Origin of the sequence: Candidatus Erwinia haradaeae (assembly GCF_900698935.1) — a bacterium.
Taxonomy (GTDB): domain Bacteria; phylum Pseudomonadota; class Gammaproteobacteria; order Enterobacterales; family Enterobacteriaceae; genus Erwinia_E; species Erwinia_E haradaeae_D.
Map to the genome: position 1 here is coordinate 173,015 of NZ_LR217715.1, position 884,513 is coordinate 1,057,527.

Genomic DNA, 884,513 nt, shown 5'->3' on the forward strand with positions numbered 1-884,513 from the left:
AAACTACTTTCAACGAGGTAATCAGGTTGCTCTCAGCTATCACTGATCAATTAAACTATTTTTTCACAGTTGATACAAGAGTAATTGATAAGGGTATAGTGATAGCTATAGCATTTTTACAAGTACTGTCGAAGGAGGTATGAATATAGCAAACAGTCTTTGTGTAGTCTTACTACTACTATTCATTTAGTATTGCATGAACTTGATTATTTTTAGACTGAAGAATAAGTAATAAATTATGATTAGTAATCACTGGTTGAGTTTGAAAACCAGCAGAATCTACTTGTTTTTGTAAAACTAATCGACCATTATCGGGATTAATCCAATGTATATATCCTTGTTGATCGCCTACTACTAAATGATTACAATATAACACAGGTGGTGTCAGATGTCGATTAAGCAGATGACTCTGTTGCCAAATATAGGTACCATTTTTAATATTTATCTCCATTAATCTATCTTCTTTATCAACAACAAATATGCGATTCATATAAAGCACCATAGCATGCACCGACCCAATATTACGATTCCATAAAATGTGACCGGATTGTAAATCTAGTGCTGTAAAGTTACCATTATATGCTACAGCATACACCACACCATTTATAATTAACGGAGTTATGTCAACATCAGATAACCGATTAATGCCTCTAATACCTATTTTTTTAGTAATTTTTTGTTGCCATATTATTTTTCCTTGATTGCTTGTCAGCGCACTGACGTTACCGTTATCTCCCCCTACAATAACAGTACCGTGTGAAACAACGGGAGAAGATTGCCCGCGTAGACTAAATGCTGGTACATCAAGATGAATAGACCATTGTACAGCACCATTAAATTTATTAAGACCCTGTAACATTCCATTACTGGTATGTACTAATACTAGATTATCACTAATTACCGGGCAAGATAAAACCTCGCCAAGCACATGAGTTTTCCAGACAATTGAACCATCTCTAATGTTCAGAGCAAAAACTGTTGCATGCTCAGTCCCGACATAAAGGTAATTATTATGAATAGTGAGTCCACCAGAAAGCAATGCTGGGTTTTTGTTAGAGAATAAGCTTATGTATTCAGCAAGATTAACTTTCCATCTTTCTTTGCCATCAATAACATTCAGTGCTGTAACGATACCACTTTGATCCGCAGCATATATGGTGTTATTAGAGGCTACTGGTTGTAATGTTGAATAAGTATAAGGTTTACCATCCCCAATTGTTTTGCTCCAAACCTTTACGGGCGCAGATTTATTGTGTGTAGTAGAAAGAATTGACTTGGTGTCAAAATGATCGATATCACTAGACCAAGAGCACCCACTTAATAGCGTGAGTAATGTTAGGTTTGTGAGAAGTATTTTATGAAATACCATTACAGTCCTCATTGTAATATTTGTAGAAAGGTGCTTAAGGTAGACCTGAGTCCTCTCTTATGCTTAACTCTACTATAGAAATATAGTTTGCTAAATAGCATCTATCAATAATAGTATATTCAACACGCTTCTATTTCGAGCATTCTTTAAAAAGTATTACAGAAATATTACCACAAGATAAGCATGTATCCTATTGGTGCTCGCTGGATATAGTTTTTATATATACAAGATTAATCATTCGTACTTGCAGCGTGGTTATGAGTATGCCATAGTGAGTATTTTGCATATTTCATGTATCTGGGTAGAATGGGTTGATCTTTAAAAGCATATCTGATACAAATATAATTTATCTACAAATAATCATTAATTTTCTAAAAAATTCATGGTTGCTTGCTCCCAATTTACGATATTCCAGAAAGCTTTGATATAGTCCAGGCGCTGGTTTTTATATCGTAGGTAGTAAGCGTGCTCCCATATATCTAGGCACAAGATAGGTTTACCATATGTACCAGAGATGGCTTCTCCCATAAGCGGACTGTCTTGATTCGCGGTAGATGCTACTACTAATTGATCTTTTTGCTGTACTAACCAAGCCCATCCAGAACCAAAACAAGAAGATGCCACTACCTCAAAGGAATTTTTAAAATCTTCAACACTGCCAAAATCTTTTTCAATTGCTTGTTTTAATTTACCCTGTAAACAGGTCTTTGGTTTTAAGATTTTCCAGAAAAAGCTATGATTAGCGTGTCCTCCTGCGTTATTGCGTAGTAGGGTTCTTTTATTATTTGGTAGTCTATCAAGTTGAGAAATTAGAGTTTCTACTGTAATATCGGCAAAATCAGTGCTGTCTAAAGCTATATTCGCTTTATTTATATAGGTTTGATGATGCTTTTGATGATGTAGTATCATTGTTTGTTGGTCAAAATATGGTTCTAACTTATCATATCCATAAGGGAGGGATGGTAGTGTATAGCGCATAGTTTAACTCCAAAATAGTAAGGAAAGTATGAAGTGATATAAAACATAAACACTTAATGTTAATGATCACCATCAGATGGATTTTAGCATAAAATATCTCATCAATAATAAGGGATATTCATATTATAACAATTTGTTAGCAATTAGGACATCGATCTTAGTAGAAATTTTCATTTCTTAAGTATCTATTAAAGTCATTAATATCTCTCACATATAGATCTCTCACATATCAGAGTGCATATTTAATCTTTATCAAAGCACTATCTAAAATTTTTCCATGATCTCTGAGAGAGATTATGAAATGATACTATAGATCTTTTTCACATTATGAAGCCATAGTATTGGAGATATGCACATGATCATTAGGGGAATCCATAAATCATCTTTTATGTATTTTTTTGTTTAAATGCGTAAGGGTATTTTAATGCAAACATACAAAGTCAGGGTTATTAAACTCTTATAAAGTTATGGCTCGGATCGCATTGCTGAGGTAAGTTTAATGTTGTACATGTATACAATATGCGTCTCCATATCTAGTTAAGCGGTATAACAGGATTATTTTGCATAATATTTATTGCCTAATTTATATAATATAGCCTATCATTATCAGTTCGCGTACTTTTATGTGATATTACCATGTAATATAATAAAGTTCTTTGCATTAGCAAGTTTTATTTGATTGAGATCAATTCTCAATTCTGCTGATTATCTAAATTAGTTCTTTGCTACGACCTATTTTAAGTGTTATTTCTCTGATTGGTTCATGGTGATATAAAAAAGGGAAAATGTTATTTTAGATTGATGAGAAATATAGCTTCTATATAATAAATACTGTTGTGATATCTCTAATAGTTTGTGAATAATATCACTATATTAATTGCCAAGATGATGACAGGCATCCTTTACGTGTAATTATGATCTTAACCTATTCATATAAGGTGTATTTTTATTATAAAATTGTGTTTGAGGAAACAGATACACCTTCTAAAAAAAGCTGTGACTGATGTATTATGTATATCTTATTATGAAGAATGAAGAGGATTCAAGAGTACATAAACTTATATACCCATGGTACGTGATTCAATCGCAGCATATTGTATCTTCTCTACAGTGTGCGTTAGGTATTTTCAGTTTTTGGTGAATGATGACAATCCATCACGCATGATGCGCATGGAAACTAGATGTTTGCGCTTGCAGATAAAGACGGGATATATCAGAATTAATGCCAATTACTATAGTATTTTTTAGAATTATACTGAATCTCTCGTTAGAGAGAACTTGAACGTACGCAATATGCATAGCGTATTTCTCGTCAATGTCCATCATGTACTATGGTGATAAATTATTATTATAGCATCTCGTGCATTTCTATCAAACACGAGAAGTACTCATTACTGATCATTAAATAAGGATATATAAATATATGCTCTAATCTAATATTATTAGATTATATACTCGAATCGAATATTATTGGATTGCACATACAATAGCGCAGTTGTTTTTTATAAAATTAATACCATTGTATAGTACATAATTTTATTTTATAAGAAGATCTGCATATATTATCATAGAGGTCATGAGGTTGGTAGAGGTGTTTTAATATAGAGAAGGAAATACAATGAGCCTTAAATATGTGTCAGCTGGATGTCATATCCCAGATGATATTTATGTAATTATAGAGATTCCATCGTCTTCTCATCCAATTAAATATGAAGTGGATAAAGAAACTGGTGTGCTATTCGTAGATAGATTCATAGCTACTACTATGTTTTATCCTTGTAATTATGGTTACATAAATCAGACTTTGTCTGAAGACGGCGATCCATTAGATGTGTTAGTTCCCACGCCGTATCCACTACAACCTGGTAGTGTTATTCGCTGTCGTCCTATTGGTTTAATGAAGATGATTGATGAATCAGGACTAGATTCTAAGATAATCTCTGTTCCAGTAAAAAAAGTCACGCTAGAATACGAAGATATTAGAGATATACAAGATCTGCCAATATTATTACGCAGTCAAATGCAACATTTTTTTGAGCAATACAAGGCTTTGGAAAGAGGAAAATGGGTTAAGATAGGTAGTTTGGAAGGTGTTGTTTCTGCTAGAGAGGAAATTATCGCATGCAGTAGGCGATTTACAGATCGTCAGGTGCTTGATAGTAATTAAAAATTATTATTTTCTGCATGGTGTCATATGATGTCTCAATTTTGGTATTAAGTAAAAAGATGTAGCGAAGTGTGACGTAGCACATCAAGTACAGATATCTGTGGTGTCAGTTAAAAAATGCGTAACTGATGTGCGTGGTGCATAATATTACTCTTCATTTCTTAGTATGATGAGAAGCGGCGTATCCACCATGTCTATGTGCAAATATGTTTATCAACATTTTCTTTTATTCTTCAATCAATCATATTAAGAAAATTTTTTATTGAGCTGAAATTACAGAGTGGCTCAATAACATTGTTATCATAATCATAACGACTCTACTGTATTGTATATAATTTTAGCCTGTGGTTCTATAATTTAATATTGCGATATTTTTTGAGAATGATATTAGATACAGATGTTGCAGTGTAACTAATACATACAATTTTATCAACGCAGACATCTATCTATACACAAGACGGTAGTATGAATGTTTAAATTTAGTATGTGAGGGATTGTGTTAAATGCATGGAGTCTGTCAAACGCTATAGAATAAGCGCCTGAGGTGATGATACTGATCTATTTTAGATATCGGTTTTTCACTGATATCTAAAATATCTACTATGGTAGCGTTATGCCTTTGGTGATAGAAACGCGATAGATTGGTGTGGTTCATGTATTTATTACAGCATTAGAGGTTTTGTTTTAGAGTATTATTCATGGACACAAAAGTTTGTAAGCTTGAGCAAAGATCTTAAATATCAAAGTCATTTTATGACGTCTTGTTGATGTCCAATATAAATAACCTGAAGTAAAATAACACTGCCAGATCGTACAATTATTAGGAGCCAAAGGTGTCGACAGAAACTATTTTTAGTAAAATTATTCGTCATGAAATGACAGCTGATATTGTATACCAAGACATACTAGTGACCGCATTTCGCGATATTTCTCCCTGTGCTCCCACACATATCTTAATTGTACCGAATATTTTAATTCCTACCCTTAATAATGTTTATCCTAGTCATGAAGCGCTGTTAGGTCGAATGATTACCACAGCAGTAAAAATTGCCAAAGATGAGGGAATTGCAGAAGATGGATATCGCTTAGTTTTCAATTGCAACAAAAATGGTGGACAGGAGATCTCTCATATTCACTTGCATTTACTTGGCGGGATGCCTTTGGGGCCTATCTAACATTTGTTTTTGTGATACCATCATAATGGGTGCATATGACCTCTTTTCACCACACCAGAGGGGTTAGTATTTATAATTGTTGGACCAGCAACGATCTATGAAGTAGAAAAATATTACTTTAAGAGTATCTCATAAGTATGGGCACATTCACACATAGGTAAAATAAAACATTTATTTGGCGAGATGGTTTTACTATTATTTCTATTTCATGGAGTCAATTTTTTTATAATATATTGAAAATATTCTGATCTTCTCTGTTTTTGTGTAATGGTTTTAAAAAAAAGAACTGTATTAAGTGTTATTTATTAATCATCAGCGTGCGATGGTTTATTAAAACCAAGATAGTAACATCTATAATTTACGGAGCATTCATGCGATCACAATGATTGAGTTTTAAACTTGTGCCTAATGTAGTAAGATTATTTTCCCGTTCATATATTTTGAATTATACATTAATGTTTAGTATGAAAGAAAATACTATAGGCGGATCCTTAGTTTAGAATGATTACACTATGGGTAAAGAGAAAGAGAATCGAGCATTCACTGATATTCTAATCTAATTTACATGATACTAGATAAAAAATTCTATACTGTGATAGTGATAGTTATCACGACATTAAAAGATGGTATTACATGTCATTTCAAGCACGTTTGCGTTTATCTAGTGTGTGTTAGAAAAATCATGTAGTATGGTTACTCTGATTGTAATGCTTGTATAGCGGTCAGAGCAATAGTATATACAATGTCATTGACTAGCGCACCGCGTGATAGGTCGTTCACTGGTTTGCGCATGCCCTGTAACATAGGTCCAATAGAATTTATATTTGCTGCGCGTTGTACTGCTTTATAGGTAGTATTGCCTGTATTGAGATCCGGAAATATAAAAACTGTAGCCTGTCCGGCAACGGGTGAGCACGGTGCTTTAGATTTTGCTACATCCATCATAATAGCTGCGTCATATTGTAAAGGCCCGTCTATTAATAAGTCTGGGCGCTTGTTTTTAACAATATATGTTGCTTCTCTGATTTTTTCAACATCTTTACCAGACCCTGAATGACCGGTGGAATAAGAAATCATTGCTATACGCGGTTCGATTCCAAACGCTAGTGCTGAATGTGCAGATTGTATAGCAATTTCTGCTAATTCTTGTGCATTTGGATTTGGATTGATGGCGCAATCACCATATACCAAGACTTGTTGAGGTAACAGCATAAAAAAAACTGAAGAGACTAGAGAGGTATGCGATGCTGTTTTAATAAGCTGTAGTGCTGGTCGAATAGTGTTTGCAGTAGTACTTCTGACGCCAGAAACTAGACCATCTACTTCACCTTTTTCAAGCATCATAGTGCCTAGTACTATATTCTCTTCTAGCTGTGTTTTTGCCATACAGGTGTTCATACCTTGTTTTTGTCTTAGCTCTACTAAACGGCGTACATAGTGTCCACGTATATCAACTGGATCAAGTATTTGAATATGCGCTCCAAGCGTGACATTGAGTTCTAATGCAATATTTTTTATATTTGTTTCGTTGCCTAACAGTATACAAGTAGCCATACCACGTTCAGCAGCTATGGAGGCCGCTTGAATAATCCGGGGCTCATCGCCTTCCGGCAGAATAATACGTTTGCATACTTGACGAGATAACTTAGTTAGTTGATGTTTGAACGCTGCCGGGGAGAAACTCTGTCTTTTTTTGGTAGATTGAGATAAGGATGTAATCCATGTAGTAGAAATATTATGAGCTATATGAGCATGTGCGTTATGATTATTCTGCATGTTGTCTATAGCGTTTTCTAGGATAAAGGTCTGAAGATTCTGTGCTGTTTGTAGGGTATCTGTTATGACTTGAAATATTGGTACACCCGTTTGAAAAGCTTTGGTGCATAAGTTCCAAATAGTGAGTGGAATAGAAGAACGGCCTATTAATAGGATGCCAGAAATTTCTATGTCTCCTATGGTCGCTAAGCAGGCTGCTAGTAATAAATCTAGACGTTCTGAAGATATGACGAGCAAGGATCCCACTTGTAAGTGTTCTAACATTGTTGTGATATCGTGAGCACAAAACATTACTGATGTGATACGTCGGGATTCGCCATAATGAATGGCGGTGGCATCCAAGTAACGAAAGACATCTATAGAAAAGGGGGCTGTTAGTTCTACCTGCCATGGCACATAGCCTAAAATTGGAAATTTGCTTGCGGTGATGAATTCTTGTACATCTATACTAGATAGCGATTGATTTTTAGAATGTTGGAAAATATTGAATATCTTTGGGTAAAGATGAGGTGTTGTTCTGAAGAGATCATTCCTGCGATTAACGATAACCCCGGCAATATTTGTGTACTCAGGTAGGCTAGCATATATGAGTTCTATCTGTTCTTGGATTTGAGACAAGGACTCATCACCTACTGTTGTTACAACTACTATCTCAGCATTCAGTGTGTTGGCTATTTCATAGTTTAGGCGTACAGCCCATGGGTTGGCATCACTAGTTTTCAGACCTTCTACTAATACAATTGCATCTTCATTAGTTTTATTACTATAATTCGAAATAATCTCTTCCATCAGTATATCCATATGACCAGATTTTAGTAGGTCTTTTACACGGTGTGCTGGAATAGTAGAATCTTCAGCTACTCTATGCGGTGGATCTTTTCTTGTATCATTTGTAGGAACTTTCTGTATGGTCTGATGAGGGATTAAAGCAATAGGTGTAAAAATACATAAGTGAATTCCTGTGTTTTTTGCCGAGAGCGTAATCCCGTATAAAACACTCATAAGATTCATATAAGTATCAGTAGGAATAAAAATAATCGCACGTCGCACAGTTAATGTCTCCGTTAAATCTTGAATTATTTTTGTAGAACTGTATCATAGGAGCCCTTAATATTCTCATTCTATACTTTAGAATAGAGCAAGGGCTAACTAAATATTAGTGTACTAATATTTCATAGTTTTGAGTGGTGGTATAAAGATCATCGTATATTTTATATTTGAATATCTGCAATCGATTAATTTCATAGATTTAATAAGTCATTTTATTATAATCTTAGTGATTAGTTAGTATCAAGTAAAAGAGAGTCATTCGGTTAGGAGGATGGCATCTCGAGCAATTAGTAATTCTTCTTTTGTTGGTAAAACAAGAATAGGGAGAGTATTATCTTGATTGATAAACCCAGAACGACCAAATCGAGCAGATAGATTACTTTGATGGTCTATTTTAACACCAAGAAGACTCAGCTTATTAAGTGTTAGTTCACGTACCATATAAGAATTTTCTCCAATTCCACCAGTAAAAATAATTGCATCTAGCTGGCCTTCCATGAGCGCAGTGTAGGATGCAATATATTTCGCTAGTCTATGACAATAGACATCCATGGCGCGTTTAGCGTCGGCATTACATGTGTAGTTCTCTTCTAGATATCGGCAATCGCTGCTAACATCAGTAAGACCCAGTAGACCAGACTTATGAGTAAGCATATGATGGATGTCATCCATACGCATGCCTAGTTTGTTGTGTAAGAAAAATATAATAGAGGGGTCAATATCTCCACTACGAGTTCCCATCACCAGACCTTCAAGCGGCGTCAGTCCCATAGAGGTGTCTACGCATTGACCTTTTAGAATAGCCGCTATTGAGCTGCCGTTACCAAGGTGGCAAGTAATAATATGCAGGTTTGACACTGGTTTTTGTAAAACCTTCGCTGTTTCTTGAGTGATATACTTATGACTAGTTCCATGAGCACCGTAACGCCGAATGCCGTATTTTTTATAAAGTTGATAAGGCAATGCATAGAGATAAGATGCCTCCGGCATAGTTTGGTGGAATGCTGTATCGAATACAGCTACATTTTTCTTAGATAAGTGGGGAAAATTTTTAAGTGCTTCATTGATGCCAACTATGTGTGCCGGGTTATGTAGAGGGGCAAATGATGATGCGTTTTGAATATCTTGAATTAATGCATCATTAATAATTGAGGACTTTATAATCTTTGGCCCCCCGTGAACAATACGGTGCCCTATAGCGGAAATTTTTTCTAATATCTCCGATTGTGTCTTGAGAATCGTTTTGACAATAAAATTTAACGCCTCTTTGTGCGCTGTGCCATGCCCTAGATATGATTCGTTAGTAATTCCATTCAGTCTCCAATGAATACGAGCATTATTAAGGTAGAAGCATTCCGCTAACCCAGAAAGGGGTTCTTCTCCACTTTTTGGGTCAAGAACAGAAAATTTTAAGGAAGAACTCCCGCAATTCAAAACTAATACTAAATTGTTAGACATAGAGGAGCCTATATTTTATCAGTTGATATGATTGATTCTGTATCATGGCAGTGATGAACTGTTTATAATAATTTTGCGATCAAATTAGGATGAGTATATACCAATATTAAACTAATGCATGGGTTTCTATTCATTGTTTAAGAAATATGTAATATGCATTACACTTTGTTTTGGTACACATGCTAATTTTTATTATATAAATGTTAATCTTTATTCCAATCTAAATGTTTTAGGTAAGTTATCCGATGGTAATGCAAGCAGTTGAGTTTTTGATCATCACTATCTCATAAGCAACATTCTGTGTATATCGGCATTGGCGATCATATGGTAGTATAAAGTCATAGGTTTTTGATGTGGACAAAATAAGTATGTAAGGCATATACTAATCTTCTAAATATTATATTTTTCCCAGTGTGTGGAGTAATAGTATGAATATTTCATGTGATATTTGATAATTGAGGATAGACAAAAGCAAAGATTAAGTAGGGAGTTCGTTTATTTTTTATATCGTATTTTTTGATGAAGTCTTATTGTCTGATCAAACTATATATATTTATGATATTTATTTAATAAAATTCGTCTTAGTGTGCGATGCTGATAATCAGGTTGATTTAACTAGAAATGCTTTATATGTATACATGGATGAATCATGTAGTTGTACTGAATTTTTAAAATTGAAAATTACCATACACAGCATTTAAAGATCAGAGTTTATGTGCATTCACAATATGTAAATTTTAAGACAGGGAAGATTTTTATTGTTTTAGATAATTGAAAAGAGTAGTGCAGTTGAGATTAATGATTTACTTAAAGATATCAGGGGCAGCCTTTGCTAAAGATCTAGCAGTCTAATTGTACTGAGATACGCTGTTAGGAAAGCTGGTCAAGTACGAGAGGATATACATATTAGATGTAAGTTAGATGTATGTAATTAGAGACACAGAGTACTCGAAGGGTTATGAAAAGATACTGTTATAATATTGTTGGATTTATACTAGCATACTTTATAGAGCATCGAGCATATCACTGGTAAGCACGATTCGTTTAATAAAAACAATTACAATATCCTTTTTGGCAGCTAATATTATTGATCTAATCACTGCATCTAATATCTAATAGACCTTTTGCGTAAAGGAAATTTGGGTATAATGATTGAGGCATTACATTTTTCACAACGAGTTCTCAGTTGGTACAAAACAGACGGTCGTCATAACTTGCCATGGCAGACAGAGAAGACGCCATATACAGTCTGGTTGTCTGAGGTGATGTTACAACAGACCGCGGTAATCACTGTTATACCATATTTTATGCGCTTTAGAGCAAACTTTCCTGATATTGAGAATGTAGCACAAGCATCATTAGATGAGGTGTTATACTTTTGGTCTGGTCTTGGATACTATGCCCGAGCGCGTAATTTACATAAGGCAGCAAAAATTATATTTGAAGAGCATGCTGGTATATTTCCGCAAACTTTTATCGAAATATTTCATTTGCCTGGCATCGGGCGTTCTACAGCCGGAGCGATTCTCTCACTAGCATTCGGGAAACCTTTTCCTATTTTAGATGCTAATGCAAAACGTGTTTTTTCTCGTTTTTATGGTGTATTTGGGTTATCTGACAGGAGAGCAGTGGAAAAACGCTTATGGTGTATTAGCGAAGCAGTGACTCCCGTTAATAATACCGCAGAGTTTAATCAAGCTATAATGGATTTAGGGTCTTCTATTTGTACGTCTGCAAGTCCTAGTTGTCATATGTGCCCATTATATATAAGTTGTTACGCTAGGAAATATGGAACTGTTAAATTTTTACCAGAAAAAAAAGTTAAACATAAAATGCCATGCCGCACTAGTTGGTTTCTAATAATACAACGAGGACCGGAAGTATGGTTGGAAAAAAGACCGCCATCCGGGTTATGGGGTGGTCTATTTTCTTTTCCTCAATATCATACTGAGGCCGAATTACGTTTCGGATTAGATGAGTATGGTTTTAATGTTAATCATATGTATTTTATGGAGATTGTCCGACATACTTTTAGTCATTTTCATTTAAACATGATCCCTGTTCGCATATCTTTACCAAGATCGTGTGTAAAAACACATTATGGCATAGGTTGTTGGTATAACTTACTTCAACCTCCTATGGTAGGGGTGTCTGCACCCGTAGATCGTTTATTAAAACAAACATGCTCATCAAAAGATTAGATGTATAATATAGAGCATATGGAAAATGGAGGGGGGATGCGATGAGTCGCACGGTTTTTTGTACCTTTTTAAGACGCCCTGCCTTAGGTCAGGATTATCAATTATACCCTGGTGAAATAGGTAAACGACTTTTTAATGAGATCTCACAAGCAGCATGGGAAAAATGGATGGAAAGACAGACTATGTTTATTAATGAAAGAAAACTAAATATGCTAGATATGCAACACCGAAAATCAATAGAAGAAGAGATGATTAAATTTTTATTTCAAGATCGTAAATTTGAGCCCCCAGGGTATAGCCCGCAACAAAAAGCATAGGTTTGGCGAAAAGAATCTAGTGCATCGTAGATATCTCCAAATATGAATAACAATCTAATTTTTTTATTTCTTGTGGGGCCATTACTAGCGTCTTGCTCTCATAAGATAAATGATACATTTTGTGAGGAGTTGGTTAAAGACACGAACGCTTTTGATATTTTAATGGAGCAGTTTGCTTACAATATCGATAATTTATGGGGAGATAAAGAAGTACTTATTGCAGGTCCACAAGACTACATCCAGTATAGTGATCAGTATCATACTCGCAGTCATATCAACTTTTCAGCTGGTCGCGTGACTGTATCTACGATAGATAATAACAATCCTGTAACTAGCTTAAGGAAGGCTATTGTTAATATTCTTGTTATCGGCGATGATCCTTCTGATCTGCACAGTAATTCTGATAGAAAGAAGATAGCACTTTACCCAGAACCATTGTTATATGGACAGGTTGTAAACAATACCGGGCAACTTATTATTCACCGTGCAGATGCTGTGCGTTATGCGGATTACTTACTACAGCACCGGCGAAACTATCGACACTCAGGTTCGCATGTCATTTGGTCAGTGACTATTCCTATGGTGTCTAATCATCTTGATCAACGTGCACGTAAATATTTATCTATTGTTAAAAAAGCTTCAGAGCGATATGGTATTTCTCAGTCTTTAATTCTAGCTATTATGGAAATTGAATCTAGCTTTAATCCGTATGCTGTTAGTCACTCTAACGCTTTAGGGTTAATGCAGATCGTACAGAATACAGCTGGATTAGATGTATTTCGTATGCAGGGTAAGCATGGTCAACCAAGTCGTAGATATTTATTGGACCCAGAAAAGAATATAGATGTTGGAGTAGCATACCTTTCATTATTACAAAGAAACTATTTTGCTGATATTAGAAACCCTGTTTCACGGATCTATGCAGTGATTACTGCTTATCATGCTGGGGCAGGCAGTGTATTTAGGGTGTTTTCGAGTAAAAAAGATCGTGCTGTGTCTGTGATCAACCGTCTCTCTTCTGAAGAAGTATATAAGATGCTAATGGATACACATCCAAGACCAGAATCACGTCGATATTTATACAAAGTTCGCCATGCACAAAAAGCTTTTAATCGTTATTAAACGACATGGTTGTTTAAATCTGACACATTAATGATCACTATTTCTTATAGAATGCAGTAATAGGAATTGACTATTTTATAGTCTTCCACAAGAAATATTGTGATGAGAAGGTTGATAAGATTTTTTCCGCTTAAGCGGAATATAACTTTAGAAGTTATTTCTTGGAAATGTACACACTATCTATAGTGTAATGATCTTATATTCTGCGTGTCATCCCTAAGATGTCATCTTCAATTTTAGAAGGGAGAACAAGAAATGTTATATTTAGTAAGAATTAAATTCTATTTAAAGATCTCAGTGGAGAGAAGGTATCAAAAAAAGAATCTATATGCAGAACGTGTGAGTAATGATTTAAAATCAGCGCATCTGGCATGACATGCATCTTGCATGAAAGATATACACTACTAATATGGCAATCGCAGTATATATATTTTAGAAAAACCTTCACTCTAAAGGGAAGGGAATTTTTATTATATATAATATGATTATTTTCGGCGATATTATACATAATTTATAGACTCCCTCAGGTATATATGAATTATATAAATACTCTATTCGAATTCGCTATTAATATATCTAGATTCTGTATGGTACAAGACCGTAGATCATATTAATCCTCTTGTTTAATATCGGTGCGAGACGTTGTTTGTAATAGGACTGCAGTCCTACGCTCGCCGATAGGCTGTAAGCTTTAACCAAAATCAAACTATAAGCATGAAGCAGAATTCATATCAGTCATAGAACAAAGAGTCTGCTGTATCTAGAAAACGATGACAAATCCTTTTAAATCTAAAAATCTAATGGTTGGTGATCAAATATATCTGATCGCATAAACATTCCTATACTATAGTGTTGACCATCAAATATAATAAGAACTATATTTTGTTTTTTTGAAGTAATTCATAAGAAAAAGAGTGTTTGAGGTTTTGAGGTGATGACGGATGTGCATATTTTATTTTTTGAATTGTCAGTAATATAGTGAATTTATGCTAATTTTAATGTCATGATACTTGGTATGTTCTTTTCTATATCAGAATAATTTTATGCCATGTATGTGGTGTTTTAAATTGTAATCTTTTAGATATGAGAAACCATTTAAGATTTTCTAATATACCAAGCGATAGTAGCGTATATCATGCAATAGCGGGATTCATAACCATTATGATGTAATAGGTGGTTTTTTTCACTAGATATTATCGCATAATATATCATTATTGTGATATGTATACCCATAGTATGAGTAGAGTTCTATAGTGTCTTTATATAATGTAATCACATACTTATTTTTTAATATTTGAGTGCATTGTGAGAATACAAGACAGTGGTAAAATCCATATTAAGATAGCTAGTAAACGTAGTGATATAGCGTCGCATATGCAGTGAGATAGGGTATCTTTGTTCTCGATACTTAATGCGAAATTTTTCTATGTATGTACACTTTTTTCGAAAATGAGATTTCTAATTAATGCATGATTTCAATAAGCCAAACATACTCCTCAGTAACCGTTTTCGTGGTTTTTATCCGGTTGTGATTGATATTGAGACCGCAGGTTTTGACGCTAAAACGAATGCGTTATTGGAGATTGCGGCGATCACGCTCAAAATGGATAGTCACGGTTGGCTTGGAAAAGATGCTATTTTACATTTTCATGTGAAGCCTTTTCCTGGGTTAACGTTACATCCCGAGGCGTTAGCATTTAATGGAATTGATCCAGGAAATCCTCTACGTGGTGCAGTTTGTGAATCAGAAGCTTTACATGCTATTTTTACACTAGTTCGTCAAGGATTAAATAAAAGTGGATGCAATCGAGCTATTCTTGTAGCGCACAACGCAACATTTGATTTAAGTTTTATGAATGCTGCGATTGCTCGTTCAAATCTTAAACGTAACCCCTTTCATCCTTTTGTAACGTTTGATACTGCAGCTTTAAGCGGGCTCGTACTTGGCCAAACTGTACTTGCAAAAGCATGTACAACCGCTGGTATATCATTTGATAATAGTCAGGCTCATTCAGCATTGTATGATACTATGCAAACTGCAGAGTTATTTTGTGAACTCGTGAATCGCTGGAAACGGCTCGGTGGTTGGCCATTAACTCAAGCCGTACATGTATAGATTTGATACAGAATTTTGATTTTATCCTGACGTATATTGCATATCATCTAGTCACGCATAATAGTAATCTAGCAGCAACATTTATATAAAAAAGACGGATAGGGTTGAGTATAGAGTAATTGAGTATAGAGTAATGATGAGGTTGTTTCATTATTTGTAGAAAGAATCTATAGAATAACTTAAGGTATAATGCAAAAAAGATATGTTTCATAAATTAGAAGTCTTTAGCACTATTTAACTCCTAGCTATTTCTGTATAAAAATAAAATTGTATATATACTTCATTAAGCATTAAAAAGGAAGTATAAATGCTGATTTATAGTTAATAACATATCGAATGCTAATGAATTTGTAATGATTTCTACAAAACATAATATAGCAGAAGATGGTCGGCATCTTAATTATTTTTAATTATGTAAGCTGAGTTTTTTGTTACGTTTATCCTCTAAGGTTGCTACGATTCCTGAGAAAAATATCGCAAAATATATATAATTTTTTATAATTATAATATCGAAGCTTTCTAGTATTAATGCCATGCCAATTAAAATCAGAGCGCTGAGTGCTAATATTTTTATTGATGGATTGTGGTTGATATAGCTACTAATTATATTGGAAAAAAGCATCATTACTAATACTGCAATGATTACCGCTGTCATCATAATTATTAGATGGGCCGAAAGACCAACTGCAGTGATAATTGAATCTAGACTAAAAACCATATCTAGTAAAATAATCTGTATGATAGCTCCCCAAAAAGGGTACGCATGAGTGTTCTTTGAGCATGAAATACCTTGTATGTTTGTATACAGCTCAATGCTAGAGCTCAAGAGCAAAAACACTCCACCAAGTAGCAGTATGATGTCTCGTATCGAAAAATGATGACCTTCTACTACGAATAGCGGACCAGTGCAATGCATGATTTTTGTAATAGACACTAGTAAGATTAATCGCATTATCATGGCTGCAGTCATGCCTATTAAATGTGCAGAATGTTGCTGTTGTTTTGGTAGCTTTTCCACTACTAGCATCAGAAAGATAATATTATCAATGCCAAGAATGACTTCAAGAATGGTTAGTGTGCCAAGAGATAACCACATATCAGGGTTGGTAATCCATTCATACATTCTTTATGTTTCCTTAAAAGGGTAGCTCTTCCATTGTCACCATTTTCTGTATACAGTGTGTTATACTTCGTATAAAAGCTCTAGGCTTTGGAAGCATACTGAGCGTGATTTTAGAAAATGGATGGTGTAGTATACATATGACTTATTACAACATAATCATCTAGTACAATATTTTCTTCGATTTATAATGTACGGTATATCCTTGTGCGCTATGATTTCGTTGCAGTTATAAGTATCTATGATAAGAATTTTGTACGACAAACTATTATTGTAAGAAATTTTAGCACTAGACTTCAATAGTGTTGACTAGATTTAAAATAGATAAAGAATATATCTTATAGTTTTAACATCACCCTCAATCAGTGTTATAGTAGGGTCTAAAGATGATCGGGAGTGTGAAAGCTATTTGAGAGAGATTTATGTATTTCTGTCGTTATAGCAGTATAGACATACTTACTACAAGTCTCATGAGTATAATGGGAGCGATATTTAGGGTGTCTTGTGACATATGATGTCTTTTTTACTGTAGCTCTTAAGGTTAATAAAAAGCTTTTTACATTTTTAAACATATTTGGTGTATTAGTAGAGAGTTGAAGTAATAATACTATATTATATATTATAGTGATAACAATAATTATGATCGATAATATCGAGAAACAGCTTTATAAAAAAGATTGCTCTATCCGTCGCGTTTTGAGTTTTATGCCTCGTCAGGGTCGTTGTACTCCCAGTCAAAAGAAAGCATTGGAAAGATTATGGCCTATAATGGGTGTTGAATACCAAAGAAAACCTATTGACTTTACTTTTTTATTTGGTTGTTCAGCGCCAGTTGTATTAGAGATTGGTTTTGGAATGGGTTCTTCTTTAGTAACTATGGCGGCTATGAATTCACATAGGAATTTTTTTGGTATTGAAGTTTATAAACCAGGTGTCGGAGCGTGTTTGGTAAAAGCACAGGAAGCTCAAGTAAGTAATCTCCGTATAGCATATCACGATGCAGTAGAAGTCTTAGATCTGATGGTGCCTTTAGACTCGCTTGATACGGTACAAATTTTTTTTCCGGACCCATGGCCGAAGAAACGCCATAATAAGCGTCGCATGATACAAAAGCCTTTCGTACAACTCATTTTACAAAAGCTTAAGTTAGGCGGTGTGTTACATATGGCAACGGATTGGAAAGATTACGCTCATGACATGCTTAGAGTAATGAATGCTATAGACGGTTATCAGAATCAGTCCATAGATAACACCTGGGTATCACGTCCAAAATTGAGACCATATACAAAATTTGAAAAAAGAGGAGAACTCTGTGGTCACGGAATATGGGATTTAATGTTTCAGCGTGTGAAGTAATCGCTGGATAGCATAATATTTTAGGATTTGTTTACATAAAAAATTCATGTTATTATATATAATTATAATGTAGTATCAAAAAAATTTATTTGCAATTTATTGAATGCAAGTCAAGTGGGATGTGAATTGGTTTTGTAATTTATCGGGGAAGATGTATTTCTTTTCTTTTTTGGTTTTTATAGTGCATTTCACGGAGCTCAGGGAGTATGATTTTTCTTTAGCCTCTTAATTTCCTTTATCAGCATACTCCATTTGTATATACAGTAAGATTGTATCTGATGATACACAGGAACAATATTATTAAAAATGAACATGAAGATAGTGCTGAAGCTCTATAAGTATAGATACTATAGCTCGCGTGAGTGTGTAAATAAAGATTGTAGTGTAAGGATGTCTCATGCCTGTAATAACCATTTTTAATGGAAGACAGAGATCATTTGATCAGCCTGTTAGCATTATGGATATCGTAATGGCCATGGCCCCAGAACTCGCAAAAAAATGTGTTGCGGGAAGGGTAAACCATAAGCTGCTTGATATATCTGATACAATTTCATCAGATGCTACCGTAGGTATTATCACTGTACAAGACCCAGATGGTATTAATATTGTTCGTCATTCTTGTGCTCACTTGTTAGGTCATGCTATTAAACAGATTTGGCCAGATACTAAAATGGCTATTGGTCCAGTTGTTGAATGTGGTTTCTATTATGATGTTGATATTCCTCATACACTTACGGAGGAGGATATTACGCTTCTTGAACAAAGAATGCATAATCTAGTGCAAAGTGGTTATGAGGTAATAAAAAAGAATGTCAGTTGGAAAGAGGCACATGATATTTTTACCGCAAGAGACGAAACATACAAAATTGCCATTCTAGAGGAGAACATTCTACCAACGCAGAGCCTAAGTGTATACATTCATCAGGAATATATTGATATGTGTCGTGGACCGCATGTGCCAAATATACGTTTTTGTAATAATTTTAAATTGCAAAAAATTTCTGGTGCATATTGGAGGGGCAACAGTCAGAATAAGATGTTACAGCGTATTTACGGTACTGCATGGGCAGAAAAGAAACAGTTAGTGAGTTATTTGGTAGCATTGCAAGCAGCAGCCAAGCGCGACCACCGTAAAATTGCTAAACAGCTTGATTTATATCATATGCAAGAAGAAGCGCCAGGCATGGTTTTTTGGCATCATGATGGGTGGAGTATTTTTCGTGAATTAGAAGCATTTGTGCGTAGTCGATTACAGGAGTATGATTATCAAGAAGTAAAAGGTCCATTGATCATGGATCGAGAATTATGGAGGAAAACGGGTCACTGGGATAACTATAAAGATGCAATGTTTACAACCTTTTCTGAGAACCGCGAGTATTGTATAAAACCAATGAATTGTCCTGGGCATGTGCAAATTTTCAATCAGAGCCAAAAATCTTATCGAGATCTTCCATTACGAATGGCTGAGTTTGGTAGTTGTCATCGTAATGAGTTATCCGGTGCGCTACATGGATTGATGCGCGTGCGTGGGTTCACCCAAGACGATGCCCATATTTTTTGTACAACAGAGCAGGTACACGACGAGGTAAATAGTTGTATTAAGATGTTATACGAGATGTATAACACATTTGGTTTTAAAAAAACTACGGTCAAGTTATCTACGAGACCAGAAAAATTCATCGGTAGCGTAAATCTCTGGGATCGTTCAGAATCTGATTTAGTGTCTGTACTAAAAGCAAACAAAATTCTATTTGAATATCAGCCGGGCGATGGTGCATTTTATGGTCCAAAAATTGAATTTACATTGTATGACTCCCTGGACAGGGCATGGCAATGTGGTACTATTCAATTAGATTTTGCATTACCAACTCGTTTAAATGCCTCGTATATAGCGGAGAACAATGAACGTAAAGTTCCTGTGATGATTCATCGTGCGATATTAGGTTCTATAGAACGGTTCATTGGAATTTTAACGGAAGAGTATGCGGGATTTTTTCCAACTTGGCTTGCACCACTACAAGTGGTGGTGCTTAATATTACACAGAGTCAAGAAAAATACGTTCAAGAATTTGCGCACACTTTAAAAAATATAGGTATTCGAGTCAAAGCAGACGTGCGAAATGAAAAAATCGGATTTAAAATCCGTGAATATACCTTACGTCGTGTGCCTTATCTTTTGATTTGTGGTGATAAAGAGATGACGACAGGAACAATATCTGTTCGTACACGGCGCGGTAAGAACTTAGGTTGTGTAAATGCTCAAGATTGGATGATGCAATTACAGGATGAAATCTGCAGGCGTCAGAACCTGCATTAATTGGAGGAGCATAGTATTAAAGGTGGAAAACGAGTTCAACTAGTACGCGCGAATCGTATTAATGGAGATATTCGTGCTACTGAAGTTCGTCTGACAGACATAGAAGGTGAACAGATTGGTATTGTCAGCCTAGATGAAGCTTTAGAAAAAGCGAAAGGGGCCGGCGTCGACCTTGTTGAGATTAGCCCAAATGCTGAACCGCCAGTCTGTCGTATTATGAACTATGGCAAGTTTCTTTATGAAAAGAATAAATCTTATAAGGAACAAAAGAAAAAACAAAAAGTCATGCAAGTTAAAGAAATTAAATTCCGTCCCGGTACTGATGATGGCGATTATCAGGTTAAGTTACGTAATTTGATGCGCTTTTTAGAAGATGGAAATAAAACTAAAATTACACTATGTTTCCGTGGTCGTGAAATGGCGCATCAGCAACTTGGGATGGAGGTTATCAATCGTGTACGCAAGGATTTATGCGAAGATAGAAATCTCGCTATTTTAGAATCTTTTCCTACAAAGATTGAAGGTCGTCAGATGGTAATGATTCTTGCGCCTAAAAAGAAATAGTAGGCAAGAAAGAGATAAACTTGCACATATCTCTAATAATATTAGAGAATAAATGTTTTTCATCAAATGCCGCCGTGGTTCATCATGCAAAGTGGAAATCGCACATGCCTAAGATTAAGACTATACGTAGCGCCGCAAAGCGCTTCAAAAAAACCGCCTCTGGTGGTTTTAAACATAAACAAACTAATTTACGTCATATTTTAACTAAAAAATCCACTAAGCGTAAACGTCATTTACGACCGAAAAATATGGTTTCTAAAAGTGATATAGGCTTAGTACATGCTTGTTTGCCTTACTCATAAGAAGCTTCAATGTCATACTTTACTCTATAATTATATTTGGAAATCATGATTTTAAAAAAGAGTATCATATTTTCTATATACAGGGGGAGATAAATGGCTCGTGTAAAACGTGGTGTAATTGCTCGTGCGCGTCATAAGAAAATTTTAAATCAAGCTAAAGGTTATTATGGATCTCGTTCGCGTGTGTATCGAGTTGCATGCCAAGCAGTTATAAAGGCTGGGCAATATGCTTATCGTGATCGTCGTCAGCGCAAACGTAATTTCCGTCGGATTTGGATTGTACGTATTAATGCTGCAGCTCGTAGATATGGAATGTCATATAGTATTTTTATGAATGGTCTGAAACAGGCTGCTATTAGCATAGATCGCAAAGTATTATCAGATATTGCTGTGTATGATAACGTAGCATTTAATGAATTAGTAACTAGGGCAAAATCAGCATTAGCTTAATCCACAAAAATATTAGTAGGATGATTTATCTGGTCTTCAATAGTACTGTGTCAGGAAATTATATTTCCTTATAGGAAATATGGTTATCTCCATTAATGTATAGTACAACCACTCATTGATTCTTATTTATATGGCACCTAAGTTTACCATTTTAAAATTATTAAGTAAGATAAGTAATGCATCAGCAAAGCGTCTTTTAATTCATGTCATGAAAATATGTATTACACAAAATTTTAAGAGTATTTTACACTAGTATGTATAATCTTTCTATGATAGTCAGAGGTATGGCATAGCAATGCACAATAGATTTCGTTCTACATAGGATTATTACTACACCGTTCTTCAGATGTCAATCCATGTGTATCGATCATGTTATATTTAACAAGGAAACAGCGGATTGTTAATATTATGTAGACTATTCTCTCATTATTAGGAAGATATAATTGTTTTTGTATGCACCACTTATTAGTGGCAATATTATGCATTCTTTAGATATTGCATGCTTTGATACTTGATTGTATGCAATATGTCATGAGTCATCCTTTATGTTTATATATGGCATCTAATATCTCGATAATAGACAGCGAATAAATATTGGTAATATTAATACATACAACCCCTTGAGGCATAAATATGAAGATATTTCCTGAAATACGTTTTCGATTGTTTGAGATTGAGTACACTATTATATAGTGACATGACTACAATAGAGTGATCTGATATGAGTGAAGGTGTGCAAGATACAATAGCTCAATCTAAAATAGATATGCAGAAGAATGCTAGAATAATATTATGCATAAGATGCACGTACGCTGTAATCTATGACCCATTGAGCATTCATAATAGATCTGCGTGCCACTACAAGTAGATAGGAGGGTGTGATTATGGAGATCCAAAGATCTTAAAGGGTGTTTAAGGGAGCTATTGTATTATAGCAATCTCTCTGTTTTATTTGATCAATTTGGATTGGCGCATAGTGTTATATAAATTGGATCCTATAATCTCTTATATTTGTCATAGGTCTACTAGGAAAGTTAGTAAGTATAACATTTTATATTGGAGCCTAGCTATCTGTCTGTTGGACTTGTATGGTCCAGACCATGGGTACAATATATAATATCTCAGGTACTAATATCCGGAGAATTAAGTCTATCTCTTATATTTTTCTGCTCAATAGGCGTTATAATACAATATTATGTAATTTCTTATGTGATTTCTATGTACTCTATTTTCTCGCTGCTAGAGTAATTGAGAAGCTTACGTATAGTGTTCGGGGTTAATCTTCGTTAAGTACAGGGGTCATATGAGAAAAAAGATATGATTGCATCAGCAGGAGAAGGTAATTATATATTTAAAATGATAGCGTATTTAAAATAATAGGCATCTGAAAATCGTAGCATATTACAGAGAGTTGACAAGGGCTGAATTAAAGAGGAAAACATGGTGTATCTTGCAGACTTGGTAGCCAGCGCACAACTTGCTATTAACAATGCTCAGGATTTTTCCGCATTAGATCAGGTACGTGTTGCATACCTAGGTAAAAAGGGGTATCTAACGTTCCAGATGACTGCTTTGCATGAGTTATCTATAGAAGAAAGGGCTATAGTAGGAGTCGAAATAAATAACGCTAAAAAACAAATTCAAAATGCACTAAAAATTCGAAAAAACCACCTAGAATACTTGGTGCTGAATGCACGGCTTGTAACAGAAAATATTGATATTTCACTACCGGGTCGACGCAGAGAAAATGGTGGGATACATCCCATCATACGAACTATAGAACGTATTGAAGCATTGTTTTGTAGGATTGGTTTTGTAGTCGTAACTGGTCCAGAAGTTGAAGATAACTATCATAATTTTGATGCACTGAATATGCCTCGATATCATCCAGCACGTAATAATCACGATACATTTTGGTTTGATAACGAGCGCTTATTACGTACTCAAACCTCTGTAGCACAAATTCGAACGATGAAAAAGCAGAAGCCACCTATTCGTATTATTGCACCTGGTCGCGTTTATCGTAATGACTATGATCATACTCATACGCCTATGTTTCATCAAATGGAAGGTCTTTTGGTAGATAAGAACATTAGTTTTGCTCACTTAAAAGGTACCATATTAGATTTTCTGAAAAGTTTCTTTGAAGATGATATAGATATACGTTTTCGGCCGTCTTATTTTCCGTTTACAGAACCTTCTGCTGAAGTTGATATTATGAGTGATAGCGGTAAGTGGTTAGAAGTGTTAGGTTGCGGACTGGTGCATCCTAATGTTATGTATACCGCTGGTATTGATCCTAATATTTATTCTGGATTTGCATTTGGTATAGGAATAGAGCGGCTGACTATGCTACGTCACGGTGTGAGTGATTTACGTTTGTTCTTTGAAAATGATTTGCGTTTTCTTAAACAGTTTAACTAAGGGCCAGTCAAAAAATGAAATTCAGTGAACACTGGCTGCGGGAATGGGTTAACCCTAATATGGAGAGCTTAGCTTTATGCAATACTATCGCTATGGCGGGTCTTGAAGTAAACCATATTGAACTAGTTTCTCCTCCTTTTCATGGAGTCATAACAGGTGAAGTTGTACAATGTGTAAAACATCCACTTACTGATAGATTGTATCTAACTACTGTCAATATAGGCATGGATCGTTCTCTTAGCATTATATGCGGTGCGTCCAATTGTCGACAAGGCATGAAAGTCGCTGTGGCGACAGTAGGAACTACCCTACCAAACCATGATGTTATTGCGGTCACTCTAATTCAAGGGGAGCGATCAGAAGGCATTTTGTGTTCATTCTCTGAGCTCGGGATCAAGATTGACCAAAAAGGCATTATAGAACTTCCGAGTGATACCACTATTGGTATAGATTTATATCAGCATTTAAAATTAAACGATAATATAATTGAAATTAGTGTAAGTCCAAATCGGGCAGATTGCCTGAGTATCATGGGTATAGCGCGTGATATCTCTGCAGTTACTGGAATCCCGCTATATGCAAAAGCGATATCACCTTTTAGAGTTAACATATCAGATCAAGTCTGTATTCATATTGACGTACCTCAAGAGTGTCCGCGTTATCTTGGACGTGCAGTCAGAGGAGTAAATATGCATATTCCTACTCCCTTATGGATGCAAGAAAGGCTAAGACGTTCTGGAATTTTTGCTGTTAATTCAGTCCTGGATATTGTGCACTATGTCCTATTAGAGTTAGGTCAACCTATGGATGTATTTGATCTTAAATATATTGCAGGAGACGTTACTATCCGTCACTCTCAAGAGGGTGAGGTGCTCTCTTTAATAGATAAGCAAGTGATCTTAGAGAAGAATACGCTAGTAATAGCCGATAAGAAAAAAATACTTGCACTAGCAGGTATTTGTAGCGCTCATGAGTCTAGTATTACTGCACAAACACAGAATATATTTCTGGGTGCTGCGTTTTTTCACCCATTGGATATTGCTGGATGTTCTCACCGTTATGGCTTACATACAGATGTGTCTCATCGCTTTGCCAGAGGAGTGGATCCAGAGCTATTATATCAAGCTATGGAGCGTACCACAGGTCTCTTATTGTTGATTTGTGGTGGATCGCCTGGTGCATTGATCGATTGTACTGACAAATATCGATTACCGTCACCAAACATTATTTTTCTTTCTCGTAGCTATTTACATCGTTGCATGGGGTGTCTGATACCAGATGATATCGTAATCGATATTCTACAACGGTTGGGATGTAATGTCAGTACTAGGTTATCTAAAAAACAATGGGAAGTAGTGACGCCTAGTTGGCGATTTGATCTTTCTATTGAAGTGGATTTAGTAGAAGAAATTATGCGTATTTATGGGTATCATAATATTCCTAATGTACTAGTACCAACGAGTTTATTTATAACTCAGAGTTCTGAAAAAAAATTTTCTCTTAAGCGTGCTAAGGAATTACTCATTGATAAAGGTTATCAGGAAGTCATTACTTATAGTTTTGTGAATCCAACCATCCAAACTTTGCTGCACCCAGGAACAGAAAGCCTAAAGCTTATTCGGCCAATCTCGTTAGAAATGTCAGTGATGCGTTTATCATTATGGAGTGGTTTATTAGGAGCGGTTATCTATAATCAAAATCGTCAACAATCACGTATTCGGTTTTTTGAAAGTGGTCTGTGTTTTATACCAGACAAAAAAGCACCGCTTGGTGTACGTCAAGAGTTAATGTTAGCAGGAGTCATAAGTGGTGATAGATACAATGTACACTGGGATCAAGTACAACGTGAGGTAGATTTCTATGATTTAAAAGGAGATATAGAGTCGCTTTTTGATCTGATGAATCAACTTGTAAACGTAGATTTTATTAGGATAGCCAATCCTGCACTACATCCTGGTCAGTGTGCGGGACTGTATATTAATAAAGATTATGTGGGATGTCTTGGAGTTATCCATCCAGCTATCGAATGTAAGTTAGGTTATAAAAGTCGTGTGATCTTGTTTGAATTATTATGGGAGAAAGTATCAGCTTTCACTTTATCTTGTGTTACTCCTATTGCTCGTTTTCCAGTGAATCATAGAGATATTTCTGTGGTTGTTGATGAGAGTATACCGGCAGGGGAGATTATTAAAGCATGCAAAGATATTGGGGAAAAACATAATATAATAGATGTGAATGTCGTTGATGTATATCGCGGGGGAAAAATTATTGAAGGTTTTAAGAGCTTAACTATTAGTGTCACCGTGCAAGGTACAAGTCAAACGCTAGAAGAGAAGGAAATTACTACTATTATTGATAGATGTATATTAGTTTTAAAAAATCGATTTAACGCTTCATTAAGGAGGTGATATGGTGGTCGTTATTAAAGCGATCATATCGCTTTGTATATTTAAAACAATTGGTTTAAAAAAGATATACTAACACATTAATACTTTTTTGTAGCGATGCGACACAATACTATTGAAAATAGTAAACTGGTTAGTTAAGGTATGAGTCTTCTAGATTTTTGCCGTTCGTTATAAAAGCACTTTGATAGCAACCCTCACATAGGTAAAAACTAAAAAACACTTCTCATTTGCTTAAAATATTTTAAACAGTTGAAAAATTTAGAAATCTTATTCAGGATGCTTGCATACATGATTGGAACATAACTCACATTGTATATCAATACATATAATTTTATTATTTACCAAAATATCACTTTTGTGAAGTTTTATGCACTCTTGATGATTTTGAGTATTTGGCTCTTATAGAGTCTTATATCAGTGAGGTATATTCTGTTTACCAGAAGAGTGGTAGCTGAAATCATCCTTATTCTTATGCTGAGCTTGAGTGAGCTAAAGTTATTATGCACTTAACTTTTATGCACTAATAATTAAATACGACAGATCAAAAGCTCAGGCGTAATAACCTTACATGCCAGACAATTGACACCATAGATGATGTCTGAGAAAGTAAGCAGAGAGCTCTAAAGAACCACCACTCTCTTTACTCCAGATTCTTGGAGACTTGTTTTTCGAATATAACATATCTGACGTATTAATAGTCGTGTTGTTGAATATACAACAGCGCTTTATTGATGCGTGTCAGACTGCGTTGTTGACCCACGGTGTAAATGGTTGCATCTAACGCAGGAGATTGTAGTGACCCAGTGATAGCAACGCGCAAAGGCATGGCTAGACTGCGAATACCACCTAATTGATCATTAGCGCTACTATGTATCGCCACCCGAACTTCCGGTAATGTCCAGTTGATTATCGATGCTAAATTAGTATAGACCACTCGTAATAATCGACGCGTAACATCTAAGTTTTCAAAAAAATATTTTTTCGCTGCCTCTAAGTCATAATCATTAAACTCTTCGTAGAAGAAGCGAGCTGTATCTGCTATTTCTTTTAATGTATGACAACGTTTGCCAAACAATGTGACTAAATCTTCTAGGCACGGACCATTTATAATATTAATATTGGCTTGCTCCATATGCCATTGAAGATTCTTAGCAATATATGTAGGTGGTAAAGAATTAATATATTTTTGATTGAGCCATTGTAGTTTTTTAAGGTTCATAGTGCTTGGAGATTTACTGATGGCTTCAAGTGTGAATAGGGTTTGCATTTCATTCATACTAAAGATTTCTTGATCACCATGAGACCACCCGAGCCGAAGCAAATAGTTCAGAAGCGCTTCAGGTAAATAACCTTCTTTTTTATACTGTGTGACTCTAATAGACCCGTGTCGCTTAGATAATTTTTTACCGTCAGAACCAAAAATCATAGATACATGTGCATAAGTAGGAATATGAGCTCTGAGTGCCTGAAGCAGATTGATTTGACGCGGGGTATTATTAATGTGATCGGCTCCACGTATTACATGAGTGATGTGCATGTCTAAATCATCAATCACCACACAAAAGTTATAAGTTGGAAGGCCATCAGAACGACAAATGATAAAATCATCTAATTCTTTATTGCTAAACTTAATCACACCATGTATTTGATCTTCAAAAATTACGAAACCTTCATCTGGATTACGAAAACGCACTACATATGCTGTATTTTTTATGTTATCTTCATTACGCTCTCGACAATGACCATCATAGTGTGGTTTTTGCCCAGTAGCCATCTGTTTTTTGCGTACAACGTCCAATCTTTTTTTTGAGCAATAGCATTTATAGGCACTATTGTCTCTCAGCATTTGATGAATGACCGCGTTATATCGTTCTAAACGTTTAGTTTGATAATATGGTCCTTCATCCCAATCAAGGTGCAGCCAACGCATATCATCCATAATTTCATCACTAATGTTTTTATGGGAGCGTTGTAAATCGGTATCTTCAATGCGTAGTACAAACTGACCGCCGTGACGACGGGCAAACAACCACGAATACAACGCAGTACGAGCACCACCAACATGCAAATTTCCAGTAGGGCTGGGTGAGAATCGAGTTTTAACTTTCATCTAAAAAACCTTGTGTTGTGAGGAATTCTATAGGTTTATAAACATGTTATATGAGCGTGATTTTTGTATATATGATGTAGTCTTTCACATTCTCTAACTTGAATTAAAGATATAACTGTTATGATGATAGTATTCATTATACGCCATACTTCAAATAATATATGTAATAGTCGATTTGATGTTTCTAGACATACGCCATATCCATTAATATATATCATTGATTAAGATAATGCTTATCATTCATCTAGTTTGCTAATGTGATATACTATACTACTTTACATATAGGATTAATACAGAAAGGGAAAGTTCCTACATGAATGACCTTATCCGTGCAATTACATCGGTTGATATTGCAGAAGAATTAAAGAAATCGTATCTAGATTATGCTATGTCGGTGATCATTGGGAGGGCGTTGCCAGATGTCCGTGATGGTTTAAAGCCTGTACACCGTCGTGTTCTTTATGCTATGAATATACTTGGTAATGATTGGAACAAAGCCTATAAAAAATCTGCGCGTGTTGTGGGTGATGTGATTGGTAAATATCACCCGCATGGTGATTCTGCTGTATATGATACAATTGTCCGTATGGCGCAGTCGTTTTCTTTGCGTTACACTCTAGTAGATGGGCAGGGTAATTTTGGTTCTGTTGATGGGGACTCTGCTGCAGCAATGCGTTATACTGAAGTGCGTATGTCTAAAATGGCTCATGAACTTCTAGCAGATCTTGAAAAAGAAACAGTAGATTTTGTACAAAACTATGACAGTACAGAAAGTATTCCTGTGGTCATGCCTGCGCGTATACCGAATCTATTGATTAATGGTGCTTCAGGCATTGCTGTTGGTATGGCGACAAATATCCCGCCGCATAATTTAACTGAAGTTATTAATGGTTGTTTAGCGTATATTGCAAACGAAGATATTACTGCTGCAGAATTAATGGAGTATATTCCAGGTCCAGATTTTCCAACATCTGCGATTATTCATGGACAGAACGGGATTCATGAAGCTTATCATACCGGTCGTGGAAAAATTTATATTCGAGCTCGCTCTAGAGTAGAGGTAAATCTTAAGAGTAAACGGGAAAGTATTATTGTATATGAGATTCCCTATCAAGTCAATAAATCACATTTGATTGAAAAGATTGCTGAATTACTTAAAGATAAACGTTTAGAGGGTATTAGCGCATTACGAGATGAGTCTGACAAAGATGGTATGCGCATTGTCATAGAAGTTAAACGTGATGCAGTAAGTGAGGTGGTTTTAAATAATCTTTATTCTTTAACACCGATGCAAACTTCTTTTTGTATTAATATGGTTGCTTTGCATGATGGTAAACCACAGGTGATGTCACTTAAGGATATCTTAGCAGCCTTTGTATGCCATCGTCGTGAAGTGATTACACGTCGCACTACTTTTGAATTACGTCACGCCCGTCATCGCGTTCATATTCTTGAGGCGCTGGCTTTAGCGTTAGCAAATATTGATACTATGATTCATTTAATCAGATCTGCGTCTACACCAGCAGAAGCGAAAGAAAAGCTTATGAGTAACACATGGACAATCGGTAATGGGTCTATAATGCTAGATTCTTCCGGTGTTTCTCTAGCCAGTACTCAATTACGAGAAGCGCAACATTATCTGGCATCTGGTAAGCATTCTCTGACTGCTCATCAAGCCCAAGCGATTCTAGATTTACGTTTACAGAAAATAACTGGACTTGAGCATGTAAAATTACTTGAAGAATATGTAGGTCTTGTAGACCAAATTGAGAAGCTAGTATTTATTTTAAATAGCTCAACGCGATTGATTGAGGTGATGCGAGAAGAGCTTGAATTAATTCGAGATCAATTTGGCGATAAACGTCGTACTGAAATTACCACTAATAGCGCTAATATCAATATTGATGACCTTGTGCATCAAGAAGATGTAGTAGTTACTTTATCGTATCAGGGATATATTAAATATCAGCCACTTGTGGCCTATGAAGCTCAACGTAGGGGTGGAAAAGGAAAATCTGCGGCAGGTATTAAGGAAGAAGATTTCATAGATCGTCTTTTAGTGGCTAATACACATGATACTATCTTGTGCTTTTCTAGTCGCGGTCGTTTATACTGGATAAGAGTTTATCAATTACCGGAAGCAAGTCGTATTGCTCGAGGTCGTCCGATTGTGAATCTTCTTCGACTAGAATGTCATGAGCGCATAACTGCTCTATTACCAGTTCGCGTGTATGCTCGCGGTTGGAATATCTTTATGGCCACCGCTAGTGGAACAGTAAAAAAATTAGCACTCACTGAGTTTAGCAGACCTCGTAGTGCTGGAATTATTGCTGTAAATCTGCGTGCAGACGATGAGCTAATTGGTGTATCTCTAACTAATGGAAGCGATGATGTAATGTTGTTTTCTGCCTGTGGAAAAGTAGTACGTTTTTCTGAGATAGAAGTGCGTACTATGGGTCGTACTGCTTCTGGAGTACGAGGTATAAAGTTATCTAAAGGGGATAGAGTGGTATCTTTAATTATCCCACGTGATAATTGTGCTATTATGACCGTAACCCAACATGGGTATGGAAAGCGTACAAAAAACATTAAATATCCCTTGAAATCACGTGCTACACAGGGGGTGATTTCTATTAAGGTTACAAAAAGAAATGGATTAGTCATTGGCGCCGTGCAGGTAATGGAAGGCGACCAAATTATTATGATTACTGATGCAGGTACTTTAGTGCGTACCCGAGTATCTGAGGTTAGCATGATTGGTCGTAATACACATGGCGTAATTTTGATTCGTACGGCTGCCAATGAAAATGTAGTAGCGTTACAGAGGGTAATTGAGCCCATTAGAGGAGAAGAACTCGGTGTTCTGAAAGTTCTTGCGACGCATAGCACAGATAGTATTGCGTTAACTAGCCGTCCAGAAAATGTTTTATTAGCAGATAAGGATGACTAATCTGTGGAGAGTATGAGTATTTCATTGATCTGAAAAACTATTATTTAGCTATGTATTTATCTGTTGTACCCCTACTATTATAAAGTAGTATGAAAGTTTATCATGCTGTGCTATACGATATGAGCTCTATGCAATATTTCTGATTGAATGGGGATTTGTATCGTGAGTATTATATGTAAGATATTGAAAAGAATTTTATGTGTTGTAGTTGTTGAATCAAGAGTATATAGGTGATTCCTATACCAACAGTATGTTTTCTAGTTGATAAAAAGAACCCTTGCATTATTTTAAGTATCTAGTATGTATGAAAAGGTACACTGAGAGCATGAACTGCATTGAGAGAGAACAGAGGATAAGTAAAGTGAATTTAAATTAAGAGAGATAAAAAAATAAAATACGTATACGATTATGATTGATATAAGTTATATATATGTTTAGAGTATATGGTTATCGGTAGGATTTTTATCTATATTCCATTCTCTTTCAAAAACAATATTTTGTTGTTTTAAAAGTATATCTATGTTCATAATACATCATATTTCATATGTTAAAGATATTAAATTGATTGATATGGAATATACACGAAACATCTTTTGTGCATTACCAGATGTGAAAATGATTTCAAAGAATTTTCTTTTCCTTATTTATAGGTAAGATTATTCCCATTCGATGGTTGCTGGTGGTTTATTGGAGATGTCATATACCACTCTAGATATACCTTTAATTTCATTCATAATACGAGTAGACACACAAGTGAGAAATTCATACGATAGATTTGCCCACTTTGCTGTCATAAAGTCAGTAGTTTCTACCGCTCTAATCGCTATCACCCAGTCATAGTTCCGTCTATCACCCATGACGCTAACAGCGTGAATGGGAAGAAAAACAGTAAATGCTTGGTTTACTTTATGATATAAGTTAGCTCTGTGCAATTCTTCAATTAAGATAGCATCAGCGCATCGTAATAGTTCACAATATTCTTGTTTAATTTCCCCCAAAATTCGTATGCCTAGTCCTGGGCCAGGAAACGGGTGTTTGTATATCGCAGTATGCGGTAAACCTAATTGTATTCCGATTTTCCGTACTTCGTCTTTAAAGAGCTGCTTAAGTGGCTCTACCACACGTAATTTCATGTATTTTGGCAGACCACCAACATTATGATGTGATTTGATTACGTGTGCTGGTGCAATAGATGACATTCCAGATTCAATTATATCAGGATAAATTGTCCCCTGTGCTAACCATGTGATGTTATGTAACTTAGAAGCTTCCTCTTCAAATATGTCAATAAAGACACGACCAATGATTTTACGTTTTTCTTCGGGTTCGTGTATTTTAACTAAAGCGCTTAAGAAGCGCTGTTTTGCTTTTACGTAAATTATATTAAAGCCTAAACAATGAGAGAACATATTGAGCGCTGCATTAGCCTCATTGAGGCGTAGGAGTCCATTATCAATAAATACGCATTTTAAGCGATCACCAATAGCGCGGTGAAGTAATATTGCGGTAACTAAAGAATCTATACCACCAGATAGCCCAAGAATAACTGTATCATTTCCTATTTTTTGGTGTAAATACTGAATAGTATTATCAATGATATTTACTGCAGTCCATAGCGTCTCACATCGGCAAATGTCTCGCGCAAATCGTTCCAGTAAGAGAAAACCATGAGGTGTGTGTGTAACTTCTGGATGAAATTGCACACCGTAGAAGCGTTTTTTTTCATTCACCATAATAGCAATAGGACACTTTTCAGTGCTGCCTATGGTAATAAAATCAGGCGGAATGTCAGTAACATTATCACAGTGGCTCATCCATACCTCTAGAGTTTGTTGCTGATCCGTTGGGATATTATTGTTTTTCGGACAAAAAAGTGAGCTTTGCTCTAAAATCATGACTTTAGCGTAGCCAAATTCACGTTGACTGCTACTGTTTACTTTACCGCCTAGTTGTATGGCCATAATTTGCATACCGTAGCATATGCCAAGAATTGGTACGCCGGCGTCAAAGATATAGTTAGATGCACGTGGGCTAGTGGTGCTAGTACTATTTTCTGGACCTCCAGAAAGGATAATGCCATTGGGGTGAAAATCTTTAATTTGTTGTTCTGTTGCATGCCATGATGCTAACTCACAATATATCCCGATTTCCCGTATACGTCGCGCAAGTAGCTGAGTATATTGTGAGCCAAAATCAAGTATAAGAATACGTTTCTGATAAATATTTTTTTGTATCATGGGTGTTTTTCCAGAGCGATATGCAATAGAATGTTATGGTATAATCTGTAATGGTGTTCCAATAATGATAAATACATTCATATACCACTATATAGTATAACTAGATTAATATAAGAAGAAAGCACTTATTATGCACTCACATGGTAGTTTGGAGGTTCTTTTGTAATAGTAATATTGTGCACGTGGCTTTCTGTAATACCCGCTCCGCTAATTCTCACAAACATGGCTATTGTGCGTAATTCTTCAATAGTTGCACAACCAGTAAGCCCCATACAGGATCGTAAACCTCCCATTTGCTGATATATAATCTCTTTGAGACGCCCCTTATATGCTACGCGTCCTTCAATACCTTCTGGTACTAGTTTATGTGTGGTATTATCAGTTTGGAAATAACGATCAGCCGAACCTTTAGTCATAGCACCTAAGGAACCCATGCCGCGATAGGACTTAAATGAACGTCCTTGATATAGTTCAATTTCACCTGGTGATTCTTTGCTTCCAGCAAGCATGGAGCCTACCATAACTGCTGTTGCGCCAGCAGCAATAGCTTTGGCAATATCTCCAGAAAATCGAATGCCACCGTCAGCAATAATGGGAATGCCAGAACCTTCTAGAGCAGAAGCGGCATCTGACACTGCAGTAATTTGAGGGACACCCACGCCTGTGACAATGCGGGTAGTACAAATCGATCCCGGACCAATACCAACTTTAACTGCATTGACACCTGCTTCAGCTAATGCAAGTGCGCCGGCACCGGTTGCTACATTACCACCTACAATTTGTAGATTTGGATATTTTTCACGGGTAGCACGAATTCGTTGCAGAACCCCTTCAGAATGACCATGTGAAGAATCAATAAGTAGAACATCAACACCAGCAGCAACGAGCATATCAATGCGCTGTGCGTTCCCTGCGCTGACACCTACAGCGGCTCCAACACGTAGGCGTCCATGTTCATCTTTACAAGCATACGGCTTACGTTCTGCTTTTTGAAAATCTTTAACGGTTATCATACCTAGTAAGTGAAAATTTTTATCTACCACCAAGGCTTTTTCAACCCGTTTTTCGTGCATTTTTTGTAGGACCACCGCACGAGCTTCCCCTTCTTTTACAGTGACTAAGCGTTCTTTTGGTGTCATGACGGCAGATACTGGAAGATTGAGATCAGTTACAAACCGCACGTCTCTTCCAGTAATAATGCCATCTAGCTGATGGTATTTGTTGACCACAGGATAGCCCGCAAAACCATTGCGCTCAGTCAAGGTTTTGACTGCGCTTAAAGAAGTAGTCGATAACACCGTTTGCGGATCAGTAACTACTCCGCTTTCATACTTTTTTACCTTACGCACCTCTTCAGCTTGCTCTTCAATAGACATACTTTTGTGAATAAATCCCAGTCCTCCTTCTTGTGCAATAGCGATCGCTAGATTAGATTCAGTGACAGTGTCCATTGCCGCTGAGACAATAGGAATATTTAAACGTATTTTTTTGGTGAGAAAAGTGGTTAAGTTAGCTGTATCTGGGAGAACGGAAGAATAAGCTGGAACAAGTAGAACATCGTCAAATGTCAGGGTTTCTTTAGCGATTCTGAGCATAGCAATATCTCAATCTAAAAGTGAATAAAAACATATAAATATTGCTATAGTATTCTACATGTCATACTAGATTTTCTCTAGTTTTTTATGTAAAACTCTTGAGTTTTTATGCTAGTTTGTTCCTGTATTGATGATTAACCACATATTTTAATGGTAAGCATCAATCTTTATGGTGAAAAATTTTTCTTAATATTTTTGTATTAACTCAATATGGAATATATGTCTATGTCTTACATTTAAAGCCTTATTCGACTATGACTCAACGCACCATCTTGATATTATAGATGTATCTAATTTTATGTACTCATGTTACTTGTTGTTTGCTCTTTATGTCTTTTTTGGATTGTCTAACTTTGCTAATTGTGCATGCTGTGAATATATATGTTATAGTACATTACTATAATTAGTGATAGACGCATCAACACTCTTGTAGGACTAGTATGTGATATAGTGTTATATAAATAATATGTGTGCTAACAGTAATAGTATTGAGCAACTTTCCATTTATTGATTAGTATCATCACAGTCTGTCTATAGATTGATGTCTGTTCAAAATAATGTGTTTGCAGCGCAACCTAATGCAGTCAGGAGCAATAGATATTATAAGTCTGAGTTAATACAACTGAATCCGTCTATAGTGTTTTGTGTTTACAGAAGAATGATAAAAGTTAAGTGGCTATATGAGCTTACTTTTAGGATGAACGCTGCAGCTTCGCGCATACATATCATACAGATCACATTATCGGATACAAAAGGTTATGGCATCATAATTTTATCAAAAAGACATGTATATCTTTAATATTATTATTGTATTCTCTACATCGGTTATTGTAATAAATATACGTCACTGAGATACGAATTTATATAGCATATATACATTAATCACTCTGTTTTATTACATTGGATAATGTATAGTTCTAACAATGTGAGTGTATAGTGTGCTATTGTCTGTTTACTCTTATCCAATAAGACTGGCTGTTAATAGTAAATAACAATCAAAACAACGCAAAAATAATATTAACATACTGTATGTTGTGAGCGATAGGACGTGAGCCATCAATTAATATTAATGCATATACAGTGCTTTAGGATAATTTTAGTCAAATAATATAAAGACATTTTCATATGATAAAATTTATTATCGCATGTGTCAATAGTGCGCAAGACTATTTTTAGTAGATGATTAAACGTTATGAGTTATCAGGTATTAGCCCGTAAGTGGCGCCCACAATCTTTTACTGATGTAGTGGGACAAAAACATGTATTAATTGCATTAGAAAACGCATTGTCTATGGGGCGCATACACCATGCGTATTTATTTTCTGGAAGCAGCGGTATTGGAAAAACTACCATTGCGCGTCTTTTGGCTAAGGCTTTAAACTGTGAAATGAGAATAACTGCGAATCCTTGCGGTAAATGCGATCAATGTCATGCTATTGCCGTAGGTTGTTGTATGGATTTTATCGAAATTGACGCTGCTTCTCGAACAAAGGTAGAGGATATTCGGGAGCTATTAGATAATATTCAATATACTCCATCTAGTGGTCGCTTTAAAATATATTTAATTGATGAAGTGCATATGCTATCCCGGCATAGTTTTAACGTATTGTTGAAAACCTTAGAAGAACCACCACAGCATGTAAAATTTATTTTAGCCACTACCGATCCTAACAAACTTCCCATCACTATTTTATCACGTTGTTTACAATTTCATTTAAAAGTCCTAAGTCAAGATCAGATTAATAGTACCTTGAACCATATTTTACGGGTTGAATCTATTAGCGCAGACACTCGCGCAACACAGCTATTAGCGTGCGCAGCCAATGGTAATATGCGCGATGCACTAAGCTTAACTGATCAAGCGATTGTTATTGGTAAAGGATGTATTACTATTGATAGCGTAAAGTATATGATGGGATCATTAGATGAAGAACAACCCATGGCTCTAATAGAAGCTTTAGTTAATGCTAATGGAGCGCGAGTCATGGAATTAGTGCATGAATTTGTAATCCGTGGTAGCAATTTAGAGATATTGTTAATTGAATTGCTGCAATTGTTGCATCGCATAGCTATCATGCAACTCTTGCCTTCTACAATTAGTGCTGGTCATACAGCACTTTCTAATCGATTGCAGCAATTAGCTGACATATTGTCACCTTCTGATATCCAACTTTACTATCAAATTATCTTAGTTGGCAGAAAGGAGTTACCCTTTGCCCCAAATAGACGTATGGGGGTAGAAATGACCCTATTGCGCGCATTGGCTTTTCAACCCAAAGAGATCATAACGACACCAATAATAGATACTGTCTTCCAGGAGATGCCATCTGCTGAATAAGTGTGCCTAAGAATAGTTAAGGTTGTTGAATTATAGAGACGCGTATGTTGTAGTAACCCATCCTAATAATCGTGAATACATACTTAAAATATTTCTTGAATATATAGTATTCAGATAATGGGGGTAATCATAATGTAGTTATAAAGTTATATAATTATAAATTATGACTTTTTAGTTTTTAAATAAATGAGTGAATGATAACCAATAGTGTAGGTATTAATAGCAATGTGTCTTGAGCATTAAAGAAAATAAATAGTGATTCAAATCAGCAGTATGTTTAATACACTGTAAGAGTAGTACATAGAGTCACAGAGTATGTGTCATGTAGCCATCGCATATACATTCTAGATATACTTCAATGTGAAAAAAATCTGTTGTTTCTGCAAAAAATTAAGAAATAATAGCAAATAGGTGTTTTATAAAATAAGATTTATCATATTGCTATATTTTCTGCACTAGTATTAGGTTAGAAAAACAATTTTCGCGTTTGCCAATCAAATATTGAAAAATGATATTTACCATTTTGATCTATAAGAAGTAATATCAACATATTTAAGGTTTATCAGACATAAAGTAAAGTAGTGCATCACTTGATTAACCACTCCACTATCATTCAGAGTATTGACGGATAACACCTCGTATTAAATAACATAGATAATATGGTAATATAAAATGCATGCGGAGAGGTCAGAATAAGCACATTAATATATTATGATAGGTGCGTATGCACAGACGTGATGTTATTGTTTGAGTATAAAATGGTTGAAGATAGTATTCTACTGCTGGATAAAAGAGAAGATTATGATTTATTTTTTTATTAAAATTACGCTATTATTCTATATAGCTCACCTATTTTTATCATAAAATCACAGATAAGGTAGAAAAAGTTCTTGTTTTATTTTATAAGATTCTTGCTCTGGTACTATTTTCTCTGATAGCTGAGAGTTTGAGCTTTGCATTTTTTAAAAAAATAAGAAAAGCTAAAAGCTGCAAAAATATTTAGCATATATATATTGTCAGGTAAGTAGGTAACCACCCTATGTGCGATAATAGATAATTTTACTGCTATCATCGTGCAAATCACACTTAAATCTGGAGCTTTTATGTTTTAAAGTTATGGATATGATAATTTACTAAAACATATATAGGACTAGAGATGTTAAGATTAGATAAACTTCTATTTTTACCAACTGTGGCTCAGTGTGTTAAATGATTGAATATATTTCACGTATAGTATTAAATGACCATCGGATAATCGGTTGTATATGAAATGCAATAGACTACATATAGTATATGCAGAGCATAGATCGTTGTATATTATTTTTTAAATGATATAGATAATGCTTACGTCTGATATGATATGGCGACTGGGTAGTCATCATTTATTTTTTTACATGTTTTTCCCTTGTAAACCCAATGCAGATTTGCATTTCAATATAGAAATAAAAAATCTTTCTTAGACTGACTTTTAGTACAAGCAGTCAATTCTGCAGACAGAAAATAGTTTTATACCGAAGTAATGATTACCATTACACTTGCATTAATAATAAAATAGATGAAGAAATTACTGCTAGTTTTCTGTTTTTTAGGAATTTTTCCTAGTATATGTATGAGGAAAGCTATATTTCCCTACTGAATAATTATGTAGTTTTTGATAAAAGACTTTTTATACGAGTATAGGTCAGCTGGTCCAGTATTTGATGTACTGTGTCTTTCTATGAATTTTGGTCTAGTAGATTACATGTATAAAAATACATTACGACTAGCAAAAAGTAAAAGAGAATTTAACTATTACATAGTAATGCCACCAGTGACATTACTATGTAATAGTTCACCGGTGGTGATCTCTTAATGTGAGTTTTACGAAATCATGTATATTAGCCTCAACTAGAAGATATGCTTGGATTCTCTATATGAGATTGTAGTAGCATGCGGTTCAGTCGCTGGATAAATTGATGAGGATTCTCTAGAGTGCCTGTGGCAGCAAAAAGAGCTTCAGATAGGAATAATTCAATCCAATCTGCAAATTCTGCATCATCCTTTGTATCAGCCGCGCGTTTCACCAATACATGATCTGGGTTGATTTCAAATAAATAGTTAATTTCTGGTACTTCCTGACCTGTTGCAGAAAATAGTTTAGCCATCTGGGTGCTCATATCATTCACATCAGTTGTAACGATAGCTGGTGTATCACATAAACGATGCGTGAGGTTTACGTCCTTGACACGTGTACCCAGCAATGCTTTAACTCGATGTACAAATGGCTCAAGAGCCTGTTCGGTTTGTTTTTGTATTTCTGCGGTTGTGTCTGCTAGTTGATTGAGTGTAGTATCTGCGGTGCTTACTGATTGGAATTTTTTACCCTCAAATTCAGTAATATGACTCATCATCCACTCGTCAATACGGTCAGAAAGGAGTAATACTTCAATAGATTTTTTATGAAACATCTCTAGGTATGGGCTATTTTTTGCTGCCAGGTAGCTGTCAGCTGTGATGTAGTAAATTTTCTCCTGATTTTCTTTCATTCTCTGTGTATAATCTACTAATGATACTGTTTGTAGTGCATCTTGACACACAGTAGAAGAAAAACGTAGTAAGTTAATAATAGTGTTTATGTTACCTCTATCTTCTGCAGGCCCTTCTTTAAGAACTCGTCCAAACTGCTTCCAGAAAGTTTTATATTTTTCTGGATCATTTTTTGCCACTGTTTCAAGCATTTGTAATGAACGTTTAATTAGCGCTACACGTAAAGTTTGAGTAATATGATTTGTTTGTAGTATTTCGCGTGAAATGTTTAACGGCAAATTATTTGAGTCGATAACTCCTTTAATAAATCGCAAGTAATTTGGCAAAAACTGTTCGGCATCGTCCATGATAAAAACACGCTGTACGTATAGTTTTAGACCATGTTTATGTTCACGATTCCACATATCCCATGGTGCTTGAGTAGGTACGTAGAGCAGACTAGTATACTCTTGTTTGCCTTCTACTCGGTTGTGACTCCAGGTTAATGGATCAGACTGATCGTGGGAAAGGTGTTTATAGAATTCTTTATATTCATCCTCTGTAATATCGGATTTATTGCGCGTCCACAGCGCTTGAGCTTTATTAATTTGTTCCCATGAGGTGGTGTCATCTTTTTCATTATAGGTTTGAATTTCTACTGGTAGAGAAAGATGCTCGGAGTATTTGCTAACAATACTGCGAATATGCCACGGATCCAAAAATACATCTTCGTCATCACGTAGATGAAGGATGATCTCGGTACCTCTCTGATCCTTTTCAATGTCAGTAATAGTATATTCGCCTTCCCCAGAAGATTGCCATGATACACCCGAATTATCAGGTGATGTAACAGAACGCGTACGTACTTCAACTTTATCGGATACAATAAATGCTGAGTAGAAACCAACGCCAAATTGACCTATGAGTTGACTATTTTTAGCTTGATCTGACCCAAGTGACGATATGAACGACTTAGTCCCTGATCTTGCGATAGTCCCTAAATTGTCAATCACCTCATCGCGCGTCATGCCGATGCCGTTATCACTAATCATGAGAGTGCGACATTCTTTATCAATTGATATCCGTACGCACAGATTTCCATGATCCATGTTTGAAGTGGATAATGCCTGAAAACGTAATTTTTCAGCAGCATCGGACGCATTAGAAATTAGTTCGCGTAAAAAGATTTCTTTATTTGAATAAAGGGAGTGTATCATTAATTTCAGAAGTTCTTTGACTTCTGACTGAAAGTGAAGTGTTTCCTGTCCTTTCATGGTTATCTCTGCCTCGTATTGTGTGGTGCTGCATGTTGTTTGTTTGGCAATTAGGTTTTTGATCTAACATAAAAAAATTTTCATGACTGAATAGCATTTTCATTGTGGTGAAAAATTAGATTTAAAAATCAAGGACGACAGTCATATCAATTATAAATAATCATACCATATTGTGACTGTGTGTTTTATATATCTAGCAAGGTGAATTCTTTATTCTTTTGTAGAACTTTCGTATTCACAGGTTTATACGCGTAGATTAGATACTAGAATTTGGATGCATTCACACTTCCACTGCTGCGAATCATCTTTTGTCTATGTATACCACTGGGCTATCAGTGGTGATTGAAAGATGCAAGATAGTCATATGGTATATTTTCCTTGTCAATGATTCGATACAATTGCAGAAGCGCTGAGTCTTGAGTTTAAAATATGATCTCTTTGAGGAGGTATGTATAATGTAGAAGCACATAGTATTAAACACAACTAAGAAATACAATGATGTGATCATGTTGATATTTCAGTATAATTTTTATATGAGGATGGAATCGCAGTTCTGCCCTGGCTAGTATAATTTTATTTAAGCAGGTAGCAAGGATCTTCTAATGCTGCAAAATAATGCTTACGACATACTGATACATATTTTTCATTACCACCGATTTCTATTTGTTTTCCAGATAAAATAGGCTTTCCAATCGCATTAATACGTAGCACCATACCAGCTTTTTTGCCACAATAGCAGATTGTTTTTAATTCAATCAGCTTATCTGACCAAGCTAATAAGTATAGACTGCCAGAAAATAACTCACCACGAAAATCTGTACGCAAACCATAGCAGAGTACTGGAATATCTAATTTATCCACGACTGTAGATAATTCTTTCACTTGTTTTCGTGTTAAAAATTGACTTTCATCAATGAAGACACAATGTACCGGATTACAATCATGTTCAGCGTAAATCTCCTTGAAGAGTAATGTGTTTAAGTGATATAATTTAGCGGTCGAAGAGAGCCCGATACGCGAACTAATCTTAGCTATTCCACAACGATTATCTATTTTAGCAGTATAGACTAAGGTTCTCATGCCTTTTTCATGATAATTATAAGATGATTGTAATAATGCTGTTGATTTTCCAGCGTTCATTGCTGAGTAATAGAAATACAGCTGAGCCATCCACTGTTACTCCTTAAGGTAAACATGAGGCGCGTCAAACATAAAATTGCTAATATTGTATGTGGGAAGAGAATATATATAGAGGAAAAGTTTGTATTTTGTATAGTGATGATGATTTGGTTGTAATAACATCGCTTCTACATCTCGTGTATTAAAGAAGATCCTAGTGTTCACATATGTGATATTTTGCATAAAATAATCAGAATTATCATTTTTTTACTAGATGGATTTATGGTTGTAGCGTGCTATTCAGTCAACATCTAATCATTAATAGCTGATATAAGCGTGTAGCAATAAAAATATTTGTAATAGTATGTAAAAATACTACACTGTTCTTTGTGTTTTATTTTCTATCGTTATCACATTTTTATCTTGGCTTAGTTTGAATAATATACTGCAATGGTACTTGGATAATAAAGAACAACACAATAGCTCTTAGCAAGATGTTTGCAGATAACTACGATCATTATTTATTCAAAACACGTACATGTTCCTACATACTTGCCTATCATAGATAGTGGCTGTGATAGCATCACGTCTCAATACAATCCTGTAATATCTTACATATCAAGAGGATTTAATAGGAGTATGCAAGATTTTTGCAAATTTCTCTAAAATTAATACATATTATTGACATACTGTACTGCAGAAACGATAAAAGATTGTATTGATATATATGATGCGTGCTTATTAGATGTATAAAGATAGCTTGTATCTGTATCCACTATTATGTATATGTATACATAATAGACGCATCATATGTGATATGTTGAATGCTATTGATTTTTATATATGTTATGTGGTAAAGATTCATTAATGATATTTAATGTACATATGGCTATATTTGATAGATTATCTAAAGTCTGATTTATATCAGAGATGCTCATAAGATAGTTATAGCACTCAGGCCTGGACTTAAACATTGTTTATTTAGCAATCAACACGATCAAAACTACAGTAGATTTTAGTCTAGATGGTGTTATATATGTATAAGTTTAGTGTATGTTTTGTATATTATTGGCAATAAAATACTGATGATGTAGACGAAATCTCTTCTATAATACATTAATAATACATTAATATTAAGATGATTTAATATGTACGATAATGCGATTAATAATATAGTATAACGTTTAGCACCATCTAAAAGAGAGAAGTGATCTGTTATAATCAAAAATTTTCATTGTAGTGAATTTTTTTGAGCATACAGAGGGAAATATATTGTTTTGTTTGTTATAATATTATACGGGATATCATAGATATAATCGATAGCATGGATGGATAGAGTATGAATTTTATGTAAATTTATATTTCATATGCAATAATGTTTCATTTACTAGAAGCGAGGGAATTCTTAATAGTACGTACATAAACAGTACGTACATAAACAATGGTACATATATCAATGACAAGAGTGTTTACGTTAGTATTGACTTATATTATAAGATATACCAGGGTGCGTTAGAAACATTAACAAATATATCTGTGATCACAATGATATTTTTGATAAAAAGATATTACTAATATGCAGTGAATAGATACAGGTGGAGTGGTAAAACAGAGCTCTGTATTTTTTTAATCTATCTTCTAGCGACTAATAAAAAAGTTTAACTTTTATCATAGATCATTAATTAAGTGTATATTTATTTAATATCAATTGATATTGATGAGCCTTATGTTTGGCCGATCCATCGGTAAGACTTGTACTTATTTTTTGCAAAGAAAATTGCGATAATTATATTACATACCCTTCCTCATAATGAGTGGCAGGATAGATATAAATAATTTATGTATTATAGATACTTCTTAATACTACTTTATAAAAAGCATTTTGCCCCGTCTTGATACAGACCATAAGAATTTCTAAAAAAATTTTTTATACTGCAGTCATTATAGATCTGTGGTATTTATAGGCTTATTGTTATTTGTAATGCTTTGTTTATTTTGATTAGATGCTTAATCATCATAAATTAACTATTGCAGTTCTTGACTACCATCATTATTCTTGTAAAGATGTAAAGAATTAGCCCGATTAATATAAATAATTTAGAGAATTCAATTATGAGTACGGTCCTTAAAATTCTGAATAATATTCGTACGTTGCGTGCGCAGGCCAGAGAATGTACCTTAGAAACCCTAGAAGATATGCTAATTAAACTGGAAACTGTGGTGCGTGAACGTCGTGCAGAAGACAGTCAGGCACAGGTAGAAATAGCAGAACGTTCCCGTAAATTGCAGCAGTACAGAGATATGCTCATGACGGATGGAATCAATCCTAATGAATTGTTGTTAACTGCAGTAAAAAATAAATTTAGCGTGCATGCTAAACGTGCATCTCGTCCTGCAAAATACTGCTATATTAACGAAAATGGAGAAAATAAAACATGGACTGGCCAAGGACGGACGCCAGGGATTATTAGGACCGCCTTAGAGTCTAAAGAGAAGACGTTAGAAGATTTTCTGCTATAAGCGCTCTTTATGAGGTACGTATTTATATCATACCTGATGTTTTTCTAAAACATGAACATATTACTCATTACTTTACGACTCATTTTTATAGATTCAGTATTTTTAATGTTATAAACTTTATTTTTTCATTATATCTATAATGCAATTAATAGCAAAATTAAATGTTGAATGACAGTATATATTATATATAGATGATTATATATAGATGTGATATATTATGGTTGAGACCTCATTACTGCATTAATGCCTATCATATTAGTTGTGAAGTAACAGATTAACAGAGAGAAATAATGGTTGAGAATAGTTTAAGAAATGTAATATATTATAGATATAATGATAGTATTCAATCATAAATCAAAATTATAATCGCTAATATGCAGTTAATCTTAATATTTGCTAACATTATTTTTGTATAAAATGAGAGTAGTATTAAAATTGAAATTTTTTCTTAATTTTTTCTTATAGACAACAGAGGAATATTGCTTTCCACTTGATAATATAATCTTGATCTTTAAATTTTTTACGTAACTATTATGGGTACAATATAGATTGTGTGCATAAATCTTTTTTTAAAAACTTCTTTCTAATTTTATAGAGTTGTCTAGTGTTATAAATTCTCATTACTATATTAGTAGTAATATGTTTTTTGGCTCTATTAGAGTTAGAGATAGATGATTGTTATAGACACTATTTAGCACGGTGTTACTACCTTACAATACTACTATTTGGTCTCACTTACAGTTCACAGGAGCTAATATATCGCTCCTGTTCATTATAAAGAATTTTTTAACGTTTCCCTTCTACTATTTCGCACACATAATTTTATTTCATCATGCAGTTTACCTCAAACATTGCACTATAATACATATATAAAAATAAAATTGATGTACATATGTAAATATACGTATGTACTATGTTTTTTAAGATTTTAATATTTATTAAATTTTATAATGTTACATTATTTTATAATGTTACATTAAATGAGTTTTAGAAATTTTTATCTATCTCAGTTAACTGTATGTAACTTTTCTATAGACAAGTATATTTTGTTTCAGTATATATTTAGCAGTCTTACAGTAAGAGCTATAGATATCTATCATACTAAATTATATATCCACCTGAAATAGACACAAAAATATAAGATTCGTGCAAAATTTATATGTTAGAACAGCATTTATATTTAGACATATGGTAGTTAAATTTCTATACAAAAATTATCAAATGATTTTTAAAAATGCCTACTATTTTGCTAATAGAGGTAGCATAGATGAATTAATATTTGTTGAAATGGATGTAAGAAGTCTATAAAGAGTGCAGTGAGGCATACAAAAGTTTAACAGACACTTACTTTGGTCATATGAAAGTTACCTGTCTGTTGTCTGCTCAGAAATGGAATAATGGAGATAGCTACCATGTGTAGATAAAAAAATAAAAAGCATACTGTCCCATACAGTCACAGACATTATCTCAGATATCAGTTATATTATTAATTTTATTTAATAGCAGGGATCTATTAATTTCTCGTGGTTTACAGGTAGATAACGTTGTGAGATTGGTCAATATAATTATGCGCTAGCGTGCAAAGCATGGTTTACCGTATTTTATAATAAAGTACTGAGTACTTCGTACCCCTTCTGGAGCGATAACTATGAGATTAACAGCTTTGTTGCTACAAAGCAGGTTATCAGTTACTGACTGCCAATACGACTCTGTTCGTATCTGTATCAATCATGCAATAATAATGAGTAAGTTATGATGAAAAGAATGCTAATAAACGCCACTCAGCAAGAAGAGTGGCGTGTGGCACTTGTCGATGGACAGTGTTTATATGATCTGGATATTGAAACTCCTGGGTATGAGCAGAAGAAAGCTAATATTTATAAGGGGAGAATCACTCGTATTGAACCTAGCCTAGAGGCGGCTTTTGTTGATTATGGAGCAGAAAAACATGGTTTTCTGTCTTTAAAAGAAATTTCTTGTGAATATTTTTTAGAAAATGAAAAAGTTCACGGTCGTCCTAATATTAAAGATGTCCTCCGTGAGGGACAGGAGGTTATTGTTCAAATTGACAAAGAAGAACGTGGCAATAAAGGGGCTGCTTTGACCACTTTTATTAGTTTAGCTGGCACTTATTTAGTATTGATGCCAAATAATCCTCGTGCTGGTGGGATATCTCGTAGGATTGAAGGTGATGATCGCGTAGAATTGAAAGTTGCTCTTTCTTTGCTCGAGTTACCAGACGGAATGGGTTTAATTGTACGTACTGCTGGAGTGGGTAAATCAATCGAAGCGTTGCAGTGGGATTTGGGGTTTCGTATTCAACATTGGGAAGAAATCAAGAGGATCGCTAATAGTCGACCAGCACCCTTTCTGATACATCAAGAAAGCAATGTGATTGTACGTGCTTTTCGTGATTATTTACGCCAAGATATCGGTGAAATTTTAATAGACAATCCTCATGTGTTAGAATTAGCCCGTAAGCATATTACGGCACTTGGTCGCCCTGATTTTACTAGTAAGATTAAACTATATACAGGGGAAATTCCATTATTTAGCCATTATCAGATTGAATCACAGATTGAATCAGCATTCCAGCGAGAGGTACGGCTTCCGTCTGGTGGATCCATTGTGATCGATACTACTGAAGCGCTCACTGCAATTGATATTAACTCTTCTCGTGCTACGCGAGGGGGGGATATTGAAGAAACTGCACTGAATACTAATCTTGAAGCAGCAAATGAAATTGCTCGTCAGTTACGGTTACGTGATTTAGGTGGTTTGATTGTTATCGATTTTATTGATATGAGCCCACTTCGGCATCAAAGAGCAGTCGAACATCGTCTGCGTGATGAGGTTCGTCAGGATCGTGCTCGTATTCAGATCAGTCATATTTCACGTTTTGGTTTATTAGAGATGTCACGTCAGCGCTTGAGTTCATCATTGGGTGAGTCTAGTCATCATGTTTGTCCTCGTTGTAGTGGTACTGGCACTATCCGTGATAATGAATCATTATCACTTTCTATTTTACGTTTAATCGAAGAAGAAGTTTTAAAAGAAAATACTAAAGAAGTGCATGCTATTGTGCCAGTACAGGTAGCTTCATATTTACTAAATGAAAAACGTGAGGCCGTTAGTGCAATCGAAAAGCGTCCTGGTGGCGTACGTGCTGTTATTGTTCCAAATGATAGTATGCAGACTCCACACTATGCAGTATTACGTGTACGTAGTGGAGAAGAAACACAAACTCTTAGTTATGATCTTTCAAAATTGCATGAAGCAGAGATGGGGCTACTTTTTGATAATCAGCAGCTTGAGCGCAAACGCCCGGAGAAACCGGCTTTGAATGCTGCTATAACTCCAGAATGTTTAAAGAATAAGCAAAAATCTTTAAATGAAAAAAAGAAATCAACAGTGTCGTTAATAGCGTCTAGTAGCACTGAGGTTGGACAACCTAGTGTGTTTGTTCGTTTCGTTAGAAGGTGCAAGAGACTGTTTTCTGCATCAGCAAGCCCTACTATGTGTGAGTCACAAAATTCTATTCTAAATACGACGATAGTAAAGGAACCACTGCCTTGTGCAGGACCTCGGAATGATCCGCATCAGCCTCATAACGACGGTAACCATGTTAGTGAAAAAACTCAACATGATGTGCCGCCAGGCGAGCGTCGTGATTACAGTATAGAGCATTATGCAAGTGATACACAAGATGGTCGTATCCACAATCCAACTCAGTGTCAGACTCAGAATATTGCTAATTGTAACCAGGGTGTAGGTTTAGCGGAGACGGTACCAAACGAAACTATATACGCACGTGCAGATCGTCAGGGCCCTTATGCTGATTGCCATCAGACAGAAAAATCATGTTTGATGCAGGGCGAGCAACACATTCAGCCAAACATAGCGGTGATTCATAAGGTTGAAAAACAAACTAAATCTCTAGAGGCGACACAAAATCGCCTTTCTGCTCTTTCGCTTAAAAACCACACAACAGAAACTCTCTGTCCTGAGTCTAAATACAAAATGGATAATGTTATTCAATCCAATACTATTAATATTCAGGAATTATCTCCTGTTTTTGGCCAACCTGTTGAAGGAAGTACTAAAAAGTCATGGGAGATGTGTCAGACTCATAATCATGGAGGACATGCCGGTACACGTCGCTCCCGTCGTTCCCCGCGTCATTTGCGTGTGAGTAACCATCGGCGCCGTCGTTGCCATCATGAGAGCTATCCACAATATTCCCCTATGCCTCTAGTACATTCTTCTGCCTCACTTGAGCTCGCATTCGGTAAGGTGTGGATTACTTATCCGGTGGAAAAGAGCACTAATAACACGCTAACTTCTCATAGAGAAAATACTAATGCGACCGTCTTAGGACATAGTGCTTCTAACAAGGAGCTCATAGATGCATTTGATCCTGTCAAAAATATTACTCCTAACATATCTCAGCAACGTCAAGAAACTCCATGTTTAGAAAATGAGGGAACTATAGTTCCTCATCATATCATGGCACAGTCTATGACACGTCTACATCATGTTAAAAAGAAAGATGCCCATGCATTTATCAATCCAGTCAGTATAACTTCGGTGAGAAAACAAAAAATAGCCCCTATGTTAGCTTTGCCGCAAAAAACCATGGGAGTTATTCGAGAAGACAAACGTCTACTTGAGCTTGGTCGTTATAGGGATCATGCGTCTTCTCCAATTACCCAAGTCGCACCTTGCACCGATCCAAAGAGTGAATAAAATCACCATTTTTGCATGCTGTATTGATTGTCGCTAAAAGTTAGATAATTGGATAAAAATATTAAAATTTGTTTAGAGATCGTGATTTGGATTATTTCATGTTTTTAATTGTTAAAATGCTTATGCAGTCTTTCTATAGTGTTTAGAGAGCGATATTTCTACTTATTGTAGCATTTATTTCTTAATGTGATAGGTGTCATCCATGGACAGTTTGGTAGGGAGGCTGTGGTTGAGTTTATAGTCTTTTATTATTTGCGTTCGCGCTAGGCATAATCAGTTCTTATGTAAAACGTAGGAAGGCATAGTTTGTAGTTTTCTATTAGGGTATATAGGTATCAATAAGTTTTTTAACAATATATCAAAATTTGATATCACGTAATATTTACGTAGAGAAGCACGTGTAGACACTAGGTGTGGATATGGATAATCTAAATAGAGATGTTTTTGCGTTCCTCTAGGCTATCATTGCGTAAATATTTTCAAGATTTAAAAGAATGCTTATAGCTTTGTGTATCTGTAACGAAGATAATCTTTTTGGGTCTGTAAGATAACATGTACTTAATGTATGTTGATATGCGCCCTGCCTCGTATCATGCATGATCATTATATCTTGCATGTTGAACAGTTATGATGAGTGCGTCATGGGTAGAGAGATGATATAGAAGACTTATAGGATAAATATTAAGATTTAAGTAAATTGCAGTCAATCTTGTAAAATTTTACACTAACAGATCATGATTTGAGCATAATGTTTATTATTGGTAATAAAAGATTTATTAATACCATAGTACAAAAGAATATTAGCACTAGCGGTGTATTAAATGCTTGGAGCATAGAAACAAGGAGACACACAGTGTTGTTATAGTAGATGTCAATATGCGCATATAGGATAGCGCGACGTTTCTAAAGTGGTTCTGCAGAGCGCATATTGTGTTTAAATGGTGTTATTTTTTATCATATAATTACAACAGTATTTTGTACTCGATGAAGTGTTTTACATAATTATATAGGTATGTTGTTGTCACATGTTTCAATATTCACTAATGCACAAAAAATCTATATATGATACGAACAGTATAGCGCATAATAGCTTATGCGATACTATCGTAATCATGAGCACCCATGTCGTTACGAAAATTATAAATTGATGCTAGCATTAATGGAGATTTGTCATGGTTTGGTATAAGCTCTTAGAGACAGATAGATAGCAGGAATCTTAAAAATGTTAAAGAGATATTTTCTTGTTTAGTATACGCAGAGTTAAGATTGTAAATACTGTTTAGAATATGTAACACATGATATTTAATGGTAAATAAATATTGATATTTACTCATACTAGAGGTCGTCATCAGTTAATATGGTGAGTGTGTATGTTTGATATCTTGCCAATTAGTATTTTTATAGTACCAACCTGCAATGTTCCACGTAATGTACATTGTATTTATAGTGATGCGAATCAATATCTATAAAGTAAAAATCAAGTAAAGTTTGAATGGAATACATAAAGTATAATCATACAGTATAGAAAGTAGAGTAATAACGATACTTTTTCATTATAAAAATACAATTTATTCTTGTTTTGATATAAAAAGAAAATGTTTATCATATTTTATGTTTTTTTTAAAAATCTTACCTAAATATGAAATAGAGAAGTGGTGAATCGTGATACAGACAAAAATGGATATTTATTATCAGTATTTAACTGAGAAGTAACACTTAATACATCTCACACCTACTGATACTACGATATCAAATTGCTATAATACTAGCGTGTTATGAATTGAATGAGGTATTAATACGTACTATAGAAACGATATATCTGTATTCTAGAAAGATGTTTATATTGAAGATGAGATCATATATTTTCTATATACAGATAATACACAGGGTGTTGTATTTTATAAAATCTCTATCGATGACTAGTTACTACACAAAGATGTAATTTTGTATTCTTACACGTGAATTTGTATTAGATGCTTTACACACAGCTGAAAATATCCATGCATAATTCAAAGCAAATATCAGACTGACTGCATAGATATTATAGATCTTTTAGTGCGTTGTATATTGGAAGTAATATCGAGTTTTTTGAGTATTTAAAATTTTTAAAGCACTATGATGCTAAATTTAATCATATCAAATATACATAGTAAAATTATTCAGACATTTAAATTAAATTAAAATTACACGTTGGTAGCGTATATATGACTATTAAAATAGGTATTAATGGTTTTGGGCGCATTGGTCGCGTCATTGTACGTGCTGCTCAAACTCGTTCTGACATACAAATTGTAGCCATTAACGATTTACTTAATGCAGAATATATGGCTTATATGTTGCAGTACGATTCGACCCATGGCAGGTTTAACGGCGCTGTTAGCGTAAATGACAGTGGTGATTTGGTGGTTGATGGCAGTGTTATTCGTGTTAGCGCGGAGAAAAACCCAGAATATCTTCGATGGGATTCTGTAAATGTGGATGTTGTTATTGAGGCCACTGGTATTTTTTTAACAGATGAATCTGCGCGTAAGCATATTATTGCTGGTGCCAAGAAAGTTATACTCACGGGGCCACCTAAAGATGCGACTCCTATGTTTGTTATGGGAGTTAATCATCAGTCCTATCAAGATCAGGACATTATTTCTAATGCGTCTTGTACAACAAATTGCCTAGCCCCTCTCGCGAAAGTAATTCATGATACCTTTGGTATTGAAGAAGCGCTAATGACAACCATTCATGCGACTACCTCTACTCAGAAGACTGTCGATGGTATTTCCTGTAAGGATTGGCGAAGTGGCCGGGGTGCAGCGCAGAATATTATTCCCGCTTCAACGGGAGCCGCTAAAGCAGTAGGTCGAGTGATTCCAGAACTTCACGGTAAGTTAACAGGCATGTCGTTTCGTGTTGCAACCCCAAACGTCTCTGTTGTTGACCTTACAGCACGTTTAGTGAAATCTGTATCTTACAAAGAGATTTGTAACGCAGTGAAAGTAGCTTCTGAAAGTCACATGAAAGGTATTATAGGTTTTACTTCAGATGAAGTGGTATCTAGTGATTTTAATGGTGAAACACTGACTTCTGTTTTTGATGCTAATGCTGGTATTGCACTAAATGATAATTTTGTCAAACTAATTTCTTGGTACGATAATGAGACAGGGTATTCGCACAAGGTCTTGGATTTAGTAATGCATATTATGTAAAAGGCATGCACATTAGCCATGTTGAGATACATAAGGACCATGCAGGTAATGCCATTGCTTCTTGTATTGTGTGAAAAAACCGAGAGAGAACAGCTTTAAGGATCATGCTCATCCCACTAAAGGACGATTAGATAAAAACATTAGTCACCTTCTAATGAGCATGATACTTGCTCTTGAGTGAGGTAAAGCGTCAGGTGCTGTATTATGCATATTCATTACAGATTTGAGTACGGATAGAGCACGTACATGATGTGGATGATTTTTTTGAAACAGCACCATTCAATAGTTACTAGACAATATTACAAGCTTTACAAGTTGCGATTATATGTTCTTTTAGCAAAGATAGGTCTAACAATATATACATGTAGTGTAAATGATGTTTCTAGGTCAATATCAGACTTTGTAAGTCTCAGTGATTTAGATAATTTGATATCCAATTATTGAGATAACAATGAAAGCTTAGTGTTGTTGGTTATGTGAATAATTTCTAAAATTTTATTTTTTAATATATATTAGACCATTACTTTATGGATCTCATGTATTTTAAATGATAGTCAAAAGACTATGTTTTTTATCGTTCATATTGAAGTATGCTAGTTCTTTGTGGTATTGGAAATGCACCTAGGAAAGTGTTACAAAACAATACTTGTTCTAAACGTGTACGCAGATTTTTGATAATACCGATAGTTCGATATTATTAATAATATGATTTTATAATTTTTGTTGGTATTTTAGTTTTATTGTGTTTTATGTGTAGTTGTTAAATCAGCTTTTCACGAGAGAAAGCGATGCGAATTATATAAATGGTTGTCCGAACTGAGCAGCTAACATTTTACAACCATATTTTTGGTATGATATATCTATGATAGACAAAAAACCTATAAAAACACCTTATGCGAACTATGAACGGTATGATCATCAGATAGAAGGATTAAAGTTACCGCCGCGTTCTATAGAAGCAGAACAATCAGTATTAGGTGGTTTAATGCTGGACAATGAACGATGGGAAAATATTGTAGAACGCGTAGTGAGTAAAGACTTTTTTAGCCGACCTCATCAAATGATTTTTTCAGAAATGCAACACCTTTTTATGCAAGGAAAACCAATTGATTTAATTACACTTTCCGAATCTATGGAAACAAAGGGAAAGTTAAATCTAGTAGGGGGTTTTGCCTATTTAGCGGAATTATCAAAAAACACACCAAGTGCCGCTAATATCTGTGCTTATGCAGATATTGTGCGTGAACGTGCAATCACACGAGAGCTAATCGCTGTAGCACAAGAGATTGCTGATGCTGGATATCATCCGCAGGGTCGTAGTAGCGAAGATCTTCTTGATCTTGCAGAGTCACGTATATTTCAGATTGCAGAACATCGAGTACATCCAGGATCAGGACCAAAAAGTATTGATCATATTTTAGAGTCCACGATATCACGAATTGAGTCTTTATATCAGAGTCCTCATAGCGGAATTACTGGTGTGGATACGGGGTATCAGGATCTTAACAAAAAAACCGCTGGTTTTCAGCAATCAGATCTGATCATTGTTGCGGCTCGCCCATCCATGGGAAAAACTACTTTTGCAATGAATCTGTGTGAAAACGTAGCTATGCTGCAGGATAAAGCAGTTTTAATTTTCAGTCTTGAAATGCCAGGTGAGCAAATTATGATGCGTATGCTTTCATCATTATCACGTGTTGACCAAACCCGCATTCGCACAGGGCAACTGGATGATGAAGATTGGGCGCGAATTTCTAGCACAATGGGTATTCTTCTTAAAAAGAAAAATATGTTTATTGATGATTCATCTGGTCTGACTCCCACTGAGGTGCGTTCACGTGCACGTCGTATATTTCGTGAACAAGGCGGTTTAAACTTAATTATGATTGACTACTTACAGTTAATGCGCGTCCCTGCTCTTTCGGACAATCGCACTTTAGAGATTGCAGAGATTTCCCGTTCACTAAAGTCATTAGCAAAAGAGCTTAAAGTACCAGTCATAGCGCTTTCACAGCTTAACCGTTCATTAGAACAACGCGCTGACAAAAGACCGATTAATTCTGATTTACGTGAGTCTGGTGCAATTGAGCAAGATGCAGACTTAATTATGTTTATATATCGTGATGAAGTGTACCATGAAAATAGTACTTTGAAAGGCGTAGCAGAGATCATCCTTGGCAAGCAGCGTAACGGCCCTATTGGCACCTTTAGACTTACTTTTAATGGTCAATGGTCACGTTTTGATAATTATTCTTGGTCTTCTTCATACGAGAATTCATAATATTTATATAGTTTTTGTATGATATGAAGTGCTTTGTATTTGTTGTTTATGATATTTCGCATGTAAGAAATAGGTTGAAGGTAAAGAATGGCGGCATCTCTGATGCTAGAGAGACATTACTAGCATCCATAGGAAGTGTGATTATTTAATAGTATTAGTTAGAGCAGAGTGAATCAGAGAGTGGTGGTTTGCCGAAAAAACAATATGTTTGTTTGTCCATATAATATACAAGATATATAAAATATGCCGGGTGTATGTGATCTATTACAGATAGGTTATGATGTTGTATTGTGGATGATTTTTGATTAATTTTACTTCAATATAGATAAGGATGCCGTGGAAGAATATCTCTTGCCTGAAGACTGTAACGATTTTTAAATGCATAGAGTTTTTCTTAATTCTAGAATGATGCATATGGTGTGACAGTATCTTTTTGTAAAAAGACTGTTTTATTTCATTATGTCATAAGTTTATCATGCATCTATGTGCGATCACTGATTCTTTTTTCTCAGTGTATCACATATCTTTTATATTCAATATAAATTTAATCAACACGACATTAATAATTGTATTTGGAAGGTTTTTCACTACACAAGCATTTATTATTACAATATTTTAGATTTAGGTGAAATATATCAGTGGTAGATAATATACGATGCTGTATTCACCTATATTGTTTTGTTTTCTATTTGTGCTGCATCATAAGCATTAATCTAGATGATATATACGTATTTTAATAATGTAGGTGATAGACACGTTACTTATACTATGACGTACTTGATATAATTATCTAAATGTGTGTATACGGGTGTAGTAATGTTATATATTTTCTGTCTCTGCATATTTTTTATGATACATACTATGGAGTATGTATCATTTAGTTTTTTGTAAAAGAATCTTAGCTTATATTATATATTTAACTGATTTTTGAGATATGAAAAGATTTTTAAAATTATTGTTATTGTTTGTATGGAATCGCATAAATATGTGAGGATGTGGTGTCAAGAGAAATAGAGCGAATTACATTATAGGATGATATATTTTTAGAGTTGTCAATATACGTGGTGCATGATTGGATTCTTCAGAGTGTTTTGAAATATATATTGTTAAAATATGTTTGTATGATGTTATATATAAGTATTATAACCTCATAGTTTTTATTAGTATCTTGTTGTAAATATAATTTCTTTATATGCTTGTAGAGAAAATGGATGATATATCGCATGATATATCCTATGCGTGGGTGAAAGATAAGATGTATCTTCTGCTATTTAAATATATTCAATGGTAAAAGCATACTGTATATCAAAAGAAATGAATGTTGAAAAGGAGACGTGAGGCATTATGTGACTGATTAATATTTAGTCCAATATATAAAAAGTAGTTGATAAAGAATGTGCTATAATACAAGCCTGCAGAAAATATACCATGTTTTTATCCATAGCTCTAGATAAGGGTTTTAAGGTCAGAGATCTGTTTGACTGATTCTATTAATTACATATATTATTGATTGTTTTTTCAATGTTATATATAGGCTGTTTGATTTTTAATTTTTTTATTTTGTTCTAAGGATATGTGTTCTGATCGTATCTAATTTTTATCAGAAATCGATTTCACGCATATTACCGTTGTGGTAAATATAGTAATGGGTTTACAGATTTTCCTTTATAACGAATTTCAAAATGTAATCTTACAGAATTAGTACCACTTTTTCCCATGGTAGCAATTTTCTGCCCTAAGCATACGATTTGTTGATTATGAACATAAACATATGCATTATGTGCATAAGCACTTAGATAATTATTATTATGTTTTATGATAATTAAATTCCCATAACCGCGTAGTGCATGACCTGTGTATACCACACGTCCATATGCAGCTGCTACCACAAGATTACCGTCAGTTCCTGCAATATCAATGCCTTTATTTCCTCCTTCACCGCTAGAGAAAAAATTAATAATTTTACCATCACTAGGCCAATGCCAGTTGTCTGCCAAAGAAGTATGATTAGACATAGTTTGCGCTATGGGTTGATTTTTGAATTTTGTTTTTTTTGTTTTTGGGGTAGCTAAATGTATTATTGTGTCATGATGTGTAAACGCAATCTTTGCGACGTTTGGTGTATTTTCTTTAGTTTTTTTATTTTTTATATTGAAAGTATTGATATATTTGAGTGTTGGCTTCATAGAGGAGGAAAGAGTGGTAAGGTTTTTGCTGTTTCTTATCTTGGCGACTGTGATAGTATGCTTGACTGCAAAATCTAAATGGTTTTTATGTGATAATTTTAACTTCTGACCCACAGAAAGATTGGATGATCTGTGGATATGATTACGTTGCATTAAATCATAAATATTGTTTCCGGTAAGCCATGCGATATAAAATAAAGTATCGCCAGGATGCACTATGTAAGTTTGCTGAGTATAACTATTTTGGAGTGCAGGATCGTATCGATGTGTACAAGTTAATTGGTTATTATTCTGAATTAAGTTTTTTCTATAATTTTTTCTGACAGATTTTAACGCTCGATGTACGGTATGGGTAGATGAATGATGCAGCACACGGTTTCTATGAGCATTATTTGCACCTTTCGTTGTATTATAGTGATTTTTTGCTATTTTTGGGACATCATTTTTTGCCGTGCTTATAGGTGCTGGTGTATTGTAATTATTAGAACAACCTGCCAACGCTAATACTGCTAATACGTAAGTTGTAATATGATGTCGCTTCAACACCAATAACCCTCTTCAATAATTGCTGATCTATATTTTATTATATATGCGTACTAGATATGACTCAAGAGGTAACAATGTTTAAGAATATACCATCGCCTCTAGTTTTTTTGAGGATGGCGTATTTTAATCTATCGTATTATTTTCATATAGTGAGCACTACATGCGTCTTTCATGGTATAAGGTCAGCAGTGATAGAGGAAGATAAATTGCTAGTAAAAAGTGGATATAATTTTTTTGCGGTACTTATAACAGATACCATATGACTTATTGTGTTATGCTTATTTTGTGATCTTCACTACTAGTGGTATGATGCTGCTATCGTTTTTCAAGTATCAATATTATTGAGTATATCATACATCATACGTTATGATTTCAGATTCTTAGATGCTATTTGTCAGTCAAGATGAATCTATATTTTCTATAAGCTAGCTAGATACTCACTATCAGGAGTCGCACCACTATGGTATTGTTTTTCAGTTGCAAATAAGTAAAGTTCTATTAATATTTTATATTTAGAACTTATATTTTTATTTCCTTAAGGTGCTATCTGATATTCTCAATACTAGCATGAATTAAAATTTTAGGTGTGTGGAAATGCTGTCTGCTATCTTATAGATTAAGTGATTCTTAATATAGCACATACATCATGCATTAAGAGTCATTAGTTAACTATCTGTGTTGTTCTAGTCGCGGTACAATATAGAGTAAACTAAGAAGTAAGTTAGGTGCTGGATTGAAAATCACTGATATTATAGATGAAGTGATGATGCATATACAAACGACTTGAGTATCACATGAGCATAGGGGTTAGTTATCAAGTGGTTTTGAAAATCTAATTGTATTTCGTGAGAAAATTGTTTTATTTGTATAACCTGAGCGATAGGCCTACCTGTGTAGAAATTACATGAACTTTACATATTGAATCAATTGTCGATAAACAAGTAATGGAATTTGAAGTATAGGAAATATTCACATTAGTGTTAAAAATTCTAAAAATCATTCTATTTCTAGTTAATATTCATCATGATATATAACAATGCAGGTGGATCAGCTTTTTCATTTTGGTGGTCTAGAAACTTATATACAAAAGTAGTATTCGTTTTAGCTCAAAGATAAGTAATCTAACTCAAAAAGTTAGATCTTGGTATTCTGATCGAGAGGACTGATTAATCACAGCTGCATTTGTCAGAATGTTTTTAAGATAGTATTTGTAGATTAGTACCATGGACTTAATTATTCACTATGATGTTTTTTGATTAGGACATGGTTGCAAGATATAACTCTGAAAAAAATATTTCAGATACGTGTGCAATCAGCACATACTGCTCTGATTAGTCCAGACGAATCAGAGCATGGACTAATAATTTAAAATTATTATTGCAGGGTTGTGTGCGGTGGTTATTTTTTATAAAAAGTTGATATTTTAATAAATTTATTCATCTTGCATGTTACTACGAGTCTCTTTAAAACGCCTATATAGACGAGAAATCACTTGACCAGCAATTATCTCACGATACAAAAACCAATTTTTTGGAGCCGGTATTTTCGGATGTGTCACAGAGCTTTCTACATAGATAAGCGATTGATGATGTAACCAAGAATTATTTTCTAATAAAATTAAGGTATACGCGATAATATCTTGATTAAATGGTGGGTCAACAAAGACCACATTATATAACTCGCCTTTTTGCGATAGAAATTTTAATGTATTTGTTTGAATAACATATCCATTTTTCGCTTTCAAAGTCACGAGGTTTTTTTTTAATCGTGCAACAATAGATGTTTGTATTTCTAGAAACGTCGCACTTATGGCATATCTTGAAAGCGCTTCGAATCCTAGAGCACCAGTACCCGAAAAGCAATCTAAACACTTCGAGTCCTTAATAGGACCTGCTAACCAATTAAAAAGGGTTTCTCGTACTCTATTAGGCGTAGGTCGAAGATCTGGGTGATTAATAACCGGTATCTTACGTCCACGCCATTGACCACCGATAATACGTATTTGTCCATGCATTTTATTAGCATTCTGTTTGTACATTTTTAGCTACGTTGTGGGATATAAGATCTTGTGAATGAGTAAAATCATCATATAGTAGCAATTTATATATTAAGTCACTAAAATTTTATTGCATACCAACCAGATATTTATGTTTTTAAGTTAGTTTTAAATCAATCCTCCTGGATTAGTAATTCACAGCAACTGTATTTGCTAAAGAAATATAGCACATAGAATATGGCAAAAATTAACGAGTTACATAACGGGTTCGAGAGGACTCAAGTATTTTGTTTAGAAAACAAATATAATATCATTTGATATAGTCAAACTATAGAAATAGAAGATAAGTAAAGAATTTTTGAAAAGAGGATATATGACAGTAGAAAGAAAAAGAGAAATTTCGTAAAAAGCAACCTGCGTTAGTGTCTAACAGAGATAAATTTTCCTCAAGGCGATGGTAGCCATACTATGTATTATTTGCGAATTTACTGAATGCCATCTAATGTTGTGTATCCCATAACAAAATATTTGGAACCGCCGTTATAGATATATATAGTATACACTATATCATATCAGTTGGTGGAATAGGAGTACGATATGCAAGAGTTATAGAACAGGGAAGTAAATTTTTATGCTTAAACTTAAGATAGATCACATTATTGATGATAAATTTATGCGTATGGATATAGTATACACAGCTATTTAAAGTAAGATAGATGGATAAGTGTCATAGTGGTTTTACAGATATAACGTAGTGTGAGCTCTAGCATACGATAGTGATCGTAAATGATCATGTAGTTTCTACAGGAAACAGACACTATCTATGATTTCAGTAAATTGGTATTTTTTTAGAGATCGCACGGTTTTTTCTATCATAAGGATTTTATATGTAGAAAAATGGTTGATTAAAATATAAAAATAGCAAGAAAATCAATGTAGATTTAAAAAAGAACAGTATTATTACATGTCATTAGTTAACAACTATATCACTCTGTAGATTTTTCAAAATAATTTTTATAAAAAATAGTTTTCTCTTTCTTGTCCGATTAGAGAAATCATTATATCGCATTATAAGAAAATTTTAAATTGTGGGGAGATTTGAATCATATTGCAGGTGTTATTAAACTATATTAAATAATAAGTGCTTAATATTATACAGAATTGTATTTTGGTGTCTATTTCAAATTATAAATAGAGTAGGATAATATAATCTCGTTGTATGCGTATTATCAGGAAGTTATGATTGATATCAGTGATGGCATTATTGTAAAATTCTAAATTGATCTTATATTCTGTGGGGGAATAATTTGGTGCTTTTACAAAAGCACCATCATGAAATCATGTGTATTTGTATTTTTAGTGTTTAATTATATTTCTCATCTACTTTTCATGTACGATTGTGTAGTTCTGAAGCATTATGCGCTTTTAGGTCATAGTTAAAATGAAAATAATGTCTATTCTCATATGGAGTGTCTAGAATATTTTTCTAAATTATTGATATATTTTTATATGAACATATGTGATGTTAAGTACCATATAGTGAAGAGGTGATAACTAGATATGGCTGATATTTTTATCAGTGATATGTAAAATAGGGTATAAAAGTGTGTTCTCTTTAATATGTGAAAGGATTGTGACGCATCATCCCAAACATGCTTTGTAATATCAAAGTAGTCAGATATTTCGTTTTATAGATGTTATATTTATCTTATGATCTTTAGAAGTATTATTACAACAATGTGTGTTTAGATAGATTGGAATACTCAAGAGATTACAATATCTTTGCGTCAATAGTACTGAAAGTTTTTATCAATATTAGTGATGTAAATTATCTAACACAGTTACCTGTATGTATTTTGTTCGGCTGATTTTATCGGCATATATAATTCTTATTATGCGTTGTATGGATAAGCATAGCGCTTTTTTCAAAAAATATCAATATTTTTTATATCATAAAAATTTACAGTGATGTGGGGTAAGTATATAAACTAGCATACAGTATCATGGCTGTGTTTCTCTATGGATCTCTGATCTCAAATATTTTATTTTAATAAATTCCATATAACTGTTTTACAAAATGTACTCGATCATGAAAAGATCAATCACTACAAATGAGATTTCCGCTTAAGACAAATAGTGTTTATATCAATATAATTTGGTATATATGATATTTCACATTATGAGGTTTGTAGGTCAGAAACCGTTGTGATATAGATTCCTGTAATGTACTCAAAGTATTAGAAGCATGTTAATGCTAGATGGTGGAATGTGTATTGACAAGTACTTCATTGGCATGGAAATGGATTTATCTTGCTATGTATAGTGAAAATTCCTTTCTATTATCGGAGTTTACAAGAGGTCAGTCACGATAATAAGTTAATGATGAATGGGTTTTGATATAGACTCTGATATAAATTGTAAGCAGATCATAGTGTATTTTACGAATCAATCATTTTTTTTAAAGTCAGTCACTGTTTTGACCATTATATCTTCTAGATAATTCATTAATAATATTAATTATTAATTTTTTTATGTAAAATTCAGTATTTTCTGCGAAACAACCTTTAAGTTTTTTATGTGTGTATGATCTGATTTACACAAAATATTAATATTGCCATTGATTTTATATATATAACTTAAATCTGTTAGCTACACTCTAATGATATACTCATATACATTGGATTTGTAGATAGGATTTTTAGAGTATGATGATAAATAGCAATAAGGTGTTATAGAATCGTAGTTCAATGACGAAAATCTCACATGATCTGTTTCATATTTTAAAGTAGTACATCACAGATACATACTTACATAGTAGAATAAGGTAAGACATATATCTTTCTTCTAGTTTGATGATTATTTTGTTTGTGTAAATTTTGATTGTATGTCTAGCATGGTAGTGTCTTATTTTTGTGCATAGTGATTTTTATAAAATAGATCAGTTAAACAAAAATAGAACACCTGTGGAGATAGATATAGTATATGCATGAAGAGATTTTATTCTTTTGAAAAACTAAAATATTTATGATTAATTTTAACTTTTACAGAAATTCAAGAAAAATAATACTAGCGATAGAATCTTTTTTCCTGGCATAACAAAGTTGTTTTTGGTCACCGATGTTTTTTTTATGTATAGATTACAGCGTAATACATTAGACATCATGCTCTACTTCATCGTCAATGACTAGAAGTCTTCTGTAGTCAAGAATTTCTGCATATGCAAATTAGCATGCATGCTCTTTTCTATACTGATTTTAAAAATAATAAATTCCCTACTGCTTTCCTATATATTTAATGCCATAAATCTAATTATTGTACTTATTAAAACCTGATATAGGTCACATAAAAATAGCAAAAATTTTTAATTATGGATGCTGGCTGATATGAAAAGATAGAGCGCTGTTATTATAGTCATCATTGTTAATCAAACACTTCTACGAAATTCTTAATTTGCAAAAGAACATTAATGCGGATAAATAGATGGCAGGAGAGTTATGCGTATTCTATCAATGTAAAGAAATCATTTTGTGTCAGTTTATCTTGTTATTCTATCCGCACAACATGAGCAATGTGCACATTATTCAGCGCATACTGATATAATAAATTATTTCTTTTTTTTGTTATTGGATACAATATGCAAATAAGTAGAAACATGGTTAATTTGATACGGAAAGTTATTATATGTAGTGTTTTACAGCGATTTTTTGAAAGGATCTGTTATTAAATGATCTTGCTTTTTTATAAATAAATATATGCTATACTGAAGAAAGACATTGATAAAATATTATTCATATAGGAGGATAAACATAATTTTTTATTATGCTGATTTGAAATTTGCTTTTTATATTTTATAAGAAGAAGTATTTAAATATTCATTTAAAATCATACATTACTTCAAAAGAGAAAAATCAGCGATTTTAAGGAATAGAGTGTTTAATTTAGATAAGAGATTTAGGCGGTTAACACGAACTTCTTTATCTGTAGTATTTATGAGCACTTTATTAAAAAAATGTTTAATATCTGCACTTAGAGATATCAGTGCAATTAATGCATCTTCATATTTTCCTTGTGATACAAATAAATTTAGATCAACGCTGACAGCATTGATGCGTTTTGCAAGCTGTTTTTCTTCTTTTTCTCGCAGCAAGGTATCACGCACTCTGTGAGTTAATAGCTCTGTTGTATGTGCAAGAATATTTACGATACGTTTATGTGCTAACGATAGGTTGACTGCGCTCTCCATAGTATGGAAGTTCGCAACTACATTAATGCGTGCATGAATATCTATGGGTTTAGTAGGCTGACAGACCAGTACTGCTTGAATGGTCTTGCTACTATAATCTCGTTCCTTGTACCATGCATATAATCGGCCTATCATAAATATGATAATTTCATTTATAGCGTTAGTATTCGATATTGTTGGACCATACAGTTTTACTGCTTCTGCTGATAGAGTTTTTAGGTCTAATGGAATGTTTTTTTCAATCATAATTCGTAATACACCTAGCGCTAAACGACGTAGTGCAAAAGGATCTTTTTCCCCTGTAGGGTGTTGACCAATACCTAATATGCCTACGAGTGTGTCCATTTTCTCTGCAATGGCAAGGGTGCAAGAGACGGGGCTAGAAGGCAATCTATCGCCAGAAAATCGTGGGTAATATTGTTCCATAATAGCTACCGCTACTTCTTCTGGTTCTCCGTACAGACGTGCATAGTGCATACCCATAACACCTTTAATATCGGAAAATTCAAATACCATCTGACTAAGAAGATCGCATTTAGAGAGTAGTCCTGCACGTGTTGCATGGCTTACATCACTGTTAATTTGTATTGCAATCCATTCAGCTAAGCGCTGGACACGGTTAGTTTTATCACGTAGACTACCTAATTTTTGCTGAAAAACTACATCTTGTAAAAGAGGAAGGTTATCCTCTAGGGGGTGCTGACAATCATTTTTAAAAAAAAATGCAGCATCCGCTAAACGGGCTCGCATTACTTTTTCATTACCAGATATAATTAATTGGGGGTTTTGTGACACAATATTGCTTACAAATATAAAATATGGCAATAATTTTCCTGTATAGCTATATACTGGAAAATATTTTTGGTGATCGACCATAGTATGAATTAATACGTCAGTTGGTATTTTCAGGAATTTGTCTTCAAACCGTGCTATGAGCACCACGGGCCATTCTACGAGCGATGTGACTTCTTCTAGAAGTTTTTCATCTAGATCTACCACACCGTTAATTTTTGCAGCAGCAGATTTCGCACCCTCTTGTATTATATTTTTGCGCGTTAAATAGTTCACCTCTACCTTGCCTTTATCTGAGAGAATGCCTAGATAATTATCAGAATGATTAATAACGAGATTTTGTTCACCGATAAAACGATGACCGCGAATCGTATTGCAGGAATTAACCCCAAAGATATTAGCTGGTATTAATACATCACCTAACATTAAGATGATAGTATGTATCGGACGAACAAATTGAAAATCCGATGCACCCCACCGCATTTGTTTTAGTACTGGTATTTTTTTGAGGCATAAATAAATTATTTCCGGTAGTAGTTTTTCGGTTTTTTTTCCAGCTATACGGGTATTGTATACGAGCCATTCTCCTTTACTATTAATCAGGCGTTCGGCCTGATCCATGGTAATACCGCACCGATGTGCCCAGCTTAAAGCAACTGGTGTGGGGATGCCATGACTATCAAACGATATCGTGAGTGCTGGGCCACGATATTTTACGGTGCGATCAGGTTGCACAATAGGCAGATCATATACTAGAAGGGCCAAGCGTCGAGGTGTAGCAAACCAGCGCACAACGCTATAAGAAAGTAATCGAGAACGTAATTCAGACGCTACATTATGTGCAAAAGATTCAGCCAATAAACGAAGGGTTTTTGAAGGTAATTCTTCCGTTCCAATTTCTACTAGAAAAGTTTTTTTGTCCATTTATATTTATGTGTGATCCTTTCTACATTGTGGAAATCCTAGTATTTTGCGGGAGCTAAAGTAAGCTTCAGCTACAGCTTTAGCGAGAGTTCGAAGGCGTAAAATATAGCGCTGTCGTTCGGTACTAGAGATTGCTTTACGTGCATCTAGCATATTAAAACTATGTATTGCTTTTAAAATACGTTCGTAAGCTGGTAGAGGTAGCGGTGGTTTTAATGTAAGAAGATTTTTTGCTTCTTTTTCATATTGTTGAAAGCAAGTAAAAAGAAAATCGATGTCAGTGTGTTCAAAATTATATATTGATTGTTCTATTTCATTTTGATAGAAGATATCACCATATGTGAGTTTTCCATATAGCCCGTCGTTCCATATTAAACTATAGATACTGTCAACGTTTTGAAGGTGCATAGCTAGACGTTCTAATCCGTAAGTGATTTCACCGCTAACTGGTTTACACTCTAAACCACACATTTGTTGAAAGTAAGTGATCTGTGTGATTTCCATACCATTTAACCATACTTCCCAGCCTAATCCCCATGCACCTATAGTGGGATTTTCCCAGTTATCTTCTACAAACCGGATATCATGCATGCTTAAATCAATACCTAATTCTTTGAGAGATTCTAGGTAGAGGTTTTGAAAATTATGTGGTGATGGTTTAATTACTACTTGGAACTGATAGTAATGTTGCGAGCGATTAGGGTTATTGCCATATCGTCCGTCAGTGGGGCGGCGTGTTGGTTGTATATAAGCCACTGCTAGTGGTTCTGGTCCTACTGCATGCAGGCAAGTTATAGGATGTGCTGTACCTGCACCAATTTCCATATCTAGCGGCTGCATAATGCTACACCCTTGTTGAGCCCAGTAATTTTGTAACTTTAAAATGAGCCCCTGAAATGTTTGAGTATTAAATGGTGTCATATATATTAATATTGTAGGTAAGTATATCCTCGGATACTCAAGTAAGCTCATGAGTGCTATTTCATTTTGTTTCTAGAGCAGTCTGTATAAAAGTAGTAGGATTGATAATAAAATTACCTTGTATATGTTATGATTTTCGTGCATATTTTAATGTTATTTTAATCTTCTGTATTTGCATATGTTGCTAGATATCTTGAGCGATGACACGATAGGTGGTTCTTGTATTGTGCATATTATAGAAGTGACTATAGTAGTATTACAGACTACTTTTATCAAATCATTATATACCGTGATATATAAAAAGATATCTAAATATTATTAGATTAGCATCTATTTAATATGATATACATTTTCATGTAATCCAATTTAAAAAATATTCGCTGCATTTCTATAGATTATTATAGTCGCTTATATTAAGATGAGCATTCATACACCCATGATTGAGATTGCGCATAATTATGTATGTCTATCGTAAGTATCATTGTCACTAAACAAGACGCAAGTTCGGCAATTGGTTTTTTTTCACTAATCTTGGTTCATCTTTTTTTTCAAGAAAGGCTTCTTCTTTTTTATTCTGATCTGAATCATCTTTTTTGATGACAGATAAAATCATTGTATTTTTAACAGGAGTTTGGTAAGTATGTAACAATGGAGATGAATTTATATTGTTATTTTCTATTTTGTTTTCGAATATAATGCCCTCGCTATTTTCGCGTGCAAAAATAGCTATCACTGATGAAGGTGGTGCCGTAATGTTTTTCAAAAGACCCTTAAAACGAGCAGAGAACGAAATTTTTTCATTCTTAAAATCTATATTCTCTACTGCATTTGGTGCGATATTGAGAATAATTTGACCATTACGTGCATATTCTATGGGTACTACTACAGCAGGTATATCAATATTGATCACCAAATGTGGTGTGAGATGATTATCAATCATCCATTCATATAAAGCGCGTATTATGTATGGGCGACGGTCGGTTAATTGAATCTCTATCACTGGCATTATCTCCGATTTTTTTAGTTTGATAGTATGCACTTAGAGTGTGTAAAAAGCAAAAAAATCATAGTGTAATATACAGGTGGTATTATACTAACATTTAGTTAGCATGAGTTTGATTTTGAATCTAAAATAGTCATCTCTACTCCAAACGACGCTAAGTAGCGTACAATTCAAAAAAAACAGTAGTGTAGTAGACTATATTTTATATTTATACATCGAGTAGTATGCATGAAATAAATTATGAAAAAACGACTAAAGGAGAGTGCTTGAAAACACTACTGTCATATTACTTTCGATGCCTAGAGTTGCTGATATTGTATAACAAGATATTACGAGATACTAATTTTTAATTTCATATTCATCTTTAACTCGCCGGTGTTTTTACTCTATATTGCTCAGTATGCTCATATGTTTTTTACCATGGTAATATTCACCTTAGTGGATCAGTCTAGCATGCGATTCATCGCGTATTCATACATGATCACAACGTGGTATTTATGACGACTGAAATGAAAAGCGTGCTAACCCGCTACATAGAGGTGTATTGTCTTCTACTTTGATGATATGCACTATTCTGTCACTGGCAGCGAATGCAATCTATGCTGGATTTTTTGTGATAGTAGTTCGAGCCGAAAAGAGTATTTTGTATAATGGTTTTGTGAATTATCAATAAATAGTTATGTTAACTTTACTGTAGTGTAGTCATAAGCATACGCATCTTGGTGCTATTCTTTTTGTATAGGCCACAATTTTGCAGAGCATTACTATAACTATTGTATAGTCTGAAGAGAAGATGGACCATAGACTCAACATTGTGTATTGAAGTAACATATACTCTTTATGGTTATACCCTAAGTTGTATTAAAATGAGGCTCTGGAAATTTTTTAATGTAATCAAGACAATGCACCTATATTTTCAATTGATGTCTTTGTGAAGAAAAACCCAGCGCTGAGTACCGGGTTTAATATTTTAAGTGTAGAGCATGTATTATCGTTTAGAGAATTGTGGACGACGGCGTGCTTTCCGAAAACCAACTTTTTTTCTCTCTACTTGCCGAGCATCTCGTGTAACAAAACCAGCTTTCCTTAATTCGCTTCTTGTGGATTCATCTCGTTCTATGAGTGCGCGCGTAATACCATGACGGATTGCACCCGCTTGTCCTGAGATTCCACCACCTTTTACTGTGATATACCAATCAAATTTATTTACCATGTCTAGTAGTTCTAGTGGCTGACAGACTACCATACAGGCAGTTTTGCGACTGAAATATTCTTTTAAAGAACGTTGGTTGATAGTGATATTTCCGCTACCTATTTTTAAAAAGACACGTGCAGAAGCGCTTTTTCGGCGACCCGTGCCATAGTTTGTCTTCTCAACCATTTCCTAGTATCCTAATTATATTTCAAGAATTTGCGGTTGTTGTGCCGTGTGTTTGTGCTGATTACCCGCATACACCTTAAGTTTACGGTACATCTGACGACCTAGCGGACCCTTTGGTAACATACCTTTGACAGCAATTTCAATCACTCTTTCAGGAGATTTATTAATCATCTCTTCGAAGGTTGACTTTTTGATGCCACCCACATACCCAGTGTAATGATAATAAAATTTATCGCTACGCTTAGAGCCGGTGACAGTAATTTTCTCAGCATTAACAACAATAATGTAATCGCCAGTATCTACATGGGAAGTATATATTGTTTTATGCTTTCCACGCAATCGACGAGCTATTTCTGTTGCAAAACGACCTAAGATTTTATGTGTAGCATCTACAATATACCAATTACGTTGGACTGATTCTGTCTTAGCTATAAAAGTTTTCATCTAAAAACATACCCATATTAAATTTTACATTGATGAAGTTTAAAGCGTTCAAGCTAGCATTTAGAATTCATGCATCAGTCTGTTTCGACTAGTGATTTTTGCCTACTATGTGAACAGTAGCTTCAATTAGGGTGGCTACTATTATTTTAAGCCTAAATAGCTCGACTATAAAGCCAAATCCATTCTACAAAGTGGCTGCAAGAGATTATAAAGAAATCATCGATAAAAATCGAATGTTTTCTATCAGGTTATGGCTAGGAGCTTAGGCAGTCTCTGTTGTATATTATATTTTTCGAGGCTTTTTAGATAGGTGGTTGAGGTAAATATTATTGGTCATGTACATTTTTTGAGATTTAACGTATAGGCGTTAGATAATATCAAATATTGCAATTTTACAAGATATATTACTTTTGTATTTCTTATTTCTGGAATAGTCGTACAATACGAGGCATTGTTTTAACATCGTACATTACATAATTTTATCGTGGAATCAATGTATTATAAGTGATGTCTTTCAATCTAATCTATGCGTGTGAAAAACTATGACATATATGCAGAATGTAATATATCAAATATACAGGAAAAGATACCGTAGTATGAGATGATTTGCTGCCATTTATGTAAAAGCTTATACTGATGTTTCTAATACAAGTATATATTATCATAATCATGCACTAACAATTAACGAATGTGTATATGTAAGTATCGTGTAGTGCAAGAAATATTTCAGGTTGTGTTATTAATGCAGCATTGAGAAATATGATTAACCTTGGTGATCCATTGAAGCGTCTAGATGTAGACCTGACGTGCTACATGTATTAGATATTGATAATATATTTATTATTTTTTGTATTTTTAAATCGGACTGTCAGTGGTATAGCGTATATTCATACTGTGATGTATTGTTACAAACCTATCTTTGTTCTGTATTGTACCTAGGTTAGTGATAGAGCATATCAATGAGGGTATTACCACTTAATTCATGTCGTCTGACACTACTTGATGTAGTAGACTGACATAATAGTCAGGATACAAGATAGATCATATCTTACAACAAGATTTAGATGAGGAGGATTTATATGAGGTACCAGAGATAAACAGTAATTTATAGTAGTGAATAACACATTCACATATGTTAATAATTTTATATGTGGTTTATGTAGGTAGTACATCATGTTTAAAATATAGACACTATTCTTTTTATTTCTCCTTGAACGAGATAAATCGAGGATCTTTGGTGTATTTTCAAGTCGAGCCTCATATAATATATGACAGAGATTTTTTCTGAATTAATGAAAATAGCATCTATTAAATTCTGGAGAGCTATATCGTATTGGTTGTGTAACAGCATCTTCTATTATTGCAGACATGATGTGTTATGGTAGAGAGTGGCAAAATAAAATAGATTTTTTTGGATCTCTAAAAATATTAGAGTGATATGATAGGTATCATAATATGATGATGTGCACTATGTGCTCAATAATCACCATTAAGATTATACAACAGTTTATCAAAGTAAGGGGGTGCTATATAGACCGCTCTGAATGATATAAATCACTATTGGCTTGACTATCATGTTATGAAAGTTATGCAAGATGAGAAGAATAATCATGGTATATGCGGGTGTATGTGATCTAGTTGTTCTTATCACGGTATCGGCAGTCATATCTCTATGATCATTAGATCAGATAAGGTAAAGACAAGGAGTGAGATATGCTAATGTGGATATGTGGTTCATGAAATATATGACTGGAAAGGTAATAGGTGCTGGCGGTCATTAACTTTCCCATACAAGTAGCAAAAAAGAAAAAATGCATGTTATGGTTGACAACCGAGTGATTCAGTATTAAGAGAGTATCAGAAAGAGTTGTGTGGTTTTTGCCACACAGTATAAATTGTTGTTGGAAAAAGTAGAACGTGACTATCCACATCTCTGTCGACATATAGGTCTAGGAACACATATGTTGTGTAAGCGTGGCGTAGTAAGATATTAATATTTTCTGATGGTAGTGTAGATATGAAATAGATCAGGATCAGATTACGATACACTTTTAACTAACAGGATTACCCAATCTGTACTTCGAGTATTTTACGCAGAAGAGAGCCATATAAATAAAATCAATCAATCTATGGCTGGCTAGTTCGATTGTGTACCTCATGCAATGTATTGTAATTCACTTACAGGTATCTGTTTTTTTGTGATTGTTGTATTTTTAAATTCTCTTAGATCTATGTAGTGTGTTCGTGCATTGATCTAGAGGGCTAGTTAAATCCTGTAGAGAATATTTTTTAGAGTTCTGCATGTGATTTTAAATAGTTTTTAAGGCGGGGCACGGAGAGTTGAAACATCAATGTTTTTTGACAGTAACAGAAGTGTTTGTGTGATTTCTATATATTAGAGATAGAATTGAATTCTTGAGAAGTTGATTATGAATTTTACCTTGCCAGATTACTTGAAAGTGCTTATATAAATATATACAAGAAATTCACGTAGGAATCTATGCTTTATCATGTTAATCTGTAGCATTTGAATGCTATCTAACATGTAGATACAATAGATAATTTATCTTGATTTGATAGGCAATATACTGAAAAAGGTTATTTTTTCGTTGAACGGTAAGCTTGCACATTTTTAAAACCTTTTTCATTCAAAAGGATTGTCTGCAGCCGACTCATTATACCATGCTCACAATATAGTAGATAATATTTTTTTTGATCTAAAGTACTGAATTGGCTGGATAGTTTATAAAATGGTAAAGATTTTACTAGCATATTATCTAGACTGAGAGGGTGTTGTTTCTGTTCGTCTGGCGCACGAATGTCCAGGACAACATATTGTGGACCATACGCTTTAACGTTCGTGATGTTCTTTATTTCTTTGATCTTTTTGTCGTTATACAACACGGTTTGATGGATGTATGGCATTTTTTTCTCCTGATAATATCTGAAGCGAAATATGGATATATGAATGTTATAGTGTACTTTTCTACACCCTTGATATCGAGAGAATATTTTTAGTGCATGAGTGGTTTAGGTTAAAATAGCATCGTATATTTCTAATCGTGACATCCATTTTATTAGTAGTTTGCCTGATGATAGATAAGAATGTTCGTCTTCTGTGGTGTGTGTTATTAATCGTTTGTAAATGGTTACTTTAGAGTACTGTATTTTATATGGATAGTGATAACATGATGAAGACAATCTGTAAAGATTAAGAGAGTTTCTTGCTATATCGGAGCTTATGGGCATGCGAAAACGTCACTTATAGAAAACCATCGTGCTCTTTCGTCTAATGATTATAGTGGTATAAAAAATATATATACTCAATGCATATACCCATTATATGTTATGTGTACGATAGAGCGGCATATTCATGGTATCTATCGTATACATAAAAAATAAAATCTCACTGTTGTGTTAGCACCGTACAGTTTAACAAGTTGCTAACAGACTTTCTTAATGTCAAATGAAATTAAGAAGGAACTATACACACCTTACGTAGGGACCACTATTCGACATGCATATGATATACTATAATGCCTTTGGTTGGCAAAGATCCATTTAGCAGCATTAGGCATTTTCACTATTTATCATAGGTTAAGAGTACTAGTAGGCTATATTAACGGTATTATAACTGACAATTAATAAAATCATTTATATTCACTTCAGAGTCGATTTGACCCACTAGATACGAACTAACTTCGACTTCTTGTGGGGCCGATTGTACATTATCTGATTCGAGCCATGAGTTAATCCATGGAATAGGATTAGAGTGTGTTTTAAATGGCATTTCGAGCCCTACAGCATGCATTCGAATGTTAGTAATATATTCAATGTATTGCCATAGAATTGCTTTATTGAGACCAATCATTGAGCCGCCTTGGAATAGGTATTCTGCCCATTCTTTTTCTTGTTTGGCTGCAAGTACAAAGAGATTGTAACACTCTTGTTGACATTCTATCGCAATTTCTGCGACTTCTGGATCATCAGAACCATTACGCAATAGGTTAAGTATATACTGAGTGCCAGTAAGGTGTAGAGCTTCATCTCTAGCAATTAGCTTGATAATCTTGGCATTACCCTCCATTAGCTCTCTTTCTGCAAAGGCGAAAGAGCAAGCAAAACTCACATAGAAGCGTATAGCTTCTAGGGCATTAACGCTCATTAAACAAAGATATAGTTGTTTCTTTAATGCCCGCAAGTTCACAGTGATGGTGGTATTAGTGTTCACTTTATGAGTGCCTTCACCAAAGAGATTCCATGCATTGGTCATCATAATTAATTGATCGTAATAGCTAGAAATATCTTTAGCGCGTGACAAAATCTGTGAATTTGTTACAATGTCATCAAATATTACTGATGGATCATTAACAATATTTCTAATAATATGGGTATACGAACGTGAATGAATTGTTTCAGAAAATCCCCATGTTTCAACCCATGTTTCTAATTCTGGAATAGAGATCAGAGGTAATAATGCAATATTTGGACTGCGTCCTTGAATAGAGTCTAGCAATGTTTGATATTTAAGATTGCTAATAAAAATATGTTTTTCATGCTCGGGTAATGCCTGATAATCAATACGATCACGTGATACATCAATCTCTTCTGGACGCCAGAAAAAAGATAACTGTTTTTCAATAAGCTTTTCGAAGATCTGATATTTTTGCTGATCAAATCGTGCGATATTCACTGGTTGACCAAAGAACATTGGTTCTAATAGTTGGTTGTTTTTATTTTGCGAGAAGGTTTGATAAGCCATTTTTTTTCCAAACTTTGACAAGAGTAAGTGTTATCATACTTAGGAGGTGAGCTGTCATTGATAGTTGCAGAATCACATTTTACAAGCACCGCTTTCACAGTCATCATCTTGCATATGAACAGCAAGTAATTCCTCCTGTGATGCTTCTGAGCCATCACGGGTATGTTGGTAATAAAGGGTTTTAATCCCAAATTTATAAGCAGTCAGCAAGTCTTTTAGCAGTTGTTTCATGGGAACTTTACCATTGATAAATCGCCTAGGGTCGTAATGTGTGTTCGATGAAATAGCTTGATCAATAAATTTTTGCATTACACCCACAAGCTGTAGATATCCGTCATTGTTTGGAATATCCCATAGTAATTCATAATGATCTTTTAGACGTTCATATTCCGGTACTACTTGACGCAGAATACCATCTTTAGATGCTTTAATACTGATGTGCCCTCTGGGTGGTTCAATTCCATTCGAGGCGTTAGAGATTTGGGAAGATGTCTCCGTTGGCATTACTGCAGATAGTGTGGAATTACGTAATCCATAAGTTTTTACGGATTGTCGTAAAACCTCCCAGTCAAGTAACAGAGGGGTGTTACAAATGGTATCTAAATCTTTTTTGTAAGTATCAATGGGCATAATGCCTTGAGAATACGTAGTTTCTGAAAACCATGGGCAAGCACCCTTTTCCATCGCAAGCTCATTAGATGCTTTTAAAAGCCAGTACTGAATAGCCTCAAATACTTGATGGGTTAAAACGTTAGCACTGCTATCAGAATAACGCACTCTGTGTTTTGCTAAGTAGTATGCATAGTTAATGACACCAATACCTAGTGTTCGTCGTCCCATGGCACCGCGTTTAGCAGCTGGAATTGGGTAATTTTGATAGTCTAATAGCGCGTCAAGAGCCCGCACAGCTAGTATTGCTAAGTCTTGCAAGTCATCGAGCTTTTCAATAACGCCAAGATTAAATGCTGAAAGAGTGCAGAGGGCTATTTCGCCATACTCATCGTTAATATCCTGCATTGGTTTAGTCGGAAGTGTAATTTCTAAACATAAATTAGACTGACGCACTGGCGCAATAGTTGGGTTGAATGGGCTATGAGTATTACAGTGGTCAACATTTTGAATATATATTCTACCAGTTGATGCGCGTTCTTGCATCATCAACGAAAAAAGATGAACGGCTTTTATGCGTTTTTTCTGAATTTTGATGTCTTTTTCATACTGAGAATAGAGACGCTCAAACTCATCTTGATTCGCAAAAAATGCATCATATAGACCTGGCACGTCTGAGGTGCTAAAAAGAGTAATGTATTCGTCCTGTAGTAAGCGTTGATACATTAATTTATTTAGTTGCACACCATAGTCTATATGACGCACGCGATTATCTTCTACACCACGATTATTTTTTAGCACTAACAAACTCTCTATCTCTCTATGCCATATAGGAAAGAATAATGTAGCTGCTCCGCCGCGCACTCCTCCTTGCGAGCATGATTTGACGGCAGTTTGGAAGTGTTTATAAAAAGGAATACAGCCTGTGTGGAAGGCTTCACCTCCTCGTATTGGACTACCTAAAGCACGAATGCGACCAGCATTAATGCCAATACCAGCACGTTGAGAGACATATTTGATGATAGCGCTAGCAGTGGCATTAATAGAATTCAGACTATCGTCGCATTCAATGAGAACACAAGAGCTGAATTGACGAGTGGGAGTTCGCACACCGGACATGATCGGTGTTGGCAATGAAATTTTAAAGGTTGAAATGGCATCATAAAAACGTTTTACATAATCGAGACGGGTTTCCCCTGTGTAATTGGAAAAGAGGCAAGCAGATACTAAGATATATAAAAATTGAGCACTTTCATAAATTTCACCACTCACACGGTTCTGTACTAGGTATTTTCCCTCTAGTTGTTTGACTGCAGCATAGGAGAAATTCATGTCACGCCAATGATCAATAAAACTATCCATTTGTTCAAATTCTTCTGTGCTGTAATCTCTTAAAAGATGTGGGTCATATTTCCCCATTATCACCATACGCTTGACTTGGTCAATGAGTTTTGGTGGTTCAAATTTCCCATAGGCTTTTTTGCGTAAATGAAAAATGGCTAACCGTGCAGCCATATATTGGTAATCAGGTGCTTCTTCTGAGATAAGATCTGCAGCTGATTTAATGATCGTTTCATGAATATCCAAGGTTCGGATTCCTGAGTAGAACTGAATACGGGAGCAGAGTTCTACCTGCGAAACTGAGACATTATGTAAATCTTCGGCCGCCCAGTGGAGTACGCGGTGTATTTTATCTAGATCGATAAGTTCGGTTCGACCATCGCGTTTCGTTACAAATATACTCTGATTCATGTCGCGTTTTACCTGTTCTTAACAAACAATCCCTATGTTTATGTACAGATAGATCTTGGTGGGTACTGCTATGGTCCGTACTACATACATAGAAGTAAAAGTGAATCATAATGTATTATAGTGCACATGCTAGTAGTTCAAACGTATTACACTAGGTTTTATTGTAGCACGAACAGAGCAATACGCAGCTTGCTCTTCTTCAACTCTTTATTTCTTAAGATTTCATAGAGTGATTGTAGGATAATGCATATTAATTTTTAATATTTGTGTGATTTCTTATGTAGTTATAAAATGCATGGGATATAAGTCCAGCAGCACTGACTTTGATTGACCTCTGGTATAGAGAATTTCCACGTAATCTAGAAGATTATTCGCATCCCACGTGAGCTCCATCTACATCCCAGCATCATTCGTACCTTGCAGCCTATCACTTATTAATTATAATGAGTTAGATTGAGATTAGCACCTAGAAGGTGCTATGCACTACATGATGGCATGGTAGTAGTGCTTGATTTTATTTCTTATCTATTGATGATCACATTGCATCTTGAGATGGAAGTATACCTAATTATACACTGTGTCATGATATTATTTCTTATCAATTCACGTCATGCCTGTACTATAAAAGACTTTTTAGAGACAATATAGCGGCTGAGGTATAAGATGGTTTTATCTACACTCAGTAGCGCCTTGTTAGTTTTCTATACGTATACTATATACAATGTTTTTATGAGGATTTTTATGTATTTGATATTAGTAATAGAATATTAGGTGCCAGTCATGGCTCTGTGAGTGTTATGTGTTCGAGAGGGGTAGTTGTTTACATCACACCCTAGACTAGAGTCAATAGTAATATAATTAAGTACATCTGTGATGATGCATATGCTAACTATTAAAAAGGTTTTGATGTTTATCACTTATGAGTAGATGGTATCTTTTTACTCTCTTTTTTGCAATATATATGGAAGAAATAAGTCCAGTTTAAAATTATGTGTAGTGATATCTTAATCAGTGCTAGTGTATAGATTTATTCAAGCAAAGCATGAATTATGTTTAATTTGTATTGTAGTGATATCATAATCTAGAGTGCACATAATATTTGACATACTGTGTTAAAGGAAACAGAGAACCCGCGCGATATCTTTATAATCGACACTATCTGATATTATGCATATAAAATCTAAATAATATGTTATGAAATTTTCTTGGATATTCATGAGCGTTTTAAATGCTAAAGAAAAAGTATATTTATAGTTTTTAACTATATTTAGTGGACAATTGCCTGCTTTTTTCAAGGGAATGATTCCAGTTAGTGCAGTTGTAGGTAATAGTCTGTAAAGTTGTTTTAATTAAGTATAGATTTCTTTTGTGTCCAGCCTCAGGGCTTACTAAGAGTTCGCTCTGAGGATAAGTAACGATAAATGAGTTATTTACCACTCTGTATGAAATATGCCGTCTTTATCTATACGCTTATATGTATGAGCCCCAAAGTAATCTCGCTGTGCTTGAATGAGATTTGCAGGAAGTTGCGTGGCACGATAACTATCATAATAAGCAATAGCAGTAGAGAAAGCAGGGACTGGAATTCCGTTTGCAACTCCATAAGCGACTACATCGCGCAATGCTATGTGGTATTGATTAGCAATATTGGTAAAATAGGATGATAAGATTAAGTTATCAATATCAGGATTTTCTAAATAAGCATCAGAGATTTTTTGTAGAAGTTGTGCGCGAATAATACATCCAGCTCGGAATATTTTTGCAATTTCACTATATTTTAAAGACCAATTATTTTTGATTGATGCCGATTTAAGCTGTGAAAAACCTTGTGCATAAGATATAATCTTTCCAAGATAGAGAGCTTTCCGAATGTTTTCAATGAATGTGCCTATATCACCACCAAAAGTGTGTGGATTAGGCCCGGAAAGAATTGTCGCCGCTTTGATACGTTGATTTTTTAGCAAAGATAAATAGCGAGAAAACACGGATATCGTAATCAATGATAGTGGTTCGTTAAGATCTAGTGCGCTTTGACTGGTCCATTTCCCGGTATCTTTATGGACAGCCTCATCCAAGATGACATCTAGGAGATAATTATTATGCTCATCTTTTTTATTAAGAATATGTTGCGTAATATCTATTAAGTAACTGTTTAGTTCACCTTGATTCCAGTCATGAAATATTTGCGCTAACTGTTGATTATTTAAATGTAATATGTTCTTAAGCAAGGTATACGATTCAGCAATTAGTTGCATGTCACTGTACTCAATACCATTGTGCACCATCTTAACGTAATGACCTGAACCACCTGGTCCGATATGAGATATACAGGCCTCCCCTTGAAAGATAGCTGCAATATGAGTTAGAACAGGTGCGACTATCTTATACGCTTCTTCTTGGCAACCAAGCATTAAAGAGGGTCCGTGTAATGCTCCGTTTGCGCCTCCAGAGATACCAGCACCAACGAAATATAGGCCCTTTTTAGATAGTTCGCAGTTACGGCGTGCGGTGTCTTGATAGAAGGCGTTGCCACCGTCTATGATAATATCGCCATGATCAAGATAGGGAATCATAGTAGTAATGGTGTTGTCAGTAGCTTCACCAGCTTTGATCATTAAGATGACACACCTTGGCTTTTGCAAAGCATCAATAAATGCCTTTATAGTGTAATATGGCACTATATTAGTTTCTCTATTCTCTGTAAGGAATTCATCAGTTTTTCTATAAGATCGATTAAAAATCGCAACTGAATAGCCTTTGTTTTTAAGATTAAGAGCTAGATTGCGTCCCATTACTGCCATACCTAAAACACCGATATGTTGTTTTGACATTACAAATTCCTACGAGTAAAAGTTTTAAAGGATAGTCTGTCGACAGACATGTGTCATAAAAATTACATTTTATTATAACTTAAAATAACAAGATAGATGAATAAAATCCAATCACTACCTTTAAATAAAAGAGGCTGATAACTGTTTTTGTGTGCATAGACATTGATATAATGCAGTATGGATGCTATTTCTTGTATATTGTATAATACAGTTATTTACTGTTATTTTTCTATATTTAACATGGATGCTGCATAGAAGTGTTTATTTTGATACATGAAGATTGATGCCATACAGATACGTTGATACGCTATACGTATAATGACGATGAGTGTATAGTGTGATAAGAAAATGATTAGAGATACGATCGGAGATGGTATGTATTACACACCAGATAATATAAAATTACACATGCTAGACAGTGATAGTAAATCACACGAATTATTTATAAGCTGAGAAAAGTTCTAAATGAATTCTTTATTATTGAAAAGCTATTGCATTGAGGCTATCTGTGTATCTTTGTATAAACAAAGCACTAGGGAGAGCATGGGATATGATGGAGGACATATAGTGTCAGAAATACATGTTTTATTAGGAGTGAATTGTGTATCTTTTGAAGATCCTTGTGTGAAGTTTTAAGATTGGAAGTATTATATTTTAAAAAATATAGAGACATTAGTTGCATTGTCTACTGAATGTTTATAGATCAAAGATTATTTATAAATAGACCATAAAGGATATGTGTGCTTGAGTTTTATTAGTCGTTATTGCCTCATAAAAGAGTTATTCAGTTGATTGGTGGTTATTTTAGTAATGGTGATATGTGATTCTTATGAAGATATATTCTTTTGTTTTTTAATACCGTGTATAAAATATTCGTCAGTAGATTTCTATAAAAATTTTTTATAAATTATTTATAGATAATACTCTATTATAACCATAATGCGGTATATTCTATAACCTTGAGCACCAGTGAATTGACATGGAAGTGTATAGGCCAAATATTTAAAACATTATATCAAAATAGATCGATAAAAAATACAGTGTACACACGCCTTGAAAGTAATTTTTAATTATCGCGGAACTATCAAAACATTATAATATAATTAGAGATCGTCTTATGTCTGTGGTCAAGGGAGAATAATCGATAGTCTATTGGTTATTCTGGGATAGAATGTATGGTTTTTCTATTTTCATTTGCTGATCAACATCACTGTTACACGTAGTTTTTAGATATGAGCTTTCAGTGTCTGATATGTCGGAAAAGGCAGAAAATTTTTCATATAGCTTCTAATACTAGCATGTTTCTATGGTTAGGAATTAGAGAGGAGATTAATACTAATATTTCGGAATAACAAGAGACTGTTAAGTACAGGATACACATTAATGGTTTATTTTAGCTATGTGCTTGTTATGTTCCCCATAAGAGATTAGGCATAGGCTGTAAATGATCATATGAGCTTGTTTTTTTGAGCGGCATAAACTCATAAATTTTTAAATTTTATTAATGTTCCGCTTGGAAGATAGAAAATTATTGTTGTAGATAAAGCCACTCTTTTTAGGAATATGTATCACTTTTTTAGCGAGATTACCTGCAAGAGTTAAAATTACATGCTGATATATTTTCTGCGCATGTCACTATATTTGGATGATTGTTGATTGTTGGATTAACAGTTCTAGGATTCATTGCTCTTGTTTGATGGTCTGTCATGGCTGGAAGTATAATGAAGAGCCCAAAGAGCTGTGTATTTATTAAAAGTATATTGGGCAATTACTACTGCGAGTAAAAACCCTTGCTTGCCGTCTAAAAAGCTCGCACGAACTAATAATGTTCTGATAAACGCCCATATTGTACGATAAAAAATATTTAAAAAACCATAATTTTTACCTTGTTGGTATCGTTGCTTAGCCCAGGCTGTAGCATATGCACATTGTTTCAATTGAAAACTGCAAAAATCTCTATCAGTAAGATGTAGCAAATCACCATGTAATGGTTTAACTGTGGTTTGAAAACATTCCAAAGACTCATGGACTAAGTTATCATTATATTGAAAAGATCGTGGATACAGACGAATCACACGATCTGGATACCAACCGCTATGGCGCATAAATCGACCAAGAAAGAGAGTGCATCGTGATACGCTGTATACTATCTTTTCTGGCGGTTGTTGTAGCACAAAATCAATTGATTTGCGTAATTCAGGAGTGACGCGTTCATCGCTATCGATCATAAAGATCATGGTATAACTAGCATAGCTTTGTGCAATTTGTCTCTGTTTTCCGTAGCCACTCCATACACTAGATTGATAAAGCGTTGCGCCATATTTTGCGGCTATTGTGATAGTAGCATCACTACTATTGGCATCTAATATTATAATTTCATCTGCCCAGGCTACCGATTCCAGACAATCAGAGAGTAATTTTTCTGAATTTTTAGTTATCATGACTACTGAAAGTTTTTGTCGTGCACTCATTGTGATTTTTTCTCTTTGTAAGATAAGGATTTAGCACATTGAGCAGATGCTTTAGTGCCCCTTTGTGTTGGTTTAATACATTCCAGGCTTGTTGACCGCAATGTAGCCGATAATTTGAGTTAGTAAGGAGTGTGTTAATTTCTTGATGTAGCGATTTAGCATCGGTTATAGACATTAGGCCATGCGCTTGTTTTAAATGATGGCAAATTTCTGTAAAATTAAAAGTATGTGGACCCATTAAAATGGGAATAGCGTGAGCGGCAGGCTCTAATGGGTTGTGACCCCCATGTTCTACTAAACTACCACCCACAAATGCTAGATCCGATATGGCGTACAGCAATCTTAACTCACCAACAGAATCTTCAATTACTACCTGTATATTTAAAGAAGGTGTTTTTTTACTGCTTCGTACAAGGTACTCTAAGTTGTGTTTTTGAGTTAATTTACATATCGTCTTATAACGTTCAGGGTGGCGTGGTACTATAATTAATAGCAGGTCTGGAAAGCTTTTTAAAAGTTGGCAGTGTGCATCAAGGACAATTTTTTCTTCGCCTTTATGAGTGCTGGCAGCAATCCATATAGGTCGAGTGTGCCGAACCCATTCGCGGCGTAACCGAGTAGCATGTTCTAGCAGTTCTGGTATAACGTTAATCTCAAATTTTAAACTTCCTGTAACTACAATTTGAGAATGCTTAACGCCTAACCTAAGAAAACGCTGACTATCTGCTTGATTTTGTACTGCAATTAAGGTAATGCGCTGTAATAACATCGCCATAAACCTACCAAAGATACGATAACCTTTAGCTGAGCGTTCTGAAAGACGGGCATTAGCTATTATTAGTGGAATATTGCGAGCATGTAATAGGGTGATCATATTTGGCCAAAGCTCTGTTTCCATAATTATTACCAATTTAGGATAGGTGGTATTTAAAAAACGCTTCATTGCTTTAGGCAAATCATATGGTAGATAAACATGCGAAACGGTAGTGCCGAATATATGCTGAGCAAATTTTGAACCAGTCGGCGTCATAGTGGTGACCACAATCGGGAGATGTGGATAGCGCTGCTGTAATTCTCGGATGAGTGGAATCGCTGCCACAGTTTCACCAAGTGATACTGCATGGAGTAAAATACCATATGGATTAACTTTGCCGATACAGAATCCATATCGTTCTGCCAATCTTTGGCGATAAGAAGAAGATTTACGTCCGCGAATCCAGAGGTATAGCCAAATCGCAGGTTGCAGTAGATAAAGTAGAGCTGTATAAAGGATTAGCATTTTCTTTATATCATTATTTAGTTATTTAGTTGGTTTGGAATTAATTTATTGATGGATAAACAAAAATCAATGGTATAATCATCACAGATTTATTTTATTTACTTAGAACGTACTGGCTTGGTCTCTCATTATGGTTCAGATCTCTATTGTTATTTTATTTGCATTAAGCTGATATTATTAATAGAAAGTATAGTATTTGCATATAAAAATTGAGATGTATGCATTATGCATTAATAGTAATTAATCGCTATTCTATAACCTATAGATTGTGATCGAGTGATCATATTTATCATTAAACCTTTTTATTTACGGCGTTTCCTTTAGTATGTAAATATCGTTAAGAATATTTAAGATCATTGTAAAGATGCAGAGCAATAATTATCAACATATACATATCATTCTGTATATAATACCACATACATACCATACACATTTTGTTAATTCTATATCTATAATTTATATTTAGAATTAAAATAATTAATATTATTATCCAATTAATTAATGGAAGATTTAAATATATTTGTATAACATGGATATTTCGTATTTTATATAGAAAAGTAGAAAAGATAACAACATTGTTGATAGTTTTTATAGTAGTAGTGCTTTCTAATCTGATCAGTGATTTTTACTTTATTCTACAGGTATAACACAAGTCATTAGTAATGAGATTGTATAATGATAATTATATATAATATACAATATTATAAGAATATGATTTTTCATATGTAAACAGGAGTAGATGAACGTAAAAATTATATGTTAGAAACACTGAATAACAATTCACGATACATATGTATGTAGGTATTTTAGATACTCTAATTACATAGATTACATAAATAATGTAATTTTGTATTGCTCATAGTATTTTAAATACTATTAGTATCGAGGTGTGTAGTATAGTTATACGGTGGAGTGATGTGTTATGATTATAAATATTTTTTTGTGTGATAAAGATGTGATGCTTTGTATTTAATGTTTTTATAACATTTAGTTTATATAAAATACCATATATGAGATTCAATAATTGAAGTTCAATCATACATCGTTTCATTATATAATTGTATTACTCTTCTAAGAGAAATATATATATTTATAATTATGATTAATAGCAATTCTTACAATTGTAATCACGATATAAAGAATATATAAATAATTTTATTCTTCATTATTTATTAAAACATATTCAGTTTGTACTAAAATAAAATTTATTCAGTGATATTAAAAGAGGAAAATATAGAAAAAGGTTCACATTGTATCTGACTGCATACTGGTATTTTACAAGTTACATCAATAATCATTGAAAATGAGTATGGAATGGAATTAATAAATTCAGATAGGTAAATCTATAGATTTTTCCATATTTCTCTTTGAAATGTAAATATATTTATTACAATGTATAATTGTATAATTGCAATATGTTTTTTATAGTTCTAATAATTTATGATAAACGTATTTTTATTGCGGATCTAGGCTGTGTGGATATGCATCATACATATTGTGTTAGTAACGGCAAATATGATCCTAAATTTTATATATGATTTTTTATACATTGAAATTTCATCTGTAATTTTATGAACGATAGTATAATGATTATATTAATGAATCAGGAGTAATAAATAAAATTTATATATTATAAAAAATATTTCTTTACTGGTTTTATATTAAAAAAAATATATATTTTGTACACATATGTTATACATAATAATAAATTATAACTACAATGTTTTTTTATTTTTTGATTTTTAGGTTTTAATTATAATAACATTATTAATTTTGTGAACGTTGTAAATCAATCATAAATACGATTGCACCTAGCATAGGTAATATAATTAAGATTAAAATGATGATTTTAAATCATATTAAATATATTATATCGATATATTAGACTTAACTATAGATAATTTACTATATAGCATATAGCATATAGCATATAGCATATAGCATATAGCATATAGCTTGTTTCTAAAATTTAATTTTTAAGTACAAGCATATAATCTGGAAAAAAATGTTTTTTGTATGAGTCGTATAATGCCTCTATGCCGTGTTTGGTATACAGTAATTTTGAATTAAAGGTGGCGTGATACCCTCTTTAAGTATTGTTTACAAGAAAAAGAAGATAGTATTTATGTTTTATTTTTTAGTCACGTAGTGTATAGTGTATTGTTAAAGAAAACAAAATAAAGAAAGGAACGTGCTGATCTTAAGCGTTTCTTTAAATTTTATATGTTATTGTTTTTTCTATTTATGATGACATTTAAAAGTATGATTTGGTGTGAGGTTGTTGGTCCATATTAGGATTTGGTGCATAGAGGATGTAGAGGATGTAATGTAGAGGATGCTTGTCGCCTGTTGTAACAAGCATTGAATTATTTATAGTATACATAATGTTGAATTTTGTCGGCACGAGAGGATTTGAACCTCCGACCCCCGCCACCCCATGACGGTGCGCTACCAATCTGCGCTACGTGCCGTTATAGAATATTATTTGCTGCAATATATAATATATGTATGATCATTAGTTTATAAATTCTTGATAAAATAAAAAGAACTATAAGACGTTAGTGATAATACATGAAAATAGTATAGATTGCAATATATTATTAATAATATTAACTTATTCGATAATATAATCTATATTTAGTATCAACATCTATCAGCATAATATTTAGATAGTGAATTTATAAATTCATAAATTTTAAATTTAAATGTATTTATCATCATATAGATAACGTAATGTGTTTTTCTATAGTGATGTCTAATTTGACATTGCACGCAATACTGAAATAGCAGAAAAACATTGTGGAAATAATCTTCAGTTTAATTTATTAAGTATGAGAATATTACATAGAATAGATATTATCACTATCTCTTAAATAACTTCCTAAAATCTTGGATTTGATAAAATCCTAATATTCATAGTCTGAATATAGACTTGAAGTAATATCTGAAGTCTATAGAACTTTACTTGTCTTTTAATTTTGTAGGTATTTTAATTTTTATAAAAAGTGTTGAACAGTATGACCAATTATGTATGCTGTTTTTATTTTTTATTTAATAGCAATATTTTATAATATGGGTGTTTCACAATATAAACATATAAACATAATATTTGAATTCTATAATGTTTATAAAGATTATTTTTATAAAGATTGTTTTAATTAATAAAAATTATTTACATAATATATAATGATTAAAATATGATTTAAAATCAATTATGTAGAGTACATACTCTATATTTTAATTATCAATCTTAATGGAAAATTATTTTTATTTTATGAGATGTGAATATTTATAATAAATATTTTATATCCATACTTTAATAAGTAAATGCTTTTTTTATTTTCTAGATTAATATTTAGTATGCACTAATGTTTCTTAAAATCGCACTATAGATTTCTGAACGTCTAAGATGTGTAATACTAATTAAATTCTTTTAGAGATTTTTAGAGATTTTGTTCAGTTTCATGTGTCTATTTTTATTCTTCGTTTTTTGCAAATAATATTTTTTGTAGATTGTATTATATGATATATATTTTTAATTCTGCAAACTTCTAAAGAATGGTATTTAGTCTCTCACAACACTCACAACACTGATTTAATAGTATGTATAATAATATAGCATGTATAAATTGAATGTGTATTTTGGATATACGTATATATGTTTTAAGGTCTTCATGTACTAAATTTTAGACGTTAATTAAAAAAAACGCATAAAAAAAGTTGAAATAGCAGAACATGCCCGCATTTTATATCAATACTCTAGATTGAAGACATGGATTAATGAACAATAATAATGAGTAGGAGATATTTATATGGGTAAGATTATTGGTATTGACCTCGGTACTACGAATTCATGTGTGGCGATTATGGATGGTGGCAAGGCGCGGGTATTAGAAAATTCAGAAGGTGACCGCACCACTCCTTCTATTATTGCTTATACAAAGGATGGTGAAACCTTAGTAGGTCAACCTGCTAAACGTCAGGCGATTACTAATCCACAAAATACTTTGTTTGCTATAAAACGTTTAATTGGTCGTCGTTTTAAAGATAAAGAAGTACAGTGTGATATTAAAATCATGCCATTTAAAATTGTGAATGCGGATAATGGTGATGCATGGCTTGATGTGAAGGGAAAGCGTGTAGCACCACCACAAATTTCAGCTGAAGTGCTGAAAAAAATGAAAAAAACTGCCGAAGATTACTTAGGTGAGTCAGTCAGTGAAGCGGTGATAACAGTACCAGCGTACTTTAATGATGCGCAGCGTCAGGCTACAAAAGATGCTGGACGTATTGCAGGTTTAGATGTCAAACGTATTATTAACGAACCTACTGCAGCTGCTTTGGCGTATGGACTAGATAAAAGTCATGGCAATCGTACGATTGCAGTCTATGATTTAGGTGGTGGGACTTTTGATATCTCTATTATTGAAATCGATGAAGTGGAAGGCGAAAAAACATTTGAAGTCCTTTCTACAAATGGAGACACCCATTTAGGTGGTGAAGACTTTGATAGTCGTATGATTAACTATCTTGTCTCTGAGTTTAAGAAAGATCAGGGTATTGATTTGCATAATGATCCCTTAGCAATGCAGCGTTTGAAGGAGTCTGCAGAAAAAGCGAAAATTGAACTGTCATCTTCTCAACAGACAGATGTGAATTTGCCTTACATTACAGCCGATGCAGCTGGTCCGAAGCACCTCAATATAAAAGTCACGCGTGCTAAATTAGAATCTTTAGTAGAAGATCTCATCACTCGTTCTATTGAACCACTCAAAGTGGCTTTAAGAGACGCAGATCTATCCATATCTGATATTAACGATGTCATTCTTGTTGGTGGACAGACACGTATGCCTATGGTTCAGGCTAAAGTCGCGGAATTTTTTGGTAAAGAACCTCGTAAAGACGTGAATCCAGATGAAGCAGTCGCGATTGGTGCAGCTGTGCAAGGTGGCGTGTTAGCCGGTGAGGTCAAAGATGTGTTATTATTAGACGTGACCCCTTTATCTCTTGGTATTGAAACACTAGGAGGTGTTATGACTGCATTAATTACTAAAAATACCACCATCCCTACTAAGCATAGCCAGATATTTTCTACAGCTGAAGATAATCAGTCGGCAGTGACCATTCACGTGGTACAAGGAGAGCGTAAGCGTGCGATTGATAATAAATCTCTTGGGCAGTTTAACCTAGACGGAATTCAGAACGCACCACGTGGTATGCCTCAAATTGAGGTCACGTTTGACATTGATGCTGATGGTATTCTTCATGTATCTGCTAAAGATAAAAATAGTGGTAAGGAGCAAAAGATTACCATTAAAGCTTCTTCAGGACTGAATGATAGAGAAATTGAAAAAATGGTGCGTGATGCAGAAAATAATGCTGAGTCAGATCGCAAATTTGAAGAATTAGTTCAAGCCAGAAATCAAGGCGATCAACTGGTACATAGTACGCGTAAGCAGCTAGATGAAACGAGAGAGACATTAGCAGAGAGCGATAAAGCTAATATTGAATCTGCATTAATGAATCTTAACAAAGCCTTAAAGGGAGAAGATAAAGCCGAAATTGAATCGCAAATGCAGATATTGATGGCAGCTTCTGCGAAACTGATAGAATATTCTAAAAAACAGGCAGAGTCTAGAGGTTCTGTTGATGCAACTAACAATGTAAAAAAAGATAATGATGTTGTTGATGCTGAATTTGAAGAAGTAAAAGATAGCAGAAAATAATTACGTGTGACAGGGCGTGGTACGCCGTCAAGGTCACCGATGATAACTAGCGCGGGTGTGGATATATCTATGTCCGTGCATGTGTATTAATGGCAGGACTATAAGCAATGGTGAAAAGAGACTATTACGAGATTTTAGGCGTGCCTAAATCAGCAGATGAACGTGAAATTAAAAAAGCATACAAACGTTTGGCGATGAAATTCCATCCAGATCGTAACCTAGGGGATAAAGGCGCAGAAGGCAGATTTAAAGAGATCAAAGAAGCCTACGAAATATTAACTAATGCGCAAAAACGCGCAAGTTATGATCAATATGGTCATGCTGCTTTTGAACAAGGTGGTGTAGGAGGCGGAGGTCAAGCTGGATTTAGTAGTGGTAGTGCTGATTTTAGCGATATTTTTGGAGATGTGTTTGGTGACATTTTTGGAGGAGGTCGACGTCAACAGCGTGCTACGCGCGGTGCTGACTTACGTTACACTATGGAATTATCATTAGAAGAAGCTGTCCGTGGTGTATCTAAAGAGATCCGTATTCCTACATTTGAAAAGTGTGGTGTATGTAATGGTAATGGAACTAAAACAGGAAATAAACCACAAAGTTGTTCCACATGTCATGGGTCTGGGCAGGTGCAAATACGGCAGGGTTTCTTTACAGTACAGCAGGCCTGTCCACATTGTCACGGACGTGGATCAAAGATCCAAGATCCATGCAGGTTGTGTAATGCAAAAGGTCGTATTGCTAAGTCCAAAATATTATCAGTTAAAATACCCTCTGGAGTAGATACGGGTGATCGTATTCGTCTTAACAGCGAAGGAGAAGCGGGTGAACATGGTGCTCCAGCGGGTGATTTATATGTTGAGGTCCAGATGCGTAAGCATCATATTTTTGAGCGTGAAGAGAATAATTTATATTGTGAGGTGCCAATCAATTTTATTATGGCAGCATTGGGTGGAGAGATTGAAGTGCCTACTCTCGATGGGCGGGTCACCTTAAAAATACCACCTGAAACACAAACTGGAAAATTATTTCGTATGCGAGGTAAAGGTGTTTCTTCAGTGCGCAGTAGTGCATTAGGAGATTTGTTATGTAGAGTAGTTGTGGAAACACCTGTAAATTTAAATGAGCATCAAAAGATGATATTACGCGACTTAAATGATAGTTTTAGTGGTGTCTCTGGAGAAAAAAATAGTCCACGATCGAAAACATTTTTTGATGGTGTTAGACAGTTTTTTGATGATTTGACACATTAATAGTTGCAAGCTCATAAGTACAGATTAATAGATTAAAATGAGTAGTGATTACTATTATCAATAGTTGTCTTTTTGACATGCAATAGAATTTTTTTTCGCTTACTCTAACGTTAGATACAGAGGTAAGGTGCGTATTATAGTTTGTGAGTAAGATATAAAGATGTCTTTGAGCTGAATTATGATGCATAGATAGGAGCAATTATATTTTAGATGCCACCAAATATTTAGAAGGTTACCATATCATTTGCATGAGTATAAATATCTTTTTAAAATCAATCTTTTATAGAGAAAAGCAGGTCTGTAAATAAGACAAATGTATCGTCATGTTGTTTTTTAAGCGTAGTACACATAGATTTTATTAGTGATATAAAATTCTTCGATGGTAAAAATATATCTATCCGAGAGGATGTAGAGTCTGTTTTGTTATATTTTCAATAGAGAAGTATGATGCATAGTATATTAAATATACAGATAATTTTTTTGTGTAAAACCTTTAGTCTCTTGGAGAAAATATTTTTTAGATGTTGTGGATCTTAATAAAAAAGCTTTGAATAGCTGTAATTACTGTCATAAGCTTTAAATTTTAAATAGCAGAAAGTTCTTGTCTTATTAGGAAGAAGATTAAGATGTATCTGTTTGTAATATGAAGATATCTGTTTATTAGGGCGTATGCTTTATAATTGTTTTTCATGTTTAAGAGCAATTATAAGCTATATAGCATGCATATTAATAGATGAACACTAGATGATCCAGATCAAAGTTATCCTAGGGTGCCTGAGTTATGAAAAAAGAACATATAGAAGGTGCATATAATGTAGATCATGATGAAATTGATAAATTTTCTGCGTTGTCTTCATGTTGGTGGAATTTAGAAGGCCAGTTAAAACCCCTGCACAGTATTAATGCTATTCGTTTAGGTTGGATTGGTAGGTGTACAAATGGTTTATTTAATAAAAATATACTAGATGTAGGTTGTGGTGGTGGTATTCTGTCCGAAAGCATGGCGGAAGAGGGTGCGCACGTTACTGGTTTAGACATGAGCGCAGAGTTATTGCATGTAGCACGTACGCATGCTCAGAAAAATAATATGCGCATAAATTACATCCAGCAAACAGTAGAAGATCATGTAGCGCAGTGTGCTGGTCAATATGAAGTGATCACTTGCATGGAACTATTAGAGCATGTTATAGATCCTCATTCTATTATTTGTGCCTGCTCTGCTCTTATAAAACCAGGTGGTGATGTGTTTTTTTCCACTATCAATCGTACTGGTAAATCTTGGTTAGTAGCTATTATCGGTGCAGAATATGTGTTGAATATCTTACCTCGTGGAACGCATTCTTTTGAAAAATTTATAAGACCAAGTGAACTGTTACATTGGGTCGATCAAACTTCCTTATATGCACATCATATTATTGGCCTAGAATATATGCCGCTACGTCGAAGCTTTCAGCTAACATTTGATGTTGACGTGAACTATATGGTGCATACGCGGTTGCATATTAAATAACGGGTACAGCATGATGTTCGGATATCAGTAATACCCAGATATTGATAACTTGATTAGATTGTACCATAAAGTCATTGATTTTTTTATGTAAGCAGAATGATAAGTCCATATGATATTTCTAGTATACGAGTATGCTATATTAGGGAATTAAAAATATAGAATATCATGATAGTGATTCTTGTGATTTGAGGTGGAACACAGAAGTTAAAAAATGTGTATTGACATTGATAAATATAAGCGATAAAATATAATTTGTAGATTAATTGATCCTCTGTAGTTCAGTTGGTAGAACGGCGGACTGTTAATCCGTATGTCACTGGTTCGAGCCCAGTCAGGGGAGCCATCTATAAAGAAGAAAAGATGGTAATTAAGTATTTTGCTTTTTTGTTGTTAATCAATGCTGTAGAAGTTATAAGTACATTGCTTGCAGTATACACTGCATATTAGATTAATGGATATTAGGCTGACTTATGCTTGGTGTATCGTACTACTACAATCTTATATAATAACGTACATATTTTATTGATTAATGGTAAAATAAAGTCTGTTTATGAAAATAATTGATCTATTTACTAGATAATTGAGTATTATATGGAATATATATTCCACGTACACATATTGTCCAAGGTGTGATAGCGGGCTATCAGTACGCAAATTACGTAGCAGATTTCAGCATTGTATGAATTGTTCATGCCTGACTGCAGAAATTTTTCAATCTGTACAACATAATAGTAGGTTTTGGAAGTAATGTACAAAACACGTGGTTAGTACATGATAGCTATCATCTATCATCTAAAATTATATATTTAGAGCAATAACTAACATCATTTTTAACAAATAAAATTATAATGTAAAGCGTATACCAATAGATAATATAGCTTTGGAGTATACACAGATCTTTACAAATTATACAGTACGTTGTACAGAAATACTAGCTAATTCTTCGAGTGCGTGACGCCATGGCGATTCTGGTAATTTCTGTAATGCATGAATCGCTTTGCGAGCTTCTTTTTGGGCAATTCGGCGGGTATACTCTAAAGAGTGGCACTGATGCATAATTTTTAGGATTTTTGCTAAAAACCGGCGTCCGTCACCTTGAGTAATGACTGAACGAATAAAATCAGCTTGCTTTAGAGTAGAGTGATGCATGGCATGTAATAAAGGGAGTGTTGTTTTGCCTTCATTTAAATCATCTCCTATTTTTTTCCCAAACTGTGTTGTTTTGGCGCTATAGTCTAATAGGTCATCAATTATCTGAAATGCAGTACCAATATGTCGACCATAGTCCTGCAATGATTTCTCTTGAATCACGGTAGATCCTACAAGTATTGCAGAAGATTGAGCTGCTGCTTCGAAAAGACGTGCAGTTTTGTTATAGATAATTTGCATATATTTTTCTTCTGTCATGTTAGGATTTTTGCAATTCAGTAATTGAAGAACTTCCCCTTCAGAAATTACATTGACTGCTTTTGATAATAGATCTAGAACTCTGAGTGAGCCAAGACTGGTCATCATTTGAAATGCACGCGTATAGATAAAATCCCCAACTAATACACTCGCGGCATTACCAAAATGCGCGTTAGCAGTTGATTGGCCTCTTCGCGTTTCTGATTGATCGACTACATCGTCATGCAGTAGCGTTGCAGTATGGATAAACTCAATTAATGCTGCCATAGTAATATGTTTTTTGCCGGAATAATTATCCACGGCCCGTGCGGCTAATATAGTAATTATAGGACGAATGCGCTTTCCTCCACTATTAATCATGTAATAACTGAGGTTGTTAATAAGAGGCACATTCGAGTTCAGTTGGTCGCGTATTGTGGCATTGACCGCTGTCATATCATACGAAATAAGTTTTTTGATGTTTTTTAAATTCATAGTTGTATTCATTTATGATCTAGGTTTAAAGCTATACTCAGTGTCTGTAGTTGCACTGATCTCGTAACATGTATAACAGATTTTAAAATAGATTGTACTGAAAATATGTTAGTAAGATTTTTGTTCTGGTTATATATTTTTTTCTATGAAATGCATCAAACAAGTACTTGTTTTTGGAAACAAAGTCTCGTAAAATGAAATTTTTACATCAAGATTATTGAATAGCATAGCACCGAAACTAGGTAGGTGTGCAAGCGGAGCATGATATGTACGCGGTTTTTAAAAGTGGTGGCAAGCAATATCGAGTAAGAGAAGGGCAAGTTATACGTCTAGAAAAGATAGATAATCTCATTGGCGAAATGGTATCTTTTCAAACGGTTTTAATGATAGTTACTAATGAGAGGATTCATGTAGGCTCACCTTTGGTAAAAGGTGGTGTGATTAAAGCAGAAATAGTAACGCATGGCCGTGGGGATAAAATCAAAATTATTAAGTTCCGTGCTCGTAAACATTATCGCAAAAATCAAGGTCACCGTCAGTATTTTACTGATCTCAAGATCATCTCTATAATTTCCACAGAGGATAATTTACAACATGGCACATAAAAAAGCAGGTGGTTCAACACGGAATGGTCGAGATTCTCATTCAAAACGACTGGGAGTAAAACGTTTTGGAGGTGAAAATGTATTGGCGGGTAGTATTATCGTACGACAGCGTGGAACTAAATTTCATGCAGGTAATAATGTAGGTTGTGGCCGCGATCATACTTTGTTTGCAACCATTGATGGTCAGGTAAAATTTGAAATCAAGGGATTAGCCAGGCGTCAATATATTAGTGTCATTTCTCATTAAAGGTTAAAGATTTGAAAGTTTAAGATAAATAACGCACACTACAAGGTTGTTTTTTATACATATACAAAAATTATTTTGAGTACCTCGAAATATAGTCAATCACTTGCAAAGAATGGAAAGTTCATGCAGCACTCATAGTGATGCATATCAGTCATCCAAGTAGCTCAGTTATATTGTTTAGCAAACAGACATAAGCATAAAATATTGAGAGATATAGATTGTAGGTATCCATCCTATATGACGGATGGCTGATTATGCCATATCTAATATTATTAAAAATGGTTAGACTGTATAATGGTGATTATCTGTTTTATTTAGATATTTCTATCTTGTTTTAATTCAGCATCAATAAAAGTTACCCTTTTATACTACGATATGTCAATATCATTTTGTGTAATAATTATACGCATACGTATTAAGCAGAATACGTGTCAGTTTTTATATGAATGCAATCTGTGTGATAAGTTATTATAATTTCCAGTCAGCTTGCAATTATTTATTGCACAAAGACGACCTTATAAGCTATGGTTCATATGATTGTATGTTGGGTTTTCAAGACATCGAATCACACATGTAACCTCAAAATAGGTGCAATATTATTGTTGTAACCTGATAAAATGTATAATTTCGCAAATCATCCCAGTGGTAATGAATCGTTGACGCTTACAAATAAGAGTGTATCGTGTATTGACCACATAAGCCTCTATGAGATAAGAGAAAGTTTTTTTCTAGTTCTTTTATTCGTGAATACTTTTAATTCCTCACGCATGCAATGGTATTGCAAGTGATTAATCAGCCACTTCAATCTTTAATGTCACGACGTCATTGTTTACAGTTATAGATAAACTAAAAATTCAGGAAACTTGTGCGCTGCCGCTAGCACATCATTTATGGTCAGTTATCTTTTAATATTGCTGTTAGTGGATATAGTAAATTAGAGATTTGTGCGTAATTGAGTATATACAATGGAGGAGTTGCATGCAGTTTGTTGATGAAGCCAAAATCTTGATAGTGGCCGGTCATGGTGGAAATGGTTGTGTTAGTTTTCGTCGCGAGAAATATATTCCGCGTGGAGGTCCGAATGGCGGTGATGGCGGTGATGGCGGTGATGTTTATATGCAGGCAGATGAAAATATCAACACCTTAGTTATGTTTCATTTTAAAAAGGCCTTTTATGCTGAAAGTGGTCACAATGGTCAGAGTAGTGATTGTACCGGTAAAAAAGGGAAAGATCTTCTGATTAGAGTACCTGTTGGAACACGGGTTATTGATCAAAATACAGATGAAATATTAGGAGACATGACTCATCATAACCAAAAAATATTGTTTGCTAAGGGTGGTTGGCATGGCATGGGGAATACGCGATTCAAATCATCAATTAATCGCACTCCTCGTCAAAAGACTATGGGTACACCAGGCGAGAAACGAGATTTACATTTACATCTAATGTTGCTAGCAGATGTAGGTGTGCTAGGATTGCCTAATGCAGGAAAATCAACGTTTATTAGCTCCGTTTCTTCTGCTAAGCTCAAGGTGGCAAATTATCCATTTACAACGCTAGTGCCTAGTTTGGGCGTGGTGCGCATAGACCGTGATAATAGTTTTGTGATTGCAGACATACCGGGCCTAATTCAGGGGGCATCTAAAGGTGCAGGACTAGGTCTACGTTTTCTAAAACATCTTGAGCGTTGTCGAATATTATTGCATATTATTGATATAGCTCCATCTGAAGATAGAGATCTCGTAAAGAACGTATATACTATACTTCATGAGTTAGAAAGCTATAACATGAAACTGCTTCAGAAACCGCGATGGTTGGTGTTTAATAAAATTGATCTTTTAGATGAAGAGGAAGCAGGATTACGGGCTGCAGATATTGTTAAAACGCTCGGTTGGACAGAGAGATATCATCTGATCTCCGCGACGAATCATTTTGGTATACATGAGTTATGTACGGATTTGATGTCATTTATGCGCGCTAATCAAACGAAGGTAGATGGTGTTTTGAACAGTCTGGCTACTACACTTTGTGTATAGAGAAATCATTTTGGTAATTAGTGATGAAGCGGTGTATCTGAACAGGAAAATAAATTATAAAGTGTGATAATTCATACTTGTTAATACATCGAGACAGGCATATGAGCGTGGATCACAGCAATTAATACAACCCTGTTAAGTATAAATAGTATATTACGGTATACATATTTTGTTGTATGTGTTGTGATGGAAAAACAAGTTTTTCGTTCTTATGAAATAATTTTTTGTCTATTCAGTAGACTACTATTTAGTTTGATTGCCACATTAATATTTTATAGAGTTTGTATAATGTATCTGAAGTCTTGATGTTTATTTCTCTCGTTTTTATATAGCAGTAGAAATCTAATCAGAATCAACTCGGATGCGATAAAAATTTTGTATGTAGGCGTAAAGGGTTTTAGCCTGTAGATGTATTGCCACTATGTTCACTGTGTAATGATAATTACCTTTCTTGTATACTATCAAACGCTTTTTAACGCGTGCATATATGCTATTTTGCATTTTTTGTACGCATGCTACTTATTTTTTCTTGCGTTTTTTCCCGGAGTTTTCCATGTCATTTCTTTTAGACCCCTCTATATGGGCGGGTTTTCTCACGCTAATTGTTCTTGAAATTGTGCTTGGTATCGATAATTTAGTATTTATTGCTATACTAGCTGATAAACTTTTACCGAAACAGCGTGACACAGCTCGTTTAACTGGGCTGTCGTTAGCTATGATTATGCGATTGGGTCTTCTGTCCTTAATATCGTGGATGGTTACGATGAATCATTCACTTTTTACTGTAGGGCATTTTAGTTTTTCTGGACGCGATTTAATGTTGCTTACCGGAGGGATTTTTTTATTATGTAAGGCTACCACAGAGTTACATGAACGTCTAGAAAATAGAGATATGCATGGTGTTAGGCAGAAAGGTTATGCAAGTTTTTGGTCAGTTGTCGTTCAGGTAGTTGTGCTAGACGCGGTTTTTTCCCTCGATGCAGTCATTACCGCAGTAGGTATGGTTAATCATTTATCGGTAATGATGCTGGCAGTAGTAATAGCTATGGGCGTTATGCTGATTGCTTCTAAACCATTAACCAATTTTATTAATGTTCATCCGACGGTAGTAGTGCTATGTTTAAGTTTTTTGCTTATGATTGGATTTAGTTTGGTAGCAGAAGGCTTCAACTTTCACATACCTAAAGGATATTTATATGCAGCTATTAGTTTTTCTATTGTGATTGAGTTATTTAATCAGATGGCACGGCGTAATTTAATGCGTCATCAAGAACGACGTCCGATGCGAGAACGCACTGCTGAGGCTATTCAACGTCTTATGGGTAATAATCGGCATGATGTAAGTCGTGGTTTTGTGCATGATGTAGCAGAAACATTGTCACCTAAAGAAGAATTTAAAGACGAAGAACGTTATATGATGAATGGTGTATTAACTTTTGCTGCTCGTTCAGTCCGTAGCATTATGACGCCACGTCAAGATATTTCTTGGGTCGATCTCACTCGCTCTCGAGATGAAGTGCGTATGCAGCTTTTAGATACTCCACATAGCTTATTTCCAGTCTGTAATGGTGCGCTAGATGCTATGATAGGTGTAGTGCGGGCTAAGGAACTCTTAGTGGCATTAGATCATAGTATTGATGTGGCTGTGTTTGCAGGCGGAACACCACCGATTTTTATACCAGATACCCTGACTTCACTGAATCTTCTTGGAATTTTACGACGTGCTAAGGGTAGTTTTGTTGTGGTAACTAGCGAGTGTGGTATAGTACAGGGGCTAATTACACCGTTAGATGTACTAGAAGCCATTGCTGGTGAGTTTCCGGATGAAGATGAAACACCAAATATTATACTTGATAGTAGTGCTGGTTAGTTTAGGCTGTTTTCATTTTACATTTTTTATAGTAGTATCACTTAAAACATTAGGACATCCTACATGACAAGATCCTCACGTTTACATGATATAAATTAAGTATGGTGCATATAAATAGTTTTTTAAAAAATAGTCATAAAATCCTTATCCCTATTTTTATACTCAATGTTAGCAGATGTGTATTATTGAATGAGCTAAATATATGCGATAAGCACCTAAAATAGAGGCTCTAAGTTTTAGGCAGTAATCTAGATTATAAAATCTATTGACATGTTTTTTTAGAGTTGGTTGTTATTTATTTTTTTTAGATATATTAATGATAATCGTACAGAATATTAAAAATTTTGATATGTCTGTCATAAAACTATTACTGATTTTTTTGTAAGGTACCATATAATATACCAATAGTATATATCAGTCAAGATTATTAAAAATCATAAAACAAAGTCACATAGAGCCGTTCTGTATGCACCATACAATACTTCTTCATTAAAGTTGTATTATTGTTGGTATAGCTTATCTAAGGTGTGAGTTGAGTCATTATTATGTAGTGTAATGAGAGAGTTTGGCATGAATATTTTCATTATATTTCTTAAGAGACAATACAACACTTTGATGTATTTTCTGATCATGAAAGCTATCGCCTTTATGATATCAGTGCATGATAGTATAAGATGCATGTATTCAAACTCCAATCCAGCAGTGTATTTGGAAGGACTTCAGCGTATCTAATCATACAGTTTATAGCATGTACAAGACTATATAATATTTTACTTAGACACAAGATGAGTAAAATAAAAAACTAAGATGACAAGAAAGGATAAGGGTATTCAAAAATAAGTGCTGAATATAAGGATTTATTTTCTATAATAAATAAAAGAGATCAAAAGGTATTCGTAAATTATGTGTATCTCCCTCATATGGTAGTGGTACCCTTCAAAAATCACAAATAATCAGACACCTGTCATTTTATGTGAATGTTAATAGCATAGCCATTTTTTTAAATTCATAGAAAGTTATGTCATTTTTAATTGTTAATAGGATAGAAACTCCGAGATAAGAGTTAGAATACATGAATCTTTTAAAATCATTAGCTGCAGTTAGTTTAGTTACTTTATGTTCACGGATGTTCGGGTTTGTGCGAGATACTCTCATAGCCTCTATTTTTGGGGCAGGAACGGTCACTGATGCTTTTTTTGTTGCGTTTAAGCTACCAAATTTACTACGTCGTATTTTTGCTGAAGGTGCTTTTTCCCAAGCATTTGTACCGCTTCTGTCTGAATATCAAAGCACTCAAAGCATTGACTCGACAAAATTATTTCTAGCAAAGGTTTCTGGTTTGCTTACACTGGCATTAGTCGTGATTACTGGGATAGGAATATTGATGGCGCCATGGGTTATCCTCATTACTGCACCTGGTTTTTCTCATACAAATGATCAATTTGTTTTAACCATAGCACTTTTGCGTATTATGTTTCCTTATATCCTCTTCATATCTTTAGCTTCCTTTGCTGGAGCTATTTTAAATACATGGAACTATTTTATGGTTCCGGCATTTACACCAACGCTACTTAATATCACTATTATTTTCTTTGCTTTATTTGCGGCTCCATACTTTCATCCGCCAGTGATGGTGCTTGCATGGGCGGTAATGTTTGGTGGACTTTTGCAATTTATATATCAATTACCATTTTTAAAAAAACTAGGTTTGCTGGTCCTGCCATGTTTTCGTTTATGTGATAAGAGCGTATGGAGATTAGTATCCAAGATGACATCTGCAATTATTAGTGTTTCTCTAAGTCAGATATCATTGATAATGAATACGATTTTGGCTTCTTTTTTAGAGATTGGTTCTGTATCATGGATGTATTATGCTGATCGGTTAATGGAATTTCCTGCTGGGGTGTTGGGTGTTACGCTTGGTACTATTCTTCTTCCTTCATTATCCAAAATTTGTACAAGTGGTCATCAAATAGAATATTCACTATTGCTTGATTGGGGTTTGCGTTTATGTTTTTTGCTAGCAATACCCAGTGCTATAGCGCTTGGTATCCTTGCCAAGCCTCTAACTATTGTTTTGTTTCAGTATGGAAAATTTACAGCCTTTGATGTAGAAATGACACAACGTTCTCTTTTAGCATATTCTATGGGCCTAGTGGGATTGATTTTAGTAAAAGTATTAGCGCCAGGATTTTATGCCCGTCAGGATATGAAAACACCATTGAAGATTGCTATGTGTACATTATTAGCTACACAGATGATGAATTTAGCATTTATCGGTTCTTTAAAACATGTTGGATTATCATTATCTATTGGGTTAGCTGCTTGTCTAAATACTAGTCTTCTATATTGGCAAATACGTAAAAAACATTTTTTTCAACCTCAGCCAGGATGGTTGAATTTTTTTATACGTTTATTTTTTTCTGTGCTAGTTATGAGTATTTCGCTCATAGGGGTTTTATATATAAGTCCAGATTGGGCTATTGGGAATATGCCTGAACGGGTATTACGTCTAGTAGTAGTATTTTTTACTGGTATTAGTGTTTATATTCTAATGTTATTTATAGTAGGTTTTCGTTTGCGTGATTTTTCTCGTTTTGTTCGGGAGTATTAAGTCAGTTAATGGCTTAGAATTGAAAATACAGTTGTATATGTCAGGTTAATATAGGCCCTGTGCTATATGTTATATATTTTAAGTTAGTTGAGCTTAATAATAAATATTATTAATCTCAGCACGGTATATATGGATGTATAGGAGCGCATTGTGTGCGTATGTGTCATAGAGATATTATATTTTTTTATGAGCGTATGCTCTGATATCGTATATCAATCAGTGATTGTACAGTTTTGTACAAAAAATAGACAGTGAAAAATATTAGAATATTTCTATATTCATTTTAGGATGAATACATATAGGTAGATAGCATGTATGCTAATAAGAAACGGTTAAACTTATATATGATTAATTATTGGGCTTTGTCTCTCTGAATGTGTAAAGTGATATATTATTAGCGATGGGTGAAGTGTCTCGGTAATTTTTTTAGAAATGCAATTTATTACGAGTATCCTTATTGATATATTTTATAATAATATTATTATATCTTGATATGTATGGATAAAATCTTGATGATTTTAAATTTTCATTCACAGGATCCACAAGCATAATGCATTCGCATTCGAATTTGTCATTGATATACATTGATGACTATCCGTCTAAAAACTCTAATTTACGTGGCATAAATTTACAGTAATGATGAAAAACATATTTATCGCTATATGTTTGTTAGTTTGCATGTTGCACTTTAGTGGTATTGTTCATGCAGATACAATCAGCGTTTTACAGCAGCGTCTTAATAAAGTGACAAGCTTTTATGCTGATTTTCACCAAAAAGTTAAAGATCGTCAGAATTCCATACTGCAAGAAGGCGATGGCCACCTCTGGGTTGAGCGACCAAATCATTTTTATTGGTATTTGTCTGAACCTAATGAAAATATCGTAATCTCAGATGGAAAGACGATATGGCACTATACCCCATGTATGGAACAAGTTAGTATCTATTCTATGCAACAAGTAATCCATCGTACTCCATTTATTCTGATATCGTGTAATGATCTCAGATATTGGAGGCAATATCATATTCTCAAACAAGGCGATAATTTTTGTTTTACTCCAAAATCATTGTTTAATAATTTGCAAACATTTAGTATTAATGTATCTCAGAGCGGTATTATTAACACATTAAGCATAGTGGAGCAGGATGGTATATGTATCAAATATGTTTTGAATAAACAAAAGATTCACGCTGTATCTTCTGATAAATTTAGATTTATCATACCTGATGGAGTTACAGTAGATGACCAGAGATGATACAATACGTGTACGACTATAAGATATACGATCATTAATAATAAGAAGGATCATATAATATGATATATGCATATCATAATGATGGTTCATACAATACGATTGGCTAATGAGTCTTCTAGTTATGGCTTGGATGATTTGAGCATGAACGGTGAATTTGTCATGCGCTACTGATTGTTATTCATTGTGAATGCGATTAAATGCTGAGGATGCATTTCTCTTTTTAAGAAAAGAAGCGGTGGTGCTTGGAACATCTTAGTGCGTGTATCAAATACATGTATATTTTATATACTCATGATGAGAATATTATATTATGTAAGGAGGTTTTAGTATTCATTATTTGAATCTATAGAAAATAGAAGTGCGTGCGATGAGCAGGATTATCTCGTCTATCTTTTTATATATTCTGCTGCATGATTATTAACATTCAATATGAAAGAAGAAACTAAAGAGAACATCTGTGATTAGTCTATACCTTGTGTATAGAGAAGTAGAGCGACTGGAAATATTCAAGGCTTTTGGAAAAAATTATCTTATTTATACATTGTAATATTACTGTGTTTTTATTTAAAAATATAGATGTATAACGTTTGAAAACCTTAAAAAGAAACTTAGAGCTCTATGCTAAGTATGTTTTGAATTTTGTTTTATGGTGGTGATTCTTTGCTTAGAACATCGATAGACCATGTATAACTTAATTCAAAGATGATTCCTACCTTTATCTTGTAAAGTATAAAGAATGTATGATTATGTTGGTTGCAAAATATTGGTTTTGATAATTTTATCATCTATTGATTGTACTTAGCCAAATGTGTGTTGTCAAAAATGATGTTTATATGGTGTATACATCATATACAATCTTGTACTATAATCATATGATACATATCAGGTACAGCCACTAGTATTGTGATACCTAACGAATTTTCATTAATGTAATATTATAATTTATGCGTGCTACTCAATATTTGCTTGCTACTCTAAAGGAGAAACCTTCTGGTGCGGAATCTATTAGCCATCAACTCATGTTGCGGGCTGGAATGATTCGACAATTAGCATCAGGTCTATATACTTGGTTGCCAACTGGTTTGCGTGTTTTAAAAAAAGTTGAAAATATTGTACGTGAAGAGATGCAAAATGCTGGAGGGGTGGAAATATCCATGCCAATAGTACAACCCGCTCAATTATGGCAGACAAGTGGACGCTGGGAGCAATATGGAGCAGAACTACTACGATTAGTGGATCGTAATAATCGTGCATTTGTAATGGGTCCTACGCACGAGGAAGTTATTACTGATTTAATTCGTAAAGAAATTCACTCTTATAAACAGTTACCTATCAATCTATTCCAGATTCAAACCAAATTTCGTGATGAAGTTCGTCCACGCTATGGTGTCATGCGTTCCAGAGAATTTCTAATGAAAGATGGTTATTCATTTCATGTTAATCAGGATTCTCTAGAGCATACTTACTCTATTATGTATAATGCTTATAGTAATATCTTGCGGCGGATGAATTTAAATTTTTGTGTTGTAGAAGCAAATACAGGTAGTATTGGTGGATCTGTTTCACATGAATTTCAGGTGTTAGCAGATAGTGGCGATGATAAGATTGCATTTTCTACTAGATCTACATATACAGCTAATATAGAAATCGTACGGGTTTTACCACCAATTACTGTGCGCTCTCTGCCTACTCAGAAAAAAATGCAATTCTCTATACCAAATATTATTACAAATATCACTTCTCTTATAACACACGGTCAGTTTTTAATTACAAATATAGTGCAAACATTAGTAGTGAAAGCAAGCAAAAAGAGTGATCATAAGTTAGTGGCTCTGTTAATCCGAGGAGATCATGAAATAAATACAATAAAAGCAGAAAATATTGATATAGTTTCTGCTCCACTGAGGTTGGCTAGTAATACAGAGATTCGTCAATATTTTGAAACCGGAGTAGGGTCTATAGGACCAGTGGGTTTAAGTATACCGATTATAGCTGATCATTCTGTTGCTGTAATGAGTGATTTTATTGTTGGTGCGAATGTCGATGCTCAATATTTGAGTGGTGTGAATTGGGAGCGTGATTTACCTCTTCCTCGTGTTGAAGATATTCGGAATGTTGTGGCAGGGGATCGCAGTCCAGATGGTCACGGTACATTATTAATACAACGTGGCATTGAGGTAGGTCATATTTTTCAGTTAGGTACAAAATATTCTAAAGTTTTAAAAGCTTCAGCACAAGATAATAATGGATCTAGCCATATTTTAAGAATGGGATGTTATGGTATGGGCATTAGTCGTATTGTAGCTGCTGCAATTGAGCAAAATCATGATCAACGTGGAATAATCTGGTCACCAGCTTTAGCACCATTTCAGGTTGCAATTGTACCTATGGCTATGCAACAAACATCTTGTATTCAACGTATAGCTGAAGATTTGTATCATCAGTTGTTTCTTCAAGGTGTTGATGTTCTGTTAGATGATCGGATAGAAAGACCTGGAGTAATGTTTTCAGACATGAACCTTATTGGCATTCCACATATTTTAGTAATTAATGAGAATAGCATGGATCATGCGGTGGTTGAATATCAATCTCGAGCATCAGATAAAAAGCATGTGCTTAAGATAAGTGAAGTTGTATCATATCTAACTACAGTATTAAAGTGTAATGCAAAGTGAACATGCCGTGAATAGCCTTATGCTACTCCGTTCTTCTTGGTTTTTATATTATATCGCCTATCTGGGGTAGGTAATGTAAAGATTAGATATTTCTTTTCCGTACTTCAATATAGTATTATATAAAATTTACATAGGAAGAGCGATGGGTGGATGTCTAAAAATGCTTTATAATTATACCATGTTTTGCTAGCAGACTGGGAGGTAGCCTGAAGCTTGATTTGTTTCTTGTGATGGCGTTATAAGTACATTACAGACATTATCAATTATTGTTTTTATTTTCTGATATGCTATGACGAAAGAATATATATGCAATGCTAATGGCACTCAAGAGCATGAGCCCTAATGGTAACAAGATTAGAAAGAGCATGAACTGCGCTTCGTAATAGTAAAATATTTGTGTATTACCAAGCAAAAACCCGACTAGCAACAGTACTAACACCCAGAGAAACGCACTAGCCCAATTAAAAAATTGGAATCGTATACCATTTAAGCTAGATAGACCTGCGATGGTTGGTAATAGCGTGCGTACAAATGCAATAAAGCGACTAATGAGTAATGCAGATAGTCCATATCTATGAAAAAGATAGTTAGCTTTTTGGTGGTAATGCATAGGTAGGTATGATAACCATTTTTGTATAATCATAGTATTTCCTAGCCATCTGCCTTGCATATAACTTACCCAACAGCCTAATCCGGCAGCAATAGTTAAGAGAAATAATATTAGGATACCATTGATTGTTCCCTTCGCTATCAGGACACCAACTAATATTAATAAACTATCTCCTGGTAAAAAAGATGTTGGTAGCCAACCGTTTTCTAGAAACAAAATTACAAATAATATGAGATATAAGGCCCAGACAAGAGAGGGATCTGTAAGTGCGGCGTAATCATGTTGCCACAGTGCGCGTGAAAGAGATTTTAAAATATCCATTATGGTGTTATCTCAGCGAGAATCTGCACAATATTATCATATATTATGCAGAGCGTTCGTATTGGAGTCATATATTATTGTGGTAATTTTTATAGTATGTGATATTAGGATATAGTTTGTTCTAAATAATTCTATGAGGTTTTAGCCATGTATTTATAAATAATAAAATATATCTAGATAGATATCTTACAAATCTATTTTAACGGTCATAGTATATGATCCATGTCTTATCTGTAATAATCTATAAAAGATAGAGTAAGCATATTTCTGTCTATTTTTTAATTAAAAAATTAGTGGATGTCACTGGTATTTTTACTAAATAATATTTTGTAAACGCTGTTTTTGGATTGTGCTATGAGAAAGTATGTGTATATCTGCTTTAGAAGTAATAGTGTTGTTGTATAGACAGAGCAGGTTTTTATAATATCTTCCAACAATTGCAATAGTTTTACTATATCCATATAACATCATAGATTTCTCATTATTAGTTGATAGGTGACATGAAGGTTGATAAGCATTTTCCTATAATTTAATGGGATATATAACTGAAAAGTCGAGTCATAAGGAGAAAAAGGATACTTTCCTGTAGAAAAACTATGGGAAGTATGCAATAACTACAAAAAATAGACTGTGGTATCTGCCTCTATTATAATATGATTATTCATTCGAACTCACGGTTGCGACTAATACGGAATATAACTAATGAGTTAAGGCATCATCTTATTTCAGAAAATAGTAGATTATATAGATAATATTCAAATAACCTTAATGTACTAAGTAGTAGGTTTTGGAGATGAGTAATTATTTAAGGTTTCCTCTGTAGAGGCTTGCTTGTTATTTACAGTTCTATAAGTAAGCGAGGGCGCTATGTCATCAGTAATTACAGATTGATTAACGGTAACTTTTTGCACATTATTTATTGATGGAAGGTCGTACATTGTGTTCAGTAAAATACGTTCTATAATAGATCGCAAACCTCGTGCGCCAGTTTTTCTTTTTATGGCTTGTTGTGCAATAGCTTGCAGGGCCTCTGTTTGAAATTCTAATTCCACCCCTTCCAGACTAAATAGTGCTTGATATTGTTTGGTGAGGGCATTTTTTGGTATATGTAATATTTTAATTAACTCGTCTTCTTTTAGATCTTTTAGTGTTGCCAGCACTGGTAGTCGTCCAATAAATTCTGGAATGAGACCAAATTTAATCAGATCCTCGGGTTCTACTTGTTCTAGAATCTGACCTGCGGCAGATTTTTTTGATTCATTAGTCAACAATGCACTAAAACCAATACCTATACCGTTTTCTATGCGTTTGGATATGACTTTTTCTAGGCCTGTAAAGGCTCCACCACAAATAAAAAGAATTTTTGAGGTATCAATATTTAAGAATTCTTGCTGTGGATGTTTGCGACCACCTTTGGGTGGTACTGATGCTATTGTGCCTTCAATAAGCTTCAGTAAAGCCTGTTGTACACCTTCGCCAGAGACATCTCTTGTAATAGACGGGTTATCTGATTTTCGTGATATTTTATCGATTTCGTCAATATATATAATGCCACGTTGAGCTTTCTCTACGTCATAATCACATTTTTGCAACAGTTGTTGAATGATATTTTCAACATCTTCGCCGACATAGCCTGCTTCTGTTAGAGTTGTAGCATCCGCTATGGTGCAAGGAACGTCTAAAAATTTAGCCATCGTTTCGGCTAGCAGTGTTTTACCGCTTCCTGTTGGGCCAATTAGGAGAATATTACTCTTACCAATTTCAATGTTGTCACTTTTATCACTGTTGCGTAAACGTTTATAGTGGTTATAAACTGCTACCGATAGAACTTTTTTAGCTTGGCCTTGACCAATTATATAGTCATCAAGGTTATTACGAATTTGATGAGGAGTTGGTAAAGTACTGTTGTTTTTATCTGTGATGATGTCTCTATCTTCCTGAAGAATAATATCATTACATAAGCTAACGCATTCATCACAGATACATACTGACGCGCCAGCAATCAGCTTACGAACTTTGTACTGGCTTTTACCGCAAAAAGAACAGTACAGTATTTGTTCTGAACTGTCTTCGCGCTTATCTGTCATGTATTAACCTCTCATTTTTATTCTTGTTTTATTCCACTGAAGCGAACTAAGATCCGGTTAATATCTGGATCTTAAATTATATAGGTTTTATTGGCACTCATGTGGATTGCTAGTATCACGAATTAATTAGATTAATTACGTTTAGATAATATAGAGTCTACGAGACCATAGGCGATCGACTCTTGAGCTGATAGAAATCTATCGCGATTTGTATCATGCTCGATAGTGTGAATCGTTTGTCCAGTATGCTTAGCCATCAATTGATTTATTATCTCTTTTGTTCTAAGAATTTCCCGTGCATGAATATCAATATCAGAGGCTTGTCCCTGAAATCCTCCTAATGGCTGGTGAATCATAATTCGTGCATGTGGTAAACAATAACGTTTGTTTTTTGTGCCAGCCGTGAGCAATAGAGCCCCCATCGAACATGCTTGTCCTAAACAAATGGTGTTGATCTCTGGTTTAATAAATTGCATGGTATCGTAAATGGACATTCCAGCAGTAATTACACCGCCGGGAGAATTAATATACAGATGGATATCTTTTTCTGGATTTTCTGCTTCTAAAAATAGCATCTGCGCTACAATTAGATTAGCCATGTGTTCTTCTACTTGTCCAATTAGAAAAACAATACGTTCCTTCAGGAGTCGTGAGTATATATCATAAGACCTTTCCCCACGCGTGGTATGTTCAATTACCATTGGTACTAATGCCATAGAATGATATTTAGTACGTTGTTGGTCATAATATAGCATTTTTCCCCTCATGTATAGCTTGTGTGCTATTGTAATCAGCCTTGTGGAGAGTAGTATATCTACTATAGCTATCATTGATAGACTGCTGTATTATAGTCTAATTTAATTATTGATGTATCTAAAACTATCATACGGCTTATCCTATAACTATAAAAATAGTATAGCATAATACTATAGCACAGAGGGCTATAGTTATAGAAATATTTTAGGATACACTTATTTCTATGAAATTTTATAGTTGGATGCGATTCACTATAGCAGACTTTTCTATACCGATAGTCAATATAATATGTGATGGTGAAGTTGTAGGCCATGCCTTCTATAAAAATTTTAGAGAGTTTTCAATAATCATTGATTATTTACTGCTTTAGAGTTTCTATCCGAAAGTTGTAAAACTGAGATGTGTTGTTTTGGTTGTTTTACTTCTCTTCTAAGATCATATAACAATAGATCATCATCACATGATGATAATTATTAATTAATGCTGATGAAAAAAGCAGGCGCATGCGTGATGCTAATGCTCATAAAAGATTGCTTGAAATTTTCACTCCAGATATGAATGATACATTTGTATCTAAAATTGAGATCTGAAAAATATTAGGATTCATGTTATGGTGTATAGCAAATGACCATTGCGTTCTACAATCTTATTGTTGGTTCGTTAAAAGAAACTATTATAACAAACAAGTATGAATACCGTATGTGTACTATTTGGAATGGAGAAATCAGTGAGTATTATAATGTTTTTGTACATAGATCGTGCTCATAAAGCGAGTTTACAATAACGATTAGATGCTTCAAAAAATACATTATATTTGCATAATCTTTAATAGTTCATGTTGTGTTTGTAAGATAGTAGAGATCATGTCATATGCAATTACATTATATATTAGTTAATCATTTGAGTTTAAGATAGAGATGATATTTTATGGTTACGTGAAGTTTAAAATTAAGATATATCTTAAGAATTAACAGATAAACCAGGGTACATAGATGGTTGAATTAGTATCGTAAGTATGCAGTTTATATGTCTGTTGTACATAATAGACAGCTAGGGGGTGTATGATGGATAATAATGGTTCGTAAACATACTCAAATGCGTGTGTTTTGATTAAGTAATTATCTATACATGTGGTATGGATGAATCTATTAAGTAATTTTTAGTGAAATACTATGTTTAATTTTTAAATAAGATTAGATGTGTATACAATTAGACAAAGATCTTTGATGTAGGTACATAAAATCAGGAATTTTGCCAAATGTCATCCTGGATGATTATCAGTAGAGTTACAATTCCTGCTTGATTACGTTTTGCAGCATATAAGAAGTAGTTGTGATTCATATGTATCAATATGTTCATACGGATTGTTTATATAATTTTAATATATTTCATGTTTATCATGCAATCTTAAAGATTCATGAAGATATGTGAAGGTTTTTAGGAAATAGATATGGCGCTCCCTTGTTACATTAGTTGAAATTTTTCTCATTACTGTAGAAGTAGGGTTGTAGAGAGGGTTGATATTATTTTGCAGACTGTATTAAAAATAAGAAATCTGAAGGCTTATTGCCAGTTGGCACGTATTAATCAACCTGGTGGTTTTTTTTTGCTATTATGGCCTACTTTATGGGCATTATGGTTGTCAGACATGCATGCGCCACCGCTTAAAACACTTTTCGTATTCATATTAGGGGTTTTTTGTATGCGTTCAGCGGGTTGTGTCGTTAATGATATAATCGATAGCGGTATTGATAGGGGTGTTTTGCGGACAAAAAGCCGCCCATTGCCTAGTGGGAAAGTATCTGTTCAGGAGGCACAAATATTATTTATTGGGCTACTATTTCTGGCTTTGTGTTTAGTATTAACTTTGAACATGATCACGATATGTTTGTCGCTATGTGGACTAGTGTTAACTTGCACATATCCTTTTATGAAAAGATACACTTATGTACCACAGGTGGTGTTAGGGGCGTCTTTTAGTTGGGGAATCCCAATGGCTTGGTCCGCTGTAAGTGAAAATATGCCAATAAATTGTTGGTTGCTTTTTTTAGCTAATCTGTTGTGGGTGGTATCTTATGATACAGAATATTCAATGGCTGATCGTGCTGATGATTTAAAAATTGGCGTAAAATCTACAGCAATTTTATTTAATAGTTACGATAAAATAATAATTAGTATATTACAACTAGCAGTATGGATAGTATTGATGTTAGTAGGTTTTATGATGGGCTTGCATCTAATATTTTATGCGTTTATGTTACTAGCATTTATTTTATTTCTTTATCAGCAAGTATTAATAGCTGGTCGTCAGGCAGAGTTATGTTTGAAGGCGTTTCTACATAATAACTTAGTTGGTTTTGTTGTGTTTATTGGTATAGCACTTGGCGTGTAATTATCTTACATATCAATGATTGGTATATTATAGCACTATTTCATTAGTGATATAATACCATTGGATTTTATTAATAAAATGTTTTTATATGTTTTTGTGCTGTCTCTCGATCCTCTTTCTATGGTTTATCATGTAGCAATACATCGTATTGTAAGGCGAATATAGTCTTGTAGAAGTTGATAATTGAATACTTTAAGCAATAATATTATTCATGTGTTGTTAGAGTCAGTCATGCAGATGTATCTTCGTGAAGAGTTAGAGCATTTATCTACAAGATAGAATAGAAAAACATAGACAGCACGGAGTGATAGTTTTTCTTAAGCATTCATTGACATAGATCATAGGTGACTTTTATCGTATGTGGCATGATATGTTTGGTGAGATTGATAGGTATTGTATAATACAATAGTATACAGTGATTTTTTAAGGACGCACTTCTAGTTTTTTCAACTGTAATCATAGTTTTAGACTATACATATAAAGCATATTGATACGGCGTTATTTATTTTGAGACTGTGTAGCAAGATTTAAATACTGTTGACAAATGATTTTAGAGCTATAGATCATTAACCTTTTTTTATCGATAGGAGCGGGTGGAGATAAATATACTTCTTTCATTTTTTCTGCTAGCGCATGACTAGTTAGAGCTGTTAGCATGTTGCCCATTCCTGCTTTTTCTAAAATTTCTGCAGGTCCACCTGGACAGCGTGTACTTACCACTGGTGTTTGGCAAAGCAATGCTTCGACAAGTACATTGCCAAACCCTTCACTATCTGAGCTTAGGATTAGCATTTTTGCATTTTTAATTAGAGGGTAGGGGTTTTTATGGAAACCAGCAAAGATTATCCGTTCTAAAAGATGTAATTTTGCTGCCAGTTTTTTGATCATATTGATTTGTTGGATCTGCCCAGAACCAACAAGCACCAAGGGGGCGGGAATATTTGATTCTGCATAGGCCAATAATAGGCGATCGTGACGTTTATGTGGATGAAAACGCCCTACATGTATGAGATATGGTGAGTTTGGTACATTATGCTTTTCGATTGCTTTATTCAGAATATTGTCAATTTGAAATGGGTTATGAATGACCGTTAATCGACGGGGCGTAATAGACAAATTACATACTAAGTCTTCTGCAACAGAGGTAGACACAGATACAATATTTTTATTAGAATAAAGTTTGGTTATTTGTTTTTTTTTCAGCCAGCGATCTAGTCCATGCCGGTGCCATAAATAGGAGGTAGACAACATGCTATGGACACAAAACCATATGTTTTTAGAAGAAATCTGAGAATGAACGACAATACGATCAGTATTATATAAATGCGAACAAATAAGATCATATGTTCCTTCTTTCGTTTCATGGAGTGAAATAAAATGATTTAGCGCATAAGCAGTTCGAGAGTGTGTCGTAAAATCTTTCCAAGATGACGGGTAAGTCAGTGGTTTGAGTACTTCATACTGCACTTCTTGAGGTAGTGTATAATGACAAACATCACGCAATGATAACAGAGTTACGCGATGTCCCATATGATGTATGTCCTGACATAATGTCAATACGACTTTTTCAGCTCCTCCACCAGGGAGTCCATCAATAATCATTAAGATACGCATGAGTTAATCCAGAATTTTTTTATAAAGAGATATCAGTTTTTCAGATAAGAGTTGAGCAGATAGCGGTATAATTTGCGCGCGTGAGAAAGCACTTCTTTGGCTGTTATAGGTCGATGCAGTCAATGCTACTATGGCGTCTGTTAAAGATTTGATATCTAGAGCATCGCAAATATAGCCATTTAGACCAGGCGTAATAAATTCGTTTCCACCACAATGAGTAGAAGTGATGATGGGTAAGCCGCAAGCTAATGCTTCCAAGATGACATTAGGGCACGGGTCGTACAAGGTAGGTAGCAGCAATCCATCTGAAGCTTGATACCATTCGCATATGTTTAGTTGTATACCAGCAAAAATAATGCGGTTACCACAGCCAAGTTTTTGAGCTATAGTTATATATTTTTTTTCTGCTTTATCTCTACCAATGACTAGTAGATAAGAATGAGTATTGGCTATGGCGTGAAGAGCCGCGGACAGTCCTTTGCGCTCAAAACCGGATCCTACATAAATCAGAAGATGTTCCTCTAATGGTAAAGCAAGCATTTTTCGTATTTTTACGCGCTGATAATGATCAACTGGGAAAAATTTTTGAATATTAATAGAGTTATAGATAACGTGAATCTTATGTTCAGGTACTCCAAATGTCTCGATAATTTCTTGTTTGACCATCCGTGCATTGCATATGACCGCTTTTAGTGCCGACGACCGATATAACGCACGTTCAGCTTCTATTACATTACGATGATAACGGCTAGCAAATAACAATTTTTGTCGCCATTTTGGTAAAACGCGACAACGTTGTTCTAACCATTTTGTGTGGACACCATCTCCTGCACGATATATGTCACATCCAGAAATACGTTCATGACTTTGGACAAGATGAAAACCTTCACGACACCAGAGAGTTCGTGCAGCCTGTGCAAATCTTTTTTCACGACTGACACGCCCCCATTGGCTTGGATTACATTGATATACGTTCCAGTTTGCTTTTTGCGGATATTCCCATTGACGGGTAATGATATTGAGATTGATCATCTTTAGAACTGATAGTGCTTCTAGCGCAGAGGTAACAAATTTCTCTGCACCACCATCAGGACGGTATCTCTGTCGTACTATCGCCAATCGCAGAATTTTCATGATCAAACGGCCTAATTATAATATCATAACATATATCTCAGGATAGCATCAAAATAATGTTTTTTATAATATTTTTTGTAAATATAATAATTATTGATTCATCCTAATAAAATGACATCCGTAATCTTTGCTTATATTTGTAACGATCAAGAATAACATGGAATAATATAATGTATTTTATATTAAAAAAGGTGAGGGGTTGTTAGACAATTAATATCTGTCTGATAAACCTATCAACGTGTGTAATAAACATCCTAGATGTTACAAGATACGATATTATATACAGCATGGTGAATATTCTACTTATAAATATTTAATGTATGCATACATTATAATCTCAATAGTGAATGCTTAATGTTTAACTAGTTATGAGGACTAAAGAACATAACTGTACTGCAGGTATGATCAGGGGCTATAGAATAGCAGTGTAGTACACTGCAAAAGCGTTAAAAAAATAAGATTTACACAGTAAGATTTTGTTGTAAAAGTTTGTTCTTTTTCGATTTGTGAGGTAAGTAGTTCGCCTCCAGTGTATTGTATCTTTATGTATTTTAAAGAAGGCGATTGGTCTTATACAATCTTAGAATATGAATGAATTCTTTTCTTACATATATTTTTTAACTTTATGCTTTTAAATATTTGTAATACAGACGATTTGATTGAGTATAATACTTATGATAGGTAATGAATTTTGATAATAAAATATCAATTTATAGTATAGCTTGAAAAGCTATAATTAAAACTGGTGAGTATGATGTATATTCTTTTATACTATTTATGCTTATACCTTCTGTTTATTGAGAATTTTGACTTTATTTTTACCAGTACTTAACTACAGCTATCAGAAATGTAATATATGAGCGATCAAATTCGTGGTGTAGAACAGCATATGATGTAATGATATTGTCATATCTTATTACATTATGAATTTCATGATATTTAGGTTTATTGCAGCATGAGATTCACATATTAAAAAGCAGTGTACCAGTCACAGAGGAGAAGTGGCGTTTTTAAGATCACTACAGAAAATATTTATATAAAATATTATATATTCGATGCAATTTTCTATATTATGGTAATATACTTACATTTAAATATCTAATGTATGGGATGTTATTTGATGTGTTTGTTTATGAGAATTATATGGTGCTAGGTTAGTAGCATGTGCAGATAGATATTGTAGATAATTTGAGTATTTGTTATGGCATAGGGTGTATGGTACAGTTATGTAAGTGTTTTTATTTTGTGTGTGCACGAGATCTCGTTGTATATTGTGGCTCTTGTATTCGTCACTTAACAATCTTAGTAGTGCAACTTGTCATCGGTGATATTGTTGTAAAATATGGAAAACATGCGTATTTATAATTTTGCATGGTAGCAAAGAGGAATGCATTGCCTATAAATGGTGTTTTTTATATTCCAGTTGATATTACGCATGAGTAAAATTAATCGAAGGACAGTTTATGCTATACGAAGAGATGCTTAAAACGCTTCAAGTCACCTCAGCGCCGTAATACTTAGAACCATTATACAACCTATAGTCAAAATGCATGATATTTATATTAACTTTATGTATTGAGTTAATAGAATTTTAATGATTCACCATAAAGTTGATATAAAATATGAAAATGTAAGATTTTTTTCAAAATTAAACGTTGTATATAGTCTAAGATCTATCATGATGAATTGATACCATTACATGGTCATTATAAACACTAATGCATGCATTCCATCTTATATTCTGGGATACATTAAGACAGAGCATTGTTTTATAGCAAGCTCTGGAGAGCATGAGGATGCAATGTCAAAGGAAAAGAGCAGAGTTTACGCTGATGATATCAACATGTTAGCTATACGTCATAGATATTTTCTAAACATAGAATGTTATCGAGTTATAATTTGGAGTATTTCTAGGTAATTAGAGCGGCTGTTTTTTTAATACCAGGTATAGTGTTTTTTACAGCTTGTCGAAATGACTATAACACTAATCATATAATAATATGGTAACTATAGTGATTCCGATCTACAGAGAGTGTGGTATCTTGACACGTGAGTGCACGTGTTACATACGTGCATGCAAACTGTAAGTACAGGTTCTTATATGAGTGTACCATTAATCCATACTATTAGATCATTAGTGAGTTATAAAGTTCTACAAAGATATGATGGTACGCATACATTTAACTCCCCTTGTTGTGTTAGTATTAGGAAAAAGCGCCTATGGGAACTTGTTCACGGGCTGGGCAACTTGCTCGGCAGAGTGATTTAGTTAATGTAGCGCAATTAACTGCTCAGTATTATGTCCTGCGGCCTAAGACAGGCCGTGTTGATCATGCGGTTAAGTTTGGTACTTCTGGGCATCGTGGAAGTGCGATGCGTCATAGTTTTAATGAAACGCATATTTTAGCGATCGCACAGGCTATTGCTGAAGAACGCATTAAAAATGGCGTTACAGGTCCGTCGTATGTAGGAAAAGACACACATGCCTTATCGGAACCAGCCATGCTTTCAGTACTAGAGGTTTTGTCTGCGAATGGTGTAGATATGATCCTGCAAAGAGATAATGGGTATACGCCAACACCTGCTATCTCTCATGCGATCATTGAACATAATAAACTTGGTGGCTTACAAGCTGATGGTATTATTATTACAGCATCGCATAATCCACCGGAAGATGGTGGAATTAAGTATAATTTACCACATGGTGGGCCAGCACATACTAGTTACACGAGAACTTTAGAAGCACGCGCTAATGCGCTAATTCAGGATGGTTTAAAGGCAGTCAAACGCATGACATTAGAGGAAGCGTGGAGCAGTGGCTATATTAGAGAAGAGGATATTATCCAACCTTATATTGAAGATTTATTATATATAGTAGATATGCCAGCAATACAGAAGGCTAATTTAAAAATTGGCGTAGATCCGTTAGGCGGTGCTGGTATTGCATGTTGGCAGCGTATCGCAGATTTATATCATCTAGATCTGACGGTTGTGAATGATGTGATTGATCAAACTTTTCGTTTTATGCACCTTGATCATGATGGAGTGATCCGAATGGATTGTTCATCACACTCAGCAATGGCGGGTTTATTAGCGCGGCGTGATAAATTTGATCTATCATTTGCTAATGATCCCGATGATGATCGTCATGGTATTATTACTCCTTCTGGCCTCATGCATCCTAATCATTATTTAGCAGTAGCTATTCATTATCTATTTCAGAATAGACCACAGTGGAAAAAACAGGTCGCAGTTGGGAAAACACTGGTTTCAAGTGTGATGATAGATCGTATAGTGCAAGATATTGGTCGTCAGTTGGTAGAAGTGCCGGTTGGCTTTAAATGGTTTGTAGATGGTTTATTTAATGGTAGTTTAGGTTTTGGCGGAGAAGAAAGTGCTGGTGCTTCGTTTTTGCGATTTGATGGTACACCCTGGTCTACTGATAAGGATGGTATTATTATGTGCTTATTAGCCGCAGAAATTACAGCGGTGACTGGTAAAAACCCGCAACAGTACTATAATTGGCTTGCGCAACGCTTTGGTGAATCTAGCTATGTTCGTTTACAGAATCCTGCTACATCTATACAAAAATTAGCATTAACACATTTATCAGCTGATAGCTTGAGTACAAATATGTTAGCAGGAGATGTGATTAGCGCTTATCTAACAGAAGCGCCGGGAAACGGCGCATCTATTGGTGGTTTAAAAGTAGTTACTAATAATGGGTGGTTTGCTTTGCGTCCATCTGGTACAGAAGATTCTTATAAACTTTATTGTGAGAGTCTTTTAGGAGTTGGACATCGCAATCAAATAGAACAAGAAGCTTTACAGATTGTACATTCTATTTTTAACAGTATTTCATCTACAGAGTAATGATCATAGGTTCTGATAGAAGATTAATGATGTATATGATATTTACTAGTTATGTATGTGACTAACAGTCTGATTTCATAATAGAGAATAATGAAATAATTTTTAGATTGGTTAGATTGTAATGATGGAGTGTGATTGATTTTCCGGTGTTTTTGTATATTACGAAAATTCTATAATGATTGATTTTATATCATGACGTTTAGGTGATAAAACGAACATTAAATTTATAGTGAAATAGTTGTATGATTCAATTCGATCAGCGTATTGACATGAAAGTTTTGATTTCCTCAATCTATATTCTATATTGCGACAATGACGATTTATAATAATATCCTTAATAATATAGATCAGGATGTTGTATCTTTATGTTTTTACATACGTATAGATCATTTTTGATGCCTAGTGTGTTAATCTGGTTTATAAAGAGATTATTATGAGCGAAAAACTGCAAAAGTTTTTAGCACGTGCTGGATTGGGATCACGACGTCAAATAGAAAGAATGATTCAAGCTGGGCGTATTAGCATTGATGGTAAATTACCCCGACTTGGAGAGAGAATTCAGTGGCATCCTACATTGCAGATTTTCATGGATGGTCAGAGTATATCAATGGCTGATTTATCTTTTCAACCATGTCGTGTAATAGCGTATCATAAGATAGCAGGAGAGATATGTAGCCATGATGAGTATACAGGACGAACAAGGGTAGTTGATCGTTTGCCAAAATTAGATAGAGCACGCTGGGTATCGGTGGGCCGTTTAGACATCAATACTGAAGGTTTGCTGCTATTCACCACTGATGGTCAATTAGCTCATTGCTTAATGCATCCACGTTATAACGTCGAGAGAGAGTATGTAGTACGTGTTTTTGGAGTGATTAATAAGAGATGTATTAATAGTTTACGTGATGGCGTGATATTAAAGGACGGGCTGGCTGCGTGTAAAACCTTAAATTTTGTCCGGGGAACAGGAATGAATCGGTGGTATCATATGACTTTGCTAGAAGGTAGAAATCGTGAGGTGCGCCGTTTATGGGAAGCTGTAGGTGTGCAAGTGAACCGTCTGATACGTATACGTTTTGGAGATATAGTTTTATCAAAAAATTTGTCGCGTGGATGTTGGCAAGAGCTTGATGTAACGTCTGTGAATTTTTTGCGTAACCAAGTAGGGTTAGTTCAAACACGAAAGAGCCTGGGTAACGTTGTTTAGAAAAAATACATATTATATAGGTCAGAATATTATACAATAATAACACACGTTCGAGCAGTAAGCAGACAGAAGACATAAGGTAATGGCTTTTTATGCGACCTATGTACAGATTGTCTGAGAGTAGTGTCAGACATGTTACAATCTATAGATTGTATGGAGCATTTTGTATTTGATGCAACCACGACCGGAATGTATTACCTAACAGCCTGTGATGCATGCTATGTTTTAGGAATGCTTGCATATAACCAAGTTTATCTCCGCAATCATAGCTGTCACCTTTCAGAACATAAGCTTCTACTTTTTCTTTTTGCATCAGCAAAGCAATAGAATCAGTTAATTGAATTTCTTCATTTCTCCCTGGAGTTGTCTGACTGAGTAAAGGCCAGATTTGTGCAGAGAGCACATAGCGACCTACTATGGCAAGATTAGAGAGAGTTGTGTTTTTTGTAGGTTTTTCTATAATATCGACTATAGTTGCATGATCACCGGGCCTTAAGGAAGTTTCTAAACAATCAACCACACCGTAATTAGAGGTATCATTTACGGGTTTTACCATAATCTGGCTATGATTTGTTTCGTCAAATCTTTGGATCATCTCAGCTAGATTATCTTTTGAAAGATTTGATGTGTATTGATCAAGGATGACATCCGGTAAAATGACCGTTACTGGGTTATTTCCAACTATTTGCCACGCACAACTTAACGCATCTCCTAGTCCTTTGGCTGGCTCTTGATGAACTTGCATAATAGTAACATAGGGTGGACAAATAGATTGGATCTCTTTTAGTATTGTGTGCTTGGTTTGTTTTTCTAAAATAGTTTCTAATTCACTGCTAGCATCAAAGTGTTTTTTAATAGATTTTTTAGAGGCATTTGTTACTAAAATAATATCATGGATACCAGCTGCAATACATTCATGAAAAACATATTGAATCAATGGTTTATCTACAAGTGGTAACATTTCTTTTGGGATCGCTTTGGTTGCAGGTAGCATACGAGTCCCGAAACCAGCAACTGGAATCACTGCTTTTTTTACTTTGGGATGATAGGAAGGCATTACCGAATTCTCCTTATCTACTGTAAGTGAACGTGTCTAAAATACGTAACTCATATTACATATATGTTTTTAGCAGGATAACCTTGATGGTTGACTCATCCAGTACATCATACGATAGTATGACTATTAAGAAAACAGCTCCTTTAATAAATTGTATAGACGTAGTTGGGGTTGTGGTGTATGTATGGCAGATTGACCACACGTTATTTTGAGAACATCAGTAGCATAAAACGTGTTAGGTAGTGTACGTTCATTTATACTATATAAATCGGTTGTTATAATACAAATATAAATTGGATTAGATAGTTATCTCGTATTTTAATTTCTTTATTAAGTGACTTGAAATATTCATAATTCACATCTGACTGAGTTATAGAGAACATGAGAGCTAGCTCTACAGATAGCATATTTAATATTATTTTTAGGAGGTTGCTATGAATACTGTTGAGATCATTCAACGCCAAATTACAGAAAATCCTATTTTACTTTATATGAAGGGTTCCCCTAAATTACCGAGTTGTGGTTTTTCAGCTCAGGCAGTTCAGGCGTTAACAGCGTGCGGGGAGCGATTTGCTTATATCGATATCCTGCAAAATCCAGAAATTCGCGCTGAACTCCCAAAATATGCTAATTGGCCAACTTTTCCTCAGTTATGGATTGATGGTGAGTTATATGGTGGCTGTGATATTATTCTCGAGATGTTCCAAAAAGGCGAACTTCAAAAGATCATTACAGAAACTATACAGAAACGTAAGATGCTTTCTCACTAAACATTACAGAGCCAAGATCACTTAACCATCAAGCTAGAAAATTTAGTACTGTTAAGAGTAATCGCAAGAATAGTTAGTATGCTAAGACTGTAGCTACGTAATTACTTTCATCAAATAGGTGTTTTAATGTTAAAAAGAAAAGCGTTCTATCCTATCATCTGTATATACATAACTAGAATAGACCTCTATTCATGAAAATTTGGCATATCACGAGCAGTGTTTCTCCTTTACTAATATGTGATTGAAATAGCATGCAGAGTATGTTCGAACCTTGAAGGTTTCAAAATGGTTCGCATGTATAAAGAGTACTAAGGACAATATATTTTAGTTTAATGCGATATATGAATCTATTGGTTTTGTATTATTGAATCGCAATCTATGTTAGAGGTAAATAAGATAGATGCCAGTACGTACACGTTATATACATACATAATATGTGACTTCACTAATTTTATTAGTACAGACTAACTAATGGGATTTACCAGAGTTGGAGAGGTAAAGTATTTGAGAGTCAACCCTAGTCGACGTATCATCTTTTTTGATCTTGATGGCACCTTGCATCAACAGGATATCTTTAGTTCATTTATATACTGGTTATTATGGCATCATCTGTTAAATTTGTTTTTACTTCTGCCGTTATTGCCTGTAGTTGGCGCTGGGCTGCTTATTCAGGGTCGTACAACGCGTTGGCCAATAAGTTTAGTGTTATGGTCGATCACTTTTGGTCATCGAGAATCTATATTATTAAAAAGAGAAGAGAAATTTGTTCGTTGGTTTTGTCGTCGCTTAACGCCTTTTCAAAAAGTGCGCCAACGACTTCTTGACTATCTGAGATATGAAAATACTGATGTATGGTTAATTACTGGTTCACCGCAATCTTTAGTAGCAAGGGTGTATAGTAACGCGGTGTTTTTTCCGCGAGTTATGCTGATTGCTAGTCAGATGGCGCGGGCTTATGGAGGTCGTGTATTGGTTATGAGGTGCGTAGGAAATGAAAAAGTTTCTCAATTAATACAACGGATCGGAAAGCCGTTACAAATAGAAAGCGGATACAGTGATAGTAATCAGGACAATCCTTTGTTATTTTTTTGTCAGAATCGTTTTCGTGTGACTCGATTAGGAGAAATCAAAGATATGGACTGAGAAGTTATTCCACGTCTGTAATCACTGATTTTAATATGCTTTAGATCACTATTTGCAAGTTTTATCTTAAAGACATCTATGCGTTTAGTCTTAGTGATATTCATTTTTAATGAAGACCTTATTGTTTTTAAGTGTTACCAAGATTGTTTTTTTGAAGTATTTGCTAGAGGTAAGTCATAAATTAGACTTAATAAATTCATGATATTCATAATTAAATAATATTTATTTTTTATAAATAAAATTTTTATTTTTTTTATCTATATAAAATCAAATAAATTTTAAAAGACGTAGTGTATGATGATCATAAGATAGTAGTTATTATTGATAATACTTTTCAGTTATCAAAATAAATTAATACAGTCATTATACAATGATAAGTATCATATAAATATATGAAATATGTTTGAAATTTATCTTTATGTATTGAGGTATGTTAATTTCAAATTATATGCAATGTACATATGTGCATTTTTATATTTTATTTTTAAATTTAGTGGTTTTTATATTCGTCATATATGCATCATAGTATTTTAAATATAAATGTATAAAATACAACACATCATAATTAAGCGATATGAACGGACTAAATATAAAGGGAAACACATTCTATCATGAGTTTGCATGTCAGAGCTATACATAATATTTATACATGCGACACGTATTTTATAATGGTATTAAGAAGAGCAATATAAGCAGTATTATATATTGGTTTTTTGGTTTTTTGAAGATCTCTCATATAGAAGATTTCTCTATAGAATTTTTCTGTTATATAAATATATACATATATCACAGAATATGTCATAATAATAATGTTTATTATGCATTACACAATATTTTATTACCAGATGAATAATCTACATTATTGTTTTTGTCTATGAAAGTATTTAATTTTAATACTAATAAATATATTATAATATAGAGTTAGATCATAAATATCCAATAATTTTTTATAATATTATTTTTTATTTTTCTTGCTGCTAATTTTGCGTGAAAATTTATTAGATGCTATCTCTAATACACTTGTCAATTTCACATTATAATATGATACACATAATATTTTATGATTGCAATATAAAAAAATAATATGTCTGATATATCAGATATAATCTAAGTTTTATTGTGTGTATCAGTGATACGAGAAATTCTGAAGTATGAGATCTGTGAAAGTCTTTCTTATATTTAGAGATTGTTTTAGCATAACTAGCAGAAAAATGTATATTTTTAGTGATTGCTAATTAGTTATTCGCTTAATATAAATATTACAAATATAAGATGTTTAATGTTTTGATATTGTACTTATTTCTTTATAGAAGATGTATAAATTTTCAGAGTATTTTTTATAGTGGCTTATTTTACTGTTCGATATAGATACCATACGTTTAAAACAGATAAAGATATTGATAAATCTGATGTTTGAAAAGACAGTATTGATTTTCATTAATGTAGATTAGACTGATAGCAAAACCATGTAGTATTATAAAATGGTATAGTTATATTTTACAATCTTGATTGAATGTGTATCTTTCTATGAAGCATAAATCGTATTCATGGTGTTACTTGGCGTGAAATTTTTATGTATTTATCCATATTGCTGTTATCTATTTTCTTGTATGAAAATAAAGGTGTGAGTTTTTGTCACATGAATCTCTTTAGATCAGTTAAAAATAATTTCAATATTAAATTTTTTATAGTGGTAGCGCAGAGAATTGTCTCTTCTATCGAGATATGATTGAGCGTTTAATGTATGCAGTGATAGAATTTTTCAGTGATTTAAATATTCCAGAGTATTATTTTATAGTTTTCTCATACTATAGAGATATCATATTTGTGGTATTAAAATTCTTTGAATGCACAATTAGCTTTCTCACAGTGTGCATCTACGCATGATACATACATCATAAAAAACATATGTAAGATGATGCTAGGGGTAGAAATAATATAGGAAATTACATGGATATAGATAGCGATGTTTTTTATTAGATAGCTACATTGTCTAGTCACAAGAAAGTTTTTTATGCTTAAGGTTTATTTTTTTTATTGTGATATATTATTACTGTTTACTGTTATTTTTATTTCACTTTAAAGCTCATTTTCAAGAGATTAGCAAATAGTATGTGTATACTACGAAGCGTAACGGGAAATTTTATTGTATTGTAAAAATATTATAATGGTAGCATGGATGATCTCAATATGCATGATGATAGTTGTATTTTTTATGCTGTAATCATAGGAAAATAAAAATACTTCAGTGTAGGAATGCTAGATTAAGAATCTATTATAAAAATAAGAGTTGTCTGTAATACAAAATAGTCATTTTTAATCATGATAAGATAAATTAAACAGAGATCTCAATATTACTCGGTCTAAGAGATATTTAGTTTTATTAAACTCACAGGAGTAAGTGAGTGTAAACAAACCACATTGTATGATGCTAATTGTAGTCATAATATATAAAAACAATATTTAACATTAGTTTAATATGATCAAATCTAATATAATTTGATGAGATTTGATGAAACTAATTAAAGTCTTTTAGATAAATAAATGACATCTTAGAGACTTTTAAAATACTTTCTGTACACATATCCCTTACAAAGAATCAGCCGCAGGAAAGGATAAAGACACTATAGTTTATTAATTTATAGATATTCTTATACGTTGCAATATGTAGTCTCATTACTTCATATAGATGTTATATGTGTTATATATATGAAGATAATATTAGAATATCAATGCCTCATATACTATTTATTGATCATTTTCTCTGCACACAAAGAAGGAACGGTCCCACCCTGTGTATTACCTCATTATATTAGCGTAGAGATTCATACGGTATCAGAAATGTGACAGGCATGTGTGATTTACTAAGATTTTTTCGTTTTCTATTAAAATATAGATTATAGATTTATTCATGTGAATAAGGGATGGGTAGTACATCCAGACACATTTAATGTAAGTATGTACTGGCAGTTTAGCTATGTTCTGTAAACATAGCTGTGGTTAGGTAATCTGAGGATCATTATCCTACTATTTCTCTTTTAGCTGCAGAAAATGATATGCATTTAAAGTCTGTGTTTACAGATATGGTAATTCACATTTAACATTAATATGAACAAGCGGCTTTTTTATATCTGTTACAAGCTCATTCATGTAATGTGATTTCACCATTGAAGATTTTGTGTATCGAGTTAGTCTAACCATGATGATTATAGTGTTTTTATAAACACATCTCGTATTCTTTCAGAGAGGCTGAATGGAATCTATGTTCATTAATGGTCGTCTAAGTGATTTTTTTTGCAATAGGCTAATTAAAACTTTTGTTCATAATCAAGCTTGCCAAAATAATTTAGATATAGATAGCACTTACCCTATAATATACCTTCTGTGCGAGCATTCCAAAATTGATCTTTTTGCATTACGAGAGCAATGTCTGCAATTAGACTTACCTGACCCACTCAAGCCTATAGAGATTGCTGGACGTATTTTCCCGCACTATCTATATTTGCAGGATCTGACGATGCAGCACTCTTCGTATATGACGCATTTAGCATCATTCGCATGTTTGAATGATATTTTATTATTACATGAGTATCAAGTTGCACTTGATGTACAAGTAGTTCTTGTATCAATAATATTTGGACGTATGCCAAGTCGAGAACCACAGAATATTTCTTATATTAAGAAATATGCAGAATTATATGGGATGTATAAATTTTTTTCAGTGTGTATTTTTGGTCGTGATAGTGTGATACGTTTTTCTCAAAAAGTTTCCATACGTCAGATAATGACTAAATATGGGCATGACAAGGAAATTATACATAAATTAATCCGTGTCGCTCGCATACATTTTATTCGTGAACGTTTGGCCACCGTAGGGCCACGCCTGTTAGAACGTCATTATTTATTACAAAAATTGTTACAGTCTAAAGTCATTACTCAGGCAATAGAGGAAGAAGCCAAGAAAAAAAATATTTCTCACAAAAAGGCTCAAAAAAATACAATTATTTTAATAAAAGAGATTAGTGCGAATGTGTCCTATTTAGCAATATATTGCACAGATTACCTGATGAGGTTGATATGGGAAAAACTTTACCAGGGTATTAATATTCGGGGTAGTCAGCGCGTATTACAATTAGCTCAAAGAGGACATACGATTGTGTATGTACCTTGCCATAAAAGCCATATGGATTATTTATTATTATCTTATATTCTTTATCATCAGGGGCTTTTTCTACCTCATATTGCTGCTGGTATTAATTTGAACTTTTGGCCAGTAGGTACGATTTTCCGTTACTTAGGAGCATTTTTTATTCGACGGGAATTTAAGTGTAATAAATTATATTCAACGGTTTTTCGTGAGTATCTAGGAGAGCTATTTGATCGTGGGTATTCAGTAGAATATTTTGTAGAGGGTGGGCGTTCGCGTAGTGGATATCTTCGATCTCCAAAAACAGGTATGCTGTTAGTAACTTTACAGTCTATGTTGCGCGCAACTAACCGTCCAATCTCTTTAGTACCAATCTATATCGGTTACGAACATGTACTTGAAGTAAGATCTTATAAAAATGAGTTACGTGGGATGACTAAAAAAAAAGAAGGTTTTAGATCTATAGTACATGGATTGCGGTATTTACGTAATTTTGGCCAAAGCTATGTAAACTTTGGAGAGCCATTATCGTTAGTGAACTACCTGAACCGACACATACCAGAATGGCGTAAAGGTGTTAATCCAAGATCATCGCAACATCCAGCGTGGTTGACCCCAGTTGTGCATAACATTGCGCAAGAGATCATGATACGAATTAATAATGCAGCAGCAGTAAATGCAATTAACTTGTCTGTGACTGCTTTATTGGCTGCACAAGAATGTTCTTTAACTCGTCAACAGCTGATGGAACAACTAGCGTGTTACCTACAATTATTAAAAAATGTCCCTTATTCGCTTGAGACTACCATACCAAACATGACTGAGCATGAATTAATAGAACATGCATTGTGTATGAAAAAAATTAAAACACAAAAGGATAGTACGGGTCAAGTAATCATTCTGCCGGAAGAACCTGTGGGATGGTTATCTTATTATCGTAATAATATTTACCATATGCTTGTTGTGCCATCATTAATTGCGACTATTTTAATTCAGTACAAAAAAATCAGCCGCATTGAATTGTATCGTCAAGTGGGTATAATTTACCCTATTTTAAAAAGTGAATTATTCTTACGTTGGCATGTTAATGAATTACCTCACTTGCTTGATCTTTTAGTCTCCGAATTCGCACGTCAAGAATTTCTTAGACAAGAAAAAAATATTATTAGTTTAAAAGAGGATAATTGTTATAAATTAAAACTATTGGCCTCAGGGATACGTGAAACCTTACAGCTGTATACTATTATTTTGTCTATTTGGATGCAGCAGCCACAAGTGACCCGTAAACTACTTGTAAAAAAAAGTAGTGTTGTAGCGCGGCGTCTTTCTGTACTGTGTCATATTCGTACTTTAGAGTTTTGTGACAAGGCTATTTTGACCCCTATAATTTTTGCAATCTATGATGCTGGATATATAAAAGATTCTCTATGTCTCAATGATGCAGAGGAGAGCAATATTCAACATGTCTATGTGATTCTTTCTAATCTTATATCACAGGATATAAAAATAGCAATTGAAAGTACAGTCAAGAACCACACATGTATATAGCATTATTCTGTTTTAGGTATGTACGCATAGGGATTTTCAGTAAAAGCACATCAGTTGAGACAAAATAACCAATGTATTTAAAGCACAGTAGATTGTGTAATACAATTACATCTACTGTATAAAAAATGCAGATATGGTAAATTATCGTAGCTTCAATTATATACAATGTAGTGGAGTATCGTTTGATAACATCTTTATTATGAGGGCGCTATGAAATTTTTAATTACTGGTGTAGCAGGCTTTATTGGTTTTCATGTCGCTCAGTATTTTCTTCAGGCTGGTGATGAAGTTATTGGACTCGATAATTTAAATAATTATTATCAAGACGCAGATTTAAAAACAGCTCGTCTAAAAATCATCAGTGATCATGATAATTTTATATTTATCAAAGAAGATGTGGCAAATCGTGAAGCAATTATAGAACTATTTCGAACGCATATGGTACAGCGTGTCATACATTTAGCGGCCCAGGCGGGTGTTCGTCATTCCTTAGAGAATCCCTCTCTTTATGCTTATACTAACCTTGTAGGTCACTTAAATATTTTAGAGGGTTGTCGTCAATATGAAGTTGAGCATCTTTTATATGCTTCTTCTAGTGCAGTATATGGTTTAAATTATCAGATGCCATTTTCCATAAATGATGATACCACGCATCCAATTTCTTTGTATGCAGCTACTAAAAAATCTAATGAGTTAATGTCCCATGTCTATTCCCATTTATATGGAATCCCAACTACTGGTTTACGTTTTTTTACTGTATATGGCCCCTGGGGGCGCCCAGATATGGCATTGTTTAGGTTTATCGAATCTATTCTCGCGGATGAGGCGATAAATATATATAATTATGGACAGATGGAGCGTGATTTTACTTATATTGATGATGTAGTAGAGTCTATTATGACATTACATAATATAATCCCGAAGATAGACCGGGAGTGGAAACCTGAAGGAGGTCAGCTTTCTAGAAGCTCAGCACCTTACCAGGTTCATAATATCGGGACTGGCCAACCTGTTACATTAATGACTTATATTACTGCATTAGAAAACGCATTAGGAAAAGTTGCACATAAAAATCTATTACCCAGACAACCTGGCGATATGATTGCAACTAGTGCAGATGTAAGCACTTTAACGCAGGCTATTGGTTTTCAACCATCAACGTCAGTAGAAGAAGGTGTTCGTCGTTTTGTAAAGTGGTATAAGGAATTTTATTTAAATACTATAAAGACCTCATAAGGGGGGTAACTTTATATTTTATTTAGAAATGCATATGTGTGGCTAATACAATCTGTGGAATAGATTAAAACATAGGACTATGCTTTATTATATACTAATAGGGGTGTAGTTCATAAGACATCAAAGTACTTACTGTGTGTACTTGAAACGATCAAAATTATTAATAGATTTTTAGTTTTGTATAAATTTGAATCAATTATGTATTATTCAGTAGTATTAATAGCAAAAATGTTACAAGTGGTGTAAATCCATGCGAACCAAAAGCACTATCCTAGTGCTTTTGGTACAAAGTACAGAATAATCACGGTACCAGTACCACAAGATCATAGATCACTTTACAATAATACATATGACTTAAATCGTATTTTTAATTCTAGGTAGGTTGTTGTTGTATTAGTAGGAAAAGTGATGAAGGCGGACGTCAATTGCTTTGTACAGATTTTAACGAAATTCCATACATTATATTATATATCATATGCGATTAGATCAATGCGAGTATTTTGCATAGTGTTGAGCATTTTTATACTTCATTGTTGATATCATGATATAGACTACAACACTCATCATCATTCTTTATTGCCTTGTATATGTATTTTGTAGGTGTGCATTTATCTTTTAATTTTATGGTGAATATTATCACACAATGATTGTTTGAAGGTGTAGTAGGATGAATGATCAATCTTATATGACCCGTGCGTTAGCATTAGCATATCGCGGACTATTTACTACCACGCCTAATCCTAATGTGGGATGTGTATTAGTACGTAATGGTCACATTGTAGGTGAAGGTTATCATTTACGTGCCGGAGAACCGCACGCAGAAATACATGCATTAAGAATGGCCGGAGATAGATCACGTGGTGCTACTGTTTACCTTACACTAGAACCATGCAGCTATTATGGGCGTACTCCGCCATGCTGTGATGCACTGATTGCGGCTGGAGTTAGACGTGTCTTTATAGCTATGCAAGACCCTAATCCACAAGTATCGGGGCACGGTATATATCGTTTAAAGCAAGCCGGGATTTCAGTGAGTTGTGGGTTAATGATGTCTGCAGCAGAACAATTGAATCGTGGATTTTTAAAACGTATGCGTAGTGGTCTACCATGGGTGCAATTAAAATTAGGTTGCTCATTAGATGGGCGCACGGCTATGTGTAATGGGGAGAGCAAATGGATTACCTCTTTAGAGTCTAGACAAGATGTACAAAGACTGCGAGCACAAAATTCAGCTATTCTGAGTACTAGTGCTACTGTACTTGCAGATAACCCAAAATTGACTGTACGTTATGAAGAATTGTCTCGTTCTATTCGGGAATTGTACCCGCAAAAGATTTTACGACAACCCATAAGGATCATTATAGACACTCATCATCGTGTTACAGCCGCACATTTATTAATCCATCAACCTGGAGAAACGTGGTTCATTCGAGATACGCGTGATACCAATAACTGGCCAAGTACTGTCAAGCAATTGCTATTACCTTATGATAATGGGCATCCTCATTTACGATCCATGTTAGAGTGTCTTGCGGAACAAGAAATTAATAGCATATTAGTAGAAGCAGGTGCAGAATTCTCTGGTGCATTATTGCAAGCTAACTTGGTTGACGAATTGATTATGTACATCGCACCTAAACTTATAGGTGATTCTGGTCTTGGTATGTGTCAGTTCAAGGGGTTAGAAAAATTAGGTGATGTTCCCATTTTCACTTTTACCGACCTAATTTCATTAGGTCCAGATATAAGAGTCACTTTAAAACCATAGAGCATGATATATATCTAAAACATGAAATAAATTAGTAGTGCATATGATGTTTTATTTAGTAATTGTATTTACACAACCCTAGAAGAAAACTATGAATGTAATTGAAGCTACCATTGTAGCCCCAGATGCGCGTATTGCCTTAGTCATTGCACGTTTTAATAATTTTATTAACCAGTGCTTATTACGTGGTGCAATCGATACATTAAAACGTATAGGTCAGATACAAGATGCAAACCTTACAGTAGTATGGGTACCAGGTGCTTATGAGCTTCCTTTAATCGTTAAAGTTTTAGCTACAAGAAACAAATATGATGCGATTATAGCGCTTGGAACGGTAATTCAAGGTCACACCCCTCATTTTGAATTTGTGGCAGGTGCTGCTAGCACTGGTTTAGCTAACATTTCCATGCATAGCGATATTCCAGTATCTTTTGGTGTTTTAACTACACAGAACGTTGAACAAGCCATTGAGAGAGCTGGTAATAAACAGGGGAATAAAGGGGTGGAAGCTGCCTTAACGGCTTTAGAGATGATCAATATTTTAAAAACTATTACAGCCTAAGGAAAAGGAGGCTTTCGGTGAATCCTGCTGCTCGTCGTCGTGCTCGAGAATGTGCCGTACAAGCTTTATATGCCTGGCAAATTTCTAAAAATAATATTATAGATATCGAGCATCAATTCTTAGCTGAGCAAGACATTGATAATATGGACATTAGTTATTTTCGAGAGATAATTAGTGGCATTGTTACTGATGGCATCTACTTAGATAAACTTATGCAACCATATATTGCTCGTCATATGAACGATCTAGGGCAAGTTGAAAAGGCTATTCTACGTATTGCGTTATTCGAATTAAATACACGCTCAGATATTCCATACAAGGTTGCGATTAATGAGGGGATTGAGTTAGCCAAAGTTTTTGGTTCTGAAGATAGTCATAAATTTATTAATGGTGTGTTAGATAAAGCGGCTTTAGAGATCCGACCCAATCGTAAATAATCTGTATAGATCGTTGGTATCGCTATTATTTTTTTATTGTGGAATGCAATTATGGCATATGGCGAATTTGAACTGATTGCGCGTTATTTTGATCGTAATATATGCTCTAGACGCGATGTAGAAGCAGGTATCGGTGACGATTGTGCATTAGTGCATATGTCGGAACAACTAACTCTAGCGATTAGTACGGACACGTTAGTCGAAGGTATACATTTTTTACACAATATACATCCATCGGATCTTGCTTATAAAGCTTTAGCAGTTAATCTAAGTGACTTAGCAGCAACTGGAGCCGATCCTACATGGTTAACACTTGCGCTGACATTGCCAAAAGTTAATAATAATTGGTTAGAATCTTTTAGTGAAAGTTTATTTGATCTTTTAGAACACTATCAAATGCAACTTATTGGCGGAGATATTACACGTGGTCCTTTAAGTATAACATTAGGAATTCATGGTACTGTACCAAAAGGTAGAGCTTTAAAAAGAAGTGGTGCCTGTGTTGGTGATTGGATTTATGTGACAGGAACTCTAGGTGATAGCATTGCTGGTTTTAAATTATTACAACATCAAGTTAATATTTGTAATAAGGCTGATCGAGATAATCTTATTCAGCGTCATTTACGTCCTATACCTCGTCTTTTGCAAGGACAGATCTTACGTAATTTAGCTAGCTCTGCTATTGATTTATCAGATGGATTAATTTCTGACCTTGGGCATATCTTAAAATCTAGTGCCTGTGGTGCAAGACTGAATCTTGATGCGTTACCATTTTCATCAGTGCTCAAGAAAAATTTCCCAGCACCGAAGATTTTAAAGTGGGCGCTCAGTAGCGGCGAAGATTATGAGTTATGCTTTACTATTCCAGAAAGTAATCGTGGTGCTCTAGACATAGCATTCAAAGGTCATGGAGTATTACATACCTGTATTGGCCAGATCTCACCGCAAGCGCATGGCTTGAGATTTTTTAAAAATAAAAGGCCCGTTAAGATTGCTCTTAAAGGTTTTGATCATTTTAGTACAAACTAGGATTACACATAACCTCTATGATCATTAATGACAAGAAACATTTGGTTGTCAGAAGAGTGGAGATTGCATTGTGTTTTTAGTAATTTTTTATTTTCGTGTTCTGTGCGTGAACCACATCACTATAATAGTGAGGAACAATTGATTATTCTACATAACTGTCTAACAAAATATAATTTTTTCTTATACATTTGCTATTAGCTGCTACAGAGCAGTATACTAAAATTCTAAAGTGTCATTCAAGTACTGTAACTCTTCTTATTACTATTTTAGAGCACTTTTTTATTAAAGTGCATTTAATGAAATTTTTTTGTAACGAAATTTAAAAAGAATAAAAAAGAGTTATATGTTCGTATAGATATGTTCTATAAAACATACATATTTTATGTAATATCTCATAATACTCTATCACAGAGTCTGATTTAAATTGAATAGAAAGAATATTGTATTAGTACCACATATAAGCAGTGATGGTGCATGAAAGAATTGATTTCTCTGTATTTAGATATGAGTGATTGAGTTGATATATACCACGATATAATGATAAAAATATTACCATATATATGACTGTAAAATTTATCCTATATAATCTATGTTATGCATATATGGTCGTAGAACCTCTGGTACCCTAATACGACCATCATGCTCTTGATAATTTTCTATTATGGCTACTAAGGTGCGCCCTATAGCTAATCCAGAACCATTTATAGTATGTACTAAGCGAGTCCCATTTTTTTGATCATTAGAACGCCAACGTGCTTTCATACGACGGGATTGAAAATCTCCCATATTTGAACAAGAAGATATTTCGCGATATGTGTTTTGAGCGGGTAACCATGCTTCTATATCATATGTTTTTTGTGCACTAAAACTAAGATCTCCGGTACATAGTAGTACGTATCGATATGGTAGTTGGAGAAGTTGGAGTACTCGCTCCGCGTGTCCGACTAATTCTTCCAGTGCATTCATTGAATCTTCCGCGCGAGTAATTTGCACCATTTCTACTTTATCAAATTGATGCATCCGAATGAGACCTCGTGTATCACGACCATAACTACCAGCTTCCGAACGAAAGCAAGGTGTCTTTGCTACCATTTTTAACGGTAGGTCTTTTTCTGCTAGAATCGTGTCTCGTATCATATTAGTAAGAGATACTTCAGCTGTAGGAATTAGTGCATAATTTTTATTAGAATTTATAGAATCTAATGGATTGAGGTAGCACAGATCTTTTCTGAATTTTGGTAGATGTCCAGTGCCATATAGGCTGGTTTCGTTAACTAAATATGGTACGTAAGTTTCTTGATATCCATGTTTTTCAGTATGTAAATTCAACATAAATTGACCTAGTGCACGATACATAAGTGCTATATGTCCCTTCATAACAACAAAACGTGAACCCGTTATTTTTGCAGCAGCATCAAAATCTAAACCTTCTATTTTTTGACCTAGCGCTACATGATCTTTTACTTGAAACTCAAATTTTTTTGGTTGACCCCATCGATAAATCTCTTGATTGTAGCTGGCGTTTTCTCCTGTGGGAATCGTATCATCAGGGATGTTTGGGATTGACATTAGGATTTTATGTATGTTAGCAAAAACTAAGGATAGCTCTCTTTTAGCCACATCTAGTTGTCTAGATAATACATTCACTTCTTGACGTAAGGATTCTGTATCTTTTCCTTTGTTTTTGATTTGTCCAATAAATCTAGATTTTATTTTACGTTTTGCTTGAAGGTTCTCTGTTTCAATTTGGAGTGTTTTACGTTGCTCTTCGTAGGCATACAGAGTACTTATATCTAAATTATACCCCCTTCGTGCTAGTTTTTTAGAAATTATGTCTGGAGTACTATGTAGTAGATTGAGATCTATCATTCTGACCTTATGCAATAGTGATGAATAAAAAAGTATTTTGTAATGTTGCAATTATAGAATGGAGGTTCGTGTGTATCATTGTATTTTATATAGATCAAGCTATTACATCAGTGTGTTTTTTTTTGTCAAGTTTATAATCACAAGTAAATTTGGCTTTCTGTAAAAATATATGTTATTCCCACATGGGTATTCGAAATGAAGCTCGGTGCATTTGTTGCAGAAATTCGATTTAAAATCGTCATATTATGACCTGAAATGAAATTTCACTAGATATCTGCTGTAGTTTTTAAAGTAGTATTGTGTTTAAATCTTTGTATGTTTCTCATATAGTATCTTTTACTTGATAGCTTGACGTAATATAGTAGTTAAGATGATTTAACAAATCCTGTTTTTAGCTTGGCTAAATATTAACTTGTCAGGTGATAGAGATGGTTCTATCAAATTCATAATATGAAATAGTGTACATTACATGAATACATACAACGCTGTTTTTATAGATGGATTGCTGAGAAAGAAGTGCAATTCTATCATAATTTTTATAATCTTTTGCTACATTTTTTTTAAGATGTAATAAATACATTATGCAAGATGATTTTTTATGAAAGATGCGTGAACAAGAAAGGAATGATCAATGATCAATACAGAATTTTTATCGTGCATGCGTATGTGATGCTTATACTTTGTATCTGATGACTTCAGTGACATCGAAACTTAAATGCTATTGGTTTGCATTAATACATAATATTTAATCTATATATGTTTATTTTTCAGCTTTGTATAGTGGAAATATTTTCATAGACATATGTTGTAGAGAATAGATGCACCCTAAGTATCTGATCAGATGTTTGATATAGCAGCATCCTTAGGAAATATATTTTGCAGTAACTAATCTATTAATAAACGAAGCATGCGTCGCAGTGGTTCCGCTGCACCCCATAGCAATTGATCGCCGACAGTAAAAGCAGAAATGTATTTCGGTCCGATATTCAATTTACGCAATCGACCCACTGGTGTGCATAGTGTACCGGACACTACTGATGGTGTGAGTTCACTCAAGGTATGATCTATATCATTTGGAACTATTTTAACCCATGAGTTATGTGCTGCGATTTTTTGTTCGACTTCCAGTAACGGTATATTTTTTTTTAATTTGATAGTAAATGCTTGGCTATGACAGCGTAAGGCTCCAATACGCACACATATCCCGTCTATGGGAATGACATGAGTAGTCTGTAATATTTTGTTCGTTTCCGCCTGCCCTTTCCATTCTTCAATTGTTTGCCCATTTTGGTACTGATGATCAATCCATGGAATGACATTTCCTGCGAGAGGTACGGTAAAACTATCTATTTGTATACCTTGGCGATTTCTTGTAGTAATTTTTCGCTCAATATCTAGAATTGTAGCAGATGGATTATTTAGATCTTTAGCAACACAAGCATACATTTCACCCATTTGGGTAAGTAATTTGCGGACATGATGCGCACCACCTCCAGAAGCTGCTTGATATGTAGAAACAGAGATCCATTCAACTAAATGATTAGCGAAAAGACCACCTAACGCCATCAGCATCAAGCTGACAGTGCAGTTGCTGCCCACAAAAGTTTTTATTCCCGTACCGATTGCATCATAAATAACGTGATGATTTATAGGGTCAAGAATTATGATAGCCTCTTCTGTCATACGAAGAATAGAAGACGCATCAATCCAATAACCAGACCATCCTGCTTTTCGAAGTTGATGGTATATTTTTTGTGTATAGCGTCCACCTTGACAGGTAAGAAGAATATCAAGCGCTTTTAGGGCATCAATATCATTGGCATTTTGTAAGACTCCAACTGATTTTCCATTTAATACAGGCGCAGCTTGGCCATATTGTGAGGTAGAAAAAAATACTGGATTGACTACCTCAAAATCACCCTCTTCTTGCATTCGCTGAATTAGAACGGAACCAACCATTCCCCTCCATCCCACTAACCCTACTGTTTTCATATTGATGTAGTACTTATTGCATGATCATTATTTGCCATATGTAGTTTTGTACTATGAGAGATTAAGAATATTATATGTATATAGATTAATATGTTTTTGGTATACCTGATTTTTGGTATACATATCAAAGATTTTTTACCATCAGGTAGTATGATACTAGACTTCTAAACAACAATACAGCATATTTTATATGCTCAAAGTACCAGGTATGCATTGTGACTATGCGATTAATAATCGCATTTATGATATATTGAGCAATCTAATGTTGGTGAGTGTTCTACATTTTTTGTTGGTTATCTTCATAACCTTTTGCGTATTTAATACCGAAAAAACCCTTGATTTGCTGCACGATATTTTCTATTTGTAATCGATATGGTGGTATTAAGGATTAATAATATAGATTGAGCGTGAAAATAGTCAATGGGCATATTTATCATCTATAAAGTATATGTGTAAATTTATTTTTTTTCACGGAAACGGAATGGGTGCAACTAGAGAGTTTTTGTGTATTATTGACTATACTGATTATTTTTATTATTTTTCTATCATCATATGATATAATGTTATATGTCTGCTTTATATGTCTGCTTTTATGTCTGCTGTAGTGCTTGATAAGCATCACAGATCTTTCTAATACAGAATTACATCTTTTTATGCTCTGTTATAGCGCGGCATTCTTTATTTTTATGCTTATTGCCTCATAATATGCTCAGGCATCATTGTAGACTTAGTATTGTAAGTGTGAATTGAATAAACAGATTGATATTTTTGTTAAAGAGTTTTTTTTATGTATTGTGGTAACTCTTTTAAACTATTGAGTACATAATCAGCGTTTAGCACGTGTTCTTTGTGGATCACTTGACCGCTACGAACTAATATTTTTTTTCCAACCCCAGCTGTTTGTGCTGCTTTTATATCTTCTATTTTATCGCCTACCATATAAGAAGCTGACATCTTGATATGTAAATCCTTTTTAGCAGTTAGTAACATTCCCGGTTGTGGTTTACGACAATGACATTTTTTGCGCCATTTTTTTATCGTGGCGGTAGGATGATGAGGGCAAAAATATACACCATCTAGGCGAATATTATGTTCTGCTAAACATTTATTCATCCATTGAGTTAAGATCATAAATTGATTTATAGTAAATATACCGCGTGCAATTCCTGATTGATTGGTCACGACGATAATGGCAAAACCCATCAATATTAATTCATGCATTGCATCAATGACACCATCAATAAATTTAAATCGATCTATTGTACAGACGTAGCCAAAATCAAGATTTATAGTGCCATCTCTGTCTAAAAAGATGGCCGGTGTTTTATAAACCAGCATGTACGCTTCCATTTTTGGTGAGATTTTCTCAGTGAATACTGTAAGTATATATTTCTATAATATTATATTGTATTGTATGATGTGTAACATAGAATATGTGTATATCATATAAATGAGTATTTATTGTTTATATTGATAGCATCTATAAATTTGTAGTATGTATATATACTATATAGTATATATACATACTACTCTTTAGAGTAAGAGCGGATGTATAAGAGTATTGTACGCTTATATTTGTTCATATGAAAAGATTTTTTCTGGTTCAAGATTGTTTATTAGTTTTACTATGAATTTTAATTATATTAGTAAGGAGAATTGATATTTAAAATAATTAATGAGTTTTGATTAAAAATAAATCATGTGTTATTTTAAACATTACTAATATCATGAAGATGATGTATTTGTTTGAACAATATACAAACTAGTCCATTCTTGTAGAATTAGAATATCATACTGTGCATGCATGCACAGTACTATATATAGATAATTACATCTTTAAAGAAAAAAATTTTATATTAAGTATTGTGTAAATATTGTAAGAGAAAAAATATATTTTATATAGATATATATTTTTTTATAGGTTAAGATCGATAAATTGAATTGAAGAACAAAATATATATGTGTATTTTGTTCTTAAAATTTCTACTCAACAGTGGATATCGATAGTGTCTATAAGACTAAAATGTTCTGTAATGTTTTATGAAAAATCATACTTTTAATATAATGCGATAAGTATTATTTACTTTTTTTAAAAAATAAATAGAATGTAATTCTATTACATAGGAATGATCTAAAAATACCATTTTAGAAAACTAATTTTTGTAAGGTATAGTATTCATTAACCCAGGCATTGCTTGTAATTAAAAGGATCATCATTAACATGATGCTCTTAACACATGAATGGATCATAGTAGTATACACTGCAATGCAAGTTGATAGAGCAAAGAAGTTAGAAAATATTTATTGGAAATAATGTAAGATATAAGATGTTTAGAAACACTCACCTCTTACCATAACTATACTAAATAAAAACATGGATCAATAAATATGTATTTATAATCACATTTATATGCGGATCAAGTCATAAATACAGTTAGAAAAAGTAATTAGGATTGGATTATAATTTTACATCGATGATAACATCATAGAGTAGAGTGAACAATACATTTTGATTATGTTATTGACTAGGTAAAATCTACAATACATATAATATTTAAGAGCGCCATCTTTTTTATGTGCAAGCATCTTGATAAGTGATATATGAATAATACTATCAAAAGATAGTATGGCGTATCAATAGAGTTTTCACAGCAGTGCTGATAATGATAAGAATATTATACTGAAACTATACACTAAAATTTTAAATGCATATCACAAATTATTAGAACGCGCGTTTAGATTGCATTTTAATGTTTTAATGTAAGATGACGTAAATCTATTATATGTTTTAAGATGTACACTTTGTAGTGTGTATGATTTTTTAGGTGTGTTTAATTCTTTTAGGTGTACTTATGAACCTATTGGGTTACTGGGTTATTTGTCACTATAACTAGAGCTGTGATGTAGTTAGGTATCTTGAGATGCAATCTGTGTATCATATTTTATTTTTCATGAGTTGTGTGTAAGACGTAAGTGATGTAAGAAGATGCATCTTCTAAAAGTTATGGTATGCAGTATGTTTTTATATAATTTGTATGCGTACAGTATCTTTTAGAGTTTTATAAGTCAAAAAGTATTCTATACTTACTACTCTACCTCTTGTGTTGTAGTGTTGTAGGTTGTAGAGAGCATGTAGAGAGTGCATCTAAATTTTAATAAAAGAATATTCTGTGATTTAACTGGCTGGCGGTGTCATCGCTTTGACTGTGATAATCTTGAACATAAAGATATATCCGACTCAGCAGTCTCCTGTAAGCATCGGATATTTAAAATAGTAAGAAGCGAACTATATCGACTATTGATTTTACTACAGTTTTAGAAGGGCTTATGTCATATTCTAGTTTTTTCACATTACTAATCGCATTAGAAATAGATTGAGCATAAGTTTCTGTTTTTTTCATCCTAAGATACATCACTTACATTTAAGTAACGCAATTGAGTATAAAAATTTTAAGCACACAATATGTATTGTGTTGTCGTATACAAGGTTAGATTAAGAGATCCTGATATAAGAATGCAAGTAACATGGGCATAAACATGTTGAATGGTCTACTGCAGCCTGGTTGGGCTTCTCTCATGTCACACATCTTGATGATATTCAATATTATGCGATATTGATCGTTCAGTTATTTGCAAGACATAACCATTTTGTTTTGTATATTAGTTTTGAATCAAAATAGGTATAATAAAGTATTATATATAATAATTAAAATAGAGGGTATTTGCGTTTTATATGGGTTTTATAGTGGTACTTTTAATGTATTTTCCATACGGACAATATCGCTGATCTTATAAAAGTCTGTAGAAGAGTAGATTGCATAGCACCTTATAACTTATGTCGGTTGGGATGGTCATTTTAAAAAAAGTACTGTGAGTAACTGGCCATGTATTGTGGTGATGCCCAAGATAAGAATTTAGTATTTTAGTGAAAAAGCATCGTTGCATTATCACACATAGTGGTATAATGCTTTTCTTCTAAGTGTTAGTATCGTTGAATGGTGAATTTAAAATCTATCTGTGCATGGTACAAGATTAGTTTCAAGTAGAAAGCTAATATGAATTTTGAATATTGATTTAGACTTAGAGAATATTGTATATATTTGAGATATCTTGCTCAGAAGAAGTTATGCTACATTCTGGATGATGCCTGTGTGCTCAGATATATATGAGATATAATTCGAGTCCATGATGTAATATCTATAATATGTCTATATTACTTTATTACTTTATGTTATTAATATGTTAATATTCTAGGAATAGTCTCGTCTTGGCGTAACGTCATAATTTCACACCCATTCTGAGTTACGACTACAGTGTGTTCGTATTGCGCGGATAAGCTAGAGTCTTTAGTTCTGACCGTCCACCCATCTGACATACAATAAACTTTAGAGTCACCAGCATTAATCATGGGTTCAATTGTAAATGCCATCCCTGGTTGTAAAATTACCCCGCCATCTTCTGCGTCATAATGTAGAATGTGAGGTTCCTCATGGAACTTTCTCCCGATACCATGTCCACAATATTCGCGTACTACTGAGTAATTTTGTTTTTCAACAAAACGTTGAATTACGCAGCCAAGAGCGCGTAGACGCATTCCTGGTTGTACCATTCGTATAGCAAGATAGAGGCTTTCTTGAGTAATGCGACATAGATGTTGAGCGTGGGTGGTAGCTCTTCCTACAATAAACATTGCAGAAGTATCACCATGATATTGGTCTTTTAAAACAGTTACATCAATATTAACAATATCGCCTTCTTTAAGAATCTCATCCTCACTTGGGATTCCGTGGCACACTACATCATTTATGGAGATGCATACAGATTTTGGAAATCCATGGTAATTCAGACACGCAGAGAATGCATTTTGCTTTGTAGTAATATACTCATGGCATAGGCGATCTAATGTAGCTGTATTGATATTAGGAACAATGTGCACTTTAATCATATCAAGCACCTCTGCTGCTAAGCGACCAGCGATTCTCATTTTATCAACTTCTTTAGGGGTTTTGATTACAATTGCCATATATTTATCCGTGAATTTCAATATACAAGCTGCTAGTGGTAGTCGAACTATCAGAACAAGTATTATGTGTAGATAACAGGGTTTAGAAGAAGAGAAAAATTCTTTTAGAATAAAGGTATCGCATATCTTTACACTGTAATCGTTTTCTTATGAAAATGGTATGTAACTTTCTTATTTTAAAATGGAGTATTGAATGATGTTAATATTCGGATCTAGCGCGTTTACCTTTGATAGAGGATGTAAAAGTCTAACTTAGTACCATGATAATGATTGTATATAATATATGAAGTATATTGGCGAAATCTATCTTTGTGCATTGTCCTCGTATCAGAACGATGTAGGATTATTACAAGGCATTCAATGTAATCAGATTCGGTATAATGCATTGCAGTATGTGCATATTCATATACATCCTGTGATTTCTAATGGATCATGACAATGATCAGCTATTTTCCGATACACCACTTCATGGTAAACATGACTTTTTCACTGACCATCTTAAGTAATATGTGATCATACACTCACACGAGTGTGTTTTGGAGTCATACTCATATTGTAGTATACAACAGTGTATAATAAATCTAGTTAGATGACTTCGTTGCATTTATAATCGTAAATAACGAATAGACATATTAGGGTGTTAAGTATATGTAGATATATTATTCTCCTTTCATATCTCAAGCATATTGTTCATACTGCATCACCCTGTATTGCTCAAGAGGTATATTATGAAGGTGGCTGAGATTAGTGACTATAACATAAAACAGCGTAAAGATGGAGTATCATCTAACAGGTACATGGTGGATTGACTAACTTCTTAGAGCATCTTTTATTGGTGTGTCACTTAGATTCGATGTTAATAATTATAGTTAAGTGTATATCATTTTAGTATTTTATGACTTGATGTCGGTTGTACCATTGCTGGTTTAATATATCCAATACTTTGAACACATGAATGACTCTCAGTAGTACAAATTTTTTGTATTTTTTAAGGTATTCAGATGGAGTTTCGAGAAGAAAGATAGGTGATTATGTTAGTGCGGTAGAGCCGTACAGCGCATGTCTTAATAAAGAATTATATTGTATATCGAAAATAAGTATGTTTGTTTGAGAGCAGAGAAGCGCTTTTTTGTAGCACATATATCGCTATATTCACTGGTAAGGGTGATTTAAGAGGTATAATGCTTCTAGCTATCTCTCAATGCAGTACATTACGCAAAGGCAGGAGGCTTATCTATGAAAACAATAATGTCATTAGAAACAATAATGTCTATTATTATATAATTGTTTGTTAGTTAGAAGAGTCATTCCTGGATAATAACATCTCCTTAAACAGCATATGTGTGGACTTGTATGGAGTGCGAATGGGTATATAAATCGTAAAATAGGATTTATACAGGACTTTATTGAATAAAAGAATGCAACACTATTTTAGTGGCATGTATTTCTAGGTTACACTAGAGTTTCAAGTGTTTATGTTGAATTTTGTAGTCTTCATGATGTTTTTCGCATAGCGCATATGAATGCTGCATCCTAAAATATTATATCATAGGGGTAATAATGGTCACGATTTCAATGCATGATATGCTACAGGCCGGCGTACACTTTGGTCATCAAACGCGTTATTGGAACCCAAAAATGAAACCCTTCATTTTTGGTTCTCGTAACAAGGTACATATCATTAATCTTGAGAAAACTGTGCCGATGTTTCATGAGGCTTTAGCTGAAATTAAAAAAATTTCTTCTCGTAAAGGCAAAATTTTATTTGTTGGCACTAAGCGTTCTGCCAATATTGCTGTTAAAAAGTATGCTATAAGTTGTGATCAGTTTTTTGTTAATCACCGTTGGTTGGGGGGTATGCTGACTAATTGGAAAACTGTTCGTCAATCTATTAAGCGTTTAAAGGACCTGGAAGTACAGGCTCAGGATGGTACTTTTGATAAACTCACTAAAAAAGAAGCACTTATTCGTGCTGGCAAGTTATCTAAGTTAGAAAACAGCTTAGGGGGCATTAAAGACATGGGTGGTTTACCAGATGCGCTGTTTGTTGTTGATGCTCACCATGAAAATATTGCTATTAAAGAAGCTAATAATTTAGGTATTCCAGTGTTTGCAATTGTAGATACAAACTCTAATCCAGATGGGGTGGATTTTATTATCCCAGGTAATGATGATGCTATTCGCGCAGTCAATTTATACCTGACAACAGTGGAAACAACCATTCGTGCAGGGCTATCTCACGCTTTAGTGCATACATCTGATAAGTAAGTCTAGTGTAGTAGTGAATTGAGATATGATGATATAATCAAAGATTATAACGTATAAGTAAGTTCATGATGCAGTGTATTAGAAACATATAATTGTGGAGCGGTATAAAATTTTTTATCATGTATTAGCATTATAGTAGCAATACTTATGTTCTATTTCTGCAAGTGTACTTTTAAAATTATGTAATGATGACTCATCTAGTAAACATGCTTATGTATTTTTTTAAGGTTGATAAAATACGTATGTATTTCCAATATATGCGTATCTATTTCTGACATCTTGGTGTTCATTAAGGAGAAAGGAAGAGCATGATTAATATTAGTGTTGCGTTAGTAAAAGATTTACGCGAACGCACTGGATCAGGTATTATGGATTGTAAGATGGCATTATCTGAAGCTAATGGCGACATTGATTTAGCAATCAAAAATATGCGAAAATCTGGTATGATCAAAGCAGCAAAAAAAGCGAGTCACATCGCTAAAGAAGGAGTTATTAGAGGAAAAGTACGAGATACCTACGGCCTCATAATAGAGGTAAATTGCGAAACAGATTTTGTGGCAAAGAATGCTAATTTTAAATTGTTTACTGATAAAATACTAAATTTTGCTTTTGTAAGTCAATGTAGTGACACTAAGGTATTAGAATCACGGTTTCACGAAGAACGCATGGAGCTTATAACGCATTTTGGGGAAAACATTAATATTCGGCGTGTATCCTCTATTGAGTCTACGTATGTAGCGCAATATCTTCATGGTGAACGTATTGGCGTATTAGTCTCTACAGAAAGCTCTGATATAGAATTTATTAAGCAGATCGCTATGCATATTGCAGCTAGTAAACCTGAATGTATTTATCCAGAAAATATCTCGTCTGCAATGATTGAAAGAGAGCACCAATTACAATTAGAAATATCTATGCAGTCTGGAAAATCAAAAGAGATTGTGGATAAAATGGTGCAGGGTCGTATGCAGAAATTCATGAGAGAGAATTCGTTGGTAGGTCAGGCATTTATTTTAGATCCAGAAAAAACTGTAGGGCAATGTTTAAAAGAGAGAAACGTTTCTATTACAAAGTTTATACGATTTGAAGTAGGTGAGGGCCTTGTCAATACATAACGAGTCCTTGCTAGAGCTCAAGCGCAGTATATTCTAGAGCCACTTTAAATAGGGATGGACATAATCTTCCTATGCAGGTATTAATAGTGCTAACGTGAAGCGCGGAAAATAATTTTAATATTATAACCATAATAACCAATATGTTAATTAGTATTTTGTGAATACTATAAGATGATGATAGTATCGAACTTAGTATCTATACTAACAGACATCATCTAGGAAATCACTATGGCGACCAATATAAAACCTGTGTATCAACGTATACTGCTAAAATTAAGCGGTGAAGTGCTACAAGGTTCTGAAAGTTTTGGTATTGATGCTGATGTATTGGACCGCATGGCAAAAGAAATCAAAGAATTGGTAGATCTAGGGATTCAAATAGGTATAGTCATCGGAGGAGGGAATTTATTCCGCGGAGCAAATTTAGAGAAGGTTGGCATGAATCGTATTGTCGGAGACCATATGGGAATGTTAGCGACAGTAATGAATGGGTTAGCTATGCGTGATGCATTACATCGTGCGTATATAAACTCTAGATTGATGTCTGCTATCCCATTAAATGGTGTGTGCGATACGTATAGTTGGAGTGAAGCCATTAGTCTATTGCACCATCATTATGTAGTAATTTTTTCTGCCGGTATTGCAAACCCATTCTTTACTACCGACTCAGCTGCTTGTTTACGTGGTATTGAGATTAAAGCTGATATAATGTTGAAAGCAACCAAAGTAGATGGCATTTATTCTGCGGACCCAATTTATTATCCGGAGGCAGTGTTTCACAAACAATTAACTTACTCTGAAGTGCTTCGTCATGCATTGCAAGTCATGGATTCAGCAGCTTTTACTTTAGCACGAGATCATGCATTACCTATTTGTGTATTTAATATGAACAAACCGGGTGCGTTACGCCGTATACTCATGGGTGAAAGAGAAGGGACATTAATTGTGGAATAATATTAGTGTTAGTATATGACCGGTATCAGACAGACACTCATTCATGGACTTAAATATAGAACGAAAGGTTATTGGCATGATTAATGCTATTCAACGTGAGACAGAAATACGCATGCAAAAATGCGTAGAAGTTTTTATAAAAGGCATAAGAAAAATTCGTACTGGTCGTGCCTCACCCTTTATACTTGATAGCGTAAGCATTGAGTATTATGGTGTGACTACACCCTTGTTACAACTGGCTAATGTTACAGTAGAAAATGCGTTGACTTTAAAGATTAATGTTTTTGATCGATCTATTCTTTCTGTTGTTGAGAAGGCAATTATGACTTCAGGTTTAGGTTTAAACCCGAGTTCAGTAGGAAGTGATATTCGTGTGCATCTCCCCGCTCTTACCACAGATCGTCGACATCAATTAATGAAAGTGGTACGCAGTGAATCTGAACAAGGGCGTGTCTCTATTCGCAACATAAGACGTGATGCTAACGATAAAATTAAGGCTTTAGTAAGAAACAAAAAGATTAGTGAAGAAGATGAACATCGATCTCAAGAGAGAGTACAAAAAATGACTGATTCTTTTATTAAAAAAATAGATCATGTGTTATCAGAAAAAGAAATAGAAATATTAGATTTTTAAACTTTTTTAGCAGAAGTTCTGTATTTGTATGACGTGTCGATTACCTATACTGAAGAGATTCATATTGTCTCTATTCGATTACTATTCTGTCTTCTTGGCTGAGAAAACGTATGAAGCAATTAACCATTCTCGGCTCCACGGGCTCTATTGGTAACAGCACTTTATCTGTTATTCGAGAAAATCCGCAACTATTTTCCGTTAAAGCATTAGTGGCAGGGCGCAACATTACACTGATGACAGAGCAATGTGTAGAGTTTCGTCCAGATTTTGCAGTGATGTTAGACGAACGAGCTGCACATGAACTACGATGTCAGCTAAAGCACCTTTATGTTACGACTGAAGTACTGAGTGGTAATCAAGCGGCTTGTGATATGGCTGCGCTTTCTGATGTTGATCAAGTAGTGGCCGCCATTGTAGGTGTAGCAGGTTTATTACCTACTCTCTCTGCTGTGCAGGCAGGTAAACAGGTTCTTCTAGCAAATAAAGAGTCACTTGTAACGTGTGGTCGTCTTTTTTTCGACGCAGTTAATTCCTCTCAAGCTCAGATATTACCAATAGATAGTGAACATAATGCGATTTTTCAAAGCTTACCTCTATCCTTACAGACAAAACCTGGATGTGTGTCTTTGGAATGCCACGGGGTTGATGGTATTGTGCTAACAGGATCTGGTGGCCCGTTCCGTGAGATTCCGTTATCAAGGTTGCGTTATATGACACCGGATCAAGCATGTGCACATCCGAATTGGTTGATGGGGCGTAAGATATCCGTCGATTCTGCTACGATGATGAATAAAGGATTAGAATATATTGCAGCAAGATGGCTATTTAATGCCACTCACAAACAACTAGAAGTAATCATTCATCCGCAATCTGTGATTCATTCAATGGTGCGTTATCTAGATGGAAGTGTTATTGCACAGCTTGCCTCTCTAGATATGCGAGTACCGATTGCTTATGCAATGGGTTGGCCTCAGCGCATTAGCTCAGGAGCCCCAAAGATTGATTTTAAACGTATAGAATCTCTAACTTTTTTAGAACCTGATTACGCACGCTATCCATGTTTGCAGTTGGCGATAGAAGCCAGTCAAGCGGGGCAAGCAGCCACAACAATATTAAATGCTTCTAATGAAGTTGCAGTTGCGGCATTTTTGGCTTCAAGTATTGATTTTACTGATATTTTTTCGCTCAATATAGCGGTTTTAGATCGTCTAGTGTACCGTGAGCCGACAAGTATTGAAGAGGTGCTTGCTATTGATTGCGAGGCTCGATCTATAGCATGTGTGTTTTTGCAACGATTTATGACAAAATGTTCAATACATCATGTAATGTAGTGATATATATACAATATATAATAGTACTGGCTTTAGTGAAGGTTGTGTAGAGGCTATAAATATACTATCTTCTGCAGAAAGTAAAAAATTTAGAAGCAACACCAGTCTGTATTAAGGGAAGCATAACACGTTATGTCATCCGAGAATCAATTCACAAATCACCCTCCAAGGGGTGTCAAACCACATCATGTAGCGATTATTATGGATGGCAATGGTCGCTGGGCTCATAACAAAGGAAAATTGCGAATCTTTGGTCATCAAGCAGGAGTAGAATCGGTGCGTCGCGCGGTGAGCTTTGCAGTAAGTTACAATTTAGATGCATTGACTTTATATGCTTTTAGTAGTGAAAACTGGCAGCGTCCACATCAAGAAGTAATAGCGTTGTTAGAGTTATTTATGGTTGCCCTTGAGACAGAAATTAAAAATTTACACAAGAACAATGTTCGTCTAAATATCATTGGCGACATCAGTCGCTTTGGTGCTCGCTTACAAGCTTGTATTCGTGATGCTGAAGAAAAAACTCAACATAATAAAGGACTAATCCTTAATATTGCTGCAAATTATGGCGGGCGTTGGGACATTATCCGTGGCGTACGAATATTAGCCGCGCAAGTGCAGGATGGGAAATTACATCCAGATCAAATTGAAGAAAAAACATTAAGCGCGCATTTGTGTTTAAATCAAATTGTTCCTGTTGATCTCCTGATTAGGACGGGGGGGGAGTGTCGTATTAGCAATTTTTTACTATGGCAAGTAGCTTATGCAGAGTTGTGGTTTACGGAGATCCTATGGCCTGATTTTGATGAGTTTGTTTTTGAGGGTGCGATCAATGCATTTTTAAAACGAGAACGCCGATTTGGTAGTATGACTATTTAAGTGATAGCGACTTTAGTAATCTAGGAGATATTTTGTTTAAGTTACGCCTAATCACTGCGTTAATATTAATACCAGTGATCATTATAGCGCTCTTCTCTCTTTCTATGATAGAATTTTCTATTGCTATTTTAGCGATCAGTGTGTTAGCTGCATGGGAATGGAGTTCGTTAGCCAGATTATCTTCTTACCTTCGTAGGATTATATTCACAATATCATGTGGAATGGTTTTATTAGGATGTATGCTAGATTTATTATATAACATGCAGGATGGTAGGCATTCTTTACATTTTTCTAAATTTCTATGGATCGCACTCTGTTGGTGGATTATAGTAATACCGTTAGTATATTATTATCCGAAGTCAGCTATTGTATGGCGTAACTCATGTATATTACGTGTTTTATTTGGTTTTTTCACTATCTTTTCATTTTTTTATGGTATGCTTTCTATCCGGCAGTATAATTACGTAATAGACCATAATACTGGTGTATGGCAGCTTTTTTATTTTTTAATGCTAGTGTGGGGGGCAGATTCTGGTGCTTATGTGTTTGGTAAATTATTTGGAAATTATAAACTTGCACCACAGCTTTCATCAGGAAAAACTTGGGAGGGTTTGATAGGTGGTTTGTTTGTATCATGTTCGATGGTTTATTTGTTTAGTGCGCTATCCTTAACAAGTATACCATGTATGCCTCTATTATTTTATTCTCTTATTGTGGTCTTAGCATCTGTTCTTGGCGATTTAAGTGAAAGCATGTTTAAACGTGAAGCCGCTGTGAAGGATAGCGGTAAGATACTTCCTGGACACGGAGGTATATTAGATCGCATCGATAGTTTGGCTGCTGCCGCTCCAGTTTTTGCTAGCTTACAATGGTTGATTTGCGGAGTTTTCTAGGAAAATATCATGCTCAGCTTTCTCTGGAGTTTATTATTTTTTATTGTGGCGTTGGTCATTTTAATTTCTATACATGAATTTGGGCATTTTTTGGCAGCACGTTTATGTGGGGTGAAAGTAGAAAAATTTTCAATTGGTTTTGGTAAGGTATTGTGGAGTCGTATAGATAAGAAGGGTACTGAATATGTGCTCGCGTTAATTCCTATTGGCGGGTATGTTAAAATGCTGGATGATCGTGTAAATGCTGTGTCTGACGCGAGATCTTATCAAGCTTTTAATAATAAAAACAGTTGGCAGCGTGCTATAATTATTATTGCCGGGTCGTTTGCTAATTTTATGTTTGCTCTATTTGCTTACTGGATTGTTTTTATGACCGGTATGCCAGGGATTCGTCCGGTTGTTGGGAGTATTATAGAAGAGTCTCCCGCAGCAGAGGCGAGAATATCTCCCGGTATGGAACTAAGATCTATTAATGGTGTAAAGACACCTGATTGGGATTCTGTATACACAGTTCTGTCAGGAAAAACCTGCGATCCAATAATGCATATAACAGTTGCCCCCTTTAATGGTACTGAGACAAGTGAAAAAATTATTCACATCAAGCAGAAGCACTGCAAGGCACATCAGCTTAATCCGATATTATCTTTAGGGATCCAACCACTGTTACCATCGGGTCCATTAGTGTTAGATGCAATACAGAAGAATTCTGCAGGTAGTCAAGCAGGTTTGCAGGTTGGTGATATAATTATTACAGCTCGCGGTCAAGTTCTAAAAGATTGGTATAGTTTTGATACGGTGGTGCGTAATAATCTAGGAATAAACATTCCGTTAGAAATAGAACGGAAAGGTAAAAAGATGACATGCATACTGACACCAGGGGTTGATCCAAACTATAACACTCAAGGGTTTGCTGGTATAGTACCACGTGTTATATCATTACCTAGTGAATATAAAATTTTGCGTCAATATGGCATAACCGATGCTTTTAGTAAGGCGAGCATACAAACATGGAAGATAATAGATCTTACGACCAGTATGTTACAAACTATGATTATTGGTAATATAACACTCCATGATATTTCTGGACCTATTGCTATTGCAAGGGGTGCTGGCAAGTCAGCAGAATATGGGTTTGTCTACTACATGATGTTTCTTGCGCTGATTAGTGTGAATCTTGGCATGATGAATCTCTTGCCATTGCCAGTCTTAGATGGCGGGCATCTTATGTTTTTGTTAATAGAAAAAATGACAGGAAGACCTGTATCTGAAATAATGTATCAGCTTAGCTATGGTGTCAGTTTAATTATTTTAATGTTGTTAACAGGACTAGCATTTTTTAATGATCTTTCGCATTTCTGATAATGGCAGGATTTGCGAATAAAGCCTAGCTACATGTATCATAAGGATAGCGATGAAAAATTTTCTCATAGCATCTCTGCTTTTTAGCAGCGCTACTGTATATGGTGCAGATAGCTTCGTAGTAAATAATATTTATTTTGATGGATTGCAACGAGTATCTGTTGCATCTGCATTGCGCAGTATTCCGGTGCGAACCTCAGGAATAGTGTCTAATGAGGATACTAAAAAGATCATCTCTGCGTTATTTGCAACCGGAAATTTTGATGATGTGCATCTTATTCGTGATGGTAGTACATTACTTGTGCGACTAAAAGAGCGCCCAATCATTTCTAGTATTACTTTTACCGGAAATAAAATAATGCAAGAAGAAGTGTTGAAACAGCATTTGTCTTCTTATGGTGTGGCTGTCGGTAGTATACTCGATCGTGCTACCATTAGACTTATTGAGCAAGGATTAGGAGATTTTTATGAAAATATCGGTCATTATCACACAAGTGTAAAAGTTGTTTTTACCCCATTGCCAGGCAACCTCGTTGATTTAAAGTTTATTTTTAAAGAGGGTATGTCTACATATATCCAACAGATTAACATTGTAGGAAATCAAGCATTTAGTTTGCACCATCTGACGTCCCTGCTACAATTACGTGATCATAATGCAGATTTTTGGTGGAAAATATTGCGTCATGATCAGTATCATACACAAAAATTCAATGCAGATTTAGAAGTTTTAAAGAATTTCTACCTAGACCGTGGTTACGCACGTTTTAATCTTGATTCGACTCAAGTCAGCTTAACACCAGACAAAAAGGGGATATACATTACTATTAATATCACCGAGGGATCTCAGTACAAAGTGTCGGATATTTCAATTCATAGTAATGTACAGATACAATCAAAAGAGATGGATCAGAACATAGTGCTACAGCGTAATGCTTTATATAATCGAGCACAACACCTGCGCATTGAGGATGTAATTAAAAAAACATTAGGACAACAAGGATATATCTATCCACAGATTCAGCATAAGTTAATTTTTGATGATACTGCTAAAAAAGTGCAATTAAGATTGAATATTAATTCAGGTCACCGATATTACGTACATCAAATACGTTTTGAAGGAAATCACATCTCTAAAGATGTTGTGCTTCGTCGTGAGATACGACAAGTTGAAGGAACATGGGTGACAGGGGATTTAGTTGAACAAGGTAAAGAGCGTTTATCTCGTCTTGGGTATTTTAATACAGTGAATGCACATGTACAAAGAGTTCCTGGTTCTATAGATCAAGTAGATTTGATCTATACAGTGCAAGAGCGTAATACTGGAACAATGAATTTAGGTCTTGGGTATGGTACAGAAAATGGTGTCAATTTTCAGGTTGGTCTAACTCAGGAAAATTGGTTAGGAACTGGAAATTCCCTTGGAATTAACAGCATAAAAAATGATTTAATGACTTATGCGGAACTTTCACTGACAGATCCTTATTTTACAATATTTGGTGTTAGTCTTGGTGGCAGGTTAATTTATAATGATTTTAAGGCTAATAACTCCGATCTTGCAGATTATGCTAATAAGAATTATGGATTAGACAGTGCTGTGGGGTTTCCATTAAATGAAGCGAACACGCTAAATATTGGTGTAGGATATGTACATCATCGTCTTTCTAATATGAAGCCACAAGTATCTATGTGGAGATACCTGCACTCTTATGGAGCTCACCCGTCCTTCTCTCCTAATGAAGAATTTTCCACAGATGACGTCACCTTGAACTATGGATGGACATATAATACATTAGATCATGGATTTTTCCCTACTATGGGTAATTCCGCTAATATTAGCGGAAAAATCACCGTCCCTGGTGTAAAAAATAATTTTTATAGAGTGATGATTAATGCAAAACAATATGTACCCCTGAATTCAAAATGTACATGGATTTTACTAGGTCGCGGTCGTTTTGGTTACGGAGATGGTTTGGGCAGCAAAGAATTACCGTTCTATGAAAATTTCTATGCTGGTGGTTTAAGTACAGTGCGTGGGTGGCGATCAAATACTCTTGGTCCAAAAGCTGTCTATTACAAAAATGGATCGCTGAAGTGTTCTAGTCGTCATCCTTATAGCATTTGTCAATCTACTGATGCCATAGGCGGGAATGCTATCGCCATCATGAGTGCGGAGTTGATTACACCAACACCATTTTTAAGTGATACATACGCACATTTAATGCGTACTTCCTTTTTTATCGATACAGGTATGCTATGGGATACACATTGGAAGCATACTCAAGACATGAGGTCAGCGCATATTCCAGATTATAGTCAACATAAGAAAATTCGTATATCCGCAGGAGTAGCATTACAATGGATGTCACCAATTGGACCTCTAATATTTTCTTACGCACAACCTTTTCACCCTAGTGAGGGTGATAAGTCAGAACCGTTCCAGTTTTATATAGGGAAGACTTGGTAATAGGTTATTAAGTATAAGGTTAAATGATAAGATAGGTTCTAGATGAACAGAACCAAACCATGTATAACATGAGATACATGCATAGACGAGTATCCGTGTAATTACGTTGCTAGTTACAAAGCGTAAAGGAGCTGGATAGTGAAGAAGGTATTATATGCTATAACTCTAGGCTGTGCATTAATTGTTTCTGTACCTGCTCAAGCCTCTAATAAAATTGCAGTCGTAAATGTTGTTGATATCTTCCAACAATTACCAGAGTTTGTCACAGTTACACAAAAGTTAGAAAATGAATTTCGAGCTCGTACCAGCACTTTACAAAACATGGAGCGCGATCTACAAATGCAAATCCAAAACTTGCAGCGTGATAGGTTAACCATGAAGGAAAGCGAACAACTTCGTGTTGAAAAAGATGTTTTAAAACAGCGTGAAGAGTTTAATACTAAAGCTCGCGTCTTTGAGCAAGATAATCGTCGGCGTCAAATAGAAGAGCGTAATAAAATTTTGCATAAAATTCAAAATGCTGTCCAAAAAGTAGCCAACCTCCAAGGCTACGATTTAGTTATTGATCAAAGTGCAGTTGCTTATTGTACGCCATCCAAAGACATCACTGCTGACGTTTTGAAACAGGTTAAATAAATTATGCCTTCAATTCGACTAGCTGATTTAGCCCAGCAGTTGGATGCGGAATTATATGGCGACGGAGATGTTTGTATCTCCGGTATTGCATCGATACAATCCGCAAAAAAAGGTCAAATAACCTTTCTTTCAAATAGAAGACACCGTAAGAATCTTGCGGTTTGTCAAGCTTCAGCTGTGGTTTTAACCGCATCTGATCTGGGGTCTTATCATGGCCCTGCATTGGTGGTGAGCAACCCTTATCTCATATATGCTCGTATAGCACAACTACTAGATACTACGCCACAGCCAGCTACAGCTATTTCGCCTAGCGCAGTAATCAACAATACAGTTGGTATTGGTAAAAATGTAGCTATTGGTGCTAATGCAGTTATTGAATCGGATGTTGTATTAGGCGATCAGGTAGTAATTGGCGCAGGTTGTTTTATTGGAAAGCACGCTCACATTGGTGCAGGTAGTCGTCTATGGGCGAATGTGTCTATTTATCATGAAGTAGAAATTGGTCGTAATTGTCTGATTCAATCTGGGACAGTTATTGGTAGCGATGGATTTGGTTATGCTAATGCTTCCAATCATTGGGTTAAGATCCCTCATTTAGGCACGGTCATCATTGGCAATCATGTGGAAATTGGTGCCTGTACGACTATTGATCGTGGTTCGCTGGATAATACTCAAATTGGTAATGATGTTGTTATAGATAACCAATGCCAAATTGCACATAATGTAGTAATTGGGAACAATACTGCAATAGCAGGTGGTGTAATTATGGCTGGAAGTTTAAAAATTGGTCGTGATTGTATGATTGGTGGTGCAAGTGTAATAAATGGCCATATAGAGATTTGTGATAAAGTCATTGTCACGGGGATGAGCATGGTCATACAGTCTATTACTGAACCTGGTATATATTCATCTGGCATCCCCCTCCAACCTAATAAAGTCTGGCGTAAAACTGCTGCTTTAGTAATGAATATTGACAATATGAGAACACGCTTAAGAAATATTGAAGTTGAAGTTGCCACTCTGAAAAAATAAATAATAAAACTTCAAATTTATCTTGGATTGATTTGATACAACATGTACCAATTAGAACAGACCAGAATAGAGATTGTTATGGGTCGTATTACGCAGGCCGTTAGCTTTTAGGACAGGAAGAGTATTTTGACTACTAACACTCATACTCTAAAAATTGAAGAGATTATTGAACTTTTACCACATCGTTATCCATTTCTTTTAGTCGATAGAGTGATTGCATTTGAAGAAAATAAATATTTAAGAGCGGTAAAAAACGTGTCAGCGAATGAACCATTTTTTCAAGGTCATTTTCCTGAAAAGCTCATTTTCCCAGGGGTGTTGATTTTAGAAGCCATGGCTCAAGCTACTGGCATTCTTGCGTTTAAAAGTGTTGGTAAATTAGAACCAGGTGAACTTTATTATTTTGCAGGTATTGATGAAGCGCGTTTTAAGCGGCCAGTAGTACCGGGTGATCAAATGATCATGGAAGTACATTTTGAAAAAACCCGTCGTGGATTAACACGCTTTAAAGGTGGTGCTACCGTTGATGGTAAAATTGTCTGTGAAGCAACAATGCTGTGTGCCCGCAGCCGGGAGGTTTAACTTGTGATTGATACTACCGCCGTTATTCACCCTAGTTCAATTGTTGAAGAAGGCGCTGTAATTGGCGCTGGCGTTCGGATTAGTCCCTTTTGTGTCATTGGCGCTAACGTTAGCATTGGGGCAGGCACGGTTCTTAAATCACATGTTATAGTTAATGGTCATACTTCAATTGGAAAGAATAATATTCTTTGGCCATTTTCTTCCGTTGGGGATGTGAATCAAGATCGGAAGTATGCTAGTGAACCTACACGCGTAGAGATTGGTGATCGCAACCATATCCGTGAAAGTGTCACGATTCATCGTGGGACTATACAAGCTGCTGGAATTACCAGAATTGGTGATGATAATTTACTAATGGTAAATGCGCATATTGCTCACGATTGTGTGGTGGGCAGTCATTGTGTTTTGTCTAATAACGTAACATTAGCTGGACATGTGTGTGTAGATGATTTTGCGATTATTGGAGGGATGACAGCTGTACATCAATTCTGCATTATTGGTTCTTATGTTATGGTAGGCGGATGTTCTGGAGTTACTCAGGATGTACCGCCTTATATTATAGCACAAGGTAATCATGCCAAACCTTTTGGAATTAATCTAGTCGGATTACAACGACATGGATTTAGCAAGGAAGCCTTGAATGCGATTCGATCTTCTTATAAGATGCTATATCGTAGTGGAAAAACACTTGATCAGATTAAACCGGAGATAGCTAGCATTGCTAATGATCATCCAGAGGTTCAACCATTTTATGATTTTTTTGCCCGTTCAACCAGGGGTCTGATTCGTTAATCTATGTCTCGTTCTTCTTCTTTAACTATTGCGCTCGTTGCAGGAGAGCGCTCCGGTGATATACTTGGAGCTGGTCTGATTCGCGCGTTGAAAAAAATATACCCTAATACGCATTTTGTTGGAATTGCTGGACCGCTGATGAAGCGAGAAGGATGCATAGCATGGTATGATATGGAAGAGCTATCTGTGATGGGAATAGTGGAGGTACTAAAGTGTTTAAGACGACTCTTATATGTGCGTCGCTCTCTTGCACGTCGTTTAATACTTTTAAACCCAGATGTATTTATTGGTATTGATGCTCCTGATTTTAATCTAATGTTAGAACAGTGTCTAAAGCGCTATGGCATTCATACCATTCATTATGTTAGTCCATCATTGTGGGCATGGCGGAAGCGCCGTATCTTTAAAATTGCCCGTTGCACTGATCTGATGTTAGTGCTCTTTCCATTTGAAAAAGATTTTTATGATCGTTGTAATGTCTCTTGTCGGTTCATCGGGCATACTTTAGCCGATGCGATATCATTAATACCGGATAAGTTGTCTGCACGTCAAAAATTAGGGATTAAACCGCAAGCTTTATGTTTAGCTGTCTTACCGGGTAGTCGTAGTATGGAAGTGCAGATGTTAAGTGAAGATTTTTTAAAAACCGTACTGATTTTACGGGAAAAATATCCACATTTAGAGATTATTGTACCGTTTGTAAGTGTGCAAATTCGAGCGCAATTTGAATCCATTAAAGCTCTAGTGTCTCCAGACTTACCTATGCGTTATTTAGACGGGCACTCGTGTCAAGCAATGCAAGCTAGTGATGCTGCTTTACTGGTATCGGGAACAGCTACATTAGAGTGTATGTTGGCAAAATGTCCTATGGTAGTGGCTTATCGTATGACAGCTATTACCTTTTGGATCGCGCAGAGATTAGTCAAAACCGATTATATATCTTTACCTAACATATTAGCAGGCTATTCTGTAGTGCCAGAGTTCTTACAAGAAAAATGTCATCCCTCAAAATTAGCAATGGCATTGGAGCCATTTTTAAATAAAGAACAATCTGCTTCTGCTTTATTAGATATTTTTCTAGATTTACATCAGACCATTCGTTGTAATGCTAATGAACAAGCGGCAGAGGCAGTGCTAGAGCTATGTACATAATATATTTAATGCATAATGATTATCGCATGTTTAATTGCATACCATTATTACAATATGCCACGCGTGTAAGATAGCGTTTAGTTTTATAATTTTTGTAATGTGACATAGTGTCATGCTGTTTTTAAATTATCTATATGCTTTTACAGTATCTGATGTAATTATTCTTATAACACTTCAATGATTGGTCTATTCTGTTCATGTAGAAACAATAAAATAGATAGCACTTATTATTTTTAATTTTTTTTATATTAAAATAAAGATTTTTTTATTTAATTTACAAGCAGGATGACATCTTTATACAATATTTTGTTAAGAACAATTTAATCGTGAATATCTAGTTGTATAGAATGGTCTGGTTTCAGACTCTTATGGTATGAATTTCATCTAAGAAAGTGATGGTGAGATAATAATCATTTTATGTCTGCTATTATACTCCTGTGTTACAGAAATATTTTACATATCTCAAGCTCATATGGTGTTCTTGGTAGCTGACTAGATCATTATATCATGTAAATCATGTGCACTAGAATGGCAGAATGCTAGATTCTGTGCGCATGATTGTCATTGTCTTTAATATGCGACAACCTTATTTTATATTTATACTCTCATAATTGTTTCAGTATCAAAGTCACCTCTGCCATAATATTATATTTACATAGGACTTAAGATGCCGGCACCTCGTTTTATTCATTTACGTGTTCATAGTGACTATTCTATGATAGATGGGTTATCAAAGATAGAATCACTGGTATATCATGCAGCTGATATGGGGATGCCAGCTCTTGGTCTTACAGATTATCACAATCTTTTTGGTTTAATTAAGTTTTATAATGCTGCACATGAAAAAGGTCTTAAACCAATCATTGGCGTTGATTTAAGGATGCACTGTAGAGAGATAGGTAAAGAACTGGTTCACATCACTGCCCTAGCGATGAATAATCAGGGCTACCAAAATTTGATTGTATTGATTTCTAAGTCTTATCTAAGGGGTTATGGTGGGTCTGGTCCAACCATAGAACGTCACTGGTTAGTGGAGCATCAAGAAGGATTGCTTTTGCTTTCTGGCGGGTATCAAGGCGATATAGGTAAAGCGTTATTACGTGGCAACCAAAACACAGTACAAGCATTTATAAAATTTTATAACAAGTATTTCCCGCAGCGTTACTACATTGAATTAACTCGTACGGGGCGACGAGACGAAGAGATATACTTGCATCAAGCAGTAGCATTAGCTATAGCACAGGAGCTACCTGTTGTAGCTACCAATGAAGTCTGTTTTATCGCTGAGTCAGATTTTGAGACTCACGAGATTCGTGTAGCAATTCATACCGGACATACCCTTGATGACACCCGCCGTCCTCGATTTTATACTGCGCAACAGTATTTTCGCACTGAGGAGGAAATGTGTGATCTATTTTCTGATATTCCAGAGGCATTAGAAAATAGCATAGAAATCGCTTGTCGTTGCAATACCACTATCCAGCTTGGTTCATATTTTTTGCCAAAGTTTCCGACTGGTGCAGTTTCTACAGAAGACTTTCTTATTGATAAGTCCAAACAAGGCTTAGAAGCACGTCTAGTATCTTTATTTCCAAACCCTACAGTTCGCGCTTTGCGGCGTATTGATTATGATAAAAGACTTGAGGTTGAATTACATGTGATTAATCAGATGGGTTTTCCGGGTTATTTTTTAATTGTAATGGAATTTATTCAATGGTCTAAAGAACATTCTGTGTTAGTTGGGCCAGGACGTGGTTCTGGCGCCGGCTCTTTAGTAGCATATGCATTAAATATTACCGATATTGACCCACTAGCGTTTAATTTAATCTTTGAACGTTTTTTGAATCCAGAACGTATATCTATGCCAGATTTTGATATCGATTTCTGTATGAATAAACGAGATCTAGTAATTGAGCATGTGGCAGAAATGTATGGTCGTCAAGCTGTTTCACAGATTATTACTTTTGGGACCATGACAGCTAAAGCAGTCATTCGTGATGTAGGACGTGTTTTAGGCCATCCCTATAGTTTTGTTGATCGTATATCTAAAACCGTTCCACCAGACCCTGGCATGACATTAGAAAAAGCATTGCAGTGTTCTTCTCGTTTCACAGAATTATATAATACCGATGAAGAGGTTAAAACTCTTGTTGAGATGGCAAGAAAATTAGAGGGTGTGACGCGTAATGCTAGTAAGCATGCTGGAGGTGTAGTTATTGCACCAACAAAGATTACTGATTTTTCACCGTTGTATTGTGACGAAAATGGTAATCATCCAGTTACACAGTTTGATAAACATGATGTGGAATACACCGGTTTAGTCAAGTTTGATTTGCTTGGTTTACGCACTTTGACTACTATTGATTTGGCGTTAGATATGGTTAACACACGTCGGAAAAAAAAATTACAGACATTGATTACTCTGGCTTCCATATCTCTAAAAGATAAAAAAAGTTTTGGTATGTTACGGCGTGCGGAAACAACTGCAGTCTTTCAGCTGGAATCACGTGGTATGAAAGATTTGATGAAAAGACTAAAACCTGATTGTTTCGAAGATATAATTGCGCTAGTTGCTTTGTTTCGTCCTGGACCACTACAATCTGGAATGGTAGATAATTTTATTAATCGTAAGCATGGACGAGAAAAAATATCTTATCCGGATATACAATGGCAGCATAAATTACTGAAACCAGTACTTGAATCAACTTATGGCATTATTTTATACCAAGAGCAAGTTATGCAGATTGCTCAAGTATTATCTGGATATAGCCTAGGTGCTGCAGACATGTTGCGTCGTGCTATGGGAAAAAAAAATCCAATCGAAATGGCTAAGCAACGAAGAATATTTGAAGCTGGAGCAAGAGAGAATGGCATAGATGGTACGTTAGCAGTAAAAATTTTTGATTTAGTAGAGAAATTTGCTGGATATGGTTTCAACAAATCACACTCTGTTGCTTATGCGCTTCTCTCTTATCAGACCCTATGGTTAAAGTCACACTATCCAGCTGAATTTATGGCAGCGGTAATGAATACGGATATGGATAATACAGAGAAAGTCGTTATTTTAATCAATGAGTGTTGGAGAATGGGTCTAAAGGTTTTACCACCGCATATTAATATTAGTTTATATAATTTTCATGTTAATGATCAAGGTGAAATTGTTTATGGTCTTGGTGCGATTAAAGGAATTGGTGCTGGTCCAATTGCAGATATTATACAAGCACGTAATAAAGGTGGTTGTTTTGATGAGATGTTTCAATTTTGCGTTCGTATCAATACCAAAAAAGTAACTTATCGAGTCTTAAAGAAATTAATTATGTCTGGTGCTTTAGATTGTTTCGGGCAACATCGTTCTGCTTTGACAATGCTTTTACCGGATGCTTTAAAAGCGGCTAACCAACACATTCAGGTATCAGAGATAGGCCAGCAAGATATATTTGGGGTGCTATTAGGTCATAATGATAGAGTACAACAGAAATGCTTAGATGTACAGCCGTGGCCAGAAAACATCCGATTAGATGGTGAACGAGAAACTTTAGGGCTTTACTTAACCGGTCACCCCATTGATCCATATCTTAAAGAGCTGCAGCATTATGTTAGTAAGCAGAATTTGAAGGATATCCATCCTACCAAGAAAGGGGAACATACCACTATTGCAGGGTTGGTTGTATCTTCTAGAGTCATAGAAACTAAAAGCGGTCATCGTATAGGTCTATGTACACTCGATGATCGCTCAGGGCGCGTGGAAGTCAAGGTGTTCACCGATATTTTGGATAAATGCAAACATTTTTTAGAAAAAGACCGTATCCTTGTTGTGCGTGGAGAGATCAGCTTAGATCATTTTAGTGGAGGTATGAAAATTATAGCTCGTGATTTGATGGATCTTGATGCAGCTCGCAAAAGATATGTACATAGTCTAACGCTGTACCTTACGGATGAACAAATAGATAAACAGATCATAGAGCAGATATATAGCTTACTTGCACCATATCGAAAAGAAGAAGGCGTGCCTGTTAATGTATATTACAAGGCTGAGAAGACTAAGCTAAAATTAGGTGTAGATGTAACTTGGACAATTACATGCAACGATGCTTTATTAAATGATTTAAGATTATTGATAGGATCAGAAAAAGTAATATTAGAATTTGATTAAAATAGGATTATTATGAGTTTGTATTATCTGGATTTTGAGCAGCCTTTAATAGAGATAGAAGAAAAAATTAACTCCCTAAAAGCAGTAAGTCGTCAAGATGTGCATGCACACATGAATTTAGATGAAGAAATTCAGCGTTTATGTGATAAACGTGTGGATATGACACGCAAGATTTTTTCTAATTTAGGTGCGTGGCAGATTACGCAGTTAGCTCGACATCCTTTGCGTCCCCATACTCTAGACTATATTCATACTATCTTCACTGATTTTGATGAGCTAGCAGGTGATCGTGTATATTCAAATGATAAAGCGATTGTAGGCGGTCTTGCACGTCTCGCCGGACGTCCTGTAATGATTATTGGACATCAGAAAGGGCGTGAAACAAAAGAAAAAATTCGTCGTAATTTTGGTATGCCAGCGCCAGAGGGGTATCGTAAGGCATTACGTCTGATGGAATTAGCCCAACGTTTTAATATACCGATTATTACATTTATTGATACACCAGGTGCGTATCCCGGTGTTGGTGCTGAGGAACGTGGACAAGCAGAAGCTATTGCTCATAATCTGCGTGAGATGTCTAGATTAAGAGTGCCGGTCATCTGTACAGTGATTGGTGAAGGTGGATCTGGAGGCGCATTAGCTATTGGTGTTGGTGATAAAGTGAATATGTTACAATATAGCATATATGCAGTTATCTCCCCTGAAGGCTGTGCCTCTATTCTATGGAGGAGTACAGAGAAAGCATCTATAGCGGCTGAAGCAATGGCTATTATTGCACCTCGTTTAAAAGAGCTAAACTTAATTGATTCTGTGATTCCAGAACCTCCTGGCGGAGCGCATCGTGATCCACTAGTCACTAGCGAGACATTAAAGAATCAACTTTTAACTGATTTAGCTGATTTAGAGTTACTGAGCAAGGCAGAATTGCTAGATCGTCGTTTTCAGCGTTTAATGAGTTATGGTGCCACTGCTATTTATTCACCGTAAACGAATCATTCTTATATACTACTATCTATTTATTTTTTGAACGCATATCTGTTTATATATTCATGCTGTTATAGCATGATCCAGTGTAAAATAAGATCATTGATTGCGAAAATTGGCGTCTGTGGAATATCATGCATCTCTTTTGGCGTTATGAATATAGAGAGTCATGTGATAGTGTCGTAAACAATATAACACTTGTAGAGTAGTGTACAGTGTATTAATACAGCTGATAGCAGACTGAATATTGTTTTGTTATCTATTTAAAAATTATCTTGACAGAAATTATACTATTGTCATGCCCATCGTAGTATGACTCATGGCTATATAAAATATCCCACAACCTATCTATTTTTAAGAGAGTATACATGAGCATAAACTTCGTAAGTGAGCAATTACTTGCTGCAAATAACTTGAGTCAGGCAGATCTCACTTCTATTTTAGGTTGTCTATCCGAACGAAAGTTAACTTACGGTGATCTGTATTTCCAATATATTTACAATGAATCATGGGTGCTGGAGAATAAGATTATTAAAAATGTTTCATATGCCATCGAGAATGGTGTGGGAGTGCGAGCTGTTAGTGGTGAAAAAACTGGTTTTGCCTATGCTAATGAAATTACCTTACAGGCTTTGCGTCAGAGTGCACTAGCTGCGCGTAATATTATATCGGAATCCGATAACAAAAAGTGTAGCGTTTTTAAAAAAGAGAAATATCGTCCTCGTTATAGCACACAGGACCCATTAACTAGCTTTGCACAGGAAGACAAAATTACTTTACTGCACCAGATTGACACTGCAGCGCGCAAAGTAGATAAGCGCGTACAAGAGGTAATAGTCAGTTTAACAGGTACATATGAGCAAATATTAGTCGCAGCAACTGATGGTACGCTAGCAGCTGATATTCGTCCTCTTGTTTTATTGTCTATGAGCGTACAAATAGAGGATCATGGCAGATTTGAAAAGGGTATATATGGTGGTGGTGGTCGTTGTGGTTATGAGTTTTTTTTAGATCAAGTCGATGGTGAAGTACGAGCGATATCATGGGCTCGCAATGCAGTGCGTATGGCGTTAGTAAATTTGTATGCTGTATCAGCTCCAGCAGGTTCCTTTCCTATTGTTTTAGGAGCAGGATGCCCGGGTATTCTCTTGCATGAAGCAGTTGGTCATGGATTAGAGGGTGATTTTAATCGTCGTGGCACCTCTTTGTTTAGCGGAAAGATAGGTCAGAAAGTGGCATCTGAGCTATGTACAGTAGTAGATAACGGTACTCTTGATGGAGCACGTGGGTCGCTATCAATGGATGATGAGGGTGTACCAAGCCAGTGCAATATATTAATTGAAAAAGGTATTTTAAAAGGGTATATGCATGATAAAATGAATGCACGTCTGATGGGTGTTGTGTCGACTGGTAATGCTCGCCGTGAATCATATGCGTATTTACCCATACCAAGAATGACTAATACACATATATTATCCGGACAGTCAACTCCTACAGAAATGATTGACAGTATTGATTATGGGTTATATGTACCCACATTAAGTAGTGGTCAAGTGGATATTACATCTGGTGCGTTTTCATTTTCTACTTCAGAAGCTTATTTAATTAAAAATGGTAAGGTGACTCAACCTGTAAAGGGTGCTACTTTGATTGGGTCTGGTATTGAGACAATGCAGAATATTTCAATGGTTGGGAATGACCTTGCACTAGATACAGGTATGTCTGTGTGCGGCAAGGAGGGGCAAAGCATCGCAGTTAGTGTTGGTCAGCCTACTGTTAAAGTAGATAAACTAATAGTGGGAGGCACTGCTTAAATTCTTTCATCATACCTTATTACAATGATTCATGCTAATCATAGAGCGATAGCTTGATAGAGATGTCTTGTAAAGGTTGACACAATAAACCGGCAACAAAAAATCATCTTGGATAACATGCAATAGAAAAAATAAGTCTTTTGCGCTGTAAATTAGTAGATGCATGGAGATCAGATATATATATTTGTTAGTACAATATGTTCGCTGAAAAGAAAATATAAGATATATATTGAAAACGAAAGCACAAATCTATTCATCACATCAATGATGTGGAAGATCAATTTTTATTAATTTTATCCCAATACACTTTATAGTGGTACCTCATGCATGAGAGTGTAGTCAAAATGATCTGTTATATTTTTTATTTATGTTTTAAACGGTCTAAGTGATTACGATGCATTGATCATTATTAAAGGATAGTCCAGGTAATAACTGTGGCCAAGCGCATGCTGTTGTGGATGATAACAACAGGTCTATACAGCAATAAAATAGAAAAACTTTATGTTGCAAGATGCTGTCTCACGGGGTTAAATTTTAATTTTTTCCTTGCTAGTACTTGTGAATAAAGTGTTATCTAATCATATTTTTTTCGAACGGATTCTCCACGACCAATAGCATAATAAATAAACCCGTATTCTTTAAGTTTATCTGGATCATAAATATTACGACCATCAAAAATCACAGGGTTTTTAAGTGTTTGTTTTATAAAAGCAAAATCAGGAGAGTGGAAATGTTGCCATTCTGTGCATATAATGAGACCGTCTGCATTTTGCAGTGCCAGTTCTTTGTTTTCCATGATTTTAAGGTCATCACGTAGACCGTAAATGCGTTGTATTTCATGAAATGCTGCAGGATCGAATGCTTGTATTACAGCACCTTCTTTCCACAATTCTTCCATTAATACTCTGCTTGAAGCTTCACGCATATCGTTTGTGTTTGGTTTAAATGATAGCCCCCATAAGGCAAAAATTTTACCTTGTAAGTTATCTTTAAAGTGATGTTTTACAATAGTTGATAATTTGTATTTTTGGATAGAGTTTACGTTGACTACTGCCTTCAGGATCCCTGGATGGTACCCTATATCCTGAGAGGTACGGATTAAGGCTTTCATATCTTTGGGCAAACAGGACCCTCCATAACCACAGCCTGGATAAATAAATGAGTGACCAATACGTGAATCAGCACCAATACCTTGACGCACTCTGTCAATATCCGCACCAAGGCGTTCTGCTAAATTAGAGATTTCATTCATAAAGCTAATCTTAGTGGCTAACATGCAGTTTGCAGTATATTTTGTGAGTTCAGCGCTACGGATATCCATGAAGAGCATGCGATTATGATGGTGGTTAAATGGTTGGTATAATTCACAGAGAAGATTGATAATATTCGCATTATCAGTACCAATAATAATACGATCCGGATTCATACAATCATTCACAGCCGTGCCTTCTGTAAGAAATTCTGGGTTAGATACTACCTCACATAGAAAATTTACACCACGATCTTGTAGTGTAGCTGTGATTAACTGACGTATATATTCAGTTGTGCCAACAGGAACAGTAGATTTATTGAGCACTATTTTTCTATCTTGCATATGTTCAGCAATAGTGCGTGACACAGCAATCACATTTTTTAGATCTACAGAACCATCTTCCTCTACTGGTGTGCCAACAGTAATAAATTGTATTAATCCGTGCTGTACACCTTCTTCTGGATGAGAAGAAAACTGTAAACGTCCTGATTGATAGTTCTGCGTAATCAATGGTTGTAAATCAGTTTCGAAAATAGGCATAGAGCCTTTTTTTAATTTTTGGATTTTGGTGTCGTCAATATCAATACAGAGGACATTATGCCCTACTGCAGCTAATACCGCAGACTGCACCAAACCCACATAACCAATACCAAATACTGTAACTTTCATGAGTTTTTCCGGTAAACAATACTTAAGATCACGCTGAGTTTAAATAAAATCACATATAATGTGTGTGTATTTGTAAGTCCGTATTTTTGATTGCACTTGTCCTCACTTATAGTATGACTAAGTTGAGGTGTGGTATATGCACTGTATAAGAATAGAATCTATCATTCTGTAGTATAATTGTATATTTGCTTGCACGTTTTATTTATTATACTTTGTATTCATATCTAGAATTTTCGGTGACGTTAATTTATTAGAGGGTCATTCACTACAAGAGCGGAATGTAATTAAAATGCATCATCATCTAGTTTTTGCTCTATAAGATGATATGATCGAATATGCTAATTTTTTATTAAATAGAATCTGCTTTGACTTAGTGTCATGGTCCTCTGTCGTTCGTCATATGGCATTCAGAGTCAGGCGAAATATTATAATTTCATTATAGTTTATTTTTATGCTATGAGATACCAAAGCATATTACTCTTTTTTATTTATTTTGCTATGTAAATTTATGTATTCATGATTGTCGATGTAAGAACAGGTTACATACCATGATGGTATGTAACGGACACCGCTTGTATGTAGTATAACGATCAGCTAAGATCATTCGTCTTAATGTTTTTGCTTTACTCAGATGGTTGGTTAAAGTTGCATACCATGTTTATAGTTAGTATTAGACAAGCATTCAACATGCGTGATAGGAATATACATGTGTATGAATTTATTTTTTATTCCCTTGTTGTCTCAAGTCTTAACAAGATACTACTGAGCTACTCTGGAGTGATAGAATACTATACTATATGTATATGATACATCATCATATATATGATATATTACAGAATGTTTAATTCTATGGTAAATAAGAGAAACGGTGCAGTTTAAAGGATTACATGAGGATGTAGTATATGTCATGTGAGATTAAAAATAGATGAATAATATACATATATTCTAGATAGATATATTCAGATGCATTTTTTCACCTATTATTTTGAGTGACTAATTTACTGGCAAATTCTTGGATAATGATAGGCTGGTATTTTAGATGCTTGTAATTTTTTGAAAATGAGTATATACAGTGTCTGCCTCTTAGAAAAATGTTATTTTTACAGATCATTAGGTATGTATTACCGAAGCGTTTATTAGAAGTATTGAGAATTCAGACCCAGATTAGTTAGATCTACACTCCTGATATTCATCAAGGAGTATGAAAGTATCGTACTGTATTTTTAAATCAGATATAGAAGATAACTATATTTCGTTTGTGGAACCATTTATAAAAAGATACAAGAGGTTAAATACGTAAAATAGATCTGTCATGAATGTTTCATATTACAGAATAATCAGTGTTACTAACTTGCTATATACGCTTGATATCAGAAGACTATAAGATCGTCATCGTCGATGACTTATATGCTTTTTCATGATTGTATTTGATAAAGCTCACTGTTATTAACTTTCACAGTACGTAATTGCATGACACAACAACAGTTAGTGTAGCATATGAGATTCTGATTATAGCAATAGATCATATGCTGAGTGTATGTTTGCAGAGAAATTCTCGTGTTAAGTTTTAAATTTATGTTTTTAGTTATTACGCTAATATACTAGATATAGTATATCTACATCACAAGCCCGATCATTTGGTATACAGATATACAGTATATCTAAATGAGAGTGGATTTTTTTAATCGTACTATACGAGATATATTAATCATAGATACTATGATATTTATAATTTAGATAAAATTAACATGCATGAGATTATGATGAAGGAGATGTTTAAACATATACCAGTGTTAGTAGATGAGGCTGTGAATGGGCTGAATATTCAGCCTAATGGTATTTATATAGATGGCACCTTTGGAAGAGGTGGGCACTCACGTGCAGTGCTTACCAAACTTGGCATTCGCGGACATTTATATGCGATGGATTGTGATCCACAAGCCATTATTGCTGCATCTAAAATTATTGATTCTCGTTTTACTATTATTCATGGTTTATTTTCCTCTATGGCTAACTGCGTTGAAGCACGTGGTTTAACCAGAAAAATTGATGGCGTTCTTTTAGATTTTGGTGTTTCTTCGCCTCAAATTGACGATGCACAACGTGGTTTTTCCTTTATGCGCGACGGACCATTAGATATGCGCATGGATCCAACGTACGGCAAATCAGCTGCTATGTGGTTAGGAAATACAAAGGAAAAAGAAATCTCTCTTGTTCTCAAAACTTTCGGTGAAGAGCGTTTTGCAAATCGTATCGCGCGCGCTATTATACAACGTAATCAGAAGCGTCTTATTTTACGTACTACAGATCTTGCTAATGTTATTAACACAGCAATACCGTGTAAAGATAAATTTAAGCATCCAGCGACACGTAGTTTTCAAGCCATTCGTATCGTGATTAATAATGAGATAAATGAGATAAAACAAGTACTTCATGGTGCATTAACAATTTTAAAAGACGGTGGTCGGTTATCTATTATTACTTTTCACTCATTGGAGGATCGCTTAGTAAAATCTTTTATAAGAGAGCATAGCGGTATGATACAAATACCGAATGGTTTACCGATACCAGAAGTACAACTCCAGCGCTTAGGAAAGCATCATCTGAAGGCCATATGTAAAATCACACCTAGTAGATCTGAAATCACTCATAATCCACGTGCACGTAGCGCTGTCTTACGTATTGCTGAACGTATTAGATAATGAAACATAGACGATATGATTTACCACAGATTATTTTTGTAGATTTAATACACTATAGTAAGGTGCCTTTATTACTATTAATGACTATACTTATATCTGCTTTTTTAGTAGTAATTATTGCATACCAAACACGATTATATACAGCTCATCGTGAAAAGTTGTTTTTAGAACGTCAAGCGTTGAACACTGAGTGGCGTAATTTAATTCTTGAAGAAAACTCATTGATGTATCATTATCTCATGATAACTAATATGAAGGAGAAATAGGTGCGGTACTGATGATTCTATAAGCAACAATACAGAACATAGTGATATACCAATAATTTCCTATCATTGATAAATGCATTGTTTATGATATATAGAGGTACTATTTTGGTGTAAAGATGTAATGTATTAGAATAAATGCTGATGCATATGCTAGATGGTATATGCTTTCTTACCTTTCAACACAAAAAATACATGCTCAAAGTATGCATATTATAGTGTAGTTAGTAAGCCGTTCTCACTACGCATTTTATTAATACGCACCATGACATGTAGTAGAGAATGCATCCATCTAGATGAGTCATGTTTTGTATTTATTTTCATGTAGATAGCAATATTATAGGTTATCTAATAGAGTATTAGTAAGAATACATCGATTATGTATTACAGATATATAGGTACTGATTTTTAAGTGTAATAAACATTTGCAATTTGATATATCACTAAGTGATAGAACAATTTTTTTAATAATTAAAATTTTTCGCTTTAAGGTGGATATGGATGGCTATTACAAGGTATTAGATAAACAAGTATTGCAAAGGGCAGCGCAAGCTTGATGATTCACATAAATCATACACCCACTACTTGCAGTGATTAAGTCCATTATGGAGTACATTTAGTGTTAGTATATTAGATTTTTGTCACAATCTTGCTCTGTTAGTAGAATAATTTTTGATTTCATATTTGTGGGTATTTTATCATAGGTAAAACAGGCGTATGTAGTGCCTTATTATTACGTATAAAATTGTTTTTTACCGGAGTAAACGATCTCTTTTACGAAGATATTGCTTAATTAATTATGCTAGAAATTTCTTGTTATGATTTACCATCTAAGGCAGGTGATCAACGCCATATAGGACAGCTAACCGGTGCCGCCTATGCTATTGAATGCGCCGAAATAATAGAACGTCATCATGGTTTAGTTATGCTGATCACACAAGATATACAGCATGCACAGCGTTTATATGAGGAAATTAAACAGTTTACTGATCAAAGAGTAATACAACTTCCAAGTTGGGAGACGCTACCATTTGATCGGTTTTCTCCAGACAAAGCAATCATCTCCGCCCGTCTATCTATTTTATGCCAATTACCTATTTTAAGAAGCGGTATTCTTATCTTGCCGGTTAGTACATTGATGCAGCGTGTTTGTCCTTCTGACTTTCTACAAAATTCCAAACATAGAATAAAAATAGGGCAAAAAATTTCTCAGGATCAAGCATGCACTCAACTCAAGAACTCTGGCTATCGTGGTGTTCATCATATTACGGAACATGGCGATTTTTCTCATCGCGGAGCGTTTCTATATGTGTATCCGATGGGTAGTGACCAACCTTACCGTATTTCTTTTTCTAATAATGCTATTAATAGTTTGCATTCATTTAGTCTGCATAGTCAAGATGTAGAGACAGAAGTTACGGAAATAAATTTACTACCAGCCAATGAATTTCCAACTGATCCGGACACGCTGACATTGTTTTTAAAGCAATGGAATCAAAATTTTGGGATACAATGTGAATCTTCGTATCTATATCAGCAAGTGCGTAGTGGAATCCTACCGATTGGAATTGAATATTGGCAACCATTATTTTTTAAACGACCACTTTCTGGAATATTTAGATATTTACCATCAAATACATTGATAGTGACGATTGATGATTTACAAAAAAGCGCTATACGTTTCTGGAATGATATTAATGTTCGTTATGATAAAAACCATGCTGATGTTCTTCGTCCTTTATTGTCCCCCACCCTTTTATGGTTGAGCAGTGATGAATTATTGCATGAGCTACATAACTGGCCATCGATCAAATTAAGCACTGCACGATTGGTTGAGAATAGCGTTAATACTAATCTAGAGTATGCACCAATACCGGATTTTATGATGTATTCGAATGCTAAAAAACCTCTTGATGGATTGTGTCAGTTTTTAGATGTTTTCAAAGGTCAGGTGGTCTTTTCAGTGAAAAGTGAAGGACGTAGAGAGGTATTACAAGAACGATTAGCACATCTTCCACTACAATTAAATATTATTCATTCACTAGCACAAGCGCGAGATAATACAAACTATTTACTAATTAGTGCTAGTGAAGTAGGTTTTATTGATATGCGTAGAAATCGTGCTTTGATATGTGAAAGTAATCTTCTTGGTGAAAATTTTGTTGGTTATGATCGAGGTCCTGTATATAAGGTTAATCCTCATATATTCATTAATCACTTTTCAGAATTGCACCCTGGTCAACTAGTAGTTCATATTGAACATGGCATTGGGCGCTACATGGGTCTCGTGACACTAGAAACCAATGGAATTTTGGTAGAATATTTAATGTTAGTGTATGCTGGGGACACGAAATTATATGTTCCGATATCATCGTTACATTTAATTAGTCGGTATATGGGGGTTTCTAATTCAGAGGTTCCATTACATAAGTTAGGAAGGGATGCATGGTCTCGTTCTAAACACAAAGCTATGCAAAAAATACGTGATGTAGCGGTTGAGTTATTAGATATCTACGCACAGCGTACGGCAAAGCCTGGTTTTGCTTTTAAGCATGATCCAATCCAATATCAATTGTTTTGTGAGCATTTTCCGTTTATAACTACTATTGATCAAGAACAAGCTATTAATGCAGTATTGAGTGATATGTGTCAGGCTATCTCTATGGATCGGGTAGTGTGTGGTGATGTTGGTTTTGGTAAAACAGAAGTCGCTATGCGTGCTGCATTTTTAGCAGTGATGAACCATAAACAAGTAGCAGTATTAGTGCCAACTACGCTACTTGCTCAGCAACATTATGATAATTTCCGTGATCGTTTTGCTAATTGGCCTATTTGTATCAAGATGCTATCACGTTTCTGTACGGAGAAGGAGCAATCTCAGGTATTAGAATATGCACTACGAGGAAAGGTAGATATACTAATTGGAACTCATAAACTTTTACAAAACAAGATGAAATGGTATGATCTAGGTTTGCTTATTGTTGATGAAGAACACCGTTTTGGCGTGCGTCACAAAGAGCGCATCAAAGCGATGCGAACGGATGTTGATATTTTGACCCTTACTGCTACGCCAATCCCGCGTACTTTAAATATGGCGATGCATGGTATTCGTGATTTGTCCATTATTGCGACCCCTCCAGCTCGTCGTTTACCAGTAAAAACGTTTGTGTATCAATATGATGAACGGATAGTTTGTGAGGCGATTTTGCGTGAGGTTTTACGAGGTGGGCAAGTCTATTATTTGTATAACGATGTTGATAATATTGCAAAAGTTACTAAACGACTCTCTGAATTAATACCTGAAGCGCGTATTGCACTCGGTCACGGTCAGATGCATGAACGAGAGCTAGAACAAGTTATGCATGATTTTTATCATCAGCGTTTTAATGTATTGGTATGTACCACTATTATTGAAACCGGTATAGACATACCTAGTGCGAACACAATCATCATTGAGCGTGCGGATCGATTCGGTCTTGCACAACTACATCAACTGCGTGGTAGGGTAGGACGCTCCCATCATCAAGCTTATGCTTGGTTATTAACGCCGCACCCAAAAGCGATGACTATTAATGCACATAAGCGTTTAGAAGCTATTACGGCAATCGAGGATCTGGGGGCCGGGCTCGCACTTGCCACACATGATCTTGAGATTCGCGGGGCTGGTGAATTACTAGGGGAAGGACAAAGCGGTCAAATAGAAAATATTGGTTTTTCACTCTATACGGAGCTTTTAGATCATACAGTTGATGCTTTAAAAGTAGGGCATGAACCATCATTAGTAGATCTAACGTCTCACCAGACCGATATTGAACTAAGGATCCCTTCTCTTCTTCCAAGTGATTTTATTCCTGATGTCAACACTAGATTATCATTTTATAAACGTATTGCTAGTGCGCAAAATGGTAGTGTATTAGAAAATATTAAGAGAGAGTTAATAGATCATTTTGGATTATTGCCGGACGCCGCTCGTACATTTCTAGACATTTCTAAATTGCGCATCATAGCGAAAAAAATTGGAATAAAAAAGATAGAAGTTAGCGCACGAGGAGGATTTATAGAGTTATACGAAAAGAATACAGTAGATTTTGAATTATTCTTGGATTTATTCAAAAAAGAACCCAAATCATGGATTCTAGACGGACCAACACGTATTAGGTTTATTTCTAACTTATCATCAGACACAATACGGATGAAATGGGTCACTGAGTTTATTTATAAGATAGCACATCACAACGCTCTGATATAACTAAATATTGTGATAAATCACTATTATATATAATGATATATTATGTGTAGCATCACAATATTTGGTAAATATACAGTTTTCATCAAACAAACTATTATAATCAATATATCAATGATGATTGAATATTTTTATAGCTATAAAAAGATACAAGGTTTCCATTTTATGGTCTTAATTAAATTTTTTTAAAAAGCTAAATAATAATTTGACACGATGCGAGCAAAAGAGAGTGTTTTGATGCGGTTCACTGTTGCTAGACTGGAAAATATAAATGTACTTCCAATCACATTAACAGTATGTTTTAATATAGATATGTTACAGCACATAAATAATGACAAGCATTCTGTAGCATTCTGTAGCATTCTGTCTGTAGGTGCTGCTAGCATTGATAATATTTTTTCTAAAGTAGAGATATCATAAATGCTAATATAGATAGTCTATCTTATTTTTATAAGTATGTAATATTGATGATTAGCCCGACAACACCCGCGCATTATATAACAAGAGTTCATGTAGTAATGTGCACATGCAAGCATGGCTTGAGACTTCAGTAAATACAAATCACATGATACACATCAGTACTTGGTGTGCTACGCTCAATGCATAGACAGAGTATAGAAAAGTACAGCAAACTGAAATAATAGTATCAATACTAATACATAATTGATTATTATCAGTTCTATACATACATCAGTGTATTTTACATATGATTAATCTTATTGGTTTAGTTGATGTATATAGTCTCCTTGTATGTAGATACACCAAGCATCGAAGATAATAGTGGTATCGATATATGTTATGTGTACAATATCATCAGAAGTATTAGAGAAATTGTATATATATTGCATGAATGTGTCATGATGTATGGTTGAGATGGCTTGACTTTCTTATTTAATATAATGTGAGATCGTTATCTCATATGATTAATATATACTTTTTATGTAAAATATTTGCAATCTAGGATGGTTGGAGAGAGGTTAGATCTTTATTTTTTATTTTTATAAAATTTTAGTTTGTTACTTTTAGGGGGTTACTTTTATATTTTATAACGGATATATTTTCTAAAATCACTAAAAAGAAGGTGAGGTGTCCGAGCGGCTGAAGGAGCATGCCTGGAAAGCGTGTATATGGAAACGTATCGAGGGTTCGAATCCCTCTCTCACCGCCAATTATTATATTGAGTCTTATAACATGCATTGATATATTTGCGCTTATGGTTAAATCGTATCTCGATACAAGAATGTAAAATATTTAATGCACGCAGTGTATGCGTATAAGACAGAGAGATAAAAATTTTGATATGCAGCGCTCATCATAGAGTGGCATTGATATATGTATATAGGTCAGGATGTCATTACATATATAAAAATATAATCTTTAGATGATTACATGATTGTGTTAGGGAACTGTGTATATTGTCATAGTTATACACCATCGCTCTACTATTTGTAACTTAGTCGCTACTGCACCTGAGTTACTGTATATACATTGTTAACTTTTTCTTCAGGTATAAATATATTATTTCTCGATAAATATGATTATAGTTTATCTTCGTTAAAAAAATATATGGCTTCTAACGGGTTGCTGAACATCCATACAATATCATGAATTTTACATGTGACTAAGGATATGATTCATAAAAAAGAGATTTTCGTTATCCTGATTGCTTGTATCTATCTTTGATAGCGATACCTATCTATTTTATACGAATTGATTTCATCCATGCGTATAGAACAATAATGAGTGTTACTAAATATCTATACAAAGGATATCGATTTATATTCTTATTGATGATAATCACCGAAAAATGATAGAACACCAGGCAATGCCTGTCTTGGTAGATTTCTGATTTTGTCTGGTTTTTTACGATGTATTTTTTATATAGCCTCCTTATATTGCATAGGGTATATATATGTGGTGCTTAGCATATCATGCTTTACCTTACACCTCTTTACTTCTATGTATCGGATACCTCGTAATATTCATTATAAAATGTTTTTATGAATGACTAGCAAGGCCCTATCTCAAAAGAACTCATGATGATCATGTTACATCGAGTTCATTGTATCTATAGAAAATCAATTGCATCTTAGAGTGTAAAAATATTTGTATATTTTAGTGTATTTACTAGTACATAGTGTGTGATAAAATTACTTTTAAGGGTCAACATCTTTTAATCATCTAGGAACACTATTTATCATCTGTCTAAAATGGATATATTTTCATGGAACCGTTGATAGTCACCGTTCAGTACACTACTGAATAGCATTCAATTTACTGGCAATATTTCTAAAATTGCGTGAAAATTTTCTAATGAGCCACTTATTTTATTTATTTTCATCAGCAAGTAGTATAGAGAAATTTTTCTATGCTTGATGTATTTGTATTTGTGGTTTCTTTCAGGGATAAAATATTTTTTTCGATGCATGAGGTTCCTCTATAAGATTTTATATGCAATAAAATACAATATAATTAGTCATAAAAGTGTTTTTTAAGAATGATGTTGATTTTTTTTCAAAGAATGATAGGAAGTGATGCACATCATATTATAATATAAAACATTTTGAGAGTATCATATAAAATTTTGACTATAGCTAAATCCGAATAAGAATAATCTGATTTTTGATAGTCTAATGAAGTTAAAAATGATCGAGGAATGTATAATCTGAGATTATCTTGCTCTGCAAGCAGTGCTGGAATTTTATAATTAGCTATTTTTAAAATAGTCAGATATTACTTTGATTAAGAATATTTTTATCTTCTAGAAAAGAAGATGTATTGTATGTATGTGTACATTTATATTGCAGATATATTCATATACCGATTCCAACATATTAGTTATGTTTTATATTTAATCCTAACATATATGTCTCATCTTCTTAGAACTTTGAATCATGATAAATAAATATGTTGTTATGTTTTTTAAAAGTTAAAATATCATTAATCATGAACTTAGAAATAGATTCAGATTATATAGAACGAGGAATATTTATATTATAAATACTGTATGTTAAAATTTAACGTTTAAAGATAATTCGAGCGTGCTTAGAGTGATTCAATTGAATTTTATATACATGTATACTATTGCTTTATGGAGCATAGATCATCTTTAATTTAATTGGTTATGAAATGTACATGGAATTTTTATATTAAATTTTTGATATTGTACTTTCTTACGATGTAACGTTGATTCAATTCACTAATAGGAATATAACTGGTTTTTAAAGAGAATAGGATTTGTTGAATTATATTAATATAGCAGATTTATTATTGTAGGAAGGGCATTATTATGTTTTTTTCTGTTAGGAAAATATAATAAGTGTTCCTGGCTAGTTTATTGAACTGTTGGTGGTATGTGCGTATTATTGCAATCTAATGAGACTGTGAAGAGTTAATATTTAGTAGAATAAGCAAATTCAGGTGACATAGAATGTGAAGTAAACTGTATGGCTATGCTAGCCAACCAGGATACAAGGCGTGTTAAAAAAAGATTTTTATAAATAAACATCAGGGTGACATATGCTAATGGTGTATTTGGATTTTTTCCAATTCTATTGCACTATTCATAGGCAGATTGTACGTAAGGGTTTTGATTTAATATTTTACATGCATTGAATAAGGAAATATTGATTATTAAATTATTTTCAATCATGCTGGCAATGTCGGATTATTCATCATGATTTTAAACACATAGCGCTCTTAAAAAATCATTTTGAATGATTATGTACACACAATATACTACTTGAGTACATTATATCTATAATTAGATAGCGCGCAACAAGCGACAAGGTTAGGACGAGTTTGTATGAAACAATTAAAAAATATAGTGGAAGAAGCATTTGAAAATCGTGAGCATATCACACCAAGAAATGTTGATAAAAAAATTTATGAAGCAGTTAATTATCTTATCTCTTTATTGGATATAGGAGAGTTGCGTGTTGCGGAAAAAATACAAAATAAATGGATAACGCACGAATGGCTAAAGAAAGCAATCTTGCTTTTTTTCTGTATTCATGAAAATCAGATCATAGGTAATCTGGATAATCCTTTTTATGATAAAATTCCAAGAAAATTCACTGCTTATAATGCTGCGCGTTTTAAAAAGGAAGGGATGCGTGTTGTTCCACCAGCAGCAGTGCGTTATGGAGCATATATTGCTCGTAATACTGTATTAATGCCTTCTTATATCAATATTGGTGCATATATAGACGAGGGTACATTAGTAGATACTTGGTCTACTATTGGTTCTTGCGCGCAAATTGGTAAAAATGTACATTTATCCGGCGGTGTTGGTATTGGCGGAGTTTTAGAACCATTACAAAACCACCCAACTATTATTGAAGACAATTGTTTTATTGGAGCACGCTCAGAAATTGTTGAAGAGGTAATTGTAGAAGAAGGGTCAGTGATATCAATGGGAGTGTACATAGGGAAAAGTACAAAAATTTATGATCGCGAAACTGGCATAATATATTATGGACGTATTCCAGCAGGATCTGTTGTAGTTTCAGGTACTTTACCATCCAAAAATAGTAAATGTCACTTATATTGCGCAGTTATTGTAAAACATGTAGATATACAAACACTTTCTAAAACCAGCATCAATCAATTATTGCGTGACACTCATGACGTTTAATGAGACCGATATGATGGATGTATGTTAGTTTAATATATGTTTTTATATAAATATTTATGGAACGTGTATATAGTGTAATATGAGTATATTCTAGTATAATTATAGACACAGATCCTCTGTGTAGCGTGGCGAAGTGTGAAGTGATAAATATTTATTTATATAGTATTAGAGATTTTTATTGGATGTAATAGTATTAAGATCCACTAATATATATTGCTGTTAGAGGGTATAAACAACAGAACAACAATCTACATAAAAAAATATACACAATAGGATTATTCTTCTAGTGTGGTACACCTAAAATAACTTGATAGTATTATCTTGTTGTGCGTACGGTATGCGTACCAAGCAATCATCGATTATAGACCTTCAAGTTTAGACAAGTAGAGTAGACAAAAATTACAAATATAGCCCTTACCAGGGTAAGGGTGTTAGTAGAATTTTAATATATATAAGGTGTTAATATATATACTTACTTATTTTTATAGCTTGCTAATATGCGCTTATATTTTTTAGAACATGACTCCTATAGTCATGTCTTGAGTTATATTTGATTGGTTGTGTATAGCAGTATTGTAGATAATATAGCCTTGGCTTTATTTAAGGGATAGACCATATATGTGAGTTAATCACCATTGATCCGTTGAATATTTGCCCCTAAACGACTTAATTTGTCTTCAATAAATTCATATCCACGATCTATATGATAAATACGATCCACTAAGGTAACTCCATCAGCAATACAGCCTGCTAGAACAAGACTGACTGAAACACGTAGATCGGTTGCCATCACTGGAGCGGCTGATAGCCTTTCTACACCATGACAAATTAAAGTATGTCTTTGAATGATAGCTTGAGCCCCCATACGCATGAGTTCTGGAATATGCATAAAACGGTTTTCAAAAATGGTTTCAGTAATCACCCCGGATCCTTGAGCAATCAAATTTAGTAAGCTAAATTGAGCCTGCATATCAGTAGGAAATCCTGGATAAGGAGCTGTACATATATTAACTGCTTTTGGTCGTTTTCCGTGCATATCTAAGCTGATCCAATTACTTCCTTCTTTAATATCCGCTCCCGCTTCTCGTAGTTTTTCTAATACTGCGTTGAGAGTATTAGGTTGGGTTTCTCTGCATAAAATTTTACCGCCAGAGACAGCTCCTGCAATTAGAAAAGTCCCAGTTTCAATGCGATCAGGTAATATACGGTGTAACCCTCCTCCCAACCTCTTTACGCCTACAATTGTCATACAATTACTTCCTGCACCAAGAATTTTAGCTCCTAGCATATTTAAAAAATTAGCGGTATCAACAATTTCTGGTTCTCGTGCAGCGTTTTCAATAATAGTGGTACCTATAGCCAGTGTAGCAGAGCTCATAATGGTTACAGTGGCGCCAACGCTAACTTTATTCATTATAATACGCTTACCTGTCAGACGACCATTAACAGATGCTTTCACATAACCATTTTCTAATTTAATTTTAGCGCCGAGTTGCTCAAGACCAGTAATATGCAAATCCACTGGACGAGCTCCAATTGCACATCCTCCTGGCAAAGACACCTGTCCTTGGCCAAAACGAGCGACTAATGGCCCTAAAGCCCAGATGGATGCGCGCATAGTTTTTACTAGATCATATGGCGCGCAATAAACATTCACTTGACTTGCATCGAGATGCACAGAATCATTGTGTTCTGCTTTTACACCAAGTTGTCTAAGTAGTTTCATGGTAGTATCTATGTCTTTTAATTTCGGAACGTTCTGTATTTCCACTGGATCCTCAGCTAGCAGTGAAGCAAAAAGAATTGGTAACGCAGAGTTTTTCGCTCCAGAAATAGTGACTGCACCACTTAACTTTGTAGGACCTTGTATACGGAATTTATCCATTTCTACCACTCGAGTTTTTGAGATATTTCTTTACTGTAAAGTGTTACAATCTCTCTAAGATGTCTAGGTTAGTATTTAAAACATTAGTATTACATAGATTTCTCAGGATGTAACTCATGATTACGATTCCATTCTTCAGGAGTGTAGGTTTTAATTGAGACAGCATGTATGTAATTATTAGTAATATAAGACATTAAAGATGAATAAATAATCTGTTGCTGCTTCACGCGACTAAGTCCACCAAAAATCTTACCAATAGCAATAATCTGCAAGTGATTACTATCACCGCTAACATAGACTGTTTGTAGTTGTAATTGCTCTAGTAAAAAAGACTGAATTGTATTGTTATGGATCATTTTCTGCATCTCACTGTATGATTTATGAATATAGTTTTAATTATGATCTTTGATGCATATGGTCACTAACACTGTCTATAGGATAAAAGCATCATGTATAGGGATTTCTGTTCCCATATATACAATCAAGATAATGGGTAGCATCAAAGAGTAAGAGCATCATATAATTTTTTTAGCTGATACTTATGCATATATGAATATTGAAGATAAAGTAGGAATGGATGTGATCAAACTAGATCTTATATGACTCTGTATTGAAGCCTTACATGTTGTAATAGTTTAATGAGTACACACATGTAATATACATGTTATGATTCGTTAATATATTTTGTTATGTTGAGTTCACGCACGATATCAAATTATTTTTTCAAAACATATCAAAAATATAGAGATTTACACTTATAGTGTTATGTGCACTAAGATGCAACAGATATTTTGTAAGGTTTTTTAAATCTTTACTTACTAAGTATATTATTGGAGGAGCATGTATCTGATGGAGTCATTGTCTACCTGCTTGCGATCTTTGTATGAGAATTGAGCAACACACTCTAGTACCATGAGACTGCATAAACTTATCCTATCCAAATGCATTATAGTCAGAATATCTGTTCAATCACGGCTTACTGCCTGCTATCATATTGTATGAGAAAATCTCTAATTCTTTAGTAAGATAAAAAAGAAGTTTATTGATGGTGTAGGGTACAGAAAAAGAGAGCGTTATGCTATATGATAATAGTATTATGGATGGATAAAGTAAAAACATATGCAGAAGCATAATTTTAAATAGGTTATTCTGTAATAACAGGTGTCAATATGAGGAGCGTGATGCAACTACACGTAGTGAATGAGATTAAAAAATTACTCACACGCCCCAAGTTATAACAAACAGTAGGCTGTATAAGCAATTGATTTTTTATACAGATGCTGTATATTTTACCATTCAGAATTAAATTCTTTTAAGACGGACGCGTAATTATATTTTGAAGATGATACAGTGTAATTAGCGCATAGAGTTGCGGTGTAATCCCAGAAAAGCAGAGTGCTTTTCCGTTTTGTATAGACATGTACTGTAAGTGAATCAGAAAGGCAAGCCCGCCTGTATCGACGCGTGTTAATTTGCAAACATTAATATTTTCTATGCATTGCATGACTTTTTCACGCATAGACCATAAAGGTCGCAATGTCTTGTATGTTAATTCACCTCTAAGATAGAGGTTTTTGTGGTTAACTTCCCATTCTAACTGTGTGCTCATTATAACTATTTATTAAATGTGATGGATGGATTGGTATAAGATTGTAGTGTTTGAATTAAACCATCAATACCTTTTTTTCGTAGGATATCGCTCCATTCGTTTTGCTTAGTACTGATAATACTAACACCTTCTGTGAGAATATCATAGGCCTGCCAACGTCCATTAACGCTATTCTTCCGCCATTGGAAGTCTAATCTAATTGGTGAACCACCATAAGAATTGAGTATAGTTATACGAATAGTGACCACTTTTTCTCCGGATATTGGTTTCTCTGGTGTAATTTTATAGGCTTGTCCTTGATACACAGATAACATTTGTGTAGTCACATGAGATAAGTAAATACTAAAGGCGTGATAATATTTATCACGTTGAGTTTTTGTTGTATTATTGTAATAATGCCCCAAAACTAATGCAGCAGCATATTTGACATGTATATAAGGCATTAACTCTTCTTGTATAATGGTATGCAAATAGGCAGGATTATTTTTAATATTTTTTTTTTCATTTTTAATACGATCAAAAGTATGCATAGCAGCTCTAGTCATAATCGTATATGGATTACATGGTTCAGTGTCTGCGTTTGTGACTTGAGGAGAAATGCTTATCAGTATCAATATAAGAAAACGTTTAAACATTATTGCCTCTGCTATCGGGTATACTATTGCCATATTTCTATCACTTTATTAATTAGCGAGTTTATATAGAGTATAGAGGGCGTGGATTATGAATATTTCTCACTTTTATATAAGAATTGACCAATCAGATCCTCAAGGGATATCACAGACTTTGTATCTTGAATGATGCTACCATCCTTAAGTATATTAGTTCCTATATCGGGTTCTGTAAATCCTATATTTAGCGCTAAGTATTGTTCACCTAATAGACCTGATGTTCTGATTGAAAGTGAACTAGTATCTGGGATATTATTATATTTTTTTTCAATATCCATGCGTACTGTGAGTAAATAATTTTTTGGATCGAGTGTAATGTGTGTTACACGACCGATTACTACTCCACCGACTTTTACAGGTGAACCGGTTTGAAGTTCTCCTATGTTATCAAAGGTAGCATAGAGCTTCCAGGTGAGTGCACTAAATGGAGAAGTCGGACGACTGATATGTAGACAAAGGAAAAGTATTGAACTGATAGATAGTATCAAGAAAGCGCCTACTAAAATTTCACTTTTTTTTGTTTGCATTATACGTCAGTGCTCCGACATAAGTGTTGTTAAAAAGAGGTCTAAACCTAATACAGCTAGTGATGCATGCACCACGGTGCGCGTTGTGGCTCGACATATACCTTCAGCAGTTGGGGTGGCATCATAACCGTTAAATAAGGCTATCCATATGATCATTGTAGCAAACACTGCACTTTTAGTTACGCAGTGAGTCATATCCTGTTGTAAATGAACGCCATTGTGGATTGCAGTCCAAAAAAAACCAGAATCAATACCTTTCCAGGTTATACCTATAAATGCACCACCAATAACACCTGCTGAGATAAAAATAAATGTTAGTAGAGGCATGCTAATACAACCAGCCCAGAACCTGGGAGAAATAATACGTTGTAATGGGTCTACTGCCATCATTTCCATACTTGCCAGTTGTTCAGTTGCTTTCATTAAACCAATTTCGGCCGTCACAGCAGATCCAGCACGTCCAGTAAATAGCAAAGCTGTAATGACTGGACCTAGATCACGTAATAGCCACAGCGCTACGATTATACCAAGATCATTCTCAGCACCATAAGTCTTTAATACTAAATATCCTTGCATACTTATAACCATACCCATAAATAGCCCAGAGATCACAATAATTAATAATGATAAAACTCCAATGTGGTATAGCTGATCTAGTAATATTTTCCCATGTGAACGATCACGAGGAAAACTAACTAGTGCGTAGAATAATATCCATCCGGCGCGACCTAAAGAAGCACAAAAATTAAATCCTTGTCGACCGAGTAATGCTAAGACTTGTAAGTACATCAGTGTTTTCCTTATCTGAGGCCAAGTAAATCCTGTAGATAATCTTGAGTAGGAAAAAAAGTAGGTCTAGATCCATTAGAAATTCCATTGATAAATTTACGTACACAAATGTTTCCATGTGTATGGAGATCATGAGTTGTTCCCTGAGCGAGTATTTGTCGTTCATTTATAAGGTAGGTGTAATCAGCGATACTCAACACTTCAGGGATATCATGAGATACTATAATAAAAGTCATATCTAATGCATATTTTAATTTATGAATTAATTTTATTATTAATTGAACAGTTACGGGGTCTTGTCCTACAAAAGGCTCGTCAAACATCATTAAGTCTGGTTCTAATGCGAGTGCACGTGCCAGTGCAGTGCGTCGTATCATCCCTCCTGAGAGCTCAGAGGGTTTGAGATGAGTGGCCCCTCGTAGTCCAACTGCTTCTAGCTTCATTATTACCGTACTGTGTAGTAATGTTTTTGGTAAATCAGCATGTTCTCGTAGCGACCATGCTACATTATCGAATACATTTAAATCTGTAAACAGAGCTCCTGTTTGAAAAAGCATACCCATTTTTTTGCGTACTTCATACAAAGATGCACGCGAAAGAGTTGGAATATTTACGTTATTAAACCATACTTCTCCACTGATGGGGCGCAACTGTCCTCCTATCAAGCGTAATAGTGTGGTTTTTCCAACTCCAGATGGACCTATAATAGCTGTTATTTTCCCTCTAGGTATAGAAAGCGAGAGATTATCGAAAATGATCATATTTTTATGAGAAAAACTCACATGAAGCATTTCTACTATATTTTTTTTCATATAACTTTTCGTTGCCTCTTTGTTATATTTATATTTATAGTTGTGATCTAGTTAGATGATGACCTCCGCTACGATTGCATATTGATATTATCTCATCGCGCGCATTACCTAGTTATCAGATTTTTTGTTGTATGGATTTTACGACAAACACTTTAATGGATGATAGATGATTTACACCATAAAGTTTTATTTATTTTGGAGGTAATAAATGTTTATGAATTTTTTTATTGTAGATATAACGCAATATTCAGTCACGCGGTCGTATTACACTACATCAGAGATACTCTGAGGGAGCCATAACCTTTAACAATGAAATAGAGCTTTAGACATCTTTCACTCTTCTTTTGAGAATATGTGATAAAAAAGATATTTTTATAATGATGTATCACTAAAAAAATGTATGCATTCAGTCTTTAGCTAGTGCGGTAGTTGGTGCATTTTGTATAAGATGTGTTGTACTCTTAGCGGTGATAAGAGCTGGTGTATCCTCTGCTTGTCTTTTTTTTGAAGTGAGAGGCATGTCTGTTATGTATACGATGAATGATTTTAAAAATTGGAGTATGCCTAATGAGAGAAACACAGTGGGTTAAAAATTCAAAAAAATTGTATATTGCACATGATATTGTATTCATTTAGTGTATATTCAAAATTGTTTTGCATGACGTGTTTCACGCATAGTTAAAACCATATATGGATTTTATATGTTAGATAGTTTCTTAATCATATTATTATTGATTTTAGTGAGTTCTTTTTTTTCTATTTCTGAAATTTCTCTTGCAGCTGCTCGTACAATTAAACTCAAGCTTTTAGTTGATGAGGGAAATATTAATGCTAAACATGTGCTTAAAATACAAGAAAATCCCGGTATGTTTTTTACTGTTGTACAAATTGGTGTTAATGCAGTAGCAATTCTTGGGGGGATTGTTGGCGACGCGGCTTTTTCTCCAGCTTTTTTTAAATTATTCATACATGTTGTGGATATTGATATGGCAGAACGTTTAAGTTTTATATGTTCTTTCACATTAATTACTAGTTTGTTTATTTTATTTGGAGATTTGTTTCCTAAGCGTTTGGGAATGATCGCCCCAGAGCGCATGGCTTTAAAGATTATTAGTGTAATGCGTGTTTGCTTATTTATTTGTCGTCCGCTGGTATGGTTATTTAACGGTGGAGCAAATATTATTTTTCGTATTTTTAAAATCCCAATGATACGTCATGATGATATTACATCTGATGATATTTACGCAGTAGTAGAAGCAGGGGCTTTAGCAGGCGTTTTACGCAAACAGGAACATGAATTAATTGAGAACGTATTTGAATTAGAATCACGCACGGTACCATCTGCTATGACTCCGCGTGAAAATGTAGTATGGTTCACTTTACATGAAGATGAAAACAGTCTAAAAGAAAAAATTGCTCGTTATCCGCATTCCAAATTTCTAGTTTGTAGTAATGACATCGATCATATTATTGGCTATGTCGATTCAAAAGAACTTCTAATGTGTGTGTTAAGCCATCAGGTTTTATCTTTAAATAATCGTATCCAGATCTGTTCTGCACTTATTTTACCAGATACTCTGACACTATCTGAAGCACTAGAGAGCTTTAAGACAGTTGGAGAAGATTTCGCGGTGATTATAAATGAATATGCGTTGGTTGTTGGTATCATTACTCTAAATGATGTGATGACGACTTTAATGGGTGATTTAGTAGGGCAGGGACTAGAAGATCAAATTGTTGCACGCGATGAAAATTCATGGCTCATTGAAGGAGGTACACCCATTGATGATGTTATGCGTGCTTTACATATGACTGAATTCCCACAATCGGACAATTATGAAACTATTGGTGGTTTTATGATGTTTATGCTACGTAAAATCCCGAAACGTACTGATTTTGTGAAGTTACAAGGATATAAATTTGAAGTAGTAGATATAGATAGCTATCGTATTGACCAGTTGCTTGTTACGCGTATTGATTCTGAGCAACTAACATTATCCATATCAGAGTCATAGTACGGGCATGTAGACTATAGAGAGCTATTTGTATAACTGGTTATTGATAGAGCATAAAATAGAGTGTAGATATATCATAATGCTTAGAATAAATCATGAGATGATGCGAGTTATGTTAATAAGATTTTTATTAACCATTATTCCTAAATGCAGGTGTTGAAAATGTTATTGTAAAAGAGTATTATTAGATTGATTTTTTCAAGTTAGTTATATCGGTTAATCAAAGATTATGGTATATTATCAAGTAATAGTCTCTATTAGAGACATGCGTTAAATATATCTTAATCATAGTTGTACTTTTTCCGCTATTTATTCAAATTTTTTGCTTATAAGCTATTACAGGGAATACTTATAGGTTAATACTATTGTTATATCTAAAAGTCGATTAGAATATTCATACAATCTAAATATTTTTATGCATGCTTTATGATATGCGCTATGTCTGATTTTATCGCGCTAATAGCGAACACACATGATCTCAAGGTTGCAGAATTTCTATGTACTTTCTTTCTTTTTCTTTCACAAAAGCTTTGAATCTATAGATATGCGCTACTATAGATGCTAATACAGTTTGGCGTATATAAGGAATATTGAGGTATTTCTCTGTGATTAGTGATGTCTAAGAAATATCCCACATATGGCGATAAACTGGTATGTATGTAAGCATGTTTTTTAGGTGTTCAGAACATATAAGCATGATAAATGGTGCCATATAAGTAATATAGCGTACTGTGGAGAAAAATATGATCAAGCTAGGCTTAGTAATGGATCCTCTTACTTCGGTGAATTATAAAAAAGATTCTAGCTTAGCGATGTTATGTGAAGCACAAAACCGTGGTTATGAAATTTATTACATGGAAATGTCTGATCTATATCTATACCAAGGAGAAGCTCGTGCACGTACACGATTACTTAATGTCCAGAGACAGTATTATCCATGTTTTTCTTTTAGCGATGAACGAGATATATCACTCTCTGATCTAAATGTAATATTGATGCGTAAAGACCCCCCCTTAGATAGTGAGTTCATTTATGCTACTTATATGCTGGAGCGAGCGGAAGCATTAGGCACACTGATTATTAATAAACCACAGAGCTTACGTGACTGTAATGAAAAGTTATTTACTGTATGGTTTTCTGATATTACCCCAGACACACTAGTTACTCGTAATATTAATCAGATCTTGTCTTTTTGGCAAAAACATCATGATATTATACTAAAACCCCTCCATGGTATGGGAGGGGAATCGATTTTTCGTATTCAGAAAGAAGACCCCAATGTATCAGTCATTATTGAAACGATAACTAAATACGGTACTACATATTGTATGGCACAAAATTACTTACCGTCCATAGTAGATGGCGATAAGCGTGTATTGATTGTAGATGGCGAGCCAGTACCATATTGTTTAGCTCGTCTGCCAAAGCTTGGTGAAACACGCGGAAATCTTGCAGCTGGAGGTCGTGGTGAGGCTCGGTTGCTATCTGCAGGTGATTTAAAAATAGTAAATCGTGTAGCGCCAATTTTAAAACAAAAAGGATTGATTTTTGTTGGTTTAGATATTATAGGAGATAAATTAACTGAAATTAATATAACAAGTCCTACTTGTATTTGTGAGATTGAGACTGCTTTTCCGGTATCGATTACTGGTATGTTGATGGACGTAATCGAAAAACGCTTGCCTGCATGCTTATTATAGTGGTTATTACAGACTGTAATATAATAGAGACTATTACGAAAGAATCCATTATATAGTAAGCATTCACTAGACTATAGAATATCACGCATGAATTTACAGCATCATTTTTTAATTGCTATGCCAACATTACAGACTCCTCTATTTAAAAGGTCTGTAATCTATATTTTTGAACATAATTCTGATGGGGCTATGGGATTAATTATTAATAAGCCAGTAGATAATCTAATGGTCCCAGGTATGTTGCAAAAACTAAAAATTTCTAGCTCCTCTCTCATCTCGGATTTTAAATTGAATCAACCGGTATTTGTGGGTGGGCCTTTAGCAGAAGATCGTGGTTTTATTTTACATTCAGCACAAAAGACTTTTGCTTCTAGTATTCGTATTTCAGATACTACAATTATGACCACATCTCGTGATGTTTTAGAAACTTTAGGTACAGACGAACAACCAGATCAGGTATTAGTTGCGTTAGGATGTTGTGCTTGGGGGCAGGGTCCATTAGAACAAGAATTGATGGAGAATGCTTGGTTAACAACTTCTGCAAATAGCAATATATTATTCAATACCCCAATTTCGGCGCGGTGGCGTGAAGCAGCCAAAAGCCTTGGGGTTGACATGTACAATATCGTGAGTGACGCAGGGCATGCATGAAAAGAAGAAACACATTCTTATCTTTTGATTTTGGAATGAAAAGTATTGGTGTTGCTAGCGGGCAGCGTGTCACTAGTACCGCTTATCCTTTGAAAGCATTAAAAGCACAGGCTGGTATGCCTTATTTAGATAAAATTGATGCACTGATCCAGGAGTGGCAACCTACAAATATTGTAGTCGGACTTCCGCTTAACATGAATGGAAGCGAGCAGCCATTAACCACACGCGCGCGTACATTTGCAAGTTTTATGCACATGCGCTATAAAATATTGGTCAATTTACATGATGAACGTTTAAGTACGGTGGAAGCAAGAGCCGTCATCTTTCAACGCAGAGGTTTTCAAGCTCTCCGTAAAGATCATGTGGATTCACTTTCAGCAGCAATCATATTAGAAAGCTGGTTACAGAGCACTAATTTTCAGCATATGTAGACACTATAAATTAAAACTGTGTTTTGCTCACCACAGCTGAGTCATTACAAAAAAATCATCGTAGGAGAAAATTTTTACTGCGTGGAGTGAGTTAGTAGCACGTGCATTTATCTTCTCTGCTTTAGTAATTTTCCATTATGAATAAGAGGTGTTGTAATGTCGTGTTATTAAGGTATTTTATTCTCTTGAGGTGTACTCAAGGTGTGTGCTCAATGATTGATAAGTATCTTATATATTTCTATATACATGAGCGTCCAAGATACAACATCACGACTAATGAATACTGATATTAAATCTTTTATTTTCTGTATTGATGACACAGGTACCTATAACTACTGCTGTATGCACAGTGGTAGTTATAGGGTTTGTATGGATTTGGATTACTTATCTATATAGAAGTTGTGAATTATCTGAATCAATGTCTCTGTGAGCCTACAATGGTATGAAGGCGTTATAGATCAGTGGTTCTACGTATCATTAATTCTTGGTTCTATAGAGTGTATGGTACACTACTCGCTAATCTATGCGATAAGAAAAATGAGTAATAGCAATTAGTGCAGTCTGAAAATAAAAAATAATATATATGCAAATTATTATATAGTTAGCGATTATAGGTGTTTCTATGTTTTGTATTCCGTAAAGCTGTGATACGCTTATCCAATGATGGATGCGACATAAAAAGCTCACTGACCCATCTAGATTTTCCATTAATACACAGCGCCATTAGTTGACTAGCTTCTTCTGGCGCGTAGCTAGTCTTAAGACGTTCTAATGCGGCAATCATTTTTTCGGATCCAACTAAACCAGCTGCGCCTGCATCAGCATGAAATTCACGATGACGTGAAAACCACATAGTAATCATGCTGGCAATAACACCGAAAACTAGCTCGAGCAGCATAGAAACCATAAAATAAACCACCGGATGACCGGTAGTGTTTTCTTCTTCTTCACGATCACTTGAAATCATACCTGATACTATTTGGGCTAATATTCGAGATATAAAGATAACAAATGTGTTCACAATACCTTGGATTAATGTCATGGTAACCATATCACCATTGGCAATATGACTAATTTCGTGCGCGAGTACGGCTTCAGCTTCATCACGACTCATATTTTGTAATAGTCCGGTTGATACTGCAACTAATGAAGAATCACGGCGCGCACCAGTAGCAAAAGCATTCATATCTAAAGCATGATAAATAGCTATTTGCGGTGTAGCAATGCCAACTTTTTTTGATTGTGAAGTTATAGTATCTATCAGCCAATTCTCAGTATCATTATTAGCCTTTGTGATCACATCCCCGCTGACAGAACGCAAGGCCATCCACTTAGACATTAAGAGTGAAATAAATGCTCCGCCAAAGCCAAATAGACCTGCCATGATCATGAGACCAATTATACTATTTGACTGCACTCCTGTTAAGCTAAGAATAACTCCGAACACCACCATAACACCGAGGTTGGTGAGCAAAAATAGAGCGATACGTATCATAAAATTTAAGCCTCTTAGATATATGTAATATGTATTAGTATACAACAATGCCATTGAGTATTGTTAATACAAACACTCTGACATTATTTTAAGTTTTAATGAAAATGGTAAACACTCTAATGGTAAACAATACTATAGTATAATGTAGTTATAAAATATAAGCTCTGTCAATGTGGAATGTAGAGTACCATACATTGTTAATAATATCGAGAATATCGACAGCATAGTATGGTGCTAATATTATAAAAGTTTTTTTATTTAAACTGTGTTTTTATATTTCATTGTAATATTATTACATAGTTGTAATAATATTACATAATAGATTATTAAATAATTGTAATATTATTACATCAATAGGAAGATTGCATCTTTGTTTTTTCTTAAAATATATGTACATCAAGAAGGTCTTTCTCTTTTTATAGATATTTTCTGGAAAAAAGTACATCTAACTAGAAACATAGTTTAATTTATCCTTTATCTAATGCGATGATATTTTATCATGCGTAAAATAGCGGCGCCTGTTAAGAGATATTTAAAGGTTCTTTTATGTATAATAGACACAGAAATATCCAAGATGCGTATATAGTATTGTATAATATAAAATGAGTAAATATTTTTTATCATCTTAGATGATAAATAATATCTAACTATATTAGATCAATATTCTATTATAAAAGATGTTTATAGAAGAATTGAAACATATTGATTTTTATAATAGTTGTAAATAATTTAAAAATAGAATTTTTTAGTATGTTGGATTATTTTAGATATGCTGTATGGAGTTGTTCTCTCTAATAGAGATAGAGAGATATGTCATCTCTATATTTTGAAATAACAATCACAGAATCATAACTTCATTTTAAAGTGGACTGCACAGTATTTTTTATATGTATGAGTAGCTATTGTTATAGTGAGTGCAATAATTGGAAACATGATTGTCATTATTCTTTTAAAAACTTACGGTTTTTGAGTTATTTTATCATAACATTGAAATAAAATTTCAAAGAACTTATAAAACTATGATATATATTTCATTTTAAGATTCTCTAATGAGAGCACAGTAGCAAATATCACATAATATTATTTTTAGGTTATAATAGTATTATATATATTTTATAATCAGTGCTTTAATGTATCATTATTTAACATAATATATTTTTAGATTAAGGTATATATTTAAGTCAGAGAGTAAAAATTAGAATGTATTTCTTAATTAAATATATGATGGAGAAATTACTCTATATTATAGAGATATTTTGAGACAAGACAATAATAATTTTGCAAGATGGTGAAACATTGCACTGTGATACATCTTGACAAACATAAATTGATATTTTGATACTAGTGTTATTATCAATATAGATGTCTGATTTTTTAATTTATCATCATATCTAATGGATATAATTAATTTATGTAACCAGTAACTGATACTTTGTAAAAGATATGTGTCAAGTCAGTTTAAATATACAAGACATGTTCTGTGCAAGAAACATATACCGATTAATAATTGCACAGTATGCAAAAGGTAAGTGACTCTTAATCACTATCATGTGAGTTCAACATATAGTGTTATTATGTAATTATAAGGTGATAATTATTTAAGGGTGTTTAGCATTCAGCAAGCAAGAAGGTTTCTATAGGTTATGAGGTTAATTATAGAAAAATAAAATGCATTACCATTGGTATGGTAATTATGCTTTATGCATGCTATCGAAAATGCTTTTTATACAAGAGATCTGTTGTGTGCATATGATCTTAAATCACCCATATTATGGTTTTGAGATACACTATAATCATTAGCGATGTATCCATCCAGGAGATAGCAAATATAGTCTTTACCCATCTCAGTCTCAGTCAAGTCAGACGTATAGAACCAATGGAATGGTTGTGATGTTAGTGTTTTAAAAATGAGAGATGAGAGAACGATTGATCTATTGTTTTTCCATTATAGCTTCTTTAGTAGTGATCTCCTTTGAGTACAATGCTCATCGTGTATTTTAAAATAAGTTTAAGGGTGTACCGCTAGTATACAAGATTGGATACATAAATATTTACTACACTTGCGAATAGCATGTTACAACATCTCATAGTGAGAGTTATGTATAAATATCTTAAAATGAATGTTTGGGTTAGTATACTTGTATAAAAACTTAGAATATAATAAATTGACAGATTTTTTATCTAGATCCTGTATCTTGTTGCACTCAAAATAGAAATATCATTTGAAATAAGAATATTTTTTATACCATACTATATATGTCCTTGAGAGATTGTATAGTATTATGAATTTTGTATCAGTATATTTTAAAATTCTATCGATAGTATCATGCAAGTTATTTAATGAGATTTAGAGTAGATATTTTAATTTTTAATTTATTTTTAAAAAATTGAAATCTATAAATAAAGATCATACTGTTCTATTTTTAATTAAAATCTATTAGTATTCACCATTCATACCTATATTATAATTTTAGACCAAATTTTAATTTCTGTATTAGAGATTTATTACCAATTAACATTATTGGCTATTTAAATTTTTATAGCTTTTTATATAAGACACATATTATAGGTTTATATATTACGATATATTATATTTAATGTAGAAGTAATAAATATATGAGATTTGTGAATAACGTTTAATTCTTTAACATATATTAAGATATAATAAGTTAAATATTATCATCAAATGTTAGTATTCATTTAAAATTGTATCATCTGCATTGTCAGATAGTTTAATACCCCTACTATGAAGTATATAATCCAGGTATTTTAATAAGCATACAGGCTGCATAAGGATTATATTGATAAGTACGTTATCAGTATATTAGCCTGTGCATTAAATACCTTAAAACACCGTATCAATGAATATTTATTGATTAATATCTTGCATGATACATTTTTAATGATTAAAAATATAGGTATGTAGTTCTGTCTAATCTTTTTTAATTAAAAAGATAATAAGTAGTCAGTAAAATATAAATAAACTTCATGTTAATGAATGAATACCAATTCACCAACAAAAGATAGTACATTATAAAATAATATGGATATATATTATATCATATACAACTAAGCATAATGTTAGTGAGTGGTTTATGACATGTGCAATATTTTTATTATTTTTATTATTTTTATTAATACATCAGTTAAAAGACCGTTATTTTTTATCTTTGCTATTCTGTTTACGAACTGAATAAACAAATGTATAATGTGTATATTTAAGAATCTTACGATGATTACAATCATTATTATTTTCGTAATTAAAATGTAACCGTATTTTTATTGAAAAAAATAAAAAATTGAATGTTTTGGTGCAGAATTCTGCTAAAAAGAATAGTGCGATATCTATCATAATAATATGAATTTAGTAAATACTTGGTATGTTACCTCTCAGGAATTTTTTAAAATCATCATATCATATTAAGATTCTCAATCTGTAATTAATAATTAATTAACAGAGTTAATGCAGTACTATAAATACTGAGCATGTAATGCTGATAGCAAGTTACTTTCAAGACACACAAAGAGATATTTCTCCGATGTATATTTTATTAGAAATGTATAGAATGTAGCTTCATGAAGCTGCGATCTAAAAACAAACTACAAATTATTTAGTGTCTTTATGCATGAAAGTATTCATAATATTTCTCAAATATAGGTATATGTACTAATAATTTATAGGATTCCTCGGTAGATGTCTGGAAATACATTGCTTATGAAATGAATATTGATTTTTCACATATGAATTCATTTATTACCTATCTTAGTATGAGAATATGATTCATACGGAAGAGTATCAAATTTATTGACATTCTTACACTGAAACTAATAAACGCCATATGTAAAATGAGGATGATGTATGAATAAAGCTCAATTATTAGAGATAATTTCAGAAAAAGCAGATTTATCTCAGCGTCAGGCGAAAGTGATTTTAGAGACGATATTGATAGAAATCACTCAGGCTTTAAAAAATGGAGATAGCGTACAATTAGTAGGTTTTGGGACTTTTAAGATTCATAAACGCGCAGAGCGTATGGGGCGTAATCCAAAGACTGGCAAAAAGATTCATATTGCATCAGTAAGAGTACCAGTCTTTGTATCAGGTAAATCTCTAAAAACAGCTGTCAAGCAAGCAGACATTCAAGAATATTGACTGCTCGTATTGGATGAGTGTTATTACTTATTATGAATTTTGTTCGATCAGATACCATAAGTATGAGTGATTTAGTAAAAAATGATGAACAAAAATGATTTTTATAGGTATATCTTTAGCTTTACTCATTAAAATTATACAGGCATTCAGTTCCAGTTTTTATATTATTTAATTCTGATATGGTTAAAGCTCATACTATACGCTGATGAATAAGCTTATAGATATCATTGAGCAGCATTTATTATCGTTGTTAAGTTGAGGTACACGAACAGAGATGAGCAATAAGATGATATCTTTATTTACTTGATAATGTATTGCTGTTTTAGCATACACTAGTACATTATAGCCTGGTATTATATAGGTTTAATTTGAAATTAAATCTATGTATCTCTTCATGAAGAGGACTACAAGTTTTATTTCTAGACAAAGATCTATTAATAGTTAGAAGCAATATTTAGAGTTATCCATCACGTTAGCATATTATGGTGTGCTATGCGACCTTACTTCAGGTTATCATTATTTAAAATAATTTAGGCTCTTGCTCCTTTCTTTAGATAAAGAAATATTTGTGGTGACAGAAAACGCCGCATGAAATCATATTAAAGGCAAACATATTATACGATTTATGATAAAAGTACCTCACCTGTGGTGAGATAAAAGTACTTAAAATCAGTGATTGATAATTTTTTATCATCCATAAATCAGACAACGATTGAGCTGTAAAACCGATTATTACTCATAAAAAATTCAGTCATGCAGTTGTAGATGTATGCTAAGTGACATATTAGTGATGATTGATAGTTTTATGTTGTATGTTAAATCCTTTTATTGTTGATCAAAATTTACAGTTAGGTGGTGGCGTTTACTTCTTGGATCAGCCATTTTCATCTTTTAGTAGTAAAAAATGTTTTTATGTGAGAGACTGCTATCTCATAAATATAATTAATCATATCTATATCTGATACAGTATATAGTATGCGTATGAGATGTACAATATATAATTGTTCTATTCATAGCATGCATATGGAGTTTTTCAATGCTTTTTTGGAAAAAGCATCTCATAATGATGTACAGAAACTTTTTAAAATAGAACAAGACAGTGAATAGAGCTAAACGTATTCTTTCGTATACAGTCTTCCATATAAATCTGTATGTAGGACAAGTTTTATAGACCTCATTATCCCTTACGTTTACATTAATAATTCATCCATTCGGGATAATTCCATATGACAATGAGAGTAGATAATAATTTTTTTGTTATTAATTTATAGTTAATCACATGATGATAGTGTGTTCCTAAATATATAGTTATCTATAATAGATGCATGATATGATAATCTCTGCAGAGTATGATTCTGAGCACTAGGACCAAAACAGATTAAATATCTGATGGTATGATTTATATCAATATTTGATGTGTGAGGATTTTTTCTAGATTCATTTCGATACAAATTTGTTTAGTCCAGAGATCAACGCGATTCTGAGTTAGCTCTGGTTGTCTATCTTCATCGATCGTCAAACCAATGAAGTGAGCTTCATCTATTACCGCTTTAGATGCTTCAAATTTATAACCTGTAGTCGGCCAATGACCTATAATTGATGCAGATCTTGATTGAATAATATCTCTTACAATCCCCATGGCATCACAAAAATAATCAGAGTAATCTCCTTGATCACCACATCCAAATAATGCTACTAACTTCCCTGCAAAGTTGATTTCTTCTAATATTGGAAAGAAGTCATCCCAATCGCATTGAGCTTCGCCATAGTACCAAGTTGGAATACCTAATAGTAAAACATTGAATCTTTCTAGGTCTTCTTTACTGCTATTCGCAATGTCAAAAACTTCTGCGATATGCTGTCCAATTTTTATTTGGATCATTTTCGCAACTCTTTCTGTATTACCTGTGTCGCTACCAAAAAAAATACCAATCGGTGCCATTTATCTAATAACCTTTCAGATATATTATAAAGAACTAGTACAGTACTAAGTACTAGTTGGTGATGCACATCATAACAGATTTTTATCATAAAAACACATCTAAGTAAGCATCTGGTAATTAATGAATGCACTTATGATGGAGCAGAAAATCGTAAACTGTTTTTGGATTTTTTGGTATATTAGCTGACTTTATAGTTTTCTAAAACATAGAAATAAATTAATAATTATACAATAAGCTATTTTTATGTAGTTTGTATTTCCTAATATTTATTATTAACATAAGTGTATTTATTTTAAATTCATCTTAAAAATAATTTTTATATTGCGATATCTGGTATAGGTCAGTGGAGAACATTCAGTGGATGAGTGGATTCTAGAAGTAGTGGTTTTTTATTGTTAACTATTTCTATAGATAGATGTAGTTGAATACTTGATATGAATTATGCATCCATGCGGGTTTTTTTAAATTTGATATTAGATCTATATTTGATTATTCTATGCGTATTTCATGCATTTCAAATAACATCACACAATTGTACGTATAGATATTATCTATGATTAGTATCCTATAAATTTTGTACTAGTATCTCATCAATAGAGATGTTAAGAGTTTAATAGAGAGTGATTTTCTAGCAACACAGCGCGCCTCTGTCACGTATAACTAAGATATAGAGTTTATGTTATAAGGTGTGTATCCATCTAAACTACAGAAGAAATATGATTTATGCTCCTCTAAAAGAGAAAGCTATGTGTTTTGCGGGTCTATACTCACGCATACACATTAAAACATGATCCCTATAGTCATTAATGCATATGAAACAGTTGAGTGGATTGACTTCAATACTTGCAGTGGGGGTAATAGAAGCTTTTTTAATATTACATGGAGTAATATATTAATATATGTATATTACGATTTCTTATAATTAGAAAAACTATTAAAAATATACAATTTGTAATGTATGAAAATATTGTTGTAAGAATCAATTATTTCGGTGAATTGAGATGGATTCATCAGAGTACTTAACGTACTTTACGCATGATCCTTAAAAGTCTGAATACGATACAAGATAATAGAAATGATAGATCCTATGTACAGTTTGCTTCTTACAACGTATAAAGCGTGTAACACATGAAATGGAATGCAAAACATATATTTGCATAGCAATTTTAAGCATAAATCGCGTTTCTATCTTCTATTATGTAAACGATATGGTATTTTCTATCGACTACGAAAGATAATTCTTCCCTTAGTTAAGTCATAGGGAGTAATTTCTACTGTTACTTTATCGCCTGTTAAAATACGGATGTAATTTTTTCTCATTTTACCAGATATATGTGCGATAATTTTATGACCATTTTCTAATTCAATACGGAATGTTGTATTGGGTAATGTATCTAATACAGTTCCCTGCATTTCAATATTATCTTCTTTAGCCATTAAGTCCTCTGGATCAATCCCCTTGTTTTACATCATTGAATAATGCCTAATTTTAGGCATGATGTAAATAATTTTCCATATATTCTCTTAAGTTTTTTATCTTCAAGATTGTTTACGCTCTACTTTTATATATCATTAACTGTAACTCCTGTTTTTTGTGCATTATTATGACTACCTTGCGGTAGTATATAATCATACAGGAGATAGATCATCTTTAATAGTTATGACGTTTATACAGTGCACATCAAACTGGTGTATGGTTAAGCAACCTTCTTGTTGTCGAGGTTTGATTTGATATTTTTATATCAATAACAATGAATCATAAAAGATTGTATCTCTGTTTTACTTTGAAAGTGTTTCAATGCAAAATAGATCATTGCTTCTACCTCAGAGCTGAAGCGTTCTCCAAATATTGATCCTATCAGGAGTGAAGATATTTTTTCAGGATTTGATATATATTTGCCAAATATTGCGATTTATTTAAACACTTCAGAAAGATATGAGCTATTCTTGACTTTAGTTATAGGGTTGAGTGGTATGGACGTCTGGGTGTTAAGAGATCAATGGCTTTCTGAGTTTTTGTATAACTGAGATGTATCAGCTCTCGTGATATCATTTTTCTATGCAGAAGGAGTGTGTAATTCGTAAAGGTTTTAATTCTATTCTTCATAGGAGGCGTGTGCCTATTGAGTAATGCAATATGTTAGTGAGTCTTTATGTATCTATACTTTCATTTATGCTTCACTTTTCTCCATCAAATAACGTAAGTACATATTCAATAGTTCTTGAATATTCCATCTGACGTATTTGTAAGATCGATTACCCTCATAACCAATAAGATAAATGAGTGGCTTAAGGATTACAAGTACTTTTCTAAAGTATAATTTTATGAATACAGATGTATATCACGAGAATTTTAATCGTCATATTTTGCATATTATAACATGTGTCGCAAAACCACTGTTTTTTTTGGAGTAGAGTACGCATTAGGTTATTAATATATGCATTTTTTCTTCATCATGCATCAAAAAAGCCAGCGTGTGTGGTGGTATTTTTTATTTATATAGGATGTAGGATGACATAAATCAGTGTCAGAAAGTATGAGTTTAATATCTTAAAATGCATGTCAACTTAATACGAACAGCGAATTCACTCAAATAATGATATAATTTTATAGTATTAAAAGAAACGAGTTAATAATGAAATGACTTGTGAATACCTCACAAAGATTTATCATCATTTTTATACGTAAGGATCATATCATAGTGATATATCTTATATATTGTATCATTGAATGTATGTCCACTGTTTTGCTTCAGTACATTATAGAAGTATTATGGGGTTAGCTATAAGAGAGTACGATCGAGTCTGTATTTTCGCTATATGTGATGTATTATGGTAGATATCTAATGATAACTACTAATGTAGCGCACCTATCATGCTATACACAGAGTAAAGAGAAGTTATGCTAGCGTACTCATTGATTTTTATCATGCAGTAAAAAATAAATGCAATTATAATAAGCGTGATCTATATTTCAAATGTGGTCCACAGACCATCTTGTACGACCATATGACCCAGAGCGATATGATTTTGTTGGTTGTTGATATCACTATATATTAACCTATGTGTGATAAAAATTAATATTGTCTATGCCACTACGATTTTCATTATGAATATGATGGAGCACTGATATAGCATTTATTTCTATTACACACTAATACTATACACTAATTTAGTGAGTGATCTTAGGATTAAAAATCTAGTTTTCATTTATACTACTGACTATTCTTAATTCCTCTTAATTATATTTATTTTAGATGATAGGACATGCAAGAGTTTGTGTATTTATTTTAAGCTCTATGCGTAGATTGTGGAAGAATAGATGGATGGTATCATAATAAAGATACATATATATCTACTATCGCACTATGCTTTACAAGCATATTAGCTACATTTTATTCAATCAAACGAGGAAATATGCGTGATTTTTATATATTTATGTTTTCTGTAAAGTGATTCTATATTCTGTCTACTTGCATGTATTAGGATACCTATATTGATTAGTTTATAGCCTATAATCTTTAATCACTGATAAATACTGGTGATATAACGAATGTATTGGTATTGATTGCTTGTCATCTTTATGTAATACGCTGCTCATAGTTCACTACATATGAGTCGAAAGACAGCTTTTTATAAGCGCTGTCTATCTGAACCCTTCTATTATAATTATCATAGATTATATTCTATCAATGATCTTTAACATTGAAGTGCAAACTTATGATAAAATTAATGAATTAAGATTTCACTGGGGTAATCGACTATAGGTTTTAAGGTAAAAATAAACATTATATAAGTAATATTTCTACATAATTGTGATATGTGTGATTAAGTCTTATGTTCTGTGTTTATTTAGATCCACATTATGATTGATGAGACATAGTATTCTTGATTTTTGGACATTATATTTCTGTGTTCGTGCATCATTTGATAAATGATATTCTTTAACAATGCTAGGTTTCTATTCGTTAGAGTCACAGTGTATTCTGATTAGTAATAGTATATTGATTCATCTTTATACAGAAGATTAACTTGGATGAAATGTGTAGAAAATACATAAAGCAGTCATTAGTTGTAGCAGTATTATAGACATGTTTTAATACTAGTTCAGAATAAATATTTTCAGACGACTTTCTAATTATCAATCAAATCATGATTGTGATTTATTAGAATTACTATATATAGTATGCATATCTTGTGCTGTTGGAGGATCAAATAACTACTTTTTTTGGTTTTGGTTTTTAACTATTTAGGTGGTTATGCATTTCTTTATTAAATTAATGATTTGACATTTCCAATTGTATATGTATCTCAATACAGCACTACGATACTGTTATATCATATTTAGTTTCTGATTCTAAGGTTTGATAAGGTTACGCACCAGTTTGTTATTCCAAAAACCAGATCGGTAATGACAATATGTTATCACCTACCTTGAATTCACATAGAAATGCCGTCGTAGAAATCTTACGAGCATTTGGAGTGTATTTTGCTAGGATGGGTATAATAAAACTCTTGCTTTAGTGCTCCACAATACTTGGTGTTTTTTTTGATACTGCATTTAGTATGCTAGCTTACATATTTAAAATCATTTAATTAAATAAGAACTATTATTTTAAAAAGTTAGGATTGTAATACAAACTATTTTCATTCTGATCTGCATACGGATGGCACGCATATAGATATGAATTAATGCTATATTAAAAATTTTTCGGTGTTGCACCAAGAAGGTTTCTGTACAATCTTTGATCAAAGATTGTAAATCGCTTTTGGATAGTTGGTATTGAAATATTGACGATCAAAGCTCAAAGTGATAGAGAAAATCCACAGCTTGATTCATACCCGAAATAGCTTCTAAATATAATTTTGGAAAGAGTTGATAACGTAGAGTAAGTTTGTCTACAGAATCAAATATACCAATACTATACTTTATCTGCAGGTGTGGTAGAACCTCTGCGCTCATCTGTACTTGTTTTTTTTTCTCCGGTTCCAATAGAATCTAGTATAAGATGATTGATATTCAATGTTCGTCCAATTTTACTTACTAGTGTACCACTGTGAGATAGGCCCCATCCTATCAATGTAGAAGGAAGCGTGTAGTTGTCATCACCAGCAGAGTCTATTTTTTGACCATGTAATAGATACGATCAAGTTTCTTCTTGCGTTTGTTCTGGATCGGAAAAAATCTCACATGTGGGATTGTTAGAAAGCCCAGTGATTCTTACCCCCCGACAGTAACATCATCTGCAGTTTCCTCTGGATGGCGGATAGCTTCAATGTTAAGGTATGGTTGAATCGTGCATCCAGAAAATTTTAATTCTCCTTTTCGTATGAAAAGATCTTGGGCGTAGGCGTGTAAATGTCCAGATAAGATATGCATCTTTCCATACATACTAATGCTGTAGTGATTTTTTTGTATCTCAATATCTCCATGTAATTTTCCTCTCAAACCAACAGCATGTATACTGACATTGCTGCCAACATGTACTAAAATTTTACTTTTTGTGGGTATTGTTAGAAATCTTGATTTTAGTGGTTGTAGATTCTTATCTAAAAGTACTTCGTCAGAAGAAATTTGCGTAGAGCTACGTGGTATTTTTTGTGCTAAAAAATGAGCCCATGGAACATTAATATAACCCATAAGAGTGTATAATTTTGGTGTAGCCGTAAATAGTAGATTTGGTACAATATCCATGTGTATATGAGGTGGTATGATGACGCTTATTCTATCGCTTATCATAGAGATACGTGTGTACCAATGATCTATTTGGTCCCACGCAGCTTCTCCATTTAAAGTTATCTTCCCCTGTGCAGCATGGATTACTGCTTTTAAAGTTGAGCGCATACCCTTAAAATTAATAGTGAATTGAGAGCGAGTGAATTTAATAGGGATAAGGTTATTTTCCAAACAAGTATTATTAAGATGAATTTTGCCAAAAATTTTTGGTTGTTTTAAATTCTCACCGAAGCGTAAATTGGTATTGAGCATTCCAGAGATTTTTTCACCTGGAATAAGCGCAGGATTTAATGTACTGATAGAAAGAGAATGAATATGCAGGGCACCGAATAACATACGTTGTTTATGAAGATTAGAAATTTGAAATTTGGCATCTAATGTGCCATGGTTAGCAAGATCAATTAGGCTTTTAATCTGTATGCAATCTTTAGTTAATACTATATTAAGTTGTACTTTCTTTAAAGGAATAGGTATATTTTCCCCTTCTACCTTATAATAAATTGTTACATTCTCACCTATCAAAGATACCGTGCCATTGAACCAAGATTCATACAAGCTCCATTTAAGATGTGTATCGCCTTTGCCAATGATTCCTGATACCTGAGTTGTATGTGGTATCAATAGCTTAAAAATCATCAGATTTAAATCATGAAATATGATTTTAGCATCACCATATAGTGCTGTGTATTTGATCTGTGGTATGTATATCCACATGTTTGGATTGCTCCAGCAGTGCATACCAATCACCAATATGTTTTTGCTATATAGATAATTAACAGTAGCCTTCTTAGTTAATTGCCACATAACCTAATGGTGTAGATAGACATGTACGCTCAAGGTTTCCGGTCCATGTCTTTTTTAGAAAATTGAGAGAACCTGGGATATCGATTGTCCCAGAAATTGGCGTGCCTTGTATATGAATACATAAATTATGTTTCATAGGAGTTCCACTAGCTTTTAATTAAAGCAAATTCATGCTTTCTGCGTTCTTTTTGAATTTTTCAACACGTAGGTTCATGTGACTCTGTATTGTATTGCTAGCAAAGATTGATCCATAAAGATGCATATAATTAACCAATATGGTTCTATATTTTAAATTATACGCAGCAACATTGGTAAATAATATTGGTTCTATGTGGTTACCTCACACATAGAATACTCCTTGTAGACTACCGTGTAGTATTGGATGGATATGATTTAAATTTTTAGCATTCACGTTAACATCTAAATGTATCTGGTTTGTTAGGAAACCCTTGAGTATGATTTTATTATGACCAATTCCGATATTTACATTTTGTGTATGCCATTGATTAGGGTTGTCCCTATACATAGAGCCAGATATATTAAAGCGGCGATGTGACACTTGTCCTGTTAATGTAAGTTGTATCTTTAGATTGTGTATCTGTAATGCATTGGCGGTGCTATTATTCTTTTCAGCTGACTATAATATAAACTTCCATGAGTAATAACTTTTCCGCTTATATTTGATGTCAACTTAGGGAAATACTGCGTGGTATCAATATTAGAGAGAGTGAATGTTCCGTGCCAATTAATTACTTTATGCCAGTTAATTTCTCCTTGTAATTTAGCGCTTCCTTGCGAGGTAGTGAGATGTGATTGCTAGATAGTAAGTTTGTTTAAGCCACCTTTACCGTTGATAGTGAGCATTGCGGGTGGCATGTGTTTTCCGTCTAATTCTGCTTGAAGCGATAGGGTGTAGTTTTTCATATTACCATTTAAAATAAAGCACACATTCTTGGCTTTACATTTGACTGATCTTTTTTGTGGCAAAAATAATTGAGGGCTATAGAAGTGTATACTCATAGGTAGGCCCACATTAGAAAGATTTCTTTACAGAGTGATTAGTGCTTCTGTTGAACCAGATAACTTTAGTTTTAATTTCAGAGTGTGACATAATTCACCACTTATATTAATTTTAATTTGCTCATATTGAAGTGAAGTAATTTTGACAACATTATGTATGATGCATTTAAGAGGATAGGTTCCAGTAAGAATTATTTGACCTGTGATGTTGACGATACCTTGAGGACAATCAATCAACAGATGCTTCAGTTGCAATTTTTTATTCTGTATACAACCTGTTATTCAAATACGATTCATAAAAAACTGGGTATTTCCAACATAAGACATATTCTCGCAGAGCAATTGCATTAGATTGACGGTAATGGATAGATCTAATGCGGGTAACCTTGGAAGAATAGATTGCATACATAATGTGTGAAGTTTTTTGCTAATAGCGTATGCATTTATAGCTAGTGTTTCTATATTATAGTTCGGTGTAGTTGTCTGTTTTTTGGGAGTTTTCAGAGTAGATTTGGGTAATGTAATGATTAGTCCCTGCATGTATGAGGGTGTGACTGTTATTTCATTCTTTTGAAAATTTAGACCTCCGATAAAAGAAGAAATAGAAATGATAATGTGCTCTGTTTTAAAATTGACATTATGAAGAGTTATATGACTTAGTATAACTGGGTAAGTAGCTGTGAAGATGTTGTTCTTGCTTGTATTGATGAGATTCTTGTTTGTTCTAGAAAGTTGATTTTTATTTATAAATATATTCACATCTTATGGCATTAACTCATTCAGACAGACTTTGCCTTCTATCAAATTACTAACACGGAGTGCAATATGTACTTTTTTGACCTCAACTGTTGTATCAGATACGGTATAGAATAGATTCATCAAAGTTAGATGATTTAAAGTACCATCTATTTTTTGTATATCGAGACTCGGGATGTATTGTTTTGCAGTATATAACACTAGCTGTGCGCCAACTGTAGTTCCTACTATAACAAATATGCTACAAGATAGTATAAGGGTGAAGGTTAGTATACTAATTAGGGCTTTTTTATAACCTTTCATAATTCAGGTCCTAGATTAATATATAATTGCATGTTATACGCATTATGCGTAAACATAGGGCGTGCAACATAAAATTTTATTGGACTAATCGGAGAATGCCAGCGTACACCATAACCAGCACCACTGTGAATATCATTTTTATGAGCATCGAGCATCAAGACGCCTGAATCAACAAAGATAGTGATCCACCAGTTCTTATAGATATGGTATTGATATTCTATTGAGCTTGTTGCTAACTTTGAAGCACCCATTAGTTTTCCGGTGCTATCATGTGGTGCAAGTTCTTTATATGTATAACCGCGAATGCTGTGATCACCGCCCGAAAAAAAACGAAGATCTGGTGGTGCTGTCTCAAATCGTTTAGTCATTATCCACCCTAAATTGACGCATGCAATAAAGCGATGGTCTTCTTGAAGCGTACGGATCCATATATTATGAACTTTCAGTATTAGAAAATTCATGTAAGATCCCCAGAAGGAATTAGACAAATCAACAGAATAATACTGTGAATCCCCCCAAGTCGGCATCATGAATGTATCGGATGCACGGGTGCGATCTAAAGTTAAGCTTGGATAGATTAGGATGGCAGTATTTCTTGTACTACCTTGTGTAAAATGGTCAAATATCCAGTGTAGGTGGGTGGCCAACTGCCATCCACTAGAATAGTCCCAGTATTGTGAGATTGTTAGAGCGGAAGCATTAGACTTAGTGTCATTGAGGTTAATATGTTTTAGGGTACCCTGCAATAGATAATATTGCTTGAGTGGGTTTTTGAATATTGGTATTTTATAAGTCCATTTTATATTTTTTCAGGCATGGATATATCTGCAATAATACGAAAACTATGCCCTTTCTGATTGAAACCGCTTTTTTCCCATGGTGTTTTAACATGTGGCCCAATGTTCGTTGCAGATCCCAGACCTATTTCAATGACATTTTTTGTACGGGGTGTGACTACTCCATGCAGTACTACGATTGTGCGTGTATCTATTTTGTTTATTTCTGGTATGACAGCTACTGAATTAAACCATCTAGTGGCGGATAAGCGCCAAGCGAGCTCTTCTATATTGTGTGCGGTATAGATATCACCTCTAGTTAAATAGAACTAAATTTTTTAAAAAGTCTTCACGGATTTGCGAACCAGTAAAAATGGTATTACCGAAATGATAACGTGGCCCACTATCATAGTCGATATACCAGAATGCTTTGTGCCGAGCAATAGAGATCTTTAATTGACTTTTATTATAATGGGCATCAAAGTACCCTTTTTGTAAGGCTAGGTTATTTAAAGCATTTTTAAAATTTTCGTAGTCTTCATGATGCAGTATCTTGCCAATTAAGAGCTTGCTCGTCTTAACTAGGGCGAGATAATCATGATCGTGGTTGGACATACCTCTCAGTATGACGATCTCTTCAGAAAGGGTAATTGGTAGACCAGGTATAACTTGGACGGTTAGTAAAGGGTATTCGTTAAGAGTTGAAGGTGGTAAAAGATTAAAAGAAATCTGGGGTTCATAATATCCTAAGGCTCTTAGCGTTTCTTTTATGGTTTGATGAAGGTGAGATCGTACACTAGAATCTATCAGCATCTGATTGTGGATGGCAGTAGATAAGCGTTCCTGAATCTTAGATTTTAACTCTGCAGATAATCCGATGAGTTGTAGTTGGGTCTGTGCTGCTTGGATGTTTGTGGGAAAGGAGAATACAAAGATAGCAGATAGAAAGTATATATATTTTTAGCAAGTAGGTTCCTCGTTACTGTACGTTTCTATCTTATATTTAATCTAACTTAAAGATTATTTAGCATGGATAGCATTTATTGACTTGTTTCTATGTGAAGTCAGCTTAATGGAAGCAGGCTCAGTAAAACCAATGTAAAACAATCCAGCGTGCAGTTGTGAGTGAGTTGTAATATTATACTGCAATACAGAAACTGTTAAAGAATCTATGCTTAAAAAAAATGAACTTGAGAAGTTATATAATATATATTGATTATTAATGTGGTAAATTTATTATATCACTCTTTTGGTAATATGTTTTTTATTGGATTGAATAAAATAGAAGTGCATAGATTTACAGTATAAATATTTTAATGGTGATCTGTCTAATTTTTTCTTCGTGTATGCTACACTATAATAGAATTATTAGAGTATTTACTAATGTCTTAGTATAGTATTTATAAGTAAATAGTTTTAAAGTACTGATATACTGAGGTATACTTCTTTGAAGTATCAAATATGCTTTTAACATAATGTTAATTTATTCAGTTTCTATAATGCGGTAACGATGAAAAGAATAATATTCAGCAAGATATTTCATAGTGACTGGTCGTCTTGGAAGATAAGACTTCAATATTCACAATGAAAACTCATGTATACTGTTTTAAAAAGTACACTATATATTATCAATATGTATTTGATTGAAAATAGCTAGAACAAGGTATATGTAAAATATTATAGATACTTTCTAACTAATGAAAGGATGGTTTTATGATATCTTTAGATAACAGAGGAAAGATGATATCGCCAATGTGTAAAATTATACTCATTCTAAATTAAGGAAAATATATTAGGATTTTATTAACAAATAGAATCATTTAAAGAGAATTCGTGATGTTTACTTAAGATATATATTATTGTGATATACTTTGAGCAAAGACTTCAGGAAAAGAATAGAGTATTTTTAGTATCTTTAATATATTTGAATGTAGATAATAACCCTGTTAAAAACATATATATCACTACTTAATTTTTCGAGTTTTATTATATTTAATTTTAAATACTTAGAGAGCAATGAGAAAATATATCTATTTTGCATAGCAAACATAGAATAGAAGTATATCTTAAATATCTATACTGAATAGTATAGAGATTAGGTTATGTCTGAAGTAACAGGTATATATAATAATGTGCTTATGAAGCCTATCATTTATAATGTTGATATGAGCTAATAGTGTATTATTAGAAATAACCGATTCAACACTATATATGTGGTATATATTTTATTTAATTAAAAATAGAGATATGCGTGATAGTGATATATGATTAGCGATGTTTCAAGCATTCAGTTTAGAATCTAATGCGAAAGCAGTATAATAGTAGTTCAGGGTGCTTTAATCAATATTTATTCAGATTACTTTATATGAAAATATGTTAAAAATTAATAACATGTAAAACAAATATCAGTTTATTAGTAATTATTACCTGTAAAATTGATGCCTCATGTTTATTTGTATTAATTGGAATTGACGGACTAAAGAAATACATAATCTGATTATCTTTGAGCGACTAAGAAACACAAATTATGTTTGTTGATGTTTAGATGCTTGGGGTCATTTGATTTATAAAATTGATGTATACATCTTAATTACTGATGGTTTTTTCTACAGCTACTTCCTTACATCTACGTTATACAAGATTGAATAAGGTTATAATAAGGTCTTGAAGGAAATTACTTTCATGCTTAATAATTGTGAATTATGTTAACAGAAGCAAAATAAGTATCGAATGAAATTAAAAGATAATTTGTTACGTGACTACAGCGCTGAACAAAAATTATTTGTACAGCGTGAGTTGATTGCTTTTCTAGGCGTTTTGTGTCTTTCTTCTATCTTACTTCTTAATCTCTATGTTCTGCAAGTAATCCAATATACTGACTACAGTACTCGTGCTAATGCCAACCGTATTAAACTAGTTCCAGAAATCCCTAGAAGAGGTCTAATATGCGATCGGAATGGTGTTTTAATTGCATGTAATAGAACAGTCTATCAGCTTAAGTTAGTACCAGAAAAAGTTGAGGACCTAGCTGTGACTTTAAAACAACTTCAGCCATTGGTTAACCTTACTTCTCAAGAATTAGATGCTTTTCAAAAAGAACGGAAACGTACGCATATTTTTACATCTATTGTATTGAAAACTAGTCTCACTGAATTACAAATTGCTAGATTTGCAGTAAATCAGTATCGATTTCATGGTGTAGAGATAGCAAGTTATCAAGAGCGATTCTATCCGTATGGATCGACTCTAACACATGTACTTGGGTATGTATCAAAAATCAATCATAATGATGTTAATCGTCTAAAAAACAATGGTGCATGGTCTAATTATATAGCAACTCGTGATATTGGAAAATTAGGTATTGAAAGTTATTATGAAAACATCTTACATGGGAAGATGGGATACGCAGCAGTGGAAGTGAATCACCATGGTAGGGTAATTCGCCAGCTGCATGAAACAGTATCTCAGCCAGGTAGGAATATTGATTTAACTATTGACCTTAAACTGCAACAGTATATTACCAGTCTCTTAGAAGGCAGCCGTGCCGCTGCAGTTGTCACTGATCCGCGTACGGGAGAAATACTCGCAATGGTTTCTATGCCTAATTATGATCCAAATCTTTTTGTAAGTGGTATTTCACGTCATCAATACAATATTTTGCTTCATGACAGCAATCGTCCACTAATTAATCGCACCACCCAAGGGATTTACCCCCCAGCCTCAACAGTTAAACCATATATTACGATTGCTGCTTTAATGACTGGAGTTATTACATATGACACGACTCTATTTGATCCTGGTTGGTGGCAGCTCCCGAAGTCTAAAAAATTTTTTCATGATTGGAAACGCTCAGGGCATGGCATGCTCAATATCACTAAAGCACTAGAAGAATCTTCAGACACGTTTTTTTATAAGATTGCGTATGATATAGGTATTAATCAGTTAAGTGAATGGATGAAAAAATTTGGTTATGGATGTCTTACTGGTATTGATATTTTAGGAGAAACATCTGGTGTGATGCCAACTCGCGAATGGAAAATGCAGCGTTTTCACGAAAAATGGTATTTAGGAGATACTATTTCAGTTGGCATTGGACAAGGTTACTGGAGCGCAACTCCTATGCAAATGAATAAAGCACTAATGCTATTAATTAACAATGGTACAACTTATATTCCACATTTGCTTCAGGATGTTATTAAAGGTGGGCATAAAATATCATGGAGCGACCTTTACAATTCTCCTACTGTTCAGATAAGTGAGGTTAATGGAGAATATTGGAAAATTGCTCAAGAAGGCATGTATGGTGTGGCAAATCACGCCAATGGTACTGCAAACAAGAGTTTTTCAAATGCCCCATACAAGATTGGCGCTAAATCAGGCACGGCACAGGTATTTAGCCTGAAAGACACGCAAACCTATAATGCCAATACGCTTCATGAGAATCTGCGTGATCATAAAGTTATGCTTGCTTATGCGCCGTATCATAAACCACGTATTGCAGTTGCTGTGATTCTTGAGAATGGAGGGACCGGTATATCCATCGGAAAAATTACACGTCAAATTCTTGATTATTATATGGCTAGTATACAAAATAAAGCTTAGTCTGCTGTAGGTATCATTATATTGCCCAGTTTGTGGAGATAATTAATTGATTATGGTTACTCACCAACAGGAAAAAACAATCTGGAATCGCGCTCATATCGATCCGTTTTTTTGTTTAATTATTACGATTCTGTTAGTCTTTAGTGGATTAATTATATGGAGTGCTAGTGGCCAGGATTGTAATATGATGGGACGTAAGATTGCTCAAATTAGCATGGGCGTCGGGGTGATGATGCTGATGGCGCAGATTCCGCCACGTATTTATGAAAGATGGTCACCTTACGTATATTTTTGTTCTCTTGTGTTGCTGATTATAGTTGATATTTTTGGACATGTTAGCAAAGGCGCTCAGCGTTGGATAGATTGTGGGGTGATGCGTTTTCAGCCATCCGAGGTGGCAAAAATCGCTGTACCATTAATAGTCGCTAGATGTGTCAATCGTGATATGTGTCCTCCTAGTATATTTAATACTATTATAATACTAATATTAATATTTATTCCAACGCTATTAGTTGCTGTACAACCTGATCTAGGAACTGCCATCCTGATTGCCTGTTCTGGTTGTTTTGTACTGTTTTTATCAGGCATGAGCTGGACTTTCATTGTCATTGCAATACTGATTGTGTCTTCCTGTATCCCCATCCTGTGGTATTTTTTTATGCATGACTATCAGCGCAATCGTATTAAAATTTTACTTTCTCCTGAAAGCGATCCACTAGGAGCTGGTTATCATATTATTCAGTCAAAAATTGCGATTGGATCTGGTGGTTTCCCAGGAAAGGGATGGCTTTTAGGTACTCAGTCGCAGTTAGAATTTTTACCGGAACGACATACAGACTTTATTTTTTCTGTTCTAGCAGAAGAGTTTGGTTTCATTGGAGTGATTTTTTTACTTTTGCTTTACGTGCTTCTTGTTGTACGTGGATTAATGATAGCAGCGCAAGCTCAGACTACTTTTGGTCGAGTGATAGCAGGTGGTATGACATTAGTTTTTTTTATTTATGTTTTTGTGAATATTGGCATGGTTAGCGGTCTCTTACCGGTAGTAGGGGTACCACTACCAATGATTAGTTACGGAGGTTCTTCTCTTGTTGTTCTGATGGCGGGGTTTGGAATTATTATGTCTATTCATACACATAGAAAAATGTTATCTAAGAATCTGTAAGAAGCGTGCATAAAAAACGCGTAATCATATACTTAGTATGCTAATTTTGTTGTACATATCTTTCCCCGGGATTATGATGAATTTTTAATTGAGCTGTTGATCTATTGTAATAAACCAATAATAAATCCACTGAGAAAAGAATTAAAAATATTAGATTGATATTGGTAAAAAATTATTTTTTTCTCCTTATTAATTCTGTTGTATAAGTTAGGGAAATATGCTGAGTTTATATAATATTATCTCATAGATTACGACTACACCACACTAATACTACACTAGTTTTTTGTTATTTTTTAGTTTTAATAATATTATTCACGGGTTAGATGGCTTTACTCGAAATGATTGCTATTTTATTTTTTCTCATAGGTCAATCCGAAAGTATCGTGATTTTTATCCTCAAATTACAGTATAGCATTTCTTGATTTAATGTAAGTTATTATTTCAGAGTATTTATATTTTTAATATTTTATCTTTGTATTTTCATATTTAATTTTATAAATGTGTTAAATAACATCTTTTCTTATAATATAGGTAGTTTTCACATATGTGTAGGTGATTAATAGAGTATCACTAAATAATATATATATCAATTATATTATAAGAACGGATTGTGTATGTAAAATTAAACAAGTTATATTATTTATGAGTTGAATTATGTAGCTGCAAGATATTCAATCTTATTAGATTATCAATAGTTGTATTATGATACTTTCATCTGTATTTTTGCATGTAATTAACATTACGTAAAATTGTTCAATACATATATGGTTGATATATTATTTATTTGGCTATTCTAATGATAGAGGAATTATAGATTTGCATCTTACAAAGATAAAGAATTTTATAATTATCCGAAAGGTACAAGATACAATAATATTTCACTAAATGATATCATTATACAGAGATATGATATGGGTAATATAATCCTAGATGGAGCGTAATAGCTAACAATATATCCTATAAAGATATTCAGAGGCTGCTGCAAGAATTTTTCGTGATATTATACTTAGAAACTTTTAGTAATTTTGAAATAGGAATAACACATTCTTAACCATTTTTTTGGGGTTTTGATATCTATAAACGATAGGGAGATCTGTATCTTATACAGTATTTTTATATGAGGTTAAACAATGAGTTTAAAATGTGGAATTGTAGGCATGCCCAATGTTGGGAAGTCTACATTGTTTAATGCTTTGACAAAATCGAGTGTAGAAGCTGAAAATTTTCCTTTTTGTACAATTCAGCCTCATAGTCGAGTGGTGGCGATAACAGATATACGTTTAGAACAATTAGAAAAGATTGTACATCCACAATGTGTTATACCTGCTAGTATAGAGTTTGTAGATATCGCTGGTTTAGTGAAGGGGGCATCTAAAGGTGAGGGATTAGGGAATCAGTTTTTAACGCATATCCGCTCAACTGAAGCAATTATCCATGTAGTACGTTGTTTTCAGAATGATAATATCATACATATTAATCATAGAGTTGATCCGGCTGATGACATTGCAATCATTCAAACCGAGTTGGTTTTAGCTGATTTAGAGGTTTGTGAGCGTGCCTTACTACGCATAGAGAAAAAAAGTCCCATCAATGATAAAGATGTGGATGTGCAGAAGTCTGTGTTAAAAAAATGCATATCACATCTAGAACAATTCGGTGGATTGCGCACCTTGTCGCTTAGTGCTCCAGATCAAGGCTTTATTTGTAGTTTGAATTTACTTACTCTCAAGCCAAGTATATACATTGCGAATGTACATGAAGATGGTTTTACAAATAATATATACCTGAATAAAGTATATAAAATTGCTGCAATAGAGGGTGTAGATGTAGTAACGATCTGTGCGTCTCTTGAGTATGAGCTTTCTGAGTTGGAAGAGAATGTACGCAAGGAGTTTATGATTTCTTTGGGCATCACAATAACCGGTCTTCAGCGTATTATTCAGGCGAGTTATAAGCTTTTAAAGCTACATACTTACTTTACCGTAGGCAAGAAAGAAGTTCGAGCATGGACTATCCCGATTGGTGCTACAGCCTCGCAGGCGGCTGGTAAAATTCATAGTGATTTTCAAAAAGGTTTTATTCGTGCGCAAACTATTTCCTTTAAAGATTTTATTACGTGTAAAGGAAGTAAGGAGGCGAAGGAGGCGGGAAAAATGCGATCAGAAGGAAAAGAGTATATAGTGGAAGACGGAGATATAATACATTTTCTGTTTAATGTATAAAGAATATTTATAAAGGTAACTAAAAGTATTGTACCAAGACTTCAGCAAATAGACTTGGTCTTTATCTTTGTCTTGCGTGTCAATATACATCATCTTTGTCTAAAAATTAAGACTGTGAATTTTAACTAGCATGATTGTTATTTTTAAGTGTGATTGATATTTTTATTTTATTTATGATTTATTAATCTGTATATAGATTAGCAGTCATTTAGAATTGAATTCTACAAGTCAAATGATATAGATGTTACATTAACATAAGTCAGATATTAATAATGAGCATTATTCTTATAATAGTGTGGAATTATAAAGATTCTTCCAATGCATATAATGATCATACTTTTATGATTCCGTAACAACTAATTACAGGGATAAGTTTTTAGATGATTAAATTATTAATATTAATATCACGATCGCATTAATACAAGTATCAGTATTTTTAGAAAATTGTATACTTTAAAAAAATACCTATATATGCGCACTGAGCAATTATAAGATACAAGATCTTCGAGATTTTCTTTGTGTTTTCACATTTAGAGTTTATTTTTATCTATTAAATTGACACTAGAGTATATGTTATAGTATGTGATTATTTATCTGTATACATGAATATGTAGAGAGATTTTATATAATGGTATTCAGGATATATAATAATTAATATGTAAGAGAAATATTTTTTGAGTTATGTACTCACTGTCAATGCTTGCAAGGCGAATATTATTTGGTTTGTGGAGTATATTTATACTGTTGTTTGGATGATTAGATTAGATAGATGAAGTAATAGTTAGAATATTAATGTATACATCAATCTCACTATGAAGGCACTAATACTCATAAAGATTGTACAGATAGTTCTATTTAATATTTTTATTTTCATAAATTCAACAGTTATGATATGTTTATCACACTATTATTTTAGTCATATCTAGTTCAATGCGTAGAGCTATACTGTAATATATACATGTTTCTGACTACCAAAACAAAGCAGTGTTTTTAAATATTTTAGCTTACTGGTTTTTAGTATTGCTAGATTTTTAGCTGTAAAGTTAGATCTAGCAAGATGAAGTGACTCAGATATTCCGTTTTTAATATTTTTTAAATTTTGTATTATCGCTCATGACAATGTTTATTGTTTATATTTTTTCTATAGTTGTATACAAAATACACTAGTGGTCTTTTGCGATCACAAAAAATCTTGTTGAGATTATTAAACTATTCCTCTTCAGTTGAGGAATAATATTAGTAATGATAATGATAACATCATAAGCTTTGTCATTCCTCTCAGACATCCGAGTACCGCAAGCACCATTGAAGTGAAGAGTACCATAGCATATCCGTAGTATTACCGAGATATTAATTTTTCCGATAACGACTGATATGATTTGTTATCATAGATCACTAACTGAAAACTATTCATCGACTGACATGTCGCGACACAACTTGGTTAAATGCATGCATAACATGAATGGTGTACCTAAATACAGCAGAGGTCAATTATGTAGCTCTCTTGGAAGATCGATTATTAGCTTGTGGGTTAAATATGGTGTTTAAACACAGCATCATAGGCATTCTAGCAGACATATCAGATGCATCAAGATTATAAGATGTAGTCTTGGTTTATTTTATTGTATTGTGCTATGTGTTGAGCATGTATCAAATAAATTTTTTAGGGAATAAGTATAATATAAGATGTGATGATTATTATATTGGATTCTCCAAAATCACTATGTGAAAGGCATTACTCTGATTTAGACATTTTTTCCATCACCATAGAGCTTTTTTCTGGATGCGGTGCCAGTACATGCATCAATGCGAAAATCTGAAACATGTATGCATGAGCAATATGACTAGATTCTATAATCTACCCATACCTATTGTGTATGATGCACGTTGCAGTAATGTGTATTAAGAATCGACTATTGCTATAGTGTTGTGAGGATTAATGTGTTCGTAATAATCATGGGGTGTTATATAGATATATAGATAAAATTAAAATATATAACGGTAACAATATATTTTGTCTTGCATACTGGTGCATAGTGTTTGTGCATAAGCAAAAAGGTTCTGTTTATAGGGTGCAACGTATGAATCTGATAAATATCAGTATGAGGTTGATATATATAATATATGGCATGTTAGATAAAACCTTTCGTTTATAATGTCGATTTGTATATAGAATGTTTAATGCTTTCTCATAATAGCAACGGAGAATTTCATTATTGAAAACAGTTGCTAGTTACGTTGTACCTAAGGCTAAAATGATTGCATTCATAAAGCAATATGAGTCTGAGGCAGCAATATATATTATGAATAATAGTAATAAATATTATATCTTTATGTCAGGCTAGTACCATTCATAAAAGTAGGTTGTATGAATAATATTAATCCAACAAAAACTATTGCTTGGAAAGCGCTTCATGATCATTTTCAAAAAATGAAAGATGTGAAAATTCGTGATCTATTTTATAACGATCATCAACGTTTCTCTGCTTTTTCTCTTATGTTTAACAACCAGATTTTGTTAGATTTTTCAAAAAATATTATCACACGCGAAACACTTAAAAACCTGCAGGAATTAGCAAGAGAAACTGATTTACGAAGTGCAATTTCTTCCATGTTTTCCAGTGAAAAGATTAACCGTACTGAAAATCGTGCAGTACTGCATGTAGCTTTGCGCAATCGTACAAATTCTCCAATGTTGATTGATGGCAAAGATGTAATGCCTGCAGTTAATAAAGTATTAAAACAAATGCAAGTGTTTTCTGATCTTGTGATTAGTGGTCAATGGAAGGGTTTTAGTGGGCAAGCGATTACTGATGTAGTGAATATTGGTATTGGGGGTTCAGATCTTGGTCCATATATGGTGACTGAGGCTCTGAGACCGTACAAAAATCATCTAAGGATACATTTTATATCCAATGTTGATAGTACGCAGATTACTGAAATATTAAAGAAATTAACTCCGCATACTACTCTATTCCTGATTGCCTCTAAAACTTTTACAACTCAAGAAACTATGACTAATGCGCATAGCGCGCGTATGTGGTTTTTAACTTTTGGACAAGAGACAGACATACAAAAACATTTTATCGCTTTATCGAGTAATAGAAAGGCAGTAAGTGAATTTGGTATTAATGCTCATCATATGTTTGAGTTATGGGATTGGGTAGGGGGTCGCTATTCGGTATGGTCATCTATTGGCTTATCAATTGTATTGTCTATTGGTTTTAAGAACTTTGAAAAATTTTTAAGTGGGGCTCATGCTATGGATCGTCATTTTTCTGAGACTCCACCAGAACAGAGTTTACCTGTATTGCTAGCTTTAATTAGCATCTGGTATAATAACTTTTTCTGCTCAGAAACAGAAGCAATTTTACCGCACGATCAGTATATGCATCGTTTTGTCTCCTATATTCAGCAAGTGAATATGGAGTCTAATGGTAAATGTATTGATCGTAGTGGTAAGGTTGTATCTTATCAGACTAGTCCAATTATTTGGGGCGAGATAGGTGCTAATGGTCAACATTCATTTTATCAGTTCCTTCATCAAGGCACTAAATTAATACCGTGTGATTTTATTGCCTCTGCGATGTCTCATAATAAATTAGGGGATCATCACGAAAAATTAATGTCTAATTTTTTTGCGCAAACCGAAGTTTTAGCCTTTGGTAAATCACGTGAGGAAATCGAAAATGAATTTATTACTACTAGAAAAGATGCTATATTGTCTAAAAATGTGATTCCTTATCAAATACTAGAAGGCAACCGTCCGACTAATTCGATCTTATTACGTGATCTGACTCCATATACTCTTGGATCGTTAATGGCACTATATGAACATAAGGTTTTCACTCAAGGGGCCATCCTCAATATTTTTAGCTTTGATCAATGGGGGGTTGATATAGGGAAACAACTAGCTAATCGTATTTTTCTAAATCTATCTGATGCAAAAGATGTTAGTAGTCATGACAGTTCTACTAATGGGTTGATTCATTACTATAAATTATGGCGTAAATAACAATCAGTTTCTAGAAACAATATAGCAGTACAAATGTGTATTATTCTGAATTTTCTACTAATATAAGTTTTATGTTTCATTGTATTCAGAGTTAGTATTTTTGCATGCTGTAGTAAGCGTTTCAAAAGTTAAGATATTTTTGCATAAGAGTGTGTTGCGCTGGTAAAACCGATGTTTCAGAACATTGCGCCATCAATGCCGCTACAGTTTTTATATTATATTGTGGTATTCTGTATTTATAGATTTTGAGGTGACAGTGTTATTTTTAATTTAGATACCCGCAGTTTTTAGTTTTTACAGAATAATATTCTGATAAGCTCATACTTTTTGTGCGTATACTTAAATAGTCAAATAGTGTCTCTAGATCACGGTATAATGCATCGATATCGTTTTTATTTTTAAAGGTTGGACTACCTCCAGGCATTAATTCAGAAGAATGAATCATAAATTCAAGGTAATCCTTTTTGCTAGATAGTGTCTTTTTTACGATATTTATCATCTGTGTGACATTTCCACCTTTAGGACGAAGCCAATTTACAGAAGGGTTATTTTTTTTCTTTCGTGAAATATTGTATATTTTTTGCATTGTATTGACCCAAGAGCAATGTTTATAATCAGTGCTCATTGGTACTTCCAGTAGTGTGGATTGGCCTGCTTTAGATATATCATCTTGGTCAATAAAGTAAGCGTGATCAAGAAAGTTTTGATAATCAGTGCCACCAAACCCGCGAGGGTCTCCCGGGGATAATTTCCAGTTCACACGTGGTGTCACTGAACAGTCGACCTGATAACCTTGCTCAATCAATAACTGCGCATAAAAAGTGTTAAAAGCCCATCGACCGGCGCGATGAGAGCGCATTTTAATTTGGAGAACATCTTCTAATACGGAGGTAATATAAATGACCTTTTGTCTCATAATATTTGGCGGATATTCAATTAGGTATGGTTTGTAGCGCAGATCGTCCCCAGTCAGGTTATATAAAGGAGGATTATTGTAGGCATGCAAGTGCATACCTATTTCACCAGTGTTATCATGAATAATGCTTTGAGCAAACTCAATATACTGTGGATCAATAGACATCTCATAGTTGGTGAGCCAAGTTGTTTTAAATTTATAGTTTTCGCATAGTTCTTGAAAGCGTGGTAAAAAATTAGTATTTTTTGTTGTAATTTTATCATTGTTTTGCCAAAGGTTATCTCCTTCGGTATCGATAGTAATTATCAATATAGGTTGATTCATTTTGGTAGTCATGGATAGTGATAGACTTGAGCATTAATGTATACTACATAAGGATCATCAGAGGTCTTTAATGGGCATGATTAAATACTTGATTTATAGATACAAAGATCCCCCTAATATACGGGTATAGTAACATATAGTGAATAGCTAAGTCTATGGAAGGATTTTGATTTTGCAGGTTGTCGAGAGTATTTACGTGTTTGTGTTGTGGATGAGAGTATTGGAGATCGTTTATAGAGGCCACAGACTCATGCAGCATACATCGTAGTGTGTAGTAACGTATAACTTCAACGGAAAAAGTCATGAGTGTAAATGTGTTACTCGATGGTTATTATAATCGTGTGAATGCAGTGCTCCAAACATATATTTCAAAATTACCTTTTAAAAACACACCCTTTGTGAAAGCGATTGAATATAGTACATTGTTAGGAGGTAAACGGATACGTCCTTTGCTAGTATATGCGACAGGTAGCATGTTACATACCGAAGACGCGGCACTTGATGTCCCAGCAATAGCTATAGAGTGTATCCATGCATATTCTTTGATTCATGATGATTTACCTGCAATGGATAATGAAAATTTACGTCGTGGTCAGCCTACATGCCACCGTAAATTCGGAGAGAGTATGGCTATTCTGGCTGGAGATGCCTTACAAGCTCTTGCTTATTCTATATTAGTAGATGCTCCCATGCCTGGTGTGATAATAGAAAACCGTCTGGCGATGCTATCTGAATTAGCCAATGCTAGCGGGGTTACAGGCATGTGTGGTGGTCAGGCGTTAGATTTAATCGCAGAAGGTAAGAAAGTGACATTAGAGGACTTAGAAAAGATACATCGATATAAAACAGGATCATTGATCCGCTCAGCAGTGCGTTTAGGTGCACTCACAGCTGGTGATTGCGGAAGATCTGTTCTGCCAGCACTAGACTGTTTTTCGAATGCCATCGGTCTAGCTTTTCAGGTGCAAGATGATATTCTTGATGTGGTGGATGACATAGGAACGCTTGGTAAAAAAACTGGTTCTGGCAAATTCTTAGGTAAGAATACTTACCCAACATTACTTGGGGCGTCTAATACTCAAGAAAAAATACAAGATCTATATCAAACATCTCTCAATGCTTTATCGATTCTTTCTGAACAAAAATATAATACCACTATGCTACAAGCTCTAGCAAGTGTCATTATCACACGCAATAAATAAATTTAAACACATGAGACGTTAATGAGCTTTAAATCCAAACAGTATCCGACGCTCGCTTTGGCAAGTACAGTACAAGAATTACGTTGGCGACCGCAAGAAAGTCTTCCATTGCTGTGTGAAGAGCTACGACAGTACCTTCTTGCGAGTGTGAGTTGTTCTAGTGGTCATTTTGCTTCTGGACTGGGTGTGGTAGAGCTTACAGTTGCACTACATTATGTATACAACACACCATTTGATCATCTTGTATGGGATGTTGGACATCAGGCGTACCCACATAAAATTCTTACTGGACGCCGCGATCAGATTGGCACGATTCGACAAAAAAGTGGACTACATCCTTTCCCATGGCGTGAAGAAAGTGAGTTTGATGCACTCAGTGTTGGTCATTCATCTACTTCAATTAGTGCTGGATTAGGTATGGCAGTCGCAGCTGCAAAAGAAGCTAAAGGTCGTCGCACTGTTTGTGTTATCGGTGATGGCGCAATAACTGCTGGTATGGCATTTGAAGCCATGAATCATGCTGGAGATATGCAGACAGATCTATTAGTTGTACTAAATGATAATGAAATGTCAATTTCTAAAAATGTTGGTGCGTTGAATAATCGTCTGTCACAGATTTTATCTCACCAAGCATATGCACGTTTTCGTGCCACCAGAAAAAAAGTATTGGACGGGTTTATATCCATTAAAGAAATCTTTAAACGCACCGACGAACAGTTAAAAAGTAGCATGGTTCCTGGTGCATTATTTGAGGAGTTTGGTTTTAATTATATTGGCCCAGTAGATGGGCATAACGTACGGGAATTAATACCAATATTACATAATATGCGAATATTAAAAGGTCCACAGATTTTGCATGTGATCACAAAAAAGGGTAAGGGCTATGCGCCAGCCGAAGCAGATCCTATTAGTTGGCACTCAGTACCTAAATTTGATTTAGTTAGCGGTCTTTTACCAAAGAAAACTGGGGAATTGCCTAGTTATTCCGAGATTTTTGGTCAGTGGTTAAGTGAAATTGCTGCGGTTGATGATAAACTAATGGCCGTAACGCCAGCTATGCGTGAAGGTTCTGGGATGCTAAATTTTTCGCGTACATATCCGCAACAATATTTTGATGTGGCCATTGCTGAACAGCACGCAGTAACTTTTGCTGCGGGGTTAGCCATTGGTGGATATCGCCCTGTAGTGGCTATCTACTCTACTTTTTTACAGAGAGCATATGATCAATTAATCCATGACGTGGCGATTCAAAAATTATCGGTTTTGTTTGCCATTGACAGGGGAGGGGTTGTAGGTGCTGATGGTCAAACCCATCAAGGAGCATTTGACCTAGCTTTTCTTCGTTGCATTCCGAATATAATTATTATGACACCTAGCGATGAAAACGAATGCCGTCAGATGTTATATACTGGCTACCATTATTTAGATGGCCCTAGTGTGGTTCGTTATCCACGAGGTCATGGAACTGGTGTCGGTTTACAACCGCTATCTTCCTTACCAGTCGGAAAGGGTGTTATTAAGCGTCAAGGCACCAAGTTAGCAATTTTAAATTTTGGTACACTGCTCTCACAGGCTACGATAGTCGCAGAAAAAATGAATAGCACACTTATTGATATGCGTTTTGTGAAGCCATTAGACGAGACCTTAGTTCTGGGAATAGCAGCACAGCATCATTCAATAGTGACAGTCGAGGAAGGGGTTATTAAAGGTGGTGCTGGTAGCGGTATTAATGAGCTTTTGATGTCTAAACGCAAAGCTATTCCAGTGTTAAATATTGGATTACCAGATGAATTTATTCCTCAGGGGACGCAAGAAGAAATTCGTGTTGATTATAAATTAGATTGGGAGGGGATATACAAACAAATAGAAGATTGGTTGATACTATAATATAGTTATTGAATGACATTCAGATATGCATCACGATTAATTACAAGCTTAACAGTAATGATGTAAGGACTTTTTAATTAATATTTAATTCCATATTTGTCAGCAATGAGAACTGAGTTATTTTATCATATAATTTATGTATTGTATTAGTGATAAAATTTATATGAGTTAATTATATATTAAACATGCAGTAAATATTTACAGGTACTTACTAGATCTGCGCAGCGCTGATTTAATAATACTAATGATTTATGTGACAGTGGGCAGAATGAATCACAAATAATCATGATATAATAGTGAAAAGAAGTATATATGTTAAGTGAATGCCATAGAAATGATATTGCTTGAAATTAATATGTTGGTAACATAGAAAGATTGAGGTTTATTTTGTGTGGATATCTTCACTGTATGGATATTAACTCCCGTAACATAGACTATATTTGGCATTAGATATTTAAATTATAATTGAAATAAAATCCTGCTAAAAAGAACATTTAATTAGTATACTAGAGGAATATAATCCATGCTTGATTTATTGATGATTAAAGTTTTTAACTTATCTAAATTCATGATATAATTATAAATATTTATATAATAATTTTGTGTGAGTTTAATAAGAAATAGGTAGTCATTGATGTTTGTAGGACACTGTGAAAGAGAATTCTCTCATAGAGATGAGAGATATTGAGAGTGACATGAGAGCTGTGTGGTCATAAAAGATATTATACTTAATATGCATGGTACGCACACACTGCTATCATCTAAAATAAAAATCTGTAATATAAAAATCACTGTTGTATAATAATACTGCATAGTATGTTTGTCTACTTAGTGCTTCTTGTGGGTATTACAATACTTTCTATCTTTAAAAATATACTCCATATCAATTGTATGGAGTATGCTATTGTCATTAACATAATACTTTTTTATTTGTGCAAAAAATAATAAAAGTTTTTATAGGAAAAACTAACTTCACGATGATTGCTATATCTATAGTTTACTGTATCTAGAGTATTTTGTTAAAAAATTTGATCATAAATTTATATAGTATATCGTACTGCAAGTTAGTCCATACTAGTATATAGTAACTATTAGGAATACATATAGAGTTCATTGTTTATCTATTAGGTGTAATATTATGATTGATATAAAAACCATCGAAAGTTTAGCTCGCCAAGTTCACAATGCTATGCCTATCAGTTTTCGAGATTTAGGTTATGACATAGAAAATAAAATACGTCAAATTCTACAATCACAACTGATGCAACTGGATTTAGTCAATCGGACAGAGTTTGATATTCAAGCCCAAGCTCTTTTACGTGCACAAGAAAAAATATCCATATTAGAACAGCGATTGGCTGTATTAGAGCAACAACCGTGAGCATCATAACTAATGAGACGATATGTATCTAATTATATCTAACTTATAGATGCTATACAGTGCCATAAGGATCGTATTGTCTAGAATCCTTCCCTAACATAGTCGAAGCATGATAGAAAAATTAATGCTATTAATAATCTAACATTGAGTTCTGAAATACAGGTGTAGCATATAATAATTTATTATTCTTTCTAGACTGAATATGGAAAACTACAAGCCTGTTGCGCAGTATAGTCAATATATATTTTTAATATCCACACTGCTGTATAGTAGAATATATATGCAAAAATAATTTTGGTTAGTGTTGATCAATATGTAGGGCAGTCTAGTGATATGAGAAATACATTCTATAGACGATACATACGTATTACACTTAAAATCAGTTCATAATATTTTATATAATTTATATAAATGACGAGATGAAAGGTATACACAAAATAGTGCTTTATCTAATATTTTTTATTTTTTTTAGAAAGAACACACACAGCCTGTGTGTGTTTGCCATCAGGGATACATGATATATATATTGATATATAGCATGACTTATTGTGTCATGTCAATGACATTACATAAGTATTTTACTGGCAGCATGCTAGTAATCCCTGATTACATGGGTTTTACTCGTCAATTCACCAACATACTTCGCGAGCTTTGTGATAGTGTTGTATATTATTATGGTTAATTTATAAATTATTGAATATGTTGTACTAGCGGTAAGTTAAAAGTGTTTTGCATACACTATATCATATACTATGATGTATGAAGAACATGCTTACTCTGTAGATATTTTATAATAAAATTAACTGTATATAATTAATACTTTTCTCAAATTAAAAAAATAACATCATAATAATATTATGTCGCATAATAATAGAAGATATGCCTAATTCATCTATAATATGTAGTGGTATATACTATTTTACTAATATATTTTATTACAGTTAGTTATTTAATACTCAATTCATTAGAAGATTCAGACTCACGTCAGAAGCAGAGGTAGAATGTTTTTCTTGATCCATAGATATCTTTATCACCATGCTTATGATTATTTACCAAATATTGATTAGTAAAATATAATTTTTTTCATATATTCTCTTACTGCATGAGAGTGAGAGTGTTTATAAATTAACATATAAAGAAAGTATTTATGCAATTTTTAACTGGAAGAGACATATGATCTGGATAGACTACCTAATTATTGCGATTATTAGTTTTTCGATTCTTGTTAGTTTAACAAGGGGATTAATTAAGGAAGTTCTATCTTTGATAACTTGGGGGACAGGATGTTTTATTTCTAATTATTATTACGGATATTTAGCGTCTTTTTTAGCTGCACAGGGATTAGATAATACATTCGTGTGCAATGGAACATCCATAATATTGTTGTTTATTAGTATCTTGCTTATAGGGGTAGCCATAACTTCTATGATGGAAACTTTAGTTGTAAAAACTGGTTTAAAAGGCACTGATCAGGTTCTAGGGATGTGTTTTGGGGGGTTACGTGGTATATGTGTTGTTGCAGCTATGTTGTTTTTTTGTGATACATTTACTGATGTTACTACACTTCCAGATTTACATAAATCTCAGCTTGCTCCTCGGTTTAGTTACCTTATTACTTGGATTCAAGATTATCTCAAAAGCACATCAAATTTTCTATCACTATAGTCATGTCATTATTCAGCGTATGAGGAAATATAAATATGTGCGGTATTGTTGGGATTGCTTGTTTTACTCCAGTCAATCAGTCTATTTATGATGCATTAACCGTACTACAACATAGAGGGCAAGATGCTGCTGGTATGGTCACTGTGGATGCAGTAAATTGTTTTCATATGCGCAAGGCCAATGGACTGGTCAGTAATGTATTTAAGACTTGTCATATGCAGCGTATGCAGGGGAATATTGGAATTGGGCATGTTCGTTACCCTACAGCTGGTAGCGGTAGGGCTTCTGAAGCACAACCCTTTTATGTAAACTCTCCTTATGGCATTACTCTAGCTCATAATGGAAATCTTACAAATGCCAATAGTTTACGTAAATCGTTATTCGAAGATAGTCATCGTCATGTTAATACTACTTCGGATTCGGAAATACTGCTGAATATTTTTGCACAAGAGGTTCAGTGTTTTAAGCATCATCCACTCACTTCTACAGATATTTTTGCAGCTGTCGCTGAGTTGCATCATAAAGTAAGAGGTGCGTATGCTTGTGTGGCAATAATTATTGGTCATGGACTAGTTGCCTTTCGTGATCCACACGGTATTCGTTTACTAGTGATTGGTCAACGACAGGTAGCAGATGGTCGTTTTGAATACATGGTAGCTTCTGAAAGTGTTGCATTAGATACTTTAGGATTTCGGTTGTTACGTGATGTAGAACCAGGTGAAGCAATACATATAACGGGTGACGGTCAACTATTTAGTCAACAATGTGCGGATCACCCTAAACATAATCCATGTATATTTGAATATGTGTATTTTGCGCGTCCTGACTCACTCCTTGATAAAATTTCTGTATATAGTGCTCGTGTTCGTATGGGCGCTAGATTGGGTCTGAAGATTATCCGTGAATGGAAAGATCGTAACATTGACGTGGTGATTCCGATTCCTGAGACCTCGTGTGATATCGCTCTAGAAATAGCGCGTGTTATCAACAAGCCTTATCGGCAAGGATTTGTAAAAAATCGCTATGTAGGCCGCACTTTTATTATGCCAGGGCAAAAATTACGACGTAGTGCAGTAAAACACAAGTTAAATGCTAACCGTGAAGAATTTCGTGGTAAAAATGTACTACTAGTGGACGATTCCATTGTGCGTGGTACTACTTCTGAACAGATTATTGAAATGGCTCGAGAGGCAGGAGCTCAAAATGTTTACCTAGCTTCCGCAGCGCCAGAAATTCGTTTTCCAAACGTATATGGGATTAATATGCCAAGTAAAAATGAATTAATCGCGCATGGAAGAGAGGTAGAAGATATTCGGAAATTAATTGGTGCTGATGCTTTGATTTTTCAGGATCTTTCTGATCTCATTGAGGCTGTAAGAGAAGATAATTTAGAGATTACACAATTTGAGTGTTCGGTCTTTGATGGTATTTATGTGACGCAAGACGTGGATCAGCGATCGATTGAAAACCTACAATTATTACGTAATGATGACGTGCAAGTATTACAACGCGTAAATGAAATATAAAGTTTAGAGATATATAATGAGAGTTAAAGTCTGTTAAGTGATGCCATATTGAATGGTATTCAATTCTGAATTTTAGGAGCACTATTTTAGTTATACTTGTGTTTTTTTCGCGTCTATATACGAAATTAAAAAATTAATTCATGTTTGGTATTTTTTTAAAGCGTGTTGTCAATAAATATGATAAAAATATTATTTAACATTGCTGCTATCTATGTCTAGATAATATCTAGGTTAGATTGTATAGAGTCTAACTCTGTGTAGTCATAATAGTTGGTAGTCACCATTTTGTTTGTTCATGATTTCTATATACTCATATTAGTTTAAAAATTATTTTGATATACGATCCTAAATGTATTCTTAATCTATTATTCTGGGGGATAACTATCATAATGATGATCTACATTCAATCACGTGATGTATTATAAATATATATTGTGTGCAATGAACTATTTATTACAGTATATTGATGTAAATAAATTTCATTTTGATAAATAAAAAGCACCACAGACAAATATAGAGAATGACTATATTATATTATCGTATAGATAGCCGTACAGTGAATGAGTTTATTATCTTAAGTTCATTGATATTCTTTTCACGACTGTAAAAAATTACACATTGATATGCTTTTCAAGCATAGAAAATATATGTTTCTAAAACATGACCATCTTATTATATGTAATAATTTTTATAAATATCAGAATTTTAATACTGAATGCATGTACACCAACCTTAGTGATGCTTAGGTTTCGTTAGTTAAAATTTTATATATATCAAATATAATTTTTTCGAAAAACAGAAAATAACTTATTCTTTCTTCACTCTATCGAGTTTGTCTAGGACATATAATTTGAAACGACTTATTGTGGGAATTTCTGGCGCAAGTGGTATCATTTACGGTATCCGAACTTTACAAGTTTTGCAACAAGTCAATGATATTGAAACGCATATAATTATTAGCCAGGCCGCGTGCAAAACATTACCTTTAGAGAGTCAGTACTCAGTACGTGAAGTGCAGGGGATGGCTGACGTAGTGCACGATGCACAGGATATTGCGGCTAGTATTGCTTCGGGTTCTTTTAAAACTATTGGTATGATAATATTACCGTGTTCCATTAAGACTTTATCTGGTGTTGTGCATGGGTGCCATGATGGATTAATGACGCGTGCTGCGGATGTCGTTTTAAAAGAGCGTCGTCGTTTAGTGCTATGTGTCCGCGAAACACCTCTCCATTTAGGTCATCTTCGCATGATGACTACGGCAGCAGAGGTAGGAGCTATTATTATGCCTCCGGTATCAGCCTTCTATCACCATCCATGTAGTATGATTCATATGATTGATCAGATGGTGAATCGTGTATTAGATCAATTTGACATTGAGCTCCAAAATGATCTTTTTAAGCGTTGGGGGGGTGCCTAGTACTTATTAAGTATATCAATATAAAATATTACTTAGATGGTAGCATCCTTCTCATGGTATATATGAATATATTTTATCACACAGGGTATTGTGAATCTATATATCACTACTATAATGCTCTTTCTGTGGTGTTAGTATCACTTGTATAATGAAATAGAATTCGTTCTATCAATGATTGATACGAAAGATTCATGAAGGAATATTCGTAAGTTAAACTCTATTAAATGATTAATATTTTATATATTCATATCATCCATAGTCTTAGTGCAGTGAAATACTGTAGAAGATATCACACTATATGTTAGTATAAATTTGTAAAATTAAAATGAATCGCATCAGACGATTATGATTAATAGCAGAATACTACTTTTATAGAAAGTTATTTTTTATAAGTCAATCTATTAATAATCATGTTTTTATTATTTATTTTTATAAAAATATTATTATGATAATTTCATCATTCTGGTATTTTACAATCATATATAATAGTTTTCTTAAAAGAAGTGTTGTTATTAAAAATACCTGATATTATGTCAGTATATGTATATATATTTCATTTATAAAATATATTTTTAAATCATTTTGTAAGGATAGAGATGGATATAATGTAATATTATTAAGCAAAAGGAGTATAGATAAAACACTATATTTGTTTATATTTTGGTTTATTATTTTATTGAGACTTAGAAGGTTTCAATAAAATACATAGAACAAAACTAATCGTAGTATCATGACCATCTTGTAAATAATGAACTTTAAGCTACCTAATTTAGTAATTTCAGATTAGAAATCAGAAAAATAATATTCAGTAACGAGAGACTGATATTACTATAGAAATTTAATAATTATTTATTTTATATCAGACTACAAGCTTAATATTATTTTTTATATTTTTTCAACCGCATGATTTAACCAACAAAAGAGCAGAAGGGGTTGCAAATGAAAAATATTTTTTTAGCGATGGTTAGTTTTATGCTAGCATGCAACGTCTCTGCGGCTCCATTTGTTAATGGTAAGCAGTTTATTACACTAAATAAACCGGTCACTGCCACCCCTCAGGTTCTAGAATTTTTTTCCTTTTTTTGTCCTCATTGCTATGAGTTCGAAAAAGCATGGTGTAGTCATCAGACTGTCAGAAAAGATTTTTTTTTGCATAGTAAAATAGTCAAGTATCATATTATAAATTTTGGTGGAGAGATGGGTAAAATACTAACCCATGCATGGGCTATGGCGATAATAATGGGTGTAGAAGAGAAAGTGATTTTTCCTATCTTTGAAGGTCTATTAAGTAAGCACACCATTACAGATTCACTTTCATTAAAAAAAGCGTTTGTAAACGCTACCGGAATAAAGTCAGAAGAGTACGATACTGGATGGAATACTCCAATAGTTCTTGCTTTACTAGAGAAACAGAAAAAAATTTCAAAAGAAGTCAATCTTCCGGGTGTGCCGACTATGCTTATAAATGGAAAATATATAGTGAACAGTGATAGATTAGACACTAGTTCTATTCATGCTTATATCCATCAATATGCCAATATCGTAAGATACTTGTTAGGTCAGAAGTAAAAATATTTTTTATCAAAATAAGTCTGGTTGTACATGTTTGTAGGGAATATCTTACGAAGTATTTTTATTTTATACAATGATTTTCCTCAGAATGAGATTCTGCACTTTAATTACATATAAGATGAAGTATGGTTTTGCACCATATTAGAGTAATAAAATTATTGCTATGTTTGTGTATTAATCTTTTAGGCTATCCCACTACCTTCTGTTATGAACTATTCATATATAATGTTAATTATACTATGGCGTATAGTTTGGTATATGAATTGATCACTTTTATATGCAATAGAACGTGAAAGTTGGTTATTTGTATATTTGATGCAAGATGATTTATAATACTCATTGGAGTAACGATCCGATACCTACTAGATGATATAAAGATAAAGGTGATTTAATCAGGCTATGTGTTTGTTGTATAGAACTTCTGTGCACGAGCTAGCAATGTCATGAGAACAAACTATATCGTCTCATGCTTCTGCAGACACAATTTTGATTTTGTTAAGTCAAACAAAGCGTGTGTAACTCTTTGAATAGTACTGGTGTCAAGGGTTTTTAATATATGTGCTAAACTTTGACCGGTTGGCAGGTGGAGTAACGGGGTGATATCGAGAAGCGGGACGAGCATGAATGCACGATTTTGCATATCATAGTGTGGTACTATTAATTTCGGTGTATTTATGGTTTGTTTTCCGAACAGTATAATATCTAAGTCTAGTGTACGTGGACCCCAACGATGTGACTGACGAGAGCGTTTTTGCTCTCTTTCCATACGTTGTGTATGATTTATAAGTTCTTCTGGAAGAAGCAGAGTATCAAGAGCTACTACTGTGTTCAGAAAATCCGCTTGATATACTGAACCGTACGGTAAGGTACGATAGAGATGTGCTATTTCAAAGACCTGAGATTTCGGTAGAGATGCCAGTTTCTCAAGAGCCCTACAAATTTGATATAATGGGTTTGAAAGATTGCTTCCAAGTGAGAGGTATACACGATTCATTCTTGATAATTTCTTTTTTGGTTTTGATTCACATGATGTATAGGTGTAGCGACTTGCGTATTCAAATATTGTGGTGTGCATGAAGTAACTGTCTTACAATCCAGAATTTGAAGCATGGTCTGCTGTTGCAATAGGGAAGACAGTTGGAATTCGAACCACCAAGTGCTAAGATTTTTAAGATCATTATTATTTTCTATTTTAGCTCGCATCGATAGAAGTTTATAAGCGGCTTTAAATGTAGGATGTTCTATCATGAGAAATATTCGTTTGCTATTTCGGCGCGTAAAACGTAACTGTAGATGCCAGATATCACGTATTAAATTAGTGACACGTTTAGGTAGAGACAGGGAGCGACTAGATTTTTCCAAAATATCATTCATAGATAAGACAAATGCATCATAATATGCTACATTATTCTCTGTCGCAATAGTATGCGTGAAATTTAACTGCGGGTACCAAAACATTGCAGCAAACAAGAATGCTGGATTCACACGCATCTGATTTTGAATTCGCGTATCGGTGTTGATTAATACTAGATCAATCATTTTTTCCATATCACTATTACCGTTAGAAGTAAAGTATTGTGTAATAATAGGGAACAGTGGTTGAAAAAGCTGATATTTACATAGTTGAAGGTATGTATTGTGACCATGTCCAGTTTGAAGTAATTTTAATATCTCCTCAAACAAGCGTGCTGGAGGAATATCATATAATAAAGACGCTAATCGTGGTATTGGGTCTTTAGTTTCAGGGGCAATACCCATGCCTAGTTTGACGGAAAAACGAATAACGCGTAGCATACGAACTGGATCTTCCCGATAACGAGTTTCTGCGTTACCAATCATGCGAATAATGCCTGTTTGAAGATCACTTAGTCCACCAATATAGTCACGCACCGTACAATCTATTATACTATAATAAAGACTATTAATGGTAATGTCACGACGCTGAGCATCATCTTCAACAGAACCAAAAATATTATCACGCAATAACATTCCACTTTGTGCACATTGCGCGCGATTGCGGTATTTAGTATTTTGTTGCCTGTTTTCATGGTGACCGCGAAAAGTAGCTACTTCAATAATCTCTTCTCCGAACATCACATGGGCAAGACGGAATCTTCTACCTACTAGGCGACAGTTTCGAAATAATTTACGCATTTCTTCTGGTGTAGCATTAGTAGTGATGTCAAAATCTTTGGGTTTTTTTCCTAGTAATAAGTCACGCACGCCTCCACCTACTAGATAGGCTTCGTATCCAAATTTGTGCAGGCGGTACAATACTTTTAGGGCATTCTCACTAATATCCTGATGTGAGATATTGTGTTTTTTACGTGAGATGATCACCACTGGGCACATGACGGATCTATTGGGTGCTATAACTTTTTCGCAACTAAGGATTTTTCGACAAAAGTTAGAAACTCTTATAAAAATAGGACACCTCTATACTAACAAATATTAAATCTAAAAGAAGCTAATCATAGCTTAGAATAAAGAAATTTAGAATTCCTAAAAACATGTTCTGTACATAGAAAAATATTTTTATTAAATGCGATTACGGTATTACCATAAAGGTACCGGTATTGTTATATATCATATATTATAGATTGGTATGTGTCGGAGGATGCCGACAAGATTCACTAACTTGGACAAAATTGTTTATCTATTCTAAAATTATATTGATACGACATTATAATATCGAGTAGTCAGCTTAGTACACAGTGGCTACTCCTAGTCGCTCTTGACTGCTTCAAACCTGTGTAGTGATAGACATCGCATATAATACGAGTAACATGTGTGTATGTTATCACATGTGTGAAAGACTAACTGTGTACTGTATAGAGGAATGTCATAATATTTATTATAACGTACGTATAGTATAGTTTGTTTTCTAGGATATGGGGTATTTATTTTATCAATCTTTCGAGCTAAAAACTATGCACTGCATGTTATTTCTGATTGAACTAATTATTTAATTCTTCTATGAGAAGGCAGAACATGACATGTTGTTGGTTTAAACCAGTGATCACACAATAGTGCGGATGATGATATTTTGGAATACAATGATCACACGACTGTGATGTATATATGTTTCTTAGGGGTGTGCTGACATCATCATAATTATTATATAGGAGGTTTGATTCGATGGACTATTTGCACTGAAAGCTCTCTCTCTTTGTTCTGATGATAGACTTATGGATTTATGTTAAGTTGGAATATAATCAGACATTATAGAAGAATCAATATATACATTAATTCATGGTTTGTTTAGACGCAGGACTTTTTTAGTTGTTTTTTTTTCTAAAAGTTTTATTAGCTGTATTCAGGCGCAAATATTTAGTTAGTTAAATTCTATTGAAGATATTATGGGTTGAGATGATGATACATCACTTTTTGATTAAACACAGAGACACATGTATTCTGATCTGCGGATTTAATATACAGAATAAGGGCTACAGAAAATATGCTGAAGTGATGTGTTAGTTAAATAAGTAGAGATGTAAGTTGTATAAATTTATGCGTGATATTCATTCATTTTAGAGAGTGAAATACGTATGTAGAATAACTTTACATATTAATTTTGATAACCAATAAGTTAGTTTATTATTACTTAGTTTAATGTAGTTTTTATTTTTTCGGGATGATTTTTATAGAAATAAAAATTTTATATATAGTATATTCTATATGTGTTTCATTTGTTAGATGACAGAATGATAGTCTTTATGTGTATGAGAATACCACTGCTATAGAGCATATCGGTTGTATTTAACAGATGTATTTTGTTTAGAAAAAAATGAATTTAAACATTCATGTAAATGAAATAAAAATATATAAATAGATCAAAGGATTATTTTGAATTTAGGGTATTATGATGATAAATGTAATATGATACGCATGAAAATATTATGAATACTATATATAATATTTACTAATTAAATATATTTAATCTGTGTTATGTTATATACGTGTAATTTTTGTAGATATACTGTTTTTACTTCTGTAGATCATCTACTATTCTAGTCATCATTTCAAGATGTATGGCAGACCACTGTAAATAGTGTGTCATATACTATAATATTACATAGTATGAATACTGTATACAGGATTATTTTTATCGTACATGTAGTGCGCATATCTTTAGTATCACTTATTTTGTATATTTTCTTTAGTATCACTTATTTATATTTTATATTCTATATTTAATATTCTTTATCTTCTTTTCCGAAGAGATAGTGATTGTTTTTTTAAAATAATGTATTTTAAGACCAGAATAAATGGAGAATAAAACTACATATTATTTATTACATATGATAATTCTGTAGTTAATTTAGTTATGCTAACACGTTTGTGAGAGATCTGTGATTTAAGAAGATATCTGTTATTAAGATGTTATTAAGCTATATACCCCCCCTTCAGTTCATATAATATATATTATTATCTTGTCTTGATTTATAGAAATTTAATTCTTTTAAAATTGCATCGGATATAAATGATATGTTATGTATAAGAAAACACACAAAATAAACTTACTATCATGAATGATAGTAAAATATGGCAGTGAACATTATGCGTGCATGACTGATTGGATTATATATTTTGAGAATGTTTTTGTTGATGCATCTTAATCTGTCTTTTATGTTTCTAACAGAGCGTAAATTATTGCGCGGGACGTAATTAATAGGATTTATAATTAGACACATTCTCTAGTATTGAGAATTAAGCGACAGTCCTGAATGATGTGTTATTTTTTTATTTTTACATCTATTTAATCTCTCAAAAAAAATTAACAGTCTTTTTTCAATTTGTGGAAAAATACTTCAATATGAATGAGATTTTTAGTCGTTGTTTTGCGTGTGAATTTATAATTTCATAAAAACAATACTCTTGGATAAGATATGGTATATTAATGTAAAAAATTAATATTGTGATTGGTTTGTCATTTTAAAATATCTTATGATAGAAAAATGCTAGTATCTGTAATGCTAGTATCTGTAATATTATCTTTTAAATATCACGTGTGAAGATTGATAGTATCAACAAAATATGCACGTGTTTTAGATGTACTTGTTTTTTAATATAGTGACCATATTTTTATTGGTAAATATAGACTGGTTTAAATCTGTTGATATCTATATATTTATATGTATTTACATACAACACTGGATGGAAATAATCACCTATCCGATGTTCGTGTTTTTATTTATGAGGTTTCTGGATATAGCTCTCATGAGCTGTGTATACATTATGGTAGTAGAATAATCAGTAATTAATTAGAGGTTAGATGATTACATGGCATTTATAATTTTTTGTGCATACTTCTGATGGTCGTATGTATAGAAAGAATAATATTGTTTCTTAATACATTATCTAGTATAGCTCAAATGGTAATGTTAAATAATATATGCAAATAATATTTTATTGTTTCAGTATTGTTTTCAATAGAGCTTATGTATGTATTTTATCTGCCTTCGTTTTAGTGATCAGAGCCTGTAGGTGATATGAAATAGTTCTCGAATAGGAAGATATCGTATCAGAAGTGCACTAGCAAAGCCTGTCGAATTATTAGGTATGTACCTAACAGCTGCGTTCTGTTTACCCATATACTGCTCTAACATAATCCGGTTTTATGGTTAGATTGATGAAGGAGAATGCATAGTAGAGTACTACGTACTATGAAAGATCGTCCCTCATTATATGAGGGTGCTTACTGGTCATCCTCAGTCTACATTTTTACTACAAATGCTCATAATTTTCAATTATTAGCGGAGTTATGACATGAAGCAGAATATTCCATACAAGAATGATTGAAGATTTCGTACATATTGTGAACTATCAACGGACGCTATCCATATGATGTTTCTGTTTTTCCAGGAGTCATATGTTTGTTGATGGATGTAAATGCGTCATATTTATTCTCTCTAGACTTCTTTTTCATGCATATATTAGAATGAGAGATATTGAGTGTTATATGCTTTGTTAGCATATCTGTAGAATCAAAAAAGCAAGCATTGCATGTGGTGCTGCTGTTTTGAACATGACATGAATAATAAGTTAGGATATCTATGTTAAATTGTTCTATAAGCGCAGTAATTCTTGCTGCTGGCAAGGGAACCCGAATGTACTCTAGCTTTCCGAAAGTCTTACATTTACTTGCAGGAAAGCCTATGATTCAGTACGTAATAGATACCGCTAAAGAGATAAACACAAGGAATATCCATCTTGTTTATGGCCATGGAGGTCATCTTCTAAAAAACACTTTGAAAGATGAGCAGCTCCACTGGATCTTCCAATCAGAGCAGTTAGGAACAGGTCACGCGATGCAGCAATCCGCGCCTTATTTTGATGATCATGAAGATATCTTGCTTCTGTATGGTGATGTACCGTTGATCTCTAGTGATACACTATATCGTCTTCGTCATGCGAAGACAAATGGAGGAATTGCTTTACTAACTAGGCATTTAGAGGTTCCGTTTGGTTATGGGCGAGTTATCCGGAAGCATGGAGAAATAGTGGGTATTGTAGAACATACAAATGCTACCCAGGAACAATTGGCGATCCATGAGATCCACACAGGTATCTTATTGGCTAGTGGCGGGGATTTAAAGCGTTGGTTACAGATCATAACTAGCCAGGAGATACAAAAAGAATACTATGTCACAGATATCATTGCACTCGCCTATAAACAAAAGCGTTCGATCGTGGCTATTCATCCTTTAAGTGATATTGAAGCTAGGGGAGTGAATAATCCTTTTGAGCTTGCGCAACTTGAGCGTTGTTATCAGATAGAACAGGCTAAAAGATTACTATTAGCCGGAGTCACATTACAGGATTTCACTCGTTTTGATATGCGCGGTCAGCTTGAACATGGCTGTGATCTGATCATTGATGCTAATGTGATTATCGAGGGGCATGTGGTCATTGGGCATAGGGTTAAAATTGGTAAAGGATGCATTATTAAAGATAGTGTTATTGCTGATGATAGTCTTATTTTTCCTTATAGCATCATTGAAAATTCTTATTTAGGTCCTAGGTGCAGAGTGGGGCCATTCGCTCATTTACGCCCAAGTAGTACATTAGAAGAAAATTCAAAAATTGGAAATTTTGTTGAGATCAAAAATTCGCGTATCGGAGCAGGTTCTAAAGCGGGGCACCTTAGCTATATTGGTGACTCAGAGATTGGAAGTAATGTGAATATTGGGGCAGGAACGGTTACATGTAATTATGATGGTGTTAAAAAACACCAGACGATAATTGGTAACGATGTGTTTATTGGTTCTGGTACCCATCTAATTGCCCCCGTACGTGTGTCATCAGGGGTTACTATTGCGGCTGGTACTACGATTATGAGAGACATTCCCTCAGTAGGATTGGTTTATAATAAAAAAAAACAAATTATCAATAATAATTGGTGTAGACAAAAAAAGAAAGATAAAAAATAAAAAATTTAACAATGCAATACATACTGTATATTACTGTCAGTAAATATATTAGTATGTACAACCTGCATACATTCAGTAGACACTGGGATATTTTAAACATTTAGTAAGGTGACGTACTCGAAATTGATTGCCTATCATATTAGGAATTAAATTATTATGTGTGGAATTATTGGTGCTGTTGCTCAAAGAGATATTGCAGACGTACTGCTTGCAGGGCTGCGTTGTCTCGAATATCGCGGGTATGATTCTGCCGGTCTGCTTGTCGTAAATACTCAAGGGCAAACCAGTCTTCTGCGTCGTGTTGGGAAAGTAAGCAATCTTGTTGATGCAGCAGCGCAAATGGTGCTCTCGGGTGAGACTGGTATCGCACATACACGTTGGGCCACTCATGGTCAACCAGAAGAAATGAATGCACATCCGCAGGTATCTACTAATATTTCTGTAGTACATAATGGGATTATTGAAAATCATGAATTATTGCGCAAATACCTTCAGGGTAAAGGTTATGTTTTTTTGTCAGAGACTGATACAGAAGTAATAGCGCATCTTGTGCATTGGGAGCAAAAAAATGGTGGTTCCTTACTTGAAGCAGTACAGCGCGCCGTTCCCCATTTGCGTGGTACTTATGGAATGGTGATACTAGATAGCTATTCGCCTGGTAGGTTAATTGCGGCTCGCTCTGGTAGCCCTTTAGTCATTGGCCGTAGCATAGGTGAAAATTTTATTGTTTCAGATCCTATGGCATTATTTCCCATAACGCGTTTTTTTACTTATTTAGAAGAAGGGGATATTGCGCAAATTAGCTGTAATGATATTATAATAGTGGATCAATATAGTAATTGTGTGCAGCGTCGTGAAATAGAATCGCATTTGGAATATGAATCCTGTAACAAGGGTACTTATACTCATTATATGCAGAAAGAGATTTATGAACAACCTAAAGCGATTAAGAATATTCTTACTAGTCGTTGTACAAATGGTGTTGTTTTTTTTAATGAGTTAGATTGTCATGCTCACGCTCTTTTTGAAAAAGTACAGCATGTTAAGATTGTAGCATGTGGTACCTCTTATCACTCAGGTATGGTTTCGCGTTACTGGTGGGAATCTTTAGCAAAAATATCCTGTGATATTGAAATCGCTTCCGAGTTTCGATATCGACAATCTGTAGTGCGGGAAAATAGCTTATTTATCACCTTATCTCAATCGGGAGAAACAGCTGATACACTGGCAGCATTACGTTTATCAAAAAAACTTGGTTATTTAGGATCACTATCTATTTGCAACGTCGCGTCCTCTTCTTTGGTTCGGGAATCAGATTTTGCATTGATGACTAATGCGGGAATAGAAGTTGGTGTTGCTTCCACTAAATCTTTTACTTCCCAGTTGGTTGTTTTGTTGCTTTTAGTAGCAAAGTTCTGTGGTCTGCAAGATAAAAACTCATCAGTGGAAAAATATATTGTCGAATCTTTACAGAAATTACCAGATTATATTGATCAGGTGTTGTTACAAGACAAGCTGCTTTCTGAATTATCTGAAGAATTTGCTGATAAGAACCATGTAATATTTATTGGACGTGGTGATCACTATCCTATTGCTATGGAAGGTGCGCTCAAGTTAAAAGAGATCTCTTATATTCATGCTGAAGCATATGCGGCAGGGGAATTAAAGCATGGTCCGTTGGCATTGATTGACACGCACATGCCGGTAATTATTTTAGCGCCATGTAATACACTTTTGCCAAAGTTAAAATCTAACATTGAAGAGGTACGAGCACGCGGCGGTTTGCTCTATATTTTTACTGAGGCTCAATCTGGTTTTTTGAATAGCGAAAGAATGCGTATTATTGTCTTGCCTCATCTTGAAGAGGTGATTGCTCCAATTGTTTACATCCTTCCACTACAGTTATTGAGTTATTATGTAGCCATAAGGAAAGGAACAGATCTAGATAAGCCTCGAAACTTAGCTAAATCAGTAACAGTAGAATAGTGTTGGAAAAATTATTAGGATTCATAGAGCAAATCATACTTTTAACAAGCATCAGATGATACTATGCATCAATATGCAGGGTAAGTCTTGTCAAAGTATAACTGATGCACATTGACTATATCAATATAGTGATTTAATCTTCATATTCATATTTGAGTACACCGATCATATTTTCAGGTTTTACTAAAGTATCAAATTGCATGGAAGTTAGATAGCCAAGTTTTATTGCAGAGTCTTTGAGTGTCAATCTTTCTGTATGTGCTTTTTTAGCGATCTCTGCTGCTTTATCATATCCAATATGTGGATTAAGAGCTGTTACAAGCATCAATGATTCATTCAGTAATTTAGTAATGCGATGTTGATTTGGCTCAATACCTACTGCGCAGTGAATGTTAAAGCTATGCATGCTGTCAGATAATAGGCGTACGGATTGTAAAAAATTATAGATGATCATCGGTCGATACACATTTAATTCAAAGTTACCAGACGCTCCTCCTATATTGATAGCCACATCATTACCTATCACTTGACAGCAAATCATTGTCATTGCTTCACATTGAGTGGGGTTTACTTTCCCTGGCATGATAGAGCTACCTGGTTCATTTGCAGGGATCGTGAGTTCTCCAATACCGCAACGTGGTCCAGAGGTAAGCCATCGGATATCATTAGCAATTTTCATCAAAGAAGCAGCCAAACCTTTGAGTGCGCCATGCGTGTGGACTATAGCGTCACAAGTGGCCAATGCTTCAAATTTATTTTGTGCGGCCATAAATTTTTCTCCGGTGAGGAAGACAATCTCTTTTACTACTTTCTCCGCATACTGAGGGTGAGTATTTAGTCCATTACCTACAGCCGTACCTCCTATTGCTAATTCTAACAAATGACTCATAGTATTTTGAATATGCTTCCGATTATGCTTTAGCATAGCGACCCAACCTGACATCTCTTGTCCGAGTGTTAGTGGTGTAGCATCTTGCAGATGGGTACGTCCGATCTTGATAATTTCTCGAAACGCTATAGATTTGTCTGTTAGGGTTTTTTGTAGCATATCCAGCGCCGGAATGAGACGCTTATATATTGCTAAGACTGCTGCAATATGCATCGCGGTTGGAAAAACATCATTTGAACTTTGGCTATAGTTCACATCATCATGTGGGTGTATCAGACGAAATATACCACGTTCTCCACCGATCAATTCACTAGCGCGGTTAGCTAGTACTTCGTTCATATTCATATTAGTCTGAGTTCCAGAACCAGTTTGCCATACTGAGAGCGGAAATTCATTGTTATGCTTGTTAGCAAGAACTTCATCAGCGGCACGTATAATAGCTTCTGCATGAGTAGATGTTAACGCTCCTAGCTCTTGATTTACTTTTGCTGCTGCACGTTTAGTTAGTGCTAATGCGTGCAAGAGATCTATTGGCATTTTTTCGGTAGATATGCGAAAATACTTTAATGAGCGTTGTGTTTGTGCACCCCAAAGTTGATCTACTGGTACTTCAATCGATCCCATGGAATCTTGTTCAATACGAGTTACTTTCATACACGTTTCCTCTGAATGTTTAAGATGATTATGGCATCCTTGACACCCATATTATACCAATGTATTGAGTGTTTTAGTTTAAGTCCATATATTATTAACCACATCTGTGATATGTAGTGTTTGATGATCCTCGCATGATACGACAGGTACAACTTGTTCGTGATATTACTTCGTGAGCTACACTCATATTTCATTTTTATGCTATAGTTGTTACTATATGTAGTAATGGTTCTTCCTTTTCACATCTTGCATCTAGGATTATCAAGGAAAGATCGATCGATATTTTTCTTTATTATGACCATAACATTAATAATGTACAGTATAGAATTTTTGCTATTATTCATACATGTTTGAATGCATTTTTATATAAATCTAGTGTTCGTTATAATTTATAAATTATAGTTGTTATTTGTAGATTACATATTACTTGAGATAAGCATGTTAAAACAATTTAATTTTATAGCATGAAAACTATGCACTTTATTGTGATGAGCTTCATACAAGATTGTCAAGTTTCTATTGTCGTAAGTGAAAAAATTAAAATTTTGTTTGTTCATTAAAATGTATTGTGATAGCCGTTATAAGAGATTCAATCACATGATGCACATGCTAATAATTTTATTATAGTAATGATGGATTATATTCGATACTAAAGTTCAAATAAAGATAGATTATCTCTAATAGACTGTGGTTCATTGGTGTGATGTTTTAAATTTTTAAATATAAAACTACAAATAAAATCGAATATGGGTTCCTGATCAGGAAATGTATTATAGCAGATCTGAGCTTTTTAAAAATTAGAAGAGGGTCTCTTGGCTTTGAATTGAAAAGTGCGAGTAGAGCGTCGACGATAGATGTAAGTTAGAGTTTATTGGGTGCGTTGCTGTTTATGTTTAATAAACATAGACTTTACATATATAGTATAGATACAACTTTTGTAATTTTAAGAGGAGTTTATAATGGTTTTGGTAACACGTTTAGCCCCTGACTTTACTGCCTCAGCTGTTTTAGGTAATGGTACAATTATTAAGCGATTTAATTTTAAAGAATACACTATCGATAAAATGAGTGTTCTTTTCTTTTGGCCCATGGATTTTACTTTTGTATGTCCTTCTGAGCTCATTTCTTTTAATAAGCGATATGCAGAGTTTAAGAAACGTGGTGTAGAAGTCATTGGTGTATCGGTAGATTCAGAATTTGTACATAACGCATGGCGTCAAACACCTATCGATCAAGGTGGAATTGGTAGTGTGCAATATGTCATGGTTGCAGATATTAAACGTGAAATACAGAAATCTTGGGGTATTGAACATCCGGAAGCCGGTGTAGCACTGCGTGCGTCTTTTTTAATAGATACACTAGGTGTCGTCAGACATCAAGTTGTCAATGATTTGCCATTAGGTCGTAATGTTGATGAACTTTTACGAATGGTTGATGCGTTGCAATTTCATGAAAATAATGGCGAAGTCTGTCCAGCACAGTGGCGAAAAGGTATGGATGGTATAGAGGCATCACCTGAAGGTATTTCTAAGTATTTGTCTCAAAATAAAGATCGGTTGTAATATTTATATTATAAAGTATGTGCGTGTTTCTAACACACGTTTAGTAAGTGGAATCATAATGATTTTTAAAAGAACGTTACTATTGATAGAAATTTGAAGACATTAAATCTGGAAATTCATAAGTTATGTTTTCTGTATATTAGTGACTTTTCACGTTCTATCTAGCACTACGCGAGATGATCAGAATAAGCAGAAGACTATCCTAGTAAATATAGGTTAGTCTTCTAAATAGCCTGCTGTGGCTTATTAGCACGTAGTTAGTCATAACGTTTTATTAAACCGAGTGATTGTATATGAATATTTTACATTAAAATGAAGGTGTAGTTTTTTCTTGCTGTTACATTTTGAGTTGACTATGAGGTTGATACGTGGCATATATAATCTGAGAGCGGAGCATCGTGGTTATGCGTTAACTATAGGTAATTTTGATGGTGTACATCGCGGGCACCAAGCACTACTAACCAAACTTCGCAGAGCAGGAAATAAACGTAAGATTCCTGTCATGGTAATGCTTTTTGAGCCGCATCCACTCGAGGTTTTGAATCTAACAAATGCGCCTGCTCGCTTAACTAGATTACATGAAAAGTTGTGTTATTTACAAAAAGCGGGAGTAGATACTGTATTATGTGTTCGTTTTACTCAGAGCTTTTCCTCATGCAGTGCGCGAGATTTTATTAATGGAGTCCTGGTAAATAAACTAAGAATAAAATTATTAGCTGTTGGGGATGATTTTGAATTTGGTGCAGGTCGAGACGGAAACTTTCGTCTATTACAAAAAGCCAGTATTGATTATGGTTTTGATATCTTGAATACACAGACATTATTAGAGCATAACCAGCGTATCAGTAGCACTTCTATACGCGCAGCGCTTTCCAAGGATAATCTGTCCTTAGCTGCTATATTGCTAGGGCGTCCATTTAGTATGTCTGGTCGAGTTATTTATGGTGATTCACTGGGCCGCTCGATTGGTTTTCCTACCGCAAATATACCATTATTTCGTGTCTTAACACCAATAGAAGGGGTATACATTGTGTGTGTGAAAGGAGAAGAACGACAAGTATTCTTTGGCGTGGCAAATATTGGTACACAACCTACTTTAAATTTACAGCGGGCACGTAAACAATTAGAAGTACATCTATTAGATATGAGCCTTAATCTTTACGGTCAGTATATTGAAGTGATCTTTTTGCATAAAATACGTAATGAAAAACGTTTCTCTTCGCTCTTTGCTTTAAAAGAGCAGATTAAACGTGATGTAATGGATGCTCGGTATTTTTTTGATCACAACAAACCTAATGATAGTTTAAATACTACATAAGAAAACAGAGGCCTATTCTCTATAACTTACAAAAGTTATTTCCTACTAGCGTAGTAATAGTAATCTCTTGTTTAAGTATCTACATAATACACATATACAATCTGTTTTTAGGGTGGTTGGGGTTATTTTCACAACTTAATGTTAGATACATGTTAGATACTTGATGTTAAATAAAAGGTTAATTGATAATAACGTTCTTCAATACTGGCTACAGGTATTTAAAGGTAGAAGAATAGCAGATTCAGAAACTGTAAGATCTAGGGTATAACTTCCTTCTTGATACCATATCGATTACACCTTATGATGTGCATGCAGTGATTGATAGTTACTTGAATATTTTTCACTGCAGGGAGTTTTATTCAGTGATGCCAGTTTGGTAAAGTGATACCATAAAGAGTATTGTTTTAAGAAATGATTCATCATACAGTCATTTTAAAAAAAATCATTGGTAAAATTTATAAGGATAGATTGCTATTATATAAATTGAGGTAATAGGCGCTGTTTATGTTCTAATCGATGCATGTTAATACGTCCATATATGGTCTTATCATCGATCTCAGCATTTCAGAGTTATAGGTGTATGGCACATAAATAGATACTGCACATTTTTTATATGCGATTTTTGTTCCAAGGATATAGAATGCGTTTTTGTATAATAGTGACCGGACCTTCTTATGGCACTCAGCAGGCTAGTAACGCTTGGTTATTTGCAAATGCTTTAGTAGCAACACAGCATGTTTTAGAAAGTGTTTTCTTTTATCGTGAGGGCGTGCTTAATGCTAATAAATTCAATACACCTGCTAACGATGAAGTAAATTTAACTCGTCTCTGGCAGAGCTTACACCACAATTATGGAGTTAAACTCAATCTGTGTGTGTCTGCAGCCTTACGGCGTGGAATATATGACCACAAAGAATCATGCAATATGCATTTCACTTCCTCTAATTTGGCTATAGGTTTTCAGCTTACCGGGCTAAGCGAATTAGCTACCGCAACATTAACCTCTGATCGAATCGTGCAATTTTGATGCATTCTATAGCTTTTGTGTTTACGAAGAGTCCACATGGATCTAGCGCTGGACGTGAGGGTTTGGATGCGGTTCTAGCAACACTTACGTTAAGCAATCATGTGGATGTAGGTCTGTTTTTTGTCAGTGATGGTGTTTTACAATTACTGAAATATCAGAACAGTGATGAGATTTTAGCACGTAATTATAGTCCTACCTTTGGTATATTGTCTTTATATGATGTTAAATGTTTGTATGTCTGCTCAGAAGCGTTGTTGGAGCGGGGTATACTCTGCGATCATACGTGTATAGATCAGAAATATATATTGAAAGCTCAAATATTATCTGCAGAAGAATTACGGGTAATTTTACATCAGTATGATCGGGTGATGACTTTTTGAGGTGATTTATGTTGCATATGATAGCTAGTTCACCATTTCAGTGCGACTATCGAGCCATCTTACGTCTTATATCCGCAGGTGATGTTGTGTTGTTATTGGGTGATGGAGTTATTATTGGCATAGAGAGTGGAGCAATGTTTTCAGTATTTTTTGATAGTATTATTCAGTTATATGTCTTGAAGGCGGATTTAATTGCTAGAGGTCTTCTAATGTATATTTCACCACACGTACAAGTTATAACCTATAATGAATTGATAAATCTTATGGTGCAAAACCCTCAACAAATATCATGGTGAATGATCTATTGATTTGCTTATTGATTGACTCTGTTAGGGTATAACTTTACAATAACATTACAATAGCAATAAAAGCGTGTGATGATAAAGATTAGAGAAAACAACTTTCTTTAAGAAGTCAATAGGATTGGCAAGTAAAAAGAATGAGAACCTAGGAGTGTAGTAATGGCAACAGTTAACCAACTGGTTCGAAAACCACGCGTACGTAAAATTGTAAAAAGCAATGTGCCCGCGTTGGAGGGGTGTCCTCAAAAACGTGGAGTATGTACTCGAGTATATACTACCACCCCTAAAAAACCAAATTCAGCTCTACGTAAGGTATGTCGTGTTCGTTTAACTAACGGATTTGAAGTTACCTCTTATATTGGAGGAGAGGGGCATAACCTTCAAGAACACTCTGTGATCTTAATTCGCGGCGGCCGAGTAAAGGACTTACCGGGTGTGCGGTATCATACCATACGGGGAGCTCTGGATTGTTCCGGTGTAAAAGATTGCAAGCAAGCACGATCTAAGTATGGTGTGAAAAAACCAAAGACTTAATAAGTCTCTGTTAGGATTAAGTAAGGCCAAACCTTTCACTCAAGGTGAAAAAATATCTTATACCAGTGAGAGATTCCCATATAGTTTTGGGCGTCCTGAATTTATAACGGAGTACTTTATGCCACGTCGTCGAATTATAGGTCAACGTAAAATTTTACCAGATCCCAAATTTGGATCGGAGCTACTAGCTAAGTTTGTTAATATTCTAATGGTTGATGGAAAGAAATCTATCGCTGAAGCTATCGTTTATCATGCGTTAGAAGCACTAACTAAGCGTTTTGGTAAAAATGGCTTAGAGGTTTTTGAAAGATCTTTAGATAACGTGCGTCCCATTGTAGAAGTTAAATCTCGACGTGTAGGGGGTTCTACATATCAGGTACCCGTGGAAGTCCGTCCAATACGTCGTAATGCATTAGCAATGCGTTGGATTGTCGAAGCTGCTCGTAAACGCAGTGATAAATCTATGTCATTACGTTTAGCTAATGAATTAGCTGATGCTGCAGAAAATAAAGGTGCTGCAGTGAAGAAACGTGAAGATGTTCACCGTATGGCTGAGGCGAACAAAGCATTCGCTCATTATCGTTGGTAACAGCAATATACCTGTTATGAATCCAGTAGTACAGGCTCATTGTCTGATCTACTGTAATCGATGCACTTAGAATATCTGAGATTTAGAGGAATAACATGGCTCGTACCACACCTATAACGCGCTACCGTAACATCGGTATCAGCGCGCATATCGACGCAGGTAAAACCACTACTACTGAACGTATACTGTTTTACACTGGCGTAAATCATAAAATCGGTGAAGTTCATGATGGTGCGGCTACTATGGACTGGATGGAGCAGGAGCAGGAGCGTGGGATTACTATAACTTCTGCAGCCACTACTGCTTTTTGGTCTGGTATGGCTAAGCAGTTCGAGCCTCATCGTATTAATATTATTGATACCCCTGGACATGTTGACTTTACTATTGAGGTCGAACGTTCAATGCGTGTTCTAGATGGTGCGGTAATGATTTATTGCGCTGTGGGCGGCGTTCAACCACAATCTGAAACTGTATGGCGTCAGGCTAATAAATATATAGTTCCACGTATTGCGTTTATTAATAAAATGGACCGCATGGGAGCTAATTTCTTGAAAGTGGTACATCAAATTAAATTACGGCTTGCAGCTAACCCAGTACCCATTCAGTTGCCAATTGGTTCAGAAGAAAAGTTTACTGGAGTTATTGATTTAATAAAAATGAAAGCCATTAATTGGAATGATTCTGATCAAGGTGTCACCTTTAGATATGAGCATATTCCTCATGATATGAGGAATACTGCTGACGAATGGCACCAAAAACTACTTGAGTCTGCAGTTGAGTCTTCTGAAGAATTGATGGATAAATATTTAAATGGTCAAATACTTACTGAAGAAGAAATTAAAAATGCCCTTCGTCAGCGAGTTTTAAGCAATGAAATCATTCTGGTTACATGTGGTTCTGCTTTTAAAAATAAAGGTGTTCAAGCTATGCTGGATGCAGTGATTGAATACTTACCAGCTCCCACTAATGTACCTGCAATTCAAGGTGTTCTAAATGATAGCGCAGGTACATCAGCGATACGTTATTCGGATGATAGTGAACCGTTTTCTGCGTTGGCATTTAAAATTGCTACCGATCCATTTGTAGGCAATTTAACCTTTTTTCGTGTGTATTCTGGAGTAGTTAAGTCTGGTGACACGGTAATAAATTCCGTTAAGTCACAACGTGAGCGCTTAGGTCGTATTGTACAAATGCATGCTAACAAGCGTGAAGAAATCAAAGAAGTGTATGCGGGGGATATTGCTGCAGCGATTGGTTTAAAAGATGTGACAACAGGAGATACTTTATGTGACATAAATCATGTCATTCTTCTGGAGCGTATGGAATTTCCGGAGCCAGTCATTTCTGTAGCTGTCGAACCAAAAACTAAAGTTGATCAGGAAAGAATGGGTATTGCTCTAGGGAGATTAGCCAAAGAAGATCCTTCATTTCGTGTATGGACTGATGAAGAGTCTTCTCAAACTATTATTGCTGGAATGGGAGAGCTTCATTTAGAAATTTTAGTGGATCGAATGAAGCGTGAATTTAATGTCGAAGCAAACGTGGGCAAACCACAGGTTGCTTATCGTGAAACTATTCGTAAAAATGTAACTGATATTGAAAGTAAACATATCAAGCAGTCAGGTGGGCGTGGACAATTTGCTCATATTGTTATTGATATGGGTCCTTTAGAAGAAGGGGGTTTAGGATATGAGTTTATCAATGATATTGTTGGAGGCGCAATTCCTAAAGAGTTTATTCCTGCCGTGGATAAAGGTATTCAAGAACAACTAAAGTCTGGACCTTTAGCTGGGTATCCTGTTGTGAATATCAAGGTTCGCTTGCATTATGGTTCATATCATGACGTCGACTCTTCTGAGTTAGCATTTAAACTAGCGGCTTCTTTAGCCTTTAAATCTGCATTTAGTCAAGCTAAACCTGTCTTGCTAGAACCGATTATGCAAGTGGCTATTGAAACACCAGAAGAGTATATGGGCGATGTAATTGGAGACATTAATCGTCGTCGTGGCCTCATTGAAGGCATGGAGGATACTGTTACCGGTAAGATTATTCGTGCACAAGTACCTTTATCCGTAATGTTTGGTTATGCAACTGATCTACGCTCACAAACGCAAGGCCGCGCTTCGTACTCTATGGAGTTTTTGAAGTACTCTGAGGCCCCGAGTCATGTGGCTCAAGCTGTTATTGAAGCTCGTAGTAAATAAGTTTCCGGGTGTCTATTATTTACCAATACTCACCTACTACAGTGTGAGTAAAGAAAGCAAGGAATATCATCGTGGCTAAAGAAAAATTTGAACGTTCTAAACCCCATATTAATGTTGGTACTATTGGTCATGTTGATCACGGTAAAACTACTTTAACGGCAGCGATTACTACTGTCCTTGCTAAAACATATGGTGGTACTGCGCGTGCATTTGATCAGATAGATAATGCACCAGAAGAAAAAGCACGTGGTATCACTATTAACACCTCGCACGTAGAGTATGATACTCAAACACGACATTATGCGCATGTAGACTGCCCAGGGCACGCTGACTATATTAAAAATATGATTACTGGAGCTGCTCAAATGGATGGGGCGATTTTGGTAGTTGCAGCAACTGATGGTCCAATGCCTCAGACTCGTGAACATATTTTATTGGGACGTCAAGTTGGTGTTCCATATATTATTGTGTTTTTAAATAAATGTGACATGGTTGACGATGAAGAGTTGCTAGAGTTAGTCGAGATGGAAGTAAGAGATTTGTTATCTCAATATGATTTCCCAGGCGATCTTACACCAATTGTTTATGGTTCTGCGCTAAAAGCTTTAGAAGGTGATCCATTGTGGGAAGCGAAAATTATCGAATTAGCGAATCACTTAGACAACTATATTCCACAACCAGAACGTGCAATTGATCAGGCTTTTTTACTACCTATTGAAGATGTCTTCTCCATATCTGGTCGGGGCACTGTAGTAACTGGTAGAGTAGAACGTGGTGTTATTAAAGTTGGCGAAGAAGTGGAGATTGTTGGGATCAAAGATACCGTAAAATCAATTTGCACTGGAGTGGAAATGTTTCGCAAGCTTTTAGATGAAGGACGTGCTGGTGAAAATTGTGGAATTTTATTACGTGGTATTAAGCGGGAAGATATCCAAAGAGGACAAGTCTTGGCTAAACCTAGCACCATTAAACCACATACTAAATTTGAATCAGAAGTATATGTGTTATCTAAAGAAGAAGGTGGGCGCCACACGCCATTCTTCAAAGGTTATCGACCTCAATTTTATTTTCGTACAACTGATGTAACAGGCGCTATTGAATTACCAGAAGGTATCGAAATGGTCATGCCGGGTGATAACATTAAAATGGTAGTAACTCTCATCCACCCTATTGCTATGGATGAAGGTTTGCGTTTTGCAATTCGTGAAGGCGGTCGTACTGTGGGGGCAGGTGTTGTTTCTAAAGTGATCGGGTAACTTGAATATGATTGTGGATGCCATATCTTTAAAAAAAGACTCAAAGAGCGCGTTAGCGCTCTTTGAGTCTTTTGTTTTCTATAATCCATACATATCGAATTTAGATAAGAAAGATTACAGTTGCTTTACCTTAGGATATAATATAAAATGCAAAATTATATAGAGATGGCTGAAAATATAGCGAAAGAAAATGTATAATAGATAATTGCTTTGATGCATGAACCTATGAAGCATTTTATAAAGTATAAATTTTTTCCCATAGTTGTAGAAGATATGATTTTATGCGCATGCCAATCATTTAAGATTGGATATAGTAATTTTGTTTATAAATAATTGGAGTTCTGGTATTATGCAGAACCAAAGAATCCGTATCCGTCTAAAAGCCTTTGATCATCGTTTGATAGATAGATCTACGCTAGAAATTGTAGAGACCGCTAAGCGAACTGGAGCACAGGTACATGGTCCTATTCCGTTACCAACTCGTAAAGAACGTTTTACTGTCCTAATTTCTCCTCACGTTAATAAAGACGCGCGGGATCAGTATGAGATTCGTACGCATAAGCGTTTAGTCGATATTGTCGAACCAACTGAAAAAACAGTTGATGCATTGATGCGCCTAGATCTAGCTGCTGGTGTAGATGTGCAGATCAGTCTGGGTTAATCTGCTTATTCATTAGGTGCGGAGTTAAAATGATTGGTTTAGTCGGTAAAAAATTGGGTATGACTCGAATCTTCACAGAAGAGGGTGTATCTATTCCAGTAACTGTAATTAAGCTGGAAGAAAACCGCGTTATTCAAGTGAAAAGACGTGAAACAGATGGCTATACTGCGATACAGGTCACTACTGGTGTAAAAAAATTGCAGCGTATGACTAAGCCCCAAGCTGGTCATTTTATGAAATCTGGTACTTCATCTGGACGAGGTTTATGGGAATTTAGACTGCCAGAGGTTGCATCGTTTAAGGCAGGGCAGAGCATTAACATTGATATATTATCACACTTAAAAAAAGTGGATATCTCTGGGATATCTAAAGGCAAGGGTTTTTCTGGTACAGTAAAACGTTGGAATTTTCGAACTCAAGATGCAACACACGGAAATTCCTTATCTCATCGCGTGCCAGGCTCTATAGGTCAAAATCAGACTCCTGGAAAGGTTTTTAAAGGTAAAAAAATGGCGGGTCAGATGGGTAATCAACGCGTGACTATTCAGAACTTGAGAATAATACGAATCGATACCGATCACAACCTTCTCCTGGTGAAAGGAGCGGTACCTGGTGCTACTGGTAGCGACCTGATAATTAAACGAGCTGTGAAGGGGTAAAAGGGTAAAGGAATGGAATTAGCATTAAAAGACGAACAAGGGGCGCTAACTGTTTCTAACACTACCTTTAATTGTGATTTTAATGAAGCGTTGGTACATCAGGTTGTGGTGGCTTATGCAGCAGGTTCTCGCAAAGGTACTCGTGCACAAAAGACGCGAGCTGAAGTTACTGGATCAGGTAAAAAACCATGGCGACAGAAAGGTACTGGGCGTGCGCGAGCAGGTTCAGTGAAGAGCCCCATTTGGCGTTCTGGTGGCATTGCTTTTGCTGCTAAACCACAAGATCATGCCCAAAAAGTTAACAAAAAGATGTATAGAGGTGCTATCAAAAGCATATTTTCTGAGTTGATACGTCAAAATAGATTGATCGTGTGTAAAAATTTTTCTTTAGAGGCCCCTAAAACAAGATTGCTTATTAAAAAACTTCAAGATATGCATGTAGAAAAAGCTTTAATTATCACCTCTGCTATAGAAGAAAACTTACTCCTTGCAGCACGTAATTTATATCAAGTGCATGTATGTCATGCAGAGAGGATTGATCCCGTTAGATTAGTTCGATTTCATAGGGTAATTATTACTTCTAATGCAGTGAAGAAATTGGAGGAAATGCTTGCATGAATTTGGAAGAACGTTTACTGCGAATACTTCGTGCACCACATGTTTCTGAAAAAGCATCAAGCTTGATGGATAAAGATAATACTATTGTCTTCAAAGTCACAAAGGATGCTAGTAAAGTTGAAATTAAGTCTGCTATAAAGAGTATCTTTAAAGTAGAAGTAGACTCAGTGAATACATTGTTAGTTAAAGGTAAAATTAAACGTCATAAAAAACGTTTAGGTCGTCGTAAAGACTGGAAAAAAGCATATATTTCTCTTAAAGAAGGGCAGAATATAACAGATGTAGTTGGTAGCAGTGAATAACGCAGGGGGGGTATCAGAATCATGACAATTATGCAATGTAACCCGACATCTCCGGGTCGTCGTCATGTAGTAAAAGTACTCAATCCAGATTTATACAAAGGAAAACCACTTGCCACGTTAGTGGAAAAAAAGCATAAAACTGGCGGTCGCAACAATATGGGTCGCATTACTACTCGACATATTGGAGGGGGACATAAGAAAACTTACCGTTTGATTGATTGCAAGAGAAATAAAGATGGCATCTCAGCACATATTGAACGTCTAGAATACGATCCGAATCGTTCTGCCAATATCGCATTAGTTGTTTATAAAGATGGTGTACGTCGTTATATTTTAGCGCCTAAAGGTCTCAAATCTGGTGATCAAATCCAATCTGGTATTGATGTTGCCATTAAAACCGGTAATACACTACCTATGCGTTATATTCCAGTGGGGTCTACTGTACATAATGTAGAGATTAAACCTGGTAAAGGCGGACAACTTGCACGGTCTGCAGGCGCGTATGTACAAATTGTTGCGCGTGAAGGGGTGTATGTCACACTACGTTTACGCTCTGGTGAAATTCGTAAGGTTGAATCAGATTGTCGTGCCACTCTAGGTGCGGTTGGGAATGAAACGCATATGTTACGTGTTTTAGGTAAAGCCGGTGCTGCACGTTGGCGAGGTGTACGGCCAACTGTGCGTGGTACTGCAATGAATCCAGTGGATCATCCGCATGGCGGAGGAGAAGGCCGTAACTTCGGAAAGCATCCAGTATCTCCTTGGGGGCTGCAAACAAAGGGTAAGAAGACCCGTCGAAACAAACGTACTGATAAATTTATCATACGTCGCCGTAGTAAATAATTTTAGAGGGTAAGTCATGCCGCGTTCTCTCAAGAAAGGTCCTTTTATTGACCTACACTTGCTAAATAAGGTAGAAAAAGCTTTAGAAAGCGGAGAAAGGAAGCCTGTACGCACCTGGTCACGTCGCTCAACAATTTTTCCAAATATGATTGGCTTGACTATTGCTATTCATAATGGTCGTCAGCATGTTCCTGTGTTTGTATCTGAAGATATGGTTGGTCATAAATTAGGTGAATTTGCTCCTACTCGTACCTATCGTGGACACACTGCTGATAAAAAAGTTAAAAAACGATGAGCTGGGAGCTAGAGATGGAAACTTTTGCAAGACAAAGACACGCTCATTCTTCTGCACAAAAGATTCGCTTAGTGGCTAATCTCATACGGGGCAAGAAAGTGTCAATAGCCCTAGATGTTTTAAGATACACTCATAAGAAAGCAGCAGTATTGGTTCAAAAGGTTCTGGAATCTGCCATTGCTAATGCTGAACACAATGATGGCGTAGATATTGATAAATTAAGAATTACAAAAATCTTTATTGATGAAGGTCCGAGCATGAAACGCATCATGCCACGCGCAAAAGGTCGTGCAGATCGCATTCTCAAGCGCACTAGCCATATTACTCTGGCCGTATCCGATCGCTCAGACTTTGGAGAGTAGAAATGGGTCAAAAAGTACATCCGAATGGTATTCGATTGGGTATAGTAAAGCCTTGGAACTCTACTTGGTTCGCTAATACCAAAGAATTTGCTGATAATCTAGACAGTGATTTTAAAGTACGCCAGTTTCTTATGAAAGAATTAGCCAAAGCTTCAGTGTCTCGCATCGTAATAGAGAGACCTGCTAAGAGCATACGGGTGACAATTCATACCGCTCGCCCTGGTATTGTGATAGGAAAAAAAGGCGAAGATGTAGAAAAACTTCGTCAGTTCGTGGCAAAGATTTCTGGCGTTCCTGCACAAATTAATATTTCTGAAGTTCGTAAGCCAGAACTAGACGCAAAATTAGTTTCTGATAATATCACCTCACAGTTAGAACGTCGTGTAATGTTTCGTAGAGCGATGAAACGAGCAGTACAGAACGCAATGCGTTTAGGTGCTAAGGGTATAAAGGTAGAAGTGAGTGGTCGTCTAGGAGGTGCAGAAATTGCACGTACTGAATGGTATCGTGAGGGACGCGTTCCCTTGCACACTTTACGAGCAGATATTGACTACAATACCTCTGAGGCTCATACTACTTATGGTGTCATCGGCGTCAAAGTATGGATCTTTAAAGGCGAGATTCTCGGTGGCATGCAGATAAACGAGCCACTAGAGCAACCTGCTCAGCCTAAAAAAAAGCAGCGTAAAAGCCGTAAGTAAGGAGAATCGCCGATGTTGCAACCAAGGCGTACAAAATTCCGTAAAATGCATAAAGGCCGCAATCGCGGATTAGCGCAAGGTATGGATATTAGCTTCGGTGTTTTTGGTTTAAAAGCTATAGATCGTGGTCGTTTAACTGCACGTCAAATAGAAGCGGCACGACGTGCTATCACCCGGGCTATGAAACGACAAGGGAAAATATGGATACGAATTTTTCCAGATAAACCAATTACAGAAAAACCATTAGAAGTTCGTATGGGTAAAGGTAAAGGTAACGTGGAGTATTGGGTCGCTTTAATTCAGCCAGGGAAAGTTTTATATGAAATTGACGGTGTACCAGAAGATGTGGCTCGTGAAGCATTTAAGCTAGCAGCGGCAAAATTATCTATTAAAACTACCTTTGTAACTAAAATGGTAATGTAATGAACGCAACAGAGCTGTGTGAAAAAAGTGTTAAAGATCTGAAGGTCCAGCTTCTTAACCTATTACGTGAACAGTTCAATTTACGTATGCAAGCAAAATCTAGTCAGTTTAAAAAAACTCATATTTTTAAGCAGGTTCGTCGTGATATTGCGCGCGTCAAGACTGTACTCACTCAAAAGGCAAAAATATCATGACCGATAATATCCGGACTCTTCAAGGTCGAGTAACTAGTAATAAAATGGAGAAATCTATTGTTGTTTCGATTGAGCGTTTTGTGAAACATCCTATTTATGGCAAATTCATTAAGCGTACAACAAGATTACATGTACATGATGAGCACAATGCATGCGAGATTGGTGATATAGTCAGTATCCGAGAATGCCGCCCACTCTCCAAGACAAAGTCTTGGACTTTGGTTAAAGTTGTAGAAAAAGCAATGCTCTCTTAGTAGTTTGTACATGCAAAATGAATATAAACGGTTCCTGGTCGGAACCGTTTATATTCTGTCTGTTCACATAGCAGAAGACGTGTTATAATATTTGAGTCTCTCCAATAAAATAGAGAGTTATGAAAAGAAGAAGCGGAGTATTAACATGATCCAAGAACAGACTATGTTGAACGTCGCTGATAATTCAGGCGCACGTCGCGTAATGTGTATCAAGGTTTTGGGTGGTTCGCGTAGGCGATACGCAGGTATAGGCGATATCATCAAAATTACCATCAAAGAGGCCATCCCGCGTGGCAAGGTAAAGAAAGGTGATGTTCTTAAAGCAGTAGTCGTGCGCACTAAACAAGGTGTACGTCGCCCAGACGGTTCTGCTATTCGCTTTGATAGGAATGCATGTGTCATCTTAAACAATAATAATGAACAACCAATCGGAACACGAATTTTTGGACCGGTTACTCGTGAATTACGTAGCGAAAAATTCATGAAGATCATCTCTTTAGCACCAGAGGTGCTCTAAGGAGTTAATGCAAATGGCAGCAAAGATAAGGTACAACGATGAAGTGGTTGTTCTAGCCGGTAAAGACAAAGGTAAAAACGGGAAAGTGAAAAAAGTTTTTACTTCTAAGAAAATTATTGTAGAAGGCATCAACTTAGTTACCAAACATAAAAAACCAGTGCCATCCATGAATAATTTAGGTGGGATTATAAAAAAAGAAGCAGCAATACATGTGTCAAATGTTGCTATTCTGAATTCAGAAACTGGTAAATCTGACAGAGTAGGGTTTAGATTTGAAGAAGGGAAAAAAGTCCGTTTTTTTAAATCCAACCAAAAAACGATTCAGTAGTCTGGAGTAGTACAATGTCGAGATTGCATAATTTTTACAAAGACGAAGTAGTCAGAAAGTTAATGACTGATTTTGGGTACCGTTCTATGATGAGGGTTCCTCGGATTGAGAAGATTACTCTTAACATGGGTGTTGGCGGAGCGAGTAATGATAAAAAACTACTAGACAGTGCAGTAGCTGATTTAACAGCTATTTCTGGTCAAAAACCGTTGATCACTAAGGCACGTAAATCCATTGCAAGCTTTAAAATTCGTCAAGGCTATCCAATCGGATGTAAGGTGACTCTTCGTGGTCAACGTATGTGGGAGTTTTTTGAGCGTCTAATTTCTATCGCTGTGCCGCGTATTCGTGACTTCAGAGGTCTGTCTCCTAAGTCGTTTGATGGGCATGGAAATTATAGTATAGGAGTTCGTGAACAGATTATTTTCCCAGAAATTAATTACGACCGCGTTGATCGTATTCGCGGGATGGATATTAGTATTACCACCACTGCCAGATCGGATGATGAAGGCTTAGCTTTATTGAATGCATTTCATTTCCCATTTCGAAAGTAAGAGGGGGTCTGCCTGATGGCTAAAAAAGCACTAAAAGAACGTGAACTGGTTCGTGTTAAGATGGCTAAAAAATATCGTGTACAACGCGAAGCGCTAAAGCTGATAATTTCTAGTATACATTCATCTTCTGAAGATCGGTGGAATGCGGTTCTAAAGTTACAGACTATACCCCGTGACGCCAGTCCATCTCGTCAGCGTAATCGCTGTCGTCAAACTGGCCGTCCACATGGTTATGTTGGAAAGTTTGGATTGAGTCGTATTAAGTTGCGTGAAGCTGCCATGCGGGGTGAGGTACCTGGTCTCAAAAAAGCAAGTTGGTAATAATACATTACATACTAGGAGTATAGATAGATGAGCATGCAAGATCCGGTTGCAGATATGCTAACTCGTATCCGCAATGGCCAATCTGCAAATAAAATTTCAGTCAGGATGCCTTCCTCTAAATTAAAGCTAGCAATTGCACATGTTTTAAAAGAGGAAGGTTATATTACGGAATATACAACCACGAAGGATATTAAGTTAGAATTAGAATTAACTTTAAAGTATTTCAATGGTAAATCTGTTGTTGAGAGTATTCAACGTGTTAGTCGTCCAGGCTTAAGGATCTATAAGAGAAAACATGCATTACCTAAAGTTATGGCTGGACTAGGTATTTCTGTAGTGTCTACTTCTCAGGGTATCATGACTGATCGTGCGGCTCGTCAAGCAGGTTTAGGTGGCGAAATTATCTGCTACATAGCTTAAAATCGGAGGGGCAATGTCTCGTGTGGCCAAAACACCCGTTAGTATTCCTATGCATGTACAGGTAAACATAAACAGTCAAGTGATTTCTGTTATAGGAAAGGATGAGAAGTTAAGTCGTGCTTTGCATAAAGCCGTGGAAGTCAAACAAATAGATAATACTCTGACGTTTTTTCCCAAAAAAGGTTTTGTAGATGGCTGGGCTCAAGCAGGTACTGCTCGCGCTTTAGTGCACGCTATGATGATAGGTGTAACCAAAGGTTTTACTAAAAAAATACAGCTTGTAGGGGTTGGTTATCGTGCTGCGGTAACAGAGAACAGATTAAGCTTATCTTTAGGTCTATCTCACCCCATCCATCATACGTTGCCAAAAGGAATCACTGCCACATGTATAAGTCAAACTGATATTATATTACAAAGCGCTGATAAACAACTACTGGGTCAAGTGGCCGCCGATCTACGCGCCTATCGTTGTCCTGAGCCTTATAAGGGCAAGGGAGTACGTTATGCTGACGAGGTTGTGCGTCGAAAAGAGGCTAAGAAGAAATAAGGTAATACTATGGATAAAAAATCTTCTCGTCTCAGACGAGCAACTCGCTTACGTTGTCAACTAAAAGATCTTGGTTCTATGCGTTTGGTTATACATCGTACTTTGCGTCATATATATGCACAAATCATTGCTTATAATGGTTCTCAAACTCTAGTGACAGCTTCAACAGTAGAAAAATCAATTTATACGCAACTAAAATATACGGGTAATAAAGATGCCGCGATTATTGTTGGTAAAATAGTCGCAGAGCGTGCAATAGAAAAGGGTATTACACATGTTTCTTTTGATCGCTCTGGCTTTCAATATCATGGTCGGGTTCAAGCATTGGCAGATGCAGCTCGCGAAGCTGGCCTACAGTTCTAATGTATAAGGTGTAAGATGGCAAATATCGAAAAACAAGCGGGCGAACTACAAGAAAAGCTCATTGCAGTAAATCGTGTATCTAAAACTGTCAAAGGTGGTCGCATTTTTTCTTTTACAGCGCTAACTGTTGTAGGGGACGGTCATGGACGGATGGGTTTTGGTTATGGTAAAGCACGAGAGGTTCCAGCAGCAATCCAAAAAGCAATGGAAAAAGCTCGGAGAAATATGAGCTATTTTGCATTAAATAAAGGTACGTTACAGCATCCTGTTACAGGCTCTCATACAGGGTCTCGCGTATTCATGAAACCAGCTTCAGAAGGAACTGGAATTATTGCTGGAGGTGCAATGCGAGCTGTTTTAGAAGTCACTGGTATCCATAATGTCTTAGCTAAAGCTTATGGATCGACAAATCCCATTAATGTTGTGCGTGCTACTTTAGTGGGTCTTATGAACATGAAATCACCAGCAATGATTGCCGCTAAGCGTGGTAAATCTGTTGAAAATATTCTTGAGGATATTAGAAATGGCTAATATAATTAAGATTACTCAAACACGGAGTGCAATTGGTCGTTTACCTAAACATAAGGCTACACTGATGGGCTTAGGTCTTCGTCGCATGAATCACACTGTATATCGTGAAGACACTTCCTCGATTAGAGGCATGATTAACAGGATCTCGTATATGATTAAAGTAGAGGGGGAGTAAGAAGTGTATTTAAATACTCTCTCACCAGCTAATGGATCAAAACATGTAGCAAAACGTTTAGGGCGTGGTTTAGGTTCCGGTCTCGGGAAAACTGCTGGACGCGGTCATAAGGGCCAAAAATCACGGTCTGGTAGTAGCGCACATCGTGGATTTGAAGGAGGACAGATGCCTCTATATCGTCGTCTACCAAAGTTTGGTTTTATTTCTCAGAAAGCAATGGTGACGTCACAAGTCCGTTTGTCTGATTTAAATAAACTTGAAGGTGAAGTTGTGGATTTAAAAGCGCTGAAAATAGCGCATTTAATTAGCATGAAGGCTGAATTTGCAAAAATAATTTTGTGTGGTGAAATCACTCGCTCAATGACGATTCGAGGCGTACGTGTTACCAAAGGTGCTCGTTCTGCAATATTAGCTGCTAGTGGTATAATTGAGGCGTAAATTTTAGATGGCTAAACAATCAGGAATCGATTTCCAGAGCGCAAAAAGTGGTTCAAGCGAGCTTAAAACCAGATTGCTATTTGTTAGTTTGGCTCTTATTATTTTTCGTATTGGTTCTTTTATTCCTATACCAGGTATTGATGTCACTATTGTGTCTAATGTACTTGCGCATCAGCACGGAACGATTATTGAAATGTTTAATATGTTCTCTGGCGGCGCCTTAAGTCGTGCCTCTATCTTTGCTTTGGGGATTATGCCTTATATCTCATCATCTATCATAGTGCAGATAATATCTATGGTGCACCCTAGATTATCTGAATTAAAAAAGGAAGGGGAGGTAGGTCGTCAAAAAATTAGTCAGTATACCCGATATGGTACGTTAGTATTAAGTGTTTTTCAGTCTATTGGTATAGCAGTAGGTTTACCAAATATACCAGGAATGCAAGGCCTAGTTTTAGAACCAGGATATGGATTTTATATAACGGCTGTCATTAGTTTAGTGACTGGTACCATGTTTCTTATGTGGTTAGGTGAACAAATTACGGAAAGAGGTATTGGCAATGGTATATCAATCATTATTTTTGCAGGTATCGTTGCAGGGTTACCGTCTGCTATAATAAATACTATTGAACAAGCCAGACAAGAAGATCTTCATTTTCTCTTATTGTTTTGTGTAGCATCTCTAGTTTTTGCAGTAACTTTATTGGTTGTCTTTATTGAACGTGGACATAGACGCATTATCGTACATTACGCGAAACGCCAACAAGGTAGACGAATATATGCAGCACATCACACACATTTACCCCTGAAAGTTAATATGTCTGGAGTCATTCCTGCAATCTTTGCTTCGAGCTTGATTTTACTACCAGCAACGATTACCTCATGGTTTGGAGGCGAAAAGAATTTAGGCTGGTTAACAACCATTTCTCTCTCACTACAACCCGGTCAGCCATGTTATGTGATATTATATACCATAGCAATTATGTTTTTTTCTTTTTTTTATACTTCCTTGATTTTTAATCCACGTGAAACAGCAGATAATCTTAAAAAATGTGGTGCATTTATTTTAGGTATTCGTCCAGGAGAACACACAGCGAAATATATTAATAAAGTTATGACTCGACTGACATTCATTGGTGCTTTATATATTACCTTTATTTGTCTGATCCCAGAGTTTTTACGTAACGCAATGAACGTTCCATTTTATTTTGGTGGTACATCCTTGCTTATTGTAGTGGTTGTGATCATCGATTTTATATCACAGGTACAAATTTTATTAATGTCAAGCCAATATGAGTCTGTTTTACATAAAGCAAATTTAAAAAATTATAGTCGTTAATGGAGAGAAAAGTGAAAGTGTGTGCTTCTGTAAGAAGATTATGTCGTAGTTGTAAGATTGTTCGTAGAAAAGGTGTGGTACGAGTAATTTGTAGTACGGATCCAAAACATAAGCAGAGACAAGGTTAATGTAGCCTCATGATTCTGATTGGATTATATCGACTTTCATAGTCTGTGTATTGACTATGTACACTAATATGCAGTACCCTAAAAAGGCGTTTAAATATAAAGTGTATCACTACAGTACTATTTATCAAAATATAGGAGTGTATAGTGGCCCGTATAGCAGGGATTAACATTCCTGATCATAAACACACCGTCATCGCATTAACTGCGATATTCGGTATTGGCAAAAGTCGTGCGCAGTCGATCTGTGGGTTAACGGGTATAGCCGAAGAGGTTAAGATCAGTGATCTACCAGAAGAGCGTATGGATATGCTTCGCGATGCAGTTACAAAATTTGTTGTGGAAGGCGATCTACGTCGTGAAGTTACTCTCAGTATCAAACGTTTAATGGATCTTGGTTGTTATCGTGGATTACGACATCGTCGTGGTCTTCCGGTTCGCGGTCAACGTACTAAGACGAATGCTAGGACACGTAAAGGTCCACGCAAGCCGATCAAGAAATAATTTGGATGGTTAAATAATGGTAAAGGCACCAATTCGTTCACGTAAGCGCGTAAAAAGACAATTTTCTGATGGTGTAGCTCACATTCATGCATCTTTTAATAACACTATCGTGACAATTACTGATCGTCAGGGCAATGCATTAGGTTGGGCGACTGCTGGAGGATCAGGTTTCCGTGGGTCTCGTAAATCTACTCCATTTGCTGCACAAGTTGCTGCAGAGCATTGTGCCGAATCTGTAAAAGATTATGGTATTAAAAACTTGGAAGTAATGGTAAAAGGTCCTGGTCCAGGTCGCGAGTCAACTATTCGTGCGTTAAATGCTGCTGGTTTCCGTATTACGAATATTACAGATGTGACTCCAATCCCACATAATGGTTGTCGTCCACCTAAAAAACGTCGTGTATAATATCTCGTTGTTGAGGAATCTTAGGGAAAAATATGGCAAGATATTTGGGACCAACACTAAAAATAAGTCGTCGTGAAGGCACAGATCTATTTCTTAAGTCTGGCGTTCGTGCAATCGATACTAAATGTAATCTAGAGAAATTGCCTGGTCAGCACGGAGCGCGTAAGATGCGTCTATCTGATTATGGTGTTCAATTACGAGAAAAACAGAAAGTGCGTCGTATGTATGGAATATTAGAGAATCAATTTCATAATTATTACACCAAAGCAGCGCGCTTAAGAGGTAATACAGGGGATAATTTGCTATCATTACTAGAAGGGCGCCTGGATAATGTAGTATATCGTATGGGTTTCGGTGCTACACGTGCAGAAGCACGTCAGTTAGTGAGCCATAAATCTATTATGGTAAATCGTCGAGTAGTTAATATTGCTTCTTACCAGGTAACGTTAAATGATGTTATCAGTATTAGAGAAAGAGCAAAAAAACAATCTCGTGTACAAGCTGCTTTAGAGTTAGCCAATCAGCGTGAACATCCAACGTGGTTAACTGTGGATGTTGATAAAATGGAAGGAATATTTAAATATGTTCCTGGACGCACTGACCTTACTGCAGATATTAATGAACACCTGATCGTCGAGCTTTACTCTAAATAAGTAGTATTCAGGAGAGGACATCATGCAGGGTTCTGTTACCAAATTCTTAAAACCGCGCTTAGTGGATATTGATCAAATAAGTTCGAGATGTGCAAAAGTGACTCTTGAACCTTTAGAGCGTGGTTTCGGCCATACTCTCGGCAACGCATTACGCCGCATTTTATTATCATCTATGCCAGGTTGTGCGGTCACTGAGGTTGAGATTGATGGTGTGTTACATGAGTATAGCACTACAGAGGGAGTCAAAGAGGATATTCTAGAAATTTTACTGAATATAAAAGGGTTAGCAATTGTGCTTTATGGAAAAGACGAAGTCACTCTTTCTTTGTATAAATCTGGTGTTGGACCTGTTATAGCAGGGGATATTACTCATAATTCTGATGTTGAAATTGTTCAAAAAACACATGTACTCTGTAATCTAACAAACGAAAACGCTAGTATTAGTATGCGTATGAAAGTGCAACGTGGTCGCGGTTATGTGCCAGCTTCTTCAAGAATGAATTCTGTATTAGATGAGCGCGCAGTGGGTAGATTGTTAATTGACGCTTGCTACAGCCCTATAGAACGCATCTCCTATAACGTAGAGTCAGCGCGTGTAGAACAAAGGACGGATTTAGACAAGTTGGTAATAGAGATTGAAACCAATGGAACGATTGATCCTGAAGAGGCTATACGCAGGGCAGCGACGATTTTGTCAGAACAATTAGAAGCGTTCATTGACTTAAGGGATGTGCGCCAGCCGGAAATTAAAGAAGAAAAACCAGAATTTGATCCAATTTTATTGCGTCCAGTTGATGATCTAGAATTAACCGTTCGCTCTGCTAACTGTCTTAAGGCAGAAGCGATTCACTATATTGGTGATCTAGTGCAGCGCACTGAGGTAGAACTTCTTAAGACACCAAATCTGGGTAAAAAATCTCTTACTGAGATTAAAGATGTACTAGCTGCTCGCAGCTTATCCCTTGGAATGCGCTTAGAAAATTGGCCGCCAGCCTTAATTATCAATAACCTGATAGCAGGTTAAGCTTTTACTGAGAAGGAGAGGTGTATGCGACATCGTAAGATCGGTCGCCAACTAAATCGCAATAGCAGCCATCGTCAGGCGCTGTTCCGTAATATCGCTATCTCTTTAGTGCGCTATGAGCTAATTAAGACAACCTTGCCAAAAGCGAAAGAGTTACGTCGTATTATTGAGCCATTAATTACACTTTCGAAGATCGATAGTGTAGCTAATCGTCGTCTAGTATTTTCTCGTATTCGCAACCACGAAGCTGTAGCAAAATTATTTACTAAACTTGGCCCAAAATTTATAGATCGCCAAGGTGGTTATACGCAAATATTGAAATGCGGTTTTCGATTGGGTGATAACGCTCCAATGGTCTATATGAAGTTAATTGATCGTACAGAAATTAAAGAATAACAAGCTATCTGTATCTCTCATACCATGTATTTTCTTTTTACATACAGCATAGATTTATCTATGCGCTTGAGTGGATTTTGATACATGGGATTTTATGATGTTGGGTTCATTAAAATATAATATATAATAAGAGATTATTACCGATAAGATTAACTTTTTCTATGAATAATTGAGTATATTTTAATGATGGATAATAGATTAGAGAGTCCTGATATCATAGAACGTGACTCACATGGTTACTTAATGTTCTTTGAGAATTGGAACGAGGATGTCGCTAAAGTACTCGCTAAAGAAGAAGATATTAAACTAAGTCTTGAACATTGGGAGGTTGTGTATATTGTACGTAACTTCTATCTAGAATTTAATTTTTCACCCACAATCCGCATGTTAGTAAAGGTCATAGAACAAAAGCACGGAAAAAAATGTGGAAATAGTCGCTACCTCTTTCGTCTTTTTCCCAAAGGTCCAGCTAAACAAGCCACTAAAATTGCTGGGCTGCCAAAGCCCGTGCAATGTCTTTAGATATTTACGTGTTACTATATTATTTACTCATGATTCATCCAGTGGTTTGACTGGAGAGAATACACTGAAAAACCGCTATAATCACATCATAATCATCATTATTAATTTTCTACGGTCACTGACCGTAAAAAGTATTTATTTTCTCACTATAAATCATAATAGGGCATATATTTAGCATTATGAGCATTAAAATGATTAGACTATATTAGTTTGTATTTTAATTACCGATTATCATATAGCTTTAATATATAGTGTATATGATTATCTAAGCGTTTTTCTTATCATCGCATATAAGATATAACAGTTATATATATAATATCTTCCGCTATTTATATATTTAGACGTCTTGAAAAGTTCTGACTGAGACTCTGGAGTTTATGCAAATATTTAAATCATAAAAGAGTTTTTACATGACATGTATTTCACTCAGTGTCTTAAAATATTTATAGTGCATTGCGCTACATTATGTTTGGTTTGATAGTGCATATCGGTCATCATACCTATATTTTATATAGGCGCTATCAATTTTAAAAGGGCTAAATATTTAAGCTATTCTGATGTACAATGTTTTTTTGAAAAGATTCATTAATATTTTTTTAGATACTTACAAAGTATTAGATAGCTAATATGAGCGTTTTTATATCTTTTTTATCTACATTCTCTCGATCCACCTATAATGAAATGCGTAATAAATGGACTGTGAGTGCTTTTATGAGAGTGTAACTGCTTGCACAGAGCGTAGGTTAACTATAATACAACATAAGAAATTAAACGATCAAACTATCTATTATAGTTAGCATATAGCTAGCATCGCATAGCTCTTGGATAAGAATCGAATGATAATTTACATAAATTCTAATATTATATAGTATCAGTCAAGCTAGCGTTTGGGATGAGTGTCTATGGTGCAGTGTGGGCTATATTTTATGGGCGACACTTTTGGGCTTTAGTATATCGCTGCAAGAATATTATTCTTTCATATAGTAACTAGATGATGGTTGTAGTATCTAAATTTCGTTGATTTAATTTTATCCGATAAACAATATTTTATTGGTTGTTTAACAATACCAACCTGATTTTGAGTATGGAGTTATTACAAATGAAATTTACCCTGCCAGACTTTACACATGCAAAGGTATTGATTGTAGGGGATATCATGTTGGATCGTTATTGGTACGGCACCACTAATCGCATATCTCCCGAAGCCCCAGTTCCAATTGTAACCATGAATACCATAGAGGAATGCCCAGGTGGCGCGGCTAATGTAGCTATGAATATAGCTACATTAGGCGCGCAATCTTATCTAGTTGGTCTAATTGGGACAGATGATGCTGCAGAGATCTTAGTGAATACTCTCAAGGGTTCTAGGGTGCAATGTAATTTAGTGGTTGCTTCAAATCATCCTACTATTATTAAACTGCGTATACTTGCGCGCAACCAGCAGTTGATCCGTCTAGATTTTGAGAAAACATTTTCCGCGGTTGATTCTGAAAGAATATACCACAGGATCCAGAAATTGTTACCAGAAGTAGATGTTTTGGTATTATCTGATTATGCTAAAGGAACTTTAGTTCATGTTGAAACTATCATATCTTTGGCACGAAAAGCAAACATTTCAATATTAGTAGATCCAAAAGGAACAAATTTCTCTCATTATTATGGCGCTACTCTTTTGACGCCTACTTTGCATGAATTTGAAGCGGTAGTTGGAAAATGTTATAGTGAAGATGATATTATTGCAAGAGGTTTCGAATTAATAGACAATCATGGATTGTCTGCATTATTAATTACACGATCCGAAAATGGCATGACGTTATTACAACCAGGAAAATCACCTTTTTACATGCCTACACAAGCACAAGAAGTCTTTGATGTAACTGGTGCAGGTGATACAGTTATAGGCGTTATCGCAAGCGCTTTGGCAGCCGGAAAGACACTGGAAGAAAGCTGTTTGATTGCTAATGTAGCTGCAGGTATAGTGGTTGGAAAAATTGGCACCTCAACCGTTTCTTCAGTGGAATTAGAGAGAATCGCCACAAATTTCTCAGAAATAGAATGCGGGGAAGTAAATGAAATTAAACTTCTTGCTTTAGTAAAAAAAGCTAGAAAATGTGGCGAGAAGATTGTGATGACCAATGGTGTCTTTGATATTTTGCATGCTGGTCATGTTTCGTATCTTGCTAATGCACGCAAATTAGGCGATCGATTGATCGTAGCGGTAAATAGTGATGCGTCGACTCGTAGGCTGAAAGGAACAATGCGGCCAATTAATTCTCTAATCAATCGCATAAAAGTTTTAAGTGCGCTTAAAACAGTAGATTGGGTTATTGGATTTGAAGAAAATACCCCACAGCGTATTATTCAGAAAGTGCTTCCTGATGTTTTAGTTAAAGGTGGTGATTATCAATATAATTCTGAAAGTATTTCAGGTAGCAAAGAGGTTTTAGAGCATGGTGGGGATGTCCGAGTATTAAATTTTGAAGAAGGTATGAGTACTACTAAAATTATTCAAGAGATTATTGCAGACTTCTGTTAATATTTATGATTGAGTCTATCCAAAAATAGAGATTCCTGTCATACTTTTTTTAAAAAATATGTTTCTGAGATTTATAAAATATCGGTGATAGATTGATTTGAACGTTTTTTATAAACGTGCGTGAATATTATATTATAATTGTAATATTGCTAGGCTTATACTCTAAAGAGTATAGAATATTGTATGTAATGATTAATAGGTGATGCTAAAGCAGCGCTACTTGTCATCGGTATAAACGATACTGTGGGTTTAAATTAATATTTCAGTAAGCTTATATAATGATATGTTGGAGCAATGTAGTAGATAGGATCTTTGTGTTCACATGATAACACTCCATACATACTTTTATAGATCATTAGGGATTTTAGTTTGTCATACAAATATTGTATTAATACTTATAGAGTACTTATAGCATTATGTGTACAATGGAAAATTGTATTTGAGATTACCCATGTCGTGTCTGTAAATACCAATTCACCATAGATTGCGTCATTATTTTATAATATATCATTGAAACTTATATCATAAACACTAATTTGGATAAATATTTTCGAGTCCATTATAGTATATCTAATACTCAATATATAAACAGCGCACTAGAGTAAAAAACATCAATGGTGTTTACGAAAATGATAACATTACTTATATAGTAATCAAATATTTATGATGCAGAAAAGAGATAAGCTATTAAATTCATCGTGTATCTCTAGAATGCGCCATTAAAAAGTGTATACAATCAATACATCGTTTGTTAAGAGGGATGTCTATATATATAGAGTCTGAGTATGCTAGAGTTTTTAGTGTAGTAGACTGTATATTCAAAGTCATATTTTATCTTGTCATCAAATGACAGCTATGGATCCATCAGTAATGAACCGTTTCATACGCAATGAAGATAGAAATCTATACATGATGTAGGTACTATTTTTATGGTGCATTCTTGGGCTTAATGTATATAAGTAGCAATCTACTATTGATATGAACCGATATGTATATTATTGTGATCTTTATCTAGCTTCTTATCATATTTTGAACTTTTAATATATTATTAAGCTGCTCTTAGCACAGTCTGTGTGACTTCTTTTATTAAAAAGGACTACATCATGGTTAATCCGCTACTTGCTTCTTTTACTCTTCCCCCTTTTCATGCTATTCGTTCTGAACATATTGTACCAGCTATCACACAAATTTTAAATGAGTGTAAGGCAACAGTAAATCAAGTGGTGTCGCAAAGCGGGTTGTACAACTGGCATAACTTAGTCCAACCTTTGATAGAAGCTGATGATAAGTTGAGTCGTGTGTTTTCACCGGTGAGTCATTTAAATTTAGTGACGAACAATCCTCTTTTGCGTGCTGAATATGAGAAAATACTGCCTATGATGTCTGAATATAGCACTTGGATTGGGCAGCATAAAGGGTTATATCAGGCATATTGTCAGCTCAAAGAGGAATGTAAGAGCTATGCATCGCTCACGATTGAACAAAAAAAAGTAGTAGAAAATACTTTGCGTGACTTTAAACTTTCTGGTGTTGGACTACCACAAGATAAACAATATCGTTATAAAGAGATTGCTATACGTTTATCTATACTGTCTTCAGTCTATAGCAATAATGTACTCGATTCTACTATGAGCTGGAGTCAGTTAATTACAGATCCAAACCAGATTTCTGGAATCCCAGAAAGAATAATAGTAGACATGAAAGAAAAGGCAGTCAGTAAAGGTAAGGATGGATGGCTGTTAACTTTAGATTTACCAAATTATTTAGCAGTGATGACCTATTGCAGTAATCAATCAATACGCAAAGATGTATATTACGCATATAATACACGTGCTTCTGATCAAGGTCCAAATGCTGGTCAGTGGGATAATACGGAGATAATGTCTGAAACATTAGCATTGCGTCATGAATTATCTCACATCCTCGGTTTCGAGTCTTATGCTGCTCAATCTCTTTCAACGAAAATGGCAAAGAATATATCTCAAGTGATGCACTTTCTTGATAATTTAGAACAGCGTATACAGTTACAGGCAGAAAAAGAAATCACGCAATTACATGTGTTTGCAAAAGAAAAATATAATATAGATATTTTAGAGCAGTGGGATACAGCATTTTTCAGTGAAAAACAAAGAAAGAGTTTATATCATATTTCTGATGAACAGATACGTCCTTATTTTCCAGAGCATCGAGTACTTAATGGACTGTTCACAATAGTCAACCGCGTCTACGGTATTCGAGCTGAAGAGCGTTATGATGTGGACGTTTATCATGAGGATGTGCGTTTTTTTGATCTATTTGATGAAACAAACACGCTTCGTGGAAGCTTTTTCCTTGATTTATATATACGTGATAATAAGTGTAGTGGAGCATGGATGGATGACTGTGTAAGTCAGATGCGTATGTCAGATGGTAGGTTACAAAAACCAGTAGCTTATATCACCTGTAATTTTCATCGTCCGTCTAGTGGTAAAAAAGGATTATTCACTCATAACGAAGTGCTGACTCTGTTTCATGAATTTGGTCATGGAATACACCATACATTAACAGAAATTGAAACACGTGGTGTATCTGGCATTCATGGTGTTCCATGGGATGCTGTAGAATTACCAAGTCAGCTTATGGAAAGTTGGTGCTGGGAACCAGAGGCGTTAGTATTACTTTCGGGACATTATGAAACAAATGAACCATTACCCACAGACATGATAAGCAAAATGTTATCAGCAAAAAACTATCAAAGTGCATTATACATACAGAGACAACTTATTCTGGCTATATTTGATATGCGTTTACACTCGGAGGTTCATTGCCATGGCGATTCACAAGTTTTAGCAATATTTCGGGAGGTTAAAAATAGGATTGATAGGATCTCAGAATCGAAATGGAGTCGTTTTCCACATACTTTTAATCATATTTTTTCTGGTGGTTATGCGGCGGGGTATTATAGTTATTTATGGGCTGAGGTTCTAGCTGCTGATGCTTGGTCTCGTTTTAAGACAGAGGGTATTTTGAATCGAAAAACTGGACAGTCATTTCTGGAAAATATTCTTACACGCGGCGGTGCGGAGAATCCAATGACCCTCTTATTTCGATTTTTGGGTAGAGAACCAAAGATAGATGCAATGCTTGCTCAGCATGGGATTCCATCAATCAGCAATCAAAAGTAATATATTCATGCGAATTTGTTTATTAGATGAATCAAGTGACAGTGGTAGGTATCATTCATTTGTTTTAAAAAAGCGATGGAAATTCCAGCACGACCCAAATGCATTGATGGCACTGGTTATCAAGCCATCGCACCTTGAGTTACGAAAGCGCGATGAACCTTTACTTGGTAGTGTAAAAGTGAATTTCTCATCAAAGAAAGCATCTTATAGACGTAAATTTGGCGGTGGAAGGCATGAAGCAGTCGCCAAGGCAGTAGGTGTAACCAGTAATTATTTTCCAGATGTATTGGATGCTACTGCAGGGTTAGCAAATGATGCTTTTGTGTTAGCATCATGTGGTTGTCGTGTACGTATGTTAGAGCGTCATCCTGTTGTCGCAGCATTGCTTGAAGATGGACTACGACGTGGCTATTCTGATCATGACATTGGTTTCTGGCTACGCATACGGCTAACTTTATTAGATGTACCCAGTTTATTCATTTTAAGTAATATTTTTCCAAAACCAGATGTTATCTATCTTGACCCAATGTATCCGAATAAAAAAAAAGCGCGTTAGTAAAAAAAGAAATGCGAATGTTGCAGTTTTTAGTGGGAATAGATCAAGATGCAGCTCAATTATTACAGTTTGCGCGTACACTTGCGAAAAAACGTGTAGTCGTAAAGCGCCCACGATATGCTCAGGTATTAGCTGGGATAGACACCAAGGATGTTATAAAAACTAAAAATCATCGTTTTGATATTTATACTCCGCTCAGTGTATGATATGTATCAATGATATTGAATTGTGCATCTAATAGTAAATTAATGATGTTTTCTCTGATAGAGAAAATTATATCTATCTTGCAACTTGCATGCTTTATCAGATGGATATGATATCTGTTAAATAGCACATGTTCTCATTCAGCGTATTTGACATACAGATGTTAGAGGTAAATATTAGCAGTAATATTTTTTTATATAAAAAGGCGTATCTATTCATTAGGTTATGATAGAGAACGCTCAATGCTAGGTCTATCTAGCAGTGCTTGATAAAAAAGAATCATCTAGATGTATTTTAGAGAGAAGGCTGATATATAGTCTATCACATGCAGAGATGGCCCCATCTCTTACATAGGTTTCTATAATATAACAAAGCAGATTATAGCAATAGATCATGGCGATATATTATCTATCTCTATTATGACTAATAGTCAATACTAGATATTGATACGTTAAGATGCACTAGATTTATCAATGAGGTAGATTGTACCTCTTAACCTAACTCAGATATCTGTTACTTCATGCGACTGATTGATAAGGAAGGTCAGTAAGTATGTATATTCCACTACATTCCATGTTAGTAGAGCCAAAATAGATTTTACATGCATATATGCGTGTAGTGTATTAATAAAGTTCATATCCTATTTATTAGTTTTAGTGTATAGAATACATAAAATTAGTATTCATAATTATGCATGGTAATTATTTGATAGCACCAATAATACTTTTCAGAATGCTGATCTGCTCATAATGAACTACCATGGTTAAACCAAATACTGCTTTTCTGAAGAATCAGATAAGATATTGTTATTGTTTGTAAAAATAGTCAAGACTCATTGCGTAAAATACATCTTGACTTAGTGGTTCAAAAAGAAGATATATTATCGTTGATACCGTTGTACTCATATCAGGATAGACTATGACTTTAAATGTAAACAATCTTATATGGATTGACCTTGAAATGACTGGTTTAAATCCGGATAGAGATCGTATTCTAGAAATTGCAATACTACTAACTGACTCTGATCTAAATATTCTTTCTGAAGGGCTTTTATTTACAATATGTCAGCCTACGCTCCAATTAGAAACGATGGATGAATGGAACATACAGACCCATACTCATAGTGGTTTAATTAATCGGGTAAAAGTCAGTCAAACTAGTGAGCGTGACGCTGAAGTTGCTATTCTAGACTTTTTAAAATTATGGGTACCTGCTCGCAGTTCGCCTATGTGTGGTAATAGTATTGCGCAGGATCGACGCTTCTTATTTAAATACATGCCAGACTTAGAGTCTTACTTCCATTATCGTTATATAGATGTTAGTACTATCAAAGAACTAGTGCGTCGTTGGAAGCCAGAAATTTTGCTTGGTTTGCATAAAAAAGGTATACACAAAGCTTTAGAGGATGTTCATGACTCTATTTCTGAACTGCTATATTACCGTAAGCATTTCATTCAATGTAGCCACCCTTCAAAAATGTGATTGATATTACCCGACATCTTTGATAACGCTTAACAAAATATTGTATATTACAAATACAAATATGATTTTGAATTTTGCAGTATACATTCAATATGTACGATATGCTGAATACTAGGATCGATCTATGTAGAAAACAGTGGTGGCATTTTATATATTATAATGAGACGTCATCTGATATATAATATTTCATCTAGATACCATTATCTACTAAATAATTTTAAATCTTGTGTATGTAGCATTTTATATAACTTTACACAAGATTGTATCGTATTATGGGGTATCCGATATAAAAGGATCTTCTTTTATCGACCTTGCGTATCATAAACTGACAGTGTTTTATGATACGATATGTAATTAGTAAAAACAAGTCATGATATCTTTATTGCTCTATAACACGCTCAAATAATTTACTGATACCATAAGAGACTTTGTGGTTTAAACGATCGAGAAGACTTTTATTATAAACATAGCGTATTTCGATGATCTGATGTGTAGAGATCTTATTAATGATCCAATCATCACTAGTGCTAATCATGTCTATGAGACCCTTTTCTAATGCTTGAGTACCGTACCAATATTCACCATTGGATACTTCATCTATGCATAATTTTGGTCGCATTTGATGAACAAACTGTTTAAAAAGTAAATGTGTTTGATTCAAGTTATCACGAAATTTTTCACGACCCTCTTCTGTGTTTTCGCCAAAAAGTGTTAATGTACGTTTATATTCTCCTGCAGTGTAAAGCTCTAGATCAATTTTATTATGTTTCAAAAGACGATTAAAGTTTGGAATCTGTCCTACGACCCCGATAGAACCAATAAGTGCGAATGGAGCAGCAATGATGCAATCAGCTACACAGGCCATCATGTAACCTCCGCTAGTAGCAATTTTATCTACAGTAATTGTGAGAGGGATACTGTGGTTGCGAAAACGTTGCAGCTGCGAGGCAGCTAATCCGTAACCATGCACTACACCACCAGGGCTTTCAAGACGCAAGAGAACTTCATCACCTATTTCTGCTGTAGATAGAATAGCAGACACTTCTTTCCGAAGGGAAGAGACTTCTCTAGCATCCATGCTACCTTTAAAGTTAATGACATATAACGTTGGCTTCTCTTTATCCATAGAATTAACTAACTTATTTTGCTTTTTAGCATATTTTGCTTCTTGTTGTTCTTTCTTTTTGTGTTCCTTTTTCCATAATTTTTGTTGAAAATGATTCATTTTCTCTAAGCGTATTTTGTTTTGTATTTCATAATAATACTTATCTAATCGCATTAATGTTAATCTTCCAGTTCTAGAATGATGACGTTTTTTTATATTAGGAATCATTAGCATTAATATCGTTAGAGCTACCATAACAGTAATCGTTTTAGCAAGAAAGAGTCCATAAAAAGAGAGTAGATCCACTGAATCCGCCTTAAATTATATTTATAAATAAACTTAGTTTATCGCTATCTTGGCGCCAAGTCACTTCCTTTCTTGCGCATAATGAAGAATGGTAGTGAGTGCATCATAAGAAAAGTACTTTAAATTGTTTATCTTTATATATTTCATATATTTGTGCTCATAAACTTATAGTAAGATATTAGAAATGTTTTATTGTGTGTGATGTAGATGCATCTATCTGAATATTGTTAAGAGAATAAATATCTACCATGCATACGATAGAGCTATTCATATTTACGTGTCATAATCATTTTTAGTAGTGTATGTGTCGATCAGTAACTATTACTAAAAATGAATATATCTTAAAATTGACCTCGTAACACTTTTACGTCTTAAAATGTTTTGAGGTATATTTAGACCGTATCTTTACGTGTGGGTTATTGTAGAATGTTATAGTTATAAAGTAAGAGTGATCACTGCATTAGTATCACTACTCTGAATCATAGTCACAATTAATATTGTGGATCACTGAACATGTTAAAACTACTCTAGAATTCTTGATGATGCCTATCTTCGAGGACTGTTTTCTTCAAATGAGAATTTATACATATAATAAGACATAGCAGTCATTTTAAAGATGTTAGTTTAAGTACTAGTAAGTACCTAGTAGCGTGATTCTATATGTATTTTACAGTTAAGTTAAAAGACATTTGTTTTTTATTTTTCGTATAACATATAGTTGTCTTATGTTTGGGAGAATTATCATTATGTTCAATCACATATATTCCTGTAACTTACAATAACTATGTGCAAACAGTTTTGGATGATTAAAATATGGGAAAAGCTGTATTGCATATTGTACTTTGTACCTTGGAAATTATCTATATACGATAATGACATGTCAAGATAGGAGAGGCTTCATCATACTAAGTGCTTTCAACCAGTCATTGAATACTGTTATAAGGTTTTTCTTATCAGACAAAAAGATGTAAATAACCTACTACTGCATGGGGTTATCGATAGATCACCAGTAAGTAAAAATTCATGCTCATTCATTTGGAATAAGCGTAGCGAAATTAATTTTCATCAATCTGCTTTCTGTAATATGCGTTTTAGCTAGACAGTGAGGGCGCAATGTAATAACAATTAGTATGGTTTTTCTCTCTCCATGTTTTATGACATAACCATTAAAAAAATTTACTTTTTCGATAGTTTTGGAAGAGTTTTTAGTTAAAATATGCTTTAAAATTTATGTTAATAACTAATAAACCTGGTAAATTAAGTGGAAATATATCTAGTTGGTGGTGCTGTTCGTGATACATTGTTGAAGTTACCATTAAAAGACAAGGATTGGGTGGTGGTTGGTGGTTCTCCTCAAAGAATGCTTGATCTTGGTTATAAGCAAGTTGGTCGTCATTTCCCTGTATTTTTACATCCTAAAACTCATGAAGAGTATGCGTTGGCTCGTACTGAAATAAAAACAGGACATGGATATGTCGGATTTTTGTGTTATTATCAACCGGATGTGACTCTTATGCAAGATTTAGCACGTCGTGATGTGACTGTCAATGCGATTGCACAAGATCAGTATGGTGAATATTACGATCCACACGGCGGGCGTCTTGACATACAGAAGCGTATATTACGTCATGTTTCTTCTTCGTTCAGTGAAGATCCATTGCGCGTTTTACGTATAGCTCGTTTTGCTGCATACTTGTCTCATCTGAATTTTCGTATTGCGGATGAAACATTAAAGTTGATGAAGGAAATAGTGAATAGTGGTGAGCTGCAGTTTTTAACTTCTCCACGTGTATGGAAAGAAATCGAAAAAGCCCTTCAGACACATCATCCACAAGTATTTTTTAAGGTGTTAGAAGATTGTGGGGCTTTGAAGATGTTATTTCCAGAAATATATAGTATAGTCAGTTTTTGTAATGTGAATCTTGATAATGCTTTAACAATCTTTTCGAGAGTGGCTCAGTACAGCACTGACCTTGTCGTGCGTTTTGCATCCTTGTTCTATGGTTTGAAAAATATCCTTGCATTATGCATAAACCCGTCTTTTCACGATAAATATGGTTTATTAGGCATCCCAACAATTTCAGCCTTATGTCAACGTTTAAATGTACCAAGTGCATCACGTTCTCTTGTTTTGTTGGTGATTGAACATTATAGTATTATACATAATGTTCAATGCTCTTCTCCGAATCAATTAATACATTTTTTTAACAGAATAGATGCTTGGAGAAAACCCCTTCGTATTCAGCAGATTTCTCTCATTCTTGATGCTGAGTCTGAGACATGTGCTACATATAAAAATTGCTCTGGTCTTAAAAGTAAATATCTATATGACGCATGGAAAATGGTCAGTAGTGTGTCTGTTCAAGAGGTTATACATTCCGGTTTTATAGGAAGAAATATAGGTGAGGAATTATTATTCCGTCAGAGTATAGCATTAAAGGAATGGCAATCTCATCAGAATCAGAAGGAGATAGCTTAATGATTTGTTAGATCCATTAAAGCTATAGTTTACTTGATCGTAGGTTTAGCGATATTGATTTAGTGATATCTAATAGAAAAGGATTGTGATATTTAACAGTATGTGCAAAGACACAAATTGTATGGATTTTTATGAATCCTAAGATTAGATATTTTTTAAAATCTGTGTTCATTTTGCAAAAAATAATACGCAACACGCATAGTAATATTGTTCAATTTTTTTCCTATGCAACGCACACCATATTATTAACCACAGTTTATCACTAAGTAAAATTGTAGCAATAATCTTTCAATCTTAGCGCGTTTTTACAAGAGAAATAATTCTGACAGACATTGATCAGAGAACTATTGGGATTTTGTAAGATCCCAAAGAATGGTGTATGAATAACATGCCTTAAGAGATACTGAGAATGGATACACCTAATGGTTATTGAGGTGATATAACATAATATTCTCTAATTACTTACATTTTTGTTTTAGATGGTAGATTATGGTATATTATATTTGTGTATATGATAATATAGGCTAATCATGTTATAGGTGTGCGTAATTTAAAATGACGAGCATTGTTATATATTAGGGATTATAGTGATGTATGGAATGAGTATTACATTTATTATGTAGCACCATATCAGATGAATACCACTAAACTAGATGTGCAAAAAAACATGTGACTGAATTATATGTAATTAATGGAAAATCTCTCCATGGTAGAGCAGCACACATCATCATACATAAATAAGAAATATACAGTATGACGTAAGAGAAATGGAATATTTATACTACAATGTATTCTAGCTTAGTGTTATTTATTATTAAGTTTATGATGTAGTGAATTTAAATTAAGACGGCTGTCATCGAAAGTTCAAAACATCAAAAGTTTGAAAGTATAGTACAACATAGGACAAATATGATTTTTGAATAAAAATAATATTTACATAGCTTGTCAGCTAGTACGTAATTCACCATTAATATCCAAACCCAAAACGTGTGTTGCCGGGTATCAATAACTTTTAGGTAATATCTATTAAGATAGCCGAATGATAAACCAGCAAAGATGCATGCACGATAAAGATAAAGAAGACACTATGATTTGATTTTAATCTTTTTAATTCTTGTATCGATCCACGCTATATACCATAAAAAGTATTGTCAATTTATTATGAAGTTGATGATAACTTTTTTAACCAGATTTATGTTTTGTAAGTGACAAATTCACATTCGCTAGATATCAAATCTATCGCATAATTATAAATTATAATCATTAAATTTATTACTTTCATTTACCATAAGAGGTTTTGCAATACAGTTTAATACTATTGAATTGATAACTGCATCTCTAGCAGTAATATAAAGTGGACACTCAGTTGATTTAGAAAGTATTGATCTTCCAGAATACCCTGCGTAGGTATACAAAAAAATTTGCGGCGCTTTTCATAAAAAAAGATAAATAATTACTTTTCTTTATTTGAAAATATATATACCATACAGTATGCACAAAGTATTAATAAATATTAATTTTTATTAAAAATTATCTTTACTGAGTTTTGATGGCACGATACACCTTAAAATATCGATTACTCAGTAGTATGTCATACTCAGTAAAGACCTGTTTAAGCATTTTTTGGTAAGGTAAACTAGAATTAGCAACAATGCGCAATTCCCCTCCTAGTCGTAAATGGTAAGGAGCTGTTTGAATTAATGTGCGTGCCATATCTAGATTTATTTTGAGCCCTTCATGGAAAGGAGGATTTGAAATAATCACATCAAAATGTCCAATAACATTAGAATAAAGATTGCTAGGTAAGACGTGTCCTGTTAGGGCATTGCACAATAAGGTAGCTTGACTAGAAGAAATAGCTGCTGCATTCACATCAGTTAATGTTAGCTGGACTTCTGGTGCAGAACTAGCTAAAACTGCAGACAGCACACCTGTACCGCAACCAATTTCTAGAACTCTGCCTTTTATATGATAGTCACTCAAAGTCGAAAGTAAAAATTCTGTTCCACTATCTAGACCATTATAACCAAAAACTCCTGGTAGACTTTTGATCTTTAGTGCTCCAACTAAATATTCATTCCAGAATATATTGGGATTAAAACATGGTTGGCTCTCTATATACCCATGGTATAAACCACAATGACGAGCACTATCAATTTTACTAAGCGTTACCCAATTTTTAATCAACTGAACAGCGCTTCGGACACCACTACAATATTCTCCAACAATAAAAATTTCACTACCAGGTTGAAGTAATGATAATATGTTTTGTAACTGGAATTGTGCGTTTGCTTTGTTCTTTGGCCAATAATAAACGAGGGTATTACACTTATGTAGCATTTTTGGTGTCATTACAACACCAAAATAGGCATGAGTTCCTAATATTTTACTTAATATCATCCAGTGATGATATTGCTGAGTATATATACACCGTGTTTTTGTTTTTATTTGTGCAGATAAAGTATCTTGGAGATCGCCAGAAAATAAGACATGTCTATGAGAAAATTTATAATGGTTTCGTAAAAGCATGTTACTTGCTGGGGTGAAAATTGACATCTTATAGAATCCTAAATAATCATCGTGACCACTATATAAAAGTTAGAAAATTGGCGAGTGGTAGATTGTTGTAAACAATTCAATTTTGACTAAGTGAATTAATCCATATTCCATATTGCCTAATAATAACATAACTAAATATTGCATCTGCTGGTATTAGATATACTTGTAGTTATTGGAAATTTTTTCAAGAAGTATTAATGAATCTTTTGTACTTATGATGAACTATTAATGTTTTTTAAAGCTGTCAAGCTAGAAACTAAATTCAATCGGCGCATAGCATGTTTAATAAACGTAATCAATTATTACAAAAAATTGGTATAACCCAATACGTATTACGTAAACCATATACCTTTAAAGATAATATAATAGTAAAATCTCTCTCTGATGTTCGATTGCTCATTGTATCAGATGAAATAATAATGCTCACTGATCCACTAATAGATGACATCTTACGCACATTACATGTCAATTATCTACAAGTTCAGACTCTGACTGTAACACATCTCAAAACCCTACCTAATGATTCTATTGGTTGCTGTGGTTGGTTTTTAGGAACCCAAGTTCCAAAGATATTTACAGGCATACGCATTGTTTCACCAACCTTAGATGATTTATACCATAATTTTAAGGCAAAAAGAGAGTTATGGAAACAAATTTATCAATATAAGTTAGATATTATGACTATCATGAGGTAGTTTTTATGTCCTTCTGCGATGATGGAAAATCATTATTGACTTACTTACTAAACAAGCAGACGAATAGGGGTGTTTTAAGATAAAAAATATTTTTTATGTTTTCCGGGATATGATTTGTGACTGTATTTGTATTCTATTATAATAGCGCTACAGTCAGCGTCGCTCACGCATTTTTATGCAATAAATTTTTGTACATATTCTATCAACAAGAAACATTAGTCTATAGGATTTAATTTTTTTAAATATTTCAATAGATGTCGTGAGCTGTATATAAAGAAAAAGTTATTGTTAGTTTATTCGTTCTTTATACCTGATATTCAAAATCGATGAAGAATTTTGTTTAAAGTACCTATGTAAAGTAGCAGTATGATTTATAGTAAGGGGATTCACATAGTTGTGAGGTATTGCAGGCATGTAGTCATTGTACTGTTGCTATTTATCATCGCCATATATGTCCAAGTAAGTGACGAATATATGAAAAGAGATAATTAGTTATCTCTGATTTTAAGAGATTATCGCGGGTTCATCAAATTAGTGTAATCAATTTTATTACTACATTAAGTCACCTTACAGTTATTCATGATACTTATAGTTATCAAGAAATTATATGTCATAGTAGGATGGATAACAGTCAAAAAAAATAAATTTTGTGCTATAATTAGGTATTAGATATGTAAAATTTCCTGATCTCATATTTATGTACTATTGTTACGGAAGTATAATATATATACGGCATATACAGCACAGTTGATGAATTTTAATCAATTTTATATAGGGCAGAAAGATAATATATCTATGATAGATCATGAATATTATTTTTATAAAACGTATCTCATAAATATCAATATTTTCAGAATTATAAATATATTATTAATATACAGAACGTGCTTCATATCAAAAATCTATAATAAAGCTTTTCACTTTAGGTTTTAATGAGTATAAAATCTAGATGATAGTTAACATTGGCAGAGTGCTATATAATAAGATCTACATTAGTAGAGAATCAGTTATGTGCTGTAATGCATCTTAATGTGATTTTGTATTTCATATTTCAGATTAGAAAATCGAAGGGTCTGTAGTGATACTACTAAGACCATCATAGATCCAGTAGATTTAAGTTACCAAATTTGCATACTTAGTGTGAATATTAGAAGAATAGTCTTCATTAAATGGAAAATAACTTTAGGGGGTGTCGTTGAGTAAAGGAAATCATGGGTAAGGCTTTAGTAATAGTTGAGTCCCCGGCAAAAGCCAAAACAATTAATAAATACCTTGGCAAAGATTATGTAGTAAAATCTAGTCTTGGACACATCCGTGACTTACCAACTAGCAGTGTGCTATTTCGCGAGAAGATTCAATGCATCACTTTTGGAACTAATCAAAAAATAAAAAAACATGAAAAAATTTCATTATTTCATCGTATGGGAGTTAACCCTTTTGATAATTGGGAAGCTACTTATCGTATTTTACCCGGTAAAGAAAAAGTGGTATCTGAACTCCAAGTATTAGCTGAGCAAGCAGATCATGTATATCTTGCAACTGACTTAGATCGAGAAGGAGAGGCTATTGCGTGGCATCTTATGGAGGTAATCGGAGGTGACACTTCACGGTATAGTCGCGTGGTGTTTAATGAAATCACTCAATCTGCTATTTATCAAGCTTTCCAGAACCCTGGTTCACTAAATATCTATCGGGTACATGCTCAGCAAGCACGTCGTTTCATGGACCGTATAGTCGGTTATATGATTTCACCAATTTTGTGGAAAAAAATTGCACGAGGATTATCTGCCGGGCGTGTGCAATCAGTAGCGGTGCGTTTAGTAGTTGAGCGCGAACGGGCAATAAAATCTTTTATTCCTGCGGAATATTGGGATTTGCATGCTGCTCTTTATACTATAGCTGGTGTGAGTTTGCAGATGCAGGTCACGCATCACTTACAAAAATCATTGTGTGCTGTCAATAAGAAAAAAATAGATACCGCTATCAGCCTACTATCAAAAGCACGCTTTATTGTAGCACATTGCATAGATGAGATTACCAACGTTCAGCCTAGAGAACCATTTAGTACCTCTACACTACAACAGGCTGCTAGTATACACCTTGGTTTTAGTGTTCACCAAACCATGACGATGGCTCAAAAATTATATGAAGCGGGTCATATCACTTATATACGCACTGATTCTAAAAATTTAAGTCAAGATTCGATAATAATGGTGCGTCGTTATATTAAATCTGAATTTGGTGAGAAGTATTTACCATCTAAAGAGTATCTCTATACTACTTTAAATAATCAACTGGAAGCACATGAAGCCATTCGTCCATCAGATGTAAATATGCTTTCTACTCAATTAAAGAATGTGAAAGATGACGCGAAAAAGTTATACCATCTGATTTGGCGTCAGTTCGTAGCGTGTCAGATGGGACCAGCACAATATCATTCTCGCACCTTGATTGTAAATGCAGAAGATTTTAAACTTAAAACAAAAGGACGTACATTATTATTTGATGGTTGGACAAAGGTTATGAAACCGCGTTATGAAGATTACACTGACTGTCAATTACCACAATTAGTAGTAGGCAGTGAGTTAATTTTAGAAAAAATGCTACCAAGTCAGCACTTTACAAAACCTCCCTCACGTTTTAATGAACCTTTGTTGGTGCGTGAGCTTGAGAAACGAGGAATTGGTCGTCCATCCACTTATGCTTCCATTATTTCTACTATTCAGGATCGTGGATATGTTAAAATGCAGGATCGTCGTTTTTATGCTGAAAAAATAGGTGAAATTGTTACTGACCGTTTAACAGAAAATTTTTCTGATTTAATGAACTATGATTTCACTGCAAAAATGGAAGATAGTCTTGATCAAATAGCAAATAATATACTTGAATGGAAGATTATTTTAGATGATTTTTTTATTAAATTTAGTGAAAAAGTAAAAATCGCAGGAAAAGACGATGCTGATGGTGGTATGCGGACTAACCAGATGGTAAGTACATCTATTGAATGTTCCAATTGTAAGCAAAAGATGGGTATTCGTACCGCTAGAACCGGAGTGTTTTTAGGGTGTATTTCGTATGTTTTACACCCAAAAATGCGCTGTAAAGGGACTGTAAATTTGATTCCAGAGAGCATGGTATCGAATATTTTTGAAGGAGATGATGTAGCGAGTAGTAGGGATGCAACTGCTCTAAAGGGAAAACGTTATTGTAAATTATGTGGTCTGTCTATGGATCCTTACTTCATGGATCATCAACGTAAATTGCATGTTTGTTCTAGGAATCCTGAATGTTCTGGATACGAAATTGAATATGGTGAGTTTAAATTAAAAGGATCCAAAGGTCCAACCATACAATGTGAGAAGTGCGGCTCGGATATGCCAATTAAAATAGGGCGTTTTGGTAAATATATCGCTTGCATCAATAATGACTGCAAAAATACACGAAAGATTATGCGTAATGGTAACATTGCACCAGAAAAAATAGAACCAGTACCTTTACCAGAATTAATATGCCAAAAGTCAGATGCCTATTTTGTTTTGCGTGATGGTTCTGCTGGAGTGTTTCTTGCAGCACATACATTTCCAAAATCGCGGGAAACAAGAGCTCCACAGGTAGAAGAGCTACAACGTTATCGTGATCGGTTACCAAAAAAATTGCATTATTTAACTGATGCACCTGTAATGGATGCAGAAGGGAATAAGTCGACAGTTTATTTTAATCGAAAAACTAAAAAGCAATATGTTGCCACTAAAAAAGATGGTAAAAATACTGGTTGGTGTGCATATTTTATGAATGGTAAATGGGACGAATCACAAAAATAATGACATTTATACCAGATGGCACGTACGCTTAAAAATTACACATGTTGTGATGATGTACCATATGGTAATTGATTGCTCTCAGCTCTAAGAGACTATGATGCAGTATCAACTTATGCTATCAGTTATAAAAGATACATGCAGTGTATTTATATCTAGGTATCATATAAAACGGTTTTATGCAATCTGTAAATGCATGTACATTGTCCTATAAATAATAGTCCACGCGAGTGTTTGATGTAGACAAGAAGCTGTTATATATTTTGTTGTACCAAGATGTCTTCTTAATATTATTGTGATTATTCTTATCCATGCTGTATGCATAATCTATGATTACTACTAGAGCATTATGAGAATGGCTCTGAGATTACAAGGCGTATTTAAACCGTTTTAATAAATAAAATGCACAGATATTAGATTTTTATCTTATATAGATAATATAAAATTTTTTTGCATAATTTCATATATGTAGAATGATGTATCGCATCAAGGAGATATCAGAATCATAATTTACTAAACATGGCAATGTAATCCTTTGTGCATTATGTGAAAAATCTATCCAGTTGTACAGGTCCGTTGGTACTAAAATATTAGTATTCATAGTGCAATCTAGTGATTGAATAGACATCAATAATTATATATTTGCCATTTTTTATATATGCAAATATGTTATAGTTAATGAATTTCATATACCTAAACAAGGGATATCTATGATATTAAGCGGTATAATAGGCAGCATAACTCGGCATATGGTGGTTCCATGACTACGAGTGAGTAAATTGTAAGAATGGTTTTTTAACCTTCATCTAATAGTGACGAATTTAGAGATAGTAGCGATCATGATATTTTATAGTACATATCATGAAAATTATAGAATAGCTGTATGATTGGTTGAAGATCACTCATTCATCTACAGAAACCTTAATTATATACTCTAATATACAGTCCGGGTCGCGTTCCTGACTTATGGTTTTATATGATACTATAAAAACAAAAACTGAACACCTCTATCGTGTATCTAAACCTTTTCCTGATTGTTGAATAGTGTTTAAAGGGTTTTAATGGAATGTTTGTGAGGGCCTCTTTGTGTTGTCTAAAATAAGATGGAAAACAAAATGAAATTGCAGCAGCTGCGCTATATAGTTGAAGTTGTGAATCATAATCTTAATGTGTCTTCAACCGCAGAGGGTCTTTATACTTCCCAACCTGGTATTAGTAAGCAAGTACGTATGCTAGAAGATGAGCTTGGAATTCAAATTTTTACCCGCAGCGGGAAACACTTAACTCAAATCACCCCAGCAGGACAGGATGTGATTCGTATTGCTCGTGATGTTATGTCCAAAATTGACGCAATTAAGTCAGTGGCTGGTGAATACACCTGCCCTGATAAAGGTTCTTTATATGTTGCCACAACGCATACTCAGGCACGTTATGCATTGCCGACGACTATTAAAAAATTCCTTAATCGGTATCCTGGTGTTTCTTTACATATGCATCAAGGCTCTCCAGCGCAGATAGCGGAAGCAGTCTCTAAAGGTCATGCCGATTTTGCTATAGCTACTGAGGCTTTGCATTTATATGATGATTTAATTATGTTACCTTGTTATCATTGGAAACGTATAATTATTGTTACATCTCACCATCCTCTGTCTAAACATTATTCAATATCTATTGAAGAGTTATCTCAATACCCATTAGTTACTTACACATTTGGGTTTACAGGACGTTCAGAATTAGATACAGCGTTCAATCGATCTGGTCTCATCCCCCGTATTGTATTTACTGCTACAGATGCAGATGTGATTAAAACTTATGTAAGACTTGGATTGGGTGTGGGAGTGATTGCCAGTATGGCGGTGGATCCGATCTCTGATCCTGATTTAGTTAGAATTGCCATTGAAGATGTTTTTACTGCGAGTACAACAAACATTGGATTTCGACGTAGTACTTTTTTGCGTAGCTATATGTACGACTTTATTCAGAAGTTTGCTCCTCACCTGGTTCGTAATGTGGTTGATGCAGCTGTTGCATCACGGTCTAGTGAAGATATCGACGCCATGTTTAAGGATCTAGTGCTACCAGAAAGATAGCCGGTTCTTATTTTAATACATCTGAGCAGACAATGTATTTTTTTAGAGATGATTTGTATACACAATCTGATTTATAATAGTGTTATATACCATATATATAAAATCGTCGTAATGTGATGCCATTTCAGACTATTAATAGAATTTAAATTTATAGGTTCTTTGTTGAGAGAGATACTGAAAAATATTTTTGCATGAGCATTTTGAAATACTAGTTGCTGCCATTTTTCATGATTTCTGCTAGTGTTTTAAAACTATTCTTATATGTAAATATATTACACCTTGGCTATTATATCAGGTTAGTAGATGGCAAACAGAAAACAGAGTCACGTGGAATTCATTCCTCTCTTTCAAAAATCTTTTTTATTGCCACGATACTGGGGTGTGTGGTTAGGGATTACCACACTGGCTGCGATTACCTTAATTCCAGCGCGCTTACGTGATCCACTGTTAGGTGTGATAGGACGAATCGCTGGGAAATGCGCCCCAAGTGCTCGACGTCGAGCACTGATTAATCTACTATATTGCTTACCAGAAAAATCTGAATCCGAACGTGAGAAAATTGTAGATGCGATGTTTGCAACTATGTTGCAGGCAATAGCTATGATGGCGGAATTGGCACTGAGGCCAAATATAGTGAAAACTCGTATTCATTGGCATAGACGCGATATTCTCGACTCACTTCGTGATAGTGGGCACAATGTGATATTGTTAGCACCCCATAGCTGGGCAGTTGATTTACCTGCAATGCTGCTGGCTGGCGAAGGACAAAGAATGGCTGCAATGTTTCATAATCAAAGTAATCTAGTTATTGACTATGCGTGGAATTTAGCCAGATATAGATGCGGGGCTAGAATGCATGCCCGTAATGATGGTATTCGTCCTTTTATTAGTTCTGTTCGTCAGGGATATTGGGGGTATTACCTTCCTGATCAAGATCATGGAGAGCAGCATAGTGAGTTTGCAGATTTTTTTGCTACTTATAAAGCTACTTTGCCAATTGTTGGAAGGATGATGAAGGTATGTCGTGCAAAAATTGTCCCGTTATTCCCAGTGTATAATAGTAAAACTCATTCTTTAGAGATTTACCTTCGCGCACCATTGATAGAAGATGATCTGGTGACTGATAGTGCCGGGCAAGCAAGACGCTTAAACGCAGAAGTGGAAGTATTGGTTCGTCCGAATCCAGAACAATATACGTGGGTATTAAAGCTATTAAAAACCCGTCGACCAGGCGATCAAGAACCTTATTCTAGACAAGAACTGTATCCCAAAAGATAGATACAAGCACAATTGCGTGAGAGTTATTTTTTATTATTATGCACTAAAAGTAAATTATGTATAATAATCATGATTACGTGTTAGGAAGGCAAGAAAGATATTGTTTCGCTTAGTGGAAAAAATAAGAATGGCGTGTAAGACAGTATGTATGTTTGTTCTTTACTTGATTAGATTCTGTCATATTATCTTTAATCTTTAATAAAGATGAAGGATTGCATACATCATATATATGAAGCGTAGTCAAGCTTAATAATTAGCACTTAATTTGTACTAATGTGATTTAAAAATAATCGGTATGTTACTCCTCAATTTGAATGTCAAAATAAATAATTTATAGTTTACACAGTTACATAACATGCATGGAGTATTAAGCTATTTATTTTAATACGCGATAAATTATATAAAAAATATAACCGATTATATGTAGATCGGTTCTAAACTGTACAATACATGCATTTTAAAAATTTAAATAATTTTTATAAACACACTAAGATATTTATATTTTAATAATAAAAGATATTTACTGTCTTGCATATCATTAACTGTGTATTACAAGATAATATATCTCGTATAAATATTATACTATCTATTACGTTGTTTTTAGTAATCGAAAAAGACAAATTAGAAAGCAATATTTTCTTATGAAGAGTAATTTATTAATATTTACCATAATCACTCTATCAATTATTTTTTTTGCATGAAACAGTATTTAAAGAATATTTTTTCTACCTATAGAGTGTTTTTACGAAATGCTATTACTAAGTGATAACACACAAAATATATGAATGAATTTTATGAAAACATTGTCTGTTATGAATATGCATTTACTTAAAAGAAGCATGACAGTACATTATTAATCTTTTTATTTTTACCTAAAAGGTAATATAGAATGACAAGAAAGATAGTGTATATGAAATACAGTGATTAAAATATAATATAATGAGAAGGGAAAAATTGAAAAATAATGAGAATACAACTAGATTTTTATGTAATGATTATATATTTCATGAAGTATCTGCATATGTATTTTTTTAAAATATAATTATGCATTATATTAATCACTAATCTAGATCAAATATGATTAGTGTAATTATCTTCACTCAATTAATTGATCATATTTGATTATTGTCAACGCATGTATTCCTTGTTAAAAAATATTTTTGTTCTATATAGATTATTTTGGTAAACCATAAATGTTTTTCATTTGGCACATCTGATTTTGAGTGTTTACAACACATGATCTATTCATTTATTTTTTTCTAGTAGTATTTTATATTTTTCATCATCTGTGTCACGATAAAACAATATAAATGTTTAGATAAAGATGAGATGGATACTATGTTTATAGAAATATAAATAATCGTCTGCGTCAGAGAATATGTATTTCTGCGCATATCATCAAAGAGACATGAATATTGAAAAGTACGAAAGGTATATACTATTTGTGAGTGAAATACCATCAAGAGCATAAAGTTTCTGCCTAAATACGTAGTAGTCTCTAATTTTAACAGACTTATTGGTATGATGATTCCTTGAAAAAATTTAAGATAGTGCATGACTGTAATATAATTACATAATATATGATTATATGCTATAAAATAGCGTTACAAAAAGAACACTAATACCGTAGTACTACAATAGTCAATACTTGACACTAGAGATCATAAAATTTTAGTTCAGTGATTAAATAACACATATTATTTTTTGATTTTGTTTATTGACAATATTTATCTATCTTACGCACCTATGACGATCATGTTATAGGGTTAATAGTAAAGGCATATCTCATCACACAAATCACTTTCTATTCACACGCTATGTACGCTATGACATTTGACGCAACCAGTCTTTTCACATGTCAACCATGCAAAGATAATTAGTGGTATAGTCACGCGACTCGTATCATGAGATGTAGTATATTTCTTTTTTAACAGAAAGTGTAATAAAATTACTTGCTGATTTCACCTCAGAATAACTAGTTAATACAGATGCGTTAGTGCATCCATTGGTAATTTAGGAAAAAATCATGACAATTTCTTGTCCGATCCTTGCATTAACGCAACAATTGGTTTGTCGTCCATCTATTAGCCCTCACGATGCCGGATGTCAAGATATTTTAATGTCTCGTCTACAAAAAATAGGTTTTACCATTGAAATACTAGAAATCAGTAATACTTTAAATTTTTGGGCATGGCGTGGGCATGGAAAAACATTAGTCTTTGCAGGTCATACTGATGTAGTACCAGCCGGTGATCCTAAATTATGGATGTACCCACCATTTCAATTAACTGTTCAGAATGGGGTTCTATTTGGTCGAGGGGTGGCTGATATGAAAGGTGCTCTTGCATCTATGATTGTAGCTGCTGAGCGCTTTGTGAATATGCATGAACACCATATAGGACGCTTAGCATTTTTAATTACATCAGATGAAGAGACAAGTGGTGCTCATGGCACAGTAAAGATGCTAGAAAAACTAATGATACGTAATGAACGCTTAGAATATTGCCTTATTGGAGAACCAACTAGCACAAAGGTAATAGGTGATATAGTGAAAAATGGTCGGCGTGGGTCCATGACTGCTAATTTGCATGTTCATGGAATACAGGGTCATATTGCTTATCCGTATCTTGCTGATAACCCTATACACCGAGTAATACCAGCTCTTCATGAACTTATATTGATAGAATGGGATACAGGCAATATATTTTTTCCGCCAACCACGATGCAGATTTATAATATACAGCCGAGTTCTGTCACGAGTAACATTATTCCAGGTGACTGCTGTATAGAATTTAACTTTCGTTTTAATAATCAAATTACAGAGCTAATGATTCAAGAACGTGTTCAGGAGGTTCTTAATCGACATCAGTTGCAATATGATATTTTATGGAATATTTCCCGTCAGCCATTTTTTACACCACGAGGTTATTTTTTAGACGAAGTATTAAATGCTGTAGAGCATTGTACGCATCATAGCCCTCAGCTATCCACTGCGGGGGGGGCGTCGGATGGCTGTTTTTTTCATAAAATTGGAGCACAAGTAGTTGAGCTTGGGCTAGTAAATTCTACCATTCACCAAATCAATGAATGCGCCAAAGCCTCTGATTTGCAATTGCTCAGCCAAGTATATCAGCGTATTATGGAAAATATTGTTATGTCAAGTAGGTGATAGTCCAATGACATTTATTAAACATTACTGCTGGTTACTTGGAGTGGTGCTATTGATTGGAGTTTTTTTTACTGTCTATATAGACCTAAAGAGAATTAATCCAACAAGACAGAGACACACTCAGTCTAATGTGCCTTTGTCTCACCCAAGGAAGAAGTATGTCAACCATGAAAATATTAAAAGATAGAATCTTTGTACCATCTAATCTATAGATCGCATGTATTCTAATTGAGATTAATAAAACATAGTGTTTTTACGAGCCATCGTATTGATTGCCACTGCTTGTATTTATACAGATTCTATCTACAATCAGGTTATAAACTGTTTTATTATGTAATACGCCTCTAAAAGACTATAACGTAGTATACAGGTTTGATGGCAACATGTACTAACTATTTTATTGGTGCGTGGTTTCTAAGTGGATATGTTATATATAGAGCTCGTCTATCAATACGTATCTAAAAATATATGTATTAGTTTTGTACTAGTGGTATGACGTTATGAAAAGTTAACAAGAGCATGGTTTATATTATTGAACGAGGAAGAATGACAGAGCATTCGAGCTGGTCTGAATGTATAGAATTGTATGGATGTCTGTATTTTACACTCTAATACTGCTAGTAAGTTATACATTTAATAGTACATTTAGGCCGAGATTCTAGAATTGATGATACATACTACACGTAAGTAAAGCTTTTACCGCTATCAAGGCTAGAGATTTTGTTTAGATCTATTCTAGATACAGAATGTATCTGATATTTCTACCTCATCAATACTTAACGGACAATTCTTATGACAACATATTATGGTTAGCATTTCTAGTTCTAACCACAATGGTTGGTTATCATGCTGCTTCATGATCAATTCTATGTTCATTAAAAGTCTAAAGATTCGAAACCATTGTGCATGCTGAAGACGTTTAAGGGCTATTTTAAATATAATGCGACGCTTGTCTAATACTCTATATTGATTAAACAGAGTATCCACTGGGGTATGGACTGTTTGTAGTGTTATAGTTATCAGTAACAAAAGATTACGCTGAAGTATGTGTAGTAGTAAAGTGATAGAAATACTATTTTCAGCAGAAATTTGTTGTAAAATGTGCATCGCACGTTTGCTATCGCCCAACAATAAAGAGTCTATCCACTCAAAGATATTAAAATGTGCTGAATCATGAACTAGTTTTTCAACATGATTTCTCGTTAGTGGACGATTAGAAAAAAATATACGAATCTGTTCTAATATTTGTGATAATGCTAACAAATTTCCTTCGTAGTAGTAGCATAATAATTGATTTACCGTATCATCTATATCTATATTTAATAGGCGGGCTCTAGAAGTAATCCATAAGGATAATTTGTTAGCGTTAAGTTGATGACACGGAATATCCACTCCATGAATGCAGAGAGCTTTATACCAATTGCTTTTTTCGTGTATTTTAGTGAGTGATTTCATCTTTAATATTAGAAGAACATCTCTATGCAGAAAGGTAGCTAAAGTTGCGAGTTGTGCGTGCATTATAGCAGTAGGACCTGGTTCTGGTAAAATAAGCAGCAAGATTTGACGAGTGCCTAATAAACTGAAAGACTGACAAATAGAAAAAATATAGTGCCAGTTAGTTTGATGATCCAGAGTAATAATAAAATGTTCGGTAAAACCCTGTTGTTGTGCAACAGTAAAAATAGTATTTTGTGCCTCTTCTAATAAAAAAGGTTCATTACCATGAAGTATATAACAGGCTCGTAACCCACTTTGTAGCTTGAGGCTCAGTTGTTCAGGATAGACTCTTAGCATTATTTTTATACAGTATATTGATATGAGGAGAGTACATCTTGTTGACAACATCGTGACTCTTTAATCATGCATTGTTCTTATTGTCTTATATTAGTCTGTTTTTTTCGACAATATCCAACGTTGTCAGCTGACGTATTAGATTTTCTATAGCCTGCTTCCGCATGTCATGAATAATAATGTTTTGTTCAGTATCGTTTGCTAAAGCAGCATTTGGATGATAAAAAAAAGAGCGAGATACTCTAGATGTAATAGGATAAATACCTTTATTTGGTATTATCACTTCTGCATAGATATTCATCATAATCAGATACTCAGAGGCTTTGCCATTGGGAAAGGTTGCGATCGTATCGCGATTAAGAGTCTCCGCTTGTAAGTGGAGAGATGCAATATTTTTATTGTTTGTTGAGGTATCAATGATATTCACATTATGAAACCTTAATTCTTCGTATACTGCAGTTGCTAGAGGGCCATAGGGATCTGTAGTGTCTATAATGAGCGTTTGTAGAATCTGTGGTATATTACAGATAGGATATGTATGATATCCGCATCCACTGAGATTTAATATGAGAAAATAAAACAATAGAGATAGTAATAATTTTCGCACAAAGTTTTCCTGATTATGAGCTAACGACTAGATTCAGTAATTTTCCTTGGATATAGATCACCTTTTTAATTTTAACATCACGAAGATATTTCTGAATAGTAGGAACTTTTTGTGCCAGAGATTGAATATGGTCTGGATGGCTATCTGCCATTACCATAATTTTGCCACGTAGCTTCCCGTTAATTTGAATAACCACCAGAATTTGTTCTTCTATCATTGCTAACTGATCGACTTCGGGCCATGGGGCATAATCGATTTCCCCTGCGCCTCCTAAGGCTTTCCACAAAACAAAACTCATGTGTGGAGTGAATGGATGAAGCATGCGTACAATAGTCATCAAGGCTTCTTGCATAAAAGATCGCGCTGTTTTTGTGTTTTGCGGTGCATGGACAAGCTTATTTGTAAGAGCCATTATAGCTGCAATCGCTGTGTGAAATGTCTGCCGACGTCCAATATCATGTGAGACTTTAAAAATAGTTTTATGTAAATCACGACGTAAGATCTGCAGTTCATGGTGAAATTTATCACTATTACTGATCGATAACATACGGGTATGAACATGCTTCCAGACTAGTTTCCATACTTTTTTCAAGAATCTGTATGCTCCTTCGACACCTGCATCTTGCCATTCTAACGTCATATCTAATGGAGCTGAAAACATCATAAATAGTCTGACAGTATCTGCACCATAACGGTCTATCATAGTTTGTATATCAACGCCGTTTTTTTTTGATTTTGACATTTTAGTCATGCCAGCATAGCGTACTGTGTTTCCGGATAGATCTATGGCGCGTATAATGCGTCCTTGACTATCACGTTGGATCGTGAGAGTGGACGGCTCTATCCAACGACATTCACCTTTACTACCAGTTAAATAAAAAGCATCAGATAATACCATCCCTTGACATAAAAGGCGTTTGACTGGTTCATCAGAATGAACTAATCCGGCATCACGTAATAGCTTATGAAAAAAACGGAAATACAAAAGATGCATAGTAGCATGTTCAATACCTCCTATATATTGATCGACTGGAAGCCAGTAGTTAGCAGCAGCTGGATCTAACATTCCAACGTGATAATCTGGACAAGTATAACGTGCATAATACCATGAAGACTCCATAAAGGTATCTAATGTATCAGTTTCGCGTAGTGCGGGCCGGCCATTTACAATGGTCTTAGCCCACTCTACATCAGTGTTAATAATGCTTGATGTTCCATCTATTAAATGATTTTCTGGCAATAGAACAGGTAATTGATCTTCTGGAACAGTTATTGTGCTGCCATTTTCCAGGGTAATCATTGGGATAGGTACTCCCCAATACCTCTGACGAGACACGCCCCAATCTCTTAAACGATAAGACACCTTACGTTTCCCTAAATGATTTTCAGCGAGTTTGTCTGCAATAGCAATAAAAGCTTGATCATACGATAAACCGCTGAATACACCAGAATTACAAGTTATCCCTTTCTCAGTCATAGCACATTTGTTTATATCAGGGACACTGCCATCAGCCTCAAGAATCACAGGTTTGAGAGGTATCTGATATTTTTTAGCAAATTCCCAATCATGCTGGTTGTGAGCTGGCACACCGATAATAGCAGTAGTACCATATTCCATTATTACATAATTAGCTACCCAGAGTGGTAGTGGTTCTCTTGTGATCGGATGTTCTATGACGAGATCGGTTAAGATACCTTTTTTCTCTGTTTTTGTAAGTTCAGCTTCTAAAACTTTTGTTGTATAACATTGTTGAATGAATTCCTTTAATACAGGATTTTTCATAGCTTCTTGATGTGAGATGGGATGATTAGGTGCTACTGCGACATAGGTAGTACCCATGATAGCATCCGGACGGGTAGTATATACACTAATTCTTTTTGTACTGTTTAGAATTTTACAATATAGCTCTATTCCTTCTGACCTACCGATCCAATTTCTTTGCATGGTTTTTACGTTTTCAGGCCAATCTACTAACGTCTCAAGATCGTGAAGTAATTCATCAGCATAATGTGTAATTTTAATAAACCACTGTGGTATTTCTTTATTTTCGACCACGGAGTGACAGCGCCAGCAGCAACCATCAACCACTTGTTCGTTAGCTAATATAGTCATGTCATGTGGACACCAATTGACTGGTGAAGTTTTTTTATAAACTAAACCTTGCTTGTATAGCTGGGTAAAAAACCACTGTTCCCAGAGATAATATTCTGGCTGACAGGTAGTTATTTCACGACTCCAGTCGTAGCTAAAACCAAGTAACTTTAGCTGATTTTTCATATGTTGAATATTGGAATAGGTCCAAGATGAGGGGGCAGTATTGTGTTCTAATGCTGCAGCTTCTGCTGGTAATCCAAAAGCATCCCATCCCATTGGCTGTAAGACATTCTTACCTAGCATGCGTTGATAACGTGATAAAACATCACCAATAGTATAATTTCTCACATGCCCCATATGTAGATGTCCGGAAGGATAAGGTATCATGGAGAGACAATAATATTTTTCTTTAGCTATGTCCTCAGTGACCTTAAATGTTTCATGCTTTTCCCAGTGTTTTTGTACACGAGATTCGATCTCTTTATGATCATATTGCTCTTTCATGGAGCTCATGGTCCTTTGTAAACTAATGTATATATTAATTAAGTATACTATAATAAAGCTTACTGATCAGAGGTACAAGTCTTTAAATATAGAGGTGTTTGTCATAGAATTTATAAAGACATCATATATAATGAATAAATATATTATATATGAGGCTAAACACATCGTGTTAAGTATTGTCATGATCGTTTTGGTATCTTTAAAAAGTAAAGATGCATTGGAAATGTAATAATAAATTTTATTATCGTTATATCGACTATAACCACTATATAGCAGATCTACTGCTATGAGATTACGGCGAGATCTTGCCGAGTTAATTAAAAATATTGAATCAAGGGTAGGATTCCAATTTCCTTGATCAGGAAGCTTATCGATCATTACTCATTAGTTTTATATCTTGATAAAGCCTGCATTATTAAAGGATTTTCTATTGCTTAAATCTTTTATCACTTACTTATAATATATAGCCTATGTATTATAGAACGACATAAAGTGACTGATAGATACTAAAATTGTGCCCTTTACTATTGATAGATAATTAAGATATAACTCGAAGGTCTTTTTAGTGAGGGTGATTAGATTACAAATACACTCAATGGATAGTAAGGTTTGTTTGATCTACATCATCATATGGCCGTAATAATTTATTCAGCATGTTGCACGGAACTGTATTGTTCCACATTATCCGTAGATAAAAATAGAATCAAATATTTTATACGTCTAATATTTGCATGTTAGTTAACGAGAGCTATAGTCTAACGTTATAGACATAACTAGTGTATGAATACTTACGATACATCATACTCTGTTTTGATTTTTAGCGCATCGACCTATCTATGATACTGTATACTTCTTTAATTACTTCATTTTGCGATATGGATCGCTATCATGGTTTTACACTATGCAATCTATCAAAGATACAATTACTAATTTAAAAACTCTGATCCGCCATTATCAATATCAATATTATGTCATGGATTCCCCGGACATTCCAGATATAGAATATGATGCGTTGATCACGAGCCTATATCGATTAGAAATGCTGCATCCTCATTTCGTAACCTCAGATTCACCCACTCAGTGCGTAGGTGGATCTATATTGCATAGCATGTTTAAGAAGATTGACCACAAAACACCGATGCTATCTTTAGATAGCATTACTAATAAAACAAGATGTGTGGAATTTTATACACGCCTAAAAGACAGATTACAAATTGATGGTGATATCGCGTGTTGTTGTGATCTAAAAGTAGATGGTCTTGCAGTAAATTTACTGTATGCTCATGGTAATTTAGTTCAAGCTACTACGCGCGGTAATGGCATTACTGGGGAAGATGTAAGTGATAATGTCAAGACTATTCAAGTTATTCCGCAGCGCTTAGAAAGCAATGATCAGCTCCCAAAGTATTTAGAAATACGGGGAGAAGTATTTATGTCACACGCCGGGTTTGAAAAACTGAACGCACAAGCTTATCGTGATGGACGTAAGTTATTTGCAAATCCTCGGAATGCTGCAGCGGGCTCATTGCGTCATCGAGACCCATGTGTTACTGCCATGCGTCCTCTTAGTTTTGTTTGTTACGGTTTTGGTCTGTGCAAACAAGGTACGTTTCCACGTAGTCACATAGAAGGTTTACGATACTTAAAAACCTTAGGTGTGCCAGTTAGTGATTATCTATGCTTTTGCTGTAATGCTAAGGAAGTTTTAGATTTTTATAACTACATTCAAGTTAATCGTTCATTACTTGGTTTTGATATTGACGGAATAGTCATCAAAGTAGACAATTTAGCTTGGCAAGAAAGATTAGGTTCTACTGCACGTGCTCCGCGATGGGCCGTAGCATTTAAGTTTCCAGCACAAGAAAAAATAACCAGAGTACTTAATGTCGCATTTCAGGTTAGTCGTACTGGAGCTATTACACCAGTTGCAAAACTAGAGCCTGTTGTCATTGCCGGAGTCATTGTGAGTAGTGCGACATTACATAATGAATCTGAAATTAATAGATTAAGACTGAAGGTTGGTAATTACGTTATTGTTCGCAGAGCAGGAGATGTTATTCCAAAAATTATAAGCGTCATGAAGATAAGTCCTTATACTGATTTTAGTGCACAGGATATTATTTTTCCCACTAATTGCCCAGCATGTGGCTCAAAAATACAACGCATGCCTAAAGAAAGAGTAGTACGTTGTACAGGTGGTTTTATTTGTATAGCACAACGTATAGGGGCATTAAAACACTTTGTATCACGTAAAGCATTAAACATTCATGGACTGGGTAACAAACTGCTTCATCAGCTAGTGGAAAAAGGATATGTACAAAATCCCGCTGATCTCTTTAGCCTCACGTTGCAGCAACTAACCAGTTTAGATTCTATGCGTGTTAAATCAGCACAAAATATTTTAGATGCACTCACTCAGTCAAAGCGTACTACTTTTGCCAGGTTTTTATATTCCTTAGGTATTCGCGAGATTGGATCCGTGACCGCAGAAAATCTTGCGGAATATTTCTGTACCCTAGATTCTTTGATGAAAGCAAACCTCACCACTTTAAACAAAGTAGATGGCGTGGGGAAAGTGGGGGCGCGCAATATAAAAAATTTTTTTAATGAAAAACATAATTGTCAGATCATTAAAATTTTAGTAGAGCAAATCGGTATTGATTGGTCATGAGCAATAATTCTCACAAACAACAAAATAGGCGCTATACAATAGTCTGATAACATCAATACATGCTAGTCTTTTTTTTCAACTATTATGTACTATCATAAAAGCATACCATAAGCATATGAAATTCCAACACTAGGCGTCTTTGCTGAATCATTCTTTAATTATAATGTAGTAATTGCTACAGGATCTAGTGATATATTGTACGAAGACAGATAACTACCAACAGAGAAAAATAGGATTTGCATGGTTGTAGTGATATATATGCAGGGGGAATAACATCTGTATTAGGTAGCATGTAATATAAAAAATAAAATGCAATGTTATCGATGATTGCGATTGATTCCACTTAAATTTCTAGTTTACATTTTATATGCCTATGTTTTCTACAGCCTTCTACAATTTATTTACTAAAGAGATTTTATGAGTAAAATCTTATAATTCTGATATATACTATCGGACTGAAGGTAGTAGTCAGACTCACTCGATGAGTATGCGATAACATTCTTTCATATTTTACAGATAGAATTTACTGCTGATAAGCTAGACATAAAGCATAGAGCAGTAGATAATATATTTTAGAATTTTAAATTAATCATACATATCATAAGTAGTGTTGAGTTTTTATATCTTATCCAGAGTGTTGTTATAGAACTGAAAACGAGCCTTAAGAACGATAGGAGTGTATATGCAGGATAAGATGACTCATTAGATTACTTAGAAAATAATCGTCTATTAGAAATCTATGCAAGAACAAATATGCAGTCTTGCATCAGTTCATGAAATCGATATTTCAATGATTAGGTAAATAATTGACGAAATTAGTCAGTGGTTGTTAAGGTGAAATTTACTAATTTAGAACAATGCTAAATAATTATCATGGAGGGCCTGCAAGTTGCATATAGATCTAGAATCAAGAATCAATCAATGGATTCCTGAAATACTTTTAGAACTAATATTGGTGCTTTTTAAAATTATTTCTGCATTATTTTTTCTATAGTAGGGGGGTTATAATTATGATGATATGTATCATCGATACTCAGTTATGCTATGGCATAGCAGAACCATACCTATATAAGTTGGTAAGGTAATACAGAAAAAAATGTGTTAAAGATAGAGATTGTATTCTTGTTCAGAGGGGTTGATTTCCTTCACTGAACCACGTGTATGGATACACCTGGTGTTTAATATAAGTCTGTCGTAATTTGAGAGCAAATTCAGATCTGATTTTAAGAAAAAATTCGCTTTACTGTATTATCGGAAGCTCTATATTGTGTTGTGTATGCGGAATGTTTTTATAGTATCATGCTATGATTAGTGTATGCTCATAGGTGAGCAATGTGTAATTCGTATGTATGTTTAGCGCTATATGCTTTGAAGAATTTTGCATGGTCTTCATAGGACAGCATAATACATCTGCACATAGAAGCATGCAACTTACTGAGAAGGCCATCGAACTTATAAAGCGTAGTATGCGCTCTTTAAGAAGAGTTCTAGTGGATTATGTTAATATGAAACGCATATCTGCAGTTCCTTTATTTTTAAGTTGACATGTTTATAAATTTCGCGCAGAAATATTAAGCTATTTTTAATGTTAGTAAAATTTTTACCATGTGGTGTTAGTTAAAAATACTATCTGTTATATTAATCTAGTGTTATATATCTTGCTAATAGGAATACCATTCAACGTAGTAGTAAAAATAATTAATAAGAATCATAGGTGTGATTTTCTAACAAGATTGAAACCTGAATCCCCGGGGTTATGTTTATGGAGTTTGACGAGTCATATATTTCTACATACTATCTGGTTTGATTCATAACTACGTATGAATGTTAGGCGGGAAGATATGACATACATAAGTATATACAAAAATTTTTATGTATGATCCATGAAACAATATGTATATGCATTATACTAGCGTTTATGAAAATATGCATGTGACTTATAAAAACGTGCTAGATACACACAGTACTAAATTTTAACAAGCAATGGTGACAGAAAGTTCAATCTTATTGAAGGATTTAAATTTAAAATTTTTATACTATATATTAAAATATATCGAGATATTTTTTAAAATGACATACACGTAGAATACATAAAGGCAATAAATACGAGAATAAATGGTGCATCATATATCAGTGCTTTCTAGTGAAGGGGATGCTAGGATTAAAAAAAATCACTATCGGCACTAGACGGAATTTTATTCCAGTATATTTAGAGTAGATACTCCCAATAATCTGTAATGCTCGCATAAAAAAATAATAAGTACTGTGACGAAATTAGACGTATGGTATCAACGCAAAAACTGTATATGTCAATATGAGAAACTTATGCCTCGTGTGATAGATTATAGTAGCGAGAAAATTAGAAAGACTGATTAGTCTCTTATCAATGATAATACGATTATACATATACAGAACATGTTTTATTTATTTATCCTACGTGTAAAGAGTACGTATGCATACGTAATATGTAACTAAAAAAGATGCACTATAATATAGTAGTAATATGCCGATTTATATTGTTGCTTGAACACCAAGCTTGGTTATAATCATAGCTCAGTTTTCAATGAAGTTACATTAACATCAAGAAAGCATATAACTTTTAAAAATCATGATTATGGATAACAATACAAGAAGAATTTGTGAATGCGCTGTAATAATATCTACACCACACTGTTATAGGAAAAATCATTTTGATGTGTGTCACAATCAGGTTGGCAATAGAGCAGCATATCAGCTTATCTTAATTAAGTCATAGGATTGATAATGCATCATAGAAATGCGATCATAACACCATTCTTGTAAGGCGATATGAAATTCTTGTAAGGTGATATGAAATGATTTTATCAGTGCGTAGTTTTACGTGATACCAAATAACAGTCCGATTAATGATTAATACATGAGATGTGTGATTAATGTATTAAATCAATTTAGTTCATATGAATCTGTAGTTTGACAGATTTACGAGTTACTCATACCGTGAATATTGCAAGATTATGCGACCTTATTAAGTAAGAAGTAAGGCTTAAATTAAACTAAGAGAGAATTGTATGAATTCTGAGTATGCCGAATGCATTGAAATCCCTGTATTACCGTTGCGGGACGTAGTGGTTTATCCGCACATGGTGATTCCGTTATTTGTAGGTCGTGAGAAATCTATTCGCTGCCTAGAAACGGCTATTGAGCATGACAACAAGATAATTCTTGTTGCTCAACGAGAAGCCTCAACGGATGAACCTCGTATTCAGGACCTCTTCTCAGTTGGAACTGTTTCCTCTGTGTTACAAATGTTGAAGTTACCAGATGGTACTGTGAAAGTCTTAGTTGAAGGATTACAACGCGCACATATCATAAATTTATCGGATCATGGTAATTATTTTACAGCTAAGGCTAAATATCTAATTTCTTCTAGAATGGAAGAAAAAGAACAAGAAGTGCTAATTCGTGCCACAATTAGCCAATTTGAAGGGTATGTTAAACTTAATAAAAAAATCCCCCCTGAAGTGTTAACTTCTATACATGGTATCAATGATGCTGCACGTCTTTCTGACACAGTAGTCGCGCACATTCCATTAAAATTAGCAGATAAACAGTTAGTCCTTGAGATGTTAGACGTTAGTAAACGTTTAGAATATTTAATGGCTATGATGGAATCAGGAATAGAATTGCTACAGGTAGAAAAACGTATTCGTACTCGCGTTAAAAAACAAATAGAAAAAAGCCAACGTGAGTACTATTTAAACGAACAGATGAAAGCGATTCAGAAAGAACTTGGTGAAATGGATGATGTGCCAGATGAATATGAAATATTGAAACGCAAGATTGAGATGGCTGGAATGTCGAAAGAAGCACGCATGAAAACTGAATCTGAACTACAAAAGTTAAGAATGATGTCATCTATGTCAGCAGAAGCTACTGTCGTGCGAGGATATATTGAATGGATGGTTAAGGTACCTTGGCATGCTCGTAGTAAAATTAAAAAAGATTTAAACAAAGCACAAGAAATACTAGATACTGATCATTTTGGATTAAAGATTGTCAAGGAAAGAATACTAGAACATCTAGCTGTTCAAAGCAGGGTTAGTAAAATTAAAGGACCGATTCTTTGTTTGATCGGGCCACCTGGTGTTGGTAAAACCTCATTGGGGCAATCTGTAGCTAAAGCTACCGGAAGAAAGTATATACGTATGGCATTAGGTGGAGTACGTGATGAAGCAGAAATTCGTGGTCATCGTCGTACTTATATTGGTTCTATGCCAGGAAAGCTAATACAGAAACTGGCCAAAGTTGGAGTAAAAAATCCATTATTTTTATTAGATGAAATTGACAAAATGTCATATGACATGCGAGGGGATCCAGCAGCGGCTCTGCTAGAAGTGTTAGATCCAGAACAGAATGTTTCTTTTAGCGACCATTATCTAGAGGTTGATTATGATCTTTCTGATGTCATGTTTTTAGCGACATCCAATTCTACAAACATTCCAGCAGCGCTACTAGATCGTATGGAAATCATTCGATTGTCTGGTTATACAGAAGACGAAAAATTGAGTATTGCTAAAAGACATTTGTTATCAAAACAAATTGAGCGTAATGCATTAAAAGAACATGAATTCATTGTGAACGAAAGCGCACTAATTAGCATTATTCGTTATTATACGCATGAAGCGGGAGTGCGTAGTCTTGAACGCGAATTATCAAAATTATGCCGAAAAGCTGTGAAGCGCTTGCTTATAGATAAAACCGTTAAACAAATCATTATTACCTCGGATAACTTAACAGAGTATCTGGGTGTGCAGAGATATAAATACGGACGTGCCGATAGTCAAAATCGCATAGGTCAAGTAACTGGCCTTGCATGGACAAATTTTGGCGGTGATTTATTAAACATTGAAACTGCTTGTGTACCAGGTAAGGGAAAATTAACCTATACTGGATCGCTAGGTGAAGTGATGCAGGAATCTATTCAGGCTGCATTAACTGTTGTGCGTGCTCGCGCAGAGCAATTAGGTATTAAGCGTGACTTCTATGAAACAAGAGATATTCATGTACATGTCCCTGAAGGCGCAACCCCTAAGGATGGTCCAAGCGCAGGTATTGCTATGTGCACTGCATTAGTTTCTTGTTTAACTGGTAATCCAGTGCGATCTGATGTGGCCATGACCGGTGAAATCACGTTGCGTGGTCAAGTATTACCAATCGGAGGCCTGAAAGATAAACTATTAGCAGCAAGAAGAGGAGGTATTAAAACTGTTTTAATACCTGATGAAAACCAACGTGACCTAGAAGAAATTCCAGACAATGTGATAGCTGATTTGGATATTGATCCTGTAAAATGTATCGAAGACGTGCTCAATCTATCTCTTCAATTTAAAATACCCCCGTCTACATCAATATAGGTAGAGATGCAAATATATTTTGAAACAATATTCACCGGATGGGGTGAATATTGAATGTTCATTTAACAACTAACTGATTGCATACATATAAACGAACAGAGAGATCTTTGAGCTAGCGGTACAACTCATGATGTTGAAAAATATCTCGATATATATACTACAATAAGTATATGTTTGTGTAATCATGATTCTTAAATACATACTTAAGATTGTATTAGACATATAATACAAATATCTTAAGAGGTTTCTTAATCATCCAAAAAGCTACGTAAAACTTCGGATCTGCTGGGATGTCGTAATTTACGTAGTGCCTTTGCTTCAATTTGACGAATACGCTCTCGTGTAACTTCAAATTGTTTTCCAACTTCCTCTAAGGTATGATCTGTATTCATATCAATACCAAAACGCATGCGTAAAACTTTTGCTTCACGTGCGGTCAAACCCTCTAGTACAGAGTGTGTGGCTGAACGAAGGCTTTCAGAAGTTGCAGAATCTAAGGGTAACTCTAAAGTAGTATCTTCAATAAAGTCCCCCAAGTGTGAATCTTCATCATCTCCAACGGGTGTCTCCATAGAGATCGGTTCTTTAGCAATTTTCATTACTTTACGTATTTTATCTTCTGGGATCAGCATCCTTTCAGCTAATTCTTCTGGTGTTGGTTCACGGCCTATTTCTTGTAGTATTTGACGTGAAATCCGATTCAACTTATTAATTGTTTCGATCATATGCACTGGAATACGAATTGTACGTGCTTGATCAGCAATTGAGCGAGTAATAGCTTGACGAATCCACCATGTGGCATAAGTTGAAAATTTATAACCACGTCGGTATTCAAATTTATCGACCGCTTTCATTAATCCAATATTTCCTTCTTGAATTAGGTCTAAAAATTGTAGACCGCGATTGGTATATTTTTTAGCAATTGAAATAACTAATCTGAGATTTGCTTCAACCATCTCTTTTTTCGCTCGGCGTGCTTTGGATTCACCGATAGACATCCGGCGGTTGATATCTTTAACCTGCTCAATAGTTAGGCCTGTTTCCTCTTCTATTTTTTGAAGTTTCCGCAGGCTGTATTCTACATCATTTTGAACATCTTTAAGTTTGTCTGACCATCTTTTATTCATTTTTATCGCAGTTTGAAACCAATTGATATTGGTTTCATTACCGCTAAATAAACTTATAAAGCTTTTTTTTGGCATTTTACACCATTCTACGCATAGCTTCATAATAAGACGTTCTTGTATTCTGACCCGATCCATCATGATTCGCATATTGTCTACAAGTAACTCAAATTGCTTTGGAACTAATCGGAATTGCTTAAATACATCAGATAGATTTTGGATTTCTATAAGAGCGTTAGCGTGACTACGGCTTCTAGATTTAATAATAGTCCGAGTGATTTCATATTGTTTTCTTAAAGCATTGAATTTTTCACGCGCTAATTCAGGATCAATACTATTTTCATCCTCTTCATTATTTTCATCAGATTCTTCATCCTCATCTGTTTCATGTTCATCTGATGGTATGTCCGCAATAATATGAGCAGCGGTAGGTGTTATTTCCTCCTCCGCATCGGGATCTACAAAACCAGTGATTAAATCAGACAGACGGGCTTCATCTGATTGCACTCGATCATATTGTTCTAAGAGATACGTAATGGCTTCAGGATATTCAGCAACAGAACACTGTACTTGATTAATGCCATCTTCAATACGCTTAGCAATATCTATTTCGCCTTCACGGGTTAACAGTTCTACTGTGCCCATTTCACGCATATACATGCGAACTGGATCCGTTGTACGCCCGATTTCTGATTCAACACTAGATAACACTTGAGCGGCTGCTTCTACAGCATCTTCGTCAGTATCACCACCATTCTCATTAAGAATCAAATCATCAGCATCAGGTGCTTCTTCTACAACTTGAATACCCATATTATTAATCATTTGGATGATGTCTTCGATCTGATCAGAGTCTATGATATCATCTGGTAGATGATCATTTATCTCAGAATAGGTTAGATATCCTTGCTCCTTACCACGTGTAACTAGCAACTTCAGTTGTGACTGTGGGTTTTGATCCATAAGACAGTATCCACACTTCTTAAAATTAGATGGATCTTGGACATATATAGCCAAGAATAAAAGTATGAGGGTCTTGTGATGACCATCGTATCCCGTTATAAAAACTATTAGTATCTTCGAATAAACATACAAAATCAGAGCACTAAGTTTTTATCTCATAATCACTGTATGTATTATTTTAGTATTAATTGTGCGTTAATGACTGTTATCAACATAAATCATTTATTTTATTGAATACGTATATTCTCTGAAAATTTTTTATGTATAATGCTTAATAGATTTACTTAATGTCCATGCTGTATACCGTTCTTGACGATTCAGCCCGCTGATACGATCACGAGCAATCAGATTGTCTATTTTTCTCTCTTGATTACAGATACAAAGATTAGAAAACGCATCAAGAAACATGGTTTGTATATTGTCATCTACAATCATGTGGTTCCACATTGCCAGTCTTTCAAGGTGTATGCTAAATTTTGTACCACGGTATAATTCTAGTAACTGCCCAGTTGTTAAAACAGGGTTCTGCAGGGAAATATTAACTAGATTACTAAATAACGAGAAACCAGGTTCTTCGAACATTTCGAGGTTCTCTAGTGGCGGCAGAATATGAGCAAGAGAAGGATTTTGAACCAAAAGCCCAACTAGCATACGCATGGTAGTATTTTTTATTTGTGGTTGACTAAATTTTTCTTGACTATAGGTTCTTTGTAACACCAGTTTATTTAATTGCCCTGAATCGAGTATACCAAGTTTATTACCTAACTCCTGACACACATAAAGACGCAACATTTCGCCCGGTATGCGGCGAATCAAAGGTAACGCTAAAGCACTTAGTTTGGCTCGACCCTCAGCACAACTTAAGTCCACCTGTGACGTCAGTGTTTGAAAGAGAAACATTGATAGAGGTATAGCATTTTTGATACGCATGTGAAATGCGTCCTGACCTTCTTGACGTACTACACTATCAGGATCTTCTCTGTCAGGAAGAAACATGAAGTTGATTTGATAACCATCATTCATGTAAGGTAAAGAAGTTTCTAATGTGCGCCATGCAGCAATACGGCCTGCGTCATCACCATCATAGCAAAAAATGACTTGTTTGGTTAAGCGAAATAATAATTGAATATGTTTAGCTGTCGTAGCAGTACCTAATGACGCTACGGAATAATCTACCCCAAACTGAGTTAATGCTAAAACATCCATGTAACCTTCTACCAACAATAATTTGGAAGGTTGAGGGTTTATTTGAAGCGCTTCATATAAACCGTATAGTTGGTTTCCTTTATGAAAAATTTTTGTTTCTGGGGAATTAATATATTTTGGGACCCCACTGGCAAGAATACGCCCGCCAAATCCTGTCACATGGCCTTGTTGATCATGAATAGGAAACATAATCCGCGCGCGAAATCGATCATAACTATGCCCTTGATGATTCGTGATGATCATACCAGAATCGATCAATAACTTACGATAAGTTGGGCGAAGTCCAAAATTTTTTAATAGATTATTCCATCCAGGCGGAGAAAATCCAATGGCAAAACGCTCAATTATCTCCTTACTAACTCCGCGCTGTAAAAGGTAATCATTAGCTATTGAGCATTCTTTTTGTATTAGGCGTTTCTGATAAAAAACACGTAAGTCATGCATCAATTGATACAAACGCTTACGCTGAGGATATTTAAAGAATATGGTGTTCTGATTATCTTGATATGGTACTTTCAGACAATATAAATTGGCCAATTCTTCAATACTTTCAATAAATGTCAAATGATCATAATTCATGAGAAAATCAATAGCGTTTCCATGAGCACCACAACCAAAACAATGATAGAATTGTTTCTCGTTATTGACAGTGAAAGAGGGGGTTTTTTCTTTATGAAAAGGACACCATGTATGATAGTTTTTACCTTTCTTTTTTAATTCAAGACGCATCTGAATGAGGTTTACGATATCCGCACGTCCGATTAATTCCTTAATAAATGTTAGTGGAATACGTTGTTTCATAAAAACCTCTGGCTATCTGAAATAGGTCGGAGTATTTAGCTCATAATAGCTTTGTTACTATATATATTCATGCTGAATAAAATAAGCCGTGCCTTCCTTTCGGAAGTACGGCCGGATAAATAAGTGCATATGCTAGCTATCAAGAAAAAGAATCTTTACACATACCTAATATAAGCGAGTACGGCGTGCATTTTCTCGTACTAATTTTTTTGCGTGTCGTTTTACAGCAGATGCTTTCGCACGCTTACGTTCGGTAGTTGGTTTTTCATAAAATTCACGACGACGGACTTCGGCTAACACACCTGCTTTCTCACATGAACGCTTAAAACGACGTAGTGCTACATCAAATGGTTCATTTTCACGTACTTTAATTACTGGCATGTAATCCTCTCGGTAAGATGTTCATTTTTATGTAAACCTCTCAGCAAATTTAAAAATTTTTTAAATGTATTCTAAAATAGAGTAGATGATATAGTACTATATCACAAGATAAAAATAGATCTGGTTACTTTTTGCTACGATAGCCAATAGATCTCCATTATTTATATATTTGAGTTACCATGACATATATTACCCTAATAACTGCTGTGTTTTATATTCATATTCGTGATATGGAGTACTTAATCTTTTTACATGCTTGCATGTGTGTTTCTATCATTGTGTGTCTTATGTTTTTTATAAGCAACAAGATTGATCTTCTTTATAGAATGTTGTCAATGTGAGGTTTTATAGATGCGTGTTCTTGGGATTGAAACGTCCTGTGACGACACTGGTGTGGCAATTTATGATTCTACTGTAGGTTTGCTTGCTAATCAACTATATAGTCAAATTACACTCCATGCTAACTATGGAGGTGTAGTCCCTGAATTAGCATCACGTAGCCATATGCAACAAACAGTGCCGCTAATTGAAGCAGCACTACAAGAATCTAAATTAAAGCTACAGGATATTAATGCAATAGCTTATACAGCAGGTCCTGGTTTAGTAGGATCTTTATTAGTAGGATCCTGCATTGGGCGCTCTCTTGCTGTTTCGCTAAGTATTCCTTCTATTGCTGTCAATCATATCGAAGGTCATCTTCTTTCACCTATGCTAGAGGATGATCCACCTAGTTTTCCGTTTGTGGCCTTAATAGTATCAGGTGGGCATACTCAGTTAATCAGTGCTACTGGTATTGGTGCATATACCGTAATGGGTGAGTCGCTTGATGACGCAGTGGGTGAGGCATTTGATAAAACTGCTAAATTATTAGGGCTGAATTACCCTGGTGGTCCATCGTTGTCTAGGCTAGCTGAAAAAGGACTGAAAAAACGCTTTATATTTCCACGTCCTATGACTAATCGCCCAGGGTTGGATTTTAGTTTTTCTGGGCTTAAAACTTTTGCAGCGAAAACAATTTATAATAATCAAAATACTCCACAAACCCGTGCAGATATTGCTTGTGCTTTTGAGGATGCAGTAGTAGATACATTGGTTATTAAATGTAGACGTGCTTTAGATTATAGTGGTTTTAAATCTCTTGTGCTTGTAGGAGGGGTCAGTGCTAACTGTTTATTGCGTAATAGACTCAGAGAGCTCATGACGCAAAGAAGTGGAAAGGTATTTTATGCTCGCCCTGCATTATGCACTGATAATGGCGCCATGATTGCCTATACAGGAATGATACGTCTTCAAAAGCACTGGAATGATCCACTGAATATTACTGTTCGTTCACGATGGCCATTATCCGAATTAAGTGCACTATAAAGAAAATAAATCGATCTTTTCATCGATAGAAATAGCATACATAACGATATTGATATTACATCTCTTTTAAACATCCACAATATCAATGATGCATCATCATTTGATTATCTAAAACAGATCAGAAGTGGTAGAATGAATAGAGATTGTGTTTACAAGAGGTATCCATACCATACTGGTAGAGTCATTAGTATCAGGAGAGCAATAATAAAATAGTACGTATAAGTATTGGCATTAAACCATGATTCCATAATGATATATTTAATCTGATTTTTTTATATTATATCTATCCTACAGGCGTGGTAGAACATTGGCTATATAGATTTTAAGACGACTAGAAACATTTATAGGAAGAAGATTATTTTCAGACGATAGAGTGTATATTAATTCTAATAGTTTTTTACTTACAGCATATGTATTGTAGTGTCATGTGTTAATTATCTGTTATTAGCATCGGAGTTCGTAGAGTACGTTATTCTGCATGTTCTGATGAAGCTACTTTAATTTTTTCCTTATACAAAGAACTATTACCTACATCAGAAAAGCTATTAGTGTACGCTTATAGCAACAGCGTGAGTAATTCTACTGTATATCAAGAATATTTTAAAATGAGGATTATGTCTATAACATTCAATAGACAATATGCATTATATTTTACATTATATTTTGTACCTAAAAAGAGAAATAAGATGGATATTTTATTTATTAATCAATTAACGGTAATTACAACTATTGGTATTTATGAATGGGAGAAAAATTTTCCGCAGAAATTACTATTGGATATTAAAATAGCACGAGATCAGCATTCTGCTTCTTCTAGCGATGATATTAAAAATTGCTTAAACTATAGCGATATAGTCAAGGAAATAATATCACTCGTTAGTAGAGGGCAATTTAGTTTAATTGAACGTGTAGCAGAGGAGGTTGCAGCTTGTCTACTGAATAAATTTCCTTCCTTATGGGTCCAAGTAACAGTTAGTAAGCCAAATGGAACACCGCACGCACAACAAGTTGGTGTAATCATTGAACGAGGAAATCTTTTACCACCCACCCAGTGCATCACGTGTAATGCTGTGATAGAGGGTAATCAGATTAGTTCTTCTGTATCTAGCATGTGAAATTTTGAGCTATGAAGGCGTAGCGATAGGAGAAATAAATACAGAATAATACTTCAGTGGGAATTCTGACTGTTGTACTCGATTGTATTCTAAATGTAAGTATACGTATGCTATAAGTAGCATAGTCAGATCAAAGTATGTGTAAAGTATTTTTCGTCTACATATGTTATAATACAGTTATTATTTATAATGGATTAAATTTTGATTGATTTTCTGAGTATACAGCTTATTACATACGTTCTACAGTTTTAATTCCTAAGGTATCTAATCCATATTTCAGAGTTTTTGCAGTTAATAGTACTAATTTAAGATAGGTTGTTTTTTTATTTTGGTTTTTTTCTTCCAGAATAGGACAGGTTTCATAGAATTGAGAAAACACAGATGCTAGGTTATATAAATAAGCGCACATGATATGAGGCAATCCGTCATCAGCAACCTTATTTATTGTTTCTTCAAACCGCAACAAAATAATAGCTAATTGTATTGAGATATTATTCACCAGCGAAGTGGTGCCAACGATCTCTTCATTAGGATTTATTCTAGACTTACGAAATATTGATAGCACACGAGTATAAGCATATTGCATATATGGTGCCGTATTACCTTTAAAGGATAACATGTGATCCCAATCAAAGATATAATCAGTAGTACGATGTTTAGAAAGATCGGCATATTTCACCGCACCAATACCAATGATCTCTGCTAGACTGTGAAGTTCTCCCTGTGAGATGTGTGGTTTTTTCTCTAATATCAACTGAGTAGCACGATTGACGGCTTCATCTAATAAATCAGATAACTTTATAGTATCCCCGGTACGTGTTTTGAAGGGTTTGCCATCTTTACCTAAAACCATGCCCAGCATATGATGTTCTAATTGTAAGCTATCTGGTATATATCCGGCTTGACGTGCAATAGCCCATGCTTGTTGTAGATGCTTATTTTGACGGGAATCTATATAATAGATTACACGATCAGCTTGAAAAGTTTCATGTCGATATTTAGCACAAGCTATATCAGTAGTAGTGTATAAATACCCACCATCATTTTTCTGAATTATCACTCCGGTACGTTCTCCTGATTTATTGCGGTGTTCATCAAGAAATACGACGATGGCGCCTTGACTTGACACAGCAAGATTTTTCTGTTGTAAGTCAGATACAATATTTTTCAGCATATGGTGATATAAACTTTCTCCCATCACATCTGTAGGTTGCAGGGTGACATTCATACGATCATAAAGCAGTTGATTTTGTGTCATAGTTATATGAACTAGCTGACCCCAAAGTTGTCTGTAATATTTATCTCCACTTTGCAGTTGAACAACATAATTACGCGCACGTTGAGCAAATTCAACATCATTATCATAGGCTTGCTTAGCTTCACGATACAAGATTTCTAGGTTGGTAAGACCAATTGCTTGATAATTTGTAATGTTCTTTTTTTCCAAAAATGCAATAAGCATACCAAAATGAGTACCCCAGTCACCAATATGATTAGCACGAATGACATTATGACCCAGAAATTCTAAAGTCCGCACGATGGCATCGCCAATAATAGTAGAACGTAAGTGCCCAACATGCATTTCTTTAGCTACATTTGGTGAGGAGTAATCTATAACTATAGTTTTTGGTTGCATAGTGGTAATTCCAAGTTTTTCTGCTACTAAAATATGATCAATTTGTGCAGCTAACCACTGAGAGTCAAGAAAAATATTGAGAAACCCAGGGCTTATAATTTCTACTTTTTTTGCAATATTATGTAAATTTAGATGCTTAAGTACTTGTTCAGCAAGCTTTGTGGGCTCTATATTTAGATTTTTAGCTAATGCTATGATATCATTTACCTGATAATCACCGAATTGTGATTTATCTGACGAACGAACTTGCGCTTTATAATTTTCTGGCGCACCTGCTGCCACCATAGCCTGAGAGAATTTCTGTACAAGGAAATGTTGTATATTCACGTGTGCACCTTGAAATGTTAATGCAGAGATTTCTATCGGATACTTTTCCCCTAGAAAAATCATCAGAATATTCTGGTGTGTAGTTTATTTGTTTCAAAATATTTATGTATATAAAAATGTTAGCTTATTGTATCGAAAAACATGAATGTAATGGGTATCCTTGGTGATACTATTGTAGATGAGATCAGGAATCACAAAGCAATACGAGCGTCAGTTACCATAGCAATAAGAGAGTTGTTGCAAAACGAACATAATATAATTTTTGATATTATGTTGACAGAACATATTAGTGGTTAATTCCAGAAATTTTATAACAATATTCCTTCAATATAGCCAATACTTGTGCGTATTAGCGAGCATATTATTACTGCTCTTTGTGTGTCCGTAAACTACTACCGATGAAAATGTCTAAGTGATAATGCGTCATATTTAACGGTATGTAGTAATTTTATAGTTTTAGACGTTGAGTATAGAACAATTATGAATAGTAGACTCATTATAGTTTTCCACTCAATCCATACTAGTTTTGTGATATAATCCAAATAATGAAATTATCAGCAATATATGTTGTGAGATGTAATTCCTACTGCTCAACTACATAGTATTAAGGTCGCCGAGTATCTAGTGCTTATATACTTGAATCAAGATAGCGCTCAGCGTCCCGTGCTGCCATACAACCAGTCCCCGCGGCAGTAATCGCTTGTCGATAGACATAATCTGCAACATCACCAGCCGCAAACACACCGGGAACACTACTTTGCGTAGCATTTCCCTGTGCGCCTGACTGTACTTTAATATACCCGTTATTGAGTATCAGCTGATTAGTAAATATTTCAGTATTCGGAGTATGGCCAATAGCGATAAATACTCCTGAAACAATTAAATTTTTTATTGAAGTGTTTTTTGTGGATCGTAATTGTAGAGCATTGACTCCATTTTTATCACCTAAAACTAAATCCAGTGTATAGTTCGCATGAAAAATAATTTTTTTATTTTTAATTTTTTGATATAAATGGTCTACAAGGATTTTCTCAGCACGAAAGGATTCTCTGCGATGAACAAGATGTACTTCAGAAGCAATATTGGCAAGATATAAGGCTTCTTCTATTGCCGTATTTCCACCACCAATCACTGCTACTTTTTGGTTACGATATAAAAATCCGTCACAAACTGCACATGCAGATACACCGCGTCCTTTAAATTCGTCTTCTGACGGCAGCCCAAGATAACGAGCTGAAGAACCAGTAGCAATGATTAAAGCATCAGCGGTGTACTGATTTTTATCGCCATTTAGGCAAAATGGTTTATTTTTTAAATCTACGCTTAGGATAGCATCGTAAATTATCTCAGTGTCAAACTTCAGTGCATGTTCATACATCTTTTGCATTAAGACTGGCCCTGTCAACTTACCAGGTTCGCCTGGCCAGTTTTCAATATCAGTTGTAGTAGTTAATTGCCCGCCTTTTTCTAATCCTGTCACTAATATTGGTCGTAAATTAGCTCGTGCTGCATAGATTGCTGCAGTATACCCAGCAGGACCAGAACCCAAAATTAATAATGAACTATGTTTTACTTGGTTCATAAAGAAATCCTCGTTATTTTATTATACTATGATGCTGTCATGATCGTTATCATGAATTAATAAAGATAGAGAGCTGGCATTATATAACATTTTTATAAAAAACTTTTAGTATGTGGAGATGTATTCAAAGAGTTCTAAGTTTAAAATGAGAGCGATCATGAGCATCATCCATTCTTACCAATAGTCATGAATGTATGCTACTATAAATCTATGATGTTTTATGAGCTGTGGGATTCAGTATATCCGTGATACTTCCCTCAAAGATTTCTGCCGCTAAACCCACAGATTCATGTAGAGTAGGGTGCGCATGGATAGTTAACGCAATATCTGCTGCATCACATCCCATTTCAATAGCTAAAGTAAGCTCACCTAATAATTCACCACCCATTGTACCAACAACTGCGCCACCAATCACACGATGTGTCATTTGATCAAAGATGAGTTTAGTCATGCCATTAGCACAGTTAGAGGCTAGTGCACGACCTGAAGCTGACCACGGGAAGATGGACGTTTTATACGGAATCCCCTGTTTTTTAGCTGCTTTTTCAGTTATACCCACCCATGCTACTTCTGGTTCAGTATAAGCAATAGACGGAATTACTTGTGGTTCAAAATAATAGTTTTTACCAGAAATGACTTCAGCTGCGATATGACCCTCATGAATACCTTTATGCGCAAGCATTGGTTGGCCGACAACATCACCAATAGCAAAAATATGTGGAATATTGGTACGCATTTGTTTATCTACATGGATAAAACCACGTTCATCTACTTGAACACCAGCTTTATCTGCGCTACAATTTTTTCCATTAGGAGTACGCCCGATTGCGACTAATACTGCGTCATAACGCTCTATGCTTATAGAAGCGTTTTGATCTGCCATAGTAACATGTACGCCATCTGACTTTGTCGTAATAGCTATCACTTGAGTCTCTAGCATGATATGCAAACGCTTAGAAATAGACTTAGTGAAACACTGTACTACATCTAGATCAGCAGGAGGGATGAGTTGATTAGACATTTCCACTATGTCAACTTGTGAACCAAGAGTATGATATAAGGAACCCATCTCAAGGCCTATGATACCGCCACCGATTATTAGCAAACGTTCTGGGATTGTCTTTAATGCAAGCGCAGTAGTAGAATCCCAAATACGTGGATCCTCATATGGTGCCAGTGGTATTTTCATGGCAGATGAACCTGTTGCAATAATTGCATGGTCAAACGTGATAGTGGTCGCTGAACCATTATTTGATATAACTTCTAGTGTATGAGAATCAGTGAATGAACCTATACCTTGTATTACTTGCACCTTACGACTTTGTGCCATTCCGGATAAGCCACTAGTTAACCTTGATATAATTTGTGTTTTCCAATTTCGTATTTTGTCTATGTCGATCTGAAGATCATTGAATACAACACCGTGCTTATCCAGTGCTTTGGTTTCTTCTATAACTTGAGATATATGTAATAAGGCTTTAGAAGGAATGCAACCAACATTTAGACACACACCACCTAATTCTTTATAACGTTCGACGATAATTGTTTGTAAGCCTAAATCTGCGGCACGAAATGCTGCAGAATAACCTGCAGGACCAGCACCAAGTAGAACAATTTGAGTTTTCACCTGAGTACTCATAATAATCTCTTTAAGATAATTGATAATTTAATGACAATGTACTGTAATTACAACGTACTCTTTTTATCTATTACGTTAATGCAGAGCTAGGAAGAAACCGCGCTATGTAAAATGATATAATTAATCTATGTCACGTAAGAAATATCTCTACATCACTAGCTGACGAATATCAGATAATATCTTATTAATTATTGTTATAAATCGCGCACCATCGGCACCATCAATGACGCGGTGGTCAAAAGAAAGCGAAAGTGGCATAAGGATACGTGGTGTAAAGGTTTTTCCATTCCACACGGGTTCTATAACCGATTTAGAGATCCCTAAAATAGCGACTTCGGGAGCATTTATAATCGGTGAAAAATAAGTTGTACCTAAGTTTCCAATACTAGAGATAGTAAAACAGCCGCCCTGCATATCGCTTGAAGTGAGTCTGCCATCACGAGCTTTTTGAGAATTTTTGATGATCTCACGAGATAGCTCTATGATGCCTTTTTTATCTACATTTTTATATACCGGCACAACCAATCCATCTGATGTATCTACTGCTATACCAATATGAATGTATTTTTTTACAATGAGGTATTGTTCATCTTCAGAGATAGAGCTATTAAATCGCGGCATTTTTGCTAACGCTATCGCAACAGCTTTCATGATAAACACCAATGGAGTAAGTTTTATATCTAGGTGGTGTTTAACTGCCTCATGGTTTTGTGCTTTTCGGAATGCTTCTAGATCAGTGATATCCGTCTTGTCAAAATGAGTAACATGTGGAATGATTGACCAATTCCTTTTTAAATTAGCGCCAGATCTTTTCTGAAGGCGGCTTATTTCTATCTGTTTTACCTCACCAAACTGGCTATAGTTTACTTTTGGCCATGCAGGGATATCTAATGGTTGACTATTATTTGTAATCGCTCTTTCAGTGTACTGGATAGCACGCTGTATATATTGTTGTACGTCTTCTTGGAGAACGCGTGATTTAATACCAGTTCCTGGCACTATACTAAGATTGACTCCAAATAACCGTGCTAAACGGCGAACTAGGGGAGTTGCGTGAACGTATGAAGATTTTGGCATCAGTAAATCGTCTGTCTGGTATCGACCAGATATGATATCTGACTTGGAAGGTAGTATGTTATGTTGAATATTGATAACCATCAGTAACATGCCAGTTCTAATTTTGTCCCCATTTTGCACGGTAATCTCTTGTACTACTCCAGAAAAAGGTGTGTCAATTGCTATTGAGTTCTGTTGGTTTCCAATCCAGAAAATAGTGTCTGATACGTGAATTTTGTTGCCAACCTCAGCTAAAATACTGATAATTGTGATATTATCACCATTCATCTTTGGCGCATAAATTTTTTTAGAATCATGAGATTGAGGTAATATGCTTTCTTTTCCCTTTTCGTTTTCTAAAACAGTTGGAGCGCGAGCATTATTCGCAGCTTCAAATAGCATAATATTCTGTCCGGATTGAATTTTATCTCCTAGTTTAATAGTAATCTCTTTGACCACTCCAGCATGTGGAGATGGCACTTCCATAGAAGTTTTATCACCTTCGACAACCACTAAAGACTGCTCTTTTATAACATTATCACCAACGTTGACTAAAATTTCAGTAACTTCAACTGCATCAGTTCCAATATTAGGAACCTGGATGATGAAATCCATATTTCATGACCTCTTAGTTATGTTAGACATGGGTTCCTTTTACTAGAATCAATATTAAAGCTATGAATAGCATGATCTACTTCTTTCAGCTCAATTATATTATCCTGAGATAGTGCAGATAGTGCAGCAATGACTATATAAGAAGAGTTAACCTCAAAGTGATCGCGCAGATTAGCACGACTATCGGAAAGTCCAAAACCATCAGTGCCTAATACACGATAATTGTTACTGGGAACAAAGCTACGTATTTGTTCAGCAAACAGCTTCATATAATCCGTGGAAGCTACAGTAGGGGCGTCGTTCATAATTTGCGTAATGTATGGAATACGTGGGTTAGCAGTCGGATGCAACATATTCCATCGTGCACATTTTTGACCATCACGCGCTAGTTCTGTAAACGATGTCACGCTATATACATCAACAGCTATATCATAATTTTCAGATAAAATATCTGCCGCTTGACACACATGACGTAAAATAGCACCTGAACCTAAAAGTTGCACTTTTCCTCTACTACCATTATGGATGCTTAATTTATATATGCCTTTGCAAATACCATATTCTACCCCTATTGGCATACTTGGCATATGATAATTTTCATTTACGGTGGTTATATAATAAAAAATATTTTCCGGTTTATCGCCATACATGCGCATTAAACCATTGTGTATGATTACTGCGAGTTCATAGGCATACGCTGGATCCCAAGAAATGCAGTTCGGAATTGTTAAAGAATAAATATGGCTATGCCCATCGGCATGTTGAAGTCCTTCGCCATTCAGTGTAGTTCGGCCTGATGTACCACCAATGAGAAAACCTCGTGCTTGTTGATCGCCGGCTGCCCACAATAGATCGCCAATCCTCTGGAAACCAAACATGGAGTAGTATATATAAAAAGGGATCATTGATATATGATTTGTACTATAAGAGGTAGCTGCTGCTAACCATGAAGCCCCTGCACCAATTTCGTTAATACCTTCTTGCAAAATCTGTCCTTGTGTATCTTCTTTATAGTAAGCAATGTGTTCACGATCTGACGGATGATATTGTTGGCCATTTGGATTGTAAATTCCAATCTTTCTGAATAAACCCTCCATACCAAAAGTACGTGCTTCATCAGCAATAATAGGTACTAGTCGATCTTTAAGAGCCGGACACTTTAGCATTATGTTCAAAGCACGCACAAATGCGATAGTAGTGGAAATTTCTTTATTTTGCTGAATTAATAAATTATGGAAATGATCTAAAGATGGTATCTCAAGTTTTTCATTACAATTGATAGCACGTATAGGTAGGTATCCCCCTAATTTCTTGCGTTGTGCATGAAGATACTGATGTTCTTTGGAATCTTTTTCAAAAGTTACATAAGGTAATTGTTCTATAGTATCATCATGAACTTGTATGTGGAAACGATCACGGATATAGCGTATATCTTCTAGATTCATTTTTTTTACTTGATGTGCAATATTCTTGGCTTCAGCATTTTCACCCATGCCATAACCTTTTACAGTATGAATAAGGATAACGATTGGTTTGTTTTTAACAGATTGTGCTTTTTTTAATGCGGCATAAATTTTTTTCGGATCATGACCGCCTCGATTCAGTTTCCAAATCTCATCATTAGTCATGTCTTTGACAAGCTCAGCAGTTTCTGGGTATTTTCCAAAGAAATTCTTGCGTATATAGGCACCGTTTTTAGATTTAAACGTTTGATAATCACCGTCAACTGTTTCATTCATAAGATGGATTAATTTACCGCTAATGTCTTTTTGAAAGAGAGGATCCCAGCGACTACCCCAGATAACTTTAATAACTTCCCAACCAGCTCCATTGAAAACACCTTCAAGTTCATTAATAATTTTCCCGTTACCTGTTACTGGTCCATCTAAACGCTGTAAGTTACAGTTTATAATAAACACTAAATTATCTAGTTTGTCTCGTGTGGCGACAGTGATCGCTCCTTTAGATTCTGGTTCATCCATCTCCCCGTCCCCAAGAAAAGCATATACCGTTTGTTTAGATGTATCTTGCAGATTACGATGAGAAAGATATTTTAAAAATTTAGCTTGGTAAATAGCCTCTATGGGGCCTAAACCCATAGAAACAGTGGGAAATTGCCAAAAATTTGGCATTAACTTCGGATGAGGATACGATGGCAACCCATCTCCGTGTACTTCCTGTCGAAAATTATTTAACATGGCTTCAGTAATTCGGCCTTCAAGAAAAGCACGAGCATATATTCCTGGAGAAATATGCCCCTGAAAATATACTAAATCCCCTCCATGTTGTGTAGTGGAGGCACGAAAAAAATGATTAAAACATACTTCATATATAGTAGCTGCAGATTGGAAAGATGCTATATGTCCACCTAATTCTAGATTTTTCTTTGAAGCACGTAGTACAATGATCATTGCATTCCAACGAATGGCATTGCAAATACAGCGCTCTAGGGTAATATCGCCGGGATATGATGGTTCATCTGCCACTGAAATAGAATTAATATAGTTCTGATCTGAGATAGAAGCATTTTTACAAGTATCGTTTCTACGCGCAATCTGCGATATTTTATTAATTAGATATTGAGCCCGTTCCACGCCTTCTTCACGAACAACTGATTCCATCGCTTCTAGCCACTCGCGGGTTTCAATTGGATCTAAGTCATAGTGTAAATCTGTTGACATAGGTATATTCCTTGTCTGTATTGCATACAGTAAAATACTTGAGAACTAGTTTCTTTATTTTTTGATGAATAAAAAAGTGAGAAATACGGCACGCGTTACACTGAGAAAGAATTTTTAGTCCACGCAATAGAATATTCCACATTAAGCTATTTTCTGTATATCTGTTGATGTATTAAGAATAGATAGATATAGAGTATACTCTATATTAGACTGTAAATCATTGATGCCTTTATCATAGTCACGCAGTGAAGGTATTTTTTAAGCAGTTTACTCAATTAGATATGATTTTTATTTCATAGACTCTAATAAACATGAGGTGATAACAAACGTCCATTACACTGTATTTCATGCTTAATATTGTAAGTATTGCTTATTGTTACTCTGAATTTTATTATTTTTCTGCTGACTGCAGAGGTGTGGATTTTTATTTGATGTATAGCAGGTGCTTAATATAACACGATTCTAACTATATAAGTAATAAGAGTTGTTTGTGTAACCACTAACTAGCAAATCAATAGTCGGTGGTAAGCATATTTATCAACTACATAGTAAACAGCACTATACGTGTGTGTAATACAATGATTGAAAACTTGACACTATTCAATATTTATAAAATAGAGTTCTATGCATGATAGACGTTATTTTAGATATGATGGAATAGATAAGAATTGTATTTCATCTCTAGCTGTAGGGTAAACAAGTGTTATGTGGCTGCTTGCAGATCTATAGTATAGCATTATAGTTATAAAAACACTGATCATTGTCAATGATGATTTATAGGTCATGTTGATAAGATTATGATCTTAACATACGTCTGAGTTATATTATACCTATACTGACTGTAGTATGCAGGAGCTTTTACGTATTTTAGATGGCGATAGCATAGATTTCATAGTATATCTTTTAGCCAAGAGTTTTTCGTACATATCTGAGATATCTATTGTATTTTTGTCATATAATCTATATATATCATTAATCTATATATAATCCTCTTTCATTAAAAGATTATGCTTAAATAAAATGTAAGTATTTCATCGATGGTAGTTCATCTTATATTTTTATTATCATTATGTTATCTCTATCTGTTAAAATCTCTCATTTAGACAAAAAAATAACATAGTCGGGTTAGATTATCTAACATATAAGCTCATGGGAAATATAGATCAATGACGATCACCATAATAATGGTTCGTTTGATCAGAAAGATTTAAATACGGAGTGTTGATACGATTGTAGTGTCGATCGATGAGATCCTAGTCAAATGAAGAAGGGATCATGTATAACAGTACCTTACTCATTCAGCGTAAAAAAGACATTGTTATTCAGCATTTAGAAATGTAAGAAAGACAGCTATCTTGTATAAGAGCATCCTACTCTAGTACATAATAATTTAATCTAACGTATAAAATTCATCAAATGGTTATGATAAGAATGATTAAAGAATATACATCTCATCAGTGATTTAAGATAAAAATCTTGCCAATCAATTCATGATGTTTAACTATATAAATAGCGTATCACTCATTAGTAATTCTATTGGAAAGTTATGAAATATACAGATTTAAGAGATTTTCTAGAACTACTTGAAAAGAGCGGAAAGTTAAAGCGCATTACGCAAGAAATTGATCCAAATCTTGAAATGACTGAAATTGCTGATCGTACATTACGTCTGCATGGCCCTGCTTTATTATTTGAAAATCCAAAAGGTTATAATATGCCAGTATTATGTAATCTATTTGGTACACTCGATCGCGTAGCGATGGGGATGGGGCAGAGCAATATACATGCTTTACGTAATGTAGGGCAATTTTTAGCTTGTCTCAAAGAGCCTGAACCTCCACAAGGAGTACGTGATTTTTTTAAAAAAATTCCACAATGGAAACAAGTCTTAAATATGCCAACTAAACGGGTTCGACAGGCATGTTGTCAAGACAATATTTGGCAAGATCAAGAAGTAGACTTGGGACGCATACCAATCATGAAATGCTGGCCAGGTGATGTTGCGCCATTAGTCACCTGGGGTTTAACGGTCACACGCGGCCCAAATAAAAACAGACAGAATCTAGGAATTTATCGCCAGCAGGTGATTGCAAAAAACAAATTAATCATGCGGTGGCTTCCAAATCGTAGCGGTGCATTAGATTTTCAGGCTTGGCGTGATCAGATGAATAAGAAACGTTTCCCTATTTCTGTGGTGATAGGGGCTGATCCAGCAACTATACTAGGGGCAGTGACACCTATACCCGATGCTTTATCAGAATACGCTTTTGCTGGATTATTACGTGGCGCTAGAACGGAAGTCGTACAATGTATCTCTAATGATTTAGAAGTACCCGCTAGATCTGAAATTGTGTTAGAAGGATATATTGAACCAGATGAAGTAGCGCTAGAAGGTCCATATGGTGATCATACTGGATACTATAATGAATCCGACATGTTTCCAGTATTCACGGTGACTCATATAACACAACGTAATGACGCTATGTATCATTCTACTTATACAGGACGACCTCCTGATGAACCTTCAGTGCTTGGTATGGCATTGAATGAAGTGTTTATACCTCTACTACAAAAACAATTTCCAGAAGTGATTGATTTTTATGCCCCCCCAGAGGGTTGCTCCTATCGTCTAGCGATAGTGACGATTAAGAAAAAATATGCTGGGCATGCAAAAGTTATCATGATGGGTATTTGGTCTTGCTTACGACAATTTACTTATACAAAATTTATCATTGTATGTGATGATGATGTCAATGCACGAGATTGGAATGATGTAATCTGGGCAATTACCACACGTATGGATCCAGCACGTGATATAACTCTTATACAAAATACATCAATTGATTATCTTGATTTTGCTTCACCAGTATCTGGACTTGGATCTAAAATGGGAATAGATGCCACTAATAAGTGGGCTGGTGAAACTCAGCGTACATGGGGATCTCCTATCCAGAAAGATCCTATAGTTACAGCTCATATTGATTTAATCTGGGATGAATTAAAGATCTGGAAATCAGAATAGTTTCCAACGTGACCACAATTCAATGGTTATGATAACAATTATTTAAAAGAGGCGTATGTGCCAACTATAATCTGTAAACTTTCCTCATTAGAGGAGATTACTGATAACATATATCGTGTTCGTTTAACCCCGGAATCCGATTTTAGTTTTCGCGCGGGCCAATATTTAATCCTTAAAATCACAGACAGCGATCATCGTGCATTTTCTATTGCTTCTACGCCTATAGAAAAAGATATTATTGAGTTGCATATCGGAGCATCTGAATACAATCTATATGCCATATCAGCGATTCAGCATTTTCAGAGCACCAATTATGTTAGTGTTGATATACCACATGGTCATGCTTGGTTAAGAGGAGAAAAAGTTTATCCACTGATATTAATTGCAGGCGGAACAGGGTTTTCTTATATTCGGTCCATTCTCTTGACAGCGCTTGCAGAACAGGCAGATAGATCTATTTCGTTATATTGGGGCGGGCGTGAGAAAAAACATTTATATGAACTAGATATGCTAGATGAGCTCGCATGGCGTTATCCTAACTTAAATGTGCATCCTGTACTTGAATATCCTATAAATGGATTTAATGGTCGATATGGCACTGTGTTAAATGCGGTCATGCAGGATTACCACTGTTTGTCCAGGCATTATATTTATCTGGCGGGTCCAGTGAGTATGGTTAGAAAGGCACGGGTATTTTTTTGTACTGAGCGCAATGCGCAGTCTTCGCTGATGTTTGCAGATGCGTTCAATATTATTTAATACACACGATATTAACAGTTAAAAACTTGATTGTCTTCTCGGCCTTGCTTATGCAGTCAATCGCATGACATCATTCTGATAATGATTGATAAAATGATTGGTCGTATGAATTACTCTATGTGTCCTCTATATTGAGAATGCATGTAGCACACGAATAGAAAAAGTCCATTCACAGATATGTGCTTTATGGAAAGATGTTAGATTGATGGCGTCTAACTTAAACTTAGAGCATGAGATTGATCTATATATAATAGGTGTTTACCATGACGATATAGATGATGTTATTGTAATGTACATAGTACATGCATTGCAAATACATGCAATTAGGTAACAGCACAATAATACAAAACAATTGTTTATTTAATTTTATTTGTAAGTGAGAAATCATGTGTGTTGCAGATTTTACTCCATTGGAAGTGCGCTAGATGATACTAATAAAACACAGAACGAAGTGAAAAATTTTACATGAGATTGCTATGCTGTACATGCTTTTCTTTTGACAAAAAATATTTTCGTTTCTTTTATTTATACATATCAATGTTTGTATTAGCTCTGTTTATAAAATTTATAAAAATAGTGTATGATGCAATATATCTAATACTCTATCTGTAAAGTTGTCACAGTAAATGTGACATAGTGCACGGATCATAAGATAGTTTTTTATGACAGATAGTGTATGGGCGTATCATTTCCTTCAGAAAATGCATCTATATTTGATATAAAATAATAGAAATATTACCGTATGATATTTCTATTATACCCGTAAGTCCTGTGAAGACATTTTTGAAACATACGCTCAATATATAGAGAGTCAGATTCTTGTACCAATACAACACTATATTACTGGGTTTGTTCTAAAAGAAAGAGATGACGAGAAGGCTTTTTCTATAATATAAATATGATCACCAATATTATTATGTGCCTGCGTAGGCTATATTTCATGTCATGAACTAGATAATATTAATTTTATATTTTTAATTATATATCAAGCCTCTTACAGAGATGTGATCTCATCACAATAATGATTGTGTTTTAATTAAGTACATATGCAAACTCTACATCTCATATTGTTTTTTACAGTGTGTCGCATGTAAGGTATTCATCTAATCACATGTAAGCAGAGTACACACTAAAACTGGAATCACCAACCAACCACTACCATCTCTGGTGCCATCAATATCTGAATCACAATATAAACTATAAAGGATCAGAACAGATCATTACTGAGTAGATAAAATAATGCAGGAAAATAATTCTTGCCTCTTGTGTACATGATTTAATATCGAAAATCTGATATTAATAAGATGTTTATTATGCCTTTGAGGACTTGAGTCAACCCGGTAGAGGGTGTTTGCAAAGTCAAAGTTTTAATATGGAAGAGCATTATATAGAAATAAATATTAGCTGCTGATTAAAGACGAAAAACAGAAGAGTTGTTTATTGAGAAAACTGTAACCATTCCGTCTCAAAGAAATTCTAAAATCATTTCTTTGTGTGATAAGTAAAACAGTATACAGATATTACAATATGCGTAACTATTATATCCCAATAAATCTGTAGTTAGAATGATAATATTAAGAATATTTGCGAAAACTTGATTGCCAGGTTCATGAAAGATCACAACCAAAGATCTTATAGAGATATCATTCTAGTTCCGGATAACAAAAAAAGAAGAATTTTAAATCAACTATTACAAAAAATAAGATAAAATATATGAATTAATTTGTAATTTTATAGAAATGTGCATTGATAGTTAATAAGATTTGTCTGCTGTGATTTCAATCAGTTCTCTACGATCTAAGAAACACATAATGGTTATCGTCACAATAAACAATCAATTATTACCATTAGATAAAAATTTATCATATTGCCATAAATTTCTTATAGTAGCCTTGGGGTCAATATCAGCACTAAGTAATCAAAAAATTACAATGCGGTTATTGCAAAGACTAATTCTACTGTACAGTAGATAACCAAAATTCTCTCTCGTCAAACACTTTTACGTGAGTTAGTTACTAGTATGGGTAGATGCAAGATATATAGCAACATATACCAAGATTAGTATACCTAGCTGCTAAAAAAGAAGATATTGACCTATCGCAATAAGATTAGTCATTGTAAGTAGCATATATGTAACAATAAATAGTGCAACTTAGATATAAACCGGAAAAATTACCGCGATATTTATCAGAAAAATAACTAAAAATACGAGATTTTGCGGTTTCGACTACTATCTGACTAGTTGTTTGCATAGTAAAAAATAAGAAATCTAGCGATTCAATCACTGAAGATGATATTAGCGCCAGAAGATTGTATAATCTGTGCACTACATAATAAATCTAGTTCCGATTATTCAGTATCAGGAAATTATCTGACTATAACGACTTATCACCTAGATTTTAGTATTTTGTTTTTGTGCATCGATATCGCTTTCTGATATCAGTAACTAGTTAGACTCTTTTCCATCTACATTAGATATGTTTTACGTGAAAATATGCACGAATCTTTAATAGGCTTAAATCTGAGCGCGTACATATTATAGGAGCATACTATATTGTGATATAGCTTTTATATACACATCGTGTAGTGATATGATGTAGAATCGTATTCTATGTATATGTAATACAATTATGGATACGCTAGAATACAAGATACCTATACAATAGTATACAAGATAGCTAATACTTTCGGCTTTACGTAGTAATAGATATGTGGATCACAATAACATTATTGATTTGTTTCGGATCTCGGTTTTTTATAAAGAACATATTCGTGCCTTCTGATTTCAGTGTTTTTGAACTTTTATTTGATATAATTATGTATAGACACGGTATTAGTGAGAAATTTTTATTTTGTTGTGTAGATATGTACGTTATGCATTGAAATATTATTAAATGACTTTCTAATTAATTACTATATGTAAAAAATATGTAAAACAAAAGAGAAGTAGCACTATATTAAAAACTTCTTAATATCTATAACAGGGTAGTAGGTATTCTGAATGAAATTAATCATATTATGATTTTTTCCTATTGTTCTAGTATTTATTATTAATGATTTTTGAAATCATTTTCAATACACACTATTGTTTTTTTAAAGTGAAAATTATCTTGATATATATGGTAAAAATTTATTTTTAATCTATTAAATATCTTGAGTTTCAATAAGACAATACAATAAAAAATATATTTTACCTTTGTGATGTAAGTTGTGTGTCTCAGCATGCTAATGCGATTATTTATAATGGCGTATCTCTATTATTTTCTGGTTTCTACATTTAACTACTAACTACCTGCATTCACTAGTTTTTTTATATTTAGTAAAATGTATATCTACATATATGTTATGTATGTTTCAAACATGCACTGCGCTATTATGATAGCAATTATTTTTAAAAAACATTCATTGTAACATTAACTAGATTTAAAATTAGAGTAATTGTCTAAAATTGAAATTATGAAACGATATGATCGAGATCAATAGTGACTAAATAGTAAAATCTTACGCATTTAAAAGCATTAAAATGATATGATGTTGTATTAATATAATAATTATTATCTAGCTTGGTATTAGACAAGCTTTTTCTCTTTTTTTCAGTATTTGATTTTTCAGTCATACTATTAATAGTGGGGATATAATTTCCACACGTGTTGTAAGATTCGGTGAATCACTTATTTATTTATATAGTATGCATGTGATTCCATTTTAATGCAAAGATACTTTCATGTACTTAAGGCCTATACAATTATCCATATTGTTTTTTGTTTCTTTATTTATTTATAAATCGTTTTAGGACTGCTGATTATTGTATTGCGACATCAAATCATGATTTTCATATAAATTACACTAAACTATGATTTAAAATATATTTTTTAAGTTTCGAGGACATCTATTGTTATGAATATTTGTCTTAAGTACGACATATCTCTAACTATAAAAGTTAAGAATTTAAAATAATTAAAATAAAAGAGTCGAGAGTATTTTAATTTTAATCAATAAATTATATCATTATCTATATGTATACCAAAAGAATATGTGAATATGACATAATAAAAACTGAATGACTACATTGTTAAGTATTATACATATATAACCATGTATTTACGCGCAAGAGTATTCATTCAATCTTTTTGATGTAATTAATTTCTATAAGAAGATCTTAATTGTATATAATGTAGAAATTTTTAAATATATATATCTATATTCTATATAGATAGCAGTCTTTTTTTATCGTTGTTTTGTTGAGGATAATAATATTATATATATCTATCTACTAAATGAGTTAAATATAATATATTTTTTGCGATTTTGTTATCATTCAGTATGTGTTTACTATGTTTATAACCAAAATATTTAATTTAATTAATGATGTATTATTTATTTATTTTTTGCAGTTTATATAAAGTATTTATGATATATAAAGTAAGATTTATATTTATGTTATATAAAATTACCATAATAACTATTGTGATATTATACACATAATTTCTCTCTAAGATGTACAAATATACAACATAGATTTTAATATATTTGCATTAAGAGTGTGTTCTGTGCACTTCAATTTTTTCCATTTATCTGATTTTTTCGTAGTATATCCATGATTGACCTACCTCCCATTGAAGTCATGATTACTCAATATTCTTTAGTAACTAATTAAAAAATAATTGGAAGATTAGCACCACTTGTTGTCCATTAGGATTAATCCTAATATTTTTTAAAAAAAGATTGAACTACTAACGTTGTCTTGCTGCATAACGATCAATCAAAAAATCATGTACTATCAATTAAACTTCATGCTGATCACTTAGCATATATACTAATGCAAGCAAGTATGAAAAATAATTAGTTTCTGAATGGATTAGTTATGGATAACACTCTAAGGAAATGCACTTAAACCTTGATAATTTGATATTACTAAAATCACCTTTAAAATATAATTAGGTGTCGACTGATATGGCATGTAACAATGCTGTATTATCTGCTCCAGATGAAATATGAACATTTTGCCACCCTAGATTGCGAGCTAAAATATATAAACGCTCACTGACAACAATCAGACGACATTGTAATAACCATTCTTCTCGATCTGTAATAGGGAACAACCCATAAAGTTGTTGCAGCATTTCGCCACTAGTGACCACAAGAGTATCCACACCCTCTGTACGCCAACGTCGTCCCTCTTTTTCACCATGATAGTTTTTTTTACAACGTTGATAACATTCAATCAACTCTACCGTGGCACCATAACGCAGTAAAGTATTCTCAAGCAAACTGCGTCCACCATTACCACATAAAATTACAGCATGCTTACCTTTTATAGATTGTAACGGTAACAAACGAATTAATATCTCACTAGTTTCTTGTTTAGTGGGCCAAGAAACTATACATCCACTGGTATTCTGAAAGGCTAATGCCGTACTACGCCCGATAGCATAATAGTGCAATATTGTTGGCCATGAGGCATTGATGCGTGCTAAAATAATCTTAGCATACCGGACAGAATTCTGAGAAAGAATAAAGACTAAATCTCCAGATTGTAGATTTTGTAGACGCGTAGGGAGGGTATTTAACTGCGCTCCCGCTCTAAATTCTATCAGTGGAAAAGCCCAAGCTATTCTACCTCGATGACGCAGAGCTCTCACTAGTTCATCTGAAAACGGAGACGGACGTGTGACTAGAATATTCATTAAAATATGGTGGTGGAAGAGATCGAGTTAAGAATGATACGAGCACCATTACCTAAAAGATATTCAGCTAGAAAGATACCAATTTGTTCGGCATCTTTTCGAGAACCCCGACAATCGCCACGTACTATCTGACTACCATCTAATGAACCGACAAGCCCACGTAACCAGAGATTATCGCCTTCTAAAATTGCATAACTGCCTATAGGTACGTAACAACCACCTGCTAATCTAGCATTCATAGCTCTCTCTGCCTGGATCTGATCATTCGTGTCATTGTGTTGTAAGATAGAAAGTAAGTCTATGGTTCTCCAATCGTCAAGTCGGCACTCGATACCGATTGCTCCCTGCCCCGCAGAAGGTAGTGACTCTTCTATTGGTATGATTTGATTGATACGATGGTCTAAATTTAATCTTTTTAATCCAGCTGCAGCTAAAATAATTGCATCATACTCACCTGAATCTAGTTTACTAAGACGGGTTCCAATATTGCCTCGTAGCACCTTTACGAATATATCTGGCCGATGGGAATAGAGTTGACACTGACGTCGTAGACTAGATGTTCCAATAATAGCATTGTATGGCAACATATCGACTAATTTATGTTTATTGGACACGAATGCATCATGAGGATCTTCACGTTTACAGATGGTGACTAATCCTAATCCTTTCGGAAAACTCATTGGAACATCCTTGACGGAATGAACGGCTATATCAGCACCGCCGGTGAGTATAACATGTTCTAGTTCTTTAACGAATACCCCTTTTCCACCAAGCTTAGTTAGTGAGGTGTCTAGGGTCGTATCGCCATGTGTTATTATTGGTATTAACTTGACATGTAGGTTAGGGTGGTGCGCTAGTAACCGCTGCTGAACAAAGTTCGCTTGCCACAAAGCTAGTGGACTTTTTCTAGTAGCAATCTTTAAGGTTTTATCTGACATATTTATACCAATTTAGACAAAGACCAACAACATCGATATTAGTGTGTTAGGATTCTTAGCCTATTAGAACAGTGGTATATATTCAAGAAACCTTAACATATACATCAAAGCAACATAAAATCTGGAAAAACTATCATTGATAGTGCACACACTAGCCTAGTGATAGTACGTAGAAAAACTATCTTATATGATATTAATCTACGCTTATAAGGTTCATGTCTTTATCGTTTCCTTTATAATAATATGATACTTTCTATGATCACGGATCAATGCAGCAAATGATACTAAATTTTGTGAGCGTTATTCCATTTCATGTTATAGCAGCACGAAATACGATTAACTTAAATCTTATACATTCTGTTCTTACATTTCATACTATAAAAAGACAGATTCAATATAATGAATTTTGTATTATAGGTCATGGTCTATCTTAAGAAAGTTATCCTTATTCAAACCATCACGTCAATTCTCTTAATCAATAAAATAATAATTGTTGATTGAAAAATAAGAGTCAAAACAGATAATCAATCGTATTACTACAACAATTATGCTAATTGAACAAATTGATTATTTACATAACATACTTAAAAATATTAAGTGTTTATATGATGAAAAATAATTATTTTAAAAATTTATTTAACAAATGATTGCTTTACATTTGAATGATAGTTATCTATGATAAATATCCAATAATCTTTCTATAATTTTATAGATCATAATTTTTACTGATTATATTTATAGATGTAGTCCTATAGAAAATGGCAAACCAATACTTCTAACATTATAATATCAATATATTGAATTTTATATTAAGCTAACTATTTTATAATTTATCAAAATTTAAACTAAGTATTTTATTTTGTGTTTTTTAGAATTATATTCTAATATAGATATACTTGACAATAGTATCTTCTATATTATAATTGTTGGTTAAATTTTATAGATGATACAAGTTACTGTATTTTATTATCTGAAAATAAATTATTATATATCATGTTTAAATCTTTATTAAAATGAAAATATATTGGTTAGCTAAAATTATATTTGAAATCTCTATATATTTATGATATAAAATATATTTGTAGTTTAATATAGCACAAAACGTTAAAAGCACAAAAAATTTTAAAAAACAATTTATATGATAATTCAAGACAATGTAATAGTATTACTACAATGATAGTACTCTTATCACTTATAATACAAGATTTCTCTATGATCACATTATTTGTTTTAAATAACAGATACATGGGTTGGAATTTCTTAATTAATACTTATAGGAGGTTGTTTTGTATATCAAATTTATTCGCGCTATACTCGCTAATTAAAAAAACATTAAGTTTTGAATTTTTGATTTAACAAACAAATATAATGCGATTATTATCCCATGATAATACGTGATACGCATGTAAATATTATTAATGATCATTGATGTCTTTGTAATATGCATTCTATGCAGAAAAAATATTCCTGCTATAGAGAACAATAGTGTTGTCTTTAATATAAGTAAAAATACATGCATGACTACAATAGGACTCTTACTTTTTTTAGAAGATTAGGAATATTGTATAATACGTATGCATTGATTAAACATTATAGACCCCATCATATTTCTCATTATTCTTAATAGATACGTGTCTTAAGTGAAAACATTATAATTTTATGAGCAGTATTCCTCAGCGTCTTACTTGATGTTTTAATAATATAATGGAGGTATTATAGAATCATGAGTGATTTATGTTTTAAAAAAACTATTTGAGGATACAGTTGTGTTTGTAGTCTAAGTAAAATTTCTGTTTGTCGCGTACAGCAAAGCTATTTTGATGTATAAAAAGCGATTAACTATACAACATAATATGTTGTAAGAAAATGATTAAATAGTATTTATCTATCTTCTACATGACGTCATATTCAATAGATCATTTTGTTGAGGATAGATCGATTATGTCAATGTAATTGATTTACTACAAAGCTATGAGTATCATTCATCATACACAGAGTTGTCACGCATGTGACTTATATAACAAAAACATAAAAGATGTAATAACAGTTTGATTTTACCAATATTGTCACCATGTACAATCTATAATTTTAATGTATGTAAAATCCTTCATGGTTATAGTCATGGTTATAGTTAAGAAACACTCTCTTTCATTTCTTAGAAAGATTTAAACTTCCTATACATGATAGGAAGAAATTATTTGACTAAATATAACCTATAGATATAACGGAAGACAATGAGTAAAAATGATGATGATAAAAATTATTTTTGGAATAGTCTGTGTCATTTTGGTTATTAGTGGCGTGGGATGTGGTTTTAAAGGTCCTTTACATGCTTCTGAAAACCAAAAGACACATCATCTCTAACATGAGATAGATCTTGCTCACATTAATAATTGAAATTTGTCGTGCTTATCGCTGAGTTATATCATACTGAAAAAACCATAAGGTATATATTCATATGCTTTAGTTATCATTATCGCATTTTCTGGAGAAAAAATGCAGTTTTCAAAAATGCACGGTCTTGGCAATGATTTTATGATCATAAATGGTGTCACTCAATATGTTTCCCTTTCTTTATCTTTAATTCGTTATTTAGCAGATCGGCATCGTGGTGTTGGTTTTGATCAGTTGTTAATTGTAGAACCACCTTATAACCCTAATCTTGACTTTCATTATCGCATCTTTAATTCCAATGGCGGTGAAGTGACACAATGTGGCAACGGAGCTCGTTGTCTAGCCCGTTTTGTTCACCTTAATCGCCTGACTAATAAAAATAATATTCATGTGAGTACAAAAGAAGGTTATATGATCTTGCATATTCTATCAAAGGATATGATATGTGTAAATATGGGAGAACCAAATTTCCTCCCAGAAAAGATTCCGTTTAAAACGGAAACTCAAGAGATCATGTATATGATGAGTATTTCTGGGCAAAATATTCTTTGCGGAGTTGTCTCAATAGGGAATCCACATTGTGTATTACAGGTGGATGATATAAGAACAGCTGCGGTTAAAAAAATTGGCTCTGCTATTGCAGAGCATGAGCAATTTCCTGAAGGAGTTAACGTTGGTTTTATGGAGGTTCTCCATCCTCAATATATTCGCTTACGTGTTTTTGAACGGGGTGTGGGTGAAACCTTAGCATGTGGTAGTGGTGCCTGTGCAGCAGTTGCTATTGGGATAACGCGAGACATTCTAGAAAACAAAGTAAGAGTTGATTTATCTGGCGGTTCATTGGATGTTACTTGGAAGGGGAAAGGGTATCCTATATATATGACAGGATCTGCTACTCATATTTATAGTGGATCCATCTATTTCTAAAGCATCTCGATAGCGATTTTTTTAGAATTATTATCATCCTAGCCTTATTCACATACTTTTTCTATGAAGGAAGTGTATAACCTATTTTATCAGCCGATTAGACTTTTCAGTCTATGAACTGACTGTAATAGATTAGGGTTTTTGTTTGTATTCATAATTTATGTAAGATCTATATTACATCCTAATAGATGATTGATCACCTTTGCCATACTATGCAGTATTTTCCAGATAAATATAAGTAACACGTTATCTTGCTAGATATAATCCAGAATTATATGATAAATAATCATTTTATTATTTGTAGTATCAACACACTATAATTATAGTTTATAGAAGTCTATAGTATTTAGTATACACATTATGTTCTGTATATTGACTAGTTGAGAATTAAAATAACATTCTATATGTATTTTATTTATGGGATATGATATAATTAGTCTCTAACTATCGACAAAAAATTCAATGACGAATATTAATTCGGTAATTTTTATGTCGATTAATTAGGTCCTTATATTGTATATCTTTCCTCTCAAAATATTTTACGTATATATGTTGTGTAGTATAGAGACACAAAAGATTAATGGCACGGTATGTATTAAAAATAATCCTAAAAACTATATTTAGTATACCATGGTTTATTTTTCATATCAAGGCAATTGATATTGATATGTTTAATTAACTTTTGGCAAAGAGTTATATAGACATTTTGAGGATTTAGACATCGGCTTATCAATGGTTTTTAATGCATTATTTTTAATAAAATTTTTATCTGATAAATACTTATGGTAAGTTTTTTAAATATTGTCAAAGACACCAATATACTTTTATTGGTATCAAGTCATATCGCATACATATAATTTATTTTTTATGTTGTCATAACACCTATAATTAATTATATCATCAAGAATCTTTTTCTGTGCAATAAGTGTACTACAGAGTATTTTGTTTCTTTATTTTATTTTTTAGTATAATTTATATCAATGTCTGCAAAGTTTTTATGATATACCATTAATTGGTTATTTTAATAAAAAACTACATCAACAAATAGTGTCTTTGATGTAGTTTTTGTATATTCTCCACACACTGTGATCTCTATTTTATAAGTATATTACTTAGATAACAATCTATGTTATGTATCATGTTAAATTTTTTTTCATAAACAAATAAAAAATAAAGTTACAAAATATAATTTTTGATCTATGCAGCAGACAAAAATATATTTTAAAGATACGTGCTAAAATTTATAATTTATTCAAAAAATTTTATATAAAGTGAATAATCTATGTATATAGACAATGATAAGTCTTGACAATAAGGTCATTATAAAATCTTTACTGCATACAAAATCTTAGTGATTGTACAACTATTTCTTTTATTGTATTAAAATTAAATATCGAGAGTTTCTTAAGACTAATTTCCTGTTTACTCTAACATACAAAGCATAATGAAGTGCAATATAATATCATTTGTACTATCAGATATAATTTCTAACCATTTAATTCACAACCAACAAGAGATTATATTTAAGAATAAAATATCAAAAAATATTTCTGTTTTTTGTATTGTAACAAGAAACATCATGAATATGATTTCAGATATGGTAAAACACATGTACAATCTGTATTGTACAATACATGCAATTCCACATACACATCTATGTGTGTTAGTAGCAATTATACTATATTTAAACGCACTGCTAGTTATTTGTTCTGAACTTTTACATGCAATATTTATTACATAACTATGAAAATAGAGTGAGTATTAAAATTGATCTCACTTTCTAATAATAATATTATGTGTTGTTAGAACTATTTTTCATTTAAACATCTAAATCTATATATTTTTTAAAAAATTTTTTAGCTACATTGAGTCATTCAAATATTATTGACAATATGCATAATTGTAAAATTATGAATCATCGTGATTTTTAACTGTGTCTGAATCATATTCAGTGAGTATAGGCTGTATATTGTAAATAGATTACATGTATGTAGCAACTATTTCCGTCAATGTTAATAACATCTATGATTATAAATCATACTAACGAAATTACATGCATCAACACAAAAACCAAGTGATACTTCTTTTATATTGTATCTTATACTGTGTGTGATCACGATCAATCGTATATTTAACTATGTCTGAAATGATCTTAGTTCTCGTAAGAATTATGAAGTCTTCTATTACCCATAGCACAAAATCTCAACTGACACGATACACAACAGGCGCAAGAAATATTTTATAATACATTGATAGCATTGAGTTCCTCAAACGTCTTTTCTAAACGAGTTATCATTGCAGACTGAGATGCACGTAACCATTTGCGTGGATCGTAAAATTTCTTATTAGGATGATGATCACCATCAGGATTACCCAGCTGGGATTGTAAGTAGTCTGCATATTTTTGATAGTACTTTAAAACACCAGACCAAGCAGCCCATTGAGTATCAGTATCGATATTCATTTTAACAACTCCAAATTCGATTGATGTCCTAATGTCAGACAGAGAAGAACCAGAGCCGCCATGAAATACAAAATGTAGTGGATTATGTGATAAGTTATATTTATTCTCCACCAATCTCTGAGAATCACGCAATATCATAGGTTTTAATTTTACATTTCCAGGTTTGTATACACCATGTGTATTGCCAAAAGCTGCTGCAATTGTAAAATTTTTACTGATTTTATGAAGTGCAGCATAGGCATATTCAACATCTTCTGGACGAGTATACAGGATAGAATCATCTTTCTTCCCATGTTCAACTCCATCTTCTTCACCACCAGTACATCCTAGTTCAATTTCTAAAGTCATATTTATTTTTGACATGCGTGTTAAATACTCACTAGAAATTTTAATATTATTTTCTAGGCTTTCTGTAGATAAATCAATCATATGAGACGAAAACAAAGGTTTACCGGTATTATCAAAATGCTTCTCTCCCACTTCTAACAATCCATTGATCCATGGAAGAATATTTTTTGCACAATGATCCGTGTGCAAGATGACAGGTACACCATAGTACTGAGCCATCAGGTGTATATGGTTTGCACCAGAAACAGCACCCCGTATAGCTGAGGAATGACTATTATGGGACAATAGACCGTTCCCCGCAATAAAGCGCGCACCATGATAAGAAAATTGGATAATAACTGGCGCCCGTACTTTAGCCGCAGTCTCTAATACTGCATTAATTGAAGATGTGCCTATACAATTAATAGCAGGTAATGCAAACTTATTTTGCATTGCGATGTTAAAAATTTTTTGCACATCATTACCAGTGATGACACCTGGTTGTATACAATCTAATATTTTAGACATGTGTGCTTCTCCGAGTATTTTACTTGTATGTTACATTCTGTCTATGTTTTAGGTATGCAATACACACTATCTCCTAAGATGAGTATCTCGTACGCTCTTGTAACATGGATAACGCAGGCAACTCTTTGCCGGATACAAATTGAAGAAATGCTCCGCCACCAGTTGAAGTGTAGGAGATTTTATCTTGAATTCCAAATAAATCAATTACGGCGAGCGTATCACCTCCACCTGCAACAGAAAACGCATTGCTATCTGCAATAGTATTAGCGATCACCTTAGTACCTTGGCGGAAATTAGGCCACTCAAAGACCCCGACAGGGCCGTTCCATAAGATGGTTTTGGCGTTTTTTAATAATTGAGTGGTGAGTATAGATGTTTGATCGCCAACATCTAAAATGGCTTCGTCATCCTGAATCTCAGAGATATTTTTTACAGTATCTACAGCGCTTTCTGAAAGTTCTGTACTAACACGTACATCTGTAGGTATTGATATAGAGAACTGATCACATAATTTTTTAGCTAAATGAACACAATCTGGTTCATGAAGAGATTTTCCTACTTTATGATTGATGGCAATAAAAGTATTTGCAATACCCCCCCCTACAATAACAGTGTCTGCAATAGTTGCTAACGAGTAAAGGAGATTAAACTTCGTAGATATTTTAGATCCACCGACTATTGCTACCATCGGACGAGAGGGGTTTTTTAAAGCTTTTTCTAAGGCTACTATTTCATTCAATAGTAGCTGACCGGCACAAGCTATCGTTGCATGCTGACCAACTCCATATGTTGAGGATTGAACTCTATGTGCTGTTCCAAAAGCATCCATGACAAATATATCACATAATGCAGCGTATTGTCGGGACAGGTGTTCGTCGTTTTGTTTTTCGCCTTTATTAAAACGAACATTTTCTAACACCGTGAGTTGTCTAGGCATGGACTCGATGCCATTAAGATAGTCTGTGTGTAGAGTTACATGGTTCTTACCTAATTTTTCTTTTAACCAATTCACTACTGGCAACAACGAGAAATCCTTATTGTATTGGCCTTCAATCGGACGACCAAGATGAGCAGCCACTATAACTCTGGCGTCTGTTTCTAATGCTGCCTTAATCGTTGGAAGAGCCGCACAGATCCGTGAAGAAGATGTCACTGCACCTAACTTAATTGGTACGTTTAAATCAGATCGAATTAACACACGTTTGTCTGAAAGCTTTAGTTCTGTCATGGGAATAATAGACATTATACACCTCTTTTATTCTGACTTCACATCATCGATGTATACTATTGTCAAAGCAGTAAATTTAGAGTTTCTTATGAATTGTACATAATCGATAATGATTCGTGAAACTTAGAAAAACAAAGAACCACGTGTATTTATGTAAAAATATAAATTATATTGAATTCTTTTATTCTTATTGTTCTGCTTTATTAATGTAGTATTACGCTGTGATTTAAATATTTTATATTATTAAAATACATTCATTAAAATTTATTATCATTTACATATTTCCTAGAGTCGTTTTTTTGCAAAATTGCTATATTAATTCATTTTTAAAATTTCTATAGATGTACTATGTTTTTTTAATTTTAAATATCTTAATATTATCTTTGTATTTTTCTAAAATATGGATTGATCTATTAAAATTAATAAAATTAAAAATTTTTAAATATTTATTACCTATATATCATAAAGTTAATTATATAACATAAATTTTCTTATCGATTTACATGAATAAAATATTCACCATGATTAATACTTATTTTATTCATTATTTTTGATAGATAATTTTAAAAATTGTTAATTTTAAATAATTAAGCTAAAAATAGAATTTTGAAACAAAATAAAAAAATTTATGCTATGAGAAAACATCAAACGGTATGTTATAGAATTTAGAATTATATGATCTAGATCATATAGCTATATCAGCAGAAACGCACTGGCATAAAACTCAAAATATATAACGGAAAAATTAATGGTAGATATATTTCTGACTATAAAGTTACTGTGTTGTATACAGAATATTGAAAATTCCGCATATTTATTATACTAGTTTTGATGAAAAAATCACCTAAATACGATTCGTAAAAATAAAAAGTACAGTATCAATACCTGGCATATCTGATATATATCAGTATATAATATCAATATTATTGTCTCTGACAATCATATTTTTTATCAATTACTTGAAATAATCAGTATAGATTCATGTGATCTAACATAGAATAATTTTTAAGACAAATACATTTTGTTATTAAAATATTTCATGACTTCTTTTGAGTGTTTGAACTTTTATATCTATGGAAGAAAGGTAAAGATTCTGTTATGTGCATAACATTATCTCATAGTATTCCACATAGTATCTTTAGTATCAAGTATAGGAATTTTTAAGAATATTGTCTGTAGTTAAGTATTTTAGCGAAAAGTGATGACATTACATATACAGATTCTGCATATAAAGCATATTAGTGTAATGTGAATACCATCAAAGTAATTCTTTTGTTTTTTTTATTATATACTCTAATGTAAAATTAAATTTTTTAAATACTTGTTCCGCTGGTCCTGATACGCCAAATTGCGTCATGGCAATAACAATACCTTTGAGACCGGTATACTTTAACCAGTAATCCGCAATACTTGCTTCAATAGCTATTCGATTACTTATAGTGCTAGGTAGAACAGATTCGCGGTAATTAATGTCCTGCTTATCAAAAGCATCAGTTGATGGCATAGAAACTACACGTACTTTATATCCTTCTTCTATCAGAAGTTGATATGCAGCTACTGCTAATTGTACTTCGGATCCAGTAGCAATGAAAATAACCTGTGGTATTCCTATACAATCGTAAAGAATATACGCGCCACGAGCAATATTCTCTAACTGTAACTTTGTACGAATTTGTTGCGGTAGGAGTTGACGTGAAAGAATTAACGCCGTTGGGCCGTTATAATTTTCTATAGCATATTTCCATGCTATTGCACATTCTACCTGATCACACGGACGCCATGTGCTCATGTTAGGTGTAAGACGTAAACTTGCCAACTGTTCTACGGGTTGATGCGTAGGACCATCTTCTCCTACTCCAATAGAATCATGAGTATATATTATGATGTGACGAATTTTCATTAAAGCAGCCATACGAACAGCATTACGGGCATATTCAGAAAACATTAAAAATGTAGCAGTATATGGCATAAAACCACCATGTAGAGCAATACCATTAGCAATAGCTGTCATTCCAAATTCGCGAACACCAAAATGAATATAGTTACCTGCAATATCTTTATGAATAGCTTTTGATCCAGACCAGGTCGTTAAATTACTAGGGGTTAGATCCGCAGAACCACCAAGGTATTCTGGTAATATATCTCCAAAAAATTCGATACAATGCTGAGATGCCTGACGCCCAGAAATATGTAATGGGTTATCCTGTAAGTATTCAATGAATTTTTGTGATATTAAGTCCCAATTATGTGGTAATTGTTTTGTGACTCGTCTGTGAAATTCTTTTGCTAGCTCTGGGAAAGTCTTTTCGTAAGCTATAAATATTTTATTCCATGCACTTTCTTTCTGCTGACCTTTTTTTCTTGCATCCCAGTACGCATAAATTTCTTCTGGTACCTCAAAGGCTTTGTGATTCCAATTTAATCTCAGCCTGGTTAGTGCAATTTCATGGTCACCAAGAGGTAAACCATGGGCATAGTGAGTGTCGCTTTTGTTGGGTGATCCAAAACCAATAACAGTATGACAAATAAGCAAGGAAGGTTTGTGTTCTATTGTTTGAGCCTCTTGAATTGCTAAGTGAATGCTATTAGCGTTATGACCATCTACATTAGGCACTACGTGCCAGCCATAAGACTCAAAGCGCTGTGCTGTATTATCAGTGAACCAGCCTGTAACTTTTCCATCAATCGAAATACCATTTTTGTCGTAAAAAGCGATTAACTTACCTAGTTTAAGCGTACCTGCTAAAGAGCAAACTTCATGAGAGATTCCTTCCATCATGCAACCATCGCCCATAAATACATAAGTATAATGATCGACTAATTTGTACCCAGGGCGATTAAATTGCGCCATTAACGTGCGTTCTGCAATAGCCATCCCGACCGCATTCGCTATACCTTGACCCAGCGGTCCAGTAGTGGTTTCTACTCCAATAGTATGACCATATTCGGGGTGTCCTGGAGTTTTAGAATTAACCTGGCGAAATTTTGCAAGTTCAGTGATTGGAAGATTATATCCAGTAAGATGTAACAAACTATAAAGCAACATTGAAGCATGACCGTTAGATAATACAAAACGATCACGATTAACCCAAAGTGGGTTAGAAGGGTTATGGTTCAAAAAATCACGCCACAACACCTCTGCAATCTCAGCCATACCCATAGGTGTACCAGGGTGACCTGATTGAGCTTGTTGTACTGCATCCATGCTCAATGCGCGAATCGCATTGGCAATATCTCTACGAGAATACGTTTCGGGCTTGAAATTACCTTGCATATTTTTTTTGCTAAAAGTATGTTTGTGCATTATTAATCCAATTAATGTTTATCGAATAATTAATGGTAATGTACATAAGAATACGCATTGTGTATACCTGAAAAAGGTAATATTAACTCTAGGTTAGGATTCCATTGAGTGGTTAATACGAGTTAACCAATAGACCAGAGGATCTCTTAGACTTAAATAAAAATGATACTTTTATACCCATTAACAGTATATATTTGAGTGTATTTTCTAGTATTGAAGTATTTTACTGTATATAAAATATAAAAATACAGAAATAATATTATATAGATGGTAATTATTTTATATTCGAAAATAGTAAAAGTTACTAAATATTATAAATTATACTCAAATATTATAATTTAATAGATTATCCAGAGTCTATAAACATTCAATGCGATATGCAGTATCCTAAATAATATTTAGCATAAGAATAGTAACACGAGCATAGTAAGATACTAATGCTTATTTTATTAATTGATAATTTGTATTTTTTGTCACTATCAGACTATTAGAACCTTATAAATAATTTAGGTTATGGATAGAGTTCTTGTGGATCGCCAAGGATATAAGATATTGAAGCGTGCTCGAGAAAAGATGTATTTTTTCTAAAAAATGTTTTTTTGATACAGACTCTGAGTGTTTACGATGACAACTTTAGTACGTTTTCGTTATAAAAAATACATAAATGTAACGGAAACATCTAACAAAAGACATAAGAAAATTAGAAGTATTATTTTCTTACAAGTATATTATATCAGAATTAGATGATATTTTGCTATTTATGAATACTTTTTAATATATGCAGTATGTATTGTGTATGTTTCTCTATTTACTTACGATTTAAGTTTTATTTAGTTTAAATGATATTGAATATAAGCTAATTTGCTTTATACTACAAATTAGTATATAATGTAATATTTTTAGATTATCGTTCTATTATTATATTCATCTCTTGTAATTTATAGTATTGGAAGACATCATTCTTAGGTCATTTATATTTTTAAGCTAATCATATTATGTATAATACACAGTGTTTTTATTTAAAAATTCACATCACAAGAAAAATTAAAGAAAGAATTTGATGATTGTCTGTATTGTTTTTCTTGCGGTATTATAGGGAATACTATATGTATGTGTCTAGTATTGTAAGTTATTAATAGGTCACCAGACCATATGGTATTTTCTTGTAAAAATATATGCCCGTATCACTGATAGCTCATTCTTTTATAGTGATTACTCAGTATTTTATGCATATTTATGATAAATATCATGCATAATCCACCAAGAAAGATCATCTAAATAGAGAGAATTAATGAAGAATGCTTTATCTCTTTCTGTATGTATTTAGACAGCTTTATAGTGTTTTTTGAAGGAAAGTACATATAGTAATTTACGCTCAGAAGGTATTGTTATGTCTTGTCGGCAATATTCATTAAAAACTTGGAATACTTTTGGTATTGATGCCTATGCTAATAGTATTACTATAGTAGATAGTCTCGATACTATTCTTGCTTTTCGCTGGAGACAAAGTATGAGACGTAATGAGCCCATTCTCCTTTTAGGAGAAGGAAGTAATGTGCTATTTTTACAAGATTTTCATGGACATGTATTTATTAACCGCATCAAAGGCATCCGTATCACTGAAACAGTGGATGCATGGTTATTACATGTAGGAGCTGGCGAGAGCTGGCATAAATTAGTAAGACAAACCTTAAATCATGGGCTAGCAGGTCTAGAAAATTTAGCGCTGATTCCAGGTCGAGTAGGATCAGCCCCTATTCAGAATATTGGCGCATATGGTTTAGAGTTCGAAAAAGTATGTGAATATGTAGATGTTATCTGTTTGACTGATCTTTCACAAGAACGTATAGATGTTCGTGCATGTTGTTTTGGATATCGTAGTAGCGTCTTTAGGAATACCTATAAACACGGTTATATTATTATTGCTGTAGGAATACGACTCAAAAAACATTGGCAACCTGTATTAAATTATGGTCAGTTACGCAAGCTAAATCCTCAAACCGTAACGCCAAAAGAAGTATATCACACCGTGTGTGCTATGCGTCGTAGTAAAATACCAGATCCAAAATACATAGGCAATGCAGGTAGCTTTTTTAAAAACCCATTAGTCATAGCGTCCTGCGCGGCTAATTTTGTAACACAGCATCCTACTATAGCTCATTACTTCAATAATAATGGTGACCTGATGCTTTCTGCTGGAGGGTTAATTGAGCATTGCGAACTCAAAGGATATAGCGTTGGTGGTGCAGCTGTGTATGATAAGCAGGCGTTAGTACTTATCAACACTGGAGATGCCAGTGGACAGGATGTTATAAACCTCGCCCGTGTTATTCGTAAGCGTGTGGCTGAAGTATTTAATGTTTGGTTAGAACCCGAAGTCCGTTTAATTTCCTCGCAGGGTGAGATCGATCCTATAGAGGTTATTGTATGATAGATTATACAATACCAATGAAATTGGTGCAACTTTTATCAAATGGAAATGTATGTTCACAGTTACATTTAACTCAGAAAATGAGAATATGCTGGTTAGAGATTGAACAGCACATGCGGACGTTAAAAGATTGGAAAATTAGTATTATTAAAAAAAAAATAATGATTATCAACTACAGTCTTCTATACAACTTTTAAATGAAGATAAAATTAATGCAGAATTACCTGGCGGGCGTGTGATAGTTCTTCCGGTTGTTGATTCGACTAATCAGTATCTTTTAGATAGGACCACTTTTCTCAAATCAGGTGATGTTTGTACAGCAGAATATCAACAAGCAGGACGCGGAAAATATGGCAGTCAGTGGTTTTCACCATTTGGTTCTAATTTATACTTATCAATGTACTGGCTTTTAGATAAAGGTTTACAAACAGCAACCATGCATTTAAGTGTTTTTATTAGCATAATTATTGCAAACATTCTTCGGGAGCAAGGTATATCAGATATTAAGGTTAAATGGCCTAACGATATTTATTTACAAGATCGTAAATTAGCAGGGATTTTAGTGGAAATCAAGGGAAGCAACAAACATAGATCGGAAATAATCATTGGTGCAGGTATTAATCTTGCCATGGTAGGATTGTCAAAAAATCTTTTACTTCAAAAAAACTGGATAGATCTTCAGGAAATAGGGGTGAATTTAGATAGACATGGTCTATTAGTAATAATTATTGATGCAATGCGAAAAGCGTTAATTCAATTTGAACAAAGCCAATCCACTACATTATTGAAATGCATGAAAAAGTTGGAAAAGAATTGAATTGATTTTATCAATCAGTCGATGTTTGAAGAGCAATAAAAGATACAAGGATTTTTAAAAGTGGACAGTGCTAGGAGCGATGAATATAAAAGCACTACTTTGATTGAACTTTTTACGCGAATCAGCAGTTATTGATAATAAAATAGGTTCTATCTAATACTAGATATATATATTCATTGGATATTTTTATGAATTTCATTGCTTTTTTATATCTTGTTATCTTTATTAGAGAGATGAGAATACTTCGTATAAGATATAAAGGTTCTACTAGATTAGTCTATTTATTCTAAAAATTACAATATACCTCTTGGCTAACTCATGATTATAATGTATCTGTAGTAGGAATACTACGCTATACTATCCTACATAACATGCAATAAAGGGAAATAAAATAAGTTAAAATAGAATCTAGAATCCAGATATCATGCTTGAAGATATTATTAATTCTTCTGCACTGTTATAAAAAATGGAGATACTACCTATTATCACAACTCAGTCTTCTATTAAGTAATGCGTTTATATCTGAGAATACCTTAAAACGTTCTGAAGATACAAGAAATACACAACCTTATCTTACTTCAAACTATAGAAAATAGGAGTAACATTATTTAATACAGTAAATTTGTTTTTTATAAATCAATATAGAAAATACAGACCTATGTTTTAGTGAAACCATCTGGATTATATAAAACAATATACATACATAAATCTCATGTATGTTTTTCTTAAAAAACCACAAATGATGATTTATATATCATGTAGTATAAGATACTCTATATAAAAATACTTTATAATATATACGAATATGCGAACACTCCATTTTATAGTGATTTACATTCGATAAATTTACTCACACGTAATTCATATTCCTTATGTCACCTTAGATGAAGACACAAAGACATTATTACAGTATCAATCTTTATCTTATGGAGAATTTATGACATATCTTTCGCATAAAAGAACGTATCCATGGCCAAAGAATACCATTTATAATACTGCTCCAGATATGCGCTGGATAAAATATTACGTGAATTAAAAAATATTCTGACAAAAAAATAATGACATCCATGATCCATGACAAACCTATCACTAATAAGGCCTGTTGCCATAACAGACAACTATTAAACTGATAATATTTTTTAGCTATTAAGTACGCTATCATGCTAAAAGCTAGCGCATGTATGCCAAGAGTTGATCTATAGAGCAGATCAGCGATCAAACCAATAATAAAACCAGTGCCAATATTAATCCGAGATGGAAATGTTAAAATCCAGTAAATCATTACTAACAATAACCACGATGGACGGAATAATAAAAATTGTTCAGGACATGGAATAATTTGCAGCATTATGGTACATAAGAAAGATAGCCACATTATCCAGTATCGGTGACTGTAGTAGTCATGCAAAAGTTTCTCCTAATTATACCCATTAGAACATATATAAATTGGTGTTTCTGGTTAGTCAGTAGTTAAGAAAGTTTCAGAGGGTACATAATACCATGGCTCCTTTGATTTGAGTGATTATAATTATTTTCTAACATTGCATACCTTATAATTATAAAGGATATACAGGTAATAACCTGTTTTTTTATTTTTTTAAATCCATACGATCGTTCTGTTCTCTTTCCAGCAAAATAAGATATCGTAAATATTGTAGATTTGCTATTGGATGTGCGCGGACGACTACATTAGAATTATTGATATCTTCTTTAACAGAGGAGACGATTGCAACAGGATAACCTTCTGGAAATTTACCTCCTAATCCAGAAGTCACTAAAATATCACCATCTTGGATATCAGCATGATCTGGAATATATTCGAGTTGTAGCTCTGCAGTACAACCATGGCCAGAAGCAATGGCTCGGATGCCATTACGTAATATCTGTACAGGTAATGCATGTGATAAATCACACAATAATAGCACCCGACTAGTTTTTTTACCAACTGCTATGACTTGACCAATCACACCTTTCTCGCTAATAACAGGTTGTCCTTCATATACCTTGTTCGTACTGCCTTTATCCACTATTACTTGATCACTATATGGATCAGACGATGTGGAAATCACCTGCGCCAACATTTTATGATCATCCTGACGAAGAGGAGAACCAAGTAATTCTCTGAGGTAAGAGTTTTCTTTTTTGATGTGATTAAGCATCAGCAGGTCACTGCGTTTTAATATCAGCTGATCGTGTAATTCTTTTATTTCTAGGATTAGTTTTTGACGAGAAGCAAACATTACAGATATTTGATCAAAAAGCGCACGAGGGCTATTTGCAAGAATATACAATGGACTAATAGCAGTATCCATATAGGTGTGAATGGTTGAAAAAGACTGATAACTATAATCAGTAATTATTATCACGATGGATAAAATGATAGCTAACAATAACCGTAATCGTAGAGACGACTGTTTGTTAAATATTGACTGCATAAATTCAGCATTCCTTTGGGAATTACTAGCTTCAATATACTATAAATAACTACATATATTCACTCCCAGCGAATATGACGATGGTATCAGGCTATCAGAGATCATGTATGACACACAAGTGAATACTAAAAGAATTTAAATAAAATGCTATATCCACTCGAATATTAAAAGATCTATTAATACAAGAAGATAGTATGGATCTTTATAATCATAACATCGCTGAGATATACTATCTATTATAATAACATTATTGCGATATTTTTTACTAAATATAGATGGTGGCAACGATATACTTCATTATATCCAACACTCACAAGAACCAACAACCTAGTGAAAAAAAGGTGTTGGTTCTGACTAAATACACTAATCTTCACTAAATAAATCACCGCCGTGCATATCGATCATTTCTAAGGCTTTACCACCGCCGCGTGCTACACAAGTCAGTGGATCTTCTGCGATAATTACAGGAATACCAGTTTCCTCCATTAATAAATGATCTAAATTACGTAAAAGTGCACCTCCTCCAGTTAAGACTATACCTCGTTCAGAGATATCAGATGCTAGTTCTGGTGGACATTGCTCTAATGCAACCATTACTGCACTTACAATACCAGTTAATGGCTCTTGGATAGCTTCTAAAATTTCTGGAGAATTTAAGGTAAACCCACGGGGAACTCCTTCCGCAAGATTACGTCCTCGTACCTCTATTTCACGCACTTCATCTCCTGGGTAGGCAGACCCAATACAATGCTTAATGCGTTCAGCGGTAGCTTCGCCAATTAAAGATCCATAATTACGTCTTACGTAATTAATAATGGCTTCATCAAAGCGATCACCACCAATGCGTACAGAAGACGAATAGACCACGCCATTAAGTGAAATGACAGCTACTTCAGTAGTACCTCCTCCAATATCAATTACCATAGAACCAGTGGCTTCAGAAACTGGCAATCCAGCCCCGATAGCAGAAGACATTGGTTCTTCAATAAGAAATACTTCACGCGCACCTGCACCTTGTGCAGATTCACGAATAGCGCGGCGTTCTACTTGAGTTGCTCCCACTGGGACACAAACAAGCACACGAGGACTAGGGCGCATAAAGCTATTACTATGCACTTGCTTAATAAAATGCTGCAGCATCTTTTCGGTGACGAAAAAATCAGCAATAACGCCATCTTTCATTGGGCGAATAGCGGCAATATTACTAGGAGTACGCCCTAACATCTGTTTGGCGTTATGACCAACCGCTGCTACGCTTTTAGGAAAACCGGCACGATTTTGACGAATAGCAACAACTGAAGGTTCATTAAGCACGATGCCTTGTCCTTTTACGTATATCAGGGTATTGGCAGTACCCAAGTCGATGGACAAATCATTAGAAAACATGCCGCGGAATTTTTTAAACATACGATAAGGATCGTCCTTCAAACTAGAGGTGATAACTACCTATAATATCATATTAAGAGATGTTTTTGAATAAATCAGCACCTGTGTTACACGTCTCACTACGTAAAACAATACAATATATCATTAGGTATTGATTTATTCAAAAATCGCTAGTATAGGCTGAAATAATTTAGATAATACAAAATATTACCTCTAGAAGTTTTACATAACGATCAAAAAATATGGCGACATTAGCCCTCTTCTGATAATTATGGCACGGATTTTAAAAAACCGTAAAAACACAAGAAGTTATAATAGTTTTACCATTTCAAATAGAGATATAATAGTTGCTTAAAACATATGTTTTAAAGATCGTCAGTATAATTTTGTACAAAATTACCTCCTCTTTCACAACTAGAAATCTATCTATACGATGATATCGTGCCAATTATCAACTTTTCTTGACCATAAAGACACAGCCAGATCAATGAATCAACAACATAGGTAAAAGCATTGTGAGTCAACCTTCGCGTGTGTTTTATATCAGTTATTAAACTAGTATTTAAGGTGTAGAAATCTTACGGTTGCTCAGATTAAGAAGCTTATTTTGAGCTATACTCACATTATGAGTACATTGTGTAGGACATAGTGATGCAACTCATGAATCATTAAATTATGAATACTATAAAATTGACGACATTAACTTATTATATTATAATAAATAGCATAGACTTGAGAGGAATTTATGTATTTTTATACATTACAGTATTGCTGGAGGAGCCATACTCTAAGTATCATTCAAGGCCAGCATATTGTATTACTTTTTTAGTACATTTACAATTAGTTCTGACACGATCTATGCTACAATAGCAATATTTGTGATAGATCTTGCGCCTTCTTAAATACATGTCATAGATCATGATCATCTATTCAGATAGGCACAGTAAAATTTTTATAAGCATATGGAATATTTATGAAAGATGTTGTATACATATAAGAAAATAATACAATGCGTTTAGCTTCCAGCATGAGATTCTACTAAAGATCTCATGATAAAAATACAGAACACGACAGCAGTACTCTGAATAGCACAAGCCTGATATCAAGAATAAAAAAAGAATTTTTTTGATGATAGTAGCGTAGTACTACCGTACTAATTAGTATAATACGTCCGTAGCTCAGTTGGTTAGAGCACCACCTTGACATGGTGGGGGTCAGTGGTTCAAGTCCGCTCGGACGTACCAAAGTTTATTGATACACATTGTGTGTATCCTTAAAATCTTAATAAGTGGAGTATAATAAGATTTATATGCCAAAAGACCTTCTTTTATAGAAAAAATAACGCATGGTACTGATATACGTGAGCTATATTGTATGGATAATAATAAATATTAAAAAATACATAGATCATGATTTATTAAAAATATTTAGTCATCATGTAGAATACACAATTTAATATATTCCATTCATATTCTGTTTAGCGAAATGTCGTAATATTGTTCCTAACAAGTAGTAAAATTTAATGAGGTTATTTTTAATACATCAAACATATTTGCAGTATTAAATTCTTTTTTAAAATATTGTCCCTTACCATATTATTGTTATTTATTTTTCTTATTGAAAATTTACGTATTAAATGCAATTTATTGCACTTTTGCATTTTATATATACATAAATGTTTGTCATATGTCTGCGCAATAGACTGCCTTGGAATCCAGGCAATATTACTCTATTCAGAGATTAGAGCTTATATTAATGTTATCATATAATATGAAAAAATTTACGGGCATTTAATGTTGTTGTTTTTGCTAACTCTGTCATATCCTCTCCACGCAATACAGCTATCGTGTTTATAATGTGTGGTAAAAAGCATGGCTCATTGCGTCTTGAAGTTGGCATAGGATCCAGACTTTTTGGTAACAACCAAGGGGCATCTGTTTCTATTAATAAACGCTTCGCTGGTATTAATGATATTAATTTTCGTAACTCTCTCCCCCTTTGTTCATCACATACCCAACCTGTAATACCAATAGAGATATCATATTCTAAATATGATTCTAGCTCTGCTTGAGTGCCGGTAAAACAATGTAGCAATACCGCTTGCAGTTGAGGCAACCATGGTTTAAGAATAGACATAAAACATTTATGTGCATTGCGACAGTGAAGGAAAATTGGTAAGCAAAACTCTACTGCTAATTCAATCTGAGATTGAAAGGCATAGATCTGTTCTTTTTCCGTAGAAAAAGAACGATGAAAATCAAGACCGCATTCACCAATAGCTACAACAGAAGGTTCTTCTCTTAGTTTATGTAGCTCAACAAGCACTGCTTGTGACCATGTATGAGCGTAATGAGGATGTACACCAATGGTACAGAAGAAGTAATCTACATCTTCTTTGGCCAGCACGATAGCTTGACGACTATCTAACAAAGTACTACCAATGATCACCATACCAGTCACACCAACAGCACGTGCTCGCTGAACTACTTTTGAACGATCTTGTAAAAATTTTTTACTAGTTAAATTGACGCCAATATCAAACATAAATTCACTATTTCTTACCATCAGTATTTCAATGGAAAAGGTAGAGTGTTTATCTGCACACACGATTTGAAAAATCGTAAATGTTATACAAGAACTAAGAACCAAATATTTTGAAGAAAAAATATTTTATAACGCATACAGTTTGTTTTATTTTTTACTTTACTGTCAAGATAACAGCTTTAGTTTAAACCTGTCTATAGTCACTAGTTTTCAGATATATATAACGTATCATTCAAACTAAAATATAACGTATAATTACAGTATAGAGTTTTTCTTAATGTTAATTAAGTTATTCTATCTCATATCAAGATAAGATCAATATCAAATATACAAGATAGAATCCTTCATATTCTTAAATCATAGTATAGATTCTTAATCGTTACATAACACATCTAATTCAGATAAACAAGTTAACATATTTTCGACTACTGACGAGGACCTCTGTGCAGCTGTTTGTATAAAATTATCAAAATTAAATCGCGCACTACTGTTGGATGAATCTGATACAGAACGTACAACGATAAATGGCGTAGAAAATTGATGACAAACATGACCAATAGCCGCAGACTCCATATCTAAAGAAATGACTGTAGGAAAGTTATCTACAATATTCTTGAGTTGTGTAGTGCTATTAATAAATGTATCACCGCTAATCACCAAACCACTCATTGAACAAAAATTCAGTTTTTTAGCGCATAACTCTGCTATTTTAATTAAATGATTATTTGCTTTAAACCCAACAGGGTGTCCCGGTATTTGACCTAATTGATAGCCGTATTCTGTTATATTAGCATCATAATAACGAACCTCATCTGAAATAACAATATCTCCTATTTTTAATGTAGAAACCACTCCACCAGCTGAACCAGTGTTAATAATTAAATCTGGTTTATAGATATATAATAATAGCGCGCTTGAGAAGGCTGCTGATACTTTACCTATTCCTGATTGCAAAAGAAAAATTTCTACGCCATTTAATACCCCAACATCAAACTGATGTCCTGCTAGACATACGCTTTTTTTATCGAGAATCTTATCACGGATAATTTGCACTTCCGCTTCCATAGCACCAATCACGCCAACTTTCATATCAAAATTGTATTCCTGTTATGTTATAATATAAAAAGGTTTGTAGTTTAGTTTATCTAACATCATCCCATGTTTCATACGTTTCATTATGAAATATCTTAAAGACAGATCTGTATTATCTATAATGAATGTTGCATTGTCAAAAATTTTTGTACTATTTTTCATAACAATCTTAGTGAGTTTTATTTGGTCGGCGAGAGAGGATTTGAACCTCCGACCCACTGGTCCCAAACCAGTTGCGCTACCAAGCTGCGCTACTCGCCGATTTTCTATTTATTTTTATAGTTTATAGTGTCATTTTCAACAAAAAAGTTGGTGCGAAGAGAGGGATTTGAACCCTCACGTCTTTCTAGACACTAACACCTGAAGCTAGCGCGTCTACCAATTTCGCCACCTTCGCGTCATAAACTATAATTTGGGGTGGCTAATGGGGCTCGAACCCACGACAGCTGGAATCACAATCCAGAGCTCTACCAAACTGAGCTATAGCCACCATTTTAGTAAATAGTCAAACTACTATTCAATATAAGCCCACGCATACTCAGTAGAATCCAAACAGTGCGCCCGACAGGAATCGAACCTGTAATCTTTGCCTCCGGAGGGCAACGCTCTATCCAATTAAGCCACGGGTGCAACATATAAAACTGTATACTATCCTACGGATAGGATCTGAATCTGTCTAGTGCTTTTTAATAAAAAGGGATTATAATATATATGCTAGTGATGCATGATCTCTATCATGCTCGTCCTGTATTTGTAGTTGTATCCAATCTCTACAGTTATTCAACGTATAAAATTACGGATAGTGGATCTATCTAGTCATCAATTATAAATTTTTTTCTGTTTCTCTTTCGGGAAAAGTAATGTTGAGTTCAAGAATGGAAATATCTTTATATTTTTGGTCAAGAGTCACATTTAACATTTGTGGATTAATTTGAAAATACTTACCGATCACTTGTAATAAATCAATTTTTAATTGAGGTAAATAATGTGGTTCGGCGTCTCCTTTTCTGCGTTCTGCTACGATAATATGTAGACGCTCTTTGGCTATATTAGCTGTCCTTTTTTTTCGGGATATAAAGCAATCAAGCAAGGCCATAGTTTACCCTCTAAACAAGCGCTTCACAAAACTCTTTTTCCCTTCCTTAATGAAGCGGAACGGACGTGATTTTCCAATCAGACGATCGACAGTGTCAATATAGGCTTGACCAGCATCTGATTTAGTATCTAAAATTACTGGTTTGCCTTGATTCGAAGCACGTAGTACTGATGGGTCTTCTGGAATAACCCCAGTAAGCGGAATCCGAAGGATATCTAAAACATCTTCGATGCTAAGCATGTCTCCGCGATTCACCCGACTGGGATTATAGCGAGTAAGAAGTAAATGTTCCTTAATAGGTTCCTCTTCATTCTCTGCTCTTTGAGATTTAGAAGACAGAATACCAAGCATTCGATCCGCATCACGTACCGAAGATACCTCGGGGTTAGTAGTAATAATAGCTTCATCAGCAAAATATAACGCCATTAAAGCACCTGTTTCAATACCTGCTGGTGAGTCACAAATAATAAACTCAAACTCCATTTTCTGTAGATCATCTAAAACTTTTGCTACACCCGAACGAGTTAGTACGTCTTTATCACGAGTTTGTGATGCAGGGAGAATAAAAAGATCTTGAGTGCGTTTATCTTTAATCAGAGCTTGATTTAAAGAGACGTCATTGCGTATCACATTCACAAAATCATATACCACACGGCGCTCACAGCCCATGATCACATCAAGGTTACGCAAACCAATATCAAAATCAATCACCACAGTTTTTTTGCCTTGTTGCGCTAGACCGGTTGCAATAGCAGCGCTGGATGTGGTTTTACCTACGCCTCCCTTACCAGATGTAACAACAATCACACGTGACATATATTATCTTTCCTTACGACCTCATAAGCAATGATCACAAATCAGATCTCAGTTTAATTTTTGAATAGTTAATATATCATCTTGAAGATAGATACGAGCCGGCTTATTGGAAAAATGAGCTGGAATCTGATCCATCATCCAATAATGACCAGAAATAGACACTAATTCAGCTAATAAACTAGTACAAAAAATCTGAGAACTATAATCTCCATTAGCTCCAGCTAGAGCACGCCCACGCATCATGCCGTATATATGTATATTGCCATCAGCTACTAATTCAGCACCTTCACTGACGCTGTTAATGACCACTAAATCAGTATTTTTAGCATATATTTGTTGACCAGAACGTACAGGAGAAAAAATAATTCGCGTTTTCGACTGTGAAACTTGCGAAGACATTATTATGGGCATCATGTTACTTGTAGTAGAGGCTTTAAATTGCCCCGCACTTAGCACGGGTAACCCAGATCGTATTATCATATCTTTTAACCGTGCATCTTTGCAGCCACTAATGCCAACAATAAATACACCGGTAGATACAATAGCCTCTTGCATGCGATACCAATCAACTTCACTGGTTAACACTGCTACATTGACTATAACGGCTGCATGATTAAAGAAATCAGGAGTATGGCTAAATTTATCCTCAAGCGCTTTGCGTATAACTAGGGGATTGGTATCATGTAAATGCAGTACGGGAAGTGTAAAACTACTACCTTTTAAAACAATTGGTAATTGCGACATTAGCAGTCCTACTATAATCTTGTAATAATGTAACATTAGGGTAATGAACCAAGGTTGATGGTGTTATATGACAACCCATGAAAATAACCTTTACGTTTTATAATATCAGATGTTTCCTGATTTGTGATCATACTTTGGTGATCATACTTTTATCACAATTTTCTTCTTATCGCTTTATAAAACAAAACTGAATTGCAAATACATACTTGAACTATACCATCCAGTTTGTCGTATATAGTTAAAAAATTTCTATATTTTAGGTACAGTCTAAAAACATGTGACTATTGTTAGATTGAGCACAATGATTAGCGTCAATAGCATGACATTTTTAGCTTAAACAACATTAAGAACGTTGATGATGTAGAGTACTACTCTACCATAGTTAAAAAGCACACATTATCTAGACTAGCTTATTATATACCATATTAAAATTTTTACAGTTATGTTAGAATAATATATTGTTATATTAAGTGGAGTGATTGTTCTATTATATATTATAGCACCATAAAGTATTTTGGCACTTATGAGTGCTGTGTTTTTTCCAATAACACAGTGTACTTGAAACTTACAAATATTAATAATTTTTTATTGTGATCCTAAAGCCTCTTTTGTAATACAAATAGCACTGAAATATTCAGTATATAACATGCAATCGTGTCATGTATTGAAGTACTAATATACATTAATAATGATATATGATGTACTGGATCTTGCGATAAAACACACTGTAAATAATATATTTAATGTTAATTGATTGTCTCTATGAAAAAAATATGCCTCAGTGTTATGGATACCGATACTCTTATGTCATTGCTTATGTTTGTATCAATTGATAGCTATGGTAAGATCATATAATTACAAACTAAAAGAAGCACCACATCCACAAGTAATTTTTGCATTCGGATTTTTCACAAAAAAACGTGATCCCTCAAGATTTTCAGTATAATCCACTGAGCCTCCGAGTAAATATTGCAAACTCATATGGTCTACAATCAAAAATACACCTAATTTTTCAATAGTTATATCACCGATATTCCTTTGATGATCTAAAGTAAATCCATATTGAAAACCACTACAACCACCACCGGTAATGTATACACGTAACTTAAGATTAGGATTATTTTCATGAACCAGTAATTTTTTAACTTTATTAGCTGCAGAATCAGTAAATTGTAACGGAATGTCTATATTATCCATGATAATGTACTCCAATATTCGGTTTTATTAGTGCGTTCAAATGGTGAAATATGATGATAGAGGTGGTTTGAAAATCATTTAATTGACCAATAGAAGTATCGTGTACATTGTATCTTCCTCATAAGAAGTTCACGGTATTATTTTATTACCATAAAAAACCATTACTAATTAAAATAAGCGTTATAATCTATAGTCTAATAAGTTAATAGAACTGCACAATAATACACATGGATTTATATTTTATATATTTTTGAAGACATCCAATATTCTATTGATAACAGAAATACGTAATGTGCATCACATGTCATGCAATTTTTACCGTGATTTGGTTATAGATACAACTGTATTAACTATAAACTATGCAGTCATAGATGGCACCAGTATATATCGATTGATATTATAAGGAATCTCAGATAATTATCTCCGCTCTATGTCTATTGTGAAAAATAAATGACTCAAGAAAACTGCCAGTTGATATCATATGTTACTCTTTTTGCGCTTCAATCAAAACACAAAATCCTTTCTGCCATCTGAGATCTAAGTGATACTTGAGTTACTAATTATACAAAATGCTAATAATTAATATTATTAACCTATATATTGACTGAAAAGCAGCACCAATGTGTGTTGAGTGTAAAAAAATACATGACCTAACAGGATCAACATCATGGTAAAACTATGCTACAAATAAAACCATTTCATATATATCAAGCAGCAGAAAGAGTCATTCCATCTGAAAAATATTTGTACTTATGTGGAAACAGCATGATCTACAAATTTATCTAGATAGAATATATATGTTGGTATCTATTACATAAAACACAGTCTAATCATATGGCACGTCTATGCAATATCAAAATTCTGAATATAGAAGTATTATCAGTGCACGCACACGCACACGCACACGCACACGCACACGCACACGCACACGCACAGATAGTGTGATTGATTTTACGACTATTATTGATTCCATATCAACATGATCTAGCGCTGAATATCAACTAATAGTCGTATGTAGAATGCTGATTCGATGACCATTTGAGCAGCTCAAGCAATATATTTATAAAAAATAATTATCGTGCTGTTATAACTATCACATTGAGAGGAGTCTCAAGAAATGTATTATTTGTAAGTCATACTTAACTTTAATGTCACTTATCTTTATTGAAAGTTTATATGGTATATAAAACGTCATATGATAGTAATTTTGATATTGTGATTTACGTTATATATATCACATCAAAACAAAGTCTGATCTCTAATTAGAGATTAATTTATTACTTGATGTGTATCTCTTGGATAGTCAGCATACTCCTATATACATCTTATGAGATGATATACTCATTTCGTTGACATGTACAAAAAATAGTAACTTAATCAAGATGATCATAATGGTTTAGATTTACAGTAAGATGCAAGTAAAGGACATTTCTAAAAAAACTGAATAACCAAGGTTGTCATAAAGCTGTGTACCTACATTGTAATGACATTAAACTTAGCCTTTATAAGGGATGGGCTGTTTTAACATATATACCTAGCACTCCATCGTATAACGTATACTCATACTATAGAAGTCTAGTCGATAGAACCTCCTCGCAGATTCAATAGATATATCATTAGTTCTGTTCTCTATACTGTGCTGAGTACCTTGTGTGATTAGTTTTAATATTGATATATATAATATAATGATATTAATAACCTTACGTATTATTTTTTAGACGAAAAAGAAAGAAGATAGATTAGTATCTAAATATTTTTATTGATAGAGATACATGTTATTGTTAGTAACATGTAAAACATTATCACATACAGCACAGGTATATAAGTTGACTTTGGTATTATTCGTAGTGCAAGTATTATTTTTGCCACACATAAAAATCTATCTCCACGATTTAATATGAATTATTAATAACAGCATTTCAGTACTATAGGTTAGATAGGGGAGTTACGTATCACATTGTTATTTTTAAATATATCTAATCACTTTTTAGCTTTCTCTGCGCCCAACTAATAGCCCTCATATATTCTGATGGAAGCAGTGGACCCAATGTGCTTAATGCTTGACTAATAGCTGATGTGCTGATGTCCACTAAATTGAGATGACCAACTTTACGACCAAATCTTACTTTTTTATTATACCAGTGTAAGTGCACACGTGGCTCTATAAGCCATGCCATGCAAGCATCAATTCCAATGAGATTAAGCATTACAGCTGGCATATTTATAACTGGAGTGGGTAATGGAAGGTTCAGAATAGCTCGTAAATGTAACTCAAATTGACTAATAGAAGCAGCATCTTGTGTCCAGTGTCCGCTATTATGAACACGCGGTGCTATTTCGTTAACTACTAAACCTTCTGGTCCAACAAAACATTCCATGGTCATAACACCAACATAATTTAATTCACGCATAATCATTGATAACATATATTCAGCTTGTTTCTGTTGTGTATGGCGATCTAATAACATAACACTCACGCGTAATACACCATCCTGATGAAAATTATAAGTTAACGGATAAAATACCATACTGCCATCATAACCCCTTGCACCAACAAGAGACATCTCACTAGAGAAGTGGACAATTTTCTCTACAATAGACTTTCCATAACAACCGTGTGGTAGAATATTTTCTTTATCTGCGCATATCTGCCACTGACCTCTCCCATCGTATCCGCCGATGCGCTTTTTAACAATTACAAGCTTACCAAAAGAAGAAAAGATTTGTTTCCATTGCTTCGTACACATCAATTGTTGCCAGGGCGCAGTGCTTATTCCTAATTTATTTATGAGTTGTTTTTGTGTTAGACGATCTGCTAAAATCGGAAAAATATCGCGATTTACAAACGCGCTATGCTTAGAAAGCACCCGAGTAGATTCCGTTACCGGCCATTCTTCGCTTTCAGCAGTAATTACACATTCTGCAACCAGCAATGTCTTTGGATCAGCATCTAGCCCAATGGGATAAACTGTGAATCCAAGTTTCTCACCGGCCTGGCGTAGCATGCGACCTAATTGACCATTTCCTAAGACATAGACTAGTTTCATGTTTATTCCCTTGGGTCTGGATGATTTAATACTTCAGCTGTCTGATTCTTACGCCAATTAGCTAATATTTTAGCTAAGGAGTCATTGTGTAGCGCAAGTACTTGGACAGCTAAAATAGCTGCGTTAGTTGCCCCAGTTGAGCCAATTGCTAATGTACCCACTGGTATACCACATGGCATTTGTAAGATAGAATATAAACTATCTACCCCTCCTAGGACAGAACTCTGTATAGGTACGCCAAATACTGGAATTAATGTATTAGCAGCTAACATGCCTGGAAGGTGTGCTGCCCCTCCCGCACCGGCAATAATAACCTGGTATCCATTATTTTCAGCCTCTTCCGCAAATTTAAACAATTTCTGAGGTGTACGATGAGCTGATATCACTTCACAGTGAAACAAAACACCTAAATGATTGAGAACTTCTGCAGCATGTTGCATAGTAGACCAATCACTTTTAGAACCCATAATAATTGCAATAGATGTCATGTGTCTTTTAGTTGACATACTAAGTCACTCCTGTAATTGTTACCGTAATTACTCTTATAATTGAAGGAAATTGATTGCGTCGATACGAAAGGTTACTCAAATTTCTGCGTTAAGCTAGTGTAAGACACATAGCTGCATTACAAAATAGTGATATAGAATGACACAGTGTGTTTCTTTATAAAGAAAAAGTAATAAACTGTATATCTTTATGGTTTACGCTAATCATTGACCCTTTTTGAGACCAATCCCCCAAAACCCATCGTTGAGCTGGTTGTCCGTTAATGCTAAATTGATGTATAGTTGGACGATGAGTATGCCCGTGGATAAGCATGAATGACTGGTTTTTACACATAAGATCACTGACTGTGTGAGGATTCACGTCCATAATACCTATGTCTTTACTAGTATTCGCCTGTTGACTATGGGATCTTAGTTTAAGTGCAATACGCTTGCGTGTATATAGTGGCAAACTTAGAAATAACTTTTTTAGCCAATACGTTTGTATATACTTACGATATGTTTGATATATGATATCGCGAGTACATAGTCGATCACCATGCATAATTAATACACGCTGCCCATACAGCTCCAAAATACTTGCATCAGGCATGAGATACATCCCTGCACGACGCGCGAAGCTTTTTCCTAATAAAAAATCACGATTACCATGCAGAAAATGACAGCGAACAGACAACCTGCGCAGCATACAGGCTACGTGATCATGTAATGGACTTATATCATCATCGCCAATCCATGAATCAAATAAATCACCAAGAATATACAGTGCATCAGCATATTGCGCCTCATGACGTAAAAAATATAAAAAAGCAGCAGTAATTTGTGGTGATTTATCACAGAGGTGAAGGTCGGAAATAAATAGCGTTTTAGACATAGATTCTTGCTCATTTAGAGTTTATAGAGAACCATCTATATGAAAATATCCGAGACAACTTTATTATTTATGCAAAAATATTTTGATGAATTCCATTATAGTGTGGCATGCACATTAATTATGTTAACCTACAGTTAGAATATTTACTCAATTACCTTCGTGAGTACAGACTATAAATTTTTAGTAATAAATATTATTTATTAAGTGTTTGGATAGTCGTGAGGAATAGCATTCGGTGGTTAACATATGGATAATAGATGTAAATGCGATATATTTTTGTCAAGAATTCTGCTGTCATACGGAAAACACACATTAAAGTTGCTATATCACACGCAACCGAACATCCTTTATGTATAAACTTTAACTTCATGTTTGTCTGCTTAAAATGAGTTTTAAGATACACATAGTGTGTATATGAAAATAATTGATTGGATTCTAATTTTATTAGCAATACAAATGTTTATACCTATCTTTTTAGCATCAGCAGAAAACGTAATCTACTTGTTGTGACTCTGTAGCGATATAATCGTTCTTATATACAATGATATTTTTCTTTTATTTTTCTTATTTCTAATCACGCATTATGAAAAGGTCAGTGCATCGATGTTATTTATTTTTATTTCTCTAAAATATCATTAGTTAGACTTTGTTAGGCACTTTGAATATTATACTCTCTCTTTTTACTGCATTAGCATGGACTCTTTTATGTTGAAAATTTTTAATACCCTCAGTCGTACTAAAGAGGTATTTCAACCTATTCGTACTGGTATGGTTAATATGTATGTTTGTGGAATGACGGCCTATGATCTTTGTCATATTGGTCATGGTAGAACATTTACAGCGTTTGATGTAATCGCGCGTTACCTACGATATAGTGGTTATAAACTAAATTATATACGTAATATTACAGATATTGATGATAAAATCATTCAACGTGCTGATCATGATGGGAAGAGTATCACGTCTTTGACCACATATGTAATTGATACAATACATCAAGATTTTGCGCGATTGAATATTTTATCGCCTAATCAGGAACCACGCGCTACATTGCATATCATAGAAATGATTACTTTAATTAAAAGACTGATGAATCGAGAATATGCCTATATTTCTCGTAATGGGGATGTGCTGTTTTCTGTTGAAAAAGACCCAATGTATGGTCTGCTATCAAAACAAAATTTAATGCAGTTACAGATTGGTGCACGGATAGCCGGAATTGTGAAGAATAAACGTAATCCTATGGACTTTGCATTATGGAAGTTATGTAAATCAGGGGAACCTTCCTGGCCTTCTCCATGGGGCTGCGGTCGACCAGGATGGCATATTGAATGTTCTGCAATGAATTACGCGCATTTAGGTAAATATTGTGATATCCATGGTGGTGGATCCGATCTAATTTTTCCTCATCACGAAAATGAAAGAGCGCAGTCTACCTGCGCCTATGATGCTCCATATGTCAACTACTGGATGCATTCTGGAATAGTAAATATTGACCAAGAAAAAATGTCTAAATCGTTAAACAACTTTATCACTATACGTAAAGTTTTAGAAAAGCACGATTCAGAATCTGTGCGCTATTTTTTACTTTCTAGTCACTATCGCAGTCAGCTTCACTATAATGAAGATAACCTCAAACAAGCACGTACGGCACTAGAGCGTCTGTATTTTGCGCTCTACCAAACAGGTGTCTGTGCGCTAACCTGCGAGAGTAAAGAGTTTGAAATCCGTTTTTGTGCGGCTATGGATGATGATTTTAATACTCCCACAGCCTGTGCAATACTATTTGAGTTAGCACATGAAATTAATCGCAACAAAGAGCGCTATCCGAAAATAGCAAATAGTTTAGCTATGCGTTTACGTTTATTGGGCCGCGTCTTGGGGTTGCTCGAACAAGATCCAGAGACATTTTTTAAAAGCAACAACCTCAATATTAGATATAATTCCATATCTCATATTGAAGCACTTATCCACATACGTGATCATGCGCGCCAAACAAAGGATTGGGAAAAAGCTGATTTGACACGTCAGCGTTTGAATGATATGGGTGTTCTTCTCGAAGACACCAGAGACGGCACTCGTTGGAGATATAAATAATTATTGGTCAAGATATAAAAATTTTAATCATGACTACTATCGTGGTAAGGCACTCACTAACTATTTGCATACTATTTCAAATATCTAAAAGATCACTATGCTGCATACTATAATATTAAGTAGATTTTACGTATGCACTCACTCAATATGAGCTATCCTAATCTCTGAAATTACTTTATGGTTATTCAGTGATCAGCCGTTTGATCTAATATGTTACTTTACAATTATAGATACTCTATAACACCATAAATCAGTTTAATGTCTATTGACAGAATAAGAAGTAGTAATATCGTTAACATCATTGAACATGTTTTATATTTTACTCTGCTGATCCATTAATATATCAATAGTATTTAGAGTACATCTCTATGTTTTAGAAGAGTATCTATACGTCGTGCTAACATGTTCAATACCGCAATTATTTTTAATGCCTTCATACTAGAGCTCTATGATTTAGTTTTAGTTATCACAGGCAAGTTGCATGATACTATCAGTATGCATAAGTTATAAAGATGCTATTTTACTCAAATTTATAAATAGCTTTGTTTTGTATGGTAGTTATTTAATTTATATGCATAGTAATGCCTAATTCTAGTAATGACTTTTGATGAACTATATTTGGAGCCTCTGTCATAAGGCAAGCCGCAGAGGTAGTTTTAGGAAATGCAATAACATCTCGTATGTTATCTGAATCAGTTAATAACATAACTAGGCGATCAAGCCCACAAGCTAATCCAACGTGAGGTGGAGTACCAAATTTTAATGCATCTAGAAAAAAACCAAATTTTTGGCTTTGATCTTCCCTCGAAATACCTAATGTATCAAATACTGCAATTTGCATGTTCAAGTTGCTAATACGTGCAGAACCACCACACACCTCATAACCATTAATCACAAGATCATATGCATCGGCAATAACTGAATCTGGTTTTTCTTTTAACTGATCGATCGATCCTACCTTAGGGGCAGTAAAAGGATGATGCATAGCGGTGAACCCACGTTTGCAATGATGTTCAAACATCGGAAAATCGACAATCCATAGTGGTTTATATTCACATGTGTTCGTAATTTGTAAATGATGACCTACTCGTATGCGTAATACCCCTAATGCGTCAGTGACTATCTCGTTATAGTCTGCGGCAATAAAAATAATATCTCCATTAGAGGCCTTCACACGATTGAATAACACTTCCATCACCTCTGTCATCATCGATTTCGATAGAGGACCAGTCACACCTTCAAGACCTTTATCCCGCTGATTTAATTTAATCCAAGAAACAGCTTTAACACCATCGTTTTTTACTGATTGTATATAACCATCGATTTGTTTGCGAGTCAGACTCGCCCCCCCTGGAACGCATAAGGATATTACACGACTATTTTTGTCATTAGCTGATTCCGAAAACATCTTAATATTTATAGATTGCATTAAGTCAGCAATATCCACTAACTCCATAGGGTTACGCAAATCAGGTTTATCAGAACCATAACGCAGCCTTGATTCAGCATAAGTCATCACTGGAAAAGAGCCGAGTTCCACTGATTTAATCTTTAACCACAAAGCACGAACTAAACGCTCCATCATATCTCTAAGATCAGGTGCAGTAATAAATGAAGCTTCTATATCGATTTGCGTGAATTCAGGCTGACGATCTGCACGAAGATCTTCATCGCGAAAACATTTGGCAATCTGATAATAACGATCAACTCCAGAAATCATTAATATTTGCTTAAAAATTTGCGGTGATTGTGGTAGAGAATAAAATTTACCTATATGGCAACGACTGGGTACTATATAGTTACGAGCCCCCTCAGGGGTTATATTAGTTAACATTGGTGTTTCAATGTCAAGAAACCCCAGCTCATCTAGAAATCTTCGTGCTAAACTAGTAATTATAGAACGAACTTTTAGACGATAAGCCATTTCTGGACGACGTAGGTCAAGATATCGATATTTTAAACGTACCTCTTCACTGTTCTGATTACTAAAATCCAGTGGCAATGACTCAGAACGATTGATAATAGAGAGATATGTAGCCTGTATTTCAATATCACCTGTTAATAGAGTTTTATTTTGGTTTTTCTCAGTACGTTTGCAGACTATGCCCATGACTTGGATGCAGAACTCGTTACGTAATTCGCAAGCTAGAGAAAAGACTTTCTTGTTTTCTACACTAAAAAAAATCTGTACAATGCCTTCACGATCACGCATATCTATGAAAATAAGGTTTCCTAAGTTGCGATAACGATGTACCCAGCCACAGAGTGTAACTTTTTGACTAACATGAGCATAGTTCAGATGCCCGCAATATTTAGTACGCATAGGTATTCCTTTCTAATTATACCTCATCTTTATGTATACATAATCCAGAAGGGCATATGACGTAATCCATAGCTCTTACCTATCTCTCATCAATAAGATATGTGCTTTGTTTCTAATCATATAATATATATACTCTAGTGAAATACCGGACATAATATCTCTGGAAAATCACTCAGGAATACTGATTGATAGTGTTATAGTAGAATATATTGATATACATCATCATATACTACCTCGCATAGTGAATCTACACGCTAACTAGAAACGATGTTGTGTAGAATTGAAAATATGCATACTATGTAGTACAAGATTCGTATAACTACTCGTAGTATGTAGTTTTTTTTAAAACATATCTCATCTATAAAAATCTAAAAACAATTACTTAGTGCCTTAAATGAATATTTTTTTGATGTGTACATCATCGTAACTGAAATGATCCTAAGACGCTTCTCCATCATCAGCAGCACAGAACATATATAATCGCAAGGCATTAATTTTATTTTGAAATGATTGAATAAAATACACCAAAAGATATTTAATGCATGCGAGTGTCCATTTTGAGGTAGACAGTTAATGTATACCATTTATAATTACGAGCCCTATGCTGAAAATTCTTTTATTTACAGAAGCCACACGAATGCATTGAATAAAATTCATAAATGTCAATGACTATGTCAGTAATTGGATCTTAATTATTGTTTTTTGATCCTAATATGATTAAACTAGTGCTACGATTATAGTATTTGTGACATAGAGTGGTTCTCTATCCTCTATATTGTGTACATAAAATATACTTAATATCTATTTTATTGAAATGCTATCAGAGACACACTAAGAGAATGAACGGTTCTTAAACACATCTAGCAATCTTATAGAAAAATTTTGAGATATTCAGTGTTAAACATCTAGTATGCATATAATGCTGTATCGCCATGATACAAGCGTGCATTTTTTAAACCCACAAACAAAGCTTGACCACGTGTTGGTGAAATATGTCCATGTTGCATAATTACACTAAGAGGATTAACTTGCCATCCGTTCGGTTGCAGTATGACTTGCCAGTAATGGCCACGTGGACTCACCTCCAATATAATAGCAGGCAAAGGTATCTCCACGGTGCTCTGGAGGCTTAACTCTATCTCCCATGGACGTAGAAAGAGCTCAATGTTTCCTTCATATGAGGTGGCATTAGTTAATGCCCAATGATAGCCTCCCACTATTATTGTGGAGTTAGTAATTGTCCCATGAACACAATTAACTTCTCCAAGAAATTCTAGAACAAACCTAGTTTTTGGAAATCGCCATACTGTATCTGGTGTTCCAACTTGTTCAATACTACCATGATTCATAACCACTATACGTTCTGCAACCTCCATCGCTTCTTCCTGGTCATGAGTCACAAATACACTCGTAAATTGCAATTCTTCATGTAACTGTCGCAGCCAGCGACGTAGTTCCTTGCGTACTTGAGCATCCAACGCTCCAAATGGTTCGTCCAGTAATAAAATTTGCGGTTCTACTGCTAGAGCACGAGCTAGAGCTACGCGCTGCTTTTGTCCTCCTGAAAGCTGAGCCGGAAAACGTGTGGTTAAATGTCCTAATTGTACCATATCCAATAAACGTCTGACTTTTTTCTTAATTTCAATCACGGTAGGACGTTTGCGCTTTGGTAAAACTTGTAAACCAAAGGCGATATTATTAAATACTGTCATATGCCGAAACAGTGCATAATGTTGGAAAACAAAACCTACTTGACGATCTCGAGCATGTAGCTGGCTAACGTCGTTGCCATGAAAACTCAGACGGCCACTATTCTGATGTTCTAATCCAGCAATTATTCGAAGTAGTGTGGTTTTGCCTGAACCAGAAGGTCCTAATAACGCTACAAGTTCTCCAGAGGTAATATCTAGAGATATGTGGTTCAATACCCTTGTCTGACCGAAAAACTTATTAATATTGACAATTTCAATACTCATAATGTCCCTTTTCCCACGCGTGTCTTTGAACTTGTCTTTTAAGTCGCCATTGCAGCGCGCTTTTGATCAACAGCATAAATATTGCCATGATAGTTAAAAGAGCGGCTGCTGTAAAAGCACCAACATCATTACAGTCCTGATGTAACATTTCCACCTGTAATGGTAAAGTGTAAGTTTCACCACGTATGGATCCTGATACCACTGATACTGCACCGAATTCACCAATAGCACGTGCATTAGTTAAAACCACACCATACAGCAGAGCCCAACGAATGTTTGGTAAGGTGACGCGAAAAAACATCTTCCATCCGCGTGCTCCTAATAGCACTGCTGCTTCATCCTCATTCTTACCCTGACTCAACATCATGGGTACTAATTCACGTACAACAAATGGACAGGTAATAAAAATCGTGACGAGTACCATGCCCTTCCATGAAAACATTAACTGAATATTATGTGCATTCAGCCATCCTCCTAATTGACCGTTAATACCCCAAAATAGCAAATACATTAATCCTGCAACAACAGGTGAAATGGCGAAGGGAATATCAAACAACGTTAGCAATAATTGTCGACCAGGAAATGTAAATCGCGCCACCAACCAAGCTAATAATGTTCCAAATATCACATTGATCGGTACTACAATGAAAGAAATTAATAAGGTTAGACCAATAGCATGCAGCATATTCGCGTCCTGCAGATTACTGAAGAGTATTCTCGGTCCTTCAGAAAAAGCAGTAAGAAAAATTACCATGAGTGGTATCACTAATAAAAATAGAGAAATTATTACCCCTATACCTATTAGCACCCGCTGATTCCACTGGTGAATGCACGAATGCTCTATGCTGAGAACTTCGCTCATTTCCGGCATTAGTGTCCTCCAATTCTTCGACCAAAGCGGCCTTGTAAGATGTTTATCGTGAATAATAGCACTAATGAGGCAATTAAAATGACTGAAGCAATTGCGGTAGCCGCTGGATAATCATATTCCTGTAGACGAACAAAAATCATTAAAGATGTCACCTCAGTTTTCCAGGCAATATTTCCAGCTATAAAAATAACTGCACCAAATTCACCTAAACTACGTGTAAAAGATAGTACTGTGCCAGCGAGCAATGCAGGTCCTACTTCCGGTAATATAATACGCAAGAAGCTTTGCATGGGTGAGGCGCCAAGTGTTTCAGCTGCCTCTTCATACTCTGGCCCCAATTCTTCTAGTACTGGTTGCACAGTGCGTATAACAAAAGGGGCGCTAGTGAATGCCATTGCAAGCGCAATACCAAGCCAAGTATACGAGACTTGGATACCTAAAGACGCCAACCAATGCCCGTACCAGCCATTAACAGAAAATAATTCAGTCAACGTAAGACCAGCAACAGCGGTAGGAAGAGCAAAAGGAAGGTCAATGAGACCATCTAAAAGTATACGCCCAGGAAAACGATAACGCGTTAAAATCCAAGCCATTAACATTCCGAAAAATGCATTAAACAGAGATGCAACTCCAGCAGATATCAATGTTACTTTATATGCGGCCACTACTTGTGGATTGGTAATCACCTCCCAATATTGTTCTAAAGTCATTTGCGATAACTGCATCAGCAAAGCACTAATTGGTAATAATATAATTAGACAGGTAAAAAATAAGCTGCTACCAAGACTTATGCTAAAACCTGGTAATACTTTTTTTCTTTGTGTGACTAACATGATTACTCATGCCTCTCTGATAAAAGCTGATCTAGTTCGCCGCCGCTAGAAAAATGCATTTTTATTATGCGATCCCAACTACCAAACATTTTCTCTATCGCAAAAAATTTAGTATATGGAAAACGATCTTTGTTAATTGTCATTAAGCGCTGATTATTAACGCGATAGTAAAAATGTGTCATAATTTTTTGGGCGGAGGGTGTGTATAAATAATGTAGATAAGCTTTTGCGGCTTTTTCGGTATGGTTCTGAGTGAGATTTTTATCAATCCAGGTAACAGGAAATTTTGCTAAAATATTAGTAGCTGGTACGATAACTTCATAACCTTGCTGCGCATATCGATCGCGAATAGTATTAACTTCCGACTCAAAACTAATTAATACATCCCCTATTCTATGACTAACAAATGTTGTTGTAGCACCGCGTCCACCTGTATCAAATACTTCCACATTGTGTAGTAACTGTGTCATAAATTTTCTAGTCTGTAATGTATTATTACCATTCGTGAGATTAGCCGCGCCCCATGCAGCTAACCAAGCATAACGTCCATTTCCAGATGTTTTCGGATTAGCAAAAATCAATCTCACATCTTTGCGTGCTAGATCCTGCCAGTCTTGGATATTTTTTGGGTTACCTTTTCGCACCAAAAATGCCATTGTAGAATAAAATGGTGAGCTGCTGTTTGGCAGACGTTCTTGCCAGTTGAAGGGGATGAGCTTACCCCTATCGTGCAAAATTTGCACATCAGTAACTTGATTGTAAGTAACCACGTCTGCTTTCAATCCTTGTAAGATAGACAGCGCTTGTTTTGACGAACCTGCATGAGACTGTTTAATGGTTAAAATATCATTAGGATACATTTGAGCCCACTGTTTTTCAAAAACAATATTTAGGGCTAAAAATAGTTCTCGTGAAACATCATAAGAGCTATTTAGTAATACAGTCGCCTGTACACCACCACTCAGAACTAACGTGAAAAAACAGGCTATGCATTTTTTTATTACTGGTAATATCATTACACCTCCTAGAGAGCACACACCTAAGTAAAGCTATTGGCTAAGTGTATTGATACATTGCAGTAAAACCGTAGCGGTTTTATATATCGTTTCGTGCTTCTCAATGAGAAAACACTATAAGTATTTTATTTTCTTAACCGCTTGAAGGATCGCCTGTATACTTACAACATCTATTTGAAAAGCATTGCATACAAAATTTTTGGAAAACCACTCAACTTATGGACTCTGTACTTTTGGTGAAAAATTTGCTAATACTGATTTTCATACGCATGGATCAAACTATAGGTTCTGCATGATATTTACGGAATATATAATCTATTTAATAAATAATGTCCATACAAACACTGATGCAAATCTTACGTAACCATCCAAATAACCAATGATGGTATAGGGATTGAGACCGTATTAAAGATACTTTTCTGAATAGAAATTATTAAGAACTACTTGAGTAAAAATAAAAATGATATCGCTTTAGCATCAATGACATGTACTATGAATAATTTTACCATTCCCAAAAGATCTTTCAGACGTGCTACGTCTGAAAACTATGATTTATCCTCGTGATTACTTGGTTACCAAAGATTCCAAAAACTATAGTATGTGATTAAGAATTTGCCTGTCTTACACTAATCACCACTCTTTTTTTAGGAATGTTATTGTCGATGCAATTCTGCTGTATATACAGATAATTACACTGCATTTAAAAAAAAGACTAACTCTTTTGCATAAATACATATAAGATATAATCTGTGCATCATTTAAGGTTATACAAGTTGATCAACTGCCTCTAAAACTACTGTGTTCAGTTGCATGAAATTAAATAAAATTAGATACAATAATGTATAGCTAATATCCTCTACATAAGAGAGTGACCAATCTATCAGTGCTACTCTTAGGTATATGCTATTTATTTGCTGGATGAATAAAAGATATAATCTGAGTGCTTTTAGTCTTAGTTTAATGTATGTAGATGAATATTATTGTGTGCTACCATCCCTTCAAACAACCTATTTATGAGTTCTTCTTATTGGAACATTCAAACCATCTAATTAATTATAGTAGTATTGTAAGAATATACTGACCAGAATCGAATAAACATGGATAAAAATCTATATTTTATGTAGCTTATCCGTAAATTTTGGCGGAAAGAGTGACAAAATTGATTTAGCAATGTATTTTGTACGATAGTTGAATAATCATAGATCATGGCAAAAATATGATCAATAAATGATATATGATGTGGCCAATATTTCAAATAACTCTACTATAGTACGTATCAGAACATTAAGACAGTGATATATTGTGAAGCACAGAGTTAATCTCTGCACAAATCACTAATGTTCTTTCCAGAAAACCTATAAAAACTAAGTACAATCTAGCTAACACTCGACTAAGTAGTATAAATAAATAGAGGTGAAAATAATATGGGTAATATTGTCATGCATCCATGATGCATGCAACCATATCATATAAATATTACTTGATATCCACTACGTGGATAGAAAACATTCATTTACATCTGTGATACATGTGAACCTACTAAGTCTATATTCAACATCAAACGTATATGTAACCCTCTTGCATAATGAGAGTCGAACGCTAATCCTTAACAGATACCTCCTAACTTGATCCAACGATCAAGCGTAGTACAATGCCACTACCTTCTGATTAAGCTAAGTATGGAATAAAATTAATGGATATTCGTAAAATTAAAAAACTAATTGCATTAGTAGAAGAATCAGGCATCTCTGAATTAGAGATCACTGAAAGTGAAGCGTCAGTACGTATCATCCGCACGATACAGGGTACCAGTTATACTACTCTTCAGCACAATCACGCAACATCAATTGTACAACAACCATGTGTAGGAAAAGACACACCCTCTATTTCTACATCCATACCAGAAACGTTCATTGCACCTCAACCTCAAGAACAAGAATTAGAAGGCTATATTGTACGATCACCCATGGTTGGTACTGTCTATCGCACTCCAAGTGCTGACGCAAAAGCTTTTGTGGAAGTGGGTCAGACAGTCCACCCTGGTGATACTTTATGTATTGTAGAAGCAATGAAAATGATGAATCACATTGAAGCAGAAAAGTCTGGTGTTATAAAAGCAATTTTGGTGGAAAGTGGTCAACCTGTTGAATTTGATGAACCATTGCTCGTCATTGAATAACGAGGCTAACAATGCTGGATAAAATTATCATTGCTAACCGTGGTGAAATTGCGCTACGTATTTTACGTGCTTGTAAAGAGCTTGGAATTAAAACAGTTGCAGTCCACTCTACAGTAGACCGTGACCTAAAGCATGTGTTGCTTGCAGATGAAACAGTCTGTATCGGTCCACCGCCATCCATCAAAAGCTATTTGAATATCCCAGCTTTAATTTCTGCAGCAGAGATTACTGGTGCCGTCGCTATCCACCCTGGCTATGGATTTCTTTCAGAAAATGCAGACTTTGCTGAGCAAATGGAACGTTCTGGATTTATCTTTATTGGCCCCAAAGCGGATACTATTCGTTTAATGGGCGACAAAGTTTCAGCAATTACTGTAATGAAGAAAGCTGGTATCCCCACAGTTCCTGGTTCTGATGGACCTCTTACTGAAGATATGGCAAAGAATAGAGCTTTCGCGAAGCGCATTGGCTACCCTGTGATGATTAAAGCTTCTGGTGGAGGCGGCGGTCGTGGAATGCATGTAGTACATAAAGACAAAGACCTGGAATCATTAATTAATATGACAAAAACAGAAGCAAAAGCAGCTTTTAACAACGATATGGTGTATATGGAAAAGTACCTGGAAAATCCACGTCATATTGAAATACAGGTTTTAGCTGATGGACATGGTAATGCCATCTACCTTGCTGAACGTGATTGCTCTATGCAACGTAGACATCAGAAAGTAGTAGAAGAAGCACCAGCACCCGGTATTACTTCTACAATGAGACAATATATTGGTGATTGTTGCTCAAAAGCTTGTATTGATATCGGTTATCGTGGTGCAGGAACCTTTGAATTTTTGTATGAAAACGGTAAGTTTTACTTCATTGAAATGAATACACGCATCCAAGTTGAACACCCTGTAACTGAAATGATTACTGGGATTGATTTGATTAAGGAACAACTACGCATTGCGGCCGGACATCCTTTATCCATTAAAGAAGAGGAAGTGATTATTCGTGGCCACTCAGTAGAGTGTCGTATTAATGCTGAAGATGCTCAAACTTTTATGCCTAGTCCTGGAAAAATTACTCGCTTCCATGCACCTGGAGGTTTTGGAGTACGTTGGGAATCACATGTCTATGCTGGTTATAGCGTACCGCTATACTATGACTCAATGATTGGCAAACTCATTACATTTGGAGAAAATCGTGATGTAGCAATTGCGCGCATGAAAAATGCATTAACTGAATTAATTATTGATGGAATCAAGACTAATGTCAAACTCCAAATGAATATCATGTCGGACGAAAACTTTCAGATGGGTGGAACCAATATTCATTATCTAGAAAAAAAACTAGGTTTAACCGAGACATAAGAGCAAAAATTATATGTGAGAAAAGTAAATATACAATATTTTATTGTATCTTCTATAAATTTAATGTCATACTTCAGTAATATTTAGAGCTGTATTTTATTTTAGATTGACTCTACCTGTAGTATAAATTCCTTATGTGATCAGTATGACTAATACTCGTACTGATCAGTACATATGTTCTCGTTGACCTCGTATTTTATTTCCTATGATAACCTTATACATTAGATACAGCGTATCCTGTATAATATCCGTCGCGTAATTGTTTTGCAGTAGCACATATCTTAATTGCTATGAATACATGCATGTTATATTATACAAACATTCATTATGTCTATAATAGTGTTATTCTCATTTTCTATCTATGAAGAGAGGCATTAAACATCTGGTCGACATCATGTAGTGGAATTGTTGATTTTACATTAAATGTAAACTACATAGCTGTGTAATAAGAGTTGTTACTAGTTACTAAAAAAACTAGCACCTTATTTTTAGTTTTAAAATGGAGAGGTCATTAATATTTACAAATATTCTTCACTCGCAAAAATAAAAATAGAGAGAATCGAACATAAATCTACCATGATAAGTTTCAAACAGGAGATAAATTAATATAATCAGAAAATATAATCGTTATAAATAAACAAAAAATAATTACTTCTTATGAAATAAGAAGAACGAGAGGTGTATGCTGTACATATGTGCGTTCATTGTATCTTCATATCACTAGATCAGTGTAATCTAAAACAATAATGCGTATGTATGATGAAAGATATGCATGCACAATAGGTAAGGTTCAAATGGGGACGGATTCAAAAAGATCCAAGCAATCACAAAAGTCATGCCGCTAACATCCAATCTCACAGTATGTAGATAGTAGTTGCCTAACAATAAAATCATAAACTCTGATATATTTTGTAATGCATTTACATTTGATAACCGCAATCAAAAAACCTTTATTTTATATTTACAAAATATTATAAGACTTATAAGAATTTTTCACCGTCATATGGATATATTATCAGCAATAGTTATGAACAACTATACGTTCTAGATATCCCCTACAACAGTAATCATTAGAACCGTGTCCGTATTTTTATGAAAATACACTAGGACTTGTGTGTAAATTTAGCACCTGATAGTATAAATAAATAAATCGTACTATAATGTGTTTCATGCCGTCACTTGGCTCATATCTTTCGTCTGAAAATAATATTGTCTCTCACATATAGATCCAATCAGACATATGATGGAGATTGATATAAATCATTTGTTCTAATAATCAGAAAAGCATAATCATTTACCTATCTTCTAATTTAGCATTAAAATAAACGCAGTAATGCTACTATTATCACGGATATAAAAAATATAAAAATAGTTATTGAATTGATTTAACATTTTCATTTTTCATTCCAAAACTATATCAATGTTTTTTCTCATCATCCTGCAATATTTTTATATCTGTTACATACCACATCTATACGAGTATAGTAGACTACCAGTAGTGCAGTTTGCGCATACTTTCCTATGACATGCCTTGATTATATGGATACATATACCTATATCGATATTGATCTATAAAATAGTATGTAATTTATGCCATAGATTACAAGAAAAGATAGATTGAACAGAACAAAATGCCAGGATATGAATCTATGGTATTTCTGTCAAAAGGAATGTAAGCACGCATTATATAATCGTATTATTATATAATCTCGTACTTATGATGTATAGATCCTCCTCGTATTATGATGAGGGTCTATTATATTCTATATGTTATATCAACTAGGCAGTCTATACATACAGACTCTTTATCCATCGCTAAAACATATACAAATATCTGTAATACCAGTCAAGATTAAAATAAAGATGTGATCGCAAATACTTGAATTATATGATAATTATCATGGCTGGGGTGCAGGGATTCGAACCCCGGAATGCTGGTATCAGAAACCAGAGCCTTACCACTTGGCGACACCCCAAATACATTGGTGGCTACTACGGGAATCGAACCTGTGACCCCAGCATTATGAGTGCTGTGCTCTAACCAGCTGAGCTAAGTAGCCTATATTTTAGATGTGACAATAATCAGAAAAGATGAGATTGTCCAATGACTGGGGTACCTGGATTCGAACCAGGGAATGCCGGTATCAAAAACCGGTGCCTTGCCGCTTGGCTATACCCCATACATGCTTGCCTATAAGTATCAGTGGTGCGGAAGGCGAGACTTGAACTCGCAGACCTTTCGGCGCCAGAACCTAAATCTGGTGCGTTTACCAATTTCGCCACTTCCGCGCTAAAATTTTACTACTAAAATACTTATTTAAAAAATGACTCTTCAGTATTGATACTAAAAATCACACATCGTATTATGTTAATTTTTGCCCTCTACGTCAACTAGTTTTTTATAACAAATAAAAATAGCAGTGATACGGTAAACTTAATAAAAATATAAATTTAAGAGATTAATCGATCGAATAATACTGTTCTTTATACGATCAAGTATTGACAAGTAACCATCTATAGATCAATTATCTATATACCATATAGCGCGTAGTATTCACTGCGGTGACAGTGTATTTCGGAAAAATATTGGTTGTAAATTCCAACTCTAATTTTAATGAAGTACATCATGAACATGATTCACTAAACTATATAATAGTATTATGAGGAATATACTACATTCAGCCTCTGGTAGTTACCTCAATTTCAAATTATACCAGTAATATTGTTCCATTTTTAATTTATGAACTAGAGAGTTAACAAATCTTGCAATTCTATTAACGATGAAACTTGCCAATAAGGACGAATTGCTTTTTGGTGCCTTGTGCCACTATGATTTAACCAGCGTGTTAACATACCCGCATTGATACCGCCTATAATATCTGATTCAAAATTATCTCTCACCATCATAACATTACGACGTGTGGGGTAAGACATTTTTTGCAAGGCATAATCGAAAATTTTTTTGTTGGGCTTTGCAGAACCAACTGGTTTTTGGAAATTACAAGGATAGCTACATACTTGGCGAAAAAACGATTGATGCGTGTTTCTTGCAGAATAGCAAAACCATTAGTAATAATACCTATTTTACTTTACTATATATTCGATTTAAAATATCAATGGCTCCTGGGCGTGGCGTGCGAATGTCTCCCATTATTTGAAGAAAGTTTGTGTTTAACTGATTTGTAGTAATCTTTAACTTATGCTAAAAATGCATGAAGCGTCTGTCTTGTAATTCTAATAAGTCATAGAACTATTTTTGATATTCTGCTCATAGTGTCTGATTGATTGCCTGATAGGGATCATAGTCGTCGTAACTGAAAGAGCTATGATATAGCTTAAAATAGTTGTTGTAGACCAGAAAAAGCATCAAAAATAGAATAATGTATCATCTGCGTCAAATAATATCCAATCTAATTTTAAGATCATATGTTTAGTCGACATGACATAGTGAGAGCCATAATAATAGCATCTTCTTTTCCATTAATCGTTTGATAATATTCTGGACGAACATACACTTCATTAAAATTGAAATGTCTATAAAACATTATTGCCGGATAATTTGACGCACGTACCTCTAGTCATAACATGCCCACACCGTGTGTTTTGAGCTCTTTGATTAAATAATTAAGCAGAACTTTCCCTAATCCATGTCTTTGAAATTTAGGATCAACTGCAAGGTTGAGAAGTGTAGCTTCATCTAATACCCATTGGCTAATCACAAAAGCAGCCATTACTCCATTAACCATAAGACAAAAATTTAAATAACGCGGACCTTGATTGCTAAAAAATATGTTTTTCATCCAAGGATAAGAATGACTACGTCTTTCAATATCAAATGCGGCATTACAATTATGCGGGCCAAGCACAGCAATCTGATTCATATCATCTACTTCATTAATTAATTATTCGCAACCTTCTATTCAACCTTTATCACATTCTTAACAGTTGTTCTATTGTACAATATAGTAGATAAAACCTTATGTGAATAAAATTCTAGCTTACGTTTTTAGAATCAAGTCATTATAATAAGATTATAATCTTAATTAACCTTAATTTAAACATTGAAACATCAATATTTCTATATATTATACAATGCAGTAACTTCAATCTACCTCTGAGATATTCACTCAATACGATATGCATCAAAAAAGTATGTTATCATCATATTTTTCATAAAACACCATCTATTTTTTTACAATCTATGTCAAATCTATATTTTGCCATAACAAATACAGAAAATGTATACTAATTGATTCATACTTGTATCCATTATTAATGTTTGCAGTTATCAAGGTAAAGATAAAGAATGCATGATTATATACAGAAATAATAGATTATATGCATCTGCATAGTAATTTCTTCCTTTTCCTAGATTAGTTATGCTTTTCCATTATACTAAAGGTATCACAAACTTGATGGTACCATTAGTATAACTATCGCAGGTTTTATTTGTCAGTATGTTTTTTAAAAAATCTTACGATTGCTATTATTGATGATATATACAATTCTAATAGCGATAGAAAAAGGACATATACCGCGTATTTACTCTATCACCTTCTTTTTTTAAATCGTATATGCTAATGTTATACAGTTCATTTATGGATGATAAGATATAAATATATTCCTGATAAGAAAAAACTTCACTGAGTATACAACCACTCAATCGTGTAGTGACTCATGTAGATACATATTAAGGGTACGCTCTAGATTCATGTACTATACTACATGGTACATAAACTCTTTTAATATTTTAATACTAGATCTGATCATACTTTATCAGTATATCATTTTCATGATATGCAATCATCAATTGATCACCGTAATGTTTATAGGTTTCTAACCTATACCACTCACATCAAGCATCTTGAATCACTTTAAAGATAATACCAAAGATAATACCAAACAATATTGTAGTAAAAGTTAATATAATATAATTAACATTAGATGAAGAAGCGACAAATCTCATGTCTTTATTTTTAGATATTTGTATTCTTAATATTATCAGGACTACTACAGTTCTTGTGAAGTTTATCGTTACCTTTAGTGCTTACTAACATCATACCAATATTTTCATAAAGGCATGTGCAGCAATCTACTTATATCACGTTTTTGACGGTATAACCAAGAGGACCAATTATTCTTAATTGTATGGAAACCTATGTCATTATTAACCCTTTGATCTGCTTTTCTGCATGATAAGAAGAACGAACAAAGGGACCGCACGCGGCATGACTAAACCCTAGCGCTCTAGCTACTTTTTTTATTTTATCAAATTCTTCTGGGCTAACATATCTATGCACCGGTAAATGATGGTGACTAGGTTGTAAATATTGCCCAATAGTGAGCATGCTCACACCACTTTGGCGTAGATCATACATAACATCTGTTACTTCAGATTCTGTTTCACCTAATCCCACCATCAAACCAGATTTTGTAGGGATTTCTGGGTGCAATTCCTTGAAATACTTTAACAATCTTAATGAGTGTTTATAATTTGCACCAGGACGCACTACATTATAGATACGTGGAACGTTTTCTATATTATGATTGAATACAGTCGGTGGTGTTGAGCTAAGTATCTCAAGAGCACGCGGCATACATCCACGAAAATCAGGTACTAAAATTTCAATTTTTATTGATGGGTTTTTTTTACGAATAGCATTAATGCAGTCAGAAAAATGTTGCGCGCCTCCATCACGCAGGTCATCGCGATCTACCGAAGTGATAACTACGTATCTAATAGACATCTCGTAAAGAGCACGTGCTATATTCTCTGGTTCATTAATATCTGGACTCATGGGGCGTCCGTGCTTAATATCACAAAACGGACAATGACGAGTGCAAATGGCACCTAAAATCATAAAAGTAGCTATGCCACGGGTAAAACATTCATAAATATTTGGACAAGAGGCTTCTTCACACACAGAATAGAGACTATGTTTACGCATTGTATCTTTTAGACTTTGAATATTAGTCCAATTGGTAGGTAATTTAATTTTCATCCATTTAGGCTTTTGCAAAAAATATAAATTTTTTTTCATTCTCATATCGTCTTGAGTGCCATCTGTGATATTTATATCATCTACTTTGAGGGCACTCTGGCTTATGATTGAATTATCCATCTTACCACTAATCCTATGTAATCAAGTGATACCGTATGATTTGAAAAGAGTTTTTCACAAAAAACTCTAGTGGTTTTGCTAAGTCAATAAACTGTATTATTAGGTGAAATAAATGATTTTGTACTTGCAAAGAAAATAACATCCCCAATAAAAAAAATACTGCGTACTCAAGCTGACAGCCTCTATTTAAGCTAGAAAAAATACACCGTTTTGTGTAAGGTGGCGATAGTTAATAATATTATTATGTGTCATCTATACAACTAATACACACCTATTTCTCTGGCATTCCATAGTAAATTTAAGCAATGAAGCATTCATAAAATATTATGCATTAAAAACCAATGAAAGGCTCTATAAGATATCTACAATAGCTTAGTGGATATAATCACTAGATAAAGCAATAAATTCTCTCTAATAATAATGAATGATATCTAGTGATAGAGATTTATAAGATAATTTTAAAGAATTAGTGTGTATGATACTGCATCGATGATCATATTGAGTATGATCCGATTAATATTAGCTAAAAACAAAATACAGATATTTTTTGAAACCTTCAGTACACCTCATAACTCTTTGACCATTAATTGTTTTAGAATATATGCATATATTATCTGCTAAATCCTAAGTCTTAATGAATGTTAATTAACTCTTGTCTTAATAACTTGCGTCGCGTATGTGTACGATATATTTTTCCATTTCTTCAACTATTCACCCAGATAACTAGTATTGTTACCCCAAAAAATATCTTTAATCGCTAAGTAAGATGTAAAATGACGTATTAATACTGGCTGAACTTCTGACAACGTCAAGTCTGGTTTTTGTTGTGCTAACTGAGTCATCTCAAGTTGATGGTCGCCGCAAGGATGAATATATAGAAATGGGGTTAAATCCATATTAATATTCAGAGCTAAACCATGATATGAACACCCCTTTCTTATACGTAATCCAAGTGAACATATTTTTTTTCCGTCTATGTACACACCCGGTGCACCAGATATAAGATGCGCACTTACAGAAAAATGAATTAGCGTGGTAAGGACTGTTTGTTCAATAGCACTGACAAGCTGATGAACGCTAAGTCTACGTCTTTGTAAATTCAGCATTATATACAGTACTTGCTGTCCTGGGCCATGGTAGGTTATTCCACCTCCGCGATCACTCTGCATAACAGGAATATTTTGTAGCATGAATACAGGTTCTTTGGTACTAGTTTGTCCTTTTGTAAACACTGGCAGATGCTCTACTAACCAAATTTCATCTAGCGTCATCTGATTGCGTTGATTGGTAAACTGCTGCATAGCAAATACAACAGACGTCCAATCCTGTAGACCAAGCTGTCGAATTACAAGGGTGTCTAGAGACACTACATCTACCCTCATCCTATAGAATTTTCAAATGCATCTCAATCATTCTTTTTTATGAGATACGCGTATCACATCTTCAATCAGTTTTCTACGATAGAAATTACAATACTATACGTACCGCTTTAATCTTGCTTAATGCATTATACAACGTTTCCACTTGTTGTATGTTGTGTGCAGTAATAGTAATAGAAATTGAATAATAGTTTTTTTTGCTACTTATTTTAATGCTGGGAAAATACTGACCAGGTGCATGATCTTGTACAATTTTCACTATATTACCCGGTAGATCTGCGTGCGCAAAACCTATGACTTTATAAGTAAATAACGTGGGAAATGCAAGCAGATCTCTAAGATTGGTTTTCATACATCCTCCGATGTGCAAAATCAAGACTCAAAATTTCAATACGAAATCTCATAGATTCAAAATAGACACAGTATATTAGTAGTCATGATCCTTATCGTTGCTAATAGTTTTTACAAAGATCCGTAGTCCTCCAGGATATACTTGATATTTTTAAGATGTGTAGAAGAGAATTTTTCTTCTATAAAAACGTGATCTACTATGGCGTAAGTATTGCGGTAAACTACATGAAAGTATAAAATAAAAAAATTATTCACGCGTATTTGTGATTAATTTTTAATTGAATTTACTACCAGATTTCTTTTTTTAAAATATACGACATTATTGTATATCAGCGCTGCAAGCTCTACTGAAACTGTATTTTCTACTGCTCAATAAAGTAGAAGTGATTGATGATTAATATGTATATAGATGTATTACTAGATGAAAATCATGGTGAGGTATATTCAAGTTCTAATCTAGCTCATTTTGAGATCTAGATTATCTTTTAATAATTGTGTAAGAGCAGTAATATTTAAATCCTACATCTATATCTAGTTAAATTTATATATATTCTCGCACATCACGTGCTAAGTGAAAACACACAACAAAAGACACAAATTTTTTAAAAACTATATCTTGTACAGATCTAAAATCTATATGATTCATCATATCTCAAAATTCACTTATGAAAAATTCTGTAATACTTAGATTATTTTTATTGCTTTTCGTCAATATATTATAATCATTCATGCTTTTCCTATTCGTTGGCTACTTATAATCACTACATGTTTTATACACTATAAAGCTTAGTTATTCATATTTGCTATTTTTCTCAAATAACTGATAATTGAATATTGTATATTCGATATATAACATATAGATAAATATCTACAGAACAAACAATGAGAAAATTTTATTTTCTTATATCATGTAAGGATATTACTTATAATCTATAATAACCAGCGTATAACTGGCTAAGTCACACGCAATCACTACAGCGTATCTATGCTAATCGATGCTAGATTAATAATGGGCTACACCCAGTCATTTTCGTTTACCTGGCATCAGTCATACTTTAGACATAAGTAATATACTGGAATACAATATCTATAAAGAATTAAAGTCCGATGCGTTTTTATCTGTTCCACATCAATACTAAATACTTCACGAACTCTATGCACATAGATTAGAAAATTAAGATCATAATACTAACAACCATCCTTGGCTAATACTAATGTATTTGACAGTATTAACACTATGAGTAATAATGATTATATCATGTAGCTATAAAGAATTGTTTTCTAGTTCTGTTTTCTATATAATATTTGTTTGGAATAACATCCCAGTAAAAATAAATTTTTAGTACAAAGTAATTAATCGCATTCTTGTGATATTTGTACTTTGTATCAAATTAATGATAGATATATGGCATAATTGCTTATGACCAACATTTGTTTTAGAACCGCAAAATATATTTAAAATCTAACGAGAGATGATAGCTCATTATTATTAAATTTTTTTGCAACACATTCATGGTAAAAAAATATATTTTATAGTCTAGCTCTACACTAGATAAATTTTTTGATAAAATTTATTACAGCACTTATTATTTTAGTTTTACAATATAAAAAATAACATTTAACTCATAATTTATAATGTACACTTTCCCACAGGTTTGTGCTCACCATATATAATACTGGCAATAGTAGAATCATGAAGTATTCAAAGTCCTAGATAGAGCTCTTATACCAGCAAGATACATGCTTCTATGACAACATCCACAAACATAGCGTGCATCGTATCATACGCCAACTGTATAAAGAGGTGGCTATGTATTACTGTTTAACCAAGTTTGACGTAAACCAACAATACGATTAAACACTAACTTATTTGCAGTAGAATGCACGCTATCAGCACAAAAATAACCCTCTCTCTCAAATTGGTAGGCTAAAGATATTGGCGCATATTGCATACTGTTTTCCACAAAACCTTGTCGAATCATCATAGAATTTGGATTAAGTGTGTTGAATATATCTTCTGAAGCTGCTGGATTTACAGATGTAAATAATGGTTCATATAGACGAAATTCTGCAGATAAAGCATATTGAAAGGATACCCAATGAATCACCCCTGTGATTTTGCGACCATCAATTGGATCGCCGTTAAAGGTATTAACATCGCAAGAGCAGAATATACAAGTGATCTGACCTAGATCATCCTTTTCTATACTCTCTGCCTTAATGGTACAAGCATGGCGTAAACGTACCTCTTTGCCAATCATCAAACGTTTATAATTCTTGCGTGGTTCTTCACAAAAATCAGAACGATCAATATAGATCTCCTTGGTAAACGGAACCACACGCGTTCCCATCTCATTCTTATTGGGATGGCACGGCATACTTAGCATCCTTTCATATCCATCTGGGAGATTTATAATGAAAACTCTAACCGCGTCCAATACAGCCATAGCTCGCGGTGCGTTTTCATTTAGATCTTCTCGAATACAACTTTCTAATGCTGCTATCTCAATGAGGTTTTCCTGTTTAGTAATACCAATACGACGGCAGAATTCACGTATAGAGGCAGCAGTGTAGCCCCTGCGACGCATACCAGCCAGAGTCAGCATTCTTGGATCGTCCCATCCTTCTACAATCTGCTCAGTCACTAAACGATTTAAATGGCGCTTAGATGTAATCGCATATTCAAGGTTTAGGCGCGAAAATTCATACTGTTGTGGATGAGTAGCAATGGTAATGTTATTCAAAATCCAATCATATAGACGACGATTATCCTGGAATTCCATAGTGCATAATGAATGCGTAATTCCTTCAAGGGCATCAGAAATACAATGAGCAAAATCATACATCGGATATATGCACCATTTATTGCCAGTTTGATGATGATCGATAAATTTTATCCGATAAAGAACTGGGTCTCGTAAGATCATAAAACTAGAAGCCATATTGATTTTAGCACGTAAACAAGCAGCACCTTCAGAGAAGTCGCCATTACGCATCTGAGAAAATAACTTAAGATTATCTACCACGCTGCGATTACGATAAGGGCTATTCTGTCCTGCTACAGTCAAGCTACCACGATATTCACGAATTAGATTCGGTGATAATTCATCTACATATGCCAAGCCTTTTTTAATAAGCTCAATAGCATATGCATATTGTTGCTCAAAAAAATCTGAGGCGTATCGAATAGAACCATGCCACTGAAATCCAAGCCATGTAACATCATGTTTAATGGATTCGATAAACTCCATATTTTCATTCACAGGATTTGTATCATCAAAACGCAAATGGCATTGGCCTTTATAATCTGCCGCAATAGTAAAGTTTAAACAGATAGATTTTGCATGACCAATATGTAGATAACCATTCGGTTCAGGCGGAAAACGAGTACGCACTATAGCATGCATACCCCGTGCCAGATCTTTATCAATAATCTGACGAATAAAGTTGGTTTTGTACGATACAACCTGATTCATGTTAAATTTCCTCAACCAATACATGATATAAAAATCTATTATGACTTGTATATATTTGACGTATAGATAGCCAAATTAGGCGCCACTGCATTATTTTTTGCATGTTGCGCTCTCGCGCCAAAGATTCAATTTACTTAGTTATTTTTAATCTAGTCATCATACATAGCAGATGGTAGAAAATTTTTTATACCTTTAAAAATTTAGACCTCATGTGAAAAAAGTTGATCCAGAGCATTAATGAAACTCAAATCTAAAAGGATTTGATAAATCCCATAACTATGATTTGTATTATCTATACCACGCAAAAAGAGATACAATATTCCACCAACATGACGCTCATAATTATAATGTACTAGGCGATGACGCAAATAACGATGCAATGCCAACATATAAAATTGATACTGTAAGTCATAACGATGCTCTTGTATTGCACGCATCATCGCCGCCTGAGTATAGCAACCGCTCTCTTGGCCCAACCAATTAGATTTGTAATCTACAATATAATATTTCCCATTCCAGAAAAATACTAGATCAATAAAACCTTGCAGCATGCCTCGTACCTGATGAAATCTAAGTGGAGCACAAGTGGCAGATAATGGATCCTGTCTGATAATTCTATTAAGTTTTTCCGCCGTCATCAAAGGAGAGATCGGTAAATAGAATTGCATTTCCACCCGTTTATCTTGCCTAGGTATTTGGAATAAACTAACACCTGTATTGTTCAGAGGAGTATTCAAAATATTGTTAACCCAATGCAATATCATAGGTCCCCAATCTTTTTTAAACCCTTGTAGCATCAGTTGTTTATCCACCCAGCTTTCATTTAATAATAGATTAACATCTAGGGTTTCCAAAAGCTTATGGAGGAATAGCCCTGACCTAACGCCTCGCGGAAAAGTATGTGGAGTTAGCGACACAGACGATATTTGTTGGTTTTTTTCTACTGGGTCTGGTAAACGAAGATTTAAAGATCTTAAAGGTGATGCATCCTTTAATGTTAGAGGACAAAGACTAGATTTCTGGTGCAAATCTGAATAACTTGTGACTCGCCAATAATCTTCTAAGGTCTGTAATACAGGACTATCTCTTAAGGTTGTTGTTGCGATTGGTTGCGTATTTAAATCTGTCCATGGACAACCTTCTCCCTCTGATGATATAATCACTTTAGTTGCATCTGTATTAAAAACTGTCAGCGCTGATAGAAGGCTATCCACATCCATAATCCTTCCTTTTTGGATTAGATAACCTAACGCGCTTTGGTGAATATCTGTCTGTATGGTGTTTTTTCGTATACTCAGAGATAAGGGTGCTATACCAACACTACAGTGAAATACTGAACGAGTGAGTGCGACATATAATAAACGTACATCTTCGGCTAATCTCTCCTTGTCAGCTAGCATCATACTATTAGGCGTTGCATCTAAATCTAGCAATGTAGTGAATGTTTTATCGTCATGGTAAATAGCATGACGGGCCTGAACAAAAGACACAGCAAAAGGTATCCATACTAAAGGGTATTGTAATCCTTTGGATTTATGAATCGTAATAATCTTGATTAGGTTATAATTATGTTCTGCCCGTAGACGCTGATTCGATATTGTAGTGTCTTCTTTTTGAATTTTCTTGCTCAACCAGCGTACTAATGCGTTGTGATTATCGAAATTACCAGCATGTACCTGTAAAATTTCACCTATATGTAGCAGATCCGTTAAATAACGCTCGCCATGCGTAAATGATAGTAGAGTAGCCTCTAGCTTCCTGTTTTTAATTAACTTGCGAAGCATTGGTAAAACTCCGTGTGTTTTCCAGTAGTGTTGGTAATTCATGAACTCCTCTATCAGGGCATTCTGCATTGCTGCATTGTTCTTAACAGTCTCTAATACCGAAACCTTCATACCAAATATATTAGTTATTAAGCAACTGAGAAACACAGACTCTTTCTCAGGTGTTAACAGAGCTTTTAAGAGCAACAGCATCTCTCGTGCTGCTAATGTAGTAAACACACTCTCCCTATTGGAGATATACGCCGATGGAATATTTAAGATCTCTAGCGCTTTTCGTATTAATTCTGCTTCATGCTTATTACGCACCAATACAGTAATGTCAGAAATTTTTACTGGATGTTGAATTGTGTTTTTACCTAAAATAGCCGCATTATTTTTACCCAAAGATAACCAATGACTAATTTCTACTGCACACTGTTTGGCCATAAATGCTTGATAGTCATTAAGGTTTACACGATGACCAGATTGAAAAAAAAATGTTAAAGCAGGTTGCTTTATATCGTTTAAGCTAAAATACATATCATGATTTGTTTTTGCTGATTTAACAGGTATAAATGGTATTTCTGTAAACAAAAATGGATTACTATGATGTATAAATAAATGATTAATCGCATTCACCATACTTGCAGATGAACGTTGATTAATATCTAATGTATAGTGTTTTTTAATTTCAGCGCGAGCTTTTATATAGGTGAAAATATTAGCTCCACGAAAAGAGTAAATTGCTTGTTTGGGATCACCGACTAGTAGAAGCGCAGTATTCGGTTTTCGGTAATATAAAGTCCGAAAAATGCAATATTGCTGAAGATCTGTATCTTGAAATTCATCTATGAATACTACTGGATGACTTTGTCGAATAGACGCCGCAAATATTTCACCAGCTGGTTTTTTTAATGCAGTATTCATCAGTTTGAGTAAATCATAGAACCCCATCTGAGATTGTGCATTTTTTTCTTTCTGGACATAAGCTCTAATGCTCTGTAGTCCATGAGAAATTATCAGATGGCGTAAGGATAGCTGGTTTGAAAGAAAAAACTCGATCTGCTCAAAAAGAGGATGATACGGAGGCTCTCCTTGGGTTGTTTTATCTATTAATATATTCTGGCTAAAGCGCACCAGATCTTTTGCTATAACATAATCTAATGTTTCAGAGAGCGCCCATTGTGTAATATTATATAACCAAGCTGGCAGATTTTTACTATTATAGGTGCGGCGACTAATCCCGGATTTCTCAATTAATTCACACACATTATTTGTATCAAGCCACATTTTTTTTAACATATTGATGCGTGTGATAATTTTTTCATGCCGCTGCTCAATAGTGTCATTATTATGTATCTTGTCTTTTATAAAGAGTTCTTCTTGGCATAAAAATGGCGATAATGTTTGAAATAACTGATCTGGGCCCAACCAGATCTTTCTAATGATACGAGCGATAGGTAGAGGTAATAAGTAGAGATTTCGTCTCCAAAAATCCACTGTGCCTCGATATTGTAAGATGGTTTCATCTTCTATAAATGCGTGCTGGAATAACACACCAGCTTCAAAAGCTTTACTCTTTAGCATCCGCTGACAAAAACTATGTATAGTACAAATTACAGCATCATTCATGTTACGCTCGGCAATTAATAAATACGAGATAGCCTGGGGTATATCACTAATCTCAGACATCAATACCGCGAGTACTGGATTGTGCGTTTCACCACGAACGCAAGCAATGCGTAGTTCTTGTATATTCAAACGAATACGTGCACGTAATTCTGCTGTGGCAGCTTCAGTAAAAGTCACTACTAAAATTTCTTTAATCGATAATCGTCGTATAAAATCGGATTTTCCTCCTAAACCCAGTAAAAGACGCAGATAGAGTAATCCGATAGTAAAAGTTTTTCCAGTGCCTGCCGATGCCTCAATTAACACATCTCCCCACAGCGGTAATGTCAATGGCATAAAACTAGAAACGACATCTTGCATTAGTATTCACCATACTGGCATGATAAAATATTGAATATATAATCTCTTTTTTCGCACACAAAAACTGAATATAAAATTAATATGGAATAAAATTTTTTAAGATGAGTGTTAGAAACGCCTATCGGTAACAACCATATGTTTTTTAAAAAAATTAAACTATTTTCTTTTTAATACACACAATGAATTGAGATACTTTTTACTTAAAATATACAAAACACTTTAGAATTTATTACAAAAATGCTAAACTGTGACTGGAAACCTCTTTTTTCTAGAAATATGTCAGTAGCATACATTCTGTGTATTGATATCCAGTGTTTTGTAAAAGTAGAATGATAGCGATCACTTCGTGATCCACATCACATACCTGCAGAATAAAAGATTTTGCAACATAGTCGTAATAACTGCCTGATGTATTGTGATACCATCGTCAAAAATTTTTAGAGTGATTGCTTCGTGATCTTTGCACATCTTTTAAGATATATAATTTTTCAATAAACTAACTATATTTATCATTACTATTGATAGCATCAATCATGAGAACACCAAAATACAATATGCACCATATATAATATTGAAAGATAGCACTATCATTCAGTGGATATACGTATTATTCACAACTCATACATATTATCAATGCCATTACAGTTTTAAAATCATCACTGTGTTATAATTTTTAAAAGAATGATATATAGTCAACAGAAATCTATTTATTAGACTATGAATAATTAAAAATGAATAATCATGTTCTGTATATAGATATTGGATTATGCAAGACAACAACAGAGCATAATAAAAATTTTCAATATATATTTTTAAACTGAGTATGGTGTTGAAGTTTATTATCTAACTTTTCGTATTCACAGCACTGGTGGAGTTATTATATAATTTTTATGTAAAAAGTCACAATATACAAAATGTGTATAATATACAACGGTGCTTTAAACAAAAAGAGAAATAAAAAACCGCTGTAGTATTATAAAAGGTATTTTATTTATTTTCTCGTAATACAGTATAAAAAATATACACATATTATTTTATAGATATGCCATACAAATATATGGATATTAGATTGAATACATGCTACTTTGTACTAAATCACTTCTTTTTCTTTATCGATGACTATTAAATACCTTACATGAATAATATTTATAGCATTGAGGAATCACTGCGTGAGCTTAATGTATCGTTACAGTACATAAATATTACTGAGTTATTTATGAAGTACAGAATAATAACCAATAATAAACATTGAATATTCTTCTATTAAAAATATTGTACAATCTGTCTAATGCGTCCAGAAAGTATTGTTTTTTATTAGAATGAATCATAATGGTAATCGAGGAGAGATTAATAATAACGGTCATAAGATTAATATATTTGTCACATTGAAAAATGGAGACCTGTAATATTAAAATCGCCTATCCCCACCCTCAGAGAATACAGTAAAAAAATTAGACGCGGTTTATATAAAAAACAATATTTTATATATATAAAAATATTTTTTCTAAATGGAAGAGCTAGATGAATATAATTCGTGGAAAAATAGAAGAAAAGTTACGTGCAGCCTTTTCACCGACATATATTGATATACAGGATGAGAGCGCTCATCATAATCATTCATCGATGAATATCGAAAGTCACTTTAAAGTGTTTGTTGTTAGTGAAAAATTTAATAATCACAATTTACTTACCAGGCATCGTGCAATCTATAATGTATTAAAACAAGAACTATCAGGTGATGTACATGCGTTATCTATTACAAGCTACACCCCCCAGGAATGGGCCGTAGAAAAGATGAGAACTTCCTCTAAATAAATATAATAAATATGCGCTGCAGCGATACAACACTAAGTGTGAGATAGATGTTTGTGTAAACATGTATACAGCATACACTATGCCAAATATTATTTTTCAGAGCGATCAATCGATCTTCACTGTTCTAAATGTGTCCAAAAAAACAATAATCCGTTTGAAGAAAAGTGTGGCTCTGAAGATAAAATGTCTTGGATCAAGATAGCAGGTTACTCTTACTTCCAATAGCATCACGTGGTTATAAGATGTGTGTATAAAATAATAAAAACGTCCAAAATTACTCATACATCTACCCCTTACTACACATACACTCTCATATCATTTGTAAGATACACTATGCTCCAATTAGTTTTTGAGTTATACTCAAATACATTGTAATATTAGGATCTAATATTTCTTAATGATGTCATTTTGTTATGTCCTATTATATCACCTTCTGATCATAGAACTACAGTTTACTCAATCGTCCATAAATATACGAAGATCTTGTGCATTATGAAAATACCACTCTGCACTAACCGGCAGAACTAATAGAGCTAAGAATACAAATAAAAAGACCAGATTTCACTCAGGAAACCTAAGAGAGATTACATCATGCATTGCGCATATCACATGTAAAAACAATTAATCTACTTAATTCCACATTCTTTCATTTTCCTTTTAAAAATATTACATGACCTTGAGTAACTATCCATTAAAGTGGCAAATATTACAACCAAAAATAGCACGCTCTCAGTATATCTCACTCGACAATACAATCACATATATTGATTGTTTTGCTACTGTACAAGAACGTCTTTATTATGGATTAAATTTATTGCTAACGACGCGTGCGAAAGCACCCATAATGATCATTAAAAGTCCTGAAAGTGCTGTGTATTTTACGCTTTTTCAACACGTCTTGTCCGGTCTTAAAACAAGAACGCAAGAAAAGAAAGATATGCTTTATGGTGGACGTTATGAAATCAATGAACAAATAGTCAACTGGTATCCTGCACAAACTATACAAGATAATTTTGCTAGTAATGGCGGCGTGTATCAGGCTGAATGGATTGAACATCATCATCTGTTTGGCTGCGTTCGTGTTTATCAGTCTAAAATATTGTTATCCCCAGGTTTAGTCCACCGTGCTAATGGTGGAGTTTTAATACTTTCGATACGCACTTTATTGGAGCAACCATTAATGTGGTTTCGGTTGAAAAAAATCCTCATTTACCAAACATATGAGTGGTATGCAAATAATGAGCATCAACCACTACCATTAGATATTCCTTCTATGCCCATGTATTTACGTTTACTACTATTAGGTGAGCGTGAGACGTTAGAAGAATTTCAGACTCTTGATGCTGAAGCAGCGTCTACTTCTTTGTATAGCGAATTTGAAGATACGATAGAGATATTAAATGATCTGACTTTGATGCATTGGCGAAGATGGGTGCAAAATGTTGTAGCAAGCTTACCATGCCCGACTCTAGATGCTACCTTCTGGCCAGTTCTCATTCATGAAGGTGCACGGTGGACTGGTGATCAAGGACTACTGCCCTTAGATCTAGACTGGATTAGGATGCAGATTCAAGAAACTATGTCACATGCTAAAGGGGGCATAATCACAGGGGAACACCTAGAACAAGCTATTAACTCTCGCATGTGGCGAGAAGGGTTTCTATCCGAGAAAATACTGAATAATATTATTCACGAACAAGTGTATATTGATACAAAAGGTGAAGTCATTGGACAAATTAATGCGCTATCCATAATAGAATATCCTGGACATCCTCGTGCTTTTGGAGAACCTTTACGTATTAGTTGTGTGGTACATGTTGGTGACGGTGAATTAAATGATGTGGAGCGTAAAGCAGCACTTGGTGGCAACATTCATTCTAAAGGACTCATGATAATACAATCTTGGCTAATGTCGGTTTTACAGTTAGATCAACAAATGCCATTTTCTGCATCACTAGTCTTTGAACAATCATATGCAGAAGTAGATGGTGATAGCGCTTCATTAGCCGCACTGTGCGCACTAATTAGTGCACTGTCTTTGCAGCCTATTAATCAAAAAATTGCAGTCACAGGTTCACTTGATCAATTTGGTAATGTACAAGCTGTAGGTGGTATTAATGAAAAAATCGAAGGATTTTTCCACATCTGCAATCAACGAACTCTCACTGGTAATCAAGGTGTCATCATACCCTCTACGAATATTCGTCATCTATCATTACAACAAGATGTTATTCATGCCGTACGAAATAAAAAATTCTACTTATGGGCAGTATCTAGTGTCGAGGAGGCTATTGTTCTATTAACTGGCATAGCATTGCAAGATCAAGACAACCCTTCCCTACTTGGATTAATACGAACTCGTATTACAAAATGCACCATGCAAGATTCTCAGCGCCGAAGGGGACCCCTGCATTGGCTTAGCTGTCTGAGATAAATTGTATTACATTCTGGACAACATATAGCTTCACCCACAGCTCTTCTACTAAATAGTTCGACCTTACGTTAATGACGAAAAGTGATGTAATTGATAAAAAATAATGTAACGTATGATATCAGTTGATAGTTGGATCTATAGATCTGACATAAATACAACCATGTATTAACAAATAATCACTCGTTTCATATAGCAGAACGCTGTTATATAACTATTATCTATACAACTAGTGATTGAGCTTATATTATAATCTAAGTGTAAAATATACTACAATAGTACTATTATTTACTTTTAGTCTTTACAGATATTTATATCAAAATATATGATCACTACTATCACAGTCAAAATAAATTGTATTATAGATAGTCGATTACAAAAACATTAGTTGATATGGCAGATTGTTTTGTTATATATCAATAATACTTCTTAACGTAATACAGAACATAGAAAGATCATAAATATATAAAAATTTATATCCTATAACAAAACGTGTACTAGCTATCTTCCTAATTAGGAAAACCACTAAAATTATGCCAAATATCATGTAATTTTCATTTGGTGTATAGCACGCGTTAAATTAGAACTAATAAGAGAATCCATTATTGCTCTCGACACTGTCTTACATCAGACTAGTGAGATGATACAATAACATGGTAGAGATCATGCAGAGTGTGCGTTCGACTAAACAAACTATAAAATTGAATATTCCATATGATCAATACTATAACCACTATGTTGTAATACAAAATTAATATCATTGATCATTATGCTCTCAGCGCCCTCTTTCTACACTATCAAACTGAATAGATATGAGAAATTAAGACATCAAGGATCACTAATAAGACATGTTGAGTTATGCGCGATGTAAGTTTACAAGAGTGAGATGCTACATTTTAAATACCATTAATTTTTGTGTGTTCGTACCTTACGCATAACTCATATGCATAACATATAAAATAAAAATATCGTGCAATCGGCACAAAGGATTTACTGTAATCGATATTTCACATTTATATACAATAATGGATCTCGGAGATCTATGTTATATCATTCAATTTTTATATTGGTGCGTGCTGCCCGTACTTCATCTATATAAGGTCCATGTAATATGTTAAATAAATGCAGCTTTTATACAAAAAAAGATCTCATCGCCTCAAGTCGTGGTGAACTTTTTGGGTCAGAAGGCCCCCCTTTACCATCTGGGGATATGCTCATGATAGATCGAATAATAGAAATAACAGAAGTAGACGGAAAATACCACAAAGGTTTTATATCTGCTGAATTAGATATACATCCTAATCTGTGGTTTTTTTCCTGTCATTTTATTGGTGACCCAGTCATGCCTGGTTGTTTAGGGCTAGATGCTATGTGGCAACTGGTTGGTTTTTACCTTGGCTGGGTGGGAGGCGTAGGGAAAGGTCGAGCATTAGGTGTAGGTGAGGTAAAATTTACCGGACAAATCCTACCTACATCTAAAAAGATTGATTACCTTATTCATATTAAACGTATCATAAAACGCAGGTTGACTATGGGTGTAGCAGATGGTGAAGTTTTAGTGGATGGTAGAATCATTTATACTGCTAGTGACTTGAAAGTAGGTCTCTTCAAATCGTCTTCCTCATTCTAACCTAAGCGCTTGCTAGATGTAGCTTACATATCCTTTATAGTGTTTTCTGTGTAACTTATTAAACTAAAATATCAATGAATATTTATTTTAATTGCGTGGAAATTCATCTATAAATAATATTTACATAAAAACTGTATAGTTCTTCAATCATCATATAAAACGATGAGGGTAATATGCAGTATATTTATTTTTTAATGTTGATCATCAGATACTTATTGTATATGAATGTTAGATCCTGATCAATCTAAGGAGCACGTATCTTAACTTCTACCAATATTAAAAAATCTTCTTCATATCACTATAATGCCAACATGTAGTACCATTGAGCAACAAATAAACGTTACTTCAAATAATCATTAGCATTAAAATCTACGATTTTAAGAATTTAGACCTAATAGTAATGAGATTTCCTTGATGTAAAAGAACAAAAATTAATTAATCTATAACTATTGCTATATACTGTACTCTCCTTATAGGCATCGATGGCCATAAAAGTGTGATGAATGATATACGTGCTGTCCCTACAACTGACGATACATGTATAGTATGTATCTGGCCATATCTAATATATTGAGTGCACTGACATACAAAAAAAATCGTGGTATCACTTTATATTTTTACGATAATGATATTGAATAACCACATCACAAAAACTCGACCCTATATTACATACAAAACACACTTATTTATATCTTATCGATACAAAATAAACAACTTATGACAGTATTTATCATCGAAAAAATGAATCATTTTCAGTATTGGATTATTTAAAAAATAGCGGCCATGCTATTACTGTAGTGTTAATTACTATGATATTTTAGTATAATAATTATTAATAGCATCATTCTGTTTCATCACTAAGCATATAAGTTAAATAAAAAAATACATGTATCTAAAAATCACATAAGTAGGTGTATTAATGCTGATAATCTGTATATTGAGCTACGATACAAGTCAATTATTGCTGATAAAACACTATTTAAAATTCATAATCATGTGATATTATAGATATATAAGATCAAGACGACTATTCACTCTTAAAAATTGGTTACAACATGCCGAGTTTTTGAAAAATCAAAAACCTCCCTTTATCTTAAGTGTCATTCTTATGTTTACACTTACACTTAAAATCACAGATCATATAATGGTACGTATAAGGTCAAATATTCTCGGATCAAGATACTTTTAGCATGCTTAGCAGAGCGCTGAAAACCATTATAACGCATTATGATGAGTAAATTTTTGTCATCAGTATTATACAACCCGCTCTATAATGCGATTATTTTTAGCTCAAAATACTGACAGACGCACTATATGGAGTATTACCATAATAATTTTTGGTAGTTACATCGTCAATCTGCCATACACCTTGGAGCCTGTTGTCATAATTTCAATTATGAAAATAGTCTCGTATGCTACTTCTCATCATAGACAATTGCATACAAACCATATCTATTCTAGTACATGAAATATGCATGCATAGAAATTTTTACCTTAATAGTCAAAACGTATCTTCATACTAACATACAAAATAATCATAACTGGAAAACTGCAAAATTCATTAAACACTCAGTTATCACAAGGGTCTAACATAGGTTAGCGATCCCTCATGATGTTAATACCACCAGTCATGAATGTTAAGTGTTTCTATATAGCTCATGATACACTTAGGATCAATGAAAAAGATTATCTACCATATTATATTAGCAATACTGCAATCTAAAGTGGATAGGATCCTATAAATCACCATGCTCCTTTGCTTTTAATTATAATTGAATTACACTGAATGATCTGCATCTTATCCCTGTGTATCATAACCACTATAAATTGAATGCAAAATGCAGGTATAGTTATATGCAATTAGTAAGTGTTAAGATTCTTAGACCATTCATACGAACTCCCTGAGTTAATGATAAGGTGATTTGACATGTCTAGCCATTACTCAGAGTTATGCATTCCTGTACTATACTAGTATATCTAAAAATAATATTCCTTATACAAACCAAACAAAATAAGATGGACAATAATGCTTGCTATAAATAGTATACTATTAACATCATGTCGTAGTGTTTACTATTTGATAAGCTATACAATAATAAAAAATCCTCTACCTCGAGAGCGCTTACATGTTTATAGGTTATATTTATCGCGATGTTAGATTTCTGGAGAATTAATTTCTCCGACAGTCATAGTAGATATATAGATTGTGAAGACTATGAAATATATGTGTCTGTTTATATTCCACATCTTATGAAGAATAAATTCACCTCTGATTAAGAAAACATATAGACTCTTTATCACTGTTTCGTATAGGTCTCTAAGAGAGAAACACTCATACGTTGTAGCTCAACAGTATTCCCCGATATAGCTTATCTTACTAAATAAGGTGGTCTATAGATGATATCTATATCCTGTGCACGCACGAGGTTTGTATATATTAAGATAAGAATAATGAAATATAAACCACCACTAATTGAAGAGACGCCTGGATCAAAATAAACACAATGCTAAGATAGTTTATAAATATTGATTAAAAATATATTACAGATGAATAAAGATTTTTAATAAGACACGGCCGAAATGATCGCAATACTTGTATGTTCTTTCTACGGTGAACCATATCATAAAAAATCCCGCCTAGTCTCATTTTACTGCAGTATGATCGGTATCTGATTGAATAGCGTTTATTAATTCCAGTATATCTCCTGGTAGGCATGAACGCCATTCCATGATCATACCAGAAATAGGATGACGTAGACGCAGCATGGTTGCATGTAGTGCCTGACGATTAAAAGTCCGCAAAACAGCTATAACATACTCTGGCATTCCCTTTGGAAGGCGAAGACGACCAGCATACAAGGAGTCTCCCACTACTGGATGGGAGATGTGCGACATATGCACGCGAATCTGATGGGTGCGACCAGTTTCAAGTTGTAATCGGAGCCAAGTATGACCACGGAACCTCTGAATAATACGATAGTGAGTGATTGCCGGTTTACCCATAGGGTGAACGGTCATCTTGGTACGTTGAGTGGCATGACGACCGATTGGCGCATTAACTTTTCCTCCAGAAGTCATACACCCAACAACTATCGCTTCATATTCACGTGTGATCATTCGACTCTTCAATGCTGCAACAAGATAATTATACGAAGAAACAGTTTTGGCTATTACCATTAATCCCGTTGTATCCTTATCCAAACGATGTACGATACCTGCTCGAGGAACCAAAATAAGCGTGGGTAAATAATATAACAGTGCATTTAACATCGTGTCATTAATATGGCCTGCGCCGGGATGTACCACTAATCTGCTTGGCTTGTTTATTAAAAGCAGATGCTCATCTTCATAGATAATATTTAACGGTATATCGCTTGCTTCCAAACATTTTTTTTCTTCGATAGTCGTATTAATATTGATTATTGCACCACTAAATACTTTATACTTAGCTTTATCAATAATAACGCCATTTACAGTAATGCATCGCTTTTCAATCCACCTCTGGAAACAAGAACGTGAATATTGTGGAAATAATTTAGTTAAAGCTTGATCTAATCGCTTTCCCAATTCTAATTTTGGTATTATTGCATAAAGTTTTACTTGCTCTGCCATAAATAATAGTGTCTTCAATGAATATATTAGACTATCATATAAGAATGATTTCATATAATATTTAATGATGCAATAGTATAAACAAAATTTAAAACACAAGAAAGCTTAGTAAGTCACCTCATCCATGACTCTACGAGGATTAGAAAATCTTCATGAAAAATATAAAACACCTACTAGCTGCAGTGACCTTTAGTGTATGGTTATGTGGATGCTCTCAATCAATGAGAGCATCCCCTGATCAACTCCCTATAAAGATTTTTTCTACTGCTGAGCAAAAAATAAAGGACGGTAAGTGGAAAGAAGCTATTGTGCAGTTAGAAGCAATTCATGCTCGTTATCCTTTTGGACCATATTCCCAACAAGTGCAGCTTAATTTGATGTATGCATATTATAAAACTAATAATCTCTCTTTAGCATTAGAAACTATTGATCACTTTATACAACAATATCCAGATCACAAAAACCTTGACTATACTATTTATATTCGCGGTCTAATATTTATGGCACAGGATCGTAATCCCATACACACTTTCTTTAATATTGACCGATCAGATCGTGATCCATTCTATAGGCTCTCTGCGTTTAATAATTTTTCGCAATTAATACGACAGTACCCACATAGTAAATATGCCCAATATGCACGTAAGCATCTGATTTATCTAAAGGAATGTCAAGCACGGTATGATTTATCCGTAGCTGAATTTTATGCTCAACGTCATGCTTATATAGCAGTAGTTAAACGCGTAGAACAAATGCTTACAGATTATCCAGATACTAAAGCAACCCGTAAAGCTTTGCTATTAATGGAGAATGCTTATCATCAGTTACATTTAGATACAGAAGCTAAAAAAGTACAACAAATAATTTCTGCTAATGCAGAATAAATTCTGTATACTAAGTACGATGCATAGCTTAAGGACTGTAGAGTTGTTTCATAAGATGTTGAGATAGAAAAATATCTGATCTAGAGTTTGACAAATCAGGTATACTTCACTATTAAAGCAATATTACAAGGTTAACAGTAATCATGCTGAACATGATCGTCTCTCAACATTCTGATTTTTACGAAAAATTGTATTATATTTATTGCATTTACTGAAATAAAAAAGTGCAGTGATATTAAACTATATGAAATAATATCAACAGATACATGTGTTTTTTCTGAAACAACCTCTGTGTTTGTCCTACGATCTTTTCTAAATGAGGAATACATACAAAAAAGGTTTCGTTCCATCCAGTTTCTTACAGAGAAATGCAATCATATAGGACCCATCTATGGTATGTATCTCTCAATGCACTACTCATGTGTCATAAATGATTACACATACTTATTAGTATGATATAAATGTCTTTATACTGTGAAATACTAATCAATATTCATTCGTTATTCATTTATTTACTAACTCCAGTCTATAGTTTTAAAGAAACTAGCTGTGGATTATATATTATCAATTTTTATAATGTTTTACAGATACAAATCAGTGCATTCTATAAGGCATTTTCAAATAACCGCACAACATCAAGGTAGTGCCTCACTATAGATACAGACTACATGTTCATCAGCACTACCACTACCTAAAATATCATATTGATGTCTTTTGGTAACCTCCAATCATTATAATAGTAGAATGCGGGCTGCAAATAAAAAAGTTCTATCTAGCTTAGATAGAAAAAGATTGCACTAAGTCTTCTTGTATTGTTAGGTTTAAATATTCAAAGTAATTGACAAGTGAAAGTCATATGTATCGCACAAATACTTTCATGTAGCCTGAGACTACATAGACTTTACATATGACATGTTCAATAATTCTTTTTAAAAAACGGTCATCATAGATAAGGAAAGAGCTATGTCAAAACCTATAAATCAAAGTATAAGTAGCATAGCAGGAAAATTTCTGGGTCAAAAAACAAAATACTATGACACTTATCAGCCATCGCTATTACATGCTGTGCCACGTAGCTTAAACCGTGAATTACTAGGCAGTGATTTTCAACCAACCACACTAATGGGACAAGATATTTGGACATTATATGAAGTTTCTTGGCTCAATCAAAACGGATTACCACAAGTATCTATTGGAAAAGTAGTATTGAGTATGCATACCATCAATTTAATTGAATCAAAAAGCTTAAAACTATATCTCAATAGCTTTAATCAAACTCAGTTTACAAACCTAGCAGTAGTTCAAAATATCATAGAGCGAGATTTAAGTGATTGCGCAATTGGATTAGTTAAAGTTACATTGTTTCGACTGAAGGATGTAACAGACATAGTTATTGATAATCTATCTGGATTTTGTATCGATGAACAGAATATCACTATTCATAACTACAAAGTGTATCCTGATTTCCTATATAATATTACACATAAAGATCTCGTTAAAGAACAATTAATTAGCCATCTTTTTAAATCTAATTGTTTGATCACCAAACAACCCGATTGGGCAACAGTACAAATTAGTTACTACGGACCCCGCATCGATCATGTGGCATTGCTTCATTATTTAGTATCATATCGACAACACAATGAATTTCACGAATCATGTACAGAACGCATTTTTTATGATATCTTAAGATACTGCAAACCATATCAACTTAGCGTATATCTTCGTTATACCCGCAGGGGGGGGATAGATATAAACCCTTGGAGAAGTAATACAGAATTTTCACCTACTCATCATCGTCTAGTTCGTCAGTAAAAATCTATTACACAGATCTCCTCATTTAGATCACAGTACATTTGTAACACATGAATACGGTTTATAAATTACTCATAAATAAAACCAATTCTGAGTATTAAACAAACAGAAATAAAATATTTTCAAGAATGAACAAACCATTAGATAGATCTATAGCACACTGTTATGTATTAGTCTCGAGTCATTCAACACACTGACAGCGCCAAGAGGCTGCTAATGGCCAAATAAGAAATAAGCATATGCTCAAAAAATATCCAAGCTCTACATATCATGTATTTCATAGCCATCATTATAAAGATTATGATTAAATCTTATATACCTCCCTGCTCCCAAAAAATATAGATGCGTTTAGGCAAAAAAATACTACACCGAAATATTTGTTAACTAAAAATATCTTTAATATAACCTATAGTGGTTCAGAAGGTATTCTGATTGTCTAGATATAGAGATCCCACTCCATGCTCTGCTATCTCCACTGATCATGCATACGTCTGTTATCCATTTTTAAAATTCACTCATGATACGTTCTATGCTTTATGCGACTAGCCCTGACTTACAGCAAATTATAATTTTTATTATATATCGCCTGAATTACTATGCTGGTATATATAATAATATGCATTACTATTATAACACACTGTGTGTTATTTCACGCTCAGTATAAATACTACTGACTACTTCTATGTTTCTAAATTACATAACCGATATTTTACTAGCTGATACAATAAGATAAGTGTTTTAATCACACTAGTATATACTATTCAAAAACCAGTAACTCTTCAGTATTCCGTAGCGATACAGCAACTAATATAGAATAACGCTAGTAGGTAGCAATACACTATTCTAAAAATCGAGACATCTTATTGGTGGATCAAGTATCCTGTTGCTTAACATATTACCACAAGTTGTATCTTATCAAGTAATGCGAATGTCGTAGGTAAACAGCAGGATAATCTTATCACATCAAAAGACATACAATAGATCTCTGGACAATGGATGACCCATATCAGCTAGCGATATATTCGGAAAGACCATCGAGTATGATACAATATCACAAATTAATAATAGCCCTGCACGATACAACAATCTTTAGGATAAAATCCTATGAATATTTTAAATTCTTGTTTGAAAAATCACTTCATTTTGTTTTTTAGTATACTCTAGCATGTTATGAAAATTTAAGTAACGATAAGTATCCATAGACGTAGTGCTGACTATATTCATAAAAGCATGGTATTCAGATTTTGTAGGTAATTTTCCCAGAATAGATGCAATAACTGTTAATTCAGCAGAAGCTAGAAAGACTTGAGCATTATTACCAAGACGATTCGGGAAGTTACGCGTAGATGTTGAAACTACTGTAGAATTACTAGACACACGAGCTTGGTTACCCATGCACAGTGAACAACCAGGCATTTCAATACGTGCACCACTTTTCTTAAAAATACCATAATAACCTTCTTTTTTAAGTTGTACTACATCCATTTTTGTAGGTGGAGCAATCCATAAATTAGTAGGAAGCGACGTTATTTGGCTATACTGTAATAACTTACCTGCTACACGAAAATGTCCAATATTTGTCATACATGATCCAATAAATGCCTCATTAACAATCGTTCCGGCTATATGAGATAACAAACGAACATTATCTGGATCGTTCGGTATACACAGAATAGGTTCTGTTATTTCTGTCAGATCAATAGTCAGGATCTCAACATATGTCGCATCTTGATCCCTTTCTAGGAGCGTGGGGTGATCTAACCATTTTTCCATGTTAGTAATGCGGCGTTCAATAGCATACCGATTCCCATAACCTTCACGAATCATCCACTTTAAGAGTGTGACATTAGAACTTAAATACTCAATAATAGGATTGAGGCTTAACTGAATCACACATCCAGCTGCTGAACGTTCTGCAGAAGCATCCGATAACTCAAACGCTTGTTCTACTTTTAAATTCGGTAGACCTTCAATCTCAAGAATTCTCCCTGAGAAAATATTTCTCTTACCTTTCTTTTCAAGCGTCAATAGACCTGCTTTAATTGCATAAAACGGAATTGAATGAACTACATCTCGTAAGGTAATACCTGGCTGTATTTCTCCGATGAAGCGTACTAACACCGACTCTGGCATATCTAGCGGCATAACCCCGGTAGCGGCAGAGAATGCCACTAAACCAGATCCCGCTGGAAAAGAAATACCAATAGGAAAGCGAGTATGCGAATCCCCACCAGTGCCGACTGTATCTGGCAACAACATACGATTCAACCAACTATGTATAATCCCATCCCCAGGACGTAAAGCTATGCCGCCACGATCCATAATAAACCCCGGTAAGGTTTGATGAGTTATTGTATCGATGAGCTGAGGGTAAGCGGAAGTATGACAAAAAGATTGCATTACAAGGTCTGCCGAAAAGTGCAAACATGCTAGATCTTTCAGTTCATCTCGAGTCATTGGTCCCGTAGTGTCCTGAGACCCTACAGAAGTGATTTTAGGTTCACAATACATACCAGGGTGGATCCCTTGGACTCCACAAGCACGTCCTACGATCTTCTGCGCTAATGAAAAACTATTTTTTCTTTTTGATATCACTTTCCCTTTTGCAAAAATAGTGTTATCTGGTAAAGATAAAGATATACGAGCTTTTTCAGTTAAAGCACGACCAATAATCAATGGAATTCGACCACCAGCGCGTACTTCATCAAATAACACGGCTGTTTTAAGTGAAAAATTAGCCAGGATGTTATGCGTAAAATGATCACGAATCCTGCCTTGATATGGATAGATATCCACTACATCACCCATGTTAAGAGCAGCTACGTCAACTTCAATGGGTAAAGCACCAGAGTCTTCCATAGTATTAAAGAAAATAGGAGCTATACTGTTGCCAAGACATAAACCCCCAGCTCTCTTATTAGGACAATAAGGAATATCATTTCCAAAAAACCATAACACTGAATTGGCAGCTGACTTGCGTGACGAGCCAGTACCTACTACATCACCGACATAAGCTAGCGGGAAACCTTTCTCTTTTAAAGATTGAATTTGTTTAATAGGACCCCTATAACCTGGCTGGTCTGGGTGAATCCCTTCACGAGGATTTTTGAGCATCGTTAATGCATGTAACGGAATATCTGGACGAGACCATGCATCCGGTGCTGGTGAAAGATCATCCGTATTGCTTTCACCAGTGACCTTAAATACTGTGATAGTAATTTTTTGCGCTAATTCCGGGCGTTTGAGAAACCACTCGGCGTGAGCCCAAGAATGTATAATCTGTTTAGCATATACATTTCCATGTTTTGCTCTATCTTCTACTTCATAAAACAAGTCAAACATTAGTATTGTATTAGCAAGCGCTGTTACAGAAAAAATAGCTAACTGTTCATTATCCAGTATACGAAGAAGCGCATGAATATTATATCCACCTTGCATTGTACCCAATAGTTCTACTGCTTTTTGAGGTGAAATCAGTGGAGACATTTTTTTACCAGTGGCAATAGATTCTAAAAATGACGCTTTTATACATGCTGCTTCATCAACACCAGGTGGCACTCTATGCATGAGTAAATCCAACAATAATGCTTCCTCACCGACCGGCGCAACTTGTAACAATTGTACTAATTTAGTGACTTGATACGCTTCTAAAGCTTTCGGAACAATCCCTTGAGATGCGCGTTCCGCAACATGCTGACGATAGTCTTCTAACATAATACCCCCTTATACTCATCTATTTTATTCTTTATATTCAATTCAGTAAATGTATCATCCTTGTATAATAGATATCTAAAGATCTCATGACAACAATTCCTGAGGTATATAACAATCAGAGATGTAATTCATACGATTTCACGTGAATAAGAATCTTTAAAACCACTAGAAGATTAAGTAAAAAATACTACGACATGCACCAATAGCATTCCAATTAATTTATGATCATCGTAATCTACAATGTAGAACATCACATTAAGAAACCAATGAATCTCTGTTATAAATCATATAGCAGAAAAACAATACTAAAATATGGTTTTCACCATCTATATTTATTATTGCAGTCTCAGCTATAGCATATTAAAAAAGTATTTGTATATTGGATTTATAATGAAACAAAAAATTAATAAAATGCGAGGAGTAGCCCAATAACTCATATGATGCTGCATTGATGACAATCTCACATGTGATAAATGTACCTATTATTTTCTTAAACAATCTTCTATAGGTACACTGTTCCAACACTAAAAATTTTCCTAGAGTTTTCATCAATGTTATATCATCATTTCTTTCTCAATCAGAAGTATGAGGACATGAATAATTTTAATATGGATTTCCTGAATACGGTCAGCATAGCCAAAATGTGGAACGCAAATGGCCACATCCGCCATACTGCTGATATCACTATTCTCATTTCCCATCAATAGCACTATTTTCATTCCAAGTGAAGAAGCAGCTTGCACTGCTTTTATTATATTTTTTGAAGCCCCAGAGGTGGATATTCCCAATAAAATATCTCCCGCTTTACCGATAGATTCAATATAACGAGAGAAGACATAATCATAGCCAAAATCATTACTGACACAAGAAAAATGGCTAATATCTGATATAGCAATCGCCGGATATCCAGGACGATTTTCACGGTAACGACCGGTCAATTCTTCTGCAAAATGCATAGCATCACAATGGGAACCACCATTGCCACAAGATAGTACTTTACCGCCTTTCTTAAAGGCGTTAGATAGCAATACAGCAGCAAACTCAATTGCTGCGATATTTTCTTTTTTATTAAGGAAAAGAGTAAGTGTTTCTAATGCTTGTCTCAGTTCAGCGCGAATGATGTTTTGATACATCCAGACACCCCTTTAATTCACAATCCTAAATACCTATGTCACGCACTCTATATAGATAGGTTAGTGATATATTAATAACTTTAAGAAATTTAGATGATCTAGGTTCATCTAGAACGTAAAGTAGTTATACTATTTATATTTTATAGCATGCTGATCATTAGGAGATTGATCCAATACCATGTAACAATAAATACAAAACGCATACATTATATTCTCTAAAAGACCAACAATATTATGGTATAAGAGTATTCTCGCTCTGTTATAAATCTCTGAATGCATAAAATAATATATTTAATCACCTATAGCGCACAGCGAGGCTGAATTAAAAAACATATGGAACTTAGTATTTTGTTATACCACAATTATATTGACTTTAGCACTAAAACGTTAGGCTTGATTATTGATAAGCGAGCACGCTCCTAGCTTCCTAGTCTCTTAAAAGTCAAGCACATTAGAAAAATCTAGATACATACGATGGCTTACCCTGTAAGATTAAGAAACAAAATACATATCAGTGGAGTAAAATCAAAGTTGATATCATGACAACTATATGATCCATTAAGATGGTTAGCTCCTGGATAAGCAAAATAGATTAAATGGTATCTAAGATAAAATAACATGACAAGGTATACATGAGCTGGATTGAACGAATATTCCATAAACGAAAACTGACTCCCTTACGCAAAACACATATTCCTGAAGGGGTGTGGACAAAATGTAATAGCTGTGGGCAAGTTCTTTATCGTGCTGAGCTAGAACGTAATTTGAGAGTCTGCCCAAAATGCGATCATCATATGCGCATGCACGGCCGAGATCGGCTGCATAGCTTATTAGATTCAGGCTCGCTGATTGAACTCGCTATTGAACTAGAACCTAGAGATATACTGAAGTTTCGTGATTCTAAAAAATATAAAGATCGCCTGATATCTGCTCAAAGAGAAACGCATGAAAAAGATGCACTTATAGTTATGAAGGGAACGATACATGGCATACCAGTAGTGGCAGCAGCATTTGAGTTTTTCTTTATGGGTGGATCAATGGGTGCTGTAGTCGGGGCGCGTTTTATACGTGCCGTTGAACAAGCCATGAAAGATTGCTGTCCTATGATATGTTTCTCAGCATCTGGTGGAGCACGTATGCAGGAAGCACTGATATCTTTAATGCAGATGGCAAAAACCAGCGCTGCTTTAGCAAAATTACAAGAAAAAGGCCTACCGTATATTTCAGTTCTGACAGACCCCACAATGGGAGGCGTATCTGCAAGTCTTGCGATGCTTGGAGATCTGAATATTGCTGAACCAAAAGCATTGATTGGTTTTGCAGGACCACGTGTAATTGAACAAACGGTGCGTGAGAAGCTACCAATCGGGTTTCAACGTAGTGAATTTCTCATGGAAAAAGGAGCGATTGATATGATCATACGTCGTCCTATGATACGATTTAAACTAGCTTGTATACTGTCTAAGATGATGAACCTTCCATCACCACCAGGAGATATTGATAACGCCATACCTACTGATAAATGCTCACATACAGTGTAATCCTAATCTCTACTTTGTGCTAACCATCAGATTATTAATATATAAAAAATGAAGAACTCACCACAGGCTACATCACCCCTAAATACATGGTCACATTACCTTGAGTATTTGCATGCTCAGCCAATTGATCTTGAACTCACACGTGTTACAAATGTTGCAACTAGCCTCAACCTTCTCCGTCCTGCTCCAATTATATTTACCGTGGCCGGTACTAATGGAAAGGGTACAACTTGTCGAGCTATAGAAATGATATTGTTAGCAGCAGGATACAGAGTCGGAGTTTATACATCTCCGCACCTAATGTATTATTCTGAACGCGTGCGTATTTGTGGAAAAGAGCTAGAAGACCTAGAACATACTAAAGCATTTTCAGTGATTAATATTGCGCGTTCTACTACTTCATTAACTTATTTTGAATTTGGGACACTGGCAGCCCTATGGTTATTCAAACAGGCCAAACTAGATATAGTAATACTAGAAGTTGGGCTAGGCGGACGCTTAGATGCTACAAATATTATTGATTCCGATGTTGCCATCATTACTACTATCGGGCGTGATCATACGGATTTTTTGGGAGTAGATTATAACAGTATTGGTCGCGAGAAAGCTGGTATATTTCGTAAAGGAAAGCCAGCAGTAGTGGGTGAACCAAATATGCCAGCTACCATTAGAGAAGTAGCTAAACAAAAAAAAGCACGACTGTATCAATATAACCGTGATTGGTTTTATTCTGTTGTTGGTAACTATTGGGTTTTTAAAGACCAAAAAGGTAGTATAGGATATTTTCCTCTACCACAAATACCCATAGATAATGCTGCTACGGCCCTTGCCGCTATACGCATGTCCTCCATTCAGGTTAATCCGATCATCATACAACGTATACTTCATTTAGTTACTTTACCTGGTCGTTTTCAAACAATCGCTCACGCACCTCAGGTCATTCTTGATGTAGCACATAATCCTCATGCTGCACAATATCTAGCCAGAAAACTAATAGAAATAAAGAAAACATCACACATACATGCAATAGTTGGTATGCTTCGTGATAAAGATGTTTCTGAAACATTATCTTATCTGATACCCCATGTTGATTATTGGTATTGTGCTACACTCACACACCCACGAGGCAGTAGTGCTCTATACCTTATGTCTTTTTTAAAAAAAGCAACATGCTTCTCTTCAGTCGCTCAAGCATGGCGGTGTGCAATTGCCAAAGCAAAAAAAACAGATATTATTCTAGTTTTTGGTTCCTTCCACACTGTATCTGAAGTAATTAGATCACAAACAGACAAACATAAAAAAATAAAATAATGAAATCTCAAATAAAAACCTGAACATTAGTATGTTCGTAGCTAGATTATAGTGTAACGATCCACTAGACACATTAAGAGCCACTCACAACCTATAATTAAAGCGGGAATATCGCACAGTAAAAAACCCGTGATGCAAAATAGAGCGGTATCGTAGAAAACTCTGGTCTTAGTCTTCATCTTAACGATCACAGCTTCTATATATCTCTCTATCTAACAAGGTTTTTATGAACAAGCGATAGTTTTCGTTACAGAACGGATTAAAAATATTTTTTGATCAGGATCCTGCTGCTATTTTAATAACACAATACCAACTATTCCATATACACTATAAATCAAGAAGATGGGTTTTTTCACATTATTTTCTTCATAGAAGAAATTACTACCAACTTCATGCAATGAATATCGGTGGATAAGCACATCCCATAACTGAGATTAATGATACACCAACCAGAATTGTTGTACACATCTTGAAAATAAAATGGTATGATTTACATCATAGATAATAGAATGCATAATTGTTCTTAATATTTTTATTGTCGCTAACATGATATACATATATTTATATGTAAGTATTAAGCAAACAACTCATAATTTTTCATCCATGGAGTGATGACAACCATCATGCATCATTGTTTGTAATATTCTTGGACAATTTTAAAAATACTGTCTTGATAGACAGTTTATGATGATAGATGGCAAATAGGTCACATATGTAAAACTACCATATATCCAAATCACGTGGGACAAAAATATAAAACTCCAATGTTCATGTACTAATAACCAATGCAGTACCTTTAGCCATATATTCCCTATAATAAAAAGATTCTCACAATATTAGATGCAGGATATGAACATGCATATTATTATACTTGGAGCTCCTGGTTCAGGAAAGGGGACTCAGGCGCAGTTTATTATGGGTACATATGGCATTCCAATAATCTCTACAGGCGATATGCTGCGTACTGCAGTCAAATGTAACTGGAAATGCGGAAAAAAAATAAAAAAGATAATGGATGCCGGCAAACTAGTGAGTGATGAGATAGTTATCGATTTAGTGAAAGAACGAATTGATCAACCGGATTGTCGTATGGGTTTTTTATTTGATGGTTTTCCACGCACACTGCTTCAAGCGCATGCTATAAAATCTGATGGAATTAAAATTCACTATGTTTTAGAATTATTTCTCTCGGACAAATTAGTGATAGAAAGAATATCTGGACGTCGTGTTCACGAAAGATCTGGTCGTATTTATCATGTGAATTTTAATCCACCGAAAGTTACCAATCGAGACGATATCACTGGCGATATATTAACGATTCGCGCAGATGATCAAGAAGTAATTGTTCAAAAAAGATTAGCTGAATATCATAAAATGACGCTACCTCTTGTTCACTATTATAGTCAAGAAGAAAAAATAGGTAACGTGGAGTATTATAAACTTGATGCTAGCAAATCAGTAAAACACATTCATAACACACTCACTAGCATTCTTGATAAGCATGATAAAAAATTATGATATTTATTTTACTATCTAAGAATTCTAATAATGCATTACAGAACTCATGGATTATCGAGATCTTAGAACATAAAAATAACCGCCAATGACCAATTCTAGTAGATATAGCTCCTTATATACAACGTACCCATAAAATATCACAAAAGATCATGCTTAGTATATACTTATGATATTTGAAAAAACAGAGTGTTGGTTTTCACTCGATCAGAACTGATCGTACTTTATATTGCTTATTTCACCTAACACACGTGGTGTTTAATATTGCAAAAAACTTTTCAATCCAAAAATTTTAGTGAGCAAAAATGAAAATATGCAAATGATTGAAGTTATCTGTATGTAAGTAGTATGTTGTCATACAGCGTACATCTTGCATTAATCTGCATTATTAGCTCTACTGCTTGACGCAGGCATATTACACTATATCCGGCATCCACTTCAATTGTATCATGAAGATATTCTATGATCACTACATTAATAAATAAAAAAGTTTGGCAATAACGCTTACGAAAACTGGTAATTCAGTGATTAGAAACAAGGATGTACGCTACTTTATAAGTCTATCGTTTTAGTGTAGCTTACAGAAAATATTTTTTTACTCTTTTACTAAAAACAAGTATCTCAGAATATGTCTATTTTTTTATAACCGATATACCGATGTGTAGATTGCATCTACCATTCATACAGAATACAAGTCAATTGCAGAAGCAACGATTTTCTTCCTGCTTACGATAGACATCTGATCTCTTAAGACAATGTGTGTTATATCTTCAATCAGGATCCTATGCAGTTACAGAACCTGTTTATTTTTATATTATGCAATGTATGTACTATATACCCTACCTAGAATAAAATGATCTGATAGCTCGATGTACACCTTGTAGAGAACTGAAATGCTTTATACAGCCAAACATGCTGCCATTGTGTGCTCATCATATTTTATGAATTTGCTCTTTACGTTCATCAATCTGATAATTCATTGCACAATTAGCATATTATGTATGCGCTAAACTTTTATTAGACTTCCTGGATTAATACAGACGCTTATTGTCCAGTACTATTCCAAAGTCTCAGATGATAGCCGCTATAAACATTAATAGAGATATATGGCATGCTATTGGTTATAGAAATCTAAAAAATGTTTCCCACACGTAAGCGTATTCATTTGATGATTATGAAATAACCTACTCATACAATGCGCACTATAAAATCCAGAACATAATTCACAACAGCATAACAGTAACTTCTAAAACTGGTTAATAAATAAATTAACCTTAATCTGAGAAATATGAAGTATTTATAATATTTTAATATTAATAAAATTAATCATAAATTAATACACATACACCCAATTATAATATATTTCAATACTGAGATCCCAATACAATTAATAAAAGTTCTTTATTTGAGAGATGGATATATCATTGATTATAGTCTATGTTTTATACAAATTACATACAATGCACTAACTAGTGTGGTACTTAAGCGCAGTAGCAATATATGGTACTCAGAAATAATCGACTGCCAATGAGCCTCCAGCCTTCATTCTTTTGATAGACCACATAGCTAATTTGATGATTCATGTAATTATATAATTGGCATACCATCACTGCTTGTTAATAGACTATTATTAAAAATAATATCTGCATATGCACACAACATGCGTTAAGATTTACTAACTGATATCTAAAATAAATCATCGTATTTTTAATAATCAGAATTATTTAGTTCAGAACGCAAAAGTGTTTAATAGTTTTATTTTCAATAAGTATTTTTATCATATGGTATCATCAATGATAAGAATCATATTCTACGCTATATATTAGAACTGATTATATTATATTCCATAATACACATGGATATATACAAATGTATTTTTTATGATTTCGTCACTAGTATGTTACTAAAAATAAAACTATTTTTTATAAATCGCATGTTATAATATTAGTATTATACATACTAAAAGTAATTTTTATGTATACAATACCAGATATTAGAAGATTGTATCTTGATAATAAGATAGACATACTTACGTGAATACTATTAACATTCTACCCCTTACATATTCTAGAGCATCCTAAAAGCACTGCGACTTATACAGTATATGAGAAATAATATCATTTATGAATATAGTGTAAAAGCTGATTAATATATGCTATGTATCATACAGTTCGATATGATATCGAATCATACTGTAACCAAAATAAATAATAATTCTCTGTCGTCTTTAATGAGATAACAAAAAAAACAATTGGCAACTACTCGAGTCCCAGATATAGTATTATTTATCACAGTATAATGGTGAGATGATACATTATAGATCAGGATGATGATCGTCTATAGACTATAGCTTATTCTACATATAAGTATATGGTTCATATATTAGAAAGATCGCCTGAAACTGAAACGAACACATAAAATGAATTTTATGTTCCTATGTTCTTCACTAATATGTATACTACTACAATGTCCACTGGTAAACTCATACTACTAGTTTATGACGAAACTATTTGTTCATAACTCAAATAATTTATTTCTATCCTAAGAATCCTTATATTAAATTATGCATTCAACATGTGATTGCACACTAGACTGATCGTATATTAAAACTGAACAAAAAAGAATCCGGACCGTGCAATGTATTTTTTCCATACCACATCATTAGTGCTTCGTGAATCGTTTTTAATACCGCATACCGAAAAGTTTCTTAAAAATGCGAGGCAATTTACTAGTACAATATGTGAATTTATCATATTTTTATGATAAATATTCTTAATATAGTTCTGCGTTTAGAAGAATGCTATACTTTATCTATATAGTGTTCATATGAAGTTAAATTCTATTTAACTACAGTAAAAATATTGATACAAACACCTCTTTTAATATTATATTTATCTTGTCGTTACACACAACTCATAGAAATTAAGATGCTGTTCGTGAAAACAATAAAGTCATAATATCATTAAATGATGCCTCTATTCATTGCTTAACATGCTTGCATCCACTTATGATTAAAGTGCTTATAAAGCAAGTACTCACTAGACTACAGGATGTCGCTACATAGCTTTTTAATTTAAATTTATGAGTAATCTTAATCTTTTCTAGATTATTATGCGTAGATATATTATCATCTACTGCATGAAGACGTATATGAAACATACACATTTTATGTTTGTTTAAAATAAAATACTAAAATATAAAAAATAGAAATTTGATTTATTTTTTTCCCATAGATAATATATATCCTTAACAATACATTTATTTTTGGTTTATGTATCATAATACAAATTATTTAGTATATGAGTAGTGTTATAATCCGATGATTATAATTGCTGTATATTATACAATATAAAAACATTAAAAACTCACAAACACCTTGAGCTAATCAGCTTCATAAATATCAAATAAAATTTGATCAATAGATAACTTAGTGATGCTGATAGAAAATTTTTAAAATATATCGGTGTCTAAAACATTATTCCTGGAGAACACAGATTCTCTATCTATTAGAATATCAGAAAAACATCATAAAAAATCGACATAGTCCATAACGATATGCACCTGTTGGCTTTCAGGTATATATGCTTATCTATCATGTAATTTTTACAGACTACAGATGGTAATGATTCTGGATTAACCTAATAGTATTACTGAGGAGTCTATGTAGCATTTTATCTTCAATCATAGTTGCAGGTGTATCATGAATCATCATGACAAAAAATTATACCCATTTGTTAGAGACCTACACACAACCAGCTCCAAAATATTTATAGTTTATGGCATTACACTGAGAACTATTTCTGTATGGTAGAAAACCAACCACCAGGATTTTGTAATCAATACTCTATTGATTACGCTAATCGTCTAAAAAAAAATATAAGAAAACTAGAAAAGTGGGCACAAAGACAGCTTATTGAATGTTATCGTATTTATGATCGTGATTTACCAAATTACAACGTAGCAGTAGATCGTTATAAAGATTGGATTGTTATTCAAGACTATGCAAAACTAAAAACTCTGCATAACCCTGACACATCTCAAAAACTCTCAAATATCATCTTAACTACCCTCGACATCCTCCAACAACCATCGAATAAATTAGTAATAAAAACTCGTACAAAAAAACATGGTAGAATTCAGCAATATTATAAAATTAACCAGCATGGTGATTTTTTTATAATTACTGAATTTCATACAAAATTATGGGTCAATCTCACCGATTATATCGATACTGGTGTTTTTCTTGATCATCGTCTTGTGCGCAAAATATTAGGTCAAATGAGCCAAGGTAAGGATTTTTTAAATCTGTTTTCTTACACTGCTAGTGCTAGTGTTTATGCTGGTTTAGGAGGGGCTCACAGTACTACCAGTGTGGATATGTCACGAACGTATCTTGAATGGGCTGACCGAAATCTGTGGCTCAATGATTTATCTGGACATCGGCATCGATTACTGCAAGCTGATTGCTTAATGTGGTTGCGTGATACCAGGGAAACATTTGATCTTATCTTTGTAAACCCTCCGACTTTTTCTAATTCCAAAAGAATGAAACAGAATTTTGATATACAAAGAGATCATTTAGAATTACTGTCTAACCTGAAAGGTGTTTTGCGTACAAATGGTAAATTAATCTTTTCTAACAATAAATCTGGGTTTAAGATAAACATGTCTGGATTGCACGCCTTAGGGCTTTTCGCTACTGAAATTACCTCCCAAACACAACCAAAAGATTTTCCCTACACTCACTCTATGCATAAATGCTGGATTATTACGCATTCTACATCGATATAGCAATGCAAAATAATCAAAAATAATCAGATAATTAATATAAAAATCAGTACACGAATCACAATGTCTTCATAGTACAGACAGCTAATATTTATCACTAAAGTATATCAATAGATAAAATTTATGAAGCATGAGGATATCTTTAATATATGATTCAAGACTGTAAGTATCAATCTTGCATTTCATCATAAATATCACTATTACGAGTAAAAAAGAATCTTTTATCAGGAATATCACAATCTTTTCATGCAGTGTATTCAACAGCATCAGACGCAGAATGTTTCTATAATATATATGGATTATATACTCAGTATACACTATAGTTTCAGCACATAAAGCTGTTTATTGATCATATATAGTTGATGGCGCTCAGTGTCTAAATAAAGATCATATTCACATTTATTATACTAGAAAACATCAAAATCTTTTAAATGTGAATGTTTTACAAATACCTGATTAGGTTGCACATGAGTCTAGTTATACATTAGTCAATGACAATATCTAATATTTATAAAAACAACGAAAGCCATGATGAATAGCTCTAGCATGATCATCAAATCGAAATCTGATGTGTCTAATAAAAAATACAATACTCATTTATATCCAATCATCTCTGTTTTTTCTAGATGACTCACATATTTATTTTTAATAAATAAACTGCACTCGTTGTTGTTTTCTTAACATGGAAAATCTATTTTTGATAAATAATATTACTGTATGAGTTAAATATTAGAAGTTGCTTTTCTTATATCACGAATCTCTTCAATATAACTTTGCACCCTTAACACATAAGTCATTACTTTACTCAACATATGTCTATGTCTGAAAAGAATTATACACAAACACGATTACGTGATATTTCAGAAGAGGACAGACATTAATAATGCTAACTGATATATTTTTATTACTAATATGGAAAATAAAATGCACAGCATGCTGAATTAATATCTATAAATATAGAGCGATCGTTGAAACACTTTTGAATCAAAAATTTTATATCTTCTCCTCATTTTACTAAGGAGATATAATAGATGATACAAGACAAAACAAAAGATACAAGCTACATGTATTTTTTATTGACACATCTACATTATATGATGTGTTATTCATTTATTTTTTATTGCATGTACAAAAGGCATTTTGGATTAAATTTGATATATTCATACACATATATAATATTATTTTCAATAAGATTCTAATACTTTTATACCTCAAAAACATTATCAGCCTCAAAAAAAATTATCAGTACGGCAATTTAATTGACCTTCAAACTTAAGAGATCTTATGATACACGGTAGAATTACAAACAGACAAACGTAAAAAACCTATTAGCCAAATAACAGCAAATAGAAGTGTGATGACCCATATACCAAAATTTCCAAAACGCGCATAAGGGGTTAACCCAGTAGTGGGTACGACCGTTGCAGTGAGAACTCTTGATTCGAATTGTGGAATAATATGAGTAATTTCCCCTCTTGCATTAATAATGGTTGTTACACCATTATTTGTACTGTACAACAAAGGTCTTCCTAATTCTAATGCACGCATTCGTGCCATTTGCAAATGCTGCCACGGACCATTCGAATCCCCAAACCATGCGTCATTAGATATAGCAAGTAAAAAATCAGTCTCTGGGCGAAAGTTATCACGCATTTTTCGTGTAAAAATGACCTCATAGCATAATGCTGGAGTCATATTATAACCTGCAACACGCAATTGAGGTTGAATGTATGCCCCTTGAGTAAACATGGACATCGGAATCTTAAAGAAAGCTGTGAGAGACTGTAGCAAGGCTTTAAACGGTACATACTCCCCAAAAGGTACTAGATGATTCTTCTGATACCGATTGTTACTCAAATACCTATAAGGATTGCTACCATTACCTATGACGAGAATTGTATTATACGTATAATAATTATTATTTTCAAAACGAGAATCTATTATACCAGTCACTAAAGTTGTCCCTGCGATACGCAGTTTTTGATCCTGATCTTGTAAAAATAACTGTTGGTTTTTTTCTGTGTCTGGAATAGCAGATTCTGGCCATATAATAATTGATTTTTTCCCAATCAATGGATTACTCAGTCTAGTGTAAGTATTGAGGATATTTACTAAATCATTTGGATCCCACTTGAGTAATGGGAGTGTATTTCCCTGCACCAAAGCGACATCTACCGCACGTTCTGGTAATGATACAAACCAATTCATAGAATGTAACGGCCACTGTAACAGTACTAACAAAATGACAAACACTATAGCAAGAATTTGCCGTTTTTCTATTGAATAGACTACTGATCCAGATATGGTTACTAACAAAAATGTGATTGCTTCTTCCCCCATTAAAGGAGCGATACCTTTTAACGGACCGTTAATTTGAGTATAACCAAACTGTAACCAAGGAAACCCGGTCATAACAAAACTACGAAAAAATTCAATAATGTGCCAAATTACCGGAGATGCTACTATTAAGCGTAGGAATAAACTCTTAGTACATAGAGTATTGAGCAAGCTAATAAAAATAAGAGGATATAAAGCCAAGTAACCCGTCAGCATCACCATTGCAAACAGATTAATTATAGCAGGTAATTCAGAAAACGCGTCAATACTAATGCAAAGCCAGTACATTCCAGTACCAAAAAAACCAAAACCCCACATAAACCCAATAATGCTAGCCTGACGAGTAGCACAATTTAACGTTAAACATTGCAATCCACTAAATGAGATAAGCAAGGCTAGCCAATAATCGTAAGGAGAGAAACTGAGAGCACCTATTGCACCTACAATCCATGCTAGACATAAACGAAACCACTGATCACAATTTTTGTTAAAAAATATCATTTTACTAACATAACTTATATTATTTCATATAGTTTTTCACATACCTAATCACAAAGAGTGAGTAAGCATGTGGTCATTGAATACAATTTCATCACATTATGTGATAGTAATGCATTTGTAATATATTGCATATTCGAGATATGAGGATCATACTGCAAAGTACTAGTTAATAGTCGGTGATCTAAAATCATTCATCAAATACGTCATGGGATCATTAAATGATAAGAATTTCTAACTCAAATTAAAAATAACTATTATAAATGGTTAACATGATAACTCTTTTTTGAATGCATACACTGATAGCTATCATGAATACAAAACCTTTCTTAAGAAATACGATCTGTTAAGATTACAATCAATATGATTCATTAATGACATACATATATAACATGCATTTATAATGCAATCACACCTCTACACCCAAATAATGCGCTTATATATTACATAAAACCTAAAACATAGTAAAAAACACTTCCAATTTAATTTTGCTCACAGACGAATGGTAGTAAACATTCTCAATTCGTTTAATCAGTTGTATTGAAAAACAGTGCCTATGCAATACACACGACCAACGACCTTATGGTCCATGATCTGAATCACTGATTAAAACAATCTTTCTATGAGAGCTTCAAAAGCCAAATAGCTAGTATAGCTAAGATCTCTTGCAAAATAATTTTACATACCAAGCATTTTGCAGTGGTTTTAAAATACTTGAAAGCTGAATAAATTTTATTAAATCATAGATACAAGATATCTAATCATACGATTAGTGTATCTATGATAATCCTTCCAAGAAGCTAGACAAGAGTAAAAACCCGGATCGTATTTATAGAAACTAATAAATGAGATATCCGTTGTTTTATAAGAAAAAGAATACTCCGAATCATAGATCTTTTATACCGTCATTTAAAATATTTAGTAGATTCTCTATCCCTTGCAAGTTAAAATATAGATAATCAGACATGAGAGAGCCCTTCACACTTCGCAGCGATTAGCAACATATAATATAGTTTTTGATTTTTACATCCAGACTGATTTATTGCATAAATTCCTGGCATATCAAGTAGGGATCCGTATAACCTAGCGCAAGCATAATTTTTTTCTCTATGGATTCCATTTCTTCTGCTGAACTCTTCGAATAATGATCATAGCCCAAGAGGTGTAAGATTCCATGAATAACCATATGTGCCCAATGTGATTCAAGAGACTTCTGCTGCTCAATAGCTTCACACTCAACAATTTGACGACAAATAATTACATCACCTAATAGTAAGAGCTTTAGATGAGGGGGAGATCTGAAAGGAAAAGAGAGAATATTTGTCGGTCTATCTTTCTTACAAAAAGTCACATTTAATCTTTGCATTTCGTCTTCATCTACCAGACGAATAGTAATTTCTTTTTTTTGATGATGTGCTGGAATAGCTGCTTTTATCCAGCGCAAAAAATCAGCTTTTATTGGTAACCCCTGTTTGTTTTGGCAAGCAACTTGAAGATCTAAAATCATTTTATTCCTTATTTTCTATCTCTTTTAGAAAGAAATGCTCATTACTCATGTGAAAATATTTAATACTTAACGGATACAATCCAACATCAGTCTTTAATTATTATATTTTATATTTAATAATATATCTTATATTTCATATATATTCATAGAGCAAACTAAAAAGAGACTGTATTAGCTTCCGCTTATAATTTATAATCCTTAGTGGTTACTCAATGAATTTAAAATATCTTTATATTATGATTATGCTACTTTTATTATTCAATTAATACGGATCACGCGCGAGCTTCAACACCTGATAAAGAAAAAAGAAAAAGTGATCTATTGTCATTCTATCTATTTTTAAACGTGAGGCCTTTTACAAAAAATACGTCCTCGAGAAAATATTATCTAGTAATAAGATTAGAGTACTATATATCACGATGATTTAGTTGTAGTAGGTTCTACTTTTTCTACTAAATATGATAGGTATTCATCAACTTCTATATCTCTCATGGATATAAAAAACAAATAAATATTGGAATACCGTAATATACATATTGTAATTTTTTTTAAAAAAATATGTATTTTAATACGAACCACGCTCTTAATCTTAAAATATTCGATAATAGAGTTTTAAAACCGTGCTGTAATATCATAAATTGATATATGAAAAACTAACTGAGCACTAATCAATACATCCTAATCATTTTGCCTGCTACTATTAATATCCGCACTGTTCATGTGCATAATTAAATTAATTGTAACATCGGAAAACGCAAAAAAAATATAACAAGCGTTATATCATACATTCGAAAAATTTTAAAAAAGAACTATGTGTTTATAATGCCTCTACAAACCTTGCTTGTATTCAGCATGATTTATATGACATAGATCTTTGTAGTGTTTTGCTAAGGATAGACAATGCAAAACCACTCAAAATATGATGAAAATCATTCTAGTTTTTACAAATCTTTCAACTATAATTTCAAAGTTGCCAGTATAGTAATCTACTGTATTAATTAAAACCCGCTAATGCTATCACAAATTGACATCGCAATATTGTATATATTTTATGAATTGTATGTAACATGGAGGCATGGTACAATACCATATTTGATGTATTTGATGTATTTGATGTATTTGATGTATTTGATGTATTTGATGTATTTGATGTATTTGATGTATTTGATGTATTTGATGTATTTGATGTATTTGATGTATTTGATGTATTTGATGTATTTGATGTATTTGATGTATTTGATGTATTTGATGTATTTGATGCAATATCAGGAATCCTACTTATATCAAATTAAATACGTCTTAATGGGCTCTAGTTACTTCAAAATCAGATTAGAATTTGCGTGCAGATTGCGCCTTGTGCTTGCAATACACATGACTTTCGTTTGCGGTTTACTCACTCAACTTATCAATTTCATATGGTTAATAATTTTCCTTCTACAACCTTATTATATTACCATGTACCACTTTAAAAAAATTTATGATGCTCTTCTATTTTCTTCAGATGTGAAGGTCCGCATTGAAAAAAGGTTTATGCTTCCATAGCCATGTGCGGCGTAAAAAATTTCCATTGATTTCGAGTGATAATCGTGATGCATTATTTAAAAGAAAGAAAAATTATATATAAAGTTGCAAGCACAACATATCAAAAACCACGATTAAGAATAAAGCGATATACTATATTAGTTCCATCATGATTACGCATCAAAATGATGATTTTTATCGCAAATCAGTGTACACACGGTCAGTAAAAAATTTAATGCCTCTGCGTCAAATTACGATATACACAGCACTACCCTTTGTGCTTTTTTAATACTTCTCGGACTATAATAATATTATAACGCGGATATCAGCAGTACTTTAGAAAACTCAATCCTCACCCGATCTAATCAGAAGACACTATCAACGGTTTAAGCCAACAATGATGGAAAACATCAAATCTCATTAAAAATCTGGTATAGATTCAATCAAAAAACTTAAAAATATACTGTATCATACGAATTATGGATATTTAAAATTATGAGTCCTATTGCTATATCTTCTTCCTGTGATACTTTATAACCTTATCTCGTATAAAATATAATCAAAAAATTGAAATTAACCAACAGGGAGAGGCATGTTGCAGCTAACACTCAATTCCATCACGCTAGGAGCTCAGGCTCTCGATAAAGAAGATGCTATTCGTCAAGTTGCTGCGACTTTACATAAAGCTGGAAACATTAGTGATGGTTACGTAGATGGTATGTTAGTACGCGAGAAGCAAATTTCTACTTATATAGGTAATGGTATAGCGATACCACATGGCACAGTAGAGACTCGAGATCTTGTATTAGAAACTGGCATACAGGTATTTCAGTTTCCGAATGGGGTATGCTGGGGCGAAAAGAACACAGCGTATATAGTTATTGGCATTGCAGCTAAATCTGATGAGCATTTGAATTTACTGACTCAGATCACTCATGCTTTAAGTGACGTAAATTTAAGTAAAAAAATTAAAGCCATACAAACAGCAGAAGATGTACGCAATCTCTTCGTAGGAGAAACGTCTGCCTTGTCATTCAAATTTGATGCTTCGCTTATTGCTACAGAAGTTAGAGCTCACAATATAATCACACTGCAAGCATTAAATGCGGGTATGTTAAAACAAGCTAACGCGATAGATGATTCTTTTGTTACACGTGTGATTATAAATCCACCAATCAATCTAGGACAAGGCATTTGGCTTAACGAAAGTAGTTGTGGAAACCTAGTGAGTGCGATTGCAATTAGTCGTGTAATGGTACCATTTCGGATTCAAAACCAAACTGTTTCTCTGTTAATAAGCATCTCTATAACTGATGATCAACCACTAGCGGTTTTAAATCATTTAAGTCATTTGCTTGTTGAGAATAAAGCTCATACGCTTTTAAATGGCAATGCTACCACTATCTTAAATATACTAACTAATGATAGATTAGAATCTATAGAACCAACGGTAATAGAAGAGTTTACTATACATAATGAACATGGGTTGCATGCACGCCCAGGCACTGTGTTAATTAATGTAATTAAACGATTCAATTGCGAAGTTAACGTGATGAATCTTGATGGTAGTGACAAAATAGCTAATGGGCGTAGTTTAATGAAAATGGTTGCACTAGGCGTAAAGAAAGGCCATCGTTTGCGCTTTACGGCAAGAGGTCAAGAAGCTCAAAAGATGCTGGCAGCCGTAAGAGAAGCGATCTTGAGTGGATTAGGTGAGGATACACATGAATAAACGCGTAGCTACTATAACTTTTAATCCAGCCTATGACTTAGTGGGATATACTTCTGATTTGCAATATGGACACATAAATGTAGTTAATACATTGGGTTTGCATGCAGGTGGAAAAGGAATTAATGTTGCTAAAATATTAACCAGCTTAGGTGTAGATGTGACAGTCTTTGGATTCCTTGGAAAAGAAAATCAAGAAGCATTTAAAAGTCTTTTCATTAACACAGGTATCATTGACCGCTTCCGTATGGTGGAAGGACACACACGTATTAATGTGAAATTAACTACGCAACAGGGTAAACTAACAGAGCTGAATTTTTCAGGATTTAAAATAACAAAAAACGAATGGGAGGATTTTGCTACTGAATCTTTTACCTTTTTTAGCCAATTTGATATGATCTGTGTTAGTGGCAGTCTCCCGGAAGGACTTTTGATCTCTTCTTTTTCTGAGTGGATGCAACAATTATGCAGATCTTGTCCATTTATTGTATTTGATAGTAGTCGTGATGCTTTGGTTGCAGGGATACACACAAAACCATCGCTGATTAAGCCTAATCGACATGAATTGGAAATCTGGGCCAACCGCCATCTACCAACCATCAAAGATGTAATCGCTACCGCCTATACCTTACACCACCAAGGTATCGAGCATGTAGTGGTATCTTTGGGTGATGAAGGAGCAATATGGATTAACTCTAATGGAGCGTGGATCGCAAAACCACCATCCTGTAATGTTATTAGCACCGTAGGAGCTGGTGATGCTATGGTTGGGGGGTTGATGTACGGCTTACTCATGAAAAAATCTAGTGAATATACTCTACGTTTAGCTACCGCCCTTGCTGTGCTGACTGTCAACCAAAGTAACGTTGGTATAACTAACCTCGCAGCATTGTATACCATGATGGAGCGTGTTGATCTATGTCCGTATGCCATGCACAAAGCTGGAGTTAAATCATGAAAAATATGCTAATTGTTGACTCTTCAGTGGGTTTAGCTACGCATCATATAGCTCAGAATATTATTACAGCAGTCGCAAAAAAAATAAATATTTTAATCACTACAAACATAGAAAAAGCTGATTTAATTCTCGTTCTCGGTACACAATATCCACGAGATGAACGATTAAATGGTAAATACGTGTATATGGTAGATACTACACGCTTTATGTTAAATACAGCTGATAGCTTATTAGAAGCACAGGTTCAGGCTCAACCATATAGTATTCCCGAAAATCCATTAACCAACCTACCAAAACATCGCAATGAAATTAAAAAAGTACTAGCAGTCACTGCCTGTCCCACGGGTGTTGCACATACTTTTATGGCCGCTAAAGCCATTGAAACTGAAGCTAAAAAAAGAGGTTGGTGGATTAAGGTAGAAACACGAGGTTCTATAGGAACAAAAAATATTATTACCGACAATGAAATCTCTCATGCAGACTTGGTCATTACAGCCACTGATATTGAAGTGGATTTATCTAAGTTTGTCGGTAAGCGCATGTATCAAACTTCTACCGTCTTAGCGCTAAAAAATACAGAACAGGAACTGGATAACGCCTGTCTACATGCAAAAATCTATAATCTTCCAATTCCACAGATCTACACAGAACCGCAAGGTAACAGTAATGCGCGCTATAATATTTATCGTCATTTAATGACTGGCGTTTCCTATATGTTGCCAATGGTCGTAACAGGCGGTCTGATCACTGCTTTGTCATTTGCTATTAGCAGCTCATTTGATGAATCGTATTTTCTGGTCAACGCGCTCATGCAAATCGGTAGTGGTTCTGCCCTGACTCTCATGATACCGGTTTTAGCAGGATTTATTGCATTTTCAATTGCCGATCGCCCGGGTTTGGCACCTGGTTTAATTGGTGGAATGTTAGCAGTTCATATTAATGCCGGTTTTCTCGGTGGTATGATGGCTGGTTTTATATCTGGATATATCGTTCAATATCTTAACTCTCATCTCAAAATGCCAAACAGCATGGAATCATTAAAACCACTCTTAATACTTCCAGTTATGGCTAGTCTTCTGACAGGCCTTATAATGGTATATGTAGTAGGTACACCGATTGCAGGAATTATGTTGTGGCTAACCAATGCATTAAGTAACCTTGGAACTACCCATGCCATCCTGTTAGGATCTGTTTTAGGTGGAATGATGTGTATTGATATTGGAGGCCCGCTGAATAAAATAGCATATGCATTTGGTATAGGGCTCCTTAGTTCACAAACTTATACACCTATGGCAGCTATTATGGCAGCAGGCATGATACCCCCGCTCTCCATGGGATTAGCAACATTGATCGCCCCTAATAAGTTTAGTGGCAGTGAAAGATCATTGGGTAAAACAGCTATAGTGTTAGGCATGTGCTTTATCTCTGAAGGTGCTATTCCATTTGCAGCACGAGATCCCATGCGTGTGCTACCATGTTGCGCTATCGGCGGCGCAGTTACTGGTGGGGTCTCGATGGCTATTGGCGCTAAACTAATAGCACCACATGGGGGCCTATTTGTGTTATTAATTCCCGGCGTCATTACGCCAATAGCGGGCTACCTTGTATCGATAATTATTGGAACACTAATAGGAGGAATTTCTTACGCCGCCTTTAAAAATTCAAAAATCGATCTTTCTTAAACTTTTATATAATATAAAGTACTTAACTTATATCATAAATAACAATTAGCGACCCCATTTTAAGGATGATACTATTTTCAAAAAAAATAGTATTTTCCATTTTATTGTTACTGTCTAGTTTTTAACCAAGCAATTTCATCTTTCCATAGATCGGGATTAACTGTTTCAAGAATCATAGGAATACCATTAAAACGTGGATCTTTCATCAACCAATGAAACGCAGTTAAACCTATATTTCCTAATCCTAAACTATGATGACGGTCAACCCGGCTGTTAAACTTACCTTTCGAGTCATTAAGATGCACACCACGTAAATACTGAAAACCAATAATTTTTTCAAATTCAGAAAATGTCTCAATACAATTGCTTTCACTACGTAGATCATAACCACTTGCGAAAGCATGACAAGTATCGATGCATACGCCAATACGGGATTTGTCTTCTACATCCCTTATAATAGTGGATAAATGCTCAAATAGAAATCCTAGATTACTACCTTGACCCGCAGTGTTTTCAATCACAACAGTCACTTCTGATGTTTGATTCAGGACGATATTAATAGATTCAGAAATACGCTCTAGACATTTGTCTTCTGTAATTTGTTGCAAATGACTACCTGGATGACAGTTAAGAAGACGTAAATTTAATTTCTGACACCGCAAAACTTCATCTAATAGTGCGGTGCGTGACTTGTTTAATTCATATGACCTGGGGTGCCCTAGATTAATCAAATAACTACTATGAGGCATAATTTGTGCTGATGTATAATTGTTCTTGATACATGCAAGATGGAATCTAGTAATTTTTTCAACAGTCAAGGAAGGGGAGCACCATTGTCGTTGATTTTTAGTAAAGAGTGCAAAAGCTGTAGCTTTTAACTGTGCAGCACGCTCTACTGCATACTCTAAACCCCCTGCAATGCTAACATGAGCTCCAATATATTTCATAATGCTCATCCTACAAATGAATAAAATAGCAAACTATAAGAAACCGTAAATAGTATACTGCCAAATCACATGAGAAAAAATTCCCATGCGACAACAGTCATTGGTTATATTAATAATATGTTTTTGGTTAGATTTCAAATATTTAAAAAACTATTATAAACTTGACTGTAGTAGCATCACTCAAGAGATTTATTTTCAAAAAGTTGTTGTGCCTTACATGAATGCGTGTGCAATGACATTATCAAGCTATGTTTCGCCATGATATGTGATGCGTTGATTTCTCTATTGTTGTATATCCTAGATAATATGTGCACCTTCCCTGTATATTGTCATGCAGCTATAGATTGCACCTAACATCATCTTTACATAAAACAACAACCATTATATTGATGCAAAACACAGACAATATCAGTTAAAATATTTATATAAATTTTGACAATGTTATCAAGTAATCTAATACTCGATCCACATAGAAGATGCTATTAGTATAATTCTATTTATAAAGATCCATATTTTGCATGTTTATAACTGACCAATGCCAATCTTTTCAAAATTATAGAGTGCTCATAAAAACTTAATATAACATTAATAGTGATTCCTAATATCTATACGATACAATAAATGTGGCGATGAAGCCCATCTTTAAGATGTCAAGTTCTATAATAGAATTATATAGGCCTAAGAAACACTATGAGATTAGGTAAAATAATATGGTAGTCATACTACATTTTCTTAATTGATAGTATCTGAGATATACTAAAGATTCATACTCGATGTGCTCTCTACATTACTCTTTATGTAATTGGAACAACACTTTTTGTACACGACGCAAATATGAACGAAGTTCTTTACCCGTTAATTTTTCCATCGCAGGTAGTCTAGCTGTCATAGGGTTGACAGCTTGGTTATTTATCCATGTCTCAAAATGAATGTGTGGTCCTGTTGAGCGTCCAGTATTGCCAGAAAGCGCAATCGATTCACCACGTTTAACTTTCTGTCCTTTTCTAACAAACAACGTCTTAAGATGCATGTAACGCGTCATATATTGACGACCATGACGTATAGCTATATAGTTCCCAGCTGTCTCACTATATGTTGACACAATTACCTCACCATTTCCGATAGACAACACTGGAGTGCCAATAGGCACTGCAAAGTCTACGCCTTTATGTGGTGCAATGCGGCCAGTTACTGGATTGGTGCGTCGTGGGTTAAATGGAGATGACACGCGATATTTTCTGACGGTTGGAAAACGCATAAAACCACTTGCTAACCCAGATCCGTTGCAATCATAGAATTTACCATCAGAAGCCCGAATGGCATAATAATCCTTGCTACTATTGCGAAACCTCACCCCTAAAAGCTCACTATGCTGCTTTACGCTATTTAACGTTGCATGCATTGTTAATATATCAAAACAATCCCCATCATGTAGTTTTCGAAAATCAATTTGCCACTGCAAAGATGTAATTACTGCTCTGATTTCATGACTATTTAAGCCAGATAATTTTGCACTATTAATAAAACTACCGTTGACAACGACTTTCATGATCTTTTGGTACGATTCACCAGTTCTAAATAATATAGACACCTTAAAACCTTCTTTAGTGCGATCATAGTAGCGTTTTTCACTCTGTGAGCGTTCCCATATTAAATGCTCTATTTTATTATCCTCATTGAGTACCCAGGCCAATTTTTGGCCAATGTGTAAATTTCGCATCTCTGTGTCAACCGTTATTAATTTCCTAATATCTTCTTGCTCAACATCATATTGGTGAAGTATGGTGCTAAATGCATCTCCTTTAGAAACCACATGCTCATGCACGCTAATTTCATTAGAGATGTCAGTATCTATTTCATCTTTTAGTACATCTTCTTCAAGCGATAGAGTGCCTTCATCAATAGGTTCACTATCTTTAGGTAGAAAAGCATTAAGATGATGCGCTTGAACATGGACAGGGCTCACCTTGAGATCCGCATGATGAGTTAGCTCGAGATGCGACTGCGCAAGAGAAATACTTAGAGGCACCGACATGAGCGTACTCAATAAAATACGGTGAAAAGAACATAAATAATAAAATACTAAACTAAACATCTTGAATTGTTTCTGCACGCACCACTTCCTTGATTAATCTCCCTTGAAACAGCTAGTATACTGATCAGATAGCTGTACAAGAAATTGCACGTAACTATCTTTACTTAGAGTAATACTGGCACCAAGAGGATCTAATATACCAGAACGCACATCAGTCCCTCTAGAAATAGCTTGCATTACCGTAGGCCTAAGCTGTGGCTCAGCAAAGATACAGATTCCTTTTTGTTCAATAAGTTTCATCCTAATATGATGCAAACGCTTTGCGCCTGGTTGAATCTCTGGGTTGATAGTAAAATAACCAGTAGGGCTAAGACCGTAATGCTTTTCAAAATAGGTGTAAGCATCATGAAAAACCAAATATCCTTTATCTTTAAATGGAGCAAGTTGTTTATGAATTTTATCATTAGCCACGAATAGTGTGGATTGAAAATAGCGTAAATTCGCATCTAATTTATCCTGACTAATAGGCATCTGTTGTAATAGTTTTGCATGAATAGCAATCGCTATTTTTTTTGCAATGTCCGGGGACATCCATAAATGCATGTTATATTCGCCATGATAATGGCGACCTTGTCTGTCTGTAGAAACGGAATTTTCAATCTTTTTTTCACCGATATGTCTATATAAACTGCCTAGTTCTGCATGTTCAACACCTCTTAATAGCAATGCTTGTACACCAGGGATCTGGTCTATTTGGATATTATTATGTAATATGGATACATTCGAAATTGCCTTGCTCATAAATGCTTCCATGTCAGGCCCAACCCAGACTACTAATTCTGCGTTCTTAAGATTTTTAATATCTGAAGGACGTAATGCATAACTATGCACAGATGCGCCATCTGGTAAAAGAACAGAGACCGATGTCACACCATCAGCAATAGTTGCAGCAATGAAACCGATAGGTTTGACAGAAGCAACAATCGTAGCTTGAGCTGAAAGGGACGCTAATCCTATAATTAACATGCCCGCTAAGATGAATATTTTGTGCAAACTGATATGTAACATTATGCTAACTTCCATTTCGATAGACTATATTAATCATCTTCTTGCATGTAAAAATTCTATCATGATCATGAATATATCCACTTTAATCAGTATAAAGCAAGTTTCAGTAAAACTTGGTCAACGTTTTGTACTTAATAATATCTCACTCAATCTACAATCTGGGAAAATATTGACATTACTTGGACCAAATGGAGCGGGTAAATCCACACTAGTACGCGTGGTGTTAGGACTAATCATACCAACTTCGGGAACTGTAAAACGCCTATCAAAATTTTGTATTGGGTACGTTCCACAAAAAATGTTTTTAGATGCCGCCATTCCTTTAAGGGTAGATCGCTTTATGCACTTACGGCCAACTGTCAAACATCGAGACATTCTACCTGCATTACAGCGCGTACATGCAGAACATTTGATGACACTGCCGCTCCAAAAATTATCAGGAGGTGAAATGCAGAGGGTGTTACTAGCTCGCGCCTTACTCAACAAACCTAAATTATTAGTACTTGATGAACCCACTCAGGGTGTCGATATTGATTGTCAGGTCAAATTATATGATTTAATTGACCAACTTCGACATGAACTCCATTGTAGTGTTTTAATTGTCTCACATGATCTGCATTTTGTTATGGCTAAAACTGATGAAGTCCTATGTCTAAATCAGCATATCTGCTGCTCTGGCACATCACAAGCAGTATCGCAACATCCAGAATTTATCTCCATGTTTGGCCATCTGGGGGCTAGAAAGCTAGCTATTTATCATCACAAAACTCACATGCATCGGTGTGATTCATAAAGATCTATTATTATATACAGGGGGTTAATTGGAAATGATTGAGCTACTGTTTCCTAGTTGGATCACCGGAGTCTTGCTTACTGCTATTACCGGACCCTTAGGGTCATTTATTATCTGGCGACGTATGTCTTATTTTGGCGATACATTAGCACATGCTTCACTACTCGGTGTGACATGTGGGTTATTATTAGATATTAATCCTTTTTATGCAGTAATGCTTATGACAGTATTCTTAGCTTTTATATTAGTATGGTTGGAACATTACTCCCATTTAGCACTTGACACCTTATTAGGCATTTTAGCTCATAGCTCTCTTTCATTAGGATTAGTATTAGTCAGTCTAATATCTAATATTCGTGTAGACTTAATGACATACCTTTTTGGTGATCTACTGTCTATGACATATAATGATTTATGGCTGATCATGACTGGAGTTATACTTGTTTTATCTGTTCTCATTTGGCATTGGCGTGCGCTCCTTTCACTAACTGTACACGCCGAATTAGCACATGTTGACGGTATTAGTATTCAGAGAACAAGAGTTATTTTAATGCTTATTACTGCATTAACTATTGGCATATCTATGAAGTTCGTCGGTGCTTTAATTATAACCTCTCTGTTAATTATCCCGGCAGCCACTGCACGTCGATTTGCGCACTCTCCTGAGCAAATGGCTATATTAGCGGTTATTATAGGTGCGCTTGCAGTAACAATAGGATTAATTTTTTCCGCATTGTATGATACGCCAGCAGGACCATCTGTGGTGTTAGGAGCAGCAATCATGTTTATGTTTAGCGTCATTAAAAAGCAAGAGATATAAGACCAAAGCATGATCTCAATCTCTTAAATTTAGATAATCATACCTTCAATACCAGTCGCTTCCCAAAAGTATTGATATCTATCGGGCGAAAATATTCTCTAAGGTTTTTCTTAATACTTCACTCGTTGAAAGCAAACAGACATCCTAATGTATTGAAATCTTTTCAAGATCAATAGTGTATTCCAGTCTATTTACGATTTATGTGGATGTTGATATGTTCCACATCAATTAGGTTTAATCTAAACGAATTAATAAAATTAATAATATACCAGTAATACTGGAAACTACTTTTTTTAACTCACTTAAAGAGACTATTGTATAACAATCATCTTATGATTTCTTCGCTTAGATAATGTGAGACTATATATTATTGGATATGAATGAATCTATGTTCTATATATTTTGATGTCCCTTAATATACTAGTAACACGCAAAAATACTGAGCCATTTTTGCTTAATGTTATGAGGTGTTATGAGGTTTACTTTAAGCCACAATCCTTTTAATACTTACGACTGTTATGCCATGTATACTAGATGTATAGTTTTTCTTGATCCCTTATATAAGGCATGCGGTACTCTTTAATCAACAAGACTAGCGTATTAGCTATTCATGTACTTAAGTACACTACAACGATAGTAATTGCTTCTATTTTATGCATTAAATAGAAAATATAGAAGCATATACCAGTTTTTCAAAAAACATTGTGAAATTTCGAAATTCTCAAAGGTAATTCTATGGCTATATCACTGAAATCAAGTATTGCACTTAACGTGTAATGCAGTCGTTGTATACTGCAGAACAGTTAGAGCTATGATGACTCCCAAGAGGTGTAGTAGCGTATTTATGCATACCTACAGAACATGTATGTATTAACGCAAGTGAATCCCATACTGATGTATGTGTCATCAACGGTACACAAGCACACTATACGAATATTTTAATATTATTCTTTTAAACTATCTATGAGGCATATATCTCTCTGAATCTATCAATGAGTTTACCGATAGCGCATCAAATTTCTCTTATATTATAACAAAATATTTTCTGTATTAAAACCTCTTCTTGCTTTTTATCACTAGTATGTGGTATCTTTACCGATACGTAAAATGCTATTATTGGATAAGAAGTTTAAAATTATATCTCGATAATACTGATCTCTAATCTGCACAACTAGCCTACTCACCTTAATATAGACTATATATGCCCGCCTATAACCTTATTGTATTTTATAATTTATATGCATATGAACATGAATCTATCGGCGCTTACCTATTAAGTCTGCATCGATCAAAAAAATATATTTTGGATAAATGCCGATTAGGAATAAGTACGAAAGTAGATATCAAAATATGATGAGACTTAGCTCTAATCTGTCTCTATTTTTTAATATAATCACTAAATCTATTAAATAAGGACGTTGACATCATAAACCACCAATAAGAATTGGTGTGACTATCATTCAATTTCTACTACTTAATACGACATAACATATTCCTAATAGATTCACTAAAGAAAAATGTAAAATACTGATGCACAAGAAATAGAACTTACTCTTCCTGAAGTATACGTTATTAGAGATTCACTCTTTATTGTCTTACAGAGAATAAGTCAACACTATTCTCGTTACACATTTACCATATTATAGCTAAATCGACAGTGAAATAAATATTTTTAATATGTATTCAATTATGAAAGCATGTTATGAACATAACATATTTTCGATTGAAGTGCTGGTAATCATAATAGATAGGCATATTATATCTCATTTCTTCAGATATGTGAGACGTAGCTCAATGAGGTCAAAAACTCAACAACCAAAAACATTATCTATTCTCATACTTGCTATATCCAATATTCTTATGCGAAATCAAAAAAATTCTTACAGTCTTGTATGCAATTTTTAAATGATGAATCATCAAGCGCTATGCAGCTATCAGAGGGTGATTGAATCAAATAGCTCAAAGGTCATTCAAGGTATAGCAATAAAATAATAGCTATCTTTCCGATAAGTATGTTTTTCTTAACTTGCTCGTCACAGACACCTAATTTACTATCATAATTGACACATTATATCGCTATCGACAATACTCAATCCCTGACATTCTCATTTATCACATAACAAATGCTTATTCTTTTGAAGCAATAATAAGCGCAATCCTTAAGGCTTTGATATACATCAAATGTCGGTAATTTAGAAAAAGATCAAAATACTTTTAAGTATCATGTACTTTGCACTCTAATCAGTCACATAAATATAATGCTTTATAAACAGATGCTGATATATATCTTTGATAGGAAACTAAAAACTACTTCTAGGGTATTAAACCTTCATATATCAAAAGATACCTCGAACTTATATTAGTCTTTACTCACCGAAGAGTATTATTTTTGTAAAATAACCATGAAAAAATAGATGCACTATCATTAATAACATGTTTATACAATCATGGTGTCTAATATAGGCATAGCGCACAGGATGAAAACCATAAAATATACATATAATAAAAAATTAAAAAACAGGGAAATAAAAAGTAGCTTTTCTCGCTGGCGTTTTATTTTTTTATTTAGTTGCATACTCCTATGTATGACGGGGTTGCTATTGCGAGTAGCTTGGTTACAAGTCATGAATCCTGCTTACCTAGTACATGAAGGAGACTTACGATCACTACGTGTACAAGTGATCCCGACATTACGCGGTATGATTAGTGATCGACAAGGGCGCCTGCTAGCAGTGAGCGTACCAGTGCATGCTATTTTAGCCGACTCAAAAGCACTGCATAAAAATGGCAACGTCATCTTCAATAATCATTGGAAAGCACTAGCAGATGTGTTGTCTATACCGATCGCTCAAATCACCGATCGTATCAACGCTAATCCTACAAGCCGATTTGTCTATCTAGCACGTCAAGTTAATCCAGAAATTAGTGGTTATATCCAAAAACTAAAGATACCAGGTATATTTTTACGTGAAGAATCACGTCGGTACTACCCTGCTGGACAAGTAACCTCACATTTAATTGGTGTAACTAATATTGACGGGGAAGGTATTGAAGGTATTGAAAAGAGCTTTAATCAATGGCTCACAGGACAGCCTGGTTCAAGGATAATACGAAAAGACCGTTTAGGAGAGGTTATTGAAGACATTACTTCCATAGACAGTCAAGAAGCACACAATCTAGTTTTAAGTATTGATGAAGAAATTCAAACTCAAGTATATCATGAGTTAAATAAAGCAGTATCTTTGCACAAGGCTCAATCCGGTACAGCAGTACTACTAGATGTGCGTACTGGAGAAGTGTTAGCGATGGCAAATAGCCCAGCCTATAACCCAAATAACTTGCATCAATCTACGCAAGACAGTATGCGTAACCGTGCGATCACAGATATGTTTGAACCAGGATCAACAGTAAAACCTATGGTCATTATGGCTGCACTAAAACACAGTATAGTTAGTGAACAGAGTATATTAAATACCGAACCATTCCGTATTCATGGGCACATAATTCGAGATGTAGCGTCCTATCATGAACTTACCCTCACCGGAGTACTTCAAAAATCATCCAACGTTGGCGTTACTCGTTTAGCATTGGCTCTGCCTTCTCATGCATTAGTTGAAACCTACTCAAAATTTGGCTTAGGTAAAAAAACAAATTTAGGATTAATTGGAGAAAGTAAGGGTTTATGCCCTCGAAAAAAACATTGGTCTGATATAGAAAAAGCTGCGTTTTCTTTTGGGTATGGACTCATGGTAACGCCATTACAATTAGCGAGAGTCTATGCAACATTTGGTAGTTATGGTATTTATCGCCCGTTATCAATCACTAAAGTAGTCTCGCCGGTAGAAGGAAGACGTATTTTCCCTGAACCAATAGTACGCACGGTATTACATATGATGGAAAGCGTTTCTCTTCCAGGTGGAAGCGGTGTAAAAGCAGCTATCAAAGGTTATCGTATTGCCATTAAAACAGGTACAGTAAAAAAAGTAGGACCTAACGGTAAGTTTATTAACCGATACATTGCTTATGCTGCTGGGGTAGCCCCTGCCAGTAAACCTCGTTTCGCGTTAGTGGTCGTAGTTAATGACCCTCAATCGGGTCAATATTACGGTGGTGCAGTTTCAGCACCTGTATTTAGTACTATTATGAGTAGTGTACTACACACAATGCACATAAAGCCAGATATGTAACGGAATTTTAATACCAAAGTAGGCAAAATATGAACCACTTAATACAATATCGTAATCTGAGTTATTTATTAGCTCCATGGGTATCTCGCGCACCTCAGTGTCCATTGCGGGAAATGCAAATAGATAGCCGTAGTATAGTTTTAGGCGATTTATTTGTAGCGATTAATGGACATCTTACTGATGGACGTTATTTTATCTCAGATGCCATCGCTCACGGTGCAGCAGCAGTTATTACTGAAACTAAAGAGAAAGAAAATCACGGAAAAATTGATAATATAAACGGTGTTCCTGTAATTCACCTGATCAATCTGCCTCAATTTCTATCAGAAATTGCTGGACGTTTTTATCAGAGTCCTGGCAAAAAACTGCAGATTATTGGTGTAACTGGAACCAACGGTAAAACTACTACTACTCATCTATTAGCGCAGTGGGTGCACCTTCTAGGTAACTTAAGTGGTGTAATAGGTACACTTGGTAATGGCCTATATGGACAATTATTGCTAACTAAAAACACCACTGATTCTGCAGTGGATGTACAACGAACGCTAGCCTCTCTTCTCAATCAGGGTGTAAATCTTGTAGGAATAGAGGTGTCTTCACACGCTCTGACGCAATATCGTGTAGCAGATATACCTTTTGCAGCAGCGGTTTTTACTAATCTTAGCCATGATCACCTAGATTATCATGGTAATATGATCCATTATGAACATAGTAAGTGGACATTATTTTCTCAACATCAAGTCAGGCATATGATCATAAATAATGATGATGCAATAGGGAGTAAATGGCTAAAACTTCTACCTAATGCGGTGTTGGTTACTACCACTAATGGTGGTATACCACCCTCTCAGAAATGGTTACAGGCAACAAAAATTATCTATCATGATAGTGGTACTAGTGTATCTTTTAACTCTAGTTGGGGATATGGGCAGTTTGATACCCAATTAATAGGATCGTTTAATATTAATAATCTCTTTCTTAGTCTAGCTACCCTGCTATCTTTAGAGTATCCACTAGATGTACTACTCTATACTGCTCAAAAATTAACACCAATCTCTGGCCGTATGCAGATTTTTACTGGCTTGAATACACCGAAAATAGTAGTGGACTACGCACACACACCTGATGCATTAGAAAAAGTATTAATAATACTACGCTATCACTGTAAAGGTAAATTATGGTGTGTATTTGGATGCGGTGGTGATCGCGACAAAAGTAAACGTCCCTTAATGGGAAAAATTTCTGAACAGCTTGCTGACATTTCAATCATTACTAGCGATAATCCACGTAACGAAGACCCGAGAATGATTATTAATGATATTTTGAGTGGTCTATTGACTCCAGGATCCGCTTACGTAGTCATAGATCGTGCACAAGCGATCAACTACGCAATAAAAAAAGCAGAATTAGATGATATTGTACTTATTGCTGGCAAAGGAAGTGAAACTTATCAAATTTTTGGTACACAAAATTTTAGCTATTCTGACTCAAATTTAGTATTACATCTTTTAAGGAAGCTAGGGTGATTCCAATTACATTAAAACAATTAGCAGAGATTACTCAAGGAACCTTATATGGTACTGATATTACAGTTCTCAATGTGAGTACGGATACACGTAAAATGCATGCAGGAAGTTTATTTATCGCTTTAAAAGGCAAGAACTACGATGCGCACGATTTTATCTCCTCTGCCATATCTGCAGGATGTTCTAGTTTTTTAGTCAATCAAAAACTATGTTTACCAATTTCACATATAGTAGTTAATGATACACGCATTGCACTAGGTGTTCTAGCCAGATGGGTACGGCAACAATCTGGTGCCAAGGTAGTTGGAATTACCGGATCTTCTGGAAAAACATCGGTAAAAGAGATGACGGCATCTATTCTGCGTCAGTGTGGTCAAGTGTTATCTACTTCGGGTACTCTGAATAATGATATTGGAGTACCTATTACACTTTTACGCCTTACACACGAACATCAGTACGCGGTTATTGAATTAGGAGCTAACCATCCAGGAGAGTTATTCTATACTGCTGCATTGACGCAACCAGAAAGCGTATTAATTAATAATCTATCCGCTTCACATTTAGAAGGATTTGGCTCTCTTGTAAGACTAGCTAAAGCCAAAGGAGAAATTTTACAAGCTTTACCACAAAATGGCACCGCTATTATTAATCATGATAGCAATGATTTAGTAAAATGGAAGTATATACTGCAAGGTCAAAATATTTGGTGCTTCTCATCAAACCATATTAAATGTTGCGACTTTTATGCATCATGCATCACTCGTACGCAACTAAATACACACTTTAATCTGCATACACCTCAAGGTTGTATATCAGTAATGATTCCATTTCATGGACAACATTACATTGCTAATGCACTAGCTGCTAGTGCATTAGCAATGTCTATTAGCGCGCCACTAAATTCTATCTCAAAGGGATTACAACACTTACAAGCAATACCTGGGCGTCTCTTCCCCATACCATTTACTAAAAATAAGTTACTCATAGATGATACTTATAATGCAAACGTTGGATCTATGATTGCCGCAGTGAATGTACTAGCAGATAGACCAGGATATCGTGTCATGATTGTTGGTAACATGGCAGAAATGGGTCACCATTCTAATATATACCACAAACAAATAGGTTATAAAATTCGCCATTCTGGGATTAACAAAGTCTTAAGTATCGGCTCATTAGGGCATGAAATTGCACGTACTAGTAATATAGGTGAATACTTTGAAGATCCAGAGACATTAAGTGCAAGAGCGCATGAATTACTGATGAAACATCAATATATTACCTTGCTAGTTAAAGGTTCGCGTAGTTCGAATATGGACAAAATAGTGCAAATTCTACAGGAGCACAGTACATGTTAATTTATCTAGCTAAAAATATCATACTATTACATCCATGGTGTGCCGTTGTTTTCAATCTAATATCTCGCGCGATCTTCAGTCTATTCACTTCTTTTTTTATATGTTTATGGATCGCACCTTCTGTGATTAGCTGTCTTCAGAAGATATCTTGTGATCAAGTCATACGTAGTAATGGCCCACAAGCTCATTTTCAAAAGAGAGGCACACCAACTATGGGGGGCATTATCATCCTCATAGCCATCCTTGCTTCAGTACTACTGTGGGTAAAGATATGTAATGCATACGTCTATTGTGTCCTATTTGCTCTAGTAAGTTACGGTGCTATTGGTTTCATAGATGATTACCGTAAAATAGTACACAAAAACACAATAGGATTGCCTCCATTTTGGAAGTACACTTTTCAATCAGTCATTGCTATCGCAATGTCTACCATAATGTACATCATAGGCAAAGATACATTCTCCACTGCATTAGTTATACCATTTGTTAAACATGTGATACCACAAATGGGTATTTTATATATACTACTCACTTATATTGTAATTGTTGGTACCAGTAATGCTGCAAATATAACTGATGGTCTAGATGGTTTAGCTATTATGTTAATAGTATTAATAACCTCAGGCTTGGCATTGGTCGCGTTAGCAACTGGAAATATACGGTACGCTACATATCTTCATATACCTTATCTCAGTTGTGCCAGTGAGTTATTTGTTGTCGGTACTTCCATTTGCGGAGCCGGGTTAGGTTTTTTATGGTTTAACACCTATCCAGCACAAATTTTTATGGGGGATGTTGGTTCGCTAGCGCTTGGTGCTGCACTTGGTGTGATAGCCATTCTATTATGTCAAGAATTGCTGCTAATGCTTATGGGAGGGGTCTTTGTTATAGAAACCATTTCTGTCATCCTTCAGGTTGGATCATTTAAATTGCGGGGTCGGCGTCTTTTTCGTATGGCTCCACTACACCACCATTATGAATTACAAGGTTTTCCTGAGCCTCGCATTGTTGTGCGATTATGGATCATTTCACTGATGTTAGTGCTGTTTGGTCTTACAAGTCTACAGGTACGATAAGCATGGCGAATTATCAAGGAAAACAAGTTATTATTATTGGTTTGGGTCTTACAGGCCTCTCATGTATTGATTTTTTTATTAGACAGGGGGTGATACCGCGCGTGATAGACACACGACTAAAACCACCGGGTTTACATAAACTATCTAAAAGTATTCAGTATCACTTGGGAGGAATGAATGATGAATGGTTACTAAATTCTGATTTAATTATCCGCAGTCCTGGTATCCCCCTCACCCATCCATCTCTTATCGCTGCTGCTAAAGCTGGGATTGAAATTATTGGTGATATCGAACTATTTTGTCGCGAAACACAGACGCCTATTGTGGCTATAACTGGATCTAATGGCAAAAGCACTGTTACTACTTTAGTTAGTGAAATGGCTAAATCTGTAGGTTGGAGAATTGCAAACGGTGGTAATATTGGTTTTCCGGCACTAATGCTACTAAAAAAACCAGCACAATTGTACATACTAGAACTCTCTAGTTTTCAGCTTGAAACCACGCATAGTTTGAAGGCAACCACTGCTGTGATTCTCAATATTACTGAAGATCACATGGAGCGCTATCCGCAAGGCATACAGCAATATTGTGCTGCAAAACAACGTATTTATAACAACGCTCAAAATTGTATCTTTAATTCTGACGACAAGATGACCACACCGATATACAATAACCATACATCTTATCGAAGATTTGGTATTCAGGATGGTGATTATCAGTTACAGTACTATAAAAAAAATATTTGGCTACAAGCACAAGGCGAGATGGTTCTAAACACCAATGAAATGCAGATCACTGGTCAGCATAACTTTATTAATGCTCTGGCAGCTCTTGCAATAGCAGATTCAATCAATATACCACGCGCAATGAGTCAGCTAGTATTGACAACCTTCCGTGGATTAGAGCATCGCTTTCAGTTAGTACACAAAAATAATGGTGTACGATGGATTAATGACTCTAAGTCTACCAATGTTAGCAGTACTATAGCAGCACTAAAAAGCGCAGAATGCGCGGGAACCTTATGGTTATTACTAGGCGGTGATGGTAAATCAGCTGATTTTTCAGCTCTAAAGGGATTTCTTGAGAAACCGTATATTCGTCTTTATTGTTTTGGGCGTGACAGTGCTAGGCTAGCGGCCTTGCGTCCAGAAATAACAATTCAAACTGAGACCATGACTGAAGCAATACTAAACATTTCTACTCAGATAAAACCTGGTGACTTAGTTCTACTGGCACCAGCCTGTGCTAGTTTAGACCAGTTTACTGGCTTTGAACAACGCGGAATTATATTTTCCAATCTGGCACGTGAGGTTGGATGATGCAAATGCCAAAGATATCTCAAATATATCGCATAACTAATTTATGGAAAGATTGGTTCATAAACTTAAAAAAAAATGATAACCCACCCACTATATTGCTATATGATCGTACATTGTTATGGTTAGCCTTTGGCTTAGCCAGTATAGGTCTAATCATGATAACCTCCGCCTCTATACCAATCAGTCAACGCTTATTAGAAGATCCACTGTTTTTTGCTAAACGCGATATACTGTATCTATTATTATCATTAGGGGTAGCTCGTCTGACATTATGCCTGCAAATGGATTTTTGGAAACGCACTAGCACTATTATGTTGCTTGTAACCATCATATTATTACTTTTAGTTCTAATTATCGGTAACTCGATTAATGGCGCAAGACGCTGGATTTCACTAGGGCCAATTGGCATTCAGCCTGCAGAACTATCTAAACTATCATTGCTCTGTTATCTATCTAACTATCTAGTAAGAAAGATGCATGAAGTACGCAATTATTTTTGGGGTTTTATTAAACCTGTTGGTGTCATGTTAGTATTAGCTATATTATTACTTGCGCAACCGGATTTAGGAACAGCAGTGGTGCTTTTTGTTACTACGCTCGCCCTATTATTTTTAGGCGGCGCGAAATTATGGCAGTTTCTGGCGTTTATGAGTATAGGTATTTCTGCTGCGAGTCTACTCATTCTAACTGAACCGTATCGTATCAGACGTCTTATTTCTGTTTGGAACCCGTGGGCTGATCCGTTTGGAAGCGGATATCAATTAACTCAATCCTTAATGGCATTGGGTCGAGGTGAATTATTTGGACAAGGACTTGGTAACTCAATACAAAAGCTAGAATATTTACCGGAAGCACATACCGATTTTATCTTTTCTATTATTGGTGAAGAGCTGGGGTACGTTGGTGTAGCGATAGGATTGATTATGGTGTTCTGCATCTCCTTTCGTGCAATGTTAATTGGACGACGCGCGCTAGAAATTAATCAACATTTTTCAGGATTTCTAGCATGTGCAATTGGTATTTGGTTTAGTTTTCAAACACTAGTAAATGTTGGAGCTGCAACAGGAATTCTACCAACTAAAGGGTTAACACTACCGCTAATTAGCTATGGGGGCTCTAGTCTCCTTATTATGTCAACAGCTATTGTAATCTTATTACGAATAGATCATGAAATACGTCTAGCACAAGCACAGGCTTTTATAAAAGGGTAATCAAATGAACAAAAAAAAACTAATGATTATGGCTGGCGGAACTGGTGGACACATTTTCCCAGGGCTATCCATAGCAGACTATCTGATAAAATTAAATTGGGAAGTGCTTTGGTTAGGCACTGCTGAACGAATGGAATCTTATTTAGTACCAAAACACGGTATTAAAATTCAATTTATCCAGATCAACGGACTACGCGGTCAGAATGTACTGACCTCATTAGCACTACCAATACGCATTTTTTACGCCTGGCGTCAGGCGAGAAAAATTATAAAAGCATGGTCTCCGGATGTAGTATTAGGGATGGGTGGTTATGTATCAGGGCCGGGTGGTTTAGCCGCATGGAGCTGTGGCATTCCTTTAATCCTGCATGAGCAAAATGGTATTGCTGGATTAACTAATAAGTGGTTGGCTAAATTGTCAGTAAAGTTGTACAAGCATTTCCAGGCGCGTTTCCTGCCGCAGATGTGGTCGGTAACCCAATACGCATGGATCTGCTAACATTACCCGAACCATCTGTGCGTTTTGATGGGCGTGAGGGGCCAATCCGCGTATTGGTTCTAGGCGGTAGTCAAGGTGCAAGTATACTTAACCAGACGATGCCAAAAGTAGCGGAAAAGATTGGTCACAAGATCGTGTTATGGCATCAGGTTGGAAAAGGCGCGCTAAATTCAGTTCATGCTGAATATCACAAAATACATTATAAATATCATAAAATATCAGAATTTATTGACGATATAGCCAATGCTTATTCTTGGGCTGATATAGTAATATGTAGATCCGGTGCTATGACTGTCAGTGAACTTGCTATTGTGGGTCTTCCAGCTATTTTTATACCATTCCCGCATAAAGATCGTCAGCAATATTGGAACGCGCTACAACTAGTTACAGTCGGGGGCGCAATTATTTATGAGCAACAACACTTCACGGTAGATACAATGGTACAGACGCTATCAATCTTGGATCGAAAAATACTATTAAAAATGGCTAATCAAACTCGTTCAACAGCTATACCGGATGCAACTGAACGTGTCTCTGCGATAATCAGGAATACAGTCCGCTAACACTGCTGCTATGTATCTGACACCATAGAAATATATTCTATAATAAACACAAAATGAACAAACTGACTAGTAGGCTAAAATAATGCATACTCAAACACAAGAGACACGAGACATTACGATTCCTGCAATGCGAAGGATACGACATATTCATTTTGTAGGTATTGGTGGTTCAGGTATGAGCGGTATCGCTTTAATCTTGGTCAAAGAAGGGTACAAAGTTAGTGGTTCAGAATTAGTTCCAAATATAGTCACGAAACACCTCAGAACACTGGGTGCAACAATCTATTTTTATCACTGCCCTAAAAATATCACTGGGGCGAGCGTAGTAGTACTATCTAGTGCGATCTCACGCGACAATCCAGAAATCACTGAGGCACGCAAATTACACATTCCGATCATTCATCGTGCACAGATGTTGGCAGAATTAATGCGTTTTCGCTATAGTATTGCTATTGCAGGTACGCATGGGAAAACGACTACAACGGCTATGCTTGTGGAAATGTATGAAAAAGGGGGACTAGACCCTACGTTTATCAATGGTGGAATTGTAAAATCATTCGGTACGCATGCTAAACTTGGTAGAAGCCGTTACCTTATTGTGGAAGCCGATGAAAGTGATGCTTCTTTTCTGCATTTAAAACCAATGATAACTATTGTCACTAATATTGAAACTGATCACATGGATACGTACAATGGTGATTTGGACACTCTTAAACAAACTTTTATCAATTTTTTACATAAGCTTCCTTTTTACGGGTTAGCAGTTCTATGTATTGATGACCCGGTTATTCGTGGCTTAATACCAAGAATTAAACGTCAGATTACAACTTATGGTTTTAGCAAAGATGCTGATGTTCAACTCCAGCACTACAAATATCATAGAACACAAGGATGCTTTACCCTCATTCGTCAACATAAACCAATAATAAGGGTAAAAGTCAATACTCCAGGCCTCCATAATGCTCTAAATGCAGCAGCAGCAGTGGTCGTAGCCACTGAAGAAAATATTAATGATTTAGCTATCCTAAATTCATTGCAAAATTTTAAAGGGGCAGAAAGGCGTTTTGATCTCCTGGGTGAGTACTCTTTACATAAAATTACTGGCCAGGTAGGTACAGTTATTTTACTCGAAGACTATGGGCATCATCCCACAGAAGTTGATGTTACCATACAAGCCATACGCTCTAGTTGGCCAGATCGAAATCTTATCATGATTTTTCAACCCCATCGTTATACTCGTACACGTGATCTATATGCTGAGTTTACGAATATATTATCCAAAGTAGACCTCTTAATCATGCTAGAAATTTATTCTGCTGGTGAATTGCCTATAAACGGTATAAATAGCGCTTCATTATGCAATACTATTCGCAATTGTAAAAAACTAGATCCCATTTTTATCTCTCGCCACGAAATGATACTAGAAAGTCTATTGCCAAAACTCACTGGAAATGATCTGATCGTATTTCAAGGTGCTGGAAATATAGATGCCATTGCTCGTATGTTATCTCTCCTTCTGCATGAAAGTAAGTTATCATAATCAATAAAGAAGAATATTATGGTTGAAAAAATAGCAGTCTTGCTAGGTGGAAGCTCTAGAGAGCGTAATATTTCTCTGTTATCTGGTCAAGAAGTCCTAAATACTTTACGAGATTTAAGGATTGATTCTCAGCCTATAGATATACGAGATTTTCCGATACTGAAATTAAAAAAAGAGGGTTTTATAAAAGCTTTTATTGCACTACATGGACGTGGTGGTGAAGATGGTACAATTCAAGGTGTATTAGAATATCTCAAGATTCCTTATACTGGTAGTGGAATATTAGCGTCTGCTATTAGTATGAATAAATTACGTAGTAAATATCTATGGAAAGGATACGGTCTTCCAACTGCCCCATTTATATCATTAAACTGGAGACAAATGAAGAATTACTTAGATCATGAGTTAGTCATTAACCTTGATGCACTTGGGCTGCCTGTATTTGTTAAACCAAATTGTGAGGGGTCAAGTCTAGGAATTTCACGCGTCAATAAATTATCAGATTTAAAAACAGCACTAATAAAAGCTTTTCATTATGATAAGGAAGTATTAATAGAAGCCTTTCTAGGCGGCGAAGAATATACTGTTGGAATTCTTGGAAATCAAACTTTACCGTCAATATGTATTCAATACTCTGAGGAATTCTATAATTATGATGCTAAATATATTTCTCACGGAACGCGTTATCTTCTTCCGTCAGGATTAAGCACTGAGAAAGACAAGGAGTTACAATCATTAAGCCTAACCGCATGGAATATACTTGGATGTAGAGGTTGCGGACGTGTTGACGTGCTCACAGATAGTGATGGGAAATTTTACCTATTGGAGATTAATACTTCTCCCGGAATGACTAAGACTAGCTTAATACCAAGAGCCGCTAAACAGGCAGGCATCAGTTTTTCACAATTGGTCACAGAGATTCTCAATATGTCTAGTTAAGCTAGTAGTATAATTTTTTTGCGCTAAATCTATCTCGCGTCTCTTGTACATACCTCTAAAACATTAGTATTTTAAAATATGCGCTCATATGAATGTACTATACCAACATCGGTGGTCGTAGTCAGATCTAGAAGAGTTTAATATTAGTCATGCTACTGTAGACATACCTTCTCTATGTCTCAGATCAGACATTGTGCATAGTATAGACTATATACACATGATTTTAAATTTAAGTGAACCTAATTGCACACATATATTTATATTTATAAAATCTATCAAATATAACAATAATTGTAGTGATTATCTTAGATAGAAAAGTTTATAATAGGACATATCTATTCATGTAGATACCCAAGAAATATGATAAAGATCAATTTACCACACTAAACGTTGCGTATATTATACACTTATATGATTTTTGAGATGATTAGTTTGTAATAGAAAACTATCTACAACGATGTGCAATAAATACTTTTTATAGCTAATACGTAATATATTCAAAAGATACAATATATTACTCATCAGTATTTATTTTTTAAAAAAATCACAATTAAATAGTCACATACCGTATTGGTTTTATTACCAAACAAATATTATAAATCATAACTAACTTAGCAGAATCATATCCATCACTAAAATATACACAACTTCTAGTATTAGATCAGTATATTCATATAGCATAAAATGATGCTGTAAGTATACTAAACCTGAACAACTATCTTTATGTATATCAGTGTCTCACATCGAAGATACAGATAGAAAATCCATATATTATTGATTTAGGCCGATATTAAAACTCCATTCGATGTGTATCACCACACAGTTCTTATTATTAGGCAATGGCCTATAATTTATCACAGCTTCAAATATAGGTTAAAACATAATGATCAAGGTCATGGATCGCAAACTGTTAGTGGGTCTCGAAATAGGAACAACAAAAGTTGCTCTTTTGGTAGGCGAAGTCCTGCCTGACAGCACTCTGAGCATTATTGGGTTTGGCACCTGTCCATCTCGTGGTATGGATAAAGGTGGCGTAAATAACCTTGAATTAGTAGTAAAATGCGTCCAAAAAGCAATTGATCAAGCAGAATTAATGGCAGACTGTCAAATTGAATCAGTTTATCTAGCTCTCTCTGGACAACACGTAAGTTGCCAAAATGAAATCGGTATGGTTCCAATTTCTGAAGAAGAGGTTATGCAAGAAGATGTAGATACTGTTGTGCATACGGCCCAATCTGTCCGCGTACGCGATGAACACCGTATTCTACACGTTATCCCACAAGAATATGCTATTGATTATCAGGAAGGCATTAAAAATCCAGTTGGATTATCAGGTGTACGTATGCAGGCAAAAGTACATCTTATTACATGCCATAATGATATGGCGAAAAATATCGTTAAAGTGGTAGAGCGCTGTGGCTTAAAAGTAGATCAATTAATTTTTTCGGGTTTAGCATCAAGCTTAGCAGTTTTAACAGAAGATGAACGTGAACTAGGAGTGTGCATGGTAGATATTGGTGGTGGAACAATGGATATGGCTATATATACTAACGGTGCATTACGTTATAGTAAAGTAATTCCTTATGCCGGACAGATTGTCACTAGTGATATCGCTTATGCTTTTGGGACACCTCCCACTGATGCAGAAGACATCAAGGTGCATCAGGGATGCACCTTAGACTCTACTACTTGTCAAGATGAAACCATTAAAGTTCCAAGCGTAGGCGGGCGTCCTCCTCGCAGCCTCCAACATCACAAACTCACGGAAATTATTGAACCACGTTATACAGAATTACTACATCTAGTTAATAATGAAATTCTGCAGTTCCAGGAAACACTATCAAAAAACAGCATGCAATATTATCTTGCAGCAGGTGTGGTTTTAACTGGCGGTGCTTCACAGATCAACGGGCTCGCAGATTGCGCCCAACGTGTCTTTCATACGCAAGTGCGTATAGGGTATCCAATGCATACATCTGGGTTAATAGAAACCATACAAGAACCGTGTTACTCAACAGTAGTTGGCTTATTGCATTATGGACAAAATTATCGACTTAATTACAAAAAAAACAAAGAACCAAGAGCTTTAGTCAGCAATTTTTTTAAAAAAATAAACCAATGGCTAAAAAAAGAGTTTTAATTTGTCTAGCAATGGGGTCATAGTCTATATATTTGGTGATCTCTAAGCGGACGGCATATAATGGAGTAATATTATGTTTGAACCCTTAGAATTAACAAATAATGCCGTAATTAAAGTTATTGGAATTGGCGGCGGAGGGGGGAATGCTGTGGAACACATGACACAGGAGAATATTGAAGGTGTGGAGTTTTTTGCGATTAACACAGATGCGCAAGCATTGCGTAAAACAACTATTAGCCAGATAATTCAGATTGGGAATGCTATCACTAAAGGTCTTGGAGCAGGGGCTAATCCAGAAATAGGGCGCAACGCAGCTGAAGAAGATCGTGAAGCACTGAGTAAAATCTTAGTAGGTGCCGACATGGTATTTATCGCAGCGGGCATGGGTGGTGGAACTGGTACTGGTGCAGCCCCTATCGTCGCAGAAATAGCCAAAGAGCATGGCGTTCTAACTGTGGCTGTTGTGACAAAACCATTTAGTTTTGAAGGAAAAAAACGAATGTTATTTGCTGAACAAGGTATTTCTGAGCTTTCTAAATACGTTGATTCGTTGATTGTGATCCCTAATGATAAATTACTCAAGGTTCTAGGACGCGGTGTTTCGCTATTAGACGCATTTAGTGCCGCTAATGATGTCTTAAAAGGATCTGTGCAAGGCATTGCTGAGCTTATTACTCGGCCAGGGTTAATGAATGTTGATTTTGCCGATGTTCGGACTGTGATGTCTGAAATGGGTTATGCAATGATGGGAGCTGGTGTAGCATGTGGAGAAGATCGCGCGGAAGAAGCCTCCGAAATGGCTGTTTCCAGTCCATTACTAGAAGATATTGATCTCTCTGGGGCTCGTGGTGTATTAGTCAATATTACTGCAGGGTTTGATCTACGTTTGGATGAATTTGAAACTATAGGTAACACAATTCGTGCATTTTCTGCGGACACCGCTACAGTAGTCATTGGTACATCCCTAGATCCTGAGATGCATGATACACTACGCGTGACAGTAGTAGCCACTGGCATTGGTGTTAATAACAGTAATGACATCACTTTAGTCAAAAATAGAAAATCGATGCAAACTATTATGGATCATCGTTATCAGAGACACGGTCTTGCGCCTCTATCGCTAGAAAAAGAACAAACTATACAAACAACTAGCGAAAAAGAAAAAAGAGTGAATAAAGAACCAGACTATCTAGATATTCCAGCATTTCTGCGTAAACAAGCAGACTAGTAATTATTAATTCTCAGGTGTTAGGTTTCATTACATGAGGTGTCCATAATATGTTTGTATACATAGTGTACAGTAAATGGTCATGTGCCTAATTTGTCGAGATCATGAAATGATTAAACAACGGACCTTGAAACACATTGTACAGACAACTGGAGTCGGTTTGCATACCGGCAAAAAAGTGACGCTTACCTTACGTTGTGCGTTAGCTAATACTGGGGTAATCTACCGTCGTACTGACTTAAATCCCCCCGTTGATTTTCTAGCTGATGCAAAATCAGTACGCAATACTATGCTGTGCACATGCTTAGTAAACGAAAATAATGTAAGAATCTCAACGGTAGAGCATCTGAATGCAGCCCTGGCTGGATTAGGGATAGATAATATTGTAATCGAAGTTAATGCACCTGAAATTCCTATTATGGATGGTAGCGCAGCACCGTTTATTTATCTGTTATTGGACGCCGGCATTGTAGAACTAAGCAGTGCCAAAAAATTTGTACGAATTAAACAACCCGTCCGAGTTGAGGAGGGTGAAAAATGGGCAGAGTTTGTACCACATCATGGTTTTTCATTAGATTTTACTATTGATTTTAAACATCCAGCGATTAATTCAAGCACTCAGCGCTATTATATAGATTTCTCTACAGAAACATTTACATGCCAAATTAGTCGAGCACGTACTTTTGGTTTTATACACGACATCAAAACATTGCAATATCATGGACTCTGTCTAGGTGGTAGCTTTGATTGTGCAATAGTAGTGGATAACTATCGTGTATTAAACAAAGAGGGACTACGTTTTGAAGACGAATTTGTACGCCATAAAGTACTTGATGCTATTGGCGACCTATATATGTGCGGACATATTATCATTGGTGCTTTTACTGCATACAAATCTGGACATTCACTCAATAACAAACTTTTACAAGCAGTATTATCTCAGAAAGAGGCGTGGGAATGGGCCACATTTGAAAATGAAGAGGCGCTTCCTGTTACATTTATAGAACCTAATCTTCTTTTTGCATAGACGTCAGTGGACGCTTATCATAGATACGCTTACCTCGATCACGAGTACATAAAGCTAGTCTTTCCAAGGCATATTTTAGTTTATCAGGACTCTGTTTCGCTACAATCCGTAAAGTATTTGCGCTTTCCTGACTTAGTGGTCTCACTTTAGTGTTGCTAATATCTGTACGGAAATTCTTGTGGTCTGGATAAGACTTTACACTTTTAGTAGCTAAAATAGGATTTATTCGAATACATATTGATATTAAGGATGGTAATATTTTTTCTCGAACTGCGGTGAGTAAATTAGATTTCTCGTAGCGCAGAAACATCAAACAATGAGCATTCGCTGTTTCAATCACCAAAGTACCTTGACGGAAGTTAGCTGCAGTACAAAAAGGGCGTAATTTTTCAGGAAGTGCTTTATGTAGTATACAGTTCACCTGGATAAGAATTTTAGTGCGCTGATAAACATACTGCAACGCACTTGTTTTCTGAGTCTGATTAAAAAAATTCTTAATTGAATAGGGGCGACTATAGCGCATACATAATCTCCGACGAAACATAGTCATGACTATATTAAAGTATTAAAAAAGATAAAAACATATGATATTGATCTAAAAATAGCCGAAATAACTAGATGTTAACCTTTAAACTACTGAAAACTTTATTATGTTATACTAAAAACATTGCATACAACATGCGTCTAAGAAATACGAAATAAAATGAAAGCCTCCATAGCCCTAGATAGTCTGTTAGAATACAAAAGAAGTATCCGATATCTTTTATGACGTAGAGTAGATCAGATGCAGAAATTTCTTTCATTGCAATGGAAAAACATTTCCTCTGTGTTCATCTATATCTTTGATTACCACAGTAATAAATAATACATCTTACTAGTATATCAGATAATAGCACTTTATGTACTAGGGGAGATACGCTCACGAGCTTACAAAATTCAAAAAACGAGTATTAGGTAATATACACTATAGCTTATGGTGCTACATTATAAGCATCTATATCTAGGCATATCATCACACGATGATTAACTAACCATTTTTGGTGTGTGTGCTAACTAACTCTGCACTATACATTCTTAAACTAAAAACATACTTATTCAAACTAGGCATTTGTTAAATATGTAATGTCTTTAAAGGATACTGTGAGAAATCATTAATTATGTTTATCAAACTCTTAACGAAATTTTTCGGTAGCAGCAATGATCGTGCATTACAACGTATGTATAAAATAGTCGATCGTATTAATACTATAGAACCATATTTTATTCAGTTGACTGACAATGAATTAAGAGCCAAAACAACTGAATTTCGCACAAGAATTAAAAAAGGCGAACAATTAGATGATCTAATGCCAGAAGCCTTTGCTACTGTACGAGAAGCTAGTAAGCGCGTCTGTAATCTGCGACATTTTGATGTACAACTGCTTGGTGGTGTAGTGCTACATGATCGATGCATTGCTGAGATGCAGACAGGAGAAGGCAAAACACTCACAGCCACTCTTCCTGCATATCTTAATGCCCTATCAGGGGATGGCGTTCACGTAGTAACAGTCAATGACTATCTAGCCAAACGAGATGCAGAAAATAATCGGCCTACATTTGAATTTCTTGGCCTGACAGTTGGCATAAACTTACCTGGTATGCCTACCTCATCAAAGTCTGCAGCTTATGCAGCTGATATCACTTATGGCACTAATCATGAGTATGGATTTGACTATCTGCGCGATAATATGGTCTTTAGTGCAGAGGAACGAGTACAACGTGCGCTGCATTACGCTCTTGTGGATGAAGTCGATTCTATTCTAATCGATGAAGCACGCACCCCGCTTATTATTTCTGGTCCCACCGAAAACAACTCTGAATTGTATATTAAAATTAATGAAATCATTCCACAGCTCATCCGTCAGGAAAAAGAAGACTCTGAATCATTCACAGGAAATGGTCATTTTTCAGTAGATGAAAAAACTCGACAAGTGCATCTTACTGAAAGAGGCCTAATAATGGTAGAAACACTCATGGCAAATGAAGGGATTCTTGCAGGCGGAGAATCTCTGTATTCACAAAATAACATCATTATTATGCATCATGTAATCGCTGCACTACGCGCGCATACTCTCTTTATGTGTGATGTTGATTATATTGTAAAAAACAATGAAATTCTTATTGTTGATGAACATACTGGACGCACTATGCCTGGGCGTCGTTGGTCTGATGGGTTACATCAAGCTATAGAAGCAAAAGAAGGTGTGGTTATACAAAATGAAAATCAAACACTAGCTTCAATTACTTTCCAAAACTACTTCCGTCTTTATAATAAACTAGCTGGGATGACTGGGACCGCAGATACTGAAGCTTTTGAATTTCGATCTATTTATCATTTGAATACCATTGTAATACCAACCAATCGCCCCATGATTCGCATAGATCTACCAGATCTGGTTTATATGACTGAACAAGAGAAAATTACGGCAATTATTCATGATATTCGTGATCGTCAAAACAAAGGACAACCAATTCTAGTTGGAAGTATTTCAATTGAAAAATCTGAAGTTATCTCACATGCATTAACTGATGCTGGTATTTCACATACAGTACTGAATGCAAAATTTCATGCCCGTGAAGCGGCTATTATTGCACAGGCAGGTCAACCAGGTGCAGTGACTATTGCAACAAATATGGCCGGCCGTGGTACAGATATCGTTCTTGGCGGTAAGTTACAAACTCCACTGCATACACATTCAGAAATTAATCACACAACAGTCGAAGAAACAAAAATTTTATGGCAAAAATACCATGATTTAGTATTAAAATCAGGCGGCCTACATATTATTGGAACAGAACGTCATGAGTCACGTAGAATTGACAACCAACTACGAGGTCGTTCTGGACGTCAAGGTGATCCAGGTTCTTCTTGTTTCTACTTATCCATGGAAGATTCGCTCATGCGCATTTTTACATCAGATCGTGTGATTAATATGATGCGCAAGTTAGGCATGAAAAAAGGGGAAGCTATTCAGCATGCCTGGGTCACTAAAGCGATTGCTAACGCACAACGTAAGGTCGAAAGTCGTAATTTTGATATTCGTAAACAATTATTAGAATACGATGATGTCTCTAATGATCAAAGATGTGCAATTTACTCTCAACGTAATATATTACTAGATACGCCTAATATCTCGGATATTATTTGCCATATGCAAGAAGATGTTTATACGATTATCCTCGATAAATATATTCCAATACAGGCTATGAGCGATATGTGGAATATTATTGACCTACAAAAAGAACTTACACAAAATTTCAAGTTGAACATCCCTATTGTAACATGGTTAGAAAAAGAGCGAGATATGGATGCGCAGAGACTCCGTGTACGTATCATAGATACAGCTAAACATCAATACCAGCGTAAAAGAAAAGTATATGATACTAACATCATATGTAGTATAGAAAAAAGTGTAATGTTACACACTCTCGACGCATTATGGAAAGAACATCTTGCTGCTATAGACCATCTACGACAAGGCATCCATTTACGTGGTTACGCCCAAAAGGATCCTAAACAAGAATATAAAAAAGAATCTTTCATCATGTTTTCTTCCATGCTTGAAGCACTAAAATATGAAGTAGTTAAGACCTTGCAGAACATCGAAAAACCAGATACACCACCACAGTCGGGTGATCCACAAACAAACATTGACAAAACACAGCTAGATGTGATCGCACAAGACAAACCGTTATATCAAAAAAGCAACGCTACTATAGAAGCCGTACAATCTTTGTATGTTAGAAGGAGTACATACCACGTAGGAAGAAACAATAGCTGCCCGTGTGGCTCAGGAAAAAAATATAAACAATGCTGTGGTGATCTAGAAGAAAGTCGATAGTCTTGTAAAAAATATCTTGCATGTTAATTCTATACCGCTATAGCCTACGTGTCATATTTGAATTTATGTACAAACACATTGCATGATATTTTCCTTTCACTTTTATATTATAATCGTCAAATGGCGACGTATTCTACGAATAGCAAAGTGATTGCTCTTCTCTACCATAGAACTTCATCTATATGAAGTCATTTTGAAGCACCGCAGTGCCTGCGCACAAGAAATAAAAAATACGATATCATATAAAATACATATACATTCTAGTCTGTTTTCATATGCTTAACACACCAAGAGTTTCTAGCTATGAAATGCTATATGTACATGTACATAGTACGTCCTAATACTATCATTGCGGACATTAGAACACGTAAGCCCTAGTATATACATATAGCTATTATAGAAAACAATAACCCAAAGATCATAACACATAAACTTTGTTATAAAACACATCGTGTATGCTAACAAATAAAACTACAAAACAGCTTGTGTTATCGCTGTAATCGGATCTCTATAAGATGCTCATGTAGCAAGACAAATGTAAATAAAAGAAAATATCTACAACCATCAAACTAAAAAAGAAATCTACTCTCTACTATGAAAATCATATTTACCCTACGCATATATTAATAATCATACCATGTATAGATGATTTATATTTCATCTTCAACCTTTGTGTATCAATAAAAACAATAGTGATATAATTCTAAAAACTATTAATGCAAAATAATATGTACCTTCGTGCTAAAGATATTCAAAGTTCATCACACCTATGATCATTCATAGAAGTTAGATATATATACTCTAATATAGAATCAATATTCAACTCACTAAAAATCATCACTCTGTGAATGCTTATTAATATTAATTACATCTCAGCTAAATCTGTGCAATATGCATTACCTAATACCATTCTCACATCCATTGTAAAAAATTAAATTTTTAATAGGTTAAAATACAGGTATACCAAACACTCAGGCTATTTTTACTGTAGCTTTCATATAAAAGTATTATTATTTACTGATTGAAGTTAAGTAATAATAAATTATTGAAAAAATAAATCACTAATATTTAATGTCTAGTAAAATACTATTTTGTTATCGCTTATATGAGGTGAGTATACCAACTCTATGTTCCATAAAAATCTTAAAATTATAAATATACTAGATGATAAATACACTTTTGCTCACTATTTGTACTTCCTTTATCAGTAGAACTTATGTATACAATTTATAGAATGAATAATCATCACAAAAATAAATAGAAGAATTATCATTAATAATTTGTAATGAGAAAATAAATTCAAACGTCATCATTTACAATGATACAATAAAACACACTCTCTTTTTTGCAGTATTTAGTATAAAATATACTGATTCACTGAACTATGCTCAATTATATCAAAAATAATTGACTATATAGAAAATCAGTAACTGTATAGTATAATCAGATAATAAAATAATTAGAGGTAGTAAAATATTATTACTAATATCATACTGATATATAACTCTATAAGTCATTTTATACGTATTCTGCCTCCATTAATAAAAATTATGACGTGTGCTATATCTCATAATCAACTCTTCGAATATGGTATTAGATACCTATAATTTATTATATATGATAAAAATTATTATTTTGTCAAGAACATGGCGATCATTGTATTGTACTTTCTCAATGATTATCCAATACTGATATATATTAAATATAGTCAGCCTTAATATCAAATATTAAAAATCAATGCTTGCTGTATCTTTTAAGAGGCTCTGATCATAAATCTACTTATCTGCATTACTCAATATGAGTATTGTTTTTATCTGGAGACATATATAAATCTATCGATGTTTTACTACGTTCTCCAGGAATTTCTCTTACTAATTTTGGTACTAAATAACCTGAAACCATTGTTATAAAATCTCGAAATATTAAACGTGCATGATCATCGCTTACATAAAAATGCGCTGCTCCGTGAACTTTATCTAAAATATGCAGATAATAAGGCAAAATACCAGCATCAAATAATGCATTACTTAATTCTGCGAGTGTCACCGCATTATCATTAATGTGGCGCAAAAGAACACTTTGATTTAAGACGGTTACATCTGCGCACTTTAACATACATATTCGATCACGTAGATCCTCATTAATCTCTTTCATGTGGTTTATATGTGTAACTATTAATACTTGTAATCGTGAAGCTTTAAAGCGTTGACATAGTGCCTGAGTAATACGCTGTGGGATCACAACAAGCAAACGACTATGTATCCGCAAACGCTTTAGATGTGATATTTTCTCAAATTGCGAAAACAGCCAGTCTAACTCATGATCTGTAGCTATTAATGGGTCACCGCCAGATAAAATAATCTCGTCTAGATGACCCTGCTTCTTAATATACTCTATGGCTTTCTGCCATGTCTGTTTATTGCCTTTATGCTCTTGATACGGGAAATGACGGCGAAAACAGTAACGACAGTGAATAGCACAATGACCTTTTACTAAAAATAAAGCACGGTTATGATATTTATGTAATACTCCAAAAAATGTACTACTTTTCTCGTTAAGTGGATCTAGCTTGTAACCAACTACATTCACCAATTCTTGTGATAAAGTAAGCACTTGTAAAAGAAGAGGATCTTTGGGATCTCCTTTACACATACGCAAGGCAAAAGAACGCGGTACACGTAAAGGAAAACCATCTTTTACATCATGTTGTATAATCAGTTCAGGATGGTCTCTGAGCTCTAAGAATTCTAATAATTCAGCTCGGTTAGTAATGACACTCGTCAATTTACACAACCATTCTTCTCGTAGAGGACTCTGCAAAATTAAAGTATTTGTCATGTTTAAGTCTATGTATTAGTAATAAGATCAATCCCAATCATAAATTATAGAAGGTTCTATATGGCAACTTATTCTAGTAGTGATTTTCGCCCTGGTCTAAAAATTATATTCGAAAATGAACCATATGCTATCGAATCGAGTGAATTTGTTAAGCCAGGAAAAGGCCAAGCTTTTGTTAGAATTAAAATGCGTCGTTTATTAACTGGAAGTCGTGTAGAAAAAACATTTAAATCCACAGAGTTAGCTGAAAGCGCTAATGTTCATGATACAAACTTAAATTATCTATATAATGATGGTAATTTTTTTTATTTTATGCATCCAAAAAGCTTTGAACAATATTGTATTGAAAAATCCACGGTCGGTGAAACCGCTAAGTGGCTATTTAGCAACGCTGAATGCATTGTCACATTGTGGAACAATAAACCCATACAGGTTCTCTCGCAAACTTTTGTGGAATTAGAAATTATAGATACTGATCCAGGTCTTAGAGGAGATACTACTGGTAGCAGTGGCAAACCAGCAATACTTTCTACTGGTGCTATCGTGAAAGTTCCATTATTCCTCCAAATTGGCGAATGGATAAAAATAGATACTCGTTCTGGTGAATATGTATCCCGCATAAAATAAAGTGAGTCACTAACGTTCTATCTAATTGATCTCACATAAATTAAATATGCTGAATGGGATGTATATGATGATAGATCTAATAATTATTAATGTGATGATAATGCATTTTTTTATCAACATTCCATCCATAAAATAAATACAAATAAGCGTTTTAACACTATATGGATCATTCCTAAAATAGGCGCTTGCATTATTTACTGTCCATAAAATATAAGTATCTTACAAGACTCAAACATAGCATTATAAGTTTTTTAAAAAAAGTAATACATAAAACTGAAGAGTATTAATGATTAACAAGAATCTTAGATTTCAATAACCTAAAATCTCGTTTGTAATCTAAAATTGTTCTTAGAAAATAAATCTACTATCACTTCGTGACTGATGTTAGGATCTATGATCCAAAAACTTCACACAATCTTATTAAATCAGTAATGTATACAGAGTGATAAGATTTCAGATATTGAATGAACGCTTACTTCGTGTATTCTCACTAACACAAGTTTTTTATAAAATCAGTACTTATAATTTCTGACCCTAGAAATAATCTATCATAAAAAGACAGTAGAATCGCTACAGTCAGGATAAATAAAATCACAAATCCATAATAGTTTTCAAACAAGTGGCATCATATCTTTCGTCATAAACCTATTAATAGAAATCAAGGTTGGTTTGAATAAAACTAATAATTAATACACGCCATAAATAAATTGCAGTTGTATTAAAATTATTTAAGAATCTGTGTACGAACAGACGTAATATGTATGATAAGTGTGTGAATAATACATTAATAAAAATATTATATCTTATTATTTTTAGATGTCATCATAGAAAACTAAACCATCTTATTTTTAGTCTAACACCTCTGATGATCATTGCTAAACACATAATGATCTCTGATATGTACCTAAAAAATAGAGATATGAGTGTTCATTAACATATATATACAGCAATATTTAAATATAAAATTAAAGAATATACATATTGCTTATATATGTAATATCATAAATCATACCATGTATATCACTGCCGAGAAGAAATATATTCTCCTAAATAAAGGGGGTGTGGAAAAATTAATGAACCAGATCTACGCTTTTATACTTAGGGGGCTCTGGAAAAATAACTCAGCGCTGGTGCAACTTCTAGGTCTCTGTCCGTTATTAGCCGTTACTTCTAATGCGACAAATGCCCTTGGTTTAGGTTTAGCCACCACCATAGTGCTTACTTCTACAAACAGTGCTATATCCCTATCACGATATTGGATTCCTTCTGCAATTCGCATTCCAATTTATGTCGTCATTATTTCAGCAGTTGTGAGTTGTATGGAAATGTTAATTAATGCATATGCATATAGTTTATATCAATCCTTGGGTATCTTTATTCCACTAATTGTGACTAATTGTATTGTAGTAGGTCGCGCAGAAGCTATAGCATCAAAATATAGTGTCTATTTATCAGCACTAGATGGAATAGCCATTGGTTTAGGTGCCACCAGCGTTATGGTGTTATTAGGCTCGATACGTGAAATGCTTAGTAATGGCACAATATTTGATGGTGCAGATCAATTGCTTGGAGCGTGGGCTAAAGTAATTAAAATACAAGTGATCCATTGGGATTGTCCCTTTCTATTGGCAATGTTACCTCCGGGTGCATTTATTGGTCTCGGGCTAATACTTGCCTTAAAGCATCTTGTTGATCAAAAAATAAAAGATAGAAATAGTAATAATGTAGACTCAGTTTGATCATTTTAAATGATATTATAGGTGTAGCATGAATCAATACATACGTAAAAAAATTTTAATGCGATTACAAAAGCATGATCCACAACCCATATCAGAACTGAATGGCACCTCACCTTTTGAGATACTCATTGCTACTGTATTGTCCGCGCAATCTACAGATGTTAGTGTAAATAAAGTGACGTCTAGATTATATCCATGGGCTAATACTGCTCCTACACTACTTGAATTTGGTATAGAGAGACTAAAAAACAAAATAAAAACACTAGGATTGTATAATATAAAATCAAAAAATATCATTAATATCTGTCACATATTGCTAGAGAAACATGGAGGTGATGTCCCCAATAATATGGAAGCACTAAAGTCTTTACCAGGTGTTGGGCGTAAAACGGCTAGTGTGGTATTAAATAAAGCTTTTCATCAACCTACTATTGCTGTTGATAGGCATGTTTTTCGCGTATGTAATCGTTCTCGTTTCGCAATAGGGGCAAGCGTCAGAGAGGTAGAAAAAAAACTATTACAATGCGTACCAAAAATATTTCAGATGAACTGTCATCAATGGTTTGTTTCACATGGTCGTTACACATGCTTATCGCGCAAACCAAAATGCGGTGTATGCCTCATAGAAGATCTATGTGAATTTACCAGCAAGTACTAGTAGTGAATGTTCAATACATCAAAATTTGTTAATTATTTGAATGAATTGTACATGGAATATAATTCCATACATTTTTTTAAACAGATCAGTGAAGCGGACTCATCTATTGTAGGGATTATAAGTAGCCTTGTGCTAATGAAGTGGTACAAAAAGATATAAAAACAAAACAGATAGTTACACGTTATAGCCATATATCTTATTCTAAGTCATGGTTGAATGTAAAAGGATAGAAAAATAAACTAAATATGTGTAATGCACTAATCTTGATGTTATATGTGTAAGCTACAGCTTATAGACCGATCCACTACAAAATTACAGAGAGAAATTAACTACAACATGATGAAATTCTAATGCAATCAAGTAACAAGAATGCTCAGTGGAGAGTCAAAATAATATACACTTAACACAAAATAAGTACTAATTAATATAATTATATTATTTTTACTGTACCCGTTAGAAAAAATTTTTATCTCGCATACAGAGATCACGAAAGATCTTAATAAAAAGATAAATCAAATTACATCATATATTGATAGTATTAGGATCACCCAATCATCATCAGATGATTGTAATCATAATTATGCTACTTGCTTTTGTTTTGCCGCTAAGCGAATTATCTCTATAAAAGACTCAATATTTAAACATGCACTACCAACTAGCAAACCATCAATATCAGGTTGCGCCAATAATGCTTCTGCGTTCTTGCTCGTAACAGATCCGCCATACTGTATGGTGACCAAGGAGGCCTTGTTTGCATTTTTTTGCGTGATATAAGTACGAATAAATGAATGCACTTCTTGTACTTGCTCTGGATGTGCCGACTTTCCTGTTCCAATAGCCCATATCGGTTCGTAAGCTACCACTACATCATTAAAAACTTCGGAGCCTTGTACATGCATAATCACATCAATTTGACGAGCACACGCCTCTTTAGTTTTACCTTCTTGATATTCAGCTTCTGTTTCTCCAATGCATAGAACCGGGATAAGACCCTCTTTTTTCAACATATAAAATTTTCTTGCGATAACCTGATCAGTTTCAGAATGCAATATCCGACGCTCAGAATGACCAATAATGACATATTTAACACCGATATCTTTTAGCATCGCAGAAGAAATTTCACCAGTAAATGCACCGGATGCATGAATATCAACATTCTGAGCACCTAATTCAATGAAACTATCGCAAATAGCTTGCTTGACATTTCCAAGGTATATGACAGGTGGAGCAATAACTACTTTACAGTTCTGAATACCCCTGAGGGCGTACTGTAAGTCAAAAAGCATCGTACTTACAAGGTGAAGACTTCCGTTGAGTTTCCAATTACCAATGACTAATGCATGAGCCACACCAGCTATCCTCCATAATAAAATGATTTATATATAAACATTCTATGATTCATAAAATACATATTTTCTTACTTATAAAAACATGGAGAAAATGTCTGAAAATGTTTTTTAGTGACGTCTAGTGACATATAAATAATCTCTGAAAATCTTGTAACGATAACATACGCATACAAAATTTAAATGTATAATAAATCTATTTCTGTCTTATAGCATCTATTATGTTCAATACATCTCCAGAACACCTTTAAAATTAAGCTTTTGTTATCAATACACATGATTAGCATCATCACACTTCAAAATAAAAATATCTTATAGAATAGTTACTTATGACAAGTATTGTGGCTTTCATGATATAAAAATATACTTCTCTTGTATTGTGCGTTACTATGTACATAGAATAATGATCATTGATATGTAATTTATCGGTTAAACATTTTACTGTGTACATGCTATGCAACGTACATACAATATACTAGGAATAATGATATATCTTACGACTTCACTAGTCTTCTAAACATAATTATGTTGTATCTTTAGCAAGAACGATTTTTACTTTTGCGGTATAATTCCATAACCATGACAACATGATAAACGTACCCTATAATCTATATTCACGGATCTCAATCCATATATTAATATAGTAGCAAAAAACTAGTGTGATCTTTAACCAAGTATCCAGTTAGCCATTTTTAGGAATAACTTTGTATCAGCACAGACTCTCTTTTACAGAATGATTTAGTATATCCAATATGCTCTTGCACCAGCTATTTCATCCTTAACCTCATAGGTGTACCAAACCTTTCTCATCTGAGATTATATCATTTGATTAGCACTTTCAACTATATCAACATAGCTTATTTAAACACGATTCATTACACATGCTAATCGCAACATGATACAATATGATTCATCTCATATGATGGATTATATAATCAACATCCATGTTCTATTGTATAGACTTTATAATTTTAATTTATTGAACACTAGTGATATATACACAAAAAATCCATAATATTATGAATGATATCTTCAAGATTTATTTATGTAATTCATTATTAGTCACTATAATAAATATTCAAAATAAATAATGTTATTTATGTGCGTGAACTACTCTTAATTAACAATGTATTCCGTGAATACAGTATAATGATTACACACTATTGACTCTATATTATTAGAATACTACATCCTAGTATTGTATTCTCTACTTTTATTTATCTTACAAGATATTCATATTATGTGTCAAATACATGCAGTCAAACATCGTATTCAGAATCTTATTCAACGTCACGCCATACTTAAAAAAACTTTAAATTATAATATGAAGAAGGAACGCCTTCAAGAAATACATGCAGAATTAGAGAAATCTGATATCTGGAATCAGCCTAATCGAGCTCAGGCGTTAGGGAAAGAACGCTCTTCATTATTAGAAATAATTTCTATCTTGCAACAAATACAAAAAATGTTAGAAGAGATGTCTAGTTTATTAGAACTAATAATAGAAACTGATGAAAAAGAACTTTATAATGAAATGTTTACTGAACTGGATGCTCTAGACAAGAAAATACAGTTACTGGAATTTCAATGTATGTTTACAGGAGAGCACGTTAATGCCGACTGCTACATGGATATTCAAGCTGGTTCTGGCGGTATTGAAGCTCAAGACTGGGCAGGTATGCTGCTACGTATGTATATACGATCGGCTGAAACAAAAGGTTTTAAAATTGAAGTCATCGAAGACTCTCATGGTGATGTTTCCGGTACTAAATCCGCTACGATTAAAATTATCGGAAACTATGCATATGGTTGGTTTAGAACCGAAAGCGGCATACATCGACTAGTGCGAAAAAGTCCATTTGATTCAGGCGGACGACGTCATACATCATTCAGTTCTGTATTTATTTATCCAGAAATTGATGAAACTATCGAGCTTTTCCTCAACCCTACAGATTTACGTATCGACGTATATCGTTCTTCTGGTGCAGGCGGACAGCATGTTAATAAAACTGAATCAGCAGTCCGAATTACTCACTTACCAACTAATATTGTTGTACGGTGTCAAAGTGACAGATCTCAACATAAAAATAAAGATCAAGCATTCAAACAACTACGAGCTAAATTATATGAATATACCATGCAAAAGAAAAAAGTAGATCAGAAAATAATAGAAGAAAGTAAATCTGAAATTACCTGGGGAAACCAAATACGTTCTTACGTACTTGATGACTCACGCATAAAAGACTTACGCACTAACACAGAAACACGTAATACCCAGGAGGTTTTGGATGGTTATTTAGATCATTTTATTGAAGCAAGCTTAAAAGCAGGGTTGTAATTAGGAGAATATATGTCACAAAAAACATGGAAAGATATTAAAAACACCCCCCATCGTAATCCTGAATTACAAAAACGACGTGAAAAATTAGCAACTATACGCAAAACAGGGGTGGCTTTCCCAAATGATTTTCGCAGAAAGCATATTTCTGCACAACTACATAGTCAGTTTGATCACATAGAACAAAAAGAACTAGAACTACTTAATATTACAGTCAGCGTTGCAGGACGCATTATGACACGACGTATCATGGGAAAAACTGCATTTATTACATTGCAGGATATTGGTGGTCGTATACAGCTATATATCTCTCGGAATAATAATGCATTAGACAAATCTTATTTTAAACATTTTAAAACATTTGATTTGGGAGATATCATTGGCGCTAGTGGCATTTTATTTAAAACTCAAACTGGTGAGTTGTCAATCTATTGCAACCAAATACGTCTTTTAACTAAATCTCTACGTCCTTTACCAGATAAATTTCATGGGCTAGTTGATCAAGAAACTCGTTATAGGCAACGTTATTTAGATCTTATTGCCAATCCAGAAGTACGAAACACTTTTCAAATTCGCTCAAAACTAATAGCAGGCATAAGAAAATTTATGGTAGATCGTGATTTTTTGGAAGTAGAAACTCCCATGATGCAAGCCATCCCAGGGGGTGCATCTGCTCGTCCATTTATTACGTATCACAATACTTTAAATATTAATATGTATCTACGAATTTCTCCAGAACTCTATCTCAAACGCCTGATCGTCGGAGGTTTTGATCGTGTATTTGAAATCAACCGTAATTTCCGTAATGAAGGTCTTTCTCCGAGACATAACCCAGAATTCACTATGATGGAACTCTATATGTCGTATAGTGACTATACGGATCTCATGACTCTAACTGAAACTCTATTTCGCACATTAGCGCAAGATATCTGTGGCAGCATGATGATTCAATATGGGAAGCATCAGTTACAATTTGGAAAATCATTTGAATGTATGACTATGAAAGAGTCCATTGTAAAATACAATATTGGTATGAATTTATTAGAACTAGAGAATATAGAGACCTCATTAAACATTGCTCATTCTTTAAATATCACAGTTGAAAAAACATGGGGTGTGGGGCGTGTTATAACGGCAATTTTTGAAAAAACAGTAGAAGAAAACTTGATTCAACCAACTTTTATTACAGAATATCCAGCTGAAGTATCACCACTTGCACGTAGTAATGATATTCATCCTGAAATTACTGACCGCTTTGAATTATTTATTGGCGGACGTGAGATTGGAAATGGGTTTTCAGAGTTAAACGACCCAGAAGATCAAAAAAAGCGATTTCTGCAGCAAAGTCATGCTAAAGAGGCGCTAGGTGACAAAGAAGCCATGTTCTACGATGAGGATTATATCACTGCACTAGAATATGGGTTACCTCCATGTGCTGGAGTAGGAATTGGTATTGACAGAATGGTCATGATTTTTACTAACATGCATGCTATTCGTGACGTAATGCTCTTCCCGCTACTGCGCCCAGAATACAAGCAGAAAGAAAGTGATAAGTAAATGTTGATTCCACATAATATACGTGTTCTATCTTCATGTTTCACTAACCGATAGACTATGACTGCACACACTTTAAAATGCTAAGTACAAGGATTCGTATCCTGCGATATCCATATCGAGTCATTGATATATATTTTCTCTAAACTATGCATGGAAAAATCTGTTTATAACTATATATATATGAATTTCGCATAGGCTTGAGATTAAAAAGCACAAATCATGATTCCAATTATAACAAATGTTATACATATCAAAATATCTTAAAACCTCATGACCATCATGCAATAAAATTAGTGTATTTTAAATACTCGTATCCAGATCAGGAAAACTTTTTACTAAATCATCAATAGCCTGTATCTGCACTAAAAAAGGCTCTAATTTGTCAAGCGGTAATGCTGAAGGGCCATCACATTTTGCTTGAGATGGACATGGGTGAGCTTCAATAAATAGACCTGCAATACCAACTGCAATACCAGCACGAGCTAGTTCACTAATCTGCGATCGCCTTCCGCTAGAGACCATACTCATTGGATCACGACATTGCAAAGAATGCGTGACATCAAAGATGATAGGATGATTATTTGATACTTTTTTCATGATATTAAAACCTAACATATCCACAACAAGATTATCATAACCAAAACTTACACCACGATCGCATAAAATAATCTTTTCATTTCCTCCTTGCGCAAAATTATTAATAATATTTCCTATTTGCCATGGACTGATGAACTGTGGTTTTTTAACATTAATGACGGAGCCAGTTTTTGCCATTGCATCAATTAAATCCGTTTGACGTGCAAGAAAGGCGGGTAATTGAATAACATCTACGATATTCGCTACTGTCTGAACCTGGCTGATTTCGTGTACGTCTGTCATAATTTTAACTTCAAAATTTTTTTTAATATCCTGAAATATTGACATACCTTCTTCTAATCCTAAACCACGATAAGAGTTCATCGAAGAACGGTTTGCTTTATCAAAAGACGCCTTAAATACGTAAGGCATCTTGAGTTTTTCTGTTACCATGACATAATGCTCGCAAACTTTCATGGCTAGATCACGCGATTCTAGAACATTCATACCTCCAAACAATACACTAGGTAAGTTATTAGATACTTTAATATGACCAATATTGACTATTTTATGTTTCATTTATGCACCGATGTGTAAGCATATTGAGATCTCTTAAGAGTTTATGATTATGTCATATCTTCGAAGAATCACAAAAAAGATTTATTTATGATTCACATATCACTTCACCATAAATGCACATCATGAAAGAAAATTTTAATTTTCATATATACTCTCAATAGCGTTTTATACGCTAAAGCTGTTTAAAAAAATAAAATACAAAGCTTGCATGATTACTGGAAATATCTAAAGAAACCTTATATGTGGATGGTTGCAGTTCCTAAAAAACACCCAAGAGGATTGATGTGAGCAACATTAGGTTTTTCAAGAAATATGAATTTTCTATAAAAGTATGATTCAGGATTTTACTTTTATGCATCACGTATTTCTATTATACACATGTTATCATTGACCTAACAGATGTTCTTATACGCCAACTAACTATCATGCACATTTAAGTATATCTAATAAAAGTTTTGTATTATTGCCTATCTTCTTCAATACTAACTATTCTAGAACAGTGTAAATTGTAGAATAAAATATGTGACGCAAAACAATAAGATGTGGATAGTCATCAACTATATACATTCATTGTTCCATACGATGAGATAAAACTAGATGATATAATCATCTATATACTAATTACAATTTATAGATAAGTACACTGATCATGCGTTATGCAATACGTGAGAACCGAAAATAACTGGTTCTTATCCTCTAACATTCATCAGCATTTCGAGATCATATATCAGACATATGATGAATTGCTTTCATAAAACAATTGCTTTTCTCGCTAATCTGAGTGTAGACCAAGAAAGAGTGTTATTCTCTCTTATAGATTAGGTAAAGCTAATATGAATACATAAATGGAGTCTAAGATGTCTAGGAAAAACCTAATAAATACATTAAGAGAAAGAGGGTTAGTAACCCAGATTTCTAATGAAAATACTTTGGAGCAAATTTTAGCACAACAAAAAATAGTACTTTATTGTGGATTTGATCCAACTTCTAATAGCTTACATGTAGGGCATTTAATACCATTACTATGTCTAAAACATTTTCAAAATGCCGGTCACAAACCCATTATCTTAGTAGGAGGTGCTACTGGTCTCATAGGTGATCCTAGTTTTAAAATAGGCGAACGTAAACTAAATACTAAAAATACAGTAGATTCCTGGGTAGCATCTCTCTCTTTGCAAATCGTTAAGTTTTTAGACTTTCAGTGCAGTGAAAATAGTGCGATTATCATCAATAATTATAGCTGGTTTTACAATATGAATATAGTTCACTTTTTACGCCACATTGGTAAAAACTTTTCTGTTAACCAAATGATTAATAAAGAGATAGTAAAGAAACGTCTTCAGACAACCAATCAAGGCCTCTCTTTTACTGAATTTGCATATAATCTATTACAGGCTTATGACTTTGCATATTTAAATGCAAATCATCACGCCATCTTACAGATTGGTGGATCAGATCAATGGGGGAATATTACCTCTGGTATCGACTTATCCCGTCGTTTAAATAAGACACAGGTTTTCGGTATGACTTTACCATTACTTACAAAATATGATGGTACTAAGTTCGGTAAAACTGAAGGGGGAACGGTGTGGTTAGATCCTCAAAAAACTAGTCCATATCAATTTTACCAATTCTGGATGACTACTGTTGACTCAGATGTATATCGTTTTTTAAAAATATTTACTTTCATGAGTATTGATGATATTGAGGCTCTCCAGAAAAAAGATAACAGCAGCAATCAAGCTCCATCTGCACAAGGCATACTGGCTGCACTTATGACAAAATTAGTTCATGGAGAACAGGGTTTAACTTCCGCGCGTCGTATTACTCACAGTTTATTCTATGGAAAGATTACAGACTTAACAGAACAGGACATTAAGCAGTTAATACAAGACGGCATCCACACCATAACATTGAAAGTAGGTCAAGACTTACAACAAGCACTAGTGGATACTTTATTAGCCACTTCACGCAGCCAAGCGCGCCAGTTAATTACTGCTAAATCCATTAGTATAAACGGTCACCTACAAACTGGCAGTAAGTATATTTTTGATAAAATAGACCATCTATTTGGACAGTACACAGTACTATGTCGAGGAAAGAAAAATTATAGAATAATTAGTTGGATCACGGACAACGCATAAATAAAAACATCAGGTTCAGACAGCAATAGTTTTGTTCCCGCAGCAAGGTTTCATCTTTTTCTCTTAAATGAATGAATCTTGAAATTATCCACTAAATATTACATATACACATTCTACCCTATCAAAACTCTTTATAAATAGAAACTAAATCACCCTTTTCCAAACATTAAAAATATGACATGATCTATATATATTGATCAAATTATATCAAGACCAACCATCACCGCAATAGTCCATGTCCTTCCTCCCTGATTTGTCTCAAATAATAATCTATACGGACCATAACAAAATTTGACTGTACACAAATAAAAGACACACATGTGTGATATACTTGAACATCCATGCTGCAGGAATATAGTTGTCTTATTACAAAACGCAGTTAACCCCTGATGCGTACTTCTGTGCTATAAAATATTGCTTGTATGATGATCTATATTTTCAAGTATTCACTACATAGCATGAACCTAGTCATCCAGTGCGCTTATAGATTGTTTAGATATTTATCAAATAAATGATATATAGCTTTAATACATCTACGCTAAGCGTGCGTCACATACTATGATATAGCGTAGATAGAGACATATCTTGAATAACTCTTCTTATGCTATATGTGCATAATTCATAAAGCAAGGTACTCAATACCGAGGTCATATAGCGACATATAAAGATATAGTATTATTAATAACTACATGCACTGCGCTAAGAAAGTCTTTGATATTAATAGTAGACAAAATTATGTTACTGCATGAGTTGTCGTCAATCGAATATAAATTTGAGTGTACGCAATACACCATACATATGCATGAGCTCATCAATCCTACCTCACAACTTAAAATATACTATTCTTGAATATCGCGCATAAGATGAAACACGTACAGCAAGTGATCCACTATAATTTGTACAGTCATGTGCTAAGCTCAATAGATATAATACTTTTTGACATATATCGCTGATAACTCTGGTGGTGTTTTAAGAGCATGTTAATAATGGACTACTCTATTGAGACAGATATTACCTATAGTATAAATACTGGTATAGCACTATTAGGGTGTATCAATCTCAGTCATCATGCTCTGTATGACTTTGTTATTTTCATTATGTTGAACAGTTGGATACGAATGTCTAGCTAAAAAATCATAATGTTGAAAATAAGTTGTGCGCATAAAAACGTAAGGGTCTTTAACTTCTTTGATCATCAAATCATAATCTAACAGTTGAGCACGACGCTCAACTCCCTCTAGTAACCACTTGCTTGCAGACATCCACCAAGTAAACCAGCTAAACGGAAAATACATATAATCTACTAAACAACCAAGATCCTCACGGGGGGTAAATCCTCCATAACCAGGCATCACGATATAGATTCCATACCCTACATTGTAATAACCAAGGGTGCTACCAAATGCGCGGTTCTCTTGTTTCTCTAATTTAGGATTAGCCATGCTTGCGACATCAATAAAACCACCCATACCTAACAGGGTGTTAAGAAAAAACCGATTAAAGTGTAACCCTGCCTGATATGGATTACCTTCAATCAAATAATTAACCATGGAACTTGGTTCGCTAATATTACTAGTAAAATTAATAAGACCATAACGAACAGGAAGAGGTATAAACTCTCGCCATAATAATGCTAATGGACGTATAATATATGGATCTAGAATATTATAGTTCCAGTGAAATATTATACGATTAAATTTCTCTAAAGGATCTAAACACTCTCCTGTCGTTTCGTGTATCACTGGATGACTAATACAGCTCGTCATGAGTAATCCTAGCAATGTTAAACGTGTAAGCTGATAATTCATAGAGGAGATTTCCACACAAAAACATAAGCGTTACTTGCATTATACACATAAGATATGTACGCACAGACCACTGGTCTATATTCAACACCAAGTGTTTTGTACTATACATGCTAATGATGGCTTCCAAACTAAAAACTATATGTTCGCGATTGAAACTATACAGAGGGAATATTACACTATATAGTAGTATACAGTCTGACAGAAGGGATATAAAATAGATGTGTTCTGTTATATTATATATTATATACGTATTTCTACATCTACTTAATAGTACGTGTAAACCCCTAAAACTGGTCAACCTATATATTCTAAAGCATCTAAAACTCACCATTCTAAAAAATAAAAAAACGTGCATAGCACAGTTCATATTGTGAATTTCACACAATAATATGCGTTTTTCTGTTTGTTTAAAAACTACCAGATTCACCACGCAGACATAACTGAAATCATGTTGGTATAAATCTTGTTCCTACAACTAGCTGTCTGCATTGAACTACTAAAAGTTGAAGAAATTAATATCTTAAAAAATTTTTAGAAAAAATTTGTATGCTAACATTTTGATTATAAAGTTTCTCTCAAACTATAGCCAGATTTATTATTGTTATACTGAGATGAGGTATTAAAAATATTAATCTATAAATACCATGTATAGTTAGATTTCGTATCTTTTAAATAAATTACCACAGAGAATTACGAAGAAAGCATTCCTATCTATAAATACAATAGACACCGTGCTGTATTGCATATACTAGTCTATGAGCCTTGCAGTCCATCTTAAAGCAACAATACAATACACGCCTATCACATAATGTTCTAGCAGTAATCAAATTACTATAAATACTCGGACTCTCTAAAAACCATGAGTGAAAATCCAAAAAAATTCCAATTACGCTCTATAATATCTAATTCAGGCACAAATTCACCTAATGAAGATACGCACACGGACTGAATACGCTACAGTTGCTATAAATGCATTCTCTGAGGCTAATGATATTTCTACGAGAATTAACCATACTGTTTATTTGAGTCTTATGAGACTATCTAATATAATACGAACAATATTAATAACTATATTGTAAGTATCGTATCACGCTAGCATAAATTATAAATACTTAGTATTTCACAAGCATAGTATTATGATACTATATCGATGATACCTATAAAATATACATTCGACTACTGTTAAATAACTTGTAAAACACCTAGCAGTAAGCGCTTTAATCAGCACATTTTCGCTGTTCGAGCAATCTCTATAAAACATACTAACATTAAATATTGTTAATGCTCGAACATTGCTGAAATGGATTCATCATTACTAATACGACGAATCGCTTCAGCTAACATTCCTGATAAGGTGAGCGTACGTACAGTAGGTAATTCTTTAATTACCGGTGGTAAAGGGATCGTATCACATACAACCACCTCGTCGAGCATTGAATTTCTTAAATTATTTACTACATTTCCTGAAAAAATTGGATGAGTAATATATGCAAATACACGTTTTGCACCTCGATACTTTAATGCTTCTGCTGCTTTGCATAAAGTTCCTCCAGTATCAATCATATCATCCACTAGCACACAGTCTCGCCCTGCTACATCACCGATAATATTCATCACTTGGGATACATTAGCACGTGGACGACGTTTGTCAATAATAGCCATATCAGTGTCATTAAGTAATTTAGCAATTGCGCGGGCACGTACTACTCCCCCAATGTCTGGAGAAACAACAATAGGGTTTTCAAAGCCTATCTTCAACATATCTTCTAAAAGAATGGGACTACCGAAAACGTTATCTACTGGAACATCAAAAAAACCCTGGATCTGTTCAGCATGCAAGTCCACAGTTAACACTCGATCTACACCGACACTAGATAGAAAATCAGCAATCACTTTTGCTGTAATGGGAACGCGAGCAGAGCGCACTCGACGATCTTGGCGGGCATATCCAAAATATGGAATAACTGCAGTAATACGACCAGCGGAGGCACGACGGAGAGCATCTATCATAACTACTAATTCCATGAGATTATCATTAGTAGGTGCACAAGTAGACTGGATTATAAAAATATCACCACCACGTACATTCTCATTAATTTGTACACTTACTTCACCATCGCTAAAACGACCTACAGTAGCATTACAAAGAGTGCTATTAAGACGTTCAGCCACACGTTGCGCTAGCTCCGGAATCGCGTTACCAGCAAAAAGCTTCATGTCAGGCACAAGAAGAACCTCGTAGTTTACATCCAGCTAATGCAATACTAAGTAGCATACTGGTAAAATAATGTATATCGTCACATTAAAAATTGAGCGATAATATCCTTAATACTATATTAAAAGCCCTTCGCTTTATGAATTTACTTTTTACTATATCTGCTAAAGATGTAGATTGTCATGAGTAGCTACTACGGGAAAAATAAGCTCATACCTTTGATGCACACTAATGCATCAAAGAAATAAAACCACGGTATCATAAGAATCATAATCACAATATTATGAGACGTCTTTTACTGTGATCTATACTCTCTTAAAATATGATATAACGGAGAAATATTTAATCCTCTGGCCACAAACCCTTGAAATTCCGTAGGAAGTTTCTCTAAAATAGACCGAGCAGCAGATTCGGTATAAAATTCTGCAAAAACACAAGAGCCCGTGCCAGTTAAGCGCGGTAAAGTATATGGATTTAGCACAGAAATCAGCCACTCCACCTCATGAAAAATATTTCTCACAACACACTCACAATCATTCATAAATCTATTCAACAATAAGTCTTTCATATAACGATACGGAGTATTTCTCGTTAATAAGGGATCTTTAAAAACTTGATCGGTGCTAATACTAATACCAGGATACACCACTAGATACCATTTTTCGTTCAGTGCAATTGGGGTCAGAAGCTCCCCTACCCCCTCGGCCAAGGCAGATGAACCATAAATAAAAAAAGGTATATCAGAACCAAGTTGTAACCCTAACGCTGCTAACTGTGCTGTAGTAAACCGAGCACCCCATAAATAATTCAGTGCCACCAGCGCCGTAGCCGCATTTGATGACCCACCACCCAATCCTCCACCAATCGGGAGTCGTTTTTCTAACTGAAAAATCGCGCCAGCTTTATCCGGTAAGGTGCCGCGCAATTTTGCCTGATCACGCAAGATTTTTGCTGCACGCATGATAAGATTTTGATCTTCTGTTACATCTGGTAATGGGGTTAATAATTGCAAATCGCCGCTGCGGTTGTGCTCAATCGTTAAAGTATCCCCATACTCAAGAAGTTGGAATAACGTTTGAAGGTCATGGTATCCATCTGGTCTCCGACCCGTAATATAGAGAAATAAATTTAATTTTGCTGGGGCAGGCCATTTAGTAATCACAAAATATTCCTGTTAATCTATCTTTAACTGAATGTATTTTTTATCTTGATGTACTTCTATTCTAGTAGGCATTAACGGTAGTCCAAATTCTTTTTTATATGCTAGATAAACTATGTACAAACGTTTACTAACGTCATTAAAGTATACTCGCCTCAGAAGATGCTGTTCGTATAATTTAAAATCAGTAGAATTACCAGGTAGCCCCATAATCCATTGACGAAAATTTTCTAGTGAAATATGCATCCCAGTTAATTTATATATCACCTGTTCTGCATGTTTCTCGCTAATCACATATTTAGCTTTCTGAGTCATAATTTGTACTATGGCGCCCTCCTGAATTAACTGTAATTCTGTCGCACCTAGTGGATTAATAAAAATTAATTTATAATGATAAGGTGATGTTTGTTGCCAATAAAAACGAATAAATATTTTATGATGACCAGAAAATCCAGATAATGTACCATGAGTTTGATAGTGAGTAATTTGTTGCACTAATTTTTCGTGAATAGGCCATAGTGAAGTGATTTTCTGTCGATCTATTGGGTTCTGTGCTGGATATTGACTACAAGCGGTTAATAAACTACTAGAAAAAAAAACAAACTGCACTATAAAACGATATACTGCTAACATCATGAAAAATTTCCTTAGAATAACTAATGAAGAGAACATTATCGCCAGTAACCATAGTTAGTAATTTGACAACCTGTGCCTTTCATCACAGTAATAACGGAAAATAGAGCGATTACTTTTTTTACCAGTATTAAAAATAAAATCATAAATTTGATTGGATTACAACGATATGAATATATTGGCCTTATCTTATAAGGTGTAATTTGTCTGATAGAAGTTCTTGAACTAATAAAATTATTACATTCTATTATCAAAGAAAACAAACTGTCTAAGTGCGCATAGCACTATTCAATGTTTGATCTAGAGAGTGGAGAAAAAGAATTTGATCCTAGACCGATATTGCATAAAATATATCTATGATATCGGTAATCTTGATTATCGAAAAAAACAGCTACTTATCTAGCCATCTCTCACTGATATACAATAGCATACTATGCTACATATCGCTATACACTACTGTGATACCGGTTCTCTCAGTGCGACTACTCTAATATTTTATAATCATGAAGTATGGATTATGTGCTTACAAAGACTGATTAACAAACGAACTATAAATCAAATTATCACTAACTAAGCACTCAACATCCGCTTATGTTAAAATCTAGAAACTTTCTAGCTATAACACTACCTATAGTTAAATCAAAGCATACCTACCTGGGATATATATAGTCATACTATAGGACAAAAATAGATAAAAAATCTACATTAATTAGACATACTTGATCAAGAATAAAACAGGAATATATCAGATACATCCATAAAACTATCCTCATATTCAGTCGCGCCATTTGTTATCACCACGTTCATAAATATCCTAATATTCTCCAATGGTTAGAGAAAGAGAAGGAAGATTAAATACACATGACGTGACTTAACTAATCAAATTTCTTATTGTTATCAACATTAACGATCAGATGAGATAGATTAGAATAGAATCACGATAGTAATAATTACAATGAGACAAGTAGATCATCGCAACTAACAATTTTCAACGTTATCGTCTATTAACAGTCATTGCTATTATGAATAGATTTCCTATAACAGATATTGCGAAGCATCACTATTATTTATCTTAATCACGATATGATCTATTAATGACTATATACAATAGTGATTCCAGATCTGTATAGTCTGCAAAATGACTGACTACCAGAGTCACAATATATTTATGTGCTAATTGAACTACCTGCATACAAAACAATGATATTGTATATCTATACTAGAAATAGATCATGTTTTATAATTAATGTTCAATTATCACACTTAACTCATCGTGCTCCAACTACCTTCATAAGGTATAAAGATACAAATGAAAAGTTCGATCATTGCTAAATTAGAATTATTACAGGAAAGACATATAGAAATTGAAAATATGTTAGGCGATCCTACTATTATTGCCGATCAAGAACGTTTTTGTACACTATCACGTGAATACTCTCAGCTACATCATATTAGCAAATACTTCTATCAATGGCGCAAAAATCAAGAAGAAATCAAAACCTCTGAAAATATGCTAAATGATTCTGAAATGCACGAAATAGCTCAGGAAGAACTAGTTCTTTTACATAAAAAAAATAAAGATTTAGAAAAGAAGATACATATGTTGTTATTACCAACAGATCCTCATGACGCAAGAAATTGTTATTTAGAAATTCGCGCTGGAACTGGTGGTGATGAAGCAGCAATATTCGCAGGTGATTTATTCCGGATGTATAGTCGTTATGCTGAAGCACAATGCTGGAAAATTTCTGTGATCAGTGTTCATGAAGGAGAAATCAGCGGTTATAAAGAAATCGTTGCTAAAGTTATTGGTGTAGGAGCTTATGGACGTCTCAAATTTGAATCAGGAGGTCATCGCGTACAACGCGTACCAGAAACAGAGTCTCAAGGTCGTGTGCATACGTCATCTTGTACAGTAGCCGTTATGCCTGAACTCCCACAGCTTGTGCTTTCCACCATCAATCCAGAGCATTTAAAGATTGATACTTTTCGTTCTTCCGGGGCTGGTGGTCAACACGTAAATACCACTGACTCAGCAATCCGCATCACACATCTTCCCAGCGGCATAGTGGTAGAATGTCAAGATGAACGTTCTCAACATAAAAACAAAGCAAAAGCACTTTCAGTTCTTGCTTCACGCATACATGCAGCGGAAAAAACTCGTTGTCAGCAGGAAGAAGCATCAACAAGGCGAAATCTGCTCGGTAGTGGTGATCGTTCTGATCGCAATCGTACTTATAATTTTCCACAAGGACGAATAACAGATCATCGGATTAATCTTACAATATATCGTTTAAATGAAGTAATGGAAGGGAAAATAGATGCCCTGATTGCACCTATCATACAAGAACACAAGGCAGATCAGTTAGCAGCCCTGTCTGAAAATAATGAATGAAGATCAGCGATTGGATGCATACTGCAAAAAAACAGCTAGTTAATAGTGACAAACCCAAAAGAGACTTAGAGATCCTATTGGGGATGGTAACTGGTAAATCTAGAGCTTGGTTAATGGCCTATGATGATAGTACTCTAACCACTTGCGCTTTAATGACACTCACAAACTTAGTAGAACGGCGTGCTATCGGGGAACCAATGGCGTATTTAATTGGAGAACGTGAATTTTGGTCTCTTCCATTGAAAGTTACACCAGATACAATGATTCCTCGCCCAGATACTGAAATCGTAGTAGAACAAACATTAATACGCATGACTAATGCAAGTTGTTCTATACTCGACTTAGGTACCGGAAGCGGTGCGATAGCACTAGCAATAGCAAGCGAACGTAAAAATTGTCATGTTTTAGGGATAGACTGTATTCGTTCTGTAATAGATTTAGCTAAATACAATGCTTTAAAATTAGGTATCAATAATGCGTCTTTTAGATTGGGAAGATGGTTCTCTACTATCCAGGATCAGAAATTTGCTATAATTGTTAGTAATCCTCCTTATATTGATATTTCTGACTTACATCTCTTAGAAGGAGATCTGCGATTTGAACCTAAAAGTGCGTTGATTTCTGGTAATCATGGTTTAGCTGATATTGCACTGATTATTGCAGAAGCTGGCAAACATTTAATACATGGCGGCTGGTTACTATTAGAGCATGGATGGCAGCAAGGCAATATCATTCGACATATGATGCGTAAATATGGATTTGTAAACATAAAAACAGCTCAAGATTACGGTGGTCATGAGCGTGTAACCCTTGGTAGATATCGGTAAATTATAGATATACAATCTTTTCATCTTATGGTGCACCTTCGATGTCTGTATTGATCTCCTGATAGAGCATATGTTGTGTTTGCATACCAAGTTTTAAGGCTAAAGATGATGAAACATAAATAGATGAAATCGTACCAACAATGATACCAATGATCATTGTAAGCGAAAAACCATGCAACATTGCACCGCCAAATATAAATAAAATTAATACCATCATTAAAGTAATGATTGAAGTGATTATCGTTCGACTAAACGTTTGTGTGATCGAAAGGTTAGTAATTACAAAAGCAGAATCAACAGAAATTTTACGACAGTTTTCACGAATACGATCTGAAACAACGATCTTGTCGTTTAAAGAATATCCTATCACTGATAGTAAAGACGCTATAATAGTTAAATCGATCTCTATACTACCTAAAGCCAAAAAACCAAGAGTGATCCCTACATCATGTATTAATGCTAGAACTGTACCTAAAGCCAACCGCCACGTAAAACGAACAGAAACATATAAAAAAATAGCCAGCAAAGCAGATAGTATAGACATACCACCTGTAATTACCAGCTCACTACCCACCCTAGGTCCTACAAACTCAATACGTTTAAGAATAGCATTCTCTTGGAGAGAATGATTAATAATGTTTACAATTGTATTTCTTAATTTTATATCTTGATTACCTTCCTTGACAGGAGAATAAACTATTATATCATGACTGTTATCAAAATTTTGTACTTGTATATCCATAAGACCAGCTTGCTGCAAGTTCACGCGAATCACATCTAGATGCACTGGTTGCTTAGAATGCAGCTCTATAACAGTTCCTCCAGTAAAATCAATCCCCCAATGAAAACCACGTGTATGAATAATAATAATAGAAATTATTAATAACACTCCAGACACACATAAAACTAACTTATCCCATTTCATAAAATTAATGACTGTACATCTATCATGTATGTACGTCATGCTTTTATCTTTCACTAATATGCTATCCTCAGATAGATAATCTATCTATTCGCTTTCTGCCATATATAAGATTAATAATAGCACGAGTTCCCATCATGGATGTCAGCATAGAAGTAGCTATACCAATTGCAGTTGTAATCGCAAATCCTTGAATAGAACCAGAACCCACTGTGTACAAAATGATTACTTTAATCAGTGTAGTGATATTTGCATCTAAAATACTGGAAAATGCCCCTTGGTATCCCATAGAAATAGCATGTTGTGCAAAACGCCCATTATGTAGCTCTTCCTTAATACGCTCATTAATTAATATATTCGCATCCACCGCTACTACCAGTGTTAAAACAATACCAGCAATTCCAGGCATCGTCAAAGTAACACCAGGTAAGATTGACATAATGCTAACAATGAGCACTAAATTCGCTAATAATGCACAAGTGGCGACTAATCCAAAGAGTTTGTATCGCACCACCATAAACACAATGCATGCAATGAGACCATATGCACAAGCATCTAAACCCTTTTTGATATTTTGTACTGCCATAGTTGGACCAATAATGCGCTCCTCGGTAATCCGAATAGGAGAGGTGAGGGCACCAGACCGCAAAAGTAATGCTAATTGGCGTGCTTCTTTTGAATTATGTATGCCGCTAACACGAAAGTGATTACTAAATGGCGACTGAATATAGGCAACATTGATAATCTCTTCGTGCTTTTCTAGCAGAGACTTACCATGCGCGTCTTTTTTGCCACTATCTCTATATTCAATCAATAGCGTAGCCATTACTCTTCCAATATTATCTTTTGTAAAGGCAGCCATCGTATCACCGCCCATGCTATCTAAAGCAATATTCACTTGTGGCTGATTGTATTCATCTATGCTTACCGAGGAATTATTAATGTGGTTACCGCTCAGAATAGCCTTCTTATACAGCATCACTGCATGTCCTTCTGGTGTCTCTTTAGCTTCATAGTCATCTGAGATGCTATCATAGGTACTGCTTGGAAAGCGCACTAAACGAAACTCCAGCATTGCTGTAGCACTTAGAATCTCCTTCGCTCGTGCGGTATCTTGAATACCTGGTAACTCTACTATGATAAAATTATCACCCTGTCTTTTCACTAAAGTATCTGCTAAACCTAGCTGAGTAACGCGATTGCGTAAAATGTGAATATTTTGTTGTACCGCATCTGCACGTATTTTCCGAATTTTATCGGTGCTAATATCCACCATTAAAAGATTATTTGCACTCTTTCGAATAAACATGTCAGGGCTATAAGCAGCTAACGCTTGATACGCTATATTACATCTATTTTCATCACGAAAATGTATATTTATCCTATGCTGAGAACTTTTATTTATGTGAATATCTCGAGTGTTTTGTTGATTGAAATATGTGTGTAATTTTTCAAAATTCTGTTCCTGCATCTTGTCCATTAACATATCTGTATCTACTTCAATTAAGAAATGAACCCCCCCGCGTAAATCTAAACCAAGTTTCATTGGCTGTGCAGATAAACAAGCTAACCAACGTGGTGTTGCTGGAACTAAGTTAAGTGCGACAATATAATTTTTTCCAACTACTTGCTTGATAACTTCACGCGCCTTTAATTGTAGCTCAGTATTCGTAAAACGTGCTAAGACTTCTCCAGATTGCCAAATAATCGATTTACTCTGAACCTTGTCTTTTCTTAAGGCATTTTGGATCTGTTCTAACAACGCATCATTTACTATCCTACCGCGCATGCCAGTAACTTGAATAGCCGGATCCTCTCCATATAAATTTGGTATAGCATACAAAAAACCAAGAAATAATATACAAAGTAGCATGATATACTTCCATAAAGGATAATGATTTAACACAATCGCGCCCTGAAGAAGAGAAAGATGCAGTATTATGATTTTGATTTTTTCAACACAGTTATTGCAGAACACAATTAACTGAACACGATATTGTCATCCATACATAGTGTGTATTATCTAACCGATTTCAGTTAGATAACTATTATTTTTTATAAAAAACCCTCTTAGGGTATTATCCTACTGAATTCTGGATCTCTTTTCACCTGTATCACAGAAGATTATGCGGTAATCCGTACAATGCAATAGAGATCATTAAAAACCTACATCGTTGACGTGCGATATATCTTTTATGAGATAACAATATACTTTTCATAAACAAAACAGAGTTTGCATTGCATAATTTACCTCTTGTGTATTAAAAGTATTAGCATAAGAATGCTGAAAGTAATTAAGAATCAAAGACGTACTAACCACTGTGTGCGAGAACAGGTATGTTTGCATTATCTAAATATTACATACAGTATCTCTATCTGGTAGACATGATCACATTTCATTAGAGATTAACTGCTCTCTTGAGCATACATATGCTTATACTACTTACGCGAAAGTATAATACTTTCATTTTGTGAAAAAATGTTAGTAGTGCAATTTATAATCAGATGATTATTTATTAAAGAATTCTCATACTATACTGGTTTTGTACATACTTATGCATTACTGAATTTATTTCTGAAAAATACCACACACCATACATCATTTGACACTCTAAAATATTTAGGATGCTCTAAGATATAGCACAGCCTCTATAGTATTTATGTGAATAGAAATACTAAGGTAAATAAAGTGTACTAATACATCGCATAATCAATATACCAATCCATTGTCTTTAATATATCCGGTTCGAGAATAAAAATCGCTTACAAAGTCCCCTAAAGTTCCTGATGCAATTGCTTGGCGTAAATTCAACATTAGATGTTGATAGTAATATAGATTATGAATTGTATTTAAACGCGCCCCTAACATTTCGTTGCAACGATCAAGATGATGTAGGTAAGAGCGACTATAATGTCGGCAAGTATAACAACCACATTGAGGATCTAATGCCAGTGTATCATCTTTATATTTTGAGTTACGAATTTTTACTATGCCGTGAGAAACAAAAAGATATCCATTACGAGCATTTCGTGTGGGCATCACGCAATCAAACATGTCAATACCACGAACAACACTCTCTACTAAATCTTGTGGTTTACCAACACCCATAAGATATCTTGGTTTCTCTGGAGGCAGTTGATAGCACATAGACCCAACGATACGATACATTTCTTTTTTGGATTCTCCAACAGCTAATCCCCCTATAGCATATCCATCAAATCCAATATCTAATAAACCGTTAAGCGATATCTTCCTTAAGTCTTCATAAATACCGCCTTGAACAATACCAAATAAAGAATTTGTATTGCCTAATATATTAAAAGCATGCCTACTACGCTTTGCCCAACGTAATGACCTTTCCATTGATTCTTTGCTGTATCCCCAAGAAGCGGGATACGGTGTGCATTCATCAAAAATCATAGAAATATCTGCACCAAGAACATACTGTATTTCTATTGATTTCTCTGGGTTAATAAAAACTGGCGCACCATTAATAGGATTCTTAAAATATACCCCTTTCTCAGTAATAGAACACGTACGTCCTAAACTAAACACCTGAAAGCCACCAGAATCAGTTAAAATAGGCCCCTTCCATTGCATGAAATTATGTAAATCACCATGCATTTTAATAACATGCGGACCTGGACGTAGCCATAAATGAAATGTATTACCAAGAATTATTTGAGCACCTATTTTGTGAAGCTCTTCTGAACTTATACCTTTTACTGTACCATAAGTTCCAACCGGCATAAATGCTGGAGTTTCCACTATACCATGCTTAAAAATTAGACGACCGCGACGAGCACATCCATCCATAGTATCTAATTTAAACTTCACAATTCCTCCCCTGAGGATAAAATCCTGCGGAAACTTAATGTACACTGCAAGAATATTACAACTATGCTGTCCACTTTATAGCTTCTGGTGTGTATATATTCTTATAAAAAATACTGCATATGTACAGATCATATCTCCATCTAAGGTGCGTACCTTTACTATGCGCTTGGATAAATTGACAACGTAATAATAGATCATCTCTAATAGAGCTGTGATTCTATACACATACCAATCTTATGTCATATGATCTTTGAAATAAGTACATACTTATTTGATCTGCTGATCAAAAGTACAATATACATCAATCACTACTAATGACTAAATGATTATTCTTTAATAAATATTCAAGACTGAAAGTGGACAGTGTTGTGGCATTACCCTCACATATAATTACTCAAAGGGATATCGGATATGTATTACAGTTTCTCAGTTATACAAATAGAATCTTTCTTATGTTGTTATGCCATCCTTGACTTCAATATTGCAAATGATGGTTTTTAGGAATGAACTACTGTCCAAACACTAAAGATACACCTACAACAGTGTTCTCTTTTTTATTTATTTGTCTCATGATCATCATGTGTCTATGGATCTTGAAACCATTTATTATCGGGTTTATATGGGCAGGAATGGTTGTCATCGCCACTTGGCCATTATTGCTTAAAATTCAGAATATATTATGGAAACAGAGATCTTTAGCAGTGTTAGTTATGGTCCTGTTATTAATTCTAGTGTGTATTATTCCCATTATTCTTCTGATTAAAAGTTTAATCGAAAACAGCAGTTTACTAATTACTTGGTTGAGCTCAAATCATCTACACGCACCTGAACTATTATGGTTAAAAACCATTCCCATAATAGGCTGTAAATTTTATTTATATTATGATCATCTGATCCATAGTAGTGGCGTAACGCTTCTTTCCCAGGTACAGCCGTACATCATCCGAACAACCCGATTTGTTTTTACTCAAGCTGAGCATTTAGGTTTTTTTATGATCCATCTAGGAGTCATGTTAGCTTTTAGCATATTACTCTACTGGCATGGGGAGAAAATGGGAAATACTATCCGTCAATTTGCTTTTAGGCTAGCATCTCACGATGGTGATGCAATAGTACGACTGGCTATGCACACTATACGTGCTGTAGCTCTCGGGGTAGTAGTAACTGCATGCATGCAGGGATTATTGGGAGGTATTGGATTAGGTATCGTAGGCATACCATTTTCCACCATTTTGACGGTATTAATTATTTTATCATGCCTAGTTCAGATAGGACCTCTGGTTATATTAATTCCAGCGATTATATGGCTATACTGGACAGGAGATAACAATTCTGGTACGCTGTTACTCATATGGAGTGGTATAGTATGCACCTTAGAGACTCTATTGCGTTCTATTCTTATTAGCAAAGGAGCGGACTTGCCAATGATTTTAATCTTAGCAGGAGTGATTGGAGGACTGCTGTCTTTTGGTATGATTGGTTTGTTTATTGGACCAGTGGTTTTAGCAGTATCTTATCAATTTATACTTGCCTGGATTCACGATATATCTCTACCCTCTCATAAACTGTGAGATCTGATGATGAAAATATCGAGCACTAAAACGACATGACGATCAAGTTAATAAGTAAAAACAAATTACCTATCTATATTATAGATATACTGAACTGTCATCCTTTGTTTACTCTTCTTTAACAGGTATATTGAAACTAACTGCACACAATCATCATGGCACTTATGCAAGTTAATATCACATAATCTCACAAGAAACATAGTTCTTGACATCCGTTCAAATACAATTCTAAGGTTCATTAGAAATGAATTCTAATGAATAACTGTTAATATATGTCGATCTTTAAGATGTTCAGGAATTGCTATCAAAATAAATGTGTTAAATCATATCTAACTCTCTGAGTTAGCAGAACAACCATCTCTTATACACACATAGTAAAAGAAGCATCTCCGCTATATTTTCTATATAAAAATATGATATTTACGGGGCTCCACACAACACAGGCGTTAATCAGAAGCAAAATATAAAGCTTCTATTTGTGATATGAAAACATAGTATACCCCTATTATAGAAAATGATTTTCAAAAAGATTGCTTATAAAATTAAGAAAAAATCGGCATTATTCTAAAGTATTACTCATGTATTAAAGCAGTGTATACGACACTTGGCTATACTCTCTCAAAAAGACATTCCATGTTATGCCAGAGAGAAAAACCAAATATAATTTTCCACTTAAAATACAGCATGTACTAATGAAAAAATACAGCTTGCTTTTTAGCACCTCTGTTAATAGAAAAAGAAGAATGATTCACAATCTCTAGCGCCCGCTCAAATTTCAAACATGTAACATTGTACATAACAGCCTTGACATAAAAATTTACTGGATGTCTTACTGCCAAATAGCTAAAAAAACATTAAGATTATTAAATATTCTAGCGACAGACTCGATCAGAATGGACATAGTTTTACTATTATATGACCTGCTTTTTCTCCATTGTCTGTAACTCTTTTAAAAATACCACTCTAATGTACTTTAAGATCCAACAAGTAAAAATAGATAACACCCAACTGAGCACAACCGAAGCAAACAAATCCCTAGACCAATGCATACCAAATGCAAGACGACTACTCATCACTGTTGCAGCCCAAATCATTACTGCTATAACAGTAAAATAGCAACGACGCGGCCATAACAACCCTGTTCCAACCAGCGCCCAAGTCGCAGAAAAAATAGTATGGCCAGAAGGAAAAGAAAATTGAGTGGCCTCATGCCAGTGTCGTATCAACCAGGGTGGAAATGTTTGATTACTCAAAACATATTCATGCCATATCTCTTTCGTGTCTAAAGATTTTTTATTACTGAATATCGTTACCTTCTCTAGATTATGTGATTGCAACCATAGATAGTAAGGACGAACTGAATGAAAGTGATCTTTTAATAAAATTTTAATACTTTGCCCCGTAACTAAAGAAACAGTCATCAATACCGATAATAATAAAAGTGATTTAGAACCGCAACGGAGACACCAACCAAATAAACTAACAAGAATCAAAGTGGTCCATAAAACCCACGGATAAGTAATAGTTTCAGCTACTAAAAAAAGTAGTTTGCTACCACAGTCCACATGAAAAGGTTTCCATTGCCATTCAGTGATGGTAACAATCAATGGTATGAGTAATAATATAAATGCACTTAATGTGGTATGTTTTAGAGTTTTCATCATTTTTTGACTTACGCTATCAACAAAATTGTATGTCTTACCAGATATGATTAAAAACGATACAACATACCACTATTATCGATTGTCAGTATGACATAGCATGCATGTGTATTCATGATATCCAGTTGACATTTTTAAAATAAAATCACCTACAAAATTCGAACACTACTTAAACTCGAAGATATAGGTAATAAAGCACAATAATTTTAAGAAGTAATATATATCGCTCATATACAACCTCTTTGGTTCTCATTGCTATTACACATGCTAAATTATTGCAAATGCTTTCTAGCCTGATAAAGTAAAATATGATAAAATAATGATGAATAATACAGTTCTCTAGACACTCTCGCTAAAAATATTAGCCCTAAGAACTAGCTGACACTGAACACCTTAGTGGTATCATAAACATATGACTATAGCCGTATTATCGGTATATTGATACCATTTAATATCCTAGCAGTGTATAAGATTCAATTTCTCTACATACCACCCCGTATCAATATAGTTTAGCTTTCTGGCTTAGATCAATGTTACTATAGACATGCGCAAAATCTTAAAGGCATATATACAATGGGTTGTCATAACGCTCTTGCTTGTGTTTCTAAATATGCAACTAAGTTAAAAAATATTGATCTTTTATTAAAAGTGATGCTCTAGAACCCTCTCTAATGACACAGAGCTACTATAGAGAACTAATTTAGACATGCCACAAGTACACACGTACGATGAGCGCAGCTTTCTCAAAATACAATAATCTCACCACTCCGATCATAATAATACAAACCAAACCTCTCAAAAAAAACATAAAACCAATCTACTTCATGTTCTACTTACAAGAGTACCATATGTTTTTTCAAACTAAGAACTGACTAAAATATATATCATAATATTACATGATAAAAATGTAATCACTGCACTCTAGCAGAGTATACTCAAAAAATGTTATTATATTAAAATAAGTCTATCCTGCAAAAAAACACTAAAATGTAATAATGCACACATTTGATCATACCAGTAAATGCTAAGAGCAGTGATACAATAGTTGTGCTTAATCTACTCTAATATGGAGTTCTATCTTATTGTTATCACATAATATTGTATTGTATGACACTAGTCACCTATCGAGAATATATGCATCATCAGTTCTGGTTTATACAATACATTCGCATAATATTAAGATTGTATGAGGATTAATATGCAACTAAAACGAGTGGGAGAAGCTAATCTACCTACGCCCTTCGGAGATTTCCTTATAGTTGGTTTTGAGGAATTATCGACGCACAGAGACCATATTGCCTTAGTGTTTGGTGATATCTGTGGCCCAGACGCTATTTTGGCGCGTGTTCATTCTGAATGTCTGACAGGAGATTCTTTATTTAGCTTGCGGTGTGATTGTGGTTTTCAGCTCGAGGAAGCCATTATACAAATTGCTGAAGAAAAATGCGGTGTTCTACTATATCATCGTCAGGAAGGCCGAAACATCGGACTATTAAATAAAATACGTGCTTATGCACTACAAGATTTAGGGTATGATACGGTAGAAGCTAATCATAAGTTGGGTTTCTCAGCTGATGAACGTGATTTCACTATATGCTCAGATATGTTTAAATTGCTTGGCATTCATACCATACGGTTATTAACTAACAATCCTGATAAAGTTAAAAAACTTACTGAAGCTGGAATGAACATCATTGAGCGTGTCCCTCTCATTGTAGGACGCAATCCAAGAAATAAAAACTATTTAGACACTAAGGCAGCTAAATTGGGACACCTCCTGTCTACATAAAGAAATTTGTCTCCTTGAGATAAGGAGACATAAAGCTATCATACACCAGCAGCCATATCAATTTCCTAGAACGGTCTCTTCTATTCAACATACTATAACTCTTGAAGTATACACTTACCAGATACGTCAGTATGTCTCAAGCACATGAGATGCATATTCATCCATGATGGCTACGATATCTCATCAATGCGCAGGACAATGAATATCAACACCTTAACACTGACTGGTATGCGTAGTTCTATAAATCTTATACGATACCAATATGATTAGTATTTATCTACATTTATCAAATATAGTAATATCATTTTCTTACTAATATTTTCAATATATTAGATAGAATCTATTCTAGACAGATGGTTTCTAACCATACGCTATGCTATAACCTGTAGGTTATAATTACAAGACTCAGTGTATAGATAAAACCTCGATTTATACTTACGATACGCTCTTTTTGCCACTCACACTGCATATAATTAAGTAATATGCAATATTTATTGAAAATAAATACATGAAAGTCAATATAGAGGTAATTATAGAGTGAAAAATACAAAAAAAAAGAGAGTATTATATAACAATAGTATGTTCATGATATACGTTATATACAGTGCATGTACCTGTATATGTATAATACTCGTATATGGATATTGGTTAGACTCTAAAATTCAATCTCGTATTAATGGAAAGGTTTGGAAATTACCAGCTACGGTATATAGTCGTATTATAACCCTAGCACCATGTATGCCATACACTAAGACCGATATAATTTCTCTACTCAGAAACATCCGATATCGTCAAGTCACACATCTAATGTACTCTGGTGAATTTACTGTCCATGCTCACAGTATTGAGATGATCCGTCGTCCATTTGATTTCCCAGATAAGAAAGAAGGGATCATACACGCTCGCTTAATCTTTACTAAAAATCACTTAATGGAGATTAAAAATCTTGAAAATAACCATAATGTTGGTGTTTTGCGTCTTGACCCTTGTTTGATCACCCTTCTTCATTCTCCACATGGAGAACAACGTCTATTTATGAAACGATACAGCTTTCCACAACCTCTAGTTAATATACTTATAAATACTGAAGATCGTCATTTTTATCATCACTCTGGTATTAATTTCTATTCCATTTTCCGTGCATTCTTGGTCAACATTTCTGCTGGGCATACAATACAAGGTGGTAGTACCTTAACTCAACAGCTCGTGAAAAATCTCTTTCTAACTAACCAACGCTCGCTATGGCGCAAAGCTAATGAAGCTTATATGGCAATTATTCTCGATGCACGATATCAGAAAGACCGTATTCTTGAATTATATCTTAATGAAGTGTATCTCGGTCAAGTGGGGAATAATCAGATCCACGGCTTTCCATTGGCAAGCCTTTATTATTTTGGGCGCCCAGTAGATGAACTAAGCTTTGACCAACAGGCTTTACTAGTGGGAATGGTGAAAGGTGCATCAATTTACCATCCGTGGCGTAATCCAGAGGCTGTGCTCAGACGTCGTAACTTACTTTTACGTCTTTTAAAACAGCAAAATATAATTAATGAAGAACGTTATTTAATATTGAGCGCTAGACCTCTAGGAGTGTCCCTGAAAGGTGGGTTGATTCCTCCACAACCAGCATTCATCCAGCTGGTATGTACTGAACTACACAATAATCTCAGTCATCAAAAGCAAGATCTTTCTGGAATGAAAATATTTACTACACTTGATCCATCATCACAAGATGCAGCTGAAAAGTCTATCAAAGAAGGCATGTCTACCCTGCGACATAAACAGAATATTGAAGATCTAGAAGGTGCTATGATAGTTGCTGATCGTTTAACTGGTGAAATTCATGCTATGGTAGGTGACAGTAATCCGAAATGTATAAGATATCATGGTATACTGCAGACACCTCATGCAATTGGATCTTTAGCACAAACAGCTATTTATTTAACTGCATTTAATACACCAAACACTTATCATTTTAATAATTGGATAGTAGATAGTCCGCTAGAACCGCCACAGTCAAATCATAAAATATGGAGACCACAAAATAATGCTCAAGTTGTAAATGACGAAGTCATGCTCATAGATGCCTTTATTAACTCTATGCACACCCCTACCGTTAATCTTGGGCTGAAATTAGGTCTGATGCCGATAATAGATACATGGGAAAAACTCGGTGCTCCGAAAAAACAATTACAGCCTATATCTTCCATACTGCTAGGTGCTTTAAACCTGACCCCCTTAGAAGTAACTCAAATATTTCAAATTATTTCCAATAGTGGTAATCGCGTACAACTCACTTCTTTGTGTACAGTGATTTCTGATAATGGCACCATACTTTATCAAAGCTTACCCCACATAACACGTGTTATAACACCCCAGTCAGCATATCTAACACTATATGGTATGCAAAAAGTTGTAGCACAAGGCTCTGAAAGAGAGTTAGGCGCCTTATATCCTGAAGCAAACTTAGCAGGTAAAGCTGGAGCTACCAATCATTTAGCAGATAATTGGTTTGCTGGCGTTGACGGACGAGAAGTAACGATTACCTGGGTTGGACATGATAATAATAAGTCAGACAAATCTTATAGTGTTTATAGCGCTATGCAGATTTATAAACGATATTTAGAAAAACATACACCATGGTCATTAATATTAACTCTACCAGAAGATATCGCACTTATGCCAATAGATACTTCTGGTCGTTTCATTTGTGGTAATGATATGATCACATCATACATACCCATTTGGACTACCAATCGATCGCTGCTCTGCCAAAACAAAACTAAAAATAAACAACACAATCAGCATAGCATAACTAATAGACTTAGCGGTATCTTGGGTTATTTCATCCATAAAATTACTTAAGAAACGAAAATGGTCATAATCAAGTATTGAACTAATCATAATAAAAAACTAGTACAAACCTATAACGCAAGTATTTTCCCATGGAACCCCGTTAGTATTCTGATCATCTGGCCATGATTAACACCAAACATATAGCATCTTGTATACTATCGCATGAATGGTTGTTCATTGTAGGTTTCTTCAAACAAAATTGTTATATATCATTGTAAAATTTCAACCAACATATCCCTGTATGAGAATCTTGGAGAGCGTACTCACCAAAAACAGGGTGAAACATCTTCATCGCTAAACAATTTTAGAATAAAAAACAAAACACTCTTGAGTGTTAATATCTTACGAAAGAATTTTATATCACTAATCGATGTGGTGATACAATATAAGTGAACCACCATCAGTGGCATTAAATCAGTGGTGCACGCATGAGACGCACGCACGCTCATCGCAGAACATGTTACAATGCATTACACCGTAACATGATGTCTCATATATTAAATATTAATCTATTATACCAACAGATTCTTATTTTCTGCATTTTACTTATTTCTAATGATGTACTATAGCACATATAATCAGCATATAGACCCGTGAAGGTAATAATTTCCTTAAAAATACACCGTATAAATCCTCCTTATTTGTCTTAATACGCAGGACAATTCACGATAAAAATCCAAATTCTCTATAATGCCAATGTAGCAAATACCTGTATTTTTAAGCAATGTAGATACCCTTGTCATCACTGTAAAACAAATATTCATATGCGCACTGTTATAGGCATCATTATATATGCGCTTTTTAAAGAAATTTTTTTGGGTTTTGTAGATAAATTACAAAATCAGCACAAGGTGATCAATAGCAAATATAGGACATCAACATACCATGACACCATGTTTGTAGTGTAATACACATGAGTGATATCACACAGACCATCGTATAGTAAATATACTAGAGATTCCATTATCAAAATGATATGATATACTATATAACTGACCTGCTTTGCCATACCTAAAATGTCATTATGGTATATATACTTCATAATGTGATTAAAATGATGCATCACAGTAGTGTATTCACTACAATCACATATATCGTCACTAGACGACACCTCAAGACATAGAGGATATTGCCTGCTTCGATTGTATATTTTCCAACTAGGAAAAGAAATAGCATAGCAGAAGGTAAAAGGGTGAAATGCATTAGGCAGTTATATCCGTACCTAATCATTATTGCATACCCTACAATGCTAATGCGCTCTCGCAAAAAATAGCGGCATCAATGTTATTGATAACATAAGAATAGTTATACATCAAACACCAACTTCTTATGCATTGATCATTCTAGCAATTAATACATGGATGTTTCAACTAGTAAACGACCGCTGTGCTCTAATAATATTATATGTCTAATACTAGATCGCGCGACGCCTAGTTTAAAAACTCTTTCACGCCTCTCTTTAAAAACAAAAATCTATCTTATGCTTATTTTTGACTCACTATAATAGATATAAAGTACAAGCCATATTCTACCATACCTTTTCCTCCTTGATTTCTTTACTCATTGAGATCCCTTACTTGCTGTGTACCTCGCTTATTATAAAGATTTGAAATCTATACAATAATGTATACTGCCATAATCTTTATTACTACTGTGTAAATTTATATTTATTTACTTACCATACCATGAAAACATATCCTAGAATTATATTCTAAAACCATTTCAATATGCATACCGCAAATGTGTTATGCATCACATGCATAACGTTAATATTGATGATAGCTCCAAAAAAATCGTATGAGTAAATATATGAGATCATATTAAACATAGTTGACTTATTAATCTGCATCTGGCCACCACACATAATTTTTTATAAAAAATTAGAGACACTGAAATACATAGCAGACTAGATATAAACCTAAACAACACCTAATTAGCAGGTAGTATCTTTAAAAAATATTTTTCAAGAGATTTTAATATTCACCTAACTAAACTAATTCCATGTCAATACAGTGTATCTGTCATAATTTATAATTATAGGTCATCCCTAACAAGAGACTCTGGAATACCTAGTATATTCAATAAATTACTAATTACATCCAAAACGTTAAAAAATAAAATCAACTAATATGTATGGTCTATATAACTTAAAAAACGCTATGTAGCTGATTTTTCTTTTCTGCGAAAGATTATTCAGCCTCTACAACTAATCATAAAATTTAGTGCTACCATATGTTATATTTACACCGCTTGAACATCCGACTATCCATAATGCTATTTATAGCATCTTAATATTAAGACGGTCATACTCATAACTTTTAAAGATCGCGCATACTAGATTGTTTTCATTCCGCACTTAAAGTGCTTTAATTCAAATTAAAAAAATACTTATTAAGTATACTTTATGATCTAATTCATATTACACACTCGTGATTTTCTACATACATAATAAATTAATTTCTACAAAAATATTTATAAATTTTAAAAACTTGCAACAATACATTATCAATGCTTATTATCAAATAATAAGGTTTATTATATCATGATCACTGTATCAGTATTAATATATAATTAACCTTGTGTGTTCTAAATAGATATCATAGTTTTCAACTATAAAAATATTTAATTTTCAATACTTAATATATATAAAATTATAGTGTTTACTGCATTATTTACTTAATTATACTACAGGATAACAATTCTTTATATTTTATGTAAATTTTATGTTGAATTTTTCATTTTATTAAAAAACTAATATATTACTATAATATAATAAATAATAATACGAGTATTTTTAAATCAAAAATAAAATTTATATTATTATGTCATTAACATATACGAGAATACACTTTAAGTAAGAGCTTATATCATAAGAAATACTTTTAATGATAATGAATATTTCTTCAGTAATACTTTTTATATATTTTATTATGTGTGAGTAGTGCACACTAATCTACCTAACCTTGTTTTAAATAAAAACATTAATTAATAAAATTGATTACAATGTATATTATCATTATTAATGTAATTTTTGTTTTAATAAAATTTCAATATATATTAACATTCCTCTTACCTTCTCGATATAATAGAGGATAATATCCTTATATAACATCCATGTATAATTTAATAGTTTTGCATGATTCCTATTCCTAATACAAAAATTACACATAAACACTATCTACTGTTAATCACAATACGATGTCTTGTTTTATTTTTAAAAAATGTGATAATATGCAATTATACTGTCTTATGTTTTTTACGATCAACTTCTTAACATAGTTATAAACATAAAATATATTCTCATTCATTGCATTAAGTATTTATATATCAGAAATACCATATGCACTCAAAAATAAGATAAATTAGATAATGATTATCTCTATTAAGTTTTTAACATGATAGAGTACATGTATTATGTGCAATTATCTTCAAACTGCAGGTGTTTATCTATCTAAAAATCTCACCTAATCTTTAGGTAGAGTCAATGTATTCCCTCTGAACATCCACTCAATAGTATATGTTATATAGAAGTTTGTGATACATCATTTGATTCAATAGACCACCAGATACTGGTATCATAACATCTATACTCGTTTTATTACTGATTCTGTATTTTGATTCTTATACACACTACATATGCCATAAGCGCGCCCTATATCCTTATTAAGATATGACGTGTATCTTGATCTTTGTAACCAAACCACATTGGACGGTTATCATGATATACTGTAGATGATACATCTAATTCTACAAGATGATCTGGTCTGATTTGTCTGTTTTCTGATAACTCCTCTAGTGTTTCAAGAGTTTTAATATATTTATATATTTCGACCTGAGAACGCATTTTACGACGCTTACCATGTTGCACATAAAAGTTATTTAACTCTCGATCAATAACACGCGCTTTAAACGTATCATTAATCAAAATCTGTATTATATTTAATATTTGTTGTTGCAAGACAGGATCTAAAATAGCCACACCGACTTCAATGCGATCGTCAATATTACGTGTCATCCAGTCCGCAGAAGACAGAAAACACGTTTTTTTTCATGCCATGATAAAAAATATATACACGGTCATGCTCTAAATAACGATCAACAATACTAATTGTACGAATATTATCACTAACTCCTTGTAGATTCGGTATCAGTGTACACATACCTCGCACAATAAGCTTTACTTGTACTCCAAAACTTGAGGCAGTATATAAACGATCTATTAATCCTTGATCCACTAGATTATTTAGCTTGAGAATGATGTGAACAGGTATGCTTTTTTGGCATGAAAAATCTCATTATCAATCAGCTTATACAACATATGTCGCGAATTCTGTGGCGACACTATCAAATATTTAAAACTTACCGCACGATATGGATTAGCAATAAAATTAAATACTTCTCGCACTTCATTAGTAATACGTGCATCCGCAGTAAGAAGGGAATAATCAGTATACAATTGTGCAGTCTTTTCATTAAAATTTCCTGTACCGATATGTGCATATCGTTTTATTTCTCCATTTTCACACATTGAGATTAAAAATAATTTAGCATGAATTTTTAAGCCGGGCGCTGAAAAGATAACATGAACTCCAGCTTCCGTTAAACGTTTTGCCCAATAGATGTGAGCCTCTTCATCAAAACGAGCCTGCAACTCTACTACTACTGTAACCTTTTTACCGTCATAAGCTGCATAAATCATTGTATTAATAATACATGAGTCTTTAGCAACACGATAAATATTAATTTTTATTTCCACAACAGAAGGGTCAAAAGAAGCTTGGTGCAATAATTCAAGGACGTGCTCAAATGTGTGATAAGGATGATATAGAAGAATATCGCAAGTGCGAATAGAATCAAATCCGTTTCTATAACGATCAAATCGTAAATGACGTAATTGTACTAAAGGCTTATGCGATAAATTAACTTTTTCAAAGTTCGGAAAACTAATAAAATCTTTAAAATTATGATAACGACCTCCTGGTAAAATAGAGTCATATTTAGAAATACTTAATTGATTACGCAACATCTTAACCATAGAATCTGGCATATCATGCTGATAGACAAATCGTATTGGTTTAGCAGTTAAACGTTGTTTTAAACTAGATGACATTAGTTCTAATAGACTGGATTCCATCTCAACAGATAAGTCGTACTCTGCATCACGAGTCATTTTCATCGAATAAGCGCTAAGAAGATCATAATCAAAAAAAACCACAGAAAATATCCTCTAAATAATAACGCAGAATATCCTCTAATACAATGATAGGCTGCCTGCGATGAGGGGGTTCTGGCGGTAAATTTATAAATCGTGGCACTTGATCAGAGAGAATCTCAAGTAACGCATAATTAATCTCTGTACCACGAATAATTTCAACGGACAGATAAGTATCGTCATCTTTTAGAAATTTAATTAAATTAGTATCATGAGTAATTAAGATAGGAGTAATATACTGCCGTAAAGTATATTTAAAATACTTTCTCAACCAAGTTTTCTGATTGAGAGACAGTTGACGTTCATTAATTAGAAATATCTGATTACATGCCATTTCTAATAATAAATCATTATAAATGAATATGAAACTCTTGGTCTGCTGTAAATACCTTTTCCTTTATTTTTATTAGTAAATGATATAAACTATCTGGGATATATTGTTCTTCGCTAATTAAAATACGGCGCTTAAGATCAGAAAACAGAACTTTATAAAATTCTTCTAAATTATTGGAATAAATCCCCAGAAAACGCATACGCTCAAATAATGGATAAGTTTTATCAGAAGCTTCTTGTAACACTCTTTCATTAAAAGACAACCAACTTAATTCTTTTTCTATATACAATTTATCATTATTTATAATCACTCCGTACTTTACTTTAAGATATAAATTATTTTTATCCTAAAATATTATTTCTATAATATATAAGCATTCTATTACTCCTATAACTTATACATAATTATGATCATTCAAATGTATGCACAACAATAATTTTTATTATTATCTAAAGCACTCTAATTTTAAAATGTATTCTATTGAAGACACATATCTATCATAAAAAATATATTGGGTGTTTATAAAAAATAAACCTATGATATGATGTAAGAATAATAATATCTGACTGATATGGATGGTATGACCAACTGAGTAAGAGACTGACCGTCTGAGGATTAGATTAATATATTTGATGATTGTTTCGTAGAGGTGAGATATTCTAAAAAAAGCACACATTGATGAAGATTATTTATAGACTATCACTAAAATTAGCCCTGGCACCATAGATTGTAAATTCTATTCATAGAATATGATATAAAGTTACTACCTTACATAGTCAGAGAATGAATAATACAATTTCTGATGGTATGCATTCTATAATGTAAAACTATTCAAAAAAAATACTATATAGTGCGGTTGAAAACAGATTGGCTTCTATCAAAAACCAGCGTTCTTAAAAGATCAAAAATCTTATATAATTGTTAAATTACATAATTATAGATACTTACCCTCATACATATCAATTTAATTGAACCAACAAAAAAATACATAAAGAAAATTAACATGCATGTATAGATATAAAAAAGATTTATAAGGATAATTACACCCTGTATGGTGAGTATGTATACTACCACATATGAAGAACACACTGCTATCATCACTCAAGTGTATGATGCGATGCATAGATCCCGTATGACTATGATCACTGATAAAACGTCACATCCAAAATGGTAAAAATTTATGTTATGATTCTACACCACCTTTCTTACGCGCTAACACCTAATTATCATTAATAAAAACATGGTGAATGACATAATATCTACACTCCTTCATAGAAGGATATTCTCTGGAATATACAATATACATTAGATCATTAGAATTTTTATACACCAAAACATCTATAGTTTTCATCAGTTCATATAAAATACACGGAATATGTCCTTTCATAGTTGTATAACTGTATATTATCCTCATCTATCGACGCGCGAAAATATTTCATATAAATATTTGCGCAGTCCTTAAAAAAAAGGTGATGCAGTATTAAGTAGCTTAGCTATAGATCAAACAACGCCTTCCCCCCTTATAATATAGATATAGTTATAGAATGGATTATGAATACTAGAATCTTTGTATCATAATTAATTTATTCACGATAGATACGTATACAACATTCAAAATGTTACTTATTACGTCATGACCTAACATGCTTTTCTTTTCCCGTACCAATCACTATAAAAAAGTTTGGTCTCGAGATAACACATAGCTTGACAAATAAAAATTAATATTCACAAAACACCAAACTGCTATAAGTTGTACTACAGTCTTTAATATATAGCACCTTGAAGCTATAGAAAATTGTAATGAATCTAACATCTTATTTGCAGTTACTGAATGATAGATTAGAGCATAAATTTCTTTAAAATAATAAATATACACCATTCAAAACATCGTATTAATATGCCTTTTCTTTCGTTAGAAACTACATATATCTCAGTGTTGGCATAGCCGCTTCAAAATGCACATACTAAAATAACTCTCTGATGAAAATCAAAACTTATAGATATACAGATATTATGACTGATACTCCATCAATATAAAAAATGCATGCAAATTACCTCTAATATTTAAATGTACTATAATAAAATTCAATCCAGGACACATTAAGAAAGATAATATTAAGTATAATGATAGATGCGCTATAATATTATGATAGTAAAAAAGAGCTCAAACTCAGCCAAAATCGTTAGTCTAAAATTTAAACATTGTAAATTGTATTTTTATAAAAAATATAGTCATTACAGTCCCCAAGGAAGACGCAAAAAAACATATTCGTTACTAGATCGATGGTTTATCATGATCCAATAAAAGACAATTTTATGGATGAACTCTAGGTGTGGTGAGATACTTGTCTGCATTATCTCTAAGTACTGCACCATACACTAAAAACATCAAACTTTTAGACCATTTATAAGACACAATGCAATATAAATAAAAGCTATAAAAATATTTTACTCTTTATTCTATCGACCAACATGATTCATCTAGGATAACTATCGTCTCGGTATCAGAGATAATCTGTTTGTAATCTTATTACTACATTCTAAAGAAGAGCCTTGCCTATCATAAATAAATTTCTCTTGCCATATTATAACTATAACACACCGATCACTTTGCTTTATGAGTACATTTTCTTTTACAACTCATCTATTTTGACGTCGTATACTATATAATATGTTATTCTTCAAAAAACTGATTAATTTTTGCTTTGAGAATATCGATCGCAATGCGATTTTTACCTCCACGGGGTACAATAATATCAGCATATTGTTTACAGGGTTCAATAAATTGTAGAAACATAGGTCGCACTGTTTTCTGATACTGCGCCATAACTGAATCCATCGAGCGTCCTCTTTCATTAACATCACGTTGCATACGTCGCATAAGACAAATATCAAGAGATGTATCTACAAAAATAGAAAAATTCATCTCCTGACGTAATTTAGCGTTTGTCAGCAATAAGATTCCTTCTAGGATAATAACCTTTTTCGGTTTTAGATGAAGTGTTTGCTCAGTCCGTGTATGTTCGGCATAACTATAAACAGGTAAATCAATAGCAAGCCCTGCTTTTAGCATCTGTAAATGTTGTAACAATAGCCCATGATCCATAGCACTTGGATGATCATAATTAGTGTGCACCCTCTCAGCCATCGTGAGATGGCCTTGGTCTCTATAATAAGCATCTTCAGGAATCACTCCAATATTTTCATCCCCAAAACGGTCACGAACTTCATGATAAAGAGTGCTAGCAATCAGACTTTTCCCTGAGGCGGACGCACCTGATATTCCTACGATAACGCATTGGTGATGTGATAACTTGTCAGCCATAGTTAAACGACCTAAACTGAAGACAGCGTAAAAAGGCACTCTGTATCCCTATAGATTGCCAAATGTAGGAAACATCTATAAATCCAGATAAAATGTAGCAAAACTATATATATCGCATTGCTTGTGGTCAATATCGATAGCTTAAGTGTGGATACTATAATAGTCTGCTACAATATAATGAGTTTTATATAGTTTTTGCATATTTTAACCCATCTATGACATTGAATCACAATATGTACAGCTCATAATATATAGAACAAGGAACACGTTTAATCCATACATCTCCATTTTAAATTAAATTATAATAATGCCATTTTTACTGCACTGAAGCGCAGTGGTGGTTCAACAATAGCTTGTTGTGCAGCGACTAGCTGTAACTCATATTCTCCCATTTGATGAGTTTTAAGCATTACTGCATATACAGCAGCTGTGACATGTTCTACTGCTGCTTGTAGGGGCAAGCCATGAAGAAGATTTACTAATAACAAACCACTTGTTAAATCCCCCACACCTACTGGTTGACGGATACCAAAATCTATCAGTGGTCGATCAATATGCCAGGCTTCATCACCTGTAACTAACAACATTTCTAATCTATCTTTCCGATAACCAGCATTCGCTAAGTGCTTAACTAACACTATTTTTGGTCCTTTAACAATTAATGCATGCGCAGCAGCAATGGCTTGTTCAACATTTTCCAGCACACCACTACCGCTCAGAATCTCCAGTTCTAAAAGATTAGGCGCGACAATATCACTGACTTGCAATGATGCATGAGCGTGAAACTCAGAAATACCAGTCGCAACAATACAACCCTTGGTTGGGTGCCCCATCACAGGGTCACAAAAATACCATGCATTAGGATTAGCCTCTTTAACCAGACGTACAATTTCCAGTATTGCCTCTCCTTGCTCCGCTGATCCAAGATATCCACTTAATACTGCATCGCAGGTTTGTAATTGATTGATATCGCTAATACCGCGAACAATCTCCACTAAATGAGCACCTGGCATCACTGATCCAGTCCAATGACCATATTGCGTATGATTAGAAAATTGAACAGTATTTAACGGCCAAACATTAGCGCCTAATCGTCGCATAGGAAATTCTGCAGCTCCGTTACCCGCATGACCAAAGACAGTGTGGGACTGAATGGAAAGAATATTTTTCATGACATTTCAAACCTAATACAAATATACATATACTTTTTATTAATGTAATCCAGTGGAAATGAGCGTTTCTTTTGACACTCTGGTCCATAAATAAGGTTCAAGAATACGAATCGCAAACAAATCAGTTTTTGATCCAGGATGTTGATATTATTCCCTAATCATCGTGACCGCCCAACCTTAATCTAATAGATCAACCACGAAGAATAATACTGCTATCTCTTGTTAACGACCTAGATGTATTAAAATCATTCCTATGATATTGATGTTATGCTCTTAAACATGAAATCTTTTTTACCATGTACTACTGGTATTAGGTGTCCTATGATCATTACCTTGCTGATGCACAATCATTACTATATGACAGAGATACTCATTATATTACAAAATGATAGTGATGAATATCCTATATGTTTTATCTCTTGATAATCTGCTTGATGCTTTTTAGTATAAATAAAGAACCATAAATTAATGACAACATAAAAATAAATAGGACACAGTATCCTCATGGTATAATAAGGCTTATCAAGCAGAATCAACAATTAGTATTGTTACAATCTGTACCTACATATCCTACGTCAGTAATAAAGCATATCAGTGTCTATTAATATGAAAATTGTAGTCTTGAGATATATTGATACCCCTAAAAAACACCACACACATCGTCTACAAAATAGTGAGATACTCTCTAATATATATAATGTGATGTAGTGTATAATAGAGAGAATATATGTTGAATATATTATTTCTGTGCAAGATGAAGGGAGACTGAATGTGTACTTTATAACTCATATAATGCTGCAATTCCACATGCAAAGTCTAATGCTTGTCTGCAAGAAACTGGTCGATCAATTTTAATACGTCATCCGCTGTAGATTGAGTTAACGCTTGTTCTGCTAATTTTTTAGCCTGTTGTAAAGCATAACCACGAATCATTTTTTTAATACGTGGAATCGAGCTCGCACTCATACTAAACTCATCCAATCCCATCCCTAATAATAACAATGTAGCACGCGGGTCTCCTGCTAACTCACCGCACATACCTGTCCACTTACCTTCAGCATGAGAAGCATCAATAACATTCTTAATCAAAGCTAGCACAGGAGGAGATAAAGGGTTATAAAGATGGGAGATTAATTCATTACCACGATCTACCGCTAAAGTATACTGCGTTAAATCATTGGTACCAATGCTAAAAAAATCGACTTCTTTTGCTAAGTGACGTGCAATCACCGCAGAAGCAGGAGTTTCTACCATAATGCCAATCTCAATATTGTTATTGAATGCTTTGTTTTCTCTAGCAAGTTCTTCCTTTAAAGTTTCAAGCTTTGTTTTTAAAAATCGTACTTCTTCAACAGAAATCACCATAGGAAACATAATACGTAATGCACCGAACGCTGACGCCCGGAGAATAGCACGAAATTGTGCATGTAGAATTTCAGAACGATCCATTAAAATTCGAATAGCACGCCAACCAAGAAATGGGTTGTTCTCTTTTGGTAAATTCATATATGGTACGTTTTTATCTCCACCAATATCCATAGTACGAACAATGACACTACGAGAACCAATTGCCTCCACCACTTCTTTATAAACCTGAAACTGCTCTTCTTCGCTAGGTAATGATTTTCGGTCCATAAATAAACATTCCGTACGGTACAAACCAACCCCATCTGCCCCATAATATTCTATTCCTGCAATATCACGCACTGTGCCAATATTTGCACAAAGTTTGACTTCATAGCCATCAGGAGTGACCGCCGGAAAACCGGTTAGTTGTAATAACTCTTTTTGCTCTATATGATATTGATTAGCTAGTAATTTAAACTCTGTAATTGTTTCTAGATTAGGATTAATGTATACTTGATTGTTAACACCGTCTACAATCAAGAAATCGCCATTTTTAACCTGACAAGTCACATTCCCAGTACCCACAATCGCTGGTAACTCTAATGAACGAGCCATAATAGCGGTATGTGAGGTAGCGCCACCAATATCAGTAACAAACCCTAGTACTTTTTTCAAATTCATTTGAGCTATTTCAGAGGGAGCAAGGTCTCTAGCAATAATAATCACTTCTTCATTAATAGCACTCAAATCAGTAATATTTAAACCCAATATGTTTTTTAGAAGACGTTGACCAATATCACGCACATCAGATGCACGCTCTCTTAAATACTCATCATCTATTTCTTCTAGTGATTTGACCTGAGCATTAATAACAGTGTGTACAGCTAAATCAGCAGTCACCAACTCCTCTCTAATAAAAGAAATAATTTCATGCTCCATTTCTTCATCCTCTAAAAGCATCACATGCCCCTCAAAGATAGCTGACTTTTCTTCTCCATAAACTTCAAGAGCTTTGAGTCGAATTATTTCCAGTTGTTGGGAAGATTTTTTGCGAGCATCAAGAAAACGATGAATTTCTTGATTAATTTGATCTACAAGAATCATTTTTCTACTAATGACTATTTCTTCTTCTTGTAAAAGAAAAGCTCTACCTAATGTTATCATTGGTAATATCACAATACCTGAAAGCATACATCTACCTTTATCTTGCTATGTTTTATCAGTGATTTTTTAAGAAAAGTAATGCCTGCATAGCACATTATTGTGGCTAGACCGTTGAAGGCAAAAATTCATTCCAAGAGAGCGTCTCACTAATTCGGATATGTCATTACTTTACAAAAAAAATGATTTAATGGAGGTATAGTAGATCACAATACCTCTTTTATGTTCCTTCAAGGTAGAGTGAATAAATGAACCCACCATGCAGCAGTTGACTAAAATTTACTTTAAATTATCTATCAACCACATCCCTCCTTGCTTACCTAAGAACACATAAAAGAAATATCATTTTATAAAACATGACAGCGTCATTAATACATAATAAAAACTATTGATACTTGAATAATATTAACACTTCAAACTATTAACTCTTGAAGATCTTGTATAGAAATATGAAGATTTTTGGAAATAATAATAAAATGCAAACATATCAATAATGATAAAGATTATCAAATATTTTGAGCACTAGTCATGCATAAAATGTTCTATAACATATATTCAATTTACATCGCTATCATCATACTTTCTGGATATCAGATTGATCATATATTGTATTAACTAATATGACTTATTTATCATCCACATCTATTTTTCTGATAAACTAAACTCCGATTTTTAATTTCCTTGATTATCAATTTCTACATAAATAATAAACACAATCTCATATATTAGATACTAAAGAAAAAATTTACCATATATGATAAATTGATAGCTGTTCTATTTTGTATGTTAGTGTATTGTAAGATTTATTAACATCATCATTGTTCGATAAATGATTTCTACGAGTAATCACTTTAACTATCATTCTAGGTTATACTACCAATATGCTACTAGCATGTCCTAAGTTAAGTTGACACAACATATGGTATGATACTTCCTATTATTTCACATCTTACGCTAGTAGCAGTGTGTCACACTAAGCACGTCTGTAATGATAATTACAATAATGATTTCTATCAGACCAATTCTTTTTCAGTGATCCATCCAGTCACTTACAATACTGATACTAAAGCAGCACAGACATTAGTGTTGAGCTGTCAACAGACAACTCTATAACATACTCAATACATGTGAGTATTAATCATTACTATACTATAATAAAATAATAAACTATAGCGCACGCTGTACTACTTTGAGAGCTCTAGTGGATCTGTGTTAATGTTCGTTCTTATTTGTAATCGCATCATCACTATTTCTGCAGATCACTCATTTCAGGTCATTCTAAATACTTTTTTAATTTTTATAAATTTGACAAAACCTACAAACTAGAATATTTTATTTTATTTTTGTACTAAAATGTTAATCACTACAAAATCCTCATGGAAGCTAGAGAAGCAATTCGGATAAAATAATAAAATTAAAATGGAGCTAAAACTAGAGTCATGCAGTTAAATTGAATCGTAATATATTTACAGTGTCTCACTAATCATTGCTAGAAAGTTTAGGTAATTTTGCATCGCCATGACCACTATAAAAGTTTATTGTAAAGGCAGGCACAGATCTTTACACATCCTCAAAAATCATTATTATTGAATGATTACCCTGATATATGAAATCTTTCTGATGGATTTACAATAGTTTATTAGTAACAGGTTTGTTTATGAAATTGCATACAATATTATTTCAAAAAAAAAAGAATAGATTAGAAACATGCAAATGGTTAGGTATAGCAGGCCTTCTAGTACTAGCAACAGCTATAGCAGGAACTATTGGGTATGATGAAAAAATATTACCATTTCGGATATTGTTTATCATCATATTAATAATCGCAGCAGCGAGTTTGGCACTATTAACAACACTAGGTGCATCAGTGTTAACTTTTTTACAACAATCATACACTGAGATGCGTAAAATTATATGGCCTACTCGTCAGGAAACTTTACAAACTACGCTTATAGTGACTCTTGTTACTGCTCTTATGTCACTAATTTTGTGGGGTCTGGATGGTGCCATAGTCCGTCTCGTATCGTTGATTACTGAACTGAGGTTTTAAGATGCTGAAAGCTCCCCAAAAACGCTGGTATGTCGTGCAAGCATTTTCCGGTTTTGAAAGTCGCGTAGCTCAGTCGCTACGTGAGCATATTAAACTACATCGCATGGAAAATTTATTTGGTGATATTATGGTGCCCACTGAAGAAGTAGTGGAGATACGTCGTGGACAACGTCGTAAAAGTGAACGGAAATTCTTTCCAGGATACGTATTAGTACAAATGATTATGCACGATACAAGCTGGCATCTTGTACGTAACGTACCAAGAGTGATGGGTTTTATCGGTGGCACTTCTGATCAACCAGCACCGATTAGTAAAAAAGAAGTGAGCGCCATTGCTGCTCTCTTACAAAAAGTTGGCGATAAACCGCGTCCTAAAACATTATTTGAACCTGGTGAAATGGTACGTGTCAATGACGGTCCATTTTCTGACTTTAATGGTGTCGTGGAAGAAGTGGACTATGAGAAAAGTCGTCTCAAAGTCTCTGTGTCTATATTCGGACGAGCTACACCGGTAGAGCTAGATTTTGCTCAAGTTGAAAAAGGGTAAAGTTATACCGTTAATCAATCTCTTCCAATGACAGATTATGCAAATAAAATTAAAAAATTACTGATGCTACTCGTGCAGTCCTCTCCATATAACAACAGCATTGCGAACACTAATATAATTGATGTATAGTTTTAAACTGCTTATGTGTATACTATAAAACATAATCTGTGTACTGCTGATTATTCTTAATAAGTTTGGAGCTATACCATAAACATACATAACATACATAACATATACATTCTATGTAATATACGTATACGTATTATTGTATTTTACAAGATAATTAATGTAAGTTTAATGTTACTACATACATAATATAATATTACTACAGCATCATAATATTACTACAGCGTGTTCTATAAAACTGATTATTACATACTCTAAGGTTGTGCATATATTTTGTAATATTCTCTACATTAAGATAACTCTATGGTAACTGTTTTGATCATACTAACGATACCATCTTAAAATAAAATTTTTACCCGATCTGAGGGGTCTATAAATGGCCAAGAAAATACAAGCCTATATTAAGCTACAGGTTGCAGCTGGCATGGCAAACCCAAGTCCGCCCGTAGGACCAGCTCTGGGTCAGAAAGGTGTCAACATTATGGAATTCTGCAAAGCATTTAACGCTAAAACAGATTCTTTCGAAAAAGGCCTGCCTGTTCCTGTTGTGATCACTGTGTATGCTGACCGTTCTTTTAGCTTTATTACTAAAACGCCTCCTTCGGCTATACTTCTCAAGAAAGCAGCTGGTATTAAATCCGGATCTAGCAAACCAAACAAGGATAAAGTTGGTACTTTATCGCATACTCAAATACGCATCATAGCAGAAACGAAAGCACAAGATATGACGGGGGCTAACATTGATGCCATGACTCGCTCGATTGAAGGTACTGCTCGTTCTATGGGATTAGTGGTGGAGAGATGAAATGGCTAAGCTAACTAAGCGTATGTTCGCTATACGTGAAAAAATTAATACAACTAAATTATATGATATTAGCGAAGCCTTGATCCTTATAAAAGAGCAAGCCACTGCTAAGTTTACAGAAAGCATCGATGTAGCAGTTAATTTAGGCATTGATGCACGAAAATCAGACCAAAATATACGAGGATCGACCATACTACCTCATGGTACTGGTCAATCGATACGAGTAGCAGTGTTTACAAACAGAGAACATGCTATATCTGCTCGCGATGCTGGTGCTGAACTTATTGGTATGGAAGACTTAGTAGAGAAAATTAAAAAAGGAGAAATAAATTTTGATGTTGTGATTGCGTCTCCAGACGCCATGCATATTGTCAGTCAAGTAGGTCAAATTCTTGGGCCACGCGGACTGATGCCAAACCTAAAAGTCGGCACTATTACTCCAAATATATCCGAAGCAGTAAAAAACGCTAAGTCTGGTCAGGTACGTTACCGGAATGATAAAAACGGGATTGTACATATAACGTTTGGTAAATCAAACTTTGATGTAGAGAAATTAAAAGATAACTTGGAGTCCTTTCTTTTTGCTTTAAAAAAAACAAAGCCACCTCAGGCAAAAGGTGTTTTTATTAAAAAAGTCAGTGTTTCCAGCACAATGGGTGCCTGTATCTCAGTGGATCTATCTAGCTTAAACGCATGTATTGTTACAACTTAATTTTAACAAAACATATATTTACTCAATATGGAGTATTGGTATGCTATATGAATTACATAATCATACCATAAATTTAGCTGCAAGACGCCTGAAATCATTTAAAGCTATAGGGCAACACAGATTCCGTTCATCTACCTAAGGATAGTATACCGAAGAATAGGTGATTCATTGCTCTATCCATGTCTTTTGCTTGTAGAATTGTACACTAGTTATAGATTTTATGTCTTCAAAGTAAAAAGACAATGGTTATGCATATATAGTGCTTATATCGAAAAATATAAAAACATACAGATATCCTGGTTTTTGATTTACAATCTAGACTGCGGTAACGGTGAAAAAGTAAAAACCTGTTCATCGACAATATGCGTGACTCTATCTCAACGAACGTCAATGCCTATCTTTTTAGAACAGATCAGGTAAGATATGATTGTGTGGTAATCCCTGTCCTAACCAGGAGAACAAACTAATGCCCTTGAATCTTCAAGAAAAAAAAGAGATTGTTGCTGAAATTAGTAAAATAGCAAAAGATGCGCTATCTGCGGTAATTGCGAATTCCAGTGGTATTACTGTAGATAAAATCACGACATTACGAAAAACAAGCCGCGACATGGGTGTGCATATACGCGTAATTCGTAATACTTTGCTACGTCGTGCGGTTCAAGGCACGCCCTTTGAATGCCTTCAGAATAAACTAAGTGGTCCAACCTTAATTGCATATTCTATGCAACATCCAGGTACTGCAGCTCGTATTTTTAAAGAATTTTCAAAAACAAATGTTGATTTTCATATTAAGGGTGCAGCTTTTGGGGGTGAACTAATCAACGCGGATCAAATTGACCGCCTAGCCACTTTACCAACTTATAATGAAGCAATTCAACGCCTCATGGCAACTATGAAAGAAGCATCTGCTGGCAAACTAGTACGTACTTTATCTGCCATACGTATTCAGAAAGAAGCTATCTCCGCTTAAGTACGCAAATCTTTGCGCTTTTGCTCATCAGCTTACATATATCAATTACTTGCTGCATTTAGGAATATTGAGATGTCAATCACTAAAGACCAAATTATTGAAGGCGTTGCAGCTCTGTCTGTGATGGAAATTGTTGACTTGATCTCTGCGATGGAAGAGAAATTTGGAGTCTCCGCTTCTGCATATCCTGCGGTATGCCCTACAAATGATCCTGACGAAGTAGAAGAAAAAACTGAGTTCGACGTGATACTTAAATCCATTGGTGTAAATAAAATCGCTGTCATTAAAGCAGTGAGAAGTGCTACTGGATTAGGTCTGAAGGAAGCTAAAGATCTAGTGGAATCTGCACCTACTTCTTTAAAAGAAGGTATCACAAAAGATGAAGCTGAAGCCTTACAAAAAACACTAGAATCAGCAGGCGCAGTTGTGGAAGTGAGATAAAGTCACTGCGTGGGTTAAAACCAGATCATGGCATATAATAAATGCGTGACTGGCTATACGTGACCCACCAGTATGCTTGATCTATACAGAATTCAGTAATACTCCATATCTGTTAGTCATTGGCTACCTTAATATGTCTTTCTCTATATTCAGAGTTTCGCTTCTATTAAAAGCACACATAATACTTGAAGAGTAGAGAGAAGAAGAAATAAAAACAAATGATCAGCTATTTCAATCATTCAAACAGCATTAAAGAACTATCCCCATGGACGGAGAAAAGGTTCTATTTTTAGAAAGCTGAGGAACCCTATGGTTTACTCCTATACCGAGAAAAAACGCATTCGTAAGGATTTTGGTAAGCGTCCACAAGTTCTGGACACTCCTTATCTCCTTTCTATCCAGATTGATTCTTTCCAGAAATTCATTAAACAAGATCCCAAAGGTCACTATGGCCTGGAAGCAGCATTCCGTTCTGTATTCCCTATACAAAGCTATAGCGCTCACGCTGAGCTACAATATGTTAGCTACTGTTTAGGTGAACCTATCTTTGATGTGAGCGAGTGCCAAATTCGAGGTATCACGTTCTTTGCGCCTCTTCGTGTAAAACTACGATTGGTCATCTATGAACGGGAAGCCCCAGAAGGTACCGTGAAAGACATTAAAGAGCAAGAAGTATATATGGGTGAAATCCCACTTATGACCGATAATGGTACTTTTATTATTAATGGGACAGAAAGAGTTATTGTTTCACAGCTTCATCGCAGCCCTGGTGTTTTCTTCGATAGCGATAAAGGCAAAACACACTCCTCAGGTAAAGTACTTTATAATGCACGTATCATCCCATATCGTGGTTCATGGTTAGACTTTGAATTCGACCCAAGAGATAATCTATTTGTCCGAATTGATAGACGTCGAAAACTTCCCGCTACTATTATTCTAAGAGCCCTTAATTATAATACCGAGCAGATCCTGAACCTATTTTTTGAAAAAGTAGTATATCATATCTATAACAATCAATTACAAATGGAGCTAATACCAGAACGGCTGCGTGGAGAGACAGCATCCTTTGATATTGAATCGAAAAACACCATATATGTAGAAAAGGGACGCCGTATTACTGCACGTCATATTCGTCATTTAGAAAAAGATAAAGTGAATTATATTGCCGTACCACCTGAATACATCGTTGGTAAAATAGTTGCTAAAGATTATATTGATACCATTACTGGTGAGATTCTTATTGCAGCAAATATGCCTTTATCATTAGATTTATTAGTACGATTACAAAAATCCGAACATAAAACACTAGAAACAATTTTTACAAATGATTTAGATCATGGTCCATATATCTCTGAAGTCATGCGTATTGATCCTACTTACGATCGTATAAGTGCTCTATTAGAGATATATCGTATGATGCGTCCTGGTGAGCCCCCAACACATGAAGCGGCTCACAATTTATTTGAGAATCTTTTCTTCTCTGAAGAGCGCTACGACCTATCTACGGTAGGTCGTATGAAGTTTAATCGTTCTCTAAAACGTGAAGCACTCATAGGCGCTAGTGTTTTGAGTGAAGAAGACATTATTCAAGTAATACAAAAACTGATCGGAATCCGGAATGGTATCGGTGAGATTGATGACATCGATCATCTTGGTAATCGTCGCATTCGTTCTGTGGGAGAAATGGCTGAGAATCAATTTCGCGTTGGTTTAGTACGTGTAGAAAGAGCAGTAAAAGAGCGTCTCTCCTTGGGAGATCTAGATACTCTCATGCCTCAAGATATGATCAATGCTAAACCAATTTCCGCATCTATTAAAGAATTTTTCGGATCGAGTCAGCTCTCTCAATTTATGGACCAAAACAATCCTCTGTCTGAAATTACACATAAACGTCGCATTTCTGCCCTTGGTCCTGGCGGACTCACACGTGAGCGTGCGGGTTTTGAGGTGAGAGATGTACATCCTACCCACTATGGTCGTGTATGCCCTATTGAAACACCAGAAGGTCCAAACATAGGCCTTATAAACTCTTTATCTGTCTATGCACAAACCAATGAATACGGTTTTCTTGAAACACCATATCGTCGAGTACACAATGGAATTGTTACAAATGAAATTCATTACCTTTCAGCGATTGAAGAAGGTCACTATGTCATTGCTCAAGCTAATACAAATCTTAATGACTCAGGTCGTATCATTGATGATCTTGTAACTTGTCGTAACCATGGTGAATCTAGTTTATTTAGCTGTGATCAAATTAACTACATGGATGTCTCGACTCAACAAATAGTGTCAGTAGGCGCTTCCTTAATTCCGTTTTTAGAACACGATGACGCTAATCGTGCATTAATGGGTGCTAACATGCAACGCCAAGCAGTGCCAACTTTACGAGCTGAGAAACCACTCGTTGGTACTGGTATGGAACGTGCTGTTGCTGTGGACTCTGGTGTCACTGCTGTAGCCAAGCGTAGTGGTAGCATTCAATACGTAGATGCCTCACGCATTGTTGTCAAAGTACATGAAAATGAAATATATGCCAATGAAGCTGGTATCGATATTTATAACTTAACAAAATACACTCGTTCGAATCAAAATACTTGCATTAACCAGATGCCATGTGTAAATCTCGGTGAAGTAATTGAGCGCGGTGACGTACTAGCTGACGGTCCAGCTACTGATTTAGGTGAATTAGCACTGGGTCAAAACATGCGTGTTGCGTTTATGCCATGGAACGGATACAATTTTGAAGATTCCATTTTAATCTCTGAGCGCGTAGTACAAGAAGATAGATTTACTAGTATCCACATTCAAGAACTAGCCTGCGTGTCACGTGATACTAAGTTGGGCCCGGAAGAAATTACCGCTGACATTCCCAATGTAGGTGAAGCAGCGCTTTCTAAACTAGATGCATGTGGAATTGTATACATCGGGGCTGAAGTGACTGGGGGTGACATTCTTGTCGGAAAGGTAACACCTAAAGGTGAAACTCAGTTGACACCTGAAGAAAAATTACTACGGGCTATTTTTGGCGAAAAAGCATCAGATGTTAAAGACTCTTCCCTTCGTGTACCGAATGGTGTTTCTGGCACTGTTATAGATGTACAAATTTTCACTCGTGATGGCGTAGAAAAAGACCGAAGAGCTTTAGATATTGAAGAAATACAACTGAAAAATGCAAAAAAAGACCTCTCTGAAAAACTAAAAATACTGGAAAATAGTCTTTTTTACCGAATACAACAGATTCTTATAGCCAATGGAATTGCAGAAGAAATATTACATACCCTTCCAAGATCTAAATGGTTAGAGCTTAGTATTACCGACATAGATAAAAATAAGCAACTTCTCAAGCTCACCAATCAATATTACGAACTAAAAAACGACTTTGAACAAAAATTAAATGATAAAAGACGAAAAATTACACAAGGAGACGACTTAGCACCAGGTATATTAAAGATTGTAAAGGTATATTTAGCTGTTAAACGTCAAATTCAACCTGGTGATAAAATGGCTGGACGTCATGGTAATAAAGGCGTTATTTCGAAAATTAACCCAATTGAAGATATGCCTTATGATGAACATGGTCTTCCGGTGGATATTGTGCTCAACCCGCTTGGCGTACCATCACGTATGAATATTGGTCAAATTCTCGAAACCCACCTAGGCATGGCTGCGAAAGGGATTGGGGACCACATTAACATGCTACTAACACAGCAATCAGAAATCTCTAAATTACGTGAATTTATGCAACAAGCATATAACCTTGGCACTAATATACGACAAAATGTTAACTTAGATACTTTCACAGATAAAGAAATAGTCTGCTTAGCAGAAAATCTACGGAATGGAATGCCTATCTCAACCCCAGTATTTGATGGTGCACAAGAGAGCGAGATTAAAGATCTCTTAGAATTAGGCGGGCTACCTTCTTCCGGTCAGATTACTCTATTCGATGGTCGTAGTGGTGAAAAATTTGAACGCAAAGTTACTGTAGGATATATGTATATGCTAAAACTTAATCACTTAGTTGATGACAAAATGCATGCACGTTCCACAGGTTCTTATAGCCTTGTAACTCAGCAACCTCTTGGCGGTAAAGCACAATTTGGTGGTCAACGTTTTGGTGAAATGGAGGTGTGGGCATTAGAGGCATATGGCGCTGCGTATACTCTACAAGAGATGCTCACTGTAAAATCCGACGATGTTAATGGTCGTACAAAAATGTATAAAAATATTATTGATGGCAACCATCAGATGGAACCAGGTATGCCAGAATCTTTTAACGTCCTCTTGCAAGAAATTAGATCCTTGGGTATTAACATTGATCTGGAAGACGAGTAATTAACTGGCCTCTGCTGTACCAGTTACGGTATGCTCAGAGCGCTTCTGGTGTCCCTGAGTAGTTTTGCCTGATGGGAGCTCATACGTGAAAGAATTAATAAAATTACTAAAAACACAGACTAAAGCTGAAGAATTTAACGCAATTAAAATTGCATTAGCATCACCTGATACCGTACGTTTATGGTCTTTTGGTGAAGTAAAAAAACCAGAAACTATAAATTATCGTACATTTAAACCTGAGCGAGATGGCCTTTTTTGTGCACGCATTTTTGGTCCCGTAAAGGACTACGAATGTCTGTGTGGTAAATATAAACGCCTGAAGCACCGTGGTGTAATATGTGAAAAATGTGGCGTTGAAGTTACACAAACCAAAGTGCGTCGTGAGAGAATGGGGCACATCGAACTAGCTTCACCAACTGCGCATATCTGGTTCCTAAAGTCACTTCCATCACGCATTGGTCTATTATTAGATATGCCGTTACGTGATATTGAAAGGGTATTGTACTTTGAATCTTACGTTGTAATTGAAAGTGGTATGACAAGTCTTGAAAAAAATCAATTACTTAGTGAAGAACAATATCTTGATGCTCTAGAAGAATTTGGTGATGAATTCGAGGCTACAATAGGCGCAGCAGCGATTCAAACATTATTAAAAAATATACATTTAAATAAAGAATGTGAACAGTTACGTATTGAGCTCAGTGAGACTAACTCAGAAACAAAGAGAAAAAAACTAACTAAGCGTATTAAACTTCTTGAAGCATTTATCCAATCTGGCAACAAACCAGAGTGGATGATCTTAAATGTTTTACCAGTATTACCACCTGACTTACGTCCTCTCGTACCACTGGATGGTGGGCGTTTTGCAACATCAGATCTCAATGACTTATATCGTCGAGTTATTAACCGCAATAATCGTCTGAAACGCTTATTAGATTTAGCAGCACCAGATATCATCGTACGTAATGAAAAACGAATGTTACAAGAAGCTGTTGATGCTTTGCTGGATAATGGGCGTCGCGGCCGTGCAATTACTGGTTCCAATAAACGCCCTCTCAAATCTTTAGCAGACATGATAAAAGGAAAACAAGGTCGTTTTCGTCAGAATCTTCTTGGAAAACGCGTGGACTACTCTGGTCGCTCAGTTATTACTGTAGGACCATGTTTACATCTTCATCAATGTGGCTTACCAAAAAAAATGGCACTAGAATTATTTAAACCATTTATCTATGGAAAATTAGAACTACGTGGTCTAGCTACGACCATTAAAGCAGCTAAAAAAATGGTAGAGCGAGAAGAATCAGTGGTTTGGGATATTTTAGACGAAGTGATCCGCGAACACCCAGTATTATTAAATCGTGCACCTACTTTACACCGTTTAGGCATACAAGCATTTGAACCAGTTCTAATAGAAGGTAAAGCTATACAGTTACATCCGTTGGTTTGTGCAGCATACAATGCTGACTTTGATGGTGATCAGATGGCAGTGCACGTACCTCTGACTATGGAAGCGCAATTAGAAGCACGTGTGCTTATGATGTCCACTAATAACATCCTGTCGCCTGCAAACGGAGAACCAATCATTGTGCCATCGCAGGACGTAGTCCTGGGTTTGTATTACATGACCAGAGACTGCATCAATGCCAAGGGTGAAGGAATGATATTAGGGGGTCCGACAGAAGCAGAGCGCGTATACCGCACAGGCCTAGCGGCATTACATGCTCGCGTCAAAGTGCGTATTACTGAATATGAAAAAAACGACCACGATCAGTTGATATCTAAAACAAGCATAGTAGATACCACTATTGGTCGCGCTATTTTGTGGATGATTGTACCTCAGGGTTTACCTTTCTCTATTGTGAATCAAACGCTTGGGAAAAAAGCTATCTCTAAAATGTTGAACACCTGCTATCGCATTCTAGGATTAAAACCCACTGTTATCTTTGCAGATCAAACTATGTACACTGGATTTACCTATGCAGCACGTTCTGGGACGTCTGTTGGAATTGATGACATGGTTATTCCTAAGAAAAAAATAGATATCATCCATGAGGCAGAAACCGAAGTCGCTGAAATACAAAAACAATTTCAGTCTGGATTAGTTACTGCCGGAGAGCGCTATAACAAGGTTATTGATATCTGGGCAGCAGCAAATGAACGCGTTGCTCAAGCGATGATGGAAAACCTTTCTACCGAACTAGTGACAAATCGTCATGGTCTCGAGGAGCATCAAACTTCCTTCAATAATATCTTCATGATGGCTGACTCTGGAGCACGAGGTTCTGCAGCACAAATTCGTCAATTAGCTGGAATGAGGGGTTTGATGGCTAAACCCGATGGCTCTATCATTGAAACACCCATTACTGCTAATTTTCGTGAAGGTCTGAATGTACTACAATACTTTATTTCTACACACGGCGCACGTAAGGGTTTAGCGGACACGGCGCTGAAAACTGCTAACTCTGGTTACCTTACTCGTCGCCTAGTAGATGTGGCACAAGACCTTATTGTAACTGAAGATGATTGTGGTACACACGAAGGAATTCTCATGACTCCAGTCATTGAAGGTGGGGATGTGAAAGAACCGCTCCGAGAACGCGTACTCGGTCGTGTAACTGCAGAAGATGTGTTACGGCCAGGCACTCTGACTGTCCTCTTATCACGTAATACTGTATTACATGAACAACAATGCGATATCTTGGAAGAGTATTCAGTAGATAGCCTTAAAGTACGCTCAGTAGTCAGTTGTGAAACTGATTTTGGTGTATGCGCACACTGCTATGGAAGAGATCTTGCACGCGGTCACATTATTAATAAAGGTGAAGCTATTGGTGTCATTGCAGCTCAGTCTATAGGGGAACCAGGGACACAGCTCACAATGCGTACTTTTCATATCGGCGGAGCAGCATCACGTGCGGCAGCAGAGTCAAGTATTCAAGTTCAAAATAAAGGCACACTAAAATTAATTAACGCCAAGTCAATCACCAACTCAGAGGGCAAACTCGTTATTACTTCACGTAATACTGAGTTAAAATTAATCGACGAATTCGGAAGAACTAAAGAAAGCTATAAAATTCCTTATGGGACCACCATGGAAAAAGGTACTCATGAACAAGTTTTGGCAGGAACAATAGTAGCAAATTGGGATCCACATATCATGCCGGTTATTACTGAAGTCAGCGGTTTTGTCCGATTTACAGATATAGTGGATGGTCTGACGATTACTCGTCAAACTGACGAACTAACTGGTTTATCTTCTCTCGTGATACTCGATAGCTCTGAACGCACAACAGGCGGTAAAGATTTACGTCCAGCGCTCAAGGTACTCGATAGCAACAATCAAGATGTCATGATCTCTGGTTCCGACATACCAGCTCAATACTTTCTTCCTGGGAAAGCGATTGTTCAGTTAGAAGATGGAATGAAAATTAGCGCAGGAGATATTTTAGCACGTGTACCACAAGAATCTGTTGGTACTAAAGATATTACTGGCGGGCTCCCTCGTGTAGCTGATCTCTTTGAAGCACGTCGTCCTAAAGAACCAGCAATTTTAGCAGAAATTAGTGGTATCATATCATTTGGTAAAGAAACAAAAGGTAAGCGTCGCCTCGTAATTACGCCAATAAATGGCAATGATCCCTACGAAGAAATGATCCCAAAATGGCGACAACTAAACGTATTTGAAGGCGAACATGTAGAATGTGGAGACGTTGTTTCCGATGGGCCAGAATCACCGCATGATATTCTGCGCTTAAGAGGTGTGCACGCAGTCACTCGTTATATTACCAATGAAGTACAGGAAGTATACCGCTTACAAGGCGTAAAAATTAATGATAAACACATTGAAGTAATTGTTCGTCAAATGTTACGCAAAGTGACAATCCACAGTCCAGGAAACTCTGACTTTCTACATGGCGAACAGCTTGAATTCTCGCGTGTTAGAATTGCTAATCGAGCATTAGAAGCAAGTGGTAAAACAACCGCAACTTTTGCACGAAACCTACTTGGCATCACTAAGGCCTCTTTGGCTACCGAATCATTCATATCTGCCGCTTCCTTTCAAGAGACCACACGTGTACTTACTGAAGCAGCTGTTGCGGGTAAACATGATGAACTGCGTGGCTTAAAAGAAAATGTTATCGTAGGCAGACTCATTCCAGCCGGTACTGGATATTCATACCATCAAGACAGAATACGAAAAAACCAAATACATGATGCACATAATAGCGCACAACATATTACTGCTGATTCAGCTGCTGCTAGCTTAACTGAATTGCTCAATGCAAGCACAGATAAATGTACTCATGACTCATGATTATGATCATTGTATATTAACATCATGTATAATGAATAGATAGATTAATTAAGAGTAACATTTTTATGAAAAAAACGATTCGCGTAGCTATTACAGGTACAGATGGACGTATGGGGCGAAAATTAATTAAAGCTACTATGCACATCCCAGAAATTATTTTGGGTGCCGCCATAGTAAACACAAACTCATTACTAATTGGAAGCGATGCTGGTGAACTTGTTGGAAGTGGTATTACAGGCATTAAGATCACCGATCAAGTTGATCAAGTAGCAGATAGCTTTGATGTATTAATTGATTTTACTCGACCGCAAGGTACTTTAAAGTACCTTGCGTTATGCAAAAAATACAAAAAAGCAATGATCATCGGTACGACAGGATTTAATACAACTGAATATGACATCATACAGAATACAGCGAAAGATATAGCTATTGTATGTTCTTCTAATTTTAGTATAGGTGCTACTATCATGCTGAAACTGGCAGGTCAAGCAGCAAAAATGATTGGGGAACATGCAGACATTGATATTCTTGAAACGCATCACCGTGAAAAGATAGATTCACCATCCGGCACTGCCCTCGTAATAGGAGAAGCTATTGCGAGGGCTATGCACTGGGATTTCAATCAACACGCAATCTATTCAAGCGATCAATCAGTTGCTCCACGTTTACAGCAAAAAATTAAGTTTACTAGTATCCGATGTGGAGATACAGTAGGAGAACATACAGCACTATTTTCTGATATTGGCGAATATGTGAAGATTAGCCATAAAGTTTCCACTCGTATGGCGTTTGCAAAAGGTGCTTTAAAATCAGCTTTATGGGTAAAAAATCATAAAACAGGATATTTTAATATGCTTGATATATTAAATTGGCATCATATATAGTACTGCACTAAAAATAAAAAATTAAAATATAACACAAACAAGATAGCAAAAAATACTGACTTACCGTTTGACAGTCTCAGGATGCTTCATAAAACGAAAAAAATCACTTTGCGGGCTCAATACTACTATATCTTGCTGATTTTTAAAACTATTTTCATAAGCACGTAAACTACGTAAAAAAGCATAGAAATCAGGATCTTTACTAAATGCATCAGAAAACAACTTAGCGGATTCTGCATCGCCTTCCCCCTCGGTAATTAACGCCTGACGACGTGCTTCTGCCAGAGTGTGCTCTACGGTATAATCTGCTTGCGCCCTTACTATGGCCGCTTCCTCTGCACCTTGAGCCCTCTGGCTACGCGCGACAGACTCACGCTCGGCACGCATACGCGCATAAATGGCATCAGATACTTCAGTTGGAAGATTAATTTGCTTAATACGTACATCAATCACCTGGATACCCAAAACTGCCATACTGTTTGGATTAATAGACGATACGGCATCATGCTCCTTGTCAGCTATCGGTAAGAAGGTTTCTTCAAAATTATCTGCACTAGCACTACCGGTATTCAGAGCATTACGCACATCAGTGGTAAGTCTACCATGAGAGTCAGTAACAATATCTTGCACATCTAGACGACCAAATTCCGAACGTAATCGGTCACTAAACTTACGTTTTAGCAATACTTCAGCCTGTGAAATATCACCACCGCCAGTCGCAAGATAATAACGACTAAAATCACTAACACGCCATTTTATATACGAATCAACAATAAGATCTTTTTGCTCTTTTGTAACAAATCTATCTGCCTGATTGTCCATAGTCTGAATACGTGAATCTAATAGCTTCATTGATTCTAGGCACGGAATCTTAAAGTGCAAGCCTGGCATGTATACTAATGGTTGACCAGAAGAATCTCGTAGCACTTTACCAAACCGCATTACGATACCACGCTGGTCTTCTTGTACAATACACAGTGAGGCACTTATCAATACTAAAAATACAAACATAAAAATAAATGATTTACGCATTACTACTCCCCTCTCTTACTAAAGGCGTTAGTGCGTTGAGAATTCGCTCGACGAGCATCTGCAATATCGTTTGAATGAAATTTTTTAATACTATTATGATTAATTATCTGCCTATTATAGTTATTAGCATCTTCTGCGGACGGAATCGTCTGAGACTTATTGCTATTACATTGAGATGTGTTATTTTCTTTATTATTCTGTGTGCTGAGAGCATGATCTAAGGGTAATACTAATAGATTATTAGATTGATTATTGACTAATACCTTTCTTGTATGACCCAAGACATGTTCCATAGTTTCAATATATAAGCGCTCCCGCGTAATTTGTGGTGCTGCTTTATATTCAGGTAATATACGTGAAAAGCTATTTACCTCGCCCTGTGCCTCTAATGTTACACGTGTTTTATAAGCACGCGCTTTTTCTAAAATACCCTGTGCATCACCACGCGCACGAGGTAATTTGTCGTTAGCATAAGCTTCAGCTTCACGTACGACTTGCTCACGATTTTCACGGGCAGCTATAGCATCATCAAATGCTGCTTTTACATCCTCTGGAGGACGTGCAGCCTGCAGATTTACATCAAGCAAAGTAATTCCCATGTCATATAAACTAATCGTTTCCTCTAGCTCACTTTGCGTCTTACTGCGGACTACAGTTCGACCTTCCGTTAAGATACGATCCATAGTTAATCGTCCAACAACGCCACGCAAAGCGCTATCAGTAGCCTGCCTAAGACTATCATCAGCATTATTTACAGAAAACAGATAACGTTCCGGATTCGTAACCCGGTATTGCACGTTCATTTCTACACGCACTACATTCTCATCTGCAGTTAGCATAGTTCCAGAAGCAGATAATTCACGCACAGCTTCAACATTGACTGCCTGTACGTGATCAATAAAAACTGGTTTCCAATTTAATCCTGGGTACACTATATGACTAAACTTCCCAAATCGCGTAATCACGCCTCTTTCAGCTTCTTTTATGGTATAAAAACCAACCATCACCCAAACACTGACTAAGACCATCACTATAATTCCTATCAGGCGCTCTACAGTCCCAATGATAGGAGGTTCCTTGCGATTGCCTGCATTTTTATTACCCCCTAATCCGATAATATTATGGCTTAACTTACGGAGAAAATCATCCCAGTAAGGCGTCTGGCTATCATATTCTTCTTTGTTTCCTGTGGAATTTCCACCTTTATGATGACTGCCCCCCCACGGATTGTTGTCCTGTCCGTTATCTCCAGGATGATTCCAAGCCATACTTAATACTCCATTTATTATGTTTTTTCGTTAATGTCAGCAGATAGATAAATATTAACTTCATATAATACTTCAAATTAATACGTATAAAACCTATATTACAATCGAATCTTCGTGAGACAGTTAAGAAGTTTTTTGCATGTTTCAATTTCAGAAACCCACTGAGTGGTCGTCAACATTCGCACTTAAATACAGTGGAGTCATGTTTAAGGTATTTGGAAAACATGAACAATCTCTATATTGCATATTTTTGTAATACCACATACGATGAAATTATACGCAATAAAAAAACCCACTCCTAATATTATTTTGAATTTTAGTATGAACGTGTATAACTTATACCATGCATCCTAGACATACTATCCAACACAAAAATGCTACAAACATTCTCATCATCTAATTAATAACTAAGCGATCCTGAGATAGCATATCTACTAATATTGTTGTTTAATGTATCATGTGTGAGATCAACTATTAAATATCCTCTAATATACTAACATACCTCGTGTCTATTTTGATTTGATGTGAATTAAATTTAATACAGATTGGCGTAGAGTAGCAATATGACATAGACACATGACTCTCTAATTCATGACTAATGAGACAGTGGTCTGACCAATACCATCTATCACTTATAATTATACTTATGATCACGAAGTCATATCAATAATATGTTTTATTAAATATTTTATGATGAGTCGTCTATCATGGTGTGAACGCACTATGCTTTTACAAACATTGATTAATTGTCATTAAATTATATTACCCTATTGTCAATAAAATATAGAAATAAATCGTTTGTAATATATGTAAAAATCATACAATTAATTGTTCGCAATTACCACATGTATATCACATAAAAACTAACAAGACGTACTATTATTTCTAATAACCATGCGTTTCTGTAAAATATCATTGCTCTAAATATATATGATGTCATATTGCTCTGATTAGAAGGTGTTAAATATATGTGAATATATTTATTTCTTGATCTCAGGATATTTTTAGCTTTTACAAGCACACTCTATGACTTATACTGAAATCATCATGTCAGTAGTTTATTTTTATCTATTATAGTGGGAAGAAATAGAGAGAGCTGGCACTACAGTAGAAATTGCATGTTTATACACTATTTGACTTACTGTATTTTTTAACAAAATAACAAACTGATCGAATGATTCTATCTGACCCTGTAACTTTATCCCATTGACTAAATAAATGGAAACTAACACCCGCTCACGACGTATTGCATTTAAAAACGGATCTTCTAATGATTGTCCTTTGGGCATTATTTCTTTCCTTAGTGTATACGTGGTTTATATATTATTATAATATGTGAAAACGACCATAAGTAGTTTTACAAACACTATTTTTTTTGCATAATCTATTATTGATTTATCGTTTCCTTCAATATCTTTAATACTGTTTCCAAAGCAATATAAAGATTGTCACTATCTAGCCAGTGTATATCCATTTGCAAGTTACGTAGCCAAGTCATCTGTCGCTTAGCTAGCTGTCGAGTAGCGCAGACAGTTTGGTAAATCATAGTTGGATGGTCAATTATCCCGGATAAATAACACCACATTTGGCGATATCCTACACATCGTATAGAAGGCATATGAGAATACAAGTCACCTCGTTCAAATAAAACTCGCACTTCATCTTCAAATCCCATCTGCAACATACGACTAAAGCGCATTTCAATCCGCTGGCTAAGAAGTGAACGATTTTTCGGTGCTATAGCAAACGCAAAAATATTATAGGGTAATGATTCCTTTGGAATCTTAGTTAACTCAGTGAGCGTACAACCAGTAATAAAAAAAACCTCTAATGCACGAGAGAGGCGTTGTGCGTCATTAAAATGAATTCGTTGTCCAGCAATAGGATCTATATGACATAATGTCTCATGTAATACTTTCCATCCCATTTTTTTTGCGATGCTTTGAATTCTCTGACGTACTAGTAGATTAGAAGAGGGAAGAGACGATAATCCATCTACTAAGGTCTTATAGTAAAGCATGCTACCTCCGACTAACAAAGGGATATAGCCACTTTGAGTAATTTTTTCCATCTCGACTATAGCGTCACGACGAAACTCAGCAACAGAATATACCTCTGAAGGGTCTCGAATATCTACCAAACGATGAGATGAAACAGCCCCCTTCTCTATAGGGGGTTTTGCGGTTCCAATATCCATGCCTTTGTAGATTAAAGCGGAATCTACACTAATAAGTTCTACTCGAGCGACTTGACGCAAAGCCAGTGCTAATTCAGTTTTACTAGACGCGGTAGGGCCCATTAAAAAAATGGCCGCTGGATAGGCGTCCATAGATCGTTTATTCATTTGTTCACATTTCTATCATTCCTAATCTGCATGACTTCAAATATCTAACAGATTCAGCTATTCCAATATTTTTACATCTTTTCATGTCTTCTAAAGCACCGATAGATTATGAATAAGTGATTACATTTATATTTTGTAAAATATTTTCAGCTTATCAGATAAAAATCTGAAACACCGTTATCTCTACAATAGATAGATTTATACCATATACATACAAGTACTGATCGATGTCATAATGTGAAATACCAATATATCATGCATTTAACTCATCTTATAAATCTCAGTTTGGTTATGGAGTGCAAGAACAAGACTTCTTGGAGATACGCCATCATTTTATTTGAATGCCATTAGATTCTTAGGGAGCACTCAAACATACAATTTACTACTCCTTGTCTTTTAGATTACACTTCTAGTGGCAATCTAATGTGATTGACATACGTCTCTAAACTATGCGCATATCTAGCACTAACACTAACACTAACACTAACACTAACACTAACACTAACACTAACACTAACACTAAATAGTGTATCTGATTACTGTAATGCTACACTATCGTACACATCTTCTTAACTCTTAGAATGAAGAATCTCTTAATGATATTATATATCTTTTATAATGAATAATAAATCTACTATCACTGTTTTAGTTGCAACAGAAAGTTGACGCTATTTGTATACTGATGACATATGTTACCCTTCACTATAACTACACAACATAATGGCACATAATGCTTCTCATAACATATGCATGGATAAAAAACTGGCTGATGGAATATTGAATGCGCTCTTGTTCATATAACACTTTTCAAAAACTTAAAATGGCATGGTAGCATGAATTTATAAAACCTGATCCATGATTTTAAATGATGTTTACTCAAACTAAGCATCCTAGATAGTGCTACGACCATAATATAGGTTTAATATCAGTTCGTATCATTACGTATAATGGATAACTTTTATAGTTTAATCTTTTCAATACTTATTCAATTATCAAAAAAAAATATAATGTTTCAATAGCATTCCGTGGCACACATGGAGTTAAGGGAGTCTTTAGTGTGCAGCAACTAAAAGTCTACTATGTAATGATCACACACCATATTATAAATGGTATGATCATGCTATTACAACGTACAGGCGGGATATATAAAGACAATGATCGCTGACTCTACAAGACAAAAAACGGAATCTGTATCTGCTATCAACATTTACTCATTATTCTCTAATGAATGATCTCTCTCAGACGGAAAATTTCATCACACTCGATGTCAAATGACAATAATCCAAGATCAGATTGCTTCGATTAATCATCATAATATGATTCTCATAAAAAAATAAAAGATGAACAAAACAGAAGATCACACCAACATAGAGGAACGCTAAAAATTTTTTCTCACCACATGTCATGTACATGATCCTATACTCAATGAACAACATTTACTCATTGAGCAACTCTACTATAAATTTAAAATCGTCTGCTTAAAATCCCTTTTGAAACAATGAAGTGCTCTTGTAATAATTATTTAATTATATATGATATTTTATCATATTATCGCCGTTTTTAAAGGTTATATTATAATCATGAGTAGCCATCTTGACATGGTAGCTGGAAGTTGTGCCTAATAAATATTGAGCATTATTCATTATAGGATAGTATAGGAATGATACGAGGTTATATCTTACCACTACTAGGTATAATCCTTTTCTTCCTGTTGCGATAGATTATGGTCGTTGTCTCTGCTCCTGTCTGTTACATGATGGTGGATGTAATAAAAAGTAAGTATGCAGACCATGATAAATAGACTGAGTAATTTTATTTCGGTAGATATAACTCCCTAGCAATCTTTCTTCTCTTGGATTGCTAATAAAACCTATTTCAATTAAAAGAGATGGAACACAAGGGGATCGCAAAACGCCAAAGCTTGCATACGCTGGTTTGTTCTTATGTAAAGGGCTAATACGTTGTAATTGAGCGAGAACTGTAGTAGCTATACTGTATCCTACTTTCTGTGAGTGATCAAATTGTAGATCAAGTAAAACCTGATGTAAATATGGATCATTCTGCGTATGACCCTGTAGACCTTTTTTAGTCTTTACTAAACACTCACGCGTCTTTTCGTACACTTCTAAGTAATGCGCCATTTCATGATCAACGCGACGATTCGATAAAACCCACGCAGATGCACCAGAGGCTTGATGATTCGGTGCAGAATCTACATGAATTGATATTAATATATTCGCTTTTTTTTTATAAGCTATCGCTGAGCGTTCTTTAACAGAAATAAAATTATCACCATGACGAATCATAACCCCTGTAAACATAGGATCAGAATCTAGATATTGCTTTAGTTTATGCGCAATAGCCATAGTGACATTTTTTTCTTGTAAACCACCTCTTCCAATAGCTCCAGGATCTTGTCCGCCATGCCCAGCATCAATAGCAACTATGATCTTACTGCTTTTACAGTGTAAATTCAAAGTCTGATCTACATGAATCATCTTTCTTATATATTCTTGAGTATGCTTTCTTTTGGAAAGTGCAGTTCTGGATTGGCGAATCGCCTGAGTCCCTAATGGTTTAGTGTAGAAAGGTTTCTTGAGTGAAACCTCAGGAAGAAAAATAGTAAATAAAACATGATAACGAGCACCAATATACCGGTTCATTACCTTCATTTTACAACCGTTACTAACCTTAAAAACCAGGCGGGTGTTATGAGTTTTTTGGTTTATACTAGCCCGAATGTGTGTTACAATTTTCTTTCCTTGAAAACGATGTGGTAACCCACATAGTATAGCACTATGAGAGATATCTAGTACTATACGATCAGGTTGACGTAAATGAAAAATAAAGTACACTGGTTTCGCGGAAAATACCAGTTTGATTTTCGCTAACTTTCTACTATTAGAAACATCTATATCTAATAGATTAGCAGCGTTGGAAGAACACAAAAAAAAGAACAGCATTATAAAATACCAGCTTTTATACTTTAACAACATTCTTTTATTTGTTGACTAACATGCGTTATAAAATCACTTGGAAAATCACTAATCCTTCAAACAATAACTCTAAAGATAATTAAATATTATGATCACAATATAGGTACTAATAAGATCCAGTCATGATATTTAATATCAATAAGTGGATTTCACACAATACTTTCTATAAAAAAGAAACACCTAGTATACCGACACATTCTACCTTTTTTCATTGTCACATACAATGCCATTGTACTCCTCCACCTAACATAAAATATGTACACACTTGTATCCAATAGTACATCTAGGTAATATGTTTCTATATATTTGTATTATATATATTCTGACATGATGCTTAATTACCACATGAATACAATCTTTCCAGCAACACAATAAATCACAGATAGATTAATACTATCTAATAATAATTAGAGATTGTTATGATATTGAATGTCATACAACTAAATGCATTGACATACGTCACAAATGAGTACTAGCACATAGAAACAAACACAAAACGCCTAGAAATGAAATTATTTTCAACTTATCTTAACAACCATACTCAATAAATATTTAATATTAATCACGGTTACTGCTCAATCATATGAATCATTATCACTGAGTAACGTGCTTTCTATTAAGAACTATACATCTAGTATAACTCATACTCTTAGGAGTTATACTATGTACTATAGACACTCTAATCAATACAACCTTCTGACATCATGTTAATACTATATGATTTTCGTGATGACCTATAGCATGATATCATTTAAAGCTCTATATAAAAACTGTGATATCAATTCCAACACACTACTATGGAGTTAAAACAGGAAGATGAATACCTGGCGCCCCAGTGCTTCCATTCTTAATTTATTTCAACGCGCAAGCATTATCGCTAAAGTCCGACGTTTCTTTGCTGATCGTACAATCTTAGAAGTAGAAACCCCTATACTTAGTCAATTTACTGTAACTGATGTGCACATTTTCCCTTTTCAAACATATTTTTTACGACCTGGAGAGCCAGAAAACAAAGCTCTTAAGCTCTGGTTAACAACTAGCCCAGAATATCATATGAAAAGATTATTAGCAGCAGGGAGTGGCCCAATTTATCAATTATGCCACAGCTTTCGTAATCAAGAGATAGGACGTTACCACAACCCAGAATTCACAATACTAGAATGGTATCAACCAAGCTATGACATGCGTCGTTTGATGGATGAAGTCAATGAGTTCTTGCAGTATATACTACAGTGTGGATCGGCAGAATTTCTTTCATACCAAGCAGCATTTCTACGTTACCTCAATCTTGATCCTCTGTTAGCAGATATGCATCAGATAAGAAAAACAGCAAATACATTAGGCGTAGGAAATGTATCGCAAAATGAAGAAGATAGAGATCGTTTGTTAGAACTTCTTTTTATTAGTGGAATAGAGAATAATATCGGTAAAGAAAAACCAATATTCATTTACCACTTCCCTGCCACGCAAGCTGCACTGGCTGCAATAAATAAATACGATCACCGTGTTGCAGAACGTTTCGAAGTCTATTTTCAAGGGATAGAGCTTGCCAATGGTTTTCATGAGTTAACAGATAGCCATGAACAGCTTCAACGTTTTAAAAAAGATAATCATAAACGTGCTGCGTCTGGACTGCCCAAGCAACCTATTGACACCTATCTAATAGATGCTCTCTCTCATGGAATACCAGATAGCTCTGGCGTTGCGTTAGGCATTGATCGCTTAGTCATGTTAGCCTTACAAGCAGATCAACTCAGCGATGTTATTACGTTTACAGTGGATCACTGCTGATACTATAAAAACAGCCATATTTAAAATTTACATCACCACTGCTCTGAATAAATCACTATGGATTACTGGCTCATGCGGAAAGCTTCACAGCATTTTATACACACTTAAATTACTTAATGTTCATAATCCATAATATATTCTATTTAAAATCGCTTTGAGATTGGAGAACTTCCATGCGTACTTGCAATGCTGGAGATTGCACATCTATATTATTCTCTTGAAAACCTAATAATATTAGTCGATGAAGATCATGACGTAATGGCATTCGGTGTTCCATCTCCGCAGCATGAACACGTAACTCAAATGATTGTAAACCCTGTTGCAAATCTACTAAAAAAGCTTCTGGTGTTGGATTTTTTAAGACAAAACGACAACTACCTGCAGCGTCTAGTAAAACCTTTACTACCTCTTCAGTATTAGCACTAAGTGATGCTGGAATACTTAATACCACCCTGGTGACAGAATCTGACAATGACCAGTTAGTAAACTGCTCAGTAATGAAAGACCGATTTGGTACAATAATCTCTTTACGATCCCAATCAGTGATCGTAGTAGCTCGAGTATTAATACGTGTCACACTTCCAGTTAGATTACGAATAGTGACTGTATCACCAATTCGGATTGGTTTTTCAAATAAAATAATTAACCCCGAGATAAAATTCGCAAATATCTCTTGTAATCCGAAACCTAATCCCAAACTTAAACCAGCAACTAACCACTGTAATTTTGACCAATCAATACCGATTAATGAAAAACCGGTTAAACTACCCAGTAAGACAATAAGATACTTACTAGAAGTAGTAATTGCATATCCTGTACCTGGCATCAAATTGATGTGCTGTAACAGTACTAACTCTAATAAAGCAGGCATGTTACGTACTAATTGAGTAGTAATAAGAAATACGAGAATAGCATGCATCACTGACCCCAGTGTTATTGGTTGTACGGTATCAACACCATGCATCATGCTACTAACATCCCAAAGATGAATATTTTCTAAAAAACTAAATGCAGCATGAATCTCAGACCACAAAGCAATGATAAATACTAAAGCAATTAAGGTAAGGAGAGATCGGACGAGTCGCAGTGATTGCGTACTAATAGAATCTAAACTCATATTTCGTTCTTCGCTCTCAATATGATCAACCATACCTCTTTGAGTAGATAGCCCATCATCAATACGAGCGCGTTGAGAAAGAATCTCTGCACGGCGTATACGCGCTCGATCAAAAGCAATTCGACGTCTCTGAATTAACATCCAACGACGAATAATACAATACACCACTAACAGAACAAATCCGATAGCTAGCGATATACCTAATCTAGCTAATAAAGCTTGCGCAGTGTCTAGATAGCCAATACACGTCGCTAAAATTGCTACTACTGGAGTGACAATGATCATGTTCCAAACAATATTATTCATTACATGAGCAACATTACCGCGATGATTTAAATATAGCGGAATACCAGCACGTTTTAATGTGCCTGCCATCATACTTAGAAGTCCGCAAATAAGCATAAAGCACATGCGACCCAATGTAGAAGAAAATCTATAATCTAAGAAGTTCTCAAAAGAGATAGACATGATAATTAAAGGCACCATAATCCAAAGACATAATGTATAACAACGCATAGCAAGCACTACTTGATGCTTTGGCCATCGAAAATGCACAGTAAATAGACCATTTTCGCAAGCAAAAATCTTACAAATCATCAACCCCCACAGCAACGGCACGCTAGCAACAACACCCTCTCCTATAGCTACTGCAATCGAGTAAGGCCAAGAATTCTGTAAACCATATCCTAATGCTTCTAGTAACATGGGTAATGGAAGGGAAGCCAAGATAGACCAAAACAAAGTACGTATTGTGAGATTGAAGTTATCTTTGGTAACTTTCCCCACCTTTCCTGAAGCACGTTTAAGAAAATCATGAAAATGACGGCGTGAACTTAAGCTACAAAAAACTAACAAACCAGATAAAAAAAGAGGTAATAACGTAGTTTGACTGGTGAACATCATTACAAGTGCTTTACCTAATTGACCCAGTACATCCGATGAAAATAATATTCTTAAATCATTTAACCATGCACGAGGGTAATTAAAATTCATTGCATTGACATCAGGTGTCCAAAATAAATAACGATGAGTTGCATCTTTTACTTCATTAAATGCCTCAACTAATTGACTATTGGCCACATTTAACTTAGTTAGCTCTAGTGTAAGAACATCAGAACCAGACAATAATGAAACTAACAGCTCATGCTCAATTTGAAATTGTAACAAAAGAAAATTTTCTTGCTCTGTGGTTAATGCAGCATCCCTATGCTGCTTGAAAGAATTTTTTCTTTCAAAAAGATCTGAATAATATAAACGTTTAGCACGTAACTCAGCCATTTCTCTATCTAACTGCTGTGGTTTTAGGATTTTTGGAAGACGCGCTACTAATCCCCTTAATGCTTCCCCAAGTACATTAGAGGCGCCTAACCACTGGGACTGTTCACAGATAGTACTTAGTGCCTGACGAATCTGAATCGTCTGCTCAGCGGCAGTCCGCTGCTGAGTAACTACTCGCTCCCTACGCAAAGCCTGTTTTTTGAGTTCTTCAGAGAGCTGGCAATTAAGCTGCCATTGCTCGATCACAATACGCGGCATTCCCTCTATATTGGCTTCTAGCTGCTTATTAGCACCTAGGGATAGATCTACCTCATTTCGCTTGTGACTATATGGCTCATTACGCAATACTGGTGGTATGCTCTTGAGAGAAAAATCCTGCTGCTGATAAATCTTAGCATACGTATATAGAAGCTCTTTCCGATGCTCAGCTAAAAATTTTTCTATCTTGAGTTCATCAACTCGAGATTTAAGTATATTCAGCTCTTTTTTTTGTTGTATTAAGTATGATGTTTTGTTTATAGTACTTAAAGGAGCTGGCGCGAGTAATTGATGGTTGACTTGATGTAAAAAGATACAAAATCTATATTGACTCTGTAACAGAGCAGATAATGAATGACTCATTTTTTGAATACAATTATACTCTGACTGCGCTTTCCAGCTATCCGCTATTATCTGGTTATTAAATTGCACATTTTCTTGCTTAAAATCGCTAAATCCCATATTGCTACACGCTGGTTTACATGACGGGTTTTTCGTAAAAATCTGCGGATGTGATTCGTGAGACTGTTTGCGAAAATCATTAATAACCCGCAGATATTCTCGAACCAGATCCATTGCTTTCTCATATTCTTCTATCGACTGCAATGATATAGAATGAATATCATGGCTCCATTTATCCTTGATGATGCTATTTATCTTAAGCTTTACCTCCTCATGTTCCTGCTGCAGGTTTAATGTATTTTGTGCATTAGAAAAATGCACTGGTTGTAGAGCGATCCAACCTACACAAGTAAAAAACAACAAATAGAACATCATAATCACATCATCAGTTAAGTATATGCGCTTGCAGAATTTCTATTTTCATCTCTGGTTGCAAAAGGCGCACCAAGACGAACTTGGCTACCTGCCAACAGACTGGAATCTAGTATAATCTTACCGGACGAAAATAAAGTAATAACCGTTGAACCCAGTTTAAATCGACCCATCTCATCTCCTTTTCTTAAAGTTATAATATCGCTTTCTGTGTGATTAACTGGCCAATTCCAACACTTAATAATACCCTGACGCGGTGGTGTCACAGTTCCTGACCAAACAGTCTCAATACTACCGACAATAGTAGCACCAACTAAAATCTGTACCATTGGTCCAAAGGGAGTGTCAAAACGACAAATTAAGCGTTCATTGCGTGCAAATAAATTAGGCATACTTGCTCTCATGAGAAAATTAAGCGCATAAAGATCACCAGGTACATAAATCATCTCACGTAAAATGCCATTGCATGGCATATGGACACGGTGATAATCTTTTGGAGAGAGATAAATAGTCACAAACATACCATCTTTAAATAACTCAGTCATAGTGTAATTACCGGCTAGCAAAGATAAAAGAGAATAGGAATGTGCTTTAGCTTGTACAATCTGATCACCCTGAATCAATCCCAATTCACTAATTATACCGCTTGCAGGACAAATAAGTAGATTAGAATTACTTTTTACTGGATATAGATCATCACGTAAAGGACGTACAAAAAACTCATTAAAAGTATTGTAACTGGCGGTATCAGTCTGCTGAAATTCTTGCATGTCTACTTTATAGTACCAAACAAATGCATCAATTACAGCCTTAGTCAACCATCCTAAACGTCTTTCAGCAGCCCATCCAACTAATTCAGTCAAAGCTTTCTTGGGCAAGATATGATTTACAGCGCGTTGAATAAACTCAAACATGTTTACCTCCTTACATGCAGTAGAATATAGAATTAATTAATAAAGAAAATCATCAAACTTTGATTTATATTAAACTATCAGTAGGTTAAATAACCTAATTTAACCTATAAACTATTACATAATTCATCTATATCTGAAGAAAGCAGAAGGCCATGGATAGTCTGTCTTTCTCGATGTCTGGCATGCTTATGCAAATAAGTTAATAGAGCCACTGTGCATCCTAAAATGATCTTTCACGTATCATACTATTATCTTTTTATTATTAATTTATTTTTTAATATATATGTTTTATGTTTCATAGGATCACAAAACCAGCTATGCTAACTATTTATAGATGATCAATTTTTATATAGATATGGATACACTATGAGCCAGATATACTCAGATAACTCTTTCACCATTGGTCATACCCCCCTTATTCGACTAAACCGCATTGGTAATGGACGAATTTTAGTAAAAGTGGAATCACGCAATCCTAGCTTTAGTGTAAAATGTCGTGTTGGCGCCAATATGATTTGGGATGCAGAAAAACGTGGTATTCTTCAAAAAGGCATGCAGTTAGTAGAACCCACAAGCGGAAACACAGGCATTGCCTTGGCTTATGTAGCAGCAGCACGTGGCTATAGATTAACGCTAACTATGCCTGACACAATGAGTATTGAACGCAGAAAGTTATTAAAAGCGTTAGGGGCTAATGTAGTGCTAACTCAAGGTGAAAAGGGCATGAAAGGTGCTATTAGCAAATCAGAGGAGATTGTCGATAGCCATCCAGAAACATGTATTCTACTACAACAATTCCACAATCCAGCAAACCCTGAAATTCACGAAAAAACAACAGGTCCAGAAATCTGGAAAGATTCTGGTGGCAATATAGATGTATTTGTTTCTGGCGTCGGTACTGGTGGCACTCTCACTGGAGTAAGTAGATATCTTAAAAATATTCAAGGAATAAAAAATCTCGTGTCAGTAGCAGTAGAACCGAGTGATTCTGCGGTAATTTCTCAAGTGTTAGCAGGCAAAGAAATGAAACCTGGTCCACATAAAATTCAAGGTATTGGAGCCGGATTCATCCCGAATAATCTGGATCTTAATCTTGTAGATCGTGTAATTATAATCACAAATGAAGAAGCGATTGCCGCTGCACGCTTACTCATGCTGAAAGAAGGCATATTAGCTGGCATATCTTCTGGTGCAGCTCTCGCTGCTGCACTTAAAATACAAAAAGAGAAAAGTTTTATATCAAAAAATATAGTTGTCGTTCTTCCATCTTCTGGGGAGCGATACCTTTCTACCGCTCTTTTTTCGGATCTCTGATCGAAAGCACACATCTGTATATTTAATTATCACATTCAGATACATGCTTCGTCTTTAATTTTTTTAAAATATACCTAATGTATATCTAATACAAAGATGTTATTTTCATCAACCAGAGTATCTGTATCACTTATGATCAGATACTCAAATATTATTGATCATAATACTACTAAGATAAAATACATGTACTGTGATTATAAAAAATGTTTTTCATGGTTGCTTTTTTGTTAGAGAACACATAGATATTTATCTTATGTATACTAAGACTCTAATATTTTTATTTATACTACGCGTTTAACACAACAATATACATAAAAATATTGAAAAGCCATATACTTTGACGTATGCATAGTTATATACATTATACATTATAATGCGATTATCTTTTTTAGATACTAATAATACTGCGTGTGTGATTTATCAAAATATTTTTTTATATTGTATATCTACCATTGTAGAGGAAAATAAGTAAGAATATGATAAATTTTCTATTAAATTTTTCCACCAAAGATAAAAATATTCAGATTATTTATGCATAGTATAACTATCTTAGTTATAAACGCATACCGTCACACTCAGAGTTACAATATCAAAAATATTTATTGATTATAGACATGTATATAAGCACTAGAATATTGAGATGATATTCCACTTAGGTATCTAACATTTCATGATCGTGTACACCGACGATTTTTAAAAAAGAAAAAACTTCTCTGCAATTATGTCATCATTAGTCTTTACTTCCTCTATATTATAGGCTTTGTTAAAAGGTGTTGAAGAACATAAAGATTATAGAGGAATGTGGAACCGACGCGTGACCACTACATAAGCTAAGAGGGAATATGAAACCTACAGACATAGAGAACATAACACACTGCCAGTGACAAAGCACTTTTGTTATGTCGATCATATATTTTTTAAACTCTTTTGATTCATAAATCATTGCAAATACACATGAATAATTCATGAAAATACATCACTTTAATGGCAATACGATCTGATATAAAAAATATTTTTGGTGCTGATACCCAGATTCGAACTGGGGACCTCACCCTTACCAAGGATGTGCTCTACCAACTGAGCTATATCAGCATCGTATGGAGCGGACAACGGGAATCGAACCCGTATCATCAGCTTGGAAGGCTGATGTAATGTCCATTATACCATGTCCGCATCTAAAAAATACCTATCTTGTATATTTCTCTATCTGCAATAACACGTATCTATCTACTGCGAGGATGGGATCATTACACGTTATTTCTTATGCGTATATAAAATAAATAAAAGTCTTTAATGTTATTAAATTACAAAGCACTGGATTTCGCTTAATATACTCAACTATCAAGATCTTCTATTACATCACTGCATCAATTACTGGAAAGATACTAAACTTCAAATCCTGAGTGTCTATTAGAAGTTAAATTGTGGTGGGAGAAGGATTCGAACCTTCGAAGTCTATGACGACAGATTTACAGTCTGCTCCCTTTGGCCACTCGGGAATCCCACCAATACTCTGAATGGTGCCGGCTACCGGAATCGAACTGGTGACCTACTGATTACAAGTCAGTCGCTCTACCAACTGAGCTAAACCGGCATTAAATACACCTTATTTTAAAAAGACCCTATCTAATATGCAAGTAAAATTATTCATTTATCCTAATAAAAATAATTTCTTCTAAACACTTTCTTTAAATTTCATAATCTTAAAATAATCTATCATTTGCAGTCTATAAAATCTAGTCTCTTCCAATATCTTTTCCATTGATCCTACTTATGTACTGATATATATTCCAATAAATCATAATCCTAATCCATAAGATAACATATCTTTTTTCAGCTTACCCGCGTGATTTGCTATTATAAATCCCAAATTACGTACCATCGTGAATGGTAAGCATGTGTGACTAAATGTCAAATTCAATAAATCAATTCCATTTTGCATCAAGTAATTATCTTTTTGCCGTTTTTCTTGATATCTCTGCAAGACCTCTATCGAAGCCCACTGATCCGAATGTTCACGCGCCTCTCTGAGAACTGTGATTAACGCAGATACATCACGATAGCCAAGATTTACCCCCTGTCCTGCCAGTGGATGTAGCGTGTGCGCTGCATCACCGACTAATGCTAGCCCAGATAATATATAATGCTTGGCATGACTACGATACAATGGCAGCGTCGTGGTCGCTAATGGGTTTACTTTGCCAACACGAGAAGGAAAGTGTCTCTGGATTTCTTTTTGCAACTGAGACATAGTTAGTGACTGCAACCTATGAAGCTGCGCTGGTTCATCATACCAAACAAGCAAAGCCCAGCGCCCGAAAAGCGGTAAAAAAGCCCGAGGACCAGATGGAGTGAGTTGTTGCCAAGTGCTATCTCCCGGGTTATAACTACAATATACACTAATCAGCAGGCAAGATTGCGCATACCTCCAACTATACCAAGTAATATTTACTAATTGTCTTACCTGTGAATATGCACCATCTGCCCCCACCACTAACCGTGCCTGTAAATTCTTGCCATTATTTAGGATAAGATTCCAATAATCTTTTCTTTTCTGCAAATCTATTAATCGTGTGTTATAAAAAATAGGTACTGACTGAGTATATAATTGTTGTGATAATGCATATTTTAATACATGGTTTTCCACCATGTATCCTAATTCAGACAAACCAAGTGACTGAGCATTAAATATAACACGAGCTATCTGATACTCCCAAATTTCCTGTGTACGATAAGGCGCACAGCGCATAATCAGAACACGTGGCCATACTCCTATCTTCTTTAGTAACGATACTGAAGCAGCAGTAATAGCCGATATTCGTAAATCGGGATAAGATAGAGGGTTAAATATTGGGGGTGAGGCTGCCTCTAGGACTACCACTTCAAAGCCATGCTGCGATAAACCACTAGCTAATGCGGCACCGATCATACCACCACCAACTATGATGATCTCAATGGTGTTTTTATGTCTCTCATGTAGCATTTTTTGTATAGCTGCTCACTAATCATATAACTACGTATAACCATGTATGTTATTTATCGTACAGAGTTAACCTATAACCTTTGCGCTACTTTTTGAGTTTATCCACATAGGTGGAGCAACGGATTCCCTATAACTGATGCTCATACAAAATATACTATATTTTCTTGAGTCTGATATCTTTTATGAGACATAATTAGAATCCAAAAATATGTTGTAATTTTAAATAGTGTATTAGATTTGTTAAATCCGTGAAAGCAAACAAGTGTTGTTCAACAAATCAACTGACTCAATAACTTTTCATAAATATAAGTTTTTTCTATCTAGATTCGTGATCCATATACCTTGTATATCTTTCTAGATTATGATTTCCTGTATTCTAATGACGGATAAATAGTAGATTACAGAGCATTTATAAACATTCTAAATAATAACCAGTGTATAAAATACATATAAAACCAAACCATTATAGCTTACAAACCCTCTTATCCACTCTAATCCGAATAGATAGAATCTATTCAAAGCACTAGATCATAGTATCACTATTATAGCATGATGACAAGTCATAATACTTATTATGCATAATTTAGAATAATCATAACAATTAACTATGATATATCATCTAACTCAACTATGAGATATGATCTGAAATACCTGACAGAACCTTCGAGAAAAAACCGTGAAAAAATATCAAATAAAGACTATAACTATTATATCTATAATATATCTACTTCTGCAATGTATACACGAACATGATGCTAAAAAGCATTATTTATAAAGTATAAAATATAGATCATGGTTGAAGTTATGCAAGAAGCTAGCCTTAAAGGCTCTACAGTCGATATTATTAAAGATAATGCCATGTAACATACAATCTGTCGAATGTGTTTAATCTCTATTAAAACATTAAAATTACATAAAAAACCTCATGTGCAAGTATAGATGACTATCATGTATTTATTTGATAATGCAAAATAATCTTTTATATAGTCCATACAAGATTTCTCGGATGCATTGCATTCATCCATAGTCTTGTGCACGCAATGTGCCGTATTACGTTTTGTGCAGAAATGAAGTAATCCTGTTGTATGATGCCGAGTCTAAAAAGCATATAATACTGTGAAGAAATTGAGCATATGTAATACTACCAATAAAAACCAAAATCATACTCACAGCGATCATATTTTGTTAATAATCAGGTTAAATACATACTAACATTATGATCTGTCGTCATCAAAACACAAATAACATAAAATATTCAGCTCATTACATAAAGTAATAGTATTAAGAATAAAAATGTATCAATATTAGGAGGAGTGGAAAGCAGCTACAAACGATACAAAAATTATTTAGGGCAAGTCTGATCAGAAGAGATGGAACATGAAAGGTAAGTTTATTGTTGTTGAAGGTTTAGATGGGGCGGGAAAAACCACATCGTCTTATGCAATAGCTGCAGCACTACGGCAAAACGGTGTGGATAAGATTATCCACACCCATGAACCAGGCGGAACACCACTTGCAGAAAAACTACGTCAATTAATAAAAAAAGATAAACATCAAAAAGAGCATATCCGATCTCACACCGAGTTATTGATGTTATACGCCGCACGCATACAACTAGTAGAAAATATCATTAAACCAGCGTTAGCACATGGAACATGGGTTATAGGAGATCGTCATGAACTCTCATCACAAGCATATCAGGGAGGGGGTCACGGTATTAGACATGATTTTATACGCCGTCTCAAGAAGGAAGTTATGGGTAACTTTGTGCCAGATCTTATCTTGTATCTAGATGTCACCCCTGCAATTAGTGTACATAGAATCAAAAAACGCGGAACACCAGACCGTATGGAAACACAGTCATTGCACTTTTTTACCCGCGTGCGTGACTATTATTTAACTATGCTTAAAAGTAATAATCGCATTAAAAAAATTGATGCCACTCAGTCTCAGGAAAAAATGAATGCAGATTTAAAAGACATCATTACAAAATGGTTTCAAGCGCAGAAACTAGAAAGCACGAAGATATCCCTCAAATAAATGAGTGAATCCGTCGGTCTCTAACCATAATCCGCTTTCAAATATTTACAATAAAGAAGCCTATGTAATATGCGAAAAGCTGTCAATGACACCATAAAAATACAGAAATTCTCAGTCAACTCACATCATTTCTATTATATTAGCACTGATCATCATGATAAGTATCAAAAATATTACTTACATGTAATGACTGTCATATTGAATGTTTCATTAGTAGAGTCAAATCACGATCATAATACAAACTGTAGCTCAAACAGTAAAACAGAGCTCTTTTAAGTTAATAGATTAACTAGACGTGCAGAGACCCATATATCTCTGATAGCATGATGTAGCCCATTATGAGCATACTCACATATATCTGTGTCTTATAACATATCACCGTTGTATAAACAGTACTCATCTATGACGAACTCATAAAATGCCTACATATTTCTGGTTTTTAGCATACGCATTCCTATAATTAATTATAGTTGACATAAAAATTTTATCCACAGCAATCACCTTTAAAAAATGATATATAAGTTAAATACAAAATTTAGTATATTGCCTTATGTCAACCACAAGACGAAATAGAAAATGATGTCTAACTTTTAAAAAATACAAAAAAGACTTCTTAAACACCAATATTCGCATGAATCATCTGTAAGTCCTTAATCTTTAAAACCATCTTAATAATTTTCTGATACCAAAAGACACTACTAAGGACACTCTAGAATATGAGTTGCATCAAATTAATTGTTGGCCTAGCAAATCCTGGTGAGAAATATACCACTACTAGACATAATGCTGGAGCTTGGTATGTTTATATGTTGGCTCAACATTACAATCAGATCCTAATAGAAGAAAAAAAATTTTTTGGATATACTGCATGTTTAAAGATAGGTACATACGATATAAGATTATTAACTCCTACCACTTTTATGAATCATAGTGGAAAATCCGTTGCTTCAATGGCAATGTTTTACAAGATCCCTGCTCAGGAGATCCTGATAGCACATGACGAACTTCATCTACCACCAGGTGTTGTGAAACTCAAACAAAATGGTAGTCATGGTGGCCATAACGGGCTTAAAGATATTATTAAAAGTCTGGGTAACGATGCCAGTTTTCATCGGTTACGAATTGGTATTGGACACCCAGAAAACCGCAATAAAGTGGTGGAGTTTGTCCTTGGCACCCCTTTAGAATCAGAACAACAATGTATCAATAATGCTATTGATAGAGCAATATATTGCACTGAAATCTGGTTTAAAGAAAATCGTCTAAAAGGGATAAATCAGCTACATAGTATGCAAAAAAATAAGGGTAATACATCCAATAGCTAAATCGATCTCTCACAATAATTAAGTCTCATTAATTTAGAACAGCTATTATTTCAATAAGTACTATCTTATATTGTGATTCTATAACAGGATGTTATATCAGATCGCTATCATGATAACGATCATAATACTGATCTGCGCTCTCTAATAAAAAATATCATATATACTACAGAAAGAATGCGATCATCTAAATTATCTTTTAAATATATTATCATATTATCACACTATATGATAAAAATAGGAGTTATGCTCATTACACGTATCATGAACATATATGCATTATACTCTCATCATATATATCTGAATAGCATAATTATATTTAACATACTTTTATTTTTAATCGCACCGTCTACTACATAGTAGATCACACGACAATGAATCATATAATTATCAGTGGACAAGCAATGATTTTATAAGGCAAGATATATAATCGTTTGTGAACACCTAATACAAAATATGTCGTATAAACAAGGTCCCATACAAAATCAACGAATATCTTCTTTATGTAGTAGGAAAAAAGTATAATACAACGATACCTCTATACACAATATATATACGATTTTTAAAGTACATAATAACTTATTTGATAACTACTATTGTGGTATGCAGTTAGAAAAAACAAAAAGAAAGAGCACCACCTCCTACTAAACTAGTAAGAGACAACATAAAAGCACTATACACTCACAATATGTATTGTGATTATTTTTGTCATTTTGTAAATGAAGAACAAGGTATGGTAATAACTACTAATCGTATTGATATCTTATTTTATAATCTTTTACGTTACTAAAAAGCACCCTTTTAAAATACTAGTAGTCCATACAAGATGGTGTCAGTATCCGTATAAAAGGGGACTATAAAATATATTTTAGATATCAAAAAACTACACTAAAAATAAACAACCAGCGTTTTTATATATTATTTTATAACCTCTAACATAATCACTTCAATAATATAGGATGATCATGTCATCTTTTTGCTCAAGTTGTAAATTTACTCTTAAAACGCCTGAAGCAGTATTAGTTTTTATTACTATGATTTGGGGCGGGAGTTTTTTGATCGTCAATCATATAATGACAATTAGCGGACCATTTTGGTTTATTGGAGTGCGCTTTGCTGTAGCTACACTAATTGTTATGTTAATGTCATGGCGAATCCTCAATATGATAACTTTCAAGGAAGTGCAAGCTGGTGCATTAGTAGGATTAGCTATAGGATGTGGATATAGTTTACAAGCTTACGGAATGCAAACTATTACTGGAAGTAAATCCGCTTTTATCACAGCGCTTTATTTACCCTTAATACCATTATTACAATGGATATTTCTTGGATTAAAACCAAATTTATTGTCCTGGACAGGAGTAATTTTTTCTTTTAGTGGATTACTACTTCTATCGAGTTCTAATCATGGACCTCTAATGTTTACTCACAGTGAAATAGCTACTTTATTAAGTACATTAGCCATCTCAGCTGAGATTATACTAATTAGTACCTATGCCACTCAAGTCAACGTGCAACGAATTACAGTTGTCCAGCTTGGTGTCGCTTCATTATCTAGCTTTCTTTGTATGCTGCTTAACGGAGAACCAGTACCGTCGCTTACGCCTTCTCTACTATATAGTACAATCGGCTTAGGTATTGCCAGCGCACTGATTCAAATTACGATGAACTGGGCTCAGTGTAGCGTGTCGCCCACACGTGCTACGATTATTTATGCAGGCGAACCAGTGTGGGCTGGGATATGTGGGCATATTGCTGGAGAATATTTATCACCACGTGCTTTATTAGGTGGTACGCTAATCATAATAGGAATTTTGATTAGTGAGTGTAAATTCATACACAAGATGACTAACAAAAGAATGCAAAATAAACATCAACATCTCTGAGATACTGCTCATCAATGATAATCAGGTTTTCATCACAGTTAGATATACGTACTGTTCAAACACAGATTTTCATAAAATGCTAGACTTATGGTTTTTGTGTGCACAATATCTTCATAGTTTTAAATACCTAAGATTTAAAAATTGAAGATGTCAATCGCAATTATCACATCATAGTAAATGTTTCAGCATCCCGCTGTTTTTAATGCTCTGCAGATATCTATGCAGAAATCATAAGGCTTTCATCAGTAAAATAAAAAGAAAATATGATTTTATAGTAACATGCATCACATACGCAGATAAGAAAATAAAATAGGTCTCCACAAAGGACCTCTTTGGTTTTCTTTTATTTTTATTTATTGTTAGAATCGTATTACACTATCTATGCATCATATGATCATGTATGTGCAACATTAAAAATACATTCTATAATTACATGCCCTTACGAAGGCGATATCGATTGTTAGTGTGGTACATATACCACAAGATAGATATAAAACATTTAAAACGCACTACAGTGTAGTATTACATAATCAAAGAAAATTACGATAATAAATAAAGTAATTGCAAATAAAACAAGAAGATTCTGATATGTGATAAGTTAGCAGTTCATGGTTTTTCAGCACACTTAAGTCTCCATAACCACCATAGCAACAGCATATTTTCTTTCATCAGACAATGTAACATGTATGTTCTTTATAAGAAAATTCTGTTCTATAACTTTTGCGTGCTGTAAAAGACGTACATAAGGCTTTCCTAATGCATCATGATAGATTTCAATCTGATGGAATGCAAGACCATCTCGCATACCAAGACCAAATGCCTTCACTGTCGCTTCTTTTACGGCAAAACTTTTTGCAAGGAATAGATCTGGTCTGAAATGTATTTGATACTGACTAAACTCAGTATGACTTAGGACGCGTTTCGCTAATCGATCACCAACCCGAGCAATTATTGCTGTAATACGTGCTATCTCAATAATATCCACACCGACACCAAGAATCGGCATTAAAAATCTACACGTAATTTTTTCTGCATATCTGCTCTTTCGTAGTGCACCGGAAACATTTGTATAGTACATTCATTCGCTATTATCTATCTGTATATCGACAGTAATCAGTTGTTTATGTTTATTAATGAATACAGGCCGCACTAATATTATTAATTTGTTGATATGAAATAAGGTGTAATGCAAACTACAGCTACATCACACCATCTTCTAGAATACATATTGTCTACAATCAAGAAGCATTTCTAATAGCCATTACTACACACTATATTGACTTCGATGGTATGCACTACTTATATCAAAGTATGCCACAATGTACGAATATCACGCTTCTAGTAATTTCTAAAAATATGCTATGATTTTTTTGGCACTCATTCACATTGATACTCAACAAAATCTTATATAACAGAGACTATAAAATTTTCTAATTTCATAAATTATTATTGTAGATATCACGGTGTATGATGTTCAAAATATATCATTCAAACTTAAGATACTCCTTATCCTAACGATATAATTTTGATTGCATTTAACTTCAACATGATGGACGTGATATATCTTATAAAAAAATTAGCATATTTCTATAATAATCACAAGTTCTTTTCGATACTTTGATTCGCTCACTCCCTATAAAAACGTAGCACACATACACACATATACACTATCTAATCATATTCCTATGAGTACACATCCTATAAAATTCAAGTGTAATATTTATTGCCTACTTTAACTTATTGGTATAATCTTCCACTATTTCTTAATCTAGCGAAATACTGTTTTAAATCCCATTTACAATGCATTATAGTACAAGTGATTTATTAAACCTACTACTCTATCTAGTACTATCTTGCCATGCGTAAATAATACCACTACACTTACACTATTGTTATAGAATAACTACTCAGTATAATGAACTCATTCCCTCTGGACGGGTCTTAAATCGACGATGCAGCCACATATATTGATTTGGAGCTCGCATAATTTCAGACTCAATGACATGATTGATATATCTAGCGGCTTGTATTTCATTGTCTAATGGATAATCGTGAATCTCTTTTTCAATTACTAATTCATAACCACTGCAATCTTCTTTACGTAAAAAGACAACAGTCATTAATGCTGGCTTAGCTAAGCGTGCTAAAACCCAAGTACCACTAGTTGTAGCTACATTTGGAACAGCAAACCATGGAGCAAAAACACTACCCTTTGGGCCATAATCTTGGTCTGGCGCAAACCAAACCACTTCACCGGATTTCAACGCACGGATAACGCCTCGCAAGTTGCGTCGATTCATCATTGCTTTATTAGAGCGCAACCTTCCCTTAGTTTGAGCCCACTCTATTAATTTATTATTATGAGGACGATATATGGCTATAAGAGGATGACACAACCCCATTGCACGCCCACCTAGTTCAAGAGACATAAAATGTAAACCAATCATTAGAATACCCTTTCCACTAGCATGAGCCATTTTCAGATTCTCAAGGCCTTTAACACTAAACAAGTTTTTTACTCGACGATCAGACCAAAACCAAGCCATACCAGTTTCCAGTAAGCCAATACCTAAAGATTCAAAGTTACTATTCACACACCGTTCTAAAGCAGTTTTATTCATATCTGGAAAACAAAGCTCTAAGTTACGACGTACAATAAACACACGGCGCTTCATAAAACGCATAGAGATACGCCCTATAAAAATTCCCAACCTATATAGGAGTGGGTATGGAAGACAAACTAAAAAAAATAAGAAAGCAATACCAAGCCACGTAATCCAATAACGAGGAAGCATCAACTCTCTATGGAAATTCGACTCTCTTTTCATATGCACTCATTGATACGTTAATTAATAACCTATAATACTTCCTAAGCTGTCAGAAAAGACTCCTCAGTAAATAAGAAAAGCAAACTTACTATGCCTACTTCCCTTACAAAACAGCACGAGACAATTATATGTTAATATATAGTCATCAGAAGACTTCTGATAACATAGCACCCCTTAAAAAATGAAATATGATCGTCATCAATTACAAAAACGTAAATCACCACTGTGTATTAATTGTACACACGGATGGTATCTGCATGACACATATTCTATATCATGTTGACAATAGAAACACACATCACTTCTGTGTGATCACACATATACCATAATTTCTTACTTTCTGATTACTAAAATATTTGTGATAGTAGAGTACGCTAACTGTCTAGCAATTAAAATAAAACATCAATAGTATGTTATCTCTACTGTTAGAAAAAAACTAAGATAGATAACTTATATAGAATTCCTCTTTCTACTTCTCGTATACTCCACATTACATCCTAATATTACTTGATCTATAACTTGAAATCCTTAATACCATGCTACCATCTCACTGGGATTATTTGATTTAACTTATACCTTAAATCTAGATCAATATTCTTCATATATAAGCGATCATATAAATTACTGGAATCGTAAAAGAAAAATAGCAATACATACCAATTTCCCGTACTAGATTATAGAATGAACCTTCTATTGCAAATAAAAACCTCTACAATATAGCGCTCATATCGGCAAAAATAATATATAAGCTGGTATTATAAAAGATCAGTATCTACACTGAATTGTCTGATATAAATAAATTATTTAATGCTAATTCCATCTCTGTAACATATTAATAATCTTCTTATAATCATACTAATTTAAATACCTCGAATTCTACACTGAACAGTGTAGCAAGATAAATTTTTTATAAATAAATATATTTAATGTAACAATTATGTTATTAAAAATATGATATGCCATTTCGCTTATTATGTACTATACAATGCATGTACATAAATCATTAGCATAGTTGTGATCTCTCTTATATACACTTTATCTAATTATGCATTTCTATATATTATACAGCGATAAGAAACCATACTAGATATTATGATCATAAGACTATGCGGTGCATAACACTTGTCTGTGCTCTTTGGTATTTATCGGATAAGCAAAAATGAAAATATTTTCATATGCTCACTCAAAAATTATAAATAATAAAAATGATGAAATTGCTTTTTCTTTTATCAGAGTCTACATCGTATTATGTTCTAGACTTACTTGCATAGTATGAACTAAACTTAATAAGTGCAAATCATATATATTTATATTATGCTACTTATTACATTATGACACAGGCATGCAATGCTCTTATCTATAATCTCATTACATTCAATTCTATACATTTGTATACAAGATCTATTCTTGTATCCACAATCTGCGCAAGCTATAATTCTGGTCATAAATAAAAAATATGCGTGTTTGCGAATAAAATTATGTTATGTATAGGTGCATACCTTGTAATCACTGATCTCTGATCTAGAGTTAGATTTTTGATAAAATCATTTAAAATGCTTATTCGAAATAATAATACATAATGTATAATGTTATAGTCAATAAATGATTCTAAAATAGAACAGAGTATTTATACTGTAAACTACAATGGCGAATATATACCTTTTATTCTCTCTATAATTTACTTAAATTCTGGAAACTATTATCATTCTAAAAATAAAATATTTGATTATATTAACATACGTATCAAACCAAGAATATAAAAATGACAAAACATAAATTTAAATATTATATCTGAAAATAATGATATCTTGCTATTACATTTATCGTGTATATTTTCATACCCAACACATTCTGATCTATCCTTAAATTTGTATAATGATACAATATCATATATTGTGGTATGAATAACATTCATAAATATAATCAGACGACTTAAAATTATACGTATATACACATAATCTATCCATTACATAATTCTATTAAGATTATCTCTAAGAAATGAGATATCTTATTTTAAGAAAAAACTAGTCTAGTCTTCATTATTTATGGCTCTACATTACACATATATTATTCTATAATATTTTATGTCATCTTATTAAGATATATATTTATTCCATTAACATCCATGCCAATACTGATAAAAAGTTGAGATTTATAATACCAAGAAATAATATCTTTGTTAACATATATAAAATATTTACATGTATTTTTACTGAATTACAAAAAATTGAAAAATTAGAAGACTGAATTACTATATATTAAATGATCTCCCTTTCAAAATCATTCGAATCTATTTCAATTTTGACATATAAAATACTGTATAATGATTAAATTAATCATTATACAGTATTTTATCGTAGCTACATGTAGTGATATGACCCTACATCTAGTAACAAAGCATTTATCATCTTTGTTTTTGCGCTCCATTCGCATCATAACTTGTAACGATATATATAAATGAGGTATGATACATAAGATGGAATCTTTCCTTACCTTGTTTGTTAAATCAATACAAGAAAAATTCAATACAATCAGCACGATAAAAACACAAAAAACTTAACCATATATTGATTTGCACATAATAAACAACAGTATTAAATGTATTATATTATATTATATTATTCCACCATTGGTGTGACGTATAATTACAATCCAGACAATGTTCGCCTAGAAAATATTATGAGTGTTAGACTAAAACGAATCGTGATAACCATATTGAATATACAAGATTCCTCCGAACCAACCCCGCAGAAAATAATATTTATATCACTGAGATGATCAGCTTACAAAATGATCGCTATGTAGCCTGCCGTTTTATCTAGTACAGAGATAGATCCTTTTCTACCCATATATTTAAAAAAGTATTCATTTTATATCATTAGTCAATGACTATATTCCTTATAAATTGATGGAATAGGATTCAAGAATGCATAGTAAAAATTACTATCTATTCTTATTTAGCATAGTATATCATTGCTATTCAGTCTAGTGTTGTATAATTTAATAACGCCTCTTTACGCGAATAGCGATATAGTTTGAAATTTGTCATCAAACGTTCATATGTCTAACATCGCAAAAACTGCATAAACACGTACATACACAATAAAAAATATCAAACATACACAATAATGTGGCATAGTACAATACTAATAACCACCTGTACTTATACATCCTAAAGTTAAGGAGGTCACTATTACATATCCTAATAACTACTTCTAGTCTTATATTGTATGTGTTTAACTATGCAATGAGTGCTTATGGTATTCACAAGCCTATCTTTTAATCTTGTAGATAACAGACAATGATCAAATCCCACTGACAATTTTATGGTTTACGATATATAAACTACACATTACCTCCTTAAGCATATACGATTACAGATGTACGTTTACTTTACTTAGCATCATTTTTATTTCTAGATCTTTTTATTTTATGTAGAAATAGATGCACTCAGGAATAATATTATTCAATATATTTCTTCTGAGAATAAATATTCTTTCTATGTATGTAGTTGATGCATGAATATACCATAATATAATATGCAGTTAGAGCTTAGAGCTAGGAAGTTCTTTGTAATATGTTAAAATATTAAACATACATAACATAATCATACACAGTATAGGACACATAAGAATGAAAAAACCTTATGATTACCACGCTATTGTGATTGGCTCTGGTCCCGGTGGAGAAGGTGCTGCGATGGGATTAGTAAAACAAGGATTTCATATTGCTGTCGTTGAGCGATATCATAATATCGGTGGTGGTTGCACACACTGGGGTACCATACCCTCAAAAGCACTACGCCATGCTGTAAGTAGAATGATTGAGTTTAATCAAAATCCTCTCTACAACAATCATATGCGATTAATAGATTTCTCTTTTAGCAATATTCTCAATAATACTACAAATGTCATTAATCAACAAGCTCATATGCGTCAGAATTTCTATGAGCGTAATCATTGCGATGTTTTTCAAGGTAATGCTTATTTTATTGATCCTCATACTATTGAATTGCTTATGAGTGATGGTAAAACTAAAAGACTAACAGCTAATACATTTGTTTTAGCGTGTGGTTCGCGCCCTTATCACCCACCTAATATTGATTTTACACACCCTCGTATCTACGATAGCGACTCTATTCTAACTTTGCATCATCAACCTGGACACGTCATTATTTATGGTGCTGGAGTCATTGGATGTGAATATGCATCAATTTTTAGAGGGTTATCTGCAAAGGTTGATTTAATTAACACACGCAATCGCTTGCTTTCTTTTTTAGATCGAGAAATGTCAGATTCACTTTCCTATCATTTCTGGAATAATGGGGTGGTTATTCGTCCGAATGAAGAATTTACAAAAATTGAAGGGCTAGGTGATGGTGTGATTATACACCTTAAATCAGGCAAAAAATTAAAAGCAGAATGCTTACTCTATGCCAATGGTCGTTCCGGTAATACTAATTCATTGTTGCTTGAAAATATTGGCCTTCAGGCAGATATGCGAGGTCTTTTAAAAGTCAATCACTTATATCAAACGGAACAAGAAAATGTCTACGCGGTAGGAGATGTTATTGGTTATCCAAGTTTAGCTTCATCAGCTTATGATCAAGGTCGTCTGGCTTCACAAGCAATCACTCAGGGTAAGGTAAAAACACATTTGATAAAAGACATCCCAACTGGTATATATACCATACCAGAAATAAGCTCTGTTGGCAACACTGAGCAGGCATTGACAGAGATGCAAATACCATATGAAGTAGGAAGAGCACAGTTTAAAAACCTTGCTCGTGCACAAATCGTCGGTATGAATGTAGGTAGTTTAAAAATCCTTTTTCATCGAGAAACTAAAGAAATTCTAGGTATTCATTGTTTTGGTGAACAAGCAGCTGAAATTATTCATATTGGACAAGCCATCATGGAACAAAAAAATGGCGGAAATACACTTGAATACTTTGTAAATACTACCTTTAACTACCCGACAATGGCCGAAGCATATCGAGTAGCAGCTCTAAACGGTATTAATAGACTTTTTAATTTCTCGATGATTCTTACATCCACTGTTTATTTACTTTCAATGCTCAGCAACTATCTCTATTATATTATTAACTAATCTTTATCATCTGTAGTTTTATTTTGAGGTGAGGTGAGCCATCTCAAATTAGTGCACAAAAACGCTGCCTCCTAAAGGTTGCGTATAGTAATTACGTGGAAACTGTAAAAATCTCTTCTATACTATATGCCTATCATTCTTTTAAAAAGATATGCACTTTATATACACATACTATCATATAATAATGTTTACTGATCTTATTACATATTTTAAAAAATCTTAATATATTATCCACTTGTAATCATCTACAATTATACATCATAGCGATCATTAAGTATATGCATCCCCTTGCTATCGACAAGCTTATTCCTCCAAGATAACAACATAAATCTCTATAAATGATCTATCTCTTTAATACTATTGAGTCCATTTCTCACGACATCTATCCTGTGAATTTCTCCCAACTAGACTGGAAAGCACGTAAATAAAAATAATTGTTTTGAATAAGTACCAAATACCTTATAATATGACGCTTCATTTTTCTTGCAAAAGTATAAATTTATGCTCTATATACGTTCAATTATGACATGAATCGCCTCTTAAGATTACCAGCTTAGCTTGCGGTGGTCGATAGGATCTTGTGAAAAAACCAGAAACTATACGATAATACATATACACCTATGCTTGCCTCATTCCACTATCGTGGTGCACGTAATGCCTCTCTAATTGTCTATATCTAAATTTTTGTATATTCTTTTGCTATAAGAGACACATGAATACTTATGGATCGTTCATAAATTACTATAAATATCATGCATATTTTAATTACACAAAGAATCAAGAATAATCAATTGTGTTAAGTTTTTTTACACTTCATACAATGATATCCTGTTCATAATTGACAATTATAACTATAATGATGCATACATGAGAGTTAATGACTGTAATCCACGATGGAGATTTGAAATGATCGCTATTACTCAAGCGGCTCAAGAACACTTTGCAGAGCTTCTATCTCAACAAGAACATGGTACTCAGATTCGCGTATTTGTCCTTAATCCTGGCACATACAACGCAGAATGTGGTGTGGCCTATTGCGCGCCTTACGAAGTAGACACTACTGATACAGAGGTAAAATTTAATCAGATGTCAGTATTTATTGATGAAGTTAGTGCTCCGTATCTCAAAAATGCTGAAATTGACTATATCATAAATCAGATGCATACTCAACTTACACTAAAAGCACCTTATGCTAAAGCACGCCAAATTAATGATAATTCTCCGCTTATTGAACGAGTAAACGCCCTTCTTCAAGCAGAAATTAACCCAAAATTATCTCAACATGGCGGCCAAGTCTCTGTTATTGATATCACTACTACAGGATATGTTATTCTGCAGTTTAGCGGAGGATGCAATGGTTGTGCCATGATAAGTGTCACTATAAAAGATAGTATAGAGACGGAGTTATTAGCTAAGTTTCCAGAACTAAAAGGAGTTAAAGATGTCACTGAACATCGTCACGGTAACCACTCATTCTATTAACTACGCCTCTATGATGATCTTCACTCCAATAATATAGAAGCGCATAAGAAAGGATACTAAAATAAAACAATACAGATGCTCTTTTTTATTATTTATATCTGGTGGCAAAACTATGAAATCTAAAATTCGTCATATTGTCAATAATTTATTGTTACTGGTATGATAAAAGTATTAAAAATACTTCTTTATTTAAAACTAATAACGTTATTATTATTCATTTAGTATTACGCATAATATGAAAGAAATCATCGTATTATACATAATAACTCTAATGATAAATAAAAAAAGTATGTAACTTTTTTGAGGCTATCTATATGTTTTGTGTCAAACAAGAAGTATAAATACAAACTATAAAACTAGTGTGCATCACCTGTATCTTAATATATCATAGAAAATATATCAAACGATCATCGAGACTTTATTGCAATCACATAGTTTTTATTACGTGCAGCCATAAAAGATTGACTAGTATATTACCTATGCAATTCGTATAAAATCTATATGGTGGAGTTTGGGTTTAAATGGATGGCGCTGAACTGCTTGTACTTTTACTTTAATGTCTATACCGTCTATCATAATACTTAAAGTTGTGGTATAAAAATCACTTTTATACTGCAAATGCATGATAGGATTCTGATCTAGAGTAATACTAATTGGAGATTCTTGTCCACCATATATAATTGCAGGTAATTGATCTGCTCTACGCAAGCGACGACTGGATCCTGTACCATTCTTCTGACGGTGTTCAGCATAAATATTAAACATGTTAGATCTCTTTACGTTGAGGTCTGTTAAAAAATTTATTAATGATATAGTATATATAAGTTTTATTTATATAATAACGCAGAAAACAATGAAAATTTATATAAATCATTCTTATACGCTCAATAAAGAATTTGCATGGCGCATATCGTGATGTAACAAATATTTTTACATCACTGATAAAGTCAGTTGTTACCTTGAGTCAAAAGATACAAACATATTTGTATGTATATTTGTTGTATATGCATTTAATTGAATGCACCTATCTCCATCATAATGTAGAGCTTAACAAGCTTCCTATCCCAGGATTCTCCTAAAAACCACAATGGTGCAAACTAGTAATTTATTATCACTTAACCAACACTTATTCAACTAAGTGAAATCTTTCATTTCAGACAACCTGTTTTAAAACACAAAATCTCAAAAAATTCTTTAAAAAATAAAAGTTATGTACTATACAATATATAATGGATCTTGCAAATTATAGATATAAAATTAATGGCATATAGTGATCTGCATATACCATCAATTTTTTGATGCATTCTGTTTCATTCTCATTATTTTATGTGCAATGCATGAACTGCAGAATATAATATCTTCTTTGAAAAAAGATTCTATTTTAATAAAGTATAGAATAAGTTGCTGTATTTTCAATAATTCTCATCATGGTGCCCGAACTTGGAATCGAACCAAGGACACGGGGATTTTCAGTCCACTGCTCTACCAACTGAGCTATCCGGGCTCAAATTAATTAAACCGTAAACCATTCCGTCTGTCAATGCTTTTATCATCAGTTACCATTCTAAAAACATAGAATCACAGTTTCATTACATAACTCAAATATTTATTTTACGTTAAACACTAACAAAAAGCCTGTGTGATAGAAGACATACAATATGAATTACTTCTTGTGTCTGTTGATAGAAATTTTTATGGCTTCTCACACAGTGATTTTTATCATCATATGTACACTACCTCTATACAACTATGAAATGTACCCTTCCGACATGCTAAACATTTCAATAAATTTAATGTGCATAAAATATCAAAGCCAAAAAAATAGCTCCCATAACCCCCCAGCTTCTTTAGACAAATTGATTCTAAAAATATTCTGTGCTGCACATATTATGTGCTGTGTACAGTATTAGAATCTATGATGATCAATTTCTTTTTTCTGCAATGATCAAAATACCTAATTTATCACTACAGCATAAAGTTATCACAGTTATTATTTATATAATCGCTCTCAAGGAAATGTAAGATATAGAATATATATTTATTATGATAGCACATTTATTGCTACATCAAGCACGACAAGAGTTAAGTTATTGGAATTTATGTCATCTTTAACATATTTAATATGAACGTTTGTGATATCTTAAAACCCTGTGAAGAATTTAGCGTATATCGCCATACCTTTGGTACAGTAAAATTAGAAGAACTTCTCTCTATAACCTTTATTATCTTTCATTCTAATATGATAAACTATCATCATTTCAAAAAATATTTTTTTCTGAAGATCTGGCAAAACTAAACCAAATGTAATTTTATGCACACAAAATATAAAAATACAAAATAATTGTCTGCATCTTTTTCTATTCATCTCACTATACTTATAAAACCAAAATATCACTTCATGAAATTATTCATAATGTATAGTCACCAACTAAAAGATGACGATCTTATCTTATCTCAAGAAAGATTCATACCCTTGTAAAAACAAAATATACTTTTCAGACATGCTTTGATTATTGATGATTATGTAATTATGTAGATGTGACTAGAAGTGGTGCCCGGAGCGGGATTTGAACCCGCACAGCTATAAGCCGAGGGATTTTAAGTCCCTTGTGTCTACCAATTTCACCACCCGGGCTAACTCTACTGGAGGCACGTCTCGGAGTCGAACCGAGGTAGACGGATTTGCAGTCCGTAGCATGACCACTCTGCCAACGCGCCCATATGCTGGAATAGTATCTGCGTAGTAATTAATGACCCCTCTCGCCCCGCTATCTGTCTGTACCTATTAGTACACCTTATCCTTAGCTCTGATCATACATCAGGCATACTACCTGATTAAAAACAGTATACCAGAATCTATTGTAGATATAACAATATTATTCGTATATGATATATTATTCATCAAAAAATTTTTTAATCTCATTCAACTTTTTGACATCTACTCTGCGAAAATATAGAGTGAACGCATTAGCGTTGTACTGATCTGACGCTCAGAGTCAATAAAATTCTCCTTATGCATAAACGTATTAGTTTTCAATTATTTTGATTCACGTTTCCACCAGTCACTACGTGACGTATGTAAATATTGTAGCATAGACCAAAATGTGAGCACCACTGAAATATATAATGCTGTTATTCCTGCACCTTCCACTAGATGATCTGGGCGCCACAGTAAAGCAAATAATGCTAACATCTGCATAGCAGTTTTAATTTTACCGACCCATGAAACCGCCACGCTACTGCGTTTACCTATTTCTGCCATCCACTCACGAAGAGAAGAAATAATAATTTCACGAGCAATCATAGTCGATACTGGTAAAGTAATCCACCACGAATGGAAGTATTCATCTATTAATACAAGTGCTATAACGACCATCACCTTATCAGCTACGGGATCTAAAAAAGCTCCAAATTGTGTGGTTTGCTTCCAACGACGCGCAAGAAAACCATCGAACCAATCAGTAACGGCTGCAGAAATAAAAATTAATGCACATACCAAAGGTGCCCATTGAAATGGCAAATAAAAAACTAATACAAAAAATGGAATTAAGGCTATGCGAAATAAGGTTATCAAGGTTGGGATATTGAGTGATATCATTATGCTAATCGGCTCAATTCAGTCAATTATTTTCGAGACTAACGTCTCGGAAAGAGCGTGTATTATATACAGTGCGCGTTATTTTAGAGCCGATATGAAAGGTGCACGCACGGACAAATGACAAATTATGTCAACAACAAATGAGTTGTCACTAAAACAGTGAGATTATAATATCTTTACTAACAGTAAAAATTATCGCTGCTCATCATCAATTGCATATGTCTTATGCGCAGCATAATAGCATATCGCATTATTATACTATATAACATTTAAATCTGGCTCAAATTCTATCTCTATACTGATCAGAAAAATGAATCACAGTGTTAGTAGAACATATGCTTATTATATGAACATGATACACTGCAAATCTTTGGATCAATCGATATTTTTAAAAACTTACAGACACAGACCTTTTTGCTATGCTAGTATATACTATATTATGCGTACCTTAGTATACGTCTTGTAGATCAGATAAAATACAAACATCGCATTTTAAAGATTCTATGTGTTTTATACCACATGTTTAGATCAAATTATGCACTGGATTCACTTTTATTAGAAGCAAATAGACTCCCCGCTTAACCTAGTAAGGTTACTATAATTAATCTAGATATATCAACGCGTGATCAAGCTAAGAATCCGCGTTATACTCAACTCATAGATAACACTCACTTTGCTCCAAAAGTCATATTTCTTAGATAACAACTCAATATGATAGACTGATAGTCTAAGTAGAATTTAATGAAATACTTCCACTTAATATAAAAATATTGTATTTTTTCTAAAAAAGCAAAATAGCGCTCTATAGATCTCAAAAAACAGGTATATCTATTGTTAATTTTATGAAAATTTCACAACATATACATACTTATTTGAAAACGTTAAAAAAAATAAGAAATCTTTATTCTGTGATGCACAGCGGGGGAATCATCATTTAACCACATAATTTTTCCTTTCTAACATGTACAAATCACGATTTTAACGTTATACCTGATGTACGTAAAATATATTTCATTATTTTGATAAATTATTTCAACCAACTTAGTATATTCAATGATTGTGATAAATAATTACATGAATATATTAATATGCAATTAATAACTAAAAGTTTTTCAAAAACAATTAATTCGACTGTCTAAAATTCTTTCATAAATTGTATACATGCTACTCATACTGCAGAAATGTATGTAATGTAATGTGATAATTAAAATTAAGTAGTTATAACCACCTAATGGCGTTTGATTATTTTGGAAAACGTTTAAGACTATTATGCATGACCTCTGTATTAGACCTGATTTTTTTCGTGGATTATGTCATACGATAACTGTATGATACAGTAATTGTTACCAATATTGTTAGCCATACATTAAAAACAAAAACAAGAAAAAGATCACACTGTTTTTCTACCATCTTATACTATTGTATGACTGATTATAATTAATCTTTTTGACCTTTCGTGACCGCTGGTGACTGCCAGAAACAGCTGATCTACACACATCTTAGATAGGCGCAACTCGCAGCTTTTTTTAAATTTTATTTTTTATTCTATCCTTATAAAAACTAACATTTACTCAGCTGAGATATTCTGATCTCTATCATATGCTTAATTCATTGCTTCATGATCATTAATTAATAAGCATTACACCCATAAATTCTCACTAGCGTATTTAGCACTGCCTAAATATACGTCACAATACCTGACATGGATACTGTAAAGTATGTGGATTGTCAATACAGCCTGGCTGTATTACCGGGTGAACCTTACTTCTATATGCTGACGATTTTTATATCGCTATATGTAATGGTCATAGCTCACCACACAGTGCGCTTTATGTTCTCGCAATAAAGATCTGATGAATTACGGTTTAAAAGACATGTTATTTTTGATTTATATATATTCCGTAATGAAATTTCATAAATTTAACCTCACGATTATTATTACTAACAAAATACAATCATAGAAAAAATAAAAAATCCAATCATAGGAATAATTCCCCTCCCTTCTAGCGCTTCTACTCTTTCTATCGAAATCCAACCTACATCCTGATATATACACTGAACCAATAAACCATATATATAGCAAATGTATCTGCTATATATCACTAATTTTATCATACCACATACCTACAAAATCATGTTCAAGGGAGTCTGTATTGATTGCTCTGCTGAATTCTCTCTATAATTTTTTTTAAATTAACATCTTCGGGTACTTCAGAATTTATTAGCCAACGAAGTAACTGAGGATCGTCGTGCTCTAATAAGTAGACAAATAAATTTTTTTCATCTACACTTAAAGTGTCAAATTCATATTGAAAAAAAGGCATGATTAATAAATCTAGCTCACGCATGCCTCGATAGCATGCTAGGTGAATACGTGATTTATCTGTAATATCCATCTTATTTATTCTCTATGTATTACGCTCGCCATATCTATTTATTCCAATCATTCTTTTTACAAAAAAAATTATGCTGTGCCGTGACATACTATCTATGATATAGAGATAGCATATTACTACTAAGATGCTCTATACTTACCAAATTCAATCGCGCTTCTATTACAAAAAAATCTAATTTCCCTGCATTGTACAAAAAAATTAGAAAAGTTTATAAATTGAAAATGTGAATGTACCCATGTACACCTATATTTTACACCGTAAAAAACCAACGACAACATAGAGATACTTTTAGCGTACTGTATTTGAGAATCATGCATAAGCACCTGATTAAATGTACATAATAAATGCATTTATTGATGCAGTAACTAAGTTATAATAAACAATATGATATTCATCATAACAATAGCACACCCTAATCGCTTGGAGAAATAAGGCATGGCAAGAGATAACTGGAGCCAAGAAGCCGTACGCGTACATCAAGTACTAGTATCATACGGGCTTGAAACTCCATTACGGATACAGCCACATGACATAGATAATACAAACCGCAAAAAAAAAATCACTGAACACATGACTGCGATTATGTATTTATTAAATCTGAATCTAGAGGATCAAAGTCTCGCAGAAACACCATCACGTATTGCAAAAATGTACATTGATGAAGTATTTATCGGTTTAGATTATGCAAACTTTCCAAAAATTACTTTAATTGAACATAAAATCCATATTGATGAAATCATTACAGTCCGTAACATTAACCTGACGAGCATCTGTGAACATCATTTTGTTATGATTGATGGTCAAGCTACAGTTGCATACATTCCAAAAAACAAGGTAATCGGTTTATCAAAAATTAACCGTATCGTACAATTCTTTGCTTCTCGCCCTCAGGTACAAGAACGACTGATCCAGCAAATTCTAGTAGCATTACAGATCATACTGGATACACAGCATGTAGCAGTATTTATTGAAGCAACCCACTATTGCGTAAGAGCGCGCGGTATTCGTGATACTACTAGTACAACCACTACTACTGCTTTGGGTGGTCTTTTCAAAACAAATAATGAGACTAGACAAGAATTTATACGATCAGTTTACAATCATTAATCTAATGCATCTCGCTTGCATGCTCAATCTGTTGTTTGATGTCTGTATATATGAGCGACATATTTGCTATAGCTTACATGCTCAGTCATATTATCTATATTATGAATATTGTGATACTATAAAGTCGGTAACTTCTTAAAACATTCTATAACTAAATGCACACAATGATATGTCAAATATATACAACTTTTAATTGTATGTTTCAATGAAAATATTTTTATATCAAAAATACGATAGGCATATCAGCCTATTTAAGTTAATAAAAATTCTTATGAATTCATCTTTCTTAATAAGAAACGCCTTAGAATCTCATATTAATCTATCGTCTCCCAATCGCAAACATATCTGAGTAAATCAGATTATTGATATAGATATTCATCTACACTAAATGCTAAGTAAGTGTGTAGCAATAGATTACATCTCATTATTATATTATAACACATACTCCTCACAGGAGTATAATAGCAGGTGAACTACCTCATGCATCTCTGTATCATAATGTATATATCATAAAAGCTATTTTACAGAATGCCTAATCAATAGGTAAATATACAATCTGTTTTACAAACTGATTGCTTAAAAAGCATATGCATTAATCATTCATAAATTAAAGTTTTTATAGAGCACCATCATATATTATTATGGACATACATCACCAATTATATCATGCTAGTATAAAATAGCTGTAATCTTCTACAAAAACCATACTTAATTACACTCTACCTATAGACCCTACTTCTTTGAGTATTCCCGTTACGATAAAAAACTCATTATAGAATACACCTTTATGTATCAATAGTACCAGTGTATTGATATGCCATGTGGCATATCTCATATTATCACTCTTTTAAAATAGTGAAGACAGTAGTCACATGCCGTACACCGCTCACCCTGCTAGCAATCTCTGCGGAGATCACCGCTTCTATATTAGTAACAATACCGAGCAAAAACACTTCACTGTTTTCAGTATGAATTTTAATGTGTGAGGATCTGACCTGCTCGTTATATAATAATTGCGAACGCACCTTGGCAGTAATCCACAGATCGGAGGATACAGTTCTGCTATGAACTTGATTTTTAATGCGAAGCTCGTTATAGACCTCTCGCACACCATGAATGTTTGTAATAATATTCTGCGCACGCTCTGCTAAAGTCATATCTGGTACTTGCCCTGTAAGCAACACTTTACCTTGGTAAACAGTAGTAACAATATGAGTGTTTTTTTGAATCTGTTGGTCTGCGTCTAAAGCATTATTTACACGAATCTCTACAGTGGTGTCATCTACTTGAGTACCAAAAGTACGTGGATCAGTGATAACTTTAGTGGCTACTGCTGCACTAACCATTATCCCAGTGATACATCCTGGTAATGTTACCATAATTGCAATCAATATACATGTAGATATCATCTTCTTCATATAATGTCCTTGGCTCTCTATACTTGAAGAAATAAAATATCCTCTCTCAGTTTACATAAGTACTTACGATACATAAACATATAAATCTCCAATCCGTGCACCGTGATTTAAAAATACAAGAATGTTAATATTTTACGTACCTAAAAGACTGGTAGAGATAATTCACGCTAAGAGTAATAAACGGCAAGCTTTGTCTCTTATTCTTAAAAACCATAGATCATACTTGTCTACAAAATACTATTTATCATCACTATAAACACCCAGACCACTCCTTAGAACTATATTGCTGGTTTGCTAAAGCAGGGAGATAAGTATTACTACTTATGGTAGGATGTTTAGTGGCAATTCATTTGTCATAACTGTTTTTGAAGCATTGTGAGCAACAATACTTTAATTGTTTATAGAATATGACTCACATTTTTTGACACAGACTTCTTATATCATATAGCTATGCTGTATAACTATTCGAGTTATACACTCATTGCGATTATAGTTGTATATCTCTTTCTAATAGATATACAACTATAATGTAATAAACTTTAAGAAAACAGGTGGGATTGCATCCTCATGAAACACCAGTTATAATTTCTAGTATACGAACAGATTTTTTGTGTAAAAACGATCACCAACAATATAATCATCGATATTAAGAACTCTGTGCACTGTGCTGCATATCAAACTATCTTCATAAAGATGCTGAAATACGGTCTATGATCCTTAATAATATTTGAAAATCGTGCAGTATCTGATAGTTAATCTTCTCATTTATGTGCTGTATTTTTACTGCTATCTCCATTGATTCATGATAGGGTTCTCACTTAAACTATTCAGTCTTGACATAATATATTATCTTGCATTATGACTATAGTATACATTTTGAGTAGCATATAGCTCTCCTTTTTTTGATATTCTACATGCATTACATCTCAAGTATGTGCCACCATCGCTTAATTCGATCAATTAGTCTCTGATTCTGTTTTAGCAAATTAAAATAAAAACTATGCGCACATGACCTGTTTGCATGTGGGCTTTTACAATGGAGTATCCAGCAACCTGTTAGTACAAAATACCTGTAAATCAGTCACTTATCGCATGTGACTTAAGATGATAGCTTACAGTAATTCTAGAAAACTTTTTAAGAAAATTCTATTAGAAACAGAACAGTCAACTAACCGATACTCAGAAACCTGGTATTTTAGAAAAAACACTAGCATTATTCTCTGTAATAGCTTTGTTCTATCGTACTAAGCCAGGCTATCACAACAATCTGCTTCAGATTTGCATGCTAATAGTATTGATGCTTTTCGTATGGTATCAGAGGTCTGATACAGACTACAGTGTGCTAGATAGCAAAATTATCACTGTTATCATACATCCAACTTATTCAATAATTTATTTTTTATGACAAAATCTCTACTATTATCTATCCAAATAACTGGCCCTATTGCATACTTTAGCGCATACTAGCTAATATGTTTAAAATAGAATTTTTCATGCTATATTCATTGTGTTTATTCCTTATCTCTTTTTTGAAATGCAGAACCTCGAAAAGATTGTTTTTAACCATAATCAAAAAAATATGCGTTGCCTGTTAATTTTATCATTTTGTTCTCATATACTGATAAGATCACATGCAACCGGCATGATAATTATCTCTATAAAATTATTCGCCACAGATCCTTCGCAAACTAGGCATATATACCGCTCAGATATATTTTATAAAACACATCATATAACTCTATCAATATAACTATATCTTTTAGTCTAATGTCACTGTATTATGCATTTTTCTTCACAATCTATGCTTTTGCAACCAGTAATACCTCAAAGAAGTGCAAATATCACTACCTGCATTTCACCATACCTCGCATAACCTAGAGAATACGGCGCAGAAGTCGATCGATACGCATACGATGCAACCGACAAATTAATTTGCGTGCTGGATCAGGATAATCTGAAATATTCTCTAAATCCTGAAAGCATTGTATGAAAGTAGTATGTTGACGAATGATCTTTAATTCATGAGTACGTTGCTCTAAAAGTTGTCTTAGGGGGTCATGAACAACAACTGCATTTTCTAAATCTAAACACCATGCACGTGGATTTAAATTGTTACCCGTCAGCATCATCCATTCATCATCTATCCAGATTCCTTTAAGATGGTAGCTGTTTTTCCCATCGATCCACAAACGTACCATTAGTTGTCCATTATTAATATAGTGTTGAAACCGACTCAGAAAACAACGAAGATTAATCTCATATAAATAAGGAAGTGTACCAATCATGGTGAATGGTTGATCTTCTGGAATATAAAAATCATTAGCAGTTTTATCACCTACAATAATCTCTACCACCTTTCCTTGACGCAAGAGATAGACGATATTACGAACTAATAATGTTGGAAGGTTAAAATACGGAGTACAAATCATTAGCATGCATTTAGAAGATAGCATAAGATGGTGAATAGTTTTATTGAGAATACTATTTTTCCCTAACCCTAGGAGGGGCGTGACCGAAAGATGGTCATTAGAAGTATTACTGTTAAACTTATAACAACACCGACGCAACTCCTTGCGAAACTTTCGAACAACATGTTTAATCTCAGAATATTGAGGGCGTTCCAATCGATCTAGACGATGGACAGCTGGAGCTTCCAACAAGCCTGTTTTGATCCAATGCAACATTGTATCCGCTAATACTTTATTACTAATTAACTGATATCGATCATAACGATATGTATCTCTTTGATGTAAATACATATTGTTAAAACTAGCACCAGTATATAGAACAGTATTGTCAATCACAGAACCTTTTAGATGCAGTACACCAAGTGCTTCTCTAGTATTTACAGGAATGCCATATACAGGAATACATCCATTCAGATACTGTTTAGACATTTCACAATACCAATCCGCATTAGTGAATTCGGTGGTAGCACCAAGACGACAGCGTTGTGCTCTATGCCAATCTACTAATACACAAATATCTAAATGAGGGGTCTTGTTCTTCGCTGCATATAACGCAGCAAAAATTTCCTGACCTCCTTCATCGTTATCTAAATAGAGAGCTACGATATAAATGCGATGCGTGGCAGAAGAAATTTTTTCCAATAAAGTTTTGCGAAACTCAGATGGTGAAAATAATGTACTAAAACCCATCACTGATTGTGCAATTTTCGGTAACTGTGCAAGATATTTTTGATGTTGGTTAGTTTGACATGTTGTCAATATCACAGGATGCTTCTTTTCTCCTTTTAGATTATTAATAAGCTCTGGCAAACGCATAAAATATAATGATGCATATCATAATACATATTTCTAATACTAGTGAGACTTATCTCTCACTCTAATTACATTCATCAACACTAAGATATATGTACTAGATATCAATCTATCTGGTATGAAATGATGTAAATCAAACCGTAAAACTATTTTTTTATGCGAAAATTATAATACTTTGGTCGTCAGGTATACACAATACGCTTTTAAGGTATTCATGATAAACTTAACATAAGGTGAACTGTATGTGCTCATTTACCTAATCAATCTACGTTACACAGCCGTAACAAACTAGAAATTTTTCAGAAAAAATGATATCTTACACCATACGTATAAGCGTAATAGGTTGTATTTTTCGCATATCTCTGCTACCTGCTGTTTAGCTGATACAGCCTCTCTTGTCTTTGTCTATTGTATAAAATACATCTGCCTCGCTATGGAGACAAAACAGATAGTTTGATAGTCTACCTATGTATACCTCATCTAGAGATAATACATCATAAATAATCGAAACTCAGACTAATAAATATGTTATATAAACCATATATGACTTACCTGATGCATCAAATTTTAATACACTGAGTGATAAAATTTCTCAAATCCATTAATATATTTTTTAAATATAGAATACTTGATGATTCTAGAGCTAAGTAATTTAAGGTGCGTATCTCATACATTGTCTATAGTTATGCAACGCATGTAATCATTTTTGTATTTATATGAATTGTTATCCACTGCTGTTCTATGTAAGCTATGCACTGAGTTAAATCATCATAAAACTATAATATATCGAAATAGTACACGCAAAATGTTCTAGGTAATTGAATATAACTTATTATAATTTATAATTATTGTGAGCGATCTGCCACGCTCTGTGTTACAGACCCATAAGTATTATCTTTAAAGAAATAATACATCTCATGTTTCATTATTATAAAATTCTCTTAGCGGGAGGTCAATGTGATCCCGAATGCATCAGATGCTCTTATCTGGTTAGAATCTCATCCTCATTGCCTCAAAGGCATAGGTCGCGGTATTGAGCGCGAAACCCTGCGTATTAGGCCGGATGGATTTCTTGCGACCACCACACACCCAAGATCTTTTGGTTCACCTTTAACGCATCAATGGATTACCACTGATTTTGCTGAAGCATTATTAGAATTCATTACACCAGTCGATGACAATATTGATCATTTATTAGTGTTTTTACGTGACATACATCGTTATGTTTCTAGTCAATTAGGTGAAGAACTAATGTGGCCAATGAGTATGCCATGTAAAGTGCATCCAGACCAACCAATACAGCTTGCACAATATGGTTCATCCTCTATTGGTCAAATGAAAACGCATTATCGTCAAGGATTAAAAAATCGCTATGGTGCGTTAATACAGATGATTGCAGGTGTACATTATAATTTTTCTTTGCCATTTTCATTCTGGAAAGAACGGACTGGTATATATAATTCACAAGATGGAAAAGAAGCCATTTCCGCAGGATATTTACAAATAATACGTAACTATTATCGGTTTGGGTGGGTTATCCCATATCTTTTTGGTGCCTCACCAGCTATTTGCTCCTCATTTATGAATGGTCGTGAAAGCACACTTCCATTCGAACATAGTGAACACGGTATGCTATCATTACCATATGCAACCTCGCTGCGATTAAGTGATCTAGGCTATGTCAATCCATCTGATCACAACCTAAATATTACTTTTAATAATTTATCAGAATATATTGCAAGCCTACAAATCGCAATTCAAACGCCATCAGAAAAATTTATTGCAATGGGAGTCCAAGATGATCAGGGTAACTGTCTACAACTCAATACAAATATACTGCAGATTGAAGATGAACTTTATATACCCATCCGACCAAAACGCATGACATTATCTGGCGAATCTCAATTAGATGCGTTACAACGTAGAGGAGTGGAATACATAGAAGTACGCTCGCTAGATATTAATCCCTTCTCTCCCATTGGAATTTCATCCGAGCAAATCTGTTTCCTTGATATGTTTCTAATTTGGTGTGCTATTGCTGATTCACCCACCATAGATAGCATAGAATTAGCTTGTACACATAAAAATTGGAATTTGATTATTACTGAAGGTCGTAAATTTGGACAAACCATCAATATGGAGGATGGACAAACTAAATACCCTGTATCAGACATCGGTCATCACCTATTACATGATTTAAATCGCATCGCAAAAACACTAGATAGCCTGAGCGAAAAACCTCGTTATCAGAATGTCTGTCAGCGTCTAAAAGCATCCTTCAATAATCCAAATTTAACCTATTCAGCTCGTCTCTTACACACGCTAAAATCACACGGTCTTGAGCGCACCGGTCTAGCTCTAGCAGCAAAATACAGAACTCAGTTATCTCAAGAAGAATTAGAAATAGTAGACAAGAATCAATTTACCAATGAAGCACGACGCTCAAAAATACGCCAAAAACAAATTGAACTCAGAGACCAACACAGGAGAACAAATTTATACAATGTGAAGTGATAGTCGAATACTAAATTAGTAGTTATGATTTTCATATGCTATGCGAGGAAAAACAGAAAATTTGTTGTATGACAAAATCCATCCAAAACTCTCTAATGTATAAACATCATATAGTTCACTTATAAAGTATAGGCTAAATAAACTCTTACTATCAAATATGAATTAAAGAATGATTGGACAGTGTTATCTTGAAAGATAACATACTATGTATGAGTACGTTTCATATTCAACTAGCATGAATATCGGAATCCTTTTGCTAATGTATGATATATCTATTGATCACACCATGAAACTGAGCAGAACATTATGGCAAAAAAAATCATAAAAACAGTGTTAGGAGAACACCATTAGTGTTATATACACATAAAAAACCAATCGATACCTTATCTGCTTTAAAACCCTCACAAACATCACAAAATCTCAAAACAAGCTGATGACTTACAAATGATTTTTTGTATATTATATATGTAAGTCTTGCAAGTGCAATCTATAACCCTATGTATTGATAATACATAGGTTAGTGCAGTCCCTATAATTTATATAAATCACACTTATACTACACTATGATTACAACGTAGCTATACATAAAATTTTTTCAAATGGTATATTCGCATCGTTAAAAAAATAGGCATATAATCAAATATATGAGATAGCAATCTTTGTATTATATGTAAAATACATAATAAAAACTTCTTTTTAATAAATAATTCTTCTATATATATAGAAATATATAAAATTCGTTTACTCTCTCAATAGAGAGAGATATGAACTAACTTCATTGAATAGTCATTACATAAATAGCAATGTGTACTAATATTATTAAAATATAAAAACGCTGGAGAGGGCGGGTGTCAACCATATCCTAGCACATGTATAATCTATTACGGCTGCTTCCTTCCAGACCTGACCGGGTTCATAGATCGCCATTGCAGGCTGGTTAACACCACCCCCATGAAATATAATTTTCAATCTTATGCAGGGCATTATCTCTAATTCTGTTGGTAAATGCAAGTACTGAAGTAAAATACTTTTTCTATCTTTATAATTAATAGTTTTAACTAAGCTTCAACCATCGCACAATTCTCGTAAAATATTAAATAAAGAAAATCTATACACACTTCTGCATAAATACACACAATTCTATCGAAGTAAAAACAACACTTCTAGTACCTACAAAAAATATTACGGAAAACCTAGTTGCATATATGCAATATGGTCATCACTATGATAAAAACACATGATTATTCATAATGCTTTTATATTGTATACTACATCAATATTGTGCGTATTTTAAAAAGTTAAAAAAATGCATAATGTGTATCGTTGGTCGCAACATACACACTGCGTGTTATCATATCTGTGTGCCTCGCGTCAAAAGTTCAATATATAGAAATGTGCGCATATCTATGCAATCTATCATTGCTCTAGTGTCACTCGTTCGTCAAAATGATTAGTATTTTGACTCAAAATACGCGTCAATTATAATTCAGCGCTCTTTTCCATCGCCAATCATCAACCATCTCCTCAACAAGATACAAACACATCACTATAATGTATATTAGAATATTCATTGTGCTTTCTCTGCTCAAATCAGCACATAAAAAAGGTATGTTGTCAAACACCATGTTAATGTTTAGAACAAACAACATTTAATATAAAGACACTGCGTATGCAGTACAACTCACCCCAATAAGTGTTATTTATTACTTAATATTGTTTTGATGTTAATATAACCACAGCGGACATGATAGAAAAAATAATCATATTAACGATCGATATACTAGGAAATATCCTCATATCACATTCACATCAAATACAGAAATTACTATACCGACAATACAGACATTGCGTATTCACTCTTCTCCATGTCTTGTTGCGCTGCTTATATAAAAAATAAGTGATCAATTGTGAACTATACAGTTAACTGAGCAGTTAATATTTTAATATGTATATCGTAATACCATCTCACAAAACAATGACTCCCTTTACAAACTAACTATATCCTCACTTATCGGTATTTGAACACCCTGCCAATCTTGTCATAAAAATTCTAGACAAGAAACACTCTTAGTTGTATTAAAGGTCGTTTAATACTTGTTTCTTGAAACTACAATGAATACGACTTACGTCACGATACAGTATTAGAAGTTTGAAGATTATTCTAAAAAATATTTTTATTACATATAGCAACCAATTTCTTCCAAGTTTATGCTACATGTTACTAAAAATTTTTCCACCACTGCACGTTGTCATCACATTTATTCGCCTTCCTTACATGTAATACTGTGATATTGATAGCATACACACACATTAAATTTATTTATAAATCAATAAAAACTATCAAAATGCGCTGTAGCAGCATTTTATTGTTTTTATCTCTAGGTATTTTTTCTTCAACATTGCACTACACTGGTGTGTATAAAGTATTTTCTCGGCTTACTCACTCAACACTGGATTCAGGTTGTAAAAGTGCTATTTTCCATAGTTTATGAACACCAATGCTATAATTCACATCTGTACTTACACCATGGTATATACAGTAAGATGAGAGAGAATAGCGAGTCTAATAATATTTTTATAATGTTTAAATTATAGACAGATTCATCCGAAAGTGTTCCAAAGAAATTGATGATCATCTATCATCTTATGCAAACATCGTCAGAGACTATATTCTATAATATCACAGAAACATTTTTAGAATAGCTGTACACCTAAAACAAACAGATCACACAGGCAAAGTAAATAGTTTATAGAATCGAACATACTCCCTTTATCATCTATTTTTTGAAATGGTTATAGCGTTTTCTTTTACAGCTAATTGGCCTTGTAATCGTATAGCCTTACGTTGTGCATGCACTAAAGAGACACGAATACGTAACCAGAAGATACTACAAATCATCCAGCTCAGTAAAAAACCCATAGAAAATACTACCGCTAATAACGTAGCAATATGGAATTCACCACGACCCATCAGGTAATTAAAGGTGATTACTTGATCATTGTGAGCCCCTAAAGCCATAGCCAAAACGAGCATCACAATAATCACTAAAAAAATAAAAAAATATTTCAAAACATACCCTTTATTGTAAATTTCAGTAGTGAATGATATAAATAATTGTCCTAGTGCTTATCGCCTGCACTCTTTTATCGAACCATCAGCATTAGTATGCTGATGCCAGTTATTGCATTCAATATTAACTCGGCTATAATAGATATAATTCGCTGTGATTTATCACGCTAACCATGTTTGCTTTGGATTCAAATACTTGAAATTAAATAAAATTAGTGATAGTACATATAACATGACCACCTAACATATAGTTATGCACTAAATATAATAAATTCATACACCATCTGATCCCTACCGCATGAAAATCAATAGTTATGAAAGAACATGCCTAGAATCAACATCTTTTCTAGAAACTTTATTCTATGAAATACTGCATCTAAAAACTACTATCATACAACATTTTTTGTATGATTTTTATGATTATATCATTGTATGTGGTAATCACTATAGTATAGGCTCTAGCTATCTCAATACATCAGTGGAATATGTCTATCATACTAGTTATATATGACCCGCAAAATACCATGTAACACTTAGCGAAATCATTAATGATTACTACTCACACAAAACATAATTAAACCTTAATGTCAACTACATAAGTTATCACAAGATAAAGTATTACTATGATAACAAATCAACTTATCACAACTTATGATTAAAATATAAAACTATTACTACTACAGAATGGCATCATCAATATGATTGTGAATGTAGTCGTTATACAAACGATACCTCATAAAATAAAAAAGAGTCACCTAAATCCTACTAGAAACTATATTATATAGAGCATGACAAAGGAAGTATGCTACATAGTACGCTTATTAGCTATTACAACTACTTTAACTACGACCACCTTTATTATACATTCTCGTTTATGTAATAAGGTAGACGTCGGTCTGTGAACAGGACTATTGCTTTGCTAACCACTTCTTACACCATCATTAGCTGGCTGTTAGTATTTTCTTACTGGTTCTTAATTGTTGGCATCACTTTTCGTATTTTAATTAAGCGCCGTTCAGTACCTTTTGCTATGACTTGGCTACTAATTATTTATATTTTACCTCTAGTAGGAATTATTGCCTACCTCTCCCTTGGAGAATTACACTTAGGTAAGTGTCGGTCCGAACGCGTGCGTAGCATGTGGCCTTCTATGGCTATATGGTTGAAAAACCTGCATTCTATTCAACACCTTTGTTCCACAAAAAACAGTGATATTGCTCAACCATTATTCCAACTATGTGAAAATCGCCAAGGCATTTCTGGGATCACAGGTAACCAGTTACAGCTACTCACTAACAGTAATGTTACACTACGTACAGTGGTACGTGATGTACAGCAAGCTTGTCATAATATTGAAATGGTCTTTTATATTTGGCAGCCTGGTGGACAGGCTGACGAAGTTGCAGAAGCTCTTATAGCCGCCGCACAGCGTGGTGTGCGTTGTCGCCTATTGCTTGATTCTGCTGGTAGTGTAGAATTTTTTCGTACAGAATGGCCTGGTCGCATGCGTCGTGCAGGAATTGATGTAGTCGAAGCACTTCCTGTTAGTCTGCTCAGAATTTTCCTAAGAAGAATGGACTTACGTCAACACCGCAAAGTAGTGCTTATTGATAATTATATTGCCTATACTGGTAGCATGAATCTAGTAGATCCTAGATTTTTTAAGCCACATACAAAGGCTGGTCAGTGGGTAGATTTAATGGCACGCATGGAAGGCCCCATCGCCACTACTATGGGAATAATTTACTCTGCTGATTGGGAAATGGAAACTGGAAAGCGTATTCTCCCTCCCACACCTGATGCTAATCTTACACTCCTTAAACCACACAATGATCATACGATTCTAGTTATTGCATCCGGCCCATGCTTTCCAGACAACATGATTCATCAAGCGATATTAACAGCAGTGTTTTCAGCACGTAAAAAAATAATAATTACCACGCCTTATTTAATACCAACTGATGATTTACTACATGCTATCTGCATAGCTGCTCATCGTGGCGTAGATGTTAGTATTATCATTCCACGCTATAATGACTCTTTTTTAGTACGATGGGCTAGTAGAGCATTTTTCAGCGAACTACTTGAAGCTGGAGTAAAAATATATCAGTTTGAAGGCGGCCTTTTACATAGTAAAAGCATTCTTATTGATGGTCAGTTAAGCCTCGTAGGTACGGTTAATTTAGATATGCGAAGTTTATGGTTAAACTTTGAGATCACTATAGTGATTGATCATCATGAATTTGGCAGTAAGTTAGCTCGTATTCACAACCATTACATCGCTCAATCATGCTTAGTAGATGCTCGTTGCTGGTTGCAGCGCGCATACTGGCAACGTATCATAGAGCGACTATTTTATTTTTTTAGCCCCTTGCTATGATGAAAGACGCTTGCTTTCTATCATATACATCATGTTCCTTGACGGATCTATTCTAGATATCTCTACTATTAAGATAGAAATAAAGCTAATACTTGCATCTTTGACTTACTTCTATAGTTGAGTTACCTCAATCTAATAAAACAATAAAAAAGATTCTCACACATGCTCTTAGTTTCTAAAAAATCGTACATCTACACTAATATGAGTGATCATATCACTAATATTCAAAAACAAAAAAGTAATATGGGATAGATAGTGGCTATTTGTACGACACGCATCACGCATTATTCTTCACCTACTTAGAGTAGGGGGACACATGACTATTCGTCTTAGTGCTTTATATTGCCCTGGCTAATTACAAAAAATATTTTTAAAGATCAAAATGAAAACGATAAAAAGAATTTTGCTAAATAGTGATTTTTGATATATCCAATATTTTATATCAATATGTCGCATACAATATGATATGCACATATAGAAAATGACTCAAAAAAACACAATATGAGAATTTATAGGTAACATTAAAGGTCTTTAAAAAATAGTGCAATGTTACTCAAGATCAAAAATTTTGTATAAGCGCATGATGCTGTAGGATACCTACTATACTATTTTAAGTGATGTAAAGTGCCGAACACATAGGGTGAGATCTACTTATTCGCTTATTGTGTGAATTTTTGTTAGTGATTCATAGATCAACAGGAAATGTGTTATTATATGATTCGAAATAAGTGTGACTCTAGTAGTGAAAAAATAAAAACATACACCAGACTTTTAAAATATAAAATAAACCGCTTGCCTTTTAACAGAGACATGTGGATATCATGAGATGTCTCTATCTCAATACAATAGATTTTCATCTGTCTATGTCTATGCTACAACTGCTATCATATATAATAACTATGATGAACAGAGGAATTACATATACATTATTTTTACATTGGATAGCAGCGCTCTGTGGCAGCAAGTTTTTAACAATGAATATCCTTATTATATAAATAATTACTATGATTGAGATCATCAATCACATGCTCATTATTGAGCCGTCTACAATACTTATATTATAATCACGACACCTACATTATGCATGCTTAGAACGGAATATCATCTTCAAAATCGACTAAACCTTCATTATTAGTTGCTAGGTTATCTTTCTGAGACTTATGTGATAACGAGCGAGATAAGGATGTCTCCTTACTAAATGTATTGCTACCTTTTTGCTGAGCCCATCCGCTATTATCACTGGCATTATTCTGAGAACGTCCACCTAACATATGCATGGTGCCTCCAATATTCACTACTACCTCCGTAGTATATTTTTCAATACCGGCTTGGTCAGTCCACTTACGTGTCTGCAAAGACCCTTCGATATAGACTTGAGAGCCCTTACGAAGATATTCACACGCTACTTCAGCTAATTTACCGAAAAGTACCACACGGTGCCATTCAGTTTTTTCTTTGATCTCCCCGGATTGTTTATCTCGCCAACTTTCAGAAGTTGCTAAAGTGATGTTTGTAACAGCACTACCATTAGGTATATATCGTATTTCTGGGTCCTGTCCTAGATTCCCTACTAAAATTACTTTGTTAACTCCTCTACTAGCCATTTTCTTTTCTCCAATAAATCAATCTTTCTATCACTTAAGTTGATTGTTAGTTTTTAGATTTTATTTGTGTCTAATGTTATTGACGATTTCACAGAACATAAAACGTAGCACAATAGTTAATGTTATCTTGATATATTGTACATCATCACTATCATTGTTTATTTACTGAAGATCGCAAAATAGAGGATTCTGAAAGATCTACACTTACACCTATTGTGGAAAACATAGCAAAATTCTTCCTTCTGATCTATGAATCACTAACAAAAATTCACACAATAAGCGAATAAGTAGATCTCACCCTATGTGTTCGGCACTTCACATCACTTAAAATAGTATAGTAGGTATCCTACAGAATAATACACATATCAAAAACTGTTGAGATCAAATTGATAAGTACAATTGAGTAGCATAAAATTACTATACTGTGAAATAATTTATATCTTTTTGATGGATTTCATTTTCTATCAAAAATAGAAAAGGTGCATTGGATGTGATAAATATCTATATTATATTTAGCTTGCGATTTTATTTGGCAAGCAATATTTTCAGTATATGACTGTCAATAATGCGTGGCGTCATCCTTAAAATATCTAACAAGTATCATATATCTGGGTGACGTAATTATGATAAGATCTCATATCAGAAATTTATAACTATCCACATGACTCTACGAATCTTTTCATAAATTTCTCTCATAGTGAGAGTAGCACATAAAACTTCTGTCATCATTAAAGCACCTGCTACCAAAGCATATAAATACTTAATATATAGTTCTGCATGTCTGTTTATTACCAGAATCATAGTATCATTATTTTATCTAGTATCAGTATTTTATATATTTATGTGAGTCAATCTCTCTATAGACTTACTACGCTTGACTTAAACTACATGCTTACCATGTCTGTATTTTGAGATACTATATATTTAAAAGAATTTTGTCCATAAAAAAATACTGCTATCAAATCAACATATTGCAATGATCAATGTAATCGTTGTATGCAAATCAAATCATCATTCTTCAGTGGTATATACAATCCTCCGCTACAGAGTACATATTCAGTGTTAAAACTAAGAAAATTACAACTTATATCATTAAGATTTAAAAGATTTGCGGTTAGCTTTTTTGCGGTCATTTTCTGTTAAATAGCGTTTCCGTAGGCGTACTGACTGCGGAGTCACTTCGACTAATTCATCATCATCAATAAATTCTAAGGCTTGCTCTAAAGACATCTTGATAGCTGGAACCAAAGTCGGTGCCTCATCAGTACCAGAAGCACGCATGTTCGTCAATTTCTTTCCTGTTAAACAATTCACTGTAAGATCATTTAAACGCGAATGCAAACCGATAATTTGTCCTTCATACACTTCAGCACCATGACTCAGGAATAATTTACCACGCTCCTGGAGACTAAATAGAGCAAAAGCAACCGCTTTGCCTTGTCCATTCGAGATCAGAACACCATTTTGACGCTGTCCAATCGAACCTGCACGGACATCATCATAGTGGCTAAAAGTAGCGTGTAAGAGCCCTGTGCCGGCGGTTAAAGTCATAAACTCAGTACGAAAACCAATTAAACCACGAGAGGGAATGCAGTAACCAAGACGAACACGTCCTTGACCCTCAGACACCATGTCCTTAACATCTCCTTTACGCTCACCTAGAGCCTTCATCACACCCCCTTGGTGTTGCTCTTCAATATCCACTATCACATTTTCAAATGGTTCTTGCATTCTACCATCCATTTCACGGTAAATAACCTTAGGACGCGAAACTGATAGCTCAAATCCTTCACGGCGCATCGTTTCAATCAAAATGGACAAATGCAACTCTCCACGACCTGATACGCGGAAGGTATCAGTATCATCTGTTTCTTCTACCCTTAATGCCACATTGTGTACTAGCTCTTTTTTGAGACGGTTAAAAATTTGACGTGAGGTGACAAACTTACCTTCTTTACCACAAAATGGAGATTTATTCACATTAAAATACATACTAACAGTGGGCTTATCAACATTTAGCGCTGGTAGCGCTACTATATTCTGTGGATCACAAATAGTATCAGAAATATTTAGGTCACCTAATCCAGTAATTGCAATGATATCCCCAGCGTCAGATTCGGAAGTCTCTATACGCTTTAAACCAAGATGAGTAAGTATTTTACTAACCTTACCATTACGCGTTTTTCCATTACTATCAATAATACAAACATTCTGATTTGGTTTGACTGAGCCACGGGTGATACGACCAATGCCAATTACACCCACATAGTGTGTATAATCTAACTGAGATATTTGCATCTGAAACGGTGCGTCTGTATATACCTCTGGTGGCGGTGCATATTTAATAATGGATTCATATAATGGAATCATATTCTCTGCTATATCGCTATAATCTAATGTTGCAGTACCATTAACCGCAGAAGTATAAACTACTGGAAAATCAAGTTGCTCATCATGCGCATTCAAATTGACAAAAAGATCGAACACCTGATCCACCACCCAATCGGGACGAGCGCCTGGACGATCGATTTTATTCACTACTACAATGGGTTTTAGGCCATTTTCGAAAGCTTTTTTGGTTACAAAACGCGTTTGCGGCATAGGTCCATCAATTGCATCCACCACTAGCAGTACAGAATCAACCATAGACATGACGCGCTCAACTTCACCCCCAAAATCCGCATGCCCAGGAGTATCAACAATATTAATACGATACCCCTTCCATTGAATTGCAGTATTCTTTGCAAGAATAGTAATCCCACGTTCTTTTTCTAAGGTATTAGAATCCATTATACGCTCAGTCACTTCTGTACGAGCATCAAAAGTGCCAGACTGCAAAAGTAGTTGGTCAACCAACGTTGTCTTACCATGGTCAACATGAGCAATAATAGCAACATTACGCAAATTCTTAATCACACCCTTTCCTCAGATATTTAAAAACCATATATTATGCGATATTTACATGCGTAAAAAGCGTAATTAGTTCACACAAGTTAGAATTAAGATACACTACAATAGTTTAAAAATTATTTTATAAAGATTTGCATATTCCATGCAAAAGTACCACATGCGAATGTGATCATGATCAGGTATTGAACCTAACCATGTTATGACTATGACACATTAATCACTCTTTCACTATACAGTATATCGATATCATACACAGAGCTATATCAGCGATATACCCTGATATAAGAAACAACCTCTTCCAAGGATTTGTGATAAGCGGTAGCCTTGAAGCAAGCACTATATCGCTATACTACATGTTACAAAAAATATAAACCCTATTCTGATAAAGACTGTCAGTTTCTTGAGATAAAAGAAATATGGAACATAAACTGTGTGTAACAATGTCTTTTTTTAGAGAAATTTAACATGAGACAATACATAATCTCAACTATATATGTGGCGATACAATATGCTTTTTCTGTAAAAATTCTTGAGAGAATACATCCAACTAAATTGAGTTTATATATACTTAGTTATGTGCAGTATACATAGAAACCTAGCAATAAATTATGACCAATACCGTTAACTGCGTCAATCACAACAATTCAATAGAAGCCATGAAAACAAACTGCTCTGTCTCGCATAAAAACATCTATTTTTAATGTTGATTATATGAATAGACGTTGACATTAAGTCTCAGCCCTAATCATCGTGCCTAAATTGAACAGATCTCAAAATCACAGCATCATCAAAAACGGCGCTAATAATATACAGCTTTGCAATGAAAAGATATGCATGGATCAATAATAAATAAAATGTAATCCTTCTGGTTTAATCACATAACACTTAACAAGCTGTAACTGAAAGCGCCCTATGTCTAAAAACTTACGGATACATCGGATATAAAAATTTTTTAAACTAATGTAGGTGGTAGTGAGTATTGCTAATCTGTAGGATAAAGAATCCCGTAATCGAAAAAAATTCAAGGATCCCATTAATTACAAAAAGATATATATAGTCAAGACATACATAGCTATATTTATTAGCATCCTTCATCAAGAAGTTATTGTAAAATGATATACTAAATAACTGCACTAAATGACCACAATATACTCCAAAAAAGGATAGTTACATTATGAGATCTCTTTATTGATGGATATATTAAGCGAAATCAATAATGACACTCCTCTGAAAAGACAGAATATAATTGTCAATCTTCATCCATGAAAAAAACTGGCAGCATGCTATACAACCTATTCAAGGATGAATCCATTGTCTATTTAAGTATCCATATAATATTAACTATGATAATTGGAATACCTGTAGCAACAGACACGTTGCACCCTGGAATATCAAAACACTAATACCATCTAGGAGAGTTAAATATGTCAGCTGAATATGTTCTGTCAATGATTCAGGATCATCAAGTGAAATTTGTGGACCTGCGCTTTACAGATACCAAGGGTAAAGAGCAACACATGACTATCCCTGCTCCTCGTGTGAATAAGGACCTTTTGCAAGAAGGGAAAATGTTTGACGGATCTTCGATTAGTGGCTGGAAAGACATTAACGAATCTGACATGATTTTAATGCCAGATACCATCACTGCTGTCCTTGATCCGTTCTTTTTAGACTCTACTCTTATTCTACGTTGTGATATTCTAGAACCAAATACGATGCAAGGTTACGACCGCGATCCACGCTCTATTTCTAAACGCGCTGAGGATTTTTTAAAAAACTCTGGTATTGCAGATACTGTATTTTTTGGTCCAGAACCTGAATTCTTCTTATTTGACGATATTCGTTTTGAGCATAATGCTGCCGGTTCACACGTTGCTATTGATGACATTGAAGCATTCTGGAATACTGGTAAAAAATACCTAAGTGGAAACAAAGGGCACCGTCCTGGTCTTAAAGGAGGATATTTTCCTGTGCCTCCAGTGGATTCATCACAGGATATACGTTCTACAATGTGCCTAATGATGGAAAATATGGGTTTAGTAGTTGAAGCGCATCACCACGAAGTGGCTAGCGCGGGTCAAAATGAGATCGCTACTCGCTTTAATACTATGACTAAAAAAGCCGATGAACTTCAAATTTATAAGTATGTAGTGCACAATGTCGCCAACTCTTATGGAAAAACTGCGACTTTTATGCCCAAACCAATCTGTGGCGATAATGGTTCTGGTATGCACTGTCATATGTCCTTATATAAAAATAATATGAATATGTTCTCTGGTGATAAATACGGTGGACTATCGGAAACAGCTCTGTTTTACATAGGCGGAATCATTAAACATGCTAAAGCAATTAACGCCTTATCAAACCCAACTACAAATTCATATAAGCGTTTAGTGCCCGGATATGAAGCACCAGTAATACTTGCTTATTCTTCTCGTAATCGTTCGGCATCCGTCCGCATTCCCGTCGTTGGTAATCCTCAAGCATGCCGGATTGAAGTACGCTTTCCTGATCCCGCAGCTAATCCATATTTATGCTTTTCTACAATGTTAATGGCTGGTTTAGATGGGATCATGAACAAAACCCACCCCGGAGAAGCCATAGACAGCAATCTCTATAAACTACCATTATCTGAAGAGGTTATCATGCCAAAAGTGGCCAGTTCACTAGATGAAGCACTTGCTGCCTTACACAAAGACCACGCATTTCTTACTCGTGGTGGTGTATTTACCGATAATGCTATCGAGGCTTATATTAAATTACGTAGAGCAGAAATGGAACATGTATACCGTACCCCACATCCTGTGGAATTCGAACTATACTACAGTGTTTAATAGAGTAAAATCTCGATGATCACCTCTCTACTTCATAGACATTATGAAAAACTAGAAACAGGCTGTGATTAAAAACGATAGAACCAGCCCATCAATAGGTGGGCTTTTTCTTCATATATAAATTATAATACTTATGTGTGCTGAATTAAATATTCAGGTGTATTTGACTCAAAGAGCTGCTATATAAATCCTCAAACTAATCATTAGCCAAGCTTACACTAAAGTGTACATAGCATTAATAACAATTCACAATATATTTAAGTTATTACATTTTTTGCTCAGGTGAATCCACCTGATGATATTGTAAGACAGGCGTTAACCAGCATTCTGCCTCTAATGTCATACGCTGGATATCGGTAGAATTCAGATTAGGTATCAATCGCTGCATAAAAAAATCGTCTTTCTCGCCTCTCATATGATTAGTTCCATTCCAATACTGTAAGAGTTTTCTACGTGCCTGACGCTGCGTATTCGTATCATGTTTTAGAATACATTGATGTTTATCAAAACATTCTTGTAACCAGACCCCCCCGGAAGATGTCAGAAATATAGGAAAACATAGACCTAATCGATACCCAGTAAAATAATGTAATAAATACTTTTTTGCTTCATCAGAGTCTAACGGCAAAAAACGCCATACACTATCCTTAAGACCTAGTGCTAGGCTAATTCCGTTTCCACCTATTGCACAATACATTAAATGCTCTAACCATAATGTTAATGCATCCTGGAAATTCAATACTCCAGGACGCCAACGCAATAGTCCATGAGCCTGCACTTGAGTAAGGTAACCAGTAAGCAATAGTTTACGGTTAATATGTAGCGATATTTCCCTATTGTGTACGGGAGCGTAATGTGGGGCTATTCTAGAAGACAGCTGACCCATGTCAGCTACTCGCTGCTCCCAAAATAATTTCCCCCACACACCATAGGGCAACATACCGGCCGCTTTAAAAGCGGTATACAACAACCATGGATCTGTTTGGTTCATAATCGCCTTTAATAACTGACTATCCATCTGATAACGAGCAATGCTATCTACAACAAACGGTTCTATATCAGATAACACACTATCGTCTCTTTCAAAAAAAATACCAAGACGAGATTGAAAAAAATACCGTACTGGATGTCGCCAAAAATTTATTAGCGTATCCACATTAAGGCTGGTTTCTTCGTCTTGTAAAACAACATGACCTAAAGAACTATACAAAGCATTTGAATGCTTACTGGTAGGAGGCCACAAAGTAAAAACTTCACATGATTTTATAGGGTGAATCAAATGATTTTTGGAAAGAGGAATACGACGATGTACGTGCTGTATATGATTGGTAATCGCGATAGCGCTGCTGGCAGTATCTTTATCTAAATCCTGAGCTAAAATAAAACTATAGCTTATATACTCCATTAGCTCACTTACTAATAGTGATGGATAGCACTCTGTATTATCGTGTATAGATATGTTAACATAACTGATATAAAATTTTTCGTTTGCAGAATTCAAAGCATCTAAGAAGATGTATTTTTCACTATTTAAACAACGATTATTACTCTTTTGTGTATGTGCCGTTAAACTCTTATTATGCATTAAATCCACGCTAAATGGCAGCATAGTACGCGGATATACCCCTTCATTCATCCCTAGTAGATATACTACTTTAAATGGAACACATATCATTGGAATCAAAGTACAAAAATTGATAAATCCAGGAAGATACGGATGGCTTATAGATTGCTCATCTATATAGAGATTCAGCTCATCTCGCAACCGCGATAATGGTATGATCTCATGATATAAAGCTTGAATCCCATGATTAATTACTTTGTTCCATTGATCTTCAATCAATACTAACTCTGTTTCATTATCTGCATTTTTACTCACAAAATCATCAAGAATCTGACGACATATCGGTAACCAACCACTCAAATTTAACGGTGTGCTTAAGCGCGTTCTCCATTTTTTCAGACATATTAGAAATTCAGCAAGCTTGCCTACTAATTCTGCATTCAGTCCGCTCGATTCATCAAAAGGCAAAATACCATTCCACTCACCTGCTGCACTATCTATGGCGTAACCTAATAACATGCGATGTAATCCAAACTTCCAAGTATTCTGAGCGGTAATGGGTAACTCACTATCGCATGCATTTTGATCATCTAAGCCCCATCGTATTCCTGAATCAGATACCCAACGACGCAATAACAAAAAATCCTCTTGGTTAATACCGAAACAGTCAGATACAGCAGGATATTCCAGCAAAGACAATACTTCTTCAGCAGAATACTGACTATCTGGTAACCGCAGTAAAACATGGAAAATCTTAATAAATGAGTTTCCTTCGATAAACTTTTCATCAGCGATATAAAATGGCAGACTTCGATCTGAAACAGAAGAACTAAAAATAGCTTGAATAAAAGGTCTATAAATATTGATATCTGCAGCCATTACTACAATGTCTCGAACTGTCAGCGCTGGATCAGCTTGCATCATTACTAATAATTGATCGTATAAAACCTCCACTTCATGATACAAGCTATAACATACATGAATGGCTACTGAGTGATCATCTAAAGTGATAATACGCTTGCCGTAACTATGTGTTTTGTGATTATCTTTCAGATAAAGCATTGAGTGGTCTTTTAGTTCTAAAATATCGTACTGTAAGGTCTGTAAAAGATTACAGGGCTCCGTGTTAACAAAGGCGCATATTTCTTTAGTCGCACACTGTACAAAAAGAAAAAGATTTTCTCTTTCAGATTGACCCCATGCAGATAACAGAGGGTTACTTAAGTGCCACTCACCAACTGTGTTAAATGCAGAAAAAACATGTTCTATATTACGAAATTGTGGAATCGAATGACCATCCTTATAGTGATTACGGTGATGATTTTTTAGTTGAGTTAAGCATGTGTTATCTGGAATATCCCCCCAATAATAACGACATGGATTAGTAAAAAAAATATGGACATCTGTGTGCATTCCGATCGCTTCTACATAAGATATAGGTAGCGTTGATAGACCAAAAATAAACACTCGATCAGGTAAACCTGGCGGACGCGTTATGAAATTTTTAAAAATAAACAGAAAATTTAGAAAAAAATCAATAGACCCCCTTCTTGGTTCCTCTAACCGACGAATATGTGCTACTAATGCAACCCATAGTGGTGCTTGCCACGTCTGAGCATCGCCCAACTCTTCTACCCTTTCCAAACGCCCCCATTGATGTAGCCACTCAGGGTGATTCACCATATACTCTTTAAATAAAATCGCTACACAAGATGTTAGCTGGAATAGCTTATGATCTTCTATATCGTCAATGAGATAATGACGCAGCATAACAAAACACTCATCTTGTAGCAAACTTGGGAGAATTGCTCTCATCTTCCAGCGCATACTAGATTTACTAAACAAACTTTTCTTAGGAGATAGAGGAAATACACCATGCACAATATCCCAAATAAAATTCTCGGGCGATGGAAAATCGATATTGGCAGCAATACCAAACTCTTCAGCTAATGAGATTTTTAACCATGGGACAATATTTGAACCTTTAACTAGCACTACTTCTGGGCATAAAGGATTACATAGAGGCTTCTCTTTAATTTCCCGACAAAGCAGTCTTTTAAGCATTTCTAATTTATTAGAGTGATAAAGAGTAATCATACTTATTGATCTAATACGTGATATACTGTATGTTTTAGTAGTAAAAATAAGTGCTAACTGTTATATGTAAATATCAAAGAATAATAACAAGGTTGCATAAAAAAACACTTCTGTTACAAGTTTCTATAGTAATTTTATTATAATAGTGATATTTTATAGTGAAACAAAGTCAGCGGGAATAGCTCAGTTGGTAGAGCACGACCTTGCCAAGGTCGGGGTCGCGAGTTCGAGTCTCGTTTCCCGCTCCAGGATATTGCCAATTAATTGTGTCAACTTATACATCCTCATGTTGAAATATCTACTGTGTCATGTGTCTGATATGCAATGTAAGAAGTCTAAATTGTAGATAAAGTAGTTGTATAATCGTTATAGAATTACAGTTCTATGATATAATATTTTTGATTAAAGCAGCATTATTTGATCGATTAAACATAAATCGTAATTCTATATACTATATATAACTTAGATACATCGTAGTTTATTGCCAATTATTGATTTTATTGCTAATTTTTTTAAAAATCAAAATGAAATGTTGGACAACAGTGTTTAAAACTACTCATAGAGCTACTAGAGACAACAGTTGCATAAATGTGTAGTCGTATTCTTGCTGTTTTAGTGCATGAGTATTCCCAATAAATATTGCGGCTTACGTGTAAACGGCATCTGAAAATACCATAATACGTGTCATTAAACATTAGCATATAACAACAAGAAATTTAAGTAGTCTAGATTATCGTAGAAAAAGAATCTAATTGCATTCCATATAGATATGAATAGGCTGCGAACACGTACAATACATTTCCAATGTTATAATATAATACGCAATTTATATTGAAAAAATGCTATAAACATTATAGTCTCTGAATTTATTAATGATGCCATCCATCTGCTATGGTAGCAGTATTAAACAAAAATGCATCAAAATAAAAGATCTGACTAGCTTGAGTATCTTAAGAATAATTTTTGAATGTGAATTTCATCATCCATACTTGAGACAAGACTATAATATCGTTAAAATAAAAATAATCATGAATGATACAAATAGCGTAAATTGCCCAACTTGTGGCGCCAATGTAATTTGGAGTAAAACAAACAATTGGCGTCCATTTTGTAGCAAACGTTGTCAACTCATAGATCTAGAAGGATGGTTACATTAAGGATATCCAAAATTCTTCTATACGATAAAAACGCAGTAAAAAATATATATTACTCTTTGTTAGTAAAATATTGCTCAACTAATAACTCATACTTAGTTATATTGATAATTTTGGCGCAAACATATCTTTCATATTAATAGCCATAGTACACCTAACTAGATTCAGCGTTTATTTCACTATGCGTCATCATAGATAAAATGTTTTTATTTATATTACAAGTCTACCAGAGTCTATATGACAATGACCCATATCCCTATATTGCACATATCATAGATATATACTCATACGCTGGCTCATCCCCTAAGAACTCTTGCTTTTAAAGTATCAAATCATCTGCTTGATGATGCGGGCTGTGCCAACCTATAGACCAGAAAATACACAACATATCATATAATAAAATTATCAATACAATAATTATCAAAATTTTTAACAAAATTTATATCCGTCACTGTACGCAACCATTTTTAACTTCATAGGTTGTACTTAAGTGATAAAACTGAGCCTTTCATAAAGACTTCAAAATACCTCATCTCTTTTGTCTCATGCAGAAGACATTTTTTTAATTTGTTCTCTGAGGTTTGCTTTATGTCGTGCAGCTTTATTTTTATGAATCAATCCCTTAGAAGCTTGGCGATCTAGAAGTGGTTGCATAGCATGAAATGCATTCTTTGCACTTTCTTGATTACCAATAGCAATAGCTGCATACACTTTTTTAATAAAAGTACGTATCATTGAACGACGACTTGCATTATGCTGACGATTTTTTTCAGATGTAATCACTCGTTTCTTAGCTGACTTGATATTAGCCAAAATTTCACTCCTAAATATTAATACTATATATTATAAAATTTTAGAAAATTATTTCCTTTAACATGCTAATTGTCAATGATTTTTTAAAATTAATAGAAATTATTCATGCGCAATGCGTATAGCTCAATGAACAGCAAACATAAATTGATTATATGTATAACTTGCCGCGCAATAGAAAAACTTATTTCTTCAGTGCGCCACTGAATTAAAAAACTAAAATGACTACACCTCTATGTCACTAGAATAATCAGAAATGAGATTCGTGCTTCAAAAATCATTTACTATGCCACATAGCTAAAGTGAATAATTCAATAACTTTTAATCATAATCCAATAATCAATGAATTAAGGATACCGTGATAGTAAACGATCAATGATACCCCTGAAAAATTATTCACAATCTTCATCCTTGTCAGCAAACAATGGCTAGACATCTGAGAAATCCCGTTATAGCAACACAACGGAAAGTTCATATAAAATTCATGTTACTCATAGCATTTAGTAATACTAAACAAACTGATTTCATGACCTTTATACAATATTTATAAACTGTGATTGATATATTATAAAATACAGAAATATAAATAATCTTTAATCACATTAAGCAGTATTAATCGTGAAGTATTATAATAATAATGTGCATTTTCGTGCGTTAACTATATTTCTGTACTATATTTAAATCCCAGTATTTAGATTCGTATCATATCTATCTTCTGGATGAGATTAAATCTAATATTATTAGAGACATAAAACATGATACTATGCATGAGATACTAGACATATGAAATTATATTGGATAATATTCTCTGAGTATGGAATATTTAGCATGGAATATTATATATAAATTTTGCTATGTACTAATTGAAATATTGATGTTCTCCCTAGTGTCCTCGTTGCATTAAATGCCAACATCATGCATATAATATAAAGACTACTATCAGCCGGTATGACACAGGTAAACTGCCAATTAAAAAGATTTAACATGAACAAGCGACAGTCATGGCATACATAAAATAGACATTATTTTCTAGTGTATGATATGACAGACTTGCTATTAATGCAAAATGCTATGTGCACAACCATCCACAAAGATGTTTAGTGTTACTCTGCTGTATTATATAAAAAATACATTCTCGTATTTTTCTTCAAAAACATGTTTTGATAGAATCACATTCTCACAGTAACTCAATACTACACTAAAGAAGATCTAATAAAATAGTATTAAAAACTTCAGATCATAGATATTACTTCTCTAAAAAATAAAGAATTAAACCTCATAGCGCTTATGAAAAAAGTACGTATACATATCAGTTGTACTTACATACTGCGATTAATATTAATTAATTGAAATTTATTTTTATGCTATGTGCTATGTGCTATTACCATAAAAATGTTCGTTTGTACTTAACATTCAACGATCATGCAAAAGCATTAATAAAGATGGAACGAAAATCTAATGATTGACTACAAAAAAACTTTAAATTTACCAAAAACAAGTTTTCCAATGCGAGGAAATTTATCTCAAAACGAACCTCGTATTTTGCAACGTTGGTATGATGATAAACTATATAATATGATACGAACAGCAAAACAAGATAAAAAAATATTTTTACTACATGATGGACCGCCTTATGCGAATGGAAATATTCATATTGGTCACGCAGTTAATAAAATATTAAAAGATATTATTCTTAAATCTAAGAGTCTTTCTGGATATAACGCACCTTATATACCAGGTTGGGACTGCCATGGTTTACCAATAGAACACCAAGTAGAGAAAATCGCTGGTAAGCCAGGAGATAGAATTAGTCCAGCAGAATTTCGTATCGCATGTCGTAATTATGCCTCTCAACAAGTAGATAGACAAAAATCTGAGTTTATTCGACTTGGAGTCTTAGGTGAATGGGATCAACCTTATCAAACCATGAACTTTCAGACCGAAGCTAATATTATCAGAGCACTTGGAAAAATAATTAAAAATGGTCACCTCTACAAAGGTGTAAAACCTGTACCATGGTGTCTAGATTGTCGCTCTGCTATAGCAGACGCTGAAATAGAGTATTATGATAGAGTGTCTCCGTCAATTATGGTTCTATTTAATGCCATAGATAAAAAAGACATAGAGAGAACATTTAATAATGTATATATCGATGGTCCAATTTCACTAGTAATATGGACCACCACTCCATGGACTCTTCCAGCTCATCGTGCTCTTGCAGTACATCCACATGTGAGCTATCAACTAGTCCAAATTATAGATCGAGTACTCATACTGGCTGCCGATATGGTCGATACAATTATGAGTTGTATGGGGGTCAAAAAATGGAATATACTGGGAAATGTACAAGGAAAAGCTCTTGAGAGGATGCAGTTTCAGCATCCATTTCTCACATACATATCTTCTATAATTCTAAATGACAATGTAACCATGGACACTGGTACAGGAATAGTACATACTGCACCTGATCATGGTTTAGATGATTATGCTATCAGTCAAAAATATGCTATTAATACCATTAACCCAGTTGGACCAGACGGTTGTTATCTACCTGGTATTTTTTCTCAATTAGATGGTGTACACATCTTTCAAGCTAACGATATCATTATAGAAATTTTACGTAAAAATCACGCCTTGCTCCACTCAGAAGAAATACAACACAGCTACCCACACTGCTGGCGTCACAAAAGTCCAATCATCTTTCGCGTAACTCCACAATGGTTTATTAGTATGGATCAAAAAGGACTACGCGCGCAGTCCTTACACCAGATTAAAAACGTGTATTGGATTCCAAGCTGGGGTAAAACACGGATGAAAGAAATGCTTATCAATCGTCCAGACTGGTGTATTTCGCGACAACGCACTTGGGGCGTGCCCATTGCACTTTTTATTCACAAACAAACTGAACAACTCCATCCTGATTCCTTGGAAATACTCGAAACAGTCGCACAGCTTGTCGAGAAAAGCGGTATTCAAGCATGGTGGGATTTGGATCCTTCTCCAATACTCGGGTCTGATGCTAACAATTATATTCAAGTTTCTGATACACTAGACGTTTGGTTTGATTCAGGTTCTACCAGCTTCTCAGTAATTGATACACTACCTGAATATCTAAATCATGTACCTGATATGTATCTAGAAGGGTCTGATCAACACCGTGGGTGGTTTATGTCATCCTTAATCATGTCTACGGCCATCAAAGGTATAGCACCATATCGACAGGTGCTTACGCATGGATTTACCGTTGATGGTCAAGGACTCAAAATGTCAAAATCACAGAATAATACTATAAGACCACGGGATATTATCGATAAAGTAGGCGCAGATATTGTACGCTTATGGGTAGCATCTACTAATTATTCCGGAGAGATTTCTTGCTCTGATCAAATTCTACAACGCTCTATTGATAGTTATCGTCGTATCCGTAATACTGCACGTTTTCTTTTAGCTAATCTCACTGGTTTTCATCCTGCAAACAACAAAGTTAGTCAGGAAAATATGTTAGTATTAGACCGCTGGGCCATCGGACGCGCTCTAGAAGCACAGAATGCTATTATATCCTCATATGAAAACTATCAATTTCATGAAGTAGTACAGCGTATAATGCATTTCTGCTCTATTGAAATGGGATCCTTTTATCTTGACATTATCAAAGATCGCCAATATACAGCTAAATCTGATAGCTTAGCACGTCATAGCTGTCAAACGGCACTATGGTATATTTCTGAAGCCTTAGTGCGTTGGATAGCGCCAATTACATCCTTTACAGCAGATGAGGTCTGGCGTCATTTACCTGGTGAAAGGGCGCAATATGTATTTACTGAAGAATGGTTTAATGACTTGTACAGTCTTTCTGATTATGAAATCATGAACAATGAATATTGGGATGAATTAATTAAAGTACGCGGAGAAGTTAATAAAGTGATTGAACAAGCGCGTATTAAAAAACATATAGGAACGTCCTTAGAAGTCAGCGTCATACTCTATGTCAACCAAAGGTTAGCAGAAAAGCTAAGTCACCTTCACGAAGAATTACGCTTTGTTTTACTGACATCTGGAGCGGAGGTCTTAGATATTACTTATGCACCGAATGATGCATATCAAAGCGGTCTTTTCGCAGACTTAAAAATTGTATTACACAAATTAGAAACTCAAAAATGTCCGCGATGCTGGCATCATACCAAAGATATTGGCCACCATAATGTATACACTGACATATGTAGCCGTTGTATTGCTAATGTATTTGGTCATGGTGAAAACCGTAAATTTGCATGATCAGTAAACACTTAAGATATTGTGGACTGCGTTGGCTATGGCTATCTTTTATCGTGGTGATCCTGGATCTACTAAGCAAGCAATGGGTGATAACGCATCTACTTCTTCATGAATCAATATCAATTATGCCATATATTAATCTTTATCATTCTCATAATTCTGGTGCAGCCTTTAGTTTTCTTGCTGATCAAGATGGATGGCAGCGCTGGTTTTTATCTGGTATAACTAGTACTCTTCTGACTATCTTACTATTTAGTATGTATTATAATCAAGTGAAGTGCACACTACATAATATTGCGTATGCCTTACTCATAGGTGGCGCGTTAGGGAATTTGTATAATCGAATCACATATGGATTTGTAATTGATTTTATTGATTTGCATCTGAAAGAGTGGCATTTTGCTACATTTAATATTGCTGATAGTGCAATTTTTATTGGCATTGTGCTTTTTCTCTGTAAGAGGAATTATAGTTCTAGTCACTCATAAACATCAAAAATCTGCGCAAGAATCTTTTACAGTCCTAATCTGGATACAATCATAGATTGCTATAGCTTGTTCAGCTATAAAATTACACTTAGCGGTCTACACGATTACTTTGACATCGCCTACGCAGGCTTACGTATTTTAAAACTAAAAATCAATATACTATCTTCAGAGATAAAACAATCGATAATTATAACAATATCAATCACTATATAATCAAAATTGATGTGATGAATGCAGATTACATATATGAGGATACATACAGATTACGCATATAACAATGATATCTGATTACCACATCGTGATTTATGGCATACATGGAAGACCATATTCAGTAGTTAAATTAAGATATCATATTTTATACATATTATACATATAATGAACTCGCACATATCTCTTAGCGTGCAGAAGGAAACATATTTGATGACAAAATGAAATACAAGAATCTCATATTCAGATAAAATAGTCAGACATAGAACACAAATCAAAACATACAACCCATCAAGTTGTAAAACACAGATATCAGATTAGATATGTGGATATTGAAATACACTACAATCACTACAAATTAGTAATGAGAAAATATCATTAACTACATATAGGAAACCTATTTTATATATTCCTCATAACACAAAATAGCCATCATGATCCATTCCAACATAAGAAAGACATAATATATACACATGCTGTAAAAACTCTAACACAATACACTGGAATATAATAATTATACTAAAACCGCTGGCACACATAAAACAAAATACTGCAATTTTGTATCTTGCCCTCACACATGCGAGATATTCGATTACACTACCACATTGTTAGAAATCAACAGAGAAAAAATACAACAAACCTAGTTGTTTCTAGAACTAAAAATAAACACTATATTGCAATATCATGTATAGATGGATGATATCATATGTCATTTGCTTTATTGTCAACTCTATCGATACAGATAGCTTGACCGTATCAATTTATGAACATATCTCAATACCATTGCGATTATTATTACTGGAGAGAAGCTATGCAGATCGTATTAGCCAATCCACGCGGATTTTGTGCAGGCGTTCATCGTGCTATCAACATCGTTGAGCGAATTCTGGAGATTTACGGCGCCCCCATCTTTGTACGTCATGAAATAGTACATAATAACTACGTGGTGCAAAAATTACAAGAACGAGGGGTGATTTTTATTGAAGAAATAGATCAAGTACCAGAAAGGTCCATTCTTGTTTTTTCGGCACATGGTGTCTCTCAAGTCGTACGCAAACAGGCTATGCAACGAAATTTATTAATGATCTTTGATGCAACCTGTCCACTTGTGACAAAAATTCATATGGAAGTCGCGCGTGCTAGCAGACAGGGCATAGAAACTATCTTGATTGGACACTCTGGCCATCCAGAAGTAGAAGGGACTATGGGTCAATATAACAACGAACACGGTGGAATGTATTTAGTCAGCACCTCAGATGATATCTCATCGCTGTATATTAAAAACCAAAATAATATACGCTTTGTGACACAAACCACACTATCAGTTTCCGATAGCATCCATGTTATTCATGCTTTGCATTCTCGTTTTCCTCAAATCATCGGATCACGTAAAAATGACATTTGCTATGCCACCACCAACCGCCAGAAAGCGGTAAATGCTCTTACACAACATGCTGACTTAATACTGGTAGTCGGTTCAAAAAATTCTTCTAATTCTAATCGATTGGCCGAATTAGCTCAAAGATTGGGACGAAGAACATTCTTAATTGATTCTGCAGAAGACATTCAAGAAGAATGGTTAAAAAATATTCACTGTGTGGGTGTTACTGCCGGTGCATCAGCGCCAAATATTCTAGTACAGCAAGTGACAAAAAGACTTATTCAACTAGGTGGTATATGTACCACTGAGCTATTAGGGCATCAAGAAAATATGATATTTGATATTCCAAAAGAGTTACGTCGATAAATGTAAATCTACAATTTATGACTGCGTAATCATTGCTCCTTCTTGCTTCATATGAATGAGAATCGTTGTATTATTCTTATTTATAGCATGCATCATACAGCTTCAATATCTAAATAAATATTATCATATGTCACTCAATTTTCTGTATTAAGCTTATATGAAATCTCATACTCTAATGGATTGTATACACAGAACATGCGAGAAAAAAATCAATTTTTATGAAATCTGCTCTAGCTATCTCTTAATCTTAAGAAAACAATATTCTTTAAAAAGTTATACGCATCTCTGATACGGAGCTACCAAAAATCAGAATATAACTTGTGGTCTTATAACCAATTTTTTCGTTTAAAATAAGCATAGGGCGCTAACCCAGCAAGAATCATCAATAATATCGCAGCTGGATACCCAAAACCCCATTTTAACTCTGGCATAAACGCAAAATTCATTCCATAGCTAGAGGCTACTAGTGTTGGCGGTAAAAAAACCACTGATACCACTGAAAAAATTTTAATAATACGGCTTTGTTCAATATTAATAAAACCCATGGCTGCCTGCATTAAAAAATTAACCTTTTGAAATAATGATTCAGTATGTGGCAATAACGACTCTATATCGCGCAAAATCTCACGAGCCTGCTCTAGCTGATGAGCGGGAAGGCGTGTTTTACGTACTAAGAAATTTAAGGCCCGTTGAGTATCCATCAAACAAAGACGCACTTTCCAACCAACATCCTCTTGTCCTGCCAAAGCGGATAGTGCATTATCAAATTCATCGCCCTGCTTTCCCTCCATAATTACTCTACTAAATTTTTCTAAATTACTGGAAATATTTTCAATTTCATCAGCTAATTGTTCAATTTTGGTTTCAAACAAATCCAATAAAATCTCATAAGCGTTTCCATCAGTTAAGGTTTGATTACGTGCTCGCATACGGTAAAGCCGAAATGCTGGAAGTTCACGTTCACGTAAGGTATAAAGACGCCCATCTCGGACAGTAAATGCAACTGTGGAATTACCCGCATGATCATCAAAATCCTCATACAAGAAAAAAGAGTGAATATGCAGACCATCATCATCCTCAAAAAAACGTGCTGAAGCTTCTATATCTTCTAATTCCGGACTCGTAGCTAAAACTTGCCCTAAGACGTTTTGTACACGAGCACGTTGAATTTCTTCTGGTTCAATCAGATCTACCCAAATTGAATCATTTAGGTTATCTCTGGTATTAGGATCCTCCAATGCAAGTCGACATAGCCGACTATTATCTAATTTAAATGCACTCAGCATAACTATATTCTCAAGTTAAAGGGGGGAATAAGAGAGAGCGTGGCAAGATATCTTGCTATAATCAGAATCTGTAGCGCACATGTTTGGTTTGATTACTGCACTCTTAGACTACACGCTAACATTCATAGCGATGTATCTACTATTCCAAAATAGTATAGTTTAGTACTTTGCAAACTCATACGTGAGCTATCACCGACACCATCTATATCTCAGGAACTTCCCAATACACCGCTACAAACGCTAAAATAAAAGATAGCAACAATCTTTTAGAAAAAAATTACGTTGTAACATACCGCACATATTATTACATAATATTAAAATATTAAAACATAATAACTACTATCACAAAGGCACAGACACTGCACTATACTTATAAAGTCACATTAGCATTCTCATATACAGATTATATGAGCTATAAAACCGCTTCTCTAGCTTGGTATTATTGTATATGCTCTAATGATTACTCTAATAGTCACCACTAAGCGCTTATTAAGCATATTGAATACAATACAACTGTATTAGAGCATATGTTTGTCAGTACCTCTTCTCGGGCATTATACAAATGGCATATATTTAATAATACAGTTCATGAACTATATCTTCGGTTGTCTAAATTATTTTATGGTCTATATTAAACGTGCACTCATTTTTCTACAGTACTGTATTCATCTATAGATAGTGACCTACTGAAAAATATTGACACCAAGTTAAGATTCGCATAATCACAATTAACAAAAAATGCTTTGGATCTCTATGCTGACCTATGATACACAATTGAGCACGGTAAGACCTATAAAGATCCTCAATGATAAAATCAATATTTTTGATATCTTATGACTATCAATACAGATCTAGAAAGACTTATCTGCTATACTGATGAACGTTCGATGAATTGAGCTTGAATATTCTCGTTATAGTATGTCAAGAACGTATACTACTACTTTCTGGTGTATTACTACTTTGAATATATCATAAAAAACAACATATATGCCTACTCAAATAATGTATCATGTACATATGCTATCTAGGATTACCGTAAGGAGAATATGTGTCGATATGTTCTAAACATATACATATTTTTTCTAAATAACACAGTAGTCTAAAACTCTCCACTAAAAAATAATTAACATTAGAAGACACGCATGCCATGGATGTCATTGTATATTCATTAAGAATCTTTCAACTAAGAGGTGATCATCGTATATATCTCAGCTGTTTATTTATCAGGCTATGCAATAACATGCTTGTAAGTTTTTGAGTACGTTGTAGACTTTAGTAGGTAAGGGTCTTAACTTCCTCTATGCTATGGAAGCTTATTCATCAACCGGAATATCCTGGAAAACGATTGAACCATAAGATCCAACAAATAGATTATAGTCTATTTTTAATAATAACGAGGCGTAAACATGAAAAAAACAGCTATCGCAATTGCAGTAGCACTGGCTGGTTTCGCTACAGTAGCGCAAGCTACTCCTAAAGAAAACACCTGGTATACTGGTACTCAGTTTGGCTTGTCTCATTACGATGATACAAAATATTATGGTAATAACTACCAGAATAATGATGGAAGCACTCATAAAAGCCAATTAGGCTCTGGTGTGTTTTTTGGTTATCAAGCCACCCCAGCTCTCAGTTTTGATTTTGGGTATAATTGGTTGGGTCGGATGCCCAACAAAGGAAAGACGATTCACGGTTCCTTTCAGACTCAAGGAGTCCAATTATCCACTAAATTCACTTACCCACTAGCGAATAATGTGGACGTGTATACCCGTCTAGGTAGCATGGTCTGGCACGCAGACTCTAAACAGACAAATCTAACTAAGCCGCCTTCAATACATTCGAAAACTACTGGTATTTCGCCGCTCATCGGTTGTGGTGTGGAATACACGATCACTAAAAATTGGGCCACTCATCTAGATTATCAATGGACTAATAATATTGGAGATGCCCATACTGTTGGTGCCCGCCCTGATAATAGCCTGTTCAGCGTTGGTATTACTTATCGTTTTGGTCAAAATGAACCAGAAACATTTATCACTTCTGGATCATCTTCCATATCAGAGAATAATCATTTTACTTTGAAATCTGATGTATTATTTACCTTTAATCAAACAACTCTCACTGCAGATGGTCAAAAGATTTTAGATCAATTATATAATCAGCTTAACAATCTTGATACTAAAGATGCATCGATAGTAGTGGTTGGTTATAGTGATCGTATTGGCTCAAGCTTATACAATCAAAAAATTTCTGAAAAACGCAGTCAGTCTGTCGTAGATTATTTAATTGAAAAGGGCATTCCTGCTGACCAAATCACTGCACGAGGTGAGGGACAGTCTAACCCTATATCTGCACATAGTTGTGAATCTATTAACGATCGCCAAGCCTTAATTGTCTGTTTAGCGCCTGATAGACGCGTAGAAGTAGAAGTTAAAGACATACAAGATGTGGTCATCCCATCATCAAATTAAGCTATATCTCTATCAATACCCCTCTTTAGGGGTATTGATACTTCAAGAAATAATATAGAATTATATTCTATCCTATAGCTTAGCTCAAGATGTCTACCGCGAATCTTTGATGTTGGAGAAATTCCGGAGACACACAGAACGTAGAACATACTCCACACAGTAACATCTTTCAATATTGATAACCTGTGCACTTCTGTAGTAATACTATTTCTAAATATAAAAATTTAATGCTTAAATACACCATTATCAGTGATGCATGCCATCTATATTGTATGGATAAGTCTGTTTACTACCTATTTTCACAAAGCATACCCCCAACAACCACCACTATGATGAGTCTCTAATGTCGTAAGACAATATTTAATTATAGTCTAATGATCTGTCAGATAGATACGATTACCTTGAGGATCCATATATATTGATTGATACCATTGGTTATCTAATTTTACGTCGAGATACGAAAGTGTTGATCTCTTTATAAATATTAAAGACGCTGAAGAATATTCGATCATTTCCTCTATTTTTAATCGTTTTTTCATCATATATTTCAATATCCAAAAAATATTATATATACTATTGCATTATTGTTTAGTATTAAAATCTCACTACTATCATACTGATATCGATCATATTCACATATATCAGAGTATTTAATATGTATGTGTGTATCTGATCACTAAAAATATATTACAAACATTCTTATTGTATCCACACAATGTTCGAATCAGGAAATAGCCCCTCTACAATAAAAACATTGCGTTACTTGTGAGGTAATCAGATGAAAGTTTTAATCGATAACACAAAAGCTTTACAAAAATGTGTAACACTAAAAATTAATCACAACATAATTGAAAATGCAATACACAATAAGCTAAGAACAATAGCTAAAAAGATACGTATCGATGGATTTCGTTTAGGAAAAGCACCAATAAAGATCGTGACGCAGCGTTATAGCTCTTCTGTTCGCCAAGATATTATCAATGAATTTATGCAACGCATCTTTATTGACAGGCTAACAAAAGAGCAATGGCATCCATCTAGTTCTCCCGTGTATAAACTTCACCAAAATACTTGTGGCCAAGATGTTATTTTTTCCGTTTTATTTGATGTATATCCATGTATTGAGTTAAAAGGACTAGAAAATATAGAAATTGAAAAACCAATCATTAAAATTACTGAGACCGACATAGACATGATGTTATATATGCTGCGTCAGCAAAAAGCGGTTTGGAAAGAAACTAATGAAACGGCAGCCATCCATGATCGTGTAACACTGGATTTTACAAGTTCCATAAAGAATGAGGATTTTATAGGTGATAAAGCATTAGATATTAATCTAGTAATCGGAAGCGGACGCATGCCTGCTTCTTTTGAAAAAGGTATTATTGGACATAAAGCAGGCGAAAACTTTATGATTGACGTCACCTTTCCAATCGATTATAAAAATTTATACTTACAGGATAAGAAAGTACAATTCAAGGTTGTATTAAAAAAAGTAGAAAGATGCCATCTACCAGAACTGACCACAGAATTTATACAACAATTTGGTATAAAAGAAGGATCTCTAAATACTTTGCGAACAGAACTACATAAAAATATGCAACGTGAACTGAATAATGCTATGCGTCGTTTTATGAAATTACAAGTCATTAATGGATTGCTAACCGCTAATAATATTGAGATTCCTCAAAATATAGTCAATAGCAATATTGATCTTTTAAAACTACAGCAGACACATAGATGTAGTGATAATACCATAATTACAAACTCAAAAACACCTCATGAATTATATGTTGAAAAGACCCAACGTCATATACTAATAGATTTAATTTTTAAAACAGTGATCCACTCCTACGATATAAAAACTGACGAAAATCGCGTACATGCATTAATAGAAGAACTAGCTTCTGCTTATGAAGATCAAGAAGAGGTGATATCTTTATATAAAAGTAATTCCGAACTTATGCAACAGATGCGTAATATCGCTCTAGAAGCACAAGCAGTGGAAGAAGTATTATTACGAGTAAAATTAACTGAAAAATTTATCACTTTTCATCAATTTATGCATCTATCCTTCACGCATTGAAGGTAGTCTTACTAGCTACTAGCATTTGTGTGACATGATCAGAAAAACTCTTAGCCTTATAGTTATTACTGATCCACCTGTCTCTGACAGATATCGATAGTCAATCATATCGGTGATCTTTAAAAAATTTTTTTGACCATCCTAACTTAGCGCTCAATATATGAAAATAATTATAATGTTTAGGATGAATTAAATTTAAAGAATAATCACTTCTATGAATCAAAATCTGATCATTCTTATATACAGGAAGTACTACTTGGCTATCGAAACTAATCTTTAGGTGACTGCATACATCCAAGAAACGTAAACAAATATTACTGCTATTTTTTATAACTAGTGGACGCGCTGATAACCGATGCGGAAACATCGGGACAAGAGATATAGCATCTAGAGATGGTGTAATAATTGGGCCTCCGGCAGAAAGAGCATAAGCTGTAGAGCCAGTCGGTGTGGAGATAATCAGACCATCCGAACGCTCTGAAAAAGCAAAACTATCATCAATATATACTTCAAATTCGATCATATGAGCTACCTTACCAGGATGTACCACGATTTCATTCATAGCAATTTCGCTACACGGAGACCCTGATTGATCTAAAACAATCCCTTCTAATAAAAACCGTTGATCAATTAAGTAATTACCTGCCAACACTTCTGATAACTGTATTTTTAAATGATCGGGATCTAAGTCAGTGAGAAATCCGAGCTTACCGCGGTTTATACCTATTACCTTAATATTATAACGTGCTAAATCACGCGCGGCGCCCAGCATACTACCATCCCCACCTATTACTACTGCTAGATTAGCCGTACAACCAATGTCTGATAACGTCCCGGTTTGTATACCTTCTAGTATATTTAACTCACGCGCAACTCTATGCTCAACAATAACCTGATATCCCGCCTCTACTAACCAATGATACAGTACTTTATAAGTAGCAAGCATGGTGGAATAATGTGGGTGTCCAATAATTCCAATACAACTAAAGGACTCATTCATTTTCTTCATTTTCCTTATAAGATAAATTTCTCTAACAATAGTTCTCTTGAAACCATGATGATGACCCCAATAATACATAAACTAGCGCAATGAATATGCATACACGCGGAGAAATTCATGAGTAGTCAAGAACATAACACACAAAATCCAGTAGTTTCCGAAACACTTACAGATATACCAATTGATGAGAAAAAACAAGACGAATCGCTACAAGCAGAAAACGAATATGATAAACGTATTGCTACATTAGAGTTTCAGCTATTGCAATGCAAGAATAGTGCACGAGATATACAGCTACGTGCACAAGCGGAAATTGAGAATATTAGACGCCGCGCTAAAGTAGATATGGAAAAAACGCATAAATTTACTCTAGAAAAATTTGCTAATGAACTGCTTCCTGTGATTGATAATCTTGAAAGAGCTATAGGGATAGTGGATAAATGTAATCCGGAACTAGAAGCGATGATTGAAGGCATCGATCTAACCATGAAGTCATTTCTTGCAACACTCAGCAAATTTGGCGTAGAAATCATTAGTAAAACGCATGTTCCATTTAACCCAGAAGTGCACCAAGCTATGGCTATGTTAGAATCCGATGACGTTGAGCCAAACTATGTCATTCAAATCATGCAACGTGGCTATACACTTAATGGGCGTCTTCTGCGCCCTGCGATGGTATCTGTCTCTAAGGGTAGAAACAATTTACCCTAATTGCAAGAAGAACTAACAATTTGTTCTTAAGAAACTGATCAAAACAGTAGCTATATTCTTTAGCTACTGTTTCATACTTTGCTTTATTACACGCATAATATTATTATCTACAGATACGACATTTTAATATACGATTATATAGACTAGTGCACTTATGATAAGTGCAATACAAACACATATTAAATCTAATTATAAGAGAGAGATTAAAGCGTCCAATTAATCGGATTTTTTCCTATACAACTCAAAAATTTATTAGTTTTAGAGAAATGAGAACAACCAAAGAATCCGCGATACGCAGACAGTGGGGACGGATGTACAGTAGATAATACATAATGATACCTATGATGAATCAAACGAACTCTTCTCTGAGCTTCGACGCCCCAAAGCAGAAAGACTATTTTCTCGCAATGCTCATTAATAATAGAAATCACCTTATTAGTAAACATAGACCATCCAAATTTTGCATGGGAATGCGGTTTTCCAGCTTCCACAGTGAGGATGGTATTGAGTAAAAATACTCCTTGTTGCGCCCAACTCTCTAAACAACCGTGTTGAGGTGGCTGAAAACCTGGAATATCTCTCATCAATTCTTTGTAAATATTTTTCAAAGAAGGCGGCGTAGACACACCTGGCAATACAGAAAAAGCTAATCCATGTGCCTGATTAGGATGATGATAAGGATCCTGTCCTAAAATAACTACTTTCACTTGATATAACTCAGTTAAACGAAAGACCTCAAAAACAAACTGCGCAGGTGGATAAATAATCTTACCGCCTTCTCTTTCTAAGTATACCTTATCTAAAACCTGCTTAAAATAATATTTTTTTTTCTCATGAGCTAAAACATCTTTCCAAGATAATATGTGCGCCATGTATACTCCTCTTTTACTTTATGTAAAACGACATGTAGAGCATCTACGCATTTATGACCCAAAAACCTAAAATGATCACCAAGTGATCAAAGTCACTTTTAAAAAAATATGATCTATGTGACCATATATCATGAATGGAATGTATAGTCACTAAGGGATAGTAGAATAAATCAACCATCGTGGCATTTACGTGTCAAAAAAAGGGCTAACAAACCACTTTGCTAAAATAATATTACTTTATATATAGATAATTTCTGCATATACTGAAAAATATTTATTGCCCAAGATGTTCATATCTACACACTGTGTAAAATCATAAACTTCTCTATAATTCAAAATACACATACTATTAACACGCTAACAAACTAGCAACTCCTGAGACAATTTAATCAAAAATACTAGTGTATATTACATTTATAGTCTTTCGTAATGATTAGATTGCTGATTTTTGTATAGCTCTATGATGGGATCGTTATACGATCTGTAAATATACGATAAGTAACTCAAAATATATGATACTTATTCACAAGAAACACATCTGCTTGCATTATATCAATGTCTATATATTTACCTTGTAGTGTATACAATCTAAAAAAGATAGAGAATGCATCTAGCAGTGCACAAAATGCCCCCTTATAACAACATCATTCTTCATACATTCTTGATTTTTTATATATGATGTTTTGACGGAATACTACATATGACTTTAAGCTGCACTTGCGATCAAAGTGATATAAATGATGGGGAAAATGATATAGATAGCTGTATATACTAACAATATGAATCGCATAGTACTTATGAAAAATTCATACCTTGCAGAGAACTAGTCAATTTTATAATGCCTAAGTGTAGAAACAACCTACTCAACAGGAGTATAGAACTAACTAATATAAAAACTAACTGATAAAAAATTATCTGTTTTTATAAAAAATGATGTGGAGTTTCACAAACTTCTATGTATTAGAGTTCTGCTTATTACATTGTTTTAATAAAAAATCATACAATCAAAAATAAAAATTTGTGACATCTGTTTACATATCTTTTTATCACTCAAAACAGACATACGGCATAGAAGTAAATAGTCCTTATTATACGTACTTGACATATCATATCTATGATCCCAATCTTCGGTGTCTGTGAAATAAAAATAGCACGCCTAAGTTAAGATTCTCCACTATCTAAATTAACACGCTTACTCTCCACCTATCTTCATGGCAGATACTAAAATAGAACCACACTGAATAGTACTGTTTTTTTCAATATCACTACTCATTGATACTATATTTAGCCACATATCTTTAAGATTACCAGCAATAGTAATTTCACGAACAGGATACTGCACTTCACCATTCTCTACCCAAAAACCTAATGCTCCACGTGAATAATCTCCTGTCATCTCATTTACACCATGCCCCATCAGTTCGGTGAGAAAAAGCCCACGCCCCATTTTCTTTAACATATCATGAAAATCTAGTGTATGACCAAGAATGAACCAATTATACATACCACCTGCATGACCAGTACTTTGTAAACCAAGCCTACGTGCTGAATAACTAGTTAGCAACCAACTTTGCAGGATACCGTTTTTAACAATATCGCGCCGTTTGGTTTGAACACCTTCATTATCAAATGGAGCTGAAGCAATCCCTTTTAATAAATGTGGATGCTCTTCAATACTAAGCCACGGAGGCAGAATTTTCTCTCCCATCGAATTGAGCAAAAAAGTAGCCTTTCGATAAACAGATCCTCCGTTAATTGCCACAGCTAAAGCATAAAATAAATCTATTGCCACTTCTGCCGCAAAAATGACTGGCGCCGTCATAGTTGATATTTTCTGTGAGGATAAACGTGATAATGCACGACATGCAGACTTTTTACCAACACATTCAGGTGGCTCTAAATCCTCTATTGCTCGAGCTAGAGTATAGGCAGAACCTCTCTTCATGCTACCATTCTCTTGAGATACCACACCCGCAGATAAAGAATATAAGGTAGTATAATACCCCTGACACATACCATAACTATTGCCGACTACTTTAATGCTAGCTCGACTATCAAAACACCCACCTTCAGTATTAATAATACGTGGATCTAGTTGTAATGCGGTCTGCTCTGCTCGAGAAGCTAAGCTCGTGGCATACTCTGTGTCTATTTCTGTTGGATGATATAAATCTAGATCTTGAGTACACCATGCTAATAAATCACGATCTACCATCCCATTATGAGGATCTATCGAAGTATAACGCACAATCTTTAATGCCGTTTGTATAGCATGTGTAATGGCCGCTACACTAATATCAGTTGATGATACAAAACCTGTATGATTTTGATCAAGAATCCTAACAAAAAATTCAACATCTCTATTAAATTCAATATTTTCTATAGCACCATAACTAGTTTTAACGCTAAGTCCACTAGTCTGTAATATGACGACTTCTGCTCCGTCACAGTGATTCTTAACTAACTCCAGTGCTATTGCGACTAGTTTTTTTAGGCTGTCATGCCGCTCTACAATATCACATTTTGCTATGGTATATGATAATTCTTTCATTGACCCTGCCACATAAAATATCAGTTTTGGATGTTTTATCTTATCTGGAACGCTATGTTATAAACAAACAACTATTAGTTAACAACCACAATGAATCATATAGATTAAAATGCGTCTTTCATTGATAGAGCATCATAAAAACTACATCAACACTCATCTCTACCACAACTGACTATACCATCATGCGCCTCTAATCAACCTTCATGCATCCTATATCATATGCTTACAAAAAACGTACATCTAAATAATATACATAATAGTTCGCATTGCACATTGATGTTTGAACTTTATCTTTTAGTCATCAAACTGAACTAGCTGCTATTTATCTTCTGTGATCTATGATTATCAACCTATTTTCTTATTTGTACTAGCATGGTTAACTACACTATCAAAAATAGTTATCAGTTCTGGATTTCATCCACAGTCTTGTGAAAAAATAACACCTTTACTCAAGGCATACAAGACACATACGATTACTATCGCATCAGATCTAACATATATCACGGAGCGCGACTATACCACACAGACTGATAAAACACATCAATACAAGATATCTAGATTAACATCTACTATCAGACGTTATTGAAAAATACACAATATCCGGAGAAGGCGTGGCTGTAACGCGAATTTAATGATTTATATTATATTCTACCAGATAAGCTTTCACTGCATGCTATTCACCAGAAAATAGCGAACAATTTTCAAATATGGCGCTAACTTCAGTTAGTCTCTCACATATCATACGCATGTAATATAGACACTACTACATGAACATTAGACTAACTCCATAATAACTATGACAACCACATACCTGATTTTATACTATAATATATAAAACAATGCGGGATCACAATCTCCACCCATCGAACAAATTGAATCATCCAAGATTTAAAATATTTATCTATCTAGCACAGAACTATGCATGAAGACACCAGTGCCTAATATCTACTCGATCCTGATAATCCTGCTAACAGATACTCCTATCTATATATTAATTAGAAGCAATACAACTTCACTTTGCGTAGATATGCGCAGTATAAGCAAGATTAGTAACTTAATGAACCTGCATGACAAACCCTCAATATTTTCTACGATGCTCGGTTGTATCTCTATATCAAAATGCAACCTACATCACATATGGTCATGATATTATCAAGTAACTTCGCTCATTTTATAAGGTCGCGGATGGCCATTACAATCAACAGCAACGTAAATAAATATAGCTTCAGTGCTACAATAATGATGGCCAAACGGCTGAGATGAGACTTTCTTTACCCACAATTCAACCTGCATCGTCATAGATGTCGTACCAGTTCGTATGCAATGCGCATGACAAGTGACAACATCCCCTACAGAAACAGGTTTTAAAAAAGTCATACGCTCAATACTTACAGTAACTACGCGCCCCATAGAGAGCTCTTTTGCTAAAATAGCGCCACCAAGATCCATCTGTGACATCAGCCACCCACCAAAAATATCACCATTTGCGTTAGTATCTGCTGGCATCGCAAGAGTTCGTAATACCACTTCACCTAGTGGTTCTCTTAATTTTTTTTTCATGCAAGGCTCTTATTGTGTTTTTGATTACACTGCTATATCTTTATTTGTAATCTTAATAAAAAATTTTCTTATATGAGACTAATCATTTTGTCGAGATCTACAAAGGAACAGATACAGTCCACTTAAAAATGTAAAAAGCAACGTAAGACCACCCAACCAAAAAAATTTAAAATCTACCCATCTCTCTTCTGAAAAATACGATATCGCATAAACATTAGCCAAACTGCATAAAAGAAAAAAAATCGCCCATGCGATGTTAAGACGACGCCACATAACTTCTGGAAGTTTCATTTCCACATGAAAGATCTTTTTGATTAGAACATGTGGCATAAAAAAATGACTGAAAAATAAAGCTATAGAAAAAACACTATAAATAACAGTGGTTTTCCATTTAATAAAGTTAGGATTATGAAGGGTAATGGTCAAAGTACCGAACACAACCACTAACATCAACATTATAATAGACAATTTATCTACTTTTCGATATAAAAAAAACTTTAAACAAAGCACAATAGCAGAGGACATTATTAATGCACTGGATGCAATAAAAATATTGCATGTCTTGTAAGCAACAAAAAAAACAAAAAGTGGCAGAATATCAATACATTGTTTCATACAAGTTATCCAGAGCAGAGGTACATTGAGTCATACCGTGCACAGTGGCACGACCTAGAAAACATAAGATTTCTCATGCAGCATACCTAACATGAATCAATGCAATAGCATGTATAAACGAGATAAGTAAATAACTAAAATAGAAGAAATAAAATTACTCAATACATTAAGTAATAGTATAGCAATATCAGGGGGAAGAATTACGAACGCCGAGGCTAACACAAGAATAAGGATTTTTGCTAGAATCCACACCATCACAACTGGAGATATGACCTTAACATGACTCCAACCCATTTGGCTACTAGTATATATTGCAGTGAAAATTCCAACCTTATCAGTCGTGATGATCATGGGAGCTAAAGCTAAAGTAACTGATAGAAACACCCCTGGAACCACTAAAACCATAAAGCCAATCTGTATGCTCAGCATCATCAAGAACGTAAGTGATAAAAGATTGATAAGATCTGGAGATGACGCTATTACAGCACGTAAGGCGCTTACCCGTTTTCCAGATGAAACGAGTCTAATTAAACTTAACATCCCCCCTAGCAGCAATGTATTACCAATCAGTGACGAGCAAGTTCCAGACGCTGAAATTTGTAGCAGTACCTTTTGTTGCTCTAGTGACATATTTCGTATCATCTCAAAGAAACTTCTGGTCATTCCTATAGATAAATCATCTCCAAACACCTGCATCTCATCAATAGATGGCATTAATATTTTACTTACTATCATCATTATACATGACGTAAACACCACTAGTAACGTAATGTTGAGCAACTGGTGTCGGAAAAAATTTCCTGTGTCACGGTATAATGTACTTGCCGTGATTAGCATGCCTACTCCTTTTAAAAAACTATTTTCTTTACTAGACAAAACCATCGGATGATAAAGCCGGTTATTACATATAGAAAGTGAGGATTTAAACTGCTATGATGTGTTATTGTATTAAGTTACATGGCGTTATGCTATACAAGCATACTCTTATTAATAGACTCAGCTAGTATAAATACCACTTTTTTTAAAATTTTTAAAATTACAGCCTCTCTATGATGAAAGATCAAGAATTCTATCACACGTCGTCTGAAATTAAAGTGATAGATAACTTTCATTTCGTTGAAGTGTTCGATATAGCATACTTTAAAAGTATATTATATACTCATATAATGTATCTTTAATACAGTTTAAAGCTCGATTTTTGTATGTAGAAGCTATAAAAACATATTTGTATGCTTTATATTTGTAGTCTAATGTACCATTATGGTAAACAAGCAGCGCCTTTTGATGAGAAATATTCAAAAATTTATTTCTTATACCTAACGCTAAGTCAAATTTTTGTACGTTAAAGACAAATGTGATAACCATTTTTGTGAAAAATATTTTCAGTATGCTATATTAAATAGCAATTTCAAAATATTAGAGAATGATAATTTCTTTTTTTAAAACTAATGAATAGTAGTTTAGACATATCAATCGATAGTATTACAAGCTTTTTAAATACTCGATGAATATCAGAAAATAGCGTAAAAGGGCGCATGAGATACATTGTCAAAATGAGAGATAAACCGGAGTATATATATTAAAGGCATTATCAATATCTATTTTCTAAAAGCATTAGAAGAAATATATCTAAAATAGATGATATGGATGATCGAGGAAAACATAACTTAAAACACTAATTCTATTATTGAATACATCTATCACTTTTATTATGATAATGTAAATTTTTTACCAATTCTCTAACTGGTCACGTGCCGTTCCATCTGCATTTATGGTATGTCAAGCATACAATTAGATATACTTGTGATATAAAATAGTAATACCTTTATTTCTAAAATATCATTTTCCTATCTCGAAAAATGTAAATTATAATAAAATTTATAATAACATCAATTATTATCTAATACAGACACATATGATACGCAGTATCCGGTCTTTAAAGTACACTAAACTAATTGTTTTAAAAGATTGAATACCTCCGCACAGACGATACTTATAATTAACATGCTATGTCTGTATCACTCTCTGCTATTGGTCTCCATATGTCACATACACTCATGCTCTGGATGTGTCATCTAGTATATATTCTAGTAAAATATATACCTTACCTCATGTTCTCTATTTACCAATCATCCAGGAAATTGGCACTCCTGATGATGTGACAATCTGCATAACTCAGGACGAATCTAAATATCGAGGTTTTTATATGATACCCGTAATAGCATTAATTGGACGCCCCAATGTAGGAAAGTCCACCCTGTTTAATCGACTTACGCGAAAAAAAGATGCTTTAGTAGCAAATTTGCATGGGCTGACTCGGGATCGTAAATATGGTCGTGCTAAAATTTCAGGCTGTGACTGTATTTGTATTGATACCAGCGGGATTGAGAATAACACAAACAGCCTCTCTATTGCTATGTTGACACAATCACGTATAGCTATTGCAGAAGCGACAGAAATACTCTTTATCGTAGATGCCCGTGCTGGGTTACTGCCAGAAGACATAATCATTGCTAAATATCTACGTTTAAGTAAAAAGATAGTTTTTCTTGTCGCAAATAAAATAACAGGCCTAGACATTGAAGCCTCCTTGGTCGAATTTTGGTCACTAGGTTTTGGAAGACCATATCCTATTGACGCCTCTCATGGATATGGCGTACTAAACCTCATGGAGTTAGTATTATCACCTTGGATAACTCCAGTGACCAATAAACCACTTGGTGTACCCTATCATCAAGTCACGAAAAAAAATTTAGCGCAAATACCTACAAAATTCATAACACACCAACCTCAAAACTATAGTAAAAAGCTAACGCAAAGAGAACAAACAGAATGTCTAGATCAAATCGATGTAGCCATTAAAATAGCTATTGTTGGTCAACCAAATGTAGGTAAATCAACGCTTACTAATTGTATTCTTGGCAAAGATCGTGTAGTGGTATGTGATGTTCCAGGTACAACACGTGATAGTGTTTACATCGCGATGGAACGTGATAGCCGTCAGTATATTCTCATTGATACCGCGGGGGTGCGCCCACGCAGAAAAATAAAAGAAGCTATTGAAAAATTTTCTGTAATTCAAACACTAAAATCGATCGAAAATGCTCATCTAGTCATGCTAGTCCTTGACGCAAAAAAAACCATATCTGATCAAGATATGTCACTTCTTAGCTTCATTCTTAACAGCGGAAGGTCATTAATTATTATACTGAATAAATCAGATGGACTCGCACGATCTGAGCGTAATAAGATCAAACAAATGATAGACTCTCGAATAGGCTTTATTAATTATGTGCATATTCATTTCATTTCTGCCTTATATGGCAATGGCATAGAGGATGTATTTACTTCTATTACAGAGGCTTATGACTGTGCAACGCGTCGCATCCATACTTCGCAGTTAACTCGCATCATGCATCAAGCAACACAGGAACATCAACCACCACTGATACGTACTCGACGTATAAAATTAAAATATGCTCATGCTGGAGGACATCACCCTCTTCTTATTGTAATACATGGTAATCAAGTTAAAAGCACTCCAGATTGCTATAAGCGTTATTTGGTAAACTATTTTAGACAATCACTAAACCTAAGAGGAATAGCTCTACGCCTACAATTCAAGGAGGGCAACAACCCGTACATAAACAAATCTAATATTTTGTCCAGTTAACAGACATAAAAATTCACCAGCAACGAGACCACTGATGATTTCTTATCTACACCCATTGATCTTCAACTTGGTTCAAAACTTAGACATAAGATCTCGATATAGTTTCAAACTCAGGTTGAAATATAAAGCTCACCCCTACAATACCAGTACACCATCACAAACAATAGATACTTCTAAGCCTAAGAAAATAATCTTATTATTATTACATAAAGCTTTTGTATGGCAACCTAGTAGTCTTGATACAAGTGTAAATCCTGTATTTTCAGCATGTTCTAATGAAAAAGCAATAAACAAAGTCTATCGTTTACTATAACCTACTGATGAAAAAAATCACGATTAGATATATCTACTCATATAACAGTAGATGTATAATTAAAATATGGTACTAATACTAGATTATTTACTCTATCAGAAAACACATATAACAAACATATTTAAAAATTATGACATCTCTATCACGACACAAACTCATGTATAATTTCATATAATCTGAACAATATACTTGTCACAGCATAGTCTCCAACATAAAGTCACCCTTTTAAAAAAACTAATAACCGGAGACTAATAGATCACTACATGGATTCATATAGGATTCAATGATGCCAATTCTTCCTTTTCCATCCCAACCACTAATAGAATCAGATAGGCTGCCACTAACTTTAGTATCATTAGATACATGGGCTTTAGTAGATGTCGGTGGTGATGATCGTTTACGTTATCTACAAGGCCAAATAACCGTAGATGTTATTAAACTATTTCCAACGCACCATAATTTTGCAGCACACTGCAACTCTTCTGGAAAGATGTGGAGTAATATATGTCTATTCCACCGTGGCGACCACTTAACGTATATTGAACGACGCAGTGTGCGTAACAAGCAAATAACTGAGCTCAAAAAATATGCAATATTCTCAAAAGTTACATTATCTGTAGATGATCATTCTATACTACTAGGGCTAGTTGGCGCGCACGCTAGAAACGCATTAGCGCAGTGCTTCAATATCCTTCCAAATGCTACATCACCAGTTATTCAGGAAGAATCTAGTACACTACTCTGGTTTGCAACACCTACTGAGCGCTTTATACTAATAGTAACTCCCGACAATGCTGCTATTATTATTAAAATGTTTCAAAATCATGCACAATTAAATGATAGTAAACAGTGGATGCTACTAGATATTGAAGCAGGCCTGCCCATTATTGAGACTGAAACGAGTGGTCAATTTATTCCACAAGCAACTAACCTACAAGCTCTCAATGCCATTAACTTCAAAAAAGGATGCTATATAGGACAAGAAATAGTAGCGCGTAGTACCTTGCGCAACACTAATCAACGTGCATTATATGCTCTTTCGGGAACATCGCAAATAATCCCAAAGATTAACGATAAACTAGAAATAAAGATTCGCAATCAATGGAGAAAAACAGGTACCATTTGTGCTGTATGTCAAATAGAGAGCTCTAAAATTTGGGTTCAAGCCGTGCTCAATAAAAACCTAATCACACATAATCATATGTTACGCGTATGTGGTGATGCAAAAAGTCAGTTGAAAATCCAAAAATTACCATATACTATTTACTCTGCATAATATATACCTATTAATTATATGACTTATTATGCTATTTATCTTATATCTCAGAGAAGAGATACAGAAAATATCATGAATCACTGCACTGTATGTGTCTGCATTACTTCTTCAGAAGAATTGTTTGATAACATAATCTATTGATGTGTCATATTTCATATTGTAAACCACACAACATATTATACTAACCTAGTTGACGTAATCTACTGGTATAGGACTGAATTATCCTGCGATGACATTCTATGATATACACTACCCCTAACTGGTATAAATAAGTAATTTGAAAGCTTTCAGCAGAGGACATATTCTATCCTTTTCTTATAAATATGCGTTTTGATAGCCATATATTACATATTGCATATTCAATTAGCTAATCTCATGTTAACATAGCTTTGTCCAGCTCTTCAGTACTGCTCCATACTATATAACATAATATTTATAGTTTTTAGATGTCTGTGTGTAGATCCTACAAAGAAGCTTGCTTTGTTGGTAGAAACAGTGTCTGTTAACACAGACAATTGTTGAATTTATTTTCAATATGCGTTTCTAATCTCTATCTTAATATGATAACTACCTTCTCTATTAGGTAATCTGAGGTACTACGCAAAAATATACTCATGCATTACTTTATATAATAAACACTCAAATATACTATCTATGCATAGTACATTTTGCGCACACTATATATAATGCGTAGAGATAATATATCCGAACCTTCCTTTTAGGATAATTAACACGTAGATACAATCCAAAATAAAAACATCAGTCTGAAGACGATTACCAGCTGATATAATACTTCTTAATCACTGCTTATTTAATATATGACCCTCGTGATTATATGATAGTATTCATGCAAATGCAGTAGCAATAAATACAGCACGTTGTGGAGCAGGATAACCCTCTATTGTTTTCGTAGAGTCTTTTTGATCCAAGAAACTTGACAATGATTCTCTGGGCATCCAATTAGTGCATCTCTGTTCATCTACGGTAGTGATACTATGATTAACAATACGTACATTGCAAAAACCACACTTTTCTATCCAATTCTTCAGCGCCTGGCTCGATGGAATAAAATATATATTACGCATCTTAGCGTAACTTTTTTGAGGCACCAACACTCTTTGAGCGTCTCCTTGTATGACCAAAGTCTCTAAAACTAACTCTCCTCCTCTCACTAACTGCGACCTAAGTTGACAAAGATGATCCAGCGGGGAACGACGATGACATAGTATACCCATGGAAAAAATAGTATCAAAAGCGTGTAGAGCAGGTATCTGTTCTATACTCAAAGGTATTACATGAGCTCGCTGATCATTACCCAATAGTTTACGCACTGCTTCGAACTGATATAGGAAAATAGGAACAGGATCAACTCCCACTACAAGATGTGCCCCATGACCAAGAATACGCCACATATAATAACCACTACTACAACCTACATCGAGCACGATACGCCCAGAGAGAGGAGAGATATGCGGTAAAACTCTTTCCCATTTAAGCTCTGATCGCCACTCACTGTCAATAGTAATCCCGTAAAGAACAAAAGGACCTTTACGCCACGGCATCAAAATTCGAAGTAATTTCTCCATACCTGCACGTTGCCGCACTGTGATCTGAGTATGATCAGCCACAACACCATGTAATAAATCTAAAAATTCCGGGGTTAAACTAGGTAAATTTTGTACTGCACGCTCCAACAATTGATAATTTTTAGATAACATTTGATGTTGCCAAGATGCAATCAGCGCCGGTAAGGTTTCCAACCAGTGTTGGAGGGGGCTTTTAGCCACAATATGATAAAAATGAGAAAAATCCATCAGTATAACCCTATTTTAGAGCGAGAATAGAAAAAAAATTAAAATACTGAAACCATAGCGTATAATGCTGAAAACCAGCATTCTGCAACCGTTGCGTATGCATTTCTAGAGTATCAGTCAACATAACTTTTTCTAACATACGACTTTTCTGATGAATTTCTAGATCACTATAACCATTATTGCGCTTGAAATCATGGTGCATCTTTACTAATAAATCCTCCATCTCTGTATCAGCACTACGAAATTTTTCAGATAAAACCAATGCCCCTTTGGGATTAAGACCATTCCAAACCGTATTTATTAACTCTTGACGTTCCTGTGGACGTAAAAACTGCAATGTAAAATTTAAAACCACTAATGAAGCATTTTGAATTGAAATCCTTCGAATATCAGCTTCCAAAACTTCAACTACAACATCAGTATTAACACACAATGTGACAATATCACGACAACGTTCAACCATGGCTGACGAATTATCGATGGCAATAATTTTACAACCTTTGACTATAATATTTTTTTGAAGTTCTAAGGTAGCTGTACCTACAGAACAACCTAAGTCATAAATATAAGAATTGCTTTGTATACGCTGTTTAGCTAACATTCCGATCATAGATATGATCTTATTATAACCAGGTATAGAACGTTGAATCATATCTGGAAAAACATCAACCACTTTCTGATCAAACACCCAATCTTTAGGTTCTATAATCAGTTTGGATAACAAAGTATCACGTTTAGACATCATAAGCATTCCAAGATAGCGTGTAAAAAAATACATTTCGTTGAATTATTGTTGTTTCTAAACGCTTTCTCTTTAGCACTACATCATATTCGTGCTAATTTTTATGAAATATAAATTCCAAACCACTATACCATACACAATAGATATTAAGATAAGATTACAATGCTATTCTGGTCCTCTGTTACATAGGTGCTTATATTGATCGTAATCATGCTCATGTCATAATCCTTATTATCATAACTGTAAAACTTCATTGTGGTGATAATGCAGCCTACTATAATAACAGTTTCAATACGCCATAAAGACTCTGAGATAGTTTGTCAAGACAGAGATAGTATCTATTATAGATATAATACGATATATCAGTGTGCACCAAGTACACTCTATTAGAGTGCTAGTAGTTTTCTTTGCGGTCACATCAGAGTTATATGCAAGTATAGTGCTCTTGAGACTAGATAGCATATAATGAATATCATGTATATTTTAATTACACTACCTTGCGGTAGTACCATACTGCGTGTGCATATTCTTGTACGAAATAATAGTATTCACGCGTAAAAAGTGATACACCCTATCTAGTATCCTTACCATCAAACTACAAATTCATCTGTTAAAATAGATCTTTTTTGGCACGTAAGAGTGCAAAGATTTGCTCTTCAGTTAATGGAATCTTGTCTCTACCCGCGACACCTTGTAACCCGATATTATTTGTCCTAAGAAAAATATTGACTTTACGTTCATAATCTAGTCGTGTCGGTAAAGTTAATTGATTTTGTGCACGTAATTCTTGCACCACACGATAGTACTTTATGATTTCTGTATCGTATGGATACATATGATGTGCAAAAGCAAGATTAAACAAAGTATATTCGTGCGCACTACATACTAACGTGTCGCCTGGTAATTTGTTAAGTGTTCTTAAAGATGTAAACATCTGCTGAACGGTCCCTTCAAATATTCTGCCACAACCAGCAGAAAATAAAGTATCTCCGCAAAACAAATAAGGATGGCAATAATATGTCACATGACCTAAGGTATGACCAGGCGTGTAAAATACTGTAAAATTAAGATCTAAAACATTAATATTATCTCCATTTTGTACTAATCTGTTGGACCCATAACAACGTGTTTCTTGTGGTCCAAAAACAACAAGATCAGGATAGCGCTGTAATAAAAGAGGTACACCTGCTACGTGATCCAAATGATGATGTGTTAATAAAACTGCTAGAAGTTTCCAGTTTTTTTGTATCATCACATCGAGTACGAGCTCAGCATCACTAGGATCCACTATTAAGCACTGCCCCTTATTATTGCTGATAAACCAAATATAGTTATCTTTTAAAGCAAGTATACTAGTCAGAGTAGTCTTTACCGAATCCATATGTTCACCAGAAATACGCTCCATGCACTACGCATCTACATTTAAATTATTAATACTCATTCAATAGCCCAAAAAAACTAAAATACAATAGGAGTTTTTAGTTCAAAACTACTTTTATATCATATATGTTAAATAGGGGCCAAGGCAGCCTCCAAGTTCTTATGAATCCCAGAGGGTCACATTGCATATGATATGTTGTTATCAATATTGTGTATCCTCATGTATAAGTGTTGCAATATCATTGCCTATATTTGCAATCGCATGTGGTATAAAACTTAGCATCTTTGCTGTTTACTGAAAAGGCCCTACAAAACATATATTATGTTAGAAATATTTTTTAAAAAGTGCCAAATTAGAAATATAAACAAATTACCACTACATACACCGCGATTAGTCATTCATTTTTATTCAAAATCGCATATAAATCTTACTCCTAGATGCATATATGATAAAGCATAGATGAACAACATATTCATCCATCTCTCTAGAATACTCGAGATAACATCTATATCTTTTCTAAGATATGAGTTCATATGAACTTTTCATTTAACTGTATTTATCATATTATATGTATGTATTATTTATAGTACCAATTATGTAGATACAGCCTGATAGCCTGTATCATACATGGTGGGATTTCCAGCTGCAATGCGGGCTATTTCATCACATCGTTCATTATCTCGATGCCCGGCATGCCCCTTCACCCATTGCCAATTCATCTGATGCTGAGTTAACGCCTGGTCTAATCGTTGCCAAAGATCCATATTTTTTACTATTTTATTATCCACGGTTTTCCACCCCCTGTGTTTCCAATTATATATCCAAAGAGTAATCCCATGTCGGACATACTGACTATCAGTACTAAGTACTACTACACAAGGTTGTTTGAGAGCCTCTAATCCTACTATTGCTGCCATGATCTCCATACGATTATTAGTTGTAAGATGAAACCCTGCACTGAATATTTTTTCATACTTTCCGTATCGTATAATCGTACCGTAACCACCTTGACCAGGATTTCCTAAACATGAACCATCAGTAAACACTTCTACCCTTCTCAACATTTCTGGTAGACTCCATAAGGTACCATTCTAAAGCAAATACAAATACATTATACGATAGAGAGCGTAGGCTATGCGTCAAATTATACTTGATACTGAAACAACGGGCATGAACGTCATTGGTCTCCCTCATCAAGGACATCGCATTATTGAGATCGGAGCTGTAGAAATCATCAACCGACGTTGTACTAAAAATAACTTTCATACCTACCTCCAACCCGATCGTCCCGTCGATCTAGAAGCATTCCGTATACACGGCATTTCCGATCATTTCCTCCAAGATAAACCAACTTTTTCATCAATCGCTGATGATTTTCTGAACTATATTAAAGATTCAGAGCTAGTTATACATAATGCTGCGTTCGATCTTGGGTTTATTAATTATGAATTTGCTAAATTACACCGCGGAATTGAAAACATTGAAGTCATCTGTAAAATCACTGATAGTTTATCAATGGCGCGTAAGCTGTTTCCTGGAAAAAGAAACAATTTAAATGCACTGTGTACGCGTTATCAAATAGATAATAGCAAACGCACATTCCATGGCGCACTCCTAGATGCAGAAATTTTAGCTGACGTTTTTTTAGCTATGACTGGAGGTCAAACCACCCTGCCTTTATCCATGCATGGAGAAAGGCAGAACTCATCAGATAGTGAGATTACTCATCGTGTAGTTCATCCAACCTCTAATTTATGTGTTATTCATGCTACTACAGAAGAAATACAAGCTCATCAGACGCGACTCGCGCTTATACAGAAAAAAAACGGTCTATGCCTTTGGAGCTGCCAAGACCGTAACACCTAAATCATGATATTAGAAATATGCTTCCACTTAATAATCTAGGTTGAGCATATATAACCATAGAGCTTGTTATAATTACAGACAGTTATGAAATCAGATGTTCTCAATAAAAATTATTGACGTAGTGTTAAATCCCACTTATGATACATAAGATCAAAAGGGAGCGGTAGTTCAGTTGGTTAGAATACCTGCCTGTCACGCAGGGGGTCACGGGTTCGAGCCCCGTCCGTTCCGCCACATATTAATAATAAATTCCATGAATATAGAATGGATTTCGCTATATAATGTGGTGGAGTTCTATATAATAAAATTTATAATACCGAGGTAGTGTATATATTTTTACCACAATTCATGATTCACGTAACATTAAGACACACATCATGAATGTGGAAGAAGGATATCACATATAATTCATGCACATTTATTTATCAGTAAGAATTTTTATAAAATAAAAGAAACTATCAATCAAACCTATATAGTGAATTTTTTATGACGATCATATGTGCGATATTATATTAATACTAAAATAGTACTATTAACAGACCATCTTGCTTGATTATTATATCAATATAATCACTTCTTCGTTCGAGAATTTTTATTTACTCTGAAATTATAAAATTATCTATATCACCTCAGTGAGTAGACTACCATTCTTGTATACATTATCAGACAACTTCATTTTATGCAGTAGTTTTTACTACTAAAAATCCACACACATTAAAAAAATAAAATCTTACTGTACCTGAGACGCTCATTAGATACTCAGATTAATCTTGAGGAATAATATTAATTTTTAATTTAGCACATACTTCACTATGAATCTGAAACCCGACTTCGTGCTCACCAATTGTACGTAATACACCATTTGATAACCGAACTTCACTTTTTGCTATTTCCACGCCTGCTTTCATAATAGCTTCCGCAATATCACGAGTACCTATCGAGCCGAATAATTTACCTTCGTGACCTGCTTTGGATATGATCGTAATAACTTTTAAGTTATTGATATTCTGAGCACGTTGATAGGCAATGTTTAAAACCTCACTTACTTTTTTTTCTAACTCTGTGCGTTGTGCCTTAAAAAATTCAATATTTTTCTTCGTGGCAACCACAGCTTTCTCTTTAGGAATTAGAAAATTACGAGCGTATCCTGCTTTGACACTGACTTGATCTCCTAGACTTCCTAGATTGACTATTCTATCCAGTAAAATCACTTGCATAACGCGTGCCCTCTTAAGGTGGGGTAATATACAATATGGTTATTTATTGATGATGATCAGTGTATGGCAAAAAAGACAAATAACGTGCTCGCTTAATGGCGCGAGCTAACTGACGCTGATATTTTGCTCGTGTACCTGTGATTCGGCTAGGTACAATCTTGCCGCTTTCTGTAATGTAATTTTTAAGCGTAGAGATATCTTTGTAATCAATCTCTTGAACACCTTCAGCCGTAAAACGACAGAATTTACGACGACGGAAATAACGTGCCATGTATCTATTCTCCAGACTTTATGAGTTCAATATTTTTAGCATGTAATACAATTCTGTTTAAATCATAACGGTTTTTATGACAAGATAAAAAACCCTGAACATTTAGCCATACACCGACCATAATATATGAAGGCATCTCATGTGTTGCTGATAGACTCATGACTACCGGCATCCAACACCAGACTCGTCGATTCAAATCAGCTTCTTTTTGTTGCGAACGATGCTCTAGTATAAATTGAAAGTGTCGGATACCTGATGGGCTTATGCCCCTTCTAGGTTCTCGGTGGACTACACCAGACAACGTACTCCAATTTTCTTTCACCAATAACTGCTCTTCAGGTAGATTACATATCTATATCGTGTAATATTTCATTAGAAAAATCTTCTCTGCGCTCTCGACGCTCATCTTTTGCTTTTAACATATGCGATGGTTCTGTTACGGCTTGCTTCATACGCATAACCATAGTACGAACAATAGAATCATTAAAGCGAAATTGACTTTCTAGATGATCGATAATTTCCTGTGTAGCCTCTATGTTCATCAAAACATAGTGAGCTTTCTGTAATTTATCAATTGGGTAAGCAAGTTGACGACGACCCCAATCTTCCATCCTATGTATTAGCCCTTTTGCAGATGTAATAACATCAGAATATCTTTCAATCATACTAACTACTTGTTCACTTTGATCAGGATGCACCATAAAAACAATTTCATAATGACGCATAGATTGGCTCCCTACGGATTATTCAACCTCGTATTAAAATTCGCTTTAATCCACTGAGGCAAGGAAAATTATTGAGATAAAGTATGGTGATGTTATAGGTATATGAAAAACAATCATTCCTCTTGATTTTTCATATCTACATATCTATCATCATACTCATGAGATGTCATAAAAACAATATCAAATTAGTAGATTTAATTCTGCATCTGTTAGAAACTACACCACATACTAATCTTTATAATGTCTTTCAAAGGTTGGGGAAATAGTTTTTAAAAACACCATGCATGTCAGGTATCTTTATTTAAATTAACACTGAGATTACCTAATCGTTGCTATTTTCTACAACTACCACACCTTTCTGTACTATTAAACTATATAATACCATTATTGACTATCAAGCCATGGATAGGTCTTTTCACTTCTTCACTATTCGAAAAAATTACCGATCTTTTACATTAGCAGTAATCTTGCATTAGCAGTTATGTGGAGTTTCTTATTTTTAGTATAATCCTTCTAAACTTATTGTCTATCTTAATCTTGTAAATTTCATCAAATATTCAACTATAATGCACCTAATATCGTAACTGCTGTTACGTAACACGAAATAGCCTTACATGTCACTATGGTATTATCATAATATGTCATATTCATGGTATTAACAATAATTCAATATATTTTTGCATAAACTTATATCGAGATCAACACAAAGAAAACACCCATAATACATGCTGATTCTTAAAATATAGATACGAAAAAATGCAGACAAAAAAATATCAAGATGTACAATTTTATTGTAGCTATCCTTGCTTTCATATCAAATATCACCTATGATAATCTATGTTTGCTAACAACTAAAATGTGTTGAAAAATGATGCTACAAAATAACCCAGCGCTGGTACTGTTAAAAAATAAACTCCGCTCTAAAAGTGAATACGTAGAGGGTATAGTAAAACAAAATGAAAAAGGGTTTGGTTTTCTAGAAGTGAGTACACAACAAAGTTATTTTATTCCGCCTCCGTGCATGAAAAAAGTTATGCACGGTGATCGAGTAGCCGCAGTAGTGCAACACCATATCCAGAATAATAAAGAACTTCAAGTCGCCCATCCAGAAAAAATCATTCAACCATTCTTAACGCGCTTTGTGGGACGTATACAGAAAAAAAATAAAAAATTATTCATTATCCCAGATCAAAAACAACTAACACAGGCTATTCAATGTGAAATCAGTAAAAATATTATGAAATCTGCCTTACAAGAAGGAGATTGGGTAGTAGCAGAACTACGACATCATCCTCTAAGTGGAAATCATTTTTTCTACGCTGAAATTACTGAATTTATCACCACACATGCAAATAATTTATTTCCATGGTGGGTTACACTGGCACGTCACAATCTAGCACGCACAGAACCAACGCTAGATTCTCCACAGGAGATGCTTGATGAACAGCTCAAACGGCAAGATTTGACAGAAATGCCATTTATTACTATTGATAGTGCTAATACTGAAGATATTGATGACGCATTATACATAGAAGAAACTGGAATAGATCAACTAACACTGATAGTTGCTATTGCCGATCCCACCGCCTATGTATCGGTCAATAGCATGATTGATACCGCAGCTTCTGAGCGTTCTTTTACTAATTACTTACCTGGTTTTCACGTTTCTATGCTACCGCGCCAATTATCAAATAACATCTGCTCTCTGCGCCCACATAAAAAAAGACCAGTATTAGCTTGCCGTATCACGATTTCTTCTAATGGCACACCTGATGCCAACGTGCAATTCTTTGCTGCATGGATCACCTCGAGGTGTCAACTAGTCTATGACCATGTCTCTGATTGGCTAGACGATCATCAAAAAAGTCACTGGCAACCACCCGATACAATCATTGCTAAACAACTAACCCTTTTAAACCGCTTACGCATAATACGCAATCAATGGCGGCACAAAAATGCCCTGATTTTTAAAGAAAGACCAGAATTTCGTTTTTTATTGAGTAAAACAGGTGAGGTATTAGATATTGTTGCTGAACATCGACGCATTGCAAATTACATCGTGGAAGAAGCGATGATTCTTGCAAATATATGTGCCGCTCACTTATTACGTGATAAGTTTGGATTTGGTATATACAATGTACATTTTGGATTTGATCAGGCTCATGCTGCGCAAGCAGTTACAGTACTTTCTAATCATGGTATTAATACCGATAAAAGAACAATCACAACATTAGAGGGATTTCGAATATTACGCCGTCAGTTAGATTCTCTACCTACACAGTTTTTAAGTAATCGCATACGGAGATTTCAGTTACTGTCAGAAATAAAAACTACACCAGGCCCACATTTTGGCCTAGGACTAGAAGTATATGCCACTTGGACATCCCCTATCCGCAAATACGGTGATATGGTTAATCATCGCTTACTGAAAGCCATCATTAAAGGTGAATGCGGCGTGTGTCCTACAGAAACTTTAGCACTTAAAATGTCCGAACGTCGTAAACAAAACCGCATAGCTGAAAGAGAGGTAAGTGAGTGGCTATACTTACGTTTTTTTCAAAAAATAGTTGGTAGTTTAAAAAAATTTAGCGCAGAAGTGATTGATGTCTCTAGAGGAGGTCTGCGTATTCGTTTACAAGAAAACGGCGCAGTAGCTTTTATTCCCTCTTCGTTTATTCATCACACACGAAAAGAACTTGTGTGTAGTCATGACAATGGAATTGTAAAAATTAAAAATATAGTGATCTACCGTGTAACGGATATGATAGAAGTGACTATTGAAACAGTACGCATGGACACTCGCAGCATCATAGCCCGTCCAGTTCCTTCTGATCATTCGTCATAAAATATCATGAATTATAAACTTGACGTTTTCTCTTATTCTTGAGTGAGTCAAACTCACTCACCAATCAAGGTAAACAATACCATTCCCTTTGTTTAGCGATCGTATAAACATGGTTTAATTATAACACATGCTCACTATCCTCAACTTCTAGACTAATCCACCTTATTAAAAATAGCTATCCGTGCCTTAAAATTCAAATCTAACCAGCTCATTATATCTAATTATTACCTAAAAAGCACGAGAATCGTCACACCGATGACGCGTCACTAGTCAAATAAAAGTATTTTGTGTGTTTCAGTTTAGAGTAAAACTAATCTAGAAAACAGTGCACGCAATCTCTTTTTTATTAAAAATAATCTTTCCACCTGAAATGGTATTGTTGTACTAGTTTTAGTGATACTGTTCAAGAGAGATAAAAAATTTCTCTTTTGATGATATCATTTAGTGATTTATACCTCATTTCTTATACAATGAGGTATATTTAACACACTCATTTCTTGTAGCTAAAAAATAAATACTGCTTTACAGTATCATGCTTTTATGCTAAACCTACTCTAATAATAGAGCTCCTGGAAAATATATTTGATTAGTCTTCTCTCCAACAGCATACAAAATATAACATTTTAATTATTAATAACACATACAGTATGTCATGCACGTATTCATGATTTTATGCAAAACGTCTATCAATAGCGGTATCAAATAAACACTACTGTGAACATGCATCAAATCAATAGCATTCTCCACAATAGTACAAATGGTTCTTGCTGAGCTGACAATGGTCCTATGTCTTTTCAACATCTAAAAAAATTCTACAGAAAGCGTTTTGCATGTCTCACAACTTTCAATGTCATGCTCTAGTCATTAAGATGACTACTACTAGTAGTAGTCATCTATCATAGTCCAAATGACATACCACTATAAAATTTTTTCGATTTCTGAAGTACAAGATATAAGAACATAAAAACCATCAAAAATTAATTAACACTTATTTTATCTCAAGCCTCACATTATTCACTGCTCTAGTAACGATCTAGAGCAGTCATGCATCAATGGTTGGTACGCTCGTATAATATAAGGATCACTATATATGGCCACTCATAATATATGTAAGAAACACTTTACTCTGGACTAGGACAGCATTTACTATTGATACAATCCTATGCCATAGTCCAATTAACCACCACCGGATAATTTTTAAGAGTCTTATTCTAGACCATATTATCGCACTAGATGATAGAGTGTAAAAAACAAAATCTGATGTATTTATCTATCATGAAGCGCTAACACATCTTCCTCTTCTCACATATCACACACCAAGAAATGTACTAATTATTGATGATAAGGAGGATGGCATATTACGCGAAGTCAGCCGATATAAAATGATTAAATATATTACAATGCTTGAACTAAAGGAATATATAGCAAGATTATGCCAAAAAATTACCGCATCATATCACTGGTACTTATGGATATTCTGAATTAATACTTACCGTCTAAGATGGCGCTAGTTTTGTGACACAAACAAGAAAGAAATTTCATGTTATTCTCTCTAACTCCACCGGTCCTATTGAACAAAGCGAAAGTCTCTATAACTATAGAGCTTTATACAAGATGTACAATGCTTACATAATTGTGGAATCTTTATACCATACCATGGTGTATCTTGTTTTAAAAATTAAAAAAACTCAATAATTACCACAAACTTCAATGTTATTTTAGTAATATCAACCCTTACCAGGCTGCTATCCCAACCTACTGTGGCGATGTTATCATATTCGCTTTATAAAGTAATCATGACTGCTGAAAACCAGATAGATCACTCTACCTTAAAAGATAGATGCATGTCAGCAAATGTAAACTTCCGTTATGATAATTCAAAATACACGCTCATAGCTTTGCTTGACCACGATATTTATTAAAGATGCTAGAAACATAATGAATATTGAAGGAAAAAACAACATTGTAAAACTTACAACTATATGGCTTGAATAAGCTAATAACAAACCTGAGTTTTTGTATCTATGATATATGTCGCGCCATCACTCTTGCAGGGCGTAATAGGTATATTACATATTTTAATAAACAGTATAATACTGCAAGATTAACAGGAATTTTAAGCAAAATTTGCTTAATTATTAGTGCTAATGGACTGAATATTGCACGTAAAAACTATGAACTACAAAATGCTAGCGTTACCATGTTAGTGACTGAAGCACTTATTGGTCCACATGATATTTAACACCTCTGAGCATCCTGGTTCGCTACAAAACTAACTGCTTTTACCCCTAGATAAAAAAGCCATATCTATGTGCATACTTATCCAGAAAACCATCCTGAAGGTGCACTATGTACTTTTCGTACTGACATTGAAGTATCTACCTGTGGAGTTATCACATCCCTAAAGACACTAAATTAATGAATTCATCAACTTGAATCTGATATTGTCACAATAGATTATTGTATACGTGGATTTACATGTGATGTGAACGGGATCAAGTGTGTTATTAGCTATCAAAATAAATTTGATATCAAGCTGTATGTCAGACAATATAAAAGCTATGCTTGATATGTTAGATGTGAAGATCGGCCAAAACAATCTTTTCATGTCAAGAGGATTTTAAAAAAAATTTAACCTGATTCATGACCTTTTTTGATACTAAAATAGAAAACATTTGTAAAAAATAACATTAACGCATCACTGATCTGTTATGGAAAATAAATGCATGAAATCTACTATGGTCGCAATATTATATCAATTGTATACACATCTATTAATATTCCCATCATTGCTTTCTAAAAAGATTATGTCTATAATCATACAGACATTTAAAATACTTTTTATTGTGTGTTAACATAATTAAATTATATTTGTACAAGATATCCATAACCAACATACATCATGCATTTTGTGATATATCAGGGCTATCTCATTAACAAGTTCTTATACATCATACTACTAATCAGTATTAATAATATAAGGCAGACTTTACAGAAAGTAATATATAGCAATCATTATACAAACTATCGTAGAATTGTAATTCTACAGAGATATTACAACAAGTTTAACATCAACAAAGACTCAAAAAAATAAATTCAATCTCTGAATTTTATAAAAAAATCTGTTTCTATATATGACATTAATTAATGGTTTCAATTCTTAAATATCTTCATCATCCTAAAAAATTATATAATATTTTTCTGATGTACTTATGATGAACTATCTACAGGTACTAAACCCCCTAAGCTCTTTACATAAATAAAACCTACTTGTCTGCTTCATATAGCTACCATAAATTACTGAAAAACAACATTTTTATGATTTGTTATATCATTTAACCACATAATTCAATATAAATAATGGACATAAGAGACCATTAGAGTCTAAAAACAAATTCCCTTATTCTTATTTTTATTTCATATCTATTTATAGATAATCAATAAGATGTATTATCTATAAATATTAGAATATAACTCCCAACAAGTGATGAATGGTATCTTACAATTCCAAACACTAGTATATTATAACCTCATACACACATAGTAAAAATAACATATGATAATAAAATAGCCAGTATCGTTGATACTAGAATAATGCAAGTTATCAACATATTTATGCCGAAATACTCTTATAAAATGGATGACATGTGTTTTTATTTGAGATAAAAGAATGCCTATAAACCCAATCACCTGGTACTAAATCTTATCAAAACAAGTTGCCCTATACTCATCATATATCAATTACATTCTTCAATAGAAATAATCTTATGTAATATATAAAAGTACCTTTTTAATAGACTATGCACAGCTGATAGCTCTCTCTCCAATATCTGTACGAAAAAATTTACCACGCCAATCAATTTGACTAGCTAATTGATAAGCATAGTTTTTTGCTTCTGTCAAATCTTCTCCTAATGCTGTGACGCACACTACACGGCCACCATTGGTTACTATTACTCCATCCTGCATTGCAGTACCTGAGTGAAAAACTTTCCAATCTACTCCTGATGACGATAGCGGCAAGCCATAAATCCTATTACCCTTAATATAGTTGCCAGGATACCCATGTGAAGCTAAGACCACTCCCAGTGCTGGACGAGGATCCAAAAAAACCTTTTTTTGATCCAATTTCCCATCTATAGCTGCAAGACAGAGATCTAATAAATCAGACTGTAAACGCAGTAGCATAGGTTGACTTTCTGGATCTCCTAAACGGCAGTTGAATTCAAGAACATAAATTTGACTATTTTTATTAATCATTAAACCAGCATAAAGAAATCCAGTATAAGAACAACCTTCGAACACCATCGCACGTATGGTGGGTAAGATAACCTCATCCATAATACGCTGATGCATTTTCTCTGTCACCAATTTAACAGGAGAAAACGCTCCCATACCACCAGTATTAGGACCAATATCACCATTACCCACACATTTATAATCCTGGCAGCTTGCGATTGGTAAAACATTTTTACCATCTACCATTACTATAAAACTTACTTCTTCGCCTTCAAGAAATTCTTCTATTATAATACGACGACCTGATGCCCCAAAGACATTCTCTACTAACATATTGTGAATAGCAGATTTTGCTTCTTGTAAGGTTCTAGCAACAATCACTCCTTTCCCGTCCGCTAATCCATCAACCTTGATAACAATTGGCATACGCCTTTTACGCACATAACTTAGAGCTAACTCTACGTCTGTAAAATGTTGATATTCAGCTGTTAGAATATCATGTCGTACTAAAAAATCCTTAGTGAATGCTTTCGAGCCCTCTAACAATGCTGCGGACTGAGTTGGGCCAAAGATTTTTAATCCAGCACTACAAAAAATGTCTACTACCCCATTTACTAAAGGGAATTCTGGGCCTACAATAGTAAGATCAATCTGTTTAGTCATTGCACAATCTAATAGTGCTGGAATGTTATTCGGTTGAATATCAATATTCATAATCATTGGCTCCAACGCAGTGCCAGCATTACCTGGAGCAACGAATACACTAGTTGCTAGCTGTGATTGAGATATTTTCCAAGCCAATGCATGTTCGCGACCACCATTTCCAATCACTAAAATTTTCATTTGACACTCTATTTTACTTTTAGTTAATAAGTCTAAAAATATTGAGTAACCGTCTAAATATAATGACGATTCTCATCGTGATGATAACAAGGTCTTTCGAGTAACAAAATTACCTCTCGTCTATAATGGATTCTTCATTAATTTCTGAAAATGTCTATATCACACTATGTATTTAAATCAATAGATGCTCAAGATGATAACTATGCTTTCCCGTGATACTACTTATTAATAGCATCATACAATAAAACTTTCATTAATGCCGAAAATGACGCACATCAGTAAAAATCATCGCAATCCCATATTCATTTGCTACGGTTATCACCTCTTCATCATTAACAGATCCACCTGGTTGAATAATGCATCTGACTCCCATATCAGCAGCAACGTCAATACTATCACGAAATGGAAAAAAGGCATCTGATGCCATCACAGACCCCGAAATTTCTAATCCTGCTTGAGAAGCTTTCATGGCGGCTGTGCGTACTGCATCAATACGACTCATTTGACCCGTGCCTATACCAATGGTTGTATTATGACGTCCACAGACAATTGCATTAGATTTTACAAATTTAACGACCGTCCAACAGAAAAGCGCATCATGTACTTCCTGAGGAGTAGCTATACGCTGACTAACCATACGTAGCTGATTTACATCTACCAACCGAACATCACGGTCTTGTACTAAGATTCCTCCTGTGACACTTCTAAAATCTAAACCTCTCTGGCGTTTGTGCAATGATCCACAAATTAAAACTCGTAGGTTTTTTTTAGTAGCCGTTACTTGTAGGGCATCATTACTCGCAGATGGAGCGATGATAACTTCTACAAACTGCTGCTGAATAACTTCTTGTGCCGTGAGACAGTCTAAATTGCGATTAAAGGCAATAATACCCCCGAAAGAAGAAATAGGATCAACGCGATAAGCACGCTGATATGCGTCAAGAATATTATTACCTAGGGAAACACCGCAAGGATTAGAATGCTTAACAATCACACAAGCTGGCCTATCAAATTCTTTAGCACACTCTAAAGCCACATCACTGTCAGTGACATTATTATATGATAAAGCTTTACCTTGTACTTGTTGTGCAGTAAGTATTGATGATTCTAAGTTTTGTTCCTGTACATAAAAAGCTGCGAGCTGATGACTATTTTCACCATATCGCATATCCTGCTTCTTAGTCAATTTTAAATTCAAGCTATTGGGAAACGCCTCACATACTTCTATCTTTGTCTGATGGAATCTTAAGGATTGCATTTGAAAATAATGTGCAATCGTATTATCATAGGTAGCAGTATATTCAAACGCTTTCATTGCCAAAAGAAAACGAGTGTTCTCTGTCAGAGTATTGTTATGTTCATCCAATTCTAAAAGAATACGACTATAGTCAGTATTTGTTATTATCACAGCAACATCTTTATAATTTTTAGCAGCCGCACGTACCATTGCTGGACCACCAACATCAATGTTTTCAATAGCTTCACTAAGTGCACAAGCATTATGAGACGTTTTTTCACAAAAAGGATAAAGATTTACAACGACTATATCAATAGGCAGAATTCCGTTCTCTATCATAATACAATCATCTTGATCCCGTCGCCCTAAAATACCACCATGTACTTTTGGATGCAGTGTTTTTAAACGTCCATTCATCATTTCTGGAAAATCGGTATAAGCAGAAATTTCTGTCACAGGTATACCGGACGAAGATAGCACTCGAGCAGTTCCTCCAGTAGAAAATATTTCAATACCGCGATCAGAGAGTCCTGTTGCAAAATCAAGGATACCGACCTTATCAGATACACTAAGTAGTGCTCGACGTATTGGATGACATTGTCCCATTGTACTTGTCTTCCTCTTTCATAAGGCACATAATATTGAAAATATTAAAGGATATAGTATAAATCCCCTCTTGATCTTTGATCCTATAATAATAGAGAATGAACACATGTAATTTCTATATATAATATAAACTACCATAATATTAGTATGTCATTGTATATATAACTTTCATGTATAACCATTACGAAAATTAATATAATAGTAATGCACTTAAATATCAAATTTGAATATCATTATTATTTCATACAAACCAAATCTTTCATGTTCTATTATTATAATTTATGAAAATTTATCTCTATTATTTTCTCACTCAACAAATATCAAAATAAAGTTATCTGTGCGATTCTTAACTAGCAAATAAATTGCTAGTGATGCATTGATATATATACGAAAAATTGTAGTTACTCTAACTTCTTGATCAAATTACACTTTTTTAACCACTACGTCCGATATTTTACAGTCTATAATGTAATTATATTCCTTGTATGATGTCAAAATACAAGTAAAATACTTATAAATCTATATTCTTATAACTGTATATCAGAAATAATTGATACTATATGAAAGATCTCAATAATTATTCCATTGCAATGATTGATACTAGATTCTATCTGTGAGTAGTAACATTAGCACACAAACTAAGATATACGAAAACATCTAATACCGTCTTAGTTCATAAACATTAAAAAATATTTATCGAGAGCGATGACTACACTTCTTTTAATATTCATTAGATGTGAATCCATTATAAATAGTACCATATTGATAACGATAGCAATCAGATCTTAAATATTTCCAACGTTTAAAAAGGCACCTATAGATTCTATATTTATCAACCATAAAAATCTATTATATAACGATACAAAATAATATTTTTCATATCTTCTGCGCCTTCATTAATCATCAGAATATTTTAAATACATGAAAACACTAAGTGATAATCTACAATCTTCAATAGATAATTTTCTCGCATTTCGCTATCATTGCTGTCATATATTTCTATCATTTTATTATGCTTATATCGCTTTTCAAAAAATAATTTTTTATCAATACTCCATAAATATGGTATATAGATAAATAATATCTATCTATCAGGAATTCATGATGGCTCATTGATGGCTATACTTTTAAATTAGACACTAATATCAATTTAGACACTAATATCATTAGCTCACAGTGGATCCTGTCATATCAATCATTGTATTCTATAGATAAGTCATCATAATATATTAAAAATATATTAAAAACGAACTAATATTTATTAGAATGTAATTCTAAATATTTATACTAAATACATATTGGATAGAGTATACAAACTAGCAAGTCTATGTTATCTCCGACAAGTCTCTAATAAAATAAAACTGAACTGAAAGAAAACTAAACAGTACTGCATCAATTCTATACTATACACTGCGATTGTATCTTCTAAACTTATCGATACCTGTATTGTGTACTGTATGTGAAATAACTCCGCTATGCCTGATAACCTTATCGCATGTATGTTATTTACCATATATGAAGTATGAATATTTATATAAAAATAACAGTTAACGACATGATTCAGTCACGCTGTTCTAGGTGCTTAGAAGTAATAATTACTTATTTAGAATCAATATAAATAAATACTATATAATGCTTGTCCTATTAAAGTAGATTCCCAAAAATACTCTCGTATCTTTCAAGAGTTTGTTACTAAAAATATTCATACACCTATAATCAGAACATCGTTAATCTATTACACATACTACTTCATAGTACAAAACGCTCCTAGAAAATATAATTATATAACCATCCTTAATCCCGAATGCATTATATATTAACCACATCAATACTTATAGACATACAGAAAAGCTCTATGCAGAATTATAAACTATTTGAAGCAGTACTGAATACCCTTATCTGAATTCAAAACTTACAAATAGATACCCAAAGACTCTCTTGTGAACTACATCACCCTCTGTTCAAATAATAAACAAACCAACAATATTCTTACAGACAGTATATCTTTTCTCTATCATTTTAGTGAAGCTCATGATGAGGATGAGATAGTGAGCTTTTCAATACATAGAAACAATATCAAAATTAACATTTTATGAATACTAATGACTTCCGTAATGCACCTAGTGCATATCAAGTGATATATGATTGTATACATATTGATTATGCAATATCATTGTACCTTCGTCTTGTGTAATACACGTATAGTGTGTTCTTTTACACATCAAATCCAAAATAATAAAACTATACTGATATTATTCTAACTCACAATATGATCAAATATCAACGGGTCTTTATAATACATATATCGTACATACTTAATAGCACTGAAAACCATGAACAGAGAGATTCAGTGTCTTAAAATTACTACATCACCTCGTTGGAATGATATTCCTATTTTCTTAATTGCCTTAATTATTGTCTTGATGCCAGTATTAAAAATAAAAGATTCTATCCAAATATTACCGTGTTGACATAAATTTAACGCATACGACGTAAGTGCTCTTCATACATAGCAACCTCCGCGTTTAATTCATCTATCTTGGATAGCATGATATTTCGACAATGTAACGCGAGTTTACGTGCTGAGTAATAATTATAATTATTAGTATCAATAGGCTGTAACATTTCAACAATAGATACCCCATTTCGCAATCTATTAAGTTTAATTTTATGATGCATATTAGAAACTACTACCGGGATAATTGGAACACCTGCAACTATAGCAGCATAAAATGCACCCATCTTAAATGGCAAAAGACCACGTCCATAGCTACGTGTTCCTTCTGGAAAAATCCAGAAAGAGACTTTTTTGGTTTGAAACTGCGCTACTAACTCCATAATAGTACTATGTGCTTTGGCATAATTCTTACGATTAATTAAAAGGTTACCACTCAACCAATATAACAATCCAAAGAACGGTATCCAGAGAAGGCTTGATTTTCCAACCGTAACAGTGGTTGGTTGCAACATATTAGATGCAGTGATGAAATCAAAGTTATTTTGATGATTACAAATATAAATCGCATTGGGATAAGCGGTGAATCCTTCTGGTTTACGCAACTGCACTTCTAACCCAAACACTGGCGCTAGTCGACCAAATAAATGACTAAAAATAGATGCATTCCGCGGATCCCTCGGTCTAAATAAACAATATATAGAACCTAAAATACACACCAGTATTGAGTAAATGATCACGATCACCATGCGCGATACAGCCAGCATTATGTTGTGTCCTTAAGAATATCAAAATTATTGCAAAATAAGTACATTAAATTCTTCTTGATTGTACACATACTTCAATAATATTTAATCTGATAATTCATAACTATCTACTATATAATGTAGAAGAAACACCGTACTACAATGAGATATAGAGCAATGATCTGTTACAGACTACGGATCAGCAGATTGAATTTATATACAACCCCTCTAAATTTTCACTAACTACTGAACACTATAAAACTTATCATATCATAGTAGCACCAGTACAATTCTACAATCTTTCACTCTTCGATCCACTCTAAACGTAAGTGCCAAATGTAATCACCGATCTCAATCAACAAACTTCGCGGGAACCACAAAACACTCTATGTTAAAAAGACAATGTCTACGCAATAGACATTCATTTTGTTGGATTTCTAAATCCCATAGCCATACAAGGCATGAATATGCTAAATTGCAAACTACTTAAATCATCGTACTATACGCGAACATTAATTTCCATGTCCATTGTACATCATAAACCATATCTTTTAGTACAGAATCCAAGACTTGGCTTTGTATCTATATGAAAAGCACTAGCCAATAAACAGCATGATCATCATCAACAATTGTACGATGTTCAAGCAAGTAGGTGCGCTACAAAAGAGTGTTTATTGGATAGTGAATCTTAACGCATTGCTATGAATCTGGAACACTTGTATAACTATAACAACCACTTACGTATCAATGAACAGAAAAGTGTAATTGATCGACGGACCTGCTATAATATAAAAAAAATCATATGATATTATGGTAGATGTATTACATATTTTTTAAACTTATAGCTATAGTATTAAAAAAATACAATGAGCTAATACGTAAATACCATATGTAAATACAAAGCATCTCATCCTGTCTATACAATACTAAAAAATAAAAAACATTGTGTAATATGAAAATCATATTACAGTGGTACCTCGACTCGCAAAAAAAATAAAAAAGAAACGAAAAAATACCACCGACTATCAATTTTTTCGCTCAGAAAAACCTTTAGCATACGCTACAAATTACTCAAAGATTGAATTTTCACCATAATAGTAGCGTAAATATCAGACCCCATGATTCAGGAATACCACCGAACTAATATGTGTCTATTGAATACTAGAGGAAAGGTGAGTATTTGAGAGATGTGCGCATAATCCATAATAAACGCACTAAACATCATGATATATAAAACATGATATATAAAAAAATAAAATATAATCCCACTTAACCAAAGCGGTCACGTCATACATAGTACCCTAATCACCTGAATCTATTGGATATTACAGATACACTTTGGTTTTCAATTGCATTAATGATACAGGCTTACATCCTACCCTCTACTTTAGACATGACCAATGTTGCATTAGTGCCGCCAAAACCAAAACTATTGGACATGACTGTTGTTAAGACACGCTTAGAAGTCGAAGTGATGATCTCAAAACCCTCTGCGGCTGGATCTAATATATCGATATTAATGCTGGGTGCAATAAATCCATATTCCAACATTAATAGTGCGTAAATCGCTTCTTGCACACCAGCTGCACCTAGTGAATGACCGGTCATTGCTTTAGTAGCGGATATCGCTGGATTATATTCAGAAAAAACAGCACGAATGGCACCTAATTCTTTCACGTCCCCGATCAATGTTGAAGTGCCATGTGTATTTAAATAATCAATTTTTGCATCAACCCCTTGCAAAGCCATGCGCATACAACGCGTGGCGCCTTCTCCAGAAGGCGCAACCATATCTAGACCATCAGATGTTGCTCCATACCCTATAATCTCTGCATAGATATGAGCATTACGACGAATAGCGTGATTGAGTTCTTCAACCACCACCATACCGCCACCACCAGCAATAACAAAACCATCGCGCCCAATATCATAAGTCCGTGAGGCTTGTTCTGGTCTAGCGTTATATTTCGTCGATAACGCCCCCATTGCATCAAATTCACACGACATTTCCCAGCATAATTCTTCACCACCGCCAGCAAACACAATATCTTGCTTGTCTAATTGAATCTGCTCAACAGCATGTCCAATGCAGTGTGCAGAGGTTGCACAAGCAGAACTAATAGAGTAGTTCACACCGTAAATTTTAAATGGTGTTGCCAAGCACGCTGAGACCCCAGAGGCCATCGCTTTTGTCACCATATACGGACCGACCCCTCGTAAACCTTTAGATCTCATTCCATCTACGCTAGCTACCTGATAAAAGGGAGAACCACCACCTGAGCCAGCCACTAACCCCACACGTGCATTATTCTGATATTCTTCTTCTCTTAATCCTGAATCCTGGATCGCTTCTTGCATAGATAGAAAAGCGTAAATAGAGGCGTCGCTCATAAATCGCAAGGTTTTACGATCAATGCGTGATGCGATATCTTTTTTAGATAATTTAATATTACCCCATACATGACTACGCATTCCAGAATCTTTGAGCTCCTGTGAAAAAGTAATCCCAGAGCGCCCTGCACGTAAAGATGCTAGGACTTCTTCTTGGTTGTTACCGATACTGGAAACAATACCCAAGCCAGTAATCACAGCGCGATTCATTTAATACCTCTTTTTACTTCTTTATGTTAGCATTAGAATAACACCCTAGGCTATCGTTGTAGACTTTAGCAATCCTATTAAATTCATATGATATTTCCCATGTGCATTCGCGCTTCTTAAATACTGTTAAGTAGTATTTACTGTGTGACTAATGAACAATTATCCACTACGTCATATAATTCAACGCACTATGCGTGTACCACATAACTTGAAACATTGAACACATGTTTTTATTAGTAAAATACTACAGATTTGTCTGCAATACACAGTGCAATACATGCATGAATTCTATTGTGAGTTTTTAAAAATGTCATAGTTAATACTATTCGATGATGTATTTCCAGAGAAATACTCGTACCATATGTACTATATTATATAGCATATTCACGCTTGTGAATGGTATTTCAAGATGTTACTAAATTCAAATCATGACCGGCTTTTTTATTTAATATCACACACTATAGAACTATATATACAAGTATATAAGCAATCTCAACTAGGATTTGATATAAATTGTTTTCTAATATAAAATTTTTTCTTACACCTCTAGGGTTTATACTCTGTTTTATACAACTCTATTTTTTTCTCCTTGTTTTACTTGTACACGCAACACCTCATACAAGCTAATGAAGACAAAATCAGTATTATAGATATGGCATCCTGCTTTAAAATAAAAAACTCGTAAACATCAATGACTGATTTTACCAATACTCTTAATAGAATGATTAAAATATATTATGACTACAACAATATATTTACTATATACAGAGCATTATCTCCTGCTATGCTATATTATAGATAACAAACACAGCATACACCAAATCCCCACCTGTAAATCTTCACCAAACCACGTTAGTCAACCACTATCGCTATGACACTATTTGTATATTTCATATATTATAAAGATCTTTGAGATCACCAGATCTTGAAAAATAATGCTAAAAGCTACATATAATGCGTCTCATATAATTACTCACCTGTGATACGTATCATATTATATCTACTGATGTTATATCTACACAATAATCACATGAATCTATATACAGACTTGTATTCGTCAGATACAGGATACATATCATCCAAAAGGTATATTGTCATTCTAAAAATTAACTTATAGATTACATCAAATGCAATAGCATCTTTTCCAAATTTCGTTGTTCTATATCAAAATGACGGATACCTTCTGCTAACTTCTCTACCGCCATAGGATCCTGATGATGCTGCCACAAAAACTCACATTCAGTCATTTGCATGGGACGCTCTTGCGGAACACCGTGATAAAAAAGTTTGCGAGTAATATCTCCTTTCTGTTCAGATAGTGCTTTTAAAAACTTAGGGGAAATTGTCAAACAATCACACCCCGCAAGAGCAAGAATTTCATCTATGTTACGAAAACTCGCACACATGATTACAGTCCGATAGCCATGTTGCTTATAATAGGTATAAATTTTTCTCCCAAATATCACACCAGGATCGGTAATCGCTGTATACTTTTTGATGCCAATACGAAGCTGATACCAGTCAAAAATACGACCTATAAATGGGGAAATAAGATATACCCCCGCTTCTGCACAAGCACGAGCCTGTGCAAAAGAAAATAATAAGGTTAAGTTACACCGAATACCTTCTCGTTCTAAGTGTGTGGCGGCACAAATACCCTGCCAAGTCGCAGCTAACTTAATTAAAATACGTTTATTAGAAATTCCGTGATTATTAAATATGGCAGCTAATCGCCGTGCCTGCACTATACTATTGTGTACATCATAAGCAAAACGTGCATCAATGGCTATTGAGATACAACCAGGTATATACTGAATAATTTCTGCTCCAAGATGTACGGTTAAATACTCAACTGCACATTCCACCTGTCGCTCTTTATTTTGACTCTGTGTATGCGCCCACGCAATAGATGCATGCATTAAATCACTATATTCAGGCATCTTGATTGCACTTAAAATAAGTGAAATATTCGTAGTAACATCTTGCGGTTGATAATGTTTGACCTCCATGACCTCCCCCGTGTCAGCCACAATAGTACTCACTGTCCGCAAAGAAGATAATTGATCCACCATGATGGAAGTTCTCATTAAATTTTATTGATGAAAAGAAGATTTGATAAACACATGGAATTATCAGAGCATATCCCATGGTATATTACAGCAAGCGTATCACGCTCTGATCATCTTAAGGAAGACGTGTTGTAAATACCATATAATGATTGACTACACCCTAACGTTGATGCATAAAAAGTTACTACAATATATATGATCTTTCTTTTATACAATAAGCTTATAGTAAAATCTTTGCATAGCCAAATAATGTCAATGTACAAGTAATGTTCAGAAAGAGAAAAAAATCATAAGTAGCAAAATATATAATTAGAGTAGTTTGCTCTAACGTAAGGCATCTAACAGCATCGAAATAGAGCTAATAATACGTGACAAACTCCTAAAAACTCTCTATACTTCAATTTAAAGCTGACTAGACAGTCGCCCCAGGGTCATACCTACTGGTAAAACACTACTCTGGGGAGGAAAGTCCGGGCTCCATAGGGTGTGGATGCCAGGTAACACCTGGGAGGCGAAAGCCTACGACTAGTGCAACAGAAAACAAACCGCCGACAACCTATAAGGTTCTATATCAATACTTACGATGGGTTAGGCAAGGGTGAAATGGTGCGGTAAGAGCGCACCACGCGACTGGTAACAGTACGTGGTACGGTAAACTCCATCCGGAGCAAGGCCAAATAGAAGCTCGTCAAGTATGGCCCGTACAGAGCTCGGGTAGGCTGCTTGAGCCAGTAAGTGATTCCTGGCCTAGATGAATGACTGTCCACGACAGAACCCGGCTTATAGGTCAGCTTTTTAACTCTAGTTATATTAGAGTGCGTAGTAAGTATACCCAGTGGTTAATATCATTAAAAAATAGGCATATGACAATAATTCAAGACCCTGTGTCTTTAAGCCACCTATACAATCAAAATATACTAGACACAGAGCATAAAAATAAAATAGAAATAGAAATAGAAACAGAAATAGAAATTATCTGACTGTCTATTTTGCTAGATAGCCATTAGTATGCTACGTAATAACATTACGTCATAGTAAGAACCGCTATAACATATATATGATTATGTGAATGTGTCACACACACCATTCACAACATATTTTTTACATGCGTAATAAAATCTCGATTACAGATCTCCAAACTAAAGAAAGATTCCATTAAATTACTGCACATCCATTACTAACAACTGTTAGATGATCTATGATAATGAATAGATATATTTCAGAGTTCTAACAACATTATGCTGCGCAATTATGATTCTGTGTATTTCCTCCAGTCACGCTTCATCATTATCACTCTATCCATCAATGTCCACCTAAACCCTATTATAGGATATACTCAATGCATGACTAGGCACAACCTATGAGATACTCAATATATTGATACATAAAGATATTATTCTCGACTAATACCTTTCAACTACACTGTTACATGATTATTAACTCAAAAGCAACGCTGCATTTTACCTCCTGTACATAGGACATATCAGCTTTAAATTTTAAAGTATCATGTTGTTATTATCTTGTATAATACACGAGTTTACACCTAGATCGTCTGGTCGTAATATTTAAACCTATGAATACACCAAAACATATGCTTATATTATATAATTTTACTCCATATGTAATCAAAAACACATAATGCATCATACTTCATCTATTCATGTTACGTTACTCTGAAGAAGATAAGTTACTAAATGTTTTATTGAGGTAAATATGGTTATTAAACCGCGTGTCCGTGGATTTATATGTACTACATCGCATCCAAGAGGATGCAAAACTAATGTAGAAAAACAAATTCAATACGTCATAACTCAATCAAAAATAGAACAAGGGCCTAAAAGAGTGCTCGTACTAGGCGCCTCCACAGGATACGGGCTATCTGCTCGCATTGCCACTGCGTTTGGATGCTCAGCCCAAACGATAGGCGTCTTTCTGGAACGCCCAGGTCTAGAACACAAGTCTGGCAGCGCCGGTTGGTATAACTCTGGTGCATTTGAAGAATTAGCTCACATGAAAGGCCTCTACGCCACGAGCATCAACGGAGATGCATATTCCAATTCTATCAAAAATAAAACAATTGAAATTATTAAAAAAGATTTAGGACAGGTAGATCTTGTAGTCTACAGTTTAGCTGCACCACGTTGCATGCACCAAGAAACTGGAAAAATTTTATATTCTACTCTGAAACCTATAGGACAAACGTTAAAAACAAGAGGACTCAATACAGACACAGAGACTGTAGTAGATATATCCCTCGAGCCTGCTTCACAAACAGAAATTGATGGAACTATAGCTGTAATGGGCGGAAAAAATTGGCAAATATGGATTAATGCGCTACTACAAGCAGACGCTTTAGCTAAAGGGGCTAAAACTATCGCATTTACCTATCTTGGCGGCAAAATTACTCATGACATATACTGGAACGGCTCAATTGGCGCTGCAAAGAAAGATTTAGAGAAACGTGCTCTATGCATTCGCAATGCACTCACAAAACATTGTCAAGGCGATGCGCGTGTAGCAGTACTGCGCGCAGTGGTGACTCAAGCTAGCGCTGCGATTCCAATGATGTCTCTGTATTTATCACTGCTCTTCAAGGCCATGAAAGAACAGAATACACACGAGGGCTGCATTGAACAAATATATGGATTATTTAAAAACAGCGCATACAGTACTACACCTATTATAGACGACATAGGACGCTTCAGGGCAGACTATGAAGAAATACACCCCGACATTCAAGAAAAAATTTTTAAACTTTGGCATAGTGTAGATAACACGAACCTACATAAGATCACTGATCTACGTGGATATAAAAATGAATTTATGAAATTATTTGGTTTCGGTTGGGAGGAGGTGAACTATGAAAATAAAGTTAATCCAGTGATGCACATCAAAAATCTTATTCAAATGTGATGTACTGAATATTTCATCAATACATTATCATATGGTGCGCATGATTACTATGCATTGTGTTATGTATTCCATCAAATGGCTAAGAAAATTTACCATAATCTAAAAGATCTCGTGCAAGCGCATGCAAGATATTTGACTATAAAACGCACAGATTATATTAAGACATACGAGCTATAATATCATCTATACATCATTCAGCGCTTTATTTATCATTCAACATCACACATATTCTATGATACTCTTACATATTAGTATCTCATGTTCTCACTTTGCAAAAACATGACATTCATGAGAGCACAGAACGCATATATCACACATGTTGTCTCTAGACTTTACTAAAATAAAAAGTACTGTAAATAATATTCTCTACATGTAAAAACATTATTTAATACATAAAAGGAGGTTTTGCTCTGATCAACTTAAAAATCACAGATCTTTGCGATCAATATAATCGGATATGGTTAGAAAATAGGTCTCGAGATGCATGTCGGTGTCTGCACAAAACACATATACACTTCTCAGCCATGGAGTACTTTGATAGGAAAGAGATAATAGAAATTATCTACCACGATTAAAAAATTGACTGATCTTAAGAATCTATTTTTTGCTCACTAAATCTTATTTATCCACTTATTGTGCATACTGAATAGACTAAAATGATAAAAAATATTCCGCTAAAGGTTCATATGATGATAGAGCGTACATTTTCGATAATCAAGCCACACGCAGTAGCAAAAAACATTATTGGTGCCATTTTGAATGTCTTAGAGCACGCTGGATTTAAAATTATTGCTGTGAAGATGCTTCATATCAGCCTAGAACAGGCTGCAGAATTTTATTCTGAACATAAAGAAAAGCCGTTCTTTGAAGAAGTAATTCAATGTATAACGTCAGGTCCAGCGATAATCTTCATACTAGAAAAAAATAATGCTATCCAGCATTTCCGAGATTTAATAGGCGCTACGAATCCAAAAAATGCTATTGCTGGTACTATACGCGCAAAGTATGCTACTAATATAACAGAGAACGCCATTCATGGTTCTGATTCTGCGGTATCAGCAAGACGAGAAATGACGTATTTCTTTCAAGATCACGAAATATTTCCACAATTTTGGTAATTTATATACCCAATGTACTATTACATGCTATGCATTTACAATAGTAAGTTTTTAAGACAATCAACTGCCATACCTATGACACCTATGACCTCTTGATTGCATACCTTGTCTTAAAAAAGATGGTTTATGAATTGGATCACACATTAATGCACGAGCACTCACCGGCTATCTACTATTAACAAATGCGCTTACAAATAATACTAAAAACATTGGCATCTTTGCACTATAGAGTTTATTTGCCTCCATAAACTCAGTAAAGATAGAGAAAAATAATAAATAACACACCTGTTTTCTTGATGTGAAAAAACGAAGAACATATAACAGTACACAATAATCTATGTCATTAAGTATAAAACCAGTAGAATACTGCTGTGAAGTGCTGTAGATACCATTATCATCTATCGCGTTATGCTTTATAAGCATATTCTGATATGTGTAATAATCACAACTTTAGTCCATTCCATTTAGCACCTGTATTATGTATTTTAAACAACAATATAGCATGACTGTCTATTAAAATATTTTTTGTGACCCATGCTGTATACTAGATGACATAATCATCAAGATGCAAATTATCTATAAGATCTACCTTTGTGGCTATAGTAAATTATAGAGATCACTCCAACTAGTTAACATACAGTGAAACACTATTTATGCGTGAATTAACCACCACACCATTGTATCCATTATCTATTAATCTAGTTCAAAAAAAAGAAAAGATTAATCTTCTAGATCTTAGTCGTATACAAATGCGTACATTTTTTAATAATTTAGGAGAAAAATCATTTCATGCCGAGCAAGTAATGAAATGGATTTACCATGATTACTGCTGTGATTTTGATCAAATGACAAATATTAGTCGATCATTCCGCGAAAAATTAAAAACGTTTGCTGAAATCCACGCACCTGAAGTAAAAAAAGAACAAACATCCTCAGATGGTACTATTAAATGGACCATGATAGTTGGTGATCAACAAATTGAAACAGTATATATCCCAGAAAAAGACCGCGCAACACTATGTCTCTCCTCACAAGTCGGTTGTGCTGTGGCTTGTACCTTTTGCTCGACAGGACAGCAAGGGTTTAGCCGTAATTTACGTGTATCTGAAATTATCGGCCAAGCATGGCGTGCAGCACAAATTATTTGCACTACTAACAAGATAAGAAAACGTCCCTTTACTAATGTAGTTATGATGGGTATGGGTGAGCCATTATTAAATCTAACTAATGTCACCTTGGCTATCAAAACAATGCTAGATGATTATGGTTTTGGCCTATCCAAAAGACGAGTGACTTTATCGACGTCAGGTATCATTCCAGCTATAGATAAATTAGGAGATAGCCTTGATATTGCACTAGCACTTTCTCTACATGCACCTAATAATGATCTTCGTAACCAAATAATGCCTATTAATAAAAAATATAGCATCGAAGATTTATTAGCATCGGTACAGCGCTACATAAGTAAAGCTCATGCTACTAAAGGACGAGTAACAATTGAATATGTGATGTTAAATCATGTTAATGATAGTGTCAAACATGCACATCAGCTAGCCAATCTCCTCAAGCATATTCCCTGTAAAATTAATCTTATTCCATGGAATTCTTTTCCAAAAACATTATATACCCGTAGCTCGAATAATTGCATTCATCGTTTCGCTAAAATCCTCACGGAATATGGTTTTACTACTATTATTCGACAAACTCGCGGTTCTGACATTGACGCTGCGTGTGGACAATTAACCAGGGATATCATCAACCGTCATTAACATGATATAAAAAAGAAACCAACAGTGCATTCCTGACTCTGCGCCACGATAACTAATCTCTACATACCAATACTCTAACTCCATTAAAATTTTATAGTCATCATAGGAACTAGACAAATTTCATGAAGTATGGGCTTGAAGAAATCAGAGTGGTTATAATAACATACGTATATAATACGCTCCTAAGAGCGAGACAAGAACAATAAAAACAAGTATGATGTATGTAGATATGGTGTATTATTTTCCTGAATCGTGCATTTGATGGCGTTCTGTTGTGTAAGCAGCTTATCTATCAATTACATAAACTTCGTATTCTTTATCTAGCGCAAGAAGAGGATTTTAATATAGAGTATGATAATATGATATATTTACTATAGTACTCGTAATAAACACTAGGGCGTCTGCAGAATCAGAATTCTCTGAGTATGTAACTTTGTCAACAACATCAATCTACAACTACTCAGTATTCACTATAGATGACATATAATATTGACCCCCTACATAAGATTTAGCAGAATACACATTCTAACCAGGAATATAAAACAAGGCCTCATGCATTACAGTTTCACATTAATATAGATCGAGATAGTCTAGTAAATTGCTGATTTTCTTCAAATCTGATAATATATAAGAATTAAAGAATTGCTTATAGTATATCTAACGTAGATATACCGGAATAATACATGTGATGGTGAAACCTACTACATAATACTCAAATCTATATGATCATGACTCAATACAAAAGAAGCACATAAGACATAAACACAGAGTTTTGACTGCTAATACATTCTACGGTATATCTAGAATCATATGCCTACACTGAATTTATTGATCATTGTTAGCTAAAAACTCTCTCATGCACGAAAGAGGATATTTATGTTTACTGTATGTGTAAACTAATGCAAATTTTCCACTATCAATACAGTAGAAGCATTTTTCACTCATGAATACTGAAGAAACTCAAAATACATCTAATATTAATTCAACAGGGGAACGCCTGCGTGATGCTCGTGAAAATCTGGGTTTAACCCAGAAAAATATTGCCGATCGTCTCTGCCTGAAAATCTCTGTCATTCGTGATATCGAAGAAGATAACGTGCCTACCTCACTAGCATCTACCTTCCTTAGAGGTTACATTCGCTCATATGCTCGTTTAGTGCGCATTCCAGAAGAAGAACTACGATCGATGTTAGCTCAACATACGCAGATTAAAGATCCACAGGTTGCTGTCATGAAAAGTTATTCTTTAGGGAAAAATAAAAAGAAAAAAGATAGTCTTTTAGTGGCTTTCACCTGGTTTATACTATTATTTTTAATCAGCTTAACTGTAATTTGGTGGTGGCAAAGTAGTATAACGGATCAAAATCATGTGGCATTCGTGACTAATCAACATGCAGCAGTAAAAATAAATACAAATTAATTTTATATTAGATAATAATACCTTAACTAACGCATTGTGAATACTTGCAAAAGTGACATATCCACTATCTAGAAACTAAAAATAAACTCTTATCATCAATCTCACACGTGATTTACAAGATGATTTACTTTAATTTTTCCTAAATGTTATACACACGAATCAAAACAGACATTCCATTATTTCTGTACAACATATACAAATATGTTTTTTCTTATCGATGATAAATAGATACACAATGATTCTATTAAACACATTAAAATAATGCCATAGAGTACCATTAATTTACCATTCGCATGCAGCACAAGCATGCTGTATAAAGCAAGACGTGTATAAAACATCAATTTAAAATTGATCACATTTTGAAAAAAAATTTCAAAGTATTGCATTAGAATAAAGTCCTCCTGCAACGAAAAAAACTTCAGTATCACATGATCTATTAACACGAGCATCTAGCCTAGATATACACATCATCCCCATGTATGTTACTTGCTGCCAAGGGATTTTCTTCTGAGAATTCTCATTATAAAATCACTACTCAAATAACATCATATAAATTTAAGTCAGTTATTACCCCGTCTCACTTTAGGAGCCGTATAATATATATCAAGTAATCAGAAACTATGGAGCAAATATGTATCATGTAGAACCGATTATCCGTCGCCCATCGACACGTATTTATGTTGGCAAGGTGCCTATAGGTGATAATGCGCCTATTACAATTCAGTCCATGACTAACACTACTACTACGAATGTGATTGACACTGTAGCGCAAATCAAATATCTAGAGCGTCTTGGTGTCGATATCGTACGAGTCTCAGTACCTACCATGGAGGCCGCAGAAGCTATTCGCTATATCAAAAAACAAGTACAAGTTCCACTAGTAGCAGATATTCACTTTGACTATCGTATTGCTTTAAAAGTTGCTGAATATGGAGTTGATTGCCTGCGCATTAATCCAGGCAATATTGGAAACCCATCTCGTATTCGTGCGGTTGTGGATTGTGCACGACATTATAATATCCCAATTCGTATTGGAGTAAACAGTGGGTCTTTGGAAAAAGACCTACAAGAAAAGTATAAAGAACCTAGCCCACAAGCATTACTAGACTCAGCTTTACGTCATATTGACCATTTAAACAAACTTAACTTTGATTCGTTTAAAGTTAGTGTTAAGGCATCTGATATCTTTATTGCTATGGAATCCTATCGTCTCTTAGCAAAACAAATCCACCAACCACTACATTTAGGAATCACAGAAGCGGGAAATGCACGGGCAGGAGCAGTAAAATCAGCAATTGCAATCGGTTTACTGCTATTAGAAGGCATTGGCGATACATTGCGAATCTCGCTCGCAGCTCACCCCACAGAAGAGGTAAAAGTTGGTTTTGATATTCTTCATGCATTACGTATTCGATCAAGGGGTATTAATTTCATTGCCTGCCCAACATGTTCACGTCAAGAATTTGATGTTATCGGTACAATTAATGTATTAGAACAGAGACTAGAGGATATTATTACCCCTATGAATATTGCCGTAATTGGATGCATGGTAAATGGACCAGGCGAGGCCAAGATTGCAGATCTTGCTGTTACAGGCAGAAAGAAAAGCAGTGGTTTATATGAGGATGGTATTCAGTTACCAGATCGTCTAGATAACAACCTCATTATTGATCAACTTGAGGCACGTATTCGTACTAAAGTTAAATCTCTGGATGACTCGCTTCCTATGAATACCAAAAAATAAGATTCGGATAAAAAATTTATCTACCTTATTTACATCAAGTGGTATATTAGAGAATAAAAAACATCATGCTATTAAGATATAATCTTTATATTTTGTACTAACTGATCATAATCTCTCACTAAGCCTACTTTTCGACCATTTACTGACCAGGGAATGTACATAGTGACGAAAAAAATTCAAGCTGTGCGTGGTATGCATGATTGTCTACCGTTAGATGCATCTATGTATCAATATGTAGAAACTAGAATAATACAGGTATTATCTAGCTATGGCTTCAGTGAAATTCGCCTCCCTGTAGTCGAAGCAACACCCTTGTTTACACATGCCATAGGTGACATGACTGATGTAGTGGAAAAGGAAATGTATACTTTCAAAGATCGTCGTGGAATGAGCGTCACACTACGACCAGAGGGAACCGCAGGTTGTGTGCGTGCCGGAATTGAAAATGGACTGCTATACAACCAAGAACAACGTCTATGGTATATGGGTCCCATGTTCCGTTATGAACGGCCACAAAAAGGCCGTTATCGACAATTTCACCAAATTGGCGCTGAAGTATTTGGTTTACAGGGTCCAGATATTGACGCAGACTTAATAATCATGACTGCTAAATTCTGGAAGGTATTAGGTATTTCTGACTACATACATCTAGAATTAAACTCTATTGGGTCAATTGCAACACGAAAAAATTATCACCATACGCTAATAGCTCTACTTGAGGACAACGTACAAATATTAGACGCGGACTGCAAACGTCGCATGTATGCTAATCCTCTAAGGGTTTTAGATAGTAAAAATCCTGACATGCAAGCATTATTTGATACAATATCACCAATTGGGCACTATTTAGACGATAAATCACACGAACATTTCAACGAACTATGTCAATTACTAGATCTAGCTGGTATTTCTTACCGTGTCAACCAACGTTTGGTGCGTGGTCTGGACTACTATAATGGCACGGTCTTTGAATGGATCACAGATAGCCTAGGGGCTCAAGGTTCAATCTGCGCGGGTGGTCGGTATGATACATTAGTCGGATTACTTGGCGGACGAAATACGCCAGGCATTGGATTTGCTATTGGCCTAGAACGCCTCGTTCTTTTAGTCCAAAAAGTACTCCCAGAAATAACAGTACCTCAGAGTATAGATCTCTATCTTATTGCGTCAGGTCAAGGCACAGAGCGCGCTATGTTTCTGCTTTCTGAAACTATACGTAATGCATTTCCAGATTTAAAAATAATGAGAAATTTTGGCGGTGGAAGCTTTAAAAAACAATTTTCTCGGGCAAATAAATACAGAGCACGTTTAGCCATAGTGCTTGGTGAATACGAAATTAATCATAATCAATGTATTATTAAAGACTTATGTAAGGGTACGCAGCAAACAGTATCGCTGTCTCAGATATCTTTCTTAATCCGCATGCTATCCAATATTTTACAAACGTAAAAATATTCATCGCACGGATTTTATATCATCTACATAGACAGAATGACATTACACAATGTATTTTTACAAAGTACAATTGCACTTAAATGAAAATCACTAAAAGAAAGCGCCAAACTCATCAATAATTATTCGAAAATGACTAAAAGGATCCTATAAAAAATATACTGCACACACACTATAGATCTGATACACATATTTTGAATTTAATTACAATACCATTCTCATTTTAATTTGTTGCAGAAAATAATTCTGATTAAAGTTCAAGTAGTGTTTATGCTAATAATGTACAGCGTGAAAAAAACAGTATACATTATGCTTACGTAGATAAAAAATCTTAGTTCTCTTCCTTGTTTTTTGGATGCCTGTATTATACAGATATATTAAGAAAACTCTTATCTATAATTTTTAGCAGTATGAAAATGATTACAGATAATAAAAATATTCTATCTGATGTATGTATAAAACACGCTGTCATAAATCAGAGGAATCGAGCATCGAGATCGCTCGCCTGCTTTAATAACACATATATGGCTTATTTCATCAATAACTACCTGATCTCACTAACCACCTCCACTAGTGCATATCCTATAGAGGATCAAAAATACGTGATCTCTATTCCTTAATACACAACTTATGTTATACACTGAATATACAAATCTTTTTTGATTGCCCTTGATCACGATAAATATTATTTTAACATCTGATTAACTCTCACCACACCACCCTAAAGAGCAAAAGACATTAGAAGAACTGGGATTCTCATATCAGTATTTTAGGTCCCAGCCTACAAGGTAATGGATTAAATAGTATAGATTGTAGAGTAGTATAAGTTATACAGGTAATTTTAGAAGCAGTGAACGTATTATCTTTTATACAATGTGATGATGAATGAAGATCGATATGATCACTTCGCTCATAAAAACATATAAGTTGGGTGGTTTGCAAACTTTTACATAATACCCCAGTACGATATTTTGATTAATGACTACAGCCACCATACACTCATAAATAGATAAATCATTCTATTAAGGTATATGGATCATCTCACTCCAACTTCAAAAGCAAACACGCATCTTGCATATAAGGATTAATTGTTAAAATAGACTTGTTTTCAGTTCTTAAAATGCAAATATGCTATGATTTTTCTCCTTATTTATATTTCATCTCTCTATATCTGTGATAACATATGAATTTATGAAAAATATAATTACTCATTATATTATGATCTCATGGCATATAAACCTTGATTATAGAAAAACTAACCTTATGTACTATCCCTTCACAATCTTAATTAAAACATGCCTTATGTGAAACTCGAAATATAATTGATATGCTACAATCTTTTCAAAACCACATAATAACTAAATAAATCCAGAAGTATGCTCTTCTCACAATATGAAGATAAACAATAAATATAGTAAATAGACTATAAGATTTCACTGGAGACTTATTTATCATCTTATTGTGATAAATCCGTTGATTTTTGTAAATGAAAATTCTTACACATATTGAGTAAGTAATGAAAAATGACTACACTTGCTGCCATAGAAATCCAAAAACATAATGTGTTATACTGATATCTGAGGAGAAACAGATTGCAATCGCAGCTGTTTGATAAACGTATTACGTTAGATGTATACAATATATATTGGATAATAAATATATGTATAGGTCATACATATATGATTCTTAAAGGTATTTAGTGCTACTGATGCAGATTGCAATTATACATATTATAATTATTTCAAATAACTGACAATAATCAGAGCTCATTTAGCATAGACTGTGTCGATAGCATATATCCAGAATAATCGAAAATTTTTTATTCGCACTAGCGATAAAATATCAAGCTGGCTCATGTAGTATTGAAATTATTAAATCTACGATGGTATACCAAATAAAATTAGATAACATAGCCATGCTATATATTCATTAGCTCAACTGCAAATCTAGGAGACAGTTCTATGGCTGTACAACAAAACAAACCAACGCGTTCAACACGAGGCATGCGTCGTTCGCACGATTTTTTGACTATACCAAAACTTTCTATGGATAAAATATCCGGTGAAATCCATCGTCGACACCATATTACTGCAGATGGTTACTACCGCGGAAAAAAAATTATCTGAAATTAATTATGCTCTCTTTTAATCTATTTTGAATCATTTAACTGTAGCAATAGATGCCATGGGTGGAGATTTTGGTCCTCGCATTACAGTGCCTGCATCATTACAAGCCCTCGCGTCTAACCCACATCTACATATTCTACTAGTGGGCGATCCTCATCCCATTTTGTCGTTACTCTCTCATACAGATAACATGTTACAAAAGCGCTTAAAAATTATTGGTGTTGACTCGATCGTGCCTCACCATAATACAAACAAACCTATATTACAAAAAAAACGTAGTAGTTCTATGCGAAAAACACTAGAACAAGTCCAAATAGGAAAAGCGTGCGCATGTGTTAGTGCTGGTAATACAAGTGAAATGGTGAGGTTAGCAAAATTATTATTAAAACCACTGAGTGGTATTCAACGCCCCGCATTAATGACCATGTTGCCAAATCAACAAAAAAGAAAAACTGTTTTTCTCGACATAGGGGCTAATATTCATGCAGATACTGCTTTATTAGTACAATTTGCTGTAATGGGCTCCATCGTAGCTAAAGATCTTCTTGGTATTAGCTACCCACGTGTGGCTCTCATAAATATTGGTACAGAGATTAATAAAGGCTCGAAATCCATTCAAGAGGCTGCAAAGATGTTGAAAAAATCTATATCAATTAATTTTGTGGGATATTTAGAAGCCAATGATCTTCTTAGTGGGAACACAGATGTCCTAATTTGTGATGGCTTTGTAGGAAATATTACGTTAAAAACTATGGAAGGTGTACTAAAAATGCTTCTATCAAACTTCCAGCCACTGAAAACCGCAAAAGAAAAAAATTGGGGACACCGCTTGTTAACACGCTTTTTTCATAAGTATTTAACAATAAAATTCTCTGAGCTTCATCCTGACCAGTATAATGGCGCCTGCCTACTAGGTTTTCACAATACAGTGATTAAAAGCCATGGTTCTGCGAACCAGCGCGCGTTTATCGCAGCCATTCAACAAGCAGAGCAGGCCGTTCGTCAGGAAACTCCTGAAAGAATTTCTGCATGTTTAAAAGGTGTATTATTACCAAAGAGTGACTGAGCGTACATGTATACAAAGATTATCGGTACAGGCAGTTATTTGCCACAACAAATACGGACCAATGCAGATCTTGAAAAAATGGTGGATACATCAGACGAGTGGATTCAAGCTCGCACTGGTATCTGTGAGAGACGCATTGCATGCCTTCATGAAAATGTAGCTACTATGGGTTTTCAAGCTGCTAGTCGTGCATTGGAAATGTCTGGCATTCGCAATAATGATATTAATTTAATCATTGTTGCTACTACCTCTTCTAGTCATGCTTTTCCTAGCTCAGCTTGCATGATCCAGAAAATGCTAGAGATTAATGATGCTGCATCGTTTGATCTAGCAGCAGCCTGCTCTGGATTTACTTATGCATTAAGTGTCGCTGATCAGTATATTAAAAACAATGCGGTCAAGTATGCACTGGTCATTGGCGCTGACGTATTATCGCGTATGTTAGATCCAAAGGATCGAGGTACGCTTATTTTATTCGGAGACGGTGCTGGCGCTGTAGTGTTAGGATCTAGTACAGAAGAAGGGATCATTTCCACACATCTTCATGCAGATGGACAATATGGCCCTTTATTAACTTTACCTAATCAAAACCCCCAGCATATTCAAAATCCTGCTTATATTAATATGGCTGGATATGAAGTTTTTAAAGTAGCTGTTACTAAACTTGCGAATATTGTAACTGAAACCTTACAGGTTAACAATCTTGTCTGTTCTGATATAGACTGGCTAATACCGCATCAAGCTAATCTACGCATTATTAATGCGACCGCTTGTAAATTAGGATTAGATATGGATAAGGTAATTATTACTCTTCATCGTCATGGTAATACCTCTGCAGCTTCTGTGCCCTCCGCACTAGATGAGGCAGTACGCGATCAGCGTATCCAACGCGGTCAACTACTTCTTCTCGAAGCATTTGGTAGTGGATTTACTTGGGGTTCAGCTCTCATACGATTCTAGTTATCAAGAATTATCATTAATAGGACAATCACGATGAAATTTGGAATGGTCTTTCCGGGACAGGGCTCGCAATCCGTAGGAATGCTAGCCCATTTAGCGAAAGCAAATAAAATAGTAGAAGACACCTTTTATGAAGCTTCAGAAGTGTTAGGATATAACCTATGGAATTTAGTAAAAAAAGGTGCCATCGAAGAGTTGAATAAAACACGGCGTGCTCAACCAGCTATACTAGCCGCTTCTGTGTCTATTTTCCGTATTTGGCAGCAACACAGCAAAAATATGCCAACAATATTGGCTGGGCATAGCTTAGGTGAGTATAGCGCTTTAGTTTGTGCAGAAGTGATATCATTTTCTGACGCTATTAAACTCGTGGATTTACGTGGCAAGCTTATGCAAGAGGCTGTACCCTGAAAAAGAAGGTGCTATGCAGGTCATTGTTGGTTTGGATGCTTCAGTGATAGAAAAAGTCTGCAATGAATCTTCTCATGGCCAGATTGTGTCTCCTGTAATTTTTAACGCGCCTCATCAAGTAGTTATTGCTGGGCATAAAGCCGCTGTCGAACGCACCAGCATCGCTTGTAAAATAGCTGGAGCAAAATGCACGCTGACACTACCGATTAGCATCCCGTCTCACTGCACTCTCATGAGGTCTGCGGCAGATAAACTAGAGATAGTACTAAAAGAAATACCGTTTCACGCCCCAGTATATAACATAGTTAATAATGTGGACGTGATGATTGAAACCTCAGAGCATGCAATACGTAGTGCTCTCATTCGTCAAATGTACCAACCCGTACGCTGGGAAGAAAGCATTAAGTGCATCGCAGATCAGGGAATAAACTTATTACTAGAAGTTGGCCCAGGAAAAACTCTACAAGGTTTAACAAAGCGAATTTTGTCTACTCTAAAAGCAGTCTCAATAAATGATCCAGCTACTCTAGATGCAGCATTAAAACAGTCACGAGGATACACAATATGAATTTCGAAGGTAAGATTGCCATGGTAACGGGTGCCAGCCGAGGCATCGGACGTGCTATAACAGAAACTTTGGCAGCGCGCGGAGCTAAAGTATTAGGTACCGCCACTAATCAAAATGGTGTAGATACTATTAGTCAATACTTGGGTGCACATGGTAAGGGCTTACTATTAAACGTAACGATGGCATCTTCTATTGAAGGAGTTTTAGAAAAAATTCGCAATGATTTTGGAGCAATAGATATCTTAGTAAACAATGCAGGGATCACACGTGATCATCTACTTATGCGTATGCAATATGATGAATGGTATGATGTACTAAACACAAATCTAACCTCTGTATTTCGTTTATCTCAAGCAGTAGTACGCTCAATGATTAAAAAAAGAACCGGACGTATTATTACTATTGGTTCTGTAATAGGCACTATGGGTAATATCGGTCAAAGTAATTACGCGGCAGCAAAGGCTGGTTTAATTGGCTTTAGTAAATCATTGGCACGAGAAATAGCCTCTCGTGGTATCACTGTTAATATTGTCTCTCCGGGTTTTATTGATACTGATATGACGCGCTCTCTAAGCGATAAGAAACGAGCAGATATAATAGCTGAAATTCCTATAGGTCGCTTTGGAAAAGCGCAGGACATTGCTAATACTGTTGCGTTTTTGGCCTCTGATGAAGCTTCTTATATCACTGGAGAAACACTAAATGTTAATGGTGGAATGTTAATGGTCTAATATAGTGGTGTCACTAATATCAAATATTACAAAAAATGAAATATTACCTTAACTCATCTAAATTTAGTTGCATCTTTTTTAACATTTTATAAACTATAAAAACCATCGCATAAGCGAGTTTGGATAGGAAATGGAGCTATATGAGTACTATAGAAGAACGCGTTAAGAAAATTATTAGCGAGCAACTCGGCGTAAAACAAGAAGAAGTCATTAATGTTGCCTCTTTTGTAGAAGACCTAGGTGCAGATTCTTTAGATACAGTGGAACTAGTAATGGCTTTGGAGGAAGAATTTGATACTGAAATCCCAGATGAAGAAGCTGAAAAAATTACTACTGTTCAAGCTGCTATTGATTATATTAATTCACGCTAAAAATCTCTAGTTTATACCAGAGACCCCTCAGGCGATTACATTTTACCGCCTGAGTTTTCACTCAAAATATTTTGATAACAGTGCTGTAACAAGGATAATTACTTGAAGTAACAGCAATCTTATGTTTCCCGTCGACGTGATATACCCTTCCCTTCATTTAGCCCCCCAAAACGACGCTCATTCTTACGCTCATAAAGATGTCGACTACTACCATTACTACTACTATCAGTCGTTACTGAAAACCTATTATATGGAACCGCAGTTCCTGATTGACGCTCAGAACTGCGAGTTTTATTACGAGTAATATACCGCGACTGCGCATCCCCAATTAATTTTATATTAATAGGTTTGTTTAAAATATATGTTCGAGAAACGTACTGTAATACAGTATGTGATATATCCTTAGGTAACTCAATAGTAGCGTGCGTACTAAATAATTTGATATGGCCAATATCACGACTACTAATTTCTCCTTCATTCACAATTGCGCCGACAATATGACGTACTTCAACACCATCCTCTCGTCCTACATCCAAGCGATATAATTGCATCTCACGAGCGTCCTTACGCTCACGACTAAAGCGCTCTACATCACGAGTAGCTTTATCTACGTATTCGCCGCGACGATCATTACGATCTCTATATTCACGACGTAAACGATATTTTGGTGGATCCATTGGAATGATTAAAGGACGTTCACCTTGTGCCATTTTTAGTAATGCTGCAGCTAGAATGTCAATATCAATTAGGTCTGTTGGCTGTATTTTAGGTAGAAGCATGCGATAACTTTCTAAATCACCGCTCTCTAGCTGTTGTTTTACTTTTGTAGAAAAGTTTTCTAAGCGACGCTGTGCAAGAAGTTGACTATTCGGCAGTTCAATCTCAGGAATATGTAATTTCATATTGCGTTCAATATTACGTAATAGACGACGTTCACGATTCTCAACAAATAGAATAGCGCGACCTGCGCGACCTGCGCGACCAGTGCGTCCAATACGGTGTACATAAGATTCTACATCCATTGGAATGTCATAGTTAATCACCAGACTAATTCTCTCAACATCTAAACCCCGTGCAGCAACATCAGTAGCAATAAGTATGTCTAAGCGTCCATCCTTTAAACGCTCTAGTGTCTGCTCGCGCAATGCTTGGTTCATGTCACCATTCAGTGCAGCACTATTATAACCAGTAATTTCCAGCGCTTCTGCTACTTCTAATGTCGCACTCTTAGTACGCACAAAAATAATCACAGCATCAAAGTCTTCAGATTCTAAAAAACGGGTTAATGCATCCGTTTTCCGACCATACACAGCCCAATAACTCTGATTAATATCAGGGCGTGTAGTAACGCTTGATTGAATACGTATTTCTTGCGGATCTTTCATAAAACGTTTAGTAATACGACGAATAGCTTCTGGCATTGTAGCAGAGAACAATGCGGTTTGATGACTGTCTGGGATTTGTGACATGATGATTTCTACATCTTCAATAAATCCCATACGAAGCATTTCATCCGCCTCATCTAATACCAGGCCACGTAAATTAGAAAGATTTAATGTTCCGCGTTTTAAATGGTCTAGTAAACGCCCTGGCGTTCCGACGACAACTTGTGGACCCTGTCGCAAAGCACGTAACTGCACATCATAACGTTGTCCCCCATAGATTGCCACAACATGAAGACCTTTCATGTTTTTAGAGAATTCTGCCATTGCTTCTGAAACCTGAACAGCTAACTCACGCGTAGGTGCTAGTACTAAAATTTGAGGAACTTTTAATGTTAAACTAATATTATGGATGAGTGGTAATGCAAACGCTGCCGTTTTCCCGCTACCAGTTTGTGCCATCCCCAATACATCTCGACCAGCTAATAAATGAGGGATACATTCAGATTGAATCGGCGATGGCTTCACATAACCCATAGCATTTAAAGACTTAAGAAGGTCCTCTTTAAGACCAAGAGAAGAAAAAGTAGTATAAATATTAGTCATGTAGTACATATGCCTCTTAACTTGCATTGGCCAGTCTACATAACTCGTCGTGAAAATAGTTAATTATTTTCATGAAAAATCATCAACCGGCTGAAATTAGTAGTTTTTATAAACTGAAACCCTCATCCATCAAATACTAATTGCCCAAAATTGTGGGAAAGAAATCGCATGCAATGATGACTCATGATGTTCGTTATGTATTAATAAAACGTTCTTGCGTCTACTTAATGTCGTACCCACTAGATTAATAAATATCTGTAATCAATACAGTAATTCACATCATTACAACCTTTAAGATCAAAAACGTTTCGTAAGAGTCTTTGCGTTTCCTTATAGTATAGGACGAATTCTTATAACATAGAATCTGGTATAATTTAGCTGTGCTAAATATTAAAAATAACTGCTTGTATTAGTGAATACTAATTAATACTTAATTATATTTACTTCTTTATTTCTATCAACGATAGATCTGATATAAACTATATAACCTGACACGTTTTTGTTCAATTTAAAAAAGAATGGTAATGGGACCTATCTTAATCAAATACGCCACAAGCATCTACATACTAATTTTTAGTTATCACGAATATTGCATATAACTAAAGACCTTAGAATATTGTTCGGTAAACAGCAGGTACTATAAAGGCCTCCAATACACCCCAGTAAGATTTAGTCGCACATTCTACATAGATATATGCGATGCACTGATGCTTTTTATATATATAAAAAGTGTATAACAACTATGCATAAAAGGCGACATTAGAAGTATTTTGCACGCTGTTACTCATGCAAGTAGAATGAGAAGATATTATCTTCGTCATATAGCTAAATTAGACATTATGTGTGCGTTATAATACATTAGCTCGTAACTGAGTGAGTAATTTATAATAAGTTCTCTCCATCCTAAATCTCAGGTCTAAAACGATAACGCTACGCATAATCTAACATCCTTGTTCTAGTCATAAAACATTCAAATTGACTAAGATGACACATCTGTATTTTTTTAAAAAATTATCTTTCTTAGTGAATAATTATACAGCCTCTTTCATACTTAAACGTACACGACCTTGTCGATCTACTTCTAGTACTTTCACTAAAATTTCCTGCCCTACTGTTAAATAGTCAGCCACTTTATCAATCCGTTTATCAGCAATTTGTGAAATATGTACTAAACCCTCTTTGCTACTACTGATAGCGACGAAAGCACCGAAATCAACAATGCGCGTCACTTTCCCATTATACATACGACCTACAATGATTTCTGCAGTAATCTCTTCAATACGGCGTATAGCATATTTAGCCTTATCGTCATTATTCGCAGCAATTTTAATTGTACCATCATCTTTAATTTCAATGCTAGTACCTGTTTCTTCGGTTAATGCCCGAATAACTGAACCCCCTTTACCGATTAGATCTTTAATTTTATCAATATTAATCTGTATAGTATGCATACGGGGGGCAAATTGAGATAAATGACAACGAGGTCTACTAAGAGCTTGATCCATTACACTCAGAATATGTAAGCGCGCACCCTTAGCTTGACTCAAAGCTATGCTCATAATCTCACAGGTAATACCTGCAGTCTTAATATCCATTTGTAATGCAGTAATACCTTCTCGACTACCTGCTACTTTAAAATCCATGTCACCCAAGTGATCCTCGTCTCCTAAAATATCAGAGAGTACTACAAAATTTGTATTATCTTTTACTAAACCCATCGCAATACCAGCTACTGCAGATTTAATGGGTACACCTGCATCCATCAATGCTAATGAAGCACCACACACAGAAGCCATAGAAGATGAACCATTTGACTCAGTTATTTCAGACACAATACGTACTGTATATGGAAAAGAATCACCGGGTGGCATGACAGAAAGCACACCGCGCTTAGCTAAGCGACCATGACCAATTTCACGACGTTTAGGCGAACCAACCATACCAATTTCACCTACAGAATATGGCGGGAAATTGTAATGGAAAAGAAAGTTATCGGTACGTTCCCCCATTAGCTCATCAAGATTCTGTGCATCACGGGCAGTTCCTAATGTAGCAGTCACCAATGCTTGAGTCTCACCGCGTGTAAATAATGCTGAACCATGCGTACGTGGTAGTATCCCTGTACGTATATCTAAAGCGCGAATCATGTCTTTTTCACGACCATCAATACGTGGTTCACCGCGTAAAATACGACTGCGGACTATATTTTTTTCTATTGAATGTATGAAATCACTAATCATATCAGGATCTAACGCATGATTGTCTTCTAGTATTGTGGTAATAATTTCAGATCTAATTAAATTAACCTGCGATAACCTTTCTTGTTTCGAAGTGATATAATATGCTTCCATTAAACGAGATTGAGATAAATTAGTTATATGCAGTCGTAATGCATCATTTAGTGTTTCTGGCTTCCAATCCCAACGTTTTTTCCCAGCTAAGGTCGCTAATATATTGATATTATCAATGACAATTTGCTGTTGATCATGCCCAAACACTATCGCACCTAGCATCTGATCTTCACTTAGTAACTCAGCTTCAGACTCTACCATCAATACGGATCTTTTTGTGCCCGCAACTACTAGATCCAGTTTACTCTCTTTCATTACGTCACTAGTTGGGTTTAAAACATATTGATTATTTACATAACCAACACGCGCCGCCCCAAAAGGTCCACTGCATGGTAATCCAGAGAGCGCTAATGCAGACGAAACCCCAATCATTGCCACAACATCTGGATTAACTTGTGGATTAATAGAAACTACAGTCGCAATCACTTGTACTTCATTAAAAAATCTTTCTGGAAAAAGTGGTCGAATAGGTCGATCAATTAAGCGCGAAGTAAGCATTTCATTTTCATTTGGACGCCCCTCACGCCGAAAAAAGCTACCTGGAATCCTACCAGCAGAATACGTACGTTCCTGATAGTTCACAGTCAAAGGAAAGAAATTTTGACTTGATTTTGCTGTTTTATGGGCCACTACAGTTACAAAAACTGTCGTATCGTCCATACTAATCATAACAGCTGCCGTGGCTTGACGCGCTATTATCCCAGTTTCAATTGAAATCATATGCTGGCCATACTGGAATTTATGTACAATCGGGGTGAGCAAAATTAGTTCCTTAATGTTAAACCTGGGAGATGTTTACTGTTTTATTAAACATGTTTGAATTCCTCATAATATCTATTCTTTTTTTTGAGAATAACGCATCTAAATTATTACCTCATAAATCTCAGCCCCTAAATTTACCATCTCGCGTACCTTTAACACTAATAACTATATTCAACAGTGACAATGTGGATGATTATGGTACATAATTCTATGGATTTTTTTCTAAAGTATGCTTATCCCTCTGATGTAGATCAATGAAAACTATCCATGCAACAATTACACTATAACGCATCACAATAATATCTCTTACTAGCGGCGTAAACCCAATCTGTCAATTAAATTAGTATAACGTGCCATCTTTTTATGCTTAAGATAATCTAATAGTTTACGACGTTGTGATACCATACGCAGTAGACCACGTCGACTGTGATGGTCTTTTGTGTGTATAGAGAAATGACCTTGTAAATCATTAATTTGTGCAGTTAAAAGAGCTACCTGAACTTCTGTTAACCCACTATCATTCGAATGACGACCAAAATCAGAAATAATTTGTGCTTTTGTTGTATTATTTAAAGACATTACATAACTCCCATTTTTCAGATCATTCATTTACAGATGCGTGTTAATGATATGGACACTTCACAGTGCAGTAAATTACCTCAAAATAGATGATAATTAGTTAGAATGGATAATCTATGAGATTACACTATAATATTAAATTTGTAACATTGCAGTATGACAGTTCTTTTGATACACCTATCTTATTCATATCCCTAACTATTCATTGATTTCTATAAATTCAGATTTATTTGTACAAAACGAGACATTCTCTATGCATATTCTCATTTATTGTTCATACGTGTTCGTATATTCGTAATTACTGCTAAATAGTAAAACAAACAAAGGTGATTAAATCTATTAAAACCCATCAATTGTATATCTAACGTACTTATAGTTTTCATTGTTTTACAATGATTAATTACAAATACAATCTCTCAGAAAAAACTAAATAACCACCCTTTTTGGTTTTAACAATCCATTATCAGTCACTTCTGCTATGCCAATAAACTTACTATCTTCACCTTCGGTTACACGCACGAGCCCACTCACTGATCCACCAGCTAATCGTAATGGTCGACCTTGTTTAAAGTACTTAGCGAACATATTCTGCAAATTAACTGAAGGGTATCCAGATACCGGGCTATCTATAGGCATCAGCAGTGAATCAATATAAGTATATGGCATCACCCCAAGGTCTTTTTCCTGATTAGCAAGCGCTAGAAGAGACTCTAAAGTAATCATTTTTTCTCTTGGATAGTCAGACACCTGTAACCGGCGTAAACAAATCACATGAGCGCCACAGCCTAATTTTTCACCCAGATCATCCACAATTGTACGAACATATGTCCCCTTGGAAACACGCATCTCTAATTCTAGTTCATTTCCCTCATATCGTATACATCGTAACGTATACACCACCACTCTCCGAGATTCACGCGGTACATGCACGCCTTCTCGTGCATATTCGTACATCTTCCTTCCCTGATATTTAATAGCTGAATACATTGATGGAATTTGCTGTATTTCCCCACGAAAACTTTCTAAGACTGCCTCTAGTTTCTTAATTGAGAATTTTACTAAACGTGTACTCAGTAATATACCGCCTGCATCTGATGTATTTGTTCTCTGACCAAGGCGAGCAATTACGTGATATTCCTTATCAGAATTCAAAATATACTGTGAAAATTTCGTTGCTTCCCCAAAACAAATAGGCAACATGCCTGTGGCTAGTGGATCTAAGGTGCCAGTATGACCTGCACGATTAGCTCGATATAAATATTTCACTTTCTGTACTGCCTGATGAGAAGAATAGCCAAGAGCCTTGTCAAGCAATAACACGCCATGAACACTTCTCCAACGATGAGTCATGATTTTCATAAACGTACAAAATATAATTTTTGTTGTTCCTTGTGCCATAATACGATGTTTATTGATCACTTTTAATAATATTCGTAACTAATCGAGAAATGCGCATCCCTTCTAAGAAAGAGTTATCATGATAAAACCTAAGCTTTGGTGTAATACGCAAACGCATTGTCTGACTCAGTAAAGTTCGTATATAGCCAGCTGCGCTAGACAAAATACGTAAGCTCTCAATTCTCGCCATCTCATCCTGATCATTGAGAAATGTAACAAATACTTTTGCGTAAGACAAATCCCGAGAAAGCATGATACTCGACACAGTGACTATCTTATCTAAACGCGGATCATGCATCTCGGATTGTACAATGATTGCTATCTCTTTTTTCATCACCTGTGAAATACGTTGTAGGCGATTACATGCTTTTGCCATAAAATGGTTATCTCCATATAATAATTTAGACGGTCAAAAGCAACCTTTTGCTATGTATTATTGAAGTTAAAAATTGCACTAACTGCCTGTAGTCTACTACTGTAGATTCAAAAACCCACCACAGTAAATAACACATCAACTAATTACCCCAAGAAATATATGCTAATTATGTATATTAAGATGTTAAGCAAGCGTACGCTGAATCTCATGAACTTCAAATACCTCAATGATATCGCCTATACGGACATCATTATAATTTTTAACACCAATACCACATTCTAAACCATTACGCACTTCACTAACATCTTCTTTAAACCGACGAAGAGACTCTAGCGCACCTTCATAAATGACTATATTCTCACGCAATACTCGGATTGGATTATGACGCTTAATAGTACCTTCGATTACCATACAACCAGCAATAGCGCTAAATCGAGGAGATTTAAATACATCACGTACTTCTGCTAATCCTATGATCTGTTGTCTATATTCAGGAACAAGCATACCATTCATAGCTAATTTAACTTCATCAATCAAATGATAAATTACAGAATAATAACGTAGATCTAAATTTTCTGTATCGATAATACGTCTTGCTGAAGAATCAGCGCGTACGTTAAAACCAACTAAAATAGCGTTTGATGCTGCTGCTAACGTAGCATCAGTTTCAGTGATACCACCTACACCGGAACCAACCATTTTCACTTGTAATGCCTTACTAGATAGTTTAATCAATGCTTCTGAAATAGCTTCCACTGAACCTTGGACATCAGCCTTGAGCACAATATTCATCTCGGAAACTTTACCTTCCATGATATTATCAAACATTTTTTCTAATTTTACTTTCTGCTGTCTGGCTAATTTTACCTCACGACATTTACCCTGGCGATATAGAGCCACTTCACGTGCTTTTTTTTCGTCACGTACTACTGTTACTGTATCACCAGCAATCGGTATACCAGACATTCCAAGAATTGCAACAGGGATCGACGGTCCTGCAGTACAGACTTCTCGACCAGATTCATCGCGCATTGCTCGAATTCGACCATACTCGAAACCACATAACACAATATCGCCTTTTTTAAGCATACCTTCACGTACTAGAACAGTGGCTACTGGACCTCGCCCTTTATCTAAAAACGATTCAATAACTACCCCGCCTGCCATGCCATGACGTACTGCAGTAAGCTCTAATACTTCTGCTTGTAATAAAATAGCTTTTAGAAGCTCGTCAATCCCACTACCAATCTTAGCAGAAACATTAATAAATATGTTCTCCCCCCCCCATTCCTCTGGAATAATTCCATATTGCATTAATTCTTTTTTCACACGTTCTGGATTAGCTTCTGGCTTATCACATTTATTTACTGCGACTAACACAGGCACATTGGCTGCTTTAGCATGTTGAATAGCTTCGATAGTCTGGGGCATCACACCATCATCTGCAGCTACTACTAAGATTACAATATCAGTGACTTCTGCACCGCGGGCGCGCATAGCAGTAAATGCAGCATGGCCTGGTGTATCTAAAAAGGTTATCATACCATTGACAGTTTCTACATGATACGCACCGATATGTTGAGTAATTCCGCCTGCCTCGCCACGTGCTACCTTTGTAGATCGAATGTAGTCTAATAATGATGTTTTTCCATGATCTACATGACCCATAATGGTGACAACTGGTGCGCGAGATTCTAAAATTAAGTCCGTATCACGATCACGCATCAATTCTGCTTCGAGCGCATTCTCATGACGTAACGTCACCTTGTGACCCATATCTTCTGCTACCAATTGGGCAGTGTCCTGGTCAATAATCTGATTAATCGTTGCCATGGCACCTAACTTCATCATAGCTTTAATGACTTGTGAACCCTTGACGGCCATCTTATTCGCTAATTCTGATACAGTAATAGTTTCACCAATTACTACGTCTCGATTAATCACTTGAATTGGTTTGTTAAAGCTCTGGTGCAAAGAACTTGGTCTGCGTTTTCCACTCTTGCCACCACGTACCTGTGCACGTGCTTCTTCACGATCAGTTTTCGCTTCAGAGTGTTTATTACCTTTTTTGCGTACCTGAACTTTAGTAATACGTATGGCACGATTACGACGATCGCTCTCAACCTGAGCATCATTTTCATCTTCTGCGGCGCGTGCATGGGTTGAAGTGGTAATATGATAGTCATTAGGATCTTCCACATCTTTCACGACTTCCGTCCATTCAGCGCCTTTTTCTTCCGCCATCTGACGTGCAGCTTCCGCTACGCGCTTGGCTTCTTTTTCAATCTTGCGACATATTTCTTCTTCAGATTTGCGTTTTAATTCAGCTGATTTCGCTATTCGACGGGCTTTGTCTGACTGCGAGGTTCGTAATATCTCCTCCGCGGCCTTCTGACTCATGCTGTCTTTTTTCACCACTTTAGCATGAACTATTTGCTCTTTCTCAGATTTGATCATGCTTGCAGGTGGCTGTTTTATATTCTGATGAACTCTATTCTGAATATTATCCTCAGTCTTATGAGAAGATAACCCTGTCACTATATGCGTTTCCTGCTCTACTACTTTTCCCTCTGCAGAACCAGATACTATATCTGCATGCACGGAGTCAGATAGAATCCCTTTAATATATGTACGTTTTTTACGTACTTCAATTTGCACCGATTTACTTTTTCCTCCGGTACCAAGAATACTAAGAGTACTACGTGTCTTACGTTGTAACGTTAACTTACTAGATCTGCTACCCCGATCACGGTTCAAGTAGGCTAGTAAAATCTCTTTTTCATTCTGACTCACCACGTCTGTCGCAGACTTACGTATGCCTGCAGCAGCAAATTGCTGTACTAGGCGCTCCGTTGGTATCTCAATTTCTGTGGCCAACGATTTTATAGTTACATCTTTTATCATGCTGTTCCTTCCTGCTACCATTGATTACGCGTCGGAACCGAACCAACATATATTGCGTGCGGCCATAATTAACTCGCCAGCCCGCAACTCATCGGTTAATCCATCAATATCTGATAGATCGTCCACACCTTGCTCGGCAAGATCTTCTAAGTTACACACTCCTTTTTCTGCTAATTTAAAGGCTGTCTCCCTATCTAATCCAACTAAGTTCAATAAGTCTTCAGAAGGTTTATTGGTATTGCAACCCCCTGTGCTAGAAAGTGCTAAGTTAGTTAATGCTATATTGGCTTGGTTACGCAACTTTTCTGCTTTTTCTGTATCCATACCACGGATGGATAGTATCTCATGGATTGGTACGTACGCCAACTCTTCTAAGGAAGAGAAACCCTCGTCTACCAGAGTAGCGGCTAAGCTTTTATCAACGTCGAGATATTTAGTAAATATATTAATAGCAGCGTATAATTCCGCCTTATTCTTAGCCTGCAAGTCTTCAATCTTCATAACATTTAGACCCCATCCACTGAGCTGAGACGCAAGACGTACGTTTTGTCCATTACGGCCGATAGCCTGGGCTAAATTACCAGCTTCTACAGCAATATCCATCGTATGACTATCCTCATCTACAATGATCGAAGAAACATCTGCAGGCGCCATAGCATTAATAACAAATTGTGCAGGATTATCATCCCAAAGTATGATGTCAATACGCTCGCCACATAATTCACTAGATACTGCTTGAACGCGCGCACCTCGCATGCCTACACAAGCACCAACTGGATCAATGCGTTTGTCGTTTGTTTTTACAGCAATCTTAGCGCGTGATCCTGGATCACGGACAGCAACTTTAATTTCCAGTACCTCTTCAGCAATTTCTGGTACCTCAATACGAAAGAGTTCGATAAGCATTTCAGGTCGAGAGCGACTAACAAATAACTGCGCACCGCGTGCTTCAGGACGAATAGCGTATAAAACGCCTCGTATGCGATCACCTACACGAAAATTTTCCCTGGGGAGCATATCTTCACGAAGTACTACTGCTTCCGCAACAACATTAGAGTCGTTGTTTAAACGCACCTCAAGTGTAATATTATCACGAGTCACTTTTTTCACTATACTAGTAATAATCTTACCTTCTTGTTCACGAAATTGAGCAATCATCATAGCACGCTCTGCTTCACGTACTTTCTGTACTATCACCTGTTTTGCGGTCTGAGTCGTAATGCGATCAAAAGTCACAGATGCTATTTGATCCTCCACAAACTCACCTACAGATACAGAGCTATTATCATATCGTGCTGCGGCCAGCGTAATTTCACAGGTAGGCTGAGTTACGTTTTCCACAATTAACCAACGACGAAATGTCTTACAAGAACCGCTTTTACGATCAATGCTGACGCGTACATCAATTTCCTGTTCATGTTTTTTCTTGGTGGCCGTAGCCAGCGCGCTCTCTAACGCTTCGAAAATCTTCTCACGTGGAAGTGATTTCTCATTTGAAACCGCCTCGACAACCGCTAAGATTTCTTTATTCATGCTAGCATGCCTCAATCTGTACTTTTAAAAGTGGGGAACCACGTTTTCTTTCTAGATGTTACTTAATGCGCATACTTTATGGTTACTCTTCACAAAAATAATCGTAATATTACTGTTAAGTAACTGCTTGTTGCCTTGCTGTTACTTGGAATTTGAGATCGCTATAAAAAACACTGGTCAGATTTACATTCATTAACGCATATATAATTCCAGATGCAAGATAAGGAGCTACAAGCTGCCATAAAGAACCGCATCCATTACAAACGCAGATCATTGCATACTCCTGTGTTACCACCATGCTCTTGATTTTTATTTTAAATACAATCTGGATAAACCAGACATGCATATGCTCATCTCACGCTCAAAATAACATTTCAATTTTAAATTCACACTTAAACGTAATAACAAATAAAATAACTGGTACTAAGAATAACTATGCCCGCAATGTTATATACTGTTTTAAAATCATCATACGAATACTTTTAAATCTCAAGATATAAAAAAAAGGGCTTCTAGCCCAATCATCCTGCTATTTTAATAACAAAAAACCCCGAAATCTTTCGAGGTTTATTTCATATGAACGCTTGTAACCCGTGAACAGTAATTCCGCGCCGCTGAAAAGTCCTTTTACAACTGTGTTTTATACATTCTGTGTACAAAAACTATTTTTTAAATGGCTGTTATATCATCTATGGTGGTTGCGGGAGTCGGATTTGAACCAACGACCTTCGGGTTATGAGCCCGACGAGCTACCAAACTGCTCCATCCCGCTTTTTTATTATACGCATTACCTGTACGAATTAGCAAGTAAAAAGCAAGTAAAACTTTAATTTGGTACCGAGGACGGGACTTGAACCCGCAAGCCCATGATGGGCACTACCACCTCAAGGTAGCGTGTCTACCAATTCCACCACCACGGCAATCAAAAAATCACTCACTTCTGACATTTACTTACATACAAATAAAATTTATATCGTTTTTTGTCAAATCAGCAACATGTAGATACAATCTACCAAAACGTATTTTCATTCTTTAAGAGCGTACATTATTTGGAACATGGACCGATGGCACATCCACTCGATGAAGTTCCTGCACCTTTTCTCTTGAAGTTTTATGACTATTAAGGTTACCTATTATTAGACTTAATAGAAAAAACAAAATTGATAACAGTGGAATCATGCGAAGAGTAACAAAATTATTTGCTCCATACGAACCGAATAGTGTGCTAGACGCACCAGAACTAAATGACGCCCCCATAATCGATCCTTTGCCTTGCTGTAGTAAAATAATACTAATTAAACTTGTAGCTACAATTAAAAAAACTATTAAAACGGTAGTGTACATTCTTGCCCATCTTTTTGATGCCCTTCAGTTTTATACAGCGTATACTGAATAATTTTATATACTGCGAAAAATATATACATTTGCTTTCGTATGAATCATCACTTAATTTTAAACTATTTTAAACTATTTTAAACTCATCTTTTTTCTTTCGCATAAATGGTATCACACATTTTAAGAAACTGCAATCCTATTCTACGTAAGCATAAGTATTATATTCATAATATTAGACACTATTTATAGTACTGAGAAGATGATAGGATCTGCTCATTCTGCATGTACATTATGCACTCTTTGAGACTCTGATCTGATACTTTTAATAAAACATCCTTATTATGACATACCTCTCTAAGTATACTGCGCAAATTTTTATAGGTACAATACGATTGTTATGTTCATGACAATATTATGTATCCAATGATGCTTTGGCATATAGCATCTAAATTCCAATCATAGCTATCAGCGCTACGCTAACAATATTTTATTATGTCTCATAAAATCCATATCAATAGCTACATGAATAATAATACTACCAATATGCATAGACAAACCCTACAATAAATACAGATTGCATCTTTATTAGATGCCATGCATAAAAATGAACAGATTAGCCAGAAATGTTCTCTTGCATGCAGTATTGGGCTATCTATAAATGATCATTGATACATTGTTTTACCACCTCCGTAATATAGTAAGATAAAATACTGATCTGATGCTCGTCTTCTCCTTCCACCATAATACGTATGAGTGGTTCAGTTCCAGATTGTCGTAATAATACACGTCCTGTGCTTTTCAACTCTGCTTCAGCTTCAGCTATTACCCTTTTTACTCTAGGGTCGGCTAAGGGATTCTGGACACCAGAAAACCTAATATTGACTAATCTTTGTGGAAATAATGTGATATCTTTGCATAAATCATGAAGACTACGGCGAGTAAATAGCATCGCGGTAAGCACCTGTAAACCAGCAATTATGCCATCCCCCGTAGTAGTTTTATCTAATAAAATAATATGTCCAGAGCTCTCTGCTCCAATCCTCCACCCTTTTTTTATCAACGTATTTAACACATAACGATCGCCAACCATAGAGCGCACAAATGGAATACCGAGACCCATAAAAGCCAATTCTACCCCTCTATTTGTCATTAGAGTCCCGACCACACCTCCTCTAAGCGATTCCTGACGCCACTGTTCACGTGCAATCAGATATGACATTTGATCCCCGTCAACTTTATGACCCAGATGATCGACCATAATAATACGATCTCCATCACCATCATAGGCTAACCCGACATCTGCATTTTCCTCTAATACACGTGCCTGCAAGAGACGCAGATCAGTTGTACCACAATTTTTATTGATGTTCATACCATTAGGTTGCACACCTATAGGAATCACAGTGGCACCTAATTCTTCCAGAACATTAGGTGCGATATGATAAGTCGCACCATGGGCGCAATCCACTACGATTTTTAATGTATTAAGCGTAAGTTGGCTAGGAAATGTGCCTTTGCAAAATTCAATATATCTCCCCGCAGCATCCACAATGCGGCTAGCACGCCCTAATGAGGCAGATGCTACACAAATTAATGCTTTTTCCATTGTGTCTTCAATGGCTTTTTCCACTTCATCAGGCAACTTACTACCCTCTGTCGAAAAAAATTTGATGCCATTATCATAAAATGGGTTGTGTGAAGCAGAAATGACAATTCCAGCTTCCGCACGAAAAGTGCGTGTGAGATACGCTACTGCCGGTGTCGGCATAGGTCCAGTAAATGCTGCGGATAGCCCTGCAGCTGAAAGACCAGCTTCCAACGCGGATTCTAACATGTAACCAGAAATACGTGTATCTTTGCCAATAATGATTTTCCGAGAACCATGTTGCGACAACACCTTACCTGCAGCAAAACCCAACTTTAAAACAAAATCTGGAGTAATGAATGATTCACCTACCTTTCCACGAATACCATCTGTACCAAAATACTTACGCACTCTCATTATTCTCTATGCTCCCTTGCGGATTTCACCTCTGCCACAACACGCAATGCCTCTACTGTTTCTCCCACATCATGCACACGTAAAATATGAGCACCCTGTATTGCAGCAATTATAGCGCACGAAAGACTACCTACTAAGCATTTAGAAGGCGCTAAATTTAGAAGTTGACCAATCATGCTTTTACGAGACAAACCCACCAACAACGGCAACTGAAAATAATGCAAATCTGCTAGATATGCTAACAATTGATAATTATGAGAAATTCTTTTCCCAAAACCAAACCCTGGATCCAATAACAATCGTGATTTTTTGATCCCGTAGGCTTGACAACAAGCGATACGCTGAACAAAAAAAGTTTTAACATCATATAAAACATCCTGATAATAAGGCGAATCTTGCATAGTATTCGGTTCACCTTGCATGTGGGTAAGACAAATAGGTAAATCTAGCGTGGCAGCTACACTTAATGCTCCGGACATCTGCAAAGAACGTATATCATTAATCATATGTACACCTGCGCAAGCCGCTTCTTTCATTACTTCCGGCTTAGATGTATTTACTGATACCCACACGTCAAAACGTTGTACAATAGATTCAATAATTGGTATGACGCGCTCTAACTCCATTTCTGTGCTCACCACCATAGAGTTTGGACGACTGGATTCGCCGCCAATGTCAATCATTGTTGCGCCAGCATGGATCATCTCCTTTGCATGAGTTAATGCTTGAGTTAATCCATTATATTTACCGCCATCAAAAAATGAATCAGGAGTGATATTCAAAATACCCATTACATGAGAATGTGATAAATCAAGAACTAAATCTTTGGCATATAATTTCACAATCACTCACCTCTTCGGGTGATTAACAGTATATCGAAAACACTACCGTGTTTACTCATCAAGGGGCACTCACAATCAATTACGAGAGATTACTGATCCACAAAAAGCGAACTTTTGAGTGTGGAATTATTATGAGCGTCATGAGAAGCATTAATATTTTCCTCCCATCCTTCTGGCAGGCGTACTACACGTCGTGACATTAAATCATCAATTTGTTGCGCATCAATCGTTTCATATTTCATCAATGCCTCCTTCATTGCATGAAGGATATCAATATTTTGATGCAGAAGCATATGCGCGCGTTTATAATTAACCTCAACTAAAGATTTGACTTCCTGATCTATAATACGCGATGTTTCATCAGACATATGCTGAGTTTTTGCCACAGAACGACCAAGAAAGATCTCACCTTCCTCCTCCACATATAAAAGCGGTCCAAGTTTTTCTGAAAACCCCCACTGTGTAACCATATTACGGGCAATAGATGTAGCTATCTTTATATCATTAGAGGCACCAGTGGAAACATTTTTAACACCATATATGATTTCTTCCGCCAGACGACCACCGTATAGAGTAGAGATCTGACTTTCTAATTTTTGCCGACTAGCACTAAATGTGTCGCCTTCAGGTAAAAAGAAAGTCACACCTAACGCACGCCCACGTGGAATAATCGTAACCTTATGAACAGGATCATGCTCCGGAACTAAGCGACCAATAATTGCATGCCCAGCTTCGTGATATGCAGTAGCCTCTTTCTGCTTTTCAGTCATGACCATAGATCGCCGCTCTGCTCCCATCATAATTTTATCTTTCGCTTTTTCAAACTCTATCATCGATACTTTTTGCTTATCATTACGCGCAGCGAAAAGCGCTGCTTCATTCACTAAATTAGCTAAGTCTGCACCGGAAAATCCAGGCGTTCCTCGAGCAATAATAGTCGTATCAACATCAGTAGCTAGTGGCACACAACGCATATGTACTTTTAAAATCTGCTCACGCCCGCGTACATCTGGCAACCCCACTACTACTTGACGATCAAAGCGCCCTGGGCGTAGCAAAGCAGGATCCAGTACATCAGGACGATTCGTGGCAGCAATTACAATAATACCTTCGTTTCCTTCAAAACCATCCATTTCTACCAGCATCTGATTCAGTGTTTGTTCACGTTCATCATGGCCGCCACCTAACCCTGCCCCCCGTTGTCTTCCAACCGCATCAATTTCATCTATAAAAATAATACATGGCGAAGCTTTTTTAGCTTGCTCAAACATATCCCTAACGCGAGAAGCGCCTACTCCGACAAACATTTCTACAAAATCAGAACCAGAAATTGTAAAAAATGGCACTTTTGCCTCACCGGCAATCGCTTTTGCTAATAGAGTTTTTCCAGTTCCTGGAGGACCAACCATCAGCAAGCCTTTTGGAATTTTACCGCCAAGTTTCTGAAATCGGCTGGGTTCGCGTAGATACTCTACCAGTTCACTAACTTCTTCCTTTGCTTCATCACATCCAGCAATATCAGAAAATGTAGTTTTTATTTGGTCTTCTATTAACATACGAGCTTTGCTTTTGCCAAAAGACATTGCACCCTTACCGCCACCAACTTGCATTTGACGCATAAAGAAGATCCAAACTCCGATCAGTAATAACATTGGAAACCATGAGATAAAAATAGATACTAATAGACTAGGTTCATAAGGAGGCTCTCCGCTCACCTTAACGTTTTTAGTCAAGAGATTATCTAATAATCTAGGATCATGCATAGGTATGTAGGTTTTATACCTATAACTATTTCTTTTTATTACATTAATTTCATGCCCATTAATACGTACCTCACGAACTTTATCCTGATTTACTTCCGACAAAAAAGTTGAATAATCCACTCTGCGACCACTTGACTCACTCAGTCCAAAGCTCTGAAATATAGACATTAGTACAACTGCAATAACTAACCAGAGAATTAGATTTTTTGCCATATCACTCAAGTGCTTAACCTCATATTACAACAGTATTAACGAATAGCATTAAGGTGCTGACTACCACTGTATATCCTTCATATGCGAAACAACCGTAGAATTAACGGATATTCCCATTACTCTGGTTATAGCTTTCGACCTGTAGCTACAATGTACACTTCACGTGAACGAGAGCGCGAAGAATCTGGTTTACGAATCTTTACCTTCGTGAATTGAGCTCTCAGTTTTTGTAGATATTCCTCGAAACCCTCTCCATGAAAAACTTTAACTAAAAAGTTCCCACCAGGTTCTAATACCCTGCAACACATCTCTAATGCAAGCTCACATAAGTGCATAGATCGTGGCATATCCACTACAGCATTACCTGTTATCTTAGGAGACATATCAGATACGATCACCTGCACCTTATAACCACCTATGCATTTTAGTATTTTTTGTATAACTGACTCCTCACGAAAATCACCTTGCAAAAAATTCACACCACAAATAGGCCGCATAAATACCCTGTCACACGCAATTATATGACTGGTAGACCCTATTTTCATAGCCATATATTGTGACCAACCTCCCGGAGCTGCTCCTAAATCAATAACGGTTATCCCATGTTTAAGTAACTTATCTTTTTTTTGTATCTCATCTAGCTTAAACCAAGAGCGTGATCGAAAGCCTTTTTGCTGTGCTTGACGAACATACTGATCATCATGATGTTCTCTTAACCATCGTTGAGAAGCAGCAACACCCTTTTTACTAATCATACGATTTTTCCAGTTATCATTCAGTTGAATGTTGAATGTAGAGATGAACTAACTATTAAAATAAACACTACATATCAATATAAACACTAGATATTAATCTATATTATATATCCATCACGTCTGTATTGTGATAAACGTTCGTATCATTTGTAACAAATATTTATATATTTATATTATGAGCTATATACGCTATATTCTACCTGCATTAAAACACAATAACCTGCATCCTATCGCTATCAATTGGTGAGTGAGAACTATGACTCATTAAAATACCGTGTAACCGAAAGATACTAGGGAGTATTATGCAAAATGAGTTATGTAGCATGCATTTCAGAAACGAGTAACCAAAATATATTTCTAGAAATAATTGGTTGATCTAATCCAGATTAGTATTGGCAATACTTACATCTTACTAACGAAAACTTCACACATAAAATCTCACCCAAGCTTCTAAAGATACCAAGCACACTTTCTCCGCCCTAAAGTCAGTTGTAAACTGCAGACATAGTTAATCATAAGCGGTATTGCTATAATACAAAGTTAATCATAAGTCTTTATGGCTATAAATAAATAGTATACCTAAGCACGATTAGAGATTGCATGATATTAAAACTGCAGCTTCTAACACCAGAAATGGCATAATCTTAAAGATTATTTTTAATTCCACTATTATCCCTGCCACTCTAACCTCTCTAATATAAACGAGAAAATTCATAGATGATTAGTGAATGCAAACATAGTATATATCTGTATAATCTTAAAAAACATGATCATACCTCCCTATATGTAAGGTATTAAGAGGCAATTATACTGATATCTATTGAATCTCTCAATCTAGAGATTGATTGATACCAGTTATCTATAACTCGCCTCATGGGTATATGCATTATTAATATTACTCCCTCATGTATGCAATGCTATCTAAAAATTATATCGATTAAAGATATTCAACTTTGATAACTTGATACTCGGCCTCACCCCCAGGCGCTTGTATGACAGTGAAATCATTGGCTATTTTACCTATTAATCCACGAGCCATAGGGGAATTAATAGAAATTAAATTATTTTTAAAATCTGCCTCATCATCTCCAACAATACAATACGTATACTCTTCATCGGTTTCTAGACTACGTACCCTCACAGTTGATCCAAATACTACTCGTCCATTAGCCCTATTAGATATTTTAGTGATATCAATTACTTGCGCATGTGATAACTTAGATTCTAGTTCCTTGATACGACCTTCGCAAAAACTTTGCTCTTCGCGAGCAGCATGATATTCTGCGTTTTCTTTTAAATCTCCGTGCTCTCGTGCATTAGAAATAGCAGAAATCATCATAGGTCGTTTAATAGTTTTTAGTTCTTCTAATTCTTTTCGTAGTTTTTCCGCACCCTTTAACGTCATCGGAATCTGATGCATTTTTATACCTCACAAAATCGGCCCTCTTTCTATCTATCTGTATTCTTTTTATTCTTTATGCTACGTTATAAAAATTCTACATGTTCTCTAAGTGATTCATCAAAATTAAACTACCCCTGTACACTATAAAGCATCATCTACAAAACGTAACATGCATAGACTACAAAATACTACACTATTAGTGTAATCTACTATTATTTCTATACTACTTACGTTATTCAGGTTTTGAAAAAACCATAATCTGTGATGGGTATTATGTGTTGATTACGTTATTTATATTAAATCCATTACTAAAAAATAATATTGCATCATCTATACCGCACACAAAAAAAATACCTATACCTATACCTATCTAAATACTATACTAATCATTCCATTCTTGAAATGTGAAAATAGAAGTGCAATGCATTTACTAATTATTATTTAGAATTTATTAAAAACGATGACTTCTAAATGTATTAAGATTTATGTATACTTTAGCACACTAATTTTCACACCCTCAATCTCTAATATGACACTAGAGTAAACTATAAAACAAGTGACTATTCTCATAAAACTCTAGTATATATTCTAGAGTCATATCAGCAATCTTTCTCTATCCTGCTAACACGCTATCTATTTTCCGATACAAAAACTAGAAAAAATACTATCCAATAACTGCTGAGAACTAAATTCCCCTGTTATCTCGTTTAAAGCTAACTGCGCCAGACGCAAATCTTCTGCTAATAATTCTTTAGCAGATTCAGATACAATGTTATTTTTTCCATTTTCAAGATATGTAGCAGCTAATTCAAGAGCCTGCACATGACGACGACGTGCCAAAAATCCATCCTCTATCTCGCTGTAATCACTTACAACAGCTCTTAAGTGTGCCATTAAATTTTCAAAACCTTCTCCAGTGCGTGCTGATAGCGAGATGACCACACTCTCTTTTGTTTTTGTGATGTCATGTGCTTCATGAGTGATATCAGATTTATTACGTAAAATGGTAAAAGGGGGTATATCTTTTAATTCATCGATAAAATCTGGTAAAATCTCAGACAGAGTTATAGACCTTGTCGTAGCACCATCCACTACAAAAAGGATATGATCAGCTTTTTTAATTTCTTGGAAGGCTAGTGCGATTCCCATGTTCTCGATGTGCTCACTGCTTTTACGTATCCCTGCTGTGTCAATGACATGCAATGGTAAACCATCAATATAAATACGTTCATGTAATACATCGCGTGTCGTTCCTGCAAGCGCAGTCACTAGAGCAGCTTTACGCCCACATAACCTATTAAACAAACTAGACTTTCCAGCATTAGATTTACCTGCAATCACCACCCTTCTGCCCTCGTGAAGCAAACTACCTAGGTGTGCTTCATTGCGTACTATATCTAGAATAGATGCAATATTATTTAACTGAGATACTATATTGTTATTAGATCTGCTGCTTACCTCCTCATCTGGAAAATCTAGCATAGCTTCTATATGCATTCGCAGGTCAATGATGCTTGCTACCAAAGTCTTGATGCGTACAGAAAAAACTCCTTGTAAAGAGCAAACCGCTGCACGTACTGCTTTCTCTGAACTCGCATTGATTAAATCAGCAATTGCTTCTGCTTGCGTCAAATCTAACTTCTCATTTAAAAAAGCACGCTCGGAAAATTCGCCTGGATGAGCCATACGTAATCCTGGTACTAATAGAATACGTCTTAAAAGAAGATCAAGGACAACAGGACCACCATGACCCTGTAACTCCAACACATCTTCACCAGTAAAAGAATGTGGCGCAGGAAACCATAGCGCAATCCCTTTATCGAGCATACAACCATTCTCATCTAAAAATAGAAGATAATTGGCATAACGCGGTCTAGGAATTTTACCTAATACTTGCCTTGCAACTTCTACAGCACAATCCCCAGAAATACGCAAAATCCCTATGCTACCATGTCCAGATGGAGTAGCTGGGGCTACAATAGTATCGCTATGGCTCATATGATATTACTCTTATCGTGAGTGAAATACATTCAAGTAAATGGATAACCTGGATGATTATCATAACCACTAAATTTTTCCTAAGACAACAAACATATATGCTAGAATTCATCATTCCTCGTTAAGATATATCTCTAAAGACACATCTCTAGATATATATTATCTATATATCCCGTATACTGCATCCAGCATCATGAGTACAATATTCCATTGACAAAAATATATGCTGCTATGCGTATAGTGATCATCTTGTTGCAATGATAATGTGAATTTTGGATTAGATCCGAACATAACTTACAGAATAGACAATATCTCAATTTTACTGATATATGAAATATAGGTTACACGCATTCCTCAAGTCTCACACAATCTTACTGCTATGATTAAGAGCTATACAATGTCACTATATTATATTATACACAAAAAGCATGCTTATCCTAATAAGATAGCAATCTTATATTATACATTAAGAAGCATGCCAACCGGGGGGGTATTGTCCATTACAGTGTGCGTAAGCACTAAGAAGCAGATAGTGTTCTTTTGAGTTTGTAGATAAGATTTTCTTAATAGTAATAATTTTATTATGATAAAATCAGACACATTGTCCTTCAAGACAAGTATTAATGATGTTAATATAGAGACTATTTTCACGTTAGACTGACATGCATGTCTCGTTATTTTGCTCTACAAGAATGATGCATTATGATGATAATATCATGTTTCCTGTTAAAATAAATATAATTTATGGAATCCAACATATGATCCGCACCCTTTTAGTTACCTCATCATACAGTCTCAATCTACAACCGCTATCTAGCACAATATATACGTCTGTAACGTACAACAGACGAGCGGACACAACTTAAAAAATATGATCTGTTATCAAGCGAGAATGTATCTATCCGTGGATTACTTTTCAGGTATATCAGGCGGTAATCATATCACTTCAGTATCCTAAAAGCCAGATGATCATTCGCTAAATACAATAAACATACTATTCTTTATCATTGGCTGATGGCACTGAAAGACTGCAGGATCATTCATATTTGCACTTAGCAGTCAAGAATGTTATACATATAGTCTATTAACAATCATTTTTTGGCTAATCCGACACTCTGAAAATCATCATAGCGCAAAATATTTTTAATTTAAGATTATTATTCGTTCTGTACATCAGTATGAAATGCGCTAGATAATAGTATTCAACAAACTATCTATAAAATATTAACACCTCCTGATACTGCTTAAGATCAGGTCATTCCCTCTACAATATATAGCAACAGACTATAATGTAATTTTTTGATATCATCATAAAATGTGCATAGCTTGATCTCAAGATATCAAAAAAAAGATCTAAACGCAAAATTGTAGAATATTGTCTTGTCTCATGAATAATTTACATGCACAGTGCTATTTTAATTTTATGCCTGATAGATATCAGTAGATTTAGTAATCGGATTGAGAATAAAAAAAATTAAACATAAAATTCCTATTCTGATCATAATGTAAACTCTATACATATATACTTACAAAGTAACATACAATGATAATGTTGAGAAAAATTCTAATGCTGTCATATTATATGTGTGGTTGATATGGATTGTTATCCACATCAGACACCTCTACAAATTCATCATATATTGAAAGCATACAAAAAATCTACACAAGTAGCACCGAAACAACATAGACATATCATCGAATTATTTTATAGATCTGTGCACAAAATATATTAACACTATAAACAATTTACACTAAATACAGATTTTTTAAATCTTAATTTAGTTTTTATGACTTATTTAAAAATGAGAACGAAAAGAAATGTTCACTCGTAATATGAATATTGCAGACTATGACCCTATCTTATGGCATGCTATGGAACAGGAAAAAACGCGTCAAGAAGAGCATATTGAACTAATCGCTTCAGAAAACTACACTAGCCCTCGTGTGATGCAAGCACAAGGTTCCTATCTAACTAACAAGTATGCAGAAGGATATCCGGGTAAACGATACTATGGTGGCTGTAAATACGTAGATATCATTGAGCAGCTAGCGATTGATCGCGCCAAAAAACTATTTGGAGCTGACTATGCTAACGTACAACCACATTCTGGTTCTCAGGCTAACTTTGCTGTGTATACGGCATTACTACAACATGGAGACACTGTGTTAAGTATGCGATTAACACATGGTGGCCATCTGAGCCATGGCTCTCCAGTCAATCTATCTGGTAAATTGTATAATATTATTTCGTATCATACCGATAAAACCGGCCATATAAATTATGAGGAGATCCAGAATCTTTCTATCAAGCATCGACCAAAAATGATCATTGGTGGTTTTTCTGCCTATTCAGGACTGTGCGATTGGAAAAAAATGCGTGCAATTGCTGATGGTATCGGAGCATATCTAATTGTTGATATGGCACATGTAGCGGGTTTAATTGCCGCTGATATGTACCCCAATCCAATACCACACGCTCATATTGTCACCTCTACCACTCATAAAACACTATCTGGTCCTCGTGGAGGAATTATTTTAGCAGCCGGTGGAGATGAAAACTTATATCGTAAGATCAATGCCTCTGTCTTTCCTGGTGGACAAGGTGGGCCTCTCTTACATGTCATTGCAGCTAAAGCAGTCGCCTTCAAGGAAGCAATGGAGCCTGAATTTAAAATTTACCAAAGAAATGTACTCCAAAATTCCAAACTGATGGTAGAAGTATTTCTGCAACGTGGATATAATGTCGTGTCCGGTGCTACTCACAACCATCTCTTCCTACTCAACCTGCTTGGCACAAAACTTACAGGCAAACAAGCAGAAAATACACTAGGTCACTCTAACATCACTCTGAATAAAAATAGTATACCTAACGATCCTCAAAGTCCATTTATAACATCTGGTATACGTATTGGCTCTGCCGCAGTCACGCGCCGCGGTTTTCAAAAAAATGAAGTACACCTAGTAGCACAATGGATCAGTGATATTCTAGATGATCCTAATAACAAATCGGTCACACATCGCGTTAAAAAACAAGTTCTAGAGCTTTGTGCTAGTTTTCCTGTGTATGAGGAGAATAAAATTGTTTACTACACAGATAGTAGTATAGATTAAATGCATATATTCATACTCTATATTTTCATTGCATTCATCTAACACCAGATTATCAGTACAGTACTCTATAGACATATAAAACGCGGTGTGTGACTAAAAAGCATTAACACATACAAAATAAAAAATATATAAACTATGCTAGTGTGCACATAACTAATTAAAAATGTGTATATCGCAGTATCCTGGTACATGCAAAAAATTACAATACCAATCCAGACTATTATGGCTCAAAAATTATAGAGATATTTTTACATACTAATAACTTTGTATGATTGCAATAATGTTCAGATGGTATAATGTAGAATAATATCTACTCGTTATTAAGACTGCATAAATTCAAAAATAAACATCTATATGCTATACCACGGATAAAAAAATGATATCCAGCATCAATCATTCTTCTAGCAATAAACGTGTTTTGTGACGAATAGAGCGTAGCATAGCCCAAAGACCATGCACACGCGACGGTGTTAATTGCTGTGAAAACGCTAAACCTGAAAACCATGGACGTGAATCAAAACACAACACATTATGTGGCGTCATGTTTTTATAACAACTAAATACAATAGCTATCAACCCCTTTACGAGCGCTGCATCACTATCTCCCTCCAGAACAACCAATCCTTTTTTATCAACACCTACTGATATCCACACCTGACTCTGACAACCAGAAATAATATTTTTTTTAGCGTATAGCGCGCTAGAAAATGATGGGAGTTTGGATCCTAGTTCTATGATATACAGATATTTTTCTTCCTGGTTAGCACATCGATGAAAATTAAATACTAGTGTATCTCTATCCGGGAGAGTGGACATTTTTCCTCACTTGAATAATGATATTGATCCTTCTCTATTACAATCTGTAGACATGAATAAAATTTATACCTATCACGAGAGGAATACATCGCACTATAGCCCATGATTTTAGAGTACACAATTGAGCTCAGAACTATAATATCCTCAGTAATCCAGGTGACATTTTCTGATGTATCCTTACTGACACTATTAACCCCTAGATAAAAAGCATACATTAAGACACACAGATCAGGTGTTCTCTTATAAAGACATTTAATGTTCCTAATGTTCTCTATTTTTAACCACACCTATTGCAAGCTATCATAGATACATTTTGATAGTATTGATTGGATCAATCTTATTGTTTTTAAATAAAGGTATGAGTAAATCACTATGATCATCTTTACACATATTTTGACTCAAAGACCTCATAACTCTCATACTTACAAAATTAGCTGCTCAAAAAAACAAACACTTCTCTAATGAGAACATTAAATATAATGTTCTTAACAGCCCCTTGAGCCTAGCAAAGTACGAATACGCATTAAACCATGCACTAAACGATCTACTTCTTCTTCATTGTTGTATATAACGAAAGAGGCACGACACATCGCTGACACGGCATAATACTGCATTAATGGCATTGCACAATGATGACCAGTGCGAATAGCTATACCATAGTGATCCAAAAAACTACCAACATCAAATGCATGCTGAGCAACTAAATTAAAAGCAATGACCCCAACAGGTTGGGACGGACTATAAATAACAATATCTGGTATAGATGATAGCCTCTCCAAAGCATAGCCCATCAACTCTTTTTCCCGATCAATAATAACATCCATTCCTACATTAACAATCCATTTTAATGCAGCACCTAGACCAATAATTGACCCAATATTAGGAGATCCAGCCTCAAAAATCCACGGAACAGGGGCATAAGTTGTGCCCTTACTTAAACTCACTGTAGAGATCATAGACCCACCACCCTCCCATGGAGGCATTAAATCTAGAATAGATTTACGACCATATAAGATACCAATACCAGATGGTCCATATATTTTATGACCAGAAAATACGTAAAAATCACAATCTAAATCCTGAACGTCGACGATATCATGCATAACACCCTGAGCACCATCGATTAAAGTGACCACCCCAGATAACTTAGCTTGATAGATTATTTCTTTTATTGGATTTTTTGTACCTAGTACATTTGACACATGCGTGACTGCTAAAAGTCGAGTACGGCAATCCATTAGCAATGATAGCTGTGTTGTATCTAGTGTTCCAGAGACAGTTAAAGGAATAAAACGCAATTCAGCGCTCATTCTCTTAGCTAGCATTTGCCAAGGTACAATATTGGAGTGATGCTCCATTTCTGTAATAATAATATTGTCCCCAGGATGTATCTGGCTGTTCCCCCAGCTATTAGCTACCAGATTAATCGCTTCTGTGGCCCCCTTCACAAAAACTATCTCTTCAGAATGCGCCGCATTTAAAAAATGAGCAACCTGTGCTCGAATAGTTTCCATCTGAGTGGTAGCTTCAGCACTTAAAGTATGAATACCACGATGTACCGCTGCATATCCATTTTTATAAAACTCACTCTCAGCATCAATCACTACCTGTGGTTTTTGTGCACTAGCTGCGCTATCTAAATAGACCAATCGATGCCCATTGACTTCTCTAGATAATAATGGAAACTCTGCCTGAATGCGTGCTACGTTCAAATGCATCATACGCCTCCTAAAAAACGATTATTAATGCGTTGTATTATCGTATTTTTTAAAATAACGTCTGGTATTAGTTCAGTCAGTTCAGCAAGAAATGCGTTGATAATAATACGCCGGGCAATATTGTTATGAACACCGCGTGACCGTAAGTAAAAAATCTGCTCTTCGTTAAGACACTCAACAGTCGCTTCGTGTCCACATTTTACATCATCATTATAAATTTCCAATTGAGGTTGAGAATCTACTGCTGCATAAGAGCCCAATAATAAGTTTCTATTATTCATCTGTCCGTAAGTTTTATTAGCATCCTTACGTACTTTAATCATTCCATTAAAAATAGCTCTAGCATGGTCGCATACAATCGTTTTATGCAATTGATGGCTATGACATAAACCTTTTATATGGTCTACCCAAGTACGATTTTCACACACTTCAGTACCTATTGGAAACATGAGACTATTAACCATCAAATTAGATCCTTCCCCTTGACACTGACTACTAGTCTGATGAAAAGTAACACCTGCTCCTAATAAAAAACTGTGACTTTCTGCTCGAGCACAAGCTCCAAGGTTAAAATCATTATGAGAGACATGATAACTACTGTGGTTTTCAAAGGCTAAATAATAATGCTTCAACGTTGAAGCATTATTAATATCTGCGGTAAAGCGTGCAGCAGTAAAATGTGGTAAGTTATTTAAAGTAATATAGTGCTCGATCACCGTAACTTCACTTGCAGTATCTTGTTGTAAATGATGACGATAACCTGCAGTGTATAGTTTGTCAGATGCACCGCCAGTAGTGATATGTAATAGATATAGTGGACGTATTGCCTTTTGTTCACGAGAAATATGAATAAATGTAATCTCTCCCGCTAAGCTCTCAGTAAGATGCACAAACACATCAGGGTGTACTGGAGCACGCCAGCGTATTTGCGAAGATTCTGGAGAGAGAATATGGATGCTAAATGGATCATATTTTTGATCACTTAACTCAGGTGAAAATAATCCATCTACAAATACAAGGCGAACCGCATCAATACGGAACGCCCTCTCTTGCACAATATCAACACTTAACTTTACAGACAGAGGCGTAGCAAAATTATGATCTAATATCCGATCTAATGGCGTGCATCGCCATTCTGATTGCTTAGTAGTTGGTAGCCCTAAACGTAATACCTCCATCCAGCTTTCATTATCTTGGATATTGCGTTTTTTGTTTCTATGTTGTACTATATATTTCCATTTCTGAAGTATATATTCACTTTTTGTTAATAATCCAACCATACCCGTATTCCTCCAGCTGCGCCACCAACCCAAAACCGCCTGATTTTATGATACAGCCTTCATGCAATACATGTACAAAAGAGGGTTTGATATAATCCAAAATACGCTGATAATGTGTAATAATGATAAAGGAGCGCTTTCCGTTGCACAAATTATTCACACCTCGAGATACAATTCTTAGTGCATCTATATCTAAACCAGAGTCAGTTTCATCCAAAATACATAAATCCGGTTCTAAAATAGACATCTGTAAGATATCATTGCGCTTTTTCTCGCCCCCAGAGAAACCAACATTAATAGAACGAGTCAGTAGATCTTCTGGCATGTTTAACAGGTGAGCTTTATCTTTTATTAAACCCTGAAAATCAAAGCGATCTAAAACATCCTGCTGACGATAAGTGCGCACAGCGTTCAGTGCTGTATGTAGAAATGTATGATTACTAACACCAAGGATTTCAACTGGATACTGAAAAGCGATAAAAATACCCTCTCCCGCACGTTCCTCCGGAGCTAAATGCAGCAAATCTTTACCTTTAAATACCACAGTGCCATGATCGACTATATAATCCTTGCGACCTGCTAAGGTAGCAGCGAGAGTGCTTTTGCCTGAACCATTCGGACCCATGATAGCATGTATCTCGCCTGGTTTTATATCAAGATTTAAACCGCGTAGAATACTTTTATTATCAACACTCACATGTAAATCTTGAATTTGTAACATAGAGGTCCTTATGAACTATTCTTTTGCATTCATCATCATCTATTACCCCACGCTATGCTCCAGACTAATAGCTAGCAATTTTTGTGCCTCTACTGCAAATTCTAGAGGAAGTTCCGAAAAAACATCTTTACAAAAACCATTAACAATCATTGAAATCGCGTTATCAGGGCTAATCCCACGTTGTAAACAATAAAATAACTGATCTTCTCCAATACGTGACGTGGTAGCCTCATGCTCAAGATGAGCAGTGTTGTTTCTTACTTCGAGAGAAGGAAATGTATGCGCGCCACACTTAGAACCAATGAGCATAGAGTCACATTGTGTGTAATTGCGCGCATTAGTAGCGCTTGACGTAACCTTCACTAAACCACGATAAGTATTTTGACTATTCGCAGCTGATATCCCCTTTGAAATAATCGTTGAGTGTGTATTTTGACCCATATGGATCATCTTAGTCCCAGTATCGGCCTGCTGATAACCGTTTGTTAATGCTACTGAAAAAAATTCACCAGTGGAGTTATCGCCACGTAGAATAACACTAGGATATTTCCAAGTAATTGCTGAACCGGTTTCTAGCTGCGTCCAAGACATCTTACTCCCTTCTCCCTCACATACCGCACGTTTAGTGACAAAATTTAAAATGCCACCCTTGTTTCCTCTGCCAGAAAACCAATTTTGTACTGTAGAGTATTTTACTCTAGCATTTTTATGCACAATTACCTCAACCACTGCTGCATGCAGCTGACGGGTATCTCGTATAGGCGCAGAACAGCCCTCAATATAACTAACCGAACTTCCTGTATCGGCAATCAGGATTGTACGTTCGAACTGACCTGTTTTTTCTGCATTAATACGAAAGTATGTCGAGAGCTCCATAGGACAACAGACGCCCTTAGAAACATAAACAAATGTCCCATCTGAAGCCACAGCTGCATTGAGTGCAGCAAAAAAATTATCATTACTTGGTACTACACTACCAAGATATTGCTGAACTAAATCAGGATAATTGAGGATTGCCTCGCTCAGTGCACAAAATATAACGCCTTCTTTCTTTAACTTATCACGATAAGTTGTCGCGACAGATACAGAATCAAAAATCGCGTCAACTGCTACCTCTTTTCCTTCTCGTACAGGCACCCCCAATTTATTAAAAGCCCCTTCTACTTCTTGCGTCAGATATTTATCTCTATACACATCTGAAGGGTGTAGTGGATCTTCATTGAAACTCTGTAAGTCGTTGCAATCTTGACAAGATGGCGCAGAGTAATAGCTATAATTTTGATAATCGAGACTTGTATAATGAGCTTTTAGCCAATGTGGTTCCTCCATATGCACCCAAGAACGATAGGCTTTTAGACGAAATTTAAGCATCCAATCAGGTTCATTGCGTTTAGCGGAAATAGCACGTACAACCTCTTCATTAATACCATACGCCAACTCTTCGGTATTTAATTGAGTAAAAAATCCTTCTGTATATGTTTGATGTCTACTGTCTGTGACTTCGGTCAATTCCACTGTATCAGAGTGATTATTATCATGTACCATAGCATTTACTCAACTCCAAAGCTCTCACCACAACCACAGGCATGTTGAGCACGGGGGTTATTAAATTTAAAAATCTGATTCAGACCTACATACACATAATCTACTTCTGTACCATCTATATAAGGCATAGCATGCAGTGGTACAAATACACATGCGCCATGGTGACTAAAACTTAAATCATCTTGTGATTTTGTCGTGACTAAATTCATGCTATAGCTAAGCCCAGCACATCCAGAGGGTTTTACATCTATCTGTAGGCCTTTGATATTAGGGTCCCTAGCAGCGAGGTGTTGAATATATTCCGCCGCTCGATTCGTTAATGTCACTCCTTTCCATATAGCTCCATCTGAAGGTAAAGTAGTTGATTTTTCTAATGGCATAATGGACCTCTTCATACAATGGCTATTGTATGCTATAATTTTCTATATCAATTTTCTAGACAAGCAATCTATAACTGCTATTGTGAATATAAATGAAATACATACTTAAAAGTACATACTAGAAATACTGGCAATCATTATTTACAACTACTACTTTTGTTTATACTTATTTCTCAGTATAACTGATCACAACATACAACCAGAACATGGAAACTGATCGGCAGATTCTAATGATCTATTTAATATATGTAATCTCATCTGCTCACATCTAAAATCTAAACTAGATATCTATGTTATAATAAACATATGTATAAATCTATACTATACGTTGAACCACTCACTATGAGTGTACAGTAAGTCTTTTTTGAGATATGGTATACCTATTATCTATAGAAATGCTATCATGTCATACAAGATTACCTAAACAGATATATGCAATAAAAAATTTTTATAAAACCGAGAGCTCTAGATGCTTATACCATCTATTGACGACTGAGAACCTGTGCGGGTTGGAGGCGGATAGCCTGTCTAGCTGGATACCAAGTGGCAACTAAGCTTAGTGCTACAGATGCCATGAAGACCATCAGAACATCAAACCACTGTAATTCTGCAGGTAAAAAATCAATAAAATAGATCTCACCTGAAAGAACGCGACAACCTGTTAAGTGTTCTAGAACATGCATAATAGAGGTTATTTTTAAAGATAGCAGCACACCCATACTAATGCCAATTATACTACCAACCACTCCGCCTAATAAAACTCCATACCACATAAAAATAGCTCGAATTAAACCATCACCAGCTCCTAAAGTACGTAGGATCGCAATCTCAAAACACTTATCTTTCACTGCCATCATCAGTGTAGACACAATATTAAAACAAGCGACACCAATCACTAAAACTATTGCTAAATAGATAATAGTACGGATCCTCTGTACATCATGATACATATAGCCATAAGTGCTTATCCAGCTACGTAAAAAAACAGAAGCATCAATCCTATCCCCCACCTGACGTGCAAGGGATTCTGCCTCAAAAGGTTGATGAGCTTTTATTGCGATACCTGTAATATTATTGCCAATTTTTAACAATTTTTGAGCATCTATAATAGGAATATATGCCAAACTATAATCTCGTATGCCGCCGAAATTTAGAATACCTGTTACTTGTAGCCGTACGTACTTCGGTTTTGATAATTTATGCTCCATGTTCTGGTAAGGCACAATCATTGTGATCCAATCCCCAAGATTTACATGTAAACGCTCAGTAACTCCTTTTCCTAATAAGACTTGACTTTGCCCTGGTAAAAATTTTTCCCAATCACTCCCTTGGAGATATGATGATAGTGAACTAATTCGCCTTTCTAAGCATGTATCGACTCCTTTCACCTGTAGTGCTGCTAATTTATGACTATCACTTTCAAGTAAACCAGTAAAAGTAATATAAGGTGCTGCTGCTGCTACACCAGGAACCATTTCTATAATTTGTAGCGCGGTCTTCCATTGTAGCCAATTCTGATCTACTGGTTCAATTTCACAATGAGGCACCACTGCAAGCACGCGCTGATTCAGCTCGCGTTCAAATCCGTTCATCGCACTCAAACTAATTATTAATACAGCAATGCTGATAGCAATGCCAAGAGTAGAGATCACCGCAATAAGAGATAGCATTCCTCTACGAGACCGCCCATAACTAAAACGAAAACCAATAAAACAAGAAAGTGAAAGAGTCATGGCACCTTACCTGAACACATATCGTTATCAATGATACAACCATCCTTCATTTCTACCATTCTGTGCAGGTTACTTGCTAAATACAAATCATGTGTTACAATTAAAAAAGCTGTACCGTATGTTTTGTTAATCTTACTTAATAACTCTAATATAGAATCAGTATTACGTGCATCAAGATTGCCTGTGGGCTCATCAGCTAAGACTAACTGAGGAATATTAACTAAAGCGCGTGCAATGGCCACTCGCTGTCTTTCGCCACCAGAAAGCTGATACGGAAGATAGTGTACCCTTTTTTCTAAGCCAAGCAATGCAAGAACCTCAATGGCTCGATCCTTGGCGTGCGTTATAGAATTTTTCGCGATGAGAAGTGGTATAGTGACATTTTCCAATGCACTAAAATCTGCTAAAAGATGATGAAACTGATATATAAAACCTAAATCCCGATTACGTAATATAGCTTTTTCTACAGACGACATTCTCTGCAGAGATTGCCCCTTGAATTGTATGTCACCAGAAGTAGGTGACTCCAAACCACCTAACAAATGTAGTAGCGTACTTTTACCTGATCCAGAACTACCAACAACTGCTATCATATCATTTGAGTGCACTATCAATGAGGTGTTATGTAAAACATTAGTGTGTATACCACCTTCATAATAGCTTTTACACAAATTTTCACATTGCAACAAAACCTGCTTATTCATAACGAAGTGCCTCAGCAGGTTGTCTGGTAGCAGCGTAATACGATGGGTATAATACTGATATAAATGCCACAATAGTAGCTATGACAGCAATCAGCATAACTTGCGATATTGAGATTACTACGGGGAACACCACTCCTTCATTACACAGACCTACTTTTATCATTAAGACACCAATATGGCCAGATAGTAAGATGCCTAGACAAACTCCAAATATCGACCCCACTACGCCAACTAGTGTTCCCTGTAGCATAAACATCAACATAATCTGTCCATGCCTTAACCCCTGGGTTTTTAAAATTGCTACTTCCCCTTTCTTATCCATAATAAGAAGACACAAGGAAGTAACAATATTAAAAAAAGCTATCATAATAATTAAGCTGATTAATAGACCCATGATATTTTTTTCTATCTTAACAGCCTGAAATAAGGCTCCTTTACTCTCGCGCCAATCATGCCAAGCTAACCAGTTTGGTAAAATTTTTTTATTGATAGAAGAAACTTCCAATGGCTTCTCTAACCACAGACGCCAACCAGTAATATGCCCCCGAGGATAACGCATGAGACGTGATGCATCCTGTTGATTCACAAGAACCTGACAACTATCAACATCACTATCAGTAGAAAAAGTATCTATTACATTAAACACTCTCTGGCTTGGCATACGTCCTAAAGGCGTCCAAAAACTACTTGTTGGCACTAGTAAACGTACTGTAGAATGGGGTTTTAAGTGGAGATGATCAGCCAACTGAGCCCCTATTATTACATTATATTCACCAGCTTTTAACTTCTTTTTTTGATCCTGTACGAAGTACGATACAAGAGAGTTATCATCATTGGTATTAATTCCTAATAATAAACCAACAGCCATACCAGTAGTACTCTGTAACACTACCTCACTGGTAGCAAGAGATTGAATATAATTCACACCTTTCAGATGAAACAAACTCTCAGGAAGTTTGTTCGGATCAATAGAACCAGTCTTACTCGTGATTAATACATGGGGTATAAAACCTAGTGATTTTTCTTCTAATTGTTGTTCTAAACCGTTCATAACTGATAAAACAATTACGAGTACCATAACCCCTATAGCCAGACCCATCACTGACAGCCAGGATATAAAATATCCAAAACCATGCGATCTAGATCCTAGACCTTGCATATAACGCAAGCTAATAAATAATATGAGAGATCGATACATAAAATTCATCATAAATTAATGGAATTCGGCACTAATGAAAAATCATTCAGAGTATTATGGTGTTAGAAATAATGAAATCTAAGCTACAATACCTTCAATGCACCATAGTATGACTCTATTTTTTGAGTTGTGTGACATACAACACGCCTACTATCCTAGTATAGTCTTCACTAGGCAAATTGTGAATAAATATATAGTACATGCGCTCTGCCAACATAATTATACACTACTATGCACTGTAATTTATATAACTTTAATCAGTATTCATCAAACTCACTATATTCATGGCATTTTCTTGATTTTAGAGTATTGCAAAAGATCTAAAAAACCTGCTTCATATATCTTTTGTATATCATTTTCAAAAAGCTTCTTGTATGAACCTCAAAACTACTGGTTAAGCATATTAGTGCTATGAACATCATATCATATATGGCGCAGTGCGTCTTCAAGCATATTTTGTAATTTTATTCTATCAATTGACGTTGTATCCCTTTTGAGTGTCTTTTTATGTTGGTTATTGCTTTATATTCGCTATATACGCACGTTAATGACTATCAGAAGCTCATAAGAAAAATTCTTTAGCATGCAAAACATGGATGTTCAAGTATATTCATTGTCGTGATACTATATACCGCATATCTGATAAAGATTAATTACAAATCAATAATTAGCATCTACACATAATTAAGAAACACTCACAGACTCAACCAACGCAAGATTAGAACTAAAGATTACTATCATAAATACTACCTCCTAAACCATACATATGACATCATTCCATTAATTATATAGAACCACCTGGAATACTTGAAGATGCCTTAAGAATATAGTTTTAGAAACCCTAATTGACTTATATGTAAATACTTATATGCTTCAGAGGTATAGGCATCAGCAATAGCATTGCCTAAATATTTTTTCGGGCTCGTCAAGCCCATAATAATCCCTGGGATCTTTATGGACATCTTCTACGTTGGAAGCTAGTAATATTACAACACTTCAAAATGAAGTGTAGCCAAATACATAGACATCTAGAATAATTATGTTTAATACATTGCTGTTCAGCACAAATTATGCATTAATATAATTTCATGTAATACGAGATCATTGCTCCTTGTGAAAAATGACTTGCGATTCATGACTGGATATGTGATAAATATCCTAGTAAAAACGAGATACAGCTCTGTTTATGAGTGGCATCTTCAGTAAAGAAGATCTAAGTAAAGACGTTGACGTTGCATACCGCTTCCTTGCCGAGCTTTAATTAATGCCTCATGCAGTAATGTTTCTGGTTTTTCTGAACGTCAAGCCTACGGGCGAATCATCTCTTTAAGGAATATGTAAAATGGCAAAGATTAAAGGTCAGGTTAAGTGGTTTAACGAATCTAAAGGTTTTGGTTTTATTACTCCTGCAGACGGGAGCAAAGATGTATTTGTGCATTTCTCTGCGATTCAAGGTAATGGATTCAAAACACTTGCTGAAGGTCAAAACGTGGAGTTCGAAATCCAGGATGGACAGAAAGGTCCCGCTGCAGTGAATGTCAGCGCGATCTAAATCGTACCAAACTTGTCATGAATGTTCTTCTCGTAATCCAGACTAAAATCTGAATACTACATATAGCTCCGTCAGAAATGACGGGGCAACTATTTCTGTACATGTCATGATGACATCATAATTGTTTTAAAGCTATGGATCAAAACTCACTAATCTAGTATTAGAGTGGTTAAACACAGTCATAGTTAAAATATGAGCTGTCTTTAAAACTTTTTTGACGCGTGCTCACCCTAAATTTGGAATCTATGGCTAGCTATCTAGTCACCATCATAACTCTTAAGCGCTCGCATAAATTTAGTCATGCTATTGCTGATGCCTATACCTCTGAAGCATATAAGTATTTACATATAAGTCAATTAGGGTTTCTAAAACTATATTCTTAAGGCATCTTCAAGTATTCCAGGTGGTTCTGTGTAATAGCATTACATAATGTATTATGCAGAGGCTTAACAAGCCAAAATGCTACATTTTATCTGGACTATAATATATCATTATACTTTTAAAATATATTAAGGCATTCTTATTCTATAAGCAATAGATCAACGCAGATATTGAAATGCTATTCAACAGGGTCAGCGACCCTATTGTTTAATATCATTAAAATGATATCATCTATAATTTGGATACTAATCCAAAACTACCATCACTTCACTGACCTTGTGATGATAACAAAACTCTTGTGTCTAATTAATACTAATGTTATGATTTTATAATTTTATTTAACTATCACCACATCAATCACCATAAAAAATATCGTAAAATCTAATTGAGTATGCTGCTCGTATGAGTTATGATATTAAAATTTCTTACAATATTGGATGCTGCTTCCTTTGTGAATATATAATCATGTATTATATGTGATCAGTTCACAAATTTTAAAACACAATCATCCATAAGATCCATATAAAATGGATGAAATTGGATTGCATTAGCATATTTTACGATAGCAAGCAAGACCCTTCACACAGCACGAACACCTATCTTTTAAATAAAGATGCGAGTGAAGAACATTAACATCTATTATAATATATAATAGCCATATGATGCCTTCTGCGACACCATAAAAAACACCTCTTCTTCATTGAAGAAGGTGATAAGTTGAAGGTATGCAATTTCTCAGTCAAATACATGCTCTAAAAACCTTGTGTTAACACTAATGGTATTAAAGATACGTTTTAGCGTACTTCACGTTAAACTACAGCGTGGTAGTTAAAGCTATATTTTTTAATCTTACCTCCATGCTAGATCTGCATTCCAAGATATATTATATAGATGTCAAGCCATTTTTCACCTCTGTCAAGCTTGTAGTTGTAGTTTATAGCCACGTGATGAAAATAATATGATGACTATTTTATATCATATACAACACAAAAACTGCTCAGAATGAATTTATGGTATTTTTACATTTGAAATATATTGTGAGTTTAAAAGTTTTTAATTTATATCAGCCTGAGATCGACATATTTTAATATTGATATTGTCTATTGTTAAACAAACATAAGATAGATCACACAACTACGAAAATATTCTCAAGCTCCATCGTCGTAACCGTGATGTTGCATATCAGCTGCTATCTATTAATGTTATAAAAGGTGCATATCTTGAATACTCATTTAAATAAAACATTCAAGCAACAATACTCGCCATAACTCCTTAATACACTAATCATACCACTATCAACCCTCAAAATAAGAAAGAAGAAAATGTTGATGCTGGGCCTTCTTAGAAAAATCAGAAAAAACATATCGTGTCTAAATTAATATAGTCACTATATTTAAAAATAAGATACACAGTGGGTTGCATAAACTTTCTAAGCTTCCTACAAAAAGTACATCTGGAGTATAATACAAATAGATTATTATATCTTAAAAATAGTACTTCTCTGGTATAAAATTCTTAACAACTGAGTGAAAAACTCTATCATCTCAAAAATATATAACCGTCATGTGCTGACAACCAGCGCATTTAGTGAAGCGATAATGCATATCAGAAGGGATGTCGTTGAATGTAAAAACATTTCCTCATAATATATTATAAATCTATCTCATTCAGCCTTGATGATGCTACCTCAGAGGACTACGCCTACACTCTACTACTAGAAAGCACGAAAGAAATATCCATCCCAAAAATAAGAATTAAAAATCATCCAAATAATTATAAATTATACATACTGCCAAAGAAAAATCATAAATAAAGAGACAGATTCAAGATAACTGATTAGACTCATGCACCCTCATCTTAAAACCATCATAGAAAAAATATAGTGTGCGCAAATATCGTAATGAGCTCGTATTAGCGTAATCGATTTATTTACAAACACCAGGAATAATATATTCGCATATACGGATATACTCTACCCAATATCTATTTTACTCTTATGTACCAACAGAAGCATGAGACTTCTCTCATATCATGAGTGGCTAGACTATAGGTGCTATTAAAAAATTTTAGTCTATAATAAAATATTAGACAATCAATCTACTATAAAAACTCCAAATCATGCAAATTTACAGTCATAATATTATAAATATTGTATAAATATTGACTAACTGTCAAATAACCGAATCACAACGATTAAAAACATCATTTTCTTATAGAACCTTGTCTTCAACATAGAAGATACAGAACCGCACTCATATGATGGTCATCACCGATGATAAGTTAGCGGGTCCTTTGGTCGCACTGGAGTTATAAGAAGGCGGTCTCTATAAATTAAATATTAAGAACAAAATAAAAAATCACATGAGCCCTAGATGCAACATCTTATTTATGTTATACTAGATAATATAATTTTTACACTACGTAATATAATATTGTTAATTTTTTTTAGAGTATTATTTTTGATAAAGCTATTCTAATTAAATGTTCATAATTAAATGCATTTAATCAATAAAGATTAGAGATCAATTCTTTTCCTCACTGACTAAAACAATGCTGGATGATCAGAGAGTACTACAAAATAAAAAATTCCGTATTGATGTCAGATATCTTTAATTGCACAACAGACACGAATATAATGCATCATTAAATGCATTATCCATAAAATCATATTGTATAATATTTCCAACCACGAGAAATCTCCTACGTATTGCTTCTTGGATTCTACTCCAGAATCACGCTTTCGGAGTATGGTTAAAAGTGGTAGCGCATTTAAGAAAAGTGATCTCATAATTATGAAAAAAGAACATAGTCGATATATTCCACATAGCCTCGTAACACAAATTATACTCAGTCTTGTCCTTGGAATTTCCCTTTCTTACGTATCACACAGTTATGCGATAGCAGTGGGTATTCTTGGAGATTTATTTGTTAATGCATTAAAAGCCATTGCCCCTCTCTTGGTACTGATGCTAATACTAACATCTATTTCCAGCTATGATAACGGACAAAAAAATAATATTCGACGTATCATTGTGCTTTACCTGCTAAGTACATTTAGCGCTTCCATACTCGCATTAATTGCAAGTTATCTAAATCCACAACATCTAACACTACAGACATCTCTCCACAAGATTACAATCTCGCCATCTAATATCATAGAAGTACTCCATAGTTTTCTAATGAGCATGGTAACTAATCCTATTGAAGCATTAATGCATGCTAACTATATCAGTATTCTCATTTGGGGCATAGGCTTAGGTTTTGCATTTCGAACTAGTAGTGAATCTACACATGTAGTGCTAAATGATATCTCTAATGCAATCACGAAATTGGTCCACATTGTGATGAAATGCGCACCGATTGGCATTTTTGGCTTAGTTTCTTCTACTATAGCATCCGCTGGCTTTGATGTATTATGGCAATATGCACAGCTTCTTAGCTTACTTCTCTGCTGCATGCTTCTGATACTATTGCTCTTTAATCCTCTATTAGTATGGTGGTACATTCGTCGCAATCCATATCCGCTAGTATTTACTTGTCTACGTGAAAGCGGAATAACCGCTTTCTTTACCCGTAGTTCCGCCGCTAATATTCCAGTAAATATGGCTTTAGCAAAAAAACTAGGTTTAAACCCTCGCACTTATACCATATCAATTCCAATTGGGGCTAATATTAGTATGGCAGGAGCATCTATTACCATTACAGCGCTTACTTTAGCTACAATGCACACCTTAAGTATGACTGTGGATGTTTCCACGGCAATATTACTAAGCATCATTGCCTCTATCTGCGCTTGCGGAGCGTCTGGTATAGCCGGAGGCTCACTATTGCTAATGCCAGTAGTCTGTCATATATTTGGTATTCCAGAGGAAGTTGCTATGCAGGTAGTTGGGATAGGGTTTATTATTAGCATCTTACAAGATGCTGCTGAAACTGCACTGAACTCATCGACGGACATTTTATTTACTGCCGCAGTATGCATGTCTACTAAATATTCACCTAAAGAAAAAAAAGAACATAATAATAAAGATATACCGAGTTTTATGGAACAAATTATTGATAAACAGAATGTGGATCAAGAAATATATTGATTCGATTAGTATGAGATTAGACGATAGAAATACACAGACGATGTACTACACATACACTATTCATTGGATGTTCTGCCGTATATCATAATATAAGATGTACTGTGTCTTTTTTTGTACTATATTCTCTATATCAATCTCACATGCTGTAATTTTTCATTTTTTATGTTTTTGAACTAATGGAGACATCTATCCCAGCAAGTAGTTGCAAGCGATACATCTGCCAATAACGCCCTTTGGCTGCTAGTAATGCCTGGTGACTACCTCTTTCGACTACTTGACCTCGATGCAATACAAGAATGCTATCCGCCTCAGTAATTGTGGATAATCGATGTGCAATCACGACCAAGGTCGTGCGCTGCCTTAAAAGACGTAAAGCTTGCTGAATAGCTTGTTCTGTCCCAGAATCAATATTAGCTGTAGCCTCATCTAAAATTAATACCTGGGGTGTGATGGCCAGAACACGTGCAATGGCTAATAATTGCTTTTGCCCAACAGAAAGAAAATTTCCTTGTTCTCCTAATTGAGTATAAATACCTTGAGGCATAGATTGTGCTAGACCTGCCAACTGCACTGCACCTAAGACATCCCACACAACTTTCTCGCTTAAATCTCTGCCAAGCGTAACATTAGCAAAAAAAGTATCAGCTAATACTACTGGGTCCTGTTGAACCATTGCTACACTCTGTCGTAACACAGCATGACTCAGTGAAGAAAGCGGTCTAGAATCCAGAAAGATTTCACCTTCGTCTAGAGGGTAATATCCCATTAAGAGATTTGCTAGTGTGCTTTTACCACTGCCAGTGTGTCCTACTAATGCAACAAAATGACGCGCTGGAATTGATATATTGATATTTTTTAATACCGGAAAACCAGATTGGTAGGTGAAAGTTAAATTCTTAATATCAATTTGACCACTATTTAATGTCTGTATATCATCTCCATAAGGCTGACATGGCGCATCCATTAACTCAAAAATACGTTCACCGGCTACAACAGCCTGCTGTAAAATTGACTGTTGAGTCGTAATTTCAATCAGCGGTTCATTCAGGCGAGCAAGATAGTTGATGAAAGCATAAAGAACCCCCACTTCTATCGTTTCTGTTGAAGACAATCCATATAATATCATGAGTCCACATAATATTAGTCCTGAAAACAGACTCAATAGTGGTCTTAATAAAAAACCTTCTAAACGCAGAGTTTCCATACGTGCTAGATAGTGCATAGCACTGGCTGTCCCCATCCGTTGACCAAACCGTTCTTGTTGGCGAAATTGCTGAATAATACTCATACCATTAATAATTTCATTAAAACTATTATTAATATCAGCTAAGCAACTACGCAGCCTCCGAACAATGGGCGTGCTGCAACGTTGATATATTAACATTACAATTAAAACTGCTGGGAAAATCGTTATAGCTACTAAAGCCATACGCCAATTTAAACTAAACATTGCAACTAGCATGGCTCCGACTAGCGCAAGGCTACGGAGTGCAGTTGACACTACAGTTACATACAGATCACGAACTACTTCGGTGTCATTAGTAACGCGTGAAATAATTTGCCCTACTGGCTGTCTATCAAACGCACTTAAAGGTTGTCGTAACGCAGCATCCATAACACTAGTACGCAAATGTTGCACGACTCCAACAGCAACCTGATTAAACCATAATGCCTGCCAATAGTATAATAGCGCCGCCAATATTTGTAACAGAAGATAGCCGAATATAATTAGTCCAGAAAAAATGTTAAAAGGAATATGATGCTGATCAATCTGATCGATAAAACAACTAATTAGAACTGACCCAACTACTTCTGCTGCAGCAGCAATCCATAACATGATAACTGCCAAGATAAGTGATTTTTTCCATGGGGTACCATAAGATAAAAGACGTTTAATAGTTGGCCATAGTCGTACGGCATCATCCATTAGAAGCTCCGCTTTTTGCCTCGTCTTCATTAAAGACTTCTTCTAACTGTTGATATCGATACATCTCCCGATACCATCCTTTACTAGCAAGTAAGGTTTCATGATCTCCTCTTTGAACTACTACACCATTTTGTAAAACTAGAATCTCACTGGCTTCAGATAATACAGATAAACGATGGGCTGTAATAATCACGGTCCGTTTTTCGCCCCAATTCCGCAAATTATGCATAATTTGGTGTTCTGTCCGACCATCTACCGCAGAAAGAGCATCATCTAAAACGAGAATTTCAGCATTTAATAATAAGGCTCGTGCAATAGCAATTCTCTGTTTTTGTCCACCAGACAACATGATACCGCGTTCGCCAACCTCTGTTTGATATCCATGCGGTAGGCGCAAGATATCGTCATGCACATGAGCTAGTCTAGCTACGCCCTCAATCTCACATTGCGTAGCATTAGGACGGCCTAATGCAATATTTTTTGCTACACTATCAGAAAAAAGAAAGGGAGTTTGACTAGCAACTGCTAACCTACTACGCCAAATATCTAAACGTAATTGAGATAATGGAATGTCATGGAAGAGAATCTCTCCGTCGTCAATATCAAAATGACGCTGAACTAAACTTAATAAAGTACTTTTTCCTGATCCAGTCGGACCACACAAACCTAACATCTGCCCTGGTTTTACACTAACATCTAAGTTAGATAATGCGCTATTCTGAGAGCCAGGATAACAAAATCTGCTTATAGATATTTTTAATAAACCGCGCTCTACCGGTAATATTTGAGTGCCATCAGGAACCACAGGGGCTTCAGATAATAGCATGCAAATACGACTCCAAGCTGCACTACCGCGCTCTACGATATTAAACATCCAAGCGAATGCTAACATTGGCCAGATCATCAAGCCTAGATACATAACAAAACTAGTTAACTGCCCTAAAGTCATAGACCCATGCCACACCATCCAACTACCTCCAACAATTGCTAAGAGATTGGATAGCGCCACAAAAACATAAATTGTAGGATCAAAACGTGCATCAATGCGTGCTACACGTAAATTTTCTAACCCTGTACTTTGAGCGATAGCAGCAAACTTTTCTGACTGATGCCCCTCTAGACCAAATGCTTTAATCATACGGATGCTGCTTAAGCTTTCTTGAGTTTGATCATTTAACGATGAAAAAGCAGCCTGTACCTTTTTAAATCGACGATGTAATTGATGTCCATAACATTTAATTACTAAAGCCATGACTGGCATAGGAAATAGCGCTACTATAGTTAGAATGACACTAATTTGCTTACTCATAACTACTAGAACCGTTATTCCCATTACAATGGAATCCACCAAAGTCAGAAACCCTTCTCCCGCAGCAAAAACCACGCGATCTACATCGTTAGTTGCCCGCGCAATTAAATCGCCCGTACGATGGCGCAAGTAAAACTCAGGATTCTGCCGACTCAGCTTTTTATACAAACCGGCACGTAGCTCTACTGCAAGATAATAGGATGCTCCAAATAATAATATTCGCCATATGTAATGTAAAAAATACACAATGATTGCTGTCAAAAACATTGCGCCAATCCACATCAGCAACTGACTGTTACTAATACAACCCTGACTAACACCATCTACAATTCTGCCAACAATATATGGCGGAAAAAGTTTAAGAATAGCAATTATCAGTAAAAGTAATACTGCACCGAAATAACGGCGCCATTCGCGTAAAAAATACCAGCTTAATTGACTAAAAAGTTGCACGAGAAAACATCCTGATTATCATCTGAATCAGTAATTTACGATCTCCGCTGAAGGAGAAACCGGCAAAGCTGTAGTATACTTTATCTCTTCCATAGCAAAACTAGAAGTGACATCAAGCAATAGAGGAACACTATTGAGTAGTTTTTTATAAAAACAATCATAACTTTTCATATCAGCTACCTGTACCTGCAGAAGATAATCATGCTCTCCGGTTGTACGGTAAAAACTCATTACTTCTGGCATGACTTGTACTGCACTTACGAACTGATTAAACCAATCTAAGCTATGTTGATGTGTTTTAATTAACACAAAAGCGGTTAAGTTCAATCCGAGCTTTTCACTATTTAATAAAGCTACCCTAGCCCGAATATACCCTTCATCCTCTAACCGCTTTAGGCGCTTCCAGCAAGGAGTTGTTGTCAGACAAACAGTTTCTGATAGCGCCTGTAAGGATAGACTACAATCCTGTTGTAAATAGCTTAATAATAAACGATCTTTTTTATCGAGTGTTTCTGGTAGCAAAGTATTCTCCTTTTACTCATCTTAAAAATAACATTTTAGCAACCTTTTCTCCCAACATCTCGTTAATCTGATCTATATACTTAAACACTGCTTATTCAAGCGGAGATACAATGCACAAAAAAATTTATCGTCATTTTTTAATCATAGGTTTATTTACTGCTGTCTCTCTTACCTGGGGTACAACCTGGATGGCGATGAAAATCGCAGTATCTACGATTCCACCTGTTTTTGCGACTGGACTACGTTTCCTTTGTGCTGCTCCTTTCTTATTATTACTAGCACATTACAAAAAAGTTCCACTATTATTCCCGTCTGGCCAATGGAGCTTTCAAATATATGTCACACTATTCTACTTCGCTCTCCCATTTACGTTAATGATTTATGCGGAACGTTATACACCTTCTAGTTTAGCATCTATCATTTTTGCCACAATGCCTGCTATAGTACTACTATTGTCTCTTCTGCTTCTACGGGAACGCACATCTATTCAGCAAATACTAGGCTTAGTCATTAGCATTAGTACATTAAGCATTATTTTGTGGAACGAAATAAATACTACTGGAACGAATCAACTACGTGGTATGCTCGCACTCCTGGTAGCCGTGCTTATGCACGCGATTATGTATGTCCAGTGCAGGAAACGCTGCGTAGGAATTTCTGTTCTTAGTTATAATGCTTTGCCTTCCTTAGGCGCCGGAGCTCTTCTTACATTAGCTGGTTTATATGAATCTCCCAATTTACAGAATTTTACTCTGCAAGCACTTTTGGCAATAGTCTATCTTGGTGTTATAGCGGGTGTTGGTGGCGTGCTTGCTTACTTTTCTTTACAACAGATTACCAAACCATTTCAGGCTTCTATGGTTTTTATGGTCTTTCCACTTATCGCAATCATACTAGAACACCTTATCAATGGTAGTTGTGTTATGAGTGATTACTCTTTAACATTGTTAGCGCCTTTCCTGTTTGGTATTGTATTAATACTCTATCGTTTTCCCGAATACCTCTATAGAAAACCCAAAAAGAATAGTGTACAGAACAGTGTTAAAACATGATTCCATCATAATCAAGGACATTATTCTAAATATATCTAAATGTGACATTTTATAACATACATCATGTTTTCAATGGACCATTGACATACGGTATGAGAATATCATCAAAACAAGAGTGCTAGACACAATTTTATGTTCTTTATTCTCAGAATACATTATATTATTTTCAGAATACATTATATTTTTAAACGTAATTCTCACTATCTAGTATAAGCATATTTTGTGTGCATTGAAATCAATGATTGATAAATTTATTGATGTATTATCAGATTTATGAATTTATTCAATGAATAATGGAACCACAGTCATAACCACCATAGCTATACATCACATATCGCTTATCTTGATTATTCCATGTTATGAATTATTACCTAGGAATCATAATATAACACTTACTATATATTATACATTATTCTTCTCATACCAACGCAATTACAACACACTACAACATACGTATGATCTGCATATTATCTGACACTGTCATTAATCTTTCTAAGATCTCACCATTATGTAACAATGTAACAATCTAATCATCTGCATCGAATGCATTATCTATATAACAAATATCACAACTACAAAGAATGTAAGACCTATACTATTAATTTCTAAAATATATGTTTAATATATATCAAGGTACTACTACCTCAGTATAGTGGTGTGTGTTACACCCATGATCTATCAACTCAATACCCATTGATCAGCATAAATCCTCTGTCGTACAACACACGAGCTATTTTCTCTCTGACTCTCCAATATATGCGGAATCATAGTAATGCGTTTAATATAATACTATATCTATATTTTCAAATCATTAGATCTATGAACGATGCTTATTAAATACTTAATGAGTAGCTATACGATCATACACACCTAAAACCACCAGCATCAGTATTACAGGTAGTACCCATTCTAAACCCTGCTCAGAAAGCGGTAGTTGATATAGAATATATTCCGGAATAAACACCGGAATATGCATATTTTTGATTGCATCCACTACACCAAAAATTACGCTTACCAACATTACTGGCAAGATTATTCTATTACTTTTTTTCCACCATTTAAGAGTAAAGCTCAAGAATATTAATACAATACATGGTGGGTAGATAACCATGAGTATAGGAGTAAATACTTTAATGAGATTATTCAAACCAAGATTAGAAAAAAGCATGGAGAGAAAACCTATAAGACAAACAACTTTACGATAACTTAGAGGAATATATCTTGTGAAAAATTCAGCGCAAGAACAAGTCAAACCTACAGCTGTCACAATACATGCAATACCTATAAGTACGGACAGAAAAAGGACACCTATCCTACCGTAGATATGCTGAATATATGAATGTAAAATTGTAGCACCATTTGCGTTCTGCTGAACAATATGCAAACTATTAGCACCAATCTTTATCAGCGCTATATAAATGATTATTAGGCCAATACTAGCAATAACACCAGAAATAATAGTATAACGTGTTAGTAATTGGACTGTTTTGATGCCTTGTGCACGCACTGCGTTGATAATCACCATACTAAATACTAAAGCACCTAAAGTATCCATCGTGAGGTATCCACTTACCAAACCATGAGCAAAAGCTTCACTTTTATACTCTGTATTAGGAGGAGCAGAGGTCACAATATCATCAACCGACCAATATACTGCAGTTAAAGATAGCAAACTGAGGGCTATGATTTTTAATGGAGCTAAAATATATCCTAGCATCGCTAATACCTTACCAGGATTCAGGGACATAAAAATAACTACACAAAAATAAATAACACTATAAATGAAAAGAGGAAACGGACCACTACCTATAAATGGTGACAATCCTATCTCAAATGAGACCATCGAGGTCCGGGGTATAGCAAAAAGAGGCCCAACAATCAAATAACAGACTATTGCTAATATCACTCCTGCCGACTTACCAATAGGTGCACTGACATTCTCAATACTTCCCCCAACACGCGCTAATGCAATTAATGCTATGAATGGCAGACCAACAGCGGTAATCAGAAATCCTAAAGCTGCATACCAAATATATGCACCAGACTGAAGACCTACCATTGGCGGAAAGATTATATTCCCAGCACCTACAAACAAAGCGAAAATCATACCACTTAACATCAATAGATTTTTTACAGTTCCAGGATGAATTATCAAAATCATATTTCCTAATGCGTAATACTCATTTTCTACGAATCCGTAGCATGAACTCTATATTCATCTAAGAACCATAATTCCACTACATTCAAAAATCAAGATGAAAATTTAGAAAATTTAAAAGAAGACATCTTACGCAAACAATACATAAATTATTCCATAATTTGTAGCATGCTTTCCACACATTTAACCTCGGATCGCGTCATACCTAACTTCACTGTTAGACTTCTATAATCATCCGTAATCTTCAAAAATACACCTTCATACTCATGTAAGTAAGAATGTATACAGAAGATATAAAACGGATAGCGTGATTAAAAAAGTACGTTCGACTGGCATCAGCGTGAATGTGCATACTATTGATAATTAAGGTGATATCAACTTACACCATAACACACTCATCATCACGTAATAGTCAAAATGATCTCTATTTTCCGAAACATCTTGCCTTTTGATAATGAAAATATTTCACAGATGATATGCATTTGAGTAACACATTAATTATCCTTATGCTTAATGAACAAACAGTGCATATCTGAATAAATTAATTACCTTAGTTTTTAAGTTGCATCACTAGAATTTTACAGCCATATTACTAGTAAAAAAATATTATTATGATTATAATCCAAATGATTAAATTACTTTTGGTACAATCTTAATTCTCTAAAAAATTTAAAAAGCTATAATGTACATAACGATCAAACTTAGATAAATATAGTTTAGACATTGATCTGCTGATGATCAGCATCATAGCTCATACAGGAGATCTAAAGTGATGATTTATGTCTGCGATCACGCATAGCACTATGCATGAACGCTCTTTTTTTCAATATGCTTGCATATCATGTCATACACATTATAAAACTCTGCAACGCTGTAAAATTCTAAATCACTATACACACATAATAATACAGCTCTCGATATCATCACGTATTTTATGTATTAATAATTTTTAGAAGCAATAAAATCACTATTACATAAATTACATGGACTCAGATAGCATGTCTTTTTCACAATTATTTCGAGAACACATTTAAATCAATCATAATGCATGCACAGTGCATAACACATATGATGAAAATATTAAACATGCTGGTATTTTTTGTATTTTTTACGCATTCGTAGCGCAGTAAAACTAGAGAGTAAGCAGGTTATAATCGCTTTTTAGCTCTGATCTATAGCTTCTTTAAATTTAATAAAAATTACAAGTAATGTAATGTATTATGATACTTAATCAATACATTTCAGAACCGCTTCACGGTTCACTCCCCTAAATACTAGATCAGAAATAAAAGTTTTAGTAATATACCTATGCACCATCTGATACCTTACCAGCAAGATAGAATCTTGCTGAACACGATACTACATCCCCTGGTCATATAAGGTGATTAAATGAAAATCAGTTCAAGAAAAATGATCAAGCTTATTTCATTGATCATAATCATATTAGTATGCAGTGGTTGTGATAATGCATTACTAAATCCAAAAGGACAGATCGCAATAGAACAACGTACGTTAATTTTAACAGCATTTGGCCTTATGATGATTGTTGTTCTGCCTGCTATTTTTATGACTATCTTCTTTGCTTATAGATACCGAGAATCTAACACAAAGGCAACATATAGCCCAAACTGGGATCATTCAAACAAAATAGAAGCCGTAGTGTGGACTATACCAATCTTAATCATTATCTTTCTGGGCATGCTTACATGGAAATCCACTCACACCTTAGAACCAAGCAACCCATTAAAATCACCTATGCGTCCTATCCCCATCGAAGTAATAGCACTTGACTGGAAGTGGTTATTTATTTACCCTGAACAAGGAATTGCGACTATTAACCAAATAGCTTTTCCAGCACGATACCCTATACACTTCAAGATCACCTCACAAACTGTGATGAACTCTTTTTTTATTCCTACTCTTGGTAGCCAAATGTATGCCATGGCAGGGATGCAAACGCAATTAAATTTAATCGCCAATCAAGAAGGGACGTTTCATGGTATTTCTTCTAATTATAGTGGACATGGATTTTCTCACATGAAATTTCAAGTAGTTGCTACTCATGATATGGCAGAATTTACTAAGTGGGTTACACAGGCAAAAAAATCTCCTAACACTTTACTAACGATGGATGATTTTTATCATCTAACTGACTGTAAGAATAATTACTCACCAGTATTCTTCTCTCATGTTAAACCAGCACTTTTTCAGGATATCATTAACCAATTCAAAATGCAGCATAATGTAACCATGCAAACATCTCAGAACACAAATTATCCTAATATAGACACACATAAAGGACAGATTAAAAGAGGATAGAGCCCTTCCTCATCATTTCAAGACTATTAATTTGAGCAGAGACTATTACAGAATAACCTAACCTACGCGAACTTATGCTAGAAAGGAGACAAGATATAATGTTAGGAAAGCTAAGCCTAGATGCCATCCCTGTACATGAACCTATTATTATGGTTACAGTTGCTGCGATTATTTTCAGCGCCCTCAGTGTTTCTGTGATAATCAGTTATCTTGGAAAATGGAAATACCTTTGGTATGAATGGTTCACTTCAGTTGATCATAAAAAAATTGGTATTATGTATATCATTATGGCCTTTGTGATGTTATTCAGAGGTTTTGCTGATGCAATTATGATGCGTAGCCAACAAGTACTTGCCTCTGCGGGAGAAAATGGTTTCTTACCAGCACACCATTACGATCAAATTTTTACTGCTCATGGTGTAATTATGATTTTCTTCGTCGCCATGCCATTTGTGGTAGGTTTAATGAATATAGCCATCCCTTTACAAATTGGTGCGCGAGATGTTGCGTTCCCGTTTCTTAACAATTTAAGTTTTTGGTTAACCATAGTAGGCGTCTTATTAATTAATTTATCACTAGGTATTGGTGAATTCGCACAAACGGGTTGGCTCGCTTATCCACCCCTATCTGGACCGGAGTATAGCCCAGGTGTCGGTGTTGATTACTGGATATGGAGTCTACAGATATCTGGAATAGGGACTACCCTAACAGGTATTAACTTTATTGTTACCATCTTAAAAATGCGCGCGATTGGAATGACTATGTTTAAAATGCCAGTATTTACCTGGACATCTTTATGTACTAGCGTTCTAATTTTAGCCTCATTTCCGGTATTAACAGCTACATTAGCATTACTAACTCTAGATCGTTATCTAGGTTTTCATTTTTTTAGTAATGACATGGGTGGAAACATGATGATGTATGTGAACTTAATTTGGATTTGGGGTCATCCAGAAGTATATATTCTTGTGCTACCGGTATTTGGTGTATTCTCAGAAGTAGTCGCTACCTTTTCACATAAACGCTTATTTGGTTATACTTCATTAGTTTTGGCCACTGTAGTGATTACTATTCTCTCTTTTATTGTGTGGCTACACCACTTCTTTACGATGGGAGCTGGCGCAGACGTTAATGCTTTCTTTGGAATCATGACTATGATTATTGCTATACCCACTGGTGTAAAAATCTTTAACTGGTTATTTACAATGTATCAAGGGCGTATTCAGCTCCACTCCGCCATGCTATGGACTATTGGGTTTTTGATCACTTTTTCTGTTGGCGGTATGACGGGTGTTTTACTATCTATACCAGGAGCAGATTTCGTACTACATAATAGCTTATTTTTAGTAGCTCACTTCCACAATGTTATTATTGGTGGTGTTGTGTTTGGTTGTTTTGCCGGCATTACTTACTGGTTTCCAAAAGCCTGTGGTTTTATATTGAACGAAAAATGGGGCATTCGAGCATTCTGGTTTTGGATACTTGGTTTCTTTACTTCCTTTTTACCATTATACGTATTAGGATTTATGGGGATGACGCGTCGCCTCAGTCAGGATATTGATCCACAATTCCATCCCTTGCTTGTCATTGCTGCAAGTGGTGCTGCATTAATTACTTGTGGAGTCATTTGCCAAATTATTCAGTTTTATGTAACTATTCGTGATCGCATGCAGAATCATGATTCAACTGGTGATCCATGGGGAGGGCGCACTCTAGAGTGGTCCACTTCATCACCGGCACCATTCTATAACTTTGCTATCCTACCTCAAGTAAGTACGCGTGATGCATTTTGGGACATGAAAGAAAAAAATCAGGTCTTACAACAACCCTTGCAATATATTGATATTCATATGCCTAAAAACAGCTGCGCTGGTATAATAATCGCGTGTTTTAGTCTTATCTTTGGTTTTACTGTCATCTGGCATATTTGGTGGATAGCTGTTCCATCATTTCTCAGTATTTTGCTATCTTGGGGAGCAAAAAGCTTCGATCAAGACATTGATTACTATATTCCAGCTACAGAGATTGCAGCCATTGAAAAGCATCGCTTTGATGAAATAAAAAACAGCAGGATTCAAAATGTCAACTAAAACTCTCCATCCCTGCCAAGATTCAAGCAGCAATACCATATTTGGATTCTGGCTATACCTAATGAGTGACTGCATTATTTTTGCAACACTATTTGCCACATATGGTGTCATGGTTAACAATATTGCCAGTGGCCCTGCAGGACGTGATTTCTTTAGCCTCCCCTTTGTTCTCTTAGAAACTATCTTGCTTTTATCTAGCTCCATGACTCATGGGTTAGCCTTGATTCAAACGCACACAGGACATAAAAATGCAGTCATTGGTTATCTTGGACTGACATTTTTGTTTGGTTTGGGGTTCATTGGAATGGAAATTTATGAATTCCTACATCTTATATCTCGAGGGATTAATCCTACAGTAAGTGGTTTTATTTCTGGATTTTTTACTCTAGTTGGAACACATGGTTTGCATGTGATAGCTGGTATGATCTGGATGCTCGTGCTTATGCTACAAATCGTCATCAGAGGTCTAACAGTAATTAATCGTACACGCCTTATGTGCCTTAGTCTCTTTTGGCATTTTCTAGATGTGATATGGATCTGTGTGTTTACTATTGTTTATCTAATCGGGGAAATCTAATGAGCCATCCTGTCAACAAACATGATTCTATTCCTAGAAATATCCAGCCTTATCTGATAGGTTTTATTTTCTCCATTATTTTAACCGTAATCCCTTTTTGGATGGTGATGCATGCCTTAGGATCTAAGGCTGCTCTTCTCTCTCTGGTCCTGATTTGTGCAATTATTCAAATTATTATACATTTAGTATACTTTCTTCACTTAGACCGCAAATCAGAAGGAGGCTGGAATTTAATCGCTATATTATTTGCAACACTGATTATTCTCATTATTATTATCGGTTCATTATGGATAATGTGGAATCTGAATTCCAATATGGGACTCTCTTAAATGAAGACATTAAGATGATTAAGCGATATATACAGATCACCAAACCAGGCATCATTTGTGGAAATGTCATATCTGTAATTGGAGGTTTTTTATTAGCCTCTCAAGGAGATATTCAGTATTTGCTACTTCTCTCTACAATTATTGGGGTTGCATTCATAATTGCATCTAGCTGCGTATATAATAACTATATTGATCGTGATATTGATCAAAAAACTGAAAGGACTAAGAACCGTGTCTTGGTACGAGGTCTAATTTCTGCGCAACACAGCCTGTTTTACGCTGCTATATTAGGCTTTACTGGTGCAGCCATTTTATATTTTTCTGTTAATTTACTAGCCATGTCATTAGCTGTACTGGGATTTTGTATTTATGTAGGGCTCTATAGCCTATACATGAAACGAAATTCCATCTATGGTACGCTAGTTGGAAGTTTATCTGGAGCCATGCCTCCAAGTATCGGATATGTTGCGGTTTCTGGACATTTAGAACCTATTGTATTTATCCTACTACTTATATTCAGCCTATGGCAGATACCGCACTCCTATGCCATCGCTATTTTTCGATTCAAAGATTATCAAAAAGCCAATATTCCTGTTTTACCGGTAGTTCTAGGTATTTTAAAAACCAAAAACCATATTATTGGGTACATGATTGCATTTATTTTCGCTACGTTACTGCTGACTCTTCTTGGGTATGCTGGATATAAATATCTTGTAATAGTTTCTGCAGTAAATATGTGGTGGTTAAGCATAGCTTTATCTGGCTATAATACTCAAAATAATGAGGTATGGGCACGCAAATTATTCTTTGTTTCCATTGTGGTGATCACTACTATTAGTGTTATGATTTCTATTGACGGGGTACCTATTCCTATCCCAACCTGTTATCTATCGTAATATTCAACACCTAACAAGATTTTAATGACTATGTAATTTATAACAAACTTTAGTAGATGATATGATATTGTAATGTTCTACGATTGTAGTGTGATATCGTGCACGTGGCGGTTGTGCTTGTTTCTTTTCTAACTTAAAAACCTGATTACATTCCATAACAATAAACTCCAGAAAGGGATTTGAAGAACTATGTCTGATCATAAAATGACTCCAGTCGAGTTATATGCTAGCTGGGGCCTTGGAATAGTGTTCGCACTTCGCATGCTAGGTATGTTTATGGTCTTGCCCATTCTGACTACTTATGGAATAGAATTAAAGGGTGCTACTGAAACATTAACAGGCATAGCTATTGGTATATACGGAATCTCACAAGCTATATTTCAGATTCCTATTGGGTTTCTTTCCGATCGCTTTGGACGAAAACCATTAATTATTAGCGGGTTGTGCCTGTTCATTATTGGTAGTGTGGTTGCTGCACTCACACAATCTATCTGGGGTGTTATTCTCGGGCGCGCCTTACAAGGGACAGGAGCAATAGCAGCTGCAGTAATGGCTCTGTTGTCTGACCTCACACGTGAACAGAACTACACTAAAGCCATGACTTTTATCGGTATAAGTTTTGGGCTTACCTTCTCTATAGCTATAGTGCTTGGCCCAGTAATTACTCACATGTTCGGTCTACAAGAACTTTTCTGGATAATTGCTTTTCTTGCTGTATTAGCAATTTTAGTTACACTCTTTATTGTTCCATCAGCCTCAACTCACGTCCTAAATCGTGAGTCTGAACTCATCAAAAGTGATTTACGCCACGTCATCACTGATGGTAATCTTATTAAACTGAATCTCAGTGTGCTCTGCCTACACATTTTACTAATATCTAGTTTTATTACTATACCAACGCAATTGATACAAATAGGATTTCTCGCTCACGAGCACTGGAAAGTGTACTTATGCACCATGTTAATTGCTCTAGCCATTGCTACACCATTGCTGATCTACGCTGAAATCAAACGTCAAATGAAAAATATTTTCATATCATGTGTAGGCTTAATGCTAGGCACTGAAATACTGTTTTTGGCGACAAATAATTCTATGTGGATACTTTTAACAGGCTTAGAACTCTTTCTGATAGGTTTTAATCTAATGGAAGCCATGTTACCATCACTGGTGAGCAAAGCATCTAATGTCGGTTATAAGGGGACTGCAATGGGTGTATATACTACTAGTCAGTGTATTGGTGTCGCTATTGGAGGTGGCGCAAGCGGGTGGATACTGGGGCATATAGGTCCTCATGGCGTATTTGCATTTAATATTTCGATCACATTAGCTTGGTTTTGGATGAGTTTTCGTCTTCATGAACCTATGTATCTGAGTAGTTTACGCTTTACCCTAAAAAGCGCCACCATAAACTCCCCCCTAGCAGCCTATCTCAAAAAAAAAGAAGGTATATTTGATGTTCTCATCTTCCCAGAAGAACACAGCATGTATATTAAAGTGGATCCTAAAGTAATAGGCCGATCTGAGATAGAGAAGTTACTATCTAGTAAAATATGTCGTGATTGACTGAACTGTTAATTATTTGTATTAAAAAATATGCGAGCAACGGATCAAAATTTTTATTACTCTATGAAATAAAATGTGGTCATCCCTAACGCACACCAATTACCTGCGGACATCAATCCCACTAACTTAATTGTAAAAACAAAGAAACATAAAAGTCAATACACATTAAAGCGTGTACAAATATCTATCGATCATAGACAATAAAGATCATTCTTGAATTCAGAATATATTTGATATATTATCTGATGTGATAGCACATGATACTATAATTTCACCATACCTAGCTCGCGAATGATTCGTACCGTATAAATATACATGCATACATTATCTCTATCAGCAAACAACCCTCGCGATCATGCCAGTGTGACTATAGATCCTATGATACACAAAACACTCAAGTACACACCACGTTGTCTTGCTATCTACATGATATTAGTCTCACTGGGTTCATATACTTCACCATTAAAGATAAATTCAGGAGTGTTAGATGAAAATTACCATCCTTGGTGCAGCAGGCGGTATTGGGCAAGCCTTGTCTTTACTGCTTAAACTTCAGTTACCAAGAGGCAGTAAACTATCTCTATACGATGTCTCATCTTTTACCCCAGGAATTGCCGTTGATTTAAGTCATATACCCACTTCTGTGGAAATCAATGGGTTTAGTGAACAAAACGCTGCATTGGCACTTAAAGATGCTGATATAGTATGTGTCTCAGCTGGCTTTGCCAGAAAGCCAGGTATGACTCGTTCTGACTTATTTGAGCTCAACGCAAGTATTATTTGCGAATTAATTGAGCAAGTAGCAATCACTAGCCCACAGGCCCTAATAGCAATCATTACTAACCCTGTTAACACAACCGTTCCAATTGCTGCCGAAATTCTAAAAAAAGCGAAAGTATATAATAAAAATAAACTGTTTGGGGTAACAACCTTAGATATAATCCGCGCTAATACTTTTGTGGCCTCATTGATCAATCGAGCTCCAGAAGACTTAAATATACCAGTGATTGGAGGTCATTCAGGTAGTACCATACTTCCTCTATTATCTCACATTAAAGGTGAAGCTCAGCTAAATAAAACACAAATTCATCATATAACAGCTGATATTCAAACTGCAGGGACAAAAGTTCTAGAAGCTAAGTCTGGCGGTGGATCTGCTACGCTTTCGATGGCATATGCAGCAGCACGTTTTTGTCTTTCTCTAGTACATGCGTTACAAGGTAAAAATAATATTATAGAATATGCGTATGTAGAAGGTCACGGAGAATACGCTCGTTTCTTCTCGCAACCTCTACTACTAGGTCAGAACGGAATCACCACATATCTCCCGATTGGCGCCATCAGTGAATTTGAAATGTATATGCTAGCAAATATGTTAGATCAACTCAAAAATGATATAATACTAGGAGAGGAATTTGTTAAATAAATCATCAGTGACTCACACCAACTCTAAAATGCACACATCAAAAATATTTCAGTTACAAATTACTATAAATCGCTAGCTAAGACCTCTCTTTCCTCACAGGATGCGGGTGATATTTTCCCGTATCCTGTTACTCTAATATGCAGCGTTGTGATTATATAGTATCATTGTCTAATATAATACTCTAGTAATCTCATACTAATGAGCGGGTAAAAACAATGCATCCCTTGCTTCTAGACCTTATAGTTTGCCCTATCTGTCATAAATCCTTACTGCTCTCTCATACTCAAACAAATTGGCAACTTATCTGCCAATTTGATATGATGTCATATCCCATTCGAGAAGGCATACCAATTCTGCTTACTGATAAAGCTAGCGCGATCCCAAAAACATAAGGATTTTTATGCAGTTTATTGTAATTATTCCAGCCCGTTTTTCTTCTCAAAGAATGCCAGGAAAACCCTTATCGTATTTACATGGTAAGCCAATGATTTTACATGTTGCAGAAAAGGCTTTTAAGTCTGGTGCTCAGAAAGTCATTGTGGCAACCGATCATGCTGATATAGCACATGTTATGAATGCCTATAACATAGAAGTCTGTATGACACGACAGGATCATCAATCTGGAACTGAACGCTTGGCGGAAGTGATTGATATATATCAGTATGCTGACGATACAATTATTGTAAATGTACAAGGTGATGAACCCATGGTGCCTCCAGTCATCATACGCCAGGCGGCAGAAAATCTTTCTATATACAACGTCAATGTGGCTACATTAGCGACACCAATAATCTCTGCACAAGCATTACAAAACCATAATATAGTCAAAGTAATACGCAATATACAGGGGTATGCTATTTATTTTTCTCGTGCGATGATTCCATGGATTTACGACAAAAATCCTATAAATATGTCTGGCGAAGATAATCCATCTCTACGCCATATTGGTATATATAGTTATTATGCTGGATTTATTCGTCGCTATGCTAAGTGGAAGACAAGTTGTTTAGAACAATATGAACGTCTAGAGCAATTACGAATATTATGGTATGGAGAAAAAATACATGTTGATATTGCGAAAGTGTGCCCTGAGGTATCTGTGGATACAATAGAAGATCTCACTTATCTTAATAAGCAATGTAAGAAATAAACACTTGCGATAATAAATATTATTTATATAAATAAACATATTATTGATCGTATTACAATTCAATATATAGAATATTTTTCATCTACAAAGCGGAATGATATTGATACATGCATCTATCGCTTACCATGCTCCCAACAACACGTTACAAGCAGGAAAATAAAAAATAAACTTTATGAACAGACTTTATCTCTATCATTTCCTATTTTTATGTACTAGTAAGCAACATTGCTTGGTATAAGTATACAGACATTATATGTTCCTCAGAAAGCATCAGGCTTAATATTTACCTTATTTTACAACAGGATAACTCTCATATATCCATAATGATTAATATTGACAATACCGTGTTACATCCTGTCCTTTCTCATAATATACAGAGTATTAAGAAAATTCCTTAAAACGAACACCTCCTTGTGATAAATCCTCCAACTATCATTAGAATCACACTATATAGACATATTTCTACTTATTTTGGATGTGTATAGATATAACTATTGGTATTGCCGACCTAATCTTTGCTTCATTTCTCTCTGGTATTTATTGTAATCATCTCCACATTCTGCTGAGCAGAATGCAGTATCTACTACAATTGCCTCCTCCTTACACCAAATGCATTTCCCATTAGGGCTTTGTAGGCTTTTTTCTCGGGAGGATAGCGCTGCTTTGATAATATCCTGCTCGCGCTTTTGAGCTAAATCTGCTTCATCCATTATCAACTCCTATATCAATTTACGTATTAGGATTGTCGTTTGTTCCTACAACATTCCTGAGATGCACGGTATTATAACCTAATATGCACAAAACATATTCTGTGTACATGAAATAAGGTTAAGTGTTTTTCGTTAACGTAAGAAAATACAGTAGATAATCCTCTACATAAAATCAGGTGAAATATTTAACTACATTAGGATTTGAAAACATAAATACACTGAATTAAAATCATGGTATAAAGGAGTGATCATACAACAAAACCTAACCTCATTCTCTGTATGATAATTTAAAATATGTATCTAATCAGATAGCTTAGTCCCTACAACTTATAAACAGCTGTGCTAGGTAAAGACAACTAACTCTAGTAAACCTTAGACATATTACGACATCACCTGTAGAGATGCCAATGAGACTCGCTACTATATAAAATATTTCTATCTTTTAGGAAGGCTTCGCCATATAACAAACTTTTACACAAGATAAAACTAGAAATACATACGAAATATTGACTAAAGTGTCTTGTTATACTACATACTATTTGTATTTGTACACAATTCATGCATTATTTATATTAGGATGGATAAATAGGTTATCAATTTTATACTAATACATAACCCCTTGAAGATACAGACTACCATCACTTACACTGATTGCTTTTTTAATATTGATTGAGATCATATCATCTATGCACCCAATGCTCAATATTGCCATCCGTGCTGTACGCCAAGCCGGAAATATTATGACGAAATACTACGAAAAAATAGATTCAATTGAGTGTCAGCAGAAAGATTATCACGATCTTGCTGCGTATGTTGAACAAGAAACAAGATACCAGATGATTGCAATCATCTTAAAGTCTTACCCACAACATACCATTCTTACAGAAGACAATTACACGATACATACCGGGGATAAGCATGTACAATGGATTATAAATGCTTTAGATGGCAGCCTCAATTACATTAAACGTTTACCGCATTTTAGCATTTCTATTGCAATAAGAATTAAAGGACGCAGTGAGATTGCAGTAGTATATGACCCAATGCGTAATGAACTTTTTCGTGCTTGGCGTGGTCATGGCACTCAATTAAATGGTTATCGCCTACGTGGAGGAGTGGTTCGTGATCTAGAGAAAGCAGTGCTAGCGACTAGCTTCTCTTTTAAAATTCATCCACATACTACACCTAATCTTAAAATAATTGAAAAACTTTTTTCTCAATGCGCTGATTTTAGACGTAGTGGATCAGTAGCGCTGGATCTTGCCTACATAGCTTCTGGTCGAATAGATGGATATCTTGCAATTAACCTGAAACCATGTGATTTTGCTGCCGGCGAGCTGTTGATTCGAGAAGCTGGTGGGCTAGTAACTGACTTAACTGGTTCGCATGAATATTTTTGTTCTGGAAGTTTTGTCTCTGGTAATGCACGCATTGTAAAAGCGCTCTTAACACACATACGTTTTCGATAATTAAAATATATATACTACTGTTGGGGTGAACCTTTCTATATCATTGTATTTTTTATCCATTCATTGTTTTAAAAAAGATACGCATTCTATGCAAAAGAAACTGTAAGCTCAATCACTCTGGTGATTAGATGAGAAGCTTTATTAGAACTTTATAGATGATGACAAAATCAAGAGGTCTTTGCAATACACTCTAAATCAGAAAAGTTATAATATTCAACCCATAAAAACCACTCGTATGATTGATGCTACTATATATATTTAATATGCTGCTGCTTTTCTCATACACCTCTTTGATTACAAAATCACGTCTATAAATATACTATATCAACCCATCATCTTAGCGTACCTTGTACATCTAACATATATGTATCCAGCCAGAGCGTGTTATTATATTTTTTCTATTTCTTTGAGTAATACGAAAAAATAAAGCAAAATGGGATTTTTCTTAACTTCCATCCAATATTGCAGTATAATACATGAATCCATTATTCAATCAATCTATCAGAGATAGATATAGCATTTTTATGCTAATGTAAAATTGTTGTCTTTATCATTACAAAAAAAAATAAATTTTTGTACAGTGCTTCCATGATACACTCTATAATATATTTTGTTTAGTATATAATGTTTTTTGCACAATACTTTTATTACTCAAATATTCCCTAAGCCCTCTATTACGCAAATGACAGGCATTACAACTCCTACACCCATAACTCTTAATCCCATTATAACAGGTCATAGTTTCCTCAATGACAAATTCTAGCATACCGAACATGTCTGCTAATGCCCAAATTTCAGCTTTAGTTAACCGCATCAATGGAGTTTTTAAAATTAATGTCGTTTCCATTCCTAGTGATATAGCTTGGTTCATAGCTATTATAAACTCCTTACGACAATCTGGATATCCTGAAAAATCTGTTTCACATACCCCTGTAATCACTGTTTTTGCCTGTAACTGATAAGCATATATTGAAGCTAGTGTTAAAAATAATATATTGCGACCAGGTACAAAAGTAATAGGTATACGAATATCTGATAGCGCACCAGATGCAGGAACTGCTATATTTTCTCTAGTCAAACAAGAAGCAGAAAGATCATTTAACATCGAGAGATTAATAATTTTGTGTGAATGAACTCCTAATTTTTTCACAATATCTCGCGCTATGTCTATCTCATAACTATGTCGTTGCCCATAATCAAAAGTAATACAATGAACAAATTCATATTCTTGGATAGCCTGTATAAGGCATATTGTTGAATCTTGTCCACCACTAAAAACCACTACAGTGGCTTGCATCATGCGTACATCCTTAATGAATAATCTTTATTATGACAGATAGTAGCAAAACTTTTCATCTTGAAAAAAAATTACATATGTGACTATTTTAGGTGCAGCTCGTGTCTAATTTGAATATTTTATACTAAGTTTACGACTAGACGTAGACACTAACTAACACTGACTAATAAAAATACTGTAATCTATCACTATACTTATCTGAAGTAATACAACGTGTAGAGAGTCTAATTTATAAGATTGAAAGTATAAGTAATATATTATCCATAAATCTTTCTCTATATGTAATATATTCTGTCTTGTCTACAAAAAAATATGGTTATAGGCATTCTATAAAAGTCGCGATACAACTTGTTAAAACTTAATAATACAAAAGTGGTTTACTCATGTAATACACTAACATGTTTCAGATTTCTATATGAAAATTTTTAACATGAGCATGTATATGAATAAAACATATCCCAAAAAAATCCTGTACAATATCTATTGTATGATCATTGATCAAAAAAATAATATTTTTAAATGATTCATATGCAATATATACCTATTATTCTACGTAAGATGAGTTTTCTTATATGAGGAGCTGTCGTAACTTACACTAGCTGCATATCCAAAGGTATATGACAAATAATGCCATCGATCATTTAAAATTCTAAAAAAATTACATTAACATACTAGGAAAAATTTAATTTAGGTAAGATCTACATCAAAAACTCTATAACTCACGGAAACCATATCGATATACTCAATATCAACATGTGGTAAAAACATTAACTATAACTACAGCTATTTATAGCTCACATTCACGAAAAAAACCTATTTATTGTAATCTAAAGGAGATACATATCACATACAGCGCCGCTATAAGTATAATGTGAATATGCATTAACATGTTAGAAATTCACTCAACATTAACATAAAACATCTTCATGTTCTGCTATTCAATAAATAAATTGAATGATTCTGAATGACACATTTAGTTTTCTCATCGCTTCACCAATATCACCATATTTATATATTGATGGAAATAAAATCCCGATATATCTAGCTTATTTTTAACACATAACGCTATCACTACTTTATAAAATCACTAGAGAAGCACCTTAATGAAAAGAAATATTTTACTATTTAACGCATTAGCACTTAGTTTAAGTTTTAACCTAGCACTTCCTTCCTTGTCCTTCGCTTCTTCTGAAGAACCATATCGTCCTTTGAGCTCATCGCAACTTACTAGTCTAGCACCTATGCTAGAAACAGTAATGCCATCAGTAGTGAGTATTAATGTTGAAGGCTTAGTCCCGCACAGAATAGAACAATTTCCACAATTTCCACCATTTTTTAGCCAATCCCCATTGTGTCAAGAAGGCTCTCCCTTCCTGGGATCACCATTATGTCAAGGCAATGGATCTAATGATAATTATGGAATAGAAAACCCACAGCAAAAATTCCGTGCTCTAGGTTCAGGTGTAATTATTGATGCCATCAAAGGCTATGTAGTCACGAATAATCATGTGGTAGATAATGCAACTAAAATTCAAGTACAACTAAGTGACGGAGGAAAATATGATGCTAAAATCATTGGTAAAGACCCCCGTTCTGATATTGCTTTAATTCAGATATTAGAAGCTAACAATTTAATAGCCATTAAAATAGCAGACTCCGAAAATCTTCGCGTTGGTGATTATACTGTAGCTATTGGAAATCCTTACGGTCTTGGTGAAACTGTTACTTCAGGAATTATTTCTGCGTTAGGACGTAGTGGACTCAATATCGAAAACTATGAAAATTTCATACAAACTGATGCAGCAATAAATCGCGGAAATTCAGGTGGAGCGTTAGTTAACCTACATGGAGAATTAATTGGAATTAACACTGCAATTTTAGCACCAGATGGAGGAAATATTGGTATTGGATTTGCTATTCCCTCCAACATGGTAAAAAATTTATGTTATCAGATGATTTCTTATGGTCAAGTCAAACGGGGGGAATTAGGGATTATTGGCACTGAACTAAATTCTGAGCTTGCTAAAGCAATAAAAGTTAATGTACAAAGAGGTGCTTTTGTAAGTCAGGTATTGCCTCAGTCTTCAGCAGCGCGAGCAGGAATTCATGCAGGAGATGTAATTATATCAATCAACAATAAACTAATTGCTAGCTTCTCAGCTCTGCGCGCTCAGATTAGCTCTCTTCCCGTAGGAACGAAAATGACGCTTGGATTAATCCGAGATGGAAAACCCATGGACATACATCTAGCATTACAACAAAGTAATACAGAAAAAGTAGATTCCGGTAGTATTTATAGTGGCATTGAAGGTGCAGATCTTAAGAATTATGACGCTCATGGTATTAAAGGCGTTAAAGTAGAAAACCTTAAATCAGGTTCAGCAGCAGCACGAATTGGGCTAAAAAAAGATGATGTTATTATTGGAGTAAATCAACAGCCCATTACACATTTAGGTGAGCTACGAAAAGTCCTTGAAAATAAACCCGTAGTATTAGCGCTGAATATTAAACGTGGTGATAACTCTATTTATCTGCTGATGCAATAATCATAGGATTGCAAACTATCGAGACATATATAGTTTTCATCCCAGTTGTACGTACTAACAATTATATTTAAGATACCACAATCTATGTATCTACAACTCTAGCATGACTTTAAAATGTAAAATACAACATAGAAGACACTATACTGTAATATATATGCACTCGCATAGTGAAATTAGATTATACAAACCGTGAGCATGTTAATTTCTTTTCATAATAAAGTTAATTTTCTAGGTAATAATAATGATTATTGTTACAGGTGGAGCTGGTTTTATTGGAAGTAATATCATCCATTCTTTAAACCAAGCAGGTCATACTGATATTATCGTAGTAGATAATCTAACTAATGGAGTTAAATTTTCTAATATTGCAGATCTCAAGATTGCCGATTATATAGATAAAATCGATTTTAGAACATCGATTTTAGAAAACACACATTATTTATCTAATACAGCAGCCGTATTTCATCAAGGCGCATGTTCTGATACCACCCAATGGAATGGTAAATACATGATGGATAATAATTATCAATACTCTAAAGAATTGCTCACCTGGTGCTTGAAACAGAAAATTCCATTTTTCTATGCGTCTTCTGCTGCAATATATGGTCGTCGTAATGATAACTTTATTGAAGAATACCAGTATGAAAAACCGCTCAATCTATATGGATACTCTAAGATGCTTTTTGACCACTATGTCCGCTGTAGATTACCACACGCACAGTCACCAATATGCGGTTTACGTTACTTTAACGTATACGGAGCACGTGAAAATCATAAGGGAAAGATGGCTAGCGTCATATTTCACCTACATCAACAACTGGAAAATGGCAAAAATCCGCATTTATTTATTGGAAGTCAAAAATTTAAACGCGATTTCACTTACATAAAAGATATAACATCGGTTAACCTATGGTGTTTTAACAATGCTGTCTCAGGTATTTTTAATTGTGGATCCGGTCACGCCACTTCATTCCAAGAAGTTGCGACTATTGTGCTGCACTATTACAAAAAAAACACACTAGAATATATGCCCTTTCCACATCATTTGAAAGGATTTTATCAAGAATTTACACAAGCCAACCTCACGAAATTACGATCTGTGGGGTATAATCAGCCATTTAAAACGATTTCTGAAGGCATTATAGAGTATATAGGATGGCTAAACCATAAAACATCAATCAGCGCTAATTTCTAAAATGAAGATTCTCATTATCGGACCCTCTTGGATTGGTGACATGATGATGTCACACAGTCTCTATCGTACCCTGAAGATGCAAAACCCTGACAGCGTTATTGATGTTCTCGCCCCTGCTTGGTCACATCCATTACTTTTACGTATGCCAGAGGTTAATGCAGCATTATTGATGCCACTAGGACATGGAGTAATAAAATTCATGGAACGCTGGTATTTAAGTCAAAAACTACGCATAAAAAATTATGACCAAGCCTTTGTGCTGCCTGGCTCGTTTAAATCTTCTCTTATTCCTTTCTTAGCGGCCATTCCACATCGTACTGGCTGGAGAGGAGAGATGCGTTACGGACTTTTAAATGATATACGGATATTAAAGAAGTCTGCCTTTCCACTAATGGTGCAACGCTATGTGGCGTTAAGTTGTCAAAAATCATGCATTCATAATACTAGCGATCTTCCGCATCCCCTGCTTATGCCAAAACTTCAAGTTCATGAGAAAGAAAAACACATGACCTTGCGTACTTTTGGATTATTAAATCAATCACGACCTATGATCGGGTTTTGTCCTGGCACAGCACTGAGTCTTTCTAAACAATGGCCATACTATCATTATGCCGCACTAGCGAGAACCTTAATTAACAAAGGCTATCGAATTCTCGTATTTGGTTCCGTACACGATAAAAATACCGGGGAGAAAATTCTCCTTAAAATCCCTAGTGAAATGCGTCAATATTATCATAATCTTACCGGGAAGACTCACCTCGAAGAAGCAGTTGTTATGCTTTCCTGCTGTCATACTGTGATCAGTAATGATTCTGGACTCATGCATATAACGGCTGCACTCGATCGTCCACTGATTGGATTATATGGGCTAAGCAATCCACAGTTTACCCCTCCTCTATCAACAAAAGCTCGAATTATATGTGACACTAACAAATATCCTCCACTGAGAAATACTAGGACTTCTATAGGTTATCACCAGAGCCTCATTAATATAAACCCAGACCGAGTTATGAATGAGATAGACAAACTCCACGATACCATAGAGGATTAAATGCGAGTTTTAATGGTAAAAACATCCTCGATGGGAGATATACTACACTCTTTACCTGCACTTACTGATGCTATATTGGCTTTTCCTAACATTTGCGTTGAATGGGTAATAGAAGAAGAGTTTATTGAAATTCCCTCCTGGCATCCAGCAGTTAATCGAGTTGTTCCAGTAGCCATACGTCGCTGGCGTAAAAATTGGTTTAGTAGTCTAGTTCGAAAAGAATATATAAAATTTAAAAATTCCATTCAATTATATCCATATGATGCAATTATTGACGCTCAGGGGTTACTCAAGAGCGCCACTTTAATCAGTCGTTTAGCTAAAGGTATAAAGCACGGAGCTGATATTTATAGTACGAGAGAACCCTTAGCAAGTTTATGGTATGATAAACGTTATTCTATCCCAAAAACCAAACATGCTTTAGAGCGCACGCGTATACTTTTTGCAAAAAGTCTAAATTATGACTTACCAACAATCACAGGCGATTATGCAATTGAACAGCGTTTTAGAAAAAATCTACCCCTTAATACTGGTAAGTATACGGTTTGCATACATGCAACTACACGATGGGATAAAGAATGGCCAGAGATCGAGTGGAGAAAATTGATTAGCTTTATACAAAATACTGGTCTGTATGTTAAACTACCGTGGGGTAATGATCATGAGCGTTTACGTGCACAAAGATTGGCACAAGGTTTTAGTCATGTGGAGGTGTTACCTAAACTAACATTAGAAGAAATCGCATATATACTAGCTGGTGCACGCGCAGTCGTTTCTGTAGATACAGGATTGAGCCATTTAGCTGCTGCGCTTAACTGCCCTAATATTACTCTCTATGGGCCTACTAACGTTACCCTAATTAGGACGTATGGTAAAAACCAAATAGCGCTTTTTTCATTAGAAAAAAACATGGCAACGCTTACCGCTAACAAAGTTCAACCTTTCTTGAGAAACCTTTTATATGAAACAGCTTCATGTGATTAATTTAGAAAAGATGGGTGGAGTTGAGCGTCTTTTTCTACAACACATACATACCCCTTCTGATGATAAACATGTGATCATGTGTTTTAGCGATAAAATCGGTACTGAAATTCAAGATCAGATGCCTTGTCATTATCATAGAATACAGTTCGCTAATAGATTATTTACACACATACCTCTACGTTGTCCAAAATTTTTACGAAAATACTGGATATTCTGGAAAATCTCTCGCATATCATCTGATATTATAATTATCTGGAATTTTATGGTAGAGCTGCCCGCAAAACCAAAAAAAACCACACTTCTCTATTATGATCACGGCTCATCATGGCGTTTTACTACAAAAAAGAAAGTAACTCGATTCTTTTCTATGCTAGATGGGGTGATTGCAGCATCATTTGCATCAAAACGAATGATGGAATTACGTTTTAATCTACCGTGTCACCATCTAGTAGTTCTAAATCGTATTCAAACTCCACCAGGAATAAACAAAATACAAAAATCACTTCATAAACCTGTACGCCTAGGCACTGCATCACGCTTAGTTGACATAAAAGGAATTACTGTATCATTACTAACAGTGCATGAATTAATTCTTCGTGGTCATCACGTCACAATAGAGATTGCTGGAAAGGGACGATATAAAAAACAGCTAGAAATATTGACAAAAAAACTCAAATTAGGCGATCGTGTAATATTTAGCGGTTTTCAGAAGGAAACATCTAGTTTTTTTAATCGTATTGATATTTACATGAGCACCCCTCTCACTGAACCATTTGGATTATCTTGTCTGGAAGCGTTATACTATGGGATTCCCATTATTTTCCCGCTTATTGATGGACAACCAGAAGTGATCAGTAACGGTATATCTGGAATAGGGCTACACCCAAAAGTGTCCATAAAAAACCATGAAAATCTTATAGGTATGAGTATTGATTTTCCTCATGATGTCTATGATCCTATCACTGATACCTTAGTACCACCAAAATTTCTCTCACATATTGAATGTGCTAATACAGTAGAAACATTGACAATCCCCAGTATCTATAATCAGTTTAGCTATAATGCAAAAAAATATACGCTAACTCAATTAAATTATAATGTATTTCAAGAAAACTTTAAAAAAACACTATTATTTTTTAAAAAAAATCATGACACTACTCTATAAAAATGACACAAACGAAACAATTTTAACTTAATGAGCATACTTCTGTATCAAGAATATAAAAAACGCATCATTACATTTGATCATATTTATTGCAATAGAGATCATAATCAAAAAAAATCTCAGAAGAACACATCGCTACTAACTATTAGTGTTTATTTTGAAAGAGTGAGAATACAACATCTATTAATTAATAACTCATCCCTGCTGTAAGGACATTATTCATATCATCTTGCTTTATTTTTAAACAACTTAAAATATGTATGTCTTTCACCGTCTGTGAATCCATGTCCATAATGTGCATTACATATTTAGTTAGTACCATGAGTTAATCTCAGATTAATTCATTTAATAAGCGTATATATTTCACAATAGCCATACTAAATTTCTGTCAGTAAGGAAGGAAATAGAACACTTTTAGTGTATACGCTCATACATAGGATATAACAATAGAACCATTCTATAATAGATAGCCATATAATATTGATGTAAATTTTATTATAGCAAGAATAGATTATGAGATATTGCACCTAGTAACTACGAGGCATAATAGTTTTTGTATAGAAACTAAATGTTCTATTATCCAATAATCATTGTAGTTGTACTAGCAACCTTACAATCTATAGCTACTACAGGTACTAAACTTTTAGTTTTAGCAGTAAGTAGAATTTTTAACAATAGAACTTAATTTTCTCTATTCCTCATAGAATAGCTTTATCCTATACCAATGACACTGCAAACATACAAAAATGAATTTTATACCTTAGGGTATCAATATGAAAATATAATCTGTTTGATAAAAATCAATACTATTTCTTGCATATGAAAGCACAATACTTAAAAGTAATAATGCTAGCACTCTGTACATCCTATAGTAGCGCCTACTCTGTGAACACAAAGCATGGATTATTTTATGTACGTCTCTTCTGAGAGATACACGGGCACTGCGTATATCAACTTCGAGAAGTTAAAAATTTACCAATCCATAACGATAACTAGTAACAGTCCTATGCAAAAACATATGCACATCAAAAATTAAGACTACCTGTCTATCTCGCTACATATAGCACATATTTATACGTACTATAATTGCGATATTTTATACTTTCGTAGACGTATATTTTTTAAAAAAATAATTGATGGGTCGTGCAGGATTCGAACCTGCGACCAATTGATTAAAAGTCAACTGCTCTACCAACTGAGCTAACGACCCAATATGGTGGGTAATGACGGGCTCGAACCGCCGACCCCCTCCGTGTAAAGGAGGTGCTCTTCCAACTGAGCTAATCACCCTATTATAATAATGTTCATTATTTTAATTATATATAAAACTTATGCTTTAAGTCAAGATTTAGCATGTAAATATATTTATAGTTTGAGATCATTTGCTAACACCTCTAATTGTAAGAGGCGTTTTATATTATGACCCTCCATTATAAGTAGTTACTAAGTCTGAGTCCATCAACTGCTCTCTACTACACCTCTGCAAGCAGATTATCAGCAGATGATCTGTCTCATAAAATCGTAAATATTATAAAAAAATCCGATTTTATCATATTTCGTAAGTAGCGCTATATCAATATAAAAGAATTATAGTAAAATTGTACGATTACCATGTATAAATATACGCTGTGTTAAAACTTGGTGCAAAGCACGACTAAGTACATTCTTCTCTACATGACGACCCGCTCTTATCATATCTGCTACCGTATAGCTATGATCAATATGAATAACATCCTGCATAATAATAGGCCCCGCATCTAACTTATGACTAACGTAATGCGCAGTAGCACCAATAATTTTAACACCTCTCTCGTACGCCTGATGATACGGTTGCGCACCAATAAATGCGGGCAACAACGAGTGATGAATATTGATAATTTTATTCTGGTAGCGATATACAAACTCGGGAGTTAAAATGCGCATATATTTTGCTAAAACTATATAATCAGGTTGATACAAATCTATGCTATCAGCAATATTACGATCTTGATCTAATCGTGTAACACCTTGATGACTCAAGAAAATAAATGGTATTTCAAAACGCTCTGCTAAGCTACGTAGCTTCTCGTGATTGCCAATTACTGCTGCAATATCAACATCTAATTCACCATAAGCACTTTTTATTAACAAATCGCCAAGACAGTGGGCTTCCTGACTCACTAATATCACAATCTTATGCCGTCCTACAAAATGTAATTCGCACCTAGAGTTTTCTGGTAAAACAACATCGAGGTCCTTAAGAAAGCAATTCTCATCAAATACACCCTCCAGATCAGTGCGCATAAAAAATAAAGAAGAAGCGTGGTCCACAAATTCTGTATTTTCTAAAATATTAAGTTCATGATTATGAAATATATTAGTAATTTTTGACAGTAATCCTGTGCTATCTGTACAAATAGTTTTTAAGATTTTTCGTTGCTGTAAGGCTACTTGCATGCTGTAAAAAATCCTTTATATACAGTAAAAATTTTTTTAATACTCACCATAGCATTACTCATTCCTACCATCTCTCGTTTAAGACAAATAAGAAAATACCATCATAACTTCATCCTACTTTAAGGTAGCGTATATAATATATAAATATGGTGCTCCGTTAAATGTATAGAGTGATTTTTATCCATTAAAACAAAATCTAAGGATATAAAGATATTCATCTCATATACAATATAATTTTTATTATGTAATAAATACGTTCTAGTAACATACAGTATTTATTATATCAAAATCGAATAAATAGTTATATTGCATACTAAAAATATTTCTGCTAAATGTATGTGGGTATTCTAATACAGCGCCCAGTATTTTATAAAATACATATTCATCACAATGTGTTATTGTATAATAACTTTGTAATTTTGAATTTTAATACTTGCTATCAATGGCAATGCAATAACTCTAATACTGACTATTATAACTACTGACTCTCAGCAACATCCTAATATAAAATATACTACATGAACTCTCGATTCAAAAAATCCATTAGATGCTCGATACCATGTGCATCACTGCTATAATATACATCAGACATAGTTTTAGAATCTTTCACTGTTACCAACAATCCATAATCATGTGGTCATATTGAAGATGCATTAGTAGGATTCTGTTTTTTGATGGAAAAATGTTATAATTTTTAGTGATAATTTCTGCGATATATTTTAAAAAATTTAAAAAGTTACATGATGCACTCATATAAATTAATATGATATAACGAAATAGCAATCACTTCAAACAGTATAAACACCTATAGATTAACAAATCCTTACCGAGAATCTTTCAGAGGTCACAAAATGCCGTAAAAAGCATGGTCGCGCTATGCGACTGCAAACGTGAAGCGTGATTGAGATCTGCGCATAGTTCAGCGAAGATATCTAGAGTATACACAATTTACTATTGAAATATACTATTGAAATATCACGATGCTAGTGTAGTCCAAGGCTATATTGTAAGAATACATACTGCTATACTAGTGCACATCTTTCAACACACTAATTCTGCTTATATACGATTCTTAATACCGATATATACATTGATTACAGCATACTTAAATAATCTATACTACCTATAATATAGGTATTGTGACTATATTTATAAGACAGCGCAGTTGCGAGCAAGATTTTATCAATATAAAAACATATGACTCTAATAGTCATTACATACCATCACCATCTTATTTCCATAAAAAATCAATTGGTGGAGCTGGCGGGATTTGAACCCGCGTCCAGAATTGCTCTGCCTGTCAGCACTACATGCTTAGTCCGGTTATTTCAGTCATAATTTAGGCGCGAACGGACACGCTACTAAAGAATTAGCTTGATTGAATTTAACACTTGAGCTCCAAGCATAGCTTATGTGCGATCTCTTATAAATTTGACCTCTCTAGTCTCTCATTCTAAGAGAAAAAACCAAGAAGAGAGGGCACCTTCAGTGTATTAAACTGATTAGGCTGCTAATGCAGCAGGTGCAAAGTTTTCGTCGTTTGCATCTATTTTTTGCGGCTTTTCACGAGGCCAACCGCCCCTCGGCATGCTCCTAAAGCTTTACATATCCTGTCGAATCCATAATCAGCCCCATATACTATGTGGTAGTATACCTAATAAATCACTAATACACCAGCAAATAATTTATTTGTTCTTGAGGATGCGCGCTTGAGCTAACTTCCATTCTTGATCTTTCATAGATCTGCGTTTATCGTATTGTTTTTTGCCCTTGCCAACACCAACTTTCAGTTTTACCCAAGCACGTTGCCAAAATAATGATAATGCAATAGCACTATATCCATGCTGATGCACTGTACTGCATAGTTCATTGATTTCATTTTTTTTTAAAAGTAATTTACGACTACGGGCAGTCTCACATGCCACACATGATGATGCAACCCTCAGCGCCTGAAATTTTGAACCAAACAAAAAAGCTTCATTATTACGTAAAATGATATAACTATCACTAATATTCACTTGACCGGCACGAAGAGACTTAACCTCCCATCCTTGCAGCAATAATCCAGCATTAAACTCTTTCTCTATAAAGTATGAGTAGTAAGCATATTTATTAGTTGTAATGATAGTAGATACAGAATTATTGACTTTTTTAATCATGTCGCAAGCACCACTATTACACTTAAAATCAAAATTTCATCAGCTATTTTCAAGACGTATCCAATAATTTATGACTCCAGAAAAACCTTTCGAAAGACTCTATATGATCATGCAATTAAATTGACAAGAATTTCGTATACTGGTTATCAGTATACTAAATTTCAACACTAAACGATATGCCTATAAAAACTCCTGACAGTATTTGTATAAACCTGTAACGCTGAAAGACGCAACAACTTCAATACATGAAAATACTCTATGCTCAAAAGCACCATGCCTTACGTTTAAAAAAACATAAGAAAGTAGAAAATATTATCGACCACCATTTTCTCCATACTCTATGTCATCTAATGATGTATTGATAAAATCAATACTAAAAGACTATAGCATGATTCCAATTGAGCATCCAAAGATTATCTTAATTCATACATTTGTATCATCTCGGTACAGTAAAACACAGAAAAGAGCATCCCACTTATTACACAGTAAGTAATTCATCATAGACAGAGTTGCTTGAGCACATATTATATATTATAATTTTCCATGCTAGTTCCTGAAACACACCACTTATACAAAAACCCAATCTATAGGTATTAGTATGTACACAATTAACCTCATACCAGCATGAGAGTTAGGCTTAATATAGAGAATATAAAAATTCTCAATATCCTATAATATAACTACAAACACTCGCTCTAGGTTAGTCAAAATGGTTATTAAAGATCACTGGAATCAATATGTATCACATTAGTCATGCGATACTAGTACCATTTAGTACTGAAAAAATGTATCGCTTAGTAAATGACATTAATAGCTATCCGCAATTCTTATCTGGATGCATTGCTAGTCAAGTGCTTGATGCAAACTATTTTTATATGACTGCTTCCCTGGAGATTGTTATAGCAGGAATTATACATCAAACATTTGTCACCCGTAACACCCTAGTTCATAACCATAGTATTAACATACACTTACTTGAAGGGCCCTTTAGACAACTAAGTGGTATGTGGCGCTTTATCACGAAAAAAAAAGAAATATGTCAGGTACAACTGCATTTAAGTGTAGAATTTAGCAATATATTCATGGAGGTAGCACTTAAAACACAGCTAAATAAACTAAATGTTAGTTTACTAAAAGAATTTAACAAACGTGCAAGAGAGGTTTATACTGAATAATATGTTAGTAGATGTAGTATATGCCCTCCCATACAAACAATATCTTATTCATGTTGAACTTGCCACAGGCAGCACTGTAAAACAAGCTATTATTACTTCTGATATTCTCTATCTTCGCCCAGAGCTCAACCTTATAAAGAATAAAGTTGGCATTTTTGGTACATTCGTCACCCTAGATGACACCGTGTATCACGGTGATCGCATTGAGATATACCGCCCTATTGTAGCAAAACCTAAAGATCTTCTTCAACGTCGAGAATACAAGGGAATTAAGAATGTAAAATAAGTGAGAGCGCACATATAATATAAACCACCGACAATAGTTCTTCCTTTTTGTTTCTTGTAGATTCTCATCTTTTTTTAGAAAAGAGGGCTTGGTCTACTAATACTGATAAAATACAATCTACTATTTAACAAAAATCTTCATTAATAACCGTCATATCAGTCGATAACTTTTAACTTATGGATGGAATTCAAATACCATGTAATATATCTATAAGTGATATAGCTTATTTAGAGTGAAATATAGTTAATTTAGTTTATTTTGTGAATCACATTGTTAACAAATACATCAAAATAGATGAGATCGAAAAAAGACGCAATCATTAAGTGCGGTGACTGATTCATAAAGTAGAATTTTATATGTAAAATATAAGAAACATCGATGAATTACCAGTGTTGATTCTTTTCTAAAAAGGTAATACCGCACGAAAATGCTTAATATGGTGCATACTGTGTTATAGACCGTAGAAAAAACCGCACGATACCAAAACCTATCCTCTCTTATCTCATCTACACGATATGATTACTACATAACATCCAACTATGAATGATTTAAGCAATCTATAATCAGATAAACATCACTCTGAATGCTTGGAAAAACCTTAAAAGCCTTTACTCAAAACCGCACCCTATTATATCTATAATTTTTCTATCTTCAGTATAATATTGCTATAGATATAGGCGCTCTACCACTCACATAACACGTAGCAATAAGCTATTTCTTAATCACTTGTATCTATTACTCTCATACCAAGATAATTAAATACAGCAAGTATCGTTGAGCATTCTTAAGATTCAGAGACAATCATAACCTACACACACTACCATATCACTATCCAAATATATACACATCATGTGTAGAAATGAGAGTCGCGCATAAACACTACAACATATTATGAAAAAATCTACACAATCATGATTCAAAAATATTCACACTACTCACATAAACATATCTTAATATTGCTTTCTATCAACCTATATCGATGTTGCTTGAAACGAAACAAAGCACCTGCTGTGCGAGTACATATGAAGTGTAACTTAGTCATCAATAAATCGCATGATTATAATACATATCTGCACTTCCTTGTAAAAAACTACACGATCGTTCTGCAACAGCATTCCGCGAATGTATAGCTGCCCTTGCAAGATTTTCACAGACTTATTTATTCATATCTGATGTCCTCTTACGACACTTTCATAAATAAAATCATCTAGCAAACCTCTTCACAGGAAGCTGCCTGATATTAGTCATCGTATTAATTATGCAGATGATACAATGAAATAACATGTACCACTAAAAAATTTTATACTAGATAATTTCAAGAATCAATGCTTGTATTAAACTCATGCTAACAACATGATATACTTATGTATATCTTCTCAAAATTATTATAAAGATCGTGATTGGTTCTTTATTTTGAGTTTTTAAACTCCAAAGCCCAAGTTACTTCTGTATTATTACTATATTACGTAGAGAGAGGTATATACACCTTGATAGTGATATTACGTCCTCCCTCGCAATTCATGTCATCCTCTTAGTTTAATAATTTATGCTAAAATATCATATAAATCTGTAGGTGGTGATCAAACTTGCTTACTAACAAGCACAAAAAATATTTTGGAGCATCATATACATGCAAGATGACGTCATCTTGCATAAGTATACATAATAGTGCATCTATCTAATGTTCTCTAGTTTTTAAAAATAAAATTTCCGGGTATCGCTCCTGAGCGATACCCATTTTAACCATTGTGGTCGCTAGATAAGTGAGATTTTTCCCACCATCCAAAGCTAAATTTAACTCATTATAACGTTGGAATTGCGCAAGTTTTTTAATGTCATTGCATACTACCCACCGCGCTGTTACAACATTAACATCTTCATACACTGCATTCACATGATATTCACTATGTAGGCGTGAAGCTACCACATCAAATTGCAAAAGACCTATTGCCCCTACAATTAAATCATTATTAGATAGTGGGCGAAATATTTGCACAGCACCCTCTTCGGATAACTGGACTAAGCCCTTGAGCAGTTGTTTTTGCTTTAATGGATCTCGAAGTCGAATACGGCGAAATAATTCTGGTGCAAAATTAGGAATACCAATAAACCGTATTTTCTCTCCTTGTGTAAAGGTATCACCAATCTGAATAGTGCCGTGATTGTGTAGTCCAATGATATCGCCTGGATACGCTTCGGCGATATGTGAACGATCACCTGCCATAAATGTTAAAGCATAAGTAATCAGCATATCCTTGTTAGTCCTTACCTGATGCATCTTCATACCTGGCTTATATTTTCCAGATACTACACGCATAAAGGCTACTCGATCGCGATGTCTCGGATCCATGTTTGCTTGAATTTTAAAAATAAAACCACTAAACTGTTCATCAGTGGCAGTTACAATGCGTACATCAGAGCCTCGTGACATTGGCGATGGCGCCCATTCTATTATCCCTTCAAGAACATGATCAATACCAAAATTACCTAATGCAGTACCAAAAAATACAGGAGTTGCCTCACCATTAAGAAATTCGTTACGATTAAATGTATGTGAAGCACCATGAATTAATGCTAAATCATCTCGTAACTGATACGCATAATCATCGCCAATAGTAAGATCAAGCTCATGGTTAGATAACCCTTGAATTGTATGCATTTTTTGAATGATATGACCTTTACCAGATTGATAAAGGTATACTATGTCTTTATATAGATGATAAACACCCTTAAATGATTTACCACATCCAATAGGCCAAGTAATTGGCACACAGGTTATTTTAAGCTTGCTTTCTACTTCATCCAATATATCTATAGGATCGCGGATGTTACGATCTACTTTGTTCATAAATGTTAGAATTGGTGTCTTACGTAACCGAGTGACATCCATTAACTGTTTGGTTCTATCTTCGACACCTTTGGCGGAATCAATCAACATCAAACAACAATCTACAGCCGTTAAGGTACGATACGTGTCTTCGGAGAAATCTTCGTGCCCAGGAGTATCAAGTAAATTAAGCAACTTTCCACAATAAGGAAACTGCATTACAGATGTAGTAATAGAGATCCCACGATTTTTCTCAATTTCCATCCAATCAGATTTACGATATTGGCTAGAGCGCGTACCCTTAGACCTTGAAGCCACTTGCAATACTTTCCCGAATAATAATAGCTTCTCAGTTATAGTAGTTTTACCTGCATCTGGATGCGAAATAATAGCAAAAGTGCGTCGACGTAACACTTCTTGCAGATAAGATAAGTTTGACATAAACATTCTTCTAATGTTCTAGATCTATAGATAATTATAATAAATAATACATCTGCTTATAAGCAGATGTATTATGCCACATTCTTTAAGTACTAATTATAATAATGCTCATCTTTAACCCGAAAAATATTTCGCTGCATTAGTAATCAGCGATCACTAAAGTATATGTAATAAGCGATATTTACACCAACATACATTAAAAATTTTTATAAAAATTAGTATACAATACACTTAAATAAAATTCTTTGGTCTCCACTGTTAATAACAGTGGTCCTGAGCTTAGCTGAAAATCATAATCTCTCGATACACTCGTCTACACTCCAAGCCACTGATAAGTGAAAAGATTTATATATGACGCTTAAAGTGTTATTATAAATGCATGTGTAGTGGTTTGGAATATAATAACGTACACCAATCTATTATCAAATCAATGTTGCATAGCGTTATATCTTTTTGGAATTCGTATGCTGATAATATCAATATATTAAAAGATACAACTATATAAGTGCCTTGTCATAAAGGGTTATAAAGTACACTATCAAAATGAAGCGCTGAATAGTATTTATTTGTTAAAGATAGACTAATAGTCTATCTGATCTCTTATGATTTAAAAACTGTGAATCATTGACGACATCCGACAATCACGATATAGATCGAACAAAAACGTATTCTCGTTGTCAAATATACGTAATAGTTTACGACACCCTTATCTCTTTCTAGATTAGTGATAGATAGCATTTATGTATTTATGTAGTACTTTCCTTGCATGGTCACTACTACTGACAAAAACTACTAAGAATAACTTGTTCACGCATGCAAAATGCTATCTATATATAGATAATTCACGTCGATATAAGCATAGATATTCATATGATGCTGACATGCATACGGCGGAGATGTGGTATCTTATATTAATTATAATGCCCCAAATCGTATCGTCTCTGTTTGACGAATTATGCTATTGTTCTACTTCTAAAAAAATACAGAATGCTGTTTCTTTACTTGCCTCTCTAATATTACTGAGATGATAAAATCATTTATAGCATCGTGCCATTATCTCTGTTAAATTCACAATGAACACATAGTATGTATTCGACAACATCACATATATTTCATGTTTAATACTCAGGATTCACATCATCGCTGTAATTCTAGTGTTGTATATACAATATTAGTCATTGACCACCCATATGATGCAATAGTGATATCTACTATATTTTCTCAGCCCACATAGGCAATTCACACTACAACTTATAAAGTATGATATGATCATAAATCAGACAAAAAAGAAAGAAAATACTCATAGCCATACTCACAATAACTATACTTCCACCACATAATAAATCTATGAACTAGTTAACTGTTTACATATATAGGTGATATGTCACACGACATCTTATCTGTTCCAGCAATAATCAACAGGTTTTTGGTACTGAAAGTACCTACTATTAAATTTATAAAATACAGCATGCATCTTTTACATATATTCCATGAACTATAGTTCATAACTACTATGATGTTGTTAGATGCAATAACTTTCATCGTTTAAAATTATTAAATTTTCTAAATAATTAAGTGTGTATTTTATGGAAAATCACCTTACTCATTATGATGGTTTTGCCATATAAAAAATCACGTATCATACCTAAAGATACCGCAGGATATCTCATGCATAAAAGCACTATAGAAATTCGTCAAGCATTTCTTGATTTTTTTAAAAGCAAGGGACATGAAGTCATAGCGAGCAGCTCTCTGGTCCCAACAAATGATACAACAATATTGTTCACTAATGCAGGCATGAATCAATTTAAAAATATTTTCCTTGGCCAGGAAAAAAGAAAATATAGTCGCGCAACTAGTGCGCAACGTTGTGTTAGAGCTGGAGGCAAACATAATGACCTAGAAAAAGTTGGGTATACTGCGCGTCATCATACATTTTTTGAGATGCTTGGAAACTTTAGCTTTGGTGATTATTTTAAAAAAGAAGCGATCACATTTGCTTGGGAATTATTGACAAGTCCACAATGGTTTAATTTACCACAAGAGCGATTGTTGGTCACCGTATATTCAACGGACCATGAAAGTTTTGATATTTGGGAAAAAGACATCGGTATACCGTCCATACGTATTATTCGGATCGGGGATAATAAAGGTGGCCCTTATGCATCAGATAATTTTTGGCAAATGAGTGAAACAGGTCCATGCGGCCCATGTTCTGAAATCTTCTTTGATCATGGCGAACATATTGCAGGTGGTCCGCCAGGCAGCCTGTCAGCCGATGGCGACCGTTATGTTGAAATATGGAATCTGGTATTTATGCAATTTAATCGTCAATCTAATGGAAATCTGCTCCTTCTTCCAGAACCTTCTGTAGACACCGGCATGGGACTAGAACGTATTACAGCAGTTTTACAAAATGTTCACTCTAACTATAACATTGACATCTTTACACAACTAATTCAATCGGTAGCTCAGGTGGTCGGTATCACTGACTTTAAAAACATATCCTTACACGTTATTGCTGATCATATCCGGTCTTGTGCGTTCCTTATTGCAGATGGTGTACTTCCGTCCAACGAAAACCGCTCCTATGTCTTACGTCGTTTAATTCGAAGAGCAGTACGTCATGCCTATAATTTAGGCGTAAGACAAGGATTTCTTTTTAAGCTAGTGGGTCCATTAATTCAGATTATGGGTGCAGTTAGTCATGAGATTCAGCGTCAACAAAACAAAGTAGAGCTTACTCTCAAAACAGAAGAAGAACAGTGCATAAAAATCTTAGAAAGAGGACTGAGTATTTTAGAAGGAGAACTCAATCAACTATCAGACGATACCATGCCTGGTGAGGTCTTATTCCGTCTATATGACACCTTTGGATTTCCGATGGAGTTAGCTGAAGATATATGCTATCAACGTAATCTAAAAATTGACAAATCCGGATTTATGCACGCAATGCAGATACAACGTCAGAAAGCACGTAATGCAAATACTTTTCACACTGAGTTTATCGAAAGATTTTATCTCACTGAAACTTCTGAATTTCAAGGATATCAGTTCTTAATGCTACGCGCAGTCATTATTCTTATAATAATAAACGGAAAAAATGTTGACACTATCCATACAGGTCAAAATGGAGTCATTGTACTCGGAACTACCCCTTTCTACCCCGAAGGGGGTGGACAAATTGGGGATAATGGCACATTAGAAAGTTGCCATAATGCTAATTTTATTGTTAGCGATACAAAAAGATATAGTCAAGCCATTGGTCATCATGGTCTGTTAACTAACGGCACCCTACATGTAGGAGAGGAGATAGTAGCACGGGTCTGCGAAGAACGACGAAAATGTATTTGTATTAATCATTCAGCGACACATCTACTACAAGCTGCTTTACGACTACTTTTAGGGCAACATGTACAGCAGAAAGGGTCGTTGATAAATGAAAAAATTTTGCGCTTTGATTTCTCGCATGATAAAGCCATTACACAAAAAGAAATTCATCAAGTGGAAATGATTGTTAATCAACAAATTCGTCGCAATTTACTCATTAAAACAGATACAATGGAGTTAGAAGAAGCTATATCTCGTGGTGCTATGGCTTTATTTAGTGAAACATACGGTCAATATGTAAGAGTCCTGGAAATGGGGGATTTTTCCATAGAATTATGCGGAGGAACACATGTTGAGCGCACTGGTAATATTGGTCTATTTTGTATCCTCTCTGAATCAGGCACTGCAGCGGGGGTACGCAGAATTGAAGCGATAACAGGAGAAGAAGCATTACTTCACATATATAACCAAAAGAAAAAACTCTCAGAGATATGCCAACTAGTAAAAACTAATCCATCTCAGATACAGAAAAAAATAACCACTCTAATTCAACATACTGATACTTTAGAAAAGAACATCAAAAAACTGCATAATCAACAAGCTATACACGAAAGTAGATTATTAATCCCGCAAGCCATAACGATAAAAGGCGTGACATTATTAGTAAAAAATGTAAAAAATATAGAGCCAAAAGTACTACATATCATGATTGATCATCTCAAAAATCATTGTAACTCTGCTATTATTGTCTTAGGCACTATTGCAAATAGTAGAGTATCACTTATTATTAGCGTTTCTACAGATCTCACTAACCGTATTAAAGCAACTGACCTGGTGCAATATCTTGCACACCAAGTTAGTGGAAAAGGTGGTGGCTCCCCGTCTCTAGCACACGTAGGCGGTATTAATTTTACAGCTTTGCCCATGGCATTATCGAATATAAAATTATGGTTGTCTGATCAGCTAAGATAGCATACCTAATCATGTCTGCATTGTCACATACATATCGGCTCCTCTTAATATGAGAGTTTACATATCACCCTATTACAATCTATACACAAGAGAACGAGTATGCTAATTACGATTTATATAATTATGTAGTACAACACACCTACCTGAAAACGGCAAAAGGGATGTCGAAATAGATGTACAGTTACGCTATATTCTAGCACATATCGCAAACAATAACGTCGTATATAACAATCAAAGCTCTAAAATAGATACCGTTTTGTATAAAAACACTAGTATCAAAACGCTCCGTCTATAGTCAACAATCAAACAAGCGCAGCATACACTATGAATGTAATCTAAAATAATATTAACCAATTACCCCGAGTATATACTCAATATGTGCTCCCTCATCTAGTATATAGCATAATATGCTAATACATCACTAGCACTCTGAGAGAGAATATGCCACACTAACTTAATCTGTTTAGGAGATCAAAATGCTTATTTTAACTCGTCGAGTAGGTGAAACTCTCATGATTGGCGATCAGGTTACTGTTACTGTGCTAGGAGTAAAAGGCAATCAGATACGCATTGGTGTCAACGCACCTCAAAATATTTCGGTGCATCGTGAAGAAATTTATCAGCGTATACAATCAGAAAAAATACAATACAATCCGTGAATCATGCCTCATACATATATGAACATTCTCCATTACACAAATTTATTCATAAAGACTACGCCGCATATATTCTATATAAAAAATGGATACATACTATAAACACTGCAGTGTCATAAATAAACACTCAGGCTTGGCTTTCTCTGATAAGCAAGGTAAAAACCTTGAAATGATATGAATAAGTCTAAGCATCATCTATCTACTGTAGTCACACGATGGAAAAACAACTATAGCACAAACAAAATACACACTGGAATACTATCATTGGTCACTGCATCAGTTGCAGGCTATTGAAGTTATGACCACCATCCCAAAAAAACAATATTTTTATACTTGTTAAAAACATACTACAATAATTCCTCTCAATCTCAGAATAAGTGCTCAAAAAGTCAAGATTATTAAAAACATAGATGTTTCTAGAGCATTTACTCTAAACATTTTATGCTCTTGAGATAACTCAATCTAACAATCTACATGGTTCATAAATTTTACCATGCCATAATATAATTAAATAAACTTGTGTCTACATCCATAGACACTAGCGTTTTAAAATAAAATAGCTCAAAATACTATGACACTTCTCATACATCATACTATACTTGCAATATTTATTGAATATAACCCAGAAATATTGTCTTGTAATCCTACTACACATAGAGATATACACTCTCGCTCAATATGTAACAAGAATGCTCATGGAACTGAATCCAACAATTGATTGCAAAACAAACTTCTTTTCAAAAGAATAATGAAAGTGATATTTAGTCTCATTATTGGAAACATATTTAGTATTAATAACACAGTGTGTGTTGTTGAAGCTCAATTCACAAACGAAAAATTATAAAACTTCAATATCAGTCATAATAATCTAGTAGATGATTATGAAATTATCACTTCTATCTACATATAGCATCCACTATATAGGTCGACCATCATTAAATATAAAAGATACTATGATCATACATGTTGAATACACTTAATAATATTGTGCGTTTCTAAATATTATAGATGATATGCTCTCCTAGCATGCACATAGATATATTATCATATTCACTCAATCGCAATTATAGTTTTAGGATTCATAATGTCCTGCATAAAAACATTTTAGCTCGCACAATGCATGATGATGAGGATCGATGATGCTAAAAAAATACCGCAGAATGCGTATACACAGTGAAACGAAATTTTATCCTAAAAAACTCCAGTTGTTATAAGTATAATTAGTATGATTATTATTAGATATCTCGTGTTGGCGACACTAAAAAACCAAATAGCTATCTTATTTGTCCTGCTATCAGTCTTCTTTTGTCAAAAGTTAGTGAAGATACTCGGGGCAACGGTAGAAGGTGATATTCCCATCAATATAGTGCTAACAATATTAGGTCTGAGTATACCACTGATGGCGCAGCTTATCCTGCCTTTAAGCTTGTTCTTAGCTATTTTAATCACATTTGGACGATTATATACTAATAGTGAAATTATAGCCATGCACGCTTGCGGCTTAGGTAAAAGTATACTGATTAAATCTTCTATGATATTAATACTTGTCACCGCGCTATTAGCAACATTGAACAATGGCTGGATAGGGCCCTGGTCTGCGCAATATCAAAATAAAATTATACAGCATGCCAAAGAAAGATTCAGTATTACATCACTAATGGCAGGAAAATTTCACAAATCACCAGATGGACGTATAGTGTTGTTTATTGAAAAAATAAACCCACAAACCTTCACAAATATTTTTCTTGCTCAATCAAAAAACAAAGGAAATATGCAACCATATATAGTTATTGCAGATAAAGGTTATATAGGACAAAGACATGATGGTGCACAAATAGTAACTTTGGATACTGGCTTTCGCTTTGAAGGAACTCCATTTCTACATGATTTCCGTATCACAAATTTTAAAACGTATCAAGCGATCATTCATCCTCCTGAAATTACACAAAGTTTTAATAATGCTGAACAAATGAGTTTGCCTGCCCTCTGGGTTATTAACACTTATGCTCCCAATTATCGTAGTGAATTACATTGGCGTTTAACATTAGTATTTGCAGTGTTAGTAATGGGGTTAATAGTAATACCATTAAGTACGATTAATCCTCGTCATGGACGCATATTCTCTATATTGCCGGCAATGCTTCTTTATCTAATCTTTTTTTTACTGCAGAGCTTAATGCAGTCTGGTGGTAGAAAGGGACAGATTAACCCTGCTATCTCAATGTGGATCATCAATATTGTTTATCTAGGAATTGCAATAATATTAAATTTATGGGACACCACCTTATTTCGCAAATTCAGAGAATGGTGTGTTCGTAGGAGTTAATCTAAACATGTTGAATATTTTTGACAAATATATTGGTAAAACCATCGCAAACCAAATACTTTCTACGCTATTGATGCTTGTATCGCTATCGAGTGCGATTAAATTTGTAGATCAATTACGAAAAACAGGACAAGGTGAATACAACTTACTCAGTGCAATACTATATACTATTCTTAGTATACCTAAAGACATAGAGATATTCTTTCCAATGGGGGCGCTACTTGGTGCTTTAATAGGACTAGGACTATTAACTCAGAATAAAGAGCTTATTGCGATGGAAGCGGCTGGCTTTACACGTATGCAAATTATAGGATCAGTAATGAAAATCACTTTCCCTCTGATCGTAATAATGATGCTCATCGGTGAATTTATTACTCCACTAGGAGTGGACATTGCACGTAACTATCGAATCAAAAAGTTAATGCATACAGCAGTGTACTCTACTACAGGGAGCGTCTGGATACGGGAACATACAAATTTTATTTTTATTGAAAAGATACATACAAATAATCAAATTACTGGTATTAGTATATATAAATTTAGTAACAATAAAAACCTATATACTGTACAATATGCAAAATCTGGTAAATATAATGCACATAAAAAACTATGGGATTTATCAGAGGTCTATCAGTCTAATCTCAATCAGATAACACAGATTTGCAATACGTACACTGTGCATAACGAGTGGAACACCTCGATTACACCTAATAAATTACGAATACTCACTCTTAATCCAGAAACACTATCCATTCGGGGATTGTATCACTATTTAAAATATTTAGACCAAAGTGGTCAACAAGGCACGCGTTATCAACTCAGTATGTGGGGGAAAATATGTCAACCACTATCTCTGATAGTAATGATGCTGATGTCATTATCATTAATCTTTGGGCCCTTGCGAAGAACGTCTATGGGTGTAAAAATTGTTACGGGAATTAGTTTTGGATTCCTATTTTACATCCTCAATCAAATTTTTGGCCTATTAAGTTTAGTTTGTCATGCTTCTCCGATATTAGGAGCTCTTCTACCAAGTATAGTGTTTGTTGTCATTAGCATTACAATACTTATCGTATGTAAAAAATAAAGAGTGTAAGTAATCTACAGCTGACATCTTTTTTAAAAACTTTCCACTACAATAAACGGGTTTTGTCATATTCAATGATGTGAAGTCTAAGAAATGATTGTTATCTGCAATACTTGAACAGCCATTTTACCGCTATACATTTTTAGATTTTATTGCTTGTCTAAAGTTCCACATTCTATAATAAATGAGATATAAAAAATCAATAAACTGTGATCCCATTGTTCTTTGTATACAGCAAAACTCTGCCTTCTGTGAGCGAATATAAAGATAATACAATTTATGCCTCTTAATACTTCTACTCTCTCAATGCTAGTATAGTTTTCATATGATTTATCGGAGAAACTCATGAAAAACTTTTACTTTTGCATAAGTTCTACAAAAACAGCCTATTAATTGTAGCCACATACTATGATCGCAATATTCCTCTACCTAACAAAAACATTCGTATCACAGATACGATGATCTTGAGTAAGATACATCAAATATTAATAATATTAATTCACATTAATATACAGATCTCTAATAATACTCATTTTTTGTGTACTCTTGATCACGCTAGATTAACTGTATTAAATGTATATCCTGCAAAAAATAGTTACCATTCCACCTCTTTGACGCTTCCATAATAATCAAAACGAGACAAATAGCATCGCCCATATAATTTATAACATATCATTATCATATTGCGTATTAAAATCACATAAAGATAACGTGATAAATGTATTCATCTATGCTAGGAAATCCAACGGGTTGTGAATGCATATACCCCTAAACTGCTGTTATCTATTGACTGTAAGTTTCCCTTAACAGTTTTAACACTCGAGCAGCTTTAGTCAAAATGCTCACCGTATCACACACTCACAGGAACCTCAGTATACATACAATCAATAATACTATTATCCTAGCAGTTAAATTGTCAACACACAAAATGATCACTAGATCATGATAGGAATGAAGAATAATAGTGATATTATCTAGAAAAACTCTATACGATTCAAGAGGTTAAGAAAATGTGAAATATATCATAATACAGTCTTCTCACAATCGGTTAAGATCAGTACACTCACAGTGTAAAATACTATCGATGTATTCATGCCATAATAAAAATAAATTCTTAATTCATAGAATGGTATAATCCGTATATCATTTGATTCACTACCATACTAAAATTACTCGTTATGTACTACCTATGAAATAATAAATGATACGGAATGATTATATCCTATTCTGAAATACTGAGATTCGCAAATATGTACTCATGCTTTATTAGACGTACGTTTTGCATAGCACGCCTAACATCCATCAGCAATGATATATATATCTATTATGACATCTCTTTTTCTTCTAAAGCGTCAAACAGTCTATCTATGTTTTTAGAATACTGTAACCAAGCTCCTATCATAGCTTATAAAAAAAATCTTTTATCTCGCTGACATTTACTCGATAGGTGACCACAATCCAATACATCACCGGTATTCATATTAAATACATAATATAATATTTTTTCTTGAAAAGATCACACATGTGTCTTTGTCATATATCAAATACTTCTGTAATACTATTTTCTTAAACGATATGTCAAATATAACTTTACTCAAAAGTAAATGCTATTTTTTTAGTGCGCGCTCCCAACGTAAAAGTTGTTCTGTTAATAATAATTCAGAGTTTACGCCTTCTATCGTTAATAATCTTTTATAACATCTGGTCCAAGTATCGAGACTCTCATGCAGCATAGGGCTCGATAACAATCTTACAATTTTTATGATTAATGGTAGATTATCAAGATTACTCACAAACTCTCCTGCACCCTTACGATATTTTTCTGCGTCAATCAATAGAGAACATAGCCAGTTAATACGCTTTATCGCATTATTATCATTAAGCACAGGTAGTAAACTCAAAAGATCACCATGTAATGCTTCAGACAACCTAGAACATACCAATAAACGCTGTTTCCATGATGATCCTGTTAATAACTCGAGTGCCTCTAAAGGTGCACCAGAAGATAAACGTAAAGCTGTGTGACATCCATTATGCTCAGATGAGTGCTGCTGTTTTATCCAGTGTAAACTAAACGCCTCATCGGGTATGGGTAGTTTTAATAATAGACAACGACTACGTAGTGTCATTAAAAGATATGAAGGATCGTGTACTGTAAGAAAAAACCAGGTATTAGAAGAAGGTTCCTCCAAGGTTTTTAGCAGTGCATGAGCCGCAGATTCTGTGAGCTTATAAGCGTCTAGCAACAATACTATTTTTGCCCCACCTAAATGGGAATGCTGATAAAGTTTTGCTATAACACCACGTGCTATATCAATTCCAATCGTATTAGTGTTTTTTTGTATCTCTATCTTATGCATGTCAGGATGGGTTCCAGACAGCATGAGCCCACAAGAGTGACACTGCCCACAGCTTTTTACGCCTTGTCGGTCATAGCACATCAACCATCGTGCTACTTCTCTAATTAAAATCTCTACTCCCATACCTGGTAGAGCCTGAATTAGCAACGCATGATGACCACGGTGTGCTATGTGCTGCGTAATAATTGTATGGTAGCTGCTATTCAACCATGGATACCATCGCATTATAATGCTATCACTATCGATAAGTTTAGAGTTGTGATAATAGATATATAGATTCTACACATGGCTTCTATTTTGCACTCAAAATGTATTATTTAATTTTAGCCTCTTTATACAATACGTAACGACGCACTACTGGGTCAAATTTTCTCAGTTCTAATTTCTCAATCTTGTTGCGCTTGTTCTTAGTCGTGGTATAGAAATGACCTGTACCGGCAGACGAAAGCATCTTAATTTTTTCACGTACACCTTTAGCCATATTGTATTTCCTTGTGTGTTGGATCATTAGCTCTACGTGTTCGTAATGTTGCCAACACTAGTTCAATACCATTTTTATCAATAATACGAATGCCTTGAGCAGACAGCCGTAGTTTAATAAAACGTTTTTCACTTGCTACCCAAAAACGATGAGAATGTAAATTTGGTAGAAAGCGGCGCTTTGTGGCATTCATAGCATGCGAACGGTTGTTCCCGGTAATGGGGCGTTTGCCTGTGACCTGGCAGATTCGTGACATTGCTCTTTCCCCGAAAAGTTTTAAATGAACTGAATATCCTATCATAGAATAGCTAATTATTTATACATGCAGATTAATCATACTTCAACATAAGTCTCTCGGATCTACCTCGTATTAGAGATAGCGCATGACTAGTAGTCTACTTCTGAGTCTATAACACTACGGAGACCTTATTCCTAAAATCATCAGATCAAGCTCTTAGTAATCATTCATTTGTGAAAGAAATTAGTTGTGACGTCTAATGATGCTTCTGAATCTCTTGTACACAGCAAACTATTTTTAGTACAGCACAAAGTGGCATGTAAAGCTATCAAGTTTAATATTGTAACTTGCTAATAATTTGTAATGAGATTCGTTATAGGTTTTTATTGTTAGACACAGATATCAATTGTTAAGCACATCATACTAGTATAAAAATATATATCTACCTTATATAATATTTCTGACTTACAGTTTTTTAATAAAAACATCTACATAAATTCAGATAGATGTGTCAGTATATTTTAACAAATAATTTATACCCTACTCATTATGTTATTTATTTGCTCAATAATATATTTATTTTTTCTTTTATAAGATTGGTAATTGCATATTATATTAGAACAAAAATTATATGTATAACTAGTGTTGTAGCATCAAAGAAATCGATCATATCATAGTATGAATCACTCTTTAATATTTAAATGCAATCTTTGTCAGATGTCATAACATCATGTATTTATTTTAAAAACATATGATACAATATAATTATTCATTATAGAAATTATTATTACAATATATTATATTCATGCAATCTGAAAGATTGCATGAATATCACTGAGCATGCAGTATAATAAAAACTATATCATACGACTTAGTGATATCATCACATATTGTTCTAAATTCTATATGTTATTTTAACTACAATATCTAAAAACTAACTTTACATTAATTCAAATGAATTATATGCGCATTAAAAATACAGTTATCTAGAATCGATTTCTCATAATTCACAATTGCAAAATCATCTTTTATACATATTTATATCCAAATAAAAAGAAATAGCACAGTATTACTGATATTGAAGAGTTTTTTATTAAGAAAAAACTTGCATGGCAAAAATTCATACACTCTTTCTCACTGAGCATTGATTGTTAATCTATGCACATTTGTAAAATATATAAAATATCTATACTGTGTTATATCTATAGGTCGCCTGCAAATAAATATTATAATATGTTCACTCTCTCATAAAAATAAAAACTGTTGAAATCAATGTAATGGGACATTCGATGCATGCAAAATATATTCAGAACTAAAGATTGAATCATAGACAAAATATATATTTCTTCAAATCCTACAATTTAAGCAGAAGACTAACATTGTAAAATGCCATATCGATGAGTCACCTTAGGAGGTAAGCAATCATCTAATATTCAATAAATAAACCAAGAGCATCATAAACTTTGTGTAATGTTTTTTGAGCGCCCATACGTGCTTTTGTTGAACCCTGATGGATTACATTACAAAGAAAGCTTTCGTCATGACGATAAACATGATACATTGTATTCAATTTATTAACCATCTCAGATACTGCCTCCGCTGTGTCATCTTTCAGATGACCATATAACTTACCAGAAAATTCCTCTTCCAGTACACTTATCGATACACCTCGTATAGCCGATAAGATTACTAACAAATTTGAAATACCAGGTTTTTCCTTTGGAGCATAACGAATCACTGGGGGGTTTTCACTATCTGTGACAGCCCTTTTTATTTTATTTCGAACTGACTGCGTACTTTCTAGAAGGCTAATAAAATTATTATGGTTACGGTCACTTTTAGACATCTTTGTGGTGGGATTGAGCAACGACATAACGCGGCCACCGCACTGCGGAAATAATGGTTCAGGTATTATAAATATATCACCATATAACTGATTAAAACGTAAGGCTATATTACGACTCAGTTCTAAATGCTGCCTTTGATCTGCACCTACAGGCACGATGGCTGCCTGATGTAAGAGAATATCAGATGCCATTAACACTGGATAATTGAATAAACCGGAATGCATATTCTCCGCATAGTTCGATAATTTATTTTTAAATTGAGTCATACGGTTTAATTCACCAAGATACGTATAACAATTTAAAACCCAGCTCAACTGAGTATGTTCAGGTATTTGTGACTGCAGAAAAATCATACTTTTTTGAGGATCTACTCCACAGGCTAAATACATTGCTATTGTATCTAACGTAGCCTGGCGTAAAGCTCTTGGATCTTGTCGTCCCGTAAGAGCATGCAAATCAGCAATACAATATATACAGCGGTACTCATCCTGAATTTTTATCCACTGATGAAGTGCACCAATATAATTCCCGATAGTTAATTCACCTGACGGTTGTACCCCGCTAAATACAATTGGTTTACTCATAATGACTACCTAAATAATTAACACTGAATCAATCATCACTTATACTTGACAATCTCGCTGAATCATTTTAAAAGAAAAGTATACACTGCTATCAATATATCTGTCTCCATATCTTCACTGAAGATTATCTCAGCACGTAATATTCACGACAAAAATATTTTATATAATATCACTACGCGTTGTTACAATGCAGCATTTTTATTTTTCGCTGCACACCTATTGTGATTGCTATTTATACTCACTATACACATGCATTGTTATCTCTTCTATATCGACTACAATAAAAAACGATGGCTAAACTAGGCCGAACACATATGGTCCTTCTGGTGCAGAGTTTTAATATTATATTGTTGCAACATATAGCTAATAACACACATGCATATTTGTATAAAAATTTTTAACAAGCTTAAATGATACGTTACTTTTCCGATAAAAACATGTTATATACACTGGATCTACAATCAAATTGGTTATGCTACAATCACTTCAAGCATTTTAATACCACGACAATTTTTCTTGTCTTTTCTACAACGTGTTTTTATTTAGATACACACTTAACAAAAAGTTCTCTGCTACATATATTGTGGTGTTAGGACGACCGTAATTGATAGTTGAATTCTCTTTGATGCCCATATAACCACATACACACTATACAGTTATATGCCTCTATATTATTTTTACACCAAATCTTCCGCGTATAAATCTTATAATCAATATACTCTAAAAGATGATATTCTTTTTACCAAGCTCCACCTACTAGTAGTCATGGTTATTGCCTCTATCTCCTGATTCAGAATTTTTCTAGCAGTATCTATCTCTATACATCAATTTAATTATGAGGGAGTGTCGAACATGCATAGAAAATGCACGATCCCATCGCACAATAATATAATCTAAATACATCTTACAACTTCTCTAAGAATATCATTCTTGAATACAAAATAATAAAAGTACTCTAGATTGTTCTATACCGGCCATTCATTTCCAATATATCAAGCCTCGTATGTAAACTCAGGAGTGAAACGCTCAAAAGCTAACCTAGAATAATATCTATCATCGCCCCATAATGCACTTGCTATGCTTAAGATACAAGAAAATATCTATTTTAATACACGACAGTGTTTACGCAGCAATACATTATCAGTTATGATAAGATTTTATATTTGTATTATCAATCAAGGTATACTTAATTTGACTATGTCTACAGTTGAAAAAAAAATATTAGTAACATGTGCTCTGCCATATGCAAACGGCTCTATCCATCTTGGTCATATGCTAGAACATATCCAAGCAGACATCTGGGTACGTTACCAAAAAATATGCGGCAATCAGGTGTACTTTATATGTGCTGATGATACACATGGAACGCCTGTAATGCTACAAGCAAAGAAATTAGGAATCTCTCCTGAACAATTAATTGCACAAAGTAGTCAAGAACACCAAGATGATTTTGCAAAATTTAATATTAGCTACGACAACTATTATTCTACTCATAGTCAAGAAAATCGTGATTTGTCTGAACTAATTTATACACGATTAAAAAACAATGGTTTTATTAAAAAACGTATGGTCACTCAACTATATGATGTAGATATAGGAATATTTCTTCCAGACCGCTTTGTACAAGGCATCTGCCCGCACTGTAAATCACCAGATCAATACGGCGATAGCTGCACAATCTGCTCTGCAATCTATAATCCTTCTGAACTTCTTGAAGCTACATCTGTTTTATCTGGCACTACCCCTGTTTTACGTAGTTCTGAACACTTTTTTTTTGATTTACCACAGTTCACTTCATTTCTCAAAACATGGATTGACTCTGGTATGTTGCAAGCACAAATCGTTCATAAACTCTACGAATGGTTTAATATCGGCCTACAACAATGGGATATTTCACGTGATGCACCGTACTTTGGTTTTGAAATCCCTGATGCACCAGGTAAATATTTTTACGTCTGGCTAGATGCTCCTATTGGTTATATAGCAGCCTTTAAAAACTTATGTCAGAAACGTAAAAACATTGACTTTGCATCTTTTTGGAAAAAAGATTCTGACACCGAGCTCTATCACTTTATTGGTAAAGATATTATATATTTTCATAGCTTATTCTGGCCTGCAATTTTAAATGGGAGTCAACTGCGGACCCCCACAAACCTTTTTGTTCACGGCCATCTCACAGTAAATGGAACTAAGATGTCAAAATCACGCGGAACTTTTATTAAAGCGAAAACGTGGCTTCAATATCTTGATTCCGATAGTTTACGATACTACTACGCATCTAAACTTTCATCGCATATTGAAGACATTGACTTAAATCTTGAAGATTTTTTACATCGTGTAAATAGTGATATCGTTAATAAAATTGTTAACCTAGCTGCACGTACAGCCTCTTTTATTAATAAAAGGTTTGCTGGTCAATTATCTCATACCATTGATGATAAAAAACTACATAACACCTTCATTGAATCTTCTACTACCATTGGTAATTTCTGGAATAATCGTGAATTTAATCATGCAATACGCGAAATCATGAAACTGGCTGATATTGCTAATCGCTATATTGATCAAAAAGCACCATGGCTGATAGCAAAACAAACAGGGCGCGAGACTGAACTACAAGAAATCTGCTCAATGGGTATTAATCTATTCTATATATTAATAAACTGGCTTCAACCAGTTGTTCCATCACTTACTCAAAGATCTGAAAAGTTTTTAAATCATAAAATTCTCTGGAAAAATATTGAACATCCATTGCTAAATCATAAGATAAACGAGTTTAAAACTTTATATCATCGTATTGACACAAAACAAATTAATCATCTAATGGAATCTGCAAAAGAAGAAAACTTATAAACTATATAGACACACACCGCTAGATCAAAAAAATGTTACTTTTTGTACCAAAATAAACTTTTTAAGTACATTAAACACAGAAAAAAGCAAAAGAACTAAGATTTATTATCCCCAGATATTCACTTGAGATATTAAGTATACAACCACGTCTGTAGACGTTCACAAACAGAAGCAATCACTCATTAATACTACATTATTGAAAATATACAAACACTTAAAAATAAAACATCTAAATTACTCAGAATATATAGAACACATATTTGAAATCAAATAAAATTATAGAAGGAAATTCTATAATAAACAGATTACAAAGACTATGAATAACCGCGATTACCATCTGTTTCAGACATGTATAATGATATCAATCGTATGTATTTTTTAAATATTTCTATTTCTTGTATTTATAAACTATAAACATCACTCTGTGTGTTACTATAAATATTGATAGAGACCCAAAAACACAAAAATCAAAGAATTATTTTCACATTGAGTTATTCAATAAAAATGAAGTAATCATGTATATTATTCTGTACCCATGCATACTCATATACAAAAAAAGCACTGACAATCGTCTGTATAAAACATTGAGCATAAATGTTATGGCTTGGCATATCTGCTGTATATTTTCATTAGAAAGCTCATACTCGCACTATACATTTTCGCTTACAAAATAATACAAATTATGTATTTTCTTTCCCAATCTCGATGATAAGAAAGCGAAACTCGTGGGAATCGCACATCCTCACATAGTACTTATGTAATGCCTTTCTTTAAAAACACTCTACGCTAGATATATACAATATTGTGTATTTACACTCTTTAAAAACATATGGTGTGCATTACCACTACTATTTTCCAATAAAATCTTACTATTATTTATGATGCCTGAGTTCTATGGTCTGAACGGCATTCGATCAAACTAATTTTGATGCTTATATACTTGCTGTATCTCTCTGATTCAATCCAGATCTAGTACACTGAACGCTAAATCGTCATGGTTAGCGTGTCATGGTATATGATATCCTAGTAATATCACTAAAGAATACAGCTCCGTAATACCGCATTACTATTACACCATACACCTAGTATTTAAAAAAATATTGTCGCAATGTGTTAAATGCTGCAGAATTTTCTCCATACCTGCCGCGGGTCTATTGTTATAAAAGTCTTAACTGATTAAAAATTAAAAACTTATAATCCGGATTGCCTACCTTCATACATCATGCTATACACTTACATCCACAAAAATTACATATAATCAACTTTAATAACTCTTTACCATAAAAAAGAGCAGATATGTCTTTAAGCATACTATTAGCAGTAATTTACTGTCTTTGTTTCTTGAATCACATTATCTTTGTATAAAAACTTGCTAAATACGCAGTGCGTGCCCATCATGCTTCTAGTCCACATCATGATAATCATCATATGTTATTAGCTTATAGTTATCAAGCTTGAGAAAAGGTATTTTAATGACAAAATAGTGTCTCACTGTAACATTTACTCACTATACTATATAAAATATACATGAATATTATTCATCTTGACTGTATCCCTCATGCTAGTAATGACCAGCAATGCACTTTTTCGAAAACACAACATCGCATTCATTATATCGCTCAAGAATTTCAAATAATAAATTATACTTATGATATGTATTCCTACAATAACATGCGCTAAAAACCTCTTGCCAGTGAGTTCGATCATAGTATGGAAAATAAGTATCTCCTGCAATTACTGTCTTAATATGTGTTAGATATAATCGTTTAGCGCTTGAGATAAACTGCTGATACACATCGCCTCCACCAATCACCATGATCTCTGGAGCTGTGCCGGAAACCCTAAAAACATCTTCAATGGTCGTCACCCACTTCACCATTTTAGTGCTCTTATTTGGAACACGACTCAAGATAATGTTCATACGCCCTGACAAAGGTAATGGTAGAGTTTCCCACGTACAGCGTCCCATCACGATGGGTTTGTGCAATGTGTTTTTTTTAAACCAATCTAGATCAATTGGTAAAAACCAAGGTATAGTATTATTTCTTCCAATTACATGATTGGTGGTCAAAGCCGCTATTAAACTAATAATCATATTCTCAACATTGAAAGTATAAAATCACCCATCAAAGACTTAGCCCGCGATGTTAGAGATGGAACTAATTGCCTATGGAAAACATACTTTATATTAACCACATCACAGCGTGAGTGCATGAAAAAATACATCCACTGTGTTCCCGTTGTATTATATACTTGCCTTACATACACATATGTTAATTCTTTGTATTAAACTCACTACTACAGAGTGCTCTGTGCATGCACAATAGACAACGCAAAAATACAAAGATCACACAAGAAAATCACAAAGCATTCAGGATTTTATATAATTCATCTATAATGATTACCATTAATATTCCCTGAATACTCTTATTTTCAATTAAAATAGAAATCACTACACCACACCCAACCAAGTGGGCGCCAAGCTTTTTAAATAAAATTAAAAAATTTCCATGAGCAGTGCGCATATAAGATATATTTACCCCTTTTGAAGGAGCTAATCAAAATAATCTATTGATCTCGCATGATCCATAGACTAAATAAATTCTCTCTGCTTTCATCGCGCAGTGATATGTTAATTACAACACACTAGTCGATTAGAGATGCATCACTAGCATTAGTTATACCTGACGAATTCGTTTACTCAGTACCTCAGCACACTTAGGTCATCAAATTTTAGGTTCAGTGTGGATAATGAGTTTTCTAACATGTTTCATCTTCTTCGCAATCTTGAGACGTAATATTTTACAAACATACTCAGAGAACTCATCCTATAAAAGATATTCACTTGTAGAAAACCAAAAACAATAAAAACAAACATATAACATCGTAATTATAATATATACGATATATATTCTATATATGACTATATTGTTGTATGATATACGGCATCTATATTCCTATATTGGTACAATAAAAAAACGGGGCAAGGTGTACTGTAACAATCACACCATCAGCAATATAACCTTGTTGTGAATATAAATAATAGATAACAAAAAAAATAAAAATATAGTCTGTCATACCTGTACATAGTGCGTCTCATATCAGGTTATTTTCATCCTGACATTATAAAAGAGAAATAATATATAAAATATATGGTAACATACCTACTAGTTATTTTGAATATCGTAAAATGCAATCTAATATCAATATCCACAATATGAATACTCTCTTTATACTATATGATTGCAAGATAATATCTTGGTCGTATGCCGCTAAAAGCTATGGGGGTATAGCTCAGCTGGAAGAGCGCTTGCATGGCATGCAAGAGGTCGGCGGTTCGAACCCGCTTACCTCCACCATATTTGACACGCTATCTCAGATAGATCTAATCTATCTACAAAAAAAATACGCATAAAATCAGTACAAAATTGCTCTGATCACAAAAACATATGCAGAATCAAAGCATGATCATTACATATACTATAGATTGTGTACAAATTTTCCTAAATAGTGAATTTAACCTAGAGATATCACAATCAGGACATTGTTGGTTCAACCTTTCTCCCTGCTATCCCAATATATCAAACCTAATGACATCATATCTTAAGATTCTTAAATATACTTCAACTAGATTTTTTCTATCTATATACAAGCTATAAGAGATTTAGTAATCAAAAGTATTTTTACGCTCTGCACTATTGCACGCCCAATATAATCCGTAGTACACCACTTCACTCTTTTTGTCATCATCACTGCATTCGTAGACTGCAATTACCCCATCTGACAAAATAATTAGAGTACCATATGCAAATAGAAAATTTTTACGATAAAAGCAAAACATATAATACGAAATACTATTCATAAACATTTAGAAATAAATATGTCACGTAAGGCCGCACAAAAACACATACCAAAAAAAAACAAAATATACTTTATCAGCGTATTTCTATATTCTTAGCCTAGTATCACACCGAGACATATGGTGCAACTTATGCGCTATCGTATGTGTTATACATATAAAATCATTATATATAGTTATAATAGGAGCAGATTAAAAAACAGTACTTGTCTCTTATTAATACTTCCCGTGAAGTCAGGAATCAATAGTATTATTGAGTAATATAGTGAAATACATAGATTTCTCATGATGTATAACGATATTTTTGTTGTACATATAACTATTTATACAATTGAAAACTTATCTATAATCACAGTATTCTGATACCTATGCTTGCTCATCTAAGGATCAAGCAAGGATTTTTCAAGAAAATATTATGCGCTGTATTTTTCAATTCATAAAGTGTCCATCATGCAAACTCCATATAATATCAATATATTTGTATACTCACACCCTAACAAATACTAATCGTTGTATCACAGAAAGATAGAAATTAAATCATGGCTATGTAGACTTGACCTGTCTAATATAGATAAATATAAATCAAGATAGCTAAACATAGTTACGACCTATTGAATACGTTATCCGACTAAACATTACCGCAAAATTATTACTATTTATATAATCAATGACACACCGGCTAACAAAATATTTTTCATATTGTTAGACGACTGTGAATCACAATATATTTTACTATGTACTGATAGTATAATACTGATATTTATTTCCACAATTCAATGGTGATCATTAATCTAACTAAAAATCATATACTGCTTACCAAGATCATACTCGAACTCTGATTATTTAATCCACCACCATGAATCTTCTTCATAAAAAATAAAAATCTTCTCATATGGTAATATTTAGTGCATTCTGAATTATGGATATATGTATAGCTAAAACTATAAAACACTCTTTCTTTCTATCACACACTTACGATCATAGATACTCTGAAGCATATTCGTATTTCTTTATATTTTAAAAATATTTCTTCATACATACGGTTAAGCTTTCTTCATTATATCTCTCTAGTCTAATAGCAAAATTTTGAACAACCTCATTCCTTGAGTTATACCAAGACATCACCCTCTATAAAAGATACTTGATGATATCCATTGTTGTAAAAAAACTTTCTTCTGAAGTATATTCTTAAAGAAAGCACCTCAAACCTCATGCAATCCTTGTATCTTTCATATAGACTTAATTCTGTCGATTATAGAGAATGATGCTCATAGAACACCTGAAATACTAAGAAAATATTTAAGTAAATTCTCATTGAGCAGCGTAAAATCATAATATATATTAGAATAATAGATACACATTATATGTGATCAAGGCCCTTGATAACTTCTTTGATAACTTATTGATATGTAACTTTACAACCCCTATGAACATAATATTGAGATCGATCATGATAATTGCAATTATAGAGGCCTCACATATGCTGAGAATTTTATTCGTCTTCATGTAAGATCACAATCCAACAAGCGACTACTGTGTTAGAATAATCATAGGTGTGATCTGTCTTCATTATTTTGATAAATATTAGAATTGATACTCTATCACAGCGATTTCTTGATCATCGTAGAGCTGAAACCAAACAAAAAATATTTTTCAATAATTCTTGGGCGTCGTTGCCAGATAGTGCGACCTCTACAGGTAGATACCACCAATTTTTCTTAGCAAAATGACGAACTTTAACTGCATCTTTTTCTGTCATAAGCAGCGTTTGCCCACTGGTTGTTAATGTAGTCAAGCCTTTTAAGCGATATCTCTTATGATCAAGAAAGGATATGGTTTTTAATGGCCTGACCCCCTCTGTATATAAAGTCTTAAAAAAACGCTGCGGGCACCCGATCCCTGCCATAGCCACTACATTTTGGAGTTCTGTTACAGGCCTCTTTTCTCCCGAGGAGATATTCACTGCAAATCCTGGCAGTAACTTCATAGATAACTCACCTGGTAAAGCTACTCCACCATTAGTTATAATTGCCGTTACGCTTCGCAGGCGACTCTGCAGTTCGCGCATCGGGCCAACTGGTAACCACCATCCATTGCCAAAACGACGCTCACCATCAATGACTACGATTTCAATATCACGAGCTAATGCATGATGCTGTAATCCATCATCAGTAATAATGATATCTACCACTGAGCACCTAAGAATTTCTTCTACTGCCTTTTTTCTGATTGGTGCTACGCCTACTATGGCATGCGTTCTCTGATAAATCAGTATGGGCTCATCGCCGGCTTGATGAGCGGTAGTATGTTGTCCTACTATGAATGGATAATGTCTGGCTTTTCCCCCGTAACCACGTGAAACTACTCCAACACGTAGCCCATGACTTTGTAGCATCCCTACAAGCCAAATTACCAAAGGAGTTTTACCGTTCCCACCTATAGTCAGGTTACCAACCATCACAATTGGAACAGGCGCGCGCCATGTCTTTCGCCATCCTAAAAGATAGCTAATGCGCAATAAATTACTTATGCCACCATACACAAGACATAACGGAAATAATAAATAACGTACAGGACTTGTACTCCAAAAATGATGAATCATTGTGAAAATTGCATTTTATAAAGCTGTGCGTAACTACCATTTTCAGCTAATAACCGTCTATGCGTGCCGCTTTCTATAATTTTCCCGCCTTCAACAACAATGATTTTATCAGCATTCTCAATACTCGATAAACGATGAGAAATTACCAAGGAGGTTCTATTTTTCTGCAGCTCCTCTAAGGCTATCTGTATAGAACGCTCAGATTTAGCATCTAGAGCTGACGTTGCCTCATCTAAAATTAAAATGGGGCAGTTACGTAACATTGCACGCGCAATCGCAATACGCTGACGTTGACCTCCAGACAGTAAGATGCCATTTTCACCAATAACAGTATCTAGCCCATCATCCATGGTACTAATAAAATCCATAACCTGAGCAATTATAGCTACTCTCTCAATATCTTCGCGGCTATATTTCTCATGACAACCATAAGCAATATTATTTGCAACGGTATCATTAAATAAATGAACATCCTGTGATACTAAGGCTACTTGTTTTCGTAATGAACTCAGTTTGTATTCACGTAAATCATAACCATCTAACAGGATATTGCCATATTGAATATCATAAAACCGAGTGAGCAAACTAGCAATTGTTGATTTACCTGAACCAGATCGCCCTACTAAAGCCACAGTTTGTCCAGCCGCAATGTTTAAGTTAATATTTTTTAAAGCAGGATAATCACGACCGGGGTAATTGAAAGTTACATTGCGAAATTCAATCTCTCCAAGAGAGCGTTGCACATTATATTTTCCACTATCCACCTCCTGAGCTCTGTCTAGAATAGAAAAAATTGTCTGACATGTTGCCATACCTCGTTGAAACTGTGCATTAACGTTCGTTAAAGATTTTAACGGTCGTAGAAGCCCTATCATGGATGAAAAAACTACTGTCATAGTACCAGCAGTAAGCGTTGCCATCACACTGGGAAAACTAGCCACAAACAAAACAAATGCTAATGCCAATGATGCGATCAGTTGAATAATCGGGTCAGCAATCGATGAAGCAGATACCATTTTCATTCCTTGTTGCCGCATGCAATTACTTACACGATCAAAATATTCATTTTCAACCTTTTGTCCTCCAAAAATTAAAATTTCTTTGTGTCCTTTTAGCATCTGCTCAGCACTAGTAGTCACCTGTCCCATTGTATTTTGCATATTTTTACTAATAGCACGGAAACGTTTAGAAACAGTACGAATAGACAATGAAACTAAAGGAGCTAAGACCATTAAAATTAAAGATAATTGCCAGCTATAATATAGCATGAGCATAAAAAGACCAATAATAGACGCACCTTCACGTACCATAGTTACTAAAGCACCTGACGAAGAAGAAGCAACATACTCCACATCATAAGCAATACGAGATAATAATGTCCCAGTAGACTGTTGATCAAAAAAGGATACAGGCATGCCCATGATATGGTTAAATAAATGCCTACGTATGTGCATCACCACGTTGCCAGAAACCCATGAAATACAATAACTAGATACGTAACTAGTCAGACCCCGCAAAAGCATCAAAACAATAATCACTAGAGGCATCCAAAGTAAAACTGAATTGCCCGATTTGTTAAAACCATCATCCAACAAAGGTTTCAGAAGCGATAGCAGCAAGGTATCACCGATCGCATTTAGGATGAGTGAGATAGCAGCTATAATTAATCCTATTTGATACGGTCTGATTATTGGCCAAAGTCGATGAAATGTTTTTGAAGTAGAAATGTCTGGATCTAGATACATGGTTTTCACCAGTTTTAGTTGAAATGTCACCATTTATTCTAGCCGGTATCACGCAGTATATAAAAGCACTGAGGACGCCAGTCGTATGTGATAAATTTTTACTTAAAAAAGCCATGAGGACATTAAATGAATGATTGGAAACCATTTCTTGCCTTAAAATCAGCATCTCAAAAAGAAAATCCCAAAAATGCAACGTTATTAAAATAATTTCTCGATAAATTATCCATCATGTATAATACATACTCTCTAAAATCTTGATCATACATCACTAATACCACACACAAGAAAGCTATTATGTAATGCGATACTTCTCCACAATACATATCGCATATTAATTTTATGCATAAAATATAAAAATTTTTATCACCTCCCGGGCATAAAAATATAGATAATATAAAATAGATAGACCATATCTGTTTTTATATATACTATGATTATATACTAAGCTATTGGTATATATGGAATTTTATATAATTCTCTACTACCAGTAGTCTCTGTAGTATAAGGACCTACAAGCTGAAACGTTGATACAATCCTCAAATAGAAATCGTCTATTCAAGTAATAATGTTTGAGTTTCCAAATAAGATAAGAGATATATGCAAATATTAGCGTTAGACACGACTATGAGATTTTGCTCTGTGGCATTATCGAAGAAGAAGCAAGAACTCTCGTATGTTCAAAAATGCTCTCGTGAACATACGCAATACGTTCTTCCATTAATACAAGATATATTACAAAAAGGTAACGTTTCCTTACAGGAACTAGACATCCTAGCCTTTGCTCGTGGTCCTGGTGGTTTTTCTGGTGTGCGCATATGTCTTGCTATTGCACAAGGCTTAGCATTAGGCGCAAACATTCCATTAACAGGCATTTCCACTCTTAAAAGCATGGCCCAAGCAGCTTGGAGATATCAGCATGCACAACGAGTACTAGTAGCAACGGATGCTCACATGGGTGAGATATATTGGGCTGAGTATCAACGTGATAATTATGGGAATTGGCATGGCGAAGAAACTGAATCACTACGTCACCCCACGGATATAATAAAACGAATGACTTTATTAAAAGATCAGTGGGTCTGTATTGGCACAGGATGGAAAATGTATCCGCAACTACTCAAAGTCAGCCATCTCGATCTCATCATTACCGAAATAGAAACATCCAATGCAGTAGATATTATACCCCTAGCACAAAAAACTCTTGCATTAGGATATGAAATTTTACCTCGCAATGCGGCACCAACGTATTTGCGTAATAAAGTTTGCTAACTGTTCACTCTAGTGATATACATTATTCGATTGAGCCTAACTGGCAGGTGCCAAAAAACTGATCATAAATGCAAATATGAAATAACAATCACTCCGTTGATCTATCGAAAAGAACTGCTCCGAATACATCTAGGTGCAATACATAACAAGCTTGTATCTTATACACACTTTAGCCATATGAATAATTGGTCATTCTTGACTGAAAAAGTTTCTTCTACACTCACTAAGAACAAAAAATCTGCCTTAATTTATACCAAGTCATTCTTTAAAACACTCATTCCAATGAAATAAAACAATTAGCTTCTTTGTCGTGGCAGGGACGGAGAGACTCGAACTCTCAACACCCGGTTTTGGAGACCGGTGCTCTACCAATTGAACTACATCCCTAAAACAACTACATAATACTTAATATAATAATAGACATGTCTATCTATATTCTTAAATATTTTATATATGCTGATTCCACTTTGCAGAAATACAATTTATCTATACACGCCATTCTAAAAAAGAAGTGGCAATACACTATATATATTAAGAATGAAGGTACTGAACACCTTATCTCTGATATCACTATTCTCCTACAATCATACAATATACTACACTGATATAATTTTATATTTTATGAATTTTATTCAGCGACATATATGATCATTTTATAGCAATAATCTCTTATTTTTGACTACAATGTAGTCTACCTCTAAAACGATAATATCTATTGTTACAATGTGTTACTATACTCCCTAATACAGACCACGGATTATCAATAACTCTAGTTGTGTAACTAATTATTAATATATATTATGAATTAGATTGACAAAAGTCTGAAGGATGGATACTGCTATCTATTATTAATAAATAAGATACTTGTAACCATTAACAGAAAAACCTATCTCTATATAGAGTAGAGATCCTAACACGTGCTTTTTAACACCATTTCTATAATGGTGTCCCCAAGGGGATTTGAACCCCTGTTACTGCCGTGAAAGGGCAGTGTCCTAGACCTCTAGACGATGGGGACTTGAGCTTTATCTTTTACCATGAAACGATATCTATCTAATATACTGGTCTTGGCTGATCCTCTAGAATACTTTTATACTCGTAAAATACTACAGAATACTGATATAGTATATTATAAAAACCAAAATTTATATATCTTCGGATACCCTAATATAGGTAATCATCTATGCTATATTACTCTGATTTATATAGAATACATATACGATTTTCTGACGCAAAACACTCTAAAATATATACTCACTAACATAGCATATAGTGCATAATGGCACTACTATAACTTATAATTTATCCTTACATACATTTACATAAAAAAATTCTCATGTTCTGCAGTCTATCTTCCCTTTTAAAATACTCCATAATCTAAACAGATTTGGCTAAAAATACTTTTCAATATGAAGGTACTCCTATTATATCCATTCTGATATAGAGCACAAGAGTGAAACAGAAAACTTTTTTAAAATATCTACTACGTTCCACCATATATTTACAATTTAAGCTGCTCTAATCTCCTAAATCCATAATATTTTAGGATAGGGATTAATTCTTTTGCTTGCTGCGTCAAATCCATGCACAACGCCATGTTCTGTGCAACAGGAATTTCTGTATGTAATGGGTGCCCTAAAACAGACACTACACGTCTAGCTATCGCGGCCCCTGAATCAATGAACTGTGTGCCTGCAGGTAATACCTGTGTCAACTCATCGCGAATTAATGGAAAATGTGTACACCCTAATATAATTGTGTCAGGAGGTTGGGACATATTTAACCACGGCTGTAATATAGCTCTCACTATTCTAATCGATACTAAATGACCACGCAATTTTCTTTCAGCTAACTCAACCAACTCCTTGGAGCCCAATAGAGTTATTTTACATGGTTTAGCAAATCGAGCAATAAGATCATGTGTGTAAGATCTTTGAAGTGTTCCGCGAGTAGCCAATAAACCTATGACACCATTACGTGTTAAATAAGTAGCAGGTTTTATTGCTGGGACCACCCCTACTACTGGAAAGATAAAACGCGCTCGTAGTGCAGGCAAACTCACAATACTGGCTGAATTACATGCAATCACCACTAGTGCAAGTGCGTGAAGGCGCGTCACTGCTGAAATAATCGATACGACTCTTTGCGTAGTAATCTCTGCGGATTTTTCGCCATAAGGAAAGACAATATTATCAAATACATATAAGTAATGAAGATTTGGTAATAATTTACATATTTCATTGTAGACGGACAAACCGCCAACACCAGAGTCAAATACTAACACTGTAGAACACATAATATATCATCTATCTGCATGCGAATATCTAATACCATATCCATATGTCAAGACTGGACCGCTAATTATATCAGATCCCTATCAATTTGAATTAATGAGTATCTCTTTTCAAATATTTTTGAACAGTGTACTAATTAAGAGCGCACAGTAAGCAAAGTATAAAACTGCTTAAAATATGAACATGAGAACGAAGGTGTATTGGCGTCGGATCCTCTTCTCGTACGAATTAGATGCTGTTCTATGCCTCTAGAGTGTGTATTCTTTTTAGAATATCCAATATCTTCTTTATGTATGCTTATCATTGCAATGGTTAAAAACCACTAAAGACTTGATTATATTTTATGCATACTTAATACGGAAAACCTTGATATAATGACCTTCACATCGGAAAAAATTAAAAATACTATGCGATCTCAATTTCCTTAATACAAACATATACACGATGCTTATATAACTTTCATTCAATCTTTTTATACTCTAATACACAACCGGTACCAAGAGTTAAAGATGATTCTGTTAGCGCTATAAACGTGATGCTATACATGAAAGCGTTAAGGTTAGATTAATTGATCACACAATCTACATATACTAAGTATTCTACTTATTGTTATGGTATTTTTCATAAATATATAAAATATTCTAATAGTATATTCAAAAAACACATACAGCCATTACACATTAGCTTTTGCTATTTATGCACATAATACTATACTATATGTTATAATTTTAGGTAGAATCCTAAAATTGACTATTTGACTATATATATCATAGTCCACTATTATAAATATGGTGCATCCAGGAGGATTCGAACCTCCGACCGCTCGGTTCGTAGCCGAGTACTCTATCCAACTGAGCTATGGATGCGTAATGGCGGTGAGACGGGGATTCGAACCCCGGATGCAGATTGCACCACATACTCCCTTAGCAGGGGAGCGCCTTCAACCTCTCGGCCATCTCACCACTAAAAATTCCTTATTTTTAAATATCGCATGCTAAAATAAATCGTCAGTATTCTTACTAATATCAATGCGTAACTTATTATTTACTTTTTCGTTATTTCAAGTCAACTTATTTTTCTATCAGATGTCATCTATTTTCAATATTTTATAGATGCAGAAACAGATTCTGCAAGCTCCATTCACGGTTTGTTATCGATCATACAAAAATACTTATACTTCACCTAATAATGTGCGTGAAGAAAACAACATACATCCCTGTAGTTTATATTTTATATTTCGTTATCTTTCCATACGTAAACAACAAAATAATAGACTATAGTCTAAATTTGATAATCGTGAAAATACAGACTTACTTAGTAAAATTTTACAATATACCTACATACTTGATGAACATTTAACTACCATTGAGTGTATTGTACACACTAAACATCAATCTGATAGTTGGCATGGCTGTTTAAGAAATCCGTCATTTTTACATATCATATTATAATCACAGATATTTTTTATCCTATAGTTTCTTTTAACGATAGAAATTTTAATGTATCACAGGTGAACGTTTTTCTTCTAGTGCGGTAAGCTGTTGTTTCACCTTTGTGATTTTTTTCTCAGTATTAATATGATGTGTTTTTACAAGTTCCTGGGCTTCTTCTAAATTTGAAGCGATAGGGTCAGTACCGCGCAAAGGTAAGTTGGCCGTTTCTCGCATCATGATCCCGGTCAATAACCCAACACCTCCTACTATCATTAGATAGTATGCTGGTACATACAAGTTATGAGTGATTTCCACTAACCACGCAGAAATTGTTGGGGTAAAACTAGCAATCAATACTGAAATATTAAACCAAACAGCTAATGCACTATATCGCATGCGAGTTGGAAACAAAACCGGTAATACTGATGCCATCACACCAGTAAAGCTATTGAGAATGAAGGATAATATTAGTAAACCACAGTAAATAAGCTCAATCATACCACTATTAATTAACATAAAACAAGGCATGGCGCAACATAACAACATACTGCTGCCGATAATGAATAATGGGCGACGACCGAACTTATCACTCATTAAACCCATTATTGGTTGTAATAATAACATACCAAGCATAATGGTTATCATTATCCTGATCCCCTGCTCTTCAGAATAATGCAAGTTATGCGATAAATAACTGGGTAGATAAGTCAGCAACATATAGTATGTAACATTAGTCGTAATAACCAAGCCTATACAAGTGAGACCACTCCTCCAATAGCTAGCGAGAATCTCTCTCAAAGACACTTGCCAACGAGTCGCTCTTATGCCAGTAGACAACTCACAACTACCTTTTTTTTTTGAATGTGTAACATGCTTCTGAAAGACAGGTGTCTCTTCTATTTTCCGGCGCAAATGCAACCCCATTAAACCAAGAGGTAATGCCATTAAAAACAGAATACGCCAACCCCATTGGCGAAAATGATCCGGCCCAGTCATAAAGGAAATCAGGACTACCAATCCAGCTCCTAGTAAAAAACCAGCAATAGAGCTAAAATCTAACCAACTACTCATAAAACCACGTTTACGATCTGGCGAATATTCAGCCACAAAGATAGCAGCCCCAATATATTCACCCCCTACTGCAAATCCTTGAACAATTTTACAGAGAATTAGACAGATAGGGGACCATATTCCTATAGAATGGTAGGATGGAATTATGCTTATACAAGCAGTACTTAATGACATGATAATGATAGTTAGTGAAAGTATTTTTTGGCGACCATACTTATCTCCTAACGCTCCAAAAAACAAACCGCCTAATGGTCGAACTAAAAACGGCACAGAAAAAGTTGCCAATACTGCCATTCGTTGTATGCCAAGCTCGCTGGAAGGAAAAAAAACCTCTCCTAATGCGTAAGCTATAAACCCATATATACTGACATCAAACCACTCAATAGTATTACCTAATGCGGCTGCTTTAATAGCTTGATATAATCTACCATTATCAATAATCATGACGTCTGTTAATCCAATAATATTGTCATGCTGTTTTTTAAATGTCATATGTCGTACCCTATATGATCTTTTTAAACTTTTATTAAAATGGAATAGTTAGGGGAGGTTATTACTAAACATACTCATAAAGTCATATACTATAAGCGTAATAATGTGAGAGCCTTCCCTTCCAAAAAATATCTTCTGCTCGGTATGTTGTGGCCCTGAAGGTAAATCTACTAATCTCTTTTAGTCCTTACTATCAAGTCGATATGTTCCTCTAAAACCTCTAAGCTATTTATCTATCTCACCTATTAATTACATTATATCTATGGTGTCGTAGTAAAAGTTAAAACGGATTTGCAAGATACTAAACATAGTATAAACTAATACTCGGTATTAATGGTTTCAAAAAAAACAGGAGGTATTGTTTCATATATTTAACATCAAAAGCAGAAGCAATACTCTTTTTTAAAATACATGCTTGATTTTTACAATAAAAATACATAAAAGCTTCAAAAAACTATATTTTTTCAATACATATATAACACACATATACCTGAGAAAAATAACGCACAAGAAACCATCAGACTCCAACAGTTTCACTACAGAGCGAAAACATACACTTCATAATAAATACAAAGCGGATAATGACAGCACTCTAACTATTGCACACCTGAAACCATCGATCTCTATGTAATGATACATGCTTATAAACCACGATAAATACAGTATTAAGTGCATAATGCGCTTTAAAATTGTACAATAAAAATTTATTTTGCCCTTTATCGATCTACTTTAATTGTATTGGATGATACTTATCATTCATTAATAAATATATGTTAAATACACAATTACACACCTCCATGACCTAATATTATCAGATACAAGATGCATCGAATGCCACAGAGATCACATTTCAAAAAAAAGACACAATCTCACGAAAATTTCTACATGAATTTGAACACATGCACTGTCTTTTTTGACATACTTGCATCTAAATACCAAAAACTAACTGCAAGATAGTAAAGTCTCATGTTTTTATAAAGCAAAACCTTTAACTTAACATATACGTACAATACTATTATTATTGAAAGAATTTTATTTAAATAAAATACGATGCACTGCGTGCATACACTGATTACTCTACATACCTAATAATCATTTCTATGATGGCATACTGTCACTCATGAACATAAAACGAGTCATCCATTGACATAGTGTAATTTGTAAAAACCAACTTATCATATCAGGACTCGTGATCATATTGTGTAAGTATGTATTCTTACAATTACTAACATATATACACAGCCATGGGAGTTATTTGTCTAAATCATATAAAATTAAGGTAGCTCGACATATCGGATTATTACAGCGATGAAAATCAATCTTAAGTTAATCTATAGAACCCGCTCTTCAATGCAATCTTCAGCTAGATGTTTGATCCTGTAATATACTTACTAGGTCAAAGCAAGCATGCGTATGAAAGCTATAACTGCAATCTCACTGCTTAATATATCTACGACAACATTGCCCATCCATCTAAAATAAAAAAATAATTTTTTATAAACTAAACTTTTTAAAAAAAACAAGAGCTTATGTACATATCATCTTCTCTCTTGTGTAATATATCTCACACGAGTCATAATATTTAGTATAGTAATAGGCTAGCTTAGACTGCTCATATATCTACTAAATTTCAGATCAGCAGTGAAAACTATACCTTGGAGGCGGTGTTAAAATAGCAATATGTATATCCTAACATCATGTAGTGATATTTGTTCTGTGCTAGAAGTAGCGTCCACAAAGTTTTCCAATTGTGTACATTGATAGCATTCCTAGAAATATATAGCTATCCTCATAATCAAGAGGGTATAATGAACGCTTACTTATCTTATAAAAATTGCAAGGAAGATACTTCATGAAAAAAAACATTCATCCTCACTATACTAGTATAATTGCTAAATGCTCTTGCGGAAATGAAATTAAAACTTGTTCGACAGCCCCCAATAATCTCACTCTAGATGTATGTAGTAACTGCCACCCATTTTATACCGGTAAACAACGTGATGTAGCTAGTGGTGGTCGTGTAGATCGTTTTAACAAACGTTTTGGTATTGCAAATAAATAAGCTATACGCGCTAGTAGCACTTATTTATCACTAAAATAGAAACGCGACTAATGTCAATGACAATAATAAAAAATCTCTAAATAAACCGTATTCTTTTACATACAACTATTTTTTAAAAATTATGTAACACAAGATATTACTAATAATACTTAATTGAGTAACCACCGCAACATATGCGTATTCTACGCGTTCTTCACGCGTATAAATATAATACATACGATATATGTCTTATCTCTACTCGCGCGCTTCAAGGTCAAAACAATCGTATTAGGTATACTATACTGCATTAAAATAAAGATAGCATCGTAACATGGCGCATGATAATAGAGATGGATAGTGTATAATACATGATCAACAGATAATGCTTATTATGCCGCTATCCTAATAAAAGACTCAAAAGCGCTATACATTGTATGTCTATGCATGACATACCAATCAATCTAATAATTCAAGGCTCTCTGAACATAAAAAACTAACACCTCTCTACCATCATAGTTAGACAAATAGCAAGAAATGCGCCTTGGTTGACTGTATGCGCTGTTTACTTATTGCGAATAGACAGATAGTTTTGCAGAAAGATTATAAATCTTCTACTTTCTTCAAAAATATGCTTAAAATTTTGCAACGTATTATAATTAAAGAGAAAAATATATTACAGTAATTAATTACATGTATTGCTTTACAAAAATCACAGACCTTTCTGTATAAAATATATATTAGAGAGATACATTGAATACTACACTCACCTTCAGCGCTATCACAGGTCTATCTAGTATGATACTAAGTTGGACATATTCTATATGGCGCTTAAAGCAAAAAACAAAAAAAATAGCTGTTGAAAAACATCTACTAATGCAATCAGCTACATTGGCACATAATGAAATCCACGATTTAAAAAAAGAACGAGACACCCTCAATCTAAAAATACTTCACCACGAAAAAACACATCAACATCTATGTAATTCACTTATGATCGCTGAAGAAAAGCTACATAATCTAGAACACTGGCGCAATGAAAATGAACAATTAACAAAAGAAAAACATGCACAAATCAAAATTAATCACGCTCAAACTATAGAAATACACGAAATGCGGATTCGTTTAGAAGAAACGCGTCTCGCTGCAGAAGAACGACAAAGGCTATTAGAACATAATGAAAACTACCTCAGTGCAAAATTTGAAAATCTAGCACATCGTATCTTAGAAAACCAGAGACACAGCCTTGGTGAACAAAACCAACAAAACTTACATAGTTTTATCACCCCATTACGTAAACAATTAGAAGGATTTCGGAACCAGATCCAAGAAGGGTTGAGTCAAGAAGCTCGTGAACATCATACGCTGATCCATGAAATTCACAATCTACAGAAACTCAATTCAAAAATGGCTCAAGAAACCATAAATCTAACACAAGCCTTAAAGGGAGGAAATAAAATACAAGGACAATGGGGAGAGCTGATTCTTGAAAAAGTATTAGAGTCTGCTGGGCTACGCAAAGGGCATGAGTACCTCACACAAGTGAGTATACCGCTAGAAACACATGGATATTCGCAACCAGATATTATTGTGCGATTACCACAGGGTAAGGATGTGATTATTGACTCCAAGATGACTTTACTGGCCTATGAAAAATATTTTAATTCCACTGATAATATACAGCGCTCAGCGGCTCTTAAAGAACATATTACTGCCATTCGCGGACATCTTCGACAATTGCATAAAAAAGATTATCATAAATTACCAAATATGCGATCTCTAGACTATATTTTAATGTTTATTCCAGTAGAATCCGCTTTTCTTCTTGCTATCGATCAACAACCTGAACTCATTAACGACGCTTTTAAGCAAAATATCATGATCGTAAGCCCCTCCACACTGTTAGTCGCATTACGTACAATTAAGAATCTCTGGCATTATGAAAATCAAAATCGTTATACACAGAAAATTGCTGACCACGCTACTCGCTTGTATGATAAAATACGCTTATTTGTAGATGATATGAGTCATATTGGGCATAGCTTAAATAAAGCACAATATAGTTACCAACAGGCCATGAAAAAACTTTCAGAAGGACGAGGTAATTTAATTTCACAAGCGGAAGAGTTTCGAAAGATGGGCGTACAAATTACAAGACCCATTAATCCACAATTAGCGCAATCATCAACTCTACAGGAACATGATATCACACAGAATAACACTCAGCCTATCTGCAATTCACACCATTCTGAACATACTTCACAGTACATTGAATCTAGTATACACCCTAGCACTCATGAGATACATCAATAAATTTCACCTTATAAGATCAGGCTTTCTCTACAAGAGATATCTAATGATCGAGAGTATATAAACACTAGTTTGGATCTCGAAAAAGATGATTGATGTTTCTCATACAAAACATGGTTGCTTACTAAGTAAGTAGTATCGTTTCTTCTGAAAAAACAAACGTACTCAATATATCAATATCACAAAACTGACAAGATACCACCCTACGCTAAATCCTTCAATCTGAAAAATAGTAGTGTAAACAACACATGTCTTGATATTGCTTCCTTTTCTCCTAACTTTAGAAGCTTATGTTAAGCATTTTCAATGCACTACCATGCTATATCCATTAGACTAGTTATATACACTCTATACGTATCTATATTGCAGTGCAAACCGCACCGCAATATCAGCACCACACAAAATTGTCAATGAGCCAACGCGCCTAAATATCTCATAGTGCTTCATATGTAGAGGTAGCAAATATTTATTGAATCTCTGTACAACACACACGATGTGGCATGCATTTACATCAACTAAATATAGTGTAATAATATACACGGCTTTTATGACTACACAAAATCGTTGTGTCATATACATATATAGAACACTATTTTTAATAATTTTATACTTTATAGCGCAATATTCTTATGGATCATCATTTTATAAAAATCAACAATATTTTTATGGTATAATTATTAGCAATAAAGCGATTAGTATAATCACAATAGCAAATACTGCATCCACAATATACATAATTTATAACCAATACTAATCGACACTAATGTATAATCAGATTGATGTTATACAATTATATTCGCATGCCAAATAATATTAAAACCTACACCCACATACAAAAACCTAACATGTTAACTCGCATAAAACTATCTATAACCAAACGAAACTTAGTGCATGATATTCAAAAAAACACTAATAATTTCGTGCAAATTTAAAAACATTAAACTTATCAGACATATAGATTATTATAAGACCGAGATCAATATGTATCTATGATGAAAATCCCAAAATACGCAGCCCATAAAATATAAGGGCTATTTAAAAAATATTTATCTAAACAAAAGACACAAGAATATTTACATAACATACTCTTAAAAATCAATGACACAAGGAACACCATAAAATCAAAAGTATTATGCTAGGTAACAGTACCTTATATCATGATCATACTCATCAGTATAACATTGAGTGGAATACACCTATTATAGAATACACCCCATTATATCAATATATCATAGTGCTATTATAACAGATCATAAACGTAAGCGCATTTCAACATAATCATCTAAAAATTACATGACACCACACTACAATTAAGCAGCATACATTGCCGTAGCAATGCAAAAATCTGAAAAAACAAAAGATATCGAAGGAAAATACTAGATGACAAAAACCGTAAAGGATACTACTCTCTTTGGTTATCGAACTGTGTTAAAAAAAGAAAAGCAACATCTTGTTTCTCAAGTATTTAGTTCAGTAGCGTCTAAATATGATCTTATGAATGATCTTATGTCATTTGGTGTTCACCGTATTTGGAAACGTTGGGTTATTGAATATAGTGGTGTTAAACCTGGTCAATATGTTTTGGATTTAGCAGGTGGCACAGGCGACCTTACAGAAAAATTTTCATTCGTAGTAGGGGATACCGGGTTAGTTGTTCTTGCTGACATTAATAGCTCTATGCTTAAAATAGGTAGAGATAAATTACGCAACAAAGGTATTATCAATAATGTCATATACATACAGGCCAACGCAGAAACCTTACCATTTCCGGAAAATATTTTTGATTGTGTAAGTATTGGATTTGGGTTACGTAATGTTACTGACATGACTAAAGCATTAACATCTATTTTGAGAGTCCTAAAAATCGGAGGACGTCTACTTGTATTAGAATTCTCAAAACCGCAATGCGCATTCTTAAGTACATTATTTGATATTTACTCTTTTCAAATCCTACCGCACCTAGGATCTCTTATTGTACAAGACGCAAGTAGCTATCGTTATCTTGCAGAATCCATCCGTATGCATCCTGATCAAGATACTCTGGAAAGAGCCATGATAAATGTAGGTTTTTGCCATACCACATATCAAAATTTTACAGGTGGGATTGTGGCGTTACACCGTGGTTTTAAATTTTAAAAAAATATCCATAAGATTACCTAGCATATTTACAAATATTTTAAAAAAGTGTAATTAATCGTATGCTTTGTAAAAAATAAGTAAAAGATAAGTTTGTATATCTATATCATCGCAGCTTAAAAAATAGTGATGAGAAAGTTTAATCTGCTCATACTATTCTTTTGTGATAACAATTTTTACATATTTTAAATAACAAGCCTGATAAAATATCAGATTTGACCATTACTACTAATTTTATCACACTATTGACACTATATAATCATCGACAACTAAAATAACTCATAGAGAATCGGATTCTACAGATAGTGTCATTCACATCTCACATAACACTTAATTGGACACACAAAAATTGAACATCAAAGATTGGCTGTCTATATCAATGGGAGATATTCTGACCCAGAAAATATGGCAGCACGTCCACTGTCATTATGACCTTGTAAATCGCAATATAAAAAATAAAAAAAAATACCTGTCTGACGCTTTCACTGAAGAGTGGAACCTCATGCCTAGCTCTAATGAGCTAGCGTGTTTTATAAGAGAGGTAGATGTTTTAATACATACATTAAATGTACTTGATCATCGTATTCAAAGTTTGGAGAAAAAATGACTTGTGGTGACCTGTCTCGTCTCTATCACATTCTCACTGTATTTATTAGTTATCACTTAGATGACTTACTACCTCATACAGGTATGTCACGCTTATTCAAAGTTTGCCGAAAATGTCTCTTTTGGGTTCCAAAAAAACATATTCATGAATCTATCGGCACACGCTTACGTTTTGCCCTAGAACACCTAGGACCAGTATGGATTAAATTTGGCCAAATGATTTCTACACGTGGTGATATATTTCCGATTCAGATTACAACACAATTAGAGCTTCTTCAAAACCATGTTACTCCTTTTGATGGGAAAGAAGCCATTGCATTAATTGAGCGCTCATGCCAAATAGTCATTACAGACCAATTTGATGACTTTAATGCGATTCCATTAGCAACAGCATCGATTGCTCAAGTGCATACCGCTATATTAAAAGAAAATGGACGTGAGGTGGCGATCAAAGTCATCCGCCCTGCAATTATCTCAGTAATCAAAGCAGATATAAAATTACTTTATAAACTAGCTTCCTGGATACCACGTTTTATCCCTGATGCTAGACGTCTACGTCCTCAAGAAGTGGTTGCATACTACGAACACACTCTAATGAGCGAGCTTAATCTATTACGTGAAGCTGCTAATGCAGTGCAAATGCGTCGTAATTTTGAAAACAGCAGAATCTTATACGTACCAGAAATTTACTCAAAGTATTGTAGCGAACATGTTTTAGTGATGGAACGTGTTTATGGTATCCCAATCTCTAATATTCACATATTAGAAGAACATGGCATAAACATGTCTCTCTTAGCTGAGCGCGGTGTACAAATATTTTTTACACAAGTTTTTCGAGATAGCTTCTTTCACGCAGATATGCACCCCGGTAATATTTTTGTAAGTTACCAACATCCACACGATCCAAAATATATCGGAATTGATTATGGCATAGTAAGCACCTTAAGCAAAAAAGATCAACGGTATTTAGCAGAAAATTTTATCGCTTTCTTTAATCGCGATTACCGTAAGGTCGCAGAACTCCATATAGATTCAGGATGGATACCAAGGGATACAAACATAACAGACTTTGAGTTTGCTATTCGTTGTGTATGTGAACCTATTTTTAAAAAACCTTTAATCGAAATTTCGTTTGGAAATTTACTGATAAACTTATTTAAAACAGCACGTTGTTTCCATATGGAGGTACAGCCACAATTAGTTTTATTACAAAAAACATTGCTTTATGTTGAAGGTATAGGTCGTAAAATTGACCCTCATCTAGATCTATGGAAAACCGCCAAACCCTTCCTTGAAGATTGGATAACAGATCAAGTTAGTATAACAACTCTGGCAAATACTTTAAAAAATAAAATACCAATTTGGATTGAAAGGCTGTCTGAATTACCTGATCTACTCTATGAGAATCTCAAGATCACACATAGTACACCACCGCATGATCATATAAAATCGCTTACTAAAAATATCAACATTCAACATTCTCCGCATTGTCCATCATGTTATTGGTTTAGTTTTGATAAAATGCTCCTCTTAAGCGGAACCATTATTCTTGTCTGGCGACCAAATTTGGATATTCTGGCACTAGGACTTATTACTTTGAGCATGCGTCAATGGATGACAAAAGATCGCAATAACACACCAACGTCAAATCACCACTAATATTAAAATAACACTGGCTAATCCATTGTTTATAATGATAAAGCTAGTCGATCACTAAAAAACGCTACACTACAATATACCACTAAAGCAAAATCTGTAAAGATTGTAATATGATTACATAATCAGTCTATGTGATTTAAGTGCTATTCCTACTACCACCGAACATAAACATTCTTTTCTGCGGGTATGTCTGGTTCTGAATACCCACATATGAGAGCAGTAACAATATTCCAATAACATTCTTCACATACAATCGTGATCTGTGCCATCTCCTAATCTCAGACTCATAGTCATGCCTACCTATTGAATACACTCATAAAACACGACGAGATAGGTTGCTTAACATCTGATCGCTTCAAAAAAAACATTCATATTTCCATACAGCAAAAATCTATTACTCTCCGCATTCAGTGAGCAAAATTTCAAGAAAAATAAAATATCTTATGACTCTAAAGAAAAAATATTAGATTTAGTGATTACCCTAGCATCTTAAACAATCAACTACATATCACACAGCAACATTAGCGATTAGCTGTTACATAGAATCAATTGTCATTTGCAATAATCTATATCTTAACTAACTATGTTAGCACTAATTATTTGTTTACTGCATCGTATCACTGTGTAAAGTACTACCAAATAACATCATTTATATCTTTCTTCAAGTTGTCACAAATAGTATTTGTTTATTAAAAACGTCACAACTTATGAAAGCATATTTTATTCGCTTATCTTAGTAAAAAATAGCAACAAATAAATATGAGTCTATCTTAAGTCATCACACATAAAATTCATAATAATATAATCGCAATATACAAAAAATCCATGATCGAATACAAGTAATATAGAACGATGTGAAACGATATTAAATCCACGATTATCTAATACTCATAATACCTCGAGTCTGGATACAAAAATATATGCAAAACATTAAATCAATTAACTGTATATGCAGACTAAATAACCAGCCTCTAATGTCGAACACACCATATCAATATTATTGCATGAACGTATAAAAAATACGATGAGGATTCTCTTAGCACTGCTTGCTTTATGCCCCTAATCCTATACGAAAAATCAATTATTCCGTATTATTCAGTATGCTATCAAAGTAGGAGCACAAATCATATATCTGCACAGATATATGACAGAAGATCATGCAATACATACCGCATCAATACATAGACTAAAAAACATTGATTACATGTAAAAGAGGTTATAAATACTCAGTGCTATATTGCACCCTTTATAGAAGGGTGCTTTTGATAGCATGATATACAAATGCTGCTATAGTATACTTGTAGCCATGCCTCATTGTGAAGAAACTAAAGAAAAAAGATACATGTATAAGTGCCACCAAATATTGTCAGCTATATATGTTGTATACTATATACATGTAATCATAAAAAACACCTATTAAGAAAGATATATATGATATAGATGTATATATGTATTCATGGTTTGAAACACATATTTTTTACTGCTAATACGTTAAACAATATGCGCTTGATCATTATAAAAGAGACAAGTTGATGCAGTGTGATAAGGGCGCTTGCTTTAACTCACTAAACCAAGGAATAATCCCCAGTAGTGGGCTATGCAATCGAGATGCTATTTCTTGTATGTAATCCTGAGAGCGATGAGTGGACATTTCAGGATGGTTCGCGATCCACCCTGCTAAAAATAAACCAGATTGACGTATGACTACCTCTGTAAGTAATGTATGATTGATGCAACCAAGCTTTATGCCTACCACTAAAATAACTGGTAGTCTCTCAGCAATCACCCAATCAGAATAAAGAGTATCCTGTCCTAAAGGGGTAAACCAACCACCCGCTCCCTCCACGATAACCCAATCTGCGAGAACACCTAAAGATCGTAGACCTGTTGACAACGTATGCACATCAATGCAACTTCCATTATCATCACTAGCTATATGTGGTGCCGTCGATTCAACAAATGAAAATGGGCTAACCTGATCATATTCTACCGCTACATTACTAGTATCCATTAAAGCTAACGCATCAGCATTACGTATTCCGTTACTAGTGACTTCAGATCCTGAAGCCACCGGTTTATACCCTACAGCACGATGTCCCACGCGTATAGCTGCTTGCAATAACGCACAAGAAGCTAGAGTTTTTCCAATATTTGTATCAGTTCCAGTAATAAAAAAATATCTAGTCACATTCATAAATTCCATGCATCTATATTTTAGATGAGATGACTACCTAATATTGATGTGAAAACTACCTATGGAGTTACAATATAATACTTTGTTTGTTGAGGTGAATATTGCATAATGATATTATCTCTTCACCTATATGATTGAATACAAGATGCTGCACACCTCCCTCATGTTATCCATAAAGGATGAGCAAAAAAAATTTTGATTTTATTATTCAGATGACGTGAGACAGAAACATCATCCTATTTTATTCTGAATCACCATATAGCATGCACACTTCAGAAAACATATTTATTTTATAAATGAAATATGTTATCTCTGATCATTGTTATAGACAATATTACTGCGTGCGCAAAAACTAAAATCCTCAGATAACATCATAAATATTATTACAATCATCATAAAGAATTCATGCAAAGCGGCTATTCTATAAAAAATAATAGTGCTAATTCTGAAGTGTAGTGCAAAATGTTCTATCTTTAATTCATGTAACATTTATACACAGTAGGTATATTATGATCACTCTAATAGCAGCGTATTATTAACGATGCCCATAACAGTAATTATACACTACTATTCCTAGTATTAAATTCATATTTTTCTAAAAAGATCATATTGTGTCATTGACCTATGATGAGAAAAACAAACAAAAAAGCGTTTCAGCTGTCACTAGCCATCTATAATAGAAAGTATAATCCTGTAAAATTATTCAGACTCCGGTCAGAATCATACTAAATCATAGAGCTTGTACAAAGCATAGCATATGAAACATGTAAAACTTATATCGTGACAGATCCTAGCGGAAAAGGATCTTTTTTCATCATAGTAATCATTACTAATCTTAAGCACTTGAGCAGCGGACTCCAGTAGATCCAAATTGATACTCAAGCATTTAACACATAACACTAATATGCATCAGAAATACTAATTTTTTAATCCTTAATTATTACAACATATAAAATATTATTACACTATTCTATCCGAGATCCATCACACTCAACACATCATGTATGGTTAAAAATTATGTTCCAGCCACAAAAAAAGCATATCTAGTAGAAGGAGATAGTACTAAAATACTTCAAGATACCTATCCAAAATTTTTCTCATACTAGCATGTATATTACACCTAAATTGTCTATACTCTTAATAATCAGACTTACATACCGCATTATCAATTTACCCAAGCACGCCATGCTCTGTATCAGATATAACATTTAAGTATGAAAAATACAAAAATAATTATCTCACACAATACCCCGATATTCACTTACCTGTCTTTAAGACTCTGCTTCCCAAGCCTGTAGAAAACAGCAAACTGTGTCACTATTATGCACCAACCTCAAGAGAATTCACACGCGTGCTATTTATCAAATATTACTATAGTATATCCGCCAGAAGGAAACCTCTCAGAGCAAAGATCGCAAAATATCCTCATGAAATAAGTAACATTTTAGTAAAATTCACAGAACCTTATGCTACATCACTTTTTTATATGACATGAAAAACCAAGAAGGACATCGTACATTCGTTTCTTCTGCTCACCATACAATGCAATAAAAGACAAAAGAGATTTTAAGCATCTCTGGACATAGCATTCCGGTAACGCCATTATTAAAATAATGCACAACACATAGAAATCTCAGGTTCTTATTCTGACACATGCATATTAGTCTATATACTAATTGTTTCTAATATGAATTAAATATGATTTATGATATATGATGTATTCTGAAACTTAAGATGATTTAATCACAAAATTCATCAATATTTCATAAAACACCTTACATACACTCGCTTCAATTACCGTTTTGAGCACAATACAATCAATAAAAATGAATTATATACAAAGGTTAACAGTAAAATACTATGATTTGTTTTTTAGTCACAACAAAGATCTAGAGATGATTAAGCTGCTATTTTAGTTACAATATAAATTGTTCAACTTAAAATTATGCACTCCACATACTAAAAAATATTTGCTTATGCTCTTTTTACACTATAAAAATCTCTAATCATTCTATATCTTACTCATAATCACAACCATGCACTATGCGATGCTAGCTGTGTAAATATGATGTAACTCATATCCCTCAGTGATAATCTTTTAGATTGTATTTACAACAATGTACTCCTGCATATGAATTTAACAAACCGTACATTATACTTCAGAACTACTTTACACAGGTCGATTATTTCAAAGAATCAGTTGACATGCTATACAAAAAAACAAAAGCAGGTCATTTTTCTCATATATTAGGCATATAACTTCTATCACTCTCCCCTGTCTCAATATAGACAGTGCTTGGCGAACAAACATTAAAATGTTCCTGCTACACTTGCTAACCACTTCCAACTTTTAAAACCTTCATTATTTTTAGTCATGGTCTTGAAGACAGATAACGATAGATTGTTATTAAATGTGTATATCACACCAGTTTTTAATATACGAATCATAGGTGGTATGTTGCCATAGCTGTTATTGAGAAATTGACCACTTATATCAGCCTTAGAGAGAAATGAATTCCACTGTAACATATGTTCTATTTTCACTCCTGACACTAATATGACCGGTTTTAAAATAGATATTCGTATATCAGCCCCTGCATCTCCCCTAATATTGCTATAATTAATCTTTCTATACGATACTACAGGAAAATTCATGGTTCGTGCTTCCAGGTACGCATCGCGAGAGATTGCATTATAACCTATACTTGTATGCCAAAAACATGCAATATTTTTACTCAAAATCGAGTGACCACCCCCCCACTCTAAAGAAGAACTTAATCCATTAAACTCCGTATTACCTTCTCCCGCTGCAGTATGTAACAGCGCAGCACGCTTAATGTCTATTTTAGACTGATTAAATGACACAGCTGGACGCAAATAGAAGTCACCAAATTTCTGCAAAGCATGCCAATCAGCATACAATCCCACACCAAGGTTATTACCATTAATTTTATGGCTCTTTGGAAGAGAAGAAGGCAAAAATCGCGTTACCACACCTCCAAAAGAAAATGCCTCTGTCAGCCCATATCCAACATTAACTACTGGTAATACATCCTTGTCAACAAAAGTCGCAGGATTAACATGTATTAACCAACACATATTCTTACTATTAGCGATACACCCTTGTTGTAAATTAGTGAGCGCACGTTGCTGCGCGGTCATTAATGAAAAAGTATCTATTGCCACTTGATTCATAGTCGAAATAGCATCAGATAAGTCGAACATGGACGGCTTACTTCTAGAAGATGAATCAACAGATGAAGTTGCTTCTTGAGATGCTGCCGATTCTGCGGAAGAGCCGTCAGCAGATAGATCAGTGATATATTTAGGTAGGTAGATAAAAAATGGCCTTTTGTGTACACTCTTTCCCATAGATACACCTATAGCCATTTTCCCATCAGGTGAGAACGCTAAAATATCAGATCTCCCAGCAAAATCAGGTTCTAATGCTCCTACATCTAACCAATGAGACCATTTTTCACCATACCAAATAGTTGGATGACCTGCAAAATCTTTTTCAGGAATGTGTGAAGAACTTCCAGCTGCTAGCTTCCCATCATTGGATAGAGCATAGATCTTAGAAGATATCGCACCACTCTTACTTGATTCATCGAGATTAACTTTATGCTCCCATTTATCGCCATACCAAATAGTGGCATGAGGATTCCGATCTTCACCAGCGTAGTATCCACCTGCTACCTTGCCATCACCAGAAATAACATTAACTTCAGATGATTGAAAAAACATAGCCTCCTTTCCGGATGAATCATCTACATGCGTCTGTGTCTGCCAATTTTCACCAGACCAAATAACTCCGTGCTGATCATGTGTGGCAACACTAAAGTCACCACCTGCTACTTTTCCATCAGCAGAAAGCGTTAAGACTTCAGAAGATACAGGCTGCTTAGCGCCTATAATACCTATGTCAGTCTTAGTGCCCCAATTTTCACCAGACCAGATTGTAGCATGATTCTTCTGGTACCTATTAAGAGTCGAAGATCCTCCAGCTATTTTCCCATCTGCAGATAAACTGTTGACCACGGAAACACTGGTATGCTCCGGTGTCCAGTGCTCTAAATTTGTTACTTTTCCCCAATTGGGACCAGACCAAATCACTGCATGACGTACATCTGTCTCAACAGGCGCATAACCTCCTGCTATCGTCCCATCGGCAGACAAACTATGTACCAGCGAAAAACTAGAATAATCATCGTCTGCAGTTGGGGTAGGTAGAGGCAAGATCTTTGCAGTACCCCAATTTTGTCCGGACCATATTGTCGCCCGCATCTCATCTTCATTCCTATAGCTCTGCCCTCCAGCAACCTTTCCGTTCAAGACTATACTAAATATGCTGCTATACGCTGGTGGGTCTGGAGTCGGTGTAGTTATATGTGTTGTATCATCTGTAGCATGATTTAAGGCAGACGGCTCTGTACCAGCGGCACTTACTGTCTGCGTACCGCCAATCAAAAGAGATAACACACAACATACAAAATGTATTCTTCTGTGATATATACATATCATTTTATTATTAACGAACTTCATACTACTAGTTCTCCCCTGAGTAGAGGAATGGAGGCTTAGTTTTACACATAGATAAATTTACTGCCTAGCTTAATTGTGATTAGCATATCTCTATATCTCTAATAATATTATATAGTTCTCACCGTAGCTGTTATTCAACACATTCGACCACCAACCTAAATGATTAATAATCAATCAACTTGCAATGTGATCAACCAAGAATACAGACATCCATATACCTAAGTTTATAAACACATTACAATATATTTCTACCAATGTATACTTGAACGTAAATTAAGGTAAAAATAGAAAATGGCTAAACATTTATTTACATCTGAATCCGTCTCAGAGGGGCATCCGGATAAAATCGCTGATCAAATTTCCGATGCAATCTTAGATGCAATTCTTACACAGGACCCACAAGCCCACGTAGCCTGTGAAACATATGTAAAAACCGGAATGGTTATGGTAGGTGGTGAAATCTCTACTAGCGCCTGGGTCGATATCGAAGAAATTGCTCGTCAAAGTCTACGAGATATTGGTTATATCCATTCTGACATGGGTTTTGATGCTAACTCATGCGCTGTACTGAATGCGATTGGCAAACAATCACCAGACATTAATCAAGGTGTGTATCACCAAAACCCGCCAGAACAAGGAGCTGGAGATCAAGGTTTAATGTTTGGATATGCAACAAATGAAACTGATGTTTTAATGCCAGCCCCCATAACCTACGCGCACCGACTTGTCCAGCGACAATCTGAAGTACGAAAAAATGGTTTATTACCGTGGCTGCGTCCAGATGCGAAAAGTCAAATTACCTTTCAATACGAAAATAACAAAATTGTAGGCATTGATACAGTGGTGCTATCTACACAACATTCAGAAGATATATCACAACCAGAGCTAAAAGAGGCGGTGCTAGAGGAAATTATTAAACCCGTACTGCCCGCTGAATGGATTCACACAGGCATTACATACCACATTAACCCTACTGGTCGTTTTGTCATTGGTGGCCCCATGGGCGACTGCGGTCTTACAGGTCGCAAAATAATAGTTGATACCTATGGGGGCATGTCTCGCCATGGTGGCGGAGCTTTTTCAGGGAAAGACCCCTCCAAAGTTGATCGCTCCGCTTCTTATGCGGCACGGTATGTTGCAAAAAACATTATTGCTTCCGGATTAGCTGAACGATGTGAAATACAAATTTCTTATGCTATCGGTATAGCAGAACCGACCTCCATAATGATAGAAACATTTGGCACAGGAGCTGTAGATACCGCAATGCTATACCAGCTAGTCCGCGAGTTCTTCGACCTCAGGCCCTATGGTATCATCAAAATGCTAGATCTTCTGCGCCCAATCTATCGTCAAACAGCAACTTATGGTCACTTTGGTCGTGAACACTTTCCGTGGGAAAAAACAGATAAAGCACTTCAACTCCGTGAAGCGGCAGGCTTAAAACCAGGTCGTTAAGACGATACTTGTGTCCAAACATAGTATAAAGTATACAATGCTGCTTTAATTCAATATATATATGTGTGCTCTATTATAATCAGATCTGGATATTACCCTCAAAAAATATGTGCACTATCTATATTATGATAGCAACATAGACTCGAGATACTTATATTAGGATGCACATAGTTGTACTAAACAATTCTGATAAAGAAGCATTGTTATTAAATCTACTAGAATTACTCATACATCATAAGTTTACTTTCAAAAATACTTAATCAAATCACTCTCAATATTTTTAGTTTTTAATATTCAGGAGAATACATGAAGTTTAGTGTAAAAATTTATAATTTAGAAAAACAGAGTACCACCTGTATTATTGTAGGCATATTTGAGTCTCGGCGCCTCTCTCTAGCTGCTGAACAGTTGGACGCAATAAGTCATGGATATATTCGTTCGATACTCAATTACAGAACCATACAAGGCAACATCGGTCAAACGTTACTGTTGCACGATGTCCCTAATATTCGCTCTAAATGCCTTTTGCTCATTGGTTGCGGTAAAAGTAGCGAGATCAACCTAAAGCAGTACAAAATAATTATTGATAGGGCAATAAACACATTAAATAATACAGGTATAGCGGAAGCTGTATGCTTTTTAACTGAGCTCAACCTTCATCTCAAAGGATCTAGCACCTACTGGAATATACGCAAAACCATAGAAGTTTCTCACGAGGCGCTTTATAGATTTAATCATCTAAAAAGCAAGAAAAAGATACCGCCTCTCGCGTTACGTAAAATAGCATTACATCTGGCTACTCGCCGTGAAATAAACATTGGAACTCATGCTATGCATCATAGCTTAGCTATTGTAGCGGGTATAAAAATAGCCAAAGATCTAAGCAACATGCCTCCCAATATTTGTAATGCCCATTATCTGGCTCTACAGGCTCAGAAACTTGCTGACCTATATAGTAGCACCATTACTACTTATTCAATTGGAGAGAAGCAAATGACTGAGTTAGGGATGCACGCCTATCTTTCTGTAGGTCGCGCTTCACAAAATGAATCCCTGATGTCTATCATTGAGTACAAAGGAAAAACAACTAAAAATACACGTCCTATTATTTTCATTGGTAAAGGCGTTACCTTTGATTCTGGTGGAATCTCACTTAAACCAGGAGAAGGGATGGATGAAATGAAATATGATATGTGTGGCGCAGCATCAGTATGTGGTGTCATGAAAGTTGTTGCTGAGCTTAATCTACCACTTAATGTCATTGGTGTTATGGCTGGATGCGAAAATATGCCTGGAGGCCATGCCTATCGCCCAGGAGATGTAATCACTACTATGTCCGGTCAAACTGTAGAAGTGTTGAATACTGACGCAGAAGGCCGCTTGATACTTTGTGATACCTTAACCTATGTTGAACGTTTTAACCCAGACGTAGTGATTGATATTGCAACGCTTACGGGTGCATGTGTTGTTGCGCTGGGGCATCATCATAGCGGCTTACTATCAAATTATAATCCATTGGCCAAAGAACTAATGGCGGCTGCAGAACAATCTGGAGATCATGTGTGGCGTCTTCCAATCACAGAAGAACATCAAAAACAACTAGACTCTAATATTGCTGACATGGCAAATATTGGTGGAAGGTATGCTGGTGCAATTACTGCTGCCTGCTTCCTTGAGCGTTTCGCTCGTAAGTATCATTGGGCGCACCTAGATATAGCAGGGACAGCATGGAAGTTCGACCAAAATAAAGGAGCCACTGGGCGTCCGGTATCTCTATTATCTCAGTTTTTAATCAATCGATCTGGTTTAAATACAGAAATCGAATACACTACATAAGCATGTGTAATATATAAATATAGAATATATAACCATGGTACATCGATAATCGATATAAGTGCTAGATGTACGTGCTAAAATATCTCTCTGTTTAATTTTAATATTGTGTTATAAAAAAGAAAAAGAATCTAGGCATACTCCATACGAGATTACATTGTGAGATACTTTTATAAAACATTTCTATGAAAAAAGCCACTTTTTATCTTTTATGGTCTAATCCACCATCAGAGGAGATAGATGATCAGGAAAAATGGATTTGTGGTTTAATACATGCAAAATGGCGTAGCTCCAGAAAACGTATTATTATTGCATGTATTAACAAAACACAAGCCATTCGATTAGACGAAGCACTATGGAGATGGTCACCTTATACCTTTTTACCACACAACCTAATAGGCGAAGGACCAATGCATGGAGCACCAGTCGAACTGGTATGGCCAAAAAAAAATCTAAATACCTCGTATGATATATTGATTAATCTCTTACCTGAGTGTATAGATTATGCAAGCTCTTTTTCTGAAATAATAGACTTTGTACCATCTGAAGAATCATGTAAAAAATTAGCACGCATCCGATATAAAAAATATCGCAACCTTGGTTTTACGTTATTTACACGACCATTATCTGATATATGATTTTCATCAAGTTTAAAACTAACTACAGATCACCGTTATAAACTCCTACACCTGATATTGATAAAGGGGTATGAAAAATCTAGCAAGTACTTGAATCACTACATTCATTACAACCATTTTGTTGTAAAATATGTTATCAGTGTCTATCGAACGCATTTTAAATCTCGATCAGAATAGCATTATTATAATCGAGTATTTTTTATCATGATGATACCTAAATTTGACCAGGATGAGCCTAACATATTAGGCATGCAACCTTCCTCAAAGTAAGGCCTAATCCCCCCTGACAAATACTACTAGTCGAGAGCTCAATAATGCAATACCCTATCAATTCAATCTTCCAAACCTTACAGGGGGAGGGTGTTTATACTGGTGTACCAGCAATCTTTATTCGATTACAAGGATGCACCATAGGCTGCAATTGGTGTGATACTAAATACACTTGGAATAAAAGAACTACTCGAGAAATACCATGGCAAGAAGTTCTACTAAAAACAGAAGAAAGTGACCACTGGGGAACCAGTGATGAGACTACGGTACTGCGTACTATTACCCGTTGCGGGTGGACGGCTAAACACATTGTTATTACCGGCGGTGAACCGTGTTTGCATGACCTCAGACCCCTAACAATAGCACTGCAATCCGCTGGTTTTACCTGTCAAATTGAAACTAGCGGCACTTCCATCGTTCTTTGTACAGCAGAAACATGGGTGACGGTATCGCCAAAAATTAATATGCGGAGCAAATATAGCGTCTTACCACAGGCTTTAACAAGAGCGGATGAAATTAAACATCCAGTCTCATGTCAACGAGACATTGACATGTTAATTTCTTGTCTGAATACTCTGGATGACCCAAAGAAACGCGTGATTGCGCTCCAACCAATTAATCACATAAGTCACGCTATACAACTCTGTATTAAAAATTGCATTGCTAGAAACTGGCGTTTATCCCTCCAGACGCACAAGTATTTAAATACTAAATAAAAATATTAAGTACCATCAGAAAAATGACGCATGAATTTTGTAGTAACTTTCCCAAAAAAGCATTTTCACTCAATAAGTCATGTGTGATATTTCTCAGCCTACAATCCTATACTTAGGTAAGTATTTCAGTATACTGATAGCGCTTCAAACCTTTTTCACAGATACATAGAATATGGTTCTTTTCAAAAAACCTAAATATAGGGTTTTTCGATAATACAATAAATAAATAGTATATAATCCGCATGGATAAAAATCACCGGTCCCACCATTCCACTTTTAGAAAGTGAAAATCAATAAACCTATGGTGTGATGTCCAATATGAAAATACTATCTTAAAGAGTATTGTAGTACTAAACTTTTTTGATAGCTTAACTTTAGATAGCAATCTATCTACCTGTTTTCTATTTCCAGTAATATACTTTCAAGCTCGATACACACATCCAGAACTACACGTTTCTTGTACAATTACAGCACTTAATATCGCAAGCTCTGGCTTAACTTTGTTCCAAATCCACGCCGCTAATACTTCGCTAGTTGGATTTTCCAGCCCTGCAATAGTGTTCAAACAAGAATGGTCTACCTGATCGTAAATTGGTTGAAATGCCTGCTTAATCTTAGAAAAATCAATAATCCATCCAGTGTCAGGATTCACAATACCCGTCACCTCTAAACGCACTATAAAAGAATGGCCATGAAGATTAGCACACTTGTGACCCTCTGGTGCATGTGGTAAATAATGCGCGGCTTCAAATGTAAACTCTTTAAATAAAGTAATTGCCATAACCTAGTCTTATATAATTAAAACTTTTCTGGAATAGTTTCAATCCCGGAAATAGTCTATAATTCCTGCATCAGGATGTCGTTATCATTCCATGATTAAGATACCATCACAAATACTTGCTACCGCAATTAAGGAAGATTGTGTATTTATTATTGCTTTATTATTAGCGATGAAAATTGCATTATGCGTATACTCTAAAATAATGACTAATCAATAACAAAGTATAACTTAAAAAGTACAATATAAAATATTACTGCATATTACGCAAGTCTTCATGGCATATTATACACATATAATATATTAAAAAACAGATCCTGGATACTCCACTAACCTCAACTTATTCTGCTGTGTGATAAAAATCAAGTAATCGCATTAGAAGAGCGTGCCTAACTACTATAAATATACGAGTGATTATGTTATATAAAATTTATCTTATGATTGTATTATGAACCCTATTATAGAGCCATTATAGCTTATATAATCATTATGACCATTCATCGAAATATCAATCATAGCATGTACTCACTCACTTACATTCGCTGAACAGACTGAGTAGAAGTTTATAAAATCATCTTAAATTGACAGATACAAAATCATTAATGATACACTCGTCGTCTGTTTCTTAAAGATTTTTTAGTTATTTTTGTTATGAATTAGCACCAACCCGTCTTTCAAGGTTTGCGTACTTACCTTACCCTATGCATATTAATTTTCTCACTCTGGAACTTTTAATGCAATGACTATTCAAGTACCAATTAAGAATGTATTACCACTTAATACACAACAGATGGATCACATTAAAGCAGTGATAGATGAATGCTCTACCTCTCAGCTGATATGGCTAGCTGGCTATTTCTGGGGGTTAAGTAATCAAGAAAAAAATCTGAATGGTAATGTTAGTCAGTCAGAAGCAATCGACATTCCAACTATTACGATAATATCCGCCTCCCAAAATGGGAATGCTCGGGGGCTTGCAGAAAAGCTGCACTCATCTATAATAGACGCTAAATTAAAAGCCAATCTAATACACGCTCGTGATTATAAATTTAAAAATATTGGTCAAGAACTATTTTTCATTTTAATTACCTGCACCCAAGGGAATGGTGAACCACCGGAAGAAGCAATAGCGCTATATCGCTTTTTGATGTCCAAAAAAGCACCTGATATGCACTCAAGTTCATATGCAGTATTTGGGCTAGGCGATACTTCCTACGAATTCTTTAATCAAGCTGGCAAAGAATTTGATCAAAGACTATCTGAGCTAGGTGCTCAACGCCTGTTAGACAGAGTAGATGCAGATGTAGAATATTCTGAACTAGCTCATGTTTGGCGCATAAAACTGATAGAAATACTCAAACAAAAAATTCGATTATCTTCTACTGACAAACTCCCTCCTTCAATAGATAATGCACATACGGTTCAACACACAGTTTATGATAAATATCACCCACTGCATGCACGCTTGTTAATTAATCAAAAAATTACTGGCAGAGGGTCAGACAAAGATATCAGACATCTTGAAATTGATCTGATGCAATCTAATCTACAATACCAACCAGGGGATGCACTGGGAGTGTGGTTTGAAAATGATCCAGCATTAGTACAAGAATTATTAAAATTACTTTCACTCACAGGCGAGGAGATCGTTATAGTAAAAGGGTGTTCTATACCGATAGAACAAGCATTGCGACAACATTATGAACTAACTGTCAATACCGCTCGCATAGTTGAACATTATGCGCAGATTTCACAAAACCCGCTCTTAATAGAAAAAATTAACCATAGCTGTACACTACAAGTGTATGCAAAAAAAACCCCCATTGTTGATATGGTCCGACATGCTCCAAGCAAGCTAGATGCAGAAAAACTTATAAGCATCCTACGCCCATGTACACCCAGATTATATTCTATTGCTTCGTCACAAGATGAAAATAAAAACGAAGTACATATCGCGGTCAATGCCGTGCGTTTTTATGTCGAAGGACGCGCTAGAACTGGCGGCGCGTCTGGATATTTAGCAGATCGTCTACATGAAGAGGATGAGATACGTATTTTTATTGAACCTAATAATAATTTCAGATTACCAAAGAATCCTTGCACACCAATCATCATGATTGGTCCTGGCACTGGTATTGCGCCATTTCGAGCATTCATGCAGCAACGCGACTATGATCGAGCTACCGGTAAAAATTGGTTGTTTTTTGGTAACCCGCACTTTACAGAAGACTTTTTGTATCAAGTTGAGTGGCAAAAATACGTTAGAGATGGCTTGCTTACTCGTATAGATTTGGCTTGGTCACGCGATCAAAAAAACAAAATTTATGTCCAAGATAAAATTCATGATAATGGCAACGACATATGGAACTGGATTCAAGAAGATGCACATATCTATGTCTGTGGTAATGCAAACCATATGGCTAAAGATGTCGAACAAGCATTATTACAAGTTATTTCAACATTTGGCGCTATGGAGATTACAGATGCAGATGAATTTTTAAGTAATCTACGCACTCAAGGCCGCTACCAGAGAGACGTATACTAATGAGTAATACAAAATATATTGCCCCCTTAGTGGTTGAAGGAAAACCCACTGATGCTGAACGCATCAAGGCACATAGTAATTATCTTCGTGGTAGTATTGTTCAAGATCTCAAAGATAACTTAACCGGCGGATTTAACGGCGACAACTTCTCCCTTATTCGCTTCCATGGAATGTATCAGCAAGACGACCGTGATCTGCGTGCTGAACGCGCAGAACAAAAGCTAGACGCGCGACATGCAGTGATGTTGCGTTGCAGGTTACCAGGAGGTGTTATAACACCCAAGCAGTGGCTAGCAATAGACCAATTTGCTGCTGAAAAAACCTTATATGGAAGCATTCGTTTAACTAATCGCCAAACTTTTCAGTTTCATGGTATTTTAAAGAAACACCTTAAAGCTGTACATCGAATGCTAAATAATGTTGGCTTGGATTCAGTAGGTACTGCTAATGATGTGAATCGTAATGTATTATGCAGCTCTAATCCCATGGAATCTGTCATACATCAAGAAGCTTATGAATGGGCTCACAAAATATCTGCACATCTGTTACCACACACTAGGGCTTATGCTGAAATCTGGCTTAATACAGAAAAGATAAAAACTATTGATTCTGAACCAATTCTTGGCGCCACATATTTACCTCGTAAATTTAAAACTACAATTGTCGTCCCACCGCATAACGAAGTAGATCTACACGCGAATGATATGAATTTTATCGCGATTACTAGGGCGGGATCCCTGATTGGTTTTAACTTATTAATCGGTGGCGGTCTTTCCATTGAGCATAATAATAAAAAAACATATCCGCGTACCGCAAGTGAATTCGGTTACTTTCCAGTTCATAAAACTCTTGATGTCGCAGAAGCAGTAGTGTCAATACAGCGGGATTGGGGCAATCGTACTAATCGTACTAATGCTAAAACTAAATATACCCTAGATCGTGTTGGTCTCGATACTTTTAAGACTGAAATAGAGCGCCGCTCTGGTGTGAATTTTGAACCAATACGTCCTTATCAATTCACAACTCGCGGAGATCGGTTTGGATGGATAAAAGGCATTGATCATACATGGAATCTAACTGTATTTGTTGAAAATGGCCGTCTATTAGATTATCCTAATCGTCCATTAAAAACCGGAGTGGCGGAAATAGCTAAAGCTCATGAAGGCAACTTTCGCTTAACCGCAAATCAGAACTTAATGATTGCTGGAGTAACAGAATTAGAAAAAAACAAAATTGAACACCTAGCACATTCATATGGCCTGATTGACAATATCAGTCATCAACGCAAAAACTCTATGGCTTGTGTTTCTTTTCCAACCTGTCCGCTAGCCATGGCTGAAGCAGAACGCATTCTGCCAAAATTCGTAACCGAGGTAGAGAAAATTATGGAAGGATGCGGATTAAAAGATGACTATATTGTTCTGCGTATCAGCGGTTGTCCAAACGGGTGCGCTCGTGCACTACTATCTGAAATTGGCTTAATAGGAAAAGCCCCTGGGAGATATAATTTATACCTAGGAGGTAATCGTATTGGTACGAGAATTCCTCGCATATACCACGAAAACATTAGTTTACAAGACAGTCTGGGACTCCTAAATAACTTAATTGGGGAATGGGCAAAAAATCGCAAAAAACACGAAGGGTTTGGTGATTTTGTAATCCGTAGTGGTTTTGTGAAACCAATACTGGACCCAGCGCATGATTTTTGGAATTGATGGAAGGATAGAGGACCATGGTGACACTAACAGAGCTCCAGAGCACATCAAAAACAGAATGTGATTCGGTACTAGATAATATTAACAAAAACCTATCTCGGTTGTCTGCTGAAGAGCGCGTGCGTTGGGGGTTAGCCAACCTACCAGCTCAAGCAATCTTGACCTCTAGTTTTGGTATACAAGCAGCAGTCAGTTTGCATCTCGTAACACAACAAAAAAAAAATATACCAGTTATTCTTACTGATACCGGCTACCTTTTTCCAGAAACATATCAATTTATTGATCAGTTAACTGAAAAAATGAGTCTAAACTTACAAGTCTTTCGTAATATAAACAGCCCAGCGTGGCAAGAAGCGCGATACGGTAAATTATGGGAACAGGGAATAACAGGGATTGAAAAATATAACCACCTGAATAAAGTAGAACCCCTACAGCAAGCGATTAAAACACTCAAAGCACAGACTTGGTTCGCAGGTTTACGTCGCGATCAATCTCATAGTCGCTCACGCCTTCCTTTTCTTGCTATTCAGAAAGGTATTTTTAAGCTTCTACCCATTGTGGACTGGAACAACCAGAAAATATTTAACTATTTAAAAAAACATAATCTACAGTATCACCCTCTATGGGAACAAGGTTATGTGTCAGTTGGAGATATTCATACTACCAAGAAATGGACGCCAGGCATGACACATGAAGAGACACGTTTTTTTAGCCTCAAACGAGAATGCGGTCTCCACGAAGAAACATAAAAGCATAGGACGCAAGAAGTTGCGCCTCAACTACCAGAGAATTGACGCAATGCTGATCTCACAGTAACCCCGATCATTTCCTTTAAGCAAAACAATGCCCCTTAAAGCGAAGCGCTCTATGATTTCAGATCAATGCGAATCCATAAAATGTTAGGTCACTATTTAAGTATATTCTGAACTGCTTCACACACAATGGTACTAGCCACACAATAGATTCCATTCAATTTTAAGAGAATGCTGTCAACAATGGTCAACAATGAAAGAACATAATTATACACTACCTACCAATGTAACTAAAAAACTAACAAAAGGGCATTGAGCTGATCAATGTTACTGGCAGCCTCGTACGTTGAGAAAATATAGTACTTATATGGATTGCTGTATTGCGTTACTCAGTCATTACTTACCATACATAGTACTTGTATTATAATAGAAACTAACATAATAAGCTTATGTTGCCATGAGGGTGCATGTGAATTATCTTCCTCTTTTTGCGGATCTAAGAAAAAAACCAGTACTAGTAGTTGGCGGTGGTCATGTAGCTGCACGTAAAATTCAGTTGTTAATGCAAGCTGGAGCACGTGTACAAATAGTGTCTGGTTGCTTATGCAAACAATTAGAAACTATGGCAGAGCAAAAAACAATTGAATGGTTGGCTAAAAACTATCATGCTAAGCAATTAGAGAAAGTATTTCTAGTTATTGCAGCCACAAATAATGCTCAGCTCAATAGCCAGATTTATCAAGATGCTACTAATCGATATCTTCTTGCAAATGTAGTTGATAACAAACCATTTTGCTCATTTATTTTTCCGTCTATTATTGATAGAACACCTATCATAATAGCTATCTCATCCAGCGGCACTGCTCCTGTTTTAGTGCGGCTTTTACGTGAAAAAATAGAAGCACTACTACCATCTCACCTAGGAAAGATGGCAAACATAGCTTATAAGTGGCGAAAAAAAGTGCAAGAACGTTTCTCTAACGTATCTAATCGTCGTCATTTCTGGGATACAGCTTTTAACGGTCTGTTCTCTAGTCAAGTTGCTGTAGGCAATATAAACGAAGCTCAACGTACACTAGATCGCCAATTATCTGATATTAATATTAGACTTGGTGAGATTATCCTTGTAGGGGCGGGTCCAGGTGATAGCGGTTTACTTACTTTACGTGGATTACAGGTCATGCAATTAGCTGATGTGGTATTATATGACTATTTAGTAAGTGATGAAATACTTAATTTAAGTCGACGTGATGCTGACCGTATCTGTGTAGGCAAGCATGCACATACTCATAGTATTACTCAAACAGAGATTAATGACATGCTAGTCACACTAGCCAAGAAAGGTAAACGAGTAGTACGCTTAAAAGGTGGAGATCCCTTCATATTTGGACGGGGGGGCGAAGAGCTAACAGCAGCAGTCGAAGCTGGAATTCCCTTCCAAGTTGTACCGGGTGTAACAGCTGCCATTGGTGCTGCTGCTTATGCAGGTATTCCGTTAACACATCGAGATTACGCCCATAGTGTATTATTGGTAACTGGCCACCATTGCAGCAAAGATACTAACCTAGATTGGGCAGTATTGGCACGCATTAACCAAACACTAGTAATTTATATGGGTTCTGTAGCAGCTGCCGATATTACACATCAATTAACTCAACATGGTCGCGATCCTAATACGCCTGTAGCCGTCATTAGTCGGGGTACATGCAAAGATCAAAAAGTTCTCGTTGGCACACTAAAACATCTACCAGAACTAGCGCTTCATACCCCTCCGCCAGCATTATTTGTGATAGGTGCAGTGGTCAATTTGCATGACCACCTCGCCTGGTATCAGATTCGTGGAAAAAGATATGAACAGTAACTTTCTTTATTGCACCTTTGAATGTACATTTTTAAGGATATATTATGGATTCTAACAAACTGACTCATTTGCGTCAATTGGAGGCAGAAAGTATTTATATTATCCGTGAAGTTGCGGCAGAGTTCGCTAATCCGGTTATGATGTACTCTATTGGAAAGGACTCCTCAGTCATGTTGCACTTAGCGCAAAAAGCCTTCTATCCAGGTATCATATCATTCCCCCTGCTACATGTAGACACCGGTTGGAAATTTCATGCAATGTATGAATTTCGTGATCGTATTGTAAAAAAAATGAATGCAGAACTATTAGTTCACTGTAATCCTATCGGGAAAGAGATGGATATAAATCCATTCATACATAATAGCGCTAGATACACAGATATGATGAAAACAGAAGCACTTAAACAAGCACTAGATAAACATGGCTTTGACGCAGCTTTTGGAGGCGCCCGGCGTGATGAAGAAAAATCCCGTGCTAAAGAACGAATATATTCTTTCCGCGATCGATTTCATCGCTGGGACCCTAAAAATCAACGTCCAGAATTATGGAGTAATTATAATGGCAGAATTAACCAAGGCGAAAGCATACGTGTATTTCCTCTTTCTAATTGGACGGAGATAGATATCTGGGAATATATTTTCCTAGAAAAAATAGAGATCGTACCTCTCTACCTAGCCGCTATGCGTCCTATTTTGGAACGTAATGGCATGCTAATTATGATTGATGATCATCGTATTAATCTGCAACCTAACGAAAAAATTGAAGAACGCATGGTAAGATTTCGAACGCTGGGATGTTGGCCACTGACCGGAGCCATTGCATCAACCGCAAATACAGTATCTTCTATTATTGCAGAGATGCTTCTTTCCACGACCAGTGAGCGTACAGGCCGTATGATTGATCGCGATCAAACCAGCTCTATGGAACTTAAAAAACGTCAAGGTTATTTCTAAGGAGTCTGAATGACTACGATCACAAAAAAAGATATTGTCGACCAGACAATTACAGAAGCATGGATCAATAAACAAAAAAATAAACAACTATTGCGTTTTCTGACTTGCGGAAGTGTTGATGATGGTAAAAGTACACTGATTGGTCGGTTATTACATGATACAAAACAGGTTTATGAAGACCAACTAGTGTCATTACAAAGTGATAGCAAGCGTCATGGCTCACAAGGAGAGAGGCTCGATCTAGCATTTCTAGTTGATGGTTTACAAGCTGAGCGTGAGCAAGGAATCACTATTGATGTTGCGTATCGCTATTTCTCTACTGATCGTCGTAAATTTATTATCGCTGATACACCGGGGCATGAACAGTATACGCGTAACATGGCGACTGGAGCCTCCACATGCGATCTCGCCATACTATTGATTGATGCACGTAAAGGCGTACTCAATCAAACTCGTCGTCATAGTTTGATTTCTACTCTCTTAGGGATTAAATATTTAATTGTAGCCATTAATAAAATGGATCTAGTGGATTATAGCCAGGATAAATTTCACGAAATACAGAAAGATTATCTTCATTTTTCTACACAGCTACCTCATGATATTCATATACATTGTGTACCTATATCAGCCCTAGAAGGCACTAATGTAGCTGGACCCAGCGGTCAGATACCTTGGTATACAGGTTCTACGCTTCTAGAGATGCTAGAGACCATTGAAATAAATCGTGAGATAGATACGCAATCAATGCGATTTCCAGTGCAATATGTGAATCGTCCAAGTTTAGATTTTCGTGGTTATTCTGGTATGCTATCTTCTGGTAAATTGAGAATAGGACAGCTCGTAACAGTTCTTCCTAGCGGGATACAATCTACTGTTGCACGTATAACAACGTTTGATGGAGACCTACATCACGCCGTACCAGGAGAAGCTATTACAGTGGTTTTAAAAGACGAGATTGATGTCAGCCGTGGAGATCTCTTAATAGATTCAAAAGAAACATTAATACCAGTTAGAGCAGTCAGTATAGATGTAGTCTGGATGTCAGAAACACCACTCATTACAGGAAATAGTTATGATATAAAACTGGCTCATAAAACAACTTCTATACGGATTATAAATATTGAACATCAGATTGATATCAATAACTTAACAAAACACTCTAGTACAGAGCTTTCACTCAACGCAATTGGTCGTATAGATATCATATTTGATGAACTGCTCCCAGCAGAACCCTATGCAAAAAATAAAATCACTGGTTCAATGATCATAATAGATCGCATCAATAATGCGACAGTGGGTGCCGGCATGATTCATAAAATATTATCAGATCCACTGACCGCGAAAAGTACCAACCAGGTCTCTTTTGAGATAGAGTTACATGCTCTTATACGGCGCTATTTTCCACATTGGGGGGTTTGCACCCTAAATAATAGGTAGCAAGATGGTCGATGATAATCAAAATGTAGTATGGCATTCTCATTTTATCACTCGAGAATTACGTGAGAGACTACATGCACATAAAGGTATTGTATTATGGTTTACGGGTTTGTCTGGTTCTGGTAAATCTACTATAGCAGGTGCGGTAGAACAAGAACTATATCAGATGGGCGTGAGCAGCTATTTACTAGATGGTGATAATGTCAGGCAAGGTTTGTGCAAAGATCTTGGTTTTACTTATCCTGATCGCAAAGAAAACATCCGTCGAGTGAGCGAAGTGGTAAAACTCATGGTAGATGCAGGAATACTAGTCCTCACTGCGTTCATTTCTCCTTATCGTGCCGAACGCCAGCTAGTACGTGAAATGTTACCAACAGAATGCTTTTTAGAGGTTTTTGTTGACACACCCCTTGTCACATGTGAATTACGTGATCCTAAGGGTCTATATAAAAAAGCTCGGAGTGGAGAGTTACATGATTTCACTGGCATTCATGCAGAATACCAAGCTCCATTACAACCTGATATTCGAATAAATGGCAGCCATGAGTTACCATGTTTAACTCGTCAAATATTAAATCTTTTGCGCTTAAAAAAGATCATTACATTCTAAATTATATTATGCTAGTGATATTTTTATTAAAAAGCACCGCAGGGGAGGCGTCTGTATGTTTTATAAAATTCTGTATAATACTATATTATGCTGTATTGATGCGTGAATTTATACAAATCTGTATAAAAACATTTGCCACTATGCAATATCTAATTATTTAATAGATGATAAACTGATTATATAGAAAAATTCCTATAAAGAGGCCATGTGGTCAAATTAACACTATTATTGCTGGTGATTTTAATCTGGCTCCAATACTCACTCTGGCTAGGAAAAAACGGACTACATAATTTGGCTTATATCAAGAAAGATCTTATATTTCAGCAAAAACGTAATTCTATTCTAAAAATACGCAATGAACAACTATACATAAAGCTTAACGATTTACATCATCAATGTCAGAACGTTAAAGAAGGAGTATTAGAAAACGCACAAATCATTCCAACTCAGAAAACTAGATATAGTATTATGGAATGCAAACCATCAATGCAATATACAATGAGAAGATAAGCACAATTATACACACACTATAACACTAGATTCTCTTCTAAGAGACAAAACTTTTGTGAGAGTATTCAATAAATAATAAAAATTCTATAAATAGACACACAGACTATTATGATAGTAATATGAAATTCATGGATTTAATAGCTATAGTACCTGCTGCAGGAAAAGGTTGTCGCATGAAATCACAGTTTCCTAAACAGTATCTGACTATTTGTGGAAAAACTATTCTAGAACATAGTGTGAATGTGTTATTACAGAATCCAAAAATAAACAGAGTAATAGTTGCGCTACACCCCTTAGATATACATTTTAAGCATCTTTCAATAGCCCGTGATGGCCGTATTACTACTATATCGGGCGGGAAAAAACGGACCGATTCAGTATTAGCAGCTCTGCGAGCCTCCCCTCCTGCTAAATGGGTGTTAATTCATGATGCAGCTCGCCCTTGTTTACGCCCTGAAGACCTAAATCGACTCCTTGCACTTACTCTGAGTAGTCATATAGGTGGTATTCTAGCGATTCCAGTGCGAGATACAATCAAGCGTGCTATAACAGGGCGCAATCATATTCACCATACTATTAAACGAGAGTCTCTATGGCATGCATTAACACCACAATTATTTCCGCTATCATTACTTAGAAATTGTTTAGAAAAAGTACTCAGTAATGGTCAATCGGTTACTGATGAAGCATCAGCGCTAGAGTACTGTGGGTATTATCCTGAATTAATTCATGGGCGTAGTGATAACCTAAAAATTACTCACCCAGAAGATTTAGCATTGGCACACTTTTACCTTAAAACATCCAAAAATTTATAAGGAAGCAAGATGCGTATTGGTCACGGTTTTGATATACATGCTTTTGGGGGGATGAAGAAATTAATACTTTGTGGGGTTCCTATTCCACATACACGGGGACTCCTAGCGCATTCTGATGGTGATGTGTGTGTGCATGCGTTGACTGACGCACTGCTTGGAGCAGCTGCACTAGGAGACATAGGTCAACTATTTCCGGATACTGATCCTGTTTATAAAGACGTTAGTAGTCGCATTCTGCTTCGTAAGGTAGTACAAATGATTTTAGAAAAAAACTATTCTGTTAACAATGTTGATATGACCATTATTGCTCAAACCCCAAAAATTCTACCCTATATAATACAAATGCGTACACATCTTGCCAAAGATTTAGGTGTAAAAATAGACAGCGTAAATGTAAAATCCACCACTACAGATCATCTAGGCTTTATTGGGCATAACGAAGGCATTGCATGTGAAGCTATTGCATTATTAATGAAACACGAATAGAAAACATGTTGGTATTTCGGTAATAAATACCATCAAACACCATAAAGAAGAAGGTTGTTTATGTAACATGCCATCTAACAAAAATAGCAAGATTAGTCTCACTGGTCACTATTTTTTACATGTATAAAATAAGTGTGCCAGTCATAAGGCAATGCCCGCTCACACATGTGAACGACTACTTAAATGATAAACTAACTATCCATATATATCACTTCACAAACAGCGTCTCTACTCTAAGCAGCGAAAAAAAAACTCAGACTCTTGCTGGTGTCATTAACATCATACACTTTCTTTACAATCATATGACGAACTGTGAAAGTCTTTTATTTACTATATGTTTGCTGTTTAGTATAATTCTATTATATTCTAAATTGATTGATAATATATAATGCATGGAAACTATAACTCTTATGAACATAGTATGCTTCTGCTTCTAGTGACCAAATCAATGCCATCGATGTTTCTGTTAGTATATATGCTGCTTTATGACCTCTAGGTCATACATGTGTTAAGAGTCAAAGTACACACTAGTTTTATAAAAATATTACGGCAGGTGCATTTTATTAATAAATGAGAAAAAACACATTTACGCACACCATGCATCACACCGTCGTATATGTCAATTGATTCATAGCAATGAAAAAGAAAAACACACAACCATGATTATCAATTTTCCATTCTAACTCATTTTCTCTAATAGACCAGAAAGTCTGTATACTTACTCACGCCTCCAATTCTTATACATAACAATAAATATAACTATATTCTGCATAGAGTCCAATAGATTTTTAATCTCTCTAAGAGTAGCAATATCTGCTATAGCAGTACATGATTTCTATATAAATAAACTATTATATGTATGATAGGATTACTAAACTCGACGGATTACCAATCAGGCACTATAACACTCTCAAATAGCTACTCAAAATATCACTATTCCTGCTAGGCAATCTAACAATTGATATTGTTATGACTGATCGTGCGCTCATGCAACCATCACACATATATAGAATATACAGATACTATGACACCCTAAAAGACCTTCCGTTCTGTGACACAACTGATCGTGTCAGTATAGCATATATATGCTATATTTTATCTATCTTCTGGCAATATAAATCACAACAGCATGATCCTGCTCGTTTCTAAGGTAGAATTTGTATGTAAGCCGCAGCTCGCTCATCCTCTATCCACTCTTCAAGCGCGACAGAAAATTTACGATTTAATAATAAATGATAAGCTTCATTTTTGTAAAACTCATCGGTACGATCTACAATATGAGTATCTATAATATACATTATATGCCACCCTAAAGAAGAGTGTACTGGAGTGCTAATTTGACCTTTTTTAAGTTTTTGCAGAGCGACATAAAACTCTGGATCAAACCTGTAAAGAGACATCCACCCTAAATCACCACCTTGATATGCAGCTCCAACATCCTTGAATAGTAATTGAGATACGTGATTAAATGATGTCCCAGATTTAATAGCTTTTGAGGCCCAAAAAATTTTTTCCTTGGCTCGTTGAGCAGAAAGATCTGATGATGATTTGAGTATAATATGTCTAGCATTTAACTCAGTGACTAAGTGCTTCTGTCTGTCACCACGCATATCGTTTACTTGTAATACATGCCACCCAATACTAGATTGGATAGGACCAATCAAACTGCCTTTATGTGACTGTAAAAGATCAGAGATAAACAAAAATGGTAGTTCTTGTACCCCTCTCCACCCCATTTCTTTTGTCGGTATTACCCTACAACCCGAAAAGTAAGGAATTTTAACTTGATGAAAATTAAAACCCTCTTTGACTTTTTGAATAAACTGATTGGCTATGTTTTTTTGCTCATTCAATTTCTCAAATGTGAGATCCGCTGGTAAGGGGAACATAGCACTGCTTAGATTCAACTCCAAATTAGAACGCCGTTGTAACTTGAGCTGCTCTGCTAGTCCATCAACTTCTTCAGGAAACATTGTAATACCACGAAGAATCTCCCGATTACGCAATAACATAAGCAACACATCATGGCGAATCTGCTCACGATAGTCAGAATAGTTTAACCCCTGATCAGCCACAGCCTTGTATAGTTGATCTACACTGATTTGATGTTGTTTTGCAATTTTCTGAATGACCTGTTCTAATTGAAAATCATTGACTCTCAATCCAAGTTGTTCTGTTTTTTGCACAAAAAGAGTGTCTATTACTAATTTATCAATAATTTTGAAACGTAATTCTTTTTCATCCGGTAGACTCTGATTCAGCTGTTGAGCCTGGTTTTGTATAGATTTCATTATCCGATTAACGTCACTATCTAAAACAATGCTGTTATTAACTACAGCAGCGACTTTATCTAGCACTTGTTCTTGTGAACATGCCATGCTAGGTATTAAAACTACAGCAAAGAGTAATATTTTCCAGTTAATCATACCTGTTCCGTTCTGGTATCCCAGACTGTATGGGTTAGTAGTGATGTATACAATAATACATTAAAAAATCTTTTGATAAGGCAGCATGCCTTGACGCAACATCTGGCTCGTATCTAGATCATGACCTGGATTTAAACCACGCAATTCAATATTAAAGGAAATTTGATTATCATATTTGCTCTGATTTTGCTCCCAACCGTTAATTTTACGCTCATAACCAAAGCGTAGTGCATAGCAACAAGAGCTATACTGCATACCTACTAACTGGTCCGCTATCATCTTAGTCTTAAGATCATAGTAAAAAGCGCCAACAACTGACCACGTATTACATGTACTAAGAATCGGCAAATTCGCAATCGCGCCTACCTGTGAGATCCCTTGACGATATTGATGTTGATCATTCTCCTCCTCTAACGTTTTTTTCATATAGTCTGCGCTCGTATAACGATAACTACATTGTATCATATGACTTGAATGATAACGCCATTCTAATATCGTGTTGCATTGTGTAATGCTATCTATGTATGCATCATATTGCACGCCGCCATGCAGCATTAAGTAATTAGTAATCCTCCAAGAACTATCACCTGCTAATACTAAACTCCCTCTAGACTTATCATTCGATTTACCCACAACACTATGTTCAGAATTAAACAAATAAATCTGACCAATAGACAGCTTAAAGCGCTCAAGGAACTTAGCGTTTAAAACACGCATTGTAACACCAGTAGCTGCCTGATTAGCAGACGTGATACGATCTAATCCACTATATGTGGTTTCTCTGAACAACCCATCATAATCTCTACCTAATAAAGTGGAATCATAAGTACGTATCCATCGCTGATCGCGATACGGCACATACAGATACTGCGCGCGAGGTTCTAATGTTTGTCTATAGCCCGATAGCCATCGCATATCCCGACTAAATAACATCATTCCGTCGAATGTTAATTGTGGTAGAATACGATTAAAGGAACTTTTTAACTGATTAACCGGCCGCACTTGTGTGTTGTAATATTGAATGTTATTTTGTTCATAGTGCGTTATAAGTAGTTTAGCGACACTGTTGAATGTATTCCATTTATTTTCTAGAGCACACCTTAGAGTTGGTTCAAGATGTAGACGTGTAGCACTTGGCATGCGTGTATCCATGTTAACAAATCTTACAGCCTGTGCGTATAAGTGACCTTCAAAGGGCTTTAAATAACGATAATGATAGTTCAAATCGATTTGTGGTTCGGGATAATAAATATCTTTGTTATCCTTGAGAGATAACACCTGAAATCTTTTAGTTGAGAACACCACATCCCAATTACGATCTGAATATCCCAAAATAAACTTCTGAATAGAATAATCATCACTAGTAGTACCATAAGATGACTTTAGATCAGTAAAGTAATATGGATCGCTGACTTTTGTATACTCAGAGTTAAAACGCCAGTGCTCCAAATAGATTCCAGTATGTTCCCAATGAGCCAACCATCTGGTTGCAGAACGACCTATATTCCTATGATCATCCTGATAAAGACGATCAGAATTAAGGTAATCAATTTCCATGAGGCCACTACCGCCTATCCGATATCGCAACTCATTTTGCCACTGCATGCCTCGTTTGCTAATGTAGTGTGCCACTAAAGTTGCATCAGCCTCTGATGATATATTCCAATAATATGGCAATAAAAATTGTGCACCACTAATCTTATTATAATAAGTATGAGGCATTAAAAAACCAGAACGGCGTCTATTACCAACTGGTATGTTCAGATAAGGACTATAAAAGATTGGCACGCCGCCTAATTGAAAACGTGCATTCCAAATCTTTGTCACTTGTGCATCAAGATCATATACAAATTTAGACCCTTTCAGAGTCCAACTATCTTGGCCTATCGGACATGAAGTAAAAGTGCCATTTTCAAGAATCATATAACGATTATTATTACGCAACTTGATTTTAGTAGCAAAGCCACGTCCCTGACGATCTACCATCTGATAATCACTATGCCAAACATTTGTGTCTTTAGTATTTAAATTAGACCACGCCTTCAGACCATTTAAGATAATCTGTTTATCATCATAACATACATTTCCTGACGCGACGATAGTGTGCGTTGGATTCTGATCTCCTTTTAGTACTCTACGATCTACTCGAATATGCTCTGATGTAATATGTCTCTGTCCTTGTTGAATCTCAACATGACCAGTAAACATAGCTTGATCTGGGTAAGTAGCGCGAGCTGTGTCTGCATTGATAATTACAGGTAACTGATTCATCTCTTTACTCTGTATTATTGGAACATGACCATCATTATCCTGACTTATACGTAATAGAATGGAATTATCTGCTACTACGTGTTTGCTAACACATACCAAGCTCATAAGCACACCAAACAACAAAGGTAGTCTTATATTCATACGCGATCTTCATATTTCCAAAAAACTTATCTAACTTCTAATTAAGGACAAGAAAATGATACTACAATAAGCAATTATTACCGTAATCCCAACGTCTGAAAAGACGTAATAACACATTATGGATTCATATAAAACGCCTTGATGATTTAATCAGTAAATACTGATATATCGTGTATCTACTAGACTGACTACATATCGCCACTATTATATAATTTCACATATACCATTCTGAATATATCTACTGTCAATATCAATATCACTAAATTAAGTATGTTGATTATAAAAATTGATAGAATGCTGAAGAGGTAAAGATGATGAGGATATACGGCAACCCATATGTAGATAAGAGCATGTTATTCTTAAAAAGAATTAGATTACTAAAGAGCTTAGTGTTAAAGATAGTATAAAAAACGTAATACATTTCATCCATTAATTATCTGATATCTACATTATTAATGTCATCTCACGATATTAGTACCTTCAAAAATAGGATAACTAATGATATGATCTTTACGAGAGACCTTCTGTTTTTTCAGAAAAACACTAGAACTTACTCGAACTCAGATAATTGATCCTTAGTGAGAGATCGTCATGCTACCTAATACTCTATCTGTTATGAAAAATGGGCCATAGTATAGTACTGGTATATGTATGACATCTAAGAGATAGATTGTTAATTAATAATCTAACGATACAAATTATACAAAAGCAAGCATGGATACGTTAAGAACGAATCTATACATACTATATACCTTCATAATTATATCCTAAATGCAAACATACTGTAATCTATAATATCACGTATCCTGCAATTAATTATTACTCGAGTGTACACAACAGCTATAGCGCCACTGAACTATGATAACTATGCACCAAGGAATACCATTCTAATCTGTAAAATTAATATTTGAAATATTTAGATATACATGTAGCATCCATGCTGTCTGTGATCGGAATCATATCCATCAGGTATTTCTGAAAAACTTCTTCCTGCATGTAAGATTCTATCACAGCCTAAATCATTTCGTACAAAAAGAACCTCCAAATTTTAGTATACTAAAGTTCAAGCATAAATGATTGGATAACATTATGTTCTCCTCAGAAAAACTAACTCTAATGGAATTTGGTTCTATAGACCTTTATTTTTTTTCAAGCTCAGAACGTAAGATCACATATAGAATCACATGAGTAGCCTAAGGTTTTTAAAGTAAAACTTTATAACACATTATATCATAGTCACTAATCACAAAAATTATTAATAGTATTTAAATACACGACCATATCCACTAAGTGGTATAGAAATATATCATATATTTAGCTAATATTAATCATGACATTGACTAAACCACGACTGCTGTAAAAATAGCTATAACTATATTAATGTTCGACTATTACGGCACATACGATTTTCTCAGTAATAAAGAGCCGATACTTTCTTCTGCGTCTAACAAAATAAAAGTATATAGTCTTCTTGTATTTGCTTCTAAAATCGCTGCGCAAAAGATGTAAAAAGTGGGTAACTATAAGAAAAAATCTCAATGCGTGAATACACTATGTCATACATCTTAATATATCAAAATACCTCCCATGCCAAAGAGATAAGCATGACGATTTTTAATTGAAATTATAAACATAACGGCCTAAATGAGGAGTTTATGCACTATTGGGGCAGAGTATTAGGACTAATTTGGGGATTACTATCCGGTTTAGGATTTTGGGGTATATTCATAGGTTTGTTAACAGGGTATCTGTTTGATAAAAATCGCCTATCTACTCAACAAAATAATACCTCTGATCAACACAAACGTCAGTCATTATTTTTTCGAACGACTTTTCAAGTATTAGGGCACCTAACAAAATCTAAAGGACGAGTCACAGATACCGATATTCAGGTGGCATCCACACTCATGGATCGTATGCGATTACATGGAGATAGCCGTACAGCAGCACAATGCGCATTCCGTGAAGGTAAAGAAGTAGACTACCCAATGCGCGAAAAACTGCGCGAACTACGAATAGCCTGCACGAATCGTTTAGATCTTCTCCGGATGTTTCTAGAAATTCAAATTCAAGCAGCATTTGCGGATGGTTTATTGCATCCAAATGAACGCAAGATATTATATATTATCGCAGAAGAATTAGGGATCTCGTGTACACAGTTTTCTCAATTTTTACGGATGATGGAAAGTGGACAGCAATTTAGTAGTAACTACCACTATTCTGATGGAGCTACACATACTAACAATAATGCACAGAAAAGTGCGGGACCTACACTAGAAGACGCTTGTACTATGATCGGAGTATCTAGTGATGACGATATAACCACAATCAAACGAGCTTACCGAAAAAGAATGGGTGAAAATCATCCAGATAAACTAGTAGCTAAAGGTCTGCCTCCGGAAATGATGGAAATGGCAAAACAAAAAACACAAGCATTACAGGCAGCTTACAATCTTATTAAGCGAGAAAAAGGATTTAAGTAACCACTCACCATATGCGCTGATGCAAGAGATCAATCCAAACATAACGCCTTCACCGCTCATGAACGTCACACAATCTATTTTTAATCCAATAGATAATTTCTTCTTTATCATGATGAAATAAACCAAAGATTGATGTTGAATTAGTATTAAGTACGTCAATTTAAGACAAGCAGACGTTTATTGCAGAAAACGACTGATGTTTTATCGTGACATGGGTTAATTGTTATGTTAATTCCCATATGAAACTCTATTATTTATGACCAAGATTTATAATCTATAATAGCAGGATGGTATTTTACTGCTTGTACCAGACCATTCTAGTAATTTATATTATATATATGATTCTATAAAATAAAAACATCAAGTAAAAGTTACATATGAAAGTTATACTGAATCTTCTGCAGATATTTTATCACAAGATCATACAAAATTTTCCTATGTCTTATAGGTTTGCCAAACACAAGTATCCAATAGTATATATGAGAATTATGCAATGGAGTAGTATGCAAGTCTGCTAATGAATAATAGGTATTGGAGGTTAATACACTTCAAAAATATTATACATGATGGAATGGCATGCATTTTCAATTGCACTTGAATTCTATTGAATGTCAAGGGCTGTTATCCTATCGAATAGGACATCGCATCTACATTGAGAGCAACAACGATTAACACACACATTCACAATGAACTTTTACCTTCTGTATTAATATCTCTAAAAACTAAATTTTGTATCTGGCTTCATAAAAAACTACTTATCCTGTTGATACTACCCCACACCACATCGTATGCAAAAACACAGTTTTTACTCTAAACAGCGACTATATATACTATATTTCTATACATTGTTAAGCTCAGATGGTGTATGCAGATCTAGAGCAGCACTTAGAGGTAACTAACTGCTCTGTGTACTCACTCATGTGCATACTATGATTTCAATCATTACTCAAGTGATGATTGGTCTTAAACAGGGTTATCAATATCAACAAATCTAACATCAAGATTGTATTTGTTCGCAATCCATTCACCTAATGCCTTTACCCCGCCCCGCTCAGTAGCATGATGCCCTGCAGCAAACAAATGTAATCCTTGTTCTCGTGCGCTATGTATTGTCTGTTCAGACACCTCACCACTAAGAAACGCATCTACTCCAAACGAAGCTGCTGCATCAATAAAAACCTGACCGCTGCCACTACACCAAGCTATAGATTTAATCAAAGAAGGGGCGTTAGCTGCACCGCAATGCAAGGGTTTACGCCCTAGTATCATACTAATCCTGTTCTTGAAACTATCGACACTTAATGACTGTCTTAGCTCTCCCCAGAGAACAAGAGGTTTTACTACCTCACCTTTAATTTCAATACCTAATAGCTCTGACAATTGAACGTTATTTCCTAATACTGGATGTACATCAAGCGGCACATGCCAGGCAAAAAGATTTATATTATTCTCTAGAAGTATTTTCAATCTCTTTTGCTTCATACCTGTAATCATCGCACATTCTTTTTTCCAAAAATAACCATGATGAACTATCACCGCATCTGCATGGACGCGATAAGCTTCATGTAATAAATCATAACAAGCAGTGACGCCCGTAATAACTTTTTGAATATCCTTTCGCCCTTCAATCTGAAGACCATTTGGCATATTATCACTATAACAAGCACTCTTTAAAAGCTGATTCACCCGAAGTTCTAGTTCAAAATTACATATCATGAATATATGACCCTATCATTTTTAAATTTTTTATCATCATTTCACTCATACGTTCTATAAATTTGTATCTCGTGATACATCCCAATCATCATTGGGTTTTAATATGTTGTTAAAAATCTAAAGTCATACTTATACAATCTGTTTAATTACGAAACACTACAATCATACTTCTTAACATAATTATTTATGAATATTCTATCATTCTATTATGCATATTAATTCATCAGAATTGATCATCTTCAAGTCTGTATCAGTACGATGTATTGTGCAATTTTTCAAAAATATTGGTAACAATTCCATAACTCATGGCATCCGAAATAAATTCATACTCATTGGAGGTTCTTGATTCTCCCTAGTGATAGGATGATTAATTATATAAATCTGAATACTATCTTTTCTAGTTTGAAACTTAGTGATTGGATTTTAATCCAAAAACATTAACCATTTTTATGCAATACCATTATGTAAAATCCACCGATATACTCAGCGCAAATGTGTAAAAAATTACAATACCATTCACATGTGCTTATCTGAGATAATTACGGCTAATATAAAATTTTAAAATAAATATCTGTTAGTTGCTCATCTCAATATAAATATATGCTGTGTGCCAGTGACTATCGTCAAATAAACTATGATGATTATGCTATAAGCGCTTTAAGATACTAGAAACACAGTCTATTGCTTTGGCATGATAGTATCGTAAGTGCTACATGTAGATAAGTTGCTGTTATCACATCCTACTGTCACTATTGATGTATGTTAATATTCACTAGACAATCTTGTATTATAATTGACGTTATTCAGTTATAAAAAGCTAATAGTATTGATGATCAATAATTATCTTGCAAAATACACCGTTTTTATCTTTTATAATACTATATACGTTGCAAGCTGGACTATCTTTGTGCACACCAATAATATTATATACTCATGTATATTGATTATGTATATCATCGGCAACAAAAATAATTATTGGTATCGCGATACATAAAATGGATATACCTCTATTGCAGCTATAATTTGAAAATCAATTAATACCATTAATAATAATTATCCTTTGATGGATACACCGTACAATATTTAGTGTACTAAATAACAATTACCATTATTACTATAATAAGAGTGTGCAAGAATCAAAGCATATTTCTCGATGTGGTATATTATAAACCCCTATGTAGAAAATTAATATATCGTAATACATATATATAAATGTCAAATATAGTACTAAGTAGAACTTTTGCATCCATAAATAATAATCCCTCTGCACACCTATGCCCACTCAATACATATGGTGCTGATCAGTGAGTAATTCTATTCAGGAACCGCACACATAATATCGTCATTGTCTAGTACATAATTAAATACATAACCTTTCTGATATGATATTTATCAATATTAAAGAGATGGCTATTAAAATATAATTTTTAATTGACACCGCATGATGTTTACAATACATGCACTGATAATGTATTCGTAGTACCACTTTTCACTAATGCGCCGGAAACCATAATTATCACGTCACCTGCCTGAGCATACCCGCTGTCTGCGGCAGCTTCTTTACCGAGTTTATAAAAATCATCGGTAGAAGAAATTTTTTCAACTAATAATGTAACAATACCTTTACTGAGCAAAAGTTGTCGGGCAGTTTTTGGATTTGTAGTGAGGGCCAAAATTGTAGCACGTGGAAAGTACTTCCGTACAGACTTAGCAGATTTTCCACCTTCAGTAGCTACAATAATCAACGGAGATTCTAATTTTTCAGAAATGGCTACAGCACTACGACAAACGGCTTCAGTAACACGCATTTTGCTATTATCTTTCTGTAGTACAGTACAACTTTGCATCACAAGATCAGTGCGCTGGCAAATATTTGACATAATACTTACAGACTCAAGCGGGTATTTCCCTTTTGCGCTTTCACCAGATAACATAACAGCGTCCGTTCCATCTAATATAGCATTAGCTACATCTCCAGCTTCCGCACGAGTTGGGCGTGGATTGTTTATCATAGAATCAAGCATTTGGGTGGCAGTGATGATCACCTTACGTTCATGATTGCATCTTTTAATCATCATCTTCTGAGCAAAAATCACTTCTTCCACTGGAATCTCTACACCGAGATCACCGCGTGCTACCATAATACCGTCAGACATGGTAAGAATTTTTTCAAAATTATAAAGCCCTTCTTGATTTTCAATTTTAGAAATAACTTGAATCTTCTCACCGCCATAAGAACGTAGATGATCACGAATCTCGATCACATCCGCAGGCCTCCGAATAAATGAAGCAGCAATAAAATCAACATCCTGTTCACATCCAAAAATCAGATCTAATTTATCTTGTTCTGCTAAGGCTGGTAATTGAATAGATACACCTGGCAAATTAATACCTTTATGAGCACCTAACCTACCATTATTTAGGACTCGGCACATAACTTGATTATTGATAATAGATATTACTTTCATACCAATCAAACCATCATCAACTAAAATAGTATTACCAACTTTTAAGTCTGTAGAAAACCCTGGATAGGTTACTGCTACAATGTCAGCATTACCTATCACGCTCTGATCTGTCGTAAAAATAAAACACTGCCCAGATTTAAGGCAAACATCCTGATCTCCGTGTAATGCCATAGTACGGATTTCAGGGCCTTTTGTATCCAGAAGGATCGCCGCGCGACACCCACTTTTTCTCATAGCATTACGCAAATTCGTAATACGTTGACCGTGTTCCTGGTAATTGCCATGAGAGAAATTTAAACGCATTACATTCATTCCTGCATATAGCAGCTTTGTCAGCATTTCTTCAGATTCAGAATTAGGACCAATTGTACAAACAATTTTCGTTTTTTTCATTGTTATTCATCTTTAATGTAATAAAGTAAGAAGCTATGCGTTAGAATACATTTATCAATTATATTTCCTGACCTCTTGATGATGAATACTACGATATCTTATACATCAACTACTTTCATGCTGTGATTAGCATATCTTTACCACTGATTCTATCAAAATCGTTTGACAAAATTGTAGAGCAGAAACACTCTGCATCTATCAGGATGAAAAAATAGACAACGAATCATTTCAGTGTTGCGTTTGATGTGGAGTAAACGAAAGATGTGCGTATATCAATAATAGTAAGTATACCTAAATATTTAGATCATCTAACTATTGTATACACATCTTGAGATGCTAGATGATACACAAGAGGTAAGTTTCTTGCTCTACCTGATAACGAAGAAAAATATGGACAACATATCATTGTAAAAGTACTATATTGTATAGTAAAAAAATACCATCTTTGTCTAAAAATAAGTCCTACAGCGTAAAACAACAGCGCTCTTACATGTCAGTTACCCCAATTATACAAAATCAAATTTTTGATTTTGGATCAAACATTAAATATCGACTAGAGCGGATCGCAAAATATAATTTTCATATTGAAGAATAAAAAAATTTTGCGTTCATGTTCATTAAAGAAAAGTCATCTCTGTACTTATAAACCAGAGACATCATTGTAATTAGAAATAGATGTTAGTTCAATCACCTGACGCAACACATAAAATTTCCTCACTTCCCATGGAATGGTAGCATGTCTCCCAATACATCTTTCAACCTCACTATCGTGTCATCAACAAGATCGACAATATCCTTTGTCAAATATTATACTCACCTACAAACATTAATCACGCAATGTTAAGTAATACCTAGAATCAGATATATAAAGTAATTGTAATTATTCCCATCTATACGTATAACTACACTACGAAGGCGACCACCGATCAGGTCGTATTTCTCGTTCAAAACAGCTACAAGTCTATGCATGTGCTGAACATATTACAATCAACAACAATCATGAGCCATTCATTAACAACCTATCAAAATTATTACAAAATCTATTACTCAATCAGTTATACTGTCGCCTCACTATAATATTAATTATAGAATTAGTAAGAAAATAGTGATTGTACAAATATAGATCTTAGTAATCATTCCTTTCTATGACCCTACAAATAACACGTACTTTAATGGGAAAGCTACCAGGCTATCAGCTTTACTACAGATACTTTTTGTACATTTGCTAAATTATTTATTAAAAATATAAAATAATGAAAAAATATTTATAAACAACACTAATAGACGAAAGGCGTATCTAAATACTTTATCTATATCCTTATTTTATTCAGGATAGGATGTATAGATAGTTATGTTTGATCTGCATGAAATATTATTGTGATCCATATAGAGTTCTCACCTCATATGCTAACAGACTTTATTCAAATCAAACATATTTTTCTATATTCAATATCTAATAGATTAATGAGAACAATAAACATAAAATCATTACTCATCTGAAACACACGATTGCCTCTTAAAAAAATAAAATATTTTCCTGTACGACAATTACCAAAAAAAACTCCATATGCTCTTTTTTAAAAACCATCAATGTAATACTCAATATATTATTGTGGCTACATCTATTTTGAACCCTATAAAATTTTCCATCTACACACCTAGAGAACACACTATTGCTATCTTGAATAACATTAGTACTGGAACAGTGTATTCCCTATACTGTGAGTACAAGAAACAAAATATAGATCGAGATATCTTAGATCATTTAGCATAACTTTTATAAAATATCTGCGAACTATAGTAAATATTTCTATTATTAAAATGGTATACGTGTATAATTTTAGATAGTAGTAATACCTATGAGGCTAACACATCCTTATCATGGCAGTTTTATTTAGAATAGGGAGACAATACTGAGTCATCCTTTTGCATCTAATGTACCTTCGTGAAAATTGAAGGTTTACTATAGCAATAAGTTCCTCAAAAATAATTAATACATAAAAATCAGCAACAGTTTGAACCCTGCAGAAATTTAAAAGATGTATAATATATACCTGCCTTCCAAAAAATATTATTCAAGGATCAACACAGCGGCACATAATTTAAAATTCCAGAACGCAATCATCACTGCTCGTCGTAATACGCTCATACACAACGGAATAATGCTCTTATCAGGTTTTATTTTAAATATTATTAAGTATTTTAATGTCATTATTAAATAATCTATTATTTATCTATGTTCTATATTCTGTTTCTGTAGATACACACCAAGTGAGCATATAAAAAGTATTTGCCCATGAAAAAAATAAAAATCTGGTAAATACATTACATTCTCTTAAAATTCTGTAGGAATTAACCAGCGAGATATGTCGTCTGATATCTACTGTATGGATTTTTTGTGCAGTTAAACTATTGCATTCTTTGTAAGAATGTGCGCATTGCGTTTTAATCACTGATTAAAAATCATCTCTGATAAAAAATAATTCTTATATCACAACTGATACAAGATAAACAATATCGGTATATATACCATACTGTGCTTTGCTCTTACCTGCTCTTTAATGAAAGCTATCGCATAATATATAGCTAGATTAGCGTATTATTTTTAATTCAGTCATACATGCTAGCGCTCATAGCGCGCTATCTATGGTATACAGGGTCGTTTTGCTGCATATATAAAACGTTCTTCGTTACTCATACCGGTTAGTACATGATCAATTAAAATAGCGGAAAGTTCGTCTTTGATAGCTTGGAGTGCAATACACAACTATTTTAAAATTGACTTATCTTACAAACTCTTCACTCAATATTTATGCCAAAAATTAATAGTATGCGGAGTGTTATAGATTTACCTTGTTATAAATAAAATAAAAAAAATACATAAAACCTAAAACATATGTCATATAACACAATACCTAATCATTAATATCTGCGCCTATCCACCCAAGGAAAAATTAAATGAAAAAATATTTAATCGCCCCATCAATTCTTTCTGCAGATTTTGCACGACTGGGTAAAGATATTTCGAAGGCGCTAGCCGCTGGAGGGGATGTAGTACATTTTGATGTTATGGATAATCATTATGTGCCAAATTTAACTATGGGGTCTATGGTAGTTAAAGCACTGCGTGATTATGGAATAACCGCTCCAATCGATGTCCATTTAATGATTAAACCTGTTGAGCGTATAGTGCCTGATTTTGCTCAAGCTGGTGCCAGCTATATTAGCTTTCATCCAGAAGCCTCTGAGCACATTGATCGTACTTTACAACTTATTATCGAAAATGGCTGTGGTGCCGGATTAGTGCTTAATCCAGCAACACCTCTCCACGTTCTTGATTATGTCATGCATAAACTTAATACTATTTTAGTAATGTCAGTCAATCCTGGTTTTAGTAAACAATTGTTTATCCCAAGTACACTGCATAAAATACGCCAAGTACGTTATCTCATTGATAAAAGTGGCTATGATGTCTGTCTAGCAGTTGATGGCGGCATCACAATGAATAATATTAGTGAAATTGCTGCTGCAGGAGCTGATATGATTGTGGTAGGATCCACACTTTTTGGTCAGATGGACTATAAAAAAATCATCGATAATATGCGATGTAAATTAGAAAAACGTGAATATTCATCCTTTCGTTAAATTTTTCATGAGCATATATATTTTCAATGTGCTAATCACACGATTGATACATATGAATGGTTCATAACACTTACTGATCATCCGCACAAGTCAATAAAAGATAAATAATATTTTTTATAAAAATTCAATACATCAGTTGATTATGATCAACAAGCATTGTACTCATCCCACATATCTTCTTTAGAGGAAATTTCTGATTTTCATATTCAAATATCCCATCGCTCATATCTTTCTCAAGATCTATCATACATTATGAGGAAGGTCTCGATCCTAATCGAACAATTTAATATGAGCATCTGTCTATAGATCTCAGTCTAGTATCTTTATGTGTTACGTCGGAAAAAAATCTACGATATAAAGATGCTATCAATACCATATATGTTTCTCCCCCCCTAAGTCTCCTTAAGCTATATAGCATTCCTAGCTCTTAATATTACGCGCACGCATCCCTAGCGCTTTAAGAAACTTCGGATATATATATCATACCTTTAAGCGTGCGATATAAATTCATAATATATGCTATATGTAATTTATTTTTATTCTACTAGTGGTAGTCGTATGATCGTGTGTGTTTGAAGGTTCTACCGCATACATATCCGCATGGACTATGCTACACCTTGATACCTCGCTTAAGCCTATTGCGATTTAAAGAAGGAATAGTCAAATGTATATTTGCTTTATTGCTATCAAACATTGCAATCTTATTACAAGAAACATAATTTTACATCTCAACAATTTCTATGCATGTTTCCATGTCCAACCTTTCTGTAAATAGTATATGTTATACAGTCTTGATTAATAATCTTCAGGAGATTATCCTCTTTCGTCCGTAACCATACTATATGGTGATATAGTTGAAATTCAATTATTCTAACGTAAAACGAAATTTTCTCATATATTGTTATGAAAACAGCATCTGATTCGGATCAGAATAGCGATAAATAAAACCGAATTCTCGGCAAATTTTGCTACCATCAATAATTTTGCCATGATTCTCTATCTTATCTATAGTAAAAGTGGGCGGTGTTAGACCGACTTGCATAGAAGCATGAGGATAGAACTCATTACGCGCTGGATGCTGTAAAGCACTCAGATTGTAAACCCCCCCTTTTTTCGACTCCTTGAGCAATAATATAATAACCGAAATCACATCATCACGATGCACTAAATTCACGCCATGCGATCCATTTTTTAATTCGGTTTTCCCAGAAAGAAAATAACCAGGATGACGCTTTGGTCCGACTAAACCAGATAACCTTAAAATATCTACTACGACACCCTTTATGTGAAGCAACCAATTCTCAACCTCTCGCAAAACTTTTCCATGTGTGCTATTTGGTGAAAGAGGCGTATTCTCACTGATAATCTCTGAATGTTCGCCGTATACTGCAATAGAACTAGTAAAAATTATACGAGAAACACGCAAATCTCTAGCACTTTCTACTAGATTCTGTATGGCACACAAATAGTCCTTATCTTTTTTACTACTAGAAAACATACGAGTTACCGGCAGTGTGATGACTATGACCTCTACATTCAGGAGCGCCTTCAGGTGATTTTTATTACAAATTACATTTGGTGTTAAATGTAGGTAATAACAATCCATTCCATGCATTCTTGCTGTATCTACTCCATCCTGAGTAGTTTTGCTGCCACTGACTCGCCAACCTAAAGCCATTAGTGCACGCCCTAATGGCATACCCAACCAACCCAGTCCAACAATTGCTACTTTTTTCATCCTCGTTATCCTTTATGAAGCTGATTCAGATAGACTCGAATTACTATAATCTGCGTAAAGTGCATACAAAAGACAAAAACTAGTAGTTTGTATAATACTTATGAGGGCTCTATAAAAACTAATATAGCGCTATCGATCTATTTTTTAGATAAATCCTTTATTGATGTGACATCTTAGAAATAATTCACATAAAACTCATACTCTTCATCATTGTTCTGATTTTATCAGCGGTCTAGAAGACTGCTCATGCTACAAAGACAGGTAACAACTTACTAAAAACTAAAATTAATGGACACACATAAATACAATGTCTTATCTCTGTACCAGATGAATATTAAGAGAAATCTATTAAAATATTAAAAGATGTGGTCTTCGACAAGATTTTTCTTGTGATATTATACAATAGTCATATATATAAAATTAATGTTTATATAAAACAAAATCACTGTATCAAAGGTATATCATACATCACAGCTTCAATTCCTAATAGGCATCGAAGATGAATATTAAATAAATATTTAATAATAGTTGATCTTTTGTAAAAAAAAAGATATTAGACAGATTATGCATCAGAAATTTTCATGAATTGAACTCAGCAATTTGTTGTATAAAATAGTATATTCGATCAATCGTATTAAAAATTCTCAAAGTTTTGCTATCATCCGTTCTTTACTGACATATAAAATGTTGAGATATATAATTTCACTGTTTTGAGGTGTCGTCTTCCGTTCATAGCAGACTATATTCCTCTTTTTAAAAATGGCACAATACTTATGTTAGATTTATTTTCGGCTCTAGATTTTCATACTGGCTATTTGTTATTTATAGCTCTATTCTTTATATTATTTTACGAAGCTATTAATGGCTTTCATGATACAGCTAACGCTGTAGCTACTGTTATCTATACTCGTGCTTTAAGCTCTCAGTTAGCAGTAGTCATGTCTGGAATCTTTAATTTCTTTGGTGTGTTACTAGGTGGTTTAAGCGTAGCCTATGCGATTGTTCATCTTCTTCCTACTGATCTTCTGCTGAATATTAGATCCACGCATGGACTAATTATGCTCTGTTCCATGTTACTTGCGGCTATTATCTGGAACCTGAGTACTTGGTATTTTGGATTACCAGCTTCCAGCTCACATACTCTAATTGGTGGAATTATTGGTATAAGTCTGACGCACGCGTGGATCACACATAACTCATTAGTAGAAGCGCTCAATATTCCAAAAATGCTAAATATTTTACTATCTTTAATCATCTCACCACTTTTTGGTTTTATAATTGCTGGTAGCTTGATTTTTGTTCTACGTAAATACTGGAGCGGGAATAAAAAGAGACAGAGAATTCATATGACCCCAGGAGAGAGAGAGCGCTTTGATGGTAAACGCAAACCGCCATTTTGGACCCGCGTGGCCTTAATTCTATCAGCTATAGGTGTAAGTTATTCACATGGTGCTAATGATGGTCAAAAAGGTATCGGTTTAATGATGCTAGTACTGATTGCGGTGGCGCCTGCTGGTTTTGCGGTCAATATGAATGCAAGTGGATATGACATTTTTCGTACCCGTAGTGCAGTGCATCACCTATATCAGTATTATTCTCAACGCCCTGCTATATTTCTTAAAAAGATTCACCAAGTATCTCCGATAACACCAATCACTGATTCAGCATCTCAACCCCAAAATCGCATGAAATCCCGTTGCGACATATCAGATACATTCTTGACAATCATCAAGGCACAAGAGATTCTTGATAATCTAGTGAACTATCACACTATAAATATTGAACAACGCATCTATTTACGACATTTATTAATGTGTATAGCTAATACCGTAGATAAAGTATCGTTACTACCTAATACCCCTCCTATAGATCAAATACTTTTAAGCAAATTAAAAAAAGACTTACTAAATACCATTGAATATGCACCAATCTGGATTATTATGATGGTAGCTATTGCTCTTTCTCTGGGCACAATGACAGGATGGCGTCGCATTGCGACTACCATAGGTGAAAAAGTTGGTAAAAAAGGCATGACATATGCTCAGGGGATGTCTGCACAGCTAACAGCGGCAGTGTCGATTGGGGTAGCTAGTTACACAGGTATCCCGGTGTCTACTACACACATTCTATCTTCGTCCGTTGCAGGCACTATTCTCTTGAGTGGCGGGGGTATTCAACTGCGTACAGTAAAAATTATCCTAATCGCCTGGTTATTAACGTTACCGATCTCTATGTTATTATCTGGTGCGTTATATGCTCTAGCTATAAAAATTATGTAAGGACGTACTAGTAACTCCTTCTCTTTTGTATATACTAATGATTATTATTTATTCATAATAAAGAACCGTAGCAATATCAATATATTATTGACATTGCTATTAGTCTACTAATGAATTCACAAAGAATGATGTATGTAGTTACAGGCATATGACACATATGTATATCTTGTCTGACGAATATCTCTAATTGGTGATCATGAATAAAATACACATTAGATATTATAGAGGATATGCACTGCATGAAAAACGAGATTCAATCATATTGAAGGCAGTTATAGCACACACTACACACACTACACACACTACACACTACACACTAAAAATATAATCTAGTCACATCAGATTCTATATATATTGAAAATAGACTTAAAGCATACGCTAATGTGGTGCATCAAAAAGCTGTTAGTCAGACCTAGATGTATCTCAGACATGAAATATACTCTGTGCCATCCCAAACTCCTGCTTCACATATGTTCTTATCTGATGATAAGCAGATGAGGTTATGCTATCAGCACCATATCAACATATGCTTATATTATGATAAGTTTCTTTATAATGTCTTTTAGTATACCTACAATCACCTATCATGAGTATTTATGCATCTAATATTAGAGTACAAGAAAGTACAGAAAGAAGATGTAAGTAAGTTCGTTAGCGCTTCGAGTATACCACCAGAGTCTTATACTTCTATCTATAAAAGCTAGAGTCTATATTAACTCATATTTCTACTCCATAATGTCAATTGAAATTAAAAAACTATTTGCAAGGGACCATATAATGGTAAAGGTTCAAGCAACTGTGTTAACATACAACAATCGCATGGCTACACTATATATCCATCACAACACCGTATGTGTACAATGCACTATGCTAGCATACCTAAGAAAGAACAGTATTCTCATTATAGATTCAAAACACATACATACTATGAGACTACAAGACACACAAACAGTGCTAGTTAAACAGAATGTTCAATTAGCTATCAGAGAAAGGACGATACTCATCACGGCCTTTCTGGTATATATTACACCATTGATGGGGTTATTTATGTTTGGAGGATTATGCCAAAAATTTTGCCACAGTGAGATTATTATAGTACTAACTGCATTCCTAGGGGGAGCTCTCGGTGTACTTCTTGCGAAGAAAATCGCTTGTACACTTACTGTGTTAGAGTCATTTCAACCCATTATCATATGTTAACTGTAAATATAAAGGTTGCATCCCCTATCTATTTTTGATAGGGCTTCACAGGTTGCAAGATAGTGCTCTACTCAAATTCCTGTTATGTGTCATCATACGACTATCCTGATCATGACACCCATATGATACATATAGCCAATAATATATACGATGCGCATATACTTTGGTTAATCAAGGAAAGAACTAATAAACAAACTCAATACATGAATGTACATATTATATATTTGATAAAAATTACGGTCCTATAGACCAAAAATAATGCAAAAGGATGTAACATCATTCAACCATATGCTAATTTCCAACTAAGAAGAAAATTTATACTCCGTGGCTATTCTATCGCCAATCTCTAGTGAGTTCTTATTTAATATACATCTTGAGAATTAAGTCTTATCTATATTACTATATATGTACTGTGAATACACGTATGATTGGCGCTTACATTCTAATCATCACTTCTTATTAGGTTACCATTCTGATAGAGACTATGTTGAAATTGACAACTACATCTAGCGATTGAGAATGCTTATATTATGTATTATGCGTGATGTAGTGTCATGCATCATACACAACTACAATCCAACCACACCGATATACAATAACTGAAAATACAAAAAATACTTTATTTGCGTGTATATCATTATCTTATGATTATGCCAACTAAGTCATATTCAGATCACATGCATTCAAGGTGCTATAATTTTGGGTATATCATAAATGAACTCTATAACGCACGTACCTAATGTGTACTTGATATAGAAAGAGCATACTCATTATCAGCATGCGCATGCTAAAATGCATAATAGACAACATAAAAACATATAGGATTATTTGACTATGTAAACGAATTATATAAAGATCTTTTAAATCTGATTTACTATTTATGATAGCGCAATTGATCATACACAACTTCAATTATCAATCAGAAAACACGTTCCAGTAAAATTTCAATCATGGTCATACTGAAAAGAGCATCATATACATTAACATGTAATTAGCACCGAATAACAAACCATACTATGTCAAAAGCACTGAGTATTTTTCAGTTTTACGATCGATAATGTAACTATTAAATATACATCAGATTATGAAGCCAAATTCATGTTAAAAGCTTGAAAAAATCTACCTATTGTTAAAAATTTGAGTAATATATTAGTAAAAATATTACAAGCTCCATAAGTATTAAGAAAAAACTCACTGCTCTACTATAGTAGAGAAATAGTAGTTACATGTGTGGCATAAAAAATATAAGTTAGCGAATAACTTGAATGTTAACGTAACAATGATCACTCTCTAAATGTATAAGCATACAAATTGTCTCTGGTTATTGTACCGAAGAATGCACAACAACCTAATACTGTATATATGACATGAGCCATAAGCGATCTCGTGCTACTAATAATGGGCAGTATGTACATACACCATAGCGCTTGCATCTTCTTTATCACTTCTGTTCCAATAAGTGAAATACAGTTATTTTTATAGAACTTCTTGACACTATAAGTAACAAATACAATAGGAGTACATTATTATGAGCATAAATTCAGGAGGTGAAATGTTAAGGGCTGTATGTGACCTGGCTCGTGCAGCTGGTCTTGCTATCACACAAGTATATAATAAAAAAGTCCCAATTAACATCCAACAAAAACCAAATGATTCCATCGTCACTGCTGCAGATATGATCGCGCATGAAATAATTATATCAGGATTACGGGTATTAACTCCTAGCATCCCAATCTTATCAGAAGAGGCGCTGCTATCTTGGGAAATACGCAAAACATGGGAGAAATATTGGTTAGTAGATCCACTAGACGGCACAAAAGAATTTATTAAACGTAATGGTGAATTTACAGTTAACATTGCACTAATCGATCAAGGAAAACCAGTACTCGGTGTAGTATATGCACCAATATTATCAATTATGTACTTTGCAACACAAAAAGATGCATGGAAAGAGGATAAAGGACATCACACAAAAATTTATTCAAAAAAGATTGACCCACCCACAATAGTAGTTAGTCGGTCGCACATGGATAGTGAACTGACCCGTTATCTCACTACTATAGGTACGCATCAAATTCTTACAATTGGTTCATCATTAAAATTTTGTATGGTTGCTGAAGGGAAAGCGCAGCTTTATCTACGCTGTGGCGCTACTAATATTTGGGATACAGGCGCAGGACACGCAATAGCTGTAGCCGCTGGAGCAGCAGTTAGTGATTGGCAAGGTCAAGAACTTGATTATGTACCAAAAAAATCGTATCTCAATCCGGGGTTTCGTGTATCAATTATCTGATACGACAAAAAATATTGATTTTTGTAAAAAGATCATTTTTAATCATCGTGAAATATCTATACGTATGTAAATGTCATTTACAAATCACGCATGACGACGATATATACTGTCCATTATTATAAAAAATCAACATTCTTATGACACGATAAAAATAATACAGTATCTGCGTGAATTTCTAAAAGCATAAGAAGAATCAGAATACTCCAAGCATTACTGACTCTTCTAAAAAATTTTCGCTGTTACCACTGAGAAACTCTCATATAGAATAAAATAGTATTCAACGTTTAATGATATCTATCAATCCAACTAAAGGCGAAAACAGTACTACACGAGTCTTATGTCTTGAAAGTACAAGCATGGTGAATAGTAGAATTATTATATGAGTGGAAGACTTCTATACACTCATCTTCTTTAAACAAATTCTTACAGGCAATCTACCATTTTCACAGCTTCTCCTAAATAATTAGATGGAGTAATTTGCTTTAAACGTGATTTAGCATGGTCTGGAAGAGGAAGACTATTGATAAATACTTGAATATCTTCACAGGATATTGATTTGCCCCGAGTAAGCTCTTTAAGTATTTCATACGCATTAGAAACCCCATACCGACGCATCATAACCTGAATAGGTTCTGCTAAGACCTCCCAATGATTATTAAGATCAGCGAGTAAGTACGCATCATTTACTTCTATTTTTGATAACCCCTGAAGCATGGAATTATAGGCAATTAGCGAATAACCTATACCCATTCCTAAATTACGCAGTACAGTGGAATCGGTCAGATCACGCTGCCAACGAGAAATAGGCAACTTATTTGCCAGATGTTGCAGCATAATATTTGCCATTCCAAGATTTCCCTCAGAATTTTCAAAATTAATTGGATTAATTTTATGAGGCATAATAGAAGAGCCTATTTCTCCAGTAATGGTCTTTTGCTTCACGTAATGCAAAGAAATATAGCCCCACATATCACGGTTAAAATCGATAAGAATCGTATTAAAACGTATTATACAATGAAACATTTCTGCAATAAAATCATGTGGCTCAATCTGAGTCGTGTATGGGTTCCAAGTAATCCCTAGTGACATCACAAATTCCTTACTTATCTGATGCCAATTCACTTTCGGATATACTGCTATCTGCGCATTATAATTCCCAACACTACCATTCATTTTTCCTAAAATATTTACACATTCTAGTTGATCTAATTGACGCTCTAAACGGTATACTACATTAGCCATTTCTTTACCGAATGTTGTTGGGGTAGCTGGTTGGCCATGAGTACGCGAAAGAAGTGGGGTCGCTCGATATTTTTTAGCCAAATCTTTAACTGTAGCAATAATTTTCTTCCAGTAGGGAAAGATCACATCTTTACGAACAGTCTCTAACATTAATGCATGTGATAAATTATTAATATCTTCTGAGGTGCACCCAAAATGCAGAAACTCAGATACAGCATGAAGCGTAGGAATAGATGCAAATTTTTCTTTTAAAAAATACTCCACTGCTTTAACATCATGATGAGTAATTTGTTCGATAGTTTTGATACGAAACGCATCGTGTACGCTAAAATTAGTGCTAACTCTTTCTAAAAAGGCATTCTCAATGACAGAAAAGGGAGGAATTTCACAAATTTCTTGACAAGCAGACAACTTTTTGAGCCAACCTATTTCAATTTGAACACGCAATTTCAAAAAACCATATTCACTAAATATACTCCGCAGTGAGATTAGCTGATTGCTATAACGACCATCTATAGGTGAAATAGCGGTCAACGAGGACAATTCCATAATTATGACTCCGAATCCAGAAAGATCAAACATGACATTTAATCTATATTCTCAAGCTTTAGCGCTAACTTAGACTCATGAATGAAACGCTGACGTAACCACATTAGCTGCCAGTGACGACCGCCAATTTGTTGCCACAATACTGCTGCACGAATACCTGCTAAAAGCATCGCACGGATTTTATTCTGCACTTGTATATTTTTTAATATTTCTCCAGAACCAGTAACCTGAATACGTGAACCCAGCGGACTAATCACTTCAAGATATATCTCTGCCATCAAACCACAAAGTATATCTTGTTCGTTTGCAAGATTAGCATGTTGTTTATTCACTGCATGAATACGATTTGCTAAATCTATCGCTGCCTTCTGAGTCCTCCTGAGCTTCCGCTCTAATACCATTACACTCATGGTATACTTAGTGACTTCCGTTCCTAGTTCTTGATCCCTACCGTTTAATAGTGCTATCAGCGCTACCAATCCAAAATGTAGATTGGATACTTTTTCACCAAATATATTTAGTAGTGAAGATGGGTTTAAATTTAATAGACTGTTTAACGAAATCTTAAGTGCGTCTGTATTGCAGTGTCCATAACGCGCTAATTGTTGTACTAAATATGTTGCCTGACAAATACCTGCGAGCGCCAAAGTGATATTGTAATATTTTTTTGTCACAGTGACTCCTGGAATAGTGAGTTATACATCAGATAAAGGTATACGCTGATCAATAATACCCCCTCCAAGACATCTCTCTCCAAGATAGAATACCCCAGACTGACCTGGTGTTACTGCCGATACAGGCTGATTAAAGTCGACTTGAATAGAATCACTACCAAGCGGCATCACTTTACAAGGTATATCAGGCTGACGATACCGAGTTTTGACTACACAGTTTAAGGAAGAGGTCAAGATGTTACGATCAACCCAGTGTACTTGACTCGCCACTAACCCTGTTGACATGAGGCGAAAATGATTCGACCCTTGTGCAACAATGAGTATATTGTTCAATATATCTTTTTCTACCACATACCAAGGAGATGAAGCGCTCCCTTTCTTGCCTCCAATCCCCAATCCTTTACGCTGCCCTAAAGTGTAATAGATCACACCTTTATGCTGTCCTATTTTATCCCCTTTCACAGAGAGAATGATGCCAGGATTGGCGGGCAAATAAGATGACAGAAACTGAACAAAATTCCGTTTTCCAACAAAACAAAGACCTGTGGAATCTTTTTTATCTGCGGTAATTAAACCTAATTTTTTAGCAATGCCACGCACAATAGGTTTGGCTAAAGACCCCAGAGGAAATAAGATTTGTGTAATTTCTTTATACCCTAACGTATAAAGAAAATAACTTTGATCTTTATTAGAATCCACGCCTCTTAGTAAACGGCTTTTTCCGCATACATCCTGACGACGCGCATAATGACCGGTAGCGATATAATCCGCGCCTAAATCTATAGTGGCAAACTCTAACAAAGATTTAAATTTAATCTCTTGATTGCAGAGAATATCAGGATTTGGCGTACAACCTATTTTATACCCATGCAAGAAATGCACAAAAACGTTATCCCAATATTCAGAGGAAAAGTTAACGGTATGAAGGGTGATACCAATTTGATCACAAACAGTTTCTACATCAGATAAATCTGCTGCTACAGAACAATATCCTGTACGGCTATCTTCCTCCCAATTACGCATAAATAAACCTTCTACATGGTAGCCTTCTTGTTTAAGCAAGAAGGCTGCTACAGAAGAATCTACACCGCCAGACATTCCAACAATAACCTTTTTTTGATTATGTGACATACTCTTACCTAATAGAATAGTATCATATCTCGTAGCTAGATTTTCAGAAAAACACATATTACGCATTGTCAAAACAGTGAATATATGCAATTTAGATAGATAATCTAATTACCTAGTTATATATTATCAATAGTATATATTTTGTATGACATTCTGTCTTTGCAAAAAGATTTGTTTAGAGTACTTTAAGCTCAGATTTAAAAAAATATCTCTGTATAGGATTTAAAGAATTTACATCAACTATCCTATCATACACTGTAAATAACACTGTGATATACACCTTACATTACTGTCTTATGACTATTAAGATATTCTCTTATTAAGAGATACTACTCTCACACACAAGTATTACAAAATATCTCCAAATTTATCTTAAAAAATTTAATAACCTAAAAAGATTAGGGATATCGATACAAACGCATACTAACCACGTTTCCTTATCTCCCAAAAGTTATATAAAATACTCGATCTGCCTTCAATGAATGCGCTCTGTGTTCACCATGATTGTTTAAAAATGATAGTTTTGCGTAACTATTTATTAAAAATATACCGATAGGCGCCTGATTGCGTCCTCAAAAATACAACTACCTCTATTTTGTTGTAATAAAAAATCTATAGATACTCTTCAATATCAGTGAAAAACAAGATGAATACAATCTATTTAATATTTAAGACTTAAAAGATTACCTAATAAAATTAGGTAGATATTGAAGAATAAATAGTTCAGGAATGGAAAAGTGAGAGCAAGGAAACATATAAGCTAAAATAAATGGTCTGTTACTATATGTGCACGACATATAGCTCAACTACAGATGACTATATCTACTTCGCTACAGTTTAATAGCGAGATTGTGATGTCTAAATTTAAGTAAACAATATGAGTAAATATCAACCTAGAATCACAAAAATTTATTGAATCTAAAACTATTAAAATCAACCGGTCTCATCCTAGTAATGGTAAAACTTCTTGCATCGAACGCACTAGCATATCCGCATAACTATAAGTGTTATATAATAAAAAGAGGCGCATAAGGCACCGCTCACCCCTAATGTAGATGATCGAGGTTATGCGCAGTAACACCTTGCATACAATAGAGAGACCTTTGTGTGTCTTAAATCGCTGTTATGTATGCTGGCAATCTTAAAGGCTAATAATCTAAACCCTGAGCTCTATAACTTTAAAAACCTGGTATTTTAGAAACTAAAAGGCATTCAGTTTTTCCGCTAACTCTTAACTCCCATTTTCCGCAGCGCGTTGATCCACTTGACCAAACTACTTTAAGCAGCACTTGTCCCTATGACTCTAGCGATATTCTGTGTGCCAGCTTTACAACATCAGGGCACGAATTGTAATTTAAATCCCGAAAAGTTAACATCGCTCACCATGTGTCTACCACCTTACCAGAGCTCTATTTAACTCAACCGTTCTTCTGCATCATCTAACACTCCAATTCCTATAGTTCCAGAGAACTGGTAAATAAAAAATACATAAAAATCAACATGTAGTTCCAATACATTCATATGGCAATGAGCGATACCTTGTGCGCCATCAATTATCACTACAGAACCACAAGAATGCGCTTGCGTTATAGCGTAAAAGAGATCTGGCAAACACCAGTAATTTTTGACTTCTGTCCTATTGCTAGAAGATGTGTACAATGCAGTTTCAGGAGCTCTGGTAGTTTAATCATATCTCATCACATATCATTTTCTAATAGCAATTTTAAAATTTTACACCAGTATATTTTGCGACTAGCAACCATGGTATTCAACTCACATGATGCTCCGCTGTACTTACTAGCATTGTATCGCCTGGTTACAAACGAGGTCGCAGCCAGCTTTGTGCGATGAAAAATTAATAGACTCGGTGATACTTTGGTTCGTGTGATGTATTGAGAATCTGTAACATGCAATAATGTGGCTACTTGATCGTGAGCATCTTCATAAAGTCAAGTACAGCCTTATCTTGCAGAAAAATTACTGTAGCGTACTGATCGGATATGATGTACGATAAAAATGTATTACTACCTTGATAACCATATTAGTGCACTATCTACATAAATATCTCATTATTGAGAAACGCAACAGCCTGACCACAATATTTTGGATGAAAGAACTAGATACGCATGTCTATATAATATCGATTATATACCGTAAATTGGTTCGTGCATCAATAATGTAATTCATAAAAATATTAATCATTAGATCTATATCTAATGATTGTAATTACGTGTCAAAAACTATCCTACAAAATATAGATCCTACCGCTATATGCATAAGGTGATATTTAAAAATTCTATCTGATTGTTTCACGTCTACATGCTGTGTTCCAATATGTATTAAGTGGACTACTAGATTTACAATCTCAGCACGCTGTGCTGTTAAGATATGTATAGTGTGCAACACTGCATTAATTAGAACATCATCGTCGTATAAACCGCTACATTCTCGCATCCTTATTTGTAGATAATTGCCATACCATGCTAATTAGTTCGTAATAGTTTAAAAAAACAGAAAAGTGCAGTACATCTGCTCTCAACAGAATCTCCAGATATATCCTTATATTACCATCTCAGTGCACAAGATGCTCACTGTGATACATTGCAGTGATTGTGAGCTCTAATACGACTCACTACGATATGCCATGCAGAAAATCTGGAACATCTTGGATTCACTACATAATTAACTAGATCATAAAAAATATCTTCCATGTTAAGCTTTTTATAAAAACTATAGTCCTTGTTATTTTTAAGCTTAAAGTGCTCAACATCAAGTTATTATGCAAGACACGCTCTGCAATCCACCGATACGGCATACACACCCAAAAAAGATCTATGCGAAAATCGAATGCAATACAAAAGAGATAGCTAACATAACTGTTTTTTATGATTGCCTAACACTCTTTCTGCGGTATCGACTAAAATTTGGGTATGTAGATCAATTTCAATATTGACTTGAGAATTAATATCTTTACGGCTAATGGTCGTACGCAATAAAGTTTCTGGAATAAGATGGACACAAAATGTGTCGTGTACTATCTCTCCAATCGTTAAACTAATACCATCAATAGTAATAAAACCCTTATAAAAAATATATTTATTATAGTTCTGTTGCGAAAGTTTCAGCCATATTGTGCAATTATGATAAGTGTCATCATTATAGATTTTACTAATTGTTGCAGTAGTCGTGATGTGGCCAGATACTATATGACCCCCAATTTCATCACTAAACTTTGCAGCACGCTCTACATTAACCTGATCCCCTTCAGAAAGAGAGCCTAAAGTAGTAAGAGCCAGCGTCTCTTCTATTAAATCAAAGCTCACATAAGCATCAGTGATGTCTGTAACAGTTAAACAACAACCGTTATTAGAAACTGAAGCACCTATCTCTATACCTAATAACAAGATTTTCGGCATCCTCATTACGTGTGTTCTACCCTGCTTATTTTCTTGAATCCGACATAGCTCTGCTATACCCTGCACAATACCGGTAAACATCTCTGTACTCCAAAATAAAAAAATTTATTGTTCATCTTCTTTATAGGAATGATTTGATTAAACCAAACTTTTGAATTGCATCCTATAAAGTTACTGCGCCTGTCATATTTTATGATAACCTCTCATACAGAAATCATCCTTTTGGATCTTCTGATCAACAACTCCTACAAAGCATTTTGCGCAACCTGTAAAGCTTTACCAGATACAATGTATAAACCTACAGCACGAGCGGCACTCACGTTCTTCTTCAGACCAGGCTTAACAAATAAAACCAATAGATCTTGTCCGTGTATAATTTTCCTGCTTTTTCCCCTCTATAATTGTTAACAGAACTGTTCATAATCCACACACAATATGAATTTGGCTGTCGCAGTAAAAATGCAGTGTATTATCTTTACGAATGCCGAAACCTCACCATACCTCATCTTCACAACCCATACGATCGGTCTGATGATTCTTGTATTCTTTAGGAAGTACGAGAGGTTTTTACCCAATAGAATTAAAAAACGATATCATTTCTAGCAATATTTCAATTGAGAAAATTACTGTAATAACCAATGCAATAAGTGACGTTAGTGCCAAATGGATGTATGATCGTTACAGACGTTACAGAGACATAAAAGTTATACTAGAGTGCGAAATATATCTTAAAAAAGACAAAATAAGCATAAAAGTCACAGATGAATATTACGAAACAGACTGGAAATTTAAACTCTTGATCTAGGAATGGTATTCACTCTTCAAATATAGCCATTCTATTTTTAAACATCCTCACATATATTTTATATACCACAGTGGTTTCAATTGCAAAGTGATTAGTGGTTATTCATAATATATTCTATCCAATAGATACTATGTACTATAAAGTAAATACCATATACATAATACATATGTATCAGTATCCTCTATATGATCCTCTATATGCGATATCATGCATGATTTACCTAATAGTAAAAAAGCACCTCACCTTCACTTTAAGACAACTTTAAAAATATTTGAACTTAGCCTGCTCTTATCTCAAACAGCTTACAGCATGTAATTCTTTTCTTAATTTTATTGAGTGCGAACATGTTTTATCCATATCTACTCAAACATTTTATCACATATAACCTAGTTAATAGTCAACTGAATCCTTTTATAAAAACGCGTATATCTTTGATCTATCATCAGCACTATTAGGGAGCATGATGCCTTTTCTTATATAGGAAATATATTCCTTGTATCATCGCCTTTAATGGTCAATTGAAATTTATTCCACTAACAATTAAAATTATTTACACACTATGTACGACCGAGTATACTACTATCGATTATCAAGGGTTTAAAAAATTTTAAATACAAATATAAAGCAAGCAACACTCATACGTAATAACAGATAATAATTTACGCAAAATATGTCGTGCGAAAATTAATACAGAGTGTACGTACAACAAGACAACAATATCCTGATGTTGCATCCAATTCACTGATGCGCTGATATAAGCACATATCATGACACAGTAATAGATACAGCAGAAACAATTACATACTCACAGCACATGAGCCACTTGTACTCAACCGTGACCATACAACCATATCGATCTTTTCGATTAAGCCGTTGTACTGACAAAAGAGATAGTACAGTGACTATCTCACTCAAAACACGACATATCTAACAATATATCAAGGGGTGTATGTTCATATATAACCAATTTCCATCCTCACAAGATAGGCGAGAAATATTATTTCTTGCTAAGAATACAGTCACATACACTAAGAAGAGTTATGACGCTAGGAAGATTGTTTATTTTTTCAGCCCCTAGTGGGGCTGGAAAGTCCAGCCTTATTCAAGCATTGTTAAAAACACAGAAACCACACCATGCTCAAATGTCTATCTCTCATACTACCCGTCCAATACGACCAGGGGAAAAACACGGAGAACATTATTACTTTATCACTCATCAGAAATTCCGTAGCATGATTCATCAGAAAAAATTTCTTGAATATGCTCAAGTGTTTGGACATTATTACGGAACATCACGTCAAGCTGTGATACATCAATTGGAAAAAGGCATTGACATATTTCTTGATATAGATTGGCAGGGTGCTAGAAATATTAGAGGAGCCATACCAGATGCACGTAGTATTTTTATCTTACCCCCATCTAAATCTGAGCTACAGCGTCGCTTGCATAAACGAGATCAAGATAGTGCATCTGTAATTACTAGACGTATGACTCAGGCCGTAGCAGAAATTAGCCATTATATAGAATACAACTACTTGATAGTAAATGAGAATTTTGATCATGCGCTCATAGATTTACAAACAATTATCCGCGCTGAAAGTTTTCGAGTTAAAAATCAAATATCTCATCACAAAACACTACTGAATTCATTATTAGTAGACTAACGATAGCTACGAAGAATGACATCCATGCATTTATCACTACAAGTGGAGCGGTGTGCTCATGACCCAAGTCACGGTATACAACGTAATAAAAAATATTGGTAATTGATTTGACCTTGTTCGAATAGCAACACTATATGCATATTCTATAACTAATGGGCGAGAGGGGAGCCATTAGCACCAAAATATCATGAGCAACACGCTATGGTGATTGCACTTCTGGAAATAAAGAAGGTGGTCGCTTAGTATCCTTTATGTATCCTCGATTACAAAAAAGAAGAAGAAAAAGAGAAGTATAATAACTTAATCAATGTCACTGGCACATCTGTAAAGTTGTCTATGATAGGGTTTTAAATAAAAATAAGACATAAGTTCTCTCAACCTGATGCTAGCATAACAACATTTCCTATCCTTACTGATTATTTAACAACTTACTTGTACTGTATACTGAATAGTGTGCAATGAACTAAGTTAATACACATTCTGATGAACATTTAAATGTGCAAAGTAATAAAAATATACTATGACTAATCAGAGATGTCTGTATGGAAGTACCCTGCAGACACGCAATAATTATATTCTGGTACAATCAGATATTTAATGATGATTCTTATTATACTTTACTCTTGTAACATCCTTCCTTATCCAAAACATGCATGAAAGCGTATTAATCATAAACTGTATCACACGCGAAGCAAAAAAGAAGTAACAGCCTCTATATAATACACACATGTTGTGACTCAGCTCTGAGTGTTAGGAATAAATTACATATACGATGGTAAATAGTATAGATGTACTATATAAGTAAGTATAATATGTACTATATCAACAAGCATGAAGTTAAGTTATGATTACTAAACGTAAGTAATGTTGTACGATAGTTAGTACAGATTATCTCTGTCTTAGTAATAACCACAAATGTAGTAATCGATGCCTGCTGTAATCATTAATTTTTTCATTCTGTCGATTCTATACTGTAGGGAAGAATACACGATCTAGTATGTGATTACACTATAACAGACACCATGCCATTTTATGAAAAATAATCAGTAGTAAAAAATTTCGTTTCCCCTTAGAAACCTGTGACAATGACTAAGTGTTGTGTAGAGATCGGATTTTTAAACCTTGCAAATTACACATAAAAAATTGTAGTAGTCGCCGATATTCACATGAATATATTGACAATAATAATGATATACATCCTACTTAAATTATAAAGGAATCACTTATGCCAATAAAAAGCATACAATAATCTTTCTTTAATTCATTAAAACAGTAATAAGCATTTAACATACCACATTGAGCATTTAAATGCCCGGGACGGTAACCGAAACATTAGTTAACAGAATAATTAGGATTACATATGAACGCAGATAACAAAGCAAGCGCAGCAAAGCGCGCTTCAAAAAGACGTTGGTTAAATGCCCAAGACTCTGGTTATCATAAAGCCATGGACAATCGTCACGTACAAATGATTGCTATCGGTGGAGCAATTGGAACAGGCCTTTTTCTTGGTGCTGGCGCACGTCTTCAAATTGCTGGCCCAGCTTTAGCATTAGTGTATTTAGTATGCGGTATCTTTTCGTTCTTTATTTTACGTGCACTAGGGGAGCTAGTATTGCACCGTCCTTCTAGCGGCAGTTTTGTCTCTTATGCTCGTGAATTCTTAGGTGAAAAAGCTTCTTATGTCACGGGATGGATGTATTTTGTCAACTGGGCAATGACTGGTATTGTAGATATTACAGCTGTAGCACTGTATATGCATTATTGGAGCGCTTGCAGCGACATCCCACAATGGGTGTTCGCCCTGGGTGCTTTAGCTATTGTTGGTAGCATGAATATGGTTGGCGTAAAATGGTTTGCTGAAATGGAATTTTGGTTCGCGCTAGTAAAAGTACTCGCTATTGTCGTATTTTTAATTGTTGGTGTTGTTTTCCTCGGTAGTGGTCAAACGCTAGACGGTAATGAAACTGGTTTTTATCTAATTACTGACAATGGTGGTTTTTTCCCAAATGGTCTTTTACCAGCGCTAGTATTGGTTCAGGGAGTGGTATTTGCATTCGCCTCCATTGAGCTTGTAGGGACGGCTGCAGGAGAGTGTAAGGACCCGCAAACTATACTACCGAAAGCTATTAATCGAGTGATATGGCGTATTGGCTTATTTTATGTTGGATCTGTAGTATTACTAGTACTACTGCTTCCTTGGAATGCATACCAAGCAGGACAAAGTCCATTTGTTACTTTTTTTTCTAAACTAGGTTTACCGTACGCAGGCAGCATTATGAATATAGTCGTACTAAGTGCCGCCCTATCCAGCTTAAACTCAGGACTTTATGCTACGGGCCGAATTCTACGTTCGATGTCTATGGGCGGTTCAGCGCCAAAATGCATGTCTAGAATGAGTAAACATCAAGTGCCTTATGTAGGTATCATCATGACTGTTAGTGTGTATATTATTGGCGTATATCTTAACTACATTCTTCCTTCTAGTGTCTTTGAGATTGTTCTGAACTTAGCAACACTTGGGATTATTTCATCCTGGGCATTCATCGTGATATGTCAAATGCGTCTGCGTAAAGCTATTAAGGAAGGCAAAGCAGAAGATATAATATTTAAGCTACCAGGTGCTCCTTTTACCTCATGGTTAACCCTTCTTTTTTTAGTCAGTGTTCTTGTACTGATGGCATTTGACTACCCGAATGGCACTTACACCATTGCATCCATTCCATTTCTTGCCTTAGTCTTAACTCTTGGGTGGTTTCGAGTACGTAAACGGGTACATTCTCTTACAGAAGAAGAAAATACTTCTACAAATGTGATGAAATCTCCCCCAGTAATTAAGCAAAATTTATAAAAGTTCATAATAGAAAGAGATGTTTTGTAATATGAGTATCTATCCAGCGTATTCGACACCTAATATAGATTATAAATATATAGAGGCAAAATTTTTATGATGCTTCATCGCTTAATATTACCTTAAAAACTATTTATATATTTAAATCATGATATAGGCTAATAACCTGTATCATGATCGTATAAGTTATGCAAAAGTGATTTTTAAATCTGCGTAATTAATACAGAAAATACTGATTATGTCCTTCTCAACACACAAGAAACTGAGATATATGTCAAATAAGAATAGTTTATTTATAATAATACATATCATCTGTCCTGCTCACATATACCAAGAATGCTAATTTTTAGAGTCGATCACATAAGATATAATGGGAAATTATTAGGATACACCTTGTTAAATATGACTAGAATACACTTCTATAAAAGAAGAAAATACTTGTCTGGATCATCTAAATTCATACTAATACACGATTTTCTTATAGCACTTTCTTTAACTTGTTTTTATTTCATATCTATACGCACACACCTTTTATTGTTATACATCTTTTAACCTATGTTTTAAATGATAGATGTTTATTAATTAACAAACAGCGACTATGTTAGCACCTACATACCAATTGAATTATGTATCTTTCACAAAAAAAAGAAAATGATTTATCTAATATCCAACAGAGAAAATATAATACAACACGCTACAAACTGAACATTAATGTGTATTTTTTATAAAAAATATAGGATGATAAAAGTCATAAGTATCATTACAACTTTATAATATTATAGAATACCAATTCTACAGTATAGATCTACCACCACAGACGTGTTATACTCTTGATGTGTGTTTTATATACTCCACAATCAACTATATATTGTACTATCAATCATAAAGAAGCAATCCATGGTCACTTGACCCATACACAGCATTTTAAACTAAAAACAATGCTGATATCATTGCGAATGATAACCCATTCGATAGATCCACAATCATTCTACGAATATACCTTTTCTCAATAAAAAACCACTAAGTTCAAAAATTATGATTCTACTACGAATACACGAGATTCTTTTCAGCCTTTATAAAGTTTATCTAATAAACCACTACGACGTAGTACATCCAATCTGACTGCTTTTTGAAAAATTCCTTCATTAGCATAAATGGTGATGTTTTTTTTAGCGCGAGTAATCGCTGTATATATTAATTGACGCGTTATTATGGATGCTTCTTGATTAGGTAAAATAAGTACAACACGATCAAACTCTGACCCTTGAGCTTTATGTACAGTCATCGCAAAAGCTGTGCTATGTAATGGCAAAAAAAAAGGATTGAACCCCTTTATGTCACCATTAGGTCGTAAAAACCAAACCTTTATATGACGAGCATCATCCAATAATGCTATACCAATATCACCATTATATAATTGAAGATATGGATTGTTCCGCATAATTATAATTGGTCGCCCAATATACCATGGATACTGCAAGGCAGAGTGCTCGTATATTAATCCCATCTTATATAATTGTTTTTCAATATTCTCATTTAATCCTGACGTACCAAATAACCCATTACCAATAGTGCATAACACCCGAAAATCCCTAAAAGCCATAATAATCTTCTCATATTGTTCTCCAATTTTCAATAAATTCAAATATATATGATACCCCTTAACACAGTGATCTATTAGCTCATTATAATCTTGCGCAGATTGTAGACAACGATAGGAGACATCACTAAAATTACCATTAAGTATCCTTGTAGATAGTTTTATCTTCCCGGAATTTACTGCTAATGCTAATTGACCAATACCAGATGAATTCTTGAAACGATAACTTATTGGTAATACACATCTCACATCAGATATCGAATGACACACACACCTTTCCTTCCCAATTATTTTATAACCCGTTAAATTGGATAGCTGCTCGGCGCGACGGAGACTATAATGATTATCTAGCCTATAACAAAGATCACCGAAAACTGATCCAGCTTCTACCGAACATAGCTGGTTCTGATCTCCTATTAAAATCACTCGTGTATGACTAGATAACGCCGACACTAAATGCGCCATCATAGATAAATCAATCATAGAGGCTTCATCAATAACTAATATATCTAATGGAAGGTGGTTATCTGCATGAAACCGCACTTTCTGACTACCTGGCATAACCCCTAAAAGACGATGTAGCGTAATTGCTACGCTAGGAAAACCTCTTAATAGCAGGCACGTTTTATCTATACTCTGCAAGGTGATATGTAAAGATTCCGTCAACCTTGCTGCTGCCTTACCAGTTAATGCAACCACTTTAATACGTGGACATACTGGTAATAACTCAATTAAAACACATAGCAACTTAGCTATTATAGTAGTTTTACCAGTGCCTGGCCCCCCAGAGATAATTGTTAACTGAGATGTTATTGCTATAGCAACAGCGATTTTTTGCCAATCGATAATATTAGACTTATCAAAATAATAATCTAAAATTTTACATGTTCTTTTGTCTTCTACCTCCAGAAATAAATTTCTGCTCTGTATAAAATTTGTAACTATTACTTCACTATGCCACATACGATATAAATACAGACAATTATTTTCCAGAACTAGTGGTGTAACTATCTGTCCATCGCTAACTGCCACGCATGCTAACAACATGCTCTCAATATCTTCTGGCATACCAGCAGCATCCCAGATTATTTGTGCTAAATCCCGATGCAGACCAGAAAACAAACCTTTAGGACACATGTTTATTAGAGGTAAACACACATGTCCTGCTCTAACGTCACGACTAAGGAATACAGACGCTAATATTAATACAGGCTGAGAATCTCTTTCAGCAATCATACGAGAAAACTGTATATCGAGAGAATGTATTAAGCCATGATCTTTAGCTAAAGTTAAAGCTTCTTCTAACCGCATTATGTATCTTGTGTTGTATGCGAAAATATGCTAGATTAATTGAAATCGACATAGGACAATAAATCAACTACTTCTGCATATTCAATGTTATATGCATGAATAGGAATCTTATCATATTCTCCAAATAAATCTTTTAGAAAGGTTTTGAAGGTCTTGGTGTGTTCAACAAATTTTATGCTATCCTCTAAAACGAGATAACTGAGCATCTCTTATAGTCGTATATACAACAGTATCTTCTCTATATAATGCTTCCACCTTTGTGGATTTTATTAGCTTTGATGTGTGAACTACAAAAGACATCAATATTATTTTAAACATATAATACATTGCATGCTACGTTCTCTTGTAGAATATAAAATATTATAACACCATTTAACAAGTGAACTCATCAACTAGAACCCAGAAATTTATCTATTATTTAGATAATACCTAAAAATAAATACAAAACAATCAAAAGATACTCAACATACACATCATGTCTACCACTATTACACTAATATTTTGTCATATACATGACTATGGCCTCCTTGTGACTTTTAATAGTATTTTTTGTGAAAGCACATGTGTTTAAAATCAATATTCCTACTGTTATAGAGATCGTTGTGAGCTATAAATATAAAATTACATCAAGAATGTGCGTATCTCTGGATACCTGTTCATGAAAAGAAATAAAAAGTCGCAATTTCCAGCACCTACAAATCTTTAAAAACTCAGGCGATTATATGCAATATGATCTCAATTAGAGCGTAGTTCCATACGATCATATGCCTGATCAGATTCTGTACGGGTATTCACAAAACACTCTGTATGTTTCCAATTATAACTTACAAAAGTATACAATTGCTGAATCAGGCATAACAATATTCTCTTTAGCGGTAAGAGTTAAAATAATGAAGTTCCTAAATCCCAGTGCTCGAAATCTATGTATCATTTTATGCTCATGTATGAACAATAATCTATTTCTATAAAACCTCTGATTTATGAATGAATATAAAGCGCTTTAATAATCAACTACTCTCTAATTATAAATTTTTACCACTAAATTTTAGAAAAAACGACTTCTACTAGAGAAAAACTAATATATATCCAGAAATAGACTTCCTATAGATCTATAATACTCTCTCTATCATAATAAAAAATTATGAAGATAATCTTGATATATTTCCAAAATCAAGAAATACATTCTATATATTTATTATTCGCTAATGCTTATAGTAAGATAAGCTAATCTTAGCTATGTAGTCATATTGCTATCATGCGTGAATACCATTAAATTGATGCTATCGGGGCTAGCCAAAAAATATCTTGTATTATACAGTAAGTGTATCGTATCCGTGGAAACACGCGCTACATGATCATCGTATTACAATCACATATATATCCCAAAATATTGTATGCAATACAGATGGATTCAAAACCTAGAACCTTACTATATCATGCACAACACTACTATATAGCGAGTACAGCCATGAATATGCATTTGTAAATGTTAACCTTATTATATGACTGTTTAGATAACAGAAACTATGTCTAATAGGAGAAAATTCTATTTATTGTATATAATATTATAGATACACTACAAATCTTTGTACTTGCGCTTTACATACAAATGCTGATATTAGAATCATACAGTCTGAGGGGAATATAGGAAACAACGACAATCTAGTTAACGAAGAATATTCACATTTATCTCAAATTTAAAGTTTTTTCTATCCATCTTGAACATCGAAATGGTCATAAACACCATAGAGTAGCTATAATGATCAAAATACGGTTCATTCATAATACTTTGTGTAAAAAAAGTATCGTATAACTCAATAATTATTCAATAACTATTTGTGTTATGATTAAAAATCAGCAGGATATTGACCCCGATAAAATTCTCACTCTTTTTTAGAAGGTATAAAAAGATTCATAGAATAACATCCTGAATTCTGCACAGAAAAGTATATTGCCTCCTTTTTTATTTAAAACATGCATATCGGTTGCTATTTATTTATCTGCATATGTACTCACCTTCTAAAATTATCTTGTTATAATATTTTAGAAGATATGCATAAAAAATATTACTCCATACAAACTAAGAGTTCTTTATTAAGTTCTCTACGTATGCAATAGTCATTCAACGATAACTCGATATATACAGAATAATTATATACCTAAAAATGAAGTGTAAATTTGTTATATAACATATAAAAATTCTTGCATTGCAATTTACAGTGTAATTGTAACGCAACCAATATAGCCAATCATGATATCTCTCACCGATTCTATCGCAGCCACATGCACTCCTCGTAGAAAAAGCAGCATATTTGAAAATAATACGGTTACTGCTGTGTTATCGAGAAGACACTATCTCACTCTATTTATTGCAGCAGACTTATTTTCCTAGCTATTGATAAATATACGATGGTTTTTAATTGCACAGAATAGATTATTTTATTTCTTCTTGATTGATTGTATACATATTGAATCAATATCATTTAACCCACATCAAAAATGTAATTTAAAAAGTTTTTAAATATTCTCCATAAATTCATCAGTGCTCTACTCTAGACTCATCAACACATATATTATTTATCTAGCATAGAGCCATGCTGGAATCTAAGTACAGACTCGTATAGTGCTATAATATTTATAGATCAGCGTATTAGACACATAGCCATAATATTTATAATGTGTTAACATTTGATAAAATAATATTTTATGACCTAATCTTTTATAAAGCTATGCAAATTCTATATTAGATATACAATACCACGTAATAGATATTCGAATATTAACAGTGGAACTGAAATTTTCAGTTCTATTTAAGCAACATTCTTCAATCGTAATACACTATTTATTTTTTTCATCTATTATCATAGATGAAAAAAAGAATATCTAAGCACTGGGAAGAAAAGATATCACATGATATTCATCATATCTATATCAAGAAAATATAAACACTGTTTGTGATGTCAATAAAACCATACTTGATATCACGTACGAAGTGATAACTTAAATGGTCTTCATTAGAATAAATACTAGATTATGTAGCATGACTAAAAAGTCACTTAGACTATCGCAAGTCATAATATCATCACTTTTGTATATTGAATGAAATTAATATACATTGTTCAGCATTTTCCTACTCTGTTCTATAAAAAGTTTATATTGAGTTCTTCCTTGTTCTGAATTTACAGCACTATAAAAGATCTGCCGCTATCTCTCTCGAGAATGACTTTGTCATGATTAAGCTACAGACAAGAATAAATGAAATTTATTACATGATAATACACAAAAAAATACCCGTTCGATTATCGCGACCATTACTTCCTAGAATATCAAAAAATATCATGAACGCAAATTACGTACATTATATTTTAAATGTCACATATAACTTTCTAGCACAAGGATCTAAACATTATGACACGTCTTTCTACCACACATCCCTGTGATTTTCAGAAGAGCGGAAAAATGGTATTACAGATTGTACGTGAGGGACTTCAACAACTTGATCAATACATCAATGAAGATTTTGTACGTGCTTGTGAAATTATTTATCATTGTCGTGGCAAAGTCATCATTATGGGCATGGGTAAGTCTGGCCATATTGGCAAAAAAATTGCTTCTACTTTTGCCAGTACAGGAACACCTTCTTTTTTTATACACCCTGCTGAGGCTAATCATGGTGATCTAGGTATGGTTTGTGCGGATGATATTATTATTGCCATTTCTAACTCTGGAGAATGTATAGAAATTTTAACATTAATTCCTATCTTGAAACGTCGTCAGATTATCTTAATCTGTATGACAAGTCGCTCCAATAGTAGAATGGCATATGCCGCAGAAGTTCATGTATGTATTAAAGTACCACAAGAGGCATGCTCTCTAGGTCTTGTGCCTACAAGTAGTAGCACTGCCGCACTAGTTATGGGCGATGCTTTAGCAATCGCTTTATTAAAAGCCAAGGGATTTACACAAGAAGATTTTGCGTTATCACATCCTGGCGGAGCATTAGGGCGCAAATTATTAATTCGCGTTAATGATATTATGCGAGTTGATCAGGATATTCCCAGCCTTCACCCAGAAGCTTCCCTATACGAAGCTTTGCTAATAATGACCTCGAAAAAACTAGGCGTGATTGTGATTTGCAATATGAATAAAATTATTCAAGGTATCTTTACTGATGGTGATTTACGACGCTTGCTTGATGTCAGGAAGAACATAAATTTACATCATATTTGTATTTCTAGTGTAATGACACCAGTTGGTATACGTATACGACCAGATGCATTAATCATAGAAGCTATGAGCATCATGCAAAATAACAATATTACCTGTATTATGATATCTGAGAACAATCACTTAATAGGATTAGTGCATATTCATGATATTCTTCGCACAAACGCAGTGTGAATTGCGTATTACATATATTTGGATTACGTCAGCATCCAAATATCCTGTATTTCTGATCGCGATGTATATATCCATAAAATATTACACTGAAATATGCATACAACGTATTTCGACTAACACTAACCACAAAACAGTCAAAAATATCTCCGTATAAAGTATATTAAGCTTCCTGCATTTTGCACGGAATAGCTACATCTATAAAGCACATCATTGAATTCAAAATAACATCAATTTTACATATTATGAACTGGCAACATCATAATACCTATGCAAATCATTGTTAAAAAATACAAATAATACTGTCTTACATAATTACGTGGAGCAAAACAATATTTTCTCATATGTCTTATATCTAACAATCATGTGCCATCTGTTATAGAGCTTCCGTTCCTATTCAACAATCATGCTCTGAATCTTTAAAAAAATAGAAATACGCTGTAACAATACGCTGTAACAGAGACTGTAATATACTATATTAAAAAATATGTTGAATATTATCGATAAGGCAAGCGGTACATACAGTATTGGTAATACCAAAAACTGCATATTATAGTAATTCTATATTTCTATTGCGTGACGTTTAGCACATTGCAACTGTTTGTATTTAAACTCTTATCAAGTAGAATTTTCCTACATAAAATTCTATAACATGCTATGTTATCTTAATCAGATCAAATCCAATCCAGAGAAGCCATAAATTATTTTTCCAAAAAACAAAACAGGCATCAAAGTGTAATATTTGTGATTTACTTACTATGTATATAATATTGTATCTGATTATACACAATACTGCAATACCCCGGATCTATCATGCAAATTTACTGGTCTACGTACCACTATAAATAACTATTGCAATTAATAATATTGTTTCATATCCATACCACTTGATAGAATGAACTCTTAAAATCACCTATCTTTATAGATGTTTAAACAAGCATTACATATTAATACAAGGAAAGACTGATGAATCATCAAGAAGAAACATTGACAACCTGCTATGGGCCGGTCAGTCAACAAGTCATGCGTCAAGCACAAAACATACAATTATTAATTTGTGATGCTGATGGCGTAATGTCTAATGGAATCGTTTACCAAGGTAATTCTGGTGAAGAACTAAAAGGTTTCCATGTTCGTGATGGGTATGGTATTAAGTGTTTATTAGCCGCTAAAATAGAGGTAGCAATTATTACTGGACGAGAGTCTCAACTTCTGCAAGATCGTTGTACGACACTAGGTATTAAGCACCTATATCAAGGATGTTCTAATAAAATAAAACCATTCCATCTACTACTAGAACAACTACATCTTACAGCAGATGAAGTAGCATATATCGGTGATGACTTACTAGATTGGCCAGTCATGGCGAAGGTAGGTTTGAAAGTCACTGTATCCAATGCCCATCCGATCTTACTGCCAAAAGTCCACTATGTAACACGGTTAGCTGGCGGGAATGGCGCTGTGCGAGAAATTTGTGATCTCATATTAATCGCCCAAGGTAAACTTGTGCTAGATGATTAGTTTATAGTGCATGTGACTAATATTCAACGCTGTATAACGATGCTAGCGGTGTTGCTTTCAATCATATTAATAGGCTGGTTGTGCAACGAACATAATAATGTTCATGATATTTTACATATAAACCATGCTGCTGCAGAACCCACTTACACAAGCACTGGTTTACGTATGTTGCTCTATAATATGGAAGGAGCTTTATCGAACCAAATTAGTTCGGATCAAGCTGCATATTACTCTGATAAAAAAATAATCTGCTTTGTAAGGCCTACTATAAATATATATGATGATAACCATAGTCCATCATGGATGATACGGGCCAACACAGCTATGCTGGCGCGAGATAAAATGTTGTATTTATATGGAGATGTGCTAATAAATAGCTTAACTCATACAACAGAGATAGAGAAAATTAAGATGCACAATGCACAAATTAGCTTAATTACGCAAGATATTACCTCTGTAGACCATATATTCTTATATGGTCGTACCTTTTATGCTACTAGTATTAAAATGCACGGGAATTTACGACATAAAACCGCTGAATTAATCGATCAAGTACAAACATCTTATGACATACATAATATACATGAAGATAATTAAATGGTTTATAGGTATCTTTTTTCTCATGTGCAGCGCGTCGGTATTATCGCTAACTGCAGATTTCAGTCAGCCCATTCATATTCATGCAGATCATCAGATGATTGATATTATCAAAAACATTGCTACAGCTACTGGAAATGTGCTAGTAACACAAGGTTCCATTAAACTCACAGCCGATAAGATTATTTTGAATCGTCCAGGTGGCGACAACCAAAAAATTTTTATTGATGCTGACGGTAGTCTTACAACATTTTATCAAATGCAGGAAAACGGTAAACCCATTAAAGGTCATGCAAAACAGATTCATTATGAATTAAATACCAATAAAGTTGAACTTAATGGAAATGCCTATCTTGAACAACTAAATAGTAATATCCAGTGTGATCATCTTATTTATAGAATCAAAGAAAACAAAATAGATGCTATTGGTCAGAACGGTCACCGCATAACTAGTACGCTCATACCATCACAACTTAAAAAATAAAAAATCAGAAAAAATCAAAAAACAAACAATTAATATGTCAAATTTGATAATAGATAATTTAGTAAAAAGCTATAAAGGTCGTTTGGTAGTCGCAGGTGTGAGCCTGCATGTGCGATCCGGTGAAGTAGTCGGTCTGCTTGGCCCGAATGGTGCAGGAAAAACAACAACATTTTATATGGTGGTGGGTATTATATCACGCGATTCAGGTAGAATTATAATCAATAAAGAAGACATTAGTCTGCTACCCCTACATGCTAGGGCGCGCCGAGGCATCGGATACTTACCGCAAGAAAGTTCTATCTTCAGAGGTCTGAGTGTTTATGAAAATATAATGTCTGTTTTACAAGTGCACCATGACCTCACCAAACAACAACGTGTCAATCGCGTTAATGAACTACTAGATGAATTTCATATTGGACGGCATTTGCATCATAATATGGGACATACATTATCTGGAGGTGAGCGACGGCGCGTAGAAATAGCACGTATGCTGGCGGCGCAACCAAAATTTATTCTATTAGATGAACCTTTTGCTGGCGTAGACCCTATCTCTGTTACAGATATTAAAAAAATTATTAAACAATTAAGCGAACATGGTTTAGGGGTATTGATTACTGATCATAATGTCCGGGAAACTTTAGCAGTTTGTGAACGTGCTTATATTGTCAATCAAGGGCGCCTTATCTCTTCTGGTACCCCAGAAGTCATCCTTGCAGATACACAAGTACAGCGTGTCTACTTAGGGACAGAATTCAAACTATAATCACGTTTACCTCTCCACACAGTTTTCATCTAATGCGAATTTTCACTTTCAATAGAAAGTACTAATATCCAATATTACTGCATTTTACTATTATTAAATACCATCGCATCACATATGCTCTTTTTCTGCTCTACGCTGTTACGATATCGACACTCAATTACCCTATGTATTGCCACTACCGTACATACGGAATTAAATTCTTAGATCGTCGTCCCTATTTTCTAGGCTAGGATGTGGTCTTTCTATAAAAATCATTAACTACCCGTAATGCACAATCTTTACTAAATAAACTATCATTTTCTACAGATATACACTAACAATACTATATATTGCAACCAACCAACTCTAAGATATTAAAACTATTCTATCAAGCTTTCCGCTGATATAAATCATCACACATAAGAATAATACATGATAAAAATATTCTTATTGTTGCGACGCTTTCATCTAACATATTAGGATCTCTATAGTTCCATCATTATATGCCATACCGCCGTTACCGCAAAAAAAATCATTTTACAATCTTATAGGTAATACATAATCATAAGAATCATCTAATGCTCTGGTGTAAAAAAATGAAAAATACGAATATTAAACGCATAAATGTAAAAACAATCTAATACTGATAGTTAACTTACAATATATTGTAGTAGCTTATACTGATTACCACAACATGCTGTGATACTGTTTTGATAATAAAATAAAAGTTTGACAACCCTATTTCCTCGTAATTACACAGATAGAAAGTAGGATTTGTCACCGAAACGGACGAATTATATATCAGGATGACACTTAATTTTTATTTTTTTCTAAACCATATACAATAAATTATTGATTTATAAACAATATGAATATGTGTAAACCAGTCATAATAGTCATTTTTGTAATTGTGTAGATAAGTACCGAAAATTTTGATTTATTTTCGTAGATATGGATAATTCAATTATATCTCAAACAGAGGCCGCACAACATTCATTATTTTTAATAATGTGAGAGATATATTCCAATTATTTTAGTTGATTATGCTAATAATAGCTAAACGTTGTAGATTTTTATGTCATAAAGTCTAGATAATATCTGTCTACTATAGTTTATAATACAAAGGTTAATTTCACAGATCATTCAAGTATAAAATAAACGGGGCATACTGGTGAAAAAATTAATAAAATGACAGCCAAGACGGCAATCTATCTTCTTATTATAAGTTAAATTTTTTAAAAACCCATAACAGTTATCATGAAGATGTCATATAGAATTTCATTGATCATCCAAGCTCTATTAGTTGCAAGTAATATTGCTTTTTTAGATATGTTGAAAGAATAAGCTATTTGCTATTAAGTCATAGATTGTAACTAGTATTACACACTACAATCTCTATGCGCACTTACATATCAAAAATTTTTCCTGTGACCATGTATAAGTAATTAAAAATATGATAAATAACGAGCAACAACTAGAATTAGGCGCAGTATTGAGTATTTCTTGTACACGTCATGATGTGTATTGTCACAGTAAAAAAATGGCGTTGGAAATTATTAGTGAACTAGCAGCTACTCAACTAAGTCTTCCAAAAAAAATTATTTTTAATGCGATACAAACACGTGAAAAAATGGGCAGCACGGGAATTGGTAATGGTATAGCCATCCCACATGGTACGCTGGAAAATGATACTCTGCAAACTGCAGGGGCTTTTATTCGTCTTGAAAATCCTATTATTTTTGATGCTATTGATAATCAACCTGTGGACTTACTATTTGCGTTATTAGTCCCCACTGAAAAATGTAAAACTCATTTACATACGTTATCGATAGTAGCAAAAAAACTAGCGGATAAAAAAATTTTACGTCGTCTGCGAGCTGCACGTAGCGATGAGGATCTATATAATATTATTACTGAAAAGTATTCTAAATAATATTTTTACTACACAATATTCTATATTCTAATGATTGAGATATCACCGTTATTACTACATCTTAATGAAAACAATCTTATGCACGGCTCATAACATGTATAGAATAAATGTGTAAAAGGTATATAGAACTCATGAGTCGCATACTACACTCGCGCCCCCTAAACCATACCTGTCTCTGCGGTGGATAATGCATGATACTAATCATCAGATAGCTGATTTTTAATTAGGAGCGAAAATCCTAGTTTGCAACTCATTGCTTGTACACATATTATTTATAGTATTAGGATGAAATTGAGTGCTGCTATATTCTGTAAACAGCGCTACATCTAACATTATTTTTAACCTATACATACGAGATTCGAGATGTTCTATATTCTTACATGTATTTATTTTGCTTCAAATAGCGCATAATATAAATGCAATACAGCACGAAAAATCATTTGATGAACACTAGTAGCAATGTTAGCACGTAATTTTAAATATTATAATAGTTTTGCGGGATCTTCTGCATCTGCATGCAATACATTTTTTGCCCTAAAGGACAATAAATACACAACACATCATCAAAAATATATATAGATTTATGAATTCTTCAGACATATTACTATCCTGCTTGCTCATGTACGAAGAGCCATATTATCTTCTTTTTGATTTTAACAGTTTAATCGAGCAAACTACATCAATCTTGGCAATATCAGTAACAATATGTGATAGAAAATGCGCTATATAGCTTATAATTTTTGGTATTAATTTCTGCTAATAATGAATGAGAATAATGTATGCACATCTTATATTGAATGTTTCATATTCTCTGCATCGTTTATATTTGAACTAAAATAAATCAAAAACAATTTTGCATCAGCATGACCTTATTAGTACTTTTACTAGACAACCTGTCTATTTTTATAGCACTATCCTAAAAAACATTAGCTGTTACAAAAATTAATTGTTTTTCTAACTCATAGTAGATATTGTGTATATTTTATGATATCAGCATATATAAACTAATTTTTAAGAAATAATATTATTTCTTATTAAATTATATTAGTTAAGACATCATATTACTAATATCATGCCTAGGTTGGTTCTAGAGATAGATTAGACCAAATTTGTTTATGAGCTATATCAGATATACTCATTTGTCACATAACAATTTTATTACTGCATGCGTATTTTAGGTGTTCTATATAAGATATTTTAATAAAATCAGAAATTTACAATCTATCTGTGAATAGATGGATGATTTTTAATCCAACTTTATTGCATATAATGCAATGAATCATGATGGAGTAGCACTCGTAGCGCATTAATTTTTTTAAAAAAATAGCATGTAAGATTCTGTTTATCGCTCATTTTTATTTAAAAACCAAAAAGAGTTTTCTTTAATTTTAAAAAAATAACTTTACATCTTTTATTATATTTACATGAAATGCCATGCTAATTATATTTTTATTGAGATTCCATTAACCATTCTAGGGCAGATACCATTGATGGAATCTCTTAGATTTTAGACAAAGCTAAAATGACGACGACTTTCCCTACAAGAAAACCTAGTGAATATGCAATATACACGCGTCTGCTATCTTGGAATATTATAGGTTGTGAATTATTTATTAATATAAAATATACTATTTTATAAAATAAATGTATATATTACACATTTTATGTAAGAAAAAAACCAGAAGCTTAACTGCTGATTGTATGCTCATTATTATGATTATGCATTGTGATCTCTACTATGTGACATCAATGCTAAATATTTTTACATCTTTTGCAACACAAGCATCAAAGTATTCTACTGAACATAGTCACCGATCATCTATATATTAAAGAGAATCTAATGACTCATAAAGAATTTCTACGTCGCCGTCAAGCACTCTTGTCATATATGGCCCCAGCTAGCGCGGCGTTAATTTTTTCCGCTCCCATAGTAATCCGCAGTCATACCAGCACATATCCTTATCGGCAAAATAGTGATTTTTGGTATTTTACTGGATTTAATGAATCAGAAGCAGTTTTGTTATTGATTAAAATATCTTGTGATGATTGTTATAGCGTGCTCTTTAATCGCAGAGATAGCTTGCAGGATCAAATATGGTTCGGGAAACATCTTGGACAAGAAGCTGCACTGAAAAAACTATTAGTGGACGATGCTTTACCATGGGATCTCATTCATCATGAAATGTATCGTTTTCTTAAAAACATAACGATCATCTATCATGCACAAGGACAATATGATTTTGCTGATTACATTGTTTCACACGCGCTAGAACAGATCCGATCTAGATCTCCTAAAAATATTACTCCTTCTATCACCTTACTTGACTGGCGTCCATGGGTTCATGAATTACGTTTGCTGAAATCTCAAGAAGAGCAGATGGCTCTACGAGAAGCAGGACGTATTAGCGCATTAGCTCATCAATCTGCTATCAAAATATTGCGCCCTGGTATGTATGAATATCAACTAGAGGGTGAAATTCAACGCACATTCAGTCATTATGGTGCACGATTCCCAGCGTATAATACAATTGTTGCATCAGGTAAAAATGCCTGCGTTTTACACTATACGCATAATGATCAGAAAATGCATGCCGGGCAGCTAGTGCTCATTGATGCAGGTTGTGAATTTAAAGGATATGCCGGAGATATGACTCGTACAGTGCCAGTAGATGGAAAGTTTAGTGGACCACAACGTGAAATTTACAATATAGTAGTAGAAGCAGTCCATTTAGGACTCAAACTTTACAAACCTGGTACTACTATTGATTTAGTCACAAAAGCTGTTATACGAATGATGATAAAACGCTTGCTACAACTGAAAATTATAAAAGGTGATCTAGATGCTCTTATTGCTCATAACGCTGTGCATCCTTTTTTTATGCATAGACTGAGTCACTGGATCGGATTAGATGTACATGATGTAGGAAGTTATGGTCACAATTATAACCGTATTTTAAAACCTGGCATGGCACTTACCATTGAACCAGGTCTCTATATTTCCCCTAGCTCTACTGTACCTCAAGAGTATCATGGCATCGGTGTTCGTATTGAAGATCAAATTATTATCACACACAATGGAAACGAAAACCTAACTTCATCAGTTGTTAAAGAAAGTGATGGCATTGAAACCATGATGATGCTTAGAAAAATACAATGAGCATCATTATTGTAGGGGGGGGGATAGTTGGCTCTATGCTAGCACTAGCTCTTTCTTATACCACACAAGGTAATCAAACCATATTTTTAATAGCCGAAAAAAAACTAAAAAGCAATTGGCACACTACATATGATGGAAAGAGTATTGCATTATCTATTGATACCTGTCAAAAAATAGCTTCTTTTGGTGTTTGGTCTGCCATAAAACCCCTCGCTACTGCTATTACTAATATTCATATCAGTGATCGCGGATCTCCTGGTTTTATCTTGCTGAATTCTCAAGATTACAATATCTCAGCATTAGGATACATTATAGAGCTATCTAGAGCTATGAATACTTTATTGACTTGCGTACAAGAAGCGCCAGGTATACACCTTTATTGTCCACGTAAAGTCTCTGAGATAGAGAGATTCGAAGAATATGTGTGTGTTACATTAGATAATGGAGAAAAAATTCATGGCGAACTATTGGTCGCTGCTGATGGTACATACTCTGATGTTGCTAATCTCTGTGGAATTAAAAGGTGCACTGTCAATTATGAGCAAGTAGCCGTTGTTTCTACTGTTTTAACACAACTAGCACATAATGGATGGGCATTTGAAAGATTTACTGATCAAGGCCCACTAGCTATGCTACCAATAGCTAATGGCTATAGCACATTTATTTGGTGTCAGTCTTACATCAGTCAACAAAGGATAGAAAAATGGAATGATAAACAATTTTTAATTGAACTTCAGGATGCTTTTGGTTGGCGTCTAGGACGTTTTTTACAGGTAGGTAGACGAAAAATACATCCTCTTCAGTTACAAACTACTACTCAAAATATTTCTCATCGTCTTGTGTTAATTGGTAATGCCGCACAAACCTTACACCCTATTGCTGGTCAAGGATTTAATCTTGGTATGCGTGATATTACCTTATTAGCAGATACGTTACAGAGCGCCTGGAAACATGGCACAGGAGCTGGGGATTACCTTACCTTACAAAATTATCAGAAATCGCGAATGAAAGATGTCAGAGACACCATCACAATTACTGATGGATTGCTTCGTATATTTTCTAATAGACATGCAGGACTCGTGATGGGACGAGCTTTAGCTTTAATCATGATAGATCAAATCCCTTCATTGCGTCGTGTACTTGCTCAATGGATTTTAGGTGGCATGCAATGGAATACAGCATTAAGAGATAAAAATGAAACACTATGATATAGTCATCTCTGGCGGTGGCATTATTGGGCTAGCAATCGCTTGTGGATTGCAAAATATTGGTCTTCATATATTAATAGTCGAACGCAAACAACTCAAACTGCCTCTAAAAAACAAGATGCCTCTACCGGATCCAGAACGTTTTTCGGCACTAAATATAGCCAGTAAATATTTTTTCCAGAATTTAGGAATATGGCAACAAATATTAGACCTATGTGCTAATGAATTCAACGGCGTTGAAGTATGGGATATTGATAGCTTTGGGAAGATCCATTTCAATCCTAAGCAACAAAGCATTCAAGAACCTTTGGGATATATTGTGTCCAACCAGAAGTGTCATGATATTTTGTTACAACACACACAAGTCTTTGGAGATGTTACTATTTGTACCTCAGCAACATTACAAAATATCTCTTTTAAAAAAAATAACGCGATCATTATATTAGATAATGGAAACACACTAACTACTCGTTTAATCATTGCTGCAGATGGTACACATTCCTGGCTACGTCAATATTTTAAGATTCCATCATCTTTTTGGAAATACAGACATCATGCTCTTGTGGCAACTATTCGTACAGAAAAACCTCATCAAGAAATCGCATATCAGGTCTTTCATAGTAACAGCATCCTTGCTGTCCTTCCTCTAAGCAATCCTTATTTAAGCTCGATTGTATGGTCTTTACCCCCAGAGCAAGCTTGCTTTTTTCAACAAGCATCAGAAATATTATTTAATCAACACTTATCAATACATTTTGATCTTTGCTTAGGAGTATGCCAACTAGTAAGTAAACGACAAACTCTTCCACTAACAGGGTGTTACGCACACCACTTGGTAGCACATCGACTTACTTTAGTTGGCGACGCAGCACATACGATTCACCCCCTCATAGGACAAGGATTAAATATCGGCTTAATGGATGCCGCTGAATTAGTTGGTACAATACGGCGTATTCAAAATCAAGGTGGGGATATTGGTCAATATGACAACCTTCGTTCTTATGAGAGAAGTCGAAAATACAGTTCTTTTTTAGCATTAACTGGAGCGCAAGGGTTCTATATAATATTTAATGGTAACAATATAGGGAAAAAACTCCTGCGTAATAGTTTGTTAAAACTAACTAATCACATTCCCGCAGTGAAGTCTTGCTTATTACAACACGCACAAGGAATTATAAACATCCCCCCATGGCTATCACGCTTATAATGCACCAAAAGGGAACTGCTAGACACCAAACAAAGAAAAAGGCCGTCAAAAATTTTTGACGGCCTTTTTCTTTGTTTGGTGTCTAGCAGTTCCCTACTCTCACATGGGGAGACCCCACACTACCATCGGCGCTACGGCGTTTCACTTCTGAGTTCGGCATGGATCAGGTGGTGCCACCGCGCTATAGCCGCTAGACAAAATTCTATTAATCTATAATACACCATTCTTTATATAATAGTCAATACAAGCTGAACTTATGTAACTGTTGATAAAGTTTTTGATAAAACGCTTCTGGTGTTGTAAGGTTAAGCCTCACGGGTCATTAGTACCGGTTAGCTCAACACATTGCTATGCTTACACATCCGGCCTATCAACGTCGTTGTCTTCAACGTCCCTTTAGGACTCTTTAAGAGTCTGGGAAGACTCATCTTGAGGCAAGTTTCGCGCTTATATGCTTTCAGCGCTTATCTTTTCCGCACTTAGCTACCGGGCAATGCCATTGGCATGACAACCCGAACACCAGCGGTGCGTTCACTCCGGTCCTCTCGTACTAGGAGTAACCCCTCTCAATCTTCCAACGCCCACGGCAGATAGGGACCGAACTGTCTCACGACGTTCTAAACCCAGCTCGCGTACCACTTTAAACGGCGAACAACCGTACCCTTGGGACCTGCTTCAGCCCCGGGATGTGATGAGCCGACATCGAGGTGCCAAACACCGCCGTCGATATGAACTCTTGGGCGGTATCAGCCTGTTATCCCCGGAGTACCTTTTATTCGTTGAGCGATGGCCCTTCCATACAGCACCACCGGATCATTATGACCTGCTTTCGCACCTGCTCGAATTGTCACTCTCGCAGTCAAGCCAGCTTATGCCATTGCACTAACCTCACGATATCCGACCGTGATTAGCTGACCTTAGTGCTCCTCCGTTACTCTTTAGGAGGAGACCGCCCCAGTCAAACTACCCACCAGACACTGTTCCCACACCGGTTAACGGTGCTAGGTTAGAACAATAAACCTTAAAGGGTGGTATTTCAAGGATGGCTCTACGAGGACTGGCGCCCTAGTTTCCTAGCCTCCCACCTATCCTACACATTAAAGCTCAGTGTTCAGTGTCAAGCTATAGTAAAGGTTCACGGGGTCTTTCCGTCTTGCCGCGGGTACACTGCATCTTCACAGCGATTTCAATTTCACTGAGTCCCGGGTGGAGACAGCCTAGCCATCATTACGCCATTCGTGCAGGTCGGAACTTACCCGACAAGGAATTTCGCTACCTTAGGACCGTTATAGTTACGGCCGCCGTTTACCGGGGCTTCGATCAAGAGCTTTTCCTTGTATGGATAACCCCATCAATTAACCTTCCGGCACCGGGCAGGCGTCACACCGTATACGTCCACTTTCGTGTTTGCACAGTGCTGTGTTTTTAATAAACAGTTGCAGCTAGCTGGTATCTTCGACTGACTTTAGCTCCGCAAGCCTGTCGCTTCACCTGAAGTCAGCGTGCCTTCTCCCGAAGTTACGGCACCATTTTGCCTAGTTCCTTCACCCGGGTTCTCTCAAGCGCCTTAGTATGCTCTACCTGACCACCTGTGTCGGTTTGGGGTACGATTAACTATGACCTAATACTTAGAGGCTTTTCCTGGAAGCATGGCGTTTATTACTTCAGCGCCGTAGCGCTTCGTCATAACATCTCAGCCGTACTGAGCGAAGGATTTGCCTAACGCCCAAGCCTACATGCTTAAACCGGGACAACCGACGCCCGGCTAACATAGCCTTCTCCGTCCCCCCTTCGTAGTCATAATCAGTACAGGAATATTAACCTGTTGTCCATCGATTACGCCTTTCGGCCTCACCTTAGGTGTCGACTCACCCTGCCTCGATTAACGTTGGACAGGAACCCTTAGTCTTTCGGCGAGCGGGCATTTCACCCGCTTTATCGTTACTCATGTCAGCATTCGCACTTCTGATATCTCCAGTATGCTTCACAACATACCTTCAAAGACTTACAGAACGCTCCCCTACCCACCTGGCGAATCCATAAGGTCGCATGACCTTATGGATTCGCCAGATGCCGCAGCTTCGGTGCATAATTTAGCCCCGTTACATCTTCCGCGCAAGCCGACTCGACCAGTGAGCTTTTACGCTTTCTTTAAATGATGGCTGCTTCTAAGCCAACATCCTGGCTGTCCGGGCCTTCTCACATCGTTTCCCACTTAACTATGACTTTGGGACCTTAGCTGGCGGTCTGGGTTGTTTCCCTCTTCACGACGGACGTTAGCACCCGCCGTGTGTCTCCCGTGATTGCATTCTTCGGTATTCATAGTTTGCATTGGCTTGGTAAGCCGGTGTGGCCCCCTGACCAAAACAGTGCTCTACCCCCAAAGATGATATCACAAGGCGCTACCTAAATAGCTTTCGGGGAGAACCAGCTATCTCCCGGTTTGATTGGCCTTTCACCCCTAACCATAGGTCATCCGCTAATTTTTCAACATTAGTCGGTTCGGTCCTCCAGTTAGTGTTACCCAACCTTCAACCTGCCCGTGGCTAGATCACCGGGTTTCGGGTCTGTACTCTGCAACTGAACGCCCATTTAAGACTCGGTTTCCCTACGGCTCCCCTATACGGTTAACCTCGCTACAAAGAACAAGTCGCTGACCCATTATACAAAAGGTACGCAGTCACACCATGTAGGTGCTTCTACTGCTTGTACGTACACGGTTTCAGGTTCTTTTCACTCCCCTTATAGGGGTTCTTTTCGCCTTTCCCTCACGGTACTAGTTCACTATCGGTCAGTCAGTAGTATTTAGCCTTAGAGGATGGTCCCCCCACATTCAGACAGGATGTCACGTGTCCCGCCCTACTCTTCGAGTTCACAATTAACGAATTTTTACATACGGGACTATCACCCTTTATTGTACGACTTTCCAGACGCTTCTGCTAATTCGCTAACTGATTATAACTCTGGGCCTGATCCCCGTTCGCTCGCCGCTACTAAGGGAATCTCAATTGATTTCTTTTCCTCGGGGTACTTAGATGTTTCAGTTCCCCCGGTTCGCCTTATGTTACTATGAATTTATAACATAATGATGCAATTATTTGCATCGGGTTTCCCCATTCGGGTATCGTCGGCTGTAACGGTTCATATCACCTCCCCGACGCTTTTCGCAGATTAGCACGCCCTTCATCGCCTCTGACTGCCTAGGCATCCACCGTGTACGCTTTTTCGCTTAACCTTACAACCCACAAGCGTCCCACTGTTTTACCTATTAGTTTTCTTCAAATTAATATCATTAATACAATGATATTAATCAAAATTATAACTCTTATTTGTTACATAAGATCGGTTCAAAAACGATATTGAACTCTAATTTTAGCTTGTTCCAAATTATTAAAGAGCAAAATATTTTTTATTACAGTATTCATAATTCTATTCTAGAAAAACCTTTTATACAATATAAATTTTAAAATCTATATTTATTGTGGAGCTAAGCGGTCTCGAACCGCTGGCCTCCTGCGTGCAAAGCAGGCGCTCTACCAACTGAGCTATAGCCCCATAAAATATTTAAAATTTCTATATTAATATGCTATATATACTCAGGTGGTTATAGTATGTTTAATAGCGTACCCTATTTTCCATAAGAAAACGCTTACTATAGCGTTTATAAATATTTGGTAGGCCTGAGTGGACTTGAACCACCGCCCTCACCCTTATCAGGGGTGCGCTCTAGCCGCCTGAGCTACAAGCCTAAGGTTTTGCTAATTTCTTGTCATCAGATAATCTGTGTGGACACTATCGAAGATACTACCCTTAGTTTAAGGAGGTGATCCAACCGCAGGTTCCCCTACGGTTACCTTGTTACGACTTCACCCCAGTCATGAATCACAAAGTGGTAGGCGCCCTCTCGAAAGTTAAGCTACCTACTTCTTTTGCAAGCCACTCCCATGGTGTGACGGGCGGTGTGTACAAGGCCCGGGAACGTATTCACCGTGGCATTCTAATCCACGATTACTAGCGATTCCGACTTCACGGAGTCGAGTTGCAGACTCCGATCCGGACTACGACGCACTTTGTGAGGTCCGCTTGCTCTCGCGAGGTAGCTTCTCTTTGTATGCACCATTGTAGCACGTGTGTAGCCCTAACCATAAGGGCCATGATGACTTGACGTCATCCCCACCTTCCTCCGGTTTATCACCGGCAGTCTCCTTTGAGTTCCCGACCGAATCGATGGCAAAAAAGGATAAGGGTTGCGCTCGTTGCGGGACTTAACCCAACATTTCACAACACGAGCTGACGACAGCCATGCAGCACCTGTCTCGTGGCTCCCAAAGGCACTCTTGTATTTCTACAAAATTCCACGGATGTCAAGGTTAGGTAAGGTTTTTCGCGTTGCATCGAATTAAACCACATGCTCCACCGCTTGTGCGGGCCCCCGTCAATTCATTTGAGTTTTAACCTTGCGGCCGTACTCCCCAGGCGGTCGACTTAACGCGTTAGCTACGGAAGCCACTCCACTCGGGAACAACCTCCAAGTCGACATTGTTTACGGCATGGACTACCAGGGTATCTAATCCTGTTTGCTCCCCACGCTTTCGCACATGAGCGTCAGTTTTCGTCCAGGGGGACGCCTTCGCCATTGGTATTCCTCCAGATCTCTACGCATTTCACCGCTACACCTAGAATTCTACCCCCCTCTACGAGACTCGAGTCTACCAGTTTCGAATGCAGTTCCCAGGTTAAGCCCAGGGATTTCACATCCGACTTGATAATCCGCCTACGTGCCCTTTACGCCCAGTAATTCCGATTAACGCTTGCACCCTCCGTATTACCGCGGCTGCTGGCACGGAGTTAGCCGGTGCTTCTTTTGCGGGTAACGTCAATAAGAGAAATGTGTTATCTTTCTCTATTTCTTTCCCGCTGAAAGTACTTTACAACCCGAAGGCCTTCTTCATACACGCGGCATGGCTGCATCAGGCTTTCGCCCATTGTGCAATATTCCCCACTGCTGCCTCCCGCAGGAGTCTGGACCGTGTCTCAGTTCCAGTGTGGCTGGTCATCCTCTCAGACCAGCTAGGGATCGTGGCCTGGGTGAGCCATTACCTCACCCATAAGCTAATCCCGTCTGGGCACATCCGATGGCGTAAGGTCCGAAGATCCCCTACTTTGGTCCACAGACTTTATGCGGTATTAGCTACCGTTTCCAATAGTTATCCCCCTCCATCGGGCAGTTTCCCGGATATTACTCACCCGTTCGCCACTCGTCGGCAAAGAAGCAAGCTTCTTTCCGCTACCGTTCGACTTGCATGTGTTAGGCCTGCCGCCAGCGTTCAATCTGAGCCATGATCAAACTCTTCAATTAAAAGTCCGATTTTACTGCACAAAAATAAGCAGTAAGGCTCAAGTGTAAAACATCATAATGAATATTTATGCGTTCACTCTTAAGACTTGATTTATTTTGCGCTTTTCAGCGCAGATAGCAATCTTTTAAGTGTCCACACAGATTATCTGATAAATTATTAAAGAGCAAAATAGCTTTTACAATCTTTTGACTTCTTTCTGCTATGATCTTCTGATCATAATGCTGTTGTGCTTAAAAGTCAACAACTTTTTAAAACTTTTTCCATAATATTATCTTCAAAAAAAACCCCTTGTTTAAACAAGGGGTTTTTAAAAAACGATATTACATCATGCCGCCCATTCCACCGCCCATACCATTAGGCGTACTCACGTCTGGCGCATCACTTTTAGGTAAATCTGTAACCATGCATTCAGTGGTAATCATTAGACCCGCCACAGAAGCTGCGTACTGCAAAGCAGAACGAGTGACTTTAGTTGGATCAAGAATACCAAAATCAATCATGTTCCCATATTCTTCAGTTTGAGCATTGTAACCGTAATTTCCTGTTCCTGCTTTTACGGTATTTGTTACCACAGAGGCCTCTGCGCCAGCATTAGATACGATTTGACGCATTGGAGACTCCATAGCACGTAAAGCTACTTTGATACCAACATTTTGATCTTCGTTTTGACCACGTAAGTTCGTAAGCAATGAGGCAACACGTACTAAAGCTACACCACCACCAGCTACTACACCTTCATCTACTGCAGCACGAGTGGCATTTAAAGCATCTTCTACGCGTGCTTTTTTCTCTTTCATTTCTACTTCCGTCGCTGCACCGACTTTTACTACAGCCACTCCACCAGCAAGTTTAGCTACACGTTCTTGTAGTTTTTCACGATCATAGTCTGAAGTAGCTTCGTCTATCTGTTGACGAATTTGAGTGACACGACCAGAAATAGCACTTTCCTTACCACTGCCATCAATGATTGTGGTTGTATCCTTGCTCACAACTACACGTTTCGCTTGCCCCATATCGGCTAAAACTACTTTTTCTAACTCCATACCGATTTCTTCTGAAATTACGGTACCACCAGTTAGTACTGCTATATCTTGTAACATTGCCTTACGTCGATCACCAAAACCTGGTGCTTTCACCGCGGCCACCTTAACAATACCGCGCATAGTATTTACTACTAAAGTAGCTAACGCTTCACCTTCAACATCTTCTGCAATAATTAATAATGATTTTCCAGATTTAGCAACTGCTTCCAAGGTTGGCAAAAGCTCACGAATATTAGATAGTTTTTTATCTACAAGCAAAATAAACGGAGATTCTAACTCGACAGAGCCAGTGTCTGGTTTATTAATGAAATAAGGAGATAAATAACCACGATCAAATTGCATTCCTTCAACAACATCTAACTCGTCATTCAGACTAGTGCCTTCTTCCACACTAATAACGCCTTCTTTCCCAACTTTTTCCATTGCCTGAGCGATAAGCTCACCGACTGTTTCATCAGCATTAGCAGAAATAGTCCCTACTTGAGCAATACCCTTATAGTCACTACAAGGCACAGATAATTTTTTTAATTCCTCTACTGCTGCAATAACTGCTTTATCAATGCCGCGTTTTAAGTCCATTGGGTTCATGCTAGCAGCAACTGCCTTTAAGCCTTCATTGACAATAGACTGAGCCAGTACAGTAGCAGTTGTGGTACCATCTCCAGCTGCTTCGTTAGCTTTAGATGCCACTTCTTTTACCATCTGAGCGCCCATATTTTCGAACTTATCTTCTAACTCTATTTCACGGGCTACAGTGACACCATCTTTAGTGATATTTGGTGCTCCAAAAGATTTATCCAAAATAACATTGCGGCCTTTTGGTCCTAAAGTTACTTTTACTGCATCAGCTAATATATTCACGCCTCGTAGCATTTTTGCACGAGCATCATTCCCAAATTTTACATCTTTAGCTGCCATTTTATGCTTTCCTTATCTGCGTTAGTGTTCATTTATTACTATAAATTAATGAACATTATTTATTCTTCAACAACCGCTAAAATATCACTTTCTGAAAGAATTAAAAATTCTTCGTTATCAATTTTCTCAGTTTTAACCCCATACCCTTCATTAAATATTACCGTATCCTTTACTTTAACATCCATAGGCTTAACATCACCATTTTCTAACACACGACCATTACCAACTGCCATAACTTCACCGCGCGTGGATTTACCTGCTGCGGATCCAGTCAATACAATACCACCAGATGATTTCGATTCAGCTTCTGCGCGCTTAACAATAACACGATCATGTAACGGACGAATTTTCATTCTTAATCTCTCCTGTGAGCAACCTTAATTTAGTGTCAGATCAAAACAGACTCAATAAAAATTGACCTCCCTTTATAATTCAATATATGCGGTTATATTGACAACCTTTCAAGGGGCGCTTAATTTTTTTTTAATCATATTCGATAAACCTAATTACATCAGCAACAACAAATACAGTATCGTATTCATATATACGCCCCCTTCATTCACTGAAAAGTGAATAAAAACAGCAAACAAAATAAAACATGAAAATCTCTAAATATTAAATAAGGATAACAATCCTTAACCACCTTAACCACGAAGAAAACCACTTAAGAACACTCTATTGAGTATATTACACTACCCTAATATACTATGCTTGCGCTATCCACGTGACTACTACTCATGAGATATACTATTAATTATACTTCAGGCATACCATGTCTACATAATGATGCGATATCACATAATTATACTGGATAGCAGAGATAAGTAACATCATCATGTATATAGATGTAATAGCGCTATACTATAGCTAGTATCATATACGCTATTATTATAATAGATTATTTTATAAAGTTTATGTGTGCATATCTTATTTGCTTCTGTATGTCGCCCGTGTCACGGCCAATTAGGTTGGCCTACTAATTTTGAAATTACTTGCGTTCACTACCATCATGTAGTATGTAGTATACTGACGATATCGGTCTCAAATTCGCGATTAAAAATATTTTATCTTGCTAAAAATTCGCCCAACCCGGAATATACTCAAGACCGATAAAATTCAGTAAATAGAGTATTCCAATCACTATCATAACAGAAAAATCAAGATCACCAGTTGGTGGTATTAAGCGACGAATCGGAATCATAAACGGCTCGGTGAGTTGTAATAATATTTCGTCTACTGAATTACTTCCTTGGCTCATCCAACTTGTCAAAGATCGTCCAATAATCACCCAAAAAATCAGCACGCCTAGGGCTTTTAGCAAAATCACTAGGCCTAAATAAAATAAAATGGCATCGAAACTTACTAATTTAAGCATTATTGGAACCATCAGAACGCTGATCATATAAGCTATCAATAAAGAAACTACATCACAGGTACCATGATATTTAAAAACACGCTGGAAAGGACTCACTACAGGGCGAGTAATGCTCATTATTAATTGGGTAAATGAGTTATAACCATCACATTGCACTAGTTGCATCCAAATGTGTAACAATAATATTTTGATATAAAGCGTCATTATAGTGGTTACTAGAAAGATCAATGCGAGCATGGAGCTCCTCAGCTATTCTGTATGATGATATTTTAATATCTTAATAAGTTATAATATTAAGTTTAAAGTAAAGACTGCATTAAGTATGCAATATTATGAATAAATGTATGCATAATCATTGACATAGCTGAAACAAATGCGTAATACACAACACTGCTCTAAACTATACTCGTCTGCCAAAAATAGCAGTACCAACACGGACCATAGTGCTACCTGCAATAATGGCTGCATCCATATCATTACTCATGCCTAGCGATAACGTATCTACACTTGGATACATATGTGTGAGCTGTTGAAAAACTTCTGCTATTTTACGATGCGCGAGTAATTTGGCATCATAACTCTTATATAAAGGAGGTATAGCCATCACCCCTCGTAACGCTAGAAATGGTAAAACGTTGATTGCTTCTGCTAAAAATGGCAATTCATCCAATGAAATTCCTGATTTTTGTACTTCATTACTAATATTTATCTGAATTAATACATTTAATTTATTTGACATACTAGAGCGCTGAAAATTTAATCGATTGGCTAAAGACACAGAATTGACAGTGTGACACCAATCAAAATACTTTGCGACAAAACGACTCTTGTTAGATTGAAGCGATCCAATAAAATGCCAAATCAATGATAAATTAGACAATAATTTGATTTTTTCCACCCCTTCTTGTATATAATTTTCAGCAAAACAAAGTTGTCCAGCGTCTACTGCTTGTTTAATATCTTTGATGGTTTTTTTTTTGCTTACTGCGAGTAAAGTAATCTTGTTTGGATCACGACCACATCTTAAGGCTATCGTGATAATTTTTTGACGTATATTCTGTACGTTTTTCTGAATCATTGAGATATCAACCACCATAACACGAATGCTATTTTAAATAGATCTTTGATGATATATTCTCACAAAGATATTATCATATGCTTAAGAAGATATTATAATCCATCGCAAATCCATGCACTAAATTCTGTGTATGCTATACGCGGTATAACTAGAATAAAATTCTATCAACCGCATTCTTAATTTGTTATAATCACCCAGTCTAACTTCAGTGTATAACACAAAAGAAGAAAGATAGAAAATTTGACTATGCATCATACAGTTATAGTATATGACTATACATCATCAAATAAAAGTTTAATACTCAATGAAGTCAAGCAAGAATGATATCAGGCTATGAAAAAATAGCATTCTTAAAAAGATTACATAGTCAATCTTTTCAATCAAACGCATCTAACTAGTAATGAATCACACTAGATAATATGCAAAACTCTTACACACACTATAATACGGAATGCAAATATTATTCAACAATACAGACTTGTTGTTTTCTCGATCAAAAAGCAAAAAATTAATATTATTTATGTAATAAAATGTAGTGGCCCGACTGGAACACGTGGTATTGCATAATGAACAGGGTAATCTACTGATACTAAATACAGCCCTTGAGCAGATGCAATTGCAGCTGCTACTTTACGATCTTTAGCTAATAATACATCACGGATCCAACTTTCATTTTTATGGCCATATCCCACCTCTATCAAACTCCCAACAATGTTTCGTACCATACGATAAACAAACGCATTTGCTTTAATATCAATTATTATATACACACAATAATACCTGGTCACACGTATATGCATAACTTGTCTTATCGGAGAATGAGATTGACACTGGCTTGCTCGAAAAGAAGTGAAATCATTTTCACCCACTAAATACGCTCCAGCACGCTGCATTTTTTCTACATCTAGTATGGTTGAACAATACATCATACCCTTAGAAAAAATAGCAGGACGATGTTTTGGCTGATTATAGATGACATAACGATAACGCCGAGCAAGAGCGCTAAATCTCGCATGGAATGCATCAGGGACCACTTGCATCCAACGTACAACAATATCTTCTGGGAGATAAGCATTCACACCGCGCACCCAAGCAATATCTTTACGTCGAGAAGAAGTCTCAAAATGAACGACCTGTCCAGTGGCATGGACCCCAGCATCGGTGCGCCCTGCACACATCACACTCACTGGATGATCAGCTACCTCTGCTAGTGCCTGTTCTAATTTCTCTTGTACGCTATGTACCTTTCTCTGCTTTTGCCATCCACAATAACGAGTGCCGTCGTATTCTACACCAAGCGCTAATTTTGTAGTAAACTTTAACATACCCCTCAGCATATATGATGATATAAATGAAAACTCAAAATGTTTCAAATCGTTCTATAAAAATTAGGAAGTTCGCAAAAATCTCTACTAAGACATATCTTATTTTTTAATCTGTGAATTAAATGGACGCTGATCATAACCAGTATACAGCTGACGCGGACGAGCAATTTTAATCCCGTTATCATACATTTCTTTCCAGTGTGCAATCCAACCTACAGTGCGCGCCATAGCGAAAATTACTGTAAACATAGATAAAGGAATGCCCATTGCTTTAAGAATAATACCTGAATAAAAATCAACGTTAGGATACAGCTTACGCTCAACAAAATAAGGGTCATTCAATGCGATATGCTCTAGTTTCATCGCCACTTCCATTAAGTCTGTGTTTAGGCCTAGTTCCTTAAGAACGGCATGGCAAGTTTCTTGCATAACACGGGCACGAGGATCATAATTTTTATAGACTCGGTGACCAAAACCCATTAAACGAAATGCATCATTCTTATCCTTAGCCCGTCGTAAGAATTCAGGGATATGATCTACAGTGCTGATCTCTTCTAACATTCGTAAACAAGCCTCATTAGCTCCACCATGAGCTGGGCCCCATAATGAAGCAATACCTGCTGCAATACAGGCGAAAGGATTGGCACCGGATGAACCAGCCGTTCGCACGGTAGAGGTGGATGCATTTTGTTCATGATCTGCATGTAAAATAAGAATACGATCCATTGCTTTCTCAACAACGGGGTTAATAACATATTCCTCACACGGTGTTGAAAACATCATATGTAAAAGATTACCTGCATATGAAAGATTATTTCGGGGGTATACGAACGGCTGACCTATAGAATATTTATAACACATTGCAGCCATAGTTGGCATTTTAGCTAACAAACGGATAGCTGTGACTTCACGATGCCACTCAATATTCACATCCATTGCATCATGGTAAAATGCAGCTAACGCTCCAGTAATACCGCACATTACCGCCATTGGATGAGAATCGCGACGAAAACCACGAAATAAATGATGAATCTGTTCATGTAGCATAGTATGACGCGTTATAGCAAAGTGAAAATCTTGGAATTGCTCCTCATTGGGGGGCTCACCATGTAAAAGAATATAACAGACTTCTAAATAATTTGAGTGTAATGCTAACTGGTCAATTGGGAATCCCCGATGCAACAAAATACCTTTATCCCCATCAATAAAAGTTATTTTAGATTCACAGGATGCAGTAGAAGTAAAACCAGGGTCAAAAGTAAAATATCCGTAAGAACCAAGGGCACGAATGTCTATTTCCTCATGCCCTAGAGTGCCTGTTAACACATCTAGCTCAATAGGCGATCTTTCATCAATAATTATTTTTGCCTTTTTATGATCCATTGCTTATCTTCCTCATCTCAATTTGCTCAACGGTTATAAACCATTGCTCAACGGTTATAAACCATCATGTTTATGAACCATCATCATCTATAAACATAGTCGATGCAATCATTTGCTATAAAAATAAATTGAAAATAGTCATATTATAGCATAGTATTAATGATGGCTTTATAAAATTTTATTAGAAAATTTAGTGTGGAATTATCCTTCCATGATATTATATTGCTATCATATTTTATCCTAAGAGGATGTCATTTTTAATGATATTATTGATTTTATAAAATGCACCACACTGTTATAGTAAAATGTAGTTTTACACTAAAAAATGATATGTACATCTTGCTTACAATCAAATTTACTATAACATAAAACCCAATCATTGATAAAAAATATTGTCAAACCACCTTAATAGTTATTTGTATTTTAAATATTATTATACATACGCACTACCGTACTTTAATAAGCTAAGTCCAGAAAAATACAACAGACTTTAATGGGAATACCGTGAAAAAAAAAAGACCAGTTAATCTAGATTTGTCTACAATACGCTTTCCTTTAACTGCCATTGCTTCTATTCTTCATCGAATATCTGGCATTATCATATTTTTATCGATTGGAGCACTTCTGTGGCTGCTAGATTTATCTCTTTCATCCCCTAAAGGCTTTCTCCAAGCATCTTTGATGATGGACAACTGTATTTTTAAATTTTTTATATGGAGTATGTTCAGCATACTATCTTATCATATTTCTAGTGGTATTCGACATATGATGATGGACTTTGATATTCTAGGGGTTACTCTTCAAACAGGGAAATTTTCTGCACAAATATCATTTTTGATTGCTAGTCTGCTGGCAATTTTATCCGGAGTGCTTATATGGTAAACAATGCTTCTGCATTGGGTCGTCATGGCTTGCATGACTGGTTACTAGTACGCGCAACAGCGATCATGATAACCCTTTATGTTGTTTATATCGTCGTGATGATTATGATGTCAGACACTATTACCTACAGTGTTTGGCATAGATTTTTTCAGTCATCCTTTACTAAAGTTTTCACTTGTCTAACGCTAGTTTCTATATTAATACATGGCTGGATTGGAATGTGGCAAGTACTAACTGATTATATAAAATTACTGGCAATACGTATGCTGCTACAGCTAGCAATTATCGTAGTACTATTTGTATATGCTATTTATGGTACCCTTGTTGTCTGGAGTGCGTGATGAAGTTATCAGTCATGGAGTTTGACACGATTGTTATCGGTGCAGGCGGTGCAGGTATGCGTGCATCATTACAGATCACCCAATCTGGTCACAGCTGCGCCTTGTTATCTAAAGTATTCCCAACTCGTTCACATACAGTATCCGCACAAGGAGGTATTACGGCGGCATTGGGTAATGTACATAACGATAACTGGGAATGGCACATGTATGACACTGTAAAAGGTTCTGATTATATTGGCGACCAACGTGCTATTGAATATATGTGTAAAACTGGACCGCAAGCCGTGCTAGAATTAGAACATATGGGTTTGCCATTTTCACGATTAGAAGATGGACGGATTTATCAACGTCCATTTGGCGGACAATCAACAAATTTTGGTGAAAAACAAGCAACACGGACAGCTGCTGCCGCAGATCGTACAGGGCATGCACTTTTACATACACTTTATCAGCAAAACTTAAAAAATAATACTACTATTTTTTCAGAATGGTATGCCCTGGATTTAGTCAAAAATTCTAATGGAGAAATCGTGGGTTGTACTGCTTTAAGCATTGAAAATAGTGAAGTAGTTTACTTTAAAGCAAATGCAACTATATTAGCTACTGGAGGAGCAGGGAGGATTTACCAATCAACCACTAATGCATACATTAATACCGGTGATGGTATTGGCATGGCACTGCGTGCAGGCGTGCCCGTACAAGATATGGAAATGTGGCAATTTCACCCTACTGGTATTGCTGGAGTAGGGGTCTTAATCACAGAAGGTTGTCGCGGTGAAGGGGGGTATTTATTAAATAAACATGGCGAAAGATTCATGGAACGCTATGCACCAAAAGCAAAAGACCTCGCCAGTCGTGATGTTGTAGCGCGTTCAATTATGATTGAAATCCGTGAAAACCGTGGATATGACGGGCCTTTTGGTCCCCATGCAAAATTAAAACTAGATCACTTAGGAAAAGATGTATTAGAATCACGTCTGCCTGGTATTCTCGAAATGTCACGTACCTTTGCTCATATTGATCCGGTCAAAGACCCTATCCCCGTCATACCTACCTGCCATTATATGATGGGAGGAATTCCCACTAAAATAACAGGTCAAGTACTCACTGTCAATGAACAAGGAGAAGATGTTATAATTCCTGGATTATTTGCTGTTGGAGAGACAGCTTGTGTATCCGTGCATGGAGCTAATCGGCTAGGTGGAAACTCTTTACTTGATCTGATTGTATTTGGCAGAGCTACGGGGCTGTATATGCAAAGTTCTCTGCAAGAACAAGGGGTTTTATTAGAAGCTACAGCAGAAGAAATTCAAAAGTCCTTAGTACGACTAAGACGTTGGAATTACAATAAAACTGGTGAAAATCCAATAACATTACGTACAGCTTTACAACAGTGTATGCAAAAAAATTTCTCGGTGTTCCGAGAAGGTAAAGAGATGCGAAAAGGAATTTCTGAGTTACAAGATCTTCGTAAACGTCTACACAAAGCACGTCTGGATGACAGATCAAGTGATTTTAATACTCAACGCATTGAATGCTTAGAGTTAGACAATTTAATGGAAACAGCTTACGTGACTGCTTTATCTGCTAATTATCGTACAGAAAGCCGCGGAGCACACAGTCGTTATGATTATCCTACACGTGACGATCATAATTGGTTATGCCATACTTTGTATCTACCGCAATGCCAATGCATGACTCGTCGAGCTGTTAACATGAACCCAAAATTACGTCCAGCCTTTGCGCCCCAAGAACGTTCGTATTAAATAAGTCATTGGAGGAAATCATCTACATATGAAACTGGCATTTTCTATTTATCGTTATAATCCAGCACTGGATGATCATCCCCATATGCAGGAGTATTTTCTAGAATTAGAAGATAATCAAGATCTCATGCTATTAGATGCGCTCATTCGTTTAAAAGAAAATGATCCTACATTAGCATTTCGAAGATCCTGTCGTGAAGGAGTGTGCGGTTCTGACGGATTAAATATCAACGGAATAAATAGATTAGCGTGTATTACCCCAATTTCTGCACTAGGTAGTGGCAAAAATCCAATTATTATTAGACCTCTACCATTATTACCTGTAATTCGTGATCTTATAGTGGATATGAGTCAGTTCTATGAACAATATGCTAAAATTAAACCGTATTTGCTCCGTCATGCTCCAATTATCTCCACGAAAGAAAACCTACAACATCCTGATCAACGTGCAAAACTAGACGGCCTCTACGAATGCGTACTTTGCGCATGCTGTTCTACGGCATGCCCTTCTTTTTGGTGGAACCCAGATAAATTTATTGGTCCCGCTGGTTTATTAGCCGCTTATCGATTCCTAGTTGATAGCCGTGATACTGAAAAAGATTGGAGGCTGGATCATCTCAATGATGCGTTTAGTGTCTTTCGCTGTCATAGTATTATGAATTGCACCAGCGTGTGCCCAAAGGGGCTTAACCCTACCCGCGCCATTGGTGATATTAAATTAATGCTGCTACATCGAGGTGCGTAGTTTTTATATATCAATACATATTTATCACTTTAGAATATCACAATCATAAAGCGACAATATCTAACACTTTCTCATTCTCTATCTTCATATGTTTTACTCGTCATAGTATTTACAAGTGAATTAATAGATTCATAGAGAGATTCAAAATATCATATGTCTTTTCCACTCTATCATTCACGCATACCAAAACCAAGCTTACATTAACAATATGAACTATAAGATAAATGAAGATGAATATAGTAATGTACTGTATATGAACCATGGTTGCATAATGAAGCTATAATCATCTTACCAATCATCATTACATGCACAAATACTAATTATTCCAAAAGGAATTAAAATGCAGAATAGCGATATTAAACCCTGGTTGGACTCTTCTTGGCTAGCCAGCGCCAACCAAGCTTATATAGAATATATTTACGAGGATTTTTTAAAAGATCCTCATTCTGTGCCAACAGACTGGCGTATGCTTTTCCGTAAAATTTCTCATTCTATAGTTACACAAAAACCACTTGATTCTAATACCAGTGACGATGTTTATCATTCTAACGCATCTGACAACACCATGAAGGTAGTAAATCTTATTAATGCCTTTCGTTTTTTTGGTCATCAGCAAGCGTGTTTAGACCCTCTAAGACTGCAAGAAAAAAAAACAATAGCCGAATTGAGCATGGAATGCTATGGCCTAAATTCGAATAATCTGCAAGATACTTTTAATATAGATTCATGGGCGATTGGCAAAAAAGCGATGACGCTAAGTAAGATACGCTCTAAACTCCAAAGTATCTACTGTGGTTCTATTGGAGCAGAATACATGCATCTTACGAGTCCAGACGAAAAACAATGGATACAACATGCATTAGAATGTGAAACTCCTGAGGTTCTTTTTCCTGTTGAGAAAAAGAAGGAATTTCTGAAGATACTTACTGCTGCAGAAGGTTTAGAGCGATATCTTGGATCAAAATTTCCAGGTTCCAAGCGTTTTTCGCTAGAGGGGGGGGATGCATTAATACTCATGCTCAATGAAATGATACGTCACTCTAGTATGCATAGAACACATCAAGTCATGATTGGTATGGCGCATCGTGGCCGTCTTAATGTACTTGTTAATGTATTTGGAAAAAAAATAGAAGAGTTACTTCATGAATTCTCGGGCCAGCGTCCTGTTCATATGGTAGGAAGCGGTGATGTCAAGTATCATTTAGGTTTCTCTTCTGATATTAATACTGAAGGAGGGATAGTGCATCTAGTGCTAGCGCATAACCCTTCACATTTAGAAATTGTCAATCCAGTAATAATGGGTGCTACAAGAGCTCGCATAGATTGCTTACCTGAGAAAAACAGCAATCAAATCTTACCGATTACCATTCACGGTGATGCAGCTATTATTGGACAAGGGGTAATGCAAGAAACTTTAAATTTATCTAAAGTCCGTGGCTATGAAGTCGGTGGTACAATACGCATTGTAATTAACAATCAAATTGGTTTTACAACATCTAACCCTAAGGACTCTCGATCGACACAGTACTGTACTGATATTGCTAAAATGATCATGGCGCCAATTTTCCATGTAACAGCAGACGACCCAGAAGCAGTAGCTTTGATCACTTATTTAGCATTAGATTTTCGTCGTATTTTTAAAAAAGATGTATTTATTGATCTTGTGTGTTACCGCCGTCACGGACATAACGAAGCTGATGAGCCTCATGTTACTCAACCATTGATGTATCAAACCATTCAAAAACACCCTACAGTACGAGAAATATATGCTAAACAGCTCCAACTTGAAGCAGTTATCAATAAAGAAGACCCAACTGAAATGATTCAGTTATATCGTGATGCATTAGATGCAGGAGGTTGTGTCACTCCTAGTTCATATCCTGTATGGTATCCTATAGGCCCTTATTCCTGTACAGAATCATTATCATGCCTAAACAGAGTTGATAGCAAATTTACGGACCAACTACACATTGAACTACGTGACTTACAAACTCTAGCCCTCCACATCAATAATATTCCAGACACAGTAGCAATGCAGTCGCGTGTAAAGAAAATATATCATGATCGTTATCAAATGGCTATTGGAAAAAAATTATTCGATTGGGGTGCAGCAGAAACTCTAGCATATGCTACTCTTTTGAGCCAGGGAATTTCATGTCGCCTTTCTGGTGAAGATATAGGGCGTGGTACATTTTTTCACCGACACGCTGTAATTTATAACCAGAAGGATGGATCGTCATACATTCCGTTACAGAATATCAAAAACAATCAAGGTGCTTTTAGCGTATGGGATTCCGTGTTATCAGAAGAAGCAGTTCTAGCATTTGAATATGGTTATGCTATGACAGTACCTAAAAAATTAACCATATGGGAAGCCCAATTTGGCGATTTTGCTAATGGAGCACAAATTGTAATTGATCAGTTTATCAGTACTAGTGAACAGAAATGGGGATGCTTGTGTGGATTAGTTATGTTTTTACCACATGGATATGAAGGACAAGGGCCAGAGCATTCATCTGCTCGCATAGAAAGATATCTTCAATTATGTGCAGAGCAAAATATGCAAATCTGCATGCTTTCAACACCCGCACAGTTATACCATATATTACGATATCATACATTACAGGTAACACGTCGTCCTTTGGTAATCATGTCCCCTAAATCACTATTACGTCATCCACAAGCGGTTTCTTCATTAAACGATCTATCTAATGGCAAATTTCAAGCGGTAATTGATGAAATTGATGTCTTATGCCTAAAATCAATACAACGTATTATACTATGCTCAGGAAAAGTGTATTACGACCTACTGACTCAACGTCGTAAAAACAATCAAAAGAATATTGCTATTATTCGTATAGAGCAATTGTACCCGTTTCCTTATATAGAGCTAAAAAAGATTTTAAAATTGTATACACATGTATATGATTTTGTCTGGTGTCAAGAAGAGCCGTTAAATCAAGGCGCGTGGTATATCAATTACAACGCTTATCAGTCAATTCTTCCTGCTGGGACTGTGTTACGTTATTCTGGACGCCCTGCTTCTGCTGCACCAGCAGTTGGTTATTCATATATTCACCGTCAGCAACAAGATAAGTTAATTAATGATGCGCTTACTATATAATCATACAACACGGAGAAAAGATAATGAATACTGTAAATATCATAGTTCCCGATCTACCAGAATCGGTCACAGACGCTACGGTCAGTGTCTGGCATAAAAAAATTGGTGACAAAGTCAAACGTGATGAAATTCTTGTAGACATCGAAACTGATAAAGTCATTTTGGAAATTCCGGCATCTGCTGATGGATGCTTAGAGAACATTTTGGAAAAAGAAGGTGTTACAGTAAGCTCACATCAAATTCTAGGTTATCTACAAGTAAATAATAATCATAATTTATCATTAACTGCGGATGCTCTTAACATAACTCCTATGATCACAGCACAGGAAATCGTTACTTCTAACGAGCTATCCTCATGCCCCCTAGGCCCAGCAAGACGTCGTCTGATATCTGCAAATAATCGCAACCAAAAAGAATTTGAACAGCAAACCATTATAAAAGATTCTCTCCAAGTCAATACTGAACCAAATCTCATTCGGTCTATAGAGACTGTAGATCCCATGGCATTGGAAACACAATCAAACATATCTGCCATGGAATTACGCAGTGAAAGACGTATACCTATGACTCGTTTACGAAAACGCATGGTAGAGAGATTGCTTCATGTAAACAATACTACTGCTATGCTTACCACTTTTAATGAAGTGAATATGCAACCTATTATTACCTTGCGCAAAGAGTATGGTGAATTATTTGAAAAACGTCATAGTATACGTTTAGGTTTTATGTCTTTTTATGTCAAAGCTACAGTAAATGCGTTAAAACGTTATCCGGAGATCAATGCATCAATTGATAGCACAGATATAGTTTATCACGATTATTTCGATATCAGTATTGCTGTTTCTACACCACGAGGATTAGTGACGCCTATACTAAAAAATGTTGATACTTTAAGTATGTCTGAAATAGAAAAACAAATAAAAATACTCGCAACAAAGGGCAGAAATAATAAACTAACTGTAGAGGAACTCACTGGTGGGACTTTTACCATTACTAATGGCGGGGTTTTTGGTTCGCTTATGTCTACACCACTAATAAATCCGCCGCAAAGCGCGATTCTTGGCATGCATTCTATCAAAGATCGACCGGTAGCGAGTAATGGGAAAATTGTTATTTTACCTATGATGTACCTTGCCCTGTCTTATGACCATAGGCTGATTGATGGACGTGAATCAGTGAGTTGTCTGGTGACAATAAAAGAATTTTTAGAAGACCCAACTCGTTTACTATTAGATGTATAATACACATCAAAAATTGATATATACTGCACTAGTACAGTATTAATCTTTTTATTATGGTTACTAAGTACTATTGAGTTGCGCTATTCTACTATGTAGATTTTTAAAAATGATATTAATGATTTATACCGCCTATTACTAATCATTACTTATGATATAGAAAATATTGTGATTATCTGCTTGAATTATGCATTAATCGTTGGTTTTTTGTTAAACATGAAACGCATTTATACTACGTATGTTAAATCGAAAAAGATACCGTAAAAAATGAGAAACAGCTATACATATAAATAGTTTTTCTATCAAGATGACATTAATGTATAGTTTTCAGCGATTAATGGGTCACATTATAGACAAATAACAACGAATTTACGGATGTAATTATGTATATCGTGCAGGTTGCACTACCGGTGTCGCAAGATCAAAATTTTAAATACGTATTACCTGAACATATACGAGATGTGGCAATCGGCGGGCGTGTTCAAGTCCCTTTTAAAAGTCGAAAAATGATTGGTATTGTCATAAAGATTTCTATAATGCATGATCATTCGCTTCTTTCATTACCAATGATACATCAGATATTAGATAGTCATTCACTGTATCCTCCGCGTTTATGGCGTACATTAATATTAGCTGCAAGTTACTATCATTTTTCATTAGGGAAAATCCTTTTTCATGCCATTCCTCCACTGCTACGACGAGGATATTTACTGGAAAAGACTTGCAATAATAAAAAGCTAGCTGAAAATATAACACAATCGACACAATTATCAAAAGAAATGGTATTTTCCTTAAAAGAAAAAAAATTCATCGCCTGTTCTGCCAATCGCTGTGGTTCTCCTCACTATGATATCAATCACAATAATATAATACTACATCCACTAAAGCTATTATCTTGCCAGCCTTTACACCCGCCACAAGTACTTGCCACCAAATCTGAAAAAAATTTACGTACTCGTCTTTTCATCAACGCAAAAAATAAAAAAAAACAACTGAGCCAAGAACAGAATAGCGCTATCACTGCTATTCAAAATACTGATGATACATTTATTACTTGGTTGTTAAATGGCATAGGTGGGCCTGATCAAATTGATGTTTATCTCTCTATTTTAGAAAATATACTTATTAGAGGACAACAAGCGATTATATTAATTCCAGAGATTAATTTAATACCGTACATTACCTCTCTTGTTCTTCAGCATTTTAATGTTGTGATTGATGTTTTGCATTCTAGTTTAGATAATACTGAACGTCTGAATGTGTGGCGTAGAGCTCGAGATGGTAAAACGACGATTGTAATTGGCACTCGCTCTGTTATATTTACACCATTAGAGCAACTGGGTATCATTATTATATATGAAGAACACGCCAGCTCTTACATAGAAAAAGAGGATTTTTCATATAATACACGTGATCTTGCAATATTACGTGCAAAACAGGAGAACATACCCATTATACTGGGATCTTCAGCTCCTGCGCTAGAAACGTTATATAATGTACAATTAGGTAAATATCACCAGATTATTTTTAGGGAATACCGTATTCATATTGCAAAAACAAAACGGATGTTGGTTAATTTAAACGGTTTACATCTTCAAGCTGGTCTATCTCCAATATTAATAAATAAAATTAATCGACATCTGCAGAACAATCATAAAGTATTTTTGCTTTTACAGTGTCGTGGTTTTTCCCCTATTTTATTATGCCAAGAATGCAAATGGATTCCAAAATGCACTCGGTGTAATCGTAATTTTACGTTATATAAAAAACATAAAAAACTATATTGTCATCAATGTAACGGAGCACGTCCAATACCCTCTCAGTGTTTAGAATGTGGTTCTACATATTTAATCCCAGTTGGTTTGGGGATTGAAAAAATAGCAGATTATTTAACAACCTTGTTTCCTGCCATTCCACTTACATGTCTAGATGGTAATACCCCTTATCAGAACACTGATCCAGAAAGCATATTATCTAAAGTGTATCATAGCGGTGCGCATATTTTATTGAGCACAAAAATGGTGTTTAGAGCTGATTCTTTATTAGATATTACATTAGTATCGTGCATTAATGTAGATTATGTGTTATTTTCATCTGATTTTCAAGCTGCAGAGCGTTTTGCTCAGTTATATAACCATATTGCTGGATTAGTGGTAGGTTTACAAAAAAAGGGTGAAGTGATCGTACAGACCTATTATCCTGAGCATCCATTACTACAAACTTTGGTGTATAAAGGGTATGATACATTTGTTAAAGAAGAGCTCTATACACGAAAAAATATCTTATTGCCTCCGTATACTAATCAAGCTTTCTTTTGTGCAGAAGCTTATGATAACGATCAAGCATATCAATTTTTACATAAATTAATAGCACTACTACAAGCTAGCTCATGTTATGATTCTTCTTTTCGAGTGACAGGTCCTAATCCATCATTACGTAGTAAGGTTAGAGGGCGTTATCGGTGGACGATAATGATACAACATTCATCTCGCGCTGCACTTTATTTTTTAATTAAAGAACTGCGTATATTAGTTAATACTCTTTTACAAGAGTTTCACATTAGATGGACTCTACGTACTGATTCATATGATAGTTAACAGATACTATTTTTATAGTATTAGTTAGCGAGAAAGGTAATAAGATGTCATGTTATGGTATAGCGCATCCATAATTTAAGAAGAGAAAAAACATCAACCTTAAAATTAAAAAAAAGAAATATGAAGAGTATTCAATGTTTTGCGTACATAAAAATTTTTATGATATAAAAATTATATAAATATCTATTTGGTAGAATCTTACATTGAGCATTGCGGTGAGTATATTAAAATATAGCTATATTTTCTCAACATACAATTATATAGAGATTTCTAATGTTTAGAAAAACTAGACGGCATTATTTCCTGTATTTTACGCATCATGCTTGTTGCCCCGCCTTGTTTAACCTTTTTCATAAGAGTTTGCATGTCATAAAACTGTTTTAAAAATTGATTGATATCTTGGACAGACAAGCCTGATCCTGATGCAATACGGCGCTTACGAGATCCTTTAATAATTTCAGGATGAGAACGTTCAATATACGTCATAGACTTTATGATAGCTTCCATTCGTTGCAGTGATGCATCATTTAACTGAGCTTTAACGATATCTGGAAGGTTGATCATTCCTGGTAACTTTTCGATTAAGTTCACCATTCCACCCATTTTACGTAATTGTTTTAATTGCTCTAAAAAATCATTGAGGTTAAAAGTATGATTTTTCTTAAATGAATGAGATAATTTTTTTGCTGTTTTATGATCTATCTTACGCTCAATCTCTTCAATGAGAGATAACATATCGCCCATTCCTAATATACGTGATGCAATACGTTCTGGATAAAAAGGTTCTAGTGTTTCAATTTTTTCTCCTGTCCCTATAAACTTAATTGGTTTACCAGTCACATGGCGCATCGAAAGCGCCGCGCCTCCCCGTGCATCGCTGTCTACTTTAGTAAGTATTATACCTGTTAATGGAAGAGCGGCGCTAAATTCTTTAGCTACATTTACCGCATCCTGGCCAATCATAGCATCAACTACTAATAAGGTCTCTATAGGCTGTATAGCTACACATATGTCATGGAGTTCTCTCATCATAAAATCATGAGTATGCAAGCGACCAGCAGTATCTACTAATAATACATCATAAAATTTCAGTTGAGCATGATGCAAGGCATTTTTAGCAATATTTACCGGTGTCTCATTGACATCTGATGGATAAAAATCGACATCGATCTGTTCTGTTATGATCTCTAATTGTTTGATCGCTGCAGGGCGATAGATATCAGTAGAAACTGTAAGTATCTTTTTATTATATTGATGATGTAAAAATTTTCCAAGCTTTCCAACGCTAGTTGTTTTACCCATTCCTTGCTGACCTGCTATTAATACTACTGCTGGAGGAGTGGTTTTTAAATTTAGAGTGTAATTTTTTTCACCCATCGCTACAATGAGTTCTTTTTTTACAATCTTGAGTAATTCTTGGCCTGGAGTGAAATCATGGTGCACGATATGATTCAGTGCACGTTCTTTAACGCTATCAATAAACGCACGCACCACTGAAAGAGCAACGTCTGCTTCTAACAACGCTATATGGACTTGCTTTAACGTGCTTTTAATATTTTCTTCAGTTAATCTGCCACGCCCGACCACTTTGCGCAGAGCGGTTGAAAGATTATTAGTTAAATTCTTAAACATTATCTTGCACTACCCCTCAAAACAGAAGATTAGTTGATACTTTAATCACTTAAATTATATACTGATCATATAATTTAATAAATTTTAATCTATCATCTATTCAGTATAAAAATCTCAATACACAACAAATATGATGTCTCATGATTGATACGATACGATGGATAAAGATTTTTATCTTCATTTGTAAAAAAGAGAGTCTGTGTCTCAATATAATGATTATAACAAGCAGTCTAAGAATATGTACTTTAACTATATGTCTCAAATTTTTTGTAGTTTCTAACAATACACTCGACATTACTTTTATGAATATCAAGTACGAGTGCTAGTTCAACTAACACCACTATTATAGAAAGAGTCATATGAAAATTTCTTCAATATTCTAATAAGAATTGATTTTTTAATAAATTGAAATTCTTAAAAAATTAGTTAAAACATAACATATTCAAATGAGCATTTTATATTATAATATTGTCTTTTAACTTAACCGAATGTCTTTATAATTATATATTATTAGTTATATCTTTACGTATGCAATACTTCATCACATCGATACAAGAAATGCACTATGATTATTTTTTTAAAAAATTATAAGTGAAGTTCATACTGAACTTAAAAGAAATATGGATATACAATCACTATTCAGTATTTTTATTTTTAAAACCAATATATAGGATATAGGAAATGAAAGTATAAAAAACGCTATCGTTATGCGATTGACCTACATGAGCCGATCCATCTTTTTAAGATCAAAAATTAAAAACTATAACTAAAAGTATTCTAAGTATTTATTATTTGGCATAGATAGTTGTAAATCATATTATTGAATGTTTTTCCGCTCTGACCTAAAATGCTACGGTGTAGCATGTGAAGTTTTTGGTATAAAAATATATTAATAAATATGTGATTGTCAATGCATTTTTAGTTTATATAGTTAACGGTTGTGGCCCCTGCTGGATTTGAACCAGCGACCAAGCGATTATGAGTCGCCTGCTCTGACCGCCTGAGCTAAGGGGCCGTAAAAACATAATTTTATATGCATACTTTTTTGTTCATATAATGCATATAACTCGCATGCAAGAATATAACATTGATTATGCATATACACAAGCTGAAAGAGAATTTGACCTTTTTATTTTGTACGCTTTGAAAATTAATATATGTATTCAGATAGCTTATTGTGTTCAATTTGATACATGTTAATTATTTCTAATGATCCACATGACTAGGAGATATTTTTTATTATGTATTTAACAGTTATAAAGTCATTTAACATGACAGCGCGAGGATATCACTGCATTTTTTTAGAACATGGTCATTTATTGTAAAAGATATAGCGTATGCAAACTTAAAGCATGATCAAGGTTAAAATTTATACAATAATGAATATATTCATCATTATCTTAATCATGATTTAAGATATATACACCATATTTTAGCATAATGCATAACTGTGTAACATCTTGTCATTTTTACTAAAATATCCATATCACATCTGGTTTTATAGTGATTATAGGTAACTTTTATATAGTTTCTAAAAACAAGAAATTAATAATCTGCTTGTACAATTTACAAAAATAAATAAAAAGATTATAACATATAACATCTTGCATGATCAATTCCATCAAAATTGTTTTTGTATGATCTCTAGATCTAGAGTGCAATACTTACATGTTGCTTCACTTATCTCTGATATACTTTTGTGTCATCTATTCTTACACTAAACCAATATTCCACGTTTCTTGAACTAATTGAGTCGCTCCATCTACTGTCACAAAAACCCCAAGAGCAGTAATTAGCAAGTTATCATAAAAAATTAATGGAATTCTCTCACGTTTCCAAGGCGGAATATCGTATTCCTGCCATAGCTTTTTAAGTGAACGACTACCTACACGACCATAAACATAAAATACACCTTGAGCTTTGAAACATATACGCACTTGTGTGTAAAACGAAGGACGACGTATTTGAATACCATGTAAACACTGTTGGATCTGTCCTATTCCGTCTGGAAGTATTAAGGTATTCCATGGATATTTCCATATTAGTTGGTAATGTTTTAATGATTTTTGGAGTGGCAACCAATATAAACGATCGCGAAAACGCCGCACTTCATTATTGCCTATTTGTAAACGTGGATTAGCGTCTTTACGGCTACAGGCGACTTGTGTCCATAGATGTTGTAAAGTGGAATAAGATGGCATGCAACCTTTCCGATATTCGATCCATCGTCTCAATAATGCAAAACATCGAAACCTGCTCATAACTTGTAGTGGAGTAATGTGTAACGATTGAGATTCATCCATTAGCGTATGCAGTGATTCTATAAGATATTCATCTAGTAGTCTTTCTTGGTCTCTACAAAGTTGTGCGCTACGTGAAACAGTACGAGAAAAGTGAGGCCAACGTTGCTTAAGTAGTGGCATCACTTTTAAGCGTAAAAAATTGCGATCATAACGCACATCCTGATTACTTGGATCTACGATCCAAGTAAGTTTATGCTGATAAGCCCACTTTTCTAATTCTAGTCTATTATTAGTTAAAAATGGCCGTATATGACGATTGTTGCCATACAATTGTATTGGTGCCATACCAGAGAGTCCAGTTGGTCCACTCCCCCGTTTTAAAGCTAGCATAAAGGTTTCGCTTTGATCATCTTGATGTTGTGCTGTTACTAAAGTTTCTTCTGGTTTCATGGTTTGATATATAGCCAGATAACGAACCTGACGGGCTGCTGCTTCAATGCCTTGTTTATGCTGAGTATTGACTTGTACTTTGCGTATAATTAGAGGGACTTTCCAATTCTCACATTGTTTTTTACAGTGCATCGCCCAGCTATCAGCAAGATTATTTAGGTTGTGGTTGATGTGTACTACTCTAATTTTTAAAAGAGATTGTTCTTTGTTTAATGTGATTATTTGATGTAAGAGAACAGTGGAGTCAAGTCCTCCACTGTAGGCGATCATAAGAGCGTGTTCATTGATCAGTAAATTTTTCAGATTAGCAATCGCAGACATTATCCATCTTCCTAATTTACAATCATAAAAAAGATAACAGGATGTTAAATATTTACATATTGGACAGCTTATAATTTATTCATATAGTTCATTGTCATTACAGATTCTAATATAGTCAGATAGAGTTCCATGCTCATTCATGCTTTATTTTATTATCTGCTATTTTATCAATTAGATACTTTAAAAACATGAGAGTCAGATCGATTAATGTTTTTGTCTCCATAGTCATGTCAATAATGAATTAAAATATTTTATGCGAGATGGGAGGGGAATAATCCCATATTCTGCAGTATTTCTCCTGGTGTATATTCACATCTTTCTTAGAAAGATGTGAATATCGACTCACTATTCTTTTAATCAATTCTAATTTTGTCATAATTTTTTTTCATGATGCGATGGAATCTGTTATCACAACCAGTCGGTATTGATGCAGTTAATGTTGCATCTCAATCACTTTTTGCAGCTTTAAAAGCCTCTACCATCGCGTTCGCAAAACTTTTTTCTTCTGGTTTATGGCTAACAGAATTGGTGTTTGCTTCTTTTATTTCACCTGGCTCTTTAGACCGCATGGATAGCCCCACTACACGATTTTTGCGATCTACGCTAGTAAATTTCGCAGAAATAGAATCTCCTGCTTTAATTAACAGATGTTTACCTTCGAGTATCTCATAGCCTTCTTCGGAAGAAGAAATATAACCATCTACGCCATCATGTAATTTTACTGCAATACCCTTAGAGTCAACTGTAGTCACTGTACCATGTAAAATGGTGCCTTTTTTGTTACTAGATAAGTAAACACTGAAGGGATCTTCTACTAACTGTTTCACACCTAAAGAAATTCTTTCTCTTTCTGCATCAACCTGCAAAACCACTGTGGAGATATCGTCGCCTTTTTTATAGTCGCGCACTGCTTCTTCTCCTGAAGCATTCCAGGATATGTCAGATAGGTGAACTAAACCATCAATACCGCCTTCAAGGCCGATAAAAATTCCAAAATCTGTAATCGATTTAATTTTACCATCAACACGATCATTTTTATTATAAGTTTCTGCAAATTTCTGCCAAGGATTGATTTGACATTGTTTTAAACCTAAAGAAATACGACGACGTTCTTCGTCAATATCTAACACCATGACTTCTACTTTATCACATACGTTAACGATTTTAGATGGATGTATATTTTTATTAGTCCAATCCATTTCTGAAACATGGACTAAGCCTTCTACACCCTCTTCAATTTCCACAAAGCACCCATAGTCAGCTAAATTTGTCACACGACCAGTAAGCTTAGTGCCTTCTGGGTAACGTTTGGCAATCGCTACCCAGGGATCTTCTCCAAGCTGCTTTAAACCTAAAGATACACGTGTTCTTTCACGATCAAATTTAAGAATTTTAACTTTGATTTCATCACCCACCATTACAATTTCACTTGGATGTTTCACGCGTCTCCAAGCCATATCAGTGATGTGTAATAAACCATCTACACCGCCCAAATCGACAAAGGCACCGTAGTCGGTTAAATTTTTAACGACACCTAATATTTCTATCCCTTCTTGGAGGCTTGCCAATAAATGATCACGTTCCGCACTATGCTCCGATTCAATAACCGCACGACGAGATACAACAACGTTATTTCGTTTTTGATCTAGTTTTATAACCTTAAACTCTAAGTCTTTTCCTTCTAAGTGAAGTGTGTCACGAACCGGACGTACATCCACTAGTGACCCCGGTAGAAAAGCACGAATCCCAGTTAACTCAACTGTAAACCCGCCTTTTACTTTCCCATTAATAATACCTACAACTGTTTCACTTTGTTCATAAGCTTTTTCTAGTACAATCCAAGATTCATAGCGCTTTGCTTTTTCACGTGAGAGAATTGTTTCCCCAAAACCATCTTCCACAGCATCTAAAGCAACATCTACTTGGTCACCAACCTGAATTTCTAGGTTCCCAGCTGCATTTTTAAATTGTTCTACAGAGATTGTGGATTCTGATTTTAAACCTGCATCTACCAAAACAACATCTTTATCAATCGATATTACAGTACCACGAATAATAGAACCTGGTTTAGTTTCAATTGTTTTTAGAGATTCTTCAAAAAGTTGAGCAAAAGATTCAATCATATTAATAGTCTTCAGGATTCTGTAAGCAAACAACCACTAGTCTTCCTAACGAGTTGGTGTATTATGTATAATCTATGGCATCCATTACCTTATAGAGTGAAATATTCTTATTTTTTTAGAGATATTTTCTTCCAAAATATTAAGTTATATAGCTGAGGTTCATCCTTTAGTGAATTGAGCATGCGTATAATGTAGCGCTACCTCGACTACTGTCTGTATTGACATACGGCTGGAATCAATAATTAAAGCATCGTCTGTTATAACAAGCGGTGCAGCAGATCGATGTAAATCACGTTCATCTCGTTCTTGTATCTGAGATAAAAGCTGATTAAAATTAACACTAACACCACTTTCCTGCAACTGTAGCATACGTCGGTGAGTACGTGCTTTAGTATTCGCATTAAGAAAAATTTTTACAGGGGCGTCTGGAAACACTATGGTGCCCATATCACGTCCTTCAGCGATAAGACCAGGGAATACACGAAAATCACGTTGAAAGTTGAGTATTTTTTGGCGCAAGCGAGGAAATGGTGCGATTCGAGATGCTATATCACTAGTTTGTGGATCATAAATGGCCATAGAAATATCACGACCTTTTAAAATTACTTTTATTGCCTGATCTTTAGGGATGACGTGTAAGTGCATCAGATGAGAAACTAATGGAATCAGTGCCCCTTCAGAGTTGGTGTCTACTTGATCATATAAAGCTAATATAGCTAAAGATCGATAAATAACACCAGAGTGTAGAGTATGCCATTTTAGTTTTTTTGACAGCTCTCTACATAACGTTCCCTTTCCTGCCCCACTAGGACCATCAATAGTGATTACAGGAGGTTTAGTTATCATTATGTATCTCTTCTTTAGAATATGATATGAGTTATTTCATGTGTTTATCAAAAATTTCTTAAGATATATTATACTTTTTTATGCAATAAATATGGTGTTATTTATAATTTAAATAGAATATTACCACATACAAGAATAGATTTCTCATTAGATATTATTCGACTGTAACAGAGTACGTGTATATTTAATCAATTTTATTTGAAACATGCCTGTCATTCTCGCTACATAATGATTCAAATCTTAATAATTATACAAACTTTTCAAATCATGAAATCAGCTTGTATGAACAAACACGAATTACTATAAGTCTAGTACCACTATATATATATTTTTTATTGAGTTGCAGAATTACATAATCTTCTTTATTTACTTGAGATAGCATGTAAATGTTAATTATAATAACGCTTTTCAAAATCAATCATAAAATTCGTTAACATCTCTACTCCAGAAAATGGCATAGCATTATACAGAGATGCTCGCATGCCTCCTGTTATCTTATGACCCTTTAAAGCATGTAATCCAGCAGAAAATGATTTTTCTAGAAATAGTGTGTTTAATGCATAATCAGAAAGATGAAATGGTACATTCGTACGTGAACGATTACCAATCGCCACATTATTATGATAAAGATCGCTGGTATCAATGATGTGATATAACAGTTCTGCTTTAGCTTTATTTTGCTTAGATAATTCCGTAATTCCTCCTTGTTTTTTTAACCACTTAAACACTAAACCAGATACATACCATGCAAAAGTAGGAGGGGTGTTAAACATCGAATGATTATCAGATAATACTTTATAATTCAGAATAGAAGGCGCATCATGGCGTGCCTGCCCTAGAAGATCTTCATTGATGATCACTAATGTTAAACCTGCAGGACCAATATTTTTCTGTGCTCCCGCGTATAAAAGCCCGTATCGGTTAACATCAATAGGTAGAGACAGGATTGTAGAGGAACAATCAGCTACTACAATTTTTTTACCAAAATTAGGTGTTTCGTAAATAGCAATACCTTCAATAGTTTCATTCGGGCAATAGTGAACATACGCAGCATCATTTGAGAGTGTCCAATGATGCATTGGGATAATAGATTCTCGACCTTGTATTGTCACTTTTGCATTAATCACATTAGGTTTGCAATATTTTTTTGCCTCGCTAATGGCGCTTTGTGCCCAATAGCCACTATCAATGTAATCTGCTGTATTTTTTTTGCCTAATAAATTTAATGGAATGGCCGCAAATTGTCCACGAGCCCCTCCGTGACAAAATAAAACTTTATAGTTAAATGGTATTTTTAGTAAATCACGTAAATCTTTTTCAGTTTCTTCAGCAAGCTGAAGGAATTCCTTACTACGATGGCTGATTTCCATCACAGAGCTGCCTATGCCCTTCCAATTTGTGAGTTCTTTTTGAGCCTCTCTAAGGACATCTACGGGCAGCATAGAGGGACCAGCACTAAAATTAAAAATTTGATGCATTTTCCCTGATTCTCCTTTTGAATTTTGAATTTTTGGCTCTTTGTATGAAAATATAATTATAACCATCAGGTATTAATAATATTTCTGGCATTGTAAAATACGCAAATAATATTATTTTAAAAATATCGAAAAACCGACTGAATCTCTGTCAATATTACAAATTACAAAATAATCTTGCTATACCTCAATGTTTTTTTATGTTTGTTTTTTAATGCATATATTTTAAATGAAATTAGTCAGATTGCGTATAACTCGTATGGTTATTATTGTCCTATGTTATTCAAATTTATTTTGAATATAGGTAGTTTGTTATACAATATTATTTTCTGATTAATTCGAATATCAATTTCATGCACTTTTTTACACACAGATGGTTTTTTATTTTTTTCAAAAATAAATCGTATATATATTCAACATTATAAATATGTTTACTAAAATTAATGTCTATTAATACATTATTTTCCATGCATAATGAACATGAATTTGTAGAATAAGACACATACATATCTTTTATGATCTATAGATATATCAATACTTTATTGACGGATAAATATGCTAACCCTTCCTAATTTAGGTTTATATATTCATATTCCTTGGTGTCTTAAGAAATGCGCATACTGTGATTTTAATTCTTATGCGTTGGAAATGGAGATACCAATCAATGATTACATATCTCATCTATTTAACGATCTGTATTTTGACCTTCCTTTAATCTCTGGTCGGAAGATTCATACAATATTTATTGGCGGAGGAACACCTAGCTTGCTCAATAGTGAAGCTGTACAACTATTGCTTGATGGAGTTCGCACTCGTTTAGAATTATCCAAACAAGCAGAAATTACCATTGAGGTAAATCCAGGGGTATTAGAAACAGATCGGTTGAGTGGATATCAAAACGCCGGTGTAAATCGTATCTCCATTGGTGTTCAAAGTTTTCAGAAAAGTAGCTTGCAAAATCTAGGTCGCACATATACTCCACATGAAGCAAAAAGAGCAGTGCAAACAACCGCCTCTCTTGGTTTGCGTAGTTTCAATCTTGACCTAATGTATGGATTACCAAATCAATTGCTAGCAAACGCACTAAATGATTTAGACTTAGCAATATGTTTTAACCCACCACATTTATCATGGTATCAATTAATGATTGAACCGCATACATTGTTTTTTGCACACCCTCCACAACTTCCACATGAAGATCAGTTATGGGACATATTTGAACAAGGACATAAATTACTTGGTGCGGCTGGTTATCAGAGGTATGAGGTTTCATCGTACTCTAAACCTGATATGTATTGCGAGCACAACTTAAATTATTGGAGATTTGGAGATTATATAGGTATCGGTTGTGGGGCACATGGAAAGTTAACTCAACTGAATGGTACTATTATTCGCACTAGCAAGACTCGTCATCCACGTAAATTTATGTCTGGTAATTATCGCAGTAAGATCTGTGAAGTAAGCAATAACGCCAAACCACTGGAATTTTTTATGAACAGATTTCGCCTGTTAGAAGCGATGCCTCGTAGTGAGTTTATACGCTGTACTGGGCTTGCAGAAGATCATATTCGCGCTCCTATAGATCGCGCTATTCAAGAAGGTTATATTATAGAGACTAGTACATTTTGGCAGATAACTACTAAGGGGATGTTATTCCTAAATTCTCTCTTGGAGTTATTTTTAACGGATTAACAATTGATTCCTGTTAATTTCAAAACTATATGCATTAGTATTTAATCATGTCTTGATGCTCAATGCAATGCAAAATAATTTTCATACAACACAGTATATACTAAGGAATACAAATAATGAAATTTGTCTTTTTTGTATTTTGTATATGAGAGCAGCTCAAACTCAGTGCATTATATTGAATGCTACTTTATCATTTTTGGCATATCGCAGACAGAGTAATAGTCATATCATATGTCATATAAATGACATATTTAAGAGGGTGCGGAATAGATCTAAAGTAATTAAGATTATTTACAAATTTAGAGAACATTCCAGATCTGGCTCATGGCTCATGGCTCAAGGTAATCTGTTCTCTTTTTATACAAAAAAATTATAAAGTTTTGTAAAATTACTGCTAATTACAGAAATACCATGCTGCGATAATATCTTGTATAATGCGTTATTGCCTTTTTTCTATGTGTTAGTTAACGTAGGGCGGTAAGTGAAGGTTTGCTAAAAGCATAGCTTAACGCATTAACTCGCTTCTCCTAGCTCTTTTAGAAAAAATAAAAAAATAAGCTGATGACGTTAGGGTTGATGTATATGATGTGTCATTTATGCCCAGCGGCTGTATCGGATGAAGGAGGGCATGCCATGTTTGATGTTCTGATGTACTTGTTTGAAATCTATATTTATAATCAAGTAGACATGCGAATTGATCAGGATCAGTTAACGGATGATTTATCTACTGTTGGATTTCAGCGTAATGATATTTATAATGCCTTGCATTGGTTAGAAAAACTAGCAGACTATCAAGAGGGAAAAGCGTCTCCGGTTTTTTTAAATGCTCATCCTTTTTCTGCACGAATTTACACACAAGAAGAGAAGCAGAGATTGGATGTTGATTGTCGTGGCTTTCTATGGTTCTTAGAAAACACTCAGGTATTAAATTTAGAAACACGTGAAATGGTGATTGAACGTATTATGGCACTTGATACGTTAGAGTTTAATTTAGATGACTTAAAATGGGTAGTTCTGATGGTGCTTTTTAATATTCCTGGATGCGAAAATGCTTACCAAAAAATGGAAGAATTACTCTTTGATATTCATAAAGGTATAATACATTAAATACTGTATATATTAAGAATATTTCATATGTAAAAGATTGAGATTATGATGGCGCATTCTTACGCCTTTCGATGAAAATATCGCTTCAATTACAATCATCTCAATTAGAGAATAGCCAACAATAGTTTATTTGTGACTAGACTATTGTTAAGGTTGTTCTGTCTGTCTCATGTACTACGAAGTACATATTATTTATTCTATAGCATCTTAATATATCTGCTTTATGCAATAATGTTTTTGCTTTATATAATGATGATTAGAGCAATGTATAGCATCATATATATTAGAGATAGAAAGTAAATATACACATACCAGTATTTTCAGGGAGAGATGATACCTAAATAGGCGCATTACCTAAACCTGAGTAGTTGTACATCCATGAAGCAATTCAAATACTATGTATGTGAGATATCTTTAATGATGATTTTATCATGCAGGATGCAGATTTCTATCCATTATCCATATTTTCTAACGGGTATTTTACCATATGTTCTTAAAAATGTATTTCAATCATGTTGTATGACATGGTATGTGACATGATGTTGTATAGAATACACTGATATTTTTTCATTTTAAGTATACTAAACTCCTGTAAGTCACTGGCTATTATTGGAGTTATCATGGGCATTGTGATTCATTCACTAGAAGAATGTGTGAAATATTTAGATAATTCAGAGGTGATTTCTTACCCCACTGAAGCAGTTTTTGGGCTGGGCTGTAATCCCAATAGCAAAAAAGCAGTCATGCGACTATTATCATTAAAGCGTCGCTCTGTTCAGAAAGGTTTAATTTTAATTGCTGCTGATTATAACCAACTCACCCCCTGGGTCGCTGATGAACAATTATCACCTGCTCAAAAAACTCTGATGTTTTCTAAATGGCCGGGACCAATGACATGGATCCTGCCAGCGCGTAGTACAACGCCATATTGGTTGACTGGCAACTTCTCTACACTAGCAGTGCGTGTGAGTAATCATCCTGCTGTAATTGACTTATGTGTTGCATATGGGAGACCATTGGTGTCAACTAGTGCTAATATCGCTAATTTCCCCCCTTGTCGTCATGTAAGTGAAGTGCTCGACCATTTTGGAAATGATGTTCCGGTATTTGCAGGAGAAACGGGAGGTCGGAAGAAACCGTCTCCAATATGTAATATACTTACTGGTGAATATGTTCGTTGAAAAGGAATCATCATAAGGAATCATCATACTGATGGAAAAGTATATTGAGATGAATCGACATGAGAGGTTTTCTTCATTATATAATCCGATTGATTATGCAGTGTCTATAAGAATTTAAGTGCAGTTTATAGTTTATAATAGTTCAGTTTTTCTATGTTTTCTGAGTTGATGTATTCAATTAAAGAGTCATATTAAAAATCGAAAATATTTTATTGTGCTTTTCAATTTTTGTTGATGTGACATAAAATATATGAAAATAAATCTACTAATAAAAATTTCAGTAATGAAAGAAAATTTCAATTTTGTCTAACTTGGAATGTAAAATAAATACGTTATCTACCTGCCTACCAACTGTCGTAGTAGATTACTCTTAAATATTCAGATTTAATTCAGATATGTTGTAAAAATCTACAAAGTAAACAATTTTCTAGAAAATTCTGTCATCATTTGGCGATACGCGCATTTTTTGAATGAGACGACGTGACGCATGGGATACCAGTAACTCACCCATCTCCAGCTATCGAATTCTGGAGATTGACTCTTTTTTATATTAATATTAATAGCTTTTTCATTACATAATAATTTCAAAAGATACCACTTTTGTTTTTGTCCAATACAAAGTGGTTTAATGTGCCAACGAACCAACCCTAAAGGCAGCTTATATTTCACCCAATGATGACTTTCAGATACTATGTTGACATCTGCTTGAGTTAAACCAACTTCTTCAAATAATTCACGGTACATAGCTGTTTGTGTAGTTTCGTTTGTGTACACCCCTCCCTGAGGGAACTGCCACGAATGTTGACCAGTACGCTTCGCCCATAACACTTGTTCATTTTTGTTGTAAATTACCATACCAACATTGAGACGGTAGCCATTAGTGTCAATCACTGATGGGATCTTGCAAGACGCATTCTGAGTATGCATATTCTTTTATATTAGTCAAGGGTTAAAGTGTTTTTTATTGCTGGATACAACATCATTTTACGGCACAGTATACTATAAAACAGAGACACAATCTGTGGTATATGAATCATACTTGAGACAATATTATTGTAATGGGCTAAAAGACTAAAATTAGAAAATTGGCACCTAATATGTTAGCAAAATACTTGCTTAACTTTTTGAATATTTATGCTGATACATGGATATTATCTATGTGCTATTTGTTTTTAAAATACAGTCCTTTAGTAAGTCTATACCATATTTGCGATTCATGAAGATATGAATAGGTTAAGATTTTAGGATTAGGATTAGGATTAGGAGGCTAGTGTTGAGTTTTGGTGTGTGTGGGTGGTTTTACGACAAAGTGTTGCTGAAATAGAAGTTGCGTTATAGTGCAGAAGAGTAAAAATATTTATCGCGCTATAACTAAGGTTGACACATTTACCTAATGCTCATGCAAGGTAAAATGTTATTTTTGTTTATATACCAGAAAACCACAAGTAATACACAGCTAGTAATCTGTTCAAAATGTTTTATTAACCAACTATAAAGAGAC

At 34.7% G+C, this 884,513-nt stretch carries 510 protein-coding genes, 33 tRNA genes, 3 rRNA genes, 3 other RNA genes and 21 pseudogenes; 306 read left to right on the forward strand and 264 right to left on the reverse strand.

The features are described from left to right. Positions 1-178: 178 nt before the first annotated feature. Positions 179-1,369, reverse strand: a complete 1,191-nt coding sequence (bamB, locus tag ERCIKOCA2762_RS00540) for an outer membrane protein assembly factor BamB (RefSeq protein ID WP_157988288.1) — start codon at positions 1,367-1,369, stop codon at positions 179-181. A gap of 363 nt (positions 1,370-1,732) precedes the next feature. Beyond that, positions 1,733-2,347 carry a Fe-Mn family superoxide dismutase gene (locus ERCIKOCA2762_RS00545; protein WP_157988289.1) on the reverse strand — a complete coding sequence of 205 codons (615 nt, stop codon included), beginning with the start codon at positions 2,345-2,347 and terminating at the stop codon, positions 1,733-1,735. Positions 2,348-3,965: 1,618 nt separating this feature from the next. Here ERCIKOCA2762_RS00545 and ppa point away from each other — a divergent pair. Together ppa and ERCIKOCA2762_RS00555 are read left to right on the forward strand one after the other, a co-directional pair. Next, complete coding sequence (gene ppa, locus ERCIKOCA2762_RS00550; RefSeq protein WP_157988290.1) at positions 3,966-4,514, forward strand: inorganic diphosphatase; 549 nt, start codon at positions 3,966-3,968, stop codon at positions 4,512-4,514. 833 nt (positions 4,515-5,347) lie between these two features. Further along, positions 5,348-5,689, forward strand: coding sequence for an HIT domain-containing protein (locus tag ERCIKOCA2762_RS00555; RefSeq protein WP_157988291.1), 342 nt, complete (start codon positions 5,348-5,350; stop codon positions 5,687-5,689). Between the two features lie 693 nt (positions 5,690-6,382). Here ERCIKOCA2762_RS00555 and pta read toward each other — a convergent pair. Together pta and ERCIKOCA2762_RS00565 are read right to left on the reverse strand one after the other, a co-directional pair. Then, positions 6,383-8,515 (reverse strand): phosphate acetyltransferase, encoded by a 2,133-nt coding sequence (gene pta, locus ERCIKOCA2762_RS00560; protein WP_157988292.1) that lies wholly within the window; start codon positions 8,513-8,515, stop codon positions 6,383-6,385. Between the two features lie 255 nt (positions 8,516-8,770). Continuing rightward, positions 8,771-9,973 (reverse strand): acetate kinase, encoded by a 1,203-nt coding sequence (locus tag ERCIKOCA2762_RS00565; RefSeq protein ID WP_157988293.1) that lies wholly within the window; start codon positions 9,971-9,973, stop codon positions 8,771-8,773. Between the two features lie 1,148 nt (positions 9,974-11,121). Here ERCIKOCA2762_RS00565 and mutY point away from each other — a divergent pair. From mutY to rnt, 4 genes are all read left to right on the forward strand, one after another. Further along, the gene (gene mutY / locus ERCIKOCA2762_RS00570) at positions 11,122-12,174 is read left to right on the forward strand and encodes an A/G-specific adenine glycosylase (RefSeq protein ID WP_232043100.1); all 1,053 of its coding nucleotides are present in this window, start codon (positions 11,122-11,124) and stop codon (positions 12,172-12,174) included. A 41-nt stretch (positions 12,175-12,215) separates the two neighbouring features. Further along, positions 12,216-12,491, forward strand: a complete 276-nt coding sequence (locus ERCIKOCA2762_RS00575) for an oxidative damage protection protein (RefSeq protein ID WP_157988294.1) — start codon at positions 12,216-12,218, stop codon at positions 12,489-12,491. A 42-nt stretch (positions 12,492-12,533) separates the two neighbouring features. After that, positions 12,534-13,613 carry a membrane-bound lytic murein transglycosylase MltC gene (gene mltC, locus ERCIKOCA2762_RS00580; RefSeq protein ID WP_157988295.1) on the forward strand — a complete coding sequence of 360 codons (1,080 nt, stop codon included), beginning with the start codon at positions 12,534-12,536 and terminating at the stop codon, positions 13,611-13,613. Between the two features lie 1,465 nt (positions 13,614-15,078). Further along, positions 15,079-15,729, forward strand: a complete 651-nt coding sequence (rnt, locus tag ERCIKOCA2762_RS00585; RefSeq protein WP_157988296.1) for a ribonuclease T — start codon at positions 15,079-15,081, stop codon at positions 15,727-15,729. 406 nt (positions 15,730-16,135) lie between these two features. Here the strand turns inward: rnt and ERCIKOCA2762_RS00590 are convergent, their stop codons facing one another. After that, complete coding sequence (locus ERCIKOCA2762_RS00590; protein ID WP_157988297.1) at positions 16,136-16,852, reverse strand: TerC family protein; 717 nt, start codon at positions 16,850-16,852, stop codon at positions 16,136-16,138. Positions 16,853-17,485: 633 nt separating this feature from the next. Here ERCIKOCA2762_RS00590 and trmB point away from each other — a divergent pair. From trmB to pheT, 7 genes are all read left to right on the forward strand, one after another. After that, complete coding sequence (gene trmB / locus ERCIKOCA2762_RS00595) at positions 17,486-18,205, forward strand: tRNA (guanosine(46)-N7)-methyltransferase TrmB (protein ID WP_415017156.1); 720 nt, start codon at positions 17,486-17,488, stop codon at positions 18,203-18,205. Between the two features lie 397 nt (positions 18,206-18,602). Then, entirely contained in the window at positions 18,603-20,522 is a 1,920-nt protein-coding gene (gene thrS, locus ERCIKOCA2762_RS00600) for a threonine--tRNA ligase (protein WP_157988299.1), read from the forward strand. Positions 20,523-20,537: 15 nt separating this feature from the next. Continuing rightward, positions 20,538-21,086: a translation initiation factor IF-3 gene (gene infC, locus ERCIKOCA2762_RS00605; protein ID WP_157988760.1), complete on the forward strand. Its 549-nt coding sequence runs from the start codon at positions 20,538-20,540 to the stop codon at positions 21,084-21,086. Between the two features lie 104 nt (positions 21,087-21,190). Next, on the forward strand, positions 21,191-21,388 hold the full coding sequence (gene rpmI / locus ERCIKOCA2762_RS00610; RefSeq protein WP_157988300.1) for a 50S ribosomal protein L35: 198 nt from the start codon (positions 21,191-21,193) through the stop codon (positions 21,386-21,388). A gap of 93 nt (positions 21,389-21,481) precedes the next feature. Beyond that, positions 21,482-21,838: a 50S ribosomal protein L20 gene (gene rplT / locus ERCIKOCA2762_RS00615; RefSeq protein ID WP_157988301.1), complete on the forward strand. Its 357-nt coding sequence runs from the start codon at positions 21,482-21,484 to the stop codon at positions 21,836-21,838. A gap of 1,440 nt (positions 21,839-23,278) precedes the next feature. Then, positions 23,279-24,262, forward strand: a complete 984-nt coding sequence (pheS, locus tag ERCIKOCA2762_RS00620) for a phenylalanine--tRNA ligase subunit alpha (RefSeq protein ID WP_157988302.1) — start codon at positions 23,279-23,281, stop codon at positions 24,260-24,262. A 14-nt stretch (positions 24,263-24,276) separates the two neighbouring features. Further along, the gene (pheT, locus tag ERCIKOCA2762_RS00625; RefSeq protein WP_157988303.1) at positions 24,277-26,670 is read left to right on the forward strand and encodes a phenylalanine--tRNA ligase subunit beta; all 2,394 of its coding nucleotides are present in this window, start codon (positions 24,277-24,279) and stop codon (positions 26,668-26,670) included. A 691-nt stretch (positions 26,671-27,361) separates the two neighbouring features. On the opposite strand, the gene gltX is transcribed toward pheT, so the two are convergent. Beyond that, positions 27,362-28,780 carry a glutamate--tRNA ligase gene (gene gltX / locus ERCIKOCA2762_RS00630; RefSeq protein ID WP_157988304.1) on the reverse strand — a complete coding sequence of 473 codons (1,419 nt, stop codon included), beginning with the start codon at positions 28,778-28,780 and terminating at the stop codon, positions 27,362-27,364. A gap of 313 nt (positions 28,781-29,093) precedes the next feature. Between gltX and gyrA the strand changes: the two genes are divergently transcribed. Beyond that, positions 29,094-31,730, forward strand: coding sequence for a DNA topoisomerase (ATP-hydrolyzing) subunit A (gene gyrA, locus ERCIKOCA2762_RS00635; protein ID WP_157988305.1), 2,637 nt, complete (start codon positions 29,094-29,096; stop codon positions 31,728-31,730). A 656-nt stretch (positions 31,731-32,386) separates the two neighbouring features. Here gyrA and guaA read toward each other — a convergent pair. Both guaA and guaB read right to left on the reverse strand, forming a co-directional pair. Then, positions 32,387-33,964: a glutamine-hydrolyzing GMP synthase gene (gene guaA, locus ERCIKOCA2762_RS00640; RefSeq protein WP_462804103.1), complete on the reverse strand. Its 1,578-nt coding sequence runs from the start codon at positions 33,962-33,964 to the stop codon at positions 32,387-32,389. Between the two features lie 131 nt (positions 33,965-34,095). After that, positions 34,096-35,562, reverse strand: coding sequence for an IMP dehydrogenase (gene guaB, locus ERCIKOCA2762_RS00645; RefSeq protein WP_157988307.1), 1,467 nt, complete (start codon positions 35,560-35,562; stop codon positions 34,096-34,098). Between the two features lie 1,192 nt (positions 35,563-36,754). Here guaB and dnaX point away from each other — a divergent pair. After that, positions 36,755-37,861, forward strand: a pseudogene (gene dnaX, locus ERCIKOCA2762_RS00650) (DNA polymerase III subunit gamma/tau); the annotation flags it as partial. 1,922 nt (positions 37,862-39,783) lie between these two features. On the opposite strand, the gene htpG reads toward dnaX, so the two are convergent. Then, a complete protein-coding gene (gene htpG / locus ERCIKOCA2762_RS00655; protein ID WP_157988309.1) occupies positions 39,784-41,679 on the reverse strand; it encodes a molecular chaperone HtpG in 1,896 nt (631 codons plus the stop codon). Between the two features lie 573 nt (positions 41,680-42,252). After that, positions 42,253-42,849: a thymidine kinase gene (locus tag ERCIKOCA2762_RS00660; protein ID WP_157988310.1), complete on the reverse strand. Its 597-nt coding sequence runs from the start codon at positions 42,847-42,849 to the stop codon at positions 42,253-42,255. Between the two features lie 2,061 nt (positions 42,850-44,910). Between ERCIKOCA2762_RS00660 and hns the strand changes: the two genes are divergently transcribed. The 4 genes from hns to dnaB all read left to right on the forward strand — a co-directional run bounded on the left by hns (position 44,911) and on the right by dnaB (position 55,545). Further along, positions 44,911-45,318: a histone-like nucleoid-structuring protein H-NS gene (gene hns, locus ERCIKOCA2762_RS00665; RefSeq protein ID WP_157988311.1), complete on the forward strand. Its 408-nt coding sequence runs from the start codon at positions 44,911-44,913 to the stop codon at positions 45,316-45,318. Positions 45,319-47,073: 1,755 nt separating this feature from the next. Then, complete coding sequence (gene rne, locus ERCIKOCA2762_RS00670) at positions 47,074-50,064, forward strand: ribonuclease E (protein ID WP_157988761.1); 2,991 nt, start codon at positions 47,074-47,076, stop codon at positions 50,062-50,064. A gap of 2,204 nt (positions 50,065-52,268) precedes the next feature. Continuing rightward, positions 52,269-53,264: a type I glyceraldehyde-3-phosphate dehydrogenase gene (gene gap / locus ERCIKOCA2762_RS00675; RefSeq protein ID WP_157988312.1), complete on the forward strand. Its 996-nt coding sequence runs from the start codon at positions 52,269-52,271 to the stop codon at positions 53,262-53,264. A gap of 862 nt (positions 53,265-54,126) precedes the next feature. Further along, positions 54,127-55,545: a replicative DNA helicase gene (gene dnaB, locus ERCIKOCA2762_RS00680; protein ID WP_157988313.1), complete on the forward strand. Its 1,419-nt coding sequence runs from the start codon at positions 54,127-54,129 to the stop codon at positions 55,543-55,545. A gap of 1,622 nt (positions 55,546-57,167) precedes the next feature. On the opposite strand, the gene nlpD is transcribed toward dnaB, so the two are convergent. The 14 genes from nlpD to ERCIKOCA2762_RS00750 all read right to left on the reverse strand — a co-directional run bounded on the left by nlpD (position 57,168) and on the right by ERCIKOCA2762_RS00750 (position 86,156). After that, entirely contained in the window at positions 57,168-58,277 is a 1,110-nt protein-coding gene (gene nlpD, locus ERCIKOCA2762_RS00685) for a murein hydrolase activator NlpD (protein WP_157988314.1), read from the reverse strand. Between the two features lie 1,432 nt (positions 58,278-59,709). Next, positions 59,710-60,315: a 16S rRNA (guanine(966)-N(2))-methyltransferase RsmD gene (gene rsmD, locus ERCIKOCA2762_RS00690; RefSeq protein WP_157988315.1), complete on the reverse strand. Its 606-nt coding sequence runs from the start codon at positions 60,313-60,315 to the stop codon at positions 59,710-59,712. Between the two features lie 3,847 nt (positions 60,316-64,162). Then, positions 64,163-66,232, reverse strand: coding sequence for a glycine--tRNA ligase subunit beta (gene glyS / locus ERCIKOCA2762_RS00695; protein ID WP_157988316.1), 2,070 nt, complete (start codon positions 66,230-66,232; stop codon positions 64,163-64,165). Positions 66,233-66,238: 6 nt separating this feature from the next. Continuing rightward, positions 66,239-67,153 (reverse strand): glycine--tRNA ligase subunit alpha, encoded by a 915-nt coding sequence (gene glyQ / locus ERCIKOCA2762_RS00700; protein WP_157988762.1) that lies wholly within the window; start codon positions 67,151-67,153, stop codon positions 66,239-66,241. Positions 67,154-67,640: 487 nt separating this feature from the next. Continuing rightward, on the reverse strand, positions 67,641-68,159 hold the full coding sequence (locus tag ERCIKOCA2762_RS00705; protein WP_157988317.1) for a ClpXP protease specificity-enhancing factor: 519 nt from the start codon (positions 68,157-68,159) through the stop codon (positions 67,641-67,643). Between the two features lie 985 nt (positions 68,160-69,144). Continuing rightward, entirely contained in the window at positions 69,145-69,537 is a 393-nt protein-coding gene (gene rpsI, locus ERCIKOCA2762_RS00710) for a 30S ribosomal protein S9 (RefSeq protein WP_157988318.1), read from the reverse strand. Positions 69,538-69,552: 15 nt separating this feature from the next. Beyond that, on the reverse strand, positions 69,553-69,981 hold the full coding sequence (gene rplM, locus ERCIKOCA2762_RS00715; protein ID WP_157988319.1) for a 50S ribosomal protein L13: 429 nt from the start codon (positions 69,979-69,981) through the stop codon (positions 69,553-69,555). A 2,598-nt stretch (positions 69,982-72,579) separates the two neighbouring features. Further along, entirely contained in the window at positions 72,580-72,906 is a 327-nt protein-coding gene (gene thiI, locus ERCIKOCA2762_RS00720; RefSeq protein ID WP_157988320.1) for a thiazole biosynthesis protein, read from the reverse strand. 703 nt (positions 72,907-73,609) lie between these two features. Beyond that, a complete protein-coding gene (gene nrdB / locus ERCIKOCA2762_RS00725) occupies positions 73,610-74,743 on the reverse strand; it encodes a class Ia ribonucleoside-diphosphate reductase subunit beta (protein ID WP_157988321.1) in 1,134 nt (377 codons plus the stop codon). A gap of 72 nt (positions 74,744-74,815) precedes the next feature. Continuing rightward, positions 74,816-77,104: a class 1a ribonucleoside-diphosphate reductase subunit alpha gene (gene nrdA, locus ERCIKOCA2762_RS00730; protein WP_157988322.1), complete on the reverse strand. Its 2,289-nt coding sequence runs from the start codon at positions 77,102-77,104 to the stop codon at positions 74,816-74,818. Positions 77,105-78,534: 1,430 nt separating this feature from the next. Then, positions 78,535-79,935 (reverse strand): NADP-dependent phosphogluconate dehydrogenase, encoded by a 1,401-nt coding sequence (gndA, locus tag ERCIKOCA2762_RS00735; RefSeq protein ID WP_157988323.1) that lies wholly within the window; start codon positions 79,933-79,935, stop codon positions 78,535-78,537. Positions 79,936-81,608: 1,673 nt separating this feature from the next. After that, on the reverse strand, positions 81,609-82,406 hold the full coding sequence (locus tag ERCIKOCA2762_RS00740; protein WP_157988324.1) for a glycosyltransferase family 2 protein: 798 nt from the start codon (positions 82,404-82,406) through the stop codon (positions 81,609-81,611). Then, positions 82,366-83,685: a lipid IV(A) 3-deoxy-D-manno-octulosonic acid transferase gene (gene waaA / locus ERCIKOCA2762_RS00745; protein WP_157988325.1), complete on the reverse strand. Its 1,320-nt coding sequence runs from the start codon at positions 83,683-83,685 to the stop codon at positions 82,366-82,368. Before waaA ends, ERCIKOCA2762_RS00740 begins: the two co-directional genes overlap by 41 nt. 2,397 nt (positions 83,686-86,082) lie before the next feature. Further along, positions 86,083-86,156, reverse strand: a tRNA-Pro gene (locus ERCIKOCA2762_RS00750). A 1,341-nt stretch (positions 86,157-87,497) separates the two neighbouring features. Here ERCIKOCA2762_RS00750 and dnaK point away from each other — a divergent pair. The 4 genes from dnaK (at position 87,498) to ERCIKOCA2762_RS00775 (ending at position 92,514) form a co-directional block, all read left to right on the forward strand. Further along, on the forward strand, positions 87,498-89,411 hold the full coding sequence (dnaK, locus tag ERCIKOCA2762_RS00760) for a molecular chaperone DnaK (RefSeq protein WP_157988327.1): 1,914 nt from the start codon (positions 87,498-87,500) through the stop codon (positions 89,409-89,411). Between the two features lie 107 nt (positions 89,412-89,518). After that, a complete protein-coding gene (gene dnaJ / locus ERCIKOCA2762_RS00765; protein ID WP_157988328.1) occupies positions 89,519-90,661 on the forward strand; it encodes a molecular chaperone DnaJ in 1,143 nt (380 codons plus the stop codon). Positions 90,662-91,442: 781 nt separating this feature from the next. Continuing rightward, entirely contained in the window at positions 91,443-92,171 is a 729-nt protein-coding gene (ubiG, locus tag ERCIKOCA2762_RS00770; RefSeq protein WP_157988329.1) for a bifunctional 2-polyprenyl-6-hydroxyphenol methylase/3-demethylubiquinol 3-O-methyltransferase UbiG, read from the forward strand. Between the two features lie 267 nt (positions 92,172-92,438). Next, positions 92,439-92,514 (forward strand) — tRNA-Asn (locus tag ERCIKOCA2762_RS00775). A gap of 563 nt (positions 92,515-93,077) precedes the next feature. Here the strand turns inward: ERCIKOCA2762_RS00775 and ispB are convergent. Further along, entirely contained in the window at positions 93,078-94,052 is a 975-nt protein-coding gene (gene ispB / locus ERCIKOCA2762_RS00780) for an octaprenyl diphosphate synthase (RefSeq protein WP_157988330.1), read from the reverse strand. Positions 94,053-94,318: 266 nt separating this feature from the next. Between ispB and rplU the strand changes: the two genes are divergently transcribed. From rplU to ERCIKOCA2762_RS00815, 7 genes and pseudogenes are all read left to right on the forward strand, one after another. Next, a complete protein-coding gene (gene rplU, locus ERCIKOCA2762_RS00785) occupies positions 94,319-94,657 on the forward strand; it encodes a 50S ribosomal protein L21 (RefSeq protein WP_157988331.1) in 339 nt (112 codons plus the stop codon). Continuing rightward, positions 94,647-94,904 carry a 50S ribosomal protein L27 gene (gene rpmA, locus ERCIKOCA2762_RS00790; protein WP_157988332.1) on the forward strand — a complete coding sequence of 86 codons (258 nt, stop codon included), beginning with the start codon at positions 94,647-94,649 and terminating at the stop codon, positions 94,902-94,904. The genes rplU and rpmA overlap by 11 nt, the downstream gene beginning before the upstream one ends. Positions 94,905-95,882: 978 nt before the next feature. Continuing rightward, a pseudogene (gene cgtA, locus ERCIKOCA2762_RS00795) lies at positions 95,883-96,902 on the forward strand (Obg family GTPase CgtA); the annotation flags it as partial. Positions 96,903-97,494: 592 nt separating this feature from the next. After that, a pseudogene (locus ERCIKOCA2762_RS03545) lies at positions 97,495-98,275 on the forward strand (TerC family protein); the annotation flags it as partial. A 1,608-nt stretch (positions 98,276-99,883) separates the two neighbouring features. After that, entirely contained in the window at positions 99,884-101,425 is a 1,542-nt protein-coding gene (murJ, locus tag ERCIKOCA2762_RS00805; protein ID WP_157988335.1) for a murein biosynthesis integral membrane protein MurJ, read from the forward strand. A gap of 639 nt (positions 101,426-102,064) precedes the next feature. Next, positions 102,065-102,679, forward strand: coding sequence for an outer membrane lipoprotein periplasmic chaperone LolA (gene lolA, locus ERCIKOCA2762_RS00810; protein ID WP_157988763.1), 615 nt, complete (start codon positions 102,065-102,067; stop codon positions 102,677-102,679). A 944-nt stretch (positions 102,680-103,623) separates the two neighbouring features. Beyond that, complete coding sequence (locus ERCIKOCA2762_RS00815; RefSeq protein ID WP_157988336.1) at positions 103,624-105,354, forward strand: proline--tRNA ligase; 1,731 nt, start codon at positions 103,624-103,626, stop codon at positions 105,352-105,354. A gap of 259 nt (positions 105,355-105,613) precedes the next feature. On the opposite strand, the gene ERCIKOCA2762_RS00820 is transcribed toward ERCIKOCA2762_RS00815, so the two are convergent. From ERCIKOCA2762_RS00820 to clpP, 3 genes are all read right to left on the reverse strand, one after another. Beyond that, a complete protein-coding gene (locus ERCIKOCA2762_RS00820) occupies positions 105,614-106,285 on the reverse strand; it encodes a DedA family protein (protein ID WP_157988337.1) in 672 nt (223 codons plus the stop codon). 773 nt (positions 106,286-107,058) lie between these two features. Further along, positions 107,059-108,372 (reverse strand): ATP-dependent protease ATP-binding subunit ClpX, encoded by a 1,314-nt coding sequence (clpX, locus tag ERCIKOCA2762_RS00825; RefSeq protein WP_157988338.1) that lies wholly within the window; start codon positions 108,370-108,372, stop codon positions 107,059-107,061. A 131-nt stretch (positions 108,373-108,503) separates the two neighbouring features. Continuing rightward, positions 108,504-109,127 (reverse strand): ATP-dependent Clp endopeptidase proteolytic subunit ClpP, encoded by a 624-nt coding sequence (clpP, locus tag ERCIKOCA2762_RS00830; protein ID WP_157988339.1) that lies wholly within the window; start codon positions 109,125-109,127, stop codon positions 108,504-108,506. Between the two features lie 1,529 nt (positions 109,128-110,656). Between clpP and ubiA the strand changes: the two genes are divergently transcribed. Further along, positions 110,657-111,520 (forward strand): 4-hydroxybenzoate octaprenyltransferase, encoded by an 864-nt coding sequence (gene ubiA, locus ERCIKOCA2762_RS00835; RefSeq protein WP_232043102.1) that lies wholly within the window; start codon positions 110,657-110,659, stop codon positions 111,518-111,520. A gap of 498 nt (positions 111,521-112,018) precedes the next feature. Here ubiA and ERCIKOCA2762_RS00840 read toward each other — a convergent pair whose 3' ends face one another. Together ERCIKOCA2762_RS00840 and ERCIKOCA2762_RS00845 are read right to left on the reverse strand one after the other, a co-directional pair. Beyond that, positions 112,019-113,134 (reverse strand): glycosyltransferase, encoded by a 1,116-nt coding sequence (locus tag ERCIKOCA2762_RS00840; protein ID WP_157988340.1) that lies wholly within the window; start codon positions 113,132-113,134, stop codon positions 112,019-112,021. Positions 113,135-113,137: 3 nt separating this feature from the next. After that, positions 113,138-114,268 carry a glycosyltransferase family 4 protein gene (locus ERCIKOCA2762_RS00845; RefSeq protein ID WP_157988341.1) on the reverse strand — a complete coding sequence of 377 codons (1,131 nt, stop codon included), beginning with the start codon at positions 114,266-114,268 and terminating at the stop codon, positions 113,138-113,140. Between the two features lie 2,220 nt (positions 114,269-116,488). Here ERCIKOCA2762_RS00845 and pgm point away from each other — a divergent pair. After that, positions 116,489-118,141 carry a phosphoglucomutase (alpha-D-glucose-1,6-bisphosphate-dependent) gene (gene pgm, locus ERCIKOCA2762_RS00850; protein WP_157988342.1) on the forward strand — a complete coding sequence of 551 codons (1,653 nt, stop codon included), beginning with the start codon at positions 116,489-116,491 and terminating at the stop codon, positions 118,139-118,141. 433 nt (positions 118,142-118,574) lie between these two features. Continuing rightward, positions 118,575-119,348 carry a 23S rRNA pseudouridine(2605) synthase RluB gene (gene rluB / locus ERCIKOCA2762_RS00855; protein ID WP_157988343.1) on the forward strand — a complete coding sequence of 258 codons (774 nt, stop codon included), beginning with the start codon at positions 118,575-118,577 and terminating at the stop codon, positions 119,346-119,348. Positions 119,349-119,490: 142 nt separating this feature from the next. On the opposite strand, the gene galU is transcribed toward rluB, so the two are convergent. After that, positions 119,491-120,405, reverse strand: a complete 915-nt coding sequence (gene galU, locus ERCIKOCA2762_RS00860) for a UTP--glucose-1-phosphate uridylyltransferase GalU (RefSeq protein WP_157988344.1) — start codon at positions 120,403-120,405, stop codon at positions 119,491-119,493. 434 nt (positions 120,406-120,839) lie between these two features. On the opposite strand from galU, the gene ERCIKOCA2762_RS00865 reads away from it, so the two are divergent. The 8 genes from ERCIKOCA2762_RS00865 to thiL all read left to right on the forward strand — a co-directional run bounded on the left by ERCIKOCA2762_RS00865 (position 120,840) and on the right by thiL (position 133,045). Then, positions 120,840-121,175, forward strand: a complete 336-nt coding sequence (locus ERCIKOCA2762_RS00865) for a Grx4 family monothiol glutaredoxin (RefSeq protein WP_157988345.1) — start codon at positions 120,840-120,842, stop codon at positions 121,173-121,175. A 471-nt stretch (positions 121,176-121,646) separates the two neighbouring features. After that, on the forward strand, positions 121,647-122,318 hold the full coding sequence (yfhb, locus tag ERCIKOCA2762_RS00870; RefSeq protein WP_157988346.1) for a phosphatidylglycerophosphatase C: 672 nt from the start codon (positions 121,647-121,649) through the stop codon (positions 122,316-122,318). A gap of 3,253 nt (positions 122,319-125,571) precedes the next feature. Further along, positions 125,572-128,013 carry a glycerol-3-phosphate 1-O-acyltransferase PlsB gene (gene plsB / locus ERCIKOCA2762_RS00875; protein WP_232043103.1) on the forward strand — a complete coding sequence of 814 codons (2,442 nt, stop codon included), beginning with the start codon at positions 125,572-125,574 and terminating at the stop codon, positions 128,011-128,013. A 210-nt stretch (positions 128,014-128,223) separates the two neighbouring features. Then, on the forward strand, positions 128,224-129,249 hold the full coding sequence (locus tag ERCIKOCA2762_RS00880; protein WP_157988347.1) for an NAD-dependent epimerase: 1,026 nt from the start codon (positions 128,224-128,226) through the stop codon (positions 129,247-129,249). Between the two features lie 667 nt (positions 129,250-129,916). After that, positions 129,917-131,017 (forward strand): bifunctional diaminohydroxyphosphoribosylaminopyrimidine deaminase/5-amino-6-(5-phosphoribosylamino)uracil reductase RibD, encoded by a 1,101-nt coding sequence (gene ribD / locus ERCIKOCA2762_RS00885; protein WP_157988348.1) that lies wholly within the window; start codon positions 129,917-129,919, stop codon positions 131,015-131,017. A 91-nt stretch (positions 131,018-131,108) separates the two neighbouring features. Then, a complete protein-coding gene (gene ribH / locus ERCIKOCA2762_RS00890; protein WP_157988349.1) occupies positions 131,109-131,579 on the forward strand; it encodes a 6,7-dimethyl-8-ribityllumazine synthase in 471 nt (156 codons plus the stop codon). Between the two features lie 17 nt (positions 131,580-131,596). Then, positions 131,597-132,016 carry a transcription antitermination factor NusB gene (gene nusB, locus ERCIKOCA2762_RS00895; protein ID WP_157988350.1) on the forward strand — a complete coding sequence of 140 codons (420 nt, stop codon included), beginning with the start codon at positions 131,597-131,599 and terminating at the stop codon, positions 132,014-132,016. A gap of 51 nt (positions 132,017-132,067) precedes the next feature. Continuing rightward, the gene (gene thiL, locus ERCIKOCA2762_RS00900; protein WP_157988351.1) at positions 132,068-133,045 is read left to right on the forward strand and encodes a thiamine-phosphate kinase; all 978 of its coding nucleotides are present in this window, start codon (positions 132,068-132,070) and stop codon (positions 133,043-133,045) included. Positions 133,046-133,618: 573 nt separating this feature from the next. Here the strand turns inward: thiL and serS are convergent. The 4 genes from serS to map form a co-directional block, all read right to left on the reverse strand. Next, a complete protein-coding gene (gene serS / locus ERCIKOCA2762_RS00905) occupies positions 133,619-134,914 on the reverse strand; it encodes a serine--tRNA ligase (RefSeq protein WP_157988352.1) in 1,296 nt (431 codons plus the stop codon). Positions 134,915-135,799: 885 nt separating this feature from the next. After that, positions 135,800-136,906: an aspartate-semialdehyde dehydrogenase gene (gene asd, locus ERCIKOCA2762_RS00910; protein ID WP_157988353.1), complete on the reverse strand. Its 1,107-nt coding sequence runs from the start codon at positions 136,904-136,906 to the stop codon at positions 135,800-135,802. A 771-nt stretch (positions 136,907-137,677) separates the two neighbouring features. After that, positions 137,678-138,241, reverse strand: coding sequence for a D-glycero-beta-D-manno-heptose 1,7-bisphosphate 7-phosphatase (gene gmhB, locus ERCIKOCA2762_RS00915; protein WP_157988766.1), 564 nt, complete (start codon positions 138,239-138,241; stop codon positions 137,678-137,680). A 2,899-nt stretch (positions 138,242-141,140) separates the two neighbouring features. Then, on the reverse strand, positions 141,141-141,929 hold the full coding sequence (gene map / locus ERCIKOCA2762_RS00920; RefSeq protein ID WP_157988354.1) for a type I methionyl aminopeptidase: 789 nt from the start codon (positions 141,927-141,929) through the stop codon (positions 141,141-141,143). Positions 141,930-143,489: 1,560 nt separating this feature from the next. On the opposite strand from map, the gene rpsB reads away from it, so the two are divergent. The 17 genes from rpsB (at position 143,490) to tldD (ending at position 164,968) form a co-directional block, all read left to right on the forward strand. Continuing rightward, a complete protein-coding gene (rpsB, locus tag ERCIKOCA2762_RS00925; RefSeq protein ID WP_157988355.1) occupies positions 143,490-144,197 on the forward strand; it encodes a 30S ribosomal protein S2 in 708 nt (235 codons plus the stop codon). 308 nt (positions 144,198-144,505) lie between these two features. Beyond that, complete coding sequence (tsf, locus tag ERCIKOCA2762_RS00930) at positions 144,506-145,312, forward strand: translation elongation factor Ts (protein WP_157988356.1); 807 nt, start codon at positions 144,506-144,508, stop codon at positions 145,310-145,312. Between the two features lie 228 nt (positions 145,313-145,540). Then, positions 145,541-146,266 carry a UMP kinase gene (gene pyrH, locus ERCIKOCA2762_RS00935; protein WP_157988357.1) on the forward strand — a complete coding sequence of 242 codons (726 nt, stop codon included), beginning with the start codon at positions 145,541-145,543 and terminating at the stop codon, positions 146,264-146,266. A gap of 76 nt (positions 146,267-146,342) precedes the next feature. Next, entirely contained in the window at positions 146,343-146,900 is a 558-nt protein-coding gene (gene frr / locus ERCIKOCA2762_RS00940; RefSeq protein WP_157988767.1) for a ribosome recycling factor, read from the forward strand. A gap of 110 nt (positions 146,901-147,010) precedes the next feature. Beyond that, complete coding sequence (gene ispC, locus ERCIKOCA2762_RS00945; protein WP_157988358.1) at positions 147,011-148,231, forward strand: 1-deoxy-D-xylulose-5-phosphate reductoisomerase; 1,221 nt, start codon at positions 147,011-147,013, stop codon at positions 148,229-148,231. Between the two features lie 132 nt (positions 148,232-148,363). After that, complete coding sequence (gene uppS / locus ERCIKOCA2762_RS00950; RefSeq protein WP_157988359.1) at positions 148,364-149,107, forward strand: polyprenyl diphosphate synthase; 744 nt, start codon at positions 148,364-148,366, stop codon at positions 149,105-149,107. A gap of 32 nt (positions 149,108-149,139) precedes the next feature. After that, positions 149,140-150,000 carry a phosphatidate cytidylyltransferase gene (locus ERCIKOCA2762_RS00955; protein ID WP_157988360.1) on the forward strand — a complete coding sequence of 287 codons (861 nt, stop codon included), beginning with the start codon at positions 149,140-149,142 and terminating at the stop codon, positions 149,998-150,000. Between the two features lie 9 nt (positions 150,001-150,009). Beyond that, positions 150,010-151,359 (forward strand): sigma E protease regulator RseP, encoded by a 1,350-nt coding sequence (rseP, locus tag ERCIKOCA2762_RS00960; protein ID WP_157988361.1) that lies wholly within the window; start codon positions 150,010-150,012, stop codon positions 151,357-151,359. 46 nt (positions 151,360-151,405) lie between these two features. Next, positions 151,406-153,823: an outer membrane protein assembly factor BamA gene (gene bamA / locus ERCIKOCA2762_RS00965; RefSeq protein WP_157988768.1), complete on the forward strand. Its 2,418-nt coding sequence runs from the start codon at positions 151,406-151,408 to the stop codon at positions 153,821-153,823. 138 nt (positions 153,824-153,961) lie between these two features. Beyond that, on the forward strand, positions 153,962-154,459 hold the full coding sequence (locus tag ERCIKOCA2762_RS00970) for an OmpH family outer membrane protein (protein ID WP_157988362.1): 498 nt from the start codon (positions 153,962-153,964) through the stop codon (positions 154,457-154,459). A 3-nt stretch (positions 154,460-154,462) separates the two neighbouring features. Continuing rightward, a complete protein-coding gene (lpxD, locus tag ERCIKOCA2762_RS00975; protein WP_157988363.1) occupies positions 154,463-155,491 on the forward strand; it encodes a UDP-3-O-(3-hydroxymyristoyl)glucosamine N-acyltransferase in 1,029 nt (342 codons plus the stop codon). A gap of 126 nt (positions 155,492-155,617) precedes the next feature. Then, a complete protein-coding gene (gene fabZ / locus ERCIKOCA2762_RS00980) occupies positions 155,618-156,073 on the forward strand; it encodes a 3-hydroxyacyl-ACP dehydratase FabZ (protein WP_157988364.1) in 456 nt (151 codons plus the stop codon). Between the two features lie 3 nt (positions 156,074-156,076). Then, on the forward strand, positions 156,077-156,865 hold the full coding sequence (lpxA, locus tag ERCIKOCA2762_RS00985) for an acyl-ACP--UDP-N-acetylglucosamine O-acyltransferase (protein ID WP_157988365.1): 789 nt from the start codon (positions 156,077-156,079) through the stop codon (positions 156,863-156,865). A 3-nt stretch (positions 156,866-156,868) separates the two neighbouring features. Continuing rightward, positions 156,869-158,017 (forward strand): lipid-A-disaccharide synthase, encoded by a 1,149-nt coding sequence (gene lpxB / locus ERCIKOCA2762_RS00990; protein WP_157988366.1) that lies wholly within the window; start codon positions 156,869-156,871, stop codon positions 158,015-158,017. 667 nt (positions 158,018-158,684) lie between these two features. Further along, entirely contained in the window at positions 158,685-162,170 is a 3,486-nt protein-coding gene (gene dnaE / locus ERCIKOCA2762_RS00995; protein WP_157988367.1) for a DNA polymerase III subunit alpha, read from the forward strand. A 12-nt stretch (positions 162,171-162,182) separates the two neighbouring features. After that, positions 162,183-163,157: an acetyl-CoA carboxylase carboxyl transferase subunit alpha gene (accA, locus tag ERCIKOCA2762_RS01000; protein ID WP_157988368.1), complete on the forward strand. Its 975-nt coding sequence runs from the start codon at positions 162,183-162,185 to the stop codon at positions 163,155-163,157. Between the two features lie 365 nt (positions 163,158-163,522). Further along, a complete protein-coding gene (tldD, locus tag ERCIKOCA2762_RS01005; RefSeq protein ID WP_157988369.1) occupies positions 163,523-164,968 on the forward strand; it encodes a metalloprotease TldD in 1,446 nt (481 codons plus the stop codon). Between the two features lie 574 nt (positions 164,969-165,542). Here tldD and ERCIKOCA2762_RS01010 read toward each other — a convergent pair. Then, positions 165,543-166,889 carry a UDP-glucose dehydrogenase family protein gene (locus ERCIKOCA2762_RS01010; RefSeq protein ID WP_157988370.1) on the reverse strand — a complete coding sequence of 449 codons (1,347 nt, stop codon included), beginning with the start codon at positions 166,887-166,889 and terminating at the stop codon, positions 165,543-165,545. Positions 166,890-168,652: 1,763 nt separating this feature from the next. Between ERCIKOCA2762_RS01010 and rsmH the strand changes: the two genes are divergently transcribed. The 5 genes from rsmH (at position 168,653) to dapD (ending at position 178,736) form a co-directional block, all read left to right on the forward strand. Beyond that, the gene (gene rsmH, locus ERCIKOCA2762_RS01015) at positions 168,653-169,591 is read left to right on the forward strand and encodes a 16S rRNA (cytosine(1402)-N(4))-methyltransferase RsmH (RefSeq protein ID WP_157988371.1); all 939 of its coding nucleotides are present in this window, start codon (positions 168,653-168,655) and stop codon (positions 169,589-169,591) included. Then, complete coding sequence (ftsL, locus tag ERCIKOCA2762_RS01020) at positions 169,591-169,857, forward strand: cell division protein FtsL (RefSeq protein WP_157988372.1); 267 nt, start codon at positions 169,591-169,593, stop codon at positions 169,855-169,857. Before rsmH ends, ftsL begins: the two co-directional genes overlap by 1 nt. Positions 169,858-170,653: 796 nt before the next feature. Further along, complete coding sequence (mfd, locus tag ERCIKOCA2762_RS01025; RefSeq protein ID WP_157988373.1) at positions 170,654-174,103, forward strand: transcription-repair coupling factor; 3,450 nt, start codon at positions 170,654-170,656, stop codon at positions 174,101-174,103. A gap of 1,077 nt (positions 174,104-175,180) precedes the next feature. Further along, positions 175,181-175,268, forward strand: a tRNA-Ser gene (locus ERCIKOCA2762_RS01030). 2,637 nt (positions 175,269-177,905) lie between these two features. Continuing rightward, entirely contained in the window at positions 177,906-178,736 is an 831-nt protein-coding gene (gene dapD / locus ERCIKOCA2762_RS01035; RefSeq protein WP_157988374.1) for a 2,3,4,5-tetrahydropyridine-2,6-dicarboxylate N-succinyltransferase, read from the forward strand. A 625-nt stretch (positions 178,737-179,361) separates the two neighbouring features. Here dapD and murA read toward each other — a convergent pair. From murA to ERCIKOCA2762_RS01070, 7 genes are all read right to left on the reverse strand, one after another. Next, positions 179,362-180,621, reverse strand: coding sequence for a UDP-N-acetylglucosamine 1-carboxyvinyltransferase (gene murA, locus ERCIKOCA2762_RS01040; protein WP_157988375.1), 1,260 nt, complete (start codon positions 180,619-180,621; stop codon positions 179,362-179,364). An 89-nt stretch (positions 180,622-180,710) separates the two neighbouring features. Continuing rightward, on the reverse strand, positions 180,711-180,974 hold the full coding sequence (locus tag ERCIKOCA2762_RS01045; RefSeq protein ID WP_157988769.1) for a BolA family protein: 264 nt from the start codon (positions 180,972-180,974) through the stop codon (positions 180,711-180,713). 959 nt (positions 180,975-181,933) lie between these two features. After that, complete coding sequence (mlaB, locus tag ERCIKOCA2762_RS01050; protein ID WP_157988376.1) at positions 181,934-182,230, reverse strand: lipid asymmetry maintenance protein MlaB; 297 nt, start codon at positions 182,228-182,230, stop codon at positions 181,934-181,936. Between the two features lie 5 nt (positions 182,231-182,235). Continuing rightward, positions 182,236-182,865, reverse strand: a complete 630-nt coding sequence (mlaC, locus tag ERCIKOCA2762_RS01055; protein ID WP_157988770.1) for a phospholipid-binding protein MlaC — start codon at positions 182,863-182,865, stop codon at positions 182,236-182,238. 86 nt (positions 182,866-182,951) lie between these two features. Next, positions 182,952-183,428 (reverse strand): outer membrane lipid asymmetry maintenance protein MlaD, encoded by a 477-nt coding sequence (mlaD, locus tag ERCIKOCA2762_RS01060; RefSeq protein WP_157988377.1) that lies wholly within the window; start codon positions 183,426-183,428, stop codon positions 182,952-182,954. 6 nt (positions 183,429-183,434) lie between these two features. Then, positions 183,435-184,217, reverse strand: coding sequence for a lipid asymmetry maintenance ABC transporter permease subunit MlaE (gene mlaE / locus ERCIKOCA2762_RS01065; RefSeq protein WP_157988378.1), 783 nt, complete (start codon positions 184,215-184,217; stop codon positions 183,435-183,437). Between the two features lie 11 nt (positions 184,218-184,228). Further along, complete coding sequence (locus tag ERCIKOCA2762_RS01070; RefSeq protein WP_157988379.1) at positions 184,229-185,029, reverse strand: ATP-binding cassette domain-containing protein; 801 nt, start codon at positions 185,027-185,029, stop codon at positions 184,229-184,231. Between the two features lie 701 nt (positions 185,030-185,730). Here ERCIKOCA2762_RS01070 and paeA point away from each other — a divergent pair. The 4 genes from paeA to ruvX all read left to right on the forward strand — a co-directional run bounded on the left by paeA (position 185,731) and on the right by ruvX (position 189,826). After that, entirely contained in the window at positions 185,731-187,044 is a 1,314-nt protein-coding gene (gene paeA / locus ERCIKOCA2762_RS01075; protein WP_157988380.1) for a polyamine export protein PaeA, read from the forward strand. Positions 187,045-187,787: 743 nt separating this feature from the next. Continuing rightward, positions 187,788-188,744, forward strand: coding sequence for a glutathione synthase (gene gshB, locus ERCIKOCA2762_RS01080; protein WP_157988381.1), 957 nt, complete (start codon positions 187,788-187,790; stop codon positions 188,742-188,744). An 87-nt stretch (positions 188,745-188,831) separates the two neighbouring features. After that, positions 188,832-189,395 (forward strand): YqgE/AlgH family protein, encoded by a 564-nt coding sequence (locus ERCIKOCA2762_RS01085; RefSeq protein ID WP_157988382.1) that lies wholly within the window; start codon positions 188,832-188,834, stop codon positions 189,393-189,395. Further along, on the forward strand, positions 189,392-189,826 hold the full coding sequence (gene ruvX, locus ERCIKOCA2762_RS01090) for a Holliday junction resolvase RuvX (protein WP_157988383.1): 435 nt from the start codon (positions 189,392-189,394) through the stop codon (positions 189,824-189,826). Before ERCIKOCA2762_RS01085 ends, ruvX begins: the two co-directional genes overlap by 4 nt. A 601-nt stretch (positions 189,827-190,427) precedes the next feature. Here the strand turns inward: ruvX and htpX are convergent. Beyond that, complete coding sequence (gene htpX / locus ERCIKOCA2762_RS01095) at positions 190,428-191,321, reverse strand: protease HtpX (RefSeq protein WP_157988384.1); 894 nt, start codon at positions 191,319-191,321, stop codon at positions 190,428-190,430. Between the two features lie 3,859 nt (positions 191,322-195,180). Here htpX and ERCIKOCA2762_RS01100 point away from each other — a divergent pair. After that, on the forward strand, positions 195,181-195,474 hold the full coding sequence (locus ERCIKOCA2762_RS01100) for an HU family DNA-binding protein (RefSeq protein ID WP_157988385.1): 294 nt from the start codon (positions 195,181-195,183) through the stop codon (positions 195,472-195,474). Between the two features lie 1,399 nt (positions 195,475-196,873). Here ERCIKOCA2762_RS01100 and fldA read toward each other — a convergent pair. From fldA to tamA, 8 genes and pseudogenes are all read right to left on the reverse strand, one after another. Then, entirely contained in the window at positions 196,874-197,416 is a 543-nt protein-coding gene (gene fldA / locus ERCIKOCA2762_RS01105; RefSeq protein ID WP_157988386.1) for a flavodoxin FldA, read from the reverse strand. A gap of 1,219 nt (positions 197,417-198,635) precedes the next feature. After that, positions 198,636-198,854 carry a translation initiation factor IF-1 gene (infA, locus tag ERCIKOCA2762_RS01110; protein WP_157988387.1) on the reverse strand — a complete coding sequence of 73 codons (219 nt, stop codon included), beginning with the start codon at positions 198,852-198,854 and terminating at the stop codon, positions 198,636-198,638. A gap of 3,361 nt (positions 198,855-202,215) precedes the next feature. Continuing rightward, positions 202,216-202,410: a hypothetical protein gene (locus ERCIKOCA2762_RS01115; RefSeq protein WP_157988388.1), complete on the reverse strand. Its 195-nt coding sequence runs from the start codon at positions 202,408-202,410 to the stop codon at positions 202,216-202,218. 228 nt (positions 202,411-202,638) lie between these two features. Then, positions 202,639-203,790 (reverse strand): translocation/assembly module TamB domain-containing protein, encoded by a 1,152-nt coding sequence (locus ERCIKOCA2762_RS01120; RefSeq protein ID WP_157988389.1) that lies wholly within the window; start codon positions 203,788-203,790, stop codon positions 202,639-202,641. A gap of 151 nt (positions 203,791-203,941) precedes the next feature. Beyond that, a complete protein-coding gene (locus ERCIKOCA2762_RS01125) occupies positions 203,942-204,094 on the reverse strand; it encodes a hypothetical protein (protein ID WP_157988390.1) in 153 nt (50 codons plus the stop codon). 911 nt (positions 204,095-205,005) lie between these two features. Continuing rightward, positions 205,006-205,215, reverse strand: a complete 210-nt coding sequence (locus tag ERCIKOCA2762_RS01130; protein WP_162298006.1) for a hypothetical protein — start codon at positions 205,213-205,215, stop codon at positions 205,006-205,008. Between the two features lie 525 nt (positions 205,216-205,740). Then, a complete protein-coding gene (locus ERCIKOCA2762_RS01135; RefSeq protein ID WP_157988391.1) occupies positions 205,741-206,037 on the reverse strand; it encodes a hypothetical protein in 297 nt (98 codons plus the stop codon). Next, positions 206,034-207,767, reverse strand: a pseudogene (gene tamA, locus ERCIKOCA2762_RS01140) (autotransporter assembly complex protein TamA). The gene ERCIKOCA2762_RS01135 and the pseudogene tamA overlap by 4 nt, the downstream one beginning before the upstream one ends. A 1,776-nt stretch (positions 207,768-209,543) precedes the next feature. On the opposite strand from tamA, the gene mrdA reads away from it, so the two are divergent. From mrdA to pgi, 4 genes are all read left to right on the forward strand, one after another. Next, a complete protein-coding gene (gene mrdA / locus ERCIKOCA2762_RS01145; RefSeq protein WP_157988392.1) occupies positions 209,544-211,415 on the forward strand; it encodes a peptidoglycan DD-transpeptidase MrdA in 1,872 nt (623 codons plus the stop codon). A gap of 52 nt (positions 211,416-211,467) precedes the next feature. Beyond that, a complete protein-coding gene (gene mrdB, locus ERCIKOCA2762_RS01150; RefSeq protein WP_157988393.1) occupies positions 211,468-212,580 on the forward strand; it encodes a peptidoglycan glycosyltransferase MrdB in 1,113 nt (370 codons plus the stop codon). Positions 212,581-213,710: 1,130 nt separating this feature from the next. Next, on the forward strand, positions 213,711-214,802 hold the full coding sequence (ychF, locus tag ERCIKOCA2762_RS01155) for a redox-regulated ATPase YchF (protein ID WP_157988394.1): 1,092 nt from the start codon (positions 213,711-213,713) through the stop codon (positions 214,800-214,802). A gap of 2,368 nt (positions 214,803-217,170) precedes the next feature. Further along, positions 217,171-218,817: a glucose-6-phosphate isomerase gene (gene pgi, locus ERCIKOCA2762_RS01160; protein ID WP_157988395.1), complete on the forward strand. Its 1,647-nt coding sequence runs from the start codon at positions 217,171-217,173 to the stop codon at positions 218,815-218,817. Positions 218,818-219,082: 265 nt separating this feature from the next. On the opposite strand, the gene ERCIKOCA2762_RS01165 is transcribed toward pgi, so the two are convergent. Further along, entirely contained in the window at positions 219,083-220,057 is a 975-nt protein-coding gene (locus ERCIKOCA2762_RS01165; RefSeq protein WP_157988396.1) for a polysaccharide deacetylase family protein, read from the reverse strand. A 302-nt stretch (positions 220,058-220,359) separates the two neighbouring features. Here ERCIKOCA2762_RS01165 and ispA point away from each other — a divergent pair, with 302 nt between their 5' ends. The 7 genes from ispA to ERCIKOCA2762_RS01200 all read left to right on the forward strand — a co-directional run bounded on the left by ispA (position 220,360) and on the right by ERCIKOCA2762_RS01200 (position 230,707). Further along, entirely contained in the window at positions 220,360-221,259 is a 900-nt protein-coding gene (gene ispA, locus ERCIKOCA2762_RS01170; RefSeq protein ID WP_157988397.1) for a (2E,6E)-farnesyl diphosphate synthase, read from the forward strand. A gap of 21 nt (positions 221,260-221,280) precedes the next feature. Then, the gene (dxs, locus tag ERCIKOCA2762_RS01175; RefSeq protein WP_157988398.1) at positions 221,281-223,146 is read left to right on the forward strand and encodes a 1-deoxy-D-xylulose-5-phosphate synthase; all 1,866 of its coding nucleotides are present in this window, start codon (positions 221,281-221,283) and stop codon (positions 223,144-223,146) included. Positions 223,147-224,284: 1,138 nt separating this feature from the next. Next, complete coding sequence (gene ubiK, locus ERCIKOCA2762_RS01180; protein ID WP_157988399.1) at positions 224,285-224,527, forward strand: ubiquinone biosynthesis accessory factor UbiK; 243 nt, start codon at positions 224,285-224,287, stop codon at positions 224,525-224,527. 1,173 nt (positions 224,528-225,700) lie between these two features. Next, positions 225,701-226,192: a CvpA family protein gene (locus ERCIKOCA2762_RS01185; protein ID WP_157988400.1), complete on the forward strand. Its 492-nt coding sequence runs from the start codon at positions 225,701-225,703 to the stop codon at positions 226,190-226,192. A 35-nt stretch (positions 226,193-226,227) separates the two neighbouring features. Next, complete coding sequence (gene purF, locus ERCIKOCA2762_RS01190; RefSeq protein ID WP_157988401.1) at positions 226,228-227,718, forward strand: amidophosphoribosyltransferase; 1,491 nt, start codon at positions 226,228-226,230, stop codon at positions 227,716-227,718. Positions 227,719-228,568: 850 nt separating this feature from the next. Continuing rightward, positions 228,569-229,138 (forward strand): UbiX family flavin prenyltransferase, encoded by a 570-nt coding sequence (locus ERCIKOCA2762_RS01195; protein WP_157988402.1) that lies wholly within the window; start codon positions 228,569-228,571, stop codon positions 229,136-229,138. Positions 229,139-230,077: 939 nt separating this feature from the next. Then, on the forward strand, positions 230,078-230,707 hold the full coding sequence (locus tag ERCIKOCA2762_RS01200) for a DsbA family protein (RefSeq protein ID WP_157988403.1): 630 nt from the start codon (positions 230,078-230,080) through the stop codon (positions 230,705-230,707). A gap of 457 nt (positions 230,708-231,164) precedes the next feature. Here ERCIKOCA2762_RS01200 and folK read toward each other — a convergent pair whose 3' ends face one another. Then, a complete protein-coding gene (folK, locus tag ERCIKOCA2762_RS01205) occupies positions 231,165-231,704 on the reverse strand; it encodes a 2-amino-4-hydroxy-6-hydroxymethyldihydropteridine diphosphokinase (RefSeq protein WP_157988404.1) in 540 nt (179 codons plus the stop codon). Then, positions 231,701-233,137 carry a polynucleotide adenylyltransferase PcnB gene (gene pcnB / locus ERCIKOCA2762_RS01210; protein ID WP_232043114.1) on the reverse strand — a complete coding sequence of 479 codons (1,437 nt, stop codon included), beginning with the start codon at positions 233,135-233,137 and terminating at the stop codon, positions 231,701-231,703. Before pcnB ends, folK begins: the two co-directional genes overlap by 4 nt. Before the next feature lie 3,629 nt (positions 233,138-236,766). On the opposite strand from pcnB, the gene glmU reads away from it, so the two are divergent. Continuing rightward, positions 236,767-238,143: a bifunctional UDP-N-acetylglucosamine diphosphorylase/glucosamine-1-phosphate N-acetyltransferase GlmU gene (gene glmU, locus ERCIKOCA2762_RS01215; protein WP_157988405.1), complete on the forward strand. Its 1,377-nt coding sequence runs from the start codon at positions 236,767-236,769 to the stop codon at positions 238,141-238,143. Positions 238,144-238,299: 156 nt separating this feature from the next. Then, on the forward strand, positions 238,300-240,129 hold the full coding sequence (gene glmS, locus ERCIKOCA2762_RS01220; RefSeq protein WP_157988406.1) for a glutamine--fructose-6-phosphate transaminase (isomerizing): 1,830 nt from the start codon (positions 238,300-238,302) through the stop codon (positions 240,127-240,129). 133 nt (positions 240,130-240,262) lie between these two features. Here the strand turns inward: glmS and fumC are convergent, their stop codons facing one another. Continuing rightward, a complete protein-coding gene (gene fumC / locus ERCIKOCA2762_RS01225) occupies positions 240,263-241,672 on the reverse strand; it encodes a class II fumarate hydratase (protein WP_157988407.1) in 1,410 nt (469 codons plus the stop codon). A 959-nt stretch (positions 241,673-242,631) separates the two neighbouring features. On the opposite strand from fumC, the gene ERCIKOCA2762_RS01230 reads away from it, so the two are divergent. The 42 genes and pseudogenes from ERCIKOCA2762_RS01230 (at position 242,632) to orn (ending at position 273,264) form a co-directional block, all read left to right on the forward strand. Beyond that, positions 242,632-243,234, forward strand: coding sequence for a peroxiredoxin C (locus tag ERCIKOCA2762_RS01230; protein WP_157988408.1), 603 nt, complete (start codon positions 242,632-242,634; stop codon positions 243,232-243,234). A gap of 355 nt (positions 243,235-243,589) precedes the next feature. Then, positions 243,590-244,552 carry a bifunctional riboflavin kinase/FAD synthetase gene (gene ribF / locus ERCIKOCA2762_RS01235; RefSeq protein WP_157988771.1) on the forward strand — a complete coding sequence of 321 codons (963 nt, stop codon included), beginning with the start codon at positions 243,590-243,592 and terminating at the stop codon, positions 244,550-244,552. 640 nt (positions 244,553-245,192) lie between these two features. Next, positions 245,193-245,579, forward strand: a complete 387-nt coding sequence (gene tusD, locus ERCIKOCA2762_RS01240; RefSeq protein WP_157988409.1) for a sulfurtransferase complex subunit TusD — start codon at positions 245,193-245,195, stop codon at positions 245,577-245,579. Then, complete coding sequence (tusC, locus tag ERCIKOCA2762_RS01245) at positions 245,573-245,959, forward strand: sulfurtransferase complex subunit TusC (RefSeq protein ID WP_415017157.1); 387 nt, start codon at positions 245,573-245,575, stop codon at positions 245,957-245,959. Before tusD ends, tusC begins: the two co-directional genes overlap by 7 nt. A gap of 8 nt (positions 245,960-245,967) precedes the next feature. Then, positions 245,968-246,255, forward strand: coding sequence for a sulfurtransferase complex subunit TusB (gene tusB / locus ERCIKOCA2762_RS01250; protein WP_157988411.1), 288 nt, complete (start codon positions 245,968-245,970; stop codon positions 246,253-246,255). 165 nt (positions 246,256-246,420) lie between these two features. After that, positions 246,421-246,795, forward strand: coding sequence for a 30S ribosomal protein S12 (gene rpsL / locus ERCIKOCA2762_RS01255; RefSeq protein ID WP_157988412.1), 375 nt, complete (start codon positions 246,421-246,423; stop codon positions 246,793-246,795). Between the two features lie 118 nt (positions 246,796-246,913). Then, the gene (gene rpsG / locus ERCIKOCA2762_RS01260) at positions 246,914-247,384 is read left to right on the forward strand and encodes a 30S ribosomal protein S7 (protein WP_157988413.1); all 471 of its coding nucleotides are present in this window, start codon (positions 246,914-246,916) and stop codon (positions 247,382-247,384) included. 95 nt (positions 247,385-247,479) lie between these two features. After that, a complete protein-coding gene (fusA, locus tag ERCIKOCA2762_RS01265; protein WP_157988414.1) occupies positions 247,480-249,588 on the forward strand; it encodes an elongation factor G in 2,109 nt (702 codons plus the stop codon). Between the two features lie 71 nt (positions 249,589-249,659). Then, a complete protein-coding gene (gene tuf, locus ERCIKOCA2762_RS01270; RefSeq protein ID WP_157988415.1) occupies positions 249,660-250,844 on the forward strand; it encodes an elongation factor Tu in 1,185 nt (394 codons plus the stop codon). 349 nt (positions 250,845-251,193) lie between these two features. Further along, complete coding sequence (gene rpsJ / locus ERCIKOCA2762_RS01275; RefSeq protein ID WP_072666160.1) at positions 251,194-251,505, forward strand: 30S ribosomal protein S10; 312 nt, start codon at positions 251,194-251,196, stop codon at positions 251,503-251,505. A 29-nt stretch (positions 251,506-251,534) separates the two neighbouring features. Further along, entirely contained in the window at positions 251,535-252,164 is a 630-nt protein-coding gene (gene rplC / locus ERCIKOCA2762_RS01280) for a 50S ribosomal protein L3 (RefSeq protein ID WP_157988416.1), read from the forward strand. Positions 252,165-252,176: 12 nt separating this feature from the next. Then, a complete protein-coding gene (gene rplD / locus ERCIKOCA2762_RS01285; RefSeq protein ID WP_157988417.1) occupies positions 252,177-252,782 on the forward strand; it encodes a 50S ribosomal protein L4 in 606 nt (201 codons plus the stop codon). Beyond that, the gene (gene rplW / locus ERCIKOCA2762_RS01290; protein ID WP_157988418.1) at positions 252,779-253,084 is read left to right on the forward strand and encodes a 50S ribosomal protein L23; all 306 of its coding nucleotides are present in this window, start codon (positions 252,779-252,781) and stop codon (positions 253,082-253,084) included. The genes rplD and rplW overlap by 4 nt, the downstream gene beginning before the upstream one ends. Positions 253,085-253,105: 21 nt before the next feature. Beyond that, the gene (gene rplB / locus ERCIKOCA2762_RS01295) at positions 253,106-253,927 is read left to right on the forward strand and encodes a 50S ribosomal protein L2 (RefSeq protein WP_157988419.1); all 822 of its coding nucleotides are present in this window, start codon (positions 253,106-253,108) and stop codon (positions 253,925-253,927) included. A gap of 16 nt (positions 253,928-253,943) precedes the next feature. Next, entirely contained in the window at positions 253,944-254,222 is a 279-nt protein-coding gene (rpsS, locus tag ERCIKOCA2762_RS01300; RefSeq protein WP_157988420.1) for a 30S ribosomal protein S19, read from the forward strand. A gap of 14 nt (positions 254,223-254,236) precedes the next feature. After that, positions 254,237-254,584 carry a 50S ribosomal protein L22 gene (gene rplV / locus ERCIKOCA2762_RS01305; RefSeq protein ID WP_157988772.1) on the forward strand — a complete coding sequence of 116 codons (348 nt, stop codon included), beginning with the start codon at positions 254,237-254,239 and terminating at the stop codon, positions 254,582-254,584. A 2-nt stretch (positions 254,585-254,586) separates the two neighbouring features. Further along, entirely contained in the window at positions 254,587-255,285 is a 699-nt protein-coding gene (gene rpsC, locus ERCIKOCA2762_RS01310; RefSeq protein WP_157988421.1) for a 30S ribosomal protein S3, read from the forward strand. Positions 255,286-255,297: 12 nt separating this feature from the next. Next, positions 255,298-255,708 carry a 50S ribosomal protein L16 gene (gene rplP / locus ERCIKOCA2762_RS01315; RefSeq protein WP_157988422.1) on the forward strand — a complete coding sequence of 137 codons (411 nt, stop codon included), beginning with the start codon at positions 255,298-255,300 and terminating at the stop codon, positions 255,706-255,708. Further along, positions 255,708-255,902: a 50S ribosomal protein L29 gene (gene rpmC, locus ERCIKOCA2762_RS01320; protein WP_157988423.1), complete on the forward strand. Its 195-nt coding sequence runs from the start codon at positions 255,708-255,710 to the stop codon at positions 255,900-255,902. Before rplP ends, rpmC begins: the two co-directional genes overlap by 1 nt. Then, complete coding sequence (rpsQ, locus tag ERCIKOCA2762_RS01325; protein WP_157988424.1) at positions 255,899-256,156, forward strand: 30S ribosomal protein S17; 258 nt, start codon at positions 255,899-255,901, stop codon at positions 256,154-256,156. The genes rpmC and rpsQ overlap by 4 nt, the downstream gene beginning before the upstream one ends. Positions 256,157-256,301: 145 nt before the next feature. Further along, positions 256,302-256,673 carry a 50S ribosomal protein L14 gene (rplN, locus tag ERCIKOCA2762_RS01330; RefSeq protein WP_157988425.1) on the forward strand — a complete coding sequence of 124 codons (372 nt, stop codon included), beginning with the start codon at positions 256,302-256,304 and terminating at the stop codon, positions 256,671-256,673. A gap of 13 nt (positions 256,674-256,686) precedes the next feature. Continuing rightward, a complete protein-coding gene (gene rplX, locus ERCIKOCA2762_RS01335) occupies positions 256,687-257,001 on the forward strand; it encodes a 50S ribosomal protein L24 (protein ID WP_157988426.1) in 315 nt (104 codons plus the stop codon). A gap of 14 nt (positions 257,002-257,015) precedes the next feature. Continuing rightward, positions 257,016-257,555 carry a 50S ribosomal protein L5 gene (gene rplE / locus ERCIKOCA2762_RS01340; protein ID WP_157988427.1) on the forward strand — a complete coding sequence of 180 codons (540 nt, stop codon included), beginning with the start codon at positions 257,016-257,018 and terminating at the stop codon, positions 257,553-257,555. Between the two features lie 15 nt (positions 257,556-257,570). Then, positions 257,571-257,876 (forward strand): 30S ribosomal protein S14, encoded by a 306-nt coding sequence (rpsN, locus tag ERCIKOCA2762_RS01345; protein ID WP_157988428.1) that lies wholly within the window; start codon positions 257,571-257,573, stop codon positions 257,874-257,876. Positions 257,877-257,906: 30 nt separating this feature from the next. Further along, positions 257,907-258,299, forward strand: a complete 393-nt coding sequence (gene rpsH / locus ERCIKOCA2762_RS01350; RefSeq protein ID WP_157988429.1) for a 30S ribosomal protein S8 — start codon at positions 257,907-257,909, stop codon at positions 258,297-258,299. A 13-nt stretch (positions 258,300-258,312) separates the two neighbouring features. Then, on the forward strand, positions 258,313-258,846 hold the full coding sequence (rplF, locus tag ERCIKOCA2762_RS01355; RefSeq protein ID WP_157988430.1) for a 50S ribosomal protein L6: 534 nt from the start codon (positions 258,313-258,315) through the stop codon (positions 258,844-258,846). Positions 258,847-258,855: 9 nt separating this feature from the next. Beyond that, positions 258,856-259,209, forward strand: coding sequence for a 50S ribosomal protein L18 (rplR, locus tag ERCIKOCA2762_RS01360; protein ID WP_157988431.1), 354 nt, complete (start codon positions 258,856-258,858; stop codon positions 259,207-259,209). A gap of 15 nt (positions 259,210-259,224) precedes the next feature. After that, complete coding sequence (rpsE, locus tag ERCIKOCA2762_RS01365; RefSeq protein WP_157988432.1) at positions 259,225-259,740, forward strand: 30S ribosomal protein S5; 516 nt, start codon at positions 259,225-259,227, stop codon at positions 259,738-259,740. Then, complete coding sequence (rpmD, locus tag ERCIKOCA2762_RS01370) at positions 259,733-259,915, forward strand: 50S ribosomal protein L30 (RefSeq protein ID WP_157988433.1); 183 nt, start codon at positions 259,733-259,735, stop codon at positions 259,913-259,915. The genes rpsE and rpmD overlap by 8 nt, the downstream gene beginning before the upstream one ends. A gap of 3 nt (positions 259,916-259,918) precedes the next feature. Next, positions 259,919-260,353: a 50S ribosomal protein L15 gene (gene rplO / locus ERCIKOCA2762_RS01375; RefSeq protein WP_157988434.1), complete on the forward strand. Its 435-nt coding sequence runs from the start codon at positions 259,919-259,921 to the stop codon at positions 260,351-260,353. 7 nt (positions 260,354-260,360) lie between these two features. Continuing rightward, positions 260,361-261,692 (forward strand): preprotein translocase subunit SecY, encoded by a 1,332-nt coding sequence (gene secY / locus ERCIKOCA2762_RS01380; protein WP_157988435.1) that lies wholly within the window; start codon positions 260,361-260,363, stop codon positions 261,690-261,692. An 11-nt stretch (positions 261,693-261,703) separates the two neighbouring features. Beyond that, positions 261,704-261,820: a 50S ribosomal protein L36 gene (gene rpmJ / locus ERCIKOCA2762_RS01385; RefSeq protein ID WP_157988436.1), complete on the forward strand. Its 117-nt coding sequence runs from the start codon at positions 261,704-261,706 to the stop codon at positions 261,818-261,820. 144 nt (positions 261,821-261,964) lie between these two features. Continuing rightward, the gene (rpsM, locus tag ERCIKOCA2762_RS01390) at positions 261,965-262,321 is read left to right on the forward strand and encodes a 30S ribosomal protein S13 (RefSeq protein WP_157988437.1); all 357 of its coding nucleotides are present in this window, start codon (positions 261,965-261,967) and stop codon (positions 262,319-262,321) included. A gap of 16 nt (positions 262,322-262,337) precedes the next feature. Next, on the forward strand, positions 262,338-262,727 hold the full coding sequence (gene rpsK, locus ERCIKOCA2762_RS01395) for a 30S ribosomal protein S11 (protein WP_157988438.1): 390 nt from the start codon (positions 262,338-262,340) through the stop codon (positions 262,725-262,727). A 32-nt stretch (positions 262,728-262,759) separates the two neighbouring features. Further along, positions 262,760-263,380, forward strand: coding sequence for a 30S ribosomal protein S4 (rpsD, locus tag ERCIKOCA2762_RS01400; RefSeq protein ID WP_157988439.1), 621 nt, complete (start codon positions 262,760-262,762; stop codon positions 263,378-263,380). Positions 263,381-263,402: 22 nt separating this feature from the next. Then, complete coding sequence (locus ERCIKOCA2762_RS01405; RefSeq protein WP_157988440.1) at positions 263,403-264,404, forward strand: DNA-directed RNA polymerase subunit alpha; 1,002 nt, start codon at positions 263,403-263,405, stop codon at positions 264,402-264,404. Positions 264,405-264,428: 24 nt separating this feature from the next. Continuing rightward, a complete protein-coding gene (gene rplQ / locus ERCIKOCA2762_RS01410; protein ID WP_157988441.1) occupies positions 264,429-264,800 on the forward strand; it encodes a 50S ribosomal protein L17 in 372 nt (123 codons plus the stop codon). Positions 264,801-264,986: 186 nt separating this feature from the next. Beyond that, entirely contained in the window at positions 264,987-265,322 is a 336-nt protein-coding gene (locus ERCIKOCA2762_RS01415) for a TusE/DsrC/DsvC family sulfur relay protein (RefSeq protein WP_157988773.1), read from the forward strand. Positions 265,323-266,421: 1,099 nt separating this feature from the next. Further along, positions 266,422-267,858 carry a bifunctional D-glycero-beta-D-manno-heptose-7-phosphate kinase/D-glycero-beta-D-manno-heptose 1-phosphate adenylyltransferase HldE gene (hldE, locus tag ERCIKOCA2762_RS01420; protein WP_157988442.1) on the forward strand — a complete coding sequence of 479 codons (1,437 nt, stop codon included), beginning with the start codon at positions 266,422-266,424 and terminating at the stop codon, positions 267,856-267,858. A gap of 1,103 nt (positions 267,859-268,961) precedes the next feature. Further along, complete coding sequence (gene prlC / locus ERCIKOCA2762_RS01425; RefSeq protein WP_157988443.1) at positions 268,962-271,022, forward strand: oligopeptidase A; 2,061 nt, start codon at positions 268,962-268,964, stop codon at positions 271,020-271,022. Between the two features lie 7 nt (positions 271,023-271,029). Then, positions 271,030-271,784, forward strand: a pseudogene (locus ERCIKOCA2762_RS01430) (class I SAM-dependent methyltransferase). 916 nt (positions 271,785-272,700) lie between these two features. Next, positions 272,701-273,264: an oligoribonuclease gene (gene orn / locus ERCIKOCA2762_RS01435; protein WP_157988444.1), complete on the forward strand. Its 564-nt coding sequence runs from the start codon at positions 272,701-272,703 to the stop codon at positions 273,262-273,264. A 379-nt stretch (positions 273,265-273,643) separates the two neighbouring features. On the opposite strand, the gene sohB is transcribed toward orn, so the two are convergent. Then, a complete protein-coding gene (gene sohB, locus ERCIKOCA2762_RS01440; protein WP_157988445.1) occupies positions 273,644-274,675 on the reverse strand; it encodes a protease SohB in 1,032 nt (343 codons plus the stop codon). Positions 274,676-275,936: 1,261 nt separating this feature from the next. On the opposite strand from sohB, the gene ERCIKOCA2762_RS01445 reads away from it, so the two are divergent. Then, positions 275,937-277,154 (forward strand): multifunctional CCA addition/repair protein, encoded by a 1,218-nt coding sequence (locus tag ERCIKOCA2762_RS01445; protein ID WP_157988446.1) that lies wholly within the window; start codon positions 275,937-275,939, stop codon positions 277,152-277,154. A gap of 1,536 nt (positions 277,155-278,690) precedes the next feature. Here the strand turns inward: ERCIKOCA2762_RS01445 and rsmC are convergent. Next, positions 278,691-279,710 carry a 16S rRNA (guanine(1207)-N(2))-methyltransferase RsmC gene (rsmC, locus tag ERCIKOCA2762_RS01450; protein ID WP_157988447.1) on the reverse strand — a complete coding sequence of 340 codons (1,020 nt, stop codon included), beginning with the start codon at positions 279,708-279,710 and terminating at the stop codon, positions 278,691-278,693. A 281-nt stretch (positions 279,711-279,991) separates the two neighbouring features. Here rsmC and ERCIKOCA2762_RS01455 point away from each other — a divergent pair, with 281 nt between their 5' ends. The 5 genes from ERCIKOCA2762_RS01455 (at position 279,992) to dapE (ending at position 290,763) form a co-directional block, all read left to right on the forward strand. Continuing rightward, positions 279,992-280,408 carry a DNA polymerase III subunit psi gene (locus ERCIKOCA2762_RS01455; RefSeq protein ID WP_157988448.1) on the forward strand — a complete coding sequence of 139 codons (417 nt, stop codon included), beginning with the start codon at positions 279,992-279,994 and terminating at the stop codon, positions 280,406-280,408. A gap of 1,211 nt (positions 280,409-281,619) precedes the next feature. Next, on the forward strand, positions 281,620-284,229 hold the full coding sequence (topA, locus tag ERCIKOCA2762_RS01460) for a type I DNA topoisomerase (RefSeq protein WP_157988449.1): 2,610 nt from the start codon (positions 281,620-281,622) through the stop codon (positions 284,227-284,229). Positions 284,230-285,341: 1,112 nt separating this feature from the next. Next, the gene (gene cysB / locus ERCIKOCA2762_RS01465; protein WP_157988450.1) at positions 285,342-286,316 is read left to right on the forward strand and encodes an HTH-type transcriptional regulator CysB; all 975 of its coding nucleotides are present in this window, start codon (positions 285,342-285,344) and stop codon (positions 286,314-286,316) included. A gap of 303 nt (positions 286,317-286,619) precedes the next feature. Continuing rightward, the gene (gene lpxM, locus ERCIKOCA2762_RS01470; RefSeq protein ID WP_157988451.1) at positions 286,620-287,594 is read left to right on the forward strand and encodes a lauroyl-Kdo(2)-lipid IV(A) myristoyltransferase; all 975 of its coding nucleotides are present in this window, start codon (positions 286,620-286,622) and stop codon (positions 287,592-287,594) included. 2,032 nt (positions 287,595-289,626) lie between these two features. After that, positions 289,627-290,763 carry a succinyl-diaminopimelate desuccinylase gene (dapE, locus tag ERCIKOCA2762_RS01475; protein WP_157988774.1) on the forward strand — a complete coding sequence of 379 codons (1,137 nt, stop codon included), beginning with the start codon at positions 289,627-289,629 and terminating at the stop codon, positions 290,761-290,763. 735 nt (positions 290,764-291,498) lie between these two features. Here dapE and holA read toward each other — a convergent pair. From holA to leuS, 3 genes are all read right to left on the reverse strand, one after another. Further along, complete coding sequence (gene holA / locus ERCIKOCA2762_RS01480) at positions 291,499-292,557, reverse strand: DNA polymerase III subunit delta (protein WP_157988452.1); 1,059 nt, start codon at positions 292,555-292,557, stop codon at positions 291,499-291,501. Positions 292,558-292,642: 85 nt separating this feature from the next. After that, on the reverse strand, positions 292,643-293,161 hold the full coding sequence (lptE, locus tag ERCIKOCA2762_RS01485) for an LPS assembly lipoprotein LptE (protein WP_157988453.1): 519 nt from the start codon (positions 293,159-293,161) through the stop codon (positions 292,643-292,645). A 13-nt stretch (positions 293,162-293,174) separates the two neighbouring features. Beyond that, entirely contained in the window at positions 293,175-295,760 is a 2,586-nt protein-coding gene (gene leuS / locus ERCIKOCA2762_RS01490) for a leucine--tRNA ligase (protein WP_157988454.1), read from the reverse strand. Between the two features lie 901 nt (positions 295,761-296,661). Here leuS and ligA point away from each other — a divergent pair. Together ligA and lon are read left to right on the forward strand one after the other, a co-directional pair. Then, the gene (ligA, locus tag ERCIKOCA2762_RS01495; RefSeq protein ID WP_157988455.1) at positions 296,662-298,431 is read left to right on the forward strand and encodes an NAD-dependent DNA ligase LigA; all 1,770 of its coding nucleotides are present in this window, start codon (positions 296,662-296,664) and stop codon (positions 298,429-298,431) included. 3,047 nt (positions 298,432-301,478) lie between these two features. Beyond that, positions 301,479-303,824: an endopeptidase La gene (lon, locus tag ERCIKOCA2762_RS01500; protein ID WP_157988456.1), complete on the forward strand. Its 2,346-nt coding sequence runs from the start codon at positions 301,479-301,481 to the stop codon at positions 303,822-303,824. 248 nt (positions 303,825-304,072) lie between these two features. Here lon and rpoD read toward each other — a convergent pair whose 3' ends face one another. From rpoD to rpsU, 3 genes are all read right to left on the reverse strand, one after another. After that, entirely contained in the window at positions 304,073-305,911 is a 1,839-nt protein-coding gene (gene rpoD / locus ERCIKOCA2762_RS01505; RefSeq protein WP_157988457.1) for an RNA polymerase sigma factor RpoD, read from the reverse strand. A 258-nt stretch (positions 305,912-306,169) separates the two neighbouring features. After that, a complete protein-coding gene (gene dnaG, locus ERCIKOCA2762_RS01510) occupies positions 306,170-307,918 on the reverse strand; it encodes a DNA primase (RefSeq protein WP_157988458.1) in 1,749 nt (582 codons plus the stop codon). A 165-nt stretch (positions 307,919-308,083) separates the two neighbouring features. Beyond that, entirely contained in the window at positions 308,084-308,299 is a 216-nt protein-coding gene (gene rpsU, locus ERCIKOCA2762_RS01515) for a 30S ribosomal protein S21 (RefSeq protein WP_157988459.1), read from the reverse strand. Between the two features lie 351 nt (positions 308,300-308,650). Between rpsU and tsaD the strand changes: the two genes are divergently transcribed. Both tsaD and folB read left to right on the forward strand, forming a co-directional pair. Continuing rightward, complete coding sequence (gene tsaD / locus ERCIKOCA2762_RS01520; protein ID WP_157988460.1) at positions 308,651-309,664, forward strand: tRNA (adenosine(37)-N6)-threonylcarbamoyltransferase complex transferase subunit TsaD; 1,014 nt, start codon at positions 308,651-308,653, stop codon at positions 309,662-309,664. A 686-nt stretch (positions 309,665-310,350) separates the two neighbouring features. After that, positions 310,351-310,779, forward strand: coding sequence for a dihydroneopterin aldolase (gene folB, locus ERCIKOCA2762_RS01525; protein ID WP_157988461.1), 429 nt, complete (start codon positions 310,351-310,353; stop codon positions 310,777-310,779). A gap of 229 nt (positions 310,780-311,008) precedes the next feature. On the opposite strand, the gene argS is transcribed toward folB, so the two are convergent. The 5 genes from argS to aceE all read right to left on the reverse strand — a co-directional run bounded on the left by argS (position 311,009) and on the right by aceE (position 320,315). Then, a complete protein-coding gene (gene argS, locus ERCIKOCA2762_RS01530) occupies positions 311,009-312,742 on the reverse strand; it encodes an arginine--tRNA ligase (RefSeq protein WP_157988775.1) in 1,734 nt (577 codons plus the stop codon). A gap of 628 nt (positions 312,743-313,370) precedes the next feature. Then, complete coding sequence (gene trxB / locus ERCIKOCA2762_RS01535; RefSeq protein ID WP_157988462.1) at positions 313,371-314,324, reverse strand: thioredoxin-disulfide reductase; 954 nt, start codon at positions 314,322-314,324, stop codon at positions 313,371-313,373. Between the two features lie 208 nt (positions 314,325-314,532). Further along, entirely contained in the window at positions 314,533-315,966 is a 1,434-nt protein-coding gene (lpdA, locus tag ERCIKOCA2762_RS01540) for a dihydrolipoyl dehydrogenase (protein ID WP_232043115.1), read from the reverse strand. A 144-nt stretch (positions 315,967-316,110) separates the two neighbouring features. Continuing rightward, the gene (locus ERCIKOCA2762_RS01545; RefSeq protein WP_157988464.1) at positions 316,111-317,634 is read right to left on the reverse strand and encodes a 2-oxo acid dehydrogenase subunit E2; all 1,524 of its coding nucleotides are present in this window, start codon (positions 317,632-317,634) and stop codon (positions 316,111-316,113) included. A 17-nt stretch (positions 317,635-317,651) separates the two neighbouring features. Further along, positions 317,652-320,315, reverse strand: coding sequence for a pyruvate dehydrogenase (acetyl-transferring), homodimeric type (gene aceE, locus ERCIKOCA2762_RS01550; protein ID WP_157988465.1), 2,664 nt, complete (start codon positions 320,313-320,315; stop codon positions 317,652-317,654). A 1,546-nt stretch (positions 320,316-321,861) separates the two neighbouring features. On the opposite strand from aceE, the gene ubiD reads away from it, so the two are divergent. Both ubiD and fre read left to right on the forward strand, forming a co-directional pair. Continuing rightward, positions 321,862-323,337 (forward strand): 4-hydroxy-3-polyprenylbenzoate decarboxylase, encoded by a 1,476-nt coding sequence (gene ubiD / locus ERCIKOCA2762_RS01555; protein WP_157988466.1) that lies wholly within the window; start codon positions 321,862-321,864, stop codon positions 323,335-323,337. 57 nt (positions 323,338-323,394) lie between these two features. Next, complete coding sequence (gene fre / locus ERCIKOCA2762_RS01560; RefSeq protein ID WP_157988467.1) at positions 323,395-324,096, forward strand: NAD(P)H-flavin reductase; 702 nt, start codon at positions 323,395-323,397, stop codon at positions 324,094-324,096. Between the two features lie 4,937 nt (positions 324,097-329,033). Here the strand turns inward: fre and hemD are convergent. Continuing rightward, positions 329,034-329,783 (reverse strand): uroporphyrinogen-III synthase, encoded by a 750-nt coding sequence (gene hemD / locus ERCIKOCA2762_RS01565; protein WP_157988468.1) that lies wholly within the window; start codon positions 329,781-329,783, stop codon positions 329,034-329,036. Beyond that, entirely contained in the window at positions 329,783-330,721 is a 939-nt protein-coding gene (gene hemC, locus ERCIKOCA2762_RS01570) for a hydroxymethylbilane synthase (RefSeq protein WP_157988469.1), read from the reverse strand. The genes hemD and hemC overlap by 1 nt, the downstream gene beginning before the upstream one ends. Positions 330,722-332,965: 2,244 nt before the next feature. Between hemC and ERCIKOCA2762_RS03590 the strand changes: the two genes are divergently transcribed. Both ERCIKOCA2762_RS03590 and dapF read left to right on the forward strand, forming a co-directional pair. Then, positions 332,966-333,085, forward strand: coding sequence for a lipoprotein (locus ERCIKOCA2762_RS03590; protein ID WP_462804100.1), 120 nt, complete (start codon positions 332,966-332,968; stop codon positions 333,083-333,085). Positions 333,086-333,217: 132 nt separating this feature from the next. Further along, positions 333,218-334,042 (forward strand): diaminopimelate epimerase, encoded by an 825-nt coding sequence (dapF, locus tag ERCIKOCA2762_RS01575; protein WP_157988470.1) that lies wholly within the window; start codon positions 333,218-333,220, stop codon positions 334,040-334,042. A gap of 2,239 nt (positions 334,043-336,281) precedes the next feature. On the opposite strand, the gene fbaA is transcribed toward dapF, so the two are convergent. The 3 genes from fbaA to tkt all read right to left on the reverse strand — a co-directional run bounded on the left by fbaA (position 336,282) and on the right by tkt (position 341,863). Continuing rightward, complete coding sequence (gene fbaA, locus ERCIKOCA2762_RS01580) at positions 336,282-337,361, reverse strand: class II fructose-bisphosphate aldolase (RefSeq protein WP_157988471.1); 1,080 nt, start codon at positions 337,359-337,361, stop codon at positions 336,282-336,284. 73 nt (positions 337,362-337,434) lie between these two features. Then, complete coding sequence (locus ERCIKOCA2762_RS01585) at positions 337,435-338,604, reverse strand: phosphoglycerate kinase (RefSeq protein ID WP_157988472.1); 1,170 nt, start codon at positions 338,602-338,604, stop codon at positions 337,435-337,437. Positions 338,605-339,847: 1,243 nt separating this feature from the next. After that, a complete protein-coding gene (tkt, locus tag ERCIKOCA2762_RS01590; protein WP_157988776.1) occupies positions 339,848-341,863 on the reverse strand; it encodes a transketolase in 2,016 nt (671 codons plus the stop codon). Positions 341,864-343,283: 1,420 nt separating this feature from the next. On the opposite strand from tkt, the gene murB reads away from it, so the two are divergent. Continuing rightward, positions 343,284-344,324: a UDP-N-acetylmuramate dehydrogenase gene (murB, locus tag ERCIKOCA2762_RS01595; RefSeq protein WP_157988473.1), complete on the forward strand. Its 1,041-nt coding sequence runs from the start codon at positions 343,284-343,286 to the stop codon at positions 344,322-344,324. A gap of 235 nt (positions 344,325-344,559) precedes the next feature. Continuing rightward, a complete protein-coding gene (locus ERCIKOCA2762_RS01600) occupies positions 344,560-345,141 on the forward strand; it encodes a biotin--[acetyl-CoA-carboxylase] ligase (protein WP_157988474.1) in 582 nt (193 codons plus the stop codon). Between the two features lie 919 nt (positions 345,142-346,060). Here ERCIKOCA2762_RS01600 and mreD read toward each other — a convergent pair. From mreD to mreB, 3 genes are all read right to left on the reverse strand, one after another. Then, positions 346,061-346,549: a rod shape-determining protein MreD gene (gene mreD, locus ERCIKOCA2762_RS01605; RefSeq protein ID WP_157988475.1), complete on the reverse strand. Its 489-nt coding sequence runs from the start codon at positions 346,547-346,549 to the stop codon at positions 346,061-346,063. 181 nt (positions 346,550-346,730) lie between these two features. Next, complete coding sequence (mreC, locus tag ERCIKOCA2762_RS01610) at positions 346,731-347,576, reverse strand: rod shape-determining protein MreC (protein ID WP_157988476.1); 846 nt, start codon at positions 347,574-347,576, stop codon at positions 346,731-346,733. A 363-nt stretch (positions 347,577-347,939) separates the two neighbouring features. Next, on the reverse strand, positions 347,940-348,983 hold the full coding sequence (gene mreB / locus ERCIKOCA2762_RS01615) for a rod shape-determining protein MreB (RefSeq protein WP_157988477.1): 1,044 nt from the start codon (positions 348,981-348,983) through the stop codon (positions 347,940-347,942). A gap of 1,146 nt (positions 348,984-350,129) precedes the next feature. On the opposite strand from mreB, the gene ERCIKOCA2762_RS01620 reads away from it, so the two are divergent. Beyond that, positions 350,130-350,206: transfer RNA gene (locus tag ERCIKOCA2762_RS01620), tRNA-Val, on the forward strand. Positions 350,207-350,723: 517 nt separating this feature from the next. Here the strand turns inward: ERCIKOCA2762_RS01620 and ERCIKOCA2762_RS01625 are convergent. The 13 genes from ERCIKOCA2762_RS01625 to ERCIKOCA2762_RS01685 all read right to left on the reverse strand — a co-directional run bounded on the left by ERCIKOCA2762_RS01625 (position 350,724) and on the right by ERCIKOCA2762_RS01685 (position 360,878). Next, entirely contained in the window at positions 350,724-351,506 is a 783-nt protein-coding gene (locus ERCIKOCA2762_RS01625; RefSeq protein WP_157988478.1) for a TatD family hydrolase, read from the reverse strand. Between the two features lie 372 nt (positions 351,507-351,878). Then, positions 351,879-352,595, reverse strand: coding sequence for a 5'-methylthioadenosine/S-adenosylhomocysteine nucleosidase (gene mtnN, locus ERCIKOCA2762_RS01630; protein ID WP_157988479.1), 717 nt, complete (start codon positions 352,593-352,595; stop codon positions 351,879-351,881). Between the two features lie 187 nt (positions 352,596-352,782). After that, positions 352,783-352,859 (reverse strand) — tRNA-Pro (locus ERCIKOCA2762_RS01635). Between the two features lie 49 nt (positions 352,860-352,908). Beyond that, a tRNA-Leu gene (locus ERCIKOCA2762_RS01640) sits at positions 352,909-352,995 on the reverse strand. Between the two features lie 16 nt (positions 352,996-353,011). Next, a tRNA-His gene (locus ERCIKOCA2762_RS01645) sits at positions 353,012-353,088 on the reverse strand. Positions 353,089-353,154: 66 nt separating this feature from the next. Continuing rightward, positions 353,155-353,228 (reverse strand) — tRNA-Arg (locus ERCIKOCA2762_RS01650). A gap of 193 nt (positions 353,229-353,421) precedes the next feature. Then, entirely contained in the window at positions 353,422-353,694 is a 273-nt protein-coding gene (gene minE, locus ERCIKOCA2762_RS01655) for a cell division topological specificity factor MinE (RefSeq protein ID WP_157988480.1), read from the reverse strand. A gap of 3 nt (positions 353,695-353,697) precedes the next feature. After that, on the reverse strand, positions 353,698-354,510 hold the full coding sequence (gene minD / locus ERCIKOCA2762_RS01660; RefSeq protein ID WP_157988481.1) for a septum site-determining protein MinD: 813 nt from the start codon (positions 354,508-354,510) through the stop codon (positions 353,698-353,700). Between the two features lie 48 nt (positions 354,511-354,558). Further along, positions 354,559-355,254 carry a septum site-determining protein MinC gene (minC, locus tag ERCIKOCA2762_RS01665; RefSeq protein WP_157988482.1) on the reverse strand — a complete coding sequence of 232 codons (696 nt, stop codon included), beginning with the start codon at positions 355,252-355,254 and terminating at the stop codon, positions 354,559-354,561. 855 nt (positions 355,255-356,109) lie between these two features. Further along, the gene (erpA, locus tag ERCIKOCA2762_RS01670; protein WP_415017150.1) at positions 356,110-356,451 is read right to left on the reverse strand and encodes an iron-sulfur cluster insertion protein ErpA; all 342 of its coding nucleotides are present in this window, start codon (positions 356,449-356,451) and stop codon (positions 356,110-356,112) included. 1,976 nt (positions 356,452-358,427) lie between these two features. Next, a complete protein-coding gene (purK, locus tag ERCIKOCA2762_RS01675) occupies positions 358,428-359,498 on the reverse strand; it encodes a 5-(carboxyamino)imidazole ribonucleotide synthase (protein ID WP_157988483.1) in 1,071 nt (356 codons plus the stop codon). Between the two features lie 2 nt (positions 359,499-359,500). Next, a complete protein-coding gene (gene purE / locus ERCIKOCA2762_RS01680) occupies positions 359,501-360,004 on the reverse strand; it encodes a 5-(carboxyamino)imidazole ribonucleotide mutase (protein WP_157988484.1) in 504 nt (167 codons plus the stop codon). 157 nt (positions 360,005-360,161) lie between these two features. Continuing rightward, a complete protein-coding gene (locus tag ERCIKOCA2762_RS01685; RefSeq protein WP_157988485.1) occupies positions 360,162-360,878 on the reverse strand; it encodes a UDP-2,3-diacylglucosamine diphosphatase in 717 nt (238 codons plus the stop codon). Between the two features lie 705 nt (positions 360,879-361,583). Here ERCIKOCA2762_RS01685 and cysS point away from each other — a divergent pair. Next, the gene (gene cysS / locus ERCIKOCA2762_RS01690; protein WP_157988486.1) at positions 361,584-362,975 is read left to right on the forward strand and encodes a cysteine--tRNA ligase; all 1,392 of its coding nucleotides are present in this window, start codon (positions 361,584-361,586) and stop codon (positions 362,973-362,975) included. 562 nt (positions 362,976-363,537) lie between these two features. On the opposite strand, the gene aspS is transcribed toward cysS, so the two are convergent. From aspS to cysP, 5 genes are all read right to left on the reverse strand, one after another. Beyond that, the gene (gene aspS / locus ERCIKOCA2762_RS01695) at positions 363,538-365,298 is read right to left on the reverse strand and encodes an aspartate--tRNA ligase (protein WP_157988487.1); all 1,761 of its coding nucleotides are present in this window, start codon (positions 365,296-365,298) and stop codon (positions 363,538-363,540) included. 905 nt (positions 365,299-366,203) lie between these two features. Further along, positions 366,204-367,274, reverse strand: a complete 1,071-nt coding sequence (cysA, locus tag ERCIKOCA2762_RS01700) for a sulfate/thiosulfate ABC transporter ATP-binding protein CysA (RefSeq protein ID WP_157988488.1) — start codon at positions 367,272-367,274, stop codon at positions 366,204-366,206. Then, the gene (gene cysW, locus ERCIKOCA2762_RS01705) at positions 367,264-368,145 is read right to left on the reverse strand and encodes a sulfate/thiosulfate ABC transporter permease CysW (RefSeq protein ID WP_157988489.1); all 882 of its coding nucleotides are present in this window, start codon (positions 368,143-368,145) and stop codon (positions 367,264-367,266) included. The genes cysA and cysW overlap by 11 nt, the downstream gene beginning before the upstream one ends. Beyond that, positions 368,145-368,978, reverse strand: a complete 834-nt coding sequence (gene cysT, locus ERCIKOCA2762_RS01710) for a sulfate/thiosulfate ABC transporter permease CysT (RefSeq protein ID WP_157988490.1) — start codon at positions 368,976-368,978, stop codon at positions 368,145-368,147. Before cysT ends, cysW begins: the two co-directional genes overlap by 1 nt. A 2-nt stretch (positions 368,979-368,980) precedes the next feature. Continuing rightward, the gene (gene cysP / locus ERCIKOCA2762_RS01715; RefSeq protein WP_157988491.1) at positions 368,981-369,994 is read right to left on the reverse strand and encodes a thiosulfate ABC transporter substrate-binding protein CysP; all 1,014 of its coding nucleotides are present in this window, start codon (positions 369,992-369,994) and stop codon (positions 368,981-368,983) included. A gap of 1,693 nt (positions 369,995-371,687) precedes the next feature. Here cysP and accB point away from each other — a divergent pair. Further along, entirely contained in the window at positions 371,688-372,173 is a 486-nt protein-coding gene (accB, locus tag ERCIKOCA2762_RS01720) for an acetyl-CoA carboxylase biotin carboxyl carrier protein (protein WP_157988492.1), read from the forward strand. An 11-nt stretch (positions 372,174-372,184) separates the two neighbouring features. Next, on the forward strand, positions 372,185-373,534 hold the full coding sequence (accC, locus tag ERCIKOCA2762_RS01725; protein ID WP_157988493.1) for an acetyl-CoA carboxylase biotin carboxylase subunit: 1,350 nt from the start codon (positions 372,185-372,187) through the stop codon (positions 373,532-373,534). A gap of 1,901 nt (positions 373,535-375,435) precedes the next feature. On the opposite strand, the gene ERCIKOCA2762_RS01730 is transcribed toward accC, so the two are convergent. The 11 genes and pseudogenes from ERCIKOCA2762_RS01730 to recB form a co-directional block, all read right to left on the reverse strand. Continuing rightward, positions 375,436-375,510, reverse strand: a tRNA-Gln gene (locus ERCIKOCA2762_RS01730). Between the two features lie 7 nt (positions 375,511-375,517). Further along, positions 375,518-375,594, reverse strand: a tRNA-Met gene (locus ERCIKOCA2762_RS01735). 48 nt (positions 375,595-375,642) lie between these two features. Next, a tRNA-Gln gene (locus ERCIKOCA2762_RS01740) sits at positions 375,643-375,714 on the reverse strand. Positions 375,715-375,738: 24 nt separating this feature from the next. Next, a tRNA-Leu gene (locus ERCIKOCA2762_RS01745) sits at positions 375,739-375,823 on the reverse strand. 456 nt (positions 375,824-376,279) lie between these two features. Continuing rightward, positions 376,280-376,495: pseudogene (locus tag ERCIKOCA2762_RS03550) on the reverse strand (HAD hydrolase-like protein); the annotation flags it as partial. A 461-nt stretch (positions 376,496-376,956) separates the two neighbouring features. Further along, positions 376,957-377,415 (reverse strand): annotated as a pseudogene (gene rimI / locus ERCIKOCA2762_RS01755) (ribosomal protein S18-alanine N-acetyltransferase). A gap of 1,275 nt (positions 377,416-378,690) precedes the next feature. Beyond that, the gene (gene lipA, locus ERCIKOCA2762_RS01760; protein WP_331879595.1) at positions 378,691-379,581 is read right to left on the reverse strand and encodes a lipoyl synthase; all 891 of its coding nucleotides are present in this window, start codon (positions 379,579-379,581) and stop codon (positions 378,691-378,693) included. A 782-nt stretch (positions 379,582-380,363) separates the two neighbouring features. After that, positions 380,364-381,023: a lipoyl(octanoyl) transferase LipB gene (lipB, locus tag ERCIKOCA2762_RS01765; protein WP_157988495.1), complete on the reverse strand. Its 660-nt coding sequence runs from the start codon at positions 381,021-381,023 to the stop codon at positions 380,364-380,366. 100 nt (positions 381,024-381,123) lie between these two features. Then, a complete protein-coding gene (gene ybeD, locus ERCIKOCA2762_RS01770) occupies positions 381,124-381,387 on the reverse strand; it encodes a DUF493 family protein YbeD (protein ID WP_157988496.1) in 264 nt (87 codons plus the stop codon). Positions 381,388-383,194: 1,807 nt separating this feature from the next. Next, positions 383,195-384,862 carry a glutamine--tRNA ligase gene (gene glnS / locus ERCIKOCA2762_RS01775; protein WP_157988497.1) on the reverse strand — a complete coding sequence of 556 codons (1,668 nt, stop codon included), beginning with the start codon at positions 384,860-384,862 and terminating at the stop codon, positions 383,195-383,197. Positions 384,863-385,062: 200 nt separating this feature from the next. Continuing rightward, entirely contained in the window at positions 385,063-388,617 is a 3,555-nt protein-coding gene (gene recB / locus ERCIKOCA2762_RS01780) for an exodeoxyribonuclease V subunit beta (RefSeq protein WP_157988498.1), read from the reverse strand. A gap of 1,521 nt (positions 388,618-390,138) precedes the next feature. On the opposite strand from recB, the gene ERCIKOCA2762_RS01785 reads away from it, so the two are divergent. From ERCIKOCA2762_RS01785 to fabA, 3 genes are all read left to right on the forward strand, one after another. Further along, on the forward strand, positions 390,139-390,432 hold the full coding sequence (locus tag ERCIKOCA2762_RS01785) for a BolA family protein (RefSeq protein ID WP_232043104.1): 294 nt from the start codon (positions 390,139-390,141) through the stop codon (positions 390,430-390,432). 670 nt (positions 390,433-391,102) lie between these two features. Then, a complete protein-coding gene (locus tag ERCIKOCA2762_RS01790) occupies positions 391,103-392,866 on the forward strand; it encodes an AAA family ATPase (RefSeq protein WP_415017151.1) in 1,764 nt (587 codons plus the stop codon). Positions 392,867-393,974: 1,108 nt separating this feature from the next. After that, complete coding sequence (gene fabA / locus ERCIKOCA2762_RS01795) at positions 393,975-394,493, forward strand: bifunctional 3-hydroxydecanoyl-ACP dehydratase/trans-2-decenoyl-ACP isomerase (RefSeq protein WP_157988500.1); 519 nt, start codon at positions 393,975-393,977, stop codon at positions 394,491-394,493. Positions 394,494-397,136: 2,643 nt separating this feature from the next. Here fabA and rluD read toward each other — a convergent pair. Next, positions 397,137-398,105 (reverse strand): 23S rRNA pseudouridine(1911/1915/1917) synthase RluD, encoded by a 969-nt coding sequence (gene rluD, locus ERCIKOCA2762_RS01800; protein ID WP_157988501.1) that lies wholly within the window; start codon positions 398,103-398,105, stop codon positions 397,137-397,139. Between the two features lie 152 nt (positions 398,106-398,257). Between rluD and bamD the strand changes: the two genes are divergently transcribed. Continuing rightward, the gene (gene bamD, locus ERCIKOCA2762_RS01805; protein ID WP_157988502.1) at positions 398,258-398,989 is read left to right on the forward strand and encodes an outer membrane protein assembly factor BamD; all 732 of its coding nucleotides are present in this window, start codon (positions 398,258-398,260) and stop codon (positions 398,987-398,989) included. Between the two features lie 963 nt (positions 398,990-399,952). After that, positions 399,953-400,804 (forward strand): NADPH-dependent 7-cyano-7-deazaguanine reductase QueF, encoded by an 852-nt coding sequence (gene queF / locus ERCIKOCA2762_RS01810; protein ID WP_157988503.1) that lies wholly within the window; start codon positions 399,953-399,955, stop codon positions 400,802-400,804. A gap of 1,113 nt (positions 400,805-401,917) precedes the next feature. Here the strand turns inward: queF and acnB are convergent. Both acnB and lpcA read right to left on the reverse strand, forming a co-directional pair. After that, positions 401,918-404,518: a bifunctional aconitate hydratase 2/2-methylisocitrate dehydratase gene (gene acnB, locus ERCIKOCA2762_RS01815; protein WP_157988504.1), complete on the reverse strand. Its 2,601-nt coding sequence runs from the start codon at positions 404,516-404,518 to the stop codon at positions 401,918-401,920. A 554-nt stretch (positions 404,519-405,072) separates the two neighbouring features. Continuing rightward, positions 405,073-405,651, reverse strand: coding sequence for a D-sedoheptulose 7-phosphate isomerase (gene lpcA, locus ERCIKOCA2762_RS01820; protein WP_157988505.1), 579 nt, complete (start codon positions 405,649-405,651; stop codon positions 405,073-405,075). Positions 405,652-406,283: 632 nt separating this feature from the next. On the opposite strand from lpcA, the gene accD reads away from it, so the two are divergent. The 4 genes and pseudogenes from accD to ERCIKOCA2762_RS01840 form a co-directional block, all read left to right on the forward strand. Next, positions 406,284-407,192 (forward strand): acetyl-CoA carboxylase, carboxyltransferase subunit beta, encoded by a 909-nt coding sequence (gene accD / locus ERCIKOCA2762_RS01825; protein WP_157988506.1) that lies wholly within the window; start codon positions 406,284-406,286, stop codon positions 407,190-407,192. 48 nt (positions 407,193-407,240) lie between these two features. Beyond that, entirely contained in the window at positions 407,241-408,503 is a 1,263-nt protein-coding gene (folC, locus tag ERCIKOCA2762_RS01830) for a bifunctional tetrahydrofolate synthase/dihydrofolate synthase (RefSeq protein ID WP_157988507.1), read from the forward strand. 855 nt (positions 408,504-409,358) lie between these two features. Beyond that, positions 409,359-410,021 (forward strand): adenylate kinase, encoded by a 663-nt coding sequence (adk, locus tag ERCIKOCA2762_RS01835; protein ID WP_157988508.1) that lies wholly within the window; start codon positions 409,359-409,361, stop codon positions 410,019-410,021. A gap of 3,831 nt (positions 410,022-413,852) precedes the next feature. Beyond that, positions 413,853-414,809 (forward strand): annotated as a pseudogene (locus ERCIKOCA2762_RS01840) (class I SAM-dependent methyltransferase); the annotation flags it as partial. Positions 414,810-416,078: 1,269 nt separating this feature from the next. Here ERCIKOCA2762_RS01840 and lnt read toward each other — a convergent pair. Both lnt and ybeY read right to left on the reverse strand, forming a co-directional pair. Next, positions 416,079-417,644 (reverse strand): apolipoprotein N-acyltransferase, encoded by a 1,566-nt coding sequence (gene lnt, locus ERCIKOCA2762_RS01845; protein ID WP_157988510.1) that lies wholly within the window; start codon positions 417,642-417,644, stop codon positions 416,079-416,081. A gap of 1,036 nt (positions 417,645-418,680) precedes the next feature. Next, positions 418,681-419,148, reverse strand: a complete 468-nt coding sequence (gene ybeY / locus ERCIKOCA2762_RS01850; protein WP_157988511.1) for an rRNA maturation RNase YbeY — start codon at positions 419,146-419,148, stop codon at positions 418,681-418,683. A gap of 1,067 nt (positions 419,149-420,215) precedes the next feature. Here ybeY and ERCIKOCA2762_RS01855 point away from each other — a divergent pair. The 4 genes from ERCIKOCA2762_RS01855 (at position 420,216) to fruA (ending at position 425,038) form a co-directional block, all read left to right on the forward strand. After that, positions 420,216-420,440 carry a hypothetical protein gene (locus ERCIKOCA2762_RS01855; RefSeq protein WP_157988512.1) on the forward strand — a complete coding sequence of 75 codons (225 nt, stop codon included), beginning with the start codon at positions 420,216-420,218 and terminating at the stop codon, positions 420,438-420,440. An 821-nt stretch (positions 420,441-421,261) separates the two neighbouring features. After that, complete coding sequence (gene fruB / locus ERCIKOCA2762_RS01860; RefSeq protein ID WP_157988513.1) at positions 421,262-422,401, forward strand: fused PTS fructose transporter subunit IIA/HPr protein; 1,140 nt, start codon at positions 421,262-421,264, stop codon at positions 422,399-422,401. Further along, complete coding sequence (gene fruK, locus ERCIKOCA2762_RS01865) at positions 422,394-423,356, forward strand: 1-phosphofructokinase (protein WP_157988514.1); 963 nt, start codon at positions 422,394-422,396, stop codon at positions 423,354-423,356. Before fruB ends, fruK begins: the two co-directional genes overlap by 8 nt. After that, positions 423,353-425,038 (forward strand): PTS fructose transporter subunit IIBC, encoded by a 1,686-nt coding sequence (gene fruA, locus ERCIKOCA2762_RS01870; RefSeq protein WP_157988515.1) that lies wholly within the window; start codon positions 423,353-423,355, stop codon positions 425,036-425,038. Before fruK ends, fruA begins: the two co-directional genes overlap by 4 nt. 107 nt (positions 425,039-425,145) lie before the next feature. Here the strand turns inward: fruA and nfo are convergent, their stop codons facing one another. The 3 genes from nfo to znuA form a co-directional block, all read right to left on the reverse strand. Continuing rightward, the gene (gene nfo, locus ERCIKOCA2762_RS01875) at positions 425,146-425,985 is read right to left on the reverse strand and encodes a deoxyribonuclease IV (RefSeq protein WP_157988516.1); all 840 of its coding nucleotides are present in this window, start codon (positions 425,983-425,985) and stop codon (positions 425,146-425,148) included. 787 nt (positions 425,986-426,772) lie between these two features. Then, positions 426,773-428,098, reverse strand: coding sequence for a murein DD-endopeptidase MepM (gene mepM / locus ERCIKOCA2762_RS01880; protein ID WP_269472444.1), 1,326 nt, complete (start codon positions 428,096-428,098; stop codon positions 426,773-426,775). Positions 428,099-428,113: 15 nt separating this feature from the next. Further along, a complete protein-coding gene (gene znuA / locus ERCIKOCA2762_RS01885) occupies positions 428,114-429,088 on the reverse strand; it encodes a zinc ABC transporter substrate-binding protein ZnuA (protein WP_157988517.1) in 975 nt (324 codons plus the stop codon). Positions 429,089-429,161: 73 nt separating this feature from the next. On the opposite strand from znuA, the gene znuC reads away from it, so the two are divergent. The 14 genes and pseudogenes from znuC (at position 429,162) to lpxC (ending at position 449,314) form a co-directional block, all read left to right on the forward strand. Beyond that, positions 429,162-429,881, forward strand: coding sequence for a zinc ABC transporter ATP-binding protein ZnuC (znuC, locus tag ERCIKOCA2762_RS01890; RefSeq protein ID WP_157988780.1), 720 nt, complete (start codon positions 429,162-429,164; stop codon positions 429,879-429,881). Positions 429,882-429,915: 34 nt separating this feature from the next. Continuing rightward, positions 429,916-430,701 (forward strand): zinc ABC transporter permease subunit ZnuB, encoded by a 786-nt coding sequence (znuB, locus tag ERCIKOCA2762_RS01895; RefSeq protein ID WP_157988518.1) that lies wholly within the window; start codon positions 429,916-429,918, stop codon positions 430,699-430,701. A 2,477-nt stretch (positions 430,702-433,178) separates the two neighbouring features. Continuing rightward, positions 433,179-434,882 (forward strand): annotated as a pseudogene (gene ftsI / locus ERCIKOCA2762_RS01900) (peptidoglycan glycosyltransferase FtsI); the annotation flags it as partial. Positions 434,883-434,917: 35 nt separating this feature from the next. Next, positions 434,918-436,414 (forward strand): UDP-N-acetylmuramoyl-L-alanyl-D-glutamate--2,6-diaminopimelate ligase, encoded by a 1,497-nt coding sequence (gene murE, locus ERCIKOCA2762_RS01905; protein ID WP_415017152.1) that lies wholly within the window; start codon positions 434,918-434,920, stop codon positions 436,412-436,414. Further along, positions 436,411-437,772 carry a UDP-N-acetylmuramoyl-tripeptide--D-alanyl-D-alanine ligase gene (gene murF, locus ERCIKOCA2762_RS01910; RefSeq protein ID WP_157988520.1) on the forward strand — a complete coding sequence of 454 codons (1,362 nt, stop codon included), beginning with the start codon at positions 436,411-436,413 and terminating at the stop codon, positions 437,770-437,772. The genes murE and murF overlap by 4 nt, the downstream gene beginning before the upstream one ends. Next, entirely contained in the window at positions 437,766-438,848 is a 1,083-nt protein-coding gene (gene mraY / locus ERCIKOCA2762_RS01915; RefSeq protein WP_157988521.1) for a phospho-N-acetylmuramoyl-pentapeptide-transferase, read from the forward strand. Before murF ends, mraY begins: the two co-directional genes overlap by 7 nt. 2 nt (positions 438,849-438,850) lie before the next feature. Continuing rightward, positions 438,851-440,167: a UDP-N-acetylmuramoyl-L-alanine--D-glutamate ligase gene (murD, locus tag ERCIKOCA2762_RS01920; protein ID WP_157988782.1), complete on the forward strand. Its 1,317-nt coding sequence runs from the start codon at positions 438,851-438,853 to the stop codon at positions 440,165-440,167. Further along, on the forward strand, positions 440,167-441,378 hold the full coding sequence (ftsW, locus tag ERCIKOCA2762_RS01925) for a cell division protein FtsW (protein WP_157988783.1): 1,212 nt from the start codon (positions 440,167-440,169) through the stop codon (positions 441,376-441,378). The genes murD and ftsW overlap by 1 nt, the downstream gene beginning before the upstream one ends. Before the next feature lie 4 nt (positions 441,379-441,382). Further along, positions 441,383-442,440: pseudogene (murG, locus tag ERCIKOCA2762_RS01930) on the forward strand (undecaprenyldiphospho-muramoylpentapeptide beta-N-acetylglucosaminyltransferase). An 82-nt stretch (positions 442,441-442,522) separates the two neighbouring features. Next, on the forward strand, positions 442,523-443,980 hold the full coding sequence (gene murC / locus ERCIKOCA2762_RS01935; protein WP_157988522.1) for a UDP-N-acetylmuramate--L-alanine ligase: 1,458 nt from the start codon (positions 442,523-442,525) through the stop codon (positions 443,978-443,980). An 18-nt stretch (positions 443,981-443,998) separates the two neighbouring features. After that, positions 443,999-444,919, forward strand: coding sequence for a D-alanine--D-alanine ligase (locus tag ERCIKOCA2762_RS01940; RefSeq protein WP_157988523.1), 921 nt, complete (start codon positions 443,999-444,001; stop codon positions 444,917-444,919). Positions 444,920-445,802: 883 nt separating this feature from the next. After that, the gene (gene ftsA / locus ERCIKOCA2762_RS01945; protein WP_157988524.1) at positions 445,803-447,059 is read left to right on the forward strand and encodes a cell division protein FtsA; all 1,257 of its coding nucleotides are present in this window, start codon (positions 445,803-445,805) and stop codon (positions 447,057-447,059) included. Between the two features lie 73 nt (positions 447,060-447,132). Further along, positions 447,133-448,287, forward strand: coding sequence for a cell division protein FtsZ (gene ftsZ, locus ERCIKOCA2762_RS01950; RefSeq protein ID WP_157988525.1), 1,155 nt, complete (start codon positions 447,133-447,135; stop codon positions 448,285-448,287). Between the two features lie 109 nt (positions 448,288-448,396). Then, on the forward strand, positions 448,397-449,314 hold the full coding sequence (gene lpxC, locus ERCIKOCA2762_RS01955) for a UDP-3-O-acyl-N-acetylglucosamine deacetylase (protein WP_157988526.1): 918 nt from the start codon (positions 448,397-448,399) through the stop codon (positions 449,312-449,314). Here the strand turns inward: lpxC and ERCIKOCA2762_RS01960 are convergent. Beyond that, positions 449,295-449,837: a DUF721 domain-containing protein gene (locus ERCIKOCA2762_RS01960; protein ID WP_157988527.1), complete on the reverse strand. Its 543-nt coding sequence runs from the start codon at positions 449,835-449,837 to the stop codon at positions 449,295-449,297. The two genes, lpxC and ERCIKOCA2762_RS01960, sit on opposite strands and share 20 nt — an antisense overlap. Before the next feature lie 634 nt (positions 449,838-450,471). On the opposite strand from ERCIKOCA2762_RS01960, the pseudogene secA reads away from it, so the two are divergent. Together secA and ERCIKOCA2762_RS03555 are read left to right on the forward strand one after the other, a co-directional pair. Beyond that, positions 450,472-452,944: pseudogene (gene secA, locus ERCIKOCA2762_RS01965) on the forward strand (preprotein translocase subunit SecA); the annotation flags it as partial. A gap of 80 nt (positions 452,945-453,024) precedes the next feature. Further along, on the forward strand, positions 453,025-453,195 hold the full coding sequence (locus ERCIKOCA2762_RS03555; protein ID WP_415017158.1) for an SEC-C metal-binding domain-containing protein: 171 nt from the start codon (positions 453,025-453,027) through the stop codon (positions 453,193-453,195). Between the two features lie 1,788 nt (positions 453,196-454,983). Here ERCIKOCA2762_RS03555 and epmB read toward each other — a convergent pair. Further along, the gene (gene epmB, locus ERCIKOCA2762_RS01970; RefSeq protein ID WP_157988529.1) at positions 454,984-456,033 is read right to left on the reverse strand and encodes an EF-P beta-lysylation protein EpmB; all 1,050 of its coding nucleotides are present in this window, start codon (positions 456,031-456,033) and stop codon (positions 454,984-454,986) included. Positions 456,034-456,093: 60 nt separating this feature from the next. Here epmB and efp point away from each other — a divergent pair, with 60 nt between their 5' ends. The 3 genes from efp to nth all read left to right on the forward strand — a co-directional run bounded on the left by efp (position 456,094) and on the right by nth (position 459,057). After that, complete coding sequence (gene efp / locus ERCIKOCA2762_RS01975) at positions 456,094-456,660, forward strand: elongation factor P (protein WP_157988530.1); 567 nt, start codon at positions 456,094-456,096, stop codon at positions 456,658-456,660. Between the two features lie 1,073 nt (positions 456,661-457,733). Next, the gene (locus ERCIKOCA2762_RS01980; protein ID WP_157988531.1) at positions 457,734-458,399 is read left to right on the forward strand and encodes an electron transport complex subunit E; all 666 of its coding nucleotides are present in this window, start codon (positions 457,734-457,736) and stop codon (positions 458,397-458,399) included. 28 nt (positions 458,400-458,427) lie between these two features. Continuing rightward, a complete protein-coding gene (gene nth / locus ERCIKOCA2762_RS01985) occupies positions 458,428-459,057 on the forward strand; it encodes an endonuclease III (protein ID WP_157988532.1) in 630 nt (209 codons plus the stop codon). 578 nt (positions 459,058-459,635) lie between these two features. On the opposite strand, the gene tpiA is transcribed toward nth, so the two are convergent. Continuing rightward, on the reverse strand, positions 459,636-460,406 hold the full coding sequence (tpiA, locus tag ERCIKOCA2762_RS01990; RefSeq protein ID WP_157988533.1) for a triose-phosphate isomerase: 771 nt from the start codon (positions 460,404-460,406) through the stop codon (positions 459,636-459,638). Positions 460,407-461,643: 1,237 nt separating this feature from the next. Between tpiA and prfB the strand changes: the two genes are divergently transcribed. Together prfB and lysS are read left to right on the forward strand one after the other, a co-directional pair. Next, on the forward strand, positions 461,644-462,741 hold the full coding sequence (prfB, locus tag ERCIKOCA2762_RS01995) for a peptide chain release factor 2 (protein ID WP_157988534.1): 1,098 nt from the start codon (positions 461,644-461,646) through the stop codon (positions 462,739-462,741). Between the two features lie 12 nt (positions 462,742-462,753). Then, complete coding sequence (gene lysS, locus ERCIKOCA2762_RS02000) at positions 462,754-464,298, forward strand: lysine--tRNA ligase (RefSeq protein WP_157988535.1); 1,545 nt, start codon at positions 462,754-462,756, stop codon at positions 464,296-464,298. Positions 464,299-464,598: 300 nt separating this feature from the next. Here the strand turns inward: lysS and kdsA are convergent, their stop codons facing one another. Continuing rightward, complete coding sequence (gene kdsA / locus ERCIKOCA2762_RS02005; RefSeq protein ID WP_157988536.1) at positions 464,599-465,453, reverse strand: 3-deoxy-8-phosphooctulonate synthase; 855 nt, start codon at positions 465,451-465,453, stop codon at positions 464,599-464,601. Between the two features lie 857 nt (positions 465,454-466,310). Here kdsA and tyrS point away from each other — a divergent pair. Beyond that, positions 466,311-467,597: a tyrosine--tRNA ligase gene (tyrS, locus tag ERCIKOCA2762_RS02010; RefSeq protein ID WP_157988537.1), complete on the forward strand. Its 1,287-nt coding sequence runs from the start codon at positions 466,311-466,313 to the stop codon at positions 467,595-467,597. Between the two features lie 1,043 nt (positions 467,598-468,640). Here the strand turns inward: tyrS and ERCIKOCA2762_RS02015 are convergent. The 4 genes from ERCIKOCA2762_RS02015 to lolB all read right to left on the reverse strand — a co-directional run bounded on the left by ERCIKOCA2762_RS02015 (position 468,641) and on the right by lolB (position 473,415). Then, positions 468,641-469,405, reverse strand: a complete 765-nt coding sequence (locus tag ERCIKOCA2762_RS02015; protein WP_157988538.1) for an MlaA family lipoprotein — start codon at positions 469,403-469,405, stop codon at positions 468,641-468,643. A gap of 1,278 nt (positions 469,406-470,683) precedes the next feature. Beyond that, entirely contained in the window at positions 470,684-471,631 is a 948-nt protein-coding gene (locus ERCIKOCA2762_RS02020; RefSeq protein WP_157988539.1) for a ribose-phosphate pyrophosphokinase, read from the reverse strand. 284 nt (positions 471,632-471,915) lie between these two features. Beyond that, on the reverse strand, positions 471,916-472,782 hold the full coding sequence (gene ispE, locus ERCIKOCA2762_RS02025) for a 4-(cytidine 5'-diphospho)-2-C-methyl-D-erythritol kinase (protein ID WP_157988540.1): 867 nt from the start codon (positions 472,780-472,782) through the stop codon (positions 471,916-471,918). Positions 472,783-472,794: 12 nt separating this feature from the next. Next, entirely contained in the window at positions 472,795-473,415 is a 621-nt protein-coding gene (gene lolB, locus ERCIKOCA2762_RS02030) for a lipoprotein insertase outer membrane protein LolB (RefSeq protein ID WP_157988541.1), read from the reverse strand. Positions 473,416-474,721: 1,306 nt separating this feature from the next. Between lolB and prfA the strand changes: the two genes are divergently transcribed. Both prfA and prmC read left to right on the forward strand, forming a co-directional pair. Continuing rightward, a complete protein-coding gene (gene prfA, locus ERCIKOCA2762_RS02035; protein ID WP_157988542.1) occupies positions 474,722-475,807 on the forward strand; it encodes a peptide chain release factor 1 in 1,086 nt (361 codons plus the stop codon). Beyond that, on the forward strand, positions 475,804-476,634 hold the full coding sequence (prmC, locus tag ERCIKOCA2762_RS02040; protein ID WP_157988543.1) for a peptide chain release factor N(5)-glutamine methyltransferase: 831 nt from the start codon (positions 475,804-475,806) through the stop codon (positions 476,632-476,634). Before prfA ends, prmC begins: the two co-directional genes overlap by 4 nt. 25 nt (positions 476,635-476,659) lie before the next feature. Here the strand turns inward: prmC and secF are convergent, their stop codons facing one another. The 3 genes from secF to tgt all read right to left on the reverse strand — a co-directional run bounded on the left by secF (position 476,660) and on the right by tgt (position 481,394). Beyond that, positions 476,660-477,598: a protein translocase subunit SecF gene (gene secF, locus ERCIKOCA2762_RS02045; protein WP_157988784.1), complete on the reverse strand. Its 939-nt coding sequence runs from the start codon at positions 477,596-477,598 to the stop codon at positions 476,660-476,662. A 28-nt stretch (positions 477,599-477,626) separates the two neighbouring features. Further along, positions 477,627-479,462 carry a protein translocase subunit SecD gene (gene secD / locus ERCIKOCA2762_RS02050; protein ID WP_157988544.1) on the reverse strand — a complete coding sequence of 612 codons (1,836 nt, stop codon included), beginning with the start codon at positions 479,460-479,462 and terminating at the stop codon, positions 477,627-477,629. Between the two features lie 804 nt (positions 479,463-480,266). Further along, on the reverse strand, positions 480,267-481,394 hold the full coding sequence (gene tgt, locus ERCIKOCA2762_RS02055) for a tRNA guanosine(34) transglycosylase Tgt (protein WP_157988545.1): 1,128 nt from the start codon (positions 481,392-481,394) through the stop codon (positions 480,267-480,269). Positions 481,395-481,897: 503 nt separating this feature from the next. Here tgt and ydiK point away from each other — a divergent pair. Then, a complete protein-coding gene (gene ydiK / locus ERCIKOCA2762_RS02060) occupies positions 481,898-482,965 on the forward strand; it encodes an AI-2E family transporter YdiK (protein ID WP_157988546.1) in 1,068 nt (355 codons plus the stop codon). Positions 482,966-483,876: 911 nt separating this feature from the next. Here ydiK and ERCIKOCA2762_RS02065 read toward each other — a convergent pair. Then, positions 483,877-484,629, reverse strand: a complete 753-nt coding sequence (locus ERCIKOCA2762_RS02065) for a phosphatase PAP2 family protein (protein WP_157988547.1) — start codon at positions 484,627-484,629, stop codon at positions 483,877-483,879. A gap of 1,195 nt (positions 484,630-485,824) precedes the next feature. Between ERCIKOCA2762_RS02065 and ribA the strand changes: the two genes are divergently transcribed. Both ribA and mrcB read left to right on the forward strand, forming a co-directional pair. Next, positions 485,825-486,415, forward strand: a complete 591-nt coding sequence (gene ribA, locus ERCIKOCA2762_RS02070; RefSeq protein WP_157988548.1) for a GTP cyclohydrolase II — start codon at positions 485,825-485,827, stop codon at positions 486,413-486,415. A 537-nt stretch (positions 486,416-486,952) separates the two neighbouring features. Continuing rightward, a pseudogene (gene mrcB / locus ERCIKOCA2762_RS02075) lies at positions 486,953-489,229 on the forward strand (bifunctional glycosyl transferase/transpeptidase); the annotation flags it as partial. A 3,841-nt stretch (positions 489,230-493,070) separates the two neighbouring features. Here the strand turns inward: mrcB and ppk1 are convergent. The 4 genes and pseudogenes from ppk1 to ptsI form a co-directional block, all read right to left on the reverse strand. Further along, positions 493,071-495,121, reverse strand: a pseudogene (gene ppk1, locus ERCIKOCA2762_RS02080) (polyphosphate kinase 1); the annotation flags it as partial. A gap of 2,370 nt (positions 495,122-497,491) precedes the next feature. Next, entirely contained in the window at positions 497,492-498,142 is a 651-nt protein-coding gene (udk, locus tag ERCIKOCA2762_RS02085) for a uridine kinase (RefSeq protein ID WP_157988786.1), read from the reverse strand. Between the two features lie 299 nt (positions 498,143-498,441). Next, entirely contained in the window at positions 498,442-499,314 is an 873-nt protein-coding gene (pdxY, locus tag ERCIKOCA2762_RS02090; protein WP_157988549.1) for a pyridoxal kinase PdxY, read from the reverse strand. 816 nt (positions 499,315-500,130) lie between these two features. Continuing rightward, a complete protein-coding gene (gene ptsI / locus ERCIKOCA2762_RS02095) occupies positions 500,131-501,852 on the reverse strand; it encodes a phosphoenolpyruvate-protein phosphotransferase PtsI (protein WP_157988550.1) in 1,722 nt (573 codons plus the stop codon). 1,627 nt (positions 501,853-503,479) lie between these two features. On the opposite strand from ptsI, the gene secE reads away from it, so the two are divergent. From secE to dapB, 9 genes are all read left to right on the forward strand, one after another. Continuing rightward, positions 503,480-503,872 (forward strand): preprotein translocase subunit SecE, encoded by a 393-nt coding sequence (gene secE, locus ERCIKOCA2762_RS02100; RefSeq protein ID WP_157988551.1) that lies wholly within the window; start codon positions 503,480-503,482, stop codon positions 503,870-503,872. A 1-nt stretch (position 503,873) separates the two neighbouring features. After that, positions 503,874-504,419 carry a transcription termination/antitermination protein NusG gene (gene nusG, locus ERCIKOCA2762_RS02105; RefSeq protein ID WP_157988552.1) on the forward strand — a complete coding sequence of 182 codons (546 nt, stop codon included), beginning with the start codon at positions 503,874-503,876 and terminating at the stop codon, positions 504,417-504,419. A 502-nt stretch (positions 504,420-504,921) separates the two neighbouring features. After that, positions 504,922-505,350: a 50S ribosomal protein L11 gene (gene rplK / locus ERCIKOCA2762_RS02110; RefSeq protein WP_157988553.1), complete on the forward strand. Its 429-nt coding sequence runs from the start codon at positions 504,922-504,924 to the stop codon at positions 505,348-505,350. A gap of 1 nt (position 505,351) precedes the next feature. After that, entirely contained in the window at positions 505,352-506,062 is a 711-nt protein-coding gene (gene rplA / locus ERCIKOCA2762_RS02115; protein WP_157988554.1) for a 50S ribosomal protein L1, read from the forward strand. 466 nt (positions 506,063-506,528) lie between these two features. Beyond that, positions 506,529-507,032, forward strand: a complete 504-nt coding sequence (gene rplJ / locus ERCIKOCA2762_RS02120; RefSeq protein WP_157988555.1) for a 50S ribosomal protein L10 — start codon at positions 506,529-506,531, stop codon at positions 507,030-507,032. 72 nt (positions 507,033-507,104) lie between these two features. After that, on the forward strand, positions 507,105-507,473 hold the full coding sequence (gene rplL / locus ERCIKOCA2762_RS02125; RefSeq protein WP_157988556.1) for a 50S ribosomal protein L7/L12: 369 nt from the start codon (positions 507,105-507,107) through the stop codon (positions 507,471-507,473). A 309-nt stretch (positions 507,474-507,782) separates the two neighbouring features. Further along, positions 507,783-511,811, forward strand: a complete 4,029-nt coding sequence (rpoB, locus tag ERCIKOCA2762_RS02130) for a DNA-directed RNA polymerase subunit beta (RefSeq protein ID WP_157988557.1) — start codon at positions 507,783-507,785, stop codon at positions 511,809-511,811. An 85-nt stretch (positions 511,812-511,896) separates the two neighbouring features. Next, positions 511,897-516,126 carry a DNA-directed RNA polymerase subunit beta' gene (gene rpoC / locus ERCIKOCA2762_RS02135; RefSeq protein WP_157988558.1) on the forward strand — a complete coding sequence of 1,410 codons (4,230 nt, stop codon included), beginning with the start codon at positions 511,897-511,899 and terminating at the stop codon, positions 516,124-516,126. A 65-nt stretch (positions 516,127-516,191) separates the two neighbouring features. Continuing rightward, positions 516,192-517,010: a 4-hydroxy-tetrahydrodipicolinate reductase gene (dapB, locus tag ERCIKOCA2762_RS02140; protein ID WP_157988559.1), complete on the forward strand. Its 819-nt coding sequence runs from the start codon at positions 516,192-516,194 to the stop codon at positions 517,008-517,010. A gap of 60 nt (positions 517,011-517,070) precedes the next feature. Here dapB and hflC read toward each other — a convergent pair whose 3' ends face one another. The 5 genes and pseudogenes from hflC to ERCIKOCA2762_RS02165 all read right to left on the reverse strand — a co-directional run bounded on the left by hflC (position 517,071) and on the right by ERCIKOCA2762_RS02165 (position 524,617). Continuing rightward, positions 517,071-518,042, reverse strand: coding sequence for a protease modulator HflC (hflC, locus tag ERCIKOCA2762_RS02145; protein WP_157988560.1), 972 nt, complete (start codon positions 518,040-518,042; stop codon positions 517,071-517,073). A 2-nt stretch (positions 518,043-518,044) separates the two neighbouring features. Continuing rightward, on the reverse strand, positions 518,045-519,310 hold the full coding sequence (hflK, locus tag ERCIKOCA2762_RS02150) for an FtsH protease activity modulator HflK (protein WP_157988561.1): 1,266 nt from the start codon (positions 519,308-519,310) through the stop codon (positions 518,045-518,047). Positions 519,311-520,380: 1,070 nt separating this feature from the next. Continuing rightward, positions 520,381-520,599: pseudogene (gene hfq / locus ERCIKOCA2762_RS02155) on the reverse strand (RNA chaperone Hfq); the annotation flags it as partial. Positions 520,600-520,697: 98 nt separating this feature from the next. Continuing rightward, complete coding sequence (miaA, locus tag ERCIKOCA2762_RS02160) at positions 520,698-521,654, reverse strand: tRNA (adenosine(37)-N6)-dimethylallyltransferase MiaA (RefSeq protein ID WP_157988563.1); 957 nt, start codon at positions 521,652-521,654, stop codon at positions 520,698-520,700. Between the two features lie 1,721 nt (positions 521,655-523,375). Beyond that, positions 523,376-524,617 carry an N-acetylmuramoyl-L-alanine amidase gene (locus tag ERCIKOCA2762_RS02165; protein WP_162298007.1) on the reverse strand — a complete coding sequence of 414 codons (1,242 nt, stop codon included), beginning with the start codon at positions 524,615-524,617 and terminating at the stop codon, positions 523,376-523,378. Between the two features lie 849 nt (positions 524,618-525,466). Between ERCIKOCA2762_RS02165 and epmA the strand changes: the two genes are divergently transcribed. Continuing rightward, positions 525,467-526,441, forward strand: a complete 975-nt coding sequence (gene epmA / locus ERCIKOCA2762_RS02170; protein WP_157988565.1) for an elongation factor P--(R)-beta-lysine ligase — start codon at positions 525,467-525,469, stop codon at positions 526,439-526,441. A gap of 139 nt (positions 526,442-526,580) precedes the next feature. On the opposite strand, the gene mscM is transcribed toward epmA, so the two are convergent. Both mscM and asd (ERCIKOCA2762_RS02180) read right to left on the reverse strand, forming a co-directional pair. After that, positions 526,581-529,868, reverse strand: coding sequence for a miniconductance mechanosensitive channel MscM (gene mscM, locus ERCIKOCA2762_RS02175; RefSeq protein ID WP_157988787.1), 3,288 nt, complete (start codon positions 529,866-529,868; stop codon positions 526,581-526,583). A gap of 17 nt (positions 529,869-529,885) precedes the next feature. Next, positions 529,886-530,782 carry an archaetidylserine decarboxylase gene (gene asd / locus ERCIKOCA2762_RS02180; RefSeq protein WP_157988566.1) on the reverse strand — a complete coding sequence of 299 codons (897 nt, stop codon included), beginning with the start codon at positions 530,780-530,782 and terminating at the stop codon, positions 529,886-529,888. A gap of 366 nt (positions 530,783-531,148) precedes the next feature. On the opposite strand from asd (ERCIKOCA2762_RS02180), the gene cysK reads away from it, so the two are divergent. Continuing rightward, positions 531,149-532,096: a cysteine synthase A gene (gene cysK / locus ERCIKOCA2762_RS02185; RefSeq protein WP_157988567.1), complete on the forward strand. Its 948-nt coding sequence runs from the start codon at positions 531,149-531,151 to the stop codon at positions 532,094-532,096. 1,016 nt (positions 532,097-533,112) lie between these two features. Here the strand turns inward: cysK and ERCIKOCA2762_RS02190 are convergent. The 5 genes from ERCIKOCA2762_RS02190 to ERCIKOCA2762_RS02210 all read right to left on the reverse strand — a co-directional run bounded on the left by ERCIKOCA2762_RS02190 (position 533,113) and on the right by ERCIKOCA2762_RS02210 (position 535,079). Then, a tRNA-Thr gene (locus ERCIKOCA2762_RS02190) sits at positions 533,113-533,188 on the reverse strand. Positions 533,189-533,194: 6 nt separating this feature from the next. Further along, positions 533,195-533,269, reverse strand: a tRNA-Gly gene (locus ERCIKOCA2762_RS02195). A gap of 252 nt (positions 533,270-533,521) precedes the next feature. Further along, positions 533,522-533,603 (reverse strand) — tRNA-Tyr (locus tag ERCIKOCA2762_RS02200). A gap of 11 nt (positions 533,604-533,614) precedes the next feature. Next, positions 533,615-533,690 (reverse strand) — tRNA-Thr (locus tag ERCIKOCA2762_RS02205). 204 nt (positions 533,691-533,894) lie between these two features. Beyond that, positions 533,895-535,079, reverse strand: a complete 1,185-nt coding sequence (locus tag ERCIKOCA2762_RS02210; protein ID WP_157988568.1) for an FAD-dependent monooxygenase — start codon at positions 535,077-535,079, stop codon at positions 533,895-533,897. A gap of 1,377 nt (positions 535,080-536,456) precedes the next feature. Between ERCIKOCA2762_RS02210 and tmk the strand changes: the two genes are divergently transcribed. The 3 genes from tmk (at position 536,457) to ERCIKOCA2762_RS02225 (ending at position 540,327) form a co-directional block, all read left to right on the forward strand. Beyond that, the gene (gene tmk / locus ERCIKOCA2762_RS02215) at positions 536,457-537,119 is read left to right on the forward strand and encodes a dTMP kinase (RefSeq protein WP_157988569.1); all 663 of its coding nucleotides are present in this window, start codon (positions 536,457-536,459) and stop codon (positions 537,117-537,119) included. Between the two features lie 716 nt (positions 537,120-537,835). After that, positions 537,836-538,444, forward strand: a complete 609-nt coding sequence (gene pth, locus ERCIKOCA2762_RS02220; protein WP_157988570.1) for an aminoacyl-tRNA hydrolase — start codon at positions 537,836-537,838, stop codon at positions 538,442-538,444. A gap of 962 nt (positions 538,445-539,406) precedes the next feature. Next, positions 539,407-540,327, forward strand: a complete 921-nt coding sequence (locus ERCIKOCA2762_RS02225; protein ID WP_157988571.1) for a DMT family transporter — start codon at positions 539,407-539,409, stop codon at positions 540,325-540,327. A 625-nt stretch (positions 540,328-540,952) separates the two neighbouring features. On the opposite strand, the gene acpS is transcribed toward ERCIKOCA2762_RS02225, so the two are convergent. Both acpS and lpxP read right to left on the reverse strand, forming a co-directional pair. Beyond that, on the reverse strand, positions 540,953-541,333 hold the full coding sequence (gene acpS / locus ERCIKOCA2762_RS02230) for a holo-ACP synthase (RefSeq protein WP_157988788.1): 381 nt from the start codon (positions 541,331-541,333) through the stop codon (positions 540,953-540,955). Positions 541,334-542,234: 901 nt separating this feature from the next. Next, on the reverse strand, positions 542,235-543,155 hold the full coding sequence (gene lpxP, locus ERCIKOCA2762_RS02235) for a kdo(2)-lipid IV(A) palmitoleoyltransferase (protein WP_157988572.1): 921 nt from the start codon (positions 543,153-543,155) through the stop codon (positions 542,235-542,237). Positions 543,156-546,788: 3,633 nt separating this feature from the next. Here lpxP and sthA point away from each other — a divergent pair. Together sthA and nfuA are read left to right on the forward strand one after the other, a co-directional pair. Then, positions 546,789-548,186, forward strand: a pseudogene (gene sthA, locus ERCIKOCA2762_RS02240) (Si-specific NAD(P)(+) transhydrogenase); the annotation flags it as partial. 984 nt (positions 548,187-549,170) lie between these two features. Further along, the gene (gene nfuA / locus ERCIKOCA2762_RS02245; protein ID WP_157988789.1) at positions 549,171-549,746 is read left to right on the forward strand and encodes a Fe-S biogenesis protein NfuA; all 576 of its coding nucleotides are present in this window, start codon (positions 549,171-549,173) and stop codon (positions 549,744-549,746) included. 477 nt (positions 549,747-550,223) lie between these two features. Here nfuA and rplY read toward each other — a convergent pair whose 3' ends face one another. The 6 genes from rplY to ERCIKOCA2762_RS02275 form a co-directional block, all read right to left on the reverse strand. Then, positions 550,224-550,511 (reverse strand): 50S ribosomal protein L25, encoded by a 288-nt coding sequence (gene rplY, locus ERCIKOCA2762_RS02250; protein ID WP_157988574.1) that lies wholly within the window; start codon positions 550,509-550,511, stop codon positions 550,224-550,226. A gap of 663 nt (positions 550,512-551,174) precedes the next feature. Beyond that, positions 551,175-551,250 (reverse strand) — tRNA-Phe (locus tag ERCIKOCA2762_RS02255). 1,045 nt (positions 551,251-552,295) lie between these two features. After that, positions 552,296-552,381: transfer RNA gene (locus ERCIKOCA2762_RS02260), tRNA-Leu, on the reverse strand. 9 nt (positions 552,382-552,390) lie between these two features. Continuing rightward, positions 552,391-552,464, reverse strand: a tRNA-Cys gene (locus ERCIKOCA2762_RS02265). Between the two features lie 319 nt (positions 552,465-552,783). Further along, on the reverse strand, positions 552,784-553,341 hold the full coding sequence (gene pgsA, locus ERCIKOCA2762_RS02270; protein ID WP_157988790.1) for a CDP-diacylglycerol--glycerol-3-phosphate 3-phosphatidyltransferase: 558 nt from the start codon (positions 553,339-553,341) through the stop codon (positions 552,784-552,786). A 2,141-nt stretch (positions 553,342-555,482) separates the two neighbouring features. Continuing rightward, positions 555,483-555,740, reverse strand: a complete 258-nt coding sequence (locus ERCIKOCA2762_RS02275; RefSeq protein WP_157988575.1) for an FAD assembly factor SdhE — start codon at positions 555,738-555,740, stop codon at positions 555,483-555,485. A gap of 435 nt (positions 555,741-556,175) precedes the next feature. Here ERCIKOCA2762_RS02275 and folE point away from each other — a divergent pair, with 435 nt between their 5' ends. Further along, complete coding sequence (folE, locus tag ERCIKOCA2762_RS02280) at positions 556,176-556,847, forward strand: GTP cyclohydrolase I FolE (RefSeq protein WP_157988576.1); 672 nt, start codon at positions 556,176-556,178, stop codon at positions 556,845-556,847. An 839-nt stretch (positions 556,848-557,686) separates the two neighbouring features. Here folE and dolP read toward each other — a convergent pair. Both dolP and pssA read right to left on the reverse strand, forming a co-directional pair. Further along, positions 557,687-558,265 (reverse strand): division/outer membrane stress-associated lipid-binding lipoprotein, encoded by a 579-nt coding sequence (gene dolP, locus ERCIKOCA2762_RS02285; protein WP_157988577.1) that lies wholly within the window; start codon positions 558,263-558,265, stop codon positions 557,687-557,689. Between the two features lie 1,874 nt (positions 558,266-560,139). Beyond that, positions 560,140-561,495 (reverse strand): CDP-diacylglycerol--serine O-phosphatidyltransferase, encoded by a 1,356-nt coding sequence (gene pssA / locus ERCIKOCA2762_RS02290; protein ID WP_157988791.1) that lies wholly within the window; start codon positions 561,493-561,495, stop codon positions 560,140-560,142. Positions 561,496-562,503: 1,008 nt separating this feature from the next. Between pssA and gshA the strand changes: the two genes are divergently transcribed. Further along, entirely contained in the window at positions 562,504-564,060 is a 1,557-nt protein-coding gene (gene gshA / locus ERCIKOCA2762_RS02295; RefSeq protein ID WP_157988578.1) for a glutamate--cysteine ligase, read from the forward strand. 846 nt (positions 564,061-564,906) lie between these two features. Here the strand turns inward: gshA and ffs are convergent. Both ffs and ERCIKOCA2762_RS02305 read right to left on the reverse strand, forming a co-directional pair. Next, positions 564,907-565,003: signal recognition particle sRNA small type (gene ffs / locus ERCIKOCA2762_RS02300), an RNA gene on the reverse strand. Between the two features lie 1,830 nt (positions 565,004-566,833). Next, positions 566,834-567,130, reverse strand: coding sequence for a LapA family protein (locus ERCIKOCA2762_RS02305; RefSeq protein WP_157988579.1), 297 nt, complete (start codon positions 567,128-567,130; stop codon positions 566,834-566,836). Between the two features lie 916 nt (positions 567,131-568,046). Here ERCIKOCA2762_RS02305 and cls point away from each other — a divergent pair. After that, on the forward strand, positions 568,047-569,510 hold the full coding sequence (cls, locus tag ERCIKOCA2762_RS02310; protein ID WP_232043116.1) for a cardiolipin synthase: 1,464 nt from the start codon (positions 568,047-568,049) through the stop codon (positions 569,508-569,510). A 1,088-nt stretch (positions 569,511-570,598) separates the two neighbouring features. Here cls and ERCIKOCA2762_RS02315 read toward each other — a convergent pair. Both ERCIKOCA2762_RS02315 and typA read right to left on the reverse strand, forming a co-directional pair. Next, positions 570,599-571,114 (reverse strand): single-stranded DNA-binding protein, encoded by a 516-nt coding sequence (locus ERCIKOCA2762_RS02315; RefSeq protein WP_157988581.1) that lies wholly within the window; start codon positions 571,112-571,114, stop codon positions 570,599-570,601. A gap of 1,092 nt (positions 571,115-572,206) precedes the next feature. Beyond that, positions 572,207-574,030, reverse strand: coding sequence for a translational GTPase TypA (gene typA, locus ERCIKOCA2762_RS02320; protein ID WP_157988582.1), 1,824 nt, complete (start codon positions 574,028-574,030; stop codon positions 572,207-572,209). 1,418 nt (positions 574,031-575,448) lie between these two features. On the opposite strand from typA, the gene glnA reads away from it, so the two are divergent. After that, positions 575,449-576,858 (forward strand): glutamate--ammonia ligase, encoded by a 1,410-nt coding sequence (gene glnA, locus ERCIKOCA2762_RS02325; RefSeq protein ID WP_157988583.1) that lies wholly within the window; start codon positions 575,449-575,451, stop codon positions 576,856-576,858. A 265-nt stretch (positions 576,859-577,123) separates the two neighbouring features. On the opposite strand, the gene recC is transcribed toward glnA, so the two are convergent. Next, positions 577,124-580,519, reverse strand: a complete 3,396-nt coding sequence (gene recC / locus ERCIKOCA2762_RS02330; RefSeq protein WP_157988584.1) for an exodeoxyribonuclease V subunit gamma — start codon at positions 580,517-580,519, stop codon at positions 577,124-577,126. A 172-nt stretch (positions 580,520-580,691) separates the two neighbouring features. Here recC and ERCIKOCA2762_RS02335 point away from each other — a divergent pair. Both ERCIKOCA2762_RS02335 and yacG read left to right on the forward strand, forming a co-directional pair. Then, positions 580,692-580,767, forward strand: a tRNA-Gly gene (locus ERCIKOCA2762_RS02335). 780 nt (positions 580,768-581,547) lie between these two features. Then, a pseudogene (yacG, locus tag ERCIKOCA2762_RS02340) lies at positions 581,548-581,667 on the forward strand (DNA gyrase inhibitor YacG); the annotation flags it as partial. 549 nt (positions 581,668-582,216) lie between these two features. Here the strand turns inward: yacG and rpsT are convergent. After that, the gene (gene rpsT, locus ERCIKOCA2762_RS02345) at positions 582,217-582,486 is read right to left on the reverse strand and encodes a 30S ribosomal protein S20 (RefSeq protein WP_157988585.1); all 270 of its coding nucleotides are present in this window, start codon (positions 582,484-582,486) and stop codon (positions 582,217-582,219) included. 1,455 nt (positions 582,487-583,941) lie between these two features. On the opposite strand from rpsT, the gene ileS reads away from it, so the two are divergent. The 3 genes from ileS to ispH all read left to right on the forward strand — a co-directional run bounded on the left by ileS (position 583,942) and on the right by ispH (position 589,200). Next, positions 583,942-586,758 (forward strand): isoleucine--tRNA ligase, encoded by a 2,817-nt coding sequence (gene ileS, locus ERCIKOCA2762_RS02350; protein WP_157988586.1) that lies wholly within the window; start codon positions 583,942-583,944, stop codon positions 586,756-586,758. Then, on the forward strand, positions 586,755-587,246 hold the full coding sequence (gene lspA / locus ERCIKOCA2762_RS02355; RefSeq protein WP_232043106.1) for a signal peptidase II: 492 nt from the start codon (positions 586,755-586,757) through the stop codon (positions 587,244-587,246). The genes ileS and lspA overlap by 4 nt, the downstream gene beginning before the upstream one ends. A 1,018-nt stretch (positions 587,247-588,264) precedes the next feature. Further along, a complete protein-coding gene (ispH, locus tag ERCIKOCA2762_RS02360) occupies positions 588,265-589,200 on the forward strand; it encodes a 4-hydroxy-3-methylbut-2-enyl diphosphate reductase (RefSeq protein ID WP_157988587.1) in 936 nt (311 codons plus the stop codon). Between the two features lie 326 nt (positions 589,201-589,526). On the opposite strand, the gene corA is transcribed toward ispH, so the two are convergent. Continuing rightward, entirely contained in the window at positions 589,527-590,486 is a 960-nt protein-coding gene (gene corA, locus ERCIKOCA2762_RS02365) for a magnesium/cobalt transporter CorA (RefSeq protein ID WP_157988588.1), read from the reverse strand. 1,406 nt (positions 590,487-591,892) lie between these two features. Between corA and ompA the strand changes: the two genes are divergently transcribed. Both ompA and tig read left to right on the forward strand, forming a co-directional pair. Beyond that, entirely contained in the window at positions 591,893-592,957 is a 1,065-nt protein-coding gene (ompA, locus tag ERCIKOCA2762_RS02370; protein ID WP_157988589.1) for a porin OmpA, read from the forward strand. Between the two features lie 778 nt (positions 592,958-593,735). Beyond that, the gene (gene tig / locus ERCIKOCA2762_RS02375) at positions 593,736-595,043 is read left to right on the forward strand and encodes a trigger factor (RefSeq protein ID WP_157988590.1); all 1,308 of its coding nucleotides are present in this window, start codon (positions 593,736-593,738) and stop codon (positions 595,041-595,043) included. 100 nt (positions 595,044-595,143) lie between these two features. On the opposite strand, the gene nadK is transcribed toward tig, so the two are convergent. Further along, positions 595,144-596,043 (reverse strand): NAD(+) kinase, encoded by a 900-nt coding sequence (gene nadK / locus ERCIKOCA2762_RS02380; RefSeq protein ID WP_157988794.1) that lies wholly within the window; start codon positions 596,041-596,043, stop codon positions 595,144-595,146. A 117-nt stretch (positions 596,044-596,160) separates the two neighbouring features. On the opposite strand from nadK, the gene grpE reads away from it, so the two are divergent. After that, positions 596,161-596,754, forward strand: coding sequence for a nucleotide exchange factor GrpE (grpE, locus tag ERCIKOCA2762_RS02385; protein WP_157988591.1), 594 nt, complete (start codon positions 596,161-596,163; stop codon positions 596,752-596,754). 203 nt (positions 596,755-596,957) lie between these two features. Here the strand turns inward: grpE and ung are convergent, their stop codons facing one another. The 5 genes from ung to ERCIKOCA2762_RS02410 all read right to left on the reverse strand — a co-directional run bounded on the left by ung (position 596,958) and on the right by ERCIKOCA2762_RS02410 (position 603,189). After that, positions 596,958-597,626: a uracil-DNA glycosylase gene (ung, locus tag ERCIKOCA2762_RS02390; RefSeq protein WP_157988592.1), complete on the reverse strand. Its 669-nt coding sequence runs from the start codon at positions 597,624-597,626 to the stop codon at positions 596,958-596,960. 1,192 nt (positions 597,627-598,818) lie between these two features. After that, complete coding sequence (gene pmbA, locus ERCIKOCA2762_RS02395) at positions 598,819-600,177, reverse strand: metalloprotease PmbA (RefSeq protein ID WP_232043107.1); 1,359 nt, start codon at positions 600,175-600,177, stop codon at positions 598,819-598,821. 1,152 nt (positions 600,178-601,329) lie between these two features. After that, positions 601,330-601,737: an acyl-CoA thioester hydrolase YciA gene (gene yciA / locus ERCIKOCA2762_RS02400; protein WP_157988594.1), complete on the reverse strand. Its 408-nt coding sequence runs from the start codon at positions 601,735-601,737 to the stop codon at positions 601,330-601,332. Between the two features lie 78 nt (positions 601,738-601,815). Continuing rightward, positions 601,816-602,352, reverse strand: a complete 537-nt coding sequence (gene ispZ / locus ERCIKOCA2762_RS02405; protein WP_157988595.1) for a septation protein IspZ — start codon at positions 602,350-602,352, stop codon at positions 601,816-601,818. 96 nt (positions 602,353-602,448) lie between these two features. Further along, complete coding sequence (locus tag ERCIKOCA2762_RS02410; protein ID WP_157988596.1) at positions 602,449-603,189, reverse strand: YciC family protein; 741 nt, start codon at positions 603,187-603,189, stop codon at positions 602,449-602,451. Between the two features lie 1,369 nt (positions 603,190-604,558). On the opposite strand from ERCIKOCA2762_RS02410, the gene der reads away from it, so the two are divergent. Both der and ygfZ read left to right on the forward strand, forming a co-directional pair. Further along, the gene (der, locus tag ERCIKOCA2762_RS02415) at positions 604,559-606,025 is read left to right on the forward strand and encodes a ribosome biogenesis GTPase Der (RefSeq protein ID WP_157988795.1); all 1,467 of its coding nucleotides are present in this window, start codon (positions 604,559-604,561) and stop codon (positions 606,023-606,025) included. Between the two features lie 599 nt (positions 606,026-606,624). Continuing rightward, positions 606,625-607,614, forward strand: coding sequence for a tRNA-modifying protein YgfZ (ygfZ, locus tag ERCIKOCA2762_RS02420; protein WP_157988597.1), 990 nt, complete (start codon positions 606,625-606,627; stop codon positions 607,612-607,614). 845 nt (positions 607,615-608,459) lie between these two features. On the opposite strand, the gene cmoB is transcribed toward ygfZ, so the two are convergent. From cmoB to rnhA, 4 genes are all read right to left on the reverse strand, one after another. Next, positions 608,460-609,431 carry a tRNA 5-methoxyuridine(34)/uridine 5-oxyacetic acid(34) synthase CmoB gene (gene cmoB, locus ERCIKOCA2762_RS02425; RefSeq protein ID WP_157988796.1) on the reverse strand — a complete coding sequence of 324 codons (972 nt, stop codon included), beginning with the start codon at positions 609,429-609,431 and terminating at the stop codon, positions 608,460-608,462. A gap of 7 nt (positions 609,432-609,438) precedes the next feature. After that, complete coding sequence (cmoA, locus tag ERCIKOCA2762_RS02430; RefSeq protein ID WP_157988797.1) at positions 609,439-610,170, reverse strand: carboxy-S-adenosyl-L-methionine synthase CmoA; 732 nt, start codon at positions 610,168-610,170, stop codon at positions 609,439-609,441. Between the two features lie 610 nt (positions 610,171-610,780). Continuing rightward, entirely contained in the window at positions 610,781-611,551 is a 771-nt protein-coding gene (gene gloB, locus ERCIKOCA2762_RS02435; protein WP_157988598.1) for a hydroxyacylglutathione hydrolase, read from the reverse strand. Between the two features lie 593 nt (positions 611,552-612,144). Continuing rightward, complete coding sequence (gene rnhA, locus ERCIKOCA2762_RS02440) at positions 612,145-612,615, reverse strand: ribonuclease HI (RefSeq protein WP_157988599.1); 471 nt, start codon at positions 612,613-612,615, stop codon at positions 612,145-612,147. A 70-nt stretch (positions 612,616-612,685) separates the two neighbouring features. On the opposite strand from rnhA, the gene dnaQ reads away from it, so the two are divergent. Together dnaQ and ERCIKOCA2762_RS02450 are read left to right on the forward strand one after the other, a co-directional pair. Further along, positions 612,686-613,417 (forward strand): DNA polymerase III subunit epsilon, encoded by a 732-nt coding sequence (gene dnaQ, locus ERCIKOCA2762_RS02445; protein ID WP_157988600.1) that lies wholly within the window; start codon positions 612,686-612,688, stop codon positions 613,415-613,417. 157 nt (positions 613,418-613,574) lie between these two features. Next, positions 613,575-613,651 (forward strand) — tRNA-Asp (locus ERCIKOCA2762_RS02450). A 530-nt stretch (positions 613,652-614,181) separates the two neighbouring features. On the opposite strand, the gene rplI is transcribed toward ERCIKOCA2762_RS02450, so the two are convergent. Genes rplI through rpsF form a run of 4 tightly spaced genes read right to left on the reverse strand, consistent with a single transcriptional unit; the run spans position 614,182 to position 615,630 of the window. Continuing rightward, positions 614,182-614,634, reverse strand: coding sequence for a 50S ribosomal protein L9 (rplI, locus tag ERCIKOCA2762_RS02455; protein ID WP_157988601.1), 453 nt, complete (start codon positions 614,632-614,634; stop codon positions 614,182-614,184). A 43-nt stretch (positions 614,635-614,677) separates the two neighbouring features. Then, positions 614,678-614,905: a 30S ribosomal protein S18 gene (gene rpsR, locus ERCIKOCA2762_RS02460; RefSeq protein WP_157988602.1), complete on the reverse strand. Its 228-nt coding sequence runs from the start codon at positions 614,903-614,905 to the stop codon at positions 614,678-614,680. A 4-nt stretch (positions 614,906-614,909) separates the two neighbouring features. Continuing rightward, positions 614,910-615,230: a primosomal replication protein N gene (gene priB, locus ERCIKOCA2762_RS02465; RefSeq protein WP_415017153.1), complete on the reverse strand. Its 321-nt coding sequence runs from the start codon at positions 615,228-615,230 to the stop codon at positions 614,910-614,912. 19 nt (positions 615,231-615,249) lie between these two features. Continuing rightward, positions 615,250-615,630, reverse strand: coding sequence for a 30S ribosomal protein S6 (gene rpsF / locus ERCIKOCA2762_RS02470; RefSeq protein WP_157988604.1), 381 nt, complete (start codon positions 615,628-615,630; stop codon positions 615,250-615,252). 871 nt (positions 615,631-616,501) lie between these two features. Between rpsF and ERCIKOCA2762_RS02475 the strand changes: the two genes are divergently transcribed. The 3 genes and pseudogenes from ERCIKOCA2762_RS02475 to speD all read left to right on the forward strand — a co-directional run bounded on the left by ERCIKOCA2762_RS02475 (position 616,502) and on the right by speD (position 621,275). Next, the gene (locus ERCIKOCA2762_RS02475) at positions 616,502-618,475 is read left to right on the forward strand and encodes an exoribonuclease II (protein ID WP_157988798.1); all 1,974 of its coding nucleotides are present in this window, start codon (positions 616,502-616,504) and stop codon (positions 618,473-618,475) included. A gap of 1,268 nt (positions 618,476-619,743) precedes the next feature. Continuing rightward, positions 619,744-619,956 (forward strand): spermine/spermidine synthase domain-containing protein, encoded by a 213-nt coding sequence (locus ERCIKOCA2762_RS03560; protein ID WP_157988799.1) that lies wholly within the window; start codon positions 619,744-619,746, stop codon positions 619,954-619,956. Between the two features lie 506 nt (positions 619,957-620,462). Then, positions 620,463-621,275, forward strand: a pseudogene (gene speD / locus ERCIKOCA2762_RS02485) (adenosylmethionine decarboxylase). 998 nt (positions 621,276-622,273) lie between these two features. Here the strand turns inward: speD and purD are convergent. Then, a complete protein-coding gene (gene purD / locus ERCIKOCA2762_RS02490; RefSeq protein WP_157988605.1) occupies positions 622,274-623,557 on the reverse strand; it encodes a phosphoribosylamine--glycine ligase in 1,284 nt (427 codons plus the stop codon). A 253-nt stretch (positions 623,558-623,810) separates the two neighbouring features. After that, positions 623,811-625,400: a bifunctional phosphoribosylaminoimidazolecarboxamide formyltransferase/IMP cyclohydrolase gene (gene purH / locus ERCIKOCA2762_RS02495; RefSeq protein WP_157988606.1), complete on the reverse strand. Its 1,590-nt coding sequence runs from the start codon at positions 625,398-625,400 to the stop codon at positions 623,811-623,813. A gap of 2,333 nt (positions 625,401-627,733) precedes the next feature. Here purH and ERCIKOCA2762_RS02500 point away from each other — a divergent pair. Then, positions 627,734-627,871: a hypothetical protein gene (locus ERCIKOCA2762_RS02500; protein ID WP_157988607.1), complete on the forward strand. Its 138-nt coding sequence runs from the start codon at positions 627,734-627,736 to the stop codon at positions 627,869-627,871. Between the two features lie 7 nt (positions 627,872-627,878). Here the strand turns inward: ERCIKOCA2762_RS02500 and ERCIKOCA2762_RS02505 are convergent, their stop codons facing one another. The 3 genes from ERCIKOCA2762_RS02505 to tal form a co-directional block, all read right to left on the reverse strand. Further along, the gene (locus tag ERCIKOCA2762_RS02505; protein WP_157988608.1) at positions 627,879-628,622 is read right to left on the reverse strand and encodes a 1-acylglycerol-3-phosphate O-acyltransferase; all 744 of its coding nucleotides are present in this window, start codon (positions 628,620-628,622) and stop codon (positions 627,879-627,881) included. A gap of 1,347 nt (positions 628,623-629,969) precedes the next feature. Next, positions 629,970-631,202 (reverse strand): beta-ketoacyl-ACP synthase I, encoded by a 1,233-nt coding sequence (gene fabB / locus ERCIKOCA2762_RS02510; protein WP_157988609.1) that lies wholly within the window; start codon positions 631,200-631,202, stop codon positions 629,970-629,972. A gap of 1,118 nt (positions 631,203-632,320) precedes the next feature. Continuing rightward, complete coding sequence (tal, locus tag ERCIKOCA2762_RS02515; protein ID WP_157988610.1) at positions 632,321-633,274, reverse strand: transaldolase; 954 nt, start codon at positions 633,272-633,274, stop codon at positions 632,321-632,323. A 401-nt stretch (positions 633,275-633,675) separates the two neighbouring features. Here tal and rnpB point away from each other — a divergent pair. The 13 genes and pseudogenes from rnpB to acpP all read left to right on the forward strand — a co-directional run bounded on the left by rnpB (position 633,676) and on the right by acpP (position 649,920). Further along, positions 633,676-634,070: RNase P RNA component class A (gene rnpB, locus ERCIKOCA2762_RS02520), an RNA gene on the forward strand. Between the two features lie 914 nt (positions 634,071-634,984). Further along, a complete protein-coding gene (fabV, locus tag ERCIKOCA2762_RS02525; RefSeq protein WP_157988611.1) occupies positions 634,985-636,184 on the forward strand; it encodes an enoyl-ACP reductase FabV in 1,200 nt (399 codons plus the stop codon). Positions 636,185-636,870: 686 nt separating this feature from the next. Further along, the gene (gene ndk / locus ERCIKOCA2762_RS02530; protein ID WP_157988800.1) at positions 636,871-637,302 is read left to right on the forward strand and encodes a nucleoside-diphosphate kinase; all 432 of its coding nucleotides are present in this window, start codon (positions 636,871-636,873) and stop codon (positions 637,300-637,302) included. Between the two features lie 653 nt (positions 637,303-637,955). Further along, positions 637,956-639,071 (forward strand): dual-specificity RNA methyltransferase RlmN, encoded by a 1,116-nt coding sequence (gene rlmN, locus ERCIKOCA2762_RS02535; protein WP_157988612.1) that lies wholly within the window; start codon positions 637,956-637,958, stop codon positions 639,069-639,071. A gap of 943 nt (positions 639,072-640,014) precedes the next feature. Beyond that, positions 640,015-640,491, forward strand: coding sequence for a cytoskeleton protein RodZ (rodZ, locus tag ERCIKOCA2762_RS02540; RefSeq protein ID WP_157988613.1), 477 nt, complete (start codon positions 640,015-640,017; stop codon positions 640,489-640,491). Between the two features lie 631 nt (positions 640,492-641,122). Next, complete coding sequence (ispG, locus tag ERCIKOCA2762_RS02545; protein WP_157988614.1) at positions 641,123-642,235, forward strand: flavodoxin-dependent (E)-4-hydroxy-3-methylbut-2-enyl-diphosphate synthase; 1,113 nt, start codon at positions 641,123-641,125, stop codon at positions 642,233-642,235. Positions 642,236-642,397: 162 nt separating this feature from the next. Continuing rightward, entirely contained in the window at positions 642,398-643,684 is a 1,287-nt protein-coding gene (gene hisS / locus ERCIKOCA2762_RS02550) for a histidine--tRNA ligase (RefSeq protein WP_157988615.1), read from the forward strand. 1,964 nt (positions 643,685-645,648) lie between these two features. Next, positions 645,649-645,813 carry a 50S ribosomal protein L32 gene (gene rpmF, locus ERCIKOCA2762_RS02555; RefSeq protein WP_157988616.1) on the forward strand — a complete coding sequence of 55 codons (165 nt, stop codon included), beginning with the start codon at positions 645,649-645,651 and terminating at the stop codon, positions 645,811-645,813. Positions 645,814-645,841: 28 nt separating this feature from the next. Continuing rightward, on the forward strand, positions 645,842-646,879 hold the full coding sequence (gene plsX / locus ERCIKOCA2762_RS02560) for a phosphate acyltransferase PlsX (RefSeq protein ID WP_157988617.1): 1,038 nt from the start codon (positions 645,842-645,844) through the stop codon (positions 646,877-646,879). A 6-nt stretch (positions 646,880-646,885) separates the two neighbouring features. After that, positions 646,886-647,839 (forward strand): beta-ketoacyl-ACP synthase III, encoded by a 954-nt coding sequence (locus ERCIKOCA2762_RS02565; RefSeq protein WP_157988618.1) that lies wholly within the window; start codon positions 646,886-646,888, stop codon positions 647,837-647,839. Between the two features lie 33 nt (positions 647,840-647,872). Beyond that, a pseudogene (gene fabD / locus ERCIKOCA2762_RS02570) lies at positions 647,873-648,818 on the forward strand (ACP S-malonyltransferase). Then, a complete protein-coding gene (fabG, locus tag ERCIKOCA2762_RS02575; RefSeq protein ID WP_157988619.1) occupies positions 648,815-649,549 on the forward strand; it encodes a 3-oxoacyl-ACP reductase FabG in 735 nt (244 codons plus the stop codon). Before fabD ends, fabG begins: the two are co-directional and overlap by 4 nt. A 140-nt stretch (positions 649,550-649,689) precedes the next feature. Beyond that, positions 649,690-649,920 (forward strand): acyl carrier protein, encoded by a 231-nt coding sequence (gene acpP / locus ERCIKOCA2762_RS02580; protein WP_157988620.1) that lies wholly within the window; start codon positions 649,690-649,692, stop codon positions 649,918-649,920. 119 nt (positions 649,921-650,039) lie between these two features. Here acpP and ERCIKOCA2762_RS02585 read toward each other — a convergent pair whose 3' ends face one another. The 18 genes and pseudogenes from ERCIKOCA2762_RS02585 to mnmE all read right to left on the reverse strand — a co-directional run bounded on the left by ERCIKOCA2762_RS02585 (position 650,040) and on the right by mnmE (position 672,121). Then, the gene (locus ERCIKOCA2762_RS02585) at positions 650,040-651,908 is read right to left on the reverse strand and encodes a DEAD/DEAH family ATP-dependent RNA helicase (protein ID WP_157988621.1); all 1,869 of its coding nucleotides are present in this window, start codon (positions 651,906-651,908) and stop codon (positions 650,040-650,042) included. Between the two features lie 1,031 nt (positions 651,909-652,939). Then, positions 652,940-655,021: a polyribonucleotide nucleotidyltransferase gene (gene pnp / locus ERCIKOCA2762_RS02590; RefSeq protein WP_157988622.1), complete on the reverse strand. Its 2,082-nt coding sequence runs from the start codon at positions 655,019-655,021 to the stop codon at positions 652,940-652,942. Between the two features lie 309 nt (positions 655,022-655,330). Continuing rightward, the gene (rpsO, locus tag ERCIKOCA2762_RS02595; RefSeq protein WP_157988623.1) at positions 655,331-655,600 is read right to left on the reverse strand and encodes a 30S ribosomal protein S15; all 270 of its coding nucleotides are present in this window, start codon (positions 655,598-655,600) and stop codon (positions 655,331-655,333) included. A 426-nt stretch (positions 655,601-656,026) separates the two neighbouring features. Further along, entirely contained in the window at positions 656,027-656,959 is a 933-nt protein-coding gene (gene truB / locus ERCIKOCA2762_RS02600; protein ID WP_157988801.1) for a tRNA pseudouridine(55) synthase TruB, read from the reverse strand. A gap of 49 nt (positions 656,960-657,008) precedes the next feature. Continuing rightward, positions 657,009-657,374, reverse strand: a complete 366-nt coding sequence (rbfA, locus tag ERCIKOCA2762_RS02605) for a 30S ribosome-binding factor RbfA (RefSeq protein ID WP_157988624.1) — start codon at positions 657,372-657,374, stop codon at positions 657,009-657,011. 183 nt (positions 657,375-657,557) lie between these two features. Further along, a pseudogene (infB, locus tag ERCIKOCA2762_RS02610) lies at positions 657,558-659,738 on the reverse strand (translation initiation factor IF-2); the annotation flags it as partial. Positions 659,739-659,990: 252 nt separating this feature from the next. Beyond that, a pseudogene (locus tag ERCIKOCA2762_RS03565) lies at positions 659,991-660,278 on the reverse strand (translation initiation factor IF-2 associated domain-containing protein); the annotation flags it as partial. A 24-nt stretch (positions 660,279-660,302) separates the two neighbouring features. Beyond that, on the reverse strand, positions 660,303-661,811 hold the full coding sequence (gene nusA / locus ERCIKOCA2762_RS02615) for a transcription termination factor NusA (protein ID WP_157988626.1): 1,509 nt from the start codon (positions 661,809-661,811) through the stop codon (positions 660,303-660,305). 115 nt (positions 661,812-661,926) lie between these two features. Then, a complete protein-coding gene (locus tag ERCIKOCA2762_RS02620) occupies positions 661,927-662,085 on the reverse strand; it encodes a hypothetical protein (RefSeq protein WP_157988627.1) in 159 nt (52 codons plus the stop codon). Positions 662,086-662,506: 421 nt separating this feature from the next. After that, positions 662,507-662,583 (reverse strand) — tRNA-Met (locus ERCIKOCA2762_RS02625). Between the two features lie 60 nt (positions 662,584-662,643). Then, positions 662,644-662,731, reverse strand: a tRNA-Leu gene (locus ERCIKOCA2762_RS02630). Positions 662,732-662,843: 112 nt separating this feature from the next. Further along, positions 662,844-663,155 (reverse strand): preprotein translocase subunit SecG, encoded by a 312-nt coding sequence (secG, locus tag ERCIKOCA2762_RS02635; RefSeq protein WP_157988628.1) that lies wholly within the window; start codon positions 663,153-663,155, stop codon positions 662,844-662,846. Positions 663,156-663,798: 643 nt separating this feature from the next. Then, positions 663,799-665,148 carry a phosphoglucosamine mutase gene (glmM, locus tag ERCIKOCA2762_RS02640; protein ID WP_157988629.1) on the reverse strand — a complete coding sequence of 450 codons (1,350 nt, stop codon included), beginning with the start codon at positions 665,146-665,148 and terminating at the stop codon, positions 663,799-663,801. Continuing rightward, positions 665,148-665,990, reverse strand: coding sequence for a dihydropteroate synthase (folP, locus tag ERCIKOCA2762_RS02645; protein WP_157988630.1), 843 nt, complete (start codon positions 665,988-665,990; stop codon positions 665,148-665,150). The genes glmM and folP overlap by 1 nt, the downstream gene beginning before the upstream one ends. 89 nt (positions 665,991-666,079) lie before the next feature. Then, positions 666,080-667,966, reverse strand: a complete 1,887-nt coding sequence (gene ftsH / locus ERCIKOCA2762_RS02650; RefSeq protein ID WP_157988631.1) for an ATP-dependent zinc metalloprotease FtsH — start codon at positions 667,964-667,966, stop codon at positions 666,080-666,082. Positions 667,967-668,091: 125 nt separating this feature from the next. Next, positions 668,092-668,721 carry a 23S rRNA (uridine(2552)-2'-O)-methyltransferase RlmE gene (rlmE, locus tag ERCIKOCA2762_RS02655; protein WP_157988632.1) on the reverse strand — a complete coding sequence of 210 codons (630 nt, stop codon included), beginning with the start codon at positions 668,719-668,721 and terminating at the stop codon, positions 668,092-668,094. 937 nt (positions 668,722-669,658) lie between these two features. Next, on the reverse strand, positions 669,659-670,141 hold the full coding sequence (gene greA, locus ERCIKOCA2762_RS02660) for a transcription elongation factor GreA (protein WP_157988633.1): 483 nt from the start codon (positions 670,139-670,141) through the stop codon (positions 669,659-669,661). Positions 670,142-670,756: 615 nt separating this feature from the next. Further along, complete coding sequence (gene mnmE / locus ERCIKOCA2762_RS02665; protein ID WP_157988634.1) at positions 670,757-672,121, reverse strand: tRNA uridine-5-carboxymethylaminomethyl(34) synthesis GTPase MnmE; 1,365 nt, start codon at positions 672,119-672,121, stop codon at positions 670,757-670,759. A gap of 1,818 nt (positions 672,122-673,939) precedes the next feature. Here mnmE and glyA point away from each other — a divergent pair. Next, the gene (gene glyA, locus ERCIKOCA2762_RS02670; RefSeq protein ID WP_157988635.1) at positions 673,940-675,232 is read left to right on the forward strand and encodes a serine hydroxymethyltransferase; all 1,293 of its coding nucleotides are present in this window, start codon (positions 673,940-673,942) and stop codon (positions 675,230-675,232) included. 393 nt (positions 675,233-675,625) lie between these two features. Here glyA and sufE read toward each other — a convergent pair whose 3' ends face one another. From sufE to lolC, 9 genes are all read right to left on the reverse strand, one after another. After that, on the reverse strand, positions 675,626-676,048 hold the full coding sequence (sufE, locus tag ERCIKOCA2762_RS02675; protein WP_157988636.1) for a cysteine desulfuration protein SufE: 423 nt from the start codon (positions 676,046-676,048) through the stop codon (positions 675,626-675,628). A 485-nt stretch (positions 676,049-676,533) separates the two neighbouring features. Further along, positions 676,534-677,766, reverse strand: a complete 1,233-nt coding sequence (gene sufS, locus ERCIKOCA2762_RS02680) for a cysteine desulfurase SufS (protein ID WP_157988802.1) — start codon at positions 677,764-677,766, stop codon at positions 676,534-676,536. Continuing rightward, positions 677,766-679,046 carry a Fe-S cluster assembly protein SufD gene (sufD, locus tag ERCIKOCA2762_RS02685; RefSeq protein ID WP_157988637.1) on the reverse strand — a complete coding sequence of 427 codons (1,281 nt, stop codon included), beginning with the start codon at positions 679,044-679,046 and terminating at the stop codon, positions 677,766-677,768. The genes sufS and sufD overlap by 1 nt, the downstream gene beginning before the upstream one ends. Next, positions 679,021-679,767 (reverse strand): Fe-S cluster assembly ATPase SufC, encoded by a 747-nt coding sequence (gene sufC, locus ERCIKOCA2762_RS02690; RefSeq protein WP_157988638.1) that lies wholly within the window; start codon positions 679,765-679,767, stop codon positions 679,021-679,023. The genes sufD and sufC overlap by 26 nt, the downstream gene beginning before the upstream one ends. Positions 679,768-679,809: 42 nt before the next feature. Further along, positions 679,810-681,312, reverse strand: coding sequence for a Fe-S cluster assembly protein SufB (sufB, locus tag ERCIKOCA2762_RS02695; protein WP_157988639.1), 1,503 nt, complete (start codon positions 681,310-681,312; stop codon positions 679,810-679,812). A 5-nt stretch (positions 681,313-681,317) separates the two neighbouring features. Then, positions 681,318-681,692, reverse strand: coding sequence for a Fe-S cluster assembly scaffold SufA (sufA, locus tag ERCIKOCA2762_RS02700; RefSeq protein WP_157988640.1), 375 nt, complete (start codon positions 681,690-681,692; stop codon positions 681,318-681,320). A gap of 482 nt (positions 681,693-682,174) precedes the next feature. Beyond that, positions 682,175-683,425, reverse strand: coding sequence for a lipoprotein-releasing ABC transporter permease subunit LolE (gene lolE / locus ERCIKOCA2762_RS02705; RefSeq protein ID WP_157988641.1), 1,251 nt, complete (start codon positions 683,423-683,425; stop codon positions 682,175-682,177). Then, complete coding sequence (lolD, locus tag ERCIKOCA2762_RS02710; RefSeq protein ID WP_157988642.1) at positions 683,422-684,129, reverse strand: lipoprotein-releasing ABC transporter ATP-binding protein LolD; 708 nt, start codon at positions 684,127-684,129, stop codon at positions 683,422-683,424. The genes lolE and lolD overlap by 4 nt, the downstream gene beginning before the upstream one ends. Then, on the reverse strand, positions 684,122-685,327 hold the full coding sequence (gene lolC / locus ERCIKOCA2762_RS02715) for a lipoprotein-releasing ABC transporter permease subunit LolC (RefSeq protein ID WP_157988643.1): 1,206 nt from the start codon (positions 685,325-685,327) through the stop codon (positions 684,122-684,124). The genes lolD and lolC overlap by 8 nt, the downstream gene beginning before the upstream one ends. A gap of 1,186 nt (positions 685,328-686,513) precedes the next feature. Between lolC and ERCIKOCA2762_RS03570 the strand changes: the two genes are divergently transcribed. The 3 genes from ERCIKOCA2762_RS03570 to sstT all read left to right on the forward strand — a co-directional run bounded on the left by ERCIKOCA2762_RS03570 (position 686,514) and on the right by sstT (position 691,351). Then, entirely contained in the window at positions 686,514-686,588 is a 75-nt protein-coding gene (locus ERCIKOCA2762_RS03570; RefSeq protein WP_157988803.1) for a DUF2627 domain-containing protein, read from the forward strand. A gap of 81 nt (positions 686,589-686,669) precedes the next feature. After that, entirely contained in the window at positions 686,670-686,879 is a 210-nt protein-coding gene (gene cspE, locus ERCIKOCA2762_RS02725) for a transcription antiterminator/RNA stability regulator CspE (protein WP_157988644.1), read from the forward strand. Between the two features lie 3,173 nt (positions 686,880-690,052). Next, positions 690,053-691,351: a serine/threonine transporter SstT gene (sstT, locus tag ERCIKOCA2762_RS02730; protein ID WP_157988804.1), complete on the forward strand. Its 1,299-nt coding sequence runs from the start codon at positions 690,053-690,055 to the stop codon at positions 691,349-691,351. Positions 691,352-691,511: 160 nt separating this feature from the next. On the opposite strand, the gene ERCIKOCA2762_RS02735 is transcribed toward sstT, so the two are convergent. From ERCIKOCA2762_RS02735 to ERCIKOCA2762_RS02745, 3 genes are read right to left on the reverse strand one after another with little or no spacing between them, the layout of a single operon-like run. After that, positions 691,512-693,278 (reverse strand): SmdB family multidrug efflux ABC transporter permease/ATP-binding protein, encoded by a 1,767-nt coding sequence (locus tag ERCIKOCA2762_RS02735; protein ID WP_157988805.1) that lies wholly within the window; start codon positions 693,276-693,278, stop codon positions 691,512-691,514. Continuing rightward, on the reverse strand, positions 693,271-695,040 hold the full coding sequence (locus tag ERCIKOCA2762_RS02740; RefSeq protein ID WP_157988645.1) for a SmdA family multidrug ABC transporter permease/ATP-binding protein: 1,770 nt from the start codon (positions 695,038-695,040) through the stop codon (positions 693,271-693,273). The genes ERCIKOCA2762_RS02735 and ERCIKOCA2762_RS02740 overlap by 8 nt, the downstream gene beginning before the upstream one ends. A gap of 27 nt (positions 695,041-695,067) precedes the next feature. After that, the gene (locus ERCIKOCA2762_RS02745; RefSeq protein ID WP_157988646.1) at positions 695,068-695,562 is read right to left on the reverse strand and encodes an Lrp/AsnC family transcriptional regulator; all 495 of its coding nucleotides are present in this window, start codon (positions 695,560-695,562) and stop codon (positions 695,068-695,070) included. A 110-nt stretch (positions 695,563-695,672) separates the two neighbouring features. Here ERCIKOCA2762_RS02745 and ERCIKOCA2762_RS02750 point away from each other — a divergent pair, with 110 nt between their 5' ends. Beyond that, the gene (locus ERCIKOCA2762_RS02750; RefSeq protein ID WP_157988647.1) at positions 695,673-696,614 is read left to right on the forward strand and encodes a DMT family transporter; all 942 of its coding nucleotides are present in this window, start codon (positions 695,673-695,675) and stop codon (positions 696,612-696,614) included. An 841-nt stretch (positions 696,615-697,455) separates the two neighbouring features. On the opposite strand, the gene brnQ is transcribed toward ERCIKOCA2762_RS02750, so the two are convergent. Next, entirely contained in the window at positions 697,456-698,766 is a 1,311-nt protein-coding gene (gene brnQ / locus ERCIKOCA2762_RS02755; RefSeq protein ID WP_157988806.1) for a branched-chain amino acid transport system II carrier protein, read from the reverse strand. Positions 698,767-700,161: 1,395 nt separating this feature from the next. On the opposite strand from brnQ, the gene cyoA reads away from it, so the two are divergent. The 5 genes from cyoA to cyoE all read left to right on the forward strand — a co-directional run bounded on the left by cyoA (position 700,162) and on the right by cyoE (position 704,983). Beyond that, entirely contained in the window at positions 700,162-701,091 is a 930-nt protein-coding gene (cyoA, locus tag ERCIKOCA2762_RS02760; RefSeq protein ID WP_157988648.1) for a ubiquinol oxidase subunit II, read from the forward strand. Between the two features lie 98 nt (positions 701,092-701,189). Further along, positions 701,190-703,181 carry a cytochrome o ubiquinol oxidase subunit I gene (cyoB, locus tag ERCIKOCA2762_RS02765; RefSeq protein WP_157988649.1) on the forward strand — a complete coding sequence of 664 codons (1,992 nt, stop codon included), beginning with the start codon at positions 701,190-701,192 and terminating at the stop codon, positions 703,179-703,181. Then, positions 703,171-703,758, forward strand: a complete 588-nt coding sequence (cyoC, locus tag ERCIKOCA2762_RS02770; protein WP_157988650.1) for a cytochrome o ubiquinol oxidase subunit III — start codon at positions 703,171-703,173, stop codon at positions 703,756-703,758. Before cyoB ends, cyoC begins: the two co-directional genes overlap by 11 nt. After that, positions 703,758-704,087 carry a cytochrome o ubiquinol oxidase subunit IV gene (gene cyoD, locus ERCIKOCA2762_RS02775; RefSeq protein ID WP_157988651.1) on the forward strand — a complete coding sequence of 110 codons (330 nt, stop codon included), beginning with the start codon at positions 703,758-703,760 and terminating at the stop codon, positions 704,085-704,087. The genes cyoC and cyoD overlap by 1 nt, the downstream gene beginning before the upstream one ends. Before the next feature lie 14 nt (positions 704,088-704,101). Beyond that, complete coding sequence (gene cyoE / locus ERCIKOCA2762_RS02780) at positions 704,102-704,983, forward strand: heme o synthase (protein ID WP_157988807.1); 882 nt, start codon at positions 704,102-704,104, stop codon at positions 704,981-704,983. 21 nt (positions 704,984-705,004) lie between these two features. Here cyoE and ERCIKOCA2762_RS02785 read toward each other — a convergent pair whose 3' ends face one another. Continuing rightward, on the reverse strand, positions 705,005-705,184 hold the full coding sequence (locus ERCIKOCA2762_RS02785) for a hypothetical protein (RefSeq protein ID WP_157988652.1): 180 nt from the start codon (positions 705,182-705,184) through the stop codon (positions 705,005-705,007). Here ERCIKOCA2762_RS02785 and ERCIKOCA2762_RS02790 point away from each other — a divergent pair. From ERCIKOCA2762_RS02790 to kdsB, 4 genes are all read left to right on the forward strand, one after another. Next, positions 705,173-706,546 (forward strand): MFS transporter, encoded by a 1,374-nt coding sequence (locus ERCIKOCA2762_RS02790; RefSeq protein ID WP_157988653.1) that lies wholly within the window; start codon positions 705,173-705,175, stop codon positions 706,544-706,546. The genes ERCIKOCA2762_RS02785 and ERCIKOCA2762_RS02790 overlap by 12 nt on opposite strands. A 487-nt stretch (positions 706,547-707,033) precedes the next feature. Continuing rightward, positions 707,034-707,972: a malate dehydrogenase gene (gene mdh / locus ERCIKOCA2762_RS02795; RefSeq protein WP_157988654.1), complete on the forward strand. Its 939-nt coding sequence runs from the start codon at positions 707,034-707,036 to the stop codon at positions 707,970-707,972. 215 nt (positions 707,973-708,187) lie between these two features. Next, complete coding sequence (locus ERCIKOCA2762_RS02800; protein WP_157988655.1) at positions 708,188-708,364, forward strand: Trm112 family protein; 177 nt, start codon at positions 708,188-708,190, stop codon at positions 708,362-708,364. Between the two features lie 8 nt (positions 708,365-708,372). After that, a complete protein-coding gene (kdsB, locus tag ERCIKOCA2762_RS02805) occupies positions 708,373-709,122 on the forward strand; it encodes a 3-deoxy-manno-octulosonate cytidylyltransferase (protein WP_157988656.1) in 750 nt (249 codons plus the stop codon). A 491-nt stretch (positions 709,123-709,613) separates the two neighbouring features. Here kdsB and ERCIKOCA2762_RS02810 read toward each other — a convergent pair whose 3' ends face one another. Continuing rightward, positions 709,614-709,832, reverse strand: a complete 219-nt coding sequence (locus ERCIKOCA2762_RS02810) for a DUF2116 family Zn-ribbon domain-containing protein (RefSeq protein ID WP_157988657.1) — start codon at positions 709,830-709,832, stop codon at positions 709,614-709,616. A 686-nt stretch (positions 709,833-710,518) separates the two neighbouring features. On the opposite strand from ERCIKOCA2762_RS02810, the gene suhB reads away from it, so the two are divergent. Beyond that, positions 710,519-711,301 carry an inositol-1-monophosphatase gene (gene suhB / locus ERCIKOCA2762_RS02815; protein ID WP_157988658.1) on the forward strand — a complete coding sequence of 261 codons (783 nt, stop codon included), beginning with the start codon at positions 710,519-710,521 and terminating at the stop codon, positions 711,299-711,301. A 598-nt stretch (positions 711,302-711,899) separates the two neighbouring features. Here suhB and queC read toward each other — a convergent pair. Beyond that, positions 711,900-712,598, reverse strand: a complete 699-nt coding sequence (gene queC, locus ERCIKOCA2762_RS02820) for a 7-cyano-7-deazaguanine synthase QueC (protein WP_157988808.1) — start codon at positions 712,596-712,598, stop codon at positions 711,900-711,902. Between the two features lie 1,103 nt (positions 712,599-713,701). Between queC and degP the strand changes: the two genes are divergently transcribed. The 5 genes from degP (at position 713,702) to ERCIKOCA2762_RS02845 (ending at position 719,539) form a co-directional block, all read left to right on the forward strand. Then, on the forward strand, positions 713,702-715,144 hold the full coding sequence (degP, locus tag ERCIKOCA2762_RS02825) for a serine endoprotease DegP (RefSeq protein WP_157988659.1): 1,443 nt from the start codon (positions 713,702-713,704) through the stop codon (positions 715,142-715,144). Positions 715,145-715,385: 241 nt separating this feature from the next. Continuing rightward, positions 715,386-716,339: an ADP-glyceromanno-heptose 6-epimerase gene (gene rfaD, locus ERCIKOCA2762_RS02830; protein ID WP_157988660.1), complete on the forward strand. Its 954-nt coding sequence runs from the start codon at positions 715,386-715,388 to the stop codon at positions 716,337-716,339. A gap of 1 nt (position 716,340) precedes the next feature. Beyond that, entirely contained in the window at positions 716,341-717,390 is a 1,050-nt protein-coding gene (gene waaF / locus ERCIKOCA2762_RS02835) for a lipopolysaccharide heptosyltransferase II (RefSeq protein ID WP_157988661.1), read from the forward strand. Then, positions 717,391-718,374 (forward strand): lipopolysaccharide heptosyltransferase RfaC, encoded by a 984-nt coding sequence (gene rfaC / locus ERCIKOCA2762_RS02840; protein ID WP_157988662.1) that lies wholly within the window; start codon positions 717,391-717,393, stop codon positions 718,372-718,374. Further along, entirely contained in the window at positions 718,352-719,539 is a 1,188-nt protein-coding gene (locus ERCIKOCA2762_RS02845) for a glycosyltransferase (protein WP_157988663.1), read from the forward strand. Before rfaC ends, ERCIKOCA2762_RS02845 begins: the two co-directional genes overlap by 23 nt. 1,137 nt (positions 719,540-720,676) lie before the next feature. Here ERCIKOCA2762_RS02845 and ERCIKOCA2762_RS02850 read toward each other — a convergent pair. From ERCIKOCA2762_RS02850 to smpB, 5 genes are all read right to left on the reverse strand, one after another. Then, positions 720,677-720,749: transfer RNA gene (locus ERCIKOCA2762_RS02850), tRNA-Lys, on the reverse strand. A 4-nt stretch (positions 720,750-720,753) separates the two neighbouring features. Then, positions 720,754-720,829: transfer RNA gene (locus ERCIKOCA2762_RS02855), tRNA-Val, on the reverse strand. Positions 720,830-721,126: 297 nt separating this feature from the next. Beyond that, entirely contained in the window at positions 721,127-721,975 is an 849-nt protein-coding gene (gene purU, locus ERCIKOCA2762_RS02860) for a formyltetrahydrofolate deformylase (protein WP_157988664.1), read from the reverse strand. Between the two features lie 1,252 nt (positions 721,976-723,227). Then, positions 723,228-723,608: a transfer-messenger RNA gene (gene ssrA, locus ERCIKOCA2762_RS02865) on the reverse strand. Between the two features lie 52 nt (positions 723,609-723,660). Next, positions 723,661-724,134, reverse strand: coding sequence for an SsrA-binding protein SmpB (smpB, locus tag ERCIKOCA2762_RS02870; RefSeq protein WP_157988665.1), 474 nt, complete (start codon positions 724,132-724,134; stop codon positions 723,661-723,663). Between the two features lie 737 nt (positions 724,135-724,871). Between smpB and ERCIKOCA2762_RS02875 the strand changes: the two genes are divergently transcribed. Both ERCIKOCA2762_RS02875 and ERCIKOCA2762_RS02880 read left to right on the forward strand, forming a co-directional pair. After that, complete coding sequence (locus tag ERCIKOCA2762_RS02875) at positions 724,872-725,309, forward strand: SRPBCC family protein (RefSeq protein ID WP_157988666.1); 438 nt, start codon at positions 724,872-724,874, stop codon at positions 725,307-725,309. Position 725,310: 1 nt separating this feature from the next. After that, entirely contained in the window at positions 725,311-725,595 is a 285-nt protein-coding gene (locus tag ERCIKOCA2762_RS02880) for an RnfH family protein (RefSeq protein WP_415017154.1), read from the forward strand. Between the two features lie 1,678 nt (positions 725,596-727,273). Here the strand turns inward: ERCIKOCA2762_RS02880 and prfC are convergent. After that, entirely contained in the window at positions 727,274-728,863 is a 1,590-nt protein-coding gene (gene prfC / locus ERCIKOCA2762_RS02885; RefSeq protein ID WP_157988667.1) for a peptide chain release factor 3, read from the reverse strand. A gap of 1,668 nt (positions 728,864-730,531) precedes the next feature. Here prfC and alaS point away from each other — a divergent pair. From alaS to lptG, 4 genes are all read left to right on the forward strand, one after another. Continuing rightward, positions 730,532-733,165: an alanine--tRNA ligase gene (gene alaS / locus ERCIKOCA2762_RS02890; protein ID WP_157988668.1), complete on the forward strand. Its 2,634-nt coding sequence runs from the start codon at positions 730,532-730,534 to the stop codon at positions 733,163-733,165. A 476-nt stretch (positions 733,166-733,641) separates the two neighbouring features. Then, the gene (csrA, locus tag ERCIKOCA2762_RS02895; RefSeq protein WP_157988669.1) at positions 733,642-733,824 is read left to right on the forward strand and encodes a carbon storage regulator CsrA; all 183 of its coding nucleotides are present in this window, start codon (positions 733,642-733,644) and stop codon (positions 733,822-733,824) included. 1,222 nt (positions 733,825-735,046) lie between these two features. Then, a complete protein-coding gene (lptF, locus tag ERCIKOCA2762_RS02900; RefSeq protein ID WP_157988670.1) occupies positions 735,047-736,147 on the forward strand; it encodes an LPS export ABC transporter permease LptF in 1,101 nt (366 codons plus the stop codon). A 7-nt stretch (positions 736,148-736,154) separates the two neighbouring features. After that, positions 736,155-737,234, forward strand: a complete 1,080-nt coding sequence (gene lptG, locus ERCIKOCA2762_RS02905; protein ID WP_157988671.1) for an LPS export ABC transporter permease LptG — start codon at positions 736,155-736,157, stop codon at positions 737,232-737,234. A 1,607-nt stretch (positions 737,235-738,841) separates the two neighbouring features. Here lptG and ERCIKOCA2762_RS02910 read toward each other — a convergent pair. The 4 genes from ERCIKOCA2762_RS02910 to trpS all read right to left on the reverse strand — a co-directional run bounded on the left by ERCIKOCA2762_RS02910 (position 738,842) and on the right by trpS (position 742,744). Next, positions 738,842-739,819 carry a DNA polymerase III subunit delta' C-terminal domain-containing protein gene (locus tag ERCIKOCA2762_RS02910; protein WP_157988672.1) on the reverse strand — a complete coding sequence of 326 codons (978 nt, stop codon included), beginning with the start codon at positions 739,817-739,819 and terminating at the stop codon, positions 738,842-738,844. Between the two features lie 88 nt (positions 739,820-739,907). Next, positions 739,908-740,075 carry a 50S ribosomal protein L33 gene (gene rpmG / locus ERCIKOCA2762_RS02915; protein WP_157988673.1) on the reverse strand — a complete coding sequence of 56 codons (168 nt, stop codon included), beginning with the start codon at positions 740,073-740,075 and terminating at the stop codon, positions 739,908-739,910. Next, entirely contained in the window at positions 740,068-740,331 is a 264-nt protein-coding gene (gene rpmB / locus ERCIKOCA2762_RS02920; protein WP_157988674.1) for a 50S ribosomal protein L28, read from the reverse strand. Before rpmB ends, rpmG begins: the two co-directional genes overlap by 8 nt. A 1,408-nt stretch (positions 740,332-741,739) precedes the next feature. Then, positions 741,740-742,744, reverse strand: a complete 1,005-nt coding sequence (gene trpS, locus ERCIKOCA2762_RS02925; protein WP_157988675.1) for a tryptophan--tRNA ligase — start codon at positions 742,742-742,744, stop codon at positions 741,740-741,742. Positions 742,745-743,941: 1,197 nt separating this feature from the next. On the opposite strand from trpS, the pseudogene metG reads away from it, so the two are divergent. Then, positions 743,942-745,588, forward strand: a pseudogene (gene metG / locus ERCIKOCA2762_RS02930) (methionine--tRNA ligase); the annotation flags it as partial. Positions 745,589-747,158: 1,570 nt separating this feature from the next. Here metG and folA read toward each other — a convergent pair. Beyond that, on the reverse strand, positions 747,159-747,692 hold the full coding sequence (gene folA / locus ERCIKOCA2762_RS02935; RefSeq protein WP_232043108.1) for a type 3 dihydrofolate reductase: 534 nt from the start codon (positions 747,690-747,692) through the stop codon (positions 747,159-747,161). Positions 747,693-747,957: 265 nt separating this feature from the next. Further along, a complete protein-coding gene (locus tag ERCIKOCA2762_RS02940) occupies positions 747,958-748,122 on the reverse strand; it encodes a hypothetical protein (RefSeq protein ID WP_157988677.1) in 165 nt (54 codons plus the stop codon). A gap of 758 nt (positions 748,123-748,880) precedes the next feature. Between ERCIKOCA2762_RS02940 and ERCIKOCA2762_RS02945 the strand changes: the two genes are divergently transcribed. Next, a tRNA-Ala gene (locus ERCIKOCA2762_RS02945) sits at positions 748,881-748,956 on the forward strand. Between the two features lie 2,118 nt (positions 748,957-751,074). On the opposite strand, the gene lpxK is transcribed toward ERCIKOCA2762_RS02945, so the two are convergent. After that, on the reverse strand, positions 751,075-752,058 hold the full coding sequence (lpxK, locus tag ERCIKOCA2762_RS02950; protein ID WP_157988678.1) for a tetraacyldisaccharide 4'-kinase: 984 nt from the start codon (positions 752,056-752,058) through the stop codon (positions 751,075-751,077). Further along, on the reverse strand, positions 752,055-753,803 hold the full coding sequence (gene msbA / locus ERCIKOCA2762_RS02955; RefSeq protein ID WP_157988679.1) for a lipid A ABC transporter ATP-binding protein/permease MsbA: 1,749 nt from the start codon (positions 753,801-753,803) through the stop codon (positions 752,055-752,057). Before msbA ends, lpxK begins: the two co-directional genes overlap by 4 nt. Before the next feature lie 597 nt (positions 753,804-754,400). Here msbA and tsaB point away from each other — a divergent pair. Then, positions 754,401-755,072 carry a tRNA (adenosine(37)-N6)-threonylcarbamoyltransferase complex dimerization subunit type 1 TsaB gene (gene tsaB, locus ERCIKOCA2762_RS02960; protein ID WP_157988680.1) on the forward strand — a complete coding sequence of 224 codons (672 nt, stop codon included), beginning with the start codon at positions 754,401-754,403 and terminating at the stop codon, positions 755,070-755,072. Positions 755,073-755,383: 311 nt separating this feature from the next. Here tsaB and ERCIKOCA2762_RS02965 read toward each other — a convergent pair. The 6 genes from ERCIKOCA2762_RS02965 to proP all read right to left on the reverse strand — a co-directional run bounded on the left by ERCIKOCA2762_RS02965 (position 755,384) and on the right by proP (position 760,362). Then, positions 755,384-755,459 (reverse strand) — tRNA-Trp (locus ERCIKOCA2762_RS02965). 555 nt (positions 755,460-756,014) lie between these two features. Beyond that, positions 756,015-756,090: transfer RNA gene (locus ERCIKOCA2762_RS02970), tRNA-Glu, on the reverse strand. A gap of 483 nt (positions 756,091-756,573) precedes the next feature. Further along, on the reverse strand, positions 756,574-757,368 hold the full coding sequence (gene murI, locus ERCIKOCA2762_RS02975; RefSeq protein WP_157988681.1) for a glutamate racemase: 795 nt from the start codon (positions 757,366-757,368) through the stop codon (positions 756,574-756,576). 787 nt (positions 757,369-758,155) lie between these two features. Then, a tRNA-Arg gene (locus ERCIKOCA2762_RS02980) sits at positions 758,156-758,232 on the reverse strand. Between the two features lie 4 nt (positions 758,233-758,236). Continuing rightward, a tRNA-Ser gene (locus ERCIKOCA2762_RS02985) sits at positions 758,237-758,328 on the reverse strand. A gap of 534 nt (positions 758,329-758,862) precedes the next feature. Then, positions 758,863-760,362, reverse strand: a complete 1,500-nt coding sequence (gene proP / locus ERCIKOCA2762_RS02990) for a glycine betaine/L-proline transporter ProP (protein WP_157988682.1) — start codon at positions 760,360-760,362, stop codon at positions 758,863-758,865. Positions 760,363-762,214: 1,852 nt separating this feature from the next. Here proP and rpmE point away from each other — a divergent pair. The 5 genes from rpmE (at position 762,215) to ubiB (ending at position 769,111) form a co-directional block, all read left to right on the forward strand. After that, positions 762,215-762,424, forward strand: coding sequence for a 50S ribosomal protein L31 (gene rpmE, locus ERCIKOCA2762_RS02995; RefSeq protein ID WP_157988683.1), 210 nt, complete (start codon positions 762,215-762,217; stop codon positions 762,422-762,424). Between the two features lie 729 nt (positions 762,425-763,153). Next, positions 763,154-764,713, forward strand: coding sequence for a DNA recombination protein RmuC (gene rmuC, locus ERCIKOCA2762_RS03000; protein WP_232043109.1), 1,560 nt, complete (start codon positions 763,154-763,156; stop codon positions 764,711-764,713). A 1,377-nt stretch (positions 764,714-766,090) separates the two neighbouring features. After that, positions 766,091-766,846 (forward strand): bifunctional demethylmenaquinone methyltransferase/2-methoxy-6-polyprenyl-1,4-benzoquinol methylase UbiE, encoded by a 756-nt coding sequence (gene ubiE, locus ERCIKOCA2762_RS03005; protein WP_157988684.1) that lies wholly within the window; start codon positions 766,091-766,093, stop codon positions 766,844-766,846. 349 nt (positions 766,847-767,195) lie between these two features. Further along, a complete protein-coding gene (locus tag ERCIKOCA2762_RS03010; RefSeq protein ID WP_157988685.1) occupies positions 767,196-767,453 on the forward strand; it encodes a hypothetical protein in 258 nt (85 codons plus the stop codon). Then, positions 767,450-769,111: a ubiquinone biosynthesis regulatory protein kinase UbiB gene (ubiB, locus tag ERCIKOCA2762_RS03015; RefSeq protein WP_157988686.1), complete on the forward strand. Its 1,662-nt coding sequence runs from the start codon at positions 767,450-767,452 to the stop codon at positions 769,109-769,111. Before ERCIKOCA2762_RS03010 ends, ubiB begins: the two co-directional genes overlap by 4 nt. 1,513 nt (positions 769,112-770,624) lie before the next feature. Here ubiB and bioD read toward each other — a convergent pair. Both bioD and ERCIKOCA2762_RS03025 read right to left on the reverse strand, forming a co-directional pair. Continuing rightward, positions 770,625-771,299: a dethiobiotin synthase gene (gene bioD / locus ERCIKOCA2762_RS03020; RefSeq protein WP_157988687.1), complete on the reverse strand. Its 675-nt coding sequence runs from the start codon at positions 771,297-771,299 to the stop codon at positions 770,625-770,627. 2,316 nt (positions 771,300-773,615) lie between these two features. Continuing rightward, entirely contained in the window at positions 773,616-775,787 is a 2,172-nt protein-coding gene (locus tag ERCIKOCA2762_RS03025) for a hypothetical protein (RefSeq protein ID WP_157988688.1), read from the reverse strand. A gap of 354 nt (positions 775,788-776,141) precedes the next feature. Here ERCIKOCA2762_RS03025 and metK point away from each other — a divergent pair, with 354 nt between their 5' ends. The 4 genes from metK (at position 776,142) to queE (ending at position 780,762) form a co-directional block, all read left to right on the forward strand. Next, positions 776,142-777,305 carry a methionine adenosyltransferase gene (metK, locus tag ERCIKOCA2762_RS03030; RefSeq protein WP_157988689.1) on the forward strand — a complete coding sequence of 388 codons (1,164 nt, stop codon included), beginning with the start codon at positions 776,142-776,144 and terminating at the stop codon, positions 777,303-777,305. 306 nt (positions 777,306-777,611) lie between these two features. Next, on the forward strand, positions 777,612-779,141 hold the full coding sequence (gene pepA / locus ERCIKOCA2762_RS03035) for a leucyl aminopeptidase (RefSeq protein WP_157988690.1): 1,530 nt from the start codon (positions 777,612-777,614) through the stop codon (positions 779,139-779,141). A gap of 182 nt (positions 779,142-779,323) precedes the next feature. Continuing rightward, positions 779,324-779,776, forward strand: coding sequence for a DNA polymerase III subunit chi (locus ERCIKOCA2762_RS03040; RefSeq protein ID WP_157988691.1), 453 nt, complete (start codon positions 779,324-779,326; stop codon positions 779,774-779,776). A 314-nt stretch (positions 779,777-780,090) separates the two neighbouring features. Next, complete coding sequence (gene queE / locus ERCIKOCA2762_RS03045) at positions 780,091-780,762, forward strand: 7-carboxy-7-deazaguanine synthase QueE (RefSeq protein ID WP_157988692.1); 672 nt, start codon at positions 780,091-780,093, stop codon at positions 780,760-780,762. Positions 780,763-781,183: 421 nt separating this feature from the next. On the opposite strand, the gene queD is transcribed toward queE, so the two are convergent. Continuing rightward, complete coding sequence (gene queD / locus ERCIKOCA2762_RS03050) at positions 781,184-781,543, reverse strand: 6-carboxytetrahydropterin synthase QueD (RefSeq protein WP_157988693.1); 360 nt, start codon at positions 781,541-781,543, stop codon at positions 781,184-781,186. A 736-nt stretch (positions 781,544-782,279) separates the two neighbouring features. On the opposite strand from queD, the gene cysJ reads away from it, so the two are divergent. The 10 genes from cysJ (at position 782,280) to ispF (ending at position 793,224) form a co-directional block, all read left to right on the forward strand. Continuing rightward, positions 782,280-784,085 (forward strand): NADPH-dependent assimilatory sulfite reductase flavoprotein subunit, encoded by a 1,806-nt coding sequence (gene cysJ / locus ERCIKOCA2762_RS03055; RefSeq protein ID WP_157988694.1) that lies wholly within the window; start codon positions 782,280-782,282, stop codon positions 784,083-784,085. Then, complete coding sequence (gene cysI / locus ERCIKOCA2762_RS03060) at positions 784,085-785,800, forward strand: assimilatory sulfite reductase (NADPH) hemoprotein subunit (protein WP_157988695.1); 1,716 nt, start codon at positions 784,085-784,087, stop codon at positions 785,798-785,800. The genes cysJ and cysI overlap by 1 nt, the downstream gene beginning before the upstream one ends. 17 nt (positions 785,801-785,817) lie before the next feature. Continuing rightward, entirely contained in the window at positions 785,818-786,549 is a 732-nt protein-coding gene (locus ERCIKOCA2762_RS03065; protein ID WP_157988696.1) for a phosphoadenylyl-sulfate reductase, read from the forward strand. A 472-nt stretch (positions 786,550-787,021) separates the two neighbouring features. Continuing rightward, entirely contained in the window at positions 787,022-788,413 is a 1,392-nt protein-coding gene (gene cysG, locus ERCIKOCA2762_RS03070) for a siroheme synthase CysG (protein WP_157988697.1), read from the forward strand. Positions 788,414-788,457: 44 nt separating this feature from the next. Further along, entirely contained in the window at positions 788,458-789,366 is a 909-nt protein-coding gene (gene cysD, locus ERCIKOCA2762_RS03075; protein WP_157988698.1) for a sulfate adenylyltransferase subunit CysD, read from the forward strand. 9 nt (positions 789,367-789,375) lie between these two features. Then, positions 789,376-790,803, forward strand: coding sequence for a sulfate adenylyltransferase subunit CysN (gene cysN, locus ERCIKOCA2762_RS03080; RefSeq protein ID WP_157988699.1), 1,428 nt, complete (start codon positions 789,376-789,378; stop codon positions 790,801-790,803). A gap of 4 nt (positions 790,804-790,807) precedes the next feature. Then, positions 790,808-791,413: an adenylyl-sulfate kinase gene (gene cysC / locus ERCIKOCA2762_RS03085; RefSeq protein ID WP_157988700.1), complete on the forward strand. Its 606-nt coding sequence runs from the start codon at positions 790,808-790,810 to the stop codon at positions 791,411-791,413. Between the two features lie 207 nt (positions 791,414-791,620). Further along, positions 791,621-791,923, forward strand: coding sequence for a septum formation initiator family protein (locus ERCIKOCA2762_RS03090; RefSeq protein WP_157988701.1), 303 nt, complete (start codon positions 791,621-791,623; stop codon positions 791,921-791,923). A 119-nt stretch (positions 791,924-792,042) separates the two neighbouring features. Further along, on the forward strand, positions 792,043-792,738 hold the full coding sequence (ispD, locus tag ERCIKOCA2762_RS03095) for a 2-C-methyl-D-erythritol 4-phosphate cytidylyltransferase (RefSeq protein WP_157988702.1): 696 nt from the start codon (positions 792,043-792,045) through the stop codon (positions 792,736-792,738). A 9-nt stretch (positions 792,739-792,747) separates the two neighbouring features. Continuing rightward, positions 792,748-793,224 carry a 2-C-methyl-D-erythritol 2,4-cyclodiphosphate synthase gene (gene ispF / locus ERCIKOCA2762_RS03100; protein ID WP_157988703.1) on the forward strand — a complete coding sequence of 159 codons (477 nt, stop codon included), beginning with the start codon at positions 792,748-792,750 and terminating at the stop codon, positions 793,222-793,224. 1,145 nt (positions 793,225-794,369) lie between these two features. Here ispF and surA read toward each other — a convergent pair. Both surA and lptD read right to left on the reverse strand, forming a co-directional pair. Continuing rightward, positions 794,370-795,650 (reverse strand): peptidylprolyl isomerase SurA, encoded by a 1,281-nt coding sequence (gene surA, locus ERCIKOCA2762_RS03105; RefSeq protein ID WP_157988704.1) that lies wholly within the window; start codon positions 795,648-795,650, stop codon positions 794,370-794,372. Between the two features lie 60 nt (positions 795,651-795,710). Beyond that, positions 795,711-798,062 carry an LPS assembly protein LptD gene (lptD, locus tag ERCIKOCA2762_RS03110; protein ID WP_157988705.1) on the reverse strand — a complete coding sequence of 784 codons (2,352 nt, stop codon included), beginning with the start codon at positions 798,060-798,062 and terminating at the stop codon, positions 795,711-795,713. A 1,655-nt stretch (positions 798,063-799,717) separates the two neighbouring features. Between lptD and djlA the strand changes: the two genes are divergently transcribed. Beyond that, entirely contained in the window at positions 799,718-800,545 is an 828-nt protein-coding gene (gene djlA / locus ERCIKOCA2762_RS03115; protein ID WP_157988706.1) for a co-chaperone DjlA, read from the forward strand. A gap of 963 nt (positions 800,546-801,508) precedes the next feature. On the opposite strand, the gene ERCIKOCA2762_RS03120 is transcribed toward djlA, so the two are convergent. Together ERCIKOCA2762_RS03120 and pykF are read right to left on the reverse strand one after the other, a co-directional pair. Beyond that, positions 801,509-802,258, reverse strand: coding sequence for a Nif3-like dinuclear metal center hexameric protein (locus tag ERCIKOCA2762_RS03120; RefSeq protein ID WP_157988812.1), 750 nt, complete (start codon positions 802,256-802,258; stop codon positions 801,509-801,511). 1,451 nt (positions 802,259-803,709) lie between these two features. Beyond that, positions 803,710-805,122, reverse strand: a complete 1,413-nt coding sequence (gene pykF, locus ERCIKOCA2762_RS03125) for a pyruvate kinase PykF (protein WP_157988707.1) — start codon at positions 805,120-805,122, stop codon at positions 803,710-803,712. A gap of 2,958 nt (positions 805,123-808,080) precedes the next feature. On the opposite strand from pykF, the gene rpe reads away from it, so the two are divergent. Then, a complete protein-coding gene (gene rpe / locus ERCIKOCA2762_RS03130) occupies positions 808,081-808,767 on the forward strand; it encodes a ribulose-phosphate 3-epimerase (RefSeq protein ID WP_157988708.1) in 687 nt (228 codons plus the stop codon). Between the two features lie 901 nt (positions 808,768-809,668). On the opposite strand, the gene ERCIKOCA2762_RS03135 is transcribed toward rpe, so the two are convergent. Then, a complete protein-coding gene (locus ERCIKOCA2762_RS03135) occupies positions 809,669-810,505 on the reverse strand; it encodes an NAD-dependent epimerase/dehydratase family protein (protein ID WP_157988709.1) in 837 nt (278 codons plus the stop codon). A gap of 773 nt (positions 810,506-811,278) precedes the next feature. Between ERCIKOCA2762_RS03135 and pitA the strand changes: the two genes are divergently transcribed. The 3 genes from pitA to cysQ all read left to right on the forward strand — a co-directional run bounded on the left by pitA (position 811,279) and on the right by cysQ (position 816,277). After that, the gene (pitA, locus tag ERCIKOCA2762_RS03140) at positions 811,279-812,784 is read left to right on the forward strand and encodes an inorganic phosphate transporter PitA (RefSeq protein WP_157988710.1); all 1,506 of its coding nucleotides are present in this window, start codon (positions 811,279-811,281) and stop codon (positions 812,782-812,784) included. Between the two features lie 777 nt (positions 812,785-813,561). After that, positions 813,562-813,984: a SoxR reducing system RseC family protein gene (locus ERCIKOCA2762_RS03145; RefSeq protein WP_157988711.1), complete on the forward strand. Its 423-nt coding sequence runs from the start codon at positions 813,562-813,564 to the stop codon at positions 813,982-813,984. 1,552 nt (positions 813,985-815,536) lie between these two features. Then, positions 815,537-816,277: a 3'(2'),5'-bisphosphate nucleotidase CysQ gene (gene cysQ, locus ERCIKOCA2762_RS03150; RefSeq protein ID WP_157988813.1), complete on the forward strand. Its 741-nt coding sequence runs from the start codon at positions 815,537-815,539 to the stop codon at positions 816,275-816,277. 423 nt (positions 816,278-816,700) lie between these two features. On the opposite strand, the gene purB is transcribed toward cysQ, so the two are convergent. From purB to ERCIKOCA2762_RS03175, 5 genes are all read right to left on the reverse strand, one after another. Continuing rightward, the gene (purB, locus tag ERCIKOCA2762_RS03155; RefSeq protein ID WP_157988814.1) at positions 816,701-818,068 is read right to left on the reverse strand and encodes an adenylosuccinate lyase; all 1,368 of its coding nucleotides are present in this window, start codon (positions 818,066-818,068) and stop codon (positions 816,701-816,703) included. A gap of 38 nt (positions 818,069-818,106) precedes the next feature. Continuing rightward, on the reverse strand, positions 818,107-818,742 hold the full coding sequence (hflD, locus tag ERCIKOCA2762_RS03160; protein WP_157988712.1) for a high frequency lysogenization protein HflD: 636 nt from the start codon (positions 818,740-818,742) through the stop codon (positions 818,107-818,109). A 21-nt stretch (positions 818,743-818,763) separates the two neighbouring features. After that, positions 818,764-819,873 (reverse strand): tRNA 2-thiouridine(34) synthase MnmA, encoded by a 1,110-nt coding sequence (mnmA, locus tag ERCIKOCA2762_RS03165; protein ID WP_157988713.1) that lies wholly within the window; start codon positions 819,871-819,873, stop codon positions 818,764-818,766. Positions 819,874-821,286: 1,413 nt separating this feature from the next. Further along, on the reverse strand, positions 821,287-821,484 hold the full coding sequence (locus tag ERCIKOCA2762_RS03170) for an aminotransferase class V-fold PLP-dependent enzyme (RefSeq protein WP_157988714.1): 198 nt from the start codon (positions 821,482-821,484) through the stop codon (positions 821,287-821,289). 1,256 nt (positions 821,485-822,740) lie between these two features. Continuing rightward, a complete protein-coding gene (locus tag ERCIKOCA2762_RS03175; RefSeq protein WP_157988715.1) occupies positions 822,741-823,370 on the reverse strand; it encodes a riboflavin synthase subunit alpha in 630 nt (209 codons plus the stop codon). A gap of 1,764 nt (positions 823,371-825,134) precedes the next feature. Between ERCIKOCA2762_RS03175 and gmk the strand changes: the two genes are divergently transcribed. Together gmk and ansP are read left to right on the forward strand one after the other, a co-directional pair. Continuing rightward, on the forward strand, positions 825,135-825,758 hold the full coding sequence (gene gmk, locus ERCIKOCA2762_RS03180; RefSeq protein ID WP_157988716.1) for a guanylate kinase: 624 nt from the start codon (positions 825,135-825,137) through the stop codon (positions 825,756-825,758). 1,360 nt (positions 825,759-827,118) lie between these two features. Beyond that, entirely contained in the window at positions 827,119-828,609 is a 1,491-nt protein-coding gene (gene ansP / locus ERCIKOCA2762_RS03185) for an L-asparagine permease (protein ID WP_157988717.1), read from the forward strand. 1,066 nt (positions 828,610-829,675) lie between these two features. On the opposite strand, the gene recD is transcribed toward ansP, so the two are convergent. After that, entirely contained in the window at positions 829,676-831,520 is a 1,845-nt protein-coding gene (gene recD / locus ERCIKOCA2762_RS03190) for an exodeoxyribonuclease V subunit alpha (protein WP_157988718.1), read from the reverse strand. A gap of 3,408 nt (positions 831,521-834,928) precedes the next feature. Between recD and kdsD the strand changes: the two genes are divergently transcribed. The 9 genes from kdsD to ERCIKOCA2762_RS03235 all read left to right on the forward strand — a co-directional run bounded on the left by kdsD (position 834,929) and on the right by ERCIKOCA2762_RS03235 (position 846,767). Next, on the forward strand, positions 834,929-835,921 hold the full coding sequence (gene kdsD, locus ERCIKOCA2762_RS03195; protein ID WP_157988719.1) for an arabinose-5-phosphate isomerase KdsD: 993 nt from the start codon (positions 834,929-834,931) through the stop codon (positions 835,919-835,921). 963 nt (positions 835,922-836,884) lie between these two features. Beyond that, positions 836,885-837,439, forward strand: coding sequence for a 3-deoxy-manno-octulosonate-8-phosphatase KdsC (gene kdsC / locus ERCIKOCA2762_RS03200; RefSeq protein ID WP_157988720.1), 555 nt, complete (start codon positions 836,885-836,887; stop codon positions 837,437-837,439). A 12-nt stretch (positions 837,440-837,451) separates the two neighbouring features. Further along, entirely contained in the window at positions 837,452-838,036 is a 585-nt protein-coding gene (lptC, locus tag ERCIKOCA2762_RS03205) for an LPS export ABC transporter periplasmic protein LptC (protein ID WP_157988721.1), read from the forward strand. Next, positions 838,005-838,520: a lipopolysaccharide transport periplasmic protein LptA gene (gene lptA, locus ERCIKOCA2762_RS03210; protein ID WP_157988722.1), complete on the forward strand. Its 516-nt coding sequence runs from the start codon at positions 838,005-838,007 to the stop codon at positions 838,518-838,520. The genes lptC and lptA overlap by 32 nt, the downstream gene beginning before the upstream one ends. Before the next feature lie 34 nt (positions 838,521-838,554). Next, a complete protein-coding gene (gene lptB / locus ERCIKOCA2762_RS03215) occupies positions 838,555-839,283 on the forward strand; it encodes an LPS export ABC transporter ATP-binding protein (protein WP_157988723.1) in 729 nt (242 codons plus the stop codon). Positions 839,284-840,715: 1,432 nt separating this feature from the next. Beyond that, entirely contained in the window at positions 840,716-841,195 is a 480-nt protein-coding gene (gene ptsN / locus ERCIKOCA2762_RS03220) for a PTS IIA-like nitrogen regulatory protein PtsN (protein WP_157988724.1), read from the forward strand. A gap of 1,840 nt (positions 841,196-843,035) precedes the next feature. Beyond that, positions 843,036-844,352, forward strand: coding sequence for a Xaa-Pro aminopeptidase (pepP, locus tag ERCIKOCA2762_RS03225; protein WP_157988725.1), 1,317 nt, complete (start codon positions 843,036-843,038; stop codon positions 844,350-844,352). After that, positions 844,349-845,560 carry a 2-octaprenyl-6-methoxyphenyl hydroxylase gene (gene ubiH / locus ERCIKOCA2762_RS03230; protein ID WP_157988726.1) on the forward strand — a complete coding sequence of 404 codons (1,212 nt, stop codon included), beginning with the start codon at positions 844,349-844,351 and terminating at the stop codon, positions 845,558-845,560. Before pepP ends, ubiH begins: the two co-directional genes overlap by 4 nt. Continuing rightward, a complete protein-coding gene (locus ERCIKOCA2762_RS03235) occupies positions 845,547-846,767 on the forward strand; it encodes an FAD-dependent monooxygenase (protein ID WP_157988727.1) in 1,221 nt (406 codons plus the stop codon). The genes ubiH and ERCIKOCA2762_RS03235 overlap by 14 nt, the downstream gene beginning before the upstream one ends. An 80-nt stretch (positions 846,768-846,847) precedes the next feature. Here the strand turns inward: ERCIKOCA2762_RS03235 and rrf are convergent. The 11 genes from rrf to ERCIKOCA2762_RS03290 all read right to left on the reverse strand — a co-directional run bounded on the left by rrf (position 846,848) and on the right by ERCIKOCA2762_RS03290 (position 859,249). Further along, a 5S ribosomal RNA gene (rrf, locus tag ERCIKOCA2762_RS03240) occupies positions 846,848-846,962 on the reverse strand. 106 nt (positions 846,963-847,068) lie between these two features. Further along, a 23S ribosomal RNA gene (locus tag ERCIKOCA2762_RS03245) occupies positions 847,069-850,002 on the reverse strand. A gap of 247 nt (positions 850,003-850,249) precedes the next feature. Then, positions 850,250-850,322, reverse strand: a tRNA-Ala gene (locus tag ERCIKOCA2762_RS03250). 117 nt (positions 850,323-850,439) lie between these two features. Beyond that, a tRNA-Ile gene (locus tag ERCIKOCA2762_RS03255) sits at positions 850,440-850,516 on the reverse strand. A gap of 67 nt (positions 850,517-850,583) precedes the next feature. After that, positions 850,584-852,126 (reverse strand): 16S ribosomal RNA (locus ERCIKOCA2762_RS03260). Together the 16S, 23S and 5S rRNA genes with 2 tRNA genes alongside form the textbook arrangement of a ribosomal RNA operon. 321 nt (positions 852,127-852,447) lie before the next feature. Beyond that, the gene (groL, locus tag ERCIKOCA2762_RS03265; protein WP_157988728.1) at positions 852,448-854,088 is read right to left on the reverse strand and encodes a chaperonin GroEL; all 1,641 of its coding nucleotides are present in this window, start codon (positions 854,086-854,088) and stop codon (positions 852,448-852,450) included. 59 nt (positions 854,089-854,147) lie between these two features. Beyond that, positions 854,148-854,441: a co-chaperone GroES gene (locus ERCIKOCA2762_RS03270; protein ID WP_157988729.1), complete on the reverse strand. Its 294-nt coding sequence runs from the start codon at positions 854,439-854,441 to the stop codon at positions 854,148-854,150. A gap of 719 nt (positions 854,442-855,160) precedes the next feature. Continuing rightward, positions 855,161-855,700 (reverse strand): YggT family protein, encoded by a 540-nt coding sequence (locus ERCIKOCA2762_RS03275; RefSeq protein WP_157988730.1) that lies wholly within the window; start codon positions 855,698-855,700, stop codon positions 855,161-855,163. 163 nt (positions 855,701-855,863) lie between these two features. Further along, on the reverse strand, positions 855,864-856,547 hold the full coding sequence (locus ERCIKOCA2762_RS03280; RefSeq protein WP_157988815.1) for a YggS family pyridoxal phosphate-dependent enzyme: 684 nt from the start codon (positions 856,545-856,547) through the stop codon (positions 855,864-855,866). 512 nt (positions 856,548-857,059) lie between these two features. Beyond that, entirely contained in the window at positions 857,060-857,866 is an 807-nt protein-coding gene (gene truA, locus ERCIKOCA2762_RS03285; protein WP_162298009.1) for a tRNA pseudouridine(38-40) synthase TruA, read from the reverse strand. A gap of 99 nt (positions 857,867-857,965) precedes the next feature. After that, positions 857,966-859,249 carry a citrate synthase gene (locus tag ERCIKOCA2762_RS03290; protein WP_157988732.1) on the reverse strand — a complete coding sequence of 428 codons (1,284 nt, stop codon included), beginning with the start codon at positions 859,247-859,249 and terminating at the stop codon, positions 857,966-857,968. A 504-nt stretch (positions 859,250-859,753) separates the two neighbouring features. On the opposite strand from ERCIKOCA2762_RS03290, the gene sdhC reads away from it, so the two are divergent. The 7 genes from sdhC (at position 859,754) to priA (ending at position 869,942) form a co-directional block, all read left to right on the forward strand. Beyond that, positions 859,754-860,131 (forward strand): succinate dehydrogenase, cytochrome b556 subunit, encoded by a 378-nt coding sequence (sdhC, locus tag ERCIKOCA2762_RS03295; protein ID WP_157988733.1) that lies wholly within the window; start codon positions 859,754-859,756, stop codon positions 860,129-860,131. Further along, positions 860,125-860,472, forward strand: coding sequence for a succinate dehydrogenase membrane anchor subunit (gene sdhD / locus ERCIKOCA2762_RS03300; RefSeq protein ID WP_157988734.1), 348 nt, complete (start codon positions 860,125-860,127; stop codon positions 860,470-860,472). The genes sdhC and sdhD overlap by 7 nt, the downstream gene beginning before the upstream one ends. After that, positions 860,472-862,238 carry a succinate dehydrogenase flavoprotein subunit gene (sdhA, locus tag ERCIKOCA2762_RS03305; protein ID WP_157988735.1) on the forward strand — a complete coding sequence of 589 codons (1,767 nt, stop codon included), beginning with the start codon at positions 860,472-860,474 and terminating at the stop codon, positions 862,236-862,238. The genes sdhD and sdhA overlap by 1 nt, the downstream gene beginning before the upstream one ends. A gap of 28 nt (positions 862,239-862,266) precedes the next feature. Continuing rightward, on the forward strand, positions 862,267-862,983 hold the full coding sequence (locus ERCIKOCA2762_RS03310) for a succinate dehydrogenase iron-sulfur subunit (protein WP_157988736.1): 717 nt from the start codon (positions 862,267-862,269) through the stop codon (positions 862,981-862,983). A 340-nt stretch (positions 862,984-863,323) separates the two neighbouring features. Continuing rightward, positions 863,324-866,107, forward strand: coding sequence for a 2-oxoglutarate dehydrogenase E1 component (locus ERCIKOCA2762_RS03315; RefSeq protein ID WP_157988737.1), 2,784 nt, complete (start codon positions 863,324-863,326; stop codon positions 866,105-866,107). A 23-nt stretch (positions 866,108-866,130) separates the two neighbouring features. Next, positions 866,131-867,348: a dihydrolipoyllysine-residue succinyltransferase gene (gene sucB / locus ERCIKOCA2762_RS03320; RefSeq protein WP_157988738.1), complete on the forward strand. Its 1,218-nt coding sequence runs from the start codon at positions 866,131-866,133 to the stop codon at positions 867,346-867,348. 380 nt (positions 867,349-867,728) lie between these two features. Continuing rightward, positions 867,729-869,942, forward strand: coding sequence for a replication restart helicase PriA (gene priA, locus ERCIKOCA2762_RS03325; RefSeq protein WP_157988739.1), 2,214 nt, complete (start codon positions 867,729-867,731; stop codon positions 869,940-869,942). A gap of 270 nt (positions 869,943-870,212) precedes the next feature. On the opposite strand, the gene ffh is transcribed toward priA, so the two are convergent. The 6 genes from ffh to serC form a co-directional block, all read right to left on the reverse strand. Continuing rightward, on the reverse strand, positions 870,213-871,574 hold the full coding sequence (gene ffh, locus ERCIKOCA2762_RS03330; protein ID WP_157988740.1) for a signal recognition particle protein: 1,362 nt from the start codon (positions 871,572-871,574) through the stop codon (positions 870,213-870,215). A 941-nt stretch (positions 871,575-872,515) separates the two neighbouring features. Continuing rightward, a tRNA-Ile gene (locus ERCIKOCA2762_RS03335) sits at positions 872,516-872,589 on the reverse strand. Between the two features lie 697 nt (positions 872,590-873,286). After that, positions 873,287-874,588: a tRNA lysidine(34) synthetase TilS gene (gene tilS / locus ERCIKOCA2762_RS03340; protein WP_157988741.1), complete on the reverse strand. Its 1,302-nt coding sequence runs from the start codon at positions 874,586-874,588 to the stop codon at positions 873,287-873,289. A gap of 446 nt (positions 874,589-875,034) precedes the next feature. Continuing rightward, positions 875,035-876,711 (reverse strand): 30S ribosomal protein S1, encoded by a 1,677-nt coding sequence (gene rpsA, locus ERCIKOCA2762_RS03345; RefSeq protein WP_157988742.1) that lies wholly within the window; start codon positions 876,709-876,711, stop codon positions 875,035-875,037. Between the two features lie 159 nt (positions 876,712-876,870). Then, complete coding sequence (cmk, locus tag ERCIKOCA2762_RS03350; protein WP_157988743.1) at positions 876,871-877,557, reverse strand: (d)CMP kinase; 687 nt, start codon at positions 877,555-877,557, stop codon at positions 876,871-876,873. Between the two features lie 389 nt (positions 877,558-877,946). Further along, a complete protein-coding gene (gene serC, locus ERCIKOCA2762_RS03355) occupies positions 877,947-879,035 on the reverse strand; it encodes a 3-phosphoserine/phosphohydroxythreonine transaminase (RefSeq protein ID WP_157988744.1) in 1,089 nt (362 codons plus the stop codon). Positions 879,036-879,587: 552 nt separating this feature from the next. Here serC and hemW point away from each other — a divergent pair. From hemW to tsaC, 3 genes are all read left to right on the forward strand, one after another. Then, positions 879,588-880,724 carry a radical SAM family heme chaperone HemW gene (gene hemW, locus ERCIKOCA2762_RS03360; RefSeq protein ID WP_157988745.1) on the forward strand — a complete coding sequence of 379 codons (1,137 nt, stop codon included), beginning with the start codon at positions 879,588-879,590 and terminating at the stop codon, positions 880,722-880,724. 633 nt (positions 880,725-881,357) lie between these two features. After that, positions 881,358-881,831, forward strand: a complete 474-nt coding sequence (locus ERCIKOCA2762_RS03365) for a DUF494 family protein (RefSeq protein ID WP_157988816.1) — start codon at positions 881,358-881,360, stop codon at positions 881,829-881,831. Between the two features lie 620 nt (positions 881,832-882,451). Continuing rightward, entirely contained in the window at positions 882,452-883,012 is a 561-nt protein-coding gene (gene tsaC / locus ERCIKOCA2762_RS03370) for an L-threonylcarbamoyladenylate synthase type 1 TsaC (RefSeq protein WP_157988746.1), read from the forward strand. A gap of 408 nt (positions 883,013-883,420) precedes the next feature. On the opposite strand, the gene rppH is transcribed toward tsaC, so the two are convergent. After that, a complete protein-coding gene (gene rppH, locus ERCIKOCA2762_RS03375; protein ID WP_157988817.1) occupies positions 883,421-883,903 on the reverse strand; it encodes an RNA pyrophosphohydrolase in 483 nt (160 codons plus the stop codon). Positions 883,904-884,513 lie beyond the last annotated feature (610 nt).

Bases quoted from the DNA above. Each gene is read 5' to 3' on its own strand.
- rplD (WP_157988417.1), top strand. From the start codon at position 252,177: ATGGAATTAGCATTAAAAGACGAACAAGGGGCGCTAACTGTTTCTAAC.
- rplB (WP_157988419.1), top strand. From the start codon at position 253,106: ATGACAATTATGCAATGTAACCCGACATCTCCGGGTCGTCGTCATGTA.
- rpsL (WP_157988412.1), top strand. From the start codon at position 246,421: ATGGCAACAGTTAACCAACTGGTTCGAAAACCACGCGTACGTAAAATT.
- recD (WP_157988718.1), bottom strand. From the start codon at position 831,520: ATGCGGTTAGAAGAAGCTTTAACTTTAGCTAAAGATCATGGCTTAATA.
- mlaC (WP_157988770.1), bottom strand. From the start codon at position 182,865: ATGTTTAAACGTTTTCTTATATTGATACTGATAAGCATTTCTCCTCAA.
- rplL (WP_157988556.1), top strand. From the start codon at position 507,105: ATGTCAATCACTAAAGACCAAATTATTGAAGGCGTTGCAGCTCTGTCT.
- rplI (WP_157988601.1), bottom strand. From the start codon at position 614,634: ATGCAAGTGATTTTACTGGATAGAATAGTCAATCTAGGAAGTCTAGGA.
- ERCIKOCA2762_RS00740 (WP_157988324.1), bottom strand. From the start codon at position 82,406: ATGAGTGCACGACAAAAACTTTCAGTAGTCATGATAACTAAAAATTCA.
- ERCIKOCA2762_RS01230 (WP_157988408.1), top strand. From the start codon at position 242,632: ATGGTTTTGGTAACACGTTTAGCCCCTGACTTTACTGCCTCAGCTGTT.
- rpmD (WP_157988433.1), top strand. From the start codon at position 259,733: ATGGCTAATATAATTAAGATTACTCAAACACGGAGTGCAATTGGTCGT.
- fumC (WP_157988407.1), bottom strand. From the start codon at position 241,672: ATGAAAGTAACTCGTATTGAACAAGATTCCATGGGATCGATTGAAGTA.
- epmA (WP_157988565.1), top strand. From the start codon at position 525,467: ATGAATACCTGGCGCCCCAGTGCTTCCATTCTTAATTTATTTCAACGC.
- infA (WP_157988387.1), bottom strand. From the start codon at position 198,854: ATGGCTAAAGAAGATAATATTGAAATGCAGGGAACTGTATTAGATACA.
- rpsU (WP_157988459.1), bottom strand. From the start codon at position 308,299: ATGCCAGTAATTAAAGTACGTGAAAATGAACCATTTGATGTAGCACTA.
- tsaC (WP_157988746.1), top strand. From the start codon at position 882,452: ATGGGCATTGTGATTCATTCACTAGAAGAATGTGTGAAATATTTAGAT.
- znuB (WP_157988518.1), top strand. From the start codon at position 429,916: ATGATTGAGCTACTGTTTCCTAGTTGGATCACCGGAGTCTTGCTTACT.
- lolB (WP_157988541.1), bottom strand. From the start codon at position 473,415: ATGATGTTAGCAGTATATCGTTTTATAGTGCAGTTTGTTTTTTTTTCT.
- ERCIKOCA2762_RS01415 (WP_157988773.1), top strand. From the start codon at position 264,987: ATGGATAATAGATTAGAGAGTCCTGATATCATAGAACGTGACTCACAT.
- murE (WP_415017152.1), top strand. From the start codon at position 434,918: ATGAACCACTTAATACAATATCGTAATCTGAGTTATTTATTAGCTCCA.
- mraY (WP_157988521.1), top strand. From the start codon at position 437,766: ATGTTAATTTATCTAGCTAAAAATATCATACTATTACATCCATGGTGT.
- rluB (WP_157988343.1), top strand. From the start codon at position 118,575: ATGAGCGAAAAACTGCAAAAGTTTTTAGCACGTGCTGGATTGGGATCA.
- yciA (WP_157988594.1), bottom strand. From the start codon at position 601,737: ATGAAAAAAAAATTAAGAGAACCACTAGGTGAAGTGGTATTACGAACT.
- ydiK (WP_157988546.1), top strand. From the start codon at position 481,898: ATGAACTACTGTCCAAACACTAAAGATACACCTACAACAGTGTTCTCT.
- rpmA (WP_157988332.1), top strand. From the start codon at position 94,647: ATGGCACATAAAAAAGCAGGTGGTTCAACACGGAATGGTCGAGATTCT.
- corA (WP_157988588.1), bottom strand. From the start codon at position 590,486: ATGCTGAGTGCATTTAAATTAGATAATAGTCGGCTATGTCGACTTGCA.
- ERCIKOCA2762_RS02910 (WP_157988672.1), bottom strand. From the start codon at position 739,819: ATGCGATGGTATCCATGGTTGAATAGCAGCTACCATACAATTATTACG.
- ERCIKOCA2762_RS02790 (WP_157988653.1), top strand. From the start codon at position 705,173: ATGTCTGATCATAAAATGACTCCAGTCGAGTTATATGCTAGCTGGGGC.
- ERCIKOCA2762_RS02225 (WP_157988571.1), top strand. From the start codon at position 539,407: ATGTCATCTTTTTGCTCAAGTTGTAAATTTACTCTTAAAACGCCTGAA.
- lptA (WP_157988722.1), top strand. From the start codon at position 838,005: ATGACATACATAATATACATGAAGATAATTAAATGGTTTATAGGTATC.
- ppa (WP_157988290.1), top strand. From the start codon at position 3,966: ATGAGCCTTAAATATGTGTCAGCTGGATGTCATATCCCAGATGATATT.
- rplC (WP_157988416.1), top strand. From the start codon at position 251,535: ATGATTGGTTTAGTCGGTAAAAAATTGGGTATGACTCGAATCTTCACA.
- der (WP_157988795.1), top strand. From the start codon at position 604,559: ATGATACCCGTAATAGCATTAATTGGACGCCCCAATGTAGGAAAGTCC.
- ERCIKOCA2762_RS03590 (WP_462804100.1), top strand. From the start codon at position 332,966: ATGATGATGATAAAAATTATTTTTGGAATAGTCTGTGTCATTTTGGTT.
- ERCIKOCA2762_RS03145 (WP_157988711.1), top strand. From the start codon at position 813,562: ATGGTAAAGGTTCAAGCAACTGTGTTAACATACAACAATCGCATGGCT.
- lpxD (WP_157988363.1), top strand. From the start codon at position 154,463: ATGCCTTCAATTCGACTAGCTGATTTAGCCCAGCAGTTGGATGCGGAA.
- glnA (WP_157988583.1), top strand. From the start codon at position 575,449: ATGTCAGCTGAATATGTTCTGTCAATGATTCAGGATCATCAAGTGAAA.
- rnhA (WP_157988599.1), bottom strand. From the start codon at position 612,615: ATGTTGAGAAGGGTAGAAGTGTTTACTGATGGTTCATGTTTAGGAAAT.
- cysD (WP_157988698.1), top strand. From the start codon at position 788,458: ATGGATTCTAACAAACTGACTCATTTGCGTCAATTGGAGGCAGAAAGT.
- ubiE (WP_157988684.1), top strand. From the start codon at position 766,091: ATGACAAAAACCGTAAAGGATACTACTCTCTTTGGTTATCGAACTGTG.
- adk (WP_157988508.1), top strand. From the start codon at position 409,359: ATGCATATTATTATACTTGGAGCTCCTGGTTCAGGAAAGGGGACTCAG.
- rpsN (WP_157988428.1), top strand. From the start codon at position 257,571: ATGGCTAAAAAAGCACTAAAAGAACGTGAACTGGTTCGTGTTAAGATG.
- cysN (WP_157988699.1), top strand. From the start codon at position 789,376: ATGACTACGATCACAAAAAAAGATATTGTCGACCAGACAATTACAGAA.
- accD (WP_157988506.1), top strand. From the start codon at position 406,284: ATGAGCTGGATTGAACGAATATTCCATAAACGAAAACTGACTCCCTTA.
- ERCIKOCA2762_RS02875 (WP_157988666.1), top strand. From the start codon at position 724,872: ATGTATCACATTAGTCATGCGATACTAGTACCATTTAGTACTGAAAAA.
- ERCIKOCA2762_RS02585 (WP_157988621.1), bottom strand. From the start codon at position 651,908: ATGACTAATATTTATACTACTTTTTCTTCTCTTGGTCTTAAAGAGGAC.
- dnaJ (WP_157988328.1), top strand. From the start codon at position 89,519: ATGGTGAAAAGAGACTATTACGAGATTTTAGGCGTGCCTAAATCAGCA.
- ERCIKOCA2762_RS01960 (WP_157988527.1), bottom strand. From the start codon at position 449,837: ATGCGCTATAGTCGCCCCTATTCAATTAAGAATTTTTTTAATCAGACT.
- ERCIKOCA2762_RS02620 (WP_157988627.1), bottom strand. From the start codon at position 662,085: ATGATCTGCGTTTGTAATGGATGCGGTTCTTTATGGCAGCTTGTAGCT.
- rpsR (WP_157988602.1), bottom strand. From the start codon at position 614,905: ATGGCACGTTATTTCCGTCGTCGTAAATTCTGTCGTTTTACGGCTGAA.
- ERCIKOCA2762_RS03315 (WP_157988737.1), top strand. From the start codon at position 863,324: ATGCAGAATAGCGATATTAAACCCTGGTTGGACTCTTCTTGGCTAGCC.
- lon (WP_157988456.1), top strand. From the start codon at position 301,479: ATGAATTCTGAGTATGCCGAATGCATTGAAATCCCTGTATTACCGTTG.
- ERCIKOCA2762_RS01405 (WP_157988440.1), top strand. From the start codon at position 263,403: ATGCAGGGTTCTGTTACCAAATTCTTAAAACCGCGCTTAGTGGATATT.
- fldA (WP_157988386.1), bottom strand. From the start codon at position 197,416: ATGGCACCGATTGGTATTTTTTTTGGTAGCGACACAGGTAATACAGAA.
- thiL (WP_157988351.1), top strand. From the start codon at position 132,068: ATGGCATATGGCGAATTTGAACTGATTGCGCGTTATTTTGATCGTAAT.
- sucB (WP_157988738.1), top strand. From the start codon at position 866,131: ATGAATACTGTAAATATCATAGTTCCCGATCTACCAGAATCGGTCACA.
- mfd (WP_157988373.1), top strand. From the start codon at position 170,654: ATGCTAGAAATTTCTTGTTATGATTTACCATCTAAGGCAGGTGATCAA.
- rbfA (WP_157988624.1), bottom strand. From the start codon at position 657,374: ATGGCAAAAGCATGTAATCGCCTACAACGTATTTCACAGGTGATGAAA.
- glyA (WP_157988635.1), top strand. From the start codon at position 673,940: ATGTTCACTCGTAATATGAATATTGCAGACTATGACCCTATCTTATGG.
- mnmE (WP_157988634.1), bottom strand. From the start codon at position 672,121: ATGAGCCATAGCGATACTATTGTAGCCCCAGCTACTCCATCTGGACAT.
- lpxK (WP_157988678.1), bottom strand. From the start codon at position 752,058: ATGATTCATCATTTTTGGAGTACAAGTCCTGTACGTTATTTATTATTT.
- ERCIKOCA2762_RS00820 (WP_157988337.1), bottom strand. From the start codon at position 106,285: ATGGATATTTTAAAATCTCTTTCACGCGCACTGTGGCAACATGATTAC.
- ERCIKOCA2762_RS01455 (WP_157988448.1), top strand. From the start codon at position 279,992: ATGTTTAATAAACGTAATCAATTATTACAAAAAATTGGTATAACCCAA.
- ribD (WP_157988348.1), top strand. From the start codon at position 129,917: ATGAATGATCAATCTTATATGACCCGTGCGTTAGCATTAGCATATCGC.
- hflK (WP_157988561.1), bottom strand. From the start codon at position 519,310: ATGGCTTGGAATCATCCTGGAGATAACGGACAGGACAACAATCCGTGG.
- nusA (WP_157988626.1), bottom strand. From the start codon at position 661,811: ATGAATAAAGAAATCTTAGCGGTTGTCGAGGCGGTTTCAAATGAGAAA.
- sufD (WP_157988637.1), bottom strand. From the start codon at position 679,046: ATGGTTGGATTATTAACAAAAAGTGAATATATACTTCAGAAATGGAAA.
- ispB (WP_157988330.1), bottom strand. From the start codon at position 94,052: ATGAATTTAAAAAACATCAAAAAACTTATTTCGTATGATATGACAGCG.
- mrdA (WP_157988392.1), top strand. From the start codon at position 209,544: ATGAAATTAAAAGATAATTTGTTACGTGACTACAGCGCTGAACAAAAA.
- minE (WP_157988480.1), bottom strand. From the start codon at position 353,694: ATGGCCTTGCTTGATTGCTTTATATCCCGAAAAAAAAGGACAGCTAAT.
- csrA (WP_157988669.1), top strand. From the start codon at position 733,642: ATGCTTATTTTAACTCGTCGAGTAGGTGAAACTCTCATGATTGGCGAT.
- ERCIKOCA2762_RS02505 (WP_157988608.1), bottom strand. From the start codon at position 628,622: ATGCTGGCTGTATCGCGCATGGTGATCGTGATCATTTACTCAATACTG.
- sufE (WP_157988636.1), bottom strand. From the start codon at position 676,048: ATGTCCACTCTCCCGGATAGAGATACACTAGTATTTAATTTTCATCGA.
- ERCIKOCA2762_RS02800 (WP_157988655.1), top strand. From the start codon at position 708,188: ATGCATCCCTTGCTTCTAGACCTTATAGTTTGCCCTATCTGTCATAAA.
- rpsG (WP_157988413.1), top strand. From the start codon at position 246,914: ATGCCACGTCGTCGAATTATAGGTCAACGTAAAATTTTACCAGATCCC.
- erpA (WP_415017150.1), bottom strand. From the start codon at position 356,451: ATGGATAATATAGACATTCCGTTACAATTTACTGATTCTGCAGCTAAT.
- cmk (WP_157988743.1), bottom strand. From the start codon at position 877,557: ATGATAACTAAACCTCCTGTAATCACTATTGATGGTCCTAGTGGGGCA.
- accB (WP_157988492.1), top strand. From the start codon at position 371,688: ATGGATATTCGTAAAATTAAAAAACTAATTGCATTAGTAGAAGAATCA.
- mrdB (WP_157988393.1), top strand. From the start codon at position 211,468: ATGGTTACTCACCAACAGGAAAAAACAATCTGGAATCGCGCTCATATC.
- ribA (WP_157988548.1), top strand. From the start codon at position 485,825: ATGCAACTAAAACGAGTGGGAGAAGCTAATCTACCTACGCCCTTCGGA.
- hemC (WP_157988469.1), bottom strand. From the start codon at position 330,721: ATGTCAGATAAAACCTTAAAGATTGCTACTAGAAAAAGTCCACTAGCT.
- ligA (WP_157988455.1), top strand. From the start codon at position 296,662: ATGCAATCTATCAAAGATACAATTACTAATTTAAAAACTCTGATCCGC.
- hns (WP_157988311.1), top strand. From the start codon at position 44,911: ATGAGTACGGTCCTTAAAATTCTGAATAATATTCGTACGTTGCGTGCG.
- ptsI (WP_157988550.1), bottom strand. From the start codon at position 501,852: ATGCTTTCAGGTATTGTGATATTACCAATGATAACATTAGGTAGAGCT.
- pgm (WP_157988342.1), top strand. From the start codon at position 116,489: ATGGGAACTTGTTCACGGGCTGGGCAACTTGCTCGGCAGAGTGATTTA.
- ftsH (WP_157988631.1), bottom strand. From the start codon at position 667,966: ATGGCAAAAAATCTAATTCTCTGGTTAGTTATTGCAGTTGTACTAATG.
- lptF (WP_157988670.1), top strand. From the start codon at position 735,047: ATGATTATTATTAGATATCTCGTGTTGGCGACACTAAAAAACCAAATA.
- rpmF (WP_157988616.1), top strand. From the start codon at position 645,649: ATGGCTGTACAACAAAACAAACCAACGCGTTCAACACGAGGCATGCGT.
- ychF (WP_157988394.1), top strand. From the start codon at position 213,711: ATGAGTTTAAAATGTGGAATTGTAGGCATGCCCAATGTTGGGAAGTCT.
- cysC (WP_157988700.1), top strand. From the start codon at position 790,808: ATGGTCGATGATAATCAAAATGTAGTATGGCATTCTCATTTTATCACT.
- fruK (WP_157988514.1), top strand. From the start codon at position 422,394: ATGAATAAACGCGTAGCTACTATAACTTTTAATCCAGCCTATGACTTA.
- djlA (WP_157988706.1), top strand. From the start codon at position 799,718: ATGCACTATTGGGGCAGAGTATTAGGACTAATTTGGGGATTACTATCC.
- ERCIKOCA2762_RS01585 (WP_157988472.1), bottom strand. From the start codon at position 338,604: ATGTCTATTATTCCCATGACAGAACTAAAGCTTTCAGACAAACGTGTG.
- pgi (WP_157988395.1), top strand. From the start codon at position 217,171: ATGAATAATATTAATCCAACAAAAACTATTGCTTGGAAAGCGCTTCAT.
- mltC (WP_157988295.1), top strand. From the start codon at position 12,534: ATGAATAACAATCTAATTTTTTTATTTCTTGTGGGGCCATTACTAGCG.
- cysP (WP_157988491.1), bottom strand. From the start codon at position 369,994: ATGATATTACCAGTAATAAAAAAATGCATAGCCTGTTTTTTCACGTTA.
- ERCIKOCA2762_RS00840 (WP_157988340.1), bottom strand. From the start codon at position 113,134: ATGCGTATCTTAATGATTATTGATGGACTCCCTGGTGGAGGAGCTGAA.
- cysK (WP_157988567.1), top strand. From the start codon at position 531,149: ATGAGCCAGATATACTCAGATAACTCTTTCACCATTGGTCATACCCCC.
- cysB (WP_157988450.1), top strand. From the start codon at position 285,342: ATGAAATTGCAGCAGCTGCGCTATATAGTTGAAGTTGTGAATCATAAT.
- murC (WP_157988522.1), top strand. From the start codon at position 442,523: ATGCATACTCAAACACAAGAGACACGAGACATTACGATTCCTGCAATG.
- ERCIKOCA2762_RS02315 (WP_157988581.1), bottom strand. From the start codon at position 571,114: ATGGCTAGTAGAGGAGTTAACAAAGTAATTTTAGTAGGGAATCTAGGA.
- prlC (WP_157988443.1), top strand. From the start codon at position 268,962: ATGGTTAATCCGCTACTTGCTTCTTTTACTCTTCCCCCTTTTCATGCT.
- nadK (WP_157988794.1), bottom strand. From the start codon at position 596,043: ATGAATGAGTCCTTTAGTTGTATTGGAATTATTGGACACCCACATTAT.
- ERCIKOCA2762_RS01685 (WP_157988485.1), bottom strand. From the start codon at position 360,878: ATGTCTAAAACGCTATTTATTTCCGACCTTCACCTCTGTGATAAATCA.
- tig (WP_157988590.1), top strand. From the start codon at position 593,736: ATGAAAGTTTTAATCGATAACACAAAAGCTTTACAAAAATGTGTAACA.
- hemD (WP_157988468.1), bottom strand. From the start codon at position 329,783: ATGAATATTCTAGTCACACGTCCGTCTCCGTTTTCAGATGAACTAGTG.
- uppS (WP_157988359.1), top strand. From the start codon at position 148,364: ATGTCATCCGAGAATCAATTCACAAATCACCCTCCAAGGGGTGTCAAA.
- rplF (WP_157988430.1), top strand. From the start codon at position 258,313: ATGTCTCGTGTGGCCAAAACACCCGTTAGTATTCCTATGCATGTACAG.
- dnaK (WP_157988327.1), top strand. From the start codon at position 87,498: ATGGGTAAGATTATTGGTATTGACCTCGGTACTACGAATTCATGTGTG.
- ERCIKOCA2762_RS03365 (WP_157988816.1), top strand. From the start codon at position 881,358: ATGTTTGATGTTCTGATGTACTTGTTTGAAATCTATATTTATAATCAA.
- rpsE (WP_157988432.1), top strand. From the start codon at position 259,225: ATGGCAAATATCGAAAAACAAGCGGGCGAACTACAAGAAAAGCTCATT.
- ERCIKOCA2762_RS00545 (WP_157988289.1), bottom strand. From the start codon at position 2,347: ATGCGCTATACACTACCATCCCTCCCTTATGGATATGATAAGTTAGAA.
- fabG (WP_157988619.1), top strand. From the start codon at position 648,815: ATGAATTTCGAAGGTAAGATTGCCATGGTAACGGGTGCCAGCCGAGGC.
- ERCIKOCA2762_RS01085 (WP_157988382.1), top strand. From the start codon at position 188,832: ATGAATTTACAGCATCATTTTTTAATTGCTATGCCAACATTACAGACT.
- cysW (WP_157988489.1), bottom strand. From the start codon at position 368,145: ATGCCGGAAATGAGCGAAGTTCTCAGCATAGAGCATTCGTGCATTCAC.
- purU (WP_157988664.1), bottom strand. From the start codon at position 721,975: ATGCAAGTAGCCTTACAGCAACGAAAAATCTTAAAAACTATTTGTACA.
- rpsO (WP_157988623.1), bottom strand. From the start codon at position 655,600: ATGTCTTTAAATAATACAACAAAAGCACAAATTATTTCTGATTTTGGT.
- rpmG (WP_157988673.1), bottom strand. From the start codon at position 740,075: ATGGCTAAAGGTGTACGTGAAAAAATTAAGATGCTTTCGTCTGCCGGT.
- udk (WP_157988786.1), bottom strand. From the start codon at position 498,142: ATGGCTGACAAGTTATCACATCACCAATGCGTTATCGTAGGAATATCA.
- ERCIKOCA2762_RS02750 (WP_157988647.1), top strand. From the start codon at position 695,673: ATGCACAAAAAAATTTATCGTCATTTTTTAATCATAGGTTTATTTACT.
- kdsA (WP_157988536.1), bottom strand. From the start codon at position 465,453: ATGAAACATAAAATAGTCAATATTGGTCATATTAAAGTATCTAATAAC.
- ERCIKOCA2762_RS01625 (WP_157988478.1), bottom strand. From the start codon at position 351,506: ATGTTTGATATTGGCGTCAATTTAACTAGTAAAAAATTTTTACAAGAT.
- ispD (WP_157988702.1), top strand. From the start codon at position 792,043: ATGAAATTCATGGATTTAATAGCTATAGTACCTGCTGCAGGAAAAGGT.
- bamD (WP_157988502.1), top strand. From the start codon at position 398,258: ATGAAAAATATAAAACACCTACTAGCTGCAGTGACCTTTAGTGTATGG.
- mutY (WP_232043100.1), top strand. From the start codon at position 11,122: ATGATTGAGGCATTACATTTTTCACAACGAGTTCTCAGTTGGTACAAA.
- folB (WP_157988461.1), top strand. From the start codon at position 310,351: ATGGATATTTTATTTATTAATCAATTAACGGTAATTACAACTATTGGT.
- ERCIKOCA2762_RS01200 (WP_157988403.1), top strand. From the start codon at position 230,078: ATGAAAAATATTTTTTTAGCGATGGTTAGTTTTATGCTAGCATGCAAC.
- rlmN (WP_157988612.1), top strand. From the start codon at position 637,956: ATGCGTGAATTAACCACCACACCATTGTATCCATTATCTATTAATCTA.
- aspS (WP_157988487.1), bottom strand. From the start codon at position 365,298: ATGCGTACTAAATATTGCGGGCATCTGAACTATGCTCATGTTAGTCAA.
- pepP (WP_157988725.1), top strand. From the start codon at position 843,036: ATGACTCATAAAGAATTTCTACGTCGCCGTCAAGCACTCTTGTCATAT.
- lpcA (WP_157988505.1), bottom strand. From the start codon at position 405,651: ATGTATCAAAACATCATTCGCGCTGAACTGAGACAAGCATTAGAAACA.
- ung (WP_157988592.1), bottom strand. From the start codon at position 597,626: ATGGCGCACATATTATCTTGGAAAGATGTTTTAGCTCATGAGAAAAAA.
- ERCIKOCA2762_RS03235 (WP_157988727.1), top strand. From the start codon at position 845,547: ATGAAACACTATGATATAGTCATCTCTGGCGGTGGCATTATTGGGCTA.
- rseP (WP_157988361.1), top strand. From the start codon at position 150,010: ATGCTCAGCTTTCTCTGGAGTTTATTATTTTTTATTGTGGCGTTGGTC.
- gndA (WP_157988323.1), bottom strand. From the start codon at position 79,935: ATGTCAAAACAACATATCGGTGTTTTAGGTATGGCAGTAATGGGACGC.
- nrdA (WP_157988322.1), bottom strand. From the start codon at position 77,104: ATGAATCAGAGTATATTTGTAACGAAACGCGATGGTCGAACCGAACTT.
- ERCIKOCA2762_RS02880 (WP_415017154.1), top strand. From the start codon at position 725,311: ATGTTAGTAGATGTAGTATATGCCCTCCCATACAAACAATATCTTATT.
- folE (WP_157988576.1), top strand. From the start codon at position 556,176: ATGGCAAGAGATAACTGGAGCCAAGAAGCCGTACGCGTACATCAAGTA.
- rfaC (WP_157988662.1), top strand. From the start codon at position 717,391: ATGCGAGTTTTAATGGTAAAAACATCCTCGATGGGAGATATACTACAC.
- rpsK (WP_157988438.1), top strand. From the start codon at position 262,338: ATGGTAAAGGCACCAATTCGTTCACGTAAGCGCGTAAAAAGACAATTT.
- ERCIKOCA2762_RS03290 (WP_157988732.1), bottom strand. From the start codon at position 859,249: ATGGATCATAAAAAGGCAAAAATAATTATTGATGAAAGATCGCCTATT.
- clpP (WP_157988339.1), bottom strand. From the start codon at position 109,127: ATGCTATATTATGACCAACAACGTACTAAATATCATTCTATGGCATTA.
- cmoA (WP_157988797.1), bottom strand. From the start codon at position 610,170: ATGTCTAAACGTGATACTTTGTTATCCAAACTGATTATAGAACCTAAA.
- htpX (WP_157988384.1), bottom strand. From the start codon at position 191,321: ATGATACGTATCGCTCTATTTTTGCTCACCAACCTCGGTGTTATGGTG.
- rplX (WP_157988426.1), top strand. From the start codon at position 256,687: ATGGCAGCAAAGATAAGGTACAACGATGAAGTGGTTGTTCTAGCCGGT.
- rsmC (WP_157988447.1), bottom strand. From the start codon at position 279,710: ATGTCAATTTTCACCCCAGCAAGTAACATGCTTTTACGAAACCATTAT.
- ERCIKOCA2762_RS00845 (WP_157988341.1), bottom strand. From the start codon at position 114,268: ATGAAAATTCTGCGATTGGCGATAGTACGACAGAGATACCGTCCTGAT.
- ispC (WP_157988358.1), top strand. From the start codon at position 147,011: ATGAAGCAATTAACCATTCTCGGCTCCACGGGCTCTATTGGTAACAGC.
- acpS (WP_157988788.1), bottom strand. From the start codon at position 541,333: ATGCCGATTCTTGGTGTCGGTGTGGATATTATTGAGATAGCACGTATT.
- surA (WP_157988704.1), bottom strand. From the start codon at position 795,650: ATGATTAACTGGAAAATATTACTCTTTGCTGTAGTTTTAATACCTAGC.
- dapB (WP_157988559.1), top strand. From the start codon at position 516,192: ATGAAAAAAACGATTCGCGTAGCTATTACAGGTACAGATGGACGTATG.
- ubiK (WP_157988399.1), top strand. From the start codon at position 224,285: ATGATTGATATAAAAACCATCGAAAGTTTAGCTCGCCAAGTTCACAAT.
- kdsC (WP_157988720.1), top strand. From the start codon at position 836,885: ATGAATCATCAAGAAGAAACATTGACAACCTGCTATGGGCCGGTCAGT.
- sufB (WP_157988639.1), bottom strand. From the start codon at position 681,312: ATGGTACATGATAATAATCACTCTGATACAGTGGAATTGACCGAAGTC.
- ribH (WP_157988349.1), top strand. From the start codon at position 131,109: ATGAATGTAATTGAAGCTACCATTGTAGCCCCAGATGCGCGTATTGCC.
- secF (WP_157988784.1), bottom strand. From the start codon at position 477,598: ATGACGTACATACATGATAGATGTACAGTCATTAATTTTATGAAATGG.
- degP (WP_157988659.1), top strand. From the start codon at position 713,702: ATGAAAAGAAATATTTTACTATTTAACGCATTAGCACTTAGTTTAAGT.
- mreC (WP_157988476.1), bottom strand. From the start codon at position 347,576: ATGCAGTCAATATTTAACAAACAGTCGTCTCTACGATTACGGTTATTG.
- tilS (WP_157988741.1), bottom strand. From the start codon at position 874,588: ATGTCTGCGATTGCTAATCTGAAAAATTTACTGATCAATGAACACGCT.
- ERCIKOCA2762_RS01785 (WP_232043104.1), top strand. From the start codon at position 390,139: ATGAATATAATTCGTGGAAAAATAGAAGAAAAGTTACGTGCAGCCTTT.
- ERCIKOCA2762_RS00575 (WP_157988294.1), top strand. From the start codon at position 12,216: ATGAGTCGCACGGTTTTTTGTACCTTTTTAAGACGCCCTGCCTTAGGT.
- ispF (WP_157988703.1), top strand. From the start codon at position 792,748: ATGCGTATTGGTCACGGTTTTGATATACATGCTTTTGGGGGGATGAAG.
- fabA (WP_157988500.1), top strand. From the start codon at position 393,975: ATGTTAAATAAATGCAGCTTTTATACAAAAAAAGATCTCATCGCCTCA.
- rpmC (WP_157988423.1), top strand. From the start codon at position 255,708: ATGAACGCAACAGAGCTGTGTGAAAAAAGTGTTAAAGATCTGAAGGTC.
- suhB (WP_157988658.1), top strand. From the start codon at position 710,519: ATGCACCCAATGCTCAATATTGCCATCCGTGCTGTACGCCAAGCCGGA.
- trxB (WP_157988462.1), bottom strand. From the start codon at position 314,324: ATGAACCAAGTAAAACATAGTTCATTATTAATTTTGGGTTCTGGTCCT.
- acpP (WP_157988620.1), top strand. From the start codon at position 649,690: ATGAGTACTATAGAAGAACGCGTTAAGAAAATTATTAGCGAGCAACTC.
- ERCIKOCA2762_RS02410 (WP_157988596.1), bottom strand. From the start codon at position 603,189: ATGCTAATCACGGCAAGTACATTATACCGTGACACAGGAAATTTTTTC.
- tsaD (WP_157988460.1), top strand. From the start codon at position 308,651: ATGCGTGTTCTTGGGATTGAAACGTCCTGTGACGACACTGGTGTGGCA.
- ubiH (WP_157988726.1), top strand. From the start codon at position 844,349: ATGAGCATCATTATTGTAGGGGGGGGGATAGTTGGCTCTATGCTAGCA.
- rpsF (WP_157988604.1), bottom strand. From the start codon at position 615,630: ATGCGTCATTATGAAATTGTTTTTATGGTGCATCCTGATCAAAGTGAA.
- gmk (WP_157988716.1), top strand. From the start codon at position 825,135: ATGACGCTAGGAAGATTGTTTATTTTTTCAGCCCCTAGTGGGGCTGGA.
- rplQ (WP_157988441.1), top strand. From the start codon at position 264,429: ATGCGACATCGTAAGATCGGTCGCCAACTAAATCGCAATAGCAGCCAT.
- lpxB (WP_157988366.1), top strand. From the start codon at position 156,869: ATGTCTCGTTCTTCTTCTTTAACTATTGCGCTCGTTGCAGGAGAGCGC.
- nth (WP_157988532.1), top strand. From the start codon at position 458,428: ATGAATCAATACATACGTAAAAAAATTTTAATGCGATTACAAAAGCAT.
- ubiG (WP_157988329.1), top strand. From the start codon at position 91,443: ATGAAAAAAGAACATATAGAAGGTGCATATAATGTAGATCATGATGAA.
- holA (WP_157988452.1), bottom strand. From the start codon at position 292,557: ATGCTAAGAGTCTATCCTGAACAACTGAGCCTCAAGCTACAAAGTGGG.
- rsmH (WP_157988371.1), top strand. From the start codon at position 168,653: ATGAAGGAGATGTTTAAACATATACCAGTGTTAGTAGATGAGGCTGTG.
- miaA (WP_157988563.1), bottom strand. From the start codon at position 521,654: ATGAATAAACGATCTATGGACGCCTATCCAGCGGCCATTTTTTTAATG.
- rnt (WP_157988296.1), top strand. From the start codon at position 15,079: ATGCATGATTTCAATAAGCCAAACATACTCCTCAGTAACCGTTTTCGT.
- ispG (WP_157988614.1), top strand. From the start codon at position 641,123: ATGTATCATGTAGAACCGATTATCCGTCGCCCATCGACACGTATTTAT.
- metK (WP_157988689.1), top strand. From the start codon at position 776,142: ATGGCTAAACATTTATTTACATCTGAATCCGTCTCAGAGGGGCATCCG.
- sdhD (WP_157988734.1), top strand. From the start codon at position 860,125: ATGGTAAACAATGCTTCTGCATTGGGTCGTCATGGCTTGCATGACTGG.
- lolD (WP_157988642.1), bottom strand. From the start codon at position 684,129: ATGAATAAGCAGGTTTTGTTGCAATGTGAAAATTTGTGTAAAAGCTAT.
- lpxC (WP_157988526.1), top strand. From the start codon at position 448,397: ATGATTAAACAACGGACCTTGAAACACATTGTACAGACAACTGGAGTC.
- rpsB (WP_157988355.1), top strand. From the start codon at position 143,490: ATGGTCACGATTTCAATGCATGATATGCTACAGGCCGGCGTACACTTT.
- ERCIKOCA2762_RS02735 (WP_157988805.1), bottom strand. From the start codon at position 693,278: ATGGATGATGCCGTACGACTATGGCCAACTATTAAACGTCTTTTATCT.
- queC (WP_157988808.1), bottom strand. From the start codon at position 712,598: ATGCAAGCCACTGTAGTGGTTTTTAGTGGTGGACAAGATTCAACAATA.
- rpmI (WP_157988300.1), top strand. From the start codon at position 21,191: ATGCCTAAGATTAAGACTATACGTAGCGCCGCAAAGCGCTTCAAAAAA.
- greA (WP_157988633.1), bottom strand. From the start codon at position 670,141: ATGCATCAGATTCCGATGACGTTAAAGGGTGCGGAAAAACTACGAAAA.
- purF (WP_157988401.1), top strand. From the start codon at position 226,228: ATGTGCGGTATTGTTGGGATTGCTTGTTTTACTCCAGTCAATCAGTCT.
- priA (WP_157988739.1), top strand. From the start codon at position 867,729: ATGTATATCGTGCAGGTTGCACTACCGGTGTCGCAAGATCAAAATTTT.
- ERCIKOCA2762_RS02210 (WP_157988568.1), bottom strand. From the start codon at position 535,079: ATGCTACATGAGAGACATAAAAACACCATTGAGATCATCATAGTTGGT.
- cyoE (WP_157988807.1), top strand. From the start codon at position 704,102: ATGATTAAGCGATATATACAGATCACCAAACCAGGCATCATTTGTGGA.
- ERCIKOCA2762_RS00880 (WP_157988347.1), top strand. From the start codon at position 128,224: ATGAAATTTTTAATTACTGGTGTAGCAGGCTTTATTGGTTTTCATGTC.
- mreB (WP_157988477.1), bottom strand. From the start codon at position 348,983: ATGTTTAAAAAATTCCGCGGCATGTTTTCTAATGATTTGTCCATCGAC.
- prfC (WP_157988667.1), bottom strand. From the start codon at position 728,863: ATGTCAAACTTATCTTATCTGCAAGAAGTGTTACGTCGACGCACTTTT.
- ERCIKOCA2762_RS02500 (WP_157988607.1), top strand. From the start codon at position 627,734: ATGAACAGAGAGATTCAGTGTCTTAAAATTACTACATCACCTCGTTGG.
- sstT (WP_157988804.1), top strand. From the start codon at position 690,053: ATGAAAAAAGAACATAGTCGATATATTCCACATAGCCTCGTAACACAA.
- rpsQ (WP_157988424.1), top strand. From the start codon at position 255,899: ATGACCGATAATATCCGGACTCTTCAAGGTCGAGTAACTAGTAATAAA.
- ERCIKOCA2762_RS02940 (WP_157988677.1), bottom strand. From the start codon at position 748,122: ATGCGCACTGCTCATGGAAATTTTTTAATTTTATTTAAAAAGCTTGGC.
- rplE (WP_157988427.1), top strand. From the start codon at position 257,016: ATGTCGAGATTGCATAATTTTTACAAAGACGAAGTAGTCAGAAAGTTA.
- serC (WP_157988744.1), bottom strand. From the start codon at position 879,035: ATGCATCAAATTTTTAATTTTAGTGCTGGTCCCTCTATGCTGCCCGTA.
- rplK (WP_157988553.1), top strand. From the start codon at position 504,922: ATGGCCAAGAAAATACAAGCCTATATTAAGCTACAGGTTGCAGCTGGC.
- lptD (WP_157988705.1), bottom strand. From the start codon at position 798,062: ATGAATATAAGACTACCTTTGTTGTTTGGTGTGCTTATGAGCTTGGTA.
- rluD (WP_157988501.1), bottom strand. From the start codon at position 398,105: ATGGCAGAGCAAGTAAAACTTTATGCAATAATACCAAAATTAGAATTG.
- ompA (WP_157988589.1), top strand. From the start codon at position 591,893: ATGAAAAAAACAGCTATCGCAATTGCAGTAGCACTGGCTGGTTTCGCT.
- ybeY (WP_157988511.1), bottom strand. From the start codon at position 419,148: ATGATTTTAGATCTTCAAGTTGCTTGCCAAAACAAACAGGGGTTACCA.
- fruA (WP_157988515.1), top strand. From the start codon at position 423,353: ATGAAAAATATGCTAATTGTTGACTCTTCAGTGGGTTTAGCTACGCAT.
- ERCIKOCA2762_RS01940 (WP_157988523.1), top strand. From the start codon at position 443,999: ATGGTTGAAAAAATAGCAGTCTTGCTAGGTGGAAGCTCTAGAGAGCGT.
- rodZ (WP_157988613.1), top strand. From the start codon at position 640,015: ATGAATACTGAAGAAACTCAAAATACATCTAATATTAATTCAACAGGG.
- asd (WP_157988353.1), bottom strand. From the start codon at position 136,906: ATGAAAACAGTAGGGTTAGTGGGATGGAGGGGAATGGTTGGTTCCGTT.
- rplY (WP_157988574.1), bottom strand. From the start codon at position 550,511: ATGTTTAATATTTATGCTGAACACCGTCAGAAGAATGGTACAGGATCC.
- rpsI (WP_157988318.1), bottom strand. From the start codon at position 69,537: ATGGTTGAGAAGACAAACTATGGCACGGGTCGCCGAAAAAGCGCTTCT.
- mscM (WP_157988787.1), bottom strand. From the start codon at position 529,868: ATGTTCTATTTGTTGTTTTTTACTTGTGTAGGTTGGATCGCTCTACAA.
- fabV (WP_157988611.1), top strand. From the start codon at position 634,985: ATGGTTATTAAACCGCGTGTCCGTGGATTTATATGTACTACATCGCAT.
- hflC (WP_157988560.1), bottom strand. From the start codon at position 518,042: ATGCGTAAATCATTTATTTTTATGTTTGTATTTTTAGTATTGATAAGT.
- ERCIKOCA2762_RS00590 (WP_157988297.1), bottom strand. From the start codon at position 16,852: ATGTATGAATGGATTACCAACCCTGATATGTGGTTATCTCTTGGCACA.
- lptB (WP_157988723.1), top strand. From the start codon at position 838,555: ATGTCAAATTTGATAATAGATAATTTAGTAAAAAGCTATAAAGGTCGT.
- cysT (WP_157988490.1), bottom strand. From the start codon at position 368,978: ATGTTAGTCACACAAAGAAAAAAAGTATTACCAGGTTTTAGCATAAGT.
- ygfZ (WP_157988597.1), top strand. From the start codon at position 606,625: ATGCCAATTCTTCCTTTTCCATCCCAACCACTAATAGAATCAGATAGG.
- ERCIKOCA2762_RS00660 (WP_157988310.1), bottom strand. From the start codon at position 42,849: ATGGCTCAGCTGTATTTCTATTACTCAGCAATGAACGCTGGAAAATCA.
- queD (WP_157988693.1), bottom strand. From the start codon at position 781,543: ATGGCAATTACTTTATTTAAAGAGTTTACATTTGAAGCCGCGCATTAT.
- clpX (WP_157988338.1), bottom strand. From the start codon at position 108,372: ATGACAGATAAGCGCGAAGACAGTTCAGAACAAATACTGTACTGTTCT.
- dapD (WP_157988374.1), top strand. From the start codon at position 177,906: ATGAAACAATTAAAAAATATAGTGGAAGAAGCATTTGAAAATCGTGAG.
- ruvX (WP_157988383.1), top strand. From the start codon at position 189,392: ATGAAAAGAAGAAACACATTCTTATCTTTTGATTTTGGAATGAAAAGT.
- rplW (WP_157988418.1), top strand. From the start codon at position 252,779: ATGAATTTGGAAGAACGTTTACTGCGAATACTTCGTGCACCACATGTT.
- rplV (WP_157988772.1), top strand. From the start codon at position 254,237: ATGGAAACTTTTGCAAGACAAAGACACGCTCATTCTTCTGCACAAAAG.
- alaS (WP_157988668.1), top strand. From the start codon at position 730,532: ATGCATAAAAGCACTATAGAAATTCGTCAAGCATTTCTTGATTTTTTT.
- htpG (WP_157988309.1), bottom strand. From the start codon at position 41,679: ATGAAAGGACAGGAAACACTTCACTTTCAGTCAGAAGTCAAAGAACTT.
- pepA (WP_157988690.1), top strand. From the start codon at position 777,612: ATGAAGTTTAGTGTAAAAATTTATAATTTAGAAAAACAGAGTACCACC.
- rplA (WP_157988554.1), top strand. From the start codon at position 505,352: ATGGCTAAGCTAACTAAGCGTATGTTCGCTATACGTGAAAAAATTAAT.
- rplT (WP_157988301.1), top strand. From the start codon at position 21,482: ATGGCTCGTGTAAAACGTGGTGTAATTGCTCGTGCGCGTCATAAGAAA.
- kdsB (WP_157988656.1), top strand. From the start codon at position 708,373: ATGCAGTTTATTGTAATTATTCCAGCCCGTTTTTCTTCTCAAAGAATG.
- murI (WP_157988681.1), bottom strand. From the start codon at position 757,368: ATGTGTTCTACAGTGTTAGTATTTGACTCTGGTGTTGGCGGTTTGTCC.
- mlaE (WP_157988378.1), bottom strand. From the start codon at position 184,217: ATGTACTTACAAGTCTTAGCATTACTCGGTCGACAAGGATTTAATTTT.
- nrdB (WP_157988321.1), bottom strand. From the start codon at position 74,743: ATGGCTTATCAAACCTTCTCGCAAAATAAAAACAACCAACTATTAGAA.
- dnaE (WP_157988367.1), top strand. From the start codon at position 158,685: ATGCCGGCACCTCGTTTTATTCATTTACGTGTTCATAGTGACTATTCT.
- trpS (WP_157988675.1), bottom strand. From the start codon at position 742,744: ATGAGTAAACCAATTGTATTTAGCGGGGTACAACCGTCAGGTGAATTA.
- pmbA (WP_232043107.1), bottom strand. From the start codon at position 600,177: ATGAAAGAATTATCATATACCATAGCAAAATGTGATATTGTAGAGCGG.
- efp (WP_157988530.1), top strand. From the start codon at position 456,094: ATGGCAACTTATTCTAGTAGTGATTTTCGCCCTGGTCTAAAAATTATA.
- rpsS (WP_157988420.1), top strand. From the start codon at position 253,944: ATGCCGCGTTCTCTCAAGAAAGGTCCTTTTATTGACCTACACTTGCTA.
- lolE (WP_157988641.1), bottom strand. From the start codon at position 683,425: ATGACTCTTTCACTTTCTTGTTTTATTGGTTTTCGTTTTAGTTATGGG.
- ERCIKOCA2762_RS02015 (WP_157988538.1), bottom strand. From the start codon at position 469,405: ATGAATTATCAGCTTACACGTTTAACATTGCTAGGATTACTCATGACG.
- recB (WP_157988498.1), bottom strand. From the start codon at position 388,617: ATGCAAGATGTCGTTTCTAGTTTTATGCCATTGACATTACCGCTGTGG.
- prmC (WP_157988543.1), top strand. From the start codon at position 475,804: ATGAAGATCAGCGATTGGATGCATACTGCAAAAAAACAGCTAGTTAAT.
- waaA (WP_157988325.1), bottom strand. From the start codon at position 83,685: ATGCTAATCCTTTATACAGCTCTACTTTATCTACTGCAACCTGCGATT.
- ERCIKOCA2762_RS00865 (WP_157988345.1), top strand. From the start codon at position 120,840: ATGAATACTGTTGAGATCATTCAACGCCAAATTACAGAAAATCCTATT.
- ftsA (WP_157988524.1), top strand. From the start codon at position 445,803: ATGATCAAGGTCATGGATCGCAAACTGTTAGTGGGTCTCGAAATAGGA.
- ndk (WP_157988800.1), top strand. From the start codon at position 636,871: ATGATGATAGAGCGTACATTTTCGATAATCAAGCCACACGCAGTAGCA.
- ERCIKOCA2762_RS01120 (WP_157988389.1), bottom strand. From the start codon at position 203,790: ATGATTTTTAAGCTATTGATACCACATACAACTCAGGTATCAGGAATC.
- purB (WP_157988814.1), bottom strand. From the start codon at position 818,068: ATGGAATTGTCCTCGTTGACCGCTATTTCACCTATAGATGGTCGTTAT.
- glmU (WP_157988405.1), top strand. From the start codon at position 236,767: ATGTTAAATTGTTCTATAAGCGCAGTAATTCTTGCTGCTGGCAAGGGA.
- secE (WP_157988551.1), top strand. From the start codon at position 503,480: ATGAAATTGCATACAATATTATTTCAAAAAAAAAAGAATAGATTAGAA.
- recC (WP_157988584.1), bottom strand. From the start codon at position 580,519: ATGATTACTCTTTATCACTCTAATAAATTAGAAATGCTTAAAAGACTG.
- ERCIKOCA2762_RS02785 (WP_157988652.1), bottom strand. From the start codon at position 705,184: ATGATCAGACATAGTTCTTCAAATCCCTTTCTGGAGTTTATTGTTATG.
- cyoD (WP_157988651.1), top strand. From the start codon at position 703,758: ATGAGCCATCCTGTCAACAAACATGATTCTATTCCTAGAAATATCCAG.
- ispA (WP_157988397.1), top strand. From the start codon at position 220,360: ATGAGTGTAAATGTGTTACTCGATGGTTATTATAATCGTGTGAATGCA.
- lnt (WP_157988510.1), bottom strand. From the start codon at position 417,644: ATGATATTTTTTAACAAAAATTGTGATCAGTGGTTTCGTTTATGTCTA.
- secG (WP_157988628.1), bottom strand. From the start codon at position 663,155: ATGTACACTACCGTTTTAATAGTTTTTTTAATTGTAGCTACAAGTTTA.
- gap (WP_157988312.1), top strand. From the start codon at position 52,269: ATGACTATTAAAATAGGTATTAATGGTTTTGGGCGCATTGGTCGCGTC.
- cyoA (WP_157988648.1), top strand. From the start codon at position 700,162: ATGAAAATCAGTTCAAGAAAAATGATCAAGCTTATTTCATTGATCATA.
- lolA (WP_157988763.1), top strand. From the start codon at position 102,065: ATGAAAAACATATTTATCGCTATATGTTTGTTAGTTTGCATGTTGCAC.
- pyrH (WP_157988357.1), top strand. From the start codon at position 145,541: ATGGCGACCAATATAAAACCTGTGTATCAACGTATACTGCTAAAATTA.
- cysS (WP_157988486.1), top strand. From the start codon at position 361,584: ATGTTGAAAATTTTTAATACCCTCAGTCGTACTAAAGAGGTATTTCAA.
- ubiB (WP_157988686.1), top strand. From the start codon at position 767,450: ATGACTTGTGGTGACCTGTCTCGTCTCTATCACATTCTCACTGTATTT.
- cspE (WP_157988644.1), top strand. From the start codon at position 686,670: ATGGCAAAGATTAAAGGTCAGGTTAAGTGGTTTAACGAATCTAAAGGT.
- ERCIKOCA2762_RS02275 (WP_157988575.1), bottom strand. From the start codon at position 555,740: ATGGATATTACAGATAAATCACGTATTCACCTAGCATGCTATCGAGGC.
- dnaQ (WP_157988600.1), top strand. From the start codon at position 612,686: ATGCGTCAAATTATACTTGATACTGAAACAACGGGCATGAACGTCATT.
- cysI (WP_157988695.1), top strand. From the start codon at position 784,085: ATGAGTAATACAAAATATATTGCCCCCTTAGTGGTTGAAGGAAAACCC.
- ftsZ (WP_157988525.1), top strand. From the start codon at position 447,133: ATGTTTGAACCCTTAGAATTAACAAATAATGCCGTAATTAAAGTTATT.
- ERCIKOCA2762_RS01135 (WP_157988391.1), bottom strand. From the start codon at position 206,037: ATGAAAGGTTATAAAAAAGCCCTAATTAGTATACTAACCTTCACCCTT.
- gloB (WP_157988598.1), bottom strand. From the start codon at position 611,551: ATGGATTCGGTAAAGACTACTCTGACTAGTATACTTGCTTTAAAAGAT.
- mnmA (WP_157988713.1), bottom strand. From the start codon at position 819,873: ATGTCACATAATCAAAAAAAGGTTATTGTTGGAATGTCTGGCGGTGTA.
- orn (WP_157988444.1), top strand. From the start codon at position 272,701: ATGACTTTAAATGTAAACAATCTTATATGGATTGACCTTGAAATGACT.
- frr (WP_157988767.1), top strand. From the start codon at position 146,343: ATGATTAATGCTATTCAACGTGAGACAGAAATACGCATGCAAAAATGC.
- sufC (WP_157988638.1), bottom strand. From the start codon at position 679,767: ATGTTACAAATTCAAGATTTACATGTGAGTGTTGATAATAAAAGTATT.
- ffh (WP_157988740.1), bottom strand. From the start codon at position 871,574: ATGTTTAAGAATTTAACTAATAATCTTTCAACCGCTCTGCGCAAAGTG.
- prfA (WP_157988542.1), top strand. From the start codon at position 474,722: ATGAAAAGTTCGATCATTGCTAAATTAGAATTATTACAGGAAAGACAT.
- rplJ (WP_157988555.1), top strand. From the start codon at position 506,529: ATGCCCTTGAATCTTCAAGAAAAAAAAGAGATTGTTGCTGAAATTAGT.
- ileS (WP_157988586.1), top strand. From the start codon at position 583,942: ATGATTGACTACAAAAAAACTTTAAATTTACCAAAAACAAGTTTTCCA.
- pheS (WP_157988302.1), top strand. From the start codon at position 23,279: ATGGTGTATCTTGCAGACTTGGTAGCCAGCGCACAACTTGCTATTAAC.
- ERCIKOCA2762_RS03065 (WP_157988696.1), top strand. From the start codon at position 785,818: ATGGTGACACTAACAGAGCTCCAGAGCACATCAAAAACAGAATGTGAT.
- dnaG (WP_157988458.1), bottom strand. From the start codon at position 307,918: ATGAAACAACGTATTCCACTAACATTTATTAAGGAATTAATCGGACGT.
- ERCIKOCA2762_RS01545 (WP_157988464.1), bottom strand. From the start codon at position 317,634: ATGGATTTCATCATCCAGGTTCCTAATATTGGAACTGATGCAGTTGAA.
- mdh (WP_157988654.1), top strand. From the start codon at position 707,034: ATGAAAATTACCATCCTTGGTGCAGCAGGCGGTATTGGGCAAGCCTTG.
- grpE (WP_157988591.1), top strand. From the start codon at position 596,161: ATGAGTAGTCAAGAACATAACACACAAAATCCAGTAGTTTCCGAAACA.
- rne (WP_157988761.1), top strand. From the start codon at position 47,074: ATGAAAAGAATGCTAATAAACGCCACTCAGCAAGAAGAGTGGCGTGTG.
- pheT (WP_157988303.1), top strand. From the start codon at position 24,277: ATGAAATTCAGTGAACACTGGCTGCGGGAATGGGTTAACCCTAATATG.
- mlaD (WP_157988377.1), bottom strand. From the start codon at position 183,428: ATGCAAACAAAAAAAAGTGAAATTTTAGTAGGCGCTTTCTTGATACTA.
- serS (WP_157988352.1), bottom strand. From the start codon at position 134,914: ATGATAGATCTCAATCTACTACATAGTACTCCAGACATAATTTCTAAA.
- tusB (WP_157988411.1), top strand. From the start codon at position 245,968: ATGTTGCATATGATAGCTAGTTCACCATTTCAGTGCGACTATCGAGCC.
- ERCIKOCA2762_RS02565 (WP_157988618.1), top strand. From the start codon at position 646,886: ATGTATACAAAGATTATCGGTACAGGCAGTTATTTGCCACAACAAATA.
- ERCIKOCA2762_RS01185 (WP_157988400.1), top strand. From the start codon at position 225,701: ATGATCTGGATAGACTACCTAATTATTGCGATTATTAGTTTTTCGATT.
- rpmE (WP_157988683.1), top strand. From the start codon at position 762,215: ATGAAAAAAAACATTCATCCTCACTATACTAGTATAATTGCTAAATGC.
- ERCIKOCA2762_RS00815 (WP_157988336.1), top strand. From the start codon at position 103,624: ATGCGTGCTACTCAATATTTGCTTGCTACTCTAAAGGAGAAACCTTCT.
- dapF (WP_157988470.1), top strand. From the start codon at position 333,218: ATGCAGTTTTCAAAAATGCACGGTCTTGGCAATGATTTTATGATCATA.
- rpmB (WP_157988674.1), bottom strand. From the start codon at position 740,331: ATGTCACGAATCTGCCAGGTCACAGGCAAACGCCCCATTACCGGGAAC.
- ribF (WP_157988771.1), top strand. From the start codon at position 243,590: ATGAGGTTGATACGTGGCATATATAATCTGAGAGCGGAGCATCGTGGT.
- mtnN (WP_157988479.1), bottom strand. From the start codon at position 352,595: ATGAAAGTTGGCGTGATTGGTGCTATGGAAGCGGAAGTGCAAATTATC.
- nfo (WP_157988516.1), bottom strand. From the start codon at position 425,985: ATGAAATATATTGGAGCTCATGTTAGCATTGCAGGGGGTTTAGAGTAT.
- rplN (WP_157988425.1), top strand. From the start codon at position 256,302: ATGATCCAAGAACAGACTATGTTGAACGTCGCTGATAATTCAGGCGCA.
- ERCIKOCA2762_RS01100 (WP_157988385.1), top strand. From the start codon at position 195,181: ATGAATAAAGCTCAATTATTAGAGATAATTTCAGAAAAAGCAGATTTA.
- paeA (WP_157988380.1), top strand. From the start codon at position 185,731: ATGTTAGATAGTTTCTTAATCATATTATTATTGATTTTAGTGAGTTCT.
- tyrS (WP_157988537.1), top strand. From the start codon at position 466,311: ATGTCTAGGAAAAACCTAATAAATACATTAAGAGAAAGAGGGTTAGTA.
- murD (WP_157988782.1), top strand. From the start codon at position 438,851: ATGGCGAATTATCAAGGAAAACAAGTTATTATTATTGGTTTGGGTCTT.
- folK (WP_157988404.1), bottom strand. From the start codon at position 231,704: ATGAATCGTGTATACCTCTCACTTGGAAGCAATCTTTCAAACCCATTA.
- ERCIKOCA2762_RS03275 (WP_157988730.1), bottom strand. From the start codon at position 855,700: ATGCTCGCATTGATCTTTCTAGTAACCACTATAATGACGCTTTATATC.
- rplR (WP_157988431.1), top strand. From the start codon at position 258,856: ATGGATAAAAAATCTTCTCGTCTCAGACGAGCAACTCGCTTACGTTGT.
- dxs (WP_157988398.1), top strand. From the start codon at position 221,281: ATGAGCTTTAAATCCAAACAGTATCCGACGCTCGCTTTGGCAAGTACA.
- minD (WP_157988481.1), bottom strand. From the start codon at position 354,510: ATGTCACGTGTGATTGTTGTTACATCTGGTAAGGGAGGCGTAGGTAAA.
- rpe (WP_157988708.1), top strand. From the start codon at position 808,081: ATGAAAAAATATTTAATCGCCCCATCAATTCTTTCTGCAGATTTTGCA.
- nusG (WP_157988552.1), top strand. From the start codon at position 503,874: ATGCTGAAAGCTCCCCAAAAACGCTGGTATGTCGTGCAAGCATTTTCC.
- hemW (WP_157988745.1), top strand. From the start codon at position 879,588: ATGCTAACCCTTCCTAATTTAGGTTTATATATTCATATTCCTTGGTGT.
- purE (WP_157988484.1), bottom strand. From the start codon at position 360,004: ATGTCAACTAAAAGACACATGACATCTATTGCAATTATTATGGGTTCT.
- cysJ (WP_157988694.1), top strand. From the start codon at position 782,280: ATGACTATTCAAGTACCAATTAAGAATGTATTACCACTTAATACACAA.
- ispH (WP_157988587.1), top strand. From the start codon at position 588,265: ATGCAGATCGTATTAGCCAATCCACGCGGATTTTGTGCAGGCGTTCAT.
- plsB (WP_232043103.1), top strand. From the start codon at position 125,572: ATGGAATCTATGTTCATTAATGGTCGTCTAAGTGATTTTTTTTGCAAT.
- gshB (WP_157988381.1), top strand. From the start codon at position 187,788: ATGATCAAGCTAGGCTTAGTAATGGATCCTCTTACTTCGGTGAATTAT.
- cyoC (WP_157988650.1), top strand. From the start codon at position 703,171: ATGTCAACTAAAACTCTCCATCCCTGCCAAGATTCAAGCAGCAATACC.
- secY (WP_157988435.1), top strand. From the start codon at position 260,361: ATGGCTAAACAATCAGGAATCGATTTCCAGAGCGCAAAAAGTGGTTCA.
- accA (WP_157988368.1), top strand. From the start codon at position 162,183: ATGAGTTTGTATTATCTGGATTTTGAGCAGCCTTTAATAGAGATAGAA.
- lipA (WP_331879595.1), bottom strand. From the start codon at position 379,581: ATGAGAATGAAAAAAAATTTATATTTTTTGCAAAAGCCTAAATGGATG.
- purH (WP_157988606.1), bottom strand. From the start codon at position 625,400: ATGGGACAATGTCATCCAATACGTCGAGCACTACTTAGTGTATCTGAT.
- ftsW (WP_157988783.1), top strand. From the start codon at position 440,167: ATGCAAATGCCAAAGATATCTCAAATATATCGCATAACTAATTTATGG.
- ERCIKOCA2762_RS02810 (WP_157988657.1), bottom strand. From the start codon at position 709,832: ATGGATGAAGCAGATTTAGCTCAAAAGCGCGAGCAGGATATTATCAAA.
- ansP (WP_157988717.1), top strand. From the start codon at position 827,119: ATGAACGCAGATAACAAAGCAAGCGCAGCAAAGCGCGCTTCAAAAAGA.
- map (WP_157988354.1), bottom strand. From the start codon at position 141,929: ATGGCAATTGTAATCAAAACCCCTAAAGAAGTTGATAAAATGAGAATC.
- murA (WP_157988375.1), bottom strand. From the start codon at position 180,621: ATGGATAAATTCCGTATACAAGGTCCTACAAAGTTAAGTGGTGCAGTC.
- fruB (WP_157988513.1), top strand. From the start codon at position 421,262: ATGTTGCAGCTAACACTCAATTCCATCACGCTAGGAGCTCAGGCTCTC.
- hldE (WP_157988442.1), top strand. From the start codon at position 266,422: ATGAAATTTACCCTGCCAGACTTTACACATGCAAAGGTATTGATTGTA.
- galU (WP_157988344.1), bottom strand. From the start codon at position 120,405: ATGCCTTCCTATCATCCCAAAGTAAAAAAAGCAGTGATTCCAGTTGCT.
- ERCIKOCA2762_RS02165 (WP_162298007.1), bottom strand. From the start codon at position 524,617: ATGCTGTTCTTTTTTTTGTGTTCTTCCAACGCTGCTAATCTATTAGAT.
- purK (WP_157988483.1), bottom strand. From the start codon at position 359,498: ATGAAACTAGTCTATGTCTTAGGAAATGGTCAATTAGGTCGCATGCTA.
- proP (WP_157988682.1), bottom strand. From the start codon at position 760,362: ATGACATTTAAAAAACAGCATGACAATATTATTGGATTAACAGACGTC.
- glyQ (WP_157988762.1), bottom strand. From the start codon at position 67,153: ATGACACCATTTAATACTCAAACATTTCAGGGGCTCATTTTAAAGTTA.
- rfaD (WP_157988660.1), top strand. From the start codon at position 715,386: ATGATTATTGTTACAGGTGGAGCTGGTTTTATTGGAAGTAATATCATC.
- cyoB (WP_157988649.1), top strand. From the start codon at position 701,190: ATGTTAGGAAAGCTAAGCCTAGATGCCATCCCTGTACATGAACCTATT.
- fusA (WP_157988414.1), top strand. From the start codon at position 247,480: ATGGCTCGTACCACACCTATAACGCGCTACCGTAACATCGGTATCAGC.
- dnaB (WP_157988313.1), top strand. From the start codon at position 54,127: ATGATAGACAAAAAACCTATAAAAACACCTTATGCGAACTATGAACGG.
- rpsH (WP_157988429.1), top strand. From the start codon at position 257,907: ATGAGCATGCAAGATCCGGTTGCAGATATGCTAACTCGTATCCGCAAT.
- ERCIKOCA2762_RS01010 (WP_157988370.1), bottom strand. From the start codon at position 166,889: ATGAAAGTTACAGTATTTGGTATTGGTTATGTGGGTTTGGTGCAGTCT.
- glmS (WP_157988406.1), top strand. From the start codon at position 238,300: ATGTGTGGAATTATTGGTGCTGTTGCTCAAAGAGATATTGCAGACGTA.
- ERCIKOCA2762_RS01125 (WP_157988390.1), bottom strand. From the start codon at position 204,094: ATGAAACATAATTTATGTATTCATATACAAGGCACGCCAATTTCTGGG.
- truB (WP_157988801.1), bottom strand. From the start codon at position 656,959: ATGAAAATCATGACTCATCGTTGGAGAAGTGTTCATGGCGTGTTATTG.
- murJ (WP_157988335.1), top strand. From the start codon at position 99,884: ATGAATCTTTTAAAATCATTAGCTGCAGTTAGTTTAGTTACTTTATGT.
- rpsJ (WP_072666160.1), top strand. From the start codon at position 251,194: ATGCAGAACCAAAGAATCCGTATCCGTCTAAAAGCCTTTGATCATCGT.
- thrS (WP_157988299.1), top strand. From the start codon at position 18,603: ATGCCTGTAATAACCATTTTTAATGGAAGACAGAGATCATTTGATCAG.
- ERCIKOCA2762_RS01855 (WP_157988512.1), top strand. From the start codon at position 420,216: ATGGAGGCATGGTACAATACCATATTTGATGTATTTGATGTATTTGAT.
- ERCIKOCA2762_RS01790 (WP_415017151.1), top strand. From the start codon at position 391,103: ATGACCTTGAGTAACTATCCATTAAAGTGGCAAATATTACAACCAAAA.
- ERCIKOCA2762_RS03310 (WP_157988736.1), top strand. From the start codon at position 862,267: ATGAAACTGGCATTTTCTATTTATCGTTATAATCCAGCACTGGATGAT.
- folA (WP_232043108.1), bottom strand. From the start codon at position 747,692: ATGATTATTAGTTTAATAGCGGCTTTGACCACCAATCATGTAATTGGA.
- ERCIKOCA2762_RS02475 (WP_157988798.1), top strand. From the start codon at position 616,502: ATGCTACAAAATAACCCAGCGCTGGTACTGTTAAAAAATAAACTCCGC.
- prfB (WP_157988534.1), top strand. From the start codon at position 461,644: ATGTGTCAAATACATGCAGTCAAACATCGTATTCAGAATCTTATTCAA.
- ERCIKOCA2762_RS01165 (WP_157988396.1), bottom strand. From the start codon at position 220,057: ATGAATCAACCTATATTGATAATTACTATCGATACCGAAGGAGATAAC.
- tkt (WP_157988776.1), bottom strand. From the start codon at position 341,863: ATGCAAGGTAATTTCAAGCCCGAAACGTATTCTCGTAGAGATATTGCC.
- ERCIKOCA2762_RS00565 (WP_157988293.1), bottom strand. From the start codon at position 9,973: ATGTCTAACAATTTAGTATTAGTTTTGAATTGCGGGAGTTCTTCCTTA.
- aceE (WP_157988465.1), bottom strand. From the start codon at position 320,315: ATGTCAACAGATTTACACTATGACTTAGATCCAATTGAAACCCGCGAG.
- truA (WP_162298009.1), bottom strand. From the start codon at position 857,866: ATGTTAAAGTTTACTACAAAATTAGCGCTTGGTGTAGAATACGACGGC.
- ubiD (WP_157988466.1), top strand. From the start codon at position 321,862: ATGAAATATACAGATTTAAGAGATTTTCTAGAACTACTTGAAAAGAGC.
- gltX (WP_157988304.1), bottom strand. From the start codon at position 28,780: ATGAAAGTTAAAACTCGATTCTCACCCAGCCCTACTGGAAATTTGCAT.
- acnB (WP_157988504.1), bottom strand. From the start codon at position 404,518: ATGTTAGAAGACTATCGTCAGCATGTTGCGGAACGCGCATCTCAAGGG.
- rplM (WP_157988319.1), bottom strand. From the start codon at position 69,981: ATGAAAACTTTTATAGCTAAGACAGAATCAGTCCAACGTAATTGGTAT.
- ispZ (WP_157988595.1), bottom strand. From the start codon at position 602,352: ATGAAACAATGTATTGATATTCTGCCACTTTTTGTTTTTTTTGTTGCT.
- lspA (WP_232043106.1), top strand. From the start codon at position 586,755: ATGATCAGTAAACACTTAAGATATTGTGGACTGCGTTGGCTATGGCTA.
- groL (WP_157988728.1), bottom strand. From the start codon at position 854,088: ATGGCAGCTAAAGATGTAAAATTTGGGAATGATGCTCGTGCAAAAATG.
- kdsD (WP_157988719.1), top strand. From the start codon at position 834,929: ATGACACGTCTTTCTACCACACATCCCTGTGATTTTCAGAAGAGCGGA.
- thiI (WP_157988320.1), bottom strand. From the start codon at position 72,906: ATGCCATACATCCATCAAACCGTGTTGTATAACGACAAAAAGATCAAA.
- cysA (WP_157988488.1), bottom strand. From the start codon at position 367,274: ATGAGTATTGAAATTGTCAATATTAATAAGTTTTTCGGTCAGACAAGG.
- pdxY (WP_157988549.1), bottom strand. From the start codon at position 499,314: ATGAAAAATATTCTTTCCATTCAGTCCCACACTGTCTTTGGTCATGCG.
- glnS (WP_157988497.1), bottom strand. From the start codon at position 384,862: ATGAATCAGGTTGTATCGTACAAAACCAACTTTATTCGTCAGATTATT.
- ERCIKOCA2762_RS02065 (WP_157988547.1), bottom strand. From the start codon at position 484,629: ATGATGAAAACTCTAAAACATACCACATTAAGTGCATTTATATTATTA.
- purD (WP_157988605.1), bottom strand. From the start codon at position 623,557: ATGAAAATTTTAGTGATTGGAAATGGTGGTCGCGAACATGCATTGGCT.
- sufS (WP_157988802.1), bottom strand. From the start codon at position 677,766: ATGCATTTGAACGTAGCACGCATTCAGGCAGAGTTTCCATTATTATCT.
- ERCIKOCA2762_RS03175 (WP_157988715.1), bottom strand. From the start codon at position 823,370: ATGTTTACCGGTATTGTGCAGGGTATAGCAGAGCTATGTCGGATTCAA.
- minC (WP_157988482.1), bottom strand. From the start codon at position 355,254: ATGTCGCAATTACCAATTGTTTTAAAAGGTAGTAGTTTTACACTTCCC.
- topA (WP_157988449.1), top strand. From the start codon at position 281,620: ATGGGTAAGGCTTTAGTAATAGTTGAGTCCCCGGCAAAAGCCAAAACA.
- sufA (WP_157988640.1), bottom strand. From the start codon at position 681,692: ATGCCATTAGAAAAATCAACTACTTTACCTTCAGATGGAGCTATATGG.
- ERCIKOCA2762_RS01980 (WP_157988531.1), top strand. From the start codon at position 457,734: ATGAACCAGATCTACGCTTTTATACTTAGGGGGCTCTGGAAAAATAAC.
- glmM (WP_157988629.1), bottom strand. From the start codon at position 665,148: ATGAGAGTGCGTAAGTATTTTGGTACAGATGGTATTCGTGGAAAGGTA.
- rpoB (WP_157988557.1), top strand. From the start codon at position 507,783: ATGGTTTACTCCTATACCGAGAAAAAACGCATTCGTAAGGATTTTGGT.
- ERCIKOCA2762_RS01070 (WP_157988379.1), bottom strand. From the start codon at position 185,029: ATGAAAAAAAATATAGTAGAAATGCTTCATGTGAGTTTTTCTCATAAA.
- tmk (WP_157988569.1), top strand. From the start codon at position 536,457: ATGAAAGGTAAGTTTATTGTTGTTGAAGGTTTAGATGGGGCGGGAAAA.
- lolC (WP_157988643.1), bottom strand. From the start codon at position 685,327: ATGTATCGATCTCTCATATTATTTATTAGCTTGCGTTATATGCAAGGT.
- rplU (WP_157988331.1), top strand. From the start codon at position 94,319: ATGTACGCGGTTTTTAAAAGTGGTGGCAAGCAATATCGAGTAAGAGAA.
- ERCIKOCA2762_RS03135 (WP_157988709.1), bottom strand. From the start codon at position 810,505: ATGAAAAAAGTAGCAATTGTTGGACTGGGTTGGTTGGGTATGCCATTA.
- lptG (WP_157988671.1), top strand. From the start codon at position 736,155: ATGTTGAATATTTTTGACAAATATATTGGTAAAACCATCGCAAACCAA.
- tsf (WP_157988356.1), top strand. From the start codon at position 144,506: ATGATTAATATTAGTGTTGCGTTAGTAAAAGATTTACGCGAACGCACT.
- nfuA (WP_157988789.1), top strand. From the start codon at position 549,171: ATGATCGCTATTACTCAAGCGGCTCAAGAACACTTTGCAGAGCTTCTA.
- yfhb (WP_157988346.1), top strand. From the start codon at position 121,647: ATGGGATTTACCAGAGTTGGAGAGGTAAAGTATTTGAGAGTCAACCCT.
- bamB (WP_157988288.1), bottom strand. From the start codon at position 1,369: ATGGTATTTCATAAAATACTTCTCACAAACCTAACATTACTCACGCTA.
- pth (WP_157988570.1), top strand. From the start codon at position 537,836: ATGAGTTGCATCAAATTAATTGTTGGCCTAGCAAATCCTGGTGAGAAA.
- rlmE (WP_157988632.1), bottom strand. From the start codon at position 668,721: ATGATTAGTAAAAAGGGTGTTGCTGCTTCTCAACGATGGTTAAGAGAA.
- ERCIKOCA2762_RS00705 (WP_157988317.1), bottom strand. From the start codon at position 68,159: ATGCCAGTGATAGAGATTCAATTAACCGACCGTCGCCCATACATAATA.
- gyrA (WP_157988305.1), top strand. From the start codon at position 29,094: ATGAATGACCTTATCCGTGCAATTACATCGGTTGATATTGCAGAAGAA.
- tusD (WP_157988409.1), top strand. From the start codon at position 245,193: ATGCGTTTTTGTATAATAGTGACCGGACCTTCTTATGGCACTCAGCAG.
- rpoD (WP_157988457.1), bottom strand. From the start codon at position 305,911: ATGGATCAAAACCCACAGTCACAACTGAAGTTGCTAGTTACACGTGGT.
- guaB (WP_157988307.1), bottom strand. From the start codon at position 35,562: ATGCTCAGAATCGCTAAAGAAACCCTGACATTTGACGATGTTCTACTT.
- glyS (WP_157988316.1), bottom strand. From the start codon at position 66,232: ATGGACAAAAAAACTTTTCTAGTAGAAATTGGAACGGAAGAATTACCT.
- znuA (WP_157988517.1), bottom strand. From the start codon at position 429,088: ATGTTACATATCAGTTTGCACAAAATATTCATCTTAGCGGGCATGTTA.
- rpsD (WP_157988439.1), top strand. From the start codon at position 262,760: ATGGCAAGATATTTGGGACCAACACTAAAAATAAGTCGTCGTGAAGGC.
- ERCIKOCA2762_RS03270 (WP_157988729.1), bottom strand. From the start codon at position 854,441: ATGAAAATTCGTCCGTTACATGATCGTGTTATTGTTAAGCGCGCAGAA.
- lysS (WP_157988535.1), top strand. From the start codon at position 462,754: ATGTCACAAAAAACATGGAAAGATATTAAAAACACCCCCCATCGTAAT.
- fabB (WP_157988609.1), bottom strand. From the start codon at position 631,202: ATGAATCGCGCTGTGATTACTGGCTTGGGTATTGTTTCCAGTATCGGT.
- lpxM (WP_157988451.1), top strand. From the start codon at position 286,620: ATGGCAAACAGAAAACAGAGTCACGTGGAATTCATTCCTCTCTTTCAA.
- leuS (WP_157988454.1), bottom strand. From the start codon at position 295,760: ATGAAAGAGCAATATGATCATAAAGAGATCGAATCTCGTGTACAAAAA.
- msbA (WP_157988679.1), bottom strand. From the start codon at position 753,803: ATGTATCTAGATCCAGACATTTCTACTTCAAAAACATTTCATCGACTT.
- sdhA (WP_157988735.1), top strand. From the start codon at position 860,472: ATGAAGTTATCAGTCATGGAGTTTGACACGATTGTTATCGGTGCAGGC.
- rpsC (WP_157988421.1), top strand. From the start codon at position 254,587: ATGGGTCAAAAAGTACATCCGAATGGTATTCGATTGGGTATAGTAAAG.
- tsaB (WP_157988680.1), top strand. From the start codon at position 754,401: ATGCAAATATTAGCGTTAGACACGACTATGAGATTTTGCTCTGTGGCA.
- cysQ (WP_157988813.1), top strand. From the start codon at position 815,537: ATGTTAAGGGCTGTATGTGACCTGGCTCGTGCAGCTGGTCTTGCTATC.
- smpB (WP_157988665.1), bottom strand. From the start codon at position 724,134: ATGATTAAAAAAGTCAATAATTCTGTATCTACTATCATTACAACTAAT.
- ptsN (WP_157988724.1), top strand. From the start codon at position 840,716: ATGATAAATAACGAGCAACAACTAGAATTAGGCGCAGTATTGAGTATT.
- ybeD (WP_157988496.1), bottom strand. From the start codon at position 381,387: ATGAAAACCAATCTTAGAGATCTGCTTGCATTTCCCACGTTATTTACT.
- folC (WP_157988507.1), top strand. From the start codon at position 407,241: ATGAAGAACTCACCACAGGCTACATCACCCCTAAATACATGGTCACAT.
- lpxP (WP_157988572.1), bottom strand. From the start codon at position 543,155: ATGAAAAGAGAGTCGAATTTCCATAGAGAGTTGATGCTTCCTCGTTAT.
- accC (WP_157988493.1), top strand. From the start codon at position 372,185: ATGCTGGATAAAATTATCATTGCTAACCGTGGTGAAATTGCGCTACGT.
- queE (WP_157988692.1), top strand. From the start codon at position 780,091: ATGCAATACCCTATCAATTCAATCTTCCAAACCTTACAGGGGGAGGGT.
- dolP (WP_157988577.1), bottom strand. From the start codon at position 558,265: ATGAAGAAGATGATATCTACATGTATATTGATTGCAATTATGGTAACA.
- tldD (WP_157988369.1), top strand. From the start codon at position 163,523: ATGAGCATAAACTTCGTAAGTGAGCAATTACTTGCTGCAAATAACTTG.
- epmB (WP_157988529.1), bottom strand. From the start codon at position 456,033: ATGACAAATACTTTAATTTTGCAGAGTCCTCTACGAGAAGAATGGTTG.
- fbaA (WP_157988471.1), bottom strand. From the start codon at position 337,361: ATGTCTAAAATATTAGATTGTATACAACCAGGTGTCATCACTGGTAAT.
- ERCIKOCA2762_RS03040 (WP_157988691.1), top strand. From the start codon at position 779,324: ATGAAAAAAGCCACTTTTTATCTTTTATGGTCTAATCCACCATCAGAG.
- ftsL (WP_157988372.1), top strand. From the start codon at position 169,591: ATGAAACATAGACGATATGATTTACCACAGATTATTTTTGTAGATTTA.
- rplP (WP_157988422.1), top strand. From the start codon at position 255,298: ATGTTGCAACCAAGGCGTACAAAATTCCGTAAAATGCATAAAGGCCGC.
- asd (WP_157988566.1), bottom strand. From the start codon at position 530,782: ATGTTTGAGTTTATTCAACGCGCTGTAAATCATATCTTGCCCAAGAAA.
- pykF (WP_157988707.1), bottom strand. From the start codon at position 805,122: ATGAAAAAAACGAAAATTGTTTGTACAATTGGTCCTAATTCTGAATCT.
- waaF (WP_157988661.1), top strand. From the start codon at position 716,341: ATGAAGATTCTCATTATCGGACCCTCTTGGATTGGTGACATGATGATG.
- ERCIKOCA2762_RS02845 (WP_157988663.1), top strand. From the start codon at position 718,352: ATGAAACAGCTTCATGTGATTAATTTAGAAAAGATGGGTGGAGTTGAG.
- pitA (WP_157988710.1), top strand. From the start codon at position 811,279: ATGTTAGATTTATTTTCGGCTCTAGATTTTCATACTGGCTATTTGTTA.
- tal (WP_157988610.1), bottom strand. From the start codon at position 633,274: ATGGTGGATCAATTATCTTCTTTGCGGACAGTGAGTACTATTGTGGCT.
- rsmD (WP_157988315.1), bottom strand. From the start codon at position 60,315: ATGTACAAACAGAATGCTAATAAAATGCATGGACAAATACGTATTATC.
- queF (WP_157988503.1), top strand. From the start codon at position 399,953: ATGTCAAAACCTATAAATCAAAGTATAAGTAGCATAGCAGGAAAATTT.
- murB (WP_157988473.1), top strand. From the start codon at position 343,284: ATGTCTTGTCGGCAATATTCATTAAAAACTTGGAATACTTTTGGTATT.
- rpsA (WP_157988742.1), bottom strand. From the start codon at position 876,711: ATGATTGAATCTTTTGCTCAACTTTTTGAAGAATCTCTAAAAACAATT.
- mlaB (WP_157988376.1), bottom strand. From the start codon at position 182,230: ATGAGCACACAGTTAGAATGGGAAGTTAACCACAAAAACCTCTATCTT.